This is a genomic window from Mesorhizobium sp. M2A.F.Ca.ET.046.03.2.1, from assembly GCF_003952425.1.
Taxonomy (GTDB): domain Bacteria; phylum Pseudomonadota; class Alphaproteobacteria; order Rhizobiales; family Rhizobiaceae; genus Mesorhizobium.
Genome location: NZ_CP034449.1, coordinates 3,182,494 through 4,101,050, shown reverse-complemented (window position 1 = coordinate 4,101,050; position 918,557 = coordinate 3,182,494). Strand labels below are relative to the sequence as shown.

Genomic DNA, 918,557 nt, shown 5'->3' with positions numbered 1-918,557 from the left:
GTGATCCTTGGCTACAATGGCGTGTTGAATTCCGGCCTGATGGGCCTTGGCATCATCAGCGAGCCGTCGGACGCGCTGCTCTACAATTCCACCGCCGTCATCATCACGCTCACCCATGCCTGGGCGACCTTCGCCATCCTGCCGATCTTCGTTTCGCTGGAGAAGGTCGACCGCACGCTCGAAGCGGCGACCGATCTCGGCGACGGGCCGCTGCGCTCCTTCCTGCGCGTCACCCTGCCGCTGTCGGCGCCCGGCGTCATCTCGGCGGCGCTGATCGTGATGATCCCGACCGTCGGCGACTATGTCACGCCGAACGTCCTTCGCGCTGATGACAATTGCCGAAATCCTGCGCCGCCGCGCGGCGAGACGCACCCAGAACGAGGGAGGCCTCCATGCTTGAGCGGGTCCAGTCCGAGCGCATCCAATCCCACCGCACCATGATCGACATCCGCGACGTCACCCGCAGCTACGGATCGTTCAAGGCGCTGGACAACGCCTCCCTGGCGATCCGCGAAGGTGAGTTCTTTTCGCTGCTCGGGCCCTCAGGCTGCGGCAAGACCACGCTATTGCGCATGATCGCCGGTTTCGACACGCCGAGCAGCGGCTCGATCGCCGTCGACGGCCAGCCGATGGACGGCATTCCCGCCAACCGGCGGCCCACCAACATGGTCTTCCAGAGCTATGCGATCTTCCCACATCTCAATGTCGAGCAGAACGTCGCCTACGGGCTGAAGCGGCTGAAGCTGCGGGGCGGCGAAGAAGAACGCCGCGTCGAGGAGGCGCTGGCCCAGGTCTCGCTCACCGGCCTCGGCAAGCGCCGCGCCACCGAGCTTTCCGGCGGCCAGCGCCAGCGCGTGGCTTTGGCCCGGGCGCTGGTCATGCAGCCGAAGGTGCTGCTGCTCGACGAACCGCTCTCGGCCCTCGACAAGAAGCTGCGCGAGCAGATGCAGGTCGAATTGCGCCGCCTGCAGCAGGCGGTCGGCATCACCTTCGTGTTGGTCACTCACGACCAGTACGAGGCCTTGGCTATGTCTGACCGCATCGCCGTGATGTTCGGCGGCCGCATCGCGCAGGTCGCCTCGCCGAAGGAGATCTACCAGCGCCCGGTCAACCGCCAGGTCGCCGACTTCCTAGGCGGCATGAACTTCGTCAAGGCCGAGATCGTCGAGGAGAACGGCGCTTCGCTGGTGCTGGACACGCTGGGCTTCGGCCGCGTCAGGACCGACAAGCCGAAGGCTTTCATGCGCAACGGCGGCGCGGCGACGCTCGGCATCCGGCCCGAACGCCTGCGCGTTCTGTGGGACAATGCGTCGGCAAAATTCGAGGTCGCCGGCAAGGTCATCGAGCGGCATTATTTCGGCGAGATCACCCATTTGATCGTCGAGATACCGGGGCTCGAAAAACCGCTCTCGGTGACCGAGACCAATGATTTCGGCGCCGACGATATTCCGGTCGGCGCCCCGATTCGCCTCGCCTACGACCCCGAGGCCTTGGTGGCGATGGCCGACTGAATCTTTGCGGCAGCGATGCGCCCGGCGACGATCGCGCCCTCGACATAACCCGGGAAAGACGGCGAGACCTCAGAAGCGGCGAAATAGACCGGCGGCGCGCCGGCGAGGATCACGCGTTCGGCATCGCGCGCCGTCACATCGATGACGAGATCGCTATAGGCCCCGCCGCTCCAGCGGTCATGCGCCCAGTCACGCGCGCTGAAATCGACTATGTCGGCGGCCTGCGGGCCGAGCGCCTGGACAAGTCTGGCGGTGATTTCCGCCTGCAGCGCCGCCTCGCCGAGCGGATGCCAGCGCAGCGCCAGTGGCCCACCGACAAACACCACGAGCGCGGCATGGTCGGCATCCTTGCTGGCGTCGCAGGCAAACAGCCCGGGCTGGTCGCGCCACATGACCATGCCGCACAGGCCCCGCTCGCGCCAGAACGGCTTTGCGTAGCGCACCAGGATCTTGATCACCGCGCCGCTTTCCCAGACGCCGAGCGCGCTTGCCAGTTCCGCCGGCAAAGCCGGCGCGAAGTCGAGCTTGGCGGCCGTCGCCGGCGGCAGCGCGATCAGAACCTCGCGCGCTTCGATCGTGGCCGCGCCGGTGCTGATGCGAATGCCTTGCGGGGCGCGCTCGACACGCGTCGCCGCCTGGTTCAGGCGCAGCCGGTCGCCGAGCTCGGCGGCCAGATCCTCAGCCAGCGATTGCATGGTGTCGCCCAGAAAATACTGCAGCTCGAACACCTCGTTGGTGATGCGGCGATCATTGTCGATCAGATACCAGAGCGGCACTTTGTCCAGCGCCAGGCACCACAGGCCCTCGATCATCGAACGGAAGGCCGCCTTAGCGTCGGCCGTGTCCTTCTGGCGCTCGAGCCATGTCGCCACGGTCAGTCCGGCGATCGAGGCATCGTCCGGCTCGATCCTGTTCATGCGCTCGCGGATCGCCATCGCGACCTGATAGGTCCGCTCGGCTTCCTCGACCGACATCGACGGATGGGTGATGAACTCGCCTTCGATATAGGTCTCGACGAAGCTCTTGCCCCGCGCCTTGGCCAGCGCCATCAGCTCGGGCATGTCCTGGCATAGGAACTGCCCGCCGCTGTCGATCAGCTCGCCGAGTCCGTTGCGGACAGCCTCCACCCTGCCGCCGACACGATCGCGTGCTTCAAGGACAAGGAAATCGATACCCGCCCGGTTCAGCTCGAGCGCGGCGCATAAGCCGGTGAAACCGGCGCCGACGATGACGACGTCGGTTCTTTCAATGATGCTCTTCAATAGCCGGCCTTGATCTTCTCGAATTCGGCGACCATGCGCTGCTTGAGGTCCGGCGCCACCGGCTGCTGGAACAGCGTCTTGTCGAGGAACTTGTCGAGATTGTCGAAGCCGCGCTCGGTGAGCAGCTTCTGGTCCATCGCTGCCATGCCCGCGCTGTTGCCGTGACCGTAGCCGAAGGTCTTCACCATATACTCCGAAACGCCCGGCGCGTTGACCGCGCTCAGCAAATCATAGGCCTGGTCGAGCTTGCCCGGTGCATCCTTGAGCAGCACATAGCCGCACACCCAGGTCGAAATGCCTTCCTTGGTGTCACGGTTCATGGCGATCGGCATCCCCTGGCCTTTCAGCGTCACATAGGTCTCATTCCAACCCCAGACCAGGTCGACCTCATTGCCCGTGAAGGCCTGGTTGAGATCGGTGTCGTCGGTCCAGTAGAAGCGGACATTCTTGTGCACGTCGCGCAGGAAGGCGGAGGCCTCGCTGAACTGCTCGTCCGTCATCTTGGTCCAGTCCTTCAGGCTGATGACCAGGCTCGCCAGCGCATAGGCGTCGTCGACATTGTCACCGATGGTGACGCGGCCCTTGAACTTCGGATCGGCGAAGATCTTCAGCGATTGCGCCTCGTCCGCCGTCACCTTGTCGGTGCGGTAGAACAGTGAGGTGTTGCCCCAGTCGAGCGGCATGAACCAGGCCTTGCCGTCGGCGGTGGTGGCCAGATCCTTCATCGCCATGATGCCGGGATTGAGATCTTTCCAGCCGGCGATCTTCGAAGTGTCGAGCGGCTGCAGCAATCCCGCCTCGCGCCACTTCACCACGCTTTGCGAGCAGGGATGCGCGATATCGGCCTTGAAGCCGGCGCGCATCTTCTCGAAGGCCTCGTCCTCGTCGCCGAAGAAGAAGAAGGTCGGCTCGGCATTGTATTTGGCTGTGTAGGCCGGATGCAGCAGCGGGTCCTCGTAACCGGACCAATCGAAGACGACGAGGTCGCCGCCGCCTTCCGCAAGCGCATAGGCAGTGCCCGCGCCGACTGTGACGAGGGCGGCCAAGGCAAGGCGGCGAAGCATGGTCTTCATGGCGCGAAAAACTCCCCCATCGCGGACGAGTGACGGAAGTTAGGAGAATTCAGAAGCTTTGGCGAGCCCGCCTGGGTCGCGTCCAACCAATAGCTTCGAACCGATGACAGCCTCCAACTTGTGATCAAATCCGATAATTTTCGAACTCAGCGCTGCCCCTCATCGCCCTGCCGGTGTCCAGCGGATAGATGGGTAACACTTTGAACCGGATACATAGGTAACAGTTTTCTCTCCCTATGATGCGGTCGCCGCAGCGCCAAGCGGTCGGCTTGGCGCGGCGCTGCGGCGAACCAGTTTCATGTGCTTCTCATCGATGAAGCCGAGCGGATGGGTGTGGAAGCGCATCGTCCACTCGCCATCCTCGGTCTCTTCAATGGCAATCGGTTCGCCGGCCAACGTGGCCGAGACATAGATCTCGGTGCCCCGCCATTTGACCGCGCCGTTCTGGCGCACGCCGCGCACCGCTGCCTCGGTCGGATAATCGGGTTCAGGGGCTGTCTTCGGCATCGGTCGGGTCGAGGGGCGGTAATGCTGTGCCGGGGTGTCCATGCCCAGCGCCTCGTGCGGACGCTCCTCATTGTAGCTGCGCCGGAAGTTCTCGAAGGCCCTGGCTTGAGCCGCTTTGTCAGCCTTCGGTGCATCGGCCATCGGCAGCATGGTCAGATGGAAACGCTCATGGCGCCCGTTCTGCTGCGGCTTGCCTGGCTGGATGCGCTCCAGGGCGATGCCGAGCTTAATGAAGCGCACTGCCAGCGGCGTCAGCCCTGTGACGCCGGCCGACGCAAAGGGTGGGCCATTGTCGCTTCGAATGCGATCCGGCAGACCGTTTTCCTCAAACAATCGCTCAAACACCGGCCACGCCTCCTCGTCGGCCGTCGAGCCCGTCGCCTCGAGCCCCAGCAGGTAGCGGCTCAATGCATCCATCACCGTCAATGGCTCGCAGCGCCAGCCGTCACGGGTCCGGAACCAGCCCTTGTGGTCTACCGTCCACACCGCATTCGGCGCCGCAGGCTCCGGCCATGGCCCATTGCCCACAGCCCGCCAGCGCCGGCGCCGGCGTCCCACAAGACCATGCCGCTTCAGGATCTCGCCAGCTGTCGAGACTGCCGGCCAGCCACAACTGGGCTCCGCCCGCTTCAGCCGCGCCATGATCTTCTTCGGCCCCCACAGCGGATGCGCTTCCTTCTCCGCCACGATCCGCTCCACCAGCTCGGCTGCCGTTGCTCGGCCGTGATCGAGCGGCGCCCGCGGCCGGTCGTGCAGGCCTTCCGGCCCGGTCTCCCGGTAACGCCCAAGCCATTTGTAGCCGGTCTTGCGTGAGATCTCGAAGGCCGCGCAAAGCTGCGTCATCGTCTCCTCGCCAGCTAGGCATTCAACAACAAAACGAAGCCGCTCATCCATGATGCCAGTCTCTCGCCAAACCATCGCCGGTCCTCCCGGCTGGCAAGAAAACTGTCACCCATCTAATCGGTCCATTCTGTTACCTATCTATCCGGTTCGGACACCGGGCACTTCTCCCCGTATAGTGACGGGGAGAAGGGGCTGGCCGCAACCTCGGCGCCTTACTTGCAACGTTCGAAATTGGCGAAACCATCGATGGGAGCGCCCCTCTCCCCGTCACTATACGGGGAGGGGATGCCGGCAGGCAGGTGAGGGGCGGCGCCAACGTTCGAAAAGCTATGGGCAAATTTGAACCTAAGCGATTGCCCTGGTTCGGTTCTAGGAAAAAACCGGGGCCACGAAAGCAGCATTCAATAGCCGGCTTTGATCTTCTCGAATTCGGCGATCATCTTGAGCTTGAGTTCCGAGGGCAGCGGCTGCTGGAACAGCGTCTTGTCGACCCACTTTTCGACGTTGTCGTAGCCCTTTTCCTTCAGCACCGCCGGGTCGACGCCCGCCATGCCCTTGGCATTGGCCTGGCCGTAGCCCCAGTCCTTCACCAACGTCTTGGCGACTTCCGGATCGTTGACGGCGTTGAGATAGTCGTAGGCCTTGTCGATGTTGCCTGGCGCGTCCTTGAACAGCACGTAGCCGCACACCCAGGTCGAGATGCCCTCGTCGGTGTCCTTCTTGGATTTGATCGGCACGCCGGCGGCGGCCGACTGCACGGTGGCGTCGTTCCAGGCCCAGGCGAGATCGACCTCGCTGCCCGAGAGCAGCTGCACGATGTCAGTGGTGTCGGTCCAGTAGGAGCGGACGTTCTTGTGCACCTGGCGCAGGAAGTCCGACGCTTGGCTGAACTGCTCGTCCGTCATCTTGGTCCAGTCCTTGAGCCCGATGGCGAGGCTGGCCAGCGCATAGGCGTCATCGACATTGTCGCCGATCGAGACCCTGCCCTTGTATTTCGGATCGGCGAACACCTTCAGCGACTGCACGTCCTTTTCGGCGATCTTGTCGGAATTGTAGGTGAGCTGGGTATCGCCCCAGTCCCAAGGCATGAACCAGGCCTTGCCGTCGGGCGTGGTGGCGAGGTCCTTCATCGCCATGATGCCGGGATTGAGGTCCTTCCAGCCAGTGATCTTCGAGGTGTCGAGCGGCTGCAAGAGCCCGGCTTCGCGCCACTTCACCACGCTTTGCGAGCAGGGATGGCCGAGATCGGACTTGAAGCCGGAGCGGATCTTTTCGAAGGCCTCGTCCTCGTCGCCGAAGAAGGCGAAGATCGGCGAGTCGCCGTTCTTCTCGACATATTTGCCGTGGAAGCTCGGATCCTCGTAGCCGGACCAGTCGAACACGATCAGGTCCTTGTCGGCGGCAACGGCGAACGCCGCCGCCGAAGCCGCGAGCGCGCCGCCAAGCGCCAGGGTCAGTGTCAGGCGTCGGCTGAGTTTCTTCATGCTGTTCCATCCTCTTTGGTTTGCCGGTCTTGTTTGGCCGGCTGTTGCTAACCCCGGTTTTTGCTAGCCCCAGTTCTCGCTAGCCAAAATGTTTGGGGAAGGCGGCGGCCAAAAACGCGTTTGCCGCCTGCAACGCCGTCTCTCGCGTGGTGTCCTCCGTCCCCATCATCAGCCGCAGCCACAGGCCCTCGAGCATGGCGCTGAGCGCGAGCGCGATGGCCTGAGGGTCATAGGCGTAGCCGCCGCTCTCCTTCAGCGTCGTGCAGAGATCGATGAAGACCTGCTGGTAATAGGCGTCGCGCGAGCTGCTCAGCGCCTGGTAGGTCGGCCGCGACTTGGCCTCGCCCCAGAAGGCGAGCCAGGCGGCAAGCTTGCGCTTGTTGCAGATCGAGCGGTCGAAATCGGCCCACACCAGCTGCTGCAGCTGTCTCGCCGGATCGTCGCCCGCCTTCTGGAGGGCGGTGCGCCAATGCGCCGAATACTCGTCATACATGTGCTGCAGCGTGGCGATGAGCAGCTTTTCCTTGCTCTCGAAATGGAAGTTGACGATGCCCCGCGACAGGCCCGCGCCGTCGGCCACGTCGGCCATCGTCGTTTCGGCGTAACCGCGCTTGGCCAGCGAATCGATCGTCGCCTCGATCAGCTGCAGCTGCCGGACCTCTTTCGAGGCCTTGCGGCCGCGCTTTTCGGCATCGCCTTTGGGTGCCGATTGAGTGTCGTTGTCGGTAGCCTCTGCGGTCTTCATATGGGTGACGGTCTCCAGCATCGCCGGCTATCCAACCGGCTTCCAACCGCGCAGATGAGTGGGGCGGTGCTCGCCACTGTCAAGCACCTTCTGCATCGCCTCCCAGGTCTTGATGTTCTTGTCGACATAGGCCGCGCCGACCGCTGCCGCGGCCTGCGCGTAGAGCGGCCCCTTGAGCCGCGAAAGCTCTTCGCGGCGACCTCGCGGTACCATGGATTTCGGTCGCGGATGGTGATGTCGGTGAAGCCGGCGCGCCGCATCGCTTCGGCGTAGCGCGCCGGCGAGGCCATGGCGAAGGACAGCCCTTCGGCCGCTATATAGGTCTTCATCTGAGGCGACGGCTCGCCGTCATGCCCGATCATCCAGTTCGACGCCGCGAAGACCCCGCCCGGCTTCAGCACGCGGGAGACTTCAGCGAACAGCGCGTCCCTGTCCGGCACATGCAAAAGCGCGTCCTTGGAGAAGACGAGGTCGAAGCAGGCGTCGGCGAAAGGCAGCGGCCCCGGCGGCGCCTGGACGAAGCTGACGCGGTCCTCCAGGCCCTGCCTTATCGCCCCTCGCCTTGCCGCCTGGATCACCGGCTTCTCGACGTCGAAGCCGGTGGCGCGAGCCGCGCCGTGCTTTGCCACCAGATGCAGCGTGATGCCGCCGGCTCCGCAGCCGATATCGGCGATCGTCTTGCCCTTGAGCGACAGGCCTTCGATGACGCGGTCGACCTCTTCGGGGCCGCCCGGCGAAAGGTAGCCCTCGCCCCACAACGCTTCGAGAAAGCGAATGGCGGTGTCGTCATATTCCGGCTCGGCGTCAGCCGTTTCGATCATCGGATCTTCAACCCCAAATGCCGATGTGGATCAGTCCAGAATGCTGCCAAAGCCTAGCGCATCAACAGGAAAACGCAACATCATTTGTTGAACATTCATTCAAGATGGCTGGACAAAAAACCGTGAACCGTGCCAAATTCGGGCAATCGGGGAACAAAGGCACGGGCAATTCCAGGAAAAGCGTGAAGCGGTTTTCCGTCAGGAGTTGCGCAAAAACAGGAAGATAGGGCTACCGGATGGAGCTTCTGCGCGCTTGAAGGCCTGGGACGCGATCGTCATCGGCGGCGGACATAACGGACTGGTCAACGCCTGCTATCTGCAGCGCGCCGGCCTGGACGTGCTGGTGGTCGAGAAGAACGACTGGGTCGGCGGCGCGGCCACCAGCCGGGAGCTGACGCCGGGCTTCCTCTATTCCAACTGCTCCTATGTCTGCTCGCTGTTCCGACCCGAGATCATGCGCGATCTCGAGCTGCCGCGCTTCGGTCTGCAGGTGATCTCCTATGAAGGCGGCGCCGTGTTCACGCGCGACGGCGATTATCTCGCCAATTACCGCGACCACGATGCCCATCGTCGCGAGTTCGCGCGCTTCTCGAAGCGCGACGCCGAGGCCTATGATCGCTATTCGCGCGACGTCACGCGGCAGTGCCGCTTCATCCAGCCGCTCTTGATGCGCACCGCGCCAGACCCGACGAGCTTCAAGCCGCGCGACCTCGGCGAGCTGCTCTATCTCGGCAAGAAGTTCGCCGGGCTCTCGGCCGAGGAGATGGCGCTGACCCTGCGCTTCTGGACGATGTCGATCTCGGACTTCCTGGACGAGTATTTCGAGACCGAGATCATCAAGGCGAATTTCGCGCTGTCCGGCATCATCGGCACGGCGCTCGGGCCAATGTCGCCGGGCTCGGCTTATGTGCTGCTCCACCACTATATGGGCGAGGTCGACGGCTCGATCGGCGCCTGGGGCTATGCGCGCGGCGGCATGGGCGCCGTCACCAGGGCGCTGGCCGCCTCCTTCAAGGCTTCCGGCGGCACCATCCGCACGGGCGCCGAGGTCGATCATGTGCTGATCAGGAACGGCAAGGCCAAGGGCGTGGTGCTCGCCAGCGGCGAGGAAATTTTTGGCAAGCTCGTCATCTCCAACGCCGACGTCAAGCGCACCTTCCTGAAACTGGTCGAGGAGAAGGAACTGCCCGACATCTTCCTGCGCCGTGTCAGGAACTTCAAGATCCGCGGCTCGTCCGGCAAGGTCAACATCGCGCTGGATTCGCTGCCCGAGTTTCCGGCCCTGCCGAAGGATTCGCCGGTCTACCGCGCCGACATGCACTTCACCGATTCCATCGAACGCATGGAGCGCGCCTATGACGACTGGAAGGCCGGGCGCTGGTCTGCCGACCCCTTCCTCGACATGATGATCCCGACCACGCTCGACCCGACCATGGCGCCGCCGGGCAAGCACTTCATGAGCTGCTTCGTCCAATACGCGCCGCCCAAGATAGACGGGCGCGACTGGACCGACGCCGACCGCGACGGCTTCGCCGAAAGCGTGATTTCCCAGATCGCGCAATATTCGCCCGGCTTCCGCGATCGCATCGTCCATATGGAGGTGCGCACGCCGCGCGAGATCGAGGCCGAGGTCGGCCTCACCGAAGGCAATATCTTCCAGGGCGAGCTGACCTTCGACCAGCTGCTCTTCAACCGCCCGGTGCCGGGCTACGCGCAATACCGTTCGCCGATCGGCGGGCTCTATATGTGCGGCTCCTCCACCCATCCCGGCGGCGGCGTCATGGGCGCACCGGGACGCAACGCCGCCGCCGAGATCCTGCGCGATCTCGCCAAGCCGACCCTGCATATGAGCCCGGCCCATGACGTCATCTGAAATGAATTGGGACGCCATCGTCATCGGCGGCGGCCATAACGGCCTCGTCGCCGCCGCCACGCTGGCGAAATCCGGCCGCAAGGTGCTGCTGCTCGAAGCCGGCAACGAGGTCGGCGGCGCGGCACGCACCGAGGAATTCGCGCCGGGCTTTCGAGTCTCCGCGGTCGCCCATCTGCTCAACCGCCTGCATCCCGATGTGGTGAAGACGCTGGAGCTGGAACGCCACGGGCTGAAAGTCGAACGCGGCGATTTCGTGCCCTCGGTCGCGCTGTCCAAGGACGGCCCGCTTACGCTGCACGGCGCCTATGGCGAAGTGCTGACCGGCGCGAGCCCTTCGGAGCAAGCCGCCTGGAAGGAATTGCGTTCACAATTGCTGCGCTATGCCGGCGTGCTGAAGCCGTTCCTGTCGCGCCGGCCGCCGGACCTCGGCAACATGTCGCTCACGGAAATGACCGGGCTTGGCCAGACGGCGCTGGCGTTGAAGCGGCTCGGCAAGGAAGACATGCGCGACTTCCTGCGCGTGCTTCTGATGAATGTCTGCGACCTGCTCGACGAGCAGCTTTCGGACGACCGACTGAAGGGTCTGCTTGCCTTCGACGCGACGCTCGGCTCGCATCTGGGGCCGCGCTCGCCGACCTCCCTGCTCGGTCTCTATTATCGGCTTGCCGGCGAGATCGGCGGCCTTGCGGGCGCGCAAGTCCAGCCGAAAGGCGGCATGGGCGCCGTCGTTGCCGCCATTCGCGCCGCGGCGGAGAAGGCCGGCGTCTCCATCCGTCGCGCTTCGCCGGTCGCCAAGGTGATCGTCGAGAAGGGCCGCGCCGTGGGGGTCGTTACGCAGAGCCGCGAGACGCTGCGCGCAAAGACCGTCGTCTCGGCCATCAATCCCGCAGCCACGATCCTCGATCTCGTCGGCCCGCGCGAGGTCGACACCGGCTTCGTGCGCAAGGTCCGGAATATCCGCATGAAGGGCGATGCGGCGAAGCTCCATCTGGCGCTCGACCGACCGCCGCAATTCTCAGGCATCGATGCCGCCGGCCATAAGGGTCGCCTCGTCATCGCGCCTTCGCCCGACCATGTCGAGCGCGCCTTCAACCCGTCGAAATATGGCGCGTTCTCGCCCGAGCCGGTGATGGAGATTACCTTGCCCAGCCTGGTCGATCCATCGCTCGCACCGTCCAGCGCCTGCGTGCTCTCGGCCGTGGTGCAATACGCGCCCTATGTGTTGAAAGAAGGCTGGACCGCCGGCAAGCCGCAATTCCTCAAGGCGGTCATGGGTCAACTCGAGACCTATGCGCCCGGCATCGGCGCGACGGTCCGCCACGCCGAGCTTCTGACGCCCGCCGACATCGAGGCGCGCTACCGCATGCCCGGCGGCCACTGGCACCATGGCGAAATGCAGGCCGACCAGATGCTGATGTCGCGGCCGGTCTCCGGCTGGTCGGGCTACGACACGCCGCTCGAAGGGCTGTTCCTTGCCGGCGCCGGCTCGCATCCGGGCGGCGGCATCTCCGGCGCGCCCGGCCTCAACGCCGCGCGCCGCATCATCGCGATGAGGGCATGAGAATGAAATTCGTCGAAGTAGCGCTCTACGGCGAAGGAACGCCGTCATGAACCATCATCCCACGACCAAGCCCTCGGCCGACACTCGTACAACCGCCCAATCCCACTTCCGCACGCTGCGGCTCGGCACGCCTTTCCAGCCGCGCATCGACGCGCTGGGGCTGAAGGAGGACTGGTACAATTGGGCCGGCTATCGCGCGCCGCATTCCCTGTGGGACGAGGAGCTCGAATATTTCGCCATCCGCAGCCAGGCGGCGCTGTTCGACATCTCGCCGATGACCAAATACCGGATCGAAGGCCCAGACGCCGAAGCCTATCTTGACCGCGTCACGCTGCGCGACGTGACAAAACTGAAACCCGGCCGCGTCCACTACACCGCCTGGTGCGACGACGACGGTTTCGTGCTCGACGACGGAACGCTGTTCCGGCTCTCGCCGACGCGCTTCCGCCTGGGTTCGCAGGAGCGGCATCTGCCCTGGCTGCTCGACAGCGCGATTGGCTACGAGGTCAGCGTCGAGGAAGAGACCGAAGCCGTCGCCGGCCTCGCGCTGCAGGGCCCGACCTCCTTCGCCATCCTGCGCGACGCGGGCTTCGCCGGCATCCAGCGGCTGAAAATCTTCGACCTTGCCGAATTCGCGCATGACGGTGGCACCGTGACCATCTCGCGCACCGGCTTCACCGGCGATCTCGGCTACGAATTGTTCGTGTCGGCCGACAAGGCGCTGAGCCTTTGGGACCGGCTGATGGCGGCGGGCGAGCTGCGCGGCATCCGCGCCATCGGCTACACCGCGCTGAACCGCGCCAGGCTAGAAGCCGGGCTGATCGTCGCCAATGCCGACTTCACAGCTGCCGAGCACGCCATTCGCGCCGACCGCCTGCGCATGCCCGACGAGATCGGCCTCGGCTTCATGATCGATTCGGACAAGGGCCACTTCAACGGCCGCCGCGCCATCCTCGAAGCGCGCGGCAGGAAGAAGCTGCGCCATGTGCTGGTTGGGCTGGAGATCGAAGGCAACATCCCGGCCGAGCATGCCATCGTTTACTACAGGAAGAGCCAGGAGGTCGGGCTGGTCAGCGCGGCGATGTGGTCGCCCATGGCCAAGCGCAACATCGCGCTCGCCTCCCTGCAGCGGCCCTATGGCGACACGATCGTCGACGATCTCTGGGTCGAGATCTACGCCATGCGCGAGCTGCAGTACCAGAAGCTGATGAAGAAGGCGAAGGTGGTGCCGCGGCCCTTCATCAAGCTCGACCGCCGCACCGCCAACCCGCCGGCGGACTTCTGACGATGGCAAGCGAAGCGGAAGACCTCGAGGCGGAAGCCGCCGAGCAGTGGCAGCTGGTCAACACGCCGCTCGGCGAGATGTGGTCCGGCCGCACCCGCTACGCGGCGGCGATGTATTTCTTCAAGCGCGGCGAGATGAATGCCGAGACGCTGGAGGTCTACCGCATCTGCGCCCGGCTCGATCAGGAGGACCCTCTGCCGGTCATCCGCGACCGCGGCGTTGGCAAAGACTGGCTGAAGCGAATGGGTTACGCGCAGTAGGCACGCTTCACCCTATGGTTCTTTCCAACACACTCAGCCAGTTGCGATAAGCGATCTTCTCGATCAGCGCGCGTCCGAAACCGCGCGCCGCGAGCGCATCGATGAGCTTGGGCAGGCCGGCGACGTCGCCGATCGGGGCCGGGATCATGGCGCCGTCGAAATCGGAGCCGAGACCCACGCCGTCCTCGCCCAGCGCCTGCAACAGCGAATCGATGTGGCGCACCATGATGTCGATGCTGGTGTCGGCGTTCATGCGGCCATCCTCGCGCAGGAAGCCGGTGGCGAAGTTAAGGCCGACCATGCCGCCCGATTCGCGGATCGCGCCGAGCTGCCAGTCGGTCAGGTTGCGCGAATGGCCGCAGATCGCATGCACGTTGGAATGAGTCGCGACCAGCGGCGCGTCGCTAAGCTCGCACACGTCGCGAAAACCCTTCTCGTTGAGATGCGACAGGTCGATCATGATCCTGAGCTGGTTGCATGCCTTGACCAGCGCCTTGCCGGCATCGGTGAGGCCAGGCCCGGTATCGGGCGAGGATGGGAAGCGGAACGGCACGCCATTGCCGAAGGCGTTCGGGCGGCTCCAGACGATGCCCAGCGAGCGCAGCCCGGCGGCGTGCAGCACGTCGAGCATGGCGAGTCCGGGATCGATCGCCTCGACGCCTTCGATATGGAAAATCGCCGCGATCGAGCCTTTCGCCATCGCGTCGCGCACATCGCCGGCGCTGCGGCAGACGGTCAGCGCGCCGGCGCGCTCCAGCCTGAACAGGATCGAGGCCATCCCTATGGTTGAGGTGATCGCTTCTGCCTGCGGCAGCTCGGGCGGCAACGGCTCGTTGTCGCTCGGCGCCGGCGGCACGGCGCCGCGCTTCGACTTTTCGACCGGCGGCGGAAAGATCGCGAACATGCCGCCGGCAAAGCCGCCCTTTCTGGCGCGCGGCAGGTCGATATGGCCACCCGGCGTTCCCTCGATGAACAGCTTTTCGACATCGGCTTCCTTCGACTGGTAGAGTCGCAGCAGCGTGTCGTTGTGTCCGTCGAAAACGGGGATCAGGTCGGTATCGGTCATCAGGGGAGCCATTCAAATCGGGGACAGGCGAGACGACAGGTTTCGTCCGAACGAACCGTCAACTTAGGCAAGATGGCCGGCCGGTGCAAATGGCAAGACTAGGCCTCTTCCTTCTCCCCTTGTGGGGTCGGAAGGACGGGGCGAGACCCGTGGCTCGCCCCTGGGCGGTGGATCGGCGCGCCAGCGTCGAGACGGATGAGGAGTGTTCCAGCGGAGTGAGACGCTGGCTTTCCCCGGAGCACCCCTCATCCGGCCGCTGCGCGGCCACCTTCCCCGCAAGGGGGGAAGGAAGAAATCCTCTACTGCTTCAGCACATCCGCCCATTCCGGGTGGCGGCGGAACTGGGCGTTGGCGAAGGGGCAGAGCGGGATGATCTTCTTGCCTGCGGCACGGGCATCCTCCACGGCGCGGGTGACGAGCCGAAGCCCGGCGCCCTGGCCGCGAAACACGTCCGGCACCTCGGTGTGGTCGATGATCAGCTGGTGCTCGCCGATCTTGGTGAAGGTCATCTCGGCCTCGGCGCCGCCGGGGCCGCGCAGCACATAGCGCCCCTTGGAGCCGTGGTCTTCCAGTTCGATCTCGGGCAATTGGTCAGCCATTGTTCTTGCCTCCTTCAGCGGGCGCGAGCGCGAACAGCTGCCGCGCCGCTTCGATTTCATTCGGCCGAACCTCATGCCCGCCGTCGTGCCATTCCACTGTGACATCCGCGCCGTCGGCACGCAAATAGGCCTCGAGCCGCGACGTCAGGTTAGGCGGGCAGATCGGGTCGCGCCTGCCGGCCGTGAGCAGGATATGGCGGCCGGCAAGGCTGCCTTGCACCTGAGGTTCGAACGGGATCAGCGGATGCATCAGCGCCGCGGCGTCGAACAGGCCGGGCTCGGCGAACACCACCGAAGCCAGGATGTTGGCGCCGTTGGAGTAGCCGAGGCCGAACACCGCCGATGGTTTTGCCGCTTCGACATGCGCCTTGACGAAGCCCACCATCTTCGATGTCGCGCGCGCCAGATCGTTCATGTCGTAGACGCCCTCGCCAGTGCGGCGGAAGAAACGGGCAGCACCATGCTCCGACACATCGCCACGCGGCGAGATGATTGTCGCCGAAGGTACGAGCTCGCGGCCGAAGCCAAGAAGCTGGTTCTCGTCCGCGCCGGTGCCGTGGAAGACAAAGAGCAGCGGGCTGCCCGGCGAACCGGGCAGCATTTTGTGGATGTAAGCGTCCTTGCTCATGGCTTCAGCCTTCCAGCTTCTGCAGGTGCTCTTCGAGATAAGGCCTAAGATGCTGATGCTGCGTCGGCAGCTTCAGCGCCTCGCCAAGATGGGCGGTATCCTCGTCGCGGTCGAAGCCCGGTTCGTTGGTTGCCACCTCGAACAGAACACCGCCCGGCGTGCGGAAATAGATCGCCCAGAAATAGTCGCGATCGATGACCGGCGTCACGCCATAGCCCGTGTCGATCAGCGCCTTGCGCACCTCGAGCTGCTTGGCGCGATCCTCGACCGCGAAGGCGACATGGTGCACCGAGCCGGCGCCGAGATTGGCGAAGCCGGCGCCCGGCAGCGATTCAATGTCGACGACATCGGCGCCATTGCCGTTCTTGATCGCCAGCCGGCGGATATTGCCGGACTTGTCGACCTCCTCATAGCCCATGAACTTCAAGAGCTCCTCGGTGGCGCCGCCGTCCTTCAGCCGGAGCGAGACCGAGTGAAAGCCGCGGATCGCCTCGTCGCCGGGAACGCCGCCCTTGACCCAGGGCGCTCTGCTGTCGGCCTTGTCCTCGACAAGCGCGAAGCTGTCGCCGTCCGGGCCGGTGAAGGTAAGCCGCTTTTCGCCAAAGCTTTCGGTGCGGGCGACATTGCCCACGCCCTCATCGGTGAAGCGCTTTTCCCAATAGGCGAGCGTGCCTTCCGGCACCGAGAACACGGTCGTGCCGACCTCGCCGACGCCGTGCCGGCCCTTGCCGATATCGGGGAACGGAAAATACGTCATCACCGAACCCGGCGTGCCGACCTCATCGGCATAGTAGAGGTGATAGACGTCCGGCGCGTCGAAATTGACGGTTTTCTTCACCCGGCGCAGGCCGAGCTTTTTCGTGAAGAACTCATTGTTGCGGCGTGCGTCGCTCGCCATCGAGGTGACGTGATGCAGGCCTTGGATCTGATTGAGCATGATCGTGCTCCTTCCCTTGTTCTTGCGCGGCCCTCGCCGCTGTCCACGCCAATATGAGGAGGGGCGGCTCTGCGGCAAAGCGGGCAAACACAGGATGGACTGTATCATAAACGTGAACGACCGTTCAAAATATGTTCACCAATCCATCACCAGCATCGGCTTGCAACCCAGGTGATTTCCGTTCCATCTGAGCGCTTCCACAAGGAGACGATCTTGGCCAATCCGACGAGCCGCCCGAATGTTCTCCTCATCACTTGCGACCAATGGCGTGGCGATTGCCTCTCGGCCGCCGGCCATCCGGTGGTGAAGACGCCAAATGCGGATGCGCTCGCCGCCGAGGGCGTGCTTTTCCGCCGCCACTATGGCGGGGCAGCGCCTTGTTCTCCGGCCCGCGCCTGTCTCTATACAGGCCTCTACCAGATGAACAATCGCGTCTGCCGCAACGGCACGCCGCTCGACGCGCGCCATGGCAACATCGCGCTTTCGGCGCGCGCGGCGGGCTACGATCCAACCCTGTTCGGCTACACCGATGTCTCGCTCGACCCGCGCCAGCTTGCGGCGGGGGATCCGCGCCTGCGCAGTTATGAAGGCGTGCTGCCTGGCTTCACCGTCCGACAGGCTTTGCCCGAGCATCAGAAGCAGTGGCTGTCATGGCTGCGCGCGCAAGGCATAGACACGAGCTCCGGCAGCCCTGGCATCCACCGTCCGGCCGGAGGGCAGGCGGAATGCGACGTGACCAACGCGCCGCCGGTCTATTCGAAGGACCAGACGCCGAGCGCTTTCCTGGCCGGCGAATTCATCCGCTGGCTTGGCGAGCAGGAGAAGGGCGCGCCATGGTTCGCGCACATCTCCTTCATCAGCCCGCACCCGCCCTTCATCGTGCCGGAGCCTTACAATACGATGTACGATCCGGCTGAAGGCCCCGCTTTCAAGCGGGCGGCAAATTGGCAAGCCGAAGCCGCAAGCCACCCCTATCTCGCCTATGATCTCGCCCTCCAGAAGAGAACGAAATTCGTTCCAGGCATGAAGGGCAACGTGCCGGACTGGAGCGAGGAGAATTTCCGCCGCATCCGCGCCATCTATTACGGCATGATTTCGGAAGTCGATGCGCAGCTCGGCCGTATCTGGCAGGCGATCAAATCGGCCGGCGCCTGGGACGACACCATCGTCGTCCTTACATCCGACCATGCCGAGATGATGGGCGACCATTTCATGCTGGGCAAAGGCGGCTTCTTCGATGCCAGTTACCACATTCCGCTGATCGTCCGCGACCCGCGCCGGAAAGCAGCGGCCGGTTCATCCGTGGATCATTTCACCGAAGCCGTCGACGTCTTTCCGACCTTGCTCGACCTGATCGGCGCCGCGCCGCAGCGCCATCTCGACGGCTGCCCGCTCACCCCGTGGCTTGACGGCGACCGCCCCGGGAACTGGCGCGACGCCGCGCATTGGGAATTCGACTTCCGCACGATCGCGGCAGGCGACGCCGAACGCCATTTCGGCATGGAGTCGCGCGACTGCAATCTCGCCGTCATCCGCTCGGCCGGCTTCAAATATGTCCATTTCGGCGGCGACCTGCCGGCGCTTCTGTTCGACCTGTCGCAAGACCCGAGAGAACTGAACAATGTGGCGAACGACCCCGCCTATCTGCCGGTGCGACTCGAGTTCGCGGAGAAGATGCTAGCCTGGCGCGCTACTCACCTCGACCAGTCGCTGGCCTTGGCGGAACTGACGGAGGATGGAGTGGCTGGGTGCGTTGCCAAGGCAGTAGGGCAGTAAGGCAGTATGGGAATCGCTCCCTACTGCCCTACTGCCCTATTCCTTTACTTCAGCATCATCCGCTGCTGGTCGCGATTGGCGGCATAACTGCTCTTGTCATAGGCCGTCTGCGCCTGCAGCTGTTCCTTGGTGAAGTTGGTGTAGAGATATTTCTTGCCGTTCTTGTCGGTCATGAATTTCAGCTTGTCCATGCCGAGCGCCACCTCCTTGGCGCCGATGCCGAGGAAGCCGCCGACATCGACGATGACCGCGTCCGGCTTGTTTTCGGGCGTCAGCACGACGTCGCCGATGGAACCGATCTCGGCGTCGTTGGCGCCATAGACCGTCGTACCCTTCAGATCATCGACCCTGATATTGCCCATGGGCATTTCGGTCAGCGTCGACTTGTCGATGGACGAGGTCTTGGTCTGGTCGGTTGCGGCGGTGCCATTGTCGGTGGGCTTGTTCTCAGCAGTGCTCTGGGCCGCCGGCGCCGCGGGCTTGTTCTCTGCCGTCGACTGGGCGGGCTCTGCCGGCTTGGCCCCCTTGTCGGAGGTCGTGTCCGAAGACACCACCGCGGGCGTGGTCGCCGCGGGAGCGTTGTTCGCGGCCGTGGTCGTGCCCGGCGCCGGGTCATAGGCCTTGCGGTTGAAGTCGGGCTGCGCCTGCAACTCCTCCTTGGTGGTCTCGGCCACCAGCCAGCGGTCGCCATTCTTCTCGGCCCATTTTGCCTTGGCGAAGTCATAGGCGACGTTCTTCTCACCAATGCCGAGGAAGCCCCCCACGCCGATCACGAGGGATTCAGCCTTGCCGTCCTTGGCAAGAACGATGTCGTTGACGTCGCCGATCTTCTGGGCGTCGTCCGCGGTGCCGTTATAGACCGACTCGCCCATGATGTTGGACGCGAGGTTGCCCTCGGCCTTCTTCACCGGCTCGGCCGGTGCGGCCGCCGGAGCCTGTGCTGTCGTGTTGTTGGCGGGCTGCGTGGCATCGGTCGCCTGCGCCGGCGCCGGGTCATAAGGCTTGCGATCGAATGCCGGCAGGGCGTTCAACTCATCCTTGGTCGATTTGGCGACCAGCCAGCGGTCGCCATTCTTCTCGGCCCATTCCAGCTTCGCGTAGTCGAAGGCGACGTCTTTCTTGCCGACGCCGAGAAAACCGCCGACCCCGATGATGGCGGATTTGGCCTTGCCGCTGGAATCGAAGACGACATCATCGACCTTGCCGATGTTCTGGGCGTCGTCACCGGTGCCATTATAGACAGACTCGCCGATGATATTGGACATCAGCGCGCCGTCGGCGCGCGGCACCGGAGCCGTGGTTTCGGCGGCGGGGGCCTGTTGCGCCGGAGCGGTTGTCGTCTGCGCAAGGGCGCCGGTTGCGAGCAGTGTAGCGATCGCGGTGGTCGCAAAAAGAGTGCGGATCATGATGGTCTCTCCTCGTGCCTGATTTGTGCATGCTGCTTACCCGGCGAGCCTCTGGACGGCGGGTCGGGAGCGGCAGTGTCGACAGGTTCACAACGTTGTGACAGGGGTGTTGTTCCAACCACGACACGTTCACGAGCGTCTGGGTTGCCAAACCTACGCTGGAACCTTTGCGGCCGCATCCTCGTTCCAGCCTTCGGCTGAGGGTCTGACGGCTCAAGGCGGCTTGAACCGAATACGGAGCGGATATGCGGTTTGCTGCGGTGCTTAATCATGACGGCGGCACGCTCCGAACCGTCGACATGGAAGCTTTCTCCGGACAGTTGCGTCAGACGCTTGAAGCGGCGGGACATTCGGTCGAGATCGACATCGTCGCCGGCCGGGATGTCGCTGCCGCGCTGGAGAAGGCCATCGCCAGGCGCAACATCGACGTGATCCTCGCCGGTGGCGGCGACGGCACGATCTCGACCGCGGCGTCCCTTCTCATGAACAAGAAGAAGGCATTGGCCATTTTACCTGCGGGGACGATGAACCTCTTCGCGCGCGGCCTGGGCATTCCGCAGACACTGGAGGCAGCGCTGCGGTCCTTTGCCGATGGCGAGGTGATCGCCGTCGACATGGCGAGCGCCAATGGCCAGCCTTTCGTGCATCAGTTCTCGATTGGCATGCATGCCAAGATGGTCCAGTTGCGCGAGAAAATGGATTTCGGCTCGCGCCTTGGAAAGATGCAGGCATCCGTGCGCGCCGCCTGGGCGGCGATCAAGAATCCACCGGCGCTGAAAGTGAGCCTGAGCGTCGGCAAGGCGGAGATCGTGACGCGCACGACCGGCATCGGCATTTCCAACAACCTGTTCGGCGAGGGCCACCTGCCCTATGCCGACAACCCGGCCGGCGGCGTGCTCGGCATCTATGTCAGCGTCGCGCGCCGGCGTCACCATCTGGCAAAACTGCTGCTGGACATGCTGCGCGGCCGGCTGCGCCAAAGTGCCCATGTCGAAGTTCATCAGGCCGGCAAGGTTGTCCTCAAGGTCCTCTCGCCCGCCAGGAAATTCAGCGCCGTCCTCGACGGCGAACTGATCAGGCTCGAGCGCGAAACCACGATCGAGATCCACCCCGCCGCGTTGAACGTGCTTGTTCCGTCGAGCGGCGTCAGCGCAAAGGCAGCTTGAAGACGGCGCTGCTTCAGGGTTTTGCGGTCGATTGGCCTGGAGCGGCGCCCTGCTCGGTGCCAGGCGGCTGCGGCACATGCTGCTCGCCGGAAGCCGGCGACTTTATCAATTCCCCGTAAATCTCCACCGCACCCCACGCAATGAAGGCCAGCAACAGGCCGGCTACGAGAATCCTTAAAGCGTGCCAACCCCAGCGCCCCTGGCGGGCTTTGTCTTCAGGAACGATCTTGGTCATGATTGGCCTCCATGTTGCGTGTCTGGCCAAGCGTTTCGGGCACGGCACGATCGGGTAACGAGACCTTGCCGTGAAGGTTCCGAGCGGGAGATCATTGGACGAATGAGCCTGCGGCAGGCGTTCGAAGCTCGCCAGCAAGCCAGCCGCGATAGTCATGCCCAAGCAGCCCGCCACGCTGGAGACCTCGACAGCCTAATGCAGATCGTCCGGACCTTGCCTGGGCGGCGGGGGCCTGGTGTTCTCCCGATAGATGGCGTAGGCGACGACAGCCAGGGCGGGCGCCGCAATGGCTGCCAGCCCGCCCTTGCTCCTGGCAAGCGCCGGAAGCAGGGCAAGCGCGGCGGTAACACCCACCGCCGTCATGTCGGCCTGTCGCCGTCGCGCGCGGCGTTTGCCGCGCGCGCTGGCGGTCAGCTTGTGGATGACGATGATCAGCCCGGCAATCACCAGGAACCCGATGCCGAACCCCAGGCTGGTCGCCAACGGCCCGTAGCGCGCCGCCAGCCAGATATAGACGGCGCCGATGAGGAAGCCGACGCCGCAGAGGGCGAAGATGGCGGCAAGCCCATAAAGGATGGCGGTTATCCGCGCCCTTTGCAAAGCAGCCATTGCCTCGCCCGAGGCAAGGGCTGAGATCAGCGAGACAAGCGTCCCCATCTGAGGCTAGCGGCGGGAAAGAAGAGCGAAGAGGAAACCGACGCCCGCGGCGATCGCCAGCGACGTCACCGGCTTCTCACGGACTTTGGCGATCAGTTGTGCCTCAATGTCCTCGGCGCTTCCTCGCATGCTCTCGAACGCGGCTTCGCCTTGCGCGCGCAGCTGTTCGACGCCGTCCGCGGCGGCGCGCCGCGCGGCGCCGTAGCCGTGCTGGCCCGTCCTGGCCAGTTGCTCGGTGAGTTTCTGAATATCCGCCTTCAACTGCTCGATATCGGCTTCGAGATCGGCGGTGGTTGCTTGGTCCGTTGCGGATTTGCCTGCGGCGCTTGCCATTCTCTAACTCCTTGCGTTTGCGTTGGTTTCAACGCCCGTTCTGCACCATGGTTCCGGGTCTGGCCTCTCACAGCACCCTAGGGCGTCTTCAGATTCAGGTCAGGTCAGGCCGAGTCGAAAATGGTGGCTTCCGAGAACCGGAGCGGAGCGTACTTAAAGTACGTGAGCACCGGAAGCGCAGGAAGCTACCATTTGCAGGCCGGCCTCACCTGAATCTGAACACGTCCTAAATCAGCGGCCTGCGGTCCTCCCCCAGCCCTTCCCAGCGGGCCAGCTTCTTCAGCCCATCATAGTCGATCACTTCACAGCCACCCATCCCGCCACAGGACCAATTTGCGGTCCATCAGCTTGCGGATCGTCTTGTTGGTGTGAACAAGCGAGAGGCCAAGCGTGTCGGCGACGTGCTGTTGCGTGATCGGGATCTGCACCGGCGTCTTGCCGTTGAGGCCGGCGCCACGAGCCCGACTGGCGATGAAGGCGATAAGATAGGCGGCGCGCTCGAGCGCGGTGCGACGGCCGATGCTGAGCAGGTTCTCGTCCAGCATTCGCTCCTCGCGCGAAGCGATCCAGGTTATGTCGTAGGCAAGGCCGGAGTGATTGCGGTAGAGTTCCTGCAACTGCTCGCGTTCGAAGACGCAAAGCAGCATCGGCGACAGGGCTTCGATGGAATGCTGCATCTCGCCCATCAGGCTGCCCTGCAGGCCGATGAGGTCCCCGGGCATGGAAAAATTGAGGATCTGCCGCCGCCCGTCGGGCAACAGCTTGTAGCGGAAAGCCCAGCCCGACAGCACCGTGTAGAGATGGGCGCTGTGGCTGCCTTCGACCAGCACCGTCGCCCCCTTGTCGACGGCAAGCTCACCGCGCTTGAAGGTGTTGATGAATGACAGTTCCTGCTTGTCGAACTCGCGGAATGCAGGCAGAGGCCGCAATGGGCACTTTTCGCAACGATATTGACGGCTGGCGATCGGACGTGCGCTTTGGCTGGACATTTCGACCCCTCTTCGAAATCCCTGCCCTTGCGGGCGCAGAAAAACGCCTGAGACCGGCAGGGGTTCCGCAGGCTTCCACGCCTGTGCTTTTAGCCATGTCTTTTTTTAATGACATGCCAACACATTCCGCGCATCAGTGCGGTCCTGCCAGGAGAAACCGATAAGTGCCAGCACTGCTTGACGGACTGCGTATCCTCGTCTTGGAAGACGAGTTCCTGATCGCGATGGATGTCGAGCAGCTTTGCCGCGACCATGGCGCGGCGGAGGTGACGATCGCCCGGGAGATCGTCGAGATCGACGGGCAAGCGCTGTCCGCGCGATTCGACGCGGCGGTTGTCGACCTTATGCTCGGCGGCGTCTCGACCCTGGATTTCGCCGCCCGGCTGCGCAGCGAGGGCGTGCCGTTCGTATTCGCGTCCGGCTATTCGGATCCGGAGGAAATCCGGGGTTCGTTCCCCGACATCCGCCTGGTGACCAAGCCTTACTCGGGCGAGGATCTGATCGAAGCCGTGGCCATGGCCTGCGGCCGGGTCCCCTCGGCCTGACGCAGGGTTCGCCGAATCCGCCCTACAGGCTGCCCGTTCACCTTCGCTACGGGCTTGCGCGAACCGGGGATCCTTCCGCAGATTCCAGATGCGCCAAGCGCCCCGATGACGATCAGCACCGCACCGGCGGCAACCCCATAGGAAACATCACCGACGCCGAGCAGCGCGAGCAGGGACAACGCGGCCAACGGCGTCGCATAGGCGATTGCCGAGATCAGCGCGGTATGGCCTGTTCTGGTCGCCCGATCCCAAAGCGCGTTGGAAAGCGTCAACGGAACGATCCCTATGGCTGCGATCGCCAGCAGCTGGGATGAGGAAAGGCTGATCGGCGGCTCGAAACCGAAGTGCAAGGCCAGCGCAAGCACCGCCAGAAGTCCCATTGACGGCCCGATGACGTCCTCGGCCTCCCGACCATCCGAGCGGACCGCGGCATAGATGGCGAAGGTAAGGCCGCTCAATAATGCCAGGAACACGCCAAAAAGGTCGAAGCCGAGCGCAAAGCTGGGGCCGATCGCAACCACCGCGCCGACGAAGCCGAGGACAATGCTGCCCAGGCGCGACGGGCCGAGCCGTTCACGCCGCTTCCGGGCCATGATGAGCACCAGCATCACCGGCCACAGATAAGCGACGACATTCGCCTCCGCCGGCCCGATCCTGGGCATGGCGAAGAGATAAAGGACATTGTTGACGAGGAGGCCGACGCTGACCAGAAGGACCGTGCGGAACGGCGTGGCGACGAAGGAGGCGGTGCGCCTACGCATGAACGCCATGAAAAGCGCGGCGACAAAGCCTATGGCCGCAGCCAGCCCAAAGACCAGGAACGGAGGCGCGGGGCTCGCCAGCGTGGCCAGTGTCGGCCATGTCGCCCAGAAAAGCACGGCCCCCACGGCAAGGGCGGCCGCCCTGGCTCGCGGACCGAGCGGCCGCAGCCCGTCCAAGGGCAGTTGGAGGCGGAAGACCGATGCTGCAGATACTGTTTCCATACCGCCGAATAGAATAGAACTGCGGCCTGACCTGACAAGCAAGTCCTCGTGAATACCGAGCTCGGCGAGCCGATCACGCCCGCCGAAATGGCCGGTATCGCACTTAGGGACGCCAGGCGGCGCTCCGCGCCCCGAAAATCAGGCCGCGTTCGAGCCTGTCACTTGCGCCGAGATCGCGTCGGGTCCGAACTCGTCCTCGCCGGAAATCTTGAGGATCTCCTGCAGCCTAGTGCGCGCCCGGCTGACCCGGCTCTTGATCGTGCCGACCGCGCAGCCGCAGATTTCGGCGGCTTCCTCGTAGGAAAAGCCGGAAGCGCCGATCAGGATGATGGCTTCGCGCTGGTCCTCGGGCAGTTGCTCGAGCGCGCCGCGGAAATCCTTGAGGTCGAGCTGACCGTGCTGGGCCGGATGGACGGCAAGCCTGGCGGTCATGATGCCGTCGCTGTCCTGCACTTCGCGGCCGCGCTTGCGCATCTGCGAATAGAATTCGTTGCGCAGGATGGTGAACAGCCAGGCCTTGAGATTGGTGCCCGGCTGGAAACTCTCATGCTTGTCCCACGCCTTGACCAGCGTTTCCTGGACGAGGTCGTCGGCACGGTCGGCGTTCTGCGTCAGCGACACGGCAAAAGCACGCAGGCTCGGGATCGCACCGAGTAGCTCGGTCTTGAAGCTCTGGGATACCGCCGCCATGCCTCAGTCCTTTTTCTGGGCAGGTTCGGTCTGTTCCAGCTGGCTGAGCAACTGAGCGAAACGGTCCGGCACATGATCCGAGACCAGCTCGTCGTAATATTGCTTGAGCTTGCGGGCAATTTCGGAGTTTGCTCCAAGCGGGTTGCCATCCCCGTTCCGATGCCTGCTCTTGGCATCAGCCATCTGTTTTTTTGACATTTCTTTCATGTTAGCCCTAGTTTCCAGCACCGGAACCGCTCTTCGACTTCAAACCACAACGCAAGCGGAACCCTCGTCTGGTTGCCCAACCCGAGACCCCGAAACGCAGGCCTGCTAATTTAGTTCCATGGCTGGCGGAACTTTTTCCGGAAGCCGGCGTTGGTTTTCCAGGGGCTGGCAACAGCATGGCCTTGAACGTGCAACGTCATCTGAGGGAGACGTAAATAATGAGTTTGTCCGCAACCATCGCTCCGCATCTTCCGTTCCTGCGCCGCTTCTCGCGCGCGGTGTCCGGATCGCAGGAAAGCGGTGACGCGCTGGTCGCCGCGATGCTGGAAGCCATCATCGCCGACACTAATATCTTTCCCGAAGCCTCCAGCGACCGTATTGCGATATATAAGGTGTTTGCCAGGCTCTTCACCTCAGTTGCCATCCGCGTGCCGCAGGAGCAGGCTCAGACAGCCTGGGAGCAGCGGGCGGCCGCCAATCTGAACGCGATCGCGCCCTTGCCGAGGCAGGCTTTCCTTCTTGTCGCCGTGGAGGGTTTCAGCGAGGACGAGGCCGCGGAGGTTCTCGACGTCGACGACGACGAGTTCTCGGAGTTGCTTGCGCAGGCAAGCAGCGAGATTTCGCGACAGGTCGCGACCGATGTGCTGATCATCGAGGACGAGCCGCTGATTGCCATGGACATCGAGGAGATGGTCGAAAGCCTCGGCCACCGGGTCGTTGGCACGGCACGTACACATGCCGAGGCAGTGGCCATGTTCGGCAAGACGCGGCCGAAAATGGTACTGGCCGACATACAGCTCGCCGACGGCAGCTCTGGCATCGAGGCCGTCAACGAGATCTTGTCGTCGACACCGGTGCCGGTGATCTTCATCACCGCCTTCCCGGAACGCCTGCTGACCGGCGAACGCCCTGAGCCGGCCTTCCTGGTCACCAAGCCTTTCAATCCCGACATGGTCAAGGCTCTGATCAGCCAGGCCCTGTTCTTCGACCGGCAGGCCAAGGCCGCCGCCTGATCCGCTCCGAATGCTGGACCGTTTTGAGCGTCAGCGGGGCCTTCGCGCCTCGCATGACGCTCATCAGTTTGCGATCTGAAAAGTCCCTTCAAAGGGGATCGTCTTTTTCAGCAAATGGTGGAACAAACGGCACCGACCCACGTTCTTTTCCCGACATAACAAGGAGACGCATCATGCTGTACTGGGCGCTCGTATTTCTCGTAGTTGCGATCATCGCCGGCGCGCTTGGGTTCGGCGGCATCGCCGGCACGTCGGCGGGCATCGCGCAAATCCTGTTCTTCATCTTCCTCGCCTTCCTGGTGATTTCGCTCATCGCGGGCCTCTTCAGGAGAGCCTGACGCGACACTGGAAGCCGCACCCCTCAAACGGTTTCCAGCCACCGCCGGGCGGCGTCTCGAAAGAGCGCCGTCCGGCGGACCGTTTTGGAGAGCCTGCGGCGTCGGAACCAGTTGCGGATTGAAACCGTTCAAGGACCGAGTGCGGGGATGTTCCGATGCCTCCCGAGGATCCCACCAAGGACAGGACTGAAAGGCGTGACGGCGAGGTGATCGCGATGCATCCCGCCGAAAGCGGGATGCAGGTGGGGCGAGCCTTGCTTCATGCCCTGCACAATGCCGGAATCTCGGTTCTTTATCAGGATCGGCAGATGAAAACAGTCTGGGCGCGCAACATGGGCGCGCCGTGGGCCTCCGAAACCGCCGACGGCAAGGACCAGCTTTCGCCGACGCAGGCCGAACGTATAAGCGCCGTCAAGCTCAAGGTGATCGAATCCGGCAACGCCGACCAGCTCGAGCTCAGCATTCCAGGAAGCCAGGGCGTCCGTTGGTTCCAGCTTTGGGTCGATGCCGACCGCGGCGACGCCGGCGAAGTCCTCGGCGTCGTCACTACCATGGTGGAAACGACGGAGCAGAAACGTCGCGAGCAGACGCTGAAGGCATTGCTGCGCGAAGTCAGTCACCGATCGAAAAACCTCCTGGCCATCATCCAGAGCATCGCCACACAGACAGGACGCTACGCGGAGACGCTCGGTGAGTTCCTGGCGCGGTTTCGCGGCCGGCTGCAATCGCTCGCGTCCTCGCAGGATCTGGTCACATCCTCCAACTGGCGGGGAGCGGCGCTGCAGGAACTCGTATCCGGCCAGGTCGGCCGCTACAGCGCCGATCTGGCCCGGAGCCTGCGGTTCGCGGGCGACAATCCCTATCTTAACCCCAATGCCGCCCTGCATATCGGCTTGGCGATGCACGAATTGGCTGTGAACTCGGTGAGCTACGGCGCGCTGTCGCGAGCTGACGGCCATGTCGAAGTGAGCGCAAGGCTTGAACCCGAAAGCGGAAGCTCGCCCAGCCTTTTGCTGACCTGGACGGAGGCGGTCGGCGACGCGCCGCGCAATGAGAAGCGCTTCGGCAGCGTGGCGCTGGAGCGCGTCGTGCCGATGTCGCTGAACGGCTCCGCGACGCTCGAAATCGGCAAGGACCGTATGGAATACCGCCTCACCGTCCCGCATGGAAATTTCGAGACGGATTGATTGCGCCCTATGGCGCCAGGCTTCGCAGGCGAAGGCGCTTAACCCCCCCTGTTCACCATAAAGTCCGATCCTGAGTCGCCGGCTGGCGATGCGCCGGAAACCCATCCGCGCCTCCCGGCGCGCGATCTGGGAGACTGAAAAGATTGTTGCCGATATGAACAAGCTGGAGCAGGTCGCCTGTCTCGATGAGCGGCTTCCAGGAGGCCGAGCCTCAGCCGGCGCCGCGATCATCCCGTCTTTCGCTCCGGCTTGGCGCGGTCGCGCTTCTCGCCGCCGTGGCCCTGACTGCCGTCTGGCAATTGTTCTGATCCCTGCATGCGGCAGCTGGCATGTCGACCAAAGCTGCGCGGCGGCTTTGGGTAAACGTCCATAAGGAACAGGACTTGTTGCGCGTCGTCTGATTCCCTTCGACACTACGCTTTGAACCCGGCCCCGGAACTTTCGCTCGCCGAGAATCGTTGTTTGCGGCGAGAGGTTTGGAGCCATGGAACACATCGCCGCACTGCTCTTCGTCGTCGGTTGCTCGAGCACAATGACCGATTGTCGCGAGCTCCAGGTGCCAGTCAGCGTCTTCGAGACCGAGCAGGCCTGTACGGCCGAACGGCCCTTCGCCCTCGGCGACCTGCAGGGCCAGGCCCCGCACATCGTCGGCAAGTGCCTTACCGTCGATCCGGCCCTGGAAGATGATTACGATCAGATCGCCTAGAACGTGCGGCCCGACGGCACGCTGGTCGCGTCTTTGGAGGTTTCCGGCATGCTTGTCGCGTCGAACAGCGCGCGCCCCGAAAAAGACTATCTTAAACAACAGTAAGATCGGGCAGGCAAAGCCCTTTTTTCATGCTAAATGGCGGCTGGCACTGCCGAAAAGTGAGGACAAAAGTGAGGAGCATTTCAATGCGGAAGATGATTATTGCCATGGTTGCCGTTGTCGCTGTCAGCGGCTGCACCACGACCGAGCAGGATGTCGTGGGCGGTGGCCTGATTGGCGCCGGCGTGGGTGGCCTGGTCGGCGGCGGCAAGGGTGCGCTGATCGGCGCGGCGGTCGGTGCCGGGTCGGGCCTCCTGGTTCGTAACCTGCGCAACGGCTATTGCCAGTACCGCGATCATCGCGGCCGGATCTACACGGCTCGCTGCAACTGATACCGGAAAGGGACCGGAGGCCGAGGGCCGGCCTCTGGTTCCGACCCGCTGATTCGTACACCATTGCGGGGCCATTTTGGCCGCTCACTCCGCCAGCGGTATCCTGATTTCCACCTTCAATCCGTCGTCCCGATAGTCGCGCGCGATCGTGCCGCGCAACTCGCGCGTGACATTGAGGTCTATCAGCTTGGTGCCGAAGCCGGTCTTTGCCGGCGCCTCTAGTTTCTTCTGACCCGCTTCGCGCCAATTCAGGGTAAGCGTCCGCTCGCGGCCGCGCCCTTTCACGTTCCAGTCGACCTTGAGGGCGCCCACCGAGTTGCCGGCCTCGCCATATTTCAGCGCGTTGGTGGCGAGTTCGTGGAAGGTCAGCCCAAGTGCCTGAGTCGTCGTCTCGTCGAGCAGCACTTGCGGCCCGGACAGCACACCTTCAGGGAGGTCTTTGCCGAATACCTGCCCGAGCTCGATACGCAGCAGATCGCCGAGATCGGCCTTCTGCCAGCGCGAGCGGGTGAGCATATCCTGCGACGCAGCCATGGCCTGGAGGCGCGCCGAGAACGATGCCGAGAACTCCTTGACGTCGGTGGCTTGCGAGGCCGTCTGCCGCGCGATCGCCAGCACGCGGGTGATCGAATTCTTGATGCGGTGCTTCATCTCCTGCAGGATCAGGTCCTTTTCCAGCAGGCTCTTTTCCGTCGCCTCGTGCAGCGCCGATTTGGCGTCATAGGCACGCTCCTGATAACGCGCCACCAGGGCGATGGCCCCTGCAAGCAGCAGGCCGAACAGCCCAAGCATAACCGGAATGGCGCGCGAGGATGGTAGCTCGAAGGCGCTTGTCGGCCTAAACAGCAGCGTCCAGGGCCGGCCGGCAACAACGATATCGCGGCGCGCCAGAAGCTTCGCCCCGATGCGTTCCGCCGGCGGCGCTTCCGACCGGAACAAAAGATTGCCGGCCTCGGGCTTGCCGTCATAGACCTCGACATTGACGGGCAGCAGCGGCGCGCGGCTGAGCGCGACCTGGAACAGGTCCTGCGCGCGGAAGGCAGCGTAGAGAAGGCCGGCCGTCGAGGAGCGGCTTGCGTTGATCACGTCCGGGGCGGTTTCGACGTTCAGCCGCACGAAAACCAGGAAACCCGTGAACGTCTGCGCCACGCCGGCGCCCTGGCCGAGCTGGACCAGGCCGCTCGCATGCTGCTGGTCGTCGGCCATCGCCTTTTCGATCGCCTCGCGCCGCACCGGCTCGCTGAACATGTCGAATCCGATGATCGACTGGTTGGACGTGTCGAGCGGCTCGAACAGCACGATCGGCGTGCGCCGTTGCTGGGTCGTCGCAGGGTAGATCGGGTGGGCCGACCCATGGTCGCGCAGGATATCGCGTTCGACCGCGGCCTCGTCGCCGGCTTTGGCGAGCCTGAGGAAGCCTATGCCGCGCAGGCCCGCGAAGTTGTCATCGATGTTCAGCGCGGTGAAGAAGGCGTTGAATTCGCCGCGCGTGATGTCGCCGTTGCGGGCATCGAACAGCGCCTGCGTCGAACGCAGCAGCGACAGATGCAGGTCGATCCGGCTCTCGATGCGGCTCAGCGCGTCGTCGGCAGTGCCCTCGAACTTGATCCGCGCCGCCTCCTGCGTCGCGAAATAGGCGAACCCGGCCATCGTCAGGCTGATCAGCGCGACGGCGACAAAGGCAACGATCGGAAAGAGCTTCTTCAAATCAACGATGTGGCCCGTGGACGGTCTACGATCCTTATGGGCAAGTCTCCGCGTCAACACAATGGCGCGGTCAAATCATCACCGTGGCTGGTACATCACGCAGCCAGCAATTAGCCGGCTATATGCCTGGGCTTAGGCCGCGATCTTCAGCGCGCCAGGGCCTGGAATGGCGCCGGGCGGACATTTGCCCAAAATGATCATGCCGAGCACTTCGTCCTGGGTGACATCGGTGGTGCGCGCGGTGCCGACCACTTGGCCGTTCTTCATCACGCAGACCCGGTCGGCGAGCTCGAAGACGTCGTGGATGTCGTGGCTGATCAGGAAGATGCCGATGCCGTCGGCCTTGAGCTGCTTGACCAACTCCCCGACCTGCGCCGTCTCCTGCGGCCCGAGCGCCGCCGTCGGCTCGTCCATGATCAGGATGCGGGCATTGAACAGGATCGCGCGCGCGATCGCCACGGACTGCCGCTGTCCGCCCGACAGCTTGACGACCGGCTCCTTGAAGCGCTGGAAGCGCGGATTGAGCCGGCCCATCACCTTGCGCGCCTCGGCTTCCATGGCGACGTCGTCCAGCGTGCCCCACGCGGTCATCAGCTCGCGCCCGAGGAAGAGATTGGCCGCGGCATCGACATTGTCGGCCAGGGCCAGCGTCTGGTAGATCGTCTCGACGCCGTGTTTCTTGGCGTCGCGCGGATTGGAGATCGATGCCTCCTCGCCATTGATGAAGATCTGTCCGCTGTCGCGCTTGTAAGCGCCGGACAGGATCTTGATCAGCGTCGACTTGCCGGCGCCGTTGTGGCCGAGCAGCGCCATCACTTCGCCGGGGAAAAGATCGACGGACGCATCGTCGACGGCGCGGATGCCGCCGAAGGCGATCGAGATGTTGCGCATGTCGACCAGCGGAACGCCGGCGGGAGCGGATTTGTCAGCCATGTTGTTTCTCCTCCCTGATCAGGCCCGCTTGCGATAGAGGGTGTCGAGCCACACCGCCACGACCAGCACGGCGCCCACGACGATGCTTTGCAGCGGCGAATCGACGCCGAGCAGCACCATGCCGGACTGCAGCGACTGCATCAGCAGCGCTCCCAGCATAGCGCCGAGCACGGTGCCGGAACCGCCGGCGAGCGAGGTGCCGCCGATGACGGCCGCGGCGATGACCAGCAGCTCGTCAAGCGTTCCGAGCGCATTGGTGGATGAATTCTGCCTGGCCGACGAGATCGCCGCCGCGATCGTCGCCAGCACGCCCATGATCATGAATACCTTCATGGTGATCCAGCGCGTGTTGATGCCGGCGAGGTTGGCCGCTTCCGGATTGCCGCCGATGGCGAAGACATAGCGGCCGAAGCGCGTGCGCTTGGTGACGAAGGTCATGATCAGGCCGACGGCGACCGCCATCAGCACCGGAATGGCGATGCCATGCGCGATGAACAGTCCGCCTTCGGGAACGGTGATGTTGTTGGCGGCGGCATAGCGGTTCACGATGCCGATCGGCCACGGATAGGAATTGGCAAGCCACACAGCGCCCAGGATGATCGCGCAGGTGACCGTGGCGAGCAGCGTCTCGGCCCAGACCGGACGCAGCGGGAAGCGGAAGCGCTTGCGCTGCACGCGACCGTTATAGTGCATGAAAATGACCGCCAGGCAGGCGACGATGCCGACGACCCAGCTCCATTTGGCGCCGATCGAGCCCGCCGGGCCGCCGCCCATCAGCTGGAACGTGGCGTCAAGCGGCGCGACGGTCTGGCCGCTGGTGACCCACCAGGCAGCGCCCCGCCAGACCAGCAGACCCCCCAGCGTGACGATGAAGGCCGGCACTTCGAGATAGGCGATGACGAAGCCCTGGAAGGCGCCGATGAGGAGGCCGAGCGCCAGGCCGATCAGCAGCGCCAGGACCCAGATCCACGGGTTACCGAGCTCAAGCCCGACGAAGCGGACCAGGAAATGCACCTGGGCAAAACCCATGACCATGCCGATCACCCCTTCGGCCGATCCGACCGACAGGTCGATGTTGCGCATGACGATGACCAGCACCATGCCGGAGGCCATGATCGCCACGGCCGAAGTCTGCACCGACAGGTTCCAGAGATTGCGCGGCGTCAGAAAGGTGCGGCTGTCGAAGTCGAGCGGATTGACGCCAAGCCGCAGGCTGGAGATCACATGCAGTCCGACCCAGATCAGGAGCAGCGCGCCGATCATCCCGAGCATGCGGGTGTCCAGCTCGGTTGCCTTCAGGAACCGGGCGACGGTGCCCAGCTCCGAGGCACGCGCGGTGTCTGCCGGTTGGGTGGACGTCGTGTCGGTCATGAATTCCTCCTGCCGGCCTGCCCGTCTGGCGCGGATGCCGGAGCAAGCCTAGAAGCTATCCGCTCGAGGCGGAACGGTAATCTTCGAGAAAACGCCGCGGCTTTCAGGCCGCGGCGCAAGGTTTTTGGTCTAGTGTCGGCGAGCTTAGTTGCAGACCTTGACGCTGCCGGCGGCAACGCCAGCGCAGACTTCGTCCTTCTTGATCCAGCCGGCGTCGATGACGAGGTTGAGATTGTCCTTGGTGATCGCGATCGGGGTCAGGAACAGCGACTTGACGGTGTTGCCGCCAGGCGTCGTGAAGTCCTTGGCGCCGGCGATGTCGCCCATCTTCTTGCCGTCGGCGAGCTGCGAGGCGATCTCGGCGGCGTTCTTGCCGAGCTCGCGCGCGTCCTTCCACACCGACACGGTCTGCGTGCCGAGCGCGATGCGGTTGAGCGCCGCGTGGTCGCCGTCCTGGCCCGAGACCGGAACGGTGCCGGCCAGCCCTTGCGCCGTCAGCGCCGCGACGACGCCGCCGGCGGTGCCGTCATTGGCGGCCACGACCGCGTCGACCTTGTTGTCGTTGGCGGTCAGGAACTGCTCCATGTTCTTCTGCGCGTTGGCGGGCAGCCAGCCGTCGGTATAGGCCTCGCCGACATTCTTGATCTTGCCGCTGTCGATCGCCTCTTTCAGCACTTCCATGGAACCCGAGAACAGGAAGTCGGCGTTCGGATCGGAACCCGAGCCCTTGATGAAGACGTAGTTGCCTTCCGGCTTGGCCTTAAACACCTCACGGGCCTGCATACGGCCGACTTCCTTGTTGTCGAAGGTCAGGTAGAAAACGTCCTTGTTCTCGATCAGGCGGTCGTAGCCGACGACCGGGATGCCCTCATCGAGCGCCTTCTGCACCGCCGGGCCGATTGCCGAGGCATCCTGCGCCAGGATGATCAGCGAATTGGCGCCCTGCGAGATCAGGCTTTCGACGTCGGTCAGCTGCTTGCCCGGATTGGACTGCGCGTCGGCCGAAATATACTTGTCGCCGGCGGCCTCGATTGCGGCCTTCATCGCCGCTTCGTCGGTCTTCCAGCGCTCTTCCTGGAAATTCGACCACGAGACGCCGATCACCTTGTCCTTCGCCTCGGCGACCGAAGCCAGCGTCAGCGACATGGCTACGCCCGCCAGAATGGCGGCTGCGAATTTTTTCATGATATCCTCCCTGCGCCTTGTGCGGCGCGACCCAGACTGGCCCGAAGGCCGGCATAAGAGGCTTTTTTTCGAGCCTCAAAAAAATAGTGGTCCAGCGAAATGAAGCTGTCAACCGACATTCTGATGGCATTTGATGGGTCCAGGCATTTTTTTCGGAGTCCGCAATAAATAATGACATCGGCTTTGGCTTCTGCCACTATCCTTAGCGTGTCAGCGACAGGCCATGGCATCATCACAAGGCCGCGATGACCGGGGAGGACGTGCGAGACGATGTCGGTCGGAATCCGTCACGACGATTTGCGCCGGCGCAACCGCGCCATGGTGATTTCGGCCGTGCGCCGCGCCGGCCAGCCATCGCGGACGGAAATTGCCGCCACCACCGGCCTCAGCCACTCGACCATTTCGGCGATCTCCGCCGATCTGATCCAGGAGGGCATCCTCACCGAGAGCAAGGCCAGCGAGCCGACGGCGTTGAAACGCGGCCGGCCGCAGATCGGCCTGGCGCTGAATCCCGAAGCCGCCGCGGTGCTGACGGTGGTGCTGTCGCTGAACTTCCTGTCGGTCGCCGTCATCGACTATGCCGGCCAGGTGATCGCCGAGGAACAGCGGCGCCTGGACACGCTCGTCATGCCGCGCGACGAGCTGATCGGCGAGTGCCTGGCGATCGTCCGGCGCCGGCTGCAGGATCCCGATCTCGACGTGGGCAGCGTCGCCCGCATCGCCATGGGCATTCAAGGCATCACCGATTCCCACGCGCGCGCCATGCTATGGTCGCCGATCACGCCGCTGACCGACATTCCGTTCGCCGACATCCTGGAGAGGGAATTCGGCATCCCCGCCACCATGGAGAACGACTGCAACATGATGGCGGTGGCGCTGCGATGGCGCGATCCCGAGCGCTATCGCGACAATTTCATAGCCATCCTGCTCTCGCACGGCATCGGCATGGGCCTGGTGCTGAAGGGCGAATTGTTCACCGGCACGCATTCCTCCGGCGGCGAGTTCGGCCACATGATCCATCGTCCGGGCGGCGCGCTTTGCCGCTGCGGCCGCCGCGGCTGCGTCGAGGCCTATGCCGGCAACTACGCCATCTGGCGCAGCGCCATGGGGATAAGCGAGGACGCCGCGCCGACCGACATCGGCGACGCCGACATGCGCGCGCTGGCCGCAAAGGCCCGGCAGGAGGACGGCCCCGAACGGGAAGCTTATCGTCGGGCCGGCGAGGCGCTGGGCTTCGGTCTTGGCAGCCTGTTCGCCCTCATCGACCCGGCGCCGGTCGCCATGGTCGGCGTCAGCGCGGCCGCCTTCGACCTGATCGAGCCGGCGCTGAGGGAGGCGATCGCCCAGACCGCCGGCGGCCAGCACTCGAGCTCGATCTCCTTCGACACCGAGCCGAACGAGCTGCCGCTGATCCGCGAAGGCTGCGCCACCCGCGCGCTGACCTTCGTCGATCAGGAGATCTTCGCGCCGGGTGTCCAGGCAAGAGCGGGCAAGCACGTCGCATAAGCCGCAAGCTCAAGCGCCGGGATATGCTGAGATTCAGGTCAGGCCGAGTCGAGAATGGTGGGTTCCGAGAACCGGAACGGAGCGTACTTTTTGGTACGTGAGTACCGGAAGCGCAGGAAGCCGCCATTCGCAGGCCGGCCTCACCTGAATATCAGCATATCCCTAGTCTTCCCGGATTGCATAACCCGCCCCGCGGATGGTGCGGATGACGTCCGGCATGCGGCCGTTGTTGACGGCCTTGCGCAGGCGGCCGACATGCACGTCCACCGTGCGCTCGTCGATATAGATCGTCTCGCCCCAGACATTGTCGAGTAGCTGGCTGCGCGAGAACACGCGGCCGGGATGCCGCATCATGAACTCGAGCAGGCGGAACTCGGTCGGGCCCAGCCTGATCTCGCTCTTCTTGCGGTAGACGCGGTGCGATTCGCGGTCGAGCACGATGTCGCCGACCTTGAGCACGCTGGACAGCACCTCCGGCTTGGCGCGGCGCAGCAGCGCCTTGACGCGCGCCATGAACTCCGGCGTCGAGAACGGCTTGACCAGATAGTCGTCGGCGCCGGTGGACAAACCTCGAACCCGATCGCTTTCTTCACCGCGCGCGGTCAGCATGATGATCGGCAGCCGCTCGGTCTCGGGCCGCATCCTGAGACGCCGGCAGAGCTCGATGCCGGAGACCGCCGGCACCATCCAGTCGAGCACGAGCAGGTCGGGAACATTTTCCTGAAGGCGGATTTCGGCCTCGTCGCCGCGGGTCACCACTTCCACCTGGTAACCCTCGGATTCGAGATTGTAGCGAAGCAGCACCCCCAGCGGCTCCTCGTCCTCCACCACCATGATGCGTGGCGCGATCATCGGGGTAACCTTTTCCGTCAGGCGGCCGGCGCCGACATTGCCGTCTCGTCCTGCTTGGGACGGTTGGCGGGCAATTGCGTGCCGGTCAGCACATAATAGGCGTTCTCGGCGATGTTGGTCACATGGTCACCGATGCGCTCGAGGTTCTTGGCGCAGAACAGAAGATGAGTGCAAGCGGTGATGTTGCGCGGATCTTCCATCATGTAGGTCAACAGCTCGCGGAAGACGGAGGTGTATTTGACGTCGATGCGTTCGTCGTCGTTGCGAAGCTTGGCCAGCGCCGTGGCATCACCCACCGTATATTCCTGAATCACGCCCTGGACCTGGATCAGCACCAGTTGCGCCATGGAATCGATCGAATGCGTGAGGTCGCGCGGGGCGGTGCTGACGCCGACTGACCCGACGCGCTTGGCGATGTTCTTGGCGAGATCGCCGATGCGTTCGAGGTCGCCCGCCATGCGTATCGAGCCGACCACGTGGCGAAGATCGTCCGCCATCGGCTGGCGCTTGGCGATCAGCGTGATGGCGCGGTCGTCAAGCTCGCGCTGACGCGCGTCCATGATGGCATCGTCGGAGACGACGCGCTGCGCCAGCGCATTGTCGCTTTCGAGCAGGGCCCTGGTCGAGCCGCCGACCATGGAGCCGGCGAGATCGCCCATGTCGTTGATGAGCCGGCTGATCTGCCTCAGATCCTCGTCGAACGAGGCGACGGTATGTTCGGCCATGATGTTGTCCTCGTATGAGCTCAGCCGAAGCGGCCGGTGATGTAGTCCTGGGTGCGCTTCTCGCGGGGCGAGGTGAATATCTTCTCGGTCCGGTCGAATTCCACCAGCTCGCCCAGATACATGAACGCCGTCTGCCGCGACACGCGCGCCGCCTGCTGCATGTTGTGGGTGACGATGACGATCGTGTAGTCGGCCTGCAATTCGTCGATCAGCTCCTCGATCTTGGCGGTCGAGAGCGGATCGAGCGCCGAGGCCGGTTCGTCGAGCAGGATGACCTCCGGCTTCACCGCGACGGTGCGGGCGATGCAAAGGCGCTGCTGCTGGCCGCCCGAGAGGCTCTGGCCGCTGGCGTTGAGCTTGTCCTTAACCTCGTTCCAGAGTGCGGCGCGCTTCAGCGCCGACTCGACGCGGCTGTCCATCTCGGCCTTGCTGATCTTCTCATAGAGCCTGACGCCGAAGGCGATGTTCTCGTAGATCGACATCGGGAACGGCGTCGGCTTCTGGAACACCATGCCGATCTTGGTCCTGAGCAGGTTGAGGTCCTGCGAGCGATCGAGGATGTTCTTGCCGTCGAGCAGCACCTGGCCCTCGGCGCTCTGCTTCGGATAAAGCTCGTAGATGCGGTTCAAGACGCGCAGCAGCGTCGACTTCCCGCAGCCCGACGGGCCGATGAAGGCGGTCACGCTGCGCTCGGGCAGCGACAGGTTGATGTCCTTCAGCGCCTTCGACTGGCCATAGTAGAAGTTGAGGTTCTTGACCTCGATCTTGGCCTTCTCGACGGTCGTGTCGGCTACGTTCAGGTCGGTGGACAACATCGGTTTCATCTGTCCTCTCTGCGTCCGGTTAGGCTGCGGGCGATGATGCTCAGCCCGAGAACCGTCAAGGTGATCATGAGTGCGCCCGTCCAGGCCAGCTGCTGCCATTCCTCGTAAGGGCTGAGAGCGAACTGGAAGATGGTCACCGGCAGGCTGGCCATCGGGGCATTGAGATTGCTCGACCAGAACTGGTTGTTGAGCGCGGTGAAGAGCAGCGGCGCCGTCTCGCCGGAGATGCGGGCGATCGCCAGCAATATGCCGGTCACGATGCCGGACAGCGCCGCGCGGTAGGCGACGGAGCGGATCACCACCCAGCGCGGCGCGCCGATGGCGGTGCCTGCCTCGCGCAGCGCGTTGGGCACGAGGTTCAGCATGTCCTCGGTGGTGCGCACCACGACGGGGATCACCAGGATGGACAGCGCGACGGCGCCGGCGATGGCCGAGAAGTGCCCCATCGGCCGCACCATCAGCTCATAGACGAACAGGCCGACGATGATCGAAGGGGCCGACAACAGGATGTCGTTGATGAAGCGCACCACCGTGGTGAGCTTCGAGAAGCGGCCATACTCGGCCATGTAGGTGCCGGCCAGCACGCCGATCGGCGTGCCGACGAAGATGCCGATGATGGTCATCACGATGCTGCCGTAGATGGCGTTGAGCAGGCCGCCGGCATCGCCCGGCGGCGGCGTCATCTGGGTGAACACGGCCAGCGACACCCCGGAGAGCCCCTTGTAGAGCAGGGCGCCGAGGATCAGCGCCAGCCAGGCAAGGCCGATGCCGGCGGCGATGACGCACAGCGCCATCATCACGGCATTCTTGCGCTTGCGGCTCTGGTGAATTGATGCGGCAGTCGCCATCGGTCAGGCTCCCGTGCGGCTATCGATGCGCAGCAGCATGTAGCGTGCGAGCGCCAGGATGATGAAGGTTATTATGAACAGGATCAGGCCGAGAGCCACCAGCGAGGAGGTGTAGATCGCGCCATCGGCCTCGGTGAACTCGTTGGCGATCGTCGCCGAGATCGTCGTGCCCGGCGCGAACAGCGAGGCGCTGATGCGATGCGCGTTGCCGATGACGAAGGTGACGGCCATCGTCTCGCCGAGCGCGCGGCCGAGGCCGAGCATGACGCCGCCCATGATGCCGACGCGGGTGTAGGGAATGGTCACGCGCCGCGTCACCTCCCAGGTCGTGCAGCCGATACCGTATGCCGATTCCTTCAACACCGCCGGCACCGTGTCGAACACGTCCTTGGTGATCGAGGTGATGAAGGGCAGCACCATGATGGCCAGGATCAGGGAGGAGGTCAGCAGGCCGATGCCGTAGGGCGGGCCGGCAAACAGGCTGTTGAGGCCGGGGATGCCCTTGAAGAGCCAGATGATGAAGGGCTGGATCGTCGTCTGCAGAAAGGGCGCGAAGACGAACAGGCCCCAGATGCCGTAGATGATCGAGGGAATGCCGGCCAGAAGCTCGACGGCGATGCCGATAGGGCGCCTGAGAGGGCGGGGGCAAAGCTCGGTCAGGAAGACGGCGATGCCGATGCCGATCGGCACGGCGATGATGATGGCGATGGCCGAGGTGACGATAGTGCCGTAGATGGGCGCCAGCGCGCCGAAATTCTCGGTGACCGGGTTCCAGGATTCGGTCGAAAGGAAGGATATGCCGAATTTCGACAGCGCTTCCCACGATCCGGCGATCAGCGAGATGGCGACCCCGCCGAGCAGAACCAGCACGAGGATGGCGGAAGCGCGCGTAGCCGCCCGGAAGACCATGTCGGTGAAGGCAAAGCGGCGCACTGTCGCTTCCCTGGTCCGCATGGCGGACGATGTCGCGGCTTCGGAAACGGCACTCATTTAGCCCCTCGCATTTCGAAAGAGACAGGAGGGCGCCGGAAGCGCCCTCCCTTGTTCGTCAGATTACATGCCGGAATAGAGCGGCTTGCCGTTCGCGTCGACGATATCCTTGCCCCACATTTCCTCGACGCTCTTCACGACCGCGTCGGGCATCGGAACATAGTCCAGGCTGGCGGCCAGCTCGTCGCCCTTGGCGTAGGACCAGGCGAAGAACTTGAGCGCCTCGCCGGTGGCGGCGGCATCGTCGGGCTTCTTGTAGACGAGGATCCAGGTGGCCGACGTCATCGGCCAGGTTTCGGCGCCGGCCTGGTTGGCCAGGATGACGCCGTAGCCCGGCTGCGAGTTCCAGTCGGCATTGGCCGCGGCGGCCGAGAAGGCGGCGGCGGTCGGCTCGACCTTCTTGCCGTCCTTGTTGATCAGGTCGGTGTAGGTCAGCTTGTTCTGCTTGGCATAGGCATATTCGACATAGCCGATCGCGCCGCCGGTCTGCGAGACGTTGTTGGCGACGCCCTCATTGCCCTTGGCGCCGATGCCCACCGGCCATTCGAGCGCGGTGTTGACGCCGACCTTCGACTTCCAGTCGGCGCTGACGTCGGCCAGATAGTAGCTGAAGTTGAAGGTGGTGCCCGAGCCGTCCGAACGGTGCACGACCGCGATCGCCTGGTCGGGCAGCTTGACGTCCGGGTTGAGCTTCTTGATCGCTTCGTCGTTCCAGTTGGTGATCTTGCCGGAGAAGATGTCGGCCAGCGTCGGGCCGTCGAGCACCAGCTCGCCCGGCTTGACGCCTTCGAGGTTGACGACCGGAACGATGCCGCCCATCACCATCGGGAACTGCGCGAGCCCGGTGGAGTTGAGATCCTCGCCCTTCAGCGGCGCGTCGGAAGCGCCGAAGGTCACCGTCTTGGCCTTGATCTGCTTGATGCCGCCGCCGGAGCCGATCGACTGGTAGTTGAGACCGATGCCGGTCTCCTTCTTGTAGGCGTCGGCCCACTTCGCATAGATCGGATAGGGGAAGGTGGCGCCGGCGCCGGAGATATCGGCTGCCATCGCGGCGGAGATGCTAAGGGTTGATGCCGCAGCCATTGCAATCGCAACGGCCGCAGAGCGGATGAAATGTCTCATGTGGCCTACTCCTGTTCGGAAGATGGTCTTTCGGCACCCGTTCTATCGGCGCCCGGTGAGCGCAATAGACTTCGATTATTACAGTCGCATGACAGTTTCGTGTCAGCCCGGTAACGTCTGAACGGGGATGCTCGGAAGGGCTTCCGGCGGTCTCTGCGGGTCGGCCGGAGTTTGCCGCGGGAATCAGCGACTTGTCTGACTTTTGAATCAAAAATTATCCCGGCGGCCGGATCGCGGCCGCCGGGAAATAAAATCCGGACGAGAGCGCGTTGCCTGCATGCCAGAGCGGATCATGGCGTGGCCATCGCCGAAAACAGGTCCGTTGGGGTAGAGTCGACGCTGTTTCTTGTTGGCGGTCGCTGCTCCCGCCCGTAACCGAAGAGCGGAATCAATGCTACGATTGTCAGAGCTTGGCGTTTGCTTTGATATGGTGCGATCGCACCATACGCATACGTCAACGCCTTGCGCCCGCCTGCCGGCTAAATTCGCTTTAACCCGCGCTGCGCCGGGTCTCGATATCCGAACCCAGCCAGCGCTCGAGCTTTTCGAGCAGCGCCCGCGGGCTGATCGGCTTCGGCAGGTAATCGTCCATGCCGGCCTCGAGGCAGCGTTCGCGGTCGCCCTTCAGCGCATGCGCCGTGACGCCCACGATCGGCACATGCGTGCCCATGTCCTGCTCGAGCTTGCGAATGGCGCCTGTTGCTTCCAGCCCGTTCATTTCCGGCATCGACACGTCCATCAGGATCATGCGCGGATTGAGCTTGCCGAAAGCATCGAGCGCCTTGCGGCCGTTGCCGACGATCTCGAAGCGGTAGCCGGTCTCGCCAAGGATCTGGGTGAACACCATCTGGTTCACCTCATTGTCCTCGGCAACGAGGATGTCGAGCCCGCGCTCGGCTTCGGCCGGGCGTTGGCGCGCACGCACGGGCGGCGGCTGCAGCATGGCGCGGTCCGACGTCGCCGTCTGCGCCGGCGCGGCTTGCGATAGGCTGCCGCCAACGGCGGGTCGTGCCGCGGCGCTGCTGTGGCGATGACGCTGGATGGTCGCGACCAGCGTTTCCAGAAGGACGGAGGAGCGCGCCGGCTTGATCAGCTGCGCATCGATGCCGAGGTCGCGATAGGTCGTGTTGGCAAGCGACTGGTCGACCGAGGTCAGCATGATGATGGGCGTATGCGCCAGGCCCGCCGTGTTGCGCACGATGCGCGCCATCTCGGCGCCGGTCATGCCCGGCATCTGATAGTCGAGCACGACGCAATCGACCGGCACGCCATAGGCGGCGGCGGCAATCAGCACCTTAAGCCCTTCGGCGCCGCTTTCGGCCGCGCAGGCATCGAACGTCCACGACGCCATCTGCTCGCTCAGGATCGAGCGGTTGACGGCGTTGTCGTCGACGACGAGCACGCGCGCGCCGGTGACGTCGACCGGTGTGATGCGCTGCCCGCCCTGCTCGGCCCGGGGCAGCGTGACCGTGAACCAGAAGGTCGAGCCCTTGCGCTCGGCGCTGTCGACGCCGATCTCGCCGCCCATCATCTCGACCAGCCGCGAGGTGATGGCGAGGCCAAGCCCGGTGCCTTCGTGCCGCCTGGTCGAGGAGGTATCGACCTGGCTGAACTTCTCGAACACCACCTTCAGCTTGTCCTCGGGAATGCCGATGCCGGTATCCGTCACGGAAATGGTGAGCTTCGTTCCCGCGGGAACCCGCTCGCCTGTCACGTCGACCAGCACATGGCCCTCATCAGTGAACTTCACCGCGTTGCCGAGCAGGTTGGTGACGATCTGCCTGACACGGCCGACATCGCCGACGAACTGGCCTTCGAGCCCCGGCTGGATGCGCACGATGAGCTCGAGGTCCTTCTCCTTGGCGCGCGTCGAGACCAGCGTCGCCACATCCTCGATCGCCTCGGCCAGATTGAACGGCGCCGGGTCGAGCACCAGCTGGCCGGCGTCGATCTTGGAGAAATCGAGGATGTCGTTGATGATGGTGAGCAGCGCGTTGCCGGATTTGACGATGATGTCGGTGAACGTCTTCTGCTTCGGATCGAGGTCCGACTTTGCCAAAAGCTCTGCCATTCCAAGGACCCCGTTCATCGGGGTGCGGATCTCGTGGCTCATATTGGCGAGGAATTCCGACTTGGCCCGGTCGGCGAGCACGGCGCGCCGCTGTGCTTCGCTGAGCTCGGCCTCGCGCTGCTTGAGCTCGGTGATGTCGGTGGTGGAGCCGATGAGATAGAGCGAGCCGTCGGAGGCGATCATCGCGCCCTTGCGCGCGAACTGGTGCCTGACGCTGCCGTCCGGCAGCACCACCGTCTCTTCGATCTCCTGAGTTTCGCCGGTGCGCAGCACGGCAAGGTCGCCGGCGACGAAGGCTTCGCCGTCGGCGCCGAATATCTCGACGTCGGTCTTGCCGATCGCCTCTTCCTTGCTGAAGCCGGTGAGATCGCACCAGCCCTTGTTGACATAGAATTGCCTGAGGTCCGAACGCTTGGCGTAGATCGACACCGGCACATTGTCGATCAGGCTGCGGAACACCTCGTTCTCGCTCATGCTCTGCCGAAGCGCCTGCTCGCGCGCCTTGACGTCGGTGATGTCGGTGCTGGAGCCGACCAGATGCACCGACCCGTCAATGGCCACCAGCCGGCTCTTGCGCGTCATAAGCTGCCGCACGGTGCCGTCGCGATGGGTGACAGCCTCCTCGACCTCGCGCCCCGCGCCGGTTGCCACGACTTCGGTATCGTCATTGCTGAAGCCGTCCGCCTCTTCCGACGCGAAAAGCTCGCGATCCGTCTTGCCGAGCACCTCGTCCTTGGCGAATCCAGTCAGCGCGCACCAGGCCTTGTTGACGAATTCCATGCTGAGATCGTCGGCCTTGATGAAGGCCGCCACCGGCAGCTCATCCATCACGTGCCGGTAGAGGTCGATCTGGCGCATGGAGTCGCGCAGCGCCTTTTCGCGGACCTTGATGTCGGTGATATCGACACGCACGCCGATGAACGTCCCGTCATCGGTGCGCATGTCATAGACCTGGTACCAGCGCCCGTCGGCGTTGAGGCGCTCGTAGGCGGAATTTGGCAAACGGTACCGCATGAGCATGGCGTCGAGCCAGCGCTCGGTGTCGATGCCGTACAGACCGTCGATTTCAGTGTCGCCGCTCGAGCGGAAATAGCCGACCGAATGGCCGAGAGACAACGCCTCGCGGAATGTGCGGCCCGGCTGCCAGGCCGGCTTCAGCGCCGGCAGCGTGTCCTGCAGCTTGCGGTTGGCGAAGACGAAGCGGTCGTCGCGGTCGTAGATGATGACGCCCGCCGGCAGCGACTCCAGGACGGTGGCGAGGTTCCTGCGCGCGTCCTCGGCCTCGGTCTCGCGCTGCTTCACGTCGGTGATGTCGACATAGGAGATCAGCCGCTTGCCGCCCGGAAGCGGCGCCAGCGAGGCGATCAGCGTACGGCCGTCGCTGCGCGGCAAATGCCTGGAGCCTGCGGCGCCGGCGCGGATTTCGGATTCCCGCTCGGCCACATGGCTTTGCCAGTTCCGCTCCTCGCCGCCGAACGGATCGGCGGCACGAGTGGCTTCCATTAGGTCGCGAAAAGAGATGCCGGCTGGAGCGCGCCGCGGATCGACCTCCCAGAAGTCGTAGAAGGCCCGGTTGATCACCTCGACCTGCAATTCGGCATCGACAACGATGACGCCGATCGGCATCGAATCGACCATAAGGCTGAGATTGCTGAACGTCTCGGCCGTCCTGGCATTGGCTCTTTCGATCTCGGCGTCTCGGCGCTTGACCTCGGTGACATCATAGTAGGTCAACAGGCGCTTGCCGCCGGACAACGCCGTCACCGAGAATATCATCGTGCGGCCGTCGGCATGGACGAACTCGCGCGGCGCGACGGAACCGGCACGAATTTCCGCGATTCGGCTGGCAAGGTAGCGCTGCCACTCCTGTTCGTCGATCTCGCCATAGATGCCGTTGCGGCGATTGAGATCCATGAGGCGGCTGAATGGCGCGCCGATGGTCACCACCCCGTCGGGGATCCTGGAAAACTCCCGGTAGGCTTTGTTGATGATCAGCGTGTCGAGCCGGGCGTCCAGAAGCACGACGCCCATGCGCATGGCGTCCATCGTTCGTTCGAGATCGGCAAGATGCTGCTCGCCGCCCTCGTCGGCGGGCGTGTCGTCGTCATGCCCAACCGTTGCGTCGAGGGGGTCGCGCATGCCGCCAGTCCCACTCGTCTTGTCCACGTCCGCCATGCTGTTGCCATCCCAACCGAACCCCCCTTCGCGGTTCGTCGCGGAAATGTGCCTGACAAGCATTAACGATCCGCTAACCATAATGGATCGCAACCACCTGCCGTTCGATGCCGTTGAGAGAACCAGGATCGTGGCGCCGGTTGCGGTAATCCGCCTGTTGGCGATTGGGGCAACGACACATTATAAGGCGCCTGAGGTGTTGCTAATGTTCAATCGAATCGCCGCTTTCGTCCTGTGCCCGGCGCTGCTTGCAGCGGGCGCCTGCACGCGAAGCGACGACGGCACGGTGATCGTTCCAAGCCGGATGGATGTCAGGCGTGTCTGGGACGAGGCGCCGCCGGGAACGACCGCCTCGCGGCAGATCGTGTCGGATGTGTTTCCGCCGCCGCCGAGCGCGCCGGCAAGCCTGCCGGCGAGCCCGACCGTCCGGCGCCATTCCAGGCCCGCTTCGACGAAACCGTCCTTCGGCCGGGATCTGCCCGACCCGACATCCGGCGAGCAGAGCCCCCTCACCTGCAGGAATGTCGGCGAAGACGGCAAGCGCTATCGCGTCATCTGCGAATAACGTTCCTTCAATCGGTGGACCCAGTGCCGGCCGGACAGCACCGAACGCCAGCCGGCGTAAGAAACCGAGCCGCCGTCGCGATCACGGATTGCTGATGAAACCTTTGACCGGTGGTGGACGTTTTCCGGCTTGATGTGATCCGCGCTGCACCCAGGAGACTGAAGATGTCCATTCACTTCACCGTCTCTGGCCTGACCAGGAACCTGATCCATTCGCTTGGGTTGGATCATGAACTGGCGCCGAGGCCCCTTACCCCGGAACAGAACCTTCTGCTGGATTGTTACCTGGCCGGGCAGATCCCGGACTCGGCCTGGAGCGACTACGTCTTCGAGATGCCGGAGTTGGAAAAACACGCTGAGGTCAGGCGTACCGCGTCAGGCGTGCGCGGCCTGACCTGAAACGGCGAGTCTGCCCGCCTATTTCTTCGGTGAGCTGAATTGCAGCGTGAAGACGTTGCCGGGAATGCCTTGCGCCAGCGCCGGCGAAAGGCTGAGCGGCAGGCAATCATTCAACGCCTTTATCGCCGCGTCGACATAGGCCTTGCGCGCATTGTCGTCGCCGCCGACATGGATGGCGGTTGTTTTAGGCGGCCCGATCAGCGTGCCGTCGCGCTTGAAGCTGAAGCTGAGCGTGACCGAGGAATTGTCGGAATTGGCCGGCGGCGTCCAGCAGGCGAGCAGGGCGGCGCCGACCTCGTTCATGCCGTTGAGCGGTGCGGTGGCGGCCGCTGGAAAGGGCACAACCGACAGCGTGCCCGCCATCACAAGAAATCTTGCCGTGTTCATCGCAGGTCCTCGTCGCCGTCGCTCTGCCTATAACGGTATCGTACGATCCATGACGAGGATGACAATAGGATTTCGGTCCGCCCGTCGGTGGTGCAATCATACTGTCGTGATTTCGGCGATGGCCGCGAAAAGCAAAAGGCCGGCACGGAGCCGACCTTTCCCTTGCCTCGTCATGGCGCCAGTACATCCGTGGTCGCAGCGAGGTCTCAACCCAGTAGACAGGTCTTAGGTAAACGAAACCTTAACGCCGAGGGACCGCTACGCCCTGGCCTGCGATTTCACATGCGCGATGTAGCCGCGCACGTCGCCGGCCGGCTCGGCATAAGCCTTGCCGAGCTTCTTCTCCAGGGCCGCCATGTACTCCTTCGCCCATTTGGGCAGCGCATAGTCGACGACCGCCAGGAATTCGAGCGTTGCCCCCAGCCTTATGTCGGCGATCGAGGGGTTGTTGCCGCCGATGAACGGTTTGCCGTTGCGGAAGAAAGAGTGAAACACCTCGAGCGGCTCGGCGATCGCGGCCATCGCCGCCTTCTGCGCTTCCGATTTTTTGTCGGGATGGGCGTCGCTGTGGCCGACCTCGCCGGCATATTGCGGGAAGCCGAGCGCCGGATAGGTGGCGCGCGCGACATAGGGATAAAGCGTGCCGATCAGATAGAACATGGCGCTGTCGATCATCGCCCGCTTGGCCGGCGCCTTCGGATAGAACTTCTCCAGCCCGTGCTTGTTGGCGAGATACTGCATGATGGCGCAGCTTTCCCACAGCACGCCGCGCGGCAGGCCCTTGTCCTCGATCATCGGCGTCAGATGCGCCGGATTGCGCGCCAGGAACTCAGGCGAGCGCGTATGGCCCCACGCGTCGGTCTCGGCGGGATCGAGCCCGGCTGCGCGCAAGAACACCCTGACCGTCAGGTTGTTGACGCTCGGCCTCAGCATGCGGAGTTTTATGCCGGACTTCTTGGCCGGTTTGGCCTTGGCTTTAGATGCGGCTTTTGCCGTCGCTTTAGGCGCGGACTTAGTTGTCGCCTTAGGCGCGGCCTTCGCCGTCGCAGCTTTTGCCGCCGCCTTCGCGGTCGGCTTTGCCGCGGCCTTGGCCGCGGGTTTCTTCACGCTCTTCGCTGCAGCCTTTGCCATCTGTTCCTCCCCTTATGGCTTGCTCAATATGGATTCTTCGCCGTCCGCTGGTCCGACAGGGTTTCGCGCGACCGCTCGACCAGCGCCTGAATGGCGTCGGCCAGATGGAGTTCGGCGATATTGTAGTCGCCGCGCGCCACGCGGATCTTGTGCGCCTCCATCAGCACGTCTGCGTGGGTGAAGCCGGCCGGCGGCTCGAAACGGTAGGAAGCAAGCTCGATCAGCAGTCCCAGCGGATCCTCGAAATAGATCGAATCCATGAAACCGCGATCCTTGACGCCGCTGTGTTTGATGCCGCGCTCGTCGAGACGCGCGACCGCCTGCAGGAAGGTGACCCGCGACACCGCGAAGGCGATGTGGTGGACGCAGCCTATATCGGTCGGCGTGCGCCGCTTGACCGGGGTCCGGCTCTCGTCGGTGAAGACCGTGATCAGGCGCCCGTCGCCGGGATCGAAATAGAGATGGCTCTCGCTCGCCTTGTCGAGATTGGGCTGCTCGAAGATGAAGGGCATGCCGAGCACCCCTTCCCAGAAGTCGATCGAGGTCTGGCGTCCGGCGCCGACCAGCGTGATGTGATGAACGCCTTGCGACTGCAGCTTCCGCATTGGTTCCTCCCCGCGTTCCGCTCGCCTCTTCCGCCGGGCAAGTTCGAAACCGCTCCCCTGGTGCCTTCGGCCAGGGGAGCATGATGCAATGCTAATTCAATCGACGACGTCACGCCAGAAGGGACATGTGCCGTTAAATCAGAACCTGGACGGAAAGACCTGATACGCTTAAGGGGGAATCGAACCCCTGTTCCCGCCGTGACAGTTGCCCCTCGCGAGGCAAGGCTCCTCGAAACGCGTACATCATTCGAGGCCGGCAGTCCGCAGCCCCTCAAGATAGGCGGCGCGATCCTGTTCCCGGGTCATTGGGTAATATTTCTCCACCCATTGGACCGACAGTGTTGGATGGAGTCGCTTCGCCTCTGAAAGGGCATGTGTCGCCTCATCGAGATCCCCTGCCATTCCTGCCGCGGCGGCCAGCGTACGCCACGCAGCGCCAAAATGTGGCCGAAGCAGCACTGCTCGGTGCTCGAAACTCGCTGCGTCGACGTATCGTTGGGCAACGAAGTGACACATCCCGGTCACGGTCAAAACTCCCGGCTGCTGCGTGGAATCGCGCGGGCTAAGCCGCTCGGCGATCGCGAGATGGTGCAGGCCGTCCTGTGGCATCCCTCCAAAGCCGTACGCGGCGCCCAGAATGACATGTGCGATGGCCAGGTTTGGATTGAGCGTGATCGCATCGGTTAGCGCGGTGACGGCCGCCTGCGTTCGGCGTGCCATCATGTGCACGTAACCGGCGGCGAAATGCGTCCAAGGATCGTCGGCATCATGCGCAATGGCGCGCTGAGCCATCTCATTCGCCTTCGGAAGAACCTAGGCCGGCTCCGCCAATCCGAGCAGCGCCCGCGAAGCCATCGTCCAGGCGAACAGGCTATTGGCACGCGGGTAGTCCGGGTCAGCGTCCACGGCCCTGCGTAGCAGTTGCTCGGCGGCCGCGAGCTCGCTTTCCGAGCTCCAGCTCCATATGTGAGGCATCGCCTTCATTACGAATCCCCACGCGTCAAGGCTAGCGGGAGGCCGGCTGATGTAACGCTGATGCTCTGCCGCATAGAGTTTAGGCTCGACGGCACCGATGACGCTATCGGCGATCTGATCCTGTAGCGTGAAGAAATCAGCCAGCTCGACGTCGTATCGCTCTGTCCATACTTGGCGCCCTCTGGAGGTGTCACTCGCCTCGGCGCTGATCCTGAGCCGCTGACCCGAGCGGCGGACACTGCCGCCCAGCACGTAGCGGACTCCGAGTTCACGCCCGACCTGTTTCACGTCGAGCGCCTTGTTCCTGTAGCTGAAGGACGAGTTGCGGGCGCAGACGAAAAGCCACCGCAGCCGCGCCAGCCGCACGATGATATCTTCAGCGAGACCGTCGGCAAAATATTGCTGCTCGGCATCGTCGCTCAGGTTGACGAAAGGGAGCACGGCAATCGAAGGCTCAGGCTCCGCAGAATTTCGCGCGACTGCTGCCTCGTCGAGCCTCTCGATCGCGCCGGTGAAACGGTAACCAACCCGCGGAACGGTTGCGATCCACTCTGTTCCGTCTGCCATGGAGCCGAGAAGGCGCCGAAGGGACGCGACCTGGACCGAGAGATTGCTTTCCTCGACTGCGGTCCCCGGCCAAGCGGCGTCCAGTAGTTCGGACTTGGTCAGGACCTCACCGGCGTTCCTTGCCATCGCCGATAGGAGCAGCAGCCCCCGGTAGCTGATCGCGACAGGCAGGCCCTGCCTCAGAAGCGTTCCCGCCTCGGGGCTGAGCACAAAAGGACCAAATGCGAGCCGCTGCTCCGGCATTGCGAGACATTATGTGTTTTCGGCGATTTTCGGAACTGTTCGGCCGCGCTTCGATACGTTTTGCAGGCGGCCCGACATCTTGGCTCCAGCTCAGCCACAGGAGAGCGTGCAATGCCTGGGAGCCGCGATTACCCGACGATAACAACTGAAGCCCCAACTATACGGCCGGCTCAAAGCCCTCCCGGACGAGTGGAGGAGTTCCGTGCCGCGCTCGATCGCTACATGGCCTTCTATGCCGAACAACAAAGACACTATACAGAGTCCGTCGAGCGGTCTGGCGAACCCGCAGGCTCGTGGCTGCGCATGCGGAAACGTTCAAAGTCCTGGTGGGACCTTTCGCCGGTGAAATAATCATCGTCTGCGCGATCATAGTGTCGGATGTAACGCGCCTGCAGGTGGTGACGCGTATGGTCGAGCTCGTTCCCGACTTCGAGAGGCGATTTCCGGCAGGCCGTACAACGCTCTCATGAACAAGATCGATCTCGCCGAAGCTGCCGGCACGCCGGGATCGTGGAAGCCTTTGGGGAGCTAGCCGAACTATCCGCCGCCGGCAACTATAGCTGGGGCTCCAATCACGGGCTGCGTTTTAAGACAGCGGTTTCCCTTACGGAACTCTTTGCCCGCAGTGACCGTTTAGCGGTTGATGGCACTGGCTGACGACATCCAAATGGCGGAACGGCACGTTCTGCAAGCGGAGCGGCACATCAGGTGCCAGCGGGCGCGCATCGCCGCGCTGAAGCGCCGCCGGTTGCCGCGGGGCAAGGCATCCAACTTTCTGCAATTGCTTGAGGATGCGCAATCGATGCACCTCCAGCACCTGTCGAGGTTGTTGGAACAGGCATCACGCGAAAGAACCAAGGCCGCTTTCGCTGCCGCCGTCGCCCTTGCTGCGGAGTGATCCGCCTGCTGGAGTCTTTTCGAACGTCGGGTTTTCGGAAGCTTGGTACGCCCAAGGGGAATCGAACCCCTGTTCCCGCCGTGAGAGGGCGGCATCTGACACTTCATGATATCGGGTGATCCCTCATTAGACGTTTGATTTAACAGCCTTTTATCGCATATAGTATCAGAGCGTCTCGGCTCGCATCCTGCGCCAGATGGCAACGAAAATGGCAACGAAAATACGGAGAGGCGTGCCAGTGGCGCAGCGTCGAAGCATTTTGGGAAGTCGAACCAGTCGAGCCAGCCTCCCCTACTCCGACGCTCCGGAATGGGAAGTGATTAGCCCCGGCGTCCGCCTTGGGTATCGACGGGGGCGTGGGAGCCGCGGTCGTGGAGGGGCCTGGCTCGCTGCGTCGAGATCAAGCGACGGTAGGCGGCTTCAAACCCGGCTAGGACGTGCAGACGATATTCTGCCCGCCGACGGCGCCGCGGTTCTGGATCATGAACAAGCGAAGGATGCAGCACGCATCTGGGCGAAATCTCTCAAGGTCGGCAACGACGCCGCGGTGGCCTTGACCGTGAACGACGCGCTGGACCGCTACTTCGAAGCACGAGCCGCCGAGGGCATGAAATCGATTGACGACGCCAAGGCGCGGGCGGCCTTTCACATCCGGCCGAAGCTAGGCTCTGTGAAGGTCGCCGATCTGACGATCGAGAAAGTCCGCACGTGGCGGGACGGCATGGTAACAGCGCAAAAGAGACTTCGCACCGGCAAGTATGCCAAGAAGGCGAACATCGCACAGGTCGACCTTTCGAATCCTGAAATGATCCGCCGTAGGCGCGATACGGCTAACCGCACACTGACCACCCTTAAGGCAGCATTGAATTGGGCGTTTAACAATCGGCTCGTGACCGACGATACCGCCTGGCGTCTGGTCAAGCCTTACCGCGGAACGACATCGGCTCGAGTTCGGTTCCTGTCGCCGGCCGAACAGAAGACATTGATCGCGGCCAGCAATGGCGCCATTCGCGACCTGGTTTCGGCCGCCTTGGTGACTGGGGCGCGTTTTGGTGAACTCGCTCGCCTCCGTGTCTCGGATTACGACGCCGCCAACAAATCGGTCTTTGTGGCTGAAAGCAAAAGCGGCAAGCCGCGGCACATCCCACTTCCCGCCGGCGGCGCAGAGCTTTTTGAACGCCTTGCTGCAGATCGCCCAAGCGGAGAACCGCTGCTACGCCAGGAAAGTGGCGCCGCATGGGCGCCGTCGACCTACAATCGATCGTGGAAGGCTTTGCTCACGCAGGCGAAGCTTTCCGACGTCACGCTGCACGAGCTCCGGCACACGTATGCCAGCACGATGGTCCGCAACGGCGCGCCCCTAATCGTCGTGGCCGAAGCGCTCGGTCACAGCGACACGAGGATGGCCGAAAAGCACTATGCCCACTTGGCGCCGTCCTATGTGGCCGACACCATCCGTCGGCTGGCGCCAGATATCTGAGGGGAGAACCAGATCAGAGGATCGGCGCAAGCTTTATGAAGTGGCCGCCAGCGTGTGCGCAATGCTGGCCTGCTATCCGCCTTCGGGTATAAGCCTGTCGACGATTATGTGGATAACCTAGACTTCCGAACAGAAGGGCTGGACAGAATCCAAACAGAAGTTCTCTGCTCTGTTTTCGGGCGAGGGAAACAGAAATGGCAGGCCACAAATACGGCGGGCCTTGGTCTGAGGTCAAGCTTGATGCCGTGGAATACTATCTGCGGTGCTACACCAAGGCGCTCACGTTCGCGCGAATGGACCTCTGGTATATCGATGCTTTCGCTGGCTCCGGAGACAGAGAAGCAGAGAGGCAAGTCGGCGGCATCTTTGAAGGCCGTCAAATCGAAACTGTTGTCGAGACACTGGACGGGTCGGCCCGGCGCGCACTTAAAGTAACGCCGCCGTTTCAGCACTGCATTTTCATCGAGAAGGATCCAGAACGCGCGGCGGCTCTTAAGTCGGTCCAGGATGAATTTTCTCAAGCCGACATTCAGGTCAGGAAGGGCAACGCCAATGAAGAACTGCTGGACATTATCGGCAACGCCCCTTGGACCAGCGGCTCAAAAAGCCGCTCGCGAGGTGTGGTTTTCCTCGACCCGTTTTCGATGCAAGTCGAGTGGTCGACGCTCACCGCGTTGAGCAAGACTGAGTGCCTTGACGTTTGGTATCTCTTCAACGTCTCTGCCGTCACGCGTCAGTTAGCACACGACTTCAGCGGCATCGGAAACAAAGAAGCGATGCTCGATCGCGTACTGAGCCCCCGTTGGCGCGAACTATACGCGGTGCAGCCGGAGGCAATTTCGAAGCAATTTGATATCTTCGCTGATGGTTTTGGGGTCGTGCCGGCTTCCACGCAGCGCATCGCGACCAAGGCTCAGATCGACAAATGGTTCGAAGGCCTGCTGCGAGAGACCTTCGCTTTCGTCTCAGAATCCCTGCCGATTATCACGCCGCATCAGGGGCACCAGTTTTCGCTGTTTCTGGCCGTGGCAAATCGAGAGCGGAAGGCTATCGAGCTCGCCGAGAAGTTCGTCCGCCACGTCAACCGGAAATACGGGCCTCAGACGGCATCTCGTCGTAAGTCTGGCCGTTGAGCAGCCGACCGGCAGCCTTCTTGTTCTTTCCGCCCCATTGCTTGAAGAAGAACGCCGTCCCGGCGCCACGGCAGGCGGACTTGATTTCGTCCACCCATGCAGGATCCATGTAGCGGGATTTCGGCCCGCTCTCGCCACCTACAATAGCCCACTGGATGTCCTTCAGGCTGGCGCCTGCGACGCTTCCGATCAGGGGTTCGAACGATATGAAGCGGACGGCGGCAGGCACCTGCCGCAGTTCGTCGATGCGGTGGAGGACACGACTGTCTTCTACACTAGTGCCCAGCCAGACGTTGGACAGTCGGGCGAGCGTTGGGACGATTTCGATCATTCGATCCGGTCGCTTCGTAAGGATTTGATAGGTGTGCCGGGGTGTGTCGGCCATCACCCTCCAGACGTCAGCGATGAAATCGGCAGGGACGTCGGAATGGAAGAGATCCGACATCGAGTTGACGAACACGCGGCGCGGTTTCGACCATGTCTCTGGTATCGACAAAGCCTTGCGATCGAGGTGGATCTTGCCTGTCCATTTAGCCCGGCCGCCTGTTTTTCGCGTAAGGCCGGTATATTTCTCTTGGCCCATTGCCTCGAGCCGCGCGGCCATCCGCATGGCATAGCAGTTCATACAGCCTGCGGTCAGGATGGTGCAGCCTGCTACGGGGTTCCAAGTCGCGTCGGTCCACTCGATTGATGTCTCGGCCATAGGAATTTTCTCCCTTTGTCAGCCGAATAGTGCACTTTTAAGCTTACGCCAAGGTGGATGCGCCCTCGGCCAGAAAAGCTCAGCACAGCGTCTCGCACGCCACGCCGTCGTTGTCCCGATCCAGCTTGCCGCCCCATGAGCAGTTCTGCAGATACCATTGGGCCTCATCGCAGGAACTGATCTGCTTGCACGTCCGCCGCGGCTCGCACGAATAGCCGCTCTGCGCGACCAGCTTGCGGCTGACGATGCCCAGCGGCTGGCGCGCCGCCGGCGCTGCGCCGTCGGCGTGCGACGCGCGCCAGTCCCAGGGCGCTTCGAATTTGCCGACCCATAGGCCGACCTTCGCCGCCTGGGCTTTCGCCTGCTGCCCGGCAAAGGCGCCATTGCTATAGCGCGGCCAATCGAGTGCCTGGCCGTGCTCGACCATCCACGCCGCCACGCTGGCGCCGTCGGCGCGCCGGCAGTCGCCGACAAAGCGGCGATAGCGATCCCATGTGACGAACGTGCACTGCACGGGCCTCGAGACTGCCAGGAAGCTATCCAGCGCTTCGGCCGATCGCCGTCCGCAGGGATATTCGAACCCCTTGGCGTCGTCGCAGTATTGCTTGCTCTCTGGCGCATCGATGCCGTTGAAGCGGATCCGCTGCCCATGGACCTCGATTGTGTCGCCGTCGATAACCGATGCGACGCCGGTGATCGGCTCGGGCTTGGCGCCGGCCAAGTTTTGCAGATTGATCTCGTGCAGGCTGTCGGCGTGCCTCATGGCAGTCAGGGCGGCCAGGGCGCCCACCGCGACGACCGTCACGAAGATCAGCCGTCGCGGTACACTCGCCCACCGCAGCGCGCGTGACCGCTTCGCGCCGCCGCGCTTGCGCCATTGGTTAGACCGATTGTCGTAGCGAGATTTGTCCACTAGGCCGACCACCCCGGCCATGTGCTGTCGATCATGGGCTTGCCGGCGCATTGGTAGTCGTAAACGAACCTTCCGGTCGCCATGTCGCGGCACCGCCAAATGACGCTGTAGTTCGGCCCATAGAACTGGTCCCAAGCCACTCCATAAGACGGCGGGACGTAGTAGCCGCCGCCGTTCTTCGCCGCAGCGCCAGCAGCAACGGCCAACCCTCCAACGGCAATGCCCGTCGCCACGGCGTTGTCCGTCTGTATCAGCCTGAGGCATTTCTCGGCTGTGGCGCCGCGCCGAACTAGAAGCGCCGCAACCCGACCTCGATATTGCTCATCTCTGCTGCTTGCGAGTGCGTGACAAAGCGCGTTTGTGTCGAGCGCTGCCAACTGCCCGTCAGAGATATTTGTGCTTGTCGAGCAGGCGGCCAGGAACAGGGCCGCGCTCAAAATAACTGCCGTCGCCTTCATTGATGAATCCCCCCGGAAAATATTGAGGGTATTTCATCGGGAGAGTCTACAATTTTGTTCTGGTGAGCGCGTTGCTCGCTTCTGGGTGAGCGTCGACCGGCCTCTCGCCTGACCCGACAGGCGCCCTGCTATGCATCTAGTTCGAGCGGCTCGTGGGAGGGGCGCTGGTGCCAAATCACTTGCCTGAGATCGCGCAAGTCGATGGCCTGGCCGCAGGGCAGGGCAGAGCAGGAAGTGATCGGACTCCCTAGCAGGCTCACCGCCATGCCGCCGTCCGACAATGGGGCGCCCGAGCTCGGAAATCTTCATCCTCGAAGCTTCTCCGCTTCGCGTTCCAGCGTCTTCCGGTCGTTCCCATGTTGCTTGATCAGATCACGCACCTGTTGGACCGTAAGACCGACCTTGTTGGCGAAGTGTCGGACTTCGTAGTCCTCTTCCGCTGAGACCCGATCACGGTCGCGGGCGCCGCGCTTGCTTTTGTCGTCTGCCATGGCTGTTCCTCCTAGCTGAGAGAGAACAGCAGCCGGCAACGAAGGTTCCGGCAGCCAGTATCTGCCATTAGCTGCAGCTAACGGAACTGAAACGACCCTTCGCTATTGAATCGAATTCGAGTGTTCTGCGTGGAGTTCTGATGCGTAAGCCTGCCGGCGGGGACCGGTTATCCTTCATCCCGCCCATGGAACCGAAGCTTTTCCGAGTCCCTCCGAAGGGCGACGACTGGATTCACGAGGTCAAGCAGGACGGCTATCGGACGCAGGTGATCAAAGACCGCGACGGGATTCGACTGTTCACCAAGCGCGGCTATGACTGGACCGGCCGCTTCGCGGAGCTCGCGGGCGAGGCCAGAGCGATCAATGCCGAGAGCTTCATCCTCGAGGGCGAGACCATCAAGATCAATGCCACCGGCCTGGCCGACTTCAACGCGCTTCAGAAAGCCGTCGGCACCGGCCGTGCTCGTGACATCTACCTGGTCGCCTTCGACCTTATCCACCTCAACGGCAAAGACCTACGCGACGACCCGGTGGAGCGGCGCCGCGAGATCCTTCAGGGCTTGATCCCGGCCGGAAACCGGATCCAGTTCAGCGAGGCCATGCCGGGCACCGGCGACGCGGTTTTCCACCTGGTCGACATGGCGGGCGTAGAGGGCATGGTTTCGAAACGGAAGGGCAGCCGCTATCGCAGCGGCCCAACGACGGATTGGCACAAGGTGAAGTGTTTCCAATCGAAGACGCTGGACATCATCGGCGTCCAGCGCGACCCTGGCCAGGCTGTACGTGTGCTGATGGCGGACAAGGGCCGGTACGTCGGCGCGGCGATCGTCAACTTTAAGCACGACCAGCGGCAGCGCCTTTGGGAGCAGGTGCAGGGCCTGACCGGCGCGCCGCCGCCCAAGGAACTGAAGAAGGAAAAGGCGCAGTGGCTGAGGCCCGGCCTGGTGGGCGAGGTCGAGACGCTCAAGGGCGAGGAAAAGCTGCGCCACGCCTCGCTGAAACGAGCATGGAGACAATGAATGGCCGTCGCGAAGAAAGACCAAGAGCGCGCCATCTACGCATGGATGTACGGGCAGCAGGCTCGCAAGGACGGCAAGGCGCGCGACGTGCCGGAGTATTGGGCCGAGCACGCGGACGCTTGGCTGCAGGGCTTCGATGGCGTGCCGCTTGGCAGCGAGCCCAACCCCGTGAACGACCGACTGGAAGCCGAGCTTGACGAGAGCGCGGTCGTCAAGGGCGATAGCTAAAGCGTCTTTCCGGCCCACAGCATCGCTCGGGCGATCGCGAGTTTCAGCTTCGACCTTGGAGGTTTCCGCGAAAGACAGGCCACCACAAAAGGCGAGAAAGCTGCTATAGCTTGGCGCCATGCAGCGCGACGAAACGGAATTGGAAATGGTGCAGCGGCACATCCGGGAAGGACGTGAGCACATCGCGCGGCAATACGAGATTATCGAAGAGTTCAAGACCAAGGGCTTCCCGACGGAGGAAGCCGAACAGTTGCTGGGGACCCTTCTCGCCCTCCAGCGCCAACACGAAGAGCACCTTGCTCACGTCCAGGCAAAATTAGGCCAGTCAAATCCAAGCTGAGCCCGCTACCGGACAGCCTGGAACTTTCTCATGGATCCCGCGTTACGCGCGGCATGAATTGGGATGAGGCTACCCTATTCGTTGTGGAACGTGCAGAAGCCCTAATTCGAGAGAGCCAGCGCCTAAGAGCGCAAGTTAGGGCAGAGGCAGAGCGGTCTAGGGCGCTCGCCCGAGAACTTGCGGCAATCCGTAACCAGCCGCGCAACCAACCACGCAATATGCGATGGGGCTCATTCCAAAGTGAAAGCCCCAGCGCTGAGGAGGATCCGCGCTAGGGCTTGAGGCATTCACGCTGTACCAGTATGACCTTGCGTTAGGATGTGCTAATATCGTGAACGAATGGTGAAGCCGGACCTGGGACTTCCCAGTCACCACGGCCGCGGCCGGCCGGATCACCGATCGCGTAGTCGCCTTCGCGCCTTGGTCTGCTGATCATCCGTTGCCGTCCACTGTGCTTTCTTCGTCGACCGCGTGCACCGGTAGATACGAGTTGGCGACGAGCCATTCGCCGACAATCGTCTCAACCAAGTCGGGCTTAGCCGCGCCCATCTCCGCCGCAAGGCTGGTCAGAGCGTCATCGGTGCGCGGATCGAGGTTTATCCCGCCAACATTGCGAAGCAGCAGCGCCGCCCGTCGCAGCAGCACCTGTAGATCGGCGCGTGAAGCGTCCGCGATGTGGTCGGCGGTGCTTTCCAGTTCATGCACAAATTGATGACGGGACATCCTGTCCTGCTCCTATAGGAATTGCTCGCCTTCGCCGCGGTGCTCGAAACAGAACCAGTGCGGCGCCTGCTTCGGCTTGGCGAAGCCCCAACCGGCGTCCTTGCCACATCCAGCATGCTCGCAAAGGTGATGCTGCACGCCGGCCGGCGTCGCGTATCGGCCCGTGGCAATCTGAATTCGTCGCTCACGAGCAACAGTGAACGAAATGAGAACAAAAGAGTCAAGCCGGCTCTTGACCGGATGGGAATATGTTCTCAACTCGAAAGCATGCCCGAGCAACCCGAGAAGTGGCCGAGAGGCGCCGCATGGACCCTGATGCATGCCCACGACGCCGGGCAGGTGGCGGGCATTCGCTGCGCACGCTGCAATGTCACGCGCTACTACAAGCCGGCCGAACTGCGGGAGGTTATCGGCAACGTCACGATTGACGATGTGCGGGAGAAGGTCCGCTGCCAGCAGTGCAAAAGCCGGGAGTGGATGAGCGCGCAGCTATTCCATCCGACCGGCGAGCAAGCCCACACGATCCGCTATCGGCGCCTGGTGCAGATTCGATGGGAGAAGCGGGTGATCTGGCGTGACGAATAGTCGATTAACGGAGCACCAGTGACCGCTTAGTCATCGATTTCGTTCCCATCGTCATCTTCATCAGAACCGCGGTTCGGATCTTCCAGATACGTTTGGCAGCCCTCGTTGAAGGACTGACTGTTGGAACTGCAATCGCTTTCGTCCGAAATTTGGTTTTTCTCGGCCCAATCGTAGCCGGCCTCATGACCAGAACAATCGACGGTACAGTCATTCCCTCCAAAGGTCTGCTGAGCAAAGGAAGGCGTGACATACGCAGCAATCGCGATCGCAGCGGCCATAGGCAGCAACGCACGAGTTTTCATCAACGATACCTATCTAGGTTGCTTGCATGCCCCCGCCATCAACCGGCAGGCAGGGGCACTCGCCTAGTGGCAATGATATTCACCAGTTTGGTGATTAGTGTGGCACCCATTCGAATCGGTGCCGCCACTATGCGCAAAAGCGTCCATCGACAGAAACATCGCCAACGATGTCAAAGCGGCCAGAATTGCTACTTTCATTTTGCCCTCCCAAGTAATATCGCGCCACCAAAACATTACCGATGCGGATATGCAAGCCTCGCCGCGCCTCATGGTGAATGAGTTACAATTATTCACAGGATCCGCGGATGCCTATCAAGCAGTCCGTTTTCTCGACTTCGCCGGTGACTTCTTGGTCGCCTTGCGACCCAATCCGCTCGCCTTTGCCAGCGCTGACCGCTGCTCTGCATAGTTCGGCGCCACCATAGGATAGTCGCGCGCCAGGCCCCACTTCTCGCGGTACTCGTCGGGCGTCAGGCCGTAGTGCGTCCCGAGATGGCGCTTCAGCGATTTGAACCTCTTTCCGTCCTCGAGGCAGATGATGCAGTCGGGGAACACCGACCGCTTCGGATTGACCGCGGGCGCCTGGGCCGGCGTCTCGGGCGCGGCAGGTCCTCCGATCGTCGCCAGTGACGAATTCACGCTCGCAATTAGATCCGGGAGAGAGCCAACCGGCACAGGGTTGTTGCTGACGTAGGCCGACACGATGTCGGCGGTGAGCTCGATCAACCGGCTTTGGGCGTTCTCATTCTCTTCCGGCATGAAGTGTCTCCTGGTTAGGGGCATAGCTGAAGTCTCTTAGCTGGTTTTGTGTGAAAGACCAGCAGCGCCAAACGAAAAGAGGTTGCGACAACGCGCGCGTCTCATGTAGCGATGCAGGCATGGCGGCAGGGGCTAGATTGGTCGATTTCTTTATTGTAGGAACCCAAAAGGGCGGGACCACCGCTCTGCATTCCTTCCTGTCTCAGCACCCGGGCGTCGAATTGCCTGGGATAAAGGAAATCCACCACTTCGACGACGAAAGCGGCGTCGATTGGGACCGGCCAGACCATTCGCGACTGCACAGCTTCTACGACTGGTCGAGGCCGGCGTTGCGTGGCGAATCAACACCAATCTATTGCTACTGGCCCGACGCAATCGAACGCATCCACCGATACAACGCTGAAGCCAAATTGATCTTTGCGTTGCGGCACCCTCTGTTCCGGGCGATATCACATTGGCGTATGGAAACTGCACGACAACGAGAGAGCCTGTCATTTGCAGACGCAGTCTCTACCGGCGGCAGGTGTAGGGTTTCGGAGGCGCCCAATGGGGTGCACCGCGTGTATTCGTACATAGAGCGTGGACACTACTCGCATCAGCTCGAGCGCATCTATCGCCTCTTCCCCCGCCACAACGTCCACGTATATCGAACGGACGCTCTGTGGAGGCGACCCGCTGCCACCCTGTCATCGATCGAAGCGTTTTTGGGGCTGGAGCAACTTCTCGGTCGGTTGGTTCAGCCTCGCTATGTCGCTCCGGCTTCCGCGCCAGAAAACAGCCTTGATCATTCGGAGGCAAGGTGCCTCCAAGGTCAATTCGAGGCCGACATAGTCAGGACAGCGGAAATCACGGGTTTGGATCTTTCCGATTGGCATGAAGGCTATTCGGAGCCGATGCGTCCTCACTCTGAGATGCCGCCGCTGACAGTTGATCTTGTATCGCGGCCAGTAAGGGCTGCGCGAGCCTAAACGGCAACTCGGCCACGGCCGCGCCAATGAGGCCAAGCTGTTCGTCCGTCAATTTGATGGTGTGTACGCTGGTGCGTTGCATGGTCTTCCTTCCTGCCGTGTTAGGTTGCGAGCCCGTAGGCGATAAGCGCGGCCCTGATTTCGTTGATCCGAGTGGCCAGGTTCGTGTTGGTTTCGGAGCCGCCGGTGCTGAGCGCAGCGCCCACGGTCTGTTTTGCGACCGGGGCGGCATTGAAGAACCCAATACCGGTGGTGTTGTAGGAGAACTTCGTTGCCGCACCGCCATCCTTGAATACCCATCCGCCTGTGCCCTTGCCTTGAAGCAGGCCAGAGATATTGGCGTCAGAACCCAGGGTCGTCAGATAAGGAGAATTGCCTGTCGTGTTGTCACTGAAGGCTAGGTAATTCACCGCCGATGTCTGATGGCTCATGGAGGTGACGGTAGCGCCGGCAGCCGTAATCTGCAGCGCCCCGTTGATACGGTTGAAGTTCCAAGCCACGGTATCTGTGGCACTGCTCAGGACATTGAATACGGCATTGCCTGCCGCGTTGTACCAGGTCAGCCGATGCGCACCGCCCGTCCCTTCCGAAGAGAGCGCCATTGCCTCCCCGGCGGTGAGCGCATCCTTCATAAAGACGATGCCGCTATTCCAAGTGTGCGCGTTTTTCAGGAAGACAAGGCCGGCCGTCGATGGATTCGTGGGTGATCCACCGAAAGTCGTGTCACCTCCAGCAACCACCCAAAGGCCATAGCTTCCGACAACTTGGGAATTCGGCGTGAGCGTGGCGTTGGCGCCCTTGTTCTTGACGTCGATCTCAAAGGCATAGACCGAGTTGCTCCCCGTCTCGCGCTGAATTTCGGCGATGTAGCCCCACCCATTGGCGCCTGCTTGGTCCGCGACGACAAGCGCCCCAAAACCAATGCCTCCTTGTCCGATCGTGCTCGTCTTCACGCCCGAGACAAAGCCGTAAGGAGGATTGTTGGTCGGAGTAGCGTCATGCCCGCCGCTGGTCCACAGGACGCCGGCGTTCAGAGGTAGATACCAGGGGCAGTCAGTCTGGTTCTTGACCCAGGAATTGCCGCCGTCGGCCGTGTTAGCGTCGCCGGCAAACTTGCTCGCCGCCTCTCCGCCAAAGATGCGGTCCGATAGGCGCCAAATGTTCGCGCCCGTTCCTGTGAAGCGGCCGCGATACATGTTGAACTTGCCGCCATCGGTTAGCTGGTTCCATGCGATCGTAGGATCCGGAAGCCATGCACCGCCGATGTTGTAGCCCTTCAGACCGGTGGCAAAAGCGTACTTGGTGGCCGGCTTCGGAATGAAGGTCAATTTCCCCGCCGCGCCGGCGTTGGTGAACGGCGTGACATTGGAATTGACGCCCCCTCCATCAGCCGCGAAATCCAGAACAGCATCTTGGAAAACGTGGGGCCCTGTCGGTCCTGTGGCTCCAGCAGGGCCGGTGGCCCCGATAACTCCCGTCGGTCCGGTCGGCCCCGTAGCACCAACGGTTCCGTTGCTGCCCGCAGGCCCCGTCGGACCGGTCACTCCCGCTGGACCAGTCGGACCCGTCGGGCCTATGGCACCAGCCGGGCCGGCTGGTCCGGTCGGGCCTTCGGGCCCTGTCGCGCCCTGGCCGGTGATCAGCGCGCGCGTCGCGGCCGAGAGGCTGTCGGGAGTGACCTTGCCGTTCGGCAGCGCGCCGTCAGCGCGCCGGATATCGGCAAGCGCGTCGATCGTCTCGTCTGCGGCGCGCTTCAGTTCCGCCAGGTCGTTCTTAAGCTGCGAACCAGGAAATGGGTTCTGCTGCTGCTCTTGTTGGAATGCGACGTAATCGTAGGCGCGGGAAGGCTTTGTTGGAGAGGGCATTTTGCATCACTTGCAACTGCACTTTCCCGATCGCGCCGGGGTGGCGCCTGCTCAACAGATGAGATCGACAGAGGGAAAGTGGTTGATCTTTGCCCCGAAGCCGGGGCGGTGATGCAGTTGCCCGAGACTGCGGTTGTTCCGGCATGAGTATTTTAACGAATTTCGCTCGGGGAAACTAGATGCTTAATAGGTTGACAAGGCGGAAGTTGGCGCGCGCCCTGTTGGGAGAAAATATGACCTCTTGACTTAGACGCTCTTAAAGATGCTTTACTCTCTCCGAAATGGCGATCACTGTCGGGAGGGCGCATGGATAAATTGAGTGTAGGCTTAGCACTAGGCGTACTTGCTACGGTGACGAGCGTGAGTCTTTTCCATCTAACGAAACCAGAGCCCTACGCGCTTTCGACCGGATACCTAAACGGCCCCGGAAGCGGCCCTATAAGCGTATCCCTAAAATTAGATAAGCGGACAGGAAAGACCTTCATGTTAGCGGTGGTGAATGGCGCGGCCAGATGGGCTCCGTTAGATGCGCCAGACACCCAACCGTAGAGTCGCTGGATACAGAACGCGGCCGGCGGCGCTTCTACTGACCGTAAAGGGTTGTGCCGCTCTCCAGTGCGGTCCGCGCCGCAGCATCTGCGGCCATAGCGCGTCCAGTGCGGTTCCTGGCATTGCGGATCAGGTCGACCGAATTTGGCGCGATGAACATGTCGGCCAACGTGCTGACACCGTCGCGCATGGCCCTGCGTCGCACTGCGTCGCCGGCAGAAGTGAACAGCGAGCGCCCGAGCGACGTCGGGACAGCAATAGCGCGCGCTGCGGGAGACGCGTCGCCAAGATCGGCATTGAGCGCTCGGTTGAACTCCGTCGCGCTGCCAATGGGCTTACGCCGACCGGTTGCCTGCAGCACGTCGAGCAGTTCGCCCATGCGATCGGCTGAGGCTTCTCCGCCCGGCAGTGAACGCAGCACGGCGTCGAGCACGTCCCGTCGGGTATCGTTGCCGGCCACATCTTTGCGGAATTTGGCGCCGGCGTAGTCCCGAATCCCTTCCTGCGTCTCCGTGCTGGCCTTGGTAAAGCGATCGGCCAAATTTTGGCGCACCAAGGCGGCCGTGGTCTCGGGATCCTGCGCCGCCAGCCGGCGGGTCGCGTCGGCGGCTTCACCGGCGGAGCCGGTGAGCGGGTCGTGGGGGAGAAGGGCGTTGCCAGCGCCGGCGGTGTTCGTTGCGGCGGCCACGCGCCCAACCGGACCTTGCTCGAGCGGATTGAGTTGCGTTCGACGGAGCGCTTCCTGCTCTGCCAGCGCCTGTGCGTATTCGGGCGACGCGCGCGTAGCGGCGTTGCGCGCATCGGCAGCAGCGGTGCGGCTGCGGCCCGCGAGCTCGGGACCGTAAAGGGGGTTGGCCGGGTTGGCTAACGCCTCGCCGCGTGCATTCAAGTCCTTCGTGACAGCGTCGATCACGGGAATCGAATTCGCCGGCAGCGGTTGCGGCGGCACAGGACCGGCAGCCCCGACTGGCGACGTCATGTATTCCGGCGAAAGTTCTGGATTGGCGCGAAGCCGCTCCACGCCTGCCACGAACCTCGGGTCGGCCGCGATTGCGCCGAACTGATCAGCCGGTACGCTCTGCGCCTCCGCTGCCTGGTAAAGTGGGCGCGTCTGCGTGTTGATGCCTTGGCGGGTCCGATCGATGATCTCAGCCGCTGCTTCGGCCGCGCGCGGGCCGAGCGTGGACGGCTGCGCGCTCTGCGGGGCGACCTGATCGAGCACGTTGCCGACAGCACTGCCCACTTGGCCGACACGCTGCGCGAAGAATGGGCCCATGCGAGCGCCGCCATTGGTCGAGCCTTCAACCACTCGCTGGACCGTTGGCAATGCGGTCGCGCCGCTGGTTGCCTGGGAGATTGCTTCGGGGCCGGTCAGGTGGACGCCCACGCTGTTGTTCTGAAGGTCGCGTGCGCGTTGCCACTGGACGTCCGTCAAGTCGCCAGTCGCCCGACGCACGACACTCTCGGGCGCGTTATGGGCGCGAACCGCAGCCGTGCCGGCGTTGCCGAACAGAGCGCCAAGAAATCGCATCATGCCCTCGTATGGCGTACCTTCCGTGGCTTGGCCCGCCGCTTCGGACGCAACCGCAGGCGCTACCACGTTGCCGAGCAAATCCGCTCCGTATCGGCGCGCGACGTCCAAGCCCGTTTCTGCCATTCGCGCACCCTTGCTCGGCAAGCCACCGGGCGCTGCGAATTCGCCGATCGTTCCGGCGTACTTGCCCGCCGTAGTCTGAGGCTTGTGAAGCACGGCATCCATGATCTCGCGCGTGCGGTCCTGAACGCCGTAGGCTGGCGAGGCGTTGATGCCTGCTTCGCGCCGGGCCAACTCTTCTTCCGACAGGGGATCGGCGCCGATGGCGTAGCGCACGCCGTTCTCGACCTTGTTGTAGAGATAGTTGCCTGCGCCTTCGACCATGCGGCTTAGGGTGATCGGAAACATAGCGGTTTCGACGACGCCGCGCGGCACGCCCGAGGCGAAGGACTCCCCGACGTCCTTTGCCGTGCTGATCGGAGGCTGCTCAACGGGCTGCTCGGGCAGCCCGAGATTGTGACGGATAACGTTGCCGAGCGGGCTGGCCGGTGCAGACGCGGCGGAACGCTGACGCACGATCTCGTCGGCAAGCTGCCGCGCCGCGGCCGCATCGCCAGCGGCATCAGCATTGCGCAGGGCGTCTTCAAGTTCGGGCAGCGTGGCTTGCGCCGGGGCGTCGGGGAATTGAGCCCACGGGTCAGCAACCGGCGGCTGCGTCGGCGCTGACGGCCCGCCAAACGTCTCTTGCATGGCCTTCGTCATGACGTCATTGGGTGTTCCGGCGGGAAATTCGACGATCGATCCATCAGGGGCCTTGACCTGCGTGACTGCCTGCCGCGAGGCCGGCGCGCCATACTTCATCCACGGCCCATCTCCGGCCGGGCTCTGCACCCGCGGCCCTTTCCCTGGTGCCAACGGTTTAGACGTCAAGGTGCTCAGCGCACTGGAAATCTCGTCGTCCGTGAAGTCGTTGGGTACTTGAACCCGCTGCCCTTCAAATTCGACAACGCGGAAACCCGGCGGCAATTTGTCGAACTGGTCGAAGACGTTCGCCGGCGCCTTGGCATCGGGGAATGCGGCCCATGGGTCATTTGCCGCGTCGACCGGGACGCCGGGAAAGCGCGGCTCACTTGCGGCCTGCGGCTTCGGTGTAGCGTCGAACTGATCGAAGACATTGGCCGGCTGGTCCGAACCTGGCTGCTGCACAACGCGGAAGCCCGGCGGGACGGTGGTCTGCTGCTGATATTTTTCCCATGGACCCGGCATCGGAACACTCCGTCAATTTCGAACCGTCGACACGATCGGGCAAGGCCCATCGAATGCGATTTTGCGGTGGGGTTCGGTTTCGGATGCGGGCAAGCCCGCGGCGGTGCGGCTGCCCGAGTTCCGCGCGTGTTCCGGCGCTCGAAATATACACCGGCGCGGGCGTTGAAACCAGCGTCATGCGGCGACCTGTTCGGCTGCCATGCTGTTGGCTGCGGCAAGTAGCGACCGGACGAGTTTCATGCTGGCGGCTCCCCTTGCGCTGCTGCAGCCAAGCGAAGTCGCAAGCGTTATGCAGATCGCGCTCGAGGATCCGCACATGCAGCCTGGCGTCGACCAGCCGGTGCGGGTGATGTGCCGCTTTCTGCTGCTCGTCTTCGGCCCAATCTCTCACGATGATCGTGGCGGCGGTCATGCAGATTCCGACCATCCGCGGGTGGTAGATGTGAGGCAGCTTTTGGATGAGCGCCGCGGCCGCATCCCCAATTGCATTGATCAGCTTGTCGCGCCGCTCGGCGTCGAGTTGGAAGGCGGGCTTGAACTTGCGAAGCCATTCGAGAGTCAGGGGCAACTCGAATGTGATGTCGACCTCCGGCAGGGTGCATTTCCAGAAGCTGAAGAGGAAGCGATCGATCTCGTTGTCGAAGTCGATCTCCGCCTGGCTCGGCGGGTCGACTTCGTAGTGCTCGTCGGCCAAGGGCATCAGGAATTCGGTCGGCATGGCGCTGATCCAGTTCGTCGGTGCCTGACAATGATCGGAAACGCGATACGAAACTACGCCTTTGAAAAAGCGAGAAATCGGACAAACTAAACGGCCAAAAGTTTGAAACGGCCGCAAATTCCTACGACCGATCGCCGGGGTTTCAGCCGCGCGCGACTGACTGTGCCACGGGGTGGACCCGCCCTAGGACCCAGGCTCGAGCCGGGGCGCCCTCGGCGCCGTCGAGGGCGCCTGGAGCGCAACAACTGCAATACCTATGCAGTTGTCTCGCCAGCAATCTCAACGACTTAGAAAACGCGCGTGGTAGCGGCTTGCAAGCAAAGCCGCCAGTGCCTCCATCAGACGAGCGCGCTCGTGCTCCCGCTGCGTATCCATCCGGGCATGGCGAGCGAGCTCGCGGTTCATGAAGAAGGAAGGGGCGAAGAATCGCCACGCCACATAGGCGACACAAAGCCCTAGAGGCACATATATCGTCGGCTCAGTCATGGCCAAGCTGTCCCCCGATCAACATCCGCAGTCGACTGACTTAGCATCAAAACCAACCGTTTTCCAATCTCCGCGCGAATAAAGTAATTCATTCAATACTTTGGGTGTAGTGCGAGTTGATCGGCCGGATCGACAATGATCAACAAAGTCCGTCTAAAAATATAGCTTGACCGACCTCAATCAACCGCCCGTTATTGTGCCCATAAACACTTTAAAAGCGGAGAACGGCCATGACGAATACCGACAAACAGAACGAGGTAAATTTGTTTTTCCAGATCGCATCTGAGTTACGGCGCGCTGAAAGGGAAAACGCCGACCCAGTGGAGATGTTGGAGCTTCTCGACGAGGTCGAAGCGTATCACAAGAACACGTCAAGCGCGTTCATCCGCGAACGCTGCGCCGATCTCCTGCGCCGCCACGAGAGCCTGAATACCGCTGCCGCCAGATAGCGGGCTCGCCCAAAGTCTTGAGATCCGAAGGCCCGCTGCTCCGGCAGCGGGCCTCAACGTCTGTTTGTTGCCTATGGAGTACGAAAATGCCTGAACTGTCGCGCCACATTATGCACAAGCCCGGAACGTCTCAATGGGACGTCCTTCACCCTTCCAAGGTCGCTGAAACCGGCCTGCCGATTGTCCTGATGCAACTGGTCTACCCGGCGCATCTGCTTCCGCATTTTCGCGGGAAAGCCAGAGACTTCAGGGCCGAGTATGCCGAAACACCAGGAATTGACATCTTCCGAATTTGGGACACCCCGATTGAGCACCACCTAAATCCGAAGGGTCCGTTCGAGCTCCGTATCCTCTCGGCTACACTGCCCGCGTCTCTCATGGAGACGTCGATCAGGGCCTATCTGGACGATTGGAGCGTAACAGCGCTGAACCCACTCTAATCGAAGGCGCCGCCGGTTGGCTTCGCCGCGGCTATCGCGCGCTTGCGCTTCCGCAAGGCTGCTTCGGTAGCCTGTAGCAACTCGTCGCCGTTCATCTCTGCCGGATCCTTCGCCACCGTGGCGTTGCGGTCGGCTCGATCAAGCATTCCGCCGATTTGAAGTAGCGTGCGCTGCGCGCTGGCCCGGGCCTGGGCCGGCGCCTTTAGGTCGCGGCACACGATCAGGGCCGATTCGAAAGCCGCTTCGATGCCTTCGACGCGAGCGCGCCGGATGATAGCGGCGCGGCGCCGCTGCTCGTCGTCGTCAAACTCGTCGTCCTGGTCGCTCATGCGAACGCTCCAATCGGTTTCTGATCATCCCGGCGGCGGGCGTCGAGCTCGACCCGTAGCGCCGCTATCTGGCATTCCAGTGCGGCAGCCTCGCCGGTTGGGGTCGGCCGCGGCGCCGCAATCATCTTGCGGAATTCCGCGTTCTGCTTGCGCTCGGCTCGAGCCTGCTCCCTGGCCGCGGCGCCGCCGGGCTTGTGAGTGCGCTGCCACTGTCTATGTGCAGCCAATTCCTCAGGGCTCATCTTCGCTAAGCGCCGGGCTCTCTTTTCGGCCGCGCGAATCCGATCGCGGACTTTGCGTTCGGTCTTCTCCGGGGTGGCCGCGGCTGCCGACACGTGCCATGCTTTTCCTTTAGGGGTCGCGCCATGCAGGCGGCATCGCTTGAATCCGGCCTTAACCGGATTGCGACACGACTCCCCCGTCGACCGGGCGTGAGCTCCGCAACGCGGCGCTGCCTTCCACGCCGCAAGGTTCTTCCGGGCCTGCGCGCGAGAGATCGTGCGCCATTCCGGCGACGTTGACCAGGCGAGCAGCCAGGACGGAGCGCCCCGCTTCTTCATGACCGCAATTCCCATTGCACGCTCACGTGAGGTATCGCCGAAAAAGCCGTTGCTTCCTCGCGACGATATCCGCCATCTGGGTACTGTTGTCCCGCCACGCCAAAGACAGATTGTCCTCCCATCCCCGCGGCGGGAAATGCGGCTTGCGCGCGCATAAGTGGGAGGGACCATGGGGTAGAGCGGGTGGTATAGAAAAGAAGCAGAATGGTATCTGGTTCTTCGCACACGCAAGCCGCAGTTGCCGCACGCTCACTCGTCATGACTGACTCCACCGGACAATTTGTCCGAATTTAACCATTTACGGGCTTCGCCGGCCGCAGCGATTGCCTTCCGCCTTGATGCGCGCTCTGCTTTCTCTCGCACTGCTTGCGATTCAAACCTCTGATGGATCCGGGCGTTAACGCGCCATTCAGATGGGCCATCCTGATCTCGCTTGCTGACCGCGATCCAGTTTGCTGTTTCGAGCTCTGCCATTGCCGCAAACAGGCGCCGCCGGTCGCGGAGTTCAGTGCGCGCGTCGTAGATCATCCGGCGCGACAACGTCGTCCGATCCGGCTTGGTCAGCAAATACCCGGCCACACCACGGGCGTCCGCCGCCTCGGTGTTTGGCTCGAAATATCGCGAGTAAAACGCCATCGAATGCCGGAGCACGAAGCGACTGAATAAGACGGCCTTTTCCACCGTGCCGAGCGAAACCGTCGGCGGGAGCGAACCACTCGACCGAAAGGCCGCCTCGAGGCCGTGAAACACAAGGACGATGCGCGGCAGGATCATGCCGAACTTTGCGACATGCCCCTGCCAGGCGGCCGACAGGCCGGGCGCGTTCTTCAGCCTTGCGATCTGCTCGGCAGCAGCGTCAAATGCAATTTGGGCTTCGGAAGCCATGCGGATCGGTGTTCCGTCGGTAGGTTGGTTCGAGGCCAGCATCTGGATGGCCCTCGCATACGCCGCAGCCGCTTCTTCGTCCGGCGGTTCATCAATCCCGTGTCGGTCGACGTCGTCATCAAGGATGAACGTGAAGCGCTGAAGCATTCCATCGGCGCCAAGGTTCCGGGCCATCTCGGCGATCTTCAGCGGCTGGGAACTGGCGAGGACGGTCATCAGCGCACTGTCGGCGCGGATGGAGCCGCCGTTTACTCGATCGACCGAAATTGCCGAGCCATCGAATAGGCGAAGCGCTTGACTTCGATCGCCATCGCCGTTCCGCTTGTACGCGCCCAACGACCCGAAGAGGCTCATGAGCTCGTCAGGCGAGCGCATCAGCCCCCGCGGATTGTGAGCGTGCAGTTGGACCTGCTTCTCCAACGTCACATCGTCTACCACACACCGCCGTTGGATAGGTTCGGTTCCAGGGGGCAGAGCATCTTTCCGCCGGCTCTTATATGCTTGGTTGGCCGTCTCCCACATGTCGTGCTCGAGCTTCCAAACGCGATGCCACTCTGCATCGAGGTTGCGCAGAGGCTTCTCGGCGGCCTTGATGATCGGCGACTTCGCGCTGCCGGGTGCCGCGATGATGCAGGCCCACAGCCCCGCGGGCTGCGTAAATCCGGTATCGAACTTGCGGATCTGGATCCTGGCGGACGCTCCAATCGCGGCCGATGCGACCGCAACGGCGGCAATCGCAGCAAAGCTCTCCGGTGTGCCCTTACGGCGGCTTTCGCTGCGAACCCATCGATGGAGCATTTCAGGCAGGCAGTTGGGCGGCAAGGTCGACAGGTCCGCCGGATCGTTCTGCGCAAAGATGTCCAGCGGCTCCGGCAGATCGTCGTCGGCAGGATCAGGTGCCGCCGGCTCGGGAGCTTCCGCGGCTACAGCGGCGCGCCGGTCGCCGACGATCTGCCGAAGATCAACTTCATGCCAGAAATCAAGCTGCGCAAAGGCAGCCGGATTTATTGCTTCCATGGCCGACAGCGTATCGGCCTGCTCGACCAGCTTTTCCGGTCCCCATCCTGCGGGACCGTCGTCCACGCCATATTCGAACCAACGGGCCACCACCAGCGCGGTCCAGCGTAGCCCAACTGCACGCGCGACGGTCGGCAACGCTGATTTCCACGTCGCGCCTTCACCGAACTCGGGAAATTGGTCTCCGGCCAACTGGCGGCAGAGCCACGTCAACGCCTCCCGTTCGGTCGGGCGCCTGAGGTCTGTGCCAATCTCGCCCACGACCGCAAAATCAGGCCCGTAGATCGGCGATCCGCCGAAGGTTATGTCGCCGGCCTCATCGATGTTACCGAATTCGCGGATCAGTGATGCAGGCGAATGCTTGCGCTCGGTGCCGTGGTCGAAGATCCCGTCAGGATAGATCGACAAATCTTCCTCCAGGTCGCGATCGAGATCGGCAGAAGAGACACGCCACTCATCATGATCGCCCGGCACCACGGGGACGACCGACGGTAGCCACTCCGATCGACGGGCCATGACCGCGCGCAAGACGGCATCCCCCGAGGTGTACGGCGCCCCTGTGGCGCCTGCGACCTTCTGCTTTGAAGCTGGAGCTGGAACGGCGTAGCCTAGACGGGTAGCCGCGGCGGATATCTCGTCAAATGCGCGGTCTAGGTCTTCCGGTTCGAGCAACGGCAAGGCGCTGAACGGCGTGTCTAGCAAAGAGCAGTTGAGCTTGGCGCCCGACGTGTGCGTCCCAGCCACGACGACTTGCTGGCCTGCAGCAAGAAATTCTACGGCGTGTTTGCCTCCTTCCGGATCCACGAATGGCCGATTGTCCTTGTCGAACGGCTTGGTCAGTCGGACGAACACGGCACAGCTTGTAGAGTTGTCGCGCCACCGTAACGGAAGGCGCTCCACTGTCATGCCGACTGCCCGCGCGATTGCCGTTTTGATCTCGGCGATGAACAGCCCGGCGCGATCGGCAGCCGGTCCCGTCTCCGTCGGCCCGATTTTGATGTCGAGATCGAAGACCCCGATTTCACCAGTGACGACGCACCAATTAACCGGACCTGTCCAATGCTTCCATTCGACTATGTCGGCTTGTGCGACTGGCGCGTTTCGCCAGTCCTTGAACCCGACCCATTTCCCGTTCTTGAATTGAGATGGGATTTTGCCGTCGCTGATGCGATCGACAAGGCCGCCCTTGGCCCGGTCCCAAAATGTGCAAGTAGCTCCGGGGGGCGCGGCTGGCCGCAGCATCGTGGCGTAGCCACCGGCCAACAGCCGGTCTAGATCGCTGACGTTCGGTGCTCGAGCTAGTTCGCGCGCTCGCTCCCAATTGGGCCTTTCGGGTTGCGCGGTGAAGGCTTTTTGGGGTATGGTCACGGGGTCCAAATACCTTTCTTCGGGCTCGGTGCGATCTGCCAGGATCGACCGGGCCTTTTCGTTTTACTGGGTGTTGTCGACAACCAAGCGCAGATACGGGACGGGCAGCCGCGGGCGCCGGCGGGCCGTCTTCGCAACGATCTCATCGACGTCAGCTTGGTCAACATAAAGCCGGCCGCCGCCACGACGCTCGGCGTGCAATTGCCCGCAAGCGATCCACTCCCGGATCCAACTCGTCGAGCGTTTGGCACGTGTCGCGGCTTCTCTCACGGTCATGAACACGGGTGGCTCGATTGACGGTTCTCTGCGCATGGTTTTCCCTTTGGCTGGTTGGTCGTGGCCGATTGTCGTGGTGTTCTTTGTGCGATGCGACTGCGATTTTAGCGGCGGCAATCGTACAATTTCCGAAGGCTCAACGGCTGGTCGTCGGTCTTGCCGATGCGATAGGAGATGCAGTCCTGTTCGTCGATCGACCTGGCAAGTGCGGCGCCGCGGCCGGCGCGCTTGAAGCGCTCGACACCGGGCGCTTGTTGCCACAAAACCAGCAAACCGCGGACGGTGCCGGTGATGTACTGGAGCTCGAGCCGAATGAAATCGTCCGCGGCGATGCAGTCGCGCCGTCTACGGTTGACCGCCGCAAGCAAGTCTCTCTTCCAACGATTCACACCGGCGCGCATGTGACGGCCCTTTAATCCCCGCTCATTCTTTGGAATGCCGAGGTTCAGGAGGCTCGCCGTCTCGCCATAGAGAGGCGTCGGCTTTATTGCGCCGAGTTCGCTTTCCAACAGCATCGTGACGGACGCAATCACACGGGCCGCGGGGGAGAAGTATTTGCTCTGCGAGATCGTTCGATCCTTCGCCAAAAGCTCGCAGGCCACCTGCTGGTAGCGCCAGCCTCTTACCAGTTCATCAACAACCGGCTCGGCAGCGGCACCCGACACGCCTGCAGCCGCCATCAACGCAAGAGCCTTCGTTCTCAGCGTGTGGTCGATGACCGCGGCAAACGCGTTGAGATCGGTCAGCACGTTGCGGATCGAAACCAGATAAGAGGGGTCGATCTCAACCGGTCCCGCCCAAGGCGAGGGCGCGACCATTTCGTTTGCGCGGCGAAAGCCTTCGACCAGGAATGCGAGAAGGCTCGTGGGATTGGGATCGTCGTACCGATCCGGGTGGTCGGGGCGCTCTCGCTGGCTCCGCAATTCAAGATGGTCGAGCGCAATCATGCGGCACCGACGCAGCTTTCCAGGAAGGCGTCGGCATCGACGCGACGGACAAGCGTCCGCCCGCCGATGCGAACTTTCTTCAATTGGCCTGTGCGGAGAAGCCGCCAAACTGACGCGCGGCTGATGCGAAAATAGACCGCTGTTTCGCTGACCGTCAGAACTGCAGGGGAGTGAGTACTGTGCTGGATGCCCATGGATGACCTCGGCTCGGAGCGTGCTGCTCACGTTGATTGGCCAGAATCCGAGTCATCCGTTTCACCAGCGGCCAGTTGTCTACTACGATATCGGCCCGTGCCATATAAGTCAACCAAATCAATATTTTATGTCATACAGAATCGGGCGATCTCCTGATCGGGCTTGCCATATCCACCGAATCCCGAAGCAACGAAATCGACAACGAAAACTCTGCGCGACAACGCTCATTCGCCGCAAAGCCAAGGAATCTAAGGGGAGAAGCTTGGTACGCCCAAGGGGAATCGAACCCCTGTTCCCGCCGTGAGAGGGCGGTGTCCTGACCGCTAGACGATGGGCGCGCTCAAGAACCGGCTACATAGGCTGGCGGCCGGGAAAAAGCAACTGGGGTTTCTGACGCCTGAACCACTTTACGGATTGGCTGTGTCAGGACTGCCGTTTCGGCTCGATCAGGTCCCAGAGATTGCCATGAAGATCGGAGAACACCGCCACCGTGCCATAGGCTTCGTGGCGCGGCGCCTCGCGGAACTCGACGCCTTTCGCCAGCATCGCCTGGTGGTCGCGGGAAAAATCGTCGGTCTCGAGAAAGAGAAAAACCCGGCCGCCGGTCTGGTTGCCGATGCGGCTGGCCTGCTCCTCGCCGGAAGCTTCAGCCAGGAGCAGCCGCGCGCCCTGGCCCTTGGCCGGCGCGACGGTGACCCAGCGCTTGCCGCCGCCAAGGTCGACATCCTCGATGAGCACGAAGCCGAGCCGCTCGACATACCAGCGAACCGCCTCGTCGTAATTGCCGACGACGAGCGCGACGGTCGCAACGCTGCGGCGTTCGGCAAAGCCGCTCATTTGTTGCGAATCGCGAACTGGCCGATGATGCGGCGCTCGGCGATGTCGTAGACGAAGATCGACCGGCTGCCGTCGGCAAGCTCGGTGTCGATCGACAGGCGGTTGCCGGAGAGCGACTGGCTGACCACCTTGGCGCCGACGGGAAGCACGATGTCGCCGGAGAGCGACGCGCCGGCCGGAACCTGGACATCGCCGGCAGGCGCTGATCCGGCCACCGGTGCGTTGCGGGCTTTGTAGACAAGCGCGCCGATCACCACCATAAGGGCGAGGAACAGAAGGCCGAGATTGACGATCATGAAGCGGACGAGCTTGCGGCGCACATTCTCGGCCGCGGGGTCGAGCGGCTTTTCCTCATCTTCTTCGGCGACCGGCCGGGCCATGGCTAAACAATCCGCAACGGGTTTCGATGAGCGCTCATAACGAAGAGACCCCGATATTGATAGAGGACGAATCGGCGGACGAGGAATCCGGCGAAGCCGTCGCGCTCGAAGCCGGCGCCGACGCCGCCGGGCAGCGCCTCGACCAGTGGCTCGCCGCCAGGCTCGGGCCGGAGCTTTCGCGCAGCCGCGTGCAGGCGCTGATCAAACAGGGGGCTGTCTCCATCGCCGGCAAGCCGGTGCTGGAAACCAAGCGCAAGCTGATCGCCGGTGAGCGGATCGAGATTCTGGTGCCCGCGCCCGAGCCGGCCGAACCGCAAGGCGAGGACATTCCCCTCGACATCCTCTACGAGGACGACGAGCTGATCGTGATCAACAAGCCGGCGGGGCTGGTCGTGCATCCCGGCGCCGGCAACTGGACCGGCACGCTGGTCAATGCGCTGATCCATCATTGCGGCGACAGCCTGTCCGGCATCGGCGGCGTCAAACGGCCTGGTATCGTCCACCGGTTGGACAAGGAAACCAGCGGCGTCATGGTGGTGGCCAAGACCGACCGGGCGCATAAGGCCCTGTCGGAAGCCTTTGCCGATCACGGCCGCACCGGCGATCTCGAACGCGCCTATCTGGCGCTGGTCTGGGGCATTCCGCAGCGGCCGACCGGCACGATCGACGCCCATCTCGGCCGAGCCGCCGACCGCGTCCGCCGTGCCGTCGTTCCCGAGGGCCGCGACGATGCCCGCCATGCCGTCACTCATTTCAGCGTCGTCGAGCGCTTCGGCGAAGGACAGCAGGCTTTCGCCACCGCGAGCCTCGTCGAATGCCGGCTGGAGACCGGCCGCACCCACCAGATCCGCGTCCACATGGCCCATATCGGCCATCCGGTTGTCGGCGATCCGGACTACGGCCAGGCGTTCCGCACCAAAGCCAACCGGCTGCCGGAACCCTTGAAAACCAAGGTCAAAGCCTTTCCACGGCAGGCCCTGCATGCCTGGCTCCTTGAATTCGAGCACCCGACCACCCATCTAACGATGAGGTTCGAAGCGCCGATACCGGGAGACATGGAGGAACTCGTCGTCGACTTCCGAAAACTTTGAACCGACCCGCCAACAAGCTGCAAACCAGCCATCAAAAAACCTGACCGGCGTTGTTCACTTCAACGTGACAGACTGTTTAGCGTTGAACAAATGCCTGTCTTTTCTGGTTTTGTTCCTATATACAGAAGTTGTCGCGGATGAGCCTTTGGCATCCGTGACGTGTGCCCGCCGCGTTTCGGGGGCATCCACTCCAAAGAGAGAGGGGGCGCTATCATGGCCCAATCATTACCCAGTATTGTTTCCGGTGAAGGCGGTCTCGCCCGTTACCTGGAAGAAATCCGCCGCTTTCCGATGCTTCAGCCGCAGGAAGAGTACATGCTCGCGAAACGCTACGCCGAGCATCAGGACACCACGGCTGCGCACAAGCTCGTCACCAGCCATTTGCGGCTCGTCGCCAAGATTGCCATGGGCTATCGCGGCTACGGCCTGCCGATCGGCGAGGTGATCTCGGAAGGCAATGTCGGCCTCATGCAGGCCGTTAAGAAATTCGAACCGGAGCGTGGTTTCCGGCTCGCCACCTATGCCATGTGGTGGATCAAGGCCTCGATCCAGGAATACATCCTGCGCTCGTGGAGCCTGGTCAAGATGGGCACCACCGCCAACCAGAAGCGTCTGTTCTTCAACCTGCGCAAGGTGAAGGGCAAGATCCAGGCGCTCGATGATGGCGACCTGAAGCCCGACCAGATTGCCGAGATCGCCACCCGCCTCAACGTTTCCGAGGCGGAAGTGGTGTCGATGAACCGCCGCCTGTCGGGCGACGCTTCGCTCAACGCCCCGATCCGGGCGAGCGAGGGCGAGTCTGGCGAATGGCAGGACTGGCTGGTCGACGACCACGAAAGCCAGGAAGAGATGCTGATCGAGCAGGACGAGCTGGAAAGCCGGCGCGCCATGCTGTCGGGCGCTCTGTCGGTGCTCAACGACCGCGAGCGGCGCATCTTCGAGGCGCGCCGCCTTGCCGAAGAGCCGCTGACCCTGGAAGAGCTCTCGGCCGAGTTCGACATCAGCCGCGAGCGCGTGCGCCAGATCGAGGTGCGCGCCTTCGAGAAGGTGCAGGACGCGGTCAAGGCCGCCGCCAAGCGTCAGATGCAGGCGCTGCGCACCATCGAGGCGCAGCCGGCGGCGTAAAGCCACCGCACATACAGCAACAACAAAACGGCGGCGCCAGAATCTGGCGCTGCCTTTTTTTGTTTGGCGAAGCGGCGAAACCAGCCCTTTCTCCCCGTCACTATACGGGGAGAAATGTCCGGCAGGACAATGAGGGGCAGCGCCGAGGCTGCGAGGTTTGTTCCAACAATCGGATCGGGAGGCGGCGCGGTCCCTTCGAATGCCGCGCCGCCCCTCATCCGCCCTTCGGGCACCTTCTCCCCGTGAACGGGGAGAAGGAAAAATCATGCCGTCGGCTGCTTGGTCTTCCTGAGATAAGGCAGCACCGTTTCATACGCCCCAAAACGCTTGACCGCATCCTCGTTGGAGACGGCGGCGGTGATGATCACGTCGTCGCCCTGCTTCCAGTTGGCCGGCGTCGCCACCTGGTGCTTAGCGGTCAACTGGATGGAATCGATGACGCGCAGGATCTCGTCGAAGTTGCGCCCCGTGGTCATCGGATAGGTCAGCACCAGCTTGATCTTCTTGTCGGGGCCGATGACATAGACCGAGCGCACGGTGGCGTTGTCGGCCGGCGTGCGGCCTTCCGAGCTCTCGCCGGCGCCCGCCGGCAGCATTTCATAGAGCTTGGCGACGTGAAGGTCTTTGTCGCCGATCAGCGGATAGTGCACCGTATGACCGGTGGCGGTCTTAATGTCGGCCTGCCACTTCTCGTGGCTCGACACCGGATCGACCGAGATGCCGATGATCTTGACGTTGCGCTTTTTGAAATCGTCCTCGAGACCCGCCATGGTGCCGAGCTCGGTCGTGCAGACCGGCGTGAAATTCTTCGGATGGCTGAACAGCACCGCCCAGCCGTCGCCGATCCAGTCGTGGAACTTGATGGTGCCCTGCGTGGTCTCGGCCGTGAAATCCGGCGCGACATCGTTGATACGAAGACTCATGACCTGTCCCTACCCTCTTTGAAAACCGTAGCCGGCCTGCGGCTGGCCGTTGCCGGCTGCAAAAGCGTAGCACCATCGCGACGCCGATTAAACGCTCGCGATGATGGTCATGGCCTGCGCGAGGCGAATTTTTTGCGTGACCGCCGGCAATTCGCGGTAGGATTTTCCGTCGGAACGGGTATCGGAGCCGCTCAGGCCTTCTTTACCGCGAGCGTCACCGCGAGATCTTCCATGCGCTGCGCGAGCGCGCCGAGCGCGGTTGTCAGCACGCTGTCGCTCTTGTCGGCCTTGGTCAGCGCCTCATCGCGCGTCTTGCGCAAGGTCAGCACTTCGCTCTCCATGCCCTTGACGCGCTTGGTGAGCTCGGACAGCTCGTCCATCACCATGATGCCGGCCATGACGGTAAGCCGCTGGTCGCCGATTTCGCCGAACGAATCCTTCAGATGCGAGACATAGCGGTCGAAGCGCTCGGCAAGGTCGATCAGGTGCTCTTCCTGGCCCTCGTCGCAGGCCATGCGATACTGCTTGCCGTCGATGGAAACCGTGACCTGTGCCATTGCCCTACCTGTCCAGAACCGCGCGGATGGTTTCCATGGCGGTCACCAGCCGCCGCGACACTTCCTTGTTGGCGTCTTCCAGACGCTCGGCGCGCGCTTCGGAATTGTCGAGCTCCTGCGCCAGGCGCGAACGGTCGGCGTTCATGCGCTGCACCTCTGCCTCGGCTTCCGAATAATCACGCTCGTGCTCGAGCTTCGCCGCCACGGCGTTTTCCAGCCCTTCCATGGCCTTGCCCAGCCTGGCGATGACTTCCTTGAGGGTCGTTTCCCCGGTCATGGCCTTCGTCCTATGCCCTGCCCATCACCGAATCGCGCGCATTCAGAACGCGTTACCTCGGAAAGATTAGGCGCCGGGTGAAGGGCGCGTCAACAAAGCTCTCGCGACTGTCCCCCGCTATCGCTAATGTAAGGCGCTCGATGCCATCACAAGCCCGGCAAAATCCGTCCCGATTTGTTGACTAAAAGGCCGCGCCTGCTATGTGTCGCGGCATCCTTTTCCAAGGGCTCTCCCCAGGCTCCAACCCACTTCCGGAGGAAGCATGACGTCGCGTGAACAACATGATCGGATGGCCAACGCGATCCGTTTCCTTTCCATGGACGCCGTCGAGAAGGCGAACTCCGGTCACCCCGGCCTGCCGATGGGCTGCGCCGACATCGCCACCGTGCTGTTCAGCCGTTTCCTGAAATTCGACGCCAAGGCCCCGCACTGGGCCGACCGCGACCGCTTCATCCTGTCGGCCGGCCACGGCTCGATGCTGCTCTATTCGCTCCTCTACCTCACCGGCTACGAGGACATGACGATCGACCAGATCAAGAACTTCCGCCAGCTCGGCTCCAAGACCGCCGGCCATCCCGAATACGGCCATGCCGCCGGCATCGAGACCACCACCGGTCCGCTCGGCCAGGGCCTTGCCAATTCGGTCGGCTTCGCGCTCGGCGAGCGCATCATGAACGCCGCCTTCGGCAATGATCTCGTCAACCACTACACCTATGTGCTGGCCGGCGACGGCTGCCTGATGGAAGGCGTCTCCCAGGAAGCCATCGCGCTGGCCGGCCATCTGAAGCTCAACAAGCTGATCGTCTTCTGGGACAACAACAACATCTCGATCGACGGCCCGGTCTCACTGGCCGACAACACCGACCAGGTCGCCCGCTTCCAGGCCTCCGGCTGGAACGCCAGCCATATCGACGGCACCGATCCGGAAGCGATCGCCTATGCCATCGAGGCGGCGCGCCATTCCGACAAGCCGACGATGATCGCCTGCAAGACTACCATCGGCTTCGGCGCCCCGACCAAGGCCGGCACCAACAAGGCGCATGGCTCGCCGCTCGGCGCCGAGGAAATCGCCGGCGCCCGCAAATTCTTCAACTGGGAGTCGCCGCCCTTCGAGATTCCGGCCGACATCCTCGACGCCTGGCGCGCCGTCGGCGCCGGCGGCGCCAAGGCGCGCGCCGACTGGGAAGGCCGCCTCGCCAAGGCCGAGCCGAAGCTCAAGGCCGAGTTCGAGCGCCGGATCGCCGGCAAGCTGCCGTCCAACTTCGACGCCGTCATCGCCGATTACAAGAAGAAGCTCTCGGCCGACAAACCGAAGGTCGCCACTCGCAAATCCTCCGAAATGGCGCTGGAAGTCATCAACGGCGCGGTGCCGGAGACCATCGGCGGCTCGGCCGACCTCACCGGCTCCAACAACACCAAGACCAGCCAGACCAAGAACATCACGCCGGACGATTACGGCCAGCGCTATGTCCATTACGGCATCCGCGAGCACGGCATGGCGGCGGCGATCAACGGCCTCACGCTGCATGGCGGCCTGATCGCCTATGGCGGCACGTTCATGTGCTTCTCGGACTATGCCCGTCCTTCGATGCGCCTGGCCTCGCTGATGGGCATCCGCTCCATCTTCGTCATGACGCATGACTCGATCGGCCTCGGCGAGGACGGCCCGACCCACCAGCCGGTCGAGCATCTGGCGGCATTGCGCGCCATCCCGAACCACAATGTCTTCCGTCCGGCCGACGCGGTCGAAACCGCCGAATGTTGGCAAATCGCGCTGGAATCCGAAAAGACGCCGTCGACCCTGGCGCTGACCCGCCAGAACCTGCCGACCGTGCGCACCGAGCATTCGGCGAAGAACCTCTCCAGCCAGGGCGCCTATGAGCTCGCCGCGGCAAACGGCGAGGCCGTGGTGACGATCTTCGCCACCGGCTCCGAGGTCGAGATCGCGCTCGGCGCGCGCGACCTGCTCGAAAAGCACGGCCATCCCACCCGCGTCGTCTCGGTGCCCTGTTTCGAGCTGTTCGACCAGCAGAGCGATGACTACCGCAAGGAGATCATCGGCAACGCCAAGGTGAAGGTCGCGATCGAGGCCGGCATCCGCCAGGGCTGGGACCACCTGATCGGCACCGACGGCGTCTTCATCGGCATGCACGGTTTTGGCGCCTCCGGCTCGATCGAGCAACTCTATCCGCATTTCGGCATCACCGCCGAGGCCGCGGCAAAAGCGGTCGAGACTCGTCTGCACGGCTGACCGGCTGCGTCAATTCGCGGGGCCGCAAATAGGCGGCTCGGCCATGCTGGACTAACCTAATCGATTTAAGTTCGACCTTCTGCGGCTGGATTCTTTGGCTCATGGCCGCTATGAAGCAGCGGACCCAATCGCCCCCAGTCCCTAGGGAGAAAACAATGACCGTCAGAGTTGCCATCAACGGATTTGGCCGCATCGGCCGCAACATCCTGCGCGCCATCCATGAATCCGGCCGCAAGGATATCGACGTGGTCGCCGTCAACGACCTCGGCCCGGTCGAGACCAACGCGCATCTGCTTCGCTACGACAGCGTGCATGGTCGCTTCCCGCATGAGGTGACCGTCGACGGCGACCAGATCTCGGTCGGCAAGGAGAAGTTCAAGGTCACCGCGATCAAGGATCCGACCCAGCTGCCGTGGAAGGAACTCGGCGTCGACATCGCGCTCGAATGCACCGGCATCTTCACGGCCCGCGACAAGGCGGCCGCGCACCTCGCCGCCGGCGCCAAGCGCGTCATCGTCTCAGCCCCGGCCGAAGGCGCCGACCTCACCGTCGTCTACGGCATCAACCACGACAAGCTGACCAAGGACCACATCGTCATCTCGAACGCGTCCTGCACCACCAACTGCCTGGCGCCGCTGGCGGCGGTGCTGCATGAGACCGTCGGCATCGAGAAGGGCATGATGACGACGATCCACTCCTACACCGGCGACCAGCCGACGCTCGACACCATGCACAAGGACCTCTACCGCGCCCGCGCCGCGGCGCTGTCGCAGATCCCGACCTCGACCGGTGCCGCCAAGGCGATCGGCCTGGTCCTGCCCGACCTCAAGGGCAAGCTCGACGGCATCTCGATCCGCGTGCCGACCCCGAACGTCTCGGTGGTCGACTTGAAGTTCGTCGCCAAGCGTTCGACCACGCCGCAGGAGATCAACGAAGCGCTGATCGCCGCCTCCAAGGGCAAGCTCAAGGGCGTGCTCTCGGTCACCCATCACCCGAACGTCTCGATCGACTTCAACCACGATCCGCACTCCTCGATCGTGGCCCTCGACCAGACCAAGGTCATGGACGGCAATTTCGTCTCGGTGCTGTCCTGGTACGACAATGAATGGGGCTTCTCGAACCGCATGGGCGACACCGCCGTCGCCTTCGGCAAGACCATCGCCTGATCCAGGCTCGCTAAGCAGTTTCGAACGCCCGGCTCCGGCCGGGCGTTTTCGTTTTAGTCTCGGCGGTTCCGCATGCCGTGGAGATTAGCCGCAACACCAGTCGCTCCGCCCGTGGATGACGAGAGGAAAGCGGCTCCTCCATTTCCCCACGCCAGCAGAATCCAAAAAACCACGCTGTTGCCTTGCACTGGTCATGTCTTCGCCCCACTCTCCCGTAAATCGACAAATGAGAGGGACTTGAGGGGCACTGGCGGATGGAGCATGCGATCTATCTTGTGACGCTGGTCGGCACTGCGCTCATTGTTGCCGCCGCGTTTTCGAGCCTGATCGCCTTCCGCTTCGGCGCTCCATTGCTGCTCCTCTTTCTCTGCATCGGGCTTGCCACCGGCGTCGACGGCCTCGGCATCGAATTCGACAATGCGCGGCTGGCTTATTTTGCCGGCTCACTGGCTTTGGCCATCATCCTGTTCGACTCCGGTTTCGGCACCCCGCTCAACGCACTGAAGCAAGCGGCCGGGCCGGCATTGTCGCTGGCCACTATAGGCGTCATCCTGACCACCGGCATCTTCAGCGTCGCCGCCTCCTATTTTCTCAAGCTCAGCTGGCTGGAATCCTCCCTGCTCGGCGCCGCCGTCGCCTCGACCGACGCGGCCGCCGTGTTCTTCCTGCTGCGCGCCGGCGAGATCCATCTGCGCGAGCGCGTGCGTTCGACGCTCGAAGTGGAATCCGGCACCAACGACCCGATCGCCATCTTCCTCACCATCACCCTGGTCGAGATCATCGCCGCGCATGCAAACCCCGAGGCCAACGTGCTGGCCGCCAATCTCCTTCTTGGCTTTCTTGCCAATATGGGGCTCGGCGCCGTGATCGGCGTCCTCGGCGGCTTCGGCATCGTGCGTCTGGTCGAGCGGCTCAACCTGGATCACGGCCTGCTGCCGATCTTCGTGCTGACGCTGTCGCTGATGGTGTTTGCCGCCGCCGGCGCGGTCGGCGGCTCAGGCTTCCTCGCCGTCTACCTTGCCGGGCTGATCGCGGGCAATTCCGACATCCGCGCCGTCACCATCCTGAGGCGTTTCCAGGACGGCATGTCGTGGCTGGCGCAGATCATCATGTTCCTGATCCTCGGCCTGTTCGCCACACCCTCGCAGTTCCCGGCGATCCTGGTGCCGGCGGTGCTGCTCGGCCTGTTCCTGATCTTCGTCGCGCGGCCTTTGGCCGTCTGGCTCTGCCTGATCCCCTTCCGCCTGCCGCGTCCCGAGGTCGCCTTCGTGTCCTGGGTCGGCCTGCGCGGCGCGGTCTCGATCCTGCTTGCCATCACGCCGCTGCTCGGCGGCCTGGAGCATGGCCGCCTGATCTTCAACGCCGCCTTCATCATTGTGCTAGTGTCGCTGGTGGTGCAGGGCTGGACGGTCGGGCCGCTGGCGCGCCGCCTCGGCCTGATCGTGCCGGCGCGTCTCGGGCCCCTGGACAAGGTCGAGCTCGAACTGCCGGGCTCAGCCCATCACGAACTGCTTGCCTATCGCGTCGCACCCGGCAGCCCGGTGGCGCGCGGCGAGCGCATCCCGCGCTGGGCAAGGCCCTCGCTGGTGCTGCGCGACGGCCGCTCGATGCGCTTCCAGGACATGGGCCGTCTCACCGCTGGCGACCAGGTCTATATCTTCGTGCCGGATCGCTATCCGCGCCTGCTCGACAAGCTGTTCGCCAGCCGCGCCGTGGTCGACCCCGAGGACGCCGACTTCTTCGGCGCCTTTGCCGTCGATCCGGCCCGCTCCGCGGCGGAGCTGGAAGCGGCCTATGGGCCTGGCCTTACCGAGGCCGAACAGAAGCTCACCGTCGCGGCGCTCGTTACCGAGCGGCTCGGCGGCCATGCCGAATATGCCGACCGCGTGATGATCGGGCCGATCGAGCTGATCGTGCGCGACGTCGACGAGAAAGGCCGGATCACCGGGCTCGGCCTGTCCTTCGAGCCGACCGCGCAGGTGGCGCGCGTGCCGGTGTTCATGAGCGCCGGCGAGATCGGCGATCGCATAGCGGCGCTGATCCGCAACTGGCGCAGGCCGGTGGAAAAGCAGCCGGTCGAGGACGTGCCGATCGATCCCGTGGCGCCGGCACCGGGCGAGCAAAAGGCAACCGGCGAAGGCTGATGTCTCATGGCGACATCATTTTTGCGCGCGCGCTTTAACGCGGCTCTTGCATCGCCGCCGCTGCCGGGTAAGGTCCCCGCGTTTTCGCTAGAGCAATTCCATGAAAGATGTGGGCGGCTTTCCGTCCGGAATTGCGTCAACGCACCAGGAAGGAACGGATCATGGCCGGCTTCAAGACACTCGATGACATCGGCGCCGTCAGCGGCAAGCGCGTCCTGGTGCGCGTCGACCTCAACGTTCCCGTCGCCGACGGCAAGGTGACCGACGCCACTCGCATCGAGCGCATCGCGCCGACCATCGCCGAACTCTCGAAGAAAGGCGCCAAGGTCATCCTGCTTGCCCATTTCGGCCGTCCGAAGGATGGTCCGTCGGCCGAATTCTCGCTGGAGCCGATCGCCAGGGCCACGGCCGAGGTTCTCGGCCTCCCCGTCCGCTTCGCCGCCGACTGTATCGGCGACAAAGCCGCCGAAGGCGTTGCCGCCATGAAGGACGGCGACGTGCTGCTCTTTGAAAACACCCGCTTCTACAAGGCCGAGGAGAAGAATGACCCGGCCTTCACGGAAAAGCTCGCCGCCAATGGCGACATCTATGTCAACGACGCCTTCTCCGCCGCGCACCGCGCGCATGCGTCGACCGAAGGCCTGGCGCACCGGCTGCCGGCCTATGCCGGCCGCACCATGCAGGCCGAGCTCGACGCGCTGGAAAAGGGTCTCGGCAATCCGGTACGGCCGGTGGTCGCCATTGTCGGCGGCGCCAAGGTCTCGACCAAGATCGACCTTTTGATGAACCTGGTGAAGAAGGTCGACGCGCTGGTGATCGGCGGCGGCATGGCTAACACCTTCCTGGCCGCGCGTGGCACCGATGTCGGCAAGTCGCTTTGCGAGCACGACCTTGCCGGCACCGCCAAGCAGATCATGATCGAGGCGGCGGAAGCTGGCTGCGCCATCATCCTGCCCGCCGACGGCGTGGTGGCCAAGGAATTCAAGGCGGGTGCCGCGAGCGAGACCGTTGCCATCGATGCCGTGCCGGCGGACGGCATGATCCTCGATGTCGGCGCAAAGACCGTGCAGAGCGTTACCGACTGGATCGACCGCGCCGCGACCTTGGTGTGGAATGGCCCGCTCGGCGCCTTCGAGATAGAGCCCTTCGATCGCGCCACGGTGGCGGCGGCAAAGCACGCGGCCGCCCGCACCAAGGCAGGCAAGCTGGTCTCGGTCGCCGGCGGCGGCGACACGGTGGCCGCCCTCAACCATGCCGGCGTCGCCGACGACTTCACTTATGTCTCGACCGCCGGCGGTGCCTTCCTCGAATGGATGGAAGGCAAGCCGCTGCCCGGCGTCGAAGTGCTGAAGCGGTAAACAATCCGAGACAAGGCAAAGCCAGCGCGGCTTTCAATCGATTCGCGCTTTCCGGGGTCATTCCTTTGGCGATAATGTTCTGCTAGCGCGGAACAAACGCAGCGTAGGAGAGCACCCATGAGCGAACGTCTCGAAGATATCGCCACCGCGATGGTGAGCGGCGGCAAGGGCCTTTTGGCTGCCGATGAGAGCTCCGGCACCATCAAGAAACGTTTCGACGTCATCGGCGTCGAATCGACCGCCGACAACCGGCGCGACTATCGCGAGATGATGTTCCGCGCCAAGGAAGCGATGTCCAACTACATCTCCGGCGTCATCCTCTTCGATGAGACCATCCGCCAGAAGGCCGCCGACGGCACGCCGCTGGTCGACATCATCAAGGCGGCCGGTTCCATTCCGGGCATCAAGGTCGATCTCGGCGCCAAGCCTCTCGCGGGCTTTCCCGGCGACACCATCACCGAGGGCCTCGACGGCCTGCGCGAGCGGCTTGCCGATTACTACAAGCTCGGCGCCCGTTTCGCCAAATGGCGCGCGGTGATCGATATCGACACCGGCAAGGGCGTACCCTCGGCCAACTCGATCGCCTCGAACACCCATGCGCTGGCCCGCTATGCCGCGCTTTGCCAGGAGGCCGGCATCGTGCCGATCGTCGAGCCGGAAGTGCTGATGGACGGCGCGCATTCGATCGACACCTGCTACGACGTCACCAAGGCGACGCTGGTCAAGCTCTATGACGAGCTTTACGCGGCGCGCGTCGTGCTGGAAGGCTCGATCCTGAAGCCCAACATGGTCATCTCCGGCAAGAAGTCGGGCAGGACCGACAGCCCCGAGGAAATCGCCGAAAAGACGATAAAACTGTTCCGCGAAGTGGTGCCGGCGGCAGTGCCGGGCATCGCCTTCCTGTCCGGCGGGCAGGAGGACGAGGAAGCGACGGCCAACCTCAACGCCATCAATGCCATCGGCCCGCATCCGTGGAAGCTGACCTTCTCCTATGGCCGCGCGCTGCAGGCCGCGCCGCAAAAGGCATGGAGCGGCAAGGCCTCGAACGTCGCCGGCGGCCAGGCCGCCTTCACCCACCGGGCCTATATGAACCATCTGGCGGCGCTCGGGAAATGGCAGCCGGCGCTTGAGAAAGCCGCCTGACGCCATCTCTTCCAATTCCAACAGAAGCCCGGGCTCATGGCCCGGGTTTTGTTTTTTGCGGGCCGCGTTCCTACCTGAGCAGCGAAACAACGGCGACTGTGTCGGGTTGAGCCGATGTCGAACGTCCTTGGCGGGAGAGGACAGGAGATGGTCATGCAACGCAATGCCGTGGTTTCACGCGAGGACTGGTTCGAGGCACATCGCAATCATTTGGAACGCGAGAAGGAGCTGACACGCTTCCGCGACCTTGTCGCCGCCGAGCGGCGGCAGCTGCCCTGGTTCAAGCTGCGCAAGGATTATGTCTTCGAGAGCGAAGCGGGACCGAAGCGTCTTGGCGATCTCTTTGCCGGCAAGAGCCAGCTCATCGTCTATCATTTCATGATGACGCCGGGTTGCGACCACCGTTGCCAGGGCTGCTCGTTCCTCGCCGACCATATCGACGGCGCCAACCAGCATCTCAAGCACCACGACGTATCCCTGGTCGTCGTCTCGCGCGCGGCGCTGACCGAGATCCTGCCTTACAAGCAGCGCATGGGCTGGAAGTTCGACTGGGTATCGTCCTATGCATCGGACTTCAACTTCGACCTGCAGGTCTCCTTCACCGACAGGCAGATCGCGGCCGGCGACACGACCTACAATTTCGAGAAGCGACCGTTGCGGTCGAAAGACCTGCCCGGCACCAGCGTCTTCTACCGCGACGGCAATGGCGACATCTTCCTGACCTTCCTGTCGCGAGGCCGCGGCGGCGACGCGCTGATCGGAGCCTATCATTACCTCGACATGACGCCGAAAGGCCGCGGCGAGACCGGCCCCTATCACAACCTGATGGACTGGGTGCGCCTCCACGACGAATATCAGGACGAGGACCGGCCGGACTGCTGCGCGTGATCGTCTCGTTCACCTGGGCCTGAAGATGCGCTAAGGCTTCCCGCTGTTTTCAACGGATTTGCCATGCAGCGCCTGCTTGCCCTCCTCACCTGGCTCGCTTTCCCGGTCTATGTCTGGCAGGGCCTCGGCGTGCGCCGCCGCACCACGCGGATGCTGCCTGCGCGAGGCCCGGTGCTGCACGAAATACCGGGCAAGGCGCCATCCGTCGCGTTGCTGGTCCTGGGTGATTCCTCGGCAGCATCGGTCGGCATCGAGCAATCCGAACGCGGGCTAGCGGCGCGGCTTGCCGGCCTGATCGCCGAGCGAACCGGCCGAGCCGTGCGCTGGCGCGCCGCCGGCTTCAATTCGGCGACCTCCGGCCAGATCCGCGACCATGTCCTGCCCAATTTATCGGCCGATCCCTGGACGCATATCGTGCTCGCCATCGGCACCAACGACACCAAGAATTCACTCGCCGCTCGAAGGGCGGCTGCATACGCGCTGCGCGCCAATGGCGGAAGCGCCGTGTCTGGTCGCCGATGGCCTGGCACTGATGCCGGCTTCGCGTCCGACGGCTTCCACGCCTCCGAGGCAGGCTACGCGCCTGGGCCGAGCATCTGCTGGATTTCGTCATGGGTAACTGCGCTGAGGTACGTTGAGATTCAGGTCAGGGCGAGCCGAGAATTGCGACTTCCGAGATCGCAGGCTGTCGGGGCATAGCGCCATGGGGGGACGCATATCGTGCTCGCCATCGGCACCAACGACACCAAGAACTTTCACTCCGTGCCGCGCTTCAAGAAGGAGTTCGGCGGGCTGCTATACGCGCTGCGCGCCAAATGGCCGGAAGCGCGCGTTGTCTGGTCGCCGGTGCTGGAATTCACCCGCGCGCCGGCAATGCCGCCATTGCTGGCCGGATCCTCGAGATCCGCGCCACGGAAATGAACCGCATGGGCGTGCGGCTCTGCAACGAGCGCGGCGCCGTGCCCGCCTCGCGCCTGCCGATCACCAATCCCGATGCCGGCTTCGCGTCCGACGGCTTCCACGCCTCCGAGGCAGGCTATCGCGCCTGGGCCGAGCATCTGCTGGATTTCGTCATGGGTAACTGCGCTGAGGTACGTTGAGATTCAGGTCAGGGCGAGCCGAGAATTGCGACTTCCGAGATCGCAGGCTTGTCGGGCAAGGCTATCAGCGTCCATTTGGGGTAGTCAGCGCAAACGCTGGCGATGAGCTGGAGGCTCCCGAACTTCGTCATTCCAGGGCGGAGCAAGGAGCGAAGCGACGCGCGCAGACCCTGGAATCCATGCCGTTACCTGGACCGAAATGTGCAACGGTGCAGAGTTCTGGACCGCCGCGGCGCTTCCAAGTCACGGCAGGGATCCTCGGGTCTGCGCGCGTCGCTTCGCTCCTCGCTCCGCCCGTGGTGATGACGACCGCGATAAGCGTCTCAGCTAATCGCCGAGGCGTGGGACCTGCCAACGCACACTAACCAGGTCAAAACTTCTGCGTTAAGGAACTAAGCCCAATGACCCAAGACAGCGGCAAGCGAGATGGCCGCCATCGCAAGCAGCGCCAGCTTCCAGAAATCGCCGCGTCGCTTCAGCCCCGGCCAGCCCAGCGGCTTGATGACCTGGATCAGCATGATGCCGCAGATGACTAGGGCGAGCAGTTTCGTCATGCTGCCTTTGACCAGCAACGATGGCGGCTGTCAAAGCTGTTCTTGCGGCCTTCGGGCCGAGCACCTCCTGACAGGGATCGGCTTCATCCAGCCCTGCGGGGGGCACCGTGCCGCCTTCTTCCGTCCCCTGCCAACCTCCTGACAGACTGCTGTCAGGAGGGGTGTGAGATACTCTTCTCATCGAAAGAGAGGAGTGAGGTCATGAACGGTTTTACCATCCTGCGCAGCGTGCAGCACTATGTCGGCCGGATCCGCACCGTGCGCAACGAGATCCGCACCCAGCGTTTCCTGAACACCTTGCCGGCGGACATCCGCAAGGACATTGGCTGGCCGGACCTTTACACGGGCCGCGTGCGCGAAAACTGAAATTTTGCCGCCGCGACTTGGATTGTGGCGACACCGCGCCCAGATGTATTGGCGGCCAGTGATGTTGAGTACAGGGAAGAAGCCTTTGTTTGCCGGTAGCTTGCCGCAGCCTCCTGACAGTATGTTGTCAGGAGGAATGCGGTATTTGGAGCGGCTTCGATCCTGACAACAACGAACATGATCCGGAGTAATCTGCGTATGGTAAAAAGCTGGAACGACAGGCTGAACACGCCACGCATCAACGGCATCAAACCGTCGCCGCGCACGGTCGGCGATGTCGTCGAAGGCCAGTCGATGCTGGTGCCGACCGCGCGCAAGCGCGAAGGGCTGAAGCCATAAACCCCGAGGGAGAAACCGATGCGCCGCGCCGACAGGCTTTTCCAGATCGTGCAGCATTTGCGGGGTGGCCGACTGGTCACCGCGCAGAAGCTCGGCACGTGGCTCGAGGTTTCCGAGCGCACCATTTACCGCGACATAGCCGACCTGCAGTCGACCGGAGTGCCGATCGACGGGGAAGCGGGCGTGGGCTACATGATGAGGGAAGGTTTCGACCTTCCGCCGCTGATGTTCACACGTGACGAGATCGTGGCGCTGGTTGCCGGCGCCCGCATGGTGCGCGCCTTTGGCGGCGCCGCGATGGCAAGGGCCGCCGACGAGGCGCTGGTCAAGATCGGCGCGGTGCTTCCCGATACCGAGAAGGACCGCATCGCCCGCACCGAGATCCACACGCCGATGTGGGTGGTGAGCGACGCCGCGCGCGAGGCGATCGACCTGATCGAGCGCGCCGTCGAGAAACGCCAGGTGCTGACCATCGACTATTCCGACGAGGCCGGGCGCGGCACCGCGCGCGACATCAGGCCGCTCGGCCTGTGGTTCTGGGGCAAGGTCTGGACCCTGGTTGCCTGGTGCGAGATGCGCGACGATTTCCGCGCCTTCCGCATCGACCGCATCGCTTCGGTCGTCATCGCCGGCCGCACCTTCAAGCCGGAGCGCGGCAAGCAGCTCGCCGATTTCTACCGCGCCGTCGAGCGCTCGGAGGATTACGGCATGGCGCCCGACCGCGCCGCGCGGACGTGACTTCCTCCCGAGCGATTGTCCAACAAAAAGCCCGCTCGAAGCGGGCTTTTTTGTTGATAGCCTCGGAAGGCTTACTCCTGCTCGTCGTCTTCGCCCTTGTCCTTCGACTTGAGCGCCGAGAGCTTGGCGAACACCGCGTTGGCATCGAGCTCCTGGTCTTCATCCTTCGGCTTCTCCGGCGCCGGCACCAGCCGTTCGGTGAGGGCGGCGGGCAGCAGCGTGTCGCCGACGGGCTGCGGCTGCTCGCGGCCGCGCGAGGCGCGGTTGACCTCGAGGTCGAGGTCGATCTGCGAGGTGAGGCCGAGCGTCACCGGATCCATCGGCTGCAGATTGGCCGAGTTCCAGTGCTTGCGCTCGCGGATCTGCTCGATGGTCGACTTGGTGGTGCCTACGAGACGGGCAATCTGCGCATCCTTGAGCTCGGGGTGGTTGCGCACCAGCCAAAGGATGGCGTTCGGCCGGTCCTGGCGCTTCGACAGCGGCGTGTAGCGCGGGCCCTTGCGCTTCGATTCCGGCACCCGAACCTTCGGCTCCGACAGCTTCAGCCGGTAGTTGATGTCCTTCTCGCCGCGCGCAATCTCGTCGCGCGTCAGCTGGCCGGTGATGATCGGGTCCATGCCCTTGATGCCCTGCGCCGACTCGCCGTCCGCGATCGCTTTGACCTCGAGCGGATGCAACCCGCAGAACTGCGCGATCTGCTCGAAGGAGAGCGCGGTGTTGTCGACCAGCCAGACGGCGGTCGCCTTGGGCATCAGCAGCGTATTGGCCATGTCAAAAATCCTTCTCGTTCGCCCGCGTTCCCGCGCGGGCGGTGGTTTTAGAGCCACCAAAATGGGAAATTCGCGGCCTGTATAAACGCTCCCTCGAATTTTCGCAATGTTTTTGGAAAAGGGCTGATTCACAGCCATTAAAAGACAAAACCCGCTGGACGAGGTCCAGCGGGCTTGGAACCGGAAACGAAGCAAGCGTCTCGACGGCTCTTGCTTGCCTATCCAGCCTGGCCCTGTGGCCGGGCTGGTTTTGATTACACCGCCTGACGGGCAATGCGCTCGATGTCGGCGCGGTTGATGCCGAGGTCGCTGAGCTGGCGGGCATTGAGCTTGTTCAATTCGCGCACGGTCTCGTTGTACATGCGCCACTTACGGAAAGCACGGATCGGGTTCATTTCAGTTTCTCCAGTCGTTTGATGAAATCGTTTGATGCCGCGTAAATAGGCATGCCTGCCCAAGAAATGAACGGACGCTTTTGCATGGCCGCAATGCGTTTTGTGCATTGCACCATTAACGATGCGTTCAGCTTGGAACAGGGGACAACGCGGACCGAGATTCAGGTCAGGCCGAGCCGAAAATGGTGGCGCTCGAGAACCGGAGCGGAGCGTACTTCCGCATGTCCCGGAAAAGTGGTTCCGGTTTTCCGATAAGGGACATGCGGTTCCAAAAAATACGTGAGCACCGGAAGCGCAGGAAGCCGCCGTTCGCAGGCCGGCCTCACCTGAACATCGGCCTATCTTACCCGACGTCGAGGACGATCTTGCCTATATGCTCGCCCTCTTCCATCCGCTCATGCGCCCGCCAGGCTTCGGTCAGGGGAAAGATCATGTCCATGACCGGAGCCACCTTGCGCGTGCCGAGCAGCGGCCATACCTGCGCCTCCAGCGCGGCGGCGATCGCCGCCTTGAACTCGACGGTGCGCGGACGAAGCGTCGAGCCGGTATGGGTCAGGCGCTTGACCATCAGCGTCGCGAAATTGGTGCTTGCGACAGCGCCGGCCTGCACGGCGATCTGGACGATCCGCCCCTCGACGGCCGCGGCCTCGTAGTTGCGCGCGACATAGTCGCCGCCGACCATGTCGAGGATGACGTCGGCGCCCTTGCCGCCGGTCGCATCCTTGACCGCGGCGACGAAATCCTCCTCGCGATAATTGATCGCCCGGTCGGCGCCGAGCTTGAGGCAGGCGTCGCATTTGTCCTTGCTGCCGGCGGTGGTGAAAACAGTGGCGCCGAAGGCCGAAGCAAGTTGGATGGCGGTGGTGCCGATGCCGGACGATCCGCCATGGACAAGCAGCGTCTCGCCCTTCTTGAGCCCGCCGCGCTCGAACACATTGTGCCAGACGGTAAAGTAGTTCTCCGGCACGGCCGCGGCTTCCGAATAGGTGAAGCCGGCCGGGATCGGCAGCACGCTGCCGGCATGGACCTTGACATATTCGGCATAGCCGCCGCCCGGCGTCAGCGCGCAGACCCGGTCGCCGATGCGCCAGCGCGATATGTCGTCGCCGAGCGCCGCGATCTCGCCGGCGACCTCGAGTCCAGGTAGGTCCGAGGCGCCAGGCGGCGGCGGATAGACACCCTTGCGCTGCTGCACGTCGGGTCGGTTGACCCCGGCTGCGTGCACCCGGATCAGCACTTCGCCGGGGCCGGGGACCGGCACGTCGCGGGTTTCCGGCTTGAGCACCCTGGGACCGCCGGGTTGCGAGATCGCGATGGCTGTCATCTTCTCCGGGATCTTGTCCTTGTTCGCCATCGCTGTCCCGTCTCCTCGAATCCTGTCTTGTCACAGTGGTTTGCATCGGCGCCCCTGCCCTATGTATGCTGATTGCCAAATCAGGCAAATGGCCAAGTAAGGGAGAAGCGACGATGGCGATCTTCGACGACGAACCCCGGAAGAAGGCGCGCCCGCACGAGATCGGGCAGGACCTCTCGCTGCTTTCCGTCGACGAATTGTCGGAGCGCATCGCCCTGCTGCGCGACGAGATCGCCAGGCTTGAGGCAGAGCGGGCCGCCAAGAGCGCCACCAAATCCGCCGCCGACGCATTGTTCCGGCGCGGATAATTTCGTCGGCGCGCAAGACCGCCGCCGAAAAGCCCCAATACGCCTGTTTTCAGACCCCGGCGCCCGAACCAGGATCAAGCGATGTTTGCAACCTACCGACCGATCCTCTCGCTGCTGCGCGGTACCGCCTTCCTGCTCGCGGCATCCGGCCTGCACGGCCTGCTGTTGCCGCTGCGCGGCCAGATCGAGGGCTTTTCGACCGCATCGCTCGGCCTGATGGGCACGGCCTGGGCAGGCGGCTTCGTCACCGGCTGTTTCTTCGCCCCGCGCCTTGTGCGCCGCGCCGGCCATGTCCGGGCCTTCGGCGCCTTCGCCGCGTCGGGCGCCATCATCGCGCTGCTCACCGGCCTCATCATCGATGAATATTTCTGGATTCTTTTGCGCGCCTTCACCGGCTTCACCATGGCCGGCGCCTTCATGGTGATCGAGAGCTGGCTGAACGAGAAGGCCACCAACGAGAACCGCGGCACCGTCTTCGGCCTCTATATGATGGTTACCTATGCATCGATCATGGGCGGCCAGATGATCGTCGCCGGCGGAGACGTACGATCGGCCTCGCTGTTCATGATCACCGGCATCCTGTTTTGCCTTTCGCTCATTCCGACGGCGGTTTCTACCCAATCGACCCCGAAGCCGCTGCAGGACGTCAAGCTCGACGTCAAAGGCCTGTACGCCAATTCGCCGGTGTCGGCGGTGGCGTGCCTCTTGATCGGCATAGCCAACGGCGCCTGGGGCACGCTCGGCGCCGTCTATGGCGCGCGCATCGGCATCTCCACCGCCGAGATCGCGCTGATGATGAGCCTTGTCGTCGTTTCCGGCGCCGCCATGCAGCTTCCGGCCGGGCGCCTTTCCGATACAACCGACCGCCGCTTCGTGCTGGCGGGTGCTGCCTTCGGCGCGGCCCTGGTCGCGGTGCTGATCTTCATGTTCGCGCCGCGCTCGGGCGTCTTCGTCATCGTGCTGACCGCTGCGTACGGCGCTTTCGCCTACACGCTCTATTCGATCGCCGTCGCGCATGCCAACGACCATGCCCGCGCTGAGGACTTCGTCAAGGTTTCGGGCGGCCTGTTGCTGCTCTACGGCTTCGGCACGATGATCGGCCCGCTTTTGGCCGCGGCCTTGATGGGTTCGGTGCGTCCGGAGGGGCTTTTCCTGGCAACTGCGCTCGCTCATCTCAGCCTCGCCGGCTACACGCTGCTGCGTATCCGCGCCCGCGCGCCGGTGCCGATCGAAAACCGCGATGCGTTCAAGACGCAGCCCGCGGACCGCGCCGTCACGCCCGAAGCAACCCGGCTCGATCCGCGCAGAAAGATTGAAACCAATAGTTGAGATTCCGAAAACTTTGCCCCACAAATAACGGCATGATGTTTTCTGACGCCTTTGTGGCGATAGCCGACCCCAATCGGCGCTATCTCTTGGAAGAACTCCGGCGCGGCCCGAAGACGGTGAACGAACTGGCGGCCGGATTGCCCGTCTCGCGCCCGGCTGTTTCCCAGCATCTGAAGGTTCTGCTCGATGCCGGCCTTGTCAATGCCAAGGCCGAAGGCACCAGGCGCGTCTATACTGTCAGCAGCGCCGGCTTCCTTAGGCTGAACATCTGGCTCGACCAGTTCTGGGAAACGGCGCCGGGGGAATGATCTAAACCGCGTCGCGATCTTTCAGATTCGCTCCACGCTTAGGTTTTTGATTTCACGCATGTCTTTGTCCTCGATACCGGTTCCCACTTTCGGGAGACATGCTTTAGCCGTTGTTGTAGGGGAAGAACTTGAAATAGGGCTGCGCTTCCTCGACCACGCGGGCAAAGGATGGGCGCGCCAGCAGACGATCGTGATAGCGTTTCAGCGTCGGAAACCTGTCGCCGAACGGTTCAACCTTGTTGGCATAGAACAAGGCGGGTGAGGCCGAGCAGTCGGCCATGGTGAAGGTGTCGCCGACCGCCCAGATTTTTTCCTGCATCTCCTTTTCGACGATGTCATAGGCGTTGCGCAACTGCGCGCGGCTTTCCTCGACGCCGAATGGATCGGTCTGCTTCTTTGGCCGCAGCCGGTCGCCGACGATCTTCTGCATCGGCGCCTGCACGTAGAAATCATAGAAGCGGTCGGCCTGACGGACCTGAAGGGCAAAGTCGATGTCGGTGGGCACCAGCGTGACAGGCCCGGGATAATGCGCAGCCAGATATTCAATGATGATGGTCGATTCCAGCAGCGTTCGCTCGCGCGCATCGTCGCGCAGCGCCGGCATCTTGCCAGTCGGCGACACTTTCAGGAACGCCGCGCGCGAGGCCTGGTCGCCGAGATTGACGATGACCGGATTGAATGGCGTGTCGTTCTCGTAGAACGCGATCAGTGGCTTCCAGCAAAACGAAGCCAGCGGGTGGAAATGGAAAGTCAGGGACATGCTTGGCCTCTTTGTCGCCTTCAATCACGGTTGAAGAATTCACCTGTCGCATGCCGGCCGCGTCAAGTTCCGGCCGTTCGGCGCGATAGCGTCGATGATCTGCCGCCAGTCGTTGCGGTGCAGCTCATGGCCGCCGCCTTCGATCTTGACCAGCCTTGCGCCGGGAACCACCTTTGCCAACGCCTCGCCATGTTCGATCGGAAAGAGCGGATCGGCGGTGCCGTGGATGACGAGCAGCGGTGCCATCAGGTCTCGCACCGTCCGTTTCGGGCCGCCGCCCTTGAGCAGGAAATGGTTGGTCGCGCTGGCGAGGCCGCCGGAGCGATCATAGTCCGCCTCGATCATCGCGTGCGTGCGTTCCTCGTCGAATGGATGGCGCGTGCTGGCGATCGCGCGGGCGTCCTTGACCATGAAGTCGAGCACCTGCTTCCTGTTCGACCAGTCGACGTCGCCGCCTTGCGCCGAATGCTCCTTGTAGGCTTCGGTCGGTCCGGGCAGGCCGGACGTATCGACGCCGAGCGGCGAAGATGAGATCACGGTGAGCGCGCTGACGCGTTCAGGATATTTCAGCGCCACGTTCTGCGCGAGCATGCCGCCCATCGACAGGCCGACAACATGCCCCTTGCCGACGCCGTGGTCATCGAGCACCTGGATCGCATCGTCCACCATATCCCCGAAATTGTAGGGCGGCGTGCCCGGCGGGTATTTCGTCGACAGTCCAGTGTCGCGGTTGTCGTAGCGGATGACAAAGCGGCCGCGCCTGGCGAGTTGCCGGCAGAAGGCTTCCGGCCACCACAGCATCGAGGCCATGGCGCCCATGATCAGAAGGATCGGCGGATCTTTCGGACTGCCGAAGCTTTCCGAAACGATGTCGGGGCGCTGCGCCGCGTAGGTCATCTGCTCCTCCAATCCGATTGCATTTTGCAATCAGTTGCACGATAGTGAAACCGATATCATAATGCAACTGGTTTTTCTGGAGACTGCCATGAACATCGACCGCCGGTCCGGTTGCCCGATCAATCTGTCGCTCGAAGTGTTCGGCGACCGTTGGAGCCTGATCATCCTGCGCGACGTGATCTTTGGCGGCCGGCGCCATTTTCGCGAGCTGCTCAATGGCTCGCTGGAGGGCATCGCCTCCAACATCCTGGCCGACCGGCTGAAGCGGCTGATGGCGCTCGGCCTGCTGACCAAGGCCGACGACCCCAGCCACAAGCAGAAGGCGATCTACAGCCTGACCGAGATGGCGATCACGCTGGTGCCGATCATGGCGCAGCTCGGCGCCTGGGGACGCGTCTGGCTGCCGGTCAGCGAAGAATTGTCGATCCGCGCCGAGCTGCTCGAAAAGGGCGGTCCGCCGCTATGGGAGCAATTCATGGACGAGTTGCGCCATGAGCATCTAGGCGCGCCTTCGAGGACGCCGCCCGGCGCGCCGAGCGTGCGCCAGCAGTTGCGGGCCGCTTATGAGGCCGTCGTCGAGCGCAAGGCCGAGGAACTTCGCCACATCAAGACAGAGGCTTGAAGCCCGTTGCGCGGATCGGGTGCAGCGCGCCGCGATTTAAAGCATGTCTCTCGAAAGTGGAACCGGTTTCGGGATAAGACATGCGTATCAAAGACCTAAAGCGCATGGAGCGAATCCGAAGGATCACGACGCGCTTTAAGCTGAAGGGGACGCACGTAAGCGCGTCAGATGCCCTCGCCGGCGAGCTCTTCCGAAAGCGTTGAAACCTGGTCCTGGGCGCTGCGCATCATCGGATAGATCGCCAGCACCTTTTGCCAGGCCTCCAGCGCCGACTGTTTGTGGCCGGTCTCGGACATGATCTGGGCGAGGCCCGAAAGCGCGCCGAAATGGCGCGGCTCGAGTTGCAGGGTGCGGTCGATGTCGGCCATCGACTTCCCGTAATTCTTCATCAGGAAATGCACGGTGGCGCGCCGGTTCCAGCCTTCGGCATAGTCGGGCTGCAAGGTCACGACCTGGTCGAGGAAATCGAGCGCGACGTCGAATTTCTGGTCTTCCGTCGCCTTTTGCGCCCATTGCATCATCAGGTCGATCGAGGCGCTGCCGGACTGGTTCCATTCGTTCCAGATGCGGCCGGCGATGCGCTCGGCCGCCTTTTCATTGCGCTCGCGCTTCAACTCCGTGAAGAGCTGGTCGAGGCGGCCCTGCCTGGTTGGAGCGGCCGGCGGCGGTGTCGCGGCGGGCGTCGCGGCATCTGGAGGCAGCGCGCCCGGAACCGTTTCTGCTCCTGCAGGCAAAGCTGCGCCGGAAAGCAAATAGGCGGCGAAAAATGCAAAACGAATCCGCATCGCCGGAATCTAATCCCGGACGGCGGATCGTCCAAATGATTTTAGCGTGAGATAGCCGGCGAACCGGCAATCAACAACAAACGGGCGCGGCGTAGGCTTTTTGCGCATGTCGCTGCCCCAAAACCGCTTGGCGCGTTTGGGCGACATGCACTAAGCCGCGCGCAAGCGTCAGCCCTGGCGCGCCTTGTAGCGCGGAGCGGTCTTGTTGATGATGTAGATGCGTCCCTTGCGGCGAACCAGCCGGTTGTCGCGGTGACGCGCCTTGAGCGCCTTGAGCGAATTCTTGATCTTCATGGTCTTGCCTGTTCGGTCAGGGCCCGTCCCGGGCCGAATTTTAAAGGCGCGCCCGAAAAAAGCGCGCCTTTGAACTTGGCGAGGCTCATAAACGAGGAGTCTCGTCCGTGTCAACCACGTGACGGTGTCCGAACAAGGGCAATTGGCGCGATCCGTCAAATATTCGCCATCCCTACCGGCCACGGCATTGCGCGACTCGAGGTCGACTGGAATGGTGTCCACACCCAAGCGACTGGAGATTCCCATGCGCGGTCTTTTTCTGCCCGCCTGTCTTGTTCTCCTGGCGACCGCCCCGGCAGCGTTTGCCGAGGACTGCGACCGCAGCGACGACAGCCAGTCGATGCTGAACATCTGCGCCGATGCCGACTACCAGGCTGCCGATGCCAGGCTCAATGCCGCCTATAAGAACATCGTCAGCAGCAACGATCAGGCCTCGAATAGGCTGCTGCAGACGGCGCAGCGCGCCTGGATCGCCTTTCGTGACGCCGAATGCGCTTATTCGACCGCCGACAGCGAGGGCGGCTCCATCCATCCGATGGAGGTGTCGCAGTGCCTGACCAAGCTCACCAACGAGCGCTTAAAGCAGCTCACCTCCTCCGCCAACTGCAAGCTGAGCGATCCGAGTTGCGCCGGCTCCGACGCGGGCGGCGACGAGGATATGCAATAGCGGGTTATTTCGGCCTGACGAGGCGCGTGAAATGGCCCATCTTGCGGCCGGCGCGCGACTCGGCCTTGCCGTAGAGATGCAGCATCAGGTCGGGTTCGGCGAGCAGCGCCGGTACCTTCAGCATGTCGTCGCCGATCAGGTTTTCCAGCACGCAATCGGAATGCCGGGCGGGCGAGCCCAGCGGCAGGCCGGCGACGGCGCGGATATGCTGCTCGAACTGCGAGATGACGCAGGCAGCCTCCGTCCAGTGGCCGGAATTGTGCACGCGCGGCGCCAGCTCGTTGGCCAGCAGCGAGCCGTCGGCAAGCACGAAGAACTCGACGCCGATGACGCCGACATAGTCGAGCGCGGAAAGGATTTTTGCGGCCGCATCCTTGGCGGCCGCTGCCGTTTGCGGACCGATGGCGGCCGGCAAGGTCGAGCTGCGCAATATGCCTTCGCGATGGACGTTTTCGGCCGGATCGTAAGCGGCGATCGCTCCGTCGAGACCGCGCGCGGCGATCACCGAAATCTCACGCTCGAAAGCGACGAGCGATTCCAGGATCAGCGGCACATTGCCCATCGCCTCGCAGGTGCCTGCAAAGCCGCCTGTTTCCATGTTGCGGAAGACGCGCTGGCCCTTGCCGTCATAGCCCATGCGGCGGGTTTTCAGCACGCCGCTGCCGTCGAATTTCCTCAAAGCTTCGGTCAAATGGTCGTCATTGTCGACCGGACAGAACTCGGCCGTCGGGATGCCGATGTCATTCAGGAAGCTTTTCTCGGTGACGCGATCCTGCGCGACTTCGAGCGCGCGGCCCGGCGGGTAGACGGGAACCGTTGCCGCCAGCGTTCGCGCCGCGGCGACCGGAACATTCTCGAATTCGTAGGTGACGACGGCGCTGGCGGCGGCCAGGTCGGCAAGCGCCGCCCGATCGTCATAGGCGGCCACGATCTGCCGGTTGGCGACCTGGGCCGCCGGGCAGTCGGCCTGGGGCTCCAGGACCACGATGCGGTAGCCAAGGCGGGCGGCAGCCATCGCCAGCATGCGGCCGAGCTGGCCGCCGCCGATGATGCCGATGGTCGATCCGGGCGCCAGGCTCACGGCGCGTCCGTCGGTTCGGCGGCGACCTTGGCGGTCTGCGCCGCGCGCCAGGCATCGAGCCGGGCGGCGAGCTTGTCGTCGTTAAGCGCCAGCACCGCCGCGGCAAGCAGCGCGGCATTGGCCGCCCCCGCCTTGCCGATGGCCAGCGTGCCGACCGGGATGCCGGCCGGCATCTGCACGATGGAGAGCAGCGAATCCTGGCCGGACAGCGCCTTGGATTCGACCGGGACGCCGAAGACGGGCAGCGGCGTCATCGCCGCCGTCATCCCGGGCAAATGCGCGGCGCCGCCGGCGCCGGCGATGATCACCTTGTAACCGGCGGCCTTGGCCCCCTTGGCGAACTCATAGAGGCGGTCGGGGGTGCGGTGGGCGGAGACGATCAGCCTTTTGTGCGGAATGCCCAGCGCATCCAGGGTTTCGGCCGCCTGGCGCATCGTCGCCCAGTCGGACTGGCTGCCCATGATGATGGCGACGTCGGCACGCTGATCGGTCAAGGTTCGCTCCCGGCGGCAAAGGCGCGCCTTAGCGGAATTCGCCGATAGCCGCAAGGATTGTCGCGATGCAGCCAGCTAGTCCGGCCAGCGCAACGATCCGGTCGAATCCTTGCGAGCGACCTTCATCGCGTCAGCCGGCCGGTCCTTCGCCGTCAGCACGGCGCGCAGTTGCTCGGCCACGATCTCCGCCTCGCCAGGATGCAGATTGCAAGGGTCGAGGAAGAAATGGCCTCGCTCGACCTCGTGGTTGCGCACGATGATCGGCGGCGAGCCGGCGGCGAGCGCGGAGGCAAGTCCGGCAGCCGTGAAGCGGCTCTCCGGGCGCACATAGACCTGCAGGCGATCGAGAGGGTTGTTGGTCGGGTCGGGAATGATCTGCGCATTGATACCCGGAATGCCCTGCAGCGCGTCCTTCCACAGATTGAGCGCCGCCTCCTCGCGCCGGCGGATGCCGGCATGGTCGCGCTTTTCCCAGGCCTCGAGCGCCGCCATGGTGCCGGCGATGCTTTCCTTGCCGACCTTCATGGCGCGCGCCACGCCGCGGTTCTGCAGATAGGCGGCGCGGACCAGGTCCTTGCGGCCGGTGACGATGCCGCTGGTTGGCCCTGAAAGGAATTTGTGGCCGCTGTAGACGACGATGTCGGCGCCGCGCGCCAGGAAGCTGCGAAGGTCGTATTCCGAGGCGGCGTCGACGATCACCGGGACGCCCTTGGCGTGGCAGATCTCGCAAAACTCCTCCAGCGAAAGCATGCCGTATTGCACGGTGTGGTGGGCGACGACGTAGAGGGCCGCCGCCGTGCGCTCGTTGATTGCCTCGCGCAGATGGTAGTCCTGGGTGACGCTGACGGTGCCCGCCGGAATGACTTTGGCGCCGGCCACCCGGATCGACTGGTCGATCGGCGCGCCGTAATTGACGATATGGCCGAGCTGGATGACGACTTCAGACTTCAGCCCTTCGGTGTCGTCCGGCAGCCGCTCGATCGCCAGAAGGTTGGTGCCGGTCATCGCGCCGGCGATCGCCATGGTGATGCCTGAGGCGCAACAAGCGGTGATGAAGCCGGCCTCGCCGCCGGTGAGTCGGGCGACGACTGCGCTCGCGGCGCGCTGCAGATCGTCCATCTCCACCCATTGCGAGGCCATCTCGGCCATGGCGCTGATCGCCTCGGGTACGATAATCGAAGCACCCAATGCCGTCATCGTGCCGGAGACGTTGATGATGGGTCTCAGGCCCAGGCGCTCGCGGATTGTGGTGTTGGAGCCGGCGTCGGAATAGGTTTTCATGAGGGCGAACTCCTAAAATCAGGCGGTGATCTCGACGACCGCTTCGATCTCGACGGTGATGTTGCCAGGCAACGAGCCGACGCCGATAGCCGAGCGGGCATGGCCGCCGATCTTGTCGAAGACATCGGCGAAAAGGTCCGAGCAGCCGTTGACCACTTTGGGGTGGTCGCTGAAGGTCGGGGTTGCGTTGACGAAGCCGAGCAGTTTTACCACGCGCACGATGCGGCTGAGGTCGCCCGCCGCCGCATGCATGACGGCAAGCAGGTTGAGGCCCGTGAGGCGGGCATGCTCATAGGCCTGCTCGACGGTGACGTTGTCGCCGACCTTGCCGGTGCACAGCGTGCCGTCAGCGCGCAGCGGTCCCTGGCCCGAAAGGAAGATCAGACGGCCGCTCTCGGCATGGGTTACGAAATTGGCGATGGGTGTCGGCGGCTCGGGCAGGGTCAGGCCGAGTTCAGCGAGCCGTTCGTAAGGCGACATGGAATGGTACTCCTTGGATGGCGAAAGCCATCCGCTTTCAGAAATGCGAGGCGCGGAAACGCGCCAGGAAGGTGCGCAGCCGCTCATTGGTGGTCTCGGCGGCGAGAACCTCCTTCGGCGGCCCAACGGCCGAGACGCCGCCATCGGCCATGAAGACGATGCGGCTGGAGGCGTCGCGGGCGAAGGCCATTTCATGCGTCACCATCAGCATGGTCATGCCGTCCTCGGCGAGGCTTTTCACCACGGCCAACACCTCGCCGACGAGCTCGGGGTCGAGCGCCGAGGTGATCTCGTCGAGCAGCAGAATCTTCGGCTCCATGGCGACGGCGCGGGCAATCCCGACCCGCTGCTGCTGGCCGCCTGAAAGCTCCGCCGGCAGGCTGTCGGCCTTGTGAGCGAGGCCGACGCGGCCGAGCCAATGCTCGGCGATCGAGCGGGCTTCGGCATTGCTCTTGCCGCGCACCTTGGTGAGGCCGAGCATGATGTTGCCGGCCGCGGTCAGATGCGGGAAGAGGTTGAAGCTCTGAAACACCATGCCGGTTTCGGCGCGCATGGCGGCCAAATCGCGTTCGCTGCGGCGCTGCCGCGTCCCGGAATCACGGTATCCGACTTCCTTGCCGTCGATGCGGATCGAGCCCGAGTCATAGCTCTCGAGGAAGTTCACGCAGCGCAGCAGCGTGGTCTTGCCGCTGCCGGAAGGGCCGATGACGGTGACCACCTCGCCCTTCGCCACCTGCAGGCTGACCGAGCGCAGCACCGCGACCGGGCCGAAGGATTTCGAGACCTCGGCGATGTCGAGAAGCGCTGGGCTGTTGTTGGAGCTGGTGGCCATGGCGTTAGTCCCGGATGAAGGCGAAGCGCCGTTCCAGCCTGCGGCTGGCGTAGGAAAGCGCGTAGTTGACGGCGAAATAGATCAGGGCGCCGAGGATGTAGAGCGGCATCGCCTCATAGGTGCGGCCGATGACCTGGTTGATGGCCTGCATCAGATCGGTGATGCCGAGCAGCGAGACCAGGGCGCTGCCCTTCACGGCGTCGGTGACGCCGTTGATCCAGGGCGGCAGGAAGCGGCGGAAGGCCTGCGGGAAGATGACCGAGGTGAGGCGCTGCCGGAAGGTCAGGCCGATCGCCATCGCCGCCTCTGACTGGCCCTTCGGTATCGAGGCCACGGCGCCGCGCACATATTCGACGACCTGCGCCGTCTTGAACAGCGTGAGCGCCAGCACCGCCGCCCAGAAGGACTGCAGATGCAGTCCGACCGCGGGCAGGCCGTAATAGACGAAGAACATCAGCACCAGGATCGGGATGCCACGGATGGTGTCCGAGAAAATGCGCACCGACCAACGGAGCGGCGCCGGCCCATAGACGAGGCCGACACCCAGCAGCACCCCTGCGATCAAAGACAGGACCACGACCAGCAGCGAGACCCACAAGGTCAAGGCGAAGCCCTCGGCGAGGAACGGCAGGGCGTAGAGGATCTGACTCAGCATCTCAGCGCGCCGCCCTGAAACGGCGTTCGACCAGCCTGAGCGCGAACAGCAGGGCGTAACCGGTCACCAGATACATCGCCGTCGTCACCAGATAGACCTCGACGATGCGGAATGTGTTGAAGTTGATCCACTGGGCGCCATAGGTCAGCTCGGGCACGGAGATGACCGAAGCGATCGAGGTGTCCTTGAACAGCGAGATGAAGGTGTTGGACAGCGCCGGCAGCGTGATGCGCAGCATCGTCGGCAGGCGCACATGGATCAGGCGCTGCCATGGGGTGAGGCCGATCGCCTTGCCGGCGTCGAGTTGGCCGCGCGGCACGGCTTCCAGGCCGGAGCGGAACACTTCGACCAGATAGGCGCCGCTATAGACCGACAGCGTCACGACAAAAGAGGTGGGCGCGCTGTAAGCGAGGTCTATGACGGTCGGCACACCGTAAAAGACGAGGTAGACGAGCAGGATCAATGGCACGTTGCGGATGAATTCGACATAGGCCGCGATGATCGTGCGCACGACGCGCCCGGCCGAGACGTACCAGACCCCCAGCACCAGGCCGATGACGATGCCGATGGCGATCGAGATCACGGCGAGTTCGAGGCTGAGCAGCAGGCCACCCCAAAGCTTGTCGAAATGCCGCCAGATCAGGTTGAAATTGAGCGTGTAGCCCATGCATCCGTCTCAATGGCTCGCGGTGACAAACAATCTCTTGTTTTGGCGCAATTTCGGACGGAAAACCGCTTCACACTTTTCCTGAAATTGCTCAAGGATTCGTCACCCGCACGGCCCGTGTCGAGGAGGCGGAAGAGCGCCTGTCGCGCTCCTCCGCCGGCTTGGCGTAGGCTTGGTCAGATGACCGGGAAGCCTGGATGGCGCGGCGGCGGCTCCTGGCCGAAATATTCCTTGAAGGCGGCGTCATAGAGCGCCGTCTCGTGGCCGAACATGGCAATGGTGAAGGTCTGGTTGACGAAGGTCAGCCAATCCAGGTCGCCTTGCCGGACGGCAGCGCCGTAAAGCATCGAATACCAGCTCTTGCCGGCGTCAAAATATTTGTCCGGGTTGCGCGAGGCGAGCCAGCGCACCGTCGACAGATCGACGGCCGCGGCGTCGGCTCGCTTGGATTCCAGCGCTTGCAGCACGTTCGCCTGGGTGTCGATCTGCAGCACCTGAGCCTGCGGCAAGGCAAAATGCACCGAGCTTTCGGCATCGACATTCTGGAGGATCGAGATGCGGGTGTTGGCGCCATTCGCCAGGAGCTTGTCGAAGGTCTTGTTTTCGGAGCCGGGCAGCGTCAGCAGCGCCACGCCCTCGACATAGTAGGGCCGCGAGAAATGGATCAGCTGCGAGCGCTGCGCGGTCATGGTCATGAACTGGATGGTGATGTCGACCTTGTTGGTCGTCACGTTGGGGATGCGCTGCGCCGGGTCCTGGGTGACGAACTCGACCTTGGTCGGGTCGTCGAAGAGGCCCTTGGCGAGGATGCGGCCCATGGTGATGTCCATGCCGACCAATTCACCGGCGTCGTTCTCGAAATGCCATGGCGCATTGGTGCTGCCGGTGCCGACGATCAGTTTGCCACGATCAAGCGCGGTGCGCAGCACGCTATCGGATGCGGCCTGCGCGGCTGCCTTCTCGGCGCTGATGGCGGTAAGCGCGCCGGCGGTGGCCAGCCCCGCCATTCCAAGTTTCAGAAAATCACGTCTGCCGGATGTGTCGTTCACGGCGACCTCCTTTGATGGTGTGTTCCCCAATGCAGCAGAAATACACGCCGCAATCAGCGATTGTCTCTTACAAGAGACGTGTGTATCCTGTACAAGACAGATACTAGCACCAGGAATCGACAATGCAAGAGAGTGAAATGCTGACCGGGTGGCCGAGCGAAGGCACGGGCGAAGAGCGGCCAGCTGGCTCGCGCGAGAAAGGTCTCAACAGGGTCCTGAACATCCTGGAGTTCCTGCACGCCAACCAGCGAGCGATCGGCATCGGCGAGCTGGCAAAGGGGCTCAACGCGCCGCGCTCGACCACCTACACGCTGGTGCGCGAGCTGGTCGAAGCCGGTCTCCTGGAAATGGCCGGCGACGGCAATCGCGTCTATTTCGGCAAGAAGCTCTATCTCTACGGGATGGCCTATATGCGCGGCAACGACCTGCTGAGGCGCGGCCGCCAGGAGGTCGATACGCTGTCGCGCGAGACCGGGGAGACGTCCGAGCTCTGCATGCTGCAGAGCGGTCGCTACACCATCATCCATTCAAGCCCGGGCACGAGGCCGTTCCGCATCAGCTCGGCCACCGGCCTGCAGATTCCGCTGCCATGGACTGCTTCGGGCCGGTTGCTGCTGGCCGGTCTTGATCGCAGCCGGATCGAGGCGATGGTCACGGAAGACGATCTCGTGCTGCCGGACGGCCGCAAGATAGAGATCGATGACTTCATCGATGACATCGCTCGGGCGCGCGTCACCGGCTATTGCGTCACGTCAGGCCTTGTCGACGCCTATACCAAATGCCTGGCGGCGCCCGTGTTCTCGGCGCCTGGCAAGGTCGAGGCAACGATGTGCCTTGTGGTGCCGATCGACACGTCGGAAGCGCGGACTGGCGAATTGGTCGCGTTGCTGCGCGAGCGCGCCGCCCGGCTTTCGATCTCGTAGACTGTGGAGCGCGGGAAACTGCCCGCTCAGGCGATGATGTCGGGAATGATGCGGTCTTCCAGCGCCGACAGCCGGTCTTTCAGGATCAGCTTCTTCTTTTTCATGCGCTGAATCTGAAGCGGGTCGCAGCCCGTGGCGATCATCGCGTTGATGGCGGCGTCGAAATCGGCGTGTTCTTGTTTGAGCCGGGAATATTCGAGGCGTATTTCAGCCTGTTCCTGTTCAGACATTATCTACCGTCTGCGTATGCATCGCCCAATCGGGCTGTTTGGGCGGGACCGGCTGGGTTTGTGACTTTTCGTCTGAGGCCGGCGCGCAGCCCTTATCACATTTCACTTTGTCGTGGAATGCTACCACGTGTCATTCGACATCGAGATCGGTTGGTGGCAGACTGTCACGGTGCCGTCACAGTCTCAACCTGCGGTGGACGTGCCTGCGACGGCTGCAATCGAGGAAACCATGAAAGGGAGAACCAATCATGTCTCTTGCATCCCATCTTGATGAGTTGCAGCGGAAACACGGTGATATCGAGCGCGAGCTCACCGACGCCATGAACCATCCTTCGGTGGACGACCTCGAAATCGTGAATCTCAAGCGACGCAAGCTGGCAATCAAGGACGAGATTGAAAAGCTGAAGGCTAGCCCGACGACACACTGAAGCTCCTCCAGGCACCATCGCCGCAACCCGCCGCGGTGAAACGTCCGGTGGCAGGAAATGCCACCGGCATGGTGTTTTTTAACTGAAATCGATGGAACGTTCGGTCGCGGATGCCGCGATCGGCAGAGCTGGCGTTTTTCGCGTGGCGGCTGCTGATTTGCCAACCTCGCCTGGCGCTTGCCATTGACAAGCCATCTTTGCTCCGCCACCTCATGCCGGGAACTTTCAGATGAAGGCGACCGGCATGACCGGATATTTCTCTTCTCCCTTCCCACGGCGCAGGTCGGTCGGCGTTTCGGTCGGCGGCGTGATGGTCGGCGGCGGCGCGCCCGTCGTCGTGCAGTCGATGACCAACACCGACACCGCCGATGTCGACCAGACTGTCGCCCAGGTCGCGGCGCTGCATCGTGCCGGGTCGGAAATCGTGCGCATCACCGTTGACCGCGACGAGAGCGCGGCGGCGGTTCCGCGCATCCACGAGAGGCTGCTCAGGCTCGGCATCGATGTGCCGCTGGTCGGCGACTTCCACTATATCGGCCACAAGCTCTTGGCCGATCATCCGGCTTGCGCCGAGGCGCTGGCGAAATATCGCATCAATCCCGGCAATGTCGGCTTCAAGGACAAGAAGGACCGCCAGTTCGCGGCGATCGTCGAAATGGCGATTAGACATGACAAGCCGGTGCGCATCGGCGTCAACTGGGGTTCGCTCGACCAGGAGCTGTTGACCCGGCTGATGGACCAGAACCAGGCTCAGGGCTCGCCGCTCACCGCGCAGGAAGTCACGCGCGAGGCGATCGTCCAGTCGGCCATCCTGTCGGCCGAGATGGCGGAAGAGATCGGGCTTGGCCGCGACAAGATCATCCTGTCGGCCAAGGTCAGCGGCGTGCAGGACCTGATCGCCGTCTATACCGAGCTTGCCACACGCTCCGACCATGCGCTGCATCTCGGCCTCACCGAGGCCGGCATGGGCACCAAGGGCATCGTCGCCTCTTCGGCCGCCATGGGAATCCTGCTGCAGCAGGGCATCGGCGACACGATCCGCATCTCGCTGACGCCGGAGCCCAACGGCGACCGCACGCGCGAGGTGCAGGTGTCGCAGGAATTGCTGCAGACCATGGGCTTCCGGCAGTTCGTGCCGATCGTCGCCGCCTGCCCAGGCTGCGGCCGCACGACATCCACCGTCTTCCAGGAACTCGCCCAGAGCATCCAGGCCGATATCCGCAAGAACATGCCGGTGTGGCGCGAGAAATATCCGGGCGTCGAGAACCTCAAGGTCGCGGTGATGGGCTGCATCGTCAATGGTCCCGGCGAATCCAAGCATGCCGACATCGGCATATCCTTGCCTGGCACCGGCGAGACGCCGACGGCGCCTGTCTTCATCGACGGCAAGAAGGCGGCGACGCTGCGCGGTCCGTCCATCGCGCAGGATTTCGAGAAGATGGTCGGCGACTATATCGAGCAGCGCTACGGACACGGCAAAGCCGCGGCCGAGTAGGCCTATGCACCGTTTCCTCACGGTGGCCCTGGCCTTGCTGTGCAGCTTGAGTTGGGTGGCGGGCGCGTCCGCCGACCCGCCGCAGTCGAAATCGGCCGGCAAACGGCTGATCAACCGAGTCTGCGATCTGATCGAAGCCCAAGCCCAACAGAACGGGCTGCCCAAGGATTTCTTCGCCCGGCTGATCTGGAAGGAAAGCCGCTTCGATCCGAACGCGGTGAGCCCGGTCGGCGCCGAAGGCATCGCGCAGTTCATGCCGGGAACCGCCAAGATGCGCGGCCTGGCCAATTCCTTCGACATCGAGCAGGCCATTCCGGCTTCCGCGAAATATCTAGCCGAGATGAAGGCGGGCTATGGCAATCTCGGCCTCGCGGCCGCGGCCTACAATGCCGGCGAGAACCGCGTGTCGCGCTGGCTGGCCTCCGGCGGCTTCCTGCCGATGGAGACGGAAAGCTATGTCTTCGACATCATGGGCGAACCCGTCGACAAGTTTTCCGACAAATCCTATGCCGGCACCGTCGAGCCGCTCGACCCCAAGATGAGCTTCGCGGTCGCCTGCCGCCGGCTGCCGGTGATCATGTCGCGGACGGTCGCCATGGCCTCGATCAACGTCAAGCCGTGGGGCGTGCAGGTGGCGGGCAATTTCCGCCGTTCCGCGGCGATCGGCCAATGGCTGAGGGTCAAGAGCCGGTTCCCGGCGCTGCTCGCCAGCCATGATCCGGTGGTGAGCCGGGTGCGCACGCCGATCGGGCGGCGCGGCATCTACGCGGTCAGGATCGGCGCGGACTCGCGCGGCGAGGCCAACGGCATCTGCGACAAGCTGCAAAGCGTCGGCGGCGCCTGCGTGGTGATGCGCAACCGGTAGCTATGCCGTCTTAGCCGTCACCGTCTCGCTGAGCCAGGTGCCGATCTTGGCGCCAAGGCGGTCGGGCGATACCGGCTTCGGCAGATAATCGTCCATGCCGGCCTCGATGCATTTCTCGCGGTCGCCCTTCAGCGCATGCGCGGTGACGCCGATGATCGGCGTGCGCTCACCGTTCTGCGCTTCCATCGCACGGATGGCGCGGGTCGCCTCATAGCCGTTCATTTCCGGCATAGAGACGTCCATCAGCACCAGGCGGGGGCGCAGCGCGCGGTACATTTCGACAGCCGTGCGGCCATTGCCGGCGATGCGGTAGCTGAGACCGAAGCCATTGAGGATCTGGCCGAAGACCAGCTGGTTCACGTCATTGTCCTCGGCGATCAGGATATCGATCGGGCCGCTCGGCGCTGCGGTCGATTCCGGTGCCGCCGGCACGGGCGCCGCCGGGCCGCGAATGACGGTGAAGGACGGCGCCGCCGCGACCGGCTCGCGCACGAAATGAGCCTTGGTGCCCTGCATGCGCGCCTTCTGTATGGCGGAGATCACCGTGCCCAGCAGCACCGCCGAACGCGCCGGCTTGGTGAGATGCGCGACGATGCCGAAATCGATAACCATCCTGCCGAAATCCACCTGGTCGACCGAGGTGAGCAGCACGACCGGGATGGACGAAAGCCGGCTGTCGGCGGCAATCGCCTTGGCGACATCGGCGCCGTTCATGCCGGGCATCTGGTAGTCGAGGATAATGCAGTCGACAGAGGCGCCGAGCTGGCAGGCGCGGTCGAGGAAGGCAAGGCCGACAGCGCCGCTTTCGGCGGCCGCACAGTCGAAGCTCCAGCTTCTGAGCTGCTCCAGCAGAATCTCCCGGTTGACCGGATTGTCGTCGATGACCAGCACCCGGGCGCCGGTGACATCGACCGGCACCAGCTTGTCGGCCGCCGCCTGGTTGTGCGCCGGCAGCGGCACGGCGAACCAGAAGACGGAGCCGCGGCCGATCTCGCTTTCGACGCCGATCTTGCCGCCCATCAGGTCGACAAGCCGGGCGCCGATCGCAAGGCCAAGCCCGGTGCCTTCGTGGCGACGGGTCGAGGAGCCGTCGACCTGGGCGAATTTCTCGAACACGCTTTGCAGCTTTTCGGCCGGGATGCCGATGCCGGTGTCCTCGACGCGGACCTTGAGCTGGACGACGCCGTCGACGACATCGCCGCCGACATCGACCAGCACATGGCCCTTCTCGGTGAACTTCACGGCGTTGCCAAGCAGATTGGTGACGATCTGGCGGAAGCGTCCGGCATCGCCGACGACAAAGGCCGGCAGGCGCGGGTCGACGCGCACGATGAGCTCGAGGTTCTTTTCGGCAACGCGCGCCGACACCAGCGTCGCCACATCCTCGACCGCTTCCGCCAGGCGGAAGGGAGCGGGGTCGAGGGTGAGCTGGCCGGCATTGATCTTCGAGAAATCGAGGATGTCGTTGATGATGGTGAGCAGCGCGTTGCCGGATTTGACGATGACATCGGTGAAGGTCTTCTGGCGGGGCGTAAGCTCCGTCTTGGCCAGCAGCTCGGCCATGCCGAGCACGCCGTTCATCGGCGTGCGGATCTCATGGCTCATATTGGCCAGGAATTCCGACTTAGCGCGATCGGCCGCCTCGGCCTTGAACAGCGACGCGGCGCTCTCGGCGAAGGCGCGGCGGATGGCGTTCTCCATCGGCCGGAAGATCAGAACCGCGGCGATGGCCAGCACGGCAAACAGCAGACCGCTCGCCCACAGCAGCAGCCGGTCGTTGGCAGCGTCGGCGAGGCGACGCTCCTCGTCGAGCGCGGTGCGCACCTTGACCAGCATCGGCTGGGCGAACAGGTCGTTCTGGTTGCGGATCTCGCGGTAGCTCCATTCATCGACCTTCTGCGCCGTCGACATCAAATTGAAGTTACGCACCATGTCGCGTGCCGACCAGAACAGGTCGTCGTTGACCGAAGCGGTGTCCAACGCGTTGATGGTGTTCCTGGACAGGCGCGGCCTGATCGCGGCCAACTGCGCGTTGAGTATCCCGATCTCGCTGGTCAGCCGCTCGGAGTGGCCGCGCGCGGCAGCGGCCAGCGCATCGCGCGTCTCGCTGCGCCAGGCGGTGCCGGTCGTCTCGGCGAAATTGGTGGCGTTGCGCAGGTCGCGAGCAAAGATGACGAAATTGCCGCTGAGGGCATCGACTTCGTGGCGGTACGAATTCACACGGTTGAGCGCGAACATCACGGCGGCCGAGGCCAGCGCGAAGACAAGCAGCCCCGAAATGTAGCGGATCCGGATCGACCGGAGGAAGGAAGAATATTCCGGCATGCGCCACCCCAACACATACGCATAATTTTAATGGCCGGGATTACGCTTGATTTACATTAAGATTTCGTTGGTGGCGGGGGCGGTCCGATACCAGCAGCAGCCTTGCGCGGTGTCCCGTTCCGGGCTGCAACGACCGGGCTTCGGCCCGAGCGACGTCTTCTCGCCGCCGCAACCGTGCCGAAGAGGGCTACGAGCTGGCGACGAGAGTGCGGTACCGCGCGGTCACCAACGCAATGATTGCCAGGTGAAGCAGGACCGCGAGAGCTGCGCCGATCAAGTGCGGGAGAAGACCTGCTGTCCGGCCGATCGTCCAGATCGTAACGACGCTCAGCGGCAAAAACAAAGGGGCGCTGGTGACGAGGCCGGGATTGTATTTGCGCAATCGCGCCGACGTGACGAGATGCGCGAGCGCATTGACGATCATGACATAGGGAGCAACCAGGCCCCAAGCCGGTCCCCACAGCAAGGCCGCGTAAAGGGCCAGCAGGTTGATGCCCCAGACAAACGGGAGGTTGATGACGAGAACCGAGGCGACGGTAAGGGCGTCGCGGCCGCCGAAGACATGCTCGTTGGCGAATTTGCGGAACCGGTCGCCAGTGTGCTCCTCGACCTGATGGACCATGTAGACCGGGCTGTGCAGGAAGATCAGGAACACCGGCAGCGGAAGCGGGACCACCGGCGCAACCGCAACAAGCGATGCTGCCATGAACCCTGCGCCGACGACCCAATAGTCCGCTAGCCAGCGTTGCAGTTTAAGCATTGATTCCCGCCCTCCTCGGTCAGTGATCCTGACGCACATCGCCAGAGCTATTCAAGTGCGTGGACGCCTTGGCGCTCCGTGACCATGTCGGACATTGACTGCCGCGAGTGCCCCTGAGACAGTCAATGGAAGATGCGCGTCTCCGAAATTTGGGACTCCGTCGGCTCGGACACCCGTTGCGCCGTTGGGCCTTCCCTTCATCAGAGGTGGAAACGCGCGCGCGAGAGGCGGCCGTGAGCGAACCTACACAGCGAATAGTTGCGACCAACGGCATCCGCCTTAACATCGCGGAGCACGGAGACGGGCCCCCGGTGCTGTTGTGCCACGGCTTTCCCGAATCCTGGTATTCCTGGCGCCATCAGTTGAGCGCGCTTGCGGCGGCGGGCTTTCACGCCGTCGCCCCCGACATGCGGGGCTATGGCAAGAGCGATCGGCCGGAGGCGATCGACCAATACACGCTCTTTCATCTGGTCGGCGACATGGTGGGCCTTCTCGACGCCCTTGAAGCTCCCAGCTCCGTCATCGTCGGCCACGACTGGGGCGCGGTCGTCGCCTGGCATGCGGCGCTGCTGCGACCGGACCGCTTCCATGCCGTCATCGGCCTCAGTGTGCCGTTCCGGCCGCGCGCCAACGCGCGCCCGACCAGCCTCATGCCGCGAACGGCGGAGTCCCAGTTCTACCAGCTCTATTTCCAGCAACCCGGCATTGCCGAGGCGGAGCTGGAACGAGACCCGCGGGCCACGGTGCGCGCCATGCTTTACGCGGTGTCGGGAGACGCTTCGGACGGCGGCGCCGGAATCGCCATGGTCCCGCGCGGCGGAAGCCTCCTGCAAGCAGCCGAGGTTCCTGCAAGCCTGCCGCACTGGCTCAGCGAAAGCGACATCGATTTCTACGCCGGCGAGTTCCAGCGCGCCGGCTTCGCCGGAGGTCTCAACTGGTACCGCAACATCGACCGGAACTGGGAACTGATGGCGCCCTTTGCGGGCGCGCGGATCAAGGTTCCCGCGCTCTACATGGCAGGCAATCGCGACCTGGTGGTCGCCTTCCCCGGCATGGATCAACTGTTGGCCAATCTCAGGAACTTCATCCCGCAAATCCGCGATACGCTGATGCTGCCCGGCTGCGGGCATTGACCCAGCAGGAGCGCCCGGACGAGGTCAACGCCGCGATGATCGAATTCCTGCGGAGCTTGCCGAACCGGGGCTGATCCAAGCGAAGCGAGTATCGGCTCCGACACGGAAGGTCGGGCGTGCCGCTCGGCAAGCGACTCGCCCGGTTCAAGTCAGGCACTATCCTTAGCCCGGTAGGCGTCGGGAATGACGAAGACCTCGTCGGCGCGGCCATAGCCCCCATCGGGAACCTCCTCGATCAGCACCATGGTGTGGGGACGCACACCTTCGCCGAAATAGTCGACGAACATCTGCGTGGTCTTGTGGATCAGGTCCTCCTTCTGCGCCTTCGTGAGGGCCGCCTCGGGCATCTTGAAGTTGGCAAAGGGCATTTCCAGGTTCCTTTCGGGTTGGGTTCAGGGCTTTGGATGAAGGAGGTCAGCAAGGCCGATGCGCTCCAGAAGCTGGGCGCGGACGCGGTCGGCGACACCGTTGACGATGGCCGCGCCGTCGTCGGACGGATCGATATGGACGCGGAACGGCCGGCGGCCATGCGGCATCGCCACGAGATCGACGATGGCCTCTGCGACCTTCGAGGGATCGGCGTCGGCAGGCTCCAGGCCGGCAAGACCCTTCAACGCCTGGTCGTCGACGCCGGCGTAAGGTCCCGACCAATAGGCGGCGGCGCGTTCGGTATCGGCGGGCTTGCCGGAATGGGCGAAATGCTCCGTGCCCTTGGTGAAGGCGCCCGGCACCACGATGCTCGTCTCGATGCCGAAACGGGCAAGCTCCAGCGCGTAGCTCTGCGCCAGCGCATCCATGCCCGCCTTGGCGGCGAAATACGGCGCGAGGAATGGCGGCGTGCCGCCGCGCGTGCTGCTCGATCCGACCCATATCATCAAGGCCCGGCCAAGCGAGCGCATGGCGGGAAGGACTGCCCGGTTGACGCGCTGGGTCCCCAGCACATTGACGTCATAGAGCTGCGCCAGTTGCTCCGGTGTGAAGGCCTCGGTCGGTCCGAACACCATATGGCCGGCATTGTGGATGACGACATCGATCCTGCCGGCTTCCGCGAGGATGGTTTCCACGGCCGCTTCGATCGACGGTTCCGACAACACGTCGAGCGCGATGGCGCGGATCGCCAGGTTCTCCTCGCGGGCCAGTCTTTCGACCTCGGCCGCCGGGGCGCCGCCCCGCCCCTGCGGATCGCGCATCGAGGCATAGACCCGGTGGCCGGCCCTGGCGAGAGCCTTCGCGGTCATGGCGCCGAAGCCGCTCGATGCGCCGGTGATGAGAATTGTCTGCTGCATGGTAGCCTCTATCCTTCAGATCGCGCCGCCATTGGCGCGGATGATCTGGCCATTGACCCACTGGCTGTCCGGGCCGGCAAGGAAGGCGACGAGCCCGGCGATGTCGTCGGGCTGGCCGAGGCGGCCGAGCGGGATGAGCCTGGTGATTGCCTCGATCTGCGCGGCGCTCTTGCCGTCGGTGAAGAGTTCGGTGTCGACCGGGCCGGGCGCGACGGCGTTGACCGTGATGCCGCGCGGGCCGAGCTCCTTGGCAAGGATATGCGTCATCGCTTCGACGCCGGCCTTGGTCGCGGCATAGACGCCGTAGGCCGGCTGGTAGAAGCCCACGACACTTGAAGAAAAGTTGATGATACGGCCACCATCGTTCAAGCGCGTTGCAGCTTCGCGCATGCCGCGGAACGTGCCGCCGAGATTGATGGCGAGCTGCCGTTCGAATGCAGCGTCGTCGGTGTCGGCGATGGGCGACAGCCGCATCATACCGGCATTGTTGACGAGGATGTCGGCCTTGCCAAAGGCCTTTTCAGCCGCGTCGAACAAGGCGGCCATGCCGGTCGGTTCGCCGATGTCGGCCTGGACCGCGAGAGCGGTGCCGCCGGCAGCCTCGATGGCCGAGACGACCTCGCCGGCCGCGTCCTTGCCGCGCGTATAATTGACGATAACGGCGATGTCGTCCTGGGCGAGCCGCTTGGCGATCGCGGCGCCGATGCCTCTCGATGCGCCTGTCACGATCGCGGTTCTTGTCTTTTGCATGATCGGTCTCCGTTCGTTTGTTTGGTGTGGAGCCCATATAGATCGCCCTGTCTTCCGGATAATCGGCCGGCTATTGACAGCAGTATTCGAATAGAGCGAACAATTGGCCATGGATCGATTGGACAGGATGCGGCTGTTCGTGCGCGTGGTGGAGCGGCACAATTTCACCGCGGCCGCAGCCGATCTCGGCCTGCCACGCTCGACCGCGACCGAAGCGATCCAGCAACTGGAGGAGCATCTGGGGGCAAGGCTGCTGGACCGCACCACGCGCCATGTCGCCACGACGCTCGACGGGCAGGCCTATTACGAACGCTGCCTGTCGATCCTTGGCGAGGTGGAGGATGCCGAGGCCGGGTTCCGCAGCGCCGAGCCGCGCGGCCTGTTGCGCATCGATGCGCATCCGCTGCTCACGCAGCGCTTCCTGCTGCCGCAACTGCCGGCCTTCCTCGAACGCCATCCCGGCATCGATCTGCATATCGGCCAGGGCGACCGGCTGGTCGACCTGGTGCGCGAAGGCGTCGACTGTGTCATTCGCGCCGGTGAACCGCAGGACAGCGGCATGATCATGCGGCGGCTGGCGATGGTCGCCGAGATCACCTGCGCCAGCCCAGCCTATTTGAAACGCCACGGAACGCCGGCATCGCCCGAGGCGCTGGAGGGCCACCAGGCCGTCGGCTTCGTTTCTTCCCGGACCGGCGATGTCCTGCCGCTGGAGTTCACGATGGGCGCCGGCCTGCGCCAGGTAACGTTGCCGGGCCGGGTCCGTGTCAACAATTCCGACACCGCAGCCGAGCTGGCGCGCCTGGGCTTCGGGCTTCTGCAGGCGCCGCGCTACCGGCTGGAAAAAGACTTGGCTGACGGGACGCTGGTCGAGGTTCTCAAGGATTTCCCGCCAACGCCGACGCCGTTGTTCGCGCTCTATCCGCAGAACCGCCAGCTCGCGCCGCGGCTGCGCGTCTTCCTGGAATGGGCGTCCCGCATCTTTGCCGAGGCAAGAGTGTAAACATCGGCGGCGTCACCGCTGAAAACCGTGGCGGCTTTGAGCGAGCCGGTCGCTTGATGGGCAAACCACCAAGCCATTGTACCCATTCGCGCGCAGGACCGTTGACAAGCCTGCGTCCACTCGTGTTCTATTTCGCAAGCGCACAATTTCCCGCGTAACACATCGCGTCCGGCATTGCCGGGCAAGGGCAGCATGGCCTCGCCGCGTCTCGTGAAAGCATGGGATGCGTGTGGGGCCTTTATTTTTTGAGGTCCGGGTGAAGACGTTCAGGGTCGGCATCCTCTATTCGACCACCGGTCCCTACGGGGCGATCGGCCGCGACTGCCGCGCCGGCGCCGAATTTGCCATCGAGGAGCTGGAGAAGGCCGGCAGCGCCGTGCGCATCGAGCCGGTCTTCGGCGATCCGGGCGGCCAGCCGGAGCGTTACCTCGATCTGATCCGCGCCATGCTGCGCGACGACCAATGCCGCAATGTGATCGGCACCATCACCTCCCTGTCGCGCAAGGACGTCATCCCGCTGGTGGAGAAATATGACGGGCTGCTCTGGTACATCTGCCCCTACGAAGGCTTCGAGGCCAACGAGAACGTCATCTACACCGGCGCCTGCCCCAACCAGCATCTGATACCGCTGTTCGACCACATGCTGCCCCGCTACGGCAAGCGCGTCTATCTCGCCGGCGCCAATTATGTCTGGGGCTGGGAGATGAACCGGCTGGCGCGCGAGCTTCTTACACGCGCCGGCGGCGAGGTGCTCGGCGAGCGCTATTTGCCGATCGAGGAGACCGATGTCGGCCTGCTGATCGCCGATCTGGAGCGCCACCGGCCCGACTTCATCTTGAACAACATGATCGGCCCGTCAAGCTACGCCTTCCTGGCGGCTGTGCGCCGGTTGGCGGATCGTGATCCTGCCTTCGCGCCGGAACGCTGCCCGGTGCTGAGCTGCGACCTGACGGAATGCGAGCTCGGCGAGATCGAGCCGGGCACAGCCGTCGGCCAGCTCTCGACAGCCTCTTACTTCGAAAGCCTGGCGTCGCTAGAAAACCGGATTTTCAAGCAGCGCGTCGCCGCCCGTTTCGGCGCCGGACGCCGCGTCTCCAGCTTCTTCGCCGGCGCGTATGCGGCGGTGAAGCTCTGCGCCGAGGCAGTCACCGAGGCCAATCGCGACGACCCCGCCAGCGTGCGCGGCTTCCTGCACGCCAACCCGAGGCAAACCGTGCTCGGACCTCTCGCCATCGACCCGCGCACCAATCATGCGGCCCTGCCTTTCCATCTCGGCCGCATCAACGAGCAGTCCGGCTTCGACGTCATTGCCTCGCATGGCGCGATCGTCGCCGATCCCTATCTTGTCGGCACGCTGGCCAGCCAGCCCGTCCCGCATCTGAGGGTCGTGCAATGACGCGGACGCCGAATTTCGTTTCCTGGCGCGCCGCGATCCTGCATCGCGCCGACGACAACATCGAGCGCCTGAAGCGTCAGCTCGAACGTCTCGGCGTGACCGTTCTCGTGCAGTGGAAACCGCTCGATCTCGCCGAAACGCCAGCTGACATCGTCCTGGTCGACGCCGACCAGGGGTGGAATGATCTCTTGCCATGGGACGGGGACGAGGCGCCCGTTCCGGTGGTCGCGCTGCTCGGTTCCGAAGCGCCCGGCCGCATCGCCTGGGCGCTGGGCAAGGGCGCCGGCGCGCTCATCGCCAAGCCGGTCACCGCCTCCTCGGTTTATCCGGCGCTGGTGCTTGCCACGCACGCCCACCATGAGCGAACCGCCGTCAAGGCGCGCATCGCCGGCCTGGAGGAGCGTCTGCGGCTGAGACCGATTGTCTACGACGCGATGCGCTCGATCATGGCCGCGCAAGGCGGCGATGAGGCCAGCGCCTATCGCACGCTCTGCCGCCTCGCCATGCAGCGCCGGCTCACCGTCGAGCACGTCGCCGCCTCCATAGTTGCCGGGCATGAGCCCGTGCCGCGCGCGATGTAGGCCGCTGGCATGCGGGTTCTGCACGAACTGACAAGACGGCCTTCCGCCCTTTTCGGGCTGATCGTGGTCGTGCTCGTCCTGCTGGCGGCAATCTTCGCGCCATGGATCGCGCATTTCTCGCCGGACGACCAGCTTGCCGACGGCCTGTCGCTCGAAGGCGCGCCGCTGCCGCCTGGCGGGGACCATCTGTTCGGCACCGACACGCTCGGCCGCGACCTCTTCGCCCGCGTGCTGTTCGGCGCCCGCACGTCGCTGATCATCGGTTTCGTCGCCAACGGCGTCGCCGTCGCGATCGGATTGCTTGTCGGGCTGCTCGCCGGCTATCTGCGCGGCGCCGCCGGCAACCTGCTGATGCGCTTCACCGACCTGATGATGGCCTTTCCGGCGCTGCTGCTCGCCATCGCGCTCGCGGCGCTGCTGAGACCCAGCCTGTGGATCGTCGCCATGGTGATCGCCCTGGTGAACTGGGTGCAGGTCGCCCGCATCGTCTACACCGAAACGCGCGGCCTGGTGGAACGCGACTTCATCGTCGCCGAGCGTTCGCTGGGCGCCGGCAATGGCCGCATCATCCTTCTGCACATCCTTCCCCACCTGATGCCGACCGCGATCGTCTGGGGCACGCTCGGCATCGCCACCACGGTGCTGCTCGAGGCGACGCTGTCCTTCCTCGGCATTGGCGTGCAGCCGCCGCAGCCTTCCTGGGGCAACATCATCTTCGAGAGCCAGAGCTATTTCAGGATGCGCCCTGGCTGGTGTTCATCCCCGGCGCGATCATCCTCGCCACGGCGCTGTCCTTCAATCTGATCGGCGACGCCCTGCGCGACATCCTCGACCCGACCCAGCGCGGGAGGCTGTGACGATGGCCTCCTTCCTTGCCCGCCGTCTCGTCCAGGCCGTGCTGATCCTGCTCGGCGTCGCCGCCATCACCTTCCTTCTGCTCTATTTCCTGCCGGCGGACCCCGCCGTGCTGATCGCCGGGCGCTCCGCGACGCCGCAGATGGTGGCCGCCATCCGGCATGAGCTTGGCCTCGACCAGCCTCTGGTCATGCAGTTCCTGCATTATGTCGGCAACCTGCTGCATGGCGATCTCGGCCGCTCCTATACGCAGAAGACCGAGGTGCTGCCGCTGATCCTGGCGCGGCTGCCGGCGACGCTCATCCTCATGGCCGCCGGCATCGTCGTCGAGGTCGCGCTCGGCCTGACCTTCGGCATCATCGCGGCGGTCCGGCGCGGCGGCTTCGTCGACCGCTCGGTGATGATGCTGTCCTTCGTCGGCGTCTCGTCGCCGCAATTCGTCGTGGCGCTGCTGCTTCTCTATGTCTTTGCCGCCACGCTCGGCTGGTTCCCGATGTCCGGCTTCGGCACGGCGCGGCATGTCGTGCTGCCGGCGCTCACGCTCGGCGTGCTCGGCGCCGGCTGGTATGCGCGCATGGTGCGTTCCGCCATGATCGAGGTGCTGCGCCAGGATTATGTGCGCACCGCGCATGCCAAGGGGCTCAGCGGCCGTCGCGTCGTGCTCGGCCACGCGCTGCCCAACGCGCTGTTGCCGATCATCGCCATGGTCGGCATCGACATCGGCCAGTTCATGAGCGGCGTGGTCGTGGTCGAGGCCGTCTACGGCTGGCCCGGCATCGGCCAACTCGCCTGGCAGGCCATCCAGCAGGTCGACGTGCCGATCATCATGGGCGTCACGCTGGTCTCGGCCCTGGCCATCGTGCTCGGCAATTTGCTCGCCGACTTCGTCGCCCCATTCGTCGATCCCCGCATCCGCAGCCAATAACCAACAAGACCAACAGAGGAGTGAACTCAATGAACAAATTCGTCAGAAAGATGGGCCTGGCGGCCTTGCTCGCCACCTCGGCCCTGGTGCCCGTCGCCTTCGCCGACACGCCGACCAATGGCGGCGACATCATCGTCACCTACAAGGACGACATCGCCACGCTCGACCCGGCCATCGGCTATGACTGGCAGAACTGGTCGATGATCAACGCTCTGTTCTCGCGCCTGGTCGACTACAAGCCGGGCACGACGGAACTGGGGCCGTCGCTCGCCGACAGCTACGACGTCTCCGACGACGGCAAGGTCTATACGTTCAAGCTGCATCCCGGCGTCAAGTTCACCAACGGCCGCGCGGTGACGGCGGCGGACGTCAAATGGTCGATCGAGCGCGCCGTCAACCCGAAGACGCAAGGCCCGGGCGCCGGCTTCTTCCACTCGATCGTCGGCGCCGACAAGATGACCGCCGGCACCGCCGAGACGATGGAGGGCATCACGGCGATAGACGATCATACGGTGAAGTTCACGCTGTCGCAGCCCGACGCCACCTTCCTCAACGTGCTGGCGCTCAACTTCGCTTCCGTCGTGCCGAAAGAGGCGGTGGAAGCCGCCGGCGGCGACTTCGGCAAGCATCCGGTCGGCTCCGGCGCCTTCACGCTGAAGGAATGGACGATCGGCCAGCGCCTCGTCTTCGAGAAGAACCCCGACTATTTCATCAAGGATCGGCCGCATGTCGACTCTTTCACGATCGAGATCGGCCAGGAACCGCTGGTGGCGCTTTTGCGCCTGCAGAAGGGCGAGGTCGACATTGCCGGCGACGGCATCTCGCCGGCGAAATATCTGGAGATGAAGAAGTCGCCCGAGTTCGAGGGCATGATCGTCGACCGCCAGCAGTTGGAAACCAGCTACGTCACTTTGAACACGCAGGTAAAACCCTTCGATAACGCCAAGGTGCGGCAGGCCGTCAACATGGCCATCAACAAGGACCGCATCGTGCGCATCATCAATGGCCGCGCCACGCCGGCAAGCCAGGTGCTGCCGCCGCTGATGCCGGGCTACGACCAGAACTACAAGGGCTATGCCTACGATCCCGAAAAGGCCAAGGCGCTGCTTGCCGAGGCCGGGTTGAAGGACGGCTTCTCGACCCAGATCTACACCTCCAACACCGATCCGCAGCCACGCATCACGCAGGCGATCCAGCAGGATCTGGCGGCGATCGGCGTCAAGGCCGAGATCAAGGCGGTGGCCAATCCGAACGTGATTGCCGCCGGCGGCACGCAGGGCCAGGCGCCGATGGTCTGGTCCGGCGGGCTCGGCTGGATCGCCGACTTCCCGGATCCGTCCGACTTCTACGGGCCGATCCTCGGCTGCGGCAGCGCGGTTGCCGGCGGCTGGAACTGGTCGTGGTACTGCAACAAGGACATCGACGCCCGCGGCCAGGCGGCGGACGCCATGCCGGTGCCGGCCAAGGCCGAGGAGCGCAACAAGGCCTGGGCGCAGATCTTCACCGACATCCAGACCAATGACGCGCCCTGGATTCCGGTCTTCAACGAACGCCGCGTGGTGGCCAAGGCCAAGCGCATGGGCGGCCCGGACGAGATCTATATCGATCCGACCCGCGTCATTAATTACGAAGCGATCTATGTGAACAAATAGGCCGTCTCATTTGCCGGTGGCGGCGTCCAGCCCGCCGCCGGCCGCCTTTCAATGATGCCGCCGAAACGGGAGGGCGGCTTGCCAAAAACAAACGAGAAGCAACAACCATGTGCGTGAAGTGCGACTACACCATTCATCGCGCCAGCCACCATTTCGGCTGGAACCGCGATTTCGAGCCGGCGCTGACCGCCAAGCCGGGTTCGACCATCCATTTCGAATGCCTCGATTCCTCCGGCGGACAGTTCGACGCGAACTCCACGGTGGCGGATGTCTCGACCATGGATTTCGGCAAGGTCAATCCGGTGACAGGACCCGTCTATGTCGAGGGCGCGATGCCGGGCGATGCGCTGAAGATCACGCTGCGCCATTTCGAGCCGTCGGGCCTCGGCTGGACCGCCAACATTCCGGGCTTCGGCCTGCTCGCCGACCAGTTCAAGGAGCCGGCGCTGCACATCTGGAAATATGATGCCGCCTCGATGGCGCCGGCGCTCTATGGTCCGGGCGGGCGCGTGCCGCTGAAACCCTTCGCCGGTACGATCGGCTTAGCCCCCGCCGAACCCGGCCTGCATTCTGTGGTGCCGCCGCGCCGCGTCGGCGGCAATCTCGACATCCGCGACCTTGCGGCCGGAACCACGCTCTACCTCCCGGTCGAGGTCGAGGGCGCGCTGTTCTCGATCGGCGACACCCACGCCGCTCAAGGGGATGGCGAGGTCTGCGGCACGGCCATCGAGAGCCGCATGGACGTCGAGGCGACGATCGAGCTGGTCAAGGATGCGCGGCTGGAGAGCCCGCGCTTCACCACGCCGGGGCCGGTGACCCGCCATCTCGACGAGGCGGGCTACGAGGTCACCACCGGCGTCGGACCGGACCTGATGACCGCGGCGCGCGAAAGTGTGAAGCGCATGGTCGATCTGCTCGCCGCCGACCATGGGCTGAAGCCGGTCGACGCCTACATGCTCTGCTCGGTCTGCGGTGACTTGCGCATCAGCGAGATCGTCGACATGCCGAACTGGGTCGTCTCGTTCTATTTTCCGAGGATTGTCTTCAATTGATGGCGGATGGTTCCGGGCGAGGAAGAGATGCTGTCCTGACCGTCGAGAGCCTGTCGGTGGACGCGCTGACGCCGCAAGGCGCCAGGCGCGTCATCGACGGCATCAGCTTTGCGCTGGCGCCGGGCGAGACGCTCTGCCTTGCCGGCGAGTCCGGCTCGGGCAAGTCGGTGACGGCGCTTTCGATCATGCGCCTGTTGCCGCGTGCCTCGCTGCGCATCGCCGGCGGCGACATCAGGCTCGAACGCCAGTCGCTTCCGCGCCTGCCGGAGCGCGCCATGCGCGACGTGCGCGGCGGCGAGATCGCGATGATCTTCCAGGAGCCGATGACGTCGCTCAACCCGGTACACTCAATCGGTGCGCAACTGACCGAGGCGATCCGCATCCACCAGGGCGCGGAAGGTTCAAGCGTCGAGCAGCGCGCTCGCGACATGCTGGATGTCGTGCATATCAGCGACCCGGCGCGGCGCATGAAACAATATCCGCACGAGCTCTCCGGCGGCATGCGCCAGCGCGTCATGATCGCCATGGCGCTGTCCTGCCGGCCGAAAGTGCTTCTGGCCGACGAGCCGACGACGGCGCTCGACGTGACGGTGCAGGCGCAGATCCTGAAGCTGATGCGGGAACTGAAACGGGAGTTCGGCACCGCCATCATCCTCATCACCCACGACATGGGCGTCGTCGCCGAGATGGCCGACCGGGTGGCCGTCATGCGCGATGGACGGATCGTCGAGGCGGGCCTCGTGCTCGACATCTTCGAGCGGCCGCAAGCCGACTACACGCGCGAACTGCTCGCCGCCGTGCCGCGCCTCGGCGCCTTCGCGGGAACCGACGCACCGCCCCGGGTCACGGCCACCTCCCGACCGCCGGTCCCAGACGGGGAAGCGCCCGTGCTTTCGGTGAAGAAGCTTGTCGTCGATTACGGCGCCTCCTCCAGCCTGTTCCGCCGCCGCGCCTCGGAAGCGCCGGCGGTGCAGGATGTCTCCTTCGAGATAAGGCCGGGCCGCACGCTCGGCCTCGTCGGCGAGAGCGGCTCCGGCAAGTCCACCACCGGCAAGGCCGTGCTCGGCCTTGTTCCTTTCGCCGGCTCGGTGATCATCGGCGGCACGTCCATTCACGGCCTCTCCGCGGCCGCGATGCGGCCGGTGCGCCGCGCCGCGCAGATGATCTTCCAGGACCCCTACGCCTCGCTCGACCCGCGCATGACAGTGGGAGCCGCCATCGCCGAGCCGCTCGTCATCCACGGCATCGGCAGCAGGGATGATCGGCGCGAACGCGTGGCCTCGCTTCTTGCGCGGGTCGGACTCGAAGCCGATCACGCCTCGCGCTATCCGCACGAATTTTCCGGCGGCCAGCGCCAGCGCATTTGCATCGCACGCGCCCTGGCGCTGGAACCGAAGCTGATCGTCGCCGACGAAAGCGTCGCCGCGCTCGACGTGTCAGTGCGCGCTCGCGTGCTCGACCTGATGCTGGAGCTGCAGGAGACGCTGGGCCTAGCCTATCTCTTCATCTCGCACGACATGGCGGTGGTCGAGCGCATGAGCCATGACGTCGCCGTTATGCGCGCCGGCCGTATCGTCGAAGCCGGCCCGCGCCGCGCGGTGCTGTCGTCGCCGCGGGAGGATTACACGCGCGAACTGATCGCCGCCGTGCCCATTCCCGATCCACGCGCCGCGAACGTGCAGAACTGACGTCGTCCCGACGCGTCGCCGCGCTCATACCGCCGCCCGTTCCGCGGCTGGACGGCGGCGGAGGCTGGCGGTGGTCAGAGCCGGTGGATTGTATGCGGCCTCGTTCAGGCCGACATCGGTGCCGGGCGGAACGATCCGGTCGATGCGGTCGAGGACGTCGTCGGCCAGGGGGATGTTGGCGCCGGCAAGCAGGTCGTCGAGATGCTGCATGGTGCGCGGGCCGAGGATCGCCGATGTCACGCCGGGATGCGCCATGACGAACGCCATCGCCATGTGAGTGAGGGACATGCCGGCTTCGGCCGCCAGCGGAATCAGCTGCTCGACCACATCGAGGCTCCGCTCATCGGACATTTGCCTCGGCATGAATTTCGCTCGTATGCCGCCCTCGGGCAGCGGCTGCCCCTTGCGGTAGCGGCCGGTAAGCAGGCCTTTGGACAGCGGGCTCCAGACCAGCACGCCCATGCCGTAGCGCTGACAGGTCGGCAGCGTGTCGCGTTCGATGCCCCGGTCGAGGATCGAATAGGGCGGCTGCTCGGTGCGGAAGCGCGCGAGGCCGCGCCGCTCCGCGACCCACTGCGCCTCGACGATTTCGGAAACCGGGAAGGTGGAGGAGCCGATGGCGCGCACCTTTCCCGCCCGCATCAGGTCGGTAAGCACCGAAAGCGTCTCTTCGATGTCGGTGTCCGGCGAAGGACGGTGGATCTGGTAGAGGTCGATGTAGTCCGTCTGCAGGCGCTTGAGCGAATCCTCCACCGCACGGGTGATCCAGCGCCGCGAATTGCCCTGCATGTTGGGATCATCGCCCATCGGGCCGTGGACCTTGGTGGCAAGCACGATGCTGTCGCGGCGCCCCTTCAGGGCCTTGCCGACGATCTGCTCGGATTCGCCGGCGCTGTAGCGATCGGCGGTGTCGACAAAGTTGATACCGAAATCCAGCGCCTTATGGATGATGCGGATCGCATCGTCATGATCGGCATTGGCTATGCCGCCGAACATCATCGCGCCCAGGCAGTAGGGGCTGACCTTGATGCCGGTTCGTCCGAGCGTACGGTACTGCATGGCTATTCTCCTTGAATTCGACGCGCCGCCAAGCGGCCTGCGGCAGAAGCAGCGCTGCCGGCCATGTTCGATCTGCCGTCACCAGGGGATCGTCACATTTTCCCACCTTGTGAACGTCCCCGAGGGACCCTCCGGACCGAGCAGGGCGACACGGACCACCTCGCGCGAGCCGTCCTCGACCGACTCCGTTCCGCCGTAATTGTTGAGGTTGGTGCGGGTGTAGGCCGGCGAGACCAGGTTGACCTTGATGCCTGTCGACTCGAGCTCAATCATCATCGCCAGCGTTATGGCGTTGAGCGCCGTCTTGGAGGCCGGATAGACCGGGCCGAACAACGCGCGATAGCCGAAGGCAGGGTCGGCGTTGGAGGTCAGCGAGCCGACGCCGCTCGACACGTTGACGATGCGGGCATCCGCCGACCGGCGCAGCAGCGGCAGCATTGCCTGGTAAACGGCAAGCACGCCTAAGACGTTGGTCTCCCACACGGCGCGTACTTCATCGAGGGAGACGTTGCTCGGGCGGGTCAATCTGGCATGGTCCTCGACCGTCGCGTCCGGCCGGCGCCCGGTGTTCGAAATCGCGGCATTCTGCACGAGCAGGTCGAGCCGGCCGAATTCGTCGCCGATACGCGCCGCCGCGGCGGTGATCGAGTCCTGGTCCGTCACGTCGAGCTGCAGCGCAATGGCGCCCGGTCCGATCTCGCTCGCCGCCGCCTCGCCGCGCTCGAAATTGCGCGATCCGACAAGGACGGTGACCCCGTTTGCCGCAAGTGCCTTTGCGACCTGCAGGCCGACCCCTTGATTGGCTCCGGTGACCAGCGCGATGCGATTGTCCGGCATGATCGTCTCCTGTTGTCCGATTGATTGTCACAGCCGCCGCTCTGCACTATGTTGGCGGATATGGAACAGTGTTCCGATTCACAAATACGGAACATCGTTCCGTTTTTCAAGAGGTATTTGGTGAGCGGGAAACGGCGCACCCAAAATGAGGTGGCGGAGGGCGTCGACCGACGCGTACGGGTCGACGTCCAGCGCAACCTCGACGCGCTGCTGCAGGCGGCCAAGGCGGTGTTCGCGACCTCAGGCGTCGATGCGCCGGTGCGCGAGATCGCCGAGAAGGCGGGTGTCGGGGTCGGTACGGTCTATCGGCACTTCCCGCGGCGCTCAGATCTCGTGGCCGCGGTGTTTCGTCGTGAAATCGATGCCTGCGCCGCCGCCGCGCCTCTCCTCGCGGCCAGCTATGAGCCTGGCGAGGCTTTGTTGAAGTGGATTGAGCGCTACGTGGCCTTTATCGCGACCAAGCGCGGCTTGGCCGAAGCGCTGCATTCGGGAGATCCCGTCTTCGAGCCGCTGCCGCTATACTTCCAGCAGAATCTGGAGCCCGCGCTCGGCCAACTACTCCATGCCGCGGCGACCGCGGGGGAAATCCGGGGCGATGTCGATGCAGGGGACCTGCTCAACGCCATCGCGAGGCTGAGCGGCGCCGATCAAGCCCAGCGCATGGTCGCCCTGCTGGTCGACGGCCTTCGCTATGGCAAGAAAGCATCTTCAGGCCTCCGATAGCCTGTCGTCAGCTGTTGCGCGTCGCGACAAAGGTCGCAGCCTCCTTGAGCAACCCTGCCTGCTCGCCATAGGGCTCGAGCAGCCCATGCGCCTGGTCGATCAGCCCGTGCAGTTGGCCACGCACCCAGTCGGGGCCGTGCAGCGAAGCGAGCGTCGCCTTTCCGGCGGCGGCGTCCTTGTTCGTCGCCTTGCCCATCTGCTTGGCGTCGGCGGTCAGGTCGAGCAGGTCGTCGGCGAGCTGGAAGGCAAGGCCGATCGCGGAGCCGAATTCGGCCAGCCGCTCGCGGTCGGCCGCCGGCGCGCCGGCGACGATCGCGCCGGCCTCGCAGGCGAAGCGGATCAGCGCGCCGGTCTTCATCGCCTGCAAGGTGATGATGCCCGCCTCATCCGGCCGTTTGCGCTCGGCGTCGAGATCGAGCATCTGGCCGCCGACCATGCCGCCGGCGCCGGCCGCGCGCGCGAGCGCCAGCACGAGCGCCACCCTGCGGTCGGCAGGCAAGGCCGTCGCCCCGTCGGCGATGATGTCGAAGGCCAAGGTCAGCAGCGCGTCGCCGGCGAGGATGGCTGTCGCTTCGTCGAAGGCCTTGTGCACCGTCGGCTGGCCGCGCCGCAAATCGTCGTCGTCCATCGCCGGCAGGTCGTCATGGATCAGCGAATAGCAATGCACGCATTCCAGCGCCGCGGCGACGCGCAACGCCGCGTCATTGTCGGCCGAAAACAGCGCGGCACTTTCCATGACCAGGAAAGGCCGCAGCCGCTTGCCGCCGTTGAGCACGCCATGCCGCATCGCCGCCATCAGGCGCTCGGGCCGCGCGATCTCACCGGTGAGCGGACGCGCGTCGAGAATCCGGCGCAGCTCGGTCTCGACGGCAGCGGCGCGCAGGAAAAGCGCGGTTTCGAAGGCGATCTGGTCGTCTTTGCTCATGGCCGGGAGCGGTAGCCGACACTCAGACATTGCGCAAGCAGGCGCGCGCCTTTATGCCGGAGGGGGCGAGGCACGGGTGGGACGGCTTGACGGAACCGATCGTCGAACATGGAAGCGAAGGGCTGGACATGGCGCGCTCGCGGCGCCTGAGCCGCGCCAGTCTGAGGCGCATCGGCCGGCGCTGCCTGGTCGTCGCGCTCGTGCTGGCGGCCATTCCGGTCGTGCTCACCTTCCTCTACCTGCCGTCCTTCGTGCATCCGATATCGACCCTGATGCTGAAGGACCTCGCGACCTTCTCCGGCTACGACCGGCGCTGGGTGTCGATCGATGACGTGGCGCCCGTGCTGGCGCATTCGGTGATCATGTCGGAAGACGGGCAGTTCTGCTTCCATCGCGGCGTCGATCTCGGCGAATTGCGCGGCGTGGTCGATGACGCTCTGGCCGGCGAGGCGACGCGCGGCGCCTCCACCATCACCATGCAGACGGTGAAGAACCTTTTCTTGTGGTCGCGGCCGCTTGGCAGCGTGCGCAAGGTCGTCGAGTTGCCTTTAGCCGTCTATTTCGATGCGGTGATGTCGAAGCGGCGGATCATGGAGATCTATCTCAACATCGCCGAATGGGGCCCGGGCATCTACGGCATCGAGGCCGCCGCGCGGCATCATTTCGGCGTCTCGGCCAAGCAGTTGTCGCGCAGGCAGGCCGCTCTGCTCGCCGTCAGCCTGCCCAACCCGATCGCGCGCAATCCGGCGAAGCCCGGGCCGGGACTGAGGCGGCTGGCCTCGCTGATCGAGCGGCGCGCCAGCCGGTCCGGCGCCTATGTCGGATGCCTGGATTAGGGCGTGATCCCGAAAAGTGGGAACCGGTTTCGGAAAAGATCACGCTCCAACGAAGACTTGGACCAGGACGGCGTTTCGACGAAACGGCATCCTGATCCAAGCGAAGCGGCGCCGGCTCAAAAAAATTCGCGGCCAGCGCTGGCCAAAACGGCGCAAGGCGTGTATAGGCACCCGACTTTCTCAGATTATGGCCTCGATGCGGCCCTTTCGCGAGGGTTGCCGGGGCATTTTGACCATGTAGTGGAGCATATCCATGGCCGTTCCAAAAAGAAAAACCTCTCCGTCGAAGCGCGGCATGCGCCGCTCGGCCGACGCCCTCAAGGCCCCGACCTATGTCGAGGACAAGAATTCCGGCGAAATGCGTCGCCCGCATCACATCGACCTGAAGACCGGCATGTATCGCGGCCGCCAGGTTCTGGAGCCGAAGGAAAGCTGAGAGGCTTCCAAGGTTTGCGACTTTCAAAAGACCGGCCCCTGGCCGGTCTTTTTGTTTTGGCGCCCTGGCGGTCCGCCGACTGGTGCCGAAGTCGGCATGAGGTGGCTCCTCCAGAGATCGCGCCTGGAGGGGACGTAATGTCAGCCGGCAACCGGCTGACATCGTTATTTCATTAGGTCTTACAGCGTGTTCGTCGCCGCGGCGAAAAACCTTGACGGCGCGCTTGCCGCGGATTTTACAAAAGGGGGTGCCCTGATTGGAGTCGCCCAGATGTTCGGTGCCATCCCGCTGCTGATCGTGCCTTTCGTCCTCTACAATCTCGGCCTGCTCGGATTGTTCGGCGGCGGCGACGACCCCTGGATGACCGAGATGTTCTCCTTCCGCATGATGTCGGGCGGCGTCTTCTCCATGACGCTCGGCGACCTGATGGTGCTGATCGGGCTGATCTTTCTGTTCGTCGAGATCTCGAAATCGGTGCGCACGACCAATGCCTCGATCCTGGATCACCTTCTGTCGACGCTGGTCTTCATCGCCTTTCTCGTCGAGTTCCTGCTGGTGAAGGGCGCGGCGCACTCCGTCTTCTTCACGCTGATGATCATCGCGCTGTTCGACGTGCTGGCCGGCTTCTCCGTGTCGATGCGATCGGCAAGCCGCGACATCAATCTGAACTAGCCCCGGCACGGAAGTTCAGACGGGCTGCTCCCGTTGCTGGATGGCATGCGTTGACGATTGGCGGAGACCTCCGGCTCGCGCGCACCACGGCAGCGTGACAGATTCCGGCTGCCAACGCAGCCTCAACCTGTCAAGATCGCCTGACCGCTGAACCAGATCTTCACCTGCCCTCGTATCTCACCGCATGAACCTCATCGGCGCCGCGCTCCTCTTCCTCATCGCACTCCTCTTTGCCCTGGCCGGCATCACCCGCGCCGGCGTCTGGCTGATCGAGCGACGCAGTCCGCCAGCCGGCGAGTTCGCCGAGGTCAACGGCGCGCGCATCCATTATGCCCATATCCCGGCACCTGCCGGCGCCGACCTGACGCCGCTCGTCTTCATCCATGGCGCCAGCGCCAACCTCAAGGACCAGATGCTGCCGCTGAAGCCGCTGCTCGAGGGCCGCGCCGAGATGCTGTTCCTCGACCGCCCGGGCCTCGGCTGGTCGCGGCGCGGCAACAACGAAACTCTGGCCGCGCAGGCCGATACGATCGCGGCGCTGATGGACCGCCTCGGCATTGCAAAGGCCATTGTCGTTGCGCATTCCTTCGGCGGCGCGATCACCACGGCTTTCGCCCGCCAGCATCCAGAAAAAACAGCGGGTCTCGTCTTCGTGTCACCGGCCACGCATCCCTGGCCGGGCGGCGCGACCGCCTGGTACTACAAGCTCACCGCCATGCCGGTGGTCGGCTGGCTGTTTTCCGAAACGCTCGCCTATCCGGCCGGCATGCTGCGGATCGGCGATGCGACGGCTTGCGTCTTCTCCCCCAACACCCTGCCGGACTTCTACCTCCAGAACGCCTCGATCCCGCTGGTGCTCAGGCCATCCGCCTTTCGCGCCAACGCACGCGATGTCGCCCAGCTCCACGACTATGTCCGGGCCGCCTCTCCCGCTTACCGGGAGATCAAGGCGCCGACCGTCGTCATCTCGGGCGACCGCGACAAGGTGGTCTACGCGACGATCCACTCCGTCGGCCTCGAGCGCGACATTCCCGGGGCCGAACTGGTTTGGGTCCGCAATCTCGGCCACAAGCCGGACTGGATCGCACCCGATCTCGTGGTCGGCGCGATCGAGAGGGTGGCCGGCGCGCCGATCGACTTGCAGGCAATGGCAAGGACCGTGGAAGGCCGTATCGCCGGTGATGCCCATAACGACGGAAAATGCCCCGACATCAAAGTGCCCGACGCCGAGCTCGCGCCGACCTGATGAGCTTGTATTGCAGTCGCCAACGACCTCACGTCGGCGCTGCCCCTCATCGCCCTGCCGGGCACTTCTCCCCGTATAGTGACGGGGAGAAGGAGCGCCGCATCGACGATTTCGCCAATCGCCAACGTAGCAGGAACGGCGCCAAGTTTGCGGCCAGCCTCTTCTCCCCGTCACTATACGGGGAGAAGGTGCCGGCAGGCGGATGAGGGGCAGCGCCGACCCTGAAAGCTTTCATGTCGCGATCGCGACGGCGTGCCTTGCGGCTAGTCACTCGGCAACTGACCCAGCCACTGGCCGCTAATGCGTGTCCGACCCGATATACGCAATCCGCAGCATATTGGTCGATCCGGGTGTCCTGAGCGGCACGCCGGCCGTGATGATGACGCGGTCGCCAGGCTTGCCGAAACCTTCTTCCAGCGCGATCCGGCAGGCCCGGTCGACCATGTCGTCGAGGTCGGTAGCATCCTCCGAAACCACGCAATGCGTGCCCCACAGCAGCGACAGGCGGCGTGCCGTGCTGAGGATCGGCGACAGCGCCACGATCGGCACCTGCGGGCGCTCGCGCGCGGCGCGCAGCCCGGTCGTGCCGGACGCGGTGTAGGAAATGATCGCCGATAGTTTCAGCGTCTCGGCGATCTCGCGAGCGGCCAGCGAAATGGCGTCGGCCCCGGTCGCCTCGGGTTCCGAACGCTGCGCGTTGATGATGCCGGCATAGGTCGGGTCGGTTTCGACCTTGGTGGCGATGCGGTTCATCATGCCGACAGCTTCGACCGGATAGGCGCCGGCCGCGGATTCGGCCGAAAGCATGATTGCGTCGGCGCCCTCGAACACGGCGATCGACACGTCGGAGACCTCGGCGCGGGTCGGCACCGGCGCGGTGATCATCGATTCCAGCATCTGTGTGGCAATCACCACCGGCTTGCCGGCGCGCCGCGCCGCGCGCGTGATCTGCTTCTGGATGCCGGGCACGGCTTCGATCGGCATCTCGACGCCGAGATCGCCGCGGGCGACCATCAGCGCATCGGAGAGATCGATGATTTCGGGAAGCCTGGCCACCGCCTGCGGCTTCTCGATCTTGGCCATGATCAGCGCCCGCCCGCGCGCGATCTTGCGCGCTTCCGCCAGATCCTCCGGCCGCTGCACGAAGGACAGCGCCACCCAGTCGACGCCCGTGGCAAGCACCGCGTCGAGATCGGCGCGGTCCTTGTCGGTCAGCGCGCCGACCGGCAGGTCGGTGTCGGGCAGGCTGACGCCCTTCTTGTCGGAGATTCCGCTACCGGCAACGACGGTGCAGGTGATCGACTTGCCGTCGGCCTTCACCGCCTTCAGCTCCAGCTTGCCGTCATCGATCAAAAGTCTGTGACCGGCCTCGACCGAGCTCAGGATTTCGGGATGCGGCAGGTACACGCGCTTCGACGTGCCGGGCTCGGGATTGTCGTCGAGCGTAAAGGTCTGGCCGACAGTCAGCGCTTCCTTGCCGTTGGCGAACTTGCCCACCCTGAGCTTCGGACCCTGCAAATCGGCGAGAATGCCGATCGGCCGGCCGACGGCGGCCTCGACGGCGCGGATGCGCCCGACCAGCGTGCGCATCAGCTCGTGGTCGGTATGGCTCATATTGATGCGGAAGACATCGGCGCCCGCTTCGAAGAGCTTCTTCAGCATTTCCTCGGAGGAGGAAGCCGGACCGATGGTGGCGAGGATCTTGACCTTGCGGTTGCGTCTCATTGACTGTTTGTTCCCGGAGCGGGGGTCGCTGGCGCGCCTCCCGTTGCGGGCTCGTCGGTCAGCTGGACCATCCAGCTGGCCTGCTCGCCCGTGTCATATTCTTGGAATCCGGCGCGTTGGAAGCCCCGAGCGACGCAATCATTCACGCCGGCGATCTTGAACTCTTTTTCGGCGACGCACATGTTGATCGGGCCATCCCAGCGCCCGCCACGCTCGGCGTCTTCTGCATAAAGATAGTAAAACCTTGATGACAGCGGACCCTCGATCAGCGTCTTGCAGGTCGATCCTTCGATGTGCCACCAGCCCTCGGTGATCCAGCCGGCCTTGGCGCGATAGCCGATGCCGACGCCCACCAGATTTTGCGTTGCGTTGCAAACGCGGAAGTCGGCCCGGGCCGGCGAGGTCGCGGCTATCGCGAAAAATCCCGCGCCGACGATCAGCAACGGCAGGGCCAGGCGCTTGCGCAGCCGGCCGGCAAAACCCATCGCAGATCCCCTTGCGAACCACATTTGCATCTCTCGAAGCCCCTTTTCAGCAAACTCCGGTCGCATGTCAACGCGCCGTTTTGTTCAATTCCAATCGATTTAGAAGGGCCCGTCGCGCAAATTCTCCCCGCGCCGGGGATTTTTTGCGGAAACCTTGGCCAAACAACGGCATTGCGCCGGCGTCTTCTTCGTGGAATGACGATACCACATCGCAGCCGCCATCCCCTTTTCAGCCGATGACCCGATCCACAGTTTTCACGCCGTTCGACATTGTCGAGGGCGACCGCAAGAAGGGGGTCGTGCTTCTGGCCGACCACGCCCGCCGCGACCTGCCGGAGGAATATGGCAGCCTCGGTTTGCCGGCATCCGAATTCGACCGTCACATCGCCTATGACATCGGCGTCGAGACGGTGACGCGCGAGCTCGCGACCGCGCTCGACGCGCCGGCGGTGCTGGCAGGCTTCTCGCGGCTGTTGGTCGACCCCAACCGGGGCGAGGACGACCCGACCATGATCCGTCAGCTCTATGACGGCACCGTGGTGCCGGGTAACTATCCGATAGCTCCGGAAGAGCGCGAACGGCGGCTCGACCGCTTCTACAGGCCCTATCACGACGCCGTCGGCGCGATGATCGCCTCCGTGGCGCATGCGTCGGGCAAGGCGCCGTTCATCTTCTCCGTCCATTCCTTCACGCCGGTGATGCAGGGCTTCGTCCGCCCCTGGCATGTCGGCGTGCTGTGGGACCGCGACGACCGCGTGGCGCGGCCGCTGATCGACATGTTGGCGCAGGACAGGTCCCTCGTCGTCGGCGACAACGAGCCCTATGACGGCGCGCTGCGCGGCGACACCATGTTCCGCCACGCCATCGTCAACGGCTACGCGCATGCGCTGATCGAGATCCGCCAGGACCTGATCGCCGACCGCGCCGGGGCGCTCGCCTGGGCCGAGCGGCTGGCGCCCATCGTTGACGCCATCGACCGCCGTGCCGATATACATCAGGTGAAGATGTTCGGCTCGCGCACCGGGCCGGTGTAGGCAGGCCGACAGTCCAGGAGTTTCCGAGATGACCGAACTCAGCGACGACCAGAAGCGCGATTTCGAGGCCGCGGCTTTCCGCCGGCTGGTGGCGCATCTGCGCGAGCGCGGCGATGTCCAGAACATCGACCTGATGAACCTCGCCGGCTTCTGCCGCAACTGCCTGTCCAACTGGTATCGCGAGGCCGCCGAAGCCGAGGGCGTGGCGCTGTCGAAGGATAAATCGCGCGAGATCGTCTACGGCATGCCTTATGCCGAATGGCAGGCGCTCAACCAGACCGAGGCTTCAGAAGCCAAGAAGGCCGAGTTCGAGGCCAAGCGGCCGAAGGATCATTGACGCTGTCGAATGCCTTCGCGACTTCGTCATTCCAGGGCGGAGCAAGGAGCGAAGCGACGCGCGCAGACCCTGGAATCCATGCCGTTACGACTATCGAAGAGTGCAGCGGTCCAGAATATGATCGTAGTGCACCCCGGGGATGGTTTGCGTCGTAGCGGCGCTTCCAGGTCACGGAATGGATCCTCGGGTCTGCGCGCGTCGCTTCGCTCCTTGCTCCGCCCGTGGATGACGAATGGAGGGGCGATTCTGCTAATCTCCAAAGCTGCAGTATGCCTCGAACAGAACCAATCCTCGGCCGCTCCCTTGGTCCAAGCACTTTCTTTGTTCAGTTCTTGACTACAAATTGAATCGATCTAATTTGCCGCGCGAACCATTTACCGCAGCGGAAATCCGGACGATGAGCATGCAAACCACGATGCAGGCCGCGACACGCGGCCGCTGGGCCGTCGCCGGTATCTTCCTCGCCAATGGTTTTCTGACCGGCAGTTGGGCGCCGCAGATCCCGGTGTTCCTGACCCGGCTCGACATCACTCGGTTCACGCTCGGCCTGCTGATCCTTTTGTTCGGCGTCGGCGCGGTCATTGCCATGACCTGCTGCGGCCATCTCATTTCCAGGCATGGCTCGCGCAGCGTGACGCGTTGGTTCGGCGTCTGCGGCAGCTTCGGCCTGCTGATCGTGGCGCTCGCGCCCAACGTGCCGCTGGCGGCCATCGCCATGCTCATCTTCGGCGGTTCGATCGGCGGCATGGATGTCGCCATGAACTCGAACGCCGTGGTGGTTGAAAGAAGGCTTTCCCGGGCGATCATGTCCTCCTCGCACGGCTTCTGGAGCCTTGGCGGCTTCGCCGGCGGCGCGCTCGGCGGCTATTCGATCCAGAACTACGGTTATCTTCCCCATGCCGTCGCGGTGACGGTGATCGCCTTTGCCGTGATCGCCTTCGCCATTCGCCATCTCGTCGCCGAGGACCGGCCGCAGGCTGTCGAGCATCAGAAATTCACGCTGCCGCGGCACACCGCCGTCTATCTGGTCGGGCTGATGGCGCTGCTCACTATGATCTCCGAAGGCGCGGTGCTCGATTGGGCGGCGCTCTTCCTGCATCAGGAACTGGGCGCCGACCTCGCGGTCGCCGGCCTCGCCTATGCCGCCTTCTCGGGCGTCATGGCGCTGATGCGCTTCCTGGGCGACAGCGTGCGCAACCGCTTCGGCGCAGTGCAGACCTTGCGCGGCTCGGCGCTGGTCGCGGCCGCCGGCATGCTGGTCGCCGGCCTCTCGTCCTCGCCTTACCTCGCCATCGCCGCCTTCGCCTTCTGCGGCTTCGGCATCGCCAACATGGTGCCGATCCTGTTCTCAGCCGGCGGCAACCAGGAAGGCATGTCGTCCGGCACCGGCATGAGCGTCGTCACCACCATGGGCTATTCCGGCATATTGGTGGCGCCGTCGGCGATCGGCTTCGTCGCGGAGCATTCGAGCTTCGGACCGATCTTCATTGCGCTTTCCGGGCTGCTGGTCGTCGTGCTCCTGATGGCAGGGCTCGCTCACCGCGCAGAATTCGCTCCCGAACCCGTGCCGGCCGAATAAAGCTTCAGCCCCTCATGCAGGAAATCCGCCACGCGGCGGATGCGCATGCTGGTGCGCACGTCGCGATGCATCGCGAGCCAGACAGGCAGGACCGGCAGCGGCACATCGGGCAACAGCTTTTCCAGGTCCGGATCGCGGTCGGCCAACGGCTCCTGGCCGAGGCCGATGCCGTTTCCCGTGCGCACCGCCTCCCACAGCACGATCTGGTTGTCGGTCCTAAAGCGGAAATGGCTGCGGCCGACCGGAATGCCGAACGACGTGAAGCCGCGAATGATCTCGTCACTGCGGTCGAAGCCGACCAAGGCGTGATCGGCGAGGTCGGCGGGTTTTTCCGGCCGGCCCCGCCGGTCGAGATAGACGCTCGCCGCGCATAGGCAGAGCGGAATGTCGGTGACCTTGCGCGCCACCAGTTCGTTCTGCGCCGGCCGAACCATGCGGATGGCGATGTCGGCATCGCGACGCAAGAGATTCTCGACCTGGTTGGAGGCGACGATCTCGACCTCGATGCCAGGCTCCTCTTCGCCGAGCCGCGCCATCATGTCCGGCAGAACGAAGGCGGCGACCACTTCCGAAGCGGCGATGCGCACCGTGCCCTCGATCGCCTCGACAGAGCCCAGCGCCAGCAGCGAGAACGCATTGGCCTCAGCGCTGACCGCCCGTCCGCGCTCGTAGAGCGTGCTGCCCGCCTCGGTCAGCTCGTAGCCGCGACGCGCACGCCGGAACAGCGTGACGCCGAGCGCGGCCTCCAGCTCGGCGATGTGGCGGCCGAGCGTCGGTTGGCTGGCCGCGAGCCGGCGCGCGGCGCCCGACAGACTGCCGGTCTCGGCGACTGCGACAAAACTCTTGATCAGGTTCCAGTCGAATTCCTTCATTCATTTTTGAATAACAGAACGTCGACTTCGGTCAATTTCAATTCGTCGATGAAGGCATCAGATTGCAGGTGCAAACGCAAACCACGGAGAGAACAGATGACCAAGATCGCAATCCTCGGCGCCAATGGCCGGCTCGGCCGCGTGGTCGGCAAGGCCTTCATCGACGCCGGCTTCGACGTCCGCGCCGTCACCCGTACCGGCAAGGTTCCGGCCGAACTCAAGGGCGCCACCGCGGTTGCCGGCGACGCGCTGGATCGCCAATCCCTGATCCGCGCCACCCAAGGCGTCGACATCATCTTCAACGGCTTGAACCCGATCTACACCGATTGGGGCAAGTGCATGCCGATGGCCGAGAACGTCATGACCGCCTGCCGTGAAAACGGCGCCCTGCATCTCTTCCCGGGCACCGTCTACAATTACGGCTCGCCGATGCCGCAGGTGATCACCGAAGCGACGCCGTTCCATCCGACCACCGAGAAGGGCCGTATCCGCTGCGCCATGGAAGACCTGTTTCGCGGCGAGGCCGAAGCCGGCCGGGTCCGCACCATCGTCCTCAGAGCCGGCGACTTCTTCGGCGGCACCGGCAGCGGCTCCTGGTTCGACCTCGTCGTCGCCGCCAAGATGGAGAAGGGCGTCTACACCGCGCCCGGCCCGGCCGACCTGACCCATGAATGGGCCTACCTGCCGGACTTCTCCGTCGCCTTCGTCGGCCTGGCGAAGAACCTCGACAAAACGGGCCTCTTCGAAGCCATCAACTTCCCCGGCCACGCCATCACCGACCTCGACATGAAGGCGGCGGCCGAGAAGGCGCTCGGCCGCAAGCTGAAGCTCTCCTTCATGCCCTGGTGGGTTCTGCGCGCCGGCAGCCCGTTCGTCGCAATGTGGAAGGAGATCGTGTCGATGTCCTATCTGCGCTACGAGCCGCACCGGCTGGTTTCGACGCGGCTGGAAGAGATCATCGGCGAAATCCCGCATACCCCGCTCGATGAGGCGGTGAAGGAGGCCTTGCAGGATATCGGCATCGCCGTGCAGCCCTCGCGCCTGGGCGCTTGATCAAAAGCTCCAACGAAAGATGAAACGGCCGGGTTTCAAAGCCCGGCCGCAATTCATTGAAGATCAGATTCTGCCCATCAGCAGCAGGATGAGCAGCACGACCAAAATGACGCCGACGATGCCGGAAGGGCCGTAGCCCCAGGAGCGCGAATGCGGCCATGCCGGCACGGCGCCGATCAGGATCAGGATCAGGATTATTACGAGAATTGTGCCGATCGTCATGAAAAATCCTCGCCGTCTGGTTGAACTTCGAGGGAACAATGCAAATAGCCGCCCGGTTGTTCCGGGCGGCTTCTCGTCTTGGCGTTGCGAACCGCTCTATTCCGCCGCTTTCGGAAAGGCAACCGCCGGCTCTGTGCCAGTTTCTCCAGCGGGCGCGCCCGTCGTGACCTCGCCCTTGCCACTGCGGAACAGGCGTCCGAACCAGCCGCGTCGCTGGCCGGGCTTCACCTTGGCGCGAGTGAACACCATCAGCATAGACGGCGTCACCACCAGCGTCAGCAGCGTGGCGAAGGACAGGCCGAAGACGATCGCCGAGGACAGCGAGATCCACCATTGCGTCGAGGGCGCGTTGATCGTCGTCTCGTGATGGAAGATTTCGAGACCGAGACCGAAGGCGATCGGCAGCACGCCGAGGATGGCCGACACCGCCGTCAGCACCACCGGACGGGCGCGCTCCCGGCAGGTCTGCAGCACCGCGTCCATCTTGTCCCAGCCTTCCTCGTGCAATCGGTCATAGGTGTCGATCAAAACGATGTTGTTGTTCACCACCACGCCGGCCAGCGCGATGACGCCGATGCCCGACATGACGATGCCGAAGGCCTCGCCTGTCAGAAGCAAGCCTAAGAACACGCCGATCGTCGCCATCACCACGCAGGACAAGACAAGCCACACGCTGGTGAACTTGTTGAACTGTGCCAAGAGCACCAGGAAGATCAGGAAGATCGCCGCGCCAAAGGCCTTGCCGAGGAAGGCGCTGGCTTCGGCGCTGTCCTCGTTGGAGCCGGCGAGCTTCCAGCGGATGCCGCTGCCGAGATCCATGTCGGTGACGGCCTTGGTGACCTGCTCTTGCACGGCGGCGACCTGCGCGCCGGCGCTGACATTGGCCTGCACGACCACGGTGCGCGCGCCGTCGATGCGGTTGAGGATGCCGACAGTCGGCTCGGGCTTGCGCACGACGAAGTTGGAGATCGGCACCGAGCCTTGCGAGGTCTGCACGCGAAGCTCGTCGAGTGTCGACAGAGTGCGCCGGTCCTCCGGCAGGCGCAGCCTTATGTCGACCGCGTCGTCGGCGCCGGCTGGCCTGTATTCCGAGAGCTTGAGGCCGTTGGTGACCAGCTGCACCACCGTGCCGACAGAGGTCGGGCTGATGCCGTATTGCGCCGCCTTGGCGCGGTCGACCTCGAGCGCCCAGTCGACGCCGGGCGGCGGCAGGCCGTCCGAAATGTCGATGACGTTGGGGATCTTGGCGATGCGCGCCGCCACCGCGCCCGCCTTGTCGTCCAGCCCGGCCGGGTCGGCGGCCGACAGCCGGATCTGGATCGGCTTGCCGGTCGGCGGGCCGGCTTCTGGAACGCGCACTTCGACATCGACGCCGGGAATGCCGGCCATCACGCCGCGCAGGTCATCGAGGATCTGGTTGGCGGACTTGCGCTGGCGCCAGTCGACGAATTCATACTGGATGACCCCGACCACGTCCTCCGGAATGTCCTGGCCGCCGCCCTGCGTCTTGCCGACGCGCGTATAGACCGACTTCACGCCGGGCCAGCCGAGCAGCCGGCTTTCCGCCGTCTTGGTGGCGGCGTCCATTTCCGCCAGCGAAAGATTGCCGCGGGCATGGACATAGAGCAGGCCGTAATCCGGCTCGACGCTCGGGAAGAACTCGACGCCCGCGCCATATTTCGAATAGGCGAAGCCGACGCCGACCAAAAGCCCGACGGTGAGCAGGATGACAGTCATCGGGAAGCGGACAGCCTGCTTGACCACGGCCATGTACCAGCCGTCGCGATTGCCCTCCTCGTGATGCTCCGGCGCCTTGGCGAAGATCGCGCCCAAAGTCGGCGCGAACACCAGCGCATAGAGCATCGAAGCCGACAGCGTCACGATCAGCGTGATCGGCATGTATTTCATGAAATCGCCGATGATGCCGGGCCAGAACAAGAGCGGCGAGAAGGCGGCGATGCGCGTCATCGTCGCCGCGATGACTGGGCCGGCCATGCGCTTGGCGGCCAGCGCGAAGGCGTCGGCCTTCGGCATGCCCTCACTCATGCGCCGTTCGGCGAATTCGGTGACGATGATGGCGTCGTCCACCAGCATGCCGACAGCCAGGATCAGGCTGAACAGCACGATCATGTTGATCGTGTAGCCCATCATGGCGAGCAGCAGGATGCCCATCAGGAACGATGATGGGATGGCAAGCCCGATGAGCAGGGAAGCCCGTCCCGACAGCGCATAGAGGATGACGATGAACACCAGGATGACGGCGATCATCACATGGTTCTGCAGGTCGCCGAGCAGCTGGTTGACGAAGACCGACTTGTCCTGCGTGTAGGTGACATGCATGCCCTCGGGCATGGTCTTGATGAAATTGTCCGACACTTCACGGACATGGATCAGGGTGTCGATGAGGTTGGCGCCGATGCGCTTCTTCACTTCGATGGCGATGGCCGGCTTGCCGTCGAGCCGGGTGACTGTCTCGGCGTCCTTGAAGGTCGAGCGGATGGTGGCGACGTCCTTGGCCTGGACCACGGCGTTCGGTGTGGCGACGACCGGCAGGTTGGCGACATCTTCCGGCGTCTCGATCAGCGACGGCACCTTGACCGCGTATTTGCCTTCCGAGCCCTCGAGATTACCGGCCGCGACAAGGCTGTTGGAGGAAGCGACGCCCTGAATCACCTGATCGAGCTGCAGCCCGTAGGAGGACAGCTTGACCGGGTCGATGACGACCTCGACGAGGTCGTCGCGCGCGCCCTGCAGCGAGCCTTCGAGCACGCCGGGCACTTCCTCGATACGGTCGCGCAGCTCGCGCGCGGCGGCCGTCAGCACGCGCTCCGGCACATCGCCGGAAAGCGTCACGACCAGGACCGGGAATTCCGAAACGTTGACCTCGTTGACCGTCGGCTCCTCGGCCGCCTGCGGCAGGTCGGCCTTGGCGTCCTGCACCTTGCTGCGCGTATCCTGCAGCGCCGTCGCGAGATCCGTCTGCGGCTGGAATTCGACCAGCACATAGCCGCCGCCCTGGAAGGCGGCCGAGCGCATCTCCTTCAGCCCCTTGAGGCTCTTGAGCTTGCTTTCCATTGGCCTCAGCAGCAGGCGCTCGGAATCCTCCGGCGAGATGCCCTGATAGATCAGGCTGACATACATCATCGGAATCGGAACGTCGGGCTCCGCTTCCTTCGGTGTCGACTGATAGGCGACCCAGCCCGCGACGAGCAGGAACAGCAGCGCCGATATTGTGAGGCGGGCATTGTTGATGGCGAGTCTGACGATATCCATGACTTCGGCCTGTTATGCTTCCAAGGCTGCGGACCGCCGTCGCGGGATTGGCCCGGCGACGGACGCGTCGTGCTTTACTGCGTGCCGGCGGCGGCTTCGCCGATCAGCTTGCTGATGGTCGCCTGATCGGCCTCGACGGGCTTCACCAAGTCGCCTTCCTTTACCAGCTCCTGGCCGGCGACGATGATGCGCGCATCTTCCGGAATGCCGCCCAGCACCAGGCCGTGCGGCGTGTCGTCGACGAGATCGATCGGGAAGAAGGCCACCTTGTCGTCCTTGCCCACGGCGCGGATGCCGAGGTCGCCCTTGTCGCCGAGCGTCACCACCGAACGCGGCAGCATGACCGCATTGGTCGGCTCGGCGCTGAGCGTGATCTCGGCCGTCATGCCGGCGGGGATGGAGCCGTCGCCATTGGGGATCGCCACCTCGACGCGGAAGGTGCGGGTCTGCGCCGAGGCATCGCGGCTGATGTAGCGAACCGTGCCGGTGACCTTCTGGTCGTTGACCAGACGCACATCGGCCTGGTCGCCGATCTTGACGTAGCGCAGGTCACGCTCGCTGATCTCGCCGCGCGCGATGACCGGATCAAGCTTCAGGATCGTCGCCACCTCGCCGCCCTGCATCACCGAGCTGCCGAGCTCCACCGGGATGCGGTCGATGACGCCGTCGAACGGCGCCTTCACCTCATTGCGGTCGAGCTCCGCCTGCGCGGCATCGAGCTGCGATTGCGCGAGCGTCAGGTTGGAACGGGCAGTGTCGAGCTGCAGCTTCGGCAGATTGCCGGTCTTGGCCAGCCGCTCGGCGGCGTCGAGCTCGGCCTTGCGCTGCACAAGCAGCTGCCTGGCGTTGTCGACATTGGAGATCTTCTCCTCGGCCGCGAGCATCAGCACGAGATCGCCTGTCTTGACATGGTCGCCCTGCTTGACCGGCAGCTTTTCGATGACGCCGGCGACGCGCGTCGCCAGCACGGCGCGCTTGTCGGCCTCGGTCAGGCCGGAGATGCGGATGGCGCGCGCGAAGGTCTTGCGCGGCGGCGTCACCACCGCCACGGTGCGCGACGCGGCCTTTGGCTCAGCCTCGGCTGTCTTCGCCTTGGCGGCCTCCGGCTGGCCGGCGCCGGCCTGTTTGTCGGTCGTAGCCGACTTGTCGGTAGTAACCGACTTGTCGGTGGTGACAGACTTGTCCGCGGCGCTGCCGACAGAGGAAAACTCGCCCGTTCCCATCCAGGCCGCGAAACCGATGAGCACGGCAACGGCTGCAAGCTTGTGAAACCTGATTTTCGGCATCGTCATTTTTCCGTAGCAGGACCTGGCTAGGTCGGCGCTTCCGACTTGGGCGCGCGGCCGATATGGGTGTGCGCGGGGCCTAGTTCAATTTGCCGTGATCGGCGGACGCCGCTTCTACCTGAAAGTTGCGGCGCAATATAGTCGGAAAAGTTGCCGGAACATTGCGGCGGGGAACGCTGTACCTCGACAAACACGGGCTTTTCTGCCAGCCGGCTGGCGCTTTTGCCGGCGCGCCGGCAGGTTTCCCCAAGGTTACTGGCAACAGCCGTCAGCATGATGCGAAAAATCGTCCACGGGCCGCGGCAGCCGTCCGGTCGGAGCGCGCTAGCGCCCCGCTATCCTCGGTTGAAGCTGTCAAGTGATGAGATTGAGCAGCCGGAAGATCCGCTCGAATGTCCTGCCGTAAGGCGGGCGCAGCAGGCCGCCCGCGCTGAGCTTCGACTGGATGAAGATCGGCTTTTCCTTGCTGAAGGTGCGGAATCCCCATTCGCCGTGATAGGCGCCGGTGCCGCTCTCGCCGACGCCGCCGAAGGGCTGCCGCTCCTGCACCAGATGCAGCATGCAGTCGTTGATCGTGACGCCGCCAGCCACCGTCTCGCGCATCACCCTTTGGCGGTTGGCGCTGTCGCTGCCGAACCAGTAGAGCGCCAGCGGACGCTCACCCCGGTTCACATGGTCGATGGCTTCGTCGACCGTGCCATATTCGACGATCGGCAGCACCGGCCCGAAAATCTCCTCGCGCATCAGCCGCAGATTGTCGCCGGCATTGCGCACCAGCACCGGCGCCATCTTGCGGTCGCTGACGCCGAGCGTCTCGTCGGCCGGGTTGATCTCGGTGATGTCGGCGCCGCTGTCGCGCGCCTCCGCGACCATGTCGCTCAGCCGCCGGTGATGCCGCTCGCTGACGATCGCCGTATAGTCGGGATTGTCGCCGAGGCGCGGATAGAGCTTGGCCATGGCGACAGCGAACTTGGCCGCGACCGCCGCGCCCTGGCCTCGCGGCACCATCAGATAGTCCGGCGCGATGCAGGTCTGTCCGGCGTTGAGCAGCTTGCCATAGGCGACGCTGGCGACCGCCGCGTCGAGGTCGCAGGACGGATCGAAGATTGCCGGCGACTTGCCGCCGAGTTCCAGCGTCACCGGCGTCAGGTTGGCGGCGGCGGCCAGCGCCACTTGGCGGCCGACGGCGGTCGAGCCGGTGAACAGGAGGTGGTCGAAAGGCAGCGACACGAATGCCTTGCCGACATCGGCGTCGCCCACCATCACGGCGACCTCGTCGGCGGCGAAATATTTCTCGACTAGGCTGGCGAGCAGGTCCGAAAACTTCGGCGTCAGCTCAGACGGCTTGATCATGACGCGATTGCCGGCCGCGAGCGCCGCGGTCGCCGGCGCGACGGCGAGCTGGAAAGGATAGTTCCAGGGCGAGACGATGCCGACGACGCCGAGCGGCTGCGGCAAAAGGCGGTTGCGCCCCGGCATAAACGGCAGGCTGGTGGCGACGCGGCGCTCGCGCATCCAGGCGCTGAGATGCGACAGCGCATGCCTAATGCCGGCGCGCACGACGAACAGTTCGGCAAGCCGCGTTTCCTCAGCCGAGCGGGCGGAGAAATCGCTGTCGATCGCCGCGCAGATCTCGGCTTCGTGCTTTTCGGTGAGCGCCAGCAGGCGGTTCAGCCGGTCCTTGCGCACATCCAGCGTCGGGAACGGCTCCTTCTCGAAGGCCCGGCATTGCGCTTCAAACCGGACGCCAAGAGCGTTCTGCCTCGTTTGCAGCATCGCAACCTCCCCTTTACGTTCAGGTAAGACTACATCGCGCCGCGGGCATGATCCAGCGCCCCGCCGGTTCCGTTGCGGAAGATGCTGACAGCCGGGACGGACTTGCTGACAGGCATGGATGACCTTAAGCCCGACGCCGCGCCGACTCCGGCTTGATATGCGCGGCGAGGAACTCCTTCACCCGGCGCCCCGGCGCCGGGCCGCGCAACGGCTTGAAGCCGTCGTCAAGCTCGCCTGAAAGATCGAGTGTCGGCCGCTGACCGACGGCGTCGTAATTCTCTTCCAGCCAGTCGCTGGCAGCACTTCGGCCGAGGTCGCGCAGATAGGCGATGAAGGCCCATTCGGCATTGACCTTGGACGAGGCCGAGAGGTCCTTGAAAGCCTCGTCGGCATCGATGCGGTGCATACGGATGTCGCGATATTCGCCATGCGGCAGGCGTCCGGCCGCGATCAGCTCCTTGACGAAGGCGATCGAACGGAATTCGCGCAGCAGGCCGGCGTTGAAGGTGATCTCGTCGATGCGGTTCTGGATCTCGTTGGCGCTTTTCGGCGTGCCTTCGCGCACCACGGGATTGATCTGCACCAGAAGCACATCCTCGGTTGCCGCCGCCTTGAAGAACGGAAAGAGCGCCGGATTGCCGCCATAGCCGCCATCCCAATAGGGAACGCCCTTGATCTCCACGGCGCGGAACAATTGCGGCAAGCAGGCCGACGCCATCACCGTGTCGAGGTCGATCTCGCCGTCGGAGAAAACGCGCAGCTGTCCGGTCTCGACATTGGTCGCCGAGATGAACAGCTCCATCGACTTGCAGGCGCGCACATTGCCGAAGTCGATCTCCTTCTCCACCACATCGCGCAGTGGATTGAGGCCGAGCGGATTGGCGACATAGGGCGAGAACACCCGCGACATCGTGTCGAAGAAAAGATAGCCCGGCGTGTTCTCGATCGACCAGTTGCCCCACGCGACGTCCCACGGCATGCGCTGCACCGGGCTGAAACGGCCCTTCGAGGCCACCGCCCGCCAGAAATCGTCGAGCTTCTTTCGCGCGCCTTCCACGCCGCCCCGGACAAAACCGTCGGCCAGCGCCACCGCGTTCATAGCGCCGGCGCTGGTGCCGGACACCGCCGCGATCTCCAGCCGCCCATCCTCCAGCAGCCGGTCGAGCACACCCCAGGAAAAGGCCCCATGCGAGCCGCCGCCCTGCAGCGCGATGTTGATCTTCTTCTTTTCCTCCGCCTTGCCGTTCTTCGCCATGGCGTTCCTTGTCTTGATGCGCTGGCCTGCCCCTGCGTCATGTTGCAAGGGCGGCTTCTGCCTGCCCATGTTGCAGTGCAACATATAAGGACGAACCAAGGCAAGAACACGAACACACAAGCGTGATCGGATGAAATTTTGGTCGCGAGACGCTCTTTTCCTCGCCCCACGAAAGTGCAGGGCTGTCCGGGGAAAGTTAGACATAGTCGAGGCTCATCTGATCGGGAGAGCAGCGGGGGTACCTTCGACTTGGATTGACGGGCGGCGGTTTGTCGATGGCGGCGATGTGGCGCCGCTCGAACAGGCATCGTGTCACCAGGTCGGTGAAGCGCAGGATCGGCAGTGCAACGCGATATGCGCGCGCTGCAATGCGCAACAGCGCATAGGCGATCATGGCGGCGAAGAGCTGCAGGCGGATGGCGTTGTCATTGTTGCCGAGGAACTTACGGATCTTGAGGTGCTGCTTGATCCAGCGGAACAGGAGCTCAATCTGCCAGCGCCCCTTGTAGAGGGCTGCTATGTCGGCGGCCGAGCGCTCGAGATCGTTGGTCAGCAGCGTGATGGTGTCGCCTTCGTCTCGCTTCACGATGATGCGACGCAAGCGGATCGGCAGTTTGGAATCGCCTTTGCTGGCAAAGCTCACCTCGGCATCCTCAAGCACGGTGAAGCCATCGCCGTGCATGGCTGCGAGGGGACGATCGCACACCAGCTTGAGCCCCATGTTGGTTTTGGGCCGGGTGACGAAGAAGGCTTGCGCCGCCGCGATCGCCGTCCACCAGCCGTAGTGGCAGTAACCCTTGTCGAACACGTAGGTCGCACCGTCTTCGATAGAGATGGTGCGGCCGATCTGGGCGTCGTTGACGTTGGCATCGGTGATGTCGAGGACGCGCGGACAGTCGCTGTCTGGATCATAGACGATATGCAGCTTCATGCCGCGGATGCGGCCGTTCGACTTGGCCCAGTCGCAAAGCTTGCCGAGCGGGATGGGCGTGGAATCGATCAGCCGCAGCATGGCACTGCCTTCGCGACGCATCTGCCGGTCGAGTTGGCCTGCAAGCAGGGCGAACGTCTCGGCGAAGACGGCTACAGGGCGGCGCCGGTTGGCGTCCGACAAGGTCGAGCGCCGCAACAGGTCGCTGCCGAGGTGGTAATGGTGCTGGCAGTTGGCGTTCCAGCCGGCTTGCAGGCTGCGAAGGCTCGTCGCGCCGCTGAGCTGAGCATAGATCAACACCACGAGATGGTCCCAGCTCTTGAACGACTTGTCATACGCATCCCCGTCATGGCTATCCACAATCGTCTGGAAGCGGCGACGATTGATCGGTTCAACCAGCTTGCCAAGAATGCTAGGCGTAAAGCGCATGCCCCGTTCCCTTTCTGAGTCTCGACAACCAGAAGGTAGACGGAAAATCCCCGTCTTACGGGGCATGCACATGCGGCATTTCGATTCACCCGAACCTTTCCCCGGACAGCCCTGCACGAAAGTGGGGAGAGGTGGCCCGGCGCAGCCGGGACGGAGAGGGGCCTCTCGACCGCCGAAATTTGCTTTGGAAACCTCGGCAGACCGGATTCATCGGCACTTCGCCGGAAAGAGCCGCTGCTTCACGGCCGGCGTCCCTCTCTCCGTCCCGGCTTCGCCGGGCCACCTCTCCCCCGCGTTGCGGGGGCGAGGAAGCAGGCTCAAGCCACTAGATCCGGCACCGGCCCGAAATACCGCGACTGCGGTCTGATCAGCCGTCCGGTAGCCTGCTGCTCGCGGGCATGCGCGATCCAGCCGGCGACGCGGCCGGCGGCGAAGACGTTGGAGAATGCCTCTTTCGGGAAGCCGACCGCTTCGAGCAGAAGCGCGGTGTAGAATTCGACATTAGTCTGGATCGAGCGCTGCGGCTTGGCGATCCTGAGCACTTCGAGCGCGGCCTGTTCCACCGTCTCGGCGAAGGCCAGCCGGCTGCCCATCTTCTTGCTGCTTGCTTCGTTGCGGGAACCAAGCTGCCGCACCACCGCCTTCAGCGCGTCGGCGCGCGGATCGCGCACGCGGTAGATACGGTGGCCGAAGCCCATGATGCGCTCGCCATGCGCGATCTCGGCGCTGAGCCAGCCGGTCGCATCGCCGCTGGCCTCGATGGCGTCCAGCATCTCGATCACCGGCCCCGGCGCGCCGCCATGCAGCGGGCCCTTCAGCGCGCCGAGCCCGGCCAGGATCGCCGAGGTCAGCCCGGCCTGTGTCGACGCCACCACGCGGGTCGCGAAGGTCGAGGCGTTGAGCCCGTGGTCGCAGACCGTCACCAGATAGCTGTCGAGCGCCTTGGCAAGCGCCGGCGAGGCGGCGCCGGCGAGCATCCGCAGCATATCGCCGGCATGATCGGCTTTTGCGTCGGGAGCGATCGGAGTCTCGCCCCGGCCACGGCGCAGCAGGGCCGGCGTCAGCACCGCCGGCGCCGCGATCAAGCGCAGCGCGTCGGCAAGTCCGTCGCCGTCCGGCAGGACGGCCATGCCCGCTCGCATGCCGCTGTAGATGTCGAGCGGCGCGAACTGCGCAAGCAACGGCTTCACACGATCGAATACCTCCACCCGCGCCTTGCCGATCGCCTTCTCCAGTTCGGCGTCGCCGGGGAGATCGTCGAAGAAGCCGTCGAACAGCAGCCGCACCACCTGCGCGTAGCGCCAGCGGCCGGCGAGTTCCGCAAGCGAATGGCCGCGGATGGTGAGGTGCCCGCCCACACCGTCGACATCGGAAAGCACCGTGTCGGCCGCCACAACATCATCGAGCCCATTCGCCATGATCGTCTCCTTGACCTTTTGCGCTTTGCAATTAATGCTGCGCAATCAATGCATCAATCTTGATCAAGATAATCAATGTAGGGCGGCAAATGACGGAGTGGCTGACGCGGGAGCAAGCGCTGGAGCGGCTGAATGTCCGGCCGCAGACGCTCTATGCCTATGTCAGCCGCGGCCGCATCGGCATGAAGCCGGACGAGGCCGATCCGCGCCGCAGCCAGTACCGCGCCGACGACATCGCAGCACTTGCCACGCGACGCGATCGCGGCAGGAGTCCGCAAGCGATTGCCGAAAGCGCCATCGCCTGGGGCGAGCCGGCCATCGCCACCTCGATCTCGACTGTGCTGCATGGCCGCCTCATCTATCGCGGCAAGGACGCGGTGGAGTTCTCGGCGACGGCGACGCTCGAGGAGACCGCCGGACTGCTGTGGGCCTCCGGCCGTCCGGTGTCGTTTGCCTCGCTGACCCCTTCGGCCGCAGGGCAAAGCGGCACGCCGACCGCTTTCGCCAGGCTGTCGGCGCTTGCGGCCGAAGGCTGGCCCTCGCTCGGCCGCAGGCCGGCCATGCTGCAGCAGGACGGCGCCGCCGCGACCAGCGCGCTGGCGACGGCGCTCGGCGCAACGCCGGGCTCCGAACCCGTGCATGCAAGGCTGGCGCAGGGCTGGTCGGTGGAAGACGATGGCGCCGACCTTATCCGCAAGGCGTTGGTGCTGCTGGCCGATCACGAGCTCAACGCCTCGACCTTCGCCGCCCGCGTCGCGGCCTCCACCGGCGCGCCGATCGCCGCCTGCCTGCTCGCCGGTCTCGCGACGCTTATCGGCCCGCGTCACGGTGGCGCGGGTGCCGCGGCGATCGCGCTGGTCGAGGATGCGGAGCGGCTGGGCGCGGACGAAGCGATCGCCCGCTGGCTGGCGCATGACCGACCGCTGCCCGGCTTCGGCCATCCGCTCTATCCGGAAGGCGACCCGCGCGCCGAGGGCGTCTTCTCCGGCCTCGAGATCGACGAAGGGCTGTCGCGCCTTCGCAAGGCGGTCCTTGCCGCGACCGGCCTGCACCCCAACATCGATTTCGCCCTGGCTGCTATAACGCGCAGCCTGCGCCTGCCGGCCGACGCGCCGTTCCGCCTGTTCGCGCTCGGCCGCAGCGTCGGCTGGACGGCGCATGCCATCGAGCAGGTGACCAGCAACAGGCTGATCCGGCCCCGCGCCCGCTATGACGGGCCTATCGGCGCGGGATAATAGCCTTGCAGATTAGCGAAACGCGTTTGAGGTCGTCATTCTAGGGCGGAGCAAGGAGCGAAGCGACGCGCGCAGACCCTAGAATCCATTCCGTGACGCTAAGGCGTTGCGGCGATTAAAGAATTCTGCGCCGCTGCACCCTACGGCATCGGTCACGGAATGGATCCTTGGGTCAAGCCCGAGGATGACGAAGGGATAGGCCTTTGCGCCAATCTCCAGCTCGCGATCGCCGCCAAACCGCGACGCGCTCGTTAGGACATCGTGTCGAGCTTGCGCTGCATCGCCGCGATCTGCGCCTTCAATTCCTGCAGATCGTCGGACTTCTCTTCCTTCTTCGGCGGCTCGGCCGGGGCCGCGGCATTGCTGCCGGCGGGCGGGAACGGCGTGAACATGCGCATGGCGTTCTGGAACATCTCGACATTGCGGCGCGTCTGTTCCTCGAGCGCCTTGATCGGCGTCTTCATCATGTCCATCGGCGTCTTGCCGAAGGCGCCCTTCATCTGCTCGCGAAACCGCTCCTGCTCCTTGGAGAAGGCGATCATCGACTGCTCGAGGAAGCTCGGCACGATCATCTGCATCTGATCGCCGTAGAAGGAGATGAGCTGGCGCAGGAACGGGATCGGCAGCATGTTCTGCCCGTCCTTGTTCTCCAGCTCGAAAATGATCTGCGTCAGCACCGGATGCGTGATGTCGTCGCCGGTCTTGGCGTCCTGGACGGTGAACTCCTCGCCCTTCTTGACCATTTCGGCCAGGTCTTCGAGCGTCACATAGGTGCTGGTGCCGGTGTTGTAGAGCCGGCGATTGGCATACTTCTTGATGACGATCGGGTCGTCTTTTGCGGCCATCCGGATCCTCCCCAGGACACCGGCACCTCTAGGAGTAAGCGGCCGGTAACGATTGCGCCTTCTGTTAAGGATACGCGCAAAAGCGTCACAATTCCAAGTGGTTTGTGCACTGCGGCATCAATTAATGCTGCACAGCCATTGCAAAATCCGCCGCGCGGCCAACGTCACGTTACCGCGACTGGCGTGCGCTCTGCTTGCCGCGCATGGAGGCCATGCCCATTTCCGGTTTGACTCAGATCATTGAACGGGCAAGAAAAGTCTTCAACGATAGCCTAAAATACGACACCTCGAAGTCTGGAGAAGAAAATGGCCGCTTCCAATTCAATCGTCGTCGCCAGCGCCGCCCGCACAGCGGTCGGCTCCTTCAACGGCAGCTTCGCCGCCACGCCGGCGCATGAGCTAGGCGCCGTGGTCATCAAGGAACTGCTCGCCCGCGCGAGCGTCGAAGCCGCGGAGGTCGACGAGGTCATCCTCGGCCAGGTGCTGACCGCCGCTCAAGGACAGAACCCGGCCCGTCAGGCCTCGATCAATGCCGGCCTGCCGAAGGAAACCACGGCCTGGGGCCTCAACCAGGTTTGCGGCTCGGGCCTGCGCGCCATCGCGCTCGGCATGCAGCAGATCGCCGCCGGCGACGCCAAGGTGATCATCGCCGGCGGCCAGGAATCGATGTCGTTGTCGCCGCACGCCGAGCATCTTCGCGCAGGTGTGAAGATGGGCGACTACAAGATGATCGACACCATGATCAAGGACGGCCTGTGGGACGCTTTCAACGGCTACCACATGGGCAACACCGCCGAGAACGTCGCCCGCCAGTTCCAGATCACCCGCGAAACCCAGGACGAGTTCGCGCTTGCCTCGCAGAACAAGGCCGAGGCCGCGCAGAAGGCCGGCAGGTTCAAGGACGAGATCGTCGCCTTCACCATCAAGGGCAAGAAGGGCGACACCATCGTCGACCAGGACGAATATATCCGTCATGGCGCCACGATCGACGCCATGACCAAGCTGAGGCCCGCTTTCGACAAGGACGGCACGGTCACAGCCGCGAACGCGTCCGGCATCAATGACGGCGCCGCCGGCGCGCTGCTGATGACCGAGGCCGAGGCCGCCCGCCGCGGCATCACCCCGCTGGCGCGCATTGCTTCCTGGGCGACCGCCGGCGTCGACCCGGCGATCATGGGCACCGGTCCGATTCCCGCCTCGAAGCGGGCGCTGGAGAAGGCCGGCTGGTCGGTCAAGGACCTCGATCTCGTCGAGGCCAACGAGGCCTTCGCCGCGCAGGCCTGCGCCGTCAACCAGGGCATGGGCTGGGACCCCTCGATCGTCAACGTCAATGGCGGCGCCATCGCCATTGGCCATCCGATCGGCGCGTCCGGCGCCCGCATCTTCAACACGCTGGTCTACGAGATGCGCCGCCGCGGCGCTAAGAAAGGCCTTGCCACGCTGTGCATCGGCGGCGGCATGGGCGTCGCCATGTGCGTGGAAGCGATCTGAACAGCCAATTGCGAATAGAGAGTAGCGAATAGGGAAGAAAAAGCGTCGCGGCGGGACATCAGACCCCTACTCGCTATTCGCTACTCCCTATTCGCTCAGTCGATTTCTAAAGGGAGGACCACATGAGCAAGGTAGCAATTGTCACCGGCGGAACGCGCGGCATTGGTGCTGCGATATCGGCCGCCTTGAAGAACGCCGGCTATTCGGTCGCCGCCAACTATGCCGGCAATGACGAAGCGGCTCAGAAATTCAAGGCCGAGACCGGCATCCCGGTCTACAAATGGTCCGTCGCGGACTACGATGCCTGCGCCGCCGGCATCAAGCAGATCGAAGCCGATCTCGGTCCGGTCTCGGTGCTGGTCAACAACGCCGGCATCACCCGCGACGCCATGTTCCACAAGATGACGCCGGCACAGTGGAAGGAAGTGATCGACACCAACCTTTCCGGCGTCTTCAACATGACGCACCCGCTGTGGAGCGGCATGCGCGACCGCAAGTTCGGCCGCGTCATCACCATTTCCTCGATCAACGGCCAGAAGGGCCAGGCCGGCCAGGCCAATTATTCGGCGTCGAAGGCCGGCGACATCGGCTTCTCCAAGGCGCTTGCCCAGGAAGGCGCCCGCGCCGGCATAACCGTCAACGTGATCTGCCCCGGCTATATCGCGACCGAGATGGTCAAGGCGATCGACGAGAAGGTGCTCAACGAGCGCATCATCCCGCAGATCCCGGTCGGCCGCCTCGGCGAGCCGGAAGAGATCGCGCGCTGCGTCGTCTTCCTGGCTTCCGACGAGGCCGGCTTCATCACCGGCTCGACCATCACCGCCAATGGCGGCCAGTACTTTGCCTGACGGCATTTGTCGCCACGGCGGCTCCTGTTAGCGAGTAGCGAATAGGGAGTAGCGAATAGGGAAGAACGGCGGCGTCAGCGCGGCGGTTATCAGATCCCTATCCCCTATTCCCTATTCGCTACTCTCTATTCGCTCCAACTTGCCTCAATTCGGGACGCAAAAGTTAACGGCCCGGCCGCTCTCTGTGCACAACCCTTCTGACAAACTGTGAATCCTCGGTGGGCAAGCTGTGGATAACACCATATCTAGGGGTGAACAAACCGGGAAACTTCTTGCATCTCTGATTCGTCGCCGATTCGTTCTGGCTTTGGCCGAAAAGTTAACCGCAGAAGCCGAAAACGTTACCCAAATCGTTAAAAGCGATTAAGAAAATTCAACAAATTCATAACCTTGACGACACCTCTCCAATCGACCGCGACCGTTCACCGGCAAAGGTTAACGGCGACGCGATCCCGGCGGAGGCAAAGCATGAATCGGGCCAGTTTCCCGATTCAGCATGTGGTGAGACTCACCGAAAAAAAATCCACATATAGCCGTGAACAAAACCTGAATCAGAACGAGTCAGCGATTCGTCGCTGATTCGTTCCAGACTCGTTCCAGCCGTTAACGGCAGGCGGTTTTGACCGGGTCCGTCGATTCCCGCCTGCCCAAAAGAACATTCCGCTTTCGCTCGGCGTCCTAAATCCCTATGTGTCGGCTGTCACACGCGGCGGCGTCGCCGCGCTTCCGACCAAAAGCATGATCCCGAAAAGTGGGAACCGGTTTTCGAAGAAAGATCATGCTCAAAGAATCGAAGCGGCAAAAACACTTATTTCCGAGCCGATGAACATCCAGCCGAAACACTCCCAGCCGCTGATCCTTTCGGGCCGCGACGTGACGGCCGTGCTCGGCCCCACCAACACCGGCAAGACCCATCTCGCCATCGAGCGCATGGTGGCGCATGAGACCGGCATCATCGGCCTGCCGCTCCGGCTGCTTGCTCGCGAGGTCTATGCCCGCGTCTGCGAGAAGGTCGGCGCCCACAAGGTGGCGCTGATCACCGGCGAGGAGAAGATCGTCCCTGCCGGCGCGAAATATTCGGTCTGCACCGTCGAGGCGATGCCGCGCGAGACCGACGCCGCCTTCGTCGCCATCGACGAAGTGCAGCTCGCCGGCGATCTCGAACGCGGCCATATCTTCACCGACCGCATCCTGCATCTGCGCGGCCGGCAGGAGACACTGCTGCTTGGCGCCGCCACCATGCATGGCATCCTGCAGCGCCTGCTGAAGGGCGTGTCGGTGGTGACGCGGCCGCGCCTGTCGCACCTTGCCTATGCCGGCTCGAAGAAGCTGACCCGGCTGCCGCGGCGCACGGCGATCGTCGCCTTCTCGGCCGACGAGGTCTATGCCATCGCCGAGCTGATCCGCCGTCAGCAGGGCGGCGCCGCCGTCGTGCTCGGCGCGCTGTCGCCCCGCACCCGAAACGCCCAGGTGGAGATCTTCCAGTCCGGCGACGTCGACTATCTCGTCGCGACCGACGCCATCGGCATGGGCCTGAACCTCGACCTCGAGCACGTCGCCTTCGCCCAGAACCGCAAGTTCGACGGCTACCAATACCGCAACCTGAGCGCGGCCGAGCTCGGCCAGATCGCAGGACGCGCCGGCCGGCATCTGCGCGACGGCACGTTCGGCGTCACCGGGCAGGTCGACCCGTTCGACGAGGATCTGGTCGCCAAGATCGAGGCCCATGATTTCGACCCGGTGAAGGTGCTGCAATGGCGCACCGCCGATTTCGATTTTTCCAGCCTCGACGCGCTCAAGCGCTCGACCGAGACCAATGCGCCGGTCGAGGGGCTGACCCGCGCGCTGCCGGCTGTCGACGCGCAGGCGCTGGAGCATCTGTCGAAGGACGGCGACATCCGCGCCTTGGCCACCGGCAAGGAGCGTGTCGCTCTGCTCTGGGAAGCCTGCGCGCTCCCCGACTACCGCAAGATCGCGCCGGCCCAGCACGCCGATCTCATCGCCTCCATCTATATGGACCTTGCGCGCCATGGCCATGTCGATGAGAATTACATGGCCGAGCAGGTGCGGCGCGCCGACACAACCGAAGGCGACATCGACACGCTCTCGCACCGGATCGCGCAGATCCGCACCTGGACTTTCGTCTCCAACCGCCCTGGATGGCTGGCCGATCAGCTACACTGGCAGGAAAAGACGCGCGAAATCGAAGACAGATTGTCGGATGCGTTGCATGAGCGGTTGACGAAACGCTTCGTAGACCGCAGGACTTCCGTCCTCATGCGGCGCCTTAGAGAAAATACCATGCCTGAAGCCGAAATCAGCCCAACCGGAACCGTCCTCGTCGAAGGCCATCATGTCGGCGAGTTGCAGGGGTTCCGCTTCACCGCCGACCAAAGCGCCGGCGGCGAGGACGCCAAGGCGGTGCGCACCGCCGCCCAGAAGGCGCTAGCGGCCGAGTTCGACGCGCGCGCCGAACGCTTTGCCGCCTGCGCCAATGGCGACCTGGCCTTGGGCTCCGACGGCGTCCTGCGCTGGATCGGCGCGCCGATCGGCACGCTGGTCGGCGGCGACGAGGCGCTGAAGCCGCGCCTTGTCCTGCTTGCCGACGAGCAGTTGACCGGCCCTGCGCGCGACAAGGTTGCGTCCCGCGCCGAGCGTTTCGTCAATTTCCAGATCGAGTCGCTGCTGAAGCCGCTGGTCGATTTGAAGAATGCCGACCAGCTCACCGGCATCGCGCGCGGCATCGCCTTCCAGCTCGTCGAGCATTTCGGCCTGATCAATCGCCGCGACATCGCCGAAGAGATGAAGTCGCTCGATCAGGAAGGCCGCGCGGCGCTCCGCCGGCTCGGCGTGCGCTTCGGCGCTTATCATGTCTTCGTGCCGGCGCTGATCAAGCCGGCTCCGGCCGGTCTGGTGACCTTGCTCTGGGCGCTGAAGAACGACGGCAAGGACAAGCCGGGCTTCGGCGACGTGGTGCATGCGCTGGCCTCCGGCCGCACCTCGGTCGTCATCGACCCGGCCTTCGACAAGACTTTCTACAAGCTCGCCGGCTATCGCAATCTCGGCCGCCGCGCCGTGCGCGTCGATATCCTCGAGCGGCTTGCCGACCTCATCCGCCCGGCGACCAACTGGAAGCCCGGTCTCGGCCAGCGTCCTGACGGCGCTTATGACGGCCACGCCTTCATGGTGACGCCGCCGATGATGTCGATCCTCGGCGCCACGGCCGACGATATGGAAGAGATCCTGAAGGGTCTCGGCTATCGCTCTGAGGCCAAGCCTGCCGCCGAAGTGAAGGCGAAGCTCGACGCCCAGGACAATGCCGCCCGTGAGGCAGCGGCGGCGAAGCTGGCGGCGGAAGAAGCGGCGCGTGCCGCGCAGGCGGCAGAGGCGCAAGCCGCGGTCGCAGAGGCAACAGCCGAGGGCTCGGGGTCGGCAGCCGTCGAAGCTCCGACTGAAGCCGTCGCGGAAGCTCCGGCCGAAGCCAGCTCGGAAGCAGCGCCGGAACCTGCCGTTGAAGAGCCGTCAGAAGTTGCGGCCGAGGTCGCGGAAGAGGTTCCCACTGTGGAAGCCCCCGCCGCTGTGCTCGAGTCGGCCGAAGGCGCCGACGCCTTTACCTCCCCTCGATGGGGGAGGTCGCGGCGCGAAGCGACGCGGGTGGAGGTGATGGCGCCGACGATGCAGATGCTGGTACGGCCGGCGCTCCCCACGAGGGGGAAGGCAAGGCCGACGAAACACCAGCTGAAGCTGAAGAACCGAAGCCTGTCCTTCTGTGGCGCCAGGCGCGTTTCGACCATCAGCGCCCGCGCCAGCGTCACGACAACCGTCGCGACAATCGCCAGCGCGGTGACCAGCCGGCGCGCGACGGCCAGACGGGCGCCGCGGGCGGCCAGCCCGGCGACCGGCCGGCCCATGAAAGCCGCCGCGACCAGCGCGACGGCGCCGGCAAGCCGCGCTTCGACCGGTCGAAATTCAAGCCGAGGCCGGATGCAGGCGACCGCCGCGAGGGCGGTGAACGCCGCGAAGGGCGGCCGCAGGGCGATCGTCGGGAGGGCCGGCCTGACTGGAAGGGCAACAGGCAGGAAGGCAAAGGCAACGCTCCGGGCGGCAAGCCGGCCTTCCAGGGCAAGCCGCGCGAGGAACGCCCGCAGCGCTTCGATCCGGATTCGCCCTTCGCCAAGCTCGCCGCCTTGCGCGACCAGCTGAAGAAATAACCTCGGTCGGTTGCAATGGTTGGAGAAGGCCGCCAGCGCATCGACAAATGGCTGTTCTTCTCGCGCGCGGTGAAGTCGCGGTCCCTGGCCGCTAAGGTCGTCGTTGCCGGACGCGTGCGCATCAATCGCGACAAAGCAGCGCAGGCCTCCGATCTGGTGAAGCCCGGCGACGTGCTGACCATCACGCTCGAGGGCCGTATCCTGGTCTGGAAAGTGCTGGATTGCGGCACACGGCGCGGGCCGGCCGATGAAGCGCGCCTGCTTTACCAGGACATGTCGCCGACGCCGACGCCCAAAGGCGGGGCCGTTGCGGACGCCATTCCGGCGCTGCGCGAGGCCGGCAGCGGCCGCCCGACCAAACGCGAGCGCCGGCAGACCGACCGTCTGCTCGGCGACGATTGAAACATAGCCTGCCCGGGGCGTGGCCGGAGAAACTCCGAGAAACTGCGCGGCAATCAGGCTCGGTGACGTCGATCCGCTCTTCCGGCCGGAATTCCTTTCCGGCCCTCCGGCTCCGCCGGCAATCCCTACCCTTGCATGCGGCGGGCAAAGGCGTTACCTCAGCCAAAAAGCCCAACAAAATGGGACGTTCCGGAGCCTGCAATGACCTATGTCGTGACCGACAATTGCATCAAATGCAAATATATGGACTGCATCGAGGTCTGTCCGGTCGACTGTTTCTACGAGGGCGAGAACATGCTCGTCATCCATCCCGACGAGTGCATCGACTGCGGCGTGTGCGAGCCCGAATGCCCGGCGGACGCGATCAAGCCGGACACTGAGGGCGGTCTCGACAAATGGTTGCAGATCAACGCCGAATACGCGGACAAATGGCCCAACATCACGGCCAAGAAAGAACCGCCGGCCGATGCCAAGACCTTCGACGGCGAGACCGGGAAGTTCGAGAAATATTTCTCGGCCGAACCCGGCGAGGGTGATTGAGAAAGAGGCCGATAGCGCTGGCATGACGCCGCGTAACGGGGCCGATACAGATACTGTCTTGACAGGCAGCACTGCCGCTTGGCGTTAGCGAACGCGGCAAAACCTTGATTCTTCCGACTTTTTGTGTTACATAAGCAAAACATGCCGGTGACACGACGTCGATTTATGGCGCTAACGCCCCAAATCACTGAAAGGTGAGCTTTTAAGTCCGGACCAGAGCGATCTGGGGCAGGCGGTCGCATTCATGCGATATGCCGGTTCCCTGCTTTTCCGGTGGGTTCATCCTGTTGCGCGGCTAACGGTCGGCTATCGTCGGCCCATGGGTTCGCGCCGGCATGATGCCGGCGGCACAACTAAGGAGTTCAGGGCGTAATGGCAACGATCACCCCGCAGAAGAAGTCCACCGCGGCCCGCCACGGGTTCAAGACCGGCGAGTTCATCGTCTATCCGGCGCACGGCGTCGGCCAGATCGTGGCGATCGACGAGCAGGAAGTTGCGGGTCACAAGCTGGAACTGTTCGTCATCGATTTCCAGAAGGACAAGATGCGGCTGAAGGTGCCGGTCGCCAAGGCGACCTCGATCGGCATGCGCAAGCTGTCGGAAGAGGATTATGTCGACCGCGCGCTGAAGGTCGTGCAGGGTCGCGCCCGCATCAAGCGCACCATGTGGTCGCGCCGCGCCCAGGAATATGATGCCAAGATCAATTCCGGCGACCTGATCTCGATCTCGGAAGTCGTGCGCGACCTCTACCGTGCCGACAACCAGCCGGAGCAGTCCTATTCCGAGCGCCAGCTCTATGAAGCCGCGCTCGACCGCATGGCTCGTGAGATCGCCGCGGTGAACCGCATGTCGGAGACCGAGGCGGTGCGTCTCATCGAGGTCAACCTCAACAAGGGCCCGAAGCGCGGCGCCAAGGCCGACAACGAAGAATCCGAACAGGAAGAAGCTGCCTGAGCTTTTCCCCTTTAAGTTACGAAGAACCCGGCCTCGTGCCGGGTTTTTTGTTTCTGAAAGGCCTATCGAAGGTTACGCGTCTCCCCCTTCCTTCTGCGCCTCTTCCTGGCGCAGCGAGGCGATGAAGCGTTTCGTCCGCTCGCGCTCCGGATTGTCGAACACGACCGAGGCCGGACCCTTCTCGACGATCGCGCCGGCATCGAGGAAGACGACCTCCTCAGCGATCTTGGAGGCGAGCCTGAGATCATGCGTGGCCATCACCATGGTCGTGCCCTCGCGGGCCAGTTGCCCGAGCACGTCGACCACTTCCTGAGCCAGCTCCGGATCGAGCGCCGAGGTCGGCTCGTCGCACAGCAGCACGCGCGGCGACGGCGCAAGCGCCCGGGCGATCGCCACGCGCTGCTGCTGGCCGCCCGACAGCGTCGCCGGCCAGGCATCGGCCTTGTGCGCCATCCCGACCTTTTCGAGCAGCGCCATCGCCCGCTCGCGCGCCCTCGGCTCGGGCCATTTCAGCACCGTCACCAGCCCTTCCATCACATTCTCGATGGCCGTGCGATGCGGGAAGAGCTGGAAGTTCTGGAACACCATGCCGGTCTGCAGGCGGATGCGCTGGATATCCTTTGCCGGCACCTTGCCGCCCGGATGGAACGCAAGCGTCTCCTCGCCGATGCGCAAGGAACCGGACGTCGGGATCTCCAGCAGGTTGATGCAGCGCAGAAGCGTGCTCTTGCCCCCGCCGGAAGGGCCGACCAGCGCCGTGACGCTGCCTTCGTCGATGCTGACGGTGACGCCCTTCAGGACAAGATTGTCGCCGAAACGCTTCTCGATGTTCGTGAGGCCGATCATGAATTGGCCTCCAGGAAGCCGCCATAGCGGTTGAGCCGCACCTCCAGCCGCGCCTGCAGTGCCGACAGCACCGAGCTCAGCACGAGATAGAGCGCCGCCGCCTCGACATAGAGGATCAGCGGCTCGTAGGTGGTGGCGACGATGCGCTGCGCGGCCTGGAACATCTCGGGCACGGTGATGGCGGCCGCCAGCGAGGTGTCCTTGACCAGCGAGATGAAGGTGTTGGAGAGCGGCGGCACCGCGACGCGGCCCGCTTGTGGAAGTATGGGTGCGACGCATCGCCTCGCTCCAGGTCATGCCGATCGAATAGGACGCCTCCCACTGGCCCTTCGGCACCGAGCCGATGACCGCGCGGATGATCTCGGAGGTGTAGGCGCCGATGTTGAGCGTGAAGCCGATCAGCGCCGCGGGAAAGGCATCGAGCAGGATGCCGACCGACGGCAGGCCATAGAAGATCAGGAAGAGCTGCACCAGCAGTGGCGTGCCGCGAAAGATCCAGACATAGAAGCGCACCAGCGCGACCAGCGGCTTCGGGCCGAACAGCCGGATCAGCGCCGTCACCAGCCCGGCGATGAGCCCGAGCGCGAAGGACAGAAGAGTGAGCGGCACGGTGAAGATCAGCGCCGCCCATAACAGCGTCGGCAGCGATTCCAGCATCAATTGCAGCCAGTGCGGCACGGGGCGCTTCTCCCTTCCAGATACGGCGGCGCGTTGCCCCGTGTGGACTGACTATCATGCAAAAACCGGCGAGCCGTCAAAGACGGCCCCAATGAGTGTCCTGTTAAAAACGGCGGGCCGTCGAAGACGGCCCGCCGGAATTCAGGCAACAGACTGTTCGGCTTACTGGGAAACGTCCTGGCCGAAATACTTGTCGGCAATCTTCTTGTAGGTGCCGTCGGCCTTGATGTCGGCCAGCGCCTTGTTGATGGCCGCGACCAGTTCCGGATCGCCCTTGCGCACGATGACGCCGGAATAGTCGGCATTCTCTTCCTGCGCGGCGATCTTCACATTGGCGTCCGGCTTGTGCTTCTTGAAATCCAGGAAGGACAGGCTGTCGTTGATGGTGGCGTCGGCGCGGCCGGTGAGCAGAAGCTGGATCGACTGGTCGAAGCCGTCGGTGCCGACGAGTTCCGCGCCGTTCTTCTCGGCAAGCTTGCCGAAATTCGAGGTCAGCGACTGCGCCGACTTCTTGCCCTTGAGATCGGCGAAGGTCTTGATGTCGGTATTGTCGCCGCGCACGATCAGCACCGCCTTCGAGGCGATGTAGGGATCCGAGAAATCATACTTGGCCTTGCGCGCGTCGGTGATGCCGACCTCGTTGATGACGGCGTCGTAGCGGTTGGCGTCGAGGCCGGCGATCAGCCCATCCCACTTGCCTTCCAGGAACTCGACCTTGACGCCGAGCTTGTCGCCGATGGCCTTGGCGATCTCGACGTCGAAGCCGACCAGCGCGTTGGATTCGTCATGATAGGTGAAGGGCGCATAGGTGCCTTCCGTGCCGACCTTGAGCACGCCGGCCTGTTTGATCTGGTCGAGATTGGCGCCGGCATGGCCGGCGGTGACCGCCAGAACCTGCAGCGTTCCGACGATGAGGAGCGATTTAAGCCATTTCATTTTTCTGTGATCCCGTTTTGACCGGTATGCCGGTCCGATTGTGAGAGCCGGAAACTGACAGATAGAAGGTCGCGAAATAAGGAACCCGATTTCAAAAATCGGCTTTCCCGGAAATCTGATTCTCAAAATCGCCCGATAATCCGCGAAGCGGCATTTCGGGACCCGCTAACAGAATGTTCCCGCCGGCAACATTTGCCCCCTCGGGCGGCGGAACCATCCATGCGCCTGACACGTTGCATGGCTGTTGTAGGGCGCGGCGGCGTCTTTTCAACCGTCATGAGCGTAATGACCGCCAACAGGAGCCGGCATGATTGAGGACGCGGCAGGACGGACACTGGTCCGGGCGGCAATGAAGGCTCCCTATCTCGAGCGCGACGAGGAGCATGTCCTTGCGCTCCGCTGGAAGGAAGAGAACGACCAGCACGCGCTGCATCGGATCACCGTCGCCCATATGCGGCTGGTCATCTCCATGGCCTCGAAATTCCGCCATTACGGACTGCCGCTCGGCGACCTGATCCAGGAGGGCCATGTCGGCCTCCTCGAGGCGGCGGCTCGTTTCGAGCCCGCGCGCGAAGTGCGCTTCTCGACTTATGCCACCTGGTGGATCCGCGCCTCGATGCAGGACTACATCCTGCGCAACTGGTCGATCGTGCGCGGCGGCACCAGCTCGGCGCAGAAGGCGCTGTTCTTCAATCTCAGGCGTTTGCGCGCACGGCTGGCCAACGGCGCCGAGCCGCTCTCCAATGCCTCGCTCTACCGCGAGGTCTCGGCGGCGCTCGGCGTTCCCGAAGCGGACGTGGCGATGATGGATTCACGCCTGTCCTCCCCAGACAGCTCGCTCAACGCACCGCTTGCGGACGAAAACGGCGCTGCCGAGCGGATGGATTTCCTGGTCTCCGAAGACCCGTTGCCTGACGAGATCGTCGGCGAAAGAATCGACGTCCAGCGCCGCGCCCTCTGGCTGAAAAGCGCGCTTGGCGCGCTCAACGCCCGCGAGCTTCGCATCATCGAGGAGCGCAGGCTCAGCGATGACGGCGCCACGCTTGAATCACTTGGCGAACAGCTCGGCATCTCCAAGGAGCGTGTCCGCCAGATCGAGGCGCGTGCCATGGAAAAGCTGAAGCTGGCGCTGGTGAAGCAGAACCCGGAATTTCTGGCGGAGGCCGCCTGAGCAGCAACTTGAAGTTGTTGGCGAGTTCTATTCATTGAACAAAAATATATCCCCGTTGCGGCAAAAGCTTTCCTTCTTACTGTATCAGCGTATTGTGAATTCTTTAACAGACCCGCGCGCGCAACTGGTCTTTGGTGAATCCGACAGACCATAGCGGATGGGGGACTTGCCATGCTGCGATGCTGCGCCTTCCTTGCAGCCTTGATCCTCGTGGGCTTCGCGACGTTCGAAGCGCACGCTGACCGCAGGGTTGCCTTTGTGATCGGCAATTCGCAATACCGCAATATTCCGGCGCTCAAGAACCCGGACACCGACGCCAAGGACGTCTCGAAGACGTTCCGGCTGGCCGGTTTCGATGTATTCGTCGCCAAGGACGTCACCAAGCTGCAGTTCGAGGAGCAGTTCCGCAACTATCTCGCGGCCGCGGATGGCGCCGATCTCGCTGTCGTCTATTATTCGGGCCACGGGTTTCAGATCGGTGGCGTGAATTTCCTGATCCCTGTCGACGCTTCGCTCAAGCAGGCCGCCGACATCGAGGTTCAGGCGATCAAGCTCGATGACATGCTGGAGCAATTGCGCTCGAAGTCGAAAATCCAGATCATCATCCTCGATGCCTGCCGCAACAATCCGTTTCCGCGCAAGGACTACTGGCTGCGGGACCAGCTGATCACCGCTAGCGGCACCGGTCTTGCCGAGGTGAAAAGCTCGCAGAACGCGCTGATTGCCTTTGCCACCGGTCCCGATGCGATCGCCTATGACGGGACGGGCAACGCCAGTCCATTCTCATCCGCTTTTTCGCGCCGCGCGCTGGCGCCGAACCAGGAGATACGCGCGGTCATGGCCGCGGTGCGCCGCGACGTGGTCGCAGCCACCAAAGGCAAGCAGGTTCCTTGGGAGAACTCCTCGCTGATCGACGAAGTAGTGCTCATGCACCGTGCGAACAAGCCGGCGCTGCCGCCGGTGCTGGAGAGAGTCGTGCCGTCGGGGATCGGGCCGGTCGCGCTTGACCTGCCGACGCCTGTCACTGTCGACGGCAGCGCGGTCACCGTAAGCTTTGAAACGCTTCCCGCGCTCGCAGGCCTGGTGCTGGACGGCAAACCCGTCGCCGAAGGCGACCAGATTGCGGGCAACGACCTGCCGCGTCTGCTGATCGACCTGCCCAAGGCGTCCGACACGCAGGAACAGGTCGAAACGCTGGCCTATGCCACACATGACGAGTGGGGTGGCGTATCTCAGGGCATCCTGGTCTTGCGCATCAAGGGTGGCGCTGAGGGCCAGCAGAGCGCAGCGTCCCTGAAGGCCGAGCAGAAGCAATTGATGGTGGAGCGTGGCCTCCACATCACCGGTGCCGCCGAGGCGATCCAGAAGAAGAGCAAACTCAGCGTCCCGGTCGGCGTCGGCCCGGTTCCGTTGAACCTGGATTTTCCGACCGGAGACCCCGGCATCAGCCTGAAGCTCGCAAGTTACCCGGCAACAGGAACGCTGTCGCTGCCGGATCGCACATTGTCGCCGGATTCGACCATTCTGGCCAACGAGATCGACAAATTGCGCTACGAGCCGCAGATCGGCGCCGCCGCTCCCCTCGAGCTCGGCTTCCAGATCCGCGCTGGCAAGGCGTCAAAGCCGGCCACGGTGAAACTGTCGCCAAGCGTCGACCCTTGCGACCGGGCGGCAGGCGCGCCGCTCGACCTGCAGGGCGTCGCCCCCGGCCGCCAGCCGAACGAGATCGGCGGCGGAGCGATCGAAGCTTGCGAAGCGGCGGTTAAAGCCTACCCCAATGTCGTCCGCTTCCGCTATGAGCTCGGACGGGCGTTGCTGGCGGCCGGCAAGGTCGACGAGGCTAGGAAGGCCATTCAGGAGGCCGCCGACAAGGGCCATGCCCGAGCCGTTTTCGAGCTCGCCTATATGGCGGCGTCCGCAACAAGCACCGCCGCGGATGTTACGAAAGCGAATGGCCTCTATGCCCAGGCGGCCGACCAGGGCGATCCAGCCGCCATGGCTGCCTGGGGACGCGCTTTGTTCAACGGCGTCGGCGTCGAGCCGAACCCCCGAAAGGGATTGGACCTGCTGCTCAAGTCTGCGGCGATGGGGCATATCAGCGCCATGAACGATCTCGCGTTGATCTTCCAGGAAGGCCGCAATGGCGTGCCCGCCGATCCGGCCCGCGCTCTGGCGTTCCTCAAGGCCAGCATGGAACGGCAGGAAGTCTATTCGATGAGCATTCTCGGTCTTGCCGGGCGCCGCTTCCAGACAGCCGCTGTATGCAAGCCCAAGGTAATCACGAAGATCAGGGTGATCCGCGCGCCTGCACCGCCGATGATAACCCCACCTCCGGTCAAACCGGTGCCGCCCTTGATCGAGCCGGCGCCTTGGCGGGGCGGCAGTAGCGGCGATCGCCCGTCTCCTTCCAGGCAGAGCAGTACTGACGACAGCACTCCGGACAGCGACACTCCGGATACCCCCGACAGCCCCGCCACGGGCGAACCTCCCGGCACCGACGCCAGCACCACAGGCTTTGGTGGCATCTCCACCGTCAGAGGTGGATAGCAGCCGCGACGCGTGGCCGGACCAGCCGGGACAACGCATGTCGCCATGTCGATTGCGCGGCTTAAAGCATGTATCCCGAAAGTGTGAATCGGTTTCGGGACAAAGAAACGCGTGACCAAAAACCTACGCGCATGGAGCGAATCTGAAAGGTCGCGACGCGCTTTAGGGATCGCACATCGCGGCAAGCTCTCAAAGCGCCGGGCCGCACGAACGCGAATGCGGAGCCCTACTTGTCGGTGACGATCTTGACCTTGTCGCCGGCCGATACGCTGGCGCCCGGCGACATGGCGTTGAGCACACGGAACAGATCGAGCTTGCGGTCGACGCCGACCATTTGCGCGGCGAGCGAGCCCATGGTCTGGCCGGCCTGGACGGTGACGACCCGGATATGCAGCGGCTTAAGCGCCGCCTTCTCGGCTGGGGTGAGCACTCGGAAGGAGCCGCTGACCGAGCGCGCCACAGGATCCAGCGAAGCGCTGGCCGAGGGCGCGGCCGTCAGCAGCCTGTAGACCTGCCCGCCGGCGCGGATCACCGCGATGTCGAACTGCCAGCCTTGCGCGTTGGCATGCGCCATCGCTGCCTCATTGCCGTTGATCGTCTCCTGGCGCACGCTGGCGTCTTCGAGCCCCGCCACCCAGCCGCTGCGGATGTAATCGGTCAGCGACACCGACTTGTCGATCGCCACGCCGTCGAAACGGATGGCGATGTCGCCCGGCCCGGTCGCGGTGACGGCGGCCGCCGAATTGTCGATGACGAAACCGTCCGGCACGGTGAAGGAGACCCCGAGATTGGGGTGCATGAAGGTTTGGCCGCGCACATAGCCTTCTTCCGGCGTGTCGCCGTAAAGCAGACCGTCAATGCCCGCGAGGAATGCGTCGCGGTCGCGCGTGCCGACGCCGGGGGGGCCGAAATTGCGCGCAAGGCGCTGCGCCAGTTCGATGCGTTGCGGCGTGTTGGGGTGCGTCGCCAGGAAGTCGAGGCTGGCGTCGGTGGCGCCGCTGACCGAGCGGAAATCGGTATAGGCCGACATCGACTGCAGGAAGCGGCCAGCTGCGTAAGGATCGTAGCCCGCCTCGCCGATCGACTTGATGCCGATGGCGTCGGCCTGCAGTTCCTGGTTGCGCGAGAACTGCGCCAGCCGAAGCTTGCCGCGGATCAGGGCCGCCTTGGCGGTCGGGCTGTCGCCAAGCACGTCCGACACCACCTTGGTCGCCAGGCCTTCCTCGGCCTCGAGCTGCTGCCGTTGCAGCCCGTGATTCGCCGTGACGTGGCCCATCTCATGGGCGATGACGGCGGCAAGCTCGGAGGAATCATTGGCCAGCGCCAGCAGGCCGCGCGTCACATAGAGATAGCCGCCCGGCAGCGCGAAGGCGTTGACGTTGGGCGAGTTGAGGATGGTGATGCGATAGGTCTGGGTCGGGTTGGCCGACACCACGGTCAGATTGCCGACGACCTTGGCCACCATGCGTTCGAGCTTCGGGTCGGAATACTCGCCGCCATAGGTGGCGAGAATGCGCGGATGCTGCGCTTTCGCCATTTCGGCGAGCTTGGCGTTGGCGACGACATTGTCGACGGTGATCGGCTTGTCGGAAGGCTGGAAGCCGCTCTCCTGCACGTCCGGCGGCGTGAACATCTGACAGCTCGCCAGCACGGCAACGCCCGCCAGCGCGAAAAATCGTGCCAGTGGCCTCATCCACACTTTCTCAGCGCCGGTCGACAGATCGGCTTCCTTTCGAAATCTTTCGGCAAATCGCGGCCCCGCCGGACCTGCATGGCCGGACCTAGCCATACTCCCCCGGACAAGGCAAGCAAACGCCGGATCACCCGTTGCCGGTTTGAGCGTAAATTATGTCCGCTTCCGGGCAATATGTTGTGATCCGGCAACGGTGCCGCCTCGATCGCCGATATAGCGCCGGAACGCATCCGGTCCAGACCGATCGAAGAAATCATCAGCCGGCCCGGTCGCCGCGATCCTGCCCTCATCCAGAAAGGCCACGTTCTGGCCGATGCGGCGCGCATCTTCCGGCTGATGGGTGACGAACAGCACCGTCATTTTGCGCTCGGCATGGATGCCGGCGAGAAGGTCGAGCATGTCCTCGCGCAGCGCCGGGCCGAGCGACGCGAAAGGTTCGTCGAGCAGCAAGACGGGCCGGTCACGCAGCAGCACCCGCGCCAGCGCGACGCGCTGCCTTTCGCCGCCGGAAAGCTCGCGCGGCAGCCGCTTTTCCTTGCCGGCCAGGCCGACGCGCGCCAGCGCCTCGGCGACGGCGGCGCGATCGCCATCGCCGAGCTTCAGCGACGGCGAGCGGCCGAGCCCGACATTGGCCTCGACCGTAAGATGCGCGAACAGATTGTTTTCCTGGAACACCATCGACACCGGTCGCGCCGAGGGCGGCGTGGCGCCGATATCGATGCCGCCGATCAGCACCTTGCCGCTATTAGGTGTTTCGAAGCCGGCTATCAGATTGAGCAGCGTCGACTTGCCGGAGCCGCTCGGCCCCATGATGGCGGTGATCCTGCCCGCCGCGAACTCGGCATTGAAGCGGAAGGACGATTCGCCATAGCTGAACGACACGTCTTCGAGTGTGACGGTCAGCGCCTTCCCTGCCGCGATGCCGTTATCCGTCGATGTCATGCCCTTGCTTCCCGCCCCAGCCCATCGGCGACGACGACCAGCATCAGGCAAACCAGGCCGAGCAGCAAGGCGAGCCCCGCCGCGTCGGCGGTCCGGTAGCTGCCCATGCGCGCAAGCAGAAGATAGGGCAAGGTCTGCACGGAATCGCTGCCGAACAGCGCGATCACGCCGAGATCGCCGAGCGACAGCGCCATGGCGAAAGCGAAGCCGGTGGCCAAGGGCCGCCTGAGCGACGGCCAGTCGATCAGGCTGAGCCGGGTCCAGCCGGATATGCCAAGCGCCAGGCAAAGCCGCTCATGGCGTTCGCTCGCCGCGTCATAGGCTGGGCGAATGGCACGGATGGCGAAGGGCATCGCCATCACCGCGTTGACGGCGACGACCATCACCGGCGCGACGGCAAAGACATCGGTGATGTTGCGCAGCGCCAGGAACCAGCCGGCGCCAAGAACTATCGGCGGCACGACGAGCACGAAGCCGGCGCCGGTGTCGGCGGCATGCTCGAGCAGCGACATGGCGCTGCCGGCACGGCGACGCAAAGCCAATGCGCGCCGCGCCGCGATCAATACCAGCGACAGCGACACGCTGAGCAGCGCCGCGATCAAGGCGAGCCCGGCGCTAGTAAGCGTCGCGCGGCGCACCGCTTCCTCGCCCGCCAATCGGCCGAGATCGGCCTGAAGGCCCGAAACCACCGTCGCCGCCATCGGTCCGGCGACGAACAGCAGGGCGAGCGCGATGAGGCCGGCATTCAGTAGGCTTTCGATCCGGCCCGCCGAAAGGTAGCGGCGGGGCGCGACCGGCAGATTGGCGTCGCCGACCGTGTTGGCGCCAAGCCGCGTGAGCGCTGCGACCACGACGAAGGTGAGCGCGATCTGTAGCAGCGTCAGCACCACCGCACGGGCCGGATCGAAGTCGAAGCGCAGCGCCTGGTAGATGGCGACCTCGAGCGTCGTCGCGGCCGGCCCGCCGCCCAGCGTCAGCACGATGGTGAAGGACGTGATGCAGAGCATGAAGACCAGCCCGGCGACGCCCGGCAAGGCCGCGCGCAGCACCGGCCATTCGATCAGCCGGAAGGCCGGCCGGGCGCCCATGCCGAGCTGGCTCGCCAGCCGCCACTGGTCGGCGGGAATGGTGCCCAGCGCCTCCAGGAACAAGCGCGTCGCCAGAGGCAGGTTGAAGAAGACATGCGCGACCAGGATGCCGGAGAGGCCGTAGATGCCGGGCCACTCTCCGCCGCCGAACCGGGCGAAGACGCCGGCAAAGTACCCGGCGCGGCCGTAAAGCGCCAATATGCCGAGCGCCGCGACGATCGCCGGCAACGCCAGCGGCACGGTGAAGAGCTGCAGGATCAGGCGACGCCCGGGAAAGGCCGGATGCCTTGAAAGCGCGCGTGCCACCAGCAGCGCCGGCGCGACCGACAGCAGCGTCGAGAGCAATGCTTGCCACAGCGTGAAGCGGGCCACGCGCAGGAGGTAGCCGTCGAAGGCGGCGGCAGCGCCGGAGAGGTCGTGCGCGCCTTCGAGGATGAGGCCAGCGAAGGCGCCGCCGATGAGCGCGGCGATGGCCGCGAGCGCGACGACACTGGCGGTGACGCGGGAGTCACGCGCGGAGTGCACGCCGCACCATGCGAGCTTCAGCTAGGCAACGCCGCGTTCCTTCGCGCCTCCCTCTGTCCTGCCGGCCATCTCCCCCTCTAGGGGGGAGATTGGCAGCGTCGACGCCCCGCTCGATCCTGCAACGTCGGAGATGGGCGAAAGCCGGCGTGACAGCCAATCTCCCCCTTGAGGGGGAGATGTCCGGCAGGACAGAGAGGGGGGCCTTGGCGCAAGCATCGCAGCCTACTTGCTCATCACCGCCAGCCACTCATCCGCCCACGCCTTGCGGTTGGCGGCAACCTCCTCCGGGCTGAACAGCAGGGTCTTGGTCGGCTTGACCAGTTTGTCGAAGGCCGGGTTGAGCGGCTTGTCGGTCTTGCCGGCCGGGAACATCCAGTTGGTTTCCGGGATGACGTCCTGGAATTTCGGCCCGGTCATGAAGGCGATGAACTTTTGCGTCAGCGGGTTCTTGGCACCCGTCGTGGTGATGCCGGCAACCTCGATCTGCAGGTATTCGCCTTCCTCGAAGGACGCCGCCTGATAGCGCTCGGTGTTCTCGGCCACCATGTGATAGGCCGGCGAGGTGGTGTAGGAGAGCACCATCGGCGCCTCGCCCTTGGTGAACAGGCCATAGGCCTCGCTCCAACCCGGCGTCACCGTCAGCACTTTCGTCTTGAGCTTGGCCCAGGCCTCCGGCGCCTTGTCGCCATAGACAGACTTCACCCACAAGAGCAGGCCGAGGCCGGGCGTCGAGGTGCGCGGATCCTGGATGACGATCTTGTCGGTGCCGCTACCCTCGATCAGGTCCTTCAGGCTCTTCGGCGGGACTTTTAGCTTCTGCGTGTCATAGACGACGGCGAAATAGCCATAGTCGAACGGCACGAAAGTGTCGTCGCTCCAGCCGCCCGGCACGTTGATACCCGAGACGTCGCCATGCGGCGCGAACAGCCCGCTCGCCTTGGCGTCCGCGGTCAGGTTGGTGTCGAGGCCGAGGACGATGTCGGCCTTGGTGCCGGCGCCCTCGAGCTTGACGCGGTTGAGCAGCGCGACGCCATCGGCGACCGAGACGAATTCGAGATCGCAGCCACATTCGGCTTCGAATTCCTTCTTCACCGCCGGTCCGGGCCCCCAATCGGCAGTGAAGCTTTCATAGGTATAGACGGTGAGCTTGTCCTCGGCGACGGCAGGCGCAACACCGGCCAGAAGCGACAAAAGACCGGCTGCGAGAATAAGCTTGGACAATATCGCGCGCATCGGCGCCTCCTTCGTTCGAGTGACAAGGAATTGAGGCGCCGGATGGTCCGAAACGTCTAATCCCTCCGCCGGTACAAACCGGATCAGGTTCAGCGGGTTGGCTCGATTGCCTCTCAGCCGGATCACGTCCGGCACCCCGTTAGAGCGTCTCGACAGATAGGCCCGGCCGAAGCGGCGTGCAAGCGGAAGTTTGCCGGGCAGCTAATGTTCCGAGGCAGGAACCGAAGCGCGGCGCTTCCGGCTTCCGTTTCCCCCGGCGGGCTGGTAAGGGCGACGGCCATGGGCACATTCACCATCCTGCTTGGCGGCGAGCTTATCCGCACGCCCCGGCTCGAACGCCAGATCGCTGGTTCGCGCGTCATCGCCGCCGACGCCGGCATCGGCCATGCCCGCATGCTGGGCCTTGTCCCCGAGCTCTGGGTCGGCGATTTCGACTCGGTGCCGGCCAACCTGCCCGAAGATCTGGCTTCCGTCCCACAAAAAATCTTCCCGGCCGAGAAGGACATGACCGATGGCGAGCTTGCAATAGCGGAAGCGCTCCAGCGCGGCGCCACCAGCCTCGTGCTTGCCGGCGCCTTCGGCGGCAAGCGCGCCGACCATGCCTCCCTGCATCTGGCGCTCGCCGTGCGGCTGGCAGAAGCGGGCACGACCGTGTTGCTGACGAGCGGCGCACAGGAAGGCGTTCCCATCCTGCCTGGCAAAGCCAGTTTCGACTATGCGGACAGCACCCTGTTTTCGGTGCTCGGCTTCTCCGACCTGTCCGGCCTGACGGTCACCGGCGCCAAATGGCCGCTCGACCGCGTCGAGGTGGCGTTCGGCTCCTCGCTCACTATATCAAACGAGGTCAAAGGGCGGCTTGGCATCGCGCTGGAGCGCGGCCGGGCGCTGCTTCTGGCCCACCCCTATCCTCTTCCCGAAAGCTGACATTCCAGATATGGCGCCGCCACTTCTCAACCTCGACGGCATTAAACTGACCTTCGGCGGCACCCCGCTGCTCGACGGTGCTGCGCTCAGCGCTTCCGCCGGCGAAAAGATCGCGCTGGTCGGCCGCAACGGCTCGGGCAAGTCGACCCTGCTCAAGATCGCCGCCGGCATGATCGAGCCGCAGGACGGCGAAGTGTTCCGCCAACCCTCGGCGACCGTTCGTTATCTGCCGCAGATGCCGGATATGGATGGCTTCGCCACCGTGCGCGCCTATGTCGAGGCCGGCCTCGGCCCGGCCGACGATCCGCATCGCGCCACCTATCTGATGGAGCATCTCGGCCTCACCGGCGAGGAGAAGCCGGGCGACCTGTCTGGCGGCGAGGCGCGCCGCGCCGCGCTTGCGCGCGTCATGGCGCCGGAACCCGACATCCTTCTGCTCGACGAGCCCACCAACCATCTCGACCTTTCCGTGATCGAATGGCTGGAAGAGGAGCTTGCCCGCACCTCTTCGGCGGTGATCCTGATCTCGCACGACCGCCGCTTTCTCGAACGCGTCACCCGCGCCACCGTCTGGCTCGATCGCGGCCAGACGCGACGGCTGGACAAGGGCTTTGCCCATTTCGAGGAATGGCGCGACCAGGTGTTGGAGGAGGAAGAGCGCGAGCAGCACAAGCTCGGCCGCCAGATCGTGCGCGAGGAGCATTGGTTGCGCTACGGCGTGACCGCCAGACGCAAGCGCAACATGCGCCGCCTCGGCGAATTGCAGACGATGCGCCAGCGCTTCCGCAGCCACCGCGGCGCCGAAGGCATCGCCACCATGGTGGCGAGCGACGCCGCCGAATCCGGCAAGCTGGTGATCGAGGCCAAGGGCATCGACAAGAGCTTTGGCGACCTCACCGTGGTCAAGGGTTTCTCGACCCGCATCCAGCGCGGCGACCGCGTCGGCCTGGTCGGCCCCAACGGCGCCGGCAAGACGACGCTTTTGAAGATGCTGACCGGCGAGCTCGCGCCGGATGCCGGCAGCGTGCGGCTCGGCGTCAACCTGGAGATCGCCACACTCGACCAGAAGCGCGAGGCCGTCGACCCGGCCGAAACCCTGGCGCATTACCTTACCGATGGGCGCGGCGAGAACCTGCTGGTCAATGGCGAGCAGCGCCACGTCGTCTCCTACATGAAGGATTTCCTGTTCAAGCCGGAGCAGGCGCGCACGCCGGTGCGCGAGCTTTCCGGCGGCGAGCGCGCGCGCCTTCTTCTGGCCCGCGTGCTGGCGCGCCCGGCGAACCTTCTGGTGCTCGACGAGCCGACCAACGACCTCGACATGGAGACGCTGGAGTTGCTGCAGGAACTGGTCGCGGGCTTTTCCGGAACTGTCATCCTGGTCAGCCACGACCGCGATTTCCTAGACCGCACCGTCACCAGCGTGATCGCGCCGGAGGGCAACGGCCGCTGGATCGAATATGCCGGCGGCTATTCAGACATGCTGGCGCAGCGCGGCGGCTCGAAGCTGGAAGACCGCAAGGCAAGATCGAAAGCCGAGGCCGCCGAGGCTTCGCCGAAGGCCGAACAAGCCGCACCCAAAGGCCCGGCGAAAAAGCTCTCGTTCAAGCAGAAGTTCGCGCTGGATTCCCTGCCCAAGAAGATCGAAGCGGTGACAGCCTCAATCGCCAGGCTGGAGAACAACATCGCCGACCCCGCCTTCTACGAACGCGATCCCGTCTCGTTCCAGAAGACCATCGCCGCGCTCGACAAGGAGCGCACGACGCTCGCCGCGCTCGAGGAGGAGTGGCTGGAGCTGGAGATACTGCGTGAGGAGATGGAGGGATAGCACCCTCATTGCGCTGACGCACCGATGCGCATAAAGTATGCGCATGTCGAGGTGACTGTCATGCGCAAGATTGCAACGAACGCAAATCGCCAGCCAGCTAATCTGTCGATCGATTCGCAGCTCATGGCGGAAGCCAAGGGGCTCAACGTGAATGTATCACGGGCTGCGGAGGCCGGTATATCGGAAGCGGTTGCTGCGGAAAAAACGCGGCTATGGAAGCTTGAGAACCGTGCGACGATAGACGCTTGGAACGACTATGTCGACAAGCACGGCATCCCACTCGCCGAACATCGGCAATTCTGATGGCGCGCTATGACGTCTTCGCCAGCGGCATCGAAGGCGGCTATCTGCTCGACGTTCAGTCCGACCTGCTCGACCACTTCAAGACGCGGGTGGTCGTTCCGCTTCTGCCACTGACCTCGGCGCCTTCGCCAATGCGCAAGCTGCATCCGGTATTTGAGATCAACGGCCGGAAGATGGTGATGGCCACCCACCTAATCGCGACGGTTGCCGCAACCGAACTCGGCGAAAATCGAACCAATCTCATGAGCCGCCACGACGATATCGTGGCGGCGCTCGATATGCTCTTTCAAGGCTTTTAAGGCGCCTGCCTTACGCAATTCCGGACGGAAAACGGCTCACACTTTTCCTGGAATTGCTCATCACCCCGACGTCTTCGCCGCCCAGGCCTTCAGCGCCTCCTCGAAGACCTTCTCGCCGGGGATGCCCTTTTCCATGGTGAGCAGCGCGCGGCGCCCGGTCTTGTAGACCACCGGCACGTCGATCCAGGACTGTCCCCGAAGCAGCGTCAGATTGGCGTCCTCGTCGGCCTTGGTGTCGTTGAGCGCGACGAGGAAGAAGCCGTCGGCGATCTTGGCTGGGATGCCGATCAGCGGGCTGCCGGCGTCCTGCTCCGAGCTCTTCATGGCGATGCGCAAGATGTTGTCGACGCCGCCGCCGTCAAACCCTTCCGGCGTCAGGAAAATCATCTCGATGATGTGGCTGGCCGGCAGGGTCTGGTCGGTGTTGCGCCGGATCGTCATGCGCAGCTGGATGTTCTTGCCGGGGATCGTCGCTTCGGCGCGGATCGCCGGTTCCGGCGGCAGGTCGCCGCCGGGCGATTCCTGGACCAGCGACCAGACGATGCTGCCGGGCTCGGCCGTGCCCTGCTGGGTGCTGGTGCGCTCCTCATAGAAGATCGCCTTCTGTCCGACCGGCACGGTCGCCTCGGCGGTCGCCGGCGCGGGTGTGGCCGGCGCGGTGGCTGCAGCGGGTGGCGTTGCTCCGGCGGCGGGGGGCGTCGTTGCCGCATCAGCCGTTGGCGGTGCGGTTCCAGCCGCCGGCGGCATCGGATTGGCCGCGTCGGTCGTCGGCGCCGCAGCGGGAGGCGTTTGCGTGGCAGGCGCAGGCGCGGCACCGGTCGGCGCAGGCGCCGTTGCCGGGGCGGGCGGCGGCCGCGAGGTCAGCGCCGCGACGGATTCGCCTTCGCCGATCGTGGCCTGTCCGCTAGCCGGACCGGGATCGGTCTCCTTGCCCTCGGGCGTCAGGCGCTGCGTGAACTTGGTCGTGTCGGCGGGCTCGCCTGTAGCGGCCGGAGCTGGGCTCGGCGCGGCCGCCGTCTCGGTCGCAGGCTTGGCCGGAGCAGGCTTGACCAGCGGCTCGGTCGAGACCGTCTTGTTGCCGCTGCCGCCAAGGCCAAAGAGCGAGCCGAACGCAGTCTTGTTCAGCCATATGCCGTAACCGCCGCCGGCCAGCACCAAAAGCGCGATGACGGCAGCGATCAGGCCGCCATAGCCGCGCCTGCGCTGCGGCTGCTGAGGCCGCAGCCGTTGGAAAGTATCGGCCGCCGGCTGCTCGTCATTGGCAAAGACATCGCTGCCGTCCTCGGCGTCGGCGGCGTCCATGCCCGCCAGGCCGACATCGTCCTCGCGCGGCGACGGCATCGGCGGTGGCGGCGCCTTCTGCCAGGCAGGCTCCGCCTCTGGCGCGGCCTGCCAGCTCGGCTCCGTCCTTGCCGTGCTTTGCCAGGCCGGCTCGGTCTTCACGGGGTTTTGCGGCGCCGGCTCCGCCTTCGGCGCGCTTTGCCAGGACGGTTCGGCCCTGGCGGGCGCCGGTGTCGGCTTGAGGGGTTCTGATTTGAACGGGTCCGGCTTAGCCGGCGCCGGCACAGCCGCGGGCGGCGCCGGCTGGCGGGAGTGGGTCGGCTGGTTCCTGTTGCGGTCGATGGAGGAGAAGATATGCTCCAGCTCCGCCAGCGGATCGGCGGCGGGAACGCTTTTGGCATAACTGCGCTCGACGCTGGAGATGGCGTCTTCAAGCGTGCGCTTCTGCTGATCCACGACCGAAGGCGCCAATGGTGGAACGCGATCGGCAAGCTTCTTGTCGATTGTCACCCGCGCCTTGTCATAGACCTTCGACCGCATCTCCGGCGTGTTCTCGCTGAGATTGTCGATCGTCTTTTTCAGAACGGCGATGAAATCTGCCATGCGTCAGGTGACCTGCATTCTTTTCCCACCGGCCGCAAATCAGCCGTAACGCCGGGAAGGGCTGTGAAACTAGTCTTGAAACGGATCGGTCACAAGTATCGTGTCGTCCCGTTCGGGGCTGGTGGAAAGCAGCGCCACCGGGGCACCGATCAGCTCCTCGATATAGCGGACATATTTGACGGCTTGCGCCGGCAAATCGTTCCAGCTCCTGGCGCCGGCGGTGGTTCCCTTCCAGCCTTCGAGCGTCTCGTAGATGGGCTCGACCCGCGCTTGCGCGCCCTGGCTGGCCGGCAGGTAATCGATCGTCTCTCCGTCGAGCCTGTACCCGGTGCAGACCTTGATCTCGTCCAGCCCGTCGAGCACGTCGAGCTTGGTGAGCGCAATGCCCTTGATGCCGTTGACGGCAACGGCCTGGCGCACCAGCACGGCGTCGAACCAGCCGCAGCGGCGCTTGCGGCCGGTGACGACGCCGAACTCGTGGCCGCGCGTGCCGAGAAACTCGCCGATCTCGTTCTTCTGCTCGGTCGGGAACGGCCCCTCGCCGACGCGCGTCGTGTAGGCCTTGGTGATGCCGAGCACATAGCCGATGACGCCCGGACCGACGCCGGAACCGGCGGCTGCCTGCCCCGCGACCGTGTTGGACGAGGTGACGAAGGGATAGGTGCCGTGGTCGATGTCGAGCAGCGTGCCCTGCGCTCCCTCGAACAGGATGCGCTCGCCGGCGCGGCGTTTGTCGTCGAGCACCTTCCAGACGCGGTCCATGTAAGGCAGGATCTCGCCGGCCACCGAGGTCAGCTCCTGCATGATCGCCTCATGCGTCGCCTCCGGATGGCCGAGCCCGCGACGCAGAGCATTGTGGTGCGTCAGCAGCCTGTCGACCTTCAAAGGAAGCGTTTCCAAATCCGCCAGATCCATCACCCGCACCGCGCGCCGGCCCACCTTGTCCTCATAGGCGGGACCGATGCCGCGGCGGGTCGTGCCGATCTTGGTCCCGGAATTCGAGGCGGCATCTTCGCGGAATCCATCCAGCTCCCGGTGCAGCGACAGGATAAGCGCGGTGTTTTCGGCTATTTTCAGGCGCTCCGGCGTGACCTCCACGCCCTGGTCCTTGAGCTTCTTGGCTTCGGCCACGAAAGCATGCGGATCGAACACCACGCCATTACCGATGATCGAGAGCTTGCCCTGCCTGACCACGCCGGAGGGCAGCAGCGACAGCTTGTAGACCTTGCCGTCGACGACCAGCGTATGGCCGGCATTGTGGCCGCCCTGGAAGCGCACGACCACGTCGGCCCGTTCCGACAGCCAGTCGACAATCTTGCCCTTGCCTTCGTCGCCCCACTGCGAGCCGACGACCACCACATTGGCCATGTTCTTTTCCCTTGAAATGCCGCGCGGGCGGCCTGAAACGACAGCCTCTATAGCGTCAAGCGCCGGCCGGCGCGACCCTTTCTTTGCCGCCGAAACCTTCCCTGGAACATGATTTGAAAAGCGGGAGCCGGCTTTCGGAACCCGATCATGCTCCAGGAGTTGGATCGGCATGACGATGCCGGCGAAGCCTCGTCCCGATCAGGCATAACAAATTCCAGCTTTCGCATCATTTACTTGCCGCCGCCGCCACTTTAGGCGGCCTGAACCCCGCGAACATTCCTGCAGGCCGATCCCTTATGCACCGAGCCGCCTATCTGTTCCTGCTGTCGACCATGCTGTTGTGGGGCGGCAATTCGGTCGCGGGCAAGCTTGCCGTCGGCCATGTCTCGCCGATGATGCTGGTGTTCCTGCGCTGGGTGATGGCGGTGCTGATCCTGCTGCCTGTCGGCTGGCGGACACTGCGTGAGGACTGGCCCGAAGTGCGCAGCCACTGGAAACTGCTTGCCGGCCTCGGCGCGTGCGGCTTCACCATCTTCAATGTCATCTTCTACACCGCGCTCAACTACACGACCGCCATCAACGTCTCGATCGAGCAGGCGGCCATCCCGATCGTCATCATCCTTGCCAATTTCATGTTCTTCCGGCTGCGCGTGCGGCCTCTGCAGATCGTCGGCGTCGTGCTCACCATCGTCGGCGTCGCGCTGACCGCAAGCCATGGCGACCTCGGTCAGCTCTTGAAGCTCGACCTCAACTTCGGCGACGCCATCATGCTTGTGGCGGTGCTTTGCTACAGCCTCTATTCGGTGGGGCTGCGCCTCAGGCCCGCAATCCGCTGGCAGAGTTTCATGCTGGCGCTGTCGATCGCCGCGCTGCTGATTTCCCTGCCCTTCGTCATCTGGGAGGTCGCGGCCGGCCGCGCCGTCATGCCGGACGCAAGCGGATGGGCGCTCACCCTCTATACGGCCCTCGGCGCCTCGGTCGTCTCGCAGGTTCTCTACATCAAGGGCAACGAGCTGATCGGCGCCAACCGCGCCGGGCTGTTCATCAACCTGGTACCGATCTTCGGCACGCTGCTTTCGGTGCTGATCGTCGGCGAGCAGTTTCAGCCCTATCAGGCCTTCGCGCTGGCTCTTGTCCTCGGCGGCATTGCCCTTGCCGAATACAGCGGCAGCAGAGCGGCACTGCAGGCGGGATGATATCTCCCGCCACGCGTCAAGCAGCCGTTGGCGATGGCTGTACTATCAACGCCTCGCCTGACGATGCAGGCGGGGCGTCTTCATTTTCAACGTTCACTCGGCGCCGACGTCGAAGCGCAGCCGCTTGGCCGAGTCGATCGACTTGTGCGCGCGCACCTGCTCCAGCACCTTTTCCGGGAACGGCGCGTCGAGATAAAGCAGCGCGATGGCATCGCCGCCCGGCCGGTTGCGGCCGAGCTGGAAATTGGCGATGTTGACGCCGTTCTCGCCGCACACCGTGCCGAGCAGGCCGATGATGCCAGGCGCGTCGGCATTGGTCGTGTAGAGCATGTGCTGGCCGACTTCGGCGTCGAGATTGATGCCCTTGATCTGGATGAAGCGCGGCTTGCCGTCGGAGAAGCAGGTGCCGGCGATCGAGCGCGTCATGTGCTCGGTCTTGACCGTCAGCTTGATATAGCCGTCGAACACGCCCGACTTGTCGCGCTTGACCTCGGCGACGATGATGCCGCGCTCCTTCACCATGATCGGCGCCGACACCATGTTGACGTCGGAGACCTGCGGCCGGATCAGGCCGGCAAGGGCGGCGCTCACCAGCGCGCGGGTGTTCATCGTCGCGGTCGAGCCATCGAACAGGATCTCGACCTCCTTGATCGGATCCTCGGTGACCTGACCGACGAAGGCGCCGAGCACCTCGGCGAGCTTGACGAACGGTTTCAGCCGCGGCGCCTCCTCCGCGGTGATCGAAGGCATGTTGATGGCGTTGGAGACGGCGCCATTGATGAGATAGTCGCTCATCTGCTCGGCGACCTGCAGCGCGACATTCTCCTGAGCCTCGGTGGTCGAGGCGCCGAGATGCGGTGTCGCCACGACATTCTCCATGCCGAACAGCGGGTTGTTCTCCGCCGGCTCGACCTCGAATACGTCGATGCCCGCGCCCGCCACCTTGCCGCTCTTCAGCGCCGCGATCAGATCGGCCTCGACGACCAGGCCGCCGCGCGCGCAATTGATGATGCGCACGCCGTCCTTCATCTTGGCGATCGCGGCCGCGTCGATGATGTTGCGCGTCTTCTCGGTCAGCGGCGTGTGCAGCGTGATGAAGTCGGCGCGGGCGAAAAGCTCGTCGAGCTCGACCTTCTGGACGCCGAGCTCCTCGGCGCGGCTGTCCGACAGGAACGGGTCGAAGGCGATCACATGCATCTTCAATCCGACGCCGCGCGTGGCGACGATCGAGCCGATATTGCCGCACCCGATCACGCCCAGCGTCTTGCTAGTGATCTCGACGCCCATGAAGCGGTTCTTTTCCCATTTTCCGGCATGGGTCGAGGCATTGGCTTCCGGGATCTGCCGCGCCAGCGCGAAGATCATCGCCACCGCATGCTCGGCCGTGGTGATCGAATTGCCGAAGGGCGTGTTCATCACGATGATGCCCTTGCGGCTGGCGGCCGGGATATCGACATTGTCGACGCCGATGCCGGCGCGGCCGACGACCTTGAGCCTGGTTGCCGCATTGATCAGCTTCTCGGTGACCTTGGTCGCCGAGCGGATGGCGAGGCCGTCATACTGGTCGATCACCTCGAGCAGCTTTTCCTTGTCCTTGCCGAGGTCGGGCAGGTAGTCGACCTCGATGCCGCGATCCTTGAAGACCTGCACGGCGGTGGTTGAAAGTTTATCCGAAACGAGAACGCGGGGCGCCATCACGGCCTCCTTGAAGGGAATTGGATGTGTCGGGAAATGGTGGCGGCCCGCAGGCCGCCACGGATTTCAGGCCGCCGCCTTGAGCGACGCCTTCTGCGCGGCGAAGGCCCAGTCGAGCCAGGGCAGAAGCGCTTCGAGATCGGCGGTCTCGACGGTGGCGCCGCACCAGATGCGCAGCCCGGGCGGCGCGTCGCGATAGGAGCCGATGTCGTAGGCGACACCTTCCTTGTCGAGCGCCGAGACGAGGCCCTTGGCGAAAGCCGCCTGACCGTCGGCATCGAGCGCCGCGATATCCGGATCGGTGAAGGACAGGCACACGGACGTGTTCGAGCGCGTTGCCGGATCGACGGCCAGATGGCCGAGCCACGACGACTTGCCAACGAACCGGTCGAGCACCGCGGCATTGGCGTCGGCGCGGGCAATCAGCGCTTCCAAGCCGCCGATCGACTTCGCCCAGTGCAGCGCATCGAGATAATCCTCGACGCACAGCATCGACGGCGTGTTGATGGTCTCGCCCTTGAAGATGCCCTCGATCAGCTTGCCGCCCGAGGTCAGGCGGAAGATCTTCGGCAGCGGCCAGGCTGGCTTGTAGGTCTCCAGCCGCTCGACGGCGCGGGGCGACAGGATCAGCATGCCGTGCGCGCCTTCGCCGCCCAGCACCTTCTGCCAGGAGAAGGTGACGACATCGAGTTTTTCAAAGTCGAGCCTTTGCGCGAAGGCAGCCGACGTCGCGTCGCAGATGGTCAAGCCCTTGCGGTCCGCGGGAATGAAATCGCCGTTCGGCACGCGCACGCCCGAGGTCGTGCCGTTCCAGGTGAAGACCACGTCGCGATCGAAATCGATCTGCTTGAGGTCGGGCAGTTGGCCGTAGCCGGCCTCGAACTTGCGCACGTCGGCGAGCTTGAGCTGCTTGACGACATCCGTCACCCAGCCGAAGCCGAAGCTCTCCCAGGCGACCATGTCGACGCCGCGCTCGCCGAGCAGCGACCACAGCGCCATCTCGACCGCGCCGGTGTCCGACGCCGGCACGATGCCGATGCGATAGTTCGCGGGAACCTTGAGGATGTCGCGCGTCAGCTCGATCGCCTGTTCGAGCTTGCTCTTGCCGATCTTGGCGCGGTGGGAGCGTCCGAGCGCGGCCTTAGAGAGCGCCTCGGCCGACCAGCCGGGACGTTTTGCGCAGGGACCTGAGGAGAAATTGGGGTTTGCCGGACGGAGTCCGGGCTTGGTAGGTGTCGTCATCGTGGTCTATCCTTCCAGATAGTGGCCCCTCGTTGGGGAGGGGTGGCCCACGGACGGCGATATGCTTTCAGCCTTTCGGCGTCAAGAGCAAAGTTTTTGTCGTTGTTGGGATATTCCCTTCCACCCGGCGCGCCCCGAAATGAAAACGGCGAGCCGTTGGGCCCGCCGTGGCATTTCGTGACCCGCTTCGCTTTACCAGAGGTCGTAGCGCAGGCCGAATTTGATCTGGTGGTTGCTGATCCCCTTACGGGTGGGATAGGAGGTCAGGCTCTCGGCGGCCACATATTCCGCATTGGGGGCGGAGAAATACTGGTAGCCGAGGTCGACAAGAACATTCTTGGTCACTTGGTATGCAAGGCCCGCATTGAGCGTATAGGCGAGCGAGTATTGGTTTTTGTTGCTGCTCAGGACGAAATCGTTGGAGGAGTCGGCGCTGTCTGTGTATGAGGCCGAAAGCTTGCTTGTCGTCCGAACCAAACCAATGCCGGCGCCGACATAGGGCGTGATCCCGACATAGGTGCCCAGATCGACATAACCATTGAGAATACCGGAGAACGCGTAGTTCTTCACATTTCCCGAGCCCAGGATCGCCGTTCCCGCCGGTGCGACCGCTGAATCGTCATAGCTTACGCTGACGTGATTGCCGGGCAGATAGCCCAGGTTGAGATCGGCGCGAAGGTAATCGTTGAAATGATAGCCGAAGCCGATGCTCGCGAAATACGCGTCCTCGCCCTCGCTGAAGCTTTCGTTGTCGATCGCTGACGGGAAGGTGAAATCCCCGTTGTCGAAGGTCTCCTGCGGCAGATAGGCGACGTCCCCGCGCAGATACCAGCCCGAGCCGACCTCGACCGGCTGGTAGTCCGGCGCCTGGTCGACATAGATCGGCGGATCGTAGTCGGCCGCGAGCGCCGGCGTCATCGGCAACAGGATGGTTGCGGCAAGAGCTGACGCGATACGCGATCTGGATGTCATGGTCCCCGGCTCCCGAGATTGGCGCCAGCCGCGAACGCGGGCGCCGTTTCAAGCAGCCATTGTTAACCATAGTGGTTAAGTGCCGGTTAAGGCTAACAGAGAGTTACCGAATTGATTTCGATGAAATTTCACCCGCCGCGCACAAACGAAAACCGCCCGGCTGATGCCGGGCGGTCGAACTTCGGATGCGCCAGTTCTACTTGGTGTAGATCGGTTCCGGCTCAGGCTGATAGGCGACCACCGGCGCGGCGCAGCCATTATTGCCGCCGAACTGATAGCGCAGACCGCCGCGCACTTCATGCGTGTTGATGCCGTGGTCGAAACCCGGTCCGGAGCTGGTCGTATCGAATTCGAACATGCGCCCACCCTCGATGTGAGTGAAGCGGTAGCCGGCATCGAGGATGACCTTGTCCGTGAGGCAGTAGGAAGCGCCGGCCATAAGCGCGTAGGCGAAGCGCCAGTTGGACGACCCGGGGTTGGTTTCGGTGGTGTTTGGGTCATGGACCGTGTCCCACTTGACATGCGCACCACCGATGCCAGCGCCGATATAAGGGGTGACGCCGTTCCACGTGCCGATATCCACATAGGCATTTGCAAGCAGAAGCAGAGCGCTCATGCTCGACTCTTCGGTCGATGTCGTGATCAGATCCGAGGTCTGGCCGTTGAAGTCCGACTTGAACCAGTAGTCGGCAGTCAGATCCGTACGCAAGTAATCGTTGATCTTGTAGCCGACGCCGGCGCCGAGCGAGAACCCGCCCTTTAGGTCGCCGAAATCGAAATCGTTGGTGCCGGGCGGTGGGCCGTAGGTGATGTAATCGATGCTGTCCAAATTCGACCAGTGGTAGTCGATATCGCCGCGGATGTACCAACCGCCGACATCGACCGGTTGAGCCTCGACAACCGGCGGCGGCGCCTCCTCGACCGGAGGCGGCTCCGCGAAGTCGGCGGCGAGCGCCGGTCCGGCCACTCCCGCGAGCAACGCGGCAAACAAAGCCATTCTTGCTGTATTGAACATGCTGTCACCCCTAAGAGACCTCGGGACGACACCGCCCGAAGATGAACCTCGGCGTGGATAATGAATTGCAAAGGTTAAAGGCCGTTTAACCGTACCGATTAACCACGAATCTATGCAATTTTAGAGGGTATGCCGTTGCCCGGCCGTTGGGGGCGCGCACAAAAAAGCCCGCCGGGCGGCGGGCTTCCAAGCGCGAAGAGCTTTGGCCCGATCTCTCTGTCAGGCGGCGCTGCGCGTTTCCTGGAGGATGCCCACGATGTCGTTGACAACCGCCTCGACCAGCTGCGGATCGTCGCCCTCGGCCATGACGCGGATCAGCGGCTCGGTGCCGGATGGCCGGATGACGAGGCGGCCGGACGTGCCGAGCCGGTTGCGCCCTTCTTCGATCGCCGCCTTGACCGGCGCTTCCTCCAGCGGCTTGCCGCCGGAGATGCGGACGTTCTTGAGAAGCTGCGGCACCGGCTCGAACTTCTTCGACAATTCGCTGACCGGGCGGTTCTGCCGCTTGATGCAGGCGAGCACCTGCAGCGCCGAGACCAGACCGTCTCCCGTGGTCGAGAAGTCGGAAAGCACGATGTGGCCGGACTGCTCGCCGCCGACATTCAAGCCATGCGCGCGCATATGCTCCACGACATAGCGGTCGCCCACCTTGGTGCGATGCAGCTGCAGCTTCATATCGCCGAGGAAGCGCTCCAGGCCGAGATTGGACATCACGGTGGAAACGACGCCGCCGCCGGCCAGCCTTCCGCTCTGGTGCCAGGATTCGGCGATCAGCGCCATGATCTGGTCGCCGTCGACGATCGCTCCGTTCTCGTCGACGATGACCACGCGGTCGGCATCGCCGTCGAGCGCGATGCCGATGTCGGCGCGCACCTCATGCACCTTCTTCTGCAGGCCGGCCGGATGGGTCGAGCCGCATTCCTTGTTGATGTTGAAGCCGTTCGGCTCGACATTGATCGCCACCACCTCGGCGCCGAGCTCCCACAGCGCCTCCGGAGCCACCTTGTAGGAGGCGCCGTTCGCGCAATCGACGACGATCCGCAGGCCCGAGAGCGACATCGAGCGGGGCAGCGTGCGCTTGGCGAATTCGATATAGCGGTCATGCACGCCATCGACGCGCTTGGCGCGGCCGAGCCCGTCGGAATCGGCGAGCGCCAGCTCGATGTCCTTGTCGAGCATGCCTTCGATGCGCTCCTCGATCTCGTCGGAGAGCTTGTAGCCGTCGGGACCGAACAGCTTGATGCCATTGTCGTAATAAGGGTTGTGCGAGGCCGAGATCATCACGCCGATGTCGGCGCGCAGCGAGCGCACCAGCATGGCGACGGCAGGCGTCGGTATCGGGCCGAGCAGGAAGACGTCCATGCCGGCGGCGCACAGACCGGCAACCATGGCGTTCTCGATCATGTAGCCGGAAAGCCGCGTATCCTTGCCGAGCACGACGCGGTGACGATGATTGCCACGCTGGAACGAAAGCCCGGCGGCCATGCCGACGCGCATGGCGACCTCGGCCGTCATCGGAAATTTGTTGGCGCGTCCGCGAATACCGTCCGTGCCGAAATACTGACCTGCCATATCCTTACAGTCCCCGTCGGTTTTCAGCGGGCCCGTATTGCCACAATTGGGCCGCATCCGATCATCAAATTTCGTGATTGTATATTACCAATCCTTAGAAAAACATTGTCGCGGTCGGTGCAAGTGGTTCGACAGCCTATCACCACCTTTGACTTGGCGGCGCTACACCTGCCGACACGAGGCTTTTCGGAGCGCCCTGTCCACCGGCAAAGCTTCGCTGGCGGCGAACCCGCAAGCAATTCATCCCCTTATCAGGAGCAACACACTTTGTGACGGGTCCCGCGCCGGATGCATCTGGCGCAACCAGACATTGAGAGCTATTGATTTGGCATAGGGACACCTATTGGCGGCAGCAAGGGAGAAAACGCCATGCTTATTCATAGACTTGCAGCTTTGACGGGTCTCGCCGTCGCAACCTTGTTCATGGCGGCGCCGGCCAACGCGCTGACCATGGCCGAGTGCAGCACCAAGTATAATGCGGCCAAGGATGCGGGAACGCTTGCCGGCCAGACCTGGAACCAGTTCCGCAAGGCGCAGTGCGGCAGCGATGCTTCCGCCGCGACCGACACCAAGGCGGCCACCGATACCAAGGCTGCGACCGACACGAAGGCCGCCGACACCAAGACGACCAAGAAGGCAAAGACAGCCGCCGCTGCCGACGACGCGGCCAAGGGCCTGAGCTCCAAGGAATGCAGCGCCAAGTATCAGGCGGCAAAGTCCGCCGGCACGCTCAACGGCATGAAGTGGAATGACTTCCGCAAGGCCGAGTGCGGCCCGGGCGCAACCGCCGCGGCTGCCACCGCGCCTGCAGCCGAAACCAAGCCGGCCAAGACCTCGACCGCGGCTGCCGCCGGCGGCAAGGGCCTGACCATGGCGGAATGCAGCACCAAGTACCAGACCGCGAAGACCGCCAACAAGCTCAACGGCATGAAGTGGAACGACTTCCGCAAGGCGGAGTGCGGTGCCGGCGCCGATGACGACGACACCGTGCCGGCTCCGACCGAAGCCACATACACCAGCGAGCCGGCGAAGCCGACGGTCGCAGCGCCAAAGGGCGTGAGCTTCCCGAAGGCGATCTCGCCGAAATTCGCCACCGAAAATCCGGGCAAGGGCCGCATGCACACCTGCCTCGAGCAGTACTACGCCAACAAGGACGCCAATACGCTGAACGGCCTGAAGTGGATCCAGAAGGGCGGCGGCTTCTACAGCCTCTGCAATGCCAAGCTGAAGAGCTGATCGCCTAGTTATTCAAGAGAAAAGGCCCGCGCATCGCAAGATGCGTGGGCTTTTTTGTACAGGCGAAGACGCCCGCGGCCTTGCTCTATCTGCATATGGCGGGACTGCCGGCATCGTCGATTTGCCCACACTGCCCACCGCCAGGCTTATGGGTAGCTCGCAAAATTCTGGTTGAACATACAGGGAACAAACAGTATACAAAAGACGTCTAACTTATCATCAATCAGGAGGGTCTTATGTTCAATTTGAAATTGGCGGCATTGGCTGTGACGGCATTGGTCACTTGGAATGTCGCGCCGGCAAGCGCACTGACGATGAAGGAATGTGGCGAGACCTATCGGGCAGCCAAGGATGGCGGCACTCTGAACGGCATGGACTGGGCCGCTTTCCGCAAGGAGAAATGCGCCACGTCCGCCGCGGAGAGTGTCAGCGCGGATTCGGTCAAAACCGCGGAGCCAGCAGAAAAAGACACCAGCGCGGCGGTCACCCCCACTGTGGCGCCGGCGGGTGTGACATTCCCGACCACCCTCGCTGCCGAGTTCAACACCGAAACGCCCGCGAAGGCCCGGATGAAGACCTGCCTGCAGGGTTACCACGACAACAAGGAGGCGGGTACGTTGAACGGCCTTCGTTGGATCCAGAAGGGCGGCGGCTACTACAGCCTCTGCAATGCGCGGCTGAAGAGCTGATCGCTTAGCCTCTTCCTTTTGTTGGATAGCTTCAAAAGTCACGTCCTCGGCTCCTTTAAAACGATCAAAGATCGGCAGCTTCGGAGTCTTCCTTCTTTCGACGCTTGCGATTGGCGAAAGCCGGCGTGACGGCCAATCTCCCCCCTGGTGGGGGAGATGTCCGGCAGGACAGAGGGGGGCGCGAACGAACTGGACGCTCACAGGACGAAGGTTCCTCGCCCCACGAAAGTGGGGAGAGGTGGCTCGGCGAGCCGAGACGGAGAGGGGAGCGCCCTGCGAAGGCCCCTCTCCGTCCGCTTCGCGGCCACCTCTCCCCCGCCTTGCAGGGCTGTCCGGGGAAAGGTTCGGGTGAATCGAAATGCCGCATGTGCATGCCCCGTAAGACGGGGATTTTCCGTCTACCTTCTGGTTGTCGAGACTCAGAAAGGGAACGGGGCATGCGCTTTACGCCTAGCATTCTTGGCAAGCTGGTTGAACCGATCAATCGTCGCCGCTTCCAGACGATTGTGGATAGCCATGACGGGGATGCGTATGACAAGTCGTTCAAGAGCTGGGACCATCTCGTGGTGTTGATCTATGCTCAGCTCAGCGGCGCGACGAGCCTTCGCAGCCTGCAAGCCGGCTGGAACGCCAACTGCCAGCACCATTACCACCTCGGCAGCGACCTGTTGCGGCGCTCGACCTTGTCGGACGCCAACCGGCGCCGCCCTGTAGCCGTCTTCGCCGAGACGTTCGCCCTGCTTGCAGGCCAACTCGACCGGCAGATGCGTCGCGAAGGCAGTGCCATGCTGCGGCTGATCGATTCCACGCCCATCCCGCTCGGCAAGCTTTGCGACTGGGCCAAGTCGAACGGCCGCATCCGCGGCATGAAGCTGCATATCGTCTATGATCCAGACAGCGACTGTCCGCGCGTCCTCGACATCACCGATGCCAACGTCAACGACGCCCAGATCGGCCGCACCATCTCTATCGAAGACGGTGCGACCTACGTGTTCGACAAGGGTTACTGCCACTACGGCTGGTGGACGGCGATCGCGGCGGCGCAAGCCTTCTTCGTCACCCGGCCCAAAACCAACATGGGGCTCAAGCTGGTGTGCGATCGTCCCCTCGCAGCCATGCACGGCGATGGCTTCACCGTGCTTGAGGATGCCGAGGTGAGCTTTGCCAGCAAAGGCGATTCCAAACTGCCGATCCGCTTGCGTCGCATCATCGTGAAGCGAGACGAAGGCGACACCATCACGCTGCTGACCAACGATCTCGAGCGCTCGGCCGCCGACATAGCAGCCCTCTACAAGGGGCGCTGGCAGATTGAGCTCCTGTTCCGCTGGATCAAGCAGCACCTCAAGATCCGTAAGTTCCTCGGCAACAATGACAACGCCATCCGCCTGCAGCTCTTCGCCGCCATGATCGCCTATGCGCTGTTGCGCATTGCAGCGCGCGCATATCGCGTTGCACTGCCGATCCTGCGCTTCACCGACCTGGTGACACGATGCCTGTTCGAGCGGCGCCACATCGCCGCCATCGACAAACCGCCGCCCGTCAATCCAAGTCGAAGGTACCCCCGCTGCTCTCCCGATCAGATGAGCCTCGACTATGTCTAACTTTCCCCGGACAGCCCTGCCCGCCTTGGCGGGGGCGAGGAACCCAAGCTTTGATACGCCCGCGGGACAGCGCCCCTCTGCCTGCCGGGTATTTCTCCCACAAAGAGGGAGATTGGCTGTCCCACCGCTTTCGCCAATCACCAGCGCACGCCAGCCAAACTCCCGGCGCGCCCAAAAAAGCAAAACGCCGCGGTTTGATCCGCGGCGTTCGTTGTGAGCATTCGCTGTCCTCAGCTTGACGGCTGCGGTTCCATGCCGCCTTCGGGCTCCGGGCCCTTCTTGCGGCGGCCGCCGGTGCCGGCCTTCGGCACGGCCGAGCCACGGCTGGGCGGGGTGTCGTCGCCGAGGTCGCGGGCCGGCTTGTTGCCCGCGATCAGTTGCTTGATCTCTTCGCCCGACAGCGTCTCGTATTCGAGCAGCCCTTCGGCGAGCGCGATCCATTCCTTCTTCTTCTTGGTCAGGATGGCCTTGGCGGTCGAGTAGGCGTCGTCGATCAGCCGCCGCACTTCGGCATCGATGATCTGCGCCGTCTCTTCCGAGATGTTTTGCGTGCGGGCCACCGAGTGTCCGAGGAAGACCTCTTCCTGGTTGTCGCCATAGGCGACATGGCCGAGCTTGTCGGAGAAGCCCCAGCGCGTGACCATGGCGCGCGCCAGCTTGGTCGCCTGCTCGATGTCGGAGGAAGCGCCCGACGTGATGTTCTCCTTGCCGAACTTGAACTCCTCGGCGACGCGGCCACCCATCATGATCGCCAGCCTGGAGATCATGTATTTGTAGCTCATCGAATAGCGGTCGCCTTCCGGCAGTTGCATGACCATGCCGAGCGCGCGACCGCGCGGGATGATGGTCGCCTTGTGCAGCGGGTCCGCCGTCGGCACGTTGAGCGCCAGGATGGCGTGGCCGGCCTCGTGATAGGCGGTCAGCTCCTTCTCGGCCTGCGTCATCGCCGACGAACGGCGCTCCGCGCCCATCATGATCTTGTCCTTGGCGTCCTCGAACTCGGCCATGGTGACCAGCCGCTTGTTGCGGCGCGCCGCCATCAGCGCGGATTCGTTGACGAGGTTCATCAGGTCGGCGCCGGAGAAGCCCGGCGTGCCGCGCGCGATGACCTTGAGGTCGACATTGGGCGCCAGCGGCACGTTGCGCACATGCACCTTGAGGATCTTCTCGCGGCCTACGATGTCGGGATTCGGCACCACGACCTGGCGGTCGAAGCGGCCGGGCCTCAGCAGCGCCGGGTCCAGCACGTCGGGCCGGTTGGTGGCGGCGATCAGGATGATCGACTCGTTCGATTCGAAGCCGTCCATCTCGACCAGCAGCTGGTTCAGCGTCTGCTCGCGCTCGTCATTGCCGCCGCCAAGGCCGGCGCCGCGATGGCGGCCGACGGCGTCGATTTCGTCGATGAAGATGATGCAGGGCGCGTTCTTCTTGGCCTGGTCGAACATGTCGCGCACGCGGCTCGCGCCGACGCCGACGAACATCTCGACGAAGTCCGAGCCGGAGATGGTGAAGAACGGCACATTGGCCTCGCCGGCGACCGAGCGGGCGAGCAGCGTCTTGCCGGTGCCGGGCGGGCCGACCAACAGCACGCCGCGCGGGATCTTGCCGCCGAGGCGCTGGAACTTCTGCGGATCGCGCAGGAACTCGACGATCTCTTCGAGGTCTTCCTTGGCTTCGTCGACGCCGGCGACATCCTGGAAGGTGACGCGGCCATGCGCCTCCGTCAGAAGCTTGGCCTTCGACTTGCCGAAGCCCATCGCTCTTCCGGAGCCGGACTGCATCTGGCGCATGAAGAATATCCACACGCCGAGGATCAGGATCATCGGCAGCCACGAAATCAGGTAGCCGAACAGCGAGTTGGAGCCGTCGGTCTCAGGCTTGGCGGTGATGGTGACGTTCTTGTCCTGCAGCCTGGAAACCAGCGACGGGTCGCCCGGCGAATAAGTCTGGAAGCCGTTGGCGTTGTCCGTGTAGTTGCCGAAGACGCGGGCACCCGCGATGGTCACGCTCTTGACCCGGCCGGAGGCGACGTCCTGCAGGAACTGCGAATAGGGGATATCCGTCGTTGCACCGCGCGTCTGAGGCGTCTGGAACAGATTGAACAGGGCGATGAGCAGGACCGCTATGATCGCCCAGAGCGCGAGGTTGCGATAGTTCGGATTCATCTATTGTCCCGTTGGAGCCCGCCTGCGGGCCCGCGATGATGGAGAAGCTTGGGCCTAACATAGGGAGAGCGCCTCCCCTTGCCAAGCAGAACAGCACGTATCGGTTAAGCTTTCGCCCACCGTCGCCCACCATCATGGCCATGGAATGGCGGCGCCGGCACCGGCGGCGCTCCGACAAGCATCGCGACGGCGGTGGCGGGTTCAATGTCGAAGCACGGCAGGAAGCGCGCGAAAGGGGCAACCGCCGGAACGATCGACACCGATTGCCGGCCGGCGTCGCCGCCAGCGAAATCAAGGCGTTTGCCGCCGGACCATAGCGCTGGCTCCGCGGCAAGCGCCGCGCGTGAAAGGCTCTGTGGAACATCCTCGCTGAAGGGCGCTTTACTGGCGGCGGCAGGGCCCAGCGGCGCGATCACCAAATCGCCCGACCCGTCTTTCAAAGTGATGCGCCGGCGGTTGTCCCAAAGCCAATTATCCGCCGGCGGCGCGGGGACGGGCAGGTTGCGGCTTTCGCGGCGAAGGAAAATGCCTGTACGGCGCGCATCGACCACCGTCCGCGACAATGTAGCGCAAAGCGATCCCAGCTGCAGGCGGGAAAGCAGCTCAGCACAGCGCGCCTGGTCGGCGAGAAAAGACATGCCGCCAACCGTGGCCAGCAGGATGCGCAGCACGTATACGGCCGCTTGGCCGTCCTCATGCCAAGCGAAATCGCGATCGAGGCGGATGAGACCCGGAACCGGTCTGCTGGCGAACGCGTCGATGAGCATGGCGGCGCGGCGGCCGATGTCGTGGCGCTCACGTGCCGCCTGGGCCGACAGCGCCAGCGCCTCGGCAATGCGCCGTTCGCCTTCGCCCTGCGCGAGCGACGCGCGCATGCGTGGCCGCTCGAAGCGGACATCCATATTGGTCGGGTCCTCGATCCAGCCGATGTCGCGATGCCGCAGCATGTCGCGCAGTGCCGCACGCCTTGTGCCGAGCAGCAGCCGGACGATCCAGGTGCGCCAGTCATGCAGCGTGGCGGGCGCCATGCCGGCAAGCCCGCGGCCGTCATCGTCGCGTGCCTGCCGCATCAGCACCGTCTCGGCCTGGTCGTCGGCGGTGTGCCCGGTCAGGATCAGCTTGATGCCTTCGGCGTCGGCTGCTTGCGCCAGCAGCCTGTAGCGCGCCGCGCGTGCCGCGGCCGGCAGACCGGTCAGGGGCTTGTCGCCGCGCCAGGCGAGAATGCGATGCGCGACGCCGCGCTCGGCGCAGAAATCGGCAACCTGCCGTGCCTCGGTGGCCGAATCCGGCCGCAAGCCATGATCGATCGTCACCGCGAGCAGCCTGGCGCCCGGTGCGGTCCGGTCGAGATGATCTTTGAGAAGGAGGAGCAGGGCGGTCGAGTCGCTGCCGCCGGACACGGCTGCAACGGCGCCGGTCGAAAGGTCCAGGTCGGAGAAAAGGTCGTCTGAGAGGTCGGCTTTGGTATCGGGCGTCAGCACGCCGCCAGCGCCTTTTCCTGCTTGATGCGCTCCTTGAGCGTGGCTGAGACGTCGGGATAGCGCTTGCCGATCTCGTTGAAAGTGGCGCAGGCGACGTCATTCTGCTTCAGTCCGACCAGCGAAACCCCGAGCTTGAGCAGCATGTCGGGGGCTTTCTTGGCCTTCGGGTACTCCTTGCTGGCGGCGAGGAAGACTTCGGCCGCGTCACGGTATTTCTGCTCACCCAGCAGAGACTCGCCCAGCCAGTAATGCGCGTCCGCCGCCTTGGCGTCCTTGGGGAAGCGCGAGATATGGTCGCGAAAGCCCTGCTCGGCGGTTGGATAGTCGCCCGACAAGATGAACTGGTAGGAATTGCGGTAGAGCTCGTCGGGATCGTTGGTCGACGGCAGGGCCGCGACTTGCGTGTCGCCGGACTTGTTCTTCTTGGCCGGCGTCTCGGCGGAAGGAGCGCTTGCCGTGGCCGCGGGAGCCTGCACCGGCGCGCTGGCTTGCGGGCCGGTCTCGGCATTGACGACATTGCCGTTCTTGTCGACGGTGATGGTGCCGAAATTCTTCGGCGGCGCGCCGGTGATCAGCTTGCCGGGGTCGCCGGTCTGCGATTCCACAATGACGTCGCCGACCGTCTTGCCGCCGCCATTTTGCCCGCCGGTGTCAGCAGGCGCCTGCGTCGCCGGAGCCTGCGCGACGCTATTGTCGGTTCCGGCGTCGCCGGTGCCGGAATCCCCGGTGCCGGCATCGCCGAGATTGGTGTTGCCGGTTCCGTCCTGAGGCGCGGCTTCCGATTTCTTCTGCCCGGCCGGCTTGGCGCCTCCTTGCGAACCGCCCTCGAGCTGCTGGAAGCGGAACTCATTGTCTTCCTGCTGCTTTCGGATCTGTTCCTGCATCTGCAGGATCTGGAAATTCATCTCCTCGATCTTGCCGTTCAGCTGGCGCAGCTGGTCTTCCAGACCGGTCACGCCGCCGCCACTATCCTGCGCGATCTGCGCCTGTTCAGGCTTCTTCTTGTCGCCGAAGATGCCGAGCGTCGGCAGGTGAAAGGTAAAGCCGTTGCCGGAAGCCTGTCCGGCGCTGTCGGCCGACGCGGCGAGGCTTGTGAGGCTTGATACGAGCAGCAGCGCAAGCGTGCCGCTCAGGACCGTTCTAAAATGCATTCTGTCTCTCGCGGTGGATGTGTTGGCCTGATGCGCCTTTCCAACAGGGGGAGGAAGCGCCCTCGCGCTCATAGCAGGACCCGAGACTTCGGCCAAATTTTGTTTCAAGTCGTTGCAAATGAAAAAGGCGGCCCTGAGGCCGCCTTTGATTCTTGCGATGTTGTATTTTTGCCGCCTGTGGCGTCGCACCAAGCGGCGGCCACGGGGCCTGTTATCAGGAACCGGCGCCCGACAGCGTGGTGACGGCGCGGCGGTTCTGCGACCAGCAGGAGATGTCGTCGCAGACCGCGACCGGACGCTCCTTGCCGTACGAGATGGTCTTCAGGCGGCCTGCGGAGACGCCCTTGGAAACCAGGAAGTCGCGGGTGGCGGCGGCGCGGCGGGCGCCCAGCGCCAGATTGTACTCACGCGTGCCGCGCTCGTCGGCATGGCCTTCGATGACGATCGCGTACTGGCGATACTGGTTGAGCCACTGCGCCTGGCGCGCCAGCGTGGTCTGCGCGTCAGCGCGGATCGACGAGGAGTCGGTGTCGAAGAAGATGCGGTCGCCGATGTTGACGGTGAAGTCCTGCGCGGAACCCGGCGTGGCGGCGCCGGCGCCGTTGAGCCCGAGATCGGCCGCGCTGTTCGGGGTCTTTTTCGACGCGCAACCGGTGATGGCGAGAGCCGCCACCAACGCGATCATCGCCGGGTTTCTGGTAAGTGCTGCGATACGGCCCATGCCGCCCTCTCCTTAGCATTCGAGTGATTTCGTTGATCACCCAGTAACCACGTTTGGGTTAACCGGCATTCAAGAAACACGGTTAATTTTTGGTTTCGGCCGCCGTCCTCGGCCGTTACGCATCCACGCATTTACCAAGATCGACAATGCGCGCGGACCGTAGGCGGAAATGCGGCCAAAACGCGACCAAGCCGTGGAAAATGGCACTAAGAAATTGAGAGCCGGGGCTTCTCGATTCCTCAGTTCTTCAATTCCTCAGTTCTTCAGTTCCCTATTCCAGCAACGGCGACCAAGCCGGATCCGACGCGTAGTTCGCGGTCGGGATCGGCTGCTCGTTGCGGCCGGTAAGATCGACCGAGACCAGCTTGGGTCCGCCGCCCGAGTCGCGGAAGAACATCAACACGCGGCCGTTCGGCGCCCAGGTCGGGCCCTCCTGCTGGAAGCCGGAGGACAGGATGCGCTCACCCGAGCCGTCGGTCTTCATGACGCCGATCTGGAATTCACCGCCGCTCTGCTTGGTGAAGGCGATCAGGTCGCCGCGCGGCGACCAGACCGGCGTCGAATAAACGCCGTCGCCAAAGGAGATGCGGTGCGGGTTCGAGCCGTCGCCACCCATGACGTAGATCTGCGAGCGGCCACTGCCGCCGCCGCGGTCTGAGGTGAAGACGACCTGCGAGCCATCCGGCGAATAGGACGGCGAGGTGTCGATCGCGGTCGAATCAGTGAGCCGCGTGGTCGAGCGGCTTCTCAGATCCATGGCGAAGATGTTGGAATTGCCGTCATCGCGCAGCAGGCTCATGATCACCTTCTGGCCGTCGGGCGAGAAGCGCGGCGCAAATGTCATGCCGGGGAAGTTGCCGACCAACTCGCGCTGTCCGGTTTCGATCTGCAGCAGATACACCTTCGGCTGTCCGCTCTCATAGGACATGTAGGTGATTTCCTGCCGGTTCGGCGAGAAGCGCGGCGTCAGCACGATGGCGCGGCCGTCGGACAGATAGCGCACATTGGCGCCGTCCTGGTCCATGATGGCGAGCCGCTTCTTGCGCGCGTTCTTGGCGCCGGATTCGTCGACGAAGACGACGCGTGTATCGAAATAGCCTTTCTCGCCGGTGATCTTCTCGTAGATCGCATCGGCGATGATGTGCGCGACACGGCGCTGATTGGCGTCGTTGGCGAAAAACTGCTCACCGGCCAGCTGCTGGTTGCCGAAAATATCCCACAGCCGGTACTGGGCGCGGATGCGGCCGTCCGCCTCCTTGCTCACGCTGCCGGTCACCAGCGCCTGCGCGTTGATGACTTTCCAGTCCTCGAAACGCGGCGAGGCATCCGGATTGGTGATCTTTTCGACAAAAGCGGCCTTGTCGATCGGCGCGAACAGCCCCGACCGTTTCAGGTCGGCTGTCACGATCTCCGATATCAGCGGACCAAGCCCTCCCTGAAAATCAGGGATGGCGATGGGCATCGGCTCGACATTGCCTTTGTTGACGTTCAGCTCAAGAGTTGCCTGAGCGGGCAAGGTGGTGACAGAACTTATGCCTGCCGCCATCGCGGCGACCATCAGGAGCGGCTTGAGGATGGATTTCATGTCTTCTCGCTTCTCTTGCTGATTTTTTGGGTGCTCAGGCTACAGGCCAAGCATCGCTCTTGGATCGAAGTTGACGCGAACGTCAGACCATATGTCCTGCTTTCCGGCGGGAACCTGCAGACCTGCGACATCGCATTTCTGCACGGCGCGGACCGCGCTGGCGTCGAACTGGGGGTTGCCGCTGGACTTCTCGACGGTCGGGCGGCCCTCGAGCTTGCCGGAGGCATTCAGGTTGAAACGGATGACCACGGTGAAGTTTTCGGAGCCCTCGAGGCCAACCGGAAGAGTCCAGCAACCGCCGAGCTGATCCTCCAACGCCCCTTGTTCCGACTTGGAGAGCTTCTGGCCCTGATCCTTCTCGCCGCCCAGCGAAGCCTGCTGTGTCGAGCGTTTGGCGCCGCCGCCGGATGGTTTCTGCTTATCGAGCAGCGCCGTTATCTCGTCGGCGTTGAACTGCTTCTCGTCCGACTTCTTCTTGGAAGACGCTTCCTTCACCGGCTTTTCCGCGTCCTTGCGATCCGGCGCCTTGGCACTCTCGGCCTGGGCCGGCTGCGGCTGCGGCTTCGGCCGTGCTTCCGGCGCGGGCGCTGAATCCGGCAGCTTCGCCTCATCCGTCGGCTGGTCCTGCGAGATCGCCTCGGCCACTGCGTCCGGCTTGACCTCTTCCTTCTGGATGGCCGCGGTCTTGTCGGGCGGCGGCGTCGCTTCCTTCGCCGGCGTCGGCTTGGGCTCCGTCTGCTTGACCGGCTCGGGCTTGACCTCTTCCTTCGGCGTCGGCGTCGGCGCGACTTCCGTCGCGGGCGTCGGCTTCGGCTTCTCCTGCGGCTTCGGCACGTCCTCGACCGCAGGCTTCTCGGTTGGCGTCGGCGCGGGCGGCGGCGCCGCCGTCTTCTCGACCGGCTTCGGCTTGGCTTCGTCCGTCACCGGCTTATCGGTGTCGGACGTGTTCTCGCCGACCTTCTGGGCATTGGGAACGACATCCGGCCGCTTCGTCGGAACCGGCGCCGGCTTGTCATGCATGACCGCCTTCTTGTCGCCTTGCAGCGTTTGCGCGATGGCCTCCATCGGCACGATATCCACCGCCACCGACTCCACGTCGGCGGCCGGCATGGCCGGTGGCGACGACAGCGTGAACAGCCCGAAGGCCAGCGCCACCGCATGCAAGATCACCGATGAGGTGAGGCCCGTGCGCATCTGGCGTCTACTGATCCTGTTCCTGCAGCGAGACCAAGCCGATATTCTTGTAGCCGGCGGCTGAAATGCGGGCCATGACCTTCATCGCCGTGCCGTAGTCGGTCGACTTGTCGCCGCGGATGAAGATGCGCTCGTCATAGCCGGTCTTCGAGATCGCCTGCAGCTTGGCCACCAGTTCCTCGATGGGGATCTCGGTTTCCTGCAGGAAAATCTTGCCGGCGGCGTCGATCGAGACGGTGATCGGCTGCGTATCGACATTCATCGCCTTGGCTTGCGTGTCCGGCAGATCGATCGGAACTCCGACGGTGAGCAGCGGCGCCGCGACCATGAAGATGATCAACAGCACCAGCATCACGTCGACCATCGGCGTGACGTTGATTTCCGACATCAGGCCATGGTGACGGCCACGGCGCCTATGGCCGCGTCCGCCTCGCCCCGAGCCACCTGCGCCAGCAGCAGACATCCCCATGATCGTTCCTCAGGCCTTCTGCGCTACTTTTTCATCGATTTGGCGCGAGAGTATGGCGGAGAACTCGTCCGAGAACCCTTCCATGCGCACGGCGAGCTTGTTCGCGTCCGATGACAGCTTGTTGTAGGCGATGACCGCGGGGATGGCCGCGAGCAGGCCGATCGCGGTCGCCAGCAGCGCCTCCGCGATGCCGGGCGCCACCACCGAAAGGCTGGTATTCTTCGACGCGGCGATCGCCTGGAACGAGGTCATGATGCCGATGACGGTGCCGAACAGGCCGATGAAGGGCGCGGCCGAGCCGGTGGTGGCGAGGAAGCCGAGGCGTCCCTCCAGCCTTTCCATCTCGCGCGTCAATGCCAGGTCCATGGCCTTGTCGATGCGGGTTTGCAGCGCCAGCGGCGACTTCGCGCCCTTTTCGAAGCTCTTCTTCCATTCGCGCATGGCGGCGACGAAGATCGCGCCCATGCCGGTGGTCTTGCGGTCGGCCAGCGTGCGGTAGAGGTCTTCGAGCGACTGCCCGGACCAGAAGACCTGCTCGAAGCGATTGAGGGCGAGGCGCATGCGGCTATAGGCGACGAGCTTGTCGATGATGATCGCCCAGGTCCAGATCGAGGCGCAGAGCAGGCCGATCATCACCAGCTTGACCACCCAGCCGGCCTGCATGAACAGGGCCCAGATCGACAAATGCGCTGCCGGATCGGCGAGTGCGATATTTTCCATCACTTAAGTCCTTAAGATTTTCCGGGCATCGCTGGCGGCTGGCCCATGGGCATCCCTTTGGTCCGATCGCGCGAAGCGTGAAGCTTGCGGGACACGCCCCGAATGCACCGTTTCGCGGCCTTTTCGAGGCAAATATTGGTGAAAGGAAGGCGCACGAATTGCGCCAATCTTCACCAATTCCTTCATGAACCGTTATGGTTAAGGATGGGTTAGGATGTCAGGCGCGGCGCATTGCCGCGCTTGGCAGGCGACCAATCAACAAGCGCCGCCGCAAGGGTATGCTGAGATTTAGGTCAGGCCGAGCCGAGAACGATGGCTTCCGAGAACCGGAGCGGAGCGTACTTCGGCATGTCCCGGAAAAGTGGTCTCCGGTTTTCCGATAAGGACGTGCGGCAGTTAGAAACTACGTGAGCACCGGAAGCGCAGGAAGCCATCATTCGCAGGCCGGCATCACCTGAATATCAGCGTACCCGAGGCATGAAGGCGGCAATCCACTCCCTTGGAAACCGTTTCGGGCGCCCGCTTTCGCCGACGATCGCCGCCTCGACTTTCGCCTCGACCAGCACCTCGCCGCCGCGCTTCAGTTGCTGGCCCATGAAGATGCGGGCGCCGGAGATGTCGTCGGTGCGCGTGTCGATGGTCAGGATGTCGTCCATGCGGGCCGGCGAGCGGAAGTCGATTTCCATGCGCCGCACCACCCAGACGATGCGCTCGCCATGCTTGCCGTCCAGCAGCTCGGTGTGGTGGACGCCGGTCAGCCGCAGATAGTCGGAGCGGCCGCGCTCGAGGAACTCGAGATAGCGCGCATGGTAGACGACGCCGGAGAAATCGGTGTCGGCATAATAGACCCTCGCCATCAGCCGGTGGCCGAAATCCGTCAGCGCGCCGGAAAGCCCGGCGCTGAGCGCCGCCGATTCACCATGATCGTCCATCGCGCTTTCCTTTTTCGGCCCAGAAGGGCAGGTGTCTCTCGCGCGGGAACGGGATGGCACTGTTGGGCACGATGATCAAGAGCTTGATGGCGGCGCTGCTTGCGCTCGGCGCGCTGGCGCTGCCGGCCGGGGCAGCGACGTTCTCGATGAAACGCGGCCTCAATCTCGACCGATGGGTCACCTGGCCCACCGAGGACAAATGGAGCGATCGCCGGGCGATCCTGCCTTATCCGGAGTGGCGCAAATTCCTCAAGCAGGACGACCTCAAGGCGCTCAAGGATGCCGGTCTCGATTTCCTGCGCATGCCGGTCGATCCCTCGCCCTTTCTCTCGGACCGGACCGAAGCGCTTCGCGACGACCTCTATGCCAGCGTGCTCGACTCGGCGCGCATGATCAACCGCGCCGGCCTGAAGGTGATCGTCGACCTGCATCTGATCCCCGCGGGCGGCGACCGCAAGATCGGCATGGGGCAGGTGATGGACGGTCCGGCGACGTTCGACGCCTATGCCGAGGTCGTGCGCAACATGGCAAAGACGCTGGCCCGGGAAGATCCGAAGCAGGTCGCGCTGGAGCTGATGAACGAGCCGATCGTCGATTGCGACGCGAACGGCACCAACCTTTGGCCCGACCGCCAGAAAAAGCTGTTCGCGGCCGCGCGAGCTTCCGCCACCAGGCTCACGCTGATCCTGACCGGCGGCTGCTTTTCAAACGCGGAGTCCCTGGCCAGGATCGACCCCGGGACGATCCCCGACGACAACATCATCTGGACCTTCCATTCCTACGACCCGTTCCTTCTGACACACCAGGGAGCGACCTGGGCCGGCGATTTCATCCAATACGTCACCGGCCTGCCCTATCCGCTCACAGCCGTTCCCAAGCCGCAATTGGACGTGACGCTGGACACGATCCGCGATCGGATCAAGGCCGAGGCGCCCTGGGCGCGGCAGAGCGGCATGCTCGCCTATCTCGACGAACAGGTGGCAGCGATGGACAGTCCCGAAAAGCTGGCCGCCGTCATGGATGCGCCGTTCAGGACGGTCGACGCCTGGGCGAAGGCCAACGGCATCAAGCCTCAGGATATCACGCTTGGCGAATTCGGCATGATCCGCAAGGAATACGGCAACGGCTTCGTCATGCCGGCAGCGTACCGCGCCGCCTATGTGGGCTACATGATCGCCCGCGCCGAGGCGTATGGTTTTTCCTGGTCGGTGTGGAGCTATGGCGGCGCCTTCGGCGTCGTCGATGCGTTCGACGGCGAGAAGGCGGAACCCAATGTGATGGATGTGATCAGGTCGCTGCGGTAAGGCAGCAAACCAAGGCGTACCGAGATTCAGGTCAGGCCGAGTCGAGAATGGCGGGTTCCGAGAACCGGAGCGGAGCGTACTTAAAGTACGTGAGCACCGGAAGCGCAGGAAACCGGCATTCGCAGGCCGGCCTCACCTGAATATCGGTACGCCTTAGCCAAGATCGATTTGGAGTATCTCCGGCCGCACACCGAAACGGACCGGCGCAATGCTGAAGCCGAGACCGCCCGAGACGATCAGGTTGCGGTCGTTCTCGACGACATGGCCATAGGCATAGCGGTTGCCATAGGCGGAAGGCACGACCGGCGAATAGCCGAACAGCCGCACCTGTCCGCCATGGGTGTGACCGGACAGCGTCAGCGAAACCCGCCAGGGCACCTTTGGAAAGATGTCCGGCTCATGCGCGAGCAGGATGATGGGATCCCTGTCGCCGACCTTGGCCAACGTGCCGGGAAGATCGTCGAGGCCGGTGAGCCCCCTGCGGCCCTTGGCCCTGTCCGGCAGCAGCGCAATCTGGTCGGCCAGCCCGGCAATCCAAAAGCCTTTGCCGTCCTTTTCCAGCCGCACGACGTCGTTCTCCAGCACCGGAATGCCGACAGCCTCGAGCGCCTTGCGGGAAATTGTCGGCCCTGCCCCAGCCGCCTGTGCCGAGCGATCCTCCCACCAGTCGTGATTGCCGAGGATCGAGAACACGCCGAGCGGCGCCTTCAGCCCGGAGAGCGCCGGCGCCCATTCGGATGCGTTCACCCAGCCGGTCACCATGCGGGTTCCCGCAGGATAATCGCCAAGCATGACGATGACATCCGGCTGCAGCGCATTGGCCTGCTCTGCAAGCGCCGCGATCCGCTCCGGCGTCATCCAGGGCCGGCAGGCGTGGATGTCGGCCAGCGCCACGACGCGCAGCTTGAGTCCGGCCGGCCAGTGCGGCGGCGTCAGCGCGTAGCGCTTCACACGCGTCAGCAGCATCGGCTCGATGCCGACCGCATAGGCGCCGAGCGACACCATGGCGAAGGCCGAGCCGCCGACAAGGCGCAGGAAACCGCGTCTGGTGATCATGGAACGGCCCAAGCCCCTTGGGTTTCTACCAGGAAGCTGCCTTAAAGGCGGCAATTGCGCCCTGAGCTGGGCCAAGGCGCGCAGATTCTGCGCAGATCGGCCCCTTGCTTGGCCGAGCGGCGAACAAATCTGCGTTACTCTTCCTGGAACAGGCTGATCTGCTGCTGCGCGATATCCTTTGGCGGGTCGAGCCCCAGATGCCGCCAGGCATTGGCGGTCAGCACGCGCCCGCGCGGCGTGCGCTGGATGAAACCCTGCTGGATGAGATAGGGCTCGATGATGTCCTCGATAGCGTCGCGCGGCTCCGAAAGCCCGGCCGCGATCGTCTCGATGCCGACCGGCCCGCCGCCGAAATTGCGCGCGATCATCGACAGATAGCGGCGGTCGAGCGCGTCGAGGCCGAGCGCATCGACCTCCAGCCTGGTCAGCGCCTCGTCGGCGATCTTGCGGTCGACATGCGCGGCACCGGCGACGCTGGCGAAGTCGCGCACGCGGCGCAAGAGCCGGCCGGCGATGCGCGGCGTGCCGCGCGCGCGGCGCGCGATCTCGACCGCCCCGTCGTCGCCGAGTGGCATCGAGAGGATCCGGGCGCCGCGGCGCACGATCTGCTCCAGCTCCTCGACCGTGTAGAAATTGAGCCGCACCGGAATGCCGAACCGGTCGCGCAGCGGATTGGTCAAGAGCCCGAGCCGGGTTGTCGCCGCGACCAAGGTGAAACGGGCAAGGTCGATCTTGACCGAGCGCGCCGCCGGCCCCTCGCCGATGATCAGGTCGAGCTGAAAATCCTCCATCGCCGGATAGAGGATCTCCTCGACCGCCGGGTTGAGGCGGTGGATCTCGTCGATGAAGAGCACATCGCGCTCCTCCAGATTGGTGAGCAGCGCGGCAAGGTCGCCGGCCTTGGCGATGACCGGGCCGGAGGTCGAGCGGAAGTTGACGCCGAGCTCGCGCGCCATGATCTGCGCCAGCGTCGTCTTGCCGAGCCCCGGCGGGCCGACGAAAAGCACATGGTCGAGCGCCTCGCCGCGGCTCTTGGCAGCATCGACGAAGACCTTGAGATTGGCGCGCACCGCAGCCTGGCCGACGAACTCGTCGAGCGACTGCGGCCGCAGCGTCTGCTCGGCATCCTCGCCGCGCTTGTCGGGTGCAATGAGGCGGGGCGAAAGGCTCATGCCGCCTTCCTTGCATAGGACCGCTGGCGGGACAAGCGTCGCCTCATCGCGCCAGTTCCTTGAGCCCGAAACGGATCAACTTCGAGGCATCCGCTCCGTCGCCGGCCGACTTCAGCGCCGCCGCGACCGCGTTTGCCGCTATGTCGCGCGAATAGCCGAGATTGACGAGCGCCGAGACCGCATCCGTGATCGGCGCGGCCGCGACGCCTTCGCCGAGTTCCTGCTTGAGGCCGATCGTGCCGGTCGCCGCGCCAGCATAGGCCGGCGCCTTGGTGCGCAATTCGGTGACGATGCGCTCGGCCACCTTCTTGCCCACGCCGGGCGCGCGGGAAACCATGGCGATGTCGCGCAGCGCGATGGCGTTGGCGAGGTCGGCCGGCGCCAGCGTCGACAGCACCGCCAACGCCACCTTGGCGCCGACGCCCTGCACATTGTTCATCAAAAGCCGGAACCACTCGCGCTCCAGCCCCGTCTGGAAGCCGTAGAGCCGGATCATGTCCTCGCGCACATAGGTCTCGATGAAAAGCACCACCGCCTCGCCGGGCGACGGCAGTGATGCCAGCGTGCGCGCCGAGCAATGGGCGACATAGCCGACGCCATGCACGTCGATGACGCAGCTATCTTCGTCGATCTCGTCCAGCATGCCTTTCAGCTTGCCGATCATGATTTTCCCCTCACCCCGAAACCGCCATCCGATAGGCGACACTCGGACGATGATGCGCATGGCAGATGGCGATGGCCAGGGCGTCGGCAGCATCATCCGTGTCGAAGACCGCCTTCGGCATCAGCACCTTGACCATCATATGGATCTGCTTCTTCTCGCCATGGCCGACGCCGATCACCGCCTTCTTGACCGCATTGGGCGCGTATTCGGCGACGACCAGCCCGGCGCGCGCCGGCACCAGCATGGCGATGCCGCGCGCCTGGCCGAGCTTCAGGGTCGCCGTCGCGTCCTTGTTGACGAAGGTCTGTTCGACCGCGGCCTCATGCGGCATGGCCTGATGCAGCACCTCGGCCAGCCCGTCATGCAATTGGCAGAGCCGCGTCGCGAGCGGCGCCTTGTCATCCGAGCGCACGGTGCCGGACGCGACGAAGCGCAGCGAATTGCCGAGGCTATCGATGATGCCCCATCCGGTGCGCCTCAGGCCCGGATCGATGCCGATGATGCGAATCGCTTCCCCCATGCGCCAAGTTTAACCTCGGCGGCAAGCGATGCCAGCGAAATGTGAACAAACCGGAAACGGTCGCGATCCCAAGATCGCGCCTGACCGGTGTCGCAGGCCGTAGGGGATTTGGCCGGTCGGCTCTGTTGGCGTTGGCAGGCGGAATTGCGTTGGAGATTGGCCGAAACGCCCTTTGCGATCGTCATTCCAGGGCGGAGCAGGAGCGAAGCTCCGTCGCGAAGACCCTGGAATCCATGCCGTTACCTTCGCCAAGGCGTGCAACGGAGCAGAATTCTGCACCGTGGCGCCGCGTTCAAGTCACGGCATGGATTCTATGGTCTGCGCCGCGTCGCTTCGCTCCTTGCTCCGCCATAGAATGACGAGGTTGGGGCGGCTTCAACCAATCTCCAGCGTTTGCGCTGATTTCACGCAAATGAATGGAAAATCTTGCGCCAAGACAAACAGCAACCTTTCAAAATCCCTGTGTCGCGAACCTAGTTCGTCACGCGACGGATGGTTTTCGACAGCCGCGTGAGAACCGCCGGCCGGGACGACGCGACCAGCTTCCATGCCAGCACCGCATTGCCCATGCGCCGCGGCAGGATTCCGATGCTGAGGAACCAGGCCGCCAGGGCAGCCCGCCGCCGCCAGGATGCGTTCATTTCCAGGCTGGCGGCGGCGCCCGCTCTTGCCAGGCCCAGCCGGGAGTCGGTTTCAACCGGATGCTGGGGCTCATCGACGCAGAGCGAAGCCAGCCGCTCTTCCAGGTGAACCGGATCGTGAAGGCCGGCATCCGGCGGCATGGTCAAGCCGATCTCGGCCGCCCGGTCGGACAGGGCTTCGAGGCGCCGGAAGTCATGCTGCATGCGCCAGCGCGCCCGCTCGGCAAGCTTCTCGTCGAAGACCGAATGGTTGGAGCCGTGGATGCGGTAGGCGCCAAGGCAGGTGTCGATGGATTTCACTTCTCCGTGAAGCGGCGCCAGTGTCGCCAGATAGCCATCGGCGCCTTGCCGGAAATCGCTTTCAGGCATGGGCATTATCGGTTCCAGCGCCTCGCGGTCGAACGCCAGCCCGCTTGTCACCGTCGTACGGTAGCGCCCCTTGCGCAACAATTCCGGCACGACGTCGCCTGAATCGAACGGCTGTTCGGGAGGGGGAAAGACATCCTTGATCTGCTGGTCCTCATCAACGAGATGCAGCCGGAATTGCGCCTGGGCGACATCTGCATCCCACTCGTCCAGGACCTCGGAGACGGCGTTCGGATAGAGATAATCGTCGGCGTCCAGGAAAAGGATGATCGCCCCGGTGCTCGCCTCGAATCCGGTGTTGAATGCTGCGCCATGCCCGCCATTCCTGCGCCTCAGGCACGGGCGGATCTTGTCGCCATAGGATTCGATGACGGCCACCGACGCATCGGTCGAAGCGTCGTCGACGACCACGACCTCGACATTTCGGTGGTCCTGCTCCAACGCGCTGTCGATGGCGCGCCCGAGAAACTGTTCGTAATTGTAGTTAGGGATGATGATCGATACCGGAATGCGGTCCAATGGCGAATGCACGGGATCAAGCCTCGCAATCTGCTTTGGTCACAGTGACGGTGATTTTCTTGCAAATCCGGCTCGGGTCGACCCGGCTGCGGCGAACGGCTCCAACTAGAGGCCTATCGCTTCCAGGCAAGGGTGATCTTTCTCGCGAAGGTGGGCACGGCCTTCAATGCGCCGAAAGCTGCTGCCGCAACATCGAAAAGTGGCTGGAGGCCAGAGGCGCTTGATTTGCGCCGATCACGGCTCGATGGGGGAAGCCGCCCGCGCTACTCAGCGTTTGTTGCAAACGCGGTGTCAGCCGCGCGCGAACGCCGTATTCAAAAGGCTGATCTGGTCGGAAACCGGATTGGCCCGGCGGCTGGGCGCGTGCGTCTCGGCGACGACGCCGCCATAGATTTCCTCGTCCATGCGCCGTACCAGCGCCTGCAGGCGTAGCGAGCGCGTCACCAGATCGAGAAATTCCTTCGGCAGCTCGTTCCAGCCAAGCGCCTCGTCATGCGCCGACGCGGTATCCAGCCGCACCTTGGATTTCTCCGAGGCCACCTGGTCGCGCGTCATCTCGCCGGAATTCGCCGCGCGCTGCAGCAGCAGCCAGGAGGCGACCTGCATCAGCCTTGTGGTCAGCCGCATCGATTCCGCTGCATAGAGGGTCGCGGCCGTGCGCGACAATTTCTTGGCCTCGAGCCTGCCCTTGCCATCGAGATATTCGGCGGCCTGCTCGACCAGCCCCATGCCTTCCTGGTAGAGCGGCTTGAAGGATTGGGAGAAAACCCGGCGCTCCGCCAGCTTGATGGTTTTCGCGCTGCCCTTCGAAGGCTCGTTCATCGATACGCCCCTGCACTGCCGCCAGCCGATTCGACTATCCTTGCCGACGTGGCCAGCACCCTTAACTGACTGAGGCTTGAAAATGCGCTTCGATGCCCATGAAGGCAAGCGCATGTTTAACAAACGGTTAACGCCGGCTGCTTTGGAGCCGGCCGCCCGTGGACAAAAAAAGAGCCGCGGATAAGGCGGCTCTCAGGAGTTTAACAGGGAGGCGTCAAACAAAGTGGCTCCAACCACTCGGTAAGAATCCAGCAAAACTGGATGTGCATAGTAAACGCCTGTAAAGCTTAACGAACCCTTAACGCGGCGGCGATTTTTTAAGCGAACGCGCTTCCCTGTGCCGGAACAGGACAGCGGCTCCGCCGCTGGGGATCGTCTAAAACCGGATTTTCGAATGCCGATCGTGGCCGCCTGTAACATGCCCGCCGCTGCCGCGGCATCGTTCCGAAACACGCGCCACGCAAAAGCCCGCTCCTCTGAAGCGGCGCGCAAATCCTCGCCGCTTGAAATCAGGCAGGATCTCCGGGAGCAAACCATGGATTGGTATTCGATCGTCAAATTCCTTCACGTCGTTTCGGCTATTTTGTGGGTCGGCGGCGGCTTCGTGCTGTTCCTGCTCGGCGTGCTGGCCGAGCGCGCCGGCAACATCGAGGACAAGCTGCAGGCAATGCGCGCCAGCGGACAGCTCGGCGGCAGGTTCTTCGCGCCGATGTCGATGCTGACGCTGATCTTCGGCCTCGTCATGTGCGGTTTCTGGGTCGGCTTCACCGAACTGTGGATCGTCATCGGCCTCGTCGGCTATGCCACGACCTTCTCGATCGGCATGCTGATCTTCAAGCCGACCGGCGAGCGCATGGGCGCCATGGTCGCCGAGCAGGGTGTGACGCCCGCCGTCCTTGCCATCGGCCAGCGCATGATGAGATGGGCGCGCCTCGATTATGCGGTGATGCTGGTGATCATCGCCGACATGGTGCTGAAGCCCACTCTGCACGACATCGGCATTCTTGCCGGCATGGCAATGGTGATTGCGCTCGGCGCCGCGCTCGCCTTCGGCGGCGGCCGCCAGCTGGTACCGAGCGCCGCCTGAGCGTTACATCTTTTGGAGCGAGGCGGTTGAAGGCCGCCTCGTTTCTACATCAAGCCGACTATGCCATCCCACAGCAGCTTGACGGCGACCACCGCGACGGTGGCGTAGGTGAACGGATAGAAGATCTCCGGCCGCATGCGGCGCACCAGCCAGGCGCCGGCGATGGTAGACAGCGGCGCCAGCGGCATCAGAACCGCCGAGGCCGTGAGGTTGGCGGTGTCGAACTGGCCGAGCGCGAAATAGGGGATGAGCTTCAGCGCGTTGGTGGCGGCAAAGAAGATCGCCGCGGTTCCGGACAGCACTTTCGGGTCGAGCCGGATCGGCAGCGCGTAGACCTGGAAGGGCGGACCGCCGACATGGGCGACGAAGCTGGTGAAGCCGGCCACCGTGCCCCAGCAAGCGGCGGCGATGCGGTTCGGCTCCGCCGCGTGATCGGCGCCATGGCGGAACTGCAGGTAGAGCCAGCGCAGCACGAACACCAGTGCGACGGCGCCGACGATCAGCCGCACCATCTCCTCGGTCACCAAGGCGGCGGTCAGCCAGCCGAGGCCGATGCCGATGACGGCGCCGGGCATCATGTCGACCAGCATCTTGCGGTCATAGACGCCCCACCACGTCCACACCGAAACGATATCCATCAGGCACAGGATCGGCAGCAGGATGGCCGCTGCCTGGACCGGCGGGATGGTCAGCGCCATCAACGGCACGCCGACGAAGCCGACGGCGCCGCCGAAGCCGCCTTTCGACAGGCCGACAAGGATCACCGCCGGGATGGCGGCGGCATAGAACCACGGATCGCTGAGCAAGCCTGACATCGGCAAGAGAAGGTTGGAGGAGGCGGGGAACCAAGCCATAGCGCGGAACGGCGCCGCCGGGATAGTCATTAATGCCGGCATCCGCTATTGCCGCCCAATCAGCACGACCATCTGCCCCGCCAGGGTCCGCCGGTCGGTCGGCCCGCCATTTCGGAGAGTGGAAATGAACGCCATCAGCATTCGCCGTGCACGTGAAGCGGACGTTGCGGTCATCGTCGCGATGCTTGCCGACGATGCGCTGGGCCGGGCCCGTGAAGACGCCACCCTGCCGCTGGCGCAACCCTATCTGGACGCCTTCGCGGCGATAGACGGCGATCCGAACCAGTTGCTCGCGGTGATGACCGATGGCGACGAAATCATCGGCACGCTCCAGATCACCTTTCTCGCCGGCCTATCGCAGCGCGGCGCGTGGCGCGGCCAGATCGAGGCCGTGCGCATCGCGTCCACCCGGCGCGGCGAGGGGCTGGGACAGCGCCTGTTGGAATGGGCGATCGACAAATGCCGCGAGCGCGGCTGCCGGGTCATGCAGCTGACGACGAACAAGAGCCGGACGGATGCGCATCGCTTCTATGAGCGCCTTGGCTTCAAGGCCAGCCATATCGGCTACAAGCTTGAACTCTAGAACAATTCCAGGAGAGGTGTGAGCGGTTTTCCGTCCGGAATTGCGTAAAAACAACGAGATAGCGCGTTTCGCCGTTTCCGTGAAACGGTGAAACGCACTAGCGATTGGCCGCTGGCTGTCGGCAATTGCGGCCGCTGCCCTACATCTTGTCCGGTCCCGGGTCGCCACCGGCGGCGGTGATCGCGAGCCGATCCAGATAGTGCGTCCAGCCCTTCTCGTGGCTGTCGCAAATCTCTCGGTCGGCAAGGCCGCTATGGGTTAGCTTGACCCGCGTCCCGCCCGGCTCTTCGACCAGATCGATTTCGACAAGGCTCGAACCGGGTGGCGTCCGATCGTTGCCCTCCCAGCCGAAGCTGTAGGCAAGGCGGTGGACGGGTATGACCTCGGTGAATTGGCCGCGAGCCGTGGCTCTTCCTCCCAAATTCAGCAGATAGAGACCGCCGGGGTTGGGTTCCGCCGTTGCCTCCGTTCCCATCCAGCGCACAATCTTGTCCGGATCTGTCAGGAAGGCGAAGACTGTCGCCGGCGGCGCCGCGATCTGTACCTCGCGACGAACGATCAAGGGTTCAGCCATCGAAACCTCCCGGGTTTGCGCGCCAACACGGCTCGCCTGGCAGGTGGCGCCGGGCCAGCGCTTTCGATTCGAAGCCAAATCGCCCTGCCGTTCAACTAAAATCTCGTTGGGTCGATTCGCGCTGGTGACAGCGACGGAACGCCGAAGCATGATCATATCGATGCGGCTTTCTTCAACTTTCGCCTGGCTGGTCGACAGCGCCGGCGGCGCCGTCCAGCCGGATGATTTTCTGGCCACGCTCGGCGCGCGGCTGGTTGACGACGGATTGCCGCTCGTCGGTGGAGCCCTGACGCTCGCCGCGCCGCATCCGATCATAACGCGCCGCGCCTGGCTGTGGCGGGCCGAGACAGGCGTCGTCATGGAGGCGCTGGGTTTTGGCGCCGGCATGATGCCTGGAACCGGAGAGGCAGATCTCGGACGCGAATGGCTGGCGGGACTGGGAACCGGTGTCGTGTACGATTACATGGTTGGCCCCGAGTGCGAGGATGCGCAATGGGGGAATCCAAAACTGAACTGGGCCGCGGTACGCCCTCTCGCGGAGCACGAATCGAAAACACTGGACCAGGTGGCGCGCTTCGCCGTGGCGCCGCTTGCCGCTCTCGCCGCTAGGTCGACCCTGTCGGCCCTGCTTGAGGCCTATCTTGGGCAACGCAGCGCAGCGCAGGTGTTGGCCGGCCGTTCGCGGCGCGAGGTTGGCGAGACAATCCGCGCGGTCCTGTTCTACAGCGATTTGCGCGACTTTACCGCCCTGTCGGAAGAGACGGACGCCGAGCAGGTCGTGGCGGCGCTCAACGCCAGCTTCGACCGCATAGCCGGCGCCGTTCACGCTTTTGGCGGCGAGGTGCTGAAATTCATCGGCGACGGCGTGCTGGCGATCTTTCCTGTCGGCGAGCGCTCGGTCTCGGAGGCTTGCGAGGCGGCGTTGCGCGCGGTCGCAGCGGCGCGGGCGGGGATGGCGCAGCTCAATCAGGTTCGTGCCGGACAAGGCATGCCCGAGCTGCAATTCGGCATGGCGCTGCACATCGGCGACATGGTGTGGGGCAATGTCGGCACAGCCGACCGTCTGGATTTCACCGCAATCGGCCCGGCCGTGAACCTCGTCAGCAGGCTCGAAGGCCTGTGTCGGCCGCTTGGACGGAGCGTCCTGATCTCCGGCGCTGTCGCCGCGGAAACCACGACGCCCTTGGTTCCGTTGGGCGAACACCAATTGCGTGGAATTGTCAGACCGTGCGCCGTCTTCAGCCTGCCGGACGGGTGATCCCTGGAGCGGTTCGGCGTTTCCGCGAACCGGCTCTGTAAACGACGGAGCGCGGCGATCCGGCGGCGCCCCCGCGCTCGACGATCCTGCTTCGCCCTCCTGTTCAAGCTGGCCGCTTTGCTCTATGCCGCAATGCAACCATCTTCGCCCGGCATAGGCGAAACCGGGATCGAAGGCCAATGAACGATTTAACCCCGCCCAACCGCTGCCGCATCGTGCTGATCGCGCCGCCGCTCGTACCGGCCGAGCATATCTGCGCGGCCTTCGAGGGCGGCGACATCGCTTCGCTTATCCTGCCCGACAATGGCATGGATGACGCCTCCTTCCAGGCCCTCGCCGAACGGATCGTGCCGATCGCTCAAGGCGCCGGCATCGCCGTCATCATCGCCGGCGACAGCCGCATCGCCGGTCGCGTCCAGGCCGACGGCATCCATGTCGAGGCAAAGCCGCGGGAGCTCGCCGAGACGATCGAGCGCCTGGCCGGCAAGATGATGGTGGGCGCCGGCGGCGCCAAGACGCGCGACGAGGCGCTGGCGCTCGGCGAGGAGCGGCCCGACTACATGTTCTTCGGCCGTTTCGGCTACGACAACAAGCCGGAGCCGCATCACCGCAACCTCGCCCTCGGCGAATGGTGGGCTGAGATGATCTCGATTCCCTGCATCGTCATGGGCGGCTCCGAGCTTGCTTCCGTCGAGGCGGTGGCCGCGACCGGCGCCGAATTCGTGGCGCTGTCCAGCGCCGTTTTCGCCGATGGGCGCGATCCCGCGGCGGCGATCGCCGCCGCCAACGCGCTGCTCGATGAAACCGCGCCGCGTTTCGAGGACTGACATGCGCTTGCGTGTGCTTCCTCTGGCCGTCCTGGCCGGCTTGCTGGTTCCGGCTTGCTGGCTGGGCGAAACGGCGAGCGCGACTGAGACCGTGCCTCTGCCCCAGCCCCAGCCGGAGACGAGTGCGCCGGACAAGGGCGCGCCCGACGCAGCCAAGCCGGATACAGGCTCGCCGGACACGGGCACGCCGGATAAGGGCAAACCGGACACAGCCACGCAGGACACCGCGCCGGATGCGAGCCGGTTCGGCAGCGATCCGCATATCGACAAGCCGATCCAGAACACCTTGCCGCAGCCTGCAACCATGACTCCGCCATCGGCCGACACCGTCAATCCCGACCGTTTCGGCGCCAAGCAGCCGGACGCCGCCTATGGCGCCTTCCAGCGCGGCCTCTACAAGACCGCCTACAATCTCGCCATGGAGCGCGCCAAGAACGGCGATCCGGCGGCCGAGACGCTGGTGGCCGAAATCCTGTCGCGCGGGCTGGGCGTGCCGCTCAATCCGGCCGAGGCTGCAAAATGGTATGGGCTGGCCGCGGAACAGGGCGTGCCGGAGGCGCAGTTCCAATATGCGCTGATGCTGCTCGACGGCCGCTATGTGAAGAAGGACGAAAAGGGCGCCTTCGCGCTGATGCAGGCCTCGGCCGAGGCCGGCAACCGGCTTGCGCAGTTCAACTTCGCGCAGTTGCTTGTCCAGCAGGATCCCGGCGATGACGGGCTTGTGAAAGCCGCCGTCTACTACGAGCGCGCGGCCGCCACCGGCCTTGCCGACGCGCAATACGCGATGGCGCAACTCTATGCCAACGGCGCCGGCGGCAAGCCGCATGACGACGCCCAGGCGCGTATCCTCCTGACGCAAGCCGCGCGCCAAAACTACGACACGGCGCAGATCGACCTCGCCGCCTGGATGATCGAGGGGCGCGGTGGCGAGCGCGACCTGAAATCGGGCTTTGCCTGGATGAGACGGGCGGCGCAAGGCGGCAATGTCGCCGCCCAGAACCGCCTCGCCAAGCTCTATATGGGCGGCATCGGCACCGACCCGGACCTGATCCTCGCCGGCGCCTGGTATATCGTCGCTCGTCGCGCCGGACTGATCGACCCGCAGATGGACGATTTCCTGCAGGGCCTCGACGACGACCAGACCAAGCAGGCCCTGCAAAAGGCAAATCGCCTGCCTTGAGGCCCGTCGCCGCGGCAACCGCTCGGGTTCCCTCCCTTGCCTACCTTGGCAATTTGTGGTCTTGGAGGCGCCAAAGCGCGACCCGCGCCAGAAAATCTCATTCCGGATCAGTTCATCATGGCCAAGATCAGTGGCAGCGAAATCCGTCCCGGCTATGTCATCGAGCACGATGGCGGGCTGTGGGTGGCGGTCAAGACCAACACCGTCAAGCCCGGCAAGGGCGGCGCCTACAACCAGGTCGAGCTGAAGAACCTGATCAACGGCACCAAGCTCAACGAGCGCTTCCGCTCGGCCGAGACCGTCGAGCAGATAAGGCTCGACCTCAAGGATTTCTCGTTCCTCTACGAGCAGGGCGATGCGCTGGTGTTCATGGACACTGAAAGCTACGAGCAGCTCGAGCTGGCGAAGGACTTCGTCGGCGAGCGCGCCGCTTTCCTGCAGGACGGCATGATGGTGACGGTTCAGCTCTACGAGGAGCGGCCGATCGGCATCTCGCTGCCCGACCAGGTGACGCTGACCGTCACCGAGGCCGATCCGGTGGTGCGCGGCCAGACGGCCGCCTCCTCCTACAAGCCGGCGGTGCTGGAAAACGGCATCCGCGTTCTGGTGCCGCCCTTCATCTCGGCCGGCGAGCGCATCATCGTCGACACCAACGAAATCACCTATATGCGCCGCGCCGATTGAGCGCCGGCCGGTAGGAAGAAAAAGCCAGGAAGAAAAAATGGCGCGTTCCGCTCTCCTCAACGTCATGGTGCAGGCCGCGATGAAGGCCGGCCGCTCGCTGTCGCGCGACTTCGGCGAGGTGCAGAACCTGCAGGTCTCGATGAAGGGACCGGGCGACTATGTCAGCCAGGCCGACCGCAAGGCCGAAGAGATCGTCTACGCCGAGCTGTCGAAGGCGCGGCCGGGCTATGCCTTCCTGATGGAGGAGCGCGGCGCCGTGGAGGGCGAGGACGCCCAGCACCGCTGGATCGTCGATCCGCTCGACGGCACCACCAACTTCCTGCACGGCATCCCGCTCTTCTCGGTGTCGATCGCGCTCGAGCGCCAGGGCCAGGTCGTCGCCGGCGTCGTCTACAATCCGGCCATGGACGAGCTCTACACGGCCGAGCGCGGCGGCGGCGCGTTCATGAACGACCGCCGGCTGCGTGTTGCCGGCCGCTCCAAGCTGACCGACGCGGTGATCGGCTGCGGCGTGCCGCATCTCGGCCGCGGCCAGCACGGCAACTTCCTGATCGAGCTGCGCAACGTCATGGCTGAAGTCTCGGGTGTTCGCCGCCTCGGTTCCGCGGCGCTCGACCTTGCCTATGTCGCGGCCGGACGCATGGACGGCTTCTGGGAAACCGGCCTGTCGTCCTGGGATATCGCCGCCGGCATCCTTCTGGTGCGCGAAGCCGGCGGCTTCGTCTCCGACATGGATGGCGCGCAGGACATGCTGGACAATGGCGAGGTCGTCGCCGGCAACGAGCTCATCCAGCGCGCGCTGCTCAAGACCGTGAAGAAGCCGTTGGCGCCTCGCTGAGCGCGGCGTCGCGGTCAGCGCCCTACTGCGAAAGTCGGAATCGATTTTCGCAAGGGATCATGCGCAAATCAACGCGCCACAGCGCTCTTTGCGCGTCGAAAGGACGCGCGGCGCGGCAGTCGCAAAACCGCAACCCAAGCTTGAAATACTGGTCCGCGACTGCCCAGATTAGGGTTGCAGGATCATGTGATGAGCGACGCGCGACCAGATACGCAGCTTGAGATCCCCTTCGTGGGACGCTGGCATTATTCGCGCGCCGAAATGATCGCCGACGGCATCGTCCACGCGGTGGGCATCGTGCTGGCGATCGCGGCGGGCTCCGCCTTCCTGGCGCTCGCGGCTTTCCATGCCGGCCCCGGCGAGTATGCCGCCGCTGTGTTCTATGTCGTCTCGCTGCTCACCGTGCTGTCGGTGTCGCTGGCCTACAATCTGTGGCCGGTATCCTGGCCGGCGAAATGGATCCTGCGCCGCTTCGACCACGCCGCGATCTATCTCCTGATCGCCGCCACCTACACGCCCTTCCTAGCCCAACTCGACAACTCGCCGCTGGCATTGCCCATGATCGTCGTCGTGTGGGGTGCCGCGCTGGCCGGCATCGCCATCAAGATGTTCCTGCCCGGCCGCTACGACCGGCTGGCCATCGTCTTCTACCTCGCCATCGGCTGGAGCGGCGTGGTGCTCGCCGGACCGCTGGTCGAGACGCTGCCGCCGACCTCGGTCGCGCTGCTCGTCGCCGGCGGCATCGTCTATTCCCTGGGCGTCGTCTTCTTCGCCTGGAAAGGCCTGCGCTTCCACAATGCCGTCTGGCACGGCTTCGTCGTCACCGGCGCCGGGCTGCATCTGGCCGCCATGGTCGACTGCCTGGTCGTCAACCGGTTCTAATCCATGACATAGGCGATATTGCCAAGCACCATTCAATTTGGTCACAATTCCGTTTAGAGTCGCGGCAATTCTGCGGCGGGTGGCATCGGAAACGGGGCACGGATGGCTTTTCTCAGATCCTTCGGCAGGCGATCGGACGTCCTTGTCTACGATCCTCACAAGCTGTCGAGCCCGCAGGTCTTCCTGCTCACCATGGTGATCTTCCTGATCATCGTCGCTTTCATCGCCGCCATCCTCACCCGCCAGATCTCCACCGCCTTCTCCAGCAATCCGGGCCTCAACGGGCTGATCGTCGGCGTGCTGGCGGTCGGCATCCTGCTTGCCTTCGTCCAGGTCGGGCGGCTGTTCCGCGAGGTGCGCTGGGTCAATTCCTTCCGCGCCGGCTCCGAAACCACCGAGCCGGTGCTGTTGGCGCCAATGAAGGCGATGATCGGCCGCTCGTCGACGATCGCCTTCTCGACCTCGTCGATGCGCACGATGCTGGATTCCATCGCAACCCGCCTCGACGAGAGCCGCGACACCTCACGCTATCTTGTCGGCCTGCTGGTGTTCCTCGGCCTGCTCGGCACCTTCTGGGGCTTGCTCAACACCATCGCCTCGATCCGCGAGACGATCGAGGCGCTGGACCCCGGCACCGGCGATGCCGCCGCCGTGCTCGACGCGCTGAAGCAGGGTCTGTCGGCGCCGCTCGCCGGCATGGGCACCGCCTTTTCGTCCTCGCTGTTCGGCCTCTCCGGCTCGCTGGTGCTCGGCTTCCTCGACCTGCAGGCCGGCCGCGCCCAGACCCGTTTCTACACCGAGCTCGAGAACTGGCTGTCCTCGGTCACCGACCTGTCGTCGGACATCGTCGTCTCCGACACGGCCAAGACCGAGTCCTCCGAGGACATCCGCCTGCTGTCCGAGCGGCTGCGCAGCCTGCAGGAGAATGGCGGCGGCTCCAATCCGCGCGTCGCCACCGCCATGGCCAACCTCGCCGACGGCATTTCGGGGCTGGTCAAGAACATGCGCTCCGAGCAGCAGATCATGCGCGACTGGGTCGAGGCCCAGTCGGACGAGCAGAAGGCCATGCGCAACACGCTGGAAAAGATCGCCGACGCGCTGAAGAAGCAAGGGGTCCACTGACGTGGCGCTGGCAAGACGGCGCGCCGACCGCCGCATCGACTATTGGCCGGGCTTCGTCGACGCGCTGTCGACGTTGCTTCTGGCGATCATGTTCCTGCTCACCGTCTTCGTGCTGGCGCAGTTCCTGCTCAGCCGCGAGATCTCCGGCAAGGACACCGTGCTCAACCGTCTCAACTCGCAGATCAACGAGCTGACCCAGTTGCTCGCGCTGGAGCGCTCGAACAGCCAGGACAAGGAGGATACGCTCGCCAACCTGCAGGCATCGCTGTCGGCGGCGCAGGCCGAAAAGAGCCGCCTCGAGCAATTGCTGGCGCAGGGCGCCGGCGCCGGCGACGCGGCCAACAAGCGGGCGGACCAGCTTTCCGGCGAACTCAGCAACCAGCGCCAGATCAGCCAGCAGGCGCTGAGCCAGGTCGAGATCCTCAACCAGCAGATTGCCGCCTTACGCAAGCAGATCGGCGCGCTGGAAGACGCGCTCAACGTCTCCGAGCAGCGCGACCGCGACTCCAACACCAAGATCGCCGATCTCGGCCGCCGTCTGAACGTGGCGCTGGCGCAGCGCGTCCAGGAGCTCAACCGCTACCGTTCCGACTTCTTCGGCCGGCTGCGCGAGATCCTCGCCGACCGCGAGAACATCCGCATCGTCGGCGACCGTTTTGTCTTCCAGTCGGAGGTGCTATTTCCGACCGGTTCCGACGTGATCAACGACGCCGGCAAGGTCGAGATGAAGAAGCTCGCCGACGCCATCATCGAATTGCAGAAGGAAATCCCGCCGGAGATCAGCTGGGTGCTGCGCGTCGACGGCCACACCGACAACAAACCGCTGTCCGGCACCGGCCGCTATCGCGACAACTGGGAACTGTCGACCGCGCGCGCCACCTCGGTGGTGAAGTTCCTGATCGAGAACGGCGTGCCGGCCAACCGGCTGGTGGCCGCCGGCTTCGGCGAGTTCCAGCCACTCGACCCCGCCGACACCGACGAGGCGCGCAGCAAGAACCGCCGCATTGAACTGAAGCTCACCGAACGGTGATCCATTATCACACCAAGTCACGGTAAGTTGTTTGTCGGCTGAATACTTAGAGTACCAAGTCCCGTCGGCAAGGCCTGAAAACATTATCATTTTTTAATTACACATCGGCAATCGACGCACCTAATTTGCCGCGCAGGGCCGGGGACCGCCGGCGATGCCTCCCATCGCGACGCGACGGAACCGGACGGCCCGCAAAGTTCGGAAGGCAAGCGGCAGGGCCGCAGCCTTCCCTATCGGAGGATGCGCCGCCATGCGCGCTTCAACATCTCTCAAGACTATGACCCTGGCTGCCGCGTTGATCGCGGCCCCGCTTGCCGGCGCCTATGCGGCCGGACACCACAAGGGGGCGCTCGACGCGACCCCTACGGCCGATTTCATCGGCCCGCGCGCGGCCGGTCTTATCGATCAGGCCCAGGGCGTGGATCAGGGCATCACCGATGCCCGGCAGGCGAACAACATTTCGGCTTCCGAAGCGCAGCAACTGCACATGCGCGCCGCTCGCATCAGCCAGGCCGCGGAGCACGTCGCGGCTTCGGATCACGGCCGGGTCCCGTCCGCGCAATACCATGAGCTGCTGCGCCGCCTCGACAATGTCGACCAGAGGCTGATGAACGACACCGGCAGCGGCTTCATGATAGGCGACGGCGACGACGGCGGGAATTACCCGAACGGTTGACCACCAGGGAAGGGACCACCTGGCGCCCGCGGGACCTGGCCCCGAGGGCGTCCTTTTTCGATCGCGTATCGCTTTGGTTATAGGCCGAGCCAAAGCGCGAGGATCGCAAGCACTGCCGGAACCGTCTGAACAAAGAGAATCTTGCGGCCGACAGTTGCCGCGCCGTAGAGGCCGGCTGTCGCGACGCAGAGCAGGAAGAACATCTTGACCTGAAAGCCTGCGGCGCCGAGATAGAGTCCCCAGAACAGCCCAGCAGCCAGGAAGCCGTTATAGAGCCCCTGGTTGGCGGCAAGCACCTTCGAGGCGCTGGCGAATTCCGGCGTCAGTCCGAACGCCTTGCGGCCGCGCGGCGTGTCCCAAAGCACCATCTCCCGATAGACGATGTAGCAATGGATCAGCGCCACCAGCCCGACCAGGATATCGCCGATCATCGTCCTCTCCAGCGGTTTGTTCCCGGCATTGATCACGCAGCCGCCCCACAAGGCAAGACCACTGATTCCATCCCGGCCGATCAGGGTTGCCAAGCGCGGTGCGTTGGTATCTTTTCGCGCCAGCCACATTGAAGCTGGGTATCCATCATGTCCTTCCAGAAACTCGACGACCTCGGTCACAAGCTCGAAGCGCTCGAGCATGCTTTGGCCATCCTCGGCGCCGACGAGGCGACGCATATGGCGGTTGGCGGCGGCGAGAAACGCGCCGAGGCGATGTCCTCGCTGGCCGGCATGCTGCATCGCCAGGCGACCGCGCCGGAGATCGGCGACTGGATCGCCGCCGCCGAAGCCGAGCCGCTCAGCGAGGAACAGCAGGCGGCGGTCAGGGAACTGCGCCGGCAATACACCAACCTCACCTGCCTGCCGGCCGAGTTTGTCGAACGCCAGACGGTAGCGCGCATGCGCTCCGAGCAGCTCTGGCGGAGCTTGCGCGCCAGGAACGACTGGGCGGGCTTCCTGCCGGCACTGGAAGGCGTCGTGGCCCTGGTGCGGGAAGAGGCGGCGCTGCGCGCCGACGCGCTCGGCCTCGCCCCCTATGACGCGCTGATGGAGCAGTATGATCCCGGCAACCGCGCCGCCGACATCACGCCGGTGTTTGCCGAGCTGAAGGTCTTTCTCAAGGACTTCCTGCCGCATGCGCTGGCCGTGCAGGATGCGCGATTGGCGAAGCACCCATTGAAGCCGCTGTCGGGCAGCTATGCCGTCGACCGCCAGCGCGAGCTCGGCCTTGCCATGATGGCGGCCGTCGGCTTTGACCTCACCCATGGCTCGCTGTCGGTATCGCACCATCCCTTCTGCGGCGGCGTGCCGACCGATGTGCGCATCACCACCCGCTACAAGACCTCCGATTTCCTGTCGGCGCTGATGGGCGTGCTGCACGAGACCGGTCATGCGCTCTACGAGCAGAACCTGCCGAAGGCCTGGTCGCATTGGCCGCTCGGCAAGGCGCGCGGCATGGCCGTGCATGAGAGCCAGAGCCTGTTCGTCGAAAAGCAGGTTGGCCGCAACCCCGCCTTCTGGCGCTGGGCTTTGCCGATGGTCGAAAGACATCTCGGCGAAGCCTGGTCGCTCGACGACATCCTGCCGCATGTCCACCATGTCGAGCGCGGCCTGATCCGCGTCGACGCCGACGAGGTCACCTATCCGCTGCATGTCATCCTGCGCTACGAACTCGAGCAGGAGCTGGTGTCCGGCCGGCTGGAAGCCGCCGACCTCCCCGAGGCATGGGACGCCAAGATGCGCGACTATCTAGGCCTCTCGACCATCGACAACCCGGCAGACGGGCCGATGCAGGACGTGCACTGGCCGGGCGCCGCCTTCGGCTATTTCCCGTCCTACACTCTGGGCGCCATGATGGCGGCGCAGCAATGGGCGGCTGTGACCAGGGAGCACCCGTCCGCCGACGAGGACCTCGCCAAGGGCGATTTCAGCGCCATCAACGAGTGGCGTCGCGCAAAGATCTGGTCGCAGGCCTCGCGCTGGTCGACGCCCGAGCTGCTCGAGCGCGCCACCGGCGAGAGGCTTAACGCGACTTACTTCACGGAGCATCTGCGCTGGCGGTACGGAGCCTCATAGACCGACCTCGTCGGCAATGGCCGCTCATTTGCGTACCATTTCGTACTACTGTATGTTATGATTGGGAGGTGCGCAGATGAACGCTTCAGGTCCCAAGGAACGCGCAACGTTTTCGATCGACAGCACGATCAAGGAGACGCTTGAAAGCCAGATTCCGAAAAGCAAGCGATCCCGCTTTGTCGAAGAGGCGATCGCGAAGGCATTGAAGGACGCCGCGAAAGAACGCGCTCTGAAAATGATCCGGGAATTCAAGTCGACCTCGACCGGCGGCGAAGACTCCACCGACGTGCTGCGCAGAATTCGCCAGGAAATGGACGGCCGGCCGGTGGATATCCTCGAAGGCCGCAAAAAGTGATCATCGTCGACGCGTCGATCTTCATTAAACTCTTTCGGGATGAGGATGACAGCGAACAGGCTCGAAATCTGTTCGCGAAGAACATTGCAGATGGCCGCGCCATAGCCGCTCCGGGCATCCTGCTTTACGAGGCGCTATCGACTGCGCTCCATTATGAGCAATCCTTTGTCATGGTCGCAAAGCTCATCGCCGGATTGCGCGAAGGCGGTTTCGAGCTTCTGGAGCCGGATATGGACGAACTGGCCAAAACACAGGAGATGGCGACGCAGCTCAGTCCGGCTGGCGGCTATCCGACGCTCAACATTGCGTTTACCACGCCATCGCCATCAATCGCGCTGCAACGTTGGTAACAGCCGACCGGCGGCATTTTGCCAAAACAAAACACTTGGGCCGCATCACTCTACTCGCCGACTGGCGACCAGGCTGACACATTTCTACTCCGCAGCGCCTTTGAAAGCGCCGGCGCCTGCCTCGAACTGCAGCTTGGCGAGCCGCGCGTAGATGCCGCCCTTGGCGACCAGGCTCTGATGCGTGCCTTCCTCGACGATGCGCCCGCCTTCCATCACGAGAATGCGGTCGGCCTTGAGCACCGTCGCCAGCCGGTGGGCGATGACGATGGTGGTGCGGCCGCGCATCAGCCGCTCCAGCGCCCGTTGCACCAGCGTTTCGCTTTCGGCATCGAGCGCCGAGGTCGCTTCGTCGAGCAGAAGGATCGGCGCGTCGCGCAAGATGGCGCGGGCAATCGCGATGCGCTGGCGCTGGCCGCCCGACAGTGTCACGCCGCGCTCGCCGACCTGGCTGTCATAGCTGTTGCCCAGTCTGGCGATGAATTCATCGGCAAGCGCGGCCTTGGCGGCGGCCTCGATCTCGGCGTCGCCGGCGCCCTGCCGGCCGAAGCCGATATTGTCGCGCACGCTTGCCGCGAAGATGGTGACGTCCTGTGGCACGATCGCGATGCGTTGACGGATGGCGGCCGGGTCGGCCTCGCGCAGATTGACGCCGTCGATGGCGACGCGCCCGGTCTCGGGATCGTAGAAGCGCAGGATCAGCGAGAAGACAGTGCTTTTGCCGGCGCCCGAAGGCCCGACGATCGCCACCGTCTCGCCGGGCTTAACCTGGAAGCTCAGGCCATGCACGGCGGCGCGGTCCGGCCGCGCCGGATAGGAGAAGGAGACGTCGTCGAAGCTGATCGCGCCCTTGGCCGTGGCCGGCAGCGCGACGGGATCGACCGGCCGTTGGATCGTCGGCGTCTCGGCCAGGATCTCGGTCAGCCGCTCGGCGGCGCCCGCCGCCTGCGACAGCTCGCTCCACACTTCCGACAAGGCGCCGAGCGCGCCGGCGGCGAACACCGAATAGAGCAGAAACTGGCTAAGCGTGCCGGGCGACAGCGTGCCGGCAAGCACGTCGCGCGAGCCGAACCACAGCACCGCCACCACCGAGGAAAATATCATGAAGATGGCGAAGAAGGTCAGGAAGGAGCGCGCGAACACCGAGGCCCGCGCCGCTTCGAAGGCCGCGTCGACGGCGGCCGCGAAGCGGCCGGTGACCAGCTTCTCGTTGGTGAAGGCCTGCAGCGTGCGCACAGCGCCGATCTGCTCGCTGGCGTAGGCGGTGGCCTCCGCGAGCGTATCCTGCGCTTGCCGGGACTTGCGCCGCACCGAGCGGCCGAAAGCGACCAGCGGCAGCACGATCAGCGGAATGGCCGCGATCACCAGGCCGGAAAGCTTCGGGCTGGTGACGACCATCATCGCCACCGCGCCGAGGCCCAGGATGACATTGCGCAGCGCGACCGAGGCGGTGGCGCCGACCGCCGACTTCACCTGCGTGGTGTCGGCGGCGAGCCGCGATACGATCTCGCCCGAATGCGTGCGATCGAAAAAGGCGGGCGACAGCGTCGTGACATGGGCAAAAACGTCGCGGCGGATGTCGGCGACGACGCGCTCGCCGAGCGTGATCACAAAATAGTAGCGGCTGGCAGAGGCGGCGGCGAGCAGCGCCGCCATCGCCACCAGCGCGGCGAAATATTCAGCGATGAAGGTGGAGCCCGAGGCCTGGAAACCGTGATCGATCATGCGCCGCACGGCCATCGGCAGGGCAAGCGTCGTCACCGCCGCCACGACCAGCGAGATGATCGCGCCAACCGCCAGTTTCCGGTAGCGCGTGATATAGGGGAAAAGGTTTCTCAGCGGCCGGACCGAGCGCCTGCGCTGGTCTCCACTGGCACCGATATCCGCCATGAGCGTTTCCTCTGGCCGCTGGTCAACACCGCGCTTCAATATGCGCTTGCCGCGGCCTTGTGATTCAATTCCGGCTGATGTATAGGCTCGCCGACCGTTTTAGAAGCCGTGGCTTTTCATTAGCTGCGGCTTCGAGTTTTAAAAAGGGGCGCATCGACGCAGGCCATTGGCCCGTAACCGGCGCCGGCAAGCCAGGACATAAGACAATGAAGGCCGATATCCATCCCGACTACCACACCATCAAGGTCGTCATGACCGACGGCACCGAATACCTGACCCGTTCGACCTGGGGCAAGGAAGGCGACACGATGAACCTCGACATCGACCCGACCACGCACCCGGCATGGACCGGCGGCCAGCAGACCCTGCTCGACCGCGGCGGCCGCCTGTCGAAGTTCAAGAAGCGCTTCGAGGGTTTCGGCCTCTAACCCGGATACGCCCGCAGGATTTGAAAAACCCGCCTTCGAGGCGGGTTTTTTGTTTTCTTCCTTCTCCCCGTTCAACGGGGAGAAGGTGCCCGAAGGGCGGATGAGGGGCAGCGCCGGCGTCGGCAAGCTGACCATCAGCAACAACAGAAATACATCAGAGAAATTCGGTGACAGTGCACTTTTCATAGGCCGGCGCTGCCCCTCACCTGCCTGCCGGCATCCTCTCCCCGTATAGTGACGGGGAGAGGGGACGCTCTGTCCGAACCGGATAGATAGGTAACAGAATGGACCGATTAGATGGGTGACAGTTTTCTTGCCAGCCGGGAGGACCGGCGATGGTTTGGCGAGAGACTGGCATCATGGATGAGCGGCTTCGTTTTGTTGTTGAATGCCTAGCTGGCGAGGAGACGATGACGCAGCTTTGCGCGGCCTTCGAGATCTCACGCAAGACCGGCTACAAATGGCTTGGGCGTTACCGGGAGACCGGGCCGGAAGGCCTGCACGACCGGCCGCGGGCGCCGCTCGATCACGGCCGAGCAACGGCAGCCGAGCTGGTGGAGCGGATCGTGGCGGAGAAGGAAGCGCATCCGCTGTGGGGGCCGAAGAAGATCATGGCGCGGCTGAAGCGGGCGGAGCCCAGTTGTGGCTGGCCGGCAGTCTCGACAGCTGGCGAGATCCTGAAGCGGCATGGTCTTGTGGGACGCCGGCGCCGGCGCTGGCGGGCTGTGGGCAATGGGCCATGGCCGGAGCCTGCGGCGCCGAATGCGGTGTGGACGGTAGACCACAAGGGCTGGTTCCGGACCCGTGACGGCTGGCGCTGCGAGCCATTGACGGTGATGGATGCATTGAGCCGCTACCTGCTGGGGCTCGAGGCGACGGGCTCGACGGCCGACGAGGAGGCGTGGCCGGTGTTTGAGCGATTGTTTGAGGAAAACGGTCTGCCGGATCGCATTCGAAGCGACAATGGCCCACCCTTTGCGTCGGCCGGCGTCACAGGGCTGACGCCGCTGGCAGTGCGCTTCATTAAGCTCGGCATCGCCCTGGAGCGCATCCAGCCAGGCAAGCCGCAGCAGAACGGGCGCCATGAGCGTTTCCATCTGACCATGCTGCCGATGGCCGATGCACCGAAGGCTGACAAAGCGGCTCAAGCCAGGGCCTTCGAGAACTTCCGGCGCAGCTACAATGAGGAGCGTCCGCACGAGGCGCTGGGCATGGACACCCCGGCACAGCATTACCGCCCCTCGACCCGACCGATGCCGAAGACAGCCCCTGAACCCGATTATCCGACCGAGGCAGCGGTGCGCGGCGTGCGCCAGAACGGCGCGGTCAAATGGCGGGGCACCGAGATCTATGTCTCGGCCACGTTGGCCGGCGAACCGATTGCCATTGAAGAGACCGAGGATGGCGAGTGGACGATGCGCTTCCACACCCATCCGCTCGGCTTCATCGATGAGAAGCACATGAAACTGGTTCGCCGCAGCGCCGCGCCAAGCCGACCGCTTGGCGCTGCGGCGACCGCATCATAGGGAGAGAAAACTGTTACCTATGTATCCGGTTCAAAGTGTTACCCATCTATCCGCTGGACAGCTCTCGCCGGCGATTTCGCCAATCGCGTACGCTGCGAGGAGGAAGGCCGCTACTCCCCCACCAACTCCCGCAGCGCCATGCGCTTGTAGGCCTCAACCAACCTGTCACCCTCCTCCCGATCGACCGAGATCGCCAGTCGCACGGCCGCCTCGCCCATCTGCCAGACGAGGAAGGCCGTCGTCTCCAGTTCGACCGGATCGGCATCGGACCTCAGCCGCTTCAGCACCGCGACCAAAAATTCGGCATTGGCTCGGCTGTCGGCGAGCTCGAGCGAGCGCAGGGCCTTGTCGACCTGCGTGCCCGACCAGACGTCGCGTATAACCGGCTCGGCCAGGAACAGCTGATAGTAGATGTCGACCAGCTCTGAAAACGCCTGCTTCAGCCCTTCGGCGTCCCTGACATCTTTCAGCGCCGCCGAGATGCAGGCCTGGCTCTCGGCGGTGTAGCGCTCGGCCAGCGCCCAGACGATCGACCGCTTGTCCGGGAAGAACTGGTAGAGCGAGCCGATCGACACCCTTGCCCGCTCCGCCACCTCGCCCATGCGCATGGCATCGCTGCCCTGCTCGGCAATCAAGGCAGAGGCGGCGGCAAGCATGCGCTCGACCCGCTCGCGGCTGCGTTGCTGGCTCGGCGACCGGCGCGGCGAGGCGATGGCGGCTTGGTCCGGCTTGGCGGTGACTTTCTCGTCCATGGCTCCCTCCAGGCGATTTCCAACACCAGCTTGACTCACAAAATACGAGGGTTTATCACGTTTTACAAATGTGAGGATTCATCACATTTGCAAAACCAACCGACATCTGGAGCCAGCCGAGATGATGAAACTTCTCCCCGCCCTCACCTTCATCGCCGCGATCGGCTCCGGCGTGGTCGGCGGCGTGTTCTTCGCCTTTTCCAATTTCGTCATGGCGGCACTCGCGCGGCTGCCCGTCCCAAGCGGCATCGCGGCGATGAATTCGATCAATGTCACGGTGATCACGCCGACCTTCATGACGGCGCTGTTCGGCACCGGCGTCATCTGCCTGGTGTTGATTGCCGCCGCTCTCTTCGGCTGGAGCCAGTCCGGCTCATACTGGCTGCTTGCCGGCGCGGTGATCTATTTCGTCGGCAACCCGATCGTGACCATGGTCATCAACGTTCCGCTCAACGACGCTTTAGCCGCCGTCGATCCGCAGAGCGCCAACGGCGCCGCCGTCTGGGCGAACCATCTGAGCCAATGGGTGATGTGGAACCGCGTCCGCACCGTCACCGCTATCGTGTCGATGGCCTGCTTCATCATGGCTTTGATCTGAGATACGCGGCCGCAATGCTAAAGACCCCGCTTTAGGCGGGGTCGGTCTTCTTGTGGGTTTTGCGGTCAGCATGGCCGAGATCCCGATCCGGATCGATGACGTCGCGGACCAGCTGCTTCAGCTTCGCCGCATCCGGAAAGCCGCCGTCGCGCTTACGGTCCCAGATCAGCTGATCGTTGCAGGAAATGGTGAAGATGCCGCCGGTGCCCGGCACCAGCGTCACCTCGCCGAGATCGGTGCCGAAGGTGGAAAGCAGCTCCTGCGCCATCCAGCCGGCACGCAACAGCCATTGGCATTGCGTGCAATAGGTGATGCGGATGACGGGAAGCGGCTTGTCGGTCATACGAGATTGAGCTTCGCTCATATCGGATCGCGTTGCCGGTCAGGCCGCGCTGAGCTTGGCCATCGTCTCGTCGTCGACCTCGAAATTGGCGTAGACGCTCTGCACGTCGTCGTCATCCTCGAGGGTGGCGACCAGCTTCATCAGCGACTGCGCCCGCTCTTCGTCGACCGGGACGTTGTTCTGCGGCTGCCAGATCGCCTTGACCGATTCAGCCTCGCCGAGCGCCGCTTCTAGCGACTTCGACACGTCGCCGAGACTTTCGAAGCTGCAATAGATGGTGTGGCCTTCCTCATCGGACTCGACATCGTCGGCGCCGGCCTCGATCGCGGCTTCCATCACCTTGTCGGCGCTGCCGGCCGAAGCCGGATAGTAGATTTCGCCGACGCGGTTCCACATGAAGGACACCGAGCCGGTTTCGCCGAGCGCCCCGCCGGCCTTGGTGAAGGCGGCGCGCACATTGGATGCCGAGCGATTGCGGTTGTCGGTCAGCGCCTCGACGATCAGCGCCACGCCGCCCGGGCCATAACCCTCGTAGCGCACGGCTTCGTAGTTCTCGCCGTCGCCCGCGGAAGCCTTGTTGATGGCGCGCTGGATGTTGTCCTTCGGCATCGACACGGCCTTGGCGTTCTGCATCGCAAGGCGAAGCCTCGGGTTCATCGCCGGGTCCGGCGTGCCGGTCTTGGCCGCGACAGTGATTTCGCGCGCCAGCTTGGAAAACATTTTCGACCGCACCGCGTCCTGACGGCCCTTGCGGTGCATGATGTTCTTAAATTGCGAATGGCCAGCCATGGCACCCCTGTCGTGTTCGGCTAGAGCACCGCGGAGCGAAATGGGATCACCTCGCCATCCGCAAATTGCTCGAATTCAAATTTTCAGAACGCTCCAGGCATGCCTGCGAAGGCACACGGCGCTCTCTGTCGGAATGGCCGGCTTATAGATAAATCGGCTCAATTCGTCCAGACGCGCCGTAACTCCGGCGCCGGAGAGGCCGCTCAGCTCTCAAGGTCGGACTTCAGCCGGTCGAGAATGCTGATCGCATGGCCGGCATACTGGCTGATCCAGCGATCGTGGATCTGCTTGATCGGCAAGGCATTGAGATGGTTCCAACGCTCGCGTCCCTCGCGCCTCGCAATCACCAGGTCGGCCTCCTCCAGCACTTTCAGATGCATCATCACCGTGCAGCGGTCCATGTCCGGGAACGCCTCGCAAAGCGCGCCGGTGGTCTGCGGCTGATCCTTCAGGCGATCCAGCAATTCGCGCCGGCGCGGATGCGCCAAAGCCTTGAAAACATGGTCGTCCCCGGTTTGGCTTGACATGTTATGTTTCTATAACATATTGTTCCACTGAGCAAGGAAGGAGCTGTGGATATGTCCCTTGGATTCAGGATTTCCGGGCGCATCGGCAAACCAGTCGCCGAGGTCTTCGACGCCGTCGTCAACCCGACGAAGCTCAGTGGGTATTTTACAACGCTTGGCGGCGCCTCGGCGCCGCTGGTCCCCGGCACCACGGTCACATGGTGGAATACCGTGCCCGTCGAGGTCGATGAAGTGGTGCCCAACGAGCGCATCGTGCTGCGCTGGGATGGCGGCGGCCCCGGCGTTGTACCGGCTTACAAGACCACGATCGAAATGAACTTCGAAGCCCTGGATGACGGTGGCACCTTCGTCACCATTGCCGAAAGCGGATGGCGCGAGGACGAGGCCGGCCGCAAATCATCCTACGGCAATTGCGAGGGCTGGTCGCAGATGCTGTCATGCATGAAAGCTTACGTCGAGTACGGCATCAATCTGCGTGAAGGGTTCTACCCCAGCGAAATGCGCGGTGAACTGCCGACGTCGGAAAGCAAATGATCCTGCGGCGGGAGCGACAGCCGCACGCTGCCGCCCTCGTTGCCACCATCAATGCCCGCCGCCCGACCCCTGCTTCTTGCGATTCCGCGCCAGCATGTTGAGACCCTCGACCAGCGCCGAAAAGCCCATGGCGGCGTAGATGTAGCCCTTCGGCACGTGATAGCCCATGCCGTCTGCGATCAGCGTCATGCCGATCATCAGCAGGAAGCCCAGCGCCAGCATGACAATGGAGGGGTTCCTGGCGATGAAATTGGCGAGCGGCGTCGCAGCCAGCATCATCACGCTCACCGCCACGATCACGGCGATATACATGATGGCGATCTCGTCGGTCATGCCGACGGCGGTGATGATGGAATCGATCGAGAAGACGAGATCGAGCAGCAGGATCTGGAAGATCGCGCCGGCAAGGCTCAGCTGCAGCGTACCCACCATCGTGTCCTGATGATCCTGCGGGTCGACAGTGTGATGGATTTCCCTGGTCGCCTTCCAGACCAGGAACAGGCCGCCGGCGATCAGGATCAGGTCGCGCCAGGAAAATCCGTGGCCGAAGGCGGTGAACACCGGCGTCGTCAGCTGCACGATGATCGAGATCGTGGCGAGCAGGATGAGGCGCATGACCAGCGCCGCCGAGATGCCCAGCCGGCGGGCCCGGGCGCGCTGCGCTTCCGGCAGCTTGTTGGTCAAAATCGAGATGAAGATCAGATTGTCGATGCCGAGCACGATCTCGAGCACCACCAACGTCAAAAGCGCGACCCAGGCGGTCGGGTCGGAAACAAAGGCAAAATGCGGCGCCAGGAACTCGATGAGCTGCATGAAGGTCGTCCCCTCTACGATCTAGAGCAGTTTTCGCGGGTTTCGTGGCCAGTTAGGTACTGACCTTGGCTATATCAATGTCAGGACCAGAAAGACGGCGCCGTTTCTTCCAACCGAGGCCCGCGACGAAACGGCGCGATTTTCTCGGCAAGACCGGTGCGATCGGAAATGTCGACGCCGACGCCGCAGAGAGTCGCCGGTCCAGTCGCCGCCTCGAAGCGCCCTTTCGGCACCTTGGAAAGAAACCGGTTGAGCGGCTCTTCCTTGTCCATGCCCAGCGAGGAATCGTAATCGCCGCACATGCCGGCGTCCGAGATATAGGCGGTGCCACCGTTGAGGATCTGATGATCGGCGGTCGGCTGATGCGTATGCGTTCCGACCACGAGGCTGGCGCGGCCGTCGACGAAATGCGCGAAGCACATCTTCTCCGAGGTCGCCTCGGCATGGAAATCGACGATCGCCGCATCGGCCTGCTCGCCGAGCGGGCAGGCCGCCAACTCCCGCTCGCCGGCCTGGAACGGATCGTCCAGCTCCGGGTGCATGAAGACGCGGCCCATGATGTTGGCGACCAGCACGCGCGCGCCGTTGCGGGCGATATAGACGCCAGAGCCGCGCCCGGGCGTGCCCTTGGGAAAATTGGAGGGCCGCAGGAAACGCTCCTCGCGCGGCGCGAAGATCAACGCGTCGCGCTGGTCCCAGACATGGTTGCCGGTGGTGACAACATCCGCGCCGGCAGCGAGCGTCTCGCGAAAGATCTCCTCGGTGATGCCGAAGCCGCCGGCGGCGTTCTCGCCATTGACGATGACGAAGTCGAGCCTGAAGTCGGAAATCAGCCCCGGCAGCTGTTCCCACACTGCCGTGCGCCCTGTTTTGCCAACCATGTCGCCGAGAAAGAGGAGTCTCATAGCCACTTCTATCCAGAGCTGTGGACACTAGGCAAGCGGCACCGAGGTCCTTAACGCCGGCCGAAAGTGCCGCGTTGCTGATCGGCTGGCCCCGCTCCAGCGCCGGCAACGCGAACGGTCGATGGCGCCATGGGCGGCGTTTTGCGTCCTCGCAACCAGAAGAACCAGATGTAGAACAAGGTGAACCCACCGGTGACGGCGAGCAGCAGCAGCCCGCCGCGCCAGCCTTTCATCGCGGCCGTGTCGAGGCTCGATGGATCGGCAGGGTCATAGTACAATTCTATCCTGTCGCCCTTGGCCGCCTTGTAGAGACCGATGTCCTTGTCCTTGCCGGACCATGTCATCGGCGCGTCATTGGCAACATAGCTGACGGCGACATTGATGCCATCCGTGGTGAGACCGTTCGCCCGCGTTTCGCTGTAGGCGCTGACATCCGTTACGGTGGCGAGTGTCCGCTGCCAGGCAGCCTGGTGATGCAAGGTAGTTCCTATGATGTGCAACGACATCGAGAACAGTATCGCCGCGATCAGCGCGAAGGGCATCAGCAAATAGCGTGCAAGAAGGAACACCACGATCCCCGTCAGCTCGATTATAGCTGCAGGAACATAATCCGACGTGTCTTTGAAACGCGTTAAGCGGGTCGCGATAGCTTAAGCGACATCGAAGCGGCGCAACCCGCTCTCGGTCAGTATTTCCGGAATGATGACGTCATGGTTCTCTTCCGGCACCCGCTCGACTTCCTGGCAATCGAACGCGATGCCGATCAGCCTGGGCATGATGCCCTTTTCGGCCAGCCTGGCGATGGCGCGGTCGTAATAGCCGGCGCCGTAGCCGATGCGGTGGCCGCGGCCGTCGAAGGCGGCGAGCGGCACCAGCATGAGCGTCGGGTCGAGCACTTCCGCCTCTTCATGCGGCCCGACCGTGCCGAAGCCCATCTCGACCATCGGCGCGCCGCGCACCAGCTCGCGAAAGACGATCGTGGTCTTGTCCAGGATCGCCGGCAGGCAGAGCCTGGCGCCCTTCTCGCGCAGCGCGAACATCAGCGGCCGCACATCGACCTCCGAGCGCATCGGCCAGAAGCCGGAGACGATGCGGCCGGGCTCGAAGTCGATTTTCTCCTTTGCCGTCTCGGCCATTTCGAGCGCGATCTCGACGCGCCAGAATTCGTCGAGCGCATCACGGCGCGCCAGCGCTTCCTTGCGAAGCTGTTTCTTCAGGTCTTTCGGTGAGTTCATGCTCAGACGCTAGAAAGGGCCGGGATTGTATGGAGTGTTAGGAACGACCTTTTCTAGCGCATGTCTCCCGAAATCGGGAGAGTGACGATCCACACAACCGGTGGAGAGGTCGATCCCGGGTGCCTACAAAGTAGGTGGGCGCCGTGTGAGAAAACCCACGGGTCTTCCCAGGGACAGCTCCCTAAGGATCGATAAGGCCCCGGGGATAAGTTTCTCCTGCCGGGAAGCACAGACCGCCGGGGACAAATATAGGCCGATGGTTAGCCGTGCGCCAGAGAGACGAGCGACCAATTACGCGTAATTCGCCTTGCAGACCATCTCGATCAGAGGCTCTCGGCAACCGCCCTTGCGCGGCCGGCCTCGCCTCCTTACGGTCCAGCCCCACGGACAGGAGAAAAAATGCGTTTCGAAGGCACCGCGGCTTACGTCGCCGACAAGGATCTAATGGTCGCGGTCAACGCCGCGATCGCGCTGGAGCGGCCCTTGCTGGTCAAGGGCGAGCCCGGCACCGGCAAGACCGAGCTCGCCCGCCAGGTGGCGTCGGCGCTTGGGCTCGAATTCATCGAATGGAACGTCAAATCGACCACCAAGGCGCAGCAAGGGCTCTACGAATATGACGCCGTGTCGCGGTTGCGCGACAGCCAGCTTGGCGACGAGCGCTTCAACGACATCGCCAACTACATCAAGCGCGGCAAGCTGTGGGACGCCTTCGCGGCGCAAAAGAAGGTCGTGCTTTTGATCGACGAGATCGACAAGGCCGACATCGAATTCCCCAACGACCTCCTGCAAGAGCTCGACCGGATGGAGTTCTTCGTCTACGAGACCGGCGAGACGATCCGCGCCGAGTTCCGGCCGATCGTCATCATCACCTCGAACAATGAGAAGGAACTGCCCGACGCCTTCCTGCGTCGCTGCTTCTTCCACTATATCCGCTTCCCCGACATCGACACGCTGCACCGCATCGTCGAGGTGCATCACCCCGGCATAAAGCAGAACCTGGTGCGGGCGGCCCTCACTCAGTTCTACGAGATCCGCGAGGTGCCGGGCCTGAAGAAGAAGCCGTCGACCTCCGAGGCGCTCGACTGGATCCGCCTGCTGGTCGCCGACGACATCGCGCCAGAAGACCTGCGCGCCGACCCGAAGAACATGCTGCCGAAACTGCACGGCGCGCTGTTGAAGAACGAGCAGGACGTGCATTTGTTCGAGCGGCTCGCGTTCATGGCCAGACGGCAGCAATAAGCCGCCAGCAATAGCGCTTTCCCATTCTGTGGACCGTTGCCGGGGAACAGCTGCTGCCGCAGCTTCGGGCCAAATGTTGGAGGAAGAAATGTCCGAGATCACCATCCGCCCGCTCACCCAGTCCGATCACGCCGACTGGCGCCGGCTGTGGACGGCCTATCTCACCTTCTATGAAACCAAGCTGCCGGAAGAGGTCTATGATCTCACCTGGAAGCGGCTGTTCACGGCAGGCGAGTTCGAGCCCAAGGGTTTCATAGCCACGCTCAATGGCAAGGCCGTCGGCCTCACCCACTATCTGTACCACCGCTCCTGCTGGTCGCTGGTCAACAACTGCTATTTGCAGGACCTGTTCGCCGACCCGGAGGTGCGCGGCAAAGGCGTAGGCGCCGCGCTGATCAAAGCGGTGCAGAACGAGGCCGGCAAGATCGGCGTGAAGAACGTCTACTGGATGACGCACGAGACCAACGCCACCGCGCGCCGGCTCTATGATCATGTCGCGCGCCGCACGGGTTTTATTGAATACGATCTGCTGTAATCATGGTTAGTGGTTGAAATGATAGAAATTGCGCAATATATTGCGCATATTACAGGGAGCGCGATGCCGCTGATAGAGACCAATACGCGCAAGATTGTTGCGAGACTTCTGCACGAAGGTTGGTTGAATGTCGGTGGCGGCAAGCATGAAAAGTATGAGCATCCGGAAAGGCCGGACGCTATGATCATCGTGCCCCGTCATCGCGAACAGTCTCCGGGTGTGGCGCGTTCGATCGCTCGACTTGCCGGATGGATTTGAGGACGATCCACATGACGCACTATGTCGGAGTACTCGACGGAGCCGACGATGTCTGGGGCGTGCGGGTGCCCGATCTTCCCGGTTGCCACGGCGGCGGGGCAAATCCCGAGGAAGCAATCGCCGACGCGACGTCGGCCATGCGTGAATGGGCTGAGGCCCGGATAGCAAAGCAGCTGCCGATGCCTGCCCCTCGCACGATGACGCAATTGCTGCGGTCAGGCGAGATCGATAGCACCGCCGGCGAATCCGCGGTGATGATCCCCGTGCTGATCGATTCAGGAAGACCTGTCCGAGCCAATCTGTCCCTCGATGCTGGTCTGTTGGCAGCAATAGACGAAGAAGCCGGCCGGCGCGGCCTTACCCGCTCCGCGTTCATTGCAAGCGCGGCACGCGAGAAGATCGAGGGGCACAGATAGCAGCCCAACCATGTTCATCCCCTTCTTCCTCGAACTGAAGGCAGCGCGGGTTCCCGTTTCGCTCAGGGAATATCTGTCGCTGCTGGAAGGGCTGGAAGCCGGGCTGGTCGATTATGACGTCGAGGCTTTTTATTACCTCGCCCGCGCGGCCCTGGTGAAGGACGAGCGCCATATCGACCGTTTCGACCAGGTCTTCGCGCATGTCTTCAAGGGCGTCGAGGCGCTTGGCGGATCCGACGCCGTCGATGTCGCCAACATCCCCGAGGAATGGCTGCGCCGGCTGGCCGAAAAGCACCTGACCGAGGAGGAGAAAAAACTGGTCGAGGCTTTGGGCGGCTTCGATAAGCTGATGGAAACCTTGAAGCAGCGGCTCGAGGAGCAAAAAGGCCGGCACCAGGGCGGCTCGAAATGGATCGGCACCGGCGGCACCTCGCCCTTCGGCGCCTATGGCTACAATCCGGAAGGGGTGCGCATCGGCCAGCATGAAAGCCGGCATCGCCGCGCGGTGAAAGTCTGGGACAAGCGTGAATTCCAGAATTTCGACGACACCGTCGAGCTCGGCACCCGCAACATCAAGGTGGCGCTGAAGCGGCTGCGCCGCTGGGTGCGCGAGGGCGCCGAGGAGGAGTTCGACCTGCCCGGCACCATCCATGCCACCGCCGAGCACGGTTATCTCGACGTCAAGACACGGCCCGAGCGGCGCAATGCCGTGAAGCTTTTGATGTTCTTCGATGTCGGCGGCTCGATGGACGACCACATCCGCGGTGTCGAGGAGCTGTTCTCGGCCGCCCGTGCCGAGTTCCGCCAGCTCGAATATTTCTACTTCCACAACTGCCTCTACGAGCGCGTCTGGAAGGACACCGGCGGCGGCTGGCCGAGACGATCCCGACCTTCGACCTCATCCACAAATACGGGCCGGACTATAAGGTGATCGTCGTCGGCGACGCCTCGATGAGCCCCTACGAGATCGCCCATCCGGGCGGCTCGGTCGAGCACTGGAATCCAGAGGCCGGCAGCGTGTGGCTGGCGCGCCTGTTGCAGCAATGGCCGAACGCGATCTGGCTGAACCCGGAAGCCGAGAAGAACTGGCGCTACACGCACTCGATCGCCATGATCAGCGAGATCTTCGGCGGCCGCATGTTCCCGCTGACACTGGCCGGGCTGGAAGCCGCGACCAGGCAGTTGTCGCGCAAGCATTAGTTCCCCGGCACAGGGATGTTGACCGGTCGGCTCCGTTCGCATTGGCAGGCGGCATGCTTTGGAGATTGGCCGAAACGCCCATCGCGATCGTCATTCCAGGGCGGAGCAAGGAGCGAAGCGACGCGCGCAGACCCTGGAATCCATGCCGTTACCTTCGCCGAGGCCTGCAACGGAGCAGAATTCTGCACCGTGGCGGCGCTTCCAAGTCACGGAATGGATTCTATGGTCTGCGCCGCGTCGCTTCGCTCCTTGCTCCGCCATAGAATGACGAAGTTGGGGCGGCCTCGACCAATCCCCGGCGCTTGCGCCGATTTCACGGGCCTGAGCAGAAAGTCTTGCGCCAAGACAAACGGCAATCTTTCAAAATCCCTGTATCAGGGATTAGCCCGCTTTCGCTGGCGGCACGTGTAACAAACGCCTATGTTCCGACGAATACCCGTTGCAAGTAACAACGAGCCGCCAAGGCCGAGGAGATTTCATGGACACCCACGCCTATCCCGTCACCCGCACCGATGCCGAGTGGCGCGCCCGGCTGACGCCGGAGCAGTATGCCGTCATGCGCAATCACGGCACCGAGCGCCCGGGCAGCTGCGCGCTGCTCTATGAGAAGCGCGCCGGCACTTTCTTTTGCGTCGGCTGTGACCAGCCGCTGTTCGAATCCAAGCTGAAGTTCGAGAGCGGCACCGGCTGGCCGAGCTTCAACGATCCGGTCCCGGGCTCGATCGAGACCACCGTCGACCGCAGCTACGGCATGGTCCGCACCGAATGCCACTGCTCGCGCTGCGGCAGCCATCTCGGCCATGTCTTCGAGGACGGCCCGCCGCCGACCGGCCTGCGCTATTGCATCAACGGTGTGGCGCTGCGCTTCGAGCCATCGGCTTGATCGCTCTAAAATGACTTCGCAAAGGGCGGCTTCGGCCGCCCTTTTCGTATCGAGCAATTCCAGGAAAGATGTGATGCGGCTCAGGCGACCGCCGTCGCGATCAGCCAGAGCGCCGAGCCGAGCATCATCAGTTGCGCCTTCAGGCCGCCGCTCTTCTCCGCCGTTCGCCAGATGGCGACCGTCAGGAAGATGTTGTAGGGAACGGGGAGGAAATGCACCGCCAGCACCAGCCAGAGCGGCAGCTTCAATCCAAGCAGGATCAGCGCCAGCGCCGAAGAGGCGATGCTCAGGATCGTCGCGACGAGCAGCATGTCGCGCCAGAACAGCCGGTCGAGCGGCGCTTCACCCCTCCAGCGCGTATAGAAAAAATCCGTCATCGCCCGCGACCTATCTCCGCCCCAGGACTTCGGTCACGGCTTCTTCGAAGCGCGAGCACTCTGTCACCAGCCAGTCGGTCATGGCCGGCCAGTTGTCCTCGGCATAGCAGTTCACATGCCATAGCGAGTTGATGCCGAGACCTTGCGAGCTCTGCTCGGGCTTGAGCTTCAGCTTCGCCTCGATCGCCGGCTGGAACGGCTTCAGCCGCGACCATGAGTCCGTTGCCCCGAACTTCTCATTGCGCCCGAAGAAGACGCCGACATGGTTTTGCGCCGGCGCGACATACATCGAAAGCACCAGGGCGAAATCCGGCAGCCCGCGCTGCCAGAACCAAGGTCCGCGCCGCGCCAGCGTGGCTTTTTCTTGCGGATGCCGCTCGGCGAACAGGGCCCAGAAGCCGCGATGGCGGAACTCCGAGGCGCGGCGGCCGCCGAAGTCGAATTCAGTCATGACCGGCTGCCGGCCATGAGCGCTTACACCATGCCGAGAGCGGCCTTGTAGAGGTCGAGGATGGACTCCTCCTCCTGGCGCTCCGCCTGGTCCTTCTTGCGCAGCCGCACGATGGTGCGGATCGCCTTGGTGTCGAAGCCGGTGCCCTTGGCCTCGGCATAGACATCCTTGATGTCGTCGGAGATCGTCTTCTTCTCTTCCTCGAGTCGCTCGATGCGCTCGATGATGGTGCGCAGCTGGCCGGCGGCTACAGTCTGGCTGGTCTCGGTGATTTCGTCGGCCATTTTCTCTCCGCGTCTTCTGAAGCCAGGGCGATTCCCGCCACGGCAAATTGGAGCGGGTTCGATGCCCGAGCGGACGCTGCGGGTCAAGACACTTGTCGAGTGCCTGTGGACGGCTGCTGTCAGCCGCCCATAAGGGATCGCGCTCCGACCGTCACTTAAAGGCTATGAGCAGATCCTTCGCATCGATCTGGTCGCCGGCCTTGACCAGCACTTCGGCGATCTCGCCGTCGCGTTCGGCGTGCAGCGCGGTTTCCATCTTCATCGCCTCGATCGACAAGAGCACGTCGCCCGCCTTGACCGCCTGTCCAGGCGCCACGGCAAGCGCCGAGACCACGCCCGGCATCGGCGCGCCGACATGGCTCTCATTGCCGGGCTCGGCCTTGCGGCGCGCCTTGGCGGCGGAAGCGCCATGCGCGCGGTCAGGCACCTTTATGCGGCGCGGCTGGCCGTTGAGCTCGAAGAAGACCGTGACCATGCCCTTGTCGTCGACATCGCCGAACGCCTGGCAGCGGACCACCAGCGTCTTGCCCTTCTCGATGTCGAGGAAGATCTCGTCTTCCGACTTCATGCCGTAGAAATAGGTCGGTGTCGGCAGGACGCTCACCGGCCCGTAGGTCTCCTGCGCGGCAGCGAAATCGGTGAACACCTTCGGATACATCAGCCAGGAAGCGAACTCATACTCCGAGAGCTTGCGCTCGAGCTTCGTCTCGATGTCCTTGCGGCTGGCCTTGAGGTCGGCGGGCTTCAGCAGCGAGCCGGGCCTGACCGTGATCGGCTTGTCGCCCTTCAACGCCTTCTTCTGCAGCGCCGCTGGCCAGCCGCCGGGCGACTGGCCAAGATCGCCGCGCAGCATCGACACGACCGAATCCGGGAAGGCGATGTCCTTGGCCGGGTTCTCGACATCGGCGACGGTGAGGTCCTGGCTGACCATCATCAGCGCCATGTCGCCGACCACCTTGGATGACGGCGTCACCTTGACGATGTCGCCGAACATCAGGTTGACGTCGTGATAGGCCTGCGCCACCTCATGCCAGCGTGTCTCCAGCCCGAGCGAGCGCGCCTGTTCCTTGAGGTTGGTGAACTGGCCGCCCGGCATCTCGTGCAGATAGACTTCCGAGGCGGGCCCCTTGAGATCGCTCTCGAAAGCCGCGTACTGGTTGCGCACCGCCTCCCAGTAGAAGGAGATGTGACGGATCCATTGCGGGTCGAGACCGGGATCGCGGTCGGTGCCCTTCAGCGCCTCGACGATCGAGCCGAGGCAGGGCTGCGAGGTGTTGCCGGAAAAGGAATCCATCGCCGCGTCGATGGCGTCGGCGCCGCTCTCCACCGCCGCCAGCACCGTCGCCGCCGAGAGGCCCGACGTGTCATGCGTGTGGAAATGGATCGGCAGGTCGGTCGCCTCGCGCAGCGCCTTGAACAGAACGCGCGCCGCGGCCGGCTTGAGCAACCCGGCCATGTCCTTGACGGCGATGATGTGGGCGCCGGCCGCTTCCAGCTCCTTGGCCAGCCCGACATAATATTTGAGGTCGTATTTGGCGCGGGCCGGATCGAGGATGTCCCCGGTGTAGCATATCGCCGCTTCGACCAGCTTGCCCTCGGCGCCGACCGCGTCCATGGCGACGCGCATGTTCTCGACCCAGTTCAGGCAGTCGAAGACGCGGAACAGGTCGACGCCGCCGCTTGCCGCCTGTTTGACGAAATGCTGCACGACATTGTCGGGATAGTTGGTGTAGCCGACGCCGTTGGCGCCGCGCAAAAGCATCTGCAGCAGAAGGTTGGGCGCGGCCTCGCGCACTTTGCCCAGCCGCTCCCAAGGGTCCTCGGTGAGGAAGCGCATGGCGACGTCGAACGTCGCGCCGCCCCAGCATTCCAGCGACAACAGTTGCGGCAGGGCGCGCGCATAGGTGCCGGCGATGCCGACGATGTCATAGGTGCGCATGCGCGTGGCGAGCAGCGACTGGTGGCCGTCGCGCATCGTCGTGTCGGTGACCAGCACCTGGCGCTGCGCCCGCATCCAGGCGGCGAATTTCTCCGGGCCGAGCGCATCGAGCCTCTGCTTGCTGCCGTCCGGGATATGGCCGTTGAGATAGGGCACCACGGGTGCGGCCGCATTCGCCTTCGGCGCCGGCCGGCCGCGCGTCTCGGGGTGGCCGTTGACGCTGACATCGGCCAGATAGGTGAGCAGCTTGGTGGCGCGGTCCTGCCGCTTCACCTGCTCGAACAGTTCCGGCGTCGTGTCGATGAACTTGGTCGTGTAGGAATTGTCGGCGAAGCGCGGGTGGTTGATGATCGCTTCGAGGAAGGTGAGGTTGGTGGCCACACCCCGGATGCGGAACTCGCGCAGCGCCCGGTTCATGCGCGAGATCGCCTCGCCGGGCGTCGGCGCCCAGGCCGTCACCTTTTCGAGCAGCGGATCGTAGAACCGGGTGATGACCGCGCCCGAATAGGCGGTGCCGCCGTCGAGCCGGATGCCGAAGCCGGCCGCCTCGCGATAGGCGGTGATGCGGCCATAGTCCGGGATGAAATTGTGCTCCGGATCCTCGGTGGTGATGCGGCACTGCAGCGCGTGGCCGTTGAGCCTGATGTCCTTCTGCGCCGGCACGCCTGATTGCTTCGTGCCGATGGCGAAGCCGTCCAGGATATGGATCTGCGCCTTGACGATGTCGATGCCGGTCACCTGCTCGGTGACGGTGTGCTCGACCTGGATGCGCGGATTGACTTCGATGAAGTAGAACTTGCCGGTGTCGGCGTCCTGCAGGAACTCGACCGTGCCGGCGCCGATATAGCTCGTTTCGCGCGCGATCTTGAGCGCATAGCCGCAAAGCTCCTGGCGCAGCTCTTCGCTCAAGTAAGGCGCCGGCGCGCGCTCAACGACCTTCTGGTTGCGGCGCTGGATCGAGCAGTCGCGCTCGAACAGATGCACCGCATTGCCGTGGGTGTCGCCCAGCACCTGCACCTCGACATGGCGGGCGCGTTCGATCAGCTTTTCGAGATAGACCTCGTCCTTGCCGAAGGCGGCCTTGGCCTCGCGCTTGCCTTCCATCACCTCGCGCGCGAGGTCTGCCTCGGCACGGATGGCCCGCATGCCACGGCCGCCACCGCCCCATGAGGCCTTCAGCATCACCGGATAGCCGATCTGCGCGGCGAGCTTCTTGACCTCGTCCATGTCGTCGGGCAGCGGATCGGTTGCCGGCACGACCGGCACGCCGACCTCGATCGCGAGGTTGCGCGCCGCGACCTTGTTGCCCAGCCGGCGCATCGTTTCCGGCTTCGGGCCGATGAAGGTGATGCCGGCCTCCGCACAGGCCTCGGCGAATTCCGGGCTTTCCGACAGCAGGCCGTAACCGGGATGGATGGCGTCGGCGCCGGACAGCCTGGCGACCCGGATCACCTCCTCTATCGACAGGTAGCTCTCGATCGGGCCCATGTCCTTGGCGAGATGCGGGCCGCGCCCGACCTGGTAGCTTTCATCGGCCTTGAAGCGGTGCAGCGAATATTTGTCCTCCTCCGCCCAGATCGCCACGGTTTTGAGACCGAGCTCATTGGCCGCGCGGAACACGCGGATGGCGATTTCGGACCGGTTGGCGACGAGGATCTTCGTGATGGCCAAGGACTGGGCTCCAGCAGCGTAAAGGAGGTGAACGGCGCATGATTAACGTGAAAATGCTGCAGCGCAAACAAATTTGCGCGACACCTAAAACGGTTTAACTCGCTTGTTTGCGGCAGGCGCGCCGTTGTTGCTCCTCCACCTGTCTGCCGCGGGCGGCCTGAGCGCGTTCCGTGCCGCCGGGCGGAGCTTCCGGCCGGCTGCGACCGCGCAAACGAAAATGCCCGGCGCAAGCGCCGGGCATCCGTTGCAAGTCGGCTTCTATTTGCCGGCTTATTTCTCGAAGTAGCTGTACTTGCCGTCGTCACCCTTCTTCCATTCGTAGATGACGTAGTCGGGACGGGTGATGTCGCCCTTGGCGTCGTAGCCGATCTCGCCGATAACCGTCTTCCACGGACCGCCGGACTTGATCACTTCGGCAACCTTCTGCGCATCGTCGGCCGAACCGACCTTGGCGATGGCCTGGGTGATGATCTGCACGGCGGCATAGGAGTAGAGCGTGTAGGCTTCCGGCTCGAAGCCGGCGGCGCGGAACTTCTCCACGACTTCCTTGGCGTCCGGGTTCTTGCGCGGATCCGGAGCGAAGGTGTTGAGCGTGCCGGCAACCGCGTCACCCGCGATCGAGGCCAGTTCGTTGGAGACGATGCCATCGCCCGAGAACATCGGCGCCTTCAGGCCCTGGTCGGCCGTCTGACGGATGATCAGGCCGGCTTCGGTGTGCAGGCCACCCCAGTAGATCAGGTTGACGTTGTTTTCCTTCATCTTGGCGATGAGGGCCGAGAAGTCCTTGTCGCCGACATTGATGCCTTCATACATCACTTCCTTGATGCCGTTGGCGTTGAGGTTCTTCTTGGTCTCGTCGGCAAGGCCCTGCCCGTAAGGCGTCTTGTCGTGGACGATGGCGATCTTGGCGTCCTTGAAGTTCTTGGCGATGTAGTCGCCGGCCACCTTGCCCTGCTGGTCGTCGCGACCGCAGGTGCGGAAGGTGTTCCACAGGCCGCGCTCGGTAAGCTTAGGATTGGTTGCCGACGGCGTCATGACGAGGATGCCGTTTTCGGCATAGACTTCCGATGCCGGAATGGTCACGCCCGAGTTGAAGTGGCCGTCGACGAACTTGACGCCGTCGGCGACGAACTTGTTGGCGACCGAGATGCCTTGCTTGGGATCGGAGACGTCGTCACCGATCTCGATCTTGAGCTGCTGGCCATTGACGCCGCCCGCCGCGTTGATGTCGGCGACAGCCTGTTCCGCGCCCTTCTGCAGCTGTGCGCCGAAGGCCGCGTTCGGGCCGGTGATCGGACCGGCGACGCCGATCAGGATATCGGCCCACGCGCTGCCGCTGAACGCGATGAACGCGGTCAGCGCAACGGCGGACAAGAGTGATTTTTTCATTGAAACGCTCCCATTTACGGAGTGGGCGTGGATGATGCTTTCATGCGATGCCCACCCTTATCGCAGAAAGCATAGAATGCCGATTTTCAGGCACTTGTCACGCCAATTCATCCCCGAAAAGGCGTTAATCATAAACGTCAAACCTTCGGCTTCCAGCTTAATAAGGAAGCTCTTTCATAGAGCCAGTTATACTGCGTCACCATCTGGTTGGTGCGCGTGTATTGATAGCCGAGGAAGCCCAGTACCATCAGCACGATGGTGTCGACGATATAGTAATGCAGCGAGAACATCGTGCCGCCGAACAGCGCGTGATGGATGAACCGGATGCCGATACCGAGACCGAGCATGTAGAAGAACAGCTGAACGTGGCTGCTCCAGGTCTGCGCCGCCGCCTTGCCGGTCATCCATGCCGCCCAGCCGCCGAGCAGGCAGGTGACGAACAGGAACTGCCAGATCGAGGCTTCTTCGTAGAGAATACCTTGCATGATGAAGACCTCTCTTAGTGATGACCGCCTTCGAGATAGGCGGCGCGCACTTCCGGATTGGCGAGCAGTTCCTTGCCGGAGCCGCTCATGGTCACATTGCCGTTGACCATGACATAGCCGCGGTCGGCGAGCTTCAGGGCGCCGAAGGCATTCTGCTCGACCAGGAACACGGTCAGCCCCTGCGTCTTGTTGAGCTCGCGGATGGCGTCGAAGATCTGCTTGACGATCAACGGCGCGAGACCCAGCGACGGCTCGTCGAGCAGCAGGAGCTTCGGCCGCGCCATCAGCGCGCGACCGATCGACAGCATCTGCTGCTCGCCGCCTGAAAGCGTGCCGCCGCGCTGGCCGATGCGCTCCTTCAGGCGCGGGAACAGCGTGAACACCTTCTCGACGTCCTCGTCGTAATGCTTGAGATTGTCGAGGCTGGCGCCCATCTGCAGATTTTCCATCACCGTCATGCGCGGGAAGATGCGTCTGCCTTCCGGGGATTGCGCGATGCGCAGCCGCGCGATTTCATGCGTCGGCATCTTGGTGATGTCGGTGCCGGCGAAGGTGATGGTGCCGGCGCGGGCGCGCGGTGCCCCGAAGATGGTCATCATCAGCGTCGACTTGCCGGCGCCGTTGGCGCCGATCAGCGCCACGATCTCACCCTGGTTGACGCTGACATCGACGCCGTTCAGCGCCCGGATGTTGCCGTAGTAGGTCTCGATCCCCTTGATGTCGAGCAGCGTTGTGCCGGCCATTATTTGCGCCCTCCAGGCTTGCCCGCTGTGGGCTTGGCCGCGGTTTCCTTGCCCTTCGAAGCGCTGCCGGCTTTCGCGGCTGAAGCCTTGGCGGCCGGCTTTTTAGGCGCTGTTTTCGCTGCGCCGGATTTCGCAGCCGGCTTGGCTGCCGATTGGGGCTTGCTGGCGATCGAAGCGGCGCGGGCGTCGACTTGCGCCGCTTTCGACGCGACCTTGGACACGGTGACCCGCTCGCCCTCGTCCGCGTGCTCGACACTGTCGGAAACCGGTCCCGCCATCATCGAAGCGGAGTTGCCTGGGCCATGCGCGGAGTCGGGACCGGTATCGAGCTGCTCGATGACGTCCTCGTCGCCGACTTCGGTCAGCACCGTCTCGACCTCTTCGTCGTCGACGCCGAGATAGGCGGCGATGACGCGCGGATCGGTACGGACCGATTGCGGATTGCCGTCGGAAATCTTGCGGCCGTATTCGAGCACCACGACGTGATCGGAAATCTGCATGACCACCGACATGTCGTGCTCGATGAGCAGGATAGACGTGCCGGTGTTGTTCTTGATGTCCATCAGCAGGTCGTTCAGCGCCGCCGATTCCTTCGGGTTGAGGCCGGCGGCCGGCTCGTCCAGGCACAAAAGCTCCGGCCCTGTGCACATGGCGCGCGCGATTTCCAGGCGCCGCTGCGCGCCGTAGGGCAGATCGCCGGCCGGATCGTCGGCGCGATCGATAAGGTCGGCCTTTTCCAGCCAGTGCCTGGCGAGGTCGATCGACTCGGCTGACGCCTGGCGGTAGCTCGGAAAGCCGAACAGGCCAAGGAAGGTATAGCCCGAAGCCTTCATCAGCTTGTTGTGCTGCGCCACCAGAAGGTTTTCCAAGAGCGTCATGCCGGAGAACAGGCGGATGTTCTGGAAAGTGCGCGCCACCTTGGCGCGCGCCGGGATCTCGTGGTTGGGCAGGCGCTCGAGCAGGTAGGTCGAGCCGTCACGCCTGTTCAGCGTCAGCATGCCTTCCGACGGCTTATAGAAGCCTGTGATGCAGTTGAACACGGTTGTCTTGCCGGCGCCGTTCGGTCCGATCAACGCGGTGATCTCGCCGCGCCTGGCCTGGAAGGACAGGTCGCCGATGGCGACCAGGCCTCCGAACTTCATCGACAAATGCTCGACCTGCAGGATGAAGTCGTTTGCAGAAGCTTGCGCGTTCATCAGCCGTGCCCCTCCTTGGTGAAGGACGCCGAGACCGCTCTTCGTTCTTTCAGGAAGGCCGTCGGTTCTCGACTGCCGACGAAGCCGCGCGGCTTCCACAGCATGACGATGACCATGGCCATGCCGAACAGCAGCATGCGGTAGAGTTCCGGTGTGAAGTCGGGTCCGAACACAGCCTTGAGGAAGTCAAGTTCGCGCAGGATCTCGGTGCCGCCGATCATGACCAGCGCCGCCACGGCAATGCCGCCCAGCGAACCCATGCCGCCGAGAACGACGATGGCAAGGATGATCGCCGATTCGAGGAAGACGAAGGATTCAGGGCTGACGAAACCCTGGCGGGCTGCGAAGAACGAGCCGGCAAAGCCGCCGAACATGGCGCCGGTGGCGAACGCCGTCAGCTTGGTGGTGGTGGTGTTGATGCCGAGAGAGCGACAGGCGATCTCGTCTTCGCGCAACGCTTCCCAGGCGCGTCCCACCGGCAGGCGACGAAGCCTTATGGTGACGAAGGCGGTGAGCAGGCAGAGCGCCAGGGCGAGATAGTAGAGGAAGATCTTGTAGTAGGCCCCTGATTGGGCAATGTGCAGAACCTTGGCGATGTAGTTCGGGTCGGAGACGTTGAAAGACATCAGGCCGAAGAACGAGACTTTCGGAATGCCCGAGATGCCTGCCGAACCATTGGTGACTTCACGCCAGTTGATGAGCACCAGGCGGATGATCTCACCGAAGGCAAGGGTCACGATCGCCAGATAGTCGCCGCGCAATCTGAGCACCGGGAAGCCGAGCATGACGCCCCAGAAGGCCGCCATGCAGCCCGCGGCCGGCAAAAGGATCCAGAACGACAGGCCGAAATGCGTGCCAAGCAACGCGTAGGCATAGGCGCCGACGGCATAGAAGGCGACGTAGCCGAGATCGAGCAGGCCGGCCAACCCGATGACGATGTTGAGGCCCCAGGCCAGCATCACATAGATCAGGATTTGGATGCCGAAATTGTCGACCCATTTGAGCGAGCCCTGGAAGCCGAACAGGAGCACCATCGCGATCGGATAGAGCAGTAGGACGACAAGGCCGATCCTGTTGAAGTTCCGCTTCAGGAAGCCAGGTTCGGCGACGACGGCGGGCGCCTGGGCCCTTTCGGCTTTCGACCGCTCCATTGCCGGAAGCGCATACGCCACATAGGCAAAGCGGCCGAGCGTGACGGCAATGACCACGATGGCGAGCAGGCCCCAGCGCTGCACCAGGATCAGTTCGTTGCTGATGTTCTGGTCTGTCCTGAGACCGATGAACAGCACGAACAGGCCGAGCGAGATGGCGCCGGCATAGAGCGCCTCGCGGAAAGCGCGCTGGATGGGAGTGGCGACGGTGTCGCGCTCCGAGGACACGGTAACGGCCATGAGGATCAGACCTTTTCGACTTCAGGCCGGCCGAGGATGCCGGAGGGCAGGAAGATGAGCACGATCGCCAGGATCGAAAATGCGGCCACGTCCTTGTAGTCGATGGAGAAATAGGCCGACCACATGCTCTCGATGAAGCCGATCAAGAGCCCGCCGAGCACCGCGCCGGGCAGCGAGCCGATGCCGCCGAGCACGGCCGCGGTGAAGGCCTTAACGCCCGGCACGAAGCCGTCGGAGAACACCACGACGCCGTAGTACATCAGGAACAGCGTGCCCGCGACGGCGGCAAGGGCGGCGCCCATGATGAAGGTGATGGAGATGGTCCGATCGACGTCGATGCCGAGCAGCGCCGCCATCTTGCGATCCTGCTCGCAGGCGCGCTGGGCGCGACCGAGCGCCGTCCTGTTGACCAGGTACCAGAAGACCGCGAGCAGCGCGATGGTGACGATTACGATGATGATCTGCTTCAGCGAGATGCTGATGCCGTCGATCGTGTAGACCTGGCTGACCAGCGGCGGGATCGGCTTGTTGCGCGGACCTTGCGTGACCTGCACGAAGTTGGAGAGCGCGATCGACATGCCGATGGCGGTGATCAGCGGCGCCAGCCGGAACGAACCGCGCAGCGGCCGGTAGGCCACCTTCTCGATCGTCCAGTTGTAGAGGCTGGTCAGAAGCATCGCCACGATCATCATGATCAGAAGCGCCACCACGACCGGCACCGAATAGAACAACGCGCCGAGGATCAGGAAGACGATGAGCGCGGTGAAGGCGCCGACCATGAAAATGTCGCCATGGGCGAAATTGATCATGCCGATGATGCCGTAGACCATCGTATAGCCGATCGCGATCAGCCCATAGATAGATCCCAGCGTCAGCCCATTGATAAGCTGCTGGACGAAGTACTGCATATTTACGCGGCTCCCCTGGAATGTCGCCCGTTTTCGGATCGCACTCCTTGTCGTATTTCCCCTAGTCGTAAAGTTTCGAGCCCGGATTGCAACGTGATTTTTCAATCGCTCTGCGTGGTTTGGAAGCACCCGGTCCGATTGCCCGTTTTTTCACACCCGACCCCTGGACTATCGCGGACCCTAGCATTGGCACAACGCAATGTCTTTGACGATTCAACCCTATGATGGGCCTCGTGTCGAAGAAACCAGCGTCAAAATAAGTTGATGAGAAGAATCCTTGCGCCAACCGAAGCACCCGGTTTCCCGTCACCGCACCTTCCGCTAGGTCAGGATTCCGTCATCTGTGACGGGCATGTGACGGTGCGGCGCCCTTCGGCCGAAGGCGCCGCGCCACAACAGAATGCTCGAAGCGACGTCTCAGTAAGCAGAGCCTCCCTCGCCATTGAGACTGTGCTTTTCAGTGCCTTTGAGCGGCGGATTGAAGACGCTCACCAGCACCATGTCGCCGGCGCTGTCGGCGCGCAGGAAATGGTCGTCATGGGCATCAAGCACATAGACCGTGCCCGGCTCGACGCGATGGACGGTGCCGGTCATGTCCTCGACCTCGCCGGTGCCGGAGATGCAGTAGCAGGCCTCCAGGTGCCGCCGATACTGCAGTCGCGATTCGCTGCCGGCGCGCACCACCGTGTGACATATGGTGAAGCCCATGCCGTCGTGGCTTGTCAGCAGCCGATGGCTGGTGCCGTTGCCCCAATCGACAAAGAAGTCAGTTTTTTCTACATCAGCCAATTGTCTGGTGAACATCGTCGTCTTTCCATGAAACCAGGTTTGAGAAGCGGCGGCGCGCCTCGAATTCGGCGGCAGGCATCGACTTTTTGGTCTCGCCCGGTTAGATTTTGCGCCGTCAGTCCAGATCAATGACTCAGGTTGTATCGTGCTTCAAATGATGGATTTTGGCACTTTCTGTTAGAGAATTTTACAGATGGATTATCTGCCGCTGAATGCGATCCGGGCCTTCGAGGCGACCGCTCGCCATCTCAGTTTCTCCGCGGCCGGCGAGGAACTGCATGTCACTCACCCTGCCATCAGTCACCAGATCAGACGGCTGGAGGAGTGGCTTGGCGTCGCATTGTTTCATCGCGACGCCCGCAAGGTGCGCCTGACGGAGGCCGGGCTGATCCTGCAGGCGTCCGCGAGCGCGGCGCTGGCGGAGCTGGGCGCGACCTGTCGCCGCATTCGCAGAAGCGCCGCCCAGGCATCGCTGTCGGTGGGTTGCATTCCCTCGATCGCCAGCCGCTGGCTGGTGCCGCGCCTGTCGGATTTCACGGCGCGCCATCCCGAGATCGCGATCCGTGTAGCCTACGCCAAGGCCGAGGATCGGCTCGAGGACGACAACGACATCCTGATCACGCTGGGCGCCGATCCCTCGCCGCATGTCACGAGCCTCAAGCTGTTTTCCCGCATAAGCCGACCCGCCTGCAGTCCGCACTATCTTGCGCGCAAGGGGCGGCTGGAAACAGCGGCGGCCATCGCGGCGGCGGACCTGTTGCATGACGAGACGCGCCAGGGCTGGCAGGAATGGTTTTCCAAGTCCGGGGTCGAAGAGCGCGATGTCGGGAGCGGCCCGGTTTTTGCCGATTTCAACATACTGGCGACGGCGGTCATTGCCGGCCACGGCGTGGCATTGTGCCCGGTCGAGGTTTTTCGCGAGGAGCTCAGGCGCGGCGACCTCGTCGTCCTCTCCGATGTTTCGACCGACGACGACAAGGGTTATTTCCTGACCATGTCGGCGCAGCCCTCGTCTGCCGAGGCCAGGTTCGCCGAATGGTTCCGCGATCAGGTTTCGGTCAAGGCCGAGGCCTGACCGCAAGCCGGATGGATATTCCGGCTGACGGTCACGTCACGATGAAGCCGTGCGCGAACGGATCGCGGTCGTCGATGAAGATGGTGTTCAACCCCGTCATCCGTGCCCAGCCGCCGATCGAAGGGATGATCGCCGGCTTGCCGGCAACGCTGACCTCCTTTTCGACCCTGCCCCTGAACAGCGAGCCGATGATCGATTCGTGGACAAAACTGTCGCCTTCCTTGAGCTTGCCCTTGGCGTGGAGCTGCGCCATCCGCGCCGAGGTGCCGGTGCCGCAGGGCGAGCGGTCGATCGCCTTGTCGCCATAGAACACGGCGTTGCGCGCATCGGCCTCCGCGTTCCTCGGCTTGCCCGTCCATAGCATGTGCGACAGCCGGTTGATGCCGGGATTCTCCGGATGCACGAAGGAATATTTCTCGTTGAGACGCTGCCGCACCACCGGGCTCCAGGCGATGAGGTCGCCCGCCGTGTAGTCGGCCATGTCCCGGTAGTTCTTCTGCGGCTCGACGATGGCGTAGAAATTGCCACCATAGGCGACATCGACGCTGATCTCGCCGAGCACCGGGCATTCGACGGTCAGGCCTTCGGCATAGAGGAAGGAGGGCACGTTGGTGATGCGCACTTCCTCGACATATTCGCCGACCTGCTTGTATTCGGCGATGACGAGGCCGGCCGGCGTGTCGAGCCTGAGCACGCCCGGCGTCTTCGGCTTCACCAGCCCATGCTCGATTGCCATCGTGACCGTGCCGATCGTGCCGTGGCCGCACATCGGCAGGCAGCCCGACGTCTCGATGAACAGGATGGCGATATCACAATCATCGCGCGTCGGCGGATAGAGGATCGAGCCCGACATCACGTCATGGCCGCGCGGCTCGAACATCAGCCCGGTGCGGATCCAGTCATATTCGGCGAGGAAGTGCGCCCGCCGCTCCATCATTGTCGAGCCCTGGAGCAAAGGCCCGCCGCCAGCGACCAGACGCACCGGATTGCCGCAGGTGTGGCCGTCGATGCAGAAGAAGGATTTCTTAGCCATGGTTGCTCTCCTAGAGCAATTTCAGGAAAAGTGTGAAGCGGTTTTCCGTCCGGAATTGCGTCAAAACAAAGAGACTCAGAACCGTTGCACACGGAAAGGGGTGAGGTCGAGCGGCGGAGTCTGCCCGAGGATGAGATCGCGGATCAAGCGGCCGGTGGCCGCCGATTGGGTCAGGCCAAGATGGCCGTGGCCGAAAGCATAATAGACATTTGGCGCGCGCGCCGCGCCGATCACCGGCAATGAGTCCGGCAGCGACGGGCGATAACCCATCCACTCGCGGCCGCCTGACGGGTCGAGCCCAGGCAGGAAACGTTTTGCTTTCTCCAGCATGGCCTTGGAACGGGCGAAGTTGGGCGGCCGGTCGATCCCGCCGAGCTCGACGGCGCCGCCGACGCGCAGGCCCGTTTGCAGCGGCGTGATGACGAAGCCGTGCCCGGAAAAGATCAGCTGCCGCTTCACGTCGAAGGCCGACGCCGGCAGCGTCGTGTTGTAGCCGCGCTCGGTTTCGAGCGGGATCCGATCGCCGAGACTTTTCGCCAGGAGATGCGACCAGGCGCCGGCGGCGATCACAAGCTTGCTTGCCGTTCGCCTCGTGCCATCGGCCAGCACGATCGTCGGGCCGTTCGCGCCTGACTCCACGCGTTCGACCCGCGCATGCTCGAAACGGGCGCCAAGCCTCTCCGCATAGGTCCAGACCGCCTTGCCGAGCAGCTTCGGATCGGCGACCGTCTTCCAGCCCGGCACGAAGGTGCCCTTGACGAAGCGCGGCGAAAGACCAGGCTGCAGCGCCGCCATCTCTTCGCCCTCGACATGACGGAAACCGATGCCGAAACGCTGCCGCTCGGCCCAGCCAGGCAGAGAGGCGCGGAACTCCGCCTCGCTCTCATAGAATTCCAGCGAGCCATCCTCGCGCAGCATCGGCCGCGTGCCGGAGCGGTCGAGCAGGCCCATCCACTCGGCCTCGGCAAGCTTCATCATGCCGGCCTGCGTGGCCAGGCTCGTCTCGTAATGCTTCGCCGCGCCGGCCCGCCAGAAGCGGATCAGCCAGGGCAGGAGTTTCGGCAGATAGGCCGGCGGAATGGCCAACGGCCCGAGCGGATCGGCGAGCCATTTCGGCAATTGCCGGATCATCCCCTTATGCGCCAGCGGCAGCACGTCGGAGAAGGCGAAGGCGGCGGCATTGCCGGAACTCGTCTCCTCGCACACGCCGGTCCGGTCGAAGACGATGACGCTGCGCCCCGCTTCCGCGAGCAGGGTCGCGGCGCAGATGCCGATGATGCCGCCGCCGATAATGGCGATGTCTTCCGCTTCTCCCCGTGAACGGGAGGAAGATGCCCGAAGGGCGGATGACGGGCCGCCCCCCTCTTCGGAATTTTGCTGCACGTGAAAGGCTGTCCCTTATTCGGCCGCCACCAGCCTGTCCGTCGACCGAGGAGACGTCTGGAGCGACGGCAGCGTCGGCCGCACCGCCAGCGCGTCCCGGACGATCGTCTCGACCGCCTTGCGGCGTTCGCCCGACAGCGGCTGGCGCGGCATGCGCACGCGGTCATTCGTACCGATCGCCAGCACTTCGGCAAGCTTGATGTTTTGGACCAGATAGCTCGAGACATCGAGGTCGAGCAGGGGCCGGAACCAGCGGTAGATCGCCAGCGCCTCCTCGCGGCGGCCCTGCCGTATCAGCTGGTAGATCGCGACGGTCTCGCGCGGGAAGGCGGTGACCAGGCCGGCGACCCAGCCGATGGCGCCAACCGAGAGCGCCTCGAAGGCGAGATTGTCGACGCCGGTGAAGAGGTCGTAGCGGTCGCCGAAGCGATTGATGATCTCGGTCGATCGGCGGATGTCGTCGGACGATTCCTTGATGGCTACGAAGCGCTTGTCGGTCGCCAGCTCCTCCATCAGGTCGACGGTGACGTCGACGCGATAGGCGAGCCGGTTGGAATAGATCATCACTGGCAGGTCGCCGGCTTCCGCCACGGCACGAAGGGCGGCGACGGTCTCTTCCGGATTGGTGTGGTAGATCGGGCTCGGCACCACCATAAGGCCGTCGGCGCCTTCCCTGGCGGCGCGCTTCGCGATGCTCGCCGCCTCGCGGGTGCCCGGCTCGTTGACGGTCAAGAGCACCGGCTTCTTGCCGGCGACCTTCTGCGCCGTCTTCAGCACTTCGATCTTCTCGTCAGGCGACAGCATCGGCCCTTCCCCCAGCGAACCGCAGACGATGATGCCGTCGCAGCCGGCCTCCATCTGCAGGGAGTAGCAGCGCTCCATCTCGGCATGGTCGAGCCGGTCGTCGGCGGTGAATTTGGTCGTGACGGCTGGGAAAACTCCGGTCCACATGGTTTGCATCTCCTCTGATATATCAGTCGTATATCTATTAAGAATTGGCGTGTCAACGCTGAATCCGTTATGATATATGAAAAATATATCAGGAGCCTGCTATTGATTTCCCCACTGATATCCGCTGATGCGAACGCCCCCTTCGAGCCGGCGGCGACCAAGGCCTATCGCGCGCTGGAGCACATGATCGTCACGCTCGAGCTGGCGCCGTCGAGCTTCGTGACCGAAGGCGCGCTGATCGATCGCCTGGGTCTCGGACGCACGCCGGTGCGCGAGGCGATCCAGCGGCTGGCCTGGGAAGGGCTTCTCGACATAAGACCCCGCGCCGGCATCGCAGTCGCGCCGCTTCACGCCGGCGACTGGCTGCGGGTGCTCGATGCCAGGCGCGGCATCGAGGTCGTGCTCGCGCGCTCGGCCGCCCGCTTCGTCACCCGCGAGGCCGCCGACCTGTTTCACGAGGCGGCGCTCGCGATGCAGAAGGCAGTGATCTCGGGCAACGTGCTTGCCTTCATCCAGGCCGACAAGGCGCTCGACGAAGCGCTGGCCATCGCCGCCGACAATCCCTTCGCGGCGCGAGTGGCCGCCCCCCTGCAGAGTCACAGCCGCCGCTTCTGGTTCCGCTACAAGGCCGACACCGGTCTTGCCGAATCAGCCGAGCACCACGTCGCGCTGATCCGCTCGATCCTCGACGGCGACGAGGAAGGCGCCGCCAAGGACGCCAAGAAACTGATGGCGCTGCTGCGCGGCCACGCCGAGGTCGCCGCGACGCGTTGAGCAGGACAGCACCTGCTCAAGGCGTCCTCAGCCGCCCGGCTGCCCGACCGCGGTCGCCAGCGTATCCTCCCATCCCTCGCCGGCGGCCAGGATGCAGCTCTGGCCTTTGACGTCGGTCATCAGGATGGTCCAGGTTCCGCTTGCCGAGACGAACACCTCGAAAATGGCGACTTGGCCTGCCACGCCATAGCCCAGCCGCTTCTCCTCGAACGCCTCCGCCAGCCTCGCGACCAGATAGTTGTGGCCGCCGCAGATGATTTGCGCCCGCGCCGGAACTGCCGATATCGCCATCAGGGCGCCAACGGCTGCAAGCATGATCCATTGAAACGAAAAATCGCGTGCCATGGGGCACCTCCTTCGCCTTCGCATTCCGGCAAGGGAGGCACATTCGGCCGCCTCAGTGTGCCGGAAGGCTCCAGGCCGGATCAGACGTCTTCATCACGTCGCTCCTTCTGGTTTCCGGTCTGTCGTCGGGAGATCATCACTCCCTGGATTCGATATGGTGAAGCTGCGCCTCGTAAACAAGGCGCTCTATGAAGCGCTGGCCATCGCCGCCGACAACCCCTTCGCGGCGCATGTCGCCGCGGCCAAGTCGCGGTGAGGCGATCGATCAGCCTTCGGCAGGCTCCTTCCGAGCCGCCCACTTCAACAGGGCATCGAGAGCCGGGCACAGCGCCTGACCCCAGTCGGTCAGACAGTATTCGACCTTCGGCGGCACCTGGTGATGGACGATGCGGCGCACGATGCCGTCGGCTTCCATCTGCCTGAGTTGCTGGATCAGCATCTTTTGCGAGATCGCGGGAATGGCCCGCTCGAGATCGGAGAAGCGCAGCACCTTGCCGCCGAACAGGTGAAACAGGATCACCAGCTTCCACCGGCCTTCGAGAATGCGCAGCACGTTCTCGACGCCGATCGCCGCGGACGAAGGCGTCAGAAGCTCGGGCTCACTTTCAGGTAAGTACCTTACTTTTTTGTCGGTTCTTGTCATTTCCACAGCATACCTCATCTTAACGGCCGAGCAAGCGCCACGCGCCTCGAACGGCGCCGGCAACACACACGGAGACAAGCCATGGCGATAGAACTTCCCAGGCCGCTGACGATCTATTTTGCCGCCAAGAACCGTCACGATATCGACGGCATGCTTCTCCCGTTCTCGATGGATGCCACTGTCCGGGACGAAGGCGAGGTACATCGCGGACCGGCCGCTATCCGGACCTGGATGGAAACGACCACGAGCAAATACCGCGTGACGGTCGAAGTCGCCGACGCGACGGCCAATGGCGACGCATGGCGGGTAGCGGGCATAGTCTCAGGCAATTACTGGGCGGCATCCCGATCGGCCGGCCGGCATGGCCGCGGGAGATCGCCGGGCTGGTCGCCTTCCTGGTTTCGGATCGCGCATCGGCGATCCACGGCGCCGAATATGTCATTGACGGCGGTACGATACCGACGGTCTGAGCGGCATCCCGCCGCCAGGCTCGCTGCGGCACAGCCTTCGTTCAGGCGCCCGGCATCGCCGCCCTGATCGTCGGGCTGTCCCAGCCCTCGCCGACCGAGAGAACGCAACTTTGCCCCTTGGTGTCGGAGGCAAGAACCGTCCAGCTGCCCTGATCGGAAACGAAGATCTCCAGCACGACGTTCGGATTGATCAGGCCGCGCCCGGCCTCGGTTTCGTGGAACTTGTCGCCCAGCGCCTTGATGATGTCGGCGCGGGCCGCGCATTGCGCCGCCGCGCTTGCCGGGGCGGCTCCAAGGGTGATCGCCGCCGTCGCCAACATTGCCGCCACAACAAATCGTGTCATCTGACACCTCCTCGCGCCAGACGAGAACCCCGGCTGCCACCGGCGCTGTTCGGTTGCCTGCACGCATGGCAGGAATACAGCCTAAGGCGGATACCGGTCTGTTGGTTCCATCACACGGCGATGGAATTTTGGAAGGCGCGGATACGCTCTCGACGTGCCGTTCTTGGAATAATGCCCTGGATTGGACATGGAACCGAGAAGCGAGAGGGTCGACGCAGCATAAAAAGAAAGCGCGGTTGGCGCCGCGCTTCATTGAAGTCTCTTAGAAGACCGTTCGGCTAGTTCATCGTCGGAATGACGAACTCCGCGCCGTCCTTGATGCCTGCCGCGCGCCGCAGCCGAAGGCGAGGACGCGCAATCAGGAAACCGTCCGCTCAGTTCATCGTTGGAATGACGAACTCCGCGCCGTCCTTGATGCCCGCCAGCGCGCCCGCAGCCGAAGGCGAGGACGCGCAAGCAGGAAACCGTCCGGCTAGTTCATCGTCGGGATGACGAACTCGGCGCCGTCCTTGATGCCGGACGGCCAGCGCGAGGTGACCGTCTTGGTCTTGGTGTAGAAGCGGAACGCGTCCGGGCCGTGCTGGTTGAGGTCGCCGAAGGAAGACGCCTTCCAGCCGCCGAACGTGTAATAGGCGATCGGAACCGGGATAGGCACATTGACGCCGACCATGCCGACCTGAACGCGGCTGGCGAAGTCACGCGCCGCGTCGCCATCGCGGGTGAAGATGGCAACGCCGTTGCCCATCTCGTGGTCGTTGGCGAGCTTGATGGCATCCTCGTAGCGCGGCGCGCGCACCACCGAGAGCACCGGCCCGAAAATTTCTTCCTTGTAGATGCGCATGTCGGCGGTGACGTTGTCGAACAGGCAGCCGCCCATATAGTAGCCGTTCTCATAGCCCTGCATCTTGAAGCCGCGGCCGTCGACGACGAGGTTGGCGCCTTCCTTGACGCCGATATCGACGTAACCCTTCACGCGCTCCAGCGCCTGGGCCGTCACCAGCGGGCCGAAATCGGCGGAAGAATCCGTCGAGGGGCCGACCTTCAGGCTTTCGACGCGCGGCACCAGCTTTTCCATGAGCCGGTTGGCGGTGTCGTTGCCAACCGGGACCGCCACCGAGATCGCCATGCAGCGCTCGCCGGCCGAGCCATAGCCGGCGCCGATGAGCGCGTCGACCGTCTGGTCCATGTCGGCGTCGGGCATGATGATCATGTGGTTCTTGGCGCCGCCGAAGCACTGCACGCGTTTGCCCGATGCGGTGCCGCGCGAATAGATATAGTGGGCGATCGGTGTCGAGCCGACGAAGCCGATGGCCTTGATGTCTGGATCGTCGAGGATGGCGTCGACCACTTCCTTGTCGCCGTTGACGACGTTGAGGACGCCCTCGGGCAGGCCGGCCTCGATGAAGAGTTCGGCGATACGCAGCGGCACGCCCGGGTCGCGCTCGGACGGCTTCAGGATGAAGGCGTTGCCGCAGGCGATGGCCGGCGCGATCTTCCACAACGGGATCATGGCCGGGAAGTTGAACGGGGTGATACCGGCGACGACGCCGAGCGGCTGGCGCATCGAATAGACGTCGATGCCGGGGCCGGCGCCGTCGGTGTACTCGCCCTTCATCATGTGCGGCGCGCCGATGCAGACCTCGACCACTTCGAGGCCGCGCTGGATGTCGCCCTTGGCGTCGGCGATGGTCTTGCCGTGCTCGCGCGCCAGGATGTCGGCCAGCTCGTCATAGTCGCGCTGGACCAGCTCGAGGAACTTCATCAGCACGCGCACGCGGCGCTGCGGGTTGGTGGCGGCCCATTTCGGCTGCGCCGCCTTGGCGTTCTCGACCGCGGCGCGCAATTCCGCCTGCGAGGCCAGCGCCACCGTGCCGCGCACGGAGCCGTCCATCGGCTGCATCACATCCTGCTTGCGGCCGCTGGTGCCGGCGACACGCTTGCCGCCGATGAAATGACCGTATTCGATCATGTTTCTCTCCCTGGATTTGGTGATGGTTCCATTGTCTGCCTTTGCGGCGGCGATGGCAACGCGAGGAAGATCGCAACCGTTGTGCGGAAAATAGACAGCGGCAGTGAAGTGTGCATTACTTGTCGCAAATGACAGCACCGCAAGATATCCGCGCAAGGACGACAGATTGAGTTCCTTCGCGCCCCCCTCTGTCCTGCCGGACATCTCCCCCACTTGGGGGGAGATCAGCAGCTTTGCCGCCGGCACCATCTCCTGCAACGCTGGTGATTGGCGAAAGCCGGCGCGGCATCCAATCTCCCCCCTCGTGGGGGAGATGTCCGGCAGGACAGAGGGGGGCGCGACAGAACGCGGCCTTGGTTGTTATCACCAGGACCACCCCCATGAACTGGGATGACGTCCGCATTTTCCTCGCCGTGGCGCGAGCCGGCCAGATCCTTGGCGCAGCGAAACGCCTGGAGCTCAACCACGCCACCGTCTCGCGCCGCATCGCCGCGCTCGAGGAGGCGCTTCGCACAAAGCTCTTCCGCCGCCTGACCACCGGCAGCGAGCTGACGCCGGCCGGCGAACGCTTCCTCGACATCGCCGAGCGCATGGAAGGAGATATGATCGCCGCGCGCTCGACCATTGCCGGCGAGGGCGACGACGTTTCGGGAACCGTGCGCATCGGCGCGCCCGACGGATTTGGCGTCGCCTTCCTGGCAAAGCGGCTGGGCGAACTGACCGCGCAGCACCGTGAGCTCACCATCCAGCTTGTGCCGGTGCCGCGCTCCTTCTCGCTGTCCAGGCGCGAAGCCGATATCGCGATCACCGTCGAGCGGCCGACAGAAGGCCGGCTGGTGGCTGGCAAGCTGGTCGATTACACGCTCGGCCTCTTCGCCTCCCGCGCCTATGCCGAGGCCAATGGCCTGCCCAAAACGCCGGCCGAGCTCGCCCGGCACACACTGATCGGCTATGTGCCGGACCTCATCGTCAGCCCTTCGCTCGACTATGCCGCCGAATTCAGCCCCGAATGGCGGACCAGCTTCGCCATCTCCTCGGCGCTCGGCCAGGCCGAAGCGGTGCGCTCCGGCGCCGGCATCGGCATCCTGCACACATTCGTCGCCCGTTCGATGCCGGAGCTGGTGCCGGTCGACATCGTCGCGCCGATCCGCCGCGCCTACTGGCTGGTCTATCATGAATCGGTGCGACCGCTGCGCCGCGTCCAGCTGGTCGCCAACTTCATCACCAAGGCGGTGGAACGCGAACGCGGCCTGTTCGTCTAGAACCTGGCTGGGACCGCTTAAGCGAAACGTTCCTCGGAACGGGAATCTTGACCGGCTATGTTCGTGTTGACAGGTGGTACGCCCTGGAGATTGGCCGAAACCGTCCGACCTCGTCATCCACGGGCGGAGCAAGGAGCGTAGCGACGCGCGCAGACCCGAGGATCCATTCCGTTACCTTGACGCGTTGCCACGGTGCAGAATTCTGCTCCGCTGCGCTTTTGATTTGAGTCACGGAATGGATTCCAGGGTCTCCGCGACGCCGCTTCGCGGCTGCTCCGCCCTGGAATGACGATGTTGAGGGGCTTCGGCCAATCTCCAGCGTTTGTGCGATTTCGCGGGCATGAACGACGACAATCCAGCCAGCGGATACCTAGCAGTCTTTCAAAATTCCCGTGTCGAGAAACTAGTCGGGATCGAGCACGAACGAGCTCACGATCTTGTCGGCCTGATCCGCAAGCGGCGCCCATTTGCGCGTCGCCTTGTCGGCGCTGTCGCCGGTGACCCCGCAATCGATGAAGCCGTAATGCGAGCTGCGCAACGTCAGCGCGATGCGGGAATGGCCGTAGAAGCTGACATTGTCATCGGCATAGTGGAAATCCATATCGGCGATCCGCACCGGATAGCCGTCCGGGAAATGCGCCAGCCTGTCCTGGCTGAAGCTGGCAGACTGATAGGCGACGCCGACCGTGGTCTGCCAGTTGCTCATCTGCCAGTCTTTCTCCATGAACGCCCTGACATCAGGCGGATTGCCCGGAGCGGTCGGATCGTAGGCATTTTGCGACACCCTGCAGGTCAGGCCTTTTTCGCCGGATTTGAGCTTGAGCCGGATGGTGTTGTCAAAGGCGGTTTCGCTTGTCGATTCCTCGGGATAGGTCAGCGAAAAGCCGTGTTCCCTATCGTGAACGGCCTTGTCCGCGGCAAGCGCCGCCGCGGCGCAGGCCAGATAGCGGTCGCCGCCACTGGAAAAAGACGCATTGCAAAGTCCCCTCGCTGCCCCCGATCTTATCACAGGCAGTTGGTCGTTGCCGCCTTGCCTGCGCCACAAATTCAGCCACTGTGGCACCTGCGCGCCTGGCCATGCCGTGACCGGGCGCCAAAGCAATTCTAGGAATTGCGGCAGAACAAAAAGATAGAGCGGTTCGCCGTTTCCGTGAAACGGTGAAACGGTGAAACGCTCTGGGGATAATCTTCGAAACGCCGGCGGGGAAATGCGACCCGTTCTTGCCATTCTGCCGCTGCTTTTTCTGTCGGACTGCGCCAATCCCTGGGCGAACGTTCCGGAGGCGGAGCTGCCGAAGCCGGTACGCTATGCCATGTCGCGGCCCTCGCCTTTCGTCATCGGCAATTATTGCGGCCCGGGCACGCGCACCGGCGATCTGTCGGCAAGGCCCGTCGACCGCCTCGATGCCGCGTGCCGGGTCCATGACGCCTGCTACATTGCAAGACACAATCATTGCGACTGCGACGGCGAGCTGGTCGCTTCAGCGCGGAAAATTCGAGACGACAGGACGGCGCCGCGCAAGATGCGCAACGAGGCCGAACTTCTGATCGCCACCTTCGCCTTTCCCGTCTGCCGGATCTTTCCGCAAGGCTTCCTGCCGCCGCGCGACCCCGCCGAGCTCAAAGCCGTGAGCGGAGCAGCCGGATGAGCCTCGGGTCTGCCGTCGCCAAGGCATTGCTTGGACTGGCGCTGACGGTGCTGGCCGGCTGCGCCGGCATGCCCGGACATTCGGCCTGCGCCTTCTTTCCGGGCGACGACGCCTGCGACCGCCTGCCCGTCTCTGCGGACAGCACCGGCGCCGGGATCGCTACAGCGCATTATTTCGCCAGCGACGGCAACAGCGCCTACGAGAAACGGTTCCAGGCGCTGCTCGCCCAGAGCCGTCTCGATGCGCTCGACCGCGCCAACGGCACGGGCCGCTTCGTCCGCGACTGGCGCGATGTCCAGAACAGCGGCTTCCATGCGACCTATCCGGCGCTGCAAGGGTTAGCGAGGCCGCTCGACGACACGGAACTCGCGCCCACGCCAGGCAAGCCGGGCCAAGCCCATTTCGCGGGGCGCTGGCGCATGTCTCGCCAGACCCTCTATCTCGATGCCGCCGCACGGCCCTCGGCACCCAAGACCTTCAGCTTCTCCGGTCTGCAGGCGCGCTCGGTCGAGATCGTGCTGCGCCAGGCAGGCCAGCAGCCTGTCGACATCGGCGGCACCTGCAACGGCCGGCTCGCGATCCGCGCACCAGGCCGATCCATGACCGTCGCCGCGGCCGCGCCATTCCATTTGAGCCTCCCGGTCGCCGAAACCTCCGTCAGCCTGTTTCCGGACCAGGCACTGACCCGCTGCGATCTGCGCGTCGGCTCCGCCCTGGCGCCGGCGGGCGCGCCGCTGACCTTGCTGCGCGAGGAGACCGCCGATCCCTGGATCACGGCTCTGGACAGCCGCTACGACCGCTGCCCGGTGCCCGATCCGGCGGGGATGGAGGAACTCAACCGTGTCTTTTATGCGAGCCGCTGGCTGTCGCAGACCTGCGCGCTGCCGCTGGGATCGCCGACCCTGCTGCGAAAATCCCGTGACGGTTTCAACGCCAAGGTCGAAGCCCTGCTCGGCAAGAGGCTGCCGGACAGCGCTTTCGACAAAGCCGACCCAGGGCTGCCGCTCGATTTCTCCCACGCCCCGAAACTCAGGCTGATCTATCTGTCGTCGCTGGAATTCAAGGCGGATTTCTCCGGCCGCGTGATGGAGCGGCTGATCCGCCATCACGCAGCGCTCGGCACCAAGGTGCGCATCCTGGTGACCGACGTGCTCGAGCGGGAGAAGGACGACGCCATGCTCCACCGGCTGGCATCGGAGTTTCCCAATGTCGAGTTGCAGGAATATCGCTGGCAGGCCGATCACGGCGCACCGTTCGACGAGCAGATCTCACAGCTGCACAAGACCCATCACGTCAAGATGCTGGCGACACTGGCCGAAGAGCCTGGACGGTCGCGCGTCATCATCGGCGGCCGCAACATCCACGACGGTTTTCTGTTCCACCGGCCAGTCGACCTGACCCGCTATCCGGACCTTGAGCAATACGGCAAGACCGACGGCTTCTCGCTGAATTACTATTCCAACTGGAGCGACTTCGATATGGAGATCGCCGACCCGGCGACGGTCGAGACGCTGGCCGCGCATCTGTCGACCATCTGGCTGCGCGACGCCGACACCAACCTGTCGCGGCCGTTCTCCATTCCGGTCCGTTCCCGGGCGGCCCCGCGCGGCGTGGCGCGGCATTTCATTTCCGTGCCCTATGAGGATGGGCACGCGCTGGAGGCCTATTTCGTCGAGCTGATCGACAGCGCCGAGCATCGCATCGAGATCGTCAATCCCTACCTCAACCTGACGCCCGATATCGCCCGCGCCTTCGACGGGGCGCTGGCCAGGGGCGTGAAGATCGACGTCGTCGGCCGCATCGACCTCAAGGGCGATATCGGCGGCCGCTTCCTCACCGCGCTCAACAAGCTGTTCGTCGAGAAATATGGCGATCGCATCAACATCCGCGAGTTCAAGGCGCCCGACGTCGTGTTGCATTCCAAGATCATGATGATCGACGAAAGGCTGGTCGCCATCTCATCGGTCAACCTCAACAACCGCAGCTTCTTCCATGACTCGGAGAACGGCATGGTCGTGCTGGATCCGGCCTTCTATGCCAGGATGAAGCCGATCTACCAGGACTACGTTGCGCATTCACGGCCGGTCGCCACCAATGTCACGATCGGCTGGGCCTACCGCCTGCTGTTCAGCGACGCCTGGGTCCGGGAGGCGTTCTGAACGCCGCTCGACTAAGGTGTGCTGAGATTCAGGTCAGGCCGAGTCGAGAATGGCGGATTTCGAGAACCGGAGCGGAGCGTACTTAAAGTACGTGAGCACCGGAAGCGCAGAAAGCCGTCATTCGCAGACGGGTCTCACCTGAATATCAGCACACCTTTAAATAGGCTTCAGATACCGCTCTGGGCTCAGATCGCGCGCGTTGATCTCCGGGACCCGGTTGGACATGATGTCGGCCAGCACCTTGGCCGAGCCGCAGGCCATGGTCCAGCCGAGCGTGCCGTGGCCGGTGTTGAGATAGAGATTGGCGACCTCGCTCAGTCCGACCAAGGGCGGTCCGTCCGGCGTCATCGGCCGCAAGCCGCACCAGAAGCTCGCCGCCTTGAGATCGCCGCCGCCGGGGAAAAGATCGACGACCGAGTGTTCGAGCGTGCGGCGGCGCGATTCATGCAGGCGAAGATCATAGCCCGAAATCTCCGCCGTACCGCCGACGCGGATGCGGTCGCCGAGCCGGGTGATCGCCACCTTGTAGGTCTCGTCCATCACGGTCGACACCGGCGCGGCCTCGGCATTGGTGATCGGCACGGTGATCGAATAGCCCTTGACCGGATAGACCGGAATGGGTCGTCCCAGCTTGCGCATGAATTGCGCCGAATAGCTGCCCAGCGCCATCACGAAGGCGTCGGCGGATTTCCATCCGCTGTCGGTGAGCACATTGGTGAGGCGGTTCCGGTTCCTGACGACTTTCCGGATGGTCGAGCCGTATTCGAAGGTCACGCCCCGCGCCACGCAGAGCTCAGCAAGCTTGTCGGTGAACATCTTGCAATCGCCGGTCTCGTCGCCCGGAAGCCTGAGGCCGCCGACGAGTTTGTCGCGCACGGCGGCGAGCGCCGGTTCGGCGGCGACACAGCCGTCGCGGTCGAGGATCTCGTAGGGCACGCCGTATTTCTTCAGCACCTCGACGTCGCCGCCGGTGCCGTCGAGCTGCTTCTGCTTGCGGAAGAGCTGCAGCGTGCCTTTGGCCCGTTCGTCGTAGGTGATGCCGGTCGCCTCGCGCAGTGCCTTCAGCGTGTCGCGACTGTATTCGGCAAGCGGCACCATGCGCGACTTGTTGAGCGCATAGCGCCCGGCCGTGCAGTTGCGCAGCATCTTCAGCAGCCAGGTCCACATATTCGGGTCGAACGCCGGCCGCACCACCAGCGGGCCGTATTTCATCAACAGCCATTTGACGGCTTTGATCGGAACGCCCGGCCCGGCCCAGGGCGAGGCATAGCCCGGCGACACTTCGCCGGCATTGGCGAAGCTGGTTTCGAGCGCCGGCCCCGGCTGGCGATCGTAGACGGTCACTTCATGGCCGGCCTCGGTGAGGAAGTAGGCGGTGGTGACCCCGATCACGCCGCCGCCCAGCACGATGACTTTCATTCTATCTCCCTCAAGGGCCGTGCACGCGGAGGCGCTGTGGCTCGTTCATCTGTGTGCCGGATTTTGCGGCGCCCGCCAAGGGGCGTGGTCAGGCGCCGACGTAGCGGCGGTGAAAGCGCGTGCCCAGGCTGGTCAGTATCTCGTAGCCGATGGTGCCGGCGTGGCCGGCCGCGTCGTCGACGCTTTGCGAGGGGCCGATGAGCTCGACGAGGTCGCCCTCGCCGAGCCTGCCTGCCGGAAGCGCCGAAATGTCGAGGATGATCGAATCCATCGACACGCGCCCGACGAAGGGCAAACGCACGCCCTCGAACCAGGCGGCCGAGGCGGCGCGCCGGTGCCAGCCGTCGCCATAGCCCAGCGAAATGGTCGCCAGCCTGAGCGGCCCGTCCGCCTGGTGGGTGTGGCCATAGCCGATGCCTGTGCCGGCGCCGATCTCACGCGTTTGCGCCACCTTGGCTTCCAGCCTTATCACCGGCAGCATCGGATTGGCTTCGTGGGGTGTCGGGTTGACGCCGTAGAGCGCGGCTCCGGGACGGGCGAGATCGTAATGATAGGCAGGTCCGAGAAAGATGCCCGACGAGTTGGCCAGGGAGGCGGGCGCCGCGGGCAGCATCTTGCGCAATCGGTCGAATTCGTGCCGCTGCTTCTCGTTGGCCGCCTGTTGGGGCTCGTCGGCGCGGGCGAGATGGCTCATCACGAAACGGATGTCGATGCCGTCGAAGGCGCCGGCCTCGCCCGCGACCGCCTCGACGTCCGTCGGCGCCATGCCGAGCCGGGCCATGCCGCTATCGACCTGGATGGCGGCAGGCAGGCTCCGGCCCGCGCTCCGCGCGGCCTGGCGCCAGGCCTTCAGCTGGATGGCGCTGTTGACGACCGGGCAAAGTCCGGCCGCTTGCGCTTCCGGTTCCGAACCCGGAGGCAGTCCGTTCAGCACGAAGATGTCAGGTCCGGGCCCGATCGCGTTGCGCAGCGCGATGCCCTCGTCGGGCAGCGCGACGAAGAAGATGTCGCAGCCCTCTTTCGCCAGCGCCTCGGCCACTTGGGCGGCGCCAAGTCCATAGCCGTCTGCCTTGAGCACGCCGGCGCAGCGAACGCCGCCCAGCCGCGCCTTCAACCGGCGATAGTTTTCCCGGATGGCGCCGAGGTCGATCGTCAGGATCGCGCCGGCGGCCGCCTCGCTGACCGTCGAACCATTGGCAGCGACTGTTTGCAGCGAAGTCACTTCGGCATCACTCATCAAGGCAATCGTCGCAGGCGGTTTGCAATTGTTGCGGCGACGCACGACTTTGGACGCTGGCGCTGCCCCTCACCTGCCTGCCGGCATCCTCTCCCCGTATAGTGACGGGAGAGGGGCGCTGTCGCTGCCGATTTCGCCAATCACCAACATCGCAAGAAGCGCGCCGAGGCTGCGGCCAGCCCCTTCTCCCCGTCACTATACGGGGAGAAGTGCCCGGCAGGGCGATGAGGGGCAGCGCCGACGCTTCGCTAAAGTGCGCTTGCCGCGCGTCGTTCATGTTTGCCTCTTTGCATGCAGCACATCAGCATCAACAAAGCATGATCTCGACTACGGTGCCAACCTCTTCGCTTGCCGAACTTAGCCTGCCACGTCTAGCGAACAAGATGCTGGAATGCCTCCACAACCTGCTCATAGACCTTGCGCTTGAACGGTACGATCAGCTCGGGCAGCTCGCGCATCGGCCGCCAGGCCCATTCGTCGAATTCGGCCGTGTGGCCGCCGGGCGGCGGATTGATTGCGATCTCGCTCTCATCGCCCTCGAAGCGGTAGGCGAACCATTTCTGCGTCTGGCCACGATAGCGGCCCTTGAAGGCGACGCCGACCAGATGCGGCGGCAGGTCGTAATTGATCCAGTGCGGCGCCTCGGCAAGCAGCGACACGCTGCGCATGCCGGTTTCCTCATAGAGTTCGCGGCCCGCGGCCTCGATCGGCTCCTCGCCCTTGTCGATGCCACCTTGCGGCATCTGCCAGAGCTGCGTGGTGCCGGCAAACTCGCTGTCCGGCTCGGCGATGCGGTGCCCGACCCAGACCAGGCCGGCCTTGTTGAGGATCATCAGCCCGACGCAGGGACGATAAGGCAGCGTTTCGGGATCGATCGTCTTGGCCATGGGTCAGCGTTCCAGCGGTCTCGAGGATTGAGTGCGGCGAGGCGGGTAGCGTTAGCCCTTTTGCGGATCTATGGCCACCGCCGAGATCGGCACGATCTCGATGCCGCGCTTCTTCGCCTCAGTGATCCAGGACGTAACCGTGTCGACGGTGATGTCGAAGGCCGAACCGATGCCGACTGCGCTGCCCTTGGCCCGCGCCGTGGCTTCGAGACTGTCGAGCTTCTTCAGGATTTCGCCGCGGTCCTGCACGGCATCGATCGCCATGTCGCCGGCGACGAACGGCACGCCGTCCTTCAGCGCCAGGTCAGGGGCGACGCTGCGCGAGGATGAGCCGTCGTCGATATAGGCCAGCCCCCGCTTGCCGAGCTCGGCCATGAAAGGCTCCATCGCCGAGGCGTCGGCCGAGAAGCGCGCCCCCATATAGTTCATGACCCCGGTATAGTTCGTGGTCCTGGACAGCGCCCAATGCAGGCTCTTCAGGTTTTCGTCCGCGCTGGCCGACACCGTCAGCGTGTTGCGGCCGGGATTGACGTTGGGATAATCGAACGGCTCTAGCGGCACCTGCATGACGATCTCATGCCCGCTCTGCCTCGCCGCCTGCATCCAGCGGCCGATGCTGTTGCCTTGCGGCGCGAAGGCCAGCGTCACCTCGGCCGGCAGCTTGGCGATCGCGGCCTGCGTGCCGGTCTGCGAGACGGCGAGCCCGCCGATGACGATCGCCACCCGTGCGCCACGCGCGCCCGACCACGGCCGCGCATAGACGTCGAAGGGCCGCCTGCCATCGGCGGAGCGCATCGGCAGCGGACCGGTCTCGCTGGCCTCGATCAAAGCCCGGTCCGGGATGTGGGCGACCTTGAGGTTCTGGCCGAGCGTCGAGGGATCGCGGATGACGATCGCCGCTTTCGGCGGGCTGTCGCCCTCCTCGGTCTGGACGTGGATGATCTGCGGCCCGCCGCTCTTCATCGGGGTGCTGGCCTGCGGCGTCGCGGCCGCAACCGGAGCCGGTGCGGCAGGCGGCGCGGGTGTGGTGGGGGCCGCGACAACCTTCGGCGTGGAAACCGCCACGTCTTGCGGTTTACGGAACGGCTTGTCGCGCAATGCGATCGCGCCGGAAACGCCGATCACGGCAAGCACGGCCAGCACAGCGGCAAGCGTGCCGCCGCTGATGCCGCGAGAAGCACGCCGCTTGGGCTGGAGCTTCTGTCCAAGCGGGCGTTCGATATCCTTGCCGATTTCTGCCAAGTTAAGTTCCCAACACGCGGTCACGTTAAACGTGAAATCCTGCGCAATTCGGCGCGATACCCCAGACGCGTGGCGCCCCAACCGCGGTCCCCGAATCAAACCGCCGGAACCTCGCGGTCCCGGCAGCATTGCATTGCTTCGCTGAGCCGGCCAGAGCCTTGCCCCGGCCGTGGCGGCCTTATTGGTTCAGCACGGCCTTGTCCGGGTTCGGCGGGAAGGCCGGGTCGGTCTTCTCGCCGCGCAGCAGCTGCTCGGCATAGATCAGCTGCAGATCATCCTTCGGATCCGGCGGCACATAGGCGGCCGAGCCAGAACCGGTCGAGCTCTCGTCGGCGCCCTTGATGTGGCCCTTGAGGTCGGATTCGCCACGGGTCAGGTCGCGGCCCTGCAGATCCGGCGGCAGCGGCTGGTCGACCTTGATGTCGGGCGTGATGCCCTTGCCCTGGATCGACTTGCCCGACGGTGTGTAATAGAGCGCGGTCGTCAGCCTGAGCGCGCCATTCTCGCCGAGCGGGATGATGGTCTGCACCGAGCCTTTGCCGAAGGACTGCGTGCCGACCACCGTGACGCGGCGCAGATCCTGCAGCGCGCCGGCGACGATTTCCGAGGCGCTCGCCGAACCGCCATTGACCAGCACGATCATCGGCTTGCCGTTGATGTCGTCGACCTGCTTCGGCTTGGCGTCGAAGCGGGTGACGTCCTTCGGATCGCGGCCGCGCGTCGAAACGATCTCACCGCGCTTAAGGAAGGCGTCCGAGACGCTCACCGCCTGGTCGAGCAGGCCGCCCGGATTGAGGCGCAGATCGAGCACATAGCCCTTCAGCTTGTCGTTCGGCACCTGCTTCTTGATGTTCTCGATGGCGTTCTCGAGATCGTCATAGGTCTTTTCGGTGAAGGAGGTGATCTTCATGTAGCCGATGTCGTTCTCGACCCGGTACTTCACCGCCTTGACCTTGATGATGTCGCGCACCACCGTCAGCTCGATCGGCTTGTCGGCGCCCTGGCGCAGAATGGTGAGCTTGATCGGCGTGTTGACCGGCCCGCGCATCTTCTCGACCGCGTCATTGAGGGTCAGGCCGCGAACCTCTTCGCCGTCGATCTTGGCGATATAGTCGCCGGCAAGCACGCCCGCCTTGGCGGCCGGCGTGTCGTCGATCGGCGTGATCACCTTGACCAGGTCGTTCTCCATGGTGACCTCGATGCCGAGGCCGCCGAACTCGCCCTTGGTCTGCACGCGCATGTCCTGCGCCTGCTCGGCATTCATGTAGGAGGAGTGCGGGTCAAGCGAGGCCAGCATGCCGTTGATGGCGTTCTCGACCAGCGACTTGTCGTCCGGCGGCGTCACATAGTTCGCGCGCACGCGCTCGAAGATGTCGCCGAAGATCGCCAGCTGCTTGTAGGTTTCCGAACCCGCAGCATTCGCCGCCGAACCCGGTGTGCCGTAGACCAGGCTCATTGCCGATGCGCCCATCAGCGCGCCGGCAAACAGAAGCGACAGTTTCCGCATCATTTCACGTCCTTCCAGAGAATCGATCCGCCCACCATGGGGCCGGATCGACGGGTTTTCCATCCTTGCGGAACTCGACATAGAGTTCCGACGCCGAATTTTCATTCCGCGAGGCCGAGGTGCTTGCCACCCGGGCCTCTCCCATCGCGCCGATCGGCTCTCCTGCGAGCACCGACTGTCCGGTCGCGACGCTGATTCTGCTCATCCCCGCCAGGACGACATGATACCCATCGCCCGCATTGAGGATCAAGAGTTGACCGTAGCTGCGAAACGGCCCCGCATAAAGCACGTTTCCATCCGCCGGTGCGGTGACGATGGCCCCCGATTGTGTCGCAACCATGTCGCCCTGCATCGCCGCGCCATTGCCATCGTCGGTGCCGAAACGCCGCTTGATCTTGCCGATGACCGGCAGCGCGATCTGGCCTTGCAAGGCTGAAAACGGCGCCGACCCCGTGAGGCGGTTGGCCTCCGGCACCGGCAACGCGGCGAGCTCGGTCGTCGAGGCCATCGTGTCGCTGTCGGTCGATTTCCGCTCGCCCGCCTTGGCCTGGTCCTGCGCCTTGCGCGCCTTGTCGGCTTCGAGCGAAGCGATCAGGTCCTTGAGGCTGCTCGCCTTCGCCGCCAGCTCCTGCGAGTGCCGTTGCTCGGCCGCCATCGCGGTCTGGGTATCGGCCTGCAGCTTCTTCTTGGCCTCGAGCAGCATGGTGAGCCGCTTCTTCTCCGCCGTCTGGTCCGTGACGGCGGCGGTGAGCCGCGCCCGTTCCGCCTCGATCGAGGCCGTCACCCGCGTCTGCTCCTTGAGATCGGCCATCAGCCGGTCGGTCTGCTGGCGCAGTTCCGGCACCACGGCGCCGAGCAGGATGGCGCTGCGCACCGACGACAGCGCGTCTTCCGGCTTGACCAGGATCGCCGGCGGCGGATTGAGCCCCATGCGCTGCAGCGCGCCGAGCACTTCGGCCAGCACGTCGCGCCGGGCCATGAGTGAAGCGCGCAGCTTCTGTTCCTCGTCCTTCAGCCCTTCGAGCTTGGCGCCGATGTCCTCGATGTCCTGGCCAAGCTTCTGCTCCGTCATAGCCGACTGAATCAGCGCCGCGGTGATCGAGGCATAATCCTTGCGCACCGAGGCGATGTCGGCGGCGAGCTTGGCCAGCCGCTCCGATGACAGCGTGATCTCCTTGGAGACCTGCTCGTATTCGGTCCGGCTCTGATCGGGATCCGGCGCCGCGTCCAGCGTGTTCTCGGTCGCCCGGACCGGCCCGAGCGCGACCACGGCGGCGACAAGGGTCAAGCCGCAGCGGCTGCGCCAGGCGCGTATGATCGGGTACCAGCCTTCAGACATCAGGCCCCTAACCTATCCGCCGCTTCGTTAACGAACCATCAACCATGTTGGAAGCGCCCTACTCCAGCAGTGATGTTCAGCCTTTGAGGCGAAAATCCGAGCCGGGATAAGCAATCCCCAGCTTTTGGAGATGGCAAGCGCCATTCACGACCGATGATAGGGATGACCCGCCAGGATCGTCCCGATCCGGTAGAGCTGCTCGCCCAGCATCACGCGCACCAACTGATGCGGCCAGGTCAGCGCGCCGAACGACAGCACCAGGTCCGCCTGCTCGCGTAAGGATTTGTCATGGCCATCGGCGCCGCCAATGGCGACGACCAGCGACTTGCGGCCGCCGTCGCGCAACTGGCCGATGCGGGCGGCAAGGTCCTCCGACGAAAGCGACTTGCCGCGCTCATCAAGCAGGATGAGGACAGTTCCGGCCTGCAACAGGCCCTGCAGCTTCTGGGCTTCCTCGCGGCGGCGCTCGTCGGCGCTCTGTCCGCGGCTTTCGGGGACCTCGACAATGCCGGCAAATTCCAGCCCGACCGCGGGCCCGCTCTTGGCGAAGCGCTCGAAATAGCGGTCGGCGAGTTCTCTCTCGGGGCCGGTCTTCATCCGGCCCACGGCATGAACGGTGATCTTCATCCTCGCCCCGGCGAGCTTGTCTCAGCGCATACCGTGATGGTTCACGGCACGCGGATCAAGGCTCAGTGCAAGGTCTCTTCCTCGAGGTCCGGCGCCTGCCACATCTTTTCGAGATTGTAGAATTCGCGGACTTCGGGGCGGAAGACATGGACGATGATGTCGCCCGAATCGATCAGGACCCAGTCGGCGCTGGCCAGCCCCTCGACGCGCGCATTGCCGAGACCGGCATCTTTCAGCGCCTTGAGGAGATGATCGGCGACAGCCGAGACATGACGGTGCGATCGGCCCGAGGCGATGACCATATAGTCGCCGAGGCTCGATTTTCCCTGGATGTCGATTGAGACGATGTTTTCGGCCTTGGAGTCTTCCAGACTGGCAAGGACTGTGTCGATGGCGAGGCTCGCGGCGGCGTTGCCGCTGATCCCGGCCGGCGAAGGCATGATATCAGCCTTCTTCCGCAGTGCTGTTCTCAGTGTGTTTCCTTTCCCAACAAGAACAACCAAATCACCATGCAAATCAGGTGACACCACTTAGATAGGCAGAGTTCCATTGCAGTTTCAAGACGACGGCCGCTTTTGCTCGGCCGCGCCTGGTCCGGACCGCTGTTTTAGCAGTGCCTGAAAAGCGGGAACTGATCCCGGATGCGTGGGTTATCGGCGCACCGACCAACGGGATCCCCGCCATGCCCACCGACCCGCAAAGCGCCCTCATCACCATCCAGGCCGGGCTCGCGCAGCTCAGCACCTTGATCGTTTCCTACTCCTTCTCGGCCATCGGCGCCGTGATCCTGCTGGTTGTCGGCTATCTGGTCGCCGGGCTTGCCGAACGCTCGATCTATGCCGGCCTCGGCCACATCCACGGCTTCGACGAGACCTTGCGGCATTTCTTCTCCCAGGTCGTGCGCTACGCTATCCTGATCCTTGTCGTCATCATGGTGCTTGGCCAGTTCGGCGTGCAGACGGCCTCCATCATCGCCGCGATCGGCGCCGCCGGCCTGGCCATCGGACTGGCATTGCAGGGCACGCTGCAGAACATCGCCGCCGGCATCATGCTTCTGGCGCTCAGGCCCTTCCGCATCGGCGAGAATGTCGAGGTCGGCGCGATTGCGGGCACTGTCGAGGAGATCGGCCTCTTCGCCACCAAGCTGCGCACCGCCGAGGGCGTCTACATACTGGCGCCCAATTCGACCTTGTGGAACCAGCCGGTGCGCAACTTCAACCGCAACGGCGTGCGCCGCACAGACGTGACCTTGAGCATCGGTTCGTGGAACGATATCGACCGCGGGCAGAAGACGCTGCTTGCCATCGCCGGCGCCGAAAGGCGCATCCGGCGCGAACCCCCTCCGATCGCCTTCATCGCCAGTGTCGGCGACGCGACGGTTTCGCTCACCTTGCGCTACTGGACATCGGCCGCCGACTATTTTTCGACCCAAATCGACATGACCAAGCGCGCCAAGCAGGCCTTCGACAGCGAAGGCATCTCGATCCCGCTGCCGCCGCCGGAAGTGCCGGCGCCGGAAGCGCGCAAGCAGTAGCCGGCTCAATCCTGGCGGGGCTTATCGTCCGGCGCGAAGGCGAGTTCCACCGGCAGTGGCGTCTGCGCCGACATCGGCGCGAAACTGCCGCTTGTGGCCGCGGGTGTCGGCCGGCCCGCCGCCACGCGCCACAGCACGAACAGGCAGAAGGCCGACGCAATCACGATCCCGACATAGATGAAGGTCGCGGTGCCGAAGACGGCGGAAAGCGCCGTCACGATGCCGGGCACGATGAAGCCGGCCAGCGACCAGGCAAACAGCATCGAGCTCGACAGCGCCAGAAGCTCGTCCTTGGCGGCCCGGTCGGCGGCATGCGCGCTGGACAGCGCGTAGATCGATTCCGACGCCCCGTCCCAGATCAGATAGATCACCACCAGCGCCACCAGCGCGCCGCCGTCGAAGACGATGGCCAAGGTGCTGGCGACGACCGCCAGCGCCGCCGCCCCGGCCAGCACGTAGCGCCGGTCGGTGCGGTCCGAAATCCAGCCGAGCGGAATCTGCAGGATCAGCGTGCCGACCGGCATGGCCGACAACAGCAGCGCCACATCGGCCTGGCTGTAGCCCTTGGCGGTGGCGTGGATCGGCGCGAAGCCGGAAACGATCATCGACAGGCCGCCAACCGCCAGCATGCCGGCGACGCCGACCGGCGAGATGCGCCAGGCGCGGCGCAGCGCGACCGACGCCGCCTGCGGCGCCGGCGGCTGCGCAAGCCTGGTCATGCCGACCGGCAGGATGGAGAGCGCGGTGAAGGTGATGCCGATCAGCGACGCGGCGGCCGAGTGGATGTCGACCAAGGCGAGCGTCGCGTAACCCACGCCCAGCCCGGCAATATAAGCGACATAGAACACTGCCATCACCCGGCCGCGGATCGAATTCGGCAAGGCATCGTTCAGCCAGCTCTGCGCGACGATGAACAGCCCGCAGATGGCGAAGCCGTAAAGCGCCCGCGCGGCGATCCACAAAAGCGGGATCGGCCCGGCCCCGATCGCGGCATTGGAAAGCGCGATCAGCGCCGAGAGCACCATGAAGGCGCGAGCGTGCCCGACGCGCCGCACCAGCGGTCCGGTCAAGATGCAGCCGGCCAACCCGCCGGCAGAAAGCCCGGTGACGATCAGCCCGGCCCAGGTCGGGTCGAATCCATCGGCGCCGAGCCGCACCGGGATATAGGCAAACATCAGCCCATTGCCGATCGCGATCAGCGCCATCGACACGATGACGCTGGCAATGGCGATCAGCGGCGCCGGTTGTTCGGCGCGACCCGGATCGATTGCGGCTTGATTCTGCTTCAGCATGCCTGCGCAGCATCGTTGATCGGAGCAGGAAAAGCCGCCGCAAAAGCGACATGGCCGAACTTCCCTTCCCCCCTTGTGGGGGAAGGACGGCGCTCAGCCGTTCGCGGCCTTGCGGATCGCCGTGGACGACAGCGACGAGCGCGGCCCGTGGATGAAGGTCCAGGCCGGTGCCTGCATGCGGGCGAGCAGCGGCGCGTCGCCCTCGTCGATGCGGGCGTAGTCGAAGGTCTTGGCGACGACCGACGACAGGAAGGAGAGCGTCGCGCCCGGGCGATCGATGACCGCGATCGGGAAGGTCAGCACGATCTCGCGCCAGCGCTGCCAGCGATGGAAGTCGCGCAAGGAGTCCGCGCCCATGATCCAGACGAAATCGACGCCCGGATTGCGCGCCTTGACCAGGGCCAGCGTGTCGGCGGTATAGCGCACATGCTGCGCTGCCTCGAAGGCGGTGACCTTGATCCTGGGATTCCTGGCGATTTTTTCGGAGAGCTCGATGCGCTCGGCGAGCGGCGCGAGTTCCCGCGCGCTTTTCAGCGGATTGCCCGGCGTCACCATCCACCACAGCTGGTCGAGTGCCAGCCTTCTCAGCGCGATCTCGGCGACCAGCGCATGGCCGGCATGCGGCGGATTGAACGATCCGCCGAAGAGACCGACCGTCAGGTCCCTGGCGGCGTGCGGCATGCGAAAGTAACGGGCCGGGACAGTCTGCTCGGCTTGCGAAAGCATTCGCCTTGGCCTCCCTCAGGCCTGCCGGGCGAAAAAGGTCAAGGCCTCACCTGTCCCGATCCGCGCACGCGGTATTTGAACGAGGTGAGCTGCTCGACGCCGACCGGCCCGCGCGCATGCATCTTGCCGGTGGCGATACCGATCTCGGCGCCCATGCCGAACTCGCCGCCATCGGCGAACTGTGTCGAGGCATTGTGCAGGAGGATGGCCGAGTCGATCTCGTTGAAGAATTTTTCCACCGCCTGCGCGTCCTCGGCGATGATCGCCTCTGTGTGGTGCGACGAGAAGGTCTCGATATGCTCGATCGCCTCGCCGACGCCGTCGACCAGCTTCACCGCGATGATGGCGTCGAGATATTCCGTCACCCAGTCGGCGTCAGTTGCTGGGCTGGCTTCGGAAAAAGCCCGCAGCACCTCTTGGTCGGCATGGATCTCGCAGCCGGCGGCCCGCAGCGCTTCGAGGATGGGCACCAGATGCGTGGAGGCCACAGCGCGGTCGACCAGAAGCGTCTCGGCCGCGCCGCAGACGCCGGTGCGCCGCATCTTGGCGTTGACGGCGATCTTCACTGCCATGTCGAGATCGGCCGAGCGGTCGATATAGAGGTGGCAGATGCCTTCGAGATGCGCGAAGACCGGCACCCGCGCCTCGGTCTGCACGCGCCCGACCAGGCTCTTGCCGCCGCGCGGGATGATGACGTCGAGGTTTCCCGAAAGCCCCTTCAGCATCTCGCCGACGGCGGCGCGGTCGGTGGTCGGCACCAGCTGGATAGCATCCTCGGGCAAGCCGGCGGCCTTCAGCCCTTCGACCATGCAGGCATGGATAGCCGAGGATGAATTGAGCGAATCCGAACCGCCGCGCAGGATCACCGGATTGCCGGCCTTGAGGCAGAGCGCGCCGGCATCCGCCGTCACATTCGGCCGGCTCTCATAGATGACGCCGATGACGCCGAGCGGCGTGCGCACGCGCTCGATATGCAGCCCGTTCGGCCGGTCCCATTCGGCGATGACGTCACCAACCGGATTCTTGAGCGCGGCGATCTCGCGAATGCCGTCTGCCATTGCTTTGATGCGCGCAGGCGTCAGTTTCAGCCGGTCCATGAAGGAACCGGACAGCCCGGCCTCCTCGCCAATCGACACGTCGATGGCATTGGCCTCGAGGATCGCCTGCTCGTTGCGCAGGATCGCGTCCGCCATGGCGATAAGCGCATCGTTCTTGGCTGCGGTGGAAGCGACGGCCAACGGTCGGGCGGCAGCGCGGGCGCGACGGCCGATATCGGCCATCAGCGCAATCGTGTCTTCGCCGGATCTTTCATGCAGCTTCAGCATGGTCATCCTCCGCCCGTCGTCGTTCAATACTTAGTCGTCGGCCAATACGTGGTCGCCGGCGACGCTTACCACAAGGTCGTCGCGATGGATCATCGCCGAACGCGCCTCATAGCCGAGCACGTTTTCGATCTCGGCCGTCTTCAGACCTGCGATCCTTACGGCATCCGCGGCGTCATACGCAACCAGCCCGCGCGCGATCTCGCGACCCTCGGGCGACAGGATCGCCACCGTGTCGCCGCGCGAGAAATTGCCGCTGACCAGTTTCACGCCGGCCGGCAGCAGCGACTTGCCCGACTTCAGCGCGCCGATGGCGCCGGCGTCGACGGTGAGCCGACCGGCCGGCTCGAGCTGCCCGGCGATCCAGGTCTTGTAGCCCTTCACCGGATTGGCGCTCGGCTTGAAGAAGGTCGCGCGCTCGCCGCGCTCGATCGCCATCAGCGGCGACAGCCTGGTGCCCGAGGTGATGATCATGGCCGTGCCGGCGGCGTTGGCGATCTTGCCGGCGTCGAGTTTTGTCCGCATGCCGCCGCGCGACAGCTCGGACGCGGCGGCGCCCGCCATCGCCTCGATGTCGGGCGTGATGCGATCGACCACCGGAATGAATTTGGCCTCGGGGTCCTTGGCCGGCGGCGCCGTATAGAGCCCATCGATGTCGGAGAGCAGCACCAGAAGATCGGCGCCCATCATCGTCGCCACCCGCGCCGCCAGCCGGTCATTGTCGCCGTAGCGGATTTCCGAGGTGGCTACCGTGTCGTTCTCGTTGATGACGGGCACCGCCTTCATCTTGAGCAGCGTCGAGATCGTCGCGCGCGCGTTTAGATAGCGGCGGCGCTCCTCGGTGTCGCCAAGCGTCAGGAGGATCTGGCCGGATTTCAGCCCATCCTTGCCGAGCGCGTCCGACCAGGCGCCGGCAAGCGCGATTTGGCCGACGGCGGCGGCGGCCTGGCTCTCCTCGAGCTTCAGCGCGCGTTTGCCGAGACCGAGAATGGTGCGCCCGAGCGCGATGGCGCCGGACGAAACGACCAGCACTTCGGCGCCGGCATTGGCAAGCACCGCGATGTCGTCGGCAAGCGAGGTCAGCCAGTCGCGCTTCAAGCCCGTCGCGCGGTCGACGAGCAGCGCCGAGCCGATCTTCACCGTGACGCGCCGGTATGATTTCAGCGATTTCATGGGTTTTGCCAGCGCGTCTCGACGGGAGCCGGCACGGCATCGCGAGATTCGGCAACCACCGCCATCAGCGCCCGCAGCACGGCCTCGACGCCTTCGCCGGTGACGGCCGACAGAAGCAGCGGCGCGCGGCCGGCGGCGCGCTTCAGCGAGGCCGCGTTCTTCTTGCGGGCCTCCGCGTCGAGAATATCGACCTGGGAAAGCGCGACGATCTCGACCTTATCGGTCAGCCCATGACCATAGGCCTCGAGCTCGGCGCGCACCGTCCTGTAGGCCTTGCCGGGATTTTCCTCCTGCGCCGACACCAGGTGGAGCAGCACGCGCGTGCGCTCGACATGGCCGAGGAATCGGTCGCCGATGCCGACGCCTTCATGCGCGCCCTCGATCAGGCCTGGAATGTCGGCCAGCACGAATTCGCGGCCGTCGATGCGGGCAACGCCAAGGCCGGGATAGAGCGTGGTGAACGGATAGTCGGCGATCTTCGGCTTGGCCGCGGTGACGGCGGCCAGGAAAGTCGACTTGCCGGCATTGGGCAGCCCGACCAGGCCGGCATCGGCGATCAGCTTGAGTCTGAGCCAGATGCTGAGCTCCTCGCCAGGCAGGCCGGGATTGGCGCGGCGCGGCGCCTGGTTGGTCGAGGTCTTGAAATGCTGGTTGCCGAAGCCGCCATTGCCGCCCTTGGCCAGCAGGAAGCGCTGGCCGACCACGGTCAGGTCGCAGATCAGCGTCTCATTGTCCTCTGCGAAGATCTGGGTGCCGGCCGGCACTTTCAGCGTGATGTCGGCGCCTTTGGCGCCGGTCATGTTGCGGCCCATGCCGTGCATGCCGGTCTTGGCCTTGAAATGCTGCTGGTAGCGATAGTCGATCAGCGTGTTCAGCCCGTCGACCGCTTCCGCCCAGACATCGCCGCCTCGCCCGCCGTCGCCGCCATCCGGGCCGCCGAACTCGATGAATTTCTCGCGCCGAAACGACACCGATCCGGCGCCGCCGTCGCCGGAACGAATGTAAACCTTGGCCTGATCGAGGAATTTCATCGGATTTTCAAGTTTCTGCTGATGTCCATGAGCGATTGCTCTAAGGCATGCCTTAAACCAAGGCGGAGCTAAGGGCGAGGCCCGTTTTGCGACTAAAGCGCCTGATGCCCTTGGGCCAAGGACGCGATAGCACTGTTTGCGCGCGAGACTGGGAGGCGCGGGAATGAAGATCGTTTCCTACAACATCCAATACGGCATCGGCCTTGACGGCAGATACGATGTCGGGCGCATCGCCGACGCGGTGCGCGGCGCCGATGTCATCGCGCTGCAGGAGGTGACCCGCAACAACCCGCGCAACGGCGACCGCGACATGGTGGCCGAGATCAGCGAGGCGCTGCCCGATTATTTTGCCGCCTATGGCAGCAATTTCGAGGTCAATGTCGGCTCGCGCGTGGACGCCGGCCGCGCCGTCACCCGGACCTTCCAACTCGGCAACATGGTGCTGTCGAAGACGCCCATTCATCTGTCGCGCAATCTCCTTCTGCCGCGCAGCCGCAGCCTCGAGACCATGAACTTCCAGCGTGGCGCATTGGAAGCGCTGATCGAGACGCCGCTTGGCTTCATCCGCTTCTATTCCACCCATCTCGACCATCGCAGCCCGGTCGAGCGCCAGGGTCAGATCCGTTTCCTGCGCCAGCGCCTCCTGAACTATGCGCTGGAAGGCGGCGGCCTGTCGGGCATTCCCGAGATCGGCCTGCCGGACCTGCCCTATCCGGAAGCCTTCATCGTCATGGGCGACTTCAACATGCTGCCGGGCTCGCCCGAATATGTCGAGCTCGCCGGCCGGCCGGATCATGAGTTCGGCATGCCGCTGACCGCCGATCTCGCCGTCGACGTCGCCCAGCGTCTGGCGGTCGCCGACCTCGTCACCTGGGTCGATCCTGAGCGACCCGCCGACAAGAGCCGCCACAAATGCATCGACTACATCTTCACCAGCGCCTCGCTCGCCAGATCGCTGCAGCGCCTGTGGTCCGACCGGGACGCCGTCGGTTCCGACCACCTCCCGCTCTGGGCCGAACTGGGCTGAGTCGCGGGACTCCCCCTCATCCGGCCGCTACGCGGCCACCTTCTCCCCGAGGGGAGAAGAGGTTGGCGCCGGCGCTTACCTGCTCCTCTCCCCTTGGAGACCGGTCGGATTGACCCGAATTGCCCTGGCAATTCGGTTGGCAATCCGGGTAAGGGCGCGCCGCTCAACCTTCCGAAGCACCGATCAATAGTGGATCCAGTTGCGGAGACTGTTCCATGTCTTCCTGTCGAGCCGATAGCGCTCGACCGGCACCTGGCCGGCGACGATCGAATTCAGCATGCCCTGGCCGGCATACTGGAAGCCGCATTTGTGGATCACCCGCCGCGAGGCCGGATTGATCACCCGGGTCGAGGCATGCAGCACCTGGATCGAGGTCCGCTGGAAGGCGAGGTCGACCAGCGCATGCGCGGCTTCGGTGGCGTAGCCGCGCTTCCAATAGGGCTCGCCGATCCAGTAGCCGAGCTCCAGGCCGCGGTCGGTCGTGTTCAGGCCGGCGCAGCCGACGAAAATGTCGCTCTCCCTGAGCGTCAGCGCATAGACGATGCCGGCGCGCCGCGACGCCGCCATGGCAAGGAAGGTGCGGCCCTCGGCCTCGCCATAGGGGTGCGGCATGCGGGCCAGCATTTCGGCGACATGTCGGTTGTCGGCTAGCGTGACGAGTTGCTCGAGATCGCTCTCGCGCGGGGCGCGCATGACCAGCCGCTCTGTGGCCAGCGCCGGGCAATCGATCGCGTAACTTTCGTCTTCGGTGTCTTCCGCTTCGGCAACCATTTTAGTCCTCCAGGGCAAGAAAAAATGAAAAAGGAGAGAGGGCGAGCCCATCTCTCCTGATCCTTTTCCTGGCCTGGCCAGACACCGGTTCCCGAGATGGGCGCCGGTGTTATGGTGCGGAACCGGCTACTCCGCTGCTTTGGTAATCGGGTTCACCGATACGTAGGTTCGGCCGTTGGCTTTCTTGTTGAAGGTGACTGCGCCGGCTTCGAGCGCAAAAAGGGTGTGGTCCGTTCCCATGCCAACATTGGTGCCCGGATGCCATTGCGTGCCGCGCTGACGAATGATGATGTTGCCGGCGACGACGGCTTCGCCGCCGAACTTCTTCACGCCCAGACGCTTGGAGTGCGAATCGCGACCATTGCGCGACGAACCGCCAGCTTTCTTGTGTGCCATTTGACTAACTCCGATGCGCCCTGAGGCGCTTGAATGGTCTTATGAACGCGTTCGCGTTCCGTTTCAAGTCCGTACCGGCGACGATCGTCGCCGGAAAAATTACTTCTTCGCCAGTTCCTTGGCCTGCTCGCGCCAGTCCTTGATCTGGTCGGCGCTGAACGGCATGTGCTCGTCGATCTTGGTGACATCCTTGTCGGTGAGCTTGGCGAGCTGCGCGAAGGTGATGATGCCCTGCTCGGCGAGGTCCTTCGCCGCCACCGGGCCGATGCCCTTGATCACCGTCAGGTCGTCCGGCTCGCCTTTCGGCGCCTTGAACAGCGGCGCGGCCTTGCCCTCTTCACCGGCAGCGGCCTCCGCCTTGGTTTCCTTCTTGGCCTTCGGCTCCTTCGCAGCCACCTCGGCCTTCGCCTCGGCGGCGACTTCAGCCTTCGCCTCTGCCTTGGCTTCCGGCTTCGCGGCAGCCTTCTTCGACGGCTTGGCGCCACCCAGCAGGATCTCGGCGATCCGGACGGTGGTCAAAAGCTGGCGATGGCCGATCTTGCGGCGCGAATTCTGGCGGCGGCGCTTCTTGAAAGCGATGACGGTGCGGTTCTTGCCCTGCTCGACGACTTCCGCCGTGACCATGGCGCCATCGACGAACGGCGCGCCGAAGGTGACATTCTCGCCCTCGCCATGCGCGAGCACATTGCCGATCTCGACGATATCGCCGACCTTGGCTTCGAGTTTCTCGATCTTCAGGAGATCGTTGGCGGCGACGCGATACTGCTTGCCGCCCGTTTTGATGACTGCGAACATTTTTTGCCTTTCGCTGTTCGGTCGGCCTCGATGAACCGCCTCGGGCGGTTCGGCCGTCTTTTTGTCAGTCTGCGGGTTCAAAAAACAAGCGGCGCGGAAGAGCCTCCACGCCGAATGCGGGCTGTCCCTAACCGAAGGTTGCGTTGGAGTCAAGGCAAACAGGCCTGCCCGGACGACACGCCGAGCCATGCCGGCGGCAAAGGAGGCGGGTGTGCCGTCGCCGCTGCTTTTCGTGGAAGCTGGAATTCGCTCGAATAGGGCCTTGTAACTCCAGCAGTCAGCCGTTATCTAGTGCGCCGCGCCGGCAACGGCCGACCATGACCTCGCGGAGAGGTGGCAGAGTGGTCGAATGCACCGCACTCGAAATGCGGCATACTCGCAAGGGTATCGGGGGTTCGAATCCCTCCCTCTCCGCCATTTAGCTTCCATAATAATCGTTTCCTTTCAAAAGCTTCCTTGTTGCGCTTGACCAGCGCGAAGCGAAACTTATCTTAGACTGTGTAACAAACTGTGTAACATTAGAGAAAGATAATGCGACGTTCCGCAGCGCCAAAGCCGCATAAACGTGAAGGCATCTGGTATCTCGTCCGCAGGGTGCCGAAGGAATTCGCGGCGTTTGATCGCCGCTGCCTAGTACGCATTTCCACGGGCGTCGCCGTGGCTGACGATCCCCGCGGTGTACGGGCGCGAGATGCAGTGCAAAGCCTCGGCGCGGGGCTGGAGGCGTATTGGCGTAGACTGCGGGAAGGCCAATCCGCCGAGGCGGGGCTGCGTTTCGAAGCCGCGAGGAAGCGCGCGCGGTCATTTGGATTGGCCTATCGCTCTAACGAGGAACTAGCAGCGGGGCCGCTCGACGAACTCATGGCCCGTATCAAGCTGCTCCTCGACAAAAAATCGATCGAGGACGCGCAGGACGTCTCGGCCGTCATGGGTGGGGAGAAGCGGCCAGCGGTCCGCCTGAGCGGTCTTATCAAGGAATTCGAGACGATCGAGCAACAGAACTTGCTGACCATGTCGCCTAACCAAATCAAGAAATGGCGTAACCCCAAAAAGCGCGCAGTTGCCAATCTGGTTGGAGTCATTGGCGACAAGGAGATCGCAAGCCTCACTCGGGACGACGCAATCGCGTTCCGCGAGTGGTGGCAAAAGCGGATCGTTGAGGATGGACTTGATATCGGTACGGCCAACAAGGACATCGGCCATGTTTCGAAAATGCTGCGCGTCGTCGATCTGACTCACCAGCTCAAGCTGGAGCCGGTTTTTCGAAACCTGCGTCTTTCCGGCGCCGTCCCCGGGCAACGCGCTGCGTTCACAGCGGAGTTCATTCAGGAGAAGATACTCGCTGAAGGCGCGCTCGACGGACTCAATGACGAAGCCCGCCATCTAATCTATGTGATTGCCGATACCGGACTCAGGCTTTCTGAAGCGGCAAACCTCACCACCGAAACAATCCACCTCGATCAAGAAATCCCGCATGTGCGGGTGCGCCCCAATGGCCGTCGCTTGAAGACCGGTCATTCAGCCCGTGACATTCCCTTGGTTGGCGGCGCACTTGCAGCCATCAAGCTCCATCCGGACGGCTTTCCTCGTTATCGCGACAAGGCCGCGTCACTTTCAGCGCTCGTCAACAAGGTGCTCGCCAGCAAGGAACTTCTGCCGACTTCCGAGCATAGTCTTTATAGCCTGCGACACACTTTCGAGGACCGGCTGACGGCAGTTGAGGCGCCGGAGAAGGTAATTGCTTCTCTGATGGGCCACAAATGGATCCGGCCCAAATACGGCGCGGGACCTTCGTTAGCGCAAAAGCGCGAGTGGCTTCAAAAAATCGCTTTTACCCCGCCCGGGCGAATGTGATTGCGGCGCCATCCAGGCCTTGAGAACCAACCTCACGGCTCCAGCTGTCCGAGCCATTTAGGTTGAGCGTGGCCAGCACGCGCTGCGCTCGCTCGCGATTTCCGAGCTTCCGCCGCATTTGTTCGACCTCGTATTCCAGCCTTTCGAAGGTCGGTATATAGGCATCTCCATGCCGGATGACCAAGTAGGCGGCAACAGCTAGACAGCATTCTAGCTCCGTGGCCGATGGATCGGAAAAAGGGGCGACGCCATACCAAGACGAGCAACGCCTCTCGAGGGCTTCCGAACTAGGCAAACGGCCAGCATGTGGCATGGGATACAAACCTATGCCTGATCGACGAACCTAAAGTGCTCACGAAGCTTGACCGGTACGCGGGCCATCGGAGGGTTCTGCCTAAAACCGCCAAAAATTTTGAAACACCCATTCATCCGGCTCGAATTCAAAGGGATCGGCGATTTTTGGGTTATGGCTTGCAAGCATAGTTCAGCCCAGACAAGAACGCCTGATATCTTGTCGTTCACTGTCACCCTGCCAAATATGGTGCCGGTGACAACGGCAGTTTGGCGAGCAGAAGAATTCCCGAGACTGAGACGTTCTACGGCTTGGCCCATGTTCGCGCTCCTCCTCGATTGGAGACAGGATGGGCCATATGGAAGCGAATAAAAGGAGGTTGGTGACGAGTCTCGGTAGTGGAGTAGAAACGGGTGGAAAAGCTTGCGCTATTCGCCGTCGGCGCCGCTAAGCGCATTTGAGAGAAGGGGCAACGATCGCCAAGAGATGACGTCCGATCGCAAGCCGGCTAGAAATGCGACAGTGACGCGCCTTTTTTGGCACGACCTTAGCACCCGATCGGGCCTCAGCTGGTCGTCGTTGCGCAGCCGATCGGGTGCGATTTTTATAAAGCTCTCTTGGCTTTAGCTTTGAGAGCCCGTCATCGAGACAAATGCAAGGGAACGGTCCCGCCCCCTGGGGACATTCGACATGCCGTGGCAGCTTCCTATGGTGAGCCAGCGCATTCCGATACACGTTTTCCGCGCTCTACCGTTGCTCCAGCACCTGTGCTGAGGCTGAGCGCTTGATCAGGACCCGACCGCTGCTGTTGCGGGATGGTGACTGGGTTGAGGTCGCGAAAACCTTGACCGCGGGTACGTTGTTCATCCAGATGAGCGCTGAGCCGAGAAGCAGCCAAGAACGCTTCCCGTAATCGAATCCTACGGGAACCGCGAAACCAGCGTCCAAGGGACGCAATTCTCCGACGTCGTTCACTCAAGCTCATCTCGCAACTTGAACGCTTGTATGAAGCCGCTGCATGTGCGCCGGTGGACCGGATTGCTGCTATCCAAACCACGTGCTCAGTTTCGCCCCCGTAATAACTCTACCGTCCGAAACGGCTTTCGCGCGTCAGGTCCACCCCACATGAAAGTTCCGCGAGCAGCACGGACGGAGAGGCCGGTCACAACTCCTTCGCGTGCTCTTTTACTACCGAATCAAGTGCCAAATGGAGAGGCACTGCCTTAGAGAACAGGAAGCCCTGCGCGGTTCTGCAGCCAAGCTTGTACAGAGTTTGCCGATCTGCCTCTGTTTCAACGCCCTCGGCCATGACCTCGATCCCGAGCGTCCTACCAAGGTCAATCACCGCTTTGACAAGCAGCCGATTCTCCCGGGACTTGGCTAAGCCGCGAATGAAGCCCTGATCTATTTTCACTTTCCTGATCCGACTGTCCTTGAGCGATGCCAACGTCGAAAAACCGGTGCCGAAGTCCTCGAGCGCGATAGAAATGCCAGCATGTGAAAGCTGGCCGAGCTTTTCATCCACTCTGTCCGGATCCACTGGGGCTTCTTCGGTAATCTCGATGTCGAACATCGTTGCAGGGAGGTCTTTTGCCGCCAGACCATTAAGAATCATCTCGTCAATATCGCCAGCTTCCAACTCGCGCGGTGAAACATTCATCGCCACACGAACATCACGACGGTCAGCTTTGACCAAGCCCTCGATAAGAGCGCAACAGTCGGCGAATACCGTTTGAGTTAGCAGCTGAAGCATTCCAGTTTCGCGTGCCGCTGTCATGATCTCGGGCGGAGAAATGGGACCGTGAAGCGGGTGAGACCATCTTAGCAAGGCTTCAAAACCGACGACGCTTCAGTTTCGAGTCTTACGATTGGCTGAAACCAAGCGACCAAGCTTCTCATCGTTATCGCCGAATGAAGATCGCGTTCGATTGACTGGCGGCGTTGCAGTTCCCGGGCTAGCTCGGCACCGAACAGACAAAATTCATTCCTGCCGCGGCGCTTAGCTGTGTAAAGGGCGATGTCGGCCCGCAACAACATTTCCGTCAGTCCGGGGTTTTCAGCCAAGTAGATTCCTATAGACGCTCCAATGCGGACGGATGCGATCCCAGGATAGGGGCGAGCAAGCTTGGCTATGAGATTGGACGCGAGATTGGTGGGAGAAGGAGAATTCTTTCGCGAAGAAAAAACCAGCACGAATTCATCCCCACCGATGCGGGCGAGCGTTGAGCCCTCCGGTGCTTCTTCCTCTATTCGGCGGGCGATCCTGGCAAGCAGCTCGTCACCCGTTCTGTGACCGTAGGTACCGTTGACAGATTTGAACCCGTCCAGATCAATCAGCATGGCCACAAAGGGTCCATCGGTGTTCTCAAACTGATCGATTGCATGTTCGAGGCCCCGCCTGTTGAGGAGCGCGGTAAGATGGTCCTCCCTGGAATTGCGCTCCATTTCCGCGGCAAGCCGCTCGGCTTGATGTCTCAGGCGGCTCGCGTCACGGAAGCGCGCTTGTCCAACGAACGAGGATCGAACCAGGCCGCCCTCGAAAAGCAGGACGGCAAAAGCCAGAATGTAGTTTTCCGGGGCTCCCTTCGTCAGCAAACATGCGGCGGCAATGAGGAGTGGCGGTGTGATGAAGCATATCGCTGCCGCAGCATATGAGCTGCCGTACGTGACCGCGCCAGCTGAAATGCCCGCCAGAATTATTAGATGCAGCGATGCTTGAGACGTCGTGTATCCAGCCGTTAGGATGGCAAGGAATGACCAGGTGAATCCCGCCAGAAGAGCAAGCCTGCCAAACCAGCGAAGCCGCAGCCAAACCCGTGTCAGATCATCCTGGACTCCGGGTTCCTTCAGCTGATGACGGGCGAGTGCAAGGCGGGCGGCATTTATCGCATTAACGACCGAAAACCAGGCCGCGCCAGCAAGACCGTTCCCGGAAAGGGCCTGCACGGTCAAAATCAGCCCGGACAGCACAATGCTTATCGGCATTGAGACGAAAAGGCCTGCCCTCAGATCAGCGAGCTGGTCCTGAAGGATTCTCGCCTCCAGCGGATCTTCTTTTCCAAGGCTGGACGGGTCAGCTTGCTTACTCCTGCTTGTCCGCAGCCTATGCAGCCCCCCTGAAGGACGGGTTAATTCTTCAATCGGAGATCAGCGTCGGGGAGCAGGATTACTCCGGTGCATCATGCACTCTCTCCCATCGCTCGCCCAGCACGCGCAAAAATGCGACTGCTGGTGCAGTATCACCGCTGGAGCTCCGCCGATATCCCATGCCGGACAAGGGGAACATGTTGGGCAAAGCGAAGCCCCAGATGCCTTGCAAGCCGTGCCGCCAGGTGGTCTCTGGAGTAGAGTCCAATCAATATGTTCGTTGCATGGTAGAGCGGCGCCGCCGACAGGCGCAGCCGCCTTTCGTATATATGCAGCATGTCGGGGTCGCCAACATTGCGGCCGTCGCGGCACGCAGTCATGATTCCACGGGCGAGTTGCTTCTGGCTGCTGAGACCGATGTTGAATCCGTGAGCGGTCACCGGGTGCATGCCGATGGCAGCGTCGCCGATGAGTGCGGCGCTCGGCGCCCGGAATTTGTGCGCCCAGGTCGTGACCAGCGGATAGGTGTGGCGCTTGCTTGCCAAGGTCATTTTTCCAAGGCGCCCTCGACACCGTTTCGTCAACTCCGACAGGAACAAATCATCATCGAAGGCAAGCAGTCTATAGGCCTCGTTTGAGCGCAATGTGAGCAGCAGCGACGACATGCCCTCCGCGAGGGGCAACATCGCTATCGTCTGATGGTGATCGAACCATTCGATGGCGATCTGGTGGTGGGCGCGCTCGTGCCTCACTCGGCAAATCAGCATCGAGTGGCCAAGCCGGTTGATATCGGCGCCGATGCCTAGCAGATCACGCGTGGCGGACAAACGCGAATCCGCGGCAACAACCAGCCGAGCAGTTAAACGCGCGCCATTAGAGAGCGTTACGACTGCTCCTTCTTGGCTGTTTGTTGCATCGACGACCGAGTGGCCGCACAACAGCCGGGCGCGATCCTGCAAGCGGACGATTTTGAACAGCGCCTCGCGGATCCGGCAATTTGGAACCAAAACCCCCAGCGGTTCTCCAGAGTTGCTGGGAGGATCGAAACGAAGAGCGAATGCGCTCGAGCCGTTGAGCACGCGCGCGCCTTGAAGTGCTGATTTGTCCGAAGCCGGGATGACATCCCAGGCGCCGAGCTCGCGAAGGGTTCTGATCGAAGCGTTGGTCAGCGCGATTTCGCGACCATCGAAAGCCGGATTCGCCAGACTATCGAATGTGTTCTGTTCAACAACTGCCACCTTGAGTTCGCTTTGGGCAAGCGACGCAGCGAACGAAAGGCCGACCGGGCCGGCTCCAACGACAACGATGTCAAAATTATCGTCAGAGCCCATCAGCGTGCCGCCATCCGGTCGCCTATCCTCGTGTAACGGTGGAACTGAGCCGAGTGACATGAGCTCCGTGGCCGCCGCATTGCCTAAAGGCGCTGGGCCGGGAGATTCGCATCGATCGGCAACGAAGCACTCAAAGCGCTCAGAGGTGGATGCGGCTAACCGATCCCGCCCTTTGGCCGCGCAGCCGCGCAGATCGCCGCCAGCAAGCGAGACACTCGCGACGCTGGTCAGCCACGGCCGCGCCGCATCGATCGCCACATTCCACCTGGAACCCTTGCGCATACTACTCACGCTCCACGACGTCGAAGCGGGCTCTCTTGCGAGGGTATCGAACGTAGCGCTCTCTCTCGTCATCCCAGCCAAGGTAGCGGAAACTTTTATCCACGACCGCGCATATCTCATCAAGAACCTGCTGCATGGCTTCGATGTCGATGTCCTTGCAATTCAGTCGCCGATAGAGCAAAGCCCACGCGGCGACATAGTCGTCGAAATAGCGCGCGTCACTCGAACCAATGATCAACTTCGGACGGTTGATCGATCTCGAAAACGCACGTCCCAACCCCGATGATGCTCCGCAGCACGTTGACATCACGAGGATCTTCGGCGCTGGATGCGAGCCCTGGAACATTTCTACGAAGTCAGCCCAAAGAAGGCCACTTTCGACGCACACAACCCATCAAAGGCGAAAGCTGTTGATCGGCCCCCGTGTCCGCGCAGCCACGCGGATGGTCAGCCAGCAAGCGAGATACACACGACGCCGGTCAGCTAATGGCTGCGCCGTAAGCACAAGGCATGGCCGACCACACGACAGAAAACCCAGAACCGTGAAGGTGCTGATAATGACGACCAATCTTTCCGTAAGTCATGCATTTCTCCGTCGAAGACTGGTCAATAGAACACACCGATGAGTATGACCCTGATCTGGATCAGCCAGACATGACCAATCGGCACTGGCGGTTCACGGTCAGGTGATCGACCGTGACGTTCCACTTTGGAACCCGTGCGCACATGGCCAAGCTCTCGTCCGGCCACGCGAGGTACTCTCGTGGCATCAGCCGCCTCATACTGGGTGCAATGGGAGGCAGTCCTTCGCACGACAGAGGCTTTTCACAAATGTAGTGTGCAGCTTAGGTCAAGATGGTCATGGAGCATGGAGCATGGAGCATGGACAGCTTGTTCCCGACCGAGCCGGCTCGACTGACGAGCGCGATCCGCGCATCTTATGCACAGCGGATTGAAATCAGCGTTCCGGTTTGTCGTCCCGATCAATTAGTATCCGCTCGGCGGCTCCGTCGAGATCTTCGTATTGACCGCTTCGCAATGCCCAGACGAAGCCGGACACACCCAGTGCACCCAGAAAAAGGGCCACTGGTATGAGATAGAGCAACGTCGTCACGAGGATTATGCCGAATAGCTGACTGCGGAGCGTCCGACTTTTTGAATAACTTGCAGCGTCGCATTCGCCCCGAAGCCGTGCAAGCGCAATGCGTTTCCAATAACAAGCACCGATGAGGCAGACATGGCAATCGCCGCTAACAAAGGCGTGGCGTGCCCGAGGATGGCGATTGGTACTGCCACCGCATTGTAGACGATCGCAATCGCGATGTTCTGGCGGATCAGGTGTCCCGCCTTGCGCGAGACGTCCAGCGCGAGAGGCACTGCCAGAAGGCTTTCGCGCAGGAATACGAAGTCGGCGGCATTGCGGCCAATGTCGGCGGCGGTAGCTGGAGCGATCGAGACATGCGCCGCGCTGAGCGCCGGCGTGTCGTTGAGGCCGTCGCCAACCATCAGAACCTTGTGTCCGTCTTTCGCCAGGGTCTCGATGCGCTCGACCTTGCCGGATGGCAGCAGGCACGGAACGAAGTCCTTGACACCCAGCATTTCTGCGACTTCACCGCAGGCACCCGCAGTATCGCCCGACAGCATTTCCACTGACACCCCGGCATGGCTCAATTGCCCGATCGCCGCCTTGGCGTCTGCGCGCAGCGCGTCCTCAAAATCGAAGGTCGCGACAATGAACCCGTCTTTTGTCAGCACGGTTCCGCCATGTTTGCCTTCACCACCGGTCCGGGCTCTCCATCCAGCCCATCCGCGTCGGCCTAGCCGCCAGGTGCTTCCGGCTCCAGTGGCTTCGATTCCAAACCCTGGATGCTCGGTGACGGCATCAAATTTGTACTGCCCGCCGGGATGGGCAAAACCGGCTATGGCCTTTGAAAAAGGATGGCGGGAATGCGTAGCCATGTCTCCCGCGACTGCCAGCATGGCCGGATCGATCGACGATGCATTGACCAGCCGGGGCTGGCCGAGCGTGAGCGTTCCGGTCTTGTCGAACACCGCTGTATCAATCGTCGCCAGGCGCTCCATGGCAGAACCGTCCTTTACCATGATGCCGTTCTCAAACAGGCGCCGCGCGGCGACCACCTGAACGATCGGTACGGCGAGGCCGAGCGCGCACGGGCAGGTGATGATCAGAACGGCAATGGCGATGGTTATCGCCCGGTGCCAGTCGCCGGTCACCGCCATCCAGCCAAGGAACGTCGCGAAGGCTGTGAGATGAACCACCGGGGCATAGAGCGCTGAAACGCGATCGGCGATCCGGCGATAATGCGCGCGGCCGCCCTCTGCGGCTTCCATAAGACGAACCATTTCCGCCAGAAACGAATCCTTCGCGGCGGCTGTCGCCTCAATCGTCAGCGGGCCGGTAAGATTGAGCACGCCGGCCTGAACTGCTTCGCCCGGCGCCACGTTTTTCGGCGTGCTTTCGCCTGAGGCCAGCGAGCAGTCGAGATCCGACGTTCCCTGGATGATCTTGCCGTCGACGGGGATCCTCTCACCGGCTGCGATCAACAACCGCATGCCTGGTTCGATCTCGCCGACCGGCAAATAGTCGCGCGCGCCGTCGCTGCGCAGCACCATGGCGCCATGTGCGGCCAACTGGGACAGGCCTTTCACAGCGGTCCGGGCACGTTCGCGCATCACGTGATCCAACGTGCGGCCGATCAACAGGAAGAACAGCAGCGATACCGACGCGTCAAAATAGGCGTGATCGCCATGGTTGATCGTCTCGTAGAGGCTCATGGCGTAGGCGAGCGAAACACCGACCGCGATCGGCACGTCCATATTCATGCGGCCATGGCGCAAAGCATTCCAGGCCGAACGGAAGAAGATGCCGCCGGCGAAGGCGAGGGCAGGAATGGCGATCAGCGCCGAGACCCAGTGAAACAGGTCGCGGGTAGCACCTTCGGCGCCGGACCAGACCGAGACCGAAAGCAGCATGATGTTGCCCGCCGCAAAGCCGGCAACCGCGACCGCGCGGATCAAATCCGATAACGTCCTGTCCTTGTCGCCGACCTCGGAAGGGAAGAGATGCGCCTGGTAGCCTAGCCGCCCAAGCGCGACGACGAACGGTGGGACCTCGTCACCACGCCACCGGACAGAGACCCGTTTCGTCGACAGGTTGACGCGGGCGCTCTCGACGCGATCGAGCTTTCCCAGCGCCGTCTCGATCGTCTGGATGCAGCCTGCGCAATGAACCGTCGGTACTGAAAGATCGGTCTGGTGAAGATCATCGCCAAGCGATCGGCTCGCCAGCCTGATCTCCTGGCTGGACGGCAGGACCGATCCGGTGTTGACCAGATCAAGCGCCATTTCGGCGCCCGGTGCACAACAACTCATTGCAGCGCTCCATTGGAAATCATGATCCGGCGGACGTCGCGATACGGTTTGTCCAGACCGGCGTCGGCGTCGACTTCGACAATCCAGACGCCGTCCTTCGGCATGTGCTGGGCTGCGAATTCCTGGCCCGAGGCGGGTGCGAGGGTGACCGACTTGTCCTCCTTCTCGTACGCGGGATGGCGAAACAGCACCTTGACGCCGTGCAAGGGAACCGGCTTGCCGGCGACGTCGGCGAGGCCATAGCGAACTTCGCCCCATGCGATGGTCAGCTTGCCGGTCCAGCCAAGTGCTGCCTGCGCCCGTCCTTCCTCGGCCTTCTTGTTGAATTGCTGGCTCGCCACATAGGTGTTTTCGACGACGAGGCCAGTCCAGCTTGTGCTGGCGAGCGTTGCCATGGTCAGATTGACTGCGATGACCACGCCGAAAAAGGCCAGGATGATGACCAGCATGTGCCTGCCGGTGAATTCACGAGGCTTTTGTACATTGGCAGTCATCTGAGGGGCTCCGGCGCGTTGAAGGTGGCGGTGTACTCGTTCGACTCAAAGCTGGCTCTGTCCTCGACGCGGAACTTGAAGGTCTGTGCCGGAGCGCGGATCTGGTCCGCCGGCTGGCGAACGAAGACCCTCAGCATTTTCAGGCGGTCGGGTTCGACCGGAATGGCGAAGGAACGGCCTGCGGGGATGTCGTCGCCGACGACGACCATGTCAGCGCCTTCAAGGCCCTGCATGGTTACGACTATCGTCCTCGGCTCGGGGATCATGTTGAGCAGCTTGACGGTATAGCCATTGCGGATGGATCCGTCGGTCAGCGTGACGAACTGGGGATTGCGATCATGCAATACGTTCAGTTCGAGCCGATCGCGCGTCAGCAGCGAATAGAGCAGGCCGAGGCCGATCAGCGACCACAAGCCCATGTAGACGTAGGTGCGCGGCCGAAAGATCTTGCGGATGTGAAAATGCGCCACCTTGTCGGAGAACAGGCCATCAGCGGTCCTGATCAGCGATGGATTGACTGAGCTGGACCCGCCTGCAGTCGCCAGCATCATGTTGGCGTTGTAGTCGGAGAGCGTCGCATAGGCGATCAGCCCACGCTCCTTGCCGAGCTTGTCCATGACGCCGTCACAGGCGTCGATGCAGAGCGCGCAAGTGATGCATTCGAGCTGCTGGCCGTCGCGAATGTCTATCCCCATCGGGCAGACCGCGACACAGGCATTGCAGTCGACGCAGTCGCCCACGGGCTGGCCTGCGGCCAGCACCTTCTTGGCGTGGCGCGAACGCGGTTCGCCGCGCCAGTCATTGTAGGTGACAGTGAGGGAATTTTCATCGAGCATGGCCGCCTGGATGCGGGGCCACGGGCACATATAGGTGCAGACCTGTTCGCGCATCAGACCGCCGAACGTGTAGGTGGTAGCCGTCAGGACGGCGACAGTGATGTAGGCGACGGGCGCCGCAGTGCCGGTGAAGAGCTCGCCGAGCAGCGTCGGTGCATCGGCAAAGTAGAAGATCCAGGCGCCGCCAGTCGCCGCCCCTATGACCAGCCAGATGGTGTGCTTGGACACACGCAGCATGAGCTTGCGCGCGGTCCAGGGACCTGCGTCAAGTTTCATGCGGGCGTTGCGGTCCCCCTCGATCGCACGTTCGACGACGAGGAACAGATCGACCCACACCGTCTGAGGGCATGCATAGCCGCACCAGGCACGGCCGACAGTCGAGGTGATCAGGAAAAGACCGACGCCCGCCATGACCAGGAGGCCGGCCACATAGAAGAATTCCTGGGGCCATATCTCGATGAAGAAGAAGTAGAAGCGCCGGTTCGCGAGATCGAGCAGGACTGCCTGGTCCGGGGCAAATGGACCGCGAGCCCAAGGCAGCCACGCAGCCAGGTAGTAGATGCCAAGTGTGATCGTCATCACCAGCCATTTGAAGCGACGAAAGTTGCCCGAGGCGCGCTTCGGAAAGATCTTTTGACGCGCGGCATAAAGCGGCTTGCGGGTTTTGGCGGAATTGACAGTTTCTGTTTCGAGCCGTGTCAACTGCGTCTTATCACGCATGTGCAACTCCACTTTCCCAGCCAATGTCAGGGGCACCTGTCGTAAAGCCTCGCGGTAGGATAGCCTTGCCGGGTTGTGCAGATCGCATTAGGGATGGTGTCGAGGCCCGGCTCACGCCGGGCCTCGTCCGCTTGGCAGGGGGGACCGAAGAATAGGACTTCCATTCCTATTCTCCGCCGCCAAGCGAATGGACATAAACTGCAAGTTCCTTGACCTTGATCTCGCCGAGACGGCCAACCCAGGCCGGCATGACGCCCTGTTTTGGCGCACGGACCTGTGCGGCGATGGCTGTCTCACCGGATCCATAGAGCCAGATCGCATCGGTCAGGTCGGGGGCGCCGAATTCCCTGTTGCCTTTTGCATTGTCGCCGTGACAGGCGACGCAGTTCTCGGCAAAGACCTTGGCGCCGGGTTGGATCAGACTTGCATCGCGGACCTTGCCGGAAAGGCTGGCCACGTAGGCGCTGACTTGTGCGATCTGGTCGGCGGTAATGATGTCGCCGAAGGCCGGCATTTCCGACAGGCGCGTGTCCGGATCGGATGCGAAGCGGATGCCGTGCGTAATCGTCTGCTGGATCTGCTCGGCCTTGCCGCCCCATAGCCAGTCGTCGTCGTTGAGATTGGGAAAGCCCTTGGAACCTTGGGCGCCGGAGCCGTGACATTGTACGCAATTGACCTTGAAAGCGGCGCCACCGGCGGCGATTGCGAATTCGCGCAGGCCGTCGTCCGCGGAGATCTCCGAGACGCTCTTGGACTCCACCGCCGAGATATATTTGCCCTTGGCGGCCTCAGCCGCAGTCAGCTCGTTCCTGACCTCGTTGCGGCTGGAATAGCCGAGCACACCCTTCGTCGCCGAGTGCAACAGAGGCCATGCTGGATAGGCGATGGTGTAGCCTATCGCCCAGACAATGGTGACGTAAAAGGTGATAACCCACCATCTGGGAAGCGGGTTGTTCAGCTCCCGGATGCCATCCCATTCGTGGCCGGTGGTCGAGACGCCAGAGATTTCATCGATATGCTCGTCGCTCATGATCACTCGTCCTCGAGCGGAATGCGGGCCGCTTCGTCGGCCAGCCTTCGGCTGCCGGGGCGTAGGGCAAAGGCGATGCACCCCACGAAGAACAGCGCCATCGCAACCAGGCCCCAGCTGTCGGCAAACGCCCGCATCAAATTGTAGGTCATCAGCGTTCTCCTCAGCGGTAGCCGGCGGCTTCGTCGTAATTTTTGAAGTCGACCAGTGTGCCAAGCATCTGCAGGTAGGCGAGCAGGGCATCCATTTCGGTGACCTGTTGCGGGTTGCCGTCGAAGTCGCCGATCTTGGCTTTTGGGTAACGCGCCTCAAGGCCTGATGTGTCGGCATTGGGATCGGCCTGCGCCGCCAGATCCGCATTGGCGTGGACGATCATGTCATCGGTGTAAGGGACGGCTACAAGCCTGTTGGCGACCAGATGCGTTGAGAAATCCTTCACGTCGATCGGCGTGTCTTTCAGGAACCCATAGCTCGGCATGATCGATTCCGGCACCACCGAGCGCGGGTCGGTAAGATGCGCGACATGCCATGCATTCGAGTAGCGGTCGCCAACTCTGGCGAGATCCGGCCCGGTGCGCTTCGATCCCCACTGGAAGGGGTGATCGTACATGGACTCGGCAGCTAGGCTGTAGTGGCCATAGCGCTCAACTTCGTCGCGGAACGGCCTGATCATCTGGCTATGACAGAGGTAGCAGCCCTCGCGCATATAGATGTTGCGCCCGACAAGTTCGAGCGGCGAATAGGGGCGCATGCCTTCCACCTTCTCGATCGTATTGTCGAGATAGAAGAGAGGCGCGATCTCGACGATGCCGCCGACCGTCACCACGAGCAGCGAGCCAACGAGAAGAAGCGTGGCGTTCTTCTCGATGATTGCGTGTTTGTCCATCAAGCCCATTACCTGGCTCCTGATCGCGCAGGTCGGATGGCGACGGGGCTCGGCATCGGCTCCTCCTCGCGCTGGTGGCCGAGGATGGTCCTGGTGATGTTCCAGGCCATGATCAGCGCGCCGGAGAGGTACATGGCCCCACCGATGGCGCGCATGACATAGTAGGGGTGCATGGCGGCGACGGTCTCGGCGAAGGAGTAGACCAGGAAGCCCTGCTCGTCGTATTCGCGCCACATCAGGCCCTGCATGACGCCGGATACCCACATCACCGCGGCGTAGACAACGATACCAAGTGTCGCCAGCCAGAAATGCCAGGTGACCAGCCGCAACGAGTAGAGCCGTTGCCGGTTCCAGAGCTTCGGCACCATGTAGTAGATTGCGCCGAACGAGATCATGCCAACCCAGCCGAGCGCGCCCGAATGGACGTGGCCGATCGTCCAGTCGGTATAATGCGACAGCGAATTGACCGCCCGGATCGCCATGATGGGGCCTTCGAAGGTCGACATGCCATAGAAGGCGACGGCCATCACCATCATGCGTATGATCGGATCGGTGCGCAGCTTGTCCCAGGCGCCGGACAGCGTCATCAGGCCGTTGATCATGCCGCCCCAGGACGGCATCCACAGCATGATCGAGAACACCATGCCGAGCGTCTGCGCCCAATCGGGCAAGGCGGTGTAGTGCAGGTGATGCGGCCCGGCCCAGATGTAGAGAAAGATGATCGCCCAGAAATGGACGATCGACAGCCGGTACGAATAGACTGGCCGGTTCGCCTGCTTGGGCACGAAATAATACATCATGCCGAGGAAGCCGGCGGTGAGAAAGAAGCCGACCGCGTTGTGGCCGTACCACCATTGCGTCAAGGCGTCCTGGACCCCTGAAAAGGCGGAGTAGCTCTTGGAGCCCAGGAACGAGACTGGTATGGACAGGTTGTTGACCACATGCAGCATCGCGATGGTGACGATGAACGACAGGTAGAACCAGTTGGCCACGTAGATATGCGGTTCCTTGCGCTTCAGGATCGTGCCAAGGAACAGAATGAGGTAGGCGACCCAGACGATGGTCAGCCAGACATCCACATACCATTCGGGTTCGGCGTACTCGCGGCCCTCGGTGATGCCGAGCAGGTAGCCGGTCGCGGCCATGACGATGAACAGCTGGTAGCCCCAGAAGACGAACCAGGCCAGATCACGGCCGAAGAGGCGGGCGCGGCAGGTGCGCTGCACGACATACAGAGACGTGCAAAGCAGCGCGTTGCCGCCGAAGGCGAAGACGACACCGGATGTGTGCAACGGCCGCAAACGACCGAAATTGAACCAGGGCTGGATGTTGAGATCGGGGTAGGCGAGCTGCAGCGCGATCACCACGCCGACCAGCATGCCGACGACACCCCAGAACACGGTGGCGATCGCGCCGTAGCGGATCGGACCATCCATGTAAGCGGATGGGTCAATCGGAGCTGCTGGCTTGAACTCCGTGTTGCGCAACAGGATCGCAGTGAAACCAGCCACTGCGAAGAACAACACCCACATGTGTCGGCGGAAAGGTTCATCCACGCCGAAGCCGGCGGCCACCAGGGCCGCAAAAGCGAACACGCTTAGAAGGACGATCTCTGTGCCGAATTTCATTGCAGATCCCGATCTCGAATCTGGTGGATGCCAAATCCGCAGCGCACTAATCGCGCAGCCGCCGCCCCCTCGCCCTGATCTATGTCAGGCCGCAAGATTTTGTGTCGGCGGCGCAATCAGCAGGTGGCGAATGAACGAGGAACGCAGCGCGGGCTCACCCCCCTCATGGAAGGCGTTCCCTGGGTTGGGCGGGCGCAGACGCGATCGCTGAGGCGAAAGCTGAGGCCCTGCGCGCGTTGGATGCTATTGCCGATGCCCTGCCAAACGTTGTTCGGATCCCATTGGAAACGAACGCGATCGTTCCGCCGAGCCGTGGCAGATTAAGGACCATGCTTCGCCGGTATGTGCCGAAACACACCTGGCGATTGGTCACGTTCCTATCAAAGCCCGAAAGCTGTTTGTCTCGACCGTGACGCCGCTTCGTCGAAGGCGCGGCAACATCGCATTAAAAGGCAAACACGGCCCGCCCCGGAGTCATGCGACATGGCCTCGCCGCTTAGGGCCGCTCGCGTCCGCCGCCACAGCGCTTCTCCAGACGGCTTATGCTGTCCACCGTCACATGGCGTGCGTTCTCAATCCGAATCACCCCGTCAGCCCGCAATCGCGTCAGTTGGCGGCTCACGGTCTCGTTGGTGATTCCAAGGAAATCAGACATTTCGACACGCGTCAGCGGCAGATCGAAGGACGCCGACCCGGAAGCCGCATCGAGACTGGAATCGATATTCCGGGCCATCATGAGGAGAAAAGTCGCTACCTTTTCCGGAGCTGTCTTGCGCCCCAGCGTCACCATCCACTCGCGCGCCTCATCGAGTTCATTCAGCGTCTGTTTGAGCAGGCGATGCTCGAATTCCCGTGACGCCTTCATCATCCGTTCGACGGCCGCTCGCGGAAACGAACACAGCGTGACTGCTGTTGCCGCTTCCGCATTGATCGAGCTTTCCACCTTGAAAGGACGTCCCAGAAAATCCGGTGCAAACTGGAGACCGACGATCTGCTGGCGCCCATCCGACAGGCTCTTTGATAGCTTTACAACGCCTGAAAGCACGTTGGAGTAGCTGTCGACGTTCTGTGCCTCGCCGGTCAACTCCATTCCTGACTCGATCCGGCGACGCGAGCAAGTCTTGGCGAGCCCAACCAAATTGTCTGGATCGAGCGCACCGCAGACACCGCGACGCCGTGCCTCGCAAGGGAAGCAAAGAACAGGAATGCCGGAACTATGAATGTCTTGCCGAAAGGTCATGCGTTCGCCTTACCCGATCCTAACTGCCGGCAGGATACCCATCCAGGGTAGAGAAATCCTGCGGCGGTTTGTCCATGAGCGCGGCTGATCGAGATCAGGGTCTGCTTCAGCGATGCGTGCAGTGTTCCGGCGGGCAACACGGTGAACGCGAGATGCAATCGGAAATAGCTGTCAAACTCAGCGAGAACGTCCCACGCTACACCAGCTATCCGACGGCGCCGCATTTCCATTCGGGGATCGATGCTGCCATTTACCGTGGCTGGTTGGAGACGCTGGAAAGCGGCGACGAAATCTCGCTGTACCTGCACATTCCTTACTGCGACAAGCTCTGCTGGTTCTGCGCCTGCCACACCAAGCAGACGCACCAATATGAGCCGGTGGCCGCTTATCTGCGCTCGCTGAATGCCGAAATCGTCACGATTGCCGGTCTGCTGAGCGGCAAGGCACATGTCCGTGCAATCCACTTCGGTGGCGGTTCGCCAACTATTCTGAGGCCCGATGATATGGTTGCTCTTGGAGCGGCCTTGCGGGACAGCTTCGACTTTCTCCCGGATGCTACGGTCAGCATCGAAATCGAAACCAACGACATGGACAAGGCGCGCCTTGATGCACTTGCTCAAATCGGCGTAACCCGGGCGAGCCTCGGCGTGCAGGATTTCGATCCGCAAGTGCAAAAAGCAATTAATCGTGAGCAGAGTTTTTTGCAGACCAAGGCAGTCGTCGACGGGGTTCGTTCGCGGGGCGTCGAATCGGTCAATCTGGACCTGCTCTACGGGCTCCCGAATCAGACACGCGAGACGATCTGTTCCACGGTGGCGCAGGCACTGACCTTGGAGCCAGACCGGATGGCCCTGTTCGGCTACGCACATGTGCCCTGGTTCAAGAAGCATCAGACGATGATCGACGAGGCATGGCTGCCGAGTCCCACTGAGCGTTTCGCCCAATCTCAACTCGCGGCGCGGGCAATTGTCGCCAAGGGATATGAGGCAATAGGACTCGATCATTTCGCGAAGCCCGACGATGCGCTGGCCATAGCGGCCCGCGCAGGGGTTTTGCATCGCAATTTTCAGGGCTACACTGAGGATCGCTGCCCGACACTGATCGGACTTGGCCCTTCGTCCATCGGTCGTTTTCGCCAAGGCTACGTGCAAAACATGGCTTCGACTGCCGGGTACGGGCGCATGGTTGCGGATGGCGGGTTGGCTGCCGTCCGCGGCGTTGCCCTTTCCGACGACGATCGCGTCCGTGGCTGGATCATCGAGCGGCTGATGTGTGATTTTGCCTTCTCGGCAGTCGATCTGGTGGAGCGGTTCGGCAAAGCCGGCGAGCAGCTCCTTCATCGCTCGAGGTCCATCGCACTCCACGATCCTGCCCGAGCGCTTGAATTCGATGGTGACAGTTTCCTCGTACGGACTGAAAGTCGCCCCTTCATTCGAACCATCGCGGCCAAGTTCGATACATATTTCAAAGGGGGAACGGCGAGGCACTCGGTGGCGGTCTGAGCAAAGCACAGTGCGCTCGCCGTTTGGTCGATCGGCGAACCAGCTGCGTTCGTTTTGACCGCTCATAGGCGACTACCGCATCAAATCGAAAATGCAAACTTAGGCTGTTGCGCGGTATCTCCTTCCACATCCTCTCTTGCGCATACCTACATTCCAAGGGGTTTGATCCTATGCTTCGCGAGGAGCAGGTAGGTCGCGACAGCTAGGCAATGTTCCAGCTGCCCTAGCGGAGGAGTCACGATTTTCCGGCAAGCTCCGTCGGCAGACGTTCTTTTCTGGCCCTGGCAAAGGCTCGGTCGCCTTCCAGAAACGCCGCCAGCATGAAAGGGATGAGTTCTGCCACGGTTTCAGACTGACCATAGGTCTGACGGTAAAGTGCAGCATACTCCTTGAGTGTTTGGCTCAGCTCCGCGCTGACGGTAATGGTGATCTTCGAAGCTGTTCGGTCCGGAAGTTTTCCAAGTTTCAGGTCAGCCATGATAACTCCTGCTCAACTGGCGTATGGCCGCAGCACGATGTCCTTGTGCACGATGACGCGCAGTGGCCAACCTGGGCGGACGACGATGGTGGGCTGGATATTGAGGTTTTTTTCGGTGATGCGCTGGCCGGCTCGACTGGCGTTCTGCTGGGCTGATTCCCGGATCGCCTTGACCAGATCGCTCTCGTTTTCGCCGAGGCTGAATTCTGTGCCGACACCGAGCAATGTGGCAAGCGCCACTCCCTTGATCATCTGCCAAGTGTGGAAATCGACTTTGTCTTCCAGCCCTGCGTAGCCGGCGGTGTCGCTCGCGGGCAGATTGTCGATTTCGGCCGACGAGCCGTCGGGCAGCAGAATGCGCTGCCAGACCAGCAGCGCTCGCTTTTGCCCGAACGCGACGACGCTGTCGTAGACGCCGATAAGACGTGAGCCCTGCGGAATCAGCAATATGTTGCCCGTGACCGTGTCGTGCACATTTTCGGTGACTTGCGCGACGACAAGGCCCGGCAAATCGGAATTGATGCCGGTGATCAGGCTGGCGGCAATCACGCTGCCAGCCATCAGTTGATATGGCGAGATCGGCGTCTGAAGCGCATGCGGATTGTAGATCCCGCCAGTGCTCCGCTGGCTGAGAAAATCAAGCTTTCGCTGCTGATTGTTCTGGTCGCCTTCCGCCGCCGCCACCGAGGCTGACGCGCGTCCTGCTTCGGATTGGGGAAGCGCCTCAAATGGATGCTGAGCAGTTTGCACGCTCTCTCCGACATCTGTCTGTTGAGCTCGATTTTCGACGCGGAAAAGCACCCGCGATTCACGCGCTTCGATCGCCTGCTGCGCTAGACGCTGCTCCTCGGCCGAGATGTCTTGGCCCGGCACGATGCCGAGCTGGCGCTGCCGCTCGAGGATGGGGCGGCCGAGGTCGCCCGGCAAAGGTAGCCCAAGGACGGGAGGCTTTGGCTTCATGCCGGAATAGTCATGGGGAAGCGTATCGAGTCCCTCGGCGGTTGGTTTGCGCTCAGTGTTGTAGAGATCTTCCGCCTGATCCCTGATGCGAAGGGCCGGCCCCTGGAGGGCGATCATGGTAACGCCGAAGACAGCGCCGGATCCGAGCGCTGCGATAGCGATGATCACACCGCGCCTGAACCGCACCACGCGGCGGGGAGAGGCCCGAAGCTGCAGTTCCTCGGGATCCAGTTTCGGCGGGATGCCAGAGCGGGAATTTTCGATCATGAGCCCTCACCTCGCCGGCTGCCGCGAAAGAGCGAGATCCGCCGTTGCGGTTGCCTGCCGTCAATCCTGCTGATGCGGATCACCTGCTGCCGCTTGGTGCCGAGGCGAAGTTCGGCCGCGGCGAAGAGCCGATCGACGATGTAATAGTTGCCGCGCACGCGATAGTTGACGAGCTCGCTGCTCCCATCTGCGCCGACGATGAAGAGTGGTGGCGCCTCGCCCTGATCTATGCGACGAGGGAACTCAATATAGACCTTGCTGCCGTCGTCGAAGGCTCGCGTCGGTCTCCAGGGCGGTGTGTCGCCACTGATTGAGTAGCGAAAGCGAAGGTTTTCGAGCGCGATGTTCGACGCGACCGGTGTAACTGCCTCGGCTTGAGCATTGCGCTGGCGAAGCGCGATGATCTGGTCTTGGCTGTAGGTCCAGGAGATTGCCGCCATTGCGGTCTTCTCGGTGCTTTGAAGCTGCAAATGATAGGTCCGCCGGTCCGTCGTAATGACGACATTGGTGGCAAGACCCGGCGCGAAGGGTTTTACCAGAACATGGGTGCGCTGATTGTCACCGGTGCCGCTTGCGGTATCGCCAATGACCCAGCGCACGGTGTCGCCAGCCGACACGGCGGTTAGTTTCTCGCCCGGCTGCAGAGCGATGTCGGTCACGCGCTCCGGCGCGGCATAGAGTTGATAAAGCGCGCCATCGGTGAAGGGGTAGACTTGCACTGCATTAACATACCCGTACTTGGTGGGTTGCTGGGTCGCGGCTTTGTTGGCATCAGCGACGCGTTCTTCAGGAGGGCGCTTGTCCTCGGCCTTGCCGGGCTCGGGCTGCATTTGGCCAGGCAGCGGCAGTGGTTTTGGCACCTCGACAATTCTAATCGGCCTCTCCGGCGCTTTTTCGATCGCGGCCGGTTTGAAGTCGGCAGCGTCATAGGAAATCTCAGGCGGCGGCACCTTCTTCGATGCACAAGCGGAAACGACCGCTGCCGACACCGATAGGATCAGCACGGCACGAATCGGTGACATTTTACCTTTCATTGGTGGACTCCGTCGGAGAAAGGGGGGCTGGGACGGCGCTGTCGAGCTCGCGTGACCAGTCAATGGCATTGATGAAGACGCCGAGCGGATTCTTGCGCAGCTGATCCGTATTGCTTGGCGAGCGGATCACGATCGTGAGGATCGCAGTCCAGCGCATCGTGCTGGCAAGGCTTCCGCGCTCAAACACCTGCTCGGTCCATTTGACCTGGAATGAACTTTCGGAGGCTCTGACCACGCTGGTGACCTGTACCGAAACACTGCGCGTTCCGATCTGACCGAAGGGGTCGTTCGCCTTGGCGTATTCGTTGAGGAAGAGCGCTGCGCGATCGCTAGCAAAGTCGTACGCTGCCAACCAGTTCTGCCGAACCAAAACCGGATCGGTGGAAACGGAACGGACATTCTGGATGAAGCGGCCGAGATGCCAGGCGATCTGAGCATCCGAGGGCTCATAATTCCGGACCGCCGGCGCGACGGCGCGCGTCTCGCCGAAGCCATCGACCTCGACGACATAAGGCACGACACGGCTTTGCATCGACTGCCATACGAGTCCGCCGGAAAGCCCGGTCGCCAAGGCCAGGCAGCCAAGGGCCATGATCCGCCAGTTCCTGGCCTGCAGTCGAGATGAGCCGATGCGCTCGTCCCACAGTTGGGCGGCTTTTTGATACGGCGTGACCGGTTCGGGTGTTTTGCCGTAACGGTGCACGGGTCGCTTGAAGAGCATCTAGTCATCCTTGTCGTTGAGAGAGGGGTTGGCGCTGCCTCCCGGCCGGTCTCCGTCTCGGACAGCTTGCATGGCAGCGTGGCGATTTGCCCGGGCGGTCTGTTCAGAACGTAGGCGCCTTGCCCACGTCGGCGCCGAAACAGTGGCCGAACCGGCAGAGCGTTCGGTCATTGACGCTGTCGGCGCGCCGCCGGTCGCGGTCCACGCGGCATCGCGCCCGGCATCGGCGTTGCGCCCAACACTTGCAGTGGCGGATCGCGCTATGCGTATAGCGGCGCCGCCAGCTGCACTGGTTACACCATGCATTCCAGCAGCCACACCGGAGAGGCCAGCGTCGGGCGAGGTTGCGCGCCCGATCTGCCATGACGTGGAAGCAGCCGATCCCATTGTTGTGCCGGCTCGGATGGCGGCGAGACCGCCGCTGGTTGCCATACGCGCGCCAGCAAATGCTGTGCCTCCAGCAACGAGTGATACACCCGCTGCCGCCGCGGTCGTGCCGAGGGCGGCGCCCGCCCCAAGCTGCGGTGCGCCTGAGACAAGACCCGACGCGATCCCCGGCCCAAAAATGCCAAGGCCAAGCAGTGCCAGTGCGCCCAGTACCTGGGACATGGCACCGGCAAGATCCGGCTCCTTGCCTTGCAATGCGGAAGCGAACTCCCCGAAGAGCGTGGAGCCGATACCGACAATGACGGCGAGCACCATCACCTTGATGCCTGACGAGATAACATGGCCGAGCACGCGTTCGGCCAGGAACGCTGAACGGTTCCAAAGTGCGAATGGAACCAAAACAAAACCTGCCAGCGTGGTGAGCTTGAACTCTAGGATGGTGATGAAAAGCTGGATGGAAAGGATGAAGAAGGCGATGATAACCAGGAACCAGGCCATCAGCAGCACGAAGATGGTCAGTGCGTTGCCGAAGATTTCCGGGAAGCCCAGGAGCTGACTGGCTTGGTCAAGCATTGGCCAAGCACCTTCGAAACCGGTCGCGGCAATGCGGCCCGGGCGCAAGAGATTGTCTGCCGACAGATTGCCGGCCGACGCCTTAATCCCGAGACCGGCAAAAGAACGATAAACGATATCGGCGAGGTTCTTGAAATTGTTCAGAATGAAGGCGAAGACGCCAACATAGAGCACCTTGCGGACAAGCCGGCCGAGAACGCTGGTTTCGTCGCCGAGCGCCCACGCCAGGCCGGCAAGTGTGATGTCAATGCCGATCAGAATGGTAGTGAGGAAGGCGAGGTCGCCCGATAGCAGACCGAACCCGCTGTCGATGTAGCGGATGAAGGTCTCCATGAAGCGATCGATGACGCCAAGGTCGTTCATGCCGCTGCCTTTCTCGTCGTGATGAACTCGTGATTAATTGCCGGGATAAGCCGAGCCGGTACCCAAGAACCGCTTCGTCATCTCGCGGGCGGCTTCGTCTGACTGGGCCTTGCGGGCGGCATCCTCGGCCTCAGCTCGAAACTGCGTTGCGAGCAGCGTCTGGATCTGCATCTGCTGTTTTGTCGAAAGCGCCATCAGCTGGTTGGTGGCCTGGCTTGCCTGAAGCGCACCGGCCGCCCCTTGGCTGCGGTTGACGAGATCGGCGAGCAGATCGCCGTCGGCGCGGACGTTCTCGACGATTTGCGACTGGACACCCATGGTCTGGCGGAACGCCTGCATGGCGGTTTGCCAACGCTCCCGCGCAGCACTCGCCACATCGCTGACTTTGATCGTGGCGTCGTAGCTTTCCGGATATTGGCTGCGCCACTGGTCTTGAAGCTTGCCCAGATCAAAGCTGAGGCCACTCGCCTGGTCCATCAAGCCGTCGATGCGATGGAGCGAACCGGTGAGTTGGCCAACGGAAGAGAAATCCAGACGCTGAAGATTGCGCGCCATGTTCTGCAGCATGGTCGCCTGATTCTGCAGCGACTGGATTTGGTTGTTGATCTGCTCCAATGCGCGCGCGGCCGTCAGCACGTTCTGCGCATAATTGGACGGATCGAACACGATAAGGGCGTACGCGGGCTGCACATAGTCGGCCATAGGCTTGGCGATCAGGGAAACGGTGATCAGGCCGGAGAGAAGGCGTCGCCGCATCATGAGAATTGCTCCTTGTCTGGTTGAGGGAATTGCTTGAGAAGTTCGCCGGCCCAATCGAGGCCGCGCGCGATCAGGAACTGCGAGGCAAAGCTGCCTTGCCCGTCTTCGGACATGATCCTGTCGATCAGAGTCTGCGTGGCCGGATCGGAAGCACCGCAAAGCGCAAGAGCGATGGGGCCAAGCTCGAGCTCGAACAGACGGTTGCCGCGGCGCGATTGCAGATAATACTGACGCTTCGGCGTGGCGCGGGCGATCAATTCGATCTGCCGCTCGCTTAAACCGAAGCGCTCGTAGGCTGTGCGCGCCTGGGGTTCCACGGCACGATCATTGGGAAGGAAAATGCGCTGCGGGCAGCTTTCGATGATTGCCGGCGCTATGCCAGAGCCCGCGATATCAGCCAGCGACTGCGTAGCGAAGACAACCGACACGTTCTTCTTTCGCAGCACCTTCAGCCATTCGCGGATGCGGGCGGCGAACAGCGGATTGTCGAGATAGACCCACGCCTCGTCGAGCATGATCAGCGTGGGCCGTCCGTCGAACCGTTCCTCAAGTCGCTGGAACAGATAGGTAAGCACCGGCAGCAAAGCGCCTTGGCTGTGCATTAACTCCTCGGTCTCGAAACACTGCACATCCGACAAGGCCAGCCCATCATGATCGGCATCGAGCAGGCGGCCGAAGGGACCGTCGAGCGTGTAGGGCATCAATGCGGTCTTCAGCGCATTGGATTGAAGCAGGACCGAAAGACCGGTCAGTGTGCGTTCCTGCGCCGGCGCGGTGGCAAGGCTGGCCAGCGCTGACCAAATAGCCTCCTTCACCTCCGGCGTGACGGTGACGTTCTCGTGGGCAACAAGGCTGGCGATCCATTCGGCCGCCCAGCTTCGGCTAGCCTGGTCGTTGATGCTGCGCAGTGGCTGAAAGGCAAGGGAACCGTCCGCTCCTAGCGCGTGGTGTTCTCCACCCATGGCAAGTGTTGCAGCACGGGCCGAATTGCCTTTGTCGAAGACATAAACCTGGGCGCCGGCATAGCGCCTGAACTGCAGAGCAATCAGAGCAAGCAGAACCGACTTGCCGGCGCCGGTCGGACCAACAACCAGCATGTGGCCGACATCTTCGACGTGGGTGGAAAGCCGAAACGGTGTCGACCCACTGGTCTCGGCAACGAAAAGCGGTGGCGCTTCGGTTTGGGTGACTTTCGCGAGATGCTCGTTTGTCGCAGGACCGGCCCAAACCGACGACAGCGGCATGAGATGGGCAAGGTTCAATGTATGAACGAGCGGTTGGCGAACGTTAGCGTAGACATGGCCAGGCAATGAGCCGAGCCAAGCCTCGACCGCATTGACGCCTTCTCGGATCGTGGTGAAGCCGAGCCCATTGATGATGCGCTCGACCGCGCGAAGCTTCTCTGCAGCGGCTTGGCGATCCTCGCCCCACACCGTCACGGTGGTGGTGAGATAGCCGAAACTCACATGATCACCGCCCAATGCCTGAAGGGCTTCGTCGGCATCGAGCGCCTTGTTGTCGGCATCGTTATCGACAAGCGGGACCGGCTCGTTGGTAATGACCTCGCGTAGGATTGCCACGATCGATTTGCGCTTGGCAAACCACTGCCGGCGCAATCGCGTCAGCGTCTTCGTGGCTTCCGTTTTCTCGAGCGGAATGAAGCGCGTCATCCAGCGATAGGCGAAATCCTGATGATTGAGGGTATCGAGGATTCCGGGCCGGGTGAGGTTCGGAAAGCCGAGGATGGTCAGTGTGCGAAGATGCTGCTCACCCAGCATCGGCTCCAGGCCACCGGTAAGCGGCGCATCGACCAGGATTGCATCCAGATATATCGGCGTTTCCGGGGCCATGATAGGATGGCGACGAGGCGAAATCGTGCCGTGGAGGTAGGTCAACGTCTGAGCATCATCGAGGACGCGTACTTCGGACATGAAACCCGAGAAGAGATCGAGCACGCGGTTGGTCTCGTCACGGAACCTCGCCAGATCCTGGCGCCAGTCTCTTTCTCCTCGGGAATAATGAGAGTCGACGAGCGCGCTTTCTGCGCGCGCCTGGGCGTCCGGCGGTGGCATAAACACCAAGGTCAGATGATAGCGGCTCTCGTAGTGCGCTACCTTCCCCTCGAAAGCAGCGCGGCGTTCTTCGTCGACCAGCCACGACGCGGCGTCAGGAAAATGCGAGTTCGGATAGCCCAGCGCTTCTGTGCGCTCGGCCTCAAAGAACAATGCCCAGCCAGAGCCAAGGCGTCTGAGAGCATTGTTCGCCCGGGCGCAAATGCCGACGAGTTCAGCCTCCGTCGCACTTTCGAGATCCGGGCCGCGGAACCGCAACGTCCGCTGAAAGCTGCCGTCCTTGTTGAGCACGATGCCGGGCGCCACCAAGGCAGCCCAGGGTAGATGGTCGGCAAGCCGGTCGGCTTTGCTTCGATATTCCGAAAGGTTCAGCATGCAAGCCACCCCTTCAGACGTAGGTGGCGCACAAGCACGCTGGCGAAGTCCGGATCGCGTCTTGCGGCAAACACCGCTAACGAGTGGCCTGCGATCCAAAGCACCAGACCAGCAATCCATTGCTGCAAGCCGAAGCCAATGGCCGCGGCCACTGTACCGTTGAGGATCGCCACCGCGCGCGGAGCCCCGCCGAGCAGGATCGGCTCGGTCAGCGCCCGGTGGACCGGTACTGCGAAGCCCTCGATATGCTGCTCCCCGGCGGCCATCAGACGAGCGCCCCACCACCGAAGGAGAAGAAGGAGAGGAAGAAGCTCGATGCCGCGAAGGCGATTGACAGACCGAAGACGATCTGAATCAGGCGCCGAAAACCACCGGCGGTGTCGCCGAAGGCAAGCGTCAGGCCGGTGGTGATAATGATGATCACCGCAACGATCTTGGCGACCGGTCCCTGCACGGACTCCAGGATCTGCTGCAGCGGCTGCTCCCACGGCATGCCGGAGCCGGCGGCATAAACCGGGGCCGTGTTAAGAAACGCGAGCGCTGTGGACGAAAGAAAGCGAAGCTTCTTGCGCATGAGGAAGGCCTTTCAAAGCTGCTGGAGTTGCGAAAGCGTGAGCGGGGCAACGGCGTAATCGCCGCTGCCGTCGAGACCGGTGACCTCGGCGATTGCGTCGATGTGGCGCGACGAGCCGCGTCCCGCTATGAAGACGATCAGATCTATCGCCTCAGCGATGAGCCGGCGGGGAACGGTGACCACCGCTTCCTGGGCGAGTTGCTCAATGCGATAGAGAGCCGAGCGCGCGGAATTGGCGTGTACGGTAGCGATGCCGCCTGGGTGCCCGGTGTTCCATGCCTTCAGCATGTCGAGCGCTTCCGCGCCCCTCACCTCGCCCACGATGATGCGGTCCGGCCTGAGCCTCAGCGTCGAGCGCACGAGATCGGCAAGGGTGACCGAGCCCCGCCTTGTTCTCAGGGCAACGCAGTCCCTGGCCGCGCACTGCAGTTCGCGTGTGTCCTCGATCAGGATCACCCGATCGTCGCATTCGGCGACTTCAGCCAGCAGAGCGTTGGCGAGTGTTGTCTTCCCCGAGGAAGTGCCGCCGGCGATCAGCATGTTGCGCCGCTCGCGGACGGCCTTTTTCAGCGCATCGGCCTGCAGCGGCAGCATGATGCGTTCGGCAACATAGTCGGCCAGGGTGTAGACTTTCGCGGCGGGCTTGCGGATGGCAAAACATGGCGCCAACACCACAGGTGGCAGCAGGCCTTCGAAGCGTTCGCCAGACGGCAATTCGGCACTGACGATCGGGTTGTCGGCGTGCGCCTCGGCGCGCACGTGCGAAGCAACCAGGCGGATGATACGTTCTGCCTCGGACGGGTGCATGTGAACGTCGGTATCGACCCGACCTTCGCCTAACCGGTCGAGTCGCAGCGCGCCGTCGGGATTGACCATCACCTCGATGACGGACGGATCGGCCAGGGCTTCGGTGATTGCCGGACCCATGGCGGTGCGCAGCATGACACGCCGCCGGTGGTCGGCCTCGGGATGAGAGCTCATCCTTCCCCTCCCCCACCATTGTCTTTGCTAAGCGACTTTTTGCCGGAAGCGATCTGGCGGCCGACCTTCTCAACGAATTTCTCGAAACGCTCTTGGGCAATAGCCTGCGTTGCCCGATCCGGGACCGGCGTGTGGGCGTGAAGGGTGATCGAAAAGCGGATGAAGAGCGCCAGGCTCTCCAGGATCACCTCGGAATCGCGCCTGACGTGGGCAAGATCGCGGGAGAGCCGGTCAAGCCTTACGCCGTAGCGCCGATCGAACTCGCTCTCGCCACGCCGCTCGATGAACGCCTCGATCGCCTTCGCCACGATCGCTGATTTGGTCGTTGACGGATCGCGACTGAGGTTGTCCAGTTTCTCGCTGAGCTCCGGCTCAAGCAGAAACTGATGGCGAATGCGGTGCGGCTTCATGCGGCTCGTTCCGACGGCCCGGCGTTGCGCCGGCGACGGGAGAAGCATCGGCCAGACGCTCAAAATTGCTTATGGCCGTTATCTACGCTGAGGTGCGCTCTGCAACTCAGCGGACTTCAGAAGCCGGGAATGACATCGTCGCCCCTGCCCTCGTTGATACCGTAGGCGCGGGCCGCAGTGGAAATCCGATCCATGACACGCTTGTCCGCGAGCGCTTCGCTGTCATCGTCTGCGGGCTTGTACAGATCGGCCTGATCGGGCTCTTGAGAGACAACAACGTCTTCTTCGGGCAGGCTTGGATGGCGTTGCTGCTGAACGCCTCCCTCGTCTTCAACTGGCGCGTCGGCGCTTTCCTCGTCCGCAGCAAGTCGGCTATCGACGCTGCACACTTGTCCAGTCCAGCCGTCCGGGCGTGATGCAGGGCAGTCCGCATAGGGTCCGTCGTGCAGCACCGGCGCAGGCAGCACCCGATCTGTGAAATTCTGATCCTGATAATAGCGCAGCTTCTTGGCGCGGATCGGCGGCAACCCAGAAACCAGGACCAATTCGTCTGACGGCGGCAATTGCATCACCTCGCCTGGCGTCAGGAGCGGGCGCGCGGTTTCCTGGCGGCTCACCATGACATGTGAAAGCCAGGGCGCAAGCCGATGGCCCGCATAGTTGCGCATCGACCTAAGTTCGGTTGCGGTGCCGAGGGCATCCGAGATGCGCTTGGCCGTGCGTTCGTCATTGGAGGAAAAGGCAATTCGCACGTGGCAATTGTCGAGAATAGCATTGTTCTCGCCATAGGCCTTTGAAACCTGGTTCAAAGATTGTGCGATCAGATAGGAGCGAATGCCATAACCTGCCATGAAGGCGAGCGCCGTTTCGAAGAAGTCGAGGCGACCGAGCGCCGGAAACTCGTCCAGCATCATGAGCAGCTGATGCTTACGGCTCTTCTTCGGGTCCCCCTCCAGACGCTCCGTCAACCGCCTGCCGATCTGGTTCAAGATCAGTCGCACCAAAGGCTTGGTGCGCGAGATATCCGAAGGCGGCACGACCAGATAGAGCGACAGCGGTCGCTCTCCATCCACTAGGTCAGCGATGCGCCAGTCGCAGGACGAAGTGGCCGCCGCGACCGTTGGATCACGATAAAGCCCAAGAAAGGACATGGCGGTCGAGAGGACGCCTGAGCGCTCGTTTTCCGACTTGTTCAGGAGTTCGCGAGCCGCCGAGGCCACTACGGGATGGACCTGAGGGTTATGCCCCGTCCCGAGATGGTTTGTCGTCATCATCCGCCGTAGCGTTGCGGCAAACGAGCGTTGCGGGTCCGACAGGAAGGTGGCGACGCGGGCTAGCGTCTTGTCCTCTTCAGCGTAGAGCACGTGCAAAATGGCGCCAACTAGGAGTGAATGGCTGGTCTTCTCCCAGTGATTCCGTCGCTCCAGCGCGCCCTCGGGATCGACGAGGATGTCGGCGATGTTTTGAACGTCCCGGATCTCATCTGGGCCTTTGCGCACCTCCAGCAGCGGGTTGTAGCGTGCCGATCTCGGGTCGGTCGGATTGAACAGAAGGCAGTACGAGAATTTCGACCGCCAGCCGGAGGTCAACTGCCAATTTTCGCCTTTTATATCATGAATGATGGCAGACCCGGTCCAGGAAAGTAGCGTTGGAACAACCAGCCCCACGCCCTTGCCCGAACGCGTCGGCGCAAATGCCATGACGTGCTCCGGGCCGTCATGGCGCAGATAGCGATCGTTCAGCCTACCGAGGAAAACGCCCGCCGGCCGTAACAACCCTGCCGTCTCGACCTCATGAGTCGTGGCCCACCGTGAAGACCCATAGGTCGTAACCGACCCGCGCTGTCGCGCGCGCAAAAGCGAGCCTGCGATTGCGGCGGCACAGCCCAGGAATCCGCTGGCGCCTGCAAGCGTACCGGCTTTGTCGAAGACCTCCGGCGCATAAGCATCGAAGTGGAACCACCATTCAAACAGCTTCCACGGCTTGTAGATTGGCCAGCCGGCGAAGAGAAACCATGGTGCGCCGAGAGGCGTCTGGTAGGTCAGCATTTGAGCGCACCATTGGGTTGCCGTCCATACGCCGATAATGACAATTGCGCACACAACGGCGATCTGCCCGATCAGTAGCTTCGTAGGTGTCATCGGCTTGGCCCGCTGAACAACGCGACCTAGCATCGCGCGGTGCAGCCGGGACAGGAATGTTCCTCACATACGATTTGGGAGCAATGAACGACTTCCTACTATGCAGGTCGGTCAGCACGCGTGTTGCGCCTTCACGCGACACCATCCTCTCCATTCACCCTGAGGCCCGGCGCCGCCGACAGTTGCGTGACCGCTCCTCCGCAAAGTTATCTTCTGCGTTCAGGGAGCCAGGGCGCCTGGGCTGGCTGATGAACACCGTCCGCTCGCGCATGTGGGGTCGAATTGATTTGTGCCCAAGTGGAGGCAGGCTCATCATTCAACAGTTGCCGCAGTTCCCCTGGCTCGAACGCCATCATTGGTGGGGAGGCAGGCTCGTCTTCCAACAGTTGCCGCAGTTCCCCTGGCTCGAACGCCATCATCGGTGGGGAAGCGGGTTCATCCTCCAACAGCTGCCGCAGTTCCCCTGGCTCGAACGCCATCATCGGTGGGGAAGCGGGTTCATCCTCCAACAGCTGCCGCAGTTCCCCTGGCTCGAACGCCATCATTGGTGGGGAGGCAGGCTCGTCCTCCAACAGTTGCCGCAGTTCCCCTGACTCGAACGCCATCATTGGTGGGGAGGCAGGCTCGTCTTCCAACAGTTGCCGCAGTTCCCCTGACTCGAACGCCATCATTGGTGGGGAGTCAGGCTCGTCTTCCAACAGTTGCCGCAGTTCCCCTGGCTCGAATGCCATCATCGGTGGGGAGGCGGGTTCATCCTCCAGCAGCTGCCGCGGCTCTTCCTCGTGCGGCAAGCGCCTCCTTAGCCGGTCTTGCAGCGCCTGCCGATCGGCAACGAGGTTGTCGAGGGGCAGCGGCTCGTGGTCTGGCCGCTGCCCTTTCACCAATCGTTCAACCAGCGCCCACGTGCCCTCCAGGACAAATACGCCGCAATCATAATGGTTCGTCTGTCTGGCCATGGGGGCTGGCGCCAAGGTAGCATTCAGCAGTCCTGCGAGCTGTTTTGCAGGCACGTCGTTATATCCCTCTCGCTGGAGGGAGTCGTAGTGATAGGCGAACCGCCTTTCGGGGTCGCGGCGATCAACGAGCAGCAGCGACCAATGGGTGCCGGGGCTAGTAGCCGTGCCATTATTCACTGGCAAGAACAGGAAGTCGGCTGTGGCGTTGTTTTGATTATAGATGGACTGCAATATGCCTCGAGCGTCTTGCGGCGACGTGTGTCGCAGTAGATGGGATACGGAAGGATCCACCAGCCGAGTCCGGGCAGCGAGCGCCGGATTGATCCCCTGCAGTTGCCGCTCCAGCAAATTGTAATCTCTCTGGACATGGGCGTCGCTCAGCCATTCGGCGGCGCCGAGCACCCGCCCCGTTGCAACGTTGGACGGGGCTGTCGGATCGAGCGCCCCGATCTGAGCCCCAGAGGAACTGGTCGTCAGTGTGGTCACATCAACCAGTGGAAGGCCGCGGTAGGTGCCTGGCAGCTTAGCGGTTGCTGGCGAGGCGGGTTGGGGAGCTCTTGCCGGTGCCGCTGGCCCAGCTTCAGCAGCGGCCCCAACGCGCCTGGTGACTGCGTCTGCCGGATGAGCAGCAAGGACAGTTTCGCGCCCGAGCACAATGCGCGGCAGGATATCCCGGAGGTGAGCCAATGCAGAACCGATACTTAGTCTATTACCATAGGAGACAGCCTTGAAGCTCTCAACATCTTTATCCAGCGATTTGTCGTGAATCCGAGCGGCAATCCCAGGCTTGTTATTTTGACGCAGATACTGGCTAAAATGTCTAAGAAAATTTGTATAGCCGCCCACGGTATCTGGATTCCGTCCGGTCGCAGGCGCTGCCAGGTACTCCTTGGTCGAAGCGGCTCTGTAATCTCTAATGAGCTCGGCATCGTCAGGATAGGGGATCACGAGAGGGCGACCCATAATCGGGGCTCCGCTTGTCGACTTCTTGAGGTAACGCAGTGCGCCAGCCACGGTGGAGGAACCACCCGTACTCTCGTACTCCTTGAGATCCTGATCCAGCGACGAATGGTAAAGCCGAGCAGCAAACCCTGGCTTGTTGTTTTGAAGGAGCCACCGACTAAAGCCGAAAAGAGAATTTACATTGAAAGTGACCGTGTTCGCGCTGGCCTTACCCGCGTGGAATGCTGCCCTCAGCCCTTCGATAGCGGTCGCATCGTTGGAATAGACAGGACGCTTGTCGGAACCGTTGGGGACTACAATTGGACGATCCGGCTGCACTGTCGAGGACATCGAACCACCACCTCCGGGATGCGGTGCTGGGGTGGATTCGTGTTCATCCCTCTGCCTGACGAGCTGCGCCTCAGATTCCGGTGTAGCCACCTTATGAGGATCCTGCATCGGTTCGATCCCCTCCATCTCCTGCTGCAACCAAGCCAAAGCTTGGCGAGCGGCGGCTTCATCAACCGCGGAGGATGTCTCCACACCTCTGGCGGACGCCGGCAGAGCCTGCTCCGCCCGCCGTCGAAAGAGCTCTGGCGAGGCGGATTTCTCCGCCCACAATCTGGGCTGCGTAGCGAGTCCCCGTCCAGATTTATGTGGCACCGCCTCGCTTGGCAGCGGGCTGCTCCTGTCCCGTGCAGCTACCAGCCCCTCCGGGGCGCCCTGGTCGCCGTGGCGCCAGTTCAAGTGAGGGACGGCCTCTCCAAAGTCGGGTGCTTGGTGTTGGTGCGCGGTTGGGGCGAGAGACAATGGTAGATCGGTGCCCTCCTTATAACCTACCGGCAGGAGCTCCTCTGGCCAATCGAATCCCTGCTGTGGTGCGGTATGCTGAGCAGCGTCGCCACGGGGACGAGCCTCCATGCTGACCGCGTTTTCCAGATGACTCCCGAGTATAACGCGCGGCGGGTGCTTGCGGATATAAACCAGTGCAGATTCGATCGGAGCTCCACGAGTAGAGGAGGCGGCCTTGTAGCTCTCAACATCTTTATCCAGCGATTCATCGTAAATCCGGCCCGCAATCCCGAGCTTGTCATTTTGACGTAGGTAATGACTGAAATGGTTAAGAGCAGTTGCGTAGCCGCTCGCGGATCTGAAATGTCTAGTGAGCGCGGCGTCGTCAGGATGGGGGTTCAGGACAGCGCGACCCACAATCGGGGCGGCTCCGCCTATCGGCTTCATCAGTTGACGCAGTGCGCCAGCCACTGTGGAGGAACCACCCCTACTCTCGTACTCCTCGAGATCCTGGCTCAGCGACGGATGGTAAAGCCGAGCAGCAAACCCTGGCTTTTTGTTTTGAAAGAGCCAACGACTAAAGCCGAAAAGAGAATTTGCGCTGCGAGTGACCGTGTCCGGCCTGGCTTTACCCGCAAGGAGTGCAGACTTCAGCCCTTCGATGGCGGTGGCATCGTTGGAATAAACAGGACGCTTGTCGGCACCGTCGGGGGCCACAATTGGACGATCCGGCTGCACTGTCGAGGGCATCGACCCATCGAGATGCGGCGCTGGGGTGTATTCGTGCTCATCCCCCTGCATCGCGAGCTGCGCCTCCCGTTCCGATGTACCCACCTGATGGGCAGGGAGTTGCATCATCGCGCGAGCGCCTGAGTCACCAACCTGACCTGGTTGCCGCTCAGTGACAGCATGCTGCAGATTGCTTTGGATCCTCTGCCTCTTCGTTGGTCTCAACTCACCTTTGCCATGCGAGCCATTGACGAGGACATCCTCGCCTGGTGCACTCATCAACTCATCCGCCGCCTGCAATTCGCCCAAGTGCTGCTCAAAACCGGCTTGGCCGGCTTGTCCGCTTGCTCGTGCGGTACGGCGTGCTGCACCTGCAGCCAAGCTGCTACGATGAATGTCCAGTTTGTACGGGTGCACGCTAGCCTCACTTCCACAGATCACATGAGCAACCTACTCAGGCAAGCTTTCGAAAGGCTGACGAGGTCCGCCGCCGCGGAAGGCGAAGGCTGGTTTTCTGCTCAGCGGTTGACGGCCTAGCGTGTTGCGGCCGCGCCGGGTATCACGCCAATCAATCTGAATAGTCGATGCGTCAAACGAACCAGGATAGGATTTTCGTAGCGGGGCTGCTCTACTCACTCTTGTCCTGAGGTAGAATTCAACCATATCGCCGAGCAACTGGATGCCGATTGGATACCCGATCCGGAAAGCTTCAGCTCATATGTGACGCGAGGATGAGAATCGTGGCAGCTCCAGACCGACGGGCTGCCACCCACAGCGGCGATGACCGACGAGGGTCTTCTATTGCCAAGGTAATCGTCCGTTCGGGGACCTATGTGTTCCTATGCTCGTCGAGCGGATCGGGTGGGCCGCACCGCCGTAGCGTTACGGCGAGCGGAAGCGGCGTTGGGTGCGGCTTTTCCCCTGAACGCTTCACACCAGGCTGATAGGGGATCTTGCAATCGCACACACGCGGTCTGCAGGCGTGCCTATCAAGCAGTTTGCTCAGACCAACGTCGCGGCGAGCCTATCCTCAATACGCAGCGCAAGTCCTAGACTCCACGATCGTCCTTCGGTGCAGATTTGCTCGCGCCTCGCCCTGATTACAGCCGATAAGGCGAGCTAACAATTGCAAGAGCCACAAGCTACTCCAGCTCGATCGGTTTGCTGTTCCAGTCGGGCGGGGTCTGACCGAGAATGTTGCGAACGAAGAAGTCTAGGAGTTTGCGCTCGGTGTAGGTGCCTAGAGTATGGTGATTGGCACCAGGAACGTAGACAATGTCAAAATCTTTTCCTGCCTTGATGAGTCGATCGGCAAGCTGGAACGAGCAAAACGGATCGACATTATCATCCATTTCGCCGACCGCGATCATCAGCTTGCCCTGCAGCCTGTGAGCATTGTCAACGGCGGAGGATTGCGAATATTCAATGCCGACCGGCCACCCCATCCACAGTTCATTCCACCAGGTCTTGTCTATCCTGTTGTCGAAGCAGCCGTTTTTGGCGACGGCGACCTTGTAGAAATCGGGGTGAAAGAGCAGCGCGCTGACTGCACTCTGGCCGCCGGCGGATGCGCCAAAAATGCCGACGTTGGATATGTCGTACCATGGATATTGCGCGGCCGCCGCCTTGTGCCACAGAATGCGATCGGGAAATCCTGCGTCCTTCAGATTCTTCCAAGCAACATCATGGAAGGCGCGGGAGCGGTTGTTGGTGCCCATGCCGTCGATCTGAGCAACGACGAAGCCCAGCTGCGTGAGCGGCTCTGTCCACCGCGAGAAGGATTTTGGGACGAAGGAGCCGTGGGGTCCAGCATAGATATTCTCCACAACCGGGTATTTCTTCGTCGGGTCGAAGTTGGCTGGCAGGTGGAGCACACCCCAGATGTCAGTTTTGCCGTCGCGCCCCTTGGAATGGAAACTGAGCGGCGGCTGCCAGCCTGCGGCGACGAGCTCGGAAATGTCGGCCGTCTCGATCTGCTGGAGCTTGGCATTGTCGCTGGCGCGGTAGAGTGCCATGCGCGGGGGCAGATCGATGCGTGACCAGAGATCGACATAATAGCGCCTGTCAGGCGAGAACTCGATATGGTGGTTGGCCGGTTCGGGCGTCAGTGCAGTCAGTCCCTTGCCGTCAAAGCCGATGCGGTAAGCATGGACCCAATAGGGGTCCTCCTGCGAGTTCATCCCGCTCGCCTCGAACCAGATCTGACGCTTCACCGGATCGACATGGTTGACCCTCCGGACGACCCACTCACCTCGGGTGATCTGGTTTTCGAGCGCGCCTGTCCGGCCGTTGAAAAGATACAAATGCTCATACCCGTCGCGCTCTGATGCCCAGATGATCTCCTTCCCGTCATCGACATCGTAACGGAAGATTTTTCCGGCATCCTCCTGGCCATGCCCCAGCGGCAAATAATCCACGAATGTCTCGCTGGTCTCATCGATCAGGGAGCGCCCGCGGCCCGAGGCGGCGTCTACCTCGACCAAGCGATAGAGCTGATGCCCGCGCTGGTTATATTCGAAAGTGAAGCCGCGGCTGTCCGCCCACCACCGGAGAGGGGAAAGTTCGAAGACGTTCGAGAAGAGGGCACCGTCAATCACGATCTGGCGCCGGCCGGCAATGTCGAACAGGACTGGTTGGGGCAGCGGAAGGACATCGCCCGGCCTGGGATAGAATATTGTTGAATATTCCCGCTCCAACTGGTCCGTCGATGAATTGAGGTAGCGGACCTCTCGCCTATAGCCGGGGCGAACAAGGTAAGCGGCGAGGTGGCGCGAGTCCGGCGACCAGCTCAGCGTCGAAAAGACGTAGCAATTGCCTTCGGCTCCGTCCCGGCTCAGAGGAACATCCTGCAATCCGTCCTCGCTGCGCAGGAAAACGTTGCAGTTCTTGATATAGGCGATCCATTTGCCGTCGGGCGACGCGTTGCTCTTGTCGGGGTTGTTCTCCGCTGGCGGCGTGTAGCGGTGGCTGAGCTCCCTACGGTCCCCTTTCCTTGCATCGAATGTGGTGCTGGTACAGTCATAGCTTGCAAGGTCGCAGCTCCACCGGGTGTCTTCAATCTGGAAGTCGAGCCTGCGACCATCCTCACTCAGTTCGAAACGGTCGAACGGAAGATTGCCGGCTTGATAGCTCTCATGGCTCACCTTGTTTAGCGCTGCCGCCAGACGCGCCTGATCGAAAGCGGGCCGCTTGAAACCCGTGGCAGCATCGACCTGCATGAACTGCTGCTCGCCGTGGCTAGTCCGGCGGTAGACGAAGGCTTCACCCCCGGTCAGCCAGAAAGGCATTTTGGGGACATTGACAGTGAGCCCGCCATATCGATCGTTGATCGTAAGTGCGCGCTTGAAATCGGCCGGCGCTAGCGTCGGGTGTAAACTTTTCGAACCCTTGGCCAGCGTCTGAGTTGCCGATCGCCATGCCGCGCGCGTCAAAGCGCCGATCCTGGACATACCTGTTCACTTCTTTCGGTTTTCGGAATGCTAATTTTGAAGTTGGGTTCTCGTCGCCGGTCTGCAGCAGCGCCGAGCGTCGCCTTGGAGGAGAGCCAGCACGCGGGTGCAGCCAGGCACGCGCAACAGGGGCGCTCCTTGGACATCCAGGCACTGGTTCGGGTGCCGATTGAAGAGTTGGCGTCCGTCGCCGAAACAACCAGGAAAGAGCGTCCATGCAGCCCTGACGCGACTATTTCCCCGCGAGTATGGCCGCTTGCTTTTCTGCATCATCTGAAAGGTCCTGCTCTAGTCGGGCCGGATGTCACCCCGGCAGATTGTGCTATTTCGACAATCTCCGAGCGATTGCCGCCGGCCCATGACGAGGTTTACCGATAGGGCGCAATATGCGTGCCAAAGGAAAAGCGGTTTAATACACGGCAATCCGCCTATGTCGCATCCCCAACATCGTCGCACACCGGACAATGCCGGACGATATTGTCCCGGGGCGTCAAATTGGTTTGATGGTGACCCAACAACTGGCGGATGACGATCTCGAAATGCGCGACAACGGCCTCGGTGGACACTGTCGCCGCGCCCAGCACGCTGGCCGCCTGCCCGGCGATGTCCGCGCCCAGGCGGATGGCCTTGGCCACGTCGACGCCATCGCGGATCCCGCCCGACGCGATCAGCTTCACCGTTGGCAGCGCCCGACGCACCGCCTGCACGCTGGTCAGGGTGGGAATCCCCCAATTGGCGAATGACATCGCCACTGCACGGTCGGCGGCATTGCGGGCGCGCTCGCCCTCCACTGCGGCCCAACTGGTGCCGCCGGCGCCGGCGACATCGATTACCGCCACGCCCGCCTCGACGAGCGCACAGGCCACCGAGGCGGACAGGCCGCCCCCACTTCCTTGGCCACGATCGGCACGCCCACGATGCGCGCGGCGCCAGCGATCAGCGCCAGGACGCCGCGCCAGTCGCGGTCGCCCTCCCGGCTGTACCGCTTCCTGCAGCGGATTGAGATGGACGATGAGCCCATCGGCCTCCAGCGCGTCCACCGCGCGACGCGCCAGGTCCAGGCCGTCGGCCTCCCGCAGTTGCGCGGCGCCGATATTGGCCAGCAAGGGAATGTCTGGCGCCAGGCGGCGCAGCGCGCGCGTTAGCCCCTGGGAGTTACGGGATTGCAGGCTCACACGCTGCGAACCGCACATGGCGATCCGCAAGGCTTGCGCTGCCTCGCTCAAATGCCGGTTGATGGCCTCGGCCCGTGGCATGCCGCCGGCCATAGAGCTGATCAGCAGCGGCGCGCGCATAGCCTTGCCCAGCAGCGAGGCGCGCAGGTCGATCTGCGTCAGGTCCAACTCGGGCAGTGCGCAGTGTTCGAAATGGATGTACTCCCAGCCAGCGGCCACCGTGGCCGGCGCCGTTCGCCGATCCAGCACCAGCGAAGCGCGCAGCTGAGCGCAGCCCTCGAATCCGGAGAGAACGCACGGTACGCCGTGCCCCAGCGCCTGCTCCACGGCGGCGAGCTGCTCCGGCGCGATCAGGCCAACGTCGTTGCAATCGTCTAGCCAGAACAGCAGCGCCAGTTCGCGATAGAACGCCACGATCAGCGTTTCGTTCTGCGGATCACGGCCGGTGCGGGCGCTGGTGTCGCGCAGGCTCGGGTGAATGCGTTGCAGGATTGGGGGACGCGTGACGCAGTCAAAGCTCCCCTTGCCAAGCACGGAGCAGGCGAGTGAGAGAGCAGATGAATAGGCGTGTCGCCAATATTTTCGCATTGCTATAATCGATTATAGTTGTGAGGAGCAATTTGAGACCATTTACTTGCGGCTCAAGTCACCCATAAAAGAAGGCAAGCACCGATTCGGTAGCTTATCCCCTGTCTTTCGCGTACTCGCGGCCGTGGCGCCGGGTGAACGATTGAAGACCGCCGGTCTCACTCGCAGGTGGGCGCCAGGGCGTGGGACGGTTGGCAAGCCACAGGAGTAGGACAATGTCGAAGGATTCGGGTAAGGGCGATAATCACGGCGGCGGGCCGGGCAAGATCGAGATCACGATGGTGGTGAACGGCCAGCCCACGCAGGTCGAAGCCAATCCCAACCAGCCGCTTCACGTCATTCGTACCAAAGCCCTTGAGAACACGCAGAATGTCGCCCAACCAGCCGAGAATTGGGAATTGAAGGATGAGGCCGGCAACTTGCTCGACGTCGACAAGAAGCTTGGCGATTTCGGTTTCCCGAATACTGTGACCCTGTTCCTCAGCCTGAAGGCGGGCGTCGCAGGTGCCTAAACCCCAAAGTGTGGATCCGGAGGTCTCCCGAGCGAAGTTTGATCGGGAGATCGGCCGGTTCCGGCCATATGCTGATGTCTATCGGGCTCAGGGCTGCTTCTTGATCGAGGCGACCTTTCCGCGCGCTTTCTTCATTTTCGCAAGCCTCAAGTTAAAACCACGGGTGATCAGCGCAGCGAGCGAGGTCGACTTCACCGACTACGACTTAAGACCACCGTCCGTGGTCTTCGTCGATCCGTTTACGCGTCATCCGATTGCCCGGAAAGATCTATACCTGAAAATGCTTAGACGTCCGCCGCTGCCCGGAACGCCGCCGGAGATGATAGGAGCTCTCATCCAGCAGAACGCCGTGCCGCTGACGGACTTCATCCAGGCCAACAGTCCCGAGGACGAACCATTCCTGTGCATGGCGGGCGTCCGGGAATACCACGACAATCCAGCCCATTCAGGTGATCCATGGCTACTTCATCGGGGTTCTGGCGAAGGCTGTTTGGCCTTCATCCTGGACAAGATCATCAAGTACGGAATCATTCCTATAGAGCAGTTGCAGATTCAACTCCCACCGGCAATCGTAGGAATGGTGGTATCCCCTCAGGCGATACAAGAATGACTGGTTTGAGAGATGTAACGATCGTGACTCTCCCGCGCGGCTGCATCTCGACCACGCATGGGCATCTGCGCTCAGTTGGTCGCGAAGGCAATGAGGGGATGGCGCTCTGGGTCGGCGTTCAGCAAGACCGGCACTTTGCCGTAACAGAGACGGTTATCCCGGCGCAGCGTCACATTCGGACAAACGATGGCGTTTGCGTGATCGTTGCGGCCGAAGAACTGCACCGGCTCAATGTCTGGCTCTACAAAAGCGGCCTGAAACTCTTGGCCCAGATTCACAGCCATCCGGGCCGCGCCTACCATTCGACGACGGACGACGCTTATGCGGTTGCTACCACGGTTGGGTGTCTGTCGCTGGTAGTGCCGAATTTCGCCCGCGAGCCTTTCGATTTTGCTCGGGTCGCCGCCTATCGGCTTGACGAAAAGGCCAAATGGAATGCGCTCCCTCCCGCGGCACTGTCGCGAATGATCATGATATCGAGTTGAACAATGGCATTCGCTAACTTCATCGATCGTGCCGCCACGGCGGCATCTCAGGTCCTGGCCGATTTTCATCTGGGAGACTTCAAAGCAGCTCTTGAAAAGCAGGTCGTGGCAGTCGCCTTCGACCATCAGGCCGCTTCCTGCGCCGAAGGCCAGGCGACACTAGATCTTGCGGTGAGATTGCTCGCTAGGCTCTACCCGGTTCTGGCGATACTCCCGCTGGACAGCGCGGCGAGCTCTCAAGCCCAAGCGCTGGAGCGCTTGGCAAAGTCGATCAATCCAAAAGTCGGCATCCGGCGTTCCGGCAAGTCTGCCACCGTCTGCGTCGTTGCAGGGGTAACGCGCCCATCACTCCGGTGCCCGATCTTTTTCGTGGGATCGGACGGTTGGGCGGCAAAGCTGTCGCGTACGGACCCGGTGGGCTCTGGCCCAAGTCTGCTGCCTTTTGGAGCTGGCGCCGCCAGTTGCTTCGGCGCCGCCAACGTCTTTCGAACTATCTTCGCCGCCCAGTTGACCGGCGCCGAGTTGGACGAAACCATCGACCTCTCGCTATGCAGCTACGACAAGACCAAAGCCGGGGAGGCTGGCCCGATCGACTTCCCAGTCGACCTTGGCGAAACCCACCTCGTTGGGCTCGGTGCGATAGGCCATGGCTCGCTTTGGGCGCTAGCGAGACAACCCGATCTCAAGGGTCGTCTGCATGTAATCGATCACGAAGCGATCGAACTCTCAAACCTGCAGCGCTACGCATTGGCCGGCCAGGCGGAGATTGGTATGTCCAAGGCGGTTCTTGCAGCCACCGCCCTTAGATCGACTGGCCTTGAGGTCGAGGCGCACCCTCTGACGTGGGCAGAATATGTTGCGCGCCGGGGCAATTGGGTCTTAGACCAAGTGGGTGTGGCGCTTGACACCGCCGCCGACCGTCTGGCTGTCCAAGGTGCACTGCCGCGATGGATCGCAAACGCTTGGATGCAGGAGCACGATCTCGGTATCTCCCGGCATGGTTTCGATGACGGCCAGGCTTGCCTTTGTTGCATGTACCTGCCATCCGGAAAATCCAAGGACGAGCACCAGCTGATTGCCGAGGAACTCGGAATACCGGAAGCACACGAGCAGGTGAAAACGCTCCTGCAGACAAATGCCGGAGTTCCCAACGACTTTGTAGTTCGCGTGGCTACAGCGATGGCTGTGCCGTTTGAACCGCTAGCCCCGTTTGTCGGCCAGCCCCTGCGCTCCTTTTATCAGCAGGCTATCTGCGGCGGTCTGGTGTTCCAGCTTAGCGAAGGAAGTCGCCGCGTTCGAACTGTGGTTCCGATGGCCTTTCAGTCGGTGCTTGCCGGGATTATGCTTGCCGCGGATTTGGTCAAGCATAGTGCGGGGTTTCCCATGAGCCCGACGACGAGCACTCGGGTGAATCTTCTGCGCCCCCTTGGCTCTCACTTGCACGATCCGAAGGCCAAGGACTCCAGCGGCCGCTGCATCTGTAGCGACGACGATTTCATTGCCGCTTACAGGCGCAAATACGGAGCGCGTTGATCAGGTAAGCGATGTCTCGGCCGCCTAAGCAGACGCGCACCTCTCCGTAGACGCAGGGGGCGCGGCTTGTGGGCGTGACCATGGGCGCCATTATGACACGCTTGGCCCGCTCCTTTGCCGGCCTATCGTCCTCCGCGCATGATCCCGTGCCGACGTGATGATCCAGCACCAGCCGCCATGGCACCAGAGGCTGGTCAAACCTCCGTTGTTGGCCGGTTTGGACAGTGCTGCATCAGGTCTCGACCGACGTCTCGACAGTCAGGGCTGCTTCGACGGGTGTGAAGATGTCAACATCGACCCCAGGCGCCCGAATCGTCACAATCAGGGCGTACCGAGCCAGAGCGTCGACGCGTTCCAGGTAAGGCTTCTCCTTCCACCAGCCCCCGACCGGGAACACGCCGATCGCGTCACGCTCGGCGAGATCGGCGGCGCTGCCCGACCAGAAATCGGCGTGCAACGAGCCGCGATCGCGGAAGGTGCCGAGCAGCCACTCTTCTCCGCCTCCAGCAGGCGCCCCTTCCTCCTCGTCCCGAGCGGCCTGATTGATGCGGGCTCGGAATTCGTCGACTGTCTCGGTCGCTGACTTTACTCTGAACCGAAGACCATGGGACGCGTAACGATGCCGGCGGGTCCATCCGCGTTCACCGGGGTTGGGTTCGATGAAATAGGACAGCGTGACGCGGAGCTCGACCTGGGCAGCGCCGAGCGCCGCGAGCTGCTCCTTCGGCCAAGGCAGGCGATGCAGCTTCATGTCACGCGTTTTGGCAGCCGCGCCGCCCTCGCGCTGGAAAGGCTGAAGCTCATCTTCAACGATAAGCGTGAGGTCGTTCACCGTTGACAGAAGCGCGCGCCCAAGATCTGGCACGCCGTAACCATAGCGCCGCACGAGCGCCTGGATCTCGCCCTTCGCTCCGTTGCACGCATCGATGCGTGCGCGCATCGCCGGAGTCCATTCGGCCGAGTGGACGATCAGGGCGCGAACCGATTCAGGCCACAGCTCGGGGCGCGCTGATAGAATTAGTCCCGCCATCCGTGCGGCATGGGCCGTTGCCGCGCTCGTATCTCCGAGGGTGGTGAAGTGGCGCAGTTCGGGTCGACAGAAAGTGGTCAATATCTGCAGATCGTCGATCGGCTCGCCGGGCAACACACCGTCATGGGCGAGATTGCCGCCTTCGAAGACGACCTCGGGCTTCACCGGCCACTGCCTGTCCCAAACGACCGAAGTGCGACTGCGCGGCGAGAGCTCGCCGACCGGCGCGATCGGAGCGTAGCCCGAAAAGTCGGTGTCAATGATATCGACCTTTTCTGTGAAAGCGCCGACCGTCAGCGCATTCCAGGCCTGAGAAGGATCATCGACTGCTTCCAGATCGTTGCGCGTCAAATGCTCGGCCGGCATGAGGTCATCGCCGATGTTGCCGGCAGAGAGAACGATCAAGCGTCGCTGTTCCTCTTCGAAACAGAGTTGGTCGATAGCGGCAGACCACGATGTGGGCCTTCCACGCGCCGGACTGGCGCTTGTCACAGCCATTGCGATCGCGCGGCGGCGCTCCGGCGCCTGCACCTCGGCGCGGGCGATCGCTTCCGCGGTGATCGCGCCATAGAGTTCTGGATCGTTTGCCTCGTCTTCTGGCGGAAGGATACGAACACTCTCCAGCCGAAAGGGCAATGGAACTGGATCGCCTCCGACCAGGAGCGGGACCAGATCACCGTACAGGCCGACACCTGCCATTCGCGTCCCGTGGCCGCTCCACGCAGGTGTGTCGTCGCTGCCCCATGCCGGTTTGACGGTGTGCCAGTCTTAAACGGCAAGTGCGGGTTCGATCAACGGGTGGGTGCGACGCACGCCGCTGTCGAGAATGCAGACCGCAATATCGGATTGAGGCGGTCTGACGCGCCCGAGAAGCTCGTCGCTCCAGTCCCTTTGCTCCGCGCCGCCAAGGCCCAGGAAGAAGGACGGCGTATCCTTCGCGCGCCGCAGCTCGGCGACGACATCGCTGTGCGCAATCATGCGGTCGAGCATTGCCGTGCTGGCGAGGGCCAGCATGACCACCCGCTCCGGAAACCTAACCGCATGCGTGCGCAAAGTGATGTTCAGGGCTTCGGCAATGTGCTCGAAGTTCTCGCGGCGACCGTCGCGCAGCCAGACTTCCCACCACACCTGCTCGTCAGCGGCCTGGGGGAAGAGGTCGTCGTGGTCGGTAAACAACGATCGTGCAGTCGCCAGCCTGACTGTCTCCATGCGGGAGACGAGCGGCTCGTTGCGCGGTCTGCCGCGGTCAGTATCAACGTCTCGATACGCCTCGACTTTCCGCAAATAATAGGCTTGCGCGCTTTGCGGCAGGAACACCGACGCTGTGATGGGAGCACCGGGTTGAGTTGGCTCATGGACGGCGACCAGCTCCATGTGCTGGCGACGATCGGCCAACTGGTCGAGGGCCGCCCGTCCGGACATGGGCAGATCGATCGCGAGGTAAAAGCCAGGCGTGCCGACCGACAGCTGGGGGTCACGCGCCGCAATCTGCTGGCGTGCACTTTCGACCGCTTGTTCGATGGATTGCGTCAAGGCCGCAGCATGCGACGCCCGATCACGCGCCGGCAGCGGCGGTGCATGTATAAGTTGGTTGGGCCGCCGATAGGCTTCCCGAATGCCGTTGTTGCGAAGGTGGATATGGGCGCGGTCGCGCGGAAAATCGTCTGCCATTATGATCTGTGCTGTCGCTACTCAAACAGCGACGCCTGCCGGCGTTCCTTCAGAGCGTCGATGAGCGCTTCCGAGGTGATCCGCTTCCCCCCCGCAATATGATGGTTTTTGCAGCGTCGTCGGCCGCGCGCGTGATCTCGGCCTGCGACAGTCTCTCTGCCTGAGAGATCGCCTCGTTCCAGGCAAGCCCTCTGGTGTCGAAGCGGTCGAGTCGAGCCCGAAGCAGCGCCTCTATAATCGGCCGATCGGGCACGGCGTATTCGATGACATCGTCGAAACGGCGGAACAAAGCTCTGTCGAGCAGCTCGGGATGATTTGTTGCCGCAATAATCAGGCTGTGGCTGTCGTCTTGCTCGAGAAACTGCAGAAACGAATTCAGCACGCGCCGAATCTCGCCAACATCCTGGCGTTCGCCTCGACGCGCGCCGATGGCATCGAATTCGTCAAAGAAGTAGACGCCCCGCGTCGCCTGCATTGCATCAAAAACAAGCCGCAGCTTTCCGGCAGTCTCTCCCATGAACTTGGTGATCAAACCATCGAGGACGATCGTGAAAAGGGGCAGATGAAGCTCCCCGGCCAATGCCGATGCGGTCATCGTCTTGCCTGATCCTGGCGGGCCGACCAGAAGCAGTTTGCGACGGGGAACAAGCCCGTGCTCGCGCAAGCTTGCTTGTTGGCGCTGCTCTCCCAGCACGCGGTGCAGGCGCGAGCGCAGACTGTCCGGCAAAATCATGTCGGTCAGTCGCAGGTCCGGATAGCGCACATGCAGGAGCCCTGCGAGCTCGCCCTTTGGCTGAAAAAGGGGAACCGGCCGACTGCTCTTGACAATCCGGGCGTCCCTGCTCTTGGCTGCGTCGACCAGATCCTTGAGCTCCTGAGCAAGCTTACCATGGCCTTGACGTGCCTCATGCGCAGCAAGCTGCATCGCGATAGAGAGGAAACGATCCTCGTCGCCGGCAATGTGGCTTTTAAGCAGCGTCACGATATGGCGGGCCGTGGTCATGGCTCTCTTCTGGGGTATCCGTTTACTTGGCGAAGCGCATGCAACCTAAACGCTTTCAACGGCGATTTGTATCGCGCAATGGTGTTTTTTCTCTTGTCGATGTTCGCCCGTGGCAACTTCAGCGGTGAACTGTTGCGCCGCGGTCATAGGCCAGCCGGAATAACGCCGGCCAGCAGACAACAGTCCGCATCTTCGAGCGCTCGAAGTCTGGCCACTCACGCAGCGTGTCGGGTCCGAACGCTCCAAAGCCGCCCCGCCTGGCAGGTCCATGCGACCGATTGCGGGCGTGCGGCCATAAGGTCTACGCGGGCTCGCATGGCTGCCCGCGCCGCTGGCTAAAAAGCTGTACACCATCTCACGAAACACCAGGTCCGCTCCTTTGCCGGCCGACGGTCCATGAAATCCCCTCCCCACTTACGACACCGGAGACCTCCTTGCCCACATGGCGCTCAAGCACCGGCCGCCATGGCACCAGCGTGAACTCGCGCGACTTTTCAACGACGGCATATTTTCCGCTGGCAAGCTCGACGGAGCGGCGGAGCGTACCCTCTACTCGTCCTCCGGATCGCGCTTCGGCATAGGGCAGGCCAAGTTCCTCCGACAGTTGGCCAGCAACACGGTTCAGTTCTCGCTGGCGCAGGATCGAAAGCATGTTGGCTCGATAGACGATCCCATCCTGTTCTTTATGCGCGAGGCCTTGCGCGATCAGCCACTGCCGCCGGCGAGCTTGCGCCTCTCTCACGTCGCGGCCGAAGCCGGATCCGTGCAAAGGCTCGGGTCTATCGGCAACCAGCTCCCGGTCGAGCCAGGTGGCGCCGTTGAAGCTGACCTGTCGCTCCAGCGCCATTGAGGAGAGCTTGTCGGCAACGACAGGCTCGGCCCTGGCCCGCTGGCCCTCATAATTCGCGACGCGATCGAGATGGTCCGGCGCGATGAGCCAGGTGCCGTTCGGCTCTCGCTCGACGCCGCCGGTCGCGCGGCGGATCGCCTCCAGCCGCCGCACATGCGTTCGCGCAAAGCTCTCGGTGGCGGATGGGTCATGCTTCAGGTGCATATCGACGTCGTAACGGCCGCCATGCGCGGCGGCGATTTCGGCGATGGTACGATCGACCTGCCTCGGCTCGGTGTTCCTTGGCGCGACACGCACGATGCAGCCATTAGGCATCGTTTCCATCGCCTCGCCTCTACCGATGTTGATCCAATGGCTCTTACCGTCGACGGCGTCGACGATCATGTAATGGCGGTCATTGATCTCGTCGGCCAGTCCACGCGCGACAACGCGACCGACGAGAGACTGGACGGGCTCGCCGGATCGATCGTGGATCACCCAGTCGGCGGCCCTGCGGGCAAGCCCCTTGCCGGTCAGTTCGCGGTGCATGGTCTTGATGATGTCGCCGCGTTCGCCGGTGCGGCGCAGCGTGGCTTCGAGCTCATCGTCGAGGCGCCAGGAGCCAGCGCCGACCTCCGCGGCCAGACCCATCCGCTCGAGCTTGCGCAGCCGTCCCTGGTGCAGCGTCTGGCGAATGGCGTCGGGACCGCCCGGCGAGACCAGGCCGTCATCATCACGCATGCTGAGCAGCCGACGGTCGATGCTGGTGAAGCGTTCCTGCTCCATTTCCCGGCGCAGGCGAAGCTCAATCTCGCGGTCGGTTCGCGGACCGAGATCGAGGCTGACCAGCTCGGCCGCCCGCTCGCGGATGCCAGATGAGATATATTCGCGCGCGATGACCAGGTTCTCGCCACGGTCGTCCCTGCCACGGACGATGATGTGGCTGTGCGGGTGGCCGGTGTTGAAATGATCGACCGCGACCCAGTCGAGCTTCGTGCCGAGGTCTTCCTGCATCTGCGCCATGAGCCGCCGCGTCAGCGCCTTGAGGTCGTCGTACTCGATGCCGTCTTCGGCAGCGACGATGAAGCGGAACTGATGGCGGTCGCCGTCCGCGCGATCGATGAACGCCTTGCCGTCGACGCGGCCGCTGTCGGCGCCGTAGAGCTCGCCAGGTTCACCTTCGCGGGTGACCCCGTCGCGCTGAAGATAGCGTAGATGGGCACGCGCCCCGTCCGCGCCCTTGCCGGCGAGCTTGACGACCCGCGCCTTGACGATCACCCGGCGCTGGCGGAAGGCGGCATACCGGTCGCGCGATTTCAGCAGTGCGGCGGCCGCCCCGCCGCGCCCTGTCCGGCTTCCTGTGAAGCGACCACCGCGTTGCGGCCGGCCGCCAGCCCGGTTGATCGCCGCACGAACCTGGCCGGCATAGCGTTTGCCGGCCTTCGAGCCGCGCGACCCGATTTTGCCGAGCTTCGGCCTGAACTCGTCATCCTTAATGCGAGCCTCCCAGACATATCAAGCAAAATCAGACACTTACACGTCAAACCCTCTTGGCACCGGCGGCAGCCTCCCGGAAAAACGATGTGCAGACAAAGATTTAACCGCCTCCTGGAGGCGGTACCTTTATCTTGCCTTCCGCGCCCAGCCCCGCCAGACGCGCCCCCGTCCGCCATGGCTAACGCACCGGCTCCTTCGGCTGCGCGCCGTCCTTGCCGAGCGGCACGAAGAGATCGCCGTTTCGCACGCCTGAGTGAACACCGTCATGAATGAAGAACAGCGACCGTCCGAGAGGAGCGATTTGCGCCTTTGGAGCGACAGATTGGCTTTCGAACGCCTCGATGTCGGCCGCCGAAACTCCGGCCGCCTTGAGTTGGTCGAGGTACTCGACGGTCTCTTCTGGCAGCGGTTTGCCACGCTTCAAATGCTCGTCGTAGCGCTCGGGACCGGCATTGTAGGCGCCAAACAGGCCAGGAAATCCGAAGCGGTCATACATGGCACTGAGATAGGCCGTGCCGGCCAGGATATTGTCGCGCGGATCGTGGGGGTTAGGCCCAAGGCCGTGTTCGACCCGCATCTCTTCATAGGTGCCGGGCATCACCTGCATGAGGCCCATGGCGCCAGCGGGGGAGGTGATGGGGCGGCCGCCGCGCATTGTCTTGCCGCCGCTTTCGGCAGCCATGACGGCATAGATCCAGGCTTGGGGAATATGGAAGCGCCGGCTTGCTTCCGATACCAACGTCTGCCACTTTCGCAGCTGCGGACTTTGGGAGATGGCGACCGGCTCAGCGCCGGTCGAGGCGGAACAGGCGCATGGCGCAATGGCGATCATGCCCAACAAGAGGAGGGTCACTCGGTCCATAGTGGTACGAGCCTCCCGATGACATTTTGAGTGGGAACAGGCCCGAAATAGCGGCTGTCGAAGGAGCGGTTTTTGTCGCTGCCGAGCAGGAAAACCTCGTTATCCCCGAGCGCTCGGCAGCCGTTCCACCATGGCAAAGGTCGGCCTTCGGCGTCGATTTTGAGCCGGCGCGCGACGATGTCGCCGCCGATGATGATGGCGTCATTGAAGGCGCAGACATTATCGTCCGGCAGCGCTGCAAGACGTTTTGCCAGCGGCACATTGCGAGGCAGATAGCTGCGCTCGGCGGCGAGATACGCCGCGTATTCAGGCGGGCGCACGAGCACGAGATCGCCACGCGCCAGCGCTCCCGCAGCGATGCGGTAAAGGCCGATCGGCGCGCTGGCCGAGGCGTTCCAGACCAGCCAAGGGGCGGGCTTTCCCAGCGCCGTGAAGCCCAAAAGACCGAGACCGGCCGCGGCCAAGGCGACCGTCTTACGGGCTCGAACACGCCTCAGGCGGCTGCCGATCAGATGGATGGAAGGGCGCCGCCTCATGAACGGCCTCCCGTGCCGCCCTGGCCGGAACCGGCCTTGCCATCGCCGGCGATGGAGTGCTGCGGGTGTCCTTTCGACCAATGGTCGAGTTCGTCGATGTGATAGCGGACATAGCGGCCGTGCTTGCGGAATTTCGGGCCGCCGCCCTTGAGCCGCATCTTTTCGAGCGTGCGCTGGGAGAGCCCGATATAGAAGGCGGCTTGGGCTGTGCTGAGAAACGGGCTGCCCTTTTTCGCGCGGGCCGCGCGTTCGTTTTCGTCGTCCATGATGATCCTCGTTTCGCTTCGGACAAGCGAGGGCGAGGATGGGCGAGGGAGATCGTCTCGGGGACGGGCGAAGAGTCGGGGGAGAGTTTTCGCCGCCCTTTAGGGCGGACGGGGTTTGGGTGGAACTCCTGGGAATGAGCCCCGCGCCGGGGCTGCGGCGCGAGGCTCTTATCTCGGCCGGTCAGTCGGCCGGGTTCCAGATGATGGCGTAGGTGTCGTGATCGTCCTGGCCGGCGGCTCGGCCGAGATTGGCGTAGAGCTTGCGCGGTCCGAACTCCGGCGCTGCAATCGACAGGCTCACATAATCCTTGCCGGAAGTCTCGCCGGTGCGGATCCAGCCAGCGCCGACTTCGACCCCTTGCGTAAGCACCCGGAAGTCGGGATGGTTATCGGCGCTCTTGGCCTGGTTGGGGACGATATCGATGTCGGCGCGGACGCTGAGCGTCTTGAACTGGCCCTTGTAGGCGCCGTTTTCCTGCTTGTTGACGTAACCGATCGCGGTCATTTCGAAGTCTCCTTTTGTGGTTTCGCCGGGGACCATCCCCTGCGATGGCGCACCGTAATGGGCGCGTCAGGACCGCCTGAATCCGACAGGGCCGCAGCGACAGTGAAGGACCCGAGCGGGCAGCTTTTTTGTGAGCGAAGCGGCGCGAGGAAGCCGCCGCAGGCGGCGGGGAAAAAAGCTGATGGCGCGAGGGTTTCGGGCGGCCGGACCCGCCCATAGGTCGACAAGCCAGCCGCAGGGATGGTCCTTGGAGAGAGCATGGAGACCGCTCGCCAAGTGCGGTCTGTCAGCCAAGCAGGACGCCGGGATGAAACGGCCTGCAAAGATGCTGCGCCCTTATGCCGGATCGAGATCGTGCCAGCGGGTCGGGCGCCAGAGCAGACATCCGGCATGGTGCGATCTATGAAAGCAGGGCTCGCCAGCGGGAATTTGATACGCGAGGGGGCCAAAGTAAGGCTGGATGAGAAGCCGGTGCTACCTGCAGGTCCAGTGTCATGTGGCGGCGCTCGGGAAACCGCTACGCAATGTAACGCGCTCTTATGAGGCGAACAGACCGGCCCCAAAACCGATCGACCGGTGGTCGGCGCGAAACGCGTCATGCCTGTCCGAAAGCTGACAGTGGCAGAAGACGCATGTCGGGTTCCGCACAATTGACCATGCTGGATTTGTGAGGTTTTCAGGGAGAGCCATGCGTTCACTTCCCAGTGAGCTTTGGCACGGCATTTGCTCTTGATGTGGCAACACGGATCGAAGGTTGACTGCATGCACAAGCGCGAGATGAGCAATGCTCTCCTTTCCTGGAGGCTTGGCAGCAGATTCGATTTGACGTTGCGAGGAGCTTCAGCCGCTCGCGGCGGAAGTGATCTCAAATCTGAAGGCACCGTTGGGGCCGCAGCCATCAAACACATCTTTCTCTTTTTCGCAGCTCGTCTTCAACGCGATGCGGACTTCTTCGCGTCGACGGCGGCCGAAGGTGGAGAAGGGGCTCGACTTGCAAAAAGGAGTTGTCAATGACGTCTTACGTTCGCACCAACAGCCCGGCGCAGGTGCGCTCACTGTCCACCTTTGGCAAGCATCTGCAAAGGAGCGTGCTGACGGCGACGCTGCTTGCCGCGGCTTCGACGGGAAGTGAAGCGCAGCCCTATGTTCGTGCTGACGGCAGCACGACTGACGACTTGGAAGCGGCGCGAGCAAGTTGGCGTCATGACGCCGAATTCAATGGAAATGTGGGGCTCGCAGCCATCAACGCGGATGCCGCGTATGCGTTGGGTTCCACCGGGGAGGGGGCCAGAGCTCCTCGCCTGCCCTCGTCCGTCTTGACGAGTGCCCGCTTACAGCCTACCTCACTATCGCGTTAGCACTCGTCCATCGCGAGTGCTAACAAAAACCCCTCAACAGCGCACCAGGGAAAAATCCGAAAATGGCAAAGTCGAAGTTCCGCCCGCTGCATGACCGCGTGGTCGTTCGCCGGGTCGAATCCGAATCCAAGACCGCTGGCGGGATCATCATCCCCGACACGGCAAAGGAAAAGCCGCAGGAAGGCGAGATCATCGCTGTCGGCTTCGGCGCTCGTGACGAAGCTGGCAAGCTGGTCCCGCTGGACGTCAAGGCCGGCGACCGCATCCTGTTCAGCAAGTGGTCGGGCACGGAAGTCAAGCTCAATGGCGAAGACCTTCTGATCATGAAGGAATCCGACATCATGGGCATCATCGGCTCATATCAGGCCCTTTCGTCAACTGAATTCCCGGGCTCGATTGAAGCCCCTGCCAGGAGCTAAAAATGGCTGCCAAAGACGTAAAATTCTCCCGCGATGCCCGCGAGCGCATGCTGCGCGGTGTCAACATCCTCGCTGACGCGGTGAAGGTCACGCTCGGCCCCAAGGGCCGCAACGTGGTCATCGACAAGTCGTTCGGCGCCCCGCGCATCACCAAGGACGGCGTCACCGTCGCCAAGGAAATCGAGCTTGAGGACAAGTTCGAAAACATGGGCGCGCAGATGGTCCGCGAAGTTGCTTCGAAGACCAACGACATCGCTGGCGACGGCACCACGACCGCGACCGTTCTGGCGCAGTCGATCGTCCAGGAAGGCCACAAGGCCGTTGCCGCCGGCATGAACCCGATGGACCTGAAGCGCGGCATCGACCTCGCGGTAACCGACGTCGTTGCGACCCTGATCAAGAACGCCAAGAAGATCAAGACCTCCGAAGAGGTTGCCCAGGTCGGCACCATCGCCGGCAACGGCGATGCTTCGGTCGGCAAGATGATCGCCGAAGCGATGCAGAAGGTCGGCAACGAAGGCGTCATCACGGTTGAGGAAGCCAAGACCGCCGAGACCGAACTCGAAGTCGTCGAAGGCATGCAGTTCGACCGCGGCTACCTCTCGCCCTACTTCGTCACCAACGCCGACAAGATGGTTGCCGAGCTCGAGGACGTCTACATCCTCCTGCACGAGAAGAAGCTGTCCAACCTCCAGGCCATGCTGCCGGTTCTCGAAGCCGTCGTGCAGACCTCGAAGCCGCTGCTCATCATCTCGGAAGACGTCGAAGGCGAGGCTCTGGCCACGCTGGTCGTCAACAAGCTGCGTGGCGGCCTGAAGATCGCCGCCGTCAAGGCGCCGGGCTTCGGTGATCGCCGCAAGGCCATGCTGGAAGACATCGCCATCCTCACCGGTGGCCAGGTCATCTCGGAAGACCTCGGCATCAAGCTCGAGAACGTCGGCCTCAACATGCTCGGCCGCGCCAAGAAGGTGTCGATCTCCAAGGAGAACACCACCATCGTCGACGGCGCCGGCAAGAAGGCCGAGATCCAGGGCCGCGTTGCCCAGATCAAGCAGCAGATCGAAGAGACCACTTCGGACTACGACAAGGAGAAGCTGCAGGAACGTCTGGCGAAGCTCGCCGGCGGCGTTGCGGTGATCCGCGTCGGCGGTGCGACGGAAGTCGAAGTCAAGGAAAAGAAGGACCGCGTCGATGACGCCCTCAACGCGACCCGCGCGGCCGTCGAAGAAGGCATCGTTGCTGGTGGTGGCGTCGCGCTGCTGCGCGCTTCGGCCAACATCAAGGCCACCGGCGTCAATGCCGACCAGGCCGCCGGCATCAACATCGTGCGTCGTGCGCTTCAGGCTCCGGCCCGCCAGATCGCGGCCAACGCCGGTGCGGAAGCATCGATCGTTGCCGGCAAGATCCTTGAGAACAAGGGCGCGACCTTCGGCTACAACGCCCAGACCGGCGAGTATGGCGACATGATCGCCATGGGTATCGTCGATCCGGTCAAGGTTGTCCGTACGGCTCTTCAGGACGCGGCCTCGGTCGCCGGCCTGCTGGTCACCACCGAAGCCATGATCGCGGAGGCTCCGAAGAAGGAGTCGGCTGGCGGCGGCATGCCTGGCGGCATGGGCGGCGGCGGCATGGGCGGCATGGGCGGCATGGATTTCTAATCCAGCTCTGGCAGCTTTCGCAACGAGAGGGCGGCATCAATGCCGCCCTCTTTTTTTGCGAACCTCGGTCCGATGAACGATCGACGCCAACGCCGGCCATCGGCGTTAGGGCAACCTCAAAAGAACTGTCGAGTTGGTTGCGCGCGGCTTTGCGTCATCAGAGGCGCAAGGCGGTCGCGTGTGAGGATTGCGCGCTCCCATAGGCGGTTTCGGCATGTGCCTCGCCTTCGACATCGACATTGCGGCCAAGCAGGAAATCGGCGGCTTTCGAGGCATGGCTTGCGGCGCGGAAGATGGCGCGGTTGTCCTCGCGCAAAACCGTCAGCCATGAGCCGATGTAGTCGGCATGGCGCACGCTCGGCTCGATGCCGAGACTGCTGCAGATGAAGGCTGATGCGATTTCGGCGACCAGTTCCTCGCGCGCATAGGTGTTGGACCCGAAGGAGCCGGACAGGTCGCGCGCGAGTCGCCTCGGGTGGCCGGTCCAGTGTCCAAGCTCGTGAAAGCAGGTCCGGTAATAGTCGATCTGGTGGAAGAAAGCCGGCTGCGGCGGCACCTGTATGGTGTCGCTGCCGGGCATGTAGAAGGCGCGCTCGCCGCCGATGCGAAAATCAGCGCCGGTTGCATGAATGAGCGCCTCGGCCTGCGGGACCATCTCGCGCTCAGGCAGAGGCTCGCCGGCGGCGTAAAGATGTTCGGGCAGATTATCGCACTGCGCGACATCGAAGACGGTGAAGCGCTTCAGGAAGGGCACCGCCTGCGGTTCGTCGCCATCGGTGTCGGCGCGTTGCTTTTCGTTCTTGGGAACAAAGCGGTCAGCGTGAACGATGGTGGTGCCGTGCTCGCCCTTCCTGACATTGCCGCCAAGCGAAAGCGCCTGCCGGAAGGTGAGCCAGTTCTGGCTGGGGAAACCGCGCTCGATGACCGCGCCCCACAGGATCAGGATATTGATGCCGGAATATCGGCGCTGGGTGGCCGCATTCCGCGGCAGGCCGAGGCCTGTCCTTGCCCTGCCCACGGCTTGACCCATGGCACGGTGCCGCGCTCCAGTTCGGCAATGATGCGGTCGGTGATTTCCTGATAAAGGCTGGCGCCGGTGCGCCCGCCACTGTCTGCGCCAGCCTGTCGGCTGCCGCAACGTTTGTTGTTTGCACGCATCGTGATGTCCTCCGCTCTACAATCGCGCGCCCTCCCCGGAAGCGGGGTGGGCGGCAAAAGCGACCGGAAAGGCCCGCCGTCGGAGGCGGACTGCATCAGCAGGACCGGAACGGAGTGGAGGACCCGAAAGCGACAAGCGAAGGGTTGCGGGACGCCGCGGCGGGCCTAGAAGGGAGTGCTGCCCACCCTGCGCCAGGGGGAAGGCCACAATAGAAAGACGCCGGCCGACAGGCCGGCGACCGTCAGCAGCCGAAGGCTGCCCCGCGCCAGGGGGCGATGCCGCAGGGCCAAGACCGCCTGAGCTTGCCGAAGAAAAGCGGGCTCGGTTCACGAGCACCCGGCCAGCGACTTCAGGCGCGGGCGCTCAGGATTGTTGTTGGCGCCCACGGCAGCTGGATGACCGCAACAAGATTACGAGGAGCGACAGCAAAGCCAGCTGCCACAAACGGCACGCTCCGGCAACAACAGCGTGGCCGGTCTACAGATGCTGCCCCGCACGAGAGCCAGCACGCTTTGAGCGCGCATCGGCGATGCAAGCGTTGCAAGCTGGCCATGTCCACAAGGTCGGCGACCACTATATCGCCGACCACCAACGCGGGCGTACCGTCTAAGTGCAGACCTTTCGCGAGTGCGCGGACCGCGCATTTCATCTGCGATGGCCGGATCTTGCATTCCCGCTTGAGCTGCTCAACGTCAAGGCCTACACGCGCTGCGATCTTGAGAGTGACCCTTCAACTGGGGGAAATCATAAGGGCGCGGTGGAATTCGTCGAACTTTCCCTGTTTTCTCGAGGCGAGTGCGGCGAAGGCTGGGAATTGGGAATCCGGTCCCAGGACCGGGAACTGTTTGATCACAAGCTTCAGATTGGGTTCATGCTTGAAGGCTTTTTGGTAGTTGATATCAGCCAGTCTGCAATGCGGACAGTTGTGGTAGTCATTGAATATGACCAGAACGGCATCGCCTTGCGGGTTGCCGGCGATTGGCGAAGGAGATCGTTGTCGAATGCGCCGCTCCACTTTTGCCTGTCGGTCGACCACGCCTGCCGGTGCAGGTTCGCGCTATATTGGCTCGCCAGCAAGGCGAGGAGTAAAAGAAGAGCTGCGACAGTGATGGCAGTCGGCTTAGACATGAGTCTCCAATCCATGGACGGCGTGGCAGCAACGGCCGCCTTTTTGGTGTAAAATGGGTCAGTTTTGATCGTGCCCCGCAGTTGCTACAGGCGCACAGGTGCCGGTGCGATCTGGCGGTTTCTCAAATACGGCTTTGCGCCATCGGGTCCACCCCAATAGCTGAGCGTCGTTCGCACGGGGAATTGTGTTCACCACGCCGGGCGACTTGACCGTCCACCGCCGGAGCGCTGAACGGTCCGCTAGTGAGGCGCTCCCCGAATCGTCGTTTATCCCGCTCGCCCCGGACCGGGTGACAGCCAGCGTTGCCGCTACGCTGCGGAGAAAAACCGTCAGCGCGTGGCATTCGGACATAAGCTGATCGACGCCAAGAATAAGCCCCACGGAGGTGACCGGTGCGGCCGGAACAAGAAAGAGCGTTGCAGCCATTGTGACGAGGCCTGCACCGGTAATGCGGGTTGTTCCGTTCGAAGGGAACAATGCGACAAACAGCATGAGGATCCGGCAGCCGATCGGGAGATCAGTTTTCGTCGCTTGGGCGATGAAAAGGGCGGCGAGCATCATATTCGTGCCGTCCAGATTGAATGGAATGAGACCCACGACCGAATGCGTGGCGCCGGCCCTTTCCATCTTCTCCATGAGCGAGGCCAGCGCGGCCTCTGAGGAGGACATTGCGAGCAGCAGCTCGTCCTTGATGTATCGGACGAGAGAGAAGAGCGAGCGGCCGTTGTAGCGGCAGACCGCGCCGAACAGGACCGAGAGGAACAAGACTTGCAGGATGTCGCCTTCCGCGAAGGCATTGGCAATCGTTGACGGGATGATGTTCATCAGGAAGCTGGTCACGGACTGCTCGTGAGCCGTGGCCACATAGCCCTTAACGGCTTGGACATCGAGCGAGGCCGGATCGATGTTGAGGCCGGCGCCAGGCTGAACGATATTCGCGACAATCAACCCGACAACAAAAGCGAGCGTCGAAAAGGTGAGAAAATAGACCATCGCCTTGGCGGCAACTCGGCCGACCTTCTGCAGATCGCTCATGCCGGCAATGCCGGTCGCCATTGTCAGGAAGATGACAGGTACGGTGATTATCTTGACGACATCGACGAAGGCATCGCCGAGCGGCTTCAGGCTGTGGCCGGTCTCCAAATGGAAATAGCCGATTGCGGCACCCAGGATTATGGCGGCAAGTACCTGCACGTAGGTCCGGGCAAAATGGCGCTTGCGGGGCGCTGCGATCGCGCGGGGAACTCTTGGAACCAACACCGTCTCTCTCCTTGACCGGATCGGGGTGGGGCTCCTCCCTCTCCCATGCAGTGCTCCGGTCGAACGCTGCGCCCACTTCGGCGCAAACGATGTGCCAAATAGCAAAGAGGGGAAAACGCGCAGGACCTCACGCAATGCTTGCGATTCGCTCTCCCACACTCGTGCAGTGGTTGCCTGTCGCAACTATGGAAGGGTCGATTCTTGGGAACTCCAAAGGCCGCTCTTTGCGTCGAGCAGCTTGGCTGCCTGGAAGGTTCCCTCTTTGCCTTGCGGTCTGCGAGCTGAGTCCAGATCGTCATCATTTGGCTGCGCGCCGCACGGGGCTCGAAAGATTCAATCGAGGACGGGTCCTCTTGGAAAACGGGGGCAGCGTTGGTCAAGCCCTTCCACCCTGCTGTCCCAATGGTGTTCAGAAGCTCAGTTCACGATCAAGCGATGGATCAGCGTCATCTGGCGTTTGCGCCATCGCGGCGGCGTTGCAACGGGTCTGCCAAAGATGAGAAGGCCGCGAGGCAGGGTCCGAGACCTAGACTCCAACCTCATAGCGCGCTCGGCTCGCGTTCGGAAGGTTCGAACCGCAGCACGATCAGGTGGCGACACCGTTGGTCGGAACCGGAACCCGACGAATGATCGTTCGTGACCGACATCTGTGAACAAGCAGTATGTGTCATTGCAATCACCACCCGTTGCGCGGAAATGCCCATATGGCCGTGAATGAACTGGATTTGGTGATTTTCCAGATGGCGGTGGAAAGCGTCCGCTTGCTCTCTTCAAGCTTTGATGAGAAGGCGGCTGAGATAGCCACGAGGAGCCGTGGTAGCCTTCTTTTTGACGTGCGGGTGGACGGTGACCTGGAGGTCCAGCGAGTCGCAGCCATTGGATATCCAGGCGACAAGATCGGTGTGGTGGCATTGGACCGAGAGGGCCTTGTTAGCTGTTGTTGCCTAGTCAATGGCACCTTCTCACCTTTCATTGCACCGTTGGAGAACTGGACCAGCATGCCCCTTTCGATGCAGGCCCAGATCGATGTCACAGGCTATGCGAGGCTCCTTCTGGCCGCCTTGCGAAATGCTGGACATATGCTGGACAGGTAGCATCGCGATGATGTCTGTGATGAGATGGTGCAAACGGCTGGATGAGGCGATCGCTTGCTGGCAGCTTTGGCAACAAAGCGATCGGTGAGTTCGCAATGCTGGAACACGTCCTTTAGACTCTGCAGTTAAGTTAGCGGACTACCATCTGACGAATGCCCTCTGACAGTCTGCATGGCGCGGCATGCCCTCTTAGGAATGCAGCCGTGGTTCTACACCATCGGCTGTTTTTGTGTCGAAGGCGACGGGCACGCCATGAACGAAGGAAGCGGCCGCCAACAGTTCCTCCAACTCGCGGTCGGTGGCCTTGCATGCCGGCATTAGTGTTCGGATGGCGCGGATCGCCTGCGCCATGGAGAGAAAGCGGACCCTTCCCCTGGAAAGGACATAGGCTTCTGCGGCTTTTTCGACGGTGACGGTGTGAAACGAATTGGTCATGACGAATTCCTCCCTGAACCCTGACCAACCCGACTTATGGCACGAATTCGACCGCCTTCAAGCCTATGTCCGATTGCGGACAATAGCTGCGATTCGTTCAAAACCGCTGATGCTTTTGGGCGACCTGGTGAGGGGCAAGGAGACGTCGGCTGAACCCGTTTCAACCGACATGCTTCAGGCAGCGGCCAGGCCGAAATAACGCTGCTCCTCCTTGTCATAAGCGCCATGTGTGAGCTTTATCAATCCGGCACGGTCGATGATCGTGATCTCGCCGCGCTTGGCGTGCACCAGTCCTCGATACTCAAGCATTTGCAGGGCCGTGGTGACCCCGGGCGGTGGGCGCGAGCATGGTCGCCAGAAATTCATGCGTCGGGAGGATCTTATCTCCTTCCGCACGGTCGTGGACCATCAGCTGCCAGCGGGCCAGCCGTTCTTCGATCTTGGAGTGGCCATTGACCAGTGCCGTCCGGCATGATTGGACGAGGAACGCGTGGGCATAATCCAGCACTGAGGTGCGAAGCGACGGGCTAATCGCAGGGCGAAGGTTTTCAACCGGCAGGCGCCAGGTAGTGCTTTCCTTTCCGAGAATGACGGCAATTCCTTTCATCCCGTCATAGCCGACAATGCCGACTTCACCTTGCCGCCCGCCGGTCATGGTGGCGACCACCGACGCGATGCCCCTCTCGGGAAAATATACGTTCTTGATCGGCTGATGCGCGACCTCCAACTGGTCCTTGATGCCCGGTTCGACGTGATGCAGCGATGGTCGCAAAAGCGCGAAGTCCTGCGGGGTGAGGGCTTCAGCACCTGGTCGCGAAAGAGGGATCGGGCAAGGCTCTCTTCCAACGGGGCAAGAGCGCGTACGTCTTACTGTCGGCTGCACCGAAGTAAATGCCGGCCGATGCCAAAGCATAGGCTTCGAAACGCGCGATTGCAAAGCCCTGTCGGGGCAGTGCAGTCATGCTAGAAGTCGCGCCGCCTACGATAGGCAGCGGATGACATGATTCCCTTCTGCGGCGGCCACCAAGAACGGCTCGGGCACGCTTTAATCGTTCATACACAAGCTCGCAGGAATGTAAGCAGCGGAACAATCGGGTGATTCGTACCGCCCTGCCCTTTCAGAGATCAAGTCATTGGACGTCAATTCGGCTGGAACGCCTCGTCGAACGGCCCAGGAAAATGCAGCCGGATGAGCAATGGTGGTTCACCTTATGTGCGGTCCCGGATATGCGGTCCGGCGGCTCATCTCCCAATAGCTTGTCGATGGGGAAGTGGAACTCGTCATGTCGCCGCGAACCGTCACCGCGCTAGCGGGGCTCTTTTGAAGACGCCGGTGTTTTTCTTTGTGGAACTGAATCTGTGAGGTGATTGATGCATGAATCAAACATTTGCGTATTTCCGCTGCATCGGCGACGTATATTGGTCGAAAGTATCGCCCAGGCCCTCGAGACCAAGAACGGCGAGGCGGCGAGTGCGTTCTGGCGCTGTGCTGCCAAGAAAATGCTCATTCAATTGTCCGATGTAGGAATTGCGCCAGAGCTCGCTGCGCAGGAGGTTGGAAGCCTTCTTCATGCGGTCTTGGACGACATGGCCAACCGAACGGTAATGCACAAAGCATAGGCTCGGGCGCTGTTGGACCGCGCGTCAGCTCGGGTCCTTATCAGGGGACTGCTCCGACTGGCCGACGGTCCGGCCAAACCGGCATACCGGCAAAGGTTTGAGGTTGCGATCGCTCACGGCGGCCGGTCCAATATTCTAAGACGACCTCAGAAGCCACGTTGGCTTCTTTGGACGAAGCGGAGGGGCGCCATTTTGGCGTGCTCACGCTGGACTGCGGGTTGCGCCTACGGAAATCCAAAGTCCGGCCGCGCGAGCCAATCGACCGGAACAGTCGAAAGCTCGTGGGGGCGGGTCCGCTCACCCTCACGGCGGCGGTGGCGGCCGTGAGCAGACTTAACTCAAGTCACGGCTGAGCATCCGCAGGCGCTATGCCGATTGGATGAGAACTGGTTGCCACAACACCGGCCCGTTGAGGCGTCCCCTCCAGCGGATGCGCAAGAGACTGGCGTAGGAAATATCGAGGAAGCCGGCGACTGCCTCGGTGTTGCCGACCTGCTTGGGCTGTCCGATACGTGACAACGGCCAGGTGGCGAGACGAAGGATCCTTTCGATGCGCGTATCTGTCACCGTTACGATCCCGGAGAGATTGTTGGCCAAGCCGAATTCGATGATCCCCGCGAAGAGCTCGTAGGTTGCTTGGGCCAGGCCGCCAGCTGCCTTCGGCGCTGTCGCAGGGAGATCGAGCGCGAAACGACTACTCTCCCAGATATCGGCACTCGCAGGGACCACCATCTCATCCAGCAGCGTCGGAAACGTATCGCGCAACATTGTCGGTCCGGTGGTCGGCAAAAGGCGGACGCAGCCGCAAGTTCGCCAATCGGACCCCTTGAGAAGCAGGTAGACGGGGTTCAGGCTGTCAAACGGGTCCGTTTCCATTTCGCCTTCGGTCTGCACTTCCCAATCGAGCCGCTTCTTGAAAACCCGATACCTAAGTCCGTGCATTTCCTTGAGTTCGCTCGCAAACTCGGCGTAGCAGTCGGGTGTTATCAGCTGCATCATTGTCGTCTCCGTGCGGGATGTGTCCACGCAATCGAAGGGCAAAGCCGTCATGAATGCAGCCTGTAGACCTTTACAGCTAGACTTGGAGAGGATCAGGATCTCGCCCGAGCAGCCATCCGCACTACGGCCTGGTTGATGGTTCGCACGCCAAGCTTCGCCTTGGCGTTTTCCTGATGGAAGGTCACGGTGCGTTTCGAGACACCGAGAATCTGGCTGATATCCCAGGCCGACTTGCCGCACGCCGCCCATTTCAGGCACTCGAACTCCCGCCGGGTGAGCGTTATGCCATCTACCACGCAATCTTCGGCGAGCCTGCGCCGGGCATGGATATGAACGTTGATCGCAACCAGTTGCATTGCTTTTTCGTAGCGCGTCAGCGACCTCAGAAATGGCGGATGCGCCTCGTTGGAGGCGAAGGTCAGTGCGGCGAACCGGCCGCGATGATCATGCATCGACATGGTCAGTCCGCCGCGAATGCCGAACTCAGCTGCTTTTTCCAGGACTTCCTGCTGAGAGGTCGGCAAATAACGGTGATCGCGGTCCACACCCCAGTCGAAGGTATCCCAGCCCCGCAGTCCCCGCAGGATCACGGGATCCACGCTGTGGTAGCGCTGTTGCAGGTAATGTGATGTCCATGATGATGGATAATTCGAGATCAATCGCGGCCTGTCGCCGGAAGCGGATGGGTAGGTGAAATAAGCGAAGAGCGGAAAGTCGAACCCGGCTGCGGCGGACGCCATTGCCTCATGGAGATCGACGGCATCGACGCTTGCAGAGAGTTGCTCGACCAAGGTTTCAAATACGCGATGCATCTGCGCTTAGCGTACCTCGCGGAGGTTGCTGGAAGCCGACGGAGACGTGGTTCTAAATGATGGCCTGTCCCTGCAGGGCATACGACGCGCCGCCGTCATCACCGCAATTGCTGTGCTGCTTCCGATTGGAGAGAGCTCCGCCCACCTGACCAACTACCGATGGGTGATATTGCGACGTTATCGATGAGCCGCGTGTCGCCAAGCCAAGCCGCAGCAAGCAAGCGTGCCGGTCGGTCAAGGCTTGCTAACGATTGCAGGTCTGTTTCTCCGCGCAGCTCCAGGTATTCGAGCTCGCGATAGCCGGCAGCCAGAATTGCTGCACGCGCTTCATCAAGCGTAGGCAGGATGGGGGAGCCGCGTGCAAGCCGCTCGGCCGTATCGAGCAGGACCGATGCTAGTTTTGGGGCAATGGCGCGTTGGGCTGGGGAGAGCCGCACGTTACGCGACGATAGCGCAAGACCATCGGCTTCGCGGACTGTCGGACAGGGCACAATAGTGATCGGAATGTCGAGATCCCGGACCAAGCGCCTGACAAGCTGAAGTTGCTGAAAATCCTTTTCGCCAAAAAAGGCGAAGTCAGCGCCGGCCTGCAGGAAGAGCTTGGCCACGACCGTCGCCACGCCATTGAAATGGCCGGGCCGGAATGCGCCGCAAAGGCATTCGCTGATGCCGGACACTGAAACGGCCGTGGCGAAGCCCACCTGGTACATTTCCTCTGTGTCCGGCACATAGAGCAGATGCGTGCCCAGCAGAGCGAGCTTGGCAGCATCGTCGCTTTCCGTCCGAGGGTAGGCAATCAGGTCGGCGGGGCTGTTGAACTGCTTGGGGTTTACGAACAGCGTCACGATCACCCGCTCGGCCCTTTCGAGCGCCTTCCGCACGAGGCTCAGATGCCCGTCGTGCAAGGCTCCCATGGTCGGCACAATACCGATCGTGGCACCCGAGCGACGCCATTGCGCAACGACGCCGCGCAGCTCGCTCACGGTTCGAGCGATCGGCACGCTCATGTGAAGTCACCGGCCTTCAAGGCGTTGACATAGAGATGTTCGACCGCCGGAAAGTGCCGGTTCCGCACATCGGTGGCGTAAGCGGCGATTGCCGCCTCAGCCTGCTCACCGAGCTCGGCATAGCGTTTGACGAACTTCGGCCGAAATGAGGTGAAGAGCCCGAGCATATCGTGGCTCACCAGAATCTGGCCGTCGCAAGCTGGCGAGGCACCGATGCCGATTGTGGGTATGTCGATATCGGCGGTTATCTGCCGTGCAAGCTGCTCCGGTATCTTTTCCAGCACCAAGGAGAAGGCGCCCGCTTCGGTTACCGCCCTGGCGTCGCGCCTGATCCGCTCTGCATCGGCTCCCCGGCCCTGCACACGATAGCCTCCAAACGTGTTTACCGCCTGCGGCGTCAGGCCCACATGGGCCATGACAGGTACGCCGCGCGCGGTAAGGAAGCGGATGGTTTCCGAGATGGTCTCGCCGCCCTCGATCTTTACCGCTGAACAACCGGTCTCACCCATCACGCGCGCAGCGTTGCCGAAAGCGTGCTCTGGGCTTTCCTCGTAGGAACCGAAGGGCAGGTCGACGACCATCAGCGCGTGTTCAAGGCCGCGGCGAACGGCCTGTCCGTGCATGATCATCATGTCGAGCGTGACCCCCAGCGTCGACGACAGGCCGTGCAGCACCATGCCGACGCTGTCGCCGACAAGAACGATGTCGCAGTGGCGATCGAGCAGCCTCGCGACCGGCGTGGTGTAGGCCGTCAAGCATACAAGTGGCGTCTGGCCTTTTCGCGATCGAATATCTGGAGGAGTCATCCCTTTTATCTCACCAGCCGCGCTCAACCGAGGCCCCTTCCCTTACGTTACCAACAGCGGGTGTCGCGTTTGGCATATTTTTGTGCGACTGCGAAGAGCTAAAAACAGCGCTTGAGTACTCTGGTGTTGACGTGCTGGCTTCCAAGGTTACATTCAATCGATTAAGGCGCTCCGTTGGGCCAACCCGCTTTCGCAAACATGGATCCTCAGACAAGAAGAACCAAGAAAGGCAAAGCCGCCGTCAAAGCTGACGAAGCCAAAGTGGACCTGACTGCCGTCGTGGTCGCCGTAAACGACAGTGAGCCCTGTGTCCTCACAGTCGGTCATGCGGACACCCTCCCTTCTGGACCTTTTGCCCTTGAGCATCGATCACTGCAGTCGGGTTTGAGGGGGTGGGTGGAGCAGCAGACCGGCCATGCACTTGGATACATCGAGCAACTCTACACCTTCGCCGATCGCGATCGCATCGGCACTGAGCGCCACCAGCGCGTCATCTCAATCAGCTATCTCGCATTGACCAGGAAGGAACAGGCAACGAACTCGGCCGCGTGCGGCTGGCAAAGTTGGTACGAATATTTTCCCTGGGAGGACCACCGCTTCGGCACGCCGCCTGTGCTGCTCGATAGATTGCGGCCCCGCCTGATTGAGTGGGCCGGCGGCGCCAGCGAGCCGACCACTCAACGCGAGCGCCGGCAGCGCGCTGCGATAGCCTTCGGCTTCGACGACCGCCATTGGAACGAGGAACTCACGCTCCAACGCTACGAGTTGCTCTATGAAGCTGGTCTGATTGAGGAGGCCGGTGGCGGCAGGGACGCGATTGCGGCCGCGGCTGGCAAACCAATGGTCGCTGACCACCGTCGTATTCTGGCAACCGGGATCGCGCGGCTGCGTTCGAAGATCAAATACCGGCCGGTCGTGTTCGAGCTTATGCGGCCTTCCTTCACGCTGCTGCAACTGCAGCGAACCGTGGAAGCTTTGGCTGGCAGGCTGATCAACAAGCCGAACTTCCGGAGATTGGTCGAGCAGCAGGAACTTGTTGAGGAGACCGGGGAGACCTCCCTCGACACGGGCGGCCGACCGGCGAAGCTTTATCGCTTCCGGCATGCCGTCCTCGACGACAGGGCTATCGCCGGGACAAAATTACCGCTGGCGCGGGCTTGACATACTTATAGTCAAGGTAGATATATTCCCTTATTGTCAAACCGAATATAATCGAGGCGCCAATGACTGGGGCGTTACCTATGGCTGCGTCCCTGTATGAGCGTGTCCGGCGGGTGATCCCACCCGTTGAATGGCTCGCGTTCGCCGGCGATATTGAAGCCATCTTAGCGCTGAAGCGTGAGCGCAATGCGGTGGTGCTGGCGCACAATTACCAGACGCCCGAAATTTTTCATTGCGTGGCAGACATCGTCGGCGACAGCCTGGCGTTGGCCCACAAGGCGGTGACGGTCGACGCCGACATCATCGTGGTTGCCGGCGTTCATTTCATGGCCGAGACGGCAAAACTGCTCAATCCGAACAAGACCGTGCTCATCCCGGATCTCCGCGCCGGCTGCTCGCTGGCCGAATCGATCACGGCAAACGACGTGCGGCTAATGCGGCTGCGGTATCCGGGGGTCCCCGTTGTTACTTACGTCAACACTTCCGCCGCCGTAAAAGCGGAGTCCGACATCTGCTGCACGTCCGGCAACGCCAAGGCGGTGGTGGAATCGCTTGGCGTGGCGCGTGTGCTGATGCTCCCGGACGAATATCTGGCGAGGAACGTGGCAGCCGATACAGACGTCGAGATCATCGCCTGGAAAGGCCATTGCGAGGTGCATGAGCGCTTCACCGCAGCAGACATCCGGGAACTGCGCGATGCCCATCCAGGCGTCATCGTGCTGGCCCATCCAGAATGCCCACCAGACGTTGTCGCGGAGGCGGAGTTCTCCGGCTCGACCGCGGCGATGTCGGATTATGTCGAGCGTGAGAAACCGACGCGTGTCGTCCTTCTGACCGAATGTTCGATGAGCGACAACGTCGCGGTCGCGCATCCCGACGTCGAGTTCGTTCGCCCATGCAATCTGTGCCCGCACATGAAGCGCATCAACCTGGCCAACATTCGCGCCGCACTCGAGCAGAACCGGCATGAGGTCCGGATTGATCCCGAAATTGCCGGCCCCGCCCGCCGCGCGGTCGAGCGCATGCTTTCCCTATGAGTCTGGAGGTTCGCGACATCGCCGGGGCGCCGGTCGTCATCGGCGGCGGCATTGCCGGCCTGATGACGGCGCTTCATCTGGCGCCGGAACCGGTCGTGCTTTTGACCAACGCGCCGCTTGGAACCGGAGCCTGCAGTGAACTTGCCCAGGGCGGTCTTGCGGCAAGTCTCGGGGGCGACGACGGCCCAGATTTTCACCTTTGCGACACGATAGCTGCCGGCGACGGACTCTGCGATGAGGCCACGGTGCGGCGAGTGGTACGAGCTGCACCCGAAGCGATTAGGACGATCCAAAGGTTCGGCGTCGACTTCGACCAGCACCCTGACCGCGCGTTGCGACTTGGGCTCGAGGCGGCACACTCGCGACGGCGAATTGTGCATGCAGCCGGCGACGCCACCGGTCGCGAGTTGGTGCGCGCGCTCGTCGCCGCGGTTCGGCGTACAGCCTCGATCACCATTATCGAAAATGTGGAGGTCCGCCGGCTGGTCGTGCAGGACGGGTCGGTCATCGCCGTGGTCGCAGCAGGACGAGCCGGCGCGCTCGCTCTGCCCACGCGTCGCGCGGTGCTGGCGACCGGCGGCGTCGGCGGGCTGTTTTGCGACACGACAAACCCCGCTGGCTCATGGGGTCACGGGCTGGCGCTCGCCGCATGGGCGGGGGCGGAACTCGCCGACTTGGAATTCATACAGTTCCATCCAACTGCGCTCGACGGTCCGCGCCGGCCGATGCCGCTGGTGAGCGAAGCCGTGCGTGGCGAAGGCGCGGTGCTCATCGATGAGCGAGGAGAGCGCTTCCTCGCCGACACACCTGGCGGTGAACTTGCGCCTCGCGACGTCGTAGCGCGCGCCATTTGGCACCAGCTTGCCGTTGGACGCCGCGTATTCCTGGACGCACGGCAAAGTCTCGGCCCGAGATTTGGCAAGCGTTTTCCAGGCATCGCCGAATTGTGCCGGAGCGCAGGAATCGACCCCGCGACCGACCTGATCCCGGTGCGCCCGGCGGCACATTATCACATGGGCGGCGTCGCCGTAGACAGCGCCGGCCGCAGCTCCATCGAGGGATTGTGGGCCTGCGGTGAGGTGGCCTGTACCGGCCTGCACGGCGCCAACCGCCTGGCCAGCAACTCGCTCACCGAAGCGGCGGTCACCGCGAGCTGGGTTGCCGAAAGCGTTGCCGGCACGTCGTATACCCGGCGACCGCGCAGATGCTCCACATTCGTCCCTCCACGACCAGACGCTTCCGTGGTCCGCCCGATTGTCTCCGCCGCCCTGGGTATCATCCGCGACGGCGAGGCAATGCGCGAAGCGGTGGCGACCCTGCTGCCGATCGCAGCCAATAGTGTCGCTGCCTCTGGTCCGGCTTTGGTCTCACTGATGATCGCCGCGGCGGCCCTGAGGCGGGAAGAGAGTCGAGGCGCGCACTGTCGGTCCGATTTCCCGCTCCACGATGCCAACGTGCGCCCATCACGGCTGACACTGCACAGCGCAATGCGGGCCGCGGCCGCACTCGATTGCCGGGCTACCATACGGAGCACTTGATATGACTTCATTCTCCCCCTCCCCGCGACCCTGATCGAACCGATTGTGCGCGTTGCGCTCCTCGAAGACCTGGGCAGATCCGGCGACCTGACCACCGATGCGGTTATCCCGTATGATTGCACTGCCACGTTGGTGCTCAAAGCGAGGCAGGCGGGCGTCGTTGCCGGGCTCGATCTGGTCTCGTATGCCTTCCTTCTCGTGGAACCGGCGATCAACATCCAGATCTGGCGCCCTGATGGCAGCGAGGTTGGGGCCGGGGAAACCATTGCAAGATTGTCCGGACCCGCACGAGGCCTGCTCACGGCCGAACGCACGGCCCTCAATTTCTTATGCCGGCTGAGCGGCATTGCCACTGCCACAGCGGCCATGGTTGAGGCCGTGCGCGGTCACAAGGCGAGGATTGTATCGACGCGAAAGACGACGCCCGGGCTGCGGGCATTGGAGAAATACGCCGTGCGCGTCGGCGGCGGTGCCAATCACCGGTTCGGCCTCGATGACGGCGTGCTCATAAAGGACAACCACATCGCGATCGCCGGCGATATCCGCACAGCAATAGAGCGGGCGCGCGCCGCAGCAGGGCATATGGTGAAGGTCGAGGTCGAGGTCGACACGCTGAAGCAGCTCGATGCAGCGCTCGCGATTGGTGTTGACGCGGTGCTGCTCGACAATATGTCGGTCGAGGATCTTGCCCGCGCGGTTTCTATAGTGGATGGCCGTACGATCACCGAGGCGTCCGGTCGGGTGATGCCGAAAACGGCGGCGGCGATTGCGGCGACCGGTGTCGATCTCATCTCCATGGGTTGGCTGACGCACAGCGCCCCGATCCTCGACATCGGCCTGGACATGCCGGACCACCAGAACATCTGCAAGCACTTGAACTGAGGATTACGGCGTGAGGAGCAACATCAGCTCGGCAGGCGTAGGAGGTGCTGGAAAGACGTGCCGCAGCTCGCCTTTAGCGAGTGCGCCCCAAAGCCAAGAAGGCGTACCGGACTAGCAAACAAAGGTTTGACGATGACGATTGGAATGAACTCGGAGTTCGACGTGAACCAGACCATGCAATCGGTCGATGGAACGCCTCCGCGATGGAACCGCAAAGAGGCCGAGGCCATCTACGGCATGCCATTCAACGATCTGCTGTTCCTAGCTCAGACGATCCACCGCCAGAACTTCGATCGAAACCGAGTGCAGCTGTCGCGGCTCCTTAGCATCAAGACCGGCGGGTGCCCCGAAGATTGCGGCTATTGCAGCCAGTCTGCGCATTACGAAACCGGTGTGAAGGCGTCGAAGCTGGTGGACGTCAAGCATGTCATCGACGAAGCGGCCATGGCGCGTGATGGCGGCGCAACGCGCTATTGCATGGGCGCGGCGTGGCGAAGTCCCAAGGAGCGCGACATGGAGGTTGTGGTCGCCATGATTGAGGGCGTCAAGGCCCTCGGCATGGAGACCTGCATGACGCTCGGCATGCTCGATCTTGAGCAAGCTGCTCGCCTGAAGCAGGCCGGTCTCGACTACTATAACCACAACATCGATACCTCTGAGCGCTACTATGGCGAGGTTATTTCAACCAGGACTTTTGCCGACCGGCTGGAAACGCTTGGGCACGTGCGCGCGGTTGGGATGAAAGTCTGCTGCGGCGGCATTGTCGGGATGGGAGAAGAAAAGACCGATCGCATCGACATGCTGGTCACGCTCGCGAACCTGCCCGAGCCGCCGGAAAGCGTGCCGATCAACATGCTTATTCCCATCGAAGGCACGCCGCTTGCCGCGGCCGACGCCATCGATCCGATCGATTTCGTCCGCATCGTTGCGCTCGCGCGGGTGATGATGCCGAAATCCTATGTAAGGCTGTCCGCCGGCAGGACGGCGATGAGCGACGAAACGCAGGCGCTGTGCTTCTTTGCCGGGGCCAATTCGATCTTTGTCGGCGACACGCTGCTGACGGCGGGAAATCCCGGCGAGGACAAGGATACCCTTCTGTTCCGGCGCCTCGGCATTGAGCCTATGGAACTCGCCACGCAATGAAGGAGGCAATTCTTGCCCGCTATGACGCAACCTTGCGGGGACTGGGGCGCAAGGACCGGTTGCGGACGCTCGCACCGCGCGCCGGGCTCGACTTCTCGTCGAACGACTATATCGGACTTGCCGCCTCCAAAAGACTGGGCGATGCGGTTTCGACGGCGATTGCGCGGGGCACGCCAGTGGGCGCCACCGGATCGCGGCTGTTGCGCGGCAATGCACCGGAACATGAGCAACTGGAGGCGGACGCAGCGGCATTTTTCGGAGCCGAGCGTGCACTGTTCTTCGGCAGCGGCTATATCGCCAACTTCGCTCTGCTGACGGCCCTGCCGCAGAAAGGCGACCTGCTGGTCCTCGACGAGCTCGCTCATGCCAGCATGCATGAGGGTGCCCAGGCCGGGCGCGCTGAGTTCAAGCTGGCCGCGCACAACGACGTCGACGCTGTCGAGGACGCAATCACCCGCTGGCGCGCCGAAGGCGGCATGGGGCGGGTGTGGATCGCCTTCGAAAGCCTTTACAGCATGGATGGCGACCGTGCGCCGATGGAGAGCCTGGTCGCGCTGGCTGATCGGTACCAGGCATTCATCGTCGTCGATGAAGCGCATGCCACCGGCGTCTGGGGACCGGACGGCCGGGGACTGGCCGCCGCGTATGAAGGCCGCGACAACATCGTCACGCTCCACACATGCGGCAAGGCGCTTGGCGCATCCGGCGCGCTCGTTACCGGACCGCGAACACTGTGCGACTATCTTATCAACCGGTGCCGGCCATTCATCTATGCGACCGCACCATCGCCGCTGATGGCAGTCGCGGCACGTGAGGCGCTGACTATTCTGTCTGACGAGCCTATGCGTCGTGCTCAGTTGCACGAGCGTGTCGCTTTCGCGAGCCGGCAATTGGCCGAACGCTGCGGCGTGATGCCCAGCGGTTCGCAGATCCAGCCGCTTGTGATCGGCGATAACAGCCGCACCATGGCGGTGGCGGCAGGACTGCAGGCACGCGGCTTCGACATACGCGGCATTCGCCCGCCGACAGTGCCTGAGGGTACGTCGCGCCTGCGCATTTCGCTGACTCTCAACGTCGACGAAGCCGACATTTCCGCCATGGTCGAGGCTCTCGTCGGAGTGTTGGCCACAGCATGACCAAACGCATCGTCGTCACCGGAACAGACACTGGAATTGGCAAGACAGTGTTTTCGGCCGGACTTGCCGGGCTGCTCGACGGCTTCTACTGGAAGCCGGTGCAATCGGGCCTCAACGAGGAGACCGACAGCGAGGTCGTCGCCCGGCTTTCCGGCTTGCCCGACGGACGCGTGCTGCCCGAAGTCTATCGACTGACGATGCCGCTGTCGCCGCATCGATCAGCCGAAATCGACGGCGTCGCGATCGAGGCCGACGATCTTTCATTTCCGGTCCTGCCGACACCGCTCGTCATCGAAGGCGCCGGCGGGCTGATGGTGCCGCTCAATCGACAGACAAGGTTCATTGACATATTCGAACAATGGCGGCTGCCGGTCATACTGTGCGCCCGCACCGCGCTTGGCACCATCAATCATACGCTGTTGTCGATCGAGGCCCTGAGAGCCCGCTCCATCCCGCTCATCGGCATTGCCTTCATTGGCGAAGAGGTGGCCGATACACAAAGGACAATCGTGGAATTCGGCGGCGTGCCGCAGCTGGGCAGGCTGCCGCACCTCGGTCCGCTGACGGGTGAAACGTTGAGAGATGCAATGATTTCCGGCTTCGACCTGGCCATGATTGCCGGAGGCGACTGATGGCGGAGTCTCGAGTCTGGCATCCGTTCACGCAGCACGCGCTAGAGCCCTCGGTCCCTGAAATCGTGCTGACTGAAGGCGCCTATCTCCACAAGGCCGACGGCTTCCGCATCCTCGATGCGATTTCTTCCTGGTGGGTCGTCACCCATGGCCATCGCCACCCCCGCATCATGAAGGCCATCGAGACGACCGCGTCGAGCCTCGACCAGATCATCTTCGCGGGCTTCACCCACGAGCCGGCCGAACGGCTGGCCGAGGCGCTTATCGGCATCGCACCCGCCGGCCTCGACCGGGTGTTCTATTCCGACAGTGGCTCCACCTCAGTCGAAGTCGCGCTGAAGATGGCGCTCGGCTATTTCCGCAACATCGGCGCGCCGCGTTCGCGCATCGCCGTCATGGAGCACAGCTATCATGGCGACACGATCGGGGCGATGAGCGTCGGCGCCCGCGGCGTCTTCAACGCCGCCTATGATCCTTTGCTGTTCGAGGTCGACGCCATCCCCTTCCCGGCCGCCGGGCGCGAGCAGGAAACGCTGGATCGGTTCGAGGCCGTTAGCCGCGACCGGCGCGCAGCCGCGCTGATCGTCGAGCCGCTGGTGCTTGGCGCCGGCGGCATGCTGATGTATCCGGCCTGGGTTCTTGCCGAATTGAAGAGGATCGCCGAAGCCTCCGGCACGCTGCTGATCGCCGATGAAGTGATGACCGGCTGGGGGCGCACCGGAACCATGTTTGCCTGCGAACAGGCGTCCGTCTCGCCCGACATCTTGTGCACCTCGAAAGGTCTGACCGGTGGTACCATCCCGCTGGCCGCCACGATCGCCACCGATGCCATCTTCCACGCTCACTTTTCGGAGGATCGCAAGAAGACGTTTTTCCATTCGAGCTCCTACACCGCCAATCCGATCGCCTGCGCGGCAGCACTTGCCAATGTCGAGATCTGGCGTGACGAGCCGGTGGCCGAGCGGATCGCGGTCTTGAGCGCGAGGCAGGCCGCCGGGCTGCAACGCTTCCGGGTCAATCCATATTTCACCGACTGCCGGACAACCGGCACCATCGCGGCACTCGACCTACGCACCGGCTCAGCCGGTTATCTGGCCGAGATCGGGCCAAAACTGCGCGCTTTTTTCCTTGAGCGGGGGCTACTTGTGCGCCCGCTCGGCAATGTCCTCTATCTTCTACCGCCCTATTGCATCACCAGCGACGAATTGGGCGGGCTCTATGACGCGATAGAGGAGGCCGGCGAACGCTTCGGCTCGCGGCCATGAACCTATCGTCGCGCGTTCTCGGCTTCGGCCATCATGCGCCGGCGCGCAAGGTCGAGAACCCGGAAATCGAAGACCGGCTCGGGCTTGAGCCCGGCTGGATCGAGCGGCGCACCGGAATTCGCTCGCGCTTCTGGGCAACAGACGAAGACACGCTGTCGGGCCTTGCCGCCTCTGCCGGCGACATGGCGCTGACCAATGCCGGTATCGACCGCGGCGACGTCGGTCTACTCTTGCTCGCCACGTCGACGCCCGATCACCTTCTGCCGCCAAGCGCGCCGCTGGTCGCACATCGGCTGGGGCTAGGCCGCGCCGGAGCGATCGACCTGACCGGCGCCTGCGCCGGCTTCATCTATGCGCTGATGTTCGCCGACGGGTTCACCCGCCTGCACGGCAAAGCGAGCCTTGTCATCGCCGCCAACATCCTCAGCCACCGCATCAATTTGGCCGAGCGCGCCAGCGCCGTGCTGTTTGCCGATGCCGCCGGCGCCATGGTGATCAGTCCTTGCGATGACCCGGATCGAGGCATTCTCGGCGCTTCGGTGGATTCCGACGGCTCGCGCTACGGGCTAATCCAGATTCCCGCCGGGGGAAGCAACACTCCGTTCCATGCCGACCTCGACCTCGCGCAGACACGGATGACGATCACTGACGGCCGTGAAGTATTCAGCAAGGCCGTGGAGATGATGACCGCCTGCTCGAGAGATGCGCTCACTGCTGCCCGACTGAGGCCGCAAGACCTCGATCGTTTCGTGCCGCATCAGGCCAATGCGCGCATTTTCGACGCGGTCGGCAGGAACCTCGGCATCGCTGATCACTCGATCGTCAAGACGATCGCCGAATATGGCAACTCTTCCGCCGCGACGATCCCGCTCTCATTGTCGCTGGCCCATCGGGCGCAGCCGTTTCGGCCTGGCGAGAAAGTCCTCTTGGCGGCAGCGGGTGCGGGTCTCAGCGGCGGCGCGCTTGTGGTGGGAATTTAGCAAAGCAATGCTTGCGCACAGGACTGCTCATGAATGAGACTATGAGAATGGCTCAATACGTAAATAGTCGCCGGCAAGCTCCATAGAGCTGGGTTCCGTGCGGTGCTCCGCGATGTCTAAGTATCGACCCGCTTGCTCAAATCGCAGCGCTCATCGAAGGCCAGCAATACCTCATGCAGAGCGAAAATCCTCAACCGCCCGTTTCAAAGACGCTCGCCCCATTTCGAAACAAGGTGTTTCGCTCAATTTGGGCGGCCACCCAGATTTCCAGCCTCGGTTGGCTAGTGCAAACGGTCGCCATCAGTTGGCTTATGGCAACGATTTCAGCGTCCGACCTCATGGTGGCACTCGTCCAGGCCGCATCCACATTGCCGGTGTTCTTCCTCTCAGTTTTCGCCGGAGCCATTGCCGACAACTTCAGCCGCCGGTGGGTGATGTTTGCGGGACACTGCCTGATAGCATCGGCGTCGACGACGCTGATGATTTCTGTGGGTCTGGGATTTGTCAGTCCTTGGCTGATTCTCGGGTTAGGTTTCCTGGCCGGCTGCGGCTTTGCCTTGAATGATCCGGCTTGGCACGCTTCGGTCGGCGATATCCTTCACAAACGCGACATTCCGGCCGCAGTGACGCTTATGTCCGTCGGATACAACATTGTGCGCAGCGTTGGTCCGGCCTTGGGGGGCGTGATCCTGGCCGTCTTTGGGCCGCTGGCCGCTTTCGCCTTGGCTGCGGTGAGTGATCTGGCGCCCATAAGCGCGATATGGCGCACCAAATGGGAGGTCCGCTCTTCGCCTCTCCCTCGTGAGAGAATGACGACGGCAATTCATGACGGAGTGCGCTTTACTGCGATGTCTTTGGAGATCAGGGCAGCGACCGCCCGAGCCGCTCTTTTCGGATTGGCAAGCATCTCCATTCTGGCGTTGCTCCCCCTCGTCGTCCGGGATCAGTTGAAGAGTGGGCCAATTGTCTACGGTATCTTATTGGCCGGCTTCGGCATGGGTGCTTTCATCGCGGGCATGGGCAACGGCTTCTTGAGGAAGGTCACGTCTCAAAACAGGCTGGTGGCCTTCGCCTCTGTGGCTTGTGCAGTCTGTTGCCTCTCCCTTGCCCTTACATCGTCGATTCCTGTGGCGGCCATTTCGCTGGCGCTCGGCGGAGCGGGTTGGCTTATCACCTGGACGGGCATTGACGTGTCGGTGCAGTTGGCAAGCCCAAGGTGGGTTGTAGGCCGCACGCTCTCCATTTACTACGCCTTGAGCGCAGGCGGTATGGCTGCTGGCAGCTGGATCTGGGGTTCTGTCGCGCAAAACTATTCCTTGACCTTAGCATTGGAGGGCGCCGCAGGCGCTCTGTTGCTGGTTGCAGCAGCGGGGATCGTGTTGCCGGTCCGTCCCTGGGAAGAAACCGATCAAGAAAGTTCAGTTTTTCATCCGCCGGACGTGGCTCTCGATCTGAAACCCAGAAGTGGCCCTATCGTGGCCAAGGTCGAGTATTTGATATCGGAGGAAAATATCGAGGCCTTTCTGGGCTCCATGCGCACGCGGCGACACGTCCAGAGCCGTGCCGGTGCACGAAACTGGACGCTCCAGCGAAATCTGCAAACACCGTCACTTTGGACGGAGACATTCCGCACCCCCACCTGGATGGACTTTCTCCGCCTAAATCATCGACTCACCGCAGCAGATAAGGAAGTCGCCCAGCATCTCCTGTCACTGCATGAAGGAGAGGTGCCTCCGCAGACAGTGCTTTCGATTGAACGGACGACCGAGGCAATTCGTACCCGTACCTCGACAATCTTTTCTCGTCCTCCAAGATGACGCCATCAAGCTGCTGTCCAGGGACAGGGTGGATCACCGGTGCTTTGCAGAGCACAGCCTCACACCGAGAGCAGCGTGCTCCGGGTTGTGCGCTTTCGCGCGCACCCAGGCGAGATGATGGTGAACGCGGCGTCAAGTGGAAGTCCCCTGCATACGCTTGCGGAGTCTTCTGCGAGAGCCCATGCCGACGAGCGCCAAACAAGGTTTGATGCCTTTCGGCGTCGTGGCCTCAACTCATCGATTCGCGAGAAAAGCATCGAATGCAGCAGCAACGGCGCGAACAACAAAGCGGTGCTCCGGCCGCACGCGGATGAAGCCGTTTTCGACGTCCAGGATCCCCTCCTCAGCCAGCGTCACCAAACTCTCAACTGAATCGAGAAAACGAGCTGGTTCGATTTCGTGGGCGGCACAGATGGTCGGCACGTCGGCCTCCAAATCGCACATCAGTCGCTCGATGATCGCTGCGCGCACCCGGTCATCGTCGGTCAGACGGTGACCCTTTGATGTCGCCAGACGTCCACTTGCGATGTGCCGGGCGTAAGAATCCCGTGTTACTTCGTTCTGAACATACCCCTCGCGGACTCGGCCAATAGCCGACGCGCCTAAGCCGATCACGTTTTGCAAGTATCGGCCGAGTATCCCAGCGAATTACGCCGTAGGCGCGCCCGGTCTTCTGCGCTAGCGCGAGTTCGTCGTCCGGCGGAGCGAAATGATCGAGCCCGATCTCCCGGTAGCCAGCGCCAACCAGTGTCTCGGCGACAGCTGCAGCCTGTTCGGCGCGAAGATCGCCGTCCGGTAGACCTGCCTGCTCGATAGGCGCTGGTTCTTTATCACGGAAGGAATATGCGCGTATCCGAACACCGCAAGCCGGTTGGGGCGCATGGCGACCGCAGCCATCGCGGTCTGGATGCAGGACTGCACAGTCTGTTTCGGTAGACCGAAGATGAGGTCGAAGTTGATATGGCCAACGCCATGCCGGCGGAGATTTTGGACTGCAGCGGCCGTCTGCACCTTACTCTGGATCCGATTGATCGCCTTTGCACATCGGGATCAAAGCTCTGCACGCCGATGCTCGCGCGGTTGACACCGTTAGCTGCCAAGGCTTCGGCCATTTCCGGTGTGAACGTTCGGGGATCGATCTCCACGGTGATCGCAGCAGTTTTGCTGAAAGCGAAGTGGCGGCGTAGAAATTCCATCAGCGCCAAGTGCTCGGCTGGCCCGATAAGGTGAGGCGTTCCGCGCCGAAATGCACATCGCTCACCGGCAGCCCTTGCCGCACTTGCTCCGACACCAAACTGATCTCCTGACGCAGCACCGCTAAATAATTAAGGATCGGGCCGTTGCGACGGATGACCGCGGTAGGGAAGCCGCAATACCAGCACATGGATCGGCAAAACGGAATGTGGAAATAGAGCGACACCGATTCGTCGGCCGGGAGGCCCCCCAGCCATTCCTCATAATCGTCAGCACCAACTGCCGCAGAGAAGTCTGGCACAGTCGGATAGATGGTATACCAAGGCGGCCGGGGGTCCCGGTACTTTGTCAGGATTGAGGTGTGCAAGGAGCTGTCATCCCACGTCGCTGATCCATCATTCTTTCGTTGCGCGCTCGTCCTGGTCTCTGACCTAAGTCAGTGCGTCCCGCTTATGTCGCAGTCTCGTTTGGACAGGATGGGGTCAACCACGCCGGGGAGCGCGCGTGCCATGGTTGCGCCTGAGGTGATGGTGCGGTGCCGCATTCAACGTCTGAGTAGTACGTGACGCCAGTGCAGTGTGCTTGAGGCGTCTGCGGAAGAACTTTGCAATGCGAAATTCATGTCCGACGCAACGGACCTGTCAAGCCTCGTTCAGACGCCATCCAGGTCCAGCCAGCGGCCTTCCCTGCCGGCCGAAAAACCATACCGGCTTTAGCCACCGAGACGCTCTAAAGCTGACGTCGGCTCATTTGATGAAAGGAGGACGCCGCTAGGGGGTGCACAAGGTTCCCCGGCTTGACGTCGCTTCGAGCGAAGAGCGGCGGTGTGGCTTGTCGTCAAGCGCCGGGCAGCGTGCCCCCTACCGATATCCCGAAAAGATCGACCAAGATGGCCATGCCGACGCCACACGCGGTCTGGATGAGGCCGACCATGAAAATGCGATTGGCGCGTTCGTAGATGGGGCGCCGCAAGGAACTCATGTCGAGCAGCATGGACAGCGCTCTCATCTGCAGTGCGATGCCGAGCAGGATCGGCACTACGGCGAACAGATCGTAGAGTTGCCATGGCAAGGGGTTCGCGGCCCAATGAGTGAGGAAGCCGAGCGAAAAGGCAAGCAGGATACCCACGGCAGTGATTGTGCCGTTGCGGAAAATGGTCTCGATCGGTTCTTCCTTCGGATCGTGCTCGTCCAAGCGGCTTCCTTTCGTTGCTCTTTCCGTCGAGACTAAGTTCTCGAGAATGCTGTTCATCGCCAATTACTCGAGGCGAGCCGTAGGCAGCCGTTTCAGGGTGCGCTCCCTCTCGCTTCCGGCCGCGCAATGTACCTGCACGGCGAACTTACAGCGGCGAAAAGGTGCTGCGGCCACCATGCGACGCCTCGGACGCGCACGCCCTCTGTTCCTGGCGCAGCCCTTGCGGAGCGTACGCGCAGTGATCCTTCTCGGTAGCGCATGGCGCGGCCTCCGTTGCGGTCAGACGGGAAGCCGTCGCTGTTAAACGAGACTGTCACATATCGAACATGGCGAACCGTGTCGCACATTGCTTTTCGCAGTGACCCTCAAAAAAAGTGATTCCAGCGAGACGAAGGCGCGTCGGCCCGATTTTGGTGTCGGCCGCATTTACGCTTCAGGTTGGCATGTCGCTTGCTGCTCTATTTCGGAGAGCTGCAGCGGTCCGACCGGAGTGTTTCACATGTAAACGATAATGAATCTCCTAACAGAAAACACTATTATAAGTACATGTGGCTTTTACGCTGGCTCACCTCTCGTGTCAAGCGCTTTGGCGTCCACATATTGGAGACAACACGCACAAAATTTAGAGGAAAAGCTTGCTCTTTCGCCTCTATCCTTTTTATTCCTTCATGGAGATCTAGACATGTACATCAAGAGTCCTCTTCTCGGCTTAACTGCTCTGATGACCGTTTCCGTCGGTCGAGCAGCTGGCGCCGAGCGGGAACCGGCCGAGTACATCAAGATCTGCGACGTCCTCGGCTCGGGATATTCCTATATTCCCAACACCGAGACCTGCCTGCGCATCGGCGGCTATGTCCGTTACGATATCGGCCTGGGTGACGTCCGATCGTATGACAGCGCAAGAACCTCGGACGTGAGAACTGGCGAGGACCAAGGCACTTGGCGAAACAGCACACGCTTCACGTTCAAAACTTGGACCGGCCAGCAGACCGAGCTCGGCGCGTTGACGACCTATACCGAAACCCACGTGAATTTTGGCAACAGCGCTAACTCGCATGACAGTCCTCAGAACTATGATTTCAACAGCGGCCTCGCACTGGCTTCTGCCTGGGTCGAGCTGGGAGGCCTGCGAGTTGGCAAGGAGGGGTCGGCCTTCGATACGTTTGTAAGCTACGCTGGCGACGTTCTCGATAGTATGCTCGTTCCGTCGGCCGGCTTCGACACCAACGTGGCTCAGTACCACTTCGACGCCGGCAACGGCATTTCGACTGTGATTTCGCTCGAACAAGGATCGGGCTCAGCCGGTACTATCGACAGCTATATTCCGCACGTTGTCGCCGGCTTGAAATACACGCAAGGCTGGGGCTCGATCACCGGCGTCGCGGCTTATGACAGCAATTACGAAGCTTTTGCCGGCAAGATCCGCGTCGACGTCGCTGTCACAAACCAGCTGTCGCTGTTTGGACTCTTCGGCTACGGTTCCAATGCCAGTCTCAACGAGGACTCAAACGGCGCAATTGCCAATCATGGGCGCGGCTCGTACAAAATCTGGAACGGCCAGTGGGCTTTCTGGGCGGGCGCCACCTACGAGTTTGACGAGAAAACTTCGTTCAACCTTCAGGTCTCGGGTGATCAGCTCAAGGATGCTGGTGTGGCTGCAAACGTCGCCTACATGGTCGTTCCCGGCTTCACGGTCACAGCCGAGGTCGATTACGACCACTACGGCAACTCTGGCCTCGGCCCTGCCGAGCCTACCGCCGTCAAGGGCACGAGCAAGCCGAACAGCGTCGGCGGCATTCTCCGCTTACAAGGCTCATTTTGAAATCTCTCCAGTCGCGAGCATGGCAAAGGCACTTGCCTCGACAACGCACGCATGGAGAGCTTCGTTCGCCATCTTGAAGTCTGCATCGACCGTCCACGGCCCATCGTACCAACTAGAAACTGAAAGTTATGAGCCCTGTGTACTACACCTAGCCCTTGACCTGCCCGATGAACCGGCCAGGGGCCGTCAGTTCAAATTCGGGGCCGCTTAGAGGGCAGTGTGAGGCCGTGTTAGGTAAGCGCCACTGCAATGTCGAGGCCGCGACACGCCTGTCGCTTTGGACGGCTGGAATTGCCCTTCGCGGCGCCATTCATTCTCTCAACATTTACGTGATAATGCACGCTGAGTCCGAGCCGCGTGGCAGCACCCATCCTAGGTCACTATCGGGGGGCCTTAAACCTGAACAGCTCCATCGTCGCGGCTGCTGCGGAAGCAGGAGCTATCACTGGGACCCGTACTGGTGCTTGTCAGCCGCTGAGCCGCTACTTCGTCTTAGGAAGAGCATTGTCCTTGCCAAAAGCCGGCCAGTATTTCGAGATTGCCAGTGTGGCGCCGGCTGAAGAGAAATGACCATAGTCGAAATATAAAAACTCTCCTCTATCGGAATAGGCGCAGCGTCCTGCGCTGCACAGGAATTTCAGCGGATCGATGAATGTGGCGCCTTTGGTAAATGAGCGCACACGTTCGTTGATGTCGGGGTCCATCGCGATCGGCCAGGACGTATCGTCCAGATTTTGGCGCTTGGCGAAGAACGCAATTTTCCGGACGTCAGTTGGGAACTGCGGAGACTGGCCGATGACAAACACGCGCACGCCCAGGGCACGAAGCGTAGCGATTGTTTGCTGAAGACCGTCGAAACCTCTGACCTCATAGTCACTCCATCTACCGCTGAGGATAACCGTCTTGATGTCCGCTTCCAAGATGACGTCCAAGGCCTTGCGATTGAACCGGACACAATCAAGACGATCGTAAGGGTAGTAATAGAGTATCGGCGCGCAGCTGGCGTACGTATATTCAACGATGTTCGCCTGCAATCGATTTATGTTAGCACCCAAGCCGGAAACATAGTGCGCGGCGAAGGAGTCGCCCCACAAAAAAACCGTTGTTGGAAAACCGCTGGTGCGCGTGCAATCCTCCATATTCCAGCTTTCGATCCGGCTGGTGCCCTCGTTGAAACAGATGCCATTCCTCCAGTCCCCGACGGAAATGCGCCGCTGGACATAGTCCGGAAACCGTTGCGGAAAGCCATTGCCGAGCGCCCCCGCCGCTCCGCCGGCACAAAGGACAACGATCGCGAGCGCTGAAAAGGCGAAGATAGGCCCCGGGGAGGTGAAGGCCCTCTTCTGTCGAAACGGCTGCTCTACAAACTTCCAGGAGAATGCAGCCAATGCGAGGCTTGCCACCAACATCGCACCGGTCATCAACGGATCGAGTTTTTGGAACGAAAGATAGTGCGCGAACGCATTGAGAGGCCAGTGAACAAGATACAACGAATACGAGATGAGCCCAATCCAGACCAGCGGCCGGACTTCGAGCATGCGGGTGGCGACCGTCGAGGGGGTATTTTGGCCAACATAGATCAGAAGGGCCGTTCCGATGCATGGATACAAGGCGTTGTAGCCTGGGAACGGATCACTCGCCGAAATCGCGAAGAACCCGATGGCGAGAAGGCCAAATCCGGCCACCCCCACCGACTCCATCAGGAATCGGTTGCCCAGCGGCGAGGGGCATTTGAGCATGAGCAGGGCGCCCAACATGAGTTCCCAGATTCGGGTCGGCAGCAGATAGAATCCGGCGGTGGGTGCCAGCGATGTCGCCATCACCGCCACTACGAAGCTGCAGAGAATTATCGGAAGAAGTGTCGTCAGCCAGCGCTTCCCGATGTAGCGATAGATTAGGAACATCAGGATTGGTGCGAAGATGTAGTACTGCTCCGCTACGGAAAGCGGCCAAGTGTGCAACAGTGGTAGAAGCGCGGCATCGATAGAGAAGTAACTTGACGTTTTCCAGAAGAAAACGTTCGACCAGAAGGTCGAGGTAGCTATGATGCTAAGACTGAATCCGCGCAGATCCGGTGGCAGAAGAATGAACAATGCTGCAATGCAGGTGAGAAGCATCACAAAGACGAGCGCCGGCAGAATGCGCCGGGCACGGCGCCAGTAGAAGTTGACGATGGAAAATTGGCCGCGTTCAAGGTCATCCAGGAGGCTTCCGCTGGTTAGGTAGCCGGAGATGACGAAGAAGATATCGACCCCGCTAAAGCCACCCGGGATCGCCGAAATTCCGAAATGAAAGAGTACGACCGGAAGTACAGCAACGGCCCTAAGGCCCTCGATATAGCGCCTATATTGCATCCAGCGGTTCCTTTTATTTTAGATCAGGACGCGATTGGAAGCTTTCAATCTCCGGTAGGAGTGCTGCCGAGATAAGGGCGGTATCAGCCACCTTTATCCGTCCCGAATGTTCTGTAAGTTGCAACTGGTACAGAAGCACGATCGCCATCGCCGGCCTTGACGGCCTGATTGTCGAGCAGATCGCGCGGATCGTTGACCATCACGGCCAGGTTATGTCCTGTCGAACAACCAAGCGGCTGTTTGAAGGATTCTTCATTGGGTAAGGCACCATATGAGGGACAGACCGGCGGACGGGCGTGATAGACAATCGCCTCAATTCGCACTGAGCCGGCGTCGTGTTGATCGCGCAATTGAATGTTGTCTTCTTCGATTGCCAACTGCCTGGCCTGATGGGCTACCCCTGCGCTGAGCTGGGGCGAACCGCTGATGAGGAGGTGGATGGCATCGAACCGGCCGCGACTGGCCTTGTCTAGGAAAACACGCAAACGCTGCCGTTCGGAAGCGCGCAGGCTTTGCAACGTCAGGACGGTGGTCTCCTCTCGGACAAGCATTGGTGCCGATGGTTCGACATCAACTGGCGTAGTGCTTGTGCAGCCACTTACGCTTGGTGCCAGAGCGACAAAGAGGATTATAAAACGCAACATCTTTGGATGACACTATTCGATGATGAAGCCGAGACCGCCCTGGGCGCTTGGCGCGCCCGCACGGATAGCAGCGCGGTCTCGCGGGGGACTTGTCACGGAATTCGTCGGAGCGCCCCCTCCGTTCAAAGCCGGTGCCGCCCGCTCGGTCGGTGCGCTCATCTGGTTTGGGTTGGAGCCTGGTCTTACAATGTAAGGCGTAACTAGAATGACCAGTTCTGACTCCTCTTTTTGAAACGAGGTCGAGCGAAAAAGCGGTCCCAGGATCGGCAGTTCTCCGAGCCAGGGAAAGGCCCTGACATCATTGTTGACGTTCCGCCTGATTAGACCGCCGATTGCGAAGCTCTGGCCGCTGGCGAGTTCGACGACCGTATCGGCTCGGCGCGTGGAAACTGCCGGCACGGAAATTCCGTTGATTTGCACGGCACCTTGCGTCGACAGTTCACTGACTTCGGGCGTTACGTGAATGTTGATTTGATTGTTGCTGAGAACTGTCGGCACAAATTCCAGACTGACGCCGAAGTGACGGAATTCAACCGATACCTGCCTGTTTTCCTGCAGGACAGGAATGGGAAATTCGCCGCCCGCGAGAAAGCTGGCCTTTTCACCCGACATAGCGGTGAGGTTCGGCTCAGCCAGGACGGAAGCTATATGCTCCTTGGCGAGCGCGTCGAGAACCGCGCTGACGTTGACGGCACCGTTGTCGAATCCGATTTCTGCTGTACCGCCACCCTGGGTTGAACCAGACCCAGCGCTTGCAGCGCTTCCGCTTAGAACGCCCACTTTGAAATTGCCGATTTGACCGAAGGCGGACAAGTTGACGCCGAGTGACTTCATGGCGCTGCGTGAGACTTCGGCTACGCGCACGCTGAGGTTAACTTGCAGGGATCCAGCGACCTTGATGTTGTTGACGACTTGCGCTCCGTCGCCCAGATATTGCTCAGTGACTCTTTTTGCGGTGTCGGCGACCTCTGCGTCGGGCGCCGTCCCGCTAAGGATTGCGCCGCGCGGCGTATAGTTGACGCGGATGGGATAGTCGCCGACCTGCTCCCGCAACATGGCGCGTAAATCCCCGATCGGTTGCGTGACAACGATACGCAATTCGGCGAGAGGCTCGCCATTGCCATCCAAGGCGAATAGGCTGGTCCGCCCCGATTTCTTGCCAAAGACGAAGATTGTTTTGCTCGATGGCGCCTGAAAATCCGCGATCGTGGGGTCAGCAACAAAGATGGTCGTGGCTGGCGCGGGCAGATGAACGGTCTCCCCGAGCGAAGAGGAAAGGGTCAGCGTGGCGTTGATGCTATTCGAAGCCGCATGCGGCGGGCCTTTGTCCTGCTTGTTTTGCGCCGCGACACCAAGTGGGAAAGTCACAATAAGCGCGCAGAGGAGATGGCCCAGGTAACGGGGAACTGCAGGTCTTGTAACCTTGTTGGCGATCGCCCGCCAATTGAGCGCATGGCAAGGATGTTGAAGGATCAGCAAAATAGATCTTCTTTCGATTCGACAAACTATGCGGACGAGGCGTCAGTCAATTCTAGGATGTAACCAATGCCTCGGATGGTCTTGATCCGTGGCGTTGCACCTGATCTGGTCAGATGTCCCCGTAAACGATAAATTCCGACTTCAAGCGCGTTGGCAGACACGTCGTCGTTGAATGAATAGAGGTGATCTTCCAATTGCGCACGGGGCACGATGCGGCCTGCCCGGTTAAGCAGGTGCTCTAGAATACAGAGTTCGCGACGTGCGATCATCATTGGGTGCCCATCAACGAAAACCTGGCGGGCGACCGGATCAAAGTCGAGATTGCCAAATACGAGCCTCAGGTCGGTCATCTGTGTCGCCCGGCGCAGAATGGCTCTCATTCTGGCAATAAGCTCATCGGTAGAGATGGGTTTGAGCAGAAAGTCGTCCGCACCACCGTTGAAGATCGCAATTCGCTTATCGAGATCGTTAAGGCTGCTCATAATGACGGCAGGAACTGAATGCCCGTGGGTCCTCAACTGCCTCAGCCAACCCAAGCCATCGCCATCTGGCAGAGCCAATTCCAGCAGGAGAATTTCATAGCTGGCGCAAGAAAATGCACTCGAAGCCAGTTCCAGAGTACCAACGACATCAACGACGAAGCCGCCATCCCCGAGCGCAAGTCGCATGGCGCGCGCAAGATCCGCATGATGATCCACGAGCAGCGTTCGCATTTCATCTCCTCTCGAAGAGGGACGGCCCATCGAACGCGTCACCGGCGGCCATCTGATCGGAGCACACGGCGCGCAACTCGTCGCAGCTCTCGGAACTGGTCCGAGTCGGAGGGACATGCAAGTCGCTCGGTGGCAATAGGCGCGGGTGAGGACCAACTGACGGGCTCAAATACGCCGGTCGGCGAACCCACGAGGCCAGCAACCCGCGTGCGATTTCTCGTTGCATCATCTCTCCTACGTGCAGCCCCTGCGCTCGCAAGGCAGCGTCGCGGCTCAGAGCCCGATTCCCACAGAGGGTAGGGTTAGCTTTCGAGAAACTGATTGAACAAATCGATTATTTGGATCGAATGCATCCACGGTATGGATGCAGCGCACCATCTTCAACGACTGCGGCGTCCTGATGCACTGTTGTGTCTGTCGTGCTCTGCTTTTTTCGCTGTCCTTCAAGGCTGGCGAGCCTGGTGGAACCTGCGCGTCATTGGCTTGGTAGCTTGAATGCTCAACAACGGAGCGCCCTGCGCAAAGCCGCTCTCATTTCCAAAAAGCCTTGCAATCTGGTTGGAGCACTTCGCGCTCGACACCAAAATAGGCGAGGAAAACTGACGTCTGACAGGGATGTACATGCAACAGCCGATTTGCGGCACCAGCAAACGACCGCGTTCAGGCTGAAGATCGACGACCAACGGCTCCTCGATTTCCGCACCGACCGCTTTTACAAGCTCTTCCTGTGCGGGCGGATGCCGGCAAACAGCAGCACAGGGTCAGCGAAACCGGGAGCGGGCCTGCTTGATCGCCATGATCACATTGCCGCTGTCGCGCGTGCGGAGCGGAATGCAATCGGTCCAGCCGGCGGCAATCCGGTCAGCACCATCGTCTGCACGAAGCTCCCTGACGAAGACGTGCCCGAATGCGCTCAACAAAGCCGGGCGGCGGATCTTTCCAATCGCCGAAGGTGCGGGCTGGCACCGAGCGGCGAACTGCGAACTCATTCCTGCCCGGCGGCGCTGGCCGCCGCGAGCGTCGATGCGGACCCAGCCGCTCCGAATCCTCCCACAACACGATGAGCGCGTCGCGGACATCGCTGCCGTAACAGCGGCTGCGGCTCTTGCCCGCAGACGGCCTCTGCTCACGACGGTTCATAAGACGGATCGCGCGCTTGCGAATAATAGCCGGTTACCGCCTCGAACTCATCCAGAATGCGCCGCTTGTCAACGCCGCAATAAAGCTCCACGATCGCCGCTTCACCGTGTCGCCATGCTGAGCCGCGCCATCCTTCCCCCGAACCGGAATGGCACGACCTGTCCATCCCCTTTGGAACAGGACACTATTGGTAACATTTTGCTTGAGGCAATGCGGCTCGTTGCCTTCCTTTTCGCTGACCGGAAGGGTACCGGAAGTCGTCTATCGCATTTTACCCGCTGAAAGCGGCAACACCTCGACCTCAATCGCAGATCATAGGAAATAGACGATCGCGTCGGGGCCTCAGCATCGGTTCACCGGGTTTCCGTCATCGACTGAAGCGAATTGCCCCATCGACCGTCACCGGGTGGGCCGCGATACGTCGCCGTGTATGATTAGCGAGCGCACGTAGCGGAGCCATAGCTCTCCACCCAGCCATGTTCCCCTAGTTGGAAAATGTCCGGCGGACCAGAGGTGCTGTCGTCAGCTTTTCCTGAATAGCGGCCAAGGCAATCCCTACCAGTCCATCACCACCTTGCCGGAACTGCCGCTCTTCATCGCATCGAAACCGATCTGAAAATCGTCGATGCCGATGCGGTGGGTGATCAGGCCGGAGACATCCAGCGGACCCTGCACAAGCGCGATCATCTTGTACCAGGTTTCGAACATCTCGCGGCCGTAGATGCCTTTGAGATGCAGCATCTTGAAGATGACCTTGTTCCAGTCGATCTCGAAGCCGGTCGGCGCGATGCCCAGAATGGCGATCTTGCCGCCATTGTTCATGGTGTCGATCATGTCGCGGAAAGCGGGGGCGGCGCCTGACATTTCGAGCCCGACGTCGAACCCCTCGGTCATGCCGAGCACCGGCATGACGTCGCGCAGCTTCTCCTTCGAGGCGTCGACGACATGCTGGACGCCGAGTTTCTTGGCTAGCGCCAGCCGCACCGGGTTGATGTCAGTGATGACCACTTTGCGCGCGCCGACGCATTGGGCGACGAGCGCGCCCATGATGCCGATCGGCCCGGCGCCAGTCACCAGCACGTCCTCGCCGACCAGATCGAAGGACAATGCGGTGTGGACGGCATTGCCCAAGGGATCGAAGATCGCGGCAATCTCATCGGGCACATCGTCGGGGATCGGCACGACATTGTGCTGCGGGATCGCCAGATACTCGCCGAAGGCGCCTGGACGGTTGACGCCGACGCCGAGTGTGTTGCGGCACAGATGCCCTCGCCCGGCGCGACAGTTGCGGCAATGGCCGCAGACGATGTGGCCTTCGCCCAATACACGCTGGCAGACCTTGTATTCGGTGACCGCTGCGCCGAAATCGGCAACGGTGCCGACGAATTCATGGCCCGTCACCATCGGCACCGGCACCGTCTTCTGCGCCCACTGGTCCCAATTGTAGATGTGCACGTCGGTGCCGCAGATCGCCGTCTTCTTGATCTTGATCAGCACGTCGTTGGGGCCGATTTCCGGCACCGGCACCTCTTCCATCCAGATGCCCGGTTCGGCCTTGGCCTTCACAAGCGCCTTCATCATGTTCGACATCAGGATTTCCCTATTCCGTGATTGCGCTTCTGGCGAGATAGCCTGCACAACGGGAAGGTAGGCCACTAACTCGTTTGAACGTCCGGAATGGTCAGCCCCGCCTGCTCGGCCTCGCGGCGCAAATTCTGACGGGGCCTGGGGCCGATCTGCTGGATCACCAATCCGGCTGCCAGTGAGCCAAGGTCGCCGCAAGTCTGCAGGTCGCGGCCTTGCGTGTAGCCATGCAGGAAGCCGGCGGCATAGAGATCGCCGGCGCCCGTCGTGTCGACCAGTTCCTTGATGGCGGTCGCCTTGATCACCACGGTCTCGTCGCCGCGCACGATCACCGAGCCTTTTTCCGAGCGGGTGACGGCGGCGATCCGGCAATCCTTGCGGATCTGGGCCAGCGCCTCGTCGAACGACGATGTCTGGTAGAGCGACTTGATCTCGTGGCTGTTGGCAAAGACGATGTCGACCGTGCCCGAGCGCATCAGGTCGAGGAATTCGTCGCGGTAGCGGTCGACGCAGAACGAATCCGATAGCGTCATCGACACTTCTCGGCCTGCCGCGTGCGCCAGCTTCGCCGTCTGGCGGATTGCCTCCTTGGCGCGCGGCGGGTCCCACAGATAGCCTTCGAAATAGGTGACCTTGGCGCCGGACGCCTTGTCGGCTTCGACATCCTCAGGGCCAAGCTCGACGCAGGCGCCGAGATAGGTGTTCATCGAGCGCTCGCCGTCGGGCGTGACGAAGATCATCGAGCGCGCCGTCGGCGGCTCACCCTTGAGCGGCGTGGTGCCGAAGGCGACGCCCTGCGCATGGATGTCGTGGGCGTAGATTTCGCCCAGCGCATCGTTGGAGACCTTGCCGAAGAAGGCCGCGCGGCCGCCAAAGCTGGCGACGCCGGCCGCCGTGTTGCCGGCGCTGCCGCCGGACGCTTCGATCGCCGGACCCATGCGGCTGTAGAGCAGTTCGGCGCGTTGTGTGTCGATGAGGTTCATCGCGCCCTTGATGATGCCGTTGGTCTCGAGGAATTCCTCGTCGCACTGGGCGATGATGTCGACAATGGCATTGCCGATGCAAAGCACGTCATAATCCGGCATCAAAATCTCCGCCAAAACCCGAGCCGGCTTCTTGCCACGCCGGCCGGGCGTGGTCTCGCGAGTTGAAATGGGTTGCCGCATGCGCTTGATCCAGCCGCCCTCACGCAGCTGCCGGTCCGGCTTCACGCAGCAAATCGTCAGCTTTGTCCGTCTTCTCCCAAGTGAACTCAGGCTCTTCACGCCCGAAGTGTCCGTATGTCGCCGTCTTGCGGTATATCGGCCGTAAGAGATCAAGCATCTTGATGATGCCTTTCGGTCGGAGATTGAAAACCTCGAGAACAAGGCGCTCGATCCTTTTTTCCTCGATCCTTGCGGTTCCGAAGGTATTGACCATGACAGAAACCGGACTGGCCACGCCGATCGCGTAGGCAAGCTGAACCTCGCAGACCTCTGCAAGGCCGCTGGCAACGATGTTCTTCGCGACATACCGGGCGGCATAGGCCGCCGAGCGGTCAACCTTGGATGGGTCCTTGCCCGAAAAGGCACCGCCGCCGTGACGCCCGGTCCCACCGTAGGAATCGACGATGATCTTCCGTCCTGTGAGGCCGCAGTCGCCGGCAGGCCCACCGACCACGAACCGCCCTGTTGGGTTGACCAGAAATCTGATCCCCGAAGTATCCAGGTGGGCCGGCAGGACCGGTTTTATGATCTCCTCAATGACGCCTTCGCGGACCGTGGCTTGTGAGACCGCTTCGTCATGCTGCGTTGACAGGACTATGGTATCCAGCGCCACCGGGCGGAGCCCTTCGTAGCGTACCGACACTTGAGATTTCACGTCCGGACGCAGCCAGCCAAGCTGTCCCGCTTTCCGGACCTCGGCCTGTCTTTTCGTCAAATGGTGAGCGAGTTGGATCGGCAGGGGCATCAATGTATCCGTCTCGTTGCATGCGAATCCAAACATGATGCCCTGATCCCCTGCCCCTTGCCCGAGATCCTGCCCTCGTCCTTCATCAACGCCCTGGCTTATGTCGGGCGACTGCTCGGTGAGGGCCAGAACGACGGCGCAACGTCGACCATCAAAGCCAATCGCATCATCGTCGTAGCCAATATCGAGTATCGTATCGCGGGCGACTTGGCTGTAATCGATGTGGGCATGGCTGGTGATCTCGCCAGCCACAACGACCATCCCCGTCTTCACCAACACTTCACAGGCGACGCGCGCCTTCGGATCGGTGCGCAGGACCGCATCGAGAATGGCATCGGAGATGTTGTCTGCCATCTTGTCGGGGTGTCCCGCGCCGACGGATTCGGAAGAGAACACGAACTGCCTGGTCATAAAAATGCCCTCGCTTCAAGTGCTGGAGTTAGTGAGGAGTTTCTGGATTGGGGTGGCTTATCGGTCGCGGATGCCGGGAACATCGAACGCAGTGCAGAAGTCGGCAACGTCTCTTCGTACGCTCGCATGAACTTCCTGGTCATCGGGCTGGCGGCAGACCGAGTCGATGAAAGCGGCGATCTGCACCATCTCCGTTTCGCGCATGCCCATGGACGTCACCGCTGGTGTCCCTAAGCGGATGCCGCTTGTCAGCGCCGGATGCCGCCGGTCGCCCGGGACCATATTGAAATTCGCAATGATGCCTGCACGCGATAAGCGCTCCGCATAGGCTTTGCCTGACAGCGGCCGGTCCCGAAGATCAAGGATCAGCATGTGATTGTCAGTGCCCCCAGTGACGAGTTCATAACCTCGCTCCAGAAGCGCCTGGGCCAGAGCCTTGGCGTTGTGGACGATCTGCTGACCGTAGACACGAAAGGACGAGTTCGCTGCTTCCTGCAAAGCGACGGCAAGCGCGGCGATAGTATTCATATGCGGTCCGCCTTGCAGAAGAGGGAACACGGCGCAGATTGTGTTTGCTCTTCGGATGATGGAGGGGCTGATAACGGTCTTCATTCCTTGATAAAATGAAGCCACCCCGGGGACCGCGGATCGACTTGTGAGAGGTGCTGGTGACCACATCGCAATGGGACACGGGGTTCGGATGCACTCCTGCGACAACCAGGCCGCAGATGTGGGCGATGTCAGCCACCAGATACGAGTTCACCTCCGAAGCAATTTCGGCCATTGCCGCGTAGTCAAAAATACGCGGATAAGCAGTTCCGCCGACCCAAATTAGCTTCGGGCGTTCCCGCTTGGCGGTCTCGCGCAAGTGGTCATAGTCAATTTGCTGTGTCTTTTCGTGCAGCCTGTACGGGACGCGCTGATAATCGCTGCCGGAAAAATTGACGGACCAACCGTGAGTCAGATGGCCGCCTTCGGGTAAAGGCAAGCCCATGACTTTGTCACGGGGGCTCAAAAGCGCGCGATAGACAGCCTGGTTGGCTGGCGAGCCTGAATAAGGCTGGACGTTGGCGTGTTCACTGCCAAATAGCGCTTTCAGGCGCTCGATCGCGAGGGTCTCAAGCTCATCGACGATCTCGTTTCCGGCGTAGTAGCGCGCACCGGGGTATCCCTCGGCATACTTGTTGGTGAAAATCGACCCGGTCGCTTCCAACACCGCCGAGGAGGCAAAGTTCTCGGAGGCGATCAGTTTGAGAGTTGTCCGCTCCTGACGCTCCTGTCTTAGAAGCAGTTCGTGAACGCGGGAGTCGACGGCGGCTAAGTGAGGCCGCCCGTAAGTGTCGGGCTGCGCGATGGCGCCGCCGGCGGAGTTATCCATGGTAGTCGCGCTCCATTTGGACTGATCTATTTCACGATCAAGCAGGCGGTCCCTTCAACCGCGCGTCTTGTATTGCTTCCAGGCGTTGTAGGTCTCTTTTATGATGGCCATCATCGTGGGGCAGGAGATCGACCACCAATTGAGCCAGCCCGCCATCCTTGCCTCCTGCTTGCATATGGTACGAAGACTGCGGACGTTGTTCGTTGCAGCAAAGAAAGTTGGCTCTGCCCAGCCGCCGAACGTGGCGTCGAACCTGCTCGCGAGGCAGACTGGTAATATCGGCCAGCTCGCCGACGGTTAGATCCGCATGCGCGCAAAGGCCCAGGATTCGAAGGCGATCAAGATGCGCTGCCGTCCTTAGGCGATTTACCAGTGTCAACATTGGTTGGCATCAACCCGGACGGGATGCAGCAAGCCGCTAGCCCTTCTATCCCCATCAATCCGCATGAGACCTCTCTCGTCATTTGCTGTAAATCCGCTGGTATGGATGCTAATGGAAGATGGATCACAGTCCTTTCTACGACTAAGACGCCAGATATTGGGGCTAATGTACCACCTGACAGGAGACTACACTCACGAACATTATGTGAATTTTTTTAACGTTGCTGAGAATCAAGGGTGAGGTTTGGCGAATGTCTCGCCGTCGACTGTCGAATCCTGCCCGACGGGATTATGGGGTGCGTAGCCTGCTTGTCCTTTCCACATGACCAGCGACGATGGGGCGGAGGCGGCAGACATAGCTCTGGAGCATGCTGCGGTATCTTTGGCCTGAAGCCGAGGAAGGCGGACCGTGGCTTCCGCGCCGCTGCCGGGAGCCCGCGAACAGGCCAAGTTGATCAGCCGGGTGTTGCCGTCATAGAGCGTGAGACCCAAAGCTGGCCAGCCGCGCCCTGAGGCTGACGCACCGCTCAGCGTCCACCTTGCTCTCGAAGCCCATCGGCATAGCGCCGATAACGACTTGACCGCGTGCGTGTCGACGAGCGATCGGTGAGCGCAAGGATCGAGGGTGCAGTGCAGGATAATGCTGTTTTAAATCAGCGCTGTTTTCAGCCGACTGCCTTGAGCGTGGGCACAAGGATATAGGCCCAAGGCAGGAGATCATCGTCTGCTGTTCGGGAGGCCGCCCTGGGCGCGCGACAGCCGTTCCTTCGGCTGCGCCGCTCCGCCACCATCCGCGCCGTGCCTTCCGGAGACCATTCCCGCTGCCGGCCGGCGCCCGTGAAAACCTCGACCCGGCGCACCGGCTCGAGATGGCTGGGCTCAGCGTAACTCTGAAGTCGTCATATACCGAAGCCTTCACAGACTTCGGACATCCCCCTCACAGTCCGATCCAGATGGCGTCAGGAACACCGCTGCGTTGATGCGGATGAACCCCTGCTTGTGCCACAATGACCCTTATGTCAGCGCGCGAGCCAAAGCTTCCGCGCAAGGCGACGGCTAGGATAAGGCAATGCCGACGAAGGGCACATTGCTTGCCACACTCTGGAATGATGGCATGCTCGGAAGGCCTAGGCTTTGCTCAGGGCCGCCTGCAAGGCGCGCTTTGAGGTTATTCACATAGCCTTCTGCGTAGTCCTGCGCCGTCGAGACCGAAAGATCAATGCCTGCCGCCAAGGCCTCTTCCATCAGGTGCTTTACGAGCCCATTTCGAATGGCCAGCTTGACCTCGGGGCCTGCGATAAGGCCGATCGCCTGCGCGGCCATATTGAGGCCAGCTTCCTCCAGCGCTCGCTTCATATCGCCTCCGTTAATGGCCGTACGCAGGAGATTGGCTGCTTGCGACTCAGCCTCGAGAACCATCGAGGCAAGATCGGCTACTTGTCCGAGGCCCGGAATGAAGCTGAGCAGTCCCACCGCCGTTGCCGCCAAGTCGAGCACTTTCGTCTCGATTTTGAGCACGGAGTCGACGACGTGCATGACGGCCCCGCCGTTCTTTTTGGCTGACTTAATGTCAGGCTGGTCCATCAGGCCCATCTTCATGTCCGCGACGGCATTCTGCTCTTCTGCGGTTTGGGCGCCGTGGGTGATTGGCTGCTGAACGTTGCGGTTCGCAGACGACATGTTTGTGCAAAAATGGGCAAAGTCTTTTTTGCTGATATTGCCGGAATCAACCGTATGCCCGCCGCCAAAGTCGAAGAATTTATGATGGGTCTTATAGCCCGTGATCGAATTGTTCAGGAGGCCAAACAGAAGAGGATCTGAAAGGAGCTGAGAGGCTGCTTCCCGCACTTTCGGATCAAGGCTCTTGTCGTCTTTCATTTTCGCCAGTTTGTCGCGAGTCAGAACACCGCTTCCAAAGAACGTGTCCTGATGGTCCTTGATCATCTCGACCGTATTCAGCTCAGTTTGCGTGAGGCTCATCGACGATGAGGCGACTTGCAGGAAATCCTCTTTGTGCATCTTCCCTTTCGAGCCACCGCACAACTGGTTCCAAGCATCGGGGTGATCGAGGAAATATTGCGCCGCCGCAATGACCTGGGGCGGAAATTTGCCGTTTTTCGATTCGCCGCCGACCATTTTCTTGAACTCATCCAGACTCAGGTCCTTGGACAGATTTTCGGAGTACCGGTAAAACTCCCGCAAGGCATCGCTCAAGGTCATGACCGAAGGCTGCAAACCTCCGCTGCCGTCGGATGGTATGTAGTTCTGCTCGTAGCTTCGCGCTTGGGCTTCCTGAAATGCAGCAACTTGTGGGTGGTGGTTTGAAAATCCGGCCAAGTCCTTGGCGTTGATCTTGCCTCCACAGCGGCCGTCGCCCTGCGAGCCAATCGCATAAAAAGTCCCGAATCCTGCTGCAGTCCCTGGATCGCCGCTTTCAGATCCGGTGGCGTAGAGGGATCATTGGCTTTGTCGGTCAACGACTTCCAAGTAAGCGGGCATTGGTCCTTGTGACGGTTGAGTACCGCAACAATCTGCAACTCAGCCGTGGTCAGCGACCCACCGTTCCACGTGATTCCGGGGCTCGGCCTGGGAGCCGGCTCGATCTTCGGAGTGACGCCGAGCAGATGTTGGGCTTCAGTCGCCTTGGAGCGTTGCGATTGGTCCTCCTTGAGAGCCGCCCTCATATTTGGCGGCAGCAGATCCAGTGGGTGTTGCTCCAAGCCATTCAATGTCAAGACATCCGGTGCCAGATGGCCCAAAGGGTCCTGCCGCAATTTATCCATTGTCGAATCAAGATTCGACGCTGGCAGATCCCCTTGCGCGAAAGAGCCGGGCTTGTCTGCCAGCACACAAGTGGACAGCATCGCTTCGAAGCACGATGCACTTTGCTGATGCTGGGTCGCAAAATGGGAAACTTTCAGGCCCGGCCAACCCCTTGCGGACTGTAGCGAATTTGAGCGGTAGAAAGTTGAAAGATTACTGGCCGACATTATGCATCCTCAGACGTGACGTTGAAATCCCCACAAGAGACCCCGACAGAAGATCCCTTGCGTTTCACAAAATTCGACAATTCCAAGCGTCGGCAGGTCACGAATGCGCCTGCCCTGCCTTCAATTGCTGTGTTCCGGGCCGGCTCCAAGGTTCGGTCCAACACAATGGCCGGAGTCACCGCGAGAGCTGCCGGGACTCATCATGAGCGGATTAGCTTTCGAGAAACTGACGAGTTTGCGAAGAGTTCACAAAGGGGTAGCCGCAGTCATGTTCTTCAGAGCTGCGGGAAATCCTCAATGTTCATTTCTTGCCCAGCTCAGGCTTCCCGCCAACGCTATCCTGTTGTGGGATGTCAGAAGAATAAGAAGCATCCGGTCGTCCGTCGCGAACGACCGTAGTGGAGGAGCCGCGAAACAAGATCAGCACTGATTCCTTTGGCGTTGCCGCTATGTGAGTCTGCGCCTGCGCCTGCGCCACCAAGCCGTTAAAGGTCTGCTCCACGAGTGCGACGAAGCGCGGTGGACCGGAAACGAAGACGAGGCCATTGCCTGGCACGGGTTTGACCACATAGCGCTCGTCGGAGATATCAAGCTTGTCGAGAGCCCCCTTGAACGCATCGAAGCGAATCGACGTCATCAAAAGCATTCGAGTTTGCGATTCTTGTGCAGCAGACACATAGAGCACAAGGCCGTCATAGTACCATTGTAGACCGTAAAGGTTCGTCAAGCGGTCGAGGAACGCGCGCGGTGGCAAATCAGGCATACGTCCGCGAATTCGCCCCTTCACCGCAGGACTGATGTTGACCCTGATATTCAGGTTGTTGCCGAATTCCTGCAACGCTGCAGCGAGCTCCTGATCCAGAACCGTGTATCTATAGGGTGTCGCCGGAAGGGACAGCGGGACTGCATGCGCCGGGTGAATCCCGGTGGACAGAAAAAACCCGGCACAAAGAAGTCTCAAAACATGCAGGGTGACGGGTTGGATAAGCGTTCTCGGCATGTCGCACTGATAAACCAAACGCTGAAATCATCACAAGTGACTAAATTGCCGAAGAGATTTTAGATTGTCGAAATGACGCCGCCGTTAGTCAGCTTGTTGTCAGCTTGCCCCCCTAGGAGTGTTGCGCCGACACCGGGTGATGAATGGGCGGGGCTCGCCCGGTCAGAGAGAGCAACCGAGTCCTTACATGATGATGCCTGTCACGTCGATCTCTGCCACTCTAACGGCTGGCCTCCCCAGGGTCGGATCACCGTCGATTGTCGAGCAGGCCCAGTTTGAGCGCGCCTTAGGGCATGCAGCCGACTCGCTGAAAAACGATGCCGCCGCGGGGCCAGCGAGTGCGGCGCCAGTTGCTGCGGCGATGGATGTTCAGCGCGCGGCTGCGCCGACGAGCGGCATGGGCGATCGCGTGTTGCAGACGATTTCCTCCCTATATCCACACAACACTGTTTCCTTCCCCGCGCTCGACCATGACATAGCCCTTTCGAAGGGCGCTCTACCGGGACCGGCGCAGAAGCTTCCCGTTCCAGGTGAGGCGGGAACCGGAATCTCGGGCATTCCCCAACAAGGGCAAGACTTCGAAACGATGATGGCTGGTCTTCGGGATGTTTACAACGGCGTCACCCAGGTGGCGCTTATCTCCAAAGGCGTCAGCGGCGTCACATCATCCGTGAATAAACTTTTGAAGGAAGGCTGAACCGCGCGCATGATTGGCTTGGCCGAGGGCGAAATCATGCGTGGCCTGTCAGGGTGGCGGTCGGTTAGACTTGTCATGCTGCCAGTTCTCGTCGCCCTCACTGCTTGCAAAGCCGACCTCTACACGCAATTGCAAGAGCGTGAGGCAAATGAAATGCTCGCACTTCTTGAAGACAACGGGGTCGCCGCGATCCGGGTGGTCGCCAAGGATGGAACCAGCACGATCCAGGTTGACGAAAAGCTGCTCGCCTTCTCAATCAACCTTCTGAACGCCAAGGGGCTGCCGCGCCAATCCTTCAAGAACCTCGGTGAGATATTCCAAGGATCAGGCCTGATTGCCTCGCCGACCGAAGAGCGTGCCCGTTACGTGTATGCCCTGAGCGAAGAGTTGTCGCGGACGATCAGCGATATCGATGGCGTTTTTTCTGTACGTGTTCACGTCGTGCTGCCGCATAACGACCTTGTGCGAGCCGGTGCCACGCCATCCTCGGCCTCGGTGTTTATCAGGCACGACGCAAAAACAAATGTCGCGGCTCTGCTGCCAAAGATAAAGATGCTTGTAGCCGACAGCATCGAAGGCCTGTCCTACGATAAGGTGGAAGTGGTTTTGGTGCCGGTAGAACGGTCCGCACACGAGCAACGGCCCGATCCGACTGCTGTTTTGCCACAAGCATCACTACCTCTTCCTGCGCCACTTCTGGCGACCGTAACAGGTTTTGCCGCAGCCGTATTCGCCGTGGCCTGTTATCTCTTGATCGGCGTTGTTACGCGTCGGCGCAAGCAATCAACCGGCGTTTCCAAGGTCGAGGGGCGCCGGGATGCTTCTGCTGTCGAGGCCATTCGCAAAAGAATGCCTGCAATTGGACGTGGGTGACATCTCATTGCCAATGCCTATACAGACCGCCCGACCTGATGGTCCGCACTTTCCGGGCGCGAGCGAGCTTGCGGCTTCGGCCCATCCAACCCGTCTTGCGGCGCGTCTTGATCCAGCGTTATCGGCCGAAACGTTAGTGAAGTTGCAGAAGTGTTCCAGACTGCATCCAAGGCTGGCAGAATTGCTGGGCAACGATGACGTGGATCTGAACCACATCGGCTGCAGGCCGGACCTTCTACGCGGGCATGATCCATATCGAGCGGCCCTTCTTGCTGGTAGTATCTGGCATGCCCGTTCGCTGGTCGCGTTTGTCTCTCAGCCTGAGCTTGCCATCCTTGTTAAACGCATCGGCGTGGATGCACACGCATTCGGAATCCGACACCTGCTGCATGCTGTTGACAAAAGACTGATCTCGGACCCAGAAAAACTCGCTCAGCAAATCGAATACGATGGACACGCATGTCTTGGAGCTTGGCTCCAGGACAGTTCAGCGACCGAGCGTAACCGCGTGCTTCTTCGATTGCCCGAGGGGACTGCCGCGGAGACTCCAGCACATGAGCATTGGACCGCCGCCGGCCAATTGCTTTCACTTGTAGTAGCTCATTTTGAGACAGAGACCCCGGTGAAATGACAGTCGAACTTTCCGAGGGGCCAATAGCGCCGCAGATGCGTCCAGTCGGACCACTGATACCCGCGAGCGAGCTCGAAACCTGGCACAGCGCCGCGCAAGCCCTTGCCGCGGCAGAACGGCATCGGCAGCGCGTTCGAAACTGGGCACGCGCGGTTTACCAGCGGGCGTGGGCGCGCGGCCACATGGAGGGCTCGAATGCAGGCACCGAGGAGATGGCAGGGTTGATTGCGGAGACAATCTCCGAAATCGCGCGACGAAAGGCGGCTCTGGAGCAGGAATTGCCGCAGCTCGTGATGGAAATATTGAGCGATCTTATCGGCGCTTTCGATCCGGGCGAGCTATTGGTGAGGGCTGTTCGTCACGCCATAGAGTGTCAATACAGCGGCGCCGACGTTTGCCTTCATGTTTCTCCCATGCAAGTCGACATGCTTGCACGAGAGTTTGCTCGATGCGACGGCCAGGATGGTCGACCAAGGGTGCGGATCGAGCCCGACCCGACATTGTCGCCGCAACGCTGCGTGCTGTGGAGCGAGTACGGCAATGTTGACCTTGGACTTGACGCCCAGATGCGCGCGCTGCGCCTTGGTTTCGGGACGCTCTGTGAGAAAGGCGAGCTATGAGAAAGCCCGTCCCAGAACATAACGCTGACGCCGACACTCGAGCTCTCGTTCCAGCAATCTCGTCTTTGAGGGCTGCGGCCAAGCGAATTGACACGCGTGCGGTGCGCGGTCGGATCACGCGGGCTATCGGCACACTGGTTCATGCCGTCTTGCCAGACACTCGTATTGGGGAACTTTGCCTCCTAGAGGACCCGCGAACCGGGCTGTCGCTCGAGGCCGAGGTGATCGGCCTGTCGGGTGATGGTGTATTGCTGACACCGATCGGGGACTTGGTGGGCCTATCCAGCCGCGCAGAGGTCGTGGCCACTGGCCGAATGCGTGAGGTGCCCGTCGGCGGCGATTTGCTCGGTCGCGTGATCGACAGTCGTTGCCGCCCATTGGACGGCAAAGGCGAAATCAAGACCGTCGAAACTCGGCCCCTGCATGGCAGAGCCCCCAATCCGATGACGAGGCGCATGATTGAGCGGCCATTCCCGCTTGGGGTCCGTGTCCTCGATGGTCTGCTGACGTGCGGCGAGGGCCAGCGGATCGGGATTTATGGCGAGCCAGGTGGTGGCAAGTCGACGCTGTTGTCACAGATCGTAAAGGGTGCCGCCGCTGACGTCGTCATAGTGGCGCTCATAGGCGAACGTGGACGGGAAGTTCGTGAATTCATCGAAAGGAATCTTGGTGAAGAGGGCCTTCTCCGTACGGTCGTCGTGGTTGAAACATCCGACCGCTCGGCGGTAGAGCGTGCGCAATGCGCTCCAATGGCGACTGCGCTCGCGGAATATTTCCGCGATCAAGGCCTACGCGTTGCTCTCATGCTGGATTCGCTGACGCGCTTCTGCCGCGCTATGCGCGAAATAGGCCTTGCTGCGGGTGAGCCGCCGACGCGACGGGGCTTTCCTCCTTCCGTTTTTGGCATGCTGCCAGGCCTGCTCGAGCGCGCCGGCATGGGTGAGCGGGGCTCAATCACGGCCTTCTATACGGTGCTTGTAGAGGGTGATGGCACGGGTGATCCAATCGCCGAGGAATCGCGTGGTATTCTCGATGGCCATGTCATCCTCTCACGCGCTATTGCGGCGCGATCGCATTTCCCCGCTATTGATGTGCTGCAGAGTCGCAGCCGCGTCATGGATGCAGTCGTTTCGGGGACACATCGCAAGGCAGCATCCATTTTCCGCGAGCTCCTGTCGCGCTATGCCGAGACCGAGTTCTTGATCAATGTTGGCGAATACAAGCCAGGTGGAGATCCCCTGACTGACCGGGCTGTCGCGTCAATCGACGAACTGAGGGAGTTTCTGCGCCAGAGCGAAGATGACGCGTCAGATTTCGAGGAGACGGTCGCATGGATGTCGCGTCTGACCGCGTAAACTGGATTCAGTCTTCGAGGTTACGGCTTCTGAAGGAAATGCAAGAGCGTCGTGCCCTTGGCGAGCTGTCCAAGAAGGAAGCCCAGCGCGATGTGGCCGCCTCAGCCGTACAAAATGCCTCTAGGGAGCTTGCAATGATACAGCAACATTGTTCAAGAAAAGAAGCAGCGCTCTATCAGCATCTGATGTCACTCGACAACTTGTCTAGCGCAGCGCTCGACCGTCACCGCCTTCACACTGAACAACTTGCCGCTGAGATCAATTCCAGACGGCAGATGCTTGATGATACCCAAATCGCTCAAGAGGAGGCTGAGATGGCGGCGTCCAGGACGAGGGAGCTATGGGTCATATGTTCGGCGGCAAGGGACAAATGGCAACAAATCGAGGACGACGTGCGGCGCGCCGTCGAGACTCATTCGGAGGCCGCAGCCGAGATCGAGGCCGACGATGAGATACTGCTGAAATATGCGAGGGGGTCGCTTGCCTAAATGCCGCGCAACCGGATCCGACGGTCGCAAGAGGTCGTCCGAATGACACGACCGTGCAGTCTTTGATAGGCGCTGCGGTCACACCCGCCATGTTCGAACCAGTTCTGAAACTGTCCCACACGGTTGTCTCGTGGCTCAATGATACAGCAGCGCCGCGCACGCCGTTTCAAAGCCGGATCAACGAGGTGCCGCTATCGGTGCGAACGGCAGGGCTTGTCTGGCAGCAGGAACCTGCTGCCATTCCGATGCTTGACTGCGTCTGGAGAGTGGGAGCCGAAACGGTCATCTTGTCACTGTCGCGCCCGCTCGTAGAGGAGTTCATCACGACAGTGCAGAACGGCTTGGCCTTCCCTTCCGAGCCAACTGCTTCGCTAATTCTCGAACTCGCTCTGGAGCCGCTTGTCACTCGACTGGAGGAGACGACGCGTCTGAACGTGCAACTCGTGCGGGTATGCGAAGCCACGATGCTGGCTCCTCATCTTGAACTCGACATCATTTTCGGCGCGGTCAAGGGCAAGGGCCGTCTATTCCTGTTCACGCCACTTGACGGCTTAGTACCGCCTGCGTTTCGCGCGCTAGGCGAACTGCTTGCCCAGTTGCCGCGGCAGCTGGGCGGGCTGCCTCCAGAGCTCCCGCTCATTGTTGCAGGAGAGGTCGGCACGCTTCGCCTTCCTGCGGCGCTTCTTCGAAGCGCATGTGTCGGTGATGCATTGTTGCCCGATATTGCGCCGTTCGGCCGCGGCCAGATCACCCTAGCTGTCGGCCAGTTGTGCGCCGAGGCGGATCTTGACGGCGATGAATTAATCTTGCGGGGGCCTTTCCGCCCGCGACCGTGTCCTTTGGAGAGTGCGCATATGACACAACCCGGATCGCAACTGGAGCTTACTAAGGATCTCGACGATGTCGAGATCGTGCTTGTCTTTGAATGCGGCCGCTGGCCTATTTCTCTTGGGGAATTAAGAAGTGCCGGCGAAGGGCATATTTTTGAACTTGGATGGCCGATCGACGGCCCGGTCGACATAGTGGCCAATGGTCAGCGTATCGGGCGTGGCGACATTGTCCGCATCGGAGAAGAGCTGGGCATCAGGCTCCGTGGCGGGTTTGCATGCAATGAGTGAAGCTCAGCCGACAATCCTGGCGCTTCTTGCGGTTACCGCCGGACTCGGTCTGCTGGTTTTAGCAGTTGCCACGACAACGGCCTTTGTAAAGGTATCAATTGTTCTTTTCCTCGTCCGCAATGCGCTCGGGACCCAGACCATACCACCCAATGTGGTGCTGTACGCCGCGGCGATGATCCTCACTATGTTCGTTAGTGCGCCCGTTGCTGAGCAGACCTATGACCGCATGTCGGATCCCAAGCTCCACTATCAGACATTCGACGACTGGGTAAGCGCCGCTAAAGCCGGAAGTGAGCCCTTGCGCGAGCATCTCAAGAAATTCACAAATGAAGAGCAGCGGCGATTTTTCCTATCTTCGACAGAAAAGGTCTGGCCAGAGGAAATGCACGCTGCAGCCACGCCTGATGACTTTGCAATACTTGTACCATCTTTCTTGCTATCAGAATTGAAGCGCGGATTTGAGATAGGATTTCTACTTTATCTGCCTTTTATTGTTATAGATCTGATAGTGACAACTATCTTGATGGCAATGGGTATGTCGATGGTCTCACCAACTGTTATATCTGTCCCGTTCAAGATCTTCTTGTTTGTTGCCATTGATGGTTGGTCAAAATTGATGCATGGGCTTGTGCTGAGTTATACGTTACCGGGAGGCTGATCATCACTGAATCCAGCATCATTACTCTTATGAGCCAATCACTGGTGGTTTTCATGATCTGGATTCTACCGCCGCTCATTGCATCAGTGGTTGTCGGCCTCGTCATCGGCATCCTCCAGGCGGCGACGCAGATCCAGGATGAAAGCTTGCCGCTCACCGTGAAGCTTCTGGTCGTTGTCGCGGTGATTGGGCTGTTTGCTCCTGTGCTAAGCGCCCCGCTCATAGAGCTAGCCGATCAGATCTTCACCGAGTTTCCCGCAATGACACTTAGCTACTAGTCCGCCCCATGGACGCGCCATCGGCCGATATTCAAATTCTGATCCAGACGGCTCTCGAACTCGTCGTTGCGGCAGGTCTTGGGGCAGCCCGCGCGATGGGCATCATGCTGATCTTTCCCGTATTCACACGCTCGCAGATCAGTGGGCTGATCCGGGGCTGTTTGGCTGTTGGCTTCGCACTACCATGCCTGGCACACGTCAGCGGCGGATTGCCGGCGCTGGATCCTGATACGCGCCTGATCCAGCTAACCCTGCTCGGATTCAAGGAAGTTTTTGTCGGTGTACTCCTTGGCACTTTTCTTGGCATTCCGCTTTGGGGCCTTCAGGCTGCCGGGGAGCTTATCGACAACCAACGCGGCATCAGCAGCCCGACCGCTTCGGCCGATCCCGCGACGAACAGTCAGGCTTCCGCGATGGGCGTTTTTCTGGGGATCACTGCGATTGCCATATTCGTCGGATCAGGAGGCCTGGAAACTTTGATCAGTGTCCTGTACCGCAGCTACTTGATCTGGCCGGTGTATCAGTTTCACCCGACACTGAGTGGGCCAGGAGCAATGGAGTTGTTGGGGCTTCTCGACAGCATAATGCGCACGGCATTATTGGTATCGGGGCCTGTCGTGTTCTTCCTGATACTGATTGATATATCGATGATGCTGCTGCGTCGCTTTGCCCCGCAATTTAAGGCGAGCCAACTGTCTCCGGCAATCAAGAACATTGTCTTTCCAGTTCTCATGGTCACCTACGCTGCCTATCTGGTGGAGAGCATGAAACTGGAGGTCACACGTGCCAACGGCGTGCTGGAGTGGTTCGACAAATTGCTGCCATGAGCGACACAAGTGAAGAGAAGACACACGCCGCCAGCCCGAAGAAGTTAAGTGAAGCGCGCAAAAAAGGACAGCTGCCACGTAGCTCCGATTTCGTCCGCGCGGTCGGGACTTGCGCTGGGCTCGGCTACCTTTGGCTAAGAGGCAGCGTGATCGAGGACAAATGCCGGGAAGCGCTCCTATTAGCCACCAAGTTGCAGAGCCTACCTTTCGATACCGCGGTGCCGCAGGCATTGGTTGTGCTCGTCCAACTCACAGTCGCGGCTGTTGGCCCGCTGCTTGGAACCCTTGTCGCCGCGGTGATTTTGGCCAGCCTGCTAGCCAATGGTGGATTTGTCTTCTCTCTGGAGCCGATGAAGCTCAGCTTTAAGAAAATTGACCCCTTTGAAGGGCTGAAGCGCTTGGGGTCTGCTCGTTCCATGGTCGAAGTCTGCAAGACCATGTTCAAGGTATTGGTTCTCAGCGCAACCTTTTCCATTGTCCTTCTCGGGATGTGGAAGACAATGGTCCCTCTGCCGATCTGCGGCATGGGCTGTGTTGGCCTCATCTTTATGGAGACAAAATTGCTGATGGGAATTGGCGCCGGCGCACTGCTGGTCGGCGGACTGATCGATCTTCTGCTCCAGCGCGCGTTGTATCTGCGCGAAATGCGCATGACCAATACCGAAGTGACGCGCGAGTCGAAGGATCAGCAAGGAGCGCCAGAGTTGAAAGGTGAACAGCGTCGCATCCGCGAGGAGGCGGCCGACGAGCCTGCGCTTGGCGTGCATCGCGCCACGCTGGTCTTAACAGGAAGGGCGGTCCTGATCGGTCTGCGTTACGTTCGCGGTGAAACCGGGGTGCCGTTCTTAGTTTGCCGTGCCGAAGGTGAGCGCGTTTCACATGTGTTGAGCGAGGCGCGGGCACTACGCCTGACGATCGTCCATGACCATGTCTTAGCGCGTCAGCTGATAGGCACTACAAAACTCGGCCACGCGGTTCCTATGCAATATTTCCAGCCTGTCGCGAAAGCATTCTTTGCCGCAGGCTTGGCCTAGTCATTGGAAGTCCACGACTGCCCAGTTCAAAACTGACCTGGCTCCATGCTAGTGGCAAATGTCGGCTGGCCATCCGTGCCCCAGTGTCTCTGTCAGGCCAACCGCGCAACCGCGGGCCTGGGGCAATCACTCCCCTCGGATCTGCCACCCAGCAACTACGGCAAGTCCTCCGGGCATGACCTTGCAGCCTCTGCTGGCCGGTGCGTGGCGCAGTCCGAGGTTTTGAGGCCGGCAGTGCGGATTTGATTGGTGCAGCCGTTGGAATGCCCTCGTCAGCTAGTCGTCAACTAAGCGCCCTATGTTGAACAGCCGTGCTAACTTGAGCTCGGTTGCGAAACATAGGAGTACGAATCGTCATGTATGGTCGAATTGGTGGCTCATCCGATAGTTACCGCGCGCATAATGCCGGCGAGCAATCGGATGCAGGAAGCGAAGGGTTCGCGGACACATTTGCCCGAATGCACTTATCCGGATCGGAAGGTAGCGGCGCCTCATCATCGGCGGCTCCCCAAGCATACTCCCTCAATTCCCGACCTCCTGTGGTGGAGATCAACAGGACTTCCTTCAGGAGACAGGTGAGGCAATTTCATGGTGATGAAATCACGCACATCGCCGACAATCCTCAAGAGTATTCGGAGTTCGTATCGTCACGAGCCAGGCGCACCGCGGACGTTGCTCAGCAATATGGCATCCGTCGAGATACGGAGCACGCGCGATATTTCAGTTACCAATTGGGAGACCGGAGTGCCGGACTGCTGAGAATGGAAGGCGGATTCAGCATGAACGAGTTCGAATCGGAAAGTTGGCGGGAACAATTTCCTGGTCGAACTGAGGTCACTTCCATAGTGGATCTTCAAGTCGCCCATCCGCTCGTCGAAAATGCGGGCGATATTCTGCTGGAGCATCAACTTCGGATAGACGGCGACCGACCGTTGCTGAATTGGCGTGCGGCTAATCCGGAAGCACAAGCGCGCGCGCAGACGATGGGGTTTGTTGAAGTGGATCATGGCGACCTGGTGCTTGACCCTACGCAGCATCCCGACAAATGGACGAAGAACAGTGCCGGTGAGTGGCAGCGTGCAGGCAAACCTCCACTCTATCTCCACAAAACCGAGGATAGCGACAGCAGCGATAGCGGGTCCGACGACGATTTCATGTGATTTGTCGACCCGCCGCCGAGCCTTGCAACTGGTGACGGTTGCAAGGCTGTTGGCAGTGAATGCTAATTGTCCGGCGACAGCCCCGCCTTAGCGCCAGCGCCGCCGAGCAATCCAGCCCATCTCCCAGACAATAAACTGCGGATGCGCATCGTGGGTGCTTGCGAGCGGATTGTATTCGGGCCGGAACTCCGCCTCTTGGAACCGAGCTCTCCCGAATCCAATTTTCTCCACCACACCGTTGGGTCGTTGCGATGCGCCGATCCCGATCGGATCGGCTATGCCTGCTCCGCGCTCGCAGGAAGACCTTCCGCCTCGATCTTGGCGGCGCGATCTCGGCGATAAGTTGGATGGGAGGCAAGATACGCCGCCACGTCAACAGCCGGTAACGCGACATCGCAAATCGGCCCTGACGGTAGCCGATCGACTCCAATCGCCGGACCGCAACTCGCGCAGCGGCATTCGCGGTTTGGCCAGGAGAAATGCTCGCTGACTCACAGCGTGGCCGGCCGCATTCTGAGTGCCCTGTCATGCAGCCTGCGCCGACGGGAGCTCGGCACGCGAATGGCGTGGTTGGCGGCCAAGCCCTGAGGTCAACAAGGACTTACAGAAAGCGGGGGTGAGTTTGCCGCGATGAATTATGACCTTCTCGCGACCGGACCTAGCATCGGCTTCCTCTCGCTCTCGATTGTAGCCGCGCTGTTCGTTGGATTTAACGTGGCAAGCGGTGAATTCGGAATCAGCCAGCCCTTCCAAGTTTCTGGCCATGACGGGGCGACTCGTGTGGATGTGCACCCACATCGGGCTCGGCATCGCACCATTGACCAGCATCTTGGGCTGCAGCTTCATCTCAAACAGCTTTCCTGGCTCGCCACGCAGCGCGACCGGTGCCTCCGGCGGCATCAATTCGTCGGCATTGCACAAATGTTCCAGGTATTTTTGCGCCGGAAATGCGTAGGTCTTCATGCAATCAGTCGTAATGCCGGCTTTTCCTTCATTCAATGCGTTGGCCTGTCCCAGCACCATGTTCAGCAACCCTTTGAGCTGGTCTGTGCGTTCGTGCACTTTGGGTAGCTGGGTGGAGGTGAGTAGCAGGCGTACATTACGCCCCTGCAACCCGGCGAGACAGGTTTGCATCTCAATGGCCTGGGCTCGCAGGTACTGGGCCACATCGTCCACGACCTTACCGGCCTCCTCAGGCTTCATCTGGCGCACTTGGGAGACGACGCTTTGCTGACCGGCCAGATCGAACTGCAAAAGTTCGTCCAATCGTTTGAGCCGCTCCGTCAATACCTCCATTGACAACGCGGCGCCCCCGATTGTCGAGCCTGCCCCCGACGAACTCGCAGCCACCTCTTGCGCTCTCACCTGTGTACTCGCAACTTGATCCGAGCGCGCGAGAACCTTGGCTGCTGGCACTGTGCCGGCGTTCGCAGCGACTGGTGTTGATGGCTGCCCGGCGGCAGAAGTCCCGGCGCGAGCTGCCGACTTATGCTTTGACTTCCCTTTCCTTCGCGCTGTAGTGCCTTCTGACACTGCAGCCGTACCAGCAGTGCCAGCCGGTATCGCAGCGCCTGCCCTGGCCGGCATCGCAGCGCCCGCCTGGGCCTGTGGCGCCATGATGGCTGACGGCGGAGACTGCAGGTTCAACAAGTGCATGGCATCGTGCGCAGTGATCCATGCATCGTCCACGATCCGTTCGAACAGTTTCAATGGGAGGCCGGCATCTGGGTAGGTATGGCTTAGCTTGGTATGCACCTCGTGCAACGCCAATCCAAAATCCGAAAGCCGCTCCATGATTTTTTCTACAACCGCGCAATCATGAGCGTTGAGTGTTTTGCCATCATCCATTATGCCCTTCGCCAAAGAGAGGGCGCGAAGAGCTTCTTGAGCGGCGCTTGCCATCAGCTGCACCACTCCATTTCGACCGACGAGGAGTTCCTTCAAATCTGGCTCGAACCTGCTCGCCCGCAGTTCAATCTTGGCCCGCGCAAGACCGATCCGCTCACGGACCAGCCAGATCCTGACACTCAGTACCGAGCCGGCACGCAGCCGCAGTGCGCACCGCTCGGCTTCCCGCATCACGGGCGTTCCACTGGATAGGCTAGCGGTGGCAGCGCAGGCGGATCGCTGCCGTTCGGAGCGCCATGCCTTTTTTTCCCACCACTTAATTGCCGCCGTATGGTGGTTCTCCACATTTAAAATCAACAGCTCCTGCCGGTCCGCCTGGGAGTAGGAGTAGAGTTTATCGACCATACCTGCCGCTTTCTTGGTCTTTTTGTCCAATTTCGTGATCGTCGACAGGCCAAGTTTGTCTACTTCATTCGCGGCGTCGCACACGATCTGGCAACATCTACGCACCTTGTCGTCTGGCATAATTGTCTGCGCCTCAGCCGCAGGCAGGCTAGCGCGGTACTCCAGAATTGCTGAGGCTGCATCGACGACCCGACTGATCAGCTCCACCGCCTCCTCGGGGACGTCGGTTTTCCTGGCCGCAGCCTCGCAATCAGTCAGTTGTTGAACAAGACTGTTCATTCTGAGCTGTGTCGGACTGATATCTTCATTTGACGATGAGCTGGTGCCTTCCACCTGCGCGGTTGATAGTTGGCTACCGACCGGCGCCATGGCTTCGCCCTCAGACATGGAGGGAGAACCGCGCCGCCTTGCGGCTGCGCCACGTGGCGCTACGGTTCCGCGTGGTGGCGCAGCGGCTCCACGTCGCGGTGTGTTCAGGATTTGATCTTCGCCAATCGAGGCGCCTGGCAGACTTTCGCGGGCATCGCCTGGACCGCGCGCAACTGGAAGGGAGGAGGGCCTCCTATCGGCGTCCCCAGAGCGCATCTGCTCCACAACGGAATCGAATGACTGTCCACCTTCTCCCGCAGCAAGACTTGATTGCGAAAGGGAACTGCTCGCCCGCCCCGCGCGGCTGGCTCCAGTTTCAGCCTGCGATTTCCGTGGTCGGCCAATGCCCTTCATATTGCGTCTCCGTAGTAGGCGAGAATGTGCTGCTATTGTGCTGGCGGCTGACGAGACCAGCGGCATCTTTCGGTTAACGTCACGGTCAGCCAGACCCGCGACGGCGTAATGTTCCCGCCAAAGTGCTTCTCAGTAGCAGGCCAAGATTGGCCCGAGCTCACAGGACTTTCGCAACGTTGCCATCGATGTCCTGAGATTATCAGCGCTTCAGTCCGCCGATTTCCAGGAACAGCGAATGAAATCAGACCAACTCGGCTAGCTCCCCTTCCTAGACACGTGCCTGACGATTTTATTGATGCGTCACTCCTCTCGTTCGCCACCGACAAAGTCACACATTTGCTTCAGAGAAGCGTGTGCGTTGCGTATCACGCGGACCATTTCGATCTATAGTTACAAAAAGTGTCGAGACGGGACCTTTGGATCCGAAGGTCAGGCACGGCCGGCCTAGATAGACCGCTTGGCTGACGATTAGCTGACGATGGGAGTTCTCACGAACAGGGCAAGAAAATCCGACCGCTTCAAGCTTTCGATATGGTGAGAAGAGGATCCGCACCGGCCTCCCAAAGCCGGCAGACCATCCCATGTTCGTACGGTCGCCGACCTTCTCGAAGCCAATGAGCTCACCGCGCCGGGCCGTGATGTGCAGGCGAGAGAATGGTGATGCAAAGACCGAGTTCCTGCTCGTTGCGTGCGCCCGTGGAGCCAGCAAGAATACGGTCATTGCGGTCATGCAGCACGTGGACCGTGTCTCCTGTTCGACACCACAGCATCGAGGATGCAAACGAGCTGCTGCGGCTGCCATTCGGTCGCGGCATGCGTGGACGGCGGGATTGGCCGAACAGCCGAGATCGTGGTCGACTGTTCGATGCGAGAGCAACATCCTGCAGAGCATACGTTTTTGCGCTGGCCGGTTTTTGTCAAAAGCCGTCAGGTTCTCGAAAGCTCCCGCCCTTAGCTTGATCGAGGCTAACCTTTAACACGTCGCCGCCAATGGCAAATGCCGGAGTACCTGATGATAGCAGCAATTGGGAGTGGAGTTGGCAACCTCGGGACTTCCTTGATCCGAAAGGGCCATGGGGATTCGAAATCCGAGCATTCTGGTGATGGCAAGCCGGCTGATGGCAATGATGGCAAGCCAGCTGGTGGGAATGATGGCAAGGCAGCTGGCGGGAACGATCGGGCGGATAACCGGACCGTTTCAAATGATCAACTTCAAGACAACTCACAGTCTGCAGCACAAAGTGAAGCCTTCCAAAGTATCCTGCGATCGTTCGCGTTCCAATTCGCGAACGATGCGATGGCTGAGGCCGATGAAGCTTTGGATGACACAGAAGATGCCTGACGCGGGAAATCCGGCGTGAGGTCATACAGGCCGTTATTGACGGCACAACTCCAACAGAAAAAGGAATGATCATGGCTGCAGTTGATAATAATAAAAAATCAGGCAATACCAATACCAGTAGCGCCGGCAATACCGATAAAACTAACAGTGGCACTCCCGGCAATACAAGCGGAGCTGATGCTACTGCTTTTCAGGCGCAAGTGCAGGAACTAACCAATGTTAGCTTGGAGGCGACGAAAAGGAGTGTCCAGTTGCGCACTCTAACGACCAATCTCCAGACCATCAAGAAGGCCGCCGACGAACGCGTTTCGTAATGTCGGAAGCGGGTTTTAGACTGCCCCCTAGCGCGTCTCCTTATTGACGCGACGTAGTCCCGAAATGAGCCGCATGGCAATTGCCATGCGGCTTCTATCCTGTTTGAGAGATGCTCTGTGGATGACGCCGTTTCCCTCCGTTTCGAAGTGCGTTCGGGGCACTATTGCGGTCTGACCGGCAAGACGGATCTTCAAAAGTGTTTAATCGGCAGCGGCTTCGATGCCGATTTGGTCTTTGTCGAGCAGGGACTGGCACCGCATCACCTTCGTGTAACTCTTCTTGGCAAGTCGATCGAACTGGAGGCGCTTGCACCCGGACTCAGTATCGAGGGCAACCGGAATATCGCCGCAGGCCAGTCCGTTGTTGTGCCCCTTCCTGTCGTCCTGCTCGTAGGCGAGATGTCCATTGCTTTGTCCGTGCAGGATGCAGAGCCGCCTGGTTCGACCGGCATACCGCGCCTACCGATCGGTGTGCTCGCCATGGTCATAATCAGCTCACTCGGGATCGGCGCGCTTTCAGGCACGATCTCCTATCTTGGCAATGCAAGTGGATCGAGCCCCAATTCACTTCGGGCTGAAGTCGCGTCCAGAACGATCAGTCACCGCGCTGACAATGAACTTACGGAGGCAGCGGCCCAAGAGCTGCAGGAGGAAGTCGATCGAGCGGGTCTTCTCGACGTCAAGATTGGGTCGGCAAAGGGTGTTGTGACCGCCGAAGGCACCGTCACGTCTGAATCGGTCATCAGCTGGCAGAAGCTTCAGCAATCGTTCGATCGTCGCACCAAGGGTACTCTAACACTGGTGAACGGAGTGCTCATCAAAGAGGAGAAGGCGCCATCCGCAATCGCGGTCGAAGCTGTGTGGCATGGGGTCCAACCATATATTGTCATCGACAGCGAGAAGTATTTTGTCGGCGCCATTTTGGCTGATGGATGGGTGGTCGAACGTATTGAGGACAGCCGTGTGCTGCTGAGCAGGAATGGCCGCATTGCTGCTCTCCAATATTGAAAGCTCGCAGGCCCCATCAAGCAGCACTCTATGGCCAGCCAAACATCCTGTCGCGCTCGGTGCTGACAAGCTGGCTGCGTTGGAAACATTTGCTGCCCAGCCATTTCGCGCCTGCTTGTGGCTCTCATGCAGGGTCACGCGCTGGCCAAGGCTGAGGCGCCTTCGGAGTTCGAAAGCCACGTTTCATGGCGTAACAGCAGAGTAAGTCTCAACCGATTGCAAAGGTGTCTCGATGGCCAACGTCCTGCGTGACTTCATCAAGCGTGCGCCGGCCAGCCCGGATTTAATGGTTGCGTTGATGCTGCTTCTGGCTGTCGCGATGATGGTCATGCCTATCCCGGTCGTGGTGGTCGACGCCCTGATAGGATTCAATATGGGGTTGGCCATACTGCTGATGATGGTTGCCCTGTATGTCAGTACTCCACTTGATTTTTCCTCTTTGCCCGGCGTTATTTTGATTTCCACTGTATTCCGTCTCGCGCTCACGGTCGCAACGACGCGACTGATCCTGGCCGAGGGGGAGGCCGGCAGCATTATTCATACTTTTGGCGATTTCGTCATTTCAGGCAATATCGTGGTGGGTTTCGTCATATTTCTGGTCGTCACCATGGTGCAATTCATGGTCCTCGCGAAGGGTGCCGAACGGGTGGCAGAAGTGGCGGCGCGTTTCACGCTGGATGCTCTGCCGGGCAAGCAAATGGCGGTCGACGCAGAGCTACGCAACGGCCACATCGATGCCAACGAATCCCGCCGGCGGCGCGCCGAATTGGAGAAGGAAAGCCAACTCTATGGCGCGATGGACGGCGCGATGAAATTTGTGAAGGGCGATTCCATCGCCGGGCTGGTGGTTATCTGCATCAACATGCTGGGTGGAATTTCGATCGGCCTGCTCTCCAAGGGCATGTCCTTCGGCGAGGTACTGCATCACTACACTCTGCTGACGATAGGCGATGCATTGATATCGCAGATTCCGGCCCTTCTGCTCTCCATTACTGCGGCGACCATCGTCACCCGTGTGACTGGGACGGCGAGGATCAACCTCGGTACAGAAATGGTCAGTCAGCTCACGGCCAGCACTCGAGCCTTGCGACTGGCGGCCGGCGTCCTGGTTGTAATGGGGTTCGTTCCTGGGTTTCCCCTCCCCGTCTTTCTGATGCTGGCCGCAGTGTTCGCTGCGGTAAGCATTGTCAAGGCTGATGTGCTGGGCGCCGGCACTGCCGATGCGAAAGGTGGAACTGCAGCGGAGCCTAAGCAAGCCGCGCCTGCGAAGGAATTCCCGATCGCATTTTTTCTAGCGCCAGATCTTATGCAGGCGGTCGATCAAGCCGAATTGCAAAAACATATTGGGCGCGTTTCGCTCCTGGTCACAGCCGATCTGGGCATTATCGTTCCTCGCATCCCTGTCTTGGTTGACGAGCAGCTGCCTGAATCGCAATTCCGAATTGATGTCGAGGGCGTGCCAGTCGAACAGGACGCCTTAGATCCAAACCAGATGGCGCTCCGAGCCGATGTAGCGCACGTCGACTCGAGCGGTGTCCCCCTTAGACGTGAGCCGAAAACGGACACACTCCCGGTTGAACATACCCCTGCAAAGGCCCTTACGGGCGCCGGCACGGAGCATAGGGCTCCCGGCGAACTCCTCGCCTTGCGCGTCCATGCAGCGTTGACCCGCTACGCACCGCGATTGGTGGGCATCCAAGAGACCCGACATTTCCTGGGCCGAATGGAGCAGGAATATTCTGAGCTTGTGAAAGAGGTGCTACGCACGACGCCGATTCCTCGGATTGCCGATGTTCTGCGCCGCCTCCTGGAGGAAGGTATCCCAATCCGCCACACCCGTCTCGTGTTGGAGGCATTGGCCGAATGGAGCGAGCGTGAGCAGAACGTTGCCCTGCTGACGGAATATGTCCGTTCTGGTTTGAAGCGACAGATCTGCCACCGCCATGCCAACACGGAGGGCATCGTGTCCGCCCTGGTCGTCGAGCGCGAGAGCGAGGATGTGATGCGTGGCGCGGTTCGAGATTCGGATGCAGGCCCCTATCTCGCACTGGAGGATCGGCAAAGCGAAGCGATGCTATCACAGATACGTCAGGTCCTTTCGAACGCAGAACCGGGTCAAACCCGCCCTATTCTGTTGACGTCGATGGATGTCCGACGTTTCGTCCGCGGCTTTCTGACGCGAAACGGGGTTGATCTCGCCGTGCTGTCTTATCAAGACCTCGCCTCCGACTTTACAATTCGCCCCGCAGGATCCGTCACACTCCCGCACGGATCGAACAGCGGATTGTTAGAGTAGTCCCACCTTTCCTAACTGAACGCCACGCGCCTCCCCGATAACTGAGAGATAACATGAATAGTAATACAGTTTCTCCATCGCCTATGTTTCTGCGCCGGAACTCACTTCTTTTTGCCGTACTCGCCATTCTGCCTTTGGGCGGTTGCGCCAGCTGGCAAAAGCCGGCTCTTTCCGTGCAGGAGACATCTTCCCCCGAGTTGCTCAGCGCCGATCAAATCGATCCGGCTATGCGCGAACGCATTTTGCGCGAAGTTGGTCAGGATGTTCAAGAGCGGGCTTTGCGGGATGAGGTGAAGCAGCACCCGGACAATGTTGATGCGGCGATACGACTTACAAATGCCTTGGTGGGCCAGAAGCGCCCGCACGAAGCGGTTGAGGTGCTCGACAGCGTCTTGGTTGCAGCCCCAGGAAACGTACGTGCATTGAATGCGAAGGGCGTGATTTTGGACATTGAGGGGCGGCATGACGCGGCACAGGCCCTGTATCGGCGAGCTCTCGAAAACGAGCCAGGCAATCAGATGGTGCAGCATAACTTCAATCTGTCGCTTGCCTTTAACGGCAAGTCCAAACAACCAAGGTTAGCACGATCGCAATAGGTGGGCACAGTGCATGCGCAGCCTGTTCCCCGGCTCGAACACGCGCTCGGCTCCCATCATAGATGGCCCCCTGAAGAGAGCCATATCTATGCAAAACAGTTGCTCCAGATCTGGCCGGCAGAGATCGGCAGGAGAGCCGGATGACATCACGCGGCCACCCGCAAGGCCACCCGCCTCGCTTCGTTGCCAGAGCGCCCTCTCCCTCGCCGGTCACCGTCTCGCAATGCGGCGACCTGGCTTAAGGCGGTCGACCGAGCGCCCGATGCAGTAGCCATGAATACGTAACGCAGCGATGGACCCGCCGGATCGTGTCGCGCTTGTGCTGGCCGTCCCTGCCATTACAGCACGGTGATTGTAGCTGGATCCTATTCTAGAGGCATCGATGGTGTGGATGCCTTCGATCCAAACAATCGATTTGTTGAATTCGTCCGCCTGAGGAAATTAGCTGCGGCGATCCGACTTCCGACGCCTGCAGGCGCAAAACCAACAGCGTGAGCGCTGCGGGTCCGGAGGCAGGCTGCAAAGTGCAATCACCAGCGCTGATAAGCGGCAAGTGAAGAATGTATCGCTCGGGCGACTCCTGTGTTGTGCACGGTTGCCCCGCGAGGTGAACTGTAGCAGCTTGGCAGCTCAGCGTTCACGAAAGGAGAAAAGATTTGGGGCCAAGCAAAGACCGGCTTTTTTGATTGTCTTGCTGTATCGCTATGGTGGGGCGGGCGCGACCGCTCCCATAATTCAATACGCTGCCTTTAGCGATGGACGATGACGGGATGCGTCGCCGAGACTTCAATGGTGGAGGAGCAGCGCACCCGTCGATCCATTTGCTTTCAGCGGCAACCGCCACTATGAAGCGACACTTCGCCCAACTGTGTTTCAAGCTGCCCGGAGAAGTTTATGACAGAAGAACCCCACAAGACCGACATCCTCATCGAGCTCACTGCCGATGTTGTATCAGCCTACGTCTCCAACAACCCCGTCCCGGCGGGGGAGCTTCCTGCCCTGATCGCCCAAGTGCACGGGGCTCTAAACGGCACGGCTGGACTCATACCGGCAGAAGAGCCTGTGCCTGTAAAAAAACCTGCTGTCCCGATCAAAAAGTCGATCGAACCGGACTACATCATTAGCCTTGAAGACGGCAAGAAATTCAAATCGCTAAAGCGCCATCTGGCGACGCACTATGGTCTGACCCCAGACGAATATCGCGCCAAATGGGGTCTGCCGTCGGATTATCCCATGGTGGCGCCGAATTACGCCGCTGCGCGCTCCGCCTTGGCCAAGACCATGGGACTCGGCCGCAAACCGAAAGAGCCGGAAGCCCCAGCCACGGCGCCGGCGAAACGGACCCGCAAGAAGGTCGCAGCCTAAATCCGTATCAACAGTCGTTCGGACGCGCAGCAGCCGTTGGCCCAATCTGCGCGGAATCAAAGGGCGGGGATGAGCCCCGCCTTTCCCGTCCAAGAGCCTCATTTCCAGAGTAATTCATGATGGCTCCAGCAATCCCTGCCGCGGCATTAACTTGCATGCTCCGGCCCGGGTTTCGAGCCGTCAATGCGTTCCGGCGATGACGAACCTTGCCAAGGCTTTCCCGGACCGTTAGCCAGCCTTGCTGAGGCTGCCTGCAGAGGACTTTCCCGTGCGGCGATCCTGTTCCACCTCGTAGTTGATCTTCTGGCCCTCATTAAGGGTCGACAGGCCCGCTCGTTCAACAGCGGAAATGTGGACAAAGACATCCTGACCGCCGTTGTCAGGCTGAATAAAACCAAAACCCTTCGTGCTGTTGAACCACTTCACCGTTCCAGTCGCCATATCCATTCCTTTGTAATAAGTCGCAACTTAGGCAGGCCATTCACGCCAGCCTGATTTGTACACGAGACTTTAGGCGCATCAAAATCGGAAAATTGCAAGGCCCACTCGATCGCCTGATCTCCAGCAGCAACTGCAACATATGCGAGGCGCGTGCCAGACGAGGCGTATGCCAGACGTTTCGTCGTGCGCTGTCGCTCGAACGTTGACAGAAACAATGACACACCTTGCAAACTCGGCACATCTTGTGGACGTGCTCGGGTCGCTTCTCGACTGCGATACCCGCTCCTGACCGGGTATCGTCGGCCAAAATGAGGGTTTTTGTCATGTGCCGCCAGACCGAAAGATCAGGCGCGCAGCGACCTGCACATTCAAACCGGAACCCGCGAACCTCGATTAGCTTCTGCCTGCTCCGAAGGGCGGTAGCCTGCTCTGAGGCGGGCCACTGTCGGGTTGAAAACCAACTGTCGGGTTCGGAACCCCAGATTGTCGGCAAGGTACGCGCCGCCCACTGGTTGGCCAAAGGGCACTGGCTCCTGATCCTGCCGCCATGCTCGCCCGATCTCAACCCGATCAAGACAGGTCTGCTCAAAACTCAAGGCGCGGCTGCGGAAGAAGGCGGCCAAAACTTTCGACGCTCTCTGCGGAACTCTCGGCGATATCTGCCAGCTGCTGGAGCCAAATCAAAAACCATTAATTGCGACAGGTGATTTTATGACATTCATTGCGAAGAGGCCAGAATGAACAGCGGAAGAGAGTAGCAGCTCTCTGGTCGCGGCGAGGTGGATCGTCGACACGATCGGCACCTGGCCCGTGCGGGGATCGCACCGCAGCCAGCACCAGAGCCAGACCTTGACCGCTTGCCTTGCTCAGGCGCCACAACAACGAGTGGCTGGAAGCAGATCCACGTGAACTCAGCGATATCGATCAGACGATGCTTACCCTCATGAAAGCCGATCCCGACGCTGTCCAGCGCCGCGAAATCCTGACCAGCATATGGCGCATCGGATGCCACCGCCTGCACACTCACCATCGACATGCCGGAACTCGGAACCAAAGGCCGCAAGCCTCGCCGGCCTCGGCAAAATGGAGCGGCCGCGCCTGGGCGGCCGGGCCAATGTTCGCCAGGCCCTCTACATGCCCGGCCCTTCGCCCTGCGCTTCAACCCCGACCTCAAGGCAAAATACCAGGCGCTAAAGGCGGCAGGCAAACCCGCAAAGGTCATCATCTTGTTGCGAAAGCTCCTCATCCTAGCAAACGCTCTCCTCAAGGCGCAGCGAAAATGGCCCCTAAAACCCTTGACCGAAACGGATACCTTAGCCTTTCAGGTGAGGCGGGCCGAGATAGACCAACCGCGGGTTTAACTTCGCGAGTTTAAGCTGATTATGCCGATGCAACTCTAGCGCCTGCGCGACCGTTTTAGCTTCCATCAACAAGGCGGCAGGGTGGGAGGAAGTACCCTCCCCTGCCGCGAACAAGCTTTGGACAAAGCCCCACCTTGTCCGTAATGTGATCGGGAGGCCGGGGCGCGGCGGTGCTCAGCGGATGTGACGCGCGAGATCTGCGACCCTACCCATCAGCACTTCCATCGGTCCTCGCTGGAAGACGCGCAGCCAAAGCACCGCAAAAGTGCTGATAACCACAACGAAGCCAAAGAGCGTGGACAGGCTCTCGTCTTTGAAAATGTTTATCTTCATAAGATAGGCTATTCCCGCAATGTGCAGCACATAGGCCGTCAAAGACATCGAGCCGACTGCGATTATTGGCCAGACCAGCTTTCGCAGACGCGGGAGCGCATCCACAGCGAGCATGCAAGCCGCCAAGATGATCATTGCGCAACCGGTGCTGCCCACGATCGAAAGCGTCGTTTCGCTATGAGGTGCGGCTATCCATGACGACTTGACTATAAATGACGACTTGGAAGGCTCAAAAGCGCCGTCAACGTCAGACCACCACAAGGAGGTTTCAGTCAAAGCGCGGGAACTCAGCGCGAGCAAGGATCCCCCATGGCCCAACACGGCCAGCGCGACCCCCGCCAGACCAAGGCGCCAATGCGCTGCTAGCGTATTAAGATTAAGGCGCGCGATGGCCATGCCAGCGATGAGGAAAGGAACCCAGGTCACCGCGGGATAGTAGCCGTTGACCATGAGGTTGAAGACCGGGTCGAGGAGGTTGGGGGCAACCGACAGAAGGGAGGAACGGACTTGCGGGAGAACTAATGCCGTAGCGGCAGCGATCAAGCCCAGCTGATATGCGCTGAGCCGATGGAGCGGCAATACCAACAAGAAGCAAATTCCGTAGTATTCTAGGATGACTTCGACCTGGGTACCGAGGCAGCCCAGGATTGAGCCAAGCGCGAGCAAAACAAGGGCACGAATTGCGACTCTGGCGATGGCCTGTCTACCGGCTATCCCCGACTTCGGCGCCTTGCGACCTGTAATCAGGAGGATTGAAAAACCGGCCAATACGGCAAACAGGGCCGACGGCCGCCCATGGGTTAGTTCCATCAGAAACCCGACTAGTCCTCCTTCGCCGGGGTCGGGACCGAGATGGGCGGCATACATCCCGAAGACAGCCAGGCCCCGAGCGAGGTCGATGCCGACCAGCCGATCTACTACCGACCCATTCCTAGCGTCGGCAACCGGTGCCTTCATTACCATGGTAGATTCCCTTGCTGGGTGTGTGGATCGCGGGAGCCGCGATAGGAGAGCCGGTCGGCTGCTGCCGTCGCCTCGTGAAAGGGTTCAAAACATCGCGCCATCTGGCGCATCGAGCCGGCGACAGAGCTGTTCAGCCATTAGCCTGGGGTAAGAACAACAGATCGGCTCACAAAGCCTGTGTCACGGACCTGAAAAGTGGTGTCGCGGAACCGTCGTTTTTTGCATGATGGCTAAGCCGAGAGATCCACTGCACCGACGAGAGACTCAGCGACGTTAGATATCCGATCAGTACGCCGCGGCTCCGCCGGTGACGATCACCCCGGGTGTCAAGGCCAGGGCGTAAACCTGCCATAATCTGTGGTAGTGCGCCCGCGACCAATCCGTTCGACAAAGCTCGGCGCATGGTCGAGCCAATCATATTCTTCCATGTGGCTGTTGCCTGAAAAACCGAAGACGCCGTTCGCTGGTCCAGCTGTTCCAGACCTCGGCCTGCGTCGGTCATTAGAACCGGCGCGCCTGTTTCCCAAATCAATTTGCTGATGCAGCCGCCGGGGGTCACATTGAGCAAAAGTGCCGAGGTCAGGACGGGTTTCATAGGGGCTCTTCGTTTGGCTTTGTTAACGACCCCTTTCTTGCAAGTTGTAGCTGACAGCAGCCTGAAAGCTCCCCAAATAATTCGCTGCCGCCGGTTCAGCCTATTGTCAGCTTCGACCAATAAGATGGGAGCCTTGCCCTCATACCGGAGCTCGGCAGCATGATGCGAATACTGCTCACTGAAGACGATAAGGACCTTGGAAGTGCTATGCACGATCATTTGGTGGCTGGTGGCCACGCGGTCGACTGGGCCAAGAACCTGTCCGAAGCGCGCGATTATGCAGCTGTGGTCGGCTACGACCTTATTTTGCTCGACGTTCACCTGCCGGACGGCAATGGGATCGACTATCTGCGGGAGCTGATCAAGGAACTTGAATCGGCACCGGTCATCATTCTGACAGCCTGCGATCGGATTTCGCATCGCATCGAGGGCTTCAACGCTGGAGCCGACGACTATTTGGTCAAGCCGTTCGATCTGGGGGAACTCTCAGCGCGTATCCATGCAGTGGCACGTCGCCATGGGCATTTTCCGGAGCCGCAATTTTCGGTTGGGACGCTTTCCATACAGGCAGCCGAGCGACGCCTCTTCCGCGACGGGCAGGAGGTCTACCTGACTTGACGCGGATGGGCGGTGCTCGACTACCGTCTGCCCCAGCCCTGCACGGTCGTTTCAAAAGGGAAGATCGTGGACGCGCTTTTCGGCAGACGGCGCTGATTCATACTCTAAAAGAAAATTCGGCTTCCAGTTGCCTTGGCCATGACTGCCCTTCCCGAAAGATGGGTGACAGTTCATTCCGGATAGATGGGTTACACTTTCGGCCCTTTGCAAGGAGAGCAAGGTGCCTTGGAAGGAGTGTAACGTCATGGAAGAGCGGCTGAAGTTCGTCGCCCGGCTGCTGGACGGCGAGAAGATGGCGGTGCTTTGCCGGGAGTTCGATATCTCGCGCAAGACCGGCTACAAGATCCTCACGCGCTACAACGACAGCGGCCTGGAGGGGCTGACGGACCGATCGCGGCGGCCCTATCGCCACGCCAATCAGCTTCCGTTTCAAATCGAGAAGCTGATTGTGCGCCTCAAGCAAGACAAGCCGACATGGGGTGCGCCGAAGATACGCGAGCGGCTGGCCCGGCTGTATCCGGATGTGCACCGGCCCGCGATCTCGACCGTGCATGCCGTGCTCGACCGCCGGCATGGTCGAGCGCCGCAAGCGCAGGCGCAACAGGGCGACGGGGACACCACTTTCAAACGGCTGTCGCCCTAACGATCTTTGGTGTGCCGACTACAAGGGCGAGTTCGGCAGAGAACACGGCCGGGACAGGGGATCACAAACACTTGACCGTTCCAGACCCTGGCAGTGGCGCATCGATTGACCGTTGGCTCTGTTCGTGGGCACCGAAAATAGGGCCTTCTTGGTCCTCGGCAGAGAATATGGCCCGGACGGGGGATAACAAACACTTGACCGTTCCAGACTCTGGCAGTGGCGCATCGATTGACCGTCGACTCTGTTCGCGAGCGCCGAAAATACGGACGACCCCTATGGTCAAAGTGCACTTCTGACCTGCTAGGCACTGTTCGATAACTGGAGGCACCCGCTACGGTGCCCTCGTATTTAAGACACCTGTCAGTTTCAAGCCTGGACATTGACGCGTGGCGCGGCTGCCATTCGTTGACCGCCACGTCGAATTGCCCGCCAACCAGTGTACAGCCGCCGGTGGTCACATTGAGCAAAAGTGCCGAGATCAGGAGGGGTTTCATAAGGCCTCTTCGTTTGGCTTTGTTAACGACCCCTTTCTTGCAATTGTAGCTGACAGCAGCCTGAAAGCCCCCAGATATTCGCTGGCGCCGGTTCAGCCTACTGTCAGCTTCGATCAATAAGGCAGGAGCCTTGCCCTCATACCGGAGCTCGGCAGCCTGATGCGAATACTGCTCATTGAAGACGACGACGACCTTAGAAGTGCTGTGCACGATCATTTGGTGGCTGGTGGCCACGCGGTCGACTGGGCCGAGGGCCTGTCCGGAGCGCGCGGTCATGCAGCTGTGGCCGGCTACGACGTTATTTTGCTCGACGTTCACCTGCCGGACGGCAATGGCATCGACTATCTGCGGGAGCTGATCAAGGGGCTTGATACAACGCCGGTCATCATTCTGACAGCCCGCGATCGGATTTCGCACCGCATCGAGGGGCTCAACGCTGGCGCCGACGACTATTTGGTCAAGCCGTTCGATCTGGGGGAACTCTCGGCACGCATCCGTGCAGTGGCACGTCGCCAAGGGCATTTTCCGGAGCCGCAATTTTCGGTTGGGACGCTTTCCATACAGGCAGCCGAGCGACGCCTCTTCCGCGACGGGCAGGAGGTCCACCTGTCTGGACGCGAATGGGCGGTGCTCGACTGCCTTCTACGCCGGCCCGGTTCGGTCGTTTCAAAGGGGAGGATCGAGCACGCGCTTTATTCATTCAATTCGGAGTTCGAGAGCAACACAGTGGAGGTTTATGTCAGCCGGCTCCGCAAGAAGATCGGCGGGGATAGAATAGCAACCGTGCGTGGCTCCGGATACAGGCTCGTGGTCACATGACGAACTCGAACAGCATGACGAGAAAGCTGATATCGTGGTTAGGCGGGGCAACGCTCCTGGTTTGGATCGCCGCCCCAACCATTGCTGCGTTCATTTTTTGCAATAATGTAAACGAAAGTTCGGATGACTTGCTCCAGGCGAGCGCAGAGTACAGAGAACCAGAGCTGATCAAGGTCTTGAATGGAAAACACGTTGATCAATACAATAACCACTTGCCAACTTATAAAAAGTACTGGACCTATCGTGAGCAGGTTATTAATAAGTACGGGGTAGTGCTTATTTCCGAACCGGAAGAGGGTCAGCAGCCCTTCCCTGATGCTCCCCTGAGTAACGGCTTTTGGGGAAACGCTGATTACCGCGTCTACACAGAGGAGATCCAAGACGGCGTGTATCATCAGTTGGCCGAACCGCTTGATGGCCGCCGTACCACAATCGCGAAGGGCGCACTTTTTGTCTTCCTTCCGACACTCGTGCTCCTGCCCTTTAGCTTAGCTGTTTGGTGGATCGTGATCCGGCGCTCGCTGCGGCCAATCGAGGTACTGCGACAGCAGATCGGATCGCGCGACGGCGGCAATCTGTCACCAATGGACTTGGGCGATTTCCCGGCAGAGTTGGCTCCAATCGCGGCATCCGTCAATCGGCTTCTCGATCGTCTGCGGGCGGCTCTCGAGGCCGAACGCGAGTTCGCCGCAAACAGTGCGCATGAACTGCGCACGCCGATCGCAGGTTCAATCGCTCAGATGCAGAGATTAGTGGCCGAGCTTCCCAATGGGTCGGCCAAAATGCGTGCGCGCGGCATCGAGCAAGCGCTGTCGAGCCTTGGCCGCCTTGTCGAAAAAGTGCTTCAGCTCGCTCAAGCCGAATCGGGGGTTGGCATGGCGGATCACGCGATCGATCTTGTCCGATCGGTTCGGCTGGAAATCGACGACCTGAGGAAAAAGCCGCAATATGCCGGACGCCTGCATCTTAACGTCGACGGCTGCACCACTTTGATGCGCAAAGTGGATGTCGATGCGTTTGGGATCCTCCTTCGTAACCTGATCGAGAATGCGCTGATACATGGACTGCCCACTGTTCCGACAACAGTTTCCGTCCAAACTGATGGAACCATCGCTATTGCAAACGCCGGACCGGTGGTGCCCCTCCCCGACCTCGAAGGGCTTACAAAGCGATTTAGTCGTGGTGCTACTCCTGCTGCGGGCTCAGGCCTTGGTCTACATATCGCTAACATGGTTATCCAGCGGATCGGTGGCAGTCTAGAGCTTGCGTCGCCCGCCCGCGGTCGCAATGATGGTTTCGAGGCGATCATACGAATTCCTCAATGACACCGGTGAATTCGACGACAGTTGGACACAGGGCGGATTGCTGGCAAGGCTGCTGACAGGGCGAACTGTACGGCAGTATGTATACGGCGTAGAAATCGTACTTCACACAACGCATTTCGGCCGCGGCAATCAATGCCGCTATCATCGTCTGAGCAGTTCGATCGAAGCGACACGACATGATCGGCAAAATCGAAGGCTCCGCCTCACCGCTCGCTCGATTTCGCCCGGGGAGAAAAAAGGCCATCCGAGAAAGTGCAAGCCGCCGCGCAAAGGCGACGTGTCCAATTGTCTGGGTGCCCCTGTGCGCCGGCCCGATCGGGTTGGCGGGGTCCAGTAAGGACCCGGACCAACCATTCCATTTAGACGACCGGCAGGTTTTAATCGGCGTCCGGATCGCCGTCCCAAAATGCCCCAAGTATACGGCTAGAAAGGCTGCCAACGATCGAGCTTTGGTCGGAGGCGTGCTTGTCAGCGTCTTGGGTGCTTGACCGGCCTTTGCAATGGCCATCGCCATCGCAAGTATCGTGCGTGGCCAGTGAGACCGCAATTTCATCAGCCTGGAGCCGACCGTATCGGTGCTTTTTTATGATTTAGGGATTTTTCGTTTTCCTCTTGGATCATCACGGGTTTGGAGAGGATCTGGTGTTAAGTGCCATTCGGAGCGCCGGCGAACCGCCCGAAATTAATGTGGTCGAGTGATGAAGCCTCCCGAATGCGTTAAACGAGACCCTTTATGGCGGCCCTGGCTGACAACAGTCTGAAAGCTGCAAGCGGCATGCGAAAATGGGGCGATCCTGAATGACGACAGATGCTATCAACATGAAAGAGGCTCGCCCTGAAAGCTGAGCACGCTTTATGCTCAGGCTGCTGACAAGGCCAAAGCAGCGTAAGTGCGTAGTGAAATCCAAGGTCCACATGGGTCGTCGCGCGTCCCATGCGCCTGGGAAGGCGCCGGCCCGGCCAAGCTTTCCCAGCTCGTCCGCATGATGCTTCGCTGAGCGTCAATGGACGTTGGCGCGAGACCAAGGCGTCGTGCGTTGCAATCCGGACGGTCCAGGGTATCAGGAGTTTCACGGCCTCGGCCCGCTTGGCTGGCCACAGTTGAAGCTCCAACGTACCGGCTGGCACCGGGAAATTGGGCTCTGCGCTGCCTCAACGCTGATGGCACGGTCAATGCTTGCCTACCGATGGGGCCGCCCATGCCGTGATGCTGTCGGTCGACGTTCGCAAACCAGACCCTCGCGAGACCCAGCGAAGGGGCTCGCCGGTACGACGAGGGACCTTACCTCTTTATGCGCGGCATCATTAGCCTTACACGTCGTCCCTCGCGCTCGGGTCTTTGTGGGGCGGATGAAGTCCTGATCGCGGTGGCACTGCTGCATGTTTGCGTAAGACCCATCCAGTCACGATCGCGCTGTCCTTCGATGTCGCGGTGCTGATAGGCGGGCAGATCGGTGTGCGCGGCGCCCGCCAAAGGATCGTCGTCACGCCGGAGGAGGCGAGCGTCATAGCCGGCGCGCCGGCGAAAGGCGCTTTCTGTCGGATGCCCGACAATGTCGGATATCGCAAGTATCAAGGTTGGATCAAACCTTGCGAATCGGGGCTTTCTTACTTGGCACGGGGCATGCTCAGGTATCCGCAAACACCCAATGGATAACGAGCAGACTTCCCATGGCCTCACCATGCCGAAAGTTTCCCGGACGCATCCAAAGATGAGGCTCGCGTCAGGCCCAGCAACACGCTGACGGCTCATGTGGCTCGGCGTCGCGTGCCGATCCACTTTCTCCCAATAGGCGTTCGGGAGACATAGATCCTTCAAAATGAGGAACAGATCACTTTGCCAGGAACGCAGCCCATAACCCCACTCTCCCTACCAGAACTACCAAGCAAGCCCCGCACTCATGGGCTTCGCAGGACGTCCGTTGCGTCCGAGTTGGTCGGCGCGGGGCCGGCTCCGATCCCCGTCGCATGGGAGGACGGCAAGGCGAGGGATTTCGTGCTCGACAACGGCATGGAGGTGGTCGTCATTCCCAACCACCGGGCGCCGATCGTCACCCACATGGTGTGGTACAAGATCGGCAGCGCCGACGAGCCGCCGGGCAAATCCGGCATCGCCCATTTCTTCGAGCATCTGATGTTCAAGGCGACGACCAACCATGCGGGCGGCGAATTCGACCGCGCAGTGTTCGAGATCGGCGGCTCCAACAACGCCTTCACCTCCTCCGACTACACCGCCTTCTATCAGACAGTGGCGCCGTCGGCGCTCGAGCTGATGATGAGCTTCGAGGCCGACCGAATGCGAAACCTCATCCTGACCGACGATGTCGTCAAGACCGAGCGCGATGTGGTCATCGAGGAGCGCCGCTCAAGCACCGACACCAACCCGCAGGACGTTCTCCATGAGGAGATCGACGCGACGCTGTGGCAGAACCACCCCTATCGCATCCCGATCATCGGCTGGATGCAGGAGATCGAGCAGCTGAACCGCGTCGACGCCACCGTCTTCTATGAAAAGTACTACTGGCCCAACAACTCCGTGCTGATCGTGGCCGGCGATGTCGAACCGGACACGGTGCGGGCGCTGGCCGAAAAGACCTATGGCAAGGTGGCGCGCGGACCTGACCTGCCGCCGCGCATCCGGCCGGTTGAGCCCGAGCAGAACACCAGGCGCACCGTCACGCTCTCAGACGCCCGCGTCAGCGTGCCCAGTTTTTCGACGCAGTGGGTGGTGCCGTCCTACCACACCGCCAAGCCGGGCGAGGCCGAAGCGCTCGACCTGCTGGCCGAAATTCTCGGCGGCGGTAACCGCGGCCGGCTCTACCAGGCGCTCGCTGTCCAGCAAGGTATCGCTTCCAGCGCCCGCGTCTATTTCCAGGGCACTGTGCTCGACGACACCAAGTTCGCCATCTATGGCGCACCGCGCGGCGATGCCAAGCTGGCTGATCTCGAAGCGGCGGCCGCTGCCGAAGTTGCCCGCATTGCCGAGGATGGTGTCAGCAACGAGGAACTAGGCAAGGCCAAGGACCACTATTTGCTCAATATGATCTTTGCGGAAGACAACCTGGACTGGCTCGCCAGCATCTACGGCTCGACGCTGGCCACCGGCGGTACCGTGAAGGATGTCGAGGAACGGCCGAATCGCATCCGCAAGGTTACCCCCGAGCAAATCAAAGCAGTTGCCGCCCGCTATCTCGCGTTCGACCGTTCGACCACGGGCTATCTCTTGCCCAAGACGGAGAATCAAGAGATGACGCTCGGCGCTCGGCCCCATGCTGCGATGAACATCCAGGAGGTGAAGTCCGAAAAGGGCATCATCGCCTGGCTGGTGGAGGACCACACAGTGGAAATCGTCAACATCGGCTTTGCCTTCAAGGGCGGCACCAAGCAGGACCCGGTCGGGAAGGAGGGGATGGCCAAACTGATGGCCGGCCTGTTCATCGAAGGCGCTGGCCATTACGACAGCGGTGCCTTCCAGGTGAAGCTCGACCATGCCGGCGCCGAAATGAGTTTGGACGCGCAAAGCGACGACATCTACGGATCGATGTGCATGCTTTCCAAAAAGCAGGACGCGGCGTTCGGCCTGCTTCGGCTCGCGCTGAACGCGCCGCGCTTCGAGCAGGGGCCGATCGATCGCGTCCGCGCCGAGATTGTCTCCCGCATCGTCGGCAGCGAGCGAGACCCTAACGCCATCGCTCAGCGCAAATGGCTGCGCGCGATCTATGGCGCGCATCCTTGTTCAAGGCCGGGAGAAGGCACAAAAGAGAGCCTCCCCGGCATCACGCCGTCCGACCTCCGCGCCTTCCACCAGGCCATTTTCGCTCGCGACGGGCTCCATATTGCCGTGGTGGGTGACATTGACGCGAACACGTTGAGGGAAAGGCTTGACCAGCTGTTTGGTGATTTGCCTGAGCAACAAACCCTCGTCCCCGTCTACGATGTCGCGCCGAAACTCGGTCAACTGGTGGAGGAGAACTACGACCTGCCGCAGACTTCGCTGACGTTGGCCTGGCCTGGCGTGAAGCCTAGCGCGCCGGATTTCTACGCGGCCGTGCTGCTGAACGACATCCTTGGCGGCTCATACTTGACTTCCCGCCTTTACGAGGAGGTACGTCAAAAACGCGGCCTTGCCTATCACGTCAGCTCTGAACTAACCCTTGACTCGCTTCTGGTTACGACAGAGACACGCTCGGACTGCGCTGCCCAAACACTGAGCATCGTGCGAGATGTGGTAAAGCAGATGGCGCAGCAAGGACCGACCGGGGCCGAGCTCAAGGCGGCGAAGAAGCACCTGATCGGCGCCTATGCCATCGACCAACTGGGCTCGACCCGCTCGATTGCAGACCGGCTCCTGGATTTGCAGATTCACAAGGCCGACGTCGACTACAACCAGCGTCGCGCCCGCAGCATCGGTCGGGTGACGCTCAAACAGGTCAAGGCGGCGGCCAAAAAGCTGCTTTCGGCCGAGCCCGCCATTTTGGTGGTCGGCCCGCCGCTGGGCGGCAAGGATGAGTAAAGAAACTCATCACACCTTCCTTCTTCATCGGGGCTTCTCGTGGGAAGAGCGTTGGAGGCCCGTGGGCCAAGCAGATCATGCAGACGCGCGGAGTCGTTTTCGCCGACCTTGCGCGGCATTGGCGGTCCGGCGGCCTCTCGCCGAAATGGCGCTCCTCAGCATGTATGCCGCCTTTTTGCAGAATTCAGTCGCACGCCACCAGCAGGCATGGTGGATGAAGCAAACATCCGACTGCTTAATCCATCAATTGATGAACCGCGGGCACTCAAACTAACGAAACTGCTGTCTTTTCATCGGGCTAGCGTGGTCTACCAGCTGCTTTGCCGAGGCCCTACGACGAACCCACTGGTGCAGAATACACACTGACGGCCCGTCGACCTGGATGTTCGCTGCGTTGAGGAGGAATCCGGTATTGCCCCTGTGCCTGCCGATGATCCGTCGCCTGAAATCCCCGCACCTGTTTGGAGCCATCGACCGCCTGCCGGCACTCGGCAGACCAGTTGGCAATAAGACGTTCGAGGTCGTCAATCCGTCGACCGGCGAAGTTTTGGCAGAGCTTCCCGATATGGGCGTGGAGGAGACACGTGCTGCGGTAGACAAGGCCTATGTTGCGCAGTCGGGATGGGCCGCGTTGACGGCCCGAGAACGTAGCGACGTTCTTTGGCGATGGCATCAGCTGATCATCGACCATGCAGGCGATCTCGCCGCGATTCTGACTGCGGAAATGGGCAAGCCGCTTGCCGAAGCCATTTCAGAGGTATCGCATGCGGCGGCGTATCTGCAATGGTATGCCGAAGAGGCCAATCGCGTCTATGGGGAGACGATCTCGGCACCCTCGACAGACCGCCGAATGCTAGTGATCAAGCAGCCCATCGGCGTTGTTGGCACGATCACGCCATGGAATTTCCCGGCCTCCATGGTGGCGCGCAAAATCTCGCCGGCCTTGGCTGCGGGCTGCACAATCGTGCTCAAGCCCGCTGAACAGACGCCGCTTGTGGCTGGCGCAATGTTCGCCCTCGCCCATCAGGCCGGCTTTCCCGATGGCGTGGTCAACCTGATCTATGCGTCCGAAGGTGATCGCGTGGGCCGTGAACTCTGCACCAATTCCAAGATTCGAAAGATCAGCTTCACCGGTTCGACGGAGGTCGGACGGCTGCTGATGCGTCAGTGCTCTGACCAGATCAAGAAGGTCAGCCTTGAACTCGGCGGCAATGCACCTTTCATCATCTTCGATGATGCCGACATTGACGGTGCTGTTGACGGTGCGGTCCAGGCGAAGTTCCGCAATGCCGGCCAGACCTGCGTTTCCGCGAACCGCATTTACGTCCAATCGAGCGTTCACGATGAGTTCGTCAAGAAATTCGTGGAAAGAATCCGGCACTTGTCGGTTGGCGACGGATTCGATGCCGGAGTGGACATCGGACCGCTCATCGACAAGCATGCTCTGGCCAAGATCGAGTCTCACATCGCAGATGCCATTGCGAAAGGCGGCACAATACGATGCGGGGGCCAGCGTATCGGCAAGAATGGCACGTTTTTCGAACCCACGGTCCTCACCGAGATTTCCAGCGTCATGGCAGTCGCGCAAGAGGAGACATTCGGGCCGCTCGCGCCGATCATTCGCTTCAACGATGCGGATCAGGTCGTGCGCGAGGCCAATGACACGATCTACGGCCTCGCCGCATACTTCTATGCCTCAAACCTGAAGCGGGTCTGGCGTGTGGCAGAGGCTCTGGAATATGGCATGGTTGGCATCAACACGGGACGCATGTCCTCGGAGGCGGCACCGTTTGGCGGGATCAAACAATCCGGCATCGGGCGGGAGGGTTCCCGTCATGGCCTCGAGGACTATCTGGAAATGAAATATCTTTGCATGGGCGGGATTTGAAACCTGCTGCACTGTCTCTCCGCCCCACCGGGGGGCGGCCTGCGGTCAATGCCGCCACCTAATTGGAAGTTCCAAACGCCGTTGACCTGAAACACGGATGCCCGGCAGGAGACTGAGCTCGCTGCCGGGCCGGACATGCCTTGGGAGGGCATAAATCAGCGCTCCTAGGGCCGATGGGCCACTCAGTTCGTGCGCCTTTTGCCGATTGCGTTGCATGTGCCGTGCCAAGCCAAAAAGCATTGATAAACCGCCGATGGATCAGCTTTTGCCCTGTTGCGCATTCTACATTGTGGGATATGCGACAATGCCCAAGCGGTTGAATCGTCGTGTTGCAGAACCCCAGACGGGTCATGACTGCTATTCTTAGGACAGTGCGCAGCAAGCCGCTACTCGCTGCACTCCAGGCACACCATTTCCATAATCAAGCGGTGGGTGCTATGTCTGACCGAGCTGTCGACCAGGGAACGGTGTGAGGCCTCAAATCCCTCCATATTGTTGCACCCGCCGGTCCAACAGGACTGCAGGTCCGGACTCAAAGGATCTTGGCTGCTATGGCGACATTGCGGTGCACGCCGCTTTCCGACCAATGATGTGCGTCCAGGTCGAGGCCGGCCCTAATGAACCACCGCCTTGGCACCCTCGCCCATCTCATTTTCGGCATCGACAAGCTAGACCAGAGCGCACTTGCAAGGCGCCATGCAGTCCTGTCGGCGGGCGAACTGTTGGTGACGGGTACAGCTGCGAGCGAACGTTCATCCACCGACGCACAGCGCGGACTGTCGCTTTTCAAATTAGGAAATCTCTGTAGCCACCATTCATGAGCGCGCGGCCACGCGAGACGGCCCGACGGATGCGGTCGCGCAGATGATCGCGAGGATCCGCCCAGTCGGCATGGACGCGCCGTTGACCGATGAGAACTTCGGCGAGCTCGCGATGAGGTGCTCCGGCGAGCGAACCGTCGAGCGCACGAAGAACGAAGGACAAACGAACGCCGCGCTTTTCCGGCGCAAACAAGCGGGGGGGCAACTGTTGCCCTAGACTGAGAGCATTGAGGCACTCCAGTCCCCTCAGTCGATGCTTTAAAAGCACCGCGGGCCAGATGGCTTGCGTATGCAGGCAAACAGGGTGGAGGATATTCGCGCCCGAGACGGCGAGCTGCAGCGCGTGGTCCGCATTGCGAAGAAGAACATGCTGGCTCTTGTCGGGCGCCAGCAGGACGATTGCACGACAGGGCAATGCCGAGAGTTCGAACGGCGGTGTCGGCGACGAGGCAGGCAACCGTTCCGCAATGACCGGCAGCACATGGACGCACCAGAGCGGACACCAGAATACGACCGAAGCGCGGCCACAAGACTCCGCGAAACAGAACACCCCAGCGTGACAGGTCGCCGGCCGACGCGACCATATCGAGAAAGGATTGGAGAGACCAAGTCTTGCAATGCTGGCGCGCAGCGGTCAGATCGCGCTGGAACGCTGGATTGCGGCGTAAGAACTCCCAAGCCCACTCCCGCAGCGTCAGGCCAGCGGTGTAGTCGTATGATCTTTCATCCCGCCAATCGGCCTGATCCGCGCCAGTCAGGAGATTCATGACTGACATCCCCTGCCCGCGCCTGCGTGCGTCGAAACATTATGCCACTTCGCAAAGCATCGGCGTAGGCAGCAGACGTCGAAGACCCCGTTTCGTTGAAGCGTCAGCCATCGCCACTGTCGGCGACAGAAGATGTGCCCAAATTGCCACCAGACCGTCGAACTGGCACAGCGACGGCCAGCGCGACCTGGAATTGATCCCGTAACAGTCATCGGCTCCTGCGTCGCGATCCAGACGTCCCTTGAAGGCGCAGTAGCGCGGCAGTGGATCGCACGCTGCTTGTCGGCAAGTTGTCGTAGCGGCGGCGCCATAGGCACGGTCATCGGAGGGTCTCCTGCGGCAAGCTTTCGCCATTGGAGGCCAATCTCCCCGCTAGGGCAGCCTGTGCAGTTGCACAGGTGAAGCGGATCAATCAGGGGGAGCCATGGCGGAAACTGGATGATGGCGGCTTGAGGAGAGCGGCGTATCGAGGCGGGTGATGAAGCCTGCCAGTACCTCTCAAGGAGAGTGATACGCCATGAACGAGACTATCAACACATTGTTCGCCTTCGTCAGCCCGACGAAATCGATGATACCCTGACGGATGTACTTCGCAGCGGCGCGCGCAAATTGCTTGCGCATGCGATCGAGATGGAGGCCGAGGCGTATGCCAAGGCGGTCGACTGCCTGACGAAAGATCATATTGCGTCGCTGGCGCTCTACGATTTCCCCGCCCAACACTGGGATCATCTGCGAACGTCCAATCCCATCGAAAGCGTCTTTGCAACCGTTCGCTATCGCACGGTGCGTACCAAGGGCTCGCTATCCTCGAAAACCGCCCAGCTGATGGTCTTCAAGCTGTTGGCCGCGGCCAGGAAGTGGCGACGATTGAAAGGACAAAATCAGTTGCCGAAACTCATCGCAGGTGCCAGGTTCCTGGACGGAATCCAGGTCATCGAAACGAAGCCGCAGAGCGCCGCTTGATCAGCCTCGTCACCCAAATTCCAGCATAGCTCCATCGGAACTGCCAGCCTTCCTTGCCGATCAGGCGCATATCAGCGCTGACGATACCGAGGACGGCGATGGCGGTCACCTCCAGGCCGCCGAGTAACGACCCTCAAAACACCGCACTGGTCGAGGCCAGCCTGAACCGGTATCTTGTGCCTGCCCTCGGGAGTCGCTCTATCCACCATGTGATCGACACCGACATTGCTAACGTCACCAAGAAGATCGTCGCCGGGGGTCACCCGCAAGCGGCTAACACGGCCTTCTGGTGTATGCGGGCATTTTTCAACTGGTGTCGCAAACCGCCGCAACGGCTCATCCGCGGTTTCCCCGCGAGGGATTGGAAAATCCGGATCCGGCCCCGATCGTCAAGCGCAAGCGAGTGGTGAACGATGCCGAACTGGCGGCTATATGAACGGGCTGTGAGCCCGAACCGGGCGATATCGGCTATTCGTTCGGCTCCATCGTCAAGCTGCTCATTCTGACCGGACAGAGGCGTACGGAAGTTGCCGCGATGCGTTGGTCCTCAACCTTGAAGCCGGAACATGGAACTATCGGGTGACCGCACGAAGAACGAAGAGCCTACGCTTATTCCGCTGCCCACACTGGCGGTGTCGGTCCCCCAGACGGTACCGAAGACCAATGACACGTTTTTTTCCCTGCGAGGGGCAACGAAAGAAGCCACTTCTCAGGCTACGCGAAGGGCAAGAAGGCTCTAGACGGCAAGGTCAATACTGACGGGGTGGCTTTGGAGAACTGGACCCTTCACGATCTGCGCAGGACGCTCGCGACAAATCTCGGCAGGCGGCAGGTATTGCCACACGTCATCGAGCACATACTGAATCACAAGGCGGCGTCCTTGACAGACATTGGCGAAATCTACAATCTCTATAGCAAAGTCAAGGAGAAGCGCGAGGTGTTGCAGATGTGGTCAAATCACATCGAATGGCTGATCAAGCAGGCTGCGGATGACGCTCTGGCGGCGTAGCTGCTGGCATGGGCGGAAGATGCGGCGCAACAATCGTCAGAGCCTCATCGAATTGGAGATCATGCTTGACCAGCAAATGCGCGGCCAATGCTTCGATGGCCGACCAGTGATCGAGTACTAGCCGGGCCGTGCAATCTTCGATCCGCCCCCAATCGGGGCGGCGCGGCATCAGGAACCGCAACTCACCATAGATTCGCTTGGCATCCGCGTAGTCGCAGCTCCCCTCATTCCCATCGGACGCATTCATCGCCATATCGCGCGGGTCCAGATAGCCTTCGAATGCGGAGTCTGCAAAAGGACCTGCCAGACACGCAACTATCTCCCGGATCGCATCATCGCGTTCCAAACATCGATCCATATCGTCCTCGAAAATCGGCTTTCGCTTCGAGGTGAATCCTTGCGCTGAATAAAAACCCGCGCCTTCGACAACACCACCGCACTCTCCGTCACCGGCGTCGGGGTAAATACTAACACTTGAGAAAGCAGGGAGTTCACGGTCGTCGTCGAACGTCTGACGGTGCAAAACGATGGCGGCCACCGCGTGCCCGGCTTCGTGATGCGCCACAAGCGGCAGATATTGGGAGGCTACATTCATGCGGTGCGGCTCTCAGGTCTAGTTTGCTTTTGCGCATAGGACCGCAATTGTCGTGCCAACTGGGAAAATCGTTTCGGGCAATGCGATCGCTCCGATAGCGTTGCGTCTCCTGTCTGACATTGTTGGGAAGTCGACACGCGCCCGTCGCAATGCGGTCGACCTTCCGCGCGAGTTGGGTGACCCGTGAAGGCGGCCGACCAGGACGATGTTGCGCTGATCGGCGACGAAGGCGCGGCCGGGCGAGATCGCGCATCAGGGGGTGACCGGCGTGTCGGCGAAGTCGAAGTCGTCGATGTCCTTGGCCAGCGGCAACTTGGCGACAGCGAACTGGTATTTGATGGAGCGGGCCTGCTTCTCCGATATCTCGGCCTGCAAGAGATCACCGACAATCCTGGGCGGCTCGTGCCGTCGCTTGATGGCGACGCGCCCATGATCTCGTCATAGGCTCTGCGCATTCCGTAGAGCTTCAGCGCTCCCATCAGTTCCAGTACCTCGGTGCGTTCCATGGCTGTTTGTCCTCCTGAGACTGTCATAGCGGGTGCAGTCGGCGACACTCGTGAGCTAGCTTCAGCGCTTGGGGAATGGAAAGGATCGTGCCCGGCGCCGGATCGCGGCTGCGGGCCAGGATGTTGAGGATCACCGGCGCCGACGATGCACCGTGCTCGATGGCTTCCTGACAGGCGGCCTCGACCGCGCTCAATCCGTCGGTCAGCACCCAGGTGAGGATCAACACCATCTGCCGGTCGACGTCATCAACCGCCTTGAGCTGCGCCGCACCTTCTCCATTGCCGACCGCACGACCCAGCTAAGGAACGGCGCGCGCCGTGTGCCAGGGATCGTAGACGACCTCGTTGCGGCCAAAGGAGCGAACGTGTTCTCCCACGACCACGCCATCCTCTGGCGGATGCGATCCGATCGACATAAGCATGGATCTCGACGGGCCGACCGACGGCACTCGACAGCACCGAGTATTTGTTGTTGTCGAAGCGCACCGTGCAGGTCTTCGACACCGACGGGGGAATGCAGTGGAAGCCGTCGAAGCGACCGGCAGCCGCTCCCGCTGCGGCTTGGCCGCATTCGCCGACAGCAGCCGGTCCCGCGTCTCACGCCGAGCTCCCATGCGGGGATAGGGCTGGTGCTTGCGCTCGTAGCGGAACTCCGTCTGCTCAGAACGCAGGACCTTGCGCACCACCTTGCGCGAGATCTTCAGCTCACGGCAGATCGCCTTGATCGACTTCCCCTGGACCAGCGACAGCCGACGTATCTTTGCAATCGTCTCTAAAACCAACATCCAAAACACAAATGCCTCCGATCAAGCCGGAGGCATCTTGATGACCCCATCGTTAAAGGGTCCCGTTTGGACGAAAATCACCCTTTAAACAGGGTCCCCATTCCACGAAAAATCAATGCACTACCTTCCAAAGCTGCGAGAGATCGCCACCGACCGCTTTGAAGGGGCTTTCGGCGGTCTCGTCAGCGAGGTTGTGGCATGAAGAAACATCAATCCACAGCATTGGGCCGAAGCATGCCACGGGCTCATGCCGCGGGAGAGCGGGAAGATATTCTTGAAAGAAGCGGTCTCCGACATCAATACCGACAGGATGGGCAGCTTTCTCACATCACTTGAGGTCGAGCGTGGCAGTTGCGACCCGCAATGCAAGGCTGGCGGCGATGGATGCCTTTGCGCGGTTCCTGATTTCGGAGCACCCCGAATATTAGGATACGCTGCAACTGGTGGTGACACTTCCCTTCAAGAGGGCGCGTGGGTGGCACCTGTCGAATATCTCGATGAGCCCGGAAATCAAGAGCGTCCTGGCGCGTATCGTCCGCCGCACGCCTTCTGGACAGCGGGATTACGCTCTGTTTTCGCTGATGTTCAATACGGATGCACGAGTTCAGGGATCCTGAATCTTCGATTGTGACCTTCGTCTGGTATCGCCCTGTCCCGCCGAGCAAAGCAACGACCGCCCCACACTGCTCACCCGGTTCGGTGTTCCATACTTGCTGCGCACACATGGCTGCGGGCGAAGGAACCACCATGGCGGAAAAAAGCATCCATCATCGCCCTTTGCGGGACACGACGGCCATCCACCTCGTCAAGGCGGGTGTTGACATCGCCACCATCAGTCGATGGCCAGGCCACTCGGGCTGAACTAACGATGCGCTACGCCCAGGCCGGTATCGATATGAAGCGGCAAGCGCTCGAACAAGGCTTCCCCGACGTGATGTCATCGGCAAAAGATCAGACGATCATCGCTTTGATGGCTGGATGTTTGGCTGGCTGCACCGCTTGTAGACGCTCAGTTATGTGGAGTTGTATCGCGGGAAGTCGCGCGTCTTGGGCTTTTGCGGTGTCAGCTCCACATCTCTCCGCAGTGCACGTTGTCACTGTTGAAGAGCCGTTTGTTCAATCTTCGTCCTGGCACGGCAAGGGTTGTCGATATTGTGGGCGTCTTGCGCTTGCCGAGCTTGTCCGAAATCCAGCGCCGGATCAGGCGTGAACACTGTTGCGTAGTTCGTCAGCCAGAGCGCGGAGAACGTCGGCGCTTCCTTCCAGCGCCGTAAAAGCGTAGGGATTGAGGAACTGTCGGCCCCAGAACAGATTGCGATCTGTGCCGGATAGCGTAGCTTCCTCGCTGACACGCGGCCAATTCTCCGCAATGCATCGGAGCTGGCCTTCAACAATCGCAAGAGCTTCCGGCGCGCTGAGCAGGAAGTGATGCGCCGCTTCAAGGCAGGACGCTATCCGGCTCATGCGGTTATTGCCGCTGATGAGCATGGCCTGGCTGGCCTCCTGGCCACTGCGGGCCTGCGGACAAATATCGTACGCAGGCGTGAGGGTGAGCTTAGCGCCGTCCCAGAATGCCGCATGGTTGCGGGCATGATCGTCGGTGTTGCCGCAAAGTATGTTGAAGACAATGCGGCTGAACAACTCGCGCAGAGTTTCCGACGGCGCGGTGAATCGGTGGCGAATGATCTCCGCCAAATCCTGGTAGCTGGCGTAACGCGCCATCATCTCATCGAGCGCGAGCATCGTCAGCGCTGAGACCATGGATTTGCGTTGCCAGCCGCCCGTGACCTTGATCCGGTCGAATCGCTCGACGAGCAACACGTCGTTGCCTGCGGCGCGAACGAGCGAGACGGATGCCGCTCTGATGCCGCACAAGGCGGCAAGCCGCATGGCTATGAATTCTCCTTTGACGACGCTGTAAAGGTCGGCAGACGAGGAAAATTTCGCGACATGCTTGACGGCGTCACCCTCGATCAGCGCCTTTGGCCTTGCGCCGCCGATCGAGCTGCCGTGATGCAGCGCCTGATCTAATTCGGGGGTGAGCGGAATACCTTTCTCTACCCGCTCCGCCGATTGGACAAGCTCTTCGAGAGTGGCATTGGCCAGTGCGCGCGGCTCGTAATGCATTGGCGAAAACTGAAAATCGAGCGCGCCGATGCGGTCCGAGCCTGATTCCAGCAAGAACGTCAGTTCTGAAATATCGAGCCGCGCGATTTCATCGCCCTTCACACCGAATTTGCGGTTTAGGATAACCCGTCGTCCCCAGGCATCAGGGGCAGCATCGCGGATGCATCCCGGCATGGTTAGGCCAGGAAGCAAAGGCAATTCGCCTGCCTTCAGGGGCAGTTCCGGGAGATAAAGCGGGATCGCGCTTCCCAGTTCACGAAAGCTCCTGCCATAGTTGAAGCTGACGAGTCCGTCATGGGCATATAGCCGCCCGGCGACAACCGGCGCGGTCTCGCCCGGCAGCCAGACCCAGACATAGGCTTCGTCGTACTTGGGGACCTTAGAACTCATCGACGATCTGCTTGCCGGCCTTGTAGACGTGCTTCGGCAGCAGCGCGATGCGATCGTCCATGCGGCCTGTGAGGGCTGTGATGCCATTGCCGTCGGCATCGAACAGCTTCACACCGACAATGGCAGCAGCTTCGAACATCAGTCCGATTTCGACTTTGGGATCGCCCTTCTCGATGCGCTGCAGGGTGCTGCGTGAAACACCGATTCTCTCGGCTAACTCCTGTGCGGTTAACCGGTGCTGCATCCGGCCAAGCCGGATGGTCTTACCGAAAAGGCCAAGCGCTTCCATCGCGTAGCGCGAATAGGTGCGTTTATACGTTGCCTTCATTCGGGTCTCTGTGACCTATGCATGATCCATATCGCCTTCTTTCGAACTTTATATAGGTAATGTCACAGAGCGACTGCCAAAGTCAAGACTCCGTATCGCAAGCGTTACCCATCCGAACGAGGAAGGCGGATATTGCCGACGGCTCCTGCACAACCGGCCAGCTCTGCGCGTCTCGGGCGAGGCGGAGATCTGGCGCTGGATCGCGGACAGCCTTGAGACGCCTCGCATGAGTCATTCATGGGCGGTCCCTGGTGCGGGGCCGCGGCGCTCGACTGCTGGCCGACATTCTCGGCGGCGGGACCCGCATCCGGCTACACCAGCACTTTTCGACCGCATACGCGCCCAGCTTCTCTCCGAAATCATTGCCAATGAGCGCGAACCTCATGCGATCGCCGAGCTGGCCTGGCGGCGCGGAATCTACGCACGCATCCGTATTCGAGACCGCCCAAGGGAGGCTGACTAGCGTAACGCCCTCCGATCTAAGCGCCTTCCACAAAGCCGCTTTCGCACGCGACGGGCTGCATGTGGCGGTCGTAGGCGACATAGATGCCAAGCCCTGAGAGTAAGGCTCTACCAGCTGTTCGGCGATTTGCCTCAGAAACTGGCGCTTGCCGGCGCGAACCAGTGGTATCGCGAGGGCGAGCACGCCGAGCGCTTTTCCTCCGCCCTCCACTGACCACAGACCCGCACGCAACGAAGCCGCGCTCGATCTTATCGTGGCGTGGCTAGGTGCAATGTTTGCTCTCGCCATCAGGCCGGCTTTCCCGATGGCGTGGTCAACCTGATCTATGCGTCCGAAGGTGATCGCGTGGGCCGTGAACTCTGCACCAATTCCAAAGATCAGCTTTACCGGTTCGAACGAGGTCGGACGGCTGCTGATGCGTCAGTGCTCTGACCAGATCAAGAAGGTCAGCCTTGAAACCGGCGGCAATGCACCTTTCATCATCTTCGATGATGCCGACATTGACGGTGCTGTTGACGGTGCGGTCCAGGCGAAGTTCCGCAATGCCGGCCAGACCTGCGTTTCCGCGAACCGCATTTACGTCCAATCGAGCGTTCACGATGAGTCCGCCGAGAAATTGTGGAGAAGGTCCGGCACTTATCAGTGGTCCGACGTCTACTCCCGGAGCGAAGCCGTCGCCAACCCAAGATCGAGTCCCACATCGCAGATGATAATTCGATGCGGGGCCGAACGATAAATATGCATGCTTTGGCCACCCCGAGGCAGGGCTCATTGAGATGATCCGACCGCCTTGGAACAAAGATGGGGTAGAGCAGATGAAGCGTTGGCAGCGTGTCTCCATTCGACGCGAGCGCTTAGGATGGGATCCCGATCATTCGCATCACGCGCAGCCGCAAGGGCGATGCCATGGCTACTTTGGAATCGTTGAAGTGGTTTGAGCCGGACAGTCACAAATACACCCGTTACGCCGCGGCTCAGGAAACGGGGCGGCGTCCGGCGGTGGAGGTGCTCGCTGACTTAAAAAGGGTGCGGGCAGTCGTTGCGCTTGAGAGCGACGACATTTGGGATCCGGCACGGGGTGACCTGCTGCCAATCGGCAGTTAACAGGGTCCGACAAAAGTGTGCACAACATGCTGCTGAAGTGGCCTCCGGAAGCGCTACCGGAAGTTACGCGTCTTGAACTTGATAGGGTCGATATGGTCATACTGCATCGACGATGTCGCGCCCCTTCGGCATGCCGCGCGGATCGATGCCCGATCCGCCGTGATGAGCCTCGTCCCTCGGCCGTGCGGCAACGGAAACGGCGTCTTGCGGTTTCCCACGCTGGCCAGCCCGGCCGACAGATCGGTCAGCTCGTGGGCGACGAGGTGCACCACCTCCTCTTCCGTCGGATGCGTCCGCGGACGCCGAGCATGGCCGAAGCAAGAAGCACGCGCCGGAATTTCTCGAGAGATCTTGACCCAGACGACGACGTTTGCCGCACCCGTCTCATCCTCCAGAGGAACATGAAGCCTTTGGCCGAGCCCGGCCGCTGCCGGACCAGCACCAGGCCGGCGGCCTCGAGCCAGCTTCTGCCTCGCGCCTGCATAGCATCCTGACAGGTCACGGTGCGGCGCCGGTTAGGCGGCACGCCGATTTTGGCAACGCTAGCCTGTGAACTGAAGAATGAAGGTCGGACTTGCGGCACATCGATTAGGTTCAAATGATAAGTTGCTGCCCGGCGAGGTCGTTTCAGCGCATCTCGACTGGTGGGTCGGCAAGACAATGCGGAACGGAAATGATCGCAGGCGTAAAGGACGGCTTTCGGGGCCGGAAGCTTCAGGCCTGGAACCGGACCCCAGTTTGGCGCAAGCATCGTGGCCTCCGCCCGGTCAGGCATTCACCGGCTCGCGAAATGCCAATTGATTCTGCTTAACCGGGCATACCTAAACGGCCACTTGCGTTCCGATCTCGACCACACGTCCGGTCGGGATCTGGAAATACTCCGTCGCGTCGGCGGCCGTGCGCGCCAAGCCGATGAACAGCTTGTCCTGCCACACCGGCATGCCGGAGTTGGGTGACGCCTTGAGCGAGCGACGCGACAGGAAGAAGGACGTCGTCATGATGTCGAACTTCCAACCCTGCTTGCGGCAGATCGCCAGCGCACGCGGGATGTTAGGCTGTTCCATGTAGCCGAAGGTCAGTGTCACCCGCATGAACAGCTCATTGATCGTTTCCATCTTGATCCGCTCGCTGTCGGGCACCACGGGCTGCTGCGCCGTCACCACAGAGAGGATGACGTTCTGTTCGTGCAGCGCCTTGTAGTGCTTCAGGCTGTGCATCAACGCGGTCGGCGCACTGGCGGGATCGCTGGTCAGGAACACGGCCGTACCGGACACCAGCTGCGGTTTCTTCTTCAACAGATTGCCCGCAAGGAAATCGAGCGGAATCTGGTTCCTGCGCGTCTTGTCAAATAGATACCTGCTGCCTCTTATCCAAGTCCACATGGTCATCACGATCACTGCGGCAATGGCAAGCGAGGCCCAGCCGCCTTCGAATACCTTGACGATGTTAGCTGCAAAGAAGCCGGTATCGATGAAGACGAACACCGCCATTAAGGCTATCGCGACGCCGAGCGGCCATTTCCAGATGCGCGTCATCACAACAAAAAGCAGTATGTTCGTCACCAGCATATTGCCGGTCACCGAAATACCGTAGGCCGAGGCCAGCCGGCTGGATTCGCCGAAGCCGACCACCAGCAGCATCACCACCAGCGCCAGCATCAGGTTGATGCGCGGCAGATAGATCTGGCCCGACTGTTTTTCCGACGTGTGCTGGATGACGAAACGCGGCAGCATGTTGAGCTGTACCGCTTGCCTGGTCAGCGAAAAGGCGCCGGAGATCACCGCCTGGCAGGCGATCACGGTCGCCGCCGTGGCAAGCACGACCATCGGAATAAGCGTCCAGCCCTGGTTCATCTCGAAGAACGGATGACCGACAACGCCGCCATTTGCCAGCACGAAGGCGCCTTGCCCGACATAATTGAGCAACAGACAAGGGAACACGATCGCCAGCCAGGCGAGCACGATCGGCTTGCGGCCGAAATGGCCGAGGTCGGCGTAGAGCGCCTCGGCTCCGGTGACGGCGAGGAAGACTGCACCAACCGTAACGAAGGCGACGTCAGGCGAGTTGACCAGGAACGACACGATGTAATGCGGGCTGATTGCCAGCAGGATTTCCGGGTCGTCCATGATGTGGTTGAGCCCGGAAAGGCCGATGGCCAGGAACCACAGCGCGGTAACGGGTCCGAACACCAATCCTACGCCGCCGGTGCCAAACCGCTGTACCGCAAACACGATCGCCAGGATGGCCAGTGTCAGCGGCACCACATAGGGCTGGAACGTCGGCGTGACGACATTCATACCTTCGACCGCCGACAGTACCGAGATTGCCGGCGTAATGACGGCGTCGCCAAAAAAAAGCGCCGCGCCGACGATGCCGATGCCGATGCCGATGCCGAGGATCACCGCAGAGCAGGTCGGGAAACTGTTGCGCGCCAGCGCCATAAGCGACAGCACTCCGCCCTCGCCTCGATTGTCGGCGCGGAGCACGAACATGATGTATTTGATCGTCACGGTGATCGTCAGGGACCAGATGATCAGCGAGAGTACGCCGAGGATGTCGCCACGGCTGGCGACGTTGCCACCCGCTGATGCATGCAACGCCTCGCGAAATGCATAGATCGGGCTGGTGCCTATATCGCCATAAACGACACCTAGTGCGCCCGACATCAGCGCCTTGGTGCTGTGCTGCTCGACCTCAGAATGGCTCGATTGTTCGACAGGTTCTGCCTCGTTACCAGCATTGGTAAGGGCCATGGACGACACTCCGATAAGCGCGCGGTGCTCTACGCTTGCTGCACTGCAATATCAAGTTCCGTCACGTAATGTCTGCCGTCTCGCCTGTCGTTGCTCGCCTTGGTAGACTCGCCAGCCCGCAGCCCTACCGAGCAGCAATAGCGCCCCGGCAGAACCCTCAATCGCCCAGATCAATGAATGGTTATCGCCCACAGTGCCCCCCCGCGATGCGGCCGATGGCGACCAGGGTGTCGTGGGCGCACAAGGATGGCGCTTTCCTGATGACGCCGTGCTCCAGGTGTGATCGCACCGTTGCTGCGCAAGCCATTTACTTGCTCGTCCCAGCGAGGACCGTGGCCAACTGGAACGCAGGGCCACGCCGCTCACCGGCCGCACTTTGCGGCGCAGATAACGATTCGATCTCCGCGGCGAGATTCTGGTTGAAGAAGCCACCAAGCTTGTCGAAGGACACACGGTCGTAATATCGACATGCCAGTATCCGCAACCCAGAAAAGCTCCTTGGGCTCCGCTGCGCGCGCCACGAACAACCCGATCTTCTCTGCGAAGAGGACGCCGTAATCCTTCAGGTTGAAGCCAAACCGGGGGGCGGCCGTGACGTATGGGCGAAGGGCTAGGAGGCGGGTTCGGTGAGGAACGGCATTGATGTCCACGCCGTCTCCTGGAAAGACAGAGGAATGCGGTGTCACCGACTGGCGCCGGAGGTTGATCCGGTGATTAGGAGGAGCACTCGTTGTCGGATTCTCGACGATGTCGGACATCTGACACAACGCTGCCAGAGCGATCACGTTGTTCCGAAACGATTTTCCCAGTTGGCACGACAATTGCGGTCCTATGCGCAAAAGCACTGCGATGCCGCACCGACTGGAAGAACTCATCAATGATCACGCTTTTCGAACATGTGGGCGCCGCTACCAACACTAAGCGTTCCCGATCAAACGGAAGCCTCTATCCCTTCTTTCTGAAGGCTGTCCGGACATGAACGCATTTGATGTCCGTCCAACGCTGGATGCTCCCGACGACGATCTCTATCTTTGGCTTGAAGATGTGGAAGGCGAGCGGGCACTTGCCTGGGCCGCCGGCCAGTCGGCAAAGACCCTGAAGCACTTCAGTGGAACGCAGTTCGAGCGCGACCGCGCGACTCTGAAGGCAGGCCTGTTCCCTAAGCGGCGTCGCATCTCCCCCGGCCGAGTCGCATGGCTTGAATCCGATATCAGGGCTTGGATGGAAACTAGATCTGAGAGCCGCACCGCATGAATGTAGCCTCCCAATATCTTCTCCCGTCTGTGGCGCATCACGAAGCCGGGCACGCGGTGGCCGCCATCGTTTTGCACCGTCAGATGTTCGACGACGACCGTGAACTCCCTGCTTTCTCAAGTGTTAGTATTTACCCCGACGCCGGTGACGGAGAGTGCGGTGGTTTTGTCGAAGGCACGGTTTTCTATTCAGCGCAAGGATTCACCTCGGAGCTAAAGCCGATTTTCGAGAACGATATGGATCGACATTTCCAACGCGATGAAGCGATCCAAGAGATAGTTGCGTGTCTGGCAGGTCCTTTTGCAGAATCCGCATTCGAAGGCTATCTGGACCCGCGCGATATGGCGATGAATGCGTCCGATGGGAATGAGGGGAGCAGCGACTACGCGGATGCCAAGCGAATCTATGGTGAGTTGCGGTTCCTGATGCCGCGCCGCCCCCGTTGGAGGCGGATCGAAGATCGCACGGCCCGGCTAGTACTCGATCACTGGTCAGCCATCGAAGCATTGGCCGCGCATTTGCTGGTCAAGCATGATCTCCAATTCGATGAGGCTCTGACGATTGTTGCGCCGCATCTTCCGCCCATGCCAGCAGCTACGCCGCCAGAGCGTCATCCGCAGCCTGCTTGATCAGCCATTCGATGTGATTTGACCACATCTGCAACACCTCGCGCTTCTCCTTGACGTTGCTATAGAGATCGTAGATTTCGCCAATGTCTCCGGTGCGGGCTCACAGCCCGTCCATATAGCCGCCAGTCTGCTGCCTTCGAGTGGCCCATGTTGGCCGCGGCCAGGAAGTGGCGACGATTGAAAGGACAAAATCAGTTGCCGAAACTCATCGCAGGTGACGGTCTGGTGGCAATTTGGGCACATCTTGTGTCTCGTCGCCAGTAAACACGGATGCCCGGCAGGAGCTGAGCTCGCTGCCGGCGGAAATCGTAGAGCGCCAGCGACGCATTCTGATCTTTCGTCAGGCAGTCGACCGCCTTGGCATACGCCTCGGCCTCCATCTCGATCGACCTGAACCGGTATCTTGTGCGCCATCCGGACGATCTGGGAAAGCTTGGCCGGGCCGGCGCCTTCCCAGGCGCACGGGAAGCGCGACGACCCATGTGGACCTTGGATTTCACTCCGCACTTACGCTGCTTTGGCCTTGTCAGCAGCCTGAGCATAAAGCGTGCTCAGCTTTCAGGCCGAGCACTCATCCATTGTTGACAGCACCTGTCGTCATTCAGGATCGCCCCATTCTCGCAGGCCGCTTGCAGCTTTCAGGCTGTTGTCAGCCAGGGCCGCCATAAAGGGTCTCGTTAAACAATTCAGGAGGCCGTTCCAATGAACAATCAGTTTGCGAGACTTTTTCGAGGACCAGGTATGCAGGCTTGTTTCAGGACAAAGAACTTTCTGGCGGCAACCACCGCGATGACGACGGTATTCCTGCCGGCTGTGTCTCTCGGGGTGGGTCTGGTAGCATTTCCAACTGGAGAAGCGTTGGCCGACGACCCGATTTCGATCCCGCTGGAGTATGTCGGGGAAGGCCATGACCGCCTGGGCATCTGGGCCAAGATCAACAATGGCAACGCGCAGCGATACGTATTCGACACGGGCTCGGACCAGCTCAACACGCAGATCGGGTCAGAGGTGACCGGGGTCCGCCCGATTGCCGACACGCCTTACGTATATACGTACGGGGACGGAACGTATGGTAATAAGCTTCAGAACGTGGAAATTGATAAATTTACATATGTCGATCCAGATCAAAAGATAACAATCGACGGGCCGTCTGTAAGCGATAAGAAATACCGGGCTGCTCGCATTCTCGATTTTGTCTATACCCATGCGTATTGCAAGGACAACAATCTTAAGTGCACGCCGGGATCCGTGACGGATGGACTTAAAGATATGTATGGTCAGGATCTCCAAGAACCTTATCACGCCGATAAGGAGCAGCGGGCGAAAATGACCGCTGGCAAGATGGCAGACGAAGGCGGCGATTTCGCAGGTACATTCGGGGCCGGCGATTTTCTTGGCAAGACAAGTGTCTGGGGCATGATGGGCAGTGTCACCAGGTCTGGCTACGTGGTCTCCGCCAATGTGAATCCGGATTCCGAGAGCGACCAAACGCCTGGCTGTTCCCCCTGCACGATTGTCAACCTCAATCCAAGCCTCCGGGCCCAATATACTAATGCCATGCCATGGGGAGAACCCGAGGAAAAAGATCAGGATTCTTATCAGAATTTTCCTGGCTCTGGCGCCAATGCCTCGACCGAATACGAAGGCAGCTACAATCTGCAGTACACGGTTAAGGATGGAGCCCCACCAATCACCGACCCCAACAAGACCGCGGTATTGCTCGACACCGGCACACCGGGCGGTGGCAGTCTGGAGATCAGTGATGCGATGCTGAAGCAATTTCAGGATGCGGGCGTCAAACTTAAAAATGTTCGGAGAAATGAGCAACGCGAGATCGTAAGCGCATCGGGCAACATCCCGAGCGTTACAATCGCAGGAACGGATGGCGATCCGGTAAGGCTGGACAATATCGACTTCACCTACACCAGCGGCACGACGGAACAACCCAATGACCAGACCAGTTTTGTTGCCGGTCTTGACTTCTTCAAAAACAGATCGGTCATTTTCGATCTGGAGAAGAAGTATACCGCTTATACGTCACATTTCGTCACTGCCAGCAACTTCTCTACCGATTCATCCGCACCCGAAGGGACCGGTCTGAGCAGGATCACGACGAGCATGGGGAATGAGGGCGGGTTCGGCATAGCGGGTGTCGTCTCCGGCTCCGGATCGCTGACGCTTGATACAAAGACGGTGGTCCGGATGACGAATGTCAACACCTACACCGGCGAGACGAATATTGCTCAGGATGCCTATCTCTCGCTTGCGGGGCTCGGCAACATCCAACGGTCAGCGAAAGTCGTTGCAGACGGCACGTTCGATATCTCCGAACATGGAAATGGCAGCGACTATTGGGGAATCTCCGACGCCTACAACGATGCCCGTATTCGTAGCCTGAGTGGCAGCGGAACGGTCGAACTGGGCAAGCGTACCCTGGTGCTAACGGATTCGAACGACACGTTCGCCGGCAGCATCAACGACCTCGACGTTGATAACAATAATATGGGCGGCAAACTATTCGTTGCCGGTGGCGTGCAAACGCTGAGCGGAAAGAACAATTTTTCCGGCATGACGACGGTCGGTTCCGGCGCGGGATTGCTGCTTGCCGATACAGGTGTGCTTTCCCATGATGCGACCACGTCCGGCTTTCTCGGGAATGACGGGCAGATCGGGGGCACGGCTATCGCAAACAGCGGCGGTGTCGTCGCAGGCGGCGGCACCTACGGTGCGGTCACCATTTCCGAGGGCGGCACGGTCGCTCCTGGCAGTGCGACCGATCCGAGCAGGATCGTCACCACACTGACTGTCACGGGCGATTTCGCGCAGCAGTCCGGATCGATCTATCAGGTCGACCTCGCAAGGTCGTCCGATCTCATCGATGTTGGCGGAGCAGCGGCGATCGACAGCGGCGCGCAGATCGAGCTGCTGCGGCAGGGAACGCTATCGGTCGATGCCCGATATACTCTGCTCTCCGCAGCAGGCGGCGTAAGCGGCACCTATGGCGGGCTGACGGGGGCTCTGGCGACAGACGCGACGCCCTTCGTCGATTTCCAGCTCGTCTACGATGCCAACAATGTCTATCTCGATATCAGCCGCACATCGACGGCGTTTGCCGATGTAGCCAGCACCTTCAATCAACGCTCGGTCGCCGCAGCGGCTCAGGCGCTTGGAAGCGGTAATCCGATCCAGGACAACATCCTGTTCCTGACGGCGCCGGAAGCCCGCAACGCTTTCGATATGCTATCAGGCGAGGTTCATGCTTCCATTCATAGCGGCCTCATCGAGGACAGTCATTCTGTACGCGATGCCGCGAGCGAACGGATCCGTGCGGCGTTCGACGGCGTCGGTGCCTCCAGCGTTCCGGTGATGACTTATGGGCTGGGTGGTCTGGAACTGGCCCCGGCAACGAGTGAGAATTTCGCCGTATGGGGCCGTGGCTTCGGCGCCTGGGGTCATCTCGACAGCGACGGCAATGCCGCCGGTCTCGATCACTCGACAGGCGGCTTTCTGGCTGGCGGTGACGCGGCTGTCGGCGAAAGCTGGCGGCTCGGCCTCATCAGCGGCTACAGCCATACCTCCTTGGAGGCGGACGATCGCGCGTCGTCGGGCTCGAGCGAGAATTACCATCTCGGTCTTTTTGCCGGCACGCAGAACGGCAATCTCGGTTTTCGTTCCGGCCTTGCCTATACCTGGCACAGCATCGAGACCGGCAGGTCCGTGGTCTTTCCAGGCTTCGCCGACAGCCTTTCGGCCGATTACGACGCCGGCACGTTCCAGGCCTTTGGCGAGCTCGGCTACCGTATCAATACGGCTTCGGCTTCCTTCGAGCCCTACGCTAATCTCGCTTATGTGAATTTTGACGCCGATGGCTTCACCGAGAATGGCGGCGCAGCCGCCTTGTCGAGCGGGGATCGCTCGAGCGACACGGCGTTTACCACGCTAGGTCTGCGTGCGTCGACGGTACTGACCCTCGGCACCGTGACTGCTACCGCGCGCGGCGGTCTTGGCTGGCGCCACGCCTTCGGCGACGTCAGGCCGGATACCGCTCTTGCCTTTGCTGGCGGTTCCTCCTTCGCCATCAAGGGCGTGCCGATCGCAAAGAACGCAGCTCTGCTCGAAGCTGGGCTTGACGTAAACATCACCGAGAACGCGACGTTCGGCATCGCCTATCAGGGACAGATCGCCTCGGATGCCCAGACACACGGGTTCAGCGCCAAGCTCGGCGTCCGTTTCTAAATCACCCGCAAAAGAGATTGGTTATGAAGTCAGTGAGTGCATTTTCTTTTACCGTCGTTCTCGGCTCAGCGACGGTGATGTCTGTGTCCGCCGCGCGAACGGACGATGCCTGCTACAACAAGGCACAAAGCCTATGATGACGCAATGTTCAATCGACGACCTGAAGCCAGTCGATGGCGAGCTTGACAAGCTCTACAAGGAGATGGAGACCCGGCTCAAAGAGTCCCGGCGCATGTCCAGGAACTGGTCGAGACCGCGAGGGGCTACAACGCCACCTCGGAGAACACGCGCGACGCCTACCCCAAGGATTGGCGGCATTTTTCCTCCTGGTGCCGGCGCGCTGGCTTCGATCCCCTGCCTCCGGGCTCGAAGGTGATCAGGCTCAATATCAGCGCCTGTGCCTCGGGCACCGCCGCCGGCGATCCGAAGCGTGGCGCCCCTGCCCTTTAGTTTGCGACCATCGAGCGGCGGCTTTCCGGCCTCGCCTGGAACTTTACCCAGCGCGGCCGGCCGTTGGACCGCGCGGAGCGGCATATCTATAAGGTTCTTGCCGGCATTCGCCGCAAGCACGCAAAGCCACCGCGGCAGAAAGAGGCGGTCCTGGCGACGATCTGCTGGCGATGATCGCCACGCTCGGCCACGACCTCAGGGCCTGCGCGACCGCGCTATTTTGCTCCTGGGCTGTGGCGGCGGCCTGCGGCGCTCCGAGATCGTCGGTCTCGACGTCATGCGCGACGACAACAGCGATGGCGCCAGCTGGATCGAGATTTTTGACGGCAAGGGCTGCTGGTCACCCTGCGCGGCAAGACCGGCTGGCGCGAGGTCGAGGTCGGCCGCGGCTCCAGCGACCACACCTACCCCGTAGTCGCGCTCGAGAGCTGGATCCGCTTTGGCCGCATCGCACGTGGACCCCTGTTCCGCCGCATCTTGTCGATCAGGTCGATATAATACGAAAAAGCCGCCGCCATTCGGGACGGGCGTCGGCTATCATGTCCAGCCATTATGCGGCGAGCGGATAGCTTTCGCCGGACCAGGCAGAGAACTTGGCGGCAAAAGCCTTCATCTCGTCGACCGCGAATGTGGTGCGCGGTTGCGAACTCGACTTGCTGGGCGAGAGGGACCTCGCCGAGAAAGGCGCTGACATGAGCGGGATGCTGCTTGGCCAAATCGAGATCCGCAAAGCAATCGGCCAGCGCCGCGTCGTCCAGCTGTACGCTGCAGGGCGCGTTCACGTCGTCAAGACGGATGCCAAATGCTTGCTCATAATGGCCGCAAGGTAATCGTTTCGGGTCGGAGACACAAGTTGCCGCCTCCTTCGCCGTAGAGTGGCCCGATACAATCACGATCGATATTGCCACCTCTTATCGATAGTGATCGCATAGTTCCCTGATTCGACTCTCAACCGCTCATATCAAGCGATTACTTCCATGTATCTGCTGCGCTAGCCCGTCCTGGCCTTGGAGTGTCGCTCCTCACCTCCTCCACCACTCACCAGCCCGATGGGAGTATCGCCCGCCAGCAGCTTCTCCTTGCTGAGCAGCGCGGCAACCTCAATCGCCTCGAAATCGGGCAAATCCCGCAGTGTGTCGAGGCCGAAGTGCAACAGGAAGGTCTTGGTCGTGACGTAGGTGTAAGGCGTGCCAAATTCAGCGGGCAGGCAGACGTTGACCCACAACAATCAAGGGGACGGTGCAGGCCAAGATTGCGGCAGGGCTTGGGCCCCCCACCCTTCTCCTCAGAACTCCGCTGCTTCCAGCTGGCGGCTGAAACTCACAGGCGCAGCCAGCTTGGTCTCTAACAGCATCGATCGCATCATGGTGTCTGCCATGAATCCGTGTGCGTGAAGCGCCCCAGAGCGAAGATGTTGGGCGTCAACCAGGTTCACTCCAATGAGCTTCACTTCTCGAGTTCTGCACAGTGTCCACGACTGGCGCCGGAGGTTGATCCGGTGATTAGGAGGAGCACTCGTTGTCGGATTCTCGACGATGTCGGACATGTGACACAACGCTTCCAGAGCGATCGCATTGTTCCGAAACGATTTTCCCAGTTGGCACGAAGGTTGCGGCCCTATGCGCAAAAGCACTGCGATGCCGCACCGACTGGAAGAACTCATCAATGATCACGCTTTTCGAACATGTGGGCGCCGCTACCGACACTGAGCGTTCCCGAGCCGACGGAAGCCTCTATCCCTTCTTTCTGAAGGCTGTCCGGACATGAACGCATTTGATGTCCGTCCAACGCTTGATGCTCCCGACGACGATCCCTATGTCTGGCTTGAAGATGTAGAGGGCGAGCGGGCACTTGCCTGGGCCGCCGGCCAATCGGCAAGGACTCTGAAGCACTTCGGTGGAACGCAGTTCGAGCGCGACCGCGCGGCTCTGACAGCCATTTTCGACAATCGCGACAATCTTCCCCTGATCGCGCGCCGTAGTCAGTACCTCTACAATTACTGGCGAGATGACGGTAATCCACGCGGACTGTGGCGCCGGACCACCCTTGCCGCCTACATGAAGGCGGATCCCCAATGGGAGCTACTGCTCGATCTGGATGCTCTCGCGGCTAGCGACGGAGAGGACTGGATCTGGGACGGCGCGTCCATCGAGCCGGAGAGACGGGAAAGAGCCGTTCTGCGCCTGTCGCGCGGCGGCAGCGACGCGGTCGTGCATCGCGAATTCGACCTGATTTCTCTGAGCTTTGTCGCCGACGGCTTCAACCTCCCCGAGGCCAAAGGCTACGTTAATTGGCTGGACCCTGACACGCTTCTGCTTTCCAGTGCGCTTGGTAATGGCATGGCCACCCGCTCCGGCTATGCGCGCACAGTTCGACTGTGGAAGCGTGACGCGGATCCCCTCACCACGCCGGCAATCTTCGAGGCCGGGTTCGAAAGCTTCCAAGTGTCTGGTCATTCGGACCGCACCGGCCGCAGCGAGCGCCTTTGGTTCATCGAGCAGCCGGCCTTCTTCGAGAAGATCAGCTGGATCGGCGATAGGAGCGGGCCGAGGAGGCAGATCGATCTTCCTCGCGACGCGTCGTGGCGGGTCTTCGGCGACTGGCTGGCGGTAAGGCCGCGCAAGCCCTGGACGGTGGGAGGCACCACCCATCCCGCCGACGCGCTGATCGTCATCTCGCTTTCCACTTTCCTCGCCGGCGGACGCCTTTTTGAGACCCTGTTTCAACCAGGGGAAAGGCGCTCCATGCAGTCATTCTTCTGGAATGACGGGAAGCTCATTATCTCTTACCTCGTCAATCTCGCACCGCGTTTCGAGATGTTCACTCCCGGCCACCAGGAATGGACGCGCCGAGTCCTGAACACCCTGCCCGCCGAAGGTACTGTCGACGTCTGGTCATTCGATGCGGCAGTTCACGAGACCAATGGAGAGGTCCTGATCTGTGCTCAGGATCCGATCACGCCGCCGCAGCTCTTGCTGTTCGATCTGAATGCCGCGCCGTCTCTCAGCGCTTCAGCAATCCTGAAGCGCAGCCCGGAGAATTTCGATGCATCCGGACTGGTGGTCACGCGCCACGAGGCAGTCTCTATCGATCATGAGCTGATCCCCTATACGCAGGTTGGTCCGGCGAACGGGAACGGAGATGCTCCGATTCACCTTTCCGCTTATGGCGGGTTCGGCGTATCATTCCTGCCCTACTACAACTCCCCGCTGGGCAAGCTGTGGCTCGAGCGCGGCGGCACGTGTGTCGAGGCGAACATCCGCGGCGGCGGCGAGTTCGGCACCCGCTGGCACGAAGCCGGGCGCAGGGAGGGCAAGCGTCTCGCCCACGACGATTTCGCCGCCGTTGCCTCCGACCTCGTGCGAAGGGGCATCACCCTGCCGAGGCGGATTGCCGCCGAGGGTGGCTCAAATGGCGGCCTGCTGATCGCAAACATGCTGACCCGCTATCCTGAGCATTTCGGGGCTCTGTTCTGCACAGCACCGCTTATCGACATGCGTCGCTACACCAAGCTCTTGGCGGGCGCGAGCTGGATCGACGAATATGGCGATCCGGACAAGGTTCACGATTGGGCTTTCCTGAAGGAAATCTCCGCCTATCACGCCGCAGCGCCGGGACAGCCCTATCCGCCTATCCTGATCGCCACCACGAAACGCGACGACCGCGTCCATCCGGGCCATGCGCGCAAGATGGCCGCAAAACTGCAGGCTCTTGGCTATCCCGCTTACTTCTACGAGGCCAGCGCAGGCGGGCACGGCTGCGGCGAGGACAATCGGGAGCAAGCCGCATTCATCAGTCTAGGCACCAATTTTCTCCGCAGCGCAATCGGCTTCAACGATCACCCTCCGGAGACGGCGGAACGCGTTGCAACGCAAGAGGGGCATTTGAGGTCCATCAACAATTCATTCGAGCAGGAGACGAAATAGTGCAGTGCATCCTTTCTGAACATCAAGGAGTGAATCTCATGGCGAGAACGCGAATGGGCGTAGCGCGGGCAACAGCAGCGGCGGTGGCCCTGATCATGGTGGGACAGCAGGCCGTCGCCGCGGAGCCTGCGCAAGCAGAGACCGTCCTGGCGGAGACGGGAGCCTCGGTCACCGAAGCGCCAATCCCTTGGCAGGTCCGCCTGCGGGCGTTGGGCGTCGTTACGAAAGATCTGGGCTACGTTGATACGCTTCCCGGCTCCGGTCTTTCGTATTCGGACACGGTGACGCCGGAACTCGATATCTCGTATTTCTTCACCGACAACATCGCCGCCGAACTCATACTCGGTACCACTTATGCCAACATCGCGGGCCAAGGGACGATCGGAGGGTTGGGCAACATCGGCAAAGTTTGGCTGCTGCCGCCGACACTCACGTTGCAGTACCATTTTACCGATCTCGGCGCGTTCAAGCCTTATGTCGGCGCCGGCGTGAACTACACGATCTTCTACAACCAGGACACTGGCAGCGCTGATGCTCTCAAGGTGAAGAACACGTTCGGCACGGCGCTGCAGGTCGGATTCGACTACATGGTGGACCAGCACTGGGGCCTCAACTTCGACGTGAAGAAGCTTTTCCTGAAGCCGGACTTCGACGTCACGGTGACCGGCGCGAAGCTGACGGGGAAGGCGGAGCTCGATCCCTGGCTGATAGGCGCAGGTGTCACCTACCGCTTTTGAATATCAGAGTGAAGTCTGCTTCCCGACTGCCGGTTTAAATGAAGGGCGCCTCGCGCGCCCTTTTTTACGGTCGACACTGCAGCGCAAGACCTCATGAAGCTATTGTCGGGCGGGGTTCTCTTCCGGCGGACCAAGAAGATGCACTGGCCAACCGGCCTTGCGCCTGAGGTGGAGTGCTTAGAAGCGCTTTGGATCGGGACGGGCTTTGGTATTGTGGGTGGAATGCTTCAGCCAGACCATTTGCCAGCATCGTCTCCCGGACGTCATGTGTGAGCTTCTTTGTCAGCGCAAGGCGAACACGGATCTCCTAGCAGGCCGTTGAAGAAGTGTCCCGTTTGGCCTTGAGGATTGCCTCGTCGCCGTTGTGATAGAAGGTGATGTCGATGGAGCCGTCGTCGAGCAGTTCAGCATGGCCGTCGCCTGTGACCTCGTCCATTTCGTCGAATCCGACCCATGTGAAGAAGACCGTCGACGGGCCGTAGCCGAGTTCGAGGGTTAGATGAGCCAAACGCCAGTGGGGCGTCCTGGGGACGACGCGCGCGAGATTCTGGTCGTGGTGGCCAGCCCAATACGATGTGAGAAGTTGCTGCCGGTGCGGGTACCGGAGGTCGCCGATAGTGACAGCCGATGTTCGACAGCGGCAAGGACATGCTCAGCCGTCAACGCGCCGAGGGCTTGGCCGGGAATGGTGGTGATGGAACCAATCCAGAAAGCGGCGGCTGCCCAGGAGAACGCCTTCGCGGGACTTTGACTCCAGTCCGCACACCCTGCTCAGATAGTCCGAAAAAGAGGTCAGAAGCGGAGCATCCGGATTATTATCTACACTGGGAACAGAAGCATGGAAGCGTTCTGGAGCCACTCGCCGCGCGTTTACCAGTGCCGACACTGCTCCAAGCTGACTATCTGCCATGACCACCTGCCGAACGTAGTCCGTTGATGCCACCGGTACCCTTCGCGGTCTGCTCCAGCGGGAAGATCGGGTCTGATCGACCCTGCTGACCTGTGCGGCGGCCTCTCTCGCTAGGGCGTCCCCCTTCCTGTCGTCCTCCTCCGCCGCTTTCGGCTGCTTTCGGCCCGCCGCCCTCGCCAAGGCGTCGTAGTCGGTAAGCGCGTCCTCCGTCTCCTTTAGGGGCTTCATCGCGTGACTAGAGTTTAGCGCGTGTTTGTAGGCGGCGGACCGAATGGTCGTCGAAATGCCACTCAGCGCCACCGCAAGATGCCCTAGGGCTTCCGCCTCATGATCTGACAGCGGCACGTCACGATTAGAGCCGATTGCCCTGCCTTCTTCCAGTTTCACAATGTTTGTAGTCATTTCCTGCTCCATCGCGTTGACTGAGATACGATGGAGACGGAAGTGGAGAACAAATTTTTACAAGCAACTAAGATGATATTCTCGTCAACGGGACAATAGTGGACGTTGAGGGCGGCGAACAGGGTGGTGGTGCCGTTGCGCTTGTAGTCGTGCCTCATCGTACCGAGCCGCCCCTTCTTCATCGGCAGGCCGGGTGGGTGCGGTCGAGCGCCGGATCTGGCTCTTTTCATCGACCGACAGAACGATGGCATGGGCCGGCGCATCGAGATAGAGGCCGACGACGGCGCGCAACTTGTCGACGAACTTCGGATCATTGGAGAGCTTGAACCTGGCGCCAGCGGTGGGGTGCGAGACCATGCGCCTTCCAGATGCGCCTGACGGCGCTGGCGCTGATTGCGGCGGCTTGCGCCATCATGTCGGCGGTCCAGTGGGTCCTCTCGCCCGGCGGATCGGCAAGCGTCAGTGCCACGACGCGCTCGCCGACATCGGGACCGAGCGGCGGAATGCGCCACTGTCGCGTCTTGTCGCGCAGCAGCCCGTCACAGCCTTCCGCGGCAAAGCGCTCCTGCCAGCGCCAGACGTCGGTCTTCGACTTGCCGATGCGGCGCATGACCTCGCCGGTGCCGACGCCGTCGGCGGGCAAAAGCACTATCTCGGCGCGCCAGACATGCTTTTGCGGGGCGTTGCGATCCCTGATCAGCGCCGTCAGACGGACGCGATCGGCCGACGAAACGGTGAACGATCTTCCTGTGCGCATGCGCCAGACTCGCACGCGCAGGCCAGAAAGGGAATCTCTGATTGGACTCCTATGTCAGGCGGGAACCACTAGACGCCGAGACCGCCGATGCAGACATGTTTGGTGTCGAGATAATCCACGATGCCCTGGAGGCCGCCTTCCTTGCCGAGGCCCGATTCCTTGACGCCGCGGAACGGCACCTCCGGCGTGGTGATCAGGCCTTCATTGACGCCGGTACTTCAGTCCTTCCATCACGCGGAAGGCGCGACCGAGATCGCCGGTGTAGAAGTAGGCCGCGAGGCCGAACTCGGTGTCGTTGGCGAGCGGCGTGCCCGACCTGAGACATGGGTGACGTTTTGTACCGGACACGGATGAAGTGCACCCCTCGGGTGAGCGTTTGCTCGATAATATCCACTGAAGTGAAGCAGTCGGTCTTAATGCTGGAACTCATGCCACCCGACCGACCCGGGAATTCGCAGCAGCGGCGCCGTCGAGTGCAGAACGAATGCCGTCAACCAAGGGGTCGATCTCGCTTTCGGTGATTATATAGGGCGGACAGATTCCAAGCACGTCTCCCATATTGCGGATCATGACGCCGTGCTCGCGGCACCGCCGCTCGACATCGCCGATCCTCAGCTCGGGCGCGAAGACGCGACGGGCGCACGATCCTCGACGATCTGAACCCCCGCGATGAAGCCGCGGCCGCGGGCTTCACCGACAAGCGGATGGTCGCCGAGCGCGTCCGCGAGGGCTCCATGCAAGTGATCGCCGAGACGACGCGCCTGGGTCACGAAATCGATCTCGCTGTAGATCCTGATCGCCTCGGCGGCGACGGCCGCTATCACCGGATGACCGGAGTAGGTGAAACCGTGACCGAACACGCCGACCTTGTGGGCCTCGTCAGCGGCGCATTGATAAATCTTGTCGAGATAATGACGCCGCCAATGGGCAGGTGACCGGATGAAAGCCCCCCGGCGATCGAGAGCATGTCCGGTTCCATCCCAAATGTCTGGCTACCAAACCAGTTCCCGGTGCCTCCGAAGCCGCAGACCACCTCGTCGGACAGCATGAGGATAATTTCTCACTTTCTTGCGAAGATCGGGGGTGTCCACGGTCATTCGTATTACGCGAGATCCGCGAGGCCAAAAACCATCATACCAGAGAGGCGAAACTGCTATCTAGGTGTTTAGATGCAAGAAATTAATCCTGCATTGTTCCCGCACCAGGAACACCCGAGAGGATACCAAGCAGTATTGAACCTTGTTGAAAATGCTCTCGGCGCGCTGGGCGTTATAATTTCTCGAAGGCGATCACAAGGACGTCGCGATAAGCGTACGGCATTTTCAGGTTTTCGGCCACAATCGACGATACATCGTGAAAGGTTTCGCGGTCGTTGCAGATCACAAAATCATTCGGGGAGTTCATTTCGACCTCGCCGAGGAACTCCTTTGAGGCGTCGGTGATCATGCTCATGCCGCCGGTGACGTTGACCCGCCCAATCATATAGCAAGCAATGAAGTCCACCCCGTCCTGGTGAAGGCCCTCGGGTGCCGGTTTGCCATTTACACCATCGCGCGCGACAATCCGGTAGGGATGGATCTTGATATTCCAACGATCATGTCGGGCGGCTTCACATAGAATTCTGCAGAAACCTGTCAGAATCTTTTCTAAGACGGGATGGTCTATAAAGGAGTTTTCAAGGGGCTCGAAGTGGCGCTTGAAGCCGCCATTCAGATGATTGACACTTTTTGATTGTTCGTAGGGGGCGTGGGGTAGGAGCCTAAAGATTCCGTCAGTCGCGTCATATTCAAAAGCGCTATAGCGCCGGTAACGATATGTTCCGCCGTCACGCATGTATTCATCGAGAAGAAGTCGATTCCAATGGTCAGCAAAGTTCTTCCAGGCTGCATCAATTTCGATGCCAAAGCAGGCTTCGGCGCGCTCGCCTTTTGAAAACCACCATCCATTTGTCACCAGACCGTCAGTGCATTGTTGACTGAGGTTGGCCGGCGCCTGGGGTGCGTTGTTTTCCACGGGTGTCTCCCTTTTGGTGACTTGGCGAGGACGGAACGCTTTGGACAACGCTATGTGGGTTGCGGCTTGGTATTCCCAAAGGTCGCGGTCCCTAATGTATCTCGGCGTCCTGGCTCGGATCGACCGAGGTAAAAAGCGTGTGTGATCGACTATGTAGCTGACGCTCCCGCTAACGCCCTCGAGGGCGGATGCAATGGCCCGTTCGCACATCTGGTGAATAGTACTGCCCCATGCACCTGAAACCGCCTCTTGGGACCAGGCTTGCTCAAGCCCTTGCTTCAAAACGATTGATGCCACGTCAAGAGAAGCGGTTTCGAGGTGACGCAGCGCGTCGAAGATAATGGCCGCGGCAGGGGCCTCGCGGACTTCGAGAACCTTTTGGCCGGTTGTGATGTGTTCAAGCCCGACAAAGCGGCCGTGCCCGAATTTGCCGACCGTGTTATTCAGGAACGGGATTGCGTCGACCAATGCAACATCACGGTCATCAATTGACACGAGACTTCCGTCTGCAAACCCGAGTTTGATCTCTACCGGCTGCTCTGCGGGAATGTGGCGCGTCCAAGCAAATGCCTCCTCGGGGATGGAAAAGTTCTCGGGATCTTCCAAAGGCCCCGACTCGAATTCCCGACACCAGAGGTTTTCGTCCGCGCTCCACGTGCGGTCCGCCACAAAAGTCGCTCCACACTTGGACAGGTCGGAGGTCTTCTGTTGTCGGGATATCACAGAGCATTCATACGGACTGCCGAAGTTGCCGGAAAATCCTGAGCGCTTAATGCTATTGTTAAGGCGCGGAAGACTGTTTTGAGAAAGGTTTGCTGTATGAAGAACCAGCCGTGAGTTGATTGACCTAGCATGATTAACAACCAAAGATGCGATTATGGGACGGCTCAACGAACTGCTCAACGGATAGATGCCAAGGTACTTGGCGTGGGCTCGAATGGCTGATTTCACGCCTTGTTCGACAAAGGCATCCCGCCCTTCGAGGCAGACAAAGCGCGCGCCGAACATGGCTGCCGTCCGTTCCAACAAAGGCTGATCGATGCGCGTTCCGACATCCGCTGCGACAGCTTCAATGTTCGCAAAGCCAAGGCTTTGCAGCTTGTAGAGAAGATAGGTGCTGTCGAGACCGCCGCTGAACATGGTTGCAACTGGTGCGGTTCGGTCCGGAAAAGCCTCCAGATCTTCAAAACTCGAAATGCCGCCGATGGCGGGTTTGGTGGAAGCCAAGATGGGGTTCATTTGGATGTCCTGCTCTCAAACCAGATGCCAGCAAACGTCGCAGCGAGGACGAGGCCTGCGCCTATCAAGCTCGGTACTGTCAAAGGCTCATTCAGAAGAAGGTGCGCTAGAACGAAACCAAAAAAAGGTTCTGTTCCCATCAAGAAGCCAACCCGTGTCGGTGTGGATTTTCTCACTGCGGCATTTTGAATGTAGAATGCAGCGAGGGTGCAGAAGAGTGCAAGGAAGGCAACAGCGCCCCAAAACTGAAGGGTGGCCCTCACAACAAGGCCTGAAATTCCGAACTGAGCGACGGCCAAAACGAAAGTAAGTGTTGCCACCGTCGATCCTTGGATGGCCGTCAGGGCTGCAGATGAAATCTGCCGGCCGGCCAGAAGGCGTTTGGTGGAAACGACCATAACCGCTCGCAGAATCGCGGCCCCCAAGACAAGCGCGTCACCCGGGCTGAACCTGCTGATCCCGCCAGTGAGAATGCCGACACCGATGCACGCTATGGCAGCACTTGCCAAAATGCCCGTAGGTGGAAGTCGCCGTGATAGCCCATAGTCGATGCTCGGCGTGAAAATCACACAAAGCGATATGATCAAGGCCGTGTTCATTGCGCTTGTCGATGCAACGCCGTAAGTTTCAGCAATAAAGATGCAAAAAAGTATTGTTCCCAATGCGAAGCCGCGGATGAAATCGCCCCAGGAGACCAATGCGATCTCATGTCTTGCAGCCACTGCCGTAATGATCGTAGTAATCAGGAAGCGATAAAGAACAAGTATCGAAACCGGCGCGTAGAACAGTGCGCCTTTCCCGACCGGATAGCTCGCCCCCCAAACGAATGCGACTCCCAGCAAGGCTAGATCCACCGAGAAAGATGGCGTCCGTGTTTTCCTGACAGGTATTGGAGAACTTTCGAAAACGTCCACCTTCAAAGTTTCCTTTGTGTTAGCCATCCACCCCTGCTGCGAGGGTCAAACAGATCAGGTCGTTCAGCCTCTTGGGCGATCCGTGCCGCGGCGTACTTGTTTTTGGTAACGCAAGTGCCGTGCCGATTCGGAAAACCATTGCTAGACAACAACCTGGTCGCCTTGATAGTTCGGCGGTTCATGTCCATTGTTGTCAGAATGCCGACAATGACTTCAACTGCAGGGATCCTACCGGCAGGGCCTCAAGGCGAACACGCGGCTCCAAGATGCCGACACGATGGCTGGTTCAGCCATGCTTCGACAGTTGCCTGTTTTTTCAGTTCCTTTGCTGTTCGTGCGCTAACCGCAACGCTCCATACTAGTCTCGCGTGGCTGTCCCCGTGGGGTGGGCGGCAGAAAGCGATTAGGCCCGCTGAAAGAGGCGAACCGCATCCGAAGGATCGTAACCAAGAGAAGGACCTGAAGCGAGAGCGAAGGTTGCGGGAGGCCGCGGCGGGCCTAAAAGGCAATGCCGACCGCCCCAGGAAAGGCTGACAAAAACCGCAGCGGCCGACTGTCCAATAGGGTGCGCCGGGCCAGGGCGAGCCAAATGGCAGGGGCTGCCGGGGGACCCTAAGAAAAGCCTGGGTTCACGAGCACCCGGCGCGCGCCATCAGGCGGCCAGCTACTTGGAGGGCGGGTGTATCATGCCTGTTTGTCGGGCCGAACCAGATCCATGTGGCTGACGCCGAGGGCCAATGCCAGTTCATAGATCGTGATAATTGTCGGATTTCTTCGGCCTTTCTCCAAGCCGCTGATGTACTGCTGACTGAACCCGGAAATCTCCGCAAGCTGCTCCTGCGTCAGGCGCTTCCTTTGCCTGATCCTCTGCACATTCCGTCCGACCAACTTGCGCATATCCATGCACGCAAGCCAGCGGATCAGGCGGCTTGAGTTTATCAACTATAATATGTAATCCACATTTAGCAGGCACAGGGCTTCGCGGGTCCATTGGCCGGAGATAGAATTAGCGATGTTGCAGCCCAGATCGAACACGCCGTTCGCCGACGAGGTCCCCTGGTCGGACCGCATTACAGCCTACGACAAGGACCACTTTACAACCTATATGAGGCTCCTGGACGCCTCGGCCGACAACGCCACTGAAGAGGAAATGGCCAAAGTGATCCTCGGCATTGATCCGGCACGCGAACCTGAGCGCGCACGCAACGTTCTTCGCAGTCATCTCGACCGTGCAAACTGGGTGGTGACGAGCGGCTACAAGGATTTGTTCGCCAGTTGACGAAATGGGCGGTGCGGTCGCTTCGCTTCAAGCAACGAAGTCGCGCAACCGCCATGCATCGACGTATCACCACAGCGCGGATGGCCCAGCGCTTCGCTGTCTCATCATTTTGTCCTCCGCTCGCCAATGGCTGCTTCCCAGGAATGGGTGCGGCGGCGAATCATGACAGGAACGGGTCCGCCGTCTGAGCCGCACCGCATCCGAAGGGCCGGATGGACAACCTACTGAAAGCTCACAGCTGGCTAAGGGTTGCGGGACGCCGCGGCGGGCCTAGAAGGATGCGGCGCCACCTGCTGAGAAAGGCACAAAACAGAGCGAATTGCGAGAGTCTAACGACGCGCTAGGAGGCGCAGCGGAATGGTCGAGACGCCAGAGCCAAGAAAAGCGGGGCTCGACCCACCGGCACACGGCACGCGCGGTGATGGGCGCGGGCGCCCACTACGTGCGCAGGCTCAACAGAATCTCACACGGATCAGCATCGAGGGCCGCAGTTACGTCGAGAAACTCAATGACATCGAGACGCCGTTCGCCACCCTCATATTTCGCCACGAAAGATTGCGGACGACCAAGCTTCTCAGCCACCTGCGCCTGCGTCAGCCCTTTGACATTGCGCAGTGAGATCAACTGGGCCAGAAACCGCTGGTGGCGGGGAGATCGAAGAGATTTGGGCATTTAGGTGAACCGGCAGGTAGAGACCGGCTCAGCGACTAATCCCCGTTTCGGATTATCCCATTTTGGGATATTCTGCCTTGGATCCAGCGATCAACATGCGAGGTTCGCGGCAGACATGAATCAATCAACGGGAACAGATAGGACTCAAAGCTCAACACTGCTCGACGAAGTCCCTTGGTCTGACCGTCTTACCGCCTACGACAGGGCGCACTTTACCATCTATATGAGGCTCCTGGACGCCTCAGCCGATGAGGCGCCCGAAGAGGAAATGGCCCAACTGATCCTCGGCATTGATCCGGCACTTGAACCGGAGCGCGCCAGGAAGGCGCTTCGTAGTCATCTCGACCGTGCGAACTGGATGGTGACGAGCGGCTACAAGGAATTGTTCGCCAGCTGACAAATTCGCAGTGCTCGGTCATAGAAGCGTTCCTGTGCCATTGGTCAGGCTGATCGGGGCCTGCACCACAGACGCGCCGGCAAAATGGACCCGGTGGCGAGCACAATTCAGTTCCCAGGAAATCGGGGTTTGGCAACTGTCCGAGCGTCTGACGTGATAGAAGGTTCCGCTCTGTCTGGATGGGTATTAGCCCGGAGCAGCACTCCATATCGTACCGGCGCTCGACGAAGGGTCCACCTCTTCGCTTTCAAGCCGCATAACCGATAGCCATCGCCCTAAGTCAAGGGTTAGAGATTACCGGCAGGCAGGTATGCAAGCGGGCCATCCTCGGAAACTATATAACCGCACGACTAGCTGTGAGCTTTCGGGAGGTTGTCCATTCGGACCGGACCGGGGAGACTGGAGTTACCAAGCTTCAGCACTCACCGGAGGGTCCGAATGAACATCCATAAGAATGCCCGTCTCACACCGCTGCGTCGAGAGGAGATGGCGCTGTCGGTGATAGAAGGCGCTTTCTCCAAAGCCCATGCGGCGCGTGTCTACGGCGTGTCGGCCAAGATCGTGGCGCGCTGGGTCGAGCGCTACAAGTCCGAAGGGCGGGCCGGCATGATCGACCGTTCCTCGCGGCCCGCCAATATGCCGCAGGCCACCGCTGCGTTGATCGCCGAGCGCATCATGGCGCTGCGGCGGCAACGTTGGACCGGCAAGCACATCGCCCATGAGGTCGGCGTCTCGCCCGCCACCGTTAGCCGGGTTCTCAAGCGTGCCGGACTGTCGCGGTTGCGGGATATCGAACCGGCCGAGCCGATCCGACGCTACGAGCGCGAGCATCCTGGCGAGATGATCCATATCGATATCAAGAAGCTCGGTCGTTTCGAGCGCATCGGTCATCGCATTACCGGCAAGCGCACCGGCAATGCCAGCTCGCGCGGCAGCAGTTGGGAGTTCGTCCATGTCTGCATCGACGACGCCTCCCGCATCGCCTTCTCGCAGATCCTGCCCGACGAGAAAAAAGAAAGCGCCATCGCCTTCCTCAAGGCGGCGGTGGCCTACTACGCCAGCCTCGGCGTCACGATAGCCCGCGTCATGACCGACAACGGCTCCTGCTACAGATCAAAGGCCTTCGCCAAGGCCTGCCGCGATCTCGGCCTCAAGCACGTCAGGACAAGACCCTATACACCCAAGACCAATGGCAAGGCCGAGCGCTTCATCCAGACAGCACTGCGCGAATGGGCTTATGCCATCGCTTATCCGACTTCAGATCACCGCGCCGCAGAGTTGCCGGTCTGGCTGCACAGATACAATTGGCACCGTCCCCACGGGAGCCTAAAGTCCAAAACACCTATCAGTCGCCTCGCTCTAACCGAGGACAACCTGTTGAGGCTCCACAACTAGCTCGTCAGCGACGACACACCCGCTCGAGCACCCATAGACTATGATCACCGGCGCGGACTGGAAGAATACGGCTGCATCGCCCGAGCCGGCGGAACAGAAGATCTCGGCATCCAGTCAACGCTCGATACAAAGCGCGCGATCGAATGGCCCGAGCACAAGGGGATCAAAAAGCTTCTCAGACAATTGAGGACCCTTCGGACCCCAAAAGGGCTATAGCCTGATTTTGGGTTCGCACGCCTAGCTTCTTCTTGGCATTGTCCAAATGAAAAGCGATCGTGCGTGGCTTGATACCCAAGATGCGGCCGGTCACCCAGGCTGAATTACCCCGCGCTGCCCACCTCAGGCACTCATATTCGCGGGATGTCAGCGAAACCCCATCCACTGTTCGATCGCTCGGCAATTTGCGGCGAACGCAACGATGAAAGCAGGCCGCCATCAGTTGAAGAGCTTGTTCGTACCGCTCAGCGACCCGAAGAAATACTGGACGAGGCTCATCGGCGGCAAAAGTAACCGCAGCGATGCGGCCGCGGAGATCGACAATTGGGATCGTCAAACCGCAGCAGATGCTGAATTGAGCCGCCTCATCGAATAGCTGCTGTTGAGCCGGCGACATTTTATCGCCTCCCAAATTCGATCCCCAGTGAAACGGGCAGCCGCCATTTCGAGCACGCAAGACCACAGGATCGAGTTTCTCATACTGATTTTCCAGATACTGTCTGGTCCAGCGGGGTGGATAGTTTGAAATTAACCTCGGTTTGCCGGAAGGCCGTGCTGGCAAGGAGAGGTAGGCAAAGAAGATTAGGTCAAGTCGTCCGGCCGCCTCAGCCATGGCATCCCGGAAATCTGCCTCATCGATACTCTGTGACAGTCTTTCAAGGAATGTCTCGAAAACAAGTGGCATGTGCCTCGTCATCGTCGCGCTCGATTCTTCCTCTTTCTGCACGCCTTCCGGCTGCGTCGTGTATGTCCCGACAAACGTGATTGAATTCGCGGGCGTCGCTGGGCTGACCGGGCTCCAGAATGCTGCCACACTTTCGATCTTCGTCGGTCATCCAATCATGCTGGGCTCACCCGATGGGCGTCTGGCAGACGCCTCATGATCTCAACAGCTCAATCAGAGAATCTCCATGCATTAAATCATGACCGCCCCTGCACCGACCAAATCAGGAGAAATCATCCTGCGCTGACCAAAAGCCATCATTGACCCCAGCTTTTGCAGGAATTTGGGTCGGCATTAGCATAACAATTCGGATAGCCGCTCATCCCCCACCCGGGGCGCCGTGATCCGCAAAGAAGTGTTGCGATGCTTTCTTTTCTTTGATAGGCAAATCGTCTCAACAATATTAAAATGCCTTCCTTGTGAACGGGTGCGTGTGAGTATCGTCTTCTATATACCTGACGTGATAAAATTCACCGCAATGATTATGGCCCGCTGCAATGATGTAAAGGGCACGTCTAAGCTCAATCTGCATCGGAACGTGCAGATGACCTTTACCAGACCCTCGATCCCGCACGGGCCATAATGATACTGATTACGTGGGTCAAAAAGGGCGCCCTGCCGGCGGGGAGGTACACCCGCAGGGCGCGCCGCACAGAGGTCCTGGTCGTTGGGCAACAGGACAGCGGCGGCAGAACTGATTCGGTTACAAATCGTGACTGAAATAGCCCGGAGCATGCTCAAGATCAGATATCTGGAATTCAACAGTTTTGGGTCTGCTCGGCGCAGTAGCGCGCAGGGACATGCCTGCCTCCGGACTCGCTCCTTCGCGATCGCAAAATCATACGGCACCCTCGGCCTTCAGCGCGCGATAGGTGGTATCGACCGACTTTACCGTCGCGTCGACAATGATGTCGATCTCTTTTCGGGTAATGATCAGGGGGGGGGCATAACCGAGGATGTCGCCATGCGGCATGGCCCGTCCGATGACGCCATTCTCAAACAGAGCAGCTGCAGTGCGCACCCCGACCTGAAGGTCGGGTTCGAATGGTATCCTTTGTTTTGGGTCCCGCATCATCTCCACGGCCGACAGGATACCCACTCCGCGAACTTCACCAACGATGGGATGTCCCGCCAGCTCGGCCTTCATCCGGTCTTGCCAATACGGTCCAACATCGCGGACATGCTCCAGAATATTTTTTTCTTTAAGCAGTCGAATATTGGCGAGCGCGGCTGCGGCACAAAGCGTGTGCCCCGAATATGTCCAGCCGTGGCCGAGTGCGCCGTGCTTCTCAGTTCCTTGTTCCAAAACCGACCAGACACGGTCGCCAATGATTGACCCGGAGATGGGGAGGTAGGCGGAACTCAAACCCTTTGCGATGGTCACGAAATCCGGACGCATGTTATACAGGTGGGAACCGAACTTCTCGCCGGTTCGCGCGAAGCCACAGACCACTTCATCCGCGATTAGAAGGATATCGTATTTGTCGAGCACCGCTTGAATGGACGTCCAGTACCCTTTGGGGGGCGGCACAATACCTCCTGTCCCAAGTACCGGCTCTCCGATAAAAGCTGCAACCGTTTCCGGTCCTTCGGCCAGGATCAAGGCTTCAAGCTCATCGGCACAGCGCCGGGAGAACGCTTCCTCGCTCTCCTCGACACGCGCCTGGCGGTAATAGTGCGGCGTGGTTGTATGGCGCACCAAATCCAGAGGCAGGTCGAAGAAATTGTGAAAGAAGGGAAGGCCAGTTAGGCTACCCGTGACCAATCCAGACCCGTGATAGCCGCGATTTCGCGAGATGATCTTTTTCTTTTCGGGCCGGCCAAGAATGTTATTATAGTACCAGACCAGCTTGATGTTGGTTTCGTTGGCATCGGAACCGGAGAGGCCGAAATAGACCCTTCGCATGTTCTGACCGAAATACTCGACCACGGCCTCTGCCAACAGGGCGACCGGCTCCGTACCTTGGCTGGCATAGACGTGTGCGAACGGCAATTCGTGTGCTTGCCTGGCAATGGCCTCGGCGATCTCCGTGCATCCATATCCCATGTTGACGCAGTAGAGTCCTCCGAAACCGTCGAGGCTCCTTCGGCCTTCGGTGTCCCAGATATAGACGCCTTCCGCACCGGCCATAATCCTATTTGGCGTTTCGCCTCGGCTGTGCTTGGCCAAATGCGTAGAAGGATGGAAGACGAAGCTTCTATCCTTCTCCCGGAGTTGCTCGGTTCCCAGATTGCTCAAGCGCATGTCCCTCTCCTCGCGATAAATTGGCGGAGGGCACTCGGCCAGCCACCTGTTTAGCAAATAGCATACCGGAAACGTCCCTTGAGTTTCTCGGGAATGCAGGTTATTCGCCGTGAAATTCGCGGGATCGGCCCGAATTGCCGTGAAAACTAAGGCGTCACGTTCGCCTTAGCCGAGGGTCGGGGGCGCGTCATGCAAACACGAACAGCTTACGACGCGCATGCGCCCAGCATAGTGCCCGATTAGCGGGCGATATTGACGGATGAATAGCGCTCGGGACGCTGTTCCCGCCGGCCGCGCGAGGCACGATAGAGCGCCGGCGGCCATGTTCCGCCGAACTGCCGGTCATCCCTTACATTCTGACGGTCCGGATCGGTCTTGCCGTTCCCAAGGGTGGTAATGCAGGTGATCAGGGGCAAAGCACATTCGCCTCGATCAGCAGGCAGCGGGTTCCGTGCCGCGGCACAGGCTCCAACCTGGTTGGCCAGCGCTGAGAGGCTGAGGTCGTGCCCTCGCGCATATTGATCGCTTTGGCGGTGCGGCGGCTGGTGCTCGGCAGACTTCTCGAAGGAGCATAGCCAGAAGGTTCGGCCCGGCAAAGACGCGCGGCGAGAGCTCCTTGCCATTGACATCTTGATTCGCAGCCGACCAGCGCCGCCAAGTTCTATCGTGAGCGTGTTGCCTTTCTTGCGATCGCAAATTCGTGGTTGCTGCGCAGGGCGAGCCGAGCTGCGGCTCGCAGGAGGGGGCGAGCCGACAGAATTGCGCGGCCTGAAAAGCTGCCTCCATCAATGCTGGCCGCTCGTGCAGTCTCGAAACGCTGGATCAAGCCTCAAACATCGAACAGCCGCTCCTTTTCCTCGCGAAACCAGCGCCCTCGCGCGACATGATCTTGTCTGACGATCCGACGCTTCGAGCGGGGCTCCTCTAATAGGTTGCACATGACCTGCAGCTTTCAGCCAAACTCAGCAAATCGGACGTCTCTTCTTATCATCGCTCGGCAAGCTCGGAACACGCTGGGGGACGTTGCTAAGGCTAGTCGCCGCCAGCGGATGGCGAGGATGTTTTGGCGGCTAAGTGCTTTTAGGTGGGCGATTATAAGCCGAGATCGCGATAGGTGCTTTCGCCATAGCTCCTGGCGCCATCGCCACGCTGAGCGTTTGAAAGCCGATGAAATTCGCTGGGCCAATTGGCTAGCGCGTGCTTGATGGCCTTCATCTTGAACGGCACGTGCACAACACATTTGTCCCTGATGATAGGCGGACAGCTCGCATCTTGTTGCCGCGAGCCGTTAAGGTTTGCTGCGATTATCGGCAGACCTAGATCAAGGGCCAATTCCATTTCCCAGCGCACGAAGCGAAAAAGGTTTTTCGTTTTCTCACCGATCAGGACAAGTACCTGGCTCGATCCATTCATTCTGTTGCGAAGATTGCGTTTAACATAATCTTCGTCCTGTGCTCGGCTCGTCATATTGTCCAGATCGTGAGCGTTCGCGAATTCAAAACTCACATTCTCGCTGGCATTCCACCCTTTCATAAAGCGGTATGCCCAAGCGTCTTCATCGCCGTCAAATATTACATAGGTCGGATCGCTGTATGCCATTGTTGTCTCTTAGTTGTTTTGACGAGCAACCCACTGGGTGTGCTCCCGTGAGAAAGCCAGTTCGGCTTCGTTCACCGCGGCGGAGAATGCCTCATCCGAGTTGGCGTCCGTAATAAGGTCGGCAGTCAAGCCGATCTCGTGAGCTGTCAACGTGTAAGCCGATGCCAATTCGTTAAATTTCTTGATCTGGGTCCACCCGATAAGCGAGGCGGCGATGACAATTAGCGGCTCGGTCGGCCAGCCAGGCATCGCGGGGTCAGCGATGCGTACTACGATGAACGAGAATCCCAGAGCGTATGCAAAAATACCAAGGCCCATCCAGACTTTCGCGGACCTCTTGTTCGAGCGCGCCTTCTTCTCGTACCACTTCCGCTGGTCGCAGATTCGTCTCTGCAGATATATGTCTTTTCTTTCTTTTAGCGGGGAGTCCCTTATCGACATCATCTGGTCGGTTGTTTGGGGGGATGCTGAATCGGTGCCGCTCAACGCGCTACCAAGGTGACGATTGCTATCAAGGATACCTTCCATGAGCTTTCGAAAATCAGCTCTGGCGTCAGCGGCGCGCGCGTCATCGAACGGCTGTGCTCGCATCGCGAAGCGCCAAGTCAATGTCTTCACCGACTCTGCAAGAGCTCGAGCCTGATACCAGACCTGCTCGGGCTTTGTGACCGACCGGAAAATGAGGACTCCCATTGAGCAAAGAAATACCGCAGCATAGACACCGAAATAGGCTTTTGATGGCGACAAGTCCAAAGAGAGCACCGACGCTAAAAAAGAAGAACGTACTCTGCCCGGATCAGGCGGAGAAACGTCGCCTGCTGCTCGTTGGATGCCACGTCGGCGCTATTATAGAGTCCAGGATATTTCATTTTTGAAGCACACCAGTCTATTTTGTGGCGGTAAATTCTTTAAGCCAGGATTTGGCAAACGTGAGGTTAGCAGTCGAGCTTACAGAGCCTATTCTTGAGCGAGGCGCGGTCCCTCTGTTCATAAACAGGAATGCAGGTCCTGTCCCATCAATGTAAGGGTATAGGCCCAAAAATTCTTGCCCGGAGAATGTTTCCGAAGAATTTTTTGCCACGGGCAGAACCGCTACCGCGGTCCGAAACCCATCGAAAAAGCCAAGCTCCCAAGGCATCCATCTGGATTCTGGAGAATTGTTTGAATGCACATAGATTAGCGTCTTTGACTGCCTCATACGGGTCCGCAGCAACTCGGCGGTGGCCGAGGAGACCTTTGTGCGGTCCAGTTGTGAATCTTCGACCCAATCTACGTAAGCAGTGAACCCAAGCTCCTCGAAAATTCGCTTCACACCGAGAATGATCTCTGCGTCCTTGAAAGAATGTGACAGAAAAACGTCGAATGAAGATCTGGCTGTAGCTGCGGCCGTCTCTTCCTTTAGAACGATCGATGCGGCTCTATGTCCTCGACTGGCATTCGCAACTCTTTTCAGCTCTGCCTCGGTCAGTAGCACTATTCAAATCCCCCATGATCTGTTCGCAATCTATGAACTTGACGCCCATTCGATTAAGCGACCCTTGTCTTGTGAAAACTGGCACCATGCTCTCCAGCCGGTAGCGCAACCTCCACCTTCTCAAAGACCACGTCGGCTGGCAGGAGTGACCGGCCTTGTCACCCACCTACGCGACCCCGGCACAGCCATGCTCCTCGCTTAGAAGGCTGCGAGACCAGCGATGTCAAACAGGACAGACGATCTCCTAATCTCGATCAGCAACGAACTTACGACGTAAAAACGCGATGGAGCGATCTCCGAATGTCCGCAGGCGTCGAGGGCCGGGTTGGTCGCCAGGGCCGAGCGGGCCAGCTTGCACTCCCGCTACCCGTCGGCTTGCCAAACCCTCGCTGTAGATTTCGCCCCCCCCACACGGATGCGCTGACCGCGACTAAGCTCAATCGCCACTGATCGCCAATCCAGGGCGAAAGTTCCCCCCTTGAAGTAGCGGTAGAGGCATTTTTTCGGCACTTCGCATCTTAGATATGGACGCCTCCTCAACCAGGCACGATCCGGTTTGGCTTCTCGCCGTAACCGTGCTGGCCAAGTGCGTCCGATGGCTGCTTCGATCCGTCTCCTGGAATGATCGGTTCCAGATTGCTCAAGCGCATCGTCCTTCCTCGCCATCAACTGGCGGATAGCGCTCGGCCACCTTTTTCCAGCAATTAGTATACCGCAAATGTCCCTTGAGTTTCGTCGGAATGGGCGCCTTTTGCCGACGAATCTACGGGATCCGTGCCAAACGCCGTTGAAACTTAAACTTTCGCTTTCACCGTTGCCTCAGGGCGGACAAAGGTATCGGTGAATTGGACTTCACTGGTTTCGTGACGACAAGGCTATAGTATTGATCAATCCCCAAGCCTGCCTGCAGCAGTCCCTCCATGAAATCCTGATAGGCGGCCATAGAACGAGATGCGACCCGCATCAAATAATCCACGCGCCCCCCAATTGCCCAGCAGTCCAGGATTTCCGGAATCTCTTGGATTGCAGTTTCGAAGACTCGTTGGTCCTCAAGACGATGGCGATCCAGCACGACTTCTACCATCACAAAGATCATGCCGCCGACGAGTGCAGGACTCAGTCGCGCATAAAATCCCTCAATAATTCCTGCGGCCTTGAGTGCTCGGAGCCGCTCCGAACAGGCCGACGCCGAAAGATGAACTCGTTTTGCAAGCTCACTTTTTGAAATCCGACCGTCTGCCTGAATCTCGGAGAGAATCCGGACGTCCCAACTGTCGAGTTGCACGGGATCGGGTTTCGACTTCATAACCTGTTGCTCTCAAGCAGCGATCGACAGCGCGCCGTGTGCCGATCAATTCTATTATCATTGAAACGACCGAATGTAGCAGTGGAAGGCATCCGTTCCAGGCCCGAGATGTGCTAGAATGGGTATGAAAATCAGCTAAGGAGAGCGATCCGCTGAGAAAAGCTGCAGAAGTAATTTGGCTATCGCCCCAGCGCCTAACGGGCAATGGTGCAGCTGGAGAGGAAGTCGGCGGCGGCAGAGACCTTCTGATAAATAAAATAGATAACCCATTTTCTTGAATCCCCGCTACCGTACTTGATAGACGCGCGACTGCATTCGAGCCTCGATCGCGTGGACGGCATACTCAATGCAGTATTCAGTGGCACATTCAGCTATTGGGGTGAATTGAAGGCCTTGCTCGTCCGGCTCGCCGAGGCGCAAGGCACCGCAAATGCCGCTCGTCGTACGGCGTGCCCAACAATTTGACGCTGGTGTCTGGCCGAAATCGCCTAACTGGGAAGATTCAAACGCCGATGTTGCGTGCGATGCTGTCGGCCGCCATACGCCTACGCCACTCGAGAGGCCCGGAATTGTGAATGGAGTTTCCCTCAACATCGACGGCCATGATAACAGGCATGTCCTGCACATCGAATTCATAGATGGCTTCCATGCCCAGGTCTTCAAAGGCAACGATCCGCGCCTTCTTAATCGATTTTGAAATCAGGTACGCAGCGCCACCCACTGCAGCAAGATAGGGCGTTTTGTGTCTTATAATCGACTCGATGGCCGCCGGTCCCCTTTCCGCTTTGCCGATCATCGCAAAAAGGCCGGTTTCGGCGAGCACCTTGTCCGTAAAATCGTCCAAGCGGCTGGAGGTTGTTGGACCGGCGGGTCCAACGACCTCATTCCTCACTGCCCGGACGGGACCGACATAGTAGATCACGCGTCCCGTCAGATCGACCGGAAGCGGCTTGCCGGCATCGATCAGCTCGACCATTCGTTTGTGGGCAGCGTCACGGCCCGTCAGCATCTTTCCAGACAGCAGGAGCGTTTCACCGCAGCGCCACGATGCCGTCTCTTCCTTCGTCAGCGTATCTAAATTGACCCGCCGGACGCCGGCTGGGTTCAATTCGTCGGCTCCGATGTCGGGCCATTCGCGCAAATCGGGCGGCTGGAGCCTGATGGGTCCAGAGCCGTCCAAAGTAAACTTCAGGTGCCGGTTGGCGGCGCATTGCGGGATGAGCGCCACAGGCTTGGACGCCGCATGAGTAGGATAGGTCGCAACCTTGACGTCAACGACTGTCGTCAGACCACCAAGCCCTTGGGCGCCGATGCCAAGCGCGTTGATCCGCTCATAAAGCTCAATCCGCAGTCCCTCTTCCGGGCTTGACGCCCCCCTTGCGATTAGTTCCGCCATATCGATGGGCTCGTTCATGGCTTCCTTGGCCAGCAGCATCGCCTTTTCAGCGCTACCACCGATACCAACAGAGATCAGCCCAGGCGGACACCATCCGCTGCCCAGGGTCGAAACGGTATTGACCACCCAGTCGGAAACGGAGGCGCTGGGATTAAGGGTGGTAAAACGTGCCTTGTTCTCGGACCCGCCGCCTTTTGCGGCGATAGTGATCTCAATCTGGTCACCTTGCACCAAGTTGACATGGACAACTGCCGGCGTGTTGTCGCGGGTGTTGACCCGTCTAGCGAGGGGATCCGCAACGATCGATGCCCGAAGGGGATTGTCCGGATCGAGATAGGCTTGACGTACGCCCTCATTCACAAGATCAGCGAAACTGGCTGTTGACTTAATGCGGGCATCCATGCCGACCTTTGCGAAGACAACCACAAGTCCGGTGTCCTGACAGATCGGGCGCCGCCCAAAGGCCGCCATGCGGGAGTTCAGCAGAATCTGACCTATGGCATTCTTCGCCGACGGGCTCTGTTCTCGCGTGTATGCGTGAGAAAGAGACCGGATATAATCTGGAGGATGATAGTACGAGATGTACTGAAGGGCGTCGGCGACGCTCCTTGTGATGTCGCGACCTGCGATGGTCCGTGTTCTGTTTCCCACCGGATTTTATCCAAACGAACCGAGGCCATTGACCATTTTCAAAATCTGGAAGCTTCGCACCCCCTGCTCGCCGCCTTCATATCCATAGCCGCTTTGCTTGACGCCCCCATAAGGCGCATCCGCGGAAACCCCTTTCAGGTAATTCACACTAACTGCGCCCGCAGAGAGACCATTGATAAGCTTCTGTTGCGTATCGGCCGCGCCAGTAAACAAGTAGGCGGCCAGACCGTACTCGGTGGCGTTGGCTTCCTCGATCGCCTCTTCGATCGTATCGAAAGGCGCCACGGTGAGAATCGGTCCGAACGGCTCTTCATGAAGCACTCTCGCTTGCTTCGGTACGCCCGTCAGGATGGTTGGCGGCCAGTAAAACCCCGGTCGGTCAAGGGGGATGCCACCGGTCTCGATGCGGGCGCCGCCTTCTACCGCATCCTTGGTCAGGCGCTGCATGGCCTCTATTCGCCGCGCGTTTGCCATTGGCCCCATTTGCGTTGCAGGGTCATCCGGTGGTCCGATCCTGATTCTTCGGACCGCCTCCGTCATCCGGAACAGGAGTTCCTCATAGCGGGACCGGGCGACAAGAATCCTGCTGGGCGCATTACAGCTCTGGCCCGCGCACTCGAATTTGTATTCCGAAATAGCCGGTATCGCCCTTGCCAGATCCGCATCTTCGCACACAATAACCGGGGAATGTCCACCGAGCTCAAGGATGCAACGCTGCAGATTATTCGCGGCCAGCGTGGCTAGCTGTTTTCCAACAGCCGTCGACCCCGTGAACGTCAAGACTTTCACAATTGGCGAACTGAGCAGATGCCGCGATATATGCACAGGAACACCGAACACCAGGTTGACCACGCCTTCTGGTATCCCTGCTTGACGCAAAGATTCCACGATATGGACAGCCACACTTGGCGTCTCCTCGGCCCCTTTGAGGATCACCGGGCAGCCTGCCGCCAGCGCGGGGGCGAGCTTGCGGGCGATAAGAACGGCCGGATAGTTCCATGGCGTAAATGCAGCGACGACACCGAGCGGCTCGGGGCTATCATCCTGTTCGAGCCCAACGGAATCGGGGCCGACAACTCATCGGCATGCCGGCCATTCCATTCCAGCGTTTCGACTGCGCGCGCGTATTCTCCTGTCGCTTCGGCAATCGTCTTTCCCTGTTCGGACGACAGGTCCCTGGCTGCGGCGCCAGCTTTCTCTGCCAGAATGCTGGCGGCAGAGACGAGGATCTCGCCACGCTCTTTGGCGGGTCGTGAGGACCACGCCTTGCGGCTGCGTTCTGCCGAGGCAAGAGCTTCATCCAAGTCTGAAACCGTAGCCGAGGCCACTGAGGCAAATACCTTCTCCGTCGCCGGGTTGATCACCGGCAAAGTGGCTCGGCTACCACCGGCTCGCCATTTGCCATTAATGAAGAGCTCGTAGCTCTTGGCGTCGGACATCACGGGCTCCACTTGACTGAATTCTTGCATACGAGCGCAGTTTCGATATCGAAACTGCTGAACTCGCTTGAGCCAGTTTCATCGCGATGGTCGCGGCGGGTCAAATATCGAATATTGCCGAAATCCATCTGGAATCCAGATCGGGCTGGTCCTTATGGCCGCAAAAGATCATGCCCAGCTTTACAGGTTAGTTTGTCAGGTCGCCTCAGGCGCCACCGCCGCCCAGTCCCGGATTTCAATCAATTTTCTGGCGACCTTCGGAATGAGCTTGCAGACCGCAGAAACGGCCGCAGAACGCTCATCTTTGGGATTTACAGCGAGCACCACGGACCGAGTAATCACCGGATCGACGATCTTGACAGTCCGGACCAGCCCTTGGGAGGCTTCTTTCTGAACCGCAGACGGGGCGAGAATAGAATGCGCTTTTCCCTCTACGACCATGTTGATGATCGTTGAGAGGGAGTCCACTTCAAACCTGACGTCCAGCGCGCAACCGTGTTGTGCGACGACATCAGCCACCGAACGCCTGACATTGTTGTTGCGCATGGGAACCGCCAGGGGGAATTCATGCAGGTCGACCAGCGATATCGCATCTTCAAACGGTGGCTCGCCGGACGGAACCACCAGACAAAGGTCTTCGCGCGCTAGCACCGTCATTCGCCCCACACTGTCTGCTGTGCGGTACAGAACCGCCAGATTGAAGCGTCCAGCCGCCATCCATTCCTCTAGCGGTCCCGTCATACCCTCGACCATCTTGAGGGACACCTTGGGCAGTTCGTGTCTCACCGCCTCAAGCAGCGGACCGCTCAGGACGCGAGCAGCTCCAGACGGAATCCCAATAGTCACCTCCCCGGCAGGGGAAGCGGCTGTGTTGGTCAATTCCACCTCGGTAAGTCGAATTTCTTTGAGAATTGCCCGCGCCCGCTCGAGCAGTTTGGCTCCTGACGCCGTCACGCTCACGCCGGTTCTGTCGCGTATCAGCAGCTGAGTGCCGAAGCCTTCCTCCAATTGGCGTACATGCAGACTCAGCGCACTCTGGGCGACATTCAGAAAGCCAGCGGCCTTCGTGAAACTGCCTGCTTCGACCACGCCGACGAAGTATCTTAACTGCCTGATTTCCACGGGTACTCTTCCGAGGGCGGACTGCAATTGACGCAATCTATCTTAAAATGTGATGGCACGACAGCAATAATTGTGCCGAGCTGCTGACGCTTGCTGTCGTCGTCCCAGTCTTGTTGATCAACCCGCTGAGGACTCAAACGGCCAACTCGGCGCCCGGATCCGTCGCGATGATTTCTCGGGCCCTTCGAATAACCGGTGGATCGACCATCTTTCCGTCCAATGCGAACGCGCCTCTGCCTTGCGCCGTCGCATCTTTTTCCGCCGCGAGGACACGACGGGCCCACTCGAGTTCCTGTGGGCTTGGTGAGAAAGCCTCATTGAATATGGCAACCTGATTTGGATGGATCGCCAAAGCCCCGGTAAAGCCAAGCCGCCGCGCATGGGCCGCGGCCTCACGAAGTCTATCATTGTCTGAGAACTCGCTGATACTTCCTATGAAACCAAGCGGTAGCAAGCCAGCGGCGCGAGCGGCAAACAGAACAGAAAGGTTCGGTGTCAAAAGAAGGTCGAGTTCCGGGGCACCGCCAACGGAGGCACTGAAGTCTTCAGGACCCAGCGCCATTGCAACCATCCTGGGATGGGCCGACGCAATGGCTGAGAGACTTTGTAATGCTGCCGGGGTCTCGATCAAGGCAAGGAACCGGATTCGACCCACCGCAAGATTTCTTTCTCGTTCAAGTTCCGATACCGCATTTGCGATCTCTATTACCCACGCTGCCGAATCCGTCTTCGGAAGGACAAGTGCATCAACACCCGCTACTACGGCTGCATCGAGATCGGCCGCCAAGGCACGCAAACCGCGATTCACGCGAACTAAAACATAAGCGCCCCTGCGGCCCACCTTTGCCACGGATGCAGAAAGCTGGCGCCGTGACTCACCTTTTTGATCCTGGGGAACGGAGTCCTCAAGGTCGAGTATGACGCCATCTGCCCCGCGCTCATGAGCCGCCTCCACAAAGCGCGGAACATGAGCGGGAACAAAGAGCAGAGATCTCCAGCGGGGAACAGACATCGGGCTTTCAACGGCCTGAACGGCGTCATTCATGAAGTCGCCTCTGCGGTCGATTCTAGCGTGGGCGCTGTCAGTGAGTTTGCTGGGCGGCCGTGGCACCCAGAGGGGCCAGGACTAGGCATGCACTCTGTGAATCGCGATCGCGCTTCCTTCCCGACAACAGGCACGCTCATGCTGACGCGGCTCTTGCGCGCAAACCTGCTCGAACCTCCTCGCGGACAGCCTCCGTATGCGCACCAAGGCCCGGAACTGGGCGCAGCGAGGGGCGCTCAGAGTTGAAGATCGCCGCCGGGGCGATCGTCTCTACTGTTCCTTCAGGTGTGCCAATCTCAACCCTGCGAACGTGTGGATGCTTTGAAATGTCCGCCACTTCGTTCAGTCGCCCATATGCCAAACCGGCCGCCTCAAGCTCCTGCATCGCTTCGTGGCAGGACAGCTCGGAAAACCGCAGCTCAATTATCTCATCAAGTTGAGGACGGTGGCCGAGGCGCTCCATGTTGTCGGCGAAACCAAGTGCACGCGTGAGCTCAGGCCGCTTCAGGAATTTCTCGCAGAAATTCACCCATTCCCGGTCATTCTGCACGGAAAAGATGACGTCCTTGCCATCGGCGCAGCGATAGGCGCCATAAGGCGCCAGCGAGGGGTGTTTCACGCCCGCGCGTACCGTGTGGTAGCTGCTGTAGTCGTGTTGCAGGACCGGCACGTTCATCCAATCGGCGACGGCATCGAACAGGGACACCTGAATGCTAGCCCCTTCGCCAGTGACCTCGCGATGATACAGCGCCTGAAGTATGGCGCTATGTGCCGTCATGCCTGCCGAGATGTCGCAAACCGACACACCCACACGGGCGGGTCCCTGTTGCGTCCCGGTGATCGCACACAGACCGGTTTCGGCTTGGACGATGAGATCATAGGCCTTGAGGTGAGAAAATGGCCCCCCCTCCCCAAATCCCGAAATGTCGCAGGTGATTAGCCGCGGAAAACGGCGACGCAGATCCGCAGATCCGAAGCCGAGTTTTTCGATGCTGCCTGGCTTCAGATTCTGGATAAAGACGTCAGCAGCAGCAACAAGCGTGTCCAGCACAGCACGGTCCGCCTCCAACCTCAAATCCAAGCATACTGACTCCTTACCCCGGTTGAGCCAAACGAAATAGGCGCTTTGCCCCCGCACCAACTTATCGTATTTCCGGGCAAAGTCTCCCTCAGGCCTCTCAACCTTGATCACCCGGGCGCCTGCATCGGCAAGACGAGACGATGCATACGGTGCAGCAACGGCCTGCTCCACAGCTACGACAGTGATCCCCTCAAGAGAGTTCTGCATGCAACACCGCGCTCTTCATCCAACATTTTCGTTTTGAGCCCGACGACGATTCAGCATCGCAAGCAACCGATTCTGTTCATTGCCCACGATCGAGAATGCCTCGTCGACTCCCATTCCAGGCTTCGCAAGCATCATGTCTGCCTGGGTCGCCATCGATATGTGGACGGAAGCCTGGGCAGAGAGATCTGTCTCGGTACAGCTTCCTCCAACGTACGCGCCTACCTTGTTCTCCTTACACAGGAGCACTGCACGTGCCGTGTCAGCCAATGAGCCGACATCAGGCGTCTTGATTTGAATGAGATGCGCGGCCTTCGCTTCGGCAAAGAGCCGAATATCCTCGAGCGTGTTGCACCTTTCGTCCACGACAATGCGAGCGGTGGAACCCCGGTTGTCCAAAATTGATACGATCTTGGCGTAGTTCTCAATTTGAGCTTGCGTCGAACCAAAATCCGCCGGGGACTCGACATTGAGGGTGAAACCCGGAACAGCGTCGGCGACCCTGCAGATAAAGTCGGCGATGAGTTGCGGCTCCAGGCTGATTTCCTGGCCGATCCAGCCATACACATCGAAATGCAGCACCGGATGATACCCCGGGCGGCCAATTTCGCGCGTCCGCGCCGCAACCCACTTCACGAACTCCATGAAGGCCTGGCCCTCGACGCCGAATTTCTGCCGTGAGTTGATCAGGCCGTGGGGAAGTATATCTACCGCTTTCAAGATCATTTTGTCGACGTTGATTTCGCGAGCATCGCCGCTTTGGCAGTAGATCGGAACCCTGCGAATTGGCAGCGGCAGGTTAAATTCACTGCAAACGACTTCCGCCATCGTGGTACTTTGAAGATGGGCCGAGGCGCGAAGGAGCGCCTGGCTAACGCCATACTCAATCGCGAGAGGTAACCGCTGGTGCTGGAGAGGCTCAAAAACCTTTGCACAGGCATCGAGATAACGAGATACGTCGACATTGAGAAGCCGGGGCACGACTATACGCGAGGTTAACTCCGAGATTTGAGCACTCTCAAACAAAGGATCTCGTCCTCCAGCACCAGAATATTGAACGCTCATCATGTCACCCCAAACCACGGCCCCGTCGGTGAGAGCAAGCCCGATGCTGAGCGAAGATGCCGGAACGCGGATGGACGTGAACCCAATCGCTGTCGCCTCGCCGCTATAGACGAAACCGTCCTGGGGCGCGCCGGCCCTGATGGCACCCTGATCGTCATAGAAAAAAGCGCCATTGCCAGGCGCAAGGAGGACGTCTTTGATCTGCATTTCACTTCGCTCGATTTTCGGACATCGTTGATGGCAGTTGGATTTGCTGCGCCGACTATGCACCACTTGATCTTGAGTTCGCCAACATAATGTCCCGGACGGTCCCATCGCGTTTTCAGATGGCCGGCGTCAGACACATGCACCCCGTATTCCGGCAAGCATTCGACGAACGTCGAATTATTGTATAGGTGGACATTGCAACGTCGTACTCACCTCATTTGGGTTAGCATTCGCGCATTAACCAGAATGCGTCTGAAATGCGCGTCAATCCAATCCCTTCATAGAAGCCGACAGAGTTGGGTGTAGAGATCAAAGCTATGGCCACAGCAGGCCCGAGTTGCCGGCGGGCTTCATACAGGAGGCCCTTGCCGATGCCGAGGCCTTGCGCCGACGCCGATACGGCAAGCTCGGAGACGTAGCAGATCCAGGAAAAGTCAGTAACGCATCGAAGTACTCCGACCAGCTTCCGCCCCGGCCGATGGAGCCGGGCCGTCAGCACCAAGTCGGCTTGGCGGAGCATCGCATGCAGCCGAAGCTCGCCATGGGTCGCCCCGAAGCCGGATTCGGCCAACACGCGGCAGAATTCGGCCGGGTCAAGGTTCGGCTCACTAACGTAAAGGATCTCAGATTGTTCGCTCATGCCAACCCCTTAACAAAAATTGATTGATCTAAGCTTACGCAATACCTTGTATTCGCAGCCGGTGCCGAGATTTTCGCCCTGACTGCGTGAAACCAGCAGTAGCTTGTGGCGGATTTTGGCACGAAGAGCTGCGCAGCAACTGCCCTATCCAGAACACAGCTTACTAGTCAGTTGAACGACTATGCTTTGTCATCTGCGTGCAAGTGCCCTGCCGAAGCGACTGCTTGCGTCTCAGTCCGCTTTAACCAGTGTCTAATCCGTGCTTCGACGGCGCCCCTTTTTAAACGGCAATCTCAGCTCGCGCGCCTACCTAGGATAGTAGGCTGCATCGCGGGGCGGCGAGGTTTATAAAAAACGGGACTGTTGGAGAGCAAAAGATGTTGCCGTTAGTTCGCCCCAGAAATGCTATATTTGAAATCAATCTTGGGGCTATTCAGGCGAACTTCCGGGCCATCACGGCCCTCGTTGGGTTAGGCGTAAGGGTCGCCGCTGTCGTCAAGAGCGACGCCTATGGACTTGGTGTTGTAGAGATTGCAAGGGCGCTTATTCATGTCGGCTGCGATCTGCTCTTCGTCGGCAATCTTGAGGAAGCGCTGCTTCTAAGATCGTCCCATGTAGACGAGGCAATCGCGGTTTTTTGCGATGATTTCGCGAAATTTGGTAGATTCTACCAATCCAATAACCTCATACCGGTTGTGAACAATTGCGCCGAATTGGAAGCCGTTATTGCAACAGGAACGAAGACATATTTTCTTAACGTGGAAACGGGATTTTCCCGCTTTGGGCTCGCCATTGCGGACGTGCGTCGCGCGTATTTTTCTGGTACGTTCGACATGTATCCCCCTTCGGTCGTACTCAGCCATCTAGCGTGCAGCGAAACCGTTGCGGACCCAACTAATGTGCTGCAACGGAACCGCTTCCGGGCGATCTACGATCTGATTAAGCCCACCTGCGGCAGTCTCGCAGCGTCCGCCGGTATCTGGCTAGGTAAATCCTATCATTTCGACATGGTACGGGTGGGCTCAGCCCTGTACGGGCTCAACGATGCTGGCATTCGACCAAATCCGCTGCAAGCGGTTGCAAGGCTCCGAGCGAAAATACTCGACGTGCGCAATGTCGCTAGGCGGGAGGCTGTTGGCTACGGTGCGACATTTCGTACGGGTCGAGCTACCCGCGTAGCGACCGTCGGGATCGGCTACACACATGGCCTTCCATGGGCCTGCGCGAACAAGATATCAGCTCGGTTCGCAGGTTATTCGGCCCCTCTAATCGGAACAATATGCATGGAGAACATGACAATTGATATAACAGATGTTCCAGAAGCGCTTTGTGGGCCAGGTAACTTTGTGGAATTACTGGGAAATGATTTTACCTTAGATGACCTTGCAGAAGCTGTGGGCCTCAGCCCACACGAAGTCTTAACCCGCCTAGGTGCTGGTTGCACAAGACGGTATCTGAATTCTTCCTTGTTACCTACGACCCCTAGGAATAAGGCGTTAGACTTTGATGGCAGCAGCGAGATGAATGATGGCAAGGCACGCCTTTGATTTCGTTATGGCGCTCCCATGGAGAACTTGGTCCATAGGGCATCCTTTGATTCGAAAGATAAGGATGCCCCATCAAAGCCCCGGATCAAACATGTAGCTAGGTCAGGACTCATTGATCCAGAAGATGAAGGCTGCAGCGAAGGCGATAGCCGACAGGAAGGTGTGAGCACATCGGTCGTATCTGGTGTGGATGCGTCGCCAGTCTTTGAGGCGTGCGAACATGTTCTCGATCCTGTGACGTTGCCGGTATCGGACAGGATCATAGCTGTGCTGAACACGATGCTTGGCATGGGGTGGGATGCATGGCCTGATACCGCGCTCGACGAGCGCCTGGCGGAAGGCCGCTGAACTGTAGGCCCGATCGGCCAGCAGGGCGTTGGCGGCGGGCAAATCCTCGATCACGGCCGCAGCAGTCTTGTGATCATTGGTCTGCCCTTCGCTCAGATGCAGCAGCCGCGGACGTCCCTTGGTGGTCAGTCCGCCTCGGCTGCGTCCGATACATCGGGATAGAGTTTTTTAAGGAGGCTGGCGGCAGTGCGGTGCGCTTTGAGATGGGTGGCATCGATCATCAGATTGTCCGTTTCGCCGCCCTGCGCGGCCAGTTCCGCTAGGATGCGGTTGAACACACCCAGCCGACTCCAGCGGATGAAGCGGTTGTAGATGGTCTTGTACGGACCGTAGTCGGAAGGGACATCTCGCCAGCGAAGGCCATTTCGGATCACGAACAGGATGCCGCTCAGCACCCGGCGGTCATCCACACGCGGAACACCATGCGACAAAGGAAAATAGGACTCGATCCGGCGCATCTGCTCCGGCGTCAACATCAGCAAATCACTCAAGGCAGCACCTCCTGCCACCCTGAATCACCAAACAGATATCAACTCAATAGATTATGGGTCCTGACCCTAGCTTTGATTCCGATTGTAACATAGAAATGCCTAATTGCCCGAGCATCGGACCTGGTCTAGAATCCAAGCCATACGAAGTGCTGCTTCTTCGGCTACACTAGGCCCATGTGAAGCGCCGCCGTGGCCACCGACCATACGCATGTGGAAAACAAGACCTGGGTCTCGACCGGCCGTAAAGGAACGTCGCTGGGCAACGTACCGAGCAGGCTGGTAGTAGAGCACCTGGCTGTCGTCGAGCGCGGCGTCGACGTAAGTTGGCGGGCGCGGGCGATCGGCACTGAGGTTGTAGTAAGGATCGTAGCTGCGCAGGTGCCGATATTCGTCGGCTATGTGGGGATCGCCGTACTCCGCTATTTCCGGCAGCGCGTACGGCATCGTGAAGTCCAGCTCGGTATCTATGATGTCGGCGAGCGGAACCTCGGCGAGTACGGCGCGGAACAAGTCGGGCCGCAAGTCGGCCGTGGCAAGCACGGTACCCCCGCCAGCGCTCGCTCCCTCAATGACGATGCCGTCGCCGGTGGCGACCCCCTGCCTAACAAGCGCCTCGACAGCGACGATCAGATCTGTGTGGGTGATACGTTTTCGATCGCGGGTAGCCGCCTCGTGCCACGGACGTCCAAGCTCCCCGCCTCCCCGTACGTGCACGATGCCGAAAGCAACTCCGCGATCGAGCAGGCTCAAACGTTTGGTCATGGATGAGGGCCAAGTGAAAAACGAGGGCCATCTCGGTTTTCCATAACAGCCGTAGACATTCAATAACACCGGCCCTGGGGTGGTTCGATCGCGCCGCGCGACGAGCGAAATTGGTATATCCACCCCGTCTTCCGCCTGCGCCATGACGACCGTCGCCACGTATTGAGCCGGGTCATATCCGGGAACGCGGGCCTGGTACAGGACTGCCGATCGGTCGTCGGCGAGATCATGCTCTACAAACGTGTCGGGCGTCACGAATGAGCTAACCGAGTAGACCAACTTCGAGCTTCGGAACGGATGCCGTGCGACCGAATAGCTACCCCCTGCAGACAAGCCGACCTTAAGAGTGCAGCTCGGCTCGTCGGGAACGATCGTGGCGGCGACCCCCCCGCTTCGGTTATGCGAGACGAGGCGAGGACGAAGGCCCTCTCGTTCCAGGACAACCAGGTGCTGGTCGAGCACGTGGACCTCCTCAAGCGTCACGCCCGCTCGATGCGGGATGACCTCCTCCCAGCACGATGGTGACGGGTCACCTATCGGCGCACACACGAGCCGCCAGTAGGGTCCAGCGTCGTTTACCCGAAACAAGAACCTGTCGCCCCAGTGCTCGGCAAAGACATGGTGGCCAAGATCACGCGCCACAATCCGGCGCCACCCAACGCCCGGCTGGTCGGCAGGAAGGCACCACACCTCCACCGCCCCGGCGTTGTCCATAACGTCCAAAAGCAGCCAGGCGCCGCTATCAGAGCGCCAAATCCGCAAGTTCAGTCGCTCGTCCGCCTCCTCGAACACTACCTCAGAGTGCGAATCGTTGACGTCCAGGCGTATAAGCTCATGGCGTTGCCGCCGCCGGTCCGCCCGCTCCCGCGTGAAAAAGAGCGTGTTGCCGTCCGCGGTCCAAGTAACCATCCCAGCCCGCCTCGAGCCCGTCCAGACGTCATGGCCGGTCTCTATGTCCCGCACCCTAAGCTCGAAGTTCTCGTCCCCGATGACATCGAAGCTGAACGCCACGTAACGCCCGTCGTCACTCGGCTCGAAGACACCGAGCGAATAGAAGATCTCGGCCCCCGGGATCGCGTTCGGGTCGAGAACAAGCTCGGCCGAGCCTCCGGTCACCGGCCGGCGCCACCACGCAGGATGAGACAGGCCCCGCCCGTGTCTTTCGAAGTACTCGAAAGGCCCAACCTGGAAGGTTGGTGGGGCGCCCTCGCAGGTGTGACGCCCTTCGATCTCGGCGATAAGTTCCGCCTTGAGCCCTTCCAGGTGGGCTGTCGCTTGCTGCGCGTAGCTGTTCTCGGCTTCAAGATACGCGCGGACGTCGGGATTCTCCCAGTCCCTGAGCCAGCCATACGAGTCTATCGTGACGTCGCCATGAAGGACCCGGATCCGTGCCTCGGAACGAGGAAGCGGTGGCTGCAGGTGCTTGTCTACCATCACAAGGCCCTCAGGAAAAAAGAGCAAGGAATTGGCGCGGCAGTCCGCGAGCAGACAGTTTGTGCATCAATGTTGCTCCTAGGCGATATAGTGTAAACCGTTTAACGAGCCACGGTGCGTTATTACCAACATCCGTTAATTCCGTTCTGGCAGAATAGCGCTTCGAGTGCCCTATTATTACTTACTGTCAGACGGAACCATGGTCGGCACTTTTCAGGTTGGGTGTCGACAATTCTGCTTTCGCACCTGACGTCGGCAGCCAGCATGCGGACATATGCTGCGGCCCGACTTCGATGGCCGGCGGCTCCTCCTCCTTGCACCGGTCGAAAGCAAGCGGGCAGCGAGGATGGAAACGACAGCCCTTCGGCACGCGTGCGGCGCTTGGAACCTCTCCTTGCAACGCCGGCAGCTCGAAGCGACTTGCGTCGCTGCGAATCTGCGGCGTGGCGTTGCGCAACGCGACCGTATAGGGATGCCGGGGGTTGAATGTGATGTCATCGGCGCTGCCGATCTCGACCAATCTCCCAAGATATAAGACTGCAATCCGGTCGGCGATCAGCCAGGCGAGCGGCAGGTCGTGGGTGATGAACAGTAGCGCCATGTTGTGCTTGGCGCGCAGGTCAACCAGGACCTGAAGAATTTGTGCGCGTATCGATACATCGAGCATCGACACGGGCTCGTCGGCAACGATGAGCTCCGGCTTCACGGCAAGCGCTCCGGCAATCACGACGCGCTGGCGCTGGCCGCCGGAGAGTTCGTGTGGGAAGCGGGCGAAGAAATCACCGGGAGGATTGAGCCCGGCCGCCGAAAGCGCTTCGCTGACCCTTTCTGTGAGTTGAGCATGGTTCTTGACCAGCCGCAGGGAGCGCAACGGCTCTGCCACACTGTCGAACACGGTGTGTCGCGGGTTGAGCGCCTGATAAGCATCCTGAAAGATCATTTGCACGCGTCGCCGGTAGGGACGCAGAGCCGAGAAGCCCTTTGCAGACGTCATATCGCGGCCCTCAAACAGCAACCTGCCTCCTGTGGGCTGGGCTAGCTTGGTGATGACGCGGCCCACTGTCGTCTTGCCGCTTCCGGATTCTCCAACCAGGGCGACGATTTCACCTCGTCCAATGTTGAGGTCGACTCCATCCGCCGCACGCACCGCCCCGGCAGATCGCCCCAGGACCCGGTCGAACAGTCCGCCCTGGATAGGAAAATGGACCTTCAGGCTCTCGAGACTCAGGATGTCGGAGGTGTCAGGCATGAACTGCAACCCTGCCTTCTTGCGAGGAACGGTGAAGGTGACAGGCGACGCGTCCCCACCCGAACTTTTCGAGGCTGGGAACTTCGGTCGTGCAGACCCCCGTTGCTGACGGGCAACGTGGATGGAAGGCGCAGCCTGACGGTCGATTCATTAAGTTGGGAGGATCACCGGGGATAGGGCGAATTATCCGTATGCCGCTCGCCGGGTTGGGGATCGATTCGATCAGCAGGCGAGTGTAGGGATGTTTGGGCTTAGCGAAGATCTCCGCGACGGTTCCATCCTCGACTATCCGGCCGGCGTACATGATCATCACGCGATCACACGACTCAGCGACGACAGACAGGTCGTGGGTGATTAAAATGAGCGCTAGGTTAAGCTGCGATCGCAACTTCCCCAACAGCTTGAGGATCTGAGCCTGTGTGATGACGTCGAGCGCCGTGGTCGGCTCGTCACCGATGATGATCGAGGGGCGACATGCGAGCGCCATGGCAATCATCACTCTTTGACGCATACCGCCCGACAACTCGTGGGGATAGGCAGTGCCGCGATCCGTCGGAATGCCGACGAGTTCTAGAACCTCCCGTGCCCGCGCGGTCGCCTCGGCACGCGACATGCCGAGCTTCAGGATGCATGGCTCGGCGATTTGCTTGATAATGCGGTGAACGGGATTGAGCGCATTCATCGCGCCCTGGAAAACGACGGACGTCTCGGTCCAGCGATGTGGCCGCATCGCCGCATCATTGTCGATCGACAGCAGGTTACCACGATAGCGCACTTGGCCGCCGCTGACCCGTGCATTGGGCGATAGTAGACCAGCGATCGCCATGGCGGTGGTAGTCTTGCCACTGCCCGATTCACCGACGAGGCCAACGGCCTCTCCAGCCTGGAGCGCGAAGCTCACGCGGTCGATCGCTCGCAATGAAACGCCCTTGAGCCGATACTCAACAGAAAGCCCGTCGACTTCCAAAAGCGATGCCTTGTCTTGGGAGAGGTTTGTCATGGGATCACCCTCTGCCGTGGATTGAACGTGTCGTCGAGGGCATTGCCGACCAGGACGAAGCTAAGGGAAACCGCGAGGGCGCACAGCCCGGGGGCGCCGAGGTACCACCAAGCTCCGGTACTGGCCGCACCGGCGCGCTGAGCGAGCGAAAGCAAAGTGCCCCATGAAGGCTGCAATGGGTCGCCAAGCCCGAGGAACGAGAGCGACGTCTCGACATAGATTGCGCCAGCGACGACCAGCGCACCATTCGCTGCGATTTGCGGAACGAGATTGGGGAGGATATGCCGCACCATGATGCTCAAATTGCTGCTGCCCACAACTCGTGCGCGATCAATGAATGTTCGCTCCTTAAGCGATAGTGTCTGACTGCGAACGATACGGGCGACAAACGCCCAGCTTGTTATGCCGATGACGACAAGGATCACGAAGAGGGAAGGACGGAAGCCGAGGATTTCTCTGCCCCGCCCCATTACTTCGAGCACCACGGGTGTGATGACCAGCGCAAGGACGAAGGACGGCATGACGAAAAAGAAATCCGTCAGCCGCATCAGCCAGACGTCAACTCTGCCACCGTAGTAGCCAGCAATGATACCAACCGTAGTGCCGACGACGAGGCTGATGACGGTCGCCAGCAGCGCGATCGTGAGCGATATCCGGGCACCATGGACGACCAGATTGAGCACGTCACGCCCCACCTCATCGGTCCCCAGCAGATGCTGGCTTGATGGTGGAACGAGGAAATCACCAGTTGCGGTGGCTACGGTCTCAAGTGGACCTACGAGGATATTGGGCACAGCAGAGAGGACAAGGAAAAACACCAGACACAACAGGCCGAGCTGAGCCCCGGCGTGACCAAGAAGATTGGATAGAAAGCTCTTGATCGCTCTCGCCCGGCTACGCGAGGAATATCGCACGATACTTTCACTCATTGCCGGATTCGCGGATCAAGAATGCCGTAGGCAAGATCGGCTAGGAGGTTCGCGACAACGATCGATACACCAAGCAACAGGAATATCCCTTGAAGAACTGGGTAGTCCCGCGCGTTGAGCGCTTCGACCGTGAGACCACCAATTCCCGGCCAGGCGAAGACGGCTTCGACGGTGATCGCACCAGCGACCACGTAGCCAAGATTGAGAGTAATCAAGGTCACGAGCGGCAGCATTGCGTTACGAAATGCATGGCGCATCAGCATCTGACCGTTGGTAAGTCCCTTGGCGCGTGCGGTCACCATGTAGTCCTCAGTAACGACGTCACTCATCGCTGCACGCGCGACCACAACGTATTGCCCGATCAGCCCAAGGGCTACCGCGGCGACCGGAAGTGCGAGATGTCGCAAGTAGTCTAGGATCTTATCAGTTGAACCTATGCTAGCGCCGGGTGAATAGATGCCATAACCCGGAAACCACCCCAATGCCGTGCTAAAAATGACTACTAGTACCATAGCAAGCCAGAAAGACGGCGTAGAATAGAGCGCTAGAGATGCTCCCATGGCGATACGGTCGACAGCTCCTCCTCTGCGCCAACCCGCATAGAGCCCAAGCATGACACCGCATAGCATGGCGATTAATTGGGCCAAGCCAACCAGGGCGATGGTGGCCGGCAAGCGCTCCCAAATAAGGTCAGAGACAAGTCTACCCCTGAACTTGAAGCTGTAGCCGAGATCGCCATGTAGAGTTGCCGACAGGTAGTCAAGTATCTGGTCCGGGAAAAGCGGCCGGTCGAGTCCCCAGTTCTGGCGCTGCGCCTCGATCCGTTCAGCGGACACGCTCATCCGAGCACCGCCAAGCAGAAGCGCTGCAGGGTCACCGGGAATGACCCTGAACAGGACGAAGTTCAGTGTGGCCACCATCGAAAGAGTTATGGCCGCCCTGATCAGGACATTCCCAATGCGGCTTGTTCGCCCTTCCTGTGCGTTGCCAGCCACGTTAGATCGGCCTCAACCGATCGAACGGGAAATAGCTCCAATCCGATATCGCGTCCTCCGGTCCCCAGCCCTGGAAGCAGTCCTTACGATAGGCACCGAGCGTTAAGGGGTGACTCAGAATGATATACGGCGCCTCAGCATAGATGAGGCGCGCTGCCTGATCGACCAGCTCCTGGCTCCTCTTCAGGTCGACGGTACGGTCGACCTCAGTCAGGAGCGCGTCGAACTTCTCATTTGTCCAGTACGATCTGTTAGTGAGGCCGATGGACTTGCTACTGCCCAAGACGAGCAGGTCGTGAGGCGAGGAAGACAGCCAGTTGCTGGCGATTAGCAGATCCCAGCTTCCGCCGCCGTCCGTCGGCGCTGTCGTGCGGGCTGTGAGCGCACCGGAATCGAGCTGGGTCACCGACACGGGAATGCCAATTTGTCCCAGCCAGCCCGCAACAAGCTGCACGGCTGCAATCGGAATCTCGCTCACACCCGAAGCCTTTCCTGTGATTAGCTCAAGCTGTAAGCTCTTTCCCTCCTTGTCCTCCCGGACACCATCGCCGTTCGTGTCCCGATATCCGGCCGCGTCTAGCCGACGACCCGCCTCGGCTAGATCGAAGCGGCGCCTGATGTCGCTTAGGTCTGAGTAATAGTCGGCGGCTACCGGCATCACAATTCCGACACCAGGGTCTGCGTGCCCGCGGTAGGCGCGATCCACGATCGCTTTCTGATCGATCGCATAGCCGATCGCGTCGCGAAACGCTGGATCCTGCAGGGCCTTGGTGCTGCCCGCCCCCTTCCCGGAGGCCGTATTAAATGCCAGATAGTCCCGCTGCTCCACGCGAGATTCATAGACCCCGATATCGCTCTCCTTCGAGAAGGCAGCCCACTGTGCGGTTGTCACGCCCCCACAATCGAAGCTCCCACTCTTCAGACCCTGGGCAATTGGATCCTGCGTGGTGAAGAAGTGGATAATCATCCCGGCCGTCTTCGGCTGCTCAGTGCGAAAATACGCGTTTGGCGTAAGGCGCACAAATTGGCCTTGCTGAAACTCCGCAACGATCATAGGCCCAGTTCCCACCAGCGGCGGGTCGTTGCGAAAAGTGCTGCGCGCATCCGCGTAGCCGATGTCCTTCCAAACGTGCTCAGGGACCATTAGAACGAAGTTGTCAATTGGCCAGCGCGTAGGAGCCTTGGTCACGATCCGCAGAGTTTCGTCATCAATGGCCGTAACGGATGCGACTTGTTCCATGCCGTCTGTGCTGTTTTGGCCAATATTCAGCTCGTCTGGCTTGCCCACGGAGCCAAGCAGATAATTATAGGTGAACGCGGCGTCTCTGGCGGTGGCGGGTTGGCCGTCCGACCACTTCATGCCGGGCCATACCTTGATTGTCCAAGTGAGCCCGTCATCAGCAACGGCCCACGCCTTCGCAAACCCCCTCCGGTCAGGGTGTCGCTGGGCGTCAACGCCGACCAGCGAATCGTAGGACAAGACAAGCGGCCAGAACGAACTCCAGGTGGCGAATGGATTCATGGAATCGGGAGCACCCATCGAGCCGACACGCACAATATGGTCGCTACAAGACGAAGCGAACGCCCTTGAGTTAATGACCCACGGGGCAACCGATCCCACCAGCATTGCTTTGACGACCGCACGGCGATTCATAGACCACATCATTCTGGTCCTCCTTTAAGCCTCGCCACGCCGCATTCCCGCACCTCGTCGCGCCCATTTGGAACTGATGGCCAGCGCGTGCACAAGGTAATTGGTGTGGCGGTTCCCCTTTATAGTCTTAAGTTAGATTTCTTCGACAGCTGCTGAATTGGCAAATAGAGACTCGATATAATCGCCATCTAATAAGTAGATGGCTAACGACTCTCCCCGCCCAGATGGACGCTTTCTGTCGACGGTGCAGCTCTGAAAATCGCACCTGTTGATTCCCCGGTAATCGACCAGCGCTGCCGCCAAAGACATTCTGCTTCCAGCCCCGCAGGTCCGCACGAAGTGATCCGTGCGGATGCAGGAGGTGCTCGAGGCCGAGATGGACGAGGGCGGCCTCAACGAGGAAATCCGCCGGCGCACCTGTGTCGTGCTCATCTTTCCAAAACATAGAGATGCCGCCCCCGTCAGGACATTGGCTGTCGAAACCAACGAAAACGGATGGCGCCAACCGCTAGATCAACATGGACGATCTGCGTGAGCACAAGAAACATGCTCTGCGCCAAGCCGCGCGACCAGCACCATGGCTGTCCCATTTTACTGATGGGGTGGATGCCAGCCTTCTCCGACGGCATCGCAATGTGCCAAGTTGGTGGTGTTAGCGCCACGCAAAGGAGAGGCAGGCATCGATGGAAAAGTTACTATCATTGGGGTCGATCTGGGAAAGAACGGCATTCAGCTGCAGGGGGCGGCAGCTGATGGATCGGTTGTATTCCGCAAGAAGCTGTCGCGCCTGCAGTTTTGCAAGTTCATGGCGAGTCAACCGGCATGTGTCGTGGCAATGGAAGCGTGCGGCAGCTCCCACTACAGACCTGTCAGATGGCTCGGCTTGGCCATGAGCCAAGACTGATTGTCCCGGCCTATGTCCCAAACCGTCCGTCAAGCGGCAGAAGAACGACGTCGCCGAAGCGGAGGCGATCGTCGAAGCAGCGCAACGACCGACAACGCGCTTTGTCGAACCGAAGACCAAGGAGTAGCAGTCCCGGGCTATCGTGTTTCGCACCAGAGAGCAGTTCGTGAATCAGAGAACCGAATGGGTGAATGCGTTGCGCGCGCACCTCTAGGAGTTCGGTTATGTTGTTCCGCAAGGCATCGGCCACCTGCCACGTCTGGCAGAGATCGTCGAGGACGAGAGTGCAGACCTGCCGGATCTGGTCCGCGACATCTGCAGCGCTCTTGACCAAATCAAACAGTTGAGCAGCCGTTTCGCGGCATTGAAGAAGACGATCGACATGCTGTCCAAGCAAGCTGCAACATCTCGGCGCTTGCAAACCATGCCCGGTGTCGGCCCTATTGCTGCCCTTGGCATTTTCGCCACCGATGGAACCCTTCAAGTGCGGTCGCGATTTCGCCGCCTGGCTCGGGCTGGGTCCCTCGGCAGAAGTCAAGCGGCGGCATAGGCACAAGTGTCCCGCGCGGGCGCGCCGCGAGACACATAGCGCTTGCCCCTTTATTCGCACCGTCTCTTGGTGGCACGCGGATTGCATAGGACTCCGTGAAGGCGAGCGCGGATAAAGCGGGCTGTTCCCTCGAGAAAACAAATCCGAGCGAATGAAGTGCAGAACCGAACCATCAAGGAGTACGTCATGCGAGTAGCCGTCGTCCGGAATCGTGATTTTACAGGCGTGATCAACCGATTCGGTCAGCCTTATCCACAGCCCCCGCAGCCTTGGCCGCCCGGCGAGACAGTCGAAAGGGCGGTGGCGGCACTGCAAGATGGCGGCCATGAAACGCTTTTGTGTGAAGGCGACAAAGGACTGCTCAATACGCTCGAGCGCTTCATGCCACCCGATCCGCAAGCCCGCCCTTCAGGATTTGTTTTCAACCTGGCGGAGGGGATTCAAGGAGATTACCGTTTCACGCACGTTCCGGGCATGCTTGAGATGGCCGGCGTTCCATACACCGGATCGAGCCCACTCGGGCATGGACTGACGGACGACAAAGTTATCAGCAAGACGCTCATGCGCAGTTGCGGCGTGCCGACGCCGAACTTTCGCATCATGCGCTGCGGCACCGACAGCACCGGCGATTTGCGATTCCCACTTGTGGTGAAGCCGCGCCGTGAAGACAACAGCTTCGGTTTGCAACTCGTGCATGAGCCCTCTCAGCTGGCGCAAGCCGTCGAAATGATCATTGGGCAATATGGGCAGGATGCGCTAGTGGAAGAATACATCGATGGGCGGGAAATCCATGTCGCGCTGCTGGGAAACGGAAAACCCGAGGTGTTGCCCTTCGCAGAGATCGACTTCGGCGAACGCGAAATTGGCCTTTTGACTTGGGAAGCGAAGTACCTGCCTGCCGAGCAGGCGTCGACGATTTGCCCGGCGCGAGTCGGGAGCAGTCTTGCGACTTTGCTGCGGGATATTTCGATTGCAACCTTCCGTGCCTGCGAGTGCCGGGACTATGCACGCCTCGACGTCCGGATCGACCGCTCCGGCCAACCCTTTGTGCTGGAGATCAACACGATGCCTGGGCTCAGTATGCAATCCGAATATGTCCTAGCCGCAATCGCCGCTGGGCACAGCTATTCGAGCTTGATCAATCGCATCCTTGATGTGGCCCACAAGCGGTATTTCGGGATCGGCATCCCGTAGCCGGTCACGCGTCGAGTCGGCGCCCACTCGGTGCCCCATCAGCGTGGCAGCCGAGACGTCGCCAACCGATTTCGGTGCTGCGCCGAGTGCGAGGCGGCGGTGATGACGGCGGTCGACATGAGATGTTGGTCGCAATGCTCGACTGCAGAAACTGACCGCGATCTGGAGTGCGCTCTAGGGTTACACCGATCGGGCTGCGGTTTTGCTCGTCTGCCGGATGTGTTAATCCTCGATCGTTGCGGGCCGGGAGCCGCTGGACGCGGCCTGGCGGCGGCTTTCTGCGCTCGATTGCGGCGCAACGGCGACCGTCGGGGGGCATCGATCGCGCGGGCGATGGCGTAGCCGACGATCATGCGCGACCAGACGTCGAGAATGACGGCGACGTAGACGAAGCGGGCCGGTAGCGCGGCATAGGTGATATCGCCGACCTAGAGTTGGTTGGCAGGTCGGGACAATGTCCTTTTGCCAGATTGGAGTAGATCGGACTGCTATGAATGCTGTCGGTCGCGGCGACGAACCGGCGTCTGACCTTCGGTTGCAGGCCGTGATCGCCCTAGAAATTCCAGCTCCTGAGCCTGCTTGCCGATCAGCTGCGGCGATTCGCGCCTCATTTCCGTGATCAGAGCGGCCGAAGCCGTATGTTCATCGAACCACTCCACCTGCCTCTGCCAATCCAGACAAGGATCAGGGTGCGGGTGATGTCATGCCGTTCCCCCAAATGTGCAGCGTCTCGCCCGACAGATTTTCCTGCACGGCCAACGCTTAAAGGTGACGCTATAACTACGATGTCTTGCCATCGCTCATGGTCGACGTCGACTGACAGGCGTCGCTTGAGGGAGCTGGCGACCCGGCCGCTGGTGCCCATCGCGACGCCGTGAAGACTTTCACTCGCCTATCCAGATAAGCGCCTTCATCCCGGTCCTTCACTATTTCTGCGAGGGTCCGCTGATTGGTTTCGAATGATTCGGTCCACGCCGCGCTGGTGAATAACATTCGGCTCAGCATCACCGTGTCGAAAACAGGCAGCCCAGTCAACCGGCGTATGATCGGGGACACCAGAGGGAATGCGGTACATTCACACAGAAAAGCCGCGATGTGCGGATATCTCCTTCTCAGTCGCGTGACGCACGCCGTGACATCGTCCTCGATTTCAGACACTAGCGTGCGCCGCGGCGGGCGCTGCATTTCGTTATCCAGGAGCTTTCCACCTTCGATACCGCCGACCACTATCCGCGCACGCTCGGCCGGGTCGTCGATCCCGAATAGGCCTTCGCTGCAATGCGTGGAATCGGCAGTCAGTACCGCGAGCTTGGCGCCGGGTGGAAGCTGACGTAGCAGGGTCGGTATAAGCAGGAGACTTGACAGCGCCACGGGTACGTTCACCGACGCGGCCACCGCTGCCTGATGTCGGATGGCGAACCCACAGTTGGCGATCACGGCAACGGCGCCCCGTTCGACCAAGCGTTGCGCTGACGTGACGTAGGCCGGTTCAAGCGACGGATCGCCTCGGATGACGCGATCCGCCCAAGCACCCTCCACTGTCTCGATGATGATCGGAAAGTCGTAAGTATCTGGATTGAGCAGGGAACCGGGATACGTTTGCGGAGGTTTCTCGCCCGGCGCGAGCCCGCGCTCAAGCTCGAGAAAGCCTAAGGAGGCAGGAGGTCTATGTGATGTCACGCGGGGAACCTCGAGCAGTATTCTATATCATCATCATCGGAGGCAGCGCCGCCCTTGCGGGTGGTCACGTGCCCATGTGATCGCACTTGTGCCGGCCGGTCAAATATCGAATGCAGGCGGCACCATCGTGAGGCCAGATGGCTTTCCCGGCGACGTCGCGGCTGTCTCCCCGCAGCAAACCAGCCGCATATCTGCATAGCGACCGTTTCCCGGCATCTGCGGAGCGTCATGCGCGTTGGCGGCATCCGGCCGAAATAACGTCTGTATGTCCGGACGTGAGCTCTTACGGAATCGATTCTGTAATTCTGTGATTCAATCCGGACATGCAGATCGGCTACGCGCACGTTTCGACGGCCAGAACTTGGACCTGCAATGCTCTGATGCTCTGATGCGCGCCGGCTGCGAGTAGATCTTCGAGGAGACGCAATCCGGCCGGACCGGCAACAAGCGTCCCGCGCTCGAGGTCGACAGCTTGGGATCATCCAGACCGCTCATGACCTGCAGCAACGCGGTCCCTACCCGGCTTAGTGCAGGAGATAACTCTCTGCCCGGGATCCTGGAGGGACAGGCATAGATACTTCAACTCGGTGTAGTCCTCGAGGCCGTACTCGAACCTTCGCGGCCGATGCCGGACTGCTTGATGCCACCGAACGGCGCAACCTCGGTGGAGATGAGCCCCGTGTTGATGACGACCATGCCCTATTCCAGCGCCTCGGAGACACGGAAGATCCGGGATGCATCGCGGGTGTAGATGTAGGACGCGAGACCGAACTCGGTAGCGTTTGCGCGCTTGATGACCTCTTCTTCCGTATCAAATCGGAAGAGAGGCGCGACCGGCCCAAATGTCTCTTCGCGCGCGACCTTCATCTCCTGCGTTACATCGGTCAGGATCGTCGGCGTGAAGAACAGCCCACCTCTTTCGTGCGGTTCGCCGCCGGCGACGACTTGAGCACCCATTGCACATGCGTCGGCAATGTGCTCCTTCACTTGGCGGCGGCCTTCTCCTCGATGAGCGGTCCGATCGCCACGCCTTTCTCGAAGCCGTCGCCGACCTTGAGGCTCCTGACGCGCTTCGTCAACGCCGCCGCGGCGGCATCATTGATCCCGGACTGCACGTAGAGGCGGTTGGCGCACACACAGGTCTGCCCGGCATTGCGGAGTTTCGACAGGATCGCGCCTTCGACGGCAGCATCCAGGTCCGCGTCGTTGAAGACGATGAAAGGGGCGTTGCCGCCGAGTTCGAGGCCAAGGTTCTTGATCCGGCCGGAAGCCTGCCGCATCAGCGTGCGGCCAACCTGCATAGAGCCTGTGAACGTGATCTTGCGAACCTTGGTGTTCTCGCAGAACGCCTTGCCCACCATGACCGCGTCCTTCGAAGTGATCACCGAGAACAGTCCGCCCGGCAGTCCCGCGCGCTCGGCGAGCAGCGCCAGTGCCAGCGCCGAGAGCGGTGTCTGGGCGGCGGGCTTGGAGACGATGGCGCAGCCGCAGCAAGCGCTGGCGCCACCTTCCTCGCTAGCATCTCATCCGGGGAGTTCCACGGGGTGATCGCACCGACCACGCCGACCGGCTGGCGTATTACCATAATGCGCTTGTCGTCCTGATGTCCGGGAATGACGTCGCCGTAGGACGCTTGCTTCCTCGGCGAACCACTCGACGTAGGACGCGCCGTACAGGATCTCGCTGCGCGCTTCGGCGAACGGTTTGCCCATCTCGGCGGTGAGGACGGCCGCGAGATCGTTGGCATTCGCGACCATGAGGTCATGGAGGGCGCGCAGGACCCCAGCTCTCTCCTTGCCTGTGCGTCGGGTCCATTCCCGTTACGCGCGGTGCGCGGGGTCGATGGCCTGCTCCACCGTATCCCTTCCGACATCGGGGACCGACGAAACGACCGCGCCGGTCGAGGGGATTGGTCATGTCAAAGCGACGTCCGCCCGAAATCCATTCGCCGGCGACATAGGCGCGTTCGATCAGAAGAGAAGGAACGGCCAGTCCCTCCGGCATCATGGTAAGTACACCCATACCCAGAGCTCCACTTTCAAGTCTTGTAAGTATTCAGCCGCCAGGCGGATCAGATCATGAATGAGCCGCCGTTAACGTCGAGCGTGACACCCGTGAGGAAGGCAGCGTCTTCAGATGCCAGGTAGGCGACCGCAGCGGCGATGTCGTCACCGGTGCCCAGTCGGCCGACAGGAATGCTGGCGACGTAGGCCTGGTTAAGTTCGGCACCAGCCGCGGCAGCCATCGGAGTTTCGATGCGACCCGGCGCAATGGAATTCACCGTGATGTTCGCTGAGCCGACTTCAACCGCAAGGGTGCGGGCAAGGGCCATCATGCCGGCCTTTGACGCGGCATAGTGTGCTCCTGCAATCTCGGTTTTCGTTCGGCCGGCCACCGATGCGATGTTGATGATCCGGCCCCATTTCGCCGCCCGCATGTGGGGAAGACAAGCCCGGCAGCAGAGGAAGGCGCCTGTCAGATTTACTTCGAGAACCTGACGCCACTCCACGGCGAGCATCTCCTCAACCGTTGCCTTCCGTCCGCCGTGTTTCGGAGAGATTCCCGCGTTGTTGACCAGGATGTCGACCCGCCCGAATCGAGCCGATGTAGCCTGGACCATTCGCGTGACATCAGCGTCTGTGGACACATCAACGCGCACCGCCAAGGCCCGCCCAGTACAGTCCGAAGACAGGGTCGAAATGCTGGCGTTCAGGTCACTCTCGGAGAGGTCCGCCAGCACAACATTGGCGCCGGCGTTGAGAAACCGGGTGGCGATCGAAAGTCCGATGCCCCGCGCGGCGCCTGTCACCAGAGCCACCTTGCCGGCGAATGCGGTCGCGTGCGAAACCTGGTCCACGACCTACTTCTCCTACACTGTGGCGACGGGTGTCAGCGGCAAGCCGAACGAGCCGGGCAGGCGCAGAGGCGGAGCGGTAAGGAAAAACCGGCTAAGGTTATGATCTCTTAGCCACGCAGCCAAGTCCGATAGATACCAGAGCTCGTCAAGGCCAAGCTTGAATAGACAATGCTGGTGCAGCGGCAGGCCGGCGCAGTGGTCGCAGCCGTCCGGTACGCGATTCGGATACGCCTCCACCGCGAAGTTGTCGGCAACCAGCGCGGCGATACCGCAGTCGTCGATCCACCGGAGCAGCCTGTCGTCCCGCCCCTCTAGTACGGCGCAGGCATTGTGCAGAACACGCGGATCCGGGCTGCCGTCCATGTCGACAACAAGTTTGGCGAATCCGGTGTGAACGCACAGTATGTCGCCCGCCTCGACTTTAACGGACTGAGTCTGCATAGCACGCACTAGGGCATCGTAGCCGACCAGGGTTCGGTCCCGTCCATAGATCCTGCCTAGGTCAAGCAGCACGCCCCAACCTTGGACGCAGGTCTCGGCGAACTTGTCGATGCCTAATCGGCGCGCGCGAGCTCCGCCTTCGGCATCGGGTCCAAGAACATCCGTGCCGCCCCTGAAGCCATTATAATAGACGATCTCAGCGGTGCCGTCATCGTCGGTGTTGAAATGCTGCCCGATGTGGCTAAGGGCGTCCCACTGCGTCGAATATTGTGTGAATAGTGTCACGCTGTCATCGCAGGACGCGTCAATGTAATGAGTGTTCTCCAGATATAGGGGATAGTTCACCGCCGGCAGTCCCTGCTTGCGTATCGCCACATGACGACGCGGCGGCTTGCGGTTCGGATTGAGCGCAGTCCCGCCGGGGAGATCCAGTGGCAAGCTGAGGCAGAAAGCCCGGCCGGTCCTGATCTCGGCGGCCGCTTTCAGTCGGATGTCATCCGTGATCAGGTTGAGGCGCCCGACTTCGTCGTCGGCGCCGAACAGGCCCCGGTTTGCGCCTTCCGGCTTATTGTTCCATCGGTTGCCCACGTAACGCCATTCCGCTCAGTGATCCAGGGTCCCGGCAAACAGCGAAATCGGAGGATGCGCATCGGGATCCGTCATCACCTCGATGAGTGTCGGCCGCTCGGCGACGAGGGCTCGCTTGAGGACCTCCGGCAGAGCCGCAGCGTCCTCGACTCTTATCCCTTCGCAGCCACAGGCGCGCGCAATCGCCGCGTGATCAACCGCTGCAAAATGGCAGGCTGTGGTATAGGCCCCAAACTTCACGGTTTCTGCGTCCTTCTGGAAGCCGAGGATGCCGTTGTTCAGGACGACGACCGTCACCGGAATTCCCATGCGGACCATCGTCTCCAATTCGGCCCAGGAATGGGCAAAGCCGCCGTCCCCGACAAGCGCCACAACAGGTGCCGAAGGCCGCGCGACTTTTGCTCCAATGGCGAGCGGAAGGCCCCATCCGAGCCCGGCGAGCCCACGGGGTGTGAGGAAGCGCGTCCCTTCCCGTGGCGCTCGCAGATGACCGACGACCCACATCGATGAGTAGCTTGCATCAGCAGTGATGATCATCTCTGGCTGGAGCAGATTCTGCAGTTCCGCCATCACGCGTTCTGGCCTGATCCCTGCGGTTGCCTGCTTTAGAAGGGGTGCCCTGACCGTCTCGAACTGGCGCCAGGCATCGGCAATCCGCTCGGCCAGACCGGGGCGCGCCTGTGACCTTGCCTTGAGATCTTGGGTCTTGAGGGCCTGCGTGAGTGCTTTGAGGGTTTCTGCTGCATCCCCGACGAGGCGGACTGCCTCGTAGTTGCGCCCGATCTCCTGCGGGTCAAGGTCGATCTGGATGATCCTTGTACCCGGACGAATGAGGCGCCAGCTGTCGGTGCCGTTCTGGTTGTTTCGTGTTCCAACTTGCAGGATCAGGTCGGCATCCTCGACCAAGCTCCGCGTGAAGCGGCCAAGCGATGTTGGCCCTACGAGGGATCCGAGCACGCCGAATGAAAGGGGGTGGAATTCATTGACGGCACCCTTCCCCATGTTCGTCGTGAATACAGGGAGCGAGGCAAATTCCTGAAGGTTCGCCAGAGCCGATGGCGCGCCGGTGGAAAGGGCGCCCCCACCCGCCATGACCACCGGGCAATGGGCTTTCGCGATTAGGAAAGCCGCTTCGGCAATGCTGGCATCCGACGGCCGGGTCCGGTCGAGGGGCCAGGCGCTGAGGCATGCCTCGCGCTTGTGGGCGCTGGGCTGGGCTGTCTCGCGGAGCAGGTCAGCCGGCAGTAAAAGGACGGCAGGCCCCGGCCGGCCACTCGCCGCAGCCACGAACGCGGCGTCCACGTAGTCGTCAACCCGATCCGCGGTGCCAATACGGCGCGTCCACTTGGCGCAGGATGCGAAAAGCGCCAGGTGATCGAGTTCCTGAAAGGCATTCTTATCCACCTGCAGTCGCTCTACCTCCTGAATGAGAGCCACCACGGGGATGCTGGCCTTCAGGGCCTCGGCCAGCGGTGCAACGAGCAGTGCCGCTGCTGGACCGTTCTGGGCGGTGACCACCGCGACCTGTCCCGAGGCCCTCGCGAAACCATCGGCCATCGCACCACCCATATTCTCCTGGCGGTAGGCGATTTGACGGATTCCGATTTCCTCCGCAGCGAGGATCACGGCGGAAGGAAGGCTCTGACCGAATATGAACTTCACGCCGTGGCGCGACAACGCACGAGCGATTGTTACGGCAACGGTAGGTTCGATTTCTGTCATCGTGTTTCTTCCTATAGAGTTCTGAATGGTCAGGCGCAGAGTGACCGCGGCCCCAAGGCGCGTAACATGCCGTGCGGTTGACACGCTGGCACTGCCCGGGAGCCCTAACGAGTAGTGCGGATTCAGACCGCGGCGAGCATGCGGGCTGAGGCAGCTTGCATTCTGGATCTTGACCGCCACCAGATGAAGTACATGGCGACGAGCCAGAGCACGGGCAGAAGCATCAGCAGCGACGCCACCGCGGCGACGGTGGGGTCGATTTCATGCCGGATGTTTTCCCACATCTTTAAGGGAAGCGTGCGTATGGATAGACCGCTGACGAGCAAGGATATGACCACTTCGTCGAACGAATGGAGGAACGCAAAAACCGCCCCGCCGAGGATGCCTGGCCGGATCAAAGGCAGAGTCACCCTCATGAATGTCCGGAACGGCCCGGCCCGCATGCTCTTAGCGGCTTGCTCAAGACTAATGTCAAAGTTGGCCAGCGTTGCCGCGACGACAACTACGACATAGCTCATAGCGCCAATGCTGTGCGCCAAGACGATGCCTGTCTTCGATCCGACTAGGCCGAAGGATACCAGACCAAGGTAGGCTGCGATGCCGACCACGATCACCGGAAAGGTGATCGGTGCTAGGAGGACCAACGTGAGCACGTTGCGCAGCATTGGCGCGCTGCGACTGAGTCCATAGGCGGCCAGCGTGCCGAGTATGGTCGAGATTATGGTTACCGAGATTGCAATTTCGAAACTGCTCAGCGCGGCCCCGTTCCACGACGGATCGGCAAAAAACGAACGATACCATTGCACGGAAAAGCCGGATGGAGGGAATTCCAACTGCGTTCCGGCGCTAAAAGACACGATGATCACCACCACGCCCGGGAAGAGGAGAAAGAGTAGGGTGAATATGACTACCGTGATCCCTATGAACCTCCACACATGGGTGGCGTCGCCAGCGCGGTAAAGATGCATGTTCCAGCGACGCGCCCGCCGAAGCGTGCCGAGCTCAGTGAGATGTCGCACCAAGGCCCCCGCTGCGGGAAAACGGTTTCGCCGATCCGACGCAGCATTGCCTTTGGGGCCGGCCGGATTGAGTCTGAGGACGGCGAGCACCGTCATCGCGATCGCGAGGAGAATAAATGACGCTGCCCCTATCCGGCCGAGATTGAATGAGCTTTGCACCTCAGCCGCGATGAAAGTCGAGAGCATGGCATCGCGCAGGCCACCAAGGGCTGCGGGCGTGATGTAGAATCCGAGGCTCAGGATGAAGACGAGCAACGCACCACTGCGTAAGCCGGGCAGACTGAGCGGTAAGAACACGCGCCAGAAGGCCGAGAACGGACGCGCGCCCATGCTGCGCGCGGCTGCCACTTGCGACTTATCGATGCCGAGCATCACGCTCACTAGCGGCAGGATCATGATCGGCAACATGATGTGGACCATGCCGATATACATGGCCATACGGTTGTAAATCAGAGGCAGAGGACTGGTGATGACGCGCAGATCGAGCAGCAGGTTATTGATAAGGCCGCGGTCACCTAGGATCATGACCCAGGCGTAGGTTCGGGCCAGCGAACTCGTGAGATACGGGATCAGGACGAGGATGACCAAGACAGACCGGACCTGCTTCGAAGCAGCCGTGATCAGGTAGGCCGTCGGGTAGCCGATGATAGCGCAGATGACCGTGGCTACGATGCTTACCTCGATGGTCTGGATGAGGACGCGAACGTTCGCAGGATGCACGAAGAACGTCACGTAATTGACGAGGGAGAGCGCGGGGGCGTTGATGCTGTTTAAGAAGAGCTGGACGATCGGTATGGCAAAGACGAGTAGCAGGAGGCAGAGCGCCGGAAAGGTCAGCACAACAGAGGCCCGCGTAAGCTTTTGTAAAGTCAACATCTGCGAGTCCCCTGAGATCACGTCGTGACGAAGCGGATGTCCGATCTCAACCAGTCGAGCTGAATGGTGTCCCCGATCTGGAAGATCTGACGCCCCGCGGCGACGTGTTCGCGTATGACCACGTCGTTATCGCCGACAGCCACATGGTATCTTCGCAGCGGGCCGGCATAGATCATATCGGTCACGGTGCCGGCGACATGCTGGCGCTGATCGGCGTCGGCACTCTTCGTGGCGCCAGGGGCGGAGATCCGTATACGTTCCGGCCGGATCATCGCGACGGTGCCGTCCGGTTGCGGCGTATCCGACTCAACAGCGAATGACGGATCATCGAGGATGTTGGCGTCCCCAAGGAAATTCGCGACAAACCGGGAGACAGGACGGTCATATAGCGCCTCAGGCGTGTCAGTTTGCTCAATTCGTCCAGCGTTCATCACCACGATCCGATCGGAAAGCGTGAGCGCCTCCTCCTGGTCGTGTGTGACACACACCGTAGTGATTCCGAACTCTTTGTGAAGCCCCTTGATCTCACCCTGCATTTGCTCACGCAAGTTACGGTCTAGTGCTCCCAACGGCTCGTCTAGCAACAAGATTGGAGGGTCGGCTATGAGGGCCCGGGCGAGCGCCACGCGCTGCTGCTGCCCACCGCTGAGCTGTGATGGCATGCGGTCACCCAAGCCGTCCAAATGGACACGTGACAGGATGCGTTCGGCTCTCGCGGCCCGCTCAGCCGACCTGATGCCGCGCATCTCGAGCGGAAATTCAAGGTTGCGGCGAACGGTGAGGTGCGGGAAGAGCGCATAGCTTTGGAAGACGACGCCCTGATCGCGCCGATAGGAAGGTACCGAGGCGACGGACTTCCCAGCGATGCGGATATCACCTTCGGTAGGCGCCTCGAACCCCGCCAGCAGCATGAGTGTCGTCGTCTTGCCAGAACCGCTCGGACCAAGGATCGTGAGGAACTCGCCGCGCCCAACGGTCAACGACAGGCTCCTGACCGCAATGACCTGACCGTATAATTTGGTGACGTTCCGAAATTCGATTTGCTCGGAAAGAGCGAGTTTCTCCAATGGTCTATCCTTAGCTAGCGGATGCAGCGTTCTGACTGGTGCATTCATGTTCGTCACTCCAAGCCGAACGATGACGTGCTGGTTCGGTGCGGCACGTCATCGGTAAATGCCGTCGCAAAAGGCCGACAGGGGCTTAAAGCAGGATCCACTCGTTCCAGCGCTGGACCAGCTTTTCGGTGTTCGTGAGCCCGTCCGATCCCTTCTCGGCGTACCATTTCGAGTCGATTAGCACACTTGACCTCAGGTAGTCGGGGTGGCTGGCCAGCGAGCGCCCAATATCTTCCGGTAGAACCTTGAACGCGTTGAGGTTGCTCGGGCCGAACGGCATGAGTTGTGAAAATGCTGCCTGACGGTCGGCGCGCGCGGTAAATGCGACAAACTGTTGCGCAGCGTGCGCGTTAGGAGACCCCTTCACAATCTGCCAGTAGTCCCAAGTTATTTTCGCCTGGTTACGATTAATTTCAAGCGGTGCTCCCTGCTTGATCAACGTGCCGGCCCTACCATCATAGGCATTTACAAGATCTACTGCCTTGTCATGCATCATCTGCTGGATTTCGGACCCTGTTCCCCACCATTTGCGAATATCGGGCTTTATTCTGTCCAAACTTTTGAAAACACGATCTAGGTCCATAGGATATATATCCTTTGGATTTACGCCATCGGCGAGAAGGGCTTCCTCCCAAGGGCCTTCTGAACCATATTGGCCGCTGACAAGACTGCGGACACCCGGGAAACTGTTCACGTCCCAGAATTCCGCCCATGTGGTCGGCCGCAGCTTACCCGCTGGGAATTTTTCGGTATTGTAGACCATGACGAACGCATAAACTACGTTAGCTACGCCAAACGGCTGCTTTGCGAAGTCGGCGAGCCCGTCTAGGTCTTCATTCCTGTAAATAGAATAATCGATCGGCTCAAAAAGACCCTTTTGGGACAACTCGAACGAAGATCCCTGGTTAGCGGTGACAACATCGACGGTGACGTTATTCTGCGCAACCATCATCTCGATCGATGCCCGGTCGCCCTGATCGGTAATCGGGGTCATCTTAATGCCTGTTTCGGCTTCAAATGGTTTTACATAGGCCTCAATCATCGCCTTTCCGGTATCGCCACCGTAGACAAGGACGCGCAGTTCGCCAGGAGTCTGCGCCGATGCCTTGTTACTGGCAATGGAAGGAAGTGCGCCGGCAGCCAAGGCGGTTGATGCTGCCTGCAGGAAACGCCTGCGGTTAATGATAATAGAGAAGCTCATGGCCATTCCCCTTTTTTAATGTTGAGCATAATTGAATATGCAATTTTCGCCGACCCAGCGGACGGCCGCAATCGAGACTTCGCGAAGTGATCTACGTGGCGGTGCCGACGCGGTCCTGTCCTGCGCGTTTCACGGTCAACTGAAGCATCTCTCGCCGTTCAGCCCGGTTCACGAGCCGTAACCCGACAAGTCAGGCCGCCAGAATCTTCTCGACGAGGGTTACCCAATAGCCCACGCCATACGGGATCGCCTCGTCGTCGAAATCGTAAGCGGGATTGTGCAAGCCCGGCGTCGAGCCGTTCCCCAAGAGGATGATCGCGCCCGGCCGCGCTTCCAGCATGTAGGCAAAGTCTTCGGATCCCATCGAAGGCTTGACGTTGTCGTTTACGGCGTCATGGCCCACGAGGCCGCGGGCTGCGGTGATCGCGAAATGTGTTCCGGCCGTGTGATTGAATGTAAGGGGTTCGAGCCGCCGATGCCTGAACTCAATTTCCGCGCCCATCCCGTGGGCCACGCCCTCGGCGCATAACCTGATCTGCCGCTGCGCCAGATCGCGCACGGCGGAGGTCAGACTCCTGACAGTCCCACCCATTTCGACCTGGTCCGCGATGACGTTGTAGGCTTGGCTCGCCGTGAACTTCGTGACAGAAACGACGAGGGCGTCAGTGGGGTCGGTGTTGCGGGACACCACGGTCTGGAGGGCAACGATGATTTGTGCGGCGGTGACCACAGGGTCGACAGTCCTGTGGGGCGAAGCTGCATGCCCGCCCCTCCCCTTGACGATGATGTCAAACTCGTCAAGCGCCGCCATCATACCGCCCTCCCGGATGGCGAACTGGCCAATGTCAGTGCCGGGTGAGTTGTGCAGGCCGTAGACCTGGGAGATGTTGAAGCGCTCCATGATTCCTTCCTGGACCATCTTCAAAGCACCTCGTCCATCTTCCTCGGCGGGCTGGAAGATCAAAGCCGCTGAGCCTTTGAAGTTGCGCGTCGCGGCGAGGTGTTTTGCAGCCGCCAATAGCATCGCGGTGTGGCCGTCATGGCCGCACGCGTGCATCTTGCCGGGTATCCGCGAGGACCAGGCCTTGTTCGACGCTTCCAGGATCGGCAGGGCATCCATATCGGCGCGCAGTCCGATCGTCGGCCCCTCCCCGCCCTCACCCTGGATCAGGGCAACCACGCCGGTCTCGGCGATGCCCGTCTCGATGTGATTGATACCGAAGGAGGCCAGCTTCTCAGCAACGAACTTCGCCGTATTGTGCACCTCGTATCCCAGTTCCGGATTCTGGTGCAGGTAGCGGCGCCATTGCGTGGCTTCTTCCTGGAGATGTCGGAAAGTGTCGACGCTGTACATCTATTAGTTCCCAGCTTTTTCTGTCCTAGTGCCTTATTTAAGCGAGCATCATTCCGCAGCACGATTTCGTCAAATGCCTTTTGTGTATCATCGACATCTAGTAACGAGATGGACCCGAGGCTCGCTTTTCAGCACAGAGGTCGGTCCCGGCCAGCACATGCTAGGTCGCCGTGGGGCAAGTCGGTTACGGAACTGACCCTTGGATGTCTGCGTCCTCGCGCGTCGGCCCGGCCCACCGAATTAAGATCGTGAGGCCCTCTCTGACCAGATCATCCATGACAGCGTGGACCGCGGCCTCGGCGATGGCACTAGTCACGGGGCGGCGGAAGCTAGGATTTCCCTCCGACATCGAGCATAATCAGGCTGCGATCGAAAAAGGGTCCGGGAAGCAGCGTCATTGTCGCAAATCACAGCATCGATGATCGCCGTCAGGTGGCTAGGGCAATTGTTTGGTCGTGATCGATCTTGTTTCGTAGGCGACCGGGGTTGTCCCTCCGGAGATAATGAAGTCGGCCATGACCGGGTAATTTCAGCAGGGAGAAAGGGAGCGCGTTGAATGCATGTCCCCCTGCGGGCCTAGGCATGAAGAGGTCGTTGCCTTCGAGGCCGCCCAGTCCCGCTGACGCGTTGGCAAATTGGTCGTGGTTTAAGGCCGGGGCGAAGAACGTCGCCAATCGGCGAGGGACGCAAAAAGCCATTGTCGCGCTTGCCAGAAGACTGGCGGTGATCATGCCTCGCACGTGGCTGGACGCCACCGAACTTCGCTGGAAACGGCAAGACACCATGCTTGCGGCCACCTGACCCAATTGTATGGACCGGCTGCTGATCGCAAGTGAGGCGTGGAGGATAGCGGAAGTCGCTCATATGTATCCGGCCCTTTTGGTCGGCTCGCGTGTCATGGCCTTGATGGGGAATTCGCACGCACCGTTAATCTCATTAGCGGATAGGTTGCCAGGCAACCATTTGGGTCAAACAGATTCCGGGTGCGTTCATATTCGCTCCATGCTTCTCGCGCACTGGGGGGTGGCGGTTTAGATGGCCGTCACCTCGTTTCGGTGCTGCCGAATGTCCAGCCATTGCGCAGCACGGTATTGCCGTGCTGCCCGGCGCGAGAGCACTTCGCAACTCGCAGTTCGCAATCCTGGAGAACCGTGCCGACGAGATATCGCCGCGCATGAGCGATCCGATCGTTGGACTCTACGAGGACTGGCTGTGGCTCGACGAGCTCATCGAAACGGTCAGCCAGGAGATCGAGGAGATCAGCCAGAACGAGGCGAACTGCCGTCGCCTGATGAGCGTGCCGGCGTCGCGCCGATGATCTCCTGGTCGCGGCGATCGGCACAGCGAAGCCTTCGATCGCTGTCGGGACTTTGGCGCTTCAGCGATAGCCAGTGCCGTGGCGAGCTTGCTGCGATGAAGCCGCGGCGCGGCATTCTGCAGCCATGCGCCGAAGCTGGCCGCCTGGATTAACAGAATTCGCAGATAAGCGGCTTCCTGGTTTTGAGATGCGGCGGACAGTCGGCTTCCCTCCGGTACTGTATTGCCGTGGCACGAGGCCAAGCCATGCGCCTGTTCGATGAGGAAGGCACGGATCTGGAAATCGTCGCGGTGCGCCGCGAGACCAGCCGCGATCGCAGCCATCGGGCTCGTAGCTCCATCAAAGCCACGTCGCGCACGCGATGACCTGCCGGCCAACACGACCGGCCAGTCCCCCGCGGCACAGCCGAAGCCAAGTCAGGACGAGGAGATGGTCGCCAACCGATCGAACAATCGAATAGGACATGAAGCACTAACAAGCTTGACCGCAATCGCTCCAGAAGCCATCGCAACTAGTGTCACCTCAAATCCGCCAACTGGCGGACAGAAGTCCTTCGGAGGGAGTTCGCTACGGTCCACGTGCTGATCGCATCATTGAATCAGACGCCGAACAGATCTTTCCGCCATTCTTCTAATCCCAAGAGCCAATCCGGAGAGAAGCAAGACCCTCCGGAGGACATCAAAACGCCGGCGATTCGGACAACTTAGAAGCGCCTGACATCAACACGATCGAATAGATAGGCGACCGGACACGATTGCCCGTTCAGATTTCGAAGATCTTCCGCGGCGTGTTTGTGATTACCTCAGCGCCGGTGCCGGCGACCCGGAATGTCTCGCTGATCACGTAACCGAAGTCGTCCTCAATCCAGTTGCCCAGCATCAAATGAAAGGTCATGTTCGGCTTCAGCTCAGTCGTGTCGCCATCCCGGAGGCTTGCAGTCGGTTCGAGCCAGCCAATGCCGTGCGCGTAGCCGCAGCGCGTTTCCTTTTCGAAACCGTGTTTGCGGAGCGTCTTGTAGAACGCGTTGGCCACTTCGCTGCACGTTGATCCCGGCCGGACTGCGGCGAGTGCCGCCTCAAGGCCTTCGACCTGGGCCTCATGAATGCGGCGCAGGCGTTCGGACGGGGCGCCGATCGAGAAAGTACGCATGAGGCCCGCGGAATATCCATGGCGAGTGCCGCCGAGTTCGAGATTGATCTGGGACCCGTCGCGGAACACGTCCCCCGTCCACGGAATGTGACAGGTACCTATCCGAGGCGAGGCGCAGAGATAGAAGGCCTTCAGCGCCGTTCCCGGCTTTCCATTCGCTCCCCGGATTAACGCCGCCGCGATCTCTGCCGCCGCGTCGGCTTCCGCTACACCGGCACGTATGACTTCGCTGGCGCGCTTCATCGCGGCGTCGGAAATGGCGGCGGCTTCCCGCATGACTTCTATTTCGAGATCGGATTTGACTAGGCGGAGCCAGCTGACAAGCTTGGTGCAGTCTACAACGCGAGCCTCAGGCAGCCGTGACTTGAACTTTTCCGATGTCGCTGCAGGCAGGCTCGACATCTCGATACCCAGCCCCCGTTTCGCGAGACCAGCTTCATTCAGGAAGTCGATGACGGCATCGTATCCGTCGTTGGCTAGATTGCCAATGAGCGCTTCCGGGTAGCCGATGATCTTATCCTGTTCCATGAAACATTCGTACATGGCCGCCGGCGCATCGCAACGACGAAGGATGAATGTCGGCTCCTCAGCCACCCCGTCAATCACAAGCGCCTGAGGAACATATCCGGACGGCGTGGTATAGCCTGAAAGATAAGTGATATTGGAAGCGTCCAAAACGAGCAGTACGTCCACGTCGCGTCCCTCCATTTCAGCCTTCACGGCGGACAGCCGGCGCAGGTATTCAGTGCGTGGAAATGCCTGTACACCCTTTGGGATCGTCATGAGTCTACTCCATTGATTTTTGAGGTTTGCATTCGCGCAACAATGACACAGCCTCCGCTAAGACTGGCCAGCACAATCCGGTCGCTGAGGCTTGATCGTCCTGTGCTTGTTGTTCAACTCGCGGCTAGAGAAGTCAGACGATTGAACGCCCAGCGGCCATGGTCAAATGCAGTTTCCATATCGACGTCATCTGGCTGCAAGATGTCTCCGAGAGACTTGTTCAGCAGGTGGCGGCCGCCTGATCAAGCGAAGCCTAGCTCGCGCAAAGCCCCTTTGGAGCGCAGGTAATCAGTCGCCACTCACGATCGTGTCGCGGAAAGCAAAGCACGAGGCTTCTGTGAATCAGCAAAAATCAACCGATCGCGATTCGCCACGGATCGCAAAGTATAGCTATGGCTCCGCATCTCTTTCGTGCTCTCAATCGCACCAATGTTCGGCAACGATCACTCTTTGGCTGGGACATCTGCGCTGGTGCGGAGAGACGAGGAACCGATTATTGTTCCTGTTCAGTCGGAAATGGTGTGATCGACCAGTCGATTAGGTCGATGGCTTGCTGGAGTATCGACTTTGTCCGAGAACGGTTGGATGAAACGGCGATAATGTACCCCATGGAGTCTCGGTAATCGCCCTTCCTGATGATCGGCGTCTTGGGCTCAACATAAAATTTGACTTCGGCGACACCCGGTACAGCAGCAGCCTGACTGCCGCCATGGATCCAATCGAGGATGCCATCGCGATCAGGAAACAATGAGCGCCAGGCCGCGATATGTGAATGGCTTTTGCGCAGGTTACATTCGCGACCGATGACAAGCTTGATGTGTTCGGTGACGAGGTCGACTCCGTAAGCCAGATGAACCGGTTGAGGACCACCACCAAGCCGCGGGTTGACTTCAATAACGACTGGACCACGTGTCGTCCATCGGAATTGGATACTGGTTGGCCCCCAGCCAAGGCCGAGAGATCGCAAGCAACTCAGCGAAACATCGGCCATAAGTTTGTACTCGTCATCAATGAGCGGGGCTGGGAAGGTTCCTTCACTACAGACGAAATGCGGCTGGCCGCCATATACAGCAGCCTCTATCCCAACGATTTCATTTCCCATTGCGTAAGCGCCGTAGTCTGGACCATTCGCGTATTCTTCAACAAGTATCCTCGGTGAAGATCGCCAAATATGCTTCCCACCCAATAGGTAGGTGGTATGTTCGGCTAACTCATCGACGGTGCTGCATAATCGCACACCGATGCTGCCGCTGCCTATGACTGGCTTCAGAATCACCGGCAGGCCGATCTCGGCGGCAGAGATTTCAACCTCCGCTGCATTCGCTGCTAAGCGATAAGCAGGTATTGGAATGCCGGCCTCCGCGAGGAGCTGACGTTGAGTAAATTTGTCGCAGCATTGTTCAATCGATGCGGGGTTCGGTCCCGGTAGATCGAAATGCAGGCAGAGCTTGCCAACTGTCGCGTAGATCGACTCGTCGTCGCCCGCAAAGCCAGTAATGCCAGCAATGTCATACGTCGCACGTAGCCGCGAACATTCGTGAATCAGCGCATCGAGATTGTCTGTATCGACACGGATTGTCTCGACACTTTCCGCCGCAAGGTAGTCATACCGAGCAGGATCAGCCGACAGGGTAATTGGATGGTAACCAAGACTCTGGGCCGCTTGGACGTATCGCAGACCAATTCCCCTATGACCTTCAACTAGGATAAGCGCTCTCGTTGCTCTTGGCATCCATTTCTCCATTGCGAGCTGCGGCGGTCCGGGCGTAAACAGGGTATTAGCCTCTTTCAGCGCGCCTGACCTCAGATTTAAGATGAACCTATAACCTTCAGGGACTTGCGCTCGCAAAGATTCTATAAATTTATTTGAAGCATTTGTTGCAACGTGCTGGTAACCGGGAACCACGGTGAACCCGCGAAGACAAGCACGGAGTCGGCAGGAACTTGGATAAGGCCAAAAAAAGGAACTTGCAGGTAGCTCAGCGACAAGTGAATCCCATGTGACACGGCGTTCGGCAGCACCTCAGATCGACGGATCGGCTCGACCAACCTCTTCTCCGCGGAAGGCGAGTATCGTCTCTAAAGACGATCGAACTCCGCCACCGCAAACCAAGCATCGCCTTGCGCAGGATCTCATTGGCCTGGCGCAGCTCCCGCTTCCAAGAGCCTTCAGCTTTCTCGGTAGCCTCGGTGGGGACACCTCCCAGCATACCGCTATCCTCTGGCCGGCCCATCCGCTGTGCGCTGCGTTGTGCAGCCGATCTTGGCGCGATCGAGGAGCGCGATCGAGGAGACGGCGGCCGTTTGCAGCGGATATTCCCCTCGTGAGCTTTTGACTAGCCACACGGTTCTTCGTGGTCAATATTGGTTCGCCGCATGATGGGACTTTACGGGACGAGCGTTCAATGGGAACGACGCACCTTGCTAAGCCAGCGGTGCAACCCCGATCAGCGGAATAGCTAGGCTCTCGTCCCCGCAGGGACGCCTCAGGCGATCGTGCATCGCATTTAAGAGCTCGCCGGTTTCAAGCGTCGTATGTATATCACCGCGTTCGCGCGCCACACCAACGGCAGCTCTTTTCAAGCCGATCCTCTCCCGGAGCTGTAGACCCGTGCCCTAACCGACGCCTCTTCGTAAACAAGCTCACGCAAATGGCGGTCGCCGCGTCGGGATATGTGGCCGCCGAAATCGACTTCACCGGATTAGGCGGTGTGGACGAATTACTCAGGTATCTAGACGCTCCGCGAATACATGCAACAAATGCTTCAAATAAATTTATAGAATCTTTGCGAGCGCAAGTCCCTGAAGGTTATAGGTTCATCTTAAATCTGAGGTCAGGCGCGCTGAAAGAGGCTAATACCCTGTTTACGCCCGGACCGCCGCAGCTCGCAATGGAGAAATGGATGCCAAGAGCAACGAGAGCGCTTATCCTAGTTGAAGGTCATAGGGTAATTGGTCTGCGATACGTCCAAGCGGCCCAGAGTCTTGGTTTCCATCCAATTACCCTGTCGGCTGATCCTGCTCGGTATGACTACCTTGCGGCGGAAAGTGTCGAGACAATCCGTGTCGATACAGACAATCTCGATGCGCTGATTCACGAATGTTCGCGGCTACGTGCGACGTATGACATTGCTGGCATTACTGGCTTTGCGGGCGACGACGAGTCGATCTACGCGACAGTTGGCAAGCTCTGCCTGCATTTCGATCTACCGGGACCGAACCCCGCATCGATTGAACAATGCTGCGACAAATTTACTCAACGTCAGCTCCTCGCGGAGGCCGGCATTCCAATACCTGCTTATCGCTTAGCAGCGAATGCAGCGGAGGTTGAAATCTCTGCCGCCGAGATCGGCCTGCCGGTGATTCTGAAGCCAGCCATAGGCAGCGGCAGCATCGGTGTGCGATTATGCAGCACCGTCGATGAGTTAGCCGAACATACCACCTACCTATTGGGTGGGAAGCACATTTGGCGATCTTCGCCGAGGATACTTGTTGAAGAATACGCGAATGGTCCGCATTATATCGCTCAGATAATGGGAAATGAGGTCGTTGCGATTGCCGCCGCTGACTACGGCCCCCCACCGCATTTCGTCTTTCATAGCGGCACCCAGCCAGCCTCGCTGACAGATGACGAGCACGAGCGAATCGCCGACGTTTCGCTGAGCTGCTTGCGAATTCTCGGCCTTGGCTGGGGTCCCACGAATGTTGAACTCCGGTGGACGAAGCTTGGCCCTGTCGTCATTGAAGTGAATCCGCGACTTTTGGGCGGGACGGGTTCTCAATTGGTTCGGCTGGCTTATGGAGTCGATCTTATCACCGAACACATCAAGCTTGCCGTCGGCCACGAATGGGATTTGCGCAGAAGGCATTCACACATTGTGGCCGTCCGGGTCCTAATTCCTGACCGTGATGGCATCGTCGATTGGATCCATGGCGGCAGTCAGGCTGCTGCTGTACCGGGTGTCGCAGAGGTGCAATTTTGTGTCGAGCCCAATACCCCTATCGTGAGGAAAGGCGACTATCGAGATCGCATGGGACATGTCATAGCCGCTTCACCCGACCGTGTCCGGACCGAGGCGATAATTCAGCGTGCGGTGAACTTAATCAGTTGGTCGATCTCTCCATTTCCGTGAACAAAGACAATCATCAGCCCCTCAAGTCGCCGCACCAGGGGAAGCTATTGAAGAGGAAACTTGTAGTGCAAAATCAAGTGCGGTCGTCGCAAAGTGAATGATACCTAATTTTGTTTCTGGGAACCTCTAGGCAATTGAACTTATCTGCGGTGGACAATTGTCTTCTGATTTTTTGCGGCGGCTATGTCGCGCGAGTAATTCCCAGGCCACAGCAAGAGGATAGCCGCGGTGTTAGAGCAACCAGCCCTGCCCCCCCCTCCGCTCGTCGGACCCCGTTCTGCCGAGACTTTCGGCCGGGCGCGCAGGGTTTTCCCGGACGGCACCACGCGGATCACTATCGAGCGCGATCCCATTCCCCGCTACATGCATCACGGAGAGAGTGCGTTTCTTGTCGACGTTGATGGCCGTCGTCTCCTAGACCTCAACGGCAACTTCACGACCCTCATCCATGGCCACGCCTTCCCGCCCGTGATCGAGGCCGTGACGCAGCAGCTCAGAAGCGGATGCTGCTTCGCCAACCCGACCGAGATTGAAATCGATCTTGCTGAGCTTCTCTGCGCCCGAATTCCGCATCTTGACCGCATCCGCTTCGTCAATACCGGTACCGAGGCGGTCATGTTTGCGATTAAGGCGGCGCGGGCGTTCACGGGACGTCCCGCCATTGCCAAGATCGAGGGAGCCTATCACGGCGCCTACGACTGGGTCGAGGTCAGCCAGGCTGCAACGCCTCAAACGTGGGGCGATCCCGAACATCCCGCCCCCACTCTTTCTTATCGCGGCATGCCGCCAGCTGTGCTCGATGACGTTGTGATTTTGCGCTTCAACAACGCCGAGGGCGCGCGCCGGCTGATCACGGAACATGCAGGGCGTCTCGCAGCCGTCCTCGTTGATCCCATGCCGAGCCGCAGTGGGCTCATTTCGCCCACGCCGGATTTCGTATCCGCCATCCAAGAGACGGCCCGTCGTCACGGTATCCTTGTTATCAGCGACGAGGTTCTCAACCTCCGACAGGGTTACGAAGGCGCCTCTGCGCTCTATGGGCTCGCCCCCGATCTCTTCGCGCTCGGCAAGATCATTGGCGGCGGGCTCCCCATCGGCGCGATCGGAGGCCGCAGCGAGGTGATGGCAGTCTTCGAGGCCGCATCAGGCGGTCCTGCTCTGCCGCAGGGCGGCACCTTTTCAGCCAATCCGCTCTCGATGGCAGCAGGACTCGCCGCGATGGAAGCCCTCGACCGCGCTGCCTTCGATTACCTCGAGCGGCTGGGGGACAAACTGCGAAACGGGCTCGAACGCATCATCGCGCGGCACGGCGCCCCTTTCAGCGTCACTGGAGCCACTTCCCTCTTTCGCCTTCACCCGCGGCGCAAGCCGCCGCGAGAGTTCCGAGAAAGTTTCCTTACCCTACAGGAGGTGGCCGTGATGACGGAATTAACTCGCTTCTTCGCCACGGAAGGCATCATTCTGCCCAAAGCGGCCGCCGCTTGCCTCTCAACACCGATGGGGGAGGATGAGATCGCCTTCGTCGCAAATGCTTTCGACCGCTTCCTAATTCAGCGCGCGGCGCTCCTCGACACTATCACGGGTTAGATCATGGAAGAAACCGTCGCACAGGCGATCGCGCGTGCGTTGAAGCCCTTGTTTGGCCAGAGCCTGCCGTCTGCCGTCCTCCTCGCCTGCGGTACGATTGGCATCCCGCCAGCTCGCCTACCGGCAGGAGAAGATGGGGGGCGCCATGGCAGACGACTTTGAACGCGTCTTAAGCAGGATTGCAGTGGTTACCACCCAAAACGGGCCGCCCGCGGCCATCCTCGTGCCATCACTTCCGGAGGCTTTCAAGGCGAGCCTGTCGGAACGCGCACCAACCAGAATGGAACAGACAGTTGGCGCCAGATCACGCCTGGCGCGTGCAACATCCATATCGGCGTCGATCCAACCGAGGTCGGTTGCACCTACGAGGCGCTGTGCCTCGTGGTCCATGCTGCGGTCACGATCAACGCTCTTTGTCAAATCCTCCAACACATCGACCTGTGGCGCCGCCGCGCCGATGGTACGCAACTGCGTGTCCGTCGTCGTAATCGTGCTAAAGAATGGCGTGCTCGGCTTCCAAAGGCATGCCGAAGCAATGCCGTTAGGACCCTGTACGAGCGCCTGCCATTTCGCTCCAGTCGACCACGCAGCAATCGCCCGGGCGTGCGGTTGCGGCGCGACCGTCGTCAGGGTACCGGACGACATAGGGCCTGCTCTCGAGGCGCTCGCCTCTGAAAGGCCGTGGCTAGTCAAGGTCGTCGCCGCCCCCAACGCCCATCCTGCTCTTTCCCTTTTCGGCGGCGCGGTTGACCAGAACGTCGTGCGCGACGTGGGTTCCGTTTGATGACGACAGAAAACACCAAATCAATGGGCGTTGCGGTCGTCACCGGCGGGGCAACCGGGATCGGGTTTGCGACCGTCGCGCATCTAATCGACGCTGGCTGGCGCGTCGCTTTCTTCAGCCAGACGAGAGAGCGGGTGGAGGCTGCCGCTGTCGATCTACGCGCCCGTTTTCCAGCTTGGAATATCCACGCCGACACGGTCGACCTCCGTGACGAACGCGGCGTCTGCCGGTTCTTCGCCAATGTCCGCGAGCGGTGGGGAACGGTATCCGCGCTTGTCTGCAATGCTGGCTACTCGCCGAAAGGTCCAAACGATCAGCGTGTCGCTCTCGGCCATATGCCGCTTGCCAAATGGGATGATGTTATCCGGGTGAACCTCACGGGCGCCTTCCTCTGTTGCCGCGAGGTGTTGCCCGGTATGGCGGAAGCCCGGCAAGGCCGTATCGTCCTGATCAGTTCACTCGCGGCGCGTACGCAGCCGAAGATCGCCGGAGCGAGCTACGTTGCCTCGAAGAGCGCGCTTGCAGGGCTCGCCCGGTCGATCATGAGCGAATACGCCGGGCTTGGTATCACGGTGAACACGATCTGCCCTGGCCGTGTCTTAAGCAATATGACGGGACCGCCCGAGAGGCCCGGAAACCGCGCTGCACTCGCGCGGATCCCGATCGGCCGGCTCGGCAGGCCCGAAGACATCAGCCGCGTCATTAAGTTTCTTGTTCGCTCGGATTCCGACTTCATTAACGGCGCCATCATCGATGTCAACGGCGGTGAGTTCGCCCCCTCTTAATCTGTCGGCCGGCGGCACAAACCATTCAGTGACGAAGGACGCGGCGCCGGCCACTCCCGCACATTCTGCGCATGCGCGAACTTACGGACCTGCTGCACTAGGGGCCATGGCGAACGCCTGGAACAGGCTGCCTTCGGACAGGGCCGTGGTCAAGCCAAGCGAGCCCTGGCATCACGCGCACGGCGGCGACTTCTCACATCCGAAGGCCACCATGACAGGATCTCGGCCGCGTCGTTCCAAGGACGCCTCATTGGCGGGAGGTGGTGGCCGATAGCGACAGCGGATGCTCGACAGCAGCGAGGACGTGCTCAGCCGTCAACGCCTCGAGGTTTTGGCTTCAGGCGATGCTTCTGGCCGCGCGTGCGGAGAATGAGAGGCTCCGCCAAATCATCAAGGAGTTGCAGCGCTATCGCTTCGGGCCAAGGGCGGAGGGCCTGCCCGAGGACCAGTTGCTTCTGGGCCTGGATGGCCAGCAGGTAGAGGCGGAGGGCTTCGCCGGCACCGAAGCCGCGGACCCATCAAAGCGGTTTGGCGCATTTGCCGCCGCGTCTTCATGGGATGACCTTCGGCGACAATCGATGCGATCGGCGCAACGACGCCCGTCGACATCCGCGATCGAGCCCTGCTGCTACTCGCCACGACGGGCATTCGCAACGGTGAGCTACGCGCCATTCAGCTGCAGGATATCGACTGGCGTGCTGGCGAGGTATCGGTCCGGCGCACCAAGGGCAAGCGGGATCGGGTGGCGCCGCCGCTCGAGGAGACCGGCGCCGCGCTCGCCGACTACGTCCTGCGCGCTCGACCGAAGGTGGATAGTCCGTATCTGTTCCTGTCCTTCACGCCGCCCGTGGCAGCATTCAAATGCGCGTTTGCGACATGGCGGGGTTGAACTCGGGCGAGTCGCAGGTGCGCATCTCCTGCGCCACAGTCTTGCTACCCAGCTCGTCAAGCAGTGAAGGCCGGTCAACGAGGTCGTCGATCTTCTAGGGCACCGAAGCATCAACACAACGCCATTGTACGTAAAGGTCGCCACCTCGCAGCTTGCCGAGGTCGCACTTGCGAACATTCGACCTGTCATGGCAGCTTACGATGGTGAGTGTGCCCGATCCGATACACGTTTTCCGTGCTCTTTGATTCGCCGAGAGCGATGCGGTCGTGAGCGGCAGCTCTTTTTGCGACAAGATGATCAAAGGCATGACGGCTCCGCAAGCAGCCCAGTCTCACGCCGGGCTTTGCGAAGTCGCAGCCTTCCTTTTTCAGCTCATGTTGACCAGTCCCGAGAGCGGGAAGTGTCGCATCCTTCGCATACTAAATGGTTTGCTACATATGGAGTGGCATGACGATTGTTCTAGAATTCAAATTGAATCGGCCCTTTGTACATAGTCTGCCTTCCTAGAATCAGACAAGTGGGCGGGGCGCTTCATAGACGCTGTAACCGAAACGTGATTCGCTCGGCCGGCGGCGGGCGAATCGAGGGACGGCGAATGTCGGGGCCACGCGAGAAGCGCGAGACGGGAGAGCAGGACCTGTTCCGCTCCAGGCTCGACCAGATCATCAGCATGAAGCACGAGCTGGTGCGGCTGGCGGATGCGATCGACTGCCCGATGCTGGAGGAGCGTTTTGGCGCGGTCTATTCGGACGGCCCCCGCATGCCGCCGCTGCCGACCCGGCTGATGGCGGGGCTGGCGATCCTCAAGCACACCTTCAACCTGTCCGACGAGGTGCTGTGCGAGCGCTGGGTGGAGAACCCCTATTTCCAGTATCTCACCGGGAGACGTTCTTTTGCCATACGCTGCCGTTCGACCGCTCGTTGATGACGCGTTGGCGCAGCCGCATGGGCGAGGAGCGGATCGTGGCGCTGTTGCAGGCGAGACTCAGCCTTGCGGTCAAGACCGGGGCGATGAAGCCGGCCGACACGCGCCAGGTGATCCCCGGATCAGTCCGAGGACCGACACCACCGTGCAGCCGAAGAACGTCATGTTCCCGACCGACGCCAAGCTCATCCACCGGGCGCGCGAGCGGCTGGTGCGGCTGGCCAAGAGGACGGGCCTCCATTTGCGCCAGAGCTATGTGCGGGTCGGCAAGCTGGCGCTGATCAGCCACCAGCGCTATGCCCACGCCAAGCAGTTCAAGCGGGCCAACAAGGCGCTGCGCAGGCTCAAGACTATGTCGGCCGGACCATTCGCGACATTGGTCGCCAGATCGCCGGCAATGCGGGGCTGGACGCGCTCTTCAAATGGCCGCTCTACCAGGCCGCCACCGTTCTCCAGCAACGTCAGCGCCAGCGCGTCCGCAAGATCTACTGCCTGCACGCGCACGAGGTGGAATGCATTGGCAAGGGAAGGCGCATATGCCCTACGAGTTCGGGGGGAAGGTGTCGGTGGCCACCACGCTGAAGCGTCCGGGCGGCCAGTTCGCCCTGCATGCAAAAAGCGCTGCCCGGCAATCCCTATGGCGGCCACACGCTCGCAAGCCCATAGAGCATCGGCCACATCAAGGCTGAGCACCGGATGAGCCGCAACTCCTCGCCGGCCAGCAGGGCGACGCCCTCAACGCCGCCGCCGGCTACAACTTCTCCCTCCTGCTCAACTGGTTCACAGGTTTTGTGGCTTCTCATCGCAGCCCAGTCAGCCGAGAGGACTCGAAGCCTGACTAATCTCGTTGTTCACGGACGACTGACAATTCTTGGTGTTCAGTGAGGCTCCTCTGTTGCGGTAAACACGGATTGTCCGTGGATCTGAATCTTATTACAGAGCCGCGCCAAGTCTGACAGATCGTGACTCGCTGTAAGACAGATGCGTATGCCCGCATGGCCCCGAGCGACCGTCGGAAAGAACGTGACGGAAGTGTAAAAGCCATCATCGAATAGGCGTGCTGCGAAATCAATAGCCGCAAATTCATCGCCCACATTAATCATGCGAATTGGCAGAGGAGCGCCTCGCTGATCTGTGTTGATGAGATCGTCGAACAGGGCGATGCGGTCGATCAATTGATCTCGGCGAACCCTGAGCTCGCTCGTGCGGTGGATTTTCGCCGAGGCCATAGCGGCACCGACAGCTGCAACGTTGGGCGAAGCCGAGAAGGCATGCGGAATGGAGTAGCAACGAAATAGCTCTTCTTGATATGCCGTTCCCAGCATGAGCATGCCGCCCGACGCGCCGAAGCCCTTGGCGAGGGACGCCGCGACGATCGTGCGCTCACCTAGCTCGTTGGGTAATTGCGAGCGCGCAAAACCTTCGCCACTTTCGCCAAATAGTGAAATTCCGTGTGCGTCGTCGATGTAAAGAAAAAGGCCATACTTTTCCTGCAACTCAAGAAGCCCTTCGATCGGCGCGAAGCCGCCCATCGAATAGACGCCATCGCAGACGTAAGCGACGATTGGATGCTTGCGGCAAAGCTGCTCCAAAGCATCGAGGTCATTGTGAGGAATTGTCTCGACTTGGGTCTCCTCGGCCACAACTGGCTTATGAAAGGCAAGCGAGGCATGTGCCAGACGGTCGAACACCATGACAGGTCTTTGACCTCCCGTTAAATGTCCGGAGGCGATGATTGGCAGTGCGCCCATGTTGGCAATCATAACCGTCGAGTAAGTAATAATCCGCGCCCCAAAGAGTTGGGAAAGCAATCCCTCAAGTTCACCAACGAGTCCGAAATTCAGGCGCGTGCGTGCACAAGACCAGTGGAGTGATCCGTATTCCTTTATCGCGGCAACCGCGCCTGCAACGATAGCTGGATGATTGTCCAAGCCGAGGTAGCAACAACGTACGTAGTCGGCCATGGTATCGCCTCGACGCTCGCCCTCCGTGATCATGACCGCCCTCCCCTCTAAAGACCGCCCGTAAACACCCATGAGACCACGTTGGTGAGCCCGTTCGAAATGCATTCGCGTCCGATCAATGACCGAAGCGGTGTTGCGGAAATGACTGGCGTTTGCAGCGCCCGCTGTGAATTCCACCGGAGACATTTGGACGTCCTTTCAAAAGTGCATATTTGCGGTAAATTGGCTCCCCAGTCTCACGTGATCCAAATTGCGAACCGCCGAATTCCGATGCGGCTGATGGCCGTCTGATATGATCCCGAAGACACCTTCAGTCTGTCGGATGAGGAGCTGGCGCGCCCTGGGTGGAGAGACCCGAATACCCAGTTCTGGGGTGAAGAGTTCTTCTGCCCTGAGTAGCCGGCGCATCCTGGCACAACGTGCCGCAAAGCCCAGGTTGGAGTTTTCAGCACTAGGTGGAACATGACACCGGAAATGAATCGCGAGACAAGGGAACCGCCACGCGGTCGAGCCCGTCATCGGCACAATCAAAGCTGAACACCGGAGGGGCGGCACCTGTATCGCCCACAATCAGGACGACGTCGGCGGCGCCTCCCTGGCCACCGCCGACTACTTCCCGCTCCTGCTAGACGGTTCAGGAGCTTTTGTGGCTTCTGTTCGCCGCGGCGCTCCCACTCAGGCCGATATGACCCGCGGTCGGGGACATCCACTCAGGTCCACCAGAGAACAAGATCTGGCCGCGCAAATCCGAAAAAGCAATTCAGCAGCACGCGACGCTTTCCGTTGCCTGATTGACCGGTAACCCCGTGAACGAAGCCGCCATCGATTAGGGCGATATCCCCAGTTTTGAGCTCGAACTCGCGGCAAGGGACGGCCTCCAGATAGGCTGCCGAATAGGGGTATCCAGTGGTCTCCACACCTTGCGATATCCGGTCCGCAACCGTCGGCTTGTGGCTCCAGAGCTTCAGATTGCCGCCTTCCTCAGGCATGCTGGGATAGAGGTTGAGCGCTGCGACCGTATTGTGCGCCACCGCAGAAAGCTCGTAATCATCGCCAGCACGTAAGACTTGAGCGACGTCGTCGTGGGGATCCAAGGAAAACGTGCCTGTGCCCGACCAACTGAGGCCGCGACAAACATTGGCCTGGCCGTGTTCGGAACGCGCTAGCCGCAATTCGATTCCCTGGTTGTGAAGCTCTCGCTTCAACGCCCCGAATACTGCTCGAACCGGGTCAACCAAATTCTTAAAAAGGGCATCGACGTACGGCCGCGCGTTTTCGGCGTCTGCGAAATAGGTGGCTGCATCCTTTCTGTAGTGAGATGCACCGACATATTGTCCGGGCACACCATCTTTACGCTCTCTGAGACCGGAGCTTCCAATAAAGTTCGTAGTGATCTCCTCTGCTACTTCGGTGCTGAAAGCTTGCTTGATGTGCAGAGCGGTGAGCTCACCTTTCAGGACCGAGATGATCTCCGCCGTGTTGATCGACCCGGTCCGTTCTTTGATCGAAACCGGCGAGATGGCTGGCACTTGAGATATCTGACTAGGCATTGTCTTGCTCCTGTAGTGCGTGTTCAAGGATGGTGATGCCACGATCGAGTTCGGCATCGGTGATGGTTATCGGCGGGAGGACTTTGATAACGTCGCGATTTGGCCCCGAGGATTCGATAAGAAGGCCATTTTCGAATGCGACATCGTGCACGCGGCCGACAACTGCCGGTGAACGGCATTTCAGGCCGGCCATCAGACCGCGGCCGCGCTTCTGTTCGATGTATCTTGGAAATTTCGCAACCAGGCGATCGAGGTGCGTTTGCAGCCTGACGGCTGTCCGCTCGACACCTGCAGTAAATTTCCTATCCGACCACATCTTGCACATGGCTCCTGCCGTCACGAAGGCGAAATTGTTTCCTCTGAAGGTCCCGCTATGTTCTCCGGGCTTCCATATATCCAAGTCGGGTCGAATCAGAACGATGGACAACGGACTACCTGAACCGCTAAGGGACTTAGAAAGACAAACAATATCCGGTTCGATTTTTGCAGACTCGAATGAGAAGAAGTCGCCAGTTCGGCCCGCACCTGCCTGGATGTCGTCGACGATAAAAACAATGCCATGCGTGCGGCAAATGCGCTGAATTTCCGTGAGCCACGCTGCGGATGCGGCGTTCATGCCGCCCTCTGCCTGGATGGTCTCCAGAATGATTGCGGCAGGCTTTTCTATGCCGCTCCCCGGGTCGCTCAAAACGCTGTCGATGTAACTGGCGGAATCGAAAGCTTGGCTCGGATAGCCGTCATAGGGAACACGGATCACATCGTGGCGAGCGACGCCTCCCAGTTCCCTGGTTGAGGCCGAGCCCGACACCGCTAGAGAGCCGAGCGACATGCCGTGGAACGCATTCGTAAAGGCCATGACGCTCGAGCGGCCGGTGTATTTTCGCGCCAGCGCCAGAGCCGCTTCGTTGGCGTTCGTGCCGGTCGGCCCAGGAAACTGAATCTTGTATGAAAGGCCTCTGGGTTTCAGGATCCAATCGACGAACCCTTCAATGAAGTCACGCTTTGCCGCCGTATGCATATCAAGCGACAGAAGAATGTTCTCACCGACGAGATATTCAATCGCCGGCGCCATAATATCCGGATTGTTGTGCCCGTAGTTGAGTGCGCCGGAACCCACCAGGAAATCGATAAAGGGCTTACCCGTCTCGTCCCAGATCGTCGCCCCAAGGGCCTTCGTAAAGACGGTGGGGAACGCCCGGCAATAACGACGAACGCTAGATTCATGAGCCGTGAAAGCGTCGGTGTCCATATTAAGTCCTCTGCACATAGTCGTCAAAGAAGAGAGCTGTTTAATGGCTAGTGGTTTGCGGCATATGTTCGTCGTTTAACATTGAAGCAGAATGCCGGAGGCAGCTTTGTTTGGTCTGGGTTTGGTCTGGTGGTGCCGGGATCCTCATTGAATATTGTTGGTTGCGTTGCCCTCCATTCGGATGTCTTCGGGGAATGTGCTGCAACAAGATGGCTTCTAAACCTTCCGCGAAAGCACCGATACTATGGCATCAGGTAGTTGACGTACCCACCCATCGCTGCCCATAGCGCCTCCGCACAAATGAATGGGTCCAAGGAGATCAGCAGGGTCGCGTCGCCAGAGGTTGTGTCGCTCGGCGGTAGCGAAGCCGCTCGCGAGCGCGCTCCTCGATGGCGCCGTAGCGAGCGAGCGGCTTCGCGGCGGTCATCAATATTCGCCGTTCAACCTCGGGCTGCGGACACCAACCTGATTCAAGAAACTATTTGATGACCGATGACACAGCGAAAGCCACGCTCTCTTTGAGAAGAATGCGGATTCCGATCTCTTGCGCGATAACTGGCCCGAGCCGCCGGATCAAAAGGGCGGGGCCGCCGTGGACCCCCTTGACGGAAAGCCCGTTCGTAGGCCAGGCGGAAGCAACCGGGAGACGCGCTGGCGAAGGGCCGCATCGGTTTCGAGAGCGTCAACTACCGCGACGGCAACCATCCCCGGCCGCAGCTGGGGCTGCTGCCTTCAGGCGAGTCGAACAGGAGATCGTCTGGGAGGCTGAAGGCGTTGACGAGGTGGGCCGTGAGTAAGTAATCAAGCGCTGATCGGGATCGACGAACGCTGTTTCCGTCCGACCGAGGTTGACCTGTGATCGGCGTTACCTCAAGGCAGGCAGGCCGACAAGCTCGGTTGGAAGCCGAAGACCCCTTTCGATGTGGTCGAGGCCCACTGCCGCGCCTCACGCGAAAACACGATGGCGTCGCGAGCAGGTGCATTTGTCGTGGGGCCATCCGCATTGCCAGGCACGCCCTCTCGGCCGGCATCCGCCCAGGTCCGGTCGTTTGGATCGGCGAATTCACACATTCTGCAAAGCAGAAAACCATCCGCTCCATTCATGCGGTCGACGATTTCGCGAAAAACTGGCTTTTCAAACAGATCGGAGTAACCCTCATATAGAAGGTTGCCCAATACGTGACTCCGTTCAAAATCCATGGAGCACAGGGTGACGTCGCCGTTTGGAAGAAGAACATTCCGATACTGTCGTTCGTCCACGCAGGTTAGGGCTCCGAGCACTGGCTGACGTGGTGCAACGATCTTAGGGTCGACGCTTCCACCCCTACTGCTCACCGGCCGCGCTTTTATCAGTGCTTCGGTAGGAATAATGTCGGCTATATCTGGGTGGGGCTCGCCCAAGGCCACGAATCGGATCAAGGGGATGTCCGCGTCGACGAGTTGACGAACCAGATCGCGATACTTGTCTCCGACCAGGCGGCTGTTCATGTAGGTGCCGTCATCGAAAACATGGACCACGAATACGCCCAAGCGCAAGGCTTGCAATCGCTGCAGGTCCTGCCCGTTCATTCCCACCAGCGTCGTAAAAATCCTGATGCCATGGCCTTTGGCGAAGGCGTGCTCCACCATTTCGGTGCAGTCCGGATTGAGCCAAGGTTCGGAGTATCCCGCAAAACCAATGTCGACGGAAGTCGGTACGCGGGCCAGACACCGCTTGAAATCTTCAAGACCCAGATGACTCGCATGAGACACTTTTCTTTGCCGGACCGCGAACTTGTCCTGGGGACAATATGAACATCCTACGACACATCCCGTGGTCGTCGTTATCTCCAAAACCCTGCCGGCTGTGTTTGCTGAGCGAAGTTCCGGTAAAATCACTGGTGATTACTCCCATCTACCTCCTGCGAAGCGCCACGATAGTGTACGTGTGCCTTTGGCTTTCTGACACCGCCTGTTGATCCACCGCGGCAACGCGGCCATCTACCCTTTTTCGCAGCCTAAGCCGACCGGTTCGCCGATTTGCCGGGCCGACTCTTCACAAACTTCCAGCGCGTCGGACCAGAGACAGCATTGCAATTTTCGAGGCATCACTCGCTCCGGAGATGTAGCCTCAATCGTCGATCGCTGGCCCGTCGCCGAGATGCGCGCGCAGCACCCTCGAACCCGCCGGAGAGAAGCTTTCTGGATGAGGTCGATCATCCCTTACGTCGAGCGAGTTCCGTGTTCTCATGCGGCTTAACCCTCACACTATATTGCCGCACCTCGACCAGCAAAGGCCGTGCCAGTGCCCTTGGCGCGCAGTTACTGCGTGATAGGCTTCGAAAAGCCCGACAGGCCCAAGACGCTCCGCTGTTTTGAACCCGACATGTTTTCTGACGGCTGTCAGATTTTGGACACACATCACTCATGCGTCAGTCGCTTAAGACAGAATGGCGTGCTGAGTTCTGCAAATTCGCTGAGAGCGGGCGGTCATGACAGGGTGGTGCTCAACGTCACCGATTCCCTGGAAGGAACGCCGCCATGATCAAGACGGAAAGTAAGACCGCCAGCGCTGCCGTCAAAGACATTCTGCTTTGAAACCCGGATAGATCGAACGAGGTGGGTGATGCAGGAGGTGCTCGAGGCCGAGATGGACGAGGCGCTGGGGCTTCGAAGAGCGAGCGCACGCCGGAGCTCTCGGCTATCACGCGCGCTACTACGGGCGGAGAACTAGCTGCGCACCTACGGCGGTTCGATAATCCCAAGTTTCAAAGCTTTTACAACAGCTACCGTTCTGCTGGTCGCATCCAACTTCCGCATTACATTTTTTAAATGGAAATCTATCGTATTTCGTGATCTGCCTAAAATAGTTCCTATTTCCCATGACGATTTTCCTTTCGACACCCAATCAATGCAATGTATTTCTCTCGGAGACAGGTTATGTACTCGTTCCGACGCAGTCGTAGTGTCGAACTTCGTAACCATCCGATGAAACCGCAGCGCGGCCATTTGCAGGTAGGTGATCGTTCTATTCTGCAATTCGCAGTCCGAGGATTGAGCAAAACTCACAAACCTAAAGCTGTCACCAGGGCCATGTAATGGGACGGTAACGCCTGACCTCAAGCCGAATGTTGCTGCTTCGTCCAAGACGCGGCGTCCATCTTCAGTTATGCTTTCATCGGTATACACCTCGCTCCATCGAAAGGGCCCCGCCTCCTTTCGACCTTTCTTGATGAGTGGGTCTATTTTGGCATAGCCCATTCTCGAGTAGCGCTCCTGCCATTCAGCAGGATAATTCCACATCACCACAGAACCCTCTCGGTTCGGCTTGAAAACCCCCTGTTTTGATGCGAGCGGGCCATAGGCAATCCACGGGCAATCGAACTTCAGCGCAAACGCAGACATCCGTTCGAACAACTGTTCGGATTGAGCGATATCATCAGTCATCTCGAGGAATAGGTCTAACTCCACCTGCGGGAGTTCCATGATGCCTCCTTCATTGCGTTCTCATCGGTGCAAAGTTTGCTCCAGCCCAGCCTCGCAACATCCGAAGTCAACGGGACTCGAGCCGGAGTTCCTTTCGCCACCTGGAGTACCCTCAAGAGTCGTGCCAGCTTGCGAGCGAAGCTTCTTCTTCAGGTCGTCAATCGACTGGGGGAGGTACCCAGGAGGCGAACCGAACAGCACTGTGTCGGGGAGCGCACAATCCGACAGTCGAGCATTCGATTGACGGAATATGGGCAGGAACGTATTCGCGGCGCGCTTTTGAAATCAGCACCTAAGTCCCGGGCCTGAGAAAGCTGCATGGCAACTGTACTTATTTGATCGAGGCAACGTGATGCACTCACTCCGCTTATCGGATGGAGAAAGAACAAGTTCACAATTCAATCGATACGTCGACCTTCTTTTCCAATCTCCCGAGCTGGGCAGCCGTAGCAAAAGTATTCGACTGGATCGCGGCTGACTTTCTCCAGGCTCGGTAACCTGCTGAATTTGTCCTTCGGATGTTCCCGCTCAGTTGGCACGACTTTTGAACATCACCGTCGTGAGGCGGCAGGAGCTGCCCGCCAAAATTGATGCTGTTATGGGGGAGGTCGAAAATTCTAGTTTTGTCTTTTAACGTCTTTGGGACCGAGCGTGTTGATGCGCCCGCTTGGAAACTATGAAACGTTTCCCCGTCCATGGACGCGGCGCCACTGGTCGCCACGTACTCGCCTTCACTGTCCGCCACTGGAGCCGGCAGCCGGTGCGGCTCGCGATCATCACGGCTGCGATGCTTGCCTCCACGCTGGCTGACGTGCTGATGCCGGTCTATTCAGGTCGTCTCATCGATGCTGTTGCAGGCGGCGCTGCTGTGGCAGCACCAGCCTGGCATTCGGCCCTTGCAGCCTTCTCTGTACCGATTGCGCTTGCGCTCGTTGCCATCGCCATGCGCCACATCGCCGTCATTGGCCTGAACGATCTTTTGCTGAAGATGATGTCCGATGTCGCGAACGAAGCGTTCTATCATGTCCAGCGCTTTTCGACAGACTGGCATGCGAACAGCTTCGCCGGCTCGACAGTGCGCAAGATAACGCGCGGCATGTGGGCGCTCGACCCTCTAAACAGCACAATATTGGTCGCGCTGTTCCCGTCCTTTATCATCTTGGTAGGTTCGACGGCGCTGCTCGGCTGGCACTGGCCGGTCATGGGCGTGATCTTTGCTTGCGGCTCTCTGATCTATCTAGCGTTTTCGATTTCGCTGTCGCTCAGCTATGTCGCGCCGGCGGCGAGCCTTGCCAACCAATGGGACACAAAGCTCGGCGGCGCGCTTGCGGACGCGGTCAGTTGCAACGCTGTGGTCAAAGGCTTCGGCGCCGAGGTTCGCGAAGACCAGCGGCTTGAAAATATCATGACCAAATGGCGGCACCGCGCGCGCCGGAGTTGGGTGCGCGGAACGATCGTCGACTCAACCCAAGGCGTCACTTTGGTTGCGCTCAGGGTGGCGGTGGTCGGATATGCCCTGCTTCTGTGGTCGCATGGACAGGCAACGCCGGGCGAGATAGCCTATGTTCTCACGTCCTTCATCGTCCTGAAGGGCTATCTGCGTGATGCCGGCATGCATGTCCGCACCGTGCAACGCTCGGTTAATGATATGGAAGAACTGGTGGCCATCCACAATCAGCAGCTGGATGTTGCGGATCGTCCAGAGGCCAAGCCGATCCGGATCACGACGGGCCGCATCGATTTCGAGAACGTCCACTTCCGTTACGCCAACCATCCCCTGCCGATCTATAGCCAATGTTCGCTGTCGATTGAGGCTGGCGAAAGGGTTGGGTTGGTTGGACCTTCCGGTTCCGGCAAGTCAACATTCGTGAAGCTCATCCAGAGACTCTACGACCTGAGCGGCGGCCGGATCCTGATAGACGGCCAGGACGTCTCCGAGGTGACCCAAGAGTCGCTCCGTTCGCAGATCGCGATCGTGCAGCAGGAGCCTATCCTGTTTCACAGGTCGCTTGCCGAGAACATCGCCTATGGCCGGCCTGGCGCGAGCCAGGCCGAAATCGAGCAAGCGGCACGGCTGGCCAGTGCGCATGACTTCATCGCGCCCCTGCCGAAGGGCTATGGGACATTGGTCGGCGAAAGAGGTTTGAAGCTCTCCGGCGGCGAGCGCCAGCGCGTGGCGATCGCGCGCGCCTTCCTGGCGAACGCGCCGATCCTTATTCTTGACGAGGCCACATCGAGCCTCGATTCGGAATCCGAGGTGCTCATTCAACAAGCGGTGGATCGGTTGATGGTGGGTCGAACCACACTCGTCATCGCACACCGGCTGTCGACGGTCCGCTCGCTCGATCGGCTGCTCGTCTTCGACCGTGGCCGCATCATGGAGGACGGCGATCATGCCGCGCTGATCGATCTCGATGGTGGCATTTACCGCCGCCTCTTCGAACGGCAGGCGTTGGAACTAGCGATGGGCCTGGCCTGAGCGCCAAGTATCAGGATCGAGTGCCCGACCGCGAGAGCGCCCATTCCCGGTACAAAATGTATCGCCGTCTCACGACATCCCAAATCTAGCCCGGTCGACGTATATTGGGAAGCACATGGAGGTGTCCGCTGAAACCGACTCCCATCCAAAAAAACATAAGGTACCGTCCATCATACTCCTGTTTCGCTTGCATTGCGCAGAACTTAAGCTCGTTAATTTTCGCTTAGAAAATTCTAGAACTATACTGCAAGAGATCCTCCGAAATCCTAGACCTCTTTCATACCGGGCACAACGCAAACGTTTCGCTCAGGTTGCAACCTAAGCTGTCAAACACCTTTTAAGAGAGCGGTGTCCAATGAAGTCCGGCTTGGCAAACCTGCGCAGGTTCTACTGTGGCAGACTGAGCTTCGCCATTCGGCCTCCATCGATCGTCCACACCTGACCGGTGATAAACGAGGATTCTGGCGAAGCCAGCCAGACTACGAGGTTCGCGACCTCCTCCGGCTTCCCCGTTCGCCCAATTGGATGGATATTACCGATCTGCTGGCGAAAGCGCTTGGGGTCCGGCATGCTCTCGATGAAATCCAAGTTCAGGTCGGTGTCGATCCAGCCAGGCGCGACAGCGTTGCAGCGCACACCTTCGGCGCCGTGGTCGATCGCAACCGCGCGGGTGAGACCGTGGAGACCAGCCTTGGAGGCGCAATAGGCCGCGTGTTTCGGGTTGGATCCCAGCCCCTCGATCGATCCGACATTCACGATCGCGCCGCCAGTGGACCGCAGGTGAGGCATCGCCGCCTTTATCAGCACGAATGGGGTGGTCAGATTTATGGCGATCGTCCTCTCCCAATCTGCTAGGCTCATATCTTCGACGAGCGCCTCCTGCATGACCCCGGCGTTGTTTACCAGGACATCGAGCCGTCCCGCCCGTTCGACAACCGCTTTGATAGCATGAGCCGCCTTGGTCGGAGCTGTGAAGTCGACCGAAATGGCCTCGAATTCCCGGTCCTCACCACGTTGAGCGGTGAACACGCGAGCGCCCTCGTCCCTTAGACGTCGCGCAGTCGCAAGACCGATGCCGCTACGCCCGCCCGTCACGAGAGCCACCTTACCTGCAAACCTTTTATCCAACTGCCTTTCCACCCTTCACTTCGACGAGCGACATGCATAGGCAGCGGGACATCGCGTGAGGCACGATGGTCTGGGCGATGCCACCGCCTCTGCGATCTGCCGAGCGGACTAGCTTGCCAAGCTCTGCCCCTATCCGCAGGATCGACGGGGAAGCGGTGAAGACGCTTCCCCGGTTCTGCTACCTCAAACCCAGATGCCATCCCGCTGATCGAGACCCGCGGCTTCCTTCCCCCCGCCGAAGTTCCCCCCGACGACTGGCTTCTGCAGCGGCGGAAGCGGAGTATTACATACTCAGGATCCGGCAAGCCGAGCCTTGCTTGTGTCATTCTAATCGTAAGCACCAGCAACTGCCCTGAGAATGCACAAAAGGTTTCGCTAGGGTTAAAACCAGTTTATGCCTCGCGCAGTCGTGCGCAAGCTGTTCGGACCTGCGACATCGCCTTATTTCGGAACCAGCTGGCGGTTTGGTGAGTACCGGCACACGGGCTCCTTGTCCGGGTGCAGCAGAACTCGTAGGCCTCCGTTGCCTTGCGCCAAGCTCCTGGAGTAATGCGGGCATGGCTGTTCTAAAACATCCCAGGACGTACCCCCGGGCCTCGTAGGCGTATGCGCGGTCTGCAATCAGGTCGATCGTTCGACGACCTTCGAACGATCGCAGCCCGTACGTCTCTATTTCGCGATAAGCCTCTGCTTGACAGCGCCTTGGCGGCAACCTCAGCTTTGAACGCGCTCTGTTGGGGTATGAATGCGGCCCACCGAGAGCGCTGGCTGGCGCTTGCCGAGTAAACTCTGCCATGCAGAATCTCAGTCTCCTGCGACTGGCAGCCAACCAGCTGGGCCGGTATTGATTCGGGCCTGGCCGAGCTCGACGCGGGTGAGATCGTTGAGCGGGCGATCTTGGCCGTGGAGCTGACGCTCGAGGAATTGCCGAACCCGCGCAAGACGACCTGGAGAGCGAGTATGCCAGGCTGGAAGTTAACAGGCTGCCCAGCAATTGAGGGGGACCCGACGGGTGCAACACCTGTTTTTTCTTCCAGGGGGAACTCGGCCCTGCTATGGCCGATCCTACCGCACGTCGCTGATCAGCGACCGGACTTTCGAGAAGCGGCAGTGCGCCTTTCGTCCGGTCAGCCTTTCTCCTGACGCAAACACATGCGGATCGCCGCGGACGGGGAAAGTCGTCCCGCGTCCCGTCCTGCGGCCTGCGCTTTGCTGACGCTCCTACGGCTGTCCCGTTCACCGCCCGAGGCAGGGGCGAATTTCCTCCGTCCTACGCACGACAACCGTCCGCTGTTGCGGACGCGCGCGGGACTGCCGGTTTCCCTGTTGGAGGGCCGACAGTCGCTGGCTCGGAGGTTAACCGGAAACGGGTGCGTCGAGGACCAGCGATCCTGTGCGCCATCCGCTGATCGTATGGCTCCCTGGCGGTTCTTCTTCGCTGCGCTAGCGCTTCAGCAGCTTCAACAATGATGCACGTCGGCTTCATCATCTTCAGCGGCTGGCGCTTGAACCCGGCAACACCACACGGTGGACACAAGCGCCGCTCCGCCAGGTAGCAAGGGAAATCGAACCTATGTAACCGACCACTCAATTAAGCCGACGGCCCGCTGAAGTATCGCCTCCGTCCGAGCGATGTCAGGCGAGCTGGCGGTCACATATCCGATTAAGTCTCGGTGATCGCCTCTCCTTTTGATCGTGGTGTTTGGTTCAAGGTAAAGCTTCACTTTGGCGACGCCAGGTACAGCAGCCGCCCGGCTGACGCCATCGATCCAATCGAGAACGCCGTCCCGTTCAGGAACTAGGAATTGCGCAGCAGCAGTTTCTGAACGGGTTCCGCGCAAATCGCCCTCATCGCCGATCACGAGTTTAATGTGCTCTCGGATAAGATTGATACCGCAAGCTAGCTCAACTAGCTCAACACCGGGCGAGCCCGACATACGCGGATTTACTTCAATGACGACCGGCCCATGTGCCGTCCACCTGAGTTCAACGTTGGTCGGACCCCAGTGAAGGTCGAGAGCCTGTAAACACCTCAGTGAAACATCGGCGATGCGCTCATCCTCTTCATTGGTAAGCAAGGCCGGATAGGCGCATCTATTATATACGAAATGCGGCGAGGGACCGAATTCGAGAGAGGCGATTCCAATGACGTCATCTCCCATCATCTCCACCCAATAATGAAAGCCTTTCACAAATTGTTCCACTAATATTCTTGCTGGGGACTGCCATGTACTCCACCTGCTTGATAGATAAGCAGTATGCTGGATTAGCTCCTCGCTACTGCCGCACAATCGGACCCCCTCGCTGCCGCCGGTGTCCGTGGCTGGTTTTACAATTACAGGAAAGCCGATTTTAGCGGCAGAGCTTACAACCTCGCTCGCATTCGTTGCCAACGCGTAGGCAGGAATTGGAATGTCGGCTTGCCCAAGCAGCTGACGTTGAGTGAATTTATCGCAGCATCGTTCAACCGATTCGGCGTTCGGACCTGGCAGATTGAAATGTCGACAGAGCATGCCGACTGTCGCATATGCAGCTTCCTCCGAGCTCGTAATCCCAGCAATATCATAGGTCGCATGCAGCCGAACACACTCGCAAATCAGCGCATCGAGATTGGATGTGTCCACACAGATTACCTCACTGTCTTCTGCGGCATGATAGTAGTGCCTAAGTGGATCAGCCGCCAGGGTAATCGAGTGCAGGCCAAGACTTCGGGCCGCTTGGACATATAGAGGACCATTGTTCCTTGTACCCTCGATCAGGATAAGCGCTCTTCTTTTCATGTTTGTCGACTCCGAATAGCTTGTCTGGTTTTTTTCCGCGCGTGAGTTCGTCCAACATACCACTGCTCGTGGTTTGCGATTGGTAAATTCTTGTGAAGTAGTTGTATTTATCTGTTGCAGGATGTGACGTCATGACCACCAAAAAGAGTGTCTTGGTTGCCGCAATATAGGCCTATTCTTCTCGCGCAAGTCGGCTGGGGAATGAGAGGCGCGATGATGGGATCCGTTACCGCCGCACCGATCCTGGTGAAGGACCAGAGATCCCATGGCAACGGGTGATGACCGGTGTCTACATCACTCAGCTGGCTGGGGAGCGTCTGGGAGAAGGTACGATGCACGAGCTTCTGCTCGTCGCGCGAACTGTCATTCAAACGAGCTTGGTGAACGGCCTTACACCTAACCTACAGCGGCCTCAAGAACGCACCGCCAAACTGCTGGATAGCTTCATCGATTCGGTTGACGTTCACCGTGCTTTTGACTACGAAACTATGGATCAAGTAGTGCGACGCACAGAAACTTCGATGGGTAGATCATCTTGCTTTGTCACCCCAGGCAGCAGGATGGCCCACCAGAATTAACCAATAGAAAATCTCACCAGCAAGTGTAGCCACCATCCACCAACAATACCGTTCCCGTGATATAGGTTGACGCGTCGCTAGCAAGAAATTGGACGGCAGATGCAATCTCATGAGGTTGGCCGAAGCGGCCCATTGGCGTCCGATCAGACCATGCCCTGACCACTTCTACAGGATACTGGTCGGTCATCTCTGACTGTACGAATCCAGGCGCCACTGCGTTCACCCGAACCCCAGATCTTGCCCATTCGCAAGCAAGGGTTTTGGTTACCATAGTTACCCCCGCCTTGCTCGCATTGTAAGCCGTGACTACGGATTCCTGTCGGGTGACAACATCTCCACATATCGAACTGATATTTACAATCACGCCGGAACCGCGCTCCGCCATGAGAGAGCCGAAGGTGCGACTGCAGTAGAACAGGCCGTCCAAGTTGACTGAAAGGACAGCTCGCCAATCCTCGTCGGTGGTATATTTCGTCGGCGCCGCGCGGGACACCCCGGCATTGTTAATAAGGATGTCAGGGCAAACGGCGATGCCATCGGCGAGATCGCGTACCGCCTGCGAGTCCCTAACATCGAGCTGATAGACTTTAGGCTTGACTGGAAACTGATCTGCCGCCGCGGCCACGCGAACCCGATCCCTTCCAGTGAGAATTATATCGGCGCCAGCTTCTTGTAATGTAAGCGCGACTTGCAATCCGATGCCGCGTGCTCCGCCGGTCACCAAAGCGGTCTTCCCACTCAGACCGAATCTGCCATCGATGAATGATTTACTCATGTATAAGCCCTATCCCTTCTGGAATGTTTCCCGCCTATCGTCTGATGGCCTGCCTTCTTTTTCTAAGCGCGTCTTATCACCTCCTACTGCGACGATAACGGCAGTTGCTGTGTTACTTCCATTCATGCGTTTTTTGGGAACTCAGAGTAACTGTCGTATGGCGCCAACAATGCTGTCCCGTGTTGGAAAAAAGTCCTTCTCAAGAGCCGGACTGAATGGGACATGAATATCTGGAGCACTCAGCCGCAAGATAGGTCGCTTCAAAAGATCGAAGGACTCTTCCGCCATCACCGCTGCGATTTCACTTCCGACGTTGCAGATACGGTGTCCGTTCTCGACAATAATCAGCCGTCCGGTCTTCTCGATTGACATCTTGATTGCCTCATAATCGAGCGGCTTCAATGTACGTGGATCGATCACTTCGACCGAAATGCCTTCCTCGATGAGGTAGTTGGCAGCTTCCATGGTCGGCCTGATAGCACCGGCGATGGCAACGACGGTAACGTGCTCCCCCTCGCGCTTCACGTCCGCTTTGCCAATTGGGATTAAATGGTCCGGATCCGTGGGGACGTCGCCTTTGAGAGGCCAGAGGCGGGTGTCCTCGAAGACGAGCACAGGATCGCCGTCGCGAATGGCGGATTTCATGAGGCCTTTGATATCGGCAGCGCTGGTCGGGCTGATAATCTTAAGGCCCGGCACGTTCATAAAAAGCGGGTAAGGCCGGTCGGCATGCTGTGCCGCTTCGGAGCCCGTCGAGAACATACAGCAGCGAAAGACGATTGGGATGTCTATCTGGCCCCCAGTCATATACCGCAATTTTGAGGCCTGGTTTACAATCTGGTCACAAGCGAGATAGATGAAACTGGCAGTTGAAATGTCTACAATCGGTCGCAAACCATTGATGGCAGCCCCGATGCCAAGTCCCGTAAAACTGCCTTCTGAAATTGGCATGTTCCAAACCCGGTTCTTGCCGAAGCATTCGATAAGCTTGCCGCCGCCATGAACTGAGACGTCCTCTCCCAACAATACAACGCGCTCATCCCGATGCATTTCCTCTAGCTGGGCCTGCACGATTGCCTCAAAATAGGTCATCTGAATATGGGGACCGGGCGTGGCTGCGTCTCTGTGGGTATCGTCTTTCACATCCATTAATCCCTCCAGCCCACCCTTAGCGGGCAATGGTCGACACGAACATATAGTCGGGCAACGTTTCGGGCCGGGGCATGGGGCTAGCCAAAGCAAACTGTACGGCCTGTGTGACGGCTTGGGCCACTTCATGCTCGATGGTTGCTAGAGTCTCTTCATTTACACCCTCTTCGAGCAGCACAGTGCGATATAGCAAAATTGGGTCCCGGTCGCGTTTGTGTGCCTCGACTTCTGCGACCTGTCGATAAGGCTCCCCAGAAACGGCCAAGCCTATATTGTGTTCATCGAACCGATAAGTGTTGGCCACTATGAGAGTGGGTCCCTGCCCCGCGCGTGCTCGCGTGACCGCATATGCCGCAGATTGATAGACGGCACTGACGTCCTGTCCGTCTACTATTTCTCCTGGAATTCCGTAACCTGCCGCTCGTAGGGCAATGTCCGGCTGTCCGTGGCTTGTTGCTACGGAGGTGGTCATTGCATAGCCATTGTTCTCGCAAAGATAAATGACGGGAAGCCTCCACAACGAGGCCATGTTGAGGCTCTCGTGAAAAGTGCCCTGGTTCACTGCTCCGTCGCCGAAAAAGCAAAGGGTAACCTGATCGACGCCGCGCACCTTGGCGCTAAATGCGCATCCTGTGGCAAGAGGAATGCCCCCTCCGACGATTCCCGATTCACTGATAATCCCCACTGAACTGTCCGCAAAATGCATCGAACCGCCACGCCCCTTACAAACGCCGCCCTCCTTACCCATCAGTTCTGCCATAAGCGCCTGCAAATGCGCGCCCTTCGCAATCGGATGGCCATGCGAACGGTGTGTTCCGGTCATGGCGTCATCGTCCCGGAGGGCGAGGCTTGCTCCGACGATAGCGCCTTCCTGACCCACGGTCGTGTGAAACCAACCAGGGATCTGACCACCGTTGAACAGGCGCCTACCTTCTTCTTCGAATCGGCGGATGCGAAGCATCCGTCGAAAAGCCTCTAGCCTACGATCGCCCTTCAACTGCATGACCCAACCCTGCCCGTCAGCAAGGGGCGATCGCCTGCATTCCAACAGCGCGCATCGGCTAAATCCTCGTGCTCGAGCTCCGAAGGTACGTGGCGGGTCTCTTCGGCATTCTCCTGGCGAGGCACGATCTCGGCAGGCACTTTCATCTGGTTCTCTGTCAGCATGGCCTTGTTCCTTCCGGCTCGCACAACCCTGTGCATGCGTCATGCCATTTGACCTGAAGGCTCGCATTACACTGTTCTTCATCGAAGAAAGGCGTCGTGAAAGAACTGCACAGACCTCCTTTGTTCGAAGTTCGCCAACAATGTCGGATCCTGAACTGGCCCCCATTTCGGCCGGACAGTCGGCCTAACGCGGGAGGCTTGGGGATATCCTCAAGCACAGGCTTATGGCTGACGACTGTCGACGGATTGAACTGATCACCGGGGAGGTACGGCGCCGACACTGGACGACGACCGAACAGAAGCTGCAGATTATCGAGGAGAGTTTCCTTCCGGGTGAGACCGTGTCCTCTGTCGCCGCACGATGAGGCGTGGCGCCAAATCTCTTGTATCGTTGGCGCCGTTTATTGAAGGAAGGCGGAACGGCTGCGGTGGGATCGGACGAATCTGTGGTCGGGAGTTCGGAAGTGCGGCGGCTTGAAGAGCGCCTTCGCGACCTCGAGCGGCTTCTCGGCCGCAAGACCATGGAAGTGGAGATCCTCAAAGACGCGCTGGCCAGGTCGGAGTCAAAAAACCGAACTTGCGGCTCTTGTCGCAGCCGAGGGACGGTTCCCGATGAAGGCCGTTGCCGAGACCCTCGGGGCGGCGCGTTCCCATCTCCATGAGTTGCATCGCCTGGTGAAGCCGCGCGGGCCTTATCGCAACCCCGATGACGATGGGCTCTTGGAGCTGGTCGCCGCCTGATCGACGAACGCCCGACCTATGGCGATCGTCGCATCACAGCCCTGACGAACAGGGAACGCGAAAGACGGCGAACCGGCCGTCAATCACAAGCGCGTCTTCCGTGTCATGCGCCAGCGAAACAGGCGCGACAGCACGCGCACGAGTAAAAAGAGCCCGGCCTGCACGAGATCCAGCGTGTGCCGTCGGGCGAGACACCACCACCCGGTACGATACAATCAGGCGGGATGGTAGATGAGAGCTATGCAGCGCCGCGATGAGGCCGATCTCAGCTCCCAAATGCCTGAGATTGGCTTCGCGCGCAGGCGTTTCGGCCGCGTATAAGGTGCCGCCTTGTGAAAGGGATCGCAGCAACCTCAGCCGGCAGCATGAACACTGCGTGATAGAGCACCGGCAGCAGTTCATTCTGGCGTGCGGCAAGCCAGTCCCGGCAGGCCTGACCCTGGCATTTGGGACTGTGCCGGCTGCGACAGGAATTGTAGGCCACGCGGATCGACCGCAGGAGCGGCAGCCGTAGACTGGCCGCCCAGTTCGGCGGTCCGGCAGAGCTCGATCGCGCTCATCACACGCCGCTCGATGCGAGCCTAGATAGCCGTCATGAACCTGTCTATATACTTCGCCATGGCGGCGGAAGATATCCGCCACCTTCAGTCTCGCCGACATGGCGGTACCACTCACCCTGGCGGCACCTCGATGTTCAGCCGGGCTTGTCGTGCGTCGGATGAGGCTGTTCGAGACCTTAGCGTAGCGCGCCGCCGGACAGATTGTTGTGGCCGAGTAGAACCTGGATGGTGCGGATGTCGGTGCGTTCTGAAGATGCGTGGCGAAGCTGTGCCTGAGCGTGTGGACCGTCACCCGCTTAGGCGGCCGCACGCGCCGAACGACAAGCCCAAATAACACCCGCGCGCGGGAAACAGCCAGTCCCGCGGCTTCGCCAAGCCGCCAGTAGACTCGCAGATGCGCAGAAGCTGCGCCGACAGCATCACGGTGCGGTCCTTGTCGCCCTTGCCGTGCTCAACACGGATCACCCCGCGACCGCTGTCGATGTCGCCGACCTTCAGCCCGACAGTCTCCAAGCACTGAGACCTGCTCTTAGGCCGTCGTCAGGGCCGTACGGCACTTCAGGCTCGGCACCGCCTCTAGGAAGGCCACGACTTCGTCGGCGCTCAATACCACCGGCAGCGTGCGTAGCGAGCGAGCATAGACGATCCGCTCCGGACTCTCGGCATGGCCCAGCGTCACGCCGTAGAGGAACCGCAGCGCGCACACCGTCTGGTTCAGCGCAGCCACGAGATTCCGGTCGACATCAAATGAACTTGGAAGGCGCGCACGTCCTCCAGACCGAGCCGGTCCGGCGAACGGCCAAGTAGCGCGAAAACTTCGCCGCGGCATGCACGTGGGGATCGCTGCGTGGCCGGCGGCAGATTACGGATCGTCATATCCTCGATCATGCGCCGGGGAACTGGGGTCAACTTGGCCATTTCTGTAGCTCCTGTTCTCAGATTGCGCTTCAACAGCCGCGATCCTTCAAAACAGAAGCGTTCCTGCAAACCGATCCGCCAAATGCCGCGTTAGCGGCTTCGTTCAATCCTCAAAATGCCCACATCGCCAAAAATCTGCCAAAGTAGCACTAGGCTGCGTCGCGACGGATCGCCTCTGGTGGACTCCGACAGGCAAGTCAGAGAAAGCTCGAAAAATCAACACTGGGGCGTTTCCGTCGGACGCTCAGCTTAGCTACATCCGTGGCAGACTTATTGGACTTGCTCAGCGCGGCGGCAGCACGATCGAAGAACTCTGGAGGAAGGCCCTCTCCGGGTTAGTAGAGTCAAAAAGATTTGTCCCCTGTGACGCAAATGCGAAAAGCAAGCCGACCAGGGGAGTCGTGATCAGTAGGGCGGAAATCGCACAGCATTTCTCTTCCAACAAACGCCCAGCCTCGGCATGTATATCTAGGGAATAGTGCATATTTATCCTCCGAGATAGCGTTCCGTCACGACAGGAGGGACTTCTCATAGTATCGCGCTGCCTCAGGTTTCTTGTCAAGCAGGTCCCGGCTGTGACGTAAGCAGATGAATTGACCGCCCCATGGAGCACCGAACACGCCGAACGATGACGACCGATCCGCGCTCCATACACCGAAGCTCCACATTGTTGTGTCCCCAGCCAAGATCGAGAGCATGCAAACCACTCAGCGAAATGTCTGCTACACGAAAATCGTCGTCACGAAGCGCCAACCCAGTGTGACCTGACACTGACCGGCTATTGCCTGCAATTCGACCAATATCCTTGGCGGAATGGCCACATGCGCCACCCCCAACAGAGACCGTGTGTTCGGAGGCTAACAGCGGACTTGCTGCAAATCTGACGCCACAGCTGCCACTGCCCGACTGCTGGTCAGAGTATCGACAGCACTCGCGGGTCAGGGCGTCGACCATGGACTTGGATGCCTCCACCCCCCTTTCTACGAATGTAGGCGGGCGAGTTGGACCAACGAAAAGCCAACTTCCGCAAAAGTGCTGAGCCAGATGCGCAACAAACAGCTTTTCCGCGGATCTCTCAAGAATTGGACAATTTGAAGAGACTCGGCCGAAATCCCTAGGCCACCAAAGCCTCATCAAACGGGCATCTCGTGAGATTTTCAACTCCGCTCTCGGTCACGAGCACCTGCTCTTCCAGTTTTACGCCTTCCCGCCCACCGACGGCACCGATATAAGCCTCGACGCACAGGGTCATTCCGGGCTCGAGAACATAGTCGAATGCTCCCGGGATGAAGTCTTCAGGATAGAGAATCGCGGGATATTCGTCGCAAAGACCAATGCCATGCATCATGACGCCATATCGCTGCTTGACGAAATCCGCGGGAAGCTTGTGGCTGCGCTGAGTGAGTTCGGTGAAAGAGACGCCCGGCTTTAGCATAGCCATGTTTGCAGCTACGTGCTCGTAGGCTATGTCGTGCAGCCTTCGCTGTGCTTCGGTGGGTCGGCCGTCACCGCAGTGCCAAGTGCGGGAGAAGTCGGCACACATGCCGTACGGGCCCACCATATCGGTGTCGAAGGCGACGAGGTCTCCTGAGACAATGCGACGGGGGCCGGCCTCCTGCATCCAGGGGTTCGTGCGCGGGCCGGAAGTTAAAATGCGCGTTTCGATCCACTCGCCACCACGTGCGATGTTTTCGGCATGAAGAACCGACCAAAGTTCCGTTTCGGCTATGCCGGGCTGCAAACGTTCTCGCATTTTGGCAACGGCAATCTCGCAGGTCGCGAGAGAGCAGCGCATGGCGTTGATCTCGTCGATTCCCTTAATGGCCCTGGCGTGCTCCATGAGCTGCATGCCGTTGCAAACCTCGATGCCAACTGCATCTAGCGCACGAAGGCCGGGGATTTCGATCTTGTCGACGGCAAGACGACGGTTTTTGCCACCAGAGCGGCGCAACAGTTCGTCAATTTGTCCGGCAAAGTCCTTGGCGACTGCTTCTTCTTGGTCGCCGGCAACGAAATAGTAAAAGCCGGCCCCGCCATCCCGGGTTTCGTTGATGAGCGGCAGATAGGTTGACAGGTGGCTGCAACGATGGAAATCCCAGAGAACGACATAGCCGTCGGCCGATACGAACACAGCTCGTGACGGATTGTGCATGATCCATATGTGCATGTTCGAGGAATCTGAAGCGTATCGTATGTTCAGCGGGTCGAAGCAGAGCACGCCCGCATAGTCTCTTTGGCGGAGTTGCAGAACAATCCGATCAAGACGGGTCTTGCGCATACGATCTAGGTTGGGCGTGGTCAGGCCCAAGGCTGCCCACTCCGCAAAGGCGACGTCCGTCGGCCCAATTTCAACCCGATCGTTGTCATCCATGCTCCCATCCGGCTTAAGTGCTTTTGCCACTCGCGTGGGATCAATTTTGTGGTTCACAATCGAAAACGAGGACATGTTAAGGCCGCCCTAGTGGCTCACTCTTACGTGGATCTAAGACCGGATTTCTTGGATGCTAAAGGCGGAAAAAATATTGCTCGATATAAAGTCAATTCATCTGCATTCGTGCTCTGGGGTGCCTGCGACCACAACTGGAACCAGGTAGCCTTCCAGCGCGCCGCAATGGGCAATCTGTCGATCCCAGAGCTTTGCCGGGAGCCCTGTCGTGCTAGTGGTTTACGCCTGACATAAGAGTTCGGCTGAGGATTCCCTTTTGTGAGTGCGCATGCGAGTCTGGTACATGCGCACAGGAATATACCTCACCGTTTCTTCGATTGATCGTCAGCCTCTCTCTGATCAGCGCGCCCATCGCAGTGCGCTGCAGAAGCACGTTTGGCGCGCAGAGATCATTCTGTTGAGCAGCGACGGCGTGGGCACCCTCGAGATCATGCGGCAATCTGGTAAGTTCAAGACTTGCGTGTGGCGCGCCAGTGCAAGCTCTGCAACGATCCGCAGTTCGTCGACAAACTGCGCAACGTCGTCGGCCATGCCACTAGTTGATCCACCGGCTCACGCTATCCTGTTGTCGGTCGACGAGAAGAGCCCAGATCCAGGCGCTCGACCGCACCCAGCCCGGCCTGCCCATGAAGGGTAGGCTCGGCACCACGACCACGACTACAAGTGCAACGGCACGACCACCCTGTTTGCCGCCCTTACCGTGCTCGATGGCACCGTTATCGGCAGGAACATGCAGCGCCATCGTCACCAGGAATTCATCCGCCTCACTCAACGCTGTCGATGCCGAGGTGGCGGCCAGCAGGGCCATCCACGTCGTTCTTGACAACTACGCCGCTCACAAGCACCCCAAGGCGCGTGCCTGCTCGGCCGCCATCAGCGCCTCACCTTCCGCTTCCACCTTAAGCGTCACGAGCACCGCACGGCTGTCCTTGGTTGACAGAGGCAGGGTCAGATGCGGGCCGCTTTGACTCGCTGCGGCATGGTACGAGCGGATGGCGACGACCGCCTTTGCAACGGCGGCGACGCCCGCGCCGTCGAGACGGGAGTTCACCCCCTTTGTGTCCCGGATTAGGACGGCGTCATCTGGGTCTACGGCGCCAATGATGACGACGGGATCTTCACCGATGAAGGCTTCGAGGAGGTCAAACTCCTCCTCGAAGAACATCATCGCGTCTCCCCATCGAAAGCTTGACCCCAGCACTCCGGTGCTCAGGTTCTCTGGCCACCAGATACGCACGTCTGCGGTCTTCACCGGATGCGTACCACGCAGGCTCAAGTTGGCGTTTGGAATTGGCAACGCTTCCGGAGCGAAACGTTATGACGAACTGAACGTCAAGGGACTCTCCATCGCTGACCTAATGAGCGTGGAAAGCTCTACGAGGAGATGCTGGACCTCATGGAAGAATCCGGGGAATTTCCGATTCCTGACCCACGGGGCCACTCCCGTCGTGTATCGCACAACGAAGGTGCAGGCGGCAATGCGCCCAGATGGAACCCCACTATATCTCGATTGCAAGCCAGTTTCGGGCTGAGCGACATCTGTGGCTTTCGTCCCAACAAGAAGCGTTCCAGGACCGCTATTCTAAGCCAGAACGATTCGGCGCTCGCGAAATACGTGTAGAGGAGCGCCGCCACTTCATAGGCGCTTACTACATAGCGGACACGGACACCGGTTGCCCGAGGTTATCGGTCCCTGGATGCCAGATTCAATCATTGAATTTGATGCGCAGCATGATGTTGATGCCCCATTCGTTATTAGCGCGCCGGCGGGAACAGTGGGCGCCTCCGCCTTACCCCCATAAGCCGTACCCTCATAGGGCGCGCGAACCGGGCACTGCTTGTGCGGCACAGCTGAACCATGGACGCCTGCCGAGGGTGCCCACCAACCGCAGTTCCCCAGTTGCGAAGCCCTCGAGGCCACCCCGTTTTTATGTTACGCCGTCGCAATCGCCGGGTTCGGCTGTTCGGCCGGAACACCCCAATTGCTCGCCATGGAATGCCAATGCATTACGCCAGACCCGCGGTCTGTTGCGCTGATGAAAGGCTTCGCGCCTGACAAATTGCCTAAGCCCAGCCAAGATTTTAAACAAATCGGCCCCCAGTTTCCGCGAGGGATGAACGTTCAGCAGGTCAACGATTTGGAGCTTAACGGGAAATGGCATCTAAAGCTGTGCTCCGGGTCCTGCAGGCTCACTGAGGATGGGGGAGCGACGCGGCCACAGATGCGATCTTGAGCGTAACGACACCGGGTGTGGAACTCGCAGCCGGATGGCCGGTACATCACGCTTGGCACTTCGCCCTTGAGCTCAATCCTGTTGAGCACTGCGTCTGGGTCCGGTTCGGGATTGGCCGCAAGCAGCGCTTCGGTATAGGGATGGCTTGGCTGATGGAAAATACTCTGCGTCGTGCCGACTTCAATGAAGCGGCCGAGATACATGATTGCCATGCGGTCAGTTATGTGGCGCACTACATTGAGGTTGTGCGTGATTATCAGGATCGCGATGCCTAGTTCGTCCTGCAGGCGAGTGAGAAGATTTAGCACCTCGCCTTGCACCGAGACATCCAAGCCCGCGGTCGGCTCATCGGCGATGATCAAGTCCGGATTGAGCGCTAGGGCGCGCGCCACGCTGACGCGCCTGGCTTGACCACCGGAGAGTTGATGAGGATAGCGGCCAACAAAATCGGCCGGCAAGCCCACCATCCGCAGGAGGCGCGTCGCTTCAGCTCCTAAATCGCGATCCTTCAGCCCATGGATGCGGAAAGGCTCGGTCAAGATCGATCGCACCGTCAGCCTGGGCGAAAGTGAACCGATCGGATCCTGAAACGTCATCGCCATGCGTCGCAAGTAGGGCTTGCGTTCTACCGCACTGAGGTCCGTGAGTTCCTGCCCATCGAAGCTGATGCTGCCGCTCACCGCCCGCTGCAGGCCAATCATCGTGCGAGCGACGGTGGATTTTCCGGAGCCGCTCTCGCCGACAAGGGCCAGCGTCTCACCCTTGTGAATTTCAAAAGAAACACTGCATACCGCGTCGATGAAAGGCGCATTTGTCCCGGTCGCGAGCGCTTTAAGCGGCCCCATCGTGCGGAAGCGGACGCAGAGGTCCCGAACACTGACAAGGGCACTCATGCCGAAACTAGTCGATTTTCTTCGAGCAGATGGCATCGTGCCGTCTGCCCTGGGCTGATCGGGCGATCGACTGGCTGTTCCTCGAGACAGCGATCATATGCCTGCGGGCATCGCGCGCTGAAGATGCACCCCTTCTTCAAGCCCAGGAGGCTGGGCACCTCGCCGGAAATGGTCGGCAATGTGCGTGTGGTTCGTTTAAGCCGCCCCGGGTCGCACTCAAGCAGGGCGCGGGTGTAGGGATGAGCGGGATTGCGGAATATGCTGCGCACATCGCCTTGTTCGACCACTTCGCCGGCATACATGACGACGACCCGGTCGCACAACTCAGCCACAGCTCCAAGATGATGGGATACGAAGAGGACGGAGCAACCGATCTCCCTTTGGAGATTTTTGAGCAGATGGATGATCTGGACTTCAAGTGTCGCATCGAGCGCAGTCGTCGGCTCGTCGGCGATGAGGAGCACGGGTTTTACAAGCAGCGCCATGGCTATACATATCCGCTGACGCATGCCGCCGGAAAAGTGGTGCGGATAGGCCCCGATCCGGTTTTGCGGATCCGGAATTCCGACCCGGTGTAGCATGTCGATGGCACGAGCACGCTTTTCACTCCGGCTTTTTTGCTGGTGGTGCTGGATGTCGATCATCTGGTTCTCAACGGTGCGCACAGGATTAAGCGCAGTCATTGGATCTTGAAAAACCATGGAAAGTCGATCGCCAAGCAGGCTACGCTGCGACTGAGCCGGCATCTTCAGCAGGTCTCGCCCTTCAAACAGGATCTCGCCACCTGTGACATCGGCATTTTCCGAAAGCAGACCCATCACCGTATACGCAAGCGTCGACTTTCCAGATCCGCTTTCGCCGACAACGCCGACCACCTCTGCGGCTGCGACATTAAGCGACACGTTTCGCAGTGCATGAATGCGCCCCTCTGGTGTCCCGAAATCAAGATGGAGGTGACGTATCTCCAGGAGGGGTGTGGTCGATTGCGATGACCGATCGTGTGGTATCATAGATCTTTCCGCAGCTTTGGATCGAACATGTCGCGTAGCGCCTCACCCAGGAATGTGAAGCCCAGCGTTGCGAGGACGATTGGAATACCACCGCCAACCACAAGCCACGGCGTCTGCTGGATGTAATTATAGCCGTCGTTGAGGATTGCTCCCCAATCGGGCGTGGGTGGACGTACGCCCAAACCAAGGAAGCTGAGACCGGCCTCCACCGCGATTACCGCGGGCACGTCCATGCTCACGAGGATGAGAAGCGGGCCGATAACATTAGGCAGTACGTGCACTGCCAGGATGCGCATCGTGCCAGCGCCCAGAGTGCGTTCTGCGGCGATGTATTCACTGTTGCGTAGCGCCTCTGTCTGGGTCCTCACGACCCGTGCATAAATGGGCATAGAGGTGATTGCGATAACAAAAATCATGCTGGCCAGGCTGGGTCCAAGTAAGCCGATAATCGCCAACGCGAAGATGATGCCCGGAAAGGAGCGGATCGTATCGAATAAAAGAAGGAGCAAATTGTCCAGCCACCTCGGTCCGAAGCCTGCGATCAGACCAAGCACGAGGCCGGCTGCCAGCGAACTGCCTAGCGAGGCGAAGGCGACAAGCAGCGGGACGCGGCCGCCCATCATGACGCGCGAGAATGTGTCGCGGCCCAGTTGATCGGTGCCCAGAAGAAAAAGTAGTGACGGGTCCGCCAAGCGCGGCCCCACCATGATGCGGGTCGGATCATGTGTAATGATGATCGGGGCGAAGATCGCGCTTGCGAAAACGATCGCGACCAGCGCGGCTCCAAGGACGCCAAGACGGTTCTTGCGCAGTTGCCGCACCGTCTTACGGAAGCTGCCGGGTGCTAGCTCTGGGCCAGTTTCGCCGCGGAGCGCTTCAAGGCTCGCCATGCTAAAGTTTCTCGCGGGTTCGAGGATCAAGAGAGGCAGCGATCAGATCGGACGCCGTCGTCGCCAAGACAGTAACAACAGTGGTGACTAGCACGGCCCCTATTACGACTGCATAGTTGCGCGTGTTGACCGCCTGTACAATCAAGGCACCGATACCTGGTCTTGCGAAAACGACCTCGATAAAGACAGCTGACGAAAGCAACCACGCTATGCCCACGCCGAGGATCGTCACTGTCGGCAGGATCGCAAGCGGCAGCGCGTAATGCAAAACAATGCGCCATTCGGAAATGCCGAAGGAACGGGCCATTCGCACATGGTTTTCACCCAGGATCTCCATCATGGATGCCCGTACCAGCCGGGAGATGTATCCAACCCAGCCGATCCCGACGGCGAAGGCTGGCAGAATGAGATGAACAAGGCCGTCCAAAAAACCCTGTCCGGCTCCGACTGCTGGTAACCAATGGAGCGTGACAGCGAAGATCAGGAGTGCGTAGACAGCCATGACGAACGAAGGAATCGCGATCGTGGCGACTGCCATGATCGCGACGATCTGGTCGATGACAGAATTACGCCTCATGGCCGAATAACAACCGAGCGGCACCGCAATCGCCACCGCCCACAAAATCGAGACGAAGATTAGTTCGATAGTATAAGGAAGTTGCTCGAATATTATGTCCGCAACCGGACGTTGGCTCAACACATCAAAACCAAGATTGCCTTGCAGCAGCCCTTCGAAGAAAATGACGATCTGCACGGCAAGCGGCTTATCCAGCCCCATCTCCCGATGAAGGTGCGCTATCATTTCAGGCGTGGCGCGGGGACCTAGCAGAGCAACGGCTGGGTCGCCAGGCACCGCATGGATCATCATGAACACAAGGGTCACCGCGATCACCGTAATGGCGACCGCGAGGAAAACGCGTTTCAGTAGATAGATCCACACAGTTCACGCTCAAGCTTAAGCCGGCTGGAAATCGATATATAATGGGGTTCCATCTGGGCGCATCGCCGCTTTCATTCGCGTCTTCCGATATAGGATTGGATTGGTCTCATTGGTCAGGAACCGAAATGCGCCAGAATCTTCCATCAAGTCCTGCATGTCCTCGTAAACCTTTGCCCGCTCGTTGGGATCGTTAATGGACAGTCCCTTAGCGTTTAGCTCGTCAAAGCGTTGGCTGCGGAAGCGTTGCCAGTTCCATATACCCACTTGATCTTGCACGAACCAAGTCACGTAGTCGTACGGATCCGGCAGTCCGGAGAAGGTCATAATAAAGAGCTGCACGTCCTTCCAGCTGTCTCCCTCAGACTCCACGCCGAGTGACCAGAATGTCCCGGGATCTCGGGCATTAACCACCAGAGAAATTCCGACTTGGGACAATTGTGCCTGCACCGTCTGAGCTATGGCTGAAGTCTGGCTGTCGTTTGTACAGTCGAGGCTCAATGTCAAACCATTTACCCCAGCCTTCTCGAGAAGCTCTTTGGCTTTTGAGAGATCACCTTCCGGCGGAACCAGAGTCTTTGCGCGATGCCCAACGATACCTGGAGGAATAATACCCGTGGCCGCAATTGACTGACCGTCATACGCGGTATCTAAAACCTGTGGTACATTGATCGCCCATTGGATCGCCCTGCGGACATTTATGTCCTTCAGTTTGGGATGATCCATGTTCATGCCGATCCATGTATAACGGGTCGATGCCCTTTCCGCGATCTCCGTGTTGGCGGGCGGATTGCTCTTGAACGCCGCGAGAGAGTCCAAACCGACTACGGTGAAATCGACGTCGCCCGCCTGATAAGCACGTTCCGCTGCCTTAGCGTCCGGAATAGGCAGGATACGGATTTCGTCGAAGCCCGGCTTGGGGCCTGACCAGTCCGGATTTCTCGTGAGAAGTGCGTACTGGTTGGGCTTCCAGTCAGCCAGCACGTAGGGACCTGAGAATGCTGGCGGCTTCACACCGAAATTACCGCCGTCCTTGGTGGCTTTCCTTACCGCAGCCTCAGAAACGATTTGGCCGACGGCATAAGGCAGCGGAACAAGCCAAACAGCCGCAAATGGCGCGTTGAACACGATAACACCACTGTAGTCGTCCTCCACCTCGACGTGATTTAACGAGCCCCATTGGGGCTTGATGGGTGAATTGAGCTTGATGACGCGCTCGAAAGAGAACTTAACATCCTTGGCCGTCAGCTCGCCGTAATCGCCACTAAATTTTATGCCTTTCTTGAGGCGAAATCGGATATGCGTGGGATCAACCTGCTCGATCTTGTCTGCAGCCTCTAACTCCCAGCCCCATTCGGTGCCGGGCTTATATCGCGTGAGCTTTGAATAGATACAGTTTGTTAGGTCTACTTCCGCCGCCTGCCCGAGGAAAGCGGGATCCAGCGTGACCAGGTCTCCACTGGAACGCACCTCGAGCACCTTGCCTTCGGCCGCCCAGATGACTTGAGACAAGGGCATGCCAGCAGAGATTATGCCACCGCTTAGCGCGGCTCCTGCCCTAAGAAAGGTGCGGCGGCTTACACTTTGCATCATGTCCTCCATGGCTGTTCCCCTTGCCGAGCGACTTGCCGAGGCGTCTTGCCGTGGCCGCGGCGCCCGCGTTCCTTGCTCGGGTGTGTTTCTCTTTGGAATATACTATGGGGCAGCCAAGCCGCAGGCGGAAAAGATACCGTCAGGCATAAATTCTGTTTATGTCATGAGCTCTCGGCCTAGTTGCCGACGCAGCACTCTTTCCTTCAGAAGTTGCGGAGATGGCGTGAACCTCACTGCTGGTTGGAACGCGTCAATACCTACTATCTCGTTGTAAAAAGCGACATTTGAACCCCGGCCGAGCGGGACCAGTACCGGTCAGTTTAAGTCCCGAGCGAACTCCTTGACGTCGTCTCGTTCAAGTAAAAGCTTGTCGCCTTCCTTCGCCACGATATGTGTCTCGATGCGCCATACGTCGCGCAGCGCGCGGACAGTGGCCGAGAGCGCAATATGCACGTTCCAGTTACCGCGGGCGTACGACTTTTCCCAGTTGGAGGTTCCGCGCGCCGAGCTCGGATCGTCGGGATGCATGGTAAGTGTGTCACTGTGCTTAGCCGAAATGACCATTCCGGTGTGCGGATGCACCACGGTCCCCGCGTCGCTCGCCATCCGGAAAGTTGTCTCGCCCGTGGCTTGGTTGGTGATTACCTCGCGACAGAAAGGTTTACCAGGCTTAATAGTCTCTGTTGCCATCGGCCGAGCACTCTCTGGCTTCAGAAACGGTACAAGTTTGGAGTCTACGGCATTCGCTTTGCGCACCGGCAAGATAAGCCTGCTGGCCGCACAATGTATTGATAGACTTGCCCTCTCTGGACTAGGAAAGACAATAGGCCAATGGCTGGTGGCGATGGCGAGCCTTATGCGTTGCCCTTTTTCAAAGCGTTGCCCGCAAGACCGCAGCTTCAGGCGTATTGCTTCAGCCTTACCGGGCGTCATTGGCTTCAAATCGAGGTCGTCGTGGCGATGGGTCAAATTCAGAATGCCATAGCTCACACGGGTGGCCGAGCCGTCCTTAAACACGAGCGAAAGCGTGGCCGATAGGATTGCCACTGCTTTGTCGGAAGAGAGGGTTACCTCAAGCTCGGGGAAGCCGAGAAGGTCTACCTCCTCCAGAAGAGGCTCGGTTTCGAATACCAAGGCGTTTCCGGCTTCCATGCGCTGGTCGATGGGCTGGTCCGGCACTGCGCCATACGCGCACCAAACACCGGATGATAGCCCCGAAGTGGACGGTGAACAGATCGTAAGAACAGCATCACTGCCATCTCCTTCGGCAAGAAGTCCCGGTGAGAGCGACAGCCGTCTTTCGACAATGCTCGCCGTCGGCCAGGAAGGCTCAGCGATCCAACGGCCTGGCCGCTCGTCGTAGATGGCGGCGGGGGGCAAAGGATCCTGAATCCACGCGCGCAACATCGGCTCGTCCTCAACGCCGGTGTGGATGGCTTTAAGATGCTGGTCCCACCAGCGCAAGCATTCCTGGAGAAAGCCGATGCGAGGCCCGGGCATGGCGATGTGAGGATACTTATGAGCCCAAGGGCCGATCAGGCCTTTGCGAGGTCCCGGCAGGTTCTCGAGCATGCGCAAGATGGCGTTGGGATAGGCGTCCGCCCAGCCACCCACCGCGTAGACAGGAATCTCGATGTTGGAATAGTCCTCGCAGATAGAACCATGCTTGTAGAAATCGTCCCGACGCTGGTGCGCGAACCAGTCTTGCAGCCAGATCCCGTTGCCGTTGAGCCGCTCTTCCCAAATCTCACGCCAGCGTTCTCCCACAAGAGCTGGATCGGGCGGGGTCATGGCAATCGCCCAAGCCGCTGCCCCCCACATCAAATTTTCGCACATAAGCGCGCCGCCGAAATAGTGACATTCATCCCGGTATCGATCGTCGGTCGAACACAGCGAGATTATCGCCTTGAGGGCTGGCGGACGGCGGGCAGCAACCTGAAGGCTGTTGAACCCGCCCCAGGAGATGCCAATCATACCGACACTGCCTGAGCACCATAATTGCTTCGCCAACCATTCGATCACGGCAAGACAGTCGTCCTGCTCTTGTTTGAGATATTCGCCCCTGCAGACCCCTTCGCTATCACCCGAACCGCGCATGTCCACGCGCACACCTGCATAGCCATGCCCGGCGAAGTATGGATGGGTGAGTTGGTCGCGCTCCACAGTCCCATCCCTCTTTCGATAGGGCAGGTATTCGAGGATGGCGGGGACCGGGTCCGCCTCGGCGTCCTCCGGCAACCAGAGGCGGGCAGCGAGCTTTACCCCGTCCGGCATCGGGATCCAGACATTCTCGATCTCGCGCACTTTGCGGGGGAAGTCGGTAACAACGCGGATGTCATCCATGGTCCAATCCTCATATGCGTTCGCGCTTGCCGAACTGCCCTTGAGGTTCAGCAAGAAGGCGGCGGGTAACCTGCTGGAACAAAAGCGGTGGCAGGGATACCCGTGTTCGTCGAAGGGGGACCGGCGACCAAGTTGCGAGCGCCGTCCTCGTCCTCACCTCGAATAGACGACGAGGCTGAAGAGTCGCAGACTGAAAAGCTCGCGACTGGCATAAAGCCGATTCATATCAAACGTTGCGCTCGCTAGCCTTAGTCCCGAGTGACAGGTTTCGCGCAGACTTAGGTCAACTTGGCTCTCGCATGGAGCGCGTCAAGGCTCGGCCCAACACCCGAGCGGCGGGATGTCATGGTGGCGTGAGACCGGTCGCCTCACCGAGCCTAGTTTGCCATCAACTTCCCATCAGCCTATCTGGGGCACCTCTCAGCCTTTAGTGATAGCCCGACAAATCTCGCAATGGAGATCCGTATTCCGCGGTTGCGCAGGATCGTCACGCATCGTCCGGCTATACGACTTTATTTGACTCCGGCCAGCCAGCGGATGTTCTTCCCGCAACCGCGACCGGCCGGCGGATGCAGGCGGATCAGCGGCGGTTAATGCGCCAAATAGCAGGCCATGGCCCGTTTTCCCCAACGAGATCTCTCTCTAAAACCCGAACGTCCAAGTTATCCTTCACGCCACGATTTTAAGCTCTTAGGTGGCTCCGCACCCGACGCACCTGCACCAACATTCCACTCCCCCAAATCGATACGCTTATATTGATTCTGAAGTGACATCTTACTGACGCGGCAGTTAGTCACTTCCAATGAATTATCCGTCGCTCACATACATGTATAGCCGCCATCAACGGACAGGATGGCTCCCGTGCAATAGCTTGATGCAGGGCTGGCAAGAAACAGCACCGCGGATGCAACTTCATGGGACTCGCCCATTCTTCCCAGCGGAGTCTGCTCTAACCATCGATCATACTGAAATGAGCTTTCATTCCTCGGGGAAATTGTCATCTCTGTTGTAACATATCCTGGAGCTACCGCATTTACTCGCACATTATGCTTTGCCCAGGCACAGGCCAGCGACTTCGTCATCATGTGAATGGCGCCCTTACTGGTAATATAGGCGGTGTTGTTCTGTGGCTGCGTCACTATCATGCCGCACATGGATCCGATGTTCACGATGTTGCCCCAGCGACGGGCGATCATGTGCCGGCCAAAGGCCCTCGCACACCAAAATGCAGCATCCGAATTGACCCGCATCGTTGCCAGCCAGTCCGCGTCGGAAGTGTCGAGGGCCTCGGTTATCCGGGCTATACCGGCATTGTTAATAAGGACGTCGATCGGCTGTTCGGCATTCAGTTCGTCGGCGAGCGCCGTAACCGCATCCGGCTTTGCCACATCGATGCCGCGATGACTTGCCGCGATACCGCATGATGCGAGTTTGGCCGCAGCGGCAGCAGCGCTATTCGCGTCCAAGTCCGCGATGACAATTGACGCGCCCGCTTGGCCGAGAGCGTGAGCGATTTCAAGCCCGATACCGCGCCCCCCTCCGGTTACAATTGCACGCTTGCCGGACAGGTCGAATTTCTTCAGATAATCCATGCTGCCTTTGATCCAAGTTTGTATGTTGGCCTCGCCCCAATAAATTGACCGGGATCATGATCCCGATACGGGTGGCGCCCGTTGTTGCTTTTGCGGGTCTGTGCCACTCTGCCGGCTATCATCACTAAAACGGCCCCGCGACACGGATACGGAATGACATTGTCCAGCACCGTCCGACAGGGATCAACATTCTGCCGCAGAAACAACCCGTATAGGCAGCCTGGCCAATTGGCTTGCAATGATAGGCGCCAGCAATTGTCCTGAGAATGCGCAAAAGGATTCGCTGGCCGTAAACCCAGCTTATGTCCAGCCGCTCATGCGCAAGATCGCGAATACGCTACCTTCGCCGGCCATAACGCAAGCGTCTAGTTGCCAAACTTGGACCTCATGCTCAGGCGACCATGCTCATAGGATTTTCAATATAGCTCTTAAATATCTGCAGCAACTTTGCTCCGAGCACGCCGTCCACACAGCGATGGTCGATGGAAAGGGTAACACTCATCACCGTTGCGATGGCCATTGAACCGCTCTTGACGACTACATGCTGTCTGCCCGCACCGACTGCCAGAATCGTAGCGTGGGGGGGATTGATCACGGCAGCGAACTCTTTGACCCCCATCATGCCCATGTTCGAGATCGATGTCGTGCCGCCTTCATATTCTTCAGGCTTTAGCTTGCGATCTCTCGCGCGTTTGCCGAGGTCCTTCATCTCGGCGGAAATGACTTGAAGTGTTTTCTGTTCAGCCTTGCGTATGATCGGCGTGATCAGACCGCCTGCGATCGAGACAGCTACCCCTATGTCGACGTGCTGGTGTTTAAGAATAGCGCCCTCGGTCCAGGAGACATTCGCGTCCGGAACGTCACGCAGCGCAAGCGCCAAGGCCCTTATCACCATGTCATTGACGGACAACTTGTAGACCGGCAGTCCGTCCGCGGCCCTAGGCGCCGCACCGTTGAGTCGGGAGCGCAGTCCTAGAAGCTGATCGATCTCGCAATCCACTGCGACATAGAAATGCGGAATGGTTTGCTTCGAGGTCAGCAGACGACGTGCAATCGTCCTTCGCATCCCGTCGTTAGGTATGCGTTCATATGATCCGCCCTCAAACAGCTTAAGAACAGCGTCGTCCTTGGCACCTTTGCTTCCAGACGACGCTGCAGGAGCAGGGCCTCCAGGCGCGTCGGACCGTTGTCCAGGGGCTGCGGCAACCGAACCAGCTTCAGTCTTTATGGCAAGAACGGCGACCAGGTCCCTGACTTTTAGACCGTTAGCGCCTTCCGGAACGACAATCCTTTCCAGAGTACCGCCGGCAGCGGCCTTGATCTCACCTGTATCGCTACCGCTTGATACTTGAGCCAAAACATCTCCGGCCTTTATGTCGTCCCCCTCGTTGAACATCCATTTTACAATGGTGGCTGCTCCCATATCGGAAACGAAGGCCGGCATTCTGACGTTGATAGGCATCGGCTCTACTGTGGCTTTTGAGGTATCTAGCGGGCTAGCGGTTTGCGGGTTCGGGCTGCTCTGCTTGGGGTACGAAGCGGAAAAATCTTCGAGCTGAACGGATGTTGGGGCTAAGAAGGCTCAAATGCTCACAGCAACAGTCCTCCGTCGATCGCGATCTCCGCCCCGGTAATGTAGCGGCTCTCGTTCGAGAGCAGGAAGAGAACGAGGTCGGCCACCTCGTCGACCGTCCCGGCCCGCTTGAGCGGAATGAGCGCGTACTGGCGCTCTCTGTCGGACGGATCCTCGGCGAGCAGCATGTCGGTTTCCACCCACCCGGGGTGGATAGAATTGACGCGGATTCCTGCTGGCGCAAGCTCTAGGGCCGCGCATTTTGTCATGCCTCGAAGGGCCCATTTCGTCGCGGAGTAGGCCATACAAGTTCGACTTCCGCGCATCCCGGCGACAGACGAGATGTTTACTATTGCGCCACCGCCGGATGCCTCGATCAGAGGTGAGACTTCCCGCATACCGAGGAAGCAACCCAACTGATTCACACGGAAGTGCTTTTCGAAGAGCGCGACGCTCGAATCCCTCATTGGCACGGGTTCATAAATCGCCGCGTTGTTGACCAGACCATGAAGTCCCGTCCCCTCCCCCTCCAGACAGCGGATCAGGCTTCGCCAGTCTTGCTCGCTAGTGACGTCGAGATGCACGTATGACGCTTTTTCACCAATAGTCGCTGCAAGTTGTTCGCCCTGCTCGTCTAGGAGGTCGCCGATGACAACCCGCCCTCCCTCCGTTGCGATTTGGACGGCTTCCGCCGCACCTTGACCTCGAGCTCCACCAGTAATCAAAACCGTCTTGCCTTCGAAGCGTTTGTCCCGCGTCATGGTAGTCCTACAGCAACGAGCAGTTGACTCCGAATACTAACCAATGGGTATGCAGACGTAAGCAGCCAGGAGTGGCACTTAAATCGCCGGAGGTTCTGAAGTTTAGTCAGATAAGTAACGAACCGTGATTCTTTTCTACTGCCCGGTGTTGATGCGACAGATGACGATTCCGACTTCCGTCGCTGACCCTTCATCAACAAGGATTTCGGCAACCACGCCTGCGGTCTCCGCCTCTATCTCAATGTTAGTTTTTTCCGACTCCACTTCGGCTAGAATCTGACCCGGAACGACCGAGGTGCCGACCGAAACATACCACTTCGTAAGATCAACCTCGACCGTCGATGCACCCATCTTCGGGATACGAACTTCAAACATGAGCATAGCTCCTTACGGCTAAGATCGCGTCTTCCAGTTGCTGCGGCTTCGGCAGAACAGCAGCTTCGAGCGCAAGATTGAACGGCATAGGAACGTCAGCTCGCGTGACACGCTTGATCGGGGCCTTGAGAGATGAAAACGCCAGCTCCCCTATTATTGCGCTCAATTCGGCGGCGAACCCACAAGTACGGTTCGTGTCGTCGTAGATTACGACGCGGCCAGTTTTCTTGACGGACTTCAACAGCCCTTCCCTGTCAAGCGGCAAGAGAGACCGAGGATCCCACACTTCGACGCTGATGTTTTTCTCCTGGGCGAGGCGCTCAGCGACAGCTAGAGCCTCGGGCACTAAATGCCCGATAGCAATGACTGTGACATCGGATCCTTCACGCTTAACGTCACCGCAACCGAAAGGGACGGCATAGATTTCCTCCGGCACCGGACCCTTTTGCGGAAGCGACATGGCTGATGCTATGAAAACGACGGGGTCGTCTTCGCGGATCGCCTGGATCATGAGGCCCTTGGCGTCGTAGGCATTCGAAGGGCAAACAACCTTGAAGCCAGCGTGTAGGAGGTACGGATAGGGATTGTCTGAGTGCTGGCCCGCGTTTCCACCCCGCGATCCAGACACCATAAGCGTGTAAGTGATTGGAAGATTTGCTTGACCTCCTAACATCAATCGCATCTTCGCCGCTTGATTGACTAGCTGGTCGAATGCGACGTAAATCAGTGAGGGAACTTGAAACTGAACGATTGGGCGCAAACCGGCCAAAGCCGCCCCCGTAGCGAAGCCGGTGAACGCTGCCTCGGAAATGGGTGTGTCGAGTACGCGGAGATCGCCGAAAGCGCCATGGAGGCCTTTCGTCTCACCGCGAATTCCACCTCGAATGTCCTCCCCGATAATCATGACACTCTCATCTGCCCCCATGGCCTGATGGTAGGCTTCGTTCATGGCCTGAAGAAATCTCAGCTGTCTCACGGCTCTACTCCCCATGCCGGAGTGTTCGGATACGGCACGGCATACATGCAATCGAGAGCCTCGGCCGGGTTCGGCGGGGGGCTGCTCCTAGCGAACTCGACGCCCCGATCGATCTCAATGTTGACCTCGGCATCGATAGCTTCAATGTCTTCTTGAGCGCACAAGCCACTTTCCATCATACGCGCCGCCCAGATCTTGATAGGGTCCCGCAACTTCCAGCGATCGACTTCCTCTTGAGATCGATAGTTCATCTTCATGTGACGCTCGCCTGTATAATGCCCAAAGTAGCGATAGGTTTGACACTCAATGAACGTTGGGCCTTTGCCGGTCCGAGCGCGTTCCGTAGCAGTGAGAGCAGCGTGATAAACGGCCTCGACGTCCATGCCATCGACGCACACACCAGGCATTCCGTAGGATTGGGCGCGAACGTAAGGGTCTAGGATCGTGACTTCTTTGAGAGGCGTCGAGATCGCGTACTGATTGTTCTCGCAGACGAAAATGACAGGAAGATCCCAAATCGCCGCGAGGTTCATCGCCTCGTGGAGGACCCCTTGGTTGATTGCTCCGTCGCCGAAGAATGAAACAGCAACGCGGTTTTCGCGAGCAGCTTTGAATTTGTGAGCCGCACCACAGGCTATAGGGGCTCCAGCGCCGACGATACCATTCGCCCCAAATATTCCAATCCCGACGTCAGCAATGTGCATGGATCCGCCGCGACCCTTATTGTATCCGCCCGTTCGCGCGAGCAGCTCAGCAAACATTCTGCCAACGTCGCCGCCCTTCGCCAGTGTGTGGCCATGCCCTCGATGGGTACTTGTGACGATGTCTGAAGTCGTGAGTGCGCCGCAAATACCAACCGCAACCGCCTCTTGCCCGCTGTACTCGTGACATACGCCGGCGATCTCGTTGTCATCGACTAGGGTGACGACCCGGTTCTCAAACTGCCTGATACGCGCCATGTCGTAATACAAGCTTCTCGCGAATTGAGCAGGCATAATGTTAGACGTCGACGCCTCTATTTTGTGTTCCAAGTTGATCTACTCCGGTCAAACCCGTTGTCGATGTGGCTACTCGATACCTATCGCCGACCAAGATTGTCGCGGCACGCAAGCCCAGAATAACTCTTTTCGAATAAACCATATTCCGGGCGTCTCGTAGACTGAAAGGATGGCGTCGGGTATAGACCTGATTGATATCAAGCCTCACAATCTTCACCCGAGGTAATCGCTTCTCGCCGTGGACCGGTGGCCGCGCATGAAGTACGAGAACGCGGCCAGCGAACTCAACGTGACGCGTTAAGATCCGCACATGACAGAACCTGAAAGGCAACTGTAGCAGTGCCGCGAACCGGGTTCCTCCCTATGCAGCAGCGGCGTGAACTGACCGCCCAGTTCTGTCCACCCAACTTTTACTGCCCGGATCGGCTGACGCGCCGGCGGTTGGCTTCGCGATAGGCCTGCTTAAAAGGCTTCCAATTGAGAGGCCGTCTCTCTCAAAGGGAGCTGTAGAGAGGATTTAACGTTTTCCAGTGTGTAAGCAAATGCAGTGGGCCTATCGAAGCGCCAATCCTTGTTGGCATACCCTCCAGAGCCCTCTTTAGGTTGTCCGCGGTGATCACCGAGCCTGCGTAAAGCCAGTTGGCCAAGTCAAGCATGGCGTCATATGCATCAGTTCAGTCGCGGTGCCGCAGGCATCCTTGAAAATCCTGATGCGGTAGTCGCGCGAAATCGCGTCTCACACTGTCGTTTCCAAACAAACCTCGCTTAAGCTCCGAACATTATAAGATGGTCCGCATTCAATCGGCGCAGCAAAATCTCCAAATTCGTGTTGTAGAACGCGCTGGGACGCTGCTTTCGTACAAGGCTAGCTTCCGGTTTCAGGTCCACGATGAATCTCGGCAGCCTGCCCGACGCTATGTGATGGGCGTCCGCCGTTCAAAGCCTCGTGACGTAGCGCGTCTACTCCTCTTGGATCATACCAATTCTGTGTATAGACAATAGGCAGCCCCGCTGCACGGCATGCATCGGAGAGCTGTCTTGGCACTCCGCAGCAGCTCTTCTCGATTGTAGATCGACCATGCCCCATCCGCTTCGATGCAGTCATGTAAATCCACCGCAATGACTACAGTGCGCTTGAACTGATCGGGCAACGTCATGTCGAGAACCTTTCCCCTTGTTCATAATTTACCCAAGGACATCTTCAAACAGCCGCGAGTCGTGATAGAAACGCTCCGAGGTCGATCGTGCCGATGCATGGGCGCACCTTCAATTGTCCGTCCAAACGGCTATTTGCCAATGAGGGCACGGAATGCGCAAGCAACCACGCCGCAATCGCGATTTGAATGCCACTTCCTGGTCAGATGGTTCAATTCTCAGGCCTGTTCGAAGAACTCTACTGCAATCAGCCGCTCTTTATTCCAGACGCTAGTGCTTTGACAGGCGAAAGATTGCTGCCCGACATAGACCATCTTCATGACAAGCTTAAAGCCGCTCGTAGGAGCATTCAATTTTTGCGCTGACACGATGCCCGCAGCGAGGGATCGCGAAAGTCCATCCCATACGCGCCTGGAAAGGGGGAGCCTAACGACCGTACGCGGCCGGCCCGGGCAGCATTAGTCCGAACGGCACGAGAGGAATAGCGGAACGACGTCCACAGGTTCTGCAGTCCTAGAGCAGTTCGCATTTAGGTTGACTTATAGCCTGCGCTTTCCATGTAGTTGTTGCATTCGTTTGGGCTGACCTGGGGTGTGGGCGATGGCGTTGTGATCGTTTGGCGGCACGGTCGGATGCAGTGCTTGAGCTTAGCAAACAGCTTCTCGATTGGATTGAGATCTGGACTGTAGGGCGGCAGGAAGAAGAGCCGCGCCCCAGCAGCTCTGACGATATCGCGGACGGCTTGGCCTTTGTGGGAACCGAGATTGTCGAGAATGACGATGTCCCCCGGCTTCAGGGCTTTGATGAGCTCGGTTGCGACATAGGCACGGAGGGCCTGCGCATTGATAGGGCCGTCAATGACCCAAGGCGCCTCCAACCCGATCATGGCGTAGCGCGGCGATGAAGGTCATGGTCTTCCAATGGCCATATGGTGCGTGGGCCATCAGCCGCTTGCCGCGCACACCCCAGCCGCGCAATGGCGCCATGTTTGTCTTGACCCATGGTTCATCCAGGAAGACCAAGCGCGTAGGGTCAATGCGGGTCTGGTAGCGCATCCATTGCGCTCGCCGGCGCATCAGCTTGGGCTTGAACTGCTCGGCCGGCAGAATGGGTTTTTTAAAACTCTTGCCCTCGCGATGCAGGAAGTGACCGACGCTCGCAGGGTGGATGATGAGACCACGTTCAGCCAGTGCCGCCGTCAACTGATGAAGCGTCACGTTGGCATCTCGCTCGACCTAGCCCAGGACGAAAGCACGATGCTCCCATCGATCAGATAGGGCCGGTGACCGCCCATCTTGCCAGGTGCCGCACTGCCAAGGCGACGCTTGCGCGCCGCCCACTTGATCACGCTCGACACCGCCACCCTCAGAGCCGCAGCTACCTCACGGCTCGTCTCGCCCTCTTCAAGTCGGGCCAGTGCTCGCTCCCGAAGATCCATCGAATAAGCCTTCGTCAGTCCCGACCTCCAACGGTCAGAACATCAAATCTGATTTGCTCATCCTTGGGAATCCCGAATCAGATAAAACGCGAACTGCTCTAGTGGTGTGATGGGATCGCAAAAAGCTTTCGCCCGAGGGACTTGGACATAAAGTGGGTTTAAGACTAGCGAAACCTTTTGCGCATTCTCAAGGCTATTGCCCGCGCCTATCATCAGCAAGATACAAATCCGGCACGCCTTCTTAGACGGCGGGGCCACGAGTGTTTTAATGCGGGACGCCGGTCGTTCCGCTATCGCGGGCGAGGCTCTGAATGGACACTGACGTTCCCGCAAACCGACGCCGCGGAGGCCGGTCTTCGGTGGTTGCGGCACGGGAGGCTGAAAGAAGGCCGCGTGTCTCGACTATCAAGTACGGAATTCGACCTGTGGAGGCCGTCAACGCCGAACAGCTTGAGCGCATTCATCAGGCTTCGCTGGCGATCCTACGCGAGATCGGGATCGAATTCAGAGATGAGACAGCGATCAGGCAGTGGAAAGAGGCGGGGGCGGATGTCCGTGAACACCGCGTTCGCCTCGAGGCCGACATGGTCATGGATCTCATCTCCAAGGCCCCTTCCCGTTTTGAAATGACGTCTCGCGATCCGTCACAGCGTTTCGAGATCGCGCCAGATACAATGACTTTCGGCGTCATGCAGGGTGCGCCAAACATCCGCGATCTTCAGGGCGTGCGGCGCGCATCCACGATCGAGGATCTCCGGAACATGAACCGGCTGACCCAGATGCTGCCCGGTTTCCATATCGCGGGCGGGTTCACCTGCGAGCCGACCGACATCGCCGTGCCATGGCGCCATCTGCACATCAATCATTCGAGCCTGGTGGAAACCAACATGCCTTTCTTCGGTCTGACGACCGGAAAGCAACGTGCCGACGACTCGATCGCGATGGGCCAGATCGTGCATGGCAAGGCATTCATGGATCAGAACGCGGTGATGATCGGTCACGTGTCGGGCAACTCGCCGCTTGTCTGGGATTCGACCATGCTGGAAGGGCTTCGCGCCTTCGCCGACGCGAACCAGGTCGTGCTGCTGTCTCCATTCGTGCTCGGCGCCGCCAACACTCCCGCCGACATCCCCGCCACGATCGCCCAGTTGAATGCGGAGGCGCTCGCCGCGCTGGCCTATACTCAGCTTGCCGCGCCAGGCGCCAAGATGATCTACGGTCAATATTCCGTCTCGGTGTCGATGCGCAGCGGCGCCCCCATGTCCGGCATGCCGGAAGTTACTCTGATCAACGCCGTCATCGGACAACTGGCAAGGCGCTATAACGTGCCGTGGCGAACCACTGCGTCTCAATCCTCCGCCAAAACCTTCGATGCCCAGTCCGGTTATGAATCAGCCATCGCCTACATGTCCGGCGCCAGCGCCTGCTCCAACCTTATGATGCATGCCGGCGGCTGGGATGAAGCCGGTCTGGTGTGCTGCATGGCGAAGTTCATCGCCGATGCTGAACAGAACCTGCTCATCGAGAAATACGCGCGGGGCATATCATTCGAATATTTCGAGGATGCGCTCGAAGCCGTCCGCCGCATCGGACCCGGCGGCCACTATCTCGGAGATTCCTTCACGCTCAAGCGCTTCAAGGACGCGTTCATCGCGCCGGAGATCCTCGACTACCTAAGCTACGAGCAGTGGAAGGTCAAAGGTTCCAAGGACATGGCACAGCGCTGCAGGGAGAAGGCGACAGCAATCATCGCGAGCTACGAGCAGCCGCCGATGGACCCTGCCGTCCGCGAGGAACTCGATGCGTTTGTGGCGAAACGCCAGGAGGATATTTCCCCGAGCCTCGCCTAAGTCCAGCCAGGCGCCCATGAATAAATGGACCGGGAACAATAAAATTAGGGAGAAGAAACATGGCGTTTTTCAGAAGCAATGGGGATCGCGTTCCAGCTTCCATCGATAAGATGGCGAGCGAGGTCAAAGCAGGCACGATGGACCGGCGTGAGTTCCTTGCGCTTGCAAGTACATTCGGCGCCTCGGGTGCGATGGCCTATAGCCTGATCGGCGTGGCATTTCCCCAATCGGTGCGCGCCGCTGAACAGAAGAAGGGCGGAATTCTGCGCGTCTCAATGCCCGTCAAGGCGCAGAAAGACCCGCGTACCTATGACTGGGTGGAACTTGCCAACATCTCTCGTTGCTGGCTGGAGCCGCTCGTCCGTTACACACATGAGTTCACGTTCGAACCTGTTCTGCTGGAAAGCTGGGAGATCAATGAGGACGCGACGGAGTATGTCTTCCACGTCCGGAAGAGCGTCACCTGGAACAACGGCGATACATTCGACGCCGATGACGTAATCTTCAACATAACCCGGTGGTGCGAGAAGGGCGTCTCGGGCAACTCGATGGCCGCTCGTGTCGGGGGGCTTATCGATGCCAAGAACGGCAAGGCGAGAGATGGAGCGATCGTCAAGGTCGATGATTATACCGTCAAACTCGAGCTAAGCGACCCCGACATCGCCATAATCGCGAATTTCACCGACTATCCCGGGCTGATCGTCCACCCCAGTTTCGATGCCGGCGGCGCCGACCCAGTCACGAAGCCGATTGGGACGGGTCCATTTGAACTGGTATCCTACTTGGTCGGCAGCAAGGCTGAAGTCAAACGCCGGCAGGATGGCAAGTGGTGGGGCGGCGAGGCGTTGCTCGATGGCGTGCAGTTCGTCGATTATGGGACCGACTTCCAGGCGACGGTGGCTGCTTTCGAGTCCGGGGAGGTCGATCTCAATCTGGAGACTCCGGCTGACTTCATCGACATTCTGGACAAGATGGACCTGGTAAAATCGGAAGTCGCAACGGCAACGACGCTCGTGTGCCGCACCAACACCGCCCACAAACCATATGACGACAAGAAGGTCCGAAACGCGCTGCAGATGGCGGTCGATAACAACGCTGTCCTTCAACTCGGCTATGCAGGGCGGGGAACGGTCGGCGAAAACCATCACGTCAGCCCAATTCATCCGGAATATTATGCTCTGCCCAAAAAGAGCCGGAACGTAGAGGGCGCGAGGAAACTCATTGCTCAATCCGGACATACAGACTTCGAGCATGAGTTGATCTCGATCGACGAGGATTGGCAGAAAAACACCGGGGACGCCATCGCGGCCCAGCTGCGCGAGGCCGGTTTCAAGGTCAAACGTACTGTGCTTCCGGGTTCGACATTCTGGAATGACTGGTCAAAGTACCCATATTCGCTGACCGTCTGGTACATGCGCCCCCTCGGCGTTCAGGTTCTTGCATTGGCCTATCGCACTGGCGAAGCCTGGAATGAGACCGCTTATTCAAACCCCGAGTTTGACGCCAAGCTCAAGAAGGCCTTCTCCGTGAGTGACGCTGCCGAGCGCAAAGAGTTTATGAAGAACATCGAGGACGTGTTGCAGGACTCCGGAGTGATCATCCAGCCGTTCTGGCAAAGCCTCTTCGGTCACATGAACAAAAAGGTCCAGAACTACGTAATTCACCCGACGTTTCAAATGGATCTGCAGAACGTCTGGCTCGCCGCCTGAAGGCTCCAGTCGAGCACGCCGACTGGAGGGCAGGCCTGGTCCGGAGCGTGGTGTCCAGATGGACGTCGTCGGGTGAACAGGACGGTGAAGTCTGGATGATGGCACCATGAAGCAGGGAGAACTGCGCATCTGTCGGTAACGGTGCGACCTGCTCAGGAATAGAAGAGTAGCTCTACCTGCCGTAGGGCCTTGCGGAATCCGGAGCACCTATTGCACACAACTAACTTTAGCGCGACGCCGCGATATTCCCCTGGACCCTGGTGGCGTAGCAAGTTTTCGAGCGAGAAAGCTTCTGGAGAACAGCAACATGGGTAAGTGCGGAATACTAGATCCTTTTGAGTGCGGGGTAATCCCTCTCGCTGATTGGATGACTATCGGGCTGCGCTGGGTTGTTGATCACTACAGGCCGTTCTTTCAATCGGTCAAGGCGCCCTTCGACCTTCTACTGCAGTGGTTCGGCATAGCGCTCCATTCGGTTCCTCCGGTCGTGATGATCATCGTTGCGGGCCTGGCGGCTTGGCAGTTCGGCGGACGGAAGGTCGCCGGGGTTATCGTCGGCGCTCTCATCTTTATGGGTCTCATCGGCGTCTGGCAGGACGCCATGACGACGCTTTCAATTGTGCTGACTTCGCTCGTCGTAGCGGTGATGCTTGGCATTCCGCTCGGTATCTGGGCGGCGCGGAGCGAGCGAGTATTTGTGGTGATGCGTCCGATCCTTGACGGGATGCAGACCATTCCAGCGTTCGTCTACCTGGTTCCCATTGTGATGCTCTTCGGTATCGGCAACGTGCCGGGCGTGATCGTTACGGTAATTTTTGCGGTTGCGCCGCTGATCCGCCTTACGAACCTCGGCATACGGCAGGTACCGGAAGAGGTGATCGAAGCCATGCGCGCCTTCGGCGCTACGGAGCGTCAGCTTCTGTGGAAGGCTCAGCTGCCGCTTGCGCTACCCACCGTCATGGCCGGCATCAACCAGACGCTGATGATGTCGCTATCGATGGTGGTCATCGGTTCGATGATCGCTGTTGGTGGACTGGGCCAGACGGTGCTGCGCGGCATAGGCCGTCTTGATGTGGGTTTGGCGACAGTCGGGGGCCTGGGCATCGTCGCGCTGGCCATCGTGCTGGATCGCTTCACGCATTCGCTGTCGACACAGAAGCGAAGGCCGGGCGAGCTCTGGCATCAAGGTCCGGTGGGACTTTTCAGGGCCGTCACCTTAACAACTAGTCACAGAAGCTGAGCAATTTGCTCACACAGGGAGGAAACGATGAAGATAAAATGTGTGGCGCTGGCCATGGCCGTGATGGCTGGCTATGCGGTGCCGGCAATGGCAGATCAGGTCATGCCGGCCTGGAGCGGAGCGACAGAAGAGCTGTTCCAGACATTTGTCGTGGATGAGGGTCTCAAGGAGCTCGGCTATAACATAGCTGACCTGACCCAGGTTCAAGTTCAGCTGGCGCATACCGCTGTAGCTAACGGCGATCTCACCTTTTATGCGGTGCACTGGGTTCCGCTTCACGACACTTTCTGGAAAGCATCAGGCGGCGATGAAAAGCTGATGAGCGTCGGCACCCTAATCAAGAACAGCCTGCAGGGCTATCTGATCGATAAGAAAACGGCCGACGCCACTGGCATCAAGTATCTTGAGGACCTCAAGGATCCCGAGAAGGCCAAGCTTTTCGACATCGACGGGAATGGAAAGGCAGACCTCTACGGTTGCGAACCGGGGTGGGGCTGCGAACGCGTGATCGAGCATCAGCTCGACGCCTATGGCCTGCGTGATACCGTCGAGGAAAAGCAAGGCGGCTATTTCGCCATCATTCCTGACGCGATCGAACGCATCAAGGCTGGCAAGCCGACACTGTACTACACTTGGACGCCGCTGTGGGTATCTGCCATTCTCCGCCCAGGCAAGGAGGTTGTCTGGCTCAACGTCAAGAACACCTCTCTTCCTGACGCGGAGACCGGCAACACAGTTGTTGAAGGCCTCGGGAATCTTGGCTTCGCCGTGAACGACCAGAAGATCATCGCCAATACGACTTGGCTGAAAGCCAACCCGAAAGCCAAGAAATTCTTTGAGCTCGTGCAGATCCCGATTGCGGACGTCAACGCGGAAAATCAAAAGGTTGCCAATGGTGAAAAGAGCAACGAGCAGATCATGAAACACGCAACCGACTGGATCGCCGCTCACCACGCTGATTGGGAAAAGTGGATCGCTGAAGCCAAGGCCGCCAAGTGAGGCTCTGAGGTTTAAATCGGCCGGCGGCATCCGCCGGCCGATTACGGTCTGAAGATAGGCACAACACACTATCGAGAGTTCCGCACATGACTATACCCGCCATCGTCTGTTCCGGCTTGTGGAAAATTTTCGGGACGCGCAAAGGGAAAGCCCTCGCGGCGGCCCGCGATCGCGGGTTCAGCAAGAGGCAAGTCCTTGAAGAATTCGATTGCGTTCTGGGTGTGGCCGATGTGTCCTTCTCGGTCGAGCCCGGCGAGATCTTTTGCATCATGGGGCTGTCCGGCTCAGGGAAATCGACGCTTGTCCGCCATCTCAATCGGCTGATCGAACCAACCGCAGGCGAGGTTCGGATCGGCGGAAATGCCATCAACAAACTTTCGCCGTCTGAACTCCGGACCCTTCGCTCAGAGACGGTCGGCATGGTCTTCCAGCACATGGCGCTGCTGCCGCACCGCACCGTCTACGACAATGTTTCCCTCAGTCTCGAACTCCGAGGCAAATCACGCAAGGAGTGCCGCCGCGTGGCGGAAGAAAACCTCAAGCTCGTTGACTTGAGCGGTTGGGGCGAGCGTTACCCGGACGAGCTCTCGGGCGGGATGAAGCAGCGGGTGGGGCTTGCCCGTGCCATGGCGGCAGACCCGCAGATCCTGTTACTGGACGAGCCGTTCTCAGCGCTCGACCCGTTGATCCGCCGCCAACTCCAACAGCAGTTCCTAGACCTCGCGAAGGTCGTCCAGAAAACAACGGTGTTTATCACACACGACCTCGACGAAGCCATTCGCCTGGGCGATCGTATTGCGATCATGAAGGATGGTAAGTTCGTTCAAGTGGGAACGCCGGAAGACATCGTAACCGCGCCCAAGGACCGCTATGTCGCTGATTTCGTCTCAGGCATTTCGCTGCTCAATCTCGTCACTGCCAGGAAGATCATGCAGCCGCGGGACAGCATAGCGACGCTTTCTGAAAAGAAATTCCAAGCGCTCCCCCGCGTGCAAACCACTGACAAGCTCTCCGCTGTGATCAGCACCGCTGCGGATGGCGGCGATCTGATCGCAGTCTATGACGGCAGCGAGCCGGCGGGCGTCGTCACCCGGCGCGCCCTGTTTTCAGGAATTCAAGGCGTGATATCGAGCCCCAAGGCCGTGAGTGGTTTGAAATCGGGAAAAATTTGCCAGTACGGGGGCAGCTCTGCCCCCTCAATCCGCCCAACAAGCTCTGGAAGATCAATCGATATGGACACAGCTGCGCTCTCTGCTCACAGCGACGAAGGCAAGAAATGAGCGAACCGACCTTGTCCCGTGCTTAGTAGAAGTGCTCGCGCAGTGCCCCGGCGCCCTGCATGCTGAACAGTCTGAAACTACTTTCGTGAAGGACCCCGCCGTCGCCCTTTCGCGGCGATGACTTACGTTCCGCCCGGGCGATCCACGCGCGGTGGACGCAACGGGCTTTAAATCCGCACGCCCATTTTACCACCGCCGATCTGACACATTTAAATTGGTCCTATTGAAGACTTGCCACCCACCCACGGCTGTGGTCGATCGTAGGGACCGGTACTGAGGACGTCTGCCTACAAGGCCTTGAGCCGCTCCACCGCGGTTAGGGCTGATATCTCTCGGGCCTTGGCCAGCATCACTACTTTCAAGGTCTCCCAACAAGAGACGGCATTGGGGATACGGACACCTAGACGCTTGACGTATAATTGCTCGCGTTACGTATCGAAGCTGCATCCCTTGCGAAGACGCGTTGCGCAGCTATCCACTCATTCCTATAGGTGTTTGTAACTCAGGCCCGCACTTTTTCAGCCTTCGGATCGTACATCGGCTTCAACGATGCTTCCGCCGCGAAGCGTTCGCCGGCGATTTCGATCTCGTAGGATGAAGCCAGCACATCGGCCTCGCTCTCGCCCCGGCATGGCACATAACCCAGCCCTACCGCGCCGCCGAGGTGATGGCCGTAATTGCCTGATGTGATCGGACCGACGATCTTGCCGTCGCGCAGGATCGCCTCGTTATGGAAGAGCAGGGGCTCTGGATCCTTAAGCCGGAACTGGACGAGCCGGCGTGACAGGCCGGCTTCCTTTTTGCGCAGCACGGCATCGCGGCCGATGAAGTCGCCCTTGGCGGTCTTCACCGCGAAGCCGAGGCCGGCCTCCAGCACATTGTCCTCGTCGGTGATGTCGTGGCCGAAATGCCGGAAAGCCTTTTCGATGCGGCAGGAATCCAGCGTGTGCAGGCCGCAGAGTTTCAGGCCGACATCGGCACCGGCCTCGTCGATCGCTTCGAAAACGTGTGCTGCCTGGTCGGTCGAGACATAGAGTTCCCAGCCGAGCTCGCCGACATAGGTGACGCGGTGGGCGCGGGCCAGGCCCATGCCGATCTCGATCTCCTGGAATGTGCCGAACGGATTTTTCTCATTGGAGAAATCGTTCGGGCTGACCTTCTGGATCAGCTTTCGCGCATCCGGACCCATGAGACAGAGCACGCTTTCGGCCGCCGTTACGTCGGTGACGACAACGAACTGCCCGCCGACATGGCGGCGCAGCCAGGCGAGGTCACGCTGCAGCGTGGCGCCTGGGACGACGAGGAAGAACGCCGTCTCCGACAGGCGCGAGACCGTCAGGTCGCTCTCGATGCCGCCGCGTTGGTTGAGCATCTGGGTGTAGACGATCTTGCCCGGCGCGACGTCCATGTCGTTGGCGCAGAGCTTCTGGAGGAAGGCACAGGCGTCGCGGCCTTCGACACGGATCTTGCCGAACGAGGTCATGTCGAACAGGCCGACCTTGTTTCGGACCGCGAGGTGTTCCTCGCGCTGGTTGTCGAACCAGTTCTGCCGCTTCCAGGAATAGCGGTATTCGCGCTCCTGGCCCTCGCGTGCGAACCAGTTGGCGCGCTCCCAGCCGGCGACTTCGCCGAACACCGCGCCGCGCGCCTTCAGATGCTCATGCAGGGGCGAGCGGCGGACATTCCTCGAGGTCGCCATCTGCCGATAGGGGAAATGGTCGGCATAGAGCAGGCCGAGCGTCTCGGAGACGCGCTCCTTGAGATAGCGTCGGTTCTTCTGGAATGGCTGGGCGCGGCGGATGTCGACCTCCCACAGGTCGAAGGGCGCTTCGCCGTCATTGATCCACTGCGCCAGCGCCATGCCGGCGCCGCCGGAGGAGACGATGCCGATCGAATTGTAGCCGGTCGCCATCCAGTAGCCGGACAGCTCCGGCGCCTCACCGAGATAGTAGCGGTCATCGGGCGTAAAACTCTCCGGACCGTTGAAGAAGGTGTGGATGCCGGCGGTCGCCAGCATCGGCATGCGGTTGACGCCCATTTCGAGGATCGGCTCGAAATGCTCCATGTCCTCAGGCAGTTGGTCGAAGCAGAAATCCTCGCTTATGCCGTCCATGCCCCACGGCTTGGCCACCGGCTCGAAGGCGCCCAGCATCATCTTGCCGGCGTCTTCCTTGTAGTAGGCGCACTCGTCCGGCACCCGCAGCACCGGCAGACGGGTGAGGCCGGGGATCGGCTCGGTGACGAGATAAAAATGCTCGCAGGCGTGTAGCGGGATGGTGACGCCGTTCTGCGCTCCCAGTTCGCGCGCCCACATGCCGGCGCAATTGACGACGATGTCGGCCTCGATCGTGCCTTGCTCTTCGCCTTGCGCCCAGGACACGCCGGTGACGCGGCCGGCCCTGGTATGGACCTTGGTGACCTTTACGTTCTCGACGATGGTGGCGCCGCGCTGGCGCGCGCCCTTGGCCAGCGCCATGGCGATGTTTGCGGGGTCGCACTGGCCGTCGAGCGGCAGATGCACGGCGCCGACGACGTCCGAGACATTCAGATGCGGATACATCTGCTTGACTTCATTGGGAGAAATCTCGCGGACATCGACATCGAAGGCACGCGCCAGCGATGCTTGCCTGTAGATCTCGTGCTTGCGCTCCTCGGTCAGCGCCACGGTGATCGAACCGACCTGGCGCATGCCGGTGCCGACCTCGGTCTCGGCTTCCAGCTTGACGTAGAGGTCGGCGGAATATTTCGCCAGCCGGGTCATGTTCTGCGAGCCGCGCAACTGGCCGATCAGGCCGGCGGCATGCCATGTCGTGCCTGACGTCAGCTGCTTGCGCTCCAGAAGCACGATGTCGGTCCAGCCGAGTTTGGCCAGGTGATAGGCGACGGAGCAGCCGGAAACGCCGCCACCGATGATGACCGCTCTTGCTTTGGCGGGAATGGCTTTGGCGGTCATGCGGCCTCGCGGCGGTAGCTGGAAGCGAAACGGCGCAGCCGGAGCGCTGCTTCTTGCAGCATAGGTTCGGGCTGGCAGAGGCTGATGCGGATATGGCCTTCTGGCACGGGGGTGAAGTGGCGCCCTGCGTCACATTCACCTGTCGCCTGCAACGACGATAGTGCGCCTTGATGGGCATTTTCTAAGCCGACCACCCGCTGCCTATTCATGGAGCGACATCCACAAGTTGATGCCCCCTCCGCAGAACGATGCGCAGGGTTTGTCACATCGAAATTGGGCCGCTCTACCACCGAGTTCCCACCTACCTCCGATGCAGAGTTGCCTGGGCATGCTTGTCCTCCGTTAGCGCGACGTTCATTGTTGGTCAGATTAGGCGTCTCTGACCCAACCCATGCGATAAACTCGACCCGTTTGACTGCCCTCTGCGCTCTTGACGTAGCCGAGCGCCACCTCGCTCGCCGGCACCGCCGCGGTGCCAGGAAAGAAGTCGCCGTAGAGCTGAACCGACTCCTGTACGAGAGTCGGACTGACCAGATTGATCCGCAGCCCCCGCCCAAGCTCGATTGCCGCGCTGCGTACAAAACCGTCTAACGCGCCATTGACCAGGGCGGACGAGCTTCCCTGCCGGATGGGATCTTCGTTGGTTAGACCCGAGGTCAAGGTAAATGATCCGTGGTCGCGGATACGCTTGAGACCCTTCGCTACGAGATTGACCTGCCCCATCAACTTACTGCGCAGCCCGATTTCGAACTGTTCATTCGTGAATTGGTTCAGCGGGGCGTAGTGCACGGCCCCTGCTGTGCAGATCAACGCGTCAAATGCACCGATCTTGTCGAATAATTGGTCGATAGAGTTCGGCTCGGCGATGTCGACGTTGAATAAGCCGCTAGTTCGCCCGACTCCTATAATGTTGTGCCGCTTGCCAAGTTCGGCCGCTACGGCCGACCCGACAATCCCAGTCGAACCAACCAGGACAATTCGCATAGGGACTCCCCTGGATATCCTGACGGCTAGGAGGCGACCTCAAACAGCGGGGCAAGTGCGGCGCGAAGCGCCATGTCCTGGTCCGCCGAGAGTTTTGCCAATGGCTTGCGGACATTCCCGGTTCCGAGGCCGCGCAGTTGCGCGGCTCTCAGAACAGAAGGCGTATATGGTGCCCGCCAGATAAAAAGCAACGAGGGCAGCATCCGCTGCCAAAGTGCCAGAGCCCTCTCCAAATCCTTCGCTGCCACAAGGTTGTACAATTCGACAGCCTCAAGAGGCATGTAGTTTGCTGCGCCCCAGATAACACCGCGCGCGCCTGCCATCAGCGCATAGAGGGTTGTTGTATCGCAACCATTTAGCACCTTGCCTCCCGTCTGCAGATACTCCTGATGCACGGTGAAGTCGCCGGCACTATCTTTGATGTAATTGAAATGCTTGAGACCGCTCAGTCGATCAAAAAGGCGTGGCGAAACCGCGATCCCGGTAGCCTGCGGGATGTTGTAGCCCACAATATCCACGCCAACCGCCGCGTCGATTTCCCTGTAGAAATTGAAAATTCCATCCTCGTCTGACGGACCTTCGAGATACGGCGGCAAAATCATCAGCGCGTCCGCGCCGACCGATTCAGCTTGCTGTGACCGCCGTATGACTTCGTCCATATTCAGGGCCGAGGTCTGGCAGACAACGTTGCAGCGTCCTGCGATGCGCTTCGCCCCGAGCTCGTAGAGCCGATTGCATTCGGACTCGGTCAGGTAAGGGTGCTGGCCTGTACCTGCCCCAAGAACCAAGCCGTGAACTCCCGCCGATACGTATTTTTCGATCAACTCTTCGAAGAGGCCGTAATCGATCGCACCGGTAGGTTCGAACGGTGTCTGCATTGCAAGATTGATGCCCTTCAGGTCCGCCATTGCCGTTCCTCTTATTGCTAGACTTCCGCGCCTGCCTGCCTGAAACGAAGAGCGGTCACGAACCGGACGCCCATTGATGTGACAAGTCTCGGATAAGTCCTGCTCGGAGCGGCCCGCGTCTTCAGGATATCGATCACAGCCGAAGATTGCCCCGTGGCCAGTTCGGCGACAGCCTTGCCAAAGGCAGCCCCTCGAGCGACGCCGGTTCCATTACAGAAGGCGGCACCATAGACGTCGTGCGCCAACTCGCCGAAGACCATGCCGCCATTTTGCGCGAGCGTAAGCAGACCACCCCAGCTGGCCTCAAAGCCGATTGACGAAAGCCCGGGCCATCGGCGGTCAAATGCTACCTGCTGCTGGGTCCGCGCCCTAAGGACATCTTGTTTGGTTGTTTTGAAATTAGTCGCATACGAGTAAACGTTTCTAAGGAAAAGACGGTTGTCTATAGTACGTCGCACCGTCGTCCCAAAGCTATCGGCCGGAATAAGCCCATATGTTCGCTTGTTGCCCACGTTGGAAAGCTCGCTCTCAGTGAGCTGTCTGGTCATGCTCGCGAACGTGTAGAGTGGTATGGCTCGGTTTTCGAAGAAGCCAAATCTCGTCAGATAACCCGATGCGCAGATGATGACCTTCGAAGCCCTGATTGTTCCAGCAGGCGTCTCGCAGATGTGCTTCGGCGCACCGAACTGGACCGCCACAATGGCGGTGTTTTCATGGATGGTAACGTTCTCGGGGAGGCTGTTTACGGCGTTCTTGAGATACTTCGCAGGCTGGACCAGAATCGTGCCAGGGTGATGCAAAGCTTTGACGTAGTGCTTACTGCCGGTGATCGACTGAATTTCAGGGGCTTCAACCCAGCTGTACTTCTGTCCAAGCTTATCGAGCGCCTCCGAAAAGCGGTGTAGATCGGCAACGCCGTGAGACGTGGCCGCGCTGTGGTATTTCCCCTGCGGGTCCCAATCACAGTCTACCCCATGCTCCTCGACGGCGGTTCGAATGTAGGCGATGCCCTCAAGGTTGACGTACAGCTCTTCCTTGTTTCCCCTAATGTCTTCAACGAAGTCGCGTTTTCGGGGATTGTGCGCGAGATCGATGACGAAGCCCATGCACCGCCCCGATGCATTGTCCCCGATACGTCCGGCGTCGACGAGGATTACCGAAGACTGGGGGTTGAGTTCGGCAAATCGGCGGGCCGCGTGAAGCCCCATCCAGCCGCCGCCAATGACCAGGCAATCGCATGTGACATCGCCTTGCTGCGGCACTAAGGGTAGCTCCGGTCCCGACGTGCGGTACCACCCTGAGACTGTTGGCTCCGGATGCGGTGCTTGGACGACAATACGCTCTCTTGTCTTTGTTTGATTCAAAGAGTTCACTGCCAACTCGCTCGGTGAAGGCGGCCGGTGGGTAGTGCACCGCTCGCTCTGGCTTGTTCCTGTTTCGAATAAACGATGTGTCGTTCGTCTCGTAGACGGAAAATATGCGGTCTGATATAGACCTGCTTCATGTCCAAGCTTCGCAATCTTGTCCCATCGACGCATTCGCTTTTCGTCTTCGAAGCGGCGGCCCGAACGCTGAGTTTCAAGAACGCGGCCAGCGAACTCAACGTGACGCAGCCAAGTATCTCGCATTCGATCAAAATGTTCGAAAAGCATTGCGGGACGGCACTCTTTGTCCGAGACAATCGGGGAGTGCAGCTGACCGAGCCCGGCAGGCAGCTCTACGATGAGGTGCGCAACAGCTTCCGCCGTCTGGAACAGCGGCTTGAGACCATCACTGATCGCGGAACGAAGTACATAACTTTCGCAGCTTCGACATCTCTGGCGGCACATTGGCTCGCGCCTCAACTCTATCATTTCCAGGAAGAGCATCCGGACGTCAGGATCAAGGTGGTCGCCACCGACCGCGATGTCGAGCCAGATCATGAGATCGACGTGACGGTTTGGGTGCGGCCCCGGAATTTTGAAAGGGCCAACAGCTGGTTCGTTTGCGACGAGATCATCTTTCCCGTCTGCTCACCGGCATATCTTCTGTCGCACCCCGCTCCCCAAGCCGTCGAAGATCTGATCCACCATCAACTGATTCATTCGTCCGATGCTTTTCGCAAGCGCCTGGATTGGCCCGAATGGGTCGAGTTGGCAGGCGGCGATGCCAGCGACATCAAGCCCAATATCGTGTTCAATGACTACCAGCTAACGCTTCAAGCGGCTCTGGCTGGTGAAGGAATAGCATTGGGGTGGTCCCTTACCGCCCAGCAGTTGCTCGACAACCGCCTCCTGGTCAAGCCATTGCCAACCCAAATCCAGACCGACAGGGCCTTCTTTCTGTTGGCCAGCGAGGATGCCAGCAAGAACAAGAGATGCAAGATTTTGGTTGACTGGTTTCTCGTCCAGTCTGAAGAACTCCGCCCGTGACCTGAATTGCCCCTCACCCTATCCGCCTCTGGATATAAACTGGATTTAAGACAAGCGAAAGCTTTTGCGCATTCTCAGGACAATTGCCGGCGCCTATCATCAGCGCGAGATTAAGCTAGGGTCCGCCCCTATTGGACGGCCGGGCCACTGATGTTTGACGCGGGATGCGGGTCATTCCGCTGAGGGTGACGCGATGATGGACACTGATATTCCCGCAATCCGGCGCCGCACAGGCCAGTCTTCCGGTTCCCAGATTCACCTGCGGGAATAGTGGCTGGCAGCCTGAAAATCAACTCCCAAGGCTTCGAACCGGAAGCCTGATCGGTGCCCCATCGAGATGGGGCGCCGACCTCCTTTGAATTGAGCATCAGGTGAACCAACATGGCTGACGAAGAGATCATCCTTTCCGAGCTGTCCGACGAGGAACTCGTGCAGCAGATGCACGACGACCTTTATGACGGGCTGAAGGAAGAAATTGAGGAAGGCACGGCCATCCTGCTGGAGCGCGGATGGGCGCCCTACAAGGTGCTCACCGAGGCGCTGGTCGAAGGCATGCGCATCGTCGGCGAGGATTTTCGCGACGGTATCCTGTTTGTTCCGGAAGTGCTGCTGTCGGCCAATGCGATGAAGGCCGGCATGTTCATCCTGCGCCCGCTGCTTATCGCCACCGGCGCGCCAAAGCAGGGCAAGATGGTGATCGGCACCGTCAAGGGCGACATCCACGACATTGGCAAGAACCTCGTCGGCATGATGATGGAAGGCGCCGGCTTCGACGTCATCGACCTCGGCATCAACAATGCGGTCGAGAAGTATATGGCGGCGATTGAAGAGCATAAACCTGATATTGTCGGCATGTCGGCGCTGCTGACCACCACCATGCCCTACATGAAGGTCGTCATCGACACGATGAAGGAAAAGGGCATTCGCGACGACTATGTCGTGCTGGTCGGCGGTGCGCCGCTGAACGAGGAATTCGGCAAGGCCGTCGGCGCCGATGCCTATTGCCGCGACGCGGCGGTGGCTGTCGAGACCGCCAAGGACTTCATGAAGCGCAAGCATAACACCCGTAGTTGAATGGCTGCGGTGCCAACCCTGAAGGCGCCGGTGTCGTTTGCGGCCGCTCGATGTTGATCACCATCAACCAGGATGTATGACCTTATGAATGCGCCATTTTCAACAGGAGATCATTCGCGGATCGTGGGATGGAACCCCAGCCGGCAGGTGATCGACACGCAGGACGTATACCGACTGGTTATCCTGGCACTTCCCGGATTTTCGCTACTCAGCCTTTCGTCATTTGTAGATCCCCTTCGCATCGCGAATTCTGTGTCCGGTCGATCATTCTTCGAGTGGACGATTGCAAGCCTGGATGGCCAGCCGGTTGAATGCGCCAGCGGGTTCGTCCTGTCGGTCGGCAGCGACTTCGCTAGCACCGGCGAATGCGTTCCGGCTGGCAAAGGTACGAACATGGTCATTGTCTGTGCAGGCGAACGGGTCGAAAGGCAGACGTCTGCTGCTCTCAGCAAGATTCTTCGGCTTTGCAAGCGGCATGGTGTTCCAATCACAGCGTTGGGTACGGCGACATGGCTGTTGGCGGACAGCGGGTTGCTGGACGGCACCGCGTGCACAATCCATTGGGACAAGAGAGCCGCTTTCTCTGAAAAATTTGGCCGGCTTCAGGTCACTGACCGGCTATTCGTTCGTGATAGTCACCTCCTCACTTGCGCAGGAGAATTTGCGTCGTTCGACCTCGTTATGGAGCTGATCAGCGAACGCCTCGGCAGAGACATTGCGTTGACCGTCTGCCGACATACGACTGCCGGGTATTGGCGCCCTGCCTCTGATAGACAATGGACCATGAATGGCGGCGAAGCCGGCATCTGCAAGCCGGTCGCCGAAGTGATTCGCATTATGGAGGAGCATATTGAGGACCCGCTGCCCTTACGCGACATCGCAAGATGTGTCGGCCGCTCACAGCGTCAGATTGAACGGCTCTTCCAGCGATCGGTTTCGTTGTCTCCCATGCGCTTTTACCTGCATTTGAGACTTAGCCGCGCGAAGCGTCTCATTGCACAAACAGAGTTGCCGATTATTGAGATCGCGGTCGCCTGTGGTTTCGTGTCGGCCTCACATTTTTCGAAGTGCTTCCGCGAAGCCTTCGGCGCCAACCCCAGTACCTGTCGCGGCTGACCCATACTCGGTGACGCCCCCTTACGAGCCCCGCAAAACCCACGTGCCATCAATTGGCAAGCACCTCGGCAGCCTGGCTTTCGCGCTCAACGCGATCGGGCCGATGCTCCGATGGGAGCCGAGGCGTCGAAGAGCACCGTGCCTGACGTCGACCGAAGAAGCCATCGTCGTCTGCCGCTGGATGACGTCCTGGGCTGTCCGAGAGGACACCATCCAAAGCCCAGCTTAGCGCCTCATCACTGACTCCAGCGCCAGGGCAATCCTGACCTGCCCCAAAACGGCGATAGTCCCAGCGGACGCCTCCTTCGGCCGCAAATCTTCGACCGCATCTGCATTGCCAATGGCAATCGAGCACCGGGCTGATCAACCCGTACCAGCTCATTCCGGACCCACCACATAGCAGGCCACTGGAATTGATAGAGCTGACAACGTAGGAGGCGCGCGGGATTTTCATGAGTTCGCGGGCAGTGCTGTACGCTGGGTCGCAAGTTCACAACCCGACACTTTGTCGGCTTTGTTGTTTGCGGACAGGCTTCGTTGGAGCAATGTTGTGTTGTTGTGCCTCAGCCTGATAGCAGAATTCATCAAAATTGCTTTTCTTCGGGCTTTTGGCCAATTGGCACGAGCTTTGATTCTCACATTTGAGAGTTGGCATCAGGAGCCGAATAGCCGCTTCCGATTATGCCTATCAGAGGAGTTGCCATGAATACCGTCGATCAGCAGACGACACTGGAACAAGTCGCACGACAGCGCATCAGGGACGCCCTCGTACTCGAGGGCGACGCCGATCGCCTAACCCAATTCTATCGGGGATGGGCTGGGGCCTACGATGTGGATGTTGGCTCCGAGGGGTACTACGGCCCGATGATCGTGGCGGAACTAGCGGGCACCGTGCAGGCAGCCTATTTGAGCAGCGAGCGAACTGCCATCACAATCCTGGATGCTGGCTGCGGAACAGGCCTTGTCGGCGTGCAACTGGAACGCCTCGGCTTCGGGCTGATCGATGGGTTCGATCTTTCCAAAGAGATGGCCGAAAAGGCGCGGCAAACCCGAGTCTACCGTCATGTCCAAGACTGTGTCGACCTTAACGGAGTACTCTCTGAGTACGCCGACGCGGGCTATGATATCACGGTTTGCTGCGGTGTCTTTACACTTGGGCACGTTAGACCAGACGGGCTGCGCGAGCTGGCTCGCGTCACGCGCCCGAAAGGATTCATCATCACAAGCATCCGCAAGAGCTACGCCGAGGCCGCATTCTTCGAGGACGAAGCGCGGCGTCTGCAGGATGAGGGCGTTCTTTTACTGGCGCAGTGTCTAAGCAACGGCAGATACGTGGCCGAGGAGCGTGCGGACTATTGGGTCTTTCAAGTGCCCGAGAAGGTCAGCGCGGCAGAGCGACAGGGGTTGTGATCATGCTCTGCCTCGGGAGCGAAACCCTGTTGTGGATGACCTAAAGACGAGTAGGGGTATTTCCAGCACGGTGGCGCGTTTCAGTACTACTTCGCGTCACGATAAATCCAAATGGCCGGCAGCTATGCGTCGGCTTCAATCGGCAAAACAAAGGTGTACTAATGTCCAAAGGTTTAGTAGCCAGACTAGACGATAAGCTGCGCGCAAAACGCGAAAGCTTTGACAAAATACCGGTGGTCGACATCGGACCGCTCCTCAACGGTACGAACAAACAGGTGGTGGCCAGGGAGATACGGTGGGCGCTTTCCAATACTGGATTCATGTATGTGAAGAACCACGGAGTCCCGCAGGATTTCATACAATCGGTGTTTGATGTGAGCCGCAGGTTTTTTAATTTGCCATTGTCGCAGAAGTCGTCACTGCATATTGGCAATTCCGATTCGGCCTTTCGCGGTTACATTGAGCTGTTCGGCGAGAACACCGATCCGGGCAAGACCAAAGACCTCAAGGAGTGCTTCGACTTCGGACCTGAACGTTCGACCTTAGAAGGTCCCTTTTTTGGTCCTAACCAGTGGCCCTCAGGTTGGCCCGAGTTTCGGGAGCTGACATACAGATACCATCAAGAGATGGTGGGCCTATCGAAAAAACTTTTGCAGGGAATTGCGCTCAGTCTGGACCTGGCGGAAAGCTATTTCGAGGACCTCATGCGGAACCCGATCAGCATTCAGCGGCTGCTTCACTACCCGCCGCAGAGTGGTTATATCAGCGAAGACATGATCGGAATCGGCGCCCACACCGACTACGGCAATTTGACCATCCTTGCACAGGACGACGTCGGCGGTCTTCAGGTCATGAACCGAGACGGCGATTGGGTACAAGGCACGCCGATCCACGGTACTTTCATAATCAACGTCGGGGACCTGCTTCAGCGGCTCACCAACGGTGTCTATCTGGCCAACCTACATCGCGTAGTGAATAGCTCAGGGCGTGAGCGATACTCAATCCCCTTCTTTATCGATGCTGATTTCGATGCGATCATTGAGCCATTGGCCTCATGTGTCACTGACAGCAACCCTCTGCGCTACCGGCCGGTGACTTGCGGCGAACACAAACTCGGGCGTTTCGCAGCAAGTTATGCTCATTTGGCCAAAGCATGAGAGAGCGGGCCGCCGCCTACTCGCGTGACAATACACTGCGGGGTCGAAGCGGCCCAGTCGAACTCAGAAAACGCCATAGGTGGGACAGTATTGTCACGCATTAGTCCCTTGACCGCGCCTTTGAAACTCAATGTGCGCGGCATCTGGCGGCAACAGGGGTTTTGCAGCCACTTCCTGCGGTATGCTAACGCTTTCGAGACCTGGACCCCCGGCTGGCGTGTCACGCGCACCATCCGCAGCAGGATAAACTGCTCGCTTGCAGACGCGTTGTCACCACTTCGCCTGCTGGTCTGTCGGATTCGCTACACACGCGTGATAGGCAATCTCTTCGTTAGCCTCAGTCAAATAGCCGAGAGAAATCAAAATCCTCGGCTGCCGGGCGGGTGAATCGGCACGATTTTTGAGTGTTTCCTGGGAGAGACAGTAGGCGCCGCTGACTGGGACCTAAGGCGCAAAACATGGACAAGCCCCCAACTTCGTAAATTACTTGGAACCATCGGGATTTTAGGAGGACGTTCCGAAAACAGCGAAATTCCAAGCGACCTCTGGCGAAAAGTACTCATCCCTCAATCGAGCAGGCGAAAGAAACAGTATGTCTGATACTCACATAAACCAAGATCTGTCTATTTTGACGGATGACGTCGCGTGCGCAAAGCAGCTCAATGCCCGCAACGTAAAAATCCTCAGCACGGGAGGAGAAAGGGGGCGCGGGGTATTCGCTGCTCGCGACTTCCTGCCGGGGGAAATTGTCGTCATCGGGCTAATTGACCGTATGGAAACGGTTCGAACGACAAACTCCTTTCAACTGGACTGGAATGTCCATGCTCTCTTTCATAAGCCGGCTGTCATTGTGAATCATTGTTGTGATCCAAACTTAGCGATTGTGCCCAATCGCTTCGGGGCCTACGACTTCGTCGCCATTCAGCATATCTCTTCTGGCGCCGAAGTGACGTGGAACTACGCTACATCGGAATTCGAGTGCATTGGGGTATCGGTATGTCTTTGTTCGTCTAGAAATTGCCGAGGCTCAGCCGGAGGCTTCTCCACATTGCCTCGCGATCATCCTCTGCTCGTATCGGGTTTTTACGCACCGTACCTCAAGAAAACCCAAGGCACCTTCCAAGAGAGAGATAGGGTTGCTTAGCCCCAGGGAACGCAACATGCGTCGGATGACCTGCTCGTTGGCAGTGCCGCCCTGACAGTGTTGCGCGCCGCGGTGAGCGTGCGCGGCCTCTGGCCAGTAGCGGACTTCAGATGAACTGCCTTGAACCAACGTGTGCGCACAATCTGTGCAATCCCCTGCGCGTCACCTGTCAATGCCACTCGTCCCCAAAAGTGCCGAAGTAAAATTCCCCAGTTTCGCCGCTCAGGCTGTCCCGGTGGGGGTGTCCATTTTTCGGTGGCCGGCCGCGCGGTCGCGATGGTGAATTTAATGTCGGCAATGTGATGGAGGCTTTTGATCGCAAGTGTTCTGGCATGAGCTCGGCGTGCTGGCGGAGCCGATAACTCGATCCTTCGATCTGGACGACGACCGCATGGTGAAGCAGGCGATCGAGAAGTGCGGTTGCGACGAGGGTCGCCGAAGACCTCGCCCCATTCGGCGAAGCCGCGATTTGAGGTAACAATCATTGCGCCCTTCTCGTAGCGGGCGTTTGCGAGTTGGAAGAACAGATTGCCGCCACCGTGGACGACGGGCAGGTAACCGAAGCGTCGACGCTCGTGCGTGAGGTCGCGCAGCCGACCACGCAGCTGTGTCTCTGGCGGTCGGCCAGACTGGTATCAATCATCTTGCGATCGGCGCCGACGAAGGACAGGCCCGACGCTCCGATAGGCCCATGACGGCCTGCAGATGCGCTACGGATTCGCGCTTGGCGGCGGGTCCTAACTTTTTTCGACAGAAGCTCGCGCACTGCCGAGGCTTCGAGCGTCGGCGAGCAGCTTCTTTAGCTTGGCGTTCTCGTCTTCCAAGGCCTCAGGCGCTTGGCGTCGGAGACGTCCATCCCGCCATACTTGGCCTTCCAGCTATACAGCGTCGCCTCGGAGATCCCGTGCTTGCGGGCAAGATCGCCAGCCTTCGCACCCTCTTCATGCTCGCGCATAACCGCGATGATCTGCTCTTCCGTAAATCGCTTTGTCTTCATCAGTCCGTAATCAAGGACCCTGACTCTAGTCTCAGATGGAGGAAATTCTCAGTGGCAGGTCTGTATTCAGGTGCTGCTGCCCCATCGCAGTCTGGCGCGAGGACTCTAAACGCCCAGACCGACAGCAACTGACAAAATGGCGGATTCGAAACAAACACCTGACAAAAATGTCCGCATCATTACACATGGATGTTTTCAAAGGTAAATTAATGCCGTCAGCGGGCGTTCAGCGCGCTGGCACGGCCTTTGCTGGTTGAAATGCGGCAAAACTGATTGACGGCTGACTGCATCGAAGCCCGCCTGACGATAGAGGCCTCCTTTCAGTCGACTCGGTGCACCGTCTCTCAGGGAACAGCTTGCCATAAAGCCGCGCAGCTTTGGGATGGCGTTGGAGAGCAATATGGTTTTGCAGATGGGGTCGCCGGCTCCTTCGATCAATGTGGAGACTTGGGTGCGCGGCGAGCCCATCGCACATTTCCAGCCCGGCAAAGTATACGTCGTCGAATTTTGGGCAACTGGGAGTGAACCATGTGCGGCGGCGATGCACCATCTGATGCAGATGCAGGAAAGGTTCAAGCACAGTGGGCTCGAGGTCATCGTGGTCGCGGCTCATGAAGGCGCGCTATCGACGGTTGAGGCGCGGGTCAAGCTGGACGCGTGGTTGACCGAAAAGTGCTCGAACCTGAATTTTCCGATCGCGTTCGACCATACGGGCCAAATGAAAAAGCGTTGGATGGAAGCAAGCTTTTCTGGCGAATTTCCGATCTTGTTTGTAATCGATGCAGACGGTCGTATCGCCTATATCGGTCACGCTACTCGACTTAACGAGGTCTTGGCGAGAGTGCTCAACGGCCGCTGGCGCACCAGCGACGCATCGAAAGTCGACTCGAAGCGGATCGCCGAGCGCGAACAAGCGTTGACCAAGTCAATTAATAGGAGATTTTGGGCCGCAGTGAGAAAAGAGGACTGGGAGACGGCACTCTCAGCAGTCGAAGAGGGCAGCGCCTTGATGCCCGACGACATCAACTTCCGCTTGGCTCAGGCGCATGTATTGCTTCACAGAATGCAAGACATGCCGGCCGGGTTGCCTGTCATACGCCAATTGGCTCGCGACGCGATCGAAAGGAACTCCGAGCATTGGCTGCTGGCAACATTAGACCAACTTTTCGGTCCGGCGCACGACCACTCGCACTTTCCGTCTCATGAGCGCTTCGCGCTCGGCAAAGAGTTGGCCGAGCATATCCTGGCACGCAATCCACTCCAAGGCGACGGCCACAAGTTCCGGACTTATCCGGCGGTGGCTCGATACTATCACGAGAGCGGCAACCAAGATCGTGCGATTGAGCTAATCGAGTTCGCACTGAAATCGCTGGACAGTGCGGACCCTATGCTGGACGAGCTGAAACAACACCTTCTACCGAACTTGCTGCAGGCCTTAGCCAACTACAAGGGTGAGGAGGTTTATTACGGCGCCCTCTGTGCGGCTCCGCAAAGCAATGTCCTGAAGGCACGATCGCAGGGCGGGCCGAGGAGAAAGCATAAAAGGGTTTGATAGCAAGAAGGGCTTACGGGCCAATTCGTTCAGGCATATGGGTCCATCGCAGCTGAATTGGCATCAATATACAGGGTGTTACTAAACATGTTCTGAGGATGCCTTTGAAACCCATGAAATCATGGTGGTATGGGACAAAGCCCGGGCACCTAACGAAGAAAGAAGCGTCAGCGCAGATGCTCGCATTTCAGTTCAAATCGACTAAGAGCAACGAATCGCGGCGCCGGACCGGGCTCGTGCGTCGCGCACGGCCATCAGGTTGGGCCTTCGGAGTCAGAGACGCCTATTCATCTTGCGGCCGCTTAATGGTCGCATCGCCGACGGGGTGGAGTAGGCCTTGACCACGCGGGAGAAGGTGTCCGGATTAAACCGGCCTGCGCGTGCGTCTCGCGTCGGCATGCTTGTAACGGTGAATGGCGAAAGGGCAGCCGAATGAAGCGTTTTATGGGGAAGGTCGCCTTAGTGACCGGGGCTAGCCGCGGCATTGGGGCGGCAATCGCCGACAGACTTGCCAGCGACGGGGCCAGAGTATTTGCGGTTCAGCTCGAGGCGACCGGTCATAGAGAAGGGATAGTCGCGGACCTTTGCGACCCCGGCGTTCCGAACATGGTAATTGACCATGTCGTTCGACAGGCTGGCCGCCTCGATATCCTGGTCAACAACGCTGGGTGCATGGTTGAAGCAAGGGTAGATGATACCGGGCTTGACGAGTGGCGACGCACAATGGCGCTGAATCTTGATGCTCCTTTCCTGCTGATCCGTCGCGCCATGCCTCATCTTCGCAGAAGCCGTGGCTCAATCGTCAATGTTGGCTCGATAGAGGGATTGGCCTCTAACCCAGGGCACGCGGCATATTGTGCCTCGAAGGCTGGGCTGCATGGCCTTACACGCGCCGTAGCGGTGGACGGCGGGCAAGACGGGGTGCGCTGCAATGGCGTAGCGCCTGGTTGGATCGATACGGATCTCAATGTCGATTTCGTCGCCGCTTTGCCCGAGAAGGCACTGGAACGGCTTGGTACCATTCATCCGTTGGGCCGAACAGGCCGCGTTGAGGAAGTTGCCGCCATGGTCGCATGGATTGCCTCCGACGAAGCTGCATTCGTCACCGGCCAGATTTTTGTCGTAGACGGTGGCCGAACTGCCAAGTTAAGTCTTCCGTGACGGTTAGTCGTATTTCGAACTGGGGCGGGCCGCTGGAACGCCATCCTCCCGCTGGCACCTGCCTTGTCGCTATCAGCCGCGACGTCGAGAACCGGGTCCGTCTGATGGTAAAGGAATATGGCGCCCAGTTCCGCCGCTCGGCAACGTCAGAGAATGATTGCCTACGGACATCTGCTGGGGCCAATCTCCGAGGCGGCGGTGCATTTAGGGTGAAATTTGCCGTGAACAGGAGAAGGCTCGATGGCAAATCTGGTCCTTCTACGTGGAGACGAGCGCCCCCGCCGCGGCGTGTTCGAGCGAGAGAGCATGCAATGTTCGCATGCCTTGGCGATGTGTTGTTTAGCGGCGCTGAGCTTGCTGCCATGCCTTCACCGCTAGGGCTGAACCAGGCGCGGATGTCCATGTGGGACCCAGCTCTCCTGGACCAGGAGGCATCTCATGCCGGTCTTGGCGGCGACCGCAGCGACCATGCGCGTATGGTTGGACTGCACGCCACCGGTTGTGACGAGCGTATCGGGCATCTGGCGCGATCGCGTCGGGCGGCGTCGTCATGAGCCAGGCGGTGCTGATCGCTGTCGGCATCGATTGGGACGGCCGGCGCCAGATCTTGGCCGTCGAGATGGCTAATCGCGAAAGCCGCTCGGCCTGGAGGGATTTCCTCGTCGCGCTGAAGGCGCGCGGGCTCAGGGGCGTCGAACTGGTCGTGTCCGACGATCATGCCAGCCTGGTGGCGGCGATCGGCGGGGTGATCCCCGAAGCCCGCCTGGCAGCGCTGCTACGTGCCTCAGGAACGCGCTCGATCACCTGCCGAGAAATCGTGGCGATGATTGCCTGCAGGAGTTGCGCTGGCTCTACGACCGCGCGATCTCGCCGAGGCCAAGGCCGATCTCGCCGCATGGCTTGCCAAATGGTCGGGCCGCTATCCGCGACTGACGAGCTGGGGAGAGGAGACCATCGAATGCACGCTGACCTTCTTTTGCCTGCCGCGCCAGCACCACAAGCACCTGAAGTCCACCAACATGCTGGAACGCCTCAACGAGGAAATCCGCCGGCGCACCTATGTCGTGCGCATCTTCCCGAACGCCGAAAGCTGCCTGCGCCTGGTCAGGGCGCTGGCCGTCGAAACCAACGAAAACTGGATGGAGGCCAACCGCTACATCAACATGGATGACCTGCGCGAGCACAAGAAGCTTGCTTTGCGCCAAGCCGCATGACCAGCTCAGAAAGAGCACGCGGCCGAAGTAGCCGGCCTGAAGCAGCAGCGAACAGGCCAGCGTCGTGACGACTGCCACACGGAGAATCCAAAGCGAAGTAAACCATCGACGCATTGCTGCACAGGACCAGCCCCACGAGCCGACAAAAAGATGAAGTGCAACGCCGTTCTCCTGGTTTTCGCCAGATCATGTTGCGAGCTGGTCGGCCGCAACATGCGTCTGGCAGTTCTTGGGGCAGACGCGGCCGCAGGCTCCGCAGCCTATGCAGCGGCCGGCATCTTCGACAACCATGATCATGCGATTGAGCTTGCCGTCGAAATCGTCGTCCTCGTCATCGCAGGGGCCGAGGATTTCACCCGCATCATCAACGCCGTGAAGATGCATCACATCGCGCGAGCAGACCTTGAAACAACGGCAGCAGCCGATGCAGGTCTTGCTATCGATGGAGGTCAGGTACGACGGCATCCAAATGGAGCCGTCACGGGTGGTGAATGTGCGCATCATCCTAAATTCTTCATTGAAGCGAGTTCTCTCTTGGCAACATCCAACTCGGCATAAACGGCTTGGGTTTTCTCGGCGACTTCCTGTATGTCGGCCCACTTGCCCGGCAGACCCTCGACAAGGTCCTGCAATGCCATCTTGGCAATAGCTGCACGCAACTGGAGCTTTCGGACTTTCTTCCTCATCTTATCTAGGTCTGACATAGATCCTTCCTGGAACAATGGTTTTGTTGATGCGCTCCATCTCGGGCTAGGCTTCAATGGCTGCAGTCGCATCGTCGACCAGTTTCGTACCGGCCTCAGCAAGTTTGCGGAAAGTCTCGAAGCCGAACCGGTGGACGTCTCGACAGAACGCCCAACCGCTGGAAGCCCGCAGGGGCTTCATTCCAATTATTGGCGACGTCGACACGCCGGAGCGCTCCTCGATCGCAAGCGCTACGGCGGTGTAAAACATGTCGAGCCTCCACAGCGCGTCAGGATCGAGGATCGCCGCCAAAGGGTACCGCACGTTGCTGTTGCTTGGTGATGATGAACTCGGCCAGCAGCTCGGCATCCGAATGGCCTTCCCATAAGCCGAAGGAATCCTGAGTACGAATGAGCCGCAGGAGGCATTTGACGAACGGGGAAGCAAGGGCTTCTTCGTCATTGTTGACAGCAGGGCCAACCGGAGGAATTTCGTTGTTCGTCATTTCAGTCTTCGTCTTCGAGGTACGATTTCCTTTTCCTGCGATGCCCACTCCGGGTCCGCTTGCGTGGCCGACGAATGGCTTGGGCGGGCCAACCCCAAGAGTGCCCCGTGGCCGACCTCGACATGTCCAAGAGTGCGAGACCTGCGGCGCGAATTCGCGGCGCACATCGTCTGCGCCGCGATCCGACCGGTGGTCAACGCAATTGAAATCCAACCTGCCGCAAGCCGCCGCCCTGCTGCATCGACATACTTGCTGCGAAGAGAGCTTCGATGGGCGGATTGGCCAGTGTTCAATTCCAATTGTCAGTCCCTTCGCGATTCTTGCTCAGGAAGTGACTGCGTTTTGAGTTTCGGGTGCCTTCTTTTGCGGAGCCACACAAAGATCCGCGTGACAGGCAGGCTCACCCGTGTAGTTGGCCAGTGCTTCGAGCAATGGGGTAAGATAGTACTGTTTGGTGTGGTCCGGAATTGGCCCCAGCCGGTCCACCGATTTCAGTGCCACCTCGATCAACTCGATTGCGCGATCTTTGTTGCCGCTCTCGTAATAATACTGAGCTACCGGGAGGTACCGGCGGTATTTAAACGGGCCATCGCCGTTCGGGGGATTGAGTGCCAGTATCTGTTCCGAGAGCTCGTTGCCCATCGCAAAGCGCTCCGCGCGCGGAAGATGGGAATTGTCCATCGTGGGATCGAAGAGTTGGTTGAGGGCCAAGGCCATCCACGACACCGCGTCGGACGTTTTGTCGATCGCGTCCTCGACCAATTCTCGCATGACCGGCATGCCGGTCTTGATGTCGCGCAGCTTGTGAAGCAGAAGATCCGCATGAATCTGCCGAAAATCAAAAGAGTCTGGCATCAAGGCGAGGCCTTCTTCGATGGCCAAGAGCGCCGCCGTCCAATTCTCGGCCTGCATCGCCGGCTCAAGTTTGGCGTATATCGGCCCGGTAAGCGACATTTCGCGCGCTGCAAGTTGGTTATGCGCGATGCGCTTTGCATCGGCGGCTTTCGCTTCATAGCTGCTGCGCCAGCTGCCGTTAAGGACTTTCGGCAAAACGTCATCGAGTTCCGCCGGGTGGCCGATAAAAGCGATGTGGCCGTCGCGGTCGACCACGAACGAGGTGGGAATCCCAATCGAAGAGCTGGGATCCATCCAGAGCTTGTTCATTTCGCCAATGTAATCGAACCCGATACGATAATTCAGATTCGGGAACTTCTCGGTCAGCCAGGCATCCACGTTGGTCCGCGCCTCGTCTGCGGTAGGACCCTGTTCGCAGGCGGCAACTCCGACCGCCTCAAATCCGCTGCCTTCATATTTCTCCTGCAGTTCGATCAAATGGGGCATGGCGTCGACACATGGTCCGCACCAAGTCGCCCAAAACTCAACGAGGTAGACCTTGCCGGGCCGAAAGTTCGTGAGGGGCTCGCCACGCAGCCAGTTCTCCACTTTGATCGCAGGAGCCGGGGACCCCATACGCAGTTCCATCTTGGTGTCCAAAGTCATTCCACACCTTTCGTCTCTTTTGTCGCGGAATATTTTCCCGTCAAAATCGGACACGGTCTCGAGGGCATCGCTCCCTCTGGCTTGCTTCAGCGAAGCTCTCACCGTGTTGCCGCACATCAAGCTGCAACGGAGGTGCCAATTCCCTCAGCTCCGGTAAGCGGCGGGAAATGCTTTGAAATTCTCCACGAGGCTAAATGCGGCCGATTGTCGTGAACCCGACATGTCTTCTGCCGCTGTCGGGTTTCGCCCTATCTCTTGAGAGCTTGGACGGCTCGCCTGTGATTAGACTGGCCTCGGTCCTCGAGCAGTGGCAGTTTGGCGCCAGTTCGAAAGCGCGAACTCGCCGGCTTGGTCCTCGTGCCGCCACCGCCGCGTGTGGATTCTTGCCCCGGAGTCAAAATTCGCCTCGCGGTTGCCAACGGCGGCATGCGCTCAATGCGCGTGGCGTTGAGCCCCGACAGCACGTAATGGTACCAATTAGTGGATGCCCGTCGCTGCCTCCACTTCTCCAGCCAAGCGCTCGAACGACGCTACCTACCCACGTTCGAGCGCGACCGCGGAATCGCAGACTGCCGAACGTCAGCCGTTGCGAAAGGTGTAGCCGTACCCGTTGATCGCCGGCGCGCCGCCTAGATGTGCGTAGAGGACCCTCGATCCCTGTGGAAAGAAGCCCCTCTGGACGAGGTCGATCATCCCTTGCATCGATTTGCCCTCGTAAACGGGGTCCGTAATCATGCCCTCGAGCCGCGCGCACAAACGGATTGCCTCTTTGGTTTCCTCCGATGGAACGCCATAACCCGGGTACGCGTAGTCCATGAACAACACCACGTCTGCCTCGACAATTTCCGCTCCGAGGTGGACGAGCTTCGCTGTATTTTGGGCGATGCCGAGCACCTGCGCCTTGGTCTTGGCGGGCATGGCGGAGGCATCGATACCGATCACGTTGCGCTGTCGACCATCCTTGGCGAACCCGACGAGCATGCCGCCGTGGGTTGAACCAGTCACCGTACAGACGACGATATAGTCGAAGGCAAACCCAAGCTGCTCTTCCTGGGCACGCACCTCCTCAGCGAACCCCACATAGCCCAGGCCGCCGTATTTGTGGACAGAGGCGCCGGCAGGTATCGCATATGGCCTGCCGCCCCTTGCCTTGACTTCATAAAGTGCCTTTTCCCAGCTGCGGCGGATGCCGATGTCAAAGCCCTCGTCAACCAGGCGCACCTCTGCCCCCATGATGCGGCTCAAGAGGATATTGCCGACCCGGTCGTAGACAGCATCATCATGTGGGACCCAGCTCTCCTGGACCAGGAGGCATTTCATGCCGATCTTGGCGGCGACCGCAGCGACCATGCGCGTATGGTTGGACTGCACGCCACCGATTGTGACGAGCGTATCGGCATCTGACGCGATCGCGTCGGGCACAATGTATTCGAGCTTGCGCAGCTTGTTTCCGCCGAACGCGAGACCGGAGTTGCAGTCCTCGCGTTTGACGTAGATTTCCACCTTGTCGCCCAGATGCTTGCCGAGGCGGTCGAGCCTCTCGATCGGCGTGGGTCCAAAGGTGAGCGGATAACGTTCGAATTTTTCCAGCATGCTATCTCCAGCAAAAAAGTACCTGAACCGGCTACGCACCGGTCAGCCCAGGGGTATGGTCGCGTGTTAGCCGAACACAGATTCCCTATACGATCAGCTCAGTCATCAGAGGGTGACCAAAATTGGTGTGGGTCTGAGCACTGATCCTGTCATCCGCGCATCAAAGCAGCAGCACATGCTGGGCATTCGACCAAGCCGGGACACAGCTGAAAATTGCATTCCGCAGTTGATCAGAGTCAGACGACTGGTACCCGAGCTTTCCTGTAACCATCGGCATGCTGGCCCCTGTGGCGAGTTCCACGAGCGCGGCTAGAGGACTGCCAGATCAGAAAGAGCACGCGGCCGAAGGAGCCGGCCTGAAGCAGCAGCGAACAGGCCAGCGTCGTGACGACTGCCACACGGAGCGAATCCAAAGCGAAGTAAACCATCGACGCATTGCTGCACAGGACCAGCCCCACGAGCCGACAAAAAGATGAAGTGCACGCCGCTCCCCTGGTTTTCGCCAGATCATGTTGCGAGCTCGTCGGCCGCAACATGCGTCTGGCAGTTCTTGGGGCAGACGCGGCCGCAGGCTCCGCAGCCGATGCAGCGGCCGGCATCATCGACAACCATGATCATGCGATTGAGCTTGCCGTCGAAATCGTCGTCCTCGTCATCGCAGGGGCCGAGGATTTCACCCGCATCATCAACGCCGTGAAGATGCATGACATCGCGCGAGCAGACCTTGAAACAACGGCAGCAGCCGATGCAGGTTTGCTATCGATGGAGGTCAGGTACGGCGGCATCCAAATGGAGCCGTCACGGGTGGTGAATGTGCGCATCATCCTAAATTCTTCATTGAAGCGAGTTCTCTCTTGGCAACATCCAACTCGGCATAAACGGCTTGGGTTTTCTCGGCGACTTCCTGTATGTCGGCCCACTTGCCCGGCAGACCCTCGACGAGGTCCTGCAATGCCATCTTGGCAATAGCTGCACGCAACTGGAGCTTTCAGACTTTTTTCCTCATCCTATCTAGGTCTGACATAGATCCTTTCTGGAACAATGGTTTCTTGATGCGCTCCATCTCGGGCTAGGCTTCAATGGCTGCAGTCGCATCGTCGACCAGTTTCGTACCGGCCTCAGCAAGTTTGCGGAAAGTCTCGAAGCCGAACCGGTGGACGTCTCGACAGAACGCCCAACCGCCGGAAGCCCCCACGGGTTTCATTTCTATTGTCGGCGACGTCGACACGCCGGAGCGCTCCTCGATCGCAAGCGCTACGGCGGTGTAAAACATGTCGAGCCTCCACAGCGCGTCAGGATCGGGATCGCCGCCAAAGGGTACCGCACGTTGCTGTTGCTTGGTGATGATGAACTCGGCCAGCAGCTCGGCATCCGAATGGCCTTCCCATAAGCCGAAGGAATCCTGAGTACGAATGAGCCGCAGGAGGCATTTGACGAACGGGGAAGCAAGGGCCTCGCCGTCCCCGTGGACAGCAGGGCCAACCGGTTCATGAGGAATTTCGCTTTTCCCCAATTTCAGTACTCCTCTTGAAGGACGATCTCTTTTTCTGCGATGTGTGGTTCGGGCGCTTGCGTGGGCGGGGAATGGCTTGGGCGAGCCGATCCCACGCAACAGTGTCCCGTGGCCGACCTCGAGCACGTCCACCAATGCGAGACCTTTCACCGCGGCGCGAACGCCTGCGCCGCGGTTCGACCCGAGGTAAACGCAATGGAAATTCCACCTGCCGCAAGCCGCGCACTTTTGCGGCATCGACGTTATTGCTGCGAAGTGCGCCTGGGCGGGCGGATTTGCCGGTGTTCAATTCCAATTGTCATGCCCTTCGCGATCCTTGCTCAGGAAGTGACAGCGTTTTGAGTTTCGGAAGTCTTGTTTTGCGGAGCCACACAGAGACCCGCGTGACAGGCAGGCTCACCCGTGTAGTTGGCCAGGGCTTGGAGCAACGAGGTGAGGTAGCGCTGTTTGGTTTGGTCCGGCACTGGCTCCGAATGGTCCAGCGATTTGATTGCCACCTCGATCAACTCGATCGCCCGGTCCTTGTTGCCGCTCTCGTAATAATACTGAGCGACCGGAAAGTAACACCCGAATTTAAAGTCTCCATCGCCTTGCGGAGGATTAAGTTCCAGGATCTGTTCGGAGAGCTCCTTGCCCATCGCAAAGCGATCATCATGCGGAAGATGGGAGTTGTCGATCGTGGGATGGAAGAGTTGGTTCAGCGCCATCACCACCCAAGACATCGCTTCGAACTTTTTGTTGATCGCGTCCTCGACCAATTCGCGCATAAGCGGCAAGCCGGTTTTGATGTCGCGCAGCTTGTGAAGCAGAATATCCGCATGAACCCGCCGAAAATCAAAAGAGTCTGGCATCACGGCGAGGCCTTCTTCGATGGCCAATAGTGCCGCTGCCCAATCCTCGTCCTGCATCGCCGGCCCAAGTTTGGCGTATATCGGCTGACTCAGCGACGATTCGCGCACACGCGAGATTCGCTTTGCATCGACGGCTTTCGCTTCATAGCTGCTGCGCCAGCTGCCGTTAAGGACTTTCGGCAAAACGTCATCGAGAGGTGCCGGGTGGCCGATATAAGCGATGTGGCCGTCGCGGTCGACCACGAACGAGGTGGGAATCCCGAACGAAGAGCTGGGTTCCAGCCAGAGCTTTTTCATTTCGCCAGTGCAATCGAACGCTGTCCGATAATTCAGATTCGGGAACTTCTCGGTCAGCCAGGCATCCACGTTGGTCCGCGCTTCGTCCGCGGTTGCAGCCTTTTCGCAAGCTGCGACTCCGATAATCTCAAATCCGCTGTCTTTATATTTCTCCTGCAGTTCGATCAAATGGGGCATGGCGTGGACACATGGTCGGCACCAAGTCGCCCAAAATTCAACGAGGTAGACCTTGCCGGGCCGAAGGCTCGTGAGGGGCTCGCCACGCAGCCAGTTCTCCACTTTCAGCGCAGGAGCCGGGGACCCCATACGCAGTTCCATCTTGGTGTCCAAAGTCATTCCACACCTTTCGTCTCTTTTGTCGCGGAATATTTTCCAGTCAAAATCGGACACGGTCTCGAGGGCATTGCTCCCTCTCGCTTGCTTCAGCGGAGCTCTCACCGTGTTGCCGCACATCAAGCACGGCAAAGGGCATGCCAACCCTTCTTAGCTTCGGCAAGCGCCGGTACCGCCTTGAATAAGCGAGCCCTAACACGGCCAGCTGACGTTAACCTGAATGTCGGCTTTCGACGGCTCACCTTAGCGGCTGCCGTTTAGGAAGGTGAGAGTTTGGCTGGCCCGCTGGCGATAAGACCGGCTTCGGCGTCCTGGAGTAGTCGCACTTCGGCGATGGGGTCGAAAGTGCGGGAGAGGCTCGGTACCCTTGCAGCCACCGCCGCATGTGGCCCGGCGTCATAATTCGCGTCGCGGTTGCCAACGGCGGCGTTGGGCTCGATCCACGTGGCGTTGAGCCCGACAGCACGTAAAGCTGCATCGTGATTGAATGCCCTTTGCTGTTTCACGCCAAGCAGGAGTCGCGCGACGCTACCTTGCTCAAGCGCGAGCAGAGCGATCTGACGCCGTAGGAATATTGCTCGTCCCGCTTTTGCCGCCAGAGGCGGAAATCTTTCCTGAATGCCACCGCCGATCATCAATATCGACGAATCATATCCCGCTGCCCATTTGTTCGACTCCGAGGTCGGGCCAGCACTCCGTCAAGGGACGGTTGATGAACCCTAGATGCTCGGGATTGGCGCAATGGCGCGCGCCGCAGAAGGCTGTCAAGGATGCGGCGCGCTCGCCAGGCCAGCAGCCCAAAGTTCGGATCAGCCAGCCCGCGCTGTCCAAGGCAGGCGTTCTGAACGAAAAGGCGTCGGTCTCGCGGTCCGTCCCAGTACACCGAAAAATCCTCGCCGATGGCGAGCTCATTGCCGATCTGTTCGAGGCGATCTGCGATCGGTTCTAGGAAACCCGGCAGCGGTTTCTCGTACCCGGTGGCCAGGATGACGATATCGGCGGTTACTTCTCCGATGTTGTCCAAGCCGCGTTGCAGCGTGAGCCTGTGCCCTGCTCCGGCATTGATGCAGCGCGACACGTTGCAACTTGGCCGCAATGTGATCTCGCATTGGTGTGGCTCGAGAAAGGCGTGGTGGTAGAGCGCCTGATAGACCGCGCGCAACTTGCTTTCTGAAATGCCCTCGGAGGCAAGCGCGAAACGCCGCAGGAACAGCTGTCGATGCACCTCGCTCATCGCAGCAAAACGATCCGAGAAGCATGGCGTGAACAGCCCGTTTGTGAACGCGTGGTCGTCGAAAGGCATCTCGCGCGTCAAGACCCATGTGATCGCCGCGGGCCGCCGTTCTTTCGGCCGGCCGACAAGGTGCAGTAGCAGCTCGGCTCCCGACTGTCCGCCGCCAACAACGCAGACATGCTTTTTTTGCACCTCAGGATTGATGTGGGCCAACTCAGATGAGTGGAACAGGTTGGGTCCAGTCCAGCCATGAAACTGAGGCGGAATTTGCGCCTGCTTGCCTATGTCGATGACGAGGTTTCTTGCATCAAGGACCGCGTTGTCCGTCCGCACGCGAAACTCGCCGTCAAAGCGGATTTCGCGAACGGCCTCGCCGCCACGGACAAGCGGATTCTTCTGGAACGCCCAGTTGAGATATTGGGCGAACTCGGCTCTAAGCACCCCGTGAAATTGCGCATTGAGGAAATTGTAAAGACGCCCGTTCTCGTGGAGGTAGTTTACGAATGTGTAGGCTGATCGCGGATTGACCAGAGTAACCAGATCCTGGAAGTGGCCGACCTGGAGCTCCGCGCAATCGAAAGCGCTGCCTGGATGTCCTCGGAAATCGACCTCCCGGTCCAGGAACAGTGCCCCTTGCGCAATCTCTTCCTGTATCTGACACGCAAGGCTCAAATTAGATGGTCCAGCACCCACACCAATACAAAAGAGGTCCACTTATCCTTACTCCTCTAGGAGTGTTTTCCAACTCAGCGGCATGTTGACGTCGATTGCCGGGCATTGAGCAATGCGAACCTCACAGGCATGCTTGAGCCGCGGTCCCGACTGAGAGGACAGCAAAAGCGTGTGCCGCCTTCCAGGTCTTGGGCTCAATGTCGGCGGCATCGACAGCGGCGCGGCGTGATCCGAACCCAAGAGCAGAAGGAAAGTGTGTGATGCTGTCGCGCGGCTCTTCCGGATCTTACGGCGGCTTCTAGCGCCGGCCTCCACCCCAGGAGTGGCTGTTTCCCTGCCACGACGGAAGCGGCTCTTTCTTTCGAGGGGCGTAACCATGGATAACGGCTCTTAATGCTTTCGGAGACTCCCATGCATGCGGCGTGCCGGATAAAGACCTGTCAAACCAACGAGTTCGCGCAGTTCCAGCTCGTCTGGAATCCGACATTGTCGCACGCCCGACGATCGGGCAGGGGAAGCTCCGCGGCAGCGGCCCTTGCACACCGCAGGCTGACAGGGACAGCCGCCGATTTGACGCGCGTCCGGGTACTGATAAGGGGCCTTCCAACAGGGTTCGCGCACGAGGCGGGGTCTCCTGGTACACCCGCCCTGTGGCTTGGCTGCGGTCTGCTGCAGCCGTTCGTCTTTACTGCCCGTTGCGGACGATCTCGCACGAGTTGGTTCACGAGAGCGTCGTGAAGCAGTCGAGGCGTCCGGTTTGGCTCTGACAAGCGTCGCAAGATGTTCGCGGATCCAGCCATGTCTCCGCAATCCGACCGGTAACCGACGACGACTTCGGACTGGTTGGCGGTCCTACGACCTGATCGGTGTTCCTACGGAGCTGATCAGCGAGCCAAAAACAGCGGCAATGTGGTCTTCCCAAAGCTCCAGCTCGGCGGACCGCCGAAAATCCGCTCACGCAGCCCACGGCTGCCATAAGCACCCATAACCATCATGTCAGCACAGATGTCGTTCGCGTGCTGGGTCAGCACTGTGCCCGCCGATTTGCCGGCGCTCTTAAGCAGGTCAACGGAGACCCGAGCACCGTGCCGAGTAAGATAGGCAGCGATGTCAGCTCCAGACTGCGCGCCTTTCCCGTTGTTTTGCGCCTTTGGATCGACCATAGCGACACAGACTTCCTTGGCAGCGGATAGGATACTAAGAGCTTCCCGAACCGCACGCGAGGCCTCTACACGCGAATCCCAGCCGACCAGCACGCGTCGAGGCGACAGCGTCGCCTTAACGCCCTTCGGCACGATGAGCACCGGCTTTCCGCTATCGAACAAGCAGCCGTTGACAACAGGAGGTCCGAGAGTCTCATCGTTGAGGAGGTCTCCTCCAACGATCGTCAGGTCAGCGCAGAGCGCCCGCTGTCGTGCCACTTCACCGAGGCTAGCCGGATCGCAATAGTCGGTGTCAACGTCACAGGAAAGCGACATAGCTTTCAGCCTTTTGAGGATATCCGCGGACCGTCTTTCCATTCTGGTCACGTCCTGTGAAAATTTCTCGATTTGCTGAAATCGATAGTTCGGTACTGCAATTGCCTGTGCACGTCCTGTATTCCATTCGGGGGCGGAGACAACATCAAGAGCAATGGAGGCGGTATAATGAGTACCGATAGGTGCGCGCCGACCTCGGCACACAGTCCGGCAGCTGTTGTGAGGTCCTCATCAGAATGATCAGCACCCGTCACACTGAATATGCTTTTAAATTCCATTTGCCTGCTTCTCCTGGTCTTCGTTAGGAGCGCCTCAAAGCGGCAACACCGCTCTCAGGAGGAAGAGAGAGCGGCACCACGTTCGATCACCGATTTCAGTCGTCCGGCTTCTCGAGCGAGTAGCCGGCCGACCTGACGGTGCGAATGACGCTGCCGGGCAAGGCCGTTTTCAGCGCCCTCCTGATTCGGCTGATATGGACATCGACGGTGCGTGCACCGACATGAATGTTGGGCAGCCAGGCCGCCCCGATAAGCTCGTCCCGGCTGAAGACCTTGCCGGGGGCCTCAATCATAAGCCGCAGCACGTTGAAATCGATCCGTCCGAGATGGATGTCGTGGCCATTACCGCGAACCCGATGGGCATCGAGCTTCATCTCCAGGCCTCCACAACAAATCCAACTGTCGTTTTCAACCCCGTTCGGACCACGCTTGGTCAGCCCGAGCCTCGCCCGCAGGCAGTCGAGCAGCTTGGCCGGAGCCACCGGCCGCACAAAGCTCTCAACGCCTGCCTTCAAGAGATCGAGGTGCTGGTGCTCGGCGCCAGGCGCGATCAGGGCGATGATAGGCAGGTCGGTGGTGCGCGGTTCCCGCTTGAGGTGGGCGCAAATTGCGGACCCGTTTATGCTGGCTGGGTCGCAATCCAGCACTACGGCCTGAAGCTCCCGTTGTTCGGCCAAGGCCAGCGCAGCCTTCGCGCCGTCTGCCGTCTCACTGCTGAAACCGTCAACCTCCAGTATGTGGCTGTAGAGCAGATAGAACTCGGCATCTTGCGAGCAGATCAGGACCAGCGGCTTCTTCATCGGCGATACCCCAACAACCTGGTCGGCCTCGAGTCCCTGGATCGAGGGGACTGGCCAACATAGTTTCTCGGGTCCGTCATGATGGCCTTTCTCGAAAATCGCGCCCATCATGCCAGCGCCACGTGGGGAAAGGTTTCGATGACTGAAATCGCATCGTCGACCAGCTTCGTACCGGCCGTGGCGAGCTTCAGGAGCGTCTCGAAGCCAAACCGGTGGACATCGCGCAGCGTTTTGGACAAAACGACCAGCCGTCCGGTCGTGAAAAGCACCCGACCAAAACCCTCATGGCTCACCTGGATCATCGGCGATGCCATAAGGCCGCAGCGCTCCTCGATCGCAAGCCCGATGGCGGCGTAGTACTTGTCGAGCCTCCACAGCACGTCGGGATCGGGATCTCCGATGATTGGGATCCCTCGGCGCTGTTCCTTGGTAATGATGAAGTCGCCCAGCAGCTCAGCGTCCGCTTTGCGTTCCCACGAGCCATAGGAATCCTGAGAACGGATCAGCCGCACGAGGCATTTGACGAACGGGGTGCAAAGAGCCGCCTCGTCTTCGGCGACAGCTGGGGGGATTGCGGGGTCAGGCATTGGCGTCCTCCTCTTTTCAGTCCTCGTCCTCGAAGGACGGTTTCTTTTCGGCAATGCCCGCTCGCGCCAGCACCTTGCGCAGCCAAGGCGGAGGACACGTCCTGAGCATCATCTGCGTGCGCAAGAGCACCTGTGGGATCGATTGGGGCTCCGCCACTTTGATCGGGTGGATTTTTGCCGCGACAAGCTTGGCTGCCGAAGGGCCGCCAATTGCCAGACAAAACAGGATCTGACAGCCCTTGAGCGCATCCACCTTTGGCGTGATGCGATCATCGCGCTCGGCCCGATGCTCCCCGCTTTCATCGGACACGTCATCGAAGGCCACGGCTTCTACGAGATTCCATTCCTCGCGCGTCACGTCGTAGACAGCAAAGCGCCTGGCCGACCCGAAATGGGCGTTGAGGTCCTGCATGTCCTGAGTGGCGATCGCAACGCGCAATGCGCCCTTACGTCGTTCAGGCATCGGGGCGAAAACCTCACTACTGACCAGCGAGAGGCGGCGAACAGCGTTCATCGTGATATTTCTCGATTACGGAGTGGATCAAGCGCCTCAGGAGTGGGCGCGTGTTGGTTGGCCTGGAAGATGCTGGCGACCTCGAAGATCATGTCGCGGGTGCCCTGATAGAGAATTGCGAGCTTGTGCTGGCTGCCTAGTCGATCGAAGACCGGGAACCCGATGCGCATGAGCGGAATTCGGAGCCGCTCCGATGCTTGGCGCCCGTGCGAATGCGTGACAAGCAGGTCAGCACCGACGGCAAGACTTTCCAGATCGCCGAGATCGCCGATCTGAACCGAAACCGCCGGGACTTTCTCGAGAATTTTAGACCTGTCGGTCGTTGTGACGGCCGCGGCTATCTCGGAGCCGAGGCCAGCAAAGAAGGTCGCAAGTTGGAACAGCTGGTCTGGTTCGGCAGCGATGGCAATTTTCTTGCCGCCGAAATGGAAATGTCCGTCGAGCATCGCGTCCTGCAATTGCGCCCGGCGCCGGCGCACGCGGGCCGGTACCGCCGCGCCCGAAATCGCAGACAGCAGCGACACGAAGCGGTCCGTGTCCTGCAGCCCAGTCAGTGACTGGAACAACACGTAAGGCACGCCGGTCAACCCGTGCAGCGCTTTCGCCGGGCGGCGCATGTGCTCACCGATGGCGATGCATTGCATGGCCGTGCCCAACTCGCGAATGTCTTCGACGCTGGTGCCGCCGTATGTGGTCGCTACCCAGCGGTCAGGAACCGTACCGTCGAGCGAGCCTGAAATGTCGGGCAGAATAACCGGCTTGAGCCCAAAGCTTTCAACCATGTCCCGCATATGCTCGATGTCGGCGATAGAGAGGTTGCATCCGGGCAGGATTGCGATCTTCTTCGGGTGCCGCGCCCGTTCGCCCGAGCGCGTAATCCCTTCGATCATTGCGGTGACTGCCTTGGCCCAGCCCTCTTCGATCGCGCCGTCAAAATCCGGCGTGTTGGCCAGCACGACCTCCGTACCCGCAAGCTGTTGCGTGTGCTTCCGCATGATGTTGGCAATATCACCCGCGCAATCTTCGCCACGCGTCTCCACCAGCGCGGTCGTGCACACCCCGATCAGCGTTGGCTTCGTGCGGTTCTTGAGGTTGAGGATCGCCTCTTCCAGATGGTCGGCTGCGCCGAGGATGGTCGCCACCTCATCCATCGCCGTAGTCTGCAAGGGAATCGCTTCTTTGAAGTGCCGCACGAAGAGAACGAGCGCAAAGCTTGTGCAGCCTTGGCTGCCGTGGAACAGCGGCATCGCACCGTCGACGCCAAGAAAGGCAAAGGCGGCACCCAGCGGCTGCGACGACTTCAGCGGGTTGACTGCCGCCGATTTGCTCTGGGGAAGGATGCGGGCCATCGGTCGCCTCAACACTCGTGTGCCGTCGCGCAGGCGAATTCATCAAACAGGTACGCGGTCTCGTTCCTCGTGCACGGCAATTCGCCTATCAGCTCAGGCTGGCAATCCCACGGGGCCGGCTGGCGCACCTGAGACCAGATCGGATTGTGAATGGCGAGGTCGATCTGGCGTACGAGTTCCACCATGCCGTCATAGCCGGCATAAGGATGCTGGCGCTCCTGGTTGATATCGAGCCAGGGCGTCTTGGCCTTGAGCGCAATGAATTGCGTGCGACCGCCCGACAGCATGATATCGGCCCTGTGTTCAGAGAGCATGGCGTACAGCTCGCTCGCAGCCATGGATTCGAACATGTGCTTGTCGTGCTTGAGAACTTGTTTGATGCGCTCCTTGTCCTGCACCGTAGATTTCTTGATCGAGGTGCCGACGATCTCGATTCCGATCTCCATCAGCGCATGGACAACCGACCAGGACTTCACACCGCCTGTGTTGAGCAGCACGCGCTTGCCTTGGAGCCTTTGCCGGTAGGATTCGAGTTTCTTCCACGCGATCGCCTCCTGCTGCGCGATCAGCGTCTCTGTGCGCTCGAGGATCTCCGGATCGGCGCCCTTCCTCACCAGCAGCCTGACAAGGTTTCGAAGAGCTTGCGATGTGTCGGAGATGCCATAGAAGGAGCCCTCGAAGAACGGGATGTCCCAGCGCTCCTCCATCTTGCGGGCAAGACTGATCAGCGCGGTCGAGCACACCATCATTGCCGCCCGGGCGCGGTGCGCGGAAGCAATGTCGCGGTAACGCGCATCGCCGGGAATGCAGGCGCGCACCCGGATCCCGAGCCGATCGAGGAGCGGCTTTACAAGCCAGAATTCGCCCGAGAGGTTGAATTCGCCAAGGATGTTGATGTCGTAGGGTCCGGGGTCGTCGGGTTCGACCGTGCCGATGACATGATCGAGCAACGCCTCGGCGGCGAGCTTATTGCCGAGGTTCTTGGAGCCTGCCAGGCCAGGCGCATTGATCGGCACCACGGCCAAACCGAACTTTTCCGTGGCGCGTTTGCACACGGCCTCGATGTCGTCACCGATCAGCGCCGTTACGCAAGTCGAGTAGACGAAGATCGCCGGCGGCGCGTATGTGTGCTTGATCTCGCGGATCGCCTTGAAGAGTTTCCGCTCGCCCTGCCCCATCACAAGGTCGAGTTCGGTGAGGTCGGTCGTGAAGCTTGTCCGCCACAAGGTCGGCCCTGACGAAACCGCACCACGGTTGTCCCAAGAATTGCCCTCGCAGGCGAGCGGCGCATGGACCAGATGCGCAACGTCGGTGATCGGCTGCAGGACGATCTTGGCTCCGTCAAAGGCGCAGCCGCCGGCTGCCGCCCCTGGTGTCAGCGACTTCGAGCAGCCCTCCTTGCGCGCCTTGGCATCTTTGCCACGGTTCTTATCGCAGGCGGGCTCATCGAAGGCGTCCTTGATTTTGGCGCTGAGGGAGGACATTGCTCAGCCTCCCCAGTCCATTGGGCAAGGAATGGCCTCGGCGAAAAGCCGGCCACGGCTCTTAGCGCGTGAGGTCATAGGAATAATCCGTCACACCCGTCTCGCTCGTCTCGCGATCGAGTTTGTCGAAGATCTTGTCGAGGATCGTCGTCAGCACGCGCAACGCTCCCTGGTAGCCAAAGAGCGCAAAGCGGTGATGATGGTGCCGATCGAAGATCGGAAACATCAGCCGGATCAGCGGTGTTCCGGTGTCGCGCTCCAGGTACTTGCCGTAGGAATTGCCGATCAAAAGGTCCACCGGCTCGGTAAAGAGCAGTGAGCGCAGCGCCCACAGGTCCTTGCCCGCCCAAACCTGGGCAGCCTTGCCGAAAGGCGAGGATGCTAGCAGCTTCTTCAAATCGGCTTCCCATGCCGAGGTGCCATTGGTGGCGAGGCAATGGGTTGGCTCGCCGCCGGTCTCCATGACAAAGCGGGCCATTGCGTGAACGAAGTCGGGATCACCGTAGATGGCGTATTTCTTACCATGCAACCAGGATTGGCTGTCCGCCATGGCGTCTACCAGTCGGCCGCGCTCGAGGCGAATTGCCTCGGGAATCTCCTTGCCGGAAATCGCCGCGACCTCCATCAGGAATTCGTCCGTCGCCTGAACGCCGAGCGGATAGTGGAACGAGGCCGTCGCCTGCCCGACCTCCTCGCAATAGCCCAGTGTCTTTCGGGTGTTGTGATGCTGCAGCGAAAGCGTTGCCTCGGCGTTGAGGGCCTTCTTCACCTCGTTGATCTTCGTGCCCCCGTCATACATGCGGTATTCACCGTCCGAAGGCGTATCGAACTGGTCAGAGGCATCCTGGATCAATGTATAGGACACGCCCATTACATCGAGCAGGCGCTTGAGCTCCCGGTTGTTGCCGACGCAGAAGCCGTCGAAGCCCGGAATGATGTTGATGGTTCCTTCGATTTGCGTACGCTCCTGACCTTTCCAGAAGTGCTCCAAAATGCCTTTGACCATGTTGTCATAGCCGTCGACATGACTGCCAACGAAGGCCGGGGTGTGGGCAAAGGGCACGTCGAAGTCGCGCGGGACTGAATCTTCGTCCTTGGCGTTCTGGATGAAGCTGTGCAGGTCGTCGCCAATGACCTCTGCCATACAGGTCGTCGACACGGCAATCATCTTGGGGTCGTAGAGCTGGTAGGTGTTGGCGAGCCCGTCGACCATGTTCTTCAGGCCGCCAAACACCGCCGCATCCTCGGTCATTGAGGAGGAGACCGCCGCGGCAGGCTCCTTGAAATGGCGCGACAGGTGCGAGCGGTAATAGGCGACGCAACCTTGGCTGCCGTGGACGAAGGACATGGTTCGCTCGAAGCCGGCGGCAGCGAATACCGCACCCAGCGGCTGGCAGGCCTTGGCCGGGTTCACGACAAGCGCTTTGCGGGCGAGGTTCTTTTCGCGGTATTCCCACGTCTGGGTGAAATCGCGCTGATCGGAAATGATTTCATCGGGGTGCGGACATTCGAAGTTTAGCTTCTTCTCAGCGAGCATCTTTCTGTATTCCGGCTCGCGGAACAGGGGAGCGTGATCGAGAATTTTTTCAGCCGACTGCGGCATGATGATTACCTCTTTTGCATCTGGCTGCGCGGGACGGCAGCTCAGGACGTCAAGACGTTCCAGGCTCCGGCGGATCAGAGGCCGCGGGAGTTCACCGTCTCAGTGGGAGACTGGGGCTGAAGCAAATGTTTATTCGGCAGCCATCGCCCGCTCATCGCCCCGGCTTCTTTTCCAAGGCGCGTGGAATAGGTCCCAGACCGGGTTGTTAATGGCGAGATCCACATCACGTGCGAAAATGGCAAAGCCATCGTAGCCGTGATACGGGCCTGAATAATCCCAGGAATGCATCTGGCGGAACGGTATGCCCATCTTCTGCACCGGGTATTTTTCTTTGATTCCCGAGCCGACCAGATTTGGGCGAATCCCTTCGATGAATTTCTCCAACTCATAGCCGGTCACGTCATCGTAGATCAGCGTGCCGTTCTTCACGTAGTGGCCGGTGCGCTGATAGTCGTCGCTGTGGGCGAATTCATAGCCGGTGCCCACGATGACCATGCCGAGGTCCTCGTAGGCCGTGACGACGTGGCGGGGGCGCAGGCCGCCCACATAGAGCATCACGGTATTTCCTTCCAGGCGCGACAGGTACTTGGCGATGACCGCATCAACAAGCGGCCTGTACTTGGCAATGACCTTTTCGGTCTTCTCCTCGATTTCCGGCCCAAAATGCTTGGCTATGTTGCGCAGAGAGGCTTCGATCTGGGAGGGACCGAAGAAATTGTACTCCATCCAGGCGACGCCATACTTTTCCTCCATATGCCGACAGATGTAATTCATCGACCGGTAGCAGTGGATAAGATTGAGCTTAGCCTTCGGGGCGCGCTCGATCTCTGCGAGTGTGGCGTCACCCGACCAGTTGCCAACCACGCGCAGCCCTATCTCCTCAAGCAGTATGCGCGAGGCCCAGGCATCGCCGCCGATATTGTAGTCGCCGATGACGTTGACGTCGTAGGGGCCGGCCTCGAACTTGACATCCTTTTTGTCGAAGACCCAATCCCGGATTGCATCATTGGCGATGTGGTGGCCAAGCGACTGCGAGACGCCGCGGAAGCCCTCGCAGCGTACCGGCACGATCGTCTTGTCATACTCCTTGGTCTTTTTGCGAGAAACGGCCTCGGTGTCATCGCCAATCAGGCCGATAGGGCATTCGGACTGCACGGTGATGCCGTTGTTGAGCGGAAACAAGACTTCAATCTCGTCAATGATCTGTTCCAGCTTCTTGTCGCCGCCGAAGACGATGTCCTTCTCCTGGAAATCGGAGGTGAACTGCATTGTCCCGAACGTGTCGACGCCCGTTGTACCGACGTAGTAGTTGCGGCGCTGCGACCAAGAATATTGGCCGCAGCCGACCGGGCCGTGCGAGATATGGACCATATCCTTGACTGGCCCCCACACCACGCCTTTCGAACCAGCATATGCACAGCCGCGAATCGTCATCACCCCGGGAATGGACTTGATGTTCGATTTGACGTCGCATTCGGAAAGGACCTCGCTTTCCCCGCCAGCCTCGTTGCCGCTCTTTGCGACGTTGAGGTGCTTCTTGCGGCGCTTCGCCGCCTTGTCGGGATAATGCGACAGCACCTCTTCGATAAGCTTCGCATGAAGAGCACCGTCATTCTCGTATTCCCGGCTCATGAGTCCCCCTTTCAAGGTTGGGTGACGCCTCAAAGAATAGGCGCCGTTCTCTGCAAGGCGCGCCGATTCATGGCAGCGCTAATGTCACTACTGGGCCGCCGCCTTCGCCGCTTCCTTGGAGTGAAGCTCGGCAAGCATCTGCTCGTCGGTCTTCATGATGCCGAAGTCGAGCAGCATCTCCTCCAGCTCCTCCATGGTGATCGGCGTCGGGATCGTACCCTGGCCCGAATTGGCGTGGATCTTCTCGGCCAGAGCGCGGTATTCCCCTGCCTGCTTTGAGTCCGGCGCGTACTGGATCACCGACATCTTCCTGAGTTCGGCATGTTGGACGATGTTGTCGCGGGGCACGAAGTGGATGAGCTTGGAATTCAATCGGCCAGCCAGTGCTTCGGCCAGATCGAGTTCGCGGTCGGTTTGACGTTCATTGCAGATCAGCCCGCCCAGCCGCACACCGCCCGAATGGGCATATTTGAGGATGCCCTTGGCGATGTTGTTGGCGGCATAGAGCGCCATCATCTCGCCGGACATGACGATATAGATCTCCTGGGCCTTGCCTTCGCGGATCGGCATGGCGAAGCCGCCGCATACCACGTCGCCGAGGACGTCATAGGAGACATAATCGACATCGTCATAAGCGCCATTCTCCTCGAGGAAATTGATCGAGGTGATGACGCCGCGGCCGGCGCAACCGACACCCGGCTCGGGGCCGCCGGACTCCACGCACTTGATGCCTCTGTAGCCCACCTTGAGCACGTCCTGGAGTTCGAGGTCTTCCACCGAACCTTCCTGTGCGGCGAGATCCAGGACGGTATCCTGAGCTTTCGAATTCAGGATCAAGCGTGTGGAATCGGCTTTGGGGTCGCATCCTACGATGAGGATTCTCTGCCCGAGGTCGACAAGGGCAGCGAGCGTATTTTGGGACGTGGTGGACTTGCCGATGCCGCCTTTTCCGTAAAAGGCGATCTGACGCAGACCTGACATAATAGCTTTCCTTCCTTCGTTCTAATCATCGCGACTGCCCGCGACACAAGTGCCGATAGGCAGCTCGTGCCGCCTCACACCAAGCATCGCAAAAAGCGTACCAGCGTGATCGGCCGATCCCAGAAAAAACTTTGTCATTAAATTCCAGCCGCTTAGACGGCGGCAAAACGCGCGAACGGGCCTTTCAGGCGTCTGTCACGGACACGACAAAGCCGACACAGATTGTCGTGCGCCATCCAAACCGCCGTGTGTCGAGCTCGAAGCGGGAGAATGGGGAAGTTAGCCCAAAGCTGATGGCGAGACCATCGGAAGACATCGGCTCTTGTCTTTCCAGCCTGCCATTGATCGGGCGGTCGCTGGATGAGCAGGAGCCTGGGGCTTGACCGCGGCGCGGGTAGTTCAGGCAGGCTTACAGAGCGGGAACGCCGGCGGCCGATAGACATCCGCGCTTAACCTTTCATAGCCCGTCTACAAGTTGGTTCCGCCGACGCGCTATATGGAAGCCAAATAATTCAGTAGCTTAGCCGAGAGCATTGATTTTTTCAGAAAGATACGTGTTATACGCGTACGAACCGCCGAACCCATGGTCGGCGCCCTCATGCGCGTGAGACCCCGTTGTGGGCGAGGCTCGCGACTGGCTGCACGATCCTAGCCGGCCTGCTTGCCATTGAGTTTGGTCCCGCCGCGGTAGGCTGCGGCATCAAGGGCAACATCAGCTACAACACTGGCAAGAAGATTATCACGTTCTTGGACAGGAATCTTACTGGGAGACACGCATCAACAGGCGGGCGGGCGGGCTTCGAGAGGTTAGTGTCGCGGCAGCTTGCAGATCTGCCCACGGGGCCGCCACGATCGCAAAGTGTGTACAAAAGCGCCCTCTCTGCCGAACTGAACAGTGCTCACGGCCATAGCCTCGGATGAGCCCGACTGGCTTGACCTCTGCATGATGAGAGCAGCTTTTACACCAGGTGCGCAGCACATGTCTTTAACGAACGCATCGTCTTCAAGAATATAGAGAGCAATTCGGAAAACCGAGTAGTTGGCGGCGAAGCTAGGAGAAGGTATACACCACCCTCTTGTTACCCCAGAGTAGAACGTGCAGCTGCGGCAAGACGCGGGCTTCGAACCACCTGTCGCTGGTCACCTTTTCTACCAGCGATTCCATGCGCATCATATTCCGTCGGACTCGACAGAGACGTCTTCATTACCACGGCGGGGCGGCGTGTGATTGCCGGGTTGCAGACAAACCTCGCCGCGACGTCTTTGGGACGAGTGGTGTCGGCACCGAATCCCTATCATTTAGACTAGCCAGCTTGGGGAGCGCCGTCAGACCGCCAGACCGGAAGAGGAGGCTTCGCGCCAACTTGTGCCAAGAATGTTGGACCGTGCGGAACCGCTGGGGCGGCGCTCAACTCTGGCGCAGGATGAAGCGTCGATTGGGTGAATGAATAGGGCGCGCGTTCGACGGGTAGAGGGAGGCAAATCGCTGGATGTCTGCCGGATCAACGTCAACCGGTTCCATCGCCACCATCCACTCGACGTTTTCGGTGCACGGCGGCGTCGTCAGTGAGCCCTCATAAGTCCAATAGCCAAGCGAGGCTGGCAGAAGCCAGTTGGGATTCACCTCGTCGATCGTCACCTCCCCATTCGGCAGTTCGGGAAAGGCCGCAGCAAGGGCAGCAAAGCTGGCATTTGTCGCGCCGGGCGTTAAAAAGACGCCCAGCACGCCCAGAGTACCACTTTGCGTGTCCTTGTGAACGAAATGCACCTCCATCGGGAAGCTCTTGCCCGCCACGTGATGTTCGCTTGGCGCATGGAAATGGAACTGTACCAGTTCGTAGACACGATCGCTGCGGGTCAGCGTGCTGCCTTGTGGCATATTGATTTGAATGGTGTGGCCGTTGTTCACCATATTGCCGCCGCCCTTGTGCCAGCCGATGGCGATATGCGGGATATCCGCCTTGACCGCGCTGTTGATATTGATCGGCGATTGCTGCGTGCCGGCAGAGCATACGAAATTTTCCTTATCCAGATCAGCCCAGTGCTCCGGTCCGACCGGACCGGTGTACCCCCAATGGGCACTGGTCGCTTGGGCGGCTTGAACGCAAATCCGGCATGCGCCGAGCGCAACCAACCCTTTGATCAGGTGACGACGATACATATTACTTTTGCTCCTCTTGCGAACTGATGTTGGTGGCTGCCCTAATGGACGCGTGATGGCCAATCGGCGCGGCCAGTATTGTCCTTTGCAACTGATAGATGCCCGCATGCCTTGGCGTGCTTTCATAAGTGCGGCTGCCGTTTCTCGGCTGGCCGGCTTCTGCAGCCCGCAACGGGAGCAGTTTCAACCAGCTAAACGATAAAAAATTTGAGCAGACCAGCGCTTGACCCCCGCCGCAAAGGCACAGGCGAAGGTGATCACTGCGCGGCTGCCGTTCGCGCCGGAGGCCGCATCGCTATACTTTACACTCGCTGCCCAAGGAGACGCAGGCGACCCTAATACGTTTTCATCGCTACTCCCGACGCAGCCGACCCACGCCACGAAAACGTTGCTATATTTCACGTTGGGCCAGTGAGGAAATCGATCTTCTTTATGGAAGGCATTTGCGCAATGGATGCATTCCCATGCTGACAGTCGTGCGTCAGGCCGGACAATGAGATACATCGATAAGAGCTGGACAAGGATGAGGGGATGACGTGCTTGCGACGGAGCAGGTGGGGCGAGAAGGCCAGTTCTTGCGGATTTCAACTTTGCGTGACGACAGCTCATCGGAGTCAAGGTGACACACGCCGGCAGCGGGGTGTCCGGGCGGTTTCCAGCCGCACAATCGCGAGACCGCTGACGCGAACAAAGCTCGGCTGTACTCGGCACGCGAAGAGAGCCTGCCAAGCCGTTGGAGCCCGGCCTTCCGGTGCGACGCAAGCCGCAGACTAGACCGCCCTCTTGTTACCCCAAAGCAGAACGTGCAGCTGCGGCAACACGCGGGCTTCGAACCACCTGTCGCTAGTCACCCTTTCGACAAGCCATTCCATTCGCATCATTATTCCGTCCAAGTCGACAGAGGCGTCTTCACTGCCAGGGCGCGGCGGCGTGTGATTGCCGGGTTGCAGATAGATCGGAAGGTGCGGATATCTCGCCGCGACTTCTTTGGCGTAGGCATAGTCACTCTCGTCGAAAACGACGAGCTTGAGCACGATTTGCGGCTTCTCTTGCGCCGCTTCGAGGCATGCATCAAACGCAGCCCAACGGGTGGTCATCTCGCTGGACGGCGGCTTTGGGCTAAGGGTCAGCACGTCAAGATCCGCAAACCACTCCCTCACCACGGAACCCTGCGTTTCCAGTGCAAAACGATAGCCCTCGCGATGGCCGCGTTCTATGAGGGGACCGAACGGCTGAATGGCCGGGTTGCCGCCTGACAAGGAGACCATAACCGGCCTGCCGCCGGAAAGCGCATGGACGGTTTGCCACACGGCATCGATCGGCATCGGTAGCCATTCATGGCGATACTGATTGTCCACCGCGTGAAGGCTGTCGCACCATGAACAGCGATAATCACATCCGCCGGTTCTGATGAACACCGTCGGCAAGCCGATGAGCACGCCCTCGCCCTGGATAGTCGGCCCGAATATCTCGCTCACACGGATTGCGGGATGCATGTCGGTCACGGACGGTATTCCGCCCAAGTTTTCGGTGTTTCGCTAACGCGCACGGCCGCGGTCTGCGGCAGACGTGCCTTGCACCATTCATAGAAATGTCTGGCCAGGCATTCCGCCGTGACCTTCTCATGTCCCAGCACGTCGTTGAGGTGCCGATGGTCGAAGCTCTCGTCAATGTAGCGTTTGAGCGGCGCCAGATCGTGATAGTCGCGCACGAAGCCGTGGGCGTCCAGTTCCTTGGCCGACAGCTCCACTACGACGACATAGTTATGCCCGTGCAGGCGCGCGCATTGATGGTTGGGAGGCAAGGAGGTGAGCTGATGCGAGGCCGAGAAGTGGAATTCCTTGGTGATGTGGAACATTACGCGCGCCTCCTGCGCAGCGCCTCAAGCCAGAAATCGGCGTCCTCGTAGTCGGTGGGATCAGCGTGCCCGGCGAGATGGAACGCTTCGCGCCGCTCGACGCAGGTCCCGCATCGTCCGCAGTGACGCACGCCGCCCTTGTAACAGGACCAGGTCTCAGCAAACGGGGTGCCGTATCTTGCGCCATCCGCAACAATGTCAGCTTTTCCGAGATTCACATACGGTGCATAGAGGCGTATCTGCGCATAGCCGTCGAGCGCGCGGTCTTGCATTGTCTGGAAAGCTTCAATGAAGGCCGGACGGCAATCGGGATAGATGAAATGGTCCCCACCATGCACGGCCGCCGCCACCGCTTCGGCGCTGTGGGCGGCGGCGAGACCGAAGGCGATTGCCAACATGATGGCATTGCGGTTCGGCACCACCGTAATCTTCATCGTGTCTTCGGCGTAGTGGCCGTCCGGCACGTCGATACTGCTAGTCAGCGCTGAGCCGGAAAGGCCACGGCCAATTTCGCCGATGTCGATGATCTGGTGCGGGACCTTCAGTCGCTGCGCGCAAAGAGCGGCGAAGCCCAATTCCTTCCTGTGCCGTTGGCCATAGTCGAAAGATAGAAGGCCGGTGAGTTCGTGCTCCGCTGCCACCATGTGAGCAAGGGAAACGGAGTCCAATCCGCCAGAGCAGACGGCGAGAGTCTTCATCATTGGTATCCTTGTTTTGACCGGGTAAGGCTGCGACCGGAGATTTCTCTGCGCCCCCACTACTCCAGCGACTCAGTTTTGTGAACCGGGAGAATTTGCGCTCAGCCCGATTGGAACGGGAGTGCGTCGCGTCCAACACGCGTGATCAATAAAAGTTGAGCGCTTCAGCAGTTTGTTTCGCATCGCGCCAACTTTCGCAATCTGCTGTCGGATCGTCGACTTCGAGACAAGGTGATGTTCGGCCGACATCGGCTGACTCTTAATTAAGCCGCAGAACACATGTTGGCTTTCTGGCCTTCGCTTGTGCGGTTGGCACGACAATTGACATTCTAATTGTGGGGCGGCACACCCCGCCAGCCGAAAGTGGCAGTGAGCTCCTTCAGGCGCAGGTTGATGTGCTGATTATTCGGCGATTTTCCGATCTCGAACCAGAAAGCGAGGGCGACATGGATGCCAGCAAATTTGACATTGGCGACATCCGCCTGGAGAACCCTGCGCGGCGCGATTGAGGCCGCAGGCGAGCCTGCTCTACCTGCCGCCCTACAGTCCCGACTTCAATCCGATTGAGAACGCCTTCGCCCAACCTAAGGCGCTGCTGCGAGCAAAGGCCGACCATCAAGGCTCTATGGGACTGACGTTGCCCCAGCAGTTTTGAGTTCGTTTCCGGCGTGGGTTGTGCCCTGCTGGGCGGGTGAAGCGACGGGCGCTGGCGCGGAGCCTTTGGCATAGCGCAGCGCGAGCGACCGTCGCGGATTGAAGGTGCTGGCGAACTTGGCCGGGGTCTGCCAGGCGATTTGGGAGTGCGGCCGCGCGGTGTTGTAGTCGGCGTGCCACAGGGCGATGGCTACGCGCGCCTGAGCCAGCGAGGTGAACAGCGTCTCGTTGAGCAGTTCATCGCGCAGTCGGCCGTTGAAGCTCTCGATGAAGCCATTCTGCATCGGCTTGCCGGGCGCAATGTAATGCCATTCGACGCGGTTCTGATCCGCCCAGGAGAGGATGGCGTTCGAGGTGAACTCGCTGCCATTGTCGCTGACGATCATCCTGGGCCGGCCGCGCTAGTGATGAGCCGGTCCAATTCGCGGGCAACCCGCATGCCCGAGAGAGACGTATCAACGATGAGTGCCAGGCACTGTCTCGTGCAGTCGTCGACGACGGCCAGGATGCGGAAGCGGCGCCCGTCGGTGAGCTGGTCCGATACGAAGTCGAGCGACCAGCACTCGTCGGGCCTCAGCGGCACCAGCATTGGCGCCCTGGTCCCGATCGCCCGCTTGCGGCCGCCACGGCGGCGAACGGCGAGCTTCTCCTCCCGATAGAGCCGGAACAGCTTCTTGTGGTTCACGACCAGGCCCTCCCGCCTCAGCATCACGAGAAGACGCCGGTAGCCGAACCGGCGACGCTCCTGCGCGATCGCCTTCATCCGCTCGCGAACCTCCCGGTCGTCCGGCCTGCTGGTCTGGTAGCGAACCGTCATGCGGCAACAGCCGATGGCTTTACACGCCCGCCGTTTGCTCATCCCGAAGCCTTCCTTCAGGCGAGCGACAGCTTTCCGCTTGGCGGCGGGCGTCACCATTTCTTTCCCACAAGGTCCTTCAACGCGGCATTGTCGAGCATGGCGTCGGCCAGAAGCCGCTTCAGGCGCGTGTTCTCGTCCTCCAGCCCTTCAGGTCGCCGAGCCTCGGTGACATCCATCCCGCCGAAGCGGGCCTTCCAATTGTAGATCGAGGCGTCGCTGACCCCGTGCTTGCGGCACAGATCGCCAACCGATACCCCGGCCTCGTGTTTCTTCAAAATTCCGATGATCTGCTCTTCAGAGAAGCGGCTGCGTTTCATGTCCTGATCCTCTGGATGGGCCAGAACGAACTTCAAACCGGATTAGATCAGAGGGGCAAGGCCTCGGCGCGGTCGTCGACCTCTTCACCCCAGCCGAATGTGCCAACTACTTCAAAGCCGCAGGATATGACCTGGATCAGATAGGACGTGCTCCAATGGTTTACACCTGACAGGAGTCCGGCCCCCACAACCGTTTCGCAATGAGGAGCAGCGCTGCCGCTGCTCCTCCAATCACACGACGGATTCACGATGCGGCAACTCGAGCCATGATTTCGGATCGAATGGCCGATGCGGTGTATAGTGAGGCATCCAGCGGCAAATCCCCAAATGCCAGTTGACACAGAAGATAATTAGCACCTGCCTCTTCCAGCTGATCAAGGAGAGCTTTTCGGACAGAATCTGCCGTTCCCACGACGCACAATTCACTTTCAATTGCTGCATCGAAGTTCAAAGGCAAGTTTGGTGGAGTGGAAATGGCATTTAGTTCGTATAGAAATTTGAAGCTATTGAGCCATCGTTCATAGGCAGGTGCTGCGAGCAAATACGCATCTGTTTCAGAACGCCCTATCACCACCATTCGGAGCAATCCAAGAAATGGCGCTTGCTGGCCAATGTCAGCATCGTGAATTCGGGCGGCGCGGAACGCGTCGGTAACGCTGCGAACAGAAGTGGAAGGTCCGACGCAGGCGATGTTTGCCCCATTCGCAGCGGCCCAGCTAGCCGGCTCGGGTCGATTGGTGGCGATCCATGTCGGCGGATGGGGATATTGGTGAGGTCTCAACGTCAGCGGAACATCTTTCAACTCAAAGTGGCGGCCCTGATAAGAAAGCGTCCCGCCTTTCATCGCATTGATGAGAATCTCACTGGCCTCCGCATACTGTTCTGGTGCTGCTTCTACAGCAACCCCGAAGTATCCCAATTCAGTGGGAGCAGAGCCGCGCCCTATGCCGAGTTCAAGCCTGCCGCCGCTCAACTGATCAAGCATGCAGATCTCCTCGAAGGCACGCAGCGGATGATAGAGCGCAAGTAGCATTACCATGGGACCAACACGAAGACTGCGGGTTCGCTGGGCGACGCTCGCTAAGAACAAATTCGGTGATGGACCTCTGCCATGCGGCGTACAGTGGTGCTCGGCGAGATGATACGCATAAAAGCCATAGCCATCGCACGCTTCTGCTAGGCTCAGCCGATCTGCATATTGTTGTGCGATGTCATCGCCGTTTTCGTCCAGATGATCGAAGATGCCGAAGGTCAGGCCCGAAGCGGAAATTTTCTTCAATTAATTGTTCTCCAAATTACCTATTATTTATTCGCTAATCATCATAGCTGGCGACATATCAGCACCTATTACTTGGCGCTTAATGTGAATTGACTTAATGCTTGTGCACACCGCGATTCTTCTTAAAGCTCATACAGACGCGTTTGGCGGCAGCAAGGAATTTGTCCATCTGCTCTGTGGTGCCAATGCTGACGCGAATACAGTTCTTCAAATCTACGTCAGGAAAGCTGGCGATGAGGATCGCCTGCTCTTTCAACGCGGCTTGCCAGCATGAGCCCTCCTGTCCCGCCGGCACACGGGCCAGCAAAAAGTTTGCGTGGGAGGGTGTTACGGAAAAGCCAAGTTGCAACAGCGCCAGGGTCACTCGCTGTCGTTCATGCTTGATGTGCCTGTGGTTCTCTTCGTAGGCGTGGCGATGCGCAAGAATGCTTTTCCCGACCGCCTGCCCGATCACGTTCATGTTGAAGACATTCTGGATGTTGCGCAGCCTGCCAATGATTTCTGGGTGACCGAAACCGAAGCCGACTCGCACGCCAGCAGCAGCATAGCTCTTTGAAAAAGTCCTCAAGATCAAAAGATTCGGATGTCTATTGACGAGGCGCAGGGCATTGTCGGGTGCGAAGTCAACGTAGGCCTCATCCAAGACGACCAAGCGATCTGCTTGCTCCACAAGGCGTTCGATTTCGGCCACCGGCACGAATGTTCCGGTCGGATTGTTCGGATTAGCCAACAGAATGAACTTCGCGTCTTTTGCGGGGCCGGACAGCAGTTTTTCTATCGGCAGGGGATGAGCTTCGCTCGATGCGATTTCGAGAAACTCGGCACCCTGCAACATGGCAAGTTTACGGTTGAACGAAAATCCGGGCGACAGCATCGCCACTCTATCTCCTGGGGCGAGGAAAGCTCTGTAGATGAGTCCGAGCAGCTCCGACGAACCGTTGCCGGCAATCACCTGATCTTTGGAAAATCCGTAAGCATCGGAGGCAGCTGCCCTTAAGCTGAGATTGTCGTCTTCCGGATAAAGATACTGGTGTTCGATCGCAGCAATTGCACTTTGCATTACGCTCTTCGGCAACGGAAACGGGTTCTCGTTCGTATTTAGCTTAACGCAATTTGCATCCGTCGCTGGTCCGTTGGACGAGAGAGCATCTAATTTGCTGGCCACCGGCGAAAAAAGCGAAAGCACGGTCTTCAGTTTTGCATCGCACATGTTCTTCTCCGTTTTTCAGTCCCGCAGGGCATGTGACATGAGGCAATAGTTGATCGTGACTTGATCGACGTTCGGCTATATCAGCGCTGCCTTCCCACCCTGGTGGGGATCGCCGACCACGGTTTGGATTTGACACCGGCAAGCTGTCGAGAACCTGATGACGACCCAACGTGTGGCCGACGGCCGATTCGGCGCAACAGACGGTGTTTCAACATCGCATCGTCCTCAAAGCCGCATGCAGGGCCTGCACGACAGCCCGTCTCCAGCGCCCGCAGATAGGTGGAAGCCGAAGTCTTGCCGAACCTCAGTTGCTCTGCCACCTGGCCCACCGGACTGCCCTGTTTATGGGTCAGGCGCAGGATATCTCTGACGCTCGTTCGTCTTGCTTGCTTCCGTCTTGGCATGGGCTCTCTCGGTTTGCTGATGAGAGAGCCAAATACCGGCTCATCTGAGCATGAGACGCAGGCCTGACGATATGGAGCGTCGCTGTGGCGCGCGTAGCCAAGAGGGTTCGCCTCGGTGGCGGGGCATGCAAGACGGCGCACCTCCTTAGCCATCCTGTCCCATCGTCTCAGATCGTGAGGCGCACCTTATAGTCGGTGAGGAGATCTTGCAGGGTCAGGTTACGCCCTAGCGCTTAAGGTTGTTGGTCGCACCGAGCAAGCGCGGGACCTGTCGACGGACAACAGCGGTGCCACTGCCGGCACTAGGTCGTCCAGCATCGCAGTGAACCGCGTACGTAGTATTTTGTCGTAGGCGGCATTCTGGATAGCCGGATACGGGCTCTTCACCCGCTGCACCACCGATTGCGGGATGATGTCGCGAGAAACATTCACGGATTTCGTGAAAAAAGTGTACCCGCCGAAGAGCCCCACTCGCGGGGGCGGTGCAGCACCACCTCGGTGTCACTGCTCGTGTTCATGCGATGGACTAGGCCGGCCAGCTGTTGACGCAGCTCGCGGTAGTTGTAAGTCTCACCCGTGTAGACGAGCACCAAGTCAGGTCGGCCATCCTCCTGGAGCATCCTCGGCTGACGGCCGCCCTGGATATCGATGATTGCCAGGCGGTGGTGTCCCAGCGCCGCAGGCCCGCCGATCCAAGTCCCCTCGTCGTCCGGACCGTGGTTCGCTATGGTGGCCGTCATATCGGCAAGCTCCCTTCGCGCATCGGGACCTCCGAGGTCTCGATTGAAGTCGATCCATTCACAGATGCCGCACAGGTTATGTCGCCGCATTTGGGGCGAAGCAGATATAAGGCCAGTGGGAAACCATCGAGGCAAAGTGACGGATCTAGCCCAGCTACGATCCGCATCCGACATTGTCGGACATCGGACAGCACCGCGATTCGCTGCATAGGAAGCCTGGAGTCGCGATTTCCCTTGGGGGAATCAGCGCATGAAAGGAGAGCTGGGTCGTGTCTGCCGAAATGAGAAATTGCTCCCCCTTATTGCCTCACCGAGGAATGTTACCCAGCGCGATAGACGGACATGCCCTACCTCCCCCGTTGCAGCTGAGGGAGATAGGGGCCAGCTCTTCATTCAACCCTCATGGAGGATGATCAGCCCAGCCATTTCCATGCGCCGGCCTTCACAAGCCGTGCACCATTCAGGTTCTTTTCCTTGAAGCGCGACGATCCTTGTCAGACGTCGCAACACTTGCTGCCGAGAGCACGAGCTCTTCCTCGAGCATGCCTTGATCTGCGCCTCGAACGGCTCGCACATGCTGGGTTTCAACGACTTCGCAGAGGTTGATATTCTGCAGTGACTTCGTCTCGCTGCTGCACGGCATTGACGCTGGGAGCCATGCTCGCGTGGCGCAATTGTGCTGAAGCCGGTGCCCACGGCAACGTTTCTTAACCCGCCCCAGATCCTGGCGTTTGGCTATTTCCGACATTCGTGTCCGGCTTCGGACAAAGGCCGGGTTTGCCGAACGGAGTCGCACCCAATTTCCAGTGCTGCTTGAGCAATAATATCGACCGGCATTACTGCACAACACGAAAGTTGCTGCAAAAACCGAAGTGAACCCAAGGCATCGGGTCAATTGGCATGGCGCTTGCGACTCGGTCGATAGAACGCAGTCAAAATCACGGTTGCAGACCATGCCTACCTCTCAAAGCTCGATAAAGCACGCGAGCGAAATTCCCCGTCTCCGCGGAAGCTCGTCGCCTTTAAACGTGCCTGCTCGGGGGCGGTCTTGCACAAGACCGGTCCGAGGCAACCACGCCAAGGCGCGAGGCTGCCGGAACTGTCGACCGAAGTCGATGCCGCTTCAGTTTAACCGAAAAATGCACCGTACCACTTTGGCCTGGGAGCAAATCAATGACCGACAGAAAGAACGTTCCTCTCGTGACCTTTCGCACGCGTGTTCGCGATGAGTCGATCGGGGGCCAAATCCTTATCGGTGGGAGAACAAGACCTCCGACGATTATTTCGGGGGCAAGCGCGTCATCCTGTTCTCGCTGCCTGGCGCCTTCACCCCGACCTGCTCGACCTTCCAACTGCCCGATTTCGAAAAACTCTATGATCAATTTCTGGAACTGCGAATTGACGCGATCTACTGCGTCTCGGTCAACGATGCTTTCGTCATGAATGCGTGGGGAAAGTCCTTGGGGCTGCAGAAGATCGAGCTGATCCCAGACGGGTCGGGCGAGTTCACGCGCAAAATGGGCATGCTGGTCGCGAAGGACAATCTGGGCTTTGGCATGCGCTCCTGGCGATACGCCGCTCTGATCGACGATGGCGTGGTGGAGCAGTGGTTCGAGGAGGAAGGCTTCTGTGACAACTGCGAGACGGACCCCTATGGCGTTTCATCCCCGCAAAACGTTCTCGACAAACTGAAGGCGGCGGCATGACCCAGAAGTGGCAAGTCTCACACAACCCAAGCACACACTAGAGCATCCTCGGCAGATTACGGTTCAACATGCATCTCTCAGCAAGCCTGCTTCAACGCCAGAAGCAACGTATGGTCTTATCGCCTCAAGCCATTGAAGCTATTCGCTTGCTGCGATTGACGCATACTGAACTCCATCAGCTCGTGCAGCAGGCACTCGAGAGGAACCCCGTTTTGAAGCCTGACCCGTTTGACGACGATTCGCCGCTGTCAGGGGTGGATCAGCGGAGCAGTCAAAGCAGAAGCGAAATCGGCGAATCGCCCATTGGCGGGCCGTCTGGCGGGCGCGGGCAATGGAAGTCGCAACGCAGTAGCGGCAACGATCGACCTGCCGTCGAGGAGTTTACCGCCCACACCGAAACATTGCACGACCATGTCGCCCGCCAGGTCGCCCTCACCCCGTTCACCCCCAGGAGCGGCTGATTGCCGGACAGCTCGCCGCCCATCTGGAGGACACTGGCTATCTTCAGGTAAACCTTTTCGATCTGGCCAGGAGGTTAAACGTTCGGCAAGCTGATGTGGAACGGGTCATCGGAATCTTGCAGCAATTTGATCCGCCGGGGATTTTTGCGCGAACTCTCAGCGAATGCCTGGAGATTCAGCTGCGCCAGCAAGACCGGTTCGACCCGGCTATGGCAGCTTTGGTCGCCAATCTCGAGATGCTTGCACGGGGGATTTTCAGGGATTGAAGCAGCGTTGCGGAGTCGACGAGGAGGATCTCCTCGACATGAGGAACGAAATCCGCGCGCTCGATCCCAAGCCTGGAGACCGGTTCCAGTCCGGGACGCCGGAAACCATCGTACCGGACGTCTGGGTAATGCCCAAGTCCGAAGGTGGATGGCGGGTGGAGCTTGATCCGGCCACGCTGCCCAAAGTGTTGATCAACCACACCTATGTCGCCGAAATCTCGCAGCTGACCAATCAAAATCCGGAAGGCAAAGCGTTTCTCGACCATTGCCAGGAAAAAGGGAACTGGCTGATCAGCTGCCTCGAGCAGCGCGCTAAGACGATCCTTAAGGTTGCGACCGAAATCGTGCGCCAGCAGGATGCCTTTTTTACACACGGCGTCGCCCATCTGCGGCCTCTCTGTCTCAAAAATGTCGCTGACGGGATCAAAATGCACCAGTCGACGGTAAGCCGGGTGGCTTCGAACAGGTACATGTTAACTCCGCGCGGGGTGTTCGAGCTGAAGTATTTTTTCACAGCGACAATCGCATCCTGCGAGGGCGGCGACGCGCACTCCGCCAAATCTGTCCGCCATCGGATCAAGGCAATCATCGCCGAAGAATCGCTCGACAAGGTACTTTCCGACGAAGACATCGTTGCTCAGCTCAAGCAGACCGGCATCAATGTCGCTCGCCGTACCGTCACCAAATATCGCGAGGCGATGAACATCCCTTCCTCCATACTACGGCGCCGCGATAAGCGTTTGTCCGCAGCTGCGATCAAGCGAAGTGACTAACCGGCATTCCTGGTCGGCGAGAGGCGACTCTCAACTTCCTCCGGGCCGAAGCAGCTTTCGAAGTCCTGGCATTCCCGACAACTGGGTGCAGTGCATGACGAAAAGCCTTCGGCCTCACACAGCTTGCGGTAAAAGTACTTTTTCCATTTCATGTTTTCTGTGTTGCCTGCCGCCAGCGCGGGAAAATGTCTGGCAAGCAGGCGGCTGAGCTCAGCGCGATTTGAGAGGCCAAGATCCCGCCAAAGATGGTCCGTGCGCATCGCACGCCGGGCGATGATCTTGGCCAAGCGGCCGCTCGCCGGGTCGGCCGGCGCAGCATGCGCTAGCAGCAGCCGGCGTAGCAGCTCCTCTTCCAGTTCCGGCTCGGGCTCGCTCAACTCCTCCAAAGCGAATACGCTGCTGGAGGTAGACGGGAAAGTTGCGGCCAAGACATCACGCAATTCGACAGACGAAAGGCCTGTCCCCTCCGTCGCCAACACCTCGCCCGCCTGGACCTCCTCAAGCGAACGTGAATGTACGCAGGGCAGCACATGCTGATCGAAGCTCCTCCCTAGCTCGGACCCACGCCATTGCGCGCTGGATAGGCAGCCATCATCGTAACGGCCGGCTTCAGCTTCCGGCATGACAAAGCGCCTTGTTGACCGCAGGGATGATCTTGTCGCCCCAGAGCTCGATCTGGCGCAGCATCGTCTTTTGGTCGAAGTCGCCCAATTGAGTCTGAACTGCGATCTGGTCCGGTTTCAAGATATCGATCTCTTCCAGCAGGCGATCAATCACGCGATTTACGCTGCCAATCGGCAAATTTTTGCGCATGGTCTCGAAGGACAGATCCTGCTGGGTCGGTGTCTCCTGCAGCAGGTAGCCATCGTGGCTCTGTTGGCGGCGCTGATGCAGGGCTTCAGAAAGCCGGCGCTGGAAGCGGGCATTGTCGAGATAGCTGTTGATCTCCAACTCGTCGTGGCTGGCATAGCAGCAGCGCAGCAGCGATATCTTGACGTCGGTGACGTTCTTTTCCTCGGATGCCGCCGCCCTCTCGACTGATTCACGCAGTGTGGTCAAAGTCTCTAAGCCGTCGTGGAAGGCTGTGACAAAAAAATTGTGCCCCTCGCGGTAGGCCCGAGCCATCCGTGCGGCTCCGCCAGCGATCCAGATAGGCGGCGTCGGCTGCTGGACTGTGCGGACCGAAATCGCTGTTGGGGGGATCTTCTCATACTGGCCGTCGTGTTCGAAGACGTTTTGGTTGAGGCCCTTGAGAATGATGTCCAGGTATTCCGAAAAGACGGCCGGCGCCTCATCGATGTCCACGCCGAACCGTTCGAACTCGAACTGCTGGTATCCCAAGCCTACGCCGAGCTCGAGACGGCCGTTCGCAACGATGTCGGCGAAGCCGATCTCGGACAGCAGGCGCTGCGGTTGGTAAAGCGGCAGCACGCAGACGGCAGTGCCCAGGCGAATCGTGCTTGTCAAGCCGGCGCAGTGCGCCACCATCATCAGCGGGGATGGTATGAGGCTGTAATTGTTGAAGTGGTGCTCAGCAAACCACGCGGTGTTGAACCCAGCCTGCTCCGAAGCGACGGCCTGTTCGATGGAGTTGCGGATGACGCTTTCTGAGGATTGGTGATAGCCACGCTGGGCGGCCAGAATGAAAGTGGCAAATTCCATGATTTCTCCTCGTTATAGACACGTCAGCCGACCGGGAATGTGCTCGGCATGCACATGCTTGGATCTCAAGCACCTCAGGTGCGTCGTGGAGCCGAGGCTTCATAATGCTCGGCCGGTCGCCCTGCGAAGGCCTGGCAATTAACCTGCGGCCTCCGCAAAACATTCGTCATAGAGTTCGCTGGCGTTTCCCGCATCACCGAACGAGGTCCAGCCGCCGTCCACGTAGAGGATCGAGCCGTTGATGTATGAGGCGTCAGACGAAGCAAGGAAGAACGATGCATCTGCGACGTCTTCTGGCCGTCCCATCCTGCCCATGGGGATGCGTCGTCCGATTGCTGTCAGGTCGATGCGGCCGGCTTTGGCCAACTGAGCAAGTGCGGGCGTGCGGATGTGGCCAGGAGCGACGGTGGCTGTCCGAATTCCGACCGGCCCGAGTTCGGCCGCCATGCAACGGGTCAGCATATCCATCCCCGCCTTGGAGGCGCCGTAGGCATGGCGCGGCGCGAACGGCAGAAAGCTGTCGATCGACCCGAGATTGAGGATCACGCCGCCCGGGCGCATAGCCTTGATCGCTTCGCGCGCGCAGGTGAAGGCGCCGGTAAGGTTGACATCCAGGACGTGTTCGAGCTGTTTCGACAGTTGCTCGATCGCAGGCACAATCCTGTCGGCGGTATCAGCACTATTGACCAGAACATCGATATACCCGAAGCGTCCCCTCAGTTCTTCGAACATCGACACCACATCGCTCTCGACGGCCACGTCCAGCGATTTCGCCAGATGCTTGCCGGGGAGCGATGTAGCCAGCTCTGCCGCTGCAGTGCCATCTTTATCAGCAATCACGACGGTGTCGCCGTTCGCGGCAAAGCGGCGAGCGACGGCCGCGCCAATGCTTTTTGCGCCACCGGTGACGAGCACGATTCGCGCATCTGTGCATTCGGCCGGACAGGAGAGCTCGGCTTGGAGCGCACCATCCACCGGCGGGTGAGCATCCCCCGGCTGGTTGAATGACATCCAGCCTCCGTCGACTGCCAGCACCGAGCCGGTGATGTAGCGCGCCTGCGTGCTGCTCAGAAAACGCACGACCCTGGCGATCTCGTCGGGGCGAGCCAAGCGCCCCATCGGCACGCGGCGGCGTATCGCCGCGAGGTCCATTTTGCCAGCGCGTGCCAGTTCTGTGACCATTGGGGTGCGGACGGAGCCCGGCGCCACCGCCGTGACGCGGATTCCTCGCATAGCCCACTCGCATGCAAGGGACTTTGTCAACGAGATCACGCCAGCTTTCGAGGCTGCGTAGGCGTTGCGCCTGGGATTGCCGACCACGCCCGCCATCGAAGCCACATTGACGATCGCACCGCCCGGCTTCATGCGCCGCGCCGCTTCCCGGGCCATAACGAATGGCCCAATAAGGTTCACTGTCACGCCGCGTCGGAAGGTATCGACAGCGGTGTCGATGATCCTATCCATCGTGGGTCCAACCGCCGCATTGTTGATGAGGACATCGATTTGCGCGAACCGTGCTTCGACCTGGCCGAAAAGTGAGAGCATGTCCTTCTCTCGCGACACATCGCACTCCAGACCGACGTGCGGCGACCCGAGATCCCGAGCCAGTTCAACCACACCACTGCCCGGAAGGTCCACCGCAACTACAGTGTCTCCGTCCGCGGCAAGGATATCGACCAGGGCACGGCCGATCCCGCCCGCAGCGCCTGTGATGATTACGGTGCGTGCTGCCAGTTTCACGAGAGCTTCTCCACGATGACCGCTTGTGATCTCAGCCCATCAACCTTGGGCGGAATGAAGGGCCGAGCCAAATCGTTGCAGTGACCGCCAGTTGCGGCCCCACACAGATGTCGTTCCCGTAGGGCGCTCATCCTCCATTTCTACCCACTTATGCAGCTCCCAGTTGGGGACCCTCGACGCCATCTTGGTCGGTGGGGATGTGACCCTTGAGCAACTGGTAGATGGGATCGTCTGGATGTTGTGCTCCAATCGGCTGTCGCCGGCCGAACCTATCTGCCTCAAGAATCGCTGGCGGGATTTGCTCCTCAACCCAATCGTAGACGACTGTCCGTTCCGCAATTCGCCACTCGTCCTGCCTCTTCTGAAACAGATCGCAGTAACGGCCGCAAAGCAGCGTCTGACGTATTTCTTGGTCTGTATCCGGTCCGCGTTGCAGCGCGGTGAAATAGCTCTCGACCGCGGCCTCTGCTGAACTGATGAAGTCGATCAGGCTGTTCGTGATTTGATGGATGTTACGGTGCCCCGGCAGACCGAGAGCAAATTGGATGAAGTCCTCTGCCGGTCCGCAATAGGGACCGTGCCTGTCATACGCTTCGGGCCAGTATGCGCTACGCAGCGCCGCCTCATCGGCGCGGTCTATCCCGCGGCAGTACCGATACAGGCAGTTGCGGATCGCCTCTCGGTCACGCAGTTCGGTAATTTTCGCGTGGTCGACAGGGTCTGTCGCGAATTGTATGATTGTTTTATCCTTCCCGATGCCAGTCTGCACTTTGCGTGTGTCTCTCTCTACAACTGAGTTAGCGGGGGCTCGTCAACTTCCAGAGCTTGTTCGGGGCAGGCTCGTACCCCTTTTGAGGCAAGCAGTTGCTCCCCATCGGCAACATCAATATCACCGGGCAAGATGTAGCCGGCGTCATCAAGCTTGAAGACTCTCGGCGCCCGCGCCCAGCAGCGCGCATGACCCTGGCATCTGGCTTTATGTACGACGACACGCATAGCGAACTCCAATGTCGTTGGCTGAAACTTCAGGACCAGTCCAGGATCAGATTCTCGATCCCGAACACATGGCCGCCGAAGGTGATAGGTTCAGTCCCTGTCTTGATCCGAAAGGCTGGGATGCGCGCCAGCCACTCCTCCAGGCCAATGACAATCTCCCGCCGGGCAAGGTGTGAGCCAAGACAACGATGGGGACCATAGCCAAAGGCAGCGTGCCGGTTGTCCTCGCGCGCCAGATCGATCTCATTCGGGCATTCGAATTCCGCCGGGTCACGATTGGCAATCATCGTGGCACAGGAAACATAGTCTCCCTTGCGGATCGGCGCGCCTTTGAAGTCGACATCCTTCGTTGCCACTCGGATCATCTGAATGGTCGAATAGGCGCGCAGCAATTCTTCCGCAGCGACGGCAATCCGGTCCGGTTCGCTTCGTAGCAATTCCTGATCTTTGGGGTTGCGCGCGAGATGGGCCAAGTCGAAGCATATGGCTGCTGAGACCGTGTCGAGTCCCGCGACGAACACAAGCACGCCGATGCCACGGACTTCTTCGTCACTGAGCAGACGACCCTCGACCTTTGCCTTCACGATGAAGGTCATGAAATCATCGACCGGCTCCTTGCGGCGCTCGGTGGCAAGTTCGTCGATGAAGGCCACGATCGTCCGGGCTGCGGGTGGTCGTTGCTCCTTATCGCCGTGGAGCAGATCTCTAGCCCAGCCGACAAATGTTTCTAGTCCGTTGTCCGAAAGCCCAATAAAGCGAAGGAAGATATTGACCGCGAACGGAACTGCAAAATCCTTCATGATGTCGCAGCTCGTGCCTGATGCGGCGATCCTGTCGATCAGCTTGATCGCTCGTTCCCGGACAGCCGGCTCCAATGCCATTACCCGCTTTGGCGAAAGCAGCGGATTGAGCAGTGAGCGAAAAACACCGTGGAATGGCGGATCGAGCTCAAGCGGGATCATCGGCCAGCTCTCGCCGAGCACAGAGGCGAAGATGCTGCGATGGCTGGAAAACGTTTCGGTGTCCTGCAGCACCCGGCGCTGGTCGCTCGCGCGAGTGATGACCCAGGTACCCCGACCGTCGCGCGTGTTGCTGGTTGAATAAAAGATCGGAGGCCCGGCATGAACGCAAGCAACCGCTGCATGCGGATCCCCGTTAGCGGTCGGCAACATGCCGGGCGACGTAAACAGGCTGAAGTCCCTCACCATTTCGGGCGGGACATGATCTGGAACCGGCCGCGATTTAACCGCGCCAGAATCGAGAGACCGTTCATGAGATGCTGTCGGCATTTGCATGCAATCGTTGGTGCAAGCTCCGTGCCGAATTCGTCTTTCGATAATCCTTGCCGTTTGCTGGGCAACAGGTGGCGCCTGCGCTGACTTGCTGGTCGGGATTGCAACATTCTTGTCCAGCGTCGGACACAGAATGTAGAAAGCTAGACACCGACTTGGAGCAACTCAACTGGTGGGATCGCTAGCTGTGGAGCCTCAACAGGTTGTCCTCGGTTAGAGCGAGGCGACTGATAGGTGTTTTGGACTTTAGGCTCCCGTGGGGACGGTGCCAATTGTATCTGTGCAGCCAGACCGGCAACTCTGCGGCGCGGTGATCTGAAGTCGGATAAGCGATGGCATAAGCCCATTCGCGCAGTGCTGTCTGGATGAAGCGCTCGGCCTTGCCATTGGTCTTGGGTGTATAGGGTCTTGTCCTGACGTGCTTGAGGCCGAGATCGCGGCAGGCCTTGGCGAAGGCCTTTGATCTGTAGCAGGAGCCGTTGTCGGTCATGACGCGGGCTATCGTGACGCCGAGGCTGGCGTAGTAGGCCACCGCCGCCTTGAGGAAGGCGATGGCGCTTTCTTTTTTCTCGTCGGGCAGGATCTGCGAGAAGGCGATGCGGGAGGCGTCGTCGATGCAGACATGGACGAACTCCCAACTGCTGCCGCGCGAGCTGGCATTGCCGGTGCGCTTGCCGGTAATGCGATGACCGATGCGCTCGAAACGACCGAGCTTCTTGATATCGATATGGATCATCTCGCCAGGATGCTCGCGCTCGTAGCGTCGGATCGGCTCGGCCGGTTCGATATCCCGCAACCGCGACAGTCCGGCACGCTTGAGAACCCGGCTAACGGTGGCGGGCGAGACGCCGACCTCATGGGCGATGTGCTTGCCGGTCCAACGTTGCCGCCGCAGCGCCATGATGCGCTCGGCGATCAACGCAGCGGTGGCCTGCGGCATATGGGCGGGCCGCGAGGAACGGTCGATCATGCCGGCCCGCCCTTCGGACTTGTAGCGCTCGACCCAGCGCGCCACGATCTTGGCCGACACGCCGTAGACACGCGCCGCATGGGCTTTGGAGAAAGCGCCTTCTATCACCGACAGCGCCATCTCCTCTCGACGCAGCGGTGTGAGACGGGCATTCTTATGGATGTTCATTCGGATCCTCCGATGGATGCTGAAGCGTGGTAACTCCAGTCTCCTCGGTCCGGTCCGAATGGACAACCTCCCGAAAGCTCACAGCTAGCCGATCATGTGCCCGGGGAGCATCCAGTTCGAAAGCTTGCTCTAAGCGGCTTGGTGACTTGGCCGAGGTCACCCAGGTGGAAATGACCAACACTTGGGGTAAGCCTAGTGGCGCTCCCCTCGATGATGTCTGGCGGGGTGGTTAGCCGCCTCCGTGGGACAAGATCAGTCTACACGAATGGGCTATAGCCTCTCCTCGCCTGCCTCACTGGCCGTCCTTCAGAGCCGGCCACACGAGCTTTTGTCTTTCAGCAGGGCGTTTTTCTCGCCAGCTACAGAGCCACACCGACGCCATTAATGAGCGTCCAGTCGACGGGTTGGATGGCCCTGTCCATCTTGCCCAGCACCTTGGCTTAGCATTTGCCGGTGCGGCGGAAGCCTTCAAGACGCAGTTCTTGACCTTCTCCAGATCAGCCTCGGATGGATATCGGCAAGGGTTCAGCTCGTCCTTTTGAACTTGCGCATCTTCGTGTTGGCCAACCCCAGGCCGCCCGACATATTTGCGGTCTATCCGGCACCTCAACTTCGAACAACCTTGCGGCAAGCTCTTGGGATAGCCCACGCTCGTGCCTCCACCACCCGCTCAGCAGAGCCAGATTTGTCGTTGATGGCACGGAACTTGCGGAGTCATTCGCAGATGCGTCACGGACCGAGAGTGTCGTCCCATGAATTCGATCACCAAAAAGGCCGCCCGACGTTGCTGGGACCGCCTGCAATTACCTTATCCCAGAATTGGGAGCAACGGCTTCAAAAGGGATAACTCATCACCTCAATTTTGTCGATCGCGCGGCCATCGAACCGCAGCCATCGATCAGACTTCCGCCTCGTTGCACTCATTGCGACCGCCTTGGTGCTTGCGACAACCGCTCAATTCTGGCTGCCAGGATAACCACATATGGCGACGGAACTTCCTGCTTCAAAGCAATATAGAGATCGTCGATCATCCCCCCATCAAGGCCTCGATCGAGGACACCGCGTTCGGCTTGCTTGGTTCGCAGTGAACAGACCGCACTTCGACGAATGCGATCGATGCGACCGCGCCGAGAACTCTCCCGCATTGTCGACGGTTGGGTCCGTCGGCCCTCCGATGAGGCCTCGGATGCGTCGGGCGCCGAGGCCTCGACTGATGCCGACTGGCCGCCGCCGGAAGGTCTCGCGGCTTTGATCCCCGGCGATGTAGCCACCCCTGCTGCAACAGCTCCTAGCCGGAGAACTCATTCATGACCGAATCGGCGACAGATTTAGTGGACGCGGCTTTGTTCGACCGAGATCGGCTTGACCCAGAAAGTCCCTATCAACGTTCTGGCCCTGCATGGGGTGCCATCATTTCGCTTTCCTTCGGCACCTTCGGGCTTGTGACGGCAGAGTTTCTGCCCGCCAGCGTTCTGACACCGCTCGCGCATGATCTCCGTATCACCACGGGCACGGCTGGACAGGCGCTAACAGCGACCGCAATCGTCGCGGCGATCTCGGCACCGATAATCGCCATCGTGACAAAGCGTCTGGACCGCAGGGTCGTCATCTGGGCGATGACGCTCCTGCTGATCCTGTCGAACGTTCTGGCAGAGGTTGCGGGGTCGCTGCCGGTTTTGCTGGCGGCACGCGTCGTCCTTGGCATATCGCTTGGTGGTTTTTGGTCTATTTCGGCAGCGTTGGCGATGCGGCTGGTTCCAAGTCACCTCATGCCGCGCGCCATGTCGATCATCCTCACCGGCGTTTCTGTCGCCTCCGTCTGCGCGGCTCCAATCGGCGCTTATGTCGGTGACATTTGGGGATGGCGAGCCTCGTTCAAGGTCGCCGCAATCGTGAGTGCCGTTGCGCTGCTCGTGCAACTCGTAACCATTCCGCCACTGCCTCCGATCGAAGTGCGCAGATTCCGCAGTCCGCTGGATGTCGCGAAGAATCCGGCGATGAAGGTTGCGGTGCTAGTCGTGCTATTGGTCGCTTCCGGCCATTTTGCCAGCTTCGCCTACATCCGCGCCTTTCTCGAGAGCGTTCCTGCGCTCGAAAAGAAGTCAATCCCGCTCGTGTTCCTTGCTTTTGGCACGGCCGGCGTCTTCGGCAATTTAGCCGGCGCATTCCTCACCAAACACAGTCTCAAGGCGGTCGCGGCCCTGCCGCCCCTGCTCATTGCCGTAGCCGCTGTCTCGCTCCTGACTATGGGAGCATCGGCCTTGACCTCGGCAATTGCAGTTGCCGTATGGGGCTTTGCTTTTGGCGCGGTCCCGGTCGGATTGCAGACATGGATGGTGCTACGCGCCGCTCCGAAACAGGCCGAGAGCGCTGGTGTACTGATGGTCATAACCTTCCAAGTGGCCATCGCAGCCGGCACAACTTTCGGTGGCCTATTGGTGGATCACACGGGTATTGCCAGTGTCTTTGTCTACAGCGCGGTTGCCACGTTCCTCGCTGTCTTGACAGTATTTTTGCTCGGCCCGAACCGCAAAACCTGACCGCCTGGTGGGGAGTGACGGTCGGCGGCGTTCACGCTATTGCCACCTCTGAGCTCGGCCCAAAGGCCGCGGCTTCGTCGTAACCATGCGGTCGATGGGCAGCGCCAAATTGCTTCCTGCTCATCGCGTTGCGATAATACAGCGCGCTTATTGCGTCATCGTGTCCCCGGTCTCGGCTTCAATGCCCGGCTACTGGCTGCGGAGGCAGATGGGCGCCGGCGTCCCACCGACGACGATCGGTCTTTTCTCATGTAGCTGTCGGGGAAACGAGGCAGGTTTTCCGCCAGAACCCGCCAGTCGTCGCGCTCGCGTTCGCCTTCCTTGCGCGCACCGAACAACTGGATGATGATCTTGCCGTCGGACCCATATGCTTCGAGCGAGGTGACGTGACTGTCATTGGTCGGCTTGCGCACGGCCCAAACCTCACGGATTTGGTGGGTCCTGAGATGCAGCCGGAACGTTTCGTCCAGCACATGGATGCACGGCCCGATCTGCTTGACCGACTTGATTAAGCCGGAATGGGTCTGGATAGAACCTCGGTTGCCGACGAAGCACATGATCGGCAATTCGTCTTCGGCCGCACGCTGGAGCACGGCGCCAACTGCGGCATTGTCGAGCAGCCAAGCGTAATCCTGGCCGACCATGCGCAAAGCCTGGCAGCGGCTGAGCTTGAGCGTCTTTAGAAGGTTGACGTCAGTCAGCCGGCTCCAGTGCTCGCGTAGGTCGTCCACCGTGCCGGCCCAGTCCGCAGTCCTCGCGCCCAGGTCGGCTACTCTCGCCTTAAGCGACATGGTCGGCTCCTGGTTGGCGGATACGAGCTCGGCCACCAGCTTTCGATAGGCATGAAGGTTGGAGACCGGCCTGAGATGCACCTTATGCACTGCTGCGCCGGTGGCGTCGAAGAATTGCAAACTGCGCTGGATTCCGCCGCGATGGCGCCTTTCAACAGCGAAACCATACCTCCAAGCTTGCGGGAAGACGCGAAGGTCGAATTCGTCACCAAGGACCATGGCGTGATTGTTGCCGGTTATCACTCTGTTGAAGACGCCAATCTTTTCGTGCACGGCACCTTGATTGCGGGTCAGCGCCGTCACTTCGCCCACGAATTCGAGGCCCGTCAGAACGTGATTGACGCGCGGGTCGATGCGTGCCGCGCCGAAACCGCAATGGGCCGCGACCAGTTCCGCTTCCGAAATGGCCAATTGGGCTGCGAAATCACGCGCGGGAATGTTCGGACAGACTTCCCACGCACGCCGGATTTCGTTGGGCGACCGCTTCTTGCGCTGATCCATGTTTTTACCCCTGCCCCGTTCTTCTTTTGACGATCGATCGAAAAACGGGCCTCAGGGTGTGCACGGCGGACGCGATCGATCGTCAGGCACATGCCAGTCGAATCCTGTCTCCGGGCGGTCAGCGGCCAATCGCCGGTAGAGAGCGATTGTTGGGTGGTCGGCGCCAATCGGCCGATCGAGCATTCGGGTACCACCGGCGGTGCTGCTTTCCCACTCAAGGCGGGTCTGATGGATCATATTGCTCTCCTTCGTTCTTCGATTGCGAGGGCAACCCAAAGGTGAATCGGCCGGCAATTTTGCCGCCGCAACGAAGGCTTCACAAAAATCGTGCCAGTTGCTCCGCGGCAAGCTCTGAACATCTTTGGCTCTGTTCATTGCTTTACGCGTGAGTGCATCGCGAACTCAGGCGCCCTTCCTGTGACGCGGACGCGACAAATCCGACAGTAAGTGTCGGTTGTCGGACGTCTCCCCAGCAATCGAGCATAAGAGACGTCGGGATGTCCTACGGTTTTTGACACGTCTTCCCTTTGGCACGGTCCATGCGAGATGATCCGCGAAAACGTCGGACCGAGGAGAAATCGAGCCATGATTACGCTCACCGACAACGCTGTTGCCGCCATCAAGGCCGCTCTTTACCGCGCCAGCGAGCCGGCGGAAGGATTTCGCATCATGGTCCATGCCGGCGGCTGCGCCGGCTTCCAATACTCAATGGGCCTGGAGAGCGTCTCACGTGAGGGCGATGCGATCATCGAGCGAGATGGGCTCAAGGTGTTCATGGATAGAGGCTCCCAACCCCATGCAGCCGGCATGACCGTGGACTTCGTCACTGGGCTCGAAACATCCGGCTTTGTTTTCGATAACCCCAATGCGCGTGAGACGTGCGGCTGCGGCAAGTCCTGCAAATGATTGCGAGGGAACAGGCTATGTTCGACTATAGCGACGCCAAGGAATACTGCGTCGAACCGGCACCGCCGGCGCTCTGGAACCGGCCGACACGCACTGTCGGCCCGGAACAATTGCGTTCGGTGATGCGCCAAATCGCGATCATCGATCGTTGCCGTGGGCAAGCAAACAAAATTGCCCGAAACAGCTGAATTCCCGGCAGATGCCGCCACCAAAGGGCAATGTCGACAGCGACCGGTCAGCCAAGCCATCGCTCGCCCGGCCGCCCACCTTACCAGATACGATATGCGCCAGAGGTTCAATGGCCCGCCTACCCTTGAATCATTTCAGCAGTTGAAGGATCACTCCCATGAACCCTGTCTATCTCGACAACAACGCAACGACGCGGGTTGATCCTGCAGTCGTTGGAGCGATGTTGCCTTTCTTTACGGAGCAATTTGGCAATCATTCGTCCATGCACGCCTATGGCGCATCGGTTGCTGAAGCCGTGAGAAAGGCGAGGCAACAGTTGCAAGCCCTCATCGGCGCGGGATTCGAGGACGAGATCATCTTCACCTCGGGCGGGACTGAAAGCGACAGTACAGCCATCCTTTCGGCGCTGGAGGTGATGCCCGACCGAACGGAAATAGTGACTTCCGCGGTTGAACATCCGGCCGTTCTGAAGTTGTGCGCGCACCTTGAAAAGACGCGCGGCGTCAAGGTGCACATTATCCCAGTCGATCACCACGGCCGGCTCGACCTGGACGCCTACAGAACCGCTCTCACTCCACAAGTGGCAATCGTCTCGATAATGTGGGCGAACAATGAGACCGGTACGATCTTTCCCGTGGTTAAGCTTGCCGATCTAGCCAGGGAAGTCGGCGCGCTTTTCCACACTGATGCAGTGCAGGCGGTCGGAAGGCTTCCGATTGAGCTGAAATCGACCGCGATCGACATGCTGTCGCTCTCCGCCCACAAGCTGCATGGTCCAAAGGGGATAGGCGCGCTTTATGTAAGACGTGGCGTGCGCTTCTCCTCCATGATCAAGGGTGGGCACCAAGAGCGCGACCGGCGTGCAGGCACTGAAAACACACCCGGCATAGTCGGACTGGGCATGGCGGCCGAACTCGCCTTGAAATTCATGGACGAGACAAAACGAATAAAATGGTTGCGCGACCGCCTTGAGAACGGGATCATCCAGCGCATCCCAAACACATCCATCAACGGCGATCCGCAAGAGCGATTGCCAAACACTGCAAACATTGGATTCGAAGGTATCGAAGGCGATGCAATTCCAATTGTCCTGAGCCGGCTGGGAATCGCCTGTTCCGCCGGGTCCGCCTGTGCCTCTGGCTCACTGGAACCGAGCCATGTTCTGATCGCTATGAACGCGGCATGTGGGGCAGTCCGCTTCTCCTTGTCGCGTGACAACGGCGAAGATGACGTAGACCGCGTGCTTGAGGTCCTGCCTGCGATCACCGAGAAGCTACGGGCCGTTCCCAGTGCTGGACTGTGCGGGCGAGGTGCAGAACAGCTTCATTCCGGCCCGGGTCCGAGCGGCACAATAGCCGACGAGCCGTGAGGTCTTCCTCAACGTGACGACCCTGCGCAATGGAGAGCAGTCAAACTCGGGGTCGCCTTCACCACTTCAGAAAAGCTTGAGATCGCCAAGTCTCTTGCCCAGCCGCCGTGCCAGAGGTCGGCACGCCGTCAGCAATGTCACCAATGCATCGACACCACAATTACGCGCCGGGAGAATACAATGAACTGCTCCGCTGATAGCCGCCCGATCGATCGCACCGATATCCTAGCGCGACTGAAGGGCCTGTCGGCCGCGGAGGACTTCTTCGCCTGCCTTGGCGTCTCCTACGACCCGAAAGTGATGAATGTCTCGCGGCTCCATATCATGAAGCGCGTGGGCCAATACCTTGCCGAAGAAGATTTCTCCGGTCTGCCTAACCAGGTAATCGCCGCGCGGGTGCGCGCCAAGCTGGAACGCGCCTACGAAGATTTCGCGACTTCCTCGCCGCTCACGCAACGTGTGTTCAAGGTGCTAAGGGACCACGATCCAAACATATGTCCCGCACCTGGCCGCGCCTTCGTCCCGCTCGACTCTGCACTGAAGCGGTTCGGAAAGTAATGAGCCCGACACGGCTGCGACGCGACAATGTCGAGAAGTCGACAAATCCAGTCCTCATGACGCCTCCTCGGAAGCAAACGAAGCCACCTTCTGGAATAGAGGCAGGAAGACGACTTGGCATGAACGATGCAGGCAATGAGGCGAACCGCCAAGCACGAATCCGGACTGGGAGCTTAGAGAAACCGCCAATGCATATCGTAATCTGCATCAAGCAGGTGCCGGATTCGGCACAGATCCGCGTGCACCCGGTGACGAACACGATCATGCGTCAGGGTGTTCCGACCATCATCAATCCTTACGACCTGTTCGCCCTCGAAGAAGCGCTCAAACTGCGCGACGTTCATGGTGGCGAGGTTACTGTGCTCACAATGGGTCCGCCCATGGCGGAGGACTCGCTGCGAAAGGCGCTCGGTTACGGTGCTGACCGAGCAGTTCTCTTGACGGACCGCTATTTTGCCGGATCCGATACGCTGGCGACTTCCTTTGCTCTTTCGCAAGCAATCGCAAAAATTGGGGAGACTTTCGGCAGGCCGGACATCGTCTTCACCGGCAAGCAGACGATTGACGGCGATACCGCCCAGGTCGGACCGGGCATAGCCAAGCGCCTAGATTTATCGCAACTTACCTATGTCGCGAAGATTGCCTCCATCGATCTCGATACGCGAGAGATCGAAGTCGCGCGTCGCGCCGAAGGCGGCACCCAGTTGCTGAAGAGCAGACTCCCTTGCCTCATTACCATGCTGGAAGACACCAACGAAATCCGCCGGGGCTCGCTCCAGCAGGCTCTGTGCGCGGCGCGCAGGCAAGTCGTGAAGTGGACTGCAGCCGACGCCGGCATTGACGATCTCACCCGGTGCGGTCTGCGTGGCTCGCCTACAGTCGTCAAGCGTGTTTTCGCCCCCACCGCACGGGCAGAAAGGGCGGCGCAGATCGACACCGCGGAAAGGGGCTTGCAGGACATAGCCGATGAACTCATCGCCGATATCTTAACCCGCCGGCCGGCGCTGGAACATGAGCTGGCCTTCAACAGCGGCACGTGACGGCCAGGAGCAGAAAATGTCGACCGCAAGCCAAACCACCCCTCGCATTGCCCCCGGCCGTGCCGGTGTAAAGAAAGAACTTCCCGACCATTTCAAAGACTACCGGCACGTGTGGGTCTTCCTCGAGCTCGAACGCGGCAATGTGCATCCTGTATCATTCGAACTGCTGGGCGAAGGCCGCAAATTGGCCGACAAGCTTGAAGTCCAGCTCGCGGGCGTCGTGCTGGGACCGCCGGGCGAGATGGTCGAGGACGCTGTTGCCGAGGCCTTCGCTTACGGGGCGGATCTTGTCTACATCGTCGATGCGCCGCCGCTCGCCGACTACCGGAACGAGCCGTTCGCCAAGGCGCTCACGGATCTGGTCAATACCCATAAACCCGAAATCCTCCTTCTCGGCGCGACCACACTGGGCAGGGATCTTGCAGGCTCGGTAGCGACGACCCTGCAGACGGGGCTCACGGCCGACTGCACCGAACTTGATGTAGATTCCGACGGTTCACTCGCCGCGACCCGTCCGACTTTTGGTGGCTCATTGTTGTGTACGATCTATACACTAAATTACCGGCCGCAAATGGCGACGGTGCGACCAAGGGTCATGCCTATGCCGCAACGGGTGGATAAGCCGGTCGGGCGTGTCATGCGGCACAAGCTGTCGCTCGTTGAGGACGATATCGTCACCAAAGTCCTCGGCTTCCTACCGGATAACCAGTCGGCAATGGCAAATCTTGCCTATGCGGATGTCGTGGTTGCGGGAGGCCTCGGTCTCGGAGCGGCGGAGAACCTTCAGCTTGTGAAGAATCTTGCCCGAGCGATCGGCGCCGAGCATGGCTGTTCGCGCCCCTTGGTCCAGAAGGGCTGGATGCCGGCTGATCGACAGATTGGACAAACTGGCAAGACCATTCGACCGAAGCTTTACATCGCGGCCGGAATTTCCGGCGCCATCCAGCACCGAGTTGGGGTCGAGGGGGCCGATCTCATCGTCGCGATCAACACCGATCCGAACGCGCCGATTTTCGAGTTCGCCCACCTCGGGATCGTCACGGATGCAATCCGCTTCCTGCCCGCACTGACGGAAGCCTTCACCCGGCGGCTGTCGCCGCACAGTCGAGACAAGCTTGCGAGTTGAGGGAGAGGACATGATTGAACAATTCGATGCCATAGTGGTCGGAGCCGGCATGTCTGGAAACGCAGCTGCTTACACTTTGGCAAGCCAGGGGCTGAAGGTACTGCAGTTGGAGCGCGGGGAATATCCGGGCTCTAAGAACGTCCAGGGTGCCATAATGTACGCGAACATGCTGGAGAAGATCATCCCGGACTTCCGGGATGATGCGCCCCTCGAGCGGCACCTGGTCGAACAGCGACTTTGGGTGTTGGACGACACGTCTCACACCGGAATTCATTACCGGTCGGACGACTTCAATGAGGCGAAACCCAACCGCTACACGATCATTCGCGCCCAGTTCGACAAATGGTTTTCCCGCAAGGTGCGCGAGGCTGGCGCGACGGTCCTGTGTGAGACGACCGCGACGGAACTCGTCCGTGATGGCAATGGCAAGGTGATCGGCGTCCGCACAGACCGGGCTGGCGGAGTGGTCTTCGCGAATGTGGTCGTTCTCGCAGAAGGGGTGTCGGGATTGCTTGGCACTCGCGCAGGCCTGCGCGAGATGCCGAAGCCGGAGACCGTGGCGCTTGCCGTCAAGGAAATGCATTTCTTGCCCGAAGAGGTCATTGGCCAGCGGTTCGGGGTCAAGGGCGATGAAGGCTGCGTAATCGAGGCCGTGGGCACGATCTCTCGCAGCATGGCCGGGCTCGGCTTCCTTTACACCAACAAGGAGTCGATATCACTCGGCATCGGCTGCCTGGTCTCGGATTTCGCCGCGACGATGGAGAGCCCGTCCGCCCTCCTGGATGCGATGAAAAACCATCCTTCGATCCGGCCGCTGATCGCTGGCTCGGAGGTGAAAGAATATGCCGCCCATCTTATCCCCGAAGGTGGTTACAAGGCCATTCCGCAGCTCTTCGGCGACGGTTGGGTCATCGTCGGCGACGCAGCGCAACTGAACAATGCCATTCACCGTGAGGGTTCGAACCTTGCCATGACCTCGGGTCGTGTCGCGGCTGAGGCGATCATCAAAGTCAAAAGCCGCAACGGTCCTATGACCAAAGCGAACCTTGCGCTCTACAAGACGATGCTGGATGACTCCTTTGTGATCAAGGATCTTAAGAAATACAAGGACATGCCAGCCTTGCTCCACACCAATTCCAGCAACTTTTTTGACAGCTATCCGCGGCTGATGTCGCATGCCGCTCAGAACTTCATGCGTGTCGACGGCACGCCGAAGATCGAGAAGGAAAAGAACACCACGGCCGCCTTCATCAACGCGCGCTCGCGCTGGGGGTTGGTCAGCGACGCGGTCCGCCTGGCATTGGCATGGCGCTGAAGAGGGTACAAGATGACGATCGCAGTGACGAAGGTTCGTGTCGAGGACAAACTTTACCAGAACCGCTATCTGGTCGATTCCGGCCGCCCCCATATTATAGTGCGACCGCACGACAAGCCAAGCGCGAACTTGCTTGCGTTGACCTACGTCTGTCCGGCGAAATGCTATGAGTTGAATGACAAGGGTCAAGTCGAGATCACCGCCGACGGCTGCATGGAATGCGGCACCTGCCGGATATTGTGCGAGAAAGGCGGCGACATCGAGTGGAACTATCCGCGCGGCGGCTTTGGTGTCCTGTTCAAGTTCGGATGATCAGCCGGGACCGTGCCAAGAGCATGCCGGCAGCGAGCAACTGCGGCACACCATGAGCCTCTCCATCCACTTGCAAAGAGCTAGTGAATATTGGCCTTTCGCAATTCAAATTTCCTTGACTCGTTAGCGGTGTCCTCAGGCCACGGCGCTGCCCTGTGCGCCGGACTTACCACCGGTCACGTGGTCGAGCCCCTTTGGGACAACGCCCGGCCATCGTGCCGGATGGCAGCCACAACGGCCGGTGAGCAAGTGGAACGGCACAACCCATGGCAAAGACGTATGTGCTAGTGCATGGTGCCTGGCATGGCGGATGGTGTTGGCGGGACGTGGCTGCCAATCTTCGCAAGATGGGATGCCACGTGACCACGCCGACCAGGTGTCGGCGAACGCGCACGTTTGCTGTGCAAGGACATCACGCCCGACACATTCGTGACCGACATCGTCAACCACATTGTGACGGAAGAGCTGAGCGATGTGATCCTTGTCGGTCACAGTCTAGGCGGCATCAGCATCACCGGCGCCGCCGACCGGATACCCGACCATATCAGCCATCTCGTTTATCTCGACAGCGCCATCGTCGAGAGCGGTCAAAGTGTATTCAGCACCATGCCCCCGACATCGTCGCGGCCCGTCGAAAATTGGTTGCGGAGGAAGGACGGGGTATCTTCATGCCGACTCCGCCGCCAACAGCATTCGGCATTCCCGAGGGACACTCGCTCACGGACTGGGTGCGGCGCCGGATAACACCGCATCCGGCAGGCACCTACGAAAGCGGACTTAAGCTCGAGCACCCGCTCGGCAACGGCAGACCCCGAACCTATGTCGTCTGCACTAATCCACTCCACCCGCCGATGGCGGGAGCGCGAGAATGGGTCGCGAAGCAGGATGGCTGGGCGTGGCAGGAACTCGCCACTGGCCACGACGCAATGATCCTCGCGCCGACGGAAGTTGCTCTCCTTCTTAGCGCAGTCGGCTGAGGAACCAAGTAGGGTGAGCGGCGGCCGATTCTCAGGCCGTGGCCTTGAGCTCTGGTGCACGGATAGGCCCAACGGGTCGTTCCGGTGGCGCCACCGAAACCACTAGGCGGGAGTGGCCTGTCCTGCCGACGTCGCAAGCTTGCGAGCGTTCCGCCGCGGCCGCAGCCCGTAGCGCCGGGCAACCTCCGAGATCACCGCGTCGGCTCCAGGGTCTCGGAATGACTCCGTGCCTTGTCGTCCATCGACCAATGCCGCCGACCAACAGCGCCGTTGATCACCCTCGAAAACGCCGAGGCTGCCGCTCAGGGTCAATCGTAAGTTCAAGTTCAGACACAAGCCGATCTCCGATCCACCTCAGAATCGGCAGGCCCACAGATCGCGGGTCCTCCTGGAAGGACACAGCGCTTACCCTTGAAATATGGAGAACCATGGCTTTGCGCCGTCGGCAGTTGAGCTGATCTCGCAATGCTATTTCCCCGGCAACGTCCGAGCCGGAGAACTGCGTGCTTGGCGTTCTCCTCTGGAAGGAACCAATCTTTCGGAACGTGGCAATGTCATCGACGAGCTCTCACGGGCCAGCACGATGCCGGTTCGGCGCATCGGCGCCCCCTGAACACGAGATAGCCACTTGCGATTCTAACGATACGGCCGGACGGGGGCTGAGACCGCGGCGGACGGAGCGTGACGGCTGATCGACACAATGGAGAAGGCCGGCTGGGTTCAGGCTAATGCGGCTCGAATTCTCGGCCTCAAGCTGCGACAAGTCGGCTAGGCGATACGCCGGCATAGTATCGAGGTGAAGGAAATTCTAAGAGCCTGATGAGCCAATCGTCAGGCCAGTGGTCTTGCGCGCCCTGTGCGCGACAAGGAGTGCTTCGTGCTTCTGAACGGATTTGGACTTGCACTGTCGCAAGCAGGACAAAATTGTGTCGCGCCGGCCTGACACAATGCGATATCGACCCGAATAGTGAACTGAAGCCGCTTTTTTCAGTTGGTATGGCTCTTGCACCTTGAACCGCGACGTTACCAGCAACGGAGCCGTTTGATGTCCTCACCGACAGTTTCGATTGAGGGGCCGACTAGCACGACATCCGAGGGTTTTCTGGCAGCCGCGAAATCCGGTGGCTGCGCATCGTCCTCCTACGGCTCGTCGCCGACCAGCCCGGGCGAAGGGGATCCGGCTATTTGGGAAAGGATCAAGGATCACCCCTGCTTTTCGGAGGAAGCGCATCATTATTTCGCGCGTATGCATGTGGCGGTCGCGCCGGCTTGCAATGTCCAGTGCAACTATTGCAATCGCAAATACGATTGCGCCAACGAGAGCCGGCCTGGTGTTGTGTCTGAGAAGTTGACGCCCGACCAAGCGCTACGCAAGGTCATCGCCGTTGCCAACAAAGTTCCGCAGCTTTCGGTTCTTGGCATCGCTGGGCCGGGGGATGCCTGTTACGATTGGGAGAAAACGAAGGCAACGCTCGACCGCGTCATCAGGGAAATCCCCGACATAAAGCTGTGCGTCTCCACTAATGGGCTCGTGCTGCCGGACCATGTCGCCGAGCTTGCCGAAATGAATGTTGATCACGTGACGGTCACCATCAACATGGTCGACCCGGAAGTCGGCGCGAAGATCTATCCATGGATCTTTTATGAAAATCGCCGCTACTTCGGCATCGAAGCCGCTCGAATCTTGCACGCGCGGCAGATGCTGGGCCTGGAGATGCTGAGCGCGCGCGGCATCCTCACCAAAATCAACTCGGTGATGATTCCTGGAGTGAACGACCAGCACCTGTTTGAGGTGAACAAAATGGTCAGGGAGCGGGGCGCGTTTCTGCACAACGTGATGCCTCTGATTTCGGACCCGGCGCACGGTACCCACTACGGACTCATCGGGCAGCGCGGCCCAACGGCAATGGAGATGATGGCTCTTCAGGATCGACTTGAAGGTGGCGCCAAGTTGATGCGCCACTGCCGGCAGTGCCGGGCAGATGCTGTCGGCCTGCTCGGTGAAGATCGTGGCCAGGAATTCACGCTGGACGGGATTCCCGACGATGTCGCCTACGATGCTGGCAAGCGTCAGGCCTATCGGCAGGTGGTCGCACACGAGCGCCGTGATCATGAGGCGGCGAGGAGCGAGGCCATCGGTATGGTCAAGGCAACAGACTCCGAAAAGTCGCTTCTGGTTGCGGTGGCCACTAAGGGAGGTGGACGGGTCAACGAACACTTCGGCCACGCGAAGGAATTCCAGGTTTATGAAGTCTCGCCTAGAGGGATCAGCTTGGTCGGGCATCGGAAGGTCGAGCGGTATTGCCTCGGAGGCGGGGGCGAAGACGCCATCCTCGAGGGCGTCATCGCAGCGCTCGAAGGCATACACATAGTGCTATGCGCCAAGATCGGAAATCGCCCGAAGGAACAACTCTCGCGAGCTGGACTGCGCGTAACCGACGCCTATGGCCATGACTACATCGAGACCGCAGTCAGCGCACTTTACGCGGCAGAGTTTGGGATCAGACCACTAGCGGCGACGGCCTGAGCCGTCTCGTCCGATAACCAGGAGTTAGAATGGCTTTAAAGATCATCGCATCCCAATGTACCCAATGCGGGGCCTGCGAGTTCGAATGTCCTTCGGAAGCGATCAAGTTCAAGGGCGACGCCTATGTGATCGATCCAAACAAGTGCACCGAATGCAAGGAGGCCTTCGATACGCAGCAATGCGTGTCGGTCTGTCCGGTACCGAAAACCTGCGTTCCCGCTTGATTCCTACCGAAACGGTCGGGTTCGCCGCACGACGACGCCTGCAACCCGCGACCACAACAAAAGCCTCGAGAAAGGAATGGACAGCATGTGGTCCAGACGCGAACAGGAGGTCGAAATCGGCAGACCGCCACGGTTCATGCAGGGTGAGCGGGTCCGTGCGATACGCCACATAAAAAACGACGGCACCTATCCCGGCAAGGAGATCGGCGAAAACCTCGTGCGGAAGGGCGACGAAGGCTACGTGCGCGACATTGGAACCTTTCTCCAGCAATTCTTCATCTATGCGGTCGAATGGATCGATCGTGGCACGGTCGTCGGCATGCGAGCGCGCGAACTCATTAGCCTCGACAAAGTCGAGGTTCCCTGCGGAGCTGAAGGCATTTCCAACGGGGGAACAGCCGGATGAAAGTAATGATTCGCAGGACCGCTACTGGCTTGTCGGCTTATGTCCCCAAGAAGGATCTCGAAGAGCCGATCACCGAGATTGAGAACGCTGACTTATGGGGCGGGACCGTGACGCTCAGGAACGGTTGGCGGCTCATGCTGCCCGACCTTCCGCGCGACACGCGTTTGCCGATCACCGTCGAGGCGATGAAGATTTCCGACGGGGCCTGATGCCGGTGGGTTCAGTGGCGGAGAGGAAACGCGTATGAACACGATGCTGAGCTGGGACCATCTCGTCGTCGTCCGGGGCAGTTTTGCCAAAAAACTGATTGACCTGCTGAACGGCGCTCTCAAGGCCGATCGAGTGATCCCCTATCTCGGTCCTGGTCTTCTGCAGCTTAACCCACCGGAATCACCTGTACCTTGCACCCCTGAAGATGTCGCCGCGGCCCTCAACAAGCGGGCGCCTGCCCCTTCCAGGATTCGCACCAATATGTGGTCGGTCGCGCAGTTTATCGAGCAGCGCCGACATCGTCGGACTCTCCAAGCGTGGATGGCGGAGATATTCGCAGCCCCCGCCGAGCCGACCGTTCTTCACGCCTGGCTCGCAACCCTTCAACTGTCTGTCATCATCGACAGCTGGTACGATGGCGCCATGCGAGCAGCCCTTGCAGAGGCCGGCCAAACAGACGTTGTCGAGATACAAGGAACGACGCGCGCGACCGGAATCGGTAACATCTGGACGAGAACTTACGATTTGTCAGGAACAGAACTCGAGGCCGAACAAGTGGCTAGGACGGTGCTCTATGCGCCGCACGGCAGCGTCAGGCCGGCGGCAAACTTCCTCGTGGCTGATTCCGATTACGTCGAAGTCCTAACCGAAATTGATATCCAGACGCCGATCCCGGACGCGGTGAAGCAACGGCGCGTCAACCGGGGTTTTTTCTTCGTGGGCTGCCGCTTCAACGATCAGATGCTGCGCACATATGCCAGACAGCTGATGAAGCGCCCCACTGGCCCACATTTTGCGGTGATCGATTCGGCTACGCTGACCAGAAACGAACGTCGTTTCCTTGCCGAAGGCGCAATCACGGTCATCGACATGCCGATCCGCAACGCCGCGGCTCGCCTCGTCGGGGTCGATGCTAGCCAGGATTAATGGCCGGCGATTGCTGGTGAGTCGCTGCTTGCCTCCAAGGGCGAAAACTCAGTTGGGAATACATTCGTGAGTAGTAATGCTAGTGGCAGCACAACGTAGGCTCTGAATTCGTTGGGCGATGTGAAAGGGTCCGCTGCTGCGGGACGTGAGCACGTTGCGGCGGCATTACGCACATGATCTTGTGACCCCCGTGGCAAAAGAACTGAAGCGCCCGAGTCGCGACAACATATGCAGCGCTCAATGGCTTCGACAAAAATTCGGCACAGTTTCGACAGTTCGCATGCACCTCCAGGGTCAACGAGGTTGATTATGCCTGTTTATGTGGGTCGGCCACGCGAGCAGGAATTCCCACTACCTTTGCCCCGGCGGGAACATCTCGTGTGACCACGCAGCCAGCGCCTACCACTGCATTATCACCAATCGTGACGCCAGGCAGAATGATTGCTCCACCGCCGATCCAGACACGGCTGCCAATGTGAACAGGACGCCCGACCTGCAGGCCGGCCTGCCGCTGCTCGGCATCATGTGGATGATCGGCGGTATAAATCTGCACAGCAGGCCCAATTGCCGTTCCTTGCCCGATTTTGACCTCTACCACGTCAAGAATAACGCAGTTGAAGTTGATGTAGGCATTGGCTCCAATGCGGATATTGAATCCGTAGTCGCAAAAAAAGGGCGGACGGATGACCGTTCCGCGCCCAACCTCTCCCAGCCGCTCGGACAAAAGCTCATGCCAATGCCCCGTGGTCTGCCCCAGCGTATCATTGTACCGCTTGAGCCAAGCCCCGGTGGCCAACAGGTCAGCTTGGATCTCCGGATCCGCCGCATTGTAAAACTCGCCTGCGAGCATCTTTTCTTTTTGGCTACGCATCATAGTCTCCCGTCAGGTCGTGTCCCGTACAGTGATGCAGGAACGCACATCAAACTGCCTCGGCAACTTTGTAACTCGGTCTTGCCGGGCGCGCGGTCGGTCACGAGCCGGGGCGACAGTTTCGTCTCGACCAACTTCCGCGAATTTGGATATCGCAGATCAACCGGTCGCAGGGGCCAATACCTGACGAGGTCGGCAACTGTCCAGCGGTCGAACTCACTTTCATGCCCATCTCAGATTGCGTGATATCGAGCGGTAAGCCATCAGCTAATGTATCGACCAGGTCCCGCCAGCGGAGATCTGCGCGTCGCCTCTACGCATGCTGGCGTGTCACCAATAATACATCGATTATTTCTGGATCCAGGCACGTCGAATTGATTTGCCTTGCGGTGTAGAGCGAAGTTACTAGCCATAGGATTACTCCTTTTTAGTTTGTCAGTCGCAGAGCCCCAGTATGACTACGTGGTAGAAAGCACACGGCCGGAATCTTGGCAGCGCTGTTCACACCCACTTCGTAAGCCTGGCCGATGGGCTCGCCAGAGCACCAATGCTTGACCTGCTCCAGCTCTTGCTCGGCGGGTTGTTTCAGAGACGCTTGATCTCGATACCGCGTTTTCTCAGCACGTAGCCGATCTGGCGCGGGGTCAAACCGAGCAGGCGCGCCGCCTTTGCCTGCACCCAGCCACACTTTTCCATGGCAGCAATGACCGTATCGGCATCGGGCACCCTACCACGACTCGTGGCAGGGCCTATCGGCGCTTGCCCGTCGCCGACGGGCGGGGCGGCACAGGCGGCGGAAGGCTGGATCGTAGTCGACTTCTCTGACGTCGGCGGTCCGTTCTTCCACAGCGCCGCGGCCAAGCACTGATCCGCGTAACAGGCAAAGTCAGTTCTGAGGATTGATGGACCCGTCGCCAGAACTGCCGTCCGTTGAACGCAGTTTTCGAGCTCTCGGATGTTGCCTGGAAATTCGCAGTTCATTAGCACCTCAATCGCTTCGGGAGCGAAGGTCAGCGTGTGATCATTCTCAGTATTGAAATTCTTGAGAAACTGAGCGGCCAAGAGCGGAATATCACCTCGCCTTTCGCGCAATGCCGGCACGCGTAAAGTGACGACGTTGATGCGATAATAGAGGTCTTGCCGGAACTCCTTGCGTTGAACTGCCGTTTCCAAGTCCCTGTTCGTTGCGGCAATCACGCGAACATCAACTTTAATGGTGTGGTTGCTGCCGACGCGCTCAAACTCCTGCTCCTGCAGGACACGCAGCAGCTTAGCCTGGAACGAACCTGATATTTCGCCAATCTCGTCCAGAAACAATGTGCCTTTGTCGGCAGCCTCAAAGCGCCCCTTGCGCAAACTGCTCGCGTCGGTGAAGGCACCCTTCTCATGACCGAACAAGTCAGATTCCAGAAGCGTCTCGGTGAGCGCCGCGCAATTGACCTTGATGAAGGGCTGCTTGGCGCGAGGCGAGAGCTCGTGAATGGCTTTGGCAACCAGCTCCTTACCGGTTCCGGATTCACCTCGCAACAGGACCGTAGTCTTCGCCTTGGCCACCTTGACAAGGTGCTCACGCAGCTTGCGCAGCGCCTGACTATCGCCAAGCATCTCCTTGCTGATCTTTTTACGTTCCATTTGGCAGCCCATCCCACTCCGCCACCCGCCGGTAGAACTGCACTGGACGGTGAGCTGTGTTGTATTTCGTCATCATCATTCTCGATCTCACCTTTGTTGCTTCGAAATTTTCGGCGCGCGGACGCCCTCGGCAAATGGCAATGGCGCCTGAGCATCGTTGCCTTTCACCAGGACGAGCGTCTTCCTCCGCGCGGGCGCTCGCAATATGCGGTTTGCGCAGGCCTTTACTCGACCGGTCGCTGTTCTGTCCGGCTTCTGCCGCACCGCAGCCTGCAAACTCATCCTTGACAAGAAAGGAGGGGAGTCAACCGAGCTCTCCTTGCATTTATGCAAGGAAAATTGTCAGTTTGATAGAATTCTATCAAAACGGCAGAAACGCCCCGCCCCAGTTTGGCTGTACCTGCGGCGTTCAGCGTACGTGACGACATGTGCGGACTTGTCCCAATTGCCATCCGAGTTGTGCGGAACAGTAGCTGCTGCGCTGTTCGCTTCAACCGCGTGAGGCCGGAGACAGTAGAGACGGCGGCTCGTCGAGCGAGGTTTCATTGTTCGGCTACTAAACCGGCTGTCCTTTGGTGGGAGTTGGTTTCGCCCAAGTTCTGGGCCTGGGGGCGTCTAGCCCGTTTCGCCGCACAGGCTCCTTCCACATCGTCGAGGCCGAGAAGGAGGGACCCCACAGCTCTCCCTGTATCACAATGCCCCGCCCCTCAAGCAGCTAGATACGACAGGTGACCTCAAATGAGGCGTCTTGCATGGCTTCTACACCTGCCTGAATGCCAGAACTGCGTTCGTACCGCCCATGGCGAAGGCGTTGCTCATGGCGACGCGCACCTTGCGCTCGCGCGGCACATTGGGTGTGATGTCGAGGTCGCAAGCGGGATCTGGCTCGCGATAGTTGGCGGTCGGCGGCACGACGTCCTCTTGGATTGCCATCACGCAGGCGATCATTTCAAGCGCGCTCGCTGCGCCGAGGCAATGCGCGTGCGTGGACTTGGTGGAAGAGATGGACATCGAATAAGCGTGGTTTCCAAACACACGCTTGATCGCCGCCGTTTCAGTCTGATCATTGCTTTTGGTACCGGTGCCGTGCGCGTTGAGGTAGTCGACGTCCTCGGCATTCAGCCCGGCATCGGCAAGGCAGGCGCGCATCGCCGACGCTGGCCCCTCGACAGATGGCGCGGCAATGTGGAAGGCATCGGCGGAAAGGCCGACGCCGGCGATCTCGGCAAGAATTGTGGCACCACGCCTCGTGGCATGCTCGTAGCTTTCCAGCACGGCCATGCCCGCACCCTCGCCCAGCACCAGGCCCTTCCTATCGGCGGAGAAGGGCCGGCAGGTATCGGGTGAAAGCACGCGCATTGCTTCCCATGCTTTCAGCACGCCCCATGCGAAGGGTGCGTCGCTGCCTCCGGAAACCATTACGTCGGCCCGGCCCAGCTTGATCTGGTCCACCGCCGAGGCGATCGCATGGTTGGCCGAGGCACATGCGGAGGTCACCCCGAAGACCGGCCCGCGCAAGCCGAGGCTCAAGCTCACCTGGCCGGCGGCGGCGCTTGGCATCGTTTTGGGTACAGCGAGGATGCCAACTCGCCTCGCGCCGTCCAAAAGGAGGGCCCGGTAAGTTTCCTCCATCACATCCCAGCCCAAGCCGCCGACGCCCACTGTCGCGCCGAAGCGATGGGCATTCCCCTCGTCGCAGGAAAGTCCGGCCTGCCGCATGGCTTCGCGCGCTGCAAGCACGGCGAGCAAGCTGAAGCGGGCCATGGAGACGAACTGCTTGCGATTGATGTCGTGCTGGGGCAGCGCCTTGATCTCAGCGCCGGTCATGCCCTCCAGGTCATGAAGCTCGGAATTGGCGATCGGGCCGATGGCGGAGCGGCCTTCGCGCATCTCTTTCCACATAGAGGCGGCGTCGGTGCCCAGTCCGCACAGGCCGCCCACTCCGGTGATAACGACGCGCCTGTCCATTCAAGCCTCCTTCGCAAGCAAGCCGCGGACGGCTTCCACGACGTCGCCGACATTCTTGAGATTGGACCAGGCATCGGCCGTGTTCATGTCGATCTTGATGCCGTAGGCCTGCTCCACATCCCAGAGGACGTCCGCCAAACCCAGCGAATCAAACCCGAGCGCGTCCAGTTCCGTGGCGATTGTTATCTCGCCGACGAATGACGTAGGCATTCCCTCACCGCTCTCCGACTCGGCGCGTTTCTTGATCAGGGCAATGACGTCCGTTGCGAATTGATCGGCCATTCTGTTTCCTGTCTTTCTTTCCCGCGTTTCGACCTGGACGCGGCTCAGTTCCTGAGGCGCGCCGCGTCGCGAAAGCCATCACGCTTGGGCAACTGACAAAGCCCAATGCTCATAAAGCCGGATCAGGTCCGGCCGGTGTGTGGCGTAGGTGCAGTATGACGATGTGAGCCGCTACACCGTGCGCGTCTCCCAGTCTGTCCATAGGCTCGGAAGAAGTCGGACCCGGTCAGTTGCAACTCCCTTTCCCAGCACTCCACTGCCCGGTAGAGCGCATGAAAAATCTCCTTTCGGGCGGTTTCTTAAGACGCTCGCCACGCCATGAGGCAGTGGGGGCATCGGTGTGCGTCAGGTGCTTCTGCCCATGCAGGATTCCAGAACATTGATGAAATCGTTTGTTTCGATGAAAGGCATCCACACTTTGGATAGTTGACCACGCGTTTCAAAGATCGTGAACTACATCTCGTCGTTGTGCTCGACGCACTCCCGACAGAGCGCAACCTCATGGGCGCGGCATGCAGGATTAACCGAGCCCAGCCGGTCATGAGTGCGGCCGGCGCTCGGCTGCTCGATTATTTGCGCGATAAGCTCGCGACCATGTCCGCGGAGGTATTCAAACTTAACGCTGCGTCCGGGAGCTCTTGCCCTCCAGTTCGCGACGCTCTCCCGCCCATCCAGTGCTCGTTTATTTCGTCGGATAGTTTGACCCGGCTCTACCGAATCGCCGCTTCAGGATCATTCTTCCCGATTTCGTCACGCTCGTATTTTCTGCCGCGTCCTACACCGATTGGGCGCGAACAAAACTGAGCGCCTTGGAACCCGAACCCGTGCGTCGTGACCGGGAGCATCCGGGGCGAACTCATCCGCTCGGGGGCATCGCATCACCGGACGGCGACAGGCACGGTCGACCGGCATCTCGGCATCGGCTGGGAATTCGTCCATGGTCTGCATTGGCGACGACGCTTCCTGAGGCCACGTAGCCCTTATGCCAAGCTGGGCGCCCGGTTTGCGGCATCCGTGCCTACCCTCTTCGGACCTCGTGGGTTCCAACCGGCGACGAGGCGTGCATAGGCGCCCTCGGCCTGCTCCACCCAGCGGCGCTCTTCTTCCCGGTGGCTCTTTATGTTGTAGGCGTGCGCTCCCTTTTGGCCGCGCACAGCCTTGCTCCCGGCCTTGAGTTCCACATCGCGCAAGCTTCTTGGCATGCAGGGAGGGTCGAGCCTACGCGTAACTCTCGCCCTTCTCAACAGATGACAGATCACGACAGAGAGTTTGCGTGCGGTTGCCACGGCCGCGACATGCTGTCCGCGCCGGGCTCGCACGCCGCAGGGAGAAGGCTCGCAACGGTCCGGGAGCACGAGCGGCCGCCCAGGCCGCCTCGACGAGCATGCCGCGCGCATGACCACGGCCCTGCTTGGTGATCCGCCCATGGTAGGCCGGACCTGGCCGGACTGCTGGACGCTTGGGTTCAACCCGAGATAGGTCACGAGCTTCTGCGGATCGTCGAAGCGCGACACGTCGCCGATCGCCGCCCTTCATCGCCAGCGCGACGGTGATGTCGACGCCGGGAATGGTCATCAGCCGCTTCACGCCTTCATCCTCGAGAGCCGAGCGGACAAGATCGCGTTCGATGACCTGGAGGTCTTCGCCCAATCGGTCGAACTCGCGCAGATGCCCATCGATCGCGAGGCGCTCGTCCTGCGGTACGACCTGCTCGATTACCAGGTCCGACCCTTGGCGCCGCACAGGTCGGCATGCGGGCAGGACGGATCAGGTGGCTATGAAGGATCGACTGGATGACGCTCTTCAATCGAGATCTCTGTCGGACAATCTGATTGCGCCGTGTCACCTGTCGACGCAGAGCCTGCGTCGGCTCGTCCGCAATCCAGACTTCTGGCAAGAAGCCGCTGGCATAGAGCTGCGCAAGAACGTCGGCGTCGATCGTCGTTTTGATCTTGGCATAGGCAACGATAAACACCTGTTTCGGCTTGGCGATCCCCACCTTCTTCACATGCGGCGCAATCACAGCTGCAGCGGACGTCGCGCTGCCGGTGGCCTCGATCACCCCGACATCGTTCGGCGACAGCTTCGCGGCGAACGCCGCCAGCAGATCGCGCCGCATGTCGACGCGGCCGAGTCGCCTGAGCCTGCCCTCCTCCCATGCCACTGCTTCGGCGAAGGCGCGGTGAATATCCAGTCCGATGATAAGCATGCCCGTTCCTCCTTCTTGGCTCGGTCAAAGACGGGAGCTGGCGGGCAACACGACATCTACTGATCCGCGCTCGCAGCGCATCCGGGAAAGTCGCCAGGGGCGGCCATGTAACGAGCTCGGGCTCTCAGCCCACGGTCTATTGACGGCCTGCCTGCACCTTTGTGCTCCCGGTGCCCCACGTCCCGGATGGGCTCACCATAAGGGCGTTCCAAAACAAGAACAGCAGGACGAGAAGACACCACAGATCACATACCGGATAGCGGCAAGGCCAAGCGCTTCGTTCAGATAGGCTTGCGCCAATGGGCTTAGGCCGAGCCTACAACAGCTCTCAAAAACGCTGCCGGACTGCTGCATTGGCTCGCCGATACAATTGGCACAGGCCTCACGGCAGCTTAGGATCAAACCGCCCATCAGTCGCCTCGGACTGGAAAGGTGCACCCTATTAGATTCCACGCCCAGCTAGGTCGGGGCCGCCGAAGACGCTGGTTGATAGCCCGGCGCCATCGGCCCGGCGTTTCAAACTGCCAATCTCTGACCTGCACAGTACGAACGATTGCTCGCTTCGGCAGATCACGCGGCTCATATGTCGGACCTTAACGTCATCCATCATAAACTTTTTGCGACAAAAGATTGCAAGAATGCTAAATTGTTAAAGTCGTTTGTTTCGGTTAAAGGCATCCATCCCATGGATGGCTGATGACATGCGTTTCAAAGGACTTGATCTAAATCTCCTCGTTGTGCTCGACGCACTCCTGACGGAGCGTAATCTCTCGGCGGCGGCACGCAGGATCAACCTGAGTCAGCCCGCCATGAGTGCGGCCGTCGCCCGACTGCGCGATTATTTCCGCGATGAACTGTTTACGATAAGAGGTCGCGAACGATTTCTAACCCCGCGTGCGGCAGCATTTGCCCCCGCAGTTCGCGACGCTCTCCAGCACATCCAGTGCTCGATTATTTCTTCGGATCCGTTTGACCCAGCTCGAGCCGATCGCCTCTTCAGGATCATTCTTTCCGATTTCGTCACGCTCGTGTTTTTCGAAAAGCTTGTGGAGCGTATTTCACGGGAAGCCCCCGCCGTCAGCTTCGAACTGCTGCCTGTCGACGATAGCCCCGATGAGCTTCTCCGGCGCGGTGACGTCGATTTTCTAATTCTACCGGATATGTTCACGTCGAGTGTGCATTCAAGCATTGCGCTGTTTGACGAGAAGCTCGTGTGCGTAGGCTGTCCCACAAACAAGCAGCTGCCACAGCAGCTTACATTCGAGAGATACATGTCGATGAGGCACGTCGCGGTCAGGTTCGGGCGTACGATGAAGCCGTCTATCGAGGAATGGTTTTTGCTTGAGCATGGCCTTAAGAGACGTGTCGAGGTCGCCGTGCAGGGCTTCAGCATGATTCCACCTATGGTGTCCGGCACAGCTCGTATAGCGACCATGCCCTTACGGCTGGTCAGGCATTTCGAAAAAACGTTCCCCCTGCGGGTTATCGAACTTCCGCTGCCATTTCCCACATTCACCGAGACCCTCCAATGGCCGGCCCTCCACAATAGCGATCCGGCAAGCATCTGGATGCGGGAGATAATGATACAGGAGGCATCTCGGATGGCTGCCCCGCTGTGAACCCTCGGAAAATTCAGGCGCACCTATAGTCACTACACCTGTCACCATCTACTTTGACGACAATAGCCCTCGCCGGATAAAGTCGATGCTGGCGGCAAGTGCGCCTGCGAGATCGTCCAGAGAATGGACTTCCTCGATCAGCTCGAACGAGAAAGGTCCCGCGTAGCCGCCATCCAGCAGCGCCTGAATCTGGCTGCCATTGTCGGAACCTGCAAGAAAGCGATCGGGGTAAATCCAGAAGGTCGGGTCGTTTACGCTTGAAATGTGCACCAGGCCGGTAAGCTCGCAGAACAGGCATGTCTCCCCGGCCAGGGTGTGGTGGAACGTGTCGTGCACGAGGCGAAAGACGGACTGGCCATCAACCGCGGCAACGGCCTCGGCCGCTTCCTTCTTTGATCGAAGCGAGCAGGTTCGGAAACCCAGCGGCTCGATGAGACCGATCAGACCCCGCGACTGGAGGATTGGCTTGATCTCGTTTAGAGCGAAACGAAGATTGTCCTGGCGCTCGCTATTGGTGGGCCACGAGCTGCGGTTGGCCGGCACCAACACGAGCGTCTCTGCCCCGCACGCCGTCGCATAATCGGCGAGGTTGCTTGCCTCGGCCTGACGCGTTGGAGTCCAGTCGTTGAACCGCTGCAAGGCGTTGACAGAGATGATCGTGACGCCCGCTTCGGTAGCGGCAAACCGAACGTCCGCAGCCGGAATGCCGCGTGCGACAGGATTGCTGAAATGAGGGTAACGGATTTGGACGTCGGTCAGGCCTTGGTCACGGGCAAGCGCGAAAAGCGCACTGACGTCAAGGCGGGGCGCCGCCATGTGATCGAGTGCAAAGCGGGGCGATACCTGGCGCATTGCTTGACTTTCCTTCCATGAAGCGCGGCTGCCATTTCGGCATCCGGCTTCTTTCAAGACGGAACCACGCCGGTTCACAGATCGGACAGAGACGGCCGAGTCAATCGAGCTTTCCTTTCATCGGTGAAAGGAAAATGGGCGCTCATGATAGAAATCCATCAAGGTCAAATATTTTCCGGAAGATAAATGTCGAACGGCAGAAATGTCTGCCCCGGGCTCTCCGCGACGCCGGCTTTGATGGCCCGCTCCATTGCCATTATCAGCTCCTGGCAAAGTCGGCGCATTGGCGTGCCGACCGCCATCGTCAAGATGTCATCCGCAAGCGCCCCACGTGACTGCGGCGTCATTTCACTCACGATCGCGACGAGATCCTGACCGCTCCCCTCTTCTCGGAGCGCGGAAATTGCTCCCTCTATACCCCCGCCGGCCATATAGAAGCCGACGAGCTCTGGTTCCCGCTGCATAAGATCCAGCAATTTTTCGTAAGTGAGCTGCCGTTCATCAAGGTTCACGAGCGGATCAAGCACCTCGAATTTGGGCGCGTTCTCACGAAAATAGGCACGAAAGGCCGTTTCCCGCGTCGCATGCGCCTGGAAGCGATGGCTTCCGACAAACACCGCCACCTTGCCGGGCCGTTTTGCGGCCTTGGAAAACACCCAAGCGGCAGTCCGTCCGACCTTGCTGTTGTTGAGGCCGATGTAGCCCTCGCGCACGCCATCGGCGAAGTCGGATAACAGCGAAAATACCGGGATACCTTTCGCCTTGAGCTCCTCGACTGATGCTGTGATTTTCGGGTGATCGGCCGCCACCATGGCGATCGCCTGGCAGCGGCTTCCAAGGTCCTTAAGAAGCGGGAGCAGGTCACGCGGCAAATGTGACTGCGCGAACTCGATGATCGGAAGGCCGTGGAAGGATTTAGCCATACTGACCGACTCTTCAATATTGCGAGCGAAATCTTGGTAAAAATCGTGGGCAGGTTTTCTCAAGATGAAGCCCAGCTTGTAGTGCGGCAGGTGCTGCTGCAAGCGCTGTTTGATGAGACCGGCAGCATGATAGCCGATCGCGTGCGCGGCCGCATGGACCCGCTGGGCGGTCTCCTCTCGCACCGGAAGGCGGACGTTCAGAACCCGATCGACTGTTGCTACGCTGACTCCGGCTTCGCGGGCGAGATCGGCAATTGTGACGCGCTTTCCCCTAGCGATTCTGATCGGCCGGTCCTCCGTCATCCGGTGCGATCCCGCGACGGCTTGGGGCGGCAAGCTGAAATAGTTACCACACCCCACGGTTGATAACGCATTCGACGAACAGCGCTCCATGCGGACCCAGATGAGTTTCCGTGAACCGTTCGTTTGCTTAGGGGCTTCATGGTGTTGTATTACTCTCCGCGTTAGTACACTATTTCCAGCGCTCTTTGGAGGCCGGCAATTCGACTGCTGTGAAGGCCGTGACTTACACGTCGCGCTATTGCTTGCTTGCGGGGAGCCCGTTTGATGTAACCCTAACCGCGGAAAGCGGCTTCCATCCGGGACTGGTCCAATTCGCCTTCCCAGCGAGCGACAACGAGCGATGCCACCGCATTACCGACTAAATTCGTCAGCGCGCGGCATTCCGACATGAAGCGGTCCACGCCAAGAATTAGAGCCATTCCGGCAACGGGAACACTCGGCACGACAGACAGAGTAGCGGCCAATGTGATGAAGCCGGCGCCGGTGACGCCTGCCGCACCCTTCGAGGAAAGCATCGCAATTAGCAGCAGGAGGATCTGATCGGCAATTGACAAATCTGTGTTCGTCGCCTGCGCGATGAAGAGGGCGGCGATCGTCATGTAGATATTGGTGCCGTCCAGATTGAATGAGTATCCAGTAGGGATGACGAGACTTACGACCGAACGCGCGGCGCCGGCCTTCTCCATCTTCTCCATGAGCGAGGGCAGCGCGGCCTCCGAGGAGGACGTTGCCAGGACAAGCAGCAGCTCGTCCTTGATGTAGCGGACAAGAGAAAAGATCGAGAAGCCGTTGCAGCGGCAGACCACGCCGAGAACCCCGAACACGAAGAGGAAGGCGGTCAGATAGAACGTCGCGACCAGTATCGCGAGGTTGGCCACCGAACCGATTCCGTATTTGCCGATCGTAAAGGCCATAGCGCCGAAGGCGCCGATGGGTGCAGCCTTCATCAGAATGCCGACGAGCTTAAAAATGGGGGCGGTGAGCGCCTGGAGAAAGGTAACGACCGGCCTGCTCGTCTCTCCGGTCATCGCCAGAGCAATGCCGAACAAGACCGAGAAGAACAAGACTTGCAGGATGTCGCCTTCCGCGAAGGCACTGGCAATCGTTGACGGGATGATGTTCATCAGGAAGCTGGTCACGGACTGCTCGTGAGCCGTGGCCACATAGCCCTTAACGGCTTCGACATCGAGCGAGGCCGGATCGATGTTGAGGCCGGCGCCAGGCTGAACGATATTCGCGACAATCAGCCCGACAACGAGTGCAAGCGTCGAGAAGGTAAGGAAATAAACCATCGCCTTGGCGGCAACTCGGCCGACCTTCTGCAGATCGCTCATGCCGGCAATGCCGGTCGCAATTGTCAGGAAGATGACAGGTGCGATAATCATCTTGATGACTTTGATGAAGGCATCGCCGAGCGGCTTCAGGCTTTGGCCGGTTTCCGGATAGAGGTAGCCAATTGCGGCTCCAAGGACCATGGCGGCAAGTACCTGCACGTAGGTCCGGGCAAAATGGCGCTTGCGGGGCGCTGCGATCGCGCGGGGGACTCTTGGAACCAACATCGTTTCTCTCTCCCTGACCGGATCGGGGTGGGGGCTCCTCCTTCTCCCATGCTGCGCTCCGGTCGAGCGCTGCTGTCATCTCGGAGCAAGCGCCGTGCCAACTGGACGCCTGTCCCGTCCAGCGAGATTGGTGCAGTTGCGCACTGGAACCCTCCACCTTGCCGGAATTCTGCACTCGAGGCTCGCCAAAGATCGCGTCTGAGGAAGTGCTTCATCAGAGAGGGAATTGACCAGGTCGCCTTGCGCCCGTGCCCTTTGATGTTCGCCGCAGATCGACTGCCGGTTGCCTTGGTGACTTTGGTTTGTCAGTTTTGGAACGGAATGCGCGCAAACTGCAGGATATCCTACACGCCCATCAGAGCACGCGGTACAAGCGATTAAGCGTAGGAGCGCATTGAATCTCCGAGGTCAAAAAATCTTGAATAAGGTCCGCGTGCGAAGTGAATCCGCAACTCGTCAAAGTTCTCCACCGTTTGATCAAGCGGTCGCGTTTCCTGGCGCTGCAAGATGGCGTTATCTGATGGCTCAAGCGCTGGAACGCCCAGGAAATCCCAAACCGCTCCCAAGCATTGGGCAGGTTCGTGAAGTAGGCTCTCGTATTCCATTACAAGCAGGTTGGTCGACGTGAAGGAGTCCATAACGCGAGCGTGAAAATCGTCGGCGGCTTTGAAATAAGCCTCACAGTCGGCGATTGACAACCTGACGCTCGGTGGCCGAGCGGTATCGTTGTCCGAGCTGAACTTCAGCCACTGACCGCTTTCCCTGGCCTGCACAAAGGATCGGAGCGATTCCAATACGTTTCGGCGAACAACGAGGATGACCTTGAGTGCTGGCCAACGAGCTAATTCCGCAAAGAATGCTGGACGCTCGCGAAACTGAGGTTCATTGATCTTGCAGCCAAGATGCGTCACATTCTTGTAGTCGCGCATAGGGCAGCGCACATAGGCAAGCTCAAGAAGCTCGCGATCCGTGCCTAGCAGGCGATCCGTGCTGGGCCAATTGGGATCATATTCGTTTAGCAACTCACCGTTACTCAGAACGGTCGGATGCTCGTTTAGCAATTCTTCTAAATAGTGTGTTCCGGTCCTTGGCATAGCAAGGATCACAAAAGGCTCAGGAGTTGGTTCGTTGTGGGTCATTGCATGTGTATCCAACTAAATAATGGCCGCGACGGTCTGGGGACGCGCACAAGAAGCTTGGCTGCTATCGCTTGAACGCTCCGGGTGGGTCCGCGCGCCTCACCACCCAGCCTGTACTCCGAGGTGTGGTCGCGAAGATGGGCGCGTGCCTGCAGCGGCTGGGTGGCGCCCGGCTTCGGCGTTGTTGTACCACTCGCGATTCCTGGCACACGCATGCCTCCGGGCCGCTGGGGGCAGTTTGCAATCCGGCATTGCGGACCTCCTTCTCGTTGATGGGCGTAGGTAAGCGTCAACGCATTAGTCGTCGATGAAACAGTCCAGCCGACAGAAAAAAAGGCAATACAGCGAACATGCAAAGTGCGCCTATATGCAGCCCTACATTGTCGCCCAGGCGGCCGAGCATCACCGGACGGATTAGATCGATAGAATTCGCCAGCGGCGAGAAGGCCGCAATCTGCTGAAACACTCCTGGCAATTGGCCGACTGGAAAAACCGCGCCCGAAAGGAACAGCATGGGTGTGATGACAAGCGTCTGATAGAAAATAAAATAGTGATAACTGGGCGCGAGCGCGATGACGAGCATGGCCAGGCTCGCAAAGGCGAACCCGGTGAGAGCGATGACCGGCAGCACGTAGAGAACCGACGTCCACGCGGCATAACCTAGCGCGGCGGCAACAATCGCAATTGTCGTACCGGCCAGAAAGGCCTTTGTGGCTGCCCAGGTCAATTCACCGAGAACGATGTCGCCGAGGGTAAGTTGTGTGTGCAGGATTGCTTCCCAAGTGCCCTGATCGCGCATTCGACCGAAAACCGCGTAAATTGTTTCGAAGGTTGATGCTGTCATCGCGCTCGTCGCAACCATGCCGGCTGCCAGAAAGGCGATGTAGGATGCACCTTCGATGCGGCCTACCAACAGTCCAAGGCCAGTGCCGAGCCCGAAAAGGTAAATCATCGGATCAGCAAGGGTGCCGAGCATTGAAGCAAATGCCACCTTCTTCCATGCCAGATGATTGCGGCGCCACACCGCGATCCAGTTCCAGGCGTTGGCGGGTAGAGCGGCCGCAAAACGTTCACCCATTGCTCACTTCTCCATCTCACGTCCGGTTAACCTCAAGAAAACGTCCTCCAGACTGGGTGGACGCTCTAGAATACGCAGACCCGCTCGACCGCGAAGCTGGATGCGCACATCCTCCGGCTCAGGCGCATAGCAAAAGAGCGTCTCGCCGCTTACCTCGACACGCTGAACGTACGGTCTGATCAGCGAAATCAGCTCCTGTGGATTGCCGCCGAAGATCTCGATCACGTTGCACCCAATGTACTCGTCGATCAGCGCATGAGGACTGCCCTCGGCGATCTTGCGTCCCCGCTCGAGAACACACAGCCGATCACAAAGCCGCTCAGCCTCTTCCATGAAATGGGTGGTCAAAATGATCGTTTTTCCGCTCGCCAGCAGGAAACGAAGTCGCTCCCAGATCAGATGGCGGGCATGCGGGTCGAGGCCGGTCGTGGGCTCATCCATCACAAGCAACTGGGGGTCGTTGATCAGAGCACGTGCCAGCGTCAGGCGCCGCTTCATCCCGCCGGATAGCAGGCCGACACGTGAATCCGCCTTGCTCTCAAGGCGAGCGAACTCGAGGAGCCGTGGGATGACGGCGTTGATCTCTCTTGTACTCATGCCGAAGTAGCGCCCGAACACCAACAGGTTCTCGCGTACCGTAAATTCCAGGTCGAGATTGTCGAACTGCGGGACCACGCCTATGCCCTTGCGGGCCAAGCGGCTGCGTGCCGGCACTGGTAGACCGAGGACTGTTATATCACCCGCGTCAGGCCGGGTCATACCGAGGAGCATACGCGCAATCGTGCTCTTGCCTGCGCCGTTCGGCCCCAGCAGACCGAAGCACTCTCCCGATGCAACGGTGAAGGACAGCCCGTCCACAACGAGCTTGTTTCCGAATAATTTGGTTACGCCGGTAAGGTCGATTGCTACATTGGACATGCGTCTATCTCAAGCGGAATGAGTCCGATTGGCCACCGGCAGCTTACTTGCGAATTCTGGTTCAGAGCAGGCCACCGCCTTGAGATGGCACCTTTGGAAAGTCGCGGCCGGAGCGACGCGTGTATCGCTTCCGCCAAAGAATAACGTCAAGATGCCACGTGTCGCTTCCAGATAGTTCCCGTTCTGACCATAGGTAACTCGAAAGCTTCACCCCGTGTCGACTGACACAACTTACTCGGTCACTCGGCGCTGCAAGGCCGTCAGACTTCACCAGCTGTGAGCGAAAGATCTGCAGTATGAAGTGACTCCGCAATTCCAGAATTGCCCGCAGCATTTGCTCCGGCAAGCGGCATCGCGCTTGTGATTTCCTTTGTGCTCCTGTTGGGCAGGGGAACACTTTTACGCGACAGCCAATCGCTATTGCTCAATGTACACAGGGCGTAAGCCTTCAAGGGGATCAACAGGAATATCCTGATTAACGCGTGCATTGAATAGCCGATGAATCGAAGCTGCCGAGTGCGGAAAGATAACACCGTAGATCTGATTATGGTCATCGTGACAATAGCCAGCACCGTCCACCAATTTACTGTATGTGAAAATAGTAGCTCACCGAGCGCCGTTACTACCGCGATGCCGAGCAACAATGGGCCGAGATTCTCTCCCATCACATCCAAAGTTAGATAGCGATCCAGGCCACGCAGTAGACCTCGCGCAAGCATCGTGTCCCGGAAGGTGCTTCGTGCCCAGCGGAGTTGTTGGCGCAAATAAGGTCCCATCTTGTCCGGAACGACTGTCGCCGCGACGGCACCTGGAACGTACTCGGTTCGAAAGCCTGCTTTCAGCATGAGGATCGTAAGATGACGGTCTTCACCGAAGTCGCTTGGTTTCCCCCTGAACAGCTGCGTCTCGTATTGATCCAGCAGAGAAAGGAGACAAGACCGGCGGTACATTGCACATGGGCCGCAGCAGCACATGACCGCACCAAAGCGACCTTGCGCCGCGCGCTCCTCATTGCAAGCCAGCCAGTATTCCATATCGATCAATCGGGTCAACCAAGTGTCGCTGCGGTTGTATGCCGTCAGCTGGCCCATGGCCGCTCCGACCATGGAATCCCGCATTTTTACTGCAAGCTTTGTGATGACGTCGGACGCAAGTGTCGTGTCAGAGTCGACGCTGAGCACGAAATCTCCAGATGAGCGGCGGATGGCGGCGATCTGCGCCTTGCGTTTGCCAACATTCTCGCGGAGCAGAATGAAATTGAATCTCGGGTCGCCCTCGTAGGCGTGATGTACCGGGATGACGGCATTACGATTTCCAGAACCGTCGTCAACCAGATAGACCTGAAATGTTCCGGCGTAATCTTGATTTGCAATGGAAGCTAAACACGCCGCGAGTGTGCGCGGGTCCTCATTGTAGCAGGGGATAATGACATCCACGCTCGGCCAACGGTCGGATCCGAACAAGCTTTCCGACGGCGGCGTAACATTTTCCGGTTGGGAGTAGACCGCTTGCATGCCTCTGTAAACAGTCGAGAGCACCGCATAAGACGAAACGGCAACAGTACTGGCTGTGGTGAGAAGGTCCATAGGATCTCTGTTTGTTCAGGGGTGTTGAGGAAGTGATCGGATTACAAATCCGCGGCCGTGCAATTCTGGAATTAGGCGTGACAACGCTGTCACCGTCTGGTCGCGCAGACTGGCTTGATTGCCTGGTTGCAATTCGTCGGGAGCGCACCCGTCGTGCAACAGCACGATTGCGCCCGGCCGGATATCGGCGAGCACTCTGTCGACGATGGCGTCAACGCCGGGGCGAGACCAGTCGCGTGGATCAATGGACCAATGGACGGGCGCCAATGCCGCACCCGCTGATGCAGCGATTACTTCTTCGGTCCAGATGCCATACGGTGCACGAAAGTACCGAACCATGGCCTGCGGGCAAGCCATCCCTATGACTCTGTTTGCCTCAACTATCTGGCAGTCGACTTCGACGGACCCGCATTTGGCCAGGTCCGGATGAGTCATCGTGTGGTTGGCTATACCGTGCCCGTCTGTAATAATTCGGCGAACGAGTTCCGGCTCGTCGGCCGCGTAGGCCCCAACAACGAAGAAGGTCGCCGTCACCTGATGTTGCGCCAGCACATTGAGTATCTGCGGTGTGAAAAATGAATTGGGACCATCGTCAAACGTCAGATAGACGCTGCGCTCTGCAGTGCCATCGGCATTGTCACTCTGCCCTTCGCATATGTAGTCCAGAGGCTTCATAGTTCCGGACCGTTCCGGTCGATCAGGGTACCGGACGGCCACTCGTCCATCGAGCGTCCGATCGGCGAAACCAACACGAGTACGTCTTCCAGGCGCGTGGGCGGCAGGTCGGGATGCACATCTGGACGGGTCGATCGTACGCGAACGCCCGACACAATGTTCGCGAGGCCGGCTCTGCAGAATCTTTCGACATGGTTTCGCAGCGCGTGCCGAACCGTGCCGAAAGCGAATGGAACACCCAACTGATGGAGCACTGGGTACGCCACGCGCATCGAAAAACCGATTCCGAGCCCTTCAAGATCCGGACGAACCGCGTACAGGCCCAATTCAGCGACGATCAAGTCGACCTCGCCAACTTTGATGAAGCGCCGCAGCATGCCGATGTGAGCCGCTACCCCATGCGCGTCGTAGCCGATTGCGCGGAATTCCGGCCTCGCGCCGGCCCAACTGCGGCCGCCTTCGAATGGCTCCGCGTTGAAGGCGCCAGTCCGTCCATAGGTCTTTCGAAAAAAGTCGGAGAGTTCGACATGGTCGGCCAGTTGCAGCTCATTTTCCCAGCACAACTTCCAATCGACATTCGGGCGCATGGAAGACCTCACCTTGGAGCTGTCTGGTTGAGATAAATGTCCAAGCATTGGTTAAATAATTGGCATCGCACCAACGGGGCGTAACTTGGGGAGACCGCCGAAAGACCAAGCCGTAATGCAGATGCGACTGACTTTGTGCGCCCCGCACACCAGATGATGCTCCTCGGATCCAACGCAACCATGGGAACTACCTATCTTTCCAACTTGAAGCGCCTCTATGGGACCTGCAGCAAAAACGGTAAAATCCTTTGTTTAGATGAAAGGTATCCACGCTTTGGATAACTGGGCGAATGCGTTCCATATGGCTGGTCAATTATCGTCGTCACGCTCGAGGCACTTCTGACGAAGCGCAAAGCTCACGCCCGCGGCACGCGCGGCCGTTGCCGGGCCGCGCGATTATCTCCGTAAGAGCCGAGCGGAGCTCAGACACGACGATTGATCAGAATCTGATTCGCGGGTTCAGTATCTCTTTCGTGTATCCAGCTCTGGGCTGTCCTTTGGCGGGAGTTAGGTTCGCCCAGGTTCTGAGCCTGGGGCGTCGGCCCGTTCGCCGCACAGGCTCCTTCGCACATCGTCGAGGCCGAGAAAGAGGGGGCCACACAGCTCCCCCTGTACTTTCCACCACCCGACACCAGCGCTCACCCAGGGCGCCGGCCTTGCTCACCTCAACGGATAGCGCACTCGCGCCGCTTCACGATTAAAAGAATTCTACAAGCAGATGCCTGTTTGATCGTGAGACGTCCGCTGCCAATTCCCGCATCGCAGAGGCAGCCAATAGCGCTCGCTTCACATAGTGGTCCGGCAAGCAGCTAGATACGACAGGTGACCTCAAATGAGGCGTCTTGCATGGCTTCTACACCTGCCTGAATGCCAGAACTGCGTTCGTACCGCCCATGGCGAAGGCGTTGCTCATGGCGACGCGCACCTTGCGCTCGCGCGGCACATTGGGTGTGATGTCGAGGTCGCAAGCGGGATCTGGCTCGCGATAGTTGGCGGTCGGCGGCACGACGTCCTCTTGGATTGCCATCACGCAGGCGATCATTTCAAGCGCGCTCGCTGCGCCGAGGCAATGCGCGTGCGTGGACTTGGTGGAAGAGATGGACATCAAATAAGCGTGGTTTCCAAACACACGCTTGATCGCCGCCGTTTCAGTCTGATCATTGCTTTTGGTACCGGTGCCGTGCGCGTTGAGGTAGTCGACGTCCTCGGCATTCAGCCCGGCATCGGCAAGGCAGGCGCGCATCGCCGACGCTGGCCCCTCGACAGATGGCGCGGCAATGTGGAAGGCATCGGCGGAAAGGCCGACGCCGGCGATCTCGGCAAGAATTGTGGCACCACGCCTCGTGGCATGCTCGTAGCTTTCCAGCACGGCCATGCCCGCACCCTCGCCCAGCACCAGGCCCTTCCTATCGGCGGAGAAGGGCCGGCAGGTATCGGGTGAAAGCACGCGCATTGCTTCCCATGCTTTCAGCACGCCCCATGCGAAGGGTGCGTCGCTGCCTCCGGAAACCATTACGTCGGCCCGGCCCAGCTTGATCTGGTCCACCGCCGAGGCGATCGCATGGTTGGCCGAGGCACATGCGGAGGTCACCCCGAAGACCGGCCCGCGCAAGCCGAGGCTCAAGCTAAGATGGACGGAAGCGGCGCTGGGCATCACCTTTACTCCAGTGAAGAGTTCAGCACGGATTGCGCTACCCAAAAGCAGTGAGCGGTAAGTTTGTTCTGTTGCGTATGAACCGGTAAATCCGACGCCCACTGTCGCGCCGAAGCGATGGGCATTCCCCTCGTCCCAGGAAAGTCCGGCCTGCCGCATGGCTTCGCGCGCTGCAAGCACGGCGAGCAAGCTGAAGCGGTCCATGGAGATGAGATGCCCCCGGTTGATGTCGTGCTGGGGCAGCGCCTTGATCTCAGCGCCGGTCATGCCCTCCAGGTCATGAAGCTCGGAATTGGCGATCGGGCCGATGGCGGAGCGGCCTTCGCGCATCTCTTTCCACATAGAGGCGGCGTCGGTGCCCAGTCCGCACAGGCCGCCCACTCCGGTGATAACGACGCGCCTGTCCATTCAAGCCTCCTTCGCAAGCAAGCCGCGGACGGCTTCCACGACGTCGCCGACATTCTTGAGATTGGACCAGGCATCGGCCGTGTTCATGTCGATCTTGATGCCGTAGGCCTGCTCCACATCCCAGAGGACGTCCGCCAAACCCAGCGAATCAAACCCGAGCGCGTCCAGTTCCGTGGCGATTGTTATCTCGCCGACGAATGACGCAGGCATTCCCTCACCGCTCTCCGACTCGGCGCGTTTCTTGATCAGGGCAATGACGTCCGTTGCGAATTGATCGGCCATTCTGTTTCCTGTCTTTCTTTCCCGCGTTTCGACCTGGACGCGGCTCAGTTCCTGAGGCGCGCCGCGTCGCGAAAGCCATCACGCTTGGGCAACTGACAAAGCCCAATGCTCATAAAGCCGGATCAGGTCCGGCCGGTGTGTGGCGTAGGTGCAGTATGACGATGTGAGCCGCTACACCGTGCGCGTCTCCCAGTCTGTCCATAGACTCGGAAGAAGTCGGACCCGGTCAGTTGCAACTCCCTTTCCCAGCACTCCACTGCCCGGTAGAGCGCATGAAAAATCTCCTTTCGGGCGGTTTCTGTTCTGCCCATGCAGGATTCCAGAACATTGATGAAATCGTTTGTTTCGATGAAAGGCATCCACACTTTGGATGGTTGACACGCGTTTCAAAGATCGTGAACTACATCTCGTCGTTGTGCTCGACGCACTCCCGACAGAGCGCAACCTCATGGGCGCGGCATGCAGGATTAACCGAGCCCAGCCGGTCATGAGTGCGGCCGGCCGGGTCGGGCGATAGGCAGTCATGCCCTGCCCTTCCTGCGGGTCAAGCACTCCGAAAAAACATTTCCCCCATAAATGCTAGATCTTCCGTTGCCTTTTCGCGGGCTTCTGCGTGAGGTGAGGCACGCCATCCATGGCATGTGGCACACGCACGCGATGCCAGTGCACGGTCGTTTTCTCGGCAAGGCCGTTCTCTACCTCGACCCGCACGCGCTCGCCCTGACGGACCCGGATTTCCGGGCCTGGAACGGGCCTTCGGCGCGCAATCGAGCCCGGTTCACCCGGCCCAATGGCGTCCACTTTGGGGGCGCATGCACTGCAGACCCGCTGGACCTGATCCGGGAGAGGATGGGCGCGGCGATTGGAATAGCTATGAAAGCGCATCGGACCGTGGAACTGCGCGCGCAGACTTTCGGAGGAAGGCTCGCTTTTAAACGTTATCGTGCAACTCTGACCGTTCTTCGCCTTGGCGGGTGCCGCGGAAGAATCCCGGGTTCTGCGAGCGCTGCGAGAACACCTGCGGTCGATCCTGTACCACAATCTCGCGAAGCTCGATGCTCTCTACAAACGATGTCTTGGATTCTCACGCCCTTATTTCAGCACTTCGCTCGCTTGCCCGACTCGGCCGCGGTCAGCCTTCACCGCCAATTTTATTGGCGCAGCGACGTTCCTATCGGTTCAGGCGAAGCTTCTTGAACCTGCCGCTCTCTCGTTGCCCTGGCACGATTAATCGTCCTCTCAGTCTGTCATTGGCGGAGTCGCTCCTGAGGCGCGCGCCGGCGAGTTCGAGGAGCGCGTGGCTATCTCCTCGGTCCAGCCGGATTCCGCTGCGCGCTCAGCCAATTCCTGGAAGGCCGATTCCAAGGCGAGCTGGCATTGAAGGCCGCGGTCCGGATGGTCGACTAGCTTGGTTCCACGATCGCAATGCTTGATCGCTTCATTGCAGGCCATGGGCTCTCGCCCTCTCCTTTTGCCACACGAGGCGCCAGCTCACGTGTTGTGCGCCCCGGCAACCGCTTTCACCAGCCGCTCCAGCGATCCCGCGCGCTCCAGCTCCGCAAAGAATGATGCGGCGTGACGCTACCCAGCCGGTGCTTCTCGGCCATTTGCACACATAGGGATAGTCGACCATGAAATCGGACCGAGGCGAGGCGTTGGACGTTTCAGTCTTGGTCTGAATGCGCCGCCCACGAGCCGATCGGCCTTCTCGATGATTTGGCGCACCCTCGTTGTCGACAAGCCATGTTCCTGAGCCAGGTCGGCGAAACTCTTGCCCTTCAGAAAGCCGTCGACCAGGGCTATGTTCCTATCGACGGTCGGCTAAATCCCAGCAGGCGCGCGCAGTTTTCCGGCATCATTCCGTTTGTTCATCCGCTTGTCCGCGCCCCCTGCAAATCCTACCGGGCCAAATCGGTGCTTGGAAGACCCACTCATGTCATGGCCTCGGGAAAGTACAAGGCCGACGGTTATGTGAATACGAAAGATGCTGGCGATCACCATGATCGTTGGTGACCGCTGACCTCCCCAATGTCGGCTTCGACGGCACACCGGGAGCTCTCGGCAATGTTGAATAATTCCGTTTGAAGATGGTTGACTTCGTCGTCGAGGCTCGATCCATCAGGATCGGTATCGACGATTCTATATTTGAGAAACCCAAATTCGTTTGACTCGCGCAATTCGCTGTACGGCGTATCATCGCAAGCGCGGGATTCCGACATCCTGCGAAGTGCCCGCGTTGCTGGAATCGATTTTGCGGAAGTAAAAAGGCCCCGGCGCTGGGTCGGCGCGCAGGGCCTTCAGGCATGTACGAGCTACCAGCATGTCCAGTTATGATCGTGCGCTATCATAATGAACAAACGGTGAATGATCGCTATCCGAGGTGCAGGGCGGGCGAGATGGTGGGGCGGTGGGGGACCTGTACCGCTGCAGCGGGGCCACGAGCAGCGACTCGAGCCATGCGCCACGCTGCAGGACCTCGATTTCGGGCCAAGCCTCGAGCCCGCAACTCGCCTTGCTTCTCGGAAATCATAAGGCTTTGTGGGGCGGTTAAGCAGCGCGATATGGCCGCGGCGATACGAAGTTTTCATCTTTACCCTGTTCAGACGGTCAGGCTGCCTTCGCCGCCGGCTTGGCTGCCTTGACATGGGTTATACTGCGGCGACCGTCGACGCCGATCGGAACGTCACCGTCAACCGTAGCGCGACGCACAACCCGGTGCTGGTCGCCATAGTCGTTGACCGCATAATGCTGGTTAGCACGGTTGTCCCAGATAGCGACGTCGCCTACTTGCCAGCGCCACCGCACGGTATTTTCCGGGGCAGTGACGTAGGACTGGAACACCTCGTAGAGTTTGGCGGAATCGCTCTTGGAAAGGCCGACGAGGCGCTGCACGAAATTGCCGAGCAGCAGCGACTTCTCCCCGGTTTCCGGATGGACGCGCACGACCGGATGCTCGGTCTCGTAGATCGTCGATGTGAAAACTTCCTCGAAGTGCTTCTTCTCTTCGGCTGTGGCGCGCGGGCGCACGGCTGCGTAGTCGTAGGCATTGCTATGAATAGCCCACAGATTGTCCGCCAATATTTTGAGCGGCGCCGGCAGATTCTCGTACGCGGCGTGCGTGTTGGACCAGATCGTGTCGCCCCCCGCCGCCGGAATGACGACGCCACGTAGGACCGAGAATTTCGGATAGGCATCGACGAAAGTCACATCGGTATGCCACTGGTCTGCCCTGCCACCGCCACGGCCGGAATCGAGATTGAGGATTGAGGCCGTGCCGGCTGCCGGCCCCTGCGTGGGATGAGGTACAAGGTTACCCAGACGCCGCGCGAACAATTCCTGCTCCGCATCGTCGAGATGCTCCTGGCCGCGGAAGAAGATCACCTTGTGTTTTAGAAGAAGCTGGTTGATGGCTGCTATCGCTGCGTCCGAAAGGTCTCCACCAAGGCGAACTCCTCTGATTTCAGCTCCAACACGGCTGGTCAGCGGTACAACGTCGGAGTCAGGAATTCTCTTCGTCAAGCTCGAAAGCCAAAATCCCGGCGGATCGATCAAGGATCGCATTGCGTTGTCGATGATCGTTAATGCCGAACAGCGTGGCCAGCTCGCGCCGGGCGGTACAATCATCGAAGCGACCGCTGGCAACACAGGGCTCGGCCTGGCCTGGCGGCACGAAGCGCGTGATCGCGTGTCCAAAAGCTGACAGCGTCAGACAAATGTCAGGTTCATTACAACCAACATCTGGGCACTGACGAGGTTTTTCGAAGCAATGGGCGCTAACTGCGCGCTGAGCGCGTTGGCATGGCTTTTGAGACTGAGTGACTGTGACTGCACTTAATGGGGCAAGACGAGCGATGCGCTCCTCCCTGAACCCGTGTGCCGTCTCTGAGAGGAAACCAGCTCGTGCAGAAACCTTTGGAAATAGCTTTGGACCGCAACGTGGTATTGCAGATGGAGTCCCCGGCTCCTTCGATTAGAGTCGAGAACTGGCTGCATGGCGAGCCCCTCACGAGCTTTGAGCCCGGCAAGTGTACATAGTCGAATTTTGGGCAACTTGGTGCGGCCCATGTGTGGACGGGATGCCCCATCTGATCCAGCTGCAGGGCGTCGCCAGGCGCGCCATCTGGACAGCAGGAGCTGGACTATGGGCAAGGTAACAGGCTTTCTCGAAATCGACCGGCAGGTGCACAAGTACCAGCCGGCCTCCGACCGCATCCGGCATTTCCGTGAATTCACGCTGCCGATGTCGGACAAGGAGGTCGAGAAACAGGCCGCGCGCTGCATGGATTGCGGCATTCCGTTCTGCCACGGGCCAACGGGCTGTCCCATCCACAACCAGATCCCGGACTGGAACGACCTCGTCTACAATGGCGACTGGGACAATGCGATCCGCAACCTGCATTCGACCAACAATTTCCCGGAATTCACCGGCCGCATCTGCCCCGCACCTTGCGAGGAAGCCTGCACGCTGAACCTCGAGGACATTCCCGTCGCCATCAAGACGGTCGAGCAGGCGATCGCCGACAAGGCTTACGAGACCGGCCATATCAGGCCCTATCCGCCGGAGAAGAAGACCGGCAAGCGCGTCGCCGTCATCGGCTCCGGCCCGGCCGGCATGTCGGCTGCCCAGCAGCTCGGCCGCGCCGGCCACGACGTCCATGTCTATGAGCGCGAGAGCCGGCCCGGCGGGCTGATGCGTTACGGCATTCCCGACTTCAAGATCGAGAAGCACTATATCGACCGGCGCATCGAGCAGATGCAGGGCGAGGGCGTCACCTTCCATTGCGGCGTCAATGTCGGCGTCGACAAGCCGGTTGCCGAGCTGCTCGCCGAACATGACGCGGTGCTTTATTGCGGCGGTTCCGAAACGCCGCGCGCGGCCGGCATTCCCGGCGACGATCTCGGCGGCGTGCATGACGCGATGCCCTATCTGGTGCAGCAGAACAGGCGTGTCGGCGGCGAACCGATCCAGTCGGTGGCGTGGCCGTCGCATCCGATCCTCGCCGGCGGCCAGCATGTGGTCGTCGTCGGCGGCGGCGATACCGCGTCCGACTGCGTCGGCACCGCCTTCCGCCAGGGCGCGGTCCGCGTCACCCAGCTCGACATCCGTCCGCAGCCGCCGGAAAAGGAAGACAAGCTTTCGGTCTGGCCCTACTGGGCGACCAAGATGCGCACCTCGTCCTCGCAGGCCGAAGGCGCCGAGCGCGAGTTTCAGGTGGCGACGCTCGAGTTCATCGGCGAAGACGGCCAGCTGACCGGGGTCAAATGCTGCGAGGTCGACGAAAAGCGCAAGCCGATCGCCGGCAGCGAATTCGTCATTCGTGCCGATCTCGCGTTCATCGCCATCGGCTTTGCCGGGCCAGCCGCTCGCGGGCCGGTGTCGGAACTGGCCGGCCAGATGAAGATCGCCATTGACAGCCGCCGCTCGAAGAATGTCGAGGCCAATGACCGGGACTACAGGACCAGCGTCGAAAAGCTCTATGCGGCGGGCGACGTGCGGCGCGGCCAGTCGCTGGTCGTCTGGGCGATCCGCGAGGGCCGCCAGGCGGCGCGCGCCATCGATGAGGCGCTGATGGGATCGAGCGTGCTGCCGCGCTGAGTCCGTCTCGAGACCCTACTTGTGCGGCCACCTGAAGGCGCTTTCCGCCCTTCCGCTGCCCCGGGCAGCTTACGGACTGATCGCCGTGGTCGTTTCGGTTGTGGCCCCGGCCGCAGGCTGCCGCCTTGGCGGCCAAGAAAAATCGTCGGCGCGGCCGGGCGAAGCAGCGCTGGGTTTAAGTGCTTGGGGTGACACGGCGTGATCTCCGCCGTTGGCGGGAACAGGGCAGTGCAATAGTACTGCCCTGTTCCTTTTGATCAGAGGCCAGTGCGGATTTCTTCGGCAAGCGCCCTCAACGTCGTCTCGACGTCATCGCCGTTTGCCATCTTCTGCATCGCCACGGCCCATGCGTTCATGGCTTCGCCGAAGCCGACACGCGGTGTGAAAGCCAGCGCGGCTTGATCCTGTATCTTTTTGAAGCTGTCAACGAAGTTGTTGAACTCGGGCTGCGAAGCGTACTTAGTCTAGGTATCGTCCTGCCAGGTCGACGTGCGCGGCGGATTGACGAGCTGGCCAGCAAGGGCACCCTTGAGCGCCACCTGCTTGGAGGTGGCCCACGGGATGAACAGCCAGGCCGTGCCCTTCTTTTCGGAAGCCGCGTTCATGGCGAGAGCCCAGATCCAGATGTCAGAATCCAAGCTCGTGGCGCTCGGTGCGTGCAGCGGCGGAGCGAAGGCGATCTTGCCGGATGCCGGCTTCCCCGCAACATCGTTCCAGAAGCCGAACATTTTTGAGTCGATCGTCATCGCGGTGCGGCCGGACGAGATGCCGTCCACGACCTGGTTCCAGTTATCATTGGCGAAGGAAGGAGCCGCGCACTTCTTGATCATGTCCGAATGTAGTCGTATCCAGCATCGGTAAGCTTCGGATCACTCAGGTATTTGTCCAGCAGGCGCCACTCGGAGCGAGGTCCTACGCGGGCTGAATGCCAGTGCCGAACACATCCCATGCTGGCGACTTCGTCGTCAGTTGGATCGTCATCTTGTTCCAGTAAGAATCGTCTGGGTAGAGTTCCGGCGTGACCTTGATGCCGGGTCAGCTTCTCGAACTCCGGAAAGTTGCGCAGCGAGAGCATCCGCATAGGGGTGGATGTCGTAGGCCCAAGTTATGCTGGTCCCTTCGAATTGACGCCAGTTCACGGTGTCGGCAGCGGCCGAATTAGTGAGCGATGCCGAAACGGCAAGAAACGCCAAGTCAAAAGCAAGCTGTTTGCGTAGCGACGCGCACCTGTAACGAGTACGGGGAATGAGCGACCCATGTAATCCTCCCTGGGGCATTTTGCCAATTTTTGGGTCCACTCCTCCATCCCGAGTTTGCTCATAGCCACAATAAGCGGTTTCCAACGACCTCGCTCTGAATGCACCAGGCCAACTGGGTAAAAACGGGTAACCGGCACTTAAAGGCGATGTAGTATCGCCACCAGAAATACTGCTCCGTGGTGCTGGCCTTTGCCTGGGGGCGCAACACGGCAACTACCCGCTCAAAACGGTTGGTCCTCTACCTCTTATTCACCGTCGCTTTCCTCGCGGCCTAACCCGGCCGGAATATCCGTTGCCAGAAAAAGGCCTCGCGGCCGGTTCGAGGCGCATCCCTCCTCCGAAGCAGCACGCTCAAGTATCGTCACAAGCCCCGAGCGCTTCGCGTTCGGCGATGTCCAAATTCCGACAATGTCGGATACAGTCAGATCTACTGGATTGCGTTTGAATGGTTTTCTCATTTGGCACAGTACATGCGGGTCATCCGCAAAACACGTGACCGACCAACAAGAGTTCGCATGATCACCTTACCACAACATACAGCCGCCGCGGAACAATCACTTGGCCCCTGATCGCCCGCCCCGGCACCACAACCGGAGTCATCGATGTTCTGACAGGCTGCCCAAGGATACCTGCTGCAACAGGGCTTGCCCTGGTGACGACCACTCCGGCTCCGCCGGTTACCGACGAGGGCAAAGTGACGGATTTCCTGCTTTTCAACGGCATGGAGGTGGCTGTCATTCCCGACCACCGCGCCGCTCGTCACCGATATGGTCTGGTGCAGGATCGGCAGCGCGGATGAGCCGCCGGGGATATCTGCATGTCTTCGAGCATCTGATGCTCAAGGCGCCTCATGACGAGCACGGCTCCGTCGCCTGGAGAGATTGAACCCAAAGGGAGATTCAGATGTCTGAAGCGAATCAGGAAAAGTTGGACGCATTCTTGGGGAAAATGGTCGGCGATCTCGGTGCGATCGCAACGGGCGCGGGAGTCCTGCTGGGGGACAGACTCGGCCTGTTTAAGGCATTGCGCGAAGGCGGCAAGATGACGGCCGCCGAACTTTCGACACGCACCGGCACCCAGGAACGCCTCGTAAGGGAATGGCTTTCCGGGCAGGCGGCGGCGGGTTACGTCGACTACGATGAAGCGAGCGACAAATTCTATCTCAACGCCGAGCAAGAGCTGGTGTTCGCTGATGAAGACAGCCCGGCCTTCATGGCAGGCGCATTCGAGTTCCTGTCCGCGCTGTGGCTCGATGAAGAAAAGGTGAGGCAGGCATTCCAGTCCGGCAAGGGCGTCGGGTGGCACGATCATAGCGCGTGTCTGTTTCGCGGTACGGAACGGTTCTTCCGTCCAGGCTACAATGCCAATCTGATCGACTCCTGGCTGCCGGCCTTGGAGGGCGTCGTCGAGAAGCTCGAACGCGGCGTGGACGTCGCGGATGTTGGATGCGGTCATGGTGCATCGACCGTGCTCATGGCACAGGCCTTCCCCAATTCGCGCTTCGTCGGCTTCGACTATCATGCCCCCTCGATTGAGCGCGCCCGCAAGGCGGCCGAGGTAGCCGGCGTCGGCGTTAACACGCGGTTCGACGTGGCGGCCGCCAAGAGCTATCCCGGAACGTATGACCTCGTCACATTCTTCGATTGCCTTCACGACATGGGCGACCCGACGGGCGCCGCCACCCATGTCCACGGATCGCTCAAGCCGGACGGCACGTGGATGATCGTCGAGCCGTTCGCGCATGATCATCTGGCGGCGAACCTCAATCCCGTCGGCCGCGTTTACTATGCCGCTTCCACTTTCGTGTGCACGCCCGCATCCGTGTCGCAGGAAGTCGGGCTCGCGCTTGGAGCCCAGGCCGGTGAGGCGAGGCTGCGCAAGGTTGTGACCGGCGGCGGCTTCAAGCGATTGCGTCGCGCCGCGGAGACACCGTTCAACATGGTGCTGGAGGCCCGCCCTTAGCGTGGCCGTCGCCAGAAATTGCAGCTCATCGCATTTGATTGAAGATCACCGCCAAAAATCCGGACGCATCGGGGACATTTTCAAGGCGCCTGGGTTCACGCAGAGGTCGCTGCCGAGTTGTGTGCCAAGAGTCCCATACGTTGCGGCTCAGAAAGGACCCGACGCACGGCTACGAACATGCCCATAGTGATGGCCGCTATAATCACATATGCCCACCATGGCGCGTTCACAAAGCTGGTAAGCCACGTCGCACCGAACGCGCTTACGACAAAAACGAGAGCCTCGATAAAATGACTGAGCCTGTACACATTCAGTCGTCTCATCCTCATACCACCCATCCAAAGACTGAGCTTGTTGCGCTACTGCGACAGAGCCTAACATATTGGAGAGCGCTCACTATTTCTATGCTAAACAGTCTCGCCTGAGTATATGTTTTGAGTCGCTAATTATGGAATTCTGCCAGTCTGCATTTCCCCTGATCTGATGTAGAGCAGCTTCTAAGTGGGAATTAGTCCCCCATCGACCGGATCGGGCGACACGAACATGCGCTGAAGGCTTGGCGGAACGGCTACTGGGACCATGATGCTACTCGAATGCAAGATCGTGTCAGAACGTCCCGGGAAGGCTGCAGGCAGGGGATGTCAGGTCAATCAGCCTATAGATATGATACCGCCCATTCGCTGAGACTTCACGATGGGCATAGGAGGTGGGAATTCGTGCCTTGAGATGGACGCGGCTGTCGGAGCAGGCGAGCACGGCAGCAGCGATGGCCTGAACCTTCGGGCCGCTGACAAAAACGTTCACCACCGCACGCGAGCCGAACCCGTCGAGATACGTCTCGAAAGCATCGAGGTGGGCCATCAGCCCGAAAGCCTGGATGTCGCGAACTTCGCCATCTTCGAGCCGGTGGGTTTCACGTACCTTGGCCACCTGTTGATCGAGCAAAGCATCGATATGCGCATTCTTCTCGCTTCTTGGGACGAGGAGCGAGATCCGTTCCGGACTGACGATATCGATCAATCCGTAGAATACGTCGGCATCTCCTCCGATCCCCACGAGCAGGACTTTCTCTTCGCCCATTCCTCCGCTGCCTTGAAGATGAGGGACGGTGACGTATCGGTCCAAGCCGCTGGAAAAATCCTCTTTGCCGATCGCGTTCCCGTAGATACCTTCGGCGTACCCGAATTCGAGAGACTGAATCGACATTTTCTTGAATGCCACCGCAATCAGCCATTGGATGTAGATTCGCGGCATCGTCGAGCACTCGACGAAAACCTTCCGCAGGCTTCCTTCGTATGAGCCACATGAAGCGGCCATCTGAGTGAGCAGGTGATCGAGGAGATTGATGTTCTTCTGATACTCGATGGAAGGCTCGAGGGTGATCGCAGTCACTTCGACGCCCCATCGGGTACCCATAGCGATGAGCTTTCGCCGGTTTTCTTCGACGGCTGGGACGTTCGCTTCCTTCAGAGCAAAGTCCAGAACCACGATTTTGCCGACCTTCAGGTCAAGATGGTTTTCGAACGCGGCGAAACGCGTTTCCCATCCAAGCGCGACGATCGCGATATCTGCCTCCATCGTTTCGCAGGTACCTGCATCTCTCGCCTTCTCAGTGACGGCCAGATGGCCGAAGACTCGATACTCGACAGTTGAAGCGGTCATTCGAGATCGCTCTCGAAAAGCGAGTGCTGGAATTCGGTCTTGAGTGCGGGCCGCGCGACGAGCTCCTTAAACACCGAGTCGGCCCAGTCTTCTGGGAGCCGATGCCTGGTAAAAAGCAGGTCGACCATCTGCGCCGCAGGGATTGTGTTGATTTCGTACGGGCCGCGATAGGAGAACCCGAAGTAAGGTGCAAATCGCCGATGCAATCTGATCAGCATCTCCTTCGATGCGGGGTCGGCGCGGTCCACCTCAAAGTTGCCGGCGGCGGAGACCTCCCGGATAAACCCATCCCTTTCCGCCCGACGCAGGACCTCGTCCAGTTTTCCGCTGGGTTGCTCCAGTCGGTTCACCAGCGAGCGCATTTCCTTTAGATCAACCCTGAAAATGCCTCTCTCTGTCGTTCCTAGAGCATTTTCTTCGGCAAACTCTGTCTGGAGGCGAGCGGTCAGGTAACCCAACGCCCGCACCATGCGCACGCTCTCTTCTTCGTACGGATGTGAAAGCGCCTGAAGTCCATCAAGCTTCCGTTGAGAGGCGGCGTTCACAGCCTGTCTCTGCTGTTCGAGATGAATCTGTAAATCCGAGTTGATGAATTCCACCAGTTTTCGTGGATCACTGGAACTCGGAACACTGCGGCGGAAGATCTCTCCCATTATATCAAGGAAATCGCGTATACAGACGTCGCTCAATGATGTGATGATCTGGTGCCCTACGTACGGGTAGTCATGCAGACGCAGCATCTGGCACGCTTTCAGAAAAGCCCATCCCTGTTTCCGGGCGATCGACCTCTTCAGATTTGAAGCATCCGCCTTGCTCATGGGCCGGCGCTTGATTTCCGGGTTCATGAGCGCGAGCGCCAGCCCTTCGGCATAAGGGCGCGCTTTTCGATCAAGAAGGAATTGCTGCTGATCCGCCGTCCTCAAATTCACGGAGAGGAATTCACGTGCTGCATCAGCGAGTGCCACAAGCTCTTCTCTGCCCTCGGAATGACCCGATATGATAACCCGCTCGATGATGTCATTGACGGAAAGCCGCCCCAGCCGGTTTTTGAGCGAAAACGCGCTGAGCGCATCGTTGCGCTTGAGATCACTCCGCAGATGGTCAGGAAGCGCATAGTAGAGCCGAAGCGACGACACGTTCTCGCACAGCGTGGCGAACTCCCTCGGATCGACTGAATCAAGATTCTCGACGTCCCGGTCAGCATTCGAGAGCGACTGGCCGGGTATGATCGTCCGGATCGTGTCGTAAAGGCCGCCGATGTAGGCGAGGACCCATTTCACATTGCCGCGCGTCTTCCTCACCAAGGTGTTCAGGAACTGCTGTTGGAGCGGTGTCAGTGCCTCACAGTCGTCAATCAGGATCTTGAAGAAGGGCGCCCTGTCACCGGCGAAAGATGGGCCATTTAAAAGTGGGGTGATCGCGGTCGCGACCTTGTTAATGATCGCGCCAGGGTCTGTCGCTCTGAAGCCGGTCGCTCCCTCATCGGCGGCAAAGAAGAACGCGTTGAAGCATTCGTCGACGTACCGGGTTATCCCACCCCGCAGCTCATCTATGCTGAAGAAGTCGAGACGGGCAGGTTGGGGTATGAAGTGCAGCACTTCGCGATGCAGTGCCAAGGCGACGTCCCTATCTTCAGAGGCCCGGTATTTCAAGTGGCTGTCGCGTCTGAGCTGGCTGATGCTCTCGAGCAGGCGTTCGACTATCTTCAGCTCCAGATAGTGAGAGAAGATTACGAATTGCCGCGGGATCACGGCGGCCGTGTCGAAGCGTATCCGCTCCGGAATGAGGTTCAGAACCGCGTTGTCGATTAGGGGCGAAAATGTCTCATTGAGCTGGAAGAAGACGCCATACCAGCCGAGCTTGCCGACTTGGTCCGCGAGACTTTTGTCTTCGAGGATATGAACTGTGGAAAGCGAGCGAAGAATACTGGTCTTGCCGCTGCCTCTCGTCCCTGCGACGAAGACCGGCTTGGCGGCGGCAGAAATCAAGGCCGACTTCTGACTGAACCACAGTATCGGGCGACTTTCGTACTCGATCCTGTTGGGGCCGAACGGATTCTCCATCTCTATTCGTCCCTTACCTTAATGCGCCAAGCCGAGTTTGCCTTCGTGAGGCCGTCTATCTCGACGAAGCGCGCCGCTTGGAGCATCAGAAGAGAGTCTTCCAAATCTAGCCCGAGCTCGGCGGAGGCGGCAATCTCAGTGATCTCGTCCCAGAAGAGTAACCCATTCCCGCGCCTGGTGGCATGGTCGCGCAGTCGGCGCATCAGGTCAAACGTGTCGTTGTTCAGAAAGGCCTTGCCGTTGGACATAGTCGAGATGAAGCAATGTTCGCCTTCCATGACCGTCCCGTCGGCGACATTGGTGCGGTAGGGTATAAGTCGGATGCCGACGAGCTCTCCCTGATCGGTCGTGAAGAAGACGAGCTCATTGAAACCTGACTGTATCTCTGGTGCTGAGATGCAGATCAATTTGCCGTCCGGAAACCTTGGATCGTTGACGATCTCGACCGGATCGGCATGTATGTGTCCATGCAGGTAGACGATAGGCTTGTTGCCCTGCAGCAGCTGAGTTCTGACAAATCCGCTGTTGAGCATCTCCGCGTATGGCGTAATGCGCGGAGTCTTTTGTGGCAGCAGATTGTGATGGCCGATCATGATGCCGTAACGCATGTCGGGCTGCTGGAGCAATTCCTGTAGGCCTGCAAGCATCTCACGCGAGATGTATGGCGTGTCCATCTGACCGTAATACTCGTCGTCGGACGCCTCCTTGTCTGGATCGCTGGGAGGTGTCGCGGGCGAATGTCCCGAGGTGTCCGGCGAGCCGAGATCTACAGGTTCTGTAGAAGGACCGAGTGCCTCGAGACGATCACGAAGGAACGCGGGAAGGTTCTGAAGCTCCCAACTGCCTATCGCTGTGTTGACGAGGATGAAGTTTGCGCCTGCGGATCCTGTCGGAAGTCTGAAGTGCACGGGTTGGTCCACGGGAACGGTCTGCCAACCCAAGCGGGCGGCTAAACTCGCCATTTCGCTGAATTTCTCAGTCGGTCCAAGTTCGCGCGCGTCATCACGGTTCACATCGTGATTTCCCGGTACGAATATCAACGGAAGCGCCTTTGAACTGCGCCCCTGTGCGCGGCAGAGCAACGTGAAATGCTGGAATGCCGAAGCAATGAAAGTCTTGTCGCCACGGCTCGTGAAATCCCCCATGAAGGCGATCGAATCCAAGGGCTTCGAAGTCGTCAGCCGCCGAAGCTTCGTCAAGACGGCACGCAGCGAAGACGCGCGTAGCTTCTGCGTTATTTTCGGAGCGAACTTGCTATCCTTGGCATCGATGTTGCTAGAGGAAGGATGCCAATCCGGATAGTGAATATCGCCTACTTGAAGGATTCGCACCCGTCGCATAACTCGCCCCCCCGCCGAGAGCCATAGACTAATCCGTTCGCTTTTGCCAAGCGCGAAACGATCATCCGACCGCATCGCCTGGAAAGCGCGTTTATCTTTTTGTTGGTAATGGAGAGGCACGACGCAATTGTGCCCCCGGTTGCTTGTCTGCCCACCAAATGGGCACTCAATCTGGGCGCATGGCTTATGATTTCTCGAGTTTGTCCCATAACGAGTTTGAGGATTTGGCCCGCGACCTCGTAGGTCGCGAGATCGACAAGCGTTTCGAGGCCTTTCCCGAGGGACCGGACGACGCGATGGATGGTCGACATGCCCTTGCCGGCGGCGACATTGTGCAGGCGAAGCACTACCAGCGGTCAGGCTTCTCGGCGCTGAAATCCAAGATGAAGAGCGAGCGCACAGCCATTGATGGCTTGGCGCCCTCGCGATACTTCCTCGTCACGTCGGCTTCGCCCGCGGCAGGCGGACACCGGCATGCGCAGCAGGATGAAGCCAGTGAGGGCCAGTAATACACGACAATAGTCATTAGGCTAGAGTACAGTCGCCTTGGGAGGCTGTTCGAATTCAATCCGGCGCTTTTCGGCATCCTTTTTTCGTTTGGTGGTGTCGATACGATATTGGTCAATTCCATCAAGATCGCTCTTCATATCGTTTGGTGTTGGAACTGGAATGGCCTTGGCGGACGCCATGTCATGTCCAGAACGCTCCGAAACTCGCTTCATGGCCCAATAGATTCGCTTGTGGTCTTCGTCCTCGACCACCACACCCTTCAGGCTCTGTGTCTTGACATCGCTGTTAAATCGCTCGACGACTTTACCGAGCAGGATTTCTTCAACGAGCCTCTCCCAGGTTTCCCGAAGATCGCTGTAGAAATCCTTCGCTGACCTTCGCCAAGCATCGGTGGTGAAATCAGTGGCGCCGTCGAAGCTCTTCAGGCGCGTCTTGAGAGTCTCGATGCGCTTCGTGACAGACTGTGCGATCCACGGCTCGTCAGTTTCGCTAATCAAGCCAAAACCGGCAGATTCGGACTTGTTGATGTAGTTTCGAACAAGGGGAATCGGCGGATTGGCCTGCGCAGCTGCGTCAACCACCTCGTTGAAGAACAGAAGATTATGGGTGAAAATAATAATCTGACGTCCTGTGGCCGCTTCTTTTACGAGCCTTGCCGCGACCCGCCTGATCCGAACATGGTCGAGAGATGACACGGGGTCGTCGATGATCATGCCTTGACGCGATGTGTCTCCTCCGACCTCGGCTAAGAAACAGGCCAGGGCAAGCGCGCGCTGCTCTCCTTCGCTTAAGACCTTGCTGTTTGAGATCGCTTTTGCCGCGTTGAGCCCGACCTCGAAATAGCTCTGCCCATCTTGACTACGATCATTAACTGCGAACGGGATGTGCGTTAACGCCAGAGTCTCAATCTCGGCGACGACGCGCTTTTCGAGATCCTGCATGACGAGGCTTCGTCGAAGCGACGTCATCTGCCGTGACACCGAGCCTGTTTCGACAGCATCGCAGCATGAGAGAAGCTTGCGCCGCTCTTCGAGATTCGCCAAGCGCGCGAGAACGATGGTGAGATCGTCGCCCAGTTTTTTCCGATCCTTGAGTGTATCGCGACGAGCTCGATCGGTAGCGCGGTTCCCGTCGTCGGCCGCTGCCTTGTCGTCCGTCAGCGCTTCGGCCTCTAGCGCCTCCGCCTCCGTTCGGAGTTTCGATGCAACTGGCGCCGCAAGTTGCGGGAACGCAGCGTACTCGGACAGCGCAGCCGCAACGACAATTGCATCACGCCTTTTACCTGCCTCGACATAATATGCCGAGATCAGGGCCACCATCGCCTTGCGTGCGGCGGACAGATCGCCAAACTCTCCGAGAGCCGCCTCAACCGCCTCCCCGGTCGCAATGGTGAGTCCTTTGATTTGGCGCAGGGCCTCTTCATGGGCAATAGATGCGACTTGCGCCGCCTTATTTGCGGCGCCCGTTACGAAGTCATTGAAGGATTGGATCCGCCCCGCGGCGTCCGCCGTCATCGGCTCCTGGCAGAGCATGCAACGATCGCCTTCCTGATCTGGCAAGTGCTGATGATCGATGCCAGTGACGCTCGCTAAATAGGCTCGTGCATGGTCGAACATATACCGCCAGGGAGAAAGCCCAACGCCGCTCAACGGCATAGTCGCGAACGCTCCTGAGGCGGCAAGTTGTGCAGCCTGCGCTGTAGAATCGGCTGTTGCATATAGATTGCGATAAATCTCGAGGGCCGCCGCTGAGAGAGCCGCGTCGATCTGTTCAGATGCAGTCAGCAGTTTTTCCAAGGCCGCCTTGGCACGCCGACGCTTTGTCGCCATCGTTGAAGGGTCGCTTGCCAGAGCCTGTTCGAGGCCAGCGAGATCAGCCATGTCCTGCTCTGAGAGGGCAGCGAGGTTTTTGATTTCGGCTGCGGAAGGCATCACGTCCTTTGACTTGATTTCGAGACGAGCCAGCAGCTTTACGACCGCGCCGGCAGCTGTGTACCCACTCGGCAATGGTGTCTTTAGGTTCTTTTCGATCGCTTTGATTTCTTCCCGGAAGTCGGCTTCGAGCTCGGTGCGGTGACGTCCATGGCTTTCGAGAAGCGCGATGGCTGCGGGCAGAAAACCGATACGGTTTTGCTTATCGACGTAGAGGCGAGCGTTCGCGGAGTCGAAAACGGAGATCCGTGCAATTGACGCGGGGGGCAGCGTTCCGTCCTTCCAGGTTATGGGGGTCGGTTCCGTAGCACCCTCTTCGAGAAACCGGACAAGCACTTCGGCTGGCGGTTTGGTGCCGATCTCGAACACGTTGCCAAGAAGATCATCCGCCGTCAGACTACGGCAAAGCTTCTTCGCGATCCGGCAATAGCCGCTCTTTCCGCTTCCATTGTCGCCGTAGATAATGGTGATGCCATCGGTGGCGAAACGCAGTTGCTGCTCTTCGGCGAGGCGGTTCAAATGCTTGACGGGGCCGAGTGAGCAAAGCACCGCGCGCGGCTCGTTCGAACTGTTGGCCCTCAAATGCTCCGCCGAGAGCGGAGAGCATTCGGGCAGATCAGCGGTAAATCCACCGACGTGGCGGACCCGAGCTGTTACACCGGCCTTATCCTCCTGCTCGAGGTTGAAGCCCGGCCGCGCGGCGTGTCTTCTTAAGGCATCCCTAATCCAGTCGGGCTGCTTATCCGCCCATTCCAAAAGTCCAACCTCGGCCATTCCTGCCCCCCGAATCTTACCATCATTATACTTATTGATTAGTCCAGATTCGATGAATTCGCTTGTCTGGACAAATTTTCCTCGCGATCGCACATAGAGTGCTGGAGATGTACCCAATAAATGACCTCCCCCCGCGCCGCTAGGTCAGCAAACAAATGCTTCAGCGATCAAACGTCTCCACAACGACATCAGCAATCAAAGGCATTGGACCGCGCGCACGAATTTAGGTAGCCGGCAACGCGTACGAGGAGATAGAGCTGGAAGTGCGTGCCTTTCGATAGTCTATGGGCGGAATTCGACCGCCTCACCGATAGGCCGATCGAGGTTCGCCGTCACTGTCGGGCTGGGTCCGAGTCCGCGATAGGCGCCACGACAGCGCTCGCGATAGGCGCGCAACGCTTGGTCCATGGCGCCCGGACCGCCACACATTTGCGGATGACGTCCTGCCCGTCTTGGGTTTCAGCAGCGTGCGCCGGCGCTCCGATTTCCGCGACTTTTGGATCCCCTCCAATCGTGACGACCGATTATCGCCTGTCTCCATTTCGACCGTTATCTGGGCGGTAACACTTTTAGAAATCTATGCTGCTGGACATAAGCGGCGACCATACCGAGAATTTACTTTCAAATTCTGGCGGCAAAGTTCTATCGTAAATGAAAATAGGGGATGGGGTATGGAAACGAGTTCGGAGACTGGCGATGCTGCCGGTATATCAGCCGCGCCCGTAATAGAAGTCGTGGCGGACATCGCCGCCAGCTTTACATATGCGTCCTTCCAAAATGCTATTCCGGTGATCCGGTCTATCGCGCTCAACAACCCGACCCAGCAGGGTTTCGAAAAATGCACTCTCGAGCTGACATCGAACCCCCCTTTTTTGCGCGCCAAAAGCTGGACAATTGATCGGATCGTTGCTGGCGACCGGCTTCCCTTAAGCGATCGAAAAATCGATCTCGACGCCGGCTATCTGGCCGGTCTCAACGAGGCTGAGCGCGGGGAGATAACGTTGCGCCTAACCTCAGGAGGCGCAGTGCTGGCCGAGCAGCGCGTTGCGGTGCGCCTGCTTGCCCGCGACGAATGGGGTGGCGTCGTCGATATGGCGCAATTGCTCGCCGCATTCGTCATGCCGAACGACCCGGCGATCGCAGGACTGCTGCGTTCCGCAGCGGAGCTGCTCGCAGCGCATGGTCATCCTTCCAGCCTCGATGGCTATCAAAGCGGCAATCCGCAACGCGCATTCATGCTGGCGGCCGCAATTTATTCGGCCATTGCTGGCCTATCGCTGCATTATGCAGAGCCACCTGCGAGCTTCGAAAGCCGCGGCCAAAAAATTCGACGTCCCTCAATTATTACGGCAGAAAAGCTGGCAACCTGTCTCGATACCAGTCTGTTATTCGCGTCCGCCCTGGAGGCGACGGGCTTGCATCCCGTCGTTTTGATGTTTCAGGGACACGCGGCCGTCGGCGTCTGGATGACACAAAGGACGCTCGCCAACGCCATTGAACCCGATGCCATGGAGGTCCGCAAGGCGCTGGCATCGCGCGAACTCATCGTGTTTGAGACGACAGGCGTGACGCATCGGCCGGCGATGACGTTGGAGGCTGCCCAACACGCAATCGAACAGCGGCTCGACGAAACGCAGGTAGCCACCTTTGTCGCAGCCATCGATATACGCCGCTCGCGCAGCGGCGGCATCACACCGCTTGCTTCGCACGAACCGACGCGCCGCAGCGTGGATGCAGAGGCGGCAACCGAAATCGCGTTGCCGTTGCCAGCCGCACCGGCCGTGGTAGCCCTGCCGGTCGAGATCGTCGAGGTAAAGCCGACGACAGCGGCCGGACGGATCGACCGCTGGCAGAAAAAGCTCCTCGATTTGACACTGCGGAACCGCCTGCTCAATTTTCCGGACTCCAAGAAGACAATTCCGTTTCTTTGTACTGACGTCGGCTACCTCGAGGACCGTCTGATGGCAGGCGCTTCGATCCGGCTGATTTCGCTCCCCGAACAGAATCCACTGGGCGAGCGGGATGCTGTCCTCTATCGCGAGGTGCACGGACGTGACCTCCAGCGTGGCTTTGCCGCGGAAGCGCTTCTGCGCGACGAGCTCCCGTCGACGCTCGATGGGCGTCAATTGGAATCCCGGCTGATCGATCTTTACCGGCAAGTGCGCAACGATTTTGCCGAGGGCGGCGCGAATACGCTCTTCCTGGCGGTCGGCTTCCTGCGCTGGAAGAAGAAGGCCGAGGACGAGCGCAGCTATCGCGCGCCATTGCTGCTCGTACCGGTCAAAATCGAGCGCCGCAGCGCAACATCGCATTTTACCTTGCGCTTCCATGAAGATGAACCGCGATTCAACGCAACCTTGTTGCAGTTTCTCGAACGCGACTTCGAGCTCAAACTGCCACAGTTTTCCGGTGAGCTGCCCGAGGACGAAAGCGGCGTTGATGTGCCGAGGCTGCTCGGTCTTATGCGCCAGGCAGTGCGCGACGTCCCCGGCATGGAGGTGGTGGACGAGACGGCGCTGTCGACCTTTTCCTTCGCCAAGTTTCTCATGTGGAAGGATCTGGTCGAGCGTACCGATGCGCTGCGCGAAAACCGTGTCGTGCGCCATCTGATCGACACGCCGGAGATAGCTTTCGAGGGCAATGGCGCATCATTCCGCGACGAGCGCGAACTCGACCGGCACTATGCCCCGTCCGACATGGTTTTGCTGCTGCCGGCCGACTCCTCACAGACCGCCGCAAGTCTTGCCGCCGCTGAGGGTCGCGATTTTGTCATCATCGGTCCTCCCGGCACTGGCAAGAGCCAGACCATTGCCAACATGATTGCCAACTGTCTTTCAGTTGGCAAAACCGTGCTGTTTGTGGCCGAGAAGACGGCGGCGCTCGATGTGGTGTATCGCCGCCTGCGCGAACATGGCCTGGGCGCGCATTGTCTCGAACTCCATTCCAGCAAGGCGGACCGACGCAACTTTCTCACCCAGCTCAGGATCAGCTGGGAAAGCGGCGTGCGCGTGGACGCAGCGGAGTGGATTGCGATCAACGAGCGGCTTCGCGTCCGTCGCGACGAACTGAATGCCTATGTCGAAGCGCTGCATCGGCACCATGTCAATGGTCTGACGCCTTATCTGGCGCTCGGCATCGCTCTCAAGAACAAGCGGCAGCACGCTCCGAGATTGTCCTGGCCATCGCGCGATTCCCATGACGAGGCAAACCGGCTGGCGCTGGAGCATATTGCCGCCGAAACAGGTCTCGCATTTCAGTCGGTGGAGATGCGGTCGGTCTTGCGTCTTATAGATGTCACCGAGTGGACGTCAGGCTGGCAGGACAATTTGCTCGAAGGGGCAAAGACCCTCAAGAATGCGTCCGAGGTTCTAGCGACCGCACTCGACGCCTTCCTGGTGAGCATCGGCCTGCGCGCCAAAGGCGACGCGTCAAAAGCGGAGCTCGAAGCGCTGCGAAAACTAGCAGCGGCACTCCAGGACAGTGCCGGCTATGACGTCAGCATTGTCTTTGATCGAGATTTCGCCCAGTTGCGGGGAGCCCTCGCCACTCTCAATGAGGCAATCGGAGACTATCGCAAGTCTCGCAAGGACCTGTCGGCCCGCTATGACGAGGCTGCCGTTGCGCGCATACGGGTGGAGGACATAGAGCAGCAATGGCAGCAGGCCGCTTCTGCATTCTGGCCAAACAGTCAGTTGGGCAAACGCAAAGTCCAGAAGCTGCTTCAAGGCTATGTCACAGAGGGGGTAGCCGATCCTCAGCACGACTTGCTGCTGTTGCGCCTGATGCAGGACCGCCGGGCCACTGTCGAAGCCAACATCCTATCTGGGAAGCCGATCGGATTTGCCGCACTTGATACCGACACCCACCGTATCGATCAGATACTCTCGATGGCCGAAAGGCTTCGACAGACGCTACGCCTGCCCGGCCTCGGCACGGAGGATTTCAAAGCGCTCCTGCAAGCAACCGCCCCGAGCCTGCGAAGCGGTGCAGCAGATAGCACGATGCGCTATGGGGCAGCCCGCTTCCTTGCGGCTTCTGCAGCATTCGAGGCTGCCAAGACCCAATTTGCGATCCCTGCTGGAAAGACGCCTTCTTGGGCAGAACATGATAACCCGCTGACCGAATTGACGACTGCGATGGGAGACTTGCTCGACGCCCGTCATCTTCTCCGGGACTGGACTTCGTGGTGCGGCATTCGTCGCAGGGCTGTCAGTCACAATCTGGGAGCGTTGGTCGACGATATCGAGGCGGGTCTAGTGCGACCAGCTGAAGCTCAATCCGCGTTCCGCCTGGCCTATGTACGCTGGTGGCTGCCGGCCACGCTGGATGCCGATCCGGTGCTGCGGAATTTCCGTCGCTTCCAGCACGAGCACGCCATCGAAGATTTCCGGGAAATCGACGATCTTGTCCGCGCTCAAGCAAGCCTTCGCGTCATCAGTGCCATCGCTCATGGTTTGCCGGCTGTGCAAGGCGTCCCGCGCAATTCCGAGTTGGGCCTGTTGCGCCATCAGATGGAATTGCAGCGGCCCAGCCGGTCAATCCGCGAGATGATTGGCGCGATGCCGACGAGCTTTGCCAAGCTCGCGCCGTGCATGCTGATGTCCCCTCTTTCAATCGCTCAATATCTACCGCCCGACCAAGCCCTGTTCGACGTGGTGATTTTCGACGAAGCATCGCAGATCACCACCTGGGACGCCGTCGGTGCCATCGCGCGAGCCCATCAAACCATAATCGTAGGCGATCCCAAGCAGTTGCCGCCCACCAATTTCTTTGGCCGCAACGAGGAGGACGAGGAAGTCGTCGAACACGAAAAGGATCTTGAGAGCATTCTCGACGAAGCCAAAGCGGCCGGCATCCCGGTACGTGACCTGCGCTGGCATTATCGTAGCCGCAATGAGTCGCTGATCGCCTTTTCCAACCATCACTACTATCAGAACCGGCTCATCACATTCCCTTCGCCAACGGTGGAAGATCGGGCAGTTCAGCTGCGAAAAATCACGACCGGCATCTATGACCGTGGCAAAAGCCGCACCAATCGAATCGAAGCCCAAGCGGTAACCGACGAGGCGGTCAGCAGGATGCGGCGTTGGCTGGCCCTACCGGAAAAGGACCGACCCACGCTCGGAGTCATCACTTTCAACGCGCAACAGCAGTCGCTCATCCTCGACCTTTTCGACAAGGCACGCCAGACAGAGCCGGAGCTTGAATGGTTCTTTGCCGACGAGCGTATTGAGCCCGCCATCGTCAAGAATCTGGAAAATGTCCAAGGGGACGAGCGTGACATAATCCTGTTTTCGATCACCTTTTCGCAAGATAATGCCGGCAAGCGCAGCATGGATTTCGGCGCGCTGAATCGGGACGGCGGCGAACGCCGGCTGAATGTCGCGGTGACGCGTGCGCGGCAGGAACTGATCGTATTTTCAGGTTTTGCCGCCGACCAGATCGACCCCAACCGAACCAAAGCGATCGGCGTACAGCATCTCAAAGCCTTTCTCGATTTTGCCGAACGCGGCGCTGTGGCATTGCCAGCGCAGGAACGCGGATCGGTCGGAGCCCTGGAATCCCCTTTCGAGGAGGCCGTCGCTGCCGAGCTTGAGAAGCGCGGATGGACCATCGTTCCTCAAGTCGGCATTTCGGGCTTTCGAGTGGATATAGGGATCCGGCATCCCGATCTCGCCGGCGCCTATCTGGCTGGGGTCGAATGCGACGGCGCGACCTATCACAGTTCTGCCACGGCGCGAGATCGAGACAAGGTCCGCGAGCAGGTCCTGCGCGGCCTCGGGTGGAACATTGTCCGGGTATGGTCAACCGATTGGTGGTTTGATCTCGAAGGTTGCACCGAGAGGCTTCATGCCAGCCTGGCCGCGCTGCTCGAGGAAAGCCGTCGCAAACAGGCTGAACAACAGGAAAGTGAAGCCGCGATCCATTGGGACATGGGACATAAGGTCGACCCCATGGACCCATTGCCAGCCGAAGACCTAGCATCGGCCGGCGAACCGGAACATCCGTCGATAAAATCAGAGCCAGAACTTGTCGCCGCTCCCCTCGCGACGGGAGAGCGCCCATCGGCATCTGCAGGAATTTTGCCTGCGGCCGCGCATTCGACGCATGATACCGTACCGACGGGCGGCCGTTATCGCCTGACTGATCTAACCGGATTTTCCACCAGCCCGGATCAGTTTTATGACTTCGTCTACCGAGGCACGCTGCGGTCCATGGTCGACGCGGTGATCGAGCAGGAAGGACCTCTGCGAGATGACGTCCTTGCGCAGCGCATCGCACGGGCGCATGGCTGGCTCAGAACGGGCAACAAGATTCGGGAGCGGATCGACCTGCATCTGCGCGAGTTCGATAGAACTGAAGAATCCAGCGGCAGCTTCCTATGGAAGAGAGGGACGGTGGTCGACCTGCTTGATTATCGCATGCCGTTCGATGCCGATGCCCGCCGGTCCATTGCCGACATTCCAATCGCCGAGCTGGCCGCTGTCGTCGTTGCGAACGAGGACATTCTGGAACAGTCCGACCCCGCTCTCGACCTTGCACGTCTGCTCGGTGTCGAGCGACTTGCGGCGATTTCACGCTCCCGGCTGGATGAAGCCATCGATCGCGCCCAGCGCAACCTGGCATCGACATAGTCTCGGAGACTCCATGTTTCGATTCATCCACAGCTCCGATCTTCATATCGGCAAGCGGTTCGGCAACATGCCAGAGGATCTGCGCGGGCGGCTCCGTGAAGCGCGCCATGGCGCGATCAGCCGGCTGGCAGAGCAGGCACGCGTCCATGGTGCATCCACCATACTTCTGGCCGGCGATACGTTCGATACCGAAACGCCCACTTCAGCGATGTTGCGGCAGGCCATGGCCGAGATGAGCCAGAGCGCGCCTCTGCGCTGGATATTGCTGCCTGGCAACCATGATTCCCTGTTGGCTGATCAATTGTGGAGTGCAGCGGACAGCGTTGTGCCGGACAATGTCCTGCTGGCGACGCGGCCCGAAACCCTGACCATTGGCGCGGACGTGGCGCTGCTGCCTGCACCTTGCACCACCCGCAGACCCGGTCGCGACCTTACCGAGTGGATGAACAGCGCCGCGACGCCGCAAGGCGCCATCCGGCTCGGCCTTGCTCATGGCGCTATTCAGAACTTTTCCGAAGATTCAGCAGCGTCCGATGTCATTGCACCAGATCGCGCGACTAAGGCCGGCCTCGATTATCTGGCACTTGGCGACTGGCACGGACCCGTCACCATCAATGAGCGCAGCCGTTATAGCGGTGCGCCCGAACCTGACCGTTTCAAGCATGATACACCCGGTCAGGCCCTTGTCGTTTCCATTGCCGGGCCTGGCGCCGTGCCCGAGATCGTGGCCGTTGAAACAGCTAGCTTTTCCTGGAAAACCGCTCCCCTGCATCTGCTGTCTGGCGACGACAGCGCCGCGGCATTTGAAGCGTTGCTTCCACCGGCTCATCTGCGGCGTCAGACTTTGCTGCGAATTGCCGCGTCTGGCCGGGTGCGGTTAAGTGGGCGAACGATCCTTCAAGCGGCGATCGCGGTAGCCGCGCCCGACTTCGCCTATCTGGAACTGGACGGGGACGGGCTCGCGACCGACTGCGAAAGTGGCGATTTGGATCGGATCGACCGCTCTGGTGCCCTTCGCGAGGCAGCGCAGGCACTGTTGGATGAAAGCAGCGACGAAACCCGGTCGGCTGTCGAACGCGACATATCGCGAGAAGCACTGGTTCGGTTGTTCAGCTATTGCGAGGCGATGGGATCATGAAACTTACGGCCCTTCGGCTCCACAACGTCAAACGGTTCGCCGGGCAAGGCGTCGCCATCGAAAACATCGGCGACGGCGTCAACGTGCTTTGCGCGGTCAATGAGTTCGGCAAATCAACCTTCTTCGAAGCGCTGCACGCACTCTTTTTCCAGCCTCACACGGGCACACCCGAAGGCGTGCGACTGTTGCGGCCTTACAGTGGGGGCAATCCGGTGGTGGAGGCCGACATCACCACTTCAGAAGGACGCTATCGACTTGCCAAGCAGTTTTATGGCGGCAGGCTGGCCAGCGTTATTGACCTCGACGGCGGGCGACTGTTGGCTCAAGCCGATGAGGCCGAAGCCTTTATCGGCAAACTAATCCATGGCGGAAGCGCAGGACCGGCAGGATTGCTCTGGGTTCGCCAAGGGGTCACCGGCATCGAAAGGCGCAGCAAAAGCGAGGAGGACGGCGAAAAACGCGTGCGCGAAAGCCTACTGTCCTCGGTTCAGGGGGAAGTTGAAGCCCTGACCGGCGGGCGACGCATGGCCGAAATCGCCGCGGCATGTGAAGAAGAACTCTATAGCCTGGTTACGTCAACGCTGCGTCCCAAGAGCGGCGGTCTCTATGCGGCAGCGCTCGACGAGCGTGACAAGCTGGTGAAAGACGAGCAGCGTCTCAGCGCCGAAGTCACCGGTCTGCGCGATTCGCTCGACAAGCGGCGCATGGCGTTGGCGCGTCTGTCTGAGCTTGAAAACCCCGAAGAAGGCGCCACTCGGCGGGAAGCCATCTCGGCCGCGGAAGCCGCAGTCGAGGCCGCCAAATCGCACAGCGAAGCCTTGAAAGCCGCCGAGGCGGAAGCTGCCCTTGCCGCAATTCACCACGACGCGGCGCAGCAGGCCCTCGATAGTTTTCGGACCGCGCTCAAACGAGCCACGGATTTGCGCCAGCAGTCGACGATTGCGCAGCTTCGCCGCAGTGAGGTTCTCGATCGGCGCGCTTCTGCCATTGCCGAAAACGAACAAGCGATGGGCGAAGTTCAAGCAGCCGAACTGGAAGAGCGCGAAGCACGCGAATTGCTCGCGCGGCTGGATGCGACTCTTTTGGCGCGTGACGCTGCCGAACAACTGGCCGGCTCGGACAACCGGTTGAAACAAGCCGAAGTCGCCAGAACCCAGATCGAAGATGGAGAGGCAGCACTGGCGATGCTGGCGGTGCCGGAACAAGCTGTCGAGCAACTCCAGGCGCTCGAAATCGAGATCGCCAGCCTTCGTGCAGCTCACCTGGCAACCCTGCCGACGCTATGCATGGAATACCGGGACGGCGCCGCCGATTTGGTGACCATCGATGCCAAGCCCTTGCCCCATGCAGAAGACCAAAGCTTTGCTGGCACCGTACGCCTGGATATTGCCGGCATCGGAGCCTTGACCCTGCGATCGAATCGGCCGCAGCAGGCCGACCGGACCATCGAAGACGCCGAAGCGAAGCACCGCAGCCTGCTTGCGTCCCTCGGTGTCGATAGCCTCAGGACGGCACGCCAGCGCCTAGTGGAAGCGCGCGACAAAGCTACCGAACTGGGCTTGGCGCGTCAGCGACTTGCCGATCTCGCGCCCAAGGGGATACAGCAATTACACGAGGAGCTTGCTCGTCTGAGTGCCCTCGGGGCCGGGGACCTCGAACTCAAAGTCGATCCAGAACAGATCCGGCAACATCATGCCGCAGCCGAGCAGCGTGTGGCGACAACACGCAACAGCGTGCGCGAGGCCTTGCCTTTGCGCAGCCATGCCGACGAGGCTGTCATGGCTGCGGAGACGGCTTATGTCACCATCCAGGCGGAACTGACCAGCCTCGAGGTCATATTGGGACCCGATGCAGCGCGCGAGGAAAAGGGGCGCTTGCTGCTCACCGAGGCCACCGCACGACAAAAGCTGCGCGAAGCGGCCGAAATGCGCGCTGCTCCCCTGCGCGACGGCGCTCGCGATCTCACCAGCGCTGAAGCCGTTCTGCGCCGCGCCCGTTCGGTTCAGGATGCCGCCACACAGGAAGCAAGTCAGTTGCGTGTAACCCTGGCCGATCTCAATGGCCATATTCGCACTCGGTCCGACGACGCGGTGGAAGAAGCTTTGCGCGAGGCCACAGAAAAATTGGAAATCGCTGGAGAGCGAGCGAGACGCTTCGAATTCGAAAAAGCCGTCCTCGACCGGCTGCGCACGACGCTGGTCGCTGCGCGCTCGACGGCACGCGATCTTTATCTGAAGCCGGTCATGTCCGAGCTGCGACCGCTGCTTGGATTGCTATTCGATGACATCTCCATAGTGTTCGACGAGAACACACTGTTGCCACAGACCGTTCGCCGCAATGGTCAGGATGAGGATGTCGATAGGTTGAGTGGCGGCATGCGAGAACAGCTTTCGGTTCTGACACGTCTGGCCTTCGCCCGTTTGCTTGCCCGCGACGGCCGACCCACACCGGTTATCCTGGATGACGCTTTGGTTTATTCCGATGACGACCGCATCGAGCGCATGTTCGACGCTTTGCATCGTCAATCACACGATCAGCAGATTCTCGTTTTCTCCTGCCGCCAACGCGCGTTTGCAAAACTCGGCGGTAACATTTTGCAGATGAGCGACTGGCAACCGGGTCGGTCATAAGCGGAGATCGCGCAGCCTCAGCTAGGGCGACGGCAGATCGTATCGTGTTACGATTGCAATGCCGTTTTCGATCTCGATTTCGATAACTTCATTAATCAGGAATTCCTCTGGGCCAAGATCCTCGAGGAGAGCATCGAAGAGCTCTCTCTGTTTTTCAGGCCCGACCTGAGGGACGACGATAATCAGGCCGGCGTGAACCGGTTCTTTGGCATAGAGCTTCCTGAAGTCCTTAGCATTGTTGGTGACGAAGGTGAAATCCTCATCGATAATGAGCGGCATGAGGTCCCAGTCGGTTTCGCCGCTTAGCCCAAGCCAGTTGACGTGGTTTGCTTCATGTCCGCGTTCTTGGGCTACCGCAACCAGAGACGTGTGCAGGCACTCATCGATCAGAAACCTCACGAGGTCACACGCGTCTCGACCTGGCCGACGGACCTGGGTCGCCCTTCAAAACCACGCGCTTCGACGACTTTATTTTCACGCCCTGCTCGACCAGCTTCTTAGGCCGCCCACGAACCGGGTGCGCGGCGACCCACATTCTGGCGAGCTCAATCACGCGCGGCGTTAGCTTCGGATATCCCTCCAGAACCTCCGCTTCATCTGCGCCCTGCGCTAGCATCGTCGTGATCATACGAACAGGGATGCGGGTTCCTTTGAAGACAGGCTCTCCGCCCATCACCCCTTTAACGCGGCCGATGGCGGCCTCCGCTTCATCAAGATCCACGATGCGCGCTTTGAGCTGTTTACGTGCCTCGGCGACGTCGACGATCAGCAGGTCGTCGGCCCTTACGGTCTTGGCCCTTGGGGCAGCTTTGATTTCCTCGAACAGGCGGTAGCGACGATCAGCGGGCAATGTCGCACCCACGCCATACCAAAGCTTGAGCCGCAGCAAATCCTCGCCGGTCAATGCCCGTCGGACGACCCCACCGATGCGCCGAGCAGTGCTTGGCACAGTATCGACAATGCGTTTGTCGATCGCATTGTGCACGGCCTTGATTCCTATCCCGCTGACGGCGGCTGCCTCTGCGGGGGTGTAGATGCGAGCAAGTGTGCCCATTATTCTTCTCCTTATAAAGAATAATATAGGCCGTTTGACCCCCTCCGTAAAGGCACGCGTCTTTGGAATCACGGCGGTTAGCAAAGGCGGTGGTGAGCCGAGAGGCCTCACAAACCCTTGGGGCTCGAGATGGCAGACTCGGCGCAGTATAATTGCGCTAACTATCGAATTTGCAGTTGGCGACAAACGACACACGAGTTCGTCGCGGACTTTTAACTCTGCGAAGGCGCGTCTTCGAGCGCTTTGAAACCCTACACCCATCTGCAGGCCATCTGTATCAAGCTTTGGACCAAAACCGTTTCCATCGCTCACGAGCGTTCTCTCTGGGGGTCTCAAGTGGGGCTTGCCCATGGCCACGAATTTTTGGGCGACAGCGGTGCAGAGGCCGCATACCGCTGCCTGCTTGACGTCGCTGACCGTGTCCATGTCCGAAATTTGCCTACAAATTTCGGACGCCCTTGGGCGCGCTAGATTCGCTATGGAAAGCTGGAAGCACTCGCAAGCCCGGTGGCCACAGCGTCTGCAGCGCCAAGCTATTCCTCCGTATCCAAACCCGCATCCTCATGGCCACTAGCCAACTCTGGCATAATTTCACCAGCAAGCAGCTCATCTCTGCTCAGCAGCCCGGCATCCTCGAGCGCCTCGCAGTCCGGGAGATCGCGAAGCGTGTCGAGGCCGAACTCGAGCAGGACGCTTTTGTCGTCACATAGGTGTAGGGAGCGCCGGGCGTCGGACTGCGCGGGTTCGACGCGATCAGGCCGGTGCCGCAGATGGCCGATCAGGTCGCGACTGATTACTTCCCGAAAACCGACGACAATTCGGCGCGGGTAATCGGCTGGAAGTGCCGATGCACATCAGCATCAGCACGTCCGACCACGTCAGGTCCACGGCACGCCCGCTGCTTCCGCAGGCGCGGATGGCATCGGCATAGGCCGGCCGTGTCAGGTGCTTCCAGCCGCCGGCGACAGCGACGAGGTCATAGGGCCGTCCGCGCAGCTCTCGGATGTCGTCGATGAGAAGGTCACGGGCGAGCTCGCGGGAGAGACTGCACCGCAAGCGCGTCCCGCGCGCGCGAACTGCTCGATCAACTGATCTCAGACGACGACGAATCTCGTCCAGATTCCAAAAGCGGTGGCCGCAGCGGCGCTTTGCGGGCTCGCGTTACCACAGATCGCAGAACTGTGATCTCGCCTTGTGCCCGAGACCGCAATCTGGGCTCGCGACGAAGCATATCGCTTGCGATCATCAAAGGACGCGTCGACGCCGTCGGTTGCCTTTTCCACCGCCGCCTCACACATCGTGTTGGGGCTGAAGAGCTACCTGCAAATCCTCGCAACGGGCGCGGCCGCATCCTTGATTTTACAAATTGACACGTCTTGGTTTTTAGAAAATGCCACGTGCGATGATGGCGCCAAAAAAAAATGTCACGCGAGATGATCATGCCTGAGGTAAATGGTCCGCCAAAGTTGGGAAAGGTATACCGGTTGAATGGTGGATAGGTACGCCGGATAAAAAGGGCTTCGGGTTCCGGAAGACGAACTAATCGACGGATAGGCGCTGCTCGTGAGGGAAACTGCATGCGCATTACGGTTATGACCATCCAGGGATGTCGGATATGATCTTGAATAGTGACATTGCAGGCCAAAGAGCGGCCGAGAAGCTAGCAGAGGGCCTGAAATCGCAGGGCAAGCAGCAATACGAAGAAAGGTCGAGGGAACGCGAACGAGATGTGTCTCGTTAGGTCGCACGTTGCACCAGGGGTGCGTCGGAAGGCACTCCGCCGTGTCCTGAAGAGGTAGCCTGCACTTGAGAATAGCCACGGTGGTACCTTATTTTCGGCTGTGAAGCACACGAGACCCGCGACGTGAGACCCAGTTGCTCAATACCCAGTTGCTGGGTGAGCGTGCATGACTGCCAACGGAAGGTCTTGCACGCACCCTCGCGATCTTGAGCAATGGTCGCCATGACTTTCTTCTTGCAGGCTTTTGAGTGGCCCAGCCTGCAATCACCAGACCCCACCGACTCTAAAGAGCGTGGCAGACGGGATAGTCGAGGTTGCCCGGCACAATTACGCTCAAGGCTTGCGCCGCCCAGAGGACACGCTGAAAAGGCAGCATGGGCGCGCAAGCACGCCATTCACGAGAGGTTCGACATGAAGACTATGCAAGAAAAAGACATTCCGGCATTCGTGCAAGCAGTTGTGGAGGCCGGCTGCAACATTTGCGCGATTGGCAACTTGGGATATGTCTTTGGCGATGCTGATTTGACGCCGGCGCAACGGAGGTCCGTCGAGCCACAGCTGCGCAGGATTGCTGAGATCTACGGCGAACGCGATCATCTCATGGACGAGATAGCTGTATATCTGCGGTCGATCGGACGCCATGTCGAGGTTGAGCCGAAGACAGGTGTTTCCTGATGGCCGCGATCGATCGCGTTCCGTAGTCGCCATTTCTATTGGGTAACGAGCAGCCGTCTTCCAACCTCTGAAACAAAAAAGAGGTGACCCCCAAAGGCCGCTCTCGAGACCGCAAGTCTGAGCCGCTAACGCATTGCGATAACCAGGCTGTCCGAACTGGGCGTCGATGCCTTCCTCGACCAGGTCGCGGTAGGCGGCGATCTCATCTACCGCATGCATAGCCAAGCCAGAGAAGTTTTCGGCAGCGGAATTCTCGGTCGCTTCCCCTTTTATGACTAGAGGGTGCGGCCGATCCGGCCGCGACGATCTCGCAGGGATTGCCATATACGGCAACACGAACACCGGCGGATCAATACTCGGATAATGGCGGCCGGCTATGTAGCGATCGATCGCGCACCAACATATCAATGCAATAGCTTAGTTGCTTTCAAAGGCGGGTCTCTACGAACTGCAAGCAAGCTAAACGATTGCGTCAACTCTTCCTCGCAGAGCGAAAACTCCGCGCCCACGCGATTTCTCTGCTGGAACAGCGGCACATCCTCAGCGCCAGGACACGGCCGCCGCCGTCGGGTTTTACGAAGCCGGTGATTGCATAAGTTGCCCGCAAGATATCATTGGTATCGGGAACGCCGCCGATGCCGCATCCTGAATAGAGCGGCCGCTTGCACCTGCCAGCCCGACGACCAGATCATATCTGCAACTCCATCTACCTGGACGTGGTGCAAATCACCTCGCTGAAGCCGCAAATCGTCGCCTTCGACCAGGATAACCACATCCGTGACCGCCTGAGCTACTCGGTCGATCTCGACGCACATGGCCGATACAGTTTTTCCATCCTTCACGAAGCGAATGAGACTTTGGCCATTCCAGCCCTGGTCTACGGGGCGTGACTTGTCCCCGATGCATGCGCGAGCTCTCCGCTCGGCCGGCCGCCGGACGTCGCCACCGGCCGAAGGCGCCCGAAGGCGCCCGAAGGCGCTTGACAAAGCAGCACCGGCCCATTCAACTTGAGGCATTCACCAGGGGAGTCCCGGTAAGGGGCTGAGATACTGCTGGCTTTCGCGGCGCAGTGACCCGTTGAACCTGATCCAGTTCATACTGGCGTAGGGACGGTGCAAGCGCTTTGCGGGAGTTTACGCCCGAGGTCCTGCTGCAGCAGGTCTACAGAAGCGTCTTTTCATCCTTCCGGCACAGAACTGGGTCTCCAATGCATGAGCAAAGGAGCCTCACGATGAATGCCCTCACCCCCGCCGTGTCGACGGGACCACTGCCCGCCTCGCGGAAAATCCACAAGCCCGGCGTCCTCTACCCGCAGATCAGGGTGCCGATGCGCGAGATTTCCGTCCATCCGACGGCCGGCGAACCGCCCGTCACCGTCTACGATCCGTCCGGCCCCTACACCGATCCATCAGTCCAAACCAGCATCGAAAAAGGCCTTGCCCGGCTTCGCCACGAATGGGTCACGGCGCGTTGCGATGTCGAAGCCTATGACGGCCGCCACGTCCGGCCGGAAGACAATGGATTCGCCACCGGCGAGCGCCTGACACCGGAATTTCCGATACGCAATCGGCCGCTCAAGGCCAAGCAGGGCAAGGCGGTGACCCAACTTGCCTATGCGCGCGCCGGCATCATCACGCCAGAAATGGAGTTCGTAGCCATCCGCGAGAATCTCGGCCGCGAGGTGATGCGCGGCAAGCTGCAACGCGACGGCGAAGCCTTCGGCGCGGCGATCCCAGATTTCGTCACACCCGAATTCGTGCGCGACGAGGTGGCGCGCGGACGCGCAATCATTCCCGCCAACATCAATCATCCCGAGAGCGAACCGATGATCATCGGGCGAAATTTCCTGGTGAAGATCAACGCCAACATCGGTAACTCGGCTGTCACATCGTCGATGGCCGAAGAGGTCGAAAAGATGGTGTGGGCGATCCGCTGGGGCGCCGATACGGTGATGGACCTGTCGACCGGCCGCAACATCCACAACATCCGCGACTGGATCGTGCGCAATGCACCGGTGCCGATCGGCACGGTGCCGCTCTATCAGGCGCTCGAAAAGGTCGGCGGCATCGCCGAGGACCTCAACTGGGAGGTCTATCGCGACACGCTGATCGAGCAGGCCGAGCAAGGCGTCGACTATTTCACCATCCACGCCGGCGTGCGGCTGCACTACATACCGCTGACCGTCGACCGGGTCACGGGCATCGTCTCGCGCGGCGGCTCGATCATGGCCAAATGGTGCCTGCACCATCACCGGGAGAGCTTCCTCTACGAGCATTTCGAGGAGATCTGCGACATCGCCAGAGCCTATGACGTTTCCTTCTCGCTCGGCGACGGCCTTCGTCCCGGTTCAATCGCCGATGCGAACGACGCGGCGCAATTCGCCGAACTGGAAACACTTGGAGAACTCACCAAGATTGCCTGGGCAAAGGACTGCCAGGTGATGATCGAAGGCCCGGGCCATGTCCCCATGCACAAGATCAGGCAGAACATGGACAAGCAGCTCGCAGTGTGCGGTGAGGCGCCGTTCTACACGTTGGGGCCGCTGACGACCGACATCGCGCCGGGCTATGACCACATCACCTCAGGGATAGGTGCCGCCATGATAGGCTGGTTCGGCACCGCAATGCTTTGCTACGTCACGCCGAAAGAGCATCTCGGCCTTCCCGACCGCAACGACGTCAAGATTGGGGTGATCACTTACAAGATAGCCGCCCATGCAGCCGATCTGGCGAAGGGCCATCCGGCAGCGAAAACCAGGGATGATGCCCTTTCGCGCGCGCGCTTCGAGTTCCGCTGGGAGGACCAGTTCAACCTGTCGCTCGACCCCGAAACCGCACGGTCCTTCCACGACCAGACCTTGCCCAAGGAGGCGCACAAGCTGGCACATTTCTGTTCGATGTGCGGGCCGAAATTCTGCTCCATGCGCATTTCCCACGACATCCGTGCCGAGGCTCAGAAGGAAGGCATGGCGGCAATGGCGGCAAAATACCGGGAGGGCGGCGATCTCTACATGCCGGCGGACGAGACTGGCGTACCGGTCGTGCCGGAGGCTCCCAAACCATCATGAGGGTGCTCGTCAAAGGGGCCGGCGTTGCCGGCCTCACCGTCGCTTTCGAACTCGCCGCCCGCGGCGCGACGGTCACAGTCGCCGAGATGCGGCATGGCCTTGGCGGCAACGCGTCGTGGTTCGCCGGCGGCATGCTGGCGCCATGGTGCGAGCGCGAAAGCGCGGAGCAGCCGGTGCTGGATCTCGGACGCGACGCTGCCGACTGGTGGGATGCGGTGCTGTCGGGTCAGGTGACACGGGCCGGGACATTGGTCGTGGCCGCGCCGCGTGATGCCGGTGAGCTTGACCGGTTCGCCAGTCGCACGTCAGGGCATAGGCGCGTCGATGAAAACGAAATTGCGCTCCTGGAACCCGACCTCGCCGGCCGCTTCCGGCGTGGATTGCTCTTCCCCAACGAGGCTCACCTCGACCCACGCCAGGCGATGGCGGCACTTCATGACAACCTTGCGACCATGGGTGTCAAATTCCACTTCGGCTGCGACGCCCGGCCTGTTTCGGGTTTCGCCCGTCAGATAGACTGCATGGGAATGGCAGCGGCCGATGACAGGCTGCGCGGTGTTCGCGGCGAAATGCTGATCCTTCGCACGCCTGATGTCTCGCTGTCGCGGCCGGTCCGTTTGCTTCATCCACGCTTTCCGCTTTATGCCGTGCCGCGCACCGATCACCGTTTCATGATCGGAGCGACGATGATTGAAAGCCAGAGCGCCGGACCGGTGACGGCGCGTTCCATGATGGAGCTGCTGGGCGCCGCCCATGCCCTCCATCCGGCCTTTGGTGAGGCCGAGATCGTTGAAACCGGTGTGGGTGTCCGTCCGGCATTTCCCGACAATTTGCCACGCGTCGAAACAGACGGTGAGATCATCGCGATCAACGGTCTTTATCGTCACGGTTTTCTCCTCGCCCCCGCCATGGCGCGCCAGGCTGCCGGCCTGGTTTTCAGTCAAGACAGAACCAAGGAGCATGCTCATGAAACTGATGGTCAACGGCGAGGCGCGTGAGATTGCCGCCACCACGCTGGCCGAGTTGCTTGCCGCGCTCGACTATGAGGGCGATTGGCTCGCCACCGCCGTCAACGGCGACCTCGTGCACAAAGCCAACCGCACGGAGTTCCAGTTGAGCGACGGCGACCGGATCGAAATCCTCTCGCCCATGCAGGGCGGCTAGCATGTTGGAGCTTTATGGAACCGAGCTTTCGTCGCGCCTGCTTCTCGGCACCGCTCAATATCCTTCGCCGGCCATCCTTGCCGATGCAGTCAAGGCGTCGGGCACGTCGGTGGTGACCGTCTCGTTGCGGCGTGAGATGGCGGGCGGTAGAGCCGGCGAACAATTCTGGTCGTTGATCCGCTCGCTGGGCGCCAGAATCCTGCCCAATACCGCCGGCTGCCTCTCCGTCAAGGAAGCCGTCACCACCGCGAAAATGGCGCGCGAGGTCTTCGGCACCAACTGGATCAAGCTCGAAGTGATCGGCAATCACGACACGCTACAGCCGGATGTGTTCGGTCTGGTTGAAGCCGCCCGCATCCTGTGCGAGGACGGCTTTGCGGTATTCCCCTATACCACCGACGATCTCGTTGTCGCCGAGCGGCTGCTGGAAACGGGCTGCAAGGTCCTGATGCCGTGGTGCGCACCGATCGGTTCCGCCTTGGGACCGGTCAACATGACGGCGCTGCGCTCGATGCGCGGATATTTCCCTGGCGTCCCGCTGATTGTGGATGCGGGGCTCGGACGGCCGTCGCACGCGGCCACCGTCATGGAACTCGGCTTTGACGCCGTGCTCCTGAACACAGCGGTCGCCAAGGCGGCATATCCGGTCGGCATGGCGCGTGCTTTCGGTAAGGCGGTCGACGCCGGTCGTGAGGCGTTCAGTTCGGGAATGCTCGAACCGCGCGACGTCGCCGTGCCATCGACACCGATGGTCGGCAGGGCCGTTTTTTCATGAAGCTCGATCCCTTTTATCTGATCGTCGACAGCGCTGCCTGGATCGAACGGCTGGTCCCACTCGGAGTCCGGCTTCTGCAACTGCGCATCAAGACCGTGGATGAGGCTGGGTTGCGCGCGGAGATCCGCACCGCGAAGGCCTTGTGTGCTCGATACCAGTGCCAACTCATCGTCAACGACCACTGGCGCCTGGCAATCGAGGAAGGCTGCGACTTCATACATCTCGGCCAGGAGGATTTGCAGACCGCTGACCTCTTGGCGATACGGGCAGCCGGCGTAAGGCTCGGACTGAGCACACATGATCATCAGGAGCTGGAAACGGCGATGGCCGCCGAGCCTGACTACATAGCGCTTGGACCCATCTATCCGACCATCCTGAAGAAGATGAAATGGGCGCCGCAAGGGGTCGAACGGATCAGCGAATGGAAGCGCCAGGTCGCGCCGTTTCAATTGGTCGCCATTGGTGGCCTCAACCCTGAGCGGCTCGACGGTGTCTTTGCGGCTGGCGCGGACAGCGCGGCGGTGGTGACCGACATCACGCTCAACGACGACCCCGAGGCGCGCACGCGAGAATGGATCGAAAAGACGGACCAATGGCGCTGAGGCGAGAACCACATGTGCTTGTCGTCGGTGGATCGGACTCCAGTGGCGGTGCTGGAATTGCACGCGATATCGAGACGATCTCTGCCATTGGCGTGCGCACCTGTCTCGCCGTCACAGCGCTAACGGTGCAAACGCATGACGCCGTGATCGAAATCTATTATTCGCCACCTAGCCTGGTGGCCAATCAGATGTGCGCCGCGCTGCAGGCCAACGACGTGGCCACAATCAAGATCGGCATGCTGGCGACTGCCAAGATCATTGTTGCCGTTGCCGCAGTGCTGCGCAAATTTCCGCATGTCCCCGCAGTACTCGACCCTGTGCTGGCCTCCACCTCAGGCCGCGCACTTCTGCAAGCAGGCGCTATCGCTGCCATGAAGCGCGATCTTATGCCGCTTTGCTGCATTGTCACGCCCAACCTCCCTGAACTGGCGCTCCTTAGTGGCTCCGAACTGGCAGTGGATGAGGACGGAGCGCTCCAACAAGGAAAAAGACTGCTGGCCGCCGGCCCTCAAGCCCTGCTGATCAAGGGTGGGCATGCGTCGGGAACCCGGTCGACCGATATTCTGTTACGCTCCGGGCACGAACCCATCCGCTTCGATGCACCGCGCCTTGCCACATCGATGCGCGGGACAGGTTGCATGCTGGCCAGCGCGATTGCGGCGCATCTGGCGAAGCCGAAGCCGCTCGAAGACAGCGTGCGCGAAGGCAAGCTGTTTGTCTTGGAGAGGCTTCAGAAATGCCGGCTGAATAACCACAGCGTTCTGCGTCCAGCCAAGCAGACCCATTTTCCAGAATTTTTCCCGTAGCGAGACTAGAGAAGGGGCTACTGCTTCTCTATGCCATCCTCACAACGCGTTGAGTTTCTCACTGCCAATTATGCGACTTTCGAGGTGCAAATAGCGAATATCGAGTTCTTAGTGACAGAAACGACCGGAATTGGTTGCGTGGATCACCAGGTCGCTACCGATTGGGTCAGCGACTCAATAGAACGTCACATCTCTGTCCACACTCGAGCTTATTTGCCGCAAACGCGTCGAGCCCCGCGTCAATCGGTCTTATAATAGTATCCGGGGCAGCTCCAAAGCTGTGGCATCGGCTACCCGCCGGCCGTGGCGCTTGCTGTTCGAGCGTCGGACGCCGCCTGCCATTGAACATCTGATGGGCTATTGGGTGGCGGCGACACACTCATCCAGGTGCAACTGGCTTTTTCAACTCGGGAACCAGCAGAAGCCTTCGCTGCGTCGCAACATTTGGATTATGTCGTACAGCCCGATCTTCCAGAGAAAACAAGACCTAACGTTCGAAACCTGTCACGCAACCAACCACCGAATGAAAGATCCAGCGTGCGATCGCAGGGAGGTAAGAATAACCGGTCTGGCTTTCCTATCGCCGGTCCAGGTTAAGACCAACGACGTCGTCACGACATCAACACAGTGCGCGAAGCGCTCGTATTCCTGAATCAGTGGCCAAAAGCGCGTCGGGGACCGGTATTCAGTTGCGCGGTGAGAAGCAGCAACGCAGCGATCGCCGGACAGATGACACCCGAGCAGGCGCGGCAAGCATTGTGGGATTTGCCAGGATTGCCGGCGTGCTGGCCAAATCTGATTTCGTCGTTGGTGGCGACTGATTTAAAGCTGCAGGAAGATCACCGCCGGTAACGCGTTGGCCCGCTGCTCGCCAAGACGGAAAGAACGCCGCCTTGTGAGTTCCAATAATGGGCGATGCGGGAATTGCACATGTCTGTGCCCATCTGTCCGGCCGAAATGCAAATGGCGTCACTGGCGAAGGTCAGCGAACGCGGCACGCAGGGCTGGATTCTTTTGACTTGCGGCAAGCCGACATAGGTGCTGGCTTGATGTCTCGGTCACTGCGACGTGTCATGCCGATTCATTCGTCAGCTACCATGACGATGCGGCGCGTCGCCTGCGATCAGTTGATCGAACCGCGGTGCAATTCGGGACGCTTCGTCGATCCCGACAGTTGCGCAAAGGGAAGCCAAATCAGCGACTAGAGGCAACGTGGCTACGGATTCGAAGGGACCCCGCTGTTGCCGAAGAGGTGACTGGTGGAATGTCAAAGATCACCTCGTGAAAGGCCATTTGGGGCCACCTAATGATAAAGCCGGATGCCGCTATCGGGTCCTGGCACGGGAATGACGGTCCGGCCCTACGGTGGATCGAGTTCGGTTCATGTCGCTTCGCAAGGAGGATGTGTTCCGGCGTCTGCCCGAACCCCTCTTTCTCGCATTCTGCGAGGTTGCGCGATCGGGCCGCTCGGTCTCTGTGCTGATCGCCCCTCCTGTTGCCATCGATCGATTCCGCTTCCGGTGCGCACGCACGTGTCGCGCGTGGCAATCATGCAAGGTCGTGAATCATAGGAGGATGTACATGCTTTTGTCGGATTTCGGCCGCATCGGGTTCGATCCGTTTGTGGAAATGCGGCGCATGCAACAGGAAGTAAACCAGCGTTTGGCCGGGCTGACCGCCAGCGCCGCTCAGGAGTTTCCGCCGATCAATCTTTGGACTGGCGAGGACAGCGTGGCGGTGGCCGCGGAACTGCCGGGGATATCACCTGACGAAATCGGCCTCACGGTGCGCGAGAACATTCTGACATTGAAGGGAACGCGCGAGCCTCGAACGGAGGACGAGAAATCCGTCTGGCACCGCCGTGAGCGCGCCTATGGGACCTTCTCCCGGACAGTGCAATTGCCATTCCGCGTCGACCCGGAACGGGTCGAGGCGCGTTTCGCCAACGGGCTGCTCGAAGTCGAGTTGCACCGGCCGGAGGCGGATCGGCCGAAGAAGATCCAGATCAAGGGATAGAGGGAGGCAAGCATGGCTCAGGAACGCGGATCGGCCGTCGCACCATGCTGCTCAATGCCCGCAAGGTGCTTTACGACCATAGTTCGGCCATCACCATCCTTCTCGCCTTCAATGACATAACGGCCCGTCGTATCATCGAGCGGGAGAAGGAAGAACTGCTCGGTCGCACCGAAGACCTGCTTCGGCAGAAAGACGTCCTGCTGCGCGAGATGGAGCATCGGGTTGCCAACAGCCTGCAGATCATTGCCTCGATCCTGTTGCTGAAGGCACGCTCGGTGACGTCGGAAGAGACGCGCCAGCATCTCAAGGACGCCCATCAGCGCGTTCTGTCCGTGGCCGAGGTGCAACGCCATCTCCACACCTCCGCCGGCGTCGACGAGATCGATGTCGGCTCTTACCTACCGAAATTGTGCAGCAGCCTCGCCTCGTCGATGGTCGGCGAAGCCCAGCCGATCACGGTCACCGTAATGGCCGAAGGCGGCAGGATAGATTCGCAAAGGGCAGTCAGTCTGGGACTAATTGTCACCGAACTCGTGCTCAACGCCATCAAATATGCTTTCCCCAAGAAGAGAACCGGCGCTCGCATCCAGGTGAGCTACGAGACCGCGGGCAGTGACTGGAAACTGACGGTTTCGGACAATGGCGTCGGCAAGATCGCCAACGACGTACCGGCTACCGGACTTGGAACAGCCATCGTCGAAGCACTGGTGAAACAACTGGAGGCCAGGGTGGAGATTATCAGCGATATTGACGGCACCAGCGTGTCGGTCACCCGGGCGACGTTCACCTCGCGCGTGCCGCGAGCGGCGTAAAAACCGTTACTACGATGCTGCCTTCCGGACATCGCCTGATGTCCAGGGGATCTTCTGCCGCCACGGCCTTGTCCCCGGAGCGCAGGACTGCCAGTCGCATCGCATAAGCCGAAACCTCTCAGTCGGTTGAGGGCGCTTCCGATGGCCAAGATCCGCTTTTTTGGCGTTCAGCCGGTGGGACCAAGCTCTGAAGCTGACGCTGCGCAGGTCTTTGCGTGGATGACTCGGTGCGGTCGGTAAACTCGAAGTGGCGGTTGTGTGCGTCAAGTTCTGCAAAATGGGGCGGCCACGATGCTGGTCATGCGGCTTGGCGTAGAGCGAGCTTCTTGTGCTCGCGCAGGTCGTCAATGTTGATGTAGGGCCTCCATCCAGTTTTCGTTGGTTTCGACAGCCGGCGCCCTGACGAGGCGCAGGCAGCTTTCGGCGTTGGGGAAGATGCGCACGACATAGGTGCGCCGGCGGATTTCCTCATTGAGCCGTTCAAGCATGTTGGTGCTCTTGAGATGCTTGTGATGCTGGCGCGGCAGGCAAAAGAAGGTCAGCGTGCGCTCGATGGTCTCCTCCACCGTCGTCCATCTCGGCCTCGAGCACCTCCTGCATCACCGCACGGATCATTTCGTGAAGTCCGTCCGGGTCTGAAAGCAGAATGTCTTTGACGGCAGCGCTGGCGGTCTTACTTTCAATCTTGGTCATGGTGGCGTTCCTTCGCGGGAATCGGCGACATGAACAATCACCAGATCCCATGGCGACGGATGGATAGCGGCGCGTGCTCTGGCAGAGTGACGCTGCTAACAAACACCCCGCGGAGGAACACCATGCATGTAGTGGCCGACCGATCCGAAACTCTGACTGCTATCCGGACTGGTCTGGGCGCAATCTTCGTATCGCTGGAGCTCAGCCGTTCAACCTGGCTGATCTCGTCGTTGTCGCCAGGTGGCGGCGAGAAGTTGTCGAAACACAGTGTCCCCAGTGGTGATTTATCCGCCTTGTTCCGTCGCTTCGATAGCGTGCGAGAGAAGGCAAGAGCACGCATGGGGCCAGACTTCCCCGTCGTCGCTATCCAGGAAGCCGGGCTCGATGGCTCCTGGATCCATCGGGTTCTGAGCAAGGCGGGGATCGAGAGCTACGTCGTTGATCCCGCTTCTATCGCAGTGTCTCGTCGCAGTCGCCGAGCCAAAACCGATAAGATCGATGGTGAAACGCTCGTCTCTCCTTGCCTTCAAGCGAGGCGAACCGCGCATATGTGCAATGGTCAAAGAGCCAACACCGGAGCAGGAGGATCGCCGGCGTATCTGTCGTGAACGCAAGGTACTGACGACCGAACGGGTATATAAAACGCCGCTCACTCAGAATGGTCTCGTCGCCCGAGCCCAGCGGCCGTAGGCGGGATGTTGGTGCAGCCGTGAAGAGCAGCGACCGAATGTGAGGTTGATCTGCTCGGTTACGAGCAGAGTCCTGCAAGTCGGGTTCAACCTGGATCCCATAATCGATATGACAAGCTAATCCCACTTTGACCGGCGCTCAGCACACCTAATTTCGAGCCGCGCCGACCTACACACCCGCTATCGACATGATCCGAGTGGCGGCCTGAACTAGGCCGGCAAACTCATGTTCGTTGGCACTGTTTTTCGCTTGCATCCCGGTTAGGCGGGGACAGACGCCCTACTGCGACGCCTGCCCGGCTTGTCCGTGTCTCGCTCGCCTGACGTTTCGGGTTCGGTCTCAATGATCTCGCCCGCCACCACGGCGCGGGTCCGCTCCAGCATCGCGGGGATGTCCCGCGCGGGCAGCGGGCGGCTGAGCAGGAAGCCCTGCGCCTCGGTGCAGCCTTCTCTTCGGACCCGTTCCAGCTGCTCCACGGTCTCGACGCCCTCGGCGGTGGTCTGCATCCCGAGGCTGTTGCCGAGGCTCGTGACCGCTCGAATGATGGCGACGGAACTGTCGATATCTCCGGCGTCCGTGATGAAGGATTGATCGATCTTGATCTTGTCGAATGGGAACGAGCGCAGATAGCTCAAGCTCGAATATCCGGTTCCGAAGTCGTCCATCGCGATATGAACGCCGAGCATGTGGATATGTTGCAGCATCGAGAGAGTCGCCTGGCTGTTGGCCAGCAGCACTGTCTCGGTGATCTCAAGCTCAAGCCGGCTGGGGGCAGTCCCGAGATATCCAATGCCTCGACGATGGTGGAGAGCAAGCGCGCGTTGCGAAATTGCGCCGGGCACAGATTGACGGCGACCTTGATGCTACCGGGCCAGCTTGCCGCGTCGAGACAGGCTTGCTTGATAACCCATTCACCGATCGGGACGATGAGGCCGATGTCCTCGGCCAGCGGGATGAATTCTCCCGGGGATACGATGCCGCGCGTCGGGTGATGCCAGCGCAGCAGCGCCTCGAAGCAGCTGACCTCGCCGCGGTCGAGATTGAGGAGCGGTTGGTAGTAGATTTCGAACTGCTGCCGCACCACCGCTTCGCGCAGGTCGAGTTCGAGAAACCGCCGCGCCTGCATGCGCGCATCCATTTCCGGTTCGAAGAACCTGTAGGTTCCGCGGCCTTCCGCCTTCGCCCGGTAGAGCGCCATGTCGCCGGTCTTGAGAAGTTGGTCGGCGTCAATGCCATCGTCCGGCGCGATCGAGATGCCGATGCTGGCGCTGATCATAACCCCGTGGCCATCGACGACATAAGGTGCGCTCAGCCCATCAATGACCCGTTGGGCAAGAGCTGTCGCCTCGACCGGCTGATCAACCGCGGTTTGAATGATCACGAACTCATCGCCGCCGAGCCTTGCCACGGTGTCGCCTTCACGGGCCACCTGTTTCAGTCTGGCGGCGACCTCCTTCAGCAAGGCGTCGCCAACCGGGTGCCCCAGCGTGTCGTTGACCATCTTGAAATGATCGAGATCGAGGCAGTGGAAAGCAATCTTGCTACCATCACGCCGCATCTCGACCAAAGCCTCCTCGGCGCGTTCGCGGAACAATATGCGATTTGGAAGCTCGGTAAGTCCGTCGTGGCGCGCCATGTATGAAATCTTGGCTTCGCTCCGCCGCAAGTCGGTCACGTCATGGTGAGTGGCAAGCCACCCGCCGCCCGGCAGTGGCTGATGGATGAGGTCGATGGTGCGTCCGTCCCTGAGTTCCACCAGGCTCACCGTCCGCTCTGCGCGATCGATGGTCTCCGTCAGCTGCTGCACATACTTTTCCGGGTCATGGCCGGCATAGAGGCCCGCCGCGATCCGGAACCGCATCAAATCGATCCACGGCGTGCCGGGACGAGTCAGGGGCTCCGGCACATGGTAGAGATCGGCGTAGCTTTGGTTGCACAGAACCAGCCGCCTCTCCGCATCGAACATGCAAAGCCCTACGGGCATATTGGCGGCGGCCGCGGCCAATTGCTGCCGCTCCAGCTCGGCTTCTCGGGCCAAGGCATCGCTGCGCTCCAGGCTGGCCCGGTAGCCGGCAAAGGCCGAGAACAGCACTCCAACCTCGTCCTGCCGATCCCTTTTCAGCGCAATGAGACTCGAACGGCGCTCGCCCTGCGCCAAGCAACGCATCGCCTCGGTCACGGCGAGGATCGGCTTGCTGACATTGTGGCGTATCCAGGCGACAAGCCCACCAAGACACCCGGCGGCAAAAAGAACTGCCAGCCAAGTCAATCTTTGCGCAACGGTGTAGGTCCTGTCCGCCATCACCGCCGCGGCCGTGCTGCGCTCGTTGGTGAGGGCCAGCAGGTCGTCCAATCGCTGCGTGGCGGCGGCAACGGTCGGGAGCGATACCGTCTCGAACTCCTTGACAGCCATTGTTCGCCCTCCTGTTTCGAGGAGCGGGAAAATCGATGTCAGGGAATCTTCGTAGGCCGTCCATAGGTTGACGAACTGGTCGAACAGCTGCTGCTCGGCCAGCGATCCGGCACTCCGGCGATAGGCGCGCCGACCTTGCAGTATTTCGTCGCTTTCCCTCGCCATCTCCTTCTCAATGCCGGCTATCTGCGCAGCCTCGGCAGTGCGCACGCGCAACGTCGCATAGAGCTGGTGTTCCGCGAGGTTGCGCTTCATCTCGCCGACGATCTGGACCTGGGGCAACCAAACGCTGGTGATCTCGCTCGTGACCTTGTTGAGTGATCGCAGTTGCGCGACCCCAAATACTCCCACGGCCACGACGCACAGCAGCGCCAGCCCAAAGCCCAACGAGAGCTTGGTCCCGACGCTAATGTCCTTTAGCCCTCTCATCTAGAAAACTGCAAACGCAAGACCAGTCCTCGTCAAATAGCATCGAGCTTTAGCGAATAGTAAAAGTATTCCTAGTGTCGCGTCTAAGGTATTAATGCTGGCTTAAGACTGCGTAATCCCCTAGAGGATCGACCAAACCACGTTGTAAAAGGCCGGCGGATGAAGCTCACCGATTTCCATATGATCCGATGACGGGCCTACAATGAGATCGAGGTGCTCGCACCTAGTCTTGGAAGCCGCTTGCAGCTTCTTTCACCGCACCGTGGGATCGGCCTTCGATCCCCTTCGAATGTAGCGAGGCCAGCCCATATTATGCACGACGATGGGGCTTTGAGGCTGGCAGTCGAATCTATGATCGGCAGTGTTCATCAGCCGAGGAAGGAGCGCCGCGGCGCGCGCCGAGGCGGTGCGCGAACTCGAGCGTGATCGCCGAGATCGAGGCGAAGGAGCCGCTCGAAGCGCTCGACACCTTCATGGCGCAGAACGCATCGATGATCCAGGCCCAGCATGCAGCCTCCAGCTTCGATGTCCATCGGGTCCTTCAGGCCATGGACCACGAGCCGAGACCGCCGCAAGGCGATGCCGGACTGATGCGGCTGCCGGTGGTCGACATGCAAGGCCGGCCGCTGGCCAGCGAAGCCGAGTTGCGCTATTCCATTTTCCACCGCTTGACCTCGGGCGCGGTGAAGGTGGTGGCGGTGCAGCTAAAGGGAACTCCGACTGGAGCCATGCTGACACGCACGTTCACCGTGGAGGGCGTGCCCTACCGCATGGACCTGTTCGGCGGCAGCAAACTGAAGCCGCCGCAAAAGAGCCTGAACCAGCTTGCCTCTCACCTGCCTTTCACGGCCGCAGAGGCCCCAAGCGGCAAGCTTTTGGCGATCCCCTATGCCGAGACGGCTCCGGGTACGGCCTTTGAGCAGCTGTCGCGGGCCTGGGCGCCGTTCAAGGAAGCCTATTACTATACCCAGCGCCGCGGATTTGCCGCGCCGCCGGGCATCCCCGACATTGGCCCCCATGATTATGCGCTGGAAGGGTGCTTCAAGCTGTCCCTTCTGCCCGACCATCCCGCAGGCGCAGTGCATCCCTTCCGGTTCGAGGGGCGAGACGGCGAGATCGCCTTGCGGCCGCATGACGGCTGCGGCTTCATTAGGGCCTCACTGGCCGAGCGCATGCCGTCCATTGCCCGGGCTCGCCACGACGCTCCCGAGCGGATGCCTGCCTATGCCGATAAAAGGCAATCGGCGGTACCGCCCTCGGCGCTGCAACATTATCCGCGTAGCGTCGAGGTAGCACAGGAGACCCGCGAGAAGGCTCAGGCTTGGCTCGAAACCCATCAAAGCCTCACCGCCGAGGAGCTGTTCCGGACGGTCACGGGCGGGCATATCGAGGGTTCGAGCGCTATCGCCGTGCCGTCCAGCGACGAATGCCTGCATGTGCCGACGGGCAAGAGCAAGACCTTGACCCGTGACGCTGGCGTGCTTGTCGGACGCTCCCCCTATGACAAGCCCAACCTGCGCCCGTTCGCCGCCGACCGGGTCAGGTCGGCGCGCGATGGCGACCGGACCGCGGCGTTCCTGGATCGGTGCGTGGCCTTCCAATATAGCTTCAACTTCGCGCACAGGTCGGGGGCTGGGCTTGCCGCCGACGATCCGACCTTCTTTGCCAAAGGCATCTTGATCGTTGTGCCCGACGAAATGTGGCCGGCGGACTTCGCCGAGCGCGGGGTCGTGATGTCTGCCGAGGACGTAAAGTGCCATTCGTACTGGCTGGAGGAAAAGGACCGGGTCAAGGCCGACACCGCGCTCGAGTGCGTCGGCATCCTGCAGGCGACGGAGGTGTTCGCGCCCGGCTCTTTGGTTGCGGTTCCAAGCGTCGAACAAAAAATGCTCGACGGCGATTTTGATGGCGACACCGTCGTCATCATTGGCGACCAGCCTCGCCTTTACGAGCATGTGCGCCAGTTCGACGCGCAGCTGCAGGCGCGCGGCATCGCCTCGATGAAGCCGCCGAAGTCGCACACGCCGGCCATTGAGAAAAGCGGCTACCAGTTCACCCGGTCCAAGCAGATCCTGTCGGCCACCGGGCTGGTGCTGGAGACCTACAGCTGCCTGCAGCGCAACGTGCTGGCGCAGCCGCTGGAGGCGCAACGCTGGTTTGCCGAGCGTGCCATCTTCGGCACCTACGAGGGCATTCATAATGAGCTCAAGGCCGACATCCGCGCACTGTTGCAGGAAGATCGGCCGGATGGCCAGGCCCTCCATGAGCTCATCGCCAGGGCGAGGGAAGACAGCAAGGCCGCCAGGCATCCGGTGGCCTGCGAACTGGCCGCGTTGTTAGTGGCCGAGCTCCAGGACTGGAACCTGCAGCTCAATAGCGAGCCGGCTCATGAGCAGTCGGAAGTCAAGCTGCATGAAAGCGCCATCAATCTGTTGAGCGTCGGCATCAAGGTCGGCACTGACGCCTACAAGTCCGATACCGGTGCGCGGGTGTTCATGCAAAAAACCACCGAATTGCAGCGGCTCTTGGAGCAGAGGCCGGGCTTCAAGTCGGCGCCATATGTCAAGGCGCAGGCGGCAAAGCTCCACCAGGGCCGGTTCGACGTCGATGGCAGCCTGGCGGATCTGAAGGACAACCCCACGCTGGCGGCATCGGTCATGGAGGCCTCGATCAGACTCGCCGTCGAAAAGCGCATTCTGCTCAGCGCCTTAGCAATCTCGGCCGAAGACGACCGCGCCAGCACGATAACGCTGAGCAGCGAACAGGCCCTTGAGCGGGCCAGGCTCGAAGCCGCCCCCGCCGAAGCGCAAGAAAGCGCGATTACCAAAAATTGTGCATGCGGTTGCCGAGCTTTTGCGGCAGGACGGCATCGAGGTGAAGGTGCCGCATCTTGACCAACGGTCGGGCGGGCAGGTCTGGATAGCCGACGAGTTGACCGGCCAGAGCGTGAGCACGGCGCCGGAGGCCCAACTGGTCACCAATGCCGTGCGCCATGTCTTCGAGATCCCGGACGAGGCTTTTACGCGCGCCTTCAGGAAGGCGGCACTGGCCTTCGAGGAGCGGGACTGCAGCGAGGTCGAGACCACCAACTGGGTCATCAGGATGGACAGGCCGCGGTTACGCGGCGTTCACACGGCGTTCAGAACCGCGCAGAACTATCGCTTCGAGGTCGAGTTCCCTACGCCGGCCAGTTATCGGGCCGAGCTCGCGCACCGCGCGCAGAGCTCACAGCTAGTCCCCATTCCCCGTGGTGCCTGGGAGATATTACACTGGGACTCGTCAGGAGAAAGCAGGTCGAGGGCGGCAGGGACCTCCAGGTCGCCCATCGTCGCAAGACAACAGATTGCGGTCGCTCGCTCGCCGCAAGCCGGCGAGATCCTCGCGGCCCTCGGTACGCGGCCGGTCGTGCTCGTCGGCATGCCGGCGAGCGGCAAGTCGACCATCGGCGCCCAGCTTGCCAAGGAGTTGGGGGTGGAGTTTGTCGACATCGATAAGCATATCGTCGCCGATCACGGCAATCTGATGGAGATGTTCGCCGACCCTGGCCGTGGCGAGGCGCACTTCAGGGACCTGGAGACCAAAGAGCTCGCCAAGCAGCTGGAGAGAGGCCCCATCGTCATCGCAACCGGCGGCGGCTGCTTTGGCAAGGAGTCCAATCAAGCCCTGATTCTTAATAAGGCGAGGTCGATCTGGCTCGACACCCGAGCTGAAAGAGCTCCGCAGGCGCCTCGAGAGGGACACCAGCCGGCCGCTGCTGCAAGGCGCCGACATCGAGCAGAAGGTTGACCAGCTGTACGAAGAGCGCAGTCCGTTCTACCAAAAGGCCGATATCAGGTTGCCCCTCGTCCCGCCCTTTCAAAAAGACAAGAAGGACGCCCGCATTTGCGTGAAGGAACTCTACGCTTTCCTGTGCAGCGACAGAGAAGCCGCTCTGCCCGCTGCCGAGATATCACATGTCTCCGGTGCTTCCGGCACCGCCATCAGCATGTCCCCAACAGCTCAGCGCATGCACGATGATCATCACAACGGCTACGATTGCGGGGGCGGCGTCGTGGAAACCATCCAGGCGCCGGCGGCACTATTGAGTGAAAGGGAACGGCCGCCGCTCCTCGACACCCTCACCGCCGACCCGCAGCCTTTGCTGGCCGGCAATAACGCACGAGCGAATTTAGCGTCTTCCACGAGAAGCAGGGAACGCTCAAGTCGAGGACGATAGCTTAGGCGTCGCAGGTTTGGTGCAGGGTGCGGGTTCGCACCGAATGCTAATAAAAGTGGGAAACGCATGCATAAGTCGTGAGAAGCCTGATGGCCGAGTTGATCCGGCCTGGATGACACAAACGTACAAAGACGAACCGCCGGTGCCGGGTCGCGCGCCAAATCCTGGTGATCGACCGGAAAGGATCAGCTCCGAGTCTAAACGGCATCGTCAACTTAATGAAGCGCGGATACTATGACAGAGTGACCCAATCCACCGCCGCGCCATTGCGTCGGTTTCGACAGATAAGATGGATTGGGCAGGCGAGCTCAAAAGAGCGATTGTAAATCGCAGTTGTAGCAGTGTAACAAACTGCGTAACAAAAAGCGCGAAAAGATTAGCATTTTCAGCAGGATAGGCGTGAAACCGAATCCCTCCCTCTCCGCCATCCTGCTTTGCTCTCCGAGCTTCGCAGGACAAGTCCTATCTTCAGCGCGAAGCAGGACGCCCTCCGAAGCCTCGGCGAAGGAGAGCCCAAGGCAGCTTACAGGCCGACCGCGCCTATCGAACCCTCCGCTCGCGCACGGCCACGCCGTCGCCCACCCGGTCGCTCGGGTGCAGCACGACCCGATCGCCTTCCGACAAGCCGGACTCGACCTCGGCCATCCTGCTGTCCCGGTGGCCGATCTTGATTACGGCCGTGCGCGCCCGTCCGGCCTCGGCGAGATACACGGCCCAGTCATCGCCCTGCCGGAACAGTGCCGCTACCGGGACGCTAAGGACATTGTCGTCCCGCCAACTCGTCACGTGCACGATCACGCGATAGTCGTGCCCAAGCTGCGACCACATCTCGGCAGGGTCGACGATATCGATCTCCGTGTGGACGCGCTGCTCCTCGATCCCAAGCGCCGAGACCTTGAGAAACCCGGCCGGGTCGATCCGCGTCACCTTGCCCTGAAGCGCGGGTCCGCCCCAACCGTCGATGCGAACTGAGGCGCCCGGCCTGATCTGGACCGCGTCGGTGGAGAGCAGGTCCGCCGCCACCTGCAGGTCGCGCGGGTCGCCGATCTCGACAAGCGGCGCGCCCGGCTGGACCATGCCCTCGCTCTCCTGAACGATCTTCAGGATGCGGCCGCTCGCCGGCGCACGAAGTTGGACGCAGCAGGCCGGATCCGATTGTGCAACATCTCCGGCAGGCTGCCCGAGCCGCGCCTGGATCATCGCGTGTTCATTGCGCCGGACTTCGACCTGCGCCTTCGCGCTCGCCAAGGCTGCCTCGTTGGTGTCCACTTCGAACTTCGCCTTGTCGAGGGCGTTTTGCGAAATCGCTCCGGACTTGGCCAGCCTTTCCGCGCGATCGAGCTCGGTGCGCGAATATGCAAGCGCCGCCTCGAGACGTTTCACCTCCGCTTCCGCGAACGTCACGGCCGCTTCTGCCGCGCCAAGCGCCGCCAACAGTTCTTCGTGCGTGCGAACATCGTGGAGACCGGGGATGGTCGGCTGCATGACCGCCACCACCGTCTCGTCCTTGGCTACCTCGTCTCCGACATGGTGCGGCGGCGAAATTCTGAGCACCTTGCCGGCGATTGGCGCGGATACCGTGTAGATGTGCCGCACCTCGGTCTTGGCCTCGTCATCGACGGTCACCTCCATCGGACCCTTGGCTACCGTCGCCAGGTCGACCGGGATCGGCTGCGGCCATGCGAACCAGACCGCCGCCGCGGCGATCAGGCCAAAGGCCGCGATGCCGCCGATTCTCCTCATCCAGTTGGTCATCGATCTGGTGCGCATGGTCTTCAATCCCGCGTCTTGAGAACAGCAACGAGGTCGAGTCGATTAACCCGCCTGCGGACGATCAGCGCTGAGAGCACAGCCGCCGTAATGACGATCGCGCTGGCGAAGACATAAATGGCAGGGTCGACAACCAGGCGTACCCGCATCAGTTCGCCGGCCAGGTTCGTCTTCATGATCCAGGCAAGACCATAGCCGAGGGCCCAGCCCGGCGGCTGCGCGATCAAGGTCAACAGCGCGAGTTCAAAGAGAAGGATGCCGAGCACTTCGCCGCGGGTGAAGCCAAGCACCCGCAGGCTTGCCAGTTCCCGGGCCCGCTCGGACAGCGAGACACGCGCGTTGTTGTAAACCACGCCGAACGCGATGACGGCGGCGAGACCCGTGTAGATGCTGGACATCGTAGTCACCAGAAGCGCCACGGCGTCGCGGAAAGTGGCGAGGGACGCCGTCTGCAGAGCCAGGCTGCTCACCGCCGGCATGGCCTTGACCGCCGCGTAGAACTCGTCCCGTCTGTTCTTGTCCAGGCTGACGCTCACCCCGTTCGCCATCGGCGCTTCACGCAGCAGCCTGGCGAGCGCTTCCTCATCCATCATCCCGCGCATGCCGAGATAGTCCTCGACCAGCGCCGCCACCGGAAGCGAGACCGTCCGGCGCTCGCTGTCGAGCAAATCGACCTCGACGGTGTCGCCGACCCGCACCTTGAGTATCTTGGCCAGCATGTCCGAGATCGCGAGGCCTGATTCCGGCAGGACCACCGGCCGCAGGTCCGCATCGATGATACGGTTGAGCTCCGCCCCGCGCGGCCTTGCGCGGAGGATGATGCGACGCTCGACATGGCCATTGCGGATGCGGACCTGGACTTCTCGATTGGGTTCCGCATTCAGCACTCCGGGAAGCCTCGCAATCTGGAAGGCCACTTCCCTCGGGCGCTTCTCGAAAAAGCTGACGGTCGCGTCCTGTCGATCCGCAAGGAAGTAGGTCACGTCGACGAGCTGCTCCATCGTGCCCTCCGTGAAGAGCGACACGATCAGGATCGCCGTCGCCAGCGACATGCCGAATGCGGTGAGAAAGGATCGAACTGGATGATGCGCGACGTTGCGCAGCATCATTCTCATCGGCTGCGAGACAAGGCCGGCCGCGCTAAGGCTCAACGGCAGCGTTCGGCGGAAAACCGGCGGAGCCGGCGGCTGCATGGCAACCGCGGGAGCCAGATTGACGACTTCGCGCAAACCTCGCAGCGCGCCGATTGCCGCGGCAAACGCGCTCAGTCCCGCCGCCGCGACGTAGAGATCGGGGGCCTTGGTGAACAGCAGAAACGGGAAGCGGAAAAAGTCGGCGAATACTCCGGTCACATAGCTGCCGAGCCAGGTGCCGATCAGGCTGCCGATGACGATGCCGACCGCCGTGATGACGCCCACAAATTTCAAGTAGTGCAGGACGATGCCGGCATTGCGGTAGCCGAGTGCCTTCAGCAGGCCGATCTGCTCGCGTTCGAGCGAAACGAGCCGGCTGAGGGTAAGGTTGACCAGGAACGCCGAAACCAGCAGGAAGATCGGCGGCAGCGTGCGGCTCATGTTGTTGAGCATGTCGAGCTCGTGGTCGAGCCAGGCATGCGACGTCTGGTCCTTGCGCCCGTAGGCAGCGTGCCCGCCATAGCGATCGAGCAGGCTGTCGAGACGCATCATCACCTCCCGCTCCGACGTTCCCGGCAGCAGCTTCAGCGACACCGACGAAAAAGCGTCTTCGAGATCATAGGCGCTGGCCAGAGCCCGTTCGGACATCCAGATGACGCCGAAGCGGTGGCCGTCGGGCATGATGTCGCCGGGGCCGACGGCATAGATGTATTCGGGAGAAAGCGCGATGCCGACGATCGTCAGATCGCGCCTGCGACCGTTGAGGGTCGCCGCGAAGCTCGAGCCCAGGGTGAACCGGTGCGCTTCGGCGAAGGTCTCATTGACGACGACCTCGTCGTCCCGGCTCGGATCCGGCGTGCGGCCCGCACGCATATAGAGGCGATTGAGCTTCGGCTCGCCGACCTCGGGCAGCGAGATGACTACGCCGGTGGCCGGAGCGGTCAGACCCGGTGTTTCGAGCAGCGCGAACTGTGCGATGCGTGCATCCACGCTAGCCACACCTGGGATTTCGGCGATCCGGCCGAGGAGAGCTTTCGGTGCCCGTCGCACCGTGGCGAAGACATCGGCGAAGCGGTAGCGCTCGTAGTAAGCCGTCCTCGTCTCATCGAGGGAACGGTAGGAGCCGACGGCGAGGAGCAGCGTTGCCACGCCGCCGCCGACCACCAGCGCGATTGCCAATGCCTGCGCCCAAAGACGCAGGAGATCGCGGAAGAGCTTTATGTCCAGGGCGCGCATGTCTTCACCACTGCAGCTCGGCGACAGCGCGGCGGGCCTCGTTGGTGACGGCCTTCGATATCTGCCCGTCGCTGAAGAACAGGACCCGGTGCGCGACCTCCTGGATGATGGCGTTGTGGGTGATGATGACGGTGGTCGTGCCGAGTTCGGCATTGACCTTCATCAGCGCATCGATCACCCGAACGCCTGTCCTGGAGTCGAGCGCGCCTGTCGGCTCGTCGCAAAGCAGCACTTCCGGACGCTTGGCGATCGCGCGGGCGATGGCGACGCGCTGCTGCTCGCCGCCTGATAGCTGCGCCGAGAAATGATGCATGCGCGGCTCCAGCCCAACGAGGGCGAGAGCTTCCTCGGGACGCATTGGATCATCGGCAATCTCGGTGACCAGCGCGACGTTCTCATAGGCTGTCAGGCTGGGGATCAGATTGTAGAACTGGAACACGAAGCCGACGTGGCGGCGGCGATAGGATGTCAGCCCCCTGTCATCGAGGTCGGTCAGCCGCAAATCCTTGAAGGACAGCTCGCCGCTGCTCGCGTGATCGAGCCCGCCCATGATGTTGAGCAATGTCGATTTCCCGCTGCCCGACGGACCGAGCAGGACGACCACTTCCCCTGCCGAAATCGCCAGGTTCACGCCGCGCAGGGCGTGCACTTGCGTCTCGCCCGAGACGTAGGTCTTGGTGAGGTCTTTCGCGGTGAAGACAGGGTCGGACATGGATCACTCCGCCCTGCCTGCCCGCATGGCAGCTTGCCTGAGCTCGACCAGGAACATGCCCATGCTCGCGGCCCATAGGATCGCGATAGCCAGCAAGGCCCACCGGAAATCGGATCCTATGACGAAGTTGACGACAGCCATCCATCCGATGGAGGCGACGCCGGCGGCGAGCACGCCCAGAAGAGCCCACCGCTCGTGCCGCCGGAACGACGTCACGGCGACCGTGACGGTGAGGATGCCCGAGGCGACGGCATACCCGCCGAGCACCTGAAACACGCGCTCGAGCCACGATGCCATGCGTGGCTGCTCGGCCTGAAGCTGTTGCAGCGACAGGCCGACGAACCGCACGTCCTCCGGCAATAGCGGCGGCCGAAGGAACATGAAGAAGGCGCCGATGCAGACGAGCGCCACACCGAAGACGGCGAGCAGGATCGCCGAAAACGGCCAGGATCGGCGGTGCCGTGTCATGGCGCCAGGCCTCGTCCAGGGCGGCCGACCGACCCGCCGGACAACCGGTTCCAGCTCGGAATGAAACCCGGAACCTGTGTCATGTAGTTGCGGTAGACGTCGCCGAACGCGGTGATCGCTTCGCGCTCCTCGGCGCGCGCCAGCCTCACATACATCACAACCAGCACCGGGAACATCGCCAGCGTCAGCAGCGTCGGCCACTGAACGAGGAAACCCAGCATCACCAGGATGAAGCCGACATATTGCGGGTGGCGCACGTAGCTGTACGGGCCGCTGGCGGCGAGAGAACGGTGCTGCTGAGCGTCGTAGAGAACGCTCCATGCGACCGCGATCAGCCAGAACCCACCGCCGATCAGGACGAAGCTCAGCAGATGGAAGGGGCCGAAATGTGGATTGATCCGCCAGCCGAACATCATTTCCAAGAGATGCCCGGCATCATGCGAGAACCAGTCGATCCCTGGATAGCCGGACTGCAGCCAGCCGGAGAGCAAGTAGATGGTGAGCGGAAAGCCGTACATCTCCGCGAACAGCGCGACCAGGAAGGCGCTGAACGCGCCGAACGAGCGCCAGTCACGGGTCGTCGCCGGCTTGAAGAAGCTGTAGGCGAACAGGATGAAGACGGCGGAGTTGACGATCACCAGGCTCCAAAGGCCGTAGGCCTGCATGCTCATGACGGATTCCTTTCGTCGGGCTGGTTGCGGTGGCCCCCACCATGCCCATGTCCTCCATGCCCATGTCCTCTGTGGCCGTGTCCTCCATGCATGAAGAAGTGCATGAAGACGCAGCCGAGCGGCAGCAGATAGAATAGCGCGCCAAGCACATGGGCGCGGTGCTCGGTGAGGAGCAGGAACCCGCCGACCGCGAGGAAGCCAAGCAGGACAAGGCCTGCCCGGGACGTCAGAAAGGAGCCTTGCGGCTGGTCGTGGTCCGAATGGTCATGCATTGACATGCTGGTCTCCTATTCGACGATGAGGCGGCCGCGGAACATGCCCATGGGGCATGCGAATCCGAACTCGCCTGGTTGCTTGGGCATCAGATCGACGGCGACGGTTTCACCGGTAGGCAGATCGGCGCTCCTCTGGAAATCGGGGAAGATCACCTTGTCCGAGCAGGAGGCGGTTTCCTCACGGCGGAAATTCAGCCGGACCGGGCGGCCGCTGCGGACGACGATCGTGTCGGGCGTGTAGCCGCCCTTGACCAGGATCATCGCCTCCTGATAGCCGCCGCTCGTATCCGCGGCGCGGATGCCCTTCGAACGCTTGAGCCAGAAGAACCAGATGATGAAGGCGACCAGGCCGATCCCGGCCACGGTCACTATCCAGCGGTCGGGTGTCATGAGCCTGTCCTCCTCGGCTGAAAGAAGCGCAAACGATTGGCGTTGGTGACGACGGTCACCGAACTGAAGGCCATGGCGGCGGCTGCGATGAGGGGAGAGAGCAGAAGCCCGATGAACGGGTAGAGCACGCCCGTCGCGACCGGGATTCCCAGCGCGTTGTAGCCGAATGCGCCGACGAGGTTCTGCCGGACGTTGCGCATCGTCGCCCGGCTGATCTCGATCGCCGTGACCACGCCCATCAGACTGCCCTTGATAAGCGTCACGTCGCTTGCCTCGATGGCGACGTCGGTTCCGGTGCCGATGGCGAAACCGACATCGGCCTGGGCGAGCGCCGGCGCGTCGTTGACGCCGTCGCCGACCATGCCGACCGACTTGCCTTCGAGCTGTAGTTTCTGCACCTCGTGCGCCTTGTCGTCTGGCAGGACCTCCGCCAGCACGCGATCGATGCCGACCTCGCGCGCGATTGCCCGACCCGTGCGTTCGTTGTCGCCGGTCAGCATGACGACCTCGATGCCGAGCCCTCTCAGGATTTCGATCGCCGCCCTGGAATCCGGCTTCACGGTGTCGGCGACCGCGATCAGTCCAGCCGCCTGCCCGTCGACCGCCACATACATCGGCGTTTTGCCTTCATTGGCGAGGCGCTCCCATTGGGGCAGCAGCGCGTCTGCGGGAACACCGCGGTCGCGCATGAGCTTGGCGTTTCCGAACAGCACATCATGGCCGTCGATCCGGCCACTGACGCCGTGGCCCGGGATCGCCGCGAAGCCTTCAGCATCGACCAGCTCGATCAGCCACGCTTCGGCGCCCTTCACGATGGCCGAGGCCAGCGGATGCTCGGAACCGCGCTCAAGAGATGCGGTGAGCCGCAGGACGGCGCTCTCTTCGTGGCCCGGCGTGACCACGACGTCGGTCAGCGCCGGCTCGCCCCTGGTGATCGTGCCCGTCTTGTCGAGAATGATCGCGTCGAGTTTCTCGGCCGCCTGCAGCGCGTCGCCCGAGCGGATCAGGATGCCGTTTTCCGCTCCCTTGCCGATGCCGACCGTAAGCGATGTCGGCGTGGCAAGGCCGAGCGCGCAGGGACAGGCGATGATCAGCGTCGTGACCAGGACGACCGTGGCATAGATCAGCCGCGGCTCAGGCCCGAAATCGTACCATGCCACTGCGGCCAGGATCGCGACGATCATGACCGCGGGCACGAAGTAGCCCGACACGGTATCCACCACGCGCTGGATCGGAGCCTTCGACCCCTGCGCGTCCTTCACCATGCGGATGATGCTTGCGAGCGCGGTATCCTTGCCGACCTTGGTAGCGGTGAAGCGGAAGCTGCCCGTCTTGTTGAGCGTGCCGCCGATGACCTCGTCGCCGGCCTGCTTTTCGACCGGCATGGATTCGCCGGTGATCATCGACTCGTCGATAGCGCTCGATCCGGCGCTCACCTTGCCATCGACCGGGACCTTTTCGCCGGGACGGACGATCACCGTGTCGCTGACCAGCACCTCCTCGACGGGGAGGTCGATTTCCTTGCTGTCGCGCACGACTCTTGCCGTCTTGGCCTGCAACCCGATCAGCTTCTTGATCGCCTGCGAGGTTCGGCCCTTGGCCTTGATCTCGAGGGCGAGACCCAGCACGACGAGCGCCACGACGACATCGGTGACGTCCCAGAAGACTTCGGCCAGCGCCATGTCGGGAAAGATCCCGGGCCATGCGACCGCCACGACCGAATAGAGGAACGCCGCCGTGATGCCGATTGAGATCAGCGTGTGCATATTGGCAGCGCGGTGCTTCAGCGCGTCCCACATGCCGACAAAGAACTGCGATCCGGACCACAGCAGGACGGGCAGGCTCAGCACGCCAAGCAGCGCCCAAACGATCCGGCGCGTGTCGCTGCCCATGGGCATCCATTCGCGCAGTCCCGGAATGAGATCGGGATAGCTGAGAGCCATCACCGGGAGGGAGATGACGGCGGCGAGCCAGAACCTGCGCATCAGGCCGCGGTATTCCTGCTCGTTGGCCGCCTCCGCCGGGTCCAGCGTCTCGTCCGTGGGTTTCACCTTCGGCTCGGCGACCCGATAGCCGGAGGATTCGATCGACCTCCTCAATTCCTGGAAATTGGCCCGTTCCGGTTGATACTCTATGTCGACAACGTTGGGTGCGAGGCTGGCGCGGGCGGCGATGACGCCCGGGGTCATCTTCAGCGCCAGCTCGACACGTGTGGCGCATGAGGTGCAATGCATGTTCTTGATCGGAATGCGCATCGTCGCCGTACCGGCGGCGTAGCCGACGGAGCGGATGGCGCGCAGGATTTCGGCGACCTTTGCCTGGGCAGGATCGTAGCTGACCATCGCCGTCTGGGTGGCGAGATTGACTGAGGCGGTCTGCACCCCTTTGACGGCCCGAATGGCTGTTTCGATCGTTGGCGGGCAGTGGGCGCAGTTCATTCCTCCAATGCGGAGGGTGAGTGACTCGCGCGCCTCGGCCAGGCCACCAGACGGGTGGTCAGGGATCGCGGCTTCTGTCCGCATGTTCATGAGTTTTCTCCTCGAAATACATTCGCGACCGAAGCCAGCGTAGGCCCGGCACAAAAGAGCGATCCTGTTCGGCAGGCGTGGAATTTGCCCGCCGAGCAGGGCGTCAGAGAACGGAACGAGGGGGCCGAAAGGCTTCGTCAGGCCTGGTCAGCGCGAAACCCGATTGGTCGGGGAAAGCTGGGGCGCCAGGCTCAGCTGCGGAGGCGAGATCAGGACCAGCTGCCAGAGCAACTGCCGAACAACCGAAACAATGTCCACCCATGCACAGGCCGCAATGGCCGTCATGGCAACCCGACTCGTCCAGGGTTGATGCCGACAGAGAGGCCGCCGAGGCCTGCCGATCGGCCTTGCCATGGGCAACCGACTGGACGACCTTGGCTGACGAGAAGTCTGGTGATGCGCCGAACTCGTGCGCTTGCGCCGAGCCCGAAGGCGTCAGCAACAGGAAAAGGGCAAGCCCGAACGCAAGCATGATCGCACCGAAGGGGCCGCTTGCAGTCCGATGGCGTCGCTGCCAGATGTGACAAGATTGTTCAAGCACAGCAAGGCTTCCGAGCTATTCACCATGGGCATGATCGCCCCTTCGATTCAGATGCGCTTTGATGTGCGTCAAATCGATCGACCCACTCGCGGGGACCAAAGCAATCAGTTCAGCCAGGATTCGCATCGTTCAGCCAGCCGCCGTTGAACCCGGCGCGGCGCAATCCGGTGAGGATGTAAGGGCAACCGCGCATCAAGCGCCAAACCGTGTCGCTCAGGTGGTTCTCGATCATCAGCACGATGGGGCCCTGGTTGATGCCGAAGTGCCAGGGCGACACCCACCACCCGTACGGATTGCCAGGCTCGCCCGGGTGGGTGGGATTGAAGGCCGCCTTGAAGCCGTATCTGTTGAACTCCTTCAGCTTCGCCTGATGGATGCAGAAGTCGAGCGCCTCCAACACGATCTCCGGAGCGAACGGCAATGAGGCGGCGACCGCCCATGGAGCGAGCGTGCCGTCATCCGGTCCATAGGGAACGCCGCGGCCGACATAATCGTAGAACTCCCGCTGGACACCATTGAGTTTGAGAGTGGCCGGACCAGGTCCCTCGCTTGCGGTGATCCCCCAGCAGCATTCGCGGTAACCTTCGAACTTACGCGGATTCATGATGGCATAGCATTGCTGGAGATAGGTCGCCCGCCGGCTGTTCTCGAAATAGTCGATGCCCTTCCCGCGCATGAACGCGTCCTGTATCCCGCGAAAGTCGATCCAGACATGCGACAGCTGATGCGTGAACAACGGCCCCGCATAGAGATATTCGTAGCCGTAGCAGCTTTCCCAGCGATAGGTCGACGTCCAGGCGGCGTAGCTGCTCTCGGGAAGCGGAAAGGTCGGTGAGCCGAGCGCCAGAATGTAAAGCAGGAGGGCCTCGTGATAGCCCTCCCAGCGGTATTTGATGAACCCGTTTTCCGGGGTCCAGCCATGCGTCACCGTTGCGCCCTGGTTCTGTGCCCACTGCCAGTCGGCACGGCGATATAGCGCATCGGCAAGCGTGCGGATTTCCTGCTCGTCGGCGGTCTCTTCACCGAAATACGCGGCCGCCGACAGGGCGCCTGCCAACAGGAGGGCGCTGTCGATCGTGGACAGCTCGCACTGCGAGGCGCGCCGTCCTGTCTGCATGTCGAGGAAATGATAGTAGAGCCCACGATAGCCGGTCGCGTCGGGCTCCGGCCCCTGGGGACTCGTGTGGAAGAAGCGGAGCGTAGCCAGGGTCCGCGCGACGGCTTCTTGCCGGGTCATGTATCCGCGCTCGACGGCGACCGGATAGCAGGTGAGAGCGAGACCCGTCGCCGCTATGCTGGCCGGCCAATCGGCGGCGGTCTTGTCGCGGATGAGGCCGTTGGCGGGATTCACCTCGCCCAGGAAGTAGTCGAAGGTTTCGCGCTGCAAAAGCAGCAGCTCTTCCGCGCGGACGCTCCGCTTCGTCTTCATGGTCTCACCTGGAGATCTCGCGTCGATCGCGGGGGCCCTCGCGGTCTGGTGCAACGGCCCCTTCATGTCTCACATCATGCCCATCGGGGCCGGCGCGAGCAGCTTGTCGGCCACCGCCTTCTGGGCATCGTCCAGCGACGCGTAGAAGGGCTCCAAAGCGACCTTGAGCCGCCTCAGTCCCTCGAGCCGCGTCGACAGCATTCGCTCCTGAACCTCGATCCGCTCCACTGGCGTTTCGGGGCCGGTATCCCCGCCCATCATACCGGCCGGCATTTTCGCCATCATGTCCTTGGCCGAGTGAGCGTTTGCCCGCAGCGCCTCGGCGACGGCGTCCCACAGGGGCCGCTGGGCCTTGGTGAGTTTCAGTTCGGTCGAGAGGAAGGCGATCCGCCCCTCGACATGGTCGGGCGACATCATCTGACCCATAGGAGTGTCGCCGCCCGCCATCATCGCCATCATCATCTTCATCATGCCGTTCGGCATCATGGTGTTGGACAAGTTGCCCATCATCATGGGCATCCCCGAGCCAGTGCCTCCGTCCTCCGCATTCTCCGTCGCGGCAGGGGGCGGCGAGGAGTCTCGGCTGCCAGCCGGATGATGCGCATCGTTCGCGAGAACGGGCGCCGAGAATGCGAGGACTGCTCCGATCGCCAGGGTCCTGAAGAGGGTATTCATATCGTTCCGTCTCATGGTCCTATCCTTGAAATCGGTTAGGCGGCGTAGTCGACGACGGTCATCATGCCGGTCGCCATGTGGTAGAGGTGATGGCAGTGGAACGCCCATGTCCCTGGGTTGGCAGCATCGAACGCCACCGTCACCTCGCGCATCGGCGGCAGCCAGACGGTGTCGCGGACAGCCCCCGCGAAGCGGCGGCCGTCGATGGCGACAACCTGGAAATGATGGCCGTGGAGGTGCATGGGATGGCCCATTATACTTGCGTTGCGCAGGACGAGTTCGATGCGCTCACCCTTTCGCACGGCGATCGGCTGATGGTTGCCCCATGTCCTGCCGTTGAGCGTCCAGGAGTAGCCCTGCATGGTGCCGCCAATCTCGACGGCCTGGTTCCGGTTCGCCGATCTCAAGGCCAGAGGCTTGGCGGCGACGAGGCTGGACTCGAATGCGAGGTCGAACGCGGCTGTCGCCTGGTCGCCAACCGGCGCGATGCGCTTTACCGCGCCGCCCCTGGTCGCCAGCACGAAACCAGTGCGCTCGACACTGCCCTCACGCAGCGCCAGGATCGGCCAGGCTCCCGCCTCGTCCGGAATACGCAGCCGGATGTCGAGGCGCTGGCCCATGGCGAGCGGAAAGCGGCGACCGCGCACTGGCGTGACGGCATTCCCGTCGACAGCGATTGCCTCGCCCTCGATCGACCCGGTGTCGACCCAGAATGCCGTTGCGGTCGCGCCGTTGATGAGCCGCAGCCGGACCGTGCCGTTGCGTTCGACAGCAAACAGCTGTGGATCGTCCAGCGTCCGGTCGTTCGCCAGGTAGGCGTCGTATTGGATGTCGTTGACGTCCATCGGCATGGCCATGCCTTGCCCGTCCGACATGCCTTGCCCGTCCGACATGCCCTGCATGTCCATGCCTGACATGCCCGACATCGAGTGCCCGGCCATGCCGCCGTTTCCCGATGCAGGCGCTGATCCGGTCAGCCCGGCCAGCAATTCCTCAGGCGTTTTGAAGCTGAAGTCGTGAAACAGCACCACCAAGGGCTGCTCGTCCGCGCCTGCCTCCGCAGGGTCTGTGACGATCAGGGGCGCGGCAAGCAGCTGCTGTTCCTGCAGCGTGTGGGCATGCATCCAATGCGTGCCCGGCGTCGTGACGGGGAAGCTGTAATCATAGGACTGGCCCGGCTGCAGCAACGGTTGCGGCAGGTCGGGCACGCCGTCCTGTCCGAACGGCGGCGTCAGGCCGTGCCAATGGATCAAGGTCGGCGCGTGCAGCCTATTTTCGAGCCGGACCTGGAAGTCATTGGCGGCCGAGGTGACAAGCCCAGGGGTGCCGTCGGGCTGGACGAGACCGAAGACTTTGGCGGCACGGCCGGCCACCTCGATGATGCGGGTATCTGCCCGGATGATGCTCGGGGAGGCCGCCTGTACAGCGCGGGGATTGATCAGCGGCAGGACGACGCCCGCGGCGCCGGCAGCCACCGTGGATGCCAGGAACTGGCGACGGGATATGGATTGCATTGCAAAGCTCTCATGTTCGTGACTCGAGGGCCGGATTGACCGGCGGCGAAGCGCACGAACGCCAGGGCGCGCGTGCGCTCAGGCGGTCACGACGAGCTTTGGAGGGCGCAGCCCGACAGGCACGTCACTTGGAGAGGATACGAAAGGCGGCGCCGTCGCGACGGGGTGGCTTCCCGAAATCGCGACGAAGAGATGGACGTCAACCGGGACGCAGAATGAGCAGCCTGAAGCCGAGATGCCGCATGTGCCTTGATGGCGCGCATGGCCGAAATCCTTGCACGGGGCGGAACCATCATGTCGGATCGCCGCGGAGCCATGATTATGCTCTGCTGCCCATTGGGCGCCAAACGAAGCCGCGGCCGAATTGGCATGGCTGGAAAGGACCGTGGAGAACGCCATCAGCAACGCGAGGCAGACGGCCAGCCAACGCGAACCGCCAAATCCTGACGGGCGCTTCATGGAACGGCCAAGCCTTGGTCGGATGCCTTTCCGATCCACAATCAACCCTTTCCGAGCCTCGGCGAACGCCATCTTGGAACTAATCTATCCCGCAAACGTGGGCCGGAATTTGCCAAACTCGTTCAAGCACAATGCGGCTTCCATGTTCTTCACATTAAGATTACCTCTTCAATCAAAATGCGCTTTGACATGCGTCAATCCGATCGAACCGGCTCTGGGGGACAATTCCAGGACAAATAAGAGGGTCTCTAGTGGAACCATCCCGCGGAGGACCATTTTCGACACACGCCCTGGGCCGAATCCAGTCGGCTGTTTCACGATGGGTGATAGGATGACTGTGCGAACCATCGTGGCCGCCCTGGCAATTGCGTTTTCCCTCTCGCCTTCGTATGCAGCACAGCATCGTCTGCCGAGCGGTTACAAATGGGGCCGCTGCCTGCTCGTCGTTCACGGCGAGACCCGCATATCCGGAAAATGCTCCTATCAGATCGAGCAGGGCGGCGATTTCAACATCCAGGGCCCCAAGCAGGTTTTCGCCGGCATCGACTATCCCGACACGCATAGCGGGGCTGGCGAGATGTCCAAGGATTACTGGGCCGTTGTCTACAAGGACGGAGATTCTTGGGCAGGCTATGCCAACGGGGATATTCGCGAGACGCACGGCGAGGTGGGCGATTGGGGAGAGCTTCGCTGCGAAGGCGCCTGCTATATCGGGAGGGACGTCAAGGTCTGCCTTTGGCGTTGACCGGCCCCCGGGCACGCCTATCCCAGCAACGTCACACGTTCGATGAAGCGCCCCTTGCCGGCGTGACGTTCCCGGATCGCTTGAAGCCGGTGGCGAAATTCCTCGGTACTGCCCCCTCTTTCGGCAAGCACCGACAGATCGGAAAGAAGCGCCGCCGCCTTGTCGTAACCGGCTGGATTGCGTCGCATGATCTCGGTCTCGACCTCTGCCCAGACGTTCTCGCCCCGCTGACGAAGCGCATCGATCCGGACATCGCGGGCCTTCTCGGCCGCTTCCGCCAGCAATCGCCGCTGCGCTTCCGCCGCCTCCGCCTCGGCGCGCTTGCGGGCAAGGCGAATTTCTTCGGCCCGTGCCCGCAGATCCGCTGATGTGCGCAAAGCGCCAGGCGAGATTGTCGTTTCGGGTTCCAAACGCGCCCGTATCGTGGCCCGCAACTCGGCGGATAGATTGGGCTCGCCGTTGAAAACCCGCATGAGCAGACTGGTCTTCTCAGCGTCGTTCATCGCCGCGACCACCCGTCGGGCCATTTCCGGCTCCGGGCCGGCGGGCGCCGTTTCCGCGCTTCGCTCGGCCGCCGCCTGGACCAGACCATGATCGATGCCGAAGAATTCGGCAAAGGCTTCGAGCGCCTCGGACAGCGGCCCGATTCCCGGCATCGGCTCCGGCGCATCGGGTTCAACGGCGTCCGCTTCGACAGCCATCAACCAGGTGAGATAGAAAAGCCGAAGATCGCCTGCGAGCAAGTCGGCTCGCAATGGCGCCAAGGCGGCGAGCCAACTCGAGTCCTCATCGTCCAGATATTCGTGCTCCTCCTCGTCGCGTGAGATGCTTATGATGACGTTCTCGCCGGCGTCTTTGAGCATGACGTCGTCGGTCGCCGCGAGGAAGCTGCCTATGCGGTCCCGATCGACCAACCGAGCCGGCAGCTTGATCATCAGGCGGCGGGAACCCCAGTTGGCGAAATAGAGATGAAGATCGAACCAGCGCGCCATAAGCTCGTCCGGATCGCCCCTGAAGTCTCCCCACTCGTAGGAATTGGTGAAGCTGGTGGCGGTGATCCGCGCCCGCGAAGACAGGCCGCGAAGCACCTGTCGATCCGCGTTGCCAAGAGGACGATCGACCGCCTGGAATTCGTAATATTGGTATTCGCTCATTGCTAAACCGGGTGCAGGAGTTCATCGGCTTCGAGGATATGGAGCGCCTCGGCGAGCGTCACATTCGCATGCAACAGCCACCATTTGCCCGTATGCCGCATCCAATAGATGTCGAATCTGTCTGGTCCGATGCAGTCCAGCCTGGCGAAAGGCGCGTCGAACTCCTCCTCGCCGCGATTTTGCTCCAGCCCGACCGAAACCGCTGGATGAAGCGTTACCGCCCGCCCGCCCATGCGCCCCGGATGTCGACTGTGTAATTCCATTTCGTCGGTCGTATCTCGGACAGGTACCTGGGTTTGAGGACGTCCTGAATGAACTTCTCGCATGCCGTGACAATCACCTGTTTCTCTCGCTGGCTGACTGCCGCGGGCCTTGGGGCCCTGTGGACCCACCGCTTGCCTTGGACCATGGTGTTGATCCATCCTTTGTTTGCTGACCCTGTCTCTTACGACCGCCGACATCCTGTCGATTCACAACTGAGCGAGCAAACACGGGCAAGAAAGTGGATCGAGAAGAAAGCCAAGAAAGTGTGCGAAGCTACCCTGTTGGCACCGTTGCCTTCTATGGTCCCGATGACAGCCGCGCCACCAAGGTGGCGGTCGCGATACTTCCGTACCAGGACTCTGAGGTGACCGAGCTGCGTCGCTGGTTCGGCGAAACGGGCGATCTGCGCAAGGATGACATGATCTTCGCCGAAATCGCGGCGTTCTTGTGGGAGCAAGACGTCCATTCCGTGGTGATGGTCGACGGAATTCTAGGTTGTCCGCATGAGGAAGGAACCGACTATCCTGAAGGCGGCGTCTGTCCGAAATGCCCCTATTGGGCAGGGAGGGATCGCTGGGCGGGTAAGCTCAAAGCCTACTGAGCCCGGTCGAGATTGATCGGAGGCGGAGCGCCGCACGATCCCGCGATGAAGCTTCAGTCCGATCCATCGGCCTGATGCGCCGCGATCGCAGTCAAAAACACTTCCCCGAACTCCTTCAGCTTGGCGGCGCCCACGCCGTTCACCTCGGCGAACTCGTCGAGGTCTTGCGGGCGGCGCTCGGCCATGTCGATCAGCGTGCGGTCGGAGAACACCACATAGGCCGGCACCTGGCGTTCCTTGGCGAGCCGCAGCCGCAGCGTCTTGAGCGTCGCCAGAAGCGATGCATCGACGCCCTCGCCATCCACGGCCAAGCCTTGCGCGGCACGCTTCCGGCCGCGCGCAAGACGGTCCCGGCCCTCGACGCGATACTCGAAGGCAACCTCGCCACGCCCGAGCGCGCGGCCGCTTTCCGAGATGGCGAGGCCGCCATGGCCGTCCGGATCCGGCACCAGGAAGCCGCCGGCGACCAGCTGCCGGACCAGCGACAGCCAGACCGGCTTCCTGTGCATGATGCCGGTCCTGAAGCTGGCGATCTTCTGATGGCCTCTCGCCAGCACCTTCTCGGTCTCGTGGCCGAGCAGGATGTCGATGACGTGGGCGGCTCCGAAGCGCTCGCCACTCTGCGCCACGGCCGCAAGGATGATGCGCGCCTCGGCGCTGCCGTCGGCGCGCGGCGCCTGGTTAAGACAGTTGTCGCAATTGCCGCAGGCCTTCGCCTCCTCGCCGAAATAGCCGAGCAGCACCTGGCGTCGGCACTGCGCCGTCTCGCAATAGCCGATCAGCGTGTCGAGCCGGCGATGCGCCCGTCTCTTGTGCTCGGGCGAGGTATCCTCCTCGTCGATGAACATCCGGCGCGTGCGGATGTCGCCGGCGCCGTAGAGCATATGCGCTTCGGCCGGCCGTCCGTCGCGCCCGGCGCGGCCGATCTCCTGGTAATAGGCCTCCAGGCTGCCCGGCAGGTCGGTGTGGAAGACATAGGCGAGGTCGGGCTTGTCGATGCCCATGCCGAAGGCGATGGTCGCCACCATGACGACGCCCGACAGGCTCATGAAGGCATTCTGGTTCGCTTCCCGCGCCTCCTTGCTCATGCCGGCATGATAGGCGAGCGCGCGCACGCCGTTCTTCTCCAGGAAGGCCGCCATTTCCTCGGTCTTGCGCCGCGACAGGCAGTAGATGATGCCGCTTTTGCCGGGGTGCCGCTCGACGAAGCGCAGCAGCTGGCGCTTGCTGTCCTGCTTGGTCTCGATCGCCAGCTTGATGTTGGGCCGGTCGAAACCCAGCACCAGCGTTTCGGCGCGTCCGGCAAACAGCCGTGCCTCGATGTCGCCGCGCGTCGCCTCGTCCGCCGTCGCCGTCAGCGCAATGATCGGCACGTGCGGAAACACGCCGCGCAGCTGCGACAGGTCCTCATATTCGCGGCGGAAGGCCGGGCCCCATTGCGAGATGCAATGCGCCTCGTCGATGGCGATCAGGCTGACATCGAGCCGCGACAGCGCATCCAGCATACGCTCCGTCATCAGCCGCTCCGGCGCCAGATAGAGCAGCCGCGTCTGCCCGGATGCCACGCGGCGCCAGGCCGCGACATTGGCCTCGCGATCGAGCGAGGAGTTGATCGTGTCGGCAGCCACGCCGGCAAGGCGCAAGGCGGCGACCTGATCCTGCATCAGCGCCACCAGCGGCGACACCACGATGGTGAGCCCGCCCTTGACCAGCGCCGGAACCTGATAGCAGAGCGACTTGCCGGCGCCCGTCGGCATGACCGCCAGCACATGGCGTCCGGAGAACAGCGCCTCGATCACGGTCGCCTGCCCGGGACGGAAATCGTCGTAGCCGAACACATCCTTCAGCACGCGACGCTTGGGATCCTCGGCCCGGATGCTCGCTGCCTGTGCCGGCATCAGGCAGACACCGGACAGGAAGTCGTTTTCGGGAAGATGCGAAGAGCAGACAAGTGATTCACCGCGTGATGCCTTGGAGTAGCGCAGCCGCGACCCGGCCACAACCGCGCTTTGCGGGTAGCCCTGTCGCCTCGCGCCAATGTCGCATCGAAAAGCCATGGCTGGCACACTGGCTGGAGAGCCCCGGCTGCTATGGTTCGATGCATCCATGCCGGCAGCAACCGCAAAAGGAACCTTCGCATGATCGACCCCGCCACGCTCATCACCTACATCGCGGTCGTGTTCGGCTTCGTCTTCATTCCGGGACCGGCGACGCTGCTCACCGTGGCGCGCGCGACGAGCTCGGGCACGAAGGTCGGCATCGCTACCGGCGCCGGTGTCGCGGCGGGTGATGTCATCCACACCATCATGGCCATTGTCGGCATCTCGGCCATCATCGCCGCCTCGGCGATGCTGTTCAGCATCGTCAAATATATCGGCGCTGCCTATCTCGTTTATCTCGGCATCCGCGCCATTCTCGAAAAGGCGCCGGCCAATCTGGCGGGCAGGACGCTACCGATCTCGGCGCGAAAAGCCTTCCGGCAGGCGATCCTGACCGAAGTGCTCAACCCGAAGACGGCTCTGTTCTTCCTCGCCTTCCTGCCGCAATTCGTCCACCCGCAAGGCGGTTTCGTGGTGCTGCAACTGATGGTGCTGGGCATCATCTTCATCCTGCTCGGTCTCTTCAGCACTGTCGTCTTCGCGGTCAGCGCGGGCGGACTGGGTTCCTTCCTGCGCCGCAATCCGGCAGTGCTGAAATGGCAAGGCAAGGTGGTCGGCGGCATCTATTGCGCCCTCGGCATACGGCTCGCGCTGCAGCAGCGCTGAGTTTTCCCAACCTGCCGGCAGTCGGTCGCCGTTAAGCTTATCTTCACCATGCTGCGGCACCTTTGCACTTCTGCGGCAATGTTTGAGTACCGCGGCGGCGCAACCAGCGCCCAGGCAACAAGCCCGCGCTTTATACGGCGCGGGCTTTTCCTTTGAGAAGCGGATACTCAGCCGAGGAAATCGGCGCGGTAAGGCGCGAAGCTGTCGACCAGGCGCCCGGCCTCCAGCGCCTTGACGCCATGCACGAGATTGGAAGGCACGATGAAGCTGCTTCCGGTCTCGAGGATTTCCGATCGGCCGTCGATGGTGACCTCGAAGCGGCCCTCGGCGACATAGCTTGCCTGGACATGCGGATGCGAATGCAGAGCGCCGACCCCGCCCTTTTCAAAAGCAAATTCGACCATCATCAGTTCGTCTGTGTGCACCAGCACGCGCCGGCGATTGCCGTCCGGCGTCGGTTCCCAGGCTTTTGCGCCTGCGTGTGAGAAAATATCGCTCATCGTCCAATTTCCATTCGAAGCATGACGTTCCTCCATGCCAAACCCATGGGCGCCAGGCTCAGAGCCGGTACGCCTTCTTGGCAAGCGTATAGGCAAGGTCGCGCGCCAGCTCATGCGCCTCGTCCTCGCGCAGCCGATGCTCGGCGACCAGCCGCGCCAGGAAGGCGCAGTCGACGCGGCGCGCGACGTCGTGGCGCGCCGGGATCGACGGAAAGGCGCGCGTGTCGTCGTTGAAGCCGACCGTGTTGTAGAAGCCTGCCGTCTCGGTAGTCATCTCGCGAAAGCGGCGCATCCCTTCCGGACTGTCGTGAAACCACCAGGCCGGCCCCAGCTTCAGCGCCGGATAGACGCCGGCGAGCGGCGCCAGCTCGCGTGCGTAGCTCGACTCGTCGAGCGTGAACAGGATGATCGTGATGTCGCGTTCCAGCCCGACGCAGTCGAGCAGCGGCTTCAGCGCCGTCACATAGTCGGCCCGCGTCGGGATATCGAAACCCTTGTCGCGGCCGAATTTCTGGAAAACGGCAGGCGAATGATTGCGCCATGATCCGGGATGGATCTGCATCACAAGGCCGTCGTCGCGGCTCATCTTGGCCATTTCGGTCAACATCTGCGCCCTGAACAGCCGCCGCTCGCGCTGGTCGTCGGAGCCGCGGCGGATACGGTTGAACAGCTCCTCAGCCGCCGCATCGGAGAGATTGGCGGTCTCGGCGGTCGGATGGCCATGATCGGACGAGGTTGCTCCGAACGCCTTGAAATAGGCGCGACGCTGCCGATGCGCATCGAGATAGCCTGTCCATGTACCAGTATCGCATCCCGTGATGTCGCCGAGGCGGTCGAGATTGCCCAAGAATCCTTCGAAATCGGGATCGACTACCGCGTCCGGCCGGTAGGCCGTGACGACGCGGCCGTTCCAGCCGCTGTCGCGGATCGTCCGGTGCCATTTGAGATCGTCGAGCGCGCCCTCGGTCGTGGCGATCACCTCGATGTTAAAGCGCTCGAACAGCGCACGCGGACGATAGTCGTCGCGCTGCAGCAGCGTGGCGATCGTATCGTAGGTGCGATCGGCGGAAGCGGCTGTGAGCGGCTCCTCGATGCCGAACAGATGCGCGAACACATGGTCGAGCCAGAGCCGGGTCGGCGTGCCGCGGAAGAGATAATAATGCTCGGCGAAGCGCCGCCAGATCATCCGGCCATCGGTCTCGCCCGGCGCGCCATCGAGCGTCGGCACGCCGAGCTCTTCCAGCCGCAAGCCCTGGCTGAACAGCATGCGAAGGATGTAATGATCGGGCACGATCAGCAATTGCGCCGGATCGGGGAACGGCTCGTTGAGCGCATACCAGCGCGGGTCGGTATGACCGTGCGGACTGACGATGGGCAGGTCCTTCACGCCGGCGTAAAGGGCGCGGGCCAGTGCGCGCGAATTCGCCTCGGGCGCAAACAGCAGTCGGGATCGGTCGATGTGGCCACTTGGCTCCTCCGGATTGCATTGGAGCATGATCTCGAACCGAGGGTCGGTGAACGCAAAAAGCGGGAACCCGCTTTTGCAAAAGATCATGATCCGACAAAGAGTTAGATCGCAATGGCGATTAAACTAAACGCCATCCTGATCTAACGGTGAATCCGTCGGAGGCAATGTCAACATGCAAAACGATCGATTGCATGGCGGCCCTCGAAAGCAACGCAGCCATTGTGCGCGCCGACAGTGGATGTTACGTCGCTGCCATCTTTTTCGCCCGGCGTCAGGCGGGCAACCCGATCGGAGACTTCGCTTCCCATGAACGGTCGCCTGTCCAACGCCACAATCGCTGAGCTGCCCGCCGAAGTCCTTATTCCTCGCTACGCCTGCAATTCTGTCACGCCCGGCATCGTCCATCTTGGCGTCGGCGCCTTCCACCGCGCCCACCAGGCGGCCTATGTCGACGCCTGCCTGGCGGACGGCGAGAGCGATTGGGGCATCGTCGGCGTCTCGCTGCGCAGCCCCGACACGCGCGACGCGCTTCAGCCGCAGGATGGGCTCTACACGCTGGCGATCAGGGACAGCGCCGGCGAACAGCTGCAGGTGATCGGTTCGATCCAGTCCTTGCTCGTCGCTCCGGAGTATCCCGGCGCGGTGCTCGCCGCACTGACCGACCCGCGCATCCGCATCGTGACGCTGACCATCACCGAGAAGGCTTATCTCAGGGCGGCCGACGGCACGCTCGACAGCGCGCACCCCGACATCGTCCACGATCTCGCCAACCCCGGATCGCCGAAGACGGCGCATGGCTTTCTCACCGAATCACTGGCGCGCCGCAGCATTGCCGGCACGCCGCCTTTCACGGTGCTCTGCTGCGACAACCTTCCGGCCAACGGCGCGACGCTGCACCGACTGCTGATCGAATTCGCGAAACTGCGCGATGCCGATCTCGGCCGCCATGTCGCCGACGAAGTCGCCTTTCCGTCTTCCATGGTCGACCGCATCGTGCCGGCGACGACGGATGCCGACCGGACGCGCATCGGCCAACAGCTCGGTGTCGAGGATGCCTGGCCGGTGATGACCGAGCCCTTCCGCCAATGGGTGGTCGAGGACCGTTTCCCGGCCGGACGGCCGGCGTGGGAGAAATTCGGCGTCACCATGGTCGAGGATGTCGGCCCGTTCGAGGATATGAAGCTGAGGCTGCTCAACGGCGCGCATTCAGGCATCGCCTATCTCGGCCTGCTCAGCGGCCATGCCACCGTCGACTGCGCCTTTGCCGACCCGTCGATCCGGCAATTCGTCGACCGGCTCTGGGCCGAGGCCATCCCGACGCTGCCGCAGGATGCCGGGCTCGACCCGATCCCCTACACGGCCGAGCTCGCCCAACGCTTTTCCAACACCGCGCTCGCCCACCGCACCGCGCAGATCGCCAATGACGGCAGCCAGAAATTGCCGCAGCGCATCGTCGCTTCCGCGCTTGCCCGGATGGAGGCGGGCCTGCTGCCGGAACATCTGTCGCTGGTTGTCGCCGCCTGGATCGCGGCATGCGCCGCGCGCGGCGGTGCTTTGCCTGAGGCCCATTTCACCGATCCACTCGATGCCGCTCTCGGCGAGCTGTTCGGCCGGAATCTGCCGACGGCAACAATGGCCGAGGCCGTGTTCGACCTCGCCGGCTTTGCCAATGGTCACGCGGAACGACAGAGGCTGATCGAGTTTGTTGCCACCCACCTCGTCCATTTCAAGCAAGGCGGCCCGAAGCTGGCCTTTGCCGCGCTCGGCATTGGCAACGAGCCGCCCAGGCTGGCCGATTAGCCAGTTTCTTAACACAGAAGTTTTGACCGGTTGGTTAGTGTGCGTTGGCAGATCCCATGCCTTGGCGATTGGCCGAGACGCCTATCGCGGTCGAGGTTCAGGAGCCTTCAGCTCATCGCCGGCGTTTACGCCGGAGGCGGGAAAAACGGGGCAAACAAAAAGCGGGGCAAGCCCGCTCTTTAAATCGCTTCTCTGCAGCCGAAATTAGGCCGGGATCAGCGCGCCTTCCAGCGTGGTGAGCTGGGCGAGGAACTGCTCGGCGCGGCTGCGCGCCACGTCGTCCTTGGCGTCGGCGGCGTCTTCCCTGGCGTCCTGGATGCGACGCGCCAGGTCCGCGCGGTCGATGTCGTTCACATGCACGGCCGATTCGGCCAGCAGCGTGCAGCCGGACGGCAGGATGTCGGCGAAACCGCCGAACACGACATAGCGGTCTTCCTTGCCGCCCGCGGCTTTCACCGTGACGACGCCGGGCTTGATGGTGGTCATGACCGGCGCGTGCTGCGCCATCACCGTCATCTCGCCTTCGGCGCCCGGGATGACGACGGACTCGACCTGCTCGGAAACGAGCAGCCGCTCCGGCGAGACCAGTTCGAACTTGAAAGCTTCAGCCATTTTGCTTCACCTTGCCGGCGATACTTTTGTCAGTCTGCAATCCTGTCCCACAGAAGGGACAGAACATGACCGCTTGATCGAAATACCCAAGACCGTCTTCCGTTTCGACAGTCCCGACGGTCATCATCAATATCCCATCGTCGGTCTCGAAGAACGACGGCGAGGGAAGCTCTGTCATTCACCTCTTGCAGGGTGGAGCAACAGAACTTCCTGTCCATAGTTATGCCGCTTCAGCCGCCAGGCGCTGCGCCTTCTCGACCGCTTCGTCGATGCCGCCGACCATATAGAACGCGGCTTCCGGCAGGTGGTCGTAGTCGCCGGCGCAAAGGCCCTTGAAGCCCTTGATGGTGTCGGCGAGGTCGACCAGCTTGCCCGGCGAACCGGTGAACACTTCGGCGACGAAGAACGGCTGCGACAGGAAGCGCTCGATCTTGCGGGCGCGGGCGACGGTCTGCTTGTCCTCTTCGGACAACTCGTCCATGCCCAGGATGGCGATGATGTCCTGCAGCGACTTGTAGCGCTGAAGGATCGACTGCACCTGGCGGGCGACCTGGTAGTGCTCCTCGCCGACGACCATCGGGTCGAGCATGCGCGAGGTGGAATCCAGCGGATCGACGGCCGGGTAGATGCCCTTTTCCGAGATCGCGCGGTTGAGCACGGTCGTGGCGTCGAGGTGGGCGAAGGAGGTCGCCGGCGCAGGGTCGGTCAGGTCGTCGGCCGGCACGTAGATCGCCTGCACCGAGGTGATCGAGCCCTTGGTCGTCGTCGTGATGCGCTCTTGCAGCGCGCCCATGTCGGTGGCCAGCGTCGGCTGGTAGCCCACGGCGGAAGGAATGCGGCCGAGCAGCGCCGACACTTCCGAGCCCGCCTGGGTGAAGCGGAAGATGTTGTCGACGAAGAACAGCACATCCTGGCCCTGGTCGCGGAAATATTCGGCGACCGTCAGACCGGTAAGACCGACGCGGGCACGCGCGCCCGGCGGTTCGTTCATCTGGCCGTAGACGAGGGCGGCCTTGGAGCCCTGGCCGCCGCCCTTCTTGTTGACGCCCGATTCGATGAACTCGTGATAGAGGTCATTGCCTTCGCGGGTACGCTCGCCGACGCCGGCGAACACCGAGAAGCCGCCGTGGGCCTTGGCGACGTTGTTGATCAGTTCCTGGATCAGCACGGTCTTGCCGACGCCGGCGCCGCCGAACAGGCCGATCTTGCCGCCGCGGGCGTAAGGCGCGAGCAGGTCGAGAACCTTGATGCCGGTGACCAGGATCTGCGCTTCCGTCGACTGGTCGACATAGGCCGGAGCCGGCTGGTGGATGGCGCGCATTTCGATGCCGTCGACCGGGCCTTCCTCGTCGACCGGCTCGCCGATGACGTTGATGATGCGGCCGAGCATGCCCGGACCGACCGGAACCGATATCGGCGCGCCGGTGTCAAAGACGTCCTGCCCGCGGACCAGACCTTCGGTCGAGTCCATGGCAATGCAGCGCACGGTGTTCTCGCCGAGATGCTGGGCAACCTCGAGCACCAGGCGGTTGCCGACATTGTCGGTTTCCAGCGCGTTCAGAATGGCCGGCAGGTGATCTTCGAACTGGACGTCGACCACGGCGCCGATGACTTGGCGGACCTTGCCAGCGGCGCCGACGCGCTTGGCCGCGACGCTCGCCGCGGAAGCCGCGGCCTTGGCCGGAGCGGCCGCCTTCTTCGCCGGAGCGGCGGCCTTCGCGGCTGCCGGGGCCTTTGCCGCCTTCGGGGCCGATGCCTCCTTGGCTGCGGTCTTCGGGGTAGCTGCTTTCGCCATCGTCTTTGCCCTTTTCGTCTATCCGTTGTTCACGCCGCTGCGAGGTCTTGGGACCCCGCCCGCGCGCGCCTAGAGCGCCTCGGCGCCCGAAATGATTTCGATCAGTTCCTTGGTGATCTGCGCCTGCCGCTGGCGGTTGTAGGTGATCGACAGCCTGTTGATCATGTCGCCGGCATTGCGCGTCGCATTGTCCATCGCGCTCATCTTGGCGCCCATCTCGCCGGCCGCGTTCTCCAGCAGCGCCCGGAAGATCTGCACCGCGATGTTGCGGGGGATCAGGTCGGAGAGGATCTCGCCCGGCTCCGGCTCGTATTCATAGACCGCGGTGGCGCCGTTGCCTGTCGCGGCGGCGGCCGAGGCCTGTGCCGCCGGGATGATCTGCTGCGCCGTCGGGATCTGGCTGATCACCGACTTGAACTGCGAATAGAACAGCGTGCAGATGTCGAAGCCGCCCTCGTTGAAGAGGTGGATGACCTTGCGCGCGATAGCGTCGGCATTGACGAAGCCGAGCGCCTTGACCTCGCGCAGGTCAACGCGCTCGAGTATCAGCGAGGCATAGTCGCGGCGCAGGATGTCGTAACCCTTCTTGCCGACGCAGATGATCTTGACCTGCTTGCCGTCGGCCAGAAGCCTGCGGATATGATCGCGAGCAAGCCGTGCGATCTGCGAGTTGAAGCCGCCGCACAGGCCGCGCTCGGCGGTGCAGACGATGAGCAGATGCACATCATCCCGGCCGGTTCCGGTCATCAGCGCCGGGGCATCGCCGCCGCCGCCGATCGCCTGGGTGATGTTGGCCAGAACCGCGCCCATGCGCTCGGAATAGGGTCTGGCTGCTTCCGCCGCCTCCTGCGCGCGACGCAGCTTCGCCGCGGCGACCATCTGCATCGCCTTGGTGATCTTCTGCGTCGCCTTGACCGAGGCGATGCGATTACGAAGGTCTTTTAACGAAGCCATGCTTCAAACCTGATCCCGTGCGTCCGGCTTCGTTCAAGCGAAGGTCTTGGCGAAGGCGTCGATTTCCGCCTTCAGCTTGGCGCGCAGATCGTCCGACAGCGCCTTCTCCTTGCGGATGCCGTCGAGGACATCCTTGCCGGCCGAGCGCATGTGGCTGAGCAGTCCATGCTCGAACTTGCCGACCTGGTTGAGCGGCAGCTTGTCGAGATAGCCGTTGACGCCGGCGAAGATCACCGCGACCTGCTCTTCCGTCTTCAGCGGCGAGAACTGCGGCTGCTTCAAGAGTTCCGTCAGGCGCGAACCGCGGTTCAAGAGGCGCTGCGTGGCGGCGTCGAGGTCCGAGCCGAACTGCGCGAAGGCCGCCATTTCGCGGTACTGCGCGAGTTCGCCCTTGATCGAGCCTGCAACCTGCTTCATCGCCTTGATCTGCGCCGAGGAGCCGACGCGCGACACCGACAGGCCGACATTCACCGCCGGACGGATGCCCTGGAAGAACAGGTTGGTCTCGAGGAAGATCTGGCCGTCGGTGATCGAGATCACGTTGGTCGGGATGTAGGCCGACACGTCGTTGGCCTGCGTCTCGATGACCGGCAGCGCGGTCAGCGAGCCGGCGCCGTTGTCGTCGTTGAGCTTGGCGGCGCGTTCGAGCAGGCGCGAATGCAGGTAGAAGACGTCGCCCGGATAGGCTTCGCGGCCCGGCGGACGGCGCAGCAAGAGCGACATCTGGCGATAGGCGACGGCCTGCTTCGACAGATCGTCATAGCTGATGAGTGCATGCATGCCGTTGTCGCGGAAATATTCGCCCATGGTGCAGCCGGCGAACGGCGCCAGGAACTGCATCGGCGCCGGGTCGGACGCGGTGGCGGCGATGATGATGGAGTAGTCGAGCGCGCCGCGCTCCTCCAGCACCTTGACGAACTGCGCAACGGTCGAGCGCTTCTGGCCGACGGCGACGTAGACGCAGTAGAGCTTTTCCTTCTCCGGGCCGTTGTCGTGCACCGACTTCTGGTTCAGCATCGTGTCGAGGATGATGGCGGTCTTGCCGGTCTGGCGGTCGCCGATGACCAGCTCACGCTGGCCGCGGCCGACCGGGATCAGCGCGTCGATGGCCTTGAGGCCGGTCGACATCGGCTCATGCACCGACTTGCGCGGGATGATGCCGGGCGCCTTGACGTCGACGCGCTTGCGCTCGGTGGCCTGGATCGGACCCTTGCCGTCGATCGGGTTGCCGAGCGCGTCGACGACGCGGCCAAGCAGGCCCGGACCGACCGGAACGTCGACGATGGCGCCGGTGCGCTTGACGGTGTCGCCTTCCTTGATGTCGCGGTCGTTGCCGAAGATGACGACGCCGACATTGTCGGCTTCGAGGTTCAGCGCCATGCCGCGGATGCCGCCCGGGAACTCGACCATCTCGCCGGCCTGGACATTGTCGAGGCCGTAGACGCGGGCGATGCCGTCACCGACGGACAGAACCTGACCGACTTCGGAGACCTCGGCCTCCTTGCCGAAATTCTTGATCTGGTCTTTCAGAATTGCGGAAATTTCCGCGGCGCGGATGTCCATCAGCCGACCTCTTTCAGTGCAAGCTTGAGCGAATTGAGTTTGGTTTTGAGCGACGTATCGATCTGGCGCGAGCCCATCTTGACGATCAGTCCGCCGAGCAGCGACGGATCGACGGTCATGGCGATGGCCACATCCTTGCCGGCGATGCTCTTCAGCGTCGCCTTCAGTTCAGTCTGCTGCGCGGCCGTCAGCGCATGCGCCGAGGTGACCTCGGCGGACGCCTCGCCGCGATGGTCGGCGGCGATCTGGCGGAACGCCTTGATCATGCCGGGCACCGCGAACAGGCGACGGTTCCTGGCGACGACGCGCAGGAAATTGCCAACGAGACCGGTTATGCCTGCCTTGTCGGCAATGGCCGCGATGGCCTTGGCCTGGTCCTCGCTGGAGAACACCGGGCTGTCGATCAGCCGCTTGAGATCGTCGCTGCCGTTGAGCATCACCTCGAAGCTCGTGAGGTCGGCCTCGACCTTGGCGACTGAATTGTCCTGCAGAGCAAGCTCGAACAGCGAGCCTGCGTAGCGTTCTGCGACAGCTGAGATTGGCGATGACGATTGGGCCACGGACCGTCTTTTCTCTTGTCTGACAGGCCGCAGATTGTTGGCGCGAGCGGGAACTCTGGCTAAATCTTTGACCTTACTGCATTTTTCCAAGCACGGAGGTGCGGCTTCCGCTATCCCCGGTCGAAAGTCGATTGCCGTCTAGCACAGGCTTTTTAAGACCGCAATGCATCGTCCGGCATGGTTTTCAGGCACTTTTGTCGCATCAGGCGGCAGAGTCCAGCGGAAGTGCTGGATTCATGGCACAAAGCCGAAGGCGAAGGCGAGTGGCAGGGCCGCAAGCGCCAGCTCGACAACGATCGAAACCCAGTTGAACGGCGTGTTGGCGCCGTCCGACATCATCGACAGCAGGCGGCCGAAAGCGGTGAAGAGCCACGAGAAGCCCAGCGCCATGTAGAGCAGCGGCTGCGCCAAAAGGATGCAGCACAGGCTGACGCCGAGATAGAAGCCCGACATGCGGCCGCGCCCCTCGGCGATCGCCGCCGCCTTCTCCGGCCTGGGCTGCAGCCGCAGCACGCGAAAGGCGAGTCCCGGCGCCAGGAACAGGAATAGGCCGAGCGCCAGGGTCACGACAGCGCTCGACCAGGCCAGCCATTCGCCCTGGCTCGCGGGCCACGGAAACGCGAAATCCATCTTATCCCCCTCGTAAAGTCTTGTTCTGAAATTGCCGGCATTCTAGCGGAGGAAAACCGGCACGCCAGATGGCGGCCGGCACATTAGAAAAGACGCACCAGACGAGCGGCTGGTCACGACAGCGCGAAGTCGACCGCGGCCTCGGCATGGATGCGTGTGGTGTCGAACACCGGAACGTCGAAATCGCCCTGGCCGATCAGCATGGTGATCTCGGTGCAGCCCATGATGACGCTGTCGACCTGATCGGTGCGGCGCATCCGGCCGACCTCGTCGAGATAGGCGGATTTTGATTCTCGCCTGACGATGCCCTGGCAGAGCTCGTCATAGATCACCTTGTGCACCATCTCGCGGCCGGCCTGGTCCGGCACCACGGGCTCGAGGCCGTATTTGTCTACGAGACGGCTTTTGTAGAAATCCTGCTCCATGGTGAGGCGCGTCGCGAGCAGCGCCGGACGCCTAACCCCAGCTTCAACGACAGCGCGTCCGGTGGCGTCGGCGATATGGATGAGAGGGTTCGAGATGGCCGCCTGCACCGCGTCGGCCAGCTTGTGCATGGTGTTGGTGCAGATCACCAGGCCTTCCGCGCCGCCCGCCTCCAACCTTCGGGCCGCCTCCACCAAAAGCGCGGCGGCGCCTTCCCAGTCGCCCGCATGCTGCCGTTCGGCGATCTCGGCGAAATCGAACGACCACAACAACAGCTTTGCCGAATGCAGCCCGCCCAGCCGCTCGCGCACGATCTCGTTGAGCAGGCGGTAATAGATCGCCGTCGATTCCCAGCTCATGCCGCCGATCAGGCCGAGGGTTTTCATAGGCGAGCACTCCGCTGAGCTGTCTTTCTCGTTTATAGGAAGCTCTGCGGGTCGATGTCGACCTGCACGCGCACCGAGCCGCGCAGCTTCGGCCCCTCCGCCAGCATGGCGCGGATGAAACCCTGCATATCGGCGCGCCGTTCACCCTGGACAAGCAAGCGGAAGCGGTGACGGCCGCCGATCAGCGACAATGGCGCCTCGGCTGGGCCGAGCACGAACAAGTCCGAAGCCTGGGGCGCCGCGCGCCGCAAGCCTCGCGCATGGCCCTCGGCCTCGCCCCGCGTCGCCGCGCTCACAATGATGCCGGCGAGCCGGCCGAACGGCGGCAGCCCTGCACGCTCGCGCTCGGCGATCTCGCGCTCGTAAAAAGCTTCCGAATCGCCCGAAACGATCGCCCGCATCACCGGGTGATCCGGCTGGTAGGTCTGCAGCAGGCCAAGGCTCTTCTTGCCGGTGCGGCCGGCGCGTCCCGTCACCTGGCTGAGCAGCTGGAAGGTGCGCTCGGCGGCGCGCGGATCGCCATTGGCAAGCCCGAGATCGGCGTCGACCACGCCGACAAGCGTCATGCCGGGAAAATTGTGACCCTTGGCGACGAGTTGCGTGCCGATGACGATGTCGGCTTCGCCATTGGCGACGGCTTCGAGCTCGAGCCGCAACCGGCGCACGCCGCCCAGAAGGTCAGACGACAGCACGATGGTGCGCGCGTCCGGGAAATGGGCGACCACTTCCTCGGCGATTCGCTCGACGCCGGGGCCGCAGGCCACCAGATGGTCGAGCGTGCCGCATTCCGGACAAGCCTCCGGCCGCCGCTCATTATGGCCGCAATGATGGCAGACGAGCTGGCCGCGAAAGCGATGCTCGACCAGCCAGGCCGAACAGACCGGGCAGCCGAAGCGATGGCCGCAGACGCGGCAGAGCGTCAGCGGCGCATAGCCGCGCCGGTTGAGGAAGAGCAGCGACTGCTCCTTCCTCTCCAGCGTGCGCTGCATCTGTTCCAGCAGGACCGGCGACAGGAAGCCGCCGCGCGCCGGCGGCGAGCGCCGCATGTCGATCGACTTCAGATCGGGGAGCGCGGCTTCCGCGAAACGCGACGACAGCACGGCCCGGTCGTAGCGGCCCTGGCTGGCATTGACCCGGCTTTCCACCGACGGCGTCGCCGAGGCGAGCACGACGGGAAAGCCGCCGATATGGCCGCGCACCACCGCCATGTCGCGCGCATTGTAGAAGACGCGGTCTTCCTGCTTGTAGGCGGGATCGTGCTCCTCGTCGACGACGATCAGGCCGAGTTCCTTGAACGGCAGGAACAGCGCCGAGCGCGCCCCGGCGACGACGCGCACGCCGCCCTCGGCCACTTGCCGCCAGACGCGTTCGCGCATCCGCGGCGGCAGGTCCGAATGCCACTCCGCCGGCTTGGCGCCGAACCGGTCCTGGAAACGTTCGAGGAAGGCATGGGTCAACGCGATTTCCGGTAGCAGGATCAGCACCTGCCTGACCTTGTCGAGGGCCGCCGCCACCGCTTCGAAATAGACTTCCGTCTTGCCCGAGCCGGTGACGCCATCGAGCAGAGTGACGTTGAAGGCATCGGCAGCGATTGCCGAGCGCAGCCTGTCCGCCGCAGCTTCCTGGTCCGGCATCAATTTCGGCATTGCGTGAGAAGGGTCGGGCGCGGCCACGACCGGCCGCGGCGGGATCATCACCGTCTCGAACACGCCCTGCGCCCGCAATCCGTCGATCACGGTCGAGGACACGCCCGCCGCATGCGCCAGGCCCGAGCGCGTCCAGGCCAGCCCGCCTTCGGCCGTCTCCAGCACGCGTCGCCGCGCGTCCGTCAACCGGTCCGGCTCGGCCAGCGTGCGCTGCAATCCCTCGATCCAGGGCTCCGGGTCGAACGCTTCGGGAGCGCGGAGTAGCATCCGCGCGACCATGCCTGGCGCCGACAGCGTGTAATGCGCGATCCAGTCGACGAAGCGGCGCATGGCCCGGTCGATCGGCGGGCAGTCGAAGACCTCCTCGATCGGCCGCAACTTCTTCGCGTTGACCGTCTCGACCGCGCCGTCCCAGACAATGCCCGCGACCTGGCGCGGCCCGAGCGGCACGCGCACGATCGAGCCCGGCACCACGCGCATGCCGGGCGGCACGGCATAGGTGTAGGGCCGTTCGGCAGGCATCGGCACCAGCACCGGCGCGGCCGCGACAAAGGGCGAATCTTCGATCATCAGGCGTGACCTTGCCCTGACTTTGGTCTAGATCAAAGGGGACCCTCTCATCTGCCTGGCGCCCGCCGGGCAATCCCCAAGGAGACAGCCATGAAGTTTTTCGTCGACACCGCTGACATCAAGGAAATTAAAGAGCTGCACGATCTGGGGCTTCTCGACGGCGTCACCACCAACCCGTCGCTGATCCTGAAATCGGGCGGCAAGATCGCCGAAGTCACCAAGCAGATCTGCGACATCGTCGAAGGCCCGGTCTCGGCCGAGGTCGTGGCGACCGAATTCAATCAGATGATGGCCGAGGCCGAGGTGCTGGCCAAGATCGCGCCGAATGTCTGCATCAAGGTGCCGCTGACGCTGGACGGGCTGAAGGCCTGCAAGACCATCCGCACCGAGATGAAGCGCATGGTGAACGTGACGCTGTGCTTCTCGGCCAACCAGGCGCTGCTCGCCGCCAAGGCCGGCGCTTCGTTCATCTCGCCCTTCGTCGGCCGCATTGACGACACCGGCTCGGACGGCATGGAGCTGATTTCCGAGATCCGCACCATCTACGACAATTACGATTTCAAGACCGAGATCCTGACCGCCTCGGTGCGCACGGTGAATCACGTCAAGCAGGCGGCGCTGATCGGCGCCGATGTCGTCACCGCGCCGCCGGCGACGCTGAAGGCGCTTGTCAATCATCCGCTGACCGACAGGGGCCTCGCCGCCTTCCTCGCCGACTGGGCCAAGACCGGCCAGAAGATCGGCTGAGACCGACATCTCGCCAGACCAGAAAAAGGCCGGGTGACCGGCCTTTTTTCTTGGCAAAGTGTCTATACCTTGGTGGGTCGCATGCCTTGGCGATTGGCCGGAGCGCCCATCGCGATCGTCATCCACGGGCGAAGCAAGGAGCGAAGCGACGCGGCGCAGACCCGAGGATCCATGCCGTGACATACGAGCGTCGCAACGGCGCAGAATTCTGCTCCGCTGCACCTTCGCGTTGAGGTAACGGAATGGATCCCAGGGTCTCCGCGACGCCGCTTCTTGGCTGCTCCGCCCAGGGATGACGAAGTCGGGGAAGCTTCGGCCAATCCCCGGCGAGGAATTAGGCTTTCTTGCCGTGCTTGGCCAGATCCTGCGCGATCGACAGCCGCAGCAGATCGGCCAACTCGCGCGCCGCGCGGTTCTCGGCATCGATCTGGGCGCGATAGGCCGCGAATTCCTGGCGCGGCCGGTCGAAGGACGACGGGATCGAGCGCTTGCCGACGGCAATCACCGTGTTGGTCGCGGTGTCCCTGAGCACATAGGTGGCGGTCAGCGTGACCGTGCCCGCCGTCGGCTCGTCTTCCTGGGTCTGCACCTGCACGATGGCCGCCGATTCGACCAGTTCGGTGACGCCGAGATCGAGCGTGTAGGCCGGCGAGGCCGGCTCGCCCGAGCCCTGCCCGAAAGCGAAGATCAGATTGTTGCGCACCTGCTGCGCATAGCGGGTGTTGACCGGCTTGATCGAGATCGAGGCGAGCTCGGCGGACGCGCTGAGCTGCGATCCGGGCGACAGCGGCTGGTTGGAATAGAGCGGCCGCACGGTGCAGGCCGAGACCAGCGCAAGCGCGGCGACCATGCCGCAGACCGCCAGGCGGCCGCGCAGGCGGATCGCTTGTGGCTTCACCGGATCAGGCAACGACATTGACGATCCTCTGCGGGACGATGATCACCTTGCGCGGAGCCTTACCCTCCAGTGCTTTTTGCACGAAGTCGAGAGCCAGCACCGCTTTTTCGACGGCACCTTGATCCGCGTCGCGGGCAATTGTCAAATCCCCGCGCTTCTTGCCGTTGACCTGCACCGGCAGCACGATCTCGTTGTCGACGACCAGCGCCGGATCGTAGACCGGCCACGGCCGCTCGGCGACCATCTCGGTCCCGCCCAGCGCCTCCCAGCATTCCTCCGCCAGATGCGGCATGACCGGCGCGATGATGTGCACCAGGATCTCCACCGCCTCGCGGCAGGCGCCCTTCAGCGCAGCATTGGCCTTGCCTTCGGCGACGTCGTTGAGCGGCGTCGCCAGCGCATTGGCAAGCTCATAGATGCGGGCGATCGCGCGGTTGAAGCCGAGCTTCTCGATGTCCTCGCCGACCGCCCTCAGGATCTTGTGCGCGGCCTTGGACACGGCGCCCGCATCGCCATCCTTCGCCGCTGCCGGCTTTACGCCGGGCAGAGATTCGGCGGCGATCTGCACCAGTCGCCAGATGCGCTGCACGAAACGGTGCGCGCCGGCCGCGCCATCGTCTGTCCACTCGACGTCGCGCTCCGGCGGCGAGTCCGACAGCATGAACCAGCGCGCCGTGTCGGCGCCGTAGCCGTCGGTGATCTCTTCCGGGCTCACCGTATTCTTCTTCGATTTCGACATCTTCTCCAGCGCGCCGATCGTCGCCTCCTCGCCGGTGGCGATCTCAAAGGCGAGGCGCTTGCCGCCGACATCCTCGAGCCTGACCTCGCTCGGCGACAGCCAGCGCCCGTTGTTGGACGGGCCGCCGACACGGTAGGTCTCGTGCACCACCATGCCTTGCGTGAACAGGCCCTTGAACGGCTCGGCGAGATTGAGGTGACCGGTCTCGCGCATGGCGCGGGTGAAGAAGCGCGAATAGAGCAGGTGCAGGATCGCGTGCTCGATGCCGCCGATATACTGGTCGACCGCCAGCCATTCATCGGCCGCTTTCGGCTCGGTCGGCTCATTGGCCCAGGGCGCGGTGAAGCGGGCGAAATACCAGGACGAATCGACGAACGTGTCCATCGTGTCGGTCTCGCGTCGCGCGTCGCGGCCGCATTGCGGGCACTTCACATGCCGCCAGGTCGGATGCCGGTCGAGCGGATTGCCCGGACGGTCGAACTCGATGTCGTCGGGCAGCTTCACCGGCAGGTCGGCCTTCGGCACCGGCACGACGCCGCAGGCTTCGCAATGGATCATCGGGATCGGGCAGCCCCAGTAGCGCTGGCGCGAGATGCCCCAGTCGCGCAGGCGGAAATTCACCTTGCGCTCCGCCATCGGCCGGCCGCCGATCGTCTTTGCCTCCAGCAGCTTCGCCACTTCATTGAAGGCCTTTTCGGGCTTCATGCCGTCGAGGAAGCGCGAATTGATCATCACGCCGTCGTCGACATAGGCCTCCTCGATGACCTGGAAGGTCTTGGCGTCGCCGTCTTCGGGCATCACCACCGGGATCACCGGCAGGCCGTATTTGTTGGCGAAATCGAGGTCGCGCTGGTCGCCCGACGGGCAGCCGAAAATGGCGCCCGTGCCATATTCCATCAGCACGAAATTGGCGACATAGACCGGCAGCGTCCAATTCTCGTCGAACGGGTGGACGACGCGGATGCCGGTGTCGAAGCCCTTCTTTTCGGCCGTCTCCAGCGCCGCCACCGAGGTGCCCATATGGCGGACTTCCTCGATGAACTTCGCCAGCTCGACATTCTCCTCTGCGGCCTTCCTCGCCAGCGGATGGTCGGCGGCGACGGCCATGAAGGAAGCGCCGAAGATGGTGTCGGGCCTCGTCGTGTAGACTTCGAGCTCATGCGCGTCGCCAACCGGTTTTGCCAACGGCCAGCGGATCAGCAGGCCTTCGGAGCGGCCGATCCAGTTGTGCTGCATCAGCTTGACCTTCTCCGGCCACTCCTCGAGCAGGTTGAGCGAATCCAGCAGATCCTGCGCGAAGTCGGTGATCTTGAAGAACCACTGCGTCAGCTCGCGCTGCTCGACCAACGCCCCCGAGCGCCAGCCACGGCCGTCGATGACCTGCTCGTTGGCGAGCACCGTCATGTCCTCCGGATCCCAGTTGACCTTGGAGGATTTGCGCGTCACCAGCCCCTTCTCGACGAAGTCAAGGAACAGCATCTGCTGGCGGTGATAGTAGTCGACGTCGCAGGTCGCGAACTCGCGCGCCCAGTCGAGCGACAGGCCCATCATCTTGAGCTGCTCGCGCATGACGGCGATATTTTCGTAGGTCCAGTCCTTGGGGTGGACCTTGTTCTGCATGGCCGCGTTTTCAGCAGGCATGCCGAAGGCGTCCCAGCCCATCGGATGCAGCACGTTGAAGCCCTTGGCCCGCTTGTAGCGCGCCACCACATCGCCCATCGTGTAGTTGCGGGTGTGGCCGATATGGATCTTGCCCGACGGATAGGGGAACATCTCGAGCACGTAGTATTTCGGCTTCGGATCGTCGTTGCGAGCCTCGAACAGCTTCTTTTCGGCCCAGGCCTTCTGCCATTTGGGCTCTGACGTGCGCGGATTGTAACGTTCGGTTGCCATCGGATGTTTTTCACTTAAAAGCAGGTGCGCGGTGCTGGATTAAGGCGTGTGTTGATATTCAGGTCAGGCCGGCATTCGCAGGCCGGCATCGCCCGAATATCGACACGCCCAGGCCGGCAGCCGAGACAATGTCGTCGCGGTGTTCACCATGGATTGCCGGACCCGTCAACTGCGGCGAGCCGGCCCGGCCATGAAAACTATAGGCAGGATAGTGGCATGACGAACGCCGTAGAGCAGCTTCACGCGGTCAAGGCGAAGATAGCAAGCGCCGAGCGCGAGGCAAGGCGCGAGCCCGGCGCGGTCACCCTGGTGGCGGTGTCGAAGACCTTCGCGGCCGAGGACATCCGCCCTGTGATCGAGGCCGGCCAGCGTGTCTTCGGCGAGAACCGCGTGCAGGAAGCGCAGGGCAAATGGCCGGCGCTGAGGGAGGCATTTGCCGATCTGGAGCTGCATCTGATCGGCCCGCTCCAATCCAACAAGGCCAAGGAAGCCGTCGCGCTGTTCGACGTCGTCGAGACCGTCGACCGCGAGAAGATCGCCGCGGAGCTTTCAAGGGAAATGACCAGGCAAGGCCGGACGCCAAGACTCTATGTCCAGGTCAACACCGGCTCCGAGCCGCAAAAGGCAGGCATCGAGCCGCGCGAGGCGGTCGCCTTCGTCAAGCGCTGCCGCGACGTTCATGGCTTGGCCATCGAAGGCCTGATGTGCATCCCCCCGGCCGATGAGAACCCCGGCCCGCATTTCGCGCTGCTGGAAAAGCTCGCTCGCGAGGCCGGCGTTGAAAAACTGTCGATGGGCATGTCCGGCGACTATGAGACTGCGATCGCCTTCGGCGCGACCAGCGTCCGGGTGGGATCGGCGATCTTCGGCAGCCGGTAGCCTGCGCCCCGTATCTTGCGCCGGTATCGATTGATATCTGCGGCTACCGCGTTATATCTAGCCAAGCTAGCTAGGAGCAGCAAGATGAACTGGCATCTTCAGGACGCGAAGAACAATTTCTCGAAAGTGGTCCAGCGGGCGCGAACCGAGGGACCGCAGACCGTGACACTTCGCGGCGAACGTGCCGCGGTCGTCCTCTCCGCAGACGACTACGATCGCTTGGCCGGGAAGAAGAAATCGCTCGTCGAGTACCTATTGAGCGGTCCAGGTTGGGACGAGGAGTTTGACAAGGAAATCACCCGTCGCTCGGACACGATTATCCGGGACATTGATCTCTGATGTATCTGCTGGACACGAACGTCGTGTCGGACGTGCAAAGACGGTTGCCTAAGCCGACTGCCTGGATAGCTTCGATTGATCCGGCGTCGATCAACCTTAGTGTCATTACGCTGGGTGAGATCGAGCGAGGAATCGTCAAACAGCGTAAGATCGACCCTGAAAGGGCGGCTCGGCTCGATATCTGGCTGCGAGAACTTCGAAGAGACAATACGGACCGCATTCTCGCGATCACGGAGGAGGTCGCTCTTGCCTGGGGTCGCATAACGGCGGGACGCACACGGGGGAGCGCCGACTCGCTTATCGCGGCGACCGCCCTCGTGCACGACCTGATCCTGGTCACGCGAAACGTCGCCGACTTCGAGGGCGTCGGCGTTACAGTCCTCAATCCCTGGGAAGTCTGACCGTTCTGGGATCCGCCGGCGGGCAACTTCACGCCAAGTTGACTACCGTGGTTGTGCCAGCGCTTGAAACGAAACGGCCCGTTCCTATTTGCTTGTGGTCACTCACTCCTTCTCTCGGGGAATCCCACCATGCGCTACAACCAGCTTGGCAATACCGGCCTTTTCGTTTCCGAACTCTGCCTCGGCACCATGACGTTCGGCGCCGCCGGCGAGAATGCCCAATGGGGGCTGATCGCCAGTCTCGACCAGAAGGGCGTCAACGAGATCGTCGCCCGCTCGATCGCCGCCGGCGTCAATTTCTTCGACACGGCGGATGTCTATTCCTTCGGCCAGTCCGAGCAATTGCTCGGACAATCGCTCAAGGATCTCGGCATCAAGCGCTCGGACGTCATCATCGCCACCAAGGTGCATGGCGCGATGGGCAACGGCCCGAACGAGCGCGGCTCGTCGCGCGGCCACATCATGGATTCCGTCGACGGCAGCCTGAAGCGGCTGCAGCTCGACCATATCGATCTCTACCAGTTGCATGGCACCGACACGGTGACGCCGATCGACGAGACGCTGCGCGCGCTCGACGATCTCGTCGCCAGCGGCAAGGTGCGCTATGTCGGCGTCTCCAACTGGCAGGCCTGGCGCATCGCCAAGGCGCTGGGCATTGCCGAGCGCAAGGGCTTCGCCCGTTTCGAGACCATTCAGTCCTATTACTCGATCGCCGGCCGCGATCTCGAGCGCGAGATCGTGCCGCTGATCAACGAAGAGAAGCTCGGCCTGATGGTCTGGTCGCCGATGGCCGGCGGACTGCTCTCCGGCAAATACGGCCCTGGCGCTCCCGGCAATGGCGAGGGCCGCCGCGCCTCCTTCAACTTCCCGCCGGTCAACGAAGACCGCGCCTGGGCGGCGGTCGCCGTCATGCGCGAGGTGGCGAAGAAGCATGACGTCAGCGTTGCCACCGTGGCGCTTGGCTACGTGCTGGCAAAACCTTTTGTGATGAGCGTCCTCATCGGCGCCAGCCGCATGGACCAGCTCGAGCAGAACCTCGCCGCTACCGGCTTGCAGCTCGATGCCGACGATCTTGCCAGGCTCGACGAGGTGAGCGCGCTGCCCGCCGAATATCCCGGCTGGATGCTTGAGCGGCAGAGTGCCGGCCGGCGTCCGGCGCCGTTCGTGCCGAAGGCGTGATCTATCTCCAATAGGCTGGTTTTTTTCGGGAGCCGCGCTGTCTAAGCGCGGCTCTTCCATTTCAGAGCCGGACAGTTTCCGCGAGAAAGTCGAGAAAGGCCCGCACCCGCGCCGGCAGATGCTTGCCGTGGCCGACATAGACGGCGTGCGTCGGCTCCTCGTCGCCGGGATTGAACGTCTCCAGCAGCGGCACGAGCCGCCCTGCGGCGATGTCGGGCTCGACATGCCAGCGCGCCAATCTTGCGATGCCCGCTCCGGCCAATGTCGTCAGCCGCATCGCTTCGCCATCGGTCAGCGACATGTTCCCGACGATCGGCAGGATGATCGATTTGCCCGCGGCATCAATGAAAGGCCAGCCGTCGATATGCCTGGCGAAGCCGAAGGCGAGCATGTTGTGGCGGGCAAGGTCGGACAATGCGCGCGGCGTGCCGCGTGCTGCGAGATAGGCGCGGGACGCAACCAGCACCATCCGGCTCTGGCCGAGCTTGCGCGCCACCAGGCGCGACTCGCTAAGCGGTCCGGCGCGTATGGCGACATCGGCCCGCTCCTCCAACAGGTTGATGACATTGTCGGTCAGCACCGCTTCGACGGAAATCTCGGGATAGCGCTCCAGGAAACGCGGCAGCAATTCCATCAGCCGGTGCTGGCCGAACGGCACATAGGAGTTGACCCTGAGCTTTCCGCGCGGCGCGGCGCCTGCGGCCGCCTCGCGTTCCGCCGCATCAAGATCGGCAAGGATACGCAGGCCGCTGTCGTAAAAGCTGGTTCCCTCCGGTGTCAGTTGCAGCTTGCGTGTCGAGCGGCTGACCAGCCGCGCGCCGAGCCGCGCCTCCAGCCGCGCGATCAGCTTGCTCACCGCCGAGGGCGTCATGCGCAAGGCCCGCGCCGCGGCGGAAAAACTGCCCGTCTCGGCGACGCGGACGAACACTTCGATCTCGCCGGAGCGGTTGATTTCGGGTCGCGCCATTTGTGAATTTATTTCACAGAAAATATGCCCATTGCAAGACTGGTTCACAGCTCGACGGATCACGATCTTCGGCATCGGGGCGCGGGACTTGGGCGTCCTTCAGCACCAAACGGATCCTGCCATGCCCCTTGCTCTTTATGCCCTCACCGCCGGCGCCTTCGGCATCGGTGTCACTGAATTCGTCATCATGGGTCTGCTGCTCGATGTCAGCGCCGATCTCGGCGTCTCGATCTCGGCCGCGGGCCTGCTCATTTCCGGCTACGCGCTGGGTGTCGTCATCGGCGCGCCGCTGCTTGGCGCCTTGACCGGCCGGCTGCCGCGCAAGACCTTGCTGCTTGCGCTGATGGTGGTCTTCACCGTCGGCAACTTGGCCTGCGCACTGGCGCCCGACTACTGGACGCTGATGGCGGCGCGTGTGCTCACCGCCTTCGCCCACGCCTCCTTCTTCGGCGTCGGCTCCGTCGTCGCCACCAGCTTGGTCGCGCCCAACAGGAAGGCCTCGGCCATCGCGCTGATGTTCACCGGCCTCACCGTCGCCAACATCCTCGGCGTGCCCTTCGGCACCTGGCTCGGCCAGGCCTATGGCTGGCGCTCCACCTTCCTCGCCGTCACGCTGGTCGGCGTCATCGCCTTTGCCGTGATCGCGCTGCTCGTGCCGCGCGACGAACCGGTAGCAGCAGACGAAGAGGAAAGCTCCGAAGGCACGCTCGCCGTGCTCGGCCGCCGGGCGGTGCTGCTCGGCCTCCTGACCACGGTGCTGAGCTGGGTCGGCGTCTTTGCTGCCTTCACCTATCTGGCGCCGATCCTGACCCGCGTCACCGGCTTTTCCGAGGGAGCCGTCTCGCCGATCCTGCTCGTCTTCGGCGGCGGGCTGGTCGCCGGCAACCTGCTTGGCGGACGCCTCGCCGACCGGCACCTTGTGCCGACGGTCGTCGGCACGCTGGTTGCGCTGTCGGCGGTGCTGTTCCTCATGACCGCGGCGATCCATCAGCCGATCACGGCGATCATTGCCGTGGGCCTGCTGGGTGCCGCCGCCTTCGCCACCGTCGCGCCGCTGCAGATGTGGGTGCTGGAGAAGGCCAAGGGCGCCGGCCAGGGCCTGGCCTCCTCCTTCAACATCGCCGCCTTCAATCTCGGCAACGCCATCGGCGCTTGGCTCGGCGGCTTCGTCATCGATCACGGCCCCGGCCTCGGCGCCGTCCCCCTCGTCGCCGGCCTGGTGCCGATCGCCGCGCTCGGCGTGGTGCTCATGGCGCTGCGTCTCGAACGCGGCAGCGCGATCGGCAAGCCGGTCACGGCGCAGTGCTGAACGCCGATCCCTTCGACATCCAATCAGGAGAAAAAAGATGGATTATCGACCTCTCGGCGCCTCCGGCCTGAAAGTGCCGGCGCTTTCCTTCGGCGCCGGAACCTTTGGCGGCTCCGGTCCCCTCTTCGGCCATTGGGGCAACAGCGACGCGAAAGAGGCGCGCCGGCTGGTCGACATCTGCCTGGAGGCGGGCGTCAATCTTTTCGACACGGCCGATGTCTATTCCAACGGCGTCTCGGAAGAGGTGCTTGGCGAGGCGATCAGGGGCCGTCGCGACGCGGTGCTGATCTCGACCAAGACGTCGTTGCCGATGGGCGACGGTCCGGCCGACTGGGGCTCGTCGCGCTCCCGCCTGATCCGCTCCGTCGACGCGGCGCTGAAGCGTCTCGGCACCGACTATATCGACCTTTTGCAGCTCCATGCCTTCGACGCCTCGACACCGATCGAGGAAGTGCTGTCGGCGCTGGACGACCTCGTGCGCTCCGGCAGGCTGCGCTATGTCGGCGTCTCCAACTTCTCCAGTTGGCAGGTGATGAAATCGCTCGGCCTGGCCGACAAACACGGCTACCCGCGCTACGTCGCGCATCAGGTCTATTATTCGCTGGTGGGCCGCGACTATGAGTGGGAACTGATGCCGCTCGGCCTCGACCAGGGCGTCGGCGCCCTGGTGTGGAGTCCGCTCGGCTGGGGCCGGCTGACCGGCAAGATCCGCCGCGGCCAGCCCTTGCCGGAAAAGAGCCGGCTGCACGGCACAGCCGATTTCGGCCCGCCGGTCGAGGACGAGCATCTTTTCAAGGTGGTCGATGCGCTGGAAGCGGTCGCCGCCGAGACCGGCAAGACCGTGCCGCAGGTCGCCATCAACTGGCTCCTGCAGCGGCCGACCGTGTCGTCGGTGATCATCGGCGCGCGCAACGAGGAACAGCTCCGCCAGAACCTCGGCGCCGTCGGCTGGACGCTGACGCCCCAACAGATCAAGGCGCTCGACGAAGCGAGCGCGGTGACGGCGCCCTATCCCTACTTCCCCTATCGGCGCCAAGAAGGCTTCGCCCGGCTGAACCCGCCGGCGGTGTGATCGCCGGCGCTGAAGCTGCCCCCTCAGCGCGAGCGTGAACGCGCGAGATTAGCCGCAGCCCTCTGAACTTCGTCATCCACGGGCGAAGCAGCCGCGAAGCGGCGTCGCGAAGACCCGAGGATCCATTCCGTTACCTCGATCGTAGGCGCGGCGAGCAGAATTCTGGATCGCCGCAACGCTTCGAAGTCACGGAATGGATCCTCGGGTCTGCGCCGCGTCGCTTCGCTCCTTGCTCCGCCCGTGGATGACGAAGTCACAGGCGTTTCCGCCAAACATTCGACGTCCAGAGAACTTCTGGGCAACGCCTCAGTGCACCAGAAACTCCCCATCGACCTTCCGCCACTCATTCGGCGCGACGAGCCTCTGGTGGGTATACGTCACCGAATGCAGCGGTCCGTCGAGCTTGGTCTTCCAGAATTCGATGAAGCGGATCAGCACCGGGAATTGCGGCGCTATGTCGTAATCCTGCCAGACAAAGCTTTGCAGCAGGTGCGGGTGGTCCGGATAGTGGTAAAGGATCTTGGCCGTGGTCAGCCCATATCCCCTGAGCATCAGGTCCATTTCGGAATTGTCGCGCATTGCGTTTCCTTGGTTGATTCTCCTTCCTCCCAACGCCGAATTGTGCGCACGGTTGCTTAACTGTCTATGGTTTTTTGCGAGGTCCCTAAAAATTTTTCTCATTAAAACAGGCGGTTAGCAGCCGCCCAGCGGGAGTGCTAGTAGCCTTGGGCGCTTGCCCCTGCGTCATCCCGCCGCGCGAATCCAACGTCTAATATTGCCGCCACGACGGAACTGTTAATAATGCCCGCGAATTCGCGGCCGTTTTGCCGCGATGCCGCTGGCGGCTCAAGCCGGCGAGAGTGGTTTGGGAGGAAAGCAGAAAATGTCCGATGTGCATGTCCACCGCGTCCAGCCGGCGTGGAAGAAGAACGCGTTGATCGACAACGATACCTACCTCAAATGGTATGCCGACAGCGTGAAGAACCCGGACAAGTTCTGGGGCAAGCACGGCAAGCGCATCGACTGGTTCAAGCCTTTCACGAAGGTCAAGAACACCTCGTTCGACGGCAAGGTCTCGATCAAGTGGTTCGAGGACGGCCAGACCAACGTCTCCTACAATTGCATCGACCGGCACCTGAAGAAGCGCGGCAACCAGACCGCCATCATCTGGGAAGGCGACAATCCCTACGACGACAGGAAGATCACCTACAACGAGCTTTACGAACATGTATGCCGGCTCGCCAATGTGATGAAGAAGCACGGCGTCAAGAAGGGCGACCGCGTCACCATCTACATGCCGATGATCCCGGAAGCGGCCTATGCGATGCTCGCCTGCACCCGCATCGGCGCCATCCATTCGATCGTCTTCGGCGGCTTCTCGCCGGACGCGCTCGCCGGCCGCATCGTCGACTGCGAATCGACCTTCGTCATCACCGCCGATGAAGGTCTGCGCGGCGGCAAGACCATTCCGCTGAAGGACAATGCCGACAAGGCGATCGACATCGCCGCCAGGAACTTCGTGATGGTCAACAAGGTCGTGGTCGTGCGCCGCACCGGCGGCAAGGTCGGCTGGGCTCCCGGTCGCGACGTCTGGTATCACGACGAAGTCGCTTCGGTGAAGGCTGAATGCAAGCCGGAGAAGATGAAGGCAGAGGATCCGCTGTTCATCCTCTACACCTCCGGCTCGACCGGCAAGCCGAAGGGCGTCCTGCACACCACCGCCGGCTATCTCGTCTATGCCTCGATGACGCACCAATATGTCTTCGACTACCATGACGGCGACGTCTATTGGTGCACCGCCGATGTCGGCTGGGTGACCGGCCACAGCTATATCGTCTACGGACCTCTGGCCAACGGCGCCACCACGCTGATGTTCGAGGGCGTGCCGAACTATCCCTCCCAGGCGCGCTTCTGGGAGGTCATCGACAAGCACAAGGTCAACATCTTCTACACCGCGCCGACGGCGCTGCGCGCGCTGATGGGCGCCGGCGACGGCCATGTGAAGAAGACCTCACGCAAGTCGCTGCGCGTTCTGGGGTCGGTCGGCGAGCCGATCAACCCGGAAGCCTGGGAGTGGTATTTCAACGTCGTCGGCAACGGCAAGGTGCCGATCGTCGACACATGGTGGCAGACCGAGACCGGCGGCATCCTGATCACGCCGCTGCCCGGCGCCACGGACCTGAAAGCCGGTTCCGCCACCCGGCCCTTCTTCGGCGTTCAGCCGCAGCTGGTCGACGGTGAAGGCAAGGTGCTGGAAGGCGCCACCGACGGCAATCTCTGCATAACCGATTCCTGGCCGGGCCAGATGCGCACCGTCTATGGCGACCACGAGCGGTTCGTGCAGACCTATTTCTCGACCTACAAGGGCAAGTACTTCACCGGCGACGGCTGCCGCCGCGACGCCGACGGCTATTACTGGATCACCGGCCGCGTCGACGACGTCATCAACGTCTCCGGGCACCGCATGGGCACGGCCGAGGTCGAATCGGCGCTGGTCAGCCACGACAAGGTTTCCGAGGCCGCGGTCGTCGGCTATCCGCACGACATCAAGGGGCAGGGAATCTACTGCTATGTCACCCTGATGGCCGGAGAGACGGGCAGCGAGGATCTGCGCAAGGAACTCGTCGCCCATGTCCGCAAGGAGATCGGCGCCATCGCCACGCCGGACAAGATCCAGTTCGCGCCCGGCCTGCCCAAGACCCGTTCCGGCAAGATCATGCGCCGCATCCTGCGCAAGATCGCCGAGGACGATTTCGGTTCGCTGGGCGACACCTCGACCCTCGCCGACCCGGCCGTGGTCGACGACCTCGTCGTCAACCGCCAGAACAAGAGAGGCTGATGGCCGGCGAGACGATCCTCGGCTCCGTCAGCCAGCTCTGGCGCTATCCGGCGAGCTCGCTCGCCGGCGAGCGGCTCGACGCCATTTCGGTCGGCACGACGACTGTCGATGGTGACCGGCTGTTTGGACTGGTCGATGCTTCCGACGGCGAGATCGCAAGGCCAGACCGCGAAACAAAGTGGCACAAAGTGCCGCTTATTCGCACCCGGCTGAGCGGGGCCCCGATGAGCAAGGAATGGCGCCTGGAAGTCGCCGTGCCCGGCGGCGGCTGGCTGCCGGCGCCCGACCCGGAAAGCGACCGCGCGATTTCGGCCTTCCTCGGCTTCGCGGCCTCCATCCGTCCGTTCGGCGCTGAGAACGCGGCGCCCTTCCATACCGGGCCGCTGACCGCAGCCCGCTATGCCAAAACGCCGATCCATCTGCTCACCACTGCCTCGCTGGCCCGCCTGAAGGCCCTGCATCCGGAGGGCACGCCCGATCCGCGCCGCTTCCGGCCCAACATCGTCGTCGACATGGCGCCTGTCGAAGGCGCCTTCCCGGAGACGGAATGGATCGGAAGAAAGCTCGCGGTCGGCGATCTTGAACTCACCGTCTCCGAACCCTGCCGCCGCTGCGGCTTCACCATCATCGCCCAGGACGGCTTCGACACCGACCCCGGCATCCTGCGCAACCTGGTTCGCCACAACGCCCACAATCTCGGCGTCTACTGCACCGTCGACCGGCCGGCGCGGATCGGGATCGGCGCGCCGATGCGCTTCCTCTGACCTGCCCTCTTGTCTTTTGCTGCAACGCACCCCATCATTGGGGTGTGTTCAACAAACCGAAAGGAGGTGATCCGATGTCGAGTGATTTCGTTTTCCATAACGTGAGCTCTGCGGATTGCACTTCCGGGAAGCAGTCTTCCCGTTAAGGCGCGAGACGCGCGGCAGGTAACCCGAAGGGGTTGCCGCCAGGAGCCGCGTCATGGACGGAAACACGGAAGGCCGCCTGCTTCGTCAAGAAGCGGCGGCCTTTTCCGTATGAGGCGTGTCTCCCGAAGGTGGGAACCGGTTTTGGGAGAAATGCGTAAAGTCAAAAACGTAAAAGCGCATGGAGCGAATCTGAAAGATCGCGACGCGCTTTGGGGTCGGCGCTGCAGGTCAGCGGCTGATTGTGAGCTTCTCGATATTGCGGCTGATTTCGCCGAAGGCATGGGACAATTCGGCGCCGTTGGCGGCCTCGTAATAATGCTTGAGCGACGAGGTGTCGTCGGTCGCGCAGTCCTTCAACACGGACTTGGCCTGATCGCGTTCGGTTGCGGTCATCGCCAGATCGTTGAGATCGAAGCGATGGTGAATATCTCGATGCCGTCGCGCTTCATGTTATCGCAGATGTTTTCGGCATTGGCGCGCGACTTCTGACCTTGATCCTGCGACCTGGACGCGCCGCGTCCGCCGGCAAAGGCGGTGTTGAACTGGCCGTCCGTCATCAGAATGGCGATCTTGGCCACCCTGTTGCGATCGAAGTTGGCGGGGCCGGCGCCTAGGCGAGCGCTCGATATAGCCGTACGCCAGGATGGCGAGAGCATGTAATAGCCCCACTGCGCGGCAATGCCGCCTGCGGTCACGCCCCCGGCCTGAAAATGTTCGATCGCCGTCACCAGCTTGTCCTCATCGGCAGTAAGCGGAACCAGAGTGGCCGTGGGGCATACCTTCACACGGTAGTCGCGGTTGACCTTGGCCAGATAGATCCTGCCCTGATTGTCGCGCCGTTGCGTGTAGGGCCCGTCCGACGAGTAATCGACGTAGCCGTCCTTGTCCTTGCGCTCGGTTGCGCAATTGTCGGACACCGTGGCAGAAACCGGCACCGCGGTATCGATCGGCGGCGGCACTTTCGGCCCCATCTCGGTCTCCACGAAGACCGTGTCGGCCAGGCGGCCGGTGTTGACGGCTTCGGCATAGGGGATGATCGACACCCGAATCCGGGGATCATTGGGGTCCCGATTCTGATCCAGGAGACCCTTGACCGTCTGTGACGCGGCGGTCCTCAGGTCGCCGATCTTGTTGGTCTTGGCGCGCCAGTCGGGAGCCATCGAACCGGTAACATCGAGCATCATCGCCACCTCCACCGTCTTGTCCGAGTAGAGCGCGGTGGTCGAAGCGGTCACGCGGCGCATGCTGTCGGTGCTGAACAGCGGAAAGAAGAGGCCGACATCGGCATGCGCATCGGCCTGCACGGTGTTGGCTGTCCTGTCGACCGTAAGCTTGTCCAGCACCACCTGGTCGGCCTGCATCAGGATGCCGGCGGTGCCGTTGGCGTCGAGGAATGCCTGCACCGTTTTGCTGGCGTCGGCTTCCGTGATGACGCCGAGGGTGAGATCGCGGGCCGTCGAGGTCACGGCCGCGTCGACGACACCCTGCAAGCTCGAGCTCGCATTGTTGAGTTGCGAGATGTTGACCGCGAATCCCACCCCCAGCGCGAGGACAGACACGGCAGCTCCGAACAGAACCGCGAAATTGCCTTCGCGATTCCGGCTAAAGCCGTCCACCCCACGAACGACACCTCTGAACTGCCGCATGCCTTCCGCCTCCACTGTCTGCGGCGCTGCGCCGCTCGGCAAAGGCGTTGCAGGATTTCGGCCAGAAGCCGCCGAAAGACGCTTAACAGGCGGTTAGTGCATTGTTTCTGCTTGCTTTCGGCAAAGTTGAGGGTGAACAGGAAGTTAACGAGAATGCGCTGGCGAAGCCAGCTTCATGAAGCGCTTACCATGATCTTGAGGACTGTCGCGTCCGATCCCTGTTTGGCACGATCGGGCTGTGCCGAAGCGGGTCGGCGGCCCCGATGAAACATGGCACGGCGCAGGGTCTGTCGAGCCTAGGCTAACATCTGCGCGCTCACCGTCCGATCGACGCCGTGATGCGGAGGATTGAAGCGATTGCCTTCCTGCTCGTAGGTCCACACCTTGAAAAGAGAGAGCCGGTGCGGACCGAAACTGTGCAGCAGCGGCACGTCGGTGGCGTCGCGGCCGCGCGCGATGACGACCCGGCCGATGCGCGGCCGGTTGTGGCGCGGGTCGAACGTGTACCATTTGCCGTCGAGGAAGACTTCCATCCAGGCAGAAAAATCCATCGGGGCCGGATCGGCCGGCACGCCGATATCGCCGAGATAGCCGTTCACGTAGCGCGCCGGAATGTTCATGCATCGGCAAAGCGTGATCGCCAGATGCGCGAAATCGCGGCAGACCCCGACACGCTCCTCATGCGCCTGGGCCGCCGTGCGGGTGGCGCGAGCGTAGCCGTAGCCGAAGGAGAGCCGGCTGTTGACATAGTCGACGATCGCCTGAACGCGCGCCCAGCCGGGCGGGAGCTGGCCGAAAAGCTGCCAGGCGATGCTGCCGAGGTGGTCGGTCTCGCAATAGCGGCTGCCGAGCAGATAGGTCAGCACGTCGTCGGGCAGTTCCGCGACCGGCGTTTCTCGCGCCAGCGTGTTGACCTCGTCCGTCTCGCCGCTGTCCTCGATCACCGCGTCATAGAGGATGCGGAAGCTTCCGGCGGGCGCCGTGAAGCGACGGCAGATATTGCCGTGGCGGTCGTGATAAGTCCGGGTCGGCACCGAGGGCGAGGTCAGGACCCGCGTTTGCCGCTTGATGTCGGCATGCCGGTCGGGATGGATGTCGAGAAGCGAGATGATCGGCGTCGCCGCCGCGCATTCGATGGCGATTTCATAGCCGAGCCGGATCAGCATCGCATGCCCCCTTGGTGGTTTTGGCTCCGTGGCGATTTTGGAAGACAGCCTCTTCAACGCAACGAACCGGAGGTTGTTCCCGTGCGAAATTGAAATGGTGGGTATCTCGCCTTCTCAGCCAGTGCTGGCCGGTCTAAACTGGGTACCACGTTTCGCCCTCCCCGAAAACGATTCTCCAGGAAATCCGATGTTCGCAGGCTCAAAGTTCGCCGCCTTCCTGTTCGACATGGACGGCACGGTGCTCAATTCGATCGCCGCGGCGGAACGGGTGTGGACGAAGTGGGCGGAGCGTCACGGGCTGGACATCGCCACCTTCCTGCCGACCATCCATGGCAAGCGGGCGATCGAGACGATCGGCGGATTGATGCTTCCGGGCGTCGATGTGGTTGCGGAAGCCGATGCGCTGCTCAAGGCCGAGGCGGACGACCTCGAAGGCATCGTCCCTATCCCCGGCGCCGTCTCGTTCCTGGAATCGCTGCCGCCGGAGCGCTGGGCCATCGCCACCTCGGCGCCGCGCGAGCTGGCGCTGCTGCGCATGCAGGCGGCCGGCATCCCAGTTCCCGCCATGATGGTAACGGCGGAAGACGTGACCCATGGCAAGCCGGCGCCGGATTGTTTTCTCCTGGCGGCAAAGCATCTTGGAGTCGAGGCGCGCGACTGCCTGGTCTTCGAGGATGCGCCGGCAGGCATCGCGGCGGGCGAGGCTTCCGGCGCCTCGGTGATGGTGATCAGCGCCACGCACGTCCACCCGCTCGTCACACCGCACCCGACGATCCGTTCCTATGACGAGATCGGCATTGCGGTCGACGAAAGTGGTTTCATCGTTTTGTCGCCGACACGGGCTGCGGCCTAGTCCCTCGTACAGGGACTTTGACGGATTGCAGGCTTGTCGGCAGGTGAAATTTTCACCGTTCGTTTCGCCAAATCAACCAGACCTTCGAGATCGGCCGAAGCTTACGAACTTCGTCATCCACGGGCGGAGCGACGCGCAGCGGAGCGCAGACCCGAGGATCCATTCCGTGACCTTGGCCGAGGAATGCAGCGGAGCAGAATTCTGGACCGCCGAAACGCCTCGACGTCACGGAATGGATCCTATGGTCTGCGCGCGTCGCTTCGCTCCTTGCTTCGCCATAGGATGACGAAGTGATGACCTTTCACCAATCCTCAACGCATGCAATCTGCGTGACCACTATTCGGCAGATTCCGCTCGGAAACCGGTTCCTGTCAGAAGTCGCTGGTGAGGCCCTTCACCTCCCAATCGCCATAGCGGCCGGGTTCCTTGCCGCCGCGGCCGCCGATTTCCTTCGGCAATTTTGCCTCGGCCTCGCGATATTCCCTGCGCCTGGCCTCGGCCTCCGCCAGCGCGCGGCTCGCGGCCGGCGTCAGCATCTTTCGCGGCCCGTCGCCATCGCCCGCGGTTTCGGTCTTGTTGGTCAGTTCGGTCATGCGATATTCCCTGCCGATTGAAACGGAGCCCGGCCTTTCCCATCATATAGCCATGACCCCAAAAGGATCGACCCCATCTCCCCGAACGGATGAAACGATGAACACGCTTCGCACCGCCATGCTGCTTGCCGCGATGACGGCGCTGTTCATGGGCGTCGGCTATCTGATCGGCGGCTCGGGCGGCATGGTCATCGCGCTTTTGATCGCCGCCGGCACCAACCTGTTCAGCTACTGGAACGCCGACAAGATGGTGCTGTCGATGAACCACGCCATCGAGGTCGACGAGAAGAATGCGCCCGAATATTACGCGATCGTCCAGGCGCTGGCCAAGCAGGCCGGCCTGCCAATGCCGAAGACCTATCTGATCGACAACCCGCAGCCCAACGCCTTCGCCACCGGCCGAAATCCCGAGAATGCCGCGGTGGCCGCGTCCACCGGCCTGCTCCAGCGCCTCTCGCACGAGGAGGTCGCGGCGGTGATGGCGCATGAGCTTGCCCATGTGCAGCATCGCGACACGCTGACCATGACGATCGTGGCGACACTTGCCGGCGCGATCTCGATGCTAGGCAACTTCGCCTTCTTCCTCGGCGGCAGCCGCGACAACAACAACCCGTTCGGCTTTGTCGGCGTGCTGGTGGCAATGCTGGTGGCGCCCTTCGCCGCCATGATCGTGCAGATGGCGGTGAGCCGCACTCGCGAATACGAGGCCGACCGGCGCGGCGCCGAGATCTGCGGCAATCCGCTGTGGCTGGCCTCGGCGCTCGCCAAGATCGCGCACGGCGCCGAACAAATCCCCAATGAGGATGCCGAGCGCAACCCGGCGATGGCGCATCTTTTCATCATCAACCCCCTGCATGGCGAGCGCATGGACAATCTGTTCTCGACCCATCCGAGCACCGAGAACCGCATCGCGGCGCTACAGGAGATGGCAAGCGAGATGGGTCGTGCGTCGCCTGCCAATCGGCGCGAGGCTTCCGCGCGGCCCATCCAGCCCGAGGAGGCGTCGGCCGGTCCATGGGGTAAGCGGACGGAACCCGCGCCGCCTGCCGGCCCGCCGCCGCCGAAACCCAATCCGTGGGGCCGCAACCCGACCGGACCGCGCCGGTCGAAAGGTCCGTGGTCGTGACGCCGCCGAGGCGCGGACAGCCAGGCAATGCGCAACACAAGGCCGGTGAGGAGATAGCCGGCCTTGCCGCGCGCAAGGCGGCGGCGCGACTGCTGGCCGCCGTCATCGATGCCCGCACGCCGCTCGATGGATTGACCGACAACGAGCACGGCCACCCGCAATACAAGGCGCTGGACGGCCGCGACCGCGCGCTGGTGCGCGCCATCCTGGTGACCGCGCTGCGCCATCGCATGACCATTGCCGGGCTGCTGTCCAGGCGGTTGGAAAAGCCCTTGCCGGCCAATGCCACGGCACTCTCGCATATCCTCAATGTCGCCGCCGCGCAGATCCTGTTCCTCGACGTTCCGGACAGCGCCGCCGTCGACCTTGCCGTCACCCACGCCAAATCCGATCCGCGCACCACCCGCTTCTCCGGCCTCGTCAATGGCGTGCTGCGTTCGCTGGCCCGCGCCAAGGACGCCGAGCTTGCCCCGGCGCTTGCCGCCACCAGCGAGGCGCCGCAATGGTTTGCCGAGCGGCTGACCGCCGCCTACGGAGCCGACAAGGCGCACGCCATCCTTGCCGCGCATCGCCACGAGGCGCCGGTCGATTTCACCGTCAAGGCCGATCCAGCGCTTTGGGCCGAGCGCCTGGGCGGCATCGTTCTGCCGACCGGCACCGTGCGTGTCGAAAAGCTGTCGGCCAATGTCATCGACCTGCCCGGCTTCGCCGACGGCGCCTGGTGGGTGCAGGACACGGCCGCAAGCCTGCCGGCGCGCCTGTTCGGCGAAATAAGCGGCAAACGCGTCGCCGACCTCTGCGCCGCGCCCGGCGGCAAGACGGCGCAGCTTATCCTGGCCGGCGCCAGCGTTACCGCTGTCGACACCTCGAAGAACCGGCTGGCGCGGCTGAAGCAGAATCTCGACCGCCTCGGCCTGACGGCCGACCTGGTCCAGACCGACCTCCTGGATTACCGGCCGGCGGATCTGTTCGACGCCGTGCTGCTCGACGCGCCTTGCTCCTCGACCGGAACCGTGCGTCGCCATCCCGATGTGCCCTGGACCAAGACCATGGCGGATGTCGAGAAGCTCGCCGCTCTTCAGCGCCGCCTCCTTGCCCATGCCGACGGTCTCGTCAGGCCCGGCGGCCGCATCGTCTTTTCCAACTGCTCGCTCGACCCAATCGAAGGCGAGGAGCTTTACCGCGCCTTCCTTGCCGAAACCCCCGGGGTGATCGACGACCCGATCCGCCCAAGCGAGTTCGCCGAGGTCGATCCGTTCCTTACATCTGCGGGCACGCTGCGCACGACGCCCGCCGACCTAATGCTTGAATCGCCGGGGATTTCCGGTCTGGACGGCTTCTTCGCGGCCCGGATGAGACGGGACGGTTGAGTCGTTATCTCGCAAAAACTTGCTGACTTTTTTAGGGATCGGTACCGGCAAAGCGGCGTGAAGCGGTTCACTTCGGCGAAATCCGCCTTCGCATAAGTTCTTGAATCGCATAAGCTTGCGCTTGGGTAATGGGGACATCTGGAGGGCTATTGGCACTTGTTGCCGGCAACACGACGCGTCTATGGACGCTCGTCGCGAAGGAGTTCTGGCGCAAGACGCGCCGGCGTTTGCGCGCCGGTCCGGTCTATCGCTGGCGCTATTCCGGGCGCACGCCCGAACGCGTCCTGATCGCCCCGCCGGATTTGCGGCTCGCCGATCCGCAAATCGCCCTGGAGATTTATTACGGCCGCTACCCGCTGTCCGGCCATCTGGTCGAGACCGGCGGCACCTCGCCCTTTCAGCTCGACGTGCCCAATCGCGGCTGGCAGAAATCGCTGCATGGCTTCCGCTGGCTGCGCCACATGCGCGCCGCCGGCACCGAGCTCGCCGCCGCCAATGCGAGAGCCCTGGTGACCGACTGGATTGCCATGCACGGCAACCAGATTTCGGGCATCGCCTGGGAGCCGGGAACGACGGCCAAGCGCGTGATCGCCTGGCTGCAGCATTCCTCGGTGATGCTGCAAGGCGCCGAATTCCCGTTCTATCGCGCCTTCCTCAAATCGCTTGCCGTGCAGATTCGCTACCTGCGCTCGGTGGCGCGCGAGATGCCGGACGGCGAGGCCAGGCTGCGCGCCCGCATCGCGCTCGCCTTCGCCGCGCTGTCGCTGCCGGCGCCGGCTTCGGCGCTGCGTTCGGCGACGCGCAACCTGGCCGAGGAGCTGGAGCATCAGATCCTGCCCGATGGCGGCCACATCTCGCGCAAACCGATGGCGGTGCTGGAGCTGCTCGCCGATCTCCTGCCGCTGCGCCAGACCTATGCCAACCAGGCCGAGGCGCCGCCGGCGGCCCTGATCGGCGCCATCGACCGCATGTTGCCGGCGCTGCGCTTCTTCCGCCATCAGGACGGCAGCCTTGCCCGCTTCAACGGCATGGGCGCCACCATCCATGACCGCATCGCCACCATCCTGCGCCATGACGACACGGTAGGCGCGCCGCTGCTGCACGCGCCGCATTCCGGCTATGAGCGCCTTTCGATGGGCGGCGTGACGGTGATCGCCGACACCGGCCTGCCGCCGCCGATCGACGTCTCCAACGCCGCGCATGCCGGCTGTCTCGCCTTCGAGCTCTCCTCCGGGCGCCAGCATTTCATCGTCAATGCCGGCATCGATACGTACGGCGCCCCGGAATTCCGGCCGCTGGCGCGCGCCACCGCCGCGCATTCGACCGCCACGATCAACGACACCTCGTCGGCGCGCTTCAGCCATTCGCTGCGGGTCAGCGACCTTTTGGGCTCGCCGCTGATCGGCGGCCCGCAGCATGTGCCCTGCAAGCGCCTCGACCAGAAGGGCATGCAAGGCTTCGTCGCCCGCCATGACGGCTATGTCCAGCAATTCGGCTTCCTGCATGAGCGCGAGCTGAAGCTCGGCACGAACGGCAACGTGCTTGCCGGGCGCGACCGGTTCCTGCGCCCGGGCAATGCCGCGATCCGCAACAACGGCCGCGACTTCGTCACGGTGCGCTTCCATGTCCACCCCGACATCAGCCTGCTGCAGGACGACCACGGCCGGCTGACCCTTGCCGCCGCGCAGGGCGACAGCTGGGTCTTCACCTGCGCCGAAGTGGTGCCGGAGGTCGAGGAATCGATCTATTTCGCCGGCCTGAGCGGCCCGCGCCGCAGCCGGCAGATCGTGCTCGCCTTCAAGGCCTCGGAGATTGCCGAGGTCCATTGGCAGCTGACCCGCACCGCTATCGCCGGCTATCCCGAAAACAACTGAGCCTGCTCGGCAAACGCTGCGTGCCTGATCCCGGATTCACTTGATTTCCGGGGCTCATATGCTAGGGCCGGCCAACGTCCCTTCCAACAGTTCTGAAAGGCCGCCCGCCATGGCCGTGCCCACAAAAAACATTCCGGCGCCGGATCTCGTTCCGGTGCGCCGCGCGCTGCTTTCCGTCTTCGACAAGACCGGCCTGGTCGAATTCGCCAAAGCGCTCGCCGCCGCCGGCGTCGAACTGGTTTCGACGGGCGGCACGGCCAAGACCATCGCCCAGGCTGGCCTCGCGGTGCGCGACGTTTCCGAGCTCACCGGCTTCCCCGAAATCATGGACGGCCGGGTGAAGACCTTGCATCCTTCGGTGCACGGCGCGCTGCTCGGCATCCGCGACGATGCCGATCATGCCAAGGCCATGCGCGACCACCACATCGAGCCGATCGACCTGGTCGTCTCGAACCTCTATCCGTTCGAGGAAGTCCGCCGCTCCGGCGCCGGCTATGCCTCGATCGTCGAGAACATCGACATCGGCGGGCCGGCGATGATCCGCGCCTCGGCCAAGAACCACGCCTATGTCGCCATCGTCACCGACCCGGCCGATTATGCATCGGTGATCAACGCATTGGAGATGAATCTCGGCTCGCTGTCGCTCGACTTCCGCAAGAAGCTGGCGGCCAAGGCCTTTGCCCGCACCGCCACTTATGACGCGGCGATTTCCGGATGGTTCGCAGAGGAGCTCCAGATCGAGCACCCGACGTGGCGCGCGTTCGGCGGCCGTCTCGACCAGGTGATGCGCTATGGCGAGAACCCGCATCAGAATGCGGGCTTCTATCTCTCGGGCGACAGGCGGCCCGGTGTCGCCACCGCCAGGCAGTTGCAGGGCAAGCAGCTCTCCTACAACAACATCAACGACACCGACGCCGCCTTCGAGCTGGTCGGCGAGTTCGATCCGGCCCGCTCGGCGGCGATCGCCATCATCAAGCACGCCAACCCCTGTGGCGTCGCCGAAGGCTCGTCGCTGAAGGCGGCCTACGCCAAGGCGCTGGCCTGCGACCCGGTCTCGGCCTTCGGCGGCATCGTCGCCATGAACCGCATCCTCGATGCGGAAGCCGCGGAAGAGATCGTGAAAACCTTCACCGAGGTCATCATCGCGCCGGATGCCACCGATGAAGCCGCCGCGATCGTCGCGGCTAAGAAGAATTTGCGCCTGCTGGTCACCGGCGGCCTGCCCGACCCGCGCGCGGCCGGCACGACGGCGAAGTCGGTCGCCGGCGGATTGCTTGTGCAAAGCCGCGACAATGCCGTGGTCGACGACCTCGAATTGAAAGTGGTGACGAAGCGCGCGCCGACGCCGGCGGAACTGGCCGACCTCAAATTCGCCTTCCGCGTCGCCAAGCACGTCAAGTCCAACGCCATCGTCTATGCCAGGGATGGCGCGACGGTAGGCATCGGCGCCGGCCAGATGAGCCGCGTCGATTCCTCGCGCATCGCCGCCCGCAAGGCGCTGGACGCGGCGGCAGCCGCCGGCCTCGCCGAACCGCTGACCAAGGGTTCGGTCGTCGCCTCGGACGCCTTCTTCCCCTTCGCCGACGGGCTCTTGTCGGCGATCGAGGCCGGCGCCACGGCGGTGATCCAGCCCGGCGGCTCGATGCGCGACGACGACGTCATCGCCGCCGCCGACGAGCACGGCATCGCCATGGTGTTCACCGGTGTAAGGCATTTCAGGCATTGAGCGATCTTCCCCTTCTCCCCTTGTGGGAGAAGGTGGATCGGCGCGCGGCGCCGAGACGGATGAGGGGTGTTCCAGCGGAGTGAGACGTCGGAAAACTGAAAGATACCAGGCGCTTACTTCTTCCGCGCAGCGATCCTTCCAGCACCCCTCATCCGTCGCCTTCGGCGACACCTTCTCCCACAAGGGGAGAAGGAAACAGCGCTACCGCTTGTCCGCCGGATAGGGCGTCCCCGCCAGTATCGCCATGCCGATGCCTAGGAACAGGATGATCGCCGCCATGCCGAGCCGCGGCGAATCGCTCATCGTGGTGATGCTTGCAATCATGAAGGGCGCCAGGAAGCTGGTCGCCCGCCCCGCCAATGCGTAGATGCCGAAATAGCGGCCGGACTCGGCGGCGGTGACGCTGCGCGCCATGTAGGATCGTGACGAGGCCTGCACCGGCCCGAAGGCGAGCCCGATCAGCAGCCCGTACAGGATATAGGCCTTTTCGGCCGCGGTGCCGAACAGTCCGCCGGAATCGGTTGTCGGCAGCGGGATCAGGCCGAGCAGCGTGAAGCCCGGGCCGGTCGAGACGACGCCGATCGTGGCGACCGACAGCATCACCAGCGAGATCATCACGACATGCTTCGAGCCGAGCGCGGTATCGAGCCGCGCCGCGATCCAGCAGCCGAAGATGGCTACGATGTTGAGGATGATGCCGAACATGCCGATCTCGGTGATCGACCAGTGGAACATGCCGGCCGCGAATGTGCCGCCGAGCGCCAGCAGCGCATTGACGCCGTCCTGATAGATCATGCGCGCAAGCAGGAAGCGCAGGATGCCGCTGCGCTGGCGCACCTCGGCGAGCGTGGACCTCAGTTCGGACAAGCCCTCGCGCACCGCCGGTCCGATCGGGATTCCCTTGGTGGCGTCGGGCGTGAAGAAGAACATCGGCAGGATGAACAGGAAATACCAGCCGGCCGACATCGGCCCGGTGAAGCGCGCATCCTCGCCGAGCTTCGGGTCCAGCCCGAACAGCGGATCGAGGCCGATGAGGGTCTTGCCGGTTTCGAGATTGCCGGCCAGGAACAGCACGACGAAGATCAGCGCCACCATGCCGCCGAGATAGCCGAGTCCCCAGGCTACGTTGGAAATGCGGCCGATCTCCTCCTTCGGCACCAGTCGCGGCATCATGGAATCGTTGAACACGGTGGAGAATTCGGCCGCAACCGAGGCCAGCGAAAACAACAGCACGACCAGGAACAGGTTCGAGCCGGGTGCGGCGAACCACAGCAGGCTGAGGCTGACGATCTTGATCGTTGCGAAGAAGGCGATCCAGGGCTTGCGAGGCCCGGTCTGGTCGGCGATCGAGCCGAGCACCGGCGACAGCACCGCGATGCCCAGGCCCGCCGCGGCGATGCCGTAACCCCAGGCAGCCTGCCCGGCGGTCGGGTCGCTCGCCATGCGCGAGACGAAATAGGGGCCGAAGATGAAGGTGGTGACGACGGTGAAGAAAGGCTGGGCCGCCCAGTCGAAGAACATCCAGCCCCAGATGCCGCGCCCCGATGCCCGCTGCACTGTCTCTACTGCCGCCATGCTGATTCCCTCGGGCCGCTCGCGCCGGGCGCCATGTCTGCATGTTTTCCGGCGGTGGCGCAACAAGCGCCAGTTCCTCGCCCCACGAAGTGGGGAGAGGTGGCTCGGCGAAGCCGAGACGGAGAGGGGAATGCGGCGGGCTGTGGCAGGTTGATCAGTCGAGAAGGGCCTTCGCCCTGCGAAGCCCCTCTCCGGCCGCTACGCGGCCACCTCTCCCCCGCCTTCGGCGGAGGCGAGGAACTTCACATCCCCGTCAGGTCGGTCATCAGCCCGGACGCCACCGACAGCCGCGACACGGTGATGTCGCCGCCTTCGGTCAGCGCCTGCAGCCGCTCGCGGATGCGGGCGATGCGCTCGCCGCCGGCTTCCAGCCACGCCGCGACCGGATCCGCCGCCGCGCCATGCGACGTCAGAGCCGCCACCGCGATGCCGCGACGGCCGACGCCGATCGTGTCGGTCGCGCGTGACAGCGCCAGCTGGTCGTAGTAGTCGGGCGGCATGATCGAGCGCGCCGCTTCCTCGACGCGCGGGATGCGGAAGGCGTCGCTGACGGCGAAGAAGGCCTTGGCCGCGCTGACGATGTCGGCATTGGCGGTGCGCGCGGTGAGCGCGATGTCGGGGATCAGCTCGGCCACCTCGGCCAAAGCGAGCTGCCCGGCGAGCTTCTCCGGCGCGCCACCCTTGAACAGGCCTTGCCGCCGCTCCTCGATGCGCTCGCGCGAGAAGGCCGGCAGCAGCGAGACGAGCTTCGGCTCGAGCGCCTTGCGGGCCTCCTGTAGCTCGACGATGCGCTGGCCGAGCGGCGCGGAGCCGGCTTCGTTCTTCAGGTACCAGCCACTGGTTACAAAGATGAGCCGGCTGACGGACTGGTAGAGATCGAGCTGGATCTGACCGTCGATCTGGTTGTCGAGCGCGTCGATCTCGCGATAGAGCGCCGGCAGCGCAAAGCCGTCGCGAACCACGGCGAAGGTGCGCACGACATCGGCCGCCGGCCGGCCGGTGGCTTCCTGCAGCCGGTTGACGAAGGATGGCCCACCGCGATTGACGAGATCGTTGGCGACGACCCGCGCGATGATCTCGCGCCGCAGCCTGTGGTCGCGGATTTCGCCGGCGAATTTCTTGGCCATGCGCTCCGGGAAATAGCCCATCAGGTCGCGGTCGAAATGCGGCTCGTCCGGCACGTCGCTGGCGACGATGTCGGAGAACAGCACGATCTTGGCATAGGCGAGCAGCACGCCGAGCTCGGCCCTGGTCAGCGGCTCGCCGCGCGCCTCGCGCTCGGCGAGCGCCGCCGGCGAAGGCAGCGTCTCGACGGCGCGGTCGAGCAGGCCGCGCGCCTCCAGCGCTGTCATGAAGCGGGCCTGATGCGCGATGTCGGCCAGGCCCCGCTTGCGCGCGAGCGACAGCGCCAGCGTCTGCTGGTAGTTGTTGAAGAGCACCAGCGCGCTCACCTCGTCGGTCATCTCGGCGAGCAGCTTGTTGCGCGCCGGCCGCGTCAGCGAGCCCTTGCGCATGGCGGAAGCCAGCGCGATCTTGATGTTGACCTCGACGTCGGAGCAGTTGACGCCGCCCGAATTGTCGATGGCGTCCGAGTTGCAGCGGCCGCCATTCATGCCGAACTCGATGCGCGCCCGCTGCGTGACGCCGAGATTGGCGCCCTCCCCGATGACTTTCGCCCGGACATCGAGCGCGGTGACGCGGATGGCGTCGTTGGCGCGGTCGCCGACATCCTGATTGCTTTCGCCGGAAGCCCGCACATAGGTGCCGATGCCGCCGAACCACAAAAGGTCGACCGGCGCCTTGAGGATGGCGCTCATGATCTCGACCGGCGTCGCCGTGGTCTTGGCGAGCCCGATCGCGGCGGCGGCCGCCTGCGGCAGCGTGATCGATTTCTGGTTGCGCGAGACGATGACGCCGCCTTCCGACAGCTTCGACTTGTCGTAGTCCTGCCAGGACGAGCGCGGCAGGGCGAACATGCGCTGGCGCTCGGCCAGGGAGGCCGCCATGTCCGGATCGGGATCGATGAAGATGTCGCGATGATCGAAGGCGGCGATCAGCCTGATGGCGGGCGACAACAGCATGCCGTTGCCGAACACGTCGCCCGACATGTCGCCGACGCCGACCACGCTGAAGGGCTCAGCCCGGATGTCGCGGTTCATCTCGCGGAAATGCCGCTTCACCGCTTCCCAGGCGCCCTTGGCGGTGATGCCCATCTTCTTGTGGTCGTAGCCGGCCGAGCCGCCGCTGGCGAAGGCATCGTCCAGCCAGAAGTGGTGCTTCTCCGAAATGGCGTTGGCGGTGTCGGAGAAGGTCGCCGTGCCCTTGTCGGCGGCGACGACGAAATAGGGATCGTCAGGGTCGCGCCGCACCACGCCGGCCGGCGGGATGACCCCGTCGACGCCTATATTGTCGGTGATCGAAAGCAGGCTGGAGACGAAGTTCTTGTAGGCCGAGGTGCCGGCCTCGAAGATGGCGTCGCGCCCGGCGCTCATCGGCAGCTTCTTCGGATAGAAGCCGCCCTTGGCGCCGACCGGCACGATGACCGCGTTCTTGACCTGCTGCGCCTTCACCAGACCCAGCACCTCGGTGCGGTAGTCCTGGGCGCGGTCCGACCAGCGCAGGCCGCCTCGCGCCACCGGGCCGAAGCGCAGATGCACGCCCTCGACCTCGGAGCCGTAGACGAAGATCTCGCGCCATGGCCGCGGCGCCGGCAGTCCCTCGACCGCCTGCGAGTCGAGCTTGATTGCCAGCGACTGCCCCTTCGCTTTCGTATCGGCGACGAAATGATTGGTGCGCAGCGAGGCTTCGATGAGGTTGAGGTAGCGGCGGATGATGGTGTCGTCATCGATATTGGGCACCTCTTCCAGCGCGTCCTTGATCTTGGCCTTGAGGTGCTTGGCCGCCACCGCGCCGTCGCCTTCCGCCGTCGGCCCAAGCCGGGCGACGAACAGCGAATGCAGGCCGCGCGCGATCTCCGGATAGCGGTTGAGCGCGGCGGCGATGAAATCCTGGCTCTGCGGAATGCCGGCCTGCTGCAGGTAGCGGCCATAGGCGCGCAGGATGGTGATCTCGCCCGACCACAGGCCGGCGGTCTGCGCCAGGCCGTTGTAGCCGTCATTATCGACGTCGCCGCGCCAGACCGAGAGGAAGGCATCCTCGAACAGCGCCCCGCCATGGGCGAGGTTGATTGGGTTGCCGTAGCTGTTCTCCAGCTCCATGTCGTGGATGAAGACCGTTGCAGCCGGGTCGCCGGCGACCTCGAAGGTGCGCTCGCTGATGACGCGGAAGCCGATATTCTCCAGCACCGGCACGCGCCGCGACAGCGCCACCGGGCTGCCATGGTGGTAGATCTTCAGCGCCGCCTGGTTCGGCTTCTGGTCGGCATGGCGGTAATAGTCGATGGCGATCGGATTGTCGGCGCTGATTTTGGCGATGCGCCCGGCATCAGCCAGCGCCACGGCGGCCGAGAAGCTATCGCGGTAGCTTTCGGGGAACCGCGCCGCGATCGCCTTCAGCGCCGGATCGCTGCCGGCCGCTTCCGCCGCCTCGGAGAGCGCGTCTTCCCAGGTGCGCACGATGTCGCGGATCGCCGCCTCGATCGTCGACTGCTCGATCTTCGGCGTCTTGCCGCCGGAGCGGCCGATGATGAAATGCACGCGCGCCAGCCCGCCTTCAGGAAAGGCCGGGTAATAGGCCGACAGCCGGCCCTCGAAGACGGTCTTGAGATATGCGCCGATCTTCTCGCGCACGACGCTGTCATAGCGGTCGCGCGGCACGAAAACGAGGATCGAAACGAAACGATCGAACTGGTCGGCGCGCACCAGCGCTCTGATCCGCGGCCGCTCGACCAGGCCGAGAATGGCATTGGCATGCTTTCTCAGGACCGGCACCGGAACCTGGAAGAACTCATCGCGCGGATAGCTCTCCAGCACGTTGATCAGCGCCTTGCCGGAATGGTCGTTCGGATTGAAGCCGGACTTGGCGATGATCGTTTCGGCCTTCGAGCGCAAATAGGGGATCTTCATCACCGAGCGCGTGTAGGCAGTCGAGGTGAACAGGCCGACGATGCGCAATTCGCCCGCCAGCGCGCCTTTCGCCGTGTAGGTCTTGACGCCGACATAGTCGAGATAGATGCGGCGGTGCACCAGGGACTTGGCGTTGGCCTTGGTGACGATCAGCGGCTCCGGTCCATGCAGGAAGGCGCGGATCTCCGGCGTCGTCGTCACCGCCTCGGTGCCGCGCCGCAACACCAGCACATCCGGATCCGACAGGATGCCGAGGCCGGGCTTGTCGGCGCGCTCCAGCGAGCCGCTCTCCTCGCCGCCGACATATTTGAATTCGCGCATGCCGAGGAAGGTGAAATTGTCGTCGCGCAGCCATTCGAGCAAGGCGATCGCCTCGGCGACGCTCTTCTTGTCGAGCGGCACCGCGGAATAGCGGAACTCGGAAATCGCCTGGTCGAGGCGGGCGAGCATACGCTTCCAGTCGACGACCGCGGCCCGAACCTGGGAGAGCATCTTGCGCAGCCGTTCGGTAAGGCTCTTCCCCTCCTCCGCGGTCAGCCTCGGAACATGGACGTGGACAACGCTCAGCCGCTCGTGCTCGTCATCCTCCTTGCCACCGTCGCCCAGAACCTCTACGACGCCGGCCTTGCCGTGACGGACGGTAACGATCGGATGGGTGACCAGCGTCGGTTGGCCGCTGCTCTCGGTGATCTCGCCAAGGATGGAATCGAACAGGAACGGCATGTTGTCGTTTACGACGGTGATGACCGTGACCGGTCGGCCGTCGCAGGCAACCCCCGAATCGGCATCGACGGCGACGACGCTTTCGCCCTTCCTGTGGCTGGCCACCGCTCGGGCTGCGAGCTCGCCTGCGCGTTCCAGGTCGGCCGCGTCATAGGCCGCGATATCCTCGGCGGGCGCCCGGGCAAGCAGATAATCGGCAAGCCTTGCCGGCTTCTCCTCCGCTTTCAAGGCGGCGGCTTTCTTCTTCGGCTTGGATTTCACGCTGGCCATGACGCTTCTTGCCTCCCGTCTTATGCTTTTGTGGCTATCGTAGCAGATGACCGCCGTTTCGCGACAAAGGTTTGACGACGCATAAAAAAATTCGAACTGACGCCATCGGCCTGCAAGGAGAACCCATATGACCGGCAAAATAACCGCGCTTGAGCTTGTCCAGGCGGAGCTGAGCGAGTCGACGAAAGCCTATTTCGCCAAATGCGAGGAGAAGCTCGGCCTCGTGCCCAACGTGCTGCTCGCCTACGCCTTCGACGAGAAGAAGCTGCGCGCCTTCACCGACATGTACAACGATCTGATGCTGGGCGATTCGGGCCTGTCGAAGCTGGAGCGCGAGATGATCGCGGTCGCCGTCTCCTCGATCAACCATTGCTATTACTGCCTCACCGCGCATGGCGCGGCGGTGCGTCAGCTGTCGGGCGAGCCGGCGCTGGGCGAGATGATGGCGATGAATTTCCGCGCCACCGATCTGTCGGACCGCCAGCGCGCCATGCTCGAATTCGCCGTGAAGCTGACGGAGGAGCCGGCCAGGATTGTGGAAGCCGACCGAGCCGCCTTGCGCCAGGCCGGCTTTTCGGACCGCGATATCTGGGACATCGCCTCGACTACCGCCTTCTTCAACATGTCGAACCGGGTGGCCGCCGCGGTCGATATGCGGCCGAACTCCGAATACCACGCTATGGCGAGATGACGGCCGCAGGTTTTATATTAGCAACACCGAATTTTTCGTTGCCCGCCGCGTCATTTGGTTCGATGATCAGGATTGCAGTGTGGCTGCATGTCCAGACCTGCGGGATTGCCGCGTATCCACGATTACGGGGTAGCCGCATATTGGGTTGTAGCGCAGCTGCATATCGCAAGCGGCGTGGCCGCGTGCCGGTTCGACGCCGCCGACAAGGGAGGAGAACATGGCGAAATTTCTCTATGTCTATCATGGCTCCGGCAAGATGCCGACTGATGAGGCCGAACGCAAAGCGGCAATGGATGCCTGGACCGGCTGGTACGGCAAGCTGGGCTCGGCCGTGGTCGACGGCGGCAATCCGGTCGGCATGTCCAAGACGGTTCTGCCCAGCGGCAAGGTTGAGAACAATGGCGGCAGCAATCCGACCGCCGGCTACACGATCGTCGAGGCCAGGGACATCGATGATGCCGTCGCCAAAGCCAAGGAGTGCCCGATCCTGATGGACCCGGCCTTCAGCGTCGAGATCGCGCCGATCATCGAGATGATGTAGCGACCAGACCGCGCAACGCTGCACAAGGCGGATTTCCAGCGAGATCCGGGATCGCCTTCACGGCCGCTTGGTTCGGCATGTCGAACCAGGCGGCCTCCGCAATCGACATGCGGTCGGCCCGCCCATGCCGTGGAACGATGAGGCCACACCCTCCCCACTATCGGTCCTGCAACCTTAAGTCGTTGACAGCTTGACGCTTGCGGCTAGTCTTTCAGGAAACAAAATTTCCAATGGGTGAAAGTCGTTCCTGAAAACCAGCTTCATGGGAGCCGTCATGCTGGACCGGATTACCAAGCCCAAGCCTTTTCTCTGTACCCTGACCCTGATGGCGGTGCTTGCCGCGCCTCCTGCCCAAGCGTTCGAAGCGGCGGCCGCCTACCAGCCCATTTTCGAGACGGCGGCCGACAAGACGATCACGCTGACCGGTCACGATCTGAGCATCGATCAGGTCATCGCCATCGCCCGCAACGGCGCCAAGGTCGAGCTCAGCCCGCAGGCGCTGCAACGTTCGGCGGATGCTTATGGTCTGCTGCTCGAAGGTGCAGCCGAAGGCGTCACGATCTACTGGTTCAATCGCGGCGCCGGCGACCAGCGCGAAACCGTGATCTTTTCCGGCGACCCGACCTCGTCTGAAAACATGAAACTTCTCAAGGACCAGCAGCTCGCCCGCTTCAAGGGCGGCGTCAACCGCGGCTACGGGCCGGAGTTGCAGGAGGAGGCGCTGGTGCGCGCCATCATGGCTATCCGCGCCAACACCATGTCCTATGAGGCGGCCAGCCCGCAGCTGACGCACATGCTTGTCGATATGCTGAACAAGCGCGTCACCCCGATCGTGCAATCGCGCGGCACGCTGGGCGAAGGCGACCTCGCGACGCTCGGCAATATCGGAGCGGCCATGGTCGGCGAAGGCGATGCCTATCTCAAAGGCGTCCGCATGCCGGCCGCGCAGGCGCTCGAACAGGCCGGGCTGAAGCCGCTGGAGCCCTTCGCCGCCGACCAGGCGGCGCTAATCAGCACCAACGCCTATGCGCAGGCGCAAGCCGTGCTGTTGCTGGAGGACGCGCGAAAACTGCTGGAATGGACCGATCTCAGCTACGCCATGGGGCTGAACGGCATGAACTCCAGCGTCACGCCGATCTCCGCGCCTGTTCAGTCGATGCGGCCCTATCCATGGCTGACATGGGACGCCGCCCGCGTCATGGACATGATCAACGGCAGCTATCTCTTCGACAACGATCCGGCCCGCATCATCCAGGATCCGGAAAGCATGCGCGCCTCCAGCCAGCGCCAGGGCTCGGCCTGGCAGGCCTGGGCGGATCTGCGCGATTCCGTCCTGCTGTCGATCAACTCGTCGGATCACAATCCGGCGATCCTGCCCGGCTTGACGCCGCAAAGTTCGCCGGAGCTGAGCACCCCGCAATTCATGAAATATTACATCAAGGGCGGATCGCTGAGTAACGGCAAGTCCGGCTATATCTTCTCCAACGCCAATTGGGACCCCTACCCGATGGCCAACCAGGTCGAGGCCCTCACCAACGCCCTGACCAATCTTGGCGTCGCCGTCGCGCAACGCATCGAACGCTTCCGCAACCCCTTCTTCACCGTGGTCAAGCCGGCCGACGTGCTGAAGCCGGACGAGCGCAAGGACATCCCAAGCTTCGACGGCTACCTGCCGACCGATCTGTGGCAGGAACTGGCCGAACTTGGTTCACCGGTGATGCCGAACGGTCAGGCGATCGTCGCCACGGTCGAGGACCTGGAAGCGCAGACCCGCATCAAGACGCAGCGCGCCCGCGACGCGGTCGACGTGTCGTTCCACCTCGTGGCGCAGGACCTGCTGACGGCAAGCTACTGGATGGAGATCCGCAAGGCGCAGAACTCGGAGCGGAAGTTCGGTGCAGCGCCGACAGCCGCGCTTGCGGCGCTGCGCCAAGTAATCCCCTGGCATCAGGCGGCGTCGGAGCGGCCGAAACGACCGCTCGGCATGGTCGCCTACGACTTCATGCAGGAAAACCCGGCCGCGAAATTCTATTCCGGCGGCCCGCAGGCCCCGAAGCCAGCGCCGCTGCCTTCGGCCGGCGTTTTGCCCAAGTAGCTATCGCGCGGCGATTGCCGCGGCGGCGCCCGCCATGGTCGTGGCGCTGACGCGGTTGGCGATCTTCATGGCGCGCTTGCTTTTCAGAAGCCGGCGCGCCTGCGAAGCGGCCAGCACCCAGGCTAGGTCGATGACGACCAACACGACAGCCATTGTCAGCGTCAGCTCGACCCAGCCGACGACGCTGACCGAGGCGAGATCGATGATGGTCGGCAGCAGCGCCAGATAGAACATCATGATCTTCGGGTTGCCGAGCGTCATCGCCATGCCGGCAAAGAACAGTTTCACAGGCGAATCCTCGCGCGGCATCTCGCCTTCCTTGGCCTCGACCGGCGCCGTCCACATCTTGAACGCTAGCCAGGCGAGATAGGTCACGCCAATCCACTTCACGACGACGAAGGCGTAGTGGAAGGTCTGCGCCACTACGGCCAGCCCGAACACCGCCAGCGACAGCCAGATCGCCTCGCCGATCCACATCGCCAGCAGGAACGGGAAGACGTCGCGGAACCCTTTCGAGATCACCCGCGCCACGAGTGCGGCGATCGATGGGCCGGGCGAACCGGCGGCGACAAAGAGCGCGGCGGCGAAGATCAGCAGCGAGGCGAGATGCATGAGAGCGCTTCCTCTTGAACAGGAACAGACCATACCGGATCGCATCACATTTGGCACGCCTGGCAAGATGCGATCGTTGAGCAAGGAGACAATAGCTAGCAGCGCCGGCGCCGCCCCCTCATCCGCCCTTCGGGCACCTTCTCCCCGTAAACGGGGCGAAGGACGCTCTCTGCTTTCGTCAGTCGCCGGCGTTGCAGGATAGGCGCCAGCATGGCGGCCAGCCCTCTTCTCCCCGTTCACGGGGAGAAGGTGCCGGCAGGCGGATGAGGGCAGCGCCGACGCCGACAATTGCTGCTCTTGTGCTGCTCTTGCCGTTCCCTTCAGCCTTAGCTAGAAGACCCGCCCGACATCCATTTTCGAGCATCACTTTGCCTCAGTAACCGCCGGTCTCGCCAACTCCTCTGAATGCACCGCAGGCGCGGCCATTGGCGCCGCCTGCTCCATTTTCACGTGTTCTTCAGGCGGCGGTTCGAGACCGGTTTGGCATTGCTGAACCGCCGTCGAGTGCTATCGCGCCGACGCTTGATTTCCAGACAACACAGTCTTTCGCCACGCCGTGCCCATGAAGGGCATCTCGGACATTGCCGGCCTGACGGACTTCCCGACGGGAAGGGCCTACCGGCATGTCTTCTACCTTGCGTGTCCTCTGGACGATCGCGCCCGCAATCGCGCCACGACCTTTCATCAACTGCAACCGCTGCGGCGGCTTCAGACCATACAAATGCAGCGAGAAATTCCGCGTCAATGCCAATGGCAAGCGCATCGACGTCTGGCTGATCTATCGCTGCAGCGGCTGCGAAAACTCCTGGAATTTCACCATCCTGGAACGACAAAACCGCCACGATATCGAGCCGGCGCTGCTGGCAGCGCTCGAAAGCAACGATCCGGCGCTTGCGCGCCGCCATGCCTTTGATGCCGCCCCGCTGCGCAACCGAGCCGGACGGGTCGAGGAATCTCCCGATGTCACGGTTCGAAAGGAGCCGCTCGACGGAGAGCCGGGACACGCCAACGCCCTCGCGCTCGAGCTTCGGCTGGAGGGGACGACGCCTTTGCGGCTGGACCGCCTGCTTGCCGGCGAGCTCGGCCTTTCGCGGTCAAGACTCCAGGCCCTGGACGACCGAAGGCGACTGACCATGGAACCGGATGGCGCGAAAGCCTTGCGCAAGCCGGTTCGGGACGGCCTGGCGGTGCGCATCGGTCTAGCCGACGAGGCGGATTGCCGCGCCATCCTGTCGGCCGCGTGCCGCTGAAACGAAAAGAGGGAGCACACGCTCCCTCTTCGAACCTTTGGCTGAAAGCTTATGCCGCGCCCATCACCTTGGCGGCCTTCTCGAAACGCTTGCGCTCGTTCGGGTCGAGATAGAGCTTGCGCAGCCGGATGGTCTTCGGCGTCACCTCGACCAGCTCGTCGTCCTGGATCCAGGCGAGAGCCCGCTCCAGCGTCATGCGGATCGGCGGCGTCAGCTTCACCGCCTCGTCCTTGCCGGCGGCGCGGATGTTGGTGAGCTTCTTGCCCTTGAGCACATTCACTTCGAGGTCGTTGTCGCGCGAATGGATGCCGATGATCATGCCCTGATAGACCTTGACGCCCGGATCGATGATCATCGGGCCGCGGTCTTCCAGGTTCCACATGGCGTAGGCGACCGACTCGCCCTGCTCGTTGGAGATCAAGACGCCATTGGTGCGGCCGGGCAGCTCGCCCTTGTAAGGCTCATAGGCGAAGAACAGCCGGTTCATCACCGCGGTGCCGCGCGTGTCGGTCAACAGTTCCGACTGGTAGCCGATCAGGCCGCGCGTCGGCGCATGGAAGACGAGGCGCTGGCGATTGCCGCCGGACGGACGCAGCTCGACCATCTCGGCCTTGCGCTCCGACATTTTTTGCACGACGACGCCGGCATGCTCCTCGTCGACGTCGATGACGACTTCCTCGACCGGCTCCAGCAATTCGCCGTTCTCGCCCTTCTGCATGACGACGCGCGGACGCGACACGGCAAGCTCGAAGCCTTCGCGGCGCATCGTCTCGATCAGCACCGCGAGCTGCAATTCGCCGCGGCCGGACACGAAGAAGGAGTCCTTTTCGGCCGATTCCTCGATCTTCAGCGCGACATTGCCCTCGGCCTCGCGCAGCAGGCGGTCGCGGATGACGCGGCTGGTCACCTTATCGCCCTCGGTGCCGGCAAGCGGGCTGTCATTGACGAGGAAGGACATGGTGACCGTCGGCGGGTCGATCGGCTGCGCATGCAGCGGCTCGCTCACCTGCGGGTCGCAGAACGTGTCGGCGACGGTGCCTTTGGACAGGCCGGCGATGGCGACAATGTCTCCGGCCTGGGCTTCGTCGATCGGCTGGCGCTCGAGGCCGCGGAAGGCAAGAATTTTTGAGACGCGGCCGGTTTCGATCTGGGTGCCGTCATGATGCAGCACCTTGACCGGCTGGTTGGCCTTCAGCGTGCCGGACTCGATGCGGCCGGTGATGATGCGGCCAAGGAACGGATTGGCTTCCAGGATGGTGCCGATCATCCGGAACGGGCCTGGATGGACCGTCGGCGCCGGCACGTGCTTGACGACGAGGTCGAACAGCGGCGCCAGGCCCTGGTCCTTCGGACCTTTGGGGTTTTCCGACACCCAGCCATCGCGGCCCGAGCCGTAGAGGATCGGGAAATCGAGCTGCTCGTCGGTGGCGTCAAGCGCGGCGAAGAGGTCGAACACCTCGTTGACCACCTCGACATGACGGGCGTCCGGACGGTCGATCTTGTTGATGACGACGATGGGCCGCAAGCCCACCTTAAGCGCCTTGCCGACGACGAACTTGGTCTGCGGCATAGGTCCTTCGGCGGCGTCGACGAGCACGATCGCCGAATCCACCATCGACAGGATGCGCTCCACCTCGCCGCCGAAATCGGCGTGTCCGGGCGTGTCGACGATGTTGATGCGGGTGCCGTGCCAGTCGACCGAGGTCGCCTTGGCCAGGATGGTGATGCCCCGCTCTTTTTCGAGGTCGTTGGAATCCATGGCGCGTTCGGCGACGCGCTGGTTGTCGCGGAAGGCTCCGGACTGTTTCAGAAGCTGATCGACCAGCGTGGTTTTGCCATGGTCGACGTGCGCGATGATCGCGATATTTCGGAGGTTCATTTTTCTGGTCTCGGGAACGTTGCAGGCGGCAGGCTTAACAAGCGCCGCCTTTTTCGGTTGCGCGGCTCATACAAGGTTTTTCGCATTTGCGAAAGGGGAGGCCCGACCCCAAATAATGGTCACTGATTCTTAAACGTCTTGGTGTGAAATGATTCTGTTAACCAAGGCGGAACCTTTGAGGGGCCGGGCGATTTCATGTTCATGACCGATCAGATGTCCAGATTGCGTCCGGTTTTCGCGTGGGCGGCGCTTGGCCTGCTCGTCGCGGCGGGCGCCGCGCAGTCCGCGGCTGCGCTCAGGCAAGCCGATCCGATCTCGCCGCCCGATGCCCAAACGGCGCAGCAGATGTTCGCCGATGCCCCCGACGGCGTCGACCCGATCGTCACCGGCCCGGTCAGCGCCGCCTTCAAGCAGCGCCAGAAGGATGCCAATTGCGACACCGCGGTCTGGCCGAACATTCCGCGCGCTTGTTATCCGGATTGACGCTCTCAATACCGCAAACGTAGCGATCCTTCGCGCCCCCTGTCCTACCGGACATCTCCCCCACTTGAGTCCCACTTGATGGAGTTGGCTGTCGCGTTTGATTTCGCCAATCGCCGACGTTGCCGAAGGAGCGAGGCGCCAAAGCTGCTGATCTCCCCCCAAGTGGGGGAGATGGCCGGCAGGTCAGAGGGGGGCGCTGTCCCGCCGACGGTTCCAACTTTCACTTCAAGCCGATCGCACCGGGTCCAGCGTCACCTTGTAAAGCTCGTTGTCGTCGCGATCCATCAGCCGCACCGTGAGCTGCTCCGTCGCACCCGAAATATCGACCAGCCCGAAGAACTGCAGGCCGGCCGACGGCGGCAGGTTCTGGCCCTGCTCGGCGGTCGGCGCCTTGATGAATTTCAGCTCCGGCCCGAAGGTCATGTCGAGGTCGTTGGGGCCGAAGGTGCCGGCATGGATCGGGCCGGACACGAATTCCCAGAACGGATTGAAATCCTGGAACTGCGCCTTGCCGGGGTTGTAGTAATGCGCCGCCGTGTAGTGCACGTCGGCGGTGAGCCAGACGGTGTTGGTGATGCCGGCAGTCTTGATGAAGCGCAGCACATCGGCGAATTCGAGCTCGCGCCCCTTCGGCTTGCCGTTGTCGTTGTTGCTGACGGCCTCGAAGCCGGCCTTCTTCGCCGCGTCGTCCCAGACGACGAGGCCGAGCGGCATGTCGGCGGCGATGACCTTCCACGTCGCCTTCGAGTTTGCCAGCTCGCGCTTCAGCCACTTGGACTGCTCTTCGCCGATCATGCGCGACTTCGGCGTCAGCGTTTCATCCAGGTTGGCGCCGTTCGGGCCGCGATAGGAGCGCATGTCGAGGAAGAACACGTCGAGCAGCGGCCCATGCGAGATCTTGCGGTAGACGCGGCCCGGCTCCGACGGCTCGTAACGGATGGTGGTCATCTCATGGAAGGCGCGCGCGGCCCTGGCCGCCAGCACATGGATCGACTTTTCCTTGTAGCGGTCGTCCTTGCTGAGGTCCTTCGAGTCCGACCAGTTGTTGAGCACCTCGTGGTCGTCCCATTGGTAGAAGGTCGGGCAGATGGCCGAGAGGGCAAGCACATGCTTGTCCATCATGTTGTATTTCCACTGGTCGCGATATTCGTCCAGCGTCTCGGCGACCTTGCGCTTGCCGTCGAGCATGACAACGTTCTTCCACTTGCCGCCGCCGGGCAGGTCGACCTCGTCCTTCAGCGCGCCGTCGGCATAGATCGTGTCGCCCGAATGCAGGAAGAAGTCCGGCGTGTGCTTGGCGATGGTCGAATAGGTCTTCATGCCGGTCTCGTCGATGCCCCAGCCCTGGCCGGCGGTGTCGCCTGACCAGGCGAAGCGCACGTCGCGCTTCGAGGACGGCGCGGTGCGGAAACGGCCGACGATCGGCTCGGAGACGGCGTTGATGTCGGACAGGTCGGCCGCGATCATGCGGTAGAAGATGTCCTGGTCGGAGGCGAGATCGGTGAGCAGCCGCTTCACCGTGCAGTCGCTGGCCGGCGACGTATCGAGCGGCGCGAGCCTTGTGGCGTTTGCAAAACTTTCGGTGGTCGACACTTCATACATAACGCGCGCGGGCCGGTCGGTGCGCGTCCACACCATGCCGGACGTGGCGTCGACGTCGCCGGACTGCACGCCATGCGTGAAGGCCGGCCGCTGGCTGGCGCGGGAATAATAGGGCAGCGCCAGACCGGAGGCGCCGACAAGGCCGAAGGCGCTGGCCGAGGTGACGAAAGCGCGGCGGGTAAGGGAAAGCTTGTCCATGGCTGTCTCCGGATGGCTTTGAACGGGACCGCCAAGCTCTCGCCTCAATGTTTCAGGCGTGTCTCGGAACCATGAAGTTTTGATAACAGTCGACAGAACTGCTGATCTCCCCCCTTGTGGGGAAGATGGCCGGCAGGCCAGAGGGGGGCGCGAAGGATCGCCAACTTCTCAGGAACGGCCTGTTCGAGCTTCTGGCCGACGGCTTTGATTGGCTGCAATTCAACTGACAAGTCGGCGGGACAGCGCCCCCCTCTGCCCTGCCGGGCATCTCCCCCACAAGGGGTGAGATTGGCAGCTCAAGCCGCCTGCGGCTCCGGCTCGAATGCCGGCTTGGTCGTATTGATCAGCAGCGAGATACAGGCCGCCGCGATGCCCGTCATGCCGGCGATCAGGAAGGCCAGTTCGTAATTGCCCTGCAACTCGCGCATCGTGCCGCCGAAGGCTGCAGCCGCCGCTGCGCCCACTTGGTGGCCGGCGACGATCCAGCCGAACACGATCGGCCCGCTACGGTCGCCGAAGGCTTCGTTGGCGAGCCGGAGCGTCGGCGGCACGGTGGCGATCCAGTCGAGCCCGTAGAGCACGGCGAAGATGATCAGGCTGGTCGCCGAGAAGCCGGAATAAGGCAGATAGATCAGCGACAGGCCGCGCACGGCATAGTAGACGCCGAGCAGCTTGCGCGGATCGAAACGGTCGGTGAGCCAGCCGGACAGGGTGGTGCCGATCAGGTCGAAAATACCCATCATCGACAACAGCCCGGCCGCCTGCACCTCCCCGATGCCCATGTCGCCGCAAAAGGCGATAAGATGCGTGCCGACGAGGCCGTTGGTGGTGAAGCCGCAGACGAAGAAGGTGGCGAAGAGATACCAGAACACCCGTGTGCCGGCGGCGCGGCGCAGCGTGTTCAGCGTATGCGCCAGGAAATTGCCCTGCGATGCGGGCGACACCGGCGGCACGTCGTCGGCATCGGCGCCATAGCGCACCTGACCGATCGAGGCCGGGCGTTCCGGCACCAGCAGAAAGACCAGCGGCACGAGAGCAGCGGTGGCGATCGCGATCGCTATGGCGACTGGCTTCCAACCTCCCGACTGGGCCAGCGAGGCAAGCAGCGGCAAGAACACCAGCAGGCCGGTAGCGCTGGAGGCGGACATCAACCCCATCACCAGGCCGCGATTGGTCTTGAACCAACGGTTGACGATTGTTGCGCCGAGCACGGTCGCGACCGCGCCCGAACCGATGCCTGAAAACACTCCCCAGGTGATCAGCAGATGCCACGGCTTGGTCATCAGCAGGCTGAGCGCGGTGGAGCCCGACATGATCATCAGCGCGGCAAGCAGCGTGCGGCGCAGCCCGATCCGCTCCATCAACGCCGCGGCAAACGGTCCGGTCAGACCATAGAGGAAGATGCCAATCGCGGCAGCCAGCGAGACGATGTCGCGCCGCCAGCCGAAGCTCTCTTCCAGCGGCAGCATCATGACTGACGGCGCTGAACGAAGCCCTGCTGCAATCAAAAGACAAAGAAAGATGACCGCGACAACGACGAAGGCGTAGCGCTGGCCAAACGGACGGGATTGAGCTATCATGTTACTGACCGGTACGTTGCAATGGGATGGCACCATACATACGTACCGGTCAGTAACATTGTCAAGCGAGTCGTCTGCATGCCATCGGACAATAAAATTGAAGCGTCGTTGAACACGGCCCCCGCCCCGAGGGCCGCCGACAAGATTCTCGACGTGGCGCGCGACCTGTTCTACCGCGAGGGCATCAGGGCGATCGGCGTCGACGAGATCGTCAGGCGCGCCGGCGTCACAAAGCCCAGCCTCTATCGCAGTTTCCCGTCCAAGGATGAGCTCGCCGCCTCCTATCTGCGCAAATACGACCTCGAATTCTGGGAACGCTTCGACGAGGCGGTGGACGCACATCCCGGCAATCAGCGCGCCCAGATCATCGCCTTCCTGACCCGCGTCGGCAAACGCACGCAAAAGCCGGACTATCGCGGCTGCGGCATGACCAACGCGGCGGTGGAATATCCTGAGCGTGGTCACCCGGCCCGCATCGTCAGCGAAAACAACAAGCAGGAATTGCGCCGGCGCCTGCGCGCCATGGCCGCCGCGATGGGTGCGGCGGATTCCGACACGCTGGGCGACGGGCTGCTGCTGCTCATCGAGGGCGCCTATATCAGCGGCCAGCTTTTCGGCCATGGCGGACCGGCGGCGTCGGTCGCCCGCAACGCCGACCTCTTGATCGAAGCCAGCTTGAAGAAATAGCGGACGGCGTTACGCTTCCGGCAGCTCGAAACGGAGTTGCCATCGATGCGTGCCCTTCTGATCCCGCTTGCGCTTGCCGGTTTCTGCCAGGCGGCCCAGGCCGGCGACATCTCCAGCGCCTACACCGATCTCGATTCGAAGAAGGACTGCGTGACCTATGCCCAGGCCGCGGAAGGCGACGGCGACTGGGCGAGCCTCGTCTGCTCAGGCTATCGCGGCTACCCGGTGCTGATCGGCTACGACGACGCGCGCGAATCCGTCTATTACGGCTTTCCGTCCGACGACATGACCGCGGTCTGGGAGAGCTTCACTGCCTTCAACGGCTCAGGCCCGAAAGTGGAATGGCGCATCGAGACCAATGGCGACATCGCCATCCCTTTCGCCGCCATCCATCGCCGCTCGGTCAGCAACCCCGAGGACGACAAGGAATCGACCGACGTGCTGGTCGTCGCCAAGGTCGCGCAACCGGAAGAGCATCAGGGCTGCACCGTCGGCCTGGTTTTGGCCACCGGCAACCCACAGGCCAACGATCAGGCGCGCAAGCTGGCGGATGAGAAAGCCAAGACCTTCGTCTGCGGCAAGGACAAGCGCGAAGTGATCGGCGACGTGCCGCCCTTCGGCCGGGTGGATAACTAGTGGCGCTGCACAGGGCTTTTGAAAGTTTGTCTTGGTGTCGATTTTCCGCCGCCCGTGAAAATCAGCGCAAACGCCGGGGATTGGCTGCAGCCGCCCCAACTTCGTCATTCTATGGCGGAGCAAGGAGCGATGCGACGCGGCGCAGACCATAGAATCCATGCCGTTATGCAGGCGCGCCTCTCACGGTGCAGAATTCTGCTCCGCTGCGCTCTTGGATCAAGGTAACGGCATGGATTCCAGGGTCTTCGCGACGGAGCTTCGCTCCTGCTCCGCCCTGGAATGACGATCGCGATGGACGTTTCTGCCAATCTCCAACGCATACCGCCTGCCAACGCAAAACGCAGCCAACCTTTCAAAATCCCTTTGTCGGGAAACCAGCCGCTCTCAACTAACCATTGCGCCAAGTCTGGTTCGGGTTTCCATTCACGGGCCGGCCTAGTAAACCCGTGTTCCGATTGCAGCCGGTCTCGGGAGGTTCCGCTTGTCCAGTTCTGTCAGCGTCACGAATGACAACGGCGTGGCGGTGGTCACCATCGACAATCCGCCGGTCAATGCGCTGAGTTTTCATGTCCGCAAGCCGCTCTATGAGGCGCTTGCCGCGCTACGCGACGATCCTGCCGCCAAGGCGATCGTCATAGCCTGCGCCGGGCGCACTTTCGTCGCCGGCGCAGACATCACCGAATTCGGCAAGCCGGTCCAGCAGCCGGAACTACGCGCCATCATCGCCTTGCTTGAAACGATTCCCAAGCCGACAGTTGCCGCCATCCACGGCACGGCGCTCGGCGGCGGGCTGGAACTGGCGCTCGGCTGCCATTTCCGCATCGCCGATCGCGGCGCCAAGCTCGGCCTGCCCGAAGTAAAACTCGGTCTCTTGCCGGGCGGCGGCGGCACGGTGCGGCTGCCGCGCCTTGTGGGCGCCGCGAAGGCGCTCGCCATGATCGTTTCCGGAACGCCGATTTCGGCCGGCGAGGCGAAGGCGGGGCTTGTCGACGCGGTCGTCGACCGCGATCTGCCGGCGGAGGCCGTTCGTTTCGCCCACGAAATGACTAACCGAGGCGGCCCCTTCGTGCCGGTGCGTGAGCGCAAGGACCGCCTCGCCGAGACCGATCTTGCCACCTTCGACGCCCAGGCCGCTGACCTCGCCAGGAAGGCGCGCGGCCTCGAAGCGCCAATCGCCTGCGCCGAGGCCGTGCGCAACGCCATCACCTTGTCTTTCGACGCAGCGCTTGCCGCCGAACGGCAGCTTTTCCAAAAGCTCGTTGCCGGCGATCAGTCGCGCGCGCAGCGGCATCTGTTCTTCGCCGAGCGCGAGGCGGCGAAGGTGCCCGGCAAGGACCTGCAGAAGCGTCGGCTCGAACGCGTCGGCATAATCGGCGCCGGCACGATGGGCGGCGGCATCGCCATGGCCTTCGCCAATGGCGGCCTGCCGGTGACCTTGCTCGAGACCAGCGATGAGGCGCTGGGGCGCGGGCTGGCGACGATCGAGAAGAACTATGCCGTATCGGTCAGCCGCGGTTCTTTGACGGAGGAGGCCAAGCAGAAGCGCCTCGAACTGTTCAAGGGCAGCACCGACTATGCCGACCTTGCCGATTGCGACCTGATCATCGAGGCCGTGTTCGAGGACATGGTCGTCAAGCAGGAGGTGTTCGGCAAGCTCGATACCATCGCCAGGCCCGGCGCCATCCTCGCCACCAACACCTCCTATCTCGACGTGAACGAAATCGCCGCCTCGACGTCACGGCCGCAAGACGTGCTCGGCATGCATTTCTTTTCGCCGGCTAACATCATGAAGCTCCTGGAGATCGTGCGAGCCGAAAAGACCGCGCCCGAGGTGCTGGCGACGGTCACTGATCTCGCCCGGCGCATCGGCAAGGTCGCGGTCGTCGTCGGCGTCTGCCACGGTTTTGTCGGCAACCGGATGCTGTCCGCGCGCGGGGCGGAGAACGAAGCGCTGCTGCTGGAAGGTGCCACCCCTGCCCAGGTCGACAAGGCATTCACCGATTTCGGCTGGCCGATGGGACCGTTCCAGATGGGCGACCTCGCCGGCCTCGACATCGGCTGGCGCAACCGCAAGGCGCGTGGCCAGACGGCGGTGATTGCTGATACGCTGTGCGAACAGGGTCACTTCGGTCAGAAGACCGGAAGTGGGTGGTACCGCTATGAGAGCGGCGCGCGGGAGCCGGTCGCGGACCCGGATGTGGAGGCACTGATCCGCGCCAAGGCGGCGGAGCTTGGAATTGCCCGGCGTGAGATCGGCGCGGAGGAAATCATCGAGCGCACGCTTTATCCCTTGGTCAACGAAGGTGCGCGGATTCTCGAGGAGGGGGTAGCAGCCCGCGCGTCCGACATCGATGTCGTCTGGGTCAACGGCTACGGCTTTCCCATCGGCAAGGGCGGACCGATGTTCTGGGCCGGGCTTGCGGGCGCGGGCAAGATCGTCGAGCGCCTGGAGTATTGGCACCGGCGGACCGGACGGGCGATTTTCGAGCCGGCGCCGGCGTTGAAAAGGTTTGCCGAGACGGGATCGTGGGAGGGCGCGGGCGGCGCCCCGTAACTTCGTCATTCCAGGGCGAAGCGAAGCGTAGACCCTGGAATCCATGCCGGAACTTCAAGCGAAGAATGCGACGGTGCAGAACAGGCATTGGCGCAGCCGTTGCTGGTTCTGCGCCGTTGAGGAGCGGATCCTCGGGTCTGCGCGCGTCGCTTCGCTCCTTGCCCCGCCCGTGGATGACGAACGCGAAAGCGCAACCAAATTTGACCATGTGGACAAATCTCACCCACCGTTCCATAGTCCCCGGCGTCTGACATTTTTGGAACGGCCGGCTCGACACGGCTGTCGAACAGAGGGGCACTTCATGGAAAACGACCGTAGCAAAACGCAACGCGCCGGCCTGTCGCGGCGCAACCTGCTGGAACTTGGCGCGCTCGGCCTCGCGGCCACCGTGCTGCCCAGCGCGGCCTTCGCCAAGGACAAGAAGCTGAAGGTGGCGGCGATCTTCGCCACGCCGATCGAGGAGCCGTGGGACAACCAGATCCATGTCGCCCTGCAGAAGGCCGAGAAGGAACTGGGCATCGAATACAAATGGTCGGAAAAGGTGCAGACCGCCGACTTCAGCCGCGTCATGCGCGAATATGCGCAAGGTGGCTACCAGCTGGTGCTGGGCGACGCCTTTGCCGCCGAGCGCGAATCACGCCGCACGGCCAAGCAGTTCCCGAAAACCGCATGGCTGTTCGGCTCCGGCGCCGGCCCGGCCGAGCCGAATTTCGGCGTCTTCGACAACTGGATCCATGAGCCGGCCTATCTCTCCGGCATGATCGCCGGAAAGATGTCGAAGTCCGGCACGGTCGGCGCGGTCGCGGCGATGGGCATTCCGGAAGTGAACCGCCTGGTCAACGCCTTCTTCGCCGGAGCCAAGGAGGTCAATCCGAACGTCAAGAAGAAGGTCGCCTTCATCGGCTCCTTCTTCGATCCGCCCAAGGCCAAGGAAGCGGCCGTCGCGCAGATCGACGCCGGCGTCGACGTCATCTATGCCGAGCGCTTCGGCGTCATCGAGGCGGCAGTGGAGAAGAAGATCTACGCCATCTCCAACATGTCCGACCAGTCGAGCCTCGGGCCGGATACGGTGATCACAGGCCCGGTCTGGGACATGTATCCGACGGTCGAGCAGGCGATCAAGCTGGTCAAGGCCGGCGTCTTCACCGCGCAGGACTATGGCGATTTCTCGCGCATGGCCAAGGGCGGCTCGTATCTGGCGCCCTACCACAAGTTCGACAAGACGCTGCCCGCCGAGGTGAAGGAACTGGTCGAGAAGAAAAAGGCCGAGATCCTCGAAGGCAATTTCCGCGTCGACGTCGACGAGAACACGCCGGTTTCGGATTGATGCATTTTTGAGGGTGGCGCGAGGCCCCCCTCTCTGTCCTGCCGGACATCTCCCCCTCAAGGGGGGAGATCGGCAGTTTCGGCGACGGCGCTTTTCCTGCAACGCCGGAGATTGGCGAAAGCCGGCGTGACATCTGATCTCCCCCCTTGAGGGGGAGATGGCCGGCAGGCCAGAGAGGGGGCCTAGCGCTGCCCTTCGCGGTTAGCCGGATCGCAAATCCAGGGAGCACCCTTGTCCGCCCCACTCATCGAAATGCGCGGCATCACCAAGAGCTTCGGCGCCGTCAAGGCGAACGAGGCCGTCGACCTCAGCGTCGCACCCGGCGAAATCCTCGGCCTGCTTGGCGAGAATGGCGCAGGCAAGACGACGCTGATGAACGTGCTGTTCGGCGCCTACGCGCCGGACGCCGGCGAGATCCTGGTCGAAGGACGGCCCGTCGCCATCCACAATTCGGCCGATGCGCTCGCCGCCGGCATCGGCATGGTGCATCAGCATTTCCACCTCGCGCCGCGCCTCACGGTGCTGGAAAACCTGCTGATCGGCATTCCCGGCAAATCCGGCCGCATCGACCGTGCGCGCGGGCTCGCCCGGCTCACCGAAATCAGCCGGCAGTATGGGCTGAGCCTCGATCCGAACCTGCCGGTGTCGGCGCTGTCGGTCGGTGAGCAGCAGCGGCTGGAGATCATCAAGGCGCTGTTTCGCGGCGCGAAGCTTTTGATCCTCGACGAGCCGACTGCCGTGCTGGCGCCAAGCGAAGTAGACGGCCTGTTCGCCGCCCTGCGCTCGATGGCGGCGCAGGGGCTCGGCATCATCTTCATCTCGCATAAGCTGAACGAGGTCCGGGCGCTCACCCATCGCTGCGTCGTGCTGCGCCATGGCAAGGTCGCCGGCCGCGTCGACCACCCGGCAGAAACCACCTCGGCCGAGATGGCCAGACTGATGTGCGGCCACGAAATCGTCCCGCCGGTCAAGGAGGCTTCGACGCCCGGCGCCGCCGTGCTGACGCTCGACGGCATTTCCACCGCCGGCCATGCCGGCACGCCGCTGCGCGACGTCTCGCTGGTCGTCCGGGCGGGCGAGATACTCGGCATCGCCGGCGTCTCCGGCAACGGCCAGCGGGCGCTGGCCGATGTCATCTCCGGCATGCTGCCGCCAAGGGCCGGCACGATGACGATAGCCGGCAAAACGGCGACGCAATTCTCGCCGCGCGAGCTGCAGGCGCTTGGCCTCGGCCGCATCCCGGAAGACCGCATGACCACCGGACTGGTCACCAACCTGCCTCTAGCCGATTCCATGGTTCTGCCGCGGATCGGCACCGAGGCCTTCAGCCGCAAAGGCCTGCTCAACCCGGCGGCGATCCGCGCCTTCGCCGAAGAACAGATCAAGGCCTACGACATACGCTGCCCTGGCCCGATGGTGCGCGCCGGCGCGCTCTCCGGCGGCAACCTGCAGAAGGCGCTTTTGGCACGCGAGCTCGCCTTCGACCCGAAAGTGCTGATCGTCTCGCAGCCGACGCGCGGCCTCGACATCGGCGCCGCCCGCTTCATCCACGAGAAATTCCTCGCGATGCGCGCCAAAGGCTGCGGCATCATCGTCATCGGCGAAGACCTCGAGGAATTGCTGATGCTCTCGGACCGCATCGCGGTGATGTATGAGGGCCGCATCGCCGGCACGCTTATCAGCGCCGATGCCACCGTCACCAGGCTCGGCTTGATGATGACCGGCGCCGGGCAGACCGAGGAGGCGGCCTGATGTTTCGCCTCGAAGCCCGCACCTCGACACCCGCCTGGTTCAATCTGGCGCTGCCGCTGATCGCCATCGCCGCGACGCTCATTCTGTGCAGTGGCCTGATCGCCATCGCCGGCGCCGGCGTGATCGAGGCCTATGGCGTGATGCTGTCGGCCTCGCTCGGCGACAGCTACGCCATCACCGAGACGCTGGTGCGCGCCGCCCCGATGATCTTCACCGGCCTTGCCGTGGCGATCGCCTTCCGCGCCAAATTCTGGAACATCGGCGCCGAGGGGCAGCTGCTCGCCGGCGCGGTGGCGAGCTGCTTTGTCGGCGCGATCCCGATGCCGGGCACCCTCGCCATGCTGTTGATGGCGATTGTAGGCGCCGCCGCCGGCGCGCTCGTGGCGCTGGTGCCGGCGACGTTGCGCATCAAATTCAAAGTCGACGACGTGGTGAGCTCGCTGCTGCTAAACTCGGTCATCTATTACGCGCTGATGGCGCTGATCGAAGGCCCGTGGAAGGACACCTTTTCCGGCTACCCGATCTCGCCACCGATCGAGGATTCCGCCAACTTCCCGGTGCTGATCGAAGGCACGCGGCTGCATCTCGGCGTCGTCGTGGCGCTGATCGCAGCACCGCTTTGCTGGTTCCTGATCGCCCGCACCACGCTCGGCTTTAGGATCCGCGTCACCGGCGAGAATCCGGAAGCGGCGCGCTATGGCGGCATCAACGTCCAGCGCGTGCTGCTCTCGACCGCCCTGCTCTCCGGCGCGCTGGCAGGCCTGGCCGGCGTCGGCGAGGTTGGCGGCGTGCATTTCCAGGTGATGAGCGACATCTCGCCGGGCTATGGCTATTCCGGCATCGTCGTCGCCATGCTCGCCAGGCTCAACCCGCTCGGCGTGGTGCCGGCGGCGATCTTCCTGGCCGCCGTCATGACCGGCGCCGAGGCGATGTCGCGCGCGACCGGCGTGCCGGCTTTCCTGAGCGACGTCATCCAGGGCACGGCGCTGCTTGCCATGCTGGTGGCGCTGCTCTTCACCGCCTACCGCATCCGCCGCGTGGGAGCGCAGACATGAGCGCGGTGTTCGAGCAGATTTTCCAGGTCGGCTTCCTCGCCGCCATCATCCGCATCGCCACGCCGCTCGCTTTCGCCACACTCGGCGAAATGTTTTCCGAACGCGCCGGCGTGCTCAATCTCGGCATCGAAGGCATCATGCTGCTCTCGGCCATGGCCGGTTTCACCGCCGCCAGCCTCAGCGGCAGCCTGTGGCTGGGCGTGCTGGTGGCCGTGCTGGTCGGCGCGCTGATGGGCGCCCTGCACGCGCTGTTCACCGTCGCGCTGGGCCTCAGCCAACATGTCTGCGGCATCGGCGTGACCTTGTTCTCATCCGGTCTCGCCTATTTCCTCTATCGGTTGATCTTCGGCCAGCAATCGGTGCCGCCCAGCATCGACGGCTTCAAGCTGGCGCCGATCCCGCTGCTCTCGGACATACCGGTGATCGGCCCTGCCGTGTTCAACCAGTTCACGCTGGTCTATATGGCGATCATCGCCGTTCCGCTCGCCGCCTTCGTGCTCTACCGCACGCCATGGGGGCTCGCGGTACGCATGGTCGGCGAAAACCCACGCGCGGCGGATTCGGCCGGCGTCAGCGTCATCGCCACGCGCTTCCAAGCGGTGATCCTCGGCGGCGCGCTGATGGGGCTTGCCGGCGCCTTCCTCACCATGGCGCAATTCAATGCCTTCACCTTCGGCGTCGTCTCCGGCCGCGGCTGGGTGGCGATCGCGCTGGTCGTGTTCGGTCGCTGGGACCCGTGGCGCTCGGCAGGGGCTGCGCTGCTCTTCGCCTTCGTCGACGCGCTGCAATTGAGGATGCAGGCGAGCGGTCTCGGCCACATCCCCTACGAAGCCTTCCTGATGCTGCCCTTCATCTTCACCATCGTTGCCATGGCCTTCATGTCGCGCAACGCAGTGGCACCCTCGGCGCTGCTGAAGCCGTTCAGAAGGGAAGAGCGGTAGGCGCGGATTTCCTCACCCCCGCAAAGCGGGGGAGAGGTTGCCGCGAAGCGGCCGGAGAGAGGGCTGCGCCGACGGTTGCTCTTTCGGCGCCGCGTTTGCCCCAAATTCTCAGCCGGTTCACGCAGGGCGTCCCCTCTCCGTCTCGGCTTCGCCGAGCTACCTTTCCCCACTTTCGTGGGGCTAGGAAAAGCCTCAGATCGCCGTGAACGCGTTGTCGACAAACAGATGCGCGCCGTTGACGAAGCTGGACTCGTCGCTGGCCAAAAACAGCGCCGCCTTCGCCACCTCTTCCGGCTCGCCGATGCGGCCCTGTTGCGCGGCCATGGCGGCATCGGAGACATCGACGCCGAGCTTGCCGAGATCCGCCACCTCGCGCAGACCATGCGGCGTGCGGATGAAGCCGGGGCAGACGGCGTTGCAGCGGATGTTGCGGTCGCGGAACTCCACCGCGATGGCGCGGGCGAACATGTGGCAGGCGCCTTTTGTGGTGTCGTAGAGCACCTCGTTCGGCGTCGCCGCCACCGCCGAGATTGAGGAAGTGCAGACGATCGAGCCGCCGCCGGCGGCGATCATGCCGGGCAGCACCGCGCGCGTCATCAGGAACATCGAGCGGACATTGACGGCATGCAGCCAGTCCCATTCCTGCAGCGTCGTCTCCAGGAAGGGCTTTATCACGATCGTGCCGGCATGGTTGAACAGCACCGTGACCGGACCGAGCTCATCCGTCGCCGCTTTCACCGCCGCCTCGACCTGCGCCTCATCCGAAACATCGGCCACGAAATGCTCCGCCACATGGCCCCGCGCCCGGATCGCCGCCACGGTCTTGCCGGCCGCCTCGCCATTGCGGTCGACGATCGCCACCTTGGCGCCTTCGGCGGCGAACAGCTCGGAAGCCGCCCCGCCCATCCCCGTCGCGCCGCCCGAAACGATGGCGACCTTGCCCGCCAGCCTTCCACCCATTTTTGTCTCCCTGGATTCCGTGAGTGTTTTAGATGCTATCGCGTCGCGCGGGGAATGGCCAAGCGCTCAAAGGAGGCCGTTTTGCCACTGAAAGTCCGTGGTTCCAGGCATTTGTCGGGCAGCCCATGCTCCGCTTGCTCGCTGGATCTTCCACTCTGGAGGAGCACGAATTACCCTGGATTGCACCATCCCTGAGAACATTCTCCCAAAAATCCTTGAAAAATAGCAATCGACAAAGTCTACTAGCTTTATAGATTAAGCGCTGAGACGGAGGCCGATATGTCCTATATCCAGAACGCTCAGACCGCCCGCAAGGGCCAAAGGCTGACCGCCGACCAGAGCTGGAGGCCCGCCTATGGCGGTACCTTCGCCTATCTCGTCTTCGCGCTTGCATTCGTGTTCACCGGCGCGGTGGTGCTGGGGTTGATCCCCTGATTTCAAGGCGGGCCGAGACCCGCCGTCAAAACAATCTGAGTTGCGTAACCGGAGTGGAAAGCTGGCCGAGCGCCGGGGCGCTGTCGCGCGCCTGCGTCCTCGGATTTGGTTCAAAAGGCTTTGGAGCGGGGCAAGCCGACGTGATGGAGGAGATGGCAATGCCGATCGAGTTCACGCATGTTCCCGGTAAGGCTGCCAATGGCGGCTTCTTCTATGATTTCGCCGAGACGGCGACCAAACTGTCGCTGATCGAGGATGCCGGTTTCCGCAGGCTGGTGGTGGACGATCCGGCCGGCCTGCTCACCAATATGGACATCGCCGCGCAGACGCTCGACCGCACCGGTTCGCTGGAGGTGGTGTTGACGCATTGGGCCGGCGTGATCGAGCCGACGGTGGCGGCAAGGCAGCTTGCCGCGCTCGACCGCAGAGGCGGCGGACGCCTGTCGCTTCGCATGCTGAGCGAGCCGCTGGAAGACAGCGATGCCGAGGCGCGACCGGTTGGCCACAGCGTGGTTTGGCAGCGCATCGACGAATATCTGGTGCTGCTGAAGCGCCTGTGGTCGAACGACAGGCCCTTCGACCATGAAGGCGCCTTCTACAGCGTCAGGGGCGGCTTCGTGCCGCGCAAGGGCCCGCTTGGCGCCGATCTCGTGATCCGGCTCGGCGGCCAATCGGGCACCGCGCTGAAGGTGGCCGGCAAGCATGCCGATGTCTTCGAGCTGGCCGCCGGCTCGCCGGACGAGGTGCGGCAATTGGTCGAGCGTGCGCGCGGCGCCGCGGCGGAACATGGCCGCGCCGGCAGGTTGCGCTTCGCGCTGCCGGTCCGCATCCACGCGGACGGCTGGAGCGGAACCCCGGATCACAAGGCGGTCGAGATCGCCGGGCCGCCGGCGCGGATTGCCCTGGCGCTTTTGCCCTATGCGGCGCTCGGCATCGAGGAATTCATGATCAGCGGCATCGACCGTCCGGGCGAGATCGCCCGCATTGGGCGCGAGACGATCACGCTGCTCGCGAATTCGCTGGCGCGCCGCGAGGCGGAAATTCCGCAACCGGGTGCGTTTGCCTCATCCCGCTTTGCGGAACACCGTATAGGCTGAGTCACGGCGTGCCGGAGTACTCCAGCCCGTCCATCACGTAATCCGCGAACAGGAAATCGCGGATGCCGGCGATCCGGCCGTCCTTCCAATCGATGAGGATGAAGTAGCGCGGCGGTCCGTCCGGACGCTCCGGGCTGGTGACCAGGATGGCGGGCCGGCCTTCGACAAGGCCGGTCGCGAAATGCCAATGCGTTTCGTCGGCATAGCGGCCGAAATAATTGCCGACATATTCCTTGCCGTCCGCGCGCAGCCGATTGACCAGCTCCAGCTTGACGTCCTCGGCCAAAAGGCCGCGCAGCGTATCGAAATCCCTGGCGTTGAAGGCAGCGACATAGTCGCCCAAGCGGCGCACGTCCTGCCGGTCGAGCGCCGGACGGGGCGGCGCCATGCGCGGCGCGGCCGCCAGCTTGCGCAAGCTTTCGCGCCCGCGCTGCAGCGCGCCCTTGATCGCCATGTCGGATGTTTCGAGGATTTCGCCGATCTCTTCCAGGCTGTGGCCGAGCACATCCTTCAGCACGACCGCGCACCGTTGCGCCGGCGGCAGCTGCATCAGCTCGGCCAGGCTCGCCTCGGCGGCGATGCGCGCGTCCAGCGCCGAATTCTCGTCGGCGATCGTGTCGAGCTCGACCTCGCTTTCGCGGCCCCGCAAGCGGGCGCGCTTGCGCAGGAAATCGAGCGCCGCGTTGTGCGCGATGCGAAACAGCCAGGGTTCGATCCTATCGGGCATGTCGCCATTCCTGATCGCAACGAAGCCTTTGGCCAAAGCCTCCTGGACGATGTCCTCGCCATCGATGACCGATCCGACCATGCGTGACGCGTAGCGGTGCAGCCTGGCTCTCAGCGAAGCGGCCTCGCGCTCGAAGGCGCGGAGCCGGGACTCGGTCGCCGCAACGGACTGATCCTGCGAACCGGTCACGCAACCTCCTAGTTTTCTACGCCACCCGTATGGGAATAGGTCGTGTGGCCCATTATGCTCTCGCCCGCGGCCAGCTCAACGATGCTCTTCATGTAGTCGGCGAAGTGGGGATCGGCGCGGAAGGCCGCGATGTCCTCGGCCGAGCGCCATTGCGAGATGTTGGCGACCTTGCTGCCGTCGCCGCCGACGACCACGGATGACGACAAAGAGCCCGGCTGCTTGCTGAAGAAGTTCCGCGTGCCTTCGGCGAGCGTCCTGGCGAGTTCCTGCTGCTTGCCCGGCTTGGCGGTGAAGACGTTGATCAAGGTCAGTGTGTTCGACATGGCTCGGCTCCGTTTGTCCTGAGGGCGGAGGCCGTCGCGGCTCTCGCACCTGTTACGACCCTCAAGACGAAGGCGGAACCGCAAACGGAACGGTGGGGCGAGAAATTTTCGATGAGACCGCGAAACCTTCAGCGCACGGCGTCCGCGAGTTGCCGCAACGCGACAATGACCGCCTCCGAGTCCGCCAGCGCGCCGAAGATCCCGTCCTCGACCGTCACCATGTGCAGCGCCGCTTCGTGCGCATACTGGTCGCCGCTGGCGCAGGCGTCCGAAACCGTCAGGCACTGGAAATTGCGGTCGCAGGCCTCGCGCAATGTGGTGTGCACGCAGACATCCGTCGTGCAGCCGGTGAAAAGCAGGTGCGTTATGTCCCGCGCGCGCAGCACCATCTCCAGATCCGTATAGGTGAAGGCGCTGTTGCAGGTCTTGTCGATGATGACGTCCTGCGGCGCCACGTCGACATCGGCGGCGATCTGGAAGCCCGGGCCCGAGCGCAGCAGGACATCAGTGCCGTCGAGGCCGGCCCGCTTGCGGCGCCATTTCTCGTAAGGCGTCATGTCGGCCATGTCGGCGCGGTAGCCTTGCCTTGTGTGGATGATGGTCATGCCTGCGGCGCGCGCCGCGGCTATCAGCCGGTTGACCGCCGGCAGGATGGCTCGCAGCGGCGACGGATCGTAGCCTTTCCTGGCGAAATAGCCGGTCGGCGACAGGAAATCCTCCTGCAGGTCGATGACCAGCAGCGCCGCATGCTGCGGCGCAAGCCTGCCGTCATAGGGAAAGTCGAACGGTATCGCCTTGATCATCGGTCACCTGCTTTGTCGTTGTCTGCGCATCGTGCCCGCCAGCCGACCTGCGGTCCAGTCCGCAGCGTACCCAGGTGGCATCGGCGCATCGTAGATTGTTGATCGGCACAGCCATCTTTATAGTTGACTCGGAAATTCATGTTTCATAGTCAACTGCCATGGCTCGCCCTGTGCCTATCTCAATGGCGGCCACCGCATAGCGATGATGAAGCGAGGACGAGCCTTGTCCCGGAACGGTCTTTTCGCGGCGCTGGCCGTGTCCCTCACTCTTTCCACCGGCATCGCCAAGGCGCAGGAACAGCCGCCGGTGGTACCCGCCGTGCAGGCTCCGGCCGAACCGCCTTCGCGAGCAACGGCCGCCCCAGCTCCGCAGGCACCGCCGGTGCAGGCGCTCGCCACCGCGCCGGCTGATCTGGCCATCCAGCCGGCTGCGAGCGGCGTCGCCGGCCAGGAGCCTTCGCTGTCGCTGCCGCATGACCTGTCGCCCTGGGGCATGTTCATGAATGCCGACATCGTGGTGAAGGCGGTCATGGTCGGGCTGGCTTTCGCCTCTCTCGTTACCTGGACGATCGCGCTTGCCAAGTCGCTGGAGGTTTTAGGCGGCAAGCTGAGGGCCCGCCGCGCCGCCGATGCGATCGGCAATGCCGCGACGCTGATGCAGGCCCGCCGCGAACTCGGCCATAACGGCGGTCCGGGCGCGCTTCTGGTGCGGGCGGCGGAAGAGGAACGGGCGCTATCGGCCGGCGCGCTCGACCACGTTTCCGGCGACGGCCTGAAGGAACGCGTCGCTTCCAGGCTCTCGCGCATCGAGGCGACGGCGGCGCGGCTCATGTCGCGCGGCACCGGCCTGCTCGCCACCATCGGCTCGACGGCGCCCTTTGTCGGCCTGTTCGGCACCGTCTGGGGCATCATGAACGCCTTCATCGGCATCTCCCAGGCGCAGACCACCAACCTCGCCGTCGTGGCGCCAGGTATCGCCGAGGCGCTGCTTGCGACCGCCATGGGGCTGGTGGCGGCCATTCCTGCGGTCGTCATCTACAACATCTTCGCCCGCTCGATAGCCGGCTACAAACAGATCCTCGCCGACGCCTCAGCCGGCGTCGAGCGGCTGGTCAGCCGCGACCTCGATTTCCGCACGGTGCCGCCGGCAGCGGCGATGGCGGCGGAGTAGCGGCGATGGCGGCGCGCATTCGCGAGACCTCCGGCGACGATCTTGAGGAAAGCCACGACATCAACGTCACGCCATTCATCGACGTGATCCTGGTGCTTCTGATCATCTTCATGGTCGCGGCACCCCTCGCCACCGTCGATGTCAATGTCGACCTGCCCGGGTCGACGGCGACGCCGGCGCCGCGGCCCGAGACACCTTTGTTCCTGACGCTGAAAAGCGATCTGACGCTGGCGATCGGCAATGACAGCGTGCCACGTCCGGCCTTCGCCGGGATGCTCGACAGCCGCACCAAGGGCGACAAGCAGACGCGCATCTTCCTGCGCGCCGACAAGACGGTCGGCTATGGAGACCTGATGGAAGTGATGAACCTGCTGCGGAGCGCAGGCTATCTGAAGGTGGCGCTGGTCGGCCTGGAAACCACGGGCAGCGCCGGCGGGCAGTCTTCGCCAGGAACTCCCGCGGCCGGCGCGAATCCAGCTCCGCCACCCGCCGGGAACCGAGCGCCATGACGGCCGCCGCCCTTTCCCGCCAGCCGCGCTTCGGCCCGCGTGACGCCGGCCTGTGGACGAGTGCCGCCGCGATCATTCTGGCCGCGCATGTGGCGGTTGCCTATGCGGTGCAGAATCTGAGTTTCGCCGAAATGCAGGATGGCGGCCCGCCGCCGGCGCTGGCGGTCGAGATGGCACCGCTGATGACCGCGCCCGCCGTGCCGGAGGAGGCAGCGATGCTGGACACCGTGACACCGGAGCCGCCCGATGCGGCGGAGGAGACGGAAAAGCCCGTCGACACGAAGCCGGTGACCGATCCGGCGCCGGTGGCGGAGCAGGCAGAGCCGGTCACCGAACAGCCACTCGACGACACGCAGGAGGCTGAACAGGTCGCGCCGGTGCATCAGACCATCGCGGCGCTGAGCGAGCAGCAGCCACTGGATGAATTCGTGCCGGATCCTGTCGAGGCGATCGCGCCCGATTTCGCCATTCCGCTACCGCAGCCGAAACCTGTGGAAGCCGAGGTCAAGGCGCAGAAGCCGGTCGAAGCCAGGAAGAAGGTCGAGAAGAAGCCGGTCGAAAAGCCGAAGGAACGGGTGAAAAAGGAAAAGGCGACGACGCCCAAGGCGACGACCATCGCCAGCATCGACGCCAAGGCGGCGACGAAGGCAGCGGCGCCCAAATCGTCTGCAACGCAGGGGGTATCTGGTGACTCCAAGCAATGGGACGCAAAGCTCAGAGCCTGGCTCAATCGACATAAGCGATACCCAACCGCAGCAAAGGCGCGCCGGGCTGAAGGGAATGTCTTGGTGACCTTCACTGTCGATGCGTCAGGGCGAGTCCTTTCTGCACGGCTAGCCCGGTCGTCCGGTGATGCCGATCTAGACCGAGCGGGGCTTGCTATTGTTCAAGGAGCAACTGTGCCTGCCCCACCGCCGGAACTGGGTGCACGCCTGAGCCGCACGGCTCCCTTCTTCTTCAGCGTGCGGGACTAGGCCCGCGCACCGGATGGTGGTACGCGGCTAAACCGTTCAACTTTGCCGCTGCACCCTGCCGCCGAAATCAGATGACGATACTAACCCGCCGCACTCTTCTCAAAACCGCAGCTGTCGCCGGTCTCGCCGGAACCGGTGCCGCAGCCTTCGGCAGATTGACGGGCTTCGCCGCAACCCCGCCCGAACTGCTGATCCTGAAGACCGCCAGCATCGAGGCGCGGCTGATGGACGGTGCGCCGACGCAGAATGTTCTGACCTATGGTGAGGCAGGCCCGCCGCCGGTCGTCAGGATGCGGAAAGGCGAACCGTTTGCCGCGCGGCTGATCAACGGCATCGATGATCCGACGACCATCCACTGGCACGGTATCCGCGTTCCCAACAAGATGGACGGCGTGCCGTTCCTGATCCAGCCCTATGTCTATCAGGGCGACCATTTCGACTATGCCTTCACCCCGCCCGACGCCGGCACCTTCTGGTACCACCCGCATTGCAACACGCTGATCCAGATGGGTCACGGGTTGACCGGCGTGATTGTGGTCGAGAACCTGAAGGACCCGGCCTTCGACGCCGAAATGGTGATCAACCTGCGCGACTGGCGGCTCGGCGACGATGGCCAGTTCATCGAGGCGTTCCGGCCGCGCGACGCCGCAAAGGCCGGCACCTTCGGCACGGTGCGCACCGCCAATTGGCTCGAACAGCCGCAATTCGATGCGCCGGCCGGCGGACTGGTGCGGCTGCGCGCCGCCATCACCGACGTCACCCGTATCTACGCCTTCCGCGTCGACGGCGCCGAGGCAACGGTGATCGCGCTCGACGGCAACCCGGTGCCGCAGCGGTTTACGCCGGACGCCTTGCAGATTGGACCCGGCCAGCGGCTGGAGCTTGCCATCCGTATGCCCGACGAGGAAGGCGCGATCGTCAGCCTGCGCGACGTCCGGGGCACCAAGCCGAAAATCGTGGCGACGCTGCGTTCCGTCGGCAAATCGCTCAAGCACGATCTGCGCGATCTCGGCCCGCTGGAAGTCAATCCGGTGGCGGAGGTGGACCTTTCCAGCGCCAGGCGCATTCCGCTGGCGCTGAGCGCCACGGCGGAAAACGTTTCGGCCGACAGCATCTGCGGTTCGCTCGGTTACAGTTTCTGGGCGATCAACAAGGTGCCGTGGCCGGGCGACACGCCCGACCCGACGGCGCCGCTCGCCGAACTGAAGCTCGGCAAGAGCTACATCATCGACATGGAGAACCTGACGCCGCACGCGCACCCGATCCATTTGCACGGCATGAGCTTCAAGGTGCTGTCGTCCTCGACCAGGCCAGTGCAGCCGCTCGTCTCCGACACCTATCTCATCCAGCCCGACGAGAAGGTGCAGCTGGGATTCGTCGCCGACAATCCCGGCGACTGGCTGCTGCATTGCCACATCATCGAGCATCAGAAGACAGGCATGACGAGCTATTTTCGGGTGGTGTGACGGCATCTCGTTTTTGTGAGGTGGGTTGACCGCGCCGCCTGATTGCCTAGGTAGCCAACTGGGCAGGCGGGCGGCACGCAACTCCAACCGACGGCATGACATCCTTGCGTATTCGAAAACTTGCCTTTGTTGCGGCAGGCATCTCCATCCTGTCGTCCTGCGTCATCCCGGACGATACATCCAGCATCGCCAAGGTCGACCCCACCACGGCCGCCGCCCGCAAGGAGATGGTCGGTCTCAGCGAGGCCGACGTCCGTATGTGCGCCGGCTTTCCGACCGCGACGGCCGATACGGGACCATCCGGCCAGATTTGGACCTATCAACGCACCGTGCAGCGCGGCAACCTCAGCATCGCGGTGCCGACCATGGCCGTGGGCGCGATTCCCGCGGTCGGCGGGTCAGTCAATGTCGCCCCCGGCGGCTACTGCAACACGCAGATCCGCATGGTCGGCGGCCATGTCGCCGAGGTCTCCTATGCCGGCGACAACAATCTGCCGAACAGCGTCGATGCGCTCTGCGTCAGCACGGTGGACGCCTGTGTGGCCTATGCGCGCCAACGCAATCACAAGGCGAGGGCAGTTTCCAGGTGAGTGGAGCGAGGCCGGTCCGAGACTCCGCTTGTGGGCTTCCGACGTCCAACTCGCCGAACATTGCGCGACGGGCGTCTCGAGGCAAAGCTGGAGCACTTCGGCCTCGACGCGGGAAGGGATTTTGACCGGTCGGCTCTGTTTGAATTGGCAGGTCGCATGCCATGGAGATTGGCCGAAACGACCATCGCGATCGTCATTCCAGGGCGGAGCAGCGGCGAAGCGGCGTCGCGTAGACCCTGGAATCCATGCCGTTACCTTCGCCAAGGCGTGCAACGGAACGGAATGGATTCCATGGTCTGCGCCGCGTCGCTTCGCTCGTTGCTCCGCCATAGAATGACGAGGTTCGGGCGGCTTCAACCGATCCCCGGCGCTTGCGCCGATTTCGCGGAAATCAATGGGATGGCGCACAGCCGGAAGGCGGCCCTGGGCATCCCGGCGCGTTACATCATCTAACGCTCATATGTGCGACCGAAAATCAAAGTGATCTCGGTCGCCGCAAATCGCCCCCAATCAGGACGTTCTTCCGGCCTTATTCTGGAAAGGTTGGAGAGGCCGATGAAATTACCCATTCTTGCCCTTGCCGGGACCATGCTGGCGGTGATGCCGGCGGTGGAGGCGGCGCCGATCATCGGCGTGCCGGCTGAAAATAGCCTGGTGCGGGAGGCGCATGTCACATGCGCCTATCTGACCGAGGACGGATACTGCGTTCGGCCGCACAACAAGCACCAATACTGGCGGAAACACTATTACCAGCCCGCTTATCGCACCTATGAGCCGCAGCCACGGGACGAGTATGACTGGCGCTATCAACGTCCGCGGCCGATTATCCGGGTCGTTCCAAACTACCCCCCGCGGGACGAAGATAATTGGGATGACTGGGACGATTGAGGCGCCTTGAGGCCGAGACCCTGCCAAGCGTCTCTTAGCCTCTAGTGGCCGGCATTCGGCGCCCGAGCAGCGCCTTTGCCGGCCTATCCACGAAGAGCCGAGGCTGTTCCTTCTACCGCTTCAGCGCGATGCTGATGCCGCTGAGATCGGCATTGACCTGCAGGCCGACCTGCCTGCCGGTGAGCTCGAGTTGAGCGCCCTTGTCATTGGTCATGACGATCACCTGGGCGCCCTTGCCGAGGGCCCCGCCGCCGCCGGCAGCGCCGTAGACGCCCGTCACGTCGCTTGCGCGGCGGATATGGCGCACCCTGCCCTGGAAATAGGTCTTGGAGGCCCCGAAAGCGAGGCCGCCCGAGACGCCGCCGACCGAGATCGGATAACGTTTGCCATGGAAGGTCAGCGTGCCTTCACCGCCGGAGCCGCCGATGAAGAAGGCCGCCTTGTAGACGGAAAAGCGGATCGTGCCGCTGTCGGCGTGCGCGGCGCTGGCAATGGTCACGCCCGCGGCGGCGATTGCCGCAACCGCGACGGAACGGAACCTGGACGAAATCTGCATGATGGAACTCCTCAAGGATCGCCGCTTGCCCAACCGGCCGCGCACGTTGGCTTCAAATGTATAGCTGAACCGAATTGCCCCGCCATTGGTTCCAGCCACGCGGCCCGAAATCCGGCGGTCACGAAATGGCGAGCAAGGAGGCAGAAGGCGACGTGAAAAGCACCGGCGGTGCTGGCTGGTGGAGCTGAGGGGGATCGAACCCCTGACCTCATCATTGCGAACGATGCGCTCTCCCAGCTGAGCTACAGCCCCGTTCCAGCGGATCGGCTTGTATCGGTCGCGGCCGTTTGATGTCAAGGCGAAAGACCGGGCCGGCCACAAGCGCCGTGGCCGGGGGCCTTGCCCACTCGCCAAGCCCGCGGGCCTTGCCCGCACGGCAAGCCCGCGGGCCTTGCCCGCACGCTTAGCAATGGCTACATGTCGGCGACAATTTGGAGACCGGCATGATCGCCCTTATTCAGACCATCGTCATGGCGCTTGATATCTACTGGTGGATCATTATCGCCTCGGCGATCTTTTCCTGGCTCTACGCCTTCAACGTCGTCAATTCGCGCAACCAGTTCGTCGGCAGCGTCGGCAACATGCTCTATCGGCTGACCGAGCCGGCCCTGCGCCCCATCCGCCGCTTCATGCCCGATCTTGGCGGCATCGACATTTCGCCGATCATCCTGCTGCTGATCCTTTTCTTCATCCGCCAGTTCCTGGTCACCACGGTTTGGTCCTGGGTCGTGGCCGGCGGCTGATGAGCACGCCGTTTCGGCTGCGCGACAACGGCATCGACCTCTTCGTGCGGCTGACGCCGAAAGCGGCGCTTGACCGGATCGACGGCATCGAGACCGCCGCCGACGGGCGCAGTCACCTCAAAGCCCGCGTGCGCGCCGTGCCGGAAAACGGCGCCGCCAATCAAGCGCTGGAGCGGATGATGGCCAAGGCGCTGGGTGTGCGGGTGTCGGCCGTTTCCGTAGTCGCCGGCGGTACATCGCGGCTAAAGACGCTGCGGGTTGTGGCGGATGCGGCTGAGTTGGTGGAGCGACTTGAGACGCTCAGCAAATAACGCTGGCGACGCCCCCTCATCCGGCCGTTACGCGGCCACCTTCTCCCCGGCGGGGAGAAGAGCTTGGCGCCGGCGCCGACCTGCTCCTCTCCCCTTGGGGAGAGGTCGCATTGCCCCGCATTGCTCTTCGCAATTCGGTCGGCAATCCGGGTGAGGGTGAGTCTTCAAAACCACTCAATCCCCCAGCGGCAGCTTCGGATCGTCCACCTTCAGCGTGTTCACGCTCTGCTTGATGCGCCGCAGATTCTCCAGCACTTTCGGTCCGCGCGATTCCGCCACCGTGGTGGCGATCATGTCGACGATCGCCAGGAGCGCGTAGCGCGACGAGGTCGGCTTGTAGATGTTGCCGTCCTCGACCGACTGCAAAAGGATCACCGTGCCGGCGACCTTGGCCAGGGCCGAGTCCGGCGCGGTGATGGCGACGGTGGCAGCGCCATATTGCTGTGCCACCTCGACCGCCTCGATCACCGAGCGCGCATAGCCCGAGACGGAGAAGGCGAGCAGCGTCGTCTCCGGGGTCGCGACGGCGGCATACATGCGCTGCAGCTGGCCGTCGGTCTGGGCGAGCGCCGAGAGGCCCAACCGGAACAGCCGGTTCTGCATCTCCGTCGCCATCATCGAGGAAATGCCGCCGGAGCCGATGCAGAGCACGTTGCCGGAACTTGCAATCCGGGCGGCAACATCCATCAGCGTCGTCATATCGAGGTTTTCGCTGGCGCGCTGGATGGCGGCAATCGCCGCCTCGGTGATGGCCGAGGCGATGCGCTGCTCGCGCGCGTCGCGGCTGAGCGGCTCCGGCGACAGATACTGGCCGCCGATGGCGATGGCCTGCGCTAGGTAGAACTTGAAATCGCGAAGCCCCTCGCAGCCGAGATTGCGGCAGAAGCGGGTAACGGTCGGCTCGCTGACGGCGACGCGCGCGGCGATCTCCGAGATGGCCGCCTTCGACGCGAAATCAAGGTCGGAAAGCACCAACCCCGCCAGCCGTCGGTCCGATTTGGTGCCGTCCTGCGACATCAGTTGCAGGCGGGTGATGATGTCGGCCGGGCTCTTCATCATCTTCTCACAGCGGCAGGCCGGTTGCCTTGTCAAAAAGGTGGATGTTGCGCGGGTCGACACGCACCGGCAGCCGGTCGCCCGGCTTCACCTGCAGCCGGTCGCGGAACACAGCGCGTACCGTGTCGTCGCCGACCGAACCGTAGACATGCGTTTCCGAACCGGTCGGCTCGACGACATCGACCTTGATGGCGATAGCATCATCGCCGGCGCCGACCATGAAATGCTCTGGGCGGATACCGGCTTCAACCGTGTCGCCGCCGGAAGCCGCGTTGCCCGAGAGCGCCAGGCGGCCGCCGCCGCTGGTCTCGAACCAAGACTGAGCTCCGGCCGTCTTCAGCGCGCCAGAGACAAAGCTCATCGACGGCGAGCCGATGAAGCCGGCGACGAATTTGTTGGCAGGCCGGTCGTAAAGCTCCAGCGGCTGGCCGACCTGCTGGATGCGGCCGCGGTCCATCACCACGATGCGGTCGGCCATGGTCATGGCCTCAATCTGGTCGTGGGTGACGTAGACGATCGTCGATTTCAGCCGCTGGTGCAGCGCCTTGATCTCGGTGCGCATCTGCACGCGCAGTTGCGCGTCGAGATTGGAGAGCGGCTCGTCGAACAGGAACACCGAAGGCTCGCGCACGATGGCGCGGCCCATGGCGACACGCTGGCGCTGGCCACCCGAAAGCTGCCGCGGATAGCGGTCGAGATAGGAGAAGAGGTTGAGCACGCTGGAAGCCTTCTTCACCTTGTCGTCGATCGCGGCGCGGTTCTCGCCGCGGATTTTTGGGCCAAAGCCGATATTTTCCGAGGCCTTCAGATGCGGAAACAGCGCGTAGGACTGGAACACCATGGCGATATTGCGCTTCTGCGGCGGCAGGTCGTTGGCGCGCGTGCCGCCAATGACGAGATCGCCGGCGGTGATCGTTTCCAGCCCCGCCAGCATACGCAAAAGCGTGGACTTGCCGCAGCCGGACGGCCCGACCAGCACGACGAACTCGCCGGTTTTGATGTCGAGGTTGATGTCTTCGAGGATCTTGTGCTGGCCAAAGGACTTCGACAGGTTGCGGAACTGGACGTCGGTCATGGTCACGCTCCCAATATGTCGTCGATGAAAGGCAGGTAGCCGGCTGTCAGGCCGGCATCAACAGGCACCACGGCGCCTGTTATGCCGGAAGCGCGCTCGGAGGCAAGGAAGGCGACAGCTTCGGCCACTTCCCGTGCATTGACGATGCGGCCCAGCGGATAGAGCCGCTTCAGCCGCCCGAGGATCTCCGGATCCTTGGCCAGGCGATGGTCCCAGGCGGCGGTGCGGATCGATCCCGGGCACACGACATTGGCGCGCAACCCGCTGCGGCCGAGCTCGACGGCGACCGATTTGGCATAGGCGTTGATGCCGGCCTTGGCCGCCGCATAGGCCGGATTGCCGAAATGCGCGATAGCGTTGACCGAAGAGATGAAGACGACGCTGCCCGAACCGCGCCCAGCCATCGCCTTGATCAGCGGATCGGCGAAACTCATCACGCCGGTCAAATTGAGGTCGAGCTCCTGCTCGATCTTGTCAGCCGTCAGCGCCGCCAGTGTCTCGGCGCGCGTCCAGCCGGCATTGTTGATTAGGATGTCGGGAACGCCGTCTTGGTCGAGCAGCGCCGGGATCGCGGCTTCGATCGACGCCCGGTCGAGCAAGTTGAAGACGTGGCGGGAAGCGATATGCGGGCTGACCAATGCCTCCGCCGACTGGTCGCAGCCGACGATGCGCGCGCCGCGTTCGGCCATGAGCTCGACGATCGCCGAGCCGAGGCCGCCGCCGGCTCCGGTGACGACGACGGTCTTGCCTTCGAACTCGGCTGTCGAACCCACGCTGCGCCCTCCTCCACCCCTCATTTTGAGCCAATAAGCTAAACAAGCAAATGTAATTAAGCAACATGATAATCCGCTTGCGCAGCGCCAAATCATGGATAATGTAGGAAAGTAACATAAATCCTGTGCTCACAAGAGGCAGGCGCCAACGTGCATCAATGGGAGAATTCAGATGAGCCTTGCAAAATGGACTGTCGGCCTGCTGGCCGGAATGAGCATGCTAGCCCTGGCAGCACCAGCCGATGCGGGCGAGGTGCGCGTCACCGTCGCCGAATACAGCGCCAAGACCGGCCCCTATTTCGAAGCGGTGAAGAAGGAATTCGAGGCGGCCAATCCCGGCATCACCATCAAGTATGAAGTGGTGCCGTGGGATGTGCTGCTGCAGAAGCTCACCACCGACATCACCGCCGGCACCAACGCGGATCTCTCGATCATCGGCACCCGCTGGCTGATCGACTTCGTCCAGCAGGATGTCGCCGAGCCGCTCGACAGCTACATCAAGCCCGAGTTCAAGGACCGCTTTATCGACACATTCCTGCAGCCCTCCATCATGAATGGCCACACCTATGGCCTGCCGATCGCAGCTTCCGCGCGCGCCATGTATTACAACAAGGAGCTGTTTGAGAAGGCCGGCATCGCCAAGCCGCCGGCGACCTGGACCGAGCTGCAGGAGGACGCGCGCAAGATCAAGGCGGTCGGCGCCTTCGGCTTCGGCTTGCAAGGCAAGGAGATCGAGACCGACGTCTATTACTACTATGCGATGTGGTCGCAGGGCACCGAGATTCTCAACAAGGACGGCACGTCCGGCCTGAGCACGCCCGGCGCGCTCGAAGCGGCCAAGCTCTACAAGTCGATGATCGACGAGGGCCTGACGGAACCGGGGGTCACCTCCAACAACCGCGAGGACGTGCAGAACCTGTTCAAACAGGGCAAGGTCGGCATGATGATCACCGCGCCCTTCCTGTCCAACCAGATCAAGGAAGAAGCGCCGAACCTGAAATACGGCGTCGCCGCCATCCCCGCCGGCCCGACCGGCGCGCGCGGCACCTACGGCGTCACCGATTCCATCATCATGTTCAAGAACTCCAAGAACAAGGACGAGGCCTGGAAGCTGCTCGACTTCCTGTTCACAAAGGAGCAGCGCGCCAAGTTCACGCAGGGCGAAGGCTTCCTGCCGGTGAACAAGGAAGAGGCCAAGATGGACTATTACGTCAACAACGCCGACCTCGCCGCCTTCACCGCACTCTTGCCCGACGCCCGCTTCGCCCCGGTCATCCCGGGCTGGGAAGAGATCGCCCAGATCACGTCCGACGCCATGCAGAAAATCTATCTCGGCGGCGACCCCGAGGCCGGCCTGAAGGATGCAGCGGCCAAGGCCAACGCCGTGCTCAAGAAATAAGGGCGTATCTCCCTGCGCCCGTGGCGCGCCCTACCCCCGCGGGGCGCGCCACATCTTTTGGATGGTGTTCGGCCGAATAGCCGGGCGGACAGGTAATCATTCCAGACAAAGGGACAAACCTTCGACCTCGGCGCTGCCCCTCATTGCCCTGCCGGGCATTTCTCCCCGTATAGTGACGGGGAGAAAGGGGCTGGCCGCAACGCTGGCGCTTTTCCTGCTACGTTGGTGATTGGCGAAATCGCCGGCGACAGCGTCCCTCTCCCCGTCACTATACGGGGAGAGGATGCCGGCAGGCAGGTGAGGGGCAGCGCTAACGCCGAGAAAAGTGTTCGAGACCGAGCCTGGGACAGGCGAGCATTGCACAGGCTGGCAAACCAGCACCACCAACAACGCAACGCAGTACAAGCCAGCCGATGCAAAATCGTTTCCTGCCCTATCTGCTGACGCTGCCCAGCCTGCTCTTGGCGGCGGTGGTGATCTTCTGGCCGGTCTGGGATCTGATCCAGATTTCGACGCACGACGTCAACCGCTTTGGCCAGCTTCGCGAATTCAGCGGCCTGGCCAATTTCTCGGCGCTTGCCGCCGACCCGGATTTCGTCGCGGCGCTCTGGCGCACTGGGCTGTGGACGGCGCTGGTCGTGGGCGGCGCGCTGCTTTTGTCGATCCCCGTGGCGATGATCCTCAACATGGATTTCTATGGCCGCGGCCTCGCCCGCGTCATCATCATGCTGCCCTGGGCGGTGTCGCTGACCATGACCGCGGTGGTCTGGCGCTGGGCGCTCAACGGCGAAAGCGGCATGCTGAATTCGGCGTTGATGAAGCTCGGCCTGATCAGCCAGAACATCCAGTGGCTGGCGAGCGCCGAGACCGCTTTCCCGATGCAGGTGCTGATCGGCATATTGGTGACCGTGCCCTTCACCACCACGATTTTCCTCGGCGGCCTGTCGTCGATCCCCGACGATCTCTATGAGGCGGCCGCGCTCGAGGGCGCGACACTGTTCCAGCAGTTCCGCGAGATCACCTTTCCGCTGCTCAAACCCTTCATCAACATCGCGATCGTGCTCAACACCATCTATGTCTTCAACTCCTTCCCGATCATTTGGGTGATGACGCAGGGCGGGCCGGCCAACTCGACCGACATATTGGTGACGCATCTCTATAAGCTCGCCTTCCGCATCGGCAAACTGGGCGAGGCCTCCGCCGTGTCGCTGGTGATGTTCGCGATCCTGCTCGTCTTCACCATGATCTATGTGCGGCTTGCCATGCGGGAGCAGCGCGCATGACGCCGAAGTTGAAACGCACCGTCATCGCCTGGCTGCTGCTGGCTCCGTTGATCGTGGTGACGATCTTCCCCTTCGCGGTGATGTTCCTCACCGCCGTCAAGCCGCGCACCGAGGTGCTGACGCCGACCTGGTGGCCGAGCGAGTTCCGCTGGTCGAATTTCGCGGACATGTGGGTGGCGACCGGCTTCGGCCAGGCGCTTCTGAATTCGCTTTATGTCTCGGCGCTGGCGACCCTCGGCGCGATCATGATCTCGGTCCCAGCCGCCTATGCCATGTCGCGCTTTCGTTTTGCCGGCTATGGGGCCTTCCGCCAGTTCCTTTTGATCTCGCAGATGATCTCGCCGATCGTGCTGGTGCTCGGCCTGTTCAGGCTGATGGCGGCCTGGGGCCTGGTCGAGTCGACCACCGCGCTCGGCTTCATCTACATGGCCTTCAACGTCGCCTTCACGGTGTGGATGCTGCAGAGCTATTTCGACACCATCCCGCGCGATCTCGAGGAGGCGGCCTGGATGGAAGGCGCCGGCCGCTGGCTGACGCTGCGCAAGGTCTTCCTGCCGCTCTGCCTGCCGGCGATCGCGGTGACGGCGATCTTCACCTTCATCAACGCCTGGAACGAGTTCGTGGTCGCGCTCACCATGCTCCGCAGCCAGGAAAGCTACACGCTGCCGATCCAGGTTTTCTCGCTCGTCGCCGGCCGCTATACGATCGAATGGCACCATGTCATGGCCGCCACGCTTTTGGCGACGCTGCCGGTGGCGATCCTTTTCATCTGGCTGCAGCGCTACCTCGTCCGGGGCCTTGCGCTCGGGGCCGTCAAATAGCAATCCCGGCAATTCCAGGAATACGCAGCGGTTTTCGTCCGGAATCGCAAAAACAAGAAGTCTAGGGAGCGTTCATGCGCATCTTCACCGCCTCGCTGGCGACGGAAACCAACACCTTCTCGCCGGTGCCGACCGACCGGGCCTCGTTCGAGATGGCCTTCTATGCCGGCCCGGGAAAACACCCAGAGACGCCGACGCTGTGCTCCTCGCCGATCGTGGCGCTGCGCAAGCGCGCCACGAAGGAAGATCTGACCGTCATCGAAGGCACGGCGACCTGGGCCGAGCCCGGCGGCCTGGTGCAGCGTCAGACCTATGAGGCGCTGCGTGACGAGATCCTCGACCAGCTCAAGGCCGCCCTACCGGTCGATGCGGTGATCCTTGGCCTGCATGGCGCCATGGTCGCGCAAGGCTATGACGATTGCGAAGGCGATCTGCTGGAACGCGTGCGCGCTATCGTGGGGCCGAAGGTGGTGATCGCTTCGGAGTTCGATCCGCACAGCCATTTGACGCCGAAACGCGTCGCGGCCTGCGATATCATGGCCTATTTCCTCGAATTCCCGCATACCGATTTCTATGAGCGCGGCGAGCATGTCGTCGAGCTCGGCCTTGCCGCGGCGCGCGGCGAGATCGAGCCGGTGATCTCGACCTTCGACTGCCGCATGATCCAGGTGCTGCCGACCAGCCGCGAGCCGATGCGCTCCTTCGTCGACAGGATCAAGGCGCTGCATGGCAAGGACGGCGTGCTGTCGGTCTCGGTCATCCACGGCTTCATGGCCGCCGACGTGCCGGAGATGGGCACGCGCATCCTGGTCGTCACCGACAACGACAAGGCAAAGGGCGATGCTTTGGCGGAAAGCCTCGGGCGCGAGCTCTATGCGCTGCGCGAAAAAACCGCGATGACGATGCTCTCCGCCTCGGCGGGCATCGAACAGGCGCTTGCCGTGCGCGCGACGCACCAGGACAAGCCAGTCGTGATCGCAGATATCTGGGACAATCCCGGCGGCGGCGTGCCGGGCGACGGCACCATCGTGTTGCGCGAGCTGCTCAAGCGCGGCCTGAACAAGGTCGGTGTGGCGACGATCTGGGACCCGATCGCCGTGACCTTCTGCCATGCCGCCGGCGAGGGCGCGGTCATCGATCTGCGCTTCGGCGGCAAGGCCGGGCCGCAGGCCGGCGAGCCGATCGACGCGCGCGTCACGGTGCTGAAGACGACCAACGAAGGCTGGCAAAGCTTCGGTCCGAGCCGGGTGACGTTGGGGCCGTCGGCTGTGGTGCGCATCGAAGGCACGGAAGTCGACGTCATCTTGAACACCAACCGCACCCAGACCTTCGAGCCGGATGTCTTCTCCAATATCGGCATCGATCCGATGGACAAGGACATCCTGCTGATCAAATCGACCAACCATTTCTACGCCGGCTTCGCGCCGATCGCCGCCGAGATCATCTATGTCGCGGCGCCGAGTTCCTATCCGAGCAATCCGGCAAAGACGGATTATCGGAAGCTGAACCGGGCTATATGGCCGAGGGTTGCGGATCCGTGGAAACAGCCAATCTCCCCCCTCGTGGGGGAGATGCCCGGCAGGGCAGAGGGGGGCGCGAAGGATCGCGACCTCGCTTAGCTTGGGTAACAATAGCCAAGCGGGATGTCGGCGGGACTGTGATGAACTGAGACGTCGGCGGGACAGCGCCCCCCTCTGGCCTGCCGGCCATCTCCCCGACAAGGGGGGAGATTAGCCAGTCACACCAGCCCCCGCTTCACCATCATCGCCTCGGGCGACGGCATCTTTCCCCGGAACGCCGTGTAAAGCTCCTCAGGATCCTTCGACCCACCCGCGGCGTAGATGTTCTTCCGCAGCCGCTCGGCCAATTCCGGATTGAAGGCATCGCCCGTTTCCTCGAAAGCCGAGAAGGCGTCCGCGTCGAGCACTTCCGACCACATGTAGGAATAATAGCCGGCTGAATATCCGTCGCCGGCGAAGACATGGCCGAAATGCGGGGTGCGGTGGCGCATGGCGATCGTGTCGGGCATATGCAGTTTTTCCAGCGTCTCGGCCTCGAACCGAAGCGGCTCGGCCGGCGCCTCAGGCCTTGCATGATAGGCCATGTCGATCAGCGCCGAGGCGGTGAACTCGACCGTGGCGAAACCGGCGCCGAAGGTGCGGGTCGCAAGCATCTTGTCGAGCAGCGCCTTCGGCATCGGCTTGCCGGTCTTGACGTGCAGCGCGTGCTTTTCCAGCACCGCGGGCACCGTCAGCCAATGCTCGTAAAGCTGCGAGGGCAGTTCGACGAAATCGCGGCTGACCGAAGTGCCCGAGACCGACGGCCAGGTGACGTCGGTCAGCATGCCGTGCAGCGCATGGCCGAACTCGTGGAACAGCGTCTTCGCCTCATCGACCGACAGAAGCGCCGCTTCGCCGGCCGGCGGCTTGGCGAAGTTCATGATGTTGTAGATCACCGGCTTGGAACCATGACCGAGCTTGTAGCCGGATTTCAGCGCGCTCATCCAGGCGCCGGAACGTTTTGACGGACGGGCGAAATAATCGGCCAGGAACAGGCCGCGCTCGCTGCCGTCGGCATTCTTCACCACGAAGACTCGTGCATCGGGATGCCAGGCGGCGATGCCCTTCTTCTCCTCGAAAGTGATGCCGAACAGTTTCGTGGCGACATCGAAGCAAGCCTTGATGACGCGCTCGAGCTGCAAATACGGCTTCAGCTCCGCCTCGTCGAAGGCGAATTTCTCGGCACGCAGCTTCTCCTGGTAGAAGCGCCAGTCCCAGGCCGCGAACTTCTCGTTGCTGCCGGCTTCTGTCGCCAGCCGCTCCAGCTCCTTCTGGTCGGCGGCGGCTTTTTCCAGCGCCTTCTCCCACACCGGATCGAGCAGCTCGTGCACCGCCTTCGGGGTCTTCGCCATCGTATCGTCGAGCTTCAGCGCCGCGAAGGAATCGTAACCAAGCAGCTTCGCCTTCTCGGCGCGCAGCTTCAGCATGTCACGCACGACATCGGTGTTGTCGGAGGCGCCGCCATTCTGGCCGCGCATGATGAAAGCCTTGAACGCGATCTCGCGCAGGTCGCGGCGCTCGGAGAAGGTCGAGAACGGCTCGTAGATCGAGCGCGACAGCGTCACCGCATAGCGGCCCTTCTGGCCGCGCATCTCGGCCGCCTCGGCCATGGCGCTCTTCAAGAAATCCGGCAGGCCGGCAAGATCGGCCTCGTCGAGGAACAGCGCCCAGTCGCGTTCGTCGGCGAGCACGTTCTGGCCGAACTTGGTCCCGAGCGACGAGAGCTCTTCATTGATGGCCGCAAGCCGCTTCTTGCCCTCCGCATCCAGCTTGGCGCCCGACCGGACAAATCCCTTCCAGGTCTTCTCCAGCACCCGCAGCGTCTCGGCATCGAGCTTCAGGCTGTCGCGCCGCTGGTAGAGATCGTCGATGCGGGCAAACAGCTTCTCGTTCATCGAGATCGCGGAGAAATGCCGCGACATCTTTGGCGAAACCTCGCGTTCCATCGCCTGGATCGTGTCGTTGGTGTGGGCGCCGGCGCGGCACCAGAAGATCGACGAGACATGGTCGAGCGGCTCGCCGGCGAGCTCGAGCGCGGCAAGCGTGTTCTCGATGGTCGGCGTCTCTCTGTTGCCGGCGATGGCGTCGATCTCGGCCTGGTGCGCCGCCAGCGCCGCGTCGAAGACAGGGCCAAAATCATTGTCGCCGATGCGCGAGAAATCGGGCAGGCCGAGCGGACCCTGCCAAAGGGTCAGCGGATGGGCGGCGAGATCGACGGCTTTTGAAGATGACATGAGCGATTCCGGTGGACTGATTTGGAGGCGGGCTGCCTCGGATGTAGGGCGATGCCGCGCGCCGCGCAACACGGACCTCGCCTCAATAGCCGCTGCAGTCCTGCGCCACCGCTGTCTGCGTGCTGGCGACGATGCGCCCGCGGGCGACGGTGAAGGTCTCGCGCATGAGCGTATCGTTGTTGGGAAAATCGTAACAGGCGAGCACCGTGGTCTCACCATTCTCGCTCTTTTCGATGCGATGGCGGATCGCCGCGCCCGCGACCGCGCCCTGCCATTCGTCGATCGAGGCGATGAAATCCTCTTTGGTCTGGACGACGCCGATGTCGTCGAGCTTCATGCGCACGTCGTCGGCAAGCAGGTCGGACAATTCGGTACGGTCGGCGACCAGCAGCGCCGAATACCAGCGATCGATGATGGCGCCGTCATCCGCGCTGGCGCGGACGAGCGAGGACATGAGCAGCGTCGCCGCCAGAACGATCCTCCAGCTGATCCGGTGCATCACGCCTCCGTTAAAGCTCCGGCCGCTCGAAATCGCCGGTTTCCTTGTTCATCACCCACAGCTCCCCGGTCGAGATGTCGAACCATGCGCCGTAGAGCGAGAGCTTGCCCTTGCCTTCGAGGATCGAGACGCAGGGAAAGGTCCTGAGATTGGCGATGGAGTAGCGGACCGAAATACGCTCCAGCGCGGTCTGGCGCTCCGTCGTTGTCATCATCGTGCTGGAGGCCACGGTCTCGGCGGCTGGCGCGATCAGGCTCATCCATTTGCCGATGAAATCGCCGGGCGACAGCGGCGCGGAGTTGGTGTCGAGCGCGGCGCGGATGCCGCCGCAGCGGCCGTGGCCCATCACCACGATGTTCTTCACCTTCAGGCTCTGCACGGCGAATTCGAGCGCGGCCGAGGTCGAGTGATACTCGCCGTCCGGCTCGTAGGGCGGCACCAGATTGGCGACATTGCGCAACACGAAGAGCTCGCCGGGACCGGCATCGAAGATCGCTTCCGGCGCCGAGCGCGAATCGCAGCAGGCGACGATCATCGTCTCGGGCGCCTGACCGTCGCGCGCCAGCGAGCGATAGCGGTCGCTTTCGGTTGGGTAGCGGCCACTCATGAAGTTGCGATAGCCGGCGAGGAGGTGCTCGGGGAGGTGAGGCATGGGCGGCTAGAGCCTTTCCGGGGGTTGGAGGCGGCAGCTCGTTGCGATCGAAAAAGCCTCTAGCGGCAAATGCAGGTCGTGGGCAATGCCGAATTGCGGATGGCGGCGTCGCAATCGCATGCCGCCAAAAGCTGCGCGGTCGATTTTGCCTCAAGCCCAGATGGCGACGGGTATGCCGAAACGGTCGGCCAGAGGTGGGTCGGGGGAAGGCCGCGCCGCGCCGCTGGCGATACGCCCGGCGATCAGCATCATCGCCGCCGCGTCGAGGAAGTCGTCGCTCGCAGCACCCCGCGGCGGCGCCTGATCGAGGAAACGCTTCTCATAGCCATGCCGGCAAAGCAGCGCCTTGCGCTCCTCCATGCCGGCCGGGTTGACCGCGCCCTTTGTCTTCTTCGGCAGCGCCATCGCCGTGCCGCCATTCAGTCGGCAGAACGCCACTTCCGGATGCGATTCGAAGACACGGCCGCGCAGTTCGGGCCGCGCGATCAACAGCTGATCGATCTCGCGGATCTTGGCAAAGATGCCGAAAGCCTGGATGGAAACGCCGCGTGGCGGGTCGGAAGTCCCCATGGCCACCGCGCTCGCCCGCCGATGCGCCGCATACCAGGCTTCGATCGTGGTGAAGTCGCTGGTGTCGGCATAGAGCGCCGCGCGCGAGGGGATGGCGAACACGCTCGATTGCCGCGCGCCGATCAGCGGCCGCACCAGCGCCTCCGGCCCGCGGCCGCCCTTGCTTGAAAATCCGGCAGGCCGATCGGCATGTCGACGGCGATCAATGCATCGGGCAGCGCATCGAGCAGCACCTGGAGGCTCGGGAAGACCGAGACGGACGGCGCGGCGTCCGCTTCGCGGTGGACGGCTATCCAGCCGGCCTTGCAGCCGTCGACGCCGGCCAGCGCGTGGCCGACCAGTTTCACGCCCGCTTGTCCCGCCCGGGATGCAGCAGATGGCGCAGCTGCACCATGGCCATTGGATGCGACAGGCTCTGGGCGTCGGTTTCGAGCTGCAGCTCGTCGCCGCCGCGCTTCGCGGTGCGCGCGAGAATCTCGTAAACGGCCGCCGTGGTCGATTGCAGCGCCTTGACCGGCGCCTGGCCGGAGAGAATCCGCGCCAGATAGACCGCGGCCGTCAGGTCGCCTAGCCCGTTCGGCGGCCTCTCGATCACACGGTGCTCCGCAAGCAGCGCCTGGCTGCCGTCGAGCAGGAAATTGCCGATGCCGCCCGCCATCATCGCCGGCGCCGAGGTCACCAGCATTGTGGACGGACCGGCATGAAGCGCGGCCGCCGTCACCGCCTTGATGTCGGGCAGCGGCGCGCCGGCCATCCATTCCAGCTCATAGCGGTTCGGCGTCGCGATGTCCGCGATCGGCATCAATTTGTCGCGCATGGCGGCGGCCGTCGATTCCGGCACGTAGAGCCCGCCGGAATCGCCCATCACCGGATCGCAGACGTAAAGCGCGTTCGGGGTCTTTTCCTTGACGGCGGCGACGAGCGAGGCAACGGCTTCCGCCTGGCCCGCTTCGCCGAGATAGCCCGAAAGCACGGCCCGCACCTCGCCCAGCCAGGGCGCCCGCTCGAGATCGGCCATCAGCGCCTTGAACTGGTCGAGCGGCGGCACGATGCGCGTGGCTCGGCTGTGCCCCGGATGCCAGGGCAGGATGACGGTCGGCACTGCCCAGACCGGGAAACCCAGCGTCTCCAGCGCGAACACCGCGGCGCGATTGCCGACCGAGCCCCGGGCGACATGGCTGGAGATGACGATGACCGCGCGCGGCGCGTCGGTTTTTTCTGCATTCATGAGGCTTGATTCCTAACCGCCACGCGTGGCGGCATACACCAGCCAGGCCAATAGCCCAATGGCAATGACGAAGCCGAGCGTTCGGCCAATGCGGGTTCCCCAATATTCGATGGGATCGGCGCGGTCCGTGTCGGCGGCGGTGACGCGGTCGCGCGCATCCTTCGCCGCGCGGGTGATGAACGACGCGCCGCCTGGGGACGTTTCCTGTTGCACGCGTTCGAGGATGCGGCGCGATTCGGCCTCGTCGTCCCGGCGCTCTGCCATGGCAATTGTCCTTTCCGGCCCGCAGCTTAACTTGTTCGCGCCGCCATTCACAGTGGCTCACGGCTGAACCGGGACCGGCGTCATGCGCCGGACATTTTCTTGCGCGTGGATTGTGGTAATGCTTCGCATGCAACTTCTGTCGAGGGACCATTCATGATTACCGAGCGCCTCTCACCACCTTCCGTCTTCCGCAATCTGCCCGCCTTCCTGGTGATGGCTTTCGTGCTGCCGCTGCTTACCGGCTGCGGCTACAACACCATTCCGACCGCGGAAGAGAACGCCAGGGCGGCCTGGAGCGAGGTGCTCAATCAGTATCAGCGCCGTTCCGATCTGATCCCGAACCTTGTCGAGACGGTGAAGGGCTATGCCTCGCACGAGAAGGACACGCTCGACGCGGTCGTTCAGGCGCGCGCCAAGGCGACGCAGATCACCGTGACCCCGGAGACGCTGAAGGACCCGGACGCGCTGAAGAAGTTCCAGGATGCCCAGGCCGGACTGACCAGCGCGCTGTCGCGTCTGATCGCGGTCTCGGAAGCCTATCCCGACCTCAAGGCCAACCAGAATTTCCTCGCGCTGCAGGCGCAGCTCGAAGGCACCGAGAACCGCATCGCGGTTGCGCGGCGCGACTACATCCAGGCGGTGAGGGACTACAATCTGACGCTGAAGACCTTCCCGTCCGTGCTGTGGGCGACCTTCTGGTTCCGCGGCAACGAGCCCTTCGCCAACTTCACCGTCGACGAGGACAAGATGCAGGTGCCGAAGGTCGATTTCGGCACCAGCACCACCAAGCAGGGTGGGTGAGAGCGACTTAGCTTATCGAGCCAGCCTTGAGTTCCGTCACCCCCCTCTCTGTCCTGCCGGACATCTCCCCCTCAAGGGGGGAGATTGGCAGTTTCGACAACCTCGCCCTCTCTTCGACGCCGAAGATTGGCGAAGGCCGGCGTGACGTCCAATCTCCCCCCTTGAGGGGGTGAGGAGTGGTCCGCGTAGCGGACGGAAAGCCAATTGCTTGGCTTTCCGAACGACGAACGCCCGGAGCGACAGCGAAGGGCCGGCGCCGGCAGGACAGAGAGGGGGGCGACAGAGCGCCTACCTCTCATTGCTTGGCCTCCTTGCCAGCATCTTCTGCCTCTTCCTCCTCCCCCTCGCCGCGCTCGCTGCCGACCTCCCCGCGCTGACCGGCCGCGTCGTCGACAATGCCGGCATCATCGATGCCGGCACCCGCGCGGCGCTGACCCAGAAGCTTGCCGACTTCGAGACCAAGGGCTCCGACCAAATCGTCGTCGCCACCATCCCCAGCCTCGGCGGCGAGGAGATCGAGCCTTACGCCAACCGGCTGTTCCGCTTTTGGAAGCTCGGCCAGGCCAAGGAAAACAACGGTGTGCTGCTCCTGGTGGCGCCGAACGACCGCAGGATGCGCATCGAGGTCGGCTATGGGCTCGAAGGCACGCTGACCGACCTGCACACCAAGCTGATCATCGAGAACGACATGGTGCCGGCCTTCCGCGCCGGTGACTTCTCCGGCGGCATCACCAAGGCCGTCGACGACATGATCATGGTGCTGGAGGGCAATCCCGAAGAACTGGAGGCGCGCGGCAAGCGCAACGAGCAGGCGCCGTTCAATTCCGACGACCTGTTCTTCGCCATTTTCATCACCATCTGGGCGCTGATCTTCTTCGGCGGCATAGCAATGACGGTGTTGCCGCCGATCTTCGGCCAGAAGATCGGGCCGGGCCGCTACCGCTGGCTCGGCATGACTTTCGATCAGAACCGGCGTTCTTCCTCGGGCGGCTGGTCGTCTGGGGGCGGCGGCTGGTCGTCAGGCGGCGGTGGCTGGTCCTCGGGCGGCGGCGGATTTTCCGGCGGCGGCGGTTCGTCCGGCGGCGGCGGCTCTTCGGGAAGCTGGTGAGGCACCATGGCAACGCGACCGATCAGCGCCGAGGACCATGACCGCATCGCCGAGGCGATCCGCACGGCCGAATTGAAGACCGACGGCGAGATCTACTGTGTCGTCGCTCGCGCCAGCGAGGGCTACTTCTTTCCGGCCGCTTTCACAACGACGATCGGCCTGTTCATCGCCAGCCTCGCCGTCGCCTACGGGCTGGAGGGCTTGTGGCTGACCATCCGGCTGCCGCATTTCGTGCTGGCGCAACTGCTGGCGTTCGCCTCGGCGCTTGCCTTGCTCTGGCTCCTGCCCGCCTTGCGCATTCATTTCGTACCGCGAAGGCTGCGCTATCAGGCCGCGCACGCCAACGCGATGAAGCAGTTCCTGGCGCGCAACGTCCACCGTACGAGCGCGCGCACCGGCGTGCTCATCTTCGTCTCCATCGCCGAGCGATATGCCGAGGTCGTTGCCGATTCCGGCATCGACGCCAAGGTCGGCCAGCATGTCTGGGACGGCGTTGTGCGCGACCTGACCAAACATGCCGGCGACAACCGGCTGGCCGACGGCTTCGTCAAAGCTGTCGCCACGGTTGGCGCCGTGCTCGCCGAGCATTTCCCGGTCACCGAAGGCGACGCCAACGAGCTCGACGATCATCTCGTCGAGATCTGACCAGAGCATGATGCCGAAAAGCGTGAAGCGGTTTTCGGATGACATCATGCTCTATCTCTTGGATCTAGAGACGGATTCAGATTTCAGGTCGAACAGACCCGAAATCATCCGGCTCTAGGCCTCGTCGGCGGATGCACCTTCCGCCTGTGCGAAAGCGTCGAGGCGTGTTGGCGGACTCTTTGCAATCGCCCGATGCGGGTTTATGGTTAACCAATCATGAACACGCTGACCATCGACATCCGGAAGGCAGAGCCGCGCGACGCGAGCGCCATCGCCGAGGTGCACCAGCAGGCTTGGCGCGGCGCCTATTCCGGCATCATCCCGCACCGCACGCTGACCTCGATGATCAACCGCCGCGGCGTCGACTGGTGGGCCAACGCGATTCGCCGCGCCGCCACCGTGCTGGTTGTCGAGATCGGCGGGACCGTCGCCGGCTATGCGACGATCGGCAAGAACCGCGCCCGCGAGCTCAGGCAGCAGGGCGAGATCTACGAGCTCTATCTGCGGCCCGAATATCAGGGCATCGGGCTGGGCAGCCGCCTGTTCAAGGCAGCCAAGGCCAGGCTTGCCGACCACGGCCTGCGCGGCCTTGTGGTGTGGGCGCTGGAAGACAATCACAACGCCCTGGCCTTCTATGCCGGCAATGGCGGCCGCGATATCGCCGAAGGCGTCGAGGTCTTCGAGCAGAAGGCGCTGAAGAAGGTCGCTTTCGTCTGGAACGACTAGCATCGGCTAGGTTACAGCCCATCACAAACTGTGCGCTTTCATTAGCATTCAGCACCAATCGCCGCATTGCACCATGACGCGTCCCCCGCTATCGGTCTTTTCAATCGAAAGAGGGATTTAGCCATGCGTATCGAAGCCGTGCCGATCGGGAAGAACCCGCCCGACGACATCAACGTCATCATCGAGGTGCCGATCGGCGGCGAGCCGATCAAATACGAGATGGACAAGGAGGCCGGCACCTTGTTCGTCGACCGCTTCCTGCACACCTCCATGCGCTATCCCGGCAATTACGGCTTTGTGCCGCACACACTGTCGGGCGACGGCGACCCGATCGATGTTCTGGTCTGCAACACCCGCGCGCTGGTGCCGGGCTGCGTCATCAATGTGCGGCCGATCGGTGTGCTGATCATGGAAGACAATGCCGGCCAGGACGAGAAGGTGATCGCCGTCCCCTCGCCCAAGCTGACGCTGCGCTACGAGAACGTCACCGAATACACGCATCTGCCGGAAATCACGCGACAGCAGGTGCAGCACTTCTTCGAGCACTACAAGGATCTCGAGCCCGGCAAATGGGTCAAGATCGAGGGCTGGCACGATTCCAAATACGCCAAGAAGATGATCGTCGACGCGATCGCGCGGGCAAAGGCAGCGAAATAGCGCGAACCGCTTGCCTCATCGGGAGATGGCCGGCGGAAGCTGTTACCGCACGGCCTTCTCGCCGCCGGCCGCGGTGATCACCCCGACGATGATCAGCCCGGTCAGCACCAGCCGCACGCCGGCGCTGACGCCGAATGTGTTGAGCATGGTGAGCAGCAGCACCAGGAACAGGCCGGCGCCCCAGACGCCCGGCACGTTCGCCTTGCCGCCGGCGACCGAGGTGCCGCCGATGACGACGACCGCGATCGAGGCGAGCAGGTATTCGTTGCCGATATCGACATTGGCGCCGCGGAAGTAACCGGCGAGCAGCGCCCCGTCGATGCCGCCCAGCGCCCCGCACAGCGTGTAGGTGAGGAAGCGGATGCGGCCGACATGGACGCCGGCCAACCAGGCGGCGCGGATGTTCTGGCCGATCGCCAGCACCGAGCGGCCGTAGATCATGCGCTGCAGCGCAAGTGCGGCGCCGATCGTGAACAGCACAGTCAGCATCGCCAGCACGGGTATGCCCAGCACCTGCCAATTTGTGAAGTCGGCGAAGCCCGGCGGCGGCTTGATCTGCAGGCCGCGGCCGTAGCTGATGTCGACCGACTGGATGATGAAGCTCGCTGACAGCGTCGCGATGATCGGCGGGATGCGCAGCGCCCAGATCAAGAGATAGTTGATGACACCGATCGCCGCCCCGCAGGCAAGTGCGGCAAGCAGCCCGACGACGATCATCGAATCGCTGCCGCCCATCACCTTCATGGCGACCGCGCTGGCCAGGCCGATATTGGCCGGCAGCGACAGGTCGACATTGCCGGGTCCCAGCGTGATGACGAACATCTGGCCGACGCCGACGATGACGGTGAACACGGCGAGCGACAGCGCCGCCGTGACCATGCCGCCGGCGCCATAGCCGCCGGTGAAGGCGACGGTCGCCAGCCAGACGACGAGCGCGCCGGCGAAGGACCAGATCCAGGGTTTTTCAAGCAGCATCCGCACCGAGGTCATCGCTACCGCTCCCTGCGGCTGATCAGCACGCGCGCCGCCAGCACGATGATCAGGATCGCGCCATTGGCGGCGACCTGCCAGTCGGGCGGGATGTGCATGAAGGTCAAAAGCGGCGAGGCCGCGAGCGCCAGCGTCAAAGCGCCGAGCACCGCCCCGATCGGCGACACGCGGCCGCCCACGAACTCGCCGCCGCCGAGGATGACGCCGGCGATCGAGAGCAGCGTGTAGCCATTGCCGATATTGGCGTCGGCCGACGTAGTGATGCCGATCAGCGCCATGCCCGACAGAACGCCGAACACGCCGGTCAGCGCGAACAGCACGATCTTTGTCTTGAGCAGCGACCAGCCGGCGCGCCTCAGCGCCGCGGCATTGCCGCCGGAGCCGCGCAGGATGACACCATAGGAGGTGCGCATCAGGCCGAAATGCACGACTGCGGCGATGATCAGCGCGGCGAGGATCGGGAACGGGATATAAGGTGGCTTGAAGGACATGATCGAAAGCAGCCAGTCCGGCGCCTTGCCGCCGGGCTTGGGCAGGACGAGGATGGCAAGCCCCTGCCAGACGAAGCTCATGCCGAGCGTCACCACGATCGACGGCAGATTGCGCAGGTAAATGAGCGCGCCGAGCAAGGCATAAACGCCGATCGAGCCGAGCAGCACGACAATGCCGATGAGCGGCGCGTCCCGCAGCCAGGTCGCGGTGACGCAGCCGACGAAACCGACGAATGTGCCAATCGAGAGATCCAGCTCGTTGCCGGCAATGACGAACATCTGCGCGATCGTCGCCAGCGCGATCGGGATCGCCAGATTAAGCATCAGGTTGAAGCCGAAATAGCTGATGGCGCGCGGGTTGAGCCAGGCGATCGCCATCAGCACCAGCGCCAGCGACAAGGCCGGCAAAAGGCCGCGCAGCAGGCGCGCCCTGGCGGCGCTGCCGCGTGGCGAGGATCTTGGGGTCGTGCCGGGAGCGATCGCGGTCATGTCAGGCCGCATCGCCGAACGAGGACTGGATGATCTTCTCCTCCGTCAGCTCGTCGCGGCCGAGATTGGCGACGATGCGACCGTTCTTGAAGACATAGACATGGTCGCAATTGTCGAGCTCTTCGGTCTCGGTCGTGTACCAGAGGAAGGTGCGGCCCTTGGCGGCTTCCTCGCGCACGAGGTCGTAGACTTCCAGCTTGGTGCCGATATCGACGCCGCGCATCGGGTCGTCCATCAGCACGATCTCGGCGTCGGAGCCGAGCGCGCGGGCAAACAGCGCCTTCTGCTGGTTGCCGCCCGACAGCGAATAGATGTTGTTGTTCATGTCCGGCGTGCGGATGCCGATCTTCTTCTTCCAGAATTCGGCGAGCTCCGCCTCGCGCTGCGGCGAGATCAGCAGGCCGTTGCGCAGCTTGGCCAGCGAGCGGATGCCGATATTCTGCGCGATCGACCATTGCGAAAAGATGCCGTCCGATTGGCGGTCGCCCGCGACCAGCGCCACGGGCGCCGTCACCTCGATGCCAGTCCTGGCGCGGGCGGCCGCCGAGAAGATCGCCAGCAAAAGGTCGGTCTGGCCATGGCCGGCAAGCCCGGCGAGGCCGATGATCTCGCCGGCCCGGGCGACAAGCTCCTTGCCGTCCTGCTGCCTCGCCGGGCGCGCCCGCACCTTGAGCGCGCCAGGCTCGGTCTTGCGGACCTCGGCGGCGGCCTTCTGATGCCCTTCGGCGCCACCCATGGCGGCGACGAGCTTGTCGCGGTCGAAGGCATCGGCGGCATCGGCCGCGACCACCTTGCCGTCGCGCATCACCACGATGCGGTCGGCGTTCTGCAGCACCTCGCCCAGCACATGCGAGATCAGGATGCAGCTGCCGCCCTGCTCGACGAAGCGGCGAACGAAGGAAAGCAACTGGCCTGCGGTGTGCGCGTCGAGCGACGAGGTCGGTTCGTCGAGGATGACCAGATGCAGCGGCTCGCGGGTCAGCGTGAAGGCGCGCGCCACCTCGACCATCTGCCGCCTTCCGATCGAGAGGTCGCCGGCAATGTCGTCCGCCGAAATGCCATGATCCGGGAAAATCTCGTCGAGCTTGGCGCGGATGAGATCGGCCGCCCTGCGCCGCCAGCCGAAACCGGCGAGCGAGGGATGATTGATACGCGTGTTCTCGGCGATGCTGAGGTTGGGGCAGAGCGACAGTTCCTGGAACACGCAGCGGATGCCGAGTTCCAGCGCGCGCGCCACGGAATAGCTGGCCTCTTCGTCGCCGCGCACCGCGATCTGTCCGCCATCCGGCCGCAGCGTGCCGGCCACCATATGCATGAGCGTCGACTTGCCGGCGCCGTTATGCCCGACCAGCCCGACGCATTCGCCGGCGCCGACATGGAAGTCGACGCCGTTAAGAGCCCGAACGGCGCCGAAATGCTTTTCGGCGCCGTTCAGCCTGACAATGTCGGTGTTTGCCTTGAGCATGCTCAACGATACCCGGCTGGCGATGCGGACGGCAATGCACCCACCGCTGTTACTTGATGTTGGCCTTGATCGCCGCGATAGCCTCTTCCTGCGTGTATTCGTGCGTGGCGACGCCGCCTTCCTTGATCTTCGGCAGCGCGGCCTCGAAATCATCCTGGGTGAAAGCGAGATAGGGCACCAGGAGGTCGTGCGGAATGTCCTTGCGTCCGTCGAGCACCTGCTGCGCCACCCAGAAGGCCAGCGTCGACACGCCGGGCGCGATCGAGGCCGACCAGGTCTTGTAGCCGTCCTTCTCCTTCTGCTCCTTCCACCACTTTAGCTCGTCCTGGCGGTTGCCCATGATGATGGTCGGGCGCGGCTTGTTGGCGGCTGCGAAGGCTTGCGCCGCGCCATAGCCGTCGCCACCCTGGTCGACGATGCCGACGACGTCGGGGAGCGAAGGCAGGATGGTCGCCACCGCTTTCTGCGCCGTCGTCTGGTCCCAGTCGCCGGTCACGGAGCCGACGATCTTGAACTCGGGATGAGCGGCTACGCCCTCGAGGATGCCTGCATGGATGGCGTCGTCGATCGAGGTGCCGGCCAGACCGCGGATTTCCAGCAGATTGCCGCCCTTGGGCTGGAACTTGGCCATCTGCTCGACTTCCTGCTTGCCCATGTCCTTGAAGTCGACGACGACCCGATAGGCGCAAGGCTCGGTCACGATGCCGTCAAAGGAGACGACGACGATGTTGGCATCGCAGGCCTGCTTGATGGCGCCGTTCAGCGCGTCGGGCGAGGCAGCGTTGATGACGATGGCGTCATAGCCCTGCAGGATCAGGTTCTGCACCTGCGCCGCCTGGGTCGGCACCTCCTTGTCGGCGGTGGTGAAGACATCCGCCGCGGCGACGAACTTGTCCTCGACCGCCTTCTTGGTGACGATGCCGTAGCTGTCGAGCATCGCCTGGCGCCACGAATTGCCGGCGTAATTGTTGGAAAAGGCGATCTTCTTGCCGCTGGTGTCGGCAAGCGCGGTGCCCGAGGCGAGCATCGCCGCGAACGCACTCAATACGAGCAGTTTCTTCATGTCGGTTCCTCCCGAGGTTGCTGATCTTGACGAATGGCCGTGACGTGTAGCGCCTGTTTTTTATCTATTGTCAGACAAATTTCGAGGAACTGCAAGCTGTCAACGGCAAAGCTTGATGGGCAACCGATCAACTTGCGGTGCGACGATTGAAAAGCCTCCCGCTGATGGTCTAGGAACGCGGCAGAAGAGAGGTTTGGATGGCAGTAACGCCGACCGTTGCCAAAGGCGCGCCCGGGATTCCGGCGCGCTGGACATCAAGCGCCAAGAGCGGCGTCGGCACCGCCCTTTCGGCAAGGAGCCCGCTCTGGTTCACCACCAGTCACGGCATCCTGAATGAGATTTACTATCCGCGCCTCGAAAGCGCCTGCACGCGCGACCTGGGGCTGATCGTCACCGGTCCGGACGGCTATTTTTCCGAAGAGAAGCGCGATGCGGCCCATGCCGTCGAACCGTTCGAGGACGGGGTGCCTGGCTACCGACTGACCAACACCGCATCCGACGGCGCGTACAAAATCGAGAAGCGAATCGTTACGGATTCGAAACGACCTGTCCTGCTCCAGGAAACAAGTTTGACCGCGATCAAGGGCCAGGCCGCCGACTATCGCGTCTACGCGCTGCTCGCGCCGCATCTCGTCAATGCCGGCATGGGCAACACCGCCTGGATCGGCGAGCATAAGGGGGAGCGTCTTCTGTTCGCCACCGGTCGCGGCGTCTCGCTGGCGCTTGCTTCATCCTTGCCCTGGGGCGCCTGCTCGGCCGGCTATGTCGGCTTTTCCGACGGCTGGCGGCAACTGCACGACAGCTGCGCGCTCGATCCTTCCTGTCATACGGCGGAAGACGGCAATGTCGCGCTCACCGGCGAGATCGGCTTTTCGGCCGGCAAGACGGTTGCGCTGCTGGCGCTCGGCTTCGGCGCTTCGCCGGAGGAAGCCGCCGACCTTGCGCTTGCGAGCCTGAAACAGGGTTTCGAGCCGGCCGCGGAAACCTATGTCGACAATTGGCGGACATTCCAGGCAAGGTTGGAAAAACTCGACCGTGACGGCGCCTCCGGTTTGAACACCTATCGCGCCAGCACGGCGGTGCTGGCGACACATCTGTCGATCGCCAGGCCCGGCGCCGCCGTCGCCAGCCTGTCGATCCCCTGGGGCTTTAACAAGGGCGACGACGACCTCGGCGGCTACCACCTCATCTGGCCGCGCGACCTGGTCGAGACGGCGGGCGGCTTCCTTGCCGCCAGCGACGGCAGGCAGGCGCTGCAGATCCTCGCCTATCTGCGCTCGATCCAGCAACCGGACGGCCACTGGCCGCAGAATGTCTGGTCCGACGGCACCGCCTATTGGCCGGGCATCCAGATGGACGAATGCGCCTTTCCGCTGCTGCTCGCCGACGCTCTGCGCCGCGCCGGCCATCTGCCGAAGCCGAAACTCGCCGACTTCCTGGCCATGATCGAGAATGCGGCCGCCTATGTCGTGCGCAACGGCCCGGTCACCGGCGAGGACCGCTGGGAGGAGGATGCCGGCTACAGCCCGTTCACCCTGGCTGTCGAGATAGCGGGGCTGCTCGCCGCCGCCGACATGCTCGATGCCTGCGGAAAAAATGAGCCGGCAAACTATCTGCGCCAGACCGCCGATTGCTGGAACGACCAGATCGAGCGCTGGACCTATGTGACCGGCACGGAGGCGGGCGCCAAAGCGGGTGTCGAAGGCTACTATGTCCGCATCGCCCCGCCCGACGATGGCGGCGCCGCCTCGCCGAAGGACGGCTTCGTGCCGATCAAGAACCGGCCGCCGGCCGATACCGACGAGCCGGCGGAAGCCATCATCAGCCCGGACGCTTTGGCGCTGGTGCGTTTCGGCCTCAGAGCCGCGGACGACCCGCGCATCCTGAACACCGTCAAGGCGATCGACGCCGAGCTGCGCTGCGACCTGCCGCAAGGGCCGCTCTGGTACCGCTATAGCGGCGACGGCTATGGCGAGCATGAGGACGGCGCGCCCTTCGACGGCACCGGCCAGGGACGGCCATGGCCGTTGCTTGCCGGCGAGCGCGCCCATTACGAGCTGGCCGCCGGCCGCAAGGACAAGGCGGCGCAGTTGCTGGAGAGTTTCGAACGCTCGGCGGGCGTGGGCGGCCTTCTGCCCGAACAGGTCTGGGATCGCCCCGACATGCCTGACCGCGAGCTGTGGCTGGGCAAGCCGTCCGGTAGCGCCATGCCGCTGGTCTGGGCGCATGCCGAGCACATCAAGCTATTGCGCTCGCTGCGCGACGGCGCCGTCTTCGACCTGCCGCCGCAGGGCGTCGAACGCTACATCAAGGGCAAGACGGTCTCGCCGCTGCGGACATGGCGCTTCAACAACAAGATCCGCTCCATCCCCGCCGGCAAGCTGTTGCGCGTCGAATTGTCGGCGCCTGGCGTCGTCCATTGGAGCAGCGACAAATGGCTGACGGTGCAGGACAGCAGGACGGTCGAAAATGCGTTCGGCATCCATCTGGTGGATTTGCCCGTTAACCGCCTGCAACCGGGAACCACCATCGTCTTCACTTTTTTCTGGCCGGAAGCGATGCGTTGGGAGAATGTCGACTTCACCGTCGCGATCGACCAACCAAACGGCCAGTGAATTCTTCTTTCCTCAAGCAATCGGGATGAAACCATGCAGATCGGAATGATGGGGCTGGGCAGGATGGGCGCCAATATGGTGCGGCGTCTGATGCGCGACGGCCATGAATGCGTCGTCTACGATATCAATTCGGCAAGCGTCGCCGGCATGGTCAAGGACGGCGCCGTGGGCGCCGCCTCGCTGGAAGAGTTCGTCGGCAAGCTCGCCAAGCCGCGCTGCGCCTGGCTGATGCTTCCGGCCGCGATCACCGGCAGGATCGTCGACCAGGTGGCGGCGCTGATGGAGCCGGGCGACATCATCATCGATGGCGGCAATTCCTACTACCACGATGCCGTCGACCTAGCGGCAAAGCTGGCGGTGAAGGGCATCAACTTCGTCGATGTCGGCACCAGCGGCGGCGTCTGGGGCCTTGAACGCGGCTACTGCCTGATGATCGGCGGCCCGGACGACGCGGTGAAGCATCTCGATTCGGTCTTCGCCACGCTGGCGCCGGGCGCCGACGCGGGCGCCAATCCTTCGAAGGCCGATGGAACGGCGGCTTTCGGCTATCTGCATTGCGGCCCCAGCGGCGCCGGCCACTTCGTCAAGATGGTGCATAACGGCATCGAATATGGCGTCATGGCCGCCTATGCCGAGGGCATGAACATCCTGAAATCGGCCAATGCCGGCAAAAGGCAGCGCACCGCCGATGCAGAGACGAGCCCGCTCGAAAACCCGCAGTACTACCAGTTCGATATCGACCTGCCCCAGGTCGCCGAAGTCTGGCGGCATGGCAGCGTCATCGGTTCCTGGCTGCTCGATCTCACCGCCGGCGCGCTGAAGAGCGATCCGGCGCTCGCCCAGTTCGGCGGTCGCGTCTCCGACTCCGGCGAGGGACGCTGGACGCTGAAGGCGGCGATCGACACCGGCGTCCCGGCCCCGGTTCTGTCCTCGGCGCTGTTCGACCGCTTCTCCTCGCAAGGCGAATCGCAATTCGCCGACAAGCTCCTGTCCGCCATGCGCTATGCCTTCGGCGGCCATGTCGAAAAGCCCAAGACCGGCGCGTGAGGGGAGAGACGGCATGAGCCAGGAGAGGTCCGACACGCTGGTGCTTTTCGGAGCGACCGGCGACCTTGCGCACAAGAAAATATTCCCGGCGCTCTACCAGATGGTCGCCAAGGGAACGTTGGCCGAGCCGGTGATCGGCGTTGCCTTCGACCCTTGGGAGCTGCCCAAGCTGGTCGACCGCGCCCGCGACGGCATCGTCACCGCGCTGGGCGGCATCGACGACATGGTCTTTGCCAAGCTCGCCTCGCAGCTGCGCTATGTCAGCGGCGACTACCGCGACGGCGCCACCTTCGAGAAGCTGAGGACGGCGCTGGGTCCGGCGCAACACCCGCTGCACTATATGGCCGTGCCGCCGACGATGTTCGAGACCGTCGTGCAGGGGTTGGAGCAGTCCGGCACCGCGCGCGGCGCGCGGCTGATGATCGAAAAACCCTTCGGCCACGATCTGCAGTCGGCGCGCTGGCTGAACCGGGTGCTGCATCTGGTGTTCGACGAGCAGTCGATCTTCCGCATCGACCACTATCTTGGCAAGGAGGCGATCCAGAACCTGCTCTATTTCCGCTTCGCCAACTCCTTCCTCGAGCCGATCTGGAACCGCAACTTCGTCGAGAGCGTGCAGATCACCATGGCCGAGGATTTCGGCATCGAGGGCCGCGGCAAATTCTATGACGATGTCGGCTGCATCCGCGACGTGATCGAGAACCATTTGCTCAACATCCTGCTTCTGCTCGCCATGGAGCCGCCGGTCGGCCGCTCGGCCGACGACCTGATCGACGAGAAGGTGCAGGTGCTGCGCGCGATCCGCACGCTGACCAGGGACGACGTCGTGCGCGGCCAGTTCGACGGCTATCTGGCCGAGCCGGGCGTCAGGCCCAACTCGCCGGTCGAGACCTTCGCCGCGGTGCGCTTCTTCGTCGACACCTGGCGCTGGCGCGACGTGCCCTTCTTCATCCGCGCCGGCAAGAACATGCCGGTGCACGCCACCGAGGTGATCGTGCGGCTGAAGCGGCCGCCGCTCGACGTCTTCGATCCGATCAAGCCGGACGACGCCAATTACGTGCGCTTCCGCATCGACCCGCAGGTGGCGATCTCGATCGGCGCGCAGCGCAAGAGGGCCGGCGACGACATGATCGGCGAGCAGGTGGAGCTCACCGCGCTCGACGACTCCAAGGGCGACATGCCGCCTTACGAAAGGCTGATCGGCGACGCCATGAACGGCAATGGCCAGCTGTTCACGCGCCAGGACGCCGCCGAGCTTGCCTGGCGCATCGTCGGCCCGGTGCTCGGCGACACAACGCCGCCGGCGATCTATGCGCCCAAGACCTGGGGGCCGGCCGATGCCATGAAAGGTTTCGGCCCGCCCGATGGCTGGATCAATCCGACCAGATAATTTCCGGGGAGGAGGGAGATGGCGAAGGCAGCAAAGACCGCCGCGAAGGGCAGCGATCCGATCGTGCTCAGCATCGATGTCGGCGGCTCGCATGTGAAGATCCTCACCAGCGCCGGCGGCGAGATGCGCCGCTTTCCGTCCGGCCCGAGCCTGACCCCCGACCAGGTCGTCGCTTCGGTCGGGAAACTGGCGGAGGGCCTGACCTACGACTTGATCTCGATGGGCTTTCCCGGCCCTGTAAGGGACAACAAGCCCTCGCTCGATCCCTTCAATCTCGGCAAGGGCTGGGACGGCTATGATTTCACCGCCTCCTTCGGCAAGCCGGTGAAACTCGTCAACGACGCCTTGATGCAGGCGATCGGCAGCTATGACGGAGGCCGCATGCTGTTCCTCGGCCTCGGCACGGGCCTGGGCGCCGCCATGATCATCAGGAATGTCGGCCAGCCGATGGAGCTTGCCCATCTGCCTTACAAGAAGGGCGCGACTTTCGAGGATTATGTCGGCGAGCGCGGCCTGGTGAAGCACGGGAAGAAGAAGTGGCGCAAATACGTTTTCGACGTCGTGGGCAGGCTTCGGGCCGCCTTGCAGCCGGACTATGTCGTGATCGGCGGCGGCAATGTCGACAAGCTCGATGAATTGCCTGAAAAATCCCGGCGCGGCGACAACACTCGCGCTTTCGAGGGTGGATTTCGTCTATGGTGCGACAAGGCGCTGATCGTCTGATATAGTTACATTTCAGTATAATTGTTCAAAACAGCGTGTATTGATGCGACAAACGTTGCGTCGCGCAGATTTGCCGACTAGGAATTCGCCGGCCTGCGGCCCCTGCGGCTTTCGAATTCGCCAACAACGCTGGCAGCGCTTTGAGATTACACACCGCGAAAGCCGGATCGGTTTCGCGGCCTTGCGGTAGGAAATGGAGGGACTACGTGGACGAAGACACCAGCACAGCCAAGGAAGTCGATCTGCTCGAGCTCACCGCTCACATCGTTTCGGCCTATGTCGCGAAAAACCGCCTGCCCGCTTCGGACCTGGGCGGTCTGATCGCCAGCGTCGCCTCGTCGATCGGCGGGATCAGCCAGCCGGAACCCGCGGCGCCCCCGCCGACCCCCGCCGTCAATCCCAGGCGCTCGGTGACGCCTGACTACATCATCTGCCTCGAGGACGGGAAGAAGTTCAAATCGCTGAAGCGCCATATCGGCGTGCATTTCGGCCTGACGCCCGAAGCCTACCGCGCCAAATGGGGCTTGCCGGTCGACTATCCGATGGTCGCTCCCAACTACGCGGCTTCGCGCTCGCAGCTGGCCAAATCGATCGGACTCGGCCGCAAGGCGGAACCGGAACCGGCAAAGCCCGCCAGGGGCAGGAAGGCCAAGGCGAGCGCTTGAAATAGCGCGCCTGCACCAATGATTTGAGGAAGCCTGCCGAGGAATCGACCTTGGCAGGCTTCGCGCTTTTGTGGCTTGGTTGCTACCGGGGATTGGGGGAACCGGCCATGAACTACGCCAGGATGCTGATCGAGAAGGAAGCGCCGGAGGAATACGGCTACGACCGCATCCGCTACAACCTCTCCGAAAGCTCGATCGCCGACCAGAAACTCTCCGACATCGGTCTGACGCTGCCGAACCTCACCTTGTTCTATGGCGAGCATCGCGGCGACAAGGACCTGCGCGCGCTGATCGCCGCGCAGGACAACGGCCTTTCCCACGCCGATGTGCTGGTGACGGCGGGCGCGGCCGGCGCGCTGTTCATCATCGCCACCGCGCTGCTGTCGCCCGCTGACCATCTTGTCGTCGTCCGGCCGAACTACGCCACCAACATCGAGACGCCGAAGGCGATCGGCTGCGCCATCTCCTATGTCGATCTCGATTTCGACCAGGGCTTTGCCATCGACATCGAGCACGTGAAGGCGGAGCTGCGGCCGAACACGAAACTGATCAGCGTCACCTGCCCGCACAACCCGACCGGCACGATGATGACACGCGCCGATCTCGACGCGCTGATCGCGCTTGCCGAACATCACAAGTGCCGCCTGCTGGTCGACGAGACCTATCGCGATCTCTCCTACGGCGAGCGCCTGCCGGCGGCGGCCTCGCTCAGCCCAAGCGCCATCAGCGTCTGCTCCCTGTCCAAGGCTTTCGGCATCCCGGGCATCCGCATCGGCTGGCTGCTGACCCGCGATCCGCAACTGCAGGAAACCTTCCTCGCCGCCAAGGAGCAGATCGGCATCTGCGGCAGCGTCATCGACGAGGCGATCGCGCGCGCCACGCTCGAACGCCGTGACGCCTTCCTCGCCTCGCTGCTGCCGGAGATGGCAAGGCGCCGCGACATCGTGCAGGCCTGGATCGACGGCGAGACGCTGGTCGACTGGGTGCGGCCGCAAGGCGGCGTCGTCGGGTTCCCGCGGCTCAATATCGATGCGGGCTTCGACCTCGACCGCTTCTACACCCGGCTGCTGGAGGAGCACGGCGCCTATGTCGGTCCCGGCCACTGGTTCGAGATGCCGAAGCGCTTCTTCCGCCTTGGCTTCGGCTGGCCGACGGAAGCGGAGCTGCGCGGCGGGCTGGCCGCCATCTCCGCCGCGTTGCGGAGCTGAATCGCCGTCCGGGCAAAAATTCGATTTTCTTTGATCCAGCGCGGATTTTTGCGCGCATGGCAGGACGAACTGAGCTAAAGGGTTCTGGCCGGACCAGCGCCCATCGTGGAAGTGCCCCGCCGGCCATTGTCGCAACGGGGCCCTCGAATCATGACAGCCGAAGCAACCTCACCAGACCAGCGTTACGCCGCGTTCCGGCACCGCCCGTTCCTCAGCTACTGGACGGCGCGTTTCCTCACCACCTTCGCCACGATGATCGTGTCCGTCGCGGTCGGCTGGCAGGTCTACGACCTGACCCGCGACCCGTTCGATCTCGGCATTGTCGGCATCGTCCAGTTCCTGCCTTCGCTGCTTCTGGTCCTGGTCACCGGGGTGGTCGCCGACCGCTTCGGCCGCCGGCTGATCATGACGCTGGCGACGCTGGTCGAGGCCGGCTGCGCGCTGGCCCTGCTGCTTCTGACGCTGCGTGGCCTTCACGGCCCGCTGCCGATCTTCATCGTGCTGGCGATGTTCGGCATTGCGCGGGCCTTCTACGGACCGGCTTCGTCCTCGCTCTTCGCCAATCTCGTGCCGCAGGAGGATTTCGCCAACGCCATCGCCTGGAACTCGTCGGCCTGGCAGACGGCGACCATCGTCGGCCCGGTCGCGGGCGGCCTGCTCTACGGCGTGTCGGCGGAAGCCGCCTACGCCACCGCCGCCATATTGATGCTCGCCGCCGCGGTGCTCATCTTCACCATCCCGAAGCCCGCTCAGCAGACGGCCACCGACAAGCCGACGATGCAGACGCTGTTTGCCGGCTTCGGCTATATCTGGAGCGAGAAGATCGTGCTCGGCGCGATCTCTCTCGACCTCTTCGCCGTGCTCCTGTCGGGCGCCTCGGCGCTGCTGCCGGTCTATGCACGCGACATCCTGCAGCTTGGCCCCTGGGGCCTCGGCCTGCTGCGCTCGGCGCCCGGCATCGGCGCGATCTGTGTCGCCGTCTGGCTAGCCGGTCACCCGATCCGCGACCATGCCGGCAAGATCATGCTGGGCTTCGTCGCCTTGTTCGGCGCCTTCACCGTGCTGTTTGGCGTCTCGACCATCACCTGGCTGTCGATCGCAGCCCTTGCCCTCCTCGGCGCCACCGACATGTTCAGCGTCTACATCCGCGAGACGCTGATCCAGCTCTGGACGCCCGACGAGGTGCGCGGCCGCGTCAACGCCGTCAACCAGGTCTTCGTCGGCGCCTCCAACGAGGTCGGCGAATTCCGCGCCGGCACGATGGCGGCGCTGATCGGCACCGTTCCCGCCGTGGTGATCGGCGGCATCGGCGCCATCGCGGTCGCGGGGCTGTGGGCCTGGCTGTTCCCGGCGCTGCGGCAGGTGCGGCATTTGAACAGCCGCGAGTGATCGCGCCCTGTATCTAAGCCGCCAAATCCGACGCTGGAGCCGATCAGGCTGCGCCGTCGGTCAACGAGACGGGTCGCGAGCAGACCTACTCCGAGAAGCTCACGCTGACGCCGCGCTGACGAAAATAGGCCTGCATCAACTTGCGCCCGGCGCGGTTGTTCTGCACCAGCCTGGTTGGATCGAAAACCGCCTGTTTCTTTCCCTCTCGTGCCAGTGCCGCCTTGAGGGTTGCGATATGCGCATCGAGGTCGGCATTGTCCGCTCGGAGTGAGGCATAGATGTTTTCGGTCGCCTCGGCCAAGGTCAGTTCGCTCACAATATTTTCCTTTTGATTGATGGGGCGGCGAATAACACAGATTCGGGGCCGCACCGATACCATCCGTTTTTGTTCCTCGCGTTTCGAGGGGAGGGCTTCTATCTTGGACAGGGCCCGATGCTGATGTGGCGAGGCGGGCTCTCACCTGACAGGAGGTTTACGTTGTGAAAATACGCACGACAACGCACAATCATCCAGGAGAACCAGGCGTCATTCTGCTGGATCAGCCATTGGCGAACATGATCGTGGCCACCGACATTCGCGATGGCGCGACGACGCTGTTCGGCACCGTTGATCTCCAGGCGAACTATTCCGGCAAGTACGACATCAGAGTTGAATTGTCGCCGGACGAACTCACGCGCGTCTACCGGCTGCTCGTCAAAAATCTCCTCGAGAAAATACAGGAGGTTACTAAAGCAATTCCAGGAAAAGTGTGAGCGGTTTTCCGTCAGGAATTGCGTCAAGACAAAGAGATAGAGAGGTTCGCCGTTTCCGTGAAACGGTGAAACGCTCTAGCGAGCAAAATCCTTGAAGGCGGAGGCGGTTTTTTGAGTCGAGCACAGCCGTTCGAAGCACATTCGGTTGACTTTACCCCGCCGCCGGCCTGCCAAAAATCAGCCCCAAAAACTCACCCAGCCAGCGCTTGAGGTGCATGTCCCAGATCAGCCGGCCGCCGAGATGGTCGCGGCCGGGCTGGGCGCCGGGGAGCTCGAAGCGATGCGCGCCGCGCACCACCCAGCGATGCATCATTATCCGGGTCAGCTCGCCATGGAACTGGATACCCCAGGCGTTCTCGCCGTAACGAAACGCCTGGTTGGGATAGGTTTCCGCTGTCGCCAGCAGCGTCGCTTCCTTCGGCAGCGAAAAGCCCTCGCGGTGGAACTGGTAGACCATTTCCGGCCAGTGCAGCAGCTGCTTGCCGGCCTCGGTCGCCTTCAGCGGATACCAGCCGATCTCGACCAACCCATCGCCATGGCCCTCGACCTTGCCGCCGAGATGGTTGGCGAGCATCTGCGCGCCGAGGCAGATGCCGAGGAACGGCCGGTTCTCCTTCAGCGGGATTTGCAGCCAGTCGGTCTCGCGGCGGACGAACTCGTCCTCGTCATTGGCGCTCATCGGCCCGCCGAACACCACCGCGCCGGCATGGCCGTCCAACGTGCAGGGCAATTCGTCGCCCAATGGCGGTCTGCGGATGTCGAGGTCGAAACCTTCTTCCAGCAGCATATGGCCGACGCGGCCGGGGCTCGACGTTTCCTGATGCAGCACGATCAGGATTTTTGGTCTCGGCCTCGCTCTGGGTGGCATGGAAGGCGATGGGTCCCGTTATTCGTCGCTCGACTTGCCCCGCGCGCCGGGCACCTGCGCCGCCGCCTTGCGGCGCGCCTCGATGCGGTCACGGCGCTCGACGCCGATCAGCTCGGCGACCCGCCAGACGGTGTTGTCCTCCAGCTCGTCAAGCTCGCCGTCGGCATAGACGATTTCCCACATCAGGCCGATGAAGGCCTTGCGCGCCTCGGCGTCGAGATCGCGCTTCAAGACGCTGGTGAAGGCGTAGAGGTCGATCGCCTCATTGTCGGCGCGCTCGCCGGCCGCGGCCAGCGCGTCGAGCTCCTCGCCGCTCACCGAATAGGTCTCGGCCAGGATCTGCTTGAAGCGCTCCCATTCGACGTCCTGGCGCACGCCGTCGGCGTTCATCACATGGTAGAGCAACGCGGAAGCCGCGACGCGCGGATCGTCGGCGCTCGGCTTGGCCTCGCCGCCTCCCGGTAGGTCCCTCAGGAAGGCCAATACGCGCTCGAACATCGATACCTTTTCCCTACCCGCCAAAACCCTGCCTCAGAACAAACGAAACCGGCGCGGCGATTTTTCCGCTTCCTCTTCCGGCGCGACACCCGGATCGTCGGGCAGAGGAGGCAATTCCGAACCCCGCCTGGCGGTTTGAGCTTCGCTGACATCCTCCGTAACAGCCGCGTCCTTCTCGCCGCCATTCGCCGGCGCCGGCTTCTCGGCGGGCGCGTCGGCAACAATGTCGATCGCCTTTTCAGCGGGTTCGGCCGGAGGCGCAGCTGCGATCGCCGGCACCGCAGCGTCCGTCTCGCTGTCGATCAACTGGCCGAGCCGCTCCATCGGCGCGCGCCAGGTGAAGGCGTCGAGCTTGCCGGTGACCGGCGACACCGGCGCCCAGCGCTCGGAGATGACGCCGTCCGCCACCCAGGCCGGATCGCGCGGCGCACGTACGGCTTTGGACAGCAGCTGCCTGACCTTGCCTTGGTCGCCGGTCTCGGCTTCCTCGATATCGGCGAGCAGAAGATAGGCGCCCTCGCGGCGATCCATGCGGATCGCGGCCTCCGCCTCGCGCCGCGCGGTGGCGAAGTCCTGCGCGTCGAGCGCCGCCCGCGCCACGGCCATCGACGACTCGGCGTGGTTCTTCTTCAATTCCTGCAGCTTCTTTGCCCGGTTGAGACGGTCGAGCACGGCGTCGCCCGGCCTCGCATGCGTGTAAAGCTCGGCAATGTCGGGATGCGGCTCGGCCTTCCAGGCGGCTTCCAGGATCTTGGAGCCCTTGCGCACGTCGTTTTGCCGGATAACCAGATCGGCGGCGATCACCGCGGCCGGCGCGAAATCGGGCGCCAGCTTGTTGGCCTCGAGCGCCGCGGTGCGGGCCGCGTTCGGGTCGCTGTCGACCAGCGCCTGCGCCTTGGCCGTCAGCAGCACGGCGCGACGGCGGTTGGCGGCATCGCGTTCGATCTGCCTGGTCGATTTCTGCGCCTCGACCAGCTTCAGCGCGCCGTCCCAGTCGCCACGTTCGGTCAGTTCCTCCAGCGTCGACTCCGCCGCCCAGGCGAGCTGCGGCGCCACCGCCGCCGCGCGGCCGGCATAGTGGCGCGCGGCGTTGCGGTCGCCGAGCCGCTCGGCCTCGAGATAAAGCCCGCGCAGGCCGAGCAGCCGCATCTCGGGATCGTCGAGCATGCGCTCGAATTTCTCGCGCGCGCCTTCATGATCGCCCTCGAGCAGCGAGGCCTGTGCGTCGAGCAGGTTGATCAACGGCTCCTGGTCGGCGCTGATCAGCTTCGCCGCTTCCTTGGTCTTCTTGCGCGCCAGCGCGCCGTCGCCGGCGCCGGCCGCGATCATGCCGGTCGACAGCGCCTGGTAGCCGCGGTCGCGGCGGCGCACGCGGAAATAGCGCGAGATCGTATAGGGGCTGTTCCACAGCGACTTGATCAGCCACCAGACGATCATCACCGCGGCGACCACGCCGGCGATCGCCACCGCCGCCACCATCAGCGTGACCTGGTACTGGTAGCCGTTGAAGGTGACGAGCATCTCGCCCGGACGGTCGGCCAGCCAGGCAAAGCCCAGCCCCAGCGCGAAGACGACGGCGAGGAAAACGAGAAGGCGGATCATCGTGTCGTCCTCACGCCTTCGTCGCGCCGGCAATCAGCGCTTCGAGCTGCTTTTCGACCTCCAGCCGCGCCTTCAGTTTGCCGGCAAAGTCGGCGCCGGCGGCCTTTGAGGCGTCGGGCAGCGTGTCATACTCGCTGAGCGCCTTGGCGTAGTCGCCCTGGTTGACCGCCACTTCCATGCGGGCGACGGTTTCGGGCGCGCCGTTGCCTTCAACGCTGCCGACCGGCCGCACCTTGACCAGCGATTCCGCGCTCGACACCAGGCTCTGGAAGAAACCGGCATCCTGGTCGACAGGCTTTGCCGCCTCGACCATGGCGTTTGCGGCGGCTTCGGCCTCCGACGCGATGGTGGCGCGGGTCGGCACGCCCTTGTCGGCATAGGAGCGCAGCGCCGCGAGCTCGGGCGCGTCCGGCGCGATGGCCGCGAAGGTGTCGAGCTCGGTCGCGAAGGGCGCGCCGCGGTCGAGCGCCGACTTCAGCGCCGAGGCGGCAATGGCCAGCGCGATCTTGGGCTGCGAGGCCTGCGCCTCGACCTTGCCGGAAAGCTGCGACACGGACTGTTCCAGCGCCGCCAGCCGGCCATCCTCGGCCTTGGCCGCGTCGCCGGTCGATTTCACCAGAGCGTCGAGCCCGGCTATCTTCTCGTTGAGCGGACCGAGATCGACGGGCGCCGCATTGCGGTTCTTCTGCAGATCGGCAACGGCGGTCTCGATCTGGCCGACCTTGTCGCCGAGCGCCTTGAGCGCGGCACTGTCACCGCCTTGCCCCGCCGAGGATTTCAACGCCGCCACATCGGACTTGACCTGCTCGATCGCCGTGGACAGACCCTCGACCTTGGCGGAGGCTCCCTTGTCGCCGCTTTCCTTCAGCGCCGCGATCTCGCTTTTCAGCGACGCGATCTCGCCATTGACGCCTTCGAGCGATCCGCCGTTCGATCCCGGCGCGCCAAGCAGGCCGACCGCCTGCAGCAGGCCGGCGCCGGCAAGCGCGATCACGCCGCCGATGACCCCCGCTGCGATGGCGCTGACGCCGGTTCTCCTCGACGGCTGCGGCGCGCGATCCTCACCCCGTGCCTCGCTTCGCATCTCGCTTGATTTCGCTGCCGGGGCGCCGGCAGCGGCAGCGGATGCGTCCTCGAAATTGTAGTCGAAGCCCTGGGGCTGGCTCTTCGGCTCATCGGAGCCGCCTGGATACGGCGCCTCGGGCTCGTCCTTGCCGGCCCCGGCCGCTGCCTGGGCGGCGTCGCTATGCTCCCACGGCTCGATATCGGCCTGCTCGGCATGGATGGGCTCTTCCGGCGCCTCCGGCTGCGAAGCGGCCGCAGCCTCTTCCGCCTTCGCCTCGTCGGTCTGTGCGGCCTTGGCCTTCGCGGCATCCTCGTCGGTGATTCGCGAGACGGCGCCGGGCTCGAGTTCGATGGTCACCGGCTCGCGCCGGGTCTTCGAATGTCGCATCTTCGGCGTCTTGACCATGCTTGGGCTCCGCAAAATGGCTTGGGAATGGATCGAAGGGTCCAGAGCGTCAGGATGCTCTAGCACATCACCAAGCGGTGAAAAGGGGCGGTGTGATGACGCGGCCTAGCGCGGTTGCGACAAAAGCGCGAGCAACGCCTCTTCCTCAGGCTGGGATGCGACGCGGACCCTGCTGCCGGCAATGCCTTCCATCGGCTGGCCGACGCGCGTCGAGAGCGCCAGGAACTGCGTTTTTTCAAAGAGATACCGTAGTGTCGGCCGCGCCATCAGGCCGACCAGCGCTAAGCTGGCCTTGGCTGAATAGAGCAGCGCGGCCTCGACCGGCCGGCCCGACAGGCGGGCGACCACATCGGCATCGCCATAGTCGACGCCTGTCGTGTCGTAGGTCTCGATTGCCTGGACATGCACGCCGGCCGCCGTCAGCCGCTGCTCGAACACCGGAAAGCGGACGCGGCCGCACAGATAGACGATTGCCTTGCCGGCAAGGCCGCCGGCGATGGCGTCGGCCAGCGCCTCGGCATCGCCCGGACCTTCCGCGACCGATAAAAATCCCACCGCCCGGCAGGCCTCGGCCGTCCGTTTGCCGACCGCGTGGCATGGCAGTTCCGCAAGCGACGCGACCAGCGGCTTTGGCGCATGGCGCACCGCATTGGCGCTGGTGACCGCAACCGCGACGGCATCGGCGCCGATGGCCGACTCGACCGGCAATGCCCTCGTCTCGGTAAGCGGCAGCAGGACAGGCTGAAATCCCAGGGCTTCGAGGTGTCGCGCCGTGCGCGACGCGCCGGGCTCCGGCCTCGTCACCAGGACGCGGACCATGTCAGGCCCAGCCGTCGAAGAATTCAGCGCCCGCCCTGGCGCGGACCGTCCGCGCGGCGTTCAGCCCGATCTCCGCCGCGTCCGCGGCCTCGCCTTCCAGCCGCACCTCATGCGATTGCGAGCCATCGGGCGAGATGATCAGCCCGGCGAAGGACAGTTTTTCGCCTGCGACCGTCGCATGGCCGGCGATCGGCGTGCGGCAGGAGCCGTCGAGCGCGGCGAGGAAAGCGCGCTCGCAGGCGAGCGCCTGGCCGGTCGGCACATGATGGATCGCCGCCAGCATTTTTTCGACCTCGCGGTCGCCGACACGGGTTTCGATGCCGATCGCGCCTTGCCCCGGCGCCGGCGGGAAATCCTCGAGCGACATCAGGTCGGTGACGACATGTTCGAGCCCGAGCCGCTTCAGCCCGGCATAGGCCAGGATGGTGCCCTCGGCGACGCCTTCGTCGAGCTTGCGCAGCCTTGTCTGCACATTGCCGCGGAAGATCACCACCTCGAAATCCGGCCGCATACGGCGAAGCAGCGCCTGGCGCCTGAGCGACGACGAACCGACCACTGCGCCATGCGGCAGGTCGGCGATCCGCTTCACCCGTTTGCCGATGAAAGCGTCGCGCGCGTCCTCGCGCGGCAGGAAGGTGACAAGCTCCAGCCCGTCGGGCAGCACCGTCGGCATGTCCTTCGACGAATGCACGGCGATGTCGATGCGGCCGTCGAGCAGCGCTTCCTCGATTTCCTTGGTGAACAGGCCCTTGCCGCCGGCTTCCGAGAGCGGCCGGTCCTGGATGCGGTCGCCGCTGGTCGAGATCGCAATCACTTCGAAGGCTTGCTCGGGCAGCCCGTGCGCCTGCATCAGCCGCGCCCGCGTCTCATGCGCCTGGGCCAGCGCCAGCGGGCTGCCGCGTGTTCCGATTTTCAAAGTTTGCATGGCGCGCGGTCCGTGATAACCCCCGTCCTTGGCCGAGGTCTGTCGAGATTCAGGTCAGGCCGAGCCGAAAAATGGTGGGTTCCGAGAACCGGAGCGGAGCGTACTTGAAGTACGTGAGCACCGGAAGCGCAGGAACCCGTCATTTGCAGGCCGGCATCACCTGAATATCGATAGACCTCTGGTGATACAATCTTTGAGCTAGCGACCAATTGATCCGCGTTCTGGGCATTGAGACGAGCTGCGACGAGACGGCGGCCAGCGTTGTGGCGCTGGACGGCGGCGCCGCGCCCGAAATCCTGTCCAACGTGGTGTTAAGTCAAATCGAGGAGCATGCCGCCTTCGGCGGCGTCGTGCCGGAGATCGCCGCGCGCGCCCATGTCGAGGCGCTGGACGGCATCGTCGAGGCGGCGCTCGCCGACTCGTCCGTCTCGCTAGACGAGGTCGACGCCATCGCCGCCACCGCCGGTCCCGGCCTTGTCGGCGGGCTGATCGTCGGCCTGATGACGGCCAAGGCGATCGCCGCCGCCGCGAACAAGCCGCTGATCGCCATCAACCACCTCGAGGGCCACGCGCTGACCGCGCGGCTGACCGACGGGCTGGACTTCCCTTACCTTCTGCTGCTCGTCTCCGGCGGCCACACCCAGATCGTCGCGGTGCGCGGCGTCGGCGACTACCAGCGCTGGGCGACCACGATCGACGATGCGCTCGGCGAGGCCTTCGACAAGACGGCCAAGATGCTCGGCCTGCCCTATCCCGGCGGCCCGAATGTCGAGAAGGCGGCGGCGACAGGCGACGCCGGCGGCTTCGCCTTCCCGCGCCCGATGAAAGGCTCGGCGCAGCCGGATTTCTCCTTCTCCGGCCTGAAGACGGCGGTGCGCCAGGCGGCGACCGCGATTGCGCCGCTGAGCGACCAGGACGTCGCCGACATCTGCGCCTCGTTCCAGGCCGCGGTGGCCGACGCGCTGGGCGACCGTGTCGGCCGCGCGCTTGCCCGCTTCCGCCAGGAATTTCCCGATCAGGCAAAGCCGGCGCTGGTCGTCGCCGGCGGCGTCGCGGCCAACCGCACGATCAAGGCGACGCTTGAAGCGCTTTGCGCGCAAGCCGGCTTCGCCTTCGTCGCGCCGCCGCAGAAACTGTGCACCGACAATGCGGCGATGATCGCCTGGGCCGGCATCGAACGCCTGCGCGCCGGCATCGCCGACGAGAACACCGCCGATTTCGTGCCGCGTTCGCGCTGGCCGCTCGACAGCGTGTCCGCGCCCCTGGTCGGCTCAGGCCGGCGTGGGGCCAAGGCATGAGCGCCAAGGAAACGAGCGGCAGGAAATCCGGCAGCGGCTGGCGCGTCGCGGTGCTGGGCGGCGGCGCCTGGGCCACGGCGCTGGCCCTTGCCATGCTGCGCGCCGGCCATGATGTGCGGCTCTATGCGCGCGACACTGAGACCGTCGCCGCCATCGCCCGCGGCGAGAATCCGCGCTATTTGCCCGGCATCAGCATCGCGCCCGGCATCGCGGCGACCAGCGATATGGCGGCTGCGCTCGGCGGTGCCGACTGCGTGCTCGCCGTGACGCCCGCGCAGTCTCTGCGTGCCGTCCTGGCCCAAGCCAACAACCACGTTCCTACTGGCATACCGCTGGTTCTCTGCGCCAAGGGCATCGAGCGCGACACCGGCGCGCTGCTCTCGACGATTGTCGAGGAAAGCCTGCCCAAAAATCCGGTCGCAGCGCTTTCCGGCCCGAGCTTCGCCAGCGATGTCGCACGCGGCCTGCCGACGGCCGTCGTGGTCGCGGCCCGCGAGGCGGAACTGGCGGCCGAGCTTGCCGCCCGCTTCTCGGCGGAGAATCTGCGCTGCTATTCCAGCGACGACCTGATCGGCGTCGAGATCGGCGGCGCGCTGAAGAACGTCTTTGCCATCGCCGCGGGCGCTGTCACCGGCGCGGGCCTTGGCGCCAGCGCCCAAGCCGCCATGGTGACGCGCGGCTTCGTCGAACTGCGCCGCATCGGCGCGGCTTTCGGCGCCAGGCCGGAGACGCTGATGGGGCTATCCGGCCTTGGCGACCTCTTGCTCACCTGCTCCTCGGCGCAGTCGCGGAATTTCGCCTATGGCCTGGCGCTCGGCCAGGGCAAGCCGCTTGCCGGCCGGCCGCTTGCCGAAGGCGTGCCGACGGCGGGCATTGCCGCCCGCATCGCCGCCGAGCGCGGCATCGAGGCGCCGATCATTTCGGCCGTCGCCGCCATCCTCGACGGCAAGATCACCATCGGCCAGGCCGTGACCGCGCTGATGACACGCCCGCTCAAGACCGAAACCGACATCTGAACCATCGGAGTTGAAAAATGCTGTTTGCGTTGATTTGCAAGGACAAGCCCGGCAGCCTGCAGCTGCGCATCGACACCAGGCCGACCCATGTCGCGTTTCTCGAAGGCCTGAACGGCGAGGGAAAGCTGGCCTTTGCCGGTCCCTTCCTCAACGCCGAGGGCAAGCCGGACGGCAGCCTCGTCGTGGTCGAGACGCCGGACCTGGCGGCGGCGCAGGCGCTGTCGGCGGCCGACCCCTATGCCAAGGCGGGCCTGTGCGAGAGCGTCGAAATCCGTCAGTGGAACTGGACCTTCAACAAGCCGGCGGGCGCATGACCCCGAAAATCGATATCGATTTTGGGCAAGGATCATGCGCAAAAATAAGATACTACGGCGTCCTCGAAGGACGCTGTAGTTAATTCGCAGTCGAAGCGCCCCTGGAGAACGAGAAGATGAACTACTGGCTGTTCAAGTCCGAACCCTCGGTCTTTTCCTTCGAGGCGCTGAAGGCCAAGGGCAAGGCCGGCACGCAGTGGGACGGCGTGCGCAACTACGCCGCCCGCAACAATATGAAGGCGATGCGGATCGGCGATCTCGGTTTCTTCTATCATTCCAATGAGGGGCTCGACATCGTCGGCATCGCCGAGGTCTGCGCGCTGGCGCATCCCGATACGACCACCGACGATCCGCGCTGGGAGTGCGTCGACATCCGCGCCTTCAAGGACGTGCCGAAGCCGGTGACGCTGGAACAGGTCAAGGCCAATCCCAAGCTCGCCGAGATGGCGCTGGTGCGGCTCGGCCGGCTTTCCGTGCAGCCGGTGACGCCGGCCGAATGGAAAGAGGTCTGCCGCATGGCCGAGCTCAACCCGGCGCCGTGACCAGGCTCACGCCGAAAAGCGCCAAAAAGTTCATCCTCGACAACACAGCGCTGATGGCGCCGCCGCATGTGCCGGAAGTGCTGCTGCACCTCGCCGACGAGGCACATGACCTTTGGCTGCGCACCGAGGAGGAGCTGGCCGAGATCGGCCTGCCGCCGCCCTTCTGGGCCTTCGCCTGGGCCGGCGGCCAGGGCCTCGCCCGCTATGTGCTCGACAATCCCGGGGCGGTGCGCGGCAGACGCGTGCTCGACTTCGCCTCCGGCTCGGGCCTCGTCGCCATAGCCGCGATGAAAGCGGGTGCGAGGCAGGCGATCGCCGCCGACATCGATCCGTTCTGCGAGACGGCGATCGCGCTTAACCTCGAAGCCAACGGCGTCGAAGCGCAATTCCTCGGCAAGGATTGTGTCGGCACCGACGATGGCTGGGACGTCGTGCTTGCCGGCGACGTCTTCTACGACAAGGCTTTCGCCGACAGGCTGCTGCCCTGGTTCACGAGCCTGCGGGCGCGCGGCGCCGAGGTCTTCGTCGGCGACCCCGGCCGCGCCTACCTCCCCAGGTCCGGGCTGCAATCGCTTGCCGTCTATCAGGTTCCGGTGACGCGCGTGCTGGAGGATGCCGAGGTCAAGCGCACGACCGTCTGGCGCCTCGCTTGACGCGATCGCCGAACAAGCGTTCCATCGCATCTCGATCTGGAGGGGAAAAGCAAGGATTTTTCGGTCGTGAACTGGCTGGCGGTGATCGTCGCCGCCGTCGTCGCATGGTTGTTCGGGGCAGCCTGGTATATGAGCCTGAGCAAGCCTTGGCTGAAGGCGGCCAAGCTCGACCCTGCCACCATGAAACGCTCGGCCGTTCCGTTCGTCATCAGCTTCATCGCCGAGCTGATCATGGCGCTCGTGCTGACACTGGTGGTGGGGGCAATCACCGGCGGCGAGCCGAACCCGGTCGCGGGCTTGCTGTTCGGCTTCGTGCTTTGGCTGGGGTTCATCGCCACCACGCTTGCCGTCAACCACCGCTATGAAGGTTTCGGCTGGGCGCTGACCTTGATCGATGCCGGCCACTGGCTGGGCGTGATGCTGATCATCGGCGCCGTCATCGGCTGGTTCGGCGCGCCGGCGGCGCCGGCAGTCTGACGACAGGTCCTATGTCGGCGTTTTCGCCACCTCGTCCAGCAGCCATTCGCGAAAAGCGATGACCCGCGCGTCGTCTTTCGCAGTCTCGGGGTAGACCAGGAAATAGGCGAATTCCGGCGCGACCTTGATGCCGAGCTCGAAGGGTCGCACCAGGCGCCCTTGCGAAAGATCGTTGGCGACCATGGCGAAGTCGGCCAGCGCCACCGCATTGCCGTCGAGCGCCGCCTGGGTGGCATCGGTTGACGATCCGAACACCAGCGTGCGGCTGTCGTCGAAATCATCGACGCCGGCCGCCTGCATCCACATGCTCCAGTTCGGCCAGGTCACGCCCTGCCGCGACCATTCGATATGCGCGAGCGTATGGTTGAAGAGATCGCGCGGCTCGTTCAGCGGCGGACCCGACGCCAGCAGCGCTGGGCTGCACACCGGAATGATGATGTTCTCGAACAGCCGGTGCGCGACGAGCCCCGGATATTTTCCGGTACCGAAGCGGATGCCGATATCGACATCGTCGCGCTCGAAGTCCCTTACGTCGTAGGTGATGTCGAAGCGCAGCTCGATGCCGGGCTTCTGCTGGCGGAAATCGTCGACGCGGCGCATCAGCCATTTCGTCGCGAACTGCGCGTCGAGCGTCACCTTCAGCAATGCCGTGCCGCGGGTCATCTTGCGGGCGCGGCTGACCGCCCGGTTGAGCAGGTCGAGCGCGTCGATCGACGCATCATGCAGCAGGCTGCCCGCCTCGGTCAGCCGGATGCTACGGCTGGTGCGCGTGAACAGCACCAGGTCGAGCTGATCCTCGATTTCCTTGATCTGGTGGCTGACCGCCGCCGGCGTCAGGCCGAGCTCGTCGGCGGCGCGGGTGAAATTGAGGTGCCTGGCGGCCGCCTCGAACGTCCTCAGCGCGCGCGTTCCGGGCAGCAGCCTGGACATATGATCTCCAAATAAAACTTGATGATCGGAAAAGAACTACTCGTTTCTCGTTTGTTTTTCAATCCGGCATGATGGCTTCATCGAAACACCATCAAACCGGATTTGATATCCGGAGAACACGGGATAAAGCCATGTCCGAGATCGCCCTGAAGCCCTGCACCCCCCTGGAATCGCCCTCGGGCCTGACCCTTTGGCTGCGTTCGGCACGCGATTGGCTGCGCCAGGCCCGCGTCGCCGCCACCTTGCCTGGGGAATCCGTCGAAGACCTTTCCGACCGCGACCTGCGCGACGTCGGCAGCCGGCGTCGCGACATCGCAAAGGCATTGGACCGCGAGTTCCGAGAGATCGGACTGCTGGGGACAGGTTGGCAGCGTCGTCGCTAAGGCAGTAAGGGAGTAGGGCAGTAGCGAAAAGAACCGCCTACTGCCCTACTGCCTACCTCACCACCTTCACCACCGTCCTGTCCGACAGCAACGGCAGCAGCCTTGCCATGGTCCGCGCCGTCACCGCCACGCAGCCCTGGGTCGGCGTGAAGCCCGGCCGGGCCAGATGGAAGAAGATCGCGCTGCCGCGCCCGCGCAAGCGCGGCGCGATGTTCCAGTCGAGCACCAGGCAGACATCGTAGAGCCGGTCGTCGCGCTTCATCCGCTCATGGCTCGCGCCATAGGGGATCTTCACCGGACGGTTGTAGTTGCGGTCGTCCGGCACCTCGCACCAGCCGAGATCCGGACCGATCGGCGCCATCGGCAGCCTCGTCCTGCGCCCGCCCGCGAAATGATCGCCCCGGAAATAGCCCGACAGGATGCGCATCGACGCCAGCGGCGTCGCGCCGTCCCCTTCATGCTTGTTGGCGGTGATGCCGCTGCGCCCCAGGGCGCAGGGAAACACCGTTTTGCCGGCTTGCAGGAAACCTTGCGCGGGGTTGCCGGGGCGGGCACGCACCACCAAAACGCGCAAGCCTTTCGGCAAAAATGCGCCCGCCTCATTGCGCGCGCGTTTTTTCTTGTATGATCGGGTCACGGAACAAATCACTGTGATCGGCTGTTGCGCCGGTGAGCTTCCGCATAAATGGGGGGAGGTCAACTGAATATTCTTTTTAAAACAACGGATTGATATCCATGACATCACGCACCATCCTGATCGTCGATGACGACGACGACCTGCGCGCCACCCTGGTCGAGCAGCTGGCGCTCTACGAGGAATTCGACGTCCAGCAGGAATCGACCGCCGCAAAAGGCGTTGCCGCTGCGCGCGGCGGCGTCGTCGACCTTCTCATCATGGATGTCGGCCTGCCCGATATGGACGGCCGCGAGGCGGTGAAGATCCTGCGCAAGGGCGGCTACAAGGCGCCGATCATCATGCTGACCGGCCACGACACCGATTCCGACACGATTCTGGGTCTCGAGGCCGGCGCCAACGATTATGTGACCAAGCCCTTCCGCTTCGCCGTCCTGTTGGCCCGCATCCGCGCCCAGCTTCGCCAGCATGAGCAGAGCGAGGACGCCACCTTCTCGGTCGGACCCTACACGTTCAAGCCCAGCCAGAAGCTCTTGATCGATCCGCGCGGCGCCAAGGTGCGGCTGACCGAGAAGGAAGCCTCGATCATCAAATATCTCTACCGCGCCGACCAGAAGGTGGTAACGCGCGACGTGCTGCTGGAAGAGGTCTGGGGCTACAATTCCGGCGTCACCACGCACACGCTGGAGACCCATGTCTACCGGTTGCGCCAGAAGATCGAGCGCGATCCTTCCAATGCCGAAATTCTTGTGACAGAAAGCGGCGGCTACAAGCTGGTTCCTTAAACATTTCATGATCTAAGCAATTCCAGGAAAAGTACGAAACGGCTGGGCTTGGCGGCTTCGCCGTAGCCTTCCGTCCGGAATTGAGCCAAAAGAGATGAGAGCGGTCGGGCGGGACCGCTTCGGGTAGATCCTGATGCTGGAGGGTGATGGATCGGCTCGTTGCACGCATCGCACGATGCATGGTGGAGCGCTTCTCGCGCGCCCAGGAGGGCGCGCCGCTCCAAAGGAGGGACTGGACTGACCGCTCGGGGACACAGCTAGGATGGCGCTGGATGACGACATCCGCATCCTGTCCGGTGTGAAGCTTTTCCAGGGCTTCACCCAGGAACAGTTGCGCCTGCTCGCCTTCGGCGCCGAGACCACCATGCTGCAGGCCGACCATAAGCTCTACCGCGAGGATGATGTTGCTGATTCTGCCTACATCGTGGTCAGCGGCCTGATCACGCTCTATCGGGAGCTAGGGGGCGAACGCGTCCCGATCGGCACCGCGGGTCCGGGCACTATGCTGAGCGAACTGGCGCTGATAGCCGACACCAACCGGCTGACCAGCGCCTCCGCAGCGGTCGACTCTGAAGTGATCCGATTGAGCCGCAAGATGTTCCACCGAATCCTGGAAGAATATCCGGAGATCGCGGTGCTGTTGCATGAGCGCATCCTGGAGGAATTCCAGCAGATGATCGCCCGCATCGAGGAACTGGCGCCGCGTTTTACGGGGTAGGCGCCGCCGAAAGGCTGGCTGAGATTCAGGTCAGGCCGAGTCGAAAATGGTGGCTTCCGAGAACCGGAGCGGAGCGTACTTGAAGTACGTGAGCACCGGAAGCGCAGGAAGCCGCCATTTGCAGCCGTCCTCACCTGAATATCGGCCCGCCCTAATCCAGGTCGAACCGCGCGATGACCGGCACATGGTCCGACGGCTTCTCCCAGCCGCGGGCCGCCTGCAGGATCTCGTAGCCTTTGAAAGCCGGCACCAGGTTCGCGGAGGACCAGATGTGGTCGAGGCGGCGGCCGCGGTTCGACGCCTCCCAGTCTTTCGCGCGGTAGCTCCACCAAGTGTAGAGCTTCTGCTCGGCCGGCACGTTGAGCCGCATCAGGTCGACCCAGCCGCCGGTCTTGCGCATCGCCTCGAAATTCGTCGTCTCGACCGGCGTATGGCTGACGACGTTGAGCAATTGCTTGTGCGACCAGACGTCGTGCTCCTGCGGCGCGATGTTCAGGTCGCCGACCAGGATCGACGCCGACGATTCGTCGCCGCTCGCCGGCACGGAATTCATCTCGTAGACGAAATCGAGCTTGTGGCGGAATTTGCGGTTGATCTCCGGATCGGGCTCATCGCCGCCGGCCGGCACGTAGAAATTATGCACCAGCACCGATTTGCCGCCCGCCTGGACCCTGACCGACAGATGCCGGCTGTCGTCGATCTCGCAGAAGCGCCGCTTCTCAACCAGCTCGATCGGCCGGCGCGCGACGGTGGCGACGCCGTGATAGCCCTTCTGGCCGTGAAACAGGATGTGCTCGTAGCCCGCCTTGCGGAATGCCTTCTCCGGGAACAGCTCGTCCGGCACCTTGGTTTCCTGCAGGCAGAGCACGTCGGGCGCGCGCTCCTTCAACAGCCGCTCGACGATCGGCATGCGCAGGCGCACGGAGTTGATGTTCCAGGTGGCGATGGTGAAGGGCATGCGGTGGGGTCCGAGATAAAGCGCAAGACCTGCCAGCAGGGGGATGGGCATGACAGGAAATGACGCCGTTGTGGAAAGAGTCAGTGCCGGACCCTGCCAGCGACCGGCAGCGAAGACAAGCCGAAGCATGCCGCCGATCCTCGAGATGGCCAAGGCTTCCCAACTTCGTCATCCTAGGGCGAAGCGACGAGCGTAGACCCTAGGATCCATGCCGTTCGATCGACGCTAAGCCAGCGGTGCAAAATGAAGCGCTTGCCGTGCGCATCTGGTGTCGCATTCTGAACCTCCGCATCCTTCGGCAGAGGTAACGGCATGGATCCTAGGGTCTGCGCTCCGCTTCGCGTCGCTTCGCCCTAGGATGACGAAGGCTTTGGACCGGCGCGCTAAATGGAAGTCAGCGCGTCTTCGTGTTCAGCTCGCGGTTCGCCGTGTAGTCGATCGCAAACGTGTCGGCCGGGAAGCTAACGCCTTCCTTGGTGTTGAAGATCATCACCGTCGTGTCCTTGCCTTGCGCATCGGTGATCGTCCACTGGCGCAGATCATAGGTCTTCGGGTCGAACATCATGGTGATCATCGCGTTGCCGAAGACCGACTTGTCGGAAAGCTTGATGGTCGTAAGGTCGTCCTCTTCCTTGACGGCCTTGACGCGCCCGCCGGAGAGGTCGATCCGGTCGTCGAGCAGCAATTTCAACGGCGTCTTCGACAGCGGGTAGAGATCGGATGTGTTGAGCTTCTTGTTGAGGATCACCACCGACTTTCCGTCGGAGATGACGCGGAAGTTCGAAGAGCCGTCATAGTTGAAGCGGATCTTGCCCGGGCGCTCGAGAAAGAACTTGCCGCCGGTCTGCTCGCCCTTCGGGCCGAACTGGACGAACTCGCCGCTCATCGACTTCACCGAGGAGAAATGATCGGCGATCTTCTGCGCCGCCGGCGGCACCGCCGCCTGCGCGGCCGCCACAAGCTGGTAGCCGGGCACAAGGTTGAGAGCGGCAGCTCCGCCAAGCATCAAGCCGAGGCCGAGGAGCTGGCGGCGGGTGATGGCGAATTCGGTCTGGGTGTTCATGCCGGTCACTTCCTGTGATTCGTGTCGTGGCAGTATGTGGACTCCCACTAGGGCCTAAGTTTGGCGGGTGCGCGACAACTTCGCACAAACGCGCCAGACGATTTCCGGTTGCCTGCTGACCTACGTCTGGTCGGGCCAAGGTTGCCAAGATTCAGGTCAGGCCGGCCTCACCTGAATATCGGCAAACCCTAGAACTTGTCGTCCTCGGTCGGCACCAAAATCTCGCGTTTGCCGGCATGGTTGGCCGGGCCGACAATGCCTTCCTTCTCCATCTTCTCGATGATCGAGGCGGCGCGGTTGTAGCCGATGCCGAGCCGCCGCTGGATGTAGCTGGTCGAGGCCTTGCCGTCGCGCAGCACCACCGCCACCGCCTGGTCGTAGGGATCGTCGGAATCCTCGAAATTGCCGGCGCCACCGCCGCCGGAACCACCCTTGCCGGACGGGCCATCCTCGTCCTCTTCCTCATCGTCCTCCGTGATGGCGTCGAGATATTCCGGCACGCCCTGCAGCTTCAGATGCGCGACGATCCGCTCGACCTCGTCGTCCGAGACGAACGGACCGTGGACGCGCTGGATGCGCCCGCCGCCGGCCATGTAGAGCATGTCGCCCATGCCGAGCAGCTGCTCGGCGCCCTGCTCGCCAAGGATGGTGCGGCTGTCGATCTTCGACGTCACCTGGAAGGAGATGCGGGTCGGGAAATTCGCCTTGATCGTGCCGGTGATGACGTCGACCGAAGGACGTTGCGTTGCCATGATGACATGGATGCCGGCGGCGCGCGCCATCTGCGCCAGCCGCTGCACCGCGCCTTCGATATCCTTGCCGGCCACCATCATCAGGTCGGCCATCTCGTCGATGATGACCACGATATAGGGCATCGGCTCGAGATCGAGGTTCTCGGTCTCGTAGATCGCCTCGCCGGTCTGGCGGTCGAAGCCGGTCTGCACCGTGCGCGAGATTTTTTCGCCCTTGTTCTCCGCTTGCTGAACGCGTGCGTTGAAGCCGTCGATGTTGCGCACGCCGACCTTGGACATCTTGCGGTAGCGGTCCTCCATCTCCCGCACGGTCCATTTCAGCGCCACGACCGCCTTCTTCGGATCGGTGACGACCGGCGTGAGCAGATGCGGGATGCCGTCATAGACGGAGAGCTCGAGCATCTTCGGGTCGATCATGATCAGCCGGCATTCCTGCGGCGTCATCCGGTAGAGCAGCGACAGGATCATCGTGTTGATGGCGACCGACTTGCCGGAGCCGGTGGTGCCGGCGACCAGCACATGCGGCATCTTGGCGATGTCGACGATGACCGCCTCGCCATTGATGGTCTTGCCGAGCGCCAGCGCCAGCTTCGCCTTGGTCGTCTCGAAGTCGCGACTGGCCATGATCTCCCTCAGATAGACCGTCTCGCGCTTGGCGTTGGGCAGCTCGATGCCGATGGCATTGCGGCCAGGCACCACGGCGACGCGGCAGGCGATCGCGCTCATCGAGCGGGCGATGTCGTCGGACAGGCCGATGACGCGCGAGGACTTGATGCCGGGCGCCGGCTCCAGCTCGTAGAGCGTGACGACCGGACCGGGGCGGACATGGATGATCTCGCCCTTGACGCCGAAATCCTCCAGCACGCCTTCGAGAAGCCGCGCGTTCTGCTCCAGCGCGTCCTTCGACAGGCTTGGATCCTTGGCGACGTTCTTCGGCTCGGAGAGGAAATGCAGCGACGGCATCTCGAACGTGTCGGAGCCGATCAGCGAGGTCTGCGCCTCGCGCTGCACACGGGCGCCCGGCACCGGCCGCGCCGCCGGCGCCGCGACACGGGTCGCGGCATCGGAGCGGAAATTCTGCACCTTGGCGTGCGCGCCGCGCCGCTGGGCAGGCGCCTCGTCGTCGAAGTCGTCGAGGTCGACGTCCTCGTCCTGCTCGTTTTCGAAAATATCCTGGTCCGCCGGATCGACTGAAGCGCTGCGGTCGTTGACCATGGCGGCGAAGAATTCCGGCTCGACACGGGCGCGGCCGCCCGGGCTCACCCGGCTTTCGGCGAACTCGGCCGATTCGACGCGCTCGGCGGCGCGCCGCCATGCGCTGGACTTGGGCTGCATCGGCGGCTCGAACTCGTCGCGCTCCCGCCTGCGGCGCTCGGCGCGGCGATGCAAGAAGGCGCGGAACGACAGCCACCAATGGGTGACGGCGCCGAGCGCCAGGATGCCCTCGTCGCCCTCGTCCTCATCCTCGTCGAACAGCATCTCGTCCTGCTCGCGCGGATCGGGCGCAGCAGCGCGCTCCATGACGGCGAAGCCGTTCTTGCGCGCGATCAGCGCCGAGCCATAGGCAAACAGCCATAACATCGGCGCGGCGAGGACGACCGCGATGATCGTCGCGAAAAGCCCTTTCGGGTAACCGCCGACGGCGATGCCCGGGATCTTCAGCACCATGTCGCCGAAGACGCCACCAAGCCCGGTCGGCAGCGGCCAGGTGTTGGGCGGCGTCACGCAGCCGGCGATGGCCGCGGCCAGAAGCGCGAAGCCGAACCAGGCGAAGCCGCGCTTCGGCAATTTGTCGACGCCGCGCGCGGTGAAAAGCAGAAAGCCCCAGACAACCGCGGGCACCAGACCGGCCACGGCGGCAAGACCGAAGAACTGCATGGCAAGGTCGGAGAACACCGCACCCGCATAACCCATGGCGTTGGTGACGACGTTGCTGGTGGCGTGCGAGAAGCTCGGGTCGGCAACGTTCCACGTGGCCAAAGCCGCGATGCCGAAGGCGGTGAACAGGAACAGCCCGGCGCCGGCCAGCCGCCCGACCTGACGCCGCGCGAATGCCTGGATGCCGTGCCCCGTATCGGTCAGCGCGAGCGGTGCTGAGGCGCCTGAACGCATGCTCTTCCCCGTGATCGTTGCCTGGCCGGGCGCATGGCGCATTCCGGCAGATTCGAACGCCAGACTATCGGGGGGAAGGTTAAGGCCGCATTAACCATGGACCTTTACCGGAGATGGCGCGGAACGACGGTGGCGAGCCGCGAAGCCCGCCACCTTTTTGCTTGAAACGCCGAAACGATCAGGCCTTTTCGGACCCGACCTCGGGCACCACTTGTTGGCGCCGCCATACGCCATCAGATTGGCGCAGAATTCGGCGTGAGGCTTGCTCATCGCCGCGTCCTGGCACTCCTTTATCATCTTGTCTTGCTTGTCCTTGGGCGTCGCCGCCCAGGCCGTCTTGCAGTCGGCTTCGGGCTCTGGACAAAAAAGGAGGCCCGGAAGGGTGTTCCGGGCCTCAAGGCGTGAGCCCTTTCGAGACATCACGACGGGATCTTGGGAGGAATTCCGGGCCGGCGGGAGGAGGATCCGCCGGCCCTCGGGGCAATTCCAGGAAGGCATGAAACCCTCCGGAATTGCGCCCATGCAAAGGGCAAAGGCAGCCTTACGGCACCACTTCGCCGTGCTGGGTGACGTCGAGACCCTCGACCTCTTCCTGGGTCGACGGACGCAGGCCGACCAGCGCCTTGACGATGTAGAGGATCACGAAGGTGGCGATCGCCGTCCACAGGATGGTGAAGACAATGCCGTAGAGTTGCTTGCCTACAGAGGCGTCCTTGCCGAGCGCGTTGATCGTCGGATCGGCGAGCGCGCCGGTGAGCAGCGCGCCGACGATGCCGCCAACGCCGTGCACGCCGAAGGCATCGAGCGAGTCGTCATAGCCGAACGCATGCTTGAGCTTGACCGCCGAGATGTAGCAGATGACGCCGGCGAGGATGCCGACGATGAAGGCGCCGGTCGGGTTGACGAAGCCGGAGGCCGGCGTCACCGCCACTAGGCCAGCGACCGCGCCCGAGATGATGCCGAGCACCGAAGGCTTCTTGGCGACGATCCATTCGGCGAACATCCAGGCGAGCGCCGCAGCGGCGGTGGCAACCTGCGTGTTCATCATCGCGGCGCCGGCAAGGCCATCGGCCGCCAGTTCCGAACCGGCGTTGAAGCCGAACCACCCGACCCACAGCAGCGAGGCGCCGATGACCGAGTAGACCAGGTTATGCGGCGCCATGTTGGTGGTGCCGTAGCCTTCGCGCTTGCCCAGCACCAGCGCGCAGACCAGGCCCGCGACACCAGCGTTGATGTGGACGACCGTGCCGCCGGCGAAGTCGAGCACACCGGCCGAGCCGAGGAAGCCGCCGCCCCACACCCAATGCGCGATCGGCGCGTAGACGAACACCAGCCACAGGCCCATGAAGATCAGCAGCGCCGAGAATTTCATGCGCTCGGCGAAGGCGCCGGCGATCAGCGCCGGCGTGATGATGGCGAAGGTCAACTGGAACATCGAGAAGACGAATTCGGGAATATTCGCCACGCCCGGCAGCCAGAGCGTCGAGACGGTGATGCCGTGGTGGAAGAACCGCGAGAAGCCGCCGACATAGCTGTTCAAGCTGGCGGATTCGTTGGTGGTGAAGGCGAGCGAATAGCCGAACATGAACCACAGCACCGTCACCAGGCAGGTGATGGCGAAGCTCTGCATGATGGTGGCGAGCACGTTCTTCTTGCGCACCATGCCGCCGTAGAACAGCGCCAGGCCCGGAATGGTCATCATCAGCACCAGCGCCGTCGAGGTCAGCATCCAGGCGGTATTGCCGGTGTCGAGAACCGGGGTCGGAGCGGCGGGCGCCGCAGGCGCCGCCGGAGCGGCCTCCTGCGCGAAGGCGGCGGCGGTGCTCAGCGCTACGAGAGCGAGCGAAGCGGCCGCGCGTCCCGTCGTCTTCAAGGTGGAAGGAATATTCATTTAACTCTCCGTTGGAATGGATGGTCGCCGCTCAGAGCGCGTCGGTGTCTGTTTCGCCGGTACGGATGCGCACCGCCTGGTCGATGCCGAAGACGAAGATCTTGCCGTCGCCGATCTGGCCGGTCTTGGCGGCCGAAGTGATGGCTTCGACGGCCTTGTCGACCATGTCGGCGCCGACCGCGACCTCGATCTTGATCTTGGGCAGGAAGCTGACCGCGTACTCCGCGCCGCGATAGATTTCCGTGTGCCCCTTCTGACGCCCGTAGCCTTTAACTTCGGTGACGGTCAGGCCCTGGATGCCGACGGCGGTGAGCGCTTCGCGCACCTCGTCGAGCTTGAACGGCTTGATGATTGCCATCACGATTTTCATAAGGTTTCACCCTTTGCTGTTGCGGTCCCCCGCGTTTGCACACCTACACCGATCCCGAGGAGAGCCGGAGAGTGCCCGACAGGATTCAAGCTCCGTGCCAATTGCCGAAGCATGGCGTTAACCTGTTGTAAACAAAGGGGCAGAGCGGCCTGCGCACATCATTTGTGCGCGGCCGCATCGGGTGTCGTGATCAAAAAATAGGCAAGATTTCAAAAATGCCTGCTTGGCAGGCATCGATCAGAAGCCGGCTCAGCGCTTGAGTCGGATCAGGCCTTCCTGGGCGACCGAAGCGATGAGCGTTCCGTCCCGCGCGAACAGCGAACCGCGGGTGAAGCCGCGCGACCCTTGCGTCGACGGGCTGTCCTGGTTGTAGAGGATCCAGTCGTCGAGCGAGTGGCTGCGGTGGAACCACATGGCATGGTCGAGGCTGGCCGCCTGGATGTCGCGGTCGAAGATGGCGCGGCCATGCGCGAAGGTCGAGGTGTCGAGCAGCGTCATGTCGGAGAGGTAGGCGAGCACGGCCGCCTGTATCGCACGGTTTTCGGGCACCGGGCCGGTGGTGCGGATCCAGATGTTCTGCTGCGGCTCCAGCTTCTCGCGGCTCGTATAGTGCTTCAGCATCACCGGCTTCATCTCGATAGGCCGGTCGCGATCCCAGTAGCGCCTGATGCCTTCCGGCACCGCTTCGCCGAATTTGCCGAGCAGCTCGCGCTGGGACAGCAGCGTGTCGGGCGCCGGCACGTCGCGCGGCATCGGCATCTGGTGCTCAAGGCCAATCTCGTCCTGCTGGAACGAAGCCTCCAGCGAGAAGATCGCCTGGCCATGCTGGATCGCCACGACCCGGCGCGTGGTGAAGGAGCCGCCGTCGCGGATGCGGTCGACGTCGTAGACGATCGGCAGCTTGGTGTCGCCGGGCCGCATGAAATAGCCGTGCAGCGAATGCACATGGCGCTCCGGTTCCACGGTGCGCTGCGCGGCGACCAGCGCCTGGGCGATGGTCTGGCCGCCGAAAACGCGCTGCCAGTCGACCTTTGGGCTGCGACCACGATACAGATTGTGTTCGAGCTGCTCGAGGTCGAGAATGTCGAGAAGCTCGTCCATGGCCGCCGTCATGTCTGAAATCCTTCAAGGGATGCGCCATGGCCGGTTTCGGACAGGATGTACGGCCAGTCAAGGCCGCAAGCGGCGGCGCGACGAAGCCGCGAAAGGATGATGCCATGGTCGACCGCAAGCCGGATGGAGCAAAGGCCGATGCGAACCGCGAAGCGCCGCTCGACGTGCTCATCGCCGGCGCGGCTTATGTCGGCCTCACCGCGGCCGTGTCGCTGAAGCAGGCGCGGCCGGGCCTCGCCATCGCCGTCGTCGACGCCGCGCCTGCGGGCGTCTGGCAACGGGACGGGCGCGCCTCGGCCATCGCCGCCGCCGCCAGCCGCATGCTGGAGCAGCTCGGTGTCTGGGACGAAATCGCGCCGGAAGCGCAGGCAATCACCGAAATGATCATCACCGATTCGCGCGCCGCCGACCCGGTGCGCCCGGTGTTCCTGACCTTCGACGGCGAGGTGGCGCCGGGCGAGCCTTTCGCCCACATGGTCGCCAACCGTGACTTGAACGGCGCGCTGCGCCGCCGCGCCGAAAAGCTCGGCATCGATATCATCGAAGGCGTCGCGGTCAGCGCCTTCGACGTCAACGGCGCCGGCATCACGGTGCATCTGGCCGACGGCGCGGCGATGAAGGCGCGGCTGCTGATTGCCGCCGACGGCGTCAACTCCAGGCTGCGCGACCTGGCCGGCATCAAGACCGTCAAATGGGAATACGGCCAGTCCGGCATCGTCTGCACGGTGGCGCATGAGCGCCCGCACAACGGCCGCGCCGAGGAGCATTTCCTGCCAGCCGGCCCCTTCGCGACACTGCCGCTGAAGCCGGACAAGGACGGAACCAATCGCTCGTCGATCGTCTGGGTGGAGCGCACGCAAGACGCCAAGGCTCTGGTCGAGGGCGACGAGTTCGTCTTCGAGCACGATCTGGAGCAGCGCTTCGGCCTGAAGCTCGGCGAAATAAGGGTCGTCGACAAGCCGCGCGCCTGGCCGCTCGGCCTGACGCTGGCCCGCGCCTTCGTCGCGCCGCGCATCGCGCTCGCCGGCGACGCCGCGCACGGCATCCACCCGATCGCCGGCCAGGGCCTCAATCTCGGCTTCAAGGATGTCGCCGCGCTCGCCGAAGTCATCGTCGAGGCCGACCGGCTCGGCCAGGACATCGGCGCCCTCGACGTGCTCGAGCGCTACCAGCAATGGCGCCGCTTCGACACGCTGCAGATGGGCGTCACCACCGATGTCTTGAACCGTTTGTTTTCCAACGACATTGGCCCGCTGCGCGCCGTCCGCGATCTCGGCCTCGGGCTGGTCGAGCGCATGCCCAGGCTGAAGGATTTCTTCATCCGCCAGGCCTCGGGCCTCTCCGGCGACACGCCGAGGCTGCTCAAGGGCGAGGCGATCTGAACCCTTTCCTGGAGGAATAGCGGCAGCGCCTCTCATTTCGTCATCCACGGGCGGAGTGACGCGAAGCGGAGCGCAGACCCGAGGATCCATTCCGTTCCCTCCGCCAAGGAACGCAGCGACGCAGAATTTGCACCGATGCGGCGCTCCGATGTCACGGAATGGATTCTATGGTCTGCGCGCGTCGCTTCGCTCCTTGCTCCGCCATAGAATGACGACGCGAGAGGCGTTTCGCTCCATCACGAAGGCAGGCGATACGGTCGTCGCCGCGCGGTGAAATTCAGGTCAGGCCGAGTCGAAAATGGCGGATCCCGAGAACCGGAGCGGAGCGTACTTGAAAGTACGTGAGCACCGGAAGCGCAGGGAGCCGGCATTTGCAGGCCGGCCTCACCTGAATTCTAGTTCACCTCAAAACCCAGCTTCTGCCGCAGCCTCAGCATCCGCTGGTCGGGTATCCTGAGGCTCTGCTCGCCGCCTTGCGCGACACGGTTCAGCATGCTGAGCAGGTCGTCACGCTCATGCGGGTCGAGACGGCCGCGCAGGAACGGCGCCAGCTTGTCGATGACGATCGTCGTGTCGTCGACCTGCGCTGCAGCCCATTTTGCGTAGACGACCGCCTCGTCGGTCTTCTTCGGGCTTTCCGCGATCTGCGAGATGACGTCCCGGATGACAGCCTCGCGCTTCGGCAGCACCGGCCCTTGCTCGGCAACGATCGCGGTGATCAGCGTCGCGGCCGCCACCACCGGATCGTCGATCGCCGTCAGCGGCGAGAGCGCGGCCTGGTTGCGCAGCTTCTTGCGGCGCAGGTTGCCCTGGACGCGCCCGACGACGTCGGCGACCTCACGCGCGGCGTCGCTCATATATTTCAGCCGGTACCACCAGATGGCGGCCGCTCCGAGCAGGCCAAGTATCGCGATAAGAATAGGCATGCCGAATTCCCCCGAAATCGCGGCCACGATAAGAGAGATGCGGCGTTGCTTCAACACGCAACGGTTGCGTCCGTGAAGAAACCCTGAAGATGTTTCCCGCGTGAGACGGCCGCAACGCGCCATGCCCGGCCTGACCGGCGCCTATGACCCCGGTATGTTGTAGATCGCCCTGACCTCGACCGTGCCGAGCTCGGCCAGCGGAATGCGCTCCGCGATCTTCAGCGCCTCGGCAAGGTCGGCCGCCTCGACCATGACGAAGCCGAGCAGCTGCTCCTTGGTCTCGGCGAACGGCCCGTCGGTCACCAGTACCTTGCCCTTGCGCCGCCTCAGCGACTTCGAGGTCTTCACCGATTGCAGGGCCTGTGCGATGACCAACCTGCCTTGCCTGTCGAGGTCCCTGTCATAGGCAAGCGAGTCGGCATCGAGCCTGGCCGCCCGTTCCGGGGTGAGCGCGTAAAGGTCCTTCTCCTCGCCATAGACCAGCAGGACATATTTCATTTCGAGCTCCCTTCGATGGCCACGTTGTAAGAGGCAAAGGCGGCGGTGTCAGTTTTGTTTGCCGTGGCCACGTGGTCGAGCAGGCACGCCGCCACGCCGACAATAGCGATGGCCGCAAGCAGTCGACCGAAACCGGGCGCCGGCGGATCCAGCCAGAACTCCTCCGCTCGCCGGGCATTTCGCTCCGGCTTCCCCCAGATCGCAACAAACAGATTGTCCATCTCAAATCTCCATCGGCCGCGAGTGGCCGCCCGCAGGACGGTCGGGCCGATGGCAAGTCGACATTCTTGCGCGCATTTTTTTGAGATTTTTCGGTCTGCCCACCACACGGGCGGAAAGCGCGTCGATTCCGGTGAGGCGGCCTCACCCGAATCTCGACGCGCCGGAGGATGGCCTTCCGCCGCGCCCGCGCTATAGTCCAGGAGAACGCCGGCGGCCGCCGGCGCAACCCCGACAGACCAGGAGGACTCCATGGATCGCACCGCAAACGCCGTCTGGAAAGGCAATCTGACGGAAGGCCAGGGCACGCTCGACACGCAGAGCGGGACCTTGAAGGGCACGCCCTATTCCTTCAAGGCGCGCTTCCAGGACGAGAGCGGCAAATCCGGCACCAATCCGGAAGAGCTGATCGCGGCGGCGCATGCGGGCTGCTACGCCATGCAGCTGTCGCATTTCCTGGCCGAGAACGGCACGCCGGCCGCAGAGCTCGACGCCAAGGCGGTGGTGACGCTGGTTCCCGGCACCGGCATCACCGGCAGCGCCATCACCCTGGTCGGCAAGGTGCCCGGCATCGACGCGGCGAAGTTCAAGGAACTGGCCGAGAAGGCCAAGGCGGAGTGCCCGGTGTCGAAAGCGCTGGGGGCAATCAAGGTGTCGCTGGACGCAAGGTTGGGGTGAGGCAGATTTGCGCGGGGTGGTGATCCTTCGCCCCCCTCTCTGCCCTGCCGGGCATCTCCCCCTCAAGGGGGGAGATTGGCAGCTTCGCCGTTGGCGCTCAGCTTGCGGCGTTGGAGATTGGCGAAACCCGCCGTGACATCTGATCTCCCCCTTGAGGGGGAGATGTCCGGCAGGACAGAGAGGGGGGCTCCGCGCCAACGCTTCTGAAGCTACCCGCCCAGCGCCTCGATCTTCGCTCGAAGCGCCGCGACCTCCTCCTCCAGCGCCTTGACCCGCGCCTCGAGGTCGGAGTCCGCCGACGCCGCCGGCTGCCACGGCGCCGCGACGGCCGCCGCATCCACCGGTCCGCTGAGCAAATGAACGTAGCGCTCCTCGCGCTGGCCGGGCGCGCGTTCGAGCAGCTGGATCAGTGGCGGCCTCCGCCCGATCATCAGGTCGAGATTGTCGCGCAGCTCCTCGATCGAGGCGAAATGCGCCATCCGCTCGGAGCGCGCCAGCAGCTCATGCGCCGTCTGCGCGCCGCGCAGCAGCAAGAGCCCGATCACCGCGATCTGCGGCGTGGTCAGCGAAAAGCGCTGCGCCATCAGATGCTCGTAGCGCTCGACCCGCGAGGCGAAGGCCTGGCGCACCAGCCCTTTCTGCTCGAGCGTGCTCAGCGCCCGCCGGATCTCGGTCAGCTCCAGCGCCATGACAGGCTCGCGCGCCGTCTTCTGGTTGGCGGCGGCGTGCGCCCCGTTGAGCGTCAGCGGATAGACGTCCGGCGTCAGCTCCTTCTTCTCGATCAGCGAGCCCAGCACGCGCGCTTCGACGGCGGAAAGGACGGGGAGATCGGTCATTGGCTGCAATCCTTTCTAGCGCTGGCGGGACAGCGCCCCCCTCTGTCATGCCGGACATCTCCCCCACAAGGGGGGAGATCAGCAGCTTCGTCAACAGCGCTCACTCTTCGACGACGGCGATTGGCGAAAGCCGCGATGACAGCCAATCTCCCCACCCGTGGGGGAGATGTCCGGTAGGACAGAGGGGGGGCGCGAAGGATCGCTGCTTGCGAGATTGTCGCGAACGAAGAGGCGAAGCCTAAACCCTTCGCTCCACCATCATCTTCTTGATCTCCGCGATCGCTTTCGCAGGGTTCAAGCCCTTCGGGCAGGTCTGCGCGCAGTTCATGATGGTGTGGCAGCGATAGAGCCGGAACGGGTCTTCGAGATTGTCGAGCCGCTCGCCCGTCGCCTCATCTCGGCTGTCGATCAGCCAGCGATAGGCCTGCAGCAGCGTCGCCGGACCGAGATAGCGGTCGCCGTTCCACCAGTAGCTCGGGCACGACGTCGAGCAGCAGGCGCACAGGATGCACTCGTAGAGCCCGTCGAGCTTCTCGCGATCCTCATGGCTCTGCAGCCATTCCTTGGCCGGCGTCGGCGAGACCGTCTTCAGCCACGGCTCGATCGAGGCGTGCTGGGCGTAGAAATTGGTGAGGTCGGGCACCAGGTCCTTGATCACCGGCATATGCGGCAGCGGGTAGATCTTCACCGCGCCGGAAATGTCGTCGGCGCCCTTGGTGCAGGCGAGCGTGTTGGAGCCGTCGATATTCATGGCGCAGGAGCCGCAAATGCCTTCGCGGCAGGAGCGGCGCAGCGTCAGCGTCGGGTCGATCTTGTTCTTGATCCACAGCAGCGCGTCCAGCACCATCGGCCCGCAATCGTCCATGTCGACGAAATAGGTGTCCATGCGCGGGTTTCCGCCATCGTCCGGCGACCAGCGGTAGATGCGGTATTCGCGCAGGTTGGTGGCGCCCTCCGGCTTCGGCCAGGTCTTGCCCTGCTGGACCTTGGAATTCTTGGGAAGCGTGAGTTCGACCATTACCTGCGGTCCTTTCGGATGACGAGCTTCAGCCCGGACCAGATTTCGTTGACGGCGGCGACCTTGACGTCGACCAGGTCGCGCTTCAGCGCCTCCGACCGGATCACGTCCTCGGTGACGTCGGTCGGCACTTTCGATGCCTTCTTCGGCCAAGAGACCCAGACCATGCCGTCGCGCTTGATCGCCGTCTCGATGCCGGGCAAGCCGTCCTCGATCTCGGCCCGCTGCCCGGTGAAGGCGTGCACGGCGTCGTATTTCCGGTTGCCCGAGATCGCCGACCACCTTGGCAGCCGATCGACCTCGGCAAACTTTACTGCCTCGGCCAAATCATCGAGCTCCGGCGGCAGCGCGATGAAGGCGGCGACCATGCCGTCCTTCAGGCCGAGCTTGGCCGGAAGGGGCGTGCCGGAATATCCCGCGGCCGCCAATGCCATCGTCAATACACCCTGGCCTTCGGCGCGATCTTGGCCGGGTTGATGCCGCCGTCCTTTTCCGCCAGCAGCGTCTCGGTATGCACCGGCCGGTACGTGAGCGTCACCGTGCCGTCCTCGCCGACATGGGCCAGCGTGTGCTTGCGCCAGTTGGCGTCGTCGCGGGCCGAGAAATCCTCCCGCGCATGCGCGCCGCGGCTCTCCTTGCGCGCCGCGGCGCCATAGACCGTGGTGATGGCGTTGGTCATCAGGTTTTCCAGCTCCAGCGTCTCGACGAGGTCGGAATTCCAGATCATCGAGCGGTCGGTGACCTTGATGTCCTTGAGCTCGCTCCAGATCTCGGAAACGCGCTTGCAGCCATTGTCGAGCGATTCCTGCGTGCGGAAAACCGCCGCGTCTTCCTGCATCGCCCGCTGCATCTTTTCCCGCAAGCTTGCCGTCGGCGTCGAGCCGTTGGCATGACGCAGCCTGTCGAAGCGGTCCATGATTTTCTCGACCGAGGCCGCGTTGGGCGCAGGGATGGGCGAATTGCGGTCGATCACCTCGCCGGCGCGAATGGCCGCGGCACGGCCGAAGACGACAAGATCAATCAGCGAGTTGGAGCCCAGCCGGTTGGCGCCGTGCACAGACGCGCACGCTGCCTCGCCCACCGCCATCAGACCGGGCAGCACGCGGTCGGGATTCTCGGCCGTCGGGTCGAGCACCTCGCCCCAATAATTGGTCGGCACGCCGCCCATATTATAGTGCACCGTCGGCAGCACCGGGATCGGCTCCTTGGTCAGGTCGACGCCGGCGAAGATCTTCGCCGATTCCGAAATGCCCGGCAGCCGCTCATGCAGCACCGCCGGGTCGAGATGGTCGAGATGCAGGAAGATGTGATCCTTCTTCGGCCCGACGCCGCGGCCTTCGCGGATCTCCATCGTCATGCAGCGCGAGACCACATCGCGCGAGGCGAGGTCCTTGGCGGACGGCGCATAGCGCTCCATGAAGCGCTCGCCCTCGGAATTGACCAGATAGCCGCCCTCGCCGCGCGCGCCTTCGGTGATCAGGCAGCCGGCGCCGTAGATGCCGGTCGGATGGAACTGCACGAACTCCATGTCCTGCAGCGCGAGCCCGGCTCGAGCCGCCATGCCACCGCCATCGCCGGTGCAGGTATGCGCCGAGGTGGCGGAGAAATAGGCGCGGCCGTAGCCGCCGGTCGCCAGCACCACCATCTTGGCCGAGAAGCGGTGGATGGTGCCGTCATCGAGATTCCAGGCCACCACGCCGGTGCAGGTGCCGTCCGGCTCGGTGATCAGGTCGAGCGCGAAATATTCGATGAAGAACTGCGCGTTGTTCTTCAGCGACTGGCCGTAGAGCGTGTGCAGCATGGCATGGCCGGTGCGGTCGGCCGCCGCGCAGGTGCGCTGCACCGGCGGGCCATCGCCGAAATTCATCATCATGCCGCCGAACGGCCGCTGGTAGATCTTGCCCTCTTCCGTGCGCGAGAACGGCACGCCGTAATGCTCGAGCTCGTAGACCGCCGCGGGCGCCTCGCGCACCATATATTCCTGCGCATCGATATCGCCCAGCCAGTCCGAGCCCTTGACGGTGTCGAAGAGGTGCCACTGCCAGTTGTCGGGGCCCATATTGGCGAGCGAGGCGGCGATGCCGCCTTGCGCGGCGACCGTGTGCGAGCGGGTCGGGAACACCTTGGTGATGCAGGCGGTGCGCAGCCCCTGCTCGGCCATGCCGAGCGTGGCGCGCAGGCCGGCGCCGCCGGCGCCGACGATCACCACGTCGAATTTGTGATCGACAAAAGTGTAGGCGGAAGCCGTGCCGGCTGTATTTGCGTTGGCCAAGACGTCAGCCTCCGAATGCGAGTTTGAGCAGGGCAAACAGCGAAGCGACGCCGACTGCCACGCAGAAGAAGGTGTTGAGCGCGATCAGCGCCAGCTTCATGCCTTCGCCATGGACATAATCCTCGATGATCACCTGCATGCCGATGCGCATGTGATAAAGCGGCGAGATCAGCACCAAGCCGAACATGACCACCACAAACGGGTTCGCGAGCGCGGCCCGCACCTCCGCGTAGCCGTGGCCGTTGATCGCGATCAGGAAGCCGACGAAGAACAGGACCAAAGGAATGTTGGCGATGGCGGTCAGCCGCTGCCGCCAGAAATGCCCGGTGCCTTCGCGGGCCGAGCCGAGGCCGCGGACCCTCGCCAGCGGCGTCCGCATGTCCGAATTGTGCGCGTTCATCAAAAAGCCCCCCTTGCCGCATAGCCCGCTATCCAGATCAGGAGCGTCAGCACGATCGAGCCGGCGAGCGTCGCCCAGGCGATCTTCGAGGCGGTGTGTTTTTCGAGCCCGGCGCCGGTATCCCAGATGAGGTGGCGCAGCCCGCCCAGCATGTGGTGCATCAGCGCCCAGGTATAACCGAACAGAACCAGCCGGCCGAGCCAGGAGCCGAATGCCCAGTCGACCCAGTCGAAGGCGGCCTGCGAGCTCGCGGCGGCGATCAGCCACGCCGCCACCAGCAGCGTGCCGAAATAAAGCGCGCCGCCGGTGATGCGATGGATGATCGACATCGTCATCGTGATCGGCGGCCGGTAGATCGTCAGATGCGGCGAGAGCGGCCGTTCACGTCTGGCAACTGCGCGGGTGGCTGGTGATTTGCTCATGGCTGCCCCAGTTCGGCGTCCTGGATGCCGCTACCGAGGAGCAGCGTTTTCCGCCCTCATATATGGCTCCGGACAGGCGGTTTCTAATGCTCTTTTTGCACCGCGTCAAAGCCGGAAAATCGTTTTGGAAACATCATTTAGTCTGACAAACCGGTGGTCGCGCGCTTCAATCGATTAGCGGCTGTTTAGAAGCCGGCGCATGGTCTCGTTGCAGTGCAGCAAAGAGCGCTATCTCCGACAGGTCTGCGGGGTGGATCCCCTCTTCATCACCAGCGCCTCGCGGCCGTCGATCACGATTGCGTCATGCGTCGCCGCCTCCTGGTAGCGGCTGCTCTGGTTGGCGGGCGAGGCCACGAATTCCTCGGTCGAGCCATCCGGGCGAGCCACGCGCAAAGACGAGCCGAGATTCTGGATGGTGATCATGCCGCCATTGCCGCATCTGTAGGTGGCTGTGCCGATGCCGGATCGCGGCACGGTGAGGTCGGTGATGATCTTGGTTGCCTGGGGTGCGGACGTTTTGGGCGCAGTGGCTCCCTGCGGCATTTGAGATGCCGGCGGCGCTGGAGGCGTCGCGGATGCGGCGGACTGCTGTGCCAGCGCAGGCGCGGCCACCGGGGCCGCCGCATTGGCCGCCTTCGGCACGCCGTCCTGCGGCACGCAGGCCGCGGCTGCGAGAAGCAGCGGGATGGTGATCGACACCCGAACCGTGTGGCCAAAGCTCATGCGCTGCCCTTTCGTGCGCGGCACGCTACAGCAATTCCAGGAAAAGTGTGAAACGGTTTTCCGTCCGGAATTGCGTCAAAACAAAGAGATAGAGTGGTTTGTCGTTTCCGTTAAACGGCGAACCGCTCTAGCCACGCGAGGCATCAAGATCAAGTTCACCCAGAGTGAGCCGGCTGCATGCCCGCCCGACGGCGGGCAAGAAACCGGCCCTCGAAATTAACCATGCTCCTTAAGAACCGGTGCCGAAAGCCCCCTGCCTCTTAACAAAGGTTAAGAAAGGGTTAATTTCCGATTCGGACCGGAATCCAGGCGCGATCCGTCGCGCCATCAAGGGAGAGCGACATGCGTTCGAATTCAGTGCGGGCTAGCCTTGCCGCAACAGTGCTGGCGGGATTGGTCTTGGCGATCGCCGCGCCGGCCGAAGCCGGCTTGCGCCATCGCGACCGCGTCTATGCCGATTCCTTCGGCAATCTCGTCATCGACAGCGCCGCCGGCTACAAGCGCATCATCGTCGGCAAGGGCAAGCTTGCCGCGAAGCTTTCCGAATTCACCAGCGCCGGTCAGCCCGATGTCGTCTATGACGACGCGGACGAGCCCGGCTGCTACCAGCCGCCGGTGCTGGTCAAGGGCCGATCTTATATGTACGGGCTTTCCGACGGCGAGATGCCCAACCTCAGCCCTTGCCGTTGAAGATCGTCGGCGTTTGGCGTCGCCTGAGCGCGCCTGACACGCGCACGCAGTCGCGGCCGGCATTCTTGGCGTCGTAGAGCGCGGCGTCGGCGCGCCGCAGAAGATCGGCAAACCCTTCGTCGGCGGCCAGCTCCGCCACGCCGAAGCTTGCGCTGCAGCGATGGTCGGCGGGGAGGCCCTCGATCGGCAAGGCTCCGAATGCGTTGCGCGCGCCTTCGGCAAACAGCCGCGCCGCCGCAAGATTGGTGCCCGGCAGGATGATGGCGAACTCCTCGCCGCCGATACGGCCGGCGACATGGTGCTCGGCCGCGGCCTCGCGCAGGAAGCCGGCGAATGTCTCGATGACGCGGTCGCCGCAGGCATGGCCATAACTGTCGTTGATGCTCTTGAAATAGTCGAGATCGGCGATCACCAGCGCCACCGGCACGCCGCGGCGGACGGCGTCGCGCATCGCAAAGACCGCGTGGCGCTCGAAGCCGCCGCGGTTGAACAGCCGCGACAAAGCGTCGGTTTCCGATTTCGAGGTCGCCTCGCTGAGCGCGTCGCGCACCAGCACGGCGAGCGCAAGCAGCGCCAGCGCCAGCCCGAACACGGTGCCGAGCGATTGCGACACCAGCGCGTAAGCCGTCTGCACATAGGCCTGCGGATTGGCGCCCCAGCCACCCAGCGCGCCGGCGATGAATGGCTTGGAGGCGAATTGCACGGCGCTGGCGCCAAGCACCAGCGCGAGCACATGGTCCAGCCATGCAAGCCTCTGCCGGGAGGACAGCACGATGCCGAGCGCCGCGAACTGCATGGCGGCATAAGGAAGCTGGTAGGCCATCATCCGCGCCAGCGACTGGCGCGGCAGGTCCTGCACCAGATAGACGGCGGCCGACGCGACGACCAGGAAGCACAGCATCGGCGCCCATGGCGGCCGCACGCCGTATTTATGGGCCAACCCGCCATTGAAAGCGATGGTCGCGCCGAGGAACACGGCAAAGGCGGCAACGACCGGCGACCGGGCGTCCGAGAAGGAGGGGATGCTGAATTCGATGCCGAAATAAGCCATGCCGAGCAGGTAGCTGAAGGCAAGCCAACGCGCCGACGCGCGCCCGGTGCCATACACGGCAATCGCCATGAACGCCGCCGCCAGCAGCCCGGCGACGGCGAGGTTGATCATCAATATGAAGTCGGCGCTGCCCATGTCTGCTCCTTGACCGAGGGCTATCATCGAGCGGCGAAAATCACGTTAACGCGTGGTATGGCGGAAGGAGCGCGGACCTTTGCGATTAGCTAAAAACCCGTCCGGTCGTCAGAGCATTTGGAACGCGACGTAGAGGTAAATGGCAATCCCTGGTTCCGCGATTGGCCGAGCCATCCCTCCGATCGTCATCCACGGGCGAAGCAAGGAGCGAAGCGACGCGCGCAGACCCGAGGATCCATTCCGTTGCTTTCGAGAGCCGCTCACGATGCAGAATTCTGCCCCGCTGCATTCTTCGGCGGCGGTCACGGAATGGATCCTCGGGTCTGCGCTCCGCTTCGCGTCGCTCCGCCCGTGGATGACGAAGGCGCGGGTGTCCACCCGTCTCACCCGACCGCGAGCGGCTCTGCGACGAATGTCGTTTCCGGCCTCTCGTAAGAGAGCCGCACGCTGTCGCGGCCGTTCTTCTTGGCCTTGTAGAGCGCCTCGTCGGCGCGCCGCATCAAGGGCATCAGCCCTTCCCCGCCAGAGCGGGCGGCGACGCCGAAGCTGGCGGTCACCCTGGCGCCGGGCGGCAGGCCGTCGATCGTGCCGGCCGAATAGAAGCTACGGATCGCCTCGGCGAACAGCCTTGCCGCCCCCAGATCGCTGAGCGGCAGAAGCACGGCGAATTCTTCGCCGCCGATGCGGCCGGCGGCTCCGCGCGCGCCGGTGGCGGAACGCAGCTTGGCGGCGAAGTCGGCGATCACCCGGTCGCCGGCCTCGTGCCCGTGCCGATCGTTCAGCGCCTTGAAATGATCGAGGTCGGCCAGCACCAGGGCGACGGGAAGGCCGGCCTTGCCGCACTGATCGAGCAGCTGGGTCGCCCGCTCCTCGAAGCCGCGGCGGTTGAGGATGCCGGAGAGCGGATCGGTATGGGTCTCCGCCTTCAGCGCCCGCACCACGTCGAGCGCCGCCGCGGTGAACAGGCAAAGCGCGATCAGCAGCGACAGCAGCGCGTGCAGCAGCAGCGCCGTCGTCCAGTAGGACGAGGCATAGAGCTCGTCATAGCTCTTGAACGGTCCATTCGCGATGATGATGGCCAGCGTCCGCACGAAGAAGTTCAGCCCGGAAAGCAACGCCAGCACGAACAGCATTTTTTCCGTCGGACCATTGCCGCGCACCACGCGCAGTTCGGCGGCGGCCAGAAGGCTGATGCCGCCAAGGGCGAAATTGACGACGAGGATGCGCCATGTCAGGTCCGGCTGAACGAATAGGAACCAGCTGAATGCGGCCATGCCGCTTCCCGCCAGCACGCCGATCCCGGCATAAGGCACGGGCCGGCCGTGGCGCGCGACGATGGCGCCGACCAGACAGGACCCGGCAAGGCAGAAGCACAGATTGGAGAGGAACTTGGACGGCGCCAGCCCGACCGGGAAGGTGAAGTGCTGGAACAGGAACCCGCCAGCGGCGAGAGCATAGCTTGCCGCCAGGACCGCTAGGTAGGGCCGATGGCGCTGATAGCACCACAGCACGAGGAACGCAGCGCCGAGCGCCAGCGCTATCGTCGGATTGAGCAGCGCTATGAGCAGACCGGTGTCCAAAGGACTGCGACTTTCCCCAACTTACCCAAGGGGAGATGTTAGGACTTAAGCCCAAACAAGCGGTTAAGCGCTCTCGATAAATACGCCGCGAAACCATGGGGAACCGGGCTTGCCGGAGCGGCGTTGTCCGGCCAGACTGGAGACGCCAGACAGGAGACGATTGCGATGGCCGACACGATCACTTTGACCGATCACGATGAAATCCGCTCCTGGGCGGCGGCGCGGGCCGGCTTTCCGGCCATTGTCGACGTATCGCCGGAGCCTGGCACGCAAGCCATGCTGCGCCTGGTTTTTGACCAGCAGGCCTATGAGGACGAGGACCGGCCGGAACGCCCGCCCAATGCCGGCGGCTACGAGTTGGTCGAATGGGACGAATGGTTCAAGATCTTCGACGAGCGCCAGCTGGCCCTAGTCGTCGCCGCCGACGAACCCGGCCGGCGCGAGGAGTTTCACGAGATCGTCCGCAGGTAGATCGCTGAAAGCAAAGGCCCGGACGTCCTGCCCGGGCCTTTGTTGGGGTCGTAGCCGGTGGTTACTTCCAATCGCGAATGTCGACGAAATGGCCGGCGATCGCGGCGGCGGCCGCCATGGCCGGCGACACCAGATGGGTGCGGCCCTTGAAGCCCTGTCGGCCCTCGAAGTTGCGGTTCGAGGTCGAGGCGCAGCGCTCATGCGGCTTCAGCCGGTCGTCGTTCATGGCCAGGCACATCGAGCAGCCCGGCTCGCGCCAGTCGAAGCCGGCGGCAACGAAGATCTTGTCGAGGCCTTCGGCCTCGGCCTGTTCCTTGACCAGGCCGGAGCCCGGCACGATCATGGCGTTTACGCGCGGATTGACCTTCTTGCCCTCGACCACCTTGGCTGCGGCGCGAAGGTCCTCGATGCGGCCATTGGTGCAGGAACCGATGAAGACGCGGTCGAGCGCGATGTCGGTGATCTTGGTCCCTGGCGTCAGGCCCATATATTCCAGTGCCCGATGCTTGGAGGAACGCTTGTTCTCGTCCGTGATGTCTTCGGGGTTCGGCACGATGCCCTGCACCGAGACGACGTCTTCCGGCGAGGAGCCCCAGGAGACGATCGGCGGCAGCTTCGCCGCGTCGAGCACGATCACCTTGTCGAAATGCGCGCCTTCATCCGACTTGAGCGTCTTCCAGTAGGCAAGCGCCGCATCCCACGCCGCGCCCTTGGGCGCGCGCGGCTTGTCCTTGACATAGGCGAAGGTCGTCTCGTCCGGCGCGATCAGGCCGGCGCGCGCGCCCGCCTCGATCGACATGTTGCAGATCGTCATGCGGCCTTCCATCGACAGCGAGCGGATCGCTTCGCCCGCATATTCGATGACATAGCCGGTGCCGCCGGCCGTGCCGATCTCGCCGATGATGGCGAGGATGATGTCCTTGGCGGTGACGCCTTCAGGCAGCTGGCCGTCGACGCGCACGAGCATATTCTTGGCCTTGCGCTGGATCAGCGTCTGGGTGGCGAGCACATGCTCGACCTCCGACGTACCGATGCCATGCGCGAGCGCGCCGAAGGCGCCATGCGTCGACGTGTGGCTGTCGCCGCACACGATGGTCATTCCGGGCAGGGTGAAGCCCTGCTCGGGCCCGATGATGTGGACGATGCCCTGGCGGACGTCGTTCTCGGAATAATATTCGATGCCGAAGTCCTTGGCGTTCTTGGCCAGCGCCTCGACCTGGATGCGGCTTTCCTCGTTCTTGATGCCGAACTTGCGCTCCGGCGAAGTCGACACGTTGTGGTCGACCACGGCCAGCGTCTTTTCCGGATGCCGGACCTTCCGGTTCGACATGCGCAGGCCTTCGAAGGCCTGCGGGCTGGTGACCTCATGCACGAGGTGGCGGTCGATATAGAGCAGGCAGGTGCCGTCGTCCTGGCGGTCGACGACATGGTCGTCGAAGATCTTGTCGTAGAGGGTGCGCGGTGCGCTCATGTGCGTAAATCCGTCGATATGAGAATGGGAAAAGCACGCCGGCAATCCGGCGCGACGACTGCGATCGGTCGGGTCAGTTAAGTCGGCTGGTCAGCGCGCCGCAAACGCGCGCGGAGAAACGCGACGGCAGGCGCTTCCTGTCCTGCAGCACGAAACCCTTGTAGGCCGGATCGCTGAAAAGCTTTTCCATGGCGGCGTAGATAGCAATGTTTTGGCTTTTCGGCAATTGCGGCGGAACCTGTTCCTCGCCCCACGAAGTGGGGAGAGGTGGCCCGGCGAAGCCGGGACGGAGAGGGGCGTGCGGCGGTGCCTGGAGTTTTTAAAGCCTCCTACCGCCTCGAAGCCCCTCGGTCTTGCGCCTTGTCTTGCAGCGGCTCTTGTGTCGCGGAGGTCGCCCCCCTCTCCGTCCCGGCTTCGCCGGGCCACCTCTCCCCCGCCTTCGCGGGGGCGAGGAACTGGCGCCAGCCTATTCACATCACCTCGAACACAAAGGTCTTCACCAGCGCTGCCGGATCACCGATCGCATAGCAGCGGAACCACGGGCTCTGCTCCACCGGGCGCCATTTCTGCGCCTCCGTCAGTTCGTCGAACACGCCCTGGAATCCGCCGCTCTCGAACACCTGGTCGCGCACGGTGAAGATGGCGTGGCCGCCGGCCTTCGTGATGCGCACCAGCTCGTGCAGGCCGGAAGCCGGCGCGTGGCCGATGGTGAAGACGCCGGTCGAGAAGAAGGCGCGGAAATGCCGATCCGGCCAGGGCAGCGGGCCGCCGAGCATCGCCTTCTTCAGCTCGCCATAGGCCGGCTTGCCACCGGCCTGGCGGCTGCCGGCGATCTTCAGCATGTCATCGGAGAGGTCGAGGCCGGCGATGTCGCCATAGCCCAGCGCCTTCAGCGACGGCCCCGACAGTCCCGTGCCGCAGCCGGCGTCGAGCAGCGGACCTTCGCCCGCCGGCACATGCCGCGCCACCCAGGCGGTGATCAGGAACGGCAGAAGGTAACCCAGCGAAGCGGTCTCGCTGTCATAGGTCGCGGCCCAGTCGGCATAGGCGTTGGCGAGCCCCTCGGGCGAGTCAGCCGAATAGACGGAATCCAGCGCCGCATTGGCCTTGTCGAAATTCATGGGGCGTCTCCTCCGCAATGATGAGCGGAGGGATCGTAGCGCGGACTTTTGCTGCCGGCTATTCCCCGTGTTGCCGACGCAGCCGCTGCTCCAATGCCCGCAGCGCCAATGACAGGCCGACGGTCAGGATGAGGTAGATATAGGCGACGATCGAATAGGTTTCGAAGAATCGGAACGAGCCGGCGGCATAGACCTTGCCGATCTGAGTGATGTCGGCCACGCCGAGCACGGAGACCAAGGAAGAATCCTTGACCATGGCGACGAAATCGTTGCCGAGCGGCGGCAGGATCATGCGGATCGCCTGCGGAAACACGATCAGCCTGAAACGTTGCGCGCGGCTGAGCCCGAGTGCCTTGGCGGCTTCGATCTGGCCTTTCTCGACCGACTGGATGCCGGCGCGGAACACCTCCGAGATGAAGGCCGAGTAGCCGATGGTCAACGCCATGATGGCGCGCCAGAGCAGCGAGATATCGCGCACCAGGAGTTCGCCCATCAGGCCGGCGCTCTGCAGCGGCGCGGTCAGCGCATTCCAGGCGGCGACGAAGGCCGGCGCGCCGGCGAAGGCGATCCAGAACAACAGCACCAGGATCGGCACGCCGCGGATGATCTCGACATAGAAGCGCGCGATCTGCCGCAGCCACTGCGATCCCGACAGCGCCATCAGCGCGATACCAAGTCCGAGCGCGGAGGCAAGCGCGAAGGCGACCGCGGTGACGAAGATGGTGATGCCGATGCCCTTGGCAACGGTGGCGAAGACCTCGGCATAGAGATCGCTGGACGCGATGGCGAGGGCAGCGGCCAGTGCGAGGACGGCCGCGGCGGCCAGCCACCAGGGGAATTCGGGTTTGGAGGATAAGGCTGCGGGCGGCATCAGAAGGCGCCGGAAAGGAAGTCTCGAGAGGATGGCGCCCAGTCCCCCCTCTCTGCCCTGCCGGCCATCTCCCCCTCAAGGGGGGAGATTAGCAGTTTGAGCCGCTCCGCAGACTCTGCGACGTCGATAGTTGGCGAAAGCCGGCGCGACGTCCAATCTCCCCCCTTGAGGGGGGTGAGGAGAGGTCCGCGTAGCGGACGAAAAGCCAATTGCTTGGCTTTTCGAACGACGAACGCCCGGAGCGACAGCGAAGGGCCGGGCCCGGCAGGGCAGAGAGGGGGGACTGGGCGCAATGTCAGCGCGATTTCCTGCAAACTCACCGCGCGCAGCAAAACGAGCTACTGCCCCATCTTGTAATCGAGGAACCACTTCTTGTTGAGCTTGTCGAACGTGCCGTCGGCCTTGAGCGAGGCGATGGCGGCGTTGACCGGCTTCACAAGGTCCGAGCCCTTGGGGAAGATGAAGCCGAAATCCTCGGTGCCGAGCGGGCCGCCGATCAGCTTCAGCTTGCCTTCGGAAGCATCGACATAGCCCTTGCCGGCAGTGCCGTCGGTCAAGACGACATCGACGTCGCCCGCCTTCAGCGCCTGCACGGTCGCGCCGAAGGTCTCGAACAGCTTGATGCGCGGGTTCTGCTCGTTGCCGTCGAGCACGCTGTAGACGGCGGTGTAGAAGGGCGTGGTGCCGGGCTGGGCGCCGATCAAACCGTCCTTGAAGGCGCCGAAGCTCTTGGCGTCGGTGAAGCGGCTTTCATCGCCGCGCACCAGCATGAACTGCTCCGAGCGCATATAGGGGTCGGAGAAGTCGACCTTCTCCTTGCGGTCGTCCTTGATCGTGATGCCGGTCATGCCGATGTTGCACTGGTTGTCCGAAACCGCCTGGATCATCGCGTCCCAGGAGGTGTTCTGGTACTCGACCTTGAAGTTCAGCCGCTTGGCGATCTCGTCCATCGCGTCATATTCCCAGCCGATCTGCTTGCCGGTCTTCTTGTCGATGAACTGCAGCGGCGGATAGGCGTTTTCCGTCACCACCACGACCTTCTTGCCGCCGAGGTCGGGCAGATTGTCGGCGAGCGCGGCGACAGGCGCGAGAAGGCAGGCCACCATGGCGGCCAGCAGCAATTTCGACTTGGTCATGACAAATCTCCGAAGGTGCGACCGCGCTGCAATTTCGCGGCCTGAGAAAATCCGGCGCCGACTTTAGCTTGCCGCAAGCGCCATGCAAGCCGGTCCGCTGCGACGTCGCGCGCTATACGCAAATCCAATGCTCTTCGGAAACGGTTTTGTGGACGGCCTTTGCGGCGATCAGTCCTGATCGGCGGTGGCCTCACGCAGCCCGGCGACCAGCCGTGTCAGCGTGCCGTGCAGAGCCTTCAGCTCGGCCCGCTCCAACGGCATGCCGCAGCTTAGCCCTTCCTGCACGTCCTTCATCTTGGCCCGCAGCGCCTCGCCCTTCGCGGTCGGCTGGACCAGCACCCGCCGTTCGTCGGCGGCATCGCGCCGGCGCGTCACCAGCCCGCCTGCCTCCATGCGCTTGATCAGCGGCGTCAGCGTCGCCGAATCAAGCCCCAGCGCCGCGCCGAGCTCGCCGATCGTGCTCGGCGAATGCTGCCACAGCGCCAGCATCGCCAGATATTGCGGATAGGTGAGGCCGAGCGGGTCGAGCAGCGGCCGGTAGAGCTTGGTCATCAGCCCGCTCGCCGAATAAAGCGCAAAGCAGAGCTGCTGGTCGAGGCGCGGCACATCGATCACCCCGCCGTCCTGCGCCGGGGCTGGCTTGGTGATGGTTTCGGTTTTCGTCGTCATGCAGCCTTTGCCGAGAGAGCCACGTCGATATTGCCCCGAATGGCGTTGGAATAGGGGCAGACCTTGTGCGCTTCCGATACAAGCGCCTCTGCGCCCGCCTGATCAAGCCCCTTGATCTCGGCAGCCAGCGCGACGCCGAGGCGGAAGCCGCCCTGGTCGTTCGGATAAAGGCTGACCGTGGATGTAATCGAAGCGTCCTCGAGCGGCAGCTTCTGCTGGCGGGCGATGAAGCGCACCGCGCTCTCGAAGCAGGCCGCATAGCCGACGGCGAAAAGCTGCTCCGGATTGGTGGCGCCGCCCTTGCCGCCGAGCTCCTTCGGCATCGCGAGGTCGACCTTGAGCAGGCCGTCGCTGGTTTCGCCGTGACCGTTGCGGCCGCCGCTGACGTGAGCCTGGGCGGTGTAGAGTGCAGACATTTTTGATCTCCGTTGATTTGTACACGATTATTTAGTGTACAAGATAGTTAGGTGTCAAGGGCCACGATGTGTGCCCGTCTTCGATGTTCGGATGAATCGGTGGCAGGCCCTCAGCTTCGTCATCCACGGGCGGAGCGACGCGAAACGGAGCGAAGACCCGAGGATCCATTCCGTTACCTCAGCCACGGAGTGCAGCGGGGCAGAATTCTGCACCGTTGCGGAGCCTCGATGTCACGGAATGGATCCTCGGGTCTGCGCCGCGTCGCTTCGCTCCTTGCTCCGCCCGTGGATGACGAAGCTCACGCTTTTCAGCCCACCACCAAGGCATATAGGAACTGATCGGGGAGCCGGTAGGTTTGGGCTTTCCGCCAAACGAAAAAGGCGGCCGAAGCCGCCTTTCCAGAACCTGTTTCGCAAAGCCTTATTCGGCTGAAGCAGCCTCGGCGGCGGCCTTCTTCTCGGCGGCTTCCTTGGCGGCCGTCTCGGCGGCCAGCGCCTGGGCGGCGGCGACCTTCTCGGCCTCGATGCGGGCGCGCTCGGCGTTCAGCGCATCACGCTCTTCGTCGTTCAGCTTGCGGGCGCGCACGCCGGTGTTTTCCGAAATGCGGGCCGACTTGCCGCGACGGTCGCGCAGGTAATAGAGCTTGGCGCGGCGCACCTTGCCGCGGCGCACGATCTCGACGCCCTCGACCATCGGCGAGTAGACCGGGAAAACGCGCTCGACGCCTTCGCCGTAGGAAATCTTGCGGACGGTGAAATTCTCCTGGAAGCCCGAGCCGGAGCGGGCGATGACGACGCCCTCATAGGCCTGGACGCGGGTGCGGCTGCCTTCGGTGACGCGCACCTGGACGCGCACGGTGTCGCCCGGCTGGAATTCGGGCAGCTTGCGCTTGGCTTCGATTTTGGCGGCCTGTTCGGCCTCGAGCTGACGGATGAGATCCATCTCAAATATCCACTTCTTGTTCTTCCGACAGTCAGAGCGTCCTCAACTCGCCTTGCAGTTCCAACGACCGCTCGGCTATGCCCTTTGTCGGAACATCGGGCAGGGACGGCTACACCGCCATTTGTTGACGGGTCCAGAAGATCGTTCTTCCGGTTCGGGCGGCGACATACAGCTATTTCGGCGCTTTGTCACGTCCAAATGCATGTCGCCCAGAAGTGTGCGCGGTTCTGGGACGACGATATGCATCAAAAAAGGACTTTGAGGCATATTTTTTGCGCTGCTGGCACCATCTTATTGCCTCGTCCCGGGTTGCGCGAGCACGCCAAGCTTTCTAAGCCGGGAATGTGTATTCCCGGACCTTCCCTCCATGACGTTCTCCGATGCCGTCCTGCTCTTCCTCGCGGGCTTTGCCTCCGGCGCCGCCAATGCGGTCGCCGGCGGCGGCACTTTCCTCACCTTCGGCGCCATGACGCTGGTGGGCCTGCCGCCGATCGTCGCCAACGCCACCTCATCGGTGACGCAGCTGCCGGGCTACATCACCTCGACGCTCGCCTATTGGACCGATATCCGCTACTTCTGGCGCGGCGCGCTGCTGCTTTGCCTGATCTCGGCGCTCGGCGCGCTGGCCGGCTCGCTGATCCTGCTCGCGCTCTCCAACCCGTCCTTCCGCGCCCTTGTGCCCTGGCTGCTCATCGCCGCGACCGCGCTGTTCGCCGCCGGGCCGTGGCTGAAGCCGGCGGCCGGCCCGGAGCATCAGGCCTCGGTCGGCTCGTTCGCCGGTTCGATCGCGCAATTCGCGACCGCGGTCTATGGCGGCTTCTTCGGCGCCGGCATGGGGGTGATGATGCTCGCCACGCTCGGCCTGACGCAAGCCGGCGACTACCACCGGCTCAACGCGCTGAAGAACATGCTGTCCATCGTGATCGCGGTTGTCGCCATCCTGGTCTTCGTTTCCGGGGGCGTCGTCGCCTGGCCGCAGGCGATCGTCATGATCCCGGGCGTGGCGCTCGGCGGCTATGCCGGCGTGTGGATCGCCAAGCGCGTGCCGCAAGGCCTGGTGCGCGGCTTCGTCGTAGGGGTCGGCCTGCTCCTGGCTTTCTATTACTTTACCAAAAGCTGAGAACTATGATCCCGAACCGCGGGACCGCGTAAGCGAAAAGTGGGTACCGGTTTCGGCGCAAGCCTTGGAGATCGGCTGGAAACGCCCGTTGCGATCGTCATCCACGGGCGGAGCAAGGAGCGAAGCGACGCGCGCAGACCCGAGGATCCATTCCGTGACGTCGAAGCGCTGCTCACGATGCAGAATTCTGCTCCGCCGCGTTCCACGGCTCAGGTCACGGAATGGATCCTCGGGTCTCCGCGACGCCGCTTCGCGGCTGCTCCGCCCGGGGATGACGAAGTTGGGAGGCTTCAGCCAATCTCCAGTGTTTGTGCTGACGCCACGGAAATGGTTCGCCGGTTCCGTGAAACGGTGAACCGCTTTAGCGGGGTGGATCGTCCGCCAGGAGGTCAGGCCGCCGCTCCCGCGTTAGCTTCACCGCCTCCGCGCGCCGCCATTCGGCGATCTTCCTGTGGTTGCCCGAAATCAGCACGTCCGGGATCGGCCGGCCCTCGAACTCCTGCGGCCGCGTATAGTGCGGATGCTCGAGCAGGCCGTTCTCCAAGCTCTCTTCCTCGCCCGAGACGGCATTGCCCATGACGCCGGGCAGCAGCCGCACCACGGCGTCGAGCAGCACCAGGGCGGCCGGCTCGCCGCCGGACAGGATGAAATCGCCGATCGAAATCTCCTCCAAACCCCGCGCTTCGATCAGGCGCTGGTCGACGCCTTCGAAGCGGCCGCACAGGATCACAGCGCCCGGTCCGGCGGCAAGCTCGCGCACGCGTGCCTGGGTCAGCGGTATTCCGCGCGGGCTCATCAGCAGCCTTGGACGCTCATCGCCCAGCGGCGAGGCGTGGTCGATCGCCTTCGCCAGCACGTCGGCGCGCATCACCATGCCGGCGCCGCCGCCGGCCGGCGTATCGTCGACCGTGCGGTGCCTGTCGGTGGCGAAATCGCGGATCTGGACCGCCTCCAGCGACCATGTGCCGGCTTCCAGCGCCCGTCCCGCGAGCGACAGGCCGAGCGCGCCGGGAAACATCTCCGGATAGAGCGTGAGCACCGAAGCGGCAAAGCTCAACGGTTGCCTCCGGCATCCTTCGGTCCGCGCGGCCGGCCCTTCGGGTCGAAGCCGGACCGGCCAGGCGCTTCACTGTCGTCCTCATCTTCGACAAGGCCAGCGGCCAGCGGATCGACCTCGACGAAACCGTCGGCGATCGAGACATGCGGCACCGCGGCCTGCGTGAACGGGATCAGCACGCCCTTGCGGCCGGCAAGGGTGACATCGAGGATGTCGCCGCCGCCGAAATTATGCACGGCGACGACCTTGCCGATGACGCCGGTATCGTCCCTGACATCGAGCCCGACAAGATCGGCGTGATAGAACTCGTCCTCCTCGCCGTCGTCGGGCAGCACCGAACGGTCGACGAAAAGCTCTATACCGGCCAATGCCTCGGCGGCGTTGCGGTCGTTGACGCCCTTGAAGCGCACCACCACTACGGTCCCGGCAGGCCTGATGTCGGTGATCTGGAAGGCACGACCGTCCTTGGCGAAGAGCGGGCCGTAATCGGCCAGCGCCAGCGGGTCGCCGGTGAAGGTTTTCACCCTGAGTTCGCCCTTGATGCCGTGCGCGGCACCGATGACGGCCATCTGTACGGGGTTTTCGAGCTTCGACATGGCGGCACTTCCTTTGCCTTGCTCTAGCCCCCTGACGCCATCATTTCAATGACGGCCTCTTCACCGCTTCCTAACCTCGACACCCGACAATGGCGCCATGCAGGAATTCCTCATCCCGGCAAAACCCGATCTCCAGGCGGCGCGCGAGACCTGGCTGAAGACACTGGCGCATGAGCGCCGGCTGTCGCCGGAGACGGTCGAGGCCTATGAACGCGACACGCGCCAGTTCCTGCATTTCCTGACCGGACATCGCGGCGGCCCGCCCGGCATTTCCGACATCGCCGACCTGCGTCCCGCCGATCTGCGCGGCTTCCTCGCCAAGCGCCGCAATGACGGCGCCGGCGCCCGCACGCTGGGGCGCGGCCTTGCCGGCATCCGCTCCCTGCTGCGCTTTCTCGAAAAACGCGGCCTCGTCAACGCTGCGGGTGCCATCGCTCTGCGCGCGCCGCGCCAGCCGAAATCGCTGCCCAAGCCGCTGGCGGCAAGCGACGCCAGAAAGGTCGTGTCGATGGAAGGCCAGCTCGCGGAAGAACCCTGGATCGCCGCCCGCAATGCCGCCGTGCTGACGCTGCTCTATGGCTCCGGCCTGCGCATTTCGGAAGCGCTGGGGTTGACCGGCGCCGATCTGGCGACGGAAGCCGACACCGTGCTGCGCGTCACCGGCAAGGGCGGCAAGACGCGGCTGGTGCCGGTGCTGCCGGTGGCCCGCGATGCGGTGGCGGAATACCGCCGGCTCTGCCCCTTCCACATCGGTCCCGACGGCCTTTTGTTCCGCGGCGCCCGCGGCGGCCCGCTCAACCCGGCCATCATCCAGCGCGAGATGGCGAAGCTGCGCTCGGCGCTGAACCTGCCCGACACCGCGACGCCGCATGCCCTGCGCCACTCCTTCGCCACTCACCTGCTCGGCCGCGGCGGCGACCTGCGCACGATCCAGGAGCTGCTCGGCCACGCCAGCCTGTCGACGACCCAGATCTACACCGGCGTCGACACCGCGAGGCTGCTCGACATCTACGAGAAGGCGCATCCCCGCGCCTGAGCCCCCTGACTTCGTCATCCACGGGCGGAGCGACGCGAAGCGGAGCGCAGACCCGAGGATCCATGCCGTGACGTCGAAACTGGGGCTCAGCGGAGCAGAATTCTGCACCGTCGCAACGCGTTGAGGTCACGGAATGGATCCTCGGGTCTGCGCGCGTCGCTTCGCTCCTTGCTCCGCCCGTGGATGACGACCCGATGGACGTTTCCGCTAACCACCAAGGGCATTCCATCCGACAACGCACCTCGAACAATTTCACCGCGCCGATTAACCGTTTTGCCGCTTTTCAGCGCTAAGACCCTTCCCATGAAACGCGTCATCGCCATTGCCGACCGCGCGGCCCTTGTCTCGTTGAAGCTGCTTGCGGCGCTCAACCTGCTGTTTTTCCTGTCTTTCATCTTCGTTCTGCTGCTCGCAAGCCGGGCGCATGCAGAGGCGCCGAATTGCGCCGGCACCGATCTCTTGACCGCGCTGGAGAAGAGCGATCCAGCCGCCTTCAAGAAGGTCGAGACCGAAGCGGCAGCCGTTCCGAACGGCAAGGGCCTGTTGTGGAAGCTGGAGAAGCCGGGCGAGAAACCGTCCTATCTGTTCGGCACCATGCACATGACCGACACGCGCGTCACCACGTTGCCGGCCGCCGCGCAGAAAGCCTATGACGGCGCCGGCACCGTCATCATCGAAACCACCGATGCCATGGACAGGGCCAAGATGATGGCCGCAATGGCCAGCGAACCCGGCCTGATGATGTTCACCGACAACACCACCTTGTCGTCGCTGCTGTCGCCGGACGATGCGGCGGCGCTGAACAAGGGGCTCGACGCCCGCGGCATCCCGCCGGCGACGGTCGCCAAGATGAAGCCGTGGATCCTGTCGGCGATGATGGCGCTGCCGGCCTGCGAGGTGGCGCGCCAGTCCGCCGGCGAACCCGTGCTGGACGTCAAGCTAGCTTCGGACGCCAAGGCCTCGGGCAAGGACGTCGAAGGGCTCGAGACCGCCGTTGGCCAGCTGCGCGCGATGGCTTCGCTGCCGCTGGAATTCCACATGAAGAGCCTGGTCGAGACGATGAAGCTCGGCGACAAGGTGAACGACGTCAACGAAACGATGATCGTGCTCTACCAGCGCGGCGAGGTCGGCATGTTCTGGCCGCTGTTCAAGGCGGTGCTGCCCGAGACCGCCGATGACCAGGCCGGCTATGCCGCCTTCGAGCAGACCATGATCACCAGCCGCAACAAGGTGATGGCCGCGAATGCGATGCCGATTCTGGCCAAGGGCAACGTCTTCATGGCCGTCGGCGCCATGCATCTGCCCGGCCCGGAAGGACTGGTCGAGGATTTTCGCAAGGCAGGGTATAGTGTTACCGCCGTCAACTGAGTCGTCTGGCGGCTGGCGGACCTGAAAACGCCGGTTTTTCAGCGCTTTCCGTCCGTTTGCGTGAAACCCGATGCGGGATCAACGCGTTGATGGCTGTTATTTTGATGACTTTCATCCAAGGAGGACACGTTTCATGGCGAACCCTAACGACCCCTTCACCCCTTCGAGCCCGCCTCCCAGGTCCGGTGGCGGCGGCAGCGGGTGGCTGATCGCCCTTGTTGTCATTATCCTGGCCATTGTTGCGTATTATGTCTTTGGCAGAAGCGGCGGCGAGCAAGCCCCGGCCCCGGCTGAGCCGCCGGCCGCCAGCACGCCGGCCCCCGCGCCTGCGACGCCTGCTCCGGCTCCAGAGCCGGCACCCGCGCCAGCCCCGGCTCCTGCACCCGCCCCGGCCCCTGCGCCAGCGCCAGCGCCGGCACCAGCTCAGTAATCAGGCTGCAGCTTGAAAACGAACGGCCCGCCGAAAGGCGGGCCGCTTGTTTATGTCGCTGTCTCCAGCTTCGGAAAATGCTCAAGTAGCACTCCGCAGAGATCTTGGCCGGTCGGCTCCGTTTGCATTGGCAGGTGGCATGCCTTGGAGATTGGCCGAAACGCCCATCGCGATCGTCATTCCAGTCTAATCATCCGACATGGGACTGGCCGGCCAGGGCAGCCGATGGCGCAGCTCTTCGACCAGGACCCGCTCATTCTCCGAATAGTCGATCGGAACGACGACGAGATTGACGCCGCCCGCGGCGAAGGCCTGCTCAAGGGCCGGTCTCAGCTCGGCAATGGCGCCTACCCTGGTGCCCTTGGCGCCATAGGCTTCGGCATAGCGGACGAAATCGGGATTCGCGAAGGTCATGCCGAAATCGGGAAAGTCGTCGACCGCCTGCTTCCAGCGGATCATGCCGTAGGCATGGTCCTCAATGATCAGGACCACGAGGTTGAGCTTCAGCCTGACGGCGGTTTCCAGCTCCTGGCTGTTCATCATGAAGCCACCATCGCCGCAAATCGCCATGACGCGGCGTTCTGGAAAAAGCATCGCCGCCATCATCGCCGACGGCAGGCCGGCACCCATCGTGGCCAACGCATTGTCGAGCAGCAGCGTGTTGGCGACGCGCGTGCGGTAGTTGCGCGCGAACCAGATCTTGTACATGCCGTTGTCGAGCGCCAGGATGCCGTCGGCCGGCATCACCGCGCGCACGTCGTGCACCAGGCGCTGCGGCGTGAAGCGGTCCTCGCTGTCGCGCGCCGCGATGCGGTTCAATATCCCCTCGCGCAGCGGCAGCAGTGCCTGTGCGTTGGGAATGTTGCCTTCCAGGCGGTCGGCCAGCAGCCTGAGCGACGCGCCGATATCGCCGATCACCTCGGTTTGCGGGAAATAGACCTGCTCGACAGTGGCCGGCTGGTAGCCGACATGAATGACCTTGGGACCGTCGGCGCCCATGATGAAGGGTGGCTTCTCGACCGTGTCGTGGCCGATCGTGATGATGAGATCCGCCCGCTCGATCGCCTCATGCACATAGTCGCGCTCGGACAGGGCGGCTGTGCCCATATAGAGCTCGGTCCCACCCGGCACCGTGCCCTTGCCCATCTGGGTGGTGAAATAGGGAATGCCGGTCCGCAGGACGAACTGGGCGAGGTCCGAGGTCGAGCGCGGCCGCGAGGCGGCGGCGCCCATCATCGCCAGCGGCCGCTCGGCCTCGATGATCATACGCGCGGCGCGGTCGAGCGCAAGCGGGCTCGCCAGCGGCAGCTCGACCGGGTGCGGCGGAATCGGTGCCACCGCGTCGCATTCCTCGGCGGCGATGTCTTCCGGCAGCTCCAGATGCACCGGTCCCGGCCGCTCCTCGCCGGCCACCCGGAAAGCCTCGCGCACCACGCCCGGGATCATCCTGGGCGAAACGATCTGACGCGAAAGCTTGGTCAGGGGTTTCATCGCCGCGACGACGTCGACGATCTGGAACCGGGCCTGCCTGGACGACCTGACGCCCTTTTGTCCGGTGATCATGACCATCGGCATGGCCCCGAGCAGCGCGTAGGCCGCGCCTGTGGTCAGGTTCAAGGCGCCCGGGCCAAGCGTGGTGATGCAGACGCCGGGCCTGCCGGTGAGCCGGCCGTGGGTGGCGGCCATGAACGCGGCCGCTTGCTCATGGCGGGTCAGGATAAGCTCGATCGAGGATTTGCGAATGGATTCGACGACGTCGAGGTTCTCTTCGCCCGGTATGCCGAAGATGCGGTCCACGCCTTCATTCTCGAGGGCGGCAACAAGCAGATCGGAGCCTTTGGACACGAGGTATCTCCTGGAGCGTTTCACCGTTTCATAGAAACGGCGAACCGCTCTATCTCTTTGTTTTTACGCAATTCCGGACGGAATACCGCTCACACTTTTCCTGGAATTGCTCAAGCGAACCTTGCGAGACGAGCCATGCCGAACGCTGACGCGCATCGCGCTTCGGTTCGGGATCTAGATATGAATAGGCTTGAAGAAGGTCGCCAGCGCCGCTTCCTTCACCGCTTCCGACATCGTCGGATGCGCGTGGCAGGTGCGGGCGAGGTCCTCCGACGAGCCGCCGAACTCCATCAGCACCGCCGCCTCGTGGATCATCTCGCCGGCGCCGAAGCCGACGATATGGACACCGAGCACGCGCTCGCTCACCTTGTCGGCCAGGATCTTGACGAAGCCGTCGGTGTGCAGCATGGCGCGCGCGCGGCCATTGGCGCTGAACGGGAATTTGCCGGCCTTGTAGTCGATGCCGGCCTTCTTCAGCTCCTCCTCGGTCTTGCCGACGGAGGCGATCTCCGGACTGGTGTAGACGACGCTTGGGATGACGTCGTAGTTCACATGCCCGGCCTGGCCGGCGATGGTCTCGGCGACGGCGACGCCCTCGTCCTCGGCCTTGTGCGCCAGCATCGGTCCGGCGATGACGTCGCCGATGGCATAGATGCCGGGCACGTTGGTCCTGAGATGCGCGTCGGTCTTGACCCTGCCGCGCTCGTCTAGCTCGACGCCGGCCTCCTGCAGCCCGAGGCTGTCGGCATAGGGCCGGCGTCCGGTGGCGACCAGCACCACATCCGCCTCGATCGTCTCAGTGGCACCGCCCTTGACCGGCTCGAAGGTCACGGTCGCGCCCTTCTTGGCCTTGGCCACACCCGTGACCTTGGCGCCGAGCTTGAACTCGAAGCCCTGCTTGGTGAGCAGCCGCTGGAACTGCTTCGATACCTCACCGTCCATACCGCCCAGGATGTTGTCCAGGAACTCGACCACCGTGACCTTGGCGCCGAGCCTTGCCCACACCGAGCCGAGCTCCAGCCCGATGACACCGCCGCCGACCACCACGAGACGCTCCGGCACCTTGGCCAGCGACAGCGCGCCGGTAGAGGACACGATCACCTTCTCGTCGAAATCGACCTTGACGCCCGGAATGCCGGCGACATCCGAGCCTGTGGCGATGACGACATTCCGGGTCTCGATCTCCTCGACCTTGCCGTCCTCGCCGGTCACCGAAACCTTGCCGGCCGAAATCACCTTGCCGGTGCCGCGGAAGCTATCGATCTTGTTCTTCTTGAACAGGAAGGCTACGCCGTTGACGTTTGACGCCACCGTCGTGTCCTTATGCGCCATCATCTTCTTCAGATTGAGCTTCGGTGCCGGTATCTCGACGCCCAGCGTATCGAAGGCATGGCCAGCCTCGGCGAACATCTCGGAGGCGTGGAGCAGCGCCTTCGACGGGATGCAGCCGATGTTGAGGCAGGTGCCGCCGAAGGTGGCGTTCTTCTCGACCACCGCCGTCTTCAGCCCGAGCTGCGCCGCCTTGATGGCACAGACATAGCCGCCCGGTCCCGATCCGATGATTACGACGTCATAAGCCATGGTCTTGTCCTTTGCTTTGGCGCCTATCGGCCGCCGCTCACATTGAGGATCGCGCCCGTTGTATAGGAGGCCGCGTCCGACAGAAGATAGAGAACCGCGCTGGCGACTTCGTCCGCCGTGCCGGCGCGTCTCATCGGCAGCATATCCTGCATCCGCGCCACGCGGTCCGGCTGGCCGCCGGAAGCATGGATTTCGGTCTCGGTGATTCCGGGGCTGACCGCATTGACGCGGACACCTTCCAGCGCGACTTCACGCGCGAGCCCCATGGTCATGGTGTCGATCGCGCCCTTGGAGGCGGCGTAGTCGACATATTCGCCGGGCGAGCCCAGCCGGGCGGCAGCGGAGGAGATGTTGACGATGGCGCCACCCTTGCCGCCATGCCGCGTCGACATGCGCTTCACCGCCTCGCGGGCGCACAGGAACGAGCCGACGACGTTGATGCGCATCATGCGCTCCAGCCGCTCGACACTCATCTCGTCGACCCGCGCCTTGACGTCGACGATGCCGGCATTGTTGACGAAAGCGTCGAGCCGGCCGAAGGCCCGGTCCATCGCTTCGAACATCCCGATGACATCGGCTTCGTTGCCGACATCGCCCTTCACTGCGAAGGCATCTCCACCCGCGGCCCTGAGCTCGGCGACCAGCGCGTCCACCGCGACCTGGTTGGAGACGTAGTTGACCGCCACGCGATAACCGGCCCGGTTCGCCTGCCGGCAGATGGCCGCGCCGATGCCGCGGCTGCCACCGGTGACCAGCAGCGTCTTTTTCTCGGCACTCATTCCTGGCAGCCTTTCAGCACGAAGATGTCCCACGGCACCTTGGAGAAGCCGGCGGGGCCATAGGCGGCCGACATTTCGAGCGACGGCCCGAGATCGGGGAAGATCAGGGTCTTCGGCGCGTCGACGCCCTCCGCCGGCAGCAGGCCGACGCCGCCCTTCTCGTCGGCGCTGTAGATGACGCCTTCCCACACGGTGCAGGCGGCGAGCTCCTCGCCAGTGACGTCGCCCGTCGGGCATTTGTACATAAGCGAACCATGCGGCCGCGCGGCCGATCCCTCGGTCCACATCGCGATGCCGTCGAGCACGACATTGTTGTCGAGGATCATGCGGAAGGCATTGGTGATCGTCGCCGAGCTGCCAGCCGGGGTGAAATCGATCTCGGCGCCGCTCTGCGCTTCGCCATAGACGGCGAGCTGGATCGGGCAGGCGGCCTGGGCGGCGGACGGAACCATCATCAGGCCTGCCACTATTGACGCGGTCGAAAGACTTTCGGTCAAGAGGGAGCGGATCCTCATTGCTATCCGCCCTGAACAGCTTGATCGAGGATAACAATCGTCGTAAGAAAATAGTCTATCTCAAACGCAACACTGTTCTTCCCGCCGACCGGTATTGCGTTTACCTCATACTTGAGGGTCAGGACGCGAGAACTCTCCGCCAGCTTAATATAGACGTCGCGCTCGCTGCCGCCACCGATTGCCCATTTGAAGTCGCCCTCGTTCAGGAACTGCAATGCCTTGGGCAAGGTATGTATGGCTATCGGGCTGGTGCCTGCGAACGTCACGGGATGCCGGCCCACATCGACGTTGAGATCGCCGTACCAAGTCGCCATCATTCCACCGGGCTGCAATCTCCCGAAGACGGGCTCGACGCTAATCGATCTCAGACGAAAATCGGGGCTGAAGAAAAACTCGCAATTGCGACCAAAGATGCACCAGGCCGACTCGGTGTCCTCGTGGCGATAGTGATTGTCCGCCCGCACATACTCCGGATCGATCAAGCCTCGGACCGTTTCACGGCTGCTTTTGCCGAGTTCGACAGGTCCTGCTCGGCCTGTCATCACAAGCTCGAACAGATCGATCGGCTCGACCGTTTCAGCCACAGCGCCAAACCTTAGAGATCGAGCACCAGCCGCTCGGGATCCTCCAGGCTTTCCTTGACGCGCACCAGGAAGGTCACCGCTTCCTTGCCGTCGACGATGCGGTGATCGTAGCTGAGCGCCAGATACATCATCGGGCGGATGACGATCTGGCCGCCGACCACCATCGGCCGATCCTGAATCTTGTGCATGCCGAGAATGCCCGATTGCGGCGCATTGAGGATCGGCGTCGACATCAGCGAGCCGTAGACGCCGCCATTGGAGATGGTGAAGGTGCCGCCCTGCATGTCCGCGACCGAAAGCTTGCCGTCGCGCGCGGCGAGACCCAGCCGGCCGATCTCCTTCTCGATCTCGGCGATGGACATCTGGTCGGCGTCGCGCACCACCGGCACCACCAGGCCCTTGTCCGTGCCGACGGCGACGCCGACATGGGCGAAGTTCTTGTAGATGATGTCGGTGCCGTCGATCTCGGCATTGACCGCCGGGATTTCCTTCAGCGCATGCGTCACCGCCTTGGTGAAGAAGCCCATGAAGCCGAGCTTCACGCCGTGCTTCTTCTCGAACACGTCCTTGTATTTGGCCCGCAGCGCCATCACCGCGCTCATATCCACCTCGTTGAAGGTGGTGAGCATGGCTGCGGTCGACTGCGCTTCTTTCAAGCGGCGCGCAATGGTCTGGCGCAGCTTGGTCATGCGCACGCGCTCCTCGCGCGGCGCATCCTCGGCCGAGGATGGCGCGCGGGCAACGACCGGCGCAGGTGCCGCCTTCGGCGTCTCGGCCGGCTGGGACGGCGCGCCCTTGGCGATGGCATCGAGCACGTCGCCCTTCAGCACCTGGCCGCGCTTGCCCGAGCCGGACAGCTGGTCGACCGAGAGATTGTGCTCCGCGATCAGCTTGGCCGCGGCCGGCGCCGGCGGCATGGTGCGCGGCTCGATCGGACCGTTGTCGCCAGCGATCTTGGCGGTCTCGGCCGCGGCCTGCTTGACCGAAGACGCGGCATCCGGGCTGGAAGCCTGCGCCACTGCCTGCGGCTTCGTGGCCGGGGCACCGCCGCCCGCCGAAATCGAGCCGAGCAGCGCGCCGACATTGACCGTCTCGCCTTCCTTGACGGTGATCTCGGCCAGCGTTCCGGCGCCCGCTGCAGGCACTTCCACCGTCACCTTGTCGGTTTCGAGCTCGACCAGGGGCTCATCGGCGGCGATCGCGTCGCCGACCTTCTTGAACCACTTGCCAACGGTCGCCTCGGTGACGGATTCACCCAGAGTGGGGACGCGGATTTCGGTAGCCATTGTGCCTGTCCGTTCTCTTGTCTTTTGAGGTCTGTTTCGTGCGGTTATTCGCCGAGAGCGTCGTCGAGCAGCGCGGCGAGCTGGCTGAGATGCTTCGACATCAGGCCGGTTGCCGGCGAGGCCGAGGCCGGCCGCCCGGTGTAGCGCACCCGCTGATGCTTGGCGTCGATATGCGCCAGCACCCATTCGAGATAGGGATCGATGAACGACCAGGCGCCCATATTCTTGGGCTCCTCCTGGCACCACACCATCTCGGCATTGCGGAAACGCGACAGCTCGGTGATCAGCGCCTTGGCCGGGAACGGATAGAGCTGTTCGACGCGCAGCAGATAAATGTCGTTGATGCCGCGCTTCTCGCGCTCCTCATAGAGGTCGTAATAGACCTTGCCCGAGCACAGCACGACGCGGCGGATCTTGGAGTCCTTGACCAGCTTGATCGACTGGTCGGCCAAGAGCTGCGCATCGTCCCACAGCAGCCGGTGGAACGAGCTCTCGCCCGAAATCTCCGACAGCGTCGACACCGCCCGCTTGTGGCGCAGCAGCGACTTCGGCGTCATCAGGATCAGCGGCTTGCGGAAGTCGCGCTTCAACTGCCGGCGCAGGATGTGGAAATAATTAGCCGGCGTGGTGACGTTCGCGACCTGCATGTTGTCTTCCGCGCAGAGCTGCAGGAAGCGCTCCAGCCGCGCCGACGAGTGCTCCGGCCCCTGGCCCTCATAGCCATGCGGCAACAGGCAGACGAGGCCAGACATGCGCAGCCATTTGCGCTCGCCCGACGAGATGAACTGGTCGAACACCACCTGGGCGCCGTTGGCGAAATCGCCGAACTGCGCCTCCCAGAGCGTCAGCGCCTTCGGCTCCGCCAGGCTGTAGCCATATTCGAAGCCCAGCACCGCCTCTTCCGACAGCATCGAGTTGATGACCTCATAGCCGGCCTGCGCCGCCGAGAGGTTGTTGAGCGGGATGTAGCGGGTCTCGTCGCGCTGGTCGTAGAGCACCGAATGGCGCTGCGAGAAGGTGCCGCGCTCCGAATCTTGGCCGGAAAGCCGGATCGGGTTGCCGTCGAGCAGGATGGCGCCGAAGGCCAGCGCCTCGGCCGTCGACCAGTCGATGCCTTCGCCGGACTCGATCGCCTGGCGGCGGTTCTCGAGGAAGCGCAGGATCGTCTTGTGCGCCTCGAAATCCTTCGGCACCTCGGTCAGCTTCTTACCGATCTCCTTCAGCGTGCGCACCGGCACGGCGGTCTTGCCGCGCCGTTGTTCATCCTGATTGTCAGCAGTGCGCAGGCCGGACCACGCGCCGTCCAGCCAGTCGGCCTTGTTCGGCTTGTAGCTCTGGCCGACTTCCCACTCGGCTTCCAGATGCGCGCGCCAGTCGGCCCGCATCTTGTCGACCTCGGCCTGGGTGACGTGGCCCTCCGCGATCAGCCGGTCGGCATAGATCTGCACCACCGTCTTGTGGGTGCGGATGTTGCGATACATGATCGGTTGGGTAAAGGCCGGCTCGTCGCCCTCATTGTGGCCGAAGCGGCGATAGCAGAACATGTCCACGACCACCGGCTTGTGGAACTTCATGCGGAACTCGGTCGCCACCTTCGCGGCGTGCACCACGGCTTCCGGATCGTCGCCATTGACGTGGAAGATCGGCGCCTCGATCATCTTGGCCACATCCGACGGATAGGGCGAGGAGCGCGAGAAGCGCGGATTGGTGGTGAAGCCGATCTGGTTGTTGATGATGACGTGCAGCGTGCCGGCGACGCGATGGCCGCGCAGCCCCGACAGGCCGAGGATCTCGGCGATCACGCCCTGGCCGGCGAAGGCGGCGTCGCCATGCAAAAGCAGCGGCATCACCTTGGCGCGCTCCGACAGCGGCACGACCTCGCCACGCTCGCGGCCGGAAAGCTGGTCCTGCTTGGCGCGCGCCTTGCCCATCACCACCGGATCGACGATTTCCAGATGCGAGGGATTGGCCGTCAGCGACAGATGCACCTTGTTGCCGTCGAACTCGCGGTCCGACGAGGCGCCGAGATGGTACTTCACGTCGCCTGAGCCTTCGACCTCGTCGGGCGCGGCCGAGCCGCCCTTGAATTCGTGGAAGATGGCGCGGTGGGGCTTGGCCATCACCTGGGAAAGCACATTGAGGCGGCCGCGATGCGCCATGCCGAGCACGATTTCCTTGAGGCCGAGCTGACCGCCGCGCTTGACGATCTGCTCCAGCGCCGGGATCAGCGACTCGCCGCCGTCGAGGCCGAACCGCTTGGTGCCCTTGTACTTGACGTCGATATATTGCTCGAAGCCCTCGGCCTCGATCAGCTTGGACAGGATCGCCTTCTTGCCGGTGGCGGTGAAGGTGATCTCCTTGTCGGCGCCTTCGATGCGCGCCTGGATCCAGGCCTTCTCTTCCGGGTCGGAGATATGCATGAACTCGACGCCAAGGGTCGAGCAATAGGTGCGGGTCAGGATGTCCAACATCTGCCGGATGGTGCCGAATTCCAGGCCCAGCACATTGTCGAGGAAGATCGGCCGGTCGTAATCGGCTTCGGTAAAACCGTAATTCTCCGGCGACAGCTCGTTATAGTCCTCGAGCGGCTTGGCGATGCCGAGCGGATCAAGATTGGCGTGCAGGTGGCCGCGCATGCGGTAGGCGCGGATCATCATGATGGCGCGCACCGAATCGCGCGTCGCCTGGTGCACGTCGGCGTCGGAAAGCACGGCGCCGTTGACGACCGCCTTGTCCTTGACCTTCTTTTCGATCGCCTTCTCAACCAGGCCCCAATTGCCGTCCAGCGCCGAGACCAGCTCGCCATTGGCCGTCAGCGGCCAGGAGGGCTTCGCCCAGGAGGCGCCCTTGGCGTTCTTGCGGACGTCGCCCGCGTCGTCCTTCAGCGCCGAGAAGAAATCCTGCCACTCCGGATCGACCGAAGCCGGATTGTCCTCATAGGCCGCGTAGAGCGCGTCGATATAGTCGGCATTGCCGCCGTAGAGGAACGAGGTGAGCGAGAATTGGTCGTTGGCCTGATCTTGTCTTGCCATTTTCGTCTGCGGAGCCTGGCTCCGTCTCCTTAGTTTGGAGGGGAGTAGGGCAGTAGGGGAGTAAGGCAGTAGGGCGAGCAAGCTGTCGACACGCTCGTCCCGTTCGTCCTATCCCCCTACTGCCCTACTCCCCTACTGCCCTAACCTTTGATCGCCTCGACCAGCGTCGTGCCGAGCCTGGCCGGCGACGGTGAGACCTTGATGCCGGCCGATTCCATCGCCGCGATCTTGTCTTCCGCGCCGCCCTTGCCGCCCGAGATCACCGCGCCCGCATGGCCCATGGTGCGGCCGGCCGGCGCCGTGCGCCCGGCGATGAAGCCCGCCATCGGTTTCTTGCGGCCGCGCTTGGCTTCGTCCTTGAGGAACTGCGCGGCGTCTTCCTCGGCCGAGCCGCCGATCTCGCCGATCATGATGATCGACTTGGTCTCGTCGTCGGCGAGGAACATCTCCAGCACATCAATGAATTCGGTGCCCTTGACCGGGTCGCCGCCGATGCCAACCGCCGTTGTCTGGCCGAGGCCGACATTGGTGGTCTGGAAGACTGCCTCATAGGTAAGTGTTCCCGAGCGCGAAACAACGCCCACCGAGCCCTTGCGGAAGATGTTGCCGGGCATGATGCCGATCTTGCACTCGTCGGGCGTCAGCACTCCAGGGCAGTTCGGGCCGATCAGCCGCGAAGTGGAGCGGTCGAGCCGCGCCTTGACCTTGACCATGTCCATCACCGGGATGCCTTCGGTGATGCAGACGATGAGCGGGATCTCTGCCTCGATCGCCTCGATGATGGCCTCGCCCGCGCCCGCCGGCGGCACATAGATGACCGAGGCGTTGGCGCCGGTCCTTGCCTTGCCCTCGGCCACCGTGGCGAAGATCGGCAGGCTTTCGCCCTTCGAGCCGGTCCAGGTCTCGCCCCCCTTCTTCGGGTGGATGCCGCCCACCATCTTGGTGCCGTGATAGGCCAGCGCCTGCTCGGTGTGGAACGTGCCGGTCTTGCCGGTCAGACCCTGAACCAGCACCTTGGTATTCTTGTCGACGAGAATGGACATCGCGGCCCTTTTCTAAAAACCGTTGATCGTGGAAGGCGAGACGCGCCGGTAGAGCCCGCTCACCATGTCTTCCCAAGCATTGCTGCTCGTGGCCTTGAACTGAAGTTTCATGCGATAGGTATCGATGTCGTCAAAATTGTAGGTCACGCGAGCCGAGCCGCGCGGCGACGACCGTTCCAGCGCCAATTCGCCGTCGTTCCACGTGCCCGTGGCCGGTGACATCGGCACGAACCCCATCGAGTCGAACTGATGCATGGTGACGAGGCCGTTCTGCTGGTCGAAGCCGAACACATTATGTGCGCCGAACGAGATCGTCCCGTCGCGGCGCTGGCGATAGCGCTGCACCACGAACAAGCCGCCGAACTGAGCCTCGGCCTGAACTTCCGCAGTCGCCGTGCCGGCATCGGTCCATTGCGTTGCCGCGACTTCTTCCTCGCCGCGCCATGCGCCGACCAGCGCCTGCAGGCGTTGGTGACCATCCGAGAGGGAAGAGAAGGGCGACGCGTTCATGGCTCACAGCCGCTTGAGATCGGTGACGGTGAGGTCGCTCCGTGCGTTGCCGGTGTTCAAAGTCGTCGCCGGCTCGAACATCAGCACCACGGGCTCCGGCGTCAGCGAGCGCGGCCGGTGTTCGACGCCGCGCGGCACGACGATGAAGTCGCCCTCGCCGAGCTCGACCGGCCCGTCGCGGAAATCGATGGCGATCCTGCCGCGCAGCACGAGGAAGGCCTCGTCCTCATTGTCATGCGCGTGCCAATCGAAGACCTCGCCGAACTTGGCGACCTTGGCCTGGGCGTCGTTGACGTCGCCGGCGATATGCGGATCGAAGACCTTGGCGATCTTTTGATCCGCCGCCTCGACCAGATTTATCTTGCGCGGAGGCATCCGCTTTAGCCCTTCACCGCCTTGACGATCTTCTTGGCCGCGTCGTCCAGATCGTCGGCCGAGACGACATTCAGGCCGCTGTCGTTGATGATCTTCTTGCCGAGCTCGGCATTGGTGCCTTCCAAGCGCACGACCAGCGGCACTTTCAGCCCCACTTCCTTGACCGCGGCGATCACGCCCTCGGCGATGACGTCGCACTTCATGATGCCGCCGAAGATGTTGATCAGGATGCCCTCGACCGCCGGGTCCTTGGTGATGATCTTGAACGCCGCCGTGACCTTCTCCTTGGAGGCGCCGCCGCCAACGTCGAGGAAGTTAGCCGGCTCAGCGCCATAGAGCTTGATGATGTCCATCGTCGCCATGGCAAGGCCGGCGCCGTTGACCATGCAGCCGATATTGCCGTCGAGCGCGACATAGGCGAGGTCGTATTTCGACGCCTCGATCTCCTTCTCGTCCTCTTCGGTGGTGTCGCGCAGTTCCATCACGTCCGGGTGGCGGAACAGCGCGTTGTTGTCGAACGACACTTTGGCGTCGAGCACGCGCAGATGCCCGTCCTTCATGACGATCAGCGGGTTGACCTCGAGCAGGCTCATGTCCTTCTCGACGAACGCCTTGTAGAGGATCGGGAACAGCGATGCGCCGTCCTTCGCGGCATCGCCGTCGAGCTTCAGCGCGGCATTGAGCGTCTTCACGTCGTCGGCGCTCACGCCCTTTTCCGGGTCGATGGCGACGGTGACGATCTTTTCCGGCGTGTCATGCGCGACCGTCTCGATGTCCATGCCGCCCTCGGTCGAGACGACGAAGGCGATGCGGCCGACCGAGCGGTCGACAAGGATCGACAGATACAGCTCGCGGGCGATATCGGCGCCGTCCTCGATATAGAGGCGGTTGACCTGCTTGCCGGCCGGGCCGGTCTGCTTGGTGACCAGCGTGTGGCCGAGCATCTCGTTGGCGTTGGCGACCACTTCGGCCGCCGACTTCGCCAGCCGCACGCCGCCCTTGGCGTCGGGGCCGAGTTCCTTGAACTTGCCCTTGCCGCGGCCGCCGGCATGGATCTGGCTCTTCACGACATAAAGCGGGCCGGGCAGCGCCTTTGCGGCGGCCTCCGCCTCGCTTGCCTTGAACACCGGAACGCCGCTTGCCACCGGCGCGCCGAACGTCTTCAGCAGCGCCTTGGCCTGATACTCATGGATGTTCATGCGCTTGATCTCCGGGGAGGATGATTGCTTTGCCGGCGAGATTACTTGCCGGCGAGATGCGGGGCGATCTTGGTGCAGGCCTCGGCCAGGCCCTGGACGGCCGCGACCGAATTGTCGAACATCTTCTGCTCGGCCTTCGACAGGTCGATCTCGATGACCCGCTCGACGCCGCCGGCGCCGATCACCACGGGAACGCCGACATAGGTTCCCTTGACGCCATACTGGCCGGAAAGGTGCGCTGCGCAGGGCAGCACGCGCTTCTTGTCCTTGAGATAGGACTCGGCCATGGCGATCGCCGAGGCCGCCGGCGCGTAATAGGCCGAGCCCGTCTTCAACAGGCCGACGATCTCGGCGCCGCCGTCACGGGTGCGCTGCACGATCTGGTCGAGCTTCTCCTTCGAGGTCCAGCCCATCTTGACGAGGTCGGGCAGCGGGATGCCGGCGACCGTCGAATAGCGGATCATCGGCACCATCGAGTCGCCATGGCCGCCGAGCACGAAAGCGGTGACGTCCTCGACCGAGACCTTGAACTCCTCGGCCAGGAAATAGCGGAAGCGGGCGCTGTCGAGCACTCCGGCCATGCCGACGACATGGCTGGTCGGCAGGCCGGAGAACTTCTGCAGCGCCCAGACCATCGCGTCGAGCGGGTTGGTGATGCAGATGACGAACGCCTTCGGCGCGTATTTCTTGAGACCCGCGCCGACCTGTTCCATCACCTTGAGGTTGATGCCAAGAAGGTCGTCGCGGCTCATGCCCGGCTTGCGCGGCACGCCGGCGGTGACGATGCAGACATCCGCGCCCTCGATGCCGGCATAGTCGTTGACGCCGGTCAGCCGGGAGTCGAAACCGTCGACGGGGGAAGACTGCGCGATGTCGAGGCCCTTGCCCTGCGGAATGCCCTCGGCGATATCGAACAGCACCACGTCGCCGAGATCCTTGAGGCCGATCATATGGGCGAGCGTGCCGCCGATCATGCCCGACCCGATGAGCGCTATCTTGTTGCGTGCCATGTGAGGATGTTTTCCCTTTGTCTGTGACGGTGCCGTGACGGGGCCGGGGAGGCCGAAAGGATGCGGGAGGCCGCGAGATTTCGCCGCACCCATTAGCGCCGGCCAAAGAAAAATTCAAACGATTATTTTGAACCCAGTATTTTCAATCGGTTAGATGCTTCGGGAATTACGTAAACGTCAAAGTTCCTGAGCCGACTGACGAGAATTTACACAATGAACGTGGAAATCAGAAGGCTTCATCCCGGCGATGACGCCCTTGTGAATTGATGGCTTGGTTTCTGACGCTGGGGGACAGCGCTGCGATGGCCGGCTGCAGCTACACCTGCGCCTGCCTTGCCTTCGCCACCGGCGCCGTCTCCCGCCGTTCCGCCCAGCCTTCCAGCCAGTCGCGGCTCTGCATTTCGACCAGGCGTGAGGCGGTGCGTTCGAATTCGAACACTTCCGTGCCGCGTTTGGCCGTGTAGAGCCCTTCCGGCGGCGCAGCGGCGCTCATCACCAGCCGCATATGGTGGTCGTAGAGCGTGTCGATCAAAAGAATGAAGCGCTTGGCCTCGTTGCGCTTGCCTTCCCCCAGCACCGGCACATGGTCGATAAAGACCGTCGAGAAACGGCCGGCGATGGCCAGGTAGTCGCGCGCGCCGAGCGGCTTTTCGCAAAGGTCGGCGAAGGAAAAGCGCGCTGCATCCCCGGCGGCGCGCGGGACGACGAGCTGGCGGCCTTTCAGCGTCAGCATCACCTCTGCCGTCGGCTGGCCATGCGTCATCGCCTGCCAGGCCTCGTCCAGCGCACGCTCGGCCGCAGCGTCGTCCGGCGTGACATAGACCGGCTGGCGGTTGAGCTTTTCCTGGCGGTAGTCCTTGTCGGCATCGAGCGTCATCACATGCGCATTGCGCTCGAGCAGCGAGATGAACGGCAGGAAGAGCTGGCGGTTCAACCCGTCGCGGTAAAGGTTCTCCGGCGCCACGTTGGAGGTGGCGACCAGCACCACGCCATTGGCGAACAGGGCCGAGAACAGGCGCGACAGGATCATCGCGTCGGCAATGTCGGTGACCGAGAACTCGTCGAAGCACAGCACCCAGGCTTCATCGGCGAGCGCCCGGGCGACCGGCGGGATCGGATCGTCCTCCCTGACCGTGCCTTCCTTGCGCGCCTGCCGGTGTTTCTGGATCCGGTCCTGCACATCGGCCATGAAGTCGTTGAAATGCACGCGGCGTTTGCGGCGGACCGGCAAGAGCTCGAAGAACATGTCCATCAGCATGGTCTTGCCGCGACCGACGCTGCCATGGATGTAGAGGCCTTTGACGGGCTCGCGCGGCTGCCGCTTGGCCGCGAACAGCCAGCCCAGCGCGCTCGATTTCTGTGCCAGTCGTTTGGCCGAGATCTCGTCGATCAGCCGGTCGAGCGCGGCGACGATATGCTCCTGCGCCGGATCGCGCTCAACAGCGCCGCTCTGGACGAGATGGTCGTAGCGCTGCCTGACGGTCGCGTGGGTCTGGAGGCCGTCACGCAGGTGCATGGTTCACATCATTTACTTTGAGCAGAATGCTCTGAGGAGACGCCGCCAGGCTACGTTGAGTTTCAGGTCAGGCCATGTCGAGAAGGGTGGGTTCCGAGAACCGGAGCGGAGCGTACTTTAAGTACGTGAGCACCGGAAGCACAGGAAGCCGCCATTCGCAGGCCGGCCTCACCTGAATATCGGCATAGCCTACCTTGTAAGCGAGATGGGCTGCCCATTGGAAGTCTGGCCGTCGAACTTTTCGCCGCCTGACGAATAGAGCCTGGCCAGCGAGCCGCCATTTTCATCGTAGAGCGTCAGCTGCTTGCCGGCGACGTTCCACGACTTGATGCCGTCGATCGGCGCCGGGCAGTGCAGCGGACCGGCGCGGTAGCCGGCGCCGAACTTGGTCTGCGGCGTTGCCACCTTGCAGCTCTGCCCGGAGACATTGACGTTCCACACGCCGGCGACGCTGGCCGCGGTGAGATCGGTGGCGCCGGCGGGCGCCGTGCCGTCCGGCGGCAGCGAAGCGACTTGGGTGTTCTTCGGCGCGGTCGGGAATTGCGACGGATCGGTGGTGCCGGGAGCGGCCGGCGGCGGCAGCTGATTCTGCGTCACCGTGCCGGACGGCGCCGGCGTCAGCGGCGCCGGCTGCTGGTCGTCCATCGAGGAGAAGCGCGAGGTCGAGCAGCCGCTCGCAACCAGCGCGGCCAGCGACATGGCCACGAGGCCGCTCCGCGAAAAGGGGCGGGTCATCGAAAAATTCATCAAAACCTCCGTCGGATCCGGCCGGGGGGAGCCGTCCGCGTAATCTTCGCTCCACCAAGATGGCGAAGGTGGCAGAATTTCAACCCGATATGGTTAAAATAGGGTTTTCGAGTCGGATGTTGCAAATTTATCGCAGCAAGCGGACGGCGCCGGAGCGGCGTTTGACTTGGTCATTCAAGCCATTGAACTTACGGCATTAAATCCGGGCGCTCGGCACGAACACATAGCCGTCCGGGCCAACGATGTAGCATTCGCGCAGGCCATGCGGCTTATCGATGGAGCCGGCCAGCACGATATGGCCGAGCGCCGCCGCCTCCGATCCGGATCGGCGCCGTAAAGGCGCAATTCGATGCCGGCGCCGCGCGTCTCGGCACCCGAAGTGACCCCGGTCATCGGATTGTCGAGGTAGGAATGGTCGGCATGCAGCATGAAGACCGAGCCCAGGAGCTCGATCGCCGCGAAATCCTCGTCGGCGTAGATGATCCTGGCCCCGAGCACGTCGCGGCAAAAGGCCTCCATCGCCGCCATGTCGGTGACCAAAGATTGACGCCCAGCCCAAGCGGCAGCGAGCGGCCGAAATCCTCGGCCTTCATCCACGGTGTCCCGGTTCGCTTCATGACCATGATCATCGCGCCTCGCTCCCGATCCTAGATGAACCGGGCTTCGCCCATTGGCATTCGCCAGCAAAATGCTTGCGCCAGGCAGGCGCTTCCTTATCTCAGGAAGGGGTCGAGCCGGCGGGAGAGTGAATGGCCGCGAGAAAAAGAACCGCCAACCGCTATTACAGCGGCCCGCATAGCGATCATTTCGACGGCGCCTTGTTCTTCAACCCCGGCGGCAAGCCCCCAGGGCGCTTCAGCGATCTCCTCAGATGGCAAATCAGCGGCAAGCGGGCGAGATGGCCGGCCGCCGTTCCGAGTCCTCACCCGCCGGCAAAGCCGGTGCGTCGCGTGGATGGAGGCGCGCTCAGGCTCACAATGGTCGGCCACGCGTCATTGCTTATCCAGACCGCCGGCCTGAATATCCTGACCGATCCGGTCTGGTCGGAGCGCGCCTCGCCCTTCGCCTTCGCCGGCCCCAGAAGAGTCAATGCGCCGGGCATCGCCTTTGCCGACCTGCCGCCGATCGACCTGGTCCTGATCAGCCACAACCACTACGACCATCTCGACCTCGCCACGCTGAGGCGGCTGAAGGAGAATCACGACGCACGCATCATCACGCCACTCGGCAACGACGCCATCATCCACCGCGCCGTGCCCGGCATGCGGCTCAGCGCGCATGATTGGGGCGACAGGATCGACGCTGGGGTCGCCGCCATCCATGTCGAGCCGGCGCATCATTGGTCGGCGCGCGGCGGACGCGACCGCCGCATGGCGCTTTGGGCTGGCTTTGTCATCGAAACGGCGGGCGGCAACATCTATTTCGCCGGCGACACCGGCTTCCATGACGGCATCAACTACCGGCTGATGGCACAGAAGCATGGCGGCTTTCGCCTCGCCATCCTGCCGATCGGCGCCTATGAGCCGCGCTGGTTCATGGCGCCGCAGCACCAGAATCCGGAGGAGGCCGTGCAGGGCATGAAGCTCTGCAACGCGGCTCACGCCGCAGGCTGCCACTGGGGCACGTTCCACCTCACCGACGAGCCGGTCGAGGAGCCGGCGCAAAAACTGGCCGAGGCGCTCGAGGCGCACGGCCTGCCGCAGGAGCGTTTTCGCGCCATGCGTCCTGGCGAGGTGTGGGACATACCGGCTGTCTGACGAAGGAACCCCAACCGGCGAAAAGCGTTGGTTTCGCGACGCAATTTCGCCGGAGCTTCCCATGATCAGGTGGATCATCATTCTTCTCATCATTGCCGCCGCCGCGAGCCTGCTCGGCATGCCGGCGCTGGCCGGAGCGGCTGCCACGGGAGCGCGCGTCCTCATCGGCATCGTGCTGGTCATCTTCCTGCTGATCGTGCTCGGCGTCTTCGCGGTAACTTAAGCGCGACCGCCAGGTCGTCGCGGCGCGACCGCCAGGTCGTCGCGGCGCGACCACTTGGTCGTCGCCGGCGCGACGTTTCGCGGTGACCGAGACAAGAGCCGGACTGGTAATTCCCGCCCGTTTCCGCCATATAGCGGCCAAACGGATTGGCCAAACGGATTGGAATGACCGGTTAGATGGCAGGCACCGCCCCCTTCGCCAAGATGAACGGCATCGGCAACGAGATCATCGTTGCCGATATGCGTGGCCGTGCCGACAGGGTCACGCCGGCCGCGGCGATCGCGCTTAATGCCGACGCCGCGACCAAGTTCGACCAGATCATGGCGATCCATGACGCCCGCACGCCGGGCACCGCTTATTATATCGACATTCTGAATTCCGATGGCACCAGCGCCCAGGCCTGCGGCAACGGCACGCGCTGTGTCGTCCAGGCCTTGGCCGCCGAGACCGGCCAGAAGAGCTTCACCTTCGAGACCCGCGCCGGCATCCTGAATGCTCAGGAGCACGCGAACGGTCTGATCTCGGTCGACATGGGCAAGCCGCGCTTTGGCTGGCAGGAGATCCCCCTGGCGGAAGAGTTCCGCGACACCCGCATGATCGAATTGCAGATCGGGCCGATCGACGCGCCGGTGCTGCATTCGCCCTCGGCGGTGTCTATGGGCAATCCGCATGCGATCTTCTGGGTCGACAACGACGTCTGGTCCTACGAGCTCGACCGCTTCGGCCCGCTGCTCGAGAACCATCCGATCTTCCCCGAGCGCGCCAACATCACCATTGCCCAGGTGACGTCGCCTCAAACCATGATCATCCGCACCTGGGAGCGCGGCGCCGGCCTTACCAAGGCCTGCGGCTCGGCGGCCTGCGCCGCCGTGGTGGCCGCCGCCCGCACCAAGCGCACCGGCCGCAGCGTCTCGCTGCTGACGCCGGGCGGCGGCGAATTGCATGTCGAATGGCGCGACGACGACCACGTCATCCTGACGGGTGCCGCCGAATGGGAATTCTCCGGCAGCTTCGATCCCTCGACCGGGGCCTGGGCCCGCGACACCGAAAGCGCCGCCTGATGTCCGCCCTTGAGAAAGGCGCGGTCACCAACGGTATCGACGTCGTCACCTTCGGCTGCCGCCTCAACACCTATGAATCGGAAGTGATGCGCCGCGAGGCCGAGAGCGCCGGTCTCGGCGCGCTCCAGGGCGGCGCCGTCATCTTCAACACCTGCGCCGTCACGGCGGAGGCGGTGCGCCAGGCCAAGCAGGCGATCCGCAAGGCGCGCCGCGAGAACCCTTCAGCTCGCATCATCGTCACCGGCTGCGCGGCGCAGACCGAGCCGCAGAACTTCGCCGCCATGGACGAGGTCGACCTCGTGCTTGGCAATGAGGAGAAGCTCAAGGCGAACTCCTACCGCGCACTGCCCGATTTTGGCGTCAACGACACCGAGAAGGCGCGCGTCAACGACATTTTCTCGGTGCGCGAGACGGCGAGCCACATGGTCGACGCCATCGAAGGCCGCGCGCGCGCCTTCGTGCAGGTGCAGAACGGCTGCGACCATCGCTGCACCTTCTGCATCATCCCCTATGGCCGCGGCAATTCGCGTTCCGTGCCGATGGGCGCCGTGGTCGAGCAGGTCAAGCGCCTTGCCGGCAACGGCTATGCCGAGATCGTGCTTTCCGGCGTCGACATGACCAGCTTCGGCGCCGACCTGCCGGGCAGCCCTAAGCTCGGCAAACTGGTGAAGACCATTCTGCGCCAGGTACCGGATGTTAAGCGGCTCAGGCTGTCCTCGATCGATTCCATCGAGGCCGACGACGACCTGCTCGACGCAATCGCCACTGAACAGAGGCTGATGCCGCATCTGCACCTGTCGCTGCAATCGGGCGACGACATGATCCTGAAGCGCATGAAGCGCCGCCATCTGCGCGACCAGTCGATCCGCTTCTGCGAGGACGTGCGCAAGCTGCGTCCTGAAATCGTCTTCGGCGCCGACATCATCGCCGGCTTCCCGACCGAGACCGAGGCTATGTTCGAGAATTCGGAGAAGATCGTCGAGGAGTGCGGGCTGACGCATCTGCACGTCTTTCCGTTCAGCCCGCGCGAAGGCACGCCCGCGGCGCGCATGCCGCAGGTCCGCCGCGAGGTGGTGAAGCAGCGCGCCGCGCGACTGCGCGCCGCCGGCGAGGCCGCTTATCGCCGTCATCTGACCTCGCTCCCCGGCACGCGGCAGTCGATCCTGATCGAACGCGACGGGCTCGGCCGCACCGAAGGGTTTACGTTGGCCACGATTAGCACCGGCGCGCCCGGCGAGATCGTCGAAGCCATCATCACCGGCCATGACGGCGCCCGACTGATTGCGGCCCCGCTTGCCGCGCAAGCCGCCTGAGACTGCGAGACGCATGGCTGGTTTTTTCAAGAAGATATTTTCGTTCGGCAAGAAGGAGGTCGTCGAGGAGCGCGTCGACGAGGCCGCGCCCCTGCCGCCGATCAAATGGGATCAGCTGGACGCGCTGAAGCCGGAGGCCGATCAGGCCGCCCCGGAGATTCTGGCGCGCGAGCAGGAGCCAGCACCCCACCCTCCCCTCGATGGGGAGGGTCGCCACGAAGTGGCGGGGCGGGGTGACAGCGCCGACGTGGGTCACCCCCGAGCCGCGCTAGGGACCTCCCCCATCGAGGGGGAGGTAGGGGCGGCGCACCAGCCGCCCCCTGAAGAGCCGAAGTCCGAGCCCGCGCCCACCATTCCACCGACGCCGGAACCGATCGTTCCCGCCGAGCCGGAACCGCTGCCGCAGCCTGAGCCAGAGGAAGAGCCACAACCGGCGCCTCAGATACCGGAGCCTCCGGCCCCCGAGGAAGTGCCGCCGGCACGACCCGAGCCCGCGCCGGCGCCGGCGCCTGAACCTGCGCCGCAGGAAGTGCCCGCCCCTGAGCCGACTCAGCCGGATATCGAGCCTTCGCGTCCGGAACCGCTGCCTGAGCCGGCGCCTGTGGAGGTGCCGACGCCGCCGAGCGAGGTTCCGGCCGAAACGCCGGCACCGATCGAGGTGCCGCCAGCCGCGCCGCCTTCCATCGAGCCATCCTCGGAAGCCCGCGCTGCCCCTCATCCGCCTGCCGGCACCTTCTCGCCGTATAGAGACGACGAGAAGGATGAAGCTCCCCACCCTCCCCTCGATGGGGAGGGTCGCCACGAAGTGGCGGGGCGGGGTGACAGCGCCGACGCTGGCGCCAGTCACCCCCACCCCCGAGCTGCGCTCGGGACCTCCCCCATCGAGGGGGAGGTAGGGCCTGCACCGGCCTCGCAGCCGACCCCCGAGCCGCGGTCCGCTCCCGCCGCCGGCAAGGTGACGGTCTCAAAGAAGGTCGAGCAGAAAGCCGAGCCGGCAAAGACTTCGGAGCCGGCGCCAAGGCGCTCCTGGTTCCAGCGCATGCGCGAAGGGCTCGCCCGCTCGTCCCGCGAGCTCACCGGCAACATTGCCGGCGTCTTCACCAAGCGAAAGCTGGACGAGGACACGCTGCAGGACCTGGAGGACGTGCTGATCCGCGCCGATCTCGGCGTGGAGACGGCGCTGCGCGTCACCGACTCGCTCGCCTCCAGCCGCTACGGCCGCGACGTCTCCGACTCTGAAGTCCGCGCCGTGATGGCCGCGGAGGTGGAGAAGGTGCTGATGCCGGTGGCAAAACCGCTCGAGCTCGATCTCAGCCATAAGCCGCATGTAATCCTGGTCGTCGGCGTCAACGGCACCGGGAAGACCACCACCATCGGCAAATTGGCCGCCAAGCTCACCGATGGCGGCCTCAAGGTGATGCTGGCCGCCGGCGATACCTTCCGCGCCGCCGCGATCGAGCAGCTGAAGATCTGGGGCGAGCGCACGAAATCGCCGGTCATCGCCACCAAGCTCGGCGCCGACGCGGCGGGCCTCGCCTATGACGCCTTCGAGAAGGCCAAGGAGGCCGGCTCCGACGTTTTGATCATCGACACGGCCGGCCGGCTGCAGAACAAGACCGAGCTGATGGCGGAGTTGGAGAAGATCGTGCGCGTGCTCGGAAAACTCGATCCGGAAGCGCCGCACACGGTGCTGCAGACGGTCGATGCCACCACCGGCCAGAATGCGCTGAACCAGGTCGAGATCTTCCGCAACGTCGCCGGCGTCAACGGGCTGGTGATGACCAAGCTGGACGGCACGGCCCGCGGCGGTATTCTGGTGGCGATCGCCGCCAAGCACCGGCTGCCGGTCTATTTCATTGGCGTCGGCGAGCAGGTCGATGACCTCGAACCGTTTTCGGCCAGCGAATTTGCCAGAGCGATCGCCGGCGTCGCCTGAACAAAGGCGTGATCTTGGAAAGCCGCCCGCTTTTCGGCCAGATCATGCGCAAGAAGGGTTTTTATGAACATCCTCGAACGCGACCCGTCCGATCCACGCCGCAAGCCGATGAACCCCGGCCTGAAATTCCTGCTCGAGCTTGGGCCGGGCCTGGTGTTCTTCTTCACCACCATCCGTGGCGAGTGGCTGGCCGAGAAATTCCCGGTGCTTGCCCATCTCGGCGAGCCGATCCTGATCGCCACGGCCTTCTTCATGGTCGCGACCGCGCTTTCGCTCGGCGTCTCCTGGCTGCTCACGCGCAGCCTGCCGCTGATGCCGCTGGTCTCGGCGATCGTCGTCTTCGTCTTCGGCGCGCTGGCGCTTTACCTGCAGGACAAGACCTTCGCTTTCATGAAGCCGACGATCATCAACTCGCTGTTCGGCGTAACCCTGCTCGGCGGGCTGCTGTTCGGCCGCTCGCTGCTCGGCTACGTCTTCGATTCCGCCTTTCAGCTCGATGCCGAGGGCTGGCGCAAGCTGACCTTCCGCTGGGGCCTTTTCTTCCTGTTCCTGGCCGTGCTCAACGAGGTGATGTGGCGTAACTTCTCCGAGGCGACCTGGCTATATTTCAAGGTCTGGGGCACGATCCCGATCACCTTGCTGTTCACCTTCAGCCAGATGCCGCTGATCATGCGCCACTCGCTCGAGGAAAAAGCCAAGGAAGAGAAGGCCGGGAACTAAAGCAATTCCAGGAAAAGTGTGACGCGGTTTTCCGTCCGGAATTGCGCCGGAATAAGGGGGGACGGCATGGAATTTCTCACCACGCATGACGAGCTGAGGACGATCTACAAGACGCCCCGGCCGACCGACGGCTCGATCCGCAAGGAACTGAAGAGCCTCGACGGCCATTGCCGCTCCTTCATCGGCAAGAGCCCCTTCGTGCTGATCGGTTCCTCCGACGGCGCCAGCAATGCCGACGTCACACCGAAGGGCGACAAGCCCGGCTTCGCCGCCATCCTCGACAACAACACCATCGCCATCCCCGACCGCCCCGGCAACAACCGGCTGGACACGCTGGAAAACATCATCCGCAACCCGTCGGTTGGACTGCTTTTCCTGATCCCCGGCATGAACGAGACGCTGCGCGTCAATGGCGACGCCCGCATCACCGTCGATCCCACCTTGCGCGAACGCCTGGCGGTCGACGGCAAGGAGCCCCAGAGCGTCATCGTGGTGACGGTCAAGGCCGCCTATATGCACTGCGCAAAGGCCTTCATGCGCTCCGATCTTTGGAAGCCGGAGACCTGGTACGACCGCGCGACGCTGCCGACGCTCGGCCAGATCATCCGCGACCAGCTGGCGCTGTCAGAACGCGCCGGCGAGATCGACCGCGAGCTGGACGACGATTACCGGCAGACCATGTGGTAGCCTCGCCTGACGACTCACTCTTCGTCCGGGCCTCCCTTGATCGAGATCATCGCCCTATCGGGCAGCCTGCGCGCCGCGTCGACCAATTCGGCCCTGCTTGCCGCCCTGGCCGCCAATGCCCCTGACGACTGTAGCGTCCAGGTCTATGACGGGCTCGGCCGGCTGCCGATCTTCAACCCCGACGATGAGGGCGAGCGCACGCCGCCCGAAGCGGCGCGCCTGATCGAGATGGTCACCCGTGCCGATGGCGTCATCGTCTCCTGCCCGGAATACGCGCATGGCGTCCCCGGCGGCATGAAGAACGCGCTCGACTGGCTGGTGTCGCGCGACGCCGCCGTCGGCAAGCCGGCGATGCTGGTGCATGCCTCGACCCGCTCGCTCTACGCCCGGGCGGCGCTCGCCGAGATCATGCGGACGATGTCGTTTGCGCTGTATGAGGAGGCGGCGCTGGAGATCGCGCTGCTGGGCAAGAAGCCGGGGGAGATGGAGGCGATCCTGACAGAGGGTTCGAACCGCCAGGCGATGCGTGAGGCGGTGCAGGGTTTCGCAAGATTTATTCGCGAACGATGAGCGGTCTTCCCCTTCTCCCCTTGTGGGAAAAGGTGGATCGGCGCGCAGCGCCGAGACGGATGAGGGGGTGTTCCAGCGAAGTGAGGCATTGGCGACCTCGTCGCTGGACAAACGGCGTCGCCAAGCTGGAACACCCCTCATCCGACCTCGCTTCGCGAGGCCACCTTCTCCCGCAAGGGGAGAAGGAAGAAGCTACCCCTTCCGCAGCGTCTCGACATCGGTCTTGCCGACATACCAGTCGCGGGCGTTGACCTCCTCGAACACAACCCAGACATCGTTGTTGCCAAGCCCGGTGGCCTCCATGATGGCCGAAGTCACCTTCTTGGCGATGTCAGCCTTCTTGCCGGCCGGATCGGCGGCGATCACTTCCTTGACGATGCGGATGTTGACGAATGGCATGATGTCCTCCCCTTGGGTTCTGCCGGTTGACGTCGGGCGGCGGTTTGGCAATTCGCTCCGGCAAAGCGGATGGCGGTGGTTGCGGGAACCGCAGCGCGGCGGGCGCTGCGGGGATGCGCAGAAAGGCCAGCAAAGGCCAAAGAAGCGCCTTGAACAGCTTCAAAAAGTCTTCGCCCCGTTCACCATCAGCCGCACCATATAGAGCGAGGTGGTGCCGGCTATGTAGAGGCAGTTCAGCTTGTTGCCGCCGAACACGCAGTTGGCGGTCACTTCCGGCACCTTGACCTTGCCGATCAGCGTGCCGTCCGGGTCGTAGCAATGGATGCCGTCGGCAGCACTTGTCCAGATGCGCCCGTCGGAATCGAGCCGAAACCCGTCGAACAGGCCGGCGGTGCAGTCGGCGAAGACCTTGCCGCCCGAAACCTTCTTGCCGTGCTTGCCGACAGTGAAGACACGTATATGCGCCGGGTTCTTCTCGCCATGCGTGCGGCCGGTGTCGGCGACATAGAGCAGGCTTTCGTCCAGCGAGAAGGCGAGCCCGTTCGGCCGCACCATGTCGGTGATGACGGCCTCGACATCGCCGGTCTCCGGGTCGACCCGGTAGACATTGCAGGCGCCGATCTCGCTTTCGGCCTTGTCGCCCTCATAGTCGGTGTCGATGCCATAGCTCGGATCGGTGAACCAGATCGAGCCGTCGGAGCGCACCACGACGTCGTTGGGCGAGTTCAGCCGCTTGCCTTTCCACTTGTCGGCGATGGTGGTGGTCGAGCCGTCGAATTCGGTGCGGCTGACGCGGCGGCCGGAATGCTCGCACGTCACCAGCCGGCCCTGCCGGTCGACAGTATTGCCGTTGGAATTGCCGGACGGCTGGCGGAACACGCTGACGCTGCCATCGGTCTCGTCATAGCGCAGCATGCGGTTGTTCGGGATGTCGGACCAGACGACATAGCGGCCGGCGGCGAACCAGGCCGGCCCTTCCGCCCACCGGCATCCGGTGAACAGCTTTTCCACCTGCGCGCTGCCGTTGAACAGGCGCGCGAAGCGCGGATCGAGAATTTCGTAATAGTCAGCGGCCGCCATGCGTTTCCTCCCGGCATCAGGTGACGGACGGATCAAGCCAGCCCGCGGCCATTCTGGCAAGACGGCAGGCCTGTAATTTGTATGACAAAACGGATGAGAACTGCGTGAAGCGTAGCGCCAAAGGCCGCCATGCCGGATGCAGGAGCCCCTTACCCGCGGTTAACCGGCTATGCGCTGGTTGCAATAGTGCATTGCAACATCTTTCTTTTGCAACGCACCATTCCTATGTCATGCTCGCAATTGTCAGGGAGGAACAACCGGCCGCACCAGCGCGGCATGAAAGGAACCCTGTCATGTTCGACAATCTTGTCTACCGCGCTCGCGCCAGCATCGCCAAGCGCCGCCAGTACAACCGCCTCGTCGCCGAAATCGAAAACCTGTCCGGCCGCGATCTCGCCGATCTGCGCGCCGACCGTTCCGAGATGCTCTACCAGATCCGCAAGCAGATCTACGGCTGAGCGACAGGCCCTCACCCGGACCGCCAACCGAATTGCGAAGGGCAATTCGGGGCAATCCGACCTTTCCCCGAGGGGGAGAGGAACAGGTAAGCGCCGGCGCCGACCTCTTCCCCCCTCGGGGAGAAGGTGGCCGCGAAGCGGCCGGATGAGGTGGCGTCAACCCGGCGCCGCCAAGGCCTTCTCGATCTGTGGCAACAGCAGCGTCCTCACGGAGTCGGGTGTCAGCGGCCCGACATGCTTGTAGGCGATCTTGCCGTCCTTGCCGATGACGAAGGTTTCCGGCACGCCGTAGACACCCCAGTCGATCGCCGCGCGTCCGGCCGGGTCGACGCCGATCGCCTGATAGGGATTGCCGAGATCGCCGAGGAAGCGGCGGGCGTTTTCCGGCTGGTCCTTGTAGTTCAGCGCCGTAAGCGTGAAGCGCTTGTCCTGCGACAGGCCGAGCAGCACCGGATGCTCTTCGCGGCACGGCGCGCACCAGGACGCGAACACATTGACGAGCGTCACCCTGCCGGCAAAACTTTTGGAATCGAGCCCCGGCAGGTTCACCCCTTCCAGCGGCGGGAGACTGGTCTGCGGCGCCGGCAGGCCGATCAGCGCCGAGGGAATTTCGGCGACATCGCGGCCCGACAGAAGCTGCGACAGGAACAGCCCCGCCAGTCCCAGGAACACCAGCAGCGGCAAAAGCACGAACAAGCGGCGGCGCGGCGCAGGCGCTTCGGTCCCGGTGCTCATGGCTTGACGGCCTTGTCCGAACGCCGACGCACACCGGCCGCTTCGAGCGCCGCGAGTTCGCGCTTGCGCGCCCGCTGATCGAGCAGGATCCAGCCGATCAGCACGGTCAGCACGACGCCCGTGATGGCGTAGGCGGCGGTGACGAACAGGGCGTGCGTGCTCACGTCGACCGCTCCCCATTCTCCGCCATGCCAATCGTTCCGATCATGTCTTTCCTCTGAGCGTTTCACCGTTTGATAGAGACAGTGATCCGCTCCATTTCCTTGTTCTGACGCAATTCCGGACGGAAAAACCGCTCGCGCTTTTCGCGGATTGGTCTAGCCCCGCCGCGGCTTTCCCGCAATCGTCTCGGCGCCGCAGCGAAATGAACGTCCTTGTCGCCTCAATCCGTCCCGTGTCGCAGCGCCAACGCCGCCGCCAGCGGCCCGACCACGGCAAGAAACAGCGTCAGCGCGGCAAGAATGAGGAAGGGCTGCAGGAACGGGGCCGGATCGGCGACGGCGCCATAGCTTGCCGAAACGCCGAAGATCAGCACCGGGATGGTGAGCGGCAGCACCAGCACCGAAATCAGCAGCCCGCCGCGCGGCAGCGCCACGGCTACCGCCGCACCCGCGGCGCCGATGAAGGTGATGGCAGGCGTGCCGATAAGCAGCGTCAGCGCCGTGGCCCCGATGCCCAGCGGCTCCATGTTCATGAACAGGCCGAGCAAGGGAGCGGCGACCACCAGCGGCAGCACGCTGCCCGCCCAGTGCGCCAGGCATTTCGTCAGCACCGTCAGCGCCAGCATGTGCCGGTCGCCGTTGAGGACAAGAAGATCGAGCGAGCCGTCCTCGCGGTCGGCCTGGAAGAGGCGATCGAGCCCGAGCAGGCAGGCGAGCAGCGCCGCGATCCACAGGATCGCCGGGCCGATGCGCGACAACAGGTTGAGGTCGGGTCCGACGCCGAAGGGGATGGTGACGATGACGGCGAGGAAGAAGATGACGCCGACCAGCGCCCCGCCGCCGGCGCGGATGGAAAGGCGGATGTCGCGGAGGAAGAGGGCTAGCATGATTTGACATGCCTGCGCCCAGGCTCCCCTCTCTGGCCTGCCGGCCATCTCCCCCTCAAGGGGGAGATTGGATGCCAACCCGGCCTTCGCCAATCTCCAGCGCGGCAAGGCCATCGGGGCGCCTGAACTGCTGACCTCCCCCTTGAGGGGGAGATGCCCGGCAGGGCAGAGAGGGGGGCCTGGCGCAAACATCAACGGGCTACCTTCATTTGCAGCTCGCGCGCCCCTTCCAACCCCAGCGGCAGATGCGTCGCCGCCACCACAATCCCACCGTCGCGCAGATGGCCCCGCATCAGCCCCGCGAACCGCTCCTCCGAAGCCTTGTCCAGCCCCGCCGTCGGCTCATCCAGCAGCCATACCGGTCTATGGCTGACCAGAAGCTTGGCGATCGACACCCGCCGCCTTTGCCCGGTCGACAGATAGCCGAAGGGCAGATGCCCGAGCCCGCCGAGCGCCACCGTCTCCAGCGCCTCCTCGACGCTCAATGCCGGTTCGCCCTGGAAGGCCCGCCAGAAGCCGAGATTCTCCTCGACGCTGAGCGCCGTCTTCATCGCGTTGAGATGGCCGAGATAGTGCGAGGCGGAGGCGACCGTCGGGAAAGCCTCGCCACCGCCTTCGACCAGCACCTTGCCCCGGGCAACCGGCAGCAGCCCGGCGACTACCCTCAGCAGGGTCGATTTGCCCGAGCCGTTCGGCCCGGTGACGATGAGCGCTTCGCCCTTGTCGAGCGCAAAGCCGATGCCGGAAAAAACCGCCTCGCCGCCGCGCTCGCCGCCCAGATTTTCGGCGATCAGCCGCATCATTGCCCGTTCCGAAAGCACCGTTTCGCAGCCGTCGCCGCATCGCACAAATTTGCCTTTTGTCTGTCTAGAACTATTCCAGGAAATTCTCTATATGCGGTTCATCCGTGCCAGCGGTCGGCGCGGGAACAGAATTAGCGCCGAACCAGCGCACGCGCCGCCTTGAACGGCTCGGGTTGCTTGGGAGCGGACAGCGGAAATGGCCGTACCCGCACCTTTGCGCGTGATTGCATGCCATCGGCGTCCGTTCCCTTTCAGGCTGAACAGACAAGGACGGATCGCACGTGTCAAAATCCCTCGACAGTTTCAATTGCCGCCGCACCCTGACCGCGGGTGGTGCGGACTATGTCTATTTCGACCTCGTTGAGGCCGAGAAGAATGGCCTCACCGGCATCGCCCAGCTGCCCTATTCTATGAAGGTGCTGCTGGAGAACCTGCTCCGCAACGAAGACGGCCGCTCCGTCACCAAGGAGAGCATCCAGGCGGTCGCCGCCTGGCTGGCCGACAAGGGCACCGCCGGCGTCGAGATCGCCTATCGCCCTGCCCGCGTGCTGATGCAGGACTTCACCGGGGTTCCGGCCGTGGTCGACCTCGCCGCCATGCGCGACGGCATCAAGGCGCTCGGCGGCGATCCGGAAAAGATCAACCCGCTGGTGCCAGTCGACCTCGTCATCGACCATTCCGTCATCGTCGACGAGTTCGGCACGCCGATGGCCTTCGCCCGCAATGTCGAGCTCGAATATGAGCGCAACGAGGAGCGCTACAAGTTCCTGAAATGGGGCCAGCAGGCCTTCCGCAACTTCCGCGTCGTGCCGCCCGGCACCGGCATCTGCCACCAAGTCAATCTCGAATATCTGGGACAGGTCGTGTGGACCAACAGCGAGGATGGCGAGACGGTCGCCTATCCCGACACCTGCGTCGGCACCGATTCGCACACCACCATGATCAATGGCCTCGGTGTGCTCGGCTGGGGCGTCGGCGGCATCGAGGCCGAGGCCGCGATGCTCGGCCAGCCGGTCTCCATGCTTCTGCCGGAGGTCATCGGCTTCCGCCTCACCGGCAGGCTCAAGGAAGGCGTCACCGCCACCGACCTGGTGCTCACCGTCACCCAGATGCTGCGCAAGAAGGGCGTCGTCGGCAAGTTCGTCGAGTTCTTCGGCCCCGGCCTCTCCAACATGACGCTGGCCGACCGCGCCACCATCGGCAACATGGCGCCGGAATATGGCGCGACCTGCGGCTTCTTCCCGGTCGACTCGGAAACCATCCGCTACCTCACCATGTCCGGCCGCGAGGAGAACCGCATCGCCCTGGTCGAGGCCTATTCGAAGGCGCAAGGCATGTGGCGTGACGCCGGCTCCGCCGATCCGGTCTTCACCGACCTGCTCGAACTCGACCTCGGCGACGTCGTGCCGTCGATGGCCGGGCCGAAGCGCCCCGAGGGCCGCGTCGCCCTGCAGGACGTTCCGGCCGGCTTCGCCAAGGCGATGGAGACCGAATACAAGAAGGCCGCCGAGACCTCGAAGCGCTATGCCGTCGAAGGCACCGGCCACGATCTTGGCCATGGCGACGTCGTCATCGCCGCCATCACGTCCTGCACCAACACCTCGAACCCGAGCGTGCTCATCGGCGCCGGCCTCTTGGCCCGCAACGCCAACCGGCGCGGCCTGAAGCAGAAGCCGTGGGTGAAAACCTCGCTCGCCCCCGGCAGCCAGGTGGTGGCCGAATATCTGGAAAAATCCGGCCTGCAGAAGGAGCTCGACCAGATCGGCTTCAACCTGGTCGGCTTCGGCTGCACCACCTGCATCGGCAATTCCGGCCCGCTGCCGGCGCCGATTTCCAAGACCATCAACGACAAGGGCCTGATCGCAGCCGCGGTGCTTTCCGGCAACCGCAACTTCGAAGGCCGCGTCTCGCCGGATGTGCAGGCGAACTACCTCGCCTCGCCGCCGCTGGTGGTGGCGCATGCGCTGGCCGGCACGGTGACCAAGGACCTGACCACCGAGCCGCTCGGCGAGGGCAGCGACGGCAAGCCGGTCTATCTCAAGGACATCTGGCCGACCTCGGCCGAGATCCAGGAGTTCATCGAGAAGAACGTCACCCGCGAGCTGTTCGCCCGCAAATATGCCGACGTCTTCAAGGGCGACGCCTACTGGCAGAAGGTCAAGGCGCCGGAAGGCCAGACCTATGCCTGGGACGACCATTCGACCTATGTGCAGAACCCGCCCTATTTCGCCGGCGTGGGCCGCGCCTTCGGCAAGGTCGGCGACATCAAGGGCGCGCGCGTGCTCGGCCTCTTCGGCGACAAGATCACCACCGACCACATCTCGCCCGCGGGTTCGATCAAGGCCGCATCGCCGGCAGGCAAGTACCTCACCGAGCATGGCGTCGGCGTCGCCGACTTCAACCAGTACGGCACGCGGCGCGGCAACCATGAGGTGATGATGCGCGGCACCTTCGCCAACATCCGCATCCGCAACCACATGCTGGGCGAGAACGGCCGCGAGGGCGGCTACACGATCCACTATCCTTCCAAGGAGGAGATGTCGATCTACGACGCCGCCATGGAGTACAAGAAGGACGGCGTGCCGCTGGTGATCTTCGCCGGCGTCGAATACGGCAACGGCTCCTCGCGCGACTGGGCGGCCAAGGGAACGAACCTCCTCGGTGTCCGCGCGGTCATCGCCCAGTCCTTCGAGCGCATCCATCGCTCGAACCTGGTCGGCATGGGCGTCATCCCCTTCGTCTTCGAGGAAGGCACCTCATGGGCTTCCCTCAATCTGAAGGGCGACGAGCTGGTCGAGATCGACGGCCTGGACGCGATCAAGCCGCGCCAGAAGATGGTCGCCAAGGTGACCTATGGCGACGGCACGGTGAAGAACCTGCCGATCATCTGCCGCATCGATACGCTGGATGAGCTCGACTACTTCAAGAACGGCGGCATTTTGCAGTACGTGCTGCGCGATCTGGCCGCTTAGTAGGGGAATAAGGGAGTAGGGGAGTAAGGGAATAGGGCAGTAGGGAAGTCACCCGCTGCCGATCCTCTTCCCCCTACTCCCCTACTCCCCTACTCCCCTACTCCCCTACTCCCCTACTCCCCTACTCCCCTACTCCCCTACTCCCCTACTGCCTTACTCCCCTACTCCCTTCGGGCGCAGGTTGAACAGCGTGTAGGCCAGCGTGAAACCGGCGATCGGCAGGATGTCGGCCCAGATCGTGCTTTTGCTGGCGAGGAACAGGGTCGAGCCGATGCCGATCACGACCATCCACCAGGCCAGCACCTCGGCGAAGGTGCCGGTCTTGTATCGCCGCACTTGCCGGGCGCCCCACAGTTCCGCGGCAATGAAAGCAAGGTTGGTCAAAGCATTAGCCGACTCGGCCCAAAGTCCTGATCCCGTCCGTTCGCAATAAAGATCGACAGGGGTCAGGAGAGTTTGCCACATGGCGGGGATGCTGCTCCCGAATCGAACCGCGCCTTGAAATGCAAACGCTCTCCTATTGCGCCCTTACCTGCGGCTGCAACAGCAAAAATTTCACCGCAACGTGACTTCCCGTTGACCGCCGCTTCTGCCACATATTTTAGCAATCAGAACAAAGCCGGCGTCACCGGCGGGAATTGGAAAAGTCATGGCATTTCGAGGACGATTGCGGCTTGCGGCAGTAGCGCTGGCCCTGACGGCGTTGGGCGGCGTGGCCCTTGCAGCCGAGCCTGAGAAGCCCGCGACCGACAAGCCCCAGACCGACAAGCCCCAAATCGACAGGCCCTTGGGCGTGGTCGAATTGTTCACCAGCCAGGGCTGCAGCTCCTGTCCGCCGGCGGACGAGTTCTTCGCCGAGCTCGCCGGCAAGGACGATATCATCGCGCTCGCCTACCACGTCAATTACTGGGACTATCTCGGCTGGCAGGACACGCTGAGCACCAAGGAGAACACCGAGCGGCAATATGACTATATGCGCGCCTTCGGCAGCCGCTCAGTCTATACGCCGCAAGCCGTCATCAACGGCCGCAGTCACGTCAACGGCGCCAGCCGCAAGGATGTCGACGGCGCCCTGGCCCGCATGGACAGGACCGGCGAGGGCATGCGGGTCGCGATCAAGGTAAGCCGCACCAGCGACCGCGTCATGATCGACGCGGGCGATGCCGGCAACGGCCCCGCCGACGCCCATGTGGTGATCGTCTATTTCGACCCGCCGCAGATGGTCAAGATCGGCCAGGGCGAGAACAGCGGCCGCAGCCTGACCTACTGGAACGCAGTTTCCGACATCCAGACCGCCGGCATGTGGCACGGCAAGGCCCAGCGTTACGAATTGCCTTTGACCGAGATCGCCAAGAAAGGCGGCTGCGCGGTGCTGCTGCAGTCGGTCGGCAAGGACGGCATGCCCGGCCCGATCCTCGGCGCCGCCTTCATCCATAAGCCGTGAATACCCCTTCTCCCCTTGTGGGAGAAGGTGGATCGGCGCGCAGCGCCGAGACGGATGAGGGGTGCTCTAGCTTGGCCATAAGCTCGAAACCGCCACCGCCTCATTCCTTCCAACACCCCTCATCCGACCGAGCTTCGCTCGGGCACCTTCTCCCACAAGGGGAGAAGGAAAATTAAAAAACCGGCGTCAGCTTGCTTCTGACGCCGGTCATTCAGGTTTTGGGATCGTCGCACCTGATTTTTCCAAGGAAAAACCGAGGTTGGTTCGATCCGACGCTGACCCGTGGGCGGGGGGCTTGGGGTTTACGAGCCGGTGCCGGACCGAACCGTCTCAGGCAACGCCGGTAAACTCGTCGGAGATTGGGGCATGAGCGCGGATTATTTGTGGCGAGATTGTGGCAGAGGATCACCAATTCCAACACATGTTTCGCAAACGTGACTGGACGATTGGGAAAGCGCGCGACCGTGCGCATGCGTGGCTGGCCCTTGCAATTCGATCCTGAAAGCGCGAACCTTGGCCGGCGCATGATTCAATCGAAGGATCGAGGCATGACCGATCACAGCGGCGGGACGGAGGATGGGGAAGCATCCGGAATATTGATCCCGTTGCACGACGCGCGCAGCGCACGCCTCGACCAGCCGGTGCGATTCGACCGGCGCGAGCTTGATCAGATCCTGAGGCTCTACGGGCGCATGGTGGCGGCCAATGAATGGCGCGACTATGCTATAGATCATCTCACTGATCGCGCTGTCTTTTCCGTCTTCCGCCGGGCCAGCGAAGTGCCGCTGTTCCAGATCGTCAAGGACCCCAAGCTGGCGCGCCGCCAAGGCGCCTTCGCCGTCATCGCGGCAGGAGGCCGCATCCTCAAGCGCGGCCAGGAACTCGGCCGCGTGCTTGGGGTCTTCGATGCCAAGCTGAAGGTCGTCGAGGCTTAGGGGAAAAAAGAGGAATTGAGGAACTGAAGAATTGAAGAACTGAGGAAAAGGGCGCCTGACGCGCCAGTTCGCAGCCGTCTTTCTTCAATTCCTCAATTCTTCAGTTCCTCAATTCCTCTCAATTCCCGAAACCGCCGCTCCGGCAGCGAATCAGGATCCGGTGGCAGCTCTGCGCCGCCATTCAGCGACAGCTGCATGAACACCGTGTCCAGCCAGCGCCCGTGCTTGTAGCCTGATCCTTCCAACCGCCCGGAATGGTGGAAGCCGAGCTTCTCGTGCAGCCGTACCGAGGCGCTGTCGGCATGGCCGTCGCCGATGACCGCGATGATCTGGCGGAAGCCCGCCGCGCGCGCCGTTTCGATCAACGCCCGCATCAGCAGCGAGCCGACGCCCTGCCCCTTGGCCTCGGGCGCGACATAGACCGAATCCTCGATGACGAATCGGTAGGCGGGGCGCGGCCGGAACGGTCCGGCATAGGCGTAGCCGAGCACGGCGCCGCCCTTTTCCGCCACCAGATAGGGGAAGCCGCCCGCCGCCAGAGTGTCGAATCGGTTGCCCATTTCAGCGCGGGTGGGCGGCTCCAGCTCGTAGCTCGCCGTGCCGTGGACGACCGCATCGGCGTAGATTTCAGTGATCCGGTCAAGGTCGGCCGCAGTTGCAGCCCTGATCGCAATATTGCTCATAATCTATGCAGTTTGTTCTCCTGCCTCGATAACAGCAAAGGCATGCAAAAAAGGAAAGGGCGGCCGTTGGGCCGCCCTTTCGCAACTCTATGGTCCAGTGAGACCGGGTAACCGTCCTTAGCGGCGGTCGCCCATGAACTGCAGCAGGAACATGAACAGGTTGATGAAGTCGAGATAGAGCTGCAGGGCGCCCATGATCGCCTTGCGGCCGGCGACGTCGGCGACGTCACCCTCGAAATACATCTCCTTGATCCGCTGCGTGTCGTAGGCGGTGAGGCCGGCGAAGACCAGCACGCCGATCGCCGAGATGGCGAAGGCGAGCGCCGACGACTGCAGGAAGATGTTGATCAGCATCGCGATCAGCAGGCCGATCACGCCCATGATCAGGAACGAGCCGAACGCCGACAGGTCACGCCTGGTCGTGTAGCCGTAGAGCGACAGACCGCCGAAGGCCGCGGCCGTGGCGAAGAAGGTCTGGGTGATGCTGGTGCCGGTGTAGACGAGGAAGATCGTCGACAGCGACAGGCCGACAAGGCCGGCATAGACCCAGAACGTGGTCTGCGCCGCCGCCACGCTCATCGACTGGATGCGAAACGACAGGAACATCACGGCGGCGAGCGGCGCCAGGATGACGACCCAGCGGAACGCGCTGGCGTAAATGAGCTGGCCGAAACCGGTCAGTTGGCCGTCGCCGGTGACGGCGAGGTGGAAGGCGCCCCAGGCGGCAAGGCCGGTAATGAGCAGGCCAAGCCCCATGAGGTTGTAGACTTTGATCATATAGGCGCGCAGGCCCTGATCGATATCGACGCGCGCGCCGGAGGCGGCGCCCGTCTGGTAGTTGCGAATGGGATCAGCCATTGGAAATCCTCTGTTGCTTCTGCCCCGTCCGGTGACAGGTCCGCTTGGATTGATCCCTGGACCAGGCGCCGCTGGCGGGACTCCAGCATGCCTGTTGCGAAATATGATGGTTCTTGACGTCAAGAACAAGACGGTAACGGGTCGTAACGCTTTGTGAGAGTGCGAAAGGCCGGTTTTTGGGCCTTCCGGCGGGCATTCTTACAGAGATTTAATCGGGCCGGGACTTGGAGCCGCGCTCGGTTAGAGGTTGCGCAGCACCGGCGCCGCCTTATGGCCGAGCACCCGCCAGGTGCCGGCAAGGCCGATGCCGACGGTGACCGTCAGCGAGACCAGGATCGTCGCCACCGCCACCTCCGGCATGAAATGCGACGGCAGCGTCATGATATGCGCGACCACGAACCAGGCGGCGATACCGCCGGCGGCCAGCGCGAACAGCGCTGTCGCAAGGCCGATCAGCACATATTCGAGCGAGAAGGCGGCAATCAGCGTCCGCCGCGTCGCGCCAAGCGTCTTCAGCACCACGGCGTCATGGATGCGCGCCCGGTTGCCGGCGGCCAAGGCGCCCGAGAGCACCAGCACCGAGGCGATCAGCGCGACGCCGGCGGCGGCGCGGATCGCCGTCCCCAGTTGCGCGACCAGCCGGTTGACGATGTCGAGCGCGTCCTTAACGCGCACCGTCGTCACCGCCGGGAAGGCGCGGGTGACGGCGTTGAGCAGCCTTGCGTCGTCGGCCGTGGAGGCTTGTTTGTCGGTCAGCGTCGCCAGCCAGCCATGCGGCGCCCCGGCAAAGGCGTTGGGCGAGAACACCATGACGAAGTTGATGCCCATCGTCTCCCACTGCACCTGGCGAAAATTGGCGATCTTCGCCGTGACGTTGCGCCCCAGCACATTGACGGTGACGCTGTCGCCGAGCTTCAGCCCGATCGCCTTGCCCTCCTCGGCCGAGAACGACACCAGCGGCTCGCCGGAATAGTCCTGCGGCCACCAGGCACCTTCGGTCAGCGTTGCGTTTTCCGGCTGCCTGGCCTCATAGGTCAGGCCACGGTCGCCGCGCAGCACCCAGGCGCCGTCGGCCGGGATCTTCACCTTGTCGACATCGACGCCGTTGAGCGCCATGATGCGGCCGCGCAGCATCGGCACCTTGACCAGTGTTCCCCGTGGCGACTCCTTGCTCACCAGGCTGGCGAAGGCATCGACGTCGCTGCTCTGGATGTCGACGAAGAAGAAGTTCGGCGCCCGCTCCGGCAGGCTGCCGGAGATCTGCCGCCTGAGATTCCCGTCGATCAGCGCCAGCGTCACCAGCAGCGTCAGCCCGAGACCGAGCGACAGCACCACCGAGGGCGTCAGCGCGCCCGGACGGTGGATGTTGCCCACCGCCAACCGCAGCGAAACCGAGCGCACGCGCGGACTTTTCTTCGCCGCCCATTGCACCAGCACCGCCACCAGCCGCAGCACCAGGAAGGCAAAGACCGTGGCGCCGACGAAGATCGAGGCGATGCGGTGGTCATTGGCCGAGAGGATCGCCAGCGCCGCCAGCGCGACGACGATCGCCGGCGCCGCACCCGTATAGGGCAGGCGCGGCAGGCCGCGGCTCTCGAACCCCATCTCGCGGAATAGCGCCGTCGCCGGCACGTCGCGGGCGCGGCCGAGCGGCAGGAGCGCGAAGGCCAGTGTCACCAGCAGGCCAAACAGCGCCGCCATGGCCAGCGCGCCTGGATAGAAGCCGCCTTGCGCCGGCACCGGGATAACCGATTGCAACAGCGCGCTCGCCACGAACGGCATTGCGGCGCCGAGGATCAGCCCGAGCACGATGCCGAGGCCGGCGATCAACAGGATCTGCACGAGATAGACGGTGAAGACGAAGCCGCCCGAGGCGCCCAGGCTCTTGAAGGTGGCGATGACGCCGCGCTTGCCGTCGAGATAGGCGCGCACGGCATTCGCCACGCCGACGCCGCCAACCACCAGCGCTGTCAGCCCGACCAGGGTCAGGAATTGCGAAAACCGCTCGATATTGGACGACAGCGCCGGCGCCGCGTTGCTGCGCGTGCGGATCGACCAGCCGGCCTGCGGGAAATCCTTCGCGGCTTGAGCCTGGATATCCTTGATCCGCGCCTCGGAAGTCCCCTCCGGCAGCCTCACCTTATAGGCGTTCTCGACCAGGCTGCCCGGCTGCACCAGACCGGATGCGGCGAGGCCCCCGCGCGACATCATCAGCCGCGGCGCGAAGCCGAAACCGTCCGACACCGCGTCCGGCTCGCTGACCAGCCTCGCCCGCAGCTCAAAAACGGCGCTGCCGAGCTTCAGCCGGTCGCCGACGTGAAGATTGAGCCGCTCGAACAAAAGGTCTGGCGCGGCGGCGCCAAACACGCCGGACCTTTCGCCGAACAATTGCTCCTTAGGCAGCGCCGGATCAGTCACCAGCGCGCCGTAGAGCGGATAGGCGTCGTCGACGGCCTTGGCCTCGACCAGCGCCTGGTCGGAGCCATCTTCCAGCCGCGCCATCGAGCGCATGCCGGAGGTCTGCGAAACCGCGCCGAGGCTGCGGATGAAGCCGAGCTCGGCATTCGAAGCGCTGCGCTGGTTGACCTGAAAGCGCAGATCGCCGCCAAGCAGCGTCTGGCCCTGGTTGGCGACGCCGGCACTGATCGCCTGCGCCACCGAATTGACGCCGCCGATCGCCGCGACGCCGAGCGCGATGCAGGCAAGGAATATCATGAAGCCGGACAGGCCGCCGCGCATCTCGCGCAGCGAGAAGCGGATGGCGAGCTTCAATGTCCGGAGCCAGGCCCCCTCATCCGGCCGCTTCGCGGCCACCTTCTCCCCGGTGGGGAGAAGAGGGAGGTGCCGGCCCCGGCGATCTCTTCTCCCCTCGGGGAGAAGGGGGCCCGAAGGCCCGGATGAGGGGGTCTCCGCCATGCGATTATGCCGTCACTTTAAGCTGAGCAGCGTCCTCGATCCGCCCCGAGCGCATCGACACCTGGCGCGCGCAGCGCGCGGCAAGCGCCGGGTCATGCGTGACCAGCACCAGCGTCATGCCGCGTTCTGCCGCCTTGGCGAAGAGAAGATCGGCAATCTGCTTTCCCGTCGCCTGGTCGAGATTGCCGGTCGGCTCGTCGGCGATGAGGATGCGCGGCGACGGCGCCAGCGCCCGGGCGATCGCCACGCGCTGCTGCTCGCCGCCGGAAAGCTCGCCCGGATAATGCGTCACACGGTCGCTCAAGCCGACCGCCGCGAGCTCGCGCGCGGCCACCCCGAACGGGTCGCCATGTCCGGCGAGCTCGAGCGGCACCGCGACATTCTCCAGCGCGGTCATGTTGGGGATGAGATGGAAGGACTGGAATACGATGCCGATGTTTCGCCCTCGAAATGAAGCAATCTGATCCTCGCTTTTTCCGTTGAGCAATTCGCCGGCGATCCGAACCGTGCCCGAATCGACCCTTTCCAGGCCGGCAAGAACCATCAGCAGCGTCGACTTGCCCGAGCCCGATGGGCCGACAATGCCGGTGGCTTGCCCGGCCGCGACGTCGAGGCTCACGCCCTTCAGCACATGGACGGAGGACGCGCCCTCGCCGAGCGTCAGCGATACGTCCCTCAACGCGATGACGGCTTCTGTCACAATAAAAGCGCCCTATATGTGGAAAAAGGAGACGGCCCGTGTCTCCTTCCTTGGGTTGTTCCGGTCATATGGGGCTCGCCGCATGGCATTCAAACATCGTTTTGCCGCAGCCCCCGTCGTTTTCGCAGCCCTCATCCTTTTCCTTGGCCTTTGCGGCGCCATTTCGTCGGCGCGCGCCGCCAGCTTCACCATCGTCGGCTTCGGCGACAGCCTGATGGCGGGCTACAGTCTCGGCCCTGGCCAGGGTTTCACCGACAGGCTGCAGGCAGCCTTGAAGGCGAAGGGCCTCGACGTCGCCGTGGCCAATGCCGGCGTGTCCGGCGACACCTCGAGCGGCGGCCTGGCGCGGCTCGACTGGTCGGTGCCGGACGGCACAAGGCTGGTGATCCTCGAGCTCGGCGCCAACGACATGCTGCGCGGCCTTTCACCCGGCATCGCTGAGAAGAACCTCGACGCCATGCTCGGCAAGCTGAAGCAGCGCAAGATCCCGGTACTGCTCGCCGGCATGCGCGCCGCGCCCAATCTCGGCGCCGACTACCAGAAGGCCTTCGACGCCATCTATCCGCGGCTTGCGGAGAAATACGGCGTCCCGCTCTATCCGTTCTTCCTCGACGGCGTCGCCGGCCACGCCGACATGCAGCTGGAAGACGGCCTGCATCCCAACCCCAAGGGGGTCGACATCATGGTCGAGCGTATCCTTCCCGTGGTCGAGAAGGCCATTGCCGCGAATGGCGGTGCGTCATGAGACCGAAAAGCCACGCTTTCCGCTGGGGAAACATTGTGGACAACAAACCGCTTGCCCCGCGCTGATATCGATGATTCGCTAGGGCCGAGAGTTTCGATTCGAGGACAGGAGGCTTCACATGCCACGTCTTTTCACCGCCCTCGAAATTCCGCGTGACGCCGCTCTCTCCTTGTCCCTGCTCCGGGGCGGGCTGCCCGGGGCGCGCTGGATCGACGTCGAAAACTACCATCTGACGCTGCGCTTCATCGGCGATGTCGAAGGCCATGTCGCCGACGAGATCGCCAACGCCCTCGACAGGGTTCACCGCCCCTCATTCCAGATGACGCTCTCGGGCGTCGGCGCCTTTGGCGGCAAGAAGCCGCATGCGGTGTGGGCCGGCGTGTCCGCCTCGCCGGACCTGACGGCGCTGCAGGGCGAGATCGACCGCATCTGCCAGCGGCTCGGCCTACCGGCCGACCCGCGCAAATTCTCGCCGCATGTGACGCTGGCGCGCCTGCGCAACGCAAGCCCGCTCGACGTCGCGCAATATCTTTCGGCGCGCGGCAATTTCGCCGCGTTGCCCTTCCGTGTCGGCCGCTTCGTGCTGATGTCGTCGCGCGATTCGGTTGGCGGCGGCCCTTACATCGTCGAGGAAGCCTGGCCGCTGGTCGCCGAAACGCTCGCCTCGAGCCGCTTCGCCAGCGCCTCCGACGCCTCGCGGATCATGCGGTAGACCGAGGCGAAGGCCTCGGCGCCGTCATAATAGGGATCCGGCACGTCCGCGGCCCTTCCCGTGGCGAAATCCAGATAAAGATGGACGCGGTCTCGCGCGGCCTGCGGCGCCAGTGCCTTGAGGTCGCGCACATTTGCCCGGTCCATCCCGAGGATCAGGTCGAAGCGCGAAAAATCCCCCGGCAGCACCTTGCGTGCCCTCTGCCCTGAAATGTCGATGCCGTGCTTCGCGGCAACCGCGATCGAGCGCCGGTCCGGCTCCTGGCCGGCATGCCAGCCGCCGGTCCCGCCGAATCGAGCAGCATTTCGTGGCCCCGGCCACGCTCGGCCCAGACGGCGCGAACACGCCCTCGGCGAGCGGCGAACGGCAGATATTGCCGAGGCAGACGAACAGAACGGAATTTATGGACTTTATGCTCATTCGATATGCGCTGTTTGTGCATTTGGAACCCCAAAACCGCAAAGCAGCTTTGGGCGACTTGCATTATGGTGGGGTCAAATTCGAGATAGCACGGGAAATCATCATGACGAGAGAAAAACTAAGCAAGGACGCGATCGCCGCCGCTCTGGCCGAACTCGACGGCTGGTCGCTCGCCGCCGACGGCGCGTCGATCAAGCGCAGCTTCGTCTTCAAGAATTTCTCAGAGGCCTTCGCCTTCATGACCCGCGTGGCGCTGGCCGCCGAGAAGATGGACCATCACCCGGATTGGTCCAATGTCTACAAGACCGTCGACGTGACGCTGAACACGCATGACGCCGGCGGCGTGACGGCGCTGGATATCGAACTGGCAAAGCGGATGAACCGGTATTTTCACTGAGGGCGAGACGTCGTCACTTCGTCATCCACGGGCGGAGCGACGCGAAGCGGAGCGCAGACCCGAGGATCCATTCCGTGACCGTGGTCGAGGATTGTAGCGGAGCAGAATTCTGCACCGTGAGCGGCGCTCGAAGGTAACGGAATGGATCCTCGGGTCTGCGCGCGTCGCTTCGCTCCTTGCTTCGCCCGTGGATGACGATCGGAGGAATAGCTCGGCCAATCGCCAAACTGAGGCGATTGCCACCAACCAGCATTTGAAGTGCTGTGGCATCTCGTTCCGATTTTCCGCCCAACCAACCCCCAAACTCTTGCAGCAGCCCCCCGCTTTCACCACATCTTTCGCGGCGGTCGGCACGCATGGGTTGCGCGCGGCCGCCAAGGAGCGATTGATGACGCAAGGTTCCGGTTTCGATTTCTTCGGCTTCGGCGACAAGCTCGCCGGCGAAGGCGAGATCCGTGAAAAATTCTGGCGCACCGCCAAGAAAGCGGCGCGGCAGATTCCGTTCATGGACGAAGTCGTCGCCGCCTATTATTGCGCCATGGACAAGGACACGCCGCTGCGCGCCAAGGCCACCCTGCTCGGTGCGCTTGGCTATTTCGTCCTGCCGTTCGATTTCATTCCCGATTTCGTCGTCGGCCTCGGCTACACCGACGACCTTGCCGTGCTGACCGCGGCGATCGCCGCCGTCAGCGCCCATATAACGCCTGCCCACAGGCAGGCCGCCAAGGACGCGCTGGCCGACAAGGGCTGACGGCAGCTTGCTCAGCCCGCAAATCAGCGCGTGCGAAAAGACAAACTCTTGCGTTTTCGTGGCATCCAACTCCGCGCCGGAACGTCGCGCCAGCCGCTTTCAACGGTGGCGGCGCGACTGCATGTCGCCCAAAACTGCGTAGCGGTTTTTGGGTAACGACATGCACAACAAAAGAGACCCAAAGCACGTCGCTCGAACCCTTCGGCGTGATGTGCCTTGGGTGGGCGGTTTCCTGGGGTGAGTTCCTTTTGTCGAGGACGATTCACCGTTTGGTAACCCTGATTAAATCAAAATGAAGCGACGGCAGGACGCCACGCGGCCCGCCTCCGCACCATTTGGAATACGGGAAGAACGATGCGCGGATTGATTGCTATAGTTTCCAGCCTGGTCCTGGCGGCCGCCTTCGCGGCGCCGGCGCTGGCGCAGCAGGCGACCAAGATCGGCCAGCACAACGCCTGGGGCACCTACAGCTATCAGTCGCAGGCCGGCAAGGTCTGCTATGTGCTGACCGTGCCGACCGACAAGCAGCCGCCGTCGCTCGACCATGGCGACATGTTCTTCTTCGTCAGCCAGCGTCCCGGACAGCAGGTTTCCTACGAGCCGCAGTTCATCGCCGGCTACAACTTCCAGGAAGGCTCGAAGGCCACCGTCACCATCGACAAGAAGAGCTTCTCGATGTTCACCCGCGGCAAGTCGGCCTGGGTCGAGAACGCCGCCGAGGAGCCGGTGCTGATCGCCGCCATGAAGACGGGCACCGACATGAAGGTGCAGGCGAAGTCGGGCCGCGGCAACCCCACCTCCTACGTCTTCTCGCTGAAGGGCATATCGGCCGCGCTGGCCTCGATCGCCAAGTGCAAGTAAGCACGGACCGAGTCTTGATCCGAGGGCCGGGCCGCAAGCCCGGCCTTTTGCTTTTGAAAGCAATTCCGGAAAGGATGTGAAACGGATTGCTTGTCACGGCAAGCACGGCTTGGTGGCTATGGTGGGCATGTATGGCTCAGACCGGCGAGATGAGGACAACCCGAGGCCGAGCCATATTCCCCCGCGAGCGGACCGGAAGGAACCCTTCGTGAGCGCCCAACACCAGTCTCTTGTGATCGCCGCGATGTTGGCTCTTTGGTCTCAGGATTCGCGCGCCGACCCAAGAGCCGCCGTTGCGACCGCGGATTTTCTGAACAGCATCGGTGTCGTCAGCACATTTCCTGACCGGGGCCAGCCTTTGGCTAAGACCGTCGAGATGGTCCGCTATTGCGGCTTCCGGTGGGTGAGGGCGGGAATAGAGGGGTTAACTGACAACGGCCCCACGACCATGCAGACCTTTCTGGAACTGCATCGGCAAACCGGTGCCAGGCTGAGTTGGGGACTGGTGAGCGGTGGGTCTGACCTGAAGAGGTTGATGGAAACCGGCAAGGTATTGGCGCAGGCCGACGCGCTGCTGGCTTTTGAGGGCAACAACGAGCCAAACAACTGGGCTGTTGAGTATCGAGGCGAGAAAGGCGGTGGGCGCGGGTACTCCTGGATGGCGGTCACGAAATTGCAGCGAGACCTTTACCACGCGGTCAACACGGATCCGGCGCTGGCGAAGTACCCCGTGGGGTCGATTTCGGAACCGGGAGCGCAAAATGACAGCGTTGGCCTTCAGTTTCTTGCAATTCCTCAGGACGCTGAAACCTTGATGCCGGACGGCACCAGATATGCGGACTACGCGAATGTACACAACTACCTCTATCACCCGCATTCGCCCTATCCGGCCGACAACAAGGGTGTGGGATGCTGCCGACCCAACCTATGCTGCGCGGGTCGACGGACTATTCGGAAACTTCGGTCTGACATGGTCGAAATGGTTCCGGGGCTACCCGCCGGAACAACTTGAAACACTGCCGCGTGTCACGACCGAGACGGGAACCAATATCCAGGGACCGGTCACCGAAGAGTTGCAAGGTTTGAATTTGTTGAATTTGTATTTCGCACAGTTCAAGCGGGGTTATGCCTACACTTCGGTCTATCTGCTGAGGGACCGCACCGATGAGGCCGGCAACCAGTCGTTCGGTTTCTTCAGGCCCGATTATTCACCCCGCAAGGCCGCGACCTACCTTCACAACGTTACGACTATTCTGGCTGACGAGGGTACGGTCGCTACGTCCGGCACGTTGGATTACACGATCGCGGACCAGCCTCCGACGGTTCATGATCTTCTCCTGCGGCGCAGTGACGGGACGTTCCAACTGGTCGTCTGGGACGAACGGTTGAACGACCAGGACCAGGTGACCGTGCGCCTTGGCGCCACGGCGACTTCCATAAGCATCTATGATCCGACTGTCGGCACCGATCCTGTCCGGACAGTGAAGAACACGACCTCGCTCGACCTTTTGCTAAGCGATCATCCGATTGTAATCGAGATCTCGTCTGCCAGATAGGCTGGCGCGTTTGGACAAGCAGGCCGGGGCTCAAACCCGGTCTTCGCTTTCACAGCGGCTGTTCTGCCCCGGCAACCCTGCGCCGCCGGATCGCCTCGGCGATGAAGACGCGCGACAGCGCGTGGTAGAGCGGTTCGTTGGAGATGAGCCTTGCCGTGCTGTAACCCGGCATTGCCGCGCACATCAGCGCGATGACGTTGTCGTGGTTGCCGGTCATTTCGAGGATGATGACGAAGGCCGTCATCGGCGCCTGCACGACGCCGGCGAAATAGCCGGCCATGCCGAGCAGTGCCGCGGTGCCGGTGGCCGTGCCGAAGACCAGGCCCAGCGTGCTGCCCAGCCCCGCGCCCACCGCCAGCGACGGCGCGAAGAGGCCGCCCGGAATGCCCGACACCATCGACAGCATGCCGGCCCCGAATTTCTCGACGAAGAAGAAGGCCGGCAGCCGCGTGCCTTCGATCGCGCCGCGCGCCTGCGCATAGCCGGTGCCGAAGGTCAGCCCGCCGGACGCCACGCCGATCACCGCCACGGCGAGCCCGCAGACGGCCGCCACGACCAGCGCGCGCGGCAGCGGCTGCAGCGCGTTCCAGCGCCGGATGCGGCGCATGACTTTCAACGCCGAAAGCGAGAACAGCGCGCCGACCCCGCCGCCGATGATGCCGCAGGCTAGTACCAGCGGCCAGTCGGAGGCGAAGGCGACCGTGTCTTTGGCGACGCCGAAATAGGTGTAGTTGCCGAGCAGCCCGAGCGAGGCGAGGCCGGCCAGGATCACCGCCGTCAGCACCAGCCCGTTGGTGCGCGCCTCATAGGCCCGGCCCATTTCCTCGATGGCGAAGACGATGCCGGCGAGCGGCGTGTTGAAGGCGGCGGCTATGCCGGCGGCGGATCCCGCCAAGATCAGCCCGCGCGCATGCGCCATGCCGCCCCAGCGCGCCGCCTGCAGCATCACCGAAGCGCCGACTTGCACCGTCGGGCCTTCGCGGCCGATCGAGGCGCCGCAGGCGAGGCCGGCGACGGTGAGCGCTATCTTGCCCACCACCAGCCTGAGCGACAGGATGCGGCTGCGATCGTCCTCGTCGCGCAGATGCCGCGCCGCGATCGCCTGCGGAATGCCGCTGCCTTGTGATCCCGGGAGGAAGGAATGCGCCAGCCAGGCGCAGAGCACGAACCCAAGCGGCGTCACGATCAAAGGCAGATAGAAGCGCCAGCCGCCCTCATTGCCGGTCATGACATGGAACAGGGCCTGCGCGCGGTCGGCGAGCAGGGCGAACAGGACGCTGATCAGGCCGATCGAGATGGCGCCGGCCCAAAAGACGAGCCGCGGCTGCCAGACGCGCCGCGACACCCACATGGCGTGGGAACGCCGAAGCATGCGGTATTTTCGCGATATGCCGGCCATGACGAGCCTCTTGCTGGTAGGCCCGGCCTAGCACAATGACGGCGCCGATCAACCCGCGAGGACGAGCCCGACGCCATGCCGGCAACGTCCAGGAACGGCGCTCAAGGAGATGTGATACAAAGGCAGATAACCCGCCGGCGTACCGGCCGGCGGGGAGGTCGGCACGCGCTGTCGGCGAGGTCACATCGCCATTTTTTCGCATTCCGCCTGGGCCTTCTTGGTCGACGTGTCGATCATGTAGGCCTTGCCCTTGGCGTCGGTGATCATCATCATGCAATGCTTGATGGGCTTGGCCATCTTCATCATGTCGGCGCTCATCTTGGCGTCCGGCATCATGGTGCCCATGTGTCCGTCCGGCATGATCGCGGTGACCTGGCCGCCCTTCATCATGGTCATGGCGCCCATTGTGTCCTCGGCGGAGGCCTGCGAGGCGCAAAGACCGGCGAAACCGGCAATGAGTGCGAACTTGATCGAGTGCATCTGAACAACTCCCATTGTTGAGGGGCATGGTCGCCCTCTTCCGGTTCGCCGACGCAGCGCGAATGGTTACGCCAACACGAATATGTGATCGATTTTCAGACGGCGGCAGCCGTCAGCGCCGCGCCTCGGTGCAGCAGGGGGGTCAAGATTTGTTGACCTCTGTGCCAGCCGAAATCGCTATCGCTTCGCATCGATCGGGCCATAAAGCAGTCCGGTGCGGTGGGGGTCCGGACCGGCAGGGCCGCACGACATCGACGCCGGCTTGATCGCGGATGGCTGGCGGGCGGGCATCGCTTCCTGCACGACGGAACTGGCGGACAATTGGAACAGCATCTCTTCGCGACCGAGCGCGACCCGCGTCTCAAGCTGATCATCCCGGCCATCGTCGCCATCGCCTTCCTGATGGAACAGCTCGATTCCACCATCCTCACCACCGCCATTCCGGCCATCGCGCAAAGCCTCGACACCACCCTGGTCCGGCTCAATCTGGCGATCACCACCTACATCCTGACCCTGGCCGTGTTCATCCCGGTCAGCGGCTGGTTCGCCGACCGGTTCGGCGCCCGCAGGATCTTCGCCCTGGCGCTCTTCACCTTCACCCTGGGCTCGGTTCTGTGCGGCGTGGCCGACAGCGTCGGCATGCTTTTGGCCATGCGCGCGCTGCAGGGACTGGGCGGGGCCATGATGACGCCGGTCGGGCGGCTGATCCTGCTGCGCTCCTTTCCACGCAGCGGGCTGATCACCGCCATGACCTACATGACCTTGCCGGCGATCGTCGGTCCCGTCATCGGACCGCTGCTCGGCGGCCTCTTGACCACCTACGCCTCCTGGCGCTGGATCTTTTATGTCAACGTGCCGTTCGGCCTCATCGGCATTCTCGCCGCCTTGCACTTCGTCGACGATTTCCACGGCGAAGAAGCCCAGCCTTTCGACTTCGCCGGCTTCCTCATGGTGGGTACTGGCGCGGCACTCCTGCAATTCGGCTTGGAGAATATCGGCAGGCCGATCATTTCGCCGCTGGCGACCATGCTGGTGCTGGCGGCCTCGGTCCTGCTGCTCTTCGCCTTCGGCCACTATGCGCGCCGAGTCGCGGCGCCCGCGGTCGATCTCACGCTGTTCCGCTTCCGCTCCTTCCGGGTCGGCACGCTGGCCGGCGGGCTCTGCCGCATCGGCCTCAACGGCGCGCCCTTCCTGTTGCCGCTGATGCTGCAGGTCGGCTTCGGCATGAGCCCGGTCACCTCCGGATCGCTGACCTTCGTCGGCAGCTTCGGCGCGCTGCTGATGCGGCCGCTGCTGTCCTTCTTCCTGCGGCGCTTCGGCTTCAAGGCCGTGCTGAGCGGCAGCGCCGTGGTCGGCTCTGTTGCCGTGGCGGGCTTTGCCCTGCTCGACGCCGACACCCCGCATTGGCTGATCGGCCTCTATGTCTTTTGCTTCGGCATTGTTCGTTCGGCGCAGTTCATGTCGTCCAACACGCTGTCCTACGCCGACCTGCCGGCCGAGAACCTCAGCCGCGCCACCAGCCTGGGCGGCGTCCTGCAGCAGCTCAGCGTCGCGCTCGGCGTTTCGATCGCCGCCATGGTGCTCGGCCTCGTCTCCGGGGAGGTGCATGCGCCGACGGCGAGCCAGTTCCATTGGGCGTTCCTGCTGACGGCGGTGATCCCGCTGCTCTCCATCCCGGGATTCTTCTTTCTCCATCCGGAAGATGGCCAGCAGGTCAGCGGCCATCGCCGCAAGGCGGAAGTTCAAGGGTAAGCCCGGCGCATGACTCCGGCGCCAAGCTGTGCTATGCGCCGCGCTTCCTGTCAGGCCGGTGCTGAAATCGGCCGCAAATCGCTTATATTGGCGCCACCATGACCGTTTCGCTTGATCTTACCGCCGAAGGCGCCCGTGACGCCTTGCGCCGCGCAGCCCCGGCCGAAAAGCCGTCCCTGATCGGCCTGACCCGCGCCGAGATCGGCGAGGCGCTCATCAGTGCCGGCATCGTGCCGGAGCGCCAGGCAAAGATGCGCGCCCAGCAGCTCTGGCACTGGATGTATGTGCGCGGCGTATCCGACTTCGCGCATATGTTCAACATCTCCAAGGACCTGCGCGCCGCGCTCGACACGCATTTCACCGTCGCGCGGCCGGAGATCGTCGAGGAGCAGATCTCCTCCGACGGCACGCGCAAATGGCTGTTCCGCTTTCCGCCGCGCGGCGCCGGCCGTCCCGTCGAGATCGAGACCGTCTACATCCCCGAGGAAGGCCGCGGCACGCTCTGCATCTCCTCGCAGGTCGGCTGCACGCTGACCTGCTCCTTCTGCCACACCGGCACGCAGAAGCTGGTGCGCAATTTGACGACGGAAGAGATCCTGGCGCAACTGCTCACCGCGCGCGACCGGCTCGGCGATTTCCCCGACCGCGACACGCCGGACGGCGCCATCGTCCCGGCCGAAGGGCGCAAAGTGTCCAACATCGTCATGATGGGCATGGGCGAGCCGCTCTACAATTTCGAGGCGGTGAAGAAAGCGCTGCTGATCGCCTCCGACGGCGACGGCCTGTCCCTGTCGAAGCGCCGCATCACGCTGTCGACCTCGGGCGTGGTGCCGGAGATCGCCCGCACCGGCGAGGAGATCGGCGTCATGCTGGCGATCTCGCTGCATGCCACCAATGACGACCTGCGCGACCTTCTGGTGCCGATCAACAAGAAATTCCCGCTGAAGGAGCTGATCGCCGCCTGCAAGGCCTATCCCGGCCTCTCCAACGCCAAGCGCATCACCTTCGAATATGTGATGCTGAAGGACGTCAACGATTCCCTCGACGACGCCAAGGCGCTGGTGAAGCTCTTGAAGGGCATTCCCGCCAAGATCAATCTGATCCCGTTCAACCCGTGGCCCGGCACCAACTACCAGTGCTCGGACTGGGAGACGATCGAAAAGTTTGCCGACTACATAAACAATGCCGGCTACGCCTCGCCGATCCGCACGCCGCGCGGCCGCGACATCCTCGCCGCCTGCGGCCAGCTCAAGTCGGAATCGGAGCGGATGCGCAAGGTGGACCGGCTGGCGCTCGAAGCCATGATGATCGCGGGGCACGGCGAGGCGTGAGGCGTATCATCGCCTATCTCGTCCGCTTCGCCGTCATCCTGATCGGCTATATTGTCGGCTCGCTGGCGGCGAGCGCCTTTCTCAACGCGCTCTTCCTCGGCTATTTCGGCTATGCGCTGTAGCCAGGCCACCCGACGATCGCGCCGGCGCTCTATTTTTCGGTGCCGTTCGTGGCGCTGTTCGTCGCCTATTTCGCCTTCATGCCGGCCGCCGTCGTGATCCTGGCGGCCGACGTGCTTGGCCGGCGCGACTGGCTGTTCTACGCGCTGGGCGGCGCGGTCGTCGCCATCGTCTTCCTCGGCTTCGTGCATAATGTGGGCGACGCCAATTTCGATGTCACCGCGACGAATGTCCGCTTGGCCGTGATCGGCTGCGGCATGGTCGGCGGCATCTTCTACTGGCTCTCCGCCGGCCGCTGGGCCGGAAGCTGGCGCCGCCCGCCCCTGGCCGACGCGGACCCTTGAGCTGATGACGAAAAGTTGCAGACTTTTCTGCAGCGGATCATGTCAAAACCCATCGACTTGAAGAGGCTGCCCGAATCGAATTTGGCCCGCCGTGCCGAGACATTCTGGCAAGACCGACAGGAGCAGGGCCATGGCGGAAGGTGAAATGAATGGCGGCTCGGCCGCCGCCGTGGCCGAACGGCTCGATCAACCGGCCGAGCGCAGCCCTTCCGGCCTCGGCGCCGGCCTGCTGTTCATCCTCTCGATTGCCTGCGGCGTAAGCGTTGCCACCATTTACTTTCCCCAGGCGATCACGCTGCTGATCGCGTCCGACCTGCACGTCCCTGCTGACACGGCGGCCTTGGTCGTCACCACCGCCCAGCTTAGCTATGCGCTTGGCCTTCTGCTGCTGGTGCCGTTGGGAGACCGGCTTCCGCATCGTCCGCTTGTCGCAACCCTGTTGACGCTGACGGCCGCAGCACTTCTGATCGCCAGCCAGGCGCCGACGCTGCCGGTGCTGGCAGTCGCAAGCATGGCGACGGGCATCACCACCGTGGTGCCGCAGATCCTGCTGCCGATGGCGGCCGGGCTGATGCCGCCGGAGCGGCGCGGGGCGGTCACCGGCACGCTGCTCAGCGGATTGCTGGCCGGCATTCTTTTGGCCCGCACCTTCGGCGGCTTTCTCGGCGAGCATCTCGGCTGGCGCGGACCGTACCTGGTCGCCGCGGCGGCGCTGTTCGCCTTAGCCGTCCTGCTTGGCCTGGTGCTGCCCAGGACGGCGCCGACATCTTCGCAGCGTTACCCGTCGCTGGTCGCGGCGGCCTTCATCCTCTTTCGCGACGAGCCGGAGCTGCGCCGCTCCTGCCTTTACCAGGCGCTGATGTTCGGCGGCTTCACCGCCGCCTGGACAAGCCTGGCCTTGCTGCTCGGCGGACCGCTGTACCATCTCGGCGGCCAGGCGGTCGGGCTGATCGCGCTGGTCGGCGCGGCCAGCGTGTTCTGCACGCCGGTCGTCGGCCGGCTGATCGACCGCAAGGGTCCCGACGTCGTCAGCCCGCTCGCCTTTTTCACCGGCATCGCGGCGGGGATCGTCCTGCTCGGCGGCGGGCTTGGCGGAGCAACAGGCCTGTTGGCGCTCACGGCGGGCATGCTGCTCCTCGACATCGCCGTGCAGAGTGGTCAGACCGCCAACCAGGCGCGTGTCTTCGCGATCCGGCCCGACGCCCGCAGCAGGCTCAACACGGCCTATATGACCTCAGTTTTCCTCGGCGGCAGCGCCGGCTCTTGGATCGGCGTCAAGATCTACGGCCATTGGGGATGGCCTGGCGTCTGCGCGCTCATCGCCGCCGCGGCGATCATCGCTCTGGCAAGGCATGCGGTGAAGATATATCGCTGAACCCTTGCCGATTGCCGCAAGCGCCGAGCGACAGCTACTTCGCCTGCGCGGTCAGGATCTTGAGCGCGAAGGCCGAAAACACGCAGCCGAAGAGATAATCGACCACGCGGGTGACGCGCGGGCTGGCCTTCATCGCCGCCGAGAACTTTTCCGCCGCCAGCACCATCGGCGCCGTCACCGGGATCGACAGCGCGATGAACATCACGCCGAGGAAGAACAGCTTGCCGGACGCGTTCGGATCATGCGCGGAGACGAATTGCGGCAGGAAGGTCATGAAGAACAGGATGATCTTGGGGTTGAGCAGGTTGACGCCGAGCCCGGCCGCCCAACTGCGGAACAGCGAAACCTGCGGTCCTGTCCGCTTCTCCGGTGAAAAGGCCGAGCCCTTCATCACCGCCTGCCAGGCCAGGAACACCAGATAGCCGGCGCCGAAGATCTTGAGCACGAAGAAGGCCATAGGCGAGGCGACGATCAGCGCCGAGATGCCGACCACCACTAGCGTTGTATGGATCAGCGTGCCGGTGAGCGCGCCAGCCATCGAGGCGAAGCCGGTGGCACGGCCCTGGCTCAGCGTGCGCGAGACGAACAACGTCATGTCAGGCCCCGGCGTGATCGCCAGGATGATGGTGGCAATGGCGAACTGGATGAGCGTCGAAGTCTCGGGAATGAAGGACATTGGTCGCCTCGGGGGTCGCCTCGGGTGGATCGCGCGCCCTATAACGCGGCGCTTTCTGCCACGCCAGCGTCTGTCCTGGCAAACATCTGGCCCAGCCTGTGCCACCGGCAGGCTTCCGTGGTAGTGTCTCAGTTTGAATTTCGGGACCGTCAAAAATCCATAGTCGCTATCGATTGCCTGACTTCAGCCAACTCTGACGCGACTTCTGGATGATCGAATGACAAACCGAGGTAGGTAGCCAAAACGACGTCACTTCCATTCGAGAGATACCAAACTCCGAGTGTCTCACTGAGGTCGTGGGACACGCACCCGACAGAAAATACCTTGCCCATGTTTGTAACCGGATCGTCAAACGCTCGGGGCTGCTTTCTGCAAAATTCAGCGAGCATGCTTCGCAGTGCAACTATGCTTACTCGCGGATGTTTGCCTCCAGCATAGCGGGCAATCGTGAACTGAAACGCTCCAACTCCGGAGGGAAGGGCAAGGGTTGGAACACCCTCGGGTACGTTATCTGTTCTGTCGGCCCAATCCGAAGGTAGATCAAAATGCAATCCATAGAACTCTATGCGCATGTCACCCTTTTCTCGTAGGGGCCGC

Annotated in this window: 799 protein-coding genes, 4 tRNA genes, 1 other RNA gene, 69 pseudogenes and 2 riboswitches (1 of these 875 running past the window's edge); of the genes and pseudogenes, 352 read left to right on the top strand and 521 right to left on the bottom strand. The window is 62.0% G+C overall.

What is annotated here, in order from left to right; genetic code table 11:
• Positions 1-441, top strand: partial view of an ABC transporter permease gene (locus EJ072_RS19615; RefSeq protein WP_245466913.1) — the 3' portion only. The gene continues 426 nt to the left of window position 1, outside the view; only the last 441 of its 867 coding nucleotides appear in the window; the start codon falls outside the window, past its left edge; it ends in the stop codon at positions 439-441.
• Positions 438-1,511: an ABC transporter ATP-binding protein gene (locus EJ072_RS19610; RefSeq protein WP_126083682.1), complete on the top strand. Its 1,074-nt coding sequence runs from the start codon at positions 438-440 to the stop codon at positions 1,509-1,511. Before EJ072_RS19615 ends, EJ072_RS19610 begins: the two co-directional genes overlap by 4 nt.
• Here EJ072_RS19610 and EJ072_RS19605 read toward each other — a convergent pair.
• The 6 genes from EJ072_RS19605 to EJ072_RS19580 form a co-directional block, all read right to left on the bottom strand.
• Positions 1,475-2,773 (bottom strand): flavin monoamine oxidase family protein, encoded by a 1,299-nt coding sequence (locus tag EJ072_RS19605; RefSeq protein WP_126080897.1) that lies wholly within the window; start codon positions 2,771-2,773, stop codon positions 1,475-1,477. The genes EJ072_RS19610 and EJ072_RS19605 overlap by 37 nt on opposite strands.
• On the bottom strand, positions 2,770-3,846 hold the full coding sequence (locus tag EJ072_RS19600) for an extracellular solute-binding protein (RefSeq protein ID WP_126080896.1): 1,077 nt from the start codon (positions 3,844-3,846) through the stop codon (positions 2,770-2,772). The genes EJ072_RS19605 and EJ072_RS19600 overlap by 4 nt, the downstream gene beginning before the upstream one ends.
• Positions 3,847-4,080: 234 nt before the next feature.
• Positions 4,081-5,271 carry an integrase core domain-containing protein gene (locus tag EJ072_RS19595; protein WP_126078128.1) on the bottom strand — a complete coding sequence of 397 codons (1,191 nt, stop codon included), beginning with the start codon at positions 5,269-5,271 and terminating at the stop codon, positions 4,081-4,083.
• Positions 5,272-5,597: 326 nt separating this feature from the next.
• Positions 5,598-6,680 carry an ABC transporter substrate-binding protein gene (locus EJ072_RS19590; RefSeq protein WP_126080895.1) on the bottom strand — a complete coding sequence of 361 codons (1,083 nt, stop codon included), beginning with the start codon at positions 6,678-6,680 and terminating at the stop codon, positions 5,598-5,600.
• 79 nt (positions 6,681-6,759) lie between these two features.
• The gene (gene betI / locus EJ072_RS19585) at positions 6,760-7,446 is read right to left on the bottom strand and encodes a transcriptional regulator BetI (RefSeq protein WP_126080894.1); all 687 of its coding nucleotides are present in this window, start codon (positions 7,444-7,446) and stop codon (positions 6,760-6,762) included.
• Positions 7,422-8,246: a class I SAM-dependent methyltransferase gene (locus EJ072_RS19580; RefSeq protein ID WP_245466912.1), complete on the bottom strand. Its 825-nt coding sequence runs from the start codon at positions 8,244-8,246 to the stop codon at positions 7,422-7,424. The genes betI and EJ072_RS19580 overlap by 25 nt, the downstream gene beginning before the upstream one ends.
• Before the next feature lie 253 nt (positions 8,247-8,499).
• Here EJ072_RS19580 and EJ072_RS19575 point away from each other — a divergent pair, with 253 nt between their 5' ends.
• Genes EJ072_RS19575 through EJ072_RS19560 form a run of 4 tightly spaced genes read left to right on the top strand, consistent with a single transcriptional unit; the run spans position 8,500 to position 13,225 of the window.
• The gene (locus tag EJ072_RS19575; protein ID WP_126080893.1) at positions 8,500-10,119 is read left to right on the top strand and encodes an NAD(P)/FAD-dependent oxidoreductase; all 1,620 of its coding nucleotides are present in this window, start codon (positions 8,500-8,502) and stop codon (positions 10,117-10,119) included.
• The gene (locus EJ072_RS19570; RefSeq protein ID WP_126080892.1) at positions 10,106-11,680 is read left to right on the top strand and encodes an NAD(P)/FAD-dependent oxidoreductase; all 1,575 of its coding nucleotides are present in this window, start codon (positions 10,106-10,108) and stop codon (positions 11,678-11,680) included. Before EJ072_RS19575 ends, EJ072_RS19570 begins: the two co-directional genes overlap by 14 nt.
• Positions 11,681-11,726: 46 nt before the next feature.
• On the top strand, positions 11,727-12,965 hold the full coding sequence (locus EJ072_RS19565; RefSeq protein ID WP_126080891.1) for an aminomethyltransferase family protein: 1,239 nt from the start codon (positions 11,727-11,729) through the stop codon (positions 12,963-12,965).
• A 2-nt stretch (positions 12,966-12,967) separates the two neighbouring features.
• The gene (locus tag EJ072_RS19560; protein ID WP_126080890.1) at positions 12,968-13,225 is read left to right on the top strand and encodes a hypothetical protein; all 258 of its coding nucleotides are present in this window, start codon (positions 12,968-12,970) and stop codon (positions 13,223-13,225) included.
• 7 nt (positions 13,226-13,232) lie between these two features.
• On the opposite strand, the gene EJ072_RS19555 is transcribed toward EJ072_RS19560, so the two are convergent.
• The 4 genes from EJ072_RS19555 to EJ072_RS19540 form a co-directional block, all read right to left on the bottom strand.
• Positions 13,233-14,291 (bottom strand): dipeptidase, encoded by a 1,059-nt coding sequence (locus EJ072_RS19555; protein WP_126080889.1) that lies wholly within the window; start codon positions 14,289-14,291, stop codon positions 13,233-13,235.
• Positions 14,292-14,590: 299 nt separating this feature from the next.
• A complete protein-coding gene (locus EJ072_RS19550; protein ID WP_040998912.1) occupies positions 14,591-14,890 on the bottom strand; it encodes a GNAT family N-acetyltransferase in 300 nt (99 codons plus the stop codon).
• Positions 14,883-15,518 carry an alpha/beta hydrolase gene (locus EJ072_RS19545; protein ID WP_126080888.1) on the bottom strand — a complete coding sequence of 212 codons (636 nt, stop codon included), beginning with the start codon at positions 15,516-15,518 and terminating at the stop codon, positions 14,883-14,885. The genes EJ072_RS19550 and EJ072_RS19545 overlap by 8 nt, the downstream gene beginning before the upstream one ends.
• A 4-nt stretch (positions 15,519-15,522) precedes the next feature.
• Positions 15,523-16,455, bottom strand: coding sequence for a VOC family protein (locus tag EJ072_RS19540; RefSeq protein ID WP_126080887.1), 933 nt, complete (start codon positions 16,453-16,455; stop codon positions 15,523-15,525).
• 213 nt (positions 16,456-16,668) lie between these two features.
• Between EJ072_RS19540 and EJ072_RS19535 the strand changes: the two genes are divergently transcribed.
• Positions 16,669-18,231: an alkaline phosphatase family protein gene (locus EJ072_RS19535; RefSeq protein WP_126080886.1), complete on the top strand. Its 1,563-nt coding sequence runs from the start codon at positions 16,669-16,671 to the stop codon at positions 18,229-18,231.
• Positions 18,232-18,275: 44 nt separating this feature from the next.
• On the opposite strand, the gene EJ072_RS19530 is transcribed toward EJ072_RS19535, so the two are convergent.
• Positions 18,276-19,637: a PRC-barrel domain-containing protein gene (locus EJ072_RS19530; protein ID WP_126080885.1), complete on the bottom strand. Its 1,362-nt coding sequence runs from the start codon at positions 19,635-19,637 to the stop codon at positions 18,276-18,278.
• Between the two features lie 245 nt (positions 19,638-19,882).
• On the opposite strand from EJ072_RS19530, the gene EJ072_RS19525 reads away from it, so the two are divergent.
• Entirely contained in the window at positions 19,883-20,803 is a 921-nt protein-coding gene (locus tag EJ072_RS19525; protein WP_126080884.1) for a diacylglycerol kinase family protein, read from the top strand.
• Positions 20,804-20,816: 13 nt separating this feature from the next.
• Here the strand turns inward: EJ072_RS19525 and EJ072_RS19520 are convergent, their stop codons facing one another.
• From EJ072_RS19520 to EJ072_RS19505, 4 genes and pseudogenes are all read right to left on the bottom strand, one after another.
• Complete coding sequence (locus tag EJ072_RS19520; RefSeq protein WP_126080883.1) at positions 20,817-21,038, bottom strand: hypothetical protein; 222 nt, start codon at positions 21,036-21,038, stop codon at positions 20,817-20,819.
• Positions 21,039-21,230: 192 nt separating this feature from the next.
• A complete protein-coding gene (locus EJ072_RS19515) occupies positions 21,231-21,695 on the bottom strand; it encodes a phage holin family protein (protein ID WP_126080882.1) in 465 nt (154 codons plus the stop codon).
• Between the two features lie 6 nt (positions 21,696-21,701).
• On the bottom strand, positions 21,702-22,028 hold the full coding sequence (locus EJ072_RS19510) for a DUF883 C-terminal domain-containing protein (protein WP_126080881.1): 327 nt from the start codon (positions 22,026-22,028) through the stop codon (positions 21,702-21,704).
• A gap of 226 nt (positions 22,029-22,254) precedes the next feature.
• Positions 22,255-23,017, bottom strand: a pseudogene (locus EJ072_RS19505) (Crp/Fnr family transcriptional regulator).
• A 164-nt stretch (positions 23,018-23,181) separates the two neighbouring features.
• Here EJ072_RS19505 and EJ072_RS19500 point away from each other — a divergent pair.
• Positions 23,182-23,562, top strand: coding sequence for a response regulator (locus tag EJ072_RS19500; RefSeq protein ID WP_126080880.1), 381 nt, complete (start codon positions 23,182-23,184; stop codon positions 23,560-23,562).
• Here EJ072_RS19500 and EJ072_RS19495 read toward each other — a convergent pair.
• From EJ072_RS19495 to EJ072_RS19485, 3 genes are all read right to left on the bottom strand, one after another.
• Complete coding sequence (locus tag EJ072_RS19495) at positions 23,499-24,545, bottom strand: DMT family transporter (protein ID WP_126080879.1); 1,047 nt, start codon at positions 24,543-24,545, stop codon at positions 23,499-23,501. The genes EJ072_RS19500 and EJ072_RS19495 overlap by 64 nt on opposite strands.
• Before the next feature lie 138 nt (positions 24,546-24,683).
• Complete coding sequence (locus EJ072_RS19490; RefSeq protein ID WP_027166584.1) at positions 24,684-25,235, bottom strand: RNA polymerase sigma factor; 552 nt, start codon at positions 25,233-25,235, stop codon at positions 24,684-24,686.
• 3 nt (positions 25,236-25,238) lie between these two features.
• Entirely contained in the window at positions 25,239-25,442 is a 204-nt protein-coding gene (locus EJ072_RS19485; protein ID WP_042641626.1) for a NepR family anti-sigma factor, read from the bottom strand.
• A gap of 218 nt (positions 25,443-25,660) precedes the next feature.
• On the opposite strand from EJ072_RS19485, the gene EJ072_RS19480 reads away from it, so the two are divergent.
• The 5 genes from EJ072_RS19480 to EJ072_RS19460 all read left to right on the top strand — a co-directional run bounded on the left by EJ072_RS19480 (position 25,661) and on the right by EJ072_RS19460 (position 29,120).
• On the top strand, positions 25,661-26,455 hold the full coding sequence (locus EJ072_RS19480) for a response regulator (protein ID WP_126080878.1): 795 nt from the start codon (positions 25,661-25,663) through the stop codon (positions 26,453-26,455).
• 173 nt (positions 26,456-26,628) lie between these two features.
• Positions 26,629-26,793, top strand: coding sequence for a DUF1328 domain-containing protein (locus tag EJ072_RS19475; RefSeq protein ID WP_018429836.1), 165 nt, complete (start codon positions 26,629-26,631; stop codon positions 26,791-26,793).
• A gap of 155 nt (positions 26,794-26,948) precedes the next feature.
• Entirely contained in the window at positions 26,949-27,980 is a 1,032-nt protein-coding gene (locus EJ072_RS19470) for a sensor histidine kinase (RefSeq protein ID WP_126080877.1), read from the top strand.
• A gap of 484 nt (positions 27,981-28,464) precedes the next feature.
• Positions 28,465-28,686, top strand: coding sequence for a hypothetical protein (locus tag EJ072_RS19465; RefSeq protein WP_245466911.1), 222 nt, complete (start codon positions 28,465-28,467; stop codon positions 28,684-28,686).
• Between the two features lie 188 nt (positions 28,687-28,874).
• Positions 28,875-29,120, top strand: coding sequence for a YMGG-like glycine zipper-containing protein (locus EJ072_RS19460; protein ID WP_027166589.1), 246 nt, complete (start codon positions 28,875-28,877; stop codon positions 29,118-29,120).
• 84 nt (positions 29,121-29,204) lie between these two features.
• Here EJ072_RS19460 and EJ072_RS19455 read toward each other — a convergent pair whose 3' ends face one another.
• From EJ072_RS19455 to xylF, 4 genes are all read right to left on the bottom strand, one after another.
• Positions 29,205-30,827: a CHASE domain-containing protein gene (locus EJ072_RS19455; protein ID WP_126080876.1), complete on the bottom strand. Its 1,623-nt coding sequence runs from the start codon at positions 30,825-30,827 to the stop codon at positions 29,205-29,207.
• Positions 30,828-30,959: 132 nt separating this feature from the next.
• On the bottom strand, positions 30,960-31,760 hold the full coding sequence (locus EJ072_RS19450; protein WP_126080875.1) for an ATP-binding cassette domain-containing protein: 801 nt from the start codon (positions 31,758-31,760) through the stop codon (positions 30,960-30,962).
• Between the two features lie 18 nt (positions 31,761-31,778).
• Positions 31,779-33,131: a sugar ABC transporter permease gene (locus tag EJ072_RS19445; RefSeq protein ID WP_126080874.1), complete on the bottom strand. Its 1,353-nt coding sequence runs from the start codon at positions 33,129-33,131 to the stop codon at positions 31,779-31,781.
• Positions 33,132-33,275: 144 nt separating this feature from the next.
• Positions 33,276-34,316, bottom strand: a complete 1,041-nt coding sequence (gene xylF / locus EJ072_RS19440; RefSeq protein ID WP_126080873.1) for a D-xylose ABC transporter substrate-binding protein — start codon at positions 34,314-34,316, stop codon at positions 33,276-33,278.
• Between the two features lie 270 nt (positions 34,317-34,586).
• Here xylF and EJ072_RS19435 point away from each other — a divergent pair, with 270 nt between their 5' ends.
• Positions 34,587-35,822 carry an ROK family protein gene (locus tag EJ072_RS19435; RefSeq protein ID WP_126080872.1) on the top strand — a complete coding sequence of 412 codons (1,236 nt, stop codon included), beginning with the start codon at positions 34,587-34,589 and terminating at the stop codon, positions 35,820-35,822.
• A 162-nt stretch (positions 35,823-35,984) separates the two neighbouring features.
• On the opposite strand, the gene phoB is transcribed toward EJ072_RS19435, so the two are convergent.
• From phoB to EJ072_RS19400, 7 genes are all read right to left on the bottom strand, one after another.
• On the bottom strand, positions 35,985-36,674 hold the full coding sequence (gene phoB / locus EJ072_RS19430; protein ID WP_010911896.1) for a phosphate regulon transcriptional regulator PhoB: 690 nt from the start codon (positions 36,672-36,674) through the stop codon (positions 35,985-35,987).
• Between the two features lie 17 nt (positions 36,675-36,691).
• Positions 36,692-37,399, bottom strand: a complete 708-nt coding sequence (gene phoU / locus EJ072_RS19425) for a phosphate signaling complex protein PhoU (protein WP_042641610.1) — start codon at positions 37,397-37,399, stop codon at positions 36,692-36,694.
• A 20-nt stretch (positions 37,400-37,419) separates the two neighbouring features.
• Entirely contained in the window at positions 37,420-38,223 is an 804-nt protein-coding gene (gene pstB / locus EJ072_RS19420) for a phosphate ABC transporter ATP-binding protein PstB (protein WP_112129583.1), read from the bottom strand.
• Entirely contained in the window at positions 38,220-39,071 is an 852-nt protein-coding gene (gene pstA / locus EJ072_RS19415; protein ID WP_126080871.1) for a phosphate ABC transporter permease PstA, read from the bottom strand. Before pstA ends, pstB begins: the two co-directional genes overlap by 4 nt.
• A 3-nt stretch (positions 39,072-39,074) precedes the next feature.
• Positions 39,075-40,061 carry a phosphate ABC transporter permease subunit PstC gene (gene pstC / locus EJ072_RS19410; protein WP_042641604.1) on the bottom strand — a complete coding sequence of 329 codons (987 nt, stop codon included), beginning with the start codon at positions 40,059-40,061 and terminating at the stop codon, positions 39,075-39,077.
• A gap of 63 nt (positions 40,062-40,124) precedes the next feature.
• Positions 40,125-41,183 (bottom strand): phosphate ABC transporter substrate-binding protein PstS, encoded by a 1,059-nt coding sequence (gene pstS, locus EJ072_RS19405; protein WP_042641603.1) that lies wholly within the window; start codon positions 41,181-41,183, stop codon positions 40,125-40,127.
• Between the two features lie 490 nt (positions 41,184-41,673).
• The gene (locus EJ072_RS19400; protein ID WP_126080870.1) at positions 41,674-45,429 is read right to left on the bottom strand and encodes a PAS-domain containing protein; all 3,756 of its coding nucleotides are present in this window, start codon (positions 45,427-45,429) and stop codon (positions 41,674-41,676) included.
• 205 nt (positions 45,430-45,634) lie between these two features.
• Between EJ072_RS19400 and EJ072_RS19395 the strand changes: the two genes are divergently transcribed.
• Positions 45,635-45,994: a hypothetical protein gene (locus EJ072_RS19395; protein WP_126080869.1), complete on the top strand. Its 360-nt coding sequence runs from the start codon at positions 45,635-45,637 to the stop codon at positions 45,992-45,994.
• A 164-nt stretch (positions 45,995-46,158) separates the two neighbouring features.
• Entirely contained in the window at positions 46,159-46,392 is a 234-nt protein-coding gene (locus EJ072_RS19390; RefSeq protein ID WP_126080868.1) for a hypothetical protein, read from the top strand.
• Between the two features lie 18 nt (positions 46,393-46,410).
• On the opposite strand, the gene EJ072_RS19385 is transcribed toward EJ072_RS19390, so the two are convergent.
• From EJ072_RS19385 to EJ072_RS19365, 5 genes are all read right to left on the bottom strand, one after another.
• Positions 46,411-46,779, bottom strand: a complete 369-nt coding sequence (locus tag EJ072_RS19385; RefSeq protein WP_189343053.1) for a hypothetical protein — start codon at positions 46,777-46,779, stop codon at positions 46,411-46,413.
• A 258-nt stretch (positions 46,780-47,037) separates the two neighbouring features.
• Positions 47,038-47,910, bottom strand: a complete 873-nt coding sequence (locus tag EJ072_RS19380; protein ID WP_126080867.1) for a glutathione S-transferase family protein — start codon at positions 47,908-47,910, stop codon at positions 47,038-47,040.
• A gap of 23 nt (positions 47,911-47,933) precedes the next feature.
• Complete coding sequence (locus EJ072_RS19375) at positions 47,934-48,515, bottom strand: VOC family protein (RefSeq protein ID WP_126080866.1); 582 nt, start codon at positions 48,513-48,515, stop codon at positions 47,934-47,936.
• Between the two features lie 243 nt (positions 48,516-48,758).
• Complete coding sequence (locus EJ072_RS19370; RefSeq protein ID WP_126080865.1) at positions 48,759-49,307, bottom strand: hypothetical protein; 549 nt, start codon at positions 49,305-49,307, stop codon at positions 48,759-48,761.
• 21 nt (positions 49,308-49,328) lie between these two features.
• The gene (locus EJ072_RS19365) at positions 49,329-50,300 is read right to left on the bottom strand and encodes a winged helix-turn-helix domain-containing protein (protein WP_126080864.1); all 972 of its coding nucleotides are present in this window, start codon (positions 50,298-50,300) and stop codon (positions 49,329-49,331) included.
• A gap of 643 nt (positions 50,301-50,943) precedes the next feature.
• Here EJ072_RS19365 and EJ072_RS19360 point away from each other — a divergent pair.
• Positions 50,944-51,198 (top strand): hypothetical protein, encoded by a 255-nt coding sequence (locus EJ072_RS19360; protein ID WP_126080863.1) that lies wholly within the window; start codon positions 50,944-50,946, stop codon positions 51,196-51,198.
• A gap of 43 nt (positions 51,199-51,241) precedes the next feature.
• Here EJ072_RS19360 and EJ072_RS35735 read toward each other — a convergent pair.
• Positions 51,242-51,332: transfer RNA gene (locus EJ072_RS35735), tRNA-OTHER, on the bottom strand.
• Between the two features lie 425 nt (positions 51,333-51,757).
• Here EJ072_RS35735 and EJ072_RS19355 point away from each other — a divergent pair.
• Together EJ072_RS19355 and tcmP are read left to right on the top strand one after the other, a co-directional pair.
• Positions 51,758-52,678 carry a site-specific integrase gene (locus EJ072_RS19355; RefSeq protein WP_245466910.1) on the top strand — a complete coding sequence of 307 codons (921 nt, stop codon included), beginning with the start codon at positions 51,758-51,760 and terminating at the stop codon, positions 52,676-52,678.
• A gap of 194 nt (positions 52,679-52,872) precedes the next feature.
• On the top strand, positions 52,873-53,811 hold the full coding sequence (gene tcmP, locus EJ072_RS19350; protein WP_126080862.1) for a three-Cys-motif partner protein TcmP: 939 nt from the start codon (positions 52,873-52,875) through the stop codon (positions 53,809-53,811).
• Here the strand turns inward: tcmP and EJ072_RS19345 are convergent.
• From EJ072_RS19345 to EJ072_RS19325, 4 genes are all read right to left on the bottom strand, one after another.
• Positions 53,759-54,514 (bottom strand): DUF5131 family protein, encoded by a 756-nt coding sequence (locus EJ072_RS19345; protein ID WP_126080861.1) that lies wholly within the window; start codon positions 54,512-54,514, stop codon positions 53,759-53,761. The two genes, tcmP and EJ072_RS19345, sit on opposite strands and share 53 nt — an antisense overlap.
• 79 nt (positions 54,515-54,593) lie before the next feature.
• Positions 54,594-55,448, bottom strand: a complete 855-nt coding sequence (locus tag EJ072_RS19340; protein ID WP_126080860.1) for an excalibur calcium-binding domain-containing protein — start codon at positions 55,446-55,448, stop codon at positions 54,594-54,596.
• Positions 55,427-55,885, bottom strand: coding sequence for a hypothetical protein (locus tag EJ072_RS19335; RefSeq protein WP_126080859.1), 459 nt, complete (start codon positions 55,883-55,885; stop codon positions 55,427-55,429). Before EJ072_RS19335 ends, EJ072_RS19340 begins: the two co-directional genes overlap by 22 nt.
• Positions 55,886-56,190: 305 nt before the next feature.
• Entirely contained in the window at positions 56,191-56,376 is a 186-nt protein-coding gene (locus EJ072_RS19325) for a DUF3606 domain-containing protein (RefSeq protein WP_126080858.1), read from the bottom strand.
• 140 nt (positions 56,377-56,516) lie between these two features.
• On the opposite strand from EJ072_RS19325, the gene EJ072_RS19320 reads away from it, so the two are divergent.
• The 3 genes from EJ072_RS19320 (at position 56,517) to EJ072_RS19310 (ending at position 57,963) form a co-directional block, all read left to right on the top strand.
• Entirely contained in the window at positions 56,517-57,395 is an 879-nt protein-coding gene (locus tag EJ072_RS19320; RefSeq protein WP_126080857.1) for an RNA ligase family protein, read from the top strand.
• The gene (locus tag EJ072_RS19315; RefSeq protein WP_126080856.1) at positions 57,396-57,623 is read left to right on the top strand and encodes a hypothetical protein; all 228 of its coding nucleotides are present in this window, start codon (positions 57,396-57,398) and stop codon (positions 57,621-57,623) included. It abuts the gene before it with no gap.
• A 118-nt stretch (positions 57,624-57,741) separates the two neighbouring features.
• On the top strand, positions 57,742-57,963 hold the full coding sequence (locus EJ072_RS19310) for a hypothetical protein (protein WP_126080855.1): 222 nt from the start codon (positions 57,742-57,744) through the stop codon (positions 57,961-57,963).
• A gap of 432 nt (positions 57,964-58,395) precedes the next feature.
• Here the strand turns inward: EJ072_RS19310 and EJ072_RS19305 are convergent, their stop codons facing one another.
• The gene (locus EJ072_RS19305) at positions 58,396-58,686 is read right to left on the bottom strand and encodes a hypothetical protein (protein WP_126080854.1); all 291 of its coding nucleotides are present in this window, start codon (positions 58,684-58,686) and stop codon (positions 58,396-58,398) included.
• A gap of 21 nt (positions 58,687-58,707) precedes the next feature.
• Between EJ072_RS19305 and EJ072_RS36070 the strand changes: the two genes are divergently transcribed.
• Entirely contained in the window at positions 58,708-59,271 is a 564-nt protein-coding gene (locus EJ072_RS36070; protein WP_189343052.1) for a hypothetical protein, read from the top strand.
• Between the two features lie 26 nt (positions 59,272-59,297).
• Here EJ072_RS36070 and EJ072_RS19290 read toward each other — a convergent pair whose 3' ends face one another.
• The 7 genes from EJ072_RS19290 to EJ072_RS19260 all read right to left on the bottom strand — a co-directional run bounded on the left by EJ072_RS19290 (position 59,298) and on the right by EJ072_RS19260 (position 67,718).
• Positions 59,298-59,573 carry a hypothetical protein gene (locus tag EJ072_RS19290; protein WP_210211598.1) on the bottom strand — a complete coding sequence of 92 codons (276 nt, stop codon included), beginning with the start codon at positions 59,571-59,573 and terminating at the stop codon, positions 59,298-59,300.
• 63 nt (positions 59,574-59,636) lie between these two features.
• On the bottom strand, positions 59,637-59,720 hold the full coding sequence (locus EJ072_RS37560) for a YHYH domain-containing protein (RefSeq protein ID WP_348526246.1): 84 nt from the start codon (positions 59,718-59,720) through the stop codon (positions 59,637-59,639).
• Between the two features lie 165 nt (positions 59,721-59,885).
• On the bottom strand, positions 59,886-60,332 hold the full coding sequence (locus EJ072_RS19280) for a MucR family transcriptional regulator (protein WP_126080850.1): 447 nt from the start codon (positions 60,330-60,332) through the stop codon (positions 59,886-59,888).
• 846 nt (positions 60,333-61,178) lie between these two features.
• The gene (locus EJ072_RS36930; protein ID WP_245466909.1) at positions 61,179-61,382 is read right to left on the bottom strand and encodes a hypothetical protein; all 204 of its coding nucleotides are present in this window, start codon (positions 61,380-61,382) and stop codon (positions 61,179-61,181) included.
• Positions 61,383-61,401: 19 nt separating this feature from the next.
• Positions 61,402-63,165 carry a hypothetical protein gene (locus EJ072_RS37315; protein ID WP_281061004.1) on the bottom strand — a complete coding sequence of 588 codons (1,764 nt, stop codon included), beginning with the start codon at positions 63,163-63,165 and terminating at the stop codon, positions 61,402-61,404.
• A 583-nt stretch (positions 63,166-63,748) separates the two neighbouring features.
• Positions 63,749-66,514, bottom strand: a complete 2,766-nt coding sequence (locus EJ072_RS19265; protein WP_126080848.1) for a hypothetical protein — start codon at positions 66,512-66,514, stop codon at positions 63,749-63,751.
• 997 nt (positions 66,515-67,511) lie between these two features.
• Positions 67,512-67,718: a hypothetical protein gene (locus EJ072_RS19260; RefSeq protein WP_126080847.1), complete on the bottom strand. Its 207-nt coding sequence runs from the start codon at positions 67,716-67,718 to the stop codon at positions 67,512-67,514.
• Between the two features lie 230 nt (positions 67,719-67,948).
• Here EJ072_RS19260 and EJ072_RS19255 point away from each other — a divergent pair, with 230 nt between their 5' ends.
• Together EJ072_RS19255 and EJ072_RS19250 are read left to right on the top strand one after the other, a co-directional pair.
• Positions 67,949-68,167: a hypothetical protein gene (locus EJ072_RS19255; RefSeq protein WP_126080846.1), complete on the top strand. Its 219-nt coding sequence runs from the start codon at positions 67,949-67,951 to the stop codon at positions 68,165-68,167.
• An 86-nt stretch (positions 68,168-68,253) separates the two neighbouring features.
• A complete protein-coding gene (locus EJ072_RS19250) occupies positions 68,254-68,607 on the top strand; it encodes a hypothetical protein (RefSeq protein ID WP_126080845.1) in 354 nt (117 codons plus the stop codon).
• Here the strand turns inward: EJ072_RS19250 and EJ072_RS19245 are convergent.
• The 9 genes from EJ072_RS19245 to EJ072_RS19205 form a co-directional block, all read right to left on the bottom strand.
• On the bottom strand, positions 68,604-68,936 hold the full coding sequence (locus EJ072_RS19245; RefSeq protein ID WP_126080844.1) for a hypothetical protein: 333 nt from the start codon (positions 68,934-68,936) through the stop codon (positions 68,604-68,606). The genes EJ072_RS19250 and EJ072_RS19245 overlap by 4 nt on opposite strands.
• On the bottom strand, positions 68,933-69,496 hold the full coding sequence (locus tag EJ072_RS19240; protein ID WP_126080843.1) for a hypothetical protein: 564 nt from the start codon (positions 69,494-69,496) through the stop codon (positions 68,933-68,935). Before EJ072_RS19240 ends, EJ072_RS19245 begins: the two co-directional genes overlap by 4 nt.
• 249 nt (positions 69,497-69,745) lie before the next feature.
• The gene (locus EJ072_RS19235) at positions 69,746-72,766 is read right to left on the bottom strand and encodes a DUF3987 domain-containing protein (protein ID WP_245467366.1); all 3,021 of its coding nucleotides are present in this window, start codon (positions 72,764-72,766) and stop codon (positions 69,746-69,748) included.
• A gap of 63 nt (positions 72,767-72,829) precedes the next feature.
• Entirely contained in the window at positions 72,830-73,042 is a 213-nt protein-coding gene (locus EJ072_RS19230; protein WP_245467365.1) for a helix-turn-helix domain-containing protein, read from the bottom strand.
• A 104-nt stretch (positions 73,043-73,146) separates the two neighbouring features.
• Complete coding sequence (locus EJ072_RS19225) at positions 73,147-73,989, bottom strand: hypothetical protein (RefSeq protein ID WP_126080840.1); 843 nt, start codon at positions 73,987-73,989, stop codon at positions 73,147-73,149.
• The gene (locus EJ072_RS19220; protein ID WP_126080839.1) at positions 73,986-74,183 is read right to left on the bottom strand and encodes a helix-turn-helix domain-containing protein; all 198 of its coding nucleotides are present in this window, start codon (positions 74,181-74,183) and stop codon (positions 73,986-73,988) included. The genes EJ072_RS19225 and EJ072_RS19220 overlap by 4 nt, the downstream gene beginning before the upstream one ends.
• A gap of 264 nt (positions 74,184-74,447) precedes the next feature.
• Positions 74,448-74,522, bottom strand: a tRNA-Glu gene (locus tag EJ072_RS19215).
• 85 nt (positions 74,523-74,607) lie between these two features.
• The gene (locus EJ072_RS19210) at positions 74,608-75,021 is read right to left on the bottom strand and encodes a VOC family protein (RefSeq protein WP_126080838.1); all 414 of its coding nucleotides are present in this window, start codon (positions 75,019-75,021) and stop codon (positions 74,608-74,610) included.
• Positions 75,018-75,401, bottom strand: a complete 384-nt coding sequence (locus tag EJ072_RS19205) for a fimbrial protein (protein ID WP_126080837.1) — start codon at positions 75,399-75,401, stop codon at positions 75,018-75,020. The genes EJ072_RS19210 and EJ072_RS19205 overlap by 4 nt, the downstream gene beginning before the upstream one ends.
• Positions 75,402-75,427: 26 nt before the next feature.
• On the opposite strand from EJ072_RS19205, the gene EJ072_RS19200 reads away from it, so the two are divergent.
• Positions 75,428-76,492: an RluA family pseudouridine synthase gene (locus tag EJ072_RS19200; RefSeq protein WP_126080836.1), complete on the top strand. Its 1,065-nt coding sequence runs from the start codon at positions 75,428-75,430 to the stop codon at positions 76,490-76,492.
• 213 nt (positions 76,493-76,705) lie between these two features.
• Positions 76,706-77,617: an RNA polymerase sigma factor RpoH gene (gene rpoH, locus EJ072_RS19195; protein ID WP_126064089.1), complete on the top strand. Its 912-nt coding sequence runs from the start codon at positions 76,706-76,708 to the stop codon at positions 77,615-77,617.
• 263 nt (positions 77,618-77,880) lie between these two features.
• Here the strand turns inward: rpoH and EJ072_RS19190 are convergent, their stop codons facing one another.
• From EJ072_RS19190 to EJ072_RS19180, 3 genes are all read right to left on the bottom strand, one after another.
• Positions 77,881-78,540: a peroxiredoxin gene (locus tag EJ072_RS19190; RefSeq protein WP_126080835.1), complete on the bottom strand. Its 660-nt coding sequence runs from the start codon at positions 78,538-78,540 to the stop codon at positions 77,881-77,883.
• A 191-nt stretch (positions 78,541-78,731) separates the two neighbouring features.
• A complete protein-coding gene (locus EJ072_RS19185; protein WP_042641578.1) occupies positions 78,732-79,097 on the bottom strand; it encodes a cell division protein ZapA in 366 nt (121 codons plus the stop codon).
• A gap of 4 nt (positions 79,098-79,101) precedes the next feature.
• Entirely contained in the window at positions 79,102-79,374 is a 273-nt protein-coding gene (locus tag EJ072_RS19180) for a DUF4164 domain-containing protein (RefSeq protein WP_023763725.1), read from the bottom strand.
• Between the two features lie 262 nt (positions 79,375-79,636).
• Between EJ072_RS19180 and tkt the strand changes: the two genes are divergently transcribed.
• From tkt to EJ072_RS19140, 8 genes and pseudogenes are all read left to right on the top strand, one after another.
• On the top strand, positions 79,637-81,625 hold the full coding sequence (gene tkt, locus EJ072_RS19175; protein ID WP_126080834.1) for a transketolase: 1,989 nt from the start codon (positions 79,637-79,639) through the stop codon (positions 81,623-81,625).
• 155 nt (positions 81,626-81,780) lie between these two features.
• Positions 81,781-82,791 carry a type I glyceraldehyde-3-phosphate dehydrogenase gene (gene gap, locus EJ072_RS19170; protein ID WP_126080833.1) on the top strand — a complete coding sequence of 337 codons (1,011 nt, stop codon included), beginning with the start codon at positions 81,781-81,783 and terminating at the stop codon, positions 82,789-82,791.
• A 254-nt stretch (positions 82,792-83,045) separates the two neighbouring features.
• Complete coding sequence (locus EJ072_RS19165) at positions 83,046-84,935, top strand: potassium/proton antiporter (protein WP_245466908.1); 1,890 nt, start codon at positions 83,046-83,048, stop codon at positions 84,933-84,935.
• 161 nt (positions 84,936-85,096) lie between these two features.
• Positions 85,097-86,293 (top strand): phosphoglycerate kinase, encoded by a 1,197-nt coding sequence (locus EJ072_RS19160; protein ID WP_126080832.1) that lies wholly within the window; start codon positions 85,097-85,099, stop codon positions 86,291-86,293.
• A 117-nt stretch (positions 86,294-86,410) separates the two neighbouring features.
• Positions 86,411-87,436, top strand: a complete 1,026-nt coding sequence (locus EJ072_RS19155; RefSeq protein WP_126080831.1) for a class I fructose-bisphosphate aldolase — start codon at positions 86,411-86,413, stop codon at positions 87,434-87,436.
• 153 nt (positions 87,437-87,589) lie between these two features.
• Positions 87,590-88,324, top strand: a complete 735-nt coding sequence (locus EJ072_RS19150) for a thioredoxin family protein (RefSeq protein WP_126080830.1) — start codon at positions 87,590-87,592, stop codon at positions 88,322-88,324.
• A 63-nt stretch (positions 88,325-88,387) separates the two neighbouring features.
• Entirely contained in the window at positions 88,388-89,023 is a 636-nt protein-coding gene (locus EJ072_RS19145) for a GDSL-type esterase/lipase family protein (protein WP_245466907.1), read from the top strand.
• Between the two features lie 12 nt (positions 89,024-89,035).
• Positions 89,036-89,424: pseudogene (locus tag EJ072_RS19140) on the top strand (SGNH/GDSL hydrolase family protein); the annotation flags it as partial.
• Between the two features lie 392 nt (positions 89,425-89,816).
• Here the strand turns inward: EJ072_RS19140 and EJ072_RS19135 are convergent.
• Positions 89,817-89,978 (bottom strand): hypothetical protein, encoded by a 162-nt coding sequence (locus tag EJ072_RS19135; protein ID WP_108702902.1) that lies wholly within the window; start codon positions 89,976-89,978, stop codon positions 89,817-89,819.
• A 201-nt stretch (positions 89,979-90,179) separates the two neighbouring features.
• Between EJ072_RS19135 and EJ072_RS19130 the strand changes: the two genes are divergently transcribed.
• The 3 genes from EJ072_RS19130 (at position 90,180) to EJ072_RS19125 (ending at position 91,421) form a co-directional block, all read left to right on the top strand.
• Positions 90,180-90,344, top strand: a complete 165-nt coding sequence (locus EJ072_RS19130; protein WP_116397974.1) for a hypothetical protein — start codon at positions 90,180-90,182, stop codon at positions 90,342-90,344.
• A 198-nt stretch (positions 90,345-90,542) separates the two neighbouring features.
• Positions 90,543-90,683 (top strand): hypothetical protein, encoded by a 141-nt coding sequence (locus EJ072_RS36065; RefSeq protein WP_189343388.1) that lies wholly within the window; start codon positions 90,543-90,545, stop codon positions 90,681-90,683.
• A gap of 18 nt (positions 90,684-90,701) precedes the next feature.
• Entirely contained in the window at positions 90,702-91,421 is a 720-nt protein-coding gene (locus tag EJ072_RS19125; protein WP_042641559.1) for a YafY family protein, read from the top strand.
• Positions 91,422-91,492: 71 nt separating this feature from the next.
• Here the strand turns inward: EJ072_RS19125 and EJ072_RS19120 are convergent, their stop codons facing one another.
• The 3 genes from EJ072_RS19120 to EJ072_RS19110 all read right to left on the bottom strand — a co-directional run bounded on the left by EJ072_RS19120 (position 91,493) and on the right by EJ072_RS19110 (position 93,940).
• Positions 91,493-92,191 (bottom strand): DUF1013 domain-containing protein, encoded by a 699-nt coding sequence (locus EJ072_RS19120; RefSeq protein ID WP_126080829.1) that lies wholly within the window; start codon positions 92,189-92,191, stop codon positions 91,493-91,495.
• Between the two features lie 254 nt (positions 92,192-92,445).
• Positions 92,446-92,586 (bottom strand): DUF1127 domain-containing protein, encoded by a 141-nt coding sequence (locus EJ072_RS19115; RefSeq protein WP_071074868.1) that lies wholly within the window; start codon positions 92,584-92,586, stop codon positions 92,446-92,448.
• 343 nt (positions 92,587-92,929) lie between these two features.
• Positions 92,930-93,940, bottom strand: a complete 1,011-nt coding sequence (locus EJ072_RS19110) for an NAD(P)H-quinone oxidoreductase (protein ID WP_126080828.1) — start codon at positions 93,938-93,940, stop codon at positions 92,930-92,932.
• 113 nt (positions 93,941-94,053) lie between these two features.
• Between EJ072_RS19110 and EJ072_RS19105 the strand changes: the two genes are divergently transcribed.
• From EJ072_RS19105 to EJ072_RS19095, 3 genes and pseudogenes are all read left to right on the top strand, one after another.
• Positions 94,054-94,248, top strand: a complete 195-nt coding sequence (locus EJ072_RS19105) for a DUF1192 family protein (protein WP_126080827.1) — start codon at positions 94,054-94,056, stop codon at positions 94,246-94,248.
• Between the two features lie 27 nt (positions 94,249-94,275).
• Positions 94,276-95,577 (top strand): annotated as a pseudogene (locus EJ072_RS19100) (MFS transporter); the annotation flags it as partial.
• Positions 95,578-95,609: 32 nt separating this feature from the next.
• Positions 95,610-95,885, top strand: a complete 276-nt coding sequence (locus EJ072_RS19095) for a metalloregulator ArsR/SmtB family transcription factor (protein WP_040998815.1) — start codon at positions 95,610-95,612, stop codon at positions 95,883-95,885.
• 103 nt (positions 95,886-95,988) lie between these two features.
• Here the strand turns inward: EJ072_RS19095 and EJ072_RS19090 are convergent, their stop codons facing one another.
• Together EJ072_RS19090 and EJ072_RS19085 are read right to left on the bottom strand one after the other, a co-directional pair.
• Positions 95,989-96,645 carry a glutathione S-transferase family protein gene (locus EJ072_RS19090; protein WP_126080825.1) on the bottom strand — a complete coding sequence of 219 codons (657 nt, stop codon included), beginning with the start codon at positions 96,643-96,645 and terminating at the stop codon, positions 95,989-95,991.
• Positions 96,646-96,684: 39 nt separating this feature from the next.
• On the bottom strand, positions 96,685-97,542 hold the full coding sequence (locus tag EJ072_RS19085; protein WP_126080824.1) for an alpha/beta hydrolase: 858 nt from the start codon (positions 97,540-97,542) through the stop codon (positions 96,685-96,687).
• A gap of 88 nt (positions 97,543-97,630) precedes the next feature.
• Here EJ072_RS19085 and EJ072_RS19080 point away from each other — a divergent pair, with 88 nt between their 5' ends.
• Positions 97,631-98,164, top strand: a complete 534-nt coding sequence (locus tag EJ072_RS19080; RefSeq protein WP_126080823.1) for a helix-turn-helix domain-containing protein — start codon at positions 97,631-97,633, stop codon at positions 98,162-98,164.
• A gap of 164 nt (positions 98,165-98,328) precedes the next feature.
• On the opposite strand, the gene EJ072_RS19075 is transcribed toward EJ072_RS19080, so the two are convergent.
• Both EJ072_RS19075 and ykgO read right to left on the bottom strand, forming a co-directional pair.
• The gene (locus EJ072_RS19075) at positions 98,329-98,949 is read right to left on the bottom strand and encodes a hypothetical protein (RefSeq protein WP_126080822.1); all 621 of its coding nucleotides are present in this window, start codon (positions 98,947-98,949) and stop codon (positions 98,329-98,331) included.
• Between the two features lie 168 nt (positions 98,950-99,117).
• Positions 99,118-99,243, bottom strand: coding sequence for a type B 50S ribosomal protein L36 (gene ykgO, locus EJ072_RS19070; RefSeq protein WP_040974291.1), 126 nt, complete (start codon positions 99,241-99,243; stop codon positions 99,118-99,120).
• Positions 99,244-99,487: 244 nt separating this feature from the next.
• On the opposite strand from ykgO, the gene EJ072_RS19065 reads away from it, so the two are divergent.
• On the top strand, positions 99,488-99,910 hold the full coding sequence (locus EJ072_RS19065; RefSeq protein WP_126080821.1) for a lysozyme inhibitor LprI family protein: 423 nt from the start codon (positions 99,488-99,490) through the stop codon (positions 99,908-99,910).
• A 4-nt stretch (positions 99,911-99,914) separates the two neighbouring features.
• Here the strand turns inward: EJ072_RS19065 and EJ072_RS19060 are convergent, their stop codons facing one another.
• The 8 genes from EJ072_RS19060 to EJ072_RS19025 form a co-directional block, all read right to left on the bottom strand.
• Positions 99,915-100,991, bottom strand: a complete 1,077-nt coding sequence (locus EJ072_RS19060) for a 5-(carboxyamino)imidazole ribonucleotide synthase (RefSeq protein WP_126080820.1) — start codon at positions 100,989-100,991, stop codon at positions 99,915-99,917.
• A complete protein-coding gene (gene purE / locus EJ072_RS19055; RefSeq protein WP_126064066.1) occupies positions 100,988-101,485 on the bottom strand; it encodes a 5-(carboxyamino)imidazole ribonucleotide mutase in 498 nt (165 codons plus the stop codon). Before purE ends, EJ072_RS19060 begins: the two co-directional genes overlap by 4 nt.
• 75 nt (positions 101,486-101,560) lie before the next feature.
• A complete protein-coding gene (locus EJ072_RS19050; RefSeq protein WP_126080819.1) occupies positions 101,561-102,766 on the bottom strand; it encodes an aminotransferase class V-fold PLP-dependent enzyme in 1,206 nt (401 codons plus the stop codon).
• 18 nt (positions 102,767-102,784) lie between these two features.
• Positions 102,785-103,246, bottom strand: coding sequence for a RidA family protein (locus tag EJ072_RS19045; protein ID WP_126080818.1), 462 nt, complete (start codon positions 103,244-103,246; stop codon positions 102,785-102,787).
• A gap of 37 nt (positions 103,247-103,283) precedes the next feature.
• Complete coding sequence (locus EJ072_RS19040; protein WP_126080817.1) at positions 103,284-104,078, bottom strand: amino acid ABC transporter ATP-binding protein; 795 nt, start codon at positions 104,076-104,078, stop codon at positions 103,284-103,286.
• Positions 104,079-104,082: 4 nt separating this feature from the next.
• A complete protein-coding gene (locus EJ072_RS19035; RefSeq protein WP_126080816.1) occupies positions 104,083-104,733 on the bottom strand; it encodes an amino acid ABC transporter permease in 651 nt (216 codons plus the stop codon).
• A gap of 1 nt (position 104,734) precedes the next feature.
• A complete protein-coding gene (locus EJ072_RS19030; protein ID WP_126080815.1) occupies positions 104,735-105,400 on the bottom strand; it encodes an amino acid ABC transporter permease in 666 nt (221 codons plus the stop codon).
• 176 nt (positions 105,401-105,576) lie between these two features.
• Positions 105,577-106,407 (bottom strand): transporter substrate-binding domain-containing protein, encoded by an 831-nt coding sequence (locus EJ072_RS19025; RefSeq protein WP_189341575.1) that lies wholly within the window; start codon positions 106,405-106,407, stop codon positions 105,577-105,579.
• Between the two features lie 164 nt (positions 106,408-106,571).
• On the opposite strand from EJ072_RS19025, the gene EJ072_RS19020 reads away from it, so the two are divergent.
• Positions 106,572-107,372 (top strand): IclR family transcriptional regulator, encoded by an 801-nt coding sequence (locus EJ072_RS19020; protein WP_126080813.1) that lies wholly within the window; start codon positions 106,572-106,574, stop codon positions 107,370-107,372.
• Positions 107,373-107,398: 26 nt separating this feature from the next.
• On the opposite strand, the gene EJ072_RS19015 is transcribed toward EJ072_RS19020, so the two are convergent.
• Positions 107,399-107,602, bottom strand: a complete 204-nt coding sequence (locus EJ072_RS19015; RefSeq protein WP_126080812.1) for a YdcH family protein — start codon at positions 107,600-107,602, stop codon at positions 107,399-107,401.
• 248 nt (positions 107,603-107,850) lie between these two features.
• Between EJ072_RS19015 and EJ072_RS19010 the strand changes: the two genes are divergently transcribed.
• The 3 genes from EJ072_RS19010 to EJ072_RS19000 all read left to right on the top strand — a co-directional run bounded on the left by EJ072_RS19010 (position 107,851) and on the right by EJ072_RS19000 (position 110,390).
• The gene (locus tag EJ072_RS19010) at positions 107,851-108,030 is read left to right on the top strand and encodes a YdcH family protein (protein ID WP_042641511.1); all 180 of its coding nucleotides are present in this window, start codon (positions 107,851-107,853) and stop codon (positions 108,028-108,030) included.
• Positions 108,031-108,274: 244 nt separating this feature from the next.
• Entirely contained in the window at positions 108,275-109,525 is a 1,251-nt protein-coding gene (gene ispG / locus EJ072_RS19005) for a flavodoxin-dependent (E)-4-hydroxy-3-methylbut-2-enyl-diphosphate synthase (protein ID WP_126080811.1), read from the top strand.
• 4 nt (positions 109,526-109,529) lie between these two features.
• On the top strand, positions 109,530-110,390 hold the full coding sequence (locus EJ072_RS19000; protein WP_126080810.1) for a lytic transglycosylase domain-containing protein: 861 nt from the start codon (positions 109,530-109,532) through the stop codon (positions 110,388-110,390).
• Here the strand turns inward: EJ072_RS19000 and EJ072_RS18995 are convergent, their stop codons facing one another.
• Both EJ072_RS18995 and EJ072_RS18990 read right to left on the bottom strand, forming a co-directional pair.
• Positions 110,391-112,715 (bottom strand): response regulator, encoded by a 2,325-nt coding sequence (locus EJ072_RS18995; RefSeq protein ID WP_126080809.1) that lies wholly within the window; start codon positions 112,713-112,715, stop codon positions 110,391-110,393.
• A 187-nt stretch (positions 112,716-112,902) separates the two neighbouring features.
• Positions 112,903-113,475, bottom strand: coding sequence for an HXXEE domain-containing protein (locus EJ072_RS18990; protein WP_126080808.1), 573 nt, complete (start codon positions 113,473-113,475; stop codon positions 112,903-112,905).
• Between the two features lie 233 nt (positions 113,476-113,708).
• On the opposite strand from EJ072_RS18990, the gene EJ072_RS18985 reads away from it, so the two are divergent.
• Positions 113,709-114,608 carry an alpha/beta hydrolase gene (locus EJ072_RS18985; protein ID WP_348525877.1) on the top strand — a complete coding sequence of 300 codons (900 nt, stop codon included), beginning with the start codon at positions 113,709-113,711 and terminating at the stop codon, positions 114,606-114,608.
• Positions 114,609-114,757: 149 nt separating this feature from the next.
• Here the strand turns inward: EJ072_RS18985 and EJ072_RS18980 are convergent, their stop codons facing one another.
• Genes EJ072_RS18980 through EJ072_RS18970 form a run of 3 tightly spaced genes read right to left on the bottom strand, consistent with a single transcriptional unit; the run spans position 114,758 to position 116,644 of the window.
• Positions 114,758-114,976, bottom strand: a complete 219-nt coding sequence (locus EJ072_RS18980; RefSeq protein WP_126080807.1) for a 4-oxalocrotonate tautomerase family protein — start codon at positions 114,974-114,976, stop codon at positions 114,758-114,760.
• A gap of 24 nt (positions 114,977-115,000) precedes the next feature.
• Positions 115,001-115,894 carry an SDR family oxidoreductase gene (locus EJ072_RS18975; RefSeq protein WP_126080806.1) on the bottom strand — a complete coding sequence of 298 codons (894 nt, stop codon included), beginning with the start codon at positions 115,892-115,894 and terminating at the stop codon, positions 115,001-115,003.
• Between the two features lie 15 nt (positions 115,895-115,909).
• Positions 115,910-116,644 carry an SDR family oxidoreductase gene (locus EJ072_RS18970; RefSeq protein WP_189342631.1) on the bottom strand — a complete coding sequence of 245 codons (735 nt, stop codon included), beginning with the start codon at positions 116,642-116,644 and terminating at the stop codon, positions 115,910-115,912.
• 109 nt (positions 116,645-116,753) lie between these two features.
• On the opposite strand from EJ072_RS18970, the gene EJ072_RS18965 reads away from it, so the two are divergent.
• From EJ072_RS18965 to EJ072_RS18930, 8 genes and pseudogenes are all read left to right on the top strand, one after another.
• Positions 116,754-117,647: a LysR family transcriptional regulator gene (locus EJ072_RS18965; protein WP_126080805.1), complete on the top strand. Its 894-nt coding sequence runs from the start codon at positions 116,754-116,756 to the stop codon at positions 117,645-117,647.
• 256 nt (positions 117,648-117,903) lie between these two features.
• Positions 117,904-119,043 (top strand): transporter substrate-binding domain-containing protein, encoded by a 1,140-nt coding sequence (locus EJ072_RS18960; RefSeq protein WP_245466906.1) that lies wholly within the window; start codon positions 117,904-117,906, stop codon positions 119,041-119,043.
• The gene (locus EJ072_RS18955) at positions 119,040-119,624 is read left to right on the top strand and encodes an ANTAR domain-containing protein (RefSeq protein WP_126080803.1); all 585 of its coding nucleotides are present in this window, start codon (positions 119,040-119,042) and stop codon (positions 119,622-119,624) included. The genes EJ072_RS18960 and EJ072_RS18955 overlap by 4 nt, the downstream gene beginning before the upstream one ends.
• 9 nt (positions 119,625-119,633) lie before the next feature.
• Positions 119,634-120,481, top strand: a pseudogene (locus EJ072_RS18950) (ABC transporter permease).
• A gap of 2 nt (positions 120,482-120,483) precedes the next feature.
• A complete protein-coding gene (locus EJ072_RS18945; protein WP_126080802.1) occupies positions 120,484-121,404 on the top strand; it encodes an ABC transporter permease in 921 nt (306 codons plus the stop codon).
• A 29-nt stretch (positions 121,405-121,433) separates the two neighbouring features.
• Complete coding sequence (locus EJ072_RS18940; protein ID WP_126080801.1) at positions 121,434-123,056, top strand: ABC transporter substrate-binding protein; 1,623 nt, start codon at positions 121,434-121,436, stop codon at positions 123,054-123,056.
• A gap of 107 nt (positions 123,057-123,163) precedes the next feature.
• Entirely contained in the window at positions 123,164-124,108 is a 945-nt protein-coding gene (locus tag EJ072_RS18935; RefSeq protein ID WP_126080800.1) for an acetamidase/formamidase family protein, read from the top strand.
• Positions 124,108-125,796: an ABC transporter ATP-binding protein gene (locus EJ072_RS18930; RefSeq protein ID WP_126080799.1), complete on the top strand. Its 1,689-nt coding sequence runs from the start codon at positions 124,108-124,110 to the stop codon at positions 125,794-125,796. Before EJ072_RS18935 ends, EJ072_RS18930 begins: the two co-directional genes overlap by 1 nt.
• Positions 125,797-125,820: 24 nt before the next feature.
• Here the strand turns inward: EJ072_RS18930 and EJ072_RS18925 are convergent, their stop codons facing one another.
• Positions 125,821-126,855 (bottom strand): aldo/keto reductase, encoded by a 1,035-nt coding sequence (locus EJ072_RS18925; protein WP_126080798.1) that lies wholly within the window; start codon positions 126,853-126,855, stop codon positions 125,821-125,823.
• A 78-nt stretch (positions 126,856-126,933) separates the two neighbouring features.
• Positions 126,934-127,692, bottom strand: coding sequence for an SDR family NAD(P)-dependent oxidoreductase (locus EJ072_RS18920; protein WP_126080797.1), 759 nt, complete (start codon positions 127,690-127,692; stop codon positions 126,934-126,936).
• Between the two features lie 120 nt (positions 127,693-127,812).
• On the opposite strand from EJ072_RS18920, the gene EJ072_RS18915 reads away from it, so the two are divergent.
• Positions 127,813-128,415 (top strand): TetR/AcrR family transcriptional regulator, encoded by a 603-nt coding sequence (locus EJ072_RS18915; protein WP_245466905.1) that lies wholly within the window; start codon positions 127,813-127,815, stop codon positions 128,413-128,415.
• A gap of 7 nt (positions 128,416-128,422) precedes the next feature.
• Here EJ072_RS18915 and EJ072_RS18910 read toward each other — a convergent pair whose 3' ends face one another.
• Positions 128,423-129,340, bottom strand: coding sequence for a polyprenyl synthetase family protein (locus tag EJ072_RS18910; RefSeq protein ID WP_126080795.1), 918 nt, complete (start codon positions 129,338-129,340; stop codon positions 128,423-128,425).
• Positions 129,341-129,468: 128 nt separating this feature from the next.
• On the opposite strand from EJ072_RS18910, the gene EJ072_RS18905 reads away from it, so the two are divergent.
• The 4 genes from EJ072_RS18905 (at position 129,469) to EJ072_RS18890 (ending at position 132,530) form a co-directional block, all read left to right on the top strand.
• A complete protein-coding gene (locus EJ072_RS18905; RefSeq protein WP_189343365.1) occupies positions 129,469-130,176 on the top strand; it encodes a transglycosylase domain-containing protein in 708 nt (235 codons plus the stop codon).
• 253 nt (positions 130,177-130,429) lie between these two features.
• Positions 130,430-130,612 carry a 50S ribosomal protein L32 gene (gene rpmF, locus EJ072_RS18900; RefSeq protein ID WP_006203806.1) on the top strand — a complete coding sequence of 61 codons (183 nt, stop codon included), beginning with the start codon at positions 130,430-130,432 and terminating at the stop codon, positions 130,610-130,612.
• 270 nt (positions 130,613-130,882) lie between these two features.
• Positions 130,883-131,284: a hypothetical protein gene (locus tag EJ072_RS18895; RefSeq protein WP_095804621.1), complete on the top strand. Its 402-nt coding sequence runs from the start codon at positions 130,883-130,885 to the stop codon at positions 131,282-131,284.
• A 184-nt stretch (positions 131,285-131,468) separates the two neighbouring features.
• Entirely contained in the window at positions 131,469-132,530 is a 1,062-nt protein-coding gene (locus EJ072_RS18890) for an alpha/beta hydrolase (RefSeq protein WP_126080793.1), read from the top strand.
• A 297-nt stretch (positions 132,531-132,827) separates the two neighbouring features.
• Here EJ072_RS18890 and pyk read toward each other — a convergent pair whose 3' ends face one another.
• Both pyk and EJ072_RS18875 read right to left on the bottom strand, forming a co-directional pair.
• Positions 132,828-134,255: a pyruvate kinase gene (pyk, locus tag EJ072_RS18880; RefSeq protein ID WP_126080792.1), complete on the bottom strand. Its 1,428-nt coding sequence runs from the start codon at positions 134,253-134,255 to the stop codon at positions 132,828-132,830.
• Positions 134,252-134,806, bottom strand: a complete 555-nt coding sequence (locus tag EJ072_RS18875; RefSeq protein ID WP_189342600.1) for a DUF1036 domain-containing protein — start codon at positions 134,804-134,806, stop codon at positions 134,252-134,254. The genes pyk and EJ072_RS18875 overlap by 4 nt, the downstream gene beginning before the upstream one ends.
• A 170-nt stretch (positions 134,807-134,976) precedes the next feature.
• Here EJ072_RS18875 and EJ072_RS18870 point away from each other — a divergent pair, with 170 nt between their 5' ends.
• From EJ072_RS18870 to EJ072_RS18860, 3 genes are all read left to right on the top strand, one after another.
• Positions 134,977-135,774: an N-formylglutamate amidohydrolase gene (locus tag EJ072_RS18870; protein ID WP_126080790.1), complete on the top strand. Its 798-nt coding sequence runs from the start codon at positions 134,977-134,979 to the stop codon at positions 135,772-135,774.
• A gap of 28 nt (positions 135,775-135,802) precedes the next feature.
• Positions 135,803-136,111 carry a DUF1244 domain-containing protein gene (locus EJ072_RS18865; RefSeq protein WP_126080789.1) on the top strand — a complete coding sequence of 103 codons (309 nt, stop codon included), beginning with the start codon at positions 135,803-135,805 and terminating at the stop codon, positions 136,109-136,111.
• A gap of 397 nt (positions 136,112-136,508) precedes the next feature.
• Entirely contained in the window at positions 136,509-137,690 is a 1,182-nt protein-coding gene (locus tag EJ072_RS18860; RefSeq protein WP_126080788.1) for an MFS transporter, read from the top strand.
• On the opposite strand, the gene EJ072_RS18855 is transcribed toward EJ072_RS18860, so the two are convergent.
• Positions 137,648-138,562 carry a LysR family transcriptional regulator gene (locus EJ072_RS18855; RefSeq protein ID WP_126080787.1) on the bottom strand — a complete coding sequence of 305 codons (915 nt, stop codon included), beginning with the start codon at positions 138,560-138,562 and terminating at the stop codon, positions 137,648-137,650. The genes EJ072_RS18860 and EJ072_RS18855 overlap by 43 nt on opposite strands.
• Before the next feature lie 96 nt (positions 138,563-138,658).
• Here EJ072_RS18855 and EJ072_RS18850 point away from each other — a divergent pair, with 96 nt between their 5' ends.
• Positions 138,659-139,615 carry an SDR family oxidoreductase gene (locus tag EJ072_RS18850; RefSeq protein WP_126080786.1) on the top strand — a complete coding sequence of 319 codons (957 nt, stop codon included), beginning with the start codon at positions 138,659-138,661 and terminating at the stop codon, positions 139,613-139,615.
• A gap of 63 nt (positions 139,616-139,678) precedes the next feature.
• On the opposite strand, the gene EJ072_RS18845 is transcribed toward EJ072_RS18850, so the two are convergent.
• From EJ072_RS18845 to EJ072_RS18815, 7 genes are all read right to left on the bottom strand, one after another.
• On the bottom strand, positions 139,679-139,837 hold the full coding sequence (locus EJ072_RS18845; RefSeq protein WP_040991775.1) for a DUF3309 family protein: 159 nt from the start codon (positions 139,835-139,837) through the stop codon (positions 139,679-139,681).
• A gap of 96 nt (positions 139,838-139,933) precedes the next feature.
• On the bottom strand, positions 139,934-143,110 hold the full coding sequence (locus EJ072_RS18840) for an efflux RND transporter permease subunit (RefSeq protein WP_126080785.1): 3,177 nt from the start codon (positions 143,108-143,110) through the stop codon (positions 139,934-139,936).
• Positions 143,111-143,184: 74 nt separating this feature from the next.
• Positions 143,185-144,396, bottom strand: coding sequence for an efflux RND transporter periplasmic adaptor subunit (locus EJ072_RS18835; RefSeq protein ID WP_126080784.1), 1,212 nt, complete (start codon positions 144,394-144,396; stop codon positions 143,185-143,187).
• Between the two features lie 354 nt (positions 144,397-144,750).
• Positions 144,751-146,172, bottom strand: a complete 1,422-nt coding sequence (locus EJ072_RS18830) for a coniferyl aldehyde dehydrogenase (protein WP_126080783.1) — start codon at positions 146,170-146,172, stop codon at positions 144,751-144,753.
• A 124-nt stretch (positions 146,173-146,296) separates the two neighbouring features.
• Positions 146,297-147,427 (bottom strand): patatin-like phospholipase family protein, encoded by a 1,131-nt coding sequence (locus EJ072_RS18825; protein WP_126083677.1) that lies wholly within the window; start codon positions 147,425-147,427, stop codon positions 146,297-146,299.
• 196 nt (positions 147,428-147,623) lie between these two features.
• Positions 147,624-148,787 (bottom strand): IS4 family transposase, encoded by a 1,164-nt coding sequence (locus tag EJ072_RS18820; RefSeq protein WP_126078352.1) that lies wholly within the window; start codon positions 148,785-148,787, stop codon positions 147,624-147,626.
• 317 nt (positions 148,788-149,104) lie between these two features.
• Positions 149,105-150,205 (bottom strand): citrate synthase/methylcitrate synthase, encoded by a 1,101-nt coding sequence (locus tag EJ072_RS18815; RefSeq protein ID WP_126080782.1) that lies wholly within the window; start codon positions 150,203-150,205, stop codon positions 149,105-149,107.
• Between the two features lie 89 nt (positions 150,206-150,294).
• Here EJ072_RS18815 and EJ072_RS18810 point away from each other — a divergent pair, with 89 nt between their 5' ends.
• Positions 150,295-151,440, top strand: a complete 1,146-nt coding sequence (locus tag EJ072_RS18810; RefSeq protein ID WP_126080781.1) for a citrate synthase — start codon at positions 150,295-150,297, stop codon at positions 151,438-151,440.
• A 251-nt stretch (positions 151,441-151,691) separates the two neighbouring features.
• Here the strand turns inward: EJ072_RS18810 and phaR are convergent, their stop codons facing one another.
• Positions 151,692-152,285: a polyhydroxyalkanoate synthesis repressor PhaR gene (gene phaR / locus EJ072_RS18805; RefSeq protein ID WP_042641310.1), complete on the bottom strand. Its 594-nt coding sequence runs from the start codon at positions 152,283-152,285 to the stop codon at positions 151,692-151,694.
• A 306-nt stretch (positions 152,286-152,591) separates the two neighbouring features.
• Here phaR and EJ072_RS18800 point away from each other — a divergent pair, with 306 nt between their 5' ends.
• From EJ072_RS18800 to EJ072_RS18775, 6 genes are all read left to right on the top strand, one after another.
• A complete protein-coding gene (locus EJ072_RS18800) occupies positions 152,592-153,776 on the top strand; it encodes an acetyl-CoA C-acetyltransferase (protein WP_126080780.1) in 1,185 nt (394 codons plus the stop codon).
• A 122-nt stretch (positions 153,777-153,898) separates the two neighbouring features.
• Positions 153,899-154,624, top strand: a complete 726-nt coding sequence (gene phbB, locus EJ072_RS18795; protein WP_126080779.1) for an acetoacetyl-CoA reductase — start codon at positions 153,899-153,901, stop codon at positions 154,622-154,624.
• Between the two features lie 822 nt (positions 154,625-155,446).
• On the top strand, positions 155,447-158,827 hold the full coding sequence (locus EJ072_RS18790) for a helicase-related protein (protein WP_245466904.1): 3,381 nt from the start codon (positions 155,447-155,449) through the stop codon (positions 158,825-158,827).
• 23 nt (positions 158,828-158,850) lie between these two features.
• Complete coding sequence (locus EJ072_RS18785; protein WP_126080778.1) at positions 158,851-159,237, top strand: RNA-binding S4 domain-containing protein; 387 nt, start codon at positions 158,851-158,853, stop codon at positions 159,235-159,237.
• A gap of 201 nt (positions 159,238-159,438) precedes the next feature.
• Complete coding sequence (gene fdxA, locus EJ072_RS18780; RefSeq protein WP_126080777.1) at positions 159,439-159,777, top strand: ferredoxin FdxA; 339 nt, start codon at positions 159,439-159,441, stop codon at positions 159,775-159,777.
• Between the two features lie 372 nt (positions 159,778-160,149).
• Positions 160,150-160,731, top strand: coding sequence for a CarD family transcriptional regulator (locus tag EJ072_RS18775; RefSeq protein WP_095816705.1), 582 nt, complete (start codon positions 160,150-160,152; stop codon positions 160,729-160,731).
• 72 nt (positions 160,732-160,803) lie between these two features.
• Here the strand turns inward: EJ072_RS18775 and EJ072_RS18770 are convergent, their stop codons facing one another.
• The 3 genes and pseudogenes from EJ072_RS18770 to EJ072_RS18760 all read right to left on the bottom strand — a co-directional run bounded on the left by EJ072_RS18770 (position 160,804) and on the right by EJ072_RS18760 (position 163,191).
• The gene (locus EJ072_RS18770; protein ID WP_126080776.1) at positions 160,804-161,577 is read right to left on the bottom strand and encodes an amino acid ABC transporter ATP-binding protein; all 774 of its coding nucleotides are present in this window, start codon (positions 161,575-161,577) and stop codon (positions 160,804-160,806) included.
• Positions 161,574-162,255: pseudogene (locus EJ072_RS18765) on the bottom strand (ABC transporter permease subunit). Before EJ072_RS18765 ends, EJ072_RS18770 begins: the two are co-directional and overlap by 4 nt.
• Before the next feature lie 162 nt (positions 162,256-162,417).
• Positions 162,418-163,191, bottom strand: a complete 774-nt coding sequence (locus tag EJ072_RS18760; protein ID WP_126080775.1) for an amino acid ABC transporter substrate-binding protein — start codon at positions 163,189-163,191, stop codon at positions 162,418-162,420.
• A gap of 307 nt (positions 163,192-163,498) precedes the next feature.
• On the opposite strand from EJ072_RS18760, the gene EJ072_RS18755 reads away from it, so the two are divergent.
• Both EJ072_RS18755 and EJ072_RS18750 read left to right on the top strand, forming a co-directional pair.
• Positions 163,499-164,362 (top strand): RNA polymerase factor sigma-32, encoded by an 864-nt coding sequence (locus EJ072_RS18755; RefSeq protein ID WP_042647759.1) that lies wholly within the window; start codon positions 163,499-163,501, stop codon positions 164,360-164,362.
• 171 nt (positions 164,363-164,533) lie between these two features.
• On the top strand, positions 164,534-166,909 hold the full coding sequence (locus EJ072_RS18750) for a caspase family protein (protein WP_126080774.1): 2,376 nt from the start codon (positions 164,534-164,536) through the stop codon (positions 166,907-166,909).
• 226 nt (positions 166,910-167,135) lie between these two features.
• Here EJ072_RS18750 and EJ072_RS18745 read toward each other — a convergent pair whose 3' ends face one another.
• The 4 genes from EJ072_RS18745 to thiB all read right to left on the bottom strand — a co-directional run bounded on the left by EJ072_RS18745 (position 167,136) and on the right by thiB (position 172,390).
• The gene (locus EJ072_RS18745; protein ID WP_042647760.1) at positions 167,136-168,602 is read right to left on the bottom strand and encodes a M48 family metalloprotease; all 1,467 of its coding nucleotides are present in this window, start codon (positions 168,600-168,602) and stop codon (positions 167,136-167,138) included.
• 153 nt (positions 168,603-168,755) lie between these two features.
• Positions 168,756-169,544, bottom strand: coding sequence for a thiamine ABC transporter ATP-binding protein (thiQ, locus tag EJ072_RS18740; RefSeq protein ID WP_126080773.1), 789 nt, complete (start codon positions 169,542-169,544; stop codon positions 168,756-168,758).
• On the bottom strand, positions 169,541-171,157 hold the full coding sequence (gene thiP, locus EJ072_RS18735; protein ID WP_126080772.1) for a thiamine/thiamine pyrophosphate ABC transporter permease: 1,617 nt from the start codon (positions 171,155-171,157) through the stop codon (positions 169,541-169,543). Before thiP ends, thiQ begins: the two co-directional genes overlap by 4 nt.
• Before the next feature lie 222 nt (positions 171,158-171,379).
• Entirely contained in the window at positions 171,380-172,390 is a 1,011-nt protein-coding gene (gene thiB, locus EJ072_RS18725; protein ID WP_126080770.1) for a thiamine ABC transporter substrate binding subunit, read from the bottom strand.
• 43 nt (positions 172,391-172,433) lie between these two features.
• Positions 172,434-172,539: riboswitch (TPP riboswitch) on the bottom strand.
• Between the two features lie 130 nt (positions 172,540-172,669).
• Between thiB and EJ072_RS18720 the strand changes: the two genes are divergently transcribed.
• From EJ072_RS18720 to EJ072_RS18705, 4 genes are read left to right on the top strand one after another with little or no spacing between them, the layout of a single operon-like run.
• The gene (locus tag EJ072_RS18720) at positions 172,670-173,314 is read left to right on the top strand and encodes a thiamine diphosphokinase (protein ID WP_126080769.1); all 645 of its coding nucleotides are present in this window, start codon (positions 172,670-172,672) and stop codon (positions 173,312-173,314) included.
• A gap of 10 nt (positions 173,315-173,324) precedes the next feature.
• Positions 173,325-175,139, top strand: coding sequence for an ABC-F family ATP-binding cassette domain-containing protein (locus tag EJ072_RS18715; RefSeq protein ID WP_126080768.1), 1,815 nt, complete (start codon positions 173,325-173,327; stop codon positions 175,137-175,139).
• A gap of 60 nt (positions 175,140-175,199) precedes the next feature.
• On the top strand, positions 175,200-175,442 hold the full coding sequence (locus EJ072_RS18710) for a type II toxin-antitoxin system CcdA family antitoxin (protein ID WP_126080767.1): 243 nt from the start codon (positions 175,200-175,202) through the stop codon (positions 175,440-175,442).
• On the top strand, positions 175,442-175,741 hold the full coding sequence (locus EJ072_RS18705) for a CcdB family protein (RefSeq protein ID WP_126080766.1): 300 nt from the start codon (positions 175,442-175,444) through the stop codon (positions 175,739-175,741). The genes EJ072_RS18710 and EJ072_RS18705 overlap by 1 nt, the downstream gene beginning before the upstream one ends.
• Before the next feature lie 60 nt (positions 175,742-175,801).
• Here EJ072_RS18705 and EJ072_RS18700 read toward each other — a convergent pair whose 3' ends face one another.
• Together EJ072_RS18700 and EJ072_RS18695 are read right to left on the bottom strand one after the other, a co-directional pair.
• Positions 175,802-177,625, bottom strand: coding sequence for a hypothetical protein (locus tag EJ072_RS18700; protein WP_126080765.1), 1,824 nt, complete (start codon positions 177,623-177,625; stop codon positions 175,802-175,804).
• 69 nt (positions 177,626-177,694) lie between these two features.
• Positions 177,695-178,993: an adenylosuccinate synthase gene (locus tag EJ072_RS18695; RefSeq protein ID WP_126080764.1), complete on the bottom strand. Its 1,299-nt coding sequence runs from the start codon at positions 178,991-178,993 to the stop codon at positions 177,695-177,697.
• Between the two features lie 296 nt (positions 178,994-179,289).
• Here EJ072_RS18695 and EJ072_RS18690 point away from each other — a divergent pair, with 296 nt between their 5' ends.
• Positions 179,290-180,189 carry a DMT family transporter gene (locus EJ072_RS18690; RefSeq protein WP_126080763.1) on the top strand — a complete coding sequence of 300 codons (900 nt, stop codon included), beginning with the start codon at positions 179,290-179,292 and terminating at the stop codon, positions 180,187-180,189.
• Between the two features lie 93 nt (positions 180,190-180,282).
• On the opposite strand, the gene serA is transcribed toward EJ072_RS18690, so the two are convergent.
• The 5 genes from serA to glmM form a co-directional block, all read right to left on the bottom strand.
• Positions 180,283-181,884: a phosphoglycerate dehydrogenase gene (gene serA / locus EJ072_RS18685; protein WP_126080762.1), complete on the bottom strand. Its 1,602-nt coding sequence runs from the start codon at positions 181,882-181,884 to the stop codon at positions 180,283-180,285.
• Between the two features lie 66 nt (positions 181,885-181,950).
• On the bottom strand, positions 181,951-183,126 hold the full coding sequence (locus EJ072_RS18680; RefSeq protein WP_126080761.1) for a phosphoserine transaminase: 1,176 nt from the start codon (positions 183,124-183,126) through the stop codon (positions 181,951-181,953).
• Positions 183,127-183,318: 192 nt separating this feature from the next.
• Complete coding sequence (locus EJ072_RS18675; RefSeq protein WP_126080760.1) at positions 183,319-184,098, bottom strand: outer membrane protein; 780 nt, start codon at positions 184,096-184,098, stop codon at positions 183,319-183,321.
• 196 nt (positions 184,099-184,294) lie between these two features.
• Entirely contained in the window at positions 184,295-185,113 is an 819-nt protein-coding gene (locus tag EJ072_RS18670) for an outer membrane protein (RefSeq protein ID WP_126080759.1), read from the bottom strand.
• Between the two features lie 219 nt (positions 185,114-185,332).
• On the bottom strand, positions 185,333-186,685 hold the full coding sequence (glmM, locus tag EJ072_RS18665; RefSeq protein WP_126064006.1) for a phosphoglucosamine mutase: 1,353 nt from the start codon (positions 186,683-186,685) through the stop codon (positions 185,333-185,335).
• Between the two features lie 369 nt (positions 186,686-187,054).
• Between glmM and EJ072_RS18660 the strand changes: the two genes are divergently transcribed.
• The 3 genes from EJ072_RS18660 to EJ072_RS18650 all read left to right on the top strand — a co-directional run bounded on the left by EJ072_RS18660 (position 187,055) and on the right by EJ072_RS18650 (position 190,211).
• Positions 187,055-187,921 (top strand): hypothetical protein, encoded by an 867-nt coding sequence (locus EJ072_RS18660; protein ID WP_126080758.1) that lies wholly within the window; start codon positions 187,055-187,057, stop codon positions 187,919-187,921.
• A gap of 236 nt (positions 187,922-188,157) precedes the next feature.
• On the top strand, positions 188,158-188,610 hold the full coding sequence (locus EJ072_RS18655; protein WP_126080757.1) for a hypothetical protein: 453 nt from the start codon (positions 188,158-188,160) through the stop codon (positions 188,608-188,610).
• 437 nt (positions 188,611-189,047) lie between these two features.
• The gene (locus EJ072_RS18650; RefSeq protein WP_126078352.1) at positions 189,048-190,211 is read left to right on the top strand and encodes an IS4 family transposase; all 1,164 of its coding nucleotides are present in this window, start codon (positions 189,048-189,050) and stop codon (positions 190,209-190,211) included.
• A 230-nt stretch (positions 190,212-190,441) separates the two neighbouring features.
• Here EJ072_RS18650 and ftsH read toward each other — a convergent pair whose 3' ends face one another.
• From ftsH to ybgC, 9 genes are all read right to left on the bottom strand, one after another.
• The gene (gene ftsH, locus EJ072_RS18645; protein WP_095816683.1) at positions 190,442-192,376 is read right to left on the bottom strand and encodes an ATP-dependent zinc metalloprotease FtsH; all 1,935 of its coding nucleotides are present in this window, start codon (positions 192,374-192,376) and stop codon (positions 190,442-190,444) included.
• A 104-nt stretch (positions 192,377-192,480) separates the two neighbouring features.
• Complete coding sequence (tilS, locus tag EJ072_RS18640) at positions 192,481-193,857, bottom strand: tRNA lysidine(34) synthetase TilS (protein WP_126080756.1); 1,377 nt, start codon at positions 193,855-193,857, stop codon at positions 192,481-192,483.
• On the bottom strand, positions 193,851-195,008 hold the full coding sequence (ybgF, locus tag EJ072_RS18635; RefSeq protein ID WP_126080755.1) for a tol-pal system protein YbgF: 1,158 nt from the start codon (positions 195,006-195,008) through the stop codon (positions 193,851-193,853). Before ybgF ends, tilS begins: the two co-directional genes overlap by 7 nt.
• A gap of 214 nt (positions 195,009-195,222) precedes the next feature.
• A complete protein-coding gene (gene pal, locus EJ072_RS18630; protein WP_126080754.1) occupies positions 195,223-195,729 on the bottom strand; it encodes a peptidoglycan-associated lipoprotein Pal in 507 nt (168 codons plus the stop codon).
• 271 nt (positions 195,730-196,000) lie between these two features.
• Positions 196,001-197,314 (bottom strand): Tol-Pal system beta propeller repeat protein TolB, encoded by a 1,314-nt coding sequence (tolB, locus tag EJ072_RS18625; RefSeq protein ID WP_126080753.1) that lies wholly within the window; start codon positions 197,312-197,314, stop codon positions 196,001-196,003.
• A 39-nt stretch (positions 197,315-197,353) separates the two neighbouring features.
• The gene (locus EJ072_RS18620) at positions 197,354-198,508 is read right to left on the bottom strand and encodes an energy transducer TonB (protein WP_126080752.1); all 1,155 of its coding nucleotides are present in this window, start codon (positions 198,506-198,508) and stop codon (positions 197,354-197,356) included.
• 7 nt (positions 198,509-198,515) lie between these two features.
• A complete protein-coding gene (tolR, locus tag EJ072_RS18615) occupies positions 198,516-198,977 on the bottom strand; it encodes a protein TolR (protein WP_042645743.1) in 462 nt (153 codons plus the stop codon).
• A gap of 9 nt (positions 198,978-198,986) precedes the next feature.
• A complete protein-coding gene (gene tolQ / locus EJ072_RS18610) occupies positions 198,987-199,697 on the bottom strand; it encodes a protein TolQ (RefSeq protein WP_042645742.1) in 711 nt (236 codons plus the stop codon).
• A gap of 461 nt (positions 199,698-200,158) precedes the next feature.
• Positions 200,159-200,629, bottom strand: a complete 471-nt coding sequence (gene ybgC / locus EJ072_RS18605; RefSeq protein ID WP_126080751.1) for a tol-pal system-associated acyl-CoA thioesterase — start codon at positions 200,627-200,629, stop codon at positions 200,159-200,161.
• 53 nt (positions 200,630-200,682) lie between these two features.
• Here ybgC and EJ072_RS18600 point away from each other — a divergent pair, with 53 nt between their 5' ends.
• Positions 200,683-201,933, top strand: a complete 1,251-nt coding sequence (locus EJ072_RS18600) for a cellulase family glycosylhydrolase (protein WP_126080750.1) — start codon at positions 200,683-200,685, stop codon at positions 201,931-201,933.
• Positions 201,934-202,086: 153 nt separating this feature from the next.
• Here the strand turns inward: EJ072_RS18600 and EJ072_RS18595 are convergent, their stop codons facing one another.
• The 6 genes from EJ072_RS18595 to EJ072_RS18570 form a co-directional block, all read right to left on the bottom strand.
• Positions 202,087-202,989 carry a metallophosphoesterase gene (locus EJ072_RS18595; protein ID WP_126080749.1) on the bottom strand — a complete coding sequence of 301 codons (903 nt, stop codon included), beginning with the start codon at positions 202,987-202,989 and terminating at the stop codon, positions 202,087-202,089.
• A 134-nt stretch (positions 202,990-203,123) separates the two neighbouring features.
• The gene (ruvB, locus tag EJ072_RS18590) at positions 203,124-204,161 is read right to left on the bottom strand and encodes a Holliday junction branch migration DNA helicase RuvB (RefSeq protein WP_042645731.1); all 1,038 of its coding nucleotides are present in this window, start codon (positions 204,159-204,161) and stop codon (positions 203,124-203,126) included.
• A 43-nt stretch (positions 204,162-204,204) separates the two neighbouring features.
• A complete protein-coding gene (gene ruvA, locus EJ072_RS18585) occupies positions 204,205-204,825 on the bottom strand; it encodes a Holliday junction branch migration protein RuvA (protein WP_126080748.1) in 621 nt (206 codons plus the stop codon).
• 10 nt (positions 204,826-204,835) lie between these two features.
• Entirely contained in the window at positions 204,836-205,345 is a 510-nt protein-coding gene (gene ruvC / locus EJ072_RS18580) for a crossover junction endodeoxyribonuclease RuvC (protein WP_126080747.1), read from the bottom strand.
• 473 nt (positions 205,346-205,818) lie between these two features.
• Positions 205,819-206,883, bottom strand: coding sequence for a glycosyltransferase family 2 protein (locus tag EJ072_RS18575; RefSeq protein WP_126080746.1), 1,065 nt, complete (start codon positions 206,881-206,883; stop codon positions 205,819-205,821).
• Positions 206,884-207,162: 279 nt separating this feature from the next.
• Positions 207,163-207,693, bottom strand: coding sequence for a DUF1465 family protein (locus tag EJ072_RS18570; protein WP_042645727.1), 531 nt, complete (start codon positions 207,691-207,693; stop codon positions 207,163-207,165).
• A gap of 535 nt (positions 207,694-208,228) precedes the next feature.
• Between EJ072_RS18570 and EJ072_RS18565 the strand changes: the two genes are divergently transcribed.
• Positions 208,229-208,780 (top strand): DUF2269 family protein, encoded by a 552-nt coding sequence (locus EJ072_RS18565; RefSeq protein WP_126080745.1) that lies wholly within the window; start codon positions 208,229-208,231, stop codon positions 208,778-208,780.
• 44 nt (positions 208,781-208,824) lie between these two features.
• Here the strand turns inward: EJ072_RS18565 and EJ072_RS18560 are convergent, their stop codons facing one another.
• Positions 208,825-209,595, bottom strand: a complete 771-nt coding sequence (locus EJ072_RS18560) for a sulfite exporter TauE/SafE family protein (protein ID WP_126083676.1) — start codon at positions 209,593-209,595, stop codon at positions 208,825-208,827.
• 163 nt (positions 209,596-209,758) lie between these two features.
• On the opposite strand from EJ072_RS18560, the gene EJ072_RS18555 reads away from it, so the two are divergent.
• Positions 209,759-210,217, top strand: coding sequence for a GNAT family N-acetyltransferase (locus tag EJ072_RS18555; RefSeq protein WP_126080744.1), 459 nt, complete (start codon positions 209,759-209,761; stop codon positions 210,215-210,217).
• A gap of 139 nt (positions 210,218-210,356) precedes the next feature.
• Here the strand turns inward: EJ072_RS18555 and EJ072_RS18550 are convergent, their stop codons facing one another.
• Positions 210,357-210,791 (bottom strand): SRPBCC domain-containing protein, encoded by a 435-nt coding sequence (locus EJ072_RS18550; RefSeq protein WP_126083675.1) that lies wholly within the window; start codon positions 210,789-210,791, stop codon positions 210,357-210,359.
• Between the two features lie 160 nt (positions 210,792-210,951).
• On the opposite strand from EJ072_RS18550, the gene EJ072_RS18545 reads away from it, so the two are divergent.
• The 9 genes from EJ072_RS18545 (at position 210,952) to EJ072_RS18505 (ending at position 219,288) form a co-directional block, all read left to right on the top strand.
• Entirely contained in the window at positions 210,952-212,049 is a 1,098-nt protein-coding gene (locus EJ072_RS18545) for an adenylate/guanylate cyclase domain-containing protein (RefSeq protein WP_126083674.1), read from the top strand.
• Between the two features lie 179 nt (positions 212,050-212,228).
• A complete protein-coding gene (locus EJ072_RS18540) occupies positions 212,229-212,876 on the top strand; it encodes a thiamine phosphate synthase (protein WP_126080743.1) in 648 nt (215 codons plus the stop codon).
• Position 212,877: 1 nt separating this feature from the next.
• A complete protein-coding gene (locus EJ072_RS18535; protein WP_126080742.1) occupies positions 212,878-214,056 on the top strand; it encodes a tetratricopeptide repeat protein in 1,179 nt (392 codons plus the stop codon).
• 117 nt (positions 214,057-214,173) lie between these two features.
• Entirely contained in the window at positions 214,174-214,740 is a 567-nt protein-coding gene (efp, locus tag EJ072_RS18530; RefSeq protein WP_126080741.1) for an elongation factor P, read from the top strand.
• Positions 214,741-214,777: 37 nt separating this feature from the next.
• A complete protein-coding gene (locus EJ072_RS18525) occupies positions 214,778-215,578 on the top strand; it encodes an inositol monophosphatase family protein (RefSeq protein WP_126080740.1) in 801 nt (266 codons plus the stop codon).
• 189 nt (positions 215,579-215,767) lie between these two features.
• Positions 215,768-216,460 (top strand): hemolysin III family protein, encoded by a 693-nt coding sequence (locus tag EJ072_RS18520; protein ID WP_126080739.1) that lies wholly within the window; start codon positions 215,768-215,770, stop codon positions 216,458-216,460.
• A gap of 102 nt (positions 216,461-216,562) precedes the next feature.
• Positions 216,563-217,582 carry a MotA/TolQ/ExbB proton channel family protein gene (locus EJ072_RS18515; protein ID WP_126080738.1) on the top strand — a complete coding sequence of 340 codons (1,020 nt, stop codon included), beginning with the start codon at positions 216,563-216,565 and terminating at the stop codon, positions 217,580-217,582.
• Position 217,583: 1 nt separating this feature from the next.
• Positions 217,584-218,612, top strand: coding sequence for a peptidoglycan -binding protein (locus tag EJ072_RS18510; RefSeq protein ID WP_126080737.1), 1,029 nt, complete (start codon positions 217,584-217,586; stop codon positions 218,610-218,612).
• A gap of 250 nt (positions 218,613-218,862) precedes the next feature.
• Positions 218,863-219,288: a hypothetical protein gene (locus EJ072_RS18505; RefSeq protein ID WP_126080736.1), complete on the top strand. Its 426-nt coding sequence runs from the start codon at positions 218,863-218,865 to the stop codon at positions 219,286-219,288.
• Positions 219,289-219,365: 77 nt separating this feature from the next.
• On the opposite strand, the gene EJ072_RS18500 is transcribed toward EJ072_RS18505, so the two are convergent.
• A complete protein-coding gene (locus EJ072_RS18500) occupies positions 219,366-219,719 on the bottom strand; it encodes a DUF1304 domain-containing protein (protein WP_126080735.1) in 354 nt (117 codons plus the stop codon).
• A 147-nt stretch (positions 219,720-219,866) separates the two neighbouring features.
• Here EJ072_RS18500 and EJ072_RS18495 point away from each other — a divergent pair, with 147 nt between their 5' ends.
• From EJ072_RS18495 to EJ072_RS18485, 3 genes are all read left to right on the top strand, one after another.
• Positions 219,867-221,354, top strand: a complete 1,488-nt coding sequence (locus tag EJ072_RS18495) for a carboxypeptidase M32 (RefSeq protein ID WP_126080734.1) — start codon at positions 219,867-219,869, stop codon at positions 221,352-221,354.
• A gap of 61 nt (positions 221,355-221,415) precedes the next feature.
• Entirely contained in the window at positions 221,416-221,709 is a 294-nt protein-coding gene (locus EJ072_RS18490; RefSeq protein WP_126080733.1) for a hypothetical protein, read from the top strand.
• Complete coding sequence (locus tag EJ072_RS18485) at positions 221,706-222,059, top strand: PIN domain-containing protein (RefSeq protein ID WP_126080732.1); 354 nt, start codon at positions 221,706-221,708, stop codon at positions 222,057-222,059. Before EJ072_RS18490 ends, EJ072_RS18485 begins: the two co-directional genes overlap by 4 nt.
• 84 nt (positions 222,060-222,143) lie before the next feature.
• Here EJ072_RS18485 and EJ072_RS18480 read toward each other — a convergent pair whose 3' ends face one another.
• Entirely contained in the window at positions 222,144-223,946 is a 1,803-nt protein-coding gene (locus EJ072_RS18480) for an ABC transporter transmembrane domain-containing protein (protein ID WP_126080731.1), read from the bottom strand.
• A 206-nt stretch (positions 223,947-224,152) separates the two neighbouring features.
• On the opposite strand from EJ072_RS18480, the gene rpmE reads away from it, so the two are divergent.
• Positions 224,153-224,374 (top strand): 50S ribosomal protein L31, encoded by a 222-nt coding sequence (rpmE, locus tag EJ072_RS18475; RefSeq protein WP_040974396.1) that lies wholly within the window; start codon positions 224,153-224,155, stop codon positions 224,372-224,374.
• A 335-nt stretch (positions 224,375-224,709) separates the two neighbouring features.
• Positions 224,710-225,900, top strand: a complete 1,191-nt coding sequence (locus tag EJ072_RS18470; protein WP_126078128.1) for an integrase core domain-containing protein — start codon at positions 224,710-224,712, stop codon at positions 225,898-225,900.
• Between the two features lie 110 nt (positions 225,901-226,010).
• Here the strand turns inward: EJ072_RS18470 and EJ072_RS18465 are convergent, their stop codons facing one another.
• Positions 226,011-226,652 carry a TetR/AcrR family transcriptional regulator gene (locus EJ072_RS18465; protein WP_126080730.1) on the bottom strand — a complete coding sequence of 214 codons (642 nt, stop codon included), beginning with the start codon at positions 226,650-226,652 and terminating at the stop codon, positions 226,011-226,013.
• Positions 226,653-226,773: 121 nt separating this feature from the next.
• On the opposite strand from EJ072_RS18465, the gene EJ072_RS18460 reads away from it, so the two are divergent.
• Positions 226,774-227,250, top strand: a complete 477-nt coding sequence (locus tag EJ072_RS18460; protein ID WP_126080729.1) for a DUF1772 domain-containing protein — start codon at positions 226,774-226,776, stop codon at positions 227,248-227,250.
• A 31-nt stretch (positions 227,251-227,281) separates the two neighbouring features.
• On the opposite strand, the gene EJ072_RS18455 is transcribed toward EJ072_RS18460, so the two are convergent.
• From EJ072_RS18455 to EJ072_RS18445, 3 genes are all read right to left on the bottom strand, one after another.
• Positions 227,282-227,593: a SelT/SelW/SelH family protein gene (locus tag EJ072_RS18455; RefSeq protein WP_126080728.1), complete on the bottom strand. Its 312-nt coding sequence runs from the start codon at positions 227,591-227,593 to the stop codon at positions 227,282-227,284.
• Between the two features lie 39 nt (positions 227,594-227,632).
• Positions 227,633-228,382 (bottom strand): YebC/PmpR family DNA-binding transcriptional regulator, encoded by a 750-nt coding sequence (locus tag EJ072_RS18450; protein ID WP_126080727.1) that lies wholly within the window; start codon positions 228,380-228,382, stop codon positions 227,633-227,635.
• A gap of 203 nt (positions 228,383-228,585) precedes the next feature.
• Positions 228,586-228,909 (bottom strand): helix-turn-helix domain-containing protein, encoded by a 324-nt coding sequence (locus EJ072_RS18445; RefSeq protein WP_126080726.1) that lies wholly within the window; start codon positions 228,907-228,909, stop codon positions 228,586-228,588.
• 51 nt (positions 228,910-228,960) lie between these two features.
• On the opposite strand from EJ072_RS18445, the gene EJ072_RS18440 reads away from it, so the two are divergent.
• Positions 228,961-229,443: an SRPBCC domain-containing protein gene (locus EJ072_RS18440; RefSeq protein ID WP_126080725.1), complete on the top strand. Its 483-nt coding sequence runs from the start codon at positions 228,961-228,963 to the stop codon at positions 229,441-229,443.
• 48 nt (positions 229,444-229,491) lie between these two features.
• Here the strand turns inward: EJ072_RS18440 and EJ072_RS18435 are convergent, their stop codons facing one another.
• The 5 genes from EJ072_RS18435 to ssrS all read right to left on the bottom strand — a co-directional run bounded on the left by EJ072_RS18435 (position 229,492) and on the right by ssrS (position 232,634).
• Positions 229,492-230,256 carry a TerC family protein gene (locus tag EJ072_RS18435; protein WP_126080724.1) on the bottom strand — a complete coding sequence of 255 codons (765 nt, stop codon included), beginning with the start codon at positions 230,254-230,256 and terminating at the stop codon, positions 229,492-229,494.
• A gap of 80 nt (positions 230,257-230,336) precedes the next feature.
• Positions 230,337-231,161: a YmdB family metallophosphoesterase gene (locus EJ072_RS18430; RefSeq protein WP_112129722.1), complete on the bottom strand. Its 825-nt coding sequence runs from the start codon at positions 231,159-231,161 to the stop codon at positions 230,337-230,339.
• A 50-nt stretch (positions 231,162-231,211) separates the two neighbouring features.
• The gene (locus EJ072_RS18425) at positions 231,212-231,730 is read right to left on the bottom strand and encodes a DUF3592 domain-containing protein (RefSeq protein WP_126080723.1); all 519 of its coding nucleotides are present in this window, start codon (positions 231,728-231,730) and stop codon (positions 231,212-231,214) included.
• Positions 231,731-231,811: 81 nt separating this feature from the next.
• Positions 231,812-232,396: a 5-formyltetrahydrofolate cyclo-ligase gene (locus EJ072_RS18420; protein WP_126080722.1), complete on the bottom strand. Its 585-nt coding sequence runs from the start codon at positions 232,394-232,396 to the stop codon at positions 231,812-231,814.
• A gap of 82 nt (positions 232,397-232,478) precedes the next feature.
• A non-coding RNA gene (gene ssrS, locus EJ072_RS18415) (6S RNA) lies at positions 232,479-232,634 on the bottom strand.
• A 161-nt stretch (positions 232,635-232,795) separates the two neighbouring features.
• Between ssrS and EJ072_RS18410 the strand changes: the two genes are divergently transcribed.
• The 6 genes and pseudogenes from EJ072_RS18410 to msrB all read left to right on the top strand — a co-directional run bounded on the left by EJ072_RS18410 (position 232,796) and on the right by msrB (position 236,927).
• The gene (locus EJ072_RS18410; RefSeq protein ID WP_126080721.1) at positions 232,796-233,635 is read left to right on the top strand and encodes a MoxR family ATPase; all 840 of its coding nucleotides are present in this window, start codon (positions 232,796-232,798) and stop codon (positions 233,633-233,635) included.
• Between the two features lie 88 nt (positions 233,636-233,723).
• The gene (locus tag EJ072_RS18405; RefSeq protein ID WP_126080720.1) at positions 233,724-234,170 is read left to right on the top strand and encodes a GNAT family N-acetyltransferase; all 447 of its coding nucleotides are present in this window, start codon (positions 233,724-233,726) and stop codon (positions 234,168-234,170) included.
• 18 nt (positions 234,171-234,188) lie between these two features.
• Positions 234,189-234,428, top strand: a complete 240-nt coding sequence (locus tag EJ072_RS18400) for a type II toxin-antitoxin system HicA family toxin (RefSeq protein WP_245466903.1) — start codon at positions 234,189-234,191, stop codon at positions 234,426-234,428.
• Positions 234,429-234,439: 11 nt separating this feature from the next.
• A complete protein-coding gene (locus EJ072_RS18395; protein WP_126080719.1) occupies positions 234,440-234,844 on the top strand; it encodes a type II toxin-antitoxin system HicB family antitoxin in 405 nt (134 codons plus the stop codon).
• 10 nt (positions 234,845-234,854) lie between these two features.
• Positions 234,855-236,044 (top strand): annotated as a pseudogene (locus EJ072_RS18390) (VWA domain-containing protein).
• 478 nt (positions 236,045-236,522) lie between these two features.
• Positions 236,523-236,927: a peptide-methionine (R)-S-oxide reductase MsrB gene (gene msrB, locus EJ072_RS18385; protein WP_126080718.1), complete on the top strand. Its 405-nt coding sequence runs from the start codon at positions 236,523-236,525 to the stop codon at positions 236,925-236,927.
• An 80-nt stretch (positions 236,928-237,007) separates the two neighbouring features.
• Here the strand turns inward: msrB and EJ072_RS18380 are convergent, their stop codons facing one another.
• The 11 genes and pseudogenes from EJ072_RS18380 to EJ072_RS18330 form a co-directional block, all read right to left on the bottom strand.
• Positions 237,008-237,304 (bottom strand): hypothetical protein, encoded by a 297-nt coding sequence (locus EJ072_RS18380; protein ID WP_126080717.1) that lies wholly within the window; start codon positions 237,302-237,304, stop codon positions 237,008-237,010.
• A gap of 10 nt (positions 237,305-237,314) precedes the next feature.
• Positions 237,315-237,755 carry a hypothetical protein gene (locus EJ072_RS18375; RefSeq protein WP_126080716.1) on the bottom strand — a complete coding sequence of 147 codons (441 nt, stop codon included), beginning with the start codon at positions 237,753-237,755 and terminating at the stop codon, positions 237,315-237,317.
• A gap of 23 nt (positions 237,756-237,778) precedes the next feature.
• The gene (locus EJ072_RS18370; protein WP_040991643.1) at positions 237,779-238,039 is read right to left on the bottom strand and encodes a DUF2312 domain-containing protein; all 261 of its coding nucleotides are present in this window, start codon (positions 238,037-238,039) and stop codon (positions 237,779-237,781) included.
• Positions 238,040-238,190: 151 nt separating this feature from the next.
• The gene (gene pyc / locus EJ072_RS18365; protein WP_126080715.1) at positions 238,191-241,649 is read right to left on the bottom strand and encodes a pyruvate carboxylase; all 3,459 of its coding nucleotides are present in this window, start codon (positions 241,647-241,649) and stop codon (positions 238,191-238,193) included.
• 270 nt (positions 241,650-241,919) lie between these two features.
• Positions 241,920-243,038, bottom strand: coding sequence for a branched-chain amino acid ABC transporter substrate-binding protein (locus tag EJ072_RS18360; protein ID WP_095816640.1), 1,119 nt, complete (start codon positions 243,036-243,038; stop codon positions 241,920-241,922).
• 137 nt (positions 243,039-243,175) lie between these two features.
• The gene (locus EJ072_RS18355) at positions 243,176-243,523 is read right to left on the bottom strand and encodes a DUF6867 family protein (RefSeq protein ID WP_126063959.1); all 348 of its coding nucleotides are present in this window, start codon (positions 243,521-243,523) and stop codon (positions 243,176-243,178) included.
• Positions 243,524-243,537: 14 nt separating this feature from the next.
• Positions 243,538-244,266: an ABC transporter ATP-binding protein gene (locus tag EJ072_RS18350; protein WP_042645693.1), complete on the bottom strand. Its 729-nt coding sequence runs from the start codon at positions 244,264-244,266 to the stop codon at positions 243,538-243,540.
• A gap of 68 nt (positions 244,267-244,334) precedes the next feature.
• Positions 244,335-245,462: pseudogene (locus EJ072_RS18345) on the bottom strand (ABC transporter ATP-binding protein); the annotation flags it as partial.
• Positions 245,462-246,853, bottom strand: coding sequence for a high-affinity branched-chain amino acid ABC transporter permease LivM (gene livM, locus EJ072_RS18340; RefSeq protein WP_126080714.1), 1,392 nt, complete (start codon positions 246,851-246,853; stop codon positions 245,462-245,464). The gene livM and the pseudogene EJ072_RS18345, both read right to left, overlap by 1 nt.
• 5 nt (positions 246,854-246,858) lie before the next feature.
• Complete coding sequence (locus tag EJ072_RS18335; RefSeq protein WP_042645691.1) at positions 246,859-247,761, bottom strand: branched-chain amino acid ABC transporter permease; 903 nt, start codon at positions 247,759-247,761, stop codon at positions 246,859-246,861.
• Positions 247,762-248,178: 417 nt separating this feature from the next.
• On the bottom strand, positions 248,179-248,565 hold the full coding sequence (locus EJ072_RS18330) for an ectoine synthase (protein WP_126080713.1): 387 nt from the start codon (positions 248,563-248,565) through the stop codon (positions 248,179-248,181).
• A 178-nt stretch (positions 248,566-248,743) separates the two neighbouring features.
• On the opposite strand from EJ072_RS18330, the gene EJ072_RS18325 reads away from it, so the two are divergent.
• The gene (locus EJ072_RS18325; protein ID WP_126080712.1) at positions 248,744-249,625 is read left to right on the top strand and encodes a LysR substrate-binding domain-containing protein; all 882 of its coding nucleotides are present in this window, start codon (positions 248,744-248,746) and stop codon (positions 249,623-249,625) included.
• 31 nt (positions 249,626-249,656) lie between these two features.
• Here the strand turns inward: EJ072_RS18325 and EJ072_RS18320 are convergent, their stop codons facing one another.
• The 3 genes from EJ072_RS18320 to EJ072_RS18310 all read right to left on the bottom strand — a co-directional run bounded on the left by EJ072_RS18320 (position 249,657) and on the right by EJ072_RS18310 (position 252,992).
• The gene (locus tag EJ072_RS18320) at positions 249,657-250,658 is read right to left on the bottom strand and encodes a 4-hydroxyproline epimerase (protein WP_126080711.1); all 1,002 of its coding nucleotides are present in this window, start codon (positions 250,656-250,658) and stop codon (positions 249,657-249,659) included.
• A 75-nt stretch (positions 250,659-250,733) separates the two neighbouring features.
• Positions 250,734-252,041 (bottom strand): FAD-binding oxidoreductase, encoded by a 1,308-nt coding sequence (locus EJ072_RS18315; RefSeq protein WP_189343049.1) that lies wholly within the window; start codon positions 252,039-252,041, stop codon positions 250,734-250,736.
• Positions 252,042-252,056: 15 nt separating this feature from the next.
• Positions 252,057-252,992, bottom strand: a complete 936-nt coding sequence (locus EJ072_RS18310; RefSeq protein WP_126080710.1) for a dihydrodipicolinate synthase family protein — start codon at positions 252,990-252,992, stop codon at positions 252,057-252,059.
• Between the two features lie 69 nt (positions 252,993-253,061).
• On the opposite strand from EJ072_RS18310, the gene EJ072_RS18305 reads away from it, so the two are divergent.
• On the top strand, positions 253,062-253,766 hold the full coding sequence (locus EJ072_RS18305) for a GntR family transcriptional regulator (RefSeq protein WP_245463402.1): 705 nt from the start codon (positions 253,062-253,064) through the stop codon (positions 253,764-253,766).
• 27 nt (positions 253,767-253,793) lie between these two features.
• On the opposite strand, the gene EJ072_RS18300 is transcribed toward EJ072_RS18305, so the two are convergent.
• Together EJ072_RS18300 and EJ072_RS18295 are read right to left on the bottom strand one after the other, a co-directional pair.
• Entirely contained in the window at positions 253,794-254,111 is a 318-nt protein-coding gene (locus EJ072_RS18300; protein ID WP_126080709.1) for a hypothetical protein, read from the bottom strand.
• A gap of 265 nt (positions 254,112-254,376) precedes the next feature.
• Positions 254,377-254,754 carry a winged helix-turn-helix transcriptional regulator gene (locus EJ072_RS18295; protein ID WP_126080708.1) on the bottom strand — a complete coding sequence of 126 codons (378 nt, stop codon included), beginning with the start codon at positions 254,752-254,754 and terminating at the stop codon, positions 254,377-254,379.
• An 81-nt stretch (positions 254,755-254,835) separates the two neighbouring features.
• On the opposite strand from EJ072_RS18295, the pseudogene EJ072_RS37555 reads away from it, so the two are divergent.
• Together EJ072_RS37555 and EJ072_RS36055 are read left to right on the top strand one after the other, a co-directional pair.
• Positions 254,836-255,060, top strand: a pseudogene (locus tag EJ072_RS37555) (nuclear transport factor 2 family protein); the annotation flags it as partial.
• Between the two features lie 26 nt (positions 255,061-255,086).
• Positions 255,087-255,224 (top strand): annotated as a pseudogene (locus EJ072_RS36055) (SDR family oxidoreductase); the annotation flags it as partial.
• A gap of 41 nt (positions 255,225-255,265) precedes the next feature.
• On the opposite strand, the gene EJ072_RS18285 reads toward EJ072_RS36055, so the two are convergent.
• Both EJ072_RS18285 and EJ072_RS18280 read right to left on the bottom strand, forming a co-directional pair.
• Positions 255,266-255,568: a hypothetical protein gene (locus EJ072_RS18285; protein ID WP_126080706.1), complete on the bottom strand. Its 303-nt coding sequence runs from the start codon at positions 255,566-255,568 to the stop codon at positions 255,266-255,268.
• A gap of 472 nt (positions 255,569-256,040) precedes the next feature.
• Positions 256,041-257,537: a CoA-acylating methylmalonate-semialdehyde dehydrogenase gene (locus EJ072_RS18280; RefSeq protein ID WP_126080705.1), complete on the bottom strand. Its 1,497-nt coding sequence runs from the start codon at positions 257,535-257,537 to the stop codon at positions 256,041-256,043.
• A 380-nt stretch (positions 257,538-257,917) separates the two neighbouring features.
• On the opposite strand from EJ072_RS18280, the gene EJ072_RS18270 reads away from it, so the two are divergent.
• The gene (locus EJ072_RS18270) at positions 257,918-258,799 is read left to right on the top strand and encodes a LysR family transcriptional regulator (RefSeq protein WP_126080703.1); all 882 of its coding nucleotides are present in this window, start codon (positions 257,918-257,920) and stop codon (positions 258,797-258,799) included.
• Positions 258,800-259,202: 403 nt separating this feature from the next.
• Here the strand turns inward: EJ072_RS18270 and EJ072_RS18265 are convergent, their stop codons facing one another.
• On the bottom strand, positions 259,203-259,862 hold the full coding sequence (locus EJ072_RS18265; RefSeq protein WP_245466902.1) for a hypothetical protein: 660 nt from the start codon (positions 259,860-259,862) through the stop codon (positions 259,203-259,205).
• Positions 259,863-260,007: 145 nt separating this feature from the next.
• Between EJ072_RS18265 and EJ072_RS18260 the strand changes: the two genes are divergently transcribed.
• Together EJ072_RS18260 and EJ072_RS18255 are read left to right on the top strand one after the other, a co-directional pair.
• A complete protein-coding gene (locus tag EJ072_RS18260) occupies positions 260,008-260,448 on the top strand; it encodes a hypothetical protein (protein ID WP_126080702.1) in 441 nt (146 codons plus the stop codon).
• Positions 260,445-262,607 (top strand): phosphatidylserine/phosphatidylglycerophosphate/cardiolipin synthase family protein, encoded by a 2,163-nt coding sequence (locus EJ072_RS18255; protein WP_126080701.1) that lies wholly within the window; start codon positions 260,445-260,447, stop codon positions 262,605-262,607. Before EJ072_RS18260 ends, EJ072_RS18255 begins: the two co-directional genes overlap by 4 nt.
• A gap of 156 nt (positions 262,608-262,763) precedes the next feature.
• Here EJ072_RS18255 and EJ072_RS18250 read toward each other — a convergent pair whose 3' ends face one another.
• From EJ072_RS18250 to rsfS, 8 genes are all read right to left on the bottom strand, one after another.
• Entirely contained in the window at positions 262,764-264,026 is a 1,263-nt protein-coding gene (locus tag EJ072_RS18250; RefSeq protein ID WP_126080700.1) for a D-amino acid dehydrogenase, read from the bottom strand.
• An 88-nt stretch (positions 264,027-264,114) separates the two neighbouring features.
• The gene (gene alr, locus EJ072_RS18245; RefSeq protein WP_126080699.1) at positions 264,115-265,263 is read right to left on the bottom strand and encodes an alanine racemase; all 1,149 of its coding nucleotides are present in this window, start codon (positions 265,261-265,263) and stop codon (positions 264,115-264,117) included.
• Between the two features lie 371 nt (positions 265,264-265,634).
• Complete coding sequence (locus EJ072_RS18235) at positions 265,635-266,150, bottom strand: RNA pyrophosphohydrolase (RefSeq protein WP_126080698.1); 516 nt, start codon at positions 266,148-266,150, stop codon at positions 265,635-265,637.
• A gap of 51 nt (positions 266,151-266,201) precedes the next feature.
• Entirely contained in the window at positions 266,202-267,392 is a 1,191-nt protein-coding gene (locus tag EJ072_RS18230) for a divergent polysaccharide deacetylase family protein (RefSeq protein ID WP_126080697.1), read from the bottom strand.
• A gap of 178 nt (positions 267,393-267,570) precedes the next feature.
• Complete coding sequence (locus EJ072_RS18225; RefSeq protein WP_042645671.1) at positions 267,571-268,902, bottom strand: S41 family peptidase; 1,332 nt, start codon at positions 268,900-268,902, stop codon at positions 267,571-267,573.
• 1 nt (position 268,903) lies between these two features.
• Entirely contained in the window at positions 268,904-270,238 is a 1,335-nt protein-coding gene (locus tag EJ072_RS18220) for a murein hydrolase activator EnvC (RefSeq protein ID WP_126080696.1), read from the bottom strand.
• Between the two features lie 144 nt (positions 270,239-270,382).
• Positions 270,383-270,865: a 23S rRNA (pseudouridine(1915)-N(3))-methyltransferase RlmH gene (rlmH, locus tag EJ072_RS18215; RefSeq protein ID WP_126080695.1), complete on the bottom strand. Its 483-nt coding sequence runs from the start codon at positions 270,863-270,865 to the stop codon at positions 270,383-270,385.
• Positions 270,866-270,927: 62 nt separating this feature from the next.
• Positions 270,928-271,305 carry a ribosome silencing factor gene (gene rsfS / locus EJ072_RS18210; protein ID WP_126080694.1) on the bottom strand — a complete coding sequence of 126 codons (378 nt, stop codon included), beginning with the start codon at positions 271,303-271,305 and terminating at the stop codon, positions 270,928-270,930.
• Between the two features lie 242 nt (positions 271,306-271,547).
• Between rsfS and EJ072_RS18205 the strand changes: the two genes are divergently transcribed.
• A complete protein-coding gene (locus tag EJ072_RS18205) occupies positions 271,548-272,399 on the top strand; it encodes a mechanosensitive ion channel domain-containing protein (protein WP_126080693.1) in 852 nt (283 codons plus the stop codon).
• Between the two features lie 5 nt (positions 272,400-272,404).
• On the opposite strand, the gene EJ072_RS18200 is transcribed toward EJ072_RS18205, so the two are convergent.
• The 5 genes from EJ072_RS18200 to obgE all read right to left on the bottom strand — a co-directional run bounded on the left by EJ072_RS18200 (position 272,405) and on the right by obgE (position 277,943).
• Positions 272,405-273,691, bottom strand: a complete 1,287-nt coding sequence (locus tag EJ072_RS18200; RefSeq protein ID WP_126080692.1) for an MFS transporter — start codon at positions 273,689-273,691, stop codon at positions 272,405-272,407.
• A 93-nt stretch (positions 273,692-273,784) separates the two neighbouring features.
• Entirely contained in the window at positions 273,785-274,372 is a 588-nt protein-coding gene (locus EJ072_RS18195; RefSeq protein WP_126083670.1) for a nicotinate-nucleotide adenylyltransferase, read from the bottom strand.
• Between the two features lie 83 nt (positions 274,373-274,455).
• Positions 274,456-275,742, bottom strand: coding sequence for a glutamate-5-semialdehyde dehydrogenase (locus EJ072_RS18190; RefSeq protein WP_126080691.1), 1,287 nt, complete (start codon positions 275,740-275,742; stop codon positions 274,456-274,458).
• 30 nt (positions 275,743-275,772) lie between these two features.
• Positions 275,773-276,912, bottom strand: a complete 1,140-nt coding sequence (gene proB, locus EJ072_RS18185) for a glutamate 5-kinase (protein ID WP_126080690.1) — start codon at positions 276,910-276,912, stop codon at positions 275,773-275,775.
• Positions 276,909-277,943, bottom strand: a complete 1,035-nt coding sequence (gene obgE / locus EJ072_RS18180; protein WP_126080689.1) for a GTPase ObgE — start codon at positions 277,941-277,943, stop codon at positions 276,909-276,911. Before obgE ends, proB begins: the two co-directional genes overlap by 4 nt.
• Before the next feature lie 163 nt (positions 277,944-278,106).
• Here obgE and EJ072_RS18175 point away from each other — a divergent pair, with 163 nt between their 5' ends.
• A complete protein-coding gene (locus tag EJ072_RS18175; RefSeq protein ID WP_126080688.1) occupies positions 278,107-278,970 on the top strand; it encodes an endonuclease/exonuclease/phosphatase family protein in 864 nt (287 codons plus the stop codon).
• 183 nt (positions 278,971-279,153) lie between these two features.
• On the opposite strand, the gene EJ072_RS18170 is transcribed toward EJ072_RS18175, so the two are convergent.
• The 3 genes from EJ072_RS18170 to EJ072_RS18160 form a co-directional block, all read right to left on the bottom strand.
• The gene (locus tag EJ072_RS18170; protein WP_126080687.1) at positions 279,154-279,741 is read right to left on the bottom strand and encodes a GNAT family protein; all 588 of its coding nucleotides are present in this window, start codon (positions 279,739-279,741) and stop codon (positions 279,154-279,156) included.
• Between the two features lie 126 nt (positions 279,742-279,867).
• Positions 279,868-280,137 (bottom strand): 50S ribosomal protein L27, encoded by a 270-nt coding sequence (rpmA, locus tag EJ072_RS18165; RefSeq protein ID WP_040991608.1) that lies wholly within the window; start codon positions 280,135-280,137, stop codon positions 279,868-279,870.
• Positions 280,138-280,236: 99 nt separating this feature from the next.
• Positions 280,237-280,932: a 50S ribosomal protein L21 gene (locus tag EJ072_RS18160; RefSeq protein ID WP_126080686.1), complete on the bottom strand. Its 696-nt coding sequence runs from the start codon at positions 280,930-280,932 to the stop codon at positions 280,237-280,239.
• Between the two features lie 327 nt (positions 280,933-281,259).
• On the opposite strand from EJ072_RS18160, the gene EJ072_RS18155 reads away from it, so the two are divergent.
• Together EJ072_RS18155 and EJ072_RS18150 are read left to right on the top strand one after the other, a co-directional pair.
• Positions 281,260-281,349, top strand: a tRNA-Ser gene (locus tag EJ072_RS18155).
• Between the two features lie 114 nt (positions 281,350-281,463).
• Complete coding sequence (locus tag EJ072_RS18150) at positions 281,464-282,786, top strand: integrase (protein WP_126057794.1); 1,323 nt, start codon at positions 281,464-281,466, stop codon at positions 282,784-282,786.
• A 1,454-nt stretch (positions 282,787-284,240) separates the two neighbouring features.
• On the opposite strand, the gene EJ072_RS36920 is transcribed toward EJ072_RS18150, so the two are convergent.
• The 13 genes from EJ072_RS36920 to EJ072_RS18090 form a co-directional block, all read right to left on the bottom strand.
• Positions 284,241-284,906, bottom strand: coding sequence for an EAL domain-containing protein (locus EJ072_RS36920; RefSeq protein ID WP_245454739.1), 666 nt, complete (start codon positions 284,904-284,906; stop codon positions 284,241-284,243).
• Positions 284,900-286,063, bottom strand: a complete 1,164-nt coding sequence (locus EJ072_RS36915) for a GGDEF domain-containing protein (RefSeq protein WP_245455339.1) — start codon at positions 286,061-286,063, stop codon at positions 284,900-284,902. Before EJ072_RS36915 ends, EJ072_RS36920 begins: the two co-directional genes overlap by 7 nt.
• Positions 286,064-286,317: 254 nt before the next feature.
• Positions 286,318-287,499: a 5-demethoxyubiquinol-8 5-hydroxylase UbiM gene (gene ubiM / locus EJ072_RS18140; protein WP_185928959.1), complete on the bottom strand. Its 1,182-nt coding sequence runs from the start codon at positions 287,497-287,499 to the stop codon at positions 286,318-286,320.
• 280 nt (positions 287,500-287,779) lie between these two features.
• A complete protein-coding gene (locus EJ072_RS18135; protein WP_126057793.1) occupies positions 287,780-288,124 on the bottom strand; it encodes a hypothetical protein in 345 nt (114 codons plus the stop codon).
• A gap of 612 nt (positions 288,125-288,736) precedes the next feature.
• Entirely contained in the window at positions 288,737-288,892 is a 156-nt protein-coding gene (gene ccoS / locus EJ072_RS18130; RefSeq protein WP_081714250.1) for a cbb3-type cytochrome oxidase assembly protein CcoS, read from the bottom strand.
• A gap of 5 nt (positions 288,893-288,897) precedes the next feature.
• Positions 288,898-291,171, bottom strand: a complete 2,274-nt coding sequence (locus EJ072_RS18125; RefSeq protein WP_126059322.1) for a cation-translocating P-type ATPase — start codon at positions 291,169-291,171, stop codon at positions 288,898-288,900.
• Positions 291,168-291,665, bottom strand: a complete 498-nt coding sequence (locus EJ072_RS18120) for a FixH family protein (RefSeq protein WP_126057792.1) — start codon at positions 291,663-291,665, stop codon at positions 291,168-291,170. The genes EJ072_RS18125 and EJ072_RS18120 overlap by 4 nt, the downstream gene beginning before the upstream one ends.
• Positions 291,662-293,221, bottom strand: a complete 1,560-nt coding sequence (gene ccoG / locus EJ072_RS18115) for a cytochrome c oxidase accessory protein CcoG (RefSeq protein ID WP_126057791.1) — start codon at positions 293,219-293,221, stop codon at positions 291,662-291,664. The genes EJ072_RS18120 and ccoG overlap by 4 nt, the downstream gene beginning before the upstream one ends.
• Positions 293,222-293,387: 166 nt before the next feature.
• The gene (gene ccoP, locus EJ072_RS18110; protein ID WP_126057790.1) at positions 293,388-294,251 is read right to left on the bottom strand and encodes a cytochrome-c oxidase, cbb3-type subunit III; all 864 of its coding nucleotides are present in this window, start codon (positions 294,249-294,251) and stop codon (positions 293,388-293,390) included.
• A gap of 2 nt (positions 294,252-294,253) precedes the next feature.
• Positions 294,254-294,403: a cbb3-type cytochrome c oxidase subunit 3 gene (locus tag EJ072_RS18105; protein WP_024502864.1), complete on the bottom strand. Its 150-nt coding sequence runs from the start codon at positions 294,401-294,403 to the stop codon at positions 294,254-294,256.
• An 11-nt stretch (positions 294,404-294,414) separates the two neighbouring features.
• Positions 294,415-295,146 (bottom strand): cytochrome-c oxidase, cbb3-type subunit II, encoded by a 732-nt coding sequence (gene ccoO, locus EJ072_RS18100; RefSeq protein ID WP_126057789.1) that lies wholly within the window; start codon positions 295,144-295,146, stop codon positions 294,415-294,417.
• Positions 295,146-296,765, bottom strand: coding sequence for a cytochrome-c oxidase, cbb3-type subunit I (gene ccoN / locus EJ072_RS18095; protein ID WP_126057788.1), 1,620 nt, complete (start codon positions 296,763-296,765; stop codon positions 295,146-295,148). The genes ccoO and ccoN overlap by 1 nt, the downstream gene beginning before the upstream one ends.
• A gap of 496 nt (positions 296,766-297,261) precedes the next feature.
• Positions 297,262-298,005: a Crp/Fnr family transcriptional regulator gene (locus EJ072_RS18090; protein ID WP_126057787.1), complete on the bottom strand. Its 744-nt coding sequence runs from the start codon at positions 298,003-298,005 to the stop codon at positions 297,262-297,264.
• Between the two features lie 152 nt (positions 298,006-298,157).
• Here EJ072_RS18090 and hemN (EJ072_RS18085) point away from each other — a divergent pair, with 152 nt between their 5' ends.
• Positions 298,158-299,507: an oxygen-independent coproporphyrinogen III oxidase gene (hemN, locus tag EJ072_RS18085; RefSeq protein ID WP_126059321.1), complete on the top strand. Its 1,350-nt coding sequence runs from the start codon at positions 298,158-298,160 to the stop codon at positions 299,505-299,507.
• A gap of 235 nt (positions 299,508-299,742) precedes the next feature.
• Here hemN (EJ072_RS18085) and EJ072_RS18080 read toward each other — a convergent pair whose 3' ends face one another.
• The 16 genes and pseudogenes from EJ072_RS18080 to EJ072_RS36395 all read right to left on the bottom strand — a co-directional run.
• Positions 299,743-299,985, bottom strand: a complete 243-nt coding sequence (locus EJ072_RS18080) for a DUF2274 domain-containing protein (protein WP_126057786.1) — start codon at positions 299,983-299,985, stop codon at positions 299,743-299,745.
• A 12-nt stretch (positions 299,986-299,997) separates the two neighbouring features.
• Positions 299,998-301,212: a TrbI/VirB10 family protein gene (locus EJ072_RS18075; RefSeq protein ID WP_126057785.1), complete on the bottom strand. Its 1,215-nt coding sequence runs from the start codon at positions 301,210-301,212 to the stop codon at positions 299,998-300,000.
• The gene (trbG, locus tag EJ072_RS18070) at positions 301,209-302,234 is read right to left on the bottom strand and encodes a P-type conjugative transfer protein TrbG (RefSeq protein WP_127232321.1); all 1,026 of its coding nucleotides are present in this window, start codon (positions 302,232-302,234) and stop codon (positions 301,209-301,211) included. The genes EJ072_RS18075 and trbG overlap by 4 nt, the downstream gene beginning before the upstream one ends.
• Before the next feature lies 1 nt (position 302,235).
• Complete coding sequence (gene trbF, locus EJ072_RS18065) at positions 302,236-302,967, bottom strand: conjugal transfer protein TrbF (protein ID WP_126063930.1); 732 nt, start codon at positions 302,965-302,967, stop codon at positions 302,236-302,238.
• Positions 302,968-304,290 (bottom strand): P-type conjugative transfer protein TrbL, encoded by a 1,323-nt coding sequence (gene trbL / locus EJ072_RS18060; protein ID WP_126057783.1) that lies wholly within the window; start codon positions 304,288-304,290, stop codon positions 302,968-302,970.
• 33 nt (positions 304,291-304,323) lie between these two features.
• On the bottom strand, positions 304,324-305,049 hold the full coding sequence (gene trbJ / locus EJ072_RS18055; RefSeq protein ID WP_024502854.1) for a P-type conjugative transfer protein TrbJ: 726 nt from the start codon (positions 305,047-305,049) through the stop codon (positions 304,324-304,326).
• Positions 305,046-307,496, bottom strand: coding sequence for a conjugal transfer protein TrbE (trbE, locus tag EJ072_RS18050; protein ID WP_126057782.1), 2,451 nt, complete (start codon positions 307,494-307,496; stop codon positions 305,046-305,048). Before trbE ends, trbJ begins: the two co-directional genes overlap by 4 nt.
• The gene (locus EJ072_RS18045; protein ID WP_024502852.1) at positions 307,490-307,762 is read right to left on the bottom strand and encodes a VirB3 family type IV secretion system protein; all 273 of its coding nucleotides are present in this window, start codon (positions 307,760-307,762) and stop codon (positions 307,490-307,492) included. The genes trbE and EJ072_RS18045 overlap by 7 nt, the downstream gene beginning before the upstream one ends.
• Positions 307,762-308,070 carry a TrbC/VirB2 family protein gene (locus EJ072_RS18040; protein ID WP_126057781.1) on the bottom strand — a complete coding sequence of 103 codons (309 nt, stop codon included), beginning with the start codon at positions 308,068-308,070 and terminating at the stop codon, positions 307,762-307,764. Before EJ072_RS18040 ends, EJ072_RS18045 begins: the two co-directional genes overlap by 1 nt.
• A 12-nt stretch (positions 308,071-308,082) precedes the next feature.
• The gene (trbB, locus tag EJ072_RS18035; protein WP_024502850.1) at positions 308,083-309,051 is read right to left on the bottom strand and encodes a P-type conjugative transfer ATPase TrbB; all 969 of its coding nucleotides are present in this window, start codon (positions 309,049-309,051) and stop codon (positions 308,083-308,085) included.
• Positions 309,048-309,461: a CopG family transcriptional regulator gene (locus tag EJ072_RS18030; protein WP_095488561.1), complete on the bottom strand. Its 414-nt coding sequence runs from the start codon at positions 309,459-309,461 to the stop codon at positions 309,048-309,050. The genes trbB and EJ072_RS18030 overlap by 4 nt, the downstream gene beginning before the upstream one ends.
• Positions 309,462-309,577: 116 nt before the next feature.
• Positions 309,578-311,602, bottom strand: a complete 2,025-nt coding sequence (locus EJ072_RS18025; protein ID WP_024502848.1) for a conjugal transfer protein TraG — start codon at positions 311,600-311,602, stop codon at positions 309,578-309,580.
• Between the two features lie 206 nt (positions 311,603-311,808).
• Positions 311,809-315,330, bottom strand: coding sequence for a Ulp1 family isopeptidase (locus tag EJ072_RS18020; RefSeq protein WP_245454737.1), 3,522 nt, complete (start codon positions 315,328-315,330; stop codon positions 311,809-311,811).
• Between the two features lie 833 nt (positions 315,331-316,163).
• Positions 316,164-318,470, bottom strand: coding sequence for a S9 family peptidase (locus EJ072_RS18015; RefSeq protein ID WP_126080685.1), 2,307 nt, complete (start codon positions 318,468-318,470; stop codon positions 316,164-316,166).
• Between the two features lie 515 nt (positions 318,471-318,985).
• A pseudogene (gene fni / locus EJ072_RS18010) lies at positions 318,986-319,909 on the bottom strand (type 2 isopentenyl-diphosphate Delta-isomerase); the annotation flags it as partial.
• A pseudogene (locus EJ072_RS36395) lies at positions 319,898-320,137 on the bottom strand (hypothetical protein); the annotation flags it as partial. The pseudogenes fni and EJ072_RS36395, both read right to left, overlap by 12 nt.
• A 311-nt stretch (positions 320,138-320,448) precedes the next feature.
• Here EJ072_RS36395 and EJ072_RS18005 point away from each other — a divergent pair.
• Genes EJ072_RS18005 through EJ072_RS17990 form a run of 4 tightly spaced genes read left to right on the top strand, consistent with a single transcriptional unit; the run spans position 320,449 to position 323,373 of the window.
• Positions 320,449-320,745, top strand: a complete 297-nt coding sequence (locus tag EJ072_RS18005; RefSeq protein WP_126057779.1) for a DUF2604 domain-containing protein — start codon at positions 320,449-320,451, stop codon at positions 320,743-320,745.
• On the top strand, positions 320,738-321,355 hold the full coding sequence (locus tag EJ072_RS18000) for a putative metal-binding protein (RefSeq protein WP_126057778.1): 618 nt from the start codon (positions 320,738-320,740) through the stop codon (positions 321,353-321,355). The genes EJ072_RS18005 and EJ072_RS18000 overlap by 8 nt, the downstream gene beginning before the upstream one ends.
• Positions 321,352-321,840, top strand: coding sequence for a Mov34/MPN/PAD-1 family protein (locus tag EJ072_RS17995; RefSeq protein ID WP_126057777.1), 489 nt, complete (start codon positions 321,352-321,354; stop codon positions 321,838-321,840). The genes EJ072_RS18000 and EJ072_RS17995 overlap by 4 nt, the downstream gene beginning before the upstream one ends.
• Before the next feature lie 3 nt (positions 321,841-321,843).
• Entirely contained in the window at positions 321,844-323,373 is a 1,530-nt protein-coding gene (locus tag EJ072_RS17990) for an E2 ligase fold family C protein (RefSeq protein WP_126057776.1), read from the top strand.
• A 232-nt stretch (positions 323,374-323,605) separates the two neighbouring features.
• Here the strand turns inward: EJ072_RS17990 and EJ072_RS17985 are convergent.
• From EJ072_RS17985 to EJ072_RS17955, 7 genes and pseudogenes are all read right to left on the bottom strand, one after another.
• Positions 323,606-326,074: pseudogene (locus EJ072_RS17985) on the bottom strand (S8 family peptidase).
• A gap of 17 nt (positions 326,075-326,091) precedes the next feature.
• Positions 326,092-327,077: pseudogene (locus EJ072_RS17980) on the bottom strand (ATP-binding protein).
• 355 nt (positions 327,078-327,432) lie between these two features.
• Positions 327,433-329,403, bottom strand: a complete 1,971-nt coding sequence (gene rlxS / locus EJ072_RS17975; RefSeq protein ID WP_024505648.1) for a relaxase/mobilization nuclease RlxS — start codon at positions 329,401-329,403, stop codon at positions 327,433-327,435.
• 178 nt (positions 329,404-329,581) lie between these two features.
• Positions 329,582-330,265 carry a lytic transglycosylase domain-containing protein gene (locus tag EJ072_RS17970; protein ID WP_024505647.1) on the bottom strand — a complete coding sequence of 228 codons (684 nt, stop codon included), beginning with the start codon at positions 330,263-330,265 and terminating at the stop codon, positions 329,582-329,584.
• A complete protein-coding gene (locus EJ072_RS17965) occupies positions 330,253-330,801 on the bottom strand; it encodes a S26 family signal peptidase (protein WP_024505646.1) in 549 nt (182 codons plus the stop codon). Before EJ072_RS17965 ends, EJ072_RS17970 begins: the two co-directional genes overlap by 13 nt.
• On the bottom strand, positions 330,798-331,067 hold the full coding sequence (locus EJ072_RS17960) for a helix-turn-helix domain-containing protein (protein WP_024505645.1): 270 nt from the start codon (positions 331,065-331,067) through the stop codon (positions 330,798-330,800). Before EJ072_RS17960 ends, EJ072_RS17965 begins: the two co-directional genes overlap by 4 nt.
• A 181-nt stretch (positions 331,068-331,248) precedes the next feature.
• Positions 331,249-331,572, bottom strand: a complete 324-nt coding sequence (locus EJ072_RS17955) for a DUF736 domain-containing protein (RefSeq protein ID WP_024505644.1) — start codon at positions 331,570-331,572, stop codon at positions 331,249-331,251.
• 1,010 nt (positions 331,573-332,582) lie between these two features.
• On the opposite strand from EJ072_RS17955, the gene EJ072_RS17950 reads away from it, so the two are divergent.
• The 3 genes and pseudogenes from EJ072_RS17950 to groL all read left to right on the top strand — a co-directional run bounded on the left by EJ072_RS17950 (position 332,583) and on the right by groL (position 335,007).
• Positions 332,583-332,930, top strand: a complete 348-nt coding sequence (locus tag EJ072_RS17950; RefSeq protein ID WP_063169239.1) for a hypothetical protein — start codon at positions 332,583-332,585, stop codon at positions 332,928-332,930.
• Between the two features lie 62 nt (positions 332,931-332,992).
• Positions 332,993-333,286 (top strand): annotated as a pseudogene (gene groES, locus EJ072_RS17945) (co-chaperone GroES); the annotation flags it as partial.
• Positions 333,287-333,351: 65 nt separating this feature from the next.
• Positions 333,352-335,007 carry a chaperonin GroEL gene (gene groL / locus EJ072_RS17940; protein WP_126057772.1) on the top strand — a complete coding sequence of 552 codons (1,656 nt, stop codon included), beginning with the start codon at positions 333,352-333,354 and terminating at the stop codon, positions 335,005-335,007.
• Between the two features lie 157 nt (positions 335,008-335,164).
• Here the strand turns inward: groL and EJ072_RS17935 are convergent.
• A pseudogene (locus tag EJ072_RS17935) lies at positions 335,165-336,165 on the bottom strand (zincin-like metallopeptidase domain-containing protein).
• Positions 336,166-336,776: 611 nt separating this feature from the next.
• Between EJ072_RS17935 and EJ072_RS36910 the strand changes: the two are divergent.
• Positions 336,777-337,346 carry a hypothetical protein gene (locus tag EJ072_RS36910; protein WP_245454735.1) on the top strand — a complete coding sequence of 190 codons (570 nt, stop codon included), beginning with the start codon at positions 336,777-336,779 and terminating at the stop codon, positions 337,344-337,346.
• A 6-nt stretch (positions 337,347-337,352) separates the two neighbouring features.
• On the opposite strand, the gene EJ072_RS17925 is transcribed toward EJ072_RS36910, so the two are convergent.
• Positions 337,353-338,552: a cation:dicarboxylase symporter family transporter gene (locus EJ072_RS17925; RefSeq protein WP_306462679.1), complete on the bottom strand. Its 1,200-nt coding sequence runs from the start codon at positions 338,550-338,552 to the stop codon at positions 337,353-337,355.
• A 707-nt stretch (positions 338,553-339,259) separates the two neighbouring features.
• Here EJ072_RS17925 and EJ072_RS17920 point away from each other — a divergent pair.
• The gene (locus EJ072_RS17920) at positions 339,260-339,649 is read left to right on the top strand and encodes a hypothetical protein (protein ID WP_024505560.1); all 390 of its coding nucleotides are present in this window, start codon (positions 339,260-339,262) and stop codon (positions 339,647-339,649) included.
• Positions 339,650-339,838: 189 nt separating this feature from the next.
• Here the strand turns inward: EJ072_RS17920 and EJ072_RS17915 are convergent, their stop codons facing one another.
• The 3 genes from EJ072_RS17915 to EJ072_RS17910 all read right to left on the bottom strand — a co-directional run bounded on the left by EJ072_RS17915 (position 339,839) and on the right by EJ072_RS17910 (position 340,856).
• Positions 339,839-340,084 (bottom strand): hypothetical protein, encoded by a 246-nt coding sequence (locus tag EJ072_RS17915; RefSeq protein WP_063169243.1) that lies wholly within the window; start codon positions 340,082-340,084, stop codon positions 339,839-339,841.
• A 174-nt stretch (positions 340,085-340,258) separates the two neighbouring features.
• A complete protein-coding gene (locus EJ072_RS37310) occupies positions 340,259-340,393 on the bottom strand; it encodes a hypothetical protein (protein WP_256754986.1) in 135 nt (44 codons plus the stop codon).
• A complete protein-coding gene (locus tag EJ072_RS17910; protein WP_245454734.1) occupies positions 340,386-340,856 on the bottom strand; it encodes a hypothetical protein in 471 nt (156 codons plus the stop codon). The genes EJ072_RS37310 and EJ072_RS17910 overlap by 8 nt, the downstream gene beginning before the upstream one ends.
• A 599-nt stretch (positions 340,857-341,455) precedes the next feature.
• On the opposite strand from EJ072_RS17910, the gene EJ072_RS36905 reads away from it, so the two are divergent.
• Complete coding sequence (locus EJ072_RS36905) at positions 341,456-341,704, top strand: DUF6074 family protein (protein WP_063169245.1); 249 nt, start codon at positions 341,456-341,458, stop codon at positions 341,702-341,704.
• A gap of 366 nt (positions 341,705-342,070) precedes the next feature.
• On the opposite strand, the gene EJ072_RS17900 is transcribed toward EJ072_RS36905, so the two are convergent.
• The 4 genes from EJ072_RS17900 to panB all read right to left on the bottom strand — a co-directional run bounded on the left by EJ072_RS17900 (position 342,071) and on the right by panB (position 345,355).
• Positions 342,071-342,703 (bottom strand): acyl-homoserine-lactone synthase, encoded by a 633-nt coding sequence (locus tag EJ072_RS17900; protein ID WP_126057769.1) that lies wholly within the window; start codon positions 342,701-342,703, stop codon positions 342,071-342,073.
• A gap of 92 nt (positions 342,704-342,795) precedes the next feature.
• Positions 342,796-343,515: a LuxR family transcriptional regulator gene (locus EJ072_RS17895; protein ID WP_126057768.1), complete on the bottom strand. Its 720-nt coding sequence runs from the start codon at positions 343,513-343,515 to the stop codon at positions 342,796-342,798.
• A 98-nt stretch (positions 343,516-343,613) separates the two neighbouring features.
• Positions 343,614-344,522: a pantoate--beta-alanine ligase gene (gene panC, locus EJ072_RS17890; protein ID WP_024505565.1), complete on the bottom strand. Its 909-nt coding sequence runs from the start codon at positions 344,520-344,522 to the stop codon at positions 343,614-343,616.
• Positions 344,519-345,355 carry a 3-methyl-2-oxobutanoate hydroxymethyltransferase gene (panB, locus tag EJ072_RS17885; protein ID WP_126063927.1) on the bottom strand — a complete coding sequence of 279 codons (837 nt, stop codon included), beginning with the start codon at positions 345,353-345,355 and terminating at the stop codon, positions 344,519-344,521. The genes panC and panB overlap by 4 nt, the downstream gene beginning before the upstream one ends.
• Positions 345,356-345,526: 171 nt before the next feature.
• Between panB and EJ072_RS17880 the strand changes: the two genes are divergently transcribed.
• The 10 genes from EJ072_RS17880 (at position 345,527) to EJ072_RS17835 (ending at position 356,919) form a co-directional block, all read left to right on the top strand.
• Entirely contained in the window at positions 345,527-346,489 is a 963-nt protein-coding gene (locus tag EJ072_RS17880) for a hypothetical protein (RefSeq protein ID WP_126063926.1), read from the top strand.
• Between the two features lie 62 nt (positions 346,490-346,551).
• Positions 346,552-347,526: a quinolinate synthase NadA gene (gene nadA / locus EJ072_RS17875; protein WP_126063925.1), complete on the top strand. Its 975-nt coding sequence runs from the start codon at positions 346,552-346,554 to the stop codon at positions 347,524-347,526.
• Positions 347,523-349,064 carry an L-aspartate oxidase gene (locus EJ072_RS17870; protein ID WP_024505569.1) on the top strand — a complete coding sequence of 514 codons (1,542 nt, stop codon included), beginning with the start codon at positions 347,523-347,525 and terminating at the stop codon, positions 349,062-349,064. Before nadA ends, EJ072_RS17870 begins: the two co-directional genes overlap by 4 nt.
• A gap of 9 nt (positions 349,065-349,073) precedes the next feature.
• Positions 349,074-349,946 (top strand): carboxylating nicotinate-nucleotide diphosphorylase, encoded by an 873-nt coding sequence (gene nadC, locus EJ072_RS17865; protein WP_126080684.1) that lies wholly within the window; start codon positions 349,074-349,076, stop codon positions 349,944-349,946.
• 174 nt (positions 349,947-350,120) lie between these two features.
• Positions 350,121-351,089, top strand: a complete 969-nt coding sequence (gene bioB / locus EJ072_RS17860; protein WP_245454882.1) for a biotin synthase BioB — start codon at positions 350,121-350,123, stop codon at positions 351,087-351,089.
• On the top strand, positions 351,086-352,225 hold the full coding sequence (locus EJ072_RS17855) for an 8-amino-7-oxononanoate synthase (RefSeq protein ID WP_024505572.1): 1,140 nt from the start codon (positions 351,086-351,088) through the stop codon (positions 352,223-352,225). Before bioB ends, EJ072_RS17855 begins: the two co-directional genes overlap by 4 nt.
• A complete protein-coding gene (gene bioD, locus EJ072_RS17850) occupies positions 352,222-352,857 on the top strand; it encodes a dethiobiotin synthase (RefSeq protein ID WP_063169254.1) in 636 nt (211 codons plus the stop codon). The genes EJ072_RS17855 and bioD overlap by 4 nt, the downstream gene beginning before the upstream one ends.
• The gene (locus tag EJ072_RS17845; protein ID WP_126080683.1) at positions 352,857-354,122 is read left to right on the top strand and encodes an adenosylmethionine--8-amino-7-oxononanoate transaminase; all 1,266 of its coding nucleotides are present in this window, start codon (positions 352,857-352,859) and stop codon (positions 354,120-354,122) included. Before bioD ends, EJ072_RS17845 begins: the two co-directional genes overlap by 1 nt.
• A complete protein-coding gene (locus EJ072_RS17840; RefSeq protein WP_126063924.1) occupies positions 354,119-355,102 on the top strand; it encodes a beta-ketoacyl-ACP synthase III in 984 nt (327 codons plus the stop codon). The genes EJ072_RS17845 and EJ072_RS17840 overlap by 4 nt, the downstream gene beginning before the upstream one ends.
• Before the next feature lie 173 nt (positions 355,103-355,275).
• Entirely contained in the window at positions 355,276-356,919 is a 1,644-nt protein-coding gene (locus EJ072_RS17835; RefSeq protein ID WP_126063923.1) for an MFS transporter, read from the top strand.
• A gap of 234 nt (positions 356,920-357,153) precedes the next feature.
• On the opposite strand, the pseudogene hemN (EJ072_RS17830) reads toward EJ072_RS17835, so the two are convergent.
• Both hemN (EJ072_RS17830) and EJ072_RS17825 read right to left on the bottom strand, forming a co-directional pair.
• Positions 357,154-358,480, bottom strand: a pseudogene (gene hemN, locus EJ072_RS17830) (oxygen-independent coproporphyrinogen III oxidase).
• A gap of 470 nt (positions 358,481-358,950) precedes the next feature.
• On the bottom strand, positions 358,951-359,307 hold the full coding sequence (locus EJ072_RS17825; protein WP_024505577.1) for a hypothetical protein: 357 nt from the start codon (positions 359,305-359,307) through the stop codon (positions 358,951-358,953).
• Between the two features lie 682 nt (positions 359,308-359,989).
• Here EJ072_RS17825 and EJ072_RS17820 point away from each other — a divergent pair.
• Positions 359,990-361,129 (top strand): porin, encoded by a 1,140-nt coding sequence (locus EJ072_RS17820; RefSeq protein WP_126063922.1) that lies wholly within the window; start codon positions 359,990-359,992, stop codon positions 361,127-361,129.
• Between the two features lie 482 nt (positions 361,130-361,611).
• On the opposite strand, the gene EJ072_RS17815 is transcribed toward EJ072_RS17820, so the two are convergent.
• From EJ072_RS17815 to glyA, 9 genes and pseudogenes are all read right to left on the bottom strand, one after another.
• Entirely contained in the window at positions 361,612-363,483 is a 1,872-nt protein-coding gene (locus EJ072_RS17815) for an acyltransferase family protein (protein ID WP_126080682.1), read from the bottom strand.
• 83 nt (positions 363,484-363,566) lie between these two features.
• Complete coding sequence (locus EJ072_RS17810; RefSeq protein ID WP_063169261.1) at positions 363,567-364,127, bottom strand: CpaD family pilus assembly lipoprotein; 561 nt, start codon at positions 364,125-364,127, stop codon at positions 363,567-363,569.
• Positions 364,128-364,139: 12 nt separating this feature from the next.
• Positions 364,140-365,561, bottom strand: a complete 1,422-nt coding sequence (locus EJ072_RS17805; RefSeq protein ID WP_050580548.1) for a type II and III secretion system protein family protein — start codon at positions 365,559-365,561, stop codon at positions 364,140-364,142.
• Between the two features lie 71 nt (positions 365,562-365,632).
• The gene (locus EJ072_RS17800; RefSeq protein WP_024505585.1) at positions 365,633-366,319 is read right to left on the bottom strand and encodes a response regulator transcription factor; all 687 of its coding nucleotides are present in this window, start codon (positions 366,317-366,319) and stop codon (positions 365,633-365,635) included.
• 812 nt (positions 366,320-367,131) lie between these two features.
• A pseudogene (locus EJ072_RS36900) lies at positions 367,132-367,300 on the bottom strand (transposase); the annotation flags it as partial.
• A 714-nt stretch (positions 367,301-368,014) separates the two neighbouring features.
• Positions 368,015-369,049 carry an L-threonine 3-dehydrogenase gene (gene tdh, locus EJ072_RS17790; protein ID WP_126080681.1) on the bottom strand — a complete coding sequence of 345 codons (1,035 nt, stop codon included), beginning with the start codon at positions 369,047-369,049 and terminating at the stop codon, positions 368,015-368,017.
• 65 nt (positions 369,050-369,114) lie between these two features.
• The gene (locus EJ072_RS17785; RefSeq protein WP_126063919.1) at positions 369,115-370,128 is read right to left on the bottom strand and encodes an adenosine kinase; all 1,014 of its coding nucleotides are present in this window, start codon (positions 370,126-370,128) and stop codon (positions 369,115-369,117) included.
• 100 nt (positions 370,129-370,228) lie between these two features.
• Positions 370,229-371,404 carry a methionine adenosyltransferase gene (gene metK / locus EJ072_RS17780; RefSeq protein ID WP_063169265.1) on the bottom strand — a complete coding sequence of 392 codons (1,176 nt, stop codon included), beginning with the start codon at positions 371,402-371,404 and terminating at the stop codon, positions 370,229-370,231.
• A gap of 57 nt (positions 371,405-371,461) precedes the next feature.
• Positions 371,462-372,782: pseudogene (gene glyA / locus EJ072_RS17775) on the bottom strand (serine hydroxymethyltransferase).
• 100 nt (positions 372,783-372,882) lie between these two features.
• Between glyA and EJ072_RS36040 the strand changes: the two are divergent.
• Complete coding sequence (locus tag EJ072_RS36040) at positions 372,883-373,083, top strand: hypothetical protein (RefSeq protein WP_024505365.1); 201 nt, start codon at positions 372,883-372,885, stop codon at positions 373,081-373,083.
• A 1,136-nt stretch (positions 373,084-374,219) separates the two neighbouring features.
• On the opposite strand, the pseudogene EJ072_RS17760 reads toward EJ072_RS36040, so the two are convergent.
• Together EJ072_RS17760 and EJ072_RS17755 are read right to left on the bottom strand one after the other, a co-directional pair.
• A pseudogene (locus tag EJ072_RS17760) lies at positions 374,220-375,847 on the bottom strand (HrpF/NolX family T3SS translocon protein).
• A 607-nt stretch (positions 375,848-376,454) separates the two neighbouring features.
• Entirely contained in the window at positions 376,455-377,153 is a 699-nt protein-coding gene (locus EJ072_RS17755) for a secretin N-terminal domain-containing protein (protein ID WP_024505367.1), read from the bottom strand.
• Positions 377,154-377,340: 187 nt separating this feature from the next.
• Between EJ072_RS17755 and EJ072_RS17750 the strand changes: the two genes are divergently transcribed.
• The 12 genes from EJ072_RS17750 (at position 377,341) to EJ072_RS17695 (ending at position 386,892) form a co-directional block, all read left to right on the top strand.
• Positions 377,341-377,850: a nodulation protein NolB gene (locus EJ072_RS17750; RefSeq protein WP_024505368.1), complete on the top strand. Its 510-nt coding sequence runs from the start codon at positions 377,341-377,343 to the stop codon at positions 377,848-377,850.
• Between the two features lie 9 nt (positions 377,851-377,859).
• Positions 377,860-378,723 carry a type III secretion inner membrane ring lipoprotein SctJ gene (sctJ, locus tag EJ072_RS17745; protein ID WP_024505369.1) on the top strand — a complete coding sequence of 288 codons (864 nt, stop codon included), beginning with the start codon at positions 377,860-377,862 and terminating at the stop codon, positions 378,721-378,723.
• Complete coding sequence (locus EJ072_RS17740) at positions 378,668-379,354, top strand: nodulation protein NolU (protein ID WP_269470858.1); 687 nt, start codon at positions 378,668-378,670, stop codon at positions 379,352-379,354. The genes sctJ and EJ072_RS17740 overlap by 56 nt, the downstream gene beginning before the upstream one ends.
• The gene (gene sctL / locus EJ072_RS17735; RefSeq protein ID WP_024505371.1) at positions 379,351-379,974 is read left to right on the top strand and encodes a type III secretion system stator protein SctL; all 624 of its coding nucleotides are present in this window, start codon (positions 379,351-379,353) and stop codon (positions 379,972-379,974) included. The genes EJ072_RS17740 and sctL overlap by 4 nt, the downstream gene beginning before the upstream one ends.
• Entirely contained in the window at positions 379,971-381,329 is a 1,359-nt protein-coding gene (gene sctN / locus EJ072_RS17730; RefSeq protein ID WP_024505372.1) for a type III secretion system ATPase SctN, read from the top strand. The genes sctL and sctN overlap by 4 nt, the downstream gene beginning before the upstream one ends.
• Positions 381,305-381,817, top strand: coding sequence for a hypothetical protein (locus tag EJ072_RS17725; protein WP_032899688.1), 513 nt, complete (start codon positions 381,305-381,307; stop codon positions 381,815-381,817). The genes sctN and EJ072_RS17725 overlap by 25 nt, the downstream gene beginning before the upstream one ends.
• Positions 381,818-381,906: 89 nt before the next feature.
• Entirely contained in the window at positions 381,907-382,935 is a 1,029-nt protein-coding gene (sctQ, locus tag EJ072_RS17720; protein WP_095769044.1) for a type III secretion system cytoplasmic ring protein SctQ, read from the top strand.
• Positions 382,928-383,593 (top strand): type III secretion system export apparatus subunit SctR, encoded by a 666-nt coding sequence (gene sctR / locus EJ072_RS17715; RefSeq protein ID WP_029354851.1) that lies wholly within the window; start codon positions 382,928-382,930, stop codon positions 383,591-383,593. Before sctQ ends, sctR begins: the two co-directional genes overlap by 8 nt.
• 2 nt (positions 383,594-383,595) lie before the next feature.
• Positions 383,596-383,871, top strand: coding sequence for an EscS/YscS/HrcS family type III secretion system export apparatus protein (locus EJ072_RS17710; RefSeq protein ID WP_024505375.1), 276 nt, complete (start codon positions 383,596-383,598; stop codon positions 383,869-383,871).
• An 8-nt stretch (positions 383,872-383,879) separates the two neighbouring features.
• Entirely contained in the window at positions 383,880-384,698 is an 819-nt protein-coding gene (sctT, locus tag EJ072_RS17705; RefSeq protein WP_024505376.1) for a type III secretion system export apparatus subunit SctT, read from the top strand.
• Complete coding sequence (locus EJ072_RS17700) at positions 384,695-385,732, top strand: EscU/YscU/HrcU family type III secretion system export apparatus switch protein (protein WP_024505377.1); 1,038 nt, start codon at positions 384,695-384,697, stop codon at positions 385,730-385,732. The genes sctT and EJ072_RS17700 overlap by 4 nt, the downstream gene beginning before the upstream one ends.
• 356 nt (positions 385,733-386,088) lie before the next feature.
• The gene (locus EJ072_RS17695; RefSeq protein WP_024505378.1) at positions 386,089-386,892 is read left to right on the top strand and encodes a hypothetical protein; all 804 of its coding nucleotides are present in this window, start codon (positions 386,089-386,091) and stop codon (positions 386,890-386,892) included.
• Positions 386,893-387,417: 525 nt separating this feature from the next.
• On the opposite strand, the gene EJ072_RS17690 is transcribed toward EJ072_RS17695, so the two are convergent.
• Positions 387,418-389,532, bottom strand: a complete 2,115-nt coding sequence (locus EJ072_RS17690) for a hypothetical protein (protein WP_245454733.1) — start codon at positions 389,530-389,532, stop codon at positions 387,418-387,420.
• Positions 389,533-390,880: 1,348 nt separating this feature from the next.
• Here EJ072_RS17690 and EJ072_RS17685 point away from each other — a divergent pair.
• The 6 genes from EJ072_RS17685 (at position 390,881) to EJ072_RS17660 (ending at position 396,789) form a co-directional block, all read left to right on the top strand.
• Entirely contained in the window at positions 390,881-391,210 is a 330-nt protein-coding gene (locus tag EJ072_RS17685; protein WP_081714433.1) for a hypothetical protein, read from the top strand.
• 71 nt (positions 391,211-391,281) lie between these two features.
• Complete coding sequence (locus tag EJ072_RS36895; RefSeq protein WP_224570034.1) at positions 391,282-391,524, top strand: nodulation protein NopA; 243 nt, start codon at positions 391,282-391,284, stop codon at positions 391,522-391,524.
• 117 nt (positions 391,525-391,641) lie between these two features.
• On the top strand, positions 391,642-392,532 hold the full coding sequence (locus EJ072_RS17675) for a hypothetical protein (protein WP_024505382.1): 891 nt from the start codon (positions 391,642-391,644) through the stop codon (positions 392,530-392,532).
• Between the two features lie 232 nt (positions 392,533-392,764).
• Complete coding sequence (gene sctV, locus EJ072_RS17670) at positions 392,765-394,828, top strand: type III secretion system export apparatus subunit SctV (RefSeq protein ID WP_024505383.1); 2,064 nt, start codon at positions 392,765-392,767, stop codon at positions 394,826-394,828.
• Positions 394,829-394,881: 53 nt separating this feature from the next.
• On the top strand, positions 394,882-395,424 hold the full coding sequence (locus EJ072_RS17665) for a tetratricopeptide repeat protein (RefSeq protein WP_081714429.1): 543 nt from the start codon (positions 394,882-394,884) through the stop codon (positions 395,422-395,424).
• An 894-nt stretch (positions 395,425-396,318) separates the two neighbouring features.
• Positions 396,319-396,789 carry a MucR family transcriptional regulator gene (locus tag EJ072_RS17660; protein ID WP_024505385.1) on the top strand — a complete coding sequence of 157 codons (471 nt, stop codon included), beginning with the start codon at positions 396,319-396,321 and terminating at the stop codon, positions 396,787-396,789.
• 228 nt (positions 396,790-397,017) lie between these two features.
• Here EJ072_RS17660 and EJ072_RS17655 read toward each other — a convergent pair whose 3' ends face one another.
• On the bottom strand, positions 397,018-397,230 hold the full coding sequence (locus EJ072_RS17655; protein ID WP_008874821.1) for a cold-shock protein: 213 nt from the start codon (positions 397,228-397,230) through the stop codon (positions 397,018-397,020).
• Positions 397,231-397,754: 524 nt separating this feature from the next.
• Between EJ072_RS17655 and EJ072_RS36890 the strand changes: the two are divergent.
• Positions 397,755-397,971: pseudogene (locus EJ072_RS36890) on the top strand (transposase); the annotation flags it as partial.
• 794 nt (positions 397,972-398,765) lie between these two features.
• Here EJ072_RS36890 and EJ072_RS17650 read toward each other — a convergent pair.
• Positions 398,766-399,887, bottom strand: coding sequence for a DUF418 domain-containing protein (locus tag EJ072_RS17650; protein WP_024505387.1), 1,122 nt, complete (start codon positions 399,885-399,887; stop codon positions 398,766-398,768).
• 754 nt (positions 399,888-400,641) lie between these two features.
• Here EJ072_RS17650 and EJ072_RS17645 point away from each other — a divergent pair.
• The 7 genes and pseudogenes from EJ072_RS17645 (at position 400,642) to EJ072_RS17615 (ending at position 410,782) form a co-directional block, all read left to right on the top strand.
• Positions 400,642-401,100, top strand: a complete 459-nt coding sequence (locus EJ072_RS17645; protein WP_224570033.1) for a response regulator transcription factor — start codon at positions 400,642-400,644, stop codon at positions 401,098-401,100.
• 244 nt (positions 401,101-401,344) lie between these two features.
• A pseudogene (locus EJ072_RS17640) lies at positions 401,345-401,777 on the top strand (helix-turn-helix domain-containing protein); the annotation flags it as partial.
• Between the two features lie 619 nt (positions 401,778-402,396).
• Positions 402,397-403,056: a response regulator transcription factor gene (locus tag EJ072_RS17635; RefSeq protein ID WP_024505389.1), complete on the top strand. Its 660-nt coding sequence runs from the start codon at positions 402,397-402,399 to the stop codon at positions 403,054-403,056.
• On the top strand, positions 403,053-404,381 hold the full coding sequence (locus EJ072_RS17630; protein WP_126063917.1) for a HAMP domain-containing sensor histidine kinase: 1,329 nt from the start codon (positions 403,053-403,055) through the stop codon (positions 404,379-404,381). The genes EJ072_RS17635 and EJ072_RS17630 overlap by 4 nt, the downstream gene beginning before the upstream one ends.
• Before the next feature lie 1,933 nt (positions 404,382-406,314).
• A pseudogene (locus EJ072_RS17625) lies at positions 406,315-407,619 on the top strand (pitrilysin family protein); the annotation flags it as partial.
• Positions 407,620-407,628: 9 nt separating this feature from the next.
• Complete coding sequence (locus EJ072_RS17620; RefSeq protein WP_236383468.1) at positions 407,629-408,894, top strand: pitrilysin family protein; 1,266 nt, start codon at positions 407,629-407,631, stop codon at positions 408,892-408,894.
• Positions 408,895-409,306: 412 nt separating this feature from the next.
• Complete coding sequence (locus tag EJ072_RS17615) at positions 409,307-410,782, top strand: NAD-dependent succinate-semialdehyde dehydrogenase (RefSeq protein WP_095486045.1); 1,476 nt, start codon at positions 409,307-409,309, stop codon at positions 410,780-410,782.
• A gap of 786 nt (positions 410,783-411,568) precedes the next feature.
• Here EJ072_RS17615 and EJ072_RS17610 read toward each other — a convergent pair.
• Positions 411,569-412,084: a DUF2285 domain-containing protein gene (locus tag EJ072_RS17610; RefSeq protein ID WP_224570032.1), complete on the bottom strand. Its 516-nt coding sequence runs from the start codon at positions 412,082-412,084 to the stop codon at positions 411,569-411,571.
• 793 nt (positions 412,085-412,877) lie between these two features.
• Between EJ072_RS17610 and EJ072_RS17605 the strand changes: the two genes are divergently transcribed.
• Together EJ072_RS17605 and EJ072_RS17600 are read left to right on the top strand one after the other, a co-directional pair.
• Positions 412,878-413,333 carry a transposase gene (locus EJ072_RS17605; protein WP_256748481.1) on the top strand — a complete coding sequence of 152 codons (456 nt, stop codon included), beginning with the start codon at positions 412,878-412,880 and terminating at the stop codon, positions 413,331-413,333.
• A 763-nt stretch (positions 413,334-414,096) separates the two neighbouring features.
• On the top strand, positions 414,097-414,342 hold the full coding sequence (locus tag EJ072_RS17600) for a tyrosine-type recombinase/integrase (protein ID WP_126080680.1): 246 nt from the start codon (positions 414,097-414,099) through the stop codon (positions 414,340-414,342).
• Here EJ072_RS17600 and EJ072_RS17595 read toward each other — a convergent pair.
• The 3 genes and pseudogenes from EJ072_RS17595 to EJ072_RS36880 form a co-directional block, all read right to left on the bottom strand.
• The gene (locus EJ072_RS17595) at positions 414,308-414,937 is read right to left on the bottom strand and encodes a hypothetical protein (RefSeq protein ID WP_126080679.1); all 630 of its coding nucleotides are present in this window, start codon (positions 414,935-414,937) and stop codon (positions 414,308-414,310) included. The two genes, EJ072_RS17600 and EJ072_RS17595, sit on opposite strands and share 35 nt — an antisense overlap.
• Before the next feature lie 192 nt (positions 414,938-415,129).
• Positions 415,130-415,443 (bottom strand): annotated as a pseudogene (locus EJ072_RS36885) (ATP-binding protein); the annotation flags it as partial.
• A gap of 10 nt (positions 415,444-415,453) precedes the next feature.
• Positions 415,454-415,986: pseudogene (locus EJ072_RS36880) on the bottom strand (IS21 family transposase); the annotation flags it as partial.
• 516 nt (positions 415,987-416,502) lie between these two features.
• Here EJ072_RS36880 and EJ072_RS17580 point away from each other — a divergent pair.
• Positions 416,503-416,859, top strand: a complete 357-nt coding sequence (locus EJ072_RS17580) for a hypothetical protein (protein WP_126080678.1) — start codon at positions 416,503-416,505, stop codon at positions 416,857-416,859.
• Positions 416,860-417,428: 569 nt separating this feature from the next.
• Here EJ072_RS17580 and EJ072_RS17575 read toward each other — a convergent pair.
• Positions 417,429-418,745 (bottom strand): HipA domain-containing protein, encoded by a 1,317-nt coding sequence (locus tag EJ072_RS17575; RefSeq protein ID WP_063169281.1) that lies wholly within the window; start codon positions 418,743-418,745, stop codon positions 417,429-417,431.
• Positions 418,735-419,073 carry a helix-turn-helix transcriptional regulator gene (locus EJ072_RS17570; RefSeq protein WP_063169282.1) on the bottom strand — a complete coding sequence of 113 codons (339 nt, stop codon included), beginning with the start codon at positions 419,071-419,073 and terminating at the stop codon, positions 418,735-418,737. The genes EJ072_RS17575 and EJ072_RS17570 overlap by 11 nt, the downstream gene beginning before the upstream one ends.
• Positions 419,074-419,684: 611 nt before the next feature.
• Between EJ072_RS17570 and EJ072_RS36030 the strand changes: the two are divergent.
• Positions 419,685-420,181: pseudogene (locus tag EJ072_RS36030) on the top strand (aldehyde dehydrogenase family protein); the annotation flags it as partial.
• A gap of 512 nt (positions 420,182-420,693) precedes the next feature.
• On the opposite strand, the pseudogene EJ072_RS17555 reads toward EJ072_RS36030, so the two are convergent.
• Both EJ072_RS17555 and EJ072_RS17550 read right to left on the bottom strand, forming a co-directional pair.
• A pseudogene (locus tag EJ072_RS17555) lies at positions 420,694-421,154 on the bottom strand (OB-fold nucleic acid binding domain-containing protein); the annotation flags it as partial.
• Between the two features lie 307 nt (positions 421,155-421,461).
• Positions 421,462-423,393 carry a potassium transporter Kup gene (locus EJ072_RS17550; protein ID WP_126080677.1) on the bottom strand — a complete coding sequence of 644 codons (1,932 nt, stop codon included), beginning with the start codon at positions 423,391-423,393 and terminating at the stop codon, positions 421,462-421,464.
• A 975-nt stretch (positions 423,394-424,368) separates the two neighbouring features.
• On the opposite strand from EJ072_RS17550, the gene EJ072_RS17545 reads away from it, so the two are divergent.
• The 5 genes and pseudogenes from EJ072_RS17545 (at position 424,369) to EJ072_RS36025 (ending at position 430,792) form a co-directional block, all read left to right on the top strand.
• Positions 424,369-424,647 carry an AlpA family phage regulatory protein gene (locus EJ072_RS17545; RefSeq protein ID WP_063169289.1) on the top strand — a complete coding sequence of 93 codons (279 nt, stop codon included), beginning with the start codon at positions 424,369-424,371 and terminating at the stop codon, positions 424,645-424,647.
• A complete protein-coding gene (locus EJ072_RS17540; RefSeq protein WP_063169290.1) occupies positions 424,644-425,276 on the top strand; it encodes a hypothetical protein in 633 nt (210 codons plus the stop codon). Before EJ072_RS17545 ends, EJ072_RS17540 begins: the two co-directional genes overlap by 4 nt.
• A gap of 702 nt (positions 425,277-425,978) precedes the next feature.
• A complete protein-coding gene (locus EJ072_RS17535; RefSeq protein ID WP_082826570.1) occupies positions 425,979-429,512 on the top strand; it encodes an autotransporter domain-containing protein in 3,534 nt (1,177 codons plus the stop codon).
• A gap of 243 nt (positions 429,513-429,755) precedes the next feature.
• Positions 429,756-430,439: pseudogene (locus EJ072_RS36875) on the top strand (integrase); the annotation flags it as partial.
• Positions 430,440-430,555: 116 nt separating this feature from the next.
• Positions 430,556-430,792 carry a hypothetical protein gene (locus EJ072_RS36025; protein WP_063169293.1) on the top strand — a complete coding sequence of 79 codons (237 nt, stop codon included), beginning with the start codon at positions 430,556-430,558 and terminating at the stop codon, positions 430,790-430,792.
• Between the two features lie 161 nt (positions 430,793-430,953).
• Here EJ072_RS36025 and EJ072_RS17520 read toward each other — a convergent pair.
• Together EJ072_RS17520 and EJ072_RS36390 are read right to left on the bottom strand one after the other, a co-directional pair.
• Positions 430,954-431,154: pseudogene (locus tag EJ072_RS17520) on the bottom strand (SMC-Scp complex subunit ScpB); the annotation flags it as partial.
• Positions 431,155-431,247: 93 nt separating this feature from the next.
• Entirely contained in the window at positions 431,248-431,508 is a 261-nt protein-coding gene (locus EJ072_RS36390; RefSeq protein ID WP_095769041.1) for a hypothetical protein, read from the bottom strand.
• A 217-nt stretch (positions 431,509-431,725) separates the two neighbouring features.
• Between EJ072_RS36390 and EJ072_RS17510 the strand changes: the two genes are divergently transcribed.
• Complete coding sequence (locus tag EJ072_RS17510; protein WP_126080676.1) at positions 431,726-433,888, top strand: prolyl oligopeptidase family serine peptidase; 2,163 nt, start codon at positions 431,726-431,728, stop codon at positions 433,886-433,888.
• A gap of 38 nt (positions 433,889-433,926) precedes the next feature.
• Entirely contained in the window at positions 433,927-434,625 is a 699-nt protein-coding gene (locus EJ072_RS17505; protein ID WP_063169295.1) for an OmpW family protein, read from the top strand.
• A gap of 307 nt (positions 434,626-434,932) precedes the next feature.
• On the opposite strand, the gene EJ072_RS17500 is transcribed toward EJ072_RS17505, so the two are convergent.
• From EJ072_RS17500 to EJ072_RS17465, 9 genes and pseudogenes are all read right to left on the bottom strand, one after another.
• A complete protein-coding gene (locus EJ072_RS17500) occupies positions 434,933-435,133 on the bottom strand; it encodes a hypothetical protein (RefSeq protein WP_244514237.1) in 201 nt (66 codons plus the stop codon).
• A gap of 144 nt (positions 435,134-435,277) precedes the next feature.
• Entirely contained in the window at positions 435,278-435,937 is a 660-nt protein-coding gene (locus tag EJ072_RS36870) for a hypothetical protein (RefSeq protein WP_063169296.1), read from the bottom strand.
• Between the two features lie 101 nt (positions 435,938-436,038).
• A pseudogene (locus EJ072_RS17490) lies at positions 436,039-436,694 on the bottom strand (IS630 family transposase); the annotation flags it as partial.
• Between the two features lie 68 nt (positions 436,695-436,762).
• A pseudogene (locus EJ072_RS17485) lies at positions 436,763-436,997 on the bottom strand (aldehyde dehydrogenase family protein); the annotation flags it as partial.
• 308 nt (positions 436,998-437,305) lie between these two features.
• Complete coding sequence (locus EJ072_RS37305) at positions 437,306-437,554, bottom strand: aminotransferase class III-fold pyridoxal phosphate-dependent enzyme (protein WP_063169297.1); 249 nt, start codon at positions 437,552-437,554, stop codon at positions 437,306-437,308.
• On the bottom strand, positions 437,515-437,742 hold the full coding sequence (locus tag EJ072_RS37300; RefSeq protein ID WP_263485461.1) for an aminotransferase class III-fold pyridoxal phosphate-dependent enzyme: 228 nt from the start codon (positions 437,740-437,742) through the stop codon (positions 437,515-437,517). The genes EJ072_RS37305 and EJ072_RS37300 overlap by 40 nt, the downstream gene beginning before the upstream one ends.
• Positions 437,743-437,963: 221 nt before the next feature.
• On the bottom strand, positions 437,964-439,946 hold the full coding sequence (locus EJ072_RS17475) for an argininosuccinate synthase-related protein (RefSeq protein WP_063169298.1): 1,983 nt from the start codon (positions 439,944-439,946) through the stop codon (positions 437,964-437,966).
• On the bottom strand, positions 439,943-440,887 hold the full coding sequence (locus EJ072_RS17470; RefSeq protein ID WP_082826572.1) for a DMT family transporter: 945 nt from the start codon (positions 440,885-440,887) through the stop codon (positions 439,943-439,945). The genes EJ072_RS17475 and EJ072_RS17470 overlap by 4 nt, the downstream gene beginning before the upstream one ends.
• A 657-nt stretch (positions 440,888-441,544) precedes the next feature.
• Entirely contained in the window at positions 441,545-441,763 is a 219-nt protein-coding gene (locus tag EJ072_RS17465) for a helix-turn-helix transcriptional regulator (protein ID WP_029354714.1), read from the bottom strand.
• A gap of 109 nt (positions 441,764-441,872) precedes the next feature.
• Between EJ072_RS17465 and EJ072_RS17460 the strand changes: the two genes are divergently transcribed.
• Positions 441,873-442,139, top strand: a complete 267-nt coding sequence (locus tag EJ072_RS17460) for a DUF2285 domain-containing protein (protein ID WP_063169299.1) — start codon at positions 441,873-441,875, stop codon at positions 442,137-442,139.
• A 438-nt stretch (positions 442,140-442,577) separates the two neighbouring features.
• On the opposite strand, the gene EJ072_RS17455 is transcribed toward EJ072_RS17460, so the two are convergent.
• Positions 442,578-442,811 (bottom strand): helix-turn-helix transcriptional regulator, encoded by a 234-nt coding sequence (locus EJ072_RS17455; RefSeq protein WP_082826573.1) that lies wholly within the window; start codon positions 442,809-442,811, stop codon positions 442,578-442,580.
• Between the two features lie 115 nt (positions 442,812-442,926).
• Here EJ072_RS17455 and EJ072_RS17450 point away from each other — a divergent pair, with 115 nt between their 5' ends.
• Positions 442,927-443,208, top strand: coding sequence for a DUF2285 domain-containing protein (locus tag EJ072_RS17450; protein WP_063169301.1), 282 nt, complete (start codon positions 442,927-442,929; stop codon positions 443,206-443,208).
• A gap of 438 nt (positions 443,209-443,646) precedes the next feature.
• The gene (locus EJ072_RS17445) at positions 443,647-444,603 is read left to right on the top strand and encodes an IS481 family transposase (RefSeq protein WP_063169302.1); all 957 of its coding nucleotides are present in this window, start codon (positions 443,647-443,649) and stop codon (positions 444,601-444,603) included.
• Positions 444,604-444,778: 175 nt separating this feature from the next.
• On the opposite strand, the gene EJ072_RS17440 is transcribed toward EJ072_RS17445, so the two are convergent.
• From EJ072_RS17440 to EJ072_RS17380, 14 genes and pseudogenes are all read right to left on the bottom strand, one after another.
• On the bottom strand, positions 444,779-445,516 hold the full coding sequence (locus EJ072_RS17440) for a LuxR family transcriptional regulator (RefSeq protein ID WP_082826574.1): 738 nt from the start codon (positions 445,514-445,516) through the stop codon (positions 444,779-444,781).
• 865 nt (positions 445,517-446,381) lie between these two features.
• Positions 446,382-447,788 carry an aminotransferase gene (locus EJ072_RS17435; protein WP_063169303.1) on the bottom strand — a complete coding sequence of 469 codons (1,407 nt, stop codon included), beginning with the start codon at positions 447,786-447,788 and terminating at the stop codon, positions 446,382-446,384.
• A 239-nt stretch (positions 447,789-448,027) separates the two neighbouring features.
• A complete protein-coding gene (locus tag EJ072_RS36020) occupies positions 448,028-448,204 on the bottom strand; it encodes a hypothetical protein (RefSeq protein WP_164781893.1) in 177 nt (58 codons plus the stop codon).
• 676 nt (positions 448,205-448,880) lie between these two features.
• A complete protein-coding gene (locus EJ072_RS17430; RefSeq protein WP_126080675.1) occupies positions 448,881-449,387 on the bottom strand; it encodes a TIR domain-containing protein in 507 nt (168 codons plus the stop codon).
• A 9-nt stretch (positions 449,388-449,396) separates the two neighbouring features.
• Entirely contained in the window at positions 449,397-450,149 is a 753-nt protein-coding gene (locus EJ072_RS17425) for a DUF4231 domain-containing protein (RefSeq protein WP_281061018.1), read from the bottom strand.
• Positions 450,150-450,273: 124 nt separating this feature from the next.
• Positions 450,274-450,861: a toll-Interleukin receptor gene (locus tag EJ072_RS17420; RefSeq protein WP_167508689.1), complete on the bottom strand. Its 588-nt coding sequence runs from the start codon at positions 450,859-450,861 to the stop codon at positions 450,274-450,276.
• Positions 450,862-451,669: 808 nt separating this feature from the next.
• Complete coding sequence (locus EJ072_RS17415) at positions 451,670-452,167, bottom strand: Lrp/AsnC family transcriptional regulator (protein WP_126080672.1); 498 nt, start codon at positions 452,165-452,167, stop codon at positions 451,670-451,672.
• A 502-nt stretch (positions 452,168-452,669) separates the two neighbouring features.
• Positions 452,670-454,214 (bottom strand): fumarate hydratase, encoded by a 1,545-nt coding sequence (locus EJ072_RS17410; RefSeq protein WP_126080671.1) that lies wholly within the window; start codon positions 454,212-454,214, stop codon positions 452,670-452,672.
• Positions 454,215-454,220: 6 nt separating this feature from the next.
• Positions 454,221-455,653, bottom strand: a pseudogene (locus EJ072_RS17405) (NAD-dependent succinate-semialdehyde dehydrogenase).
• A gap of 195 nt (positions 455,654-455,848) precedes the next feature.
• Positions 455,849-456,775, bottom strand: a complete 927-nt coding sequence (locus EJ072_RS17400) for a LysR family transcriptional regulator (RefSeq protein WP_126080670.1) — start codon at positions 456,773-456,775, stop codon at positions 455,849-455,851.
• Between the two features lie 133 nt (positions 456,776-456,908).
• A complete protein-coding gene (locus EJ072_RS17395; RefSeq protein ID WP_126080669.1) occupies positions 456,909-457,820 on the bottom strand; it encodes a CoA ester lyase in 912 nt (303 codons plus the stop codon).
• A 136-nt stretch (positions 457,821-457,956) separates the two neighbouring features.
• Positions 457,957-459,108, bottom strand: a complete 1,152-nt coding sequence (locus EJ072_RS17390) for a CaiB/BaiF CoA-transferase family protein (protein ID WP_126080668.1) — start codon at positions 459,106-459,108, stop codon at positions 457,957-457,959.
• A 15-nt stretch (positions 459,109-459,123) separates the two neighbouring features.
• Entirely contained in the window at positions 459,124-460,377 is a 1,254-nt protein-coding gene (locus EJ072_RS17385) for a methylaspartate ammonia-lyase (RefSeq protein WP_126080667.1), read from the bottom strand.
• 223 nt (positions 460,378-460,600) lie between these two features.
• A complete protein-coding gene (locus EJ072_RS17380) occupies positions 460,601-461,017 on the bottom strand; it encodes a GNAT family N-acetyltransferase (RefSeq protein WP_126080666.1) in 417 nt (138 codons plus the stop codon).
• A gap of 377 nt (positions 461,018-461,394) precedes the next feature.
• Between EJ072_RS17380 and alr (EJ072_RS17375) the strand changes: the two genes are divergently transcribed.
• Positions 461,395-462,564 carry an alanine racemase gene (alr, locus tag EJ072_RS17375; RefSeq protein ID WP_126080665.1) on the top strand — a complete coding sequence of 390 codons (1,170 nt, stop codon included), beginning with the start codon at positions 461,395-461,397 and terminating at the stop codon, positions 462,562-462,564.
• Positions 462,565-462,666: 102 nt separating this feature from the next.
• Here alr (EJ072_RS17375) and EJ072_RS17370 read toward each other — a convergent pair.
• The 7 genes and pseudogenes from EJ072_RS17370 to EJ072_RS17340 all read right to left on the bottom strand — a co-directional run bounded on the left by EJ072_RS17370 (position 462,667) and on the right by EJ072_RS17340 (position 471,438).
• A pseudogene (locus tag EJ072_RS17370) lies at positions 462,667-463,403 on the bottom strand (IS5 family transposase).
• A 99-nt stretch (positions 463,404-463,502) separates the two neighbouring features.
• The gene (locus tag EJ072_RS17365; protein ID WP_126080664.1) at positions 463,503-465,599 is read right to left on the bottom strand and encodes a S9 family peptidase; all 2,097 of its coding nucleotides are present in this window, start codon (positions 465,597-465,599) and stop codon (positions 463,503-463,505) included.
• Between the two features lie 187 nt (positions 465,600-465,786).
• The gene (locus tag EJ072_RS17360) at positions 465,787-466,848 is read right to left on the bottom strand and encodes an ABC transporter ATP-binding protein (RefSeq protein ID WP_126080663.1); all 1,062 of its coding nucleotides are present in this window, start codon (positions 466,846-466,848) and stop codon (positions 465,787-465,789) included.
• A complete protein-coding gene (locus tag EJ072_RS17355; protein ID WP_126080662.1) occupies positions 466,841-467,848 on the bottom strand; it encodes an ABC transporter ATP-binding protein in 1,008 nt (335 codons plus the stop codon). Before EJ072_RS17355 ends, EJ072_RS17360 begins: the two co-directional genes overlap by 8 nt.
• Positions 467,845-468,777, bottom strand: a complete 933-nt coding sequence (locus EJ072_RS17350; protein WP_126080661.1) for an ABC transporter permease — start codon at positions 468,775-468,777, stop codon at positions 467,845-467,847. The genes EJ072_RS17355 and EJ072_RS17350 overlap by 4 nt, the downstream gene beginning before the upstream one ends.
• Entirely contained in the window at positions 468,774-469,772 is a 999-nt protein-coding gene (locus tag EJ072_RS17345) for an ABC transporter permease (protein ID WP_281013029.1), read from the bottom strand. Before EJ072_RS17345 ends, EJ072_RS17350 begins: the two co-directional genes overlap by 4 nt.
• 1 nt (position 469,773) lies before the next feature.
• A complete protein-coding gene (locus EJ072_RS17340; protein ID WP_245467327.1) occupies positions 469,774-471,438 on the bottom strand; it encodes an ABC transporter substrate-binding protein in 1,665 nt (554 codons plus the stop codon).
• Positions 471,439-471,817: 379 nt separating this feature from the next.
• Between EJ072_RS17340 and EJ072_RS36865 the strand changes: the two are divergent.
• Positions 471,818-471,938, top strand: a pseudogene (locus EJ072_RS36865) (IS256 family transposase); the annotation flags it as partial.
• A 402-nt stretch (positions 471,939-472,340) separates the two neighbouring features.
• Here EJ072_RS36865 and EJ072_RS17335 read toward each other — a convergent pair.
• On the bottom strand, positions 472,341-472,814 hold the full coding sequence (locus EJ072_RS17335) for a hypothetical protein (protein ID WP_126080660.1): 474 nt from the start codon (positions 472,812-472,814) through the stop codon (positions 472,341-472,343).
• Positions 472,815-473,066: 252 nt separating this feature from the next.
• Here EJ072_RS17335 and EJ072_RS17330 point away from each other — a divergent pair, with 252 nt between their 5' ends.
• Positions 473,067-474,074, top strand: coding sequence for a hypothetical protein (locus tag EJ072_RS17330; RefSeq protein WP_126080659.1), 1,008 nt, complete (start codon positions 473,067-473,069; stop codon positions 474,072-474,074).
• 780 nt (positions 474,075-474,854) lie between these two features.
• Here EJ072_RS17330 and EJ072_RS17325 read toward each other — a convergent pair.
• The 13 genes and pseudogenes from EJ072_RS17325 to EJ072_RS36855 form a co-directional block, all read right to left on the bottom strand.
• On the bottom strand, positions 474,855-475,754 hold the full coding sequence (locus tag EJ072_RS17325; RefSeq protein WP_245466449.1) for a hypothetical protein: 900 nt from the start codon (positions 475,752-475,754) through the stop codon (positions 474,855-474,857).
• Between the two features lie 565 nt (positions 475,755-476,319).
• Positions 476,320-477,761: pseudogene (locus tag EJ072_RS17320) on the bottom strand (NAD-dependent succinate-semialdehyde dehydrogenase); the annotation flags it as partial.
• Positions 477,762-477,825: 64 nt separating this feature from the next.
• Positions 477,826-478,611: an SDR family NAD(P)-dependent oxidoreductase gene (locus EJ072_RS17315; protein WP_126080658.1), complete on the bottom strand. Its 786-nt coding sequence runs from the start codon at positions 478,609-478,611 to the stop codon at positions 477,826-477,828.
• Positions 478,612-478,623: 12 nt separating this feature from the next.
• On the bottom strand, positions 478,624-479,640 hold the full coding sequence (locus EJ072_RS17310; RefSeq protein ID WP_126080657.1) for a cyclase family protein: 1,017 nt from the start codon (positions 479,638-479,640) through the stop codon (positions 478,624-478,626).
• A 15-nt stretch (positions 479,641-479,655) separates the two neighbouring features.
• Complete coding sequence (locus tag EJ072_RS17305) at positions 479,656-481,362, bottom strand: acetolactate synthase catalytic subunit (protein ID WP_126080656.1); 1,707 nt, start codon at positions 481,360-481,362, stop codon at positions 479,656-479,658.
• 122 nt (positions 481,363-481,484) lie between these two features.
• On the bottom strand, positions 481,485-483,257 hold the full coding sequence (locus tag EJ072_RS17300) for an ABC transporter permease subunit (RefSeq protein ID WP_126080655.1): 1,773 nt from the start codon (positions 483,255-483,257) through the stop codon (positions 481,485-481,487).
• A gap of 17 nt (positions 483,258-483,274) precedes the next feature.
• A complete protein-coding gene (locus EJ072_RS17295) occupies positions 483,275-484,372 on the bottom strand; it encodes an ABC transporter ATP-binding protein (protein WP_126080654.1) in 1,098 nt (365 codons plus the stop codon).
• Positions 484,373-484,457: 85 nt separating this feature from the next.
• Positions 484,458-485,573: an ABC transporter substrate-binding protein gene (locus tag EJ072_RS17290; RefSeq protein WP_126080653.1), complete on the bottom strand. Its 1,116-nt coding sequence runs from the start codon at positions 485,571-485,573 to the stop codon at positions 484,458-484,460.
• Positions 485,574-485,763: 190 nt separating this feature from the next.
• On the bottom strand, positions 485,764-486,927 hold the full coding sequence (locus EJ072_RS17285; RefSeq protein WP_126080652.1) for a M20 aminoacylase family protein: 1,164 nt from the start codon (positions 486,925-486,927) through the stop codon (positions 485,764-485,766).
• Positions 486,928-488,124: 1,197 nt separating this feature from the next.
• A pseudogene (locus EJ072_RS36860) lies at positions 488,125-488,494 on the bottom strand (transposase); the annotation flags it as partial.
• 513 nt (positions 488,495-489,007) lie between these two features.
• Complete coding sequence (locus EJ072_RS17275; RefSeq protein WP_126080651.1) at positions 489,008-490,177, bottom strand: Xaa-Pro peptidase family protein; 1,170 nt, start codon at positions 490,175-490,177, stop codon at positions 489,008-489,010.
• Between the two features lie 493 nt (positions 490,178-490,670).
• Positions 490,671-491,909 carry an acetyl-CoA carboxylase biotin carboxylase subunit family protein gene (locus EJ072_RS17270; protein WP_126080650.1) on the bottom strand — a complete coding sequence of 413 codons (1,239 nt, stop codon included), beginning with the start codon at positions 491,907-491,909 and terminating at the stop codon, positions 490,671-490,673.
• A 692-nt stretch (positions 491,910-492,601) separates the two neighbouring features.
• Positions 492,602-492,879 (bottom strand): annotated as a pseudogene (locus tag EJ072_RS36855) (hypothetical protein); the annotation flags it as partial.
• 201 nt (positions 492,880-493,080) lie between these two features.
• Between EJ072_RS36855 and EJ072_RS17260 the strand changes: the two are divergent.
• Complete coding sequence (locus tag EJ072_RS17260) at positions 493,081-494,310, top strand: acetyl-CoA carboxylase biotin carboxylase subunit family protein (protein ID WP_126083664.1); 1,230 nt, start codon at positions 493,081-493,083, stop codon at positions 494,308-494,310.
• Positions 494,311-494,538: 228 nt separating this feature from the next.
• On the top strand, positions 494,539-495,897 hold the full coding sequence (locus EJ072_RS17255) for an aspartate aminotransferase family protein (RefSeq protein WP_245466456.1): 1,359 nt from the start codon (positions 494,539-494,541) through the stop codon (positions 495,895-495,897).
• 117 nt (positions 495,898-496,014) lie between these two features.
• Here the strand turns inward: EJ072_RS17255 and EJ072_RS37550 are convergent, their stop codons facing one another.
• Positions 496,015-496,365, bottom strand: a complete 351-nt coding sequence (locus tag EJ072_RS37550) for a hypothetical protein (RefSeq protein WP_348526696.1) — start codon at positions 496,363-496,365, stop codon at positions 496,015-496,017.
• Between EJ072_RS37550 and EJ072_RS37545 the strand changes: the two genes are divergently transcribed.
• From EJ072_RS37545 to EJ072_RS17230, 5 genes and pseudogenes are all read left to right on the top strand, one after another.
• Positions 496,286-496,681: a thiamine pyrophosphate-dependent enzyme gene (locus tag EJ072_RS37545; protein WP_348627502.1), complete on the top strand. Its 396-nt coding sequence runs from the start codon at positions 496,286-496,288 to the stop codon at positions 496,679-496,681. The genes EJ072_RS37550 and EJ072_RS37545 overlap by 80 nt on opposite strands.
• The gene (gene fabG / locus EJ072_RS17245) at positions 496,681-497,466 is read left to right on the top strand and encodes a 3-oxoacyl-ACP reductase FabG (RefSeq protein WP_126080649.1); all 786 of its coding nucleotides are present in this window, start codon (positions 496,681-496,683) and stop codon (positions 497,464-497,466) included. Before EJ072_RS37545 ends, fabG begins: the two co-directional genes overlap by 1 nt.
• Before the next feature lie 344 nt (positions 497,467-497,810).
• Positions 497,811-497,993 (top strand): annotated as a pseudogene (locus EJ072_RS37540) (transposase); the annotation flags it as partial.
• A 47-nt stretch (positions 497,994-498,040) separates the two neighbouring features.
• Positions 498,041-498,355 carry a tyrosine-type recombinase/integrase gene (locus tag EJ072_RS36850; protein WP_348627501.1) on the top strand — a complete coding sequence of 105 codons (315 nt, stop codon included), beginning with the start codon at positions 498,041-498,043 and terminating at the stop codon, positions 498,353-498,355.
• 595 nt (positions 498,356-498,950) lie between these two features.
• Positions 498,951-500,122 (top strand): annotated as a pseudogene (locus EJ072_RS17230) (IS5 family transposase).
• A 36-nt stretch (positions 500,123-500,158) separates the two neighbouring features.
• Here EJ072_RS17230 and EJ072_RS17225 read toward each other — a convergent pair.
• From EJ072_RS17225 to EJ072_RS17205, 5 genes are all read right to left on the bottom strand, one after another.
• A complete protein-coding gene (locus EJ072_RS17225) occupies positions 500,159-501,430 on the bottom strand; it encodes an aminotransferase class I/II-fold pyridoxal phosphate-dependent enzyme (protein ID WP_126080648.1) in 1,272 nt (423 codons plus the stop codon).
• A gap of 524 nt (positions 501,431-501,954) precedes the next feature.
• Positions 501,955-502,794 carry a hypothetical protein gene (locus EJ072_RS17220; RefSeq protein ID WP_126080647.1) on the bottom strand — a complete coding sequence of 280 codons (840 nt, stop codon included), beginning with the start codon at positions 502,792-502,794 and terminating at the stop codon, positions 501,955-501,957.
• A complete protein-coding gene (ectB, locus tag EJ072_RS17215) occupies positions 502,787-504,043 on the bottom strand; it encodes a diaminobutyrate--2-oxoglutarate transaminase (RefSeq protein WP_126080646.1) in 1,257 nt (418 codons plus the stop codon). The genes EJ072_RS17220 and ectB overlap by 8 nt, the downstream gene beginning before the upstream one ends.
• A gap of 870 nt (positions 504,044-504,913) precedes the next feature.
• Positions 504,914-505,795, bottom strand: a complete 882-nt coding sequence (locus tag EJ072_RS17210) for an SPASM domain-containing protein (protein WP_245466457.1) — start codon at positions 505,793-505,795, stop codon at positions 504,914-504,916.
• Positions 505,796-506,764: 969 nt separating this feature from the next.
• Positions 506,765-507,508, bottom strand: a complete 744-nt coding sequence (locus EJ072_RS17205; RefSeq protein WP_126080645.1) for a LuxR family transcriptional regulator — start codon at positions 507,506-507,508, stop codon at positions 506,765-506,767.
• A gap of 676 nt (positions 507,509-508,184) precedes the next feature.
• On the opposite strand from EJ072_RS17205, the gene EJ072_RS17200 reads away from it, so the two are divergent.
• Positions 508,185-509,987, top strand: coding sequence for an ABC transporter ATP-binding protein (locus EJ072_RS17200; protein ID WP_126080644.1), 1,803 nt, complete (start codon positions 508,185-508,187; stop codon positions 509,985-509,987).
• Positions 509,988-510,374: 387 nt separating this feature from the next.
• Here EJ072_RS17200 and EJ072_RS17195 read toward each other — a convergent pair whose 3' ends face one another.
• The 6 genes from EJ072_RS17195 to EJ072_RS36015 form a co-directional block, all read right to left on the bottom strand.
• On the bottom strand, positions 510,375-511,115 hold the full coding sequence (locus EJ072_RS17195; RefSeq protein WP_126080643.1) for an SDR family oxidoreductase: 741 nt from the start codon (positions 511,113-511,115) through the stop codon (positions 510,375-510,377).
• Between the two features lie 1,571 nt (positions 511,116-512,686).
• Positions 512,687-513,895, bottom strand: coding sequence for an acetyl-CoA carboxylase biotin carboxylase subunit family protein (locus EJ072_RS17190; protein ID WP_126080642.1), 1,209 nt, complete (start codon positions 513,893-513,895; stop codon positions 512,687-512,689).
• A 591-nt stretch (positions 513,896-514,486) separates the two neighbouring features.
• Positions 514,487-515,248, bottom strand: coding sequence for an SDR family oxidoreductase (locus tag EJ072_RS17185; protein WP_245466459.1), 762 nt, complete (start codon positions 515,246-515,248; stop codon positions 514,487-514,489).
• A gap of 141 nt (positions 515,249-515,389) precedes the next feature.
• A complete protein-coding gene (locus EJ072_RS17180; protein ID WP_126080641.1) occupies positions 515,390-516,397 on the bottom strand; it encodes a pyruvate dehydrogenase complex E1 component subunit beta in 1,008 nt (335 codons plus the stop codon).
• Between the two features lie 19 nt (positions 516,398-516,416).
• On the bottom strand, positions 516,417-517,400 hold the full coding sequence (locus tag EJ072_RS17175; RefSeq protein ID WP_126080640.1) for a thiamine pyrophosphate-dependent dehydrogenase E1 component subunit alpha: 984 nt from the start codon (positions 517,398-517,400) through the stop codon (positions 516,417-516,419).
• Positions 517,391-517,564, bottom strand: a complete 174-nt coding sequence (locus tag EJ072_RS36015) for a hypothetical protein (RefSeq protein WP_189343319.1) — start codon at positions 517,562-517,564, stop codon at positions 517,391-517,393. Before EJ072_RS36015 ends, EJ072_RS17175 begins: the two co-directional genes overlap by 10 nt.
• A 224-nt stretch (positions 517,565-517,788) precedes the next feature.
• On the opposite strand from EJ072_RS36015, the pseudogene EJ072_RS36845 reads away from it, so the two are divergent.
• Positions 517,789-518,416, top strand: a pseudogene (locus EJ072_RS36845) (transposase); the annotation flags it as partial.
• A 154-nt stretch (positions 518,417-518,570) separates the two neighbouring features.
• Here the strand turns inward: EJ072_RS36845 and EJ072_RS17165 are convergent.
• The 5 genes from EJ072_RS17165 to dddP all read right to left on the bottom strand — a co-directional run bounded on the left by EJ072_RS17165 (position 518,571) and on the right by dddP (position 522,229).
• A complete protein-coding gene (locus tag EJ072_RS17165; RefSeq protein WP_245466460.1) occupies positions 518,571-518,789 on the bottom strand; it encodes a transposase zinc-binding domain-containing protein in 219 nt (72 codons plus the stop codon).
• 364 nt (positions 518,790-519,153) lie between these two features.
• Positions 519,154-519,378 (bottom strand): tyrosine-type recombinase/integrase, encoded by a 225-nt coding sequence (locus EJ072_RS36840; protein WP_245466461.1) that lies wholly within the window; start codon positions 519,376-519,378, stop codon positions 519,154-519,156.
• A 16-nt stretch (positions 519,379-519,394) separates the two neighbouring features.
• Positions 519,395-519,592 carry a hypothetical protein gene (locus EJ072_RS36835; RefSeq protein WP_245466462.1) on the bottom strand — a complete coding sequence of 66 codons (198 nt, stop codon included), beginning with the start codon at positions 519,590-519,592 and terminating at the stop codon, positions 519,395-519,397.
• The gene (locus EJ072_RS36830; protein ID WP_245466463.1) at positions 519,580-519,783 is read right to left on the bottom strand and encodes a hypothetical protein; all 204 of its coding nucleotides are present in this window, start codon (positions 519,781-519,783) and stop codon (positions 519,580-519,582) included. The genes EJ072_RS36835 and EJ072_RS36830 overlap by 13 nt, the downstream gene beginning before the upstream one ends.
• Before the next feature lie 1,114 nt (positions 519,784-520,897).
• Complete coding sequence (gene dddP, locus EJ072_RS17155) at positions 520,898-522,229, bottom strand: dimethylsulfonioproprionate lyase DddP (RefSeq protein ID WP_126080638.1); 1,332 nt, start codon at positions 522,227-522,229, stop codon at positions 520,898-520,900.
• Between the two features lie 283 nt (positions 522,230-522,512).
• Here dddP and EJ072_RS17150 point away from each other — a divergent pair.
• Positions 522,513-523,124, top strand: a pseudogene (locus EJ072_RS17150) (hypothetical protein); the annotation flags it as partial.
• Between the two features lie 1,227 nt (positions 523,125-524,351).
• Here the strand turns inward: EJ072_RS17150 and EJ072_RS17145 are convergent.
• From EJ072_RS17145 to EJ072_RS17080, 13 genes and pseudogenes are all read right to left on the bottom strand, one after another.
• Positions 524,352-525,356 (bottom strand): ABC transporter ATP-binding protein, encoded by a 1,005-nt coding sequence (locus EJ072_RS17145; RefSeq protein ID WP_126080637.1) that lies wholly within the window; start codon positions 525,354-525,356, stop codon positions 524,352-524,354.
• Positions 525,353-526,366, bottom strand: coding sequence for an ABC transporter ATP-binding protein (locus EJ072_RS17140; RefSeq protein ID WP_126080636.1), 1,014 nt, complete (start codon positions 526,364-526,366; stop codon positions 525,353-525,355). Before EJ072_RS17140 ends, EJ072_RS17145 begins: the two co-directional genes overlap by 4 nt.
• On the bottom strand, positions 526,363-527,256 hold the full coding sequence (locus EJ072_RS17135; protein ID WP_126080635.1) for an ABC transporter permease: 894 nt from the start codon (positions 527,254-527,256) through the stop codon (positions 526,363-526,365). Before EJ072_RS17135 ends, EJ072_RS17140 begins: the two co-directional genes overlap by 4 nt.
• 1 nt (position 527,257) lies before the next feature.
• Positions 527,258-528,196: an ABC transporter permease gene (locus EJ072_RS17130; RefSeq protein WP_126080634.1), complete on the bottom strand. Its 939-nt coding sequence runs from the start codon at positions 528,194-528,196 to the stop codon at positions 527,258-527,260.
• Between the two features lie 15 nt (positions 528,197-528,211).
• Positions 528,212-529,795 carry an ABC transporter substrate-binding protein gene (locus EJ072_RS17125; RefSeq protein ID WP_126080633.1) on the bottom strand — a complete coding sequence of 528 codons (1,584 nt, stop codon included), beginning with the start codon at positions 529,793-529,795 and terminating at the stop codon, positions 528,212-528,214.
• A 306-nt stretch (positions 529,796-530,101) separates the two neighbouring features.
• Positions 530,102-532,129, bottom strand: a complete 2,028-nt coding sequence (locus EJ072_RS17120) for a CocE/NonD family hydrolase (protein ID WP_126080632.1) — start codon at positions 532,127-532,129, stop codon at positions 530,102-530,104.
• An 818-nt stretch (positions 532,130-532,947) separates the two neighbouring features.
• Positions 532,948-533,721 carry an SDR family oxidoreductase gene (locus tag EJ072_RS17115; protein ID WP_126080631.1) on the bottom strand — a complete coding sequence of 258 codons (774 nt, stop codon included), beginning with the start codon at positions 533,719-533,721 and terminating at the stop codon, positions 532,948-532,950.
• A 391-nt stretch (positions 533,722-534,112) separates the two neighbouring features.
• Positions 534,113-535,183 (bottom strand): 2-oxo acid dehydrogenase subunit E2, encoded by a 1,071-nt coding sequence (locus EJ072_RS17110; protein ID WP_126080630.1) that lies wholly within the window; start codon positions 535,181-535,183, stop codon positions 534,113-534,115.
• A 128-nt stretch (positions 535,184-535,311) separates the two neighbouring features.
• The gene (locus EJ072_RS17105) at positions 535,312-536,055 is read right to left on the bottom strand and encodes an SDR family oxidoreductase (protein WP_126080629.1); all 744 of its coding nucleotides are present in this window, start codon (positions 536,053-536,055) and stop codon (positions 535,312-535,314) included.
• Positions 536,056-536,190: 135 nt separating this feature from the next.
• Positions 536,191-536,430 (bottom strand): biotin/lipoyl-containing protein, encoded by a 240-nt coding sequence (locus EJ072_RS17100; RefSeq protein ID WP_164762741.1) that lies wholly within the window; start codon positions 536,428-536,430, stop codon positions 536,191-536,193.
• Positions 536,423-537,379, bottom strand: coding sequence for a transketolase C-terminal domain-containing protein (locus tag EJ072_RS17095; protein WP_206516850.1), 957 nt, complete (start codon positions 537,377-537,379; stop codon positions 536,423-536,425). The genes EJ072_RS17100 and EJ072_RS17095 overlap by 8 nt, the downstream gene beginning before the upstream one ends.
• Before the next feature lie 23 nt (positions 537,380-537,402).
• Positions 537,403-538,437 carry a thiamine pyrophosphate-dependent dehydrogenase E1 component subunit alpha gene (locus tag EJ072_RS17090; protein ID WP_206516851.1) on the bottom strand — a complete coding sequence of 345 codons (1,035 nt, stop codon included), beginning with the start codon at positions 538,435-538,437 and terminating at the stop codon, positions 537,403-537,405.
• Positions 538,438-540,088: 1,651 nt separating this feature from the next.
• Positions 540,089-541,015, bottom strand: a pseudogene (locus EJ072_RS17080) (IS630 family transposase).
• A gap of 293 nt (positions 541,016-541,308) precedes the next feature.
• On the opposite strand from EJ072_RS17080, the gene EJ072_RS17075 reads away from it, so the two are divergent.
• The 5 genes from EJ072_RS17075 to EJ072_RS17055 all read left to right on the top strand — a co-directional run bounded on the left by EJ072_RS17075 (position 541,309) and on the right by EJ072_RS17055 (position 548,075).
• A complete protein-coding gene (locus EJ072_RS17075; RefSeq protein WP_126080626.1) occupies positions 541,309-542,847 on the top strand; it encodes a trimethylamine methyltransferase family protein in 1,539 nt (512 codons plus the stop codon).
• Positions 542,848-542,906: 59 nt separating this feature from the next.
• Positions 542,907-544,556, top strand: a complete 1,650-nt coding sequence (locus EJ072_RS17070) for an ABC transporter substrate-binding protein (RefSeq protein ID WP_126080625.1) — start codon at positions 542,907-542,909, stop codon at positions 544,554-544,556.
• Between the two features lie 367 nt (positions 544,557-544,923).
• A complete protein-coding gene (locus EJ072_RS17065) occupies positions 544,924-545,796 on the top strand; it encodes an ABC transporter permease subunit (RefSeq protein ID WP_245466464.1) in 873 nt (290 codons plus the stop codon).
• 27 nt (positions 545,797-545,823) lie between these two features.
• Positions 545,824-546,795 (top strand): glycine betaine/L-proline ABC transporter substrate-binding protein ProX, encoded by a 972-nt coding sequence (gene proX, locus EJ072_RS17060; RefSeq protein ID WP_126080623.1) that lies wholly within the window; start codon positions 545,824-545,826, stop codon positions 546,793-546,795.
• Positions 546,796-546,881: 86 nt separating this feature from the next.
• Entirely contained in the window at positions 546,882-548,075 is a 1,194-nt protein-coding gene (locus EJ072_RS17055; RefSeq protein ID WP_126080622.1) for a betaine/proline/choline family ABC transporter ATP-binding protein, read from the top strand.
• A 502-nt stretch (positions 548,076-548,577) separates the two neighbouring features.
• Here the strand turns inward: EJ072_RS17055 and EJ072_RS17050 are convergent.
• The 4 genes from EJ072_RS17050 to EJ072_RS17030 form a co-directional block, all read right to left on the bottom strand.
• The gene (locus EJ072_RS17050) at positions 548,578-551,028 is read right to left on the bottom strand and encodes an FAD-dependent oxidoreductase (RefSeq protein ID WP_126080621.1); all 2,451 of its coding nucleotides are present in this window, start codon (positions 551,026-551,028) and stop codon (positions 548,578-548,580) included.
• Positions 551,029-551,397: 369 nt separating this feature from the next.
• Positions 551,398-552,012 (bottom strand): short chain dehydrogenase, encoded by a 615-nt coding sequence (locus tag EJ072_RS17040; protein ID WP_126080619.1) that lies wholly within the window; start codon positions 552,010-552,012, stop codon positions 551,398-551,400.
• A gap of 26 nt (positions 552,013-552,038) precedes the next feature.
• The gene (locus tag EJ072_RS17035) at positions 552,039-552,920 is read right to left on the bottom strand and encodes a dihydrodipicolinate synthase family protein (protein ID WP_126080618.1); all 882 of its coding nucleotides are present in this window, start codon (positions 552,918-552,920) and stop codon (positions 552,039-552,041) included.
• A 17-nt stretch (positions 552,921-552,937) separates the two neighbouring features.
• Positions 552,938-554,182 carry an FAD-binding oxidoreductase gene (locus tag EJ072_RS17030; RefSeq protein ID WP_245459658.1) on the bottom strand — a complete coding sequence of 415 codons (1,245 nt, stop codon included), beginning with the start codon at positions 554,180-554,182 and terminating at the stop codon, positions 552,938-552,940.
• 240 nt (positions 554,183-554,422) lie between these two features.
• Here EJ072_RS17030 and EJ072_RS17025 point away from each other — a divergent pair, with 240 nt between their 5' ends.
• From EJ072_RS17025 to EJ072_RS17000, 6 genes are all read left to right on the top strand, one after another.
• The gene (locus tag EJ072_RS17025) at positions 554,423-555,331 is read left to right on the top strand and encodes a LysR substrate-binding domain-containing protein (RefSeq protein ID WP_126080616.1); all 909 of its coding nucleotides are present in this window, start codon (positions 554,423-554,425) and stop codon (positions 555,329-555,331) included.
• Between the two features lie 381 nt (positions 555,332-555,712).
• On the top strand, positions 555,713-556,405 hold the full coding sequence (locus EJ072_RS17020; protein WP_126080615.1) for a B12-binding domain-containing protein: 693 nt from the start codon (positions 555,713-555,715) through the stop codon (positions 556,403-556,405).
• An 84-nt stretch (positions 556,406-556,489) separates the two neighbouring features.
• Positions 556,490-557,521, top strand: a complete 1,032-nt coding sequence (locus EJ072_RS17015; protein ID WP_164762826.1) for a GlxA family transcriptional regulator — start codon at positions 556,490-556,492, stop codon at positions 557,519-557,521.
• A 702-nt stretch (positions 557,522-558,223) separates the two neighbouring features.
• Positions 558,224-558,931: a class I SAM-dependent methyltransferase gene (locus EJ072_RS17010; RefSeq protein WP_126080613.1), complete on the top strand. Its 708-nt coding sequence runs from the start codon at positions 558,224-558,226 to the stop codon at positions 558,929-558,931.
• Between the two features lie 161 nt (positions 558,932-559,092).
• Positions 559,093-560,088 (top strand): 2-oxoglutarate and iron-dependent oxygenase domain-containing protein, encoded by a 996-nt coding sequence (locus EJ072_RS17005; RefSeq protein WP_126080612.1) that lies wholly within the window; start codon positions 559,093-559,095, stop codon positions 560,086-560,088.
• 592 nt (positions 560,089-560,680) lie between these two features.
• The gene (locus tag EJ072_RS17000) at positions 560,681-561,232 is read left to right on the top strand and encodes an SET domain-containing protein-lysine N-methyltransferase (protein ID WP_126080611.1); all 552 of its coding nucleotides are present in this window, start codon (positions 560,681-560,683) and stop codon (positions 561,230-561,232) included.
• 169 nt (positions 561,233-561,401) lie between these two features.
• On the opposite strand, the pseudogene EJ072_RS36010 reads toward EJ072_RS17000, so the two are convergent.
• Together EJ072_RS36010 and EJ072_RS16995 are read right to left on the bottom strand one after the other, a co-directional pair.
• Positions 561,402-561,792, bottom strand: a pseudogene (locus EJ072_RS36010) (ATP-binding protein); the annotation flags it as partial.
• Positions 561,787-562,229 (bottom strand): annotated as a pseudogene (locus EJ072_RS16995) (transposase); the annotation flags it as partial. The pseudogenes EJ072_RS16995 and EJ072_RS36010, both read right to left, overlap by 6 nt.
• Before the next feature lie 400 nt (positions 562,230-562,629).
• On the opposite strand from EJ072_RS16995, the gene EJ072_RS16990 reads away from it, so the two are divergent.
• Positions 562,630-563,781: a TlpA disulfide reductase family protein gene (locus tag EJ072_RS16990; protein ID WP_126080610.1), complete on the top strand. Its 1,152-nt coding sequence runs from the start codon at positions 562,630-562,632 to the stop codon at positions 563,779-563,781.
• Between the two features lie 432 nt (positions 563,782-564,213).
• A complete protein-coding gene (locus EJ072_RS16985; protein WP_126080609.1) occupies positions 564,214-564,942 on the top strand; it encodes an SDR family oxidoreductase in 729 nt (242 codons plus the stop codon).
• A 401-nt stretch (positions 564,943-565,343) separates the two neighbouring features.
• Here EJ072_RS16985 and EJ072_RS16980 read toward each other — a convergent pair.
• Positions 565,344-565,457, bottom strand: a pseudogene (locus EJ072_RS16980) (aminocyclopropane-1-carboxylate deaminase/D-cysteine desulfhydrase family protein); the annotation flags it as partial.
• Between the two features lie 26 nt (positions 565,458-565,483).
• Here EJ072_RS16980 and EJ072_RS16975 point away from each other — a divergent pair.
• A pseudogene (locus EJ072_RS16975) lies at positions 565,484-566,156 on the top strand (transposase); the annotation flags it as partial.
• Positions 566,157-566,192: 36 nt separating this feature from the next.
• Here EJ072_RS16975 and EJ072_RS36825 read toward each other — a convergent pair.
• From EJ072_RS36825 to queC, 27 genes and pseudogenes are all read right to left on the bottom strand, one after another.
• Positions 566,193-566,270, bottom strand: a pseudogene (locus EJ072_RS36825) (hypothetical protein); the annotation flags it as partial.
• Between the two features lie 72 nt (positions 566,271-566,342).
• Entirely contained in the window at positions 566,343-566,660 is a 318-nt protein-coding gene (gene fdxB, locus EJ072_RS16965) for a ferredoxin III, nif-specific (protein ID WP_189343318.1), read from the bottom strand.
• On the bottom strand, positions 566,657-566,860 hold the full coding sequence (locus tag EJ072_RS16960) for a CCE_0567 family metalloprotein (protein ID WP_063169367.1): 204 nt from the start codon (positions 566,858-566,860) through the stop codon (positions 566,657-566,659). The genes fdxB (EJ072_RS16965) and EJ072_RS16960 overlap by 4 nt, the downstream gene beginning before the upstream one ends.
• A 46-nt stretch (positions 566,861-566,906) precedes the next feature.
• Positions 566,907-567,345 (bottom strand): annotated as a pseudogene (locus EJ072_RS16955) (DUF269 domain-containing protein).
• Positions 567,346-567,669: 324 nt separating this feature from the next.
• Positions 567,670-568,827, bottom strand: a complete 1,158-nt coding sequence (locus tag EJ072_RS16950) for a TlpA disulfide reductase family protein (protein WP_126080608.1) — start codon at positions 568,825-568,827, stop codon at positions 567,670-567,672.
• Positions 568,828-569,424: 597 nt separating this feature from the next.
• Complete coding sequence (locus EJ072_RS16945) at positions 569,425-570,438, bottom strand: 1-aminocyclopropane-1-carboxylate deaminase (RefSeq protein ID WP_024505903.1); 1,014 nt, start codon at positions 570,436-570,438, stop codon at positions 569,425-569,427.
• A 236-nt stretch (positions 570,439-570,674) separates the two neighbouring features.
• Complete coding sequence (locus tag EJ072_RS36820; protein WP_127394248.1) at positions 570,675-570,866, bottom strand: exopolysaccharide production repressor protein; 192 nt, start codon at positions 570,864-570,866, stop codon at positions 570,675-570,677.
• Between the two features lie 79 nt (positions 570,867-570,945).
• A pseudogene (gene fdxB, locus EJ072_RS16935) lies at positions 570,946-571,262 on the bottom strand (ferredoxin III, nif-specific).
• On the bottom strand, positions 571,259-571,417 hold the full coding sequence (locus EJ072_RS16930) for a CCE_0567 family metalloprotein (RefSeq protein ID WP_224571204.1): 159 nt from the start codon (positions 571,415-571,417) through the stop codon (positions 571,259-571,261). The pseudogene fdxB (EJ072_RS16935) and the gene EJ072_RS16930 overlap by 4 nt, the downstream one beginning before the upstream one ends.
• Before the next feature lie 90 nt (positions 571,418-571,507).
• The gene (locus tag EJ072_RS16925; RefSeq protein WP_245458601.1) at positions 571,508-571,951 is read right to left on the bottom strand and encodes a DUF269 domain-containing protein; all 444 of its coding nucleotides are present in this window, start codon (positions 571,949-571,951) and stop codon (positions 571,508-571,510) included.
• A gap of 320 nt (positions 571,952-572,271) precedes the next feature.
• Positions 572,272-573,435, bottom strand: coding sequence for a TlpA disulfide reductase family protein (locus tag EJ072_RS16920; protein WP_245438181.1), 1,164 nt, complete (start codon positions 573,433-573,435; stop codon positions 572,272-572,274).
• 254 nt (positions 573,436-573,689) lie between these two features.
• Positions 573,690-574,070, bottom strand: a complete 381-nt coding sequence (locus EJ072_RS16915) for a hypothetical protein (protein ID WP_126080606.1) — start codon at positions 574,068-574,070, stop codon at positions 573,690-573,692.
• Positions 574,067-575,380 carry a SidA/IucD/PvdA family monooxygenase gene (locus EJ072_RS16910; RefSeq protein ID WP_245467326.1) on the bottom strand — a complete coding sequence of 438 codons (1,314 nt, stop codon included), beginning with the start codon at positions 575,378-575,380 and terminating at the stop codon, positions 574,067-574,069. The genes EJ072_RS16915 and EJ072_RS16910 overlap by 4 nt, the downstream gene beginning before the upstream one ends.
• Before the next feature lie 842 nt (positions 575,381-576,222).
• The gene (locus tag EJ072_RS16905; RefSeq protein WP_245456297.1) at positions 576,223-576,858 is read right to left on the bottom strand and encodes a universal stress protein; all 636 of its coding nucleotides are present in this window, start codon (positions 576,856-576,858) and stop codon (positions 576,223-576,225) included.
• 331 nt (positions 576,859-577,189) lie between these two features.
• Positions 577,190-578,005 (bottom strand): response regulator transcription factor, encoded by an 816-nt coding sequence (locus tag EJ072_RS16900; RefSeq protein ID WP_063169370.1) that lies wholly within the window; start codon positions 578,003-578,005, stop codon positions 577,190-577,192.
• On the bottom strand, positions 578,002-578,481 hold the full coding sequence (locus EJ072_RS16895) for a NifX-associated nitrogen fixation protein (protein WP_024505267.1): 480 nt from the start codon (positions 578,479-578,481) through the stop codon (positions 578,002-578,004). The genes EJ072_RS16900 and EJ072_RS16895 overlap by 4 nt, the downstream gene beginning before the upstream one ends.
• Positions 578,482-578,497: 16 nt before the next feature.
• Complete coding sequence (nifX, locus tag EJ072_RS16890; RefSeq protein ID WP_063169371.1) at positions 578,498-578,995, bottom strand: nitrogen fixation protein NifX; 498 nt, start codon at positions 578,993-578,995, stop codon at positions 578,498-578,500.
• Positions 578,992-580,344, bottom strand: a complete 1,353-nt coding sequence (nifN, locus tag EJ072_RS16885) for a nitrogenase iron-molybdenum cofactor biosynthesis protein NifN (protein WP_126063827.1) — start codon at positions 580,342-580,344, stop codon at positions 578,992-578,994. Before nifN ends, nifX begins: the two co-directional genes overlap by 4 nt.
• Positions 580,345-580,352: 8 nt before the next feature.
• The gene (gene nifE / locus EJ072_RS16880) at positions 580,353-581,828 is read right to left on the bottom strand and encodes a nitrogenase iron-molybdenum cofactor biosynthesis protein NifE (RefSeq protein ID WP_095489376.1); all 1,476 of its coding nucleotides are present in this window, start codon (positions 581,826-581,828) and stop codon (positions 580,353-580,355) included.
• Positions 581,829-581,889: 61 nt separating this feature from the next.
• Positions 581,890-583,431, bottom strand: coding sequence for a nitrogenase molybdenum-iron protein subunit beta (gene nifK / locus EJ072_RS16875; RefSeq protein WP_126063826.1), 1,542 nt, complete (start codon positions 583,429-583,431; stop codon positions 581,890-581,892).
• Between the two features lie 129 nt (positions 583,432-583,560).
• Positions 583,561-585,063 carry a nitrogenase molybdenum-iron protein alpha chain gene (gene nifD, locus EJ072_RS16870; RefSeq protein ID WP_024505262.1) on the bottom strand — a complete coding sequence of 501 codons (1,503 nt, stop codon included), beginning with the start codon at positions 585,061-585,063 and terminating at the stop codon, positions 583,561-583,563.
• An 87-nt stretch (positions 585,064-585,150) separates the two neighbouring features.
• Positions 585,151-586,044, bottom strand: a complete 894-nt coding sequence (gene nifH / locus EJ072_RS16865; RefSeq protein WP_024505261.1) for a nitrogenase iron protein — start codon at positions 586,042-586,044, stop codon at positions 585,151-585,153.
• Positions 586,045-587,095: 1,051 nt separating this feature from the next.
• A pseudogene (locus EJ072_RS36815) lies at positions 587,096-587,292 on the bottom strand (7-carboxy-7-deazaguanine synthase QueE); the annotation flags it as partial.
• A gap of 160 nt (positions 587,293-587,452) precedes the next feature.
• Positions 587,453-588,205, bottom strand: a complete 753-nt coding sequence (locus tag EJ072_RS16855) for a carbonic anhydrase (RefSeq protein WP_126063825.1) — start codon at positions 588,203-588,205, stop codon at positions 587,453-587,455.
• Positions 588,206-588,975: 770 nt separating this feature from the next.
• Positions 588,976-589,701 (bottom strand): 7-carboxy-7-deazaguanine synthase QueE, encoded by a 726-nt coding sequence (queE, locus tag EJ072_RS16850; protein ID WP_164752747.1) that lies wholly within the window; start codon positions 589,699-589,701, stop codon positions 588,976-588,978.
• 5 nt (positions 589,702-589,706) lie between these two features.
• Positions 589,707-590,063 (bottom strand): 6-carboxytetrahydropterin synthase QueD, encoded by a 357-nt coding sequence (gene queD / locus EJ072_RS16845; protein ID WP_126063824.1) that lies wholly within the window; start codon positions 590,061-590,063, stop codon positions 589,707-589,709.
• Positions 590,063-590,761 (bottom strand): 7-cyano-7-deazaguanine synthase QueC, encoded by a 699-nt coding sequence (gene queC / locus EJ072_RS16840; protein ID WP_063170389.1) that lies wholly within the window; start codon positions 590,759-590,761, stop codon positions 590,063-590,065. Before queC ends, queD begins: the two co-directional genes overlap by 1 nt.
• Positions 590,762-591,278: 517 nt before the next feature.
• Between queC and EJ072_RS16835 the strand changes: the two are divergent.
• Positions 591,279-591,374: pseudogene (locus EJ072_RS16835) on the top strand (transposase); the annotation flags it as partial.
• Positions 591,375-591,384: 10 nt separating this feature from the next.
• On the opposite strand, the pseudogene EJ072_RS16830 reads toward EJ072_RS16835, so the two are convergent.
• The 4 genes and pseudogenes from EJ072_RS16830 to EJ072_RS16815 all read right to left on the bottom strand — a co-directional run bounded on the left by EJ072_RS16830 (position 591,385) and on the right by EJ072_RS16815 (position 596,224).
• Positions 591,385-592,591 (bottom strand): annotated as a pseudogene (locus EJ072_RS16830) (IS3 family transposase).
• Positions 592,592-592,835: 244 nt separating this feature from the next.
• Positions 592,836-593,870 (bottom strand): LLM class flavin-dependent oxidoreductase, encoded by a 1,035-nt coding sequence (locus EJ072_RS16825; protein ID WP_095484287.1) that lies wholly within the window; start codon positions 593,868-593,870, stop codon positions 592,836-592,838.
• 94 nt (positions 593,871-593,964) lie between these two features.
• On the bottom strand, positions 593,965-595,080 hold the full coding sequence (hisC, locus tag EJ072_RS16820) for a histidinol-phosphate transaminase (RefSeq protein WP_126063823.1): 1,116 nt from the start codon (positions 595,078-595,080) through the stop codon (positions 593,965-593,967).
• Between the two features lie 832 nt (positions 595,081-595,912).
• A complete protein-coding gene (locus EJ072_RS16815) occupies positions 595,913-596,224 on the bottom strand; it encodes a hypothetical protein (protein WP_206437555.1) in 312 nt (103 codons plus the stop codon).
• A gap of 1,173 nt (positions 596,225-597,397) precedes the next feature.
• Here EJ072_RS16815 and EJ072_RS16810 point away from each other — a divergent pair.
• Positions 597,398-597,930: pseudogene (locus tag EJ072_RS16810) on the top strand (peroxiredoxin).
• Between the two features lie 68 nt (positions 597,931-597,998).
• Positions 597,999-599,430 (top strand): annotated as a pseudogene (rpoN, locus tag EJ072_RS16805) (RNA polymerase factor sigma-54).
• Here rpoN and EJ072_RS16800 read toward each other — a convergent pair.
• From EJ072_RS16800 to EJ072_RS16770, 7 genes are all read right to left on the bottom strand, one after another.
• On the bottom strand, positions 599,427-600,053 hold the full coding sequence (locus EJ072_RS16800) for a nitrogen fixation protein NifQ (RefSeq protein ID WP_029356557.1): 627 nt from the start codon (positions 600,051-600,053) through the stop codon (positions 599,427-599,429). The pseudogene rpoN and the gene EJ072_RS16800 overlap by 4 nt on opposite strands.
• On the bottom strand, positions 600,040-601,092 hold the full coding sequence (locus EJ072_RS16795) for an LLM class flavin-dependent oxidoreductase (RefSeq protein ID WP_024505249.1): 1,053 nt from the start codon (positions 601,090-601,092) through the stop codon (positions 600,040-600,042). Before EJ072_RS16795 ends, EJ072_RS16800 begins: the two co-directional genes overlap by 14 nt.
• Positions 601,093-601,230: 138 nt before the next feature.
• Positions 601,231-602,832: an SDR family oxidoreductase gene (locus EJ072_RS16790; RefSeq protein ID WP_063169384.1), complete on the bottom strand. Its 1,602-nt coding sequence runs from the start codon at positions 602,830-602,832 to the stop codon at positions 601,231-601,233.
• Positions 602,833-602,980: 148 nt separating this feature from the next.
• Positions 602,981-603,601 (bottom strand): nuclear transport factor 2 family protein, encoded by a 621-nt coding sequence (locus tag EJ072_RS16785; protein WP_245467325.1) that lies wholly within the window; start codon positions 603,599-603,601, stop codon positions 602,981-602,983.
• 17 nt (positions 603,602-603,618) lie between these two features.
• Complete coding sequence (locus EJ072_RS16780) at positions 603,619-603,828, bottom strand: ferredoxin (protein WP_126080605.1); 210 nt, start codon at positions 603,826-603,828, stop codon at positions 603,619-603,621.
• Between the two features lie 29 nt (positions 603,829-603,857).
• Entirely contained in the window at positions 603,858-605,036 is a 1,179-nt protein-coding gene (locus EJ072_RS16775; protein WP_164759124.1) for a cytochrome P450, read from the bottom strand.
• A gap of 265 nt (positions 605,037-605,301) precedes the next feature.
• Positions 605,302-606,258, bottom strand: a complete 957-nt coding sequence (locus EJ072_RS16770) for an IS481 family transposase (protein WP_126063820.1) — start codon at positions 606,256-606,258, stop codon at positions 605,302-605,304.
• A gap of 1,307 nt (positions 606,259-607,565) precedes the next feature.
• On the opposite strand from EJ072_RS16770, the gene EJ072_RS16765 reads away from it, so the two are divergent.
• Positions 607,566-608,798: an MFS transporter gene (locus tag EJ072_RS16765; protein WP_126063819.1), complete on the top strand. Its 1,233-nt coding sequence runs from the start codon at positions 607,566-607,568 to the stop codon at positions 608,796-608,798.
• A 155-nt stretch (positions 608,799-608,953) separates the two neighbouring features.
• Here EJ072_RS16765 and EJ072_RS16760 read toward each other — a convergent pair whose 3' ends face one another.
• Positions 608,954-610,090 (bottom strand): ChuX/HutX family heme-like substrate-binding protein, encoded by a 1,137-nt coding sequence (locus EJ072_RS16760; protein ID WP_126063818.1) that lies wholly within the window; start codon positions 610,088-610,090, stop codon positions 608,954-608,956.
• Between the two features lie 585 nt (positions 610,091-610,675).
• Here EJ072_RS16760 and EJ072_RS16755 point away from each other — a divergent pair.
• From EJ072_RS16755 to EJ072_RS16690, 15 genes are all read left to right on the top strand, one after another.
• Positions 610,676-610,996, top strand: a complete 321-nt coding sequence (locus EJ072_RS16755; RefSeq protein ID WP_029356570.1) for an iron-sulfur cluster assembly accessory protein — start codon at positions 610,676-610,678, stop codon at positions 610,994-610,996.
• A gap of 17 nt (positions 610,997-611,013) precedes the next feature.
• Positions 611,014-611,184: a hypothetical protein gene (locus EJ072_RS36005; RefSeq protein ID WP_165349961.1), complete on the top strand. Its 171-nt coding sequence runs from the start codon at positions 611,014-611,016 to the stop codon at positions 611,182-611,184.
• 158 nt (positions 611,185-611,342) lie between these two features.
• Positions 611,343-612,554: a cysteine desulfurase NifS gene (gene nifS / locus EJ072_RS16750; protein ID WP_126063817.1), complete on the top strand. Its 1,212-nt coding sequence runs from the start codon at positions 611,343-611,345 to the stop codon at positions 612,552-612,554.
• Between the two features lie 180 nt (positions 612,555-612,734).
• On the top strand, positions 612,735-613,112 hold the full coding sequence (gene nifW / locus EJ072_RS16745; protein WP_024505239.1) for a nitrogenase stabilizing/protective protein NifW: 378 nt from the start codon (positions 612,735-612,737) through the stop codon (positions 613,110-613,112).
• Positions 613,113-613,300: 188 nt separating this feature from the next.
• Positions 613,301-614,152, top strand: coding sequence for an electron transfer flavoprotein subunit beta/FixA family protein (locus tag EJ072_RS16740; RefSeq protein WP_126063816.1), 852 nt, complete (start codon positions 613,301-613,303; stop codon positions 614,150-614,152).
• Between the two features lie 16 nt (positions 614,153-614,168).
• Positions 614,169-615,278 (top strand): electron transfer flavoprotein subunit alpha/FixB family protein, encoded by a 1,110-nt coding sequence (locus EJ072_RS16735; protein ID WP_126063815.1) that lies wholly within the window; start codon positions 614,169-614,171, stop codon positions 615,276-615,278.
• Positions 615,279-615,288: 10 nt separating this feature from the next.
• The gene (locus EJ072_RS16730; RefSeq protein WP_126080604.1) at positions 615,289-616,593 is read left to right on the top strand and encodes an FAD-binding protein; all 1,305 of its coding nucleotides are present in this window, start codon (positions 615,289-615,291) and stop codon (positions 616,591-616,593) included.
• A 12-nt stretch (positions 616,594-616,605) separates the two neighbouring features.
• Positions 616,606-616,905, top strand: coding sequence for a ferredoxin family protein (locus EJ072_RS16725; RefSeq protein WP_024505235.1), 300 nt, complete (start codon positions 616,606-616,608; stop codon positions 616,903-616,905).
• 396 nt (positions 616,906-617,301) lie between these two features.
• A complete protein-coding gene (locus tag EJ072_RS36810) occupies positions 617,302-617,649 on the top strand; it encodes an alpha/beta fold hydrolase (protein ID WP_300980046.1) in 348 nt (115 codons plus the stop codon).
• A 933-nt stretch (positions 617,650-618,582) separates the two neighbouring features.
• Positions 618,583-618,654, top strand: a complete 72-nt coding sequence (locus tag EJ072_RS36385) for a helix-turn-helix domain-containing protein (RefSeq protein ID WP_245467364.1) — start codon at positions 618,583-618,585, stop codon at positions 618,652-618,654.
• A gap of 273 nt (positions 618,655-618,927) precedes the next feature.
• The gene (gene nifB / locus EJ072_RS16710; RefSeq protein ID WP_024505233.1) at positions 618,928-620,409 is read left to right on the top strand and encodes a nitrogenase cofactor biosynthesis protein NifB; all 1,482 of its coding nucleotides are present in this window, start codon (positions 618,928-618,930) and stop codon (positions 620,407-620,409) included.
• Positions 620,410-620,438: 29 nt separating this feature from the next.
• Entirely contained in the window at positions 620,439-620,633 is a 195-nt protein-coding gene (locus tag EJ072_RS16705; protein ID WP_024505232.1) for a 4Fe-4S binding protein, read from the top strand.
• An 85-nt stretch (positions 620,634-620,718) separates the two neighbouring features.
• Positions 620,719-621,039: a nitrogen fixation protein NifZ gene (locus tag EJ072_RS16700; protein ID WP_024505231.1), complete on the top strand. Its 321-nt coding sequence runs from the start codon at positions 620,719-620,721 to the stop codon at positions 621,037-621,039.
• The gene (gene nifT / locus EJ072_RS16695; RefSeq protein WP_024505230.1) at positions 621,036-621,248 is read left to right on the top strand and encodes a putative nitrogen fixation protein NifT; all 213 of its coding nucleotides are present in this window, start codon (positions 621,036-621,038) and stop codon (positions 621,246-621,248) included. The genes EJ072_RS16700 and nifT overlap by 4 nt, the downstream gene beginning before the upstream one ends.
• Positions 621,249-621,282: 34 nt before the next feature.
• Positions 621,283-622,176 (top strand): SIR2 family protein, encoded by an 894-nt coding sequence (locus EJ072_RS16690; RefSeq protein ID WP_126080603.1) that lies wholly within the window; start codon positions 621,283-621,285, stop codon positions 622,174-622,176.
• A 307-nt stretch (positions 622,177-622,483) separates the two neighbouring features.
• Here the strand turns inward: EJ072_RS16690 and EJ072_RS16685 are convergent, their stop codons facing one another.
• The 6 genes and pseudogenes from EJ072_RS16685 to EJ072_RS37530 form a co-directional block, all read right to left on the bottom strand.
• Positions 622,484-623,050, bottom strand: a complete 567-nt coding sequence (locus EJ072_RS16685; RefSeq protein ID WP_024505228.1) for a sugar O-acetyltransferase — start codon at positions 623,048-623,050, stop codon at positions 622,484-622,486.
• A 582-nt stretch (positions 623,051-623,632) separates the two neighbouring features.
• Positions 623,633-624,676: pseudogene (nifA, locus tag EJ072_RS16680) on the bottom strand (nif-specific transcriptional activator NifA); the annotation flags it as partial.
• A 762-nt stretch (positions 624,677-625,438) separates the two neighbouring features.
• On the bottom strand, positions 625,439-626,647 hold the full coding sequence (locus tag EJ072_RS16675) for a beta-ketoacyl-[acyl-carrier-protein] synthase family protein (protein ID WP_126057636.1): 1,209 nt from the start codon (positions 626,645-626,647) through the stop codon (positions 625,439-625,441).
• Positions 626,648-626,929 carry an acyl carrier protein gene (locus EJ072_RS16670; RefSeq protein WP_126057635.1) on the bottom strand — a complete coding sequence of 94 codons (282 nt, stop codon included), beginning with the start codon at positions 626,927-626,929 and terminating at the stop codon, positions 626,648-626,650.
• A 1,218-nt stretch (positions 626,930-628,147) separates the two neighbouring features.
• Positions 628,148-628,672, bottom strand: a complete 525-nt coding sequence (locus EJ072_RS37535; protein WP_245265439.1) for a transposase — start codon at positions 628,670-628,672, stop codon at positions 628,148-628,150.
• Positions 628,673-628,763: 91 nt separating this feature from the next.
• Positions 628,764-629,138: pseudogene (locus tag EJ072_RS37530) on the bottom strand (IS110 family transposase); the annotation flags it as partial.
• Between the two features lie 701 nt (positions 629,139-629,839).
• On the opposite strand from EJ072_RS37530, the gene EJ072_RS16660 reads away from it, so the two are divergent.
• Positions 629,840-630,757 carry a LysR family transcriptional regulator gene (locus tag EJ072_RS16660; protein ID WP_024505887.1) on the top strand — a complete coding sequence of 306 codons (918 nt, stop codon included), beginning with the start codon at positions 629,840-629,842 and terminating at the stop codon, positions 630,755-630,757.
• 48 nt (positions 630,758-630,805) lie between these two features.
• On the opposite strand, the gene EJ072_RS16655 is transcribed toward EJ072_RS16660, so the two are convergent.
• The 11 genes from EJ072_RS16655 to EJ072_RS16605 all read right to left on the bottom strand — a co-directional run bounded on the left by EJ072_RS16655 (position 630,806) and on the right by EJ072_RS16605 (position 642,721).
• Positions 630,806-631,609 (bottom strand): TIM barrel protein, encoded by an 804-nt coding sequence (locus tag EJ072_RS16655; protein ID WP_024505888.1) that lies wholly within the window; start codon positions 631,607-631,609, stop codon positions 630,806-630,808.
• Positions 631,610-631,773: 164 nt separating this feature from the next.
• Complete coding sequence (locus EJ072_RS16650) at positions 631,774-632,835, bottom strand: LacI family DNA-binding transcriptional regulator (RefSeq protein WP_024505889.1); 1,062 nt, start codon at positions 632,833-632,835, stop codon at positions 631,774-631,776.
• A gap of 272 nt (positions 632,836-633,107) precedes the next feature.
• Positions 633,108-634,394, bottom strand: a complete 1,287-nt coding sequence (locus EJ072_RS16645) for a dicarboxylate/amino acid:cation symporter (protein WP_126063813.1) — start codon at positions 634,392-634,394, stop codon at positions 633,108-633,110.
• A 377-nt stretch (positions 634,395-634,771) separates the two neighbouring features.
• Positions 634,772-635,533 (bottom strand): sulfotransferase, encoded by a 762-nt coding sequence (locus tag EJ072_RS16640; protein WP_024505871.1) that lies wholly within the window; start codon positions 635,531-635,533, stop codon positions 634,772-634,774.
• Between the two features lie 289 nt (positions 635,534-635,822).
• The gene (locus EJ072_RS16635) at positions 635,823-636,611 is read right to left on the bottom strand and encodes an ABC transporter permease (RefSeq protein WP_029356621.1); all 789 of its coding nucleotides are present in this window, start codon (positions 636,609-636,611) and stop codon (positions 635,823-635,825) included.
• Between the two features lie 3 nt (positions 636,612-636,614).
• Positions 636,615-637,529 (bottom strand): nodulation factor ABC transporter ATP-binding protein NodI, encoded by a 915-nt coding sequence (nodI, locus tag EJ072_RS16630; protein ID WP_024505873.1) that lies wholly within the window; start codon positions 637,527-637,529, stop codon positions 636,615-636,617.
• 260 nt (positions 637,530-637,789) lie between these two features.
• Entirely contained in the window at positions 637,790-639,115 is a 1,326-nt protein-coding gene (gene nodC / locus EJ072_RS16625; RefSeq protein ID WP_032899868.1) for a chitooligosaccharide synthase NodC, read from the bottom strand.
• Between the two features lie 15 nt (positions 639,116-639,130).
• Positions 639,131-639,790, bottom strand: coding sequence for a chitooligosaccharide deacetylase NodB (gene nodB, locus EJ072_RS16620; RefSeq protein WP_126057632.1), 660 nt, complete (start codon positions 639,788-639,790; stop codon positions 639,131-639,133).
• Positions 639,787-640,377, bottom strand: a complete 591-nt coding sequence (locus EJ072_RS16615; RefSeq protein ID WP_024505875.1) for a NodA family N-acyltransferase — start codon at positions 640,375-640,377, stop codon at positions 639,787-639,789. Before EJ072_RS16615 ends, nodB begins: the two co-directional genes overlap by 4 nt.
• An 853-nt stretch (positions 640,378-641,230) precedes the next feature.
• Positions 641,231-642,439: a beta-ketoacyl-[acyl-carrier-protein] synthase family protein gene (locus EJ072_RS16610; RefSeq protein ID WP_126057631.1), complete on the bottom strand. Its 1,209-nt coding sequence runs from the start codon at positions 642,437-642,439 to the stop codon at positions 641,231-641,233.
• On the bottom strand, positions 642,440-642,721 hold the full coding sequence (locus EJ072_RS16605; protein WP_029356603.1) for an acyl carrier protein: 282 nt from the start codon (positions 642,719-642,721) through the stop codon (positions 642,440-642,442).
• 370 nt (positions 642,722-643,091) lie between these two features.
• Between EJ072_RS16605 and EJ072_RS36805 the strand changes: the two are divergent.
• Positions 643,092-643,220: pseudogene (locus EJ072_RS36805) on the top strand (LysR family transcriptional regulator); the annotation flags it as partial.
• 104 nt (positions 643,221-643,324) lie between these two features.
• Here EJ072_RS36805 and EJ072_RS16600 read toward each other — a convergent pair.
• A pseudogene (locus tag EJ072_RS16600) lies at positions 643,325-643,471 on the bottom strand (multicopper oxidase domain-containing protein); the annotation flags it as partial.
• A gap of 993 nt (positions 643,472-644,464) precedes the next feature.
• On the opposite strand from EJ072_RS16600, the gene EJ072_RS36000 reads away from it, so the two are divergent.
• The gene (locus tag EJ072_RS36000; RefSeq protein WP_024504272.1) at positions 644,465-644,734 is read left to right on the top strand and encodes a hypothetical protein; all 270 of its coding nucleotides are present in this window, start codon (positions 644,465-644,467) and stop codon (positions 644,732-644,734) included.
• 594 nt (positions 644,735-645,328) lie between these two features.
• On the opposite strand, the gene EJ072_RS16590 is transcribed toward EJ072_RS36000, so the two are convergent.
• Positions 645,329-646,282 (bottom strand): TauD/TfdA family dioxygenase, encoded by a 954-nt coding sequence (locus tag EJ072_RS16590; protein ID WP_024504271.1) that lies wholly within the window; start codon positions 646,280-646,282, stop codon positions 645,329-645,331.
• Between EJ072_RS16590 and EJ072_RS36800 the strand changes: the two are divergent.
• From EJ072_RS36800 to EJ072_RS16575, 3 genes and pseudogenes are all read left to right on the top strand, one after another.
• Positions 646,197-646,382 (top strand): annotated as a pseudogene (locus EJ072_RS36800) (pyridoxal-phosphate dependent enzyme); the annotation flags it as partial. The gene EJ072_RS16590 and the pseudogene EJ072_RS36800 overlap by 86 nt on opposite strands.
• A gap of 275 nt (positions 646,383-646,657) precedes the next feature.
• A pseudogene (locus EJ072_RS16580) lies at positions 646,658-646,821 on the top strand (thioredoxin domain-containing protein); the annotation flags it as partial.
• Between the two features lie 41 nt (positions 646,822-646,862).
• A complete protein-coding gene (locus EJ072_RS16575) occupies positions 646,863-648,317 on the top strand; it encodes a glutamate synthase subunit beta (RefSeq protein ID WP_024504270.1) in 1,455 nt (484 codons plus the stop codon).
• A 464-nt stretch (positions 648,318-648,781) separates the two neighbouring features.
• Here the strand turns inward: EJ072_RS16575 and EJ072_RS36795 are convergent, their stop codons facing one another.
• The gene (locus EJ072_RS36795; protein ID WP_245454714.1) at positions 648,782-649,147 is read right to left on the bottom strand and encodes an extracellular solute-binding protein; all 366 of its coding nucleotides are present in this window, start codon (positions 649,145-649,147) and stop codon (positions 648,782-648,784) included.
• Positions 649,148-650,201: 1,054 nt separating this feature from the next.
• Between EJ072_RS36795 and EJ072_RS16565 the strand changes: the two are divergent.
• Together EJ072_RS16565 and EJ072_RS16560 are read left to right on the top strand one after the other, a co-directional pair.
• Positions 650,202-650,422, top strand: a pseudogene (locus EJ072_RS16565) (insulinase family protein); the annotation flags it as partial.
• 57 nt (positions 650,423-650,479) lie between these two features.
• Positions 650,480-651,538, top strand: a complete 1,059-nt coding sequence (locus tag EJ072_RS16560) for a class I SAM-dependent methyltransferase (RefSeq protein ID WP_024504268.1) — start codon at positions 650,480-650,482, stop codon at positions 651,536-651,538.
• Between the two features lie 606 nt (positions 651,539-652,144).
• Here EJ072_RS16560 and EJ072_RS16555 read toward each other — a convergent pair.
• From EJ072_RS16555 to EJ072_RS16545, 3 genes are read right to left on the bottom strand one after another with little or no spacing between them, the layout of a single operon-like run.
• On the bottom strand, positions 652,145-653,200 hold the full coding sequence (locus tag EJ072_RS16555) for a hypothetical protein (protein WP_126057630.1): 1,056 nt from the start codon (positions 653,198-653,200) through the stop codon (positions 652,145-652,147).
• Complete coding sequence (locus EJ072_RS16550) at positions 653,197-655,263, bottom strand: hypothetical protein (RefSeq protein ID WP_126057629.1); 2,067 nt, start codon at positions 655,261-655,263, stop codon at positions 653,197-653,199. Before EJ072_RS16550 ends, EJ072_RS16555 begins: the two co-directional genes overlap by 4 nt.
• A gap of 2 nt (positions 655,264-655,265) precedes the next feature.
• On the bottom strand, positions 655,266-656,723 hold the full coding sequence (locus tag EJ072_RS16545; RefSeq protein WP_126057628.1) for a metallophosphoesterase: 1,458 nt from the start codon (positions 656,721-656,723) through the stop codon (positions 655,266-655,268).
• A 59-nt stretch (positions 656,724-656,782) separates the two neighbouring features.
• Between EJ072_RS16545 and EJ072_RS16540 the strand changes: the two genes are divergently transcribed.
• On the top strand, positions 656,783-657,112 hold the full coding sequence (locus EJ072_RS16540; RefSeq protein ID WP_186815491.1) for a hypothetical protein: 330 nt from the start codon (positions 656,783-656,785) through the stop codon (positions 657,110-657,112).
• A gap of 21 nt (positions 657,113-657,133) precedes the next feature.
• Here the strand turns inward: EJ072_RS16540 and EJ072_RS16535 are convergent, their stop codons facing one another.
• Positions 657,134-659,818: an AAA family ATPase gene (locus EJ072_RS16535; RefSeq protein ID WP_126063811.1), complete on the bottom strand. Its 2,685-nt coding sequence runs from the start codon at positions 659,816-659,818 to the stop codon at positions 657,134-657,136.
• Positions 659,819-660,489: 671 nt separating this feature from the next.
• Between EJ072_RS16535 and EJ072_RS16530 the strand changes: the two genes are divergently transcribed.
• From EJ072_RS16530 to EJ072_RS16520, 3 genes are read left to right on the top strand one after another with little or no spacing between them, the layout of a single operon-like run.
• Positions 660,490-666,453 (top strand): DUF3320 domain-containing protein, encoded by a 5,964-nt coding sequence (locus EJ072_RS16530; RefSeq protein WP_126057627.1) that lies wholly within the window; start codon positions 660,490-660,492, stop codon positions 666,451-666,453.
• Positions 666,454-666,466: 13 nt separating this feature from the next.
• Positions 666,467-667,591 (top strand): DNA repair exonuclease, encoded by a 1,125-nt coding sequence (locus EJ072_RS16525; RefSeq protein ID WP_126080602.1) that lies wholly within the window; start codon positions 666,467-666,469, stop codon positions 667,589-667,591.
• Positions 667,588-670,221 carry an ATP-binding protein gene (locus tag EJ072_RS16520; RefSeq protein ID WP_126063810.1) on the top strand — a complete coding sequence of 878 codons (2,634 nt, stop codon included), beginning with the start codon at positions 667,588-667,590 and terminating at the stop codon, positions 670,219-670,221. Before EJ072_RS16525 ends, EJ072_RS16520 begins: the two co-directional genes overlap by 4 nt.
• 21 nt (positions 670,222-670,242) lie before the next feature.
• Here EJ072_RS16520 and EJ072_RS16515 read toward each other — a convergent pair whose 3' ends face one another.
• From EJ072_RS16515 to EJ072_RS36790, 3 genes and pseudogenes are all read right to left on the bottom strand, one after another.
• Positions 670,243-670,620 carry a DUF5615 family PIN-like protein gene (locus EJ072_RS16515; protein ID WP_126057625.1) on the bottom strand — a complete coding sequence of 126 codons (378 nt, stop codon included), beginning with the start codon at positions 670,618-670,620 and terminating at the stop codon, positions 670,243-670,245.
• 4 nt (positions 670,621-670,624) lie between these two features.
• Positions 670,625-671,275, bottom strand: coding sequence for a DUF433 domain-containing protein (locus EJ072_RS16510; RefSeq protein WP_126057624.1), 651 nt, complete (start codon positions 671,273-671,275; stop codon positions 670,625-670,627).
• 533 nt (positions 671,276-671,808) lie between these two features.
• A pseudogene (locus EJ072_RS36790) lies at positions 671,809-672,331 on the bottom strand (SMC-Scp complex subunit ScpB).
• A gap of 898 nt (positions 672,332-673,229) precedes the next feature.
• Here EJ072_RS36790 and EJ072_RS37525 point away from each other — a divergent pair.
• The 11 genes and pseudogenes from EJ072_RS37525 to EJ072_RS16445 form a co-directional block, all read left to right on the top strand.
• A complete protein-coding gene (locus EJ072_RS37525) occupies positions 673,230-673,691 on the top strand; it encodes a hypothetical protein (protein ID WP_306283303.1) in 462 nt (153 codons plus the stop codon).
• 662 nt (positions 673,692-674,353) lie between these two features.
• Entirely contained in the window at positions 674,354-674,581 is a 228-nt protein-coding gene (locus EJ072_RS16495; RefSeq protein ID WP_245454713.1) for a hypothetical protein, read from the top strand.
• A gap of 121 nt (positions 674,582-674,702) precedes the next feature.
• A riboswitch (TPP riboswitch) is annotated at positions 674,703-674,819 on the top strand.
• A gap of 103 nt (positions 674,820-674,922) precedes the next feature.
• Positions 674,923-676,758: a phosphomethylpyrimidine synthase ThiC gene (gene thiC, locus EJ072_RS16490; protein ID WP_126063809.1), complete on the top strand. Its 1,836-nt coding sequence runs from the start codon at positions 674,923-674,925 to the stop codon at positions 676,756-676,758.
• Entirely contained in the window at positions 676,755-677,756 is a 1,002-nt protein-coding gene (gene thiO, locus EJ072_RS16485) for a glycine oxidase ThiO (RefSeq protein WP_126057621.1), read from the top strand. The genes thiC and thiO overlap by 4 nt, the downstream gene beginning before the upstream one ends.
• On the top strand, positions 677,725-677,922 hold the full coding sequence (gene thiS, locus EJ072_RS16480; protein WP_126057620.1) for a sulfur carrier protein ThiS: 198 nt from the start codon (positions 677,725-677,727) through the stop codon (positions 677,920-677,922). Before thiO ends, thiS begins: the two co-directional genes overlap by 32 nt.
• Before the next feature lies 1 nt (position 677,923).
• Positions 677,924-678,697 carry a thiazole synthase gene (locus EJ072_RS16475; RefSeq protein WP_126057619.1) on the top strand — a complete coding sequence of 258 codons (774 nt, stop codon included), beginning with the start codon at positions 677,924-677,926 and terminating at the stop codon, positions 678,695-678,697.
• The gene (locus tag EJ072_RS16470; protein ID WP_126057618.1) at positions 678,694-679,299 is read left to right on the top strand and encodes a thiamine phosphate synthase; all 606 of its coding nucleotides are present in this window, start codon (positions 678,694-678,696) and stop codon (positions 679,297-679,299) included. The genes EJ072_RS16475 and EJ072_RS16470 overlap by 4 nt, the downstream gene beginning before the upstream one ends.
• Positions 679,290-680,105 (top strand): hydroxymethylpyrimidine/phosphomethylpyrimidine kinase, encoded by an 816-nt coding sequence (locus EJ072_RS16465; RefSeq protein ID WP_126057617.1) that lies wholly within the window; start codon positions 679,290-679,292, stop codon positions 680,103-680,105. Before EJ072_RS16470 ends, EJ072_RS16465 begins: the two co-directional genes overlap by 10 nt.
• Before the next feature lie 627 nt (positions 680,106-680,732).
• On the top strand, positions 680,733-680,957 hold the full coding sequence (locus tag EJ072_RS16455) for a DUF982 domain-containing protein (RefSeq protein ID WP_245454712.1): 225 nt from the start codon (positions 680,733-680,735) through the stop codon (positions 680,955-680,957).
• Between the two features lie 531 nt (positions 680,958-681,488).
• Positions 681,489-682,121: an Hsp20/alpha crystallin family protein gene (locus EJ072_RS16450; protein ID WP_126057616.1), complete on the top strand. Its 633-nt coding sequence runs from the start codon at positions 681,489-681,491 to the stop codon at positions 682,119-682,121.
• 29 nt (positions 682,122-682,150) lie between these two features.
• A pseudogene (locus EJ072_RS16445) lies at positions 682,151-682,933 on the top strand (sensor histidine kinase); the annotation flags it as partial.
• Between the two features lie 298 nt (positions 682,934-683,231).
• Here EJ072_RS16445 and EJ072_RS16440 read toward each other — a convergent pair.
• Positions 683,232-683,514: pseudogene (locus tag EJ072_RS16440) on the bottom strand (transposase); the annotation flags it as partial.
• Positions 683,414-683,626 carry a hypothetical protein gene (locus EJ072_RS16435; protein WP_126057615.1) on the bottom strand — a complete coding sequence of 71 codons (213 nt, stop codon included), beginning with the start codon at positions 683,624-683,626 and terminating at the stop codon, positions 683,414-683,416. The gene EJ072_RS16435 and the pseudogene EJ072_RS16440, both read right to left, overlap by 101 nt.
• Before the next feature lie 122 nt (positions 683,627-683,748).
• Here EJ072_RS16435 and EJ072_RS35990 point away from each other — a divergent pair.
• A pseudogene (locus EJ072_RS35990) lies at positions 683,749-684,262 on the top strand (transposase); the annotation flags it as partial.
• 314 nt (positions 684,263-684,576) lie between these two features.
• Here the strand turns inward: EJ072_RS35990 and EJ072_RS16420 are convergent.
• Positions 684,577-687,158 (bottom strand): annotated as a pseudogene (locus tag EJ072_RS16420) (EAL domain-containing protein).
• 422 nt (positions 687,159-687,580) lie between these two features.
• Between EJ072_RS16420 and EJ072_RS16415 the strand changes: the two are divergent.
• From EJ072_RS16415 to EJ072_RS36780, 3 genes are read left to right on the top strand one after another with little or no spacing between them, the layout of a single operon-like run.
• Positions 687,581-690,052 carry a hypothetical protein gene (locus EJ072_RS16415; protein WP_245455307.1) on the top strand — a complete coding sequence of 824 codons (2,472 nt, stop codon included), beginning with the start codon at positions 687,581-687,583 and terminating at the stop codon, positions 690,050-690,052.
• The gene (locus tag EJ072_RS36785; protein WP_245467324.1) at positions 689,991-690,944 is read left to right on the top strand and encodes a shikimate kinase; all 954 of its coding nucleotides are present in this window, start codon (positions 689,991-689,993) and stop codon (positions 690,942-690,944) included. Before EJ072_RS16415 ends, EJ072_RS36785 begins: the two co-directional genes overlap by 62 nt.
• A complete protein-coding gene (locus tag EJ072_RS36780; protein WP_306462658.1) occupies positions 690,832-691,374 on the top strand; it encodes a shikimate kinase in 543 nt (180 codons plus the stop codon). The genes EJ072_RS36785 and EJ072_RS36780 overlap by 113 nt, the downstream gene beginning before the upstream one ends.
• A gap of 540 nt (positions 691,375-691,914) precedes the next feature.
• On the opposite strand, the gene EJ072_RS16410 is transcribed toward EJ072_RS36780, so the two are convergent.
• The 12 genes from EJ072_RS16410 to EJ072_RS16355 all read right to left on the bottom strand — a co-directional run bounded on the left by EJ072_RS16410 (position 691,915) and on the right by EJ072_RS16355 (position 705,247).
• Positions 691,915-693,144: an HlyD family efflux transporter periplasmic adaptor subunit gene (locus tag EJ072_RS16410; RefSeq protein ID WP_245467323.1), complete on the bottom strand. Its 1,230-nt coding sequence runs from the start codon at positions 693,142-693,144 to the stop codon at positions 691,915-691,917.
• A 5-nt stretch (positions 693,145-693,149) separates the two neighbouring features.
• On the bottom strand, positions 693,150-695,513 hold the full coding sequence (locus tag EJ072_RS16405; protein WP_126083654.1) for an ABC transporter permease: 2,364 nt from the start codon (positions 695,511-695,513) through the stop codon (positions 693,150-693,152).
• Positions 695,514-695,517: 4 nt separating this feature from the next.
• Complete coding sequence (locus EJ072_RS16400; RefSeq protein ID WP_126080601.1) at positions 695,518-696,225, bottom strand: ABC transporter ATP-binding protein; 708 nt, start codon at positions 696,223-696,225, stop codon at positions 695,518-695,520.
• A gap of 3 nt (positions 696,226-696,228) precedes the next feature.
• On the bottom strand, positions 696,229-696,693 hold the full coding sequence (locus tag EJ072_RS16395) for a hypothetical protein (RefSeq protein WP_126080600.1): 465 nt from the start codon (positions 696,691-696,693) through the stop codon (positions 696,229-696,231).
• Positions 696,690-697,364 carry an isoprenylcysteine carboxylmethyltransferase family protein gene (locus EJ072_RS16390; protein WP_126080599.1) on the bottom strand — a complete coding sequence of 225 codons (675 nt, stop codon included), beginning with the start codon at positions 697,362-697,364 and terminating at the stop codon, positions 696,690-696,692. The genes EJ072_RS16395 and EJ072_RS16390 overlap by 4 nt, the downstream gene beginning before the upstream one ends.
• Positions 697,361-697,642: a DUF2933 domain-containing protein gene (locus EJ072_RS16385; RefSeq protein WP_126080598.1), complete on the bottom strand. Its 282-nt coding sequence runs from the start codon at positions 697,640-697,642 to the stop codon at positions 697,361-697,363. Before EJ072_RS16385 ends, EJ072_RS16390 begins: the two co-directional genes overlap by 4 nt.
• Positions 697,643-697,651: 9 nt before the next feature.
• Positions 697,652-698,029, bottom strand: coding sequence for a cupredoxin domain-containing protein (locus EJ072_RS16380; RefSeq protein WP_126080597.1), 378 nt, complete (start codon positions 698,027-698,029; stop codon positions 697,652-697,654).
• Positions 698,026-700,557 carry a copper-translocating P-type ATPase gene (locus EJ072_RS16375; RefSeq protein WP_126080596.1) on the bottom strand — a complete coding sequence of 844 codons (2,532 nt, stop codon included), beginning with the start codon at positions 700,555-700,557 and terminating at the stop codon, positions 698,026-698,028. The genes EJ072_RS16380 and EJ072_RS16375 overlap by 4 nt, the downstream gene beginning before the upstream one ends.
• Before the next feature lie 650 nt (positions 700,558-701,207).
• Positions 701,208-702,527 carry a glucoamylase family protein gene (locus tag EJ072_RS16370; protein WP_126080595.1) on the bottom strand — a complete coding sequence of 440 codons (1,320 nt, stop codon included), beginning with the start codon at positions 702,525-702,527 and terminating at the stop codon, positions 701,208-701,210.
• A gap of 69 nt (positions 702,528-702,596) precedes the next feature.
• On the bottom strand, positions 702,597-703,040 hold the full coding sequence (locus tag EJ072_RS35985; RefSeq protein ID WP_189341864.1) for a Spy/CpxP family protein refolding chaperone: 444 nt from the start codon (positions 703,038-703,040) through the stop codon (positions 702,597-702,599).
• Between the two features lie 197 nt (positions 703,041-703,237).
• Positions 703,238-704,716 (bottom strand): multicopper oxidase family protein, encoded by a 1,479-nt coding sequence (locus tag EJ072_RS16360; RefSeq protein WP_126080593.1) that lies wholly within the window; start codon positions 704,714-704,716, stop codon positions 703,238-703,240.
• Between the two features lie 78 nt (positions 704,717-704,794).
• The gene (locus EJ072_RS16355; RefSeq protein WP_126080592.1) at positions 704,795-705,247 is read right to left on the bottom strand and encodes a hypothetical protein; all 453 of its coding nucleotides are present in this window, start codon (positions 705,245-705,247) and stop codon (positions 704,795-704,797) included.
• A gap of 277 nt (positions 705,248-705,524) precedes the next feature.
• Here EJ072_RS16355 and EJ072_RS16350 point away from each other — a divergent pair, with 277 nt between their 5' ends.
• Positions 705,525-705,920 (top strand): hypothetical protein, encoded by a 396-nt coding sequence (locus EJ072_RS16350; RefSeq protein ID WP_126080591.1) that lies wholly within the window; start codon positions 705,525-705,527, stop codon positions 705,918-705,920.
• Positions 705,921-705,937: 17 nt separating this feature from the next.
• Here EJ072_RS16350 and EJ072_RS16345 read toward each other — a convergent pair whose 3' ends face one another.
• Positions 705,938-707,074: a hypothetical protein gene (locus tag EJ072_RS16345; protein ID WP_126080590.1), complete on the bottom strand. Its 1,137-nt coding sequence runs from the start codon at positions 707,072-707,074 to the stop codon at positions 705,938-705,940.
• A gap of 2 nt (positions 707,075-707,076) precedes the next feature.
• Positions 707,077-707,337 carry a hypothetical protein gene (locus EJ072_RS36775; RefSeq protein ID WP_245467322.1) on the bottom strand — a complete coding sequence of 87 codons (261 nt, stop codon included), beginning with the start codon at positions 707,335-707,337 and terminating at the stop codon, positions 707,077-707,079.
• Between the two features lie 239 nt (positions 707,338-707,576).
• On the opposite strand from EJ072_RS36775, the gene EJ072_RS16335 reads away from it, so the two are divergent.
• Positions 707,577-707,939 carry a hypothetical protein gene (locus EJ072_RS16335; protein WP_126080589.1) on the top strand — a complete coding sequence of 121 codons (363 nt, stop codon included), beginning with the start codon at positions 707,577-707,579 and terminating at the stop codon, positions 707,937-707,939.
• 53 nt (positions 707,940-707,992) lie between these two features.
• On the opposite strand, the gene recQ is transcribed toward EJ072_RS16335, so the two are convergent.
• Entirely contained in the window at positions 707,993-709,837 is a 1,845-nt protein-coding gene (recQ, locus tag EJ072_RS16330) for a DNA helicase RecQ (protein WP_126080588.1), read from the bottom strand.
• A gap of 240 nt (positions 709,838-710,077) precedes the next feature.
• Between recQ and EJ072_RS16325 the strand changes: the two genes are divergently transcribed.
• The gene (locus EJ072_RS16325; RefSeq protein WP_126080587.1) at positions 710,078-710,704 is read left to right on the top strand and encodes a LysE family translocator; all 627 of its coding nucleotides are present in this window, start codon (positions 710,078-710,080) and stop codon (positions 710,702-710,704) included.
• A 167-nt stretch (positions 710,705-710,871) separates the two neighbouring features.
• On the opposite strand, the gene EJ072_RS16320 is transcribed toward EJ072_RS16325, so the two are convergent.
• Both EJ072_RS16320 and uxaC read right to left on the bottom strand, forming a co-directional pair.
• The gene (locus EJ072_RS16320; protein ID WP_126080586.1) at positions 710,872-711,204 is read right to left on the bottom strand and encodes a cupin domain-containing protein; all 333 of its coding nucleotides are present in this window, start codon (positions 711,202-711,204) and stop codon (positions 710,872-710,874) included.
• Between the two features lie 58 nt (positions 711,205-711,262).
• A complete protein-coding gene (gene uxaC / locus EJ072_RS16315) occupies positions 711,263-712,699 on the bottom strand; it encodes a glucuronate isomerase (RefSeq protein WP_126080585.1) in 1,437 nt (478 codons plus the stop codon).
• 279 nt (positions 712,700-712,978) lie between these two features.
• Between uxaC and EJ072_RS16310 the strand changes: the two genes are divergently transcribed.
• On the top strand, positions 712,979-714,472 hold the full coding sequence (locus EJ072_RS16310; RefSeq protein WP_126080584.1) for a mannitol dehydrogenase family protein: 1,494 nt from the start codon (positions 712,979-712,981) through the stop codon (positions 714,470-714,472).
• A 204-nt stretch (positions 714,473-714,676) separates the two neighbouring features.
• Here EJ072_RS16310 and EJ072_RS16305 read toward each other — a convergent pair whose 3' ends face one another.
• From EJ072_RS16305 to EJ072_RS16265, 9 genes and pseudogenes are all read right to left on the bottom strand, one after another.
• Positions 714,677-715,084: a F0F1 ATP synthase subunit epsilon gene (locus EJ072_RS16305; RefSeq protein WP_126080583.1), complete on the bottom strand. Its 408-nt coding sequence runs from the start codon at positions 715,082-715,084 to the stop codon at positions 714,677-714,679.
• Positions 715,077-715,302, bottom strand: a pseudogene (locus tag EJ072_RS16300) (hypothetical protein). Before EJ072_RS16300 ends, EJ072_RS16305 begins: the two are co-directional and overlap by 8 nt.
• A gap of 2 nt (positions 715,303-715,304) precedes the next feature.
• Positions 715,305-716,879, bottom strand: a complete 1,575-nt coding sequence (gene atpD, locus EJ072_RS16295; protein ID WP_126080581.1) for a F0F1 ATP synthase subunit beta — start codon at positions 716,877-716,879, stop codon at positions 715,305-715,307.
• A gap of 69 nt (positions 716,880-716,948) precedes the next feature.
• Positions 716,949-717,833: a F0F1 ATP synthase subunit gamma gene (locus tag EJ072_RS16290; protein ID WP_126080580.1), complete on the bottom strand. Its 885-nt coding sequence runs from the start codon at positions 717,831-717,833 to the stop codon at positions 716,949-716,951.
• A 33-nt stretch (positions 717,834-717,866) separates the two neighbouring features.
• Positions 717,867-719,396 (bottom strand): F0F1 ATP synthase subunit alpha, encoded by a 1,530-nt coding sequence (gene atpA, locus EJ072_RS16285; protein ID WP_126080579.1) that lies wholly within the window; start codon positions 719,394-719,396, stop codon positions 717,867-717,869.
• Entirely contained in the window at positions 719,396-719,956 is a 561-nt protein-coding gene (locus EJ072_RS16280; protein WP_126080578.1) for a F0F1 ATP synthase subunit delta, read from the bottom strand. Before EJ072_RS16280 ends, atpA begins: the two co-directional genes overlap by 1 nt.
• Positions 719,957-720,190: 234 nt before the next feature.
• Entirely contained in the window at positions 720,191-720,586 is a 396-nt protein-coding gene (locus tag EJ072_RS16275; RefSeq protein WP_042645646.1) for a DUF4345 family protein, read from the bottom strand.
• Positions 720,587-720,699: 113 nt separating this feature from the next.
• Positions 720,700-721,395, bottom strand: a complete 696-nt coding sequence (locus EJ072_RS16270) for an aspartate/glutamate racemase family protein (protein ID WP_126080577.1) — start codon at positions 721,393-721,395, stop codon at positions 720,700-720,702.
• Between the two features lie 32 nt (positions 721,396-721,427).
• Positions 721,428-723,611 (bottom strand): primosomal protein N', encoded by a 2,184-nt coding sequence (locus EJ072_RS16265; protein ID WP_126080576.1) that lies wholly within the window; start codon positions 723,609-723,611, stop codon positions 721,428-721,430.
• A 90-nt stretch (positions 723,612-723,701) separates the two neighbouring features.
• On the opposite strand from EJ072_RS16265, the gene fsa reads away from it, so the two are divergent.
• A complete protein-coding gene (fsa, locus tag EJ072_RS16260) occupies positions 723,702-724,358 on the top strand; it encodes a fructose-6-phosphate aldolase (protein WP_126080575.1) in 657 nt (218 codons plus the stop codon).
• 334 nt (positions 724,359-724,692) lie between these two features.
• Here fsa and lptE read toward each other — a convergent pair whose 3' ends face one another.
• Positions 724,693-725,274, bottom strand: a complete 582-nt coding sequence (gene lptE / locus EJ072_RS16255; protein WP_126080574.1) for an LPS assembly lipoprotein LptE — start codon at positions 725,272-725,274, stop codon at positions 724,693-724,695.
• Positions 725,261-727,888 (bottom strand): leucine--tRNA ligase, encoded by a 2,628-nt coding sequence (leuS, locus tag EJ072_RS16250; RefSeq protein ID WP_126080573.1) that lies wholly within the window; start codon positions 727,886-727,888, stop codon positions 725,261-725,263. Before leuS ends, lptE begins: the two co-directional genes overlap by 14 nt.
• A gap of 216 nt (positions 727,889-728,104) precedes the next feature.
• On the opposite strand from leuS, the gene EJ072_RS16245 reads away from it, so the two are divergent.
• The 4 genes from EJ072_RS16245 to EJ072_RS16230 all read left to right on the top strand — a co-directional run bounded on the left by EJ072_RS16245 (position 728,105) and on the right by EJ072_RS16230 (position 730,686).
• Positions 728,105-728,767 carry a YggS family pyridoxal phosphate-dependent enzyme gene (locus tag EJ072_RS16245; protein WP_126080572.1) on the top strand — a complete coding sequence of 221 codons (663 nt, stop codon included), beginning with the start codon at positions 728,105-728,107 and terminating at the stop codon, positions 728,765-728,767.
• Positions 728,768-728,851: 84 nt separating this feature from the next.
• Positions 728,852-729,106, top strand: coding sequence for a type II toxin-antitoxin system Phd/YefM family antitoxin (locus tag EJ072_RS16240; RefSeq protein ID WP_126080571.1), 255 nt, complete (start codon positions 728,852-728,854; stop codon positions 729,104-729,106).
• Positions 729,106-729,507, top strand: a complete 402-nt coding sequence (locus EJ072_RS16235; protein WP_126080570.1) for a type II toxin-antitoxin system VapC family toxin — start codon at positions 729,106-729,108, stop codon at positions 729,505-729,507. Before EJ072_RS16240 ends, EJ072_RS16235 begins: the two co-directional genes overlap by 1 nt.
• A gap of 129 nt (positions 729,508-729,636) precedes the next feature.
• Entirely contained in the window at positions 729,637-730,686 is a 1,050-nt protein-coding gene (locus tag EJ072_RS16230) for an aldo/keto reductase (RefSeq protein ID WP_126080569.1), read from the top strand.
• Between the two features lie 61 nt (positions 730,687-730,747).
• On the opposite strand, the gene EJ072_RS16225 is transcribed toward EJ072_RS16230, so the two are convergent.
• On the bottom strand, positions 730,748-731,653 hold the full coding sequence (locus tag EJ072_RS16225; protein WP_126080568.1) for a LysR family transcriptional regulator: 906 nt from the start codon (positions 731,651-731,653) through the stop codon (positions 730,748-730,750).
• A 121-nt stretch (positions 731,654-731,774) separates the two neighbouring features.
• Here EJ072_RS16225 and EJ072_RS16220 point away from each other — a divergent pair, with 121 nt between their 5' ends.
• Together EJ072_RS16220 and EJ072_RS16215 are read left to right on the top strand one after the other, a co-directional pair.
• Positions 731,775-732,962, top strand: coding sequence for an MFS transporter (locus tag EJ072_RS16220; RefSeq protein WP_126080567.1), 1,188 nt, complete (start codon positions 731,775-731,777; stop codon positions 732,960-732,962).
• A 37-nt stretch (positions 732,963-732,999) separates the two neighbouring features.
• Positions 733,000-734,034 (top strand): aldo/keto reductase, encoded by a 1,035-nt coding sequence (locus EJ072_RS16215; RefSeq protein ID WP_126080566.1) that lies wholly within the window; start codon positions 733,000-733,002, stop codon positions 734,032-734,034.
• Between the two features lie 306 nt (positions 734,035-734,340).
• On the opposite strand, the gene EJ072_RS16205 is transcribed toward EJ072_RS16215, so the two are convergent.
• Positions 734,341-734,613: an usg protein gene (locus EJ072_RS16205; RefSeq protein WP_126063777.1), complete on the bottom strand. Its 273-nt coding sequence runs from the start codon at positions 734,611-734,613 to the stop codon at positions 734,341-734,343.
• Positions 734,614-734,917: 304 nt separating this feature from the next.
• Here EJ072_RS16205 and acs point away from each other — a divergent pair, with 304 nt between their 5' ends.
• Positions 734,918-736,873, top strand: a complete 1,956-nt coding sequence (gene acs, locus EJ072_RS16200; RefSeq protein WP_126080565.1) for an acetate--CoA ligase — start codon at positions 734,918-734,920, stop codon at positions 736,871-736,873.
• The gene (locus EJ072_RS16195) at positions 736,873-737,637 is read left to right on the top strand and encodes an MOSC domain-containing protein (protein ID WP_126080564.1); all 765 of its coding nucleotides are present in this window, start codon (positions 736,873-736,875) and stop codon (positions 737,635-737,637) included. Before acs ends, EJ072_RS16195 begins: the two co-directional genes overlap by 1 nt.
• A gap of 375 nt (positions 737,638-738,012) precedes the next feature.
• Here the strand turns inward: EJ072_RS16195 and EJ072_RS37520 are convergent, their stop codons facing one another.
• The 3 genes from EJ072_RS37520 to EJ072_RS16185 form a co-directional block, all read right to left on the bottom strand.
• On the bottom strand, positions 738,013-738,177 hold the full coding sequence (locus EJ072_RS37520; protein ID WP_348526011.1) for a hypothetical protein: 165 nt from the start codon (positions 738,175-738,177) through the stop codon (positions 738,013-738,015).
• A complete protein-coding gene (locus EJ072_RS16190; protein ID WP_348526010.1) occupies positions 738,174-739,430 on the bottom strand; it encodes a pilus assembly protein in 1,257 nt (418 codons plus the stop codon). The genes EJ072_RS37520 and EJ072_RS16190 overlap by 4 nt, the downstream gene beginning before the upstream one ends.
• A 296-nt stretch (positions 739,431-739,726) precedes the next feature.
• The gene (locus tag EJ072_RS16185) at positions 739,727-740,596 is read right to left on the bottom strand and encodes a transglutaminase family protein (RefSeq protein ID WP_126080563.1); all 870 of its coding nucleotides are present in this window, start codon (positions 740,594-740,596) and stop codon (positions 739,727-739,729) included.
• 187 nt (positions 740,597-740,783) lie between these two features.
• On the opposite strand from EJ072_RS16185, the gene EJ072_RS16180 reads away from it, so the two are divergent.
• Positions 740,784-741,449, top strand: a complete 666-nt coding sequence (locus tag EJ072_RS16180; protein WP_126080562.1) for an HAD-IA family hydrolase — start codon at positions 740,784-740,786, stop codon at positions 741,447-741,449.
• Positions 741,450-741,820: 371 nt separating this feature from the next.
• Here the strand turns inward: EJ072_RS16180 and EJ072_RS16175 are convergent, their stop codons facing one another.
• Positions 741,821-742,042 (bottom strand): DUF1674 domain-containing protein, encoded by a 222-nt coding sequence (locus EJ072_RS16175; RefSeq protein WP_126080561.1) that lies wholly within the window; start codon positions 742,040-742,042, stop codon positions 741,821-741,823.
• 97 nt (positions 742,043-742,139) lie between these two features.
• Between EJ072_RS16175 and htpX the strand changes: the two genes are divergently transcribed.
• The 4 genes from htpX to purH all read left to right on the top strand — a co-directional run bounded on the left by htpX (position 742,140) and on the right by purH (position 748,138).
• Positions 742,140-743,168, top strand: coding sequence for a zinc metalloprotease HtpX (gene htpX, locus EJ072_RS16170; protein WP_126080560.1), 1,029 nt, complete (start codon positions 742,140-742,142; stop codon positions 743,166-743,168).
• Positions 743,159-744,538 (top strand): RsmB/NOP family class I SAM-dependent RNA methyltransferase, encoded by a 1,380-nt coding sequence (locus EJ072_RS16165; protein ID WP_189343316.1) that lies wholly within the window; start codon positions 743,159-743,161, stop codon positions 744,536-744,538. The genes htpX and EJ072_RS16165 overlap by 10 nt, the downstream gene beginning before the upstream one ends.
• 149 nt (positions 744,539-744,687) lie before the next feature.
• Positions 744,688-746,412, top strand: coding sequence for a heparinase II/III family protein (locus EJ072_RS16160; protein ID WP_126080558.1), 1,725 nt, complete (start codon positions 744,688-744,690; stop codon positions 746,410-746,412).
• Between the two features lie 109 nt (positions 746,413-746,521).
• The gene (purH, locus tag EJ072_RS16155) at positions 746,522-748,138 is read left to right on the top strand and encodes a bifunctional phosphoribosylaminoimidazolecarboxamide formyltransferase/IMP cyclohydrolase (RefSeq protein ID WP_126080557.1); all 1,617 of its coding nucleotides are present in this window, start codon (positions 746,522-746,524) and stop codon (positions 748,136-748,138) included.
• A gap of 201 nt (positions 748,139-748,339) precedes the next feature.
• On the opposite strand, the gene EJ072_RS16150 is transcribed toward purH, so the two are convergent.
• Positions 748,340-749,713 (bottom strand): MFS transporter, encoded by a 1,374-nt coding sequence (locus EJ072_RS16150; protein WP_126080556.1) that lies wholly within the window; start codon positions 749,711-749,713, stop codon positions 748,340-748,342.
• Between the two features lie 242 nt (positions 749,714-749,955).
• Positions 749,956-754,731 carry an NAD-glutamate dehydrogenase gene (locus EJ072_RS16145; RefSeq protein WP_126080555.1) on the bottom strand — a complete coding sequence of 1,592 codons (4,776 nt, stop codon included), beginning with the start codon at positions 754,729-754,731 and terminating at the stop codon, positions 749,956-749,958.
• 127 nt (positions 754,732-754,858) lie between these two features.
• Here EJ072_RS16145 and EJ072_RS16140 point away from each other — a divergent pair, with 127 nt between their 5' ends.
• The 3 genes from EJ072_RS16140 (at position 754,859) to EJ072_RS16130 (ending at position 758,058) form a co-directional block, all read left to right on the top strand.
• Complete coding sequence (locus EJ072_RS16140; protein ID WP_126080554.1) at positions 754,859-755,422, top strand: peroxidase-related enzyme; 564 nt, start codon at positions 754,859-754,861, stop codon at positions 755,420-755,422.
• 217 nt (positions 755,423-755,639) lie between these two features.
• On the top strand, positions 755,640-755,963 hold the full coding sequence (locus EJ072_RS16135) for a YciI family protein (protein WP_126080553.1): 324 nt from the start codon (positions 755,640-755,642) through the stop codon (positions 755,961-755,963).
• 274 nt (positions 755,964-756,237) lie between these two features.
• Complete coding sequence (locus EJ072_RS16130) at positions 756,238-758,058, top strand: aromatic amino acid ammonia-lyase (protein WP_126080552.1); 1,821 nt, start codon at positions 756,238-756,240, stop codon at positions 758,056-758,058.
• On the opposite strand, the gene EJ072_RS16125 is transcribed toward EJ072_RS16130, so the two are convergent.
• Entirely contained in the window at positions 758,059-758,670 is a 612-nt protein-coding gene (locus tag EJ072_RS16125) for a LysE family translocator (RefSeq protein WP_126080551.1), read from the bottom strand.
• Between the two features lie 623 nt (positions 758,671-759,293).
• Between EJ072_RS16125 and EJ072_RS16120 the strand changes: the two genes are divergently transcribed.
• Positions 759,294-759,920: a DUF1062 domain-containing protein gene (locus tag EJ072_RS16120; RefSeq protein ID WP_126080550.1), complete on the top strand. Its 627-nt coding sequence runs from the start codon at positions 759,294-759,296 to the stop codon at positions 759,918-759,920.
• Positions 759,921-759,969: 49 nt separating this feature from the next.
• On the opposite strand, the gene typA is transcribed toward EJ072_RS16120, so the two are convergent.
• Positions 759,970-761,799, bottom strand: coding sequence for a translational GTPase TypA (gene typA, locus EJ072_RS16115; protein ID WP_126080549.1), 1,830 nt, complete (start codon positions 761,797-761,799; stop codon positions 759,970-759,972).
• A gap of 201 nt (positions 761,800-762,000) precedes the next feature.
• On the opposite strand from typA, the gene EJ072_RS16110 reads away from it, so the two are divergent.
• Positions 762,001-762,282 carry a hypothetical protein gene (locus EJ072_RS16110; RefSeq protein ID WP_126083653.1) on the top strand — a complete coding sequence of 94 codons (282 nt, stop codon included), beginning with the start codon at positions 762,001-762,003 and terminating at the stop codon, positions 762,280-762,282.
• Positions 762,283-762,507: 225 nt separating this feature from the next.
• Here the strand turns inward: EJ072_RS16110 and EJ072_RS16100 are convergent, their stop codons facing one another.
• Positions 762,508-764,082 (bottom strand): alkaline phosphatase, encoded by a 1,575-nt coding sequence (locus EJ072_RS16100; protein ID WP_126080548.1) that lies wholly within the window; start codon positions 764,080-764,082, stop codon positions 762,508-762,510.
• 296 nt (positions 764,083-764,378) lie between these two features.
• Positions 764,379-765,662, bottom strand: coding sequence for an MFS transporter (locus tag EJ072_RS16095; protein WP_126080547.1), 1,284 nt, complete (start codon positions 765,660-765,662; stop codon positions 764,379-764,381).
• 78 nt (positions 765,663-765,740) lie between these two features.
• Between EJ072_RS16095 and EJ072_RS16090 the strand changes: the two genes are divergently transcribed.
• The 7 genes from EJ072_RS16090 (at position 765,741) to EJ072_RS16055 (ending at position 774,614) form a co-directional block, all read left to right on the top strand.
• Positions 765,741-766,349 carry a TetR/AcrR family transcriptional regulator gene (locus EJ072_RS16090; RefSeq protein ID WP_126080546.1) on the top strand — a complete coding sequence of 203 codons (609 nt, stop codon included), beginning with the start codon at positions 765,741-765,743 and terminating at the stop codon, positions 766,347-766,349.
• Between the two features lie 45 nt (positions 766,350-766,394).
• Positions 766,395-766,985, top strand: coding sequence for a hypothetical protein (locus tag EJ072_RS16085; RefSeq protein WP_126080545.1), 591 nt, complete (start codon positions 766,395-766,397; stop codon positions 766,983-766,985).
• A gap of 481 nt (positions 766,986-767,466) precedes the next feature.
• Complete coding sequence (locus EJ072_RS16080; protein ID WP_126080544.1) at positions 767,467-769,539, top strand: 3-hydroxyacyl-CoA dehydrogenase NAD-binding domain-containing protein; 2,073 nt, start codon at positions 767,467-767,469, stop codon at positions 769,537-769,539.
• Between the two features lie 301 nt (positions 769,540-769,840).
• On the top strand, positions 769,841-770,866 hold the full coding sequence (locus EJ072_RS16075) for a BMP family protein (protein ID WP_126080543.1): 1,026 nt from the start codon (positions 769,841-769,843) through the stop codon (positions 770,864-770,866).
• 231 nt (positions 770,867-771,097) lie between these two features.
• A complete protein-coding gene (locus EJ072_RS16065; protein ID WP_126080542.1) occupies positions 771,098-772,618 on the top strand; it encodes an ABC transporter ATP-binding protein in 1,521 nt (506 codons plus the stop codon).
• Complete coding sequence (locus tag EJ072_RS16060) at positions 772,618-773,673, top strand: ABC transporter permease (protein ID WP_126080541.1); 1,056 nt, start codon at positions 772,618-772,620, stop codon at positions 773,671-773,673. Before EJ072_RS16065 ends, EJ072_RS16060 begins: the two co-directional genes overlap by 1 nt.
• Complete coding sequence (locus tag EJ072_RS16055) at positions 773,670-774,614, top strand: ABC transporter permease (protein WP_126080540.1); 945 nt, start codon at positions 773,670-773,672, stop codon at positions 774,612-774,614. The genes EJ072_RS16060 and EJ072_RS16055 overlap by 4 nt, the downstream gene beginning before the upstream one ends.
• Positions 774,615-774,806: 192 nt before the next feature.
• Here EJ072_RS16055 and EJ072_RS16050 read toward each other — a convergent pair whose 3' ends face one another.
• Positions 774,807-775,574 carry an SDR family oxidoreductase gene (locus tag EJ072_RS16050; protein WP_126080539.1) on the bottom strand — a complete coding sequence of 256 codons (768 nt, stop codon included), beginning with the start codon at positions 775,572-775,574 and terminating at the stop codon, positions 774,807-774,809.
• A 279-nt stretch (positions 775,575-775,853) separates the two neighbouring features.
• On the opposite strand from EJ072_RS16050, the gene EJ072_RS16045 reads away from it, so the two are divergent.
• Both EJ072_RS16045 and EJ072_RS16040 read left to right on the top strand, forming a co-directional pair.
• Positions 775,854-776,009, top strand: coding sequence for a hypothetical protein (locus EJ072_RS16045; protein ID WP_095816548.1), 156 nt, complete (start codon positions 775,854-775,856; stop codon positions 776,007-776,009).
• Positions 776,010-776,167: 158 nt separating this feature from the next.
• Complete coding sequence (locus EJ072_RS16040; protein WP_126080538.1) at positions 776,168-777,106, top strand: LLM class flavin-dependent oxidoreductase; 939 nt, start codon at positions 776,168-776,170, stop codon at positions 777,104-777,106.
• A gap of 1 nt (position 777,107) precedes the next feature.
• Here the strand turns inward: EJ072_RS16040 and EJ072_RS16035 are convergent, their stop codons facing one another.
• The 3 genes from EJ072_RS16035 to EJ072_RS16025 all read right to left on the bottom strand — a co-directional run bounded on the left by EJ072_RS16035 (position 777,108) and on the right by EJ072_RS16025 (position 779,148).
• Positions 777,108-778,022 carry a sigma-70 family RNA polymerase sigma factor gene (locus EJ072_RS16035; protein ID WP_126080537.1) on the bottom strand — a complete coding sequence of 305 codons (915 nt, stop codon included), beginning with the start codon at positions 778,020-778,022 and terminating at the stop codon, positions 777,108-777,110.
• Between the two features lie 8 nt (positions 778,023-778,030).
• Entirely contained in the window at positions 778,031-778,345 is a 315-nt protein-coding gene (locus EJ072_RS16030; RefSeq protein WP_126080536.1) for an antibiotic biosynthesis monooxygenase family protein, read from the bottom strand.
• Positions 778,346-778,473: 128 nt separating this feature from the next.
• A complete protein-coding gene (locus EJ072_RS16025) occupies positions 778,474-779,148 on the bottom strand; it encodes an isochorismatase family cysteine hydrolase (protein WP_126080535.1) in 675 nt (224 codons plus the stop codon).
• A 223-nt stretch (positions 779,149-779,371) separates the two neighbouring features.
• Between EJ072_RS16025 and exbB the strand changes: the two genes are divergently transcribed.
• The 6 genes from exbB (at position 779,372) to EJ072_RS15995 (ending at position 784,746) form a co-directional block, all read left to right on the top strand.
• Positions 779,372-780,319, top strand: a complete 948-nt coding sequence (exbB, locus tag EJ072_RS16020; RefSeq protein WP_126080534.1) for a tonB-system energizer ExbB — start codon at positions 779,372-779,374, stop codon at positions 780,317-780,319.
• 5 nt (positions 780,320-780,324) lie between these two features.
• Positions 780,325-780,828: a TonB system transport protein ExbD gene (gene exbD / locus EJ072_RS16015; RefSeq protein ID WP_126080533.1), complete on the top strand. Its 504-nt coding sequence runs from the start codon at positions 780,325-780,327 to the stop codon at positions 780,826-780,828.
• Positions 780,825-781,802, top strand: a complete 978-nt coding sequence (locus EJ072_RS16010; protein WP_126080532.1) for an energy transducer TonB — start codon at positions 780,825-780,827, stop codon at positions 781,800-781,802. The genes exbD and EJ072_RS16010 overlap by 4 nt, the downstream gene beginning before the upstream one ends.
• 71 nt (positions 781,803-781,873) lie before the next feature.
• Positions 781,874-783,268 (top strand): multicopper oxidase family protein, encoded by a 1,395-nt coding sequence (locus tag EJ072_RS16005; protein ID WP_126080531.1) that lies wholly within the window; start codon positions 781,874-781,876, stop codon positions 783,266-783,268.
• Between the two features lie 104 nt (positions 783,269-783,372).
• Complete coding sequence (locus tag EJ072_RS16000) at positions 783,373-783,858, top strand: hypothetical protein (RefSeq protein WP_245463414.1); 486 nt, start codon at positions 783,373-783,375, stop codon at positions 783,856-783,858.
• A 555-nt stretch (positions 783,859-784,413) separates the two neighbouring features.
• On the top strand, positions 784,414-784,746 hold the full coding sequence (locus EJ072_RS15995) for a hypothetical protein (RefSeq protein WP_126080529.1): 333 nt from the start codon (positions 784,414-784,416) through the stop codon (positions 784,744-784,746).
• A 112-nt stretch (positions 784,747-784,858) separates the two neighbouring features.
• Here EJ072_RS15995 and EJ072_RS15990 read toward each other — a convergent pair whose 3' ends face one another.
• Positions 784,859-785,302: a hypothetical protein gene (locus EJ072_RS15990; RefSeq protein ID WP_126080528.1), complete on the bottom strand. Its 444-nt coding sequence runs from the start codon at positions 785,300-785,302 to the stop codon at positions 784,859-784,861.
• A gap of 176 nt (positions 785,303-785,478) precedes the next feature.
• Positions 785,479-785,554, bottom strand: a tRNA-Ala gene (locus EJ072_RS15985).
• Positions 785,555-785,745: 191 nt separating this feature from the next.
• On the opposite strand from EJ072_RS15985, the gene EJ072_RS15980 reads away from it, so the two are divergent.
• Both EJ072_RS15980 and EJ072_RS15975 read left to right on the top strand, forming a co-directional pair.
• Positions 785,746-786,045, top strand: a complete 300-nt coding sequence (locus EJ072_RS15980) for a YggT family protein (RefSeq protein ID WP_042645595.1) — start codon at positions 785,746-785,748, stop codon at positions 786,043-786,045.
• A complete protein-coding gene (locus EJ072_RS15975) occupies positions 786,045-786,356 on the top strand; it encodes a DUF167 family protein (protein WP_126080527.1) in 312 nt (103 codons plus the stop codon). The genes EJ072_RS15980 and EJ072_RS15975 overlap by 1 nt, the downstream gene beginning before the upstream one ends.
• A gap of 174 nt (positions 786,357-786,530) precedes the next feature.
• Here the strand turns inward: EJ072_RS15975 and EJ072_RS15970 are convergent, their stop codons facing one another.
• Genes EJ072_RS15970 through EJ072_RS15960 form a run of 3 tightly spaced genes read right to left on the bottom strand, consistent with a single transcriptional unit; the run spans position 786,531 to position 789,260 of the window.
• Complete coding sequence (locus EJ072_RS15970; protein ID WP_042645590.1) at positions 786,531-787,412, bottom strand: MurR/RpiR family transcriptional regulator; 882 nt, start codon at positions 787,410-787,412, stop codon at positions 786,531-786,533.
• A gap of 7 nt (positions 787,413-787,419) precedes the next feature.
• Positions 787,420-788,487, bottom strand: coding sequence for a sn-glycerol-3-phosphate ABC transporter ATP-binding protein UgpC (ugpC, locus tag EJ072_RS15965; RefSeq protein ID WP_126080526.1), 1,068 nt, complete (start codon positions 788,485-788,487; stop codon positions 787,420-787,422).
• Positions 788,488-788,489: 2 nt separating this feature from the next.
• Positions 788,490-789,260 carry an SDR family oxidoreductase gene (locus tag EJ072_RS15960; RefSeq protein ID WP_189343314.1) on the bottom strand — a complete coding sequence of 257 codons (771 nt, stop codon included), beginning with the start codon at positions 789,258-789,260 and terminating at the stop codon, positions 788,490-788,492.
• Positions 789,261-789,432: 172 nt separating this feature from the next.
• Here EJ072_RS15960 and EJ072_RS15955 point away from each other — a divergent pair, with 172 nt between their 5' ends.
• The 4 genes from EJ072_RS15955 (at position 789,433) to EJ072_RS15935 (ending at position 794,382) form a co-directional block, all read left to right on the top strand.
• Positions 789,433-790,659: a sugar ABC transporter substrate-binding protein gene (locus EJ072_RS15955; RefSeq protein WP_126080524.1), complete on the top strand. Its 1,227-nt coding sequence runs from the start codon at positions 789,433-789,435 to the stop codon at positions 790,657-790,659.
• 413 nt (positions 790,660-791,072) lie between these two features.
• Positions 791,073-791,942 carry a sugar ABC transporter permease gene (locus EJ072_RS15945; RefSeq protein WP_126080523.1) on the top strand — a complete coding sequence of 290 codons (870 nt, stop codon included), beginning with the start codon at positions 791,073-791,075 and terminating at the stop codon, positions 791,940-791,942.
• Positions 791,939-792,763, top strand: a complete 825-nt coding sequence (locus tag EJ072_RS15940; protein WP_126080522.1) for a carbohydrate ABC transporter permease — start codon at positions 791,939-791,941, stop codon at positions 792,761-792,763. Before EJ072_RS15945 ends, EJ072_RS15940 begins: the two co-directional genes overlap by 4 nt.
• 74 nt (positions 792,764-792,837) lie before the next feature.
• The gene (locus tag EJ072_RS15935) at positions 792,838-794,382 is read left to right on the top strand and encodes a M81 family metallopeptidase (protein ID WP_126080521.1); all 1,545 of its coding nucleotides are present in this window, start codon (positions 792,838-792,840) and stop codon (positions 794,380-794,382) included.
• A gap of 119 nt (positions 794,383-794,501) precedes the next feature.
• On the opposite strand, the gene EJ072_RS15930 is transcribed toward EJ072_RS15935, so the two are convergent.
• The 6 genes and pseudogenes from EJ072_RS15930 to EJ072_RS15905 form a co-directional block, all read right to left on the bottom strand.
• Complete coding sequence (locus EJ072_RS15930) at positions 794,502-796,556, bottom strand: M3 family metallopeptidase (RefSeq protein ID WP_126080520.1); 2,055 nt, start codon at positions 796,554-796,556, stop codon at positions 794,502-794,504.
• Positions 796,557-796,638: 82 nt separating this feature from the next.
• On the bottom strand, positions 796,639-797,055 hold the full coding sequence (locus EJ072_RS15925; RefSeq protein WP_126080519.1) for a nuclear transport factor 2 family protein: 417 nt from the start codon (positions 797,053-797,055) through the stop codon (positions 796,639-796,641).
• A gap of 10 nt (positions 797,056-797,065) precedes the next feature.
• The gene (locus EJ072_RS15920) at positions 797,066-797,707 is read right to left on the bottom strand and encodes a carbonic anhydrase (RefSeq protein ID WP_040991526.1); all 642 of its coding nucleotides are present in this window, start codon (positions 797,705-797,707) and stop codon (positions 797,066-797,068) included.
• 150 nt (positions 797,708-797,857) lie between these two features.
• Positions 797,858-798,624: pseudogene (locus tag EJ072_RS15915) on the bottom strand (DUF429 domain-containing protein).
• A complete protein-coding gene (pdxY, locus tag EJ072_RS15910) occupies positions 798,621-799,505 on the bottom strand; it encodes a pyridoxal kinase PdxY (protein ID WP_042645579.1) in 885 nt (294 codons plus the stop codon). The pseudogene EJ072_RS15915 and the gene pdxY overlap by 4 nt, the downstream one beginning before the upstream one ends.
• A 12-nt stretch (positions 799,506-799,517) precedes the next feature.
• Entirely contained in the window at positions 799,518-799,769 is a 252-nt protein-coding gene (locus EJ072_RS15905; protein ID WP_126080518.1) for a hypothetical protein, read from the bottom strand.
• A gap of 153 nt (positions 799,770-799,922) precedes the next feature.
• Between EJ072_RS15905 and EJ072_RS15900 the strand changes: the two genes are divergently transcribed.
• From EJ072_RS15900 to ppa, 5 genes are all read left to right on the top strand, one after another.
• Positions 799,923-800,570 carry a LemA family protein gene (locus EJ072_RS15900; protein ID WP_126080517.1) on the top strand — a complete coding sequence of 216 codons (648 nt, stop codon included), beginning with the start codon at positions 799,923-799,925 and terminating at the stop codon, positions 800,568-800,570.
• Between the two features lie 298 nt (positions 800,571-800,868).
• Complete coding sequence (locus EJ072_RS15895) at positions 800,869-801,678, top strand: YgcG family protein (protein ID WP_189343313.1); 810 nt, start codon at positions 800,869-800,871, stop codon at positions 801,676-801,678.
• 6 nt (positions 801,679-801,684) lie between these two features.
• On the top strand, positions 801,685-802,323 hold the full coding sequence (locus EJ072_RS15890; protein ID WP_126080515.1) for a TPM domain-containing protein: 639 nt from the start codon (positions 801,685-801,687) through the stop codon (positions 802,321-802,323).
• Positions 802,324-802,539: 216 nt separating this feature from the next.
• The gene (locus tag EJ072_RS15885) at positions 802,540-803,049 is read left to right on the top strand and encodes a GNAT family N-acetyltransferase (RefSeq protein ID WP_040991512.1); all 510 of its coding nucleotides are present in this window, start codon (positions 802,540-802,542) and stop codon (positions 803,047-803,049) included.
• A gap of 123 nt (positions 803,050-803,172) precedes the next feature.
• Positions 803,173-803,706, top strand: coding sequence for an inorganic diphosphatase (gene ppa, locus EJ072_RS15880; protein ID WP_126063718.1), 534 nt, complete (start codon positions 803,173-803,175; stop codon positions 803,704-803,706).
• Positions 803,707-803,748: 42 nt separating this feature from the next.
• Here ppa and EJ072_RS15875 read toward each other — a convergent pair whose 3' ends face one another.
• The 4 genes from EJ072_RS15875 to EJ072_RS15860 are packed head-to-tail and all read right to left on the bottom strand — an operon-like array spanning position 803,749 to position 808,204.
• A complete protein-coding gene (locus EJ072_RS15875) occupies positions 803,749-804,696 on the bottom strand; it encodes an ABC transporter permease (protein ID WP_126080514.1) in 948 nt (315 codons plus the stop codon).
• 2 nt (positions 804,697-804,698) lie between these two features.
• Positions 804,699-805,676, bottom strand: coding sequence for an ABC transporter permease (locus EJ072_RS15870; protein ID WP_189343312.1), 978 nt, complete (start codon positions 805,674-805,676; stop codon positions 804,699-804,701).
• A gap of 1 nt (position 805,677) precedes the next feature.
• Positions 805,678-807,141: a sugar ABC transporter ATP-binding protein gene (locus EJ072_RS15865; RefSeq protein WP_126080512.1), complete on the bottom strand. Its 1,464-nt coding sequence runs from the start codon at positions 807,139-807,141 to the stop codon at positions 805,678-805,680.
• 49 nt (positions 807,142-807,190) lie between these two features.
• Entirely contained in the window at positions 807,191-808,204 is a 1,014-nt protein-coding gene (locus tag EJ072_RS15860) for an ABC transporter substrate-binding protein (RefSeq protein ID WP_126080511.1), read from the bottom strand.
• A 197-nt stretch (positions 808,205-808,401) separates the two neighbouring features.
• On the opposite strand from EJ072_RS15860, the gene EJ072_RS15855 reads away from it, so the two are divergent.
• The 7 genes from EJ072_RS15855 to EJ072_RS15825 all read left to right on the top strand — a co-directional run bounded on the left by EJ072_RS15855 (position 808,402) and on the right by EJ072_RS15825 (position 817,241).
• Complete coding sequence (locus tag EJ072_RS15855; RefSeq protein ID WP_126080510.1) at positions 808,402-810,819, top strand: glucan 1,4-alpha-glucosidase; 2,418 nt, start codon at positions 808,402-808,404, stop codon at positions 810,817-810,819.
• Between the two features lie 33 nt (positions 810,820-810,852).
• Positions 810,853-811,866, top strand: coding sequence for a phosphogluconate dehydrogenase (NAD(+)-dependent, decarboxylating) (gene gnd, locus EJ072_RS15850; protein ID WP_126080509.1), 1,014 nt, complete (start codon positions 810,853-810,855; stop codon positions 811,864-811,866).
• Between the two features lie 13 nt (positions 811,867-811,879).
• Positions 811,880-813,256, top strand: coding sequence for a glucose-6-phosphate dehydrogenase (gene zwf / locus EJ072_RS15845; protein ID WP_126080508.1), 1,377 nt, complete (start codon positions 811,880-811,882; stop codon positions 813,254-813,256).
• 18 nt (positions 813,257-813,274) lie between these two features.
• Positions 813,275-813,979: an ROK family protein gene (locus tag EJ072_RS15840; protein ID WP_126080507.1), complete on the top strand. Its 705-nt coding sequence runs from the start codon at positions 813,275-813,277 to the stop codon at positions 813,977-813,979.
• A gap of 206 nt (positions 813,980-814,185) precedes the next feature.
• Positions 814,186-814,644 (top strand): MucR family transcriptional regulator, encoded by a 459-nt coding sequence (locus tag EJ072_RS15835; RefSeq protein ID WP_126080506.1) that lies wholly within the window; start codon positions 814,186-814,188, stop codon positions 814,642-814,644.
• A 107-nt stretch (positions 814,645-814,751) separates the two neighbouring features.
• Positions 814,752-815,852 (top strand): aminotransferase class I/II-fold pyridoxal phosphate-dependent enzyme, encoded by a 1,101-nt coding sequence (locus tag EJ072_RS15830; protein ID WP_126080505.1) that lies wholly within the window; start codon positions 814,752-814,754, stop codon positions 815,850-815,852.
• 150 nt (positions 815,853-816,002) lie between these two features.
• Positions 816,003-817,241 carry an MFS transporter gene (locus tag EJ072_RS15825; RefSeq protein ID WP_126080504.1) on the top strand — a complete coding sequence of 413 codons (1,239 nt, stop codon included), beginning with the start codon at positions 816,003-816,005 and terminating at the stop codon, positions 817,239-817,241.
• Positions 817,242-817,326: 85 nt separating this feature from the next.
• Here EJ072_RS15825 and EJ072_RS15820 read toward each other — a convergent pair whose 3' ends face one another.
• Positions 817,327-817,560: a hypothetical protein gene (locus tag EJ072_RS15820; protein ID WP_126083651.1), complete on the bottom strand. Its 234-nt coding sequence runs from the start codon at positions 817,558-817,560 to the stop codon at positions 817,327-817,329.
• A 161-nt stretch (positions 817,561-817,721) separates the two neighbouring features.
• Here EJ072_RS15820 and EJ072_RS15815 point away from each other — a divergent pair, with 161 nt between their 5' ends.
• Positions 817,722-817,994, top strand: coding sequence for a hypothetical protein (locus EJ072_RS15815; RefSeq protein ID WP_126080503.1), 273 nt, complete (start codon positions 817,722-817,724; stop codon positions 817,992-817,994).
• Positions 817,995-818,145: 151 nt separating this feature from the next.
• On the opposite strand, the gene EJ072_RS15810 is transcribed toward EJ072_RS15815, so the two are convergent.
• The 6 genes from EJ072_RS15810 to hemC form a co-directional block, all read right to left on the bottom strand.
• The gene (locus EJ072_RS15810; protein ID WP_126080502.1) at positions 818,146-818,862 is read right to left on the bottom strand and encodes a glutamine amidotransferase; all 717 of its coding nucleotides are present in this window, start codon (positions 818,860-818,862) and stop codon (positions 818,146-818,148) included.
• 18 nt (positions 818,863-818,880) lie between these two features.
• Positions 818,881-819,360 carry a TerB family tellurite resistance protein gene (locus tag EJ072_RS15805; RefSeq protein ID WP_126080501.1) on the bottom strand — a complete coding sequence of 160 codons (480 nt, stop codon included), beginning with the start codon at positions 819,358-819,360 and terminating at the stop codon, positions 818,881-818,883.
• 33 nt (positions 819,361-819,393) lie between these two features.
• The gene (locus EJ072_RS15800) at positions 819,394-820,962 is read right to left on the bottom strand and encodes a heme biosynthesis protein HemY (RefSeq protein WP_126080500.1); all 1,569 of its coding nucleotides are present in this window, start codon (positions 820,960-820,962) and stop codon (positions 819,394-819,396) included.
• A 10-nt stretch (positions 820,963-820,972) separates the two neighbouring features.
• Positions 820,973-822,433, bottom strand: coding sequence for a COG4223 family protein (locus EJ072_RS15795; protein ID WP_126080499.1), 1,461 nt, complete (start codon positions 822,431-822,433; stop codon positions 820,973-820,975).
• Positions 822,434-822,538: 105 nt separating this feature from the next.
• Positions 822,539-823,252, bottom strand: coding sequence for a uroporphyrinogen-III synthase (locus EJ072_RS15790; protein WP_126080498.1), 714 nt, complete (start codon positions 823,250-823,252; stop codon positions 822,539-822,541).
• Between the two features lies 1 nt (position 823,253).
• The gene (gene hemC, locus EJ072_RS15785; RefSeq protein ID WP_126080497.1) at positions 823,254-824,177 is read right to left on the bottom strand and encodes a hydroxymethylbilane synthase; all 924 of its coding nucleotides are present in this window, start codon (positions 824,175-824,177) and stop codon (positions 823,254-823,256) included.
• A gap of 212 nt (positions 824,178-824,389) precedes the next feature.
• Between hemC and tsaD the strand changes: the two genes are divergently transcribed.
• The 6 genes from tsaD (at position 824,390) to EJ072_RS15755 (ending at position 828,477) form a co-directional block, all read left to right on the top strand.
• Positions 824,390-825,475, top strand: a complete 1,086-nt coding sequence (tsaD, locus tag EJ072_RS15780; RefSeq protein WP_189343361.1) for a tRNA (adenosine(37)-N6)-threonylcarbamoyltransferase complex transferase subunit TsaD — start codon at positions 824,390-824,392, stop codon at positions 825,473-825,475.
• Positions 825,472-826,491 (top strand): NAD(P)H-dependent glycerol-3-phosphate dehydrogenase, encoded by a 1,020-nt coding sequence (locus tag EJ072_RS15775; RefSeq protein WP_126080495.1) that lies wholly within the window; start codon positions 825,472-825,474, stop codon positions 826,489-826,491. The genes tsaD and EJ072_RS15775 overlap by 4 nt, the downstream gene beginning before the upstream one ends.
• A 17-nt stretch (positions 826,492-826,508) precedes the next feature.
• Entirely contained in the window at positions 826,509-826,805 is a 297-nt protein-coding gene (locus EJ072_RS15770) for a YciI-like protein (RefSeq protein ID WP_126080494.1), read from the top strand.
• 116 nt (positions 826,806-826,921) lie between these two features.
• Positions 826,922-827,347 carry an EVE domain-containing protein gene (locus EJ072_RS15765; RefSeq protein WP_042645552.1) on the top strand — a complete coding sequence of 142 codons (426 nt, stop codon included), beginning with the start codon at positions 826,922-826,924 and terminating at the stop codon, positions 827,345-827,347.
• Positions 827,302-828,000 carry a methyltransferase gene (locus tag EJ072_RS15760; RefSeq protein ID WP_189343311.1) on the top strand — a complete coding sequence of 233 codons (699 nt, stop codon included), beginning with the start codon at positions 827,302-827,304 and terminating at the stop codon, positions 827,998-828,000. Before EJ072_RS15765 ends, EJ072_RS15760 begins: the two co-directional genes overlap by 46 nt.
• 66 nt (positions 828,001-828,066) lie before the next feature.
• A complete protein-coding gene (locus EJ072_RS15755; RefSeq protein WP_245467321.1) occupies positions 828,067-828,477 on the top strand; it encodes a DUF1761 domain-containing protein in 411 nt (136 codons plus the stop codon).
• Positions 828,478-828,486: 9 nt separating this feature from the next.
• On the opposite strand, the gene gcvA is transcribed toward EJ072_RS15755, so the two are convergent.
• Positions 828,487-829,407 (bottom strand): transcriptional regulator GcvA, encoded by a 921-nt coding sequence (gene gcvA, locus EJ072_RS15750; RefSeq protein ID WP_126080491.1) that lies wholly within the window; start codon positions 829,405-829,407, stop codon positions 828,487-828,489.
• Positions 829,408-829,538: 131 nt separating this feature from the next.
• Between gcvA and EJ072_RS15745 the strand changes: the two genes are divergently transcribed.
• Positions 829,539-829,790, top strand: coding sequence for a hypothetical protein (locus tag EJ072_RS15745; RefSeq protein ID WP_126080490.1), 252 nt, complete (start codon positions 829,539-829,541; stop codon positions 829,788-829,790).
• A gap of 52 nt (positions 829,791-829,842) precedes the next feature.
• Here the strand turns inward: EJ072_RS15745 and EJ072_RS15740 are convergent, their stop codons facing one another.
• Complete coding sequence (locus tag EJ072_RS15740) at positions 829,843-830,439, bottom strand: L,D-transpeptidase (protein WP_126083650.1); 597 nt, start codon at positions 830,437-830,439, stop codon at positions 829,843-829,845.
• Positions 830,440-830,525: 86 nt separating this feature from the next.
• Between EJ072_RS15740 and EJ072_RS15735 the strand changes: the two genes are divergently transcribed.
• Both EJ072_RS15735 and EJ072_RS15730 read left to right on the top strand, forming a co-directional pair.
• Entirely contained in the window at positions 830,526-831,209 is a 684-nt protein-coding gene (locus EJ072_RS15735; RefSeq protein WP_040991447.1) for a response regulator transcription factor, read from the top strand.
• Between the two features lie 262 nt (positions 831,210-831,471).
• Entirely contained in the window at positions 831,472-831,927 is a 456-nt protein-coding gene (locus tag EJ072_RS15730) for a cyclic nucleotide-binding domain-containing protein (RefSeq protein WP_126080489.1), read from the top strand.
• A 151-nt stretch (positions 831,928-832,078) separates the two neighbouring features.
• Here EJ072_RS15730 and xth read toward each other — a convergent pair whose 3' ends face one another.
• The 6 genes from xth to tesB all read right to left on the bottom strand — a co-directional run bounded on the left by xth (position 832,079) and on the right by tesB (position 840,186).
• Entirely contained in the window at positions 832,079-832,885 is an 807-nt protein-coding gene (gene xth / locus EJ072_RS15725; RefSeq protein ID WP_126083649.1) for an exodeoxyribonuclease III, read from the bottom strand.
• Between the two features lie 394 nt (positions 832,886-833,279).
• Complete coding sequence (locus EJ072_RS15720; protein WP_042645542.1) at positions 833,280-833,948, bottom strand: outer membrane lipoprotein carrier protein LolA; 669 nt, start codon at positions 833,946-833,948, stop codon at positions 833,280-833,282.
• Positions 833,949-834,136: 188 nt separating this feature from the next.
• Complete coding sequence (locus EJ072_RS15715; RefSeq protein ID WP_126080488.1) at positions 834,137-836,812, bottom strand: DNA translocase FtsK; 2,676 nt, start codon at positions 836,810-836,812, stop codon at positions 834,137-834,139.
• Between the two features lie 541 nt (positions 836,813-837,353).
• On the bottom strand, positions 837,354-838,685 hold the full coding sequence (locus EJ072_RS15705) for an ammonium transporter (RefSeq protein ID WP_189343360.1): 1,332 nt from the start codon (positions 838,683-838,685) through the stop codon (positions 837,354-837,356).
• 49 nt (positions 838,686-838,734) lie between these two features.
• Positions 838,735-839,073, bottom strand: a complete 339-nt coding sequence (locus tag EJ072_RS15700) for a P-II family nitrogen regulator (RefSeq protein ID WP_027169082.1) — start codon at positions 839,071-839,073, stop codon at positions 838,735-838,737.
• A gap of 249 nt (positions 839,074-839,322) precedes the next feature.
• Positions 839,323-840,186 (bottom strand): acyl-CoA thioesterase II, encoded by an 864-nt coding sequence (gene tesB, locus EJ072_RS15695; protein ID WP_126080485.1) that lies wholly within the window; start codon positions 840,184-840,186, stop codon positions 839,323-839,325.
• A gap of 104 nt (positions 840,187-840,290) precedes the next feature.
• Here tesB and EJ072_RS15690 point away from each other — a divergent pair, with 104 nt between their 5' ends.
• Positions 840,291-841,568, top strand: a complete 1,278-nt coding sequence (locus EJ072_RS15690; RefSeq protein ID WP_126083648.1) for a ubiquinone biosynthesis hydroxylase — start codon at positions 840,291-840,293, stop codon at positions 841,566-841,568.
• Positions 841,569-841,963: 395 nt separating this feature from the next.
• Here EJ072_RS15690 and EJ072_RS15685 read toward each other — a convergent pair whose 3' ends face one another.
• From EJ072_RS15685 to EJ072_RS15675, 3 genes are all read right to left on the bottom strand, one after another.
• On the bottom strand, positions 841,964-842,494 hold the full coding sequence (locus EJ072_RS15685) for a hypothetical protein (protein WP_126080484.1): 531 nt from the start codon (positions 842,492-842,494) through the stop codon (positions 841,964-841,966).
• A gap of 141 nt (positions 842,495-842,635) precedes the next feature.
• Positions 842,636-842,992, bottom strand: a complete 357-nt coding sequence (locus tag EJ072_RS15680; RefSeq protein ID WP_126080483.1) for a YciI family protein — start codon at positions 842,990-842,992, stop codon at positions 842,636-842,638.
• Positions 842,989-843,213: a hypothetical protein gene (locus tag EJ072_RS15675; protein ID WP_126080482.1), complete on the bottom strand. Its 225-nt coding sequence runs from the start codon at positions 843,211-843,213 to the stop codon at positions 842,989-842,991. Before EJ072_RS15675 ends, EJ072_RS15680 begins: the two co-directional genes overlap by 4 nt.
• A gap of 250 nt (positions 843,214-843,463) precedes the next feature.
• Between EJ072_RS15675 and EJ072_RS15670 the strand changes: the two genes are divergently transcribed.
• Positions 843,464-843,889 (top strand): OsmC family protein, encoded by a 426-nt coding sequence (locus tag EJ072_RS15670; RefSeq protein ID WP_042645515.1) that lies wholly within the window; start codon positions 843,464-843,466, stop codon positions 843,887-843,889.
• Positions 843,890-844,098: 209 nt separating this feature from the next.
• On the opposite strand, the gene EJ072_RS15660 is transcribed toward EJ072_RS15670, so the two are convergent.
• From EJ072_RS15660 to EJ072_RS15625, 7 genes are all read right to left on the bottom strand, one after another.
• Entirely contained in the window at positions 844,099-844,725 is a 627-nt protein-coding gene (locus EJ072_RS15660) for a DUF480 domain-containing protein (RefSeq protein WP_126080481.1), read from the bottom strand.
• 238 nt (positions 844,726-844,963) lie between these two features.
• Positions 844,964-845,743, bottom strand: a complete 780-nt coding sequence (locus EJ072_RS15650; protein WP_126080480.1) for a succinate dehydrogenase iron-sulfur subunit — start codon at positions 845,741-845,743, stop codon at positions 844,964-844,966.
• Entirely contained in the window at positions 845,743-846,177 is a 435-nt protein-coding gene (locus EJ072_RS15645; protein WP_126080479.1) for a DUF3052 family protein, read from the bottom strand. Before EJ072_RS15645 ends, EJ072_RS15650 begins: the two co-directional genes overlap by 1 nt.
• A 2-nt stretch (positions 846,178-846,179) precedes the next feature.
• A complete protein-coding gene (gene sdhA / locus EJ072_RS15640) occupies positions 846,180-848,015 on the bottom strand; it encodes a succinate dehydrogenase flavoprotein subunit (protein WP_126080478.1) in 1,836 nt (611 codons plus the stop codon).
• Positions 848,016-848,019: 4 nt separating this feature from the next.
• Complete coding sequence (gene sdhD, locus EJ072_RS15635) at positions 848,020-848,415, bottom strand: succinate dehydrogenase, hydrophobic membrane anchor protein (RefSeq protein ID WP_126080477.1); 396 nt, start codon at positions 848,413-848,415, stop codon at positions 848,020-848,022.
• Entirely contained in the window at positions 848,415-848,837 is a 423-nt protein-coding gene (gene sdhC / locus EJ072_RS15630) for a succinate dehydrogenase, cytochrome b556 subunit (protein WP_126080476.1), read from the bottom strand. Before sdhC ends, sdhD begins: the two co-directional genes overlap by 1 nt.
• 228 nt (positions 848,838-849,065) lie before the next feature.
• On the bottom strand, positions 849,066-849,584 hold the full coding sequence (locus EJ072_RS15625) for a hypothetical protein (protein ID WP_245467320.1): 519 nt from the start codon (positions 849,582-849,584) through the stop codon (positions 849,066-849,068).
• Between the two features lie 318 nt (positions 849,585-849,902).
• Here EJ072_RS15625 and EJ072_RS15620 point away from each other — a divergent pair, with 318 nt between their 5' ends.
• Complete coding sequence (locus EJ072_RS15620) at positions 849,903-850,250, top strand: hypothetical protein (protein ID WP_126080475.1); 348 nt, start codon at positions 849,903-849,905, stop codon at positions 850,248-850,250.
• Here the strand turns inward: EJ072_RS15620 and EJ072_RS15615 are convergent.
• A complete protein-coding gene (locus tag EJ072_RS15615; RefSeq protein WP_126080474.1) occupies positions 850,234-851,436 on the bottom strand; it encodes a GGDEF domain-containing protein in 1,203 nt (400 codons plus the stop codon). The two genes, EJ072_RS15620 and EJ072_RS15615, sit on opposite strands and share 17 nt — an antisense overlap.
• 383 nt (positions 851,437-851,819) lie before the next feature.
• Positions 851,820-853,016, bottom strand: a complete 1,197-nt coding sequence (locus EJ072_RS15610; protein WP_126080473.1) for a GGDEF domain-containing protein — start codon at positions 853,014-853,016, stop codon at positions 851,820-851,822.
• Positions 853,017-853,181: 165 nt separating this feature from the next.
• Between EJ072_RS15610 and EJ072_RS15605 the strand changes: the two genes are divergently transcribed.
• Positions 853,182-853,487: a hypothetical protein gene (locus EJ072_RS15605; RefSeq protein WP_126080472.1), complete on the top strand. Its 306-nt coding sequence runs from the start codon at positions 853,182-853,184 to the stop codon at positions 853,485-853,487.
• Positions 853,488-853,548: 61 nt separating this feature from the next.
• Here EJ072_RS15605 and leuC read toward each other — a convergent pair whose 3' ends face one another.
• From leuC to rplS, 8 genes are all read right to left on the bottom strand, one after another.
• Positions 853,549-854,958 carry a 3-isopropylmalate dehydratase large subunit gene (leuC, locus tag EJ072_RS15600; protein ID WP_126063674.1) on the bottom strand — a complete coding sequence of 470 codons (1,410 nt, stop codon included), beginning with the start codon at positions 854,956-854,958 and terminating at the stop codon, positions 853,549-853,551.
• A gap of 73 nt (positions 854,959-855,031) precedes the next feature.
• Positions 855,032-855,184 (bottom strand): hypothetical protein, encoded by a 153-nt coding sequence (locus EJ072_RS15595; RefSeq protein WP_189341599.1) that lies wholly within the window; start codon positions 855,182-855,184, stop codon positions 855,032-855,034.
• Between the two features lie 244 nt (positions 855,185-855,428).
• Complete coding sequence (locus tag EJ072_RS15590) at positions 855,429-856,079, bottom strand: methyltransferase domain-containing protein (RefSeq protein WP_126080471.1); 651 nt, start codon at positions 856,077-856,079, stop codon at positions 855,429-855,431.
• A gap of 58 nt (positions 856,080-856,137) precedes the next feature.
• A complete protein-coding gene (locus tag EJ072_RS15585; RefSeq protein WP_126080470.1) occupies positions 856,138-856,950 on the bottom strand; it encodes an amino acid ABC transporter permease in 813 nt (270 codons plus the stop codon).
• Positions 856,951-857,288: 338 nt separating this feature from the next.
• Positions 857,289-858,086 carry a transporter substrate-binding domain-containing protein gene (locus tag EJ072_RS15575; RefSeq protein WP_126080469.1) on the bottom strand — a complete coding sequence of 266 codons (798 nt, stop codon included), beginning with the start codon at positions 858,084-858,086 and terminating at the stop codon, positions 857,289-857,291.
• A gap of 168 nt (positions 858,087-858,254) precedes the next feature.
• Positions 858,255-858,755, bottom strand: coding sequence for a MarR family winged helix-turn-helix transcriptional regulator (locus tag EJ072_RS15570; RefSeq protein ID WP_126080468.1), 501 nt, complete (start codon positions 858,753-858,755; stop codon positions 858,255-858,257).
• Positions 858,752-859,171: an organic hydroperoxide resistance protein gene (locus tag EJ072_RS15565; RefSeq protein ID WP_126080467.1), complete on the bottom strand. Its 420-nt coding sequence runs from the start codon at positions 859,169-859,171 to the stop codon at positions 858,752-858,754. Before EJ072_RS15565 ends, EJ072_RS15570 begins: the two co-directional genes overlap by 4 nt.
• Positions 859,172-859,592: 421 nt before the next feature.
• Positions 859,593-860,114: a 50S ribosomal protein L19 gene (rplS, locus tag EJ072_RS15560; protein ID WP_042645484.1), complete on the bottom strand. Its 522-nt coding sequence runs from the start codon at positions 860,112-860,114 to the stop codon at positions 859,593-859,595.
• A 367-nt stretch (positions 860,115-860,481) separates the two neighbouring features.
• Here rplS and EJ072_RS15555 point away from each other — a divergent pair, with 367 nt between their 5' ends.
• A complete protein-coding gene (locus EJ072_RS15555; RefSeq protein ID WP_126080466.1) occupies positions 860,482-861,234 on the top strand; it encodes a sulfite exporter TauE/SafE family protein in 753 nt (250 codons plus the stop codon).
• 361 nt (positions 861,235-861,595) lie between these two features.
• Here the strand turns inward: EJ072_RS15555 and trmD are convergent, their stop codons facing one another.
• Positions 861,596-862,291: a tRNA (guanosine(37)-N1)-methyltransferase TrmD gene (gene trmD / locus EJ072_RS15550; protein ID WP_126080465.1), complete on the bottom strand. Its 696-nt coding sequence runs from the start codon at positions 862,289-862,291 to the stop codon at positions 861,596-861,598.
• Positions 862,288-862,887: a ribosome maturation factor RimM gene (rimM, locus tag EJ072_RS15545; protein ID WP_126080464.1), complete on the bottom strand. Its 600-nt coding sequence runs from the start codon at positions 862,885-862,887 to the stop codon at positions 862,288-862,290. Before rimM ends, trmD begins: the two co-directional genes overlap by 4 nt.
• Positions 862,888-862,984: 97 nt before the next feature.
• Between rimM and EJ072_RS15540 the strand changes: the two genes are divergently transcribed.
• Both EJ072_RS15540 and EJ072_RS15535 read left to right on the top strand, forming a co-directional pair.
• A complete protein-coding gene (locus EJ072_RS15540; RefSeq protein WP_126080463.1) occupies positions 862,985-863,923 on the top strand; it encodes a tyrosine recombinase XerC in 939 nt (312 codons plus the stop codon).
• Between the two features lie 303 nt (positions 863,924-864,226).
• Positions 864,227-865,291 (top strand): TraB/GumN family protein, encoded by a 1,065-nt coding sequence (locus EJ072_RS15535; RefSeq protein ID WP_126080462.1) that lies wholly within the window; start codon positions 864,227-864,229, stop codon positions 865,289-865,291.
• 616 nt (positions 865,292-865,907) lie between these two features.
• On the opposite strand, the gene EJ072_RS15525 is transcribed toward EJ072_RS15535, so the two are convergent.
• From EJ072_RS15525 to EJ072_RS15455, 15 genes are all read right to left on the bottom strand, one after another.
• Positions 865,908-867,566, bottom strand: coding sequence for an acetolactate synthase large subunit (locus EJ072_RS15525; RefSeq protein ID WP_126080460.1), 1,659 nt, complete (start codon positions 867,564-867,566; stop codon positions 865,908-865,910).
• A 174-nt stretch (positions 867,567-867,740) separates the two neighbouring features.
• Positions 867,741-869,147 (bottom strand): dihydrolipoyl dehydrogenase, encoded by a 1,407-nt coding sequence (gene lpdA, locus EJ072_RS15520; protein ID WP_126080459.1) that lies wholly within the window; start codon positions 869,145-869,147, stop codon positions 867,741-867,743.
• A gap of 23 nt (positions 869,148-869,170) precedes the next feature.
• Positions 869,171-869,926 carry an SDR family oxidoreductase gene (locus tag EJ072_RS15515; protein ID WP_126080458.1) on the bottom strand — a complete coding sequence of 252 codons (756 nt, stop codon included), beginning with the start codon at positions 869,924-869,926 and terminating at the stop codon, positions 869,171-869,173.
• Positions 869,923-870,381 carry a hypothetical protein gene (locus EJ072_RS15510; protein ID WP_245467319.1) on the bottom strand — a complete coding sequence of 153 codons (459 nt, stop codon included), beginning with the start codon at positions 870,379-870,381 and terminating at the stop codon, positions 869,923-869,925. Before EJ072_RS15510 ends, EJ072_RS15515 begins: the two co-directional genes overlap by 4 nt.
• A gap of 62 nt (positions 870,382-870,443) precedes the next feature.
• Positions 870,444-871,025: a hypothetical protein gene (locus tag EJ072_RS15505; protein WP_126080456.1), complete on the bottom strand. Its 582-nt coding sequence runs from the start codon at positions 871,023-871,025 to the stop codon at positions 870,444-870,446.
• Positions 871,026-871,036: 11 nt separating this feature from the next.
• Positions 871,037-872,311, bottom strand: coding sequence for a 2-oxoglutarate dehydrogenase complex dihydrolipoyllysine-residue succinyltransferase (gene odhB, locus EJ072_RS15500; RefSeq protein WP_126080455.1), 1,275 nt, complete (start codon positions 872,309-872,311; stop codon positions 871,037-871,039).
• Positions 872,312-872,355: 44 nt separating this feature from the next.
• Positions 872,356-875,343 (bottom strand): 2-oxoglutarate dehydrogenase E1 component, encoded by a 2,988-nt coding sequence (locus EJ072_RS15495; RefSeq protein ID WP_126080454.1) that lies wholly within the window; start codon positions 875,341-875,343, stop codon positions 872,356-872,358.
• 140 nt (positions 875,344-875,483) lie between these two features.
• On the bottom strand, positions 875,484-876,386 hold the full coding sequence (gene sucD, locus EJ072_RS15490; RefSeq protein ID WP_126080453.1) for a succinate--CoA ligase subunit alpha: 903 nt from the start codon (positions 876,384-876,386) through the stop codon (positions 875,484-875,486).
• Between the two features lie 12 nt (positions 876,387-876,398).
• A complete protein-coding gene (locus EJ072_RS15485) occupies positions 876,399-876,896 on the bottom strand; it encodes a DUF1579 family protein (protein WP_126080452.1) in 498 nt (165 codons plus the stop codon).
• A 3-nt stretch (positions 876,897-876,899) separates the two neighbouring features.
• Entirely contained in the window at positions 876,900-877,271 is a 372-nt protein-coding gene (locus EJ072_RS15480; RefSeq protein ID WP_126080451.1) for a cupin domain-containing protein, read from the bottom strand.
• A 5-nt stretch (positions 877,272-877,276) separates the two neighbouring features.
• Entirely contained in the window at positions 877,277-878,470 is a 1,194-nt protein-coding gene (gene sucC, locus EJ072_RS15475) for an ADP-forming succinate--CoA ligase subunit beta (RefSeq protein WP_126080450.1), read from the bottom strand.
• 41 nt (positions 878,471-878,511) lie between these two features.
• Positions 878,512-879,480 (bottom strand): malate dehydrogenase, encoded by a 969-nt coding sequence (gene mdh / locus EJ072_RS15470; protein WP_126080449.1) that lies wholly within the window; start codon positions 879,478-879,480, stop codon positions 878,512-878,514.
• Positions 879,481-879,796: 316 nt separating this feature from the next.
• The gene (zapE, locus tag EJ072_RS15465) at positions 879,797-880,996 is read right to left on the bottom strand and encodes a cell division protein ZapE (protein ID WP_126080448.1); all 1,200 of its coding nucleotides are present in this window, start codon (positions 880,994-880,996) and stop codon (positions 879,797-879,799) included.
• Between the two features lie 189 nt (positions 880,997-881,185).
• Complete coding sequence (locus EJ072_RS15460) at positions 881,186-881,743, bottom strand: protease inhibitor Inh/omp19 family protein (protein WP_245467318.1); 558 nt, start codon at positions 881,741-881,743, stop codon at positions 881,186-881,188.
• 174 nt (positions 881,744-881,917) lie between these two features.
• Positions 881,918-882,283, bottom strand: a complete 366-nt coding sequence (locus EJ072_RS15455) for a hypothetical protein (protein ID WP_245467317.1) — start codon at positions 882,281-882,283, stop codon at positions 881,918-881,920.
• 209 nt (positions 882,284-882,492) lie between these two features.
• Between EJ072_RS15455 and EJ072_RS15450 the strand changes: the two genes are divergently transcribed.
• The 8 genes from EJ072_RS15450 to EJ072_RS15415 all read left to right on the top strand — a co-directional run bounded on the left by EJ072_RS15450 (position 882,493) and on the right by EJ072_RS15415 (position 890,010).
• Positions 882,493-883,500: an MBL fold metallo-hydrolase gene (locus EJ072_RS15450; RefSeq protein WP_126080447.1), complete on the top strand. Its 1,008-nt coding sequence runs from the start codon at positions 882,493-882,495 to the stop codon at positions 883,498-883,500.
• A gap of 61 nt (positions 883,501-883,561) precedes the next feature.
• Positions 883,562-883,723 carry a DUF1328 family protein gene (locus EJ072_RS15445; RefSeq protein ID WP_126063645.1) on the top strand — a complete coding sequence of 54 codons (162 nt, stop codon included), beginning with the start codon at positions 883,562-883,564 and terminating at the stop codon, positions 883,721-883,723.
• Positions 883,724-883,899: 176 nt separating this feature from the next.
• On the top strand, positions 883,900-884,784 hold the full coding sequence (gene dapF / locus EJ072_RS15440; RefSeq protein ID WP_126080446.1) for a diaminopimelate epimerase: 885 nt from the start codon (positions 883,900-883,902) through the stop codon (positions 884,782-884,784).
• Complete coding sequence (gene mtaB / locus EJ072_RS15435) at positions 884,784-886,097, top strand: tRNA (N(6)-L-threonylcarbamoyladenosine(37)-C(2))-methylthiotransferase MtaB (protein ID WP_126080445.1); 1,314 nt, start codon at positions 884,784-884,786, stop codon at positions 886,095-886,097. The genes dapF and mtaB overlap by 1 nt, the downstream gene beginning before the upstream one ends.
• A gap of 352 nt (positions 886,098-886,449) precedes the next feature.
• Positions 886,450-888,033, top strand: a complete 1,584-nt coding sequence (ftsY, locus tag EJ072_RS15430) for a signal recognition particle-docking protein FtsY (RefSeq protein ID WP_348639287.1) — start codon at positions 886,450-886,452, stop codon at positions 888,031-888,033.
• A 63-nt stretch (positions 888,034-888,096) separates the two neighbouring features.
• Positions 888,097-888,753, top strand: a complete 657-nt coding sequence (locus EJ072_RS15425; protein ID WP_126080443.1) for a septation protein A — start codon at positions 888,097-888,099, stop codon at positions 888,751-888,753.
• A gap of 66 nt (positions 888,754-888,819) precedes the next feature.
• A complete protein-coding gene (locus tag EJ072_RS15420; protein ID WP_126080442.1) occupies positions 888,820-889,440 on the top strand; it encodes a pyridoxamine 5'-phosphate oxidase family protein in 621 nt (206 codons plus the stop codon).
• A 36-nt stretch (positions 889,441-889,476) separates the two neighbouring features.
• On the top strand, positions 889,477-890,010 hold the full coding sequence (locus EJ072_RS15415) for an NADPH-dependent FMN reductase (protein WP_126080441.1): 534 nt from the start codon (positions 889,477-889,479) through the stop codon (positions 890,008-890,010).
• Between the two features lie 192 nt (positions 890,011-890,202).
• On the opposite strand, the gene EJ072_RS15410 is transcribed toward EJ072_RS15415, so the two are convergent.
• Together EJ072_RS15410 and EJ072_RS15405 are read right to left on the bottom strand one after the other, a co-directional pair.
• A complete protein-coding gene (locus EJ072_RS15410; RefSeq protein ID WP_042645446.1) occupies positions 890,203-890,409 on the bottom strand; it encodes a 4-oxalocrotonate tautomerase family protein in 207 nt (68 codons plus the stop codon).
• Between the two features lie 159 nt (positions 890,410-890,568).
• A complete protein-coding gene (locus EJ072_RS15405; protein ID WP_126080440.1) occupies positions 890,569-891,489 on the bottom strand; it encodes an SMP-30/gluconolactonase/LRE family protein in 921 nt (306 codons plus the stop codon).
• A 293-nt stretch (positions 891,490-891,782) separates the two neighbouring features.
• Here EJ072_RS15405 and EJ072_RS15400 point away from each other — a divergent pair, with 293 nt between their 5' ends.
• Positions 891,783-891,947 (top strand): hypothetical protein, encoded by a 165-nt coding sequence (locus tag EJ072_RS15400; RefSeq protein WP_245467316.1) that lies wholly within the window; start codon positions 891,783-891,785, stop codon positions 891,945-891,947.
• A 156-nt stretch (positions 891,948-892,103) separates the two neighbouring features.
• Here EJ072_RS15400 and EJ072_RS15395 read toward each other — a convergent pair whose 3' ends face one another.
• From EJ072_RS15395 to ccmA, 4 genes are all read right to left on the bottom strand, one after another.
• Entirely contained in the window at positions 892,104-892,682 is a 579-nt protein-coding gene (locus tag EJ072_RS15395) for a DsbE family thiol:disulfide interchange protein (RefSeq protein WP_126080439.1), read from the bottom strand.
• Positions 892,679-892,846, bottom strand: a complete 168-nt coding sequence (gene ccmD / locus EJ072_RS15390; protein ID WP_126080438.1) for a heme exporter protein CcmD — start codon at positions 892,844-892,846, stop codon at positions 892,679-892,681. Before ccmD ends, EJ072_RS15395 begins: the two co-directional genes overlap by 4 nt.
• A gap of 218 nt (positions 892,847-893,064) precedes the next feature.
• Positions 893,065-893,730, bottom strand: coding sequence for a heme exporter protein CcmB (gene ccmB / locus EJ072_RS15385; protein ID WP_126080437.1), 666 nt, complete (start codon positions 893,728-893,730; stop codon positions 893,065-893,067).
• A 191-nt stretch (positions 893,731-893,921) separates the two neighbouring features.
• Positions 893,922-894,530, bottom strand: coding sequence for a heme ABC exporter ATP-binding protein CcmA (gene ccmA / locus EJ072_RS15380; RefSeq protein ID WP_126083643.1), 609 nt, complete (start codon positions 894,528-894,530; stop codon positions 893,922-893,924).
• Positions 894,531-894,814: 284 nt separating this feature from the next.
• Here ccmA and acnA point away from each other — a divergent pair, with 284 nt between their 5' ends.
• Positions 894,815-897,505 (top strand): aconitate hydratase AcnA, encoded by a 2,691-nt coding sequence (acnA, locus tag EJ072_RS15375; protein WP_126080436.1) that lies wholly within the window; start codon positions 894,815-894,817, stop codon positions 897,503-897,505.
• Between the two features lie 174 nt (positions 897,506-897,679).
• Here acnA and EJ072_RS15370 read toward each other — a convergent pair.
• Positions 897,680-897,970, bottom strand: a pseudogene (locus EJ072_RS15370) (hypothetical protein); the annotation flags it as partial.
• Between the two features lie 184 nt (positions 897,971-898,154).
• Between EJ072_RS15370 and EJ072_RS15365 the strand changes: the two are divergent.
• Together EJ072_RS15365 and EJ072_RS15360 are read left to right on the top strand one after the other, a co-directional pair.
• Entirely contained in the window at positions 898,155-898,949 is a 795-nt protein-coding gene (locus EJ072_RS15365; RefSeq protein WP_126080435.1) for a thioredoxin family protein, read from the top strand.
• A 548-nt stretch (positions 898,950-899,497) separates the two neighbouring features.
• Positions 899,498-899,884 carry a DUF2794 domain-containing protein gene (locus EJ072_RS15360; RefSeq protein WP_126080434.1) on the top strand — a complete coding sequence of 129 codons (387 nt, stop codon included), beginning with the start codon at positions 899,498-899,500 and terminating at the stop codon, positions 899,882-899,884.
• Positions 899,885-899,976: 92 nt separating this feature from the next.
• Here EJ072_RS15360 and EJ072_RS15355 read toward each other — a convergent pair whose 3' ends face one another.
• The 4 genes from EJ072_RS15355 to EJ072_RS15340 form a co-directional block, all read right to left on the bottom strand.
• Positions 899,977-900,567, bottom strand: a complete 591-nt coding sequence (locus EJ072_RS15355) for a GNAT family N-acetyltransferase (protein WP_126080433.1) — start codon at positions 900,565-900,567, stop codon at positions 899,977-899,979.
• A 117-nt stretch (positions 900,568-900,684) separates the two neighbouring features.
• Positions 900,685-901,425 (bottom strand): Bax inhibitor-1/YccA family protein, encoded by a 741-nt coding sequence (locus EJ072_RS15350; protein ID WP_126080432.1) that lies wholly within the window; start codon positions 901,423-901,425, stop codon positions 900,685-900,687.
• 240 nt (positions 901,426-901,665) lie between these two features.
• Positions 901,666-904,164, bottom strand: coding sequence for an ABC transporter permease (locus tag EJ072_RS15345; RefSeq protein ID WP_189343358.1), 2,499 nt, complete (start codon positions 904,162-904,164; stop codon positions 901,666-901,668).
• A 181-nt stretch (positions 904,165-904,345) separates the two neighbouring features.
• The gene (locus EJ072_RS15340; RefSeq protein WP_126080430.1) at positions 904,346-905,041 is read right to left on the bottom strand and encodes an ABC transporter ATP-binding protein; all 696 of its coding nucleotides are present in this window, start codon (positions 905,039-905,041) and stop codon (positions 904,346-904,348) included.
• 82 nt (positions 905,042-905,123) lie between these two features.
• Here EJ072_RS15340 and EJ072_RS15335 point away from each other — a divergent pair, with 82 nt between their 5' ends.
• Together EJ072_RS15335 and thpR are read left to right on the top strand one after the other, a co-directional pair.
• On the top strand, positions 905,124-905,786 hold the full coding sequence (locus EJ072_RS15335; protein ID WP_126080429.1) for an arylesterase: 663 nt from the start codon (positions 905,124-905,126) through the stop codon (positions 905,784-905,786).
• Between the two features lie 118 nt (positions 905,787-905,904).
• Positions 905,905-906,498: an RNA 2',3'-cyclic phosphodiesterase gene (thpR, locus tag EJ072_RS15330; protein WP_126080428.1), complete on the top strand. Its 594-nt coding sequence runs from the start codon at positions 905,905-905,907 to the stop codon at positions 906,496-906,498.
• On the opposite strand, the pseudogene EJ072_RS15325 reads toward thpR, so the two are convergent.
• Positions 906,405-906,918 (bottom strand): annotated as a pseudogene (locus EJ072_RS15325) (low molecular weight protein-tyrosine-phosphatase). The gene thpR and the pseudogene EJ072_RS15325 sit on opposite strands and share 94 nt — an antisense overlap.
• A 103-nt stretch (positions 906,919-907,021) precedes the next feature.
• Between EJ072_RS15325 and EJ072_RS15320 the strand changes: the two are divergent.
• From EJ072_RS15320 to EJ072_RS35975, 5 genes are all read left to right on the top strand, one after another.
• The gene (locus tag EJ072_RS15320) at positions 907,022-907,315 is read left to right on the top strand and encodes a 4a-hydroxytetrahydrobiopterin dehydratase (RefSeq protein WP_112129091.1); all 294 of its coding nucleotides are present in this window, start codon (positions 907,022-907,024) and stop codon (positions 907,313-907,315) included.
• Between the two features lie 388 nt (positions 907,316-907,703).
• Positions 907,704-908,066, top strand: a complete 363-nt coding sequence (locus tag EJ072_RS15315) for a YkvA family protein (protein WP_126080427.1) — start codon at positions 907,704-907,706, stop codon at positions 908,064-908,066.
• 354 nt (positions 908,067-908,420) lie between these two features.
• Complete coding sequence (locus EJ072_RS15310; RefSeq protein WP_126080426.1) at positions 908,421-908,927, top strand: invasion associated locus B family protein; 507 nt, start codon at positions 908,421-908,423, stop codon at positions 908,925-908,927.
• Between the two features lie 208 nt (positions 908,928-909,135).
• On the top strand, positions 909,136-909,939 hold the full coding sequence (locus EJ072_RS35980; RefSeq protein ID WP_189343310.1) for a hypothetical protein: 804 nt from the start codon (positions 909,136-909,138) through the stop codon (positions 909,937-909,939).
• The gene (locus tag EJ072_RS35975) at positions 909,830-910,483 is read left to right on the top strand and encodes a hypothetical protein (RefSeq protein ID WP_127256061.1); all 654 of its coding nucleotides are present in this window, start codon (positions 909,830-909,832) and stop codon (positions 910,481-910,483) included. The genes EJ072_RS35980 and EJ072_RS35975 overlap by 110 nt, the downstream gene beginning before the upstream one ends.
• 49 nt (positions 910,484-910,532) lie before the next feature.
• Here the strand turns inward: EJ072_RS35975 and EJ072_RS15300 are convergent, their stop codons facing one another.
• Both EJ072_RS15300 and EJ072_RS15295 read right to left on the bottom strand, forming a co-directional pair.
• Positions 910,533-911,882 carry a chloride channel protein gene (locus EJ072_RS15300; protein WP_126080425.1) on the bottom strand — a complete coding sequence of 450 codons (1,350 nt, stop codon included), beginning with the start codon at positions 911,880-911,882 and terminating at the stop codon, positions 910,533-910,535.
• A 180-nt stretch (positions 911,883-912,062) separates the two neighbouring features.
• A complete protein-coding gene (locus tag EJ072_RS15295) occupies positions 912,063-912,362 on the bottom strand; it encodes a hypothetical protein (RefSeq protein WP_126080424.1) in 300 nt (99 codons plus the stop codon).
• Between the two features lie 321 nt (positions 912,363-912,683).
• Here EJ072_RS15295 and EJ072_RS15290 point away from each other — a divergent pair, with 321 nt between their 5' ends.
• The 5 genes from EJ072_RS15290 (at position 912,684) to EJ072_RS15275 (ending at position 917,284) form a co-directional block, all read left to right on the top strand.
• Complete coding sequence (locus EJ072_RS15290; protein ID WP_126080423.1) at positions 912,684-914,114, top strand: DHA2 family efflux MFS transporter permease subunit; 1,431 nt, start codon at positions 912,684-912,686, stop codon at positions 914,112-914,114.
• A gap of 98 nt (positions 914,115-914,212) precedes the next feature.
• The gene (rlmN, locus tag EJ072_RS15285; RefSeq protein ID WP_126080422.1) at positions 914,213-915,445 is read left to right on the top strand and encodes a 23S rRNA (adenine(2503)-C(2))-methyltransferase RlmN; all 1,233 of its coding nucleotides are present in this window, start codon (positions 914,213-914,215) and stop codon (positions 915,443-915,445) included.
• Positions 915,442-915,567 carry a hypothetical protein gene (locus EJ072_RS37515; RefSeq protein ID WP_292256119.1) on the top strand — a complete coding sequence of 42 codons (126 nt, stop codon included), beginning with the start codon at positions 915,442-915,444 and terminating at the stop codon, positions 915,565-915,567. Before rlmN ends, EJ072_RS37515 begins: the two co-directional genes overlap by 4 nt.
• A gap of 48 nt (positions 915,568-915,615) precedes the next feature.
• Positions 915,616-915,909: a hypothetical protein gene (locus EJ072_RS37510; RefSeq protein ID WP_348526204.1), complete on the top strand. Its 294-nt coding sequence runs from the start codon at positions 915,616-915,618 to the stop codon at positions 915,907-915,909.
• 130 nt (positions 915,910-916,039) lie between these two features.
• The gene (locus tag EJ072_RS15275; RefSeq protein ID WP_210211650.1) at positions 916,040-917,284 is read left to right on the top strand and encodes an MFS transporter; all 1,245 of its coding nucleotides are present in this window, start codon (positions 916,040-916,042) and stop codon (positions 917,282-917,284) included.
• 34 nt (positions 917,285-917,318) lie between these two features.
• Here EJ072_RS15275 and EJ072_RS15270 read toward each other — a convergent pair whose 3' ends face one another.
• Positions 917,319-917,960, bottom strand: coding sequence for a LysE family translocator (locus EJ072_RS15270; RefSeq protein ID WP_126080421.1), 642 nt, complete (start codon positions 917,958-917,960; stop codon positions 917,319-917,321).
• A 149-nt stretch (positions 917,961-918,109) separates the two neighbouring features.
• Complete coding sequence (locus tag EJ072_RS15265) at positions 918,110-918,532, bottom strand: hypothetical protein (protein WP_126080420.1); 423 nt, start codon at positions 918,530-918,532, stop codon at positions 918,110-918,112.
• Positions 918,533-918,557 lie beyond the last annotated feature (25 nt).

What these genes read in the sequence shown, in the direction of transcription:
- EJ072_RS16510 (WP_126057624.1), bottom strand. Translation starts at nt 671,275, where the DNA reads ATGGGCACACTTGCTCGCATCTACACCCCCGCAGAGGCAGCCGCCGTC.
- EJ072_RS16230 (WP_126080569.1), top strand. Translation starts at nt 729,637, where the DNA reads ATGCGCTACAACCAGCTTGGCAATACCGGCCTTTTCGTTTCCGAACTC.
- EJ072_RS15570 (WP_126080468.1), bottom strand. Translation starts at nt 858,755, where the DNA reads ATGACGACGAAAACCGAAACCATCACCAAGCCAGCCCCGGCGCAGGAC.
- EJ072_RS15890 (WP_126080515.1), top strand. Translation starts at nt 801,685, where the DNA reads ATGGCAACGCGACCGATCAGCGCCGAGGACCATGACCGCATCGCCGAG.
- EJ072_RS17180 (WP_126080641.1), bottom strand. Translation starts at nt 516,397, where the DNA reads ATGGATGTGAAAGACGATACCCACAGAGACGCAGCCACGCCCGGTCCC.
- EJ072_RS18440 (WP_126080725.1), top strand. Translation starts at nt 228,961, where the DNA reads ATGTCCCTTGGATTCAGGATTTCCGGGCGCATCGGCAAACCAGTCGCC.
- EJ072_RS18865 (WP_126080789.1), top strand. Translation starts at nt 135,803, where the DNA reads ATGACCGAACTCAGCGACGACCAGAAGCGCGATTTCGAGGCCGCGGCT.
- EJ072_RS17290 (WP_126080653.1), bottom strand. Translation starts at nt 485,573, where the DNA reads ATGAGCTTCTCTATTATCATTAACCGCAGGCGTTTCCTGCAGGCAGCA.
- EJ072_RS16120 (WP_126080550.1), top strand. Translation starts at nt 759,294, where the DNA reads ATGTCTTCTACCTTGCGTGTCCTCTGGACGATCGCGCCCGCAATCGCG.
- EJ072_RS17620 (WP_236383468.1), top strand. Translation starts at nt 407,629, where the DNA reads ATGACGCTCGGCGCTCGGCCCCATGCTGCGATGAACATCCAGGAGGTG.
- EJ072_RS17635 (WP_024505389.1), top strand. Translation starts at nt 402,397, where the DNA reads ATGCGAATACTGCTCATTGAAGACGACGACGACCTTAGAAGTGCTGTG.
- EJ072_RS17120 (WP_126080632.1), bottom strand. Translation starts at nt 532,129, where the DNA reads ATGGATGACATCCGCGTTGTTACCGACTTCCCCCGCAAAGTGCGCGAG.
- EJ072_RS17970 (WP_024505647.1), bottom strand. Translation starts at nt 330,265, where the DNA reads ATGGACCGAGTGACCCTCCTCTTGTTGGGCATGATCGCCATTGCGCCA.
- EJ072_RS18705 (WP_126080766.1), top strand. Translation starts at nt 175,442, where the DNA reads ATGGCGCGCTATGACGTCTTCGCCAGCGGCATCGAAGGCGGCTATCTG.
- tolR (WP_042645743.1), bottom strand. Translation starts at nt 198,977, where the DNA reads ATGGGGATGTCTGCTGCTGGCGCAGGTGGCTCGGGGCGAGGCGGACGC.
- EJ072_RS17295 (WP_126080654.1), bottom strand. Translation starts at nt 484,372, where the DNA reads ATGAATGCACCAGTCAGAACGCTGCATCCGCTAGCTAAGGATAGACCA.
- EJ072_RS17750 (WP_024505368.1), top strand. Translation starts at nt 377,341, where the DNA reads ATGATGATGCCTGTCACGTCGATCTCTGCCACTCTAACGGCTGGCCTC.
- EJ072_RS19320 (WP_126080857.1), top strand. Translation starts at nt 56,517, where the DNA reads ATGCGTAAGCCTGCCGGCGGGGACCGGTTATCCTTCATCCCGCCCATG.
- ybgC (WP_126080751.1), bottom strand. Translation starts at nt 200,629, where the DNA reads ATGGACGATCATGGTGAATCGGCGGCGCTCAGCGCCGGGCTTTCCGGC.
- EJ072_RS18045 (WP_024502852.1), bottom strand. Translation starts at nt 307,762, where the DNA reads ATGGCCGCCGGGGAGCAGCATATCGAGGGCTTCGCAGTACCGGTCCAC.
- EJ072_RS19185 (WP_042641578.1), bottom strand. Translation starts at nt 79,097, where the DNA reads ATGGCACAGGTCACGGTTTCCATCGACGGCAAGCAGTATCGCATGGCC.
- EJ072_RS15575 (WP_126080469.1), bottom strand. Translation starts at nt 858,086, where the DNA reads ATGACCAAGTCGAAATTGCTGCTGGCCGCCATGGTGGCCTGCCTTCTC.
- EJ072_RS19390 (WP_126080868.1), top strand. Translation starts at nt 46,159, where the DNA reads ATGTCCATTCACTTCACCGTCTCTGGCCTGACCAGGAACCTGATCCAT.
- EJ072_RS17450 (WP_063169301.1), top strand. Translation starts at nt 442,927, where the DNA reads ATGAATCAATCAACGGGAACAGATAGGACTCAAAGCTCAACACTGCTC.
- EJ072_RS17575 (WP_063169281.1), bottom strand. Translation starts at nt 418,745, where the DNA reads ATGAGTTCTAAGGTCCCCAAGTACGACGAAGCCTATGTCTGGGTCTGG.
- EJ072_RS17175 (WP_126080640.1), bottom strand. Translation starts at nt 517,400, where the DNA reads ATGCAGTTGAAGGGCGATCGTAGGCTAGAGGCTTTTCGACGGATGCTT.
- EJ072_RS15350 (WP_126080432.1), bottom strand. Translation starts at nt 901,425, where the DNA reads ATGGCTGATCCCATTCGCAACTACCAGACGGGCGCCGCCTCCGGCGCG.
- EJ072_RS18890 (WP_126080793.1), top strand. Translation starts at nt 131,469, where the DNA reads ATGAACCTCATCGGCGCCGCGCTCCTCTTCCTCATCGCACTCCTCTTT.
- pstS (WP_042641603.1), bottom strand. Translation starts at nt 41,183, where the DNA reads ATGAGACATTTCATCCGCTCTGCGGCCGTTGCGATTGCAATGGCTGCG.
- EJ072_RS17810 (WP_063169261.1), bottom strand. Translation starts at nt 364,127, where the DNA reads ATGTTGCGTTTTATAATCCTCTTTGTCGCTCTGGCACCAAGCGTAAGT.
- pstC (WP_042641604.1), bottom strand. Translation starts at nt 40,061, where the DNA reads ATGAGTGCCGTTTCCGAAGCCGCGACATCGTCCGCCATGCGGACCAGG.
- trbE (WP_126057782.1), bottom strand. Translation starts at nt 307,496, where the DNA reads ATGCTGAACCTTTCGGAATATCGAAGCAAAGCCGACCGGCTTGCCGAC.
- EJ072_RS18430 (WP_112129722.1), bottom strand. Translation starts at nt 231,161, where the DNA reads ATGAGACTCCTCTTTCTCGGCGACATGGTTGGCAAAACAGGGCGCACG.
- EJ072_RS18410 (WP_126080721.1), top strand. Translation starts at nt 232,796, where the DNA reads ATGCGTTTCGAAGGCACCGCGGCTTACGTCGCCGACAAGGATCTAATG.
- EJ072_RS16530 (WP_126057627.1), top strand. Translation starts at nt 660,490, where the DNA reads ATGGAAACGAGTTCGGAGACTGGCGATGCTGCCGGTATATCAGCCGCG.
- EJ072_RS19075 (WP_126080822.1), bottom strand. Translation starts at nt 98,949, where the DNA reads ATGCGGATTCGTTTTGCATTTTTCGCCGCCTATTTGCTTTCCGGCGCA.
- sucD (WP_126080453.1), bottom strand. Translation starts at nt 876,386, where the DNA reads ATGTCCATTCTCGTCGACAAGAATACCAAGGTGCTGGTTCAGGGTCTG.
- EJ072_RS17855 (WP_024505572.1), top strand. Translation starts at nt 351,086, where the DNA reads ATGAAGGAGGCAATTCTTGCCCGCTATGACGCAACCTTGCGGGGACTG.
- EJ072_RS16190 (WP_348526010.1), bottom strand. Translation starts at nt 739,430, where the DNA reads ATGCGGCAGTTCAGAGGTGTCGTTCGTGGGGTGGACGGCTTTAGCCGG.
- EJ072_RS17135 (WP_126080635.1), bottom strand. Translation starts at nt 527,256, where the DNA reads ATGGCGAGCCTTGAAGCGCTCCGCGGCGAAACTGGCCCAGAGCTAGCA.
- EJ072_RS19155 (WP_126080831.1), top strand. Translation starts at nt 86,411, where the DNA reads ATGAGCGAACGTCTCGAAGATATCGCCACCGCGATGGTGAGCGGCGGC.
- EJ072_RS18465 (WP_126080730.1), bottom strand. Translation starts at nt 226,652, where the DNA reads ATGGACGAGAAAGTCACCGCCAAGCCGGACCAAGCCGCCATCGCCTCG.
- EJ072_RS18830 (WP_126080783.1), bottom strand. Translation starts at nt 146,172, where the DNA reads ATGCTGCAAACGAGGCAGAACGCTCTTGGCGTCCGGTTTGAAGCGCAA.
- EJ072_RS18945 (WP_126080802.1), top strand. Translation starts at nt 120,484, where the DNA reads ATGGCCTCCTTCCTTGCCCGCCGTCTCGTCCAGGCCGTGCTGATCCTG.
- rplS (WP_042645484.1), bottom strand. Translation starts at nt 860,114, where the DNA reads ATGGATCTCATCCGTCAGCTCGAGGCCGAACAGGCCGCCAAAATCGAA.
- EJ072_RS18125 (WP_126059322.1), bottom strand. Translation starts at nt 291,171, where the DNA reads ATGAGTTGTTGTGCACCGGGCGCCGAAATGGCGCTTGATCTGGTCAAC.
- EJ072_RS19105 (WP_126080827.1), top strand. Translation starts at nt 94,054, where the DNA reads ATGGCGATCTTCGACGACGAACCCCGGAAGAAGGCGCGCCCGCACGAG.
- EJ072_RS15345 (WP_189343358.1), bottom strand. Translation starts at nt 904,164, where the DNA reads ATGCGCGGCGGCCTGTCCGGCTTCATGATATTCCTTGCCTGCATCGCG.
- EJ072_RS15615 (WP_126080474.1), bottom strand. Translation starts at nt 851,436, where the DNA reads ATGGGCAGCGCCGACTTCATATTGATGATCAACCTCGCCGTCGCCGGG.
- EJ072_RS17510 (WP_126080676.1), top strand. Translation starts at nt 431,726, where the DNA reads ATGAACGCATTTGATGTCCGTCCAACGCTTGATGCTCCCGACGACGAT.
- EJ072_RS18370 (WP_040991643.1), bottom strand. Translation starts at nt 238,039, where the DNA reads ATGGCCGACGAAATCACCGAGACCAGCCAGACTGTAGCCGCCGGCCAG.
- EJ072_RS15590 (WP_126080471.1), bottom strand. Translation starts at nt 856,079, where the DNA reads ATGAATTTCGACAAGGCCAATGCGGCGCTGGATTCCGTCTATTCGGCT.
- EJ072_RS19345 (WP_126080861.1), bottom strand. Translation starts at nt 54,514, where the DNA reads ATGGCCGAGACATCAATCGAGTGGACCGACGCGACTTGGAACCCCGTA.
- rpoH (WP_126064089.1), top strand. Translation starts at nt 76,706, where the DNA reads ATGGCCCAATCATTACCCAGTATTGTTTCCGGTGAAGGCGGTCTCGCC.
- EJ072_RS18700 (WP_126080765.1), bottom strand. Translation starts at nt 177,625, where the DNA reads ATGGCAGATTTCATCGCCGTTCTGAAAAAGACGATCGACAATCTCAGC.
- EJ072_RS18690 (WP_126080763.1), top strand. Translation starts at nt 179,290, where the DNA reads ATGCACCGAGCCGCCTATCTGTTCCTGCTGTCGACCATGCTGTTGTGG.
- EJ072_RS17955 (WP_024505644.1), bottom strand. Translation starts at nt 331,572, where the DNA reads ATGACCGCGATCGGTTACGTCAACAAGCAGGAAAACGGCGCCTACAAG.
- EJ072_RS19550 (WP_040998912.1), bottom strand. Translation starts at nt 14,890, where the DNA reads ATGGCTGACCAATTGCCCGAGATCGAACTGGAAGACCACGGCTCCAAG.
- EJ072_RS15955 (WP_126080524.1), top strand. Translation starts at nt 789,433, where the DNA reads ATGAGCCTTGCAAAATGGACTGTCGGCCTGCTGGCCGGAATGAGCATG.
- EJ072_RS15685 (WP_126080484.1), bottom strand. Translation starts at nt 842,494, where the DNA reads ATGCCTATTCTTATCGCGATACTTGGCCTGCTCGGAGCGGCCGCCATC.
- EJ072_RS16320 (WP_126080586.1), bottom strand. Translation starts at nt 711,204, where the DNA reads ATGAGCGATATTTTCTCACACGCAGGCGCAAAAGCCTGGGAACCGACG.
- EJ072_RS19260 (WP_126080847.1), bottom strand. Translation starts at nt 67,718, where the DNA reads ATGACTGAGCCGACGATATATGTGCCTCTAGGGCTTTGTGTCGCCTAT.
- EJ072_RS16225 (WP_126080568.1), bottom strand. Translation starts at nt 731,653, where the DNA reads ATGGCGCGACCCGAAATCAACCGCTCCGGCGAGATCGAAGTGTTCGTC.
- EJ072_RS19245 (WP_126080844.1), bottom strand. Translation starts at nt 68,936, where the DNA reads ATGAGCGACCAGGACGACGAGTTTGACGACGACGAGCAGCGGCGCCGC.
- EJ072_RS17960 (WP_024505645.1), bottom strand. Translation starts at nt 331,067, where the DNA reads ATGGACGACGAAAACGAACGCGCGGCCCGCGCGAAAAAGGGCAGCCCG.
- EJ072_RS18595 (WP_126080749.1), bottom strand. Translation starts at nt 202,989, where the DNA reads ATGATCACCAGACGCGGTTTCCTGCGCCTTGTCGGCGGCTCGGCCTTC.
- EJ072_RS17100 (WP_164762741.1), bottom strand. Translation starts at nt 536,430, where the DNA reads ATGTTTGAAGTTCGTATCCCGAAGATGGGTGCATCGACGGTCGAGGTT.
- EJ072_RS18875 (WP_189342600.1), bottom strand. Translation starts at nt 134,806, where the DNA reads ATGCGACCGGAGTTTGCTGAAAAGGGGCTTCGAGAGATGCAAATGTGG.
- EJ072_RS18170 (WP_126080687.1), bottom strand. Translation starts at nt 279,741, where the DNA reads ATGGTTGCCGAAGCGGAAGACACCGAAGACGAAAGTTACGCGATCGAT.
- pdxY (WP_042645579.1), bottom strand. Translation starts at nt 799,505, where the DNA reads ATGAATGCAGAAAAAACCGACGCGCCGCGCGCGGTCATCGTCATCTCC.
- EJ072_RS17840 (WP_126063924.1), top strand. Translation starts at nt 354,119, where the DNA reads ATGAACCTATCGTCGCGCGTTCTCGGCTTCGGCCATCATGCGCCGGCG.
- EJ072_RS18695 (WP_126080764.1), bottom strand. Translation starts at nt 178,993, where the DNA reads ATGGCCAATGTGGTGGTCGTCGGCTCGCAGTGGGGCGACGAAGGCAAG.
- EJ072_RS18320 (WP_126080711.1), bottom strand. Translation starts at nt 250,658, where the DNA reads ATGGCTAAGAAATCCTTCTTCTGCATCGACGGCCACACCTGCGGCAAT.
- EJ072_RS16290 (WP_126080580.1), bottom strand. Translation starts at nt 717,833, where the DNA reads ATGGCTTCGTTAAAAGACCTTCGTAATCGCATCGCCTCGGTCAAGGCG.
- EJ072_RS16800 (WP_029356557.1), bottom strand. Translation starts at nt 600,053, where the DNA reads ATGCCGGAAGCTGAAGCCGGCCGTTACGATGATGGCTGCCTATCCAGC.
- EJ072_RS16895 (WP_024505267.1), bottom strand. Translation starts at nt 578,481, where the DNA reads ATGCCTGACCCCGCAATCCCCCCAGCTGTCGCCGAAGACGAGGCGGCT.
- queC (WP_063170389.1), bottom strand. Translation starts at nt 590,761, where the DNA reads ATGAAGACTCTCGCCGTCTGCTCTGGCGGATTGGACTCCGTTTCCCTT.
- EJ072_RS18355 (WP_126063959.1), bottom strand. Translation starts at nt 243,523, where the DNA reads ATGCAAGGTATTCTCTACGAAGAAGCCTCGATCTGGCAGTTCCTGTTC.
- EJ072_RS18080 (WP_126057786.1), bottom strand. Translation starts at nt 299,985, where the DNA reads ATGGCTGACCTGAAACTTGGAAAACTTCCGGACCGAACAGCTTCGAAG.
- hemC (WP_126080497.1), bottom strand. Translation starts at nt 824,177, where the DNA reads ATGCAAACTTTGAAAATCGGAACACGCGGCAGCCCGCTGGCGCTGGCC.
- EJ072_RS17010 (WP_126080613.1), top strand. Translation starts at nt 558,224, where the DNA reads ATGAATACCGTCGATCAGCAGACGACACTGGAACAAGTCGCACGACAG.
- thiC (WP_126063809.1), top strand. Translation starts at nt 674,923, where the DNA reads ATGAATGCCCTCACCCCCGCCGTGTCGACGGGACCACTGCCCGCCTCG.
- EJ072_RS19085 (WP_126080824.1), bottom strand. Translation starts at nt 97,542, where the DNA reads ATGACCTACGCGGCGCAGCGCCCCGACATCGTTTCGGAAAGCTTCGGC.
- EJ072_RS16635 (WP_029356621.1), bottom strand. Translation starts at nt 636,611, where the DNA reads ATGGGTGAACGTTTTGCGGCCGCTCTACCCGCCAACGCCTGGAACTGG.
- EJ072_RS18225 (WP_042645671.1), bottom strand. Translation starts at nt 268,902, where the DNA reads ATGATGCGGAAACTGTCGCTTCTGTTTGCCGGCGCGCTGATGGGCGCA.
- EJ072_RS18405 (WP_126080720.1), top strand. Translation starts at nt 233,724, where the DNA reads ATGTCCGAGATCACCATCCGCCCGCTCACCCAGTCCGATCACGCCGAC.
- EJ072_RS16010 (WP_126080532.1), top strand. Translation starts at nt 780,825, where the DNA reads ATGACGGCCGCCGCCCTTTCCCGCCAGCCGCGCTTCGGCCCGCGTGAC.
- sctN (WP_024505372.1), top strand. Translation starts at nt 379,971, where the DNA reads ATGAGAAAGCCCGTCCCAGAACATAACGCTGACGCCGACACTCGAGCT.
- ftsH (WP_095816683.1), bottom strand. Translation starts at nt 192,376, where the DNA reads ATGAATCCGAACTATCGCAACCTCGCGCTCTGGGCGATCATAGCGGTC.
- pal (WP_126080754.1), bottom strand. Translation starts at nt 195,729, where the DNA reads ATGGGCCGTATCGCAGCACTTACCAGAAACCCGGCGATGATCGCGTTG.
- EJ072_RS17260 (WP_126083664.1), top strand. Translation starts at nt 493,081, where the DNA reads ATGCCAAGAGCAACGAGAGCGCTTATCCTAGTTGAAGGTCATAGGGTA.
- EJ072_RS15735 (WP_040991447.1), top strand. Translation starts at nt 830,526, where the DNA reads ATGACATCACGCACCATCCTGATCGTCGATGACGACGACGACCTGCGC.
- EJ072_RS15620 (WP_126080475.1), top strand. Translation starts at nt 849,903, where the DNA reads ATGCGTTCGAATTCAGTGCGGGCTAGCCTTGCCGCAACAGTGCTGGCG.
- EJ072_RS37315 (WP_281061004.1), bottom strand. Translation starts at nt 63,165, where the DNA reads ATGCCCTCTCCAACAAAGCCTTCCCGCGCCTACGATTACGTCGCATTC.
- EJ072_RS16240 (WP_126080571.1), top strand. Translation starts at nt 728,852, where the DNA reads ATGAACTGGCATCTTCAGGACGCGAAGAACAATTTCTCGAAAGTGGTC.
- EJ072_RS15460 (WP_245467318.1), bottom strand. Translation starts at nt 881,743, where the DNA reads ATGAATTTTTCGATGACCCGCCCCTTTTCGCGGAGCGGCCTCGTGGCC.
- EJ072_RS17595 (WP_126080679.1), bottom strand. Translation starts at nt 414,937, where the DNA reads ATGAATGTAGCCTCCCAATATCTGCCGCTTGTGGCGCATCACGAAGCC.
- obgE (WP_126080689.1), bottom strand. Translation starts at nt 277,943, where the DNA reads ATGAAATTCCTCGATCAGGCCAAGGTTTACATTCGTTCCGGCGACGGC.
- EJ072_RS18870 (WP_126080790.1), top strand. Translation starts at nt 134,977, where the DNA reads ATGACCCGATCCACAGTTTTCACGCCGTTCGACATTGTCGAGGGCGAC.
- rsfS (WP_126080694.1), bottom strand. Translation starts at nt 271,305, where the DNA reads ATGCCTTCGCCGGCCGGGATCAGCGGCAACGCCGCCGCGAGCCTCGCC.
- EJ072_RS16275 (WP_042645646.1), bottom strand. Translation starts at nt 720,586, where the DNA reads ATGGATTTCGCGTTTCCGTGGCCCGCGAGCCAGGGCGAATGGCTGGCC.
- EJ072_RS18295 (WP_126080708.1), bottom strand. Translation starts at nt 254,754, where the DNA reads ATGACAAGAACCGACAAAAAAGTAAGGTACTTACCTGAAAGTGAGCCC.
- EJ072_RS15420 (WP_126080442.1), top strand. Translation starts at nt 888,820, where the DNA reads ATGGAATTTCTCACCACGCATGACGAGCTGAGGACGATCTACAAGACG.
- EJ072_RS18720 (WP_126080769.1), top strand. Translation starts at nt 172,670, where the DNA reads ATGGGCACATTCACCATCCTGCTTGGCGGCGAGCTTATCCGCACGCCC.
- EJ072_RS18785 (WP_126080778.1), top strand. Translation starts at nt 158,851, where the DNA reads ATGGTTGGAGAAGGCCGCCAGCGCATCGACAAATGGCTGTTCTTCTCG.
- EJ072_RS19360 (WP_126080863.1), top strand. Translation starts at nt 50,944, where the DNA reads ATGGCACTGGCTGACGACATCCAAATGGCGGAACGGCACGTTCTGCAA.
- EJ072_RS16950 (WP_126080608.1), bottom strand. Translation starts at nt 568,827, where the DNA reads ATGGAACTGCGTATGGGGTCCCCGGCTCCTGCGATCAAAGTGGAGAAC.
- EJ072_RS19160 (WP_126080832.1), top strand. Translation starts at nt 85,097, where the DNA reads ATGGCCGGCTTCAAGACACTCGATGACATCGGCGCCGTCAGCGGCAAG.
- EJ072_RS16520 (WP_126063810.1), top strand. Translation starts at nt 667,588, where the DNA reads ATGAAACTTACGGCCCTTCGGCTCCACAACGTCAAACGGTTCGCCGGG.
- EJ072_RS19565 (WP_126080891.1), top strand. Translation starts at nt 11,727, where the DNA reads ATGAACCATCATCCCACGACCAAGCCCTCGGCCGACACTCGTACAACC.
- EJ072_RS17355 (WP_126080662.1), bottom strand. Translation starts at nt 467,848, where the DNA reads ATGACAAACCTCTCCCAAGACAAGGCATCGCTTTTGGAAGTCGACGGG.
- EJ072_RS16050 (WP_126080539.1), bottom strand. Translation starts at nt 775,574, where the DNA reads ATGGGTGGAAGGCTGGCGGGCAAGGTCGCCATCGTTTCGGGCGGCGCG.
- EJ072_RS15480 (WP_126080451.1), bottom strand. Translation starts at nt 877,271, where the DNA reads ATGCCTCCGCGCAAGATAAATCTGGTCGAGGCGGCGGATCAAAAGATC.
- EJ072_RS17430 (WP_126080675.1), bottom strand. Translation starts at nt 449,387, where the DNA reads ATGGCATACAGCGATCCGACCTATGTAATATTTGACGGCGATGAAGAC.
- EJ072_RS16220 (WP_126080567.1), top strand. Translation starts at nt 731,775, where the DNA reads ATGCCCCTTGCTCTTTATGCCCTCACCGCCGGCGCCTTCGGCATCGGT.
- EJ072_RS18375 (WP_126080716.1), bottom strand. Translation starts at nt 237,755, where the DNA reads ATGACTGAATTCGACTTCGGCGGCCGCCGCGCCTCGGAGTTCCGCCAT.
- EJ072_RS17000 (WP_126080611.1), top strand. Translation starts at nt 560,681, where the DNA reads ATGTCTGATACTCACATAAACCAAGATCTGTCTATTTTGACGGATGAC.
- nifD (WP_024505262.1), bottom strand. Translation starts at nt 585,063, where the DNA reads ATGAGCCGGGAATACGAGAATGACGGTGCTCTTCATGCGAAGCTTATC.
- EJ072_RS16775 (WP_164759124.1), bottom strand. Translation starts at nt 605,036, where the DNA reads ATGGTGAGGGACTTCAGCCTGTTTACGTCGCCCGGCATGTTGCCGACC.
- EJ072_RS15715 (WP_126080488.1), bottom strand. Translation starts at nt 836,812, where the DNA reads ATGCGTTCAGGCGCCTCAGCACCGCTCGCGCTGACCGATACGGGGCAC.
- EJ072_RS36040 (WP_024505365.1), top strand. Translation starts at nt 372,883, where the DNA reads ATGATGGCCATCATCGTGGGGCAGGAGATCGACCACCAATTGAGCCAG.
- ruvA (WP_126080748.1), bottom strand. Translation starts at nt 204,825, where the DNA reads ATGATCGGCAAGCTGAAAGGCATGCTGGACGAGATCGACGAAGATAGC.
- EJ072_RS18420 (WP_126080722.1), bottom strand. Translation starts at nt 232,396, where the DNA reads ATGAACTCACCGAAAGACCTGAAGAAACAGCTTCGCAAGGAAGCGCTG.
- EJ072_RS15365 (WP_126080435.1), top strand. Translation starts at nt 898,155, where the DNA reads ATGGCATTTCGAGGACGATTGCGGCTTGCGGCAGTAGCGCTGGCCCTG.
- EJ072_RS18505 (WP_126080736.1), top strand. Translation starts at nt 218,863, where the DNA reads ATGCGCGCTTCAACATCTCTCAAGACTATGACCCTGGCTGCCGCGTTG.
- EJ072_RS16990 (WP_126080610.1), top strand. Translation starts at nt 562,630, where the DNA reads ATGGTTTTGCAGATGGGGTCGCCGGCTCCTTCGATCAATGTGGAGACT.
- trbB (WP_024502850.1), bottom strand. Translation starts at nt 309,051, where the DNA reads ATGAGCTCTCATCCCGAGGCCGACCACCGGCGGCGTGTCATGCTGCGC.
- EJ072_RS18330 (WP_126080713.1), bottom strand. Translation starts at nt 248,565, where the DNA reads ATGTTCACCAGACAATTGGCTGATGTAGAAAAAACTGACTTCTTTGTC.
- EJ072_RS16045 (WP_095816548.1), top strand. Translation starts at nt 775,854, where the DNA reads ATGTCCTATATCCAGAACGCTCAGACCGCCCGCAAGGGCCAAAGGCTG.
- EJ072_RS18570 (WP_042645727.1), bottom strand. Translation starts at nt 207,693, where the DNA reads ATGAACGAGCCTTCGAAGGGCAGCGCGAAAACCATCAAGCTGGCGGAG.
- EJ072_RS15540 (WP_126080463.1), top strand. Translation starts at nt 862,985, where the DNA reads ATGCAGGAATTCCTCATCCCGGCAAAACCCGATCTCCAGGCGGCGCGC.
- EJ072_RS19370 (WP_126080865.1), bottom strand. Translation starts at nt 49,307, where the DNA reads ATGGCTCAGCGCGCCATTGCGCATGATGCCGACGATCCTTGGACGCAT.
- EJ072_RS17880 (WP_126063926.1), top strand. Translation starts at nt 345,527, where the DNA reads ATGGATCCTCAGACAAGAAGAACCAAGAAAGGCAAAGCCGCCGTCAAA.
- EJ072_RS17070 (WP_126080625.1), top strand. Translation starts at nt 542,907, where the DNA reads ATGGCGTTTTTCAGAAGCAATGGGGATCGCGTTCCAGCTTCCATCGAT.
- proX (WP_126080623.1), top strand. Translation starts at nt 545,824, where the DNA reads ATGAAGATAAAATGTGTGGCGCTGGCCATGGCCGTGATGGCTGGCTAT.
- tcmP (WP_126080862.1), top strand. Translation starts at nt 52,873, where the DNA reads ATGGCAGGCCACAAATACGGCGGGCCTTGGTCTGAGGTCAAGCTTGAT.
- EJ072_RS17505 (WP_063169295.1), top strand. Translation starts at nt 433,927, where the DNA reads ATGGCGAGAACGCGAATGGGCGTAGCGCGGGCAACAGCAGCGGCGGTG.
- EJ072_RS19495 (WP_126080879.1), bottom strand. Translation starts at nt 24,545, where the DNA reads ATGGAAACAGTATCTGCAGCATCGGTCTTCCGCCTCCAACTGCCCTTG.
- EJ072_RS17650 (WP_024505387.1), bottom strand. Translation starts at nt 399,887, where the DNA reads ATGGTAATGAAGGCACCGGTTGCCGACGCTAGGAATGGGTCGGTAGTA.
- EJ072_RS16205 (WP_126063777.1), bottom strand. Translation starts at nt 734,613, where the DNA reads ATGCGCGACAATTCCGAAATGGACCTGATGCTCAGGGGATATGGGCTG.
- EJ072_RS15295 (WP_126080424.1), bottom strand. Translation starts at nt 912,362, where the DNA reads ATGCACTCGATCAAGTTCGCACTCATTGCCGGTTTCGCCGGTCTTTGC.
- EJ072_RS18670 (WP_126080759.1), bottom strand. Translation starts at nt 185,113, where the DNA reads ATGTTCAATACAGCAAGAATGGCTTTGTTTGCCGCGTTGCTCGCGGGA.
- EJ072_RS19110 (WP_126080828.1), bottom strand. Translation starts at nt 93,940, where the DNA reads ATGGCGAACAAGGACAAGATCCCGGAGAAGATGACAGCCATCGCGATC.
- ccoN (WP_126057788.1), bottom strand. Translation starts at nt 296,765, where the DNA reads ATGAAATTCGGCACAGAGATCGTCCTTCTAAGCGTGTTCGCTTTTGCG.
- EJ072_RS16920 (WP_245438181.1), bottom strand. Translation starts at nt 573,435, where the DNA reads ATGACTTTGGACACCAAGATGGAACTGCGTATGGGGTCCCCGGCTCCT.
- EJ072_RS15565 (WP_126080467.1), bottom strand. Translation starts at nt 859,171, where the DNA reads ATGTCTGCACTCTACACCGCCCAGGCTCACGTCAGCGGCGGCCGCAAC.
- EJ072_RS36390 (WP_095769041.1), bottom strand. Translation starts at nt 431,508, where the DNA reads ATGTCCGACATCGTCGAGAATCCGACAACGAGTGCTCCTCCTAATCAC.
- EJ072_RS16355 (WP_126080592.1), bottom strand. Translation starts at nt 705,247, where the DNA reads ATGGCGTTCGCCGAGGCTCGGAAAGGGTTGATTGTGGATCGGAAAGGC.
- EJ072_RS17655 (WP_008874821.1), bottom strand. Translation starts at nt 397,230, where the DNA reads ATGGCGACTGGAACGGTGAAGTGGTTCAACAGCACGAAGGGTTTTGGT.
- uxaC (WP_126080585.1), bottom strand. Translation starts at nt 712,699, where the DNA reads ATGCTCCAATGCAATCCGGAGGAGCCAAGTGGCCACATCGACCGATCC.
- EJ072_RS16740 (WP_126063816.1), top strand. Translation starts at nt 613,301, where the DNA reads ATGCATATCGTAATCTGCATCAAGCAGGTGCCGGATTCGGCACAGATC.
- EJ072_RS18220 (WP_126080696.1), bottom strand. Translation starts at nt 270,238, where the DNA reads ATGTCTGAAGGCTGGTACCCGATCATACGCGCCTGGCGCAGCCGCTGC.
- EJ072_RS16055 (WP_126080540.1), top strand. Translation starts at nt 773,670, where the DNA reads ATGAGCGCGGTGTTCGAGCAGATTTTCCAGGTCGGCTTCCTCGCCGCC.
- EJ072_RS16610 (WP_126057631.1), bottom strand. Translation starts at nt 642,439, where the DNA reads ATGGACAGGCGCGTCGTTATCACCGGAGTGGGCGGCCTGTGCGGACTG.
- groL (WP_126057772.1), top strand. Translation starts at nt 333,352, where the DNA reads ATGGCTGCCAAAGACGTAAAATTCTCCCGCGATGCCCGCGAGCGCATG.
- EJ072_RS16030 (WP_126080536.1), bottom strand. Translation starts at nt 778,345, where the DNA reads ATGTCGAACACACTGACCTTGATCAACGTCTTCACCGCCAAGCCGGGC.
- EJ072_RS16470 (WP_126057618.1), top strand. Translation starts at nt 678,694, where the DNA reads ATGAAGCTCGATCCCTTTTATCTGATCGTCGACAGCGCTGCCTGGATC.
- EJ072_RS16360 (WP_126080593.1), bottom strand. Translation starts at nt 704,716, where the DNA reads ATGCAATCCATATCCCGTCGCCAGTTCCTGGCATCCACGGTGGCTGCC.
- EJ072_RS15690 (WP_126083648.1), top strand. Translation starts at nt 840,291, where the DNA reads ATGGTCGACCGCAAGCCGGATGGAGCAAAGGCCGATGCGAACCGCGAA.
- EJ072_RS18680 (WP_126080761.1), bottom strand. Translation starts at nt 183,126, where the DNA reads ATGACGACACCTACCAAGCCCGGACTCCGTCCGGCAAACCCCAATTTC.
- EJ072_RS37560 (WP_348526246.1), bottom strand. Translation starts at nt 59,720, where the DNA reads ATGGACGCTTTTGCGCATAGTGGCGGCACCGATTCGAATGGGTGCCAC.
- EJ072_RS18815 (WP_126080782.1), bottom strand. Translation starts at nt 150,205, where the DNA reads ATGGCGAATGGGCTCGATGATGTTGTGGCGGCCGACACGGTGCTTTCC.
- EJ072_RS15995 (WP_126080529.1), top strand. Translation starts at nt 784,414, where the DNA reads ATGAAATTACCCATTCTTGCCCTTGCCGGGACCATGCTGGCGGTGATG.
- nodI (WP_024505873.1), bottom strand. Translation starts at nt 637,529, where the DNA reads ATGTCCAATGTAGCAATCGACCTTACCGGCGTAACCAAATTATTCGGA.
- EJ072_RS16395 (WP_126080600.1), bottom strand. Translation starts at nt 696,693, where the DNA reads ATGACACGGCACCGCCGATCCTGGCCGTTTTCGGCGATCCTGCTCGCC.
- EJ072_RS16945 (WP_024505903.1), bottom strand. Translation starts at nt 570,438, where the DNA reads ATGCTGGAAAAATTCGAACGTTATCCGCTCACCTTTGGACCCACGCCG.
- EJ072_RS36015 (WP_189343319.1), bottom strand. Translation starts at nt 517,564, where the DNA reads ATGCTGACAGAGAACCAGATGAAAGTGCCTGCCGAGATCGTGCCTCGC.
- EJ072_RS18015 (WP_126080685.1), bottom strand. Translation starts at nt 318,470, where the DNA reads ATGTCCAGGATCGGCGCTTTGACGCGCGCGGCATGGCGATCGGCAACT.
- EJ072_RS17020 (WP_126080615.1), top strand. Translation starts at nt 555,713, where the DNA reads ATGGCTGACGAAGAGATCATCCTTTCCGAGCTGTCCGACGAGGAACTC.
- EJ072_RS16405 (WP_126083654.1), bottom strand. Translation starts at nt 695,513, where the DNA reads ATGCGCGCCCTGGACATAAAGCTCTTCCGCGATCTCCTGCGTCTTTGG.
- EJ072_RS16640 (WP_024505871.1), bottom strand. Translation starts at nt 635,533, where the DNA reads ATGACCCACAACGAACCAACTCCTGAGCCTTTTGTGATCCTTGCTATG.
- EJ072_RS18565 (WP_126080745.1), top strand. Translation starts at nt 208,229, where the DNA reads ATGGATTGGTATTCGATCGTCAAATTCCTTCACGTCGTTTCGGCTATT.
- bioD (WP_063169254.1), top strand. Translation starts at nt 352,222, where the DNA reads ATGACCAAACGCATCGTCGTCACCGGAACAGACACTGGAATTGGCAAG.
- EJ072_RS18555 (WP_126080744.1), top strand. Translation starts at nt 209,759, where the DNA reads ATGAACGCCATCAGCATTCGCCGTGCACGTGAAGCGGACGTTGCGGTC.
- mdh (WP_126080449.1), bottom strand. Translation starts at nt 879,480, where the DNA reads ATGGCACGCAACAAGATAGCGCTCATCGGGTCGGGCATGATCGGCGGC.
- EJ072_RS17950 (WP_063169239.1), top strand. Translation starts at nt 332,583, where the DNA reads ATGACGTCTTACGTTCGCACCAACAGCCCGGCGCAGGTGCGCTCACTG.
- EJ072_RS18560 (WP_126083676.1), bottom strand. Translation starts at nt 209,595, where the DNA reads ATGTCAGGCTTGCTCAGCGATCCGTGGTTCTATGCCGCCGCCATCCCG.
- EJ072_RS19375 (WP_126080866.1), bottom strand. Translation starts at nt 48,515, where the DNA reads ATGCGGAAGCTGCAGTCGCAAGGCGTTCATCACATCACGCTGGTCGGC.
- EJ072_RS18445 (WP_126080726.1), bottom strand. Translation starts at nt 228,909, where the DNA reads ATGTCAAGCCAAACCGGGGACGACCATGTTTTCAAGGCTTTGGCGCAT.
- EJ072_RS18975 (WP_126080806.1), bottom strand. Translation starts at nt 115,894, where the DNA reads ATGCAGCAGACAATTCTCATCACCGGCGCATCGAGCGGCTTCGGCGCC.
- EJ072_RS17395 (WP_126080669.1), bottom strand. Translation starts at nt 457,820, where the DNA reads ATGAATGACGCCGTTCAGGCCGTTGAAAGCCCGATGTCTGTTCCCCGC.
- EJ072_RS16780 (WP_126080605.1), bottom strand. Translation starts at nt 603,828, where the DNA reads ATGCGTGTCGTCGTACATAAAGCCAGATGCCAGGGTCATGCGCGCTGC.
- EJ072_RS19305 (WP_126080854.1), bottom strand. Translation starts at nt 58,686, where the DNA reads ATGTCCCGTCATCAATTTGTGCATGAACTGGAAAGCACCGCCGACCAC.
- EJ072_RS19315 (WP_126080856.1), top strand. Translation starts at nt 57,396, where the DNA reads ATGGCCGTCGCGAAGAAAGACCAAGAGCGCGCCATCTACGCATGGATG.
- EJ072_RS18260 (WP_126080702.1), top strand. Translation starts at nt 260,008, where the DNA reads ATGCGACCCGTTCTTGCCATTCTGCCGCTGCTTTTTCTGTCGGACTGC.
- EJ072_RS36000 (WP_024504272.1), top strand. Translation starts at nt 644,465, where the DNA reads ATGTTCCTGAGCCAGGTCGGCGAAACTCTTGCCCTTCAGAAAGCCGTC.
- EJ072_RS17645 (WP_224570033.1), top strand. Translation starts at nt 400,642, where the DNA reads ATGATGCGAATACTGCTCACTGAAGACGATAAGGACCTTGGAAGTGCT.
- EJ072_RS16765 (WP_126063819.1), top strand. Translation starts at nt 607,566, where the DNA reads ATGACCGAATCGGCGACAGATTTAGTGGACGCGGCTTTGTTCGACCGA.
- EJ072_RS16075 (WP_126080543.1), top strand. Translation starts at nt 769,841, where the DNA reads ATGGAAAACGACCGTAGCAAAACGCAACGCGCCGGCCTGTCGCGGCGC.
- EJ072_RS17455 (WP_082826573.1), bottom strand. Translation starts at nt 442,811, where the DNA reads ATGCCCAAATCTCTTCGATCTCCCCGCCACCAGCGGTTTCTGGCCCAG.
- EJ072_RS17040 (WP_126080619.1), bottom strand. Translation starts at nt 552,012, where the DNA reads ATGCGAATTGTCCTGGTTGGTTCGACTGGGATTGTCGGGTCGGCCGTA.
- EJ072_RS16735 (WP_126063815.1), top strand. Translation starts at nt 614,169, where the DNA reads ATGTCGACCGCAAGCCAAACCACCCCTCGCATTGCCCCCGGCCGTGCC.
- EJ072_RS18470 (WP_126078128.1), top strand. Translation starts at nt 224,710, where the DNA reads ATGGTTTGGCGAGAGACTGGCATCATGGATGAGCGGCTTCGTTTTGTT.
- EJ072_RS17015 (WP_164762826.1), top strand. Translation starts at nt 556,490, where the DNA reads ATGAATGCGCCATTTTCAACAGGAGATCATTCGCGGATCGTGGGATGG.
- EJ072_RS17725 (WP_032899688.1), top strand. Translation starts at nt 381,305, where the DNA reads ATGGATGTCGCGTCTGACCGCGTAAACTGGATTCAGTCTTCGAGGTTA.
- EJ072_RS19130 (WP_116397974.1), top strand. Translation starts at nt 90,180, where the DNA reads ATGAACGGTTTTACCATCCTGCGCAGCGTGCAGCACTATGTCGGCCGG.
- nodC (WP_032899868.1), bottom strand. Translation starts at nt 639,115, where the DNA reads ATGGACCTTCTCACCACAGCCAGTACTGTTGCCGTTTCGTCTTATGCG.
- EJ072_RS17995 (WP_126057777.1), top strand. Translation starts at nt 321,352, where the DNA reads ATGACTGGTTTGAGAGATGTAACGATCGTGACTCTCCCGCGCGGCTGC.
- EJ072_RS19445 (WP_126080874.1), bottom strand. Translation starts at nt 33,131, where the DNA reads ATGACCGACACGACGTCCACCCAACCGGCAGACACCGCGCGTGCCTCG.
- EJ072_RS15935 (WP_126080521.1), top strand. Translation starts at nt 792,838, where the DNA reads ATGCGCATCTTCACCGCCTCGCTGGCGACGGAAACCAACACCTTCTCG.
- EJ072_RS15680 (WP_126080483.1), bottom strand. Translation starts at nt 842,992, where the DNA reads ATGAAATATGTCCTGCTGGTCTATGGCGAGGAGAAGGACCTTTACGCG.
- EJ072_RS15265 (WP_126080420.1), bottom strand. Translation starts at nt 918,532, where the DNA reads ATGCGCATAGAGTTCTATGGATTGCATTTTGATCTACCTTCGGATTGG.
- EJ072_RS19580 (WP_245466912.1), bottom strand. Translation starts at nt 8,246, where the DNA reads ATGATCGAAACGGCTGACGCCGAGCCGGAATATGACGACACCGCCATT.
- EJ072_RS16590 (WP_024504271.1), bottom strand. Translation starts at nt 646,282, where the DNA reads ATGCGATCCTTGATCGATCCGCCGGGATTTTGGCTTTCGAGCTTGACG.
- EJ072_RS16025 (WP_126080535.1), bottom strand. Translation starts at nt 779,148, where the DNA reads ATGATCAAGGCGATACCGTTCGACTTTCCCTATGACGGCAGGCTTGCG.
- EJ072_RS15980 (WP_042645595.1), top strand. Translation starts at nt 785,746, where the DNA reads ATGATCGCCCTTATTCAGACCATCGTCATGGCGCTTGATATCTACTGG.
- EJ072_RS16270 (WP_126080577.1), bottom strand. Translation starts at nt 721,395, where the DNA reads ATGAAAACCCTCGGCCTGATCGGCGGCATGAGCTGGGAATCGACGGCG.
- EJ072_RS17300 (WP_126080655.1), bottom strand. Translation starts at nt 483,257, where the DNA reads ATGTTGACTTTACAAAAGCTTACGCGGGCCTCTGTTGTGCTGACCTTT.
- EJ072_RS19080 (WP_126080823.1), top strand. Translation starts at nt 97,631, where the DNA reads ATGAACATCGACCGCCGGTCCGGTTGCCCGATCAATCTGTCGCTCGAA.
- EJ072_RS17820 (WP_126063922.1), top strand. Translation starts at nt 359,990, where the DNA reads ATGTACATCAAGAGTCCTCTTCTCGGCTTAACTGCTCTGATGACCGTT.
- EJ072_RS16100 (WP_126080548.1), bottom strand. Translation starts at nt 764,082, where the DNA reads ATGGACAAGCTTTCCCTTACCCGCCGCGCTTTCGTCACCTCGGCCAGC.
- EJ072_RS16185 (WP_126080563.1), bottom strand. Translation starts at nt 740,596, where the DNA reads ATGCTGATCCGGCTCGGCTATGAAATCGCCATCGAATGCGCGGCGGCG.
- EJ072_RS16905 (WP_245456297.1), bottom strand. Translation starts at nt 576,858, where the DNA reads ATGGAAAGACGGTCCGCGGATATCCTCAAAAGGCTGAAAGCTATGTCG.
- EJ072_RS19510 (WP_126080881.1), bottom strand. Translation starts at nt 22,028, where the DNA reads ATGGCAAGCGCCGCAGGCAAATCCGCAACGGACCAAGCAACCACCGCC.
- EJ072_RS19480 (WP_126080878.1), top strand. Translation starts at nt 25,661, where the DNA reads ATGAGTTTGTCCGCAACCATCGCTCCGCATCTTCCGTTCCTGCGCCGC.
- EJ072_RS37520 (WP_348526011.1), bottom strand. Translation starts at nt 738,177, where the DNA reads ATGACCGCAACCGAACGCGATCAGGCCAAGTCCGTGTTGAAGGACTGC.
- EJ072_RS18480 (WP_126080731.1), bottom strand. Translation starts at nt 223,946, where the DNA reads ATGGCGGATATCGGTGCCAGTGGAGACCAGCGCAGGCGCTCGGTCCGG.
- EJ072_RS16615 (WP_024505875.1), bottom strand. Translation starts at nt 640,377, where the DNA reads ATGCGCCCGAATGTCGATTGGAAGTTGTGCTGGGAAAATGAGCTGCAA.
- EJ072_RS19165 (WP_245466908.1), top strand. Translation starts at nt 83,046, where the DNA reads ATGGAGCATGCGATCTATCTTGTGACGCTGGTCGGCACTGCGCTCATT.
- EJ072_RS18515 (WP_126080738.1), top strand. Translation starts at nt 216,563, where the DNA reads ATGGCTTTTCTCAGATCCTTCGGCAGGCGATCGGACGTCCTTGTCTAC.
- EJ072_RS19035 (WP_126080816.1), bottom strand. Translation starts at nt 104,733, where the DNA reads ATGCTGAGTCAGATCCTCTACGCCCTGCCGTTCCTCGCCGAGGGCTTC.
- rpmF (WP_006203806.1), top strand. Translation starts at nt 130,430, where the DNA reads ATGGCCGTTCCAAAAAGAAAAACCTCTCCGTCGAAGCGCGGCATGCGC.
- EJ072_RS16770 (WP_126063820.1), bottom strand. Translation starts at nt 606,258, where the DNA reads ATGAACATCCATAAGAATGCCCGTCTCACACCGCTGCGTCGAGAGGAG.
- EJ072_RS18930 (WP_126080799.1), top strand. Translation starts at nt 124,108, where the DNA reads ATGGCGGATGGTTCCGGGCGAGGAAGAGATGCTGTCCTGACCGTCGAG.
- EJ072_RS19435 (WP_126080872.1), top strand. Translation starts at nt 34,587, where the DNA reads ATGTCGGTCGGAATCCGTCACGACGATTTGCGCCGGCGCAACCGCGCC.
- rpmA (WP_040991608.1), bottom strand. Translation starts at nt 280,137, where the DNA reads ATGGCACACAAGAAAGCTGGCGGTTCGTCGCGCAATGGTCGCGATTCG.
- EJ072_RS18160 (WP_126080686.1), bottom strand. Translation starts at nt 280,932, where the DNA reads ATGTTCGCAGTCATCAAAACGGGCGGCAAGCAGTATCGCGTCGCCGCC.
- EJ072_RS17050 (WP_126080621.1), bottom strand. Translation starts at nt 551,028, where the DNA reads ATGACCGCCAAAGCCATTCCCGCCAAAGCAAGAGCGGTCATCATCGGT.
- EJ072_RS18650 (WP_126078352.1), top strand. Translation starts at nt 189,048, where the DNA reads ATGCGCTTTACGCCTAGCATTCTTGGCAAGCTGGTTGAACCGATCAAT.
- EJ072_RS16670 (WP_126057635.1), bottom strand. Translation starts at nt 626,929, where the DNA reads ATGGCCGATCAATTCGCAACGGACGTCATTGCCCTGATCAAGAAACGC.
- EJ072_RS18860 (WP_126080788.1), top strand. Translation starts at nt 136,509, where the DNA reads ATGAGCATGCAAACCACGATGCAGGCCGCGACACGCGGCCGCTGGGCC.
- EJ072_RS19460 (WP_027166589.1), top strand. Translation starts at nt 28,875, where the DNA reads ATGCGGAAGATGATTATTGCCATGGTTGCCGTTGTCGCTGTCAGCGGC.
- EJ072_RS17055 (WP_126080622.1), top strand. Translation starts at nt 546,882, where the DNA reads ATGACTATACCCGCCATCGTCTGTTCCGGCTTGTGGAAAATTTTCGGG.
- EJ072_RS18025 (WP_024502848.1), bottom strand. Translation starts at nt 311,602, where the DNA reads ATGACACCTACGAAGCTACTGATCGGGCAGATCGCCGTTGTGTGCGCA.
- pstA (WP_126080871.1), bottom strand. Translation starts at nt 39,071, where the DNA reads ATGGCGACTGCCGCATCAATTCACCAGAGCCGCAAGCGCAAGAATGCC.
- EJ072_RS19545 (WP_126080888.1), bottom strand. Translation starts at nt 15,518, where the DNA reads ATGAGCAAGGACGCTTACATCCACAAAATGCTGCCCGGTTCGCCGGGC.
- lpdA (WP_126080459.1), bottom strand. Translation starts at nt 869,147, where the DNA reads ATGGCTTATGACGTCGTAATCATCGGATCGGGACCGGGCGGCTATGTC.
- EJ072_RS17380 (WP_126080666.1), bottom strand. Translation starts at nt 461,017, where the DNA reads ATGAGCGAACAATCTGAGATCCTTTACGTTAGTGAGCCGAACCTTGAC.
- EJ072_RS18995 (WP_126080809.1), bottom strand. Translation starts at nt 112,715, where the DNA reads ATGCCGGAATATTCTTCCTTCCTCCGGTCGATCCGGATCCGCTACATT.
- EJ072_RS15825 (WP_126080504.1), top strand. Translation starts at nt 816,003, where the DNA reads ATGACAGCCGAAGCAACCTCACCAGACCAGCGTTACGCCGCGTTCCGG.
- EJ072_RS16605 (WP_029356603.1), bottom strand. Translation starts at nt 642,721, where the DNA reads ATGGCCGATCAATTCGCAACGGACGTCATTGCCCTGATCAAGAAACGC.
- EJ072_RS15990 (WP_126080528.1), bottom strand. Translation starts at nt 785,302, where the DNA reads ATGCAGATTTCGTCCAGGTTCCGTTCCGTCGCGGTTGCGGCAATCGCC.
- EJ072_RS17270 (WP_126080650.1), bottom strand. Translation starts at nt 491,909, where the DNA reads ATGCCAAGAGCAACGAGAGCGCTTATCCTAGTTGAAGGTCATAGGGGA.
- EJ072_RS18005 (WP_126057779.1), top strand. Translation starts at nt 320,449, where the DNA reads ATGTCGAAGGATTCGGGTAAGGGCGATAATCACGGCGGCGGGCCGGGC.
- EJ072_RS36830 (WP_245466463.1), bottom strand. Translation starts at nt 519,783, where the DNA reads ATGGCCAAGTTGACCCCAGTTCCCCGGCGCATGATCGAGGATATGACG.
- EJ072_RS17920 (WP_024505560.1), top strand. Translation starts at nt 339,260, where the DNA reads ATGGCCGTGAATGAACTGGATTTGGTGATTTTCCAGATGGCGGTGGAA.
- EJ072_RS15925 (WP_126080519.1), bottom strand. Translation starts at nt 797,055, where the DNA reads ATGCACCGGATCAGCTGGAGGATCGTTCTGGCGGCGACGCTGCTCATG.
- EJ072_RS16310 (WP_126080584.1), top strand. Translation starts at nt 712,979, where the DNA reads ATGAACGGTCGCCTGTCCAACGCCACAATCGCTGAGCTGCCCGCCGAA.
- EJ072_RS19240 (WP_126080843.1), bottom strand. Translation starts at nt 69,496, where the DNA reads ATGAAGAAGCGGGGCGCTCCGTCCTGGCTGCTCGCCTGGTCAACGTCG.
- EJ072_RS18990 (WP_126080808.1), bottom strand. Translation starts at nt 113,475, where the DNA reads ATGCTTAAACTGCAACGCTGGCTAGCGGACTATTGGGTCGTCGGCGCA.
- EJ072_RS17035 (WP_126080618.1), bottom strand. Translation starts at nt 552,920, where the DNA reads ATGGCGGACCTGAAGGGCATCAATCTTGCAATGCAGACACCGTTCGAA.
- EJ072_RS36795 (WP_245454714.1), bottom strand. Translation starts at nt 649,147, where the DNA reads ATGATCAAGAAGTGCGCGGCTCCTTCCTTCGCCAATGATAACTGGAAC.
- EJ072_RS15515 (WP_126080458.1), bottom strand. Translation starts at nt 869,926, where the DNA reads ATGAGTGCCGAGAAAAAGACGCTGCTGGTCACCGGTGGCAGCCGCGGC.
- EJ072_RS19595 (WP_126078128.1), bottom strand. Translation starts at nt 5,271, where the DNA reads ATGGTTTGGCGAGAGACTGGCATCATGGATGAGCGGCTTCGTTTTGTT.
- EJ072_RS17110 (WP_126080630.1), bottom strand. Translation starts at nt 535,183, where the DNA reads ATGCCTATCAACGTCAGAATGCCGGCCTTCGTTTCCGATATGGGAGCA.
- ispG (WP_126080811.1), top strand. Translation starts at nt 108,275, where the DNA reads ATGACCGGATATTTCTCTTCTCCCTTCCCACGGCGCAGGTCGGTCGGC.
- EJ072_RS16040 (WP_126080538.1), top strand. Translation starts at nt 776,168, where the DNA reads ATGCCGATCGAGTTCACGCATGTTCCCGGTAAGGCTGCCAATGGCGGC.
- EJ072_RS15270 (WP_126080421.1), bottom strand. Translation starts at nt 917,960, where the DNA reads ATGTCCTTCATTCCCGAGACTTCGACGCTCATCCAGTTCGCCATTGCC.
- EJ072_RS19530 (WP_126080885.1), bottom strand. Translation starts at nt 19,637, where the DNA reads ATGATCCGCACTCTTTTTGCGACCACCGCGATCGCTACACTGCTCGCA.
- EJ072_RS17845 (WP_126080683.1), top strand. Translation starts at nt 352,857, where the DNA reads ATGGCGGAGTCTCGAGTCTGGCATCCGTTCACGCAGCACGCGCTAGAG.
- EJ072_RS15745 (WP_126080490.1), top strand. Translation starts at nt 829,539, where the DNA reads ATGTCCGAGATCGCCCTGAAGCCCTGCACCCCCCTGGAATCGCCCTCG.
- EJ072_RS15425 (WP_126080443.1), top strand. Translation starts at nt 888,097, where the DNA reads ATGAACATCCTCGAACGCGACCCGTCCGATCCACGCCGCAAGCCGATG.
- EJ072_RS16725 (WP_024505235.1), top strand. Translation starts at nt 616,606, where the DNA reads ATGACGATCGCAGTGACGAAGGTTCGTGTCGAGGACAAACTTTACCAG.
- EJ072_RS19255 (WP_126080846.1), top strand. Translation starts at nt 67,949, where the DNA reads ATGACGAATACCGACAAACAGAACGAGGTAAATTTGTTTTTCCAGATC.
- EJ072_RS17095 (WP_206516850.1), bottom strand. Translation starts at nt 537,379, where the DNA reads ATGAACGAAGCCTACCATCAGGCCATGGGGGCAGATGAGAGTGTCATG.
- EJ072_RS18820 (WP_126078352.1), bottom strand. Translation starts at nt 148,787, where the DNA reads ATGCGCTTTACGCCTAGCATTCTTGGCAAGCTGGTTGAACCGATCAAT.
- EJ072_RS16960 (WP_063169367.1), bottom strand. Translation starts at nt 566,860, where the DNA reads ATGTCAGACCTAGATAAGATGAGGAAGAAAGTCCGAAAGCTCCAGTTG.
- EJ072_RS19570 (WP_126080892.1), top strand. Translation starts at nt 10,106, where the DNA reads ATGACGTCATCTGAAATGAATTGGGACGCCATCGTCATCGGCGGCGGC.
- EJ072_RS18655 (WP_126080757.1), top strand. Translation starts at nt 188,158, where the DNA reads ATGTTCAATTTGAAATTGGCGGCATTGGCTGTGACGGCATTGGTCACT.
- ybgF (WP_126080755.1), bottom strand. Translation starts at nt 195,008, where the DNA reads ATGCATTTTAGAACGGTCCTGAGCGGCACGCTTGCGCTGCTGCTCGTA.
- atpD (WP_126080581.1), bottom strand. Translation starts at nt 716,879, where the DNA reads ATGGCGAAAGCAGCTACCCCGAAGACCGCAGCCAAGGAGGCATCGGCC.
- EJ072_RS16345 (WP_126080590.1), bottom strand. Translation starts at nt 707,074, where the DNA reads ATGAGCGAATACCAATATTACGAATTCCAGGCGGTCGATCGTCCTCTT.
- EJ072_RS17190 (WP_126080642.1), bottom strand. Translation starts at nt 513,895, where the DNA reads ATGAAAAGAAGAGCGCTTATCCTGATCGAGGGTACAAGGAACAATGGT.
- sctV (WP_024505383.1), top strand. Translation starts at nt 392,765, where the DNA reads ATGGCCAACGTCCTGCGTGACTTCATCAAGCGTGCGCCGGCCAGCCCG.
- EJ072_RS16175 (WP_126080561.1), bottom strand. Translation starts at nt 742,042, where the DNA reads ATGACCGAACTGACCAACAAGACCGAAACCGCGGGCGATGGCGACGGG.
- EJ072_RS15840 (WP_126080507.1), top strand. Translation starts at nt 813,275, where the DNA reads ATGGCGAAGGCAGCAAAGACCGCCGCGAAGGGCAGCGATCCGATCGTG.
- nifH (WP_024505261.1), bottom strand. Translation starts at nt 586,044, where the DNA reads ATGTCAGGTCTGCGTCAGATCGCCTTTTACGGAAAAGGCGGCATCGGC.
- EJ072_RS19600 (WP_126080896.1), bottom strand. Translation starts at nt 3,846, where the DNA reads ATGAAGACCATGCTTCGCCGCCTTGCCTTGGCCGCCCTCGTCACAGTC.
- EJ072_RS19050 (WP_126080819.1), bottom strand. Translation starts at nt 102,766, where the DNA reads ATGAAAACCTATTCCGACGCCGGCTCCAACACCACAATCCGCGAGCGC.
- EJ072_RS18175 (WP_126080688.1), top strand. Translation starts at nt 278,107, where the DNA reads ATGAAGATCGTTTCCTACAACATCCAATACGGCATCGGCCTTGACGGC.
- EJ072_RS17360 (WP_126080663.1), bottom strand. Translation starts at nt 466,848, where the DNA reads ATGCCTGACACCTCCGACATCCTGAGTCTCGAGAGCCTGAAGGTCCAT.
- EJ072_RS18105 (WP_024502864.1), bottom strand. Translation starts at nt 294,403, where the DNA reads ATGACCTACAATTTGATGCGGGCGTTTGCCGACAGCTGGGGCCTGGTT.
- nadA (WP_126063925.1), top strand. Translation starts at nt 346,552, where the DNA reads ATGACTGGGGCGTTACCTATGGCTGCGTCCCTGTATGAGCGTGTCCGG.
- EJ072_RS19475 (WP_018429836.1), top strand. Translation starts at nt 26,629, where the DNA reads ATGCTGTACTGGGCGCTCGTATTTCTCGTAGTTGCGATCATCGCCGGC.
- EJ072_RS18360 (WP_095816640.1), bottom strand. Translation starts at nt 243,038, where the DNA reads ATGAAAAAATCACTCTTGTCCGCCGTTGCGCTGACCGCGTTCATCGCG.
- fdxA (WP_126080777.1), top strand. Translation starts at nt 159,439, where the DNA reads ATGACCTATGTCGTGACCGACAATTGCATCAAATGCAAATATATGGAC.
- EJ072_RS17065 (WP_245466464.1), top strand. Translation starts at nt 544,924, where the DNA reads ATGACTATCGGGCTGCGCTGGGTTGTTGATCACTACAGGCCGTTCTTT.
- EJ072_RS36870 (WP_063169296.1), bottom strand. Translation starts at nt 435,937, where the DNA reads ATGACTACAAACATTGTGAAACTGGAAGAAGGCAGGGCAATCGGCTCT.
- EJ072_RS18840 (WP_126080785.1), bottom strand. Translation starts at nt 143,110, where the DNA reads ATGGATATCGTCAGACTCGCCATCAACAATGCCCGCCTCACAATATCG.
- EJ072_RS36065 (WP_189343388.1), top strand. Translation starts at nt 90,543, where the DNA reads ATGGTAAAAAGCTGGAACGACAGGCTGAACACGCCACGCATCAACGGC.
- EJ072_RS16730 (WP_126080604.1), top strand. Translation starts at nt 615,289, where the DNA reads ATGATTGAACAATTCGATGCCATAGTGGTCGGAGCCGGCATGTCTGGA.
- thiB (WP_126080770.1), bottom strand. Translation starts at nt 172,390, where the DNA reads ATGCGCGCGATATTGTCCAAGCTTATTCTCGCAGCCGGTCTTTTGTCG.
- EJ072_RS37300 (WP_263485461.1), bottom strand. Translation starts at nt 437,742, where the DNA reads ATGCTGTCCGACGAGGTGGTCTGCGGCTTCGGAGGCACCGGGAACTGG.
- EJ072_RS15800 (WP_126080500.1), bottom strand. Translation starts at nt 820,962, where the DNA reads ATGATCCGCCTTCTCGTTTTCCTCGCCGTCGTCTTCGCGCTGGGGCTG.
- EJ072_RS15400 (WP_245467316.1), top strand. Translation starts at nt 891,783, where the DNA reads ATGTTCGACAATCTTGTCTACCGCGCTCGCGCCAGCATCGCCAAGCGC.
- EJ072_RS16375 (WP_126080596.1), bottom strand. Translation starts at nt 700,557, where the DNA reads ATGAACATGCGGACAGAAGCCGCGATCCCTGACCACCCGTCTGGTGGC.
- EJ072_RS17470 (WP_082826572.1), bottom strand. Translation starts at nt 440,887, where the DNA reads ATGGCTAACACAAAGGAAACTTTGAAGGTGGACGTTTTCGAAAGTTCT.
- EJ072_RS15450 (WP_126080447.1), top strand. Translation starts at nt 882,493, where the DNA reads ATGGCCGCGAGAAAAAGAACCGCCAACCGCTATTACAGCGGCCCGCAT.
- betI (WP_126080894.1), bottom strand. Translation starts at nt 7,446, where the DNA reads ATGCTGGAGACCGTCACCCATATGAAGACCGCAGAGGCTACCGACAAC.
- sctQ (WP_095769044.1), top strand. Translation starts at nt 381,907, where the DNA reads ATGTTCGAACCAGTTCTGAAACTGTCCCACACGGTTGTCTCGTGGCTC.
- EJ072_RS18970 (WP_189342631.1), bottom strand. Translation starts at nt 116,644, where the DNA reads ATGCAAAAGACAAGAACCGCGATCGTGACAGGCGCATCGAGAGGCATC.
- EJ072_RS18855 (WP_126080787.1), bottom strand. Translation starts at nt 138,562, where the DNA reads ATGAAGGAATTCGACTGGAACCTGATCAAGAGTTTTGTCGCAGTCGCC.
- EJ072_RS19065 (WP_126080821.1), top strand. Translation starts at nt 99,488, where the DNA reads ATGCGCGGTCTTTTTCTGCCCGCCTGTCTTGTTCTCCTGGCGACCGCC.
- EJ072_RS19015 (WP_126080812.1), bottom strand. Translation starts at nt 107,602, where the DNA reads ATGTCTGAACAGGAACAGGCTGAAATACGCCTCGAATATTCCCGGCTC.
- tolQ (WP_042645742.1), bottom strand. Translation starts at nt 199,697, where the DNA reads ATGGAAAATATCGCACTCGCCGATCCGGCAGCGCATTTGTCGATCTGG.
- EJ072_RS17200 (WP_126080644.1), top strand. Translation starts at nt 508,185, where the DNA reads ATGAAACGTTTCCCCGTCCATGGACGCGGCGCCACTGGTCGCCACGTA.
- EJ072_RS18205 (WP_126080693.1), top strand. Translation starts at nt 271,548, where the DNA reads ATGCCCACCGACCCGCAAAGCGCCCTCATCACCATCCAGGCCGGGCTC.
- trbF (WP_126063930.1), bottom strand. Translation starts at nt 302,967, where the DNA reads ATGCTCTTCAAGCGACCCGTGCACCGTTACGGCAAAACACCCGAACCG.
- EJ072_RS36905 (WP_063169245.1), top strand. Translation starts at nt 341,456, where the DNA reads ATGCATGAATCAAACATTTGCGTATTTCCGCTGCATCGGCGACGTATA.
- EJ072_RS17835 (WP_126063923.1), top strand. Translation starts at nt 355,276, where the DNA reads ATGCAGAGCGAAAATCCTCAACCGCCCGTTTCAAAGACGCTCGCCCCA.
- EJ072_RS17075 (WP_126080626.1), top strand. Translation starts at nt 541,309, where the DNA reads ATGGACACTGACGTTCCCGCAAACCGACGCCGCGGAGGCCGGTCTTCG.
- sdhD (WP_126080477.1), bottom strand. Translation starts at nt 848,415, where the DNA reads ATGAACGCGCACAATTCGGACATGCGGACGCCGCTGGCGAGGGTCCGC.
- EJ072_RS16575 (WP_024504270.1), top strand. Translation starts at nt 646,863, where the DNA reads ATGGGCAAGGTAACAGGCTTTCTCGAAATCGACCGGCAGGTGCACAAG.
- EJ072_RS18545 (WP_126083674.1), top strand. Translation starts at nt 210,952, where the DNA reads ATGCGGCTTTCTTCAACTTTCGCCTGGCTGGTCGACAGCGCCGGCGGC.
- EJ072_RS18745 (WP_042647760.1), bottom strand. Translation starts at nt 168,602, where the DNA reads ATGAGGCCACTGGCACGATTTTTCGCGCTGGCGGGCGTTGCCGTGCTG.
- EJ072_RS18965 (WP_126080805.1), top strand. Translation starts at nt 116,754, where the DNA reads ATGGATCGATTGGACAGGATGCGGCTGTTCGTGCGCGTGGTGGAGCGG.
- EJ072_RS16215 (WP_126080566.1), top strand. Translation starts at nt 733,000, where the DNA reads ATGGATTATCGACCTCTCGGCGCCTCCGGCCTGAAAGTGCCGGCGCTT.
- EJ072_RS15410 (WP_042645446.1), bottom strand. Translation starts at nt 890,409, where the DNA reads ATGCCATTCGTCAACATCCGCATCGTCAAGGAAGTGATCGCCGCCGAT.
- EJ072_RS18925 (WP_126080798.1), bottom strand. Translation starts at nt 126,855, where the DNA reads ATGCAGTACCGTACGCTCGGACGAACCGGCATCAAGGTCAGCCCCTAC.
- EJ072_RS15670 (WP_042645515.1), top strand. Translation starts at nt 843,464, where the DNA reads ATGGATCGCACCGCAAACGCCGTCTGGAAAGGCAATCTGACGGAAGGC.
- queD (WP_126063824.1), bottom strand. Translation starts at nt 590,063, where the DNA reads ATGTTCCACATCACCAAGGAATTCCACTTCTCGGCCTCGCATCAGCTC.
- EJ072_RS19020 (WP_126080813.1), top strand. Translation starts at nt 106,572, where the DNA reads ATGCAAGAGAGTGAAATGCTGACCGGGTGGCCGAGCGAAGGCACGGGC.
- EJ072_RS19150 (WP_126080830.1), top strand. Translation starts at nt 87,590, where the DNA reads ATGCAACGCAATGCCGTGGTTTCACGCGAGGACTGGTTCGAGGCACAT.
- EJ072_RS18335 (WP_042645691.1), bottom strand. Translation starts at nt 247,761, where the DNA reads ATGCAGTACTTCGTCCAGCAGCTTATCAATGGGCTGACGCTGGGATCT.
- EJ072_RS35985 (WP_189341864.1), bottom strand. Translation starts at nt 703,040, where the DNA reads ATGATGATGGGCAACTTGTCCAACACCATGATGCCGAACGGCATGATG.
- gnd (WP_126080509.1), top strand. Translation starts at nt 810,853, where the DNA reads ATGCAGATCGGAATGATGGGGCTGGGCAGGATGGGCGCCAATATGGTG.
- fabG (WP_126080649.1), top strand. Translation starts at nt 496,681, where the DNA reads ATGACGACAGAAAACACCAAATCAATGGGCGTTGCGGTCGTCACCGGC.
- EJ072_RS15675 (WP_126080482.1), bottom strand. Translation starts at nt 843,213, where the DNA reads ATGGACAATCTGTTTGTTGCGATCTGGGGGAAGCCGGAGCGAAATGCC.
- EJ072_RS19395 (WP_126080869.1), top strand. Translation starts at nt 45,635, where the DNA reads ATGTTCAATCGAATCGCCGCTTTCGTCCTGTGCCCGGCGCTGCTTGCA.
- EJ072_RS16795 (WP_024505249.1), bottom strand. Translation starts at nt 601,092, where the DNA reads ATGGAATTTGCCACTTTCATTCTGGCCGCCCAGCGTGGCTATCACCAA.
- EJ072_RS16755 (WP_029356570.1), top strand. Translation starts at nt 610,676, where the DNA reads ATGATTACGCTCACCGACAACGCTGTTGCCGCCATCAAGGCCGCTCTT.
- EJ072_RS18090 (WP_126057787.1), bottom strand. Translation starts at nt 298,005, where the DNA reads ATGACCTTTCGGCAAGACATTCATAGTTCCGGCATTCCTGTTCTTTGC.
- EJ072_RS15720 (WP_042645542.1), bottom strand. Translation starts at nt 833,948, where the DNA reads ATGAACACCCAGACCGAATTCGCCATCACCCGCCGCCAGCTCCTCGGC.
- EJ072_RS15535 (WP_126080462.1), top strand. Translation starts at nt 864,227, where the DNA reads ATGAAACGCGTCATCGCCATTGCCGACCGCGCGGCCCTTGTCTCGTTG.
- nodB (WP_126057632.1), bottom strand. Translation starts at nt 639,790, where the DNA reads ATGAAGCCTCTGGACTACATATGCGAAGGGCAGAGTGACAATGCCGAT.
- EJ072_RS18660 (WP_126080758.1), top strand. Translation starts at nt 187,055, where the DNA reads ATGCTTATTCATAGACTTGCAGCTTTGACGGGTCTCGCCGTCGCAACC.
- EJ072_RS16150 (WP_126080556.1), bottom strand. Translation starts at nt 749,713, where the DNA reads ATGGCGGCAGTAGAGACAGTGCAGCGGGCATCGGGGCGCGGCATCTGG.
- nifB (WP_024505233.1), top strand. Translation starts at nt 618,928, where the DNA reads ATGTCCTCACCGACAGTTTCGATTGAGGGGCCGACTAGCACGACATCC.
- trbG (WP_127232321.1), bottom strand. Translation starts at nt 302,234, where the DNA reads ATGTCACCGATTCGTGCCGTGCTGATCCTATCGGTGTCGGCAGCGGTC.
- EJ072_RS36915 (WP_245455339.1), bottom strand. Translation starts at nt 286,063, where the DNA reads ATGCCGATAAGCATTGTGCTGTCCGGGCTGATTTTGACCGTGCAGGCC.
- EJ072_RS19470 (WP_126080877.1), top strand. Translation starts at nt 26,949, where the DNA reads ATGCCTCCCGAGGATCCCACCAAGGACAGGACTGAAAGGCGTGACGGC.
- ppa (WP_126063718.1), top strand. Translation starts at nt 803,173, where the DNA reads ATGCGTATCGAAGCCGTGCCGATCGGGAAGAACCCGCCCGACGACATC.
- EJ072_RS16690 (WP_126080603.1), top strand. Translation starts at nt 621,283, where the DNA reads ATGAACACGATGCTGAGCTGGGACCATCTCGTCGTCGTCCGGGGCAGT.
- mtaB (WP_126080445.1), top strand. Translation starts at nt 884,784, where the DNA reads ATGTCCGCCCTTGAGAAAGGCGCGGTCACCAACGGTATCGACGTCGTC.
- ccmA (WP_126083643.1), bottom strand. Translation starts at nt 894,530, where the DNA reads ATGCGGCTGATCGCCGAAAATCTGGGCGGCGAGCGCGGCGGCGAGGCG.
- EJ072_RS15860 (WP_126080511.1), bottom strand. Translation starts at nt 808,204, where the DNA reads ATGAAGAAACTGCTCGTATTGAGTGCGTTCGCGGCGATGCTCGCCTCG.
- EJ072_RS17185 (WP_245466459.1), bottom strand. Translation starts at nt 515,248, where the DNA reads ATGAGTAAATCATTCATCGATGGCAGATTCGGTCTGAGTGGGAAGACC.
- EJ072_RS18120 (WP_126057792.1), bottom strand. Translation starts at nt 291,665, where the DNA reads ATGACTGCCAATGTACAAAAGCCTCGTGAATTCACCGGCAGGCACATG.
- EJ072_RS18435 (WP_126080724.1), bottom strand. Translation starts at nt 230,256, where the DNA reads ATGCAGCTCATCGAGTTCCTGGCGCCGCATTTTGCCTTTGTTTCCGAC.
- EJ072_RS18310 (WP_126080710.1), bottom strand. Translation starts at nt 252,992, where the DNA reads ATGTGGACCGGAGTTTTCCCAGCCGTCACGACCAAATTCACCGCCGAC.
- EJ072_RS19340 (WP_126080860.1), bottom strand. Translation starts at nt 55,448, where the DNA reads ATGGCCGGGGTGGTCGGCCTAGTGGACAAATCTCGCTACGACAATCGG.
- xylF (WP_126080873.1), bottom strand. Translation starts at nt 34,316, where the DNA reads ATGAAAAAATTCGCAGCCGCCATTCTGGCGGGCGTAGCCATGTCGCTG.
- EJ072_RS17895 (WP_126057768.1), bottom strand. Translation starts at nt 343,515, where the DNA reads ATGCATCGCGTATTTGAAACCTTGGTCGAGCAACTCTCTGCAAGCGTC.
- EJ072_RS18350 (WP_042645693.1), bottom strand. Translation starts at nt 244,266, where the DNA reads ATGGCCGGCACAACGCTGCTCGACATCAAGGGGATCGAGACCTACTAC.
- phaR (WP_042641310.1), bottom strand. Translation starts at nt 152,285, where the DNA reads ATGGCCGCAAAAGACGACCCGATCGTCATCAAGAAGTATGCCAATCGC.
- EJ072_RS17275 (WP_126080651.1), bottom strand. Translation starts at nt 490,177, where the DNA reads ATGACGATCCCAAAGGGTGTACAGGCATTTCCACGCACTGAATACCTG.
- EJ072_RS18910 (WP_126080795.1), bottom strand. Translation starts at nt 129,340, where the DNA reads ATGAGCAAAGACGACCAGATCGCCTTCGAAACCGCGCTTTTCCTGCGC.
- EJ072_RS16535 (WP_126063811.1), bottom strand. Translation starts at nt 659,818, where the DNA reads ATGGCCGAGGTTGGACTTTTGGAATGGGCGGATAAGCAGCCCGACTGG.
- pstB (WP_112129583.1), bottom strand. Translation starts at nt 38,223, where the DNA reads ATGAAACCGATGTTGTCCACCGACCTGAACGTAGCCGACACGACCGTC.
- EJ072_RS19485 (WP_042641626.1), bottom strand. Translation starts at nt 25,442, where the DNA reads ATGAAAGAAATGTCAAAAAAACAGATGGCTGATGCCAAGAGCAGGCAT.
- EJ072_RS16400 (WP_126080601.1), bottom strand. Translation starts at nt 696,225, where the DNA reads ATGTCCGACCCTGTCTTCACCGCGAAAGACCTCACCAAGACCTACGTC.
- EJ072_RS16305 (WP_126080583.1), bottom strand. Translation starts at nt 715,084, where the DNA reads ATGGCTGAAGCTTTCAAGTTCGAACTGGTCTCGCCGGAGCGGCTGCTC.
- EJ072_RS17225 (WP_126080648.1), bottom strand. Translation starts at nt 501,430, where the DNA reads ATGTCTCCGGTGGAATTCACAGCGGGCGCTGCAAACGCCAGTCATTTC.
- EJ072_RS16760 (WP_126063818.1), bottom strand. Translation starts at nt 610,090, where the DNA reads ATGGATCAGCGCAAGAAGCGGTCGCCCAACGAAATCCGGCGTGCGTGG.
- zwf (WP_126080508.1), top strand. Translation starts at nt 811,880, where the DNA reads ATGAGCCAGGAGAGGTCCGACACGCTGGTGCTTTTCGGAGCGACCGGC.
- EJ072_RS18200 (WP_126080692.1), bottom strand. Translation starts at nt 273,691, where the DNA reads ATGCTGAAGCAGAATCAAGCCGCAATCGATCCGGGTCGCGCCGAACAA.
- EJ072_RS15645 (WP_126080479.1), bottom strand. Translation starts at nt 846,177, where the DNA reads ATGGCATTGGCGGCCGCGGGATATTCCGGCACGCCCCTTCCGGCCAAG.
- EJ072_RS16370 (WP_126080595.1), bottom strand. Translation starts at nt 702,527, where the DNA reads ATGAAGACGAAGCGGAGCGTCCGCGCGGAAGAGCTGCTGCTTTTGCAG.
- EJ072_RS19290 (WP_210211598.1), bottom strand. Translation starts at nt 59,573, where the DNA reads ATGAAAACTCGTGCGTTGCTGCCTATGGCCGCTGCGATCGCGATTGCT.
- EJ072_RS18920 (WP_126080797.1), bottom strand. Translation starts at nt 127,692, where the DNA reads ATGCCGGACAATCGCATCGCGCTGGTCACCGGAGCCAATCAAGGGGTC.
- EJ072_RS16130 (WP_126080552.1), top strand. Translation starts at nt 756,238, where the DNA reads ATGCTGGACCGGATTACCAAGCCCAAGCCTTTTCTCTGTACCCTGACC.
- EJ072_RS16450 (WP_126057616.1), top strand. Translation starts at nt 681,489, where the DNA reads ATGTCGCTTCGCAAGGAGGATGTGTTCCGGCGTCTGCCCGAACCCCTC.
- EJ072_RS18150 (WP_126057794.1), top strand. Translation starts at nt 281,464, where the DNA reads ATGCGACGTTCCGCAGCGCCAAAGCCGCATAAACGTGAAGGCATCTGG.
- EJ072_RS16140 (WP_126080554.1), top strand. Translation starts at nt 754,859, where the DNA reads ATGACCGGCAAAATAACCGCGCTTGAGCTTGTCCAGGCGGAGCTGAGC.
- serA (WP_126080762.1), bottom strand. Translation starts at nt 181,884, where the DNA reads ATGGCGCCCCGCGTTCTCGTTTCGGATAAACTTTCAACCACCGCCGTG.
- sdhC (WP_126080476.1), bottom strand. Translation starts at nt 848,837, where the DNA reads ATGAGCAAATCACCAGCCACCCGCGCAGTTGCCAGACGTGAACGGCCG.
- EJ072_RS18400 (WP_245466903.1), top strand. Translation starts at nt 234,189, where the DNA reads ATGATAGAAATTGCGCAATATATTGCGCATATTACAGGGAGCGCGATG.
- EJ072_RS17460 (WP_063169299.1), top strand. Translation starts at nt 441,873, where the DNA reads ATGTTGCAGCCCAGATCGAACACGCCGTTCGCCGACGAGGTCCCCTGG.
- EJ072_RS15900 (WP_126080517.1), top strand. Translation starts at nt 799,923, where the DNA reads ATGATTACCGAGCGCCTCTCACCACCTTCCGTCTTCCGCAATCTGCCC.
- EJ072_RS17440 (WP_082826574.1), bottom strand. Translation starts at nt 445,516, where the DNA reads ATGACGAGGCACATGCCACTTGTTTTCGAGACATTCCTTGAAAGACTG.
- EJ072_RS17800 (WP_024505585.1), bottom strand. Translation starts at nt 366,319, where the DNA reads ATGCGAACGCTGCTCGTGGATCATCATGCGGATCTTGCGCGCGCCATG.
- EJ072_RS18845 (WP_040991775.1), bottom strand. Translation starts at nt 139,837, where the DNA reads ATGACGATCGGCACAATTCTCGTAATAATCCTGATCCTGATCCTGATC.
- thiS (WP_126057620.1), top strand. Translation starts at nt 677,725, where the DNA reads ATGAAACTGATGGTCAACGGCGAGGCGCGTGAGATTGCCGCCACCACG.
- EJ072_RS36930 (WP_245466909.1), bottom strand. Translation starts at nt 61,382, where the DNA reads ATGCAACGCACCAGCGTACACACCATCAAATTGACGGACGAACAGCTT.
- EJ072_RS16465 (WP_126057617.1), top strand. Translation starts at nt 679,290, where the DNA reads ATGGCGCTGAGGCGAGAACCACATGTGCTTGTCGTCGGTGGATCGGAC.
- hisC (WP_126063823.1), bottom strand. Translation starts at nt 595,080, where the DNA reads ATGTGCGATGCAAAACTGAAGACCGTGCTTTCGCTTTTTTCGCCGGTG.
- EJ072_RS16060 (WP_126080541.1), top strand. Translation starts at nt 772,618, where the DNA reads ATGTTTCGCCTCGAAGCCCGCACCTCGACACCCGCCTGGTTCAATCTG.
- htpX (WP_126080560.1), top strand. Translation starts at nt 742,140, where the DNA reads ATGAACACGCTTCGCACCGCCATGCTGCTTGCCGCGATGACGGCGCTG.
- EJ072_RS18760 (WP_126080775.1), bottom strand. Translation starts at nt 163,191, where the DNA reads ATGAAATGGCTTAAATCGCTCCTCATCGTCGGAACGCTGCAGGTTCTG.
- efp (WP_126080741.1), top strand. Translation starts at nt 214,174, where the DNA reads ATGGCCAAGATCAGTGGCAGCGAAATCCGTCCCGGCTATGTCATCGAG.
- EJ072_RS15870 (WP_189343312.1), bottom strand. Translation starts at nt 805,676, where the DNA reads ATGACCGCGATCGCTCCCGGCACGACCCCAAGATCCTCGCCACGCGGC.
- EJ072_RS17140 (WP_126080636.1), bottom strand. Translation starts at nt 526,366, where the DNA reads ATGATACCACACGATCGGTCATCGCAATCGACCACACCCCTCCTGGAG.
- EJ072_RS36775 (WP_245467322.1), bottom strand. Translation starts at nt 707,337, where the DNA reads ATGGAATTACACAGTCGACATCCGGGGCGCATGGGCGGGCGGGCGGTA.
- metK (WP_063169265.1), bottom strand. Translation starts at nt 371,404, where the DNA reads ATGACCAGGCAGTTCGTGTTCTCTTCCGAATCCGTCGGCGCGGGACAC.
- EJ072_RS16145 (WP_126080555.1), bottom strand. Translation starts at nt 754,731, where the DNA reads ATGGCCAGCGTGAAATCCAAGCCGAAGAAGAAAGCCGCCGCCTTGAAA.
- atpA (WP_126080579.1), bottom strand. Translation starts at nt 719,396, where the DNA reads ATGGACATCCGCGCCGCGGAAATTTCCGCAATTCTGAAAGACCAGATC.
- EJ072_RS19380 (WP_126080867.1), bottom strand. Translation starts at nt 47,910, where the DNA reads ATGGCAAAGGCTGCAGCGAAGAGCGTGAAGAAACCCGCGGCCAAGGCC.
- EJ072_RS15510 (WP_245467319.1), bottom strand. Translation starts at nt 870,381, where the DNA reads ATGATGGTTCCGTCCGCCGCCCAGGCCGCCTGCCCGATCCAGCTCGCC.
- EJ072_RS19010 (WP_042641511.1), top strand. Translation starts at nt 107,851, where the DNA reads ATGTCTCTTGCATCCCATCTTGATGAGTTGCAGCGGAAACACGGTGAT.
- livM (WP_126080714.1), bottom strand. Translation starts at nt 246,853, where the DNA reads ATGGCCGTTACCGTGTCCTCGGAGCGCGACACCGTCGCCACTCCCATC.
- EJ072_RS19490 (WP_027166584.1), bottom strand. Translation starts at nt 25,235, where the DNA reads ATGGCGGCGGTATCCCAGAGCTTCAAGACCGAGCTACTCGGTGCGATC.
- EJ072_RS15320 (WP_112129091.1), top strand. Translation starts at nt 907,022, where the DNA reads ATGACGAGAGAAAAACTAAGCAAGGACGCGATCGCCGCCGCTCTGGCC.
- rlmN (WP_126080422.1), top strand. Translation starts at nt 914,213, where the DNA reads ATGACCGTTTCGCTTGATCTTACCGCCGAAGGCGCCCGTGACGCCTTG.
- thiQ (WP_126080773.1), bottom strand. Translation starts at nt 169,544, where the DNA reads ATGACATCGACGGATAACGGCATCGCGGCAGGGAAGGCGCTGACCGTC.
- purH (WP_126080557.1), top strand. Translation starts at nt 746,522, where the DNA reads ATGGCCGTGCCCACAAAAAACATTCCGGCGCCGGATCTCGTTCCGGTG.
- EJ072_RS15875 (WP_126080514.1), bottom strand. Translation starts at nt 804,696, where the DNA reads ATGACCTCGGTGCGGATGCTGCTTGAAAAACCCTGGATCTGGTCCTTC.
- EJ072_RS16900 (WP_063169370.1), bottom strand. Translation starts at nt 578,005, where the DNA reads ATGATGGGCGCGATTTTCGAGAAAGGCCATCATGACGGACCCGAGAAA.
- EJ072_RS15315 (WP_126080427.1), top strand. Translation starts at nt 907,704, where the DNA reads ATGACGCAAGGTTCCGGTTTCGATTTCTTCGGCTTCGGCGACAAGCTC.
- EJ072_RS17465 (WP_029354714.1), bottom strand. Translation starts at nt 441,763, where the DNA reads ATGGATATGCGCAAGTTGGTCGGACGGAATGTGCAGAGGATCAGGCAA.
- EJ072_RS19090 (WP_126080825.1), bottom strand. Translation starts at nt 96,645, where the DNA reads ATGTCCCTGACTTTCCATTTCCACCCGCTGGCTTCGTTTTGCTGGAAG.
- EJ072_RS19310 (WP_126080855.1), top strand. Translation starts at nt 57,742, where the DNA reads ATGCAGCGCGACGAAACGGAATTGGAAATGGTGCAGCGGCACATCCGG.
- EJ072_RS18770 (WP_126080776.1), bottom strand. Translation starts at nt 161,577, where the DNA reads ATGATCGGCCTCACGAACATCGAGAAGCGTTTCGGCGACAATCTTGTC.
- recQ (WP_126080588.1), bottom strand. Translation starts at nt 709,837, where the DNA reads ATGCCGGCACAGGCAGCGAGCATCCGGGCCGAGGATCCCAAGCGTCGC.
- nifN (WP_126063827.1), bottom strand. Translation starts at nt 580,344, where the DNA reads ATGGCCCGCATCCTTCCCCAGAGCAAATCGGCGGCAGTCAACCCGCTG.
- EJ072_RS16410 (WP_245467323.1), bottom strand. Translation starts at nt 693,144, where the DNA reads ATGCGCACCAGATCGATGACCAACTGGATGAGGAGAATCGGCGGCATC.
- EJ072_RS15905 (WP_126080518.1), bottom strand. Translation starts at nt 799,769, where the DNA reads ATGGCAGAGCGCCGGGACGACGAGGCCGAATCGCGCCGCATCCTCGAA.
- EJ072_RS16855 (WP_126063825.1), bottom strand. Translation starts at nt 588,205, where the DNA reads ATGTATCGTCGTCACCTGATCAAAGGGTTGGTTGCGCTCGGCGCATGC.
- EJ072_RS18495 (WP_126080734.1), top strand. Translation starts at nt 219,867, where the DNA reads ATGTCCTTCCAGAAACTCGACGACCTCGGTCACAAGCTCGAAGCGCTC.
- EJ072_RS18675 (WP_126080760.1), bottom strand. Translation starts at nt 184,098, where the DNA reads ATGACATCCAGATCGCGTATCGCGTCAGCTCTTGCCGCAACCATCCTG.
- bioB (WP_245454882.1), top strand. Translation starts at nt 350,121, where the DNA reads ATGCAATCGGTCGATGGAACGCCTCCGCGATGGAACCGCAAAGAGGCC.
- EJ072_RS18715 (WP_126080768.1), top strand. Translation starts at nt 173,325, where the DNA reads ATGGCGCCGCCACTTCTCAACCTCGACGGCATTAAACTGACCTTCGGC.
- EJ072_RS15830 (WP_126080505.1), top strand. Translation starts at nt 814,752, where the DNA reads ATGAACTACGCCAGGATGCTGATCGAGAAGGAAGCGCCGGAGGAATAC.
- EJ072_RS16095 (WP_126080547.1), bottom strand. Translation starts at nt 765,662, where the DNA reads ATGATAGCTCAATCCCGTCCGTTTGGCCAGCGCTACGCCTTCGTCGTT.
- panC (WP_024505565.1), bottom strand. Translation starts at nt 344,522, where the DNA reads ATGAGCGTGCCGATCGCTCGAACCGTGAGCGAGCTGCGCGGCGTCGTT.
- EJ072_RS16005 (WP_126080531.1), top strand. Translation starts at nt 781,874, where the DNA reads ATGACGATACTAACCCGCCGCACTCTTCTCAAAACCGCAGCTGTCGCC.
- EJ072_RS19145 (WP_245466907.1), top strand. Translation starts at nt 88,388, where the DNA reads ATGCAGCGCCTGCTTGCCCTCCTCACCTGGCTCGCTTTCCCGGTCTAT.
- nifW (WP_024505239.1), top strand. Translation starts at nt 612,735, where the DNA reads ATGAACTGCTCCGCTGATAGCCGCCCGATCGATCGCACCGATATCCTA.
- EJ072_RS15360 (WP_126080434.1), top strand. Translation starts at nt 899,498, where the DNA reads ATGACCGATCACAGCGGCGGGACGGAGGATGGGGAAGCATCCGGAATA.
- EJ072_RS18755 (WP_042647759.1), top strand. Translation starts at nt 163,499, where the DNA reads ATGATTGAGGACGCGGCAGGACGGACACTGGTCCGGGCGGCAATGAAG.
- EJ072_RS18790 (WP_245466904.1), top strand. Translation starts at nt 155,447, where the DNA reads ATGAACATCCAGCCGAAACACTCCCAGCCGCTGATCCTTTCGGGCCGC.
- EJ072_RS18455 (WP_126080728.1), bottom strand. Translation starts at nt 227,593, where the DNA reads ATGACCGACAAGCCGCTTCCCGTCATCCGCATCACCTATTGCACGCAA.
- EJ072_RS19220 (WP_126080839.1), bottom strand. Translation starts at nt 74,183, where the DNA reads ATGGGCATCCAGCACAGTACTCACTCCCCTGCAGTTCTGACGGTCAGC.
- fdxB (WP_189343318.1), bottom strand. Translation starts at nt 566,660, where the DNA reads ATGATGCGCACATTCACCACCCGTGACGGCTCCATTTGGATGCCGTCG.
- EJ072_RS36820 (WP_127394248.1), bottom strand. Translation starts at nt 570,866, where the DNA reads ATGGTTTACTTCGCTTTGGATTCGCTCCGTGTGGCAGTCGTCACGACG.
- EJ072_RS15730 (WP_126080489.1), top strand. Translation starts at nt 831,472, where the DNA reads ATGGCGCTGGATGACGACATCCGCATCCTGTCCGGTGTGAAGCTTTTC.
- exbD (WP_126080533.1), top strand. Translation starts at nt 780,325, where the DNA reads ATGGCGGCGCGCATTCGCGAGACCTCCGGCGACGATCTTGAGGAAAGC.
- EJ072_RS16555 (WP_126057630.1), bottom strand. Translation starts at nt 653,200, where the DNA reads ATGACCGCTTCAACTGTCGAGTATCGAGTCTTCGGCCATCTGGCCGTC.
- EJ072_RS37525 (WP_306283303.1), top strand. Translation starts at nt 673,230, where the DNA reads ATGGTCGCCATGACTTTCTTCTTGCAGGCTTTTGAGTGGCCCAGCCTG.
- ectB (WP_126080646.1), bottom strand. Translation starts at nt 504,043, where the DNA reads ATGGACACCGACGCTTTCACGGCTCATGAATCTAGCGTTCGTCGTTAT.
- EJ072_RS15945 (WP_126080523.1), top strand. Translation starts at nt 791,073, where the DNA reads ATGCAAAATCGTTTCCTGCCCTATCTGCTGACGCTGCCCAGCCTGCTC.
- alr (WP_126080699.1), bottom strand. Translation starts at nt 265,263, where the DNA reads ATGAGTGATGCCGAAGTGACTTCGCTGCAAACAGTCGCTGCCAATGGT.
- EJ072_RS19120 (WP_126080829.1), bottom strand. Translation starts at nt 92,191, where the DNA reads ATGGCCAATACGCTGCTGATGCCCAAGGCGACCGCCGTCTGGCTGGTC.
- EJ072_RS16110 (WP_126083653.1), top strand. Translation starts at nt 762,001, where the DNA reads ATGACCGATCAGATGTCCAGATTGCGTCCGGTTTTCGCGTGGGCGGCG.
- EJ072_RS15885 (WP_040991512.1), top strand. Translation starts at nt 802,540, where the DNA reads ATGAACACGCTGACCATCGACATCCGGAAGGCAGAGCCGCGCGACGCG.
- EJ072_RS18940 (WP_126080801.1), top strand. Translation starts at nt 121,434, where the DNA reads ATGAACAAATTCGTCAGAAAGATGGGCCTGGCGGCCTTGCTCGCCACC.
- trbJ (WP_024502854.1), bottom strand. Translation starts at nt 305,049, where the DNA reads ATGATGCGGCGACGCCTTCTCTCCGGCCTGATCACCGTTTCCCTGATC.
- EJ072_RS19365 (WP_126080864.1), bottom strand. Translation starts at nt 50,300, where the DNA reads ATGCCGGAGCAGCGGCTCGCATTTGGTCCTTTTGTGCTCAGCCCCGAG.
- dapF (WP_126080446.1), top strand. Translation starts at nt 883,900, where the DNA reads ATGGCAGGCACCGCCCCCTTCGCCAAGATGAACGGCATCGGCAACGAG.
- EJ072_RS18620 (WP_126080752.1), bottom strand. Translation starts at nt 198,508, where the DNA reads ATGCGCACGGGCCTCACCTCATCGGTGATCTTGCATGCGGTGGCGCTG.
- EJ072_RS19025 (WP_189341575.1), bottom strand. Translation starts at nt 106,407, where the DNA reads ATGGCGGGGCTGGCCACCGCCGGCGCGCTTACCGCCATCAGCGCCGAG.
- EJ072_RS16235 (WP_126080570.1), top strand. Translation starts at nt 729,106, where the DNA reads ATGTATCTGCTGGACACGAACGTCGTGTCGGACGTGCAAAGACGGTTG.
- phbB (WP_126080779.1), top strand. Translation starts at nt 153,899, where the DNA reads ATGAGCAAGGTAGCAATTGTCACCGGCGGAACGCGCGGCATTGGTGCT.
- nifE (WP_095489376.1), bottom strand. Translation starts at nt 581,828, where the DNA reads ATGTCCTCCCTCAGCGCCAAAATCAAGGACGCCTTCGATGAGCCCGCC.
- ykgO (WP_040974291.1), bottom strand. Translation starts at nt 99,243, where the DNA reads ATGAAGATCAAGAATTCGCTCAAGGCGCTCAAGGCGCGTCACCGCGAC.
- EJ072_RS16540 (WP_186815491.1), top strand. Translation starts at nt 656,783, where the DNA reads ATGGCTTATGATTTCTCGAGTTTGTCCCATAACGAGTTTGAGGATTTG.
- EJ072_RS15795 (WP_126080499.1), bottom strand. Translation starts at nt 822,433, where the DNA reads ATGGTCAAGACGCCGAAGATGCGACATTCGAAGACCCGGCGCGAGCCG.
- sucC (WP_126080450.1), bottom strand. Translation starts at nt 878,470, where the DNA reads ATGAACATCCATGAGTATCAGGCCAAGGCGCTGCTGAAGACGTTCGGC.
- EJ072_RS16325 (WP_126080587.1), top strand. Translation starts at nt 710,078, where the DNA reads ATGATCGACCCCGCCACGCTCATCACCTACATCGCGGTCGTGTTCGGC.
- EJ072_RS18250 (WP_126080700.1), bottom strand. Translation starts at nt 264,026, where the DNA reads ATGAAAGTCATCGTGCTGGGCGGCGGCGTGATCGGGGTCACCACCGCC.
- EJ072_RS18500 (WP_126080735.1), bottom strand. Translation starts at nt 219,719, where the DNA reads ATGATCGGCGATATCCTGGTCGGGCTGGTGGCGCTGATCCATTGCTAC.
- thpR (WP_126080428.1), top strand. Translation starts at nt 905,905, where the DNA reads ATGCCACGTCTTTTCACCGCCCTCGAAATTCCGCGTGACGCCGCTCTC.
- EJ072_RS18190 (WP_126080691.1), bottom strand. Translation starts at nt 275,742, where the DNA reads ATGCTGAAGCTGCATGAAAGATCCGGCGAAGACACGATTGCGCTGATG.
- EJ072_RS15920 (WP_040991526.1), bottom strand. Translation starts at nt 797,707, where the DNA reads ATGCCTCACCTCCCCGAGCACCTCCTCGCCGGCTATCGCAACTTCATG.
- EJ072_RS17570 (WP_063169282.1), bottom strand. Translation starts at nt 419,073, where the DNA reads ATGAAGGCAACGTATAAACGCACCTATTCGCGCTACGCGATGGAAGCG.
- lptE (WP_126080574.1), bottom strand. Translation starts at nt 725,274, where the DNA reads ATGTCGTTGCCTGATCCGGTGAAGCCACAAGCGATCCGCCTGCGCGGC.
- EJ072_RS16550 (WP_126057629.1), bottom strand. Translation starts at nt 655,263, where the DNA reads ATGGAGAATCCGTTCGGCCCCAACAGGATCGAGTACGAAAGTCGCCCG.
- EJ072_RS18395 (WP_126080719.1), top strand. Translation starts at nt 234,440, where the DNA reads ATGACGCACTATGTCGGAGTACTCGACGGAGCCGACGATGTCTGGGGC.
- EJ072_RS18835 (WP_126080784.1), bottom strand. Translation starts at nt 144,396, where the DNA reads ATGCCGAAAATCAGGTTTCACAAGCTTGCAGCCGTTGCCGTGCTCATC.
- EJ072_RS16090 (WP_126080546.1), top strand. Translation starts at nt 765,741, where the DNA reads ATGCCATCGGACAATAAAATTGAAGCGTCGTTGAACACGGCCCCCGCC.
- ccoP (WP_126057790.1), bottom strand. Translation starts at nt 294,251, where the DNA reads ATGAGCGACGAGCATATCGATGAAATCTCTGGCGTCTCGACCACCGGC.
- EJ072_RS15770 (WP_126080494.1), top strand. Translation starts at nt 826,509, where the DNA reads ATGCTGTTTGCGTTGATTTGCAAGGACAAGCCCGGCAGCCTGCAGCTG.
- EJ072_RS15650 (WP_126080480.1), bottom strand. Translation starts at nt 845,743, where the DNA reads ATGGTCGAACTCACGCTTCCCAAGAATTCCAAGGTCCAGCAGGGCAAG.
- EJ072_RS15810 (WP_126080502.1), bottom strand. Translation starts at nt 818,862, where the DNA reads ATGCCACCCAGAGCGAGGCCGAGACCAAAAATCCTGATCGTGCTGCAT.
- EJ072_RS18075 (WP_126057785.1), bottom strand. Translation starts at nt 301,212, where the DNA reads ATGATCGAAAATTCCCGCTCTGGCATCCCGCCGAAACTGGATCCCGAG.
- rimM (WP_126080464.1), bottom strand. Translation starts at nt 862,887, where the DNA reads ATGTCGAAGCTCGAAAACCCCGTACAGATGGCCGTCATCGGTGCCGCG.
- ruvC (WP_126080747.1), bottom strand. Translation starts at nt 205,345, where the DNA reads ATGGGGGAAGCGATTCGCATCATCGGCATCGATCCGGGCCTGAGGCGC.
- EJ072_RS16435 (WP_126057615.1), bottom strand. Translation starts at nt 683,626, where the DNA reads ATGACCAAGATTGAAAGTAAGACCGCCAGCGCTGCCGTCAAAGACATT.
- EJ072_RS17965 (WP_024505646.1), bottom strand. Translation starts at nt 330,801, where the DNA reads ATGAGGCGGCGCCCTTCCATCCATCTGATCGGCAGCCGCCTGAGGCGT.
- EJ072_RS19210 (WP_126080838.1), bottom strand. Translation starts at nt 75,021, where the DNA reads ATGAGCGGCTTTGCCGAACGCCGCAGCGTTGCGACCGTCGCGCTCGTC.
- odhB (WP_126080455.1), bottom strand. Translation starts at nt 872,311, where the DNA reads ATGGCTACCGAAATCCGCGTCCCCACTCTGGGTGAATCCGTCACCGAG.
- EJ072_RS16390 (WP_126080599.1), bottom strand. Translation starts at nt 697,364, where the DNA reads ATGAGCATGCAGGCCTACGGCCTTTGGAGCCTGGTGATCGTCAACTCC.
- EJ072_RS17220 (WP_126080647.1), bottom strand. Translation starts at nt 502,794, where the DNA reads ATGCCTAGTCAGATATCTCAAGTGCCAGCCATCTCGCCGGTTTCGATC.
- EJ072_RS18305 (WP_245463402.1), top strand. Translation starts at nt 253,062, where the DNA reads ATGATATATGAAAAATATATCAGGAGCCTGCTATTGATTTCCCCACTG.
- EJ072_RS18270 (WP_126080703.1), top strand. Translation starts at nt 257,918, where the DNA reads ATGAACTGGGATGACGTCCGCATTTTCCTCGCCGTGGCGCGAGCCGGC.
- sctJ (WP_024505369.1), top strand. Translation starts at nt 377,860, where the DNA reads ATGATTGGCTTGGCCGAGGGCGAAATCATGCGTGGCCTGTCAGGGTGG.
- EJ072_RS17285 (WP_126080652.1), bottom strand. Translation starts at nt 486,927, where the DNA reads ATGTACAGCGTCGACACTTTCCGACATCTCCAGGAAGAAGCCACGCAA.
- EJ072_RS16380 (WP_126080597.1), bottom strand. Translation starts at nt 698,029, where the DNA reads ATGACACCCGACCGCTGGATAGTGACCGTGGCCGGGATCGGCCTGGTC.
- EJ072_RS18280 (WP_126080705.1), bottom strand. Translation starts at nt 257,537, where the DNA reads ATGATCGAATACGGTCATTTCATCGGCGGCAAGCGTGTCGCCGGCACC.
- EJ072_RS18905 (WP_189343365.1), top strand. Translation starts at nt 129,469, where the DNA reads ATGGCGCGCTCGCGGCGCCTGAGCCGCGCCAGTCTGAGGCGCATCGGC.
- EJ072_RS18800 (WP_126080780.1), top strand. Translation starts at nt 152,592, where the DNA reads ATGGCCGCTTCCAATTCAATCGTCGTCGCCAGCGCCGCCCGCACAGCG.
- EJ072_RS16705 (WP_024505232.1), top strand. Translation starts at nt 620,439, where the DNA reads ATGGCTTTAAAGATCATCGCATCCCAATGTACCCAATGCGGGGCCTGC.
- EJ072_RS19465 (WP_245466911.1), top strand. Translation starts at nt 28,465, where the DNA reads ATGGAACACATCGCCGCACTGCTCTTCGTCGTCGGTTGCTCGAGCACA.
- EJ072_RS19250 (WP_126080845.1), top strand. Translation starts at nt 68,254, where the DNA reads ATGCCTGAACTGTCGCGCCACATTATGCACAAGCCCGGAACGTCTCAA.
- EJ072_RS18300 (WP_126080709.1), bottom strand. Translation starts at nt 254,111, where the DNA reads ATGGCACGCGATTTTTCGTTTCAATGGATCATGCTTGCAGCCGTTGGC.
- EJ072_RS17205 (WP_126080645.1), bottom strand. Translation starts at nt 507,508, where the DNA reads ATGGAACTCCCGCAGGTGGAGTTAGACCTATTCCTCGAGATGACTGAT.
- rlmH (WP_126080695.1), bottom strand. Translation starts at nt 270,865, where the DNA reads ATGAAGATCACCGTTCATGCCGTGGGCCGGATGAAGACCGGCCCCGAG.
- EJ072_RS17660 (WP_024505385.1), top strand. Translation starts at nt 396,319, where the DNA reads ATGACAGAAGAACCCCACAAGACCGACATCCTCATCGAGCTCACTGCC.
- EJ072_RS18550 (WP_126083675.1), bottom strand. Translation starts at nt 210,791, where the DNA reads ATGGCTGAACCCTTGATCGTTCGTCGCGAGGTACAGATCGCGGCGCCG.
- EJ072_RS18980 (WP_126080807.1), bottom strand. Translation starts at nt 114,976, where the DNA reads ATGCCCTTTGCCAACTTCAAGATGCCCGAGGCGGCCCTCACGAAGGCG.
- EJ072_RS19385 (WP_189343053.1), bottom strand. Translation starts at nt 46,779, where the DNA reads ATGAACACGGCAAGATTTCTTGTGATGGCGGGCACGCTGTCGGTTGTG.
- phoU (WP_042641610.1), bottom strand. Translation starts at nt 37,399, where the DNA reads ATGGCCGAACATACCGTCGCCTCGTTCGACGAGGATCTGAGGCAGATC.
- EJ072_RS19030 (WP_126080815.1), bottom strand. Translation starts at nt 105,400, where the DNA reads ATGGGCTACACGCTCAATTTCAACCTGATCTGGCGGCATTTCGACAAG.
- EJ072_RS15310 (WP_126080426.1), top strand. Translation starts at nt 908,421, where the DNA reads ATGCGCGGATTGATTGCTATAGTTTCCAGCCTGGTCCTGGCGGCCGCC.
- EJ072_RS19325 (WP_126080858.1), bottom strand. Translation starts at nt 56,376, where the DNA reads ATGGCAGACGACAAAAGCAAGCGCGGCGCCCGCGACCGTGATCGGGTC.
- EJ072_RS17815 (WP_126080682.1), bottom strand. Translation starts at nt 363,483, where the DNA reads ATGCAATATAGGCGCTATATCGAGGGCCTTAGGGCCGTTGCTGTACTT.
- EJ072_RS15395 (WP_126080439.1), bottom strand. Translation starts at nt 892,682, where the DNA reads ATGAGCACCGGGACCGAAGCGCCTGCGCCGCGCCGCCGCTTGTTCGTG.
- EJ072_RS18285 (WP_126080706.1), bottom strand. Translation starts at nt 255,568, where the DNA reads ATGACACGATTTGTTGTGGCGGCAATGTTGGCGACGGCGGCGATCACC.
- EJ072_RS16815 (WP_206437555.1), bottom strand. Translation starts at nt 596,224, where the DNA reads ATGACGGCCACCATAGCGAACCACGGTCCGGACGACGAGGGGACTTGG.
- nifX (WP_063169371.1), bottom strand. Translation starts at nt 578,995, where the DNA reads ATGAACGCTGTTCGCCGCCTCTCGCTGGTCAGTAGTGAGGTTTTCGCC.
- EJ072_RS16180 (WP_126080562.1), top strand. Translation starts at nt 740,784, where the DNA reads ATGTTCGCAGGCTCAAAGTTCGCCGCCTTCCTGTTCGACATGGACGGC.
- EJ072_RS17695 (WP_024505378.1), top strand. Translation starts at nt 386,089, where the DNA reads ATGTATGGTCGAATTGGTGGCTCATCCGATAGTTACCGCGCGCATAAT.
- EJ072_RS18450 (WP_126080727.1), bottom strand. Translation starts at nt 228,382, where the DNA reads ATGGCTGGCCATTCGCAATTTAAGAACATCATGCACCGCAAGGGCCGT.
- proB (WP_126080690.1), bottom strand. Translation starts at nt 276,912, where the DNA reads ATGAAATCGCTGAAATCATACCGGCGCGTCACGGTGAAGATCGGCTCG.
- EJ072_RS15775 (WP_126080495.1), top strand. Translation starts at nt 825,472, where the DNA reads ATGAGCGCCAAGGAAACGAGCGGCAGGAAATCCGGCAGCGGCTGGCGC.
- typA (WP_126080549.1), bottom strand. Translation starts at nt 761,799, where the DNA reads ATGAACCTCCGAAATATCGCGATCATCGCGCACGTCGACCATGGCAAA.
- EJ072_RS19450 (WP_126080875.1), bottom strand. Translation starts at nt 31,760, where the DNA reads ATGGCTGACAAATCCGCTCCCGCCGGCGTTCCGCTGGTCGACATGCGC.
- xth (WP_126083649.1), bottom strand. Translation starts at nt 832,885, where the DNA reads ATGCCCTTCACCATCGCCACCTGGAACATCAACTCCGTGCGCCTGCGC.
- ccoG (WP_126057791.1), bottom strand. Translation starts at nt 293,221, where the DNA reads ATGCGTGATAAGACGCAGTTGACACGGCTCGAAACAGAAACTGTCAAT.
- EJ072_RS17415 (WP_126080672.1), bottom strand. Translation starts at nt 452,167, where the DNA reads ATGAAGTCGAAACCCGATCCCGTGCAACTCGACAGTTGGGACGTCCGG.
- EJ072_RS19180 (WP_023763725.1), bottom strand. Translation starts at nt 79,374, where the DNA reads ATGACCGGGGAAACGACCCTCAAGGAAGTCATCGCCAGGCTGGGCAAG.
- fsa (WP_126080575.1), top strand. Translation starts at nt 723,702, where the DNA reads ATGAAGTTTTTCGTCGACACCGCTGACATCAAGGAAATTAAAGAGCTG.
- EJ072_RS18710 (WP_126080767.1), top strand. Translation starts at nt 175,200, where the DNA reads ATGCGCAAGATTGCAACGAACGCAAATCGCCAGCCAGCTAATCTGTCG.
- EJ072_RS17365 (WP_126080664.1), bottom strand. Translation starts at nt 465,599, where the DNA reads ATGGTAGACAAGCACCTGCAGCCACCGCTTCCTCGTTCCGAGGCACGG.
- EJ072_RS17330 (WP_126080659.1), top strand. Translation starts at nt 473,067, where the DNA reads ATGCGAGTAGCCGTCGTCCGGAATCGTGATTTTACAGGCGTGATCAAC.
- glmM (WP_126064006.1), bottom strand. Translation starts at nt 186,685, where the DNA reads ATGGCAGGTCAGTATTTCGGCACGGACGGTATTCGCGGACGCGCCAAC.
- EJ072_RS19400 (WP_126080870.1), bottom strand. Translation starts at nt 45,429, where the DNA reads ATGGCGGACGTGGACAAGACGAGTGGGACTGGCGGCATGCGCGACCCC.
- EJ072_RS16135 (WP_126080553.1), top strand. Translation starts at nt 755,640, where the DNA reads ATGGCGAAATTTCTCTATGTCTATCATGGCTCCGGCAAGATGCCGACT.
- EJ072_RS16560 (WP_024504268.1), top strand. Translation starts at nt 650,480, where the DNA reads ATGTCTGAAGCGAATCAGGAAAAGTTGGACGCATTCTTGGGGAAAATG.
- ugpC (WP_126080526.1), bottom strand. Translation starts at nt 788,487, where the DNA reads ATGACCGACGTCCAGTTCCGCAACCTGTCGAAGTCCTTTGGCCAGCAC.
- EJ072_RS17145 (WP_126080637.1), bottom strand. Translation starts at nt 525,356, where the DNA reads ATGAGTGCCCTTGTCAGTGTTCGGGACCTCTGCGTCCGCTTCCGCACG.
- EJ072_RS19230 (WP_245467365.1), bottom strand. Translation starts at nt 73,042, where the DNA reads ATGACCGTGAGAGAAGCCGCGACACGTGCCAAACGCTCGACGAGTTGG.
- EJ072_RS15975 (WP_126080527.1), top strand. Translation starts at nt 786,045, where the DNA reads ATGAGCACGCCGTTTCGGCTGCGCGACAACGGCATCGACCTCTTCGTG.
- EJ072_RS16525 (WP_126080602.1), top strand. Translation starts at nt 666,467, where the DNA reads ATGTTTCGATTCATCCACAGCTCCGATCTTCATATCGGCAAGCGGTTC.
- EJ072_RS17005 (WP_126080612.1), top strand. Translation starts at nt 559,093, where the DNA reads ATGTCCAAAGGTTTAGTAGCCAGACTAGACGATAAGCTGCGCGCAAAA.
- tesB (WP_126080485.1), bottom strand. Translation starts at nt 840,186, where the DNA reads ATGACGGCGGCCATGGACGAGCTTCTCGACATTCTCGACCTCGAGCAG.
- rpmE (WP_040974396.1), top strand. Translation starts at nt 224,153, where the DNA reads ATGAAGGCCGATATCCATCCCGACTACCACACCATCAAGGTCGTCATG.
- EJ072_RS17545 (WP_063169289.1), top strand. Translation starts at nt 424,369, where the DNA reads ATGAACGCATTTGATGTCCGTCCAACGCTGGATGCTCCCGACGACGAT.
- sctL (WP_024505371.1), top strand. Translation starts at nt 379,351, where the DNA reads ATGACAGTCGAACTTTCCGAGGGGCCAATAGCGCCGCAGATGCGTCCA.
- EJ072_RS19515 (WP_126080882.1), bottom strand. Translation starts at nt 21,695, where the DNA reads ATGGGGACGCTTGTCTCGCTGATCTCAGCCCTTGCCTCGGGCGAGGCA.
- gcvA (WP_126080491.1), bottom strand. Translation starts at nt 829,407, where the DNA reads ATGTCCAGGCTGCTGCCCGGAACGCGCGCGCTGAGGACGTTCGAGGCG.
- EJ072_RS15300 (WP_126080425.1), bottom strand. Translation starts at nt 911,882, where the DNA reads ATGGCCGGCATATCGCGAAAATACCGCATGCTTCGGCGTTCCCACGCC.
- EJ072_RS15355 (WP_126080433.1), bottom strand. Translation starts at nt 900,567, where the DNA reads ATGAGCAATATTGCGATCAGGGCTGCAACTGCGGCCGACCTTGACCGG.
- EJ072_RS15555 (WP_126080466.1), top strand. Translation starts at nt 860,482, where the DNA reads ATGACGTTCTCCGATGCCGTCCTGCTCTTCCTCGCGGGCTTTGCCTCC.
- nifK (WP_126063826.1), bottom strand. Translation starts at nt 583,431, where the DNA reads ATGCCGCAGTCGGCTGAAAAAATTCTCGATCACGCTCCCCTGTTCCGC.
- EJ072_RS17390 (WP_126080668.1), bottom strand. Translation starts at nt 459,108, where the DNA reads ATGCAGAACTCTCTTGAGGGGATCACTGTCGTAGCTGTGGAGCAGGCC.
- EJ072_RS19525 (WP_126080884.1), top strand. Translation starts at nt 19,883, where the DNA reads ATGCGGTTTGCTGCGGTGCTTAATCATGACGGCGGCACGCTCCGAACC.
- EJ072_RS18235 (WP_126080698.1), bottom strand. Translation starts at nt 266,150, where the DNA reads ATGGCCAAGACGATCGATCCCGAAACGCTGCCTTATCGTCCCTGCGTC.
- EJ072_RS17685 (WP_081714433.1), top strand. Translation starts at nt 390,881, where the DNA reads ATGATAGCAGCAATTGGGAGTGGAGTTGGCAACCTCGGGACTTCCTTG.
- EJ072_RS19540 (WP_126080887.1), bottom strand. Translation starts at nt 16,455, where the DNA reads ATGCTCAATCAGATCCAAGGCCTGCATCACGTCACCTCGATGGCGAGC.
- zapE (WP_126080448.1), bottom strand. Translation starts at nt 880,996, where the DNA reads ATGCACCTGCGTGACGGCCTCCAGACCCACGCGACCGTCAGGCAGCGC.
- EJ072_RS18460 (WP_126080729.1), top strand. Translation starts at nt 226,774, where the DNA reads ATGATGAAACTTCTCCCCGCCCTCACCTTCATCGCCGCGATCGGCTCC.
- dddP (WP_126080638.1), bottom strand. Translation starts at nt 522,229, where the DNA reads ATGTCCTCGTTTTCGATTGTGAACCACAAAATTGATCCCACGCGAGTG.
- EJ072_RS15765 (WP_042645552.1), top strand. Translation starts at nt 826,922, where the DNA reads ATGAACTACTGGCTGTTCAAGTCCGAACCCTCGGTCTTTTCCTTCGAG.
- EJ072_RS16475 (WP_126057619.1), top strand. Translation starts at nt 677,924, where the DNA reads ATGTTGGAGCTTTATGGAACCGAGCTTTCGTCGCGCCTGCTTCTCGGC.
- trbL (WP_126057783.1), bottom strand. Translation starts at nt 304,290, where the DNA reads ATGAACGACCTTGGCGTCATCGATCGCTTCATGGAGACCTTCATCCGC.
- EJ072_RS18535 (WP_126080742.1), top strand. Translation starts at nt 212,878, where the DNA reads ATGCGCTTGCGTGTGCTTCCTCTGGCCGTCCTGGCCGGCTTGCTGGTT.
- EJ072_RS19590 (WP_126080895.1), bottom strand. Translation starts at nt 6,680, where the DNA reads ATGAAGAAACTCAGCCGACGCCTGACACTGACCCTGGCGCTTGGCGGC.
- EJ072_RS18195 (WP_126083670.1), bottom strand. Translation starts at nt 274,372, where the DNA reads ATGCCGCACGCCGCCAGGGACCTGACGGTCGGTCTCTTCGGCGGATCG.
- EJ072_RS18850 (WP_126080786.1), top strand. Translation starts at nt 138,659, where the DNA reads ATGACCAAGATCGCAATCCTCGGCGCCAATGGCCGGCTCGGCCGCGTG.
- EJ072_RS16125 (WP_126080551.1), bottom strand. Translation starts at nt 758,670, where the DNA reads ATGCATCTCGCCTCGCTGCTGATCTTCGCCGCCGCGCTCTTTGTCGCC.
- EJ072_RS17105 (WP_126080629.1), bottom strand. Translation starts at nt 536,055, where the DNA reads ATGACGCGGGACAAACGCTTCGAAGGCAAGACGGTTTTGATTACTGGT.
- EJ072_RS15760 (WP_189343311.1), top strand. Translation starts at nt 827,302, where the DNA reads ATGGAAAGAGGTCTGCCGCATGGCCGAGCTCAACCCGGCGCCGTGACC.
- EJ072_RS16085 (WP_126080545.1), top strand. Translation starts at nt 766,395, where the DNA reads ATGCGTGCCCTTCTGATCCCGCTTGCGCTTGCCGGTTTCTGCCAGGCG.
- EJ072_RS19040 (WP_126080817.1), bottom strand. Translation starts at nt 104,078, where the DNA reads ATGGCCACCAGCTCCAACAACAGCCCAGCGCTTCTCGACATCGCCGAG.
- EJ072_RS19190 (WP_126080835.1), bottom strand. Translation starts at nt 78,540, where the DNA reads ATGAGTCTTCGTATCAACGATGTCGCGCCGGATTTCACGGCCGAGACC.
- EJ072_RS15805 (WP_126080501.1), bottom strand. Translation starts at nt 819,360, where the DNA reads ATGTTCGAGCGCGTATTGGCCTTCCTGAGGGACCTACCGGGAGGCGGC.
- EJ072_RS15485 (WP_126080452.1), bottom strand. Translation starts at nt 876,896, where the DNA reads ATGAACGCGTCGCCCTTCTCTTCCCTCTCGGATGGTCACCAACGCCTG.
- EJ072_RS17115 (WP_126080631.1), bottom strand. Translation starts at nt 533,721, where the DNA reads ATGGATTATCTGAAGAAATTCGACCTGTCCGGCAAGCGTGCAATTGTA.
- EJ072_RS15940 (WP_126080522.1), top strand. Translation starts at nt 791,939, where the DNA reads ATGACGCCGAAGTTGAAACGCACCGTCATCGCCTGGCTGCTGCTGGCT.
- EJ072_RS16685 (WP_024505228.1), bottom strand. Translation starts at nt 623,050, where the DNA reads ATGATGCGTAGCCAAAAAGAAAAGATGCTCGCAGGCGAGTTTTACAAT.
- EJ072_RS17740 (WP_269470858.1), top strand. Translation starts at nt 378,668, where the DNA reads ATGCTTCTGCTGTCGAGGCCATTCGCAAAAGAATGCCTGCAATTGGAC.
- sctR (WP_029354851.1), top strand. Translation starts at nt 382,928, where the DNA reads ATGAGTGAAGCTCAGCCGACAATCCTGGCGCTTCTTGCGGTTACCGCC.
- EJ072_RS15660 (WP_126080481.1), bottom strand. Translation starts at nt 844,725, where the DNA reads ATGACCGATCTCCCCGTCCTTTCCGCCGTCGAAGCGCGCGTGCTGGGC.
- thiO (WP_126057621.1), top strand. Translation starts at nt 676,755, where the DNA reads ATGAGGGTGCTCGTCAAAGGGGCCGGCGTTGCCGGCCTCACCGTCGCT.
- EJ072_RS18775 (WP_095816705.1), top strand. Translation starts at nt 160,150, where the DNA reads ATGGCAACGATCACCCCGCAGAAGAAGTCCACCGCGGCCCGCCACGGG.
- EJ072_RS19225 (WP_126080840.1), bottom strand. Translation starts at nt 73,989, where the DNA reads ATGATTGCGCTCGACCATCTTGAATTGCGGAGCCAGCGAGAGCGCCCC.
- EJ072_RS19200 (WP_126080836.1), top strand. Translation starts at nt 75,428, where the DNA reads ATGAGCGCTCATAACGAAGAGACCCCGATATTGATAGAGGACGAATCG.
- EJ072_RS15585 (WP_126080470.1), bottom strand. Translation starts at nt 856,950, where the DNA reads ATGCCGCCCGCAGCCTTATCCTCCAAACCCGAATTCCCCTGGTGGCTG.
- ruvB (WP_042645731.1), bottom strand. Translation starts at nt 204,161, where the DNA reads ATGAGCCTTTCGCCCCGCCTCATTGCACCCGACAAGCGCGGCGAGGAT.
- EJ072_RS15970 (WP_042645590.1), bottom strand. Translation starts at nt 787,412, where the DNA reads ATGAAGAGCCCGGCCGACATCATCACCCGCCTGCAACTGATGTCGCAG.
- EJ072_RS18030 (WP_095488561.1), bottom strand. Translation starts at nt 309,461, where the DNA reads ATGAAGCCGCACCGCATTCGCCATCAGTTTCTGCTTGAGCCGGAGCTC.
- EJ072_RS16645 (WP_126063813.1), bottom strand. Translation starts at nt 634,394, where the DNA reads ATGTTGGTTCCAAGAGTCCCCCGCGCGATCGCAGCGCCCCGCAAGCGC.
- EJ072_RS16700 (WP_024505231.1), top strand. Translation starts at nt 620,719, where the DNA reads ATGTGGTCCAGACGCGAACAGGAGGTCGAAATCGGCAGACCGCCACGG.
- EJ072_RS18040 (WP_126057781.1), bottom strand. Translation starts at nt 308,070, where the DNA reads ATGCGCAAGAAGCTTCGCTTTCTTTCGTCCACAGCGCTCGCGTTTCTT.
- EJ072_RS17475 (WP_063169298.1), bottom strand. Translation starts at nt 439,946, where the DNA reads ATGAACCCCATCTTGGCTTCCACCAAACCCGCCATCGGCGGCATTTCG.
- queE (WP_164752747.1), bottom strand. Translation starts at nt 589,701, where the DNA reads ATGCATCCCGCAATCCGTGTGAGCGAGATATTCGGGCCGACTATCCAG.
- EJ072_RS18955 (WP_126080803.1), top strand. Translation starts at nt 119,040, where the DNA reads ATGACGCGGACGCCGAATTTCGTTTCCTGGCGCGCCGCGATCCTGCAT.
- EJ072_RS19280 (WP_126080850.1), bottom strand. Translation starts at nt 60,332, where the DNA reads ATGCCGGAAGAGAATGAGAACGCCCAAAGCCGGTTGATCGAGCTCACC.
- EJ072_RS17870 (WP_024505569.1), top strand. Translation starts at nt 347,523, where the DNA reads ATGAGTCTGGAGGTTCGCGACATCGCCGGGGCGCCGGTCGTCATCGGC.
- hemN (WP_126059321.1), top strand. Translation starts at nt 298,158, where the DNA reads ATGCAATCGGAAATAGCTGTCAAACTCAGCGAGAACGTCCCACGCTAC.
- EJ072_RS19045 (WP_126080818.1), bottom strand. Translation starts at nt 103,246, where the DNA reads ATGTCGCCTTACGAACGGCTCGCTGAACTCGGCCTGACCCTGCCCGAG.
- EJ072_RS19265 (WP_126080848.1), bottom strand. Translation starts at nt 66,514, where the DNA reads ATGCCGGGTCCATGGGAAAAATATCAGCAGCAGACCACCGTCCCGCCG.
- EJ072_RS18895 (WP_095804621.1), top strand. Translation starts at nt 130,883, where the DNA reads ATGTTCGGTGCCATCCCGCTGCTGATCGTGCCTTTCGTCCTCTACAAT.
- EJ072_RS17025 (WP_126080616.1), top strand. Translation starts at nt 554,423, where the DNA reads ATGTCCAAGCTTCGCAATCTTGTCCCATCGACGCATTCGCTTTTCGTC.
- EJ072_RS17755 (WP_024505367.1), bottom strand. Translation starts at nt 377,153, where the DNA reads ATGCCGAGAACGCTTATCCAACCCGTCACCCTGCATGTTTTGAGACTT.
- EJ072_RS18325 (WP_126080712.1), top strand. Translation starts at nt 248,744, where the DNA reads ATGGATTATCTGCCGCTGAATGCGATCCGGGCCTTCGAGGCGACCGCT.
- EJ072_RS17900 (WP_126057769.1), bottom strand. Translation starts at nt 342,703, where the DNA reads ATGATGCAGCTGATAACACCCGACTGCTACGCCGAGTTTGCGAGCGAA.
- alr (WP_126080665.1), top strand. Translation starts at nt 461,395, where the DNA reads ATGTTGCCGTTAGTTCGCCCCAGAAATGCTATATTTGAAATCAATCTT.
- EJ072_RS17350 (WP_126080661.1), bottom strand. Translation starts at nt 468,777, where the DNA reads ATGAGTGAAAGTATCGTGCGATATTCCTCGCGTAGCCGGGCGAGAGCG.
- EJ072_RS18600 (WP_126080750.1), top strand. Translation starts at nt 200,683, where the DNA reads ATGGCACTGTTGGGCACGATGATCAAGAGCTTGATGGCGGCGCTGCTT.
- pyk (WP_126080792.1), bottom strand. Translation starts at nt 134,255, where the DNA reads ATGAGACGCAACCGCAAGGTCAAGATCCTCGCCACCATCGGTCCGGCT.
- EJ072_RS18935 (WP_126080800.1), top strand. Translation starts at nt 123,164, where the DNA reads ATGTGCGTGAAGTGCGACTACACCATTCATCGCGCCAGCCACCATTTC.
- EJ072_RS15405 (WP_126080440.1), bottom strand. Translation starts at nt 891,489, where the DNA reads ATGGCGGCCGCTGACTATTACGAAATTCTCGATCCGCGCTTCGCGCGC.
- EJ072_RS17785 (WP_126063919.1), bottom strand. Translation starts at nt 370,128, where the DNA reads ATGCCGGATTATGACGTGCTTTGCATCGGCAATGCCATTGTCGACATC.
- EJ072_RS16655 (WP_024505888.1), bottom strand. Translation starts at nt 631,609, where the DNA reads ATGCGCCAGGTATCGCCCCGCTTTGCACTCGATCACATGGCGGCGCCC.
- EJ072_RS15275 (WP_210211650.1), top strand. Translation starts at nt 916,040, where the DNA reads ATGGCGGAAGGTGAAATGAATGGCGGCTCGGCCGCCGCCGTGGCCGAA.
- EJ072_RS18380 (WP_126080717.1), bottom strand. Translation starts at nt 237,304, where the DNA reads ATGACGGATTTTTTCTATACGCGCTGGAGGGGTGAAGCGCCGCTCGAC.
- sctT (WP_024505376.1), top strand. Translation starts at nt 383,880, where the DNA reads ATGGACGCGCCATCGGCCGATATTCAAATTCTGATCCAGACGGCTCTC.
- EJ072_RS15855 (WP_126080510.1), top strand. Translation starts at nt 808,402, where the DNA reads ATGGCAGTAACGCCGACCGTTGCCAAAGGCGCGCCCGGGATTCCGGCG.
- EJ072_RS36005 (WP_165349961.1), top strand. Translation starts at nt 611,014, where the DNA reads ATGTTCGACTATAGCGACGCCAAGGAATACTGCGTCGAACCGGCACCG.
- EJ072_RS17700 (WP_024505377.1), top strand. Translation starts at nt 384,695, where the DNA reads ATGAGCGACACAAGTGAAGAGAAGACACACGCCGCCAGCCCGAAGAAG.
- EJ072_RS19335 (WP_126080859.1), bottom strand. Translation starts at nt 55,885, where the DNA reads ATGAAGGCGACGGCAGTTATTTTGAGCGCGGCCCTGTTCCTGGCCGCC.
- EJ072_RS17550 (WP_126080677.1), bottom strand. Translation starts at nt 423,393, where the DNA reads ATGGCCCTTACCAATGCTGGTAACGAGGCAGAACCTGTCGAACAATCG.
- EJ072_RS18825 (WP_126083677.1), bottom strand. Translation starts at nt 147,427, where the DNA reads ATGGCGAAGAACGGCAAGGCGGAGGAAAAGAAGAAGATCAACATCGCG.
- EJ072_RS17340 (WP_245467327.1), bottom strand. Translation starts at nt 471,438, where the DNA reads ATGATGTGGTCTATGAATCGCCGTGCGGTCGTCAAAGCAATGCTGGTG.
- EJ072_RS19000 (WP_126080810.1), top strand. Translation starts at nt 109,530, where the DNA reads ATGCACCGTTTCCTCACGGTGGCCCTGGCCTTGCTGTGCAGCTTGAGT.
- EJ072_RS15495 (WP_126080454.1), bottom strand. Translation starts at nt 875,343, where the DNA reads ATGGCAAGACAAGATCAGGCCAACGACCAATTCTCGCTCACCTCGTTC.
- EJ072_RS16660 (WP_024505887.1), top strand. Translation starts at nt 629,840, where the DNA reads ATGCGTTTCAAAGGACTTGATCTAAATCTCCTCGTTGTGCTCGACGCA.
- EJ072_RS19205 (WP_126080837.1), bottom strand. Translation starts at nt 75,401, where the DNA reads ATGGCCCGGCCGGTCGCCGAAGAAGATGAGGAAAAGCCGCTCGACCCC.
- EJ072_RS17990 (WP_126057776.1), top strand. Translation starts at nt 321,844, where the DNA reads ATGGCATTCGCTAACTTCATCGATCGTGCCGCCACGGCGGCATCTCAG.
- EJ072_RS17435 (WP_063169303.1), bottom strand. Translation starts at nt 447,788, where the DNA reads ATGCGCTTGAGCAATCTGGGAACCGAGCAACTCCGGGAGAAGGATAGA.
- EJ072_RS18525 (WP_126080740.1), top strand. Translation starts at nt 214,778, where the DNA reads ATGGCGCGTTCCGCTCTCCTCAACGTCATGGTGCAGGCCGCGATGAAG.
- leuS (WP_126080573.1), bottom strand. Translation starts at nt 727,888, where the DNA reads ATGGCAACCGAACGTTACAATCCGCGCACGTCAGAGCCCAAATGGCAG.
- nifS (WP_126063817.1), top strand. Translation starts at nt 611,343, where the DNA reads ATGAACCCTGTCTATCTCGACAACAACGCAACGACGCGGGTTGATCCT.
- gap (WP_126080833.1), top strand. Translation starts at nt 81,781, where the DNA reads ATGACCGTCAGAGTTGCCATCAACGGATTTGGCCGCATCGGCCGCAAC.
- nifT (WP_024505230.1), top strand. Translation starts at nt 621,036, where the DNA reads ATGAAAGTAATGATTCGCAGGACCGCTACTGGCTTGTCGGCTTATGTC.
- EJ072_RS17535 (WP_082826570.1), top strand. Translation starts at nt 425,979, where the DNA reads ATGAACAATCAGTTTGCGAGACTTTTTCGAGGACCAGGTATGCAGGCT.
- EJ072_RS16985 (WP_126080609.1), top strand. Translation starts at nt 564,214, where the DNA reads ATGAAGCGTTTTATGGGGAAGGTCGCCTTAGTGACCGGGGCTAGCCGC.
- EJ072_RS19560 (WP_126080890.1), top strand. Translation starts at nt 12,968, where the DNA reads ATGGCAAGCGAAGCGGAAGACCTCGAGGCGGAAGCCGCCGAGCAGTGG.
- EJ072_RS15930 (WP_126080520.1), bottom strand. Translation starts at nt 796,556, where the DNA reads ATGTCATCTTCAAAAGCCGTCGATCTCGCCGCCCATCCGCTGACCCTT.
- EJ072_RS36895 (WP_224570034.1), top strand. Translation starts at nt 391,282, where the DNA reads ATGGCTGCAGTTGATAATAATAAAAAATCAGGCAATACCAATACCAGT.
- EJ072_RS19135 (WP_108702902.1), bottom strand. Translation starts at nt 89,978, where the DNA reads ATGACGAAACTGCTCGCCCTAGTCATCTGCGGCATCATGCTGATCCAG.
- EJ072_RS15335 (WP_126080429.1), top strand. Translation starts at nt 905,124, where the DNA reads ATGGCATTCAAACATCGTTTTGCCGCAGCCCCCGTCGTTTTCGCAGCC.
- EJ072_RS18135 (WP_126057793.1), bottom strand. Translation starts at nt 288,124, where the DNA reads ATGTTCCAGGGCTCGCATCCAGCGCCGAAGATCCTCGTGATGTCAACG.
- EJ072_RS17125 (WP_126080633.1), bottom strand. Translation starts at nt 529,795, where the DNA reads ATGGAGGACATGATGCAAAGTGTAAGCCGCCGCACCTTTCTTAGGGCA.
- EJ072_RS17665 (WP_081714429.1), top strand. Translation starts at nt 394,882, where the DNA reads ATGAATAGTAATACAGTTTCTCCATCGCCTATGTTTCTGCGCCGGAAC.
- EJ072_RS18750 (WP_126080774.1), top strand. Translation starts at nt 164,534, where the DNA reads ATGCTGCGATGCTGCGCCTTCCTTGCAGCCTTGATCCTCGTGGGCTTC.
- acs (WP_126080565.1), top strand. Translation starts at nt 734,918, where the DNA reads ATGTCCGATGTGCATGTCCACCGCGTCCAGCCGGCGTGGAAGAAGAAC.
- EJ072_RS17445 (WP_063169302.1), top strand. Translation starts at nt 443,647, where the DNA reads ATGAACATCCATAAGAATGCCCGTCTCACACCGCTGCGTCGAGAGGAG.
- EJ072_RS16675 (WP_126057636.1), bottom strand. Translation starts at nt 626,647, where the DNA reads ATGGACAGGCGCGTCGTTATCACCGGAGTGGGCGGCCTGTGCGGACTG.
- EJ072_RS16245 (WP_126080572.1), top strand. Translation starts at nt 728,105, where the DNA reads ATGACGAACGCCGTAGAGCAGCTTCACGCGGTCAAGGCGAAGATAGCA.
- EJ072_RS15445 (WP_126063645.1), top strand. Translation starts at nt 883,562, where the DNA reads ATGATCAGGTGGATCATCATTCTTCTCATCATTGCCGCCGCCGCGAGC.
- EJ072_RS16385 (WP_126080598.1), bottom strand. Translation starts at nt 697,642, where the DNA reads ATGTCAATGCATGACCATTCGGACCACGACCAGCCGCAAGGCTCCTTT.
- EJ072_RS19115 (WP_071074868.1), bottom strand. Translation starts at nt 92,586, where the DNA reads ATGAACCCGATCCGTGCTTTCCGTAAGTGGCGCATGTACAACGAGACC.
- EJ072_RS18255 (WP_126080701.1), top strand. Translation starts at nt 260,445, where the DNA reads ATGAGCCTCGGGTCTGCCGTCGCCAAGGCATTGCTTGGACTGGCGCTG.
- EJ072_RS17690 (WP_245454733.1), bottom strand. Translation starts at nt 389,532, where the DNA reads ATGTCTGAGGGCGAAGCCATGGCGCCGGTCGGTAGCCAACTATCAACC.
- EJ072_RS17915 (WP_063169243.1), bottom strand. Translation starts at nt 340,084, where the DNA reads ATGACCAATTCGTTTCACACCGTCACCGTCGAAAAAGCCGCAGAAGCC.
- EJ072_RS19095 (WP_040998815.1), top strand. Translation starts at nt 95,610, where the DNA reads ATGATGTTTTCTGACGCCTTTGTGGCGATAGCCGACCCCAATCGGCGC.
- EJ072_RS37545 (WP_348627502.1), top strand. Translation starts at nt 496,286, where the DNA reads ATGCTGCGGTCACGATCAACGCTCTTTGTCAAATCCTCCAACACATCG.
- EJ072_RS19610 (WP_126083682.1), top strand. Translation starts at nt 438, where the DNA reads ATGATCGACATCCGCGACGTCACCCGCAGCTACGGATCGTTCAAGGCG.
- EJ072_RS17305 (WP_126080656.1), bottom strand. Translation starts at nt 481,362, where the DNA reads ATGACAGAAATCGAACCTACCGTTGCCGTAACAATCGCTCGTGCGTTG.
- EJ072_RS15790 (WP_126080498.1), bottom strand. Translation starts at nt 823,252, where the DNA reads ATGGTCCGCGTCCTGGTGACGAGGCCGGAGCCCGGCGCGTCGCGCACG.
- EJ072_RS17540 (WP_063169290.1), top strand. Translation starts at nt 424,644, where the DNA reads ATGAATGTAGCCTCCCAATATCTTCTCCCGTCTGTGGCGCATCACGAA.
- EJ072_RS18540 (WP_126080743.1), top strand. Translation starts at nt 212,229, where the DNA reads ATGAACGATTTAACCCCGCCCAACCGCTGCCGCATCGTGCTGATCGCG.
- phoB (WP_010911896.1), bottom strand. Translation starts at nt 36,674, where the DNA reads ATGATCGCGCCACGCATCATGGTGGTGGAGGACGAGGAGCCGCTGGGG.
- tolB (WP_126080753.1), bottom strand. Translation starts at nt 197,314, where the DNA reads ATGAAATCCATCCTCAAGCCGCTCCTGATGGTCGCCGCGATGGCGGCA.
- tdh (WP_126080681.1), bottom strand. Translation starts at nt 369,049, where the DNA reads ATGTCGAACATGATGAAGGCGCTTGTGAAGGCCAAGGCCGAACCGGGC.
- EJ072_RS18810 (WP_126080781.1), top strand. Translation starts at nt 150,295, where the DNA reads ATGACGGAGTGGCTGACGCGGGAGCAAGCGCTGGAGCGGCTGAATGTC.
- EJ072_RS15700 (WP_027169082.1), bottom strand. Translation starts at nt 839,073, where the DNA reads ATGAAAATCGTGATGGCAATCATCAAGCCGTTCAAGCTCGACGAGGTG.
- EJ072_RS19555 (WP_126080889.1), bottom strand. Translation starts at nt 14,291, where the DNA reads ATGACCGATACCGACCTGATCCCCGTTTTCGACGGACACAACGACACG.
- EJ072_RS19125 (WP_042641559.1), top strand. Translation starts at nt 90,702, where the DNA reads ATGCGCCGCGCCGACAGGCTTTTCCAGATCGTGCAGCATTTGCGGGGT.
- ccoO (WP_126057789.1), bottom strand. Translation starts at nt 295,146, where the DNA reads ATGGGCTTGATGGACAAACACGCAATCATCGAGAAGAACGCCACGCTT.
- msrB (WP_126080718.1), top strand. Translation starts at nt 236,523, where the DNA reads ATGGACACCCACGCCTATCCCGTCACCCGCACCGATGCCGAGTGGCGC.
- EJ072_RS16265 (WP_126080576.1), bottom strand. Translation starts at nt 723,611, where the DNA reads ATGATCGAAGATTCGCCCTTTGTCGCGGCCGCGCCGGTGCTGGTGCCG.
- EJ072_RS16650 (WP_024505889.1), bottom strand. Translation starts at nt 632,835, where the DNA reads ATGACGGAGGACCGGCCGATCAGAATCGCTAGGGGAAAGCGCGTCACA.
- EJ072_RS16195 (WP_126080564.1), top strand. Translation starts at nt 736,873, where the DNA reads ATGGCCGGCGAGACGATCCTCGGCTCCGTCAGCCAGCTCTGGCGCTAT.
- ccmB (WP_126080437.1), bottom strand. Translation starts at nt 893,730, where the DNA reads ATGCTAGCCCTCTTCCTCCGCGACATCCGCCTTTCCATCCGCGCCGGC.
- EJ072_RS15865 (WP_126080512.1), bottom strand. Translation starts at nt 807,141, where the DNA reads ATGCTCAAGGCAAACACCGACATTGTCAGGCTGAACGGCGCCGAAAAG.
- EJ072_RS17385 (WP_126080667.1), bottom strand. Translation starts at nt 460,377, where the DNA reads ATGCAGATCAAAGACGTCCTCCTTGCGCCTGGCAATGGCGCTTTTTTC.
- EJ072_RS37310 (WP_256754986.1), bottom strand. Translation starts at nt 340,393, where the DNA reads ATGCTTGAGTATCGAGGACTGGTGCACGCCAAGCGCGGCGAGATCACG.
- EJ072_RS17630 (WP_126063917.1), top strand. Translation starts at nt 403,053, where the DNA reads ATGACGAACTCGAACAGCATGACGAGAAAGCTGATATCGTGGTTAGGC.
- leuC (WP_126063674.1), bottom strand. Translation starts at nt 854,958, where the DNA reads ATGAGCGCACCGCGCACCCTCTACGACAAGATCTTCGACGACCATGTC.
- EJ072_RS18520 (WP_126080739.1), top strand. Translation starts at nt 215,768, where the DNA reads ATGAGCGACGCGCGACCAGATACGCAGCTTGAGATCCCCTTCGTGGGA.
- EJ072_RS19520 (WP_126080883.1), bottom strand. Translation starts at nt 21,038, where the DNA reads ATGACCAAGATCGTTCCTGAAGACAAAGCCCGCCAGGGGCGCTGGGGT.
- tkt (WP_126080834.1), top strand. Translation starts at nt 79,637, where the DNA reads ATGACGTCGCGTGAACAACATGATCGGATGGCCAACGCGATCCGTTTC.
- EJ072_RS15605 (WP_126080472.1), top strand. Translation starts at nt 853,182, where the DNA reads ATGGCCGACACGATCACTTTGACCGATCACGATGAAATCCGCTCCTGG.